The sequence below is a fragment of the Agrobacterium rosae genome (assembly GCF_002915175.1).
In the GTDB taxonomy this organism is placed as follows: Bacteria; Pseudomonadota; Alphaproteobacteria; order Rhizobiales; family Rhizobiaceae; genus Agrobacterium; species Agrobacterium rosae.
This window is the reverse complement of record NZ_NXEJ01000008.1, coordinates 115,344-888,961: the sequence shown is the minus strand read 5'-3', so window position 1 is coordinate 888,961 and position 773,618 is coordinate 115,344. Positions and strand designations below refer to the sequence as shown.

Annotated in this window: 668 protein-coding genes, 3 tRNA genes, 7 pseudogenes and 1 riboswitch (1 of these 679 only partly in view); of the genes and pseudogenes, 337 read left to right on the top strand and 341 right to left on the bottom strand. The window is 56.5% G+C overall.

Annotation, left to right across the window (positions count from 1 at the left end; genetic code table 11):
• Positions 1 to 413: 413 nt before the first annotated feature.
• The gene (locus tag CPJ18_RS19820; RefSeq protein ID WP_103659676.1) at positions 414 to 2,351 is read left to right on the top strand and encodes a M23 family metallopeptidase; all 1,938 of its coding nucleotides are present in this window, start codon (positions 414 to 416) and stop codon (positions 2,349 to 2,351) included.
• A gap of 58 nt (positions 2,352 to 2,409) precedes the next feature.
• On the opposite strand, the gene clpB is transcribed toward CPJ18_RS19820, so the two are convergent.
• The 6 genes from clpB to CPJ18_RS19780 form a co-directional block, all read right to left on the bottom strand.
• A complete protein-coding gene (gene clpB / locus CPJ18_RS19815) occupies positions 2,410 to 5,028 on the bottom strand; it encodes an ATP-dependent chaperone ClpB (protein ID WP_103659675.1) in 2,619 nt (872 codons plus the stop codon).
• A gap of 2,139 nt (positions 5,029 to 7,167) precedes the next feature.
• Positions 7,168 to 8,112, bottom strand: a complete 945-nt coding sequence (locus CPJ18_RS19800; protein ID WP_103659673.1) for a DUF4167 domain-containing protein — start codon at positions 8,110 to 8,112, stop codon at positions 7,168 to 7,170.
• A gap of 391 nt (positions 8,113 to 8,503) precedes the next feature.
• Entirely contained in the window at positions 8,504 to 9,370 is an 867-nt protein-coding gene (prmC, locus tag CPJ18_RS19795) for a peptide chain release factor N(5)-glutamine methyltransferase (RefSeq protein ID WP_281063045.1), read from the bottom strand.
• Positions 9,367 to 10,446, bottom strand: coding sequence for a peptide chain release factor 1 (prfA, locus tag CPJ18_RS19790; RefSeq protein ID WP_103659672.1), 1,080 nt, complete (start codon positions 10,444 to 10,446; stop codon positions 9,367 to 9,369). Before prfA ends, prmC begins: the two co-directional genes overlap by 4 nt.
• 29 nt (positions 10,447 to 10,475) lie before the next feature.
• Positions 10,476 to 12,743, bottom strand: a complete 2,268-nt coding sequence (gene ptsP, locus CPJ18_RS19785) for a phosphoenolpyruvate--protein phosphotransferase (RefSeq protein WP_103586269.1) — start codon at positions 12,741 to 12,743, stop codon at positions 10,476 to 10,478.
• Positions 12,744 to 12,910: 167 nt separating this feature from the next.
• Positions 12,911 to 14,188 (bottom strand): aspartate kinase, encoded by a 1,278-nt coding sequence (locus tag CPJ18_RS19780; protein WP_077102789.1) that lies wholly within the window; start codon positions 14,186 to 14,188, stop codon positions 12,911 to 12,913.
• A gap of 353 nt (positions 14,189 to 14,541) precedes the next feature.
• Between CPJ18_RS19780 and CPJ18_RS19775 the strand changes: the two genes are divergently transcribed.
• Positions 14,542 to 16,392 (top strand): DEAD/DEAH box helicase, encoded by a 1,851-nt coding sequence (locus tag CPJ18_RS19775; RefSeq protein WP_103659671.1) that lies wholly within the window; start codon positions 14,542 to 14,544, stop codon positions 16,390 to 16,392.
• A gap of 53 nt (positions 16,393 to 16,445) precedes the next feature.
• On the opposite strand, the gene CPJ18_RS19770 is transcribed toward CPJ18_RS19775, so the two are convergent.
• Positions 16,446 to 17,270, bottom strand: coding sequence for an SH3 domain-containing protein (locus CPJ18_RS19770; protein ID WP_103659731.1), 825 nt, complete (start codon positions 17,268 to 17,270; stop codon positions 16,446 to 16,448).
• Between the two features lie 206 nt (positions 17,271 to 17,476).
• Here CPJ18_RS19770 and ubiG point away from each other — a divergent pair, with 206 nt between their 5' ends.
• Positions 17,477 to 18,223, top strand: coding sequence for a bifunctional 2-polyprenyl-6-hydroxyphenol methylase/3-demethylubiquinol 3-O-methyltransferase UbiG (gene ubiG / locus CPJ18_RS19765; RefSeq protein WP_103659670.1), 747 nt, complete (start codon positions 17,477 to 17,479; stop codon positions 18,221 to 18,223).
• Between the two features lie 9 nt (positions 18,224 to 18,232).
• On the opposite strand, the gene CPJ18_RS19760 is transcribed toward ubiG, so the two are convergent.
• Genes CPJ18_RS19760 through CPJ18_RS19745 form a run of 4 tightly spaced genes read right to left on the bottom strand, consistent with a single transcriptional unit; the run spans position 18,233 to position 20,575 of the window.
• A complete protein-coding gene (locus tag CPJ18_RS19760) occupies positions 18,233 to 18,661 on the bottom strand; it encodes a DUF1178 family protein (protein ID WP_077102783.1) in 429 nt (142 codons plus the stop codon).
• Positions 18,658 to 19,518, bottom strand: coding sequence for a carbon-nitrogen hydrolase family protein (locus CPJ18_RS19755; protein WP_103659669.1), 861 nt, complete (start codon positions 19,516 to 19,518; stop codon positions 18,658 to 18,660). The genes CPJ18_RS19760 and CPJ18_RS19755 overlap by 4 nt, the downstream gene beginning before the upstream one ends.
• A 34-nt stretch (positions 19,519 to 19,552) precedes the next feature.
• Positions 19,553 to 19,807, bottom strand: a complete 255-nt coding sequence (grxC, locus tag CPJ18_RS19750) for a glutaredoxin 3 (RefSeq protein ID WP_077102779.1) — start codon at positions 19,805 to 19,807, stop codon at positions 19,553 to 19,555.
• Between the two features lie 45 nt (positions 19,808 to 19,852).
• Positions 19,853 to 20,575 carry a ComF family protein gene (locus CPJ18_RS19745; RefSeq protein WP_103659730.1) on the bottom strand — a complete coding sequence of 241 codons (723 nt, stop codon included), beginning with the start codon at positions 20,573 to 20,575 and terminating at the stop codon, positions 19,853 to 19,855.
• A gap of 115 nt (positions 20,576 to 20,690) precedes the next feature.
• Here CPJ18_RS19745 and CPJ18_RS19740 point away from each other — a divergent pair, with 115 nt between their 5' ends.
• Positions 20,691 to 21,587, top strand: a complete 897-nt coding sequence (locus CPJ18_RS19740) for a methyltransferase domain-containing protein (RefSeq protein WP_103586263.1) — start codon at positions 20,691 to 20,693, stop codon at positions 21,585 to 21,587.
• Positions 21,588 to 21,600: 13 nt separating this feature from the next.
• Here CPJ18_RS19740 and CPJ18_RS19735 read toward each other — a convergent pair whose 3' ends face one another.
• Positions 21,601 to 21,798, bottom strand: a complete 198-nt coding sequence (locus CPJ18_RS19735) for a Flp family type IVb pilin (RefSeq protein WP_077102776.1) — start codon at positions 21,796 to 21,798, stop codon at positions 21,601 to 21,603.
• A gap of 225 nt (positions 21,799 to 22,023) precedes the next feature.
• On the opposite strand from CPJ18_RS19735, the gene CPJ18_RS19730 reads away from it, so the two are divergent.
• The 4 genes from CPJ18_RS19730 (at position 22,024) to CPJ18_RS19715 (ending at position 26,739) form a co-directional block, all read left to right on the top strand.
• Positions 22,024 to 22,599 carry a PAS domain-containing protein gene (locus CPJ18_RS19730; protein ID WP_077102774.1) on the top strand — a complete coding sequence of 192 codons (576 nt, stop codon included), beginning with the start codon at positions 22,024 to 22,026 and terminating at the stop codon, positions 22,597 to 22,599.
• A 33-nt stretch (positions 22,600 to 22,632) separates the two neighbouring features.
• Positions 22,633 to 26,052: a chemotaxis protein CheB gene (locus CPJ18_RS19725; protein WP_245445438.1), complete on the top strand. Its 3,420-nt coding sequence runs from the start codon at positions 22,633 to 22,635 to the stop codon at positions 26,050 to 26,052.
• On the top strand, positions 26,024 to 26,410 hold the full coding sequence (locus tag CPJ18_RS19720) for a response regulator (protein ID WP_077102770.1): 387 nt from the start codon (positions 26,024 to 26,026) through the stop codon (positions 26,408 to 26,410). The genes CPJ18_RS19725 and CPJ18_RS19720 overlap by 29 nt, the downstream gene beginning before the upstream one ends.
• 146 nt (positions 26,411 to 26,556) lie before the next feature.
• Positions 26,557 to 26,739, top strand: a complete 183-nt coding sequence (locus tag CPJ18_RS19715; RefSeq protein ID WP_077118570.1) for a hypothetical protein — start codon at positions 26,557 to 26,559, stop codon at positions 26,737 to 26,739.
• On the opposite strand, the gene CPJ18_RS19710 is transcribed toward CPJ18_RS19715, so the two are convergent.
• The 6 genes from CPJ18_RS19710 to CPJ18_RS19685 all read right to left on the bottom strand — a co-directional run bounded on the left by CPJ18_RS19710 (position 26,736) and on the right by CPJ18_RS19685 (position 34,733).
• Positions 26,736 to 27,599 (bottom strand): aldose epimerase family protein, encoded by an 864-nt coding sequence (locus CPJ18_RS19710; protein ID WP_103659667.1) that lies wholly within the window; start codon positions 27,597 to 27,599, stop codon positions 26,736 to 26,738. The two genes, CPJ18_RS19715 and CPJ18_RS19710, sit on opposite strands and share 4 nt — an antisense overlap.
• Positions 27,586 to 28,773, bottom strand: a complete 1,188-nt coding sequence (locus CPJ18_RS19705) for a galactarate dehydratase (protein WP_077102764.1) — start codon at positions 28,771 to 28,773, stop codon at positions 27,586 to 27,588. Before CPJ18_RS19705 ends, CPJ18_RS19710 begins: the two co-directional genes overlap by 14 nt.
• Before the next feature lie 39 nt (positions 28,774 to 28,812).
• The gene (locus CPJ18_RS19700) at positions 28,813 to 30,537 is read right to left on the bottom strand and encodes an ABC transporter ATP-binding protein (RefSeq protein ID WP_153366563.1); all 1,725 of its coding nucleotides are present in this window, start codon (positions 30,535 to 30,537) and stop codon (positions 28,813 to 28,815) included.
• Between the two features lie 8 nt (positions 30,538 to 30,545).
• Positions 30,546 to 31,670: an ABC transporter permease gene (locus tag CPJ18_RS19695; RefSeq protein ID WP_103659666.1), complete on the bottom strand. Its 1,125-nt coding sequence runs from the start codon at positions 31,668 to 31,670 to the stop codon at positions 30,546 to 30,548.
• A gap of 9 nt (positions 31,671 to 31,679) precedes the next feature.
• Positions 31,680 to 32,666, bottom strand: a complete 987-nt coding sequence (locus CPJ18_RS19690) for an ABC transporter permease (RefSeq protein WP_103659665.1) — start codon at positions 32,664 to 32,666, stop codon at positions 31,680 to 31,682.
• A gap of 117 nt (positions 32,667 to 32,783) precedes the next feature.
• Positions 32,784 to 34,733 (bottom strand): ABC transporter substrate-binding protein, encoded by a 1,950-nt coding sequence (locus CPJ18_RS19685; RefSeq protein ID WP_103659664.1) that lies wholly within the window; start codon positions 34,731 to 34,733, stop codon positions 32,784 to 32,786.
• A gap of 259 nt (positions 34,734 to 34,992) precedes the next feature.
• On the opposite strand from CPJ18_RS19685, the gene CPJ18_RS19680 reads away from it, so the two are divergent.
• Together CPJ18_RS19680 and CPJ18_RS19675 are read left to right on the top strand one after the other, a co-directional pair.
• Positions 34,993 to 35,712 (top strand): FadR/GntR family transcriptional regulator, encoded by a 720-nt coding sequence (locus CPJ18_RS19680; RefSeq protein ID WP_103586255.1) that lies wholly within the window; start codon positions 34,993 to 34,995, stop codon positions 35,710 to 35,712.
• A gap of 12 nt (positions 35,713 to 35,724) precedes the next feature.
• Complete coding sequence (locus tag CPJ18_RS19675; protein WP_103659663.1) at positions 35,725 to 36,606, top strand: SMP-30/gluconolactonase/LRE family protein; 882 nt, start codon at positions 35,725 to 35,727, stop codon at positions 36,604 to 36,606.
• A 3-nt stretch (positions 36,607 to 36,609) separates the two neighbouring features.
• On the opposite strand, the gene CPJ18_RS26855 is transcribed toward CPJ18_RS19675, so the two are convergent.
• The 3 genes from CPJ18_RS26855 to CPJ18_RS19665 all read right to left on the bottom strand — a co-directional run bounded on the left by CPJ18_RS26855 (position 36,610) and on the right by CPJ18_RS19665 (position 38,289).
• Positions 36,610 to 36,768: a hypothetical protein gene (locus tag CPJ18_RS26855; protein WP_167397938.1), complete on the bottom strand. Its 159-nt coding sequence runs from the start codon at positions 36,766 to 36,768 to the stop codon at positions 36,610 to 36,612.
• A gap of 163 nt (positions 36,769 to 36,931) precedes the next feature.
• Complete coding sequence (locus CPJ18_RS19670; RefSeq protein WP_103659662.1) at positions 36,932 to 37,126, bottom strand: hypothetical protein; 195 nt, start codon at positions 37,124 to 37,126, stop codon at positions 36,932 to 36,934.
• Positions 37,127 to 37,272: 146 nt separating this feature from the next.
• Complete coding sequence (locus tag CPJ18_RS19665) at positions 37,273 to 38,289, bottom strand: substrate-binding domain-containing protein (protein WP_077102748.1); 1,017 nt, start codon at positions 38,287 to 38,289, stop codon at positions 37,273 to 37,275.
• A 262-nt stretch (positions 38,290 to 38,551) separates the two neighbouring features.
• On the opposite strand from CPJ18_RS19665, the gene CPJ18_RS19660 reads away from it, so the two are divergent.
• The 7 genes from CPJ18_RS19660 (at position 38,552) to CPJ18_RS19630 (ending at position 46,183) form a co-directional block, all read left to right on the top strand.
• Positions 38,552 to 39,817, top strand: a complete 1,266-nt coding sequence (locus tag CPJ18_RS19660; protein ID WP_103659661.1) for an ABC transporter substrate-binding protein — start codon at positions 38,552 to 38,554, stop codon at positions 39,815 to 39,817.
• Positions 39,818 to 39,884: 67 nt separating this feature from the next.
• Entirely contained in the window at positions 39,885 to 40,859 is a 975-nt protein-coding gene (locus tag CPJ18_RS19655) for a carbohydrate ABC transporter permease (protein ID WP_077102744.1), read from the top strand.
• Entirely contained in the window at positions 40,856 to 41,689 is an 834-nt protein-coding gene (locus tag CPJ18_RS19650) for a carbohydrate ABC transporter permease (protein ID WP_077118568.1), read from the top strand. Before CPJ18_RS19655 ends, CPJ18_RS19650 begins: the two co-directional genes overlap by 4 nt.
• Before the next feature lie 11 nt (positions 41,690 to 41,700).
• On the top strand, positions 41,701 to 42,726 hold the full coding sequence (locus tag CPJ18_RS19645) for an ABC transporter ATP-binding protein (RefSeq protein WP_077118566.1): 1,026 nt from the start codon (positions 41,701 to 41,703) through the stop codon (positions 42,724 to 42,726).
• Positions 42,727 to 42,789: 63 nt separating this feature from the next.
• Entirely contained in the window at positions 42,790 to 43,575 is a 786-nt protein-coding gene (locus tag CPJ18_RS19640) for a ThuA domain-containing protein (protein ID WP_077102738.1), read from the top strand.
• Between the two features lie 5 nt (positions 43,576 to 43,580).
• Positions 43,581 to 44,630: a Gfo/Idh/MocA family protein gene (locus tag CPJ18_RS19635; protein ID WP_077118565.1), complete on the top strand. Its 1,050-nt coding sequence runs from the start codon at positions 43,581 to 43,583 to the stop codon at positions 44,628 to 44,630.
• 263 nt (positions 44,631 to 44,893) lie between these two features.
• A complete protein-coding gene (locus CPJ18_RS19630; RefSeq protein ID WP_077102734.1) occupies positions 44,894 to 46,183 on the top strand; it encodes a Gfo/Idh/MocA family protein in 1,290 nt (429 codons plus the stop codon).
• 249 nt (positions 46,184 to 46,432) lie between these two features.
• On the opposite strand, the gene CPJ18_RS19620 is transcribed toward CPJ18_RS19630, so the two are convergent.
• Both CPJ18_RS19620 and CPJ18_RS19615 read right to left on the bottom strand, forming a co-directional pair.
• Positions 46,433 to 47,185, bottom strand: coding sequence for an SDR family oxidoreductase (locus tag CPJ18_RS19620; protein ID WP_077102732.1), 753 nt, complete (start codon positions 47,183 to 47,185; stop codon positions 46,433 to 46,435).
• Between the two features lie 30 nt (positions 47,186 to 47,215).
• Positions 47,216 to 47,785, bottom strand: a complete 570-nt coding sequence (locus tag CPJ18_RS19615; RefSeq protein ID WP_077102730.1) for a nucleoside 2-deoxyribosyltransferase — start codon at positions 47,783 to 47,785, stop codon at positions 47,216 to 47,218.
• 162 nt (positions 47,786 to 47,947) lie between these two features.
• Between CPJ18_RS19615 and CPJ18_RS19610 the strand changes: the two genes are divergently transcribed.
• Both CPJ18_RS19610 and CPJ18_RS19605 read left to right on the top strand, forming a co-directional pair.
• The gene (locus CPJ18_RS19610; protein WP_077102728.1) at positions 47,948 to 48,574 is read left to right on the top strand and encodes a ribonuclease D; all 627 of its coding nucleotides are present in this window, start codon (positions 47,948 to 47,950) and stop codon (positions 48,572 to 48,574) included.
• Between the two features lie 253 nt (positions 48,575 to 48,827).
• Positions 48,828 to 50,396 (top strand): hypothetical protein, encoded by a 1,569-nt coding sequence (locus tag CPJ18_RS19605; RefSeq protein ID WP_077118563.1) that lies wholly within the window; start codon positions 48,828 to 48,830, stop codon positions 50,394 to 50,396.
• A gap of 77 nt (positions 50,397 to 50,473) precedes the next feature.
• Here CPJ18_RS19605 and rpsA read toward each other — a convergent pair whose 3' ends face one another.
• Both rpsA and cmk read right to left on the bottom strand, forming a co-directional pair.
• Positions 50,474 to 52,174 (bottom strand): 30S ribosomal protein S1, encoded by a 1,701-nt coding sequence (gene rpsA, locus CPJ18_RS19600; RefSeq protein WP_077102724.1) that lies wholly within the window; start codon positions 52,172 to 52,174, stop codon positions 50,474 to 50,476.
• 168 nt (positions 52,175 to 52,342) lie between these two features.
• Positions 52,343 to 52,975 (bottom strand): (d)CMP kinase, encoded by a 633-nt coding sequence (gene cmk, locus CPJ18_RS19595; RefSeq protein WP_077118561.1) that lies wholly within the window; start codon positions 52,973 to 52,975, stop codon positions 52,343 to 52,345.
• A 231-nt stretch (positions 52,976 to 53,206) separates the two neighbouring features.
• On the opposite strand from cmk, the gene CPJ18_RS19590 reads away from it, so the two are divergent.
• Both CPJ18_RS19590 and CPJ18_RS19585 read left to right on the top strand, forming a co-directional pair.
• Positions 53,207 to 53,596, top strand: a complete 390-nt coding sequence (locus tag CPJ18_RS19590) for a TIGR02300 family protein (protein ID WP_077102720.1) — start codon at positions 53,207 to 53,209, stop codon at positions 53,594 to 53,596.
• 152 nt (positions 53,597 to 53,748) lie between these two features.
• Positions 53,749 to 53,824 (top strand) — tRNA-Ala (locus CPJ18_RS19585).
• A 187-nt stretch (positions 53,825 to 54,011) separates the two neighbouring features.
• Here the strand turns inward: CPJ18_RS19585 and CPJ18_RS19580 are convergent.
• The 3 genes from CPJ18_RS19580 to CPJ18_RS19570 all read right to left on the bottom strand — a co-directional run bounded on the left by CPJ18_RS19580 (position 54,012) and on the right by CPJ18_RS19570 (position 56,923).
• Entirely contained in the window at positions 54,012 to 55,085 is a 1,074-nt protein-coding gene (locus CPJ18_RS19580) for an LLM class flavin-dependent oxidoreductase (RefSeq protein ID WP_077118652.1), read from the bottom strand.
• A gap of 292 nt (positions 55,086 to 55,377) precedes the next feature.
• Positions 55,378 to 56,586, bottom strand: coding sequence for a low temperature requirement protein A (locus CPJ18_RS19575; RefSeq protein WP_103659660.1), 1,209 nt, complete (start codon positions 56,584 to 56,586; stop codon positions 55,378 to 55,380).
• 46 nt (positions 56,587 to 56,632) lie between these two features.
• A complete protein-coding gene (locus CPJ18_RS19570; protein WP_077118557.1) occupies positions 56,633 to 56,923 on the bottom strand; it encodes a hypothetical protein in 291 nt (96 codons plus the stop codon).
• A gap of 209 nt (positions 56,924 to 57,132) precedes the next feature.
• Here CPJ18_RS19570 and CPJ18_RS19565 point away from each other — a divergent pair, with 209 nt between their 5' ends.
• Both CPJ18_RS19565 and CPJ18_RS19560 read left to right on the top strand, forming a co-directional pair.
• A complete protein-coding gene (locus CPJ18_RS19565) occupies positions 57,133 to 57,813 on the top strand; it encodes a GntR family transcriptional regulator (protein WP_244554384.1) in 681 nt (226 codons plus the stop codon).
• Between the two features lie 169 nt (positions 57,814 to 57,982).
• Entirely contained in the window at positions 57,983 to 58,876 is an 894-nt protein-coding gene (locus CPJ18_RS19560; RefSeq protein ID WP_103659659.1) for a helix-turn-helix domain-containing protein, read from the top strand.
• A 39-nt stretch (positions 58,877 to 58,915) separates the two neighbouring features.
• Here the strand turns inward: CPJ18_RS19560 and CPJ18_RS19555 are convergent, their stop codons facing one another.
• Entirely contained in the window at positions 58,916 to 61,033 is a 2,118-nt protein-coding gene (locus CPJ18_RS19555) for a TonB-dependent siderophore receptor (protein ID WP_077118552.1), read from the bottom strand.
• 230 nt (positions 61,034 to 61,263) lie between these two features.
• On the opposite strand from CPJ18_RS19555, the gene CPJ18_RS19550 reads away from it, so the two are divergent.
• The 8 genes from CPJ18_RS19550 to queE all read left to right on the top strand — a co-directional run bounded on the left by CPJ18_RS19550 (position 61,264) and on the right by queE (position 69,202).
• Positions 61,264 to 62,268, top strand: coding sequence for an iron-siderophore ABC transporter substrate-binding protein (locus CPJ18_RS19550; protein WP_103659658.1), 1,005 nt, complete (start codon positions 61,264 to 61,266; stop codon positions 62,266 to 62,268).
• Positions 62,268 to 63,311, top strand: coding sequence for a FecCD family ABC transporter permease (locus CPJ18_RS19545; RefSeq protein ID WP_103659657.1), 1,044 nt, complete (start codon positions 62,268 to 62,270; stop codon positions 63,309 to 63,311). The genes CPJ18_RS19550 and CPJ18_RS19545 overlap by 1 nt, the downstream gene beginning before the upstream one ends.
• Entirely contained in the window at positions 63,308 to 64,348 is a 1,041-nt protein-coding gene (locus CPJ18_RS19540) for a FecCD family ABC transporter permease (RefSeq protein WP_077118546.1), read from the top strand. Before CPJ18_RS19545 ends, CPJ18_RS19540 begins: the two co-directional genes overlap by 4 nt.
• A complete protein-coding gene (locus tag CPJ18_RS19535) occupies positions 64,345 to 65,142 on the top strand; it encodes an ABC transporter ATP-binding protein (RefSeq protein ID WP_077118544.1) in 798 nt (265 codons plus the stop codon). The genes CPJ18_RS19540 and CPJ18_RS19535 overlap by 4 nt, the downstream gene beginning before the upstream one ends.
• Before the next feature lie 138 nt (positions 65,143 to 65,280).
• On the top strand, positions 65,281 to 67,257 hold the full coding sequence (locus tag CPJ18_RS19530) for an acid phosphatase (RefSeq protein WP_103659727.1): 1,977 nt from the start codon (positions 65,281 to 65,283) through the stop codon (positions 67,255 to 67,257).
• A 132-nt stretch (positions 67,258 to 67,389) separates the two neighbouring features.
• Positions 67,390 to 68,100 (top strand): 7-cyano-7-deazaguanine synthase QueC, encoded by a 711-nt coding sequence (gene queC / locus CPJ18_RS19525; RefSeq protein WP_077102698.1) that lies wholly within the window; start codon positions 67,390 to 67,392, stop codon positions 68,098 to 68,100.
• Entirely contained in the window at positions 68,100 to 68,468 is a 369-nt protein-coding gene (gene queD, locus CPJ18_RS19520) for a 6-carboxytetrahydropterin synthase QueD (protein WP_077102696.1), read from the top strand. Before queC ends, queD begins: the two co-directional genes overlap by 1 nt.
• The gene (queE, locus tag CPJ18_RS19515) at positions 68,465 to 69,202 is read left to right on the top strand and encodes a 7-carboxy-7-deazaguanine synthase QueE (RefSeq protein ID WP_077102694.1); all 738 of its coding nucleotides are present in this window, start codon (positions 68,465 to 68,467) and stop codon (positions 69,200 to 69,202) included. Before queD ends, queE begins: the two co-directional genes overlap by 4 nt.
• Before the next feature lie 7 nt (positions 69,203 to 69,209).
• Here queE and CPJ18_RS19510 read toward each other — a convergent pair whose 3' ends face one another.
• Complete coding sequence (locus tag CPJ18_RS19510; RefSeq protein WP_077102692.1) at positions 69,210 to 69,443, bottom strand: sulfurtransferase TusA family protein; 234 nt, start codon at positions 69,441 to 69,443, stop codon at positions 69,210 to 69,212.
• A complete protein-coding gene (locus tag CPJ18_RS19505) occupies positions 69,440 to 70,738 on the bottom strand; it encodes a L,D-transpeptidase family protein (protein WP_077102690.1) in 1,299 nt (432 codons plus the stop codon). Before CPJ18_RS19505 ends, CPJ18_RS19510 begins: the two co-directional genes overlap by 4 nt.
• Positions 70,739 to 70,980: 242 nt before the next feature.
• Between CPJ18_RS19505 and cls the strand changes: the two genes are divergently transcribed.
• Positions 70,981 to 72,441 (top strand): cardiolipin synthase, encoded by a 1,461-nt coding sequence (gene cls / locus CPJ18_RS19500; protein ID WP_077118541.1) that lies wholly within the window; start codon positions 70,981 to 70,983, stop codon positions 72,439 to 72,441.
• Positions 72,442 to 72,518: 77 nt separating this feature from the next.
• The gene (locus CPJ18_RS19495) at positions 72,519 to 73,358 is read left to right on the top strand and encodes an endonuclease/exonuclease/phosphatase family protein (protein WP_103659656.1); all 840 of its coding nucleotides are present in this window, start codon (positions 72,519 to 72,521) and stop codon (positions 73,356 to 73,358) included.
• 37 nt (positions 73,359 to 73,395) lie between these two features.
• Here the strand turns inward: CPJ18_RS19495 and CPJ18_RS19490 are convergent, their stop codons facing one another.
• From CPJ18_RS19490 to CPJ18_RS26640, 7 genes are all read right to left on the bottom strand, one after another.
• A complete protein-coding gene (locus tag CPJ18_RS19490; RefSeq protein ID WP_077102684.1) occupies positions 73,396 to 74,529 on the bottom strand; it encodes a Gfo/Idh/MocA family protein in 1,134 nt (377 codons plus the stop codon).
• 23 nt (positions 74,530 to 74,552) lie between these two features.
• Positions 74,553 to 75,314 carry a sugar phosphate isomerase/epimerase family protein gene (locus CPJ18_RS19485; RefSeq protein ID WP_077102683.1) on the bottom strand — a complete coding sequence of 254 codons (762 nt, stop codon included), beginning with the start codon at positions 75,312 to 75,314 and terminating at the stop codon, positions 74,553 to 74,555.
• A gap of 62 nt (positions 75,315 to 75,376) precedes the next feature.
• On the bottom strand, positions 75,377 to 76,465 hold the full coding sequence (locus CPJ18_RS19480) for an ABC transporter ATP-binding protein (RefSeq protein WP_077102681.1): 1,089 nt from the start codon (positions 76,463 to 76,465) through the stop codon (positions 75,377 to 75,379).
• A gap of 5 nt (positions 76,466 to 76,470) precedes the next feature.
• Positions 76,471 to 77,412, bottom strand: a complete 942-nt coding sequence (locus CPJ18_RS19475; RefSeq protein WP_077118539.1) for a carbohydrate ABC transporter permease — start codon at positions 77,410 to 77,412, stop codon at positions 76,471 to 76,473.
• Complete coding sequence (locus tag CPJ18_RS19470) at positions 77,405 to 78,307, bottom strand: carbohydrate ABC transporter permease (protein ID WP_077102677.1); 903 nt, start codon at positions 78,305 to 78,307, stop codon at positions 77,405 to 77,407. The genes CPJ18_RS19475 and CPJ18_RS19470 overlap by 8 nt, the downstream gene beginning before the upstream one ends.
• A gap of 157 nt (positions 78,308 to 78,464) precedes the next feature.
• Positions 78,465 to 79,700, bottom strand: a complete 1,236-nt coding sequence (locus CPJ18_RS19465; protein ID WP_077118538.1) for an ABC transporter substrate-binding protein — start codon at positions 79,698 to 79,700, stop codon at positions 78,465 to 78,467.
• Between the two features lie 510 nt (positions 79,701 to 80,210).
• Positions 80,211 to 80,573, bottom strand: a complete 363-nt coding sequence (locus CPJ18_RS26640) for a hypothetical protein (RefSeq protein ID WP_143240025.1) — start codon at positions 80,571 to 80,573, stop codon at positions 80,211 to 80,213.
• On the opposite strand from CPJ18_RS26640, the gene CPJ18_RS19455 reads away from it, so the two are divergent.
• The 10 genes from CPJ18_RS19455 to CPJ18_RS19410 all read left to right on the top strand — a co-directional run bounded on the left by CPJ18_RS19455 (position 80,554) and on the right by CPJ18_RS19410 (position 90,805).
• Positions 80,554 to 80,868, top strand: a complete 315-nt coding sequence (locus CPJ18_RS19455) for an STAS domain-containing protein (RefSeq protein ID WP_077102672.1) — start codon at positions 80,554 to 80,556, stop codon at positions 80,866 to 80,868. The two genes, CPJ18_RS26640 and CPJ18_RS19455, sit on opposite strands and share 20 nt — an antisense overlap.
• Positions 80,865 to 81,233 carry a response regulator gene (locus CPJ18_RS19450; RefSeq protein ID WP_077102670.1) on the top strand — a complete coding sequence of 123 codons (369 nt, stop codon included), beginning with the start codon at positions 80,865 to 80,867 and terminating at the stop codon, positions 81,231 to 81,233. The genes CPJ18_RS19455 and CPJ18_RS19450 overlap by 4 nt, the downstream gene beginning before the upstream one ends.
• Positions 81,230 to 83,221, top strand: coding sequence for a chemotaxis protein CheA (locus tag CPJ18_RS19445; RefSeq protein WP_103659655.1), 1,992 nt, complete (start codon positions 81,230 to 81,232; stop codon positions 83,219 to 83,221). Before CPJ18_RS19450 ends, CPJ18_RS19445 begins: the two co-directional genes overlap by 4 nt.
• Positions 83,218 to 83,763 (top strand): chemotaxis protein CheW, encoded by a 546-nt coding sequence (locus tag CPJ18_RS19440; RefSeq protein ID WP_077102666.1) that lies wholly within the window; start codon positions 83,218 to 83,220, stop codon positions 83,761 to 83,763. Before CPJ18_RS19445 ends, CPJ18_RS19440 begins: the two co-directional genes overlap by 4 nt.
• Position 83,764: 1 nt before the next feature.
• Positions 83,765 to 85,576 carry a methyl-accepting chemotaxis protein gene (locus CPJ18_RS19435; RefSeq protein ID WP_077102664.1) on the top strand — a complete coding sequence of 604 codons (1,812 nt, stop codon included), beginning with the start codon at positions 83,765 to 83,767 and terminating at the stop codon, positions 85,574 to 85,576.
• Positions 85,577 to 85,747: 171 nt separating this feature from the next.
• Positions 85,748 to 87,421: a methyl-accepting chemotaxis protein gene (locus CPJ18_RS19430; protein WP_077102662.1), complete on the top strand. Its 1,674-nt coding sequence runs from the start codon at positions 85,748 to 85,750 to the stop codon at positions 87,419 to 87,421.
• 119 nt (positions 87,422 to 87,540) lie between these two features.
• The gene (locus tag CPJ18_RS19425; RefSeq protein WP_077102660.1) at positions 87,541 to 88,035 is read left to right on the top strand and encodes a chemotaxis protein CheW; all 495 of its coding nucleotides are present in this window, start codon (positions 87,541 to 87,543) and stop codon (positions 88,033 to 88,035) included.
• 14 nt (positions 88,036 to 88,049) lie between these two features.
• Entirely contained in the window at positions 88,050 to 88,898 is an 849-nt protein-coding gene (locus tag CPJ18_RS19420) for a CheR family methyltransferase (RefSeq protein ID WP_103659654.1), read from the top strand.
• 8 nt (positions 88,899 to 88,906) lie between these two features.
• Positions 88,907 to 89,998, top strand: a complete 1,092-nt coding sequence (locus CPJ18_RS19415; RefSeq protein WP_077102656.1) for a protein-glutamate methylesterase/protein-glutamine glutaminase — start codon at positions 88,907 to 88,909, stop codon at positions 89,996 to 89,998.
• Between the two features lie 114 nt (positions 89,999 to 90,112).
• Positions 90,113 to 90,805 (top strand): ParA family protein, encoded by a 693-nt coding sequence (locus tag CPJ18_RS19410; protein WP_077102832.1) that lies wholly within the window; start codon positions 90,113 to 90,115, stop codon positions 90,803 to 90,805.
• 108 nt (positions 90,806 to 90,913) lie between these two features.
• Here the strand turns inward: CPJ18_RS19410 and CPJ18_RS19405 are convergent, their stop codons facing one another.
• Positions 90,914 to 91,411, bottom strand: a complete 498-nt coding sequence (locus CPJ18_RS19405; RefSeq protein WP_077102654.1) for a hypothetical protein — start codon at positions 91,409 to 91,411, stop codon at positions 90,914 to 90,916.
• Positions 91,412 to 91,544: 133 nt separating this feature from the next.
• Here CPJ18_RS19405 and CPJ18_RS19400 point away from each other — a divergent pair, with 133 nt between their 5' ends.
• Together CPJ18_RS19400 and CPJ18_RS19395 are read left to right on the top strand one after the other, a co-directional pair.
• On the top strand, positions 91,545 to 92,213 hold the full coding sequence (locus tag CPJ18_RS19400; protein ID WP_077102652.1) for a response regulator transcription factor: 669 nt from the start codon (positions 91,545 to 91,547) through the stop codon (positions 92,211 to 92,213).
• Positions 92,210 to 93,592 (top strand): sensor histidine kinase, encoded by a 1,383-nt coding sequence (locus tag CPJ18_RS19395; RefSeq protein ID WP_077102650.1) that lies wholly within the window; start codon positions 92,210 to 92,212, stop codon positions 93,590 to 93,592. Before CPJ18_RS19400 ends, CPJ18_RS19395 begins: the two co-directional genes overlap by 4 nt.
• 16 nt (positions 93,593 to 93,608) lie before the next feature.
• Here CPJ18_RS19395 and CPJ18_RS19390 read toward each other — a convergent pair whose 3' ends face one another.
• Together CPJ18_RS19390 and CPJ18_RS19385 are read right to left on the bottom strand one after the other, a co-directional pair.
• Entirely contained in the window at positions 93,609 to 94,034 is a 426-nt protein-coding gene (locus CPJ18_RS19390) for a DUF4112 domain-containing protein (protein ID WP_077118531.1), read from the bottom strand.
• Between the two features lie 156 nt (positions 94,035 to 94,190).
• A complete protein-coding gene (locus tag CPJ18_RS19385; RefSeq protein ID WP_077102646.1) occupies positions 94,191 to 94,499 on the bottom strand; it encodes a hypothetical protein in 309 nt (102 codons plus the stop codon).
• Positions 94,500 to 94,658: 159 nt separating this feature from the next.
• Between CPJ18_RS19385 and dinB the strand changes: the two genes are divergently transcribed.
• Positions 94,659 to 95,747 carry a DNA polymerase IV gene (gene dinB, locus CPJ18_RS19380; RefSeq protein WP_167397937.1) on the top strand — a complete coding sequence of 363 codons (1,089 nt, stop codon included), beginning with the start codon at positions 94,659 to 94,661 and terminating at the stop codon, positions 95,745 to 95,747.
• A gap of 91 nt (positions 95,748 to 95,838) precedes the next feature.
• Positions 95,839 to 96,081 (top strand): hypothetical protein, encoded by a 243-nt coding sequence (locus CPJ18_RS19375; RefSeq protein ID WP_077118529.1) that lies wholly within the window; start codon positions 95,839 to 95,841, stop codon positions 96,079 to 96,081.
• Between the two features lie 88 nt (positions 96,082 to 96,169).
• Here the strand turns inward: CPJ18_RS19375 and CPJ18_RS19370 are convergent, their stop codons facing one another.
• Positions 96,170 to 96,538, bottom strand: a complete 369-nt coding sequence (locus CPJ18_RS19370) for a hypothetical protein (protein WP_077118528.1) — start codon at positions 96,536 to 96,538, stop codon at positions 96,170 to 96,172.
• 286 nt (positions 96,539 to 96,824) lie between these two features.
• Between CPJ18_RS19370 and CPJ18_RS19365 the strand changes: the two genes are divergently transcribed.
• Positions 96,825 to 97,592: a GntR family transcriptional regulator gene (locus CPJ18_RS19365; protein WP_077118526.1), complete on the top strand. Its 768-nt coding sequence runs from the start codon at positions 96,825 to 96,827 to the stop codon at positions 97,590 to 97,592.
• A gap of 84 nt (positions 97,593 to 97,676) precedes the next feature.
• Here CPJ18_RS19365 and CPJ18_RS19360 read toward each other — a convergent pair whose 3' ends face one another.
• The 19 genes from CPJ18_RS19360 to CPJ18_RS19270 form a co-directional block, all read right to left on the bottom strand.
• Positions 97,677 to 98,453 carry an aspartate/glutamate racemase family protein gene (locus tag CPJ18_RS19360; RefSeq protein ID WP_077118525.1) on the bottom strand — a complete coding sequence of 259 codons (777 nt, stop codon included), beginning with the start codon at positions 98,451 to 98,453 and terminating at the stop codon, positions 97,677 to 97,679.
• On the bottom strand, positions 98,450 to 99,223 hold the full coding sequence (locus CPJ18_RS19355) for an aspartate/glutamate racemase family protein (RefSeq protein ID WP_077118523.1): 774 nt from the start codon (positions 99,221 to 99,223) through the stop codon (positions 98,450 to 98,452). Before CPJ18_RS19355 ends, CPJ18_RS19360 begins: the two co-directional genes overlap by 4 nt.
• A 17-nt stretch (positions 99,224 to 99,240) precedes the next feature.
• Positions 99,241 to 100,641, bottom strand: coding sequence for an FAD-dependent oxidoreductase (locus tag CPJ18_RS19350; RefSeq protein ID WP_077102634.1), 1,401 nt, complete (start codon positions 100,639 to 100,641; stop codon positions 99,241 to 99,243).
• A 16-nt stretch (positions 100,642 to 100,657) separates the two neighbouring features.
• A complete protein-coding gene (locus CPJ18_RS19345) occupies positions 100,658 to 101,551 on the bottom strand; it encodes an isocitrate lyase/PEP mutase family protein (protein ID WP_197710907.1) in 894 nt (297 codons plus the stop codon).
• Between the two features lie 55 nt (positions 101,552 to 101,606).
• Entirely contained in the window at positions 101,607 to 102,308 is a 702-nt protein-coding gene (locus tag CPJ18_RS19340) for an ABC transporter ATP-binding protein (protein WP_077118519.1), read from the bottom strand.
• Positions 102,301 to 103,041: an ABC transporter ATP-binding protein gene (locus CPJ18_RS19335; RefSeq protein ID WP_103659653.1), complete on the bottom strand. Its 741-nt coding sequence runs from the start codon at positions 103,039 to 103,041 to the stop codon at positions 102,301 to 102,303. The genes CPJ18_RS19340 and CPJ18_RS19335 overlap by 8 nt, the downstream gene beginning before the upstream one ends.
• Entirely contained in the window at positions 103,034 to 104,011 is a 978-nt protein-coding gene (locus tag CPJ18_RS19330) for a branched-chain amino acid ABC transporter permease (RefSeq protein WP_077102626.1), read from the bottom strand. Before CPJ18_RS19330 ends, CPJ18_RS19335 begins: the two co-directional genes overlap by 8 nt.
• Entirely contained in the window at positions 104,008 to 104,877 is an 870-nt protein-coding gene (locus CPJ18_RS19325; RefSeq protein ID WP_077102624.1) for a branched-chain amino acid ABC transporter permease, read from the bottom strand. Before CPJ18_RS19325 ends, CPJ18_RS19330 begins: the two co-directional genes overlap by 4 nt.
• A 69-nt stretch (positions 104,878 to 104,946) precedes the next feature.
• Positions 104,947 to 106,164: an ABC transporter substrate-binding protein gene (locus tag CPJ18_RS19320; RefSeq protein ID WP_077102622.1), complete on the bottom strand. Its 1,218-nt coding sequence runs from the start codon at positions 106,162 to 106,164 to the stop codon at positions 104,947 to 104,949.
• Positions 106,165 to 106,218: 54 nt separating this feature from the next.
• The gene (leuD, locus tag CPJ18_RS19315) at positions 106,219 to 106,833 is read right to left on the bottom strand and encodes a 3-isopropylmalate dehydratase small subunit (RefSeq protein WP_077118648.1); all 615 of its coding nucleotides are present in this window, start codon (positions 106,831 to 106,833) and stop codon (positions 106,219 to 106,221) included.
• A gap of 10 nt (positions 106,834 to 106,843) precedes the next feature.
• Complete coding sequence (gene leuC / locus CPJ18_RS19310; RefSeq protein WP_077102620.1) at positions 106,844 to 108,250, bottom strand: 3-isopropylmalate dehydratase large subunit; 1,407 nt, start codon at positions 108,248 to 108,250, stop codon at positions 106,844 to 106,846.
• 37 nt (positions 108,251 to 108,287) lie between these two features.
• Positions 108,288 to 109,211, bottom strand: a complete 924-nt coding sequence (locus CPJ18_RS19305) for a polysaccharide deacetylase family protein (protein WP_077118515.1) — start codon at positions 109,209 to 109,211, stop codon at positions 108,288 to 108,290.
• Positions 109,211 to 110,137 (bottom strand): polysaccharide deacetylase family protein, encoded by a 927-nt coding sequence (locus CPJ18_RS19300; RefSeq protein WP_077118646.1) that lies wholly within the window; start codon positions 110,135 to 110,137, stop codon positions 109,211 to 109,213. The genes CPJ18_RS19305 and CPJ18_RS19300 overlap by 1 nt, the downstream gene beginning before the upstream one ends.
• A 22-nt stretch (positions 110,138 to 110,159) precedes the next feature.
• Entirely contained in the window at positions 110,160 to 110,837 is a 678-nt protein-coding gene (locus tag CPJ18_RS19295; protein WP_103586173.1) for an isochorismatase family protein, read from the bottom strand.
• A 569-nt stretch (positions 110,838 to 111,406) separates the two neighbouring features.
• Positions 111,407 to 112,555: a MalY/PatB family protein gene (locus tag CPJ18_RS19290; RefSeq protein ID WP_103586171.1), complete on the bottom strand. Its 1,149-nt coding sequence runs from the start codon at positions 112,553 to 112,555 to the stop codon at positions 111,407 to 111,409.
• Between the two features lie 5 nt (positions 112,556 to 112,560).
• Entirely contained in the window at positions 112,561 to 113,319 is a 759-nt protein-coding gene (locus tag CPJ18_RS19285) for an SDR family oxidoreductase (protein WP_077118513.1), read from the bottom strand.
• On the bottom strand, positions 113,319 to 114,245 hold the full coding sequence (locus CPJ18_RS19280) for a dihydrodipicolinate synthase family protein (protein ID WP_077102573.1): 927 nt from the start codon (positions 114,243 to 114,245) through the stop codon (positions 113,319 to 113,321). The genes CPJ18_RS19285 and CPJ18_RS19280 overlap by 1 nt, the downstream gene beginning before the upstream one ends.
• A gap of 11 nt (positions 114,246 to 114,256) precedes the next feature.
• Positions 114,257 to 115,624 carry a dihydroorotase gene (locus tag CPJ18_RS19275; protein ID WP_077102571.1) on the bottom strand — a complete coding sequence of 456 codons (1,368 nt, stop codon included), beginning with the start codon at positions 115,622 to 115,624 and terminating at the stop codon, positions 114,257 to 114,259.
• Positions 115,621 to 116,283, bottom strand: coding sequence for an aspartate/glutamate racemase family protein (locus tag CPJ18_RS19270; protein ID WP_077102825.1), 663 nt, complete (start codon positions 116,281 to 116,283; stop codon positions 115,621 to 115,623). The genes CPJ18_RS19275 and CPJ18_RS19270 overlap by 4 nt, the downstream gene beginning before the upstream one ends.
• Before the next feature lie 202 nt (positions 116,284 to 116,485).
• On the opposite strand from CPJ18_RS19270, the gene CPJ18_RS19265 reads away from it, so the two are divergent.
• On the top strand, positions 116,486 to 117,178 hold the full coding sequence (locus tag CPJ18_RS19265; RefSeq protein WP_083716329.1) for a GntR family transcriptional regulator: 693 nt from the start codon (positions 116,486 to 116,488) through the stop codon (positions 117,176 to 117,178).
• Between the two features lie 41 nt (positions 117,179 to 117,219).
• On the opposite strand, the gene CPJ18_RS19260 is transcribed toward CPJ18_RS19265, so the two are convergent.
• A complete protein-coding gene (locus CPJ18_RS19260) occupies positions 117,220 to 119,022 on the bottom strand; it encodes an ABC transporter ATP-binding protein (protein WP_103586167.1) in 1,803 nt (600 codons plus the stop codon).
• Between the two features lie 189 nt (positions 119,023 to 119,211).
• Between CPJ18_RS19260 and CPJ18_RS19255 the strand changes: the two genes are divergently transcribed.
• The 7 genes from CPJ18_RS19255 (at position 119,212) to CPJ18_RS19225 (ending at position 127,671) form a co-directional block, all read left to right on the top strand.
• Complete coding sequence (locus CPJ18_RS19255; RefSeq protein WP_077102568.1) at positions 119,212 to 120,069, top strand: sulfurtransferase; 858 nt, start codon at positions 119,212 to 119,214, stop codon at positions 120,067 to 120,069.
• Positions 120,070 to 120,309: 240 nt separating this feature from the next.
• On the top strand, positions 120,310 to 121,875 hold the full coding sequence (locus CPJ18_RS19250) for an ABC transporter substrate-binding protein (RefSeq protein WP_077102566.1): 1,566 nt from the start codon (positions 120,310 to 120,312) through the stop codon (positions 121,873 to 121,875).
• 94 nt (positions 121,876 to 121,969) lie between these two features.
• Positions 121,970 to 122,980, top strand: coding sequence for an ABC transporter permease (locus CPJ18_RS19245; RefSeq protein ID WP_103659652.1), 1,011 nt, complete (start codon positions 121,970 to 121,972; stop codon positions 122,978 to 122,980).
• A 5-nt stretch (positions 122,981 to 122,985) separates the two neighbouring features.
• The gene (locus CPJ18_RS19240) at positions 122,986 to 123,825 is read left to right on the top strand and encodes an ABC transporter permease (RefSeq protein ID WP_103659651.1); all 840 of its coding nucleotides are present in this window, start codon (positions 122,986 to 122,988) and stop codon (positions 123,823 to 123,825) included.
• Between the two features lie 8 nt (positions 123,826 to 123,833).
• The gene (locus CPJ18_RS19235) at positions 123,834 to 125,219 is read left to right on the top strand and encodes an ABC transporter substrate-binding protein (protein ID WP_103659650.1); all 1,386 of its coding nucleotides are present in this window, start codon (positions 123,834 to 123,836) and stop codon (positions 125,217 to 125,219) included.
• Positions 125,220 to 125,236: 17 nt separating this feature from the next.
• On the top strand, positions 125,237 to 125,620 hold the full coding sequence (locus CPJ18_RS19230; protein ID WP_077102560.1) for a VOC family protein: 384 nt from the start codon (positions 125,237 to 125,239) through the stop codon (positions 125,618 to 125,620).
• Positions 125,617 to 127,671: an SUMF1/EgtB/PvdO family nonheme iron enzyme gene (locus CPJ18_RS19225; RefSeq protein WP_103659649.1), complete on the top strand. Its 2,055-nt coding sequence runs from the start codon at positions 125,617 to 125,619 to the stop codon at positions 127,669 to 127,671. The genes CPJ18_RS19230 and CPJ18_RS19225 overlap by 4 nt, the downstream gene beginning before the upstream one ends.
• Before the next feature lie 47 nt (positions 127,672 to 127,718).
• Here the strand turns inward: CPJ18_RS19225 and CPJ18_RS19220 are convergent, their stop codons facing one another.
• Complete coding sequence (locus CPJ18_RS19220) at positions 127,719 to 128,345, bottom strand: outer membrane protein (RefSeq protein WP_077102556.1); 627 nt, start codon at positions 128,343 to 128,345, stop codon at positions 127,719 to 127,721.
• Between the two features lie 390 nt (positions 128,346 to 128,735).
• On the opposite strand from CPJ18_RS19220, the gene CPJ18_RS19215 reads away from it, so the two are divergent.
• On the top strand, positions 128,736 to 130,238 hold the full coding sequence (locus tag CPJ18_RS19215; protein ID WP_077102554.1) for an ATPase domain-containing protein: 1,503 nt from the start codon (positions 128,736 to 128,738) through the stop codon (positions 130,236 to 130,238).
• Positions 130,213 to 132,288, top strand: a complete 2,076-nt coding sequence (locus CPJ18_RS19210; protein WP_103659648.1) for a hybrid sensor histidine kinase/response regulator — start codon at positions 130,213 to 130,215, stop codon at positions 132,286 to 132,288. The genes CPJ18_RS19215 and CPJ18_RS19210 overlap by 26 nt, the downstream gene beginning before the upstream one ends.
• A gap of 34 nt (positions 132,289 to 132,322) precedes the next feature.
• Here the strand turns inward: CPJ18_RS19210 and CPJ18_RS19205 are convergent, their stop codons facing one another.
• The 6 genes from CPJ18_RS19205 to kdpF are packed head-to-tail and all read right to left on the bottom strand — an operon-like array spanning position 132,323 to position 140,190.
• Positions 132,323 to 133,027, bottom strand: coding sequence for a response regulator (locus tag CPJ18_RS19205; RefSeq protein ID WP_077118506.1), 705 nt, complete (start codon positions 133,025 to 133,027; stop codon positions 132,323 to 132,325).
• Positions 133,024 to 135,717 (bottom strand): sensor histidine kinase, encoded by a 2,694-nt coding sequence (locus CPJ18_RS19200; RefSeq protein ID WP_077118505.1) that lies wholly within the window; start codon positions 135,715 to 135,717, stop codon positions 133,024 to 133,026. Before CPJ18_RS19200 ends, CPJ18_RS19205 begins: the two co-directional genes overlap by 4 nt.
• Positions 135,718 to 135,722: 5 nt before the next feature.
• Positions 135,723 to 136,292 carry a potassium-transporting ATPase subunit KdpC gene (gene kdpC / locus CPJ18_RS19195; protein ID WP_077102546.1) on the bottom strand — a complete coding sequence of 190 codons (570 nt, stop codon included), beginning with the start codon at positions 136,290 to 136,292 and terminating at the stop codon, positions 135,723 to 135,725.
• A gap of 2 nt (positions 136,293 to 136,294) precedes the next feature.
• A complete protein-coding gene (kdpB, locus tag CPJ18_RS19190) occupies positions 136,295 to 138,331 on the bottom strand; it encodes a potassium-transporting ATPase subunit KdpB (RefSeq protein ID WP_077102544.1) in 2,037 nt (678 codons plus the stop codon).
• A gap of 12 nt (positions 138,332 to 138,343) precedes the next feature.
• A complete protein-coding gene (kdpA, locus tag CPJ18_RS19185; protein WP_103586160.1) occupies positions 138,344 to 140,053 on the bottom strand; it encodes a potassium-transporting ATPase subunit KdpA in 1,710 nt (569 codons plus the stop codon).
• A 17-nt stretch (positions 140,054 to 140,070) separates the two neighbouring features.
• Positions 140,071 to 140,190: a K(+)-transporting ATPase subunit F gene (gene kdpF, locus CPJ18_RS19180; RefSeq protein WP_083716322.1), complete on the bottom strand. Its 120-nt coding sequence runs from the start codon at positions 140,188 to 140,190 to the stop codon at positions 140,071 to 140,073.
• Between the two features lie 472 nt (positions 140,191 to 140,662).
• Between kdpF and CPJ18_RS19175 the strand changes: the two genes are divergently transcribed.
• From CPJ18_RS19175 to CPJ18_RS19155, 5 genes are read left to right on the top strand one after another with little or no spacing between them, the layout of a single operon-like run.
• Positions 140,663 to 141,331, top strand: coding sequence for an amino acid ABC transporter permease (locus CPJ18_RS19175; RefSeq protein WP_077102539.1), 669 nt, complete (start codon positions 140,663 to 140,665; stop codon positions 141,329 to 141,331).
• 10 nt (positions 141,332 to 141,341) lie between these two features.
• Positions 141,342 to 141,992 carry an amino acid ABC transporter permease gene (locus CPJ18_RS19170; protein ID WP_077102537.1) on the top strand — a complete coding sequence of 217 codons (651 nt, stop codon included), beginning with the start codon at positions 141,342 to 141,344 and terminating at the stop codon, positions 141,990 to 141,992.
• Positions 141,993 to 142,030: 38 nt separating this feature from the next.
• Positions 142,031 to 142,870 (top strand): transporter substrate-binding domain-containing protein, encoded by an 840-nt coding sequence (locus tag CPJ18_RS19165; RefSeq protein WP_077102535.1) that lies wholly within the window; start codon positions 142,031 to 142,033, stop codon positions 142,868 to 142,870.
• Positions 142,871 to 142,883: 13 nt separating this feature from the next.
• Positions 142,884 to 143,645: an amino acid ABC transporter ATP-binding protein gene (locus CPJ18_RS19160; protein ID WP_077118501.1), complete on the top strand. Its 762-nt coding sequence runs from the start codon at positions 142,884 to 142,886 to the stop codon at positions 143,643 to 143,645.
• 45 nt (positions 143,646 to 143,690) lie between these two features.
• Entirely contained in the window at positions 143,691 to 144,560 is an 870-nt protein-coding gene (locus CPJ18_RS19155; RefSeq protein ID WP_077118500.1) for a shikimate dehydrogenase, read from the top strand.
• Between the two features lie 21 nt (positions 144,561 to 144,581).
• On the opposite strand, the gene CPJ18_RS19150 is transcribed toward CPJ18_RS19155, so the two are convergent.
• Positions 144,582 to 145,277: a TetR/AcrR family transcriptional regulator gene (locus CPJ18_RS19150; protein ID WP_077102819.1), complete on the bottom strand. Its 696-nt coding sequence runs from the start codon at positions 145,275 to 145,277 to the stop codon at positions 144,582 to 144,584.
• Between the two features lie 121 nt (positions 145,278 to 145,398).
• On the opposite strand from CPJ18_RS19150, the gene CPJ18_RS19145 reads away from it, so the two are divergent.
• A complete protein-coding gene (locus tag CPJ18_RS19145; RefSeq protein ID WP_077118640.1) occupies positions 145,399 to 147,297 on the top strand; it encodes a bifunctional sugar phosphate isomerase/epimerase/4-hydroxyphenylpyruvate dioxygenase family protein in 1,899 nt (632 codons plus the stop codon).
• Positions 147,298 to 147,303: 6 nt separating this feature from the next.
• Here the strand turns inward: CPJ18_RS19145 and CPJ18_RS19140 are convergent, their stop codons facing one another.
• The 6 genes from CPJ18_RS19140 to CPJ18_RS19115 form a co-directional block, all read right to left on the bottom strand.
• Positions 147,304 to 148,578: a glucoamylase family protein gene (locus CPJ18_RS19140; RefSeq protein WP_244554381.1), complete on the bottom strand. Its 1,275-nt coding sequence runs from the start codon at positions 148,576 to 148,578 to the stop codon at positions 147,304 to 147,306.
• Between the two features lie 108 nt (positions 148,579 to 148,686).
• Positions 148,687 to 150,414, bottom strand: a complete 1,728-nt coding sequence (locus tag CPJ18_RS19135) for an acetyl/propionyl/methylcrotonyl-CoA carboxylase subunit alpha (protein ID WP_077118498.1) — start codon at positions 150,412 to 150,414, stop codon at positions 148,687 to 148,689.
• On the bottom strand, positions 150,411 to 152,030 hold the full coding sequence (locus tag CPJ18_RS19130) for a 5-oxoprolinase subunit B/C family protein (RefSeq protein ID WP_103659726.1): 1,620 nt from the start codon (positions 152,028 to 152,030) through the stop codon (positions 150,411 to 150,413). The genes CPJ18_RS19135 and CPJ18_RS19130 overlap by 4 nt, the downstream gene beginning before the upstream one ends.
• Before the next feature lie 7 nt (positions 152,031 to 152,037).
• Positions 152,038 to 152,847, bottom strand: a complete 810-nt coding sequence (locus tag CPJ18_RS19125) for a putative hydro-lyase (protein WP_077102525.1) — start codon at positions 152,845 to 152,847, stop codon at positions 152,038 to 152,040.
• A gap of 9 nt (positions 152,848 to 152,856) precedes the next feature.
• Positions 152,857 to 153,624, bottom strand: a complete 768-nt coding sequence (locus tag CPJ18_RS19120) for a LamB/YcsF family protein (protein WP_077102523.1) — start codon at positions 153,622 to 153,624, stop codon at positions 152,857 to 152,859.
• Positions 153,625 to 153,639: 15 nt separating this feature from the next.
• Positions 153,640 to 154,896: an NRAMP family divalent metal transporter gene (locus tag CPJ18_RS19115; protein ID WP_077102522.1), complete on the bottom strand. Its 1,257-nt coding sequence runs from the start codon at positions 154,894 to 154,896 to the stop codon at positions 153,640 to 153,642.
• A gap of 236 nt (positions 154,897 to 155,132) precedes the next feature.
• Between CPJ18_RS19115 and CPJ18_RS19110 the strand changes: the two genes are divergently transcribed.
• The 3 genes from CPJ18_RS19110 (at position 155,133) to CPJ18_RS19100 (ending at position 157,531) form a co-directional block, all read left to right on the top strand.
• The gene (locus tag CPJ18_RS19110; protein WP_425353160.1) at positions 155,133 to 155,804 is read left to right on the top strand and encodes a GntR family transcriptional regulator; all 672 of its coding nucleotides are present in this window, start codon (positions 155,133 to 155,135) and stop codon (positions 155,802 to 155,804) included.
• 134 nt (positions 155,805 to 155,938) lie between these two features.
• The gene (pdxY, locus tag CPJ18_RS19105; protein ID WP_103659647.1) at positions 155,939 to 156,814 is read left to right on the top strand and encodes a pyridoxal kinase PdxY; all 876 of its coding nucleotides are present in this window, start codon (positions 155,939 to 155,941) and stop codon (positions 156,812 to 156,814) included.
• Positions 156,815 to 156,889: 75 nt separating this feature from the next.
• On the top strand, positions 156,890 to 157,531 hold the full coding sequence (locus CPJ18_RS19100) for a carbonic anhydrase (RefSeq protein WP_077102516.1): 642 nt from the start codon (positions 156,890 to 156,892) through the stop codon (positions 157,529 to 157,531).
• Between the two features lie 25 nt (positions 157,532 to 157,556).
• Here the strand turns inward: CPJ18_RS19100 and CPJ18_RS19095 are convergent, their stop codons facing one another.
• Positions 157,557 to 158,372 carry a lytic murein transglycosylase gene (locus CPJ18_RS19095; RefSeq protein WP_103586155.1) on the bottom strand — a complete coding sequence of 272 codons (816 nt, stop codon included), beginning with the start codon at positions 158,370 to 158,372 and terminating at the stop codon, positions 157,557 to 157,559.
• Between the two features lie 198 nt (positions 158,373 to 158,570).
• A complete protein-coding gene (locus CPJ18_RS19090) occupies positions 158,571 to 159,605 on the bottom strand; it encodes an aspartate-semialdehyde dehydrogenase (protein ID WP_077118494.1) in 1,035 nt (344 codons plus the stop codon).
• A gap of 504 nt (positions 159,606 to 160,109) precedes the next feature.
• Here CPJ18_RS19090 and CPJ18_RS19080 point away from each other — a divergent pair.
• The gene (locus CPJ18_RS19080; RefSeq protein WP_077102510.1) at positions 160,110 to 161,996 is read left to right on the top strand and encodes an MFS transporter; all 1,887 of its coding nucleotides are present in this window, start codon (positions 160,110 to 160,112) and stop codon (positions 161,994 to 161,996) included.
• Between the two features lie 67 nt (positions 161,997 to 162,063).
• Here CPJ18_RS19080 and CPJ18_RS19075 read toward each other — a convergent pair whose 3' ends face one another.
• From CPJ18_RS19075 to CPJ18_RS19040, 8 genes are all read right to left on the bottom strand, one after another.
• Positions 162,064 to 163,470, bottom strand: coding sequence for a mannitol dehydrogenase family protein (locus tag CPJ18_RS19075; RefSeq protein WP_077102508.1), 1,407 nt, complete (start codon positions 163,468 to 163,470; stop codon positions 162,064 to 162,066).
• A gap of 5 nt (positions 163,471 to 163,475) precedes the next feature.
• Positions 163,476 to 164,672 carry a mannonate dehydratase gene (uxuA, locus tag CPJ18_RS19070; protein WP_077102506.1) on the bottom strand — a complete coding sequence of 399 codons (1,197 nt, stop codon included), beginning with the start codon at positions 164,670 to 164,672 and terminating at the stop codon, positions 163,476 to 163,478.
• Positions 164,673 to 164,690: 18 nt separating this feature from the next.
• Positions 164,691 to 165,740, bottom strand: a complete 1,050-nt coding sequence (locus CPJ18_RS19065) for an L-idonate 5-dehydrogenase (RefSeq protein WP_077102504.1) — start codon at positions 165,738 to 165,740, stop codon at positions 164,691 to 164,693.
• Positions 165,741 to 165,806: 66 nt separating this feature from the next.
• On the bottom strand, positions 165,807 to 167,213 hold the full coding sequence (locus CPJ18_RS19060; RefSeq protein ID WP_077102503.1) for a TRAP transporter large permease: 1,407 nt from the start codon (positions 167,211 to 167,213) through the stop codon (positions 165,807 to 165,809).
• Between the two features lie 4 nt (positions 167,214 to 167,217).
• Complete coding sequence (locus CPJ18_RS19055; protein ID WP_077102501.1) at positions 167,218 to 167,790, bottom strand: TRAP transporter small permease; 573 nt, start codon at positions 167,788 to 167,790, stop codon at positions 167,218 to 167,220.
• 63 nt (positions 167,791 to 167,853) lie between these two features.
• A complete protein-coding gene (locus tag CPJ18_RS19050) occupies positions 167,854 to 168,828 on the bottom strand; it encodes a sialic acid TRAP transporter substrate-binding protein SiaP (RefSeq protein ID WP_077102500.1) in 975 nt (324 codons plus the stop codon).
• Between the two features lie 77 nt (positions 168,829 to 168,905).
• Complete coding sequence (locus CPJ18_RS19045; RefSeq protein WP_077102498.1) at positions 168,906 to 169,607, bottom strand: FadR/GntR family transcriptional regulator; 702 nt, start codon at positions 169,605 to 169,607, stop codon at positions 168,906 to 168,908.
• Positions 169,608 to 169,732: 125 nt separating this feature from the next.
• Entirely contained in the window at positions 169,733 to 170,779 is a 1,047-nt protein-coding gene (locus CPJ18_RS19040; RefSeq protein ID WP_077102496.1) for an Ldh family oxidoreductase, read from the bottom strand.
• 135 nt (positions 170,780 to 170,914) lie between these two features.
• Here CPJ18_RS19040 and CPJ18_RS19035 point away from each other — a divergent pair, with 135 nt between their 5' ends.
• Both CPJ18_RS19035 and CPJ18_RS19030 read left to right on the top strand, forming a co-directional pair.
• The gene (locus CPJ18_RS19035) at positions 170,915 to 171,913 is read left to right on the top strand and encodes a GntR family transcriptional regulator (RefSeq protein ID WP_077102494.1); all 999 of its coding nucleotides are present in this window, start codon (positions 170,915 to 170,917) and stop codon (positions 171,911 to 171,913) included.
• Between the two features lie 54 nt (positions 171,914 to 171,967).
• Positions 171,968 to 173,086, top strand: a complete 1,119-nt coding sequence (locus CPJ18_RS19030) for a mandelate racemase/muconate lactonizing enzyme family protein (protein WP_077118492.1) — start codon at positions 171,968 to 171,970, stop codon at positions 173,084 to 173,086.
• 15 nt (positions 173,087 to 173,101) lie between these two features.
• Here CPJ18_RS19030 and CPJ18_RS19025 read toward each other — a convergent pair whose 3' ends face one another.
• The 10 genes from CPJ18_RS19025 to repA form a co-directional block, all read right to left on the bottom strand.
• Entirely contained in the window at positions 173,102 to 173,626 is a 525-nt protein-coding gene (locus CPJ18_RS19025; RefSeq protein WP_077102490.1) for a flavin reductase, read from the bottom strand.
• 32 nt (positions 173,627 to 173,658) lie between these two features.
• On the bottom strand, positions 173,659 to 174,444 hold the full coding sequence (rutD, locus tag CPJ18_RS19020) for a pyrimidine utilization protein D (protein ID WP_103659645.1): 786 nt from the start codon (positions 174,442 to 174,444) through the stop codon (positions 173,659 to 173,661).
• A gap of 16 nt (positions 174,445 to 174,460) precedes the next feature.
• Positions 174,461 to 174,847 (bottom strand): pyrimidine utilization protein C, encoded by a 387-nt coding sequence (rutC, locus tag CPJ18_RS19015; RefSeq protein ID WP_103659644.1) that lies wholly within the window; start codon positions 174,845 to 174,847, stop codon positions 174,461 to 174,463.
• Between the two features lie 27 nt (positions 174,848 to 174,874).
• The gene (rutB, locus tag CPJ18_RS19010) at positions 174,875 to 175,615 is read right to left on the bottom strand and encodes a pyrimidine utilization protein B (protein ID WP_103586151.1); all 741 of its coding nucleotides are present in this window, start codon (positions 175,613 to 175,615) and stop codon (positions 174,875 to 174,877) included.
• Positions 175,612 to 176,703, bottom strand: coding sequence for a pyrimidine utilization protein A (gene rutA / locus CPJ18_RS19005; protein WP_077102483.1), 1,092 nt, complete (start codon positions 176,701 to 176,703; stop codon positions 175,612 to 175,614). Before rutA ends, rutB begins: the two co-directional genes overlap by 4 nt.
• 336 nt (positions 176,704 to 177,039) lie before the next feature.
• The gene (locus tag CPJ18_RS19000) at positions 177,040 to 178,029 is read right to left on the bottom strand and encodes a Bug family tripartite tricarboxylate transporter substrate binding protein (RefSeq protein WP_077102481.1); all 990 of its coding nucleotides are present in this window, start codon (positions 178,027 to 178,029) and stop codon (positions 177,040 to 177,042) included.
• Positions 178,030 to 178,136: 107 nt separating this feature from the next.
• Positions 178,137 to 178,751, bottom strand: a complete 615-nt coding sequence (locus CPJ18_RS18995; RefSeq protein WP_077118484.1) for a biliverdin-producing heme oxygenase — start codon at positions 178,749 to 178,751, stop codon at positions 178,137 to 178,139.
• A gap of 95 nt (positions 178,752 to 178,846) precedes the next feature.
• On the bottom strand, positions 178,847 to 180,121 hold the full coding sequence (gene repC / locus CPJ18_RS18990; RefSeq protein WP_077118483.1) for a plasmid replication protein RepC: 1,275 nt from the start codon (positions 180,119 to 180,121) through the stop codon (positions 178,847 to 178,849).
• Between the two features lie 195 nt (positions 180,122 to 180,316).
• Positions 180,317 to 181,330 carry a plasmid partitioning protein RepB gene (gene repB / locus CPJ18_RS18985; protein ID WP_077102475.1) on the bottom strand — a complete coding sequence of 338 codons (1,014 nt, stop codon included), beginning with the start codon at positions 181,328 to 181,330 and terminating at the stop codon, positions 180,317 to 180,319.
• Entirely contained in the window at positions 181,327 to 182,541 is a 1,215-nt protein-coding gene (gene repA / locus CPJ18_RS18980) for a plasmid partitioning protein RepA (RefSeq protein ID WP_077102473.1), read from the bottom strand. Before repA ends, repB begins: the two co-directional genes overlap by 4 nt.
• Positions 182,542 to 182,881: 340 nt before the next feature.
• Here repA and CPJ18_RS18975 point away from each other — a divergent pair, with 340 nt between their 5' ends.
• On the top strand, positions 182,882 to 184,294 hold the full coding sequence (locus CPJ18_RS18975) for an FAD/NAD(P)-binding protein (protein WP_153366559.1): 1,413 nt from the start codon (positions 182,882 to 182,884) through the stop codon (positions 184,292 to 184,294).
• A gap of 145 nt (positions 184,295 to 184,439) precedes the next feature.
• On the opposite strand, the gene aptA is transcribed toward CPJ18_RS18975, so the two are convergent.
• Positions 184,440 to 185,774 carry an omega-aminotransferase AptA gene (gene aptA / locus CPJ18_RS18970; protein ID WP_077102457.1) on the bottom strand — a complete coding sequence of 445 codons (1,335 nt, stop codon included), beginning with the start codon at positions 185,772 to 185,774 and terminating at the stop codon, positions 184,440 to 184,442.
• A 148-nt stretch (positions 185,775 to 185,922) separates the two neighbouring features.
• Between aptA and CPJ18_RS18965 the strand changes: the two genes are divergently transcribed.
• From CPJ18_RS18965 to CPJ18_RS18950, 4 genes are all read left to right on the top strand, one after another.
• On the top strand, positions 185,923 to 186,471 hold the full coding sequence (locus tag CPJ18_RS18965) for a cupin domain-containing protein (protein WP_077102455.1): 549 nt from the start codon (positions 185,923 to 185,925) through the stop codon (positions 186,469 to 186,471).
• Between the two features lie 407 nt (positions 186,472 to 186,878).
• On the top strand, positions 186,879 to 188,957 hold the full coding sequence (locus CPJ18_RS18960; protein ID WP_103659643.1) for a GumC family protein: 2,079 nt from the start codon (positions 186,879 to 186,881) through the stop codon (positions 188,955 to 188,957).
• 9 nt (positions 188,958 to 188,966) lie between these two features.
• On the top strand, positions 188,967 to 190,259 hold the full coding sequence (locus CPJ18_RS18955) for a lipopolysaccharide biosynthesis protein (RefSeq protein WP_077102451.1): 1,293 nt from the start codon (positions 188,967 to 188,969) through the stop codon (positions 190,257 to 190,259).
• Positions 190,260 to 190,311: 52 nt separating this feature from the next.
• Positions 190,312 to 191,226, top strand: a complete 915-nt coding sequence (locus CPJ18_RS18950) for an ATP-grasp fold amidoligase family protein (protein WP_103659642.1) — start codon at positions 190,312 to 190,314, stop codon at positions 191,224 to 191,226.
• A 24-nt stretch (positions 191,227 to 191,250) separates the two neighbouring features.
• Here the strand turns inward: CPJ18_RS18950 and CPJ18_RS18945 are convergent, their stop codons facing one another.
• Positions 191,251 to 192,486, bottom strand: a complete 1,236-nt coding sequence (locus CPJ18_RS18945) for a glycosyltransferase (RefSeq protein WP_077102447.1) — start codon at positions 192,484 to 192,486, stop codon at positions 191,251 to 191,253.
• A 304-nt stretch (positions 192,487 to 192,790) separates the two neighbouring features.
• On the opposite strand from CPJ18_RS18945, the gene CPJ18_RS18940 reads away from it, so the two are divergent.
• The 4 genes from CPJ18_RS18940 (at position 192,791) to CPJ18_RS18925 (ending at position 198,266) form a co-directional block, all read left to right on the top strand.
• Complete coding sequence (locus CPJ18_RS18940) at positions 192,791 to 193,897, top strand: glycosyltransferase (RefSeq protein WP_167397936.1); 1,107 nt, start codon at positions 192,791 to 192,793, stop codon at positions 193,895 to 193,897.
• Positions 193,894 to 194,973, top strand: coding sequence for a glycosyltransferase family 4 protein (locus CPJ18_RS18935; RefSeq protein WP_077102443.1), 1,080 nt, complete (start codon positions 193,894 to 193,896; stop codon positions 194,971 to 194,973). Before CPJ18_RS18940 ends, CPJ18_RS18935 begins: the two co-directional genes overlap by 4 nt.
• A 92-nt stretch (positions 194,974 to 195,065) precedes the next feature.
• A complete protein-coding gene (locus CPJ18_RS18930) occupies positions 195,066 to 196,331 on the top strand; it encodes a glycosyltransferase (RefSeq protein WP_077102441.1) in 1,266 nt (421 codons plus the stop codon).
• 105 nt (positions 196,332 to 196,436) lie between these two features.
• Complete coding sequence (locus CPJ18_RS18925) at positions 196,437 to 198,266, top strand: alpha/beta fold hydrolase (RefSeq protein WP_077118474.1); 1,830 nt, start codon at positions 196,437 to 196,439, stop codon at positions 198,264 to 198,266.
• Between the two features lie 116 nt (positions 198,267 to 198,382).
• Here CPJ18_RS18925 and CPJ18_RS18920 read toward each other — a convergent pair whose 3' ends face one another.
• The 8 genes from CPJ18_RS18920 to rpmB form a co-directional block, all read right to left on the bottom strand.
• Positions 198,383 to 198,619, bottom strand: a complete 237-nt coding sequence (locus CPJ18_RS18920; RefSeq protein WP_103659639.1) for a hypothetical protein — start codon at positions 198,617 to 198,619, stop codon at positions 198,383 to 198,385.
• A 127-nt stretch (positions 198,620 to 198,746) separates the two neighbouring features.
• Positions 198,747 to 199,439 (bottom strand): TfuA-like protein, encoded by a 693-nt coding sequence (locus CPJ18_RS18915; RefSeq protein WP_244554121.1) that lies wholly within the window; start codon positions 199,437 to 199,439, stop codon positions 198,747 to 198,749.
• A complete protein-coding gene (locus CPJ18_RS18910; protein ID WP_245445437.1) occupies positions 199,436 to 200,572 on the bottom strand; it encodes a YcaO-like family protein in 1,137 nt (378 codons plus the stop codon). Before CPJ18_RS18910 ends, CPJ18_RS18915 begins: the two co-directional genes overlap by 4 nt.
• Before the next feature lie 44 nt (positions 200,573 to 200,616).
• Positions 200,617 to 200,841, bottom strand: coding sequence for a hypothetical protein (locus CPJ18_RS18905; RefSeq protein WP_077102807.1), 225 nt, complete (start codon positions 200,839 to 200,841; stop codon positions 200,617 to 200,619).
• Between the two features lie 12 nt (positions 200,842 to 200,853).
• Complete coding sequence (locus CPJ18_RS18900) at positions 200,854 to 202,647, bottom strand: tetratricopeptide repeat protein (protein WP_077118472.1); 1,794 nt, start codon at positions 202,645 to 202,647, stop codon at positions 200,854 to 200,856.
• A gap of 5 nt (positions 202,648 to 202,652) precedes the next feature.
• The gene (locus CPJ18_RS18895; RefSeq protein ID WP_077102805.1) at positions 202,653 to 203,087 is read right to left on the bottom strand and encodes a helix-turn-helix domain-containing protein; all 435 of its coding nucleotides are present in this window, start codon (positions 203,085 to 203,087) and stop codon (positions 202,653 to 202,655) included.
• 201 nt (positions 203,088 to 203,288) lie between these two features.
• Positions 203,289 to 203,924: a queuosine precursor transporter gene (locus CPJ18_RS18890; protein WP_077102433.1), complete on the bottom strand. Its 636-nt coding sequence runs from the start codon at positions 203,922 to 203,924 to the stop codon at positions 203,289 to 203,291.
• Between the two features lie 110 nt (positions 203,925 to 204,034).
• Positions 204,035 to 204,337: a 50S ribosomal protein L28 gene (gene rpmB, locus CPJ18_RS18885; RefSeq protein ID WP_077102431.1), complete on the bottom strand. Its 303-nt coding sequence runs from the start codon at positions 204,335 to 204,337 to the stop codon at positions 204,035 to 204,037.
• Between the two features lie 252 nt (positions 204,338 to 204,589).
• Between rpmB and CPJ18_RS18880 the strand changes: the two genes are divergently transcribed.
• On the top strand, positions 204,590 to 205,363 hold the full coding sequence (locus tag CPJ18_RS18880) for a DUF3108 domain-containing protein (protein ID WP_077102429.1): 774 nt from the start codon (positions 204,590 to 204,592) through the stop codon (positions 205,361 to 205,363).
• A 9-nt stretch (positions 205,364 to 205,372) separates the two neighbouring features.
• Here CPJ18_RS18880 and CPJ18_RS18875 read toward each other — a convergent pair whose 3' ends face one another.
• Both CPJ18_RS18875 and gloB read right to left on the bottom strand, forming a co-directional pair.
• Positions 205,373 to 205,807 carry a cupin domain-containing protein gene (locus CPJ18_RS18875; RefSeq protein ID WP_103659637.1) on the bottom strand — a complete coding sequence of 145 codons (435 nt, stop codon included), beginning with the start codon at positions 205,805 to 205,807 and terminating at the stop codon, positions 205,373 to 205,375.
• Positions 205,807 to 206,577, bottom strand: coding sequence for a hydroxyacylglutathione hydrolase (gene gloB / locus CPJ18_RS18870; RefSeq protein WP_103586136.1), 771 nt, complete (start codon positions 206,575 to 206,577; stop codon positions 205,807 to 205,809). Before gloB ends, CPJ18_RS18875 begins: the two co-directional genes overlap by 1 nt.
• 96 nt (positions 206,578 to 206,673) lie before the next feature.
• Between gloB and CPJ18_RS18865 the strand changes: the two genes are divergently transcribed.
• The 3 genes from CPJ18_RS18865 (at position 206,674) to CPJ18_RS18855 (ending at position 209,554) form a co-directional block, all read left to right on the top strand.
• Positions 206,674 to 207,435: a class I SAM-dependent methyltransferase gene (locus CPJ18_RS18865; RefSeq protein WP_077102803.1), complete on the top strand. Its 762-nt coding sequence runs from the start codon at positions 206,674 to 206,676 to the stop codon at positions 207,433 to 207,435.
• Positions 207,436 to 207,518: 83 nt separating this feature from the next.
• The gene (gene hisC, locus CPJ18_RS18860; protein WP_077102423.1) at positions 207,519 to 208,625 is read left to right on the top strand and encodes a histidinol-phosphate transaminase; all 1,107 of its coding nucleotides are present in this window, start codon (positions 207,519 to 207,521) and stop codon (positions 208,623 to 208,625) included.
• A complete protein-coding gene (locus CPJ18_RS18855) occupies positions 208,625 to 209,554 on the top strand; it encodes a prephenate/arogenate dehydrogenase family protein (RefSeq protein WP_077102421.1) in 930 nt (309 codons plus the stop codon). Before hisC ends, CPJ18_RS18855 begins: the two co-directional genes overlap by 1 nt.
• Before the next feature lie 3 nt (positions 209,555 to 209,557).
• Here the strand turns inward: CPJ18_RS18855 and CPJ18_RS18850 are convergent, their stop codons facing one another.
• Entirely contained in the window at positions 209,558 to 210,559 is a 1,002-nt protein-coding gene (locus tag CPJ18_RS18850) for a DUF2125 domain-containing protein (protein ID WP_077102419.1), read from the bottom strand.
• A 46-nt stretch (positions 210,560 to 210,605) separates the two neighbouring features.
• Between CPJ18_RS18850 and CPJ18_RS18845 the strand changes: the two genes are divergently transcribed.
• Positions 210,606 to 211,142, top strand: coding sequence for a gamma-glutamylcyclotransferase (locus CPJ18_RS18845; RefSeq protein ID WP_077102417.1), 537 nt, complete (start codon positions 210,606 to 210,608; stop codon positions 211,140 to 211,142).
• On the opposite strand, the gene CPJ18_RS18840 is transcribed toward CPJ18_RS18845, so the two are convergent.
• The 4 genes from CPJ18_RS18840 to ftsE form a co-directional block, all read right to left on the bottom strand.
• Positions 211,121 to 211,912, bottom strand: coding sequence for a lysophospholipid acyltransferase family protein (locus CPJ18_RS18840; RefSeq protein ID WP_077118465.1), 792 nt, complete (start codon positions 211,910 to 211,912; stop codon positions 211,121 to 211,123). The two genes, CPJ18_RS18845 and CPJ18_RS18840, sit on opposite strands and share 22 nt — an antisense overlap.
• Before the next feature lie 128 nt (positions 211,913 to 212,040).
• The gene (locus CPJ18_RS18835; protein WP_077102413.1) at positions 212,041 to 212,742 is read right to left on the bottom strand and encodes a YdcF family protein; all 702 of its coding nucleotides are present in this window, start codon (positions 212,740 to 212,742) and stop codon (positions 212,041 to 212,043) included.
• 50 nt (positions 212,743 to 212,792) lie between these two features.
• Positions 212,793 to 213,797, bottom strand: coding sequence for a cell division protein FtsX (locus CPJ18_RS18830; RefSeq protein WP_077102411.1), 1,005 nt, complete (start codon positions 213,795 to 213,797; stop codon positions 212,793 to 212,795).
• On the bottom strand, positions 213,790 to 214,449 hold the full coding sequence (gene ftsE, locus CPJ18_RS18825; protein ID WP_077102409.1) for a cell division ATP-binding protein FtsE: 660 nt from the start codon (positions 214,447 to 214,449) through the stop codon (positions 213,790 to 213,792). The genes CPJ18_RS18830 and ftsE overlap by 8 nt, the downstream gene beginning before the upstream one ends.
• Positions 214,450 to 214,646: 197 nt before the next feature.
• On the opposite strand from ftsE, the gene CPJ18_RS18820 reads away from it, so the two are divergent.
• The 3 genes from CPJ18_RS18820 to CPJ18_RS18810 all read left to right on the top strand — a co-directional run bounded on the left by CPJ18_RS18820 (position 214,647) and on the right by CPJ18_RS18810 (position 216,460).
• Entirely contained in the window at positions 214,647 to 215,315 is a 669-nt protein-coding gene (locus CPJ18_RS18820) for a DUF3426 domain-containing protein (protein ID WP_077102407.1), read from the top strand.
• An 83-nt stretch (positions 215,316 to 215,398) separates the two neighbouring features.
• Entirely contained in the window at positions 215,399 to 215,944 is a 546-nt protein-coding gene (gene hpt, locus CPJ18_RS18815; protein ID WP_077102405.1) for a hypoxanthine phosphoribosyltransferase, read from the top strand.
• Positions 215,945 to 216,091: 147 nt separating this feature from the next.
• Complete coding sequence (locus CPJ18_RS18810; RefSeq protein WP_045232360.1) at positions 216,092 to 216,460, top strand: response regulator; 369 nt, start codon at positions 216,092 to 216,094, stop codon at positions 216,458 to 216,460.
• Positions 216,461 to 216,521: 61 nt separating this feature from the next.
• Here the strand turns inward: CPJ18_RS18810 and CPJ18_RS18805 are convergent, their stop codons facing one another.
• The 4 genes from CPJ18_RS18805 to argH form a co-directional block, all read right to left on the bottom strand.
• Entirely contained in the window at positions 216,522 to 219,182 is a 2,661-nt protein-coding gene (locus CPJ18_RS18805) for a TIGR02302 family protein (RefSeq protein ID WP_103659725.1), read from the bottom strand.
• Positions 219,183 to 219,336: 154 nt separating this feature from the next.
• A complete protein-coding gene (gene lysA, locus CPJ18_RS18800; protein ID WP_077102401.1) occupies positions 219,337 to 220,605 on the bottom strand; it encodes a diaminopimelate decarboxylase in 1,269 nt (422 codons plus the stop codon).
• An 11-nt stretch (positions 220,606 to 220,616) separates the two neighbouring features.
• On the bottom strand, positions 220,617 to 220,814 hold the full coding sequence (gene lptM, locus CPJ18_RS18795) for an LPS translocon maturation chaperone LptM (RefSeq protein ID WP_077102398.1): 198 nt from the start codon (positions 220,812 to 220,814) through the stop codon (positions 220,617 to 220,619).
• 95 nt (positions 220,815 to 220,909) lie between these two features.
• Positions 220,910 to 222,310: an argininosuccinate lyase gene (argH, locus tag CPJ18_RS18790; RefSeq protein ID WP_077102396.1), complete on the bottom strand. Its 1,401-nt coding sequence runs from the start codon at positions 222,308 to 222,310 to the stop codon at positions 220,910 to 220,912.
• A 24-nt stretch (positions 222,311 to 222,334) separates the two neighbouring features.
• Here argH and tlpA point away from each other — a divergent pair, with 24 nt between their 5' ends.
• A complete protein-coding gene (gene tlpA / locus CPJ18_RS18785) occupies positions 222,335 to 223,003 on the top strand; it encodes a thiol:disulfide interchange protein TlpA (protein WP_077102394.1) in 669 nt (222 codons plus the stop codon).
• 11 nt (positions 223,004 to 223,014) lie between these two features.
• Here the strand turns inward: tlpA and CPJ18_RS18780 are convergent, their stop codons facing one another.
• The 7 genes from CPJ18_RS18780 to CPJ18_RS18750 form a co-directional block, all read right to left on the bottom strand.
• Positions 223,015 to 223,896 (bottom strand): 3-hydroxybutyryl-CoA dehydrogenase, encoded by an 882-nt coding sequence (locus CPJ18_RS18780; protein WP_077102392.1) that lies wholly within the window; start codon positions 223,894 to 223,896, stop codon positions 223,015 to 223,017.
• 115 nt (positions 223,897 to 224,011) lie between these two features.
• On the bottom strand, positions 224,012 to 224,941 hold the full coding sequence (locus CPJ18_RS18775) for an electron transfer flavoprotein subunit alpha/FixB family protein (protein ID WP_077102390.1): 930 nt from the start codon (positions 224,939 to 224,941) through the stop codon (positions 224,012 to 224,014).
• Between the two features lie 24 nt (positions 224,942 to 224,965).
• Positions 224,966 to 225,712 carry an electron transfer flavoprotein subunit beta/FixA family protein gene (locus tag CPJ18_RS18770; RefSeq protein ID WP_077102388.1) on the bottom strand — a complete coding sequence of 249 codons (747 nt, stop codon included), beginning with the start codon at positions 225,710 to 225,712 and terminating at the stop codon, positions 224,966 to 224,968.
• Positions 225,713 to 225,893: 181 nt separating this feature from the next.
• A complete protein-coding gene (locus CPJ18_RS18765) occupies positions 225,894 to 226,670 on the bottom strand; it encodes a rhomboid family intramembrane serine protease (protein ID WP_077102386.1) in 777 nt (258 codons plus the stop codon).
• Between the two features lie 24 nt (positions 226,671 to 226,694).
• Positions 226,695 to 227,282 (bottom strand): cob(I)yrinic acid a,c-diamide adenosyltransferase, encoded by a 588-nt coding sequence (locus CPJ18_RS18760; RefSeq protein ID WP_077102384.1) that lies wholly within the window; start codon positions 227,280 to 227,282, stop codon positions 226,695 to 226,697.
• A gap of 9 nt (positions 227,283 to 227,291) precedes the next feature.
• A complete protein-coding gene (locus CPJ18_RS18755) occupies positions 227,292 to 227,489 on the bottom strand; it encodes a twin transmembrane helix small protein (protein ID WP_077102382.1) in 198 nt (65 codons plus the stop codon).
• Between the two features lie 64 nt (positions 227,490 to 227,553).
• Complete coding sequence (locus CPJ18_RS18750) at positions 227,554 to 228,387, bottom strand: SDR family oxidoreductase (RefSeq protein WP_077102380.1); 834 nt, start codon at positions 228,385 to 228,387, stop codon at positions 227,554 to 227,556.
• A gap of 174 nt (positions 228,388 to 228,561) precedes the next feature.
• Between CPJ18_RS18750 and CPJ18_RS18745 the strand changes: the two genes are divergently transcribed.
• On the top strand, positions 228,562 to 229,470 hold the full coding sequence (locus CPJ18_RS18745) for a YihY/virulence factor BrkB family protein (protein WP_077102378.1): 909 nt from the start codon (positions 228,562 to 228,564) through the stop codon (positions 229,468 to 229,470).
• On the opposite strand, the gene gluQRS is transcribed toward CPJ18_RS18745, so the two are convergent.
• A complete protein-coding gene (gene gluQRS, locus CPJ18_RS18740) occupies positions 229,441 to 230,322 on the bottom strand; it encodes a tRNA glutamyl-Q(34) synthetase GluQRS (protein WP_153366557.1) in 882 nt (293 codons plus the stop codon). The genes CPJ18_RS18745 and gluQRS overlap by 30 nt on opposite strands.
• 82 nt (positions 230,323 to 230,404) lie before the next feature.
• On the opposite strand from gluQRS, the gene CPJ18_RS18735 reads away from it, so the two are divergent.
• Positions 230,405 to 231,028, top strand: coding sequence for a DNA-3-methyladenine glycosylase family protein (locus CPJ18_RS18735; RefSeq protein WP_244554119.1), 624 nt, complete (start codon positions 230,405 to 230,407; stop codon positions 231,026 to 231,028).
• A 100-nt stretch (positions 231,029 to 231,128) separates the two neighbouring features.
• The gene (locus CPJ18_RS18730) at positions 231,129 to 231,686 is read left to right on the top strand and encodes an HNH endonuclease (RefSeq protein ID WP_077102374.1); all 558 of its coding nucleotides are present in this window, start codon (positions 231,129 to 231,131) and stop codon (positions 231,684 to 231,686) included.
• 6 nt (positions 231,687 to 231,692) lie between these two features.
• On the opposite strand, the gene CPJ18_RS18725 is transcribed toward CPJ18_RS18730, so the two are convergent.
• A complete protein-coding gene (locus CPJ18_RS18725) occupies positions 231,693 to 232,208 on the bottom strand; it encodes a disulfide bond formation protein B (protein WP_077118443.1) in 516 nt (171 codons plus the stop codon).
• A gap of 253 nt (positions 232,209 to 232,461) precedes the next feature.
• Here CPJ18_RS18725 and CPJ18_RS18720 point away from each other — a divergent pair.
• The 3 genes from CPJ18_RS18720 (at position 232,462) to CPJ18_RS26635 (ending at position 234,216) form a co-directional block, all read left to right on the top strand.
• Positions 232,462 to 232,546: transfer RNA gene (locus CPJ18_RS18720), tRNA-Leu, on the top strand.
• Positions 232,547 to 232,840: 294 nt separating this feature from the next.
• Entirely contained in the window at positions 232,841 to 233,230 is a 390-nt protein-coding gene (locus tag CPJ18_RS18715) for a hypothetical protein (RefSeq protein ID WP_244554118.1), read from the top strand.
• 479 nt (positions 233,231 to 233,709) lie between these two features.
• Positions 233,710 to 234,216, top strand: coding sequence for a hypothetical protein (locus CPJ18_RS26635; RefSeq protein WP_077102370.1), 507 nt, complete (start codon positions 233,710 to 233,712; stop codon positions 234,214 to 234,216).
• Positions 234,217 to 234,979: 763 nt separating this feature from the next.
• Here CPJ18_RS26635 and CPJ18_RS18700 read toward each other — a convergent pair.
• The 4 genes from CPJ18_RS18700 to CPJ18_RS18685 form a co-directional block, all read right to left on the bottom strand.
• Positions 234,980 to 235,288 (bottom strand): hypothetical protein, encoded by a 309-nt coding sequence (locus CPJ18_RS18700; RefSeq protein ID WP_245445436.1) that lies wholly within the window; start codon positions 235,286 to 235,288, stop codon positions 234,980 to 234,982.
• Between the two features lie 230 nt (positions 235,289 to 235,518).
• Positions 235,519 to 237,474, bottom strand: coding sequence for a methyl-accepting chemotaxis protein (locus tag CPJ18_RS18695; protein ID WP_103659635.1), 1,956 nt, complete (start codon positions 237,472 to 237,474; stop codon positions 235,519 to 235,521).
• 520 nt (positions 237,475 to 237,994) lie between these two features.
• Positions 237,995 to 238,720: a histidine utilization transcriptional repressor HutC gene (hutC, locus tag CPJ18_RS18690; RefSeq protein ID WP_077105135.1), complete on the bottom strand. Its 726-nt coding sequence runs from the start codon at positions 238,718 to 238,720 to the stop codon at positions 237,995 to 237,997.
• Positions 238,721 to 238,789: 69 nt separating this feature from the next.
• A complete protein-coding gene (locus CPJ18_RS18685; RefSeq protein WP_077105136.1) occupies positions 238,790 to 240,136 on the bottom strand; it encodes a formimidoylglutamate deiminase in 1,347 nt (448 codons plus the stop codon).
• A gap of 120 nt (positions 240,137 to 240,256) precedes the next feature.
• Here CPJ18_RS18685 and hutI point away from each other — a divergent pair, with 120 nt between their 5' ends.
• Genes hutI through CPJ18_RS18660 form a run of 5 tightly spaced genes read left to right on the top strand, consistent with a single transcriptional unit; the run spans position 240,257 to position 246,101 of the window.
• Positions 240,257 to 241,516: an imidazolonepropionase gene (gene hutI / locus CPJ18_RS18680; RefSeq protein ID WP_077105137.1), complete on the top strand. Its 1,260-nt coding sequence runs from the start codon at positions 240,257 to 240,259 to the stop codon at positions 241,514 to 241,516.
• Positions 241,513 to 243,048 (top strand): histidine ammonia-lyase, encoded by a 1,536-nt coding sequence (gene hutH, locus CPJ18_RS18675; RefSeq protein ID WP_103659634.1) that lies wholly within the window; start codon positions 241,513 to 241,515, stop codon positions 243,046 to 243,048. The genes hutI and hutH overlap by 4 nt, the downstream gene beginning before the upstream one ends.
• Complete coding sequence (gene hutG, locus CPJ18_RS18670) at positions 243,049 to 243,867, top strand: N-formylglutamate deformylase (RefSeq protein WP_103586120.1); 819 nt, start codon at positions 243,049 to 243,051, stop codon at positions 243,865 to 243,867.
• A complete protein-coding gene (gene hutU, locus CPJ18_RS18665; RefSeq protein WP_103659633.1) occupies positions 243,864 to 245,537 on the top strand; it encodes a urocanate hydratase in 1,674 nt (557 codons plus the stop codon). The genes hutG and hutU overlap by 4 nt, the downstream gene beginning before the upstream one ends.
• A gap of 6 nt (positions 245,538 to 245,543) precedes the next feature.
• A complete protein-coding gene (locus CPJ18_RS18660) occupies positions 245,544 to 246,101 on the top strand; it encodes a HutD/Ves family protein (protein ID WP_077105141.1) in 558 nt (185 codons plus the stop codon).
• Between the two features lie 108 nt (positions 246,102 to 246,209).
• Here the strand turns inward: CPJ18_RS18660 and CPJ18_RS18655 are convergent, their stop codons facing one another.
• Complete coding sequence (locus CPJ18_RS18655; protein WP_103586113.1) at positions 246,210 to 246,890, bottom strand: GntR family transcriptional regulator; 681 nt, start codon at positions 246,888 to 246,890, stop codon at positions 246,210 to 246,212.
• Between the two features lie 141 nt (positions 246,891 to 247,031).
• Here CPJ18_RS18655 and CPJ18_RS18650 point away from each other — a divergent pair, with 141 nt between their 5' ends.
• From CPJ18_RS18650 to CPJ18_RS18630, 5 genes are all read left to right on the top strand, one after another.
• On the top strand, positions 247,032 to 248,036 hold the full coding sequence (locus tag CPJ18_RS18650; protein ID WP_077105143.1) for an ABC transporter substrate-binding protein: 1,005 nt from the start codon (positions 247,032 to 247,034) through the stop codon (positions 248,034 to 248,036).
• 76 nt (positions 248,037 to 248,112) lie between these two features.
• Positions 248,113 to 248,931 carry an ABC transporter ATP-binding protein gene (locus tag CPJ18_RS18645; protein ID WP_077105144.1) on the top strand — a complete coding sequence of 273 codons (819 nt, stop codon included), beginning with the start codon at positions 248,113 to 248,115 and terminating at the stop codon, positions 248,929 to 248,931.
• Between the two features lie 4 nt (positions 248,932 to 248,935).
• On the top strand, positions 248,936 to 249,805 hold the full coding sequence (locus tag CPJ18_RS18640) for an ABC transporter permease (RefSeq protein WP_077105145.1): 870 nt from the start codon (positions 248,936 to 248,938) through the stop codon (positions 249,803 to 249,805).
• Positions 249,806 to 249,844: 39 nt separating this feature from the next.
• Positions 249,845 to 251,590, top strand: a complete 1,746-nt coding sequence (gene araD, locus CPJ18_RS18635; protein WP_077105146.1) for an L-arabinonate dehydratase — start codon at positions 249,845 to 249,847, stop codon at positions 251,588 to 251,590.
• Between the two features lie 28 nt (positions 251,591 to 251,618).
• Complete coding sequence (locus CPJ18_RS18630) at positions 251,619 to 252,344, top strand: ribonuclease activity regulator RraA (RefSeq protein WP_077105147.1); 726 nt, start codon at positions 251,619 to 251,621, stop codon at positions 252,342 to 252,344.
• A gap of 87 nt (positions 252,345 to 252,431) precedes the next feature.
• Here the strand turns inward: CPJ18_RS18630 and CPJ18_RS18625 are convergent, their stop codons facing one another.
• The gene (locus CPJ18_RS18625; protein WP_077105148.1) at positions 252,432 to 253,313 is read right to left on the bottom strand and encodes a beta-1,6-N-acetylglucosaminyltransferase; all 882 of its coding nucleotides are present in this window, start codon (positions 253,311 to 253,313) and stop codon (positions 252,432 to 252,434) included.
• A 603-nt stretch (positions 253,314 to 253,916) separates the two neighbouring features.
• The gene (locus CPJ18_RS18620) at positions 253,917 to 254,141 is read right to left on the bottom strand and encodes a hypothetical protein (RefSeq protein WP_244554183.1); all 225 of its coding nucleotides are present in this window, start codon (positions 254,139 to 254,141) and stop codon (positions 253,917 to 253,919) included.
• A gap of 190 nt (positions 254,142 to 254,331) precedes the next feature.
• Here CPJ18_RS18620 and CPJ18_RS18615 point away from each other — a divergent pair, with 190 nt between their 5' ends.
• The 3 genes from CPJ18_RS18615 to CPJ18_RS18605 all read left to right on the top strand — a co-directional run bounded on the left by CPJ18_RS18615 (position 254,332) and on the right by CPJ18_RS18605 (position 259,715).
• The gene (locus tag CPJ18_RS18615) at positions 254,332 to 256,413 is read left to right on the top strand and encodes a carboxy terminal-processing peptidase (RefSeq protein WP_103659632.1); all 2,082 of its coding nucleotides are present in this window, start codon (positions 254,332 to 254,334) and stop codon (positions 256,411 to 256,413) included.
• Positions 256,414 to 256,560: 147 nt separating this feature from the next.
• Positions 256,561 to 257,553 (top strand): glycosyltransferase family 2 protein, encoded by a 993-nt coding sequence (locus CPJ18_RS18610; protein WP_077118626.1) that lies wholly within the window; start codon positions 256,561 to 256,563, stop codon positions 257,551 to 257,553.
• Positions 257,553 to 259,715 (top strand): glycoside hydrolase, encoded by a 2,163-nt coding sequence (locus tag CPJ18_RS18605; RefSeq protein ID WP_103659631.1) that lies wholly within the window; start codon positions 257,553 to 257,555, stop codon positions 259,713 to 259,715. Before CPJ18_RS18610 ends, CPJ18_RS18605 begins: the two co-directional genes overlap by 1 nt.
• Before the next feature lies 1 nt (position 259,716).
• Here CPJ18_RS18605 and CPJ18_RS18600 read toward each other — a convergent pair whose 3' ends face one another.
• On the bottom strand, positions 259,717 to 260,805 hold the full coding sequence (locus CPJ18_RS18600; RefSeq protein WP_103659630.1) for a hypothetical protein: 1,089 nt from the start codon (positions 260,803 to 260,805) through the stop codon (positions 259,717 to 259,719).
• The gene (locus CPJ18_RS18595) at positions 260,802 to 262,088 is read right to left on the bottom strand and encodes a lipopolysaccharide biosynthesis protein (RefSeq protein ID WP_244554377.1); all 1,287 of its coding nucleotides are present in this window, start codon (positions 262,086 to 262,088) and stop codon (positions 260,802 to 260,804) included. Before CPJ18_RS18595 ends, CPJ18_RS18600 begins: the two co-directional genes overlap by 4 nt.
• A gap of 219 nt (positions 262,089 to 262,307) precedes the next feature.
• Between CPJ18_RS18595 and CPJ18_RS18590 the strand changes: the two genes are divergently transcribed.
• From CPJ18_RS18590 to CPJ18_RS18575, 4 genes are read left to right on the top strand one after another with little or no spacing between them, the layout of a single operon-like run.
• A complete protein-coding gene (locus CPJ18_RS18590; protein ID WP_167397935.1) occupies positions 262,308 to 263,687 on the top strand; it encodes a GumC family protein in 1,380 nt (459 codons plus the stop codon).
• Positions 263,687 to 265,015, top strand: a complete 1,329-nt coding sequence (locus CPJ18_RS18585) for an O-antigen ligase family protein (protein WP_077118410.1) — start codon at positions 263,687 to 263,689, stop codon at positions 265,013 to 265,015. Before CPJ18_RS18590 ends, CPJ18_RS18585 begins: the two co-directional genes overlap by 1 nt.
• Complete coding sequence (locus tag CPJ18_RS18580) at positions 264,999 to 265,769, top strand: polysaccharide deacetylase family protein (protein WP_103659628.1); 771 nt, start codon at positions 264,999 to 265,001, stop codon at positions 265,767 to 265,769. Before CPJ18_RS18585 ends, CPJ18_RS18580 begins: the two co-directional genes overlap by 17 nt.
• An 11-nt stretch (positions 265,770 to 265,780) precedes the next feature.
• Positions 265,781 to 267,016: a glycosyltransferase family 4 protein gene (locus CPJ18_RS18575; protein ID WP_103659627.1), complete on the top strand. Its 1,236-nt coding sequence runs from the start codon at positions 265,781 to 265,783 to the stop codon at positions 267,014 to 267,016.
• Positions 267,017 to 267,022: 6 nt separating this feature from the next.
• Here the strand turns inward: CPJ18_RS18575 and CPJ18_RS18570 are convergent, their stop codons facing one another.
• On the bottom strand, positions 267,023 to 267,850 hold the full coding sequence (locus CPJ18_RS18570) for a class I SAM-dependent methyltransferase (RefSeq protein ID WP_146258698.1): 828 nt from the start codon (positions 267,848 to 267,850) through the stop codon (positions 267,023 to 267,025).
• Between the two features lie 229 nt (positions 267,851 to 268,079).
• Between CPJ18_RS18570 and CPJ18_RS18565 the strand changes: the two genes are divergently transcribed.
• Positions 268,080 to 269,234, top strand: a complete 1,155-nt coding sequence (locus CPJ18_RS18565; RefSeq protein WP_103659625.1) for an acyltransferase family protein — start codon at positions 268,080 to 268,082, stop codon at positions 269,232 to 269,234.
• A gap of 131 nt (positions 269,235 to 269,365) precedes the next feature.
• Complete coding sequence (locus CPJ18_RS18560) at positions 269,366 to 270,622, top strand: glycosyltransferase family 4 protein (protein ID WP_103659723.1); 1,257 nt, start codon at positions 269,366 to 269,368, stop codon at positions 270,620 to 270,622.
• Between the two features lie 28 nt (positions 270,623 to 270,650).
• On the opposite strand, the gene CPJ18_RS18555 is transcribed toward CPJ18_RS18560, so the two are convergent.
• The 7 genes from CPJ18_RS18555 to CPJ18_RS18525 form a co-directional block, all read right to left on the bottom strand.
• On the bottom strand, positions 270,651 to 271,028 hold the full coding sequence (locus CPJ18_RS18555; protein ID WP_103659624.1) for a PH domain-containing protein: 378 nt from the start codon (positions 271,026 to 271,028) through the stop codon (positions 270,651 to 270,653).
• Between the two features lie 124 nt (positions 271,029 to 271,152).
• Positions 271,153 to 271,935 carry an ABC transporter permease gene (locus CPJ18_RS18550; RefSeq protein WP_103659623.1) on the bottom strand — a complete coding sequence of 261 codons (783 nt, stop codon included), beginning with the start codon at positions 271,933 to 271,935 and terminating at the stop codon, positions 271,153 to 271,155.
• Between the two features lie 3 nt (positions 271,936 to 271,938).
• Positions 271,939 to 273,117, bottom strand: a complete 1,179-nt coding sequence (locus tag CPJ18_RS18545) for an ABC transporter permease (RefSeq protein WP_103659622.1) — start codon at positions 273,115 to 273,117, stop codon at positions 271,939 to 271,941.
• The gene (locus CPJ18_RS18540) at positions 273,114 to 274,193 is read right to left on the bottom strand and encodes an ABC transporter ATP-binding protein (RefSeq protein WP_077105162.1); all 1,080 of its coding nucleotides are present in this window, start codon (positions 274,191 to 274,193) and stop codon (positions 273,114 to 273,116) included. Before CPJ18_RS18540 ends, CPJ18_RS18545 begins: the two co-directional genes overlap by 4 nt.
• A 96-nt stretch (positions 274,194 to 274,289) precedes the next feature.
• On the bottom strand, positions 274,290 to 275,342 hold the full coding sequence (locus CPJ18_RS18535) for an ABC transporter substrate-binding protein (RefSeq protein ID WP_077105163.1): 1,053 nt from the start codon (positions 275,340 to 275,342) through the stop codon (positions 274,290 to 274,292).
• Between the two features lie 202 nt (positions 275,343 to 275,544).
• On the bottom strand, positions 275,545 to 276,285 hold the full coding sequence (locus tag CPJ18_RS18530; protein WP_077105164.1) for an SDR family NAD(P)-dependent oxidoreductase: 741 nt from the start codon (positions 276,283 to 276,285) through the stop codon (positions 275,545 to 275,547).
• A 74-nt stretch (positions 276,286 to 276,359) separates the two neighbouring features.
• Entirely contained in the window at positions 276,360 to 277,040 is a 681-nt protein-coding gene (locus CPJ18_RS18525; protein WP_077105165.1) for a GntR family transcriptional regulator, read from the bottom strand.
• Between the two features lie 170 nt (positions 277,041 to 277,210).
• Here CPJ18_RS18525 and CPJ18_RS18520 point away from each other — a divergent pair, with 170 nt between their 5' ends.
• Together CPJ18_RS18520 and CPJ18_RS18515 are read left to right on the top strand one after the other, a co-directional pair.
• Entirely contained in the window at positions 277,211 to 278,260 is a 1,050-nt protein-coding gene (locus CPJ18_RS18520; RefSeq protein ID WP_077105166.1) for a phosphotransferase, read from the top strand.
• 4 nt (positions 278,261 to 278,264) lie between these two features.
• On the top strand, positions 278,265 to 279,575 hold the full coding sequence (locus tag CPJ18_RS18515) for an aspartate aminotransferase family protein (protein WP_103659620.1): 1,311 nt from the start codon (positions 278,265 to 278,267) through the stop codon (positions 279,573 to 279,575).
• A gap of 74 nt (positions 279,576 to 279,649) precedes the next feature.
• On the opposite strand, the gene CPJ18_RS18510 is transcribed toward CPJ18_RS18515, so the two are convergent.
• Positions 279,650 to 281,002 carry an aspartate aminotransferase family protein gene (locus tag CPJ18_RS18510; protein ID WP_077105168.1) on the bottom strand — a complete coding sequence of 451 codons (1,353 nt, stop codon included), beginning with the start codon at positions 281,000 to 281,002 and terminating at the stop codon, positions 279,650 to 279,652.
• Here CPJ18_RS18510 and CPJ18_RS26625 point away from each other — a divergent pair.
• Positions 280,992 to 281,207: a hypothetical protein gene (locus CPJ18_RS26625; protein ID WP_143240099.1), complete on the top strand. Its 216-nt coding sequence runs from the start codon at positions 280,992 to 280,994 to the stop codon at positions 281,205 to 281,207. The genes CPJ18_RS18510 and CPJ18_RS26625 overlap by 11 nt on opposite strands.
• On the opposite strand, the gene CPJ18_RS18505 is transcribed toward CPJ18_RS26625, so the two are convergent.
• Positions 281,185 to 281,742, bottom strand: a complete 558-nt coding sequence (locus CPJ18_RS18505; protein ID WP_103659619.1) for a DNA-3-methyladenine glycosylase — start codon at positions 281,740 to 281,742, stop codon at positions 281,185 to 281,187. The genes CPJ18_RS26625 and CPJ18_RS18505 overlap by 23 nt on opposite strands.
• A gap of 86 nt (positions 281,743 to 281,828) precedes the next feature.
• Between CPJ18_RS18505 and CPJ18_RS18500 the strand changes: the two genes are divergently transcribed.
• From CPJ18_RS18500 to CPJ18_RS18490, 3 genes are all read left to right on the top strand, one after another.
• The gene (locus CPJ18_RS18500) at positions 281,829 to 282,605 is read left to right on the top strand and encodes an SDR family oxidoreductase (protein WP_077105170.1); all 777 of its coding nucleotides are present in this window, start codon (positions 281,829 to 281,831) and stop codon (positions 282,603 to 282,605) included.
• A 144-nt stretch (positions 282,606 to 282,749) separates the two neighbouring features.
• Positions 282,750 to 283,805, top strand: coding sequence for a L,D-transpeptidase family protein (locus tag CPJ18_RS18495; RefSeq protein WP_244910311.1), 1,056 nt, complete (start codon positions 282,750 to 282,752; stop codon positions 283,803 to 283,805).
• 27 nt (positions 283,806 to 283,832) lie between these two features.
• A complete protein-coding gene (locus CPJ18_RS18490; RefSeq protein WP_077105171.1) occupies positions 283,833 to 284,564 on the top strand; it encodes a L,D-transpeptidase in 732 nt (243 codons plus the stop codon).
• A gap of 19 nt (positions 284,565 to 284,583) precedes the next feature.
• On the opposite strand, the gene CPJ18_RS18485 is transcribed toward CPJ18_RS18490, so the two are convergent.
• The 6 genes from CPJ18_RS18485 to CPJ18_RS26850 form a co-directional block, all read right to left on the bottom strand.
• Positions 284,584 to 285,624 carry a response regulator gene (locus CPJ18_RS18485; protein WP_077105172.1) on the bottom strand — a complete coding sequence of 347 codons (1,041 nt, stop codon included), beginning with the start codon at positions 285,622 to 285,624 and terminating at the stop codon, positions 284,584 to 284,586.
• A gap of 7 nt (positions 285,625 to 285,631) precedes the next feature.
• Positions 285,632 to 286,069: a response regulator gene (locus tag CPJ18_RS18480; RefSeq protein WP_077105173.1), complete on the bottom strand. Its 438-nt coding sequence runs from the start codon at positions 286,067 to 286,069 to the stop codon at positions 285,632 to 285,634.
• On the bottom strand, positions 286,066 to 287,520 hold the full coding sequence (locus CPJ18_RS18475; RefSeq protein ID WP_103659618.1) for a sensor histidine kinase: 1,455 nt from the start codon (positions 287,518 to 287,520) through the stop codon (positions 286,066 to 286,068). The genes CPJ18_RS18480 and CPJ18_RS18475 overlap by 4 nt, the downstream gene beginning before the upstream one ends.
• 248 nt (positions 287,521 to 287,768) lie before the next feature.
• Positions 287,769 to 288,722, bottom strand: coding sequence for an acetyl-CoA carboxylase carboxyltransferase subunit alpha (locus CPJ18_RS18470; RefSeq protein WP_077105175.1), 954 nt, complete (start codon positions 288,720 to 288,722; stop codon positions 287,769 to 287,771).
• Positions 288,723 to 288,785: 63 nt separating this feature from the next.
• Positions 288,786 to 289,739, bottom strand: a complete 954-nt coding sequence (gene xerD / locus CPJ18_RS18465; RefSeq protein ID WP_103659617.1) for a site-specific tyrosine recombinase XerD — start codon at positions 289,737 to 289,739, stop codon at positions 288,786 to 288,788.
• A gap of 18 nt (positions 289,740 to 289,757) precedes the next feature.
• Positions 289,758 to 289,907 (bottom strand): hypothetical protein, encoded by a 150-nt coding sequence (locus tag CPJ18_RS26850; RefSeq protein WP_167397934.1) that lies wholly within the window; start codon positions 289,905 to 289,907, stop codon positions 289,758 to 289,760.
• Positions 289,908 to 290,079: 172 nt separating this feature from the next.
• On the opposite strand from CPJ18_RS26850, the gene CPJ18_RS18460 reads away from it, so the two are divergent.
• Positions 290,080 to 290,676 carry a shikimate kinase gene (locus CPJ18_RS18460; RefSeq protein WP_067652173.1) on the top strand — a complete coding sequence of 199 codons (597 nt, stop codon included), beginning with the start codon at positions 290,080 to 290,082 and terminating at the stop codon, positions 290,674 to 290,676.
• 4 nt (positions 290,677 to 290,680) lie between these two features.
• The gene (aroB, locus tag CPJ18_RS18455) at positions 290,681 to 291,814 is read left to right on the top strand and encodes a 3-dehydroquinate synthase (protein ID WP_103659616.1); all 1,134 of its coding nucleotides are present in this window, start codon (positions 290,681 to 290,683) and stop codon (positions 291,812 to 291,814) included.
• Between the two features lie 10 nt (positions 291,815 to 291,824).
• Here aroB and CPJ18_RS18450 read toward each other — a convergent pair whose 3' ends face one another.
• The gene (locus tag CPJ18_RS18450; RefSeq protein WP_077105178.1) at positions 291,825 to 292,106 is read right to left on the bottom strand and encodes a BolA family protein; all 282 of its coding nucleotides are present in this window, start codon (positions 292,104 to 292,106) and stop codon (positions 291,825 to 291,827) included.
• Positions 292,107 to 292,220: 114 nt separating this feature from the next.
• Here CPJ18_RS18450 and CPJ18_RS18445 point away from each other — a divergent pair, with 114 nt between their 5' ends.
• From CPJ18_RS18445 to CPJ18_RS18405, 9 genes are all read left to right on the top strand, one after another.
• The gene (locus CPJ18_RS18445; RefSeq protein ID WP_077105239.1) at positions 292,221 to 292,847 is read left to right on the top strand and encodes a J domain-containing protein; all 627 of its coding nucleotides are present in this window, start codon (positions 292,221 to 292,223) and stop codon (positions 292,845 to 292,847) included.
• 64 nt (positions 292,848 to 292,911) lie between these two features.
• Complete coding sequence (gene cobS, locus CPJ18_RS18440; RefSeq protein ID WP_077105179.1) at positions 292,912 to 293,901, top strand: cobaltochelatase subunit CobS; 990 nt, start codon at positions 292,912 to 292,914, stop codon at positions 293,899 to 293,901.
• Between the two features lie 99 nt (positions 293,902 to 294,000).
• Positions 294,001 to 295,905: a cobaltochelatase subunit CobT gene (cobT, locus tag CPJ18_RS18435; RefSeq protein ID WP_077105180.1), complete on the top strand. Its 1,905-nt coding sequence runs from the start codon at positions 294,001 to 294,003 to the stop codon at positions 295,903 to 295,905.
• 85 nt (positions 295,906 to 295,990) lie between these two features.
• The gene (locus CPJ18_RS18430; protein ID WP_103659615.1) at positions 295,991 to 296,926 is read left to right on the top strand and encodes an esterase-like activity of phytase family protein; all 936 of its coding nucleotides are present in this window, start codon (positions 295,991 to 295,993) and stop codon (positions 296,924 to 296,926) included.
• 327 nt (positions 296,927 to 297,253) lie between these two features.
• Positions 297,254 to 298,501 carry an efflux RND transporter periplasmic adaptor subunit gene (locus tag CPJ18_RS18425; RefSeq protein WP_103659614.1) on the top strand — a complete coding sequence of 416 codons (1,248 nt, stop codon included), beginning with the start codon at positions 297,254 to 297,256 and terminating at the stop codon, positions 298,499 to 298,501.
• The gene (locus tag CPJ18_RS18420) at positions 298,498 to 301,584 is read left to right on the top strand and encodes an efflux RND transporter permease subunit (protein WP_077105181.1); all 3,087 of its coding nucleotides are present in this window, start codon (positions 298,498 to 298,500) and stop codon (positions 301,582 to 301,584) included. The genes CPJ18_RS18425 and CPJ18_RS18420 overlap by 4 nt, the downstream gene beginning before the upstream one ends.
• Before the next feature lie 124 nt (positions 301,585 to 301,708).
• Positions 301,709 to 303,445 carry a sensor histidine kinase gene (locus CPJ18_RS27550; RefSeq protein WP_103659722.1) on the top strand — a complete coding sequence of 579 codons (1,737 nt, stop codon included), beginning with the start codon at positions 301,709 to 301,711 and terminating at the stop codon, positions 303,443 to 303,445.
• A 91-nt stretch (positions 303,446 to 303,536) separates the two neighbouring features.
• Positions 303,537 to 304,256 carry a GntR family transcriptional regulator gene (locus CPJ18_RS18410; RefSeq protein WP_103659613.1) on the top strand — a complete coding sequence of 240 codons (720 nt, stop codon included), beginning with the start codon at positions 303,537 to 303,539 and terminating at the stop codon, positions 304,254 to 304,256.
• A 150-nt stretch (positions 304,257 to 304,406) separates the two neighbouring features.
• The gene (locus CPJ18_RS18405) at positions 304,407 to 305,342 is read left to right on the top strand and encodes a dihydrodipicolinate synthase family protein (protein ID WP_103659612.1); all 936 of its coding nucleotides are present in this window, start codon (positions 304,407 to 304,409) and stop codon (positions 305,340 to 305,342) included.
• Between the two features lie 60 nt (positions 305,343 to 305,402).
• On the opposite strand, the gene ribB is transcribed toward CPJ18_RS18405, so the two are convergent.
• On the bottom strand, positions 305,403 to 306,044 hold the full coding sequence (gene ribB / locus CPJ18_RS18400; protein ID WP_103659611.1) for a 3,4-dihydroxy-2-butanone-4-phosphate synthase: 642 nt from the start codon (positions 306,042 to 306,044) through the stop codon (positions 305,403 to 305,405).
• Positions 306,045 to 306,153: 109 nt separating this feature from the next.
• A riboswitch (FMN riboswitch) is annotated at positions 306,154 to 306,300 on the bottom strand.
• 215 nt (positions 306,301 to 306,515) lie between these two features.
• Here ribB and CPJ18_RS18395 point away from each other — a divergent pair.
• The gene (locus tag CPJ18_RS18395; RefSeq protein WP_103659610.1) at positions 306,516 to 308,768 is read left to right on the top strand and encodes a heavy metal translocating P-type ATPase; all 2,253 of its coding nucleotides are present in this window, start codon (positions 306,516 to 306,518) and stop codon (positions 308,766 to 308,768) included.
• A 191-nt stretch (positions 308,769 to 308,959) separates the two neighbouring features.
• Positions 308,960 to 311,194, top strand: a complete 2,235-nt coding sequence (locus CPJ18_RS18390) for a methyl-accepting chemotaxis protein (RefSeq protein WP_103659609.1) — start codon at positions 308,960 to 308,962, stop codon at positions 311,192 to 311,194.
• 75 nt (positions 311,195 to 311,269) lie between these two features.
• Here CPJ18_RS18390 and CPJ18_RS18385 read toward each other — a convergent pair whose 3' ends face one another.
• The 6 genes from CPJ18_RS18385 to CPJ18_RS18360 all read right to left on the bottom strand — a co-directional run bounded on the left by CPJ18_RS18385 (position 311,270) and on the right by CPJ18_RS18360 (position 319,464).
• Positions 311,270 to 313,201: a beta-galactosidase gene (locus tag CPJ18_RS18385; protein WP_103659608.1), complete on the bottom strand. Its 1,932-nt coding sequence runs from the start codon at positions 313,199 to 313,201 to the stop codon at positions 311,270 to 311,272.
• Complete coding sequence (locus CPJ18_RS18380) at positions 313,201 to 314,292, bottom strand: ABC transporter ATP-binding protein (RefSeq protein ID WP_103659607.1); 1,092 nt, start codon at positions 314,290 to 314,292, stop codon at positions 313,201 to 313,203. Before CPJ18_RS18380 ends, CPJ18_RS18385 begins: the two co-directional genes overlap by 1 nt.
• On the bottom strand, positions 314,285 to 316,390 hold the full coding sequence (locus CPJ18_RS18375) for an alpha-galactosidase (protein ID WP_103659606.1): 2,106 nt from the start codon (positions 316,388 to 316,390) through the stop codon (positions 314,285 to 314,287). Before CPJ18_RS18375 ends, CPJ18_RS18380 begins: the two co-directional genes overlap by 8 nt.
• The gene (locus CPJ18_RS18370; protein ID WP_103659605.1) at positions 316,387 to 317,238 is read right to left on the bottom strand and encodes a carbohydrate ABC transporter permease; all 852 of its coding nucleotides are present in this window, start codon (positions 317,236 to 317,238) and stop codon (positions 316,387 to 316,389) included. The genes CPJ18_RS18375 and CPJ18_RS18370 overlap by 4 nt, the downstream gene beginning before the upstream one ends.
• A complete protein-coding gene (locus tag CPJ18_RS18365) occupies positions 317,238 to 318,146 on the bottom strand; it encodes a carbohydrate ABC transporter permease (RefSeq protein ID WP_103659604.1) in 909 nt (302 codons plus the stop codon). Before CPJ18_RS18365 ends, CPJ18_RS18370 begins: the two co-directional genes overlap by 1 nt.
• Before the next feature lie 88 nt (positions 318,147 to 318,234).
• Entirely contained in the window at positions 318,235 to 319,464 is a 1,230-nt protein-coding gene (locus tag CPJ18_RS18360) for an ABC transporter substrate-binding protein (RefSeq protein ID WP_103659603.1), read from the bottom strand.
• A gap of 152 nt (positions 319,465 to 319,616) precedes the next feature.
• Between CPJ18_RS18360 and CPJ18_RS18355 the strand changes: the two genes are divergently transcribed.
• A complete protein-coding gene (locus CPJ18_RS18355; RefSeq protein ID WP_103659602.1) occupies positions 319,617 to 320,528 on the top strand; it encodes a helix-turn-helix domain-containing protein in 912 nt (303 codons plus the stop codon).
• 12 nt (positions 320,529 to 320,540) lie between these two features.
• On the opposite strand, the gene CPJ18_RS18350 is transcribed toward CPJ18_RS18355, so the two are convergent.
• From CPJ18_RS18350 to CPJ18_RS18320, 7 genes are all read right to left on the bottom strand, one after another.
• Positions 320,541 to 321,341 carry a phosphodiesterase gene (locus CPJ18_RS18350; RefSeq protein WP_103659601.1) on the bottom strand — a complete coding sequence of 267 codons (801 nt, stop codon included), beginning with the start codon at positions 321,339 to 321,341 and terminating at the stop codon, positions 320,541 to 320,543.
• A 69-nt stretch (positions 321,342 to 321,410) separates the two neighbouring features.
• Positions 321,411 to 322,703 carry an ABC transporter substrate-binding protein gene (locus CPJ18_RS18345; RefSeq protein ID WP_103659600.1) on the bottom strand — a complete coding sequence of 431 codons (1,293 nt, stop codon included), beginning with the start codon at positions 322,701 to 322,703 and terminating at the stop codon, positions 321,411 to 321,413.
• Positions 322,704 to 322,746: 43 nt separating this feature from the next.
• Positions 322,747 to 323,568 (bottom strand): carbohydrate ABC transporter permease, encoded by an 822-nt coding sequence (locus CPJ18_RS18340; RefSeq protein ID WP_103659599.1) that lies wholly within the window; start codon positions 323,566 to 323,568, stop codon positions 322,747 to 322,749.
• The gene (locus CPJ18_RS18335; protein WP_103659598.1) at positions 323,568 to 324,422 is read right to left on the bottom strand and encodes a carbohydrate ABC transporter permease; all 855 of its coding nucleotides are present in this window, start codon (positions 324,420 to 324,422) and stop codon (positions 323,568 to 323,570) included. The genes CPJ18_RS18340 and CPJ18_RS18335 overlap by 1 nt, the downstream gene beginning before the upstream one ends.
• 68 nt (positions 324,423 to 324,490) lie before the next feature.
• The gene (locus CPJ18_RS18330) at positions 324,491 to 325,636 is read right to left on the bottom strand and encodes an ABC transporter ATP-binding protein (protein WP_103659597.1); all 1,146 of its coding nucleotides are present in this window, start codon (positions 325,634 to 325,636) and stop codon (positions 324,491 to 324,493) included.
• Between the two features lie 204 nt (positions 325,637 to 325,840).
• Positions 325,841 to 326,770, bottom strand: coding sequence for a lytic transglycosylase domain-containing protein (locus CPJ18_RS18325; protein WP_407026440.1), 930 nt, complete (start codon positions 326,768 to 326,770; stop codon positions 325,841 to 325,843).
• Between the two features lie 38 nt (positions 326,771 to 326,808).
• Positions 326,809 to 327,525 (bottom strand): SDR family NAD(P)-dependent oxidoreductase, encoded by a 717-nt coding sequence (locus CPJ18_RS18320; RefSeq protein ID WP_103659595.1) that lies wholly within the window; start codon positions 327,523 to 327,525, stop codon positions 326,809 to 326,811.
• Positions 327,526 to 327,686: 161 nt separating this feature from the next.
• Here CPJ18_RS18320 and CPJ18_RS18315 point away from each other — a divergent pair, with 161 nt between their 5' ends.
• Positions 327,687 to 329,357 carry an FAD/NAD(P)-binding protein gene (locus CPJ18_RS18315; protein ID WP_103659594.1) on the top strand — a complete coding sequence of 557 codons (1,671 nt, stop codon included), beginning with the start codon at positions 327,687 to 327,689 and terminating at the stop codon, positions 329,355 to 329,357.
• Between the two features lie 10 nt (positions 329,358 to 329,367).
• Here the strand turns inward: CPJ18_RS18315 and CPJ18_RS18310 are convergent, their stop codons facing one another.
• Both CPJ18_RS18310 and CPJ18_RS18305 read right to left on the bottom strand, forming a co-directional pair.
• The gene (locus tag CPJ18_RS18310; RefSeq protein WP_153366555.1) at positions 329,368 to 330,108 is read right to left on the bottom strand and encodes an MOSC domain-containing protein; all 741 of its coding nucleotides are present in this window, start codon (positions 330,106 to 330,108) and stop codon (positions 329,368 to 329,370) included.
• An 88-nt stretch (positions 330,109 to 330,196) separates the two neighbouring features.
• Positions 330,197 to 331,525, bottom strand: a complete 1,329-nt coding sequence (locus CPJ18_RS18305; protein WP_245445434.1) for an aminotransferase-like domain-containing protein — start codon at positions 331,523 to 331,525, stop codon at positions 330,197 to 330,199.
• 100 nt (positions 331,526 to 331,625) lie between these two features.
• Between CPJ18_RS18305 and CPJ18_RS18300 the strand changes: the two genes are divergently transcribed.
• From CPJ18_RS18300 to CPJ18_RS18275, 6 genes are all read left to right on the top strand, one after another.
• Positions 331,626 to 332,588, top strand: a complete 963-nt coding sequence (locus tag CPJ18_RS18300) for a substrate-binding domain-containing protein (protein WP_103659591.1) — start codon at positions 331,626 to 331,628, stop codon at positions 332,586 to 332,588.
• Between the two features lie 54 nt (positions 332,589 to 332,642).
• Positions 332,643 to 333,533 carry an ABC transporter substrate-binding protein gene (locus CPJ18_RS18295; protein WP_103659590.1) on the top strand — a complete coding sequence of 297 codons (891 nt, stop codon included), beginning with the start codon at positions 332,643 to 332,645 and terminating at the stop codon, positions 333,531 to 333,533.
• The gene (locus tag CPJ18_RS18290) at positions 333,530 to 334,453 is read left to right on the top strand and encodes an amino acid ABC transporter permease (RefSeq protein ID WP_103659589.1); all 924 of its coding nucleotides are present in this window, start codon (positions 333,530 to 333,532) and stop codon (positions 334,451 to 334,453) included. The genes CPJ18_RS18295 and CPJ18_RS18290 overlap by 4 nt, the downstream gene beginning before the upstream one ends.
• Complete coding sequence (locus CPJ18_RS18285) at positions 334,450 to 335,232, top strand: amino acid ABC transporter ATP-binding protein (RefSeq protein ID WP_077118353.1); 783 nt, start codon at positions 334,450 to 334,452, stop codon at positions 335,230 to 335,232. The genes CPJ18_RS18290 and CPJ18_RS18285 overlap by 4 nt, the downstream gene beginning before the upstream one ends.
• A 92-nt stretch (positions 335,233 to 335,324) precedes the next feature.
• On the top strand, positions 335,325 to 336,506 hold the full coding sequence (locus CPJ18_RS18280) for a M20 aminoacylase family protein (RefSeq protein ID WP_103659588.1): 1,182 nt from the start codon (positions 335,325 to 335,327) through the stop codon (positions 336,504 to 336,506).
• A gap of 36 nt (positions 336,507 to 336,542) precedes the next feature.
• Positions 336,543 to 337,451: an ROK family protein gene (locus tag CPJ18_RS18275; RefSeq protein ID WP_103659587.1), complete on the top strand. Its 909-nt coding sequence runs from the start codon at positions 336,543 to 336,545 to the stop codon at positions 337,449 to 337,451.
• A gap of 27 nt (positions 337,452 to 337,478) precedes the next feature.
• On the opposite strand, the gene CPJ18_RS18270 is transcribed toward CPJ18_RS18275, so the two are convergent.
• Together CPJ18_RS18270 and CPJ18_RS18265 are read right to left on the bottom strand one after the other, a co-directional pair.
• Complete coding sequence (locus tag CPJ18_RS18270) at positions 337,479 to 338,585, bottom strand: CobW family GTP-binding protein (RefSeq protein ID WP_103659586.1); 1,107 nt, start codon at positions 338,583 to 338,585, stop codon at positions 337,479 to 337,481.
• 123 nt (positions 338,586 to 338,708) lie between these two features.
• Entirely contained in the window at positions 338,709 to 339,815 is a 1,107-nt protein-coding gene (locus CPJ18_RS18265; protein WP_371479931.1) for a D-alanyl-D-alanine carboxypeptidase family protein, read from the bottom strand.
• Positions 339,816 to 339,977: 162 nt separating this feature from the next.
• Here CPJ18_RS18265 and CPJ18_RS18260 point away from each other — a divergent pair, with 162 nt between their 5' ends.
• Positions 339,978 to 341,141 carry a M20 aminoacylase family protein gene (locus tag CPJ18_RS18260; RefSeq protein WP_103659585.1) on the top strand — a complete coding sequence of 388 codons (1,164 nt, stop codon included), beginning with the start codon at positions 339,978 to 339,980 and terminating at the stop codon, positions 341,139 to 341,141.
• A gap of 120 nt (positions 341,142 to 341,261) precedes the next feature.
• On the opposite strand, the gene CPJ18_RS18255 is transcribed toward CPJ18_RS18260, so the two are convergent.
• The gene (locus CPJ18_RS18255; protein WP_103659721.1) at positions 341,262 to 341,516 is read right to left on the bottom strand and encodes a hypothetical protein; all 255 of its coding nucleotides are present in this window, start codon (positions 341,514 to 341,516) and stop codon (positions 341,262 to 341,264) included.
• 205 nt (positions 341,517 to 341,721) lie between these two features.
• A tRNA-Gly gene (locus CPJ18_RS18250) sits at positions 341,722 to 341,796 on the bottom strand.
• Positions 341,797 to 342,053: 257 nt separating this feature from the next.
• Here CPJ18_RS18250 and CPJ18_RS18245 point away from each other — a divergent pair.
• The 4 genes from CPJ18_RS18245 (at position 342,054) to CPJ18_RS18230 (ending at position 344,575) form a co-directional block, all read left to right on the top strand.
• Positions 342,054 to 342,563, top strand: a complete 510-nt coding sequence (locus tag CPJ18_RS18245) for a prolyl-tRNA synthetase associated domain-containing protein (RefSeq protein WP_103659584.1) — start codon at positions 342,054 to 342,056, stop codon at positions 342,561 to 342,563.
• A 64-nt stretch (positions 342,564 to 342,627) separates the two neighbouring features.
• The gene (trxA, locus tag CPJ18_RS18240; RefSeq protein ID WP_103659583.1) at positions 342,628 to 343,596 is read left to right on the top strand and encodes a thioredoxin; all 969 of its coding nucleotides are present in this window, start codon (positions 342,628 to 342,630) and stop codon (positions 343,594 to 343,596) included.
• 108 nt (positions 343,597 to 343,704) lie between these two features.
• Entirely contained in the window at positions 343,705 to 344,376 is a 672-nt protein-coding gene (locus CPJ18_RS18235; RefSeq protein WP_167397933.1) for an LON peptidase substrate-binding domain-containing protein, read from the top strand.
• A 10-nt stretch (positions 344,377 to 344,386) separates the two neighbouring features.
• A complete protein-coding gene (locus CPJ18_RS18230; RefSeq protein ID WP_077105214.1) occupies positions 344,387 to 344,575 on the top strand; it encodes a Trm112 family protein in 189 nt (62 codons plus the stop codon).
• Positions 344,576 to 344,686: 111 nt separating this feature from the next.
• Here CPJ18_RS18230 and CPJ18_RS18225 read toward each other — a convergent pair whose 3' ends face one another.
• The gene (locus CPJ18_RS18225) at positions 344,687 to 345,022 is read right to left on the bottom strand and encodes a cupin domain-containing protein (protein WP_103659719.1); all 336 of its coding nucleotides are present in this window, start codon (positions 345,020 to 345,022) and stop codon (positions 344,687 to 344,689) included.
• An 11-nt stretch (positions 345,023 to 345,033) separates the two neighbouring features.
• The gene (gene kduI / locus CPJ18_RS18220) at positions 345,034 to 345,876 is read right to left on the bottom strand and encodes a 5-dehydro-4-deoxy-D-glucuronate isomerase (RefSeq protein WP_103659718.1); all 843 of its coding nucleotides are present in this window, start codon (positions 345,874 to 345,876) and stop codon (positions 345,034 to 345,036) included.
• Between the two features lie 289 nt (positions 345,877 to 346,165).
• Between kduI and CPJ18_RS18215 the strand changes: the two genes are divergently transcribed.
• Positions 346,166 to 351,619, top strand: a complete 5,454-nt coding sequence (locus CPJ18_RS18215) for an alpha-2-macroglobulin family protein (protein ID WP_103659717.1) — start codon at positions 346,166 to 346,168, stop codon at positions 351,617 to 351,619.
• Positions 351,616 to 353,697, top strand: coding sequence for a penicillin-binding protein 1C (gene pbpC, locus CPJ18_RS18210; protein WP_103659582.1), 2,082 nt, complete (start codon positions 351,616 to 351,618; stop codon positions 353,695 to 353,697). The genes CPJ18_RS18215 and pbpC overlap by 4 nt, the downstream gene beginning before the upstream one ends.
• 113 nt (positions 353,698 to 353,810) lie before the next feature.
• Here the strand turns inward: pbpC and CPJ18_RS18205 are convergent, their stop codons facing one another.
• From CPJ18_RS18205 to CPJ18_RS18190, 4 genes are all read right to left on the bottom strand, one after another.
• Positions 353,811 to 354,563: an ABC transporter ATP-binding protein gene (locus CPJ18_RS18205; RefSeq protein WP_103659581.1), complete on the bottom strand. Its 753-nt coding sequence runs from the start codon at positions 354,561 to 354,563 to the stop codon at positions 353,811 to 353,813.
• Entirely contained in the window at positions 354,557 to 355,624 is a 1,068-nt protein-coding gene (locus CPJ18_RS18200; protein ID WP_077105220.1) for a FecCD family ABC transporter permease, read from the bottom strand. Before CPJ18_RS18200 ends, CPJ18_RS18205 begins: the two co-directional genes overlap by 7 nt.
• On the bottom strand, positions 355,625 to 356,761 hold the full coding sequence (locus CPJ18_RS18195) for an ABC transporter substrate-binding protein (protein WP_103659580.1): 1,137 nt from the start codon (positions 356,759 to 356,761) through the stop codon (positions 355,625 to 355,627).
• A 96-nt stretch (positions 356,762 to 356,857) separates the two neighbouring features.
• Positions 356,858 to 357,991 (bottom strand): ABC transporter substrate-binding protein, encoded by a 1,134-nt coding sequence (locus CPJ18_RS18190; protein WP_103659579.1) that lies wholly within the window; start codon positions 357,989 to 357,991, stop codon positions 356,858 to 356,860.
• Between the two features lie 110 nt (positions 357,992 to 358,101).
• Here CPJ18_RS18190 and CPJ18_RS18185 point away from each other — a divergent pair, with 110 nt between their 5' ends.
• The 8 genes from CPJ18_RS18185 (at position 358,102) to pglB (ending at position 366,846) form a co-directional block, all read left to right on the top strand.
• Complete coding sequence (locus tag CPJ18_RS18185; RefSeq protein ID WP_103659578.1) at positions 358,102 to 358,911, top strand: class I SAM-dependent methyltransferase; 810 nt, start codon at positions 358,102 to 358,104, stop codon at positions 358,909 to 358,911.
• 316 nt (positions 358,912 to 359,227) lie between these two features.
• Complete coding sequence (locus CPJ18_RS18180) at positions 359,228 to 360,526, top strand: ABC transporter substrate-binding protein (RefSeq protein WP_103659716.1); 1,299 nt, start codon at positions 359,228 to 359,230, stop codon at positions 360,524 to 360,526.
• A 65-nt stretch (positions 360,527 to 360,591) separates the two neighbouring features.
• A complete protein-coding gene (locus CPJ18_RS18175; RefSeq protein WP_103659577.1) occupies positions 360,592 to 361,533 on the top strand; it encodes a carbohydrate ABC transporter permease in 942 nt (313 codons plus the stop codon).
• 10 nt (positions 361,534 to 361,543) lie between these two features.
• Positions 361,544 to 362,383, top strand: a complete 840-nt coding sequence (locus CPJ18_RS18170; RefSeq protein WP_077105225.1) for a carbohydrate ABC transporter permease — start codon at positions 361,544 to 361,546, stop codon at positions 362,381 to 362,383.
• A 39-nt stretch (positions 362,384 to 362,422) separates the two neighbouring features.
• The gene (locus CPJ18_RS18165; RefSeq protein WP_103659576.1) at positions 362,423 to 363,508 is read left to right on the top strand and encodes an ABC transporter ATP-binding protein; all 1,086 of its coding nucleotides are present in this window, start codon (positions 362,423 to 362,425) and stop codon (positions 363,506 to 363,508) included.
• Positions 363,509 to 363,532: 24 nt separating this feature from the next.
• A complete protein-coding gene (locus CPJ18_RS18160; protein WP_103659575.1) occupies positions 363,533 to 364,426 on the top strand; it encodes an SMP-30/gluconolactonase/LRE family protein in 894 nt (297 codons plus the stop codon).
• Between the two features lie 35 nt (positions 364,427 to 364,461).
• A complete protein-coding gene (locus CPJ18_RS18155; protein ID WP_103659574.1) occupies positions 364,462 to 365,433 on the top strand; it encodes a mannonate dehydratase in 972 nt (323 codons plus the stop codon).
• A 60-nt stretch (positions 365,434 to 365,493) separates the two neighbouring features.
• Positions 365,494 to 366,846 carry a polygalacturonase PglB gene (pglB, locus tag CPJ18_RS18150; protein WP_103659573.1) on the top strand — a complete coding sequence of 451 codons (1,353 nt, stop codon included), beginning with the start codon at positions 365,494 to 365,496 and terminating at the stop codon, positions 366,844 to 366,846.
• Positions 366,847 to 366,950: 104 nt separating this feature from the next.
• Here pglB and CPJ18_RS18145 read toward each other — a convergent pair whose 3' ends face one another.
• The 4 genes from CPJ18_RS18145 to CPJ18_RS18130 form a co-directional block, all read right to left on the bottom strand.
• A complete protein-coding gene (locus tag CPJ18_RS18145; protein WP_103659572.1) occupies positions 366,951 to 368,258 on the bottom strand; it encodes an NtaA/DmoA family FMN-dependent monooxygenase in 1,308 nt (435 codons plus the stop codon).
• Entirely contained in the window at positions 368,255 to 369,508 is a 1,254-nt protein-coding gene (locus CPJ18_RS18140; RefSeq protein ID WP_103659571.1) for an acyl-CoA dehydrogenase family protein, read from the bottom strand. Before CPJ18_RS18140 ends, CPJ18_RS18145 begins: the two co-directional genes overlap by 4 nt.
• A gap of 133 nt (positions 369,509 to 369,641) precedes the next feature.
• A complete protein-coding gene (locus CPJ18_RS18135) occupies positions 369,642 to 370,730 on the bottom strand; it encodes a rhodanese-like domain-containing protein (protein ID WP_103659570.1) in 1,089 nt (362 codons plus the stop codon).
• A gap of 25 nt (positions 370,731 to 370,755) precedes the next feature.
• A complete protein-coding gene (locus CPJ18_RS18130; protein ID WP_103659569.1) occupies positions 370,756 to 372,360 on the bottom strand; it encodes an ABC transporter substrate-binding protein in 1,605 nt (534 codons plus the stop codon).
• Between the two features lie 404 nt (positions 372,361 to 372,764).
• On the opposite strand from CPJ18_RS18130, the gene CPJ18_RS18125 reads away from it, so the two are divergent.
• The 9 genes from CPJ18_RS18125 (at position 372,765) to CPJ18_RS18085 (ending at position 383,481) form a co-directional block, all read left to right on the top strand.
• Complete coding sequence (locus CPJ18_RS18125; RefSeq protein WP_103659568.1) at positions 372,765 to 373,610, top strand: NADPH-dependent oxidoreductase; 846 nt, start codon at positions 372,765 to 372,767, stop codon at positions 373,608 to 373,610.
• Between the two features lie 153 nt (positions 373,611 to 373,763).
• Complete coding sequence (locus CPJ18_RS18120; protein ID WP_103659567.1) at positions 373,764 to 374,819, top strand: ABC transporter substrate-binding protein; 1,056 nt, start codon at positions 373,764 to 373,766, stop codon at positions 374,817 to 374,819.
• A gap of 11 nt (positions 374,820 to 374,830) precedes the next feature.
• The gene (locus CPJ18_RS18115; protein ID WP_103659566.1) at positions 374,831 to 375,724 is read left to right on the top strand and encodes an NmrA family NAD(P)-binding protein; all 894 of its coding nucleotides are present in this window, start codon (positions 374,831 to 374,833) and stop codon (positions 375,722 to 375,724) included.
• On the top strand, positions 375,715 to 376,887 hold the full coding sequence (locus CPJ18_RS18110; protein ID WP_103659565.1) for an LLM class flavin-dependent oxidoreductase: 1,173 nt from the start codon (positions 375,715 to 375,717) through the stop codon (positions 376,885 to 376,887). Before CPJ18_RS18115 ends, CPJ18_RS18110 begins: the two co-directional genes overlap by 10 nt.
• 80 nt (positions 376,888 to 376,967) lie before the next feature.
• On the top strand, positions 376,968 to 378,167 hold the full coding sequence (locus CPJ18_RS18105) for a M20 aminoacylase family protein (RefSeq protein WP_103659564.1): 1,200 nt from the start codon (positions 376,968 to 376,970) through the stop codon (positions 378,165 to 378,167).
• 42 nt (positions 378,168 to 378,209) lie between these two features.
• Positions 378,210 to 379,805, top strand: a complete 1,596-nt coding sequence (locus CPJ18_RS18100) for an ABC transporter substrate-binding protein (RefSeq protein WP_103659563.1) — start codon at positions 378,210 to 378,212, stop codon at positions 379,803 to 379,805.
• A gap of 292 nt (positions 379,806 to 380,097) precedes the next feature.
• A complete protein-coding gene (locus tag CPJ18_RS18095; RefSeq protein WP_103659562.1) occupies positions 380,098 to 380,436 on the top strand; it encodes a DUF3088 domain-containing protein in 339 nt (112 codons plus the stop codon).
• A 33-nt stretch (positions 380,437 to 380,469) separates the two neighbouring features.
• On the top strand, positions 380,470 to 382,065 hold the full coding sequence (locus CPJ18_RS18090; RefSeq protein WP_103659561.1) for an ABC transporter substrate-binding protein: 1,596 nt from the start codon (positions 380,470 to 380,472) through the stop codon (positions 382,063 to 382,065).
• A gap of 63 nt (positions 382,066 to 382,128) precedes the next feature.
• Positions 382,129 to 383,481 (top strand): LLM class flavin-dependent oxidoreductase, encoded by a 1,353-nt coding sequence (locus CPJ18_RS18085; protein ID WP_077118331.1) that lies wholly within the window; start codon positions 382,129 to 382,131, stop codon positions 383,479 to 383,481.
• A gap of 13 nt (positions 383,482 to 383,494) precedes the next feature.
• On the opposite strand, the gene CPJ18_RS18080 is transcribed toward CPJ18_RS18085, so the two are convergent.
• The 7 genes from CPJ18_RS18080 to CPJ18_RS18050 all read right to left on the bottom strand — a co-directional run bounded on the left by CPJ18_RS18080 (position 383,495) and on the right by CPJ18_RS18050 (position 390,787).
• Positions 383,495 to 384,472, bottom strand: coding sequence for a LysR substrate-binding domain-containing protein (locus CPJ18_RS18080; protein ID WP_103659715.1), 978 nt, complete (start codon positions 384,470 to 384,472; stop codon positions 383,495 to 383,497).
• A 19-nt stretch (positions 384,473 to 384,491) separates the two neighbouring features.
• Positions 384,492 to 385,733 (bottom strand): acyl-CoA dehydrogenase family protein, encoded by a 1,242-nt coding sequence (locus tag CPJ18_RS18075; RefSeq protein WP_077118327.1) that lies wholly within the window; start codon positions 385,731 to 385,733, stop codon positions 384,492 to 384,494.
• Positions 385,734 to 385,803: 70 nt separating this feature from the next.
• Complete coding sequence (locus CPJ18_RS18070) at positions 385,804 to 386,859, bottom strand: aldo/keto reductase (RefSeq protein ID WP_103659560.1); 1,056 nt, start codon at positions 386,857 to 386,859, stop codon at positions 385,804 to 385,806.
• Positions 386,860 to 386,882: 23 nt separating this feature from the next.
• Positions 386,883 to 387,815, bottom strand: a complete 933-nt coding sequence (locus CPJ18_RS18065) for an ABC transporter ATP-binding protein (RefSeq protein ID WP_077118326.1) — start codon at positions 387,813 to 387,815, stop codon at positions 386,883 to 386,885.
• Positions 387,793 to 388,791, bottom strand: a complete 999-nt coding sequence (locus CPJ18_RS18060; RefSeq protein WP_103659559.1) for an ABC transporter ATP-binding protein — start codon at positions 388,789 to 388,791, stop codon at positions 387,793 to 387,795. Before CPJ18_RS18060 ends, CPJ18_RS18065 begins: the two co-directional genes overlap by 23 nt.
• Entirely contained in the window at positions 388,788 to 389,801 is a 1,014-nt protein-coding gene (locus CPJ18_RS18055; protein ID WP_077118323.1) for an ABC transporter permease, read from the bottom strand. Before CPJ18_RS18055 ends, CPJ18_RS18060 begins: the two co-directional genes overlap by 4 nt.
• Positions 389,798 to 390,787 carry an ABC transporter permease gene (locus tag CPJ18_RS18050; RefSeq protein ID WP_077118322.1) on the bottom strand — a complete coding sequence of 330 codons (990 nt, stop codon included), beginning with the start codon at positions 390,785 to 390,787 and terminating at the stop codon, positions 389,798 to 389,800. The genes CPJ18_RS18055 and CPJ18_RS18050 overlap by 4 nt, the downstream gene beginning before the upstream one ends.
• 257 nt (positions 390,788 to 391,044) lie before the next feature.
• Here CPJ18_RS18050 and CPJ18_RS18045 point away from each other — a divergent pair, with 257 nt between their 5' ends.
• The 3 genes from CPJ18_RS18045 (at position 391,045) to CPJ18_RS18035 (ending at position 394,990) form a co-directional block, all read left to right on the top strand.
• Positions 391,045 to 392,649 carry an ABC transporter substrate-binding protein gene (locus CPJ18_RS18045; protein WP_077104473.1) on the top strand — a complete coding sequence of 535 codons (1,605 nt, stop codon included), beginning with the start codon at positions 391,045 to 391,047 and terminating at the stop codon, positions 392,647 to 392,649.
• Between the two features lie 107 nt (positions 392,650 to 392,756).
• Positions 392,757 to 393,791, top strand: a complete 1,035-nt coding sequence (locus tag CPJ18_RS18040; protein WP_077118618.1) for an ABC transporter substrate-binding protein — start codon at positions 392,757 to 392,759, stop codon at positions 393,789 to 393,791.
• Positions 393,788 to 394,990, top strand: a complete 1,203-nt coding sequence (locus tag CPJ18_RS18035) for an acyl-CoA dehydrogenase family protein (RefSeq protein WP_077118320.1) — start codon at positions 393,788 to 393,790, stop codon at positions 394,988 to 394,990. Before CPJ18_RS18040 ends, CPJ18_RS18035 begins: the two co-directional genes overlap by 4 nt.
• A 45-nt stretch (positions 394,991 to 395,035) precedes the next feature.
• On the opposite strand, the gene CPJ18_RS18030 is transcribed toward CPJ18_RS18035, so the two are convergent.
• The 3 genes from CPJ18_RS18030 to CPJ18_RS18020 all read right to left on the bottom strand — a co-directional run bounded on the left by CPJ18_RS18030 (position 395,036) and on the right by CPJ18_RS18020 (position 397,653).
• The gene (locus CPJ18_RS18030) at positions 395,036 to 395,689 is read right to left on the bottom strand and encodes a methionine ABC transporter permease (RefSeq protein WP_077118319.1); all 654 of its coding nucleotides are present in this window, start codon (positions 395,687 to 395,689) and stop codon (positions 395,036 to 395,038) included.
• Positions 395,682 to 396,752 (bottom strand): methionine ABC transporter ATP-binding protein, encoded by a 1,071-nt coding sequence (locus CPJ18_RS18025; protein ID WP_077118317.1) that lies wholly within the window; start codon positions 396,750 to 396,752, stop codon positions 395,682 to 395,684. The genes CPJ18_RS18030 and CPJ18_RS18025 overlap by 8 nt, the downstream gene beginning before the upstream one ends.
• A gap of 70 nt (positions 396,753 to 396,822) precedes the next feature.
• The gene (locus CPJ18_RS18020; protein WP_077118316.1) at positions 396,823 to 397,653 is read right to left on the bottom strand and encodes a MetQ/NlpA family ABC transporter substrate-binding protein; all 831 of its coding nucleotides are present in this window, start codon (positions 397,651 to 397,653) and stop codon (positions 396,823 to 396,825) included.
• Between the two features lie 455 nt (positions 397,654 to 398,108).
• Here CPJ18_RS18020 and CPJ18_RS18015 point away from each other — a divergent pair, with 455 nt between their 5' ends.
• The 14 genes from CPJ18_RS18015 to ssuD all read left to right on the top strand — a co-directional run bounded on the left by CPJ18_RS18015 (position 398,109) and on the right by ssuD (position 413,504).
• Positions 398,109 to 398,690 carry an alpha/beta hydrolase gene (locus CPJ18_RS18015; protein ID WP_077118315.1) on the top strand — a complete coding sequence of 194 codons (582 nt, stop codon included), beginning with the start codon at positions 398,109 to 398,111 and terminating at the stop codon, positions 398,688 to 398,690.
• A gap of 44 nt (positions 398,691 to 398,734) precedes the next feature.
• Entirely contained in the window at positions 398,735 to 399,799 is a 1,065-nt protein-coding gene (locus CPJ18_RS18010) for an LLM class flavin-dependent oxidoreductase (RefSeq protein WP_103659558.1), read from the top strand.
• Between the two features lie 69 nt (positions 399,800 to 399,868).
• Entirely contained in the window at positions 399,869 to 400,870 is a 1,002-nt protein-coding gene (locus tag CPJ18_RS18005; protein ID WP_077118313.1) for an MsnO8 family LLM class oxidoreductase, read from the top strand.
• Between the two features lie 21 nt (positions 400,871 to 400,891).
• The gene (locus tag CPJ18_RS18000) at positions 400,892 to 402,235 is read left to right on the top strand and encodes an LLM class flavin-dependent oxidoreductase (RefSeq protein ID WP_103659557.1); all 1,344 of its coding nucleotides are present in this window, start codon (positions 400,892 to 400,894) and stop codon (positions 402,233 to 402,235) included.
• 57 nt (positions 402,236 to 402,292) lie between these two features.
• Positions 402,293 to 403,480, top strand: a complete 1,188-nt coding sequence (locus CPJ18_RS17995) for a M20 aminoacylase family protein (RefSeq protein WP_077118309.1) — start codon at positions 402,293 to 402,295, stop codon at positions 403,478 to 403,480.
• Between the two features lie 22 nt (positions 403,481 to 403,502).
• Entirely contained in the window at positions 403,503 to 404,048 is a 546-nt protein-coding gene (locus CPJ18_RS17990; RefSeq protein ID WP_077118307.1) for a GNAT family N-acetyltransferase, read from the top strand.
• A 23-nt stretch (positions 404,049 to 404,071) separates the two neighbouring features.
• Positions 404,072 to 405,877, top strand: a complete 1,806-nt coding sequence (locus CPJ18_RS27475; RefSeq protein WP_077118306.1) for an amino acid ABC transporter permease/ATP-binding protein — start codon at positions 404,072 to 404,074, stop codon at positions 405,875 to 405,877.
• A 25-nt stretch (positions 405,878 to 405,902) separates the two neighbouring features.
• The gene (locus CPJ18_RS17980; protein ID WP_077118304.1) at positions 405,903 to 406,841 is read left to right on the top strand and encodes an ABC transporter substrate-binding protein; all 939 of its coding nucleotides are present in this window, start codon (positions 405,903 to 405,905) and stop codon (positions 406,839 to 406,841) included.
• A 155-nt stretch (positions 406,842 to 406,996) separates the two neighbouring features.
• Entirely contained in the window at positions 406,997 to 407,869 is an 873-nt protein-coding gene (locus tag CPJ18_RS17975; RefSeq protein WP_407026442.1) for an ABC transporter substrate-binding protein, read from the top strand.
• 184 nt (positions 407,870 to 408,053) lie between these two features.
• Positions 408,054 to 409,019, top strand: coding sequence for an aliphatic sulfonate ABC transporter substrate-binding protein (locus CPJ18_RS17970; RefSeq protein WP_103659555.1), 966 nt, complete (start codon positions 408,054 to 408,056; stop codon positions 409,017 to 409,019).
• A 6-nt stretch (positions 409,020 to 409,025) separates the two neighbouring features.
• Positions 409,026 to 409,868, top strand: coding sequence for an ABC transporter permease (locus CPJ18_RS17965; RefSeq protein ID WP_077118298.1), 843 nt, complete (start codon positions 409,026 to 409,028; stop codon positions 409,866 to 409,868).
• A complete protein-coding gene (locus CPJ18_RS17960) occupies positions 409,868 to 410,623 on the top strand; it encodes an ABC transporter ATP-binding protein (RefSeq protein ID WP_077118296.1) in 756 nt (251 codons plus the stop codon). The genes CPJ18_RS17965 and CPJ18_RS17960 overlap by 1 nt, the downstream gene beginning before the upstream one ends.
• Positions 410,624 to 410,849: 226 nt before the next feature.
• Positions 410,850 to 412,313: an FAD/NAD(P)-binding protein gene (locus CPJ18_RS17955; RefSeq protein ID WP_103659714.1), complete on the top strand. Its 1,464-nt coding sequence runs from the start codon at positions 410,850 to 410,852 to the stop codon at positions 412,311 to 412,313.
• Positions 412,314 to 412,334: 21 nt separating this feature from the next.
• A complete protein-coding gene (gene ssuD, locus CPJ18_RS17950) occupies positions 412,335 to 413,504 on the top strand; it encodes an FMNH2-dependent alkanesulfonate monooxygenase (RefSeq protein WP_077118615.1) in 1,170 nt (389 codons plus the stop codon).
• Between the two features lie 44 nt (positions 413,505 to 413,548).
• On the opposite strand, the gene CPJ18_RS17945 is transcribed toward ssuD, so the two are convergent.
• Positions 413,549 to 414,967, bottom strand: a complete 1,419-nt coding sequence (locus CPJ18_RS17945) for an LLM class flavin-dependent oxidoreductase (RefSeq protein WP_103659713.1) — start codon at positions 414,965 to 414,967, stop codon at positions 413,549 to 413,551.
• Positions 414,968 to 415,163: 196 nt separating this feature from the next.
• On the opposite strand from CPJ18_RS17945, the gene CPJ18_RS17940 reads away from it, so the two are divergent.
• The 3 genes from CPJ18_RS17940 to mgrA are packed head-to-tail and all read left to right on the top strand — an operon-like array spanning position 415,164 to position 418,774.
• Complete coding sequence (locus CPJ18_RS17940; RefSeq protein ID WP_103659554.1) at positions 415,164 to 416,432, top strand: SfnB family sulfur acquisition oxidoreductase; 1,269 nt, start codon at positions 415,164 to 415,166, stop codon at positions 416,430 to 416,432.
• Between the two features lie 11 nt (positions 416,433 to 416,443).
• Positions 416,444 to 417,706 carry an SfnB family sulfur acquisition oxidoreductase gene (locus CPJ18_RS17935; RefSeq protein WP_103659553.1) on the top strand — a complete coding sequence of 421 codons (1,263 nt, stop codon included), beginning with the start codon at positions 416,444 to 416,446 and terminating at the stop codon, positions 417,704 to 417,706.
• A 24-nt stretch (positions 417,707 to 417,730) separates the two neighbouring features.
• On the top strand, positions 417,731 to 418,774 hold the full coding sequence (gene mgrA, locus CPJ18_RS17930; protein WP_103659552.1) for an L-glyceraldehyde 3-phosphate reductase: 1,044 nt from the start codon (positions 417,731 to 417,733) through the stop codon (positions 418,772 to 418,774).
• 41 nt (positions 418,775 to 418,815) lie between these two features.
• Here the strand turns inward: mgrA and CPJ18_RS17925 are convergent, their stop codons facing one another.
• The 5 genes from CPJ18_RS17925 to CPJ18_RS17905 form a co-directional block, all read right to left on the bottom strand.
• Complete coding sequence (locus tag CPJ18_RS17925) at positions 418,816 to 420,186, bottom strand: LLM class flavin-dependent oxidoreductase (RefSeq protein WP_103659712.1); 1,371 nt, start codon at positions 420,184 to 420,186, stop codon at positions 418,816 to 418,818.
• Between the two features lie 4 nt (positions 420,187 to 420,190).
• Complete coding sequence (locus tag CPJ18_RS17920) at positions 420,191 to 421,444, bottom strand: LVIVD repeat-containing protein (RefSeq protein WP_103659551.1); 1,254 nt, start codon at positions 421,442 to 421,444, stop codon at positions 420,191 to 420,193.
• Between the two features lie 68 nt (positions 421,445 to 421,512).
• A complete protein-coding gene (locus tag CPJ18_RS17915) occupies positions 421,513 to 422,556 on the bottom strand; it encodes a substrate-binding domain-containing protein (RefSeq protein ID WP_103659550.1) in 1,044 nt (347 codons plus the stop codon).
• Between the two features lie 33 nt (positions 422,557 to 422,589).
• Positions 422,590 to 423,624 (bottom strand): ABC transporter permease, encoded by a 1,035-nt coding sequence (locus CPJ18_RS17910; protein WP_103659549.1) that lies wholly within the window; start codon positions 423,622 to 423,624, stop codon positions 422,590 to 422,592.
• Entirely contained in the window at positions 423,624 to 425,105 is a 1,482-nt protein-coding gene (locus tag CPJ18_RS17905) for a sugar ABC transporter ATP-binding protein (protein WP_103659711.1), read from the bottom strand. The genes CPJ18_RS17910 and CPJ18_RS17905 overlap by 1 nt, the downstream gene beginning before the upstream one ends.
• A 309-nt stretch (positions 425,106 to 425,414) precedes the next feature.
• Here CPJ18_RS17905 and CPJ18_RS17900 point away from each other — a divergent pair, with 309 nt between their 5' ends.
• Complete coding sequence (locus CPJ18_RS17900; RefSeq protein WP_103659548.1) at positions 425,415 to 426,464, top strand: substrate-binding domain-containing protein; 1,050 nt, start codon at positions 425,415 to 425,417, stop codon at positions 426,462 to 426,464.
• 104 nt (positions 426,465 to 426,568) lie between these two features.
• On the opposite strand, the gene CPJ18_RS17895 is transcribed toward CPJ18_RS17900, so the two are convergent.
• The 5 genes from CPJ18_RS17895 to CPJ18_RS17875 form a co-directional block, all read right to left on the bottom strand.
• The gene (locus tag CPJ18_RS17895) at positions 426,569 to 428,764 is read right to left on the bottom strand and encodes a methyl-accepting chemotaxis protein (protein ID WP_153366553.1); all 2,196 of its coding nucleotides are present in this window, start codon (positions 428,762 to 428,764) and stop codon (positions 426,569 to 426,571) included.
• 193 nt (positions 428,765 to 428,957) lie between these two features.
• Positions 428,958 to 429,491 carry a sarcosine oxidase subunit gamma family protein gene (locus tag CPJ18_RS17890; protein WP_103659547.1) on the bottom strand — a complete coding sequence of 178 codons (534 nt, stop codon included), beginning with the start codon at positions 429,489 to 429,491 and terminating at the stop codon, positions 428,958 to 428,960.
• Positions 429,484 to 432,447, bottom strand: coding sequence for a sarcosine oxidase subunit alpha (locus CPJ18_RS17885; RefSeq protein WP_103659546.1), 2,964 nt, complete (start codon positions 432,445 to 432,447; stop codon positions 429,484 to 429,486). Before CPJ18_RS17885 ends, CPJ18_RS17890 begins: the two co-directional genes overlap by 8 nt.
• Positions 432,444 to 432,722 (bottom strand): sarcosine oxidase subunit delta, encoded by a 279-nt coding sequence (locus CPJ18_RS17880; protein WP_103659545.1) that lies wholly within the window; start codon positions 432,720 to 432,722, stop codon positions 432,444 to 432,446. Before CPJ18_RS17880 ends, CPJ18_RS17885 begins: the two co-directional genes overlap by 4 nt.
• A 26-nt stretch (positions 432,723 to 432,748) precedes the next feature.
• Positions 432,749 to 433,999 carry a sarcosine oxidase subunit beta family protein gene (locus tag CPJ18_RS17875; RefSeq protein WP_103659544.1) on the bottom strand — a complete coding sequence of 417 codons (1,251 nt, stop codon included), beginning with the start codon at positions 433,997 to 433,999 and terminating at the stop codon, positions 432,749 to 432,751.
• A gap of 96 nt (positions 434,000 to 434,095) precedes the next feature.
• On the opposite strand from CPJ18_RS17875, the gene CPJ18_RS17870 reads away from it, so the two are divergent.
• The 18 genes and pseudogenes from CPJ18_RS17870 (at position 434,096) to CPJ18_RS17785 (ending at position 451,329) form a co-directional block, all read left to right on the top strand.
• The gene (locus CPJ18_RS17870; protein WP_103659543.1) at positions 434,096 to 435,070 is read left to right on the top strand and encodes a GlxA family transcriptional regulator; all 975 of its coding nucleotides are present in this window, start codon (positions 434,096 to 434,098) and stop codon (positions 435,068 to 435,070) included.
• Positions 435,071 to 435,106: 36 nt separating this feature from the next.
• Complete coding sequence (locus CPJ18_RS17865; protein ID WP_077104403.1) at positions 435,107 to 435,766, top strand: helix-turn-helix domain-containing protein; 660 nt, start codon at positions 435,107 to 435,109, stop codon at positions 435,764 to 435,766.
• A 90-nt stretch (positions 435,767 to 435,856) separates the two neighbouring features.
• Positions 435,857 to 436,762, top strand: a complete 906-nt coding sequence (locus CPJ18_RS17860; protein WP_077104528.1) for a class II glutamine amidotransferase — start codon at positions 435,857 to 435,859, stop codon at positions 436,760 to 436,762.
• Between the two features lie 29 nt (positions 436,763 to 436,791).
• Positions 436,792 to 437,478, top strand: coding sequence for a GltB/FmdC/FwdC-like GXGXG domain-containing protein (locus CPJ18_RS17855; RefSeq protein ID WP_103659542.1), 687 nt, complete (start codon positions 436,792 to 436,794; stop codon positions 437,476 to 437,478).
• A gap of 15 nt (positions 437,479 to 437,493) precedes the next feature.
• On the top strand, positions 437,494 to 438,822 hold the full coding sequence (locus CPJ18_RS17850; protein ID WP_077118271.1) for an FMN-binding glutamate synthase family protein: 1,329 nt from the start codon (positions 437,494 to 437,496) through the stop codon (positions 438,820 to 438,822).
• An 84-nt stretch (positions 438,823 to 438,906) separates the two neighbouring features.
• Positions 438,907 to 440,214, top strand: coding sequence for a type III glutamate--ammonia ligase (gene glnT / locus CPJ18_RS17845; protein ID WP_103659709.1), 1,308 nt, complete (start codon positions 438,907 to 438,909; stop codon positions 440,212 to 440,214).
• A gap of 81 nt (positions 440,215 to 440,295) precedes the next feature.
• Positions 440,296 to 441,180 (top strand): formyltetrahydrofolate deformylase, encoded by an 885-nt coding sequence (gene purU, locus CPJ18_RS17840; protein WP_103659541.1) that lies wholly within the window; start codon positions 440,296 to 440,298, stop codon positions 441,178 to 441,180.
• 140 nt (positions 441,181 to 441,320) lie between these two features.
• Complete coding sequence (locus CPJ18_RS17835; protein WP_103659540.1) at positions 441,321 to 442,022, top strand: GntR family transcriptional regulator; 702 nt, start codon at positions 441,321 to 441,323, stop codon at positions 442,020 to 442,022.
• 208 nt (positions 442,023 to 442,230) lie between these two features.
• Positions 442,231 to 442,833, top strand: a complete 603-nt coding sequence (locus CPJ18_RS17830) for an amino acid synthesis family protein (protein ID WP_103585979.1) — start codon at positions 442,231 to 442,233, stop codon at positions 442,831 to 442,833.
• A 14-nt stretch (positions 442,834 to 442,847) separates the two neighbouring features.
• Positions 442,848 to 443,684 carry an alpha/beta fold hydrolase gene (locus tag CPJ18_RS17825; protein WP_103659539.1) on the top strand — a complete coding sequence of 279 codons (837 nt, stop codon included), beginning with the start codon at positions 442,848 to 442,850 and terminating at the stop codon, positions 443,682 to 443,684.
• Positions 443,684 to 444,610, top strand: coding sequence for a flavin reductase family protein (locus CPJ18_RS17820; RefSeq protein WP_103659538.1), 927 nt, complete (start codon positions 443,684 to 443,686; stop codon positions 444,608 to 444,610). The genes CPJ18_RS17825 and CPJ18_RS17820 overlap by 1 nt, the downstream gene beginning before the upstream one ends.
• 2 nt (positions 444,611 to 444,612) lie before the next feature.
• Complete coding sequence (locus CPJ18_RS17815) at positions 444,613 to 445,653, top strand: LLM class flavin-dependent oxidoreductase (protein ID WP_103659537.1); 1,041 nt, start codon at positions 444,613 to 444,615, stop codon at positions 445,651 to 445,653.
• A 3-nt stretch (positions 445,654 to 445,656) separates the two neighbouring features.
• Entirely contained in the window at positions 445,657 to 447,120 is a 1,464-nt protein-coding gene (locus CPJ18_RS17810) for an aldehyde dehydrogenase (protein ID WP_103659536.1), read from the top strand.
• A 5-nt stretch (positions 447,121 to 447,125) separates the two neighbouring features.
• Positions 447,126 to 447,458 carry an NIPSNAP family protein gene (locus CPJ18_RS17805; RefSeq protein ID WP_103659708.1) on the top strand — a complete coding sequence of 111 codons (333 nt, stop codon included), beginning with the start codon at positions 447,126 to 447,128 and terminating at the stop codon, positions 447,456 to 447,458.
• A 55-nt stretch (positions 447,459 to 447,513) separates the two neighbouring features.
• Positions 447,514 to 448,524 carry an ABC transporter substrate-binding protein gene (locus CPJ18_RS17800; protein WP_103659535.1) on the top strand — a complete coding sequence of 337 codons (1,011 nt, stop codon included), beginning with the start codon at positions 447,514 to 447,516 and terminating at the stop codon, positions 448,522 to 448,524.
• 137 nt (positions 448,525 to 448,661) lie between these two features.
• Positions 448,662 to 449,456 (top strand): annotated as a pseudogene (locus CPJ18_RS17795) (ABC transporter permease); the annotation flags it as partial.
• Positions 449,456 to 450,256 carry an ABC transporter permease gene (locus CPJ18_RS17790; protein ID WP_077118253.1) on the top strand — a complete coding sequence of 267 codons (801 nt, stop codon included), beginning with the start codon at positions 449,456 to 449,458 and terminating at the stop codon, positions 450,254 to 450,256. The pseudogene CPJ18_RS17795 and the gene CPJ18_RS17790, both read left to right, overlap by 1 nt.
• Complete coding sequence (locus CPJ18_RS17785; protein WP_103659533.1) at positions 450,253 to 451,329, top strand: ABC transporter ATP-binding protein; 1,077 nt, start codon at positions 450,253 to 450,255, stop codon at positions 451,327 to 451,329. Before CPJ18_RS17790 ends, CPJ18_RS17785 begins: the two co-directional genes overlap by 4 nt.
• A gap of 66 nt (positions 451,330 to 451,395) precedes the next feature.
• Here the strand turns inward: CPJ18_RS17785 and scpA are convergent, their stop codons facing one another.
• Both scpA and CPJ18_RS17775 read right to left on the bottom strand, forming a co-directional pair.
• Positions 451,396 to 453,537, bottom strand: coding sequence for a methylmalonyl-CoA mutase (gene scpA / locus CPJ18_RS17780; protein ID WP_103659707.1), 2,142 nt, complete (start codon positions 453,535 to 453,537; stop codon positions 451,396 to 451,398).
• 204 nt (positions 453,538 to 453,741) lie between these two features.
• Entirely contained in the window at positions 453,742 to 454,713 is a 972-nt protein-coding gene (locus CPJ18_RS17775; protein WP_320188192.1) for an AraC family transcriptional regulator, read from the bottom strand.
• Positions 454,714 to 454,821: 108 nt separating this feature from the next.
• On the opposite strand from CPJ18_RS17775, the gene CPJ18_RS17770 reads away from it, so the two are divergent.
• Positions 454,822 to 456,024: an MFS transporter gene (locus CPJ18_RS17770; protein ID WP_103659531.1), complete on the top strand. Its 1,203-nt coding sequence runs from the start codon at positions 454,822 to 454,824 to the stop codon at positions 456,022 to 456,024.
• Between the two features lie 74 nt (positions 456,025 to 456,098).
• Here CPJ18_RS17770 and CPJ18_RS26620 read toward each other — a convergent pair whose 3' ends face one another.
• From CPJ18_RS26620 to CPJ18_RS17745, 6 genes are all read right to left on the bottom strand, one after another.
• Entirely contained in the window at positions 456,099 to 456,410 is a 312-nt protein-coding gene (locus CPJ18_RS26620) for a hypothetical protein (protein ID WP_146258696.1), read from the bottom strand.
• Positions 456,411 to 456,521: 111 nt separating this feature from the next.
• On the bottom strand, positions 456,522 to 457,487 hold the full coding sequence (gene corA / locus CPJ18_RS17765) for a magnesium/cobalt transporter CorA (RefSeq protein ID WP_077104370.1): 966 nt from the start codon (positions 457,485 to 457,487) through the stop codon (positions 456,522 to 456,524).
• Between the two features lie 143 nt (positions 457,488 to 457,630).
• The gene (locus CPJ18_RS17760) at positions 457,631 to 458,659 is read right to left on the bottom strand and encodes a hydroxyacid dehydrogenase (RefSeq protein ID WP_103659530.1); all 1,029 of its coding nucleotides are present in this window, start codon (positions 458,657 to 458,659) and stop codon (positions 457,631 to 457,633) included.
• Positions 458,660 to 458,701: 42 nt separating this feature from the next.
• Entirely contained in the window at positions 458,702 to 459,343 is a 642-nt protein-coding gene (locus CPJ18_RS17755) for a ThuA domain-containing protein (RefSeq protein WP_103585960.1), read from the bottom strand.
• 17 nt (positions 459,344 to 459,360) lie between these two features.
• Positions 459,361 to 460,461, bottom strand: coding sequence for a Gfo/Idh/MocA family protein (locus CPJ18_RS17750; RefSeq protein WP_103659529.1), 1,101 nt, complete (start codon positions 460,459 to 460,461; stop codon positions 459,361 to 459,363).
• Positions 460,462 to 460,498: 37 nt separating this feature from the next.
• Positions 460,499 to 461,698: an ROK family transcriptional regulator gene (locus CPJ18_RS17745; protein ID WP_103659528.1), complete on the bottom strand. Its 1,200-nt coding sequence runs from the start codon at positions 461,696 to 461,698 to the stop codon at positions 460,499 to 460,501.
• A gap of 241 nt (positions 461,699 to 461,939) precedes the next feature.
• On the opposite strand from CPJ18_RS17745, the gene CPJ18_RS17740 reads away from it, so the two are divergent.
• From CPJ18_RS17740 to CPJ18_RS17725, 4 genes are all read left to right on the top strand, one after another.
• Positions 461,940 to 463,199 (top strand): ABC transporter substrate-binding protein, encoded by a 1,260-nt coding sequence (locus CPJ18_RS17740; RefSeq protein ID WP_245445443.1) that lies wholly within the window; start codon positions 461,940 to 461,942, stop codon positions 463,197 to 463,199.
• Between the two features lie 74 nt (positions 463,200 to 463,273).
• Complete coding sequence (locus CPJ18_RS17735; protein ID WP_077104360.1) at positions 463,274 to 464,212, top strand: carbohydrate ABC transporter permease; 939 nt, start codon at positions 463,274 to 463,276, stop codon at positions 464,210 to 464,212.
• A complete protein-coding gene (locus CPJ18_RS17730; protein WP_103659526.1) occupies positions 464,205 to 465,053 on the top strand; it encodes a carbohydrate ABC transporter permease in 849 nt (282 codons plus the stop codon). Before CPJ18_RS17735 ends, CPJ18_RS17730 begins: the two co-directional genes overlap by 8 nt.
• Before the next feature lie 13 nt (positions 465,054 to 465,066).
• Positions 465,067 to 466,140: an ABC transporter ATP-binding protein gene (locus CPJ18_RS17725; RefSeq protein WP_103659706.1), complete on the top strand. Its 1,074-nt coding sequence runs from the start codon at positions 465,067 to 465,069 to the stop codon at positions 466,138 to 466,140.
• A gap of 72 nt (positions 466,141 to 466,212) precedes the next feature.
• Here CPJ18_RS17725 and CPJ18_RS17720 read toward each other — a convergent pair whose 3' ends face one another.
• The 8 genes from CPJ18_RS17720 to CPJ18_RS17685 all read right to left on the bottom strand — a co-directional run bounded on the left by CPJ18_RS17720 (position 466,213) and on the right by CPJ18_RS17685 (position 479,698).
• Positions 466,213 to 466,617 carry a host attachment family protein gene (locus CPJ18_RS17720; RefSeq protein WP_077118225.1) on the bottom strand — a complete coding sequence of 135 codons (405 nt, stop codon included), beginning with the start codon at positions 466,615 to 466,617 and terminating at the stop codon, positions 466,213 to 466,215.
• Positions 466,618 to 466,761: 144 nt separating this feature from the next.
• Entirely contained in the window at positions 466,762 to 467,511 is a 750-nt protein-coding gene (locus tag CPJ18_RS17715; RefSeq protein WP_103659525.1) for a response regulator transcription factor, read from the bottom strand.
• Positions 467,512 to 467,617: 106 nt separating this feature from the next.
• Positions 467,618 to 469,627, bottom strand: coding sequence for a sensor histidine kinase (locus CPJ18_RS17710; RefSeq protein WP_167397932.1), 2,010 nt, complete (start codon positions 469,625 to 469,627; stop codon positions 467,618 to 467,620).
• Positions 469,628 to 469,845: 218 nt separating this feature from the next.
• The gene (locus tag CPJ18_RS17705; protein ID WP_103659523.1) at positions 469,846 to 473,295 is read right to left on the bottom strand and encodes an autotransporter domain-containing protein; all 3,450 of its coding nucleotides are present in this window, start codon (positions 473,293 to 473,295) and stop codon (positions 469,846 to 469,848) included.
• Between the two features lie 254 nt (positions 473,296 to 473,549).
• Entirely contained in the window at positions 473,550 to 475,541 is a 1,992-nt protein-coding gene (gene fhuB / locus CPJ18_RS17700; RefSeq protein WP_103659705.1) for a Fe(3+)-hydroxamate ABC transporter permease FhuB, read from the bottom strand.
• Positions 475,534 to 476,397, bottom strand: a complete 864-nt coding sequence (locus CPJ18_RS17695; RefSeq protein WP_245445433.1) for an ABC transporter substrate-binding protein — start codon at positions 476,395 to 476,397, stop codon at positions 475,534 to 475,536. The genes fhuB and CPJ18_RS17695 overlap by 8 nt, the downstream gene beginning before the upstream one ends.
• Positions 476,398 to 476,517: 120 nt before the next feature.
• Entirely contained in the window at positions 476,518 to 478,680 is a 2,163-nt protein-coding gene (locus tag CPJ18_RS17690; protein ID WP_103659521.1) for a TonB-dependent siderophore receptor, read from the bottom strand.
• A gap of 133 nt (positions 478,681 to 478,813) precedes the next feature.
• Positions 478,814 to 479,698: an AraC family transcriptional regulator gene (locus CPJ18_RS17685; RefSeq protein ID WP_077104345.1), complete on the bottom strand. Its 885-nt coding sequence runs from the start codon at positions 479,696 to 479,698 to the stop codon at positions 478,814 to 478,816.
• A gap of 169 nt (positions 479,699 to 479,867) precedes the next feature.
• Here CPJ18_RS17685 and CPJ18_RS17680 point away from each other — a divergent pair, with 169 nt between their 5' ends.
• On the top strand, positions 479,868 to 480,680 hold the full coding sequence (locus tag CPJ18_RS17680) for an ATP-binding cassette domain-containing protein (protein ID WP_077104343.1): 813 nt from the start codon (positions 479,868 to 479,870) through the stop codon (positions 480,678 to 480,680).
• An 8-nt stretch (positions 480,681 to 480,688) separates the two neighbouring features.
• Here the strand turns inward: CPJ18_RS17680 and zwf are convergent, their stop codons facing one another.
• The 3 genes from zwf to CPJ18_RS17665 form a co-directional block, all read right to left on the bottom strand.
• Positions 480,689 to 482,197 carry a glucose-6-phosphate dehydrogenase gene (gene zwf / locus CPJ18_RS17675; RefSeq protein ID WP_077104520.1) on the bottom strand — a complete coding sequence of 503 codons (1,509 nt, stop codon included), beginning with the start codon at positions 482,195 to 482,197 and terminating at the stop codon, positions 480,689 to 480,691.
• Positions 482,198 to 482,269: 72 nt separating this feature from the next.
• Positions 482,270 to 482,851: a histidine phosphatase family protein gene (locus CPJ18_RS17670; RefSeq protein ID WP_077118592.1), complete on the bottom strand. Its 582-nt coding sequence runs from the start codon at positions 482,849 to 482,851 to the stop codon at positions 482,270 to 482,272.
• Between the two features lie 68 nt (positions 482,852 to 482,919).
• Positions 482,920 to 483,768, bottom strand: a complete 849-nt coding sequence (locus CPJ18_RS17665) for a GGDEF domain-containing protein (RefSeq protein ID WP_167397931.1) — start codon at positions 483,766 to 483,768, stop codon at positions 482,920 to 482,922.
• A 75-nt stretch (positions 483,769 to 483,843) separates the two neighbouring features.
• Between CPJ18_RS17665 and CPJ18_RS17660 the strand changes: the two genes are divergently transcribed.
• Positions 483,844 to 484,368, top strand: coding sequence for a ribonuclease H family protein (locus CPJ18_RS17660; protein ID WP_244554373.1), 525 nt, complete (start codon positions 483,844 to 483,846; stop codon positions 484,366 to 484,368).
• Positions 484,369 to 484,467: 99 nt separating this feature from the next.
• On the opposite strand, the gene CPJ18_RS17655 is transcribed toward CPJ18_RS17660, so the two are convergent.
• Complete coding sequence (locus CPJ18_RS17655; protein WP_103659519.1) at positions 484,468 to 486,939, bottom strand: glycoside hydrolase family 3 C-terminal domain-containing protein; 2,472 nt, start codon at positions 486,937 to 486,939, stop codon at positions 484,468 to 484,470.
• 73 nt (positions 486,940 to 487,012) lie between these two features.
• Positions 487,013 to 488,296, bottom strand: a complete 1,284-nt coding sequence (locus CPJ18_RS17650; RefSeq protein ID WP_103659518.1) for an MFS transporter — start codon at positions 488,294 to 488,296, stop codon at positions 487,013 to 487,015.
• A gap of 206 nt (positions 488,297 to 488,502) precedes the next feature.
• Here CPJ18_RS17650 and CPJ18_RS17645 point away from each other — a divergent pair, with 206 nt between their 5' ends.
• The gene (locus CPJ18_RS17645; RefSeq protein WP_077118589.1) at positions 488,503 to 489,144 is read left to right on the top strand and encodes a TetR/AcrR family transcriptional regulator; all 642 of its coding nucleotides are present in this window, start codon (positions 488,503 to 488,505) and stop codon (positions 489,142 to 489,144) included.
• A gap of 65 nt (positions 489,145 to 489,209) precedes the next feature.
• Here CPJ18_RS17645 and CPJ18_RS17640 read toward each other — a convergent pair whose 3' ends face one another.
• From CPJ18_RS17640 to CPJ18_RS17595, 10 genes are all read right to left on the bottom strand, one after another.
• Positions 489,210 to 490,028, bottom strand: a complete 819-nt coding sequence (locus tag CPJ18_RS17640; RefSeq protein WP_077118588.1) for an alpha/beta fold hydrolase — start codon at positions 490,026 to 490,028, stop codon at positions 489,210 to 489,212.
• An 86-nt stretch (positions 490,029 to 490,114) separates the two neighbouring features.
• Positions 490,115 to 491,032: a LysR family transcriptional regulator gene (locus CPJ18_RS17635; protein WP_077104329.1), complete on the bottom strand. Its 918-nt coding sequence runs from the start codon at positions 491,030 to 491,032 to the stop codon at positions 490,115 to 490,117.
• A 204-nt stretch (positions 491,033 to 491,236) separates the two neighbouring features.
• A complete protein-coding gene (locus CPJ18_RS17630) occupies positions 491,237 to 491,902 on the bottom strand; it encodes an RraA family protein (protein WP_077118209.1) in 666 nt (221 codons plus the stop codon).
• Positions 491,903 to 491,914: 12 nt separating this feature from the next.
• Positions 491,915 to 492,736: a carbon-nitrogen hydrolase family protein gene (locus CPJ18_RS17625; protein ID WP_077118586.1), complete on the bottom strand. Its 822-nt coding sequence runs from the start codon at positions 492,734 to 492,736 to the stop codon at positions 491,915 to 491,917.
• Positions 492,737 to 492,765: 29 nt separating this feature from the next.
• On the bottom strand, positions 492,766 to 493,500 hold the full coding sequence (locus CPJ18_RS17620) for an HpcH/HpaI aldolase family protein (protein ID WP_077118207.1): 735 nt from the start codon (positions 493,498 to 493,500) through the stop codon (positions 492,766 to 492,768).
• A 25-nt stretch (positions 493,501 to 493,525) separates the two neighbouring features.
• Positions 493,526 to 494,317, bottom strand: a complete 792-nt coding sequence (locus CPJ18_RS17615) for an ABC transporter permease (RefSeq protein WP_077118206.1) — start codon at positions 494,315 to 494,317, stop codon at positions 493,526 to 493,528.
• 13 nt (positions 494,318 to 494,330) lie between these two features.
• A complete protein-coding gene (locus CPJ18_RS17610; RefSeq protein ID WP_425292430.1) occupies positions 494,331 to 495,212 on the bottom strand; it encodes an ABC transporter permease in 882 nt (293 codons plus the stop codon).
• 12 nt (positions 495,213 to 495,224) lie between these two features.
• Complete coding sequence (locus CPJ18_RS17605) at positions 495,225 to 496,346, bottom strand: ABC transporter ATP-binding protein (RefSeq protein ID WP_103659517.1); 1,122 nt, start codon at positions 496,344 to 496,346, stop codon at positions 495,225 to 495,227.
• A gap of 149 nt (positions 496,347 to 496,495) precedes the next feature.
• Positions 496,496 to 497,560 carry an extracellular solute-binding protein gene (locus CPJ18_RS17600; protein ID WP_103659516.1) on the bottom strand — a complete coding sequence of 355 codons (1,065 nt, stop codon included), beginning with the start codon at positions 497,558 to 497,560 and terminating at the stop codon, positions 496,496 to 496,498.
• Between the two features lie 199 nt (positions 497,561 to 497,759).
• Complete coding sequence (locus CPJ18_RS17595; protein WP_077104314.1) at positions 497,760 to 498,653, bottom strand: LysR family transcriptional regulator; 894 nt, start codon at positions 498,651 to 498,653, stop codon at positions 497,760 to 497,762.
• Between the two features lie 126 nt (positions 498,654 to 498,779).
• On the opposite strand from CPJ18_RS17595, the gene CPJ18_RS17590 reads away from it, so the two are divergent.
• The 6 genes from CPJ18_RS17590 (at position 498,780) to CPJ18_RS17565 (ending at position 506,145) form a co-directional block, all read left to right on the top strand.
• A complete protein-coding gene (locus tag CPJ18_RS17590) occupies positions 498,780 to 499,700 on the top strand; it encodes an ABC transporter permease (RefSeq protein ID WP_077118198.1) in 921 nt (306 codons plus the stop codon).
• Positions 499,701 to 499,710: 10 nt separating this feature from the next.
• The gene (locus CPJ18_RS17585; RefSeq protein WP_077118197.1) at positions 499,711 to 500,550 is read left to right on the top strand and encodes an ABC transporter permease; all 840 of its coding nucleotides are present in this window, start codon (positions 499,711 to 499,713) and stop codon (positions 500,548 to 500,550) included.
• A gap of 27 nt (positions 500,551 to 500,577) precedes the next feature.
• Positions 500,578 to 502,155 carry an ABC transporter substrate-binding protein gene (locus tag CPJ18_RS17580; RefSeq protein ID WP_077118195.1) on the top strand — a complete coding sequence of 526 codons (1,578 nt, stop codon included), beginning with the start codon at positions 500,578 to 500,580 and terminating at the stop codon, positions 502,153 to 502,155.
• A gap of 101 nt (positions 502,156 to 502,256) precedes the next feature.
• Positions 502,257 to 503,903: an ABC transporter ATP-binding protein gene (locus tag CPJ18_RS17575; protein WP_103659515.1), complete on the top strand. Its 1,647-nt coding sequence runs from the start codon at positions 502,257 to 502,259 to the stop codon at positions 503,901 to 503,903.
• Entirely contained in the window at positions 503,900 to 504,580 is a 681-nt protein-coding gene (locus CPJ18_RS17570; RefSeq protein ID WP_103659514.1) for an RraA family protein, read from the top strand. The genes CPJ18_RS17575 and CPJ18_RS17570 overlap by 4 nt, the downstream gene beginning before the upstream one ends.
• Positions 504,580 to 506,145 (top strand): gamma-glutamyltransferase, encoded by a 1,566-nt coding sequence (locus tag CPJ18_RS17565; protein WP_103659513.1) that lies wholly within the window; start codon positions 504,580 to 504,582, stop codon positions 506,143 to 506,145. The genes CPJ18_RS17570 and CPJ18_RS17565 overlap by 1 nt, the downstream gene beginning before the upstream one ends.
• A 44-nt stretch (positions 506,146 to 506,189) precedes the next feature.
• On the opposite strand, the gene CPJ18_RS17560 is transcribed toward CPJ18_RS17565, so the two are convergent.
• The gene (locus CPJ18_RS17560) at positions 506,190 to 506,561 is read right to left on the bottom strand and encodes a DUF4406 domain-containing protein (RefSeq protein ID WP_077118189.1); all 372 of its coding nucleotides are present in this window, start codon (positions 506,559 to 506,561) and stop codon (positions 506,190 to 506,192) included.
• Entirely contained in the window at positions 506,555 to 507,151 is a 597-nt protein-coding gene (locus CPJ18_RS17555) for an NUDIX domain-containing protein (protein ID WP_077118187.1), read from the bottom strand. The genes CPJ18_RS17560 and CPJ18_RS17555 overlap by 7 nt, the downstream gene beginning before the upstream one ends.
• 61 nt (positions 507,152 to 507,212) lie before the next feature.
• Between CPJ18_RS17555 and CPJ18_RS17550 the strand changes: the two genes are divergently transcribed.
• The gene (locus CPJ18_RS17550; protein ID WP_245445432.1) at positions 507,213 to 507,977 is read left to right on the top strand and encodes a DeoR/GlpR family DNA-binding transcription regulator; all 765 of its coding nucleotides are present in this window, start codon (positions 507,213 to 507,215) and stop codon (positions 507,975 to 507,977) included.
• 19 nt (positions 507,978 to 507,996) lie between these two features.
• Here CPJ18_RS17550 and CPJ18_RS17545 read toward each other — a convergent pair whose 3' ends face one another.
• The 5 genes from CPJ18_RS17545 to CPJ18_RS17525 form a co-directional block, all read right to left on the bottom strand.
• Positions 507,997 to 510,972 carry an autotransporter outer membrane beta-barrel domain-containing protein gene (locus CPJ18_RS17545; protein WP_103659512.1) on the bottom strand — a complete coding sequence of 992 codons (2,976 nt, stop codon included), beginning with the start codon at positions 510,970 to 510,972 and terminating at the stop codon, positions 507,997 to 507,999.
• 163 nt (positions 510,973 to 511,135) lie between these two features.
• Positions 511,136 to 512,086: a sugar-binding transcriptional regulator gene (locus CPJ18_RS17540; RefSeq protein ID WP_077104294.1), complete on the bottom strand. Its 951-nt coding sequence runs from the start codon at positions 512,084 to 512,086 to the stop codon at positions 511,136 to 511,138.
• Between the two features lie 20 nt (positions 512,087 to 512,106).
• A complete protein-coding gene (locus tag CPJ18_RS17535) occupies positions 512,107 to 513,573 on the bottom strand; it encodes an FGGY family carbohydrate kinase (protein ID WP_103659511.1) in 1,467 nt (488 codons plus the stop codon).
• Positions 513,574 to 513,642: 69 nt separating this feature from the next.
• Entirely contained in the window at positions 513,643 to 514,599 is a 957-nt protein-coding gene (locus CPJ18_RS17530; protein ID WP_103659510.1) for a transketolase family protein, read from the bottom strand.
• Entirely contained in the window at positions 514,596 to 515,408 is an 813-nt protein-coding gene (locus CPJ18_RS17525; RefSeq protein ID WP_103659509.1) for a transketolase, read from the bottom strand. Before CPJ18_RS17525 ends, CPJ18_RS17530 begins: the two co-directional genes overlap by 4 nt.
• A gap of 230 nt (positions 515,409 to 515,638) precedes the next feature.
• On the opposite strand from CPJ18_RS17525, the gene CPJ18_RS17520 reads away from it, so the two are divergent.
• From CPJ18_RS17520 to CPJ18_RS17500, 5 genes are all read left to right on the top strand, one after another.
• Positions 515,639 to 516,619 carry an ABC transporter permease gene (locus CPJ18_RS17520; protein WP_103659508.1) on the top strand — a complete coding sequence of 327 codons (981 nt, stop codon included), beginning with the start codon at positions 515,639 to 515,641 and terminating at the stop codon, positions 516,617 to 516,619.
• 116 nt (positions 516,620 to 516,735) lie between these two features.
• Positions 516,736 to 517,665: a sugar ABC transporter substrate-binding protein gene (locus CPJ18_RS17515; RefSeq protein WP_077104284.1), complete on the top strand. Its 930-nt coding sequence runs from the start codon at positions 516,736 to 516,738 to the stop codon at positions 517,663 to 517,665.
• A gap of 36 nt (positions 517,666 to 517,701) precedes the next feature.
• Positions 517,702 to 519,180 (top strand): sugar ABC transporter ATP-binding protein, encoded by a 1,479-nt coding sequence (locus tag CPJ18_RS17510; protein WP_103659507.1) that lies wholly within the window; start codon positions 517,702 to 517,704, stop codon positions 519,178 to 519,180.
• A 22-nt stretch (positions 519,181 to 519,202) separates the two neighbouring features.
• Positions 519,203 to 519,991 (top strand): SDR family oxidoreductase, encoded by a 789-nt coding sequence (locus tag CPJ18_RS17505; protein ID WP_103659506.1) that lies wholly within the window; start codon positions 519,203 to 519,205, stop codon positions 519,989 to 519,991.
• A 51-nt stretch (positions 519,992 to 520,042) separates the two neighbouring features.
• Complete coding sequence (locus tag CPJ18_RS17500) at positions 520,043 to 520,825, top strand: glucose 1-dehydrogenase (RefSeq protein WP_077104278.1); 783 nt, start codon at positions 520,043 to 520,045, stop codon at positions 520,823 to 520,825.
• A 34-nt stretch (positions 520,826 to 520,859) separates the two neighbouring features.
• Here CPJ18_RS17500 and CPJ18_RS17495 read toward each other — a convergent pair whose 3' ends face one another.
• The 7 genes from CPJ18_RS17495 to CPJ18_RS17465 all read right to left on the bottom strand — a co-directional run bounded on the left by CPJ18_RS17495 (position 520,860) and on the right by CPJ18_RS17465 (position 527,629).
• Entirely contained in the window at positions 520,860 to 521,807 is a 948-nt protein-coding gene (locus tag CPJ18_RS17495; RefSeq protein WP_103659505.1) for a sugar kinase, read from the bottom strand.
• A 6-nt stretch (positions 521,808 to 521,813) separates the two neighbouring features.
• Positions 521,814 to 522,872, bottom strand: coding sequence for an ABC transporter ATP-binding protein (locus tag CPJ18_RS17490; protein WP_103659504.1), 1,059 nt, complete (start codon positions 522,870 to 522,872; stop codon positions 521,814 to 521,816).
• Positions 522,873 to 522,901: 29 nt separating this feature from the next.
• The gene (locus tag CPJ18_RS17485; protein ID WP_167397930.1) at positions 522,902 to 523,723 is read right to left on the bottom strand and encodes a carbohydrate ABC transporter permease; all 822 of its coding nucleotides are present in this window, start codon (positions 523,721 to 523,723) and stop codon (positions 522,902 to 522,904) included.
• Complete coding sequence (locus CPJ18_RS17480; protein ID WP_103659502.1) at positions 523,723 to 524,661, bottom strand: carbohydrate ABC transporter permease; 939 nt, start codon at positions 524,659 to 524,661, stop codon at positions 523,723 to 523,725. Before CPJ18_RS17480 ends, CPJ18_RS17485 begins: the two co-directional genes overlap by 1 nt.
• Complete coding sequence (locus CPJ18_RS17475; protein ID WP_103659501.1) at positions 524,661 to 525,989, bottom strand: ABC transporter substrate-binding protein; 1,329 nt, start codon at positions 525,987 to 525,989, stop codon at positions 524,661 to 524,663. Before CPJ18_RS17475 ends, CPJ18_RS17480 begins: the two co-directional genes overlap by 1 nt.
• An 84-nt stretch (positions 525,990 to 526,073) precedes the next feature.
• Positions 526,074 to 526,733 (bottom strand): GntR family transcriptional regulator, encoded by a 660-nt coding sequence (locus CPJ18_RS17470; protein ID WP_103659500.1) that lies wholly within the window; start codon positions 526,731 to 526,733, stop codon positions 526,074 to 526,076.
• Between the two features lie 11 nt (positions 526,734 to 526,744).
• On the bottom strand, positions 526,745 to 527,629 hold the full coding sequence (locus tag CPJ18_RS17465; RefSeq protein ID WP_103659499.1) for a dihydrodipicolinate synthase family protein: 885 nt from the start codon (positions 527,627 to 527,629) through the stop codon (positions 526,745 to 526,747).
• A 302-nt stretch (positions 527,630 to 527,931) separates the two neighbouring features.
• On the opposite strand from CPJ18_RS17465, the gene CPJ18_RS17460 reads away from it, so the two are divergent.
• Entirely contained in the window at positions 527,932 to 530,601 is a 2,670-nt protein-coding gene (locus CPJ18_RS17460; protein ID WP_103659498.1) for a DNA translocase FtsK, read from the top strand.
• Between the two features lie 57 nt (positions 530,602 to 530,658).
• Here the strand turns inward: CPJ18_RS17460 and CPJ18_RS17455 are convergent, their stop codons facing one another.
• Positions 530,659 to 532,656 carry a putative bifunctional diguanylate cyclase/phosphodiesterase gene (locus CPJ18_RS17455; RefSeq protein ID WP_103659497.1) on the bottom strand — a complete coding sequence of 666 codons (1,998 nt, stop codon included), beginning with the start codon at positions 532,654 to 532,656 and terminating at the stop codon, positions 530,659 to 530,661.
• 309 nt (positions 532,657 to 532,965) lie between these two features.
• Here CPJ18_RS17455 and CPJ18_RS17450 point away from each other — a divergent pair, with 309 nt between their 5' ends.
• Together CPJ18_RS17450 and CPJ18_RS17445 are read left to right on the top strand one after the other, a co-directional pair.
• Positions 532,966 to 534,012, top strand: coding sequence for a class I SAM-dependent methyltransferase (locus CPJ18_RS17450; protein WP_103659703.1), 1,047 nt, complete (start codon positions 532,966 to 532,968; stop codon positions 534,010 to 534,012).
• A gap of 128 nt (positions 534,013 to 534,140) precedes the next feature.
• Complete coding sequence (locus CPJ18_RS17445) at positions 534,141 to 534,962, top strand: bifunctional allantoicase/(S)-ureidoglycine aminohydrolase (protein WP_103659702.1); 822 nt, start codon at positions 534,141 to 534,143, stop codon at positions 534,960 to 534,962.
• A gap of 37 nt (positions 534,963 to 534,999) precedes the next feature.
• Here the strand turns inward: CPJ18_RS17445 and eglC are convergent, their stop codons facing one another.
• The 3 genes from eglC to CPJ18_RS17430 form a co-directional block, all read right to left on the bottom strand.
• Complete coding sequence (gene eglC, locus CPJ18_RS17440) at positions 535,000 to 536,436, bottom strand: endo-1,3-1,4-beta-glycanase EglC (protein ID WP_103659496.1); 1,437 nt, start codon at positions 536,434 to 536,436, stop codon at positions 535,000 to 535,002.
• Between the two features lie 108 nt (positions 536,437 to 536,544).
• Positions 536,545 to 537,339: a 2-keto-4-pentenoate hydratase gene (locus tag CPJ18_RS17435; protein WP_103659495.1), complete on the bottom strand. Its 795-nt coding sequence runs from the start codon at positions 537,337 to 537,339 to the stop codon at positions 536,545 to 536,547.
• Positions 537,340 to 537,470: 131 nt separating this feature from the next.
• Positions 537,471 to 538,661 (bottom strand): citrate/2-methylcitrate synthase, encoded by a 1,191-nt coding sequence (locus CPJ18_RS17430; protein WP_103659494.1) that lies wholly within the window; start codon positions 538,659 to 538,661, stop codon positions 537,471 to 537,473.
• A gap of 84 nt (positions 538,662 to 538,745) precedes the next feature.
• Between CPJ18_RS17430 and CPJ18_RS17425 the strand changes: the two genes are divergently transcribed.
• The 4 genes from CPJ18_RS17425 (at position 538,746) to CPJ18_RS17410 (ending at position 544,132) form a co-directional block, all read left to right on the top strand.
• Positions 538,746 to 539,870 (top strand): citrate synthase/methylcitrate synthase, encoded by a 1,125-nt coding sequence (locus CPJ18_RS17425; RefSeq protein ID WP_245445431.1) that lies wholly within the window; start codon positions 538,746 to 538,748, stop codon positions 539,868 to 539,870.
• Positions 539,871 to 540,073: 203 nt separating this feature from the next.
• Positions 540,074 to 542,296 carry an EAL domain-containing protein gene (locus CPJ18_RS17420; RefSeq protein ID WP_103659493.1) on the top strand — a complete coding sequence of 741 codons (2,223 nt, stop codon included), beginning with the start codon at positions 540,074 to 540,076 and terminating at the stop codon, positions 542,294 to 542,296.
• A 4-nt stretch (positions 542,297 to 542,300) separates the two neighbouring features.
• Complete coding sequence (locus CPJ18_RS17415; protein WP_103659492.1) at positions 542,301 to 543,236, top strand: amino acid ABC transporter substrate-binding protein; 936 nt, start codon at positions 542,301 to 542,303, stop codon at positions 543,234 to 543,236.
• Entirely contained in the window at positions 543,233 to 544,132 is a 900-nt protein-coding gene (locus CPJ18_RS17410) for an amino acid ABC transporter substrate-binding protein (RefSeq protein WP_245445430.1), read from the top strand. Before CPJ18_RS17415 ends, CPJ18_RS17410 begins: the two co-directional genes overlap by 4 nt.
• A 45-nt stretch (positions 544,133 to 544,177) precedes the next feature.
• Here CPJ18_RS17410 and pcaF read toward each other — a convergent pair whose 3' ends face one another.
• From pcaF to CPJ18_RS17395, 3 genes are read right to left on the bottom strand one after another with little or no spacing between them, the layout of a single operon-like run.
• On the bottom strand, positions 544,178 to 545,383 hold the full coding sequence (pcaF, locus tag CPJ18_RS17405) for a 3-oxoadipyl-CoA thiolase (protein WP_103659491.1): 1,206 nt from the start codon (positions 545,381 to 545,383) through the stop codon (positions 544,178 to 544,180).
• Positions 545,384 to 545,393: 10 nt separating this feature from the next.
• Positions 545,394 to 546,095: a CoA transferase subunit B gene (locus CPJ18_RS17400; RefSeq protein WP_103659490.1), complete on the bottom strand. Its 702-nt coding sequence runs from the start codon at positions 546,093 to 546,095 to the stop codon at positions 545,394 to 545,396.
• Positions 546,092 to 546,799, bottom strand: a complete 708-nt coding sequence (locus CPJ18_RS17395; RefSeq protein ID WP_103659699.1) for a 3-oxoacid CoA-transferase subunit A — start codon at positions 546,797 to 546,799, stop codon at positions 546,092 to 546,094. Before CPJ18_RS17395 ends, CPJ18_RS17400 begins: the two co-directional genes overlap by 4 nt.
• 119 nt (positions 546,800 to 546,918) lie before the next feature.
• Between CPJ18_RS17395 and CPJ18_RS17390 the strand changes: the two genes are divergently transcribed.
• A complete protein-coding gene (locus tag CPJ18_RS17390) occupies positions 546,919 to 547,677 on the top strand; it encodes an IclR family transcriptional regulator (RefSeq protein ID WP_103659489.1) in 759 nt (252 codons plus the stop codon).
• A 6-nt stretch (positions 547,678 to 547,683) separates the two neighbouring features.
• Here CPJ18_RS17390 and pcaQ read toward each other — a convergent pair whose 3' ends face one another.
• Complete coding sequence (gene pcaQ / locus CPJ18_RS17385; RefSeq protein ID WP_103659488.1) at positions 547,684 to 548,598, bottom strand: pca operon transcription factor PcaQ; 915 nt, start codon at positions 548,596 to 548,598, stop codon at positions 547,684 to 547,686.
• 91 nt (positions 548,599 to 548,689) lie between these two features.
• Between pcaQ and pcaD the strand changes: the two genes are divergently transcribed.
• From pcaD to CPJ18_RS17320, 13 genes are all read left to right on the top strand, one after another.
• Positions 548,690 to 549,487, top strand: coding sequence for a 3-oxoadipate enol-lactonase (pcaD, locus tag CPJ18_RS17380; protein WP_103659698.1), 798 nt, complete (start codon positions 548,690 to 548,692; stop codon positions 549,485 to 549,487).
• Between the two features lie 3 nt (positions 549,488 to 549,490).
• Complete coding sequence (gene pcaC, locus CPJ18_RS17375) at positions 549,491 to 549,907, top strand: 4-carboxymuconolactone decarboxylase (RefSeq protein ID WP_077104243.1); 417 nt, start codon at positions 549,491 to 549,493, stop codon at positions 549,905 to 549,907.
• On the top strand, positions 549,904 to 550,644 hold the full coding sequence (gene pcaH, locus CPJ18_RS17370) for a protocatechuate 3,4-dioxygenase subunit beta (RefSeq protein WP_103659487.1): 741 nt from the start codon (positions 549,904 to 549,906) through the stop codon (positions 550,642 to 550,644). The genes pcaC and pcaH overlap by 4 nt, the downstream gene beginning before the upstream one ends.
• A 1-nt stretch (position 550,645) precedes the next feature.
• The gene (pcaG, locus tag CPJ18_RS17365) at positions 550,646 to 551,266 is read left to right on the top strand and encodes a protocatechuate 3,4-dioxygenase subunit alpha (RefSeq protein WP_103659486.1); all 621 of its coding nucleotides are present in this window, start codon (positions 550,646 to 550,648) and stop codon (positions 551,264 to 551,266) included.
• A gap of 8 nt (positions 551,267 to 551,274) precedes the next feature.
• Complete coding sequence (locus CPJ18_RS17360; protein WP_103659485.1) at positions 551,275 to 552,327, top strand: 3-carboxy-cis,cis-muconate cycloisomerase; 1,053 nt, start codon at positions 551,275 to 551,277, stop codon at positions 552,325 to 552,327.
• 207 nt (positions 552,328 to 552,534) lie between these two features.
• Positions 552,535 to 552,756, top strand: a complete 222-nt coding sequence (locus CPJ18_RS17355) for a hypothetical protein (protein ID WP_103659697.1) — start codon at positions 552,535 to 552,537, stop codon at positions 552,754 to 552,756.
• A 38-nt stretch (positions 552,757 to 552,794) separates the two neighbouring features.
• The gene (locus tag CPJ18_RS17350; protein ID WP_103659484.1) at positions 552,795 to 553,355 is read left to right on the top strand and encodes a type 1 glutamine amidotransferase domain-containing protein; all 561 of its coding nucleotides are present in this window, start codon (positions 552,795 to 552,797) and stop codon (positions 553,353 to 553,355) included.
• Between the two features lie 736 nt (positions 553,356 to 554,091).
• Positions 554,092 to 554,772, top strand: a complete 681-nt coding sequence (locus CPJ18_RS17345; RefSeq protein WP_077106338.1) for a sugar transferase — start codon at positions 554,092 to 554,094, stop codon at positions 554,770 to 554,772.
• Positions 554,773 to 554,899: 127 nt separating this feature from the next.
• Entirely contained in the window at positions 554,900 to 556,171 is a 1,272-nt protein-coding gene (locus CPJ18_RS17340; protein WP_103659696.1) for a polysaccharide biosynthesis/export family protein, read from the top strand.
• Positions 556,172 to 556,178: 7 nt separating this feature from the next.
• The gene (locus CPJ18_RS17335) at positions 556,179 to 557,444 is read left to right on the top strand and encodes an O-antigen ligase family protein (RefSeq protein WP_077106336.1); all 1,266 of its coding nucleotides are present in this window, start codon (positions 556,179 to 556,181) and stop codon (positions 557,442 to 557,444) included.
• 134 nt (positions 557,445 to 557,578) lie between these two features.
• Positions 557,579 to 558,340 (top strand): ImuA family protein, encoded by a 762-nt coding sequence (locus tag CPJ18_RS17330; protein ID WP_077106335.1) that lies wholly within the window; start codon positions 557,579 to 557,581, stop codon positions 558,338 to 558,340.
• Positions 558,255 to 559,772: a Y-family DNA polymerase gene (locus CPJ18_RS17325; protein ID WP_077106334.1), complete on the top strand. Its 1,518-nt coding sequence runs from the start codon at positions 558,255 to 558,257 to the stop codon at positions 559,770 to 559,772. The genes CPJ18_RS17330 and CPJ18_RS17325 overlap by 86 nt, the downstream gene beginning before the upstream one ends.
• Positions 559,769 to 563,026 (top strand): error-prone DNA polymerase, encoded by a 3,258-nt coding sequence (locus CPJ18_RS17320; protein WP_103659483.1) that lies wholly within the window; start codon positions 559,769 to 559,771, stop codon positions 563,024 to 563,026. Before CPJ18_RS17325 ends, CPJ18_RS17320 begins: the two co-directional genes overlap by 4 nt.
• Before the next feature lie 23 nt (positions 563,027 to 563,049).
• Here CPJ18_RS17320 and CPJ18_RS17315 read toward each other — a convergent pair whose 3' ends face one another.
• The 5 genes and pseudogenes from CPJ18_RS17315 to ytfQ form a co-directional block, all read right to left on the bottom strand.
• Positions 563,050 to 563,781, bottom strand: a complete 732-nt coding sequence (locus tag CPJ18_RS17315; protein ID WP_103659482.1) for a FadR/GntR family transcriptional regulator — start codon at positions 563,779 to 563,781, stop codon at positions 563,050 to 563,052.
• 22 nt (positions 563,782 to 563,803) lie between these two features.
• Positions 563,804 to 564,784 carry a galactofuranose ABC transporter, permease protein YjfF gene (gene yjfF / locus CPJ18_RS17310; RefSeq protein ID WP_103659481.1) on the bottom strand — a complete coding sequence of 327 codons (981 nt, stop codon included), beginning with the start codon at positions 564,782 to 564,784 and terminating at the stop codon, positions 563,804 to 563,806.
• The gene (locus CPJ18_RS17305) at positions 564,781 to 565,824 is read right to left on the bottom strand and encodes an ABC transporter permease (protein ID WP_167397939.1); all 1,044 of its coding nucleotides are present in this window, start codon (positions 565,822 to 565,824) and stop codon (positions 564,781 to 564,783) included. The genes yjfF and CPJ18_RS17305 overlap by 4 nt, the downstream gene beginning before the upstream one ends.
• Positions 565,824 to 567,347, bottom strand: a pseudogene (locus tag CPJ18_RS17300) (sugar ABC transporter ATP-binding protein). The gene CPJ18_RS17305 and the pseudogene CPJ18_RS17300 overlap by 1 nt, the downstream one beginning before the upstream one ends.
• 68 nt (positions 567,348 to 567,415) lie before the next feature.
• Positions 567,416 to 568,375, bottom strand: coding sequence for a galactofuranose ABC transporter, galactofuranose-binding protein YtfQ (gene ytfQ / locus CPJ18_RS17295; RefSeq protein WP_077106329.1), 960 nt, complete (start codon positions 568,373 to 568,375; stop codon positions 567,416 to 567,418).
• A gap of 496 nt (positions 568,376 to 568,871) precedes the next feature.
• Between ytfQ and CPJ18_RS17290 the strand changes: the two genes are divergently transcribed.
• A complete protein-coding gene (locus CPJ18_RS17290) occupies positions 568,872 to 570,692 on the top strand; it encodes an IlvD/Edd family dehydratase (protein WP_077106328.1) in 1,821 nt (606 codons plus the stop codon).
• A gap of 71 nt (positions 570,693 to 570,763) precedes the next feature.
• On the opposite strand, the gene CPJ18_RS17285 is transcribed toward CPJ18_RS17290, so the two are convergent.
• A complete protein-coding gene (locus CPJ18_RS17285; RefSeq protein WP_083716576.1) occupies positions 570,764 to 571,498 on the bottom strand; it encodes a metallophosphoesterase in 735 nt (244 codons plus the stop codon).
• 173 nt (positions 571,499 to 571,671) lie between these two features.
• Here CPJ18_RS17285 and CPJ18_RS17280 point away from each other — a divergent pair, with 173 nt between their 5' ends.
• Positions 571,672 to 572,310, top strand: a complete 639-nt coding sequence (locus CPJ18_RS17280) for a hypothetical protein (RefSeq protein ID WP_077106327.1) — start codon at positions 571,672 to 571,674, stop codon at positions 572,308 to 572,310.
• Complete coding sequence (alkB, locus tag CPJ18_RS17275) at positions 572,310 to 572,954, top strand: DNA oxidative demethylase AlkB (protein ID WP_077106367.1); 645 nt, start codon at positions 572,310 to 572,312, stop codon at positions 572,952 to 572,954. The genes CPJ18_RS17280 and alkB overlap by 1 nt, the downstream gene beginning before the upstream one ends.
• Here alkB and CPJ18_RS17270 read toward each other — a convergent pair.
• The 5 genes from CPJ18_RS17270 to CPJ18_RS17250 form a co-directional block, all read right to left on the bottom strand.
• Entirely contained in the window at positions 572,949 to 573,440 is a 492-nt protein-coding gene (locus tag CPJ18_RS17270) for a hypothetical protein (protein ID WP_077106326.1), read from the bottom strand. The genes alkB and CPJ18_RS17270 overlap by 6 nt on opposite strands.
• 105 nt (positions 573,441 to 573,545) lie before the next feature.
• On the bottom strand, positions 573,546 to 574,898 hold the full coding sequence (locus CPJ18_RS17265) for an HlyD family type I secretion periplasmic adaptor subunit (protein ID WP_077106325.1): 1,353 nt from the start codon (positions 574,896 to 574,898) through the stop codon (positions 573,546 to 573,548).
• Positions 574,899 to 574,902: 4 nt separating this feature from the next.
• Positions 574,903 to 577,077 carry a type I secretion system permease/ATPase gene (locus CPJ18_RS17260; RefSeq protein ID WP_077106324.1) on the bottom strand — a complete coding sequence of 725 codons (2,175 nt, stop codon included), beginning with the start codon at positions 577,075 to 577,077 and terminating at the stop codon, positions 574,903 to 574,905.
• A gap of 24 nt (positions 577,078 to 577,101) precedes the next feature.
• Positions 577,102 to 579,114: a hypothetical protein gene (locus tag CPJ18_RS17255; RefSeq protein WP_103659479.1), complete on the bottom strand. Its 2,013-nt coding sequence runs from the start codon at positions 579,112 to 579,114 to the stop codon at positions 577,102 to 577,104.
• 160 nt (positions 579,115 to 579,274) lie between these two features.
• Positions 579,275 to 580,252, bottom strand: a complete 978-nt coding sequence (locus tag CPJ18_RS17250; RefSeq protein ID WP_077106322.1) for a fibrinogen-binding protein — start codon at positions 580,250 to 580,252, stop codon at positions 579,275 to 579,277.
• 852 nt (positions 580,253 to 581,104) lie between these two features.
• On the opposite strand from CPJ18_RS17250, the gene CPJ18_RS17245 reads away from it, so the two are divergent.
• The 3 genes from CPJ18_RS17245 to CPJ18_RS17235 all read left to right on the top strand — a co-directional run bounded on the left by CPJ18_RS17245 (position 581,105) and on the right by CPJ18_RS17235 (position 584,120).
• Complete coding sequence (locus CPJ18_RS17245; RefSeq protein ID WP_077106321.1) at positions 581,105 to 581,884, top strand: LuxR family transcriptional regulator; 780 nt, start codon at positions 581,105 to 581,107, stop codon at positions 581,882 to 581,884.
• A gap of 162 nt (positions 581,885 to 582,046) precedes the next feature.
• A complete protein-coding gene (locus CPJ18_RS17240; RefSeq protein WP_077106320.1) occupies positions 582,047 to 583,789 on the top strand; it encodes a methyl-accepting chemotaxis protein in 1,743 nt (580 codons plus the stop codon).
• Between the two features lie 97 nt (positions 583,790 to 583,886).
• Entirely contained in the window at positions 583,887 to 584,120 is a 234-nt protein-coding gene (locus CPJ18_RS17235) for a DUF2171 domain-containing protein (protein WP_103586312.1), read from the top strand.
• A gap of 50 nt (positions 584,121 to 584,170) precedes the next feature.
• Here the strand turns inward: CPJ18_RS17235 and CPJ18_RS17230 are convergent, their stop codons facing one another.
• A complete protein-coding gene (locus tag CPJ18_RS17230; protein WP_077106319.1) occupies positions 584,171 to 585,796 on the bottom strand; it encodes an ABC-F family ATP-binding cassette domain-containing protein in 1,626 nt (541 codons plus the stop codon).
• Between the two features lie 148 nt (positions 585,797 to 585,944).
• On the opposite strand from CPJ18_RS17230, the gene CPJ18_RS17225 reads away from it, so the two are divergent.
• The 5 genes from CPJ18_RS17225 (at position 585,945) to iolB (ending at position 592,346) form a co-directional block, all read left to right on the top strand.
• Positions 585,945 to 586,760, top strand: coding sequence for a MurR/RpiR family transcriptional regulator (locus CPJ18_RS17225; RefSeq protein ID WP_103585894.1), 816 nt, complete (start codon positions 585,945 to 585,947; stop codon positions 586,758 to 586,760).
• 117 nt (positions 586,761 to 586,877) lie between these two features.
• Positions 586,878 to 588,800 carry a bifunctional 5-dehydro-2-deoxygluconokinase/5-dehydro-2-deoxyphosphogluconate aldolase gene (locus tag CPJ18_RS17220; protein ID WP_077106317.1) on the top strand — a complete coding sequence of 641 codons (1,923 nt, stop codon included), beginning with the start codon at positions 586,878 to 586,880 and terminating at the stop codon, positions 588,798 to 588,800.
• Positions 588,797 to 590,620 carry a 3D-(3,5/4)-trihydroxycyclohexane-1,2-dione acylhydrolase (decyclizing) gene (gene iolD / locus CPJ18_RS17215; protein WP_103659478.1) on the top strand — a complete coding sequence of 608 codons (1,824 nt, stop codon included), beginning with the start codon at positions 588,797 to 588,799 and terminating at the stop codon, positions 590,618 to 590,620. Before CPJ18_RS17220 ends, iolD begins: the two co-directional genes overlap by 4 nt.
• Position 590,621: 1 nt before the next feature.
• Entirely contained in the window at positions 590,622 to 591,521 is a 900-nt protein-coding gene (iolE, locus tag CPJ18_RS17210; protein ID WP_103659477.1) for a myo-inosose-2 dehydratase, read from the top strand.
• A gap of 15 nt (positions 591,522 to 591,536) precedes the next feature.
• Positions 591,537 to 592,346: a 5-deoxy-glucuronate isomerase gene (iolB, locus tag CPJ18_RS17205; RefSeq protein WP_077106314.1), complete on the top strand. Its 810-nt coding sequence runs from the start codon at positions 591,537 to 591,539 to the stop codon at positions 592,344 to 592,346.
• A gap of 1,764 nt (positions 592,347 to 594,110) precedes the next feature.
• Here iolB and CPJ18_RS17195 read toward each other — a convergent pair.
• The gene (locus CPJ18_RS17195) at positions 594,111 to 594,770 is read right to left on the bottom strand and encodes a peroxiredoxin (RefSeq protein WP_077106313.1); all 660 of its coding nucleotides are present in this window, start codon (positions 594,768 to 594,770) and stop codon (positions 594,111 to 594,113) included.
• A 515-nt stretch (positions 594,771 to 595,285) separates the two neighbouring features.
• Between CPJ18_RS17195 and CPJ18_RS17190 the strand changes: the two genes are divergently transcribed.
• Positions 595,286 to 597,103, top strand: coding sequence for an ABC transporter ATP-binding protein (locus CPJ18_RS17190; protein WP_077106365.1), 1,818 nt, complete (start codon positions 595,286 to 595,288; stop codon positions 597,101 to 597,103).
• A 43-nt stretch (positions 597,104 to 597,146) separates the two neighbouring features.
• On the opposite strand, the gene CPJ18_RS17185 is transcribed toward CPJ18_RS17190, so the two are convergent.
• From CPJ18_RS17185 to CPJ18_RS17170, 4 genes are all read right to left on the bottom strand, one after another.
• Positions 597,147 to 598,169 (bottom strand): LLM class flavin-dependent oxidoreductase, encoded by a 1,023-nt coding sequence (locus CPJ18_RS17185; protein ID WP_077118164.1) that lies wholly within the window; start codon positions 598,167 to 598,169, stop codon positions 597,147 to 597,149.
• A gap of 88 nt (positions 598,170 to 598,257) precedes the next feature.
• The gene (locus CPJ18_RS17180) at positions 598,258 to 599,349 is read right to left on the bottom strand and encodes a quaternary amine ABC transporter ATP-binding protein (RefSeq protein ID WP_077106311.1); all 1,092 of its coding nucleotides are present in this window, start codon (positions 599,347 to 599,349) and stop codon (positions 598,258 to 598,260) included.
• The gene (locus CPJ18_RS17175) at positions 599,342 to 600,229 is read right to left on the bottom strand and encodes an ABC transporter permease (RefSeq protein WP_077106310.1); all 888 of its coding nucleotides are present in this window, start codon (positions 600,227 to 600,229) and stop codon (positions 599,342 to 599,344) included. Before CPJ18_RS17175 ends, CPJ18_RS17180 begins: the two co-directional genes overlap by 8 nt.
• A gap of 100 nt (positions 600,230 to 600,329) precedes the next feature.
• On the bottom strand, positions 600,330 to 601,331 hold the full coding sequence (locus tag CPJ18_RS17170) for an ABC transporter substrate-binding protein (RefSeq protein WP_077106309.1): 1,002 nt from the start codon (positions 601,329 to 601,331) through the stop codon (positions 600,330 to 600,332).
• Positions 601,332 to 601,680: 349 nt separating this feature from the next.
• Here CPJ18_RS17170 and fba point away from each other — a divergent pair, with 349 nt between their 5' ends.
• Positions 601,681 to 602,745 carry a class II fructose-bisphosphate aldolase gene (gene fba, locus CPJ18_RS17165; RefSeq protein ID WP_077106308.1) on the top strand — a complete coding sequence of 355 codons (1,065 nt, stop codon included), beginning with the start codon at positions 601,681 to 601,683 and terminating at the stop codon, positions 602,743 to 602,745.
• Between the two features lie 237 nt (positions 602,746 to 602,982).
• Here fba and CPJ18_RS17160 read toward each other — a convergent pair whose 3' ends face one another.
• The 8 genes and pseudogenes from CPJ18_RS17160 to CPJ18_RS17125 all read right to left on the bottom strand — a co-directional run bounded on the left by CPJ18_RS17160 (position 602,983) and on the right by CPJ18_RS17125 (position 611,479).
• The gene (locus tag CPJ18_RS17160; protein WP_077106307.1) at positions 602,983 to 604,704 is read right to left on the bottom strand and encodes an ABC transporter substrate-binding protein; all 1,722 of its coding nucleotides are present in this window, start codon (positions 604,702 to 604,704) and stop codon (positions 602,983 to 602,985) included.
• A gap of 78 nt (positions 604,705 to 604,782) precedes the next feature.
• A complete protein-coding gene (locus tag CPJ18_RS17155) occupies positions 604,783 to 605,064 on the bottom strand; it encodes a DUF2160 domain-containing protein (RefSeq protein ID WP_077106306.1) in 282 nt (93 codons plus the stop codon).
• Positions 605,065 to 605,079: 15 nt separating this feature from the next.
• Positions 605,080 to 605,866 (bottom strand): annotated as a pseudogene (locus CPJ18_RS17150) (carbohydrate ABC transporter permease); the annotation flags it as partial.
• Between the two features lie 107 nt (positions 605,867 to 605,973).
• On the bottom strand, positions 605,974 to 606,840 hold the full coding sequence (locus CPJ18_RS17145; RefSeq protein ID WP_103659475.1) for a carbohydrate ABC transporter permease: 867 nt from the start codon (positions 606,838 to 606,840) through the stop codon (positions 605,974 to 605,976).
• 3 nt (positions 606,841 to 606,843) lie between these two features.
• A complete protein-coding gene (locus tag CPJ18_RS17140; protein ID WP_077106304.1) occupies positions 606,844 to 607,914 on the bottom strand; it encodes an ABC transporter ATP-binding protein in 1,071 nt (356 codons plus the stop codon).
• Positions 607,915 to 607,926: 12 nt separating this feature from the next.
• Positions 607,927 to 609,012 (bottom strand): ABC transporter ATP-binding protein, encoded by a 1,086-nt coding sequence (locus CPJ18_RS17135; protein ID WP_103659474.1) that lies wholly within the window; start codon positions 609,010 to 609,012, stop codon positions 607,927 to 607,929.
• A 76-nt stretch (positions 609,013 to 609,088) separates the two neighbouring features.
• On the bottom strand, positions 609,089 to 610,597 hold the full coding sequence (glpD, locus tag CPJ18_RS17130) for a glycerol-3-phosphate dehydrogenase (RefSeq protein ID WP_103585877.1): 1,509 nt from the start codon (positions 610,595 to 610,597) through the stop codon (positions 609,089 to 609,091).
• Positions 610,598 to 610,699: 102 nt separating this feature from the next.
• Entirely contained in the window at positions 610,700 to 611,479 is a 780-nt protein-coding gene (locus CPJ18_RS17125) for a DeoR/GlpR family DNA-binding transcription regulator (protein WP_103659473.1), read from the bottom strand.
• A 214-nt stretch (positions 611,480 to 611,693) separates the two neighbouring features.
• Here CPJ18_RS17125 and CPJ18_RS17120 point away from each other — a divergent pair, with 214 nt between their 5' ends.
• The 7 genes from CPJ18_RS17120 (at position 611,694) to CPJ18_RS17090 (ending at position 621,443) form a co-directional block, all read left to right on the top strand.
• Positions 611,694 to 613,292, top strand: coding sequence for a peptide ABC transporter substrate-binding protein (locus CPJ18_RS17120; RefSeq protein WP_103585875.1), 1,599 nt, complete (start codon positions 611,694 to 611,696; stop codon positions 613,290 to 613,292).
• 149 nt (positions 613,293 to 613,441) lie between these two features.
• Positions 613,442 to 614,365, top strand: a complete 924-nt coding sequence (gene oppB, locus CPJ18_RS17115) for an oligopeptide ABC transporter permease OppB (RefSeq protein WP_103659472.1) — start codon at positions 613,442 to 613,444, stop codon at positions 614,363 to 614,365.
• A complete protein-coding gene (locus CPJ18_RS17110; protein WP_103659471.1) occupies positions 614,358 to 615,488 on the top strand; it encodes an ABC transporter permease in 1,131 nt (376 codons plus the stop codon). Before oppB ends, CPJ18_RS17110 begins: the two co-directional genes overlap by 8 nt.
• Position 615,489: 1 nt before the next feature.
• Positions 615,490 to 617,100 (top strand): ABC transporter ATP-binding protein, encoded by a 1,611-nt coding sequence (locus tag CPJ18_RS17105; RefSeq protein ID WP_103659470.1) that lies wholly within the window; start codon positions 615,490 to 615,492, stop codon positions 617,098 to 617,100.
• A 121-nt stretch (positions 617,101 to 617,221) separates the two neighbouring features.
• Positions 617,222 to 617,563, top strand: coding sequence for a hypothetical protein (locus tag CPJ18_RS17100; protein ID WP_077105134.1), 342 nt, complete (start codon positions 617,222 to 617,224; stop codon positions 617,561 to 617,563).
• A gap of 167 nt (positions 617,564 to 617,730) precedes the next feature.
• The gene (locus tag CPJ18_RS17095) at positions 617,731 to 620,064 is read left to right on the top strand and encodes a bifunctional diguanylate cyclase/phosphodiesterase (protein ID WP_077105120.1); all 2,334 of its coding nucleotides are present in this window, start codon (positions 617,731 to 617,733) and stop codon (positions 620,062 to 620,064) included.
• Positions 620,065 to 620,306: 242 nt separating this feature from the next.
• The gene (locus tag CPJ18_RS17090; RefSeq protein WP_103659469.1) at positions 620,307 to 621,443 is read left to right on the top strand and encodes a polysaccharide biosynthesis/export family protein; all 1,137 of its coding nucleotides are present in this window, start codon (positions 620,307 to 620,309) and stop codon (positions 621,441 to 621,443) included.
• 38 nt (positions 621,444 to 621,481) lie between these two features.
• Here CPJ18_RS17090 and CPJ18_RS17085 read toward each other — a convergent pair whose 3' ends face one another.
• The 14 genes from CPJ18_RS17085 to tssA form a co-directional block, all read right to left on the bottom strand.
• On the bottom strand, positions 621,482 to 622,342 hold the full coding sequence (locus CPJ18_RS17085) for a protein kinase domain-containing protein (RefSeq protein ID WP_153366547.1): 861 nt from the start codon (positions 622,340 to 622,342) through the stop codon (positions 621,482 to 621,484).
• The gene (gene tagF / locus CPJ18_RS17080; protein ID WP_103659468.1) at positions 622,329 to 623,756 is read right to left on the bottom strand and encodes a type VI secretion system-associated protein TagF; all 1,428 of its coding nucleotides are present in this window, start codon (positions 623,754 to 623,756) and stop codon (positions 622,329 to 622,331) included. The genes CPJ18_RS17085 and tagF overlap by 14 nt, the downstream gene beginning before the upstream one ends.
• 82 nt (positions 623,757 to 623,838) lie before the next feature.
• Positions 623,839 to 627,330, bottom strand: coding sequence for a type VI secretion system membrane subunit TssM (gene tssM, locus CPJ18_RS17075; protein WP_103659467.1), 3,492 nt, complete (start codon positions 627,328 to 627,330; stop codon positions 623,839 to 623,841).
• A complete protein-coding gene (gene tssL / locus CPJ18_RS17070) occupies positions 627,327 to 628,838 on the bottom strand; it encodes a type VI secretion system protein TssL, long form (protein ID WP_103659466.1) in 1,512 nt (503 codons plus the stop codon). Before tssL ends, tssM begins: the two co-directional genes overlap by 4 nt.
• Positions 628,835 to 630,175, bottom strand: coding sequence for a type VI secretion system baseplate subunit TssK (tssK, locus tag CPJ18_RS17065; RefSeq protein ID WP_077105114.1), 1,341 nt, complete (start codon positions 630,173 to 630,175; stop codon positions 628,835 to 628,837). Before tssK ends, tssL begins: the two co-directional genes overlap by 4 nt.
• Positions 630,165 to 631,361 (bottom strand): FHA domain-containing protein, encoded by a 1,197-nt coding sequence (locus tag CPJ18_RS17060; RefSeq protein ID WP_103659465.1) that lies wholly within the window; start codon positions 631,359 to 631,361, stop codon positions 630,165 to 630,167. Before CPJ18_RS17060 ends, tssK begins: the two co-directional genes overlap by 11 nt.
• Before the next feature lie 10 nt (positions 631,362 to 631,371).
• A complete protein-coding gene (gene tssG / locus CPJ18_RS17055) occupies positions 631,372 to 632,376 on the bottom strand; it encodes a type VI secretion system baseplate subunit TssG (protein ID WP_103659464.1) in 1,005 nt (334 codons plus the stop codon).
• Positions 632,377 to 632,385: 9 nt separating this feature from the next.
• On the bottom strand, positions 632,386 to 634,170 hold the full coding sequence (tssF, locus tag CPJ18_RS17050) for a type VI secretion system baseplate subunit TssF (protein WP_103659463.1): 1,785 nt from the start codon (positions 634,168 to 634,170) through the stop codon (positions 632,386 to 632,388).
• Positions 634,163 to 634,672, bottom strand: a complete 510-nt coding sequence (gene tssE, locus CPJ18_RS17045) for a type VI secretion system baseplate subunit TssE (protein ID WP_077105110.1) — start codon at positions 634,670 to 634,672, stop codon at positions 634,163 to 634,165. The genes tssF and tssE overlap by 8 nt, the downstream gene beginning before the upstream one ends.
• A complete protein-coding gene (locus CPJ18_RS17040; protein WP_077105109.1) occupies positions 634,665 to 635,489 on the bottom strand; it encodes a type VI secretion system accessory protein TagJ in 825 nt (274 codons plus the stop codon). Before CPJ18_RS17040 ends, tssE begins: the two co-directional genes overlap by 8 nt.
• Positions 635,486 to 636,880, bottom strand: a complete 1,395-nt coding sequence (tssC, locus tag CPJ18_RS17035) for a type VI secretion system contractile sheath large subunit (protein ID WP_077105108.1) — start codon at positions 636,878 to 636,880, stop codon at positions 635,486 to 635,488. Before tssC (CPJ18_RS17035) ends, CPJ18_RS17040 begins: the two co-directional genes overlap by 4 nt.
• Positions 636,881 to 636,938: 58 nt before the next feature.
• Positions 636,939 to 638,420, bottom strand: a complete 1,482-nt coding sequence (gene tssC, locus CPJ18_RS17030) for a type VI secretion system contractile sheath large subunit (RefSeq protein ID WP_077105107.1) — start codon at positions 638,418 to 638,420, stop codon at positions 636,939 to 636,941.
• A gap of 103 nt (positions 638,421 to 638,523) precedes the next feature.
• Complete coding sequence (gene tssB / locus CPJ18_RS17025; protein WP_077105106.1) at positions 638,524 to 639,033, bottom strand: type VI secretion system contractile sheath small subunit; 510 nt, start codon at positions 639,031 to 639,033, stop codon at positions 638,524 to 638,526.
• Between the two features lie 66 nt (positions 639,034 to 639,099).
• Entirely contained in the window at positions 639,100 to 640,158 is a 1,059-nt protein-coding gene (gene tssA / locus CPJ18_RS17020; RefSeq protein WP_245445429.1) for a type VI secretion system protein TssA, read from the bottom strand.
• Between the two features lie 218 nt (positions 640,159 to 640,376).
• Between tssA and tssH the strand changes: the two genes are divergently transcribed.
• The 5 genes and pseudogenes from tssH (at position 640,377) to CPJ18_RS16995 (ending at position 646,476) form a co-directional block, all read left to right on the top strand.
• Complete coding sequence (gene tssH / locus CPJ18_RS17015; RefSeq protein WP_103659461.1) at positions 640,377 to 643,028, top strand: type VI secretion system ATPase TssH; 2,652 nt, start codon at positions 640,377 to 640,379, stop codon at positions 643,026 to 643,028.
• Positions 643,029 to 643,089: 61 nt separating this feature from the next.
• Positions 643,090 to 643,566, top strand: coding sequence for an Hcp family type VI secretion system effector (locus CPJ18_RS17010; protein ID WP_077105103.1), 477 nt, complete (start codon positions 643,090 to 643,092; stop codon positions 643,564 to 643,566).
• A gap of 135 nt (positions 643,567 to 643,701) precedes the next feature.
• Positions 643,702 to 644,202 carry a hypothetical protein gene (locus CPJ18_RS17005; RefSeq protein WP_146258694.1) on the top strand — a complete coding sequence of 167 codons (501 nt, stop codon included), beginning with the start codon at positions 643,702 to 643,704 and terminating at the stop codon, positions 644,200 to 644,202.
• A 158-nt stretch (positions 644,203 to 644,360) separates the two neighbouring features.
• Positions 644,361 to 646,064 (top strand): annotated as a pseudogene (tssI, locus tag CPJ18_RS17000) (type VI secretion system tip protein TssI/VgrG); the annotation flags it as partial.
• Positions 646,065 to 646,131: 67 nt separating this feature from the next.
• Positions 646,132 to 646,476 carry a hypothetical protein gene (locus CPJ18_RS16995; RefSeq protein WP_103659459.1) on the top strand — a complete coding sequence of 115 codons (345 nt, stop codon included), beginning with the start codon at positions 646,132 to 646,134 and terminating at the stop codon, positions 646,474 to 646,476.
• A 55-nt stretch (positions 646,477 to 646,531) separates the two neighbouring features.
• On the opposite strand, the gene CPJ18_RS16990 is transcribed toward CPJ18_RS16995, so the two are convergent.
• Positions 646,532 to 647,140, bottom strand: coding sequence for a J domain-containing protein (locus tag CPJ18_RS16990; protein WP_103659695.1), 609 nt, complete (start codon positions 647,138 to 647,140; stop codon positions 646,532 to 646,534).
• Between the two features lie 324 nt (positions 647,141 to 647,464).
• On the opposite strand from CPJ18_RS16990, the gene CPJ18_RS16985 reads away from it, so the two are divergent.
• From CPJ18_RS16985 to CPJ18_RS16970, 4 genes are all read left to right on the top strand, one after another.
• Positions 647,465 to 647,716, top strand: coding sequence for a hypothetical protein (locus CPJ18_RS16985; protein ID WP_077105097.1), 252 nt, complete (start codon positions 647,465 to 647,467; stop codon positions 647,714 to 647,716).
• A gap of 102 nt (positions 647,717 to 647,818) precedes the next feature.
• The gene (locus tag CPJ18_RS16980; RefSeq protein WP_103659458.1) at positions 647,819 to 648,478 is read left to right on the top strand and encodes an ABC transporter ATP-binding protein; all 660 of its coding nucleotides are present in this window, start codon (positions 647,819 to 647,821) and stop codon (positions 648,476 to 648,478) included.
• Positions 648,475 to 650,880, top strand: a complete 2,406-nt coding sequence (locus CPJ18_RS16975; protein WP_103659457.1) for an ABC transporter permease — start codon at positions 648,475 to 648,477, stop codon at positions 650,878 to 650,880. The genes CPJ18_RS16980 and CPJ18_RS16975 overlap by 4 nt, the downstream gene beginning before the upstream one ends.
• A complete protein-coding gene (locus tag CPJ18_RS16970) occupies positions 650,870 to 651,940 on the top strand; it encodes a lipocalin-like domain-containing protein (protein ID WP_077105094.1) in 1,071 nt (356 codons plus the stop codon). Before CPJ18_RS16975 ends, CPJ18_RS16970 begins: the two co-directional genes overlap by 11 nt.
• Positions 651,941 to 651,973: 33 nt before the next feature.
• On the opposite strand, the gene CPJ18_RS16965 is transcribed toward CPJ18_RS16970, so the two are convergent.
• A complete protein-coding gene (locus tag CPJ18_RS16965) occupies positions 651,974 to 652,666 on the bottom strand; it encodes a Crp/Fnr family transcriptional regulator (RefSeq protein WP_077105093.1) in 693 nt (230 codons plus the stop codon).
• Between the two features lie 140 nt (positions 652,667 to 652,806).
• Between CPJ18_RS16965 and CPJ18_RS16960 the strand changes: the two genes are divergently transcribed.
• Both CPJ18_RS16960 and CPJ18_RS16955 read left to right on the top strand, forming a co-directional pair.
• Positions 652,807 to 653,040 carry a DUF6894 family protein gene (locus tag CPJ18_RS16960; protein WP_077105092.1) on the top strand — a complete coding sequence of 78 codons (234 nt, stop codon included), beginning with the start codon at positions 652,807 to 652,809 and terminating at the stop codon, positions 653,038 to 653,040.
• 219 nt (positions 653,041 to 653,259) lie between these two features.
• Positions 653,260 to 653,769 carry an RNA polymerase sigma factor gene (locus tag CPJ18_RS16955; protein WP_077105090.1) on the top strand — a complete coding sequence of 170 codons (510 nt, stop codon included), beginning with the start codon at positions 653,260 to 653,262 and terminating at the stop codon, positions 653,767 to 653,769.
• A 105-nt stretch (positions 653,770 to 653,874) separates the two neighbouring features.
• On the opposite strand, the gene CPJ18_RS16950 is transcribed toward CPJ18_RS16955, so the two are convergent.
• Complete coding sequence (locus CPJ18_RS16950) at positions 653,875 to 654,315, bottom strand: RbsD/FucU family protein (RefSeq protein ID WP_103585848.1); 441 nt, start codon at positions 654,313 to 654,315, stop codon at positions 653,875 to 653,877.
• 361 nt (positions 654,316 to 654,676) lie between these two features.
• Between CPJ18_RS16950 and CPJ18_RS16945 the strand changes: the two genes are divergently transcribed.
• The 12 genes from CPJ18_RS16945 (at position 654,677) to treY (ending at position 669,803) form a co-directional block, all read left to right on the top strand.
• Positions 654,677 to 655,738, top strand: a complete 1,062-nt coding sequence (locus CPJ18_RS16945) for an ABC transporter ATP-binding protein (RefSeq protein ID WP_077105088.1) — start codon at positions 654,677 to 654,679, stop codon at positions 655,736 to 655,738.
• Between the two features lie 60 nt (positions 655,739 to 655,798).
• Entirely contained in the window at positions 655,799 to 657,460 is a 1,662-nt protein-coding gene (locus CPJ18_RS16940; RefSeq protein ID WP_103659456.1) for an ABC transporter substrate-binding protein, read from the top strand.
• A 99-nt stretch (positions 657,461 to 657,559) separates the two neighbouring features.
• Complete coding sequence (locus CPJ18_RS16935; protein WP_077105086.1) at positions 657,560 to 658,669, top strand: carbohydrate ABC transporter permease; 1,110 nt, start codon at positions 657,560 to 657,562, stop codon at positions 658,667 to 658,669.
• Positions 658,670 to 658,742: 73 nt separating this feature from the next.
• Complete coding sequence (locus CPJ18_RS16930) at positions 658,743 to 659,603, top strand: carbohydrate ABC transporter permease (protein ID WP_244554181.1); 861 nt, start codon at positions 658,743 to 658,745, stop codon at positions 659,601 to 659,603.
• An 8-nt stretch (positions 659,604 to 659,611) separates the two neighbouring features.
• Positions 659,612 to 660,532 (top strand): ribokinase, encoded by a 921-nt coding sequence (gene rbsK / locus CPJ18_RS16925; RefSeq protein WP_103585844.1) that lies wholly within the window; start codon positions 659,612 to 659,614, stop codon positions 660,530 to 660,532.
• 229 nt (positions 660,533 to 660,761) lie between these two features.
• Entirely contained in the window at positions 660,762 to 661,733 is a 972-nt protein-coding gene (locus CPJ18_RS16920) for a sugar phosphate isomerase/epimerase family protein (protein WP_077105130.1), read from the top strand.
• Positions 661,734 to 661,825: 92 nt separating this feature from the next.
• Positions 661,826 to 662,890 (top strand): sugar ABC transporter substrate-binding protein, encoded by a 1,065-nt coding sequence (locus CPJ18_RS16915; RefSeq protein ID WP_103585840.1) that lies wholly within the window; start codon positions 661,826 to 661,828, stop codon positions 662,888 to 662,890.
• A gap of 60 nt (positions 662,891 to 662,950) precedes the next feature.
• A complete protein-coding gene (locus tag CPJ18_RS16910; RefSeq protein ID WP_077105082.1) occupies positions 662,951 to 664,477 on the top strand; it encodes a sugar ABC transporter ATP-binding protein in 1,527 nt (508 codons plus the stop codon).
• Positions 664,478 to 664,493: 16 nt separating this feature from the next.
• On the top strand, positions 664,494 to 665,471 hold the full coding sequence (locus CPJ18_RS16905) for an ABC transporter permease (protein WP_103585838.1): 978 nt from the start codon (positions 664,494 to 664,496) through the stop codon (positions 665,469 to 665,471).
• Entirely contained in the window at positions 665,468 to 666,343 is an 876-nt protein-coding gene (locus tag CPJ18_RS16900; RefSeq protein ID WP_077105080.1) for a MurR/RpiR family transcriptional regulator, read from the top strand. The genes CPJ18_RS16905 and CPJ18_RS16900 overlap by 4 nt, the downstream gene beginning before the upstream one ends.
• A complete protein-coding gene (locus CPJ18_RS16895) occupies positions 666,340 to 667,227 on the top strand; it encodes a ribokinase (RefSeq protein ID WP_077105079.1) in 888 nt (295 codons plus the stop codon). The genes CPJ18_RS16900 and CPJ18_RS16895 overlap by 4 nt, the downstream gene beginning before the upstream one ends.
• An 83-nt stretch (positions 667,228 to 667,310) precedes the next feature.
• The gene (treY, locus tag CPJ18_RS16890) at positions 667,311 to 669,803 is read left to right on the top strand and encodes a malto-oligosyltrehalose synthase (protein ID WP_103659455.1); all 2,493 of its coding nucleotides are present in this window, start codon (positions 667,311 to 667,313) and stop codon (positions 669,801 to 669,803) included.
• A 63-nt stretch (positions 669,804 to 669,866) separates the two neighbouring features.
• On the opposite strand, the gene CPJ18_RS16885 is transcribed toward treY, so the two are convergent.
• The 8 genes from CPJ18_RS16885 to CPJ18_RS16850 all read right to left on the bottom strand — a co-directional run bounded on the left by CPJ18_RS16885 (position 669,867) and on the right by CPJ18_RS16850 (position 680,444).
• Positions 669,867 to 671,405 carry a hydantoinase/oxoprolinase N-terminal domain-containing protein gene (locus tag CPJ18_RS16885; RefSeq protein WP_103659454.1) on the bottom strand — a complete coding sequence of 513 codons (1,539 nt, stop codon included), beginning with the start codon at positions 671,403 to 671,405 and terminating at the stop codon, positions 669,867 to 669,869.
• Positions 671,402 to 672,478, bottom strand: a complete 1,077-nt coding sequence (locus CPJ18_RS16880) for an S-methyl thiohydantoin desulfurase family protein (RefSeq protein WP_077105076.1) — start codon at positions 672,476 to 672,478, stop codon at positions 671,402 to 671,404. Before CPJ18_RS16880 ends, CPJ18_RS16885 begins: the two co-directional genes overlap by 4 nt.
• A 64-nt stretch (positions 672,479 to 672,542) precedes the next feature.
• On the bottom strand, positions 672,543 to 674,138 hold the full coding sequence (locus tag CPJ18_RS16875) for an ABC transporter substrate-binding protein (protein ID WP_077105075.1): 1,596 nt from the start codon (positions 674,136 to 674,138) through the stop codon (positions 672,543 to 672,545).
• A 47-nt stretch (positions 674,139 to 674,185) separates the two neighbouring features.
• The gene (locus CPJ18_RS16870; RefSeq protein ID WP_077105074.1) at positions 674,186 to 675,319 is read right to left on the bottom strand and encodes an S-methyl thiohydantoin desulfurase family protein; all 1,134 of its coding nucleotides are present in this window, start codon (positions 675,317 to 675,319) and stop codon (positions 674,186 to 674,188) included.
• Entirely contained in the window at positions 675,312 to 676,868 is a 1,557-nt protein-coding gene (locus CPJ18_RS16865; RefSeq protein WP_103659453.1) for a hydantoinase/oxoprolinase N-terminal domain-containing protein, read from the bottom strand. Before CPJ18_RS16865 ends, CPJ18_RS16870 begins: the two co-directional genes overlap by 8 nt.
• Positions 676,869 to 676,884: 16 nt before the next feature.
• Positions 676,885 to 678,531, bottom strand: coding sequence for a nickel ABC transporter ATP-binding protein NikE (gene nikE, locus CPJ18_RS16860; protein WP_077118131.1), 1,647 nt, complete (start codon positions 678,529 to 678,531; stop codon positions 676,885 to 676,887).
• A 3-nt stretch (positions 678,532 to 678,534) separates the two neighbouring features.
• Positions 678,535 to 679,416: an ABC transporter permease gene (locus CPJ18_RS16855; RefSeq protein WP_077105071.1), complete on the bottom strand. Its 882-nt coding sequence runs from the start codon at positions 679,414 to 679,416 to the stop codon at positions 678,535 to 678,537.
• Positions 679,416 to 680,444, bottom strand: coding sequence for an ABC transporter permease (locus CPJ18_RS16850; protein WP_077118580.1), 1,029 nt, complete (start codon positions 680,442 to 680,444; stop codon positions 679,416 to 679,418). Before CPJ18_RS16850 ends, CPJ18_RS16855 begins: the two co-directional genes overlap by 1 nt.
• A 135-nt stretch (positions 680,445 to 680,579) precedes the next feature.
• On the opposite strand from CPJ18_RS16850, the gene CPJ18_RS16845 reads away from it, so the two are divergent.
• Positions 680,580 to 682,934 (top strand): helix-turn-helix transcriptional regulator, encoded by a 2,355-nt coding sequence (locus tag CPJ18_RS16845; RefSeq protein ID WP_103659694.1) that lies wholly within the window; start codon positions 680,580 to 680,582, stop codon positions 682,932 to 682,934.
• Positions 682,935 to 682,958: 24 nt separating this feature from the next.
• Here CPJ18_RS16845 and CPJ18_RS16840 read toward each other — a convergent pair whose 3' ends face one another.
• The 9 genes from CPJ18_RS16840 to CPJ18_RS16800 all read right to left on the bottom strand — a co-directional run bounded on the left by CPJ18_RS16840 (position 682,959) and on the right by CPJ18_RS16800 (position 691,898).
• Positions 682,959 to 684,431 carry a DHA2 family efflux MFS transporter permease subunit gene (locus CPJ18_RS16840; protein ID WP_077118129.1) on the bottom strand — a complete coding sequence of 491 codons (1,473 nt, stop codon included), beginning with the start codon at positions 684,429 to 684,431 and terminating at the stop codon, positions 682,959 to 682,961.
• 79 nt (positions 684,432 to 684,510) lie between these two features.
• A complete protein-coding gene (locus CPJ18_RS16835; RefSeq protein WP_077105069.1) occupies positions 684,511 to 685,242 on the bottom strand; it encodes a DUF4286 family protein in 732 nt (243 codons plus the stop codon).
• Positions 685,242 to 686,273 carry a zinc-dependent alcohol dehydrogenase gene (locus tag CPJ18_RS16830; RefSeq protein WP_103659452.1) on the bottom strand — a complete coding sequence of 344 codons (1,032 nt, stop codon included), beginning with the start codon at positions 686,271 to 686,273 and terminating at the stop codon, positions 685,242 to 685,244. Before CPJ18_RS16830 ends, CPJ18_RS16835 begins: the two co-directional genes overlap by 1 nt.
• Positions 686,274 to 686,302: 29 nt before the next feature.
• A complete protein-coding gene (locus CPJ18_RS16825) occupies positions 686,303 to 687,145 on the bottom strand; it encodes an ABC transporter permease (protein WP_245445442.1) in 843 nt (280 codons plus the stop codon).
• 7 nt (positions 687,146 to 687,152) lie between these two features.
• Complete coding sequence (locus CPJ18_RS16820) at positions 687,153 to 687,920, bottom strand: ABC transporter ATP-binding protein (protein WP_077105066.1); 768 nt, start codon at positions 687,918 to 687,920, stop codon at positions 687,153 to 687,155.
• Positions 687,921 to 687,969: 49 nt separating this feature from the next.
• Complete coding sequence (locus tag CPJ18_RS16815) at positions 687,970 to 688,992, bottom strand: ABC transporter substrate-binding protein (protein ID WP_103585830.1); 1,023 nt, start codon at positions 688,990 to 688,992, stop codon at positions 687,970 to 687,972.
• A gap of 102 nt (positions 688,993 to 689,094) precedes the next feature.
• Positions 689,095 to 690,075 (bottom strand): LysR family transcriptional regulator, encoded by a 981-nt coding sequence (locus CPJ18_RS16810; RefSeq protein WP_077105064.1) that lies wholly within the window; start codon positions 690,073 to 690,075, stop codon positions 689,095 to 689,097.
• Positions 690,065 to 690,973 (bottom strand): alpha/beta fold hydrolase, encoded by a 909-nt coding sequence (locus tag CPJ18_RS16805; RefSeq protein WP_103659450.1) that lies wholly within the window; start codon positions 690,971 to 690,973, stop codon positions 690,065 to 690,067. Before CPJ18_RS16805 ends, CPJ18_RS16810 begins: the two co-directional genes overlap by 11 nt.
• Positions 690,966 to 691,898, bottom strand: a complete 933-nt coding sequence (locus tag CPJ18_RS16800) for a LysR family transcriptional regulator (RefSeq protein WP_167397929.1) — start codon at positions 691,896 to 691,898, stop codon at positions 690,966 to 690,968. The genes CPJ18_RS16805 and CPJ18_RS16800 overlap by 8 nt, the downstream gene beginning before the upstream one ends.
• Positions 691,899 to 692,009: 111 nt before the next feature.
• Here CPJ18_RS16800 and CPJ18_RS16795 point away from each other — a divergent pair, with 111 nt between their 5' ends.
• Together CPJ18_RS16795 and CPJ18_RS16790 are read left to right on the top strand one after the other, a co-directional pair.
• Positions 692,010 to 692,828: a shikimate dehydrogenase family protein gene (locus CPJ18_RS16795; RefSeq protein ID WP_103585824.1), complete on the top strand. Its 819-nt coding sequence runs from the start codon at positions 692,010 to 692,012 to the stop codon at positions 692,826 to 692,828.
• Complete coding sequence (locus CPJ18_RS16790; protein ID WP_077105060.1) at positions 692,821 to 694,086, top strand: FAD-dependent oxidoreductase; 1,266 nt, start codon at positions 692,821 to 692,823, stop codon at positions 694,084 to 694,086. The genes CPJ18_RS16795 and CPJ18_RS16790 overlap by 8 nt, the downstream gene beginning before the upstream one ends.
• Before the next feature lie 62 nt (positions 694,087 to 694,148).
• On the opposite strand, the gene CPJ18_RS16785 is transcribed toward CPJ18_RS16790, so the two are convergent.
• Positions 694,149 to 694,892, bottom strand: coding sequence for an amidohydrolase family protein (locus CPJ18_RS16785; RefSeq protein WP_077105059.1), 744 nt, complete (start codon positions 694,890 to 694,892; stop codon positions 694,149 to 694,151).
• Here CPJ18_RS16785 and CPJ18_RS16780 point away from each other — a divergent pair.
• Both CPJ18_RS16780 and CPJ18_RS27220 read left to right on the top strand, forming a co-directional pair.
• Positions 694,870 to 695,283 (top strand): annotated as a pseudogene (locus tag CPJ18_RS16780) (aminopeptidase P family protein); the annotation flags it as partial. The gene CPJ18_RS16785 and the pseudogene CPJ18_RS16780 sit on opposite strands and share 23 nt — an antisense overlap.
• 1 nt (position 695,284) lies before the next feature.
• Positions 695,285 to 695,667, top strand: a pseudogene (locus tag CPJ18_RS27220) (hypothetical protein).
• A 141-nt stretch (positions 695,668 to 695,808) separates the two neighbouring features.
• On the opposite strand, the gene rsgA reads toward CPJ18_RS27220, so the two are convergent.
• From rsgA to CPJ18_RS16765, 3 genes are all read right to left on the bottom strand, one after another.
• Entirely contained in the window at positions 695,809 to 696,831 is a 1,023-nt protein-coding gene (rsgA, locus tag CPJ18_RS16770) for a ribosome small subunit-dependent GTPase A (RefSeq protein ID WP_077118123.1), read from the bottom strand.
• Between the two features lie 54 nt (positions 696,832 to 696,885).
• The gene (locus CPJ18_RS26845) at positions 696,886 to 697,062 is read right to left on the bottom strand and encodes a hypothetical protein (RefSeq protein WP_167397928.1); all 177 of its coding nucleotides are present in this window, start codon (positions 697,060 to 697,062) and stop codon (positions 696,886 to 696,888) included.
• Positions 697,063 to 697,301: 239 nt separating this feature from the next.
• Positions 697,302 to 698,249 carry a sugar-binding transcriptional regulator gene (locus tag CPJ18_RS16765; RefSeq protein WP_077118121.1) on the bottom strand — a complete coding sequence of 316 codons (948 nt, stop codon included), beginning with the start codon at positions 698,247 to 698,249 and terminating at the stop codon, positions 697,302 to 697,304.
• 204 nt (positions 698,250 to 698,453) lie between these two features.
• Between CPJ18_RS16765 and CPJ18_RS16760 the strand changes: the two genes are divergently transcribed.
• The 12 genes from CPJ18_RS16760 (at position 698,454) to CPJ18_RS16705 (ending at position 711,290) form a co-directional block, all read left to right on the top strand.
• A complete protein-coding gene (locus tag CPJ18_RS16760; protein WP_103659448.1) occupies positions 698,454 to 700,088 on the top strand; it encodes an ABC transporter substrate-binding protein in 1,635 nt (544 codons plus the stop codon).
• Positions 700,089 to 700,162: 74 nt separating this feature from the next.
• Positions 700,163 to 701,158, top strand: a complete 996-nt coding sequence (locus tag CPJ18_RS16755) for an ABC transporter ATP-binding protein (RefSeq protein ID WP_103659447.1) — start codon at positions 700,163 to 700,165, stop codon at positions 701,156 to 701,158.
• Between the two features lie 56 nt (positions 701,159 to 701,214).
• Complete coding sequence (locus CPJ18_RS16750; RefSeq protein ID WP_077118579.1) at positions 701,215 to 702,141, top strand: ABC transporter ATP-binding protein; 927 nt, start codon at positions 701,215 to 701,217, stop codon at positions 702,139 to 702,141.
• Positions 702,142 to 702,151: 10 nt separating this feature from the next.
• Positions 702,152 to 703,078: an ABC transporter permease gene (locus CPJ18_RS16745; protein ID WP_103659446.1), complete on the top strand. Its 927-nt coding sequence runs from the start codon at positions 702,152 to 702,154 to the stop codon at positions 703,076 to 703,078.
• Between the two features lie 11 nt (positions 703,079 to 703,089).
• Complete coding sequence (locus CPJ18_RS16740) at positions 703,090 to 703,971, top strand: ABC transporter permease (protein WP_077118113.1); 882 nt, start codon at positions 703,090 to 703,092, stop codon at positions 703,969 to 703,971.
• A gap of 15 nt (positions 703,972 to 703,986) precedes the next feature.
• The gene (locus tag CPJ18_RS16735) at positions 703,987 to 704,745 is read left to right on the top strand and encodes a glycerophosphodiester phosphodiesterase family protein (RefSeq protein ID WP_103659445.1); all 759 of its coding nucleotides are present in this window, start codon (positions 703,987 to 703,989) and stop codon (positions 704,743 to 704,745) included.
• 14 nt (positions 704,746 to 704,759) lie between these two features.
• Positions 704,760 to 705,662, top strand: a complete 903-nt coding sequence (locus tag CPJ18_RS16730; RefSeq protein WP_103659444.1) for a TIM barrel protein — start codon at positions 704,760 to 704,762, stop codon at positions 705,660 to 705,662.
• A gap of 428 nt (positions 705,663 to 706,090) precedes the next feature.
• Complete coding sequence (locus tag CPJ18_RS16725; protein WP_103659443.1) at positions 706,091 to 707,620, top strand: ABC transporter substrate-binding protein; 1,530 nt, start codon at positions 706,091 to 706,093, stop codon at positions 707,618 to 707,620.
• 84 nt (positions 707,621 to 707,704) lie between these two features.
• Positions 707,705 to 708,646: an ABC transporter permease gene (locus CPJ18_RS16720; protein WP_167397927.1), complete on the top strand. Its 942-nt coding sequence runs from the start codon at positions 707,705 to 707,707 to the stop codon at positions 708,644 to 708,646.
• A gap of 13 nt (positions 708,647 to 708,659) precedes the next feature.
• Positions 708,660 to 709,538, top strand: a complete 879-nt coding sequence (locus CPJ18_RS16715; protein ID WP_103659442.1) for an ABC transporter permease — start codon at positions 708,660 to 708,662, stop codon at positions 709,536 to 709,538.
• A 1-nt stretch (position 709,539) separates the two neighbouring features.
• Positions 709,540 to 710,745, top strand: a complete 1,206-nt coding sequence (locus CPJ18_RS16710) for an amidohydrolase/deacetylase family metallohydrolase (RefSeq protein ID WP_077118103.1) — start codon at positions 709,540 to 709,542, stop codon at positions 710,743 to 710,745.
• Positions 710,746 to 710,792: 47 nt separating this feature from the next.
• Positions 710,793 to 711,290, top strand: a complete 498-nt coding sequence (locus CPJ18_RS16705) for a RidA family protein (RefSeq protein WP_103659441.1) — start codon at positions 710,793 to 710,795, stop codon at positions 711,288 to 711,290.
• 9 nt (positions 711,291 to 711,299) lie between these two features.
• On the opposite strand, the gene CPJ18_RS16700 is transcribed toward CPJ18_RS16705, so the two are convergent.
• On the bottom strand, positions 711,300 to 712,118 hold the full coding sequence (locus tag CPJ18_RS16700) for an IclR family transcriptional regulator (RefSeq protein ID WP_244554385.1): 819 nt from the start codon (positions 712,116 to 712,118) through the stop codon (positions 711,300 to 711,302).
• Between the two features lie 115 nt (positions 712,119 to 712,233).
• Here CPJ18_RS16700 and CPJ18_RS16695 point away from each other — a divergent pair, with 115 nt between their 5' ends.
• Together CPJ18_RS16695 and CPJ18_RS16690 are read left to right on the top strand one after the other, a co-directional pair.
• A complete protein-coding gene (locus tag CPJ18_RS16695; protein WP_103659440.1) occupies positions 712,234 to 713,430 on the top strand; it encodes an aminotransferase class V-fold PLP-dependent enzyme in 1,197 nt (398 codons plus the stop codon).
• Positions 713,431 to 713,489: 59 nt separating this feature from the next.
• Positions 713,490 to 715,313 carry an ABC transporter ATP-binding protein gene (locus tag CPJ18_RS16690; RefSeq protein WP_103659693.1) on the top strand — a complete coding sequence of 608 codons (1,824 nt, stop codon included), beginning with the start codon at positions 713,490 to 713,492 and terminating at the stop codon, positions 715,311 to 715,313.
• 114 nt (positions 715,314 to 715,427) lie between these two features.
• Here CPJ18_RS16690 and CPJ18_RS16685 read toward each other — a convergent pair whose 3' ends face one another.
• The 7 genes from CPJ18_RS16685 to CPJ18_RS16655 all read right to left on the bottom strand — a co-directional run bounded on the left by CPJ18_RS16685 (position 715,428) and on the right by CPJ18_RS16655 (position 721,960).
• Positions 715,428 to 715,862 (bottom strand): pyridoxamine 5'-phosphate oxidase family protein, encoded by a 435-nt coding sequence (locus CPJ18_RS16685; RefSeq protein WP_077118097.1) that lies wholly within the window; start codon positions 715,860 to 715,862, stop codon positions 715,428 to 715,430.
• A gap of 110 nt (positions 715,863 to 715,972) precedes the next feature.
• Positions 715,973 to 716,728, bottom strand: coding sequence for an SDR family NAD(P)-dependent oxidoreductase (locus tag CPJ18_RS16680; RefSeq protein WP_077105041.1), 756 nt, complete (start codon positions 716,726 to 716,728; stop codon positions 715,973 to 715,975).
• Complete coding sequence (locus CPJ18_RS16675; RefSeq protein ID WP_077118095.1) at positions 716,721 to 717,605, bottom strand: polysaccharide deacetylase family protein; 885 nt, start codon at positions 717,603 to 717,605, stop codon at positions 716,721 to 716,723. Before CPJ18_RS16675 ends, CPJ18_RS16680 begins: the two co-directional genes overlap by 8 nt.
• Before the next feature lie 20 nt (positions 717,606 to 717,625).
• Positions 717,626 to 719,353, bottom strand: coding sequence for a dipeptide ABC transporter ATP-binding protein (locus CPJ18_RS16670; RefSeq protein ID WP_103659439.1), 1,728 nt, complete (start codon positions 719,351 to 719,353; stop codon positions 717,626 to 717,628).
• Positions 719,350 to 720,225, bottom strand: coding sequence for an ABC transporter permease (locus tag CPJ18_RS16665; protein ID WP_077118091.1), 876 nt, complete (start codon positions 720,223 to 720,225; stop codon positions 719,350 to 719,352). The genes CPJ18_RS16670 and CPJ18_RS16665 overlap by 4 nt, the downstream gene beginning before the upstream one ends.
• On the bottom strand, positions 720,225 to 721,196 hold the full coding sequence (locus CPJ18_RS16660; RefSeq protein ID WP_077118089.1) for an ABC transporter permease: 972 nt from the start codon (positions 721,194 to 721,196) through the stop codon (positions 720,225 to 720,227). The genes CPJ18_RS16665 and CPJ18_RS16660 overlap by 1 nt, the downstream gene beginning before the upstream one ends.
• 62 nt (positions 721,197 to 721,258) lie before the next feature.
• Positions 721,259 to 721,960: a creatininase family protein gene (locus CPJ18_RS16655; protein ID WP_077118575.1), complete on the bottom strand. Its 702-nt coding sequence runs from the start codon at positions 721,958 to 721,960 to the stop codon at positions 721,259 to 721,261.
• A 206-nt stretch (positions 721,961 to 722,166) separates the two neighbouring features.
• Between CPJ18_RS16655 and CPJ18_RS16650 the strand changes: the two genes are divergently transcribed.
• The 16 genes from CPJ18_RS16650 (at position 722,167) to CPJ18_RS16575 (ending at position 742,652) form a co-directional block, all read left to right on the top strand.
• Positions 722,167 to 722,730, top strand: a complete 564-nt coding sequence (locus CPJ18_RS16650) for a MarR family winged helix-turn-helix transcriptional regulator (RefSeq protein WP_244910305.1) — start codon at positions 722,167 to 722,169, stop codon at positions 722,728 to 722,730.
• On the top strand, positions 722,727 to 724,319 hold the full coding sequence (locus tag CPJ18_RS16645) for an ABC transporter substrate-binding protein (RefSeq protein ID WP_077118087.1): 1,593 nt from the start codon (positions 722,727 to 722,729) through the stop codon (positions 724,317 to 724,319). Before CPJ18_RS16650 ends, CPJ18_RS16645 begins: the two co-directional genes overlap by 4 nt.
• Before the next feature lie 71 nt (positions 724,320 to 724,390).
• On the top strand, positions 724,391 to 725,338 hold the full coding sequence (locus CPJ18_RS16640) for an isoaspartyl peptidase/L-asparaginase family protein (protein WP_077118086.1): 948 nt from the start codon (positions 724,391 to 724,393) through the stop codon (positions 725,336 to 725,338).
• 557 nt (positions 725,339 to 725,895) lie between these two features.
• Positions 725,896 to 726,594, top strand: coding sequence for a helix-turn-helix transcriptional regulator (locus tag CPJ18_RS16635; RefSeq protein ID WP_077122202.1), 699 nt, complete (start codon positions 725,896 to 725,898; stop codon positions 726,592 to 726,594).
• Positions 726,595 to 726,818: 224 nt separating this feature from the next.
• Positions 726,819 to 728,138: a nucleotide sugar dehydrogenase gene (locus CPJ18_RS16630; RefSeq protein ID WP_103659438.1), complete on the top strand. Its 1,320-nt coding sequence runs from the start codon at positions 726,819 to 726,821 to the stop codon at positions 728,136 to 728,138.
• Positions 728,139 to 728,148: 10 nt separating this feature from the next.
• Positions 728,149 to 729,600, top strand: a complete 1,452-nt coding sequence (locus CPJ18_RS16625; RefSeq protein WP_103659437.1) for a glycosyltransferase — start codon at positions 728,149 to 728,151, stop codon at positions 729,598 to 729,600.
• 22 nt (positions 729,601 to 729,622) lie between these two features.
• Positions 729,623 to 730,741 (top strand): HlyD family efflux transporter periplasmic adaptor subunit, encoded by a 1,119-nt coding sequence (locus CPJ18_RS16620; protein WP_077122199.1) that lies wholly within the window; start codon positions 729,623 to 729,625, stop codon positions 730,739 to 730,741.
• Positions 730,742 to 730,743: 2 nt separating this feature from the next.
• Positions 730,744 to 732,201 (top strand): mannose-1-phosphate guanylyltransferase, encoded by a 1,458-nt coding sequence (locus tag CPJ18_RS16615; protein WP_167397926.1) that lies wholly within the window; start codon positions 730,744 to 730,746, stop codon positions 732,199 to 732,201.
• Positions 732,194 to 733,591, top strand: coding sequence for a right-handed parallel beta-helix repeat-containing protein (locus CPJ18_RS16610; RefSeq protein WP_103659435.1), 1,398 nt, complete (start codon positions 732,194 to 732,196; stop codon positions 733,589 to 733,591). The genes CPJ18_RS16615 and CPJ18_RS16610 overlap by 8 nt, the downstream gene beginning before the upstream one ends.
• Before the next feature lies 1 nt (position 733,592).
• Positions 733,593 to 735,026, top strand: coding sequence for an MBOAT family O-acyltransferase (locus tag CPJ18_RS16605; RefSeq protein ID WP_103659434.1), 1,434 nt, complete (start codon positions 733,593 to 733,595; stop codon positions 735,024 to 735,026).
• Positions 735,027 to 735,036: 10 nt separating this feature from the next.
• Positions 735,037 to 736,155: an alginate O-acetyltransferase AlgX-related protein gene (locus CPJ18_RS16600; protein ID WP_103659433.1), complete on the top strand. Its 1,119-nt coding sequence runs from the start codon at positions 735,037 to 735,039 to the stop codon at positions 736,153 to 736,155.
• A complete protein-coding gene (locus CPJ18_RS16595; RefSeq protein WP_103659432.1) occupies positions 736,142 to 736,906 on the top strand; it encodes a hypothetical protein in 765 nt (254 codons plus the stop codon). The genes CPJ18_RS16600 and CPJ18_RS16595 overlap by 14 nt, the downstream gene beginning before the upstream one ends.
• Positions 736,899 to 738,233 (top strand): alginate O-acetyltransferase AlgX-related protein, encoded by a 1,335-nt coding sequence (locus tag CPJ18_RS16590; RefSeq protein WP_103659431.1) that lies wholly within the window; start codon positions 736,899 to 736,901, stop codon positions 738,231 to 738,233. Before CPJ18_RS16595 ends, CPJ18_RS16590 begins: the two co-directional genes overlap by 8 nt.
• A 1-nt stretch (position 738,234) precedes the next feature.
• On the top strand, positions 738,235 to 738,861 hold the full coding sequence (locus tag CPJ18_RS16585; RefSeq protein ID WP_077122192.1) for an alginate O-acetyltransferase AlgF: 627 nt from the start codon (positions 738,235 to 738,237) through the stop codon (positions 738,859 to 738,861).
• Positions 738,862 to 738,870: 9 nt separating this feature from the next.
• Entirely contained in the window at positions 738,871 to 741,606 is a 2,736-nt protein-coding gene (locus CPJ18_RS16580; protein ID WP_103659430.1) for a tetratricopeptide repeat protein, read from the top strand.
• A gap of 11 nt (positions 741,607 to 741,617) precedes the next feature.
• Positions 741,618 to 742,652, top strand: coding sequence for an alginate lyase family protein (locus CPJ18_RS16575; protein ID WP_077122190.1), 1,035 nt, complete (start codon positions 741,618 to 741,620; stop codon positions 742,650 to 742,652).
• Between the two features lie 42 nt (positions 742,653 to 742,694).
• On the opposite strand, the gene CPJ18_RS16570 is transcribed toward CPJ18_RS16575, so the two are convergent.
• The gene (locus tag CPJ18_RS16570) at positions 742,695 to 743,585 is read right to left on the bottom strand and encodes a LysR family transcriptional regulator (RefSeq protein ID WP_103659429.1); all 891 of its coding nucleotides are present in this window, start codon (positions 743,583 to 743,585) and stop codon (positions 742,695 to 742,697) included.
• Positions 743,586 to 743,684: 99 nt separating this feature from the next.
• On the opposite strand from CPJ18_RS16570, the gene CPJ18_RS16565 reads away from it, so the two are divergent.
• Entirely contained in the window at positions 743,685 to 744,791 is a 1,107-nt protein-coding gene (locus tag CPJ18_RS16565) for an aldo/keto reductase (protein WP_077122188.1), read from the top strand.
• Positions 744,792 to 744,793: 2 nt separating this feature from the next.
• Here CPJ18_RS16565 and CPJ18_RS16560 read toward each other — a convergent pair whose 3' ends face one another.
• Complete coding sequence (locus CPJ18_RS16560) at positions 744,794 to 746,161, bottom strand: cytochrome P450 (protein WP_103659428.1); 1,368 nt, start codon at positions 746,159 to 746,161, stop codon at positions 744,794 to 744,796.
• A gap of 106 nt (positions 746,162 to 746,267) precedes the next feature.
• Here CPJ18_RS16560 and CPJ18_RS16555 point away from each other — a divergent pair, with 106 nt between their 5' ends.
• Positions 746,268 to 746,948, top strand: coding sequence for a TetR/AcrR family transcriptional regulator (locus tag CPJ18_RS16555; RefSeq protein WP_077122186.1), 681 nt, complete (start codon positions 746,268 to 746,270; stop codon positions 746,946 to 746,948).
• 60 nt (positions 746,949 to 747,008) lie between these two features.
• Here the strand turns inward: CPJ18_RS16555 and CPJ18_RS16550 are convergent, their stop codons facing one another.
• Positions 747,009 to 749,180 carry a TonB-dependent siderophore receptor gene (locus CPJ18_RS16550; RefSeq protein WP_197710905.1) on the bottom strand — a complete coding sequence of 724 codons (2,172 nt, stop codon included), beginning with the start codon at positions 749,178 to 749,180 and terminating at the stop codon, positions 747,009 to 747,011.
• A 268-nt stretch (positions 749,181 to 749,448) separates the two neighbouring features.
• Here CPJ18_RS16550 and CPJ18_RS16545 point away from each other — a divergent pair, with 268 nt between their 5' ends.
• The 6 genes from CPJ18_RS16545 (at position 749,449) to CPJ18_RS16520 (ending at position 754,542) form a co-directional block, all read left to right on the top strand.
• Positions 749,449 to 750,264: an ABC transporter ATP-binding protein gene (locus CPJ18_RS16545; protein WP_103659692.1), complete on the top strand. Its 816-nt coding sequence runs from the start codon at positions 749,449 to 749,451 to the stop codon at positions 750,262 to 750,264.
• 116 nt (positions 750,265 to 750,380) lie between these two features.
• Positions 750,381 to 751,286, top strand: a complete 906-nt coding sequence (locus tag CPJ18_RS16540) for a FecCD family ABC transporter permease (protein WP_245445428.1) — start codon at positions 750,381 to 750,383, stop codon at positions 751,284 to 751,286.
• A complete protein-coding gene (locus CPJ18_RS16535) occupies positions 751,283 to 752,329 on the top strand; it encodes a FecCD family ABC transporter permease (RefSeq protein WP_077122184.1) in 1,047 nt (348 codons plus the stop codon). Before CPJ18_RS16540 ends, CPJ18_RS16535 begins: the two co-directional genes overlap by 4 nt.
• 10 nt (positions 752,330 to 752,339) lie before the next feature.
• Positions 752,340 to 753,287, top strand: a complete 948-nt coding sequence (locus CPJ18_RS16530; protein ID WP_077122183.1) for an ABC transporter substrate-binding protein — start codon at positions 752,340 to 752,342, stop codon at positions 753,285 to 753,287.
• Positions 753,288 to 753,353: 66 nt separating this feature from the next.
• Positions 753,354 to 754,247: a MurR/RpiR family transcriptional regulator gene (locus CPJ18_RS16525; RefSeq protein WP_103659425.1), complete on the top strand. Its 894-nt coding sequence runs from the start codon at positions 753,354 to 753,356 to the stop codon at positions 754,245 to 754,247.
• Between the two features lie 22 nt (positions 754,248 to 754,269).
• Positions 754,270 to 754,542, top strand: coding sequence for a hypothetical protein (locus tag CPJ18_RS16520; RefSeq protein WP_077122181.1), 273 nt, complete (start codon positions 754,270 to 754,272; stop codon positions 754,540 to 754,542).
• A 61-nt stretch (positions 754,543 to 754,603) separates the two neighbouring features.
• Here CPJ18_RS16520 and CPJ18_RS16515 read toward each other — a convergent pair.
• Positions 754,604 to 755,098: pseudogene (locus CPJ18_RS16515) on the bottom strand (metallophosphoesterase family protein).
• 171 nt (positions 755,099 to 755,269) lie between these two features.
• On the opposite strand from CPJ18_RS16515, the gene CPJ18_RS16510 reads away from it, so the two are divergent.
• Positions 755,270 to 755,746, top strand: coding sequence for a DUF3597 domain-containing protein (locus CPJ18_RS16510; RefSeq protein ID WP_077122179.1), 477 nt, complete (start codon positions 755,270 to 755,272; stop codon positions 755,744 to 755,746).
• 34 nt (positions 755,747 to 755,780) lie between these two features.
• Here CPJ18_RS16510 and CPJ18_RS16505 read toward each other — a convergent pair whose 3' ends face one another.
• The 4 genes from CPJ18_RS16505 to CPJ18_RS16490 form a co-directional block, all read right to left on the bottom strand.
• The gene (locus CPJ18_RS16505) at positions 755,781 to 756,665 is read right to left on the bottom strand and encodes a DMT family transporter (RefSeq protein WP_245445426.1); all 885 of its coding nucleotides are present in this window, start codon (positions 756,663 to 756,665) and stop codon (positions 755,781 to 755,783) included.
• Between the two features lie 106 nt (positions 756,666 to 756,771).
• Positions 756,772 to 757,689 (bottom strand): polyphosphate kinase 2, encoded by a 918-nt coding sequence (gene ppk2, locus CPJ18_RS16500; RefSeq protein ID WP_077105022.1) that lies wholly within the window; start codon positions 757,687 to 757,689, stop codon positions 756,772 to 756,774.
• A gap of 142 nt (positions 757,690 to 757,831) precedes the next feature.
• A complete protein-coding gene (locus CPJ18_RS16495) occupies positions 757,832 to 758,707 on the bottom strand; it encodes a MurR/RpiR family transcriptional regulator (RefSeq protein WP_103659423.1) in 876 nt (291 codons plus the stop codon).
• Between the two features lie 11 nt (positions 758,708 to 758,718).
• Positions 758,719 to 759,447, bottom strand: a complete 729-nt coding sequence (locus CPJ18_RS16490) for an HAD-IIA family hydrolase (RefSeq protein ID WP_083716423.1) — start codon at positions 759,445 to 759,447, stop codon at positions 758,719 to 758,721.
• Between the two features lie 150 nt (positions 759,448 to 759,597).
• On the opposite strand from CPJ18_RS16490, the gene CPJ18_RS16485 reads away from it, so the two are divergent.
• The 5 genes from CPJ18_RS16485 to CPJ18_RS16465 all read left to right on the top strand — a co-directional run bounded on the left by CPJ18_RS16485 (position 759,598) and on the right by CPJ18_RS16465 (position 765,816).
• Complete coding sequence (locus CPJ18_RS16485; RefSeq protein WP_077105019.1) at positions 759,598 to 760,461, top strand: metallophosphoesterase family protein; 864 nt, start codon at positions 759,598 to 759,600, stop codon at positions 760,459 to 760,461.
• On the top strand, positions 760,454 to 761,377 hold the full coding sequence (locus tag CPJ18_RS16480) for an ABC transporter permease (protein WP_077105018.1): 924 nt from the start codon (positions 760,454 to 760,456) through the stop codon (positions 761,375 to 761,377). The genes CPJ18_RS16485 and CPJ18_RS16480 overlap by 8 nt, the downstream gene beginning before the upstream one ends.
• A complete protein-coding gene (locus tag CPJ18_RS16475; protein WP_103659421.1) occupies positions 761,374 to 762,297 on the top strand; it encodes an ABC transporter permease in 924 nt (307 codons plus the stop codon). The genes CPJ18_RS16480 and CPJ18_RS16475 overlap by 4 nt, the downstream gene beginning before the upstream one ends.
• 105 nt (positions 762,298 to 762,402) lie before the next feature.
• Positions 762,403 to 763,956: an ABC transporter substrate-binding protein gene (locus CPJ18_RS16470; protein ID WP_077105016.1), complete on the top strand. Its 1,554-nt coding sequence runs from the start codon at positions 762,403 to 762,405 to the stop codon at positions 763,954 to 763,956.
• A gap of 63 nt (positions 763,957 to 764,019) precedes the next feature.
• Positions 764,020 to 765,816: an ABC transporter ATP-binding protein gene (locus tag CPJ18_RS16465; RefSeq protein ID WP_103659420.1), complete on the top strand. Its 1,797-nt coding sequence runs from the start codon at positions 764,020 to 764,022 to the stop codon at positions 765,814 to 765,816.
• A 502-nt stretch (positions 765,817 to 766,318) separates the two neighbouring features.
• Here CPJ18_RS16465 and CPJ18_RS16455 read toward each other — a convergent pair.
• From CPJ18_RS16455 to CPJ18_RS16430, 6 genes are all read right to left on the bottom strand, one after another.
• Positions 766,319 to 767,389: an ABC transporter ATP-binding protein gene (locus tag CPJ18_RS16455; RefSeq protein WP_103659419.1), complete on the bottom strand. Its 1,071-nt coding sequence runs from the start codon at positions 767,387 to 767,389 to the stop codon at positions 766,319 to 766,321.
• Positions 767,386 to 768,213, bottom strand: coding sequence for a carbohydrate ABC transporter permease (locus CPJ18_RS16450; protein ID WP_103659418.1), 828 nt, complete (start codon positions 768,211 to 768,213; stop codon positions 767,386 to 767,388). The genes CPJ18_RS16455 and CPJ18_RS16450 overlap by 4 nt, the downstream gene beginning before the upstream one ends.
• Positions 768,210 to 769,112: a carbohydrate ABC transporter permease gene (locus CPJ18_RS16445; RefSeq protein ID WP_103659417.1), complete on the bottom strand. Its 903-nt coding sequence runs from the start codon at positions 769,110 to 769,112 to the stop codon at positions 768,210 to 768,212. Before CPJ18_RS16445 ends, CPJ18_RS16450 begins: the two co-directional genes overlap by 4 nt.
• A gap of 118 nt (positions 769,113 to 769,230) precedes the next feature.
• On the bottom strand, positions 769,231 to 770,466 hold the full coding sequence (locus CPJ18_RS16440) for an ABC transporter substrate-binding protein (protein WP_103659416.1): 1,236 nt from the start codon (positions 770,464 to 770,466) through the stop codon (positions 769,231 to 769,233).
• 78 nt (positions 770,467 to 770,544) lie between these two features.
• The gene (locus CPJ18_RS16435; RefSeq protein WP_153366573.1) at positions 770,545 to 771,411 is read right to left on the bottom strand and encodes a sugar phosphate isomerase/epimerase family protein; all 867 of its coding nucleotides are present in this window, start codon (positions 771,409 to 771,411) and stop codon (positions 770,545 to 770,547) included.
• A 50-nt stretch (positions 771,412 to 771,461) separates the two neighbouring features.
• A complete protein-coding gene (locus CPJ18_RS16430) occupies positions 771,462 to 772,496 on the bottom strand; it encodes a Gfo/Idh/MocA family protein (protein ID WP_103659414.1) in 1,035 nt (344 codons plus the stop codon).
• A gap of 132 nt (positions 772,497 to 772,628) precedes the next feature.
• Here CPJ18_RS16430 and CPJ18_RS16425 point away from each other — a divergent pair, with 132 nt between their 5' ends.
• Positions 772,629 to 773,618, top strand: the 5' portion of a protein-coding gene (locus CPJ18_RS16425; protein WP_077105951.1) for a LacI family DNA-binding transcriptional regulator. Its footprint extends 27 nt past the window's final position; 990 of the gene's 1,017 nt are visible here — the first part of the coding sequence; it begins with the start codon at positions 772,629 to 772,631; the stop codon falls past the right edge of the window.

Below are 773,618 nucleotides of genomic sequence, written 5' to 3'. Positions count from 1 at the left end.
CGAAGGACATCGTCGCTAGCAGCGCCGCCGCCCTCGTCAGTGAGCGGACTTATAGAGGAACACCTCAGACATAGTCAACAGCACCAAAAGAAGAAAAATCAGAAAAATGGCAAGTGCCTGATTTGGTTGGAGTATTTTGGTTTCTCTCTTAAATCCAGGCTAGGACACTCCTTATAGCTGTAATTGGGCCAACCGATTTCCCAGTAAAACGGGTTTCTTCCAACCGAACTGGCTAAGCGCCACGTTTTTGCCGCGAGCGGGACGTATCTCGAAATCTCAACGAATCTTTAAGACAAGAAGTTTGGGACTATGGCTCGTTAATCTCGGCCAGCGTTTGACTCGCTTGTCTGAAAGTTGCACACCTTCGGCGTGATGGTTTCTGGAGATTATATGAGCGATCGGTCCCAACAGGCATGACGACGAACAGAGACATGATCCGTTCGCTGGGGACCGAGCCGCCTATTTTGGCGGAAGGTCGACGAGCGCCTGACCGACGGGAAATCTCGTTGCGTTGGCTGAGCGGAACATTTCTCACAGGCATTACGTCTTCTATCCTTATGGGCGTAGCCTTGTTTGCAGCTCTCGATGGTCGTCAGCAGTTGGCTATTCCGGCTGAAGCATTCGCACGCGCCGACATGGAGCACGATGCATCTGAGACAGTGCGCCGCGGCGTTCGCCTTCTGGCACCCAATATTGCAGCGAGACCTTCTGACCGTTCTGTTATGGATGTCTCCACCGTCATTCACGATGGGGACAAGGAAGTGGTGCGTAAAGTGCCCTTTTCTCATGTCAAGATAGCGCTTGCGGCCAACTATACCAATCAGGATGACTATCCTCCTTTTGATCCGCTGAATATTTTTGCGACGAATGAGGATGCCTCTCCTGCCGCCAGCAAGACCGGCACGATCTATGGGTCGGAAGTCGAGTCCGAGGTCAGCTTGAAGACTGTCGCTTTCCCGACAAAGAACAGCCCGTTTGCCTATGCTGCTGCGATGAGCTTTGATGAGGTGGAAGAGGCGGTCCGCTCCAACGGTTCGATGTTGACCGATGGCAACGAGCAGCTATCCGCTCTCTATTATATCGATCCGCGCCGCTTCGAGGCAACTGAAGATGTGGATATGACGGCGGGGCTTTCGGCCCGCGTTGTTGAGCAGAACATGTCCGTTTCCACGCCACAGACTTCAAACGTCAAAGTTCAGGAATATGCGGACGACGTGATACCTGTTCGGCAGGCTCAGACCATGGAGGCCGCCCTTTTCGGTGCTGGATATTCCAAGGAGCAGGCTAAGCAGACGGCGGACGCCTTGAGTGCCGAGAACGGGTCGGCCGAAGTGCAGGCTGGCGATGTGTTGCGGATCGGGATTCTGCAGAGCGATGAAAAAAGCGATGTCGTGCGGGCCAGCCTCTATCGCAAGGCCCGCCATGTCGTGACTGTTGCGACCAACGACACCAAAAGATTCATCAAGGCCAGCGAGCCGCCGCAACTGGATGCTGTCGCCACGGCGTTCGACAGCAGCAACGCGCCGCTGACGGCCAACCGCGATTTGCCGCGTGTGTATGATGGCGTTTACCGGGCGGCGCTGACCTACGGCATGAACCAGACGATGGTTGCGCAGTTGGTGAAGTTGCTGGCCAGCAGTGTCGATTTTCAGGCACAGCTGAAGCCGTCGGATTCGCTGGAGGCTTTTTTCTCGGTCGAAGGACCTGATGGCAAGGCGACGGATCAATCCGAGTTGCTGTATGTGAATGCCAAGTTCGGCGACACCGAGACCCGTTTTTACCGTTTTCAGAATCCGGATGATGGCAGCGTCGATTACTTCGATGGCCAGGGCAAAAGCATCCGGCAGTTCCTGATCCGCAACCCTGTGCCGAACGGTCGCATGACATCCGGCTTCGGCATGCGCCGCCACCCGGTCTTGCGGTTCAGCCGTATGCATACTGGCACGGACTGGGCAGCGCCGCGTGGAACGCCGATTATTGCCACGGGCAACGGCGTCGTTGAAAAGGCTGGATGGGCTTCCGGCTATGGCAACCAGACGCTGATCCGCCATGCGAACGGATATGTTTCCTCCTACAATCACCAGAATGCGATTGCCAAAGGTGTGACAGAGGGTGCCCGCGTCACCCAGGGCCAAGTGATCGGCTATGTCGGATCGACCGGGCTATCGACAGGTGCGCATCTGCATTATGAGCTTATCGTCAACGGCACCAAGGTCGATGCCATGAAAGTGCGCCTGCCGGGTGGCAAGTCTCTTTCCGGCGAGGCATTGGCGCGCTTTTCGGACGAGAGAAAACGTATCGATACTCTACTGAATATCGATGGTAAAGCCGAACAGGTTGCCAGCCGGTAAAACCGCATGTCTCTAAAATTAGAAAGGGCTCCATTTCTGGAGCCCTTTTTCGTTTTGATCACGCAGCGTCCGCAGTTTCGACGTCTGGACGCAGCGGCTTGATCTTGAACAGCAGCCGGTCCGTACCAGACGTGACCTTGACGCGGGAACCATCCGGGATTTCGCCACCCAGGATCATCTCGGCGAGACGGTCCTGAACGGATTTCTGGATGACGCGCTTGAGTGGGCGGGCGCCATAGGCAGGATCGTAACCCTTGTCGGCCAGCCAGATGCGCGCATCCTCGTCCAGTTCCAGCATGATCTTGCGGTCGTTGAGAAGCGACACGAGACGCTGAAGCTGGATATCGACGATGGCACCCATCTCATTGCGATGCAGGCGATGGAATAGGATGATATCATCGATACGGTTGAGGAACTCCGGCCGGAAATGCGACCGGACACGTTCCATTACCAGTTCACGTACTGAATCGACCTGATCATTATCGCCCATCTGCGTCAGGAACTCCGAACCGAGGTTCGAGGTCATGATGATGATGGTGTTCTTGAAGTCGACCGTGCGGCCCTGCCCGTCTGTCAGACGGCCATCATCCAGCACCTGCAACAGGACGTTGAAGACATCCGGATGCGCCTTTTCGATCTCATCGAACAGCACGACCTGATAGGGCCGACGACGAACCGCCTCCGTCAACGCGCCGCCTTCCTCGTAGCCGACATAGCCTGGAGGCGCACCGATCAGCCGGGCTACGGAGTGTTTCTCCATATATTCCGACATGTCGAGGCGAACCATCGCGGTGTCGTCATCGAACAGAAAACGAGCCAGCGCCTTGGTCAGCTCGGTCTTGCCCACCCCGGTTGGTCCGAGGAAGATGAAGGAACCGATCGGGCGGTTGGGATCCTGCAAGCCGGCGCGTGCACGGCGAACTGCTTTCGACACGGCCTGAACGGCTTCGCCCTGGCCAACGACGGACTTGGCAAGCTCGTCTTCCATGCGCAGCAGCTTTTCACGCTGGCCTTCCAGCATGCGATCGACAGGAATGCCGGTCCAGCGGGAAATGACCTGCGCGATATTGTCCGCCGTCACCACTTCCTGAACCATCGAACCGGCGCCACTGCTGTCGCGCTCTTCGGCGGCAGCCAGTTCCTTTTCGAGACCGGGAATGATGCCATAGGTCAACTCGCCAGCCCGCTGGAACTGCCCGCCGCGCTGGGCGATTGCCAGCTCGTTACGCGCATCTTCCAGCTGCTTCTTCAGATCGGCGGCATGGCCAAGCTTCTGCTTTTCCGCCTGCCAGCGGGCGGTCAGGGCATCGGCTTTTTCTTCGGTGTCGGTCAACTCGTCCTCGAGACGCTTCAACCGGTCTGCGGAAGAGGCATCCGTCTCCTGCTTCAAGGCTTCACGCTCGATTTTCAGCTGCATGATGCGGCGGTCAAGCTCGTCCAGCTCTTCCGGCTTCGAATCCACCTGCATGCGCAGCCGCGATGCGGCTTCGTCCATCAGGTCGATGGCCTTGTCCGGCAAAAAGCGGTCGGTGATATAGCGGTTGGACAGCGTTGCAGCCGCAACCAGAGCCGAGTCCGAGATGCGGACCTTATGATGCTGTTCGTATTTTTCCTTCAGACCGCGCAGGATGGAGATCGTGTCTTCCACGGTCGGCTCATCCACCAGCACCGGCTGGAAACGACGGGCAAGCGCCGGGTCCCTTTCCACATGCTTGCGATATTCATCGAGCGTGGTTGCGCCAACGCAGTGCAATTCGCCACGGGCCAGAGCCGGTTTCAGCAGATTGGACGCATCCATCGCGCCATCTGCCTTGCCCGCTCCAACCAGCGTGTGCATTTCATCGATGAACAGAATGATGCCGCCAGCTTCGGCCTGAACCTCGTTCAGCACGGCCTTCAGGCGCTCCTCAAACTCACCGCGATATTTCGCACCGGCAATCAGCGCACCCATATCCAGCGCCATCAGCTTTTTGTCTTTGAGGCTTTCCGGCACGTCACCATTGATGATGCGCAGCGCCAGACCTTCGGCAATCGCCGTTTTACCGACGCCGGGTTCACCGATCAGAACGGGGTTGTTCTTGGTGCGGCGCGACAGAACCTGCATGGTGCGGCGGATTTCGTCGTCACGACCGATAACTGGGTCGAGCTTGCCGTCACGGGCATCTGCGGTCAGATCACGGGCGAACTTCTTAAGCGCATCGAAACCCTGTTCGGCGTTGGCACCATCGGCGGTGCGGCCCTTGCGGATATCGTTGATAACCTGATTGAGGGCCTGGGCGGTGACGCCAGCCTTCTTCAAGGACGCGGATGTGCTGGCCGATGTTTCGATGGCGAGTGCCTGCAGCAAGCGCTCGACGGTAACGAAGCTGTCACCTGCCTTTTTCGCCACGTCTTCGGCGGTTGAAAACACCTTGGCCAGCGGTGCAGTCAGCGAAAGACCGCCATTGCCGCCGGAGACTTTCGGCAGTTTGCCAAGCGCTGCATCGTTGGCAATGCGGGCTTCTTTGGCGTTGCCGCCAGCCCGCTCGATGAGCGATGCGGCCATGCCCTGGTCATCATCCAGCAGCACTTTCAGCACATGTTCGGCCGCGAATTGCTGATGGTTTTCGGCAAGGGCATAGGTTTGGGCCGATTGCAGGAAACCACGGACCCGTTCGGAATATTTCTCAATGTTCATCTCATAACTCCTTTTACCGCCCTGCCCGTCATCGGCACAGTACGGCTTGTTAGGGTTGAGGCTCCCTGAAGCGGCAAGCCCCGCTACGATATCAGGCATGTGCCGTTATCGCCTGGAACAGAGGCTTGGCTGGCCGCCGCGCATTCTGCTCCGTTGGGGTTGATATGGTACGGAATTTGGCTGGTTTAAAGAGGGTGGAAATGGGCGGGAGTAGATTTTTTGGAGGGGAGGGTTTGGCTTTGTGCACGCGCGATATGTTGTTAGCGTTTGTGGGTGTGGCTTACCCCCCTCTGCCCTGCCGGGCATCTCCCCCACAGGTGGGGAAATTCGCTGGGGGGCGCTCACCGGACATCTTGAACATTGATTGCGGGGCAACGGCATGTCTTACCGACCTATCCTGCTCTGAAGGGTGTTGTTGGGCAGTAAGCGTGCCTCTTGCCGATCTCCCCACCTGGGGGAGATGCCCGGCAGGGCAGAGAGGGGGTAGCGGCATATTCCGCCCTCTCAATGGGTGCGGGCAACCATACCCTCCGCCCTCATGCTGAGGTGCTTTGGCCGAAAGCCAAAGCCTCGAAGCATCCAGCAGCGCACGCTGCCCCAAATCCGCAACCCCCGTCCTTCGAGGCTGCGGCTTCGCCTTCGCGCCTCAGGATGAGGGTTGCTGCCGTTGCGGTCGCCTCTAGCGTTGCCTGAGGCAAAAAAATTGCCTTCAGCCACACCTGCCATCATCCAATCCAATCCTGTCAAAAATCCCGGCCACCGCTTACGCAAGCTTCGCCGTTCACGCGGCAGCATCTGCCCGTGGTTTGCTTCATTCTCAGGTCCCATCGCCATTCTCGGCCATGGTATATCGGACGGGGCGCTGCAAGCTGCCCCGTTGGGTCGTTTAGATATGGCACCTCACAGCGCCCCGTTCGGCGGTTTGTGTCCGCCAGCGATCTTCTTGCCATGGCTGGCGTGTCCCGGATGGCAAAGGCGAAACCTTGCCGGAGAACCGGTCGGACATGTTCAAGGTCCGACCCTTCACCTTCCGGGCGGCGGGGCTTCATTGCTGAAACATCCGCCTGCCAGTTCGACCACATCTGCCTTCGTCCTGATCCGCGCCGATTGATCGAGGCGCGGGACAGGGTCGATCCGTTTTTCGCAACGTCCGCATCCGCCAGCCCCGGCCGATGCTTCTCCCAGCGATCCGTTCGCACCATCTCTGGTGCGGGGCAGATGCAGCGTGTTCCTGTGTACCGCCTGACTTTCGCTTCAAGCCCCTCACGGTCGCGTTCGACCAGAAGCCGATGAGCTGTCGGTACACCCGGTAGCGGACGCACCGGACCGCCGTGACCCGGCACCGAAACTTCAAAGGTTTGCGGGCCAAGGCACAGCCGGCCGATGCGGACGGTAGAAAGGTTGCGCCAGCCGGTCCGAAACCGGCGCTGCCCCTTTTCCCGTACCACCGGGGAAATCGCTACCAGATCCCGATGGTGAAGATTTGCGTATCCCTTCACCACAAGCGCCGGCCCCGCCTCGCCGCAACGCCTTGCGGTGTATCCGAGAGCGGAACGGGGAGATTGTGCGGGTGATTCGTGCGCCGTGGAGAAAAGTGTGGGAGGTTTTTTTGAGGGTTTCGCGGGTTTTTGGGTAAGGTGTTGATTTGGTTGGGGAGTATTTTTGCTAGAGAGGTTGGAGGGTGGGGCTTACCCCCCTCTGCCCTGCCGGGCATCTCCCCCTCAGGTGGGGAGATCGACTCGTGGATCGCGCCCGGCCATCTCGACAGCTGCGGATAGACCGGCCATCACTACTGCTGCGGATAGAGTGGGGAGCGTGCGTCTTTCCGATCTCCCCCCCTTGAGGGGGAGATGTCCGGCAGGACAGAGGGGGGTAAACGGCATATTCCTCATGCTAGCTGGCTAGGTGCCTCATCCGCAGATATCAAGTTACGCCTCCAACTTCAAGGTGAATGCTGTCGCCATCACGGCTGCTTTGCGCTCTTTTGGTGGTCGGTCAAGTCACCCCATTCCGTCAAACGTCATGCTCAACCAGCCGAAGGAAGGGTCACACCCATCACCCTCGAAACATCCACCCACAAAAACGAAAAACCCCGGCGAACCGGGGTTTTGAACTGGCAAACTGACAAACGCTTGCGGATTACTCTGCGGCGTTTTCCAGCGTCGAGGCGTCGCCGCCTTCTGTGCCTTCCGGGGCTGCTTCGCCATCTTCGCTGCCGGCAGCCCGACGGGGGCGGCGGGGGCGGGGGCTGGTGCTGCGGGGGCGGCGCGGGGTGCGTTCCGTTGGAGCAGAGCCGACCTGGGCTTCTTCTTCTACGGCAACTTCCTTGGGCGTGCCTTCGATGACAGGCTGCGGTGCAGAGCTGGCGTCATAGACGGGTACGCTGACTGGAACAGGTGCTGGTGTTGAGGGCGGTGCAACAACGGCAACGTTCTCTTCTTCACCTTCGCGCGGCTGACGTTCCTGACGGGCCGGTCGTTCGCGACGGTCGCGGCGCTCGTTTCGTTCCTGACGCTCTGGACGATCCTGGCGCTCGGCACGCTCAGGGCGGTCCTGACGCTCAGTGCGGTCCGACCGTTCCTGGCGCTCTGGCTGTTCGTTGCGCTGAGACTGGTCATTGCGTTGAGGCTGCTCGTTGCGCTGCGAGCGCTGGTCCTGGTGATCCTGCATGGAAGGTGCACAGCCCAAGCCGTCATCATTGTCATCGCCGTCGATATCGTCGCCGTCACGGTCCTGCTGGAACTCGCCGCGTTCATCGCGCTGGAAGCGTTCCTGCATCTGCGCCTGAGCGGACAAGATGATACGGTTATAATGTTCTGCGTGCTGCAGGTAGTTTTCAGCCATAACGCGGTCGCCGGAGCTTTGAGAATCGCGGGCAAGCGTCAAATATTTTTCGGCTATATGCTGAGCTGTGCCGCGTACTTTAACATCCGGGCCGGAACTATCGTAACTTCTGGTGAGCGGATTGCCGCCCTTGCGGTTGAAGTTATTGTTGTTGTTTCCGCTGCCACCACCGCCGCCGCCATTGTTATTGTTGTTGCTGCCACGCCCCCGGCCGCGCTTGTTTTGCTGTCCTGGCCTCATCAATTGCTCACCTGAATTCTGTCTTGCTGATAATTATCGTTGTTTCGATGCAATGGCGGAAGGGTGGACCACGGCCCGGTTTTCCGAAACTGCTCCCATCGCGCGCCTTGACCCCAAGGACAAGACCTCGCGTATATTGCCCGGATGCGCAAATGCTGCATCTAGCCGCCTGCGAACAAAGTTTACTGAGTCACATGCCGGGAACGCCCAGCCTTACAGGGCTCTCAAAAAGAACCCGCGTCGGGACTGATCCTTACCATGGCGAATCTAAAATTCGCCCTCAGCCACCCTGCATGTGGCGGCAAACTAGCCCGCTTCCCGTGGAAATCCAAGCCTTTTCTTTTGCTTTGCAAAATAACCTTGAACAAAACACATATGGGATCAATCCGGCCTATTTGCAAAAGATCAAAGCGCGATCATTCCCGCCATAATCCCTGATTGCTTCGATACAGCCATATGCGTTGCTTGCGAATATAGCCGTCACATCCACTTTTTGATCGTAACCGATTTCAACGCCGATAACGCCGTCTTCGCCGAGGAAATCCACCGCTTTTTCGGCAATCGAGCGGTAAGGAGAAAGGCCGTCCTCACCGCCATCGAGCGCCAGCATCGGGTCGAAATTGCACACGTCGCGATCAAGCGTTTCGATAACTTCTGTTTTTATATAAGGCGGATTCGACACGATTATGTCGAAACGACCGGAAATCTGCTCGAACCAGTGGCATTCGACTGCCTCGAACCTGGCATCGAGCCCGTGCCAGTGTGCGTTCTTGCGCGCCGTTTCCAGAGCATCTGGTGAAATATCGCTGCCGACGCCGGTGGCTTCAGGGCATTCATGCAGAAGCGCCAGACAGATGGCACCGGTGCCTGTGCCCATATCGAGAATGCGTGCGGTGCCAGTATTCGCGATGATGCGTTTGACGTGGGGCAGCAACGCATCCACCAGCACTTCGGTGTCCGGCCTCGGCTCCAATGTGCCCTGAGACAGAACCAGATCAAGGCCATAGAATTCGCGATGGCCGAGAATGCGATGCACCGGTTCGCCATGTTCGCGTCGGGCAATCATGGCCTCGATCCGCGCGGTCTCTTCTTCACTGACCGGGCGGATGCCGTTCAAGACGAAATCCGTCAGCGAAAAACCGACGACCTCCCCCATCAGCAAGCGCGTGTCGGTCAGCGGATCGGCGATACCGGCGTCAGTCAGACGCTTGCGCATCTGCGCGGCGAATGCATCGACCGTCAGCGGCGACTGGCTCACGACTGCTCGCCGAGCTGGGCCAGTTGTCCGGCTTGATAGTCAGAAATCAGAGCGTCCACCATCTCGTCTATGTCACCCTCGATCATACGATCCAGCTTGTAGAGCGTGAGGTTGATGCGGTGATCGGTAATGCGGCCTTGCGGAAAATTATAAGTGCGGATGCGCTCGGACCGGTCGCCGGAGCCGACTTGGCTCTTGCGCTCGGCAGACCGCTCGCCATCCACTTTCTGACGCTCGATATCATAAAGACGCGAGCGCAGAACCTGCATGGCCTTTGCGCGGTTCTGGTGCTGCGATTTTTCCGAACTGGTGACGATGAGGCCGGTGGGCAAATGGGTGATGCGGACAGCAGAGTCGGTGGTATTGACGTGCTGCCCGCCGGCACCGGATGCACGCATGGTATCGATGCGGATGTCCTCAGGGCGGATTTCGATGTCGATCTCTTCGGCTTCCGGCAGAACGGCGACGGTTGCCGCAGAGGTGTGAATGCGCCCGCTGGCTTCCGTATCCGGCACGCGTTGCACGCGGTGAACGCCGGATTCGAATTTCAGTTTGGAGAACACGCCGCGCCCGGTGATGGTGGCGATGATTTCCTTGAAGCCGCCCGCCTCACCTTCGCTGGCCGAGAGGATTTCCACCTTCCAGCCCTTGGTGCTGGCAAAGCGCTCATACATGCGAAACAGATCGCCCGCGAAGAGAGCGGCTTCAGAGCCGCCGGTGCCAGCGCGAATTTCAAGGATGGCGCTTTTCTCGTCGGCGGCGTCCTTGGGCAGAAGAAGGATCTGCATGTCCTTCTCGAGGGTTTCGATATGCTCGGATATATCAGGCAGCTCGGCCTCGGCGAGATCGCGCATGTCTTTGTCGGTCGATTTATCCGCAAGCAACGCCTCGAGATCGGCAGCTTCGGCAAGCGCTTTTTCGTATTCGCGGATTTTGTTGACGACCGGTTGCAGCTCGGAATATTCGGACGCCAGCTTCACATAGACATCGGCCGCAGGGCCAGCAGCCATGCGCGCTTCGATTTCACCGAAACGCCGCTCAAGCTCACGCATTTTTTCGACGGGGAGCTTAGCCACCTGTCACGCACTCCAATTGTTGTTGGCTTTCAGATAGGGATAGAATGGGTGGCTGCAAAGCGCAAAAGCACCTGCCGGGTGCTTTCCACCGACTTTTGATCGTCCAGTGCCGCATCGAGCTCAGCCGCCAGTGCGCCGACATCCAGTCCCAGCAACATGGCTTTAACCGGGCCGATGGCCGTTGGCGACATGGAGACGGAGCGGAAGCCCAGTCCCATCAGTGCCATGGCCGACAATGGCTTGCTAGCCATTTCGCCGCACAATGTCACAAGCGTGTTGTTGCGTGCGCCTGCACGAACGATATCGCGCAGAATGCGCAGGAACGGTTTGCCCAGATTATCGAACCGGTCGGACACGCGCGCATTGCCGCGATCCACCGCCATGGTGAACTGGAACAGATCATTGGAGCCGACGGAGACGAAATCGACTTCCTGCATCAGCTCATCCAGCTGCCACATCAGCGCCGGCACTTCGAGCATCGCGCCGAATTGCAACTTGCGCGGCAGGGAATGGCCGAATTTCGACAGGTGCTGCACTTCCTTTTGCAACAGTTCGCGCGCTGCGCGGATTTCGGACACTTCCGTAATCATGGGCAACATGACGCGCAATTCGGCACCGGAGGCGGCGCGCAACAGCGAGCGCAATTGCGTGCGCATCAGGCCGGGACGGTCCAGCGACAGACGGATGGCGCGCCAGCCGAGCGCCGGGTTTTCCTCTTCCTGACCGCGCATATAGGACACGACCTTATCGCCGCCGATATCCAGTGTGCGGAAGGTGACCGGCTTGCCCTTGGCGTTGCGCAGAACGCTGCGGTAAAAGGCTTCCTGCTCCTCACCCTTGGGCATGTTCGAGGCGATCATGAATTGCAATTCGGTGCGGAACAGGCCGATGCCATCAGCGCCGGATTCTTCCAGCTGCGGCAGATCGACAAGTAGGCCAGCGTTCATCTTCAGATCGACGCGAACGCCATCCTTGGTAACAGGCTCGACATCGCGCAGCGCCCGGAACTGTTCCTGACGCTTGGCGCGCAGACGAACTTTTTCCTCATAGGCGCGCTGCAAGTCGATGACGGGGCGCAGATGGACCTGCCCGTCATCACCGTCGATGATGATCGGGTCGTTGTTTTCCGCAAGCGCCACGATGCCCGCGGCCTGGCCGATGATGGGGATGCCCATGGCCCGGGCAACGATGACGACGTGGCTGGTGACGGCACCGTCTTCCAATACAAGACCACGCAGCTTTTCACGCGGATAATCTAGCAGTTCGGCAGCACCCATGGCGCGGGCCAGAACGATGGCGTCGGCTGGAAAATCCTGCTCCGGTGGGCGACCGCCATAACCGATCAGCTGGCGCAACAGGCGGTTGGCCAGATCGTCGAAATCATGCATCCGCTCGCGCAGATAAGGATCGGTCAGGCGCATCATGCGCGCCTTCGTATCGCTTTGAACCTTTTCGACCGCCGCTTCCGCCGTCAGGCCGTTGCGGATGGCTTCTTCCATACGGCGAACCCAGCCCTGGTCATGGGCGAACATGCGGTAGGTTTCCAGCACCTCGCGATGCTCGCCTTCGGTGGCGACATCGCGGCGCTGGAGCATGTCGTCGATGGACAGGCGCAGGGAGCCTATGGCTTCCGCCAGACGCCGAATTTCGGTGTCGGCGTCCTCGTTCAGGAGATTGGTGACGACAATACGCGGATCGTGCAGCACGACATGGCCAAGGCCGATGCCTTCACCATAGGCATCGCCATCGATCGAGACGGCTCTCGTCAGATCCAGTTCGACGCCGGGGCGGGTGATTGTTTTCAATTCACCGCTCGCTACGATTTCCGCAATGAGCATCGCAGTGGTTTCAAGCGCTTCAACTTCATCCTCCCGGTATGTTCGGCTGGTCTTGTTCTGGACGACAAGAACGCCAAGAGTGCGACCGGATCTCAAAATCGGCACACCCAGGAAGGAATGATAAATTTCTTCACCCGTTTCAGGGAGATAGCGGAAAGCTGGATGCGCCTGAGCATCGGAAAGATTGAGCGGTTGGGCAGATGCGGCGATGGTGCCGACGAGGCCCTGCCCCATTTTCAACTGGGCAAGATGGACTGCGTCTTTATTGAGTCCTTCGGTGGCATAAAGCTCCAGCACACTGTCGGAACGCAGCACGTAGACGGAACACACTTCGGCGACCATGTTGCTGGCAATCTGCCGAACAATCTGGTCGAGACGCTCCTGCGGCTCAAGATGCTCCGCCATCATTTCGCGGAGCCGCTTGAGGAGGACGCGTGGACCTGCAGAAAGGTCTCTCATCGCGTGTGCTCCCTGATGTCTTCATCATGCGGGCCGAGATGATCCGCATGGCAATCAATCAAAATCTATGCCGCCTGCACAGCAAACCGCAAGGCAGGGATGCACAGCCGACCGAACATCAGGCACGCCACAACAAGAATCGGATGACGTGTATCGACGTTACGGAATCAACTCTTATCGAGACCGTAAGCAGAATGCAAAGTGCGAACTGCAAGTTCCGCGTATGCGCCATCAATAAGAATGGAAATCTTGATTTCCGACGTCGTGATGGCCTTGATGTTGATATTCTTCTCGGCCAGAGCCTTGAACGCGCTGGCAGCAACACCGGCGTGGCTGCGCATGCCGATGCCGATGACCGACACCTTGGCAAGGCCGGTTTCGTTCTGAACGACGTCAAAACCAATCTGGGTCTTGTTGTCTTCCAGAACCTTGATGGCCTTGGGCATATCGCCCGATGGAACCGTAAACGTCATATCGGTGCGCGAACCATCTTCTGAGATGTTCTGCACGATCATGTCCACATTGATATGCGCTTCGGCCAAGGGTCCGAAGATGGCAGCGGAAACACCCGGCCGGTCCGACAGGCGGCGCAGCGAAATTTGTGCTTCGTCCTTGGCATAGGCGATGCCGGTTACGACTTCCTGTTCCACGATTTCTTCCTCGTCACAAATCAAAGTACCGGGCGGATTGATAAGGTCACCCATGCCCGGCGCATCGGGATCCTCGAAACTGGAGCGCACGAAGGTACGAACCTTGTGCACCATGGCAAGCTCGACAGAGCGAACCTGCAAAACTTTTGCGCCGAGAGACGCCATTTCGAGCATTTCCTCGAAGGCGACCTTCTTCAGGCGGCGTGCCTTTGGCACGATGCGCGGATCGGTGGTGTAGACACCGTCGACATCGGTATAGATATCGCAACGATCTGCCTTGACGGCAGCGGCGATGGCAACGGCAGATGTATCCGACCCACCACGACCAAGCGTGGCAATGCGGTTATCCGGGCCTAAACCCTGGAAACCGGCAACGACGGCGACTTGGCCCTCGCCCATGCGGCGGACGATATCGGACCCGTCAATCTCGAGAATGCGGGCAGCACCGTGGGCATTATCGGTGCGGATGGGAATTTGCCAGCCCTGCCACGAGCGGGCATTGACGCCCATGGACTGCAAGGCGATGGCCAGAAGGCCTGATGTGACCTGCTCGCCTGAGGCGACGATCGCATCATATTCACGCGCATCGTAGAACGATGTTTCCTTGGAGCCGGCCACCTTAGGGGTGTTCTGGACCCAGTCCACCAATTCGTTGGTTTTGCCGGACATGGCGGACACCACCACGGCCACTTCATGGCCAGCATCCACTTCACGTTTCACATGCCGCGCGACATTATGAATGCGTTCGAGATTTGCGACGGATGTACCGCCGAATTTCATGACAATGCGCGCCATAGTTTGACCAGTACCATCCCATTATTACCGCCCAAACGGCGGACAAGAGCACAACCCAGTCGGCCCTTCCTAAAAACGGCCTCAGTTCCGGGTCTCATAGCGAAAAGGCATGGGCCACGCAATGCCGTTTATGAACCGTGCGGTACGCCTTTTTGCCGAGACAGTGCCCCATGTACGGCGTTTCAACAAAGCGAGCGTACCGCTTTGGTCTGTACAAACGTCGCTATTCACAGTATGAGCGCGTCAATTCAACTGGCTGAATGGCCGAAATGGCCCGTATCGGCTGCTTTATAACCCTTATGATCTAATGGTTTCGAGCGGATGCAGGCAGCCCAATATCCGAAAGACGGTAGATGACAGAAACCCAGGGTATCGCCCCGGCGATTGCACAGGCGTTGGAAAAACGCGGCTACAAAGATTTGACCCCTGTTCAGAAGGCAATGCTTGCCCCTGAGCTGGACGGACAGGACGCGCTGGTTTCCGCCCAGACGGGCTCTGGCAAGACCGTCGCCTTCGGTATGGCGATTGCGCCGACGCTGTTGCAGAAGAATGGCCGTTTCGGCCAGGCCGGGGCGCCACTCGGCATCGCCATTGCCCCGACCCGCGAACTTGCCATGCAGGTGATGCGCGAGCTGGAATGGCTTTATGAGTTCACCGGCGTTTCCATTGCGTCCTGCGTGGGCGGCATGGACATCAGAGCCGAGCGCCGTGCGCTGGAGCGCGGTGCGCATATCATCGTCGGCACGCCGGGTCGTCTGTGCGACCACATCAAGCGCAAGGCGCTGGACCTTTCGTCCATTCGCGCCGTGGTGCTGGATGAGGCCGACGAGATGCTCGACCTCGGTTTCCGCGAAGATCTGGAATTCATTCTCGAGGAATCGCCATCTGACCGCCGCACATTGATGTTTTCGGCGACCGTTTCGCGCAGCATTGCCAAGCTTGCCGAAAGCTACCAGAAGAATGCTGTGCGCGTTGCGACGACATCCGAGCAGAAGCAGCACGTCGATATCGAATATCGCGCCATGGTGGTTTCGCCATCCGACCGCGAAAACGCGATCATCAATGCGCTGCGCTTTTATGAGGCCCGCAACGCCATCGTGTTCTGCTCGACCCGTGCTGCCGTCAACCATCTGACCGCGCGCCTGAACAATCGTGGTTTCTCCGTCGTGGCGCTGTCTGGTGAATTGAGCCAGAACGAGCGTACACATGCACTGCAAGCCATGCGTGATGGCCGCGCCCGCGTTTGCGTGGCGACAGACGTTGCCGCACGCGGTATCGACTTGCCGGGTCTCGAGCTGGTCATCCACGCCGATCTGCCGACCAACTCCGATACGCTTCTGCACCGCTCCGGCCGTACGGGCCGCGCCGGACAGAAGGGCATCAGCGCTATCGTCGTGCCGATGAGCCAGCGCCGTAAGGCCGAACGCCTGCTCGAAGGTGCCAAGGTCAGCCCCGCATGGGTTCGCCCACCATCTGCAGAAGAAATCACGCAGCGGGATGGCGAACGCCTGCTGGCCGACGCCTCGCTGACGGAAAATGTCAACGATGACGAGCGCGATTTCGTCGCTAAGCTTTTGGAACAGCACGGTGCCGAAAAGGTCGCTGCTGCTTTCGTGCGTCTCTACCATGCGGGTCGTTCAGCACCTGAGGACATCGCCGAAGTTTCGCTGGATGGTGCCCGCAAGCCGCGCCGCGAAGGCTTCGAGACCGTTGAAAACAACGAGCCACGCCGCGACCGTTCCGACTTTTCCGACAGCGGCTGGTTCACGCTTTCCGTTGGCCGCAAGCAGAATGCCGAACCACGCTGGCTCATTCCCATGCTGTGCCGTTTCGGCAAGCTGACGCGTCAGGATATCGGCGCGATCCGCATGCAGCAGACGGAGACCTATGTGGAGCTGGCCGCCGATGCGGTGGACCGTTTCACCTCCGCACTCGGCAAGGACATGATGCTGGAAAAGGGCATCCGCGTGAAGGCCATGGACGGCAAGCCCGACATGACCGGTGGTGCGCGCGAAGACACGCGCCCTGCAAAACCGCAGCGGAAATTTGCCGAAAAGCCCGCAGCCGGTGGCGAACGCCGCACGGAAGACAAGCCTTGGAAAAAGAAAGCGGCGGTGCCCGCTGGTGACAGACCAGCGAAGTTCGACGGCAAAAAAGACAAGCCATTCGAAAAGCGCGCTCCGAAGAAAAAAGATCGCACATAACAAAAACCCGGCGGAGATGATCCGCCGGGTTTTTTCTTTTTGCGATGTAGGAACTACCTAGGTAGCTGGCAGCCGGGCGAACCCACGATACAACCCAACTGCTGTCCATCCTGCGGTGGTGGCGGTGGGCGATTACCATCTGGACGACCTCTACCCTCATCATTCTGACGACGTGGATCGTTTTGGTTCATATCGCGGTTGCGATCCCGGTTGTTGTCACGGTTGACGTCCCGGTCTCTGTTGCGATCACGGTCGCGATTGTCGTTATCCCAACGCTGTCGGTCATTGTCGCGATCCCGCATCGGTGGACGTTGACGATCGTTCTGGTTCCAATCGCCATGACGCTGCTCCCAACGACCATCGTTCGGACCGCGGTCTCTACGGTCGTCACGACCACGCCAGTCATCCCGTGGACGGGGTGGCGGGCCACCGAAATCGCGCGGTGGCGGGGCGTTCCAGTAGCCACCCGATGGTGGCGGACGGCGCCAGCGGTCACGATCACGGTAGAAATCGCGGTTCCGGTAGTTCTGATCCCAATAACGTCCGGCTTCGAAGGTGATAATCGGCACGCCGAGATCACGGTAGTAGCGCGGCTCTACATAGACGCGGTTCTGTCGGTAGATGGCCTGAACGTAACGCCCGGCGACCCAGCCACGACCATAGCTGAACGAAACGTCGCACCACGGTGTATCCGACAGGCAACCGTGGATCGTCAGTGGTTCGCCATTGGGAATGACCACAACGGCTGGGTATGCCGTGCTCGGTCCGGAGCGCATATTGACGTTGGCAGTGGAAAAGCCCTGAGTCGCCGCTTCAGCCAAGGCCGGGGCGGCGACAAGCGCAAGCAGCGCAAAGGCACCAAACAGTTTCTTCTTCATTTTTTCTCCCTCAAGCAAGAGCTTGGCCGCCGATATCGGCATGTGACATTTCGAAAATACGCGCTTGATGATGAACGCAGCATGAAACGAAAATGCCCTGATAACGGTTCCTTTCGGGTCCGCCTGAAGCCTGAGATGAGGACCGCCCCTTGACTTCGCGGACCAAGCATCCGACTTCAGGGACTGAACACGGATGGAGTAGAACCATGAGCGAAACCGCAAAAACGACCATCGACCAGAGCGAAGTGGACCGGTTTTCCGCCATGGCCGCGGAGTGGTGGAGCCCGACTGGTAAATTCCGGCCGCTGCACAAGTTCAATCCCGTCCGTCTCGAATATATCCGCAACCGCGCCTGCGAGAATTTCGGTCGCGACCCCAAGGCGCACCGCCCGCTGGAAGGATTGCGGGTTCTGGATATAGGCTGCGGCGGCGGGCTGCTGTCTGAACCGATGGCACGGATGGGTGCGGATGTGGTCGGTGCAGACCCATCGGAGAAGAACATCGGCATCGCCTCGACCCATGCCCGTGAAAACAATGTCTCCGTCGATTACCGCGCCGTGACCGCTGAGCAGTTGCTGGCAGTGGGTGAGACTTTCGACATCGTTTTGAACATGGAGGTGGTGGAACATGTGGCCGATGTTGAGCTTTTCCTCAAGACATGCGCGAAGATGGTGCGCCCTAACGGGCTGATGTTTGCAGCCACGATCAACAGAACCTTAAAGGCTCGCGCTCTGGCGATTTTTGCAGCGGAAAATGTCTTGCGCTGGCTTCCGCGTGGAACACACCAGTATGAAAAGCTGGTGCGCCCGGACGAGCTGGAAAAGCCCCTCGTCAGTGACGGCATGCACATCGTTCACCGCACCGGCGTCTTCTACAACATGCTACAGGACCGCTGGAACCTGTCGCCGGATATGGAAGTGAATTACATGATACTGGCGAAGCGTCCGGCTTAGCGCAGACCGTCAGTTCACATCGTCAGGCAGGACCGGAAGGGGCGCAACTTCGATGCCTTCTTCGATCAGCGCCATGGCTTCTTGCGGAGATGCCTGCCCGATGATGCCGCGCTGTTCAACCTCACCATAGTGAATTTTGCGGGCTTCCTCCGCAAACTTGTCACCGACATCTTCGGTATTGGCGCGGATGGTCGCCAGCGTTTCCTTGATCTTGGCGAAGGCCTGCTTCTGTGCCGTGTCCAAAGCAAGCGTGCGCGTGGCGTCTTTCTTGCGGGCCGTGGACACGGATGGTGCCATCAGCATCTTTTCCACGGAGGATGAACCGCAGACAGGGCAGCCGATCAGGCCGCGCTGAAGCTGGTTGTCGAAATCGGCGCTGCCGGAAAACCAGCCCTCGAACTCATGGGCGTTTTCGCAGTGGAGCGAATAGCGTATCACTGTACGCTGCCCCCTGCGCCTGCGTTGTTTCTAACCGTATCGAGGTTGAAATCGCGGGCATTCTTGAGATTGGGGATTTTGCCGCGTGCCGATGCGACGGCCTCTGGATCGATATCCGCAAAGATGATTTCTTCGCCAGCGCCACCGGCCATCGCCAGAACATTGCCCCAGGGATCGATGATCATCGAATGGCCGAAGGTTTCGCGACCGTCTTCATGGGTGCCGCCCTGCGCAGCAGCCACGAGAAACGCGCCATTTTCGATGGCGCGAGCCCGCAGCAGAATTTCCCAATGCGCTTCACCGGTCTGTTTCGTAAAAGCGGCAGGAACGGTGAGAACCTGCGCACCCGCAACGGCCTCGGTGCGAAACAGCGACGGGAAGCGGACATCGTAGCAAATCGCAAAGCCGAACGTCGCAAGCGGCAGTTCGGCGACGCGGGCTTCTGTGCCGGCCTCATAAGCCGCACTTTCGCGCCAGCTTTCACCATTGTCGAGATCGACGTCGAACATGTGGATTTTGTCGTAGGTGCAGATGCGCTCACCATCTGGCGCAAACAGGAAGCCGCGATTGGCAATCTTGCCGTCGGCGCGAGCAATGGCGGTAGAGCCGACATGAACGTAGATGCCGAGTTCACGGGCAAGTCTAGCCGCCGTCAGGACGATGATATCGACCTTCTCGTCCTTCAGAACCGCACGGAGCGCATCGCGATCTTTCTGGATGGCACCCGTCATCTCCGGTGTCTGAACGTAGACGGCACCTTGGGATGCGGCATCACGAATAAGACGCTCCATGCTGGCGGCGTTTGCTATCGGATCGACCCCCGAACACATCTGAATTGCGGCAGCCTTGAAGCTCATCTTGTTTGTCCCTTGCATCGTCGTCGTACTCAAATCAGCTCGCCAGAAGAGCGTCCAGCTTGCCATCACGGTCAAGTGCATGCAGATCGTCGCAGCCGCCGACATGGTTCGTGCCGATGAAGATTTGCGGGAAGGTGTTGCGGCCAGATTTATCCATCATTTCCTGACGATAATCAGGGTTTGTGGTGGCATTGAATTCAGCGAAATCAACGCCCTTGCTTTCCAGAAGTGCTTTTGCACGGGCGCAAAAGCCACAAAAATCACGTGTGTAAATCGTAACGGATGCCATCGGTTTCAACCCTCGAACTATCGACCAAACCCGGTCTCTCCCGTGTCATATAGGCCCGGAAATCGCCATTGCAAAGGTCAAAACAGTCACATCTGAGGCACCTGCCTTCTTCAGACTGCGCGCCGCTGCCGCAACGGTTGCACCCGTGGTGTAGACATCATCGATCAGCACGACACCCTTGCCGACAATGTCGGCTTCCCGCCCCGGCGCTATTGCAAAGGCACCGCGCACATTCTGCTGACGGGCGCGGGCGGAAAGGCCCACCTGCCGGCTCGTCGGCTTGACGCGCAACAGGGTGGAGGAGAGAAACGGTTTGCCCGAGAGAGCCGCGACGTGACGCGCAAGCTCGGCGGACTGATTGAACCTGCGTGCAAGAAAACGCCGCCTGTGCAGAGGCACGGGAACGATGCAATCACACGCGGCCACCATCCCATCGCTTGCCCGCAGCATCCACGATGCCATCAGCAGCGCGAGATCTGTACGGTCAAGATATTTGAGCTGGTGGACGAGCTTTCTGGCGGGGCCATCATGGATGGTGGCCGCTCGCAGGCGTTGGAACGGCGGCGGCTCGGCAATGGCTTCAGCGCTGAGAATGCCCGGGCCATGGTCATGCGCGAAAGGAATGCCCAACACCTCGCAATAAGGCCGTTCGATGAATGTCACCTGCGCCCAGCACTCTGTACAAAACGCTCCGCCACTTTTGGTCATACGCCCGCAACCCACGCAGGATGGCGGGTAGACGAAATCGGCCAGCGCGCGCCAGACCATTCGCAGCGCACCGACCCCACCCACGTTTGAAAACAGCTTTTGCCGCTGGCCCATGTGGTTGACAATAGGCGCGAACGGGTGCCTTTGCGGCAGCAAAGTTTGGATGGATGACGGCATGGATATGATTTTCGACCCGGTGCTGGTGGAGAAGAACCGCAAGCGCGCCTGGCGCTCCAGAGACGACAAAGCTCTGTTTCTGCTGGATATCGCAGCTGATGAGCTGGCGGACCGGATTGCCATCGTGGAGCGGCATTTCGATACCGCCGTCGAGCTTCACGGGGCAACGGGCGTGACGGCTCAACGCATTCTGCAAACCGGCAAGGTCGGCGCTGTCGTGCGCGTCGAAACCGATGCCGCGTTTGCCGAAGGATATCAGGACTTCAAAGTCGCGCCGATAGAGCAACTGCCGTTGGAACCGGCATCGGCCAATCTGATTGTTTCCCCCCTTACCCTGCATCTGACCAACGACACACCGGGAACGATGATCCAGATCCGCCGTGCGCTGAAGCCCGACGGGCTGTTTCTGGCGGCTATTCCCGGGAGCGGCACCTTGCAGGAACTGCGGGATGTGCTTCTATCCACGGAAATCGAGCTCAGCGGTGGCGCAAGCGCCCGTGTCATTCCCTTTGCCGATGTGCGTGATGTGGGTGCGCTGTTGCAGCGCGCCGGTTTTGCACTGCCAGTGACGGACGCCGAAACCTACACGGTGCGCTACGATTCCATCCTTCCGCTGATGCGCGACCTGCGCGCCATGGGCATGACCAACCCATTGATGGACCGAAGCAGAAAGCCGCTGACGAAGCGTTTCCTGATGCGCGCTGCCGAGATTTATGCAGACAAATACAGCGATCCCGACGGTCGTATCCGCGCAACCTTCTCAATTATCTACGTGTCGGGATGGGCGCCACATGAAAGCCAGCAGAAGCCGCTAAAACCCGGCTCGGCAAAAGTTCGGCTTGCCGACACGCTGAAGACGACGGAAATCACATTGCCTTCAAAAGATGCCGACTGAAAGAAAGTGGCACTCAGACAACGGCGTTTGCGAACGTATCGGATATGATCTTGAAGATGGCCATGAGGTTGTCGCGGATGCTTTCCATGCCGAAGATGATCGCCATGGAAATAATGCCGACGATGAGGCCGTATTCGATGGCGGTCGCGCCTCGCCGGTCGGCATAAAGCGCTGCCAGCTTCCGCACTACGAATTCCGCCCTGTCTGCCATTCCCCAAAGCCCTTGATCCGCGTGCGTGAACGACACGTCACAGTGAAACCATGCATATTTCTACCGCAATAAAGTGTGTAATGTGTTACGCACTTTACTAGGATTGTGCGCGCGATATGTTTGCAATTCCGGCGCAAAGCTTGCTGCCCTAAACTGTGGCCGAAGCCTTTCTTAAAGCAACATATTATCGTAAGCATCGATACCCGTGTTTGAACGATGAGCCATATGCCACAGCTTGAAATTGACCAATCGCTTCAGGATTTCTTCCAAAAATCGTCCGTTGCCCTTGCGTTATCCTACGCGCAAGATGACCAGCATCTGGCCTTGGTCAACGACAAGTTTTGTGCCCTGACGGGTTACAGCAGCGATGATGTGGTGGGTAAAAACTGCCGGATGCTGCAAACCAGCCCCAACGGAACGCACGCGGAAAACGCAACTGCCCGCGAAAAAATCCACGAATTTCTACAGGTCGATGGACCTATGACCATTCGCACGCCAATCGTTAATTTCCGCAAGGACAACAGCCCCTTCGTCAATCTGCTGTTCATGTCGAAGCTGAAGGCGACCTCTGGCCAGGTGCGCTACATTTTGGCCTCTCAATTCGATGTCAGCCGCGCCCATGCACACCTGTTGCAGGACTATGAGCTCGAACTCGACCTTACGCTAACAACAATCAAACCGCTGCTCGATGACCACAACATCATGATCGAGGGTACGCTTACGACAATCGCGAATTCGACCACGACCATTGCTCAAGCAAAACTAACATTGGCGGAATGGGAACAAAACTCCCCCTATTGATCGTTTCAGTACCGAAAATTCAAGGACGAGTGTTTGTCTAAAGATTATAATGTTCCCGTCGTCGGCGTCGGCTCTTCGGCCGGTGGTCTGGAGGCGCTGCGCGAGATGTTGAGCGCGGCCGAGGTTCCAACCGGGCTTGCATTCGTTGTCGTCCAGCATCTCGATCCACACCACGAAAGCATGCTGGCAGAGTTACTGGACAGGCACACGCGGCTCAGCGTTCGTCAATGCGAGGGCGGTGAAGCCATAGAGGCTGATACGGTCTTCATCATTCCACCGGGTAAGGGACTAAGCATCGAGCGCGGGCGGCTCGTGCTGAACGACTTTGCCCAGCCGCGCGGGTTGCGCCGGCCTATCGATGACTTCTTCATCTCTCTCGCCAACGATCAGCAATCGAATTCCGCCTGCGTTATTCTGTCTGGCACGGGTGCCGATGGATCAACGGGGCTGCGCGCCATCAAGGAAAATGGCGGGCTCTGTGTCGTTCAGGAGCCTTCAACGGCCAAGTATGACGGTATGCCCGTTTCGGCAACCGGCACCGGCCTTGTCGACTTCATCAGACCACCACAGGAGATTCTGGCTTGCATCGGCGGTTTCTTTTTTCGAAAGAGCCAAGGGTCCGATAAAAAAGAGACGTCGAAGATCGCGGATATTGTCGAAGACCTTTGCACGGCGCTTCGGCGCAGCGTCGGTCATGATTTTACCGGCTACAAGCAGACGACCTTCGTTCGGCGCGTCGAGCGACGCATGCATGTTCTGGGTATAGACAGGGGCACCGAATATCTGGCCCGTGTCCAGACGGATCATGACGAGTGCGATGCGCTGTTTCGAGATTTGCTGATCAATGTAACCCGCTTTTTTCGCGACCGGCATTCGTTCGACGTCCTGAACGAGATCGCCATCACCAATCTGATGCGCGATGCGGCTGGCAGCGAAGAGGGTGTGCGGGTCTGGATTCCCGGCTGTTCGAGTGGCGAAGAGGCTTACACGATCGCGATCCTGTTTGCAGAGGCCGCCAGAAATCTGAACCTGCCCTGCAACGTGCAGATATTTGCGACCGATATCGATGAGAGCATGCTCAAAATCGCCCGGGAAGGCTCTTATCCGATCGCGTTACTGGCCGACATACCGCACGAACTGCAAGAGCATTACGTCATTCCGCACAAGGAGCGTTTCAACTTCATCGGTCAAATCCGGGATATGATCCGCTTTTCCGGCCACAGCCTGATCAAGGACCCGCCGTTTTCCAAGGTGGACCTCGTCTCCTGCCGAAACCTGCTGATCTATTTTGACGACAAGCTTCAAAAGACGGTCATGCCGCTGCTGCATTACGCGATCCGTCCGGGTGGTTTTCTTTTTCTCGGCTCTTCGGAAACGGTGGGGCGCTTCGACAGCGTCTTTTCCGTCATCGACCAGAAAGCCAGATTGTTCGAGCGCCTGCCGGGATCTCCCACCTACCCTATTCCGCTTCCGGGAGAGCGCAGCAATCGCCGCCCTGCCGTTCCACGGGCCGAAGTCGAAAAGATGTCGGGCTCCGTTGAAGAACTGGCTACAAGCCGGCTGATGGAACGCTACGTACCGGCAAGTGTCGTGCTGGACAATGACGGGCAGATCGTTGCGGCCTATGGCCGGCTGAGCCGGTTCTTTGAGTTTCCCGTGTCTGGAACGAGCGAAACCAGTGCGTTTACCCTGGCCCGTCCCGGCGTAAAGGAACAATTGGGCGCGCTGGTACGGCAGGCGGCAACGGCAAAGAGGCGTGTTGTTGCCCGCAATGTCGACGTCATCACCGACTTTGGCACGCTAAAGACCGAGATTATCTGCGATCCCTTGGAAGAGAACGCCTATCTCGTGGTGTTTCAGGAATCGGCTATGTTTACACCGCTGGAGGCCATTGACCTTGTGGAGATGGAGCCGGGTGATGGCCATGTCGAGGCATTGGAGCGGGAGTTACGCTCCGCCAAACACCGGTTGCGATCAGCGACGGAGGAGCTTGAGACCGCCAATGAGGAGCTGAAAAGCTCCAACGAAGAAATGATGTCGATGAACGAGGAGCTTCAGTCGACAAACGAGGAATTGACGACCGTCAACGACGAATTGAAAACCAAGATCGACGAAGTCTCCGTGGCCAATGCCGATCTGCGCAACTTCTTCGATTCGACCAGTCTGGCGGTCATCGTTCTCGATGACGAGATGAGGCTGCGATCCTATACGAGAGCGGCGACGGCGATCTTCCCGCTGCAACCCACCGACAGAGGCCGCCCGCTATCCGATGTGGCAAGCCGATATCCGTCTCTCGATTTTACCGCTCGCGTCAAAAGCGTGATGGCCAACGGCCTGGAGTATAATCAGACCGTTATGGACCCGGAGCAGGAGCGTACGTTTTCCCTACGTATTCTGCCGTACCGCACCGCCGATGGAGCAATAGATGGTGCCACGATCATCATGACCGACATATCCCATGCGCTGAGCATGGAAAGCCAGCTGGCGGCCGAGCAGGAGCGTCATGAGCTGGCTATCGAGGCGGCCGGGATCGGTGTTTGGGAGTATTTGCCGGATCACGGTGAATTCGTGCTGGGGGGAGCGGCCATGGAGCTGCTTCAAACCAGAGATGGTCGACCCGCGTTGCAAGCCGTTCTGCAAAACTTCAACGAACTGGACAGACAGCAATTGCACGATGCATTGGATTCAGCCGTGCATAATCATACCGGGTTCGAGCTGACCTCTCGCATCACCGGTGTCGATGGACGTCCACGATGGCTCAAGACGTTTGCCCGGCACGTTGCGGACAGCAATCCGGACCGCGTGATCGGCGTCAGTGTGGATGTGACGGCGGAATACGAACTGGCGGAAGCGCGTGAACTGATGCTGAGCGAAATGAACCACCGCGTCAAAAATCTGTTTGCGATGATCGGTGGTATATTGCGCATGTCTGCCCGCAAGCACGAAACAATCAAAAGTCTGGTGGAGGATGTCGAGGGCAGAATTCTGGCGCTGGGAAGCGCACATTCCCTGGCCTCGAACCAGAAACGCACCTCTGCGGTTCCCATCCACGACCTACTCGACACCATCCTGACGCCCTATAACAGGCACGCCGTAATCGACATTAGGGGTAAGGACTTTCTGATAGCGGTGAACTGCATCACGCCATTGACGCTGATCCTCCATGAATGGTCCACCAATGCGCTCAAACACGGCGTTCTTGGCAAGGAAGGTGGGGAATTGCGCATCGACTGGGAAGAAAAGGGCGATCATATCGATTTGGTTTGGAACGAAATAGGCACGGTACCCGTTGAGGGGTCAGGAGTGGCTGGATTTGGGACAGTGCTCTTGACCAGCGCCGCAAAACAAATCGGCGGTACGGTTTCAACTGAGGTCGATGGGGCACGGCTGACGCACACCCTGACGATGAAGATCAAGGTAAGACATGACGCAGAAGACCGTGTTGCTGGTTGAAGACGAAGTATTTGTCGCAATGGACATTCAGATGACCCTCGAGGACGAGGGCTGGACCGTTGCAGGACCATTTCCGAGTACCGCAGACGCTCTGTCTTATCTCGATGAAAACATCCCCACCTGCGCTATTCTCGACGTTCGGCTAACAGACGGAGACGTGTTTCCGGTGGCGGACAAATTAAAGGAAACGAATATTCCCTTCGTGTTTCATTCCGGCCATGCCGATGGAAAAGCGTTGGAGGAAGTTTATCCCGACTCCGCTTTCTGTCAGAAGCCATGCCTGCCAACCAGTCTTCTCCAGCAGGTAACGCGGCTGCTCAGCCGTGATGAACCGCAGAGACGTGCCGCTGCCGGTTAAGGCCGTGGATTCACGAACCCGTTAACGATGACGGTGTCGTAGAACGATTGCGTTCTTCATTCATAGAATTGCCACAGGTGCCGAAACGAGCTTCCAAGAGTGGTCCGTTGCGGCTCTTCTTGATTCCTCCTTTGAAAGTCTTTCCCGTGAACCAGAAAACATTGGTCGAAGTTTCCGTTCCGGACCAGAACGGCACCATGGTTCCTTACGGCATCATGAACAGCGAGCAAGCGGCTGAGCTGCCTGACGACTACGAGGTCGCGATTGCGCATCCAGCCGGTCAGCAAGAGGCAGACCTGGACGAGCCTAAGACGGGAGCGCTGATCTAAAGGCTGAGCCTCATGCTGCCGATAAGGCTTTCACCTGGAGCCTGTATCTTAAGGCCTAAATCGCCACGCTGGGCCTCAGGCTGGTACAGGGTTCCAGCAGCCATGGAAACTGGCTCAAGGCAGATGTAGCGTTCCGTCCGGTGGGCAGCGAGATGGCTCAGGACCGGATCGGCCTCTATCACGAGCGACCGGCTATCTTTCAGAATAATCTTTGCATGTGACCACTGCGCGAAATGTTTCGTGTAACCCGCGAGCGCCGGTAAAAACTTCGTAGAGCGGGCGACGGGTGGCTCGCCTGTGGGAAGGTCATGATCGTCCAGCGGATAGGCAAGCGCCGCATCCGTTTGCGCTTCACGATCCAGCCCCGCGGCAAAATAGGGATGCCAGCCGATGGCGGCGGGTGCCGGGACCTCTGCTTTGTTGGTGAGTGTTAGCTGCACCGTCAGCCCTTGCGCAGTAAGCGTAAATGACTGCTGCGCTCCGAATGCAAAGGGCCACTCGTCATCCGCTTCATAGGCAAGTGCGAGCACGGCCTTATCCGACGTCTGACTTGCTAGGTGCCATGGGCGACGGTGCGCAGGGCCGTGGGTGGCATCCTTGCCGAGTGCTGGATTTGGCAGGACGTTATATGCGACGCCTCCATGCACGAAAGACGCGCCATAGAGGCGGTTATGATAGGGAAACAGCGGATAGGCCCCGGCTTTCGGCCAGTTCCAGGGATCGAACACATCCGTTTCTGTTGGCATCAAGATATCGCCAAACTGCGCGTGGGTGAGATGCGTCATGCGCCCGCCCCATGCGGGACAGATGCGGGCCGAGAACGACCCGCTGTCAATTGAAATTACATCAGGCAAAGGCATAGGAGCCGTCTGGTCGCTTTGGAACCCGGCGTTGCCAGTGGATATAACCGTCTTCCTGCATGGCCTTTTCATTCATCTCGACACCCCAGCCGGGGCGATCCGGCCGCAATTCGAGATAGCCATCCTTCGGCAGATAGGGATCGACCACGTAGCGCGTTTCGTCTTCACGCTTTTCCAGATCGGTGCCGCCATAGACGTAGCATTGACCCTTTGGCAGGCGGTATTCCAGAATGCGGAAGTTCTGTTGTGCGGCAGAAAAGTGAACGTTGACGGCTGTAGCGAGCGGCCCCATGGGGTTGTGCGGCGCAATACTGACGAAATGCGCTTCCGCCAGCGTTGCGATGCGGCGCATTTCGGAGATACCGCCGACGACGCAGATATCCGGCTGGATGATATCAGCACCCTTGACCTGCAAGAGCCGCAGAAATTCATTGCGGTTATAAAGGCTTTCGCCCGTGGCCAGTGTGCAGTTGAGGCCCTGTTTCAGGTCTCCCCACATCTCGATATTTTCCGGGCGTAGAGGTTCCTCAAAGAACAACGGATCGTAAGGGGCCAGTGCATTGCCGAGCTGACGGGCGGCAGCGGGTTCGAAAATCTTGGCGTGGGCATCGAAGGCGATGTCGTAATCGGAGCGCACAGTTTCGCGCAGCGAACGGAAATACTCCGCCGAACTTCTGACGACCTCACCCCAGCGATGGGCGTGGATATCGAGACGCCAGGGGCTGAGTTTGAAAGCCGTGAAGCCCCATTCTTCATTCAGACGGTCGAATTCTTCCTTGGCTGCCGGTGCATCCGGTGCTGTATAGACGCCGGCATAGACCTTGATGCGGTCACGAACTTCGCCGCCCAGCAGCTTGTAGACCGGCACTCCGGCGGCCTTGGCGGCAAGGTCCCACAGGCAATGGTCGAGGGCGGACATGGCAGATAGGCCAAGCGCACCGGGCGGAAAGCGGTTCTGCTGGAGCATGAGATTATAGAGGTATTCGACCCGCGTCGGGTCTTGGCCCGCCAGGAAATTATAGAGGTAATCTAGGATCGGCGGCAGTGCGAGATCGGGGCCATGATTGTAGCACTCACCCCAGCCGGTCAGCCCGTCATCGGTATCCAGCGCCACGACGACACGCGGGCGGTCCTTGTCGCGGGTGACGAATACCCGCATGCGATCGATTTTCATGCTCTTGTCTTCCTCATGGATTTTAGCACGGGCGCCGTATCAACCAGCTTTGCTTTCGGTCTTGACGGCGGCAGGTTCGATGTAACGGAAACGGCGGGTGCGATCCCGATCACGTGGATCAGGCCGTGGAATGGCGGAGAGAAGCGCCTGGGTGTAGGGATGATCCGGCGCGTTGCAGACCTTTTCCGCGTCGCCCACTTCCACCAGCTTGCCGCGATACATGACGCCGACGCGGTCGCACATATATCTGATGACGCCGATATCGTGGGAGATGAAGATGTAAGCGAGGCCAAGTTCGTCCTGTAGTCGCATCAGCAAATCCAGCACCTGGAAGCGGACGGAGACATCGAGCGCCGAGGTGGCTTCGTCCGCAACGATGATGCGCGGTTTGAGCGTAATGGCGCGGGCAATGCCGATGCGCTGACGCTGGCCGCCGGAAAAGGCGTGCGGGTAGCGTTCACGCCCGGCAGGGTCCAGCCCGACCTGATCCATCAGCGCGCAGACGCGCTCATCCAGTTCTTTGCCCCTGGCAATGCCGTTGACCAGAAGCGGTTCACCGATGACCTGCGCCACCGTCATGCGCGGGTTGAGAGAGCCAAAAGGGTCTTGAAACACCATGCGCAGTTCGCGCCGCGCGGCTTTGAGTTCCGCGCCTTCGATCTTGGCGAGATCAACGACAGTACCATCGGTCTTGCGGTACAGCATCTCACCGCCGGTTGGATCATAAAGCCGCATGATGGAGCGGCCCATGGTGGTCTTGCCGGAGCCGCTTTCACCGACGATGCCGAGCGTTTCACCCGGCAGCAGCTTGATGGACACGCCGTCCAGCGCTTTCATCTCGCCGAAGTGCATGGACAGGTCCTTGACCTCGAGAATGGGTGAGGCGGTGAGATCGAGCGGCGGGCGGGCGAGCCGTATTTCAGCCTTCTGTTCGAGCTTCAAGACCGAGCCGATCAGCATGCGGGTGTAAGGGTCTTGCGGGCTGTGGAAGATTTGTTCGACAGTGCCGTATTCCTTGGCTACGCCGTGATGCATAACCAGCACGTCATCGGCAATCTGTGCCACCACGCCCATGTCATGGGTGATGAACAGCACGGCCATGCCATGCGCCTTTTGCAGACGGGCGATGAGATCAAGGATTTCGGCCTGCGTGGTGACGTCAAGCGCGGTCGTCGGCTCATCGGCGATCAGCAATTGCGGTTTGCAGGCCAGCGCCATGGCGATCATGGCACGCTGGCGCATGCCGCCGGAATATTGGAAAGCGTATCTGTCCAACGCGGTTTCCGGGTTGGGGATTTCCACCTGCCGCAGCAATTCGATGGCTTCCGCCCTCGCCTGCGCCTTGCTCATTTTCAGATGCAGGCGCAGCACTTCGGTAATCTGATCACCAACCGTATGCACCGGCGAAAGCGAAGACATCGGCTCCTGGAAAATCATCGAAATATCGGCACCGCGCACCGAACGAATGGCGCGGCTCCGCGGATCGAGCTTTGCCAGATCGAGCGTCGTTCCATTCGCACGGTTGAGGATGATGGAGCCGGACGCGATGTGGCCGGGGCTATCGATGATCTGCAGGATGGAGCGGGCGGTGACGGATTTGCCGGAGCCGCTTTCGCCCACCACGCACAAGGTCTTGCCCGGATCAATCGAAAACGAAAGGTCGTTGACGGCGCGGAACACGCCATTGCGCACTGGAAATTCCGTGACGAGATTGCGGACTTCGAGGAGCGGCTTTGCAGGCTTGATTGGGAGAATATCGCTCATCTGTGGCCTCACTTGTTGTAGGGATCGGCAGCATCACGCAGACCGTCACCGAGCAGGTTGAGCGCCATGACGGCGACGACCACAGCGACACCGGGCAGAAACAGCCAGGGTGCGGTTGCGATGGAGCGAATATTCTGGGCCTCGCGCAGCAGCACGCCCCAGGAAATGGTGGGCGGTTGCAGGCCAAGGCCGAGGAAGGACAGCGAAGTCTCGGCAAGGATCATCGCCGGGACGGCCAGTGTGACCGAAGCGATGATGTGGCTGGAAAAGCTGGGCAGCATATGGCGGAAGATGATGCGGCCTTCCGGCACGCCATCCAGACGGGCTGCCGCCACGAATTCCTCGGTTCTGAGCGACAGGAAGCGGCCACGCACCACGCGGGCAAGCTGCGCCCAGCCGGTGAGCGAGAGGATGATGGTGATCATCATATATTGCAACGTGGCGGGCCAGCCCTGCGGCAGTGCTGCGGCCATGGCAAGCCAGATGGGGATGGTGGGCAACGACAGCACGAAATCGATCACGCGCTGCATGACGAAATCGATGCGCCCACCATAATAGCCGGAGATGCCACCTAAGACGACGCCAAGCAGCAGCGAGAAGAAGACGCCGACGAGACCGATAGACAGCGAAATCTGCGACCCCTGCACCACGCGGCTAAAGACATCGCGCCCCAGACGATCTGCCCCGAAAAGGAAGAGTGGCCGTGTCTTGTCGGTCGAGGCCAAGAGGTGGATATTGGTGTTGAACAGGCCAAAGATGGAGTATTCGTATCCTCGACCGAAAAGCTGGATCGGGATTTTCTTGCCTGTGTCTTCCACGAAGACGGCGGCCAGCGTTTCGGGATCACGCGTCAACTTTAGCGGATAATAGTGCAGGCCGACGGAGAAACCATCTGTCGTATCGATGAAATGGACCCGTTGCGGCGGATAGAACGTGGCGCGGGCGTTTTGCAGCACCGGATCATTGATGGCAAAAAAGCCAGGTACGAGCGCCACGATATACATGGCGACGGTGATGAACAGCGCGGCCATGGCCAGCCGGTGGCGTTTGAACGCCCACCAGATGAGCTGCCATTGTGAGGCGACGGCGGCGCGGTCCGGGCGGACAGCGGTGGTGATGGCAATGTCACTCATGACGCCCTCCTATTCGAGACGGATGCGCGGATCGACCAGCGCCAGCAGAATGTCGCTGATGAGCGATCCGATCAGCGTCAGTGCGCAGATCAGGAGCACGAAGGCCCCGGCGAGATACATGTCCTGCGCCATCAGCGACTGCAAAAGCAGCGGTGCGGCAGTGGGCAGGTTCAGCACAATGGCGACAACGACAGAACCCGAAATGAGGTTGGGCAGCAGCCATGCAATGGTGGAAATGAAAGGATTGAGCGCAATGCGCAGGGGATATTTCGTCAGCAGGCGAAACTCCGACAGGCCCTTGGCGCGTGCCGTGGTGACATAGGGTTTCGGCAACTCATCCAGCATATTGGCGCGCATGACGCGGATGAGGCTGGCGGTGGAGGAAATGGCGAGGATGGCGACCGGCAACCAGATATGCGCCATGAGATCGACCATCTTGCCGATGCTCCAAGACGCCGTCTCATATTCCGGCGAAAACAGCCCGCCGACATCCGCCCCGAACTCGACCGCCGCGATATACATCAGCACCAGCGCCAGCAGGAAAGACGGCACTGAAAGGCCGAAAAAGGAAAAGGCCGTGAAGAGATAATCGCCAATCGAGTATTTGCGCACGGCGGAGTAGACGCCGATGGGAAGGGCGATGGCCCAAGTGGCCAGAAGGCTTACAACGGCCAGCACCAGCGTCAGCGCCATGCGTTCCCAGATGAGGCCCGACACAGGCTGTTGCCACTCGAAGGATATGCCGAAATCGCCGCGGCTGATGATGCCCCATATCCATTTCAGATATTGAATGATCATCGGGTCATCGAGGCCGAAACGTTCACGCAATTGCGCTGCCGTGTTGTGGTCGATGACTTCGTTGGAGGCGGCCAGTGTTGCGATGTATGTCGTCACATAGTCGCCGGGTGGCAGCTGGATCAGCACGAAGGCCAGAAAACTGACGGCAAACAGGGACGGGATCATCCACAGCAGGCGTTTGACGATGAAAATCAGCATGTCGCTCTCGCAATCACATTTTACCGCGCACGCCACCGTCACTGAACGACGGATGCGGGCGGTCGACACAGACTGAAAGCGTCGCCGCCTTGAGACGGCGACGCCAAAGTGGCGTTGTTAGCTTGTGAAGGTGAACTGTTGCGGCAGCGCGGGACCGGGGTTCGGCCATGTCCAGCTGTCCGGCTCCGTTTCCGGCACGTTGCGCAGATTGTTGCGGATGATGCCAAAACCACCGACGGCGAGGCAAAGACCGATGGTCTCGAACTCTTCCGCTGCAATGTCGAAAATCTGCTTCATCTTCTCGCCGCGCTTGGCAAGATCGGCTGTGGACCGTGCCTCATCGAACAGCTTGAAGCGCTGCTTCTGGCTTTCCGGCGGCTCTTCACCCTTCTGGCCATTTGATGTGTACCACAGTGCCCAGGGGATTGCGTAGCGCGACCCCTGCGGGTGGAAGGCGAAGAAGTCGCGTGGATCGAGCATCGGGTCGAGACCGCCCGGACCCGGCCAGACGGCTGCATCATGGGCATTGTCATCGCCGCGTGTATAGTAAAGCGCACGCTCGATGGTGTTGACCTTGATATCCACACCGATCTGCGCCCACTGCGCTTTCACCAGTTCCAGCGAATCGACCAGATCGGGATAAAGCGTTGGAATAACATCGATGGAGAAGAACACCGGCTGGCCATCGGGACGCAGACGAATGCCATTGCCGTTTTTCTTGTCGTATCCTGCTTTATCGAGCAGTTCGTTGGCCTTGTCGGCATCATAGTCCGTGTTCTGGCGGGCCAGTTTTTCGTGATACCAGGGATGGGTCGGACGTGGACCGGCCTGATAGCCTTCGCTCTGGCCGAAATAGACGATGTCGATGATTTCCTGCCGGTTGAGACCGATGGACAGAGCCTGACGGAAGGATTTGTCGGCGAACATCTTGCGCATCGCCGGGTCTTTGTGCGTGATGTTGAGGTAGATCTGGCACTGCTGCGCGGCAGATGGCACCAGCGTCATCAGGCGATAATCACCCTTTTTCATGTTTTGCGACAGGGTCGGCTTGTTGGCGAGAACGCTGATATGGCGCTCCTGAATGTCGATCTTGCCGGAGATGACGTTCAGCATCAGCGATTCCACGTCCTGCGAAATGCCGAAATTAACCTCATCAATGTAAGGCAACTGATTGCCTTCGGTATCGACCTGCCAGAAATATGGATTGCGTGTCATGACCACGCGGGTTGCGCCGCCGGAATAGGGCTCCTTGACGACCCAAGGATCAAGCGTCGGCTTATCGACATTTGACCAGCGCGAGGGGATTTCGATATCGCCGCATTTGGCGCGGAACAGTTCGGTCCAGCTGGAAACGCCCGCTGCCTTCACATCGGCATCCAGCGCCGTGTTATATTTCGGCAGGAACTTGCTGCAATAGTGCTTGGCGAACATCGTCGGGTGCTGGCCGAGGGGGGTTGCAAGGTTTTCGAGATAAAGCGCGTTCGGTGCGGCGAAGGTGAATTTCACCGTGAAGTCATCGACTTTTTCAACATTGACCGCTTTGCCCGCGACGGACAATTGCGCAGGCGCGGAGCTGTAAAGCTCCTTGTTCTTGATGCAGTCCTCAATCGCGAAAACAACGTCATCTGCGGTGAACGGATGGCCGTCAGACCACTTGGCACCTTGGATAAGATGGAATGTGAACTGCGAGGCGTCGTCGCTGACTTCCCATTTTTCCGCAAGGTTCGGCAGAACTTCGGTGAAGTCCATGTTCCAGCGCACCAGACCCTGGTTGCCGACCATGCGCAGAATGCCGTTATGGTCCGAAGAGCCACGAAGGCCGCGACGCAGCGTGCCGCCATAGGTACCAATTTTTTCGTGCGGTGTGACCACCATTGGATTTTTCGGCAATCGGTCGGCCAGTGGCGGCAACTTGCCGTCTTTTACCATGGCCGCCAAGGCAGGCGCTTCTTTACCGCCAGCAGCAAATGCAGGCCCCCCCAGAACCGAGACGGCAGCAACGCCTCCAAGCCCTGCGATAAAGGTTCGGCGTGTTACGCCCAGCGAAAACAGATGCTCGTCGCTCATCGATTATCCTCCCAAAAAGTCACTGGCAGCAACAGAGCTTTCGCTCCGTCGCAACGACCCTCCCGGTCAGCCAGCATGCCAATCCTCCATCGGCACGCAGACCATATGGGCGTTTTCAGATGATTACAAGTATTGACAGATTTTTACAGATTTTTTATTGATGGATCATTCGCGGTGCTCGCCCAACTTTTCTTTTCGATCCGCACCTACTTTAAAAACATAACAAACTCAGCGGTTTGCAACCGATAAAGGCGCGCTGATGGACAATCTGGCGACATCTGCTTCCCCACGAAACGACACGCGTTTCAGCGATGTGATTTACGAAAAAATCGTCGGGATGATTTCTGACGGACGGTTTCCGGTCAACGAACGCCTGCCTTCCGAACAGAACCTTGCCGTGATGTTCGGTGCTTCGCGGCCTGTGGTGCGCGAAGCCCTGGAGCGGTTGCGCAATGACGATCTGATCGTGTCCCGGAAAGGGTCTGGTTCCTATGTGCGCCAGCAGCCGGACTCGTCTGTCTTGCAGCAAATCCCCGTGGGGTCACTGGCAGACGTTCAGCGTTTTTTCGAATTCCGGTCCGGGCTGGAAGCATCTGCCGCGGAGCTTGCGGCGCGCAACTGGCAAAACGCCGACAGAGCGCAGATCGAACAGGCCATTACCGCGCTGGAAGCCTGCCTTGAGAATGGTGATCTTGGTGCGGATGAAGATTTCGCCTTGCATGAAGCCATTGCCATGGCGAGCCAGAACCAGTTTCACATCACCGTCCGGGCATGGTTCAAGCCGCATTTTTCCATCGGGCAATCTGTGACGCGAAGCCTCAGTCTAAAACGAACGCCGCAACGGGTTCGTGATGTGCAGAACGAGCACACCGCAATCGTGGAAGCGATTTTCGCGCGGCGCGAACAAGCTGCCCATGACGCCATGAAAAACCACGTTCTGAAAGCCCGCGCACGTATGTTCGAGGGCGTCGGGAACTGAGGTAGATTGCAGATGACCCAACCGCGCATCATCCAACCAACGTTCCATCAGCTGATCGACGTCCCTCTCAAGGTGGGTGAATCGCCTGTGTGGGATGACCGTTCGGGTGCGCTGTGGTTTGTCGACATTCTGGCCCCTGCGGTGTTTCGGCTTGAACAATCTGGACATCTTGATCGCTTTGATATGCCCGCGCCCGTTGGGTGTCTTGGCCTTTGCGAGAACGGGATGGTCGTCGTCGGCTTGCAGACGGGCGTCCACCTGCTTGATCCGGCAACCGGAAAGCTGGACCGTCTATGCGACCCTGATAACGGGAGACCGGATAGCCGTCTCAATGACGGCAAGGTGGGGCCGGATGGGCATTTCTGGGTTGGTACGCGCGATGAGGCCGTGCCGCAGACCGGCAATGCCCGCCTTTACCGGGTTGCGCCAAACGGTGACTTTACGCGTGTGATCGATGGCGACATGCTGACCTCGAACGGTCTGGCCTGGAGCCCAGACGGCAGGCGGATGTATCATTCCGATAGCAGCGGGTTGTTGCTGCAAGTGTTCGATTTCGACCCGCAGACCGGACAATTGGGACCGGCGCGACGGCTGCACGACTTCGCACCGGGCGAAGGAAGGCCGGATGGGGCGACAACGGATAGCGAGGGTTTTTACTGGAGCGCGGGCGTTCAGGCGGGTCGTCTGAACCGATTCTCGCCAGAGGGCGAGATTGAGGAAATTTACACATTTCCATTCAAGGGACCAACCATGCCGTGCTTCGGCGGGCCTGACCTCAAGACGCTGTATCTGACGAGCCTTACAACGGAAAATGACGGTGCCAGCGTCGCCGGTACCGTCATTTCATTTAAAGCTCCCGTCGCTGGCGCACCCGTCAGCCGGTTCGCTCTTTAGGCGTCACAGAACACGTGGCACGCCGTCGTTCTCATCGGGATTGGGAAGCGGCAAGTCATCTGGTAGTCCGTCGGGTTCCGGTTCTTTGACTGGCGGAACATCGGGCTGGGGTGGAAGGGGTGGAACCTGTCCGGGAACGGGCTCAACAGGGATGACAGTCATGGACGTCTCCTAACATGAAATTGGCGGGCAACACCCTCTTCGAAATCGCCGATCGGTCCACTTTCGTTCGCCGCTTCTGGTCCATTCAAATTCGCATTGCCCGCCTTGCGGGTATCATGGGGTAAACGTATCTGGCACGTCAGGGTTCCCGATCGTTTTGGGATCAGGCAAAACCCAGGGAGTTTCTGGCAACCTCGCGGCTATCACCATAATCGCGGGTATGGGACTCGTGACCATATTCGCGGGCGACCATGCGACCGACCTGCATATCGGGCATCTGGAGAAGGGCGTCAGCGTAGGTGCCGGTCTCTTCCTCTGCGGCGATAGTATTCTGCGCTGTTTTCAAGAAATCGAACATGGCTTCCTCCCACTCCAATGTTAAATCGTTAACGCGTCAGTTGCGTCCCTGTTCCCTCCCAGAAAAGCGAAACAACCGTTGTAGATCAAAACAATAATACAACACGGTTTTTTGACAATCCGTTACGGCGGATCGTTAAAATAATGTCATTTTGCAGGACCTGACGACTGCCGCAAAACGAGATCGACGGGCCATAGTTCCTGACACTCCGTTACCGGGCGGCCGGCGATGATCTGCAGCAGCAAATCCGTTACCCTCTCGCCTGCCATGCGCTGGGGAGACCGGGTCGTCGAAAGTGACGGCAACATACTCTCAGGCGTCAGATACGGGAACACGTCATCATGCGCGATGACGGATACGTCCTTGCCGATGACGAGGCCAAGCTGGCTTGCGGCACGGTAAACGCCCTGTGCCGTCATCATGGCACCAGCCACGAAGGCGGTGGGACGCGGGCTTTTTTCCAGCAGCGAGCGGGCGAACTGAAAGGCCGTTTCCTCGCTGAAAGGTGACGACAGCATCATGCGCGGATCGGCTGAAATATTCATCGTCTCCAGAGCATCGCGATAGCCGTTTTCGCGATCGATGACGAAGGTTCTGCCCCTGGGACCGTTGATGAAGGCGATGTTGCGGTGGCCGCGCTCCAACAAATGCACGGTGGACAGATAGGCCACGGAGTGGTTGTCGATATCCAGCCAGGCGTGTTCGAATTTGGTGGCAGAACGCCCGTGAACCATGAAGGGGACGTCGAGTTTGTGCAGAAGCGCTATGCGCTCATCATCCGGACGCGGCGAGTGGATGATGATCCCATCGACGCGGCCACTCTGCGCCAACCGGCTGAAGATGCTGAGCTCTTCGTTGAGGTCGTTGTCGGTGGTCACGCTGACGAGAATATCCGTATCCTCGCCTTCCAGGCGACTGGCCATGCCGCCCATGAATTCCGAGAAAAAATGGCCGCCGCCGCTTCTGCCCATGACGACGCCGATGGCACCTGCCCTGCCCGTGACCAGCCTTACGGCATTCGCATTGGGCCTGTAGCCCAGTTTACGGGCGGCTTCGGTAACGCGGTCGCGGGTTTCCTGACGGACTTCAGGATAGCCACCCAGCGCCCGGCTGACCGTGGTGGGTGACAATCCCACTTTTTCTGCGAATTCCTTGAGTTTCATGCGCCCCGCCGTTTTCTCTTGAATGCGGCCAACAGCATTAAGTTTCAAGCTTGAAAATTTGAAATCGATTTCAATACATGAATATCAACCGCCTCAAATAGTGAAAAGAGGCGGAAACTTTCAACGGCATTGCCCGTTAACGGCGCATGAAATCTCTAAAATCGAACGGATTGACACCGCGCTCCGAATTTGACAGCTTTGTGAAGTCGAAAGCGTTTTCAATTTAGAGGATGATTGAAATCGGCATGGAGGAGTTTTGACAATGAATGTTTCGATAAAAGTTTTGTTCCTGTGCGGCAGTGTGATGTCCACAGGCTTTGCCGCGCAGGCCGCGGAAATTTCGATGGCCGCGAATTCTACGGGTAAAAACCTGAATTTCATTCGCGAGCAACTGGTGGAGTTCGAAAAGCAGAGTGGACACAAGGTGAAACTTGTTACCATGCCACCATCATCCAGCGAGCAGTTCAGCCAGTATCGTCTGTGGCTTGCGGCCGGTAACACCGACGTTGACGTCTACCAGACGGACGTGGTCTGGGCACCGCAGCTGGCAGAACAGTTCGTGGATTTGAGCGAAGCGGCCAAGGATGTCGTTTCCAAACATTTCCCATCCGTCATCGCGTCGCAGACGGTGGATGGCAAGCTGGTTGCCATGCCGATGTACACGGACGCCCCAGCCCTGTTCTACCGCAAGGATTTGCTGGAGAAATACGGCAAGCAGCCACCCAAGACCTGGAAGGAACTGGCGGAAACCGCCAAAGAGGTTCAGGACAAGGAACGCACGGCCGGACAGAAAGACATGTGGGGCTTCGTGTTTCAGGGCAGCGCCTATGAGGGCCTGACCTGCAACGCACTCGAGTGGATTGCATCTGCCGGCGGTGGCCACATTGTCGAAACCAATGGCGACATCAGCATCAACAATGACAAGGCGGCAGCGGCCCTCGAGACGGCCAAAAGCTGGATCGGTACCATCTCGCCGCAGGGTGCGCTTGCCTATAAGGAAGAAGAAGCCCGCGGCGTTTGGCAGACAGGCAATTCCGTGTTCATGCGCAACTGGACCTATGTCTACGCGCTGGGCAACGGTGGCGACAGCGCTATCAAGGGCAAGTTTGGAGTCGTGCCTCTGCCAGCCGGTACTGAAGGCCAGGCAGCAGCATCGACATTGGGTGGCTGGAATGCGGCCGTTTCCAAATATTCCAAGAACCAGGAAGCCGCGATTGCGCTAGTGAAATTCCTAGGGTCTGAAGAAACCCAGAAAAAACGCGCCATCGAACTTTCCAACATGCCAACGATTGCGACGCTCTATGACGACAAGGACGTTGCCAAAGCGCAGCCTTTCATGCCGCTGTGGAAGCCGATTTTTGAGACCGCCGTACCGCGTCCATCTGCGGCGACCAAGGTGAAATACAACGAGGTCTCGGCAAAGTTCTGGGGAGCTGTGCACAACACGCTGTCCGGAACCGGCACCGCTGCTGAAAATCTCGAACTTCTGGAAGTCGAACTCACCGATCTCAAGGGCGACAGCTGGTAATTTGGCGTCACCCGTCAGGTGGCCGTTATCGGTCACCTGACGCTCTTAAAACACGGTGGGAAACGATATGAGTAAGATAACCCCTGGCAGGACTGCCTCAGCGCAAGTGATCGGTTCCGATTTACAATCTGAACGTCTTCGCTCCGCATGGCTGTTCCTGGCACCTACATTTTTGACACTGGCACTGGTTGCCGGTTGGCCGCTGGTCAGAACCGTCTGGTTCAGCCTGACCGACGCATCCCTGACCAATCTTGGCGATGCGCAGTTCGTTGGTTTGAAGAACTATCTCTCATGGATCACGCTCAGCAGTGGTCGCACGGTCTATCGCGGCCTGCTAGCAGACCCCGCCTGGTGGGGTGCAGTTTGGAACACGCTGAAATTCACGTTGATCTCGGTTTCCGTCGAAACCGTCTTCGGCCTGATCGTGGCGCTCGTTCTCAATGCGGAGTTCAAGGGGCGTGGCCTCGTTCGCGCCGCCATTCTTATTCCATGGGCCATTCCGACCATTGTTTCCGCCCGCATGTGGGCGTGGATGCTGAATGATCAGTTCGGCATTCTCAACGACATGATGCTGAATCTTGGTCTTATCTCACAAAAGATAGCCTGGACCGCCAATCCTGAAACGGCCATGACGGCGGTGTTGATCGTGGACGTCTGGAAGACCACGCCTTTCATGGCGCTGCTCATTCTGGCCGGGCTTCAGATGGTGCCGAAGGATATGTATGAGGCGGCCAAGGTGGATGGCATTCACCCCATCAAGGTTTTCTGGCGCGTGACCCTTCCGATGATCCGCCCGGCACTGATGGTTGCGATCATCTTCCGCATGCTGGATGCCATGCGCGTTTTCGACCTCATCTATGTGCTGACGCCCAACAATTCCCAGACCAGAACCATGTCGGTTCTTGCCCGCGAAAACCTGTTCGACTTCGATAAATTCGCTTATGGCGCAGCCGCATCCACCATGCTGTTCCTCATCATCGCATCTGTCACCGTCATTTACATGTGGCTTGGCCGGGTCAACACGGATGGAGGAGCACGATGACAGCCTCTGATGTTATCAAGACAACGGCGTTCTACGCCCTCGTCGCCATTATCGTCATCATCGCGGTCTTTCCGTTCTATTACGCGATCATAACCAGTTTCAAAACCGGAACGGCGCTGTTCGAGATCAACTATCTGCCCACGGCAATGTCGTTCAGCAATTACAGCGACGTGCTGGGCAATGACAGCTTTCTGCGCAATCTCGGCAATTCTCTGCTGGTTGCATCCTGCGTCGTGGCGCTATCACTGTTTCTTGCCGTGACAGCCGCTTACGCCTTGGCACGTGTGCGGTTCAGGGGCCGTTCGCTGCTGTTGCTGACGATCCTGTCGGTATCGATGTTTCCGCAGATTGCGGTTCTGGCGGGCCTGTTCGAGCTGATCCGCTGGGCTGGCGTTTTCAATACGCCGTTTGCGCTGATCTTCTCCTATATGATCTTCACGCTGCCGTTCACGGTGTGGGTTCTGACGACCTTCATGCGGGATCTGCCTGTCGAAATCGAGGAAGCGGCGATTGTCGATGGCGCATCGCCGTGGGTCATCATCACGCAGGTCTTCATGCCTTTGATGTGGCCAGCCTTGGTGACCACGGGTTTGCTGGCCTTCATCGCGGCATGGAACGAGTTCCTGTTTGCCTTGACCTTCACCTCGTCCAATGAGCAGCGCACGGTGCCGGTGGCCATCGCGCTTCTGTCCGGCAGCTCTCAATTTGAAATTCCATGGGGAACGATCATGGCGGCCTCCGTCATCGTTACCGTACCCCTCGTCATCCTCGTTCTGATCTTCCAGCGGCGCATCATTTCCGGCCTCACGGCTGGTGGCGTCAAAGGTTAGGAGACCCATTCATGACCAGCATACAATTGCGCGATATCCGTAAATCCTTCGGTGCCTTCGACGTTATCAAGGGCATCGACATGGAGATCAAATCCGGTGAGTTCATGGTTTTCGTCGGGCCATCCGGTTGCGGCAAATCCACCCTGCTCCGCCTCATTTGCGGCCTGGAAGAAATTACCGGCGGCGAGCTTTCCTTCGAAGGCCAAGTGGTCAACCGGCTGACGCCCGCCAACCGCGGCGTGGCCATGGTTTTCCAGTCCTATGCGCTTTATCCGCATATGACGGTTTTCGAGAACATGGCCTTTGGTCTGAAGCTCGCGGGTTCCACGAAAGACGAGCGCCGTAAGCGCGTCGAGGCGGCAGCGGAAATGCTGCAACTGACGCCCTATCTTCAACGTCTGCCCAAGCAGCTCTCCGGCGGACAGCGCCAACGCGTCGCCATTGGCCGCGCCATCGTGCGTGATCCGAAGGTGTTTCTATTCGATGAACCGCTCTCCAACCTCGATGCCGCACTGCGCGTGGCAACGCGTCTCGAAATAGCCAAATTGAACCGCAGTATGCCTGACACGACAATGATCTATGTTACCCATGATCAGGTGGAGGCCATGACGCTGGCAGACAGAATTTGCGTGTTGCGTGATGGCCGTGTGGAACAGGTCGGTACACCGTTGGAGCTTTATGAAACACCGGTCAATACCTTCGTGGCGGGCTTCATCGGCTCTCCGCAGATGAATTTCCTGACCGGCAAACATGCCGACACCTACGGCGCTCACACCATCGGCATCCGCCCGGAACACATCGTTGCCGGAGACGGTGCGAATGGCTGGACGGGCGACATCGTGCATGCGGAAATGCTGGGTTCCGACAGCTACATCTATGTGGATATCGGTGCTGGGCAACCTGTTGTCGTGCGTGAAGACGGCGTTTCCAACCGGCAGACGGGCCATAAGCTGACGATCGCGCCGCTGCCAGAGCACATTCATCGTTTCGACGCGCAAGGCAACGCTCTGCCGAAAACCCAAATGCGCGCCGCCTGATACAATCGAGACCCCTCTTCACCGGCAGTCCTCTCAAGTGCCGGATCATCAAGGAGCATACATATGACTATCAATACCGTCGTCTGGGGCGAAAACATCCACGAGCACATAAACGAGACCGTTCGTTCGATCTATCCCAACGGCATGCACACCACGATTGCCGATGCTTTGAACAAGACACCCGAGATCAATGCCACGACCGCTACGCTTCAGGAGCCTGAACACGGGCTTTCGCAGGAGCGGTTGGACAAGACCGATGTTCTGGTCTGGTGGGGTCACAAGGACCACGGTGCCGTTCAGGACGAGATCGTCGAGCGTGTTGCCAAGCGCGTCTGGGAAGGCATGGGCCTGATCGTTCTGCATTCCGGCCATTTCTCCAAGCCGTTCAAGCGTTTGATGGGAACGCCATGCGCGCTGAAATGGCGTGAGGCGGGCGAGCGTGAGCGCCTGTGGAACATCAATCCCCGCCACCCGATCACGGCTGGATTGCCGGAGTCCTTCGAACTGGAAAACGAGGAAATGTACGGCGAGCAGTTTTCCGTACCTGAACCGCTGGAAACCGTGTTCATATCCTGGTTCCAGGGTGGTGAGGTGTTCCGCTCCGGCCTGACATGGCGTCGCGGTGCTGGCAACATTTTCTATTTCCGCCCAGGCCATGAGACCTACCCGACCTATCACGATGCCAATGTGCAAAAGGTGATCAGCAACTCCGTCAAGTGGGCTTATAACCCCGCAGGCGCGTTGACCAGCATCCACGAGGCACCGAACGTTCCCGTCGACAAGGCACCGGAGAAAATCGAAGAGCGCGGCCCGAAACTCCACGCGGCTGGCGAAGCAGGTTACAGGTAATCGATATGAGACTTCTTATTCTTGGTACTGGCGGCATGGCCAACACCCATGCCATGCATTTTTCACAGATTTCCGGCGTCGAGCTCGTCGGCGCGGTGGATGTGGACGATGTCATCGTGCGGGCTTTTGCGGCACGCCACAACATCGGAACCACCTTCACATCGCTGGATGATGCAATTGCATGGGGTGAATTCGACGCGGTGGCCAATGTCACCCCGGACTCGATCCATCACCCGACCACGCTGAAGCTGCTGGCCGCAGGCAAGCATGTGTTTTGCGAAAAACCCTTGGCGGAAACCTACGCCAAGGCAGCTGAAATGGCAGACGCTGCGGAAAAATCCGGCCTCGTCGCCATGGTCAACCTGACCTACCGAAATGTGGCACCGTTGCAGGCTGCACGGCAGATGGTCACCGAAGGCAAGATAGGCAAGTTGCGGCATCTGGAGGCGTCTTACCTCCAGAGCTGGCTGGTCTCCAAGGCATGGGGTGACTGGATGACGGAGAGCAAATGGCTCTGGCGTCTGTCGACCAAGCACGGGTCGAACGGCGTGCTCGGTGATGTCGGTATTCACATCCTCGATTTCGCGTCCTATGGTGCGGGCAGCGATGTGGAGCGCATTTTCACGCGCCTGAAGACCTTCGACAAATATGAAGGCAACAGGATCGACGTCTATGACCTCGATGCCAATGACAGCTTCACCATGACGGCTGAACTCGAGAACGGTGCGATGGGCGTGATCCACGCCAGCCGTTGGGCGACCGGCCACCTGAACGAGCTTCGCCTTCGCCTGCATGGAGACAAGGGCGCTTTGGAAGTGATCCATACGCCGGAATACTCCACGCTTCGTGGTTGCCTAGGCGAGGATGTGGAAAAAGCCGTCTGGAGAGACATCGAAGTCGATGATGTCGAAACCAACTATCAGAAATTCGCCAAGGCGGTGATGGAAGGCGGACAGGCTGACCCGAATTTCCGCCACGCCGCCAACCTGCAAAAGGTGCTGGATCTTTCCATCGTCACCGACCGGGAGAGACGAGAGATTGCAGTCTCGAACTGATTTAGCTTTCTGATCATAACAAAAAAGGCGGTCTTTATGGCCGCCTTTTCTATTGGTAGCGTCACCTAAAATGAGTGCAGTGCAGCATTGAGAATATGCTTGCCTAGAAATGATAATATGACTTTAATGGCGATAGTATCAGTTTGCAGGTTTAGTATGCGCTCCAGCGTGAGTTCCTCTCCAAGCTAACAAAGACGGTTCCCCGCGCCCTGCCGCGCGGCCTTTTCCGTCGAACAATCATACGCCAAGTAAAGGGAAGAGCAGTGAAAATCGCCATCGTAGGATGCGGATCACGTCACAAGATGTTCCGCGATTCCGTTACCGAAGACTATTCGGACAAGCATGAGATCGTAGCACTGTGCGACAGCAACGCCCACCGGTTGGGTGAGGCTGCAAAGGCGATATCCAAGCCGGGCACGAATGGTGTTCCGACCTATCTTGCGGAAAATTTCGATCAGCTGATTGCCGAGCAGAAGCCGGATACGGTGGTGGTCGCAACTCCTGACTTTCTGCATTCGGAGTATATTGTCCGGGCTTTCGAGGCGGGTTGCGATGTCATCTGCGAAAAGCCGCTAACGATCGACATGTCGCGACTGAAGCAGATCGTGGATGCGCAAGCACGCACCGGTCGCAAGGTCATGGTCACCTTCAATTACCGCTATTCCCCTGCCCGCACACAGATAAAGGAAATGCTGACCTCAGGTGTCATCGGCACCGTGACGGCCGTCGACTTCCGCTGGCATCTGGACCGGGTGCATGGTGCCGATTACTTCCGGCGCTGGCATCGACACAAGGAAAACTCTGGCGGGCTGCTGGTTCATAAATCCACCCACCATTTCGACCTTCTCAACTGGTGGCTGGCTTCCGCCCCGACAGATGTGTTCGCCTCCGGCCAACGCGCATTTTACCGGCCAGAAACAGCGGTGGAACTCGGTTTGCAAGATCACGGCCCACGATGTGCTGACTGTCCCGTGGCGGAGAGATGTGCGTTTCGCCTCGATCTCTCCGCCGACGAACAGTTGCGCGCCCTTTATCTGGATGCCGAAGATGAGGACGGCTATTTCCGCGACCGCTGCGTGTTCGATGCGGATATTGGCATAGAGGACACCATGCAGGCGCATATTCGGTACGCATCCGGCGTCACCGCCAACTATACGCTGACGGCCTATTCACCCTGGGAAGGTCTGGAAATTCGCTTTCAGGGCACGAAGGGCGAAATTACCCACAAGCACATCGAGGTGCATGGCGTGTTTGGCGGGGTGCGCGATCATGCAGACGAAGAGGCAATCACCACCGAACTGCATCTGGCCGGTGAAAAGCCGAGGATGATCGAAGTTCCCAAGGCAACGGGGAATCACGGGGGTGCCGACCCGGTCATGCTGGGCTACATCTTTGCCCCTGAGACCATGGAGCCGGATCGTTTCAACCGCGCCTCGGACCACGTCTCAGGGGCATGGTCCATTCTGACAGGCATTGCAGCCAATGCCTCTATCGAGACTGGATCAGTGGTGAACATTCAGTCGATGCTGAGATCACGCGACATTCGAATTTAAAAGGGTGCTAAAAAGGAAAAAGCCTGCCGCGGGAGGAGGTGCGGCAGGCTTTAAACTTGATCAGCAACTGGGAGGAGGAGTGCTGCTGATCCACATCTCGCGACGCTGGGAGGAGGAGTGCGCCGCTTCGATGATTTGAATATAGCGCTCCTGAAAAAATTAAACAGAGCAAGTCTCGCAATGCAGCAATGCATTATTGCATGGCTCAGCAATGACTGCCTCGTTTTTCATCACATTCTCATATGCTGATCACTGCGTATCGCGATGGACCTGAAAGCCAGCAAAGGACTGGTTGACCGGCATCAGCTCGATGCTGTTGATGTTGATATGCTTCGGCTGCGACGCGACCCAGTGGATCGTATTGGCGATATCCTCAGAAACAATCGGCTTTACCCCCTTGTAGAGGTTATCGGATGCTTCCTGATTGCCGCCGGTGCGCACGACGGTGAATTCCGTTTCGCACATGCCTGGCTCTATCGAGGTGACGCGGACGCCTTTGCCGTGCATATCTGACCGCAGACCGAGAGAAAACTGGCGCAGAAATGCTTTGGTTGCCGCATAGACATTGCCGCCAGCATAGGGCCAGTGGGCGGCGACAGACGACATGTTGATGACCATACCGCGACGCTCGATCAGCACTGGTAGAACGTGATGCGTGATATTGAGCAGGCCGGTGATGTTCGTGTTGACCATGGTGTGCCAATCCTTGAGCGGCACCTGCGGCGCGGGGCCTGTGCCAAGTGCAAGACCAGCATTGTTGACGAGGACGTCGATATCCCTGAATTCGGCGGGAAGCGCTTCGAATTCCAAACGCATTGCCTCCTCATCGATGATGTCGAACACCATGCCGTGAAAGGCTGATCCAAGTTCCGCACCCAGTTCCGCCAAACGATCCGCACGGCGGCCCGTGCCGATGACCTTCCACCCATCCTTTGCAAATAGTCTGGCTGTCGCCTTTCCAAATCCGGATGTTGCACCGGTGATGAGAATTGTACCGCTCATGTGATTGTCTCCGCTTTATCGATCTGTCTTTTAAAGAAGTGCTTTCGCCGCCTGCGCTAAGCACTCTTTGAAGGCCGCAAGGTCGGTATAAATTGCATCCGCGGGCGCGTTACCGACCACGACAACGCCACCGCGCCGGATGATACCGCCGTGCAGCATGAGGTTATCGGCCATATCGAAGTTCTCGATGGAGAGGCCATCGGCACCTCTGTAACGGCCCGTTTCATCCTGATTGGCAACACCGCCATTATAGCCCACAATGCGGGTGAAATGATTGGCGGCGACATTCGTATAGGCAAAGACGGGCTTGCCCAGCGCGCACATGAAGCCCAGCTCAAAACTGGTACCAGTATCCGCAGCGATGCCCCTGAACGGCGTGAGGTTGGCAATGACGGCATCCGCCTCGATCATCATCTGCTCATCGACCGCGTTGATGTTGCAGCCATGGCCGATTTTCGTATCAGCAGGCGGAATTTCTAGATCGCCAGGAGAAAGCGGAACAAACCCGGCTTCGCGGGCAAGAGCCGCCTTCGCATCGAGCATTTCACGGGCATTCGACAAAAACACTTCCGGCCCGGCGAGATAAATTTTGACTGGCATGAGTATGCGGCACTTTTCAAAAGAGAAACATTCTCACCAACTTAACCCCTCGTTCAACCGCTATGCAAGGCCATGACGAGGGTAGAAAAGCAGCATGAGCCGGTATCGCTGATACGCATGATCAGCTATAGCCGCCGCAACAGTTTACCGATGGAGACAGGAATGGCCGCGACGATCCGTTACCATGAAGGCGATATTTCGCTGAGTGATGCAGCCCGTTACACCGGCGCGATCGCCATCGATACCGAAACGCTCGGCCTCGTTCCACGCCGCGACCGGCTTTGCGTGGTTCAGTTGTCACCCGGAGACGGAAGTGCGGATGTCATCCGCATCGCTTCTGGACAAAAAGTGGCTCCGAACCTCGTCGCAATGCTGGAAGATCCTGCACGCCAGAAGATATTCCATTACGGCAGGTTCGACATCGCGGTCCTTTTCCACACATTCGGCGTGACCTCCAACCCGGTATTCTGCACCAAGATCGCCTCGCGCCTGTGCCGCACCTATACGGACCGCCACGGGTTGAAGGACAATCTGAAGGAAATGCTGGAGGTGGATATCTCCAAGGCACAACAGTCTTCCGATTGGGCGGCTGAAAAGCTGTCGGCGGCGCAACTGGAATATGCGGCATCCGACGTACTTTATCTGCACGCGCTGCGCGACAAGCTGACCGCACGCCTCATTCGCGACGGACGCTACGAGCATGCCGAAGCCTGCTTCGCATTTCTGCCAACCCGATCCAAGCTGGATCTGCTCGGCTGGGACGCTACGGATATTTTCGCGCATAGCTGACGCCAGGCGGCGCGCACCAAATCTATGGTTAGCAGATCATTAATCTTTGAGGACCATTCTTCACTGAGATGATTCGGTGCATTTTCATGCAACTGGACAACCACATTGGCGTTAGAGCCGAGTACCGTGCTGCATGAGCGGTCGGGAATAACACCTGCGTCGTGACCATCGCCCAGCCGAAATCCGGGTCGATCCAACGGCGATTTGTGCTGGCACCCACCGCCGACACCTGTCGCCAAGAAGGGAGCGCACCATGCTGCCACCTGTCAGCGCCGTCACCGCGGTCGATGTGTCCGTTTCAACGTCTACACCACGCCAGGATGTGGTCATCGCGTCCGTTGCGCCGACAACGGCTTCGCAGACAGAACCGGCCGACGTCGTCAATCTGGCGTCTGGCACCGGTATACGTGCTGTTTCCGGCGAGCTTCAACTGTCCGATAACGTCAATGTCCTTGCGGAGACGCTGGGCAAGCTCTTGAACATTGCCCGCATGGATGGGGAGGCAGCAGACGCCTATGTGAACCGTCTCGTAGCAAACATTCAAACGCTGCCGGCAGACCAGAAGGCGACATTGGAAAAGGCGCTTGGCAGCATCTTGCGCGGCATCAGTCTCGATGCACTGTCCAATCTCCTGAAAAGCTCGGCAGGGCCTGAAGCCGCACGGCTCGCCATCATGTTCGAACTGTCACGTTCTAGCGCGTCTGCGCGCGCGCCGAAGCCGTCGATCACGCCTTATTTGCAGGATATCTTGCCGGACAGCCCGGTTATCAGCCAGATCAAGGCCGCCAATCCAGCGTCCCCTGCCAGTGCGACTGCGAACAAAACGCTACCGGCCATCGAAGCCGAAATTTCTCCGTTAGCCCAGCTAAAGTTGGGCCCAGCTGTCGACAGGCAACCAGCAACTACGGCTGCGGGCAACGCCTCCTTGCCACCGGCGCAAAACACTATTGCATCTGATAATGTTGCGATAACCGCGAAAGCAGCGTCATCGCCTACTGATCGAAATGTTGCGCAGGCAAAATCTGCCACATCAGCCGTCGCACCGTTAGCGAACCCCAGCCCTGCGGCCAGCATTGGCAGAGTGCCCCTCGACATCATAAAGACGGCGCTGATGGAGGCGTTTACCACATCTAACGCGGTGAAGCCGCCGTCGGCGGAGTTGGAGCAACCCATCGGACCTTTGCCCGCGAAGCCAATCGACCGCCCGCCCATTTCCGCCATCGCCACTGATTTTGCAGGGGCAACACCCAAGGAGATGGAAAATCTTCTTCTTGCCGTGGTTCTCGCAAAGCTACCGTCCCGTGGCGAGGTTTCGATACCGGAGGCCATGCCGCAACCTGGCGCACATGTGAAAAGCGAACATGCTGTGAAATCGCAGATTGCGCATCCGCCTGTTTCACCAGCAAACATTGAGGCAGGGGAGCATGACACCGCCCTTGCCAATGGGCGTCCAGACATTGCGGCCATGCAACGAGTGGCAGTTGCCGAGGACATAAAGGCCGCGATACTGGATCAACCAGCCTTGCAGGCCGCTGTGGCGGCGATGATTTCCAAAGAAGGAACAGGTTTGCCTTTCGTCAGCTACCCCTTTGCCAAGGACGAGGACGAATCGGACGCTCCTCACCGTGGACGCTGGCCTTCCTCGGAGGGTGAGGCTGAAGAGGGTGACGATGGCAAACAGCCAGACGATGGGGCCGCCCAGGAAGAACGCACCGCCGCCAATGATGAAGTGATCGATCACTCCCTATCGGAAGGTGCCAATGATGATGGTGCCGCTGGCAATGCGGAATCCTATTATCTCAGGATGAGCGGTATTTCCTGATATTTTCAGTTTTTGAACTCAAAGAAAAACCCGCCGGATCGCTCCGGCGGGTTTCTTATTTCAGATGATCTGGACGATTACTCGCCGCGGTTCTTTAGAGCCGCGCCAAGGATGTCGCCGAGCGAAGCGCCAGAGTCGGACGAACCGAACTGTGCAACTGCTTCCTTCTCTTCTGCGATTTCCAGAGCCTTGATCGAAAGCATAACCTTGCGATCCTTCTTGGAGAAGTTGACGACGCGGGCGTCGAGAACCTGGCCAACCGAGAAACGCTCAGGGCGCTGATCGTCACGATCGCGGGCCAGGTCGTTGCGGCGGATGAAGGATGTGAGGTCCTCGTGGGCTACGAGCTTCACTTCGATGCCGCCTTCGTTCACGCCGATAACTTCAGCGGAAACAACAGCGTTCTTGCGCAGTTCGCCAGTCGTTGCGGCGTCGCCAACAGCGTCCTTGCCGAGCTGCTTGATGCCGAGCGAGATGCGTTCCTTTTCGACGTCAACGTCAAGAACAACAGCCTTTACGGTATCGCCCTTGTTGTATTCTTCAATGACCTGTTCGCCTGGACGGTTCCAATCGAGATCGGACAGGTGGACCATGCCGTCAACGTCGCCTTCGAGACCAATGAACAGGCCGAATTCGGTCTTGTTCTTGACTTCGCCTTCGACTTCAGTGCCGGCCGGATGGCTGAACGCAAATGCCTGCCATGGGTTTTCAAGCGTCTGCTTGAGGCCCAGCGAAATACGACGCTTGGAGGGATCAACTTCGAGAACAACAACGTCGACGTCCTGTGTTGTGGACAGGATCTTGCCGGGGTGTACGTTCTTCTTGGTCCAGGACATTTCGGAGATGTGGATCAGGCCTTCGATGCCTGGCTCCAGCTCAACGAATGCACCGTAGTCAGTGATGTTCGTGACCGTACCGGAGATCTTCTTGCCAACTGGATACTTGGCGGAGATGCCATCCCAAGGATCAGACTCAAGCTGCTTCATGCCGAGCGAGATACGGTGGGTTTCCTGGTTGATACGGATGATCTGAACCTTGACCGACTGGCCAATGTTGAGGATTTCCGAAGGGTGGTTGACGCGGCGCCAAGCCATATCCGTGACGTGCAGCAGGCCATCGATGCCGCCGAGGTCAACGAACGCACCGTAATCGGTGATGTTCTTGACGACGCCGTCAACAACCTGGCCTTCTTCGAGGTTCTGAACGATTTCAGAACGCTGCTCGGCGCGGGACTCTTCGAGAACCGTACGACGCGATACAACGATGTTGCCGCGACGCTTGTCCATCTTGAGGATTTCAAACGGCTGTGGGTTGTGCATCAGCGGTGTAACGTCGCGGATCGGACGAATGTCGACCTGCGAACGTGGAAGGAACGCAACAGCGCCATCCAGATCGACGGTGAAGCCACCCTTGACCTGGTTGAAGATAACGCCTTCGACGCGTTCGCCAGCTTCGAACTTTGCTTCGAGCTTGACCCAGCTCTCTTCGCGGCGAGCCTTTTCGCGCGACAGAACGGCTTCGCCCAGAGCATTTTCAATACGCTCAACGTAAACTTCGACTTCGTCGCCGACCTTCAGGCCGCCGTCTTTAGAACGTGCACCGAATTCCTTGAGCGCGATGCGGCCTTCAACCTTGAGGCCGACGTCGACGATCGCAACGTCCTTTTCAATCGCCGTGACGATACCTTTGGCTACATAGCCTTCAGCAAGGTCGTTGGACGAAAAAGACTCTTCCAGCAGGGCTGCGAAATCGTCGCGCGTGGGGGTAGCTACTGACATTCAATCTCCTGAGAGTGTTCACGAGTGAACACAAAGCGCCGGGGGTTCGCGTTGATCATTCCCAAAATCCATGCCCGCCTCTTACATTTTGAGGCTTTCCGGCGCAGGACATGCTTTCGGGATATTCCAGTATAAACAGGGGCCGGACGTGCCGGTTCCCCGCAAATGTCATTTATTCAAGGCGGCATCGATAATCGACTTCGCTGCTTGAAACGCCGCCTCTATACCCATTTCCGACGTATCTAGCAAGTGCGCGTCTTCAGCTGGTTTCAAAGGGCTATCACTGCGGCCCATATCGCGCTCGTCACGCTTTTTCACATCCGCAAAAACCGCGTCGTAATCCGCAGCGCCACCCGTCGCGATAATCTCGTCATACCGACGTCGCGCACGAACCTGCGCCGAAGCCGTGACATAGAGCTTCACGGGCGCTTGTGGGCACACCACAGTGCCGATATCACGCCCATCCAGCACCGTTCCCGGCTCCCTTGCCGCAAACGCCCGTTGCGCTTCCACCAGCGCACGGCGAACAGCGGGCATGACGGCAACCTTGGATGCGGCCTCGCCGACCTCGTGCTTCGCCAGCACCTCACGGTCCAACGCGGACAGATCGAGCCCAAGCGCTATCTCTGCAGCTATCGCCTCGTCATCCAGCGGTAAGCCGACATCCAGCAAAGCTTTTGCTGTGGCGCGGTAGGTCAGCCCGGTATCGAGATGGTGAAAACCATAGACCTGCGCAACCCTGCGCGAAAGCGTTCCCTTACCGGCAGCGGCTGGCCCGTCGATCGCGATCGTGAATGTCATTATAGCTATATATCCCGCTTTGGATGGGCAGATTGTTTGGCAGACGGTTATTATAAGTCGGAAGACGGATCATCAAGAGACCCACGGTCGATGCTCTTCAGATGCGGCTTATAAAGTTTATCTTTGACACGAAAGGCATCAGCGATTAATGGGACCGGCTAGAATTTTATCGTCTACTGCCGGAAATACGGCGTAAACACCGAACCCATCTCACAATTCGAGGCTTAGACAGTGGCAAAAGCGGACCTTGGAACCAAGCGTACAGATCCCGATACCGGCAAGAAATTTTACGACCTGAACCGCGACCCAATCGTTTCCCCTTATTCGGGCAAGTCCTGGCCGCTTTCCTTCTTCGAGGAAACGACTGCAGCCAAGAAGATGGAACAGCAGGCTGAAGAGGAAGAAGTGGCCGAAGTCGATACCGAAAATACGGAAGTCGAACTCGTGCCTCTGGAAGACGCAGATGGCGACGCCAGCGCTGACGATATCCCTGATATCGAAGGCGATGACGACGTTGAACTCGATGATGACGACGACACGTTCCTTGAAGCCGACGAAGACGAAGATGACGATGACGTTTCCGGCATCATCGGCGTAAACGGCGACGACGACGAAACCTGATTTCCACAGGATTTATCGCCCGGCGTCAAAAAAATGTCGTCGGGCGAACTTTTCGGCTTGCCATCTTCCAGAAGCAGAAGTATCAAGCCGCCACCGAACGCAATCAAACGCTTCGGTTCCCGGAACCGGATTATAAACACCGGAACCCTTATGGGGCTATAGCTCAGCTGGGAGAGCGCTTGCATGGCATGCAAGAGGTCAGCGGTTCGATCCCGCTTAGCTCCACCAAATTTCCTAGATTTCTATATTTGATAGATTTACCAGTATCTTCAGTGATATTGACGTCGCGCTCGCAACACGTTTCCCAGACTTCGACGCAGGTTTGCGGCACTCAAGATTCGTGAGCGACCAGGCAACAGATGCCGGGTCAATCTCCGAAATATCCCCTCGATGTATCTGTTCTATAACGCTGCAATTACGGTCCAGTGAGTAGCGGAAGCAACTGGCTGCCTTGGCGCTTGATTTCAGAGAGATAGGGCGTGTCGGACAGCACGAAATGGCTGACGCCAAGAGCTTCATATTTGCGGAGCGAGCGCGCGACATCCTCGCCTGAGCCGACGAGCCAGGTGGTGCCTGCACCGCCACCGCCAAACTTGCCCGGTGCCGTGTAGAGGTTGTCATCCAGAACGTCCCCCTGCTGTGAAAGGTTCAACAATCGTTGCTGACCAACCGCGATACCGTGACGATGGTCCTGCCAGTTGCCAGCGGCTCCATCCGCCATCTTGGCGACCTTTGCTTCCGCTTCCGCCCAGGCCTGCTCCGTCGTGTCGCGCACGAAGGTCGTGATTCTGAGGCCAAACTCCAGTGGCGGCAGGTCGCGGTCGAGTGTCTTGCCATGCGCCTTGAGACGATCGATTCGTTCGCGCACACCATCCAGCGGTTCGCCCCAGAAAAGCTGCACGTCAGCTTCCGTGGCAGCCACGCGCTCGGCCGCTTCCGAAGCACCGCCGAAATAAAGCTTCGGATGGCGGCGCTCACCAACCGGTATGAGTCTTGGGGCGACCGTAGAGCCTGTGACGTGGAAATGTTCGCCGCTGAACGTGACGTTTTCTTCCGTCCACAGCCTGCGGACAAGCCGCATGAATTCCTTTGTGCGGGCATAACGTTGCGCCTGGTCACCCTCCTCATCGCCATAGGCTGCCAGCTCATCCGGTCCGGAGACAACATTGACACGCACACGGCCGCCGCTGAGGTGATCGAGCGTGGCTACTGACGATGCGAAGTTTGCCGGTTTCCAATAGCCGGGGCGCACGGCGATCAATGGCTCGAAGCTCGTCGTGCGCGCAACGAGCGCCGTTGCCAGGGTGAATGTATCGGGCCTGCCCCAACCGGTGCCGATCAGTGCACCTGTCCAGCCGTACTCTTCCAAGGCTTTTGCCTGAGACGTCAGCGTATCCAGACCGTTGTGGTCAGGACTGCTAGCATCACCACGGTGGCCAGCTTTGATATCATTGGGGATGTACCAGAGAAATTCTGAATGGTTGCTCACGACCTGTCCGTCATCTGATTGCGAAGTCGATAGCAAAAAAATCGATTTCGGTATCGCCGCCAAGCACTTGTGCCGCAAAATCGGAGAGCCGATCATGTGGCCAGTGGATGGCCTTTGGACAAGGCTAGGTTCCCCAGCCCGTTTCATCAACATCGCCGCGTTCTCTAATGGGACGCAGAACGAGAACAGAATCGCTGACGTTCGATCAAATGTCGAAAACTATGCCGTTGGCTGACGCGAAGACGTTCGCGCCGTGTCGATAAGGTTTTGCTGATGGAAATGGAGGCTGGCTTCAGGCCACGCTTGGAGAATGTTTTTCCAACGCGACGTATTCCCAAACCGCGACCAGCAGAAGAACGCTTACGGCGGATATCTGCATCACGTAGAGCGGCATGCCCTGTAGAAACAGCAGGACGACAAGGATGCCGATGCCGGCGAAATGCGATATCGGCCGAATATAGGATGCAGCAATCTTGACCCCGATGTTTCCCGCAAGAAACAGGATAGGGCCGCCCACGATGGCAAGAGCCTCTCGAAGCGTGGACTGGTCGTGACTGTGAGACAGGCTGAAATCCTCGCCGACCGCCGTCAATATAATACCCGCAACGATGGGCAAATGGCCGTAGTTGAACAGGGCCTGGCCAATCTTTTCCGGCTCGGCGGTTTCTTCCGCCTTTTCAGAGGCTTTTTCCTGACCGTGATGGAAATAGATCCACCACATCAGGACCGTGCTGGCGAAGGCGGAACAAAAAACAACGAAGCTGAGGCTGGAATTCATGTGGTCCGTTGCCGTGCGACCGGTGGTCAGAACCGTCTCTCCGAGGCAGATGATAACGAAGAGTGCGCAGCGCTCTGCCAGATGTTCTCCCGAGAGATGCAGCTTTTCTTGCTTTCCGGTTTCGAGGCCAGGAAAATAATATTTCATGGCAGGGCCGAGATATTCGATGCCGATGGCAACGACCCAGAAGCCGATCTGCCACTCAAGTCCCGCAGACAAGCCGCCGATGATCCAAAATACGCTCGATACCGCAAGCCAGAGCGCCATGCGGGAAAATGTCAGGGAGTTTTCATGGTCCACACCCTTGAACACATAAAGCGCAAACAGCGACCGCATCAACTGCATGCCACTGTAAATTAGCGCGAAGGTGAAGCTCTGGTCATGAAAGGCTTTGGGCAACGCAATTGCCAGCAGAACGCCAGCGAACATCATGGTAAAAAGGAAAAGTCGCACCAACCCCGCTTCGGTGTTGAGTAGATTGGTAAGCCACGTAATCTGTACCCACAGCCACCAGAGCGCCAGAATGATGATGGCCGCTTCCAACAGCGCTGTTGAGCCGAAGTCCTTGGCCAAAGTGTGCGAAAGCTGAATGAGCGCGAAAACGAAAACAAGGTCGAAGAACAATTCGGGAAAAGTCGGCTTACCCGCCTCGGCATCTTTCTGCCGAATGAGATGCCGCTTCGGATCAGTCTTGACGCCCGAAGTCTCTGTCGATTTGCTCATGCTTGCCTTGTCCCCTTCACAACAGATGATCCCGATCGTCTAACGGCTACTTAGCCGCGATCTGGGAACGCGCCTGTTCACGCGCCAAGGCCTGATCGCGACCGAAAAGCGCGACTTCCTTTGAATTATCAGGGAAAAAACGTGGGCCTACGAGCCTGACTTGCTTGCCGCTGACATCGGCGACATAGTGATGATCTGCAGCGTTGGACCGCTTTGCTTCGAAAGTGGCATGTGTCTGTTTGACATCGAGGCTGCTGACTTCGATGTCCTGAGCTATCGCAACAGTCCCGAAACACATAACGGCACCCACAGCGGCGCATACGGCAACGCGCTTCATCAACAATCTCCTGAATGTATTGAGCTTTTCTGGCTCATCAACACAACAGGCGATGGTTTGGTTCCATGGTTTTGTTCATGTCCATCATAGGCGGACATATCTCGTGACGCTGGCGCGAACAACGGCGCCCTTCGCAGTGCATCAACGACGGAAGTGTGTTTTAACTTTTCCTTGAACAGAAGCGGCATGGAAGATTCGTAGGACGTATGATGAGGGGCACAATTCTAGACCGTTCACGGCAGGTAGCGCTGCAGATCTATGACATACTGCACAAACGCATTCTTGACGTTGAGCTGGCTCCCGGGACAGTACTGTCGCGCGCCTCGTTGCAAATCGAGTTCGGCGTTAGTCAGACGCCCGTGCGGGATGCCGTGATGCGTTTGCAGGAAGAGGGTATCGTTGACGTTTATCCGCAATATGCGACGGTCGTGGCCAAGATAGACCTGCGGCATGCGCAGCAGGCACAGTTTCTGCGTCTCTCGCTGGAATTGGAAGCAATCAAAAAACTGACGAACGAAACGCCTGTAGAAACGGCAGCCGAGCTCGCAGCCATTCTCGAAAAGCAGAGATCTTTCGCGTCACCCGAAACCCATGACAATTTCGACGCGGCAGACCGGGAATTCCATCACAAGCTTTATGAGCGCGCCGGTATCATCGACCTCTGGAGCAATGTACGCAGGCAAAGTGTTCACCTTGACCGTCTGCGCCGGCTCAATCTGCCGATGCCGGGTAAAATGCAGACCGTTCTCAACGATCATCAGGCAATCGTTGACGCCATTCGCTCTGAAAATCCCGGCAAGGCCAGAGAGGCGCTGAGGAAACATCTGTCCGGAACGCTGTCGATCACCGATCTTATCAGAGAGAAGTTTCCCGACTACGTGCAGGAGTGATCGTCAGCCACATCCAAACTTGATATATTCCATAAACATGATAGTTGCTATCATATATGGCATCCATCTTTACCAAAGCCTAAGTGCGGGACTGCTCTAAAGCATTGTCCGAGTTCGTGGCATTGTTTGATTTGCCAGTCTTCAAACCGAACGAGACGGGTTCAGGATTGTGACGTATCTCCACTCGATGACCAGCTTCACGGACGGTATCCGCGCGATCGGGCCTGCAAAGTGGCGTGGCCTCGACGGGCTGGTGAGCGTATTCTGGGACGCCGAAGCGCATGCGGGAGCGACAGGATATTACCTTTCGCCCGACCCACGTATTGTCATATTCTTCAACGATGTTTCGCCACACATACTCATGGCAAACCGGGATAGCGGCGTAGCGGCGCATTATCGACCGATGAAAAGGGCCATTTACGTACCGGCTGGCGTACCGCTTTGGACGAGTTTCACCTCGTTTCACCGCTTTTCGCACCTCGACATCCACCTCCACAAAGACAGGCTCCTGAAATATCTGTCACCTTCTGTGGGACCGTCGATCGCGTTGTGCGCGCTTCGCAGACCCGTGGAAATTCAGGACACGCGGGCGCTTGAAACCCTCGCAAGTCTGTTGGTGGACGAACTCTCCAGCCCTTCGCGACACGCCGTCTATGCGGAAAGCCTGGTCGGCAGCATTGTTGCAGGCTTGCTCGACATCCCCGGCGAAGCCGACGACCAGACGAATGCGCGGCTGACCCAAGCCCAGATGAACAAACTGATCTCGGTTGTGAATGCGCGCGCCGATTACCGCATGACGGTTGGCGAGATGGCCGAAACCGTCGGTCTTTCGGAAAGCTGGTTTGCCAACGTCTTTAAGCAAACGACAGGCACGACACCGTTGCAATGGCAACTCGGCAAACGCATCGGCCTTGCGCAGAACATGTTGGCCGAAAGCGATCTGAGCGTCGCAGCGATTGCCGCGCAACTCGGATTTTCAGATCAGGCACATCTGACGAAAACTTTCAGACAGGTATCGGGTGAAACACCCGCCGCATGGCGTCGTATGCGGCGGATTGGGTGAAATGGGTCCATCCGCAGTCGTGCGGATGGAACATTTATATCACCACGTCTGGCGCAGCGTGGCGTAAATTGCGCGACCAGGGTTGTAATATTGCCCACCAGAATCTTTGCTCGCGATATGTTTTTCGTCGAACAGATTGCTCGCGTTGAGCTGAAGTGTCGTATTTTCCTTGATCTTGTATGTGAACGCTGCGTCGAACACCACTGCACTTTCTGAAGCGATCGTATTCTCGATGTTCGTAAAGTAACTGTCAGTGTAACGCGCACCGAGACCAAACGTCATGTCACCACGAACACCTTGACCTTCCAGAGTATAGGTTGCCCAAATCGAAGCGACATGTTTGGGGACGCGCATGAGGCGATGTCCATCATTTGCACCGCCGGGCTCTTCGATCTTGGAATCGATGTAGCTATAGGCCGCGACTAGGTCAATATTGTCCGTTAACTCCGCCTTGGCCTCAAGCTCCAGGCCGCGGTGGCGGATTTTATCAACCGTTGCAGGTACATAGCTAACACTATCATAAACAGTGAAGTTTTCCTTGGTCAGGTCATAAAGCGACGCGGTAAACATCGCAGGGAAAGAATCCGGCTGATATTTTACACCCACTTCGTATTGTTTGCCGGTTGTAGGCTCCGTGCCAACGCCGGGCGGCGCTGCTGACTCAGCGTAGCTTGCAAAGGCGGCGAATTCCTCGGTAATTTTGTAGCTCAGGCCAATCTTCTTGCTGAGTTCACTGTGGTCATCGGACGTCGTGGCGCCAGACGACGATTGTGTTTGGCTAAGGTCAAGCCAATCGTTACGCAAACCAACGCTCACGGTTAGCCTGTCTTGGTAAGTGATGTCTTGCTGAAGATAAATTGCCTTCGTTGTCTGATCGTTCCCATTTCCGGGGGTTAGTCCAACACTGGGACCACCAGCATAAATTGGATTTGCGGGGTCAATCGTCGGCGCAGCAACATACAGGCTGGCCTCCTCCGATTTGAAGTTGTTGTATTCTACGCCGATCAGTGTGCGGGTCTCGAAACTGTCGAAGTCCCGCTCATATTTAAGGTTTGCATCGATAACAAATTGCTCGGAAGATTTATCGCTGCCAAAGAAATAGCGGTTAACAGGAGTTACTCCTGGCGTATTCACAAGACCTAGATAGGCACTCCCAAATCCCGTATTCGTTTCACTATATCGCGCTTTAGAACCGAAGCTAAGTCCGTCTCCAAAGTCGTGATCGAACATCAAGCTATAGGTGTTGCGGTTGGTGTTGTTGAAGTAATAATCCGGCTCGCCGAAGAACTTGCTCCTGTCGAAGTCTGAACCGAGAGGATGCCCGCCACTACCTGGCACGCCATCCTTGTTAAGATGATCGAAGACAAACGAAAGGCTCGTGACATCCGTAGGACGCCATGTCAGGCCGCCCATGAAAAACTTCTCGTTATCCTTCGAGTAGTCATACTCGGCGTCTGCATTTTGGAGCTTCCCGGTCAGGCGATAGGAAAGTGTATCGTCTTCGGTGATGTTGTCGCCAAAATCCAATCCAACTTCTTTATGATTGAACGAGCCACCAGTTACGTAAGCCTCTCCGAAACGCTCACTCTTCGGTAATTTGGTGACATAATTCACCGCGCCACCGGGTTCGGCTGATCCGAAACTGCTAGAACTCGTCCCTTTTAGAACTTCGATGCGTTCAAATGCATAAGGTTCTTCGCGAACTCCACCGAATGTCCTGCCGATGGCAAGTCCGTCCCGATACGTATAAGGCGTAAAGCCTCGGATATCGAAGAAATCCCACCGATCATCCGAACCATAAAAATCAGTTACGACCCCGGCAGTGTATTGCACGACCTGTTCGACACTGCTGGCACCACGCTCCTCGATTTCCTTGGAGGTAATGACAGAAACTGAAGCTGGGGCAGTTAGGATATCTGCCGGCATTTTCCCAGCGGCAGTCGTCTTCTTTGCCACGATGGACTTGGAATCGTCATCGCTACCCGCACCCTGAACAACGATCGTTTCAAGAACCGTACTGCCGCCTTGGCTTGTCGCCTCCTGAGCAAGCAGCCTTACAGGCGCTAAAGCGACAAGGGCCGTGCAACCGAGCAATGCGGCTCTGCGATAACGGCGTTGCGAGGTTGCCTGCTGGAGGCTCGTCGTTCCATTGCTCATGATCAAATTCCAGAAATCGTGTTGCTGTGTCTGGCAACCTCGGCGAAAACCCGGTGCCCCCTGTTGCGCAGATAACTTGAGAGCAAAGGTCTGGTATTGTAAAATCCCACGGATTTGTAAAAAACCACGGAAACTTCGTTGCTCTTGGCAGCGGGTTGTCACATCGGTCTTGACGTTCAGTGGTGAAGCTGAGACGTGAAGTCAACTTTTAATGTCCAGAGGTTTCGCCGATGCTGCGCTTCGTCCGCGCTTTTGCGCCAATTGTCACATTTCTATCCCTGATCGCCTTCAGCAGCGCCTCTGCACAGGACGAAACGTCGTATCCGATCATTATAAAACACGCCTTGGGCACGACCACGATCAAGAAAAAGCCACAGCGGATCGCGACCGTTGCTTGGGCAAACCATGAAGTGTCGCTGGCACTTGGCATCGTGCCGGTCGGTTTCGCGGCGGCCAATTTCGGTGATGATGATGGCGATGGCGTGCTTCCCTGGGTGGCAGAAAAGCTGAAGTCTCTCGGTGCTGCAACACCCGTTCTTTTCGATGAGGGTGATGGCATCGATTTTGAAGCAGTCGCTGCCACCAAGCCGGACGTCATTCTGGCGGCCTATTCCGGGCTTAGCCAAGCCGACTACGACACGCTGAGCCAGATCGCGCCCGTTGTTGCCTATCCGCAATCGCCATGGGCAACGGATTGGCGCGATATGATCCGCTTCAACAGCGCAGGCCTCGGCATGGCCAAAGAGGGCGAAGCCTTGATCACGCGCATCGAAGGGGAAATTACCGACGTCGTGGCTGGCTTCCCCCAGCTTAAAGGCAAGTCAGCGATGTTCGTGACGCATCTGGACGCTAACAATCTCAGCACCGTTAACTTTTACACTGCCAACGACTCCCGCGTAAAATTCTTCGCCGATCTGGGTTTGGCGTCGCCGAAAAGCGTAAGGGAAGCAACCAAGCCGGGCCAGTTTGCAGCTGCCGTGAGCGCGGAACGCGTGGATGCGTTTGACGATGTCGATATTGTCGTCACCTATGGTGGTCAGCCCCTGCTGGATGCCGTGCAGGCCGATCCGCTACTGTCGCGCATGCCGGCAGTCGAGCATAAATCCATCGTCATGCTGGGCCGAAATCCACTTGGCACCGCCGCCAATCCGACACCGCTTTCGATCTCGTGGATTTTGAAAGATTACGTCGCCCTGCTTGCCAATGCGGCAGAAAAGTCGGCTGGAAAACATTAATGACGTTTCGATACGTCAGGCAACGGTCGCCGAGTGAGGTGATGAAGCGGTCCAACGGGACCAGATCCTTCTGGCTGCTGTGTCTGCTTGCCACGCTTGGTCTCCTTTGCACGCTCTCCGTCGCCATCGGTACGCGGGATGTCGATTGGGGGGATATAGTCGCGGCGCTGGGTGGCCAGGCGGACAATATCGGTCAGGCGGCTGTCGCTGTGCGTATTCCGCGCACCGTGCTTGCTTTGGTTGCCGGTGCAGCACTCGGTCTTTCCGGTGCCATCATGCAGGGTGTGACGCGCAACCCACTGGCGGATCCCGGAATTCTGGGCGTCAATATGGGCGCTTCGCTTGCCGTCGTCATCGGAGTTGCGTGGTTCAATATCGACTCGGCCAACGCCTTCATATGGACTGCAATCCTTGGCGCGGGGTGCTCGGCGGTCTTCGTTTATACCATAGGCTCGCTCGGCCGAGGTGGTGCAACACCGCTCAAGCTTGCGCTTGCCGGTGCGGCGACATCCGTCGCTTTCTCCTCACTGGTGATTGCGGTCGTGCTGCCCCGAAACGATATCGCCGGGGGCATTCGCTCGTGGCAGATCGGCGGCGTTGGTGGCGCTACGTTCGACCGGATTTCCCATGTATTGCCGTTTCTCGCCATCGGTTTTCTCATCAGCATGCTGTCTGCTCGAAAGCTCAACTCGCTGGCATTGGGTGACGAGCTGGCCGCAGGCCTCGGCGAACGTGTGGCCATTGCCCGCGCATTTTCAGCTCTTGGTGCCATTTTGCTATGCGGCGCGACGACGGCGGTCTGTGGGCCAATCGGTTTTCTGGGTCTGGTCGTGCCGCATCTCTGCCGCCTGCTGGTCGGGGTAGATCATCGCTGGCTGCTCCCTTTCTCAGCGCTGGGCGGTGCTGGACTTTTGCTTGCCGCCGACATCGTCGGGCGCATCGTCTCCCGCCCTGCCGAGCTTGATGTGGGCATCGTGACGGCTCTTATCGGCGCACCGTTTTTCATCTGGGTCGTCAGACGCCAAAGGGTGCGCGAGCTATGACCACGCTGTCTCCGATCATCACGGCACTCGTCGAAAACCGCAGCAGACATGCGCGGCGACGCGTAACCGTCATTTCGGTCCTCACGATCCTGTTGATTGCGATCTTTTGTCTGGCTCTCGTTCTCGGCCAGTCCTTCACGCCGCCAGCAGATGTGGTGCGGGTTCTGCTGGGCGAAGATGTTGCCGGCGCAAGCTTCACCGTGGGCCAATTGCGTTTGCCGCGCGCCCTTCTTTCGGTTCTGGCAGGGCTGAGCTTCGGGCTTGGCGGTGTGGCCTTTCAGATCATGCTGCGCAACCCGCTGGCCAGCCCCGACATTATCGGCATCAGTTCCGGTGCCAGCGCCGCAGCCGTCTTCGCCATCGTGGTTCTGTCGCTGAAAGGCCCCATCGTCTCGGTCTTTGCGGTGGTCGCGGGGTTGGGCGTGGCGCTGTCCGTCTATGCACTCTCTTCTCGAAACGGTGTTGCGGGAACGCGGCTCATTCTCGTCGGGATCGGCGTTTCCGCAATGCTGGAGAGCATCATCGCCTACATCCTCTCCACTGCACCCGCGTGGAACCTGCAAGAGGCCATGCGGTGGCTGACGGGAAGCGTCAACGGCGCGCAGTTGTCTCAAGCCCTTCCGCTTCTGCTGGGATTGCTTGTTTTCGGCGGCCTGCTGCTCAGCCGTCGCCGGGATCTGGAGGCATTGCGGTTGGGCGATGATACGGCAGCGGCGCTTGGCGTGCGTGTCGGCGTTACCCGTATCGTGGTGATCGTCGCAGCCGTTGGTATGATTGCCTTTGCGACAGCGGTCACCGGGCCGATCGCCTTTGTCGCATTTCTTGCAGGGCCGATAGCAGCCCGCATCGTCGGCAACAGCGGGTCACTGCTTATTCCCGCCGCGCTGATCGGCGCATTGTTGGTGCTGGCAGGAGATTACGCCGGGCAATTTCTGCTACCAAGCCGCTATCCGGTCGGCGTGGTCACAGGTGCGCTGGGCGCACCCTATCTGATTTTCCTGATCATACGCGTCAACCGGACCGGAGGCTCGCTTTGACCGCTCATTCCCTGACTGCCAGCCAGCTCTCCGCCGGTTACGGCGATAACGTCATACTTGAGGGCCTCGATCTGACCATTCCGCCGGGCAAGATCACCGTCATCGTCGGTGCCAATGCCTGCGGCAAGTCAACGCTTCTGCGCACCATGTCGCGGCTCATTTCTCCGCGCCGGGGACATGTGTTTTTGGACGGCAAGTCCATTCACAGCACGCCGCCCAGAAAACTGGCGCGGACATTGGGCTTGCTTCCGCAATCTCCCATAGCACCAGAAGGCATAACCGTTGCCGATCTCGTCAGCCGTGGACGGCACCCGCATCAGGGATTGTTGTCACGCTGGACCAGTGCGGATGACGAAGCCGTTGCGACAGCCCTTGACGCGACGAAGACCTTCGAGCTTGCAGAGCGACCTGTCGATGAACTCTCGGGCGGACAAAGGCAGCGTGTCTGGATTGCCATGGCGTTGGCCCAACAAACCGAAATCCTTCTGCTGGATGAACCGACGACCTTTCTGGATATCAGCCATCAGGTGGAGGTTCTCGATCTTCTGACCGACCTGAACCATATCAGGGGCACAACCATCGTCATGGTCCTGCACGACCTCAACCTGGCTGCCCGCTATGCCGACCACCTCGTTGCAATGGCGGCAGGACGTCTTCATGTCACCGGTACGCCTGAACAGGTTTTGACAGAACAAAACGTTCGTGAAGTCTTCGGCCTGGAAAGCCGCATTATAGAAGACCCCACATCGGGCAGGCCCATCATGCTTCCCATTGGTCGCCACCGCATGGCATGATTCAAGAGCGAACCTCCCGCTCCGATCAAACTTTGAGTGCTGTAATCAAACTGTCATCAACCATGGGCATTTTGCCGACCATTGGCGACATCTGCTGTTGCACACTCAATTTGTACAAAAATGAATAAGGAGGCTGTCATGGCCAATTTGGGCGCGTACCCCTTGCTCCGTTCAGCACTGCTGGCATCCTTGGCAGCGCTCGGCATGGCTTCCCATGCACAAGCTTTCGACACATCTAAACCTTCAGGTGTCGGTTTCGGAATCAGCGTACCAACCCCACATGTTCAGTACCCACTTCCGATCACCGAAAACTATTACAACCAGACAGGCAAGAATTCCAAGGGCGAAGAGGTTCGCGCCTATGATGACAAGGACAATCCGGTCATTGAACTCCTGTCCGGTTTCAATCGTATCTGGACGCTGGGTGATGAGAAATGGGCCGACGGTGGTGCCAATGGCGATGGTCCGACCGATTACAGCAAGGTGACAGTTCTCAATCCGGATATCTGGACTGAAAACATGCGCTACGTTCTATCCGTAACCGGCAAGAACCGTACGGATGCGGAAGCTCTCAATGCCTATCTGAACGACCGTCGCTCACAGGGTTATAGCGTGATCGAAGGCCTTGGGCCGTTGGCTCACTGGTACCGCGAGGGCGCGGGTGCCACCACCACCATCAACCACACGCTTGAGGACTTCAACGTCAACGAGGTTATCACCAAGCGGGAAGACGATAAGGGCACCGAGGCTGGTGCGCCAGATTCCGAGTTGAAAGATTTCGTCGCCTTCATGAAGCTGATGCGTGGTCCGGAAGGGACGACGTCGCCAGCGAAGTACTTCTATTCGACACCACGCCCCTGGCGTATGAACGCCAAGGGCGAAGTCATCGAAACAGGCACCGAAACCATCGGTGACAAGACATTCGAGCGCTACGAGACCGAGCCTGACGTCACGGTGCCTGCCTTGCGATATGCGCGTGAAAATCGCGGTCGCGCCAAAGATGGTGGCTTTCCAAGTGGGCATACCAACGCGGCCTATCTCTCGGCCATCGCCTATGCTTACGCCGTTCCCGAGCGTTTTTCGGAATTGCTGACCAAGGCATCCGAGCTGGGTGATACCCGTATCGTGGCGGGCATGCACTCACCGCTCGATGTCATCGGCGGGCGGATCACCGCGACGGCCATCGCTGCTGCCATTTTACATGATCCGAAATTGGCGGATGCAAAGAAGGCTGCGCATGACGAGGTGCAAGCCTATTTGAGCAAACGTCTTCCGCAGGGGGAAAGCTTGAGGGACTATGCCCATAGTGCTGATATTTCCACTGACCGATTTGCCAATGACGCGCTCAACAAGGCGGATTTCCGCAAGCGTATGACCTACTCATTCAGCCGGGACACGGCTGCACCGCAAGCTGCGATGGTGGTGCCTGAAGGTGCCGAGGTGCTGCTGGAAACCCGCCTTCCCTATCTGGACGATGCACAACGACGCGCGGTTCTCTTCTCCACAGGCATAGAATCCGGCTATCCTCTACTGGACGATAGCAATGGCTGGGGCCGGATCAACCTTGTTGCCGCCGCCTCCGGTTACGGTTCGTTCAATGGTGATGTGACCGTGACGATGAATGCCGCAGCTGGCGGGTTCAATGCGCAAGATCGCTGGACGAACGATATTTCCGGGCCGGGCCGACTTGTGAAAACCGGAACGGGTGCGCTGGATCTTGACGGTGCCAACAGCTATTCCGGCGGTACTATACTGAAGGACGGAATACTGACCGCTGCATCCAGCACAGCGCTTGGAACCGGCAGCGTGCTGGTGTCTGGCGGAACGCTGAAGCTTGCAGCGTCAGAAGTAGTGAATGTCACCGGCGATTACAGTCAGACGGGTGGCACGCTTTCTCTGGATGCGAAGCACACTGCGCTGCACATCAAGGGCAAGGCTGTCATCGACGGAGCGGTACTTCAACTCAATTTCGAGGACGATGCTCCGGCGTCTGGATCGAGATTCGAAGTATTGTCGACGGATGGTCTCAGTGGCAACTTTGCGTCGATTGAAACGGGCGGCGTGACGGTACGCCCGGTCTACACCGGCACCACACTGTCCGTCATCGTAGAATAACCGGCGCATCACCTTTCATAGAGGTGCCGGTCCTAAAAGGCCGGTGCCTCTTCACAACGATCCCGACTTGCGCTAAAAGCCGCAACCGTAATCCGGTCGCAGCCCACCCGGTCAAAACAAGGGATCCAACCTATGAAAACCATCGTCATCTGCTCCGGCGGATTGGACTCCGTTTCGCTTGCGCATAAAATTGCAGCCGAAAACGAACTTATCGCACTCGTCTCCTTCGATTATGGCCAACGCCATAAAAAGGAACTGGACTTCGCAGCGCTCTGTGCAAGCCGCTTGGGTGTTCCACACCACATCATCGACGTCCGCACCATTGGCGCGCATCTGACAGGGTCCGCGCTGACGGATGACGTCGCGGTGCCCGATGGCCATTATGCCGAAGAAACAATGCGCTCGACGGTCGTTCCCAACCGCAATGCCATTATGCTGACAATTGCATTCGGCCTGGCTGCTGCCCAGCAGGCAGACGCCGTTGCCATTGCCGTTCATGGTGGCGACCACTTCATTTATCCTGATTGCCGTCCAGGTTTCATTGACAGTTTCAACGATATGCAGCGCCACGCGCTGGAAGGCTATGCAAACGTCAAGCTCTACGCGCCCTATGTCACCGGCTCCAAAGCCGACATCGTGACCGACGGTGCTAGGCACGATACGCCCTTTGCCGAAACGTGGTCCTGCTACAAGGGCGGAATGCGCCACTGTGGACGTTGCGGTACCTGTGTGGAGCGGCGCGAGGCTTTTCATCTGGCAGGGGTTGATGATCCCACGGACTACGAAGACCCGGACTTCTGGCTTGCGGCCACCAGCGCCTATGTCGCGCAGGAGGTGAACTGATGTTTCGCATTACCAAGGAATTCCATTTCTCCGCGTCGCACCAGCTGAAAGGCCTGCCCGCAGATCACCAATGCGCGCGGCTACACGGCCACAATTACATCGTGGAAGTGGAGCTTTCCGGCGAGGCGTTGAACGAGCATGGCTTCGTACGCGACTATCAGGAGTTATCGCCACTGAAGCACTATATCGATGATCACTTCGATCACCGTCACCTCAATGACGTACTGGGGCATGACATGGTGACCGCTGAGCGCCTTGCCCACCATTTCTATGACTGGTGCAAGGCGCGCCTGCCGGAAACCAGCGCGGTGCGTGTCAGCGAAACTGCAAAGACATGGGCGGAATATCGCCCGTCGCGTCAGTCATGAGCAGCACCAAGGACACACCCATCCGGATCAGCGAAATCTTCGGTCCGACCATTCAGGGTGAAGGTTTGCTGATCGGCGTTCCCACCATTTTTGTGCGCACCGGCGGCTGCGACTATCGCTGCTCGTGGTGCGATACGCTTCACGCGGTGGACAGCCAATATCGCGATGATTGGAAGCCGATGTCCGTCGATGCCATCTGGCAGGATGTCACAACGCTTTCCGGCGGCAAGCCTTTGACCGTCTCCCTATCCGGCGGCAATCCTGCCATCCAGCCGCTCGGCAAACTCATCGAGAAGGGGCATGGCGAGGGTTATCGTTTTGCGCTGGAAACGCAAGGCAGCATCGCCAAGGACTGGTTTGCCGATCTCGACTATCTCGTGCTCAGTCCCAAGCCTCCCTCCAGCGGCATGGACACTGACTGGAACGCGTTTGAGCACTGTCTAGAAAAAGCAGGAGGCGGCCCACAGACCGCTTTGAAATTCGTAGTCTTCGATGATGCGGATTACGCTTATGCGAAACATGCCGCGGCCCGCTATCCTCATCTCGCAGTCCATCTCCAGCCGGGCAACCATACGCCTCCACCACCGGATGACGACGATGCCCTGGTGGATATCGACGGTGTGATGGACCGGATGTTGTGGCTGGTCGACAGGGTCAGCGCCGACCGCTGGTTCGACGTGCGCGTACTGCCGCAACTGCATGTTTTGCTTTGGGGCAACAAGCGCGGCGTCTGAAACGGCATCACACCTTGCGGATATGAAACCTGTGGCCGGAACTCGTCGCAACGGCCTCCATCAGACGATGACCATCTTCCCTGCACATATGGGGAATATCGATGACGGCCAGAGGATCGCTGGTTTCGACCCAGAGTTCATCACCCGTTGCCATGGCCAATAGTTTTTTGCGGGTTTTTAAAACAGGAAGGGGGCATTTCAGCCCCCTTAGATCATAGATTTCAGCGTCGGGACGCGTCATTGCTTGGACCAGAATTTCCAGAATGGTTTCTTCTGGGCATCATCGGCCTGTGGCGGTGCCGAGAAAGCTAGCGGATTGAGGGCTGGAACTGGCACACTCTGGGCAACGGCCGTTGGCTGTGTTGGAGCCGCTGGCGCTGCCGTTGCCGCAACCATAACCGTGGGTGCAACGCGGGCAGCAGCCGGTTGTTGCGTTCCAACCGTCGCCGCAGTCGTTGCGCCCGGGTTGGATGCCGAGGCCATCGCTGTTGCGGCCTGTCCGGAGATACCCTTGGCCGCCTTCTTTTCCATCAGCGCAGCGAATTCGGTTTCCTTCATCAGCTTCCCAGCCTTGAGGGCAGAGCCGGTGGGCGCATAGGCAGGTTCGCGACCTTTGCGTTTGGCGGCAACCAGCGCCTTGCGCTCGGCTTCGCTTGGATCGTACCAGACCATGCCGTCCAGCTTGCTGGTCGCCTTGGCATAAGCGACATCATAGGTCTTGGCGTAGCTTTGAAGCGCGCTGGCAAGCGCTGGCGGCGTGCTCATCTTCGGGCAAGAGGCAGAAGCGTTGAATTGGCCGCCTTCAGCCTGCTGATTGAAGACATATTTCTTTTCGCAGACATTGACCTCTGGTGGGCGCTTGGTGACTTCGAAATTGTCGTAGCCAACCTTCAGCATTTTCCAGAATTCATAATGCTCGCTGTTGCGGTGGCGCGCCATATTTTCCGCCGACATGCGGAAAGGCAGTGCCTGAAGCTGCACGGTCTTTTGACCGCCCTTGAAGGCGTCACGTGCAAAACCGTAAATCTCCAGCACCTGCGCGTCGGTCATCGAATAGCAACCCGACGACGAGCATGCACCATGGATCATCAGATTGGTGCCGTTACGGCCATTGGCCTGATCATAACGGTTGGGAAAGCCGGTGTTGATGGCGAGGTAATAATTGGAGTTCGGGTTCAGATGCCCGGGCGTCAGATTATAGAAACCTTCAGGTGCCTGCCGGTCGCCTTCCTTGACTTTGGGACCCAGTTTACCCGACCACGCGCAGATGTCGTAAGACGCAATAACGTCAAAGCGATTGTCGCGTTTGGCCTTCCAGATTTCGAGCTTACCCTCTTCCTTGAAGATACGGATCATGATCGGCGCATTGCGATCCATATTCTTCTTGTCCATTTCAGCCAGAATGGACGCGGAAAGCGGGTAATCGACCTTGTTTTTTACATGCGAAACATCACGCTCGACTGTTTCGAGCGTTTCGTTGCAGCCTGCGAGCATAGATGCGGTGCAGGCAAGAAGCGCAATATGTCTCAAACGCATGGCGTTTCACCGGTTTGCAGGAGGTGACACGGTGGTAAAATATTTCCGATTTGAATACAAGTCTGCCGACTTGCGATCAAAAGGCTATTTTTGGAAGATATTTCCCGGAAAGCGTTCATCGTGTCATCGGCTTTATCAAAAATTCTTGGCACCCGATATAGCTTACAAAGCCTTAACACATCGCTACTCCACCACGGGGCGATGCGGCTTGCGGCTTGGCGCAACTCCATTATATTCCCTATATGATTGATCTCTTTACCACTTATTGGCCGCATATACTGGCCACCCTCTCCATTGTCATGGGTGCTATCGCTGCCATTCACGCAACGATGACGAAGCAGGAGGTGCGTACAGCCCTTGGCTGGGTCGGCGTCATCCTGCTGTCACCCTTCGTGGGTGCCGCAATCTACGGCGTCGCCGGAATAAACCGCATCCGCCGCAGTTCTCTTGGCCAACAGCGCTCTTTGATGCACGGAACCATCATGGACCGTGTTGCCCTTTTCGATGCCGATGATGACCTGGTGATCGCCCGCTTCGGTCGTCGGTTCCTAGCCATGAAAAATGTCGGCGACCGGGTGACGCGCAATGCGCTGACGACCGGCAATGTTGTCGAGCCGCTTTCCTCAGGCGACGAAGCCTATGCCGCGATGCTGGAGGCCATTGCCAACGCAAAGCGATCCATCATTCTTGAGACCTATATCTTTGACCAGGACGGCATAGGACTACGGTTCGTGGAGGCTCTGTCCAACGCGCAACATCGTGGTGTCGAGGTGCGCATATTGGTCGATGCGGTAGGCGCGCGCTATTCCGTTCCCAGCATCATGCCGGGCCTCCAGAAACTCGGCATCAAAGCGGCCGTTTTTAATGGCAATGTCATCATCGGCTTGCGTTTGCCCTATGCGAATTTGCGCACCCACCGCAAGATTTTGGTTGTGGATGGGCGCGTGGCCTTCACCGGTGGAATGAACATCCGGGAAGGTTTTACGCAGGAGTTTTCCGGAGATCGACATGCGCGTGACACGCATTTCAGGGTGACTGGCCCCCTCGTGGCAGACCTCTTCACCGTCGCAGCCGAAGACTGGCGCTTCACGACCCGCGAATTACTGGATGGCCCGGTTTGGGACGTGACGCTTCCGGACGGCGAACCCGGCTCCCCTATTCTGGGCCGCGTCGTTGCGTCCGGACCCGACAACAGCATCGAAACCAGCCATAAAATGTTGATGGGAGCGTTTTCCATTGCACGCTCCTCCATCCGCATCATGTCTCCCTATTTTCTGCCGGACAGAGAATTGATTTCAGCCCTGACAACCGCTGCCAGGCGCGGGGTGCAGGTCGATATCATCGTTCCCGCCAACAACAATCTGACGCTTGTCGACCACGCCATGACGGCACAATTCGACCAGATGCTGAAAAGTTATTGTCGGATCTGGCGCGCGACAGGCCCCTTCAATCACTCCAAGCTTTTGGTGATCGATGACCGATGGTCCTATGTCGGCTCGTCCAATCTCGACCCGCGCTCCTTGCGATTGAACTTTGAGGTGGACATAGAAGTTATCGATGAGGGTTTTGCAAATGCGGTTTCCCAACGCTTCGGTGACGCCATGGAAAACGCAAAACAAGTGAAGCTCGAGGAGCTACGCGCGCGACCGTTTCTGATGCGCCTTTTCGAAAGGGTCCTGTGGTTGGCGTCGCCATATTTGTAAGGTTGCAAATGCAGCGTCGCAAAAAGGCTTCATATTTTGTGCGATACGCTGTGAGCAGTGGGAATGGGTAATGGTAGATGCAAGATAAGAAACCAAAGCGTGCGAAGCCGGAAAGCCTGCCCTCTGTGCTGATGACGTCCTTTCGCAATCGCAAGAAACGTCTTATCGAAAGCGATCCATGCGGCGATGAAGGTTTCCCCGTCATCGCGTCCTACAATGTTCATAAATGCGTCGGACGGGACCGAAAATTCGACCCGGACCGCACAAGCCACGTCATTCAGGAAATCAAAGCGGATATTATCGCGCTTCAGGAGGCGGATAGCCGCTTCGGAGAGCGAACGGGTCTGCTCGATCTCATCCGGTTGGAGCGGGAATGCGGGCTGTCCCCTGTGCCAATAGCGGCCGGTACGAAGGCGCATGGCTGGCACGGCAATGTCGTCCTGTTCAAGGAAGGTGCCGTGCGCGACGTGCACCCTCTCAAACTACCGGGGTTGGAACCACGCGGAGCACTGGTGGTGGAGCTGGACCTGAAACAGGGCGGAACGTTGCGCATCATCGCGGCCCATTTCGGTCTGTTAAGGCATTCTCGGGCTCAACAGGCAAAGGCCCTGGTGGAGTTGCTCAACACGAGAGACAAACAGCCCACGATCCTACTGGGCGATCTCAACGAATGGCGACTGGGCAACGGCTCGTCTCTCAACACGTTCCGCGATGCCTTCGGAACATTGCCGCCAGCCGTTCCAAGCTTTCCCGCTGGCATGCCCGTGCTGGCTCTCGACCGGATCATCTCCAATCGCGCCGGACTGATCGACAATGTGACGGCGCACAATAGCGTTTTGTCTCGCGTAGCGTCCGATCACCTGCCTGTGAAGGCCACCATCAGAACAGATGTTCTAACGAACGACCCCACAGCCTGAAGTGGCGGATACCTTTGAGAGTATCCGCCAACTGTGTTTAACGTAGCAACGCCTGCGCTTCTTCGATACCCAAGGCCGCTGGCTGGGTGCAGGTTGTCGTCAGCTCGATGAAGCGGCCTTCTTCGCCTGATTTCAAGATGGATGTCATGACATCGATCCCGTGAAGTGAGCGATCCAGAGAGCAGCGTGCATCACGTCCCTCCGTCAAGGCAATTGCCATGTCCGCCAAACCGGCAGTGCGGTAGTTTGCGCGCGGTCCCTGTGGGCTTTCCTGATTGGCGATGCCGAACGGATGATCCCAATTTTCGAGCGGCTTGATATCCTTGTCGCGACCGCTGGCCTCGACCACACCACCGAAGAAGTTGGGGTCCGGCACATAGATCGAGCCTTCGGTACCATAAAGCTCCATATTTGCATGGCGATGTGACCATACATCCCAGCTGGCAGACAGCGTGATCGTCGCGCCGTTTACAAACTCCAAGAGAGCATGAATGTTCGTTGGCGTTTCAACCGGAATGAGCTGACCGTTCAGCGGCTGGCTGGTCACGGTACGCGTTGAGCTGGCCATGGAGGTCAATGCGCCGACGCGTTTGACCGGGCCGATAAGGTTGATGAGATTGGCGACGTAGTACGGGCCGAGATCGAGGATCGGGCCACCGCCGGCAAGGAAAAAGAAGCCGGGATTGGGGTGCCACATTTCCATTCCAGGGCTCATGACGTGGCATGTGCCCGACGTGATGCGCCCGATGCCGCCTTCATCGATATATTTGCGGGCCAGTTGATGCGAACCACCCAGGAACGTATCGGGTGCGCAGCCAACCGCCAGTTTTTTTTCGGTTGCCAGACGCCGCAGTTCCTCGCCTTGTTCAAGCGTCAGCACGAGAGGCTTTTCCGAATAGACATGTTTGCCCGCTTCGAGAATGGCTTTCGAAACGAAAAAATGCGCTGCCGGAATGGTGAGGTTAACCACCACATCGATCTCGTCGTTCTGAAGCAGTTCCTCGATGGACTGCGCTTTGACACCATACTCTTCGGCTCTCAATTCCGCAGCGCTGCGGTTGAGGTCGGCGCAGGCCAGGACTTTCAAACCCCTGAACAGCGGTGAGAGCGAAAAGTAGGTTGTTGAAATATTGCCGCATCCAATGATGCCGACGCCAAGTTCCTTGGCCATGTCTCAAACTCCAGATTGATGGATTAATAGGTATTGAAGGATGCGATGGAACGCGTGATCAGCTGATCTGCATCCTTGGGATTATCGTGCTCGACCACGTAATATTTGACAGCTGTCTTCTTCAGCACGTCCACAAGTCCCTTCCAGTCCACTGTGCCATGGCCGACATCTGCCCAGCCGTCCTCGTCCGTGTTCTCACCCGCTGGCGCGATATCCTTCACGTGCACTGCGGTAATGCGGCTGGCATAGCGTTCGATCCACTCGAACGGATCGGCTTTTCCGCGGATGATCCAGGCGATGTCCGCTTCCCATTCCAGCTCAGGTCCACCGGCAAAAATCTGATCCTGCGGCGTGGAGCCGTCGTCCAGCTTTACGAATTCGAAGTCATGGTTGTGCCAACCAAATGCAAGGCCCGCATCGCGGAAAGGCGTGGCGGCTTCTTGAAGGCGCTTGCCGAAAGAGAGCCAGCCAGCAGCATCGTTTGGACGCTGATCGGGCAAGAGATAAGGGCAATAGATCGCCTGAATACCCAGAGTTTTCGCTATGTTGAGCGCTTTCTGTGGCTCTCCTTCGAGCATATCGAGACCGAAATGTCCTGTCGGCATGGTCAGATTGTTGGCATCGAGATCGCTGCGCAGGGCTTTCAAGGCCGCGTCGTCCATGCTGCCATAAATGCCGCCGAATCCTTCGACGTGAGCGTATCCTGCCGCCGATAGCTTTTTCAAAACATCCGAAAGCGGCGGAAAATTGCGCGCGCTGTAAAGCTGGAAACCAAGTTTCGTCATCTGTCTCTCCTGACATTGGGCCTGACATTGGGATTGTGCCCGGTGGAATTTGGTAGTGTGGATTAGATGCGCTCTTCCGTTGTCGCTTCGAAGAGCGATGCCATGGACATATCGAAGGCGAGCTTGACCTTAGTCCCTGGCGAGAAACGCCTGTGTCCGCCGACACGAACAGACAGCGTATGTCCGGCAAGCTTCAGCCAGATGAGGTTATCCGCCCCCATCGGCTCTTCGATATCGACCACAGCATCGTGGATTTCGCCGCTGGTGATATCGCTATCGACACGCACATGTTCCGGTCGCACGCCAAGAACGGCCGAGGTGCCGGGATTGAGTGGCGACGATGCATCGTATCCATCCAGCGTGAAGCTAACGCCATTGGTGACGAAATGGACTTTCCCGTCCTTTTCGACCAATTCCCCGCGCAGAAAATTCATCGACGGTGAGCCGATAAAGCCAGCCACGAACAGATTTCTCGGCTTGTTATAGATCGAGATCGGGTCGTCCAACTGCTGAATGACACCGCTTTTCATGATCGCGATGCGGTCTGCCAGAGTCAGCGCCTCGATCTGGTCGTGCGTGACATAGATCATCGTGTTTTTCAGCGACTGGTGAAGCCGCTTGATCTCGACGCGCAGTTCGGACCGCAGCTTGGCATCGAGGTTGGACAGAGGTTCATCGAACAGGAAGACATCGACGTCGCGCACAAGCGCACGTCCAATGGCAACACGCTGACGCTGACCGCCGGACAGTTCTGCGGGCTTGCGTTTCAACAACGGCTCGATCTGGAGGATACCGGCTGCGCGCTTGACACGCTTATCGATCTCTTCCTTAGGGATCTTGGCGACCTGCAAGCCGAAGGACAGGTTCTTTTCCACCGTCATCTGCGGATAAAGTGCATAGGACTGAAACACCATGCCGATGCCTCGATCTTTCGGCTCTTCCCAGGTGACGTTTCGGTCCTTGATGAAAATCTGCCCGTCCGTCGGTTCCAGCAGCCCCGCAATGCAATTGAGCAAAGTGGATTTGCCACAACCCGATGAACCCAGAAGAACGAGAAACTCGCCCTCGTAAATATCAAGGTTGAGGTCTGAGAGCACGGTGACCGCGCCAAAGGACAGGGACAGGTCGCGAATGGAGACGCTTTTATTCATGAAGCTTAACCCTTGACTGCGCCTGCGGCGATGCCGCGGACAAAAAGTCTACCTGAAACAAAATAGACGAACAGCGGAACGGCACCGGTCAGAAGGGTCGCCGCCATGTTGACGTTGTATTCCTTCACACCCTGAACCGAGTTGACGATATTGTTGAGCTGAACCGTCATCGGATAATATTCCGGTCTGGTGAACACGACGCCGAAAAGGAAGTCGTTCCAGATGCCGGTGACCTGCAGGATCATTGCCACCACGAAAATCGGCAGCGACATAGGGGCCATAATGCGGAAATAGATTTGCCAGAAATTCGCCCCATCGATGCGTGCCGCCTTGAACAACTCCTCCGGCAAACCGGCGAAATAATTGCGAAACAGCAAGGTCAGGATGGGCATGCCGAAAATGGTATGAACCATGATGAGGCCGGTCAATGTTCCGTAGACGCCCATTTCGCGCAGCACGATCACGATTGGATAAATCATCACCTGATAGGGAATAAAGGCACCGATGATGAGGATGGAGAAGAAGAACTCGGAGCCTTTGAACTTCCAGTTGGCCAGTGCATAGCCGCTGACGGACGCAATCAGGATCGACACGAAGGTCGACGGTATCATGATGCGGACCGAGTTCCAGAAACCGCGCGAAAGGCCATCGCAGTTCAAACCCGTGCAGGCATTGGACCATGCCTTGACCCAAGGCTCGAAGGTGATCTCCATCGGCGGGGCAAAGATGTTGCCCATGCGGATTTCCGGCATGCCTTTCAGCGATGTCACGATCATCACATAGAGCGGCAGCAGGTAATAAAGCGCGGCGACGAACAGGCTGCCGTAGAGGATGATATTGCGCCGAGATATCCGCTTGTGCGGCTTGCGTCCGCGTGGACCACCAAGTTGAGAGGACACTGGGTCCACGCCGGCGGCGACGGTATTGAGCGTTGAGATATTAGCCACGTTTGCGCCCTCCGAATTCGAGATAGGCCCACGGAACGACGATGATTGCGACAGTCAGCAACATCATGGTGGATGCGGCAAAGCCCTGCCCCAGATTCTGTGCCTGGAACATGTAGTCGTAGACGTATTTCGCAGGGACTTCGGACGCGATGCCGGGACCACCGCTGGTTTGCGCGACCACGAGGTCGTAAACCTTGACGATGCCACTGGCGATGATGACGAGCGTGGTAATGAAGACCGGTCGCATCATGGGGATCACGATGAGAATATAGGTCTTCCACATGGGTATGCCGTCAACGCGTGAGGCCTTCCAGATATCCTCGTCGATCCCGCGCAGGCCCGCAAGCATGAGGCACATGACGAGACCGGTTCCCTGCCAGAGGGCGGCAATCAGAATACCATAGATCACGAAATCCGAATTATAGAGCGGATCGAAGGTGAAGCTTTCCCAGCCCAGCGACCGCACCACGGCCTGAATGCCGAATTCCGGGTTCAGGAGCCATTGCCAGACAAGTCCGGTGACGATGAAGGACAGCGCAAAGGGATAAAGAAAGATGGTTCGGAACGTGTTTTCAAACCGGATCTTCTGATCCATCAGCGCCGCGAGGACGAAGCCGATCACAAGGCTGAAAATCAAAGAAAGAATGCCATAGATGGCCAGATTCTGAATCGAAATAATCCAGCGAGGTGCCGCCCAAAGGCGTTCATACTGCTCGAAGCCGATAAAGGAAGCGCGCGGCAATAGCTTTGAATTGGTAAAGGAATAAACGACTGTCCAGATCGTTCCGCCCATGAAGATGACCATTGCGGTCACGATCATGGGTATCGATGCAATCTTTGAATTCAGATTGCGGAATAGCTGGTTCGGACGACCAGAATGGCGTTTCACTGCCATGTCCCACTCCTTATCAATCGTAAAGGTTGATTGTGCAGCGGGTAGCTCGATAAGCATATCCCGCAACACATGTCCCAGACACGCCAAAGGCGTTTCATGTCTGGCAAGGAGGTGCCTGCAAGCTGTCAGTTCGACTGATCGCTCACAGGCAAGACTATCAGTCTGCTGAGCCGATAATTTCAGCAAAGCGCTTTTGCGCAGCTTCAGCCGTCAGAGATGAATTGGCAAAGAACTCCGCCATCAAATCTTCCTTCTGCTTTTGCGTATCGGCTGAGATGAGCTGATCGGTACTCGTCAGGGCATTGCCCTTATTCACGATTGCCAAACCCTTTTTCATGCAGTCATTGGCCGCTGAGAGGTCGACATCACCCCTAATAGGAAGCGAACCCTTCTTCAGGTTGAACGCGACCTGCGTTTTAGGATCAACGATCACTTCAGCCAAGACTTCCTGCGCCTTTGATTTCGCTTCATCCTTCAGCAGAGGGAAGTAGAAAGCATCACCGCCCGTCGTGAGATAGTCGCTGAGGCCAAGCCCTGGCAGGCAACTATAATCAGTTCCGGCTTTCTGACTGGCAAGTTGGAATTCGCCCTGTGCCCAGTCACCCATGACCTGACCGCCAGCCTTGCCAGTGATGACCATGTTGGTTGCCTGGTTCCAGTCCTGAACGTTGGAACCCTTGGCAAGCTTGCGCGCTTCATCGGCTGCAGCAAAAATTTTCTGCATCTCCGGCCCGGCAGCAACTTCAGCGTCCTTATCCTTGTAGACCTTTTCGTAAAGGTCTTTGCCGCCTATCGACAGCACCAAAGTATCGAACAGTCCGTTTGCCTGCCACGCCTGGCCGCCGAGGGCAAGCGGCTGGATACCCGCTTTCTGCAGGGCTGGACCAGCTGCAATGAACTCAGTCCAGTTTTTGGGAACTTCTACGCCAGCTTTCTTGAAAGCAGCGTTGGAAAGCCATAGCCACTGCCACGAGTGAATGTTGACGGGCGCACAATAGATCTTGCCATCTATGGTGCAGCTATCCAAAAGGCTGGCTGGTTTGATGATGTCCTTCCATTTACCCTTTTCCGCGACATCGGTGAGATCGCGCATCAATCCAGACTGCGCAAGCTCCTCCGCTTGCCGTCCATGGTTGAACTGCGTTGCACCCATGGGATCACCACCGGTGATACGGCTGATCATGATAGGACGTGCGGTGCCGCCCGAACCGGCAATGGCACCATCCACCCACTTATTTCCGGTTGCATCAAATGCCTTGGCAAGCTCTCCCACCGCAGCAGCTTCACTGCCCGATGTCCACCAGTGCGTTACTTCCAAGTCAGTGGCCCCCGCAATACCTGCAGGTAACATGACACCAGCCGCCAGAGCGGCCAGAATAGAACGAATGCGCATGAGTCTCCTCCCTCACTGAAACGTTGCCGTAAAAACCTATGCGAAAGATCCCGCTTCTGCAACAGCGATGGCAGAAAAAAATAAAACTTAAAATAGTTATTTAATTACAATTAGTTGTGATCCGCATGTGAGGCTGGACGGTGCACACTTTGTCGAAATATCCCCAAGCCTGATGCAATCGTCGCGGATTGCTGTCGATACTGTAATCCCATTGAGAAGCCGCAACACAATTAGTGCATCTAAGGGGTTTCGAGAAATTGATTACTCAAGTGAGTTTACCCTCAATCAAATCGAAACGGTACTATGCTGGACTCGGACAATGTATATCTCCGGTAGAACCGGTCATTATTATTGAAAATTCAATGGATTATCGCATTTTAGCCACAAACTTTAAGATGCCTGCGACTAATCGCAACCTCCATTAACTGCGCCTTAACCACTACAGCCATATCAATAAGCTAATATGATAAGCAGTTACAACACATAGCGATTTCTCGCTGGGTTGTGGTGCTATCGCTGCGGGTTGCATGACGCCGATCCGATTTTCAAAAATGAACCGATTTGGAACGCTTTACTTGCTTGAGGCAAGGACAGCGCCGCGATGGCTATGTCTGAAATGACCAGGTGTATGTCGAGAGCTGTTAATCCAGCCAATTGACAGATGCCCTGCGTGTTCAGCGGCGACAGCTTGTCGTCTGTGCAAAACATAGCCTGCCGGGCACAAATCTTCAGAATGTTCCATCGACGCGGAGACGCCAGATCGCATTGGCGAAACTTCCAGCGTTGGAAGACACGCCAAAGGGCATTTTTTTGCTCGCCGTCAATTCGAGGCAGCCGGGAAGTAGGAAGACTGATGACGCCAGAAACACTCAATTTGCCTCCGTCACTCTCCATACGCGGTATCGTGCCCGTCCATGAGAGCCTCCTTGAGGCACTTCAGATGCACAAAGCAGTGACGATCGATATTCCCGCTGATGCGCAAACCGATTTGAGCTTCATCCAGCTCATCGAATCATCGCGGCTCTATGCGCGGGCGAACGGCAAGTACATCACACTGACAAAACCGGCCTCTGCGAGCGTTGTCGATACACTTCGCCGGGGCGGGTTCCTTACGAATATGGACGAGGCTTCTCGCCTCTTCTGGCTGCATGGAAAGGAAATTCAATGAGCGCCAATATTCTTACTGTCGATGACTCTGCCAGCATCAGAATGACAACCAAAATCGCACTGACGAATGCTGGTTATCAGGTGACTGAAGCGGTTGACGGCGCTGATGGACTGACAAAGGCAAAAGGCGGTCCGTTCGATCTGATCGTCACCGATCTCAACATGCCCAATATGAACGGTCTGGAAATGATCGAAGCCTTGAGGCAGTCGCCGGCACACACGGGCATACCGATCATATTCCTGACCACCGAGTCAGATGCGGACATGAAAGCACGTGCGAAAGCCGCTGGAGCGACAGGTTGGGTCACCAAGCCTTTCGATCCTGAAAATCTGGTCAAAATCGTCAAAAAGGTTCTTGGTAGATGAACATACTGGACCCCATTCAGGTTTTCAGAACAGAAGCAGCCGAGCTTTTCGAACAGATCGAGAGCGGTTTGCTGGACCTGTTGCATGACCTGTCCAACCAAGGACAGATCGACGCCGTGTTTCGCGGCCTGCATACCCTCAAGGGGTCCGGAGCCATGTTTGGTTTCGAAGCCTTGGCCGCCTTTACCCATCACTGCGAAACCGCGTTCGACCGCGTCCGCAAGGGTGAGGTTCCTGCAAGCAGCGAACTGATCGCAGCCGTGCTCGAGGCGCAGGACCACATGCGCCGCTTGGTCGATAATCCCGCAACTGCATTTCCAGAAACGGGCGATCGTCTGTTGGCAAAATTGCAGGCCGCGGTCGGCACGAACGAAAGTGCGACTGCAAAACACGCCCAACCTGTGGCGACCGTAAAAGCGGATGAACCGTCCACCGTAACTTGGCAGATCGATTTCAGCCTGCCGACCAATTCCATGGCAAACGGTACGAACCCGTTGGGTCTTCTGGATGAGCTGGCCGAACTGGGCGATTGCACGATTGCCGTTAATGCGACGGCAATTCCGGCACTGGATCTCATCGAACCTACCAATCTGCACCTCTCCTGGAGCGTCACTCTGACAACGGATCAGCCGCGCTCGGCCATTGATGACGTCTTCATCTTCGTCATGGACGATATGGAAATCGACGTCAAAAAAATCTCGAGCGACCCTGTAGCGACCGCCGAGATCGTTCAGCCACTCGCACCGGTCGAAGAAGCGGCAAAGGCAAACCCGGCCGCCGCGCAGGCAAATAGTGATGGCAAACAGAACAGAAACGCCGAAAACGTCCGCGTTCCGGCCGAGCGTCTCGATGAATTGATGGACCGCGTCGGAGAGCTGGTGATCGCACAATCGCGGCTATCACAGCTTGCAAACACCAGTGTCGACATCCAGCTCCGCTCCGTTTCCGAAGATGTGGAGCGTCTTTCCGGCGAGCTTCGCGACACCATGATGGTGCTTCGCATGGTGCCGATCTCGCAATTGTTCAGCCGTTTCCGCCGTCTCGTCCACGATCTTGCCCGCGAAACCGGAAAGCAGATCGAACTTTTGACGGAAGGGGAAAGCACCGAGGTCGACAAGGTCGTAATCGAACGGCTGGCTGATCCTCTGGTGCATCTGGTCAGAAACTCCTGCGACCACGGGCTGGAAACTCCAGAAGACCGTATTGCTGCAGGCAAGAACCCTGCGGGTCAGGTGACGCTGGTAGCGCGCCAGACCGGCGGCGATGTGACCATCACCATCAGGGATGACGGTCGCGGCATCGATCGCGAGAGGGTTCGGGCAAAGGCTGAATCGTCCGGTCTGGTGGCCCCCGGTGCCACGCTGTCTGGTCAGGAACTTCTGCAAATGATTTTCGAGCCGGGGTTCTCCACGGCAGCGCAGGTCACCAATCTGTCCGGCCGCGGCGTCGGAATGGATGTGGTGAAGAAGACCATCGAAGGGCTGCGCGGCACGATCAATGTCAGCAGTTCGCCTGGTGCAGGTTCAGAGATCACACTCGCCATTCCGCTGACACTGGCCATTATCGATGGTCTCCTGGTGCGCGTCGGCACAGGCTGCTACGTCATTCCGCTTTCCGCCGTGGAAGAATGCCTCGAGCTGACACCGGAAAACGACGTGAAATCACGTGGTCGCTCTTTCATCTCGCTGCGTGAAAGTCTCGTTCCTTTCATTCGTCTTCGCGAACTTTTCCATACGGGCACCACGCCGGACCAGTTCCAGAAGGTCGTCGTCATCTCCACGGGATCGGAACGCGTCGGCCTCGTCGTCGATCAGATCATCGGCGACCACCAGACGGTCATCAAGGCGATGTCGAAACTCCATCACGACGTCGCAACCTTCTCCGGCGCAACCATTCTTGGTGATGGCAGTGTCGCACTCATTCTCGACGTCGGGCACCTGGTGGCCGCAGGACAGCAGCAGGAGGCGCAGATGCGCATCGCCGGATGAACCAGTCTCGTTTGAAAAAATCCGAAGATTTGTGGGGCGACCGCGACAGCCTCGAAGTCCTGACCTTCTCCATCGAAGGAGAAACTTTCGCGATCGAGGCCATCCGGGTTCAGGAAATCCTCGATCTTCTCCCTGAAACCGCCGTGCCCGGTGCCAAGCCGTTCGTGGCCAGCGTCATCAACTTTCGCGGCAAGGTCATACCGCTGGCGGATATCCGCCTGGCGTTCGGCATGGGTGCCGCCGAAAAGACGATAGATAGCCGGATTATCGTTATCGAACTTCCGATCGAGGACGAGCGGTTACTGATCGGCCTGCGTACGGACAAGGTCTATGAAGTGACCAATTTTTCAAAGTCCGCCAGTGAACCGCCGCCGAGCGTAGGCATGCGCTGGAGGCCGGACTACATCCACTGCCTTATCAAGCGTGGCCCGCAATTCGTCATCATGCCGAACCTGATTGCGATTTTCACGGCCCAGCGCGACGCCTCAACTATGAAAGCCACGTCCAGAAGCAACGTCATCGAACTCTCGAAGGAAATCTGAAATGCGATTTACAATTAAATTGAAACTGGCAATCGCGTTCGGATTTCTGATCGTGATGCTCGCTGGAACAGCAGGCTACGGAATTTACAGCCTGGGCACCGCAAAAGACGCCATGGATGACGTGGTTGACGGCACCGTCGTTCGTCTCGACAAAACGCACCAGATCAACGCACTGTCGCTTGCGACCGTGCGTGCGCAGAAAAATCTTATTCTGGCGAGTTCTCCGCAGGAAGCGCAAAAACACATCGCTACCAGCAACGAGATTCGCGGTGAGATGGACAAGATGATTACTGACATGGCGGCCACGGCCAGTGCGGAAACACGCGGCTACTGGACCGACCTGCAGGCAATCACAAAGACATTCGAAACAAGTGACGATCGGGTTCGCGAATATGTTACCGAAGGCAACGTACCTGCCGCATCGGTTTATTCTTCGGGTGATGGCCGTGTGGCGGCAAGTGCACTAACGCAGAAACTTGATGATGGCGTGCAGATGAACCGCGCGCGTCTTAACGAAGCCAAGCAGTCTGCGGCTTCCGAGTACGAACAGACACGCATTATGTTAATTGCAGCATCGGTTGCCGCCGTTGTTATTGCTGCCATCACCGCATTGTGGATTGCGCTGGGCATCAGCAGCGGCCTCCGCAAGATTATGATGGTTGCAGAAGCCGTATCGATCGGCGACCTCGATCAGGAGGTCGAAATTAAGACGAATGACGAAATCAAGGATCTCGTCACGCGCATCAACACAATGACCGGCAATCTGCGCAACACGGCAAGCGTTGCCAACGAAATCGCCGACGGAAACTTGACGGTTACACCAAGACCGCTTTCTGACAAGGACACGCTGGGTCTTTCGCTTCAGCGCATGGTAGAGCGCCTTCGTGGCGTCGTTTCAGATGCGCTGTCGGCAGCCGACAACGTTTCGTCCGGTAGCCAGGAACTCTCTGCAAGCTCAGAGCAGCTTTCGCAGGGTGCAACCGAGCAGGCATCCTCTGCCGAAGAAGCATCTGCTTCGATGGAACAGATGGCCGCCAACATAAAGCAGAACGCCGACAACGCCGCTCAGACCGAGAAGATTGCTCGCCAGTCCTCGAAGGATGCGGAAGCCAGTGGCGAAGCCGTGGGTCGTGCGGTTTCGGCCATGCGTACCATCGCTGAAAAGATTTCGATCGTTCAGGAAATCGCTCGCCAGACCGACCTTCTTGCGCTGAACGCTGCTGTCGAGGCCGCCCGTGCTGGAGAACATGGCAAGGGCTTTGCCGTGGTCGCATCCGAAGTTCGCAAACTGGCAGAGCGTAGCCAGGCAGCAGCAGCCGAAATCTCATCGCTATCGGGCGAGACCGTTCAGGTTGCGACCGAAGCTGGCGAGATGCTGAACCGTCTGGTTCCAGATATTCGCAAAACGGCAGAACTCGTGTCGGAAATCTCTGCCGCATGCCGCGAGCAGGATATCGGTGCAAGCCAGATCAATGAAGCCATTCAACAGCTTGATATGGTAACGCAACAGAATTCCGGCGCTTCCGAACAGATGTCCTCGACCTCGGAAGAACTGGCAGCGCAGGCTGAAGAGCTTCAGGCAAGCATCGCGTTCTTCAAGGTGGAACGTTCCGGCACCAGCCAAGCACCAAAGGCCTACATGGCCCCACGTGCTGCCGCTCCCGCACATCGCCCAGTTGCAAAGCCCGCAAAGCCGGTACGTCGCCCGGATCAGTCTATTCAAGCACAACAGGCCCGCGCAAAGGGTTTCGCGCTTGATATGTCCATGGGTGGCCCAGACGCCAATGACGCCGACTTCCGCGAAAGCGCATAAAGCCAATTAAATATGGGTTCGGGGAATATTTTCCCGAACCCTTGAGACCGGTGCGACGATGAGTGTCGTAAATTTTATCGCGGAAAGTGAATGTATCACTTCGAGCGTGATTTTAGGGGCTGGAAATACCCCACACACAATCATTTCAAGCACTGTCTTAGAGGACTTATTATGCGGTTCACCATCAAACTGAAACTCGGCCTTATATTTGGACTACTCGTCCTTCTCATGGCGGCATGCGCTGTCTTCGGCATCAACGGCCTGAGACAAATGGACAGCCTCAAGGACAGCATGATCAGCGGCCCGATCCGTCAGGACGACGCCGCGAACGAAGTGTCGGGCGCGTTCGACGGTCTGGGTCTCGCCGAAAGCGACTTGCTTCTTTCAACATCGCCCGAGCGTATGCAAAACGCGTTGTCGATGATCGAAACCGAACGTAAGAACTTCACAGATGCCCTCACGATTGGCGAGCAAAGCGCGTCGGAAGAATTCAAACCAAAGTGGGCAGAAATTCGTAACTTCTGGGGCGATTTTATCACCCTTCAGGACCGCGTCATTAGTCTTGTGAAATCGAATAATCGTGACCAGGCGCTGGAACTCAACCAGAATGAAGGAACGGTCGCATCCGAAAAGCTCGATGCTATGACGGAAAACCTCGCCGTCCTGACGGAAGAGGGTATTACGGCATCCGACAAGGCCAGCGAAGCAGCTTACAACAGCACGTTCACCGCACTCTTGAGCCTCGCGATCGTCGCCGCCATCATCTCCGTGATTTCTGCAATCCTGATTTCGATCTCCATCAGTCGCGGCCTTAACAAGGCAATCGTCGCCGTTCGCAACGTCTCCGAAGGCGACCTGACGAATATGGCCACCATTACCACACGCGATGAAATCGGAACGCTTCTCGAGCATGTCAACACGATGATCGAACGTCTTCGCGGCGTGGTTTCGGATTCGATTTCCGCAGCGGAAAATGTTTCGTCTGGAAGCCAAGAGCTCTCCGCCAGCTCCGAGCAGGTATCGCAAGGCGCGACAGAGCAGGCATCTTCCACGGAAGAGGCATCCGCATCGATGGAGCAGATGGCAGCCAATATCCGTCAGAACGCTGAAAATGCTGCTCAGACGGAAAAAATCGCCCGTCAGTCTTCAACGGATGCCGAAGCAAGCGGCGCAGCCGTCGGCCGGGCCGTGGTCGCCATGAGGACGATCGCCGAAAAGATCTCCATCGTACAGGAAATCGCTCGCCAGACAGACCTTCTCGCCCTCAACGCTGCTGTCGAGGCTGCCCGTGCAGGCGAGCACGGAAAGGGTTTTGCCGTCGTCGCATCTGAGGTTCGCAAGCTTGCCGAACGCAGCCAGTCTGCCGCTGCCGAAATCAGCTCCATGTCCAGCGAAACGGTAAAGGCCGCGGCTGATGCCGGTGATATGTTGAACCGTCTGGTCCCCGATATTCGCAAGACAGCGGAACTGGTTGCAGAAATTTCTGCAGCCTGCCGCGAACAGGATATCGGTGCGAACCAGATCAACGAAGCCATTCAGCAACTGGACAAAGTCACACAGCAGAACACCAGCGCTTCGGAAGAAATGTCTTCGACATCGGAAGAATTGGCAGCACAGGCTGAAGAGCTGCAGACGAGCATCGCCTTCTTCAAGGTCGACCGTTTCAACACCCGCGGGGCGTCATCTGCTCCGCGTCCGGCGAGCCTTCAACAGAAGAAGCCCGTTCGCAAAGCTGCCTCCGACAACTCGGTCAGGACGCAACAGGCACGCGCCAAAGGCTTCGCTCTTGATCTTTCCATGGGCGGCCCTGACGACGATGACCACGATTTCCGCCAGTCCGCATAGGACCTGAGGCTGGCCGGTGCGGGAGAGTGTTCGTGCTCATCCGCGCCGGCTCATTTCGGAACCCGGCAACGGCACAGAGCAAATTGACTCAATGAACAGGACTTTGGAGACAACGTAAAATGGCGAGCCCATCCACTCATACTCAATACGTGACTTTTAGTCTTGGTGAGGAAATCTTCGCCGTCCCTGTGGATGTCGTTCGCGAAATTCTCGACCACGAAGAGGCATTTAAAATTCCTTACGGTCCGGACTACTTGCTCGGCCTTCGGGACGTTCGCGGGCAGGGCGTTCCTGTCATCGATCTTCGTTTGCGTCTCGGCATGTCCAAAACGGTAAAAACACCGCACACCCGAATATTGGTTCTCGATATTCCGTTCGGTGACAAGTTGCTGGCTCTGGGCTTGGTTGCCGACAAGGTTTTCGAAGTTACACCTTTCAACCTGGACCAGATCGAAACCGCACCTGACATCGGCATCAGCTGGAATTCCAGCTACATCGCCGGTGTCGTCCGTCGGGAAGGTGATTTTGTCGTGATCATCGACCTTGCACAGTTGTTTTCAAGCGAAGCGGGCGATCTTGCCAAGGTCAATGCCGGGCCAATGCGCGCTGCGTGAAAGGAATATAAGAGTTGAGTACCGCTGTAAGCGTTAATTTCGACGACAGCCTGAGCACACGCGATTTTCGTGAGCTTTCCAGTTTCATCTATGATTACTGTGGCATCAAGATGCCTGAAACGAAACGGTCCATGCTGGAAGGCAGGCTGCGAAAACGCCTGCGTGCAACCGGTTATCCAACCTTCAGCACCTATTGTGACTATTTGTTTCGCCATGATGGCATGGAAGCGGAAGCGATCTTCCTGATCGACGTCGTGACCACCAACAAGACCGATTTCTTTCGCGAGCCCAATCACTTCGATTACATGCAAAAGACCGCTCTGCCGGCTCTGGCTAAAAGAGGCATTGGTCGCGTTCGGGCATGGAGCTCGGCCTGTTCAACCGGCGCGGAACCCTACACCATGGCAATGGTCATGGCAGAGGCTTTCGAAAAAGGTGTGATCTCCGACTTCAACATCCTGGCGACCGATCTGTCTACCGACGTGCTGATGAAGGCTCAAAGCGGAATCTACAGCAAAGATCTCGTGGATCCGGTACCTCCGGAATTCAAACGCAAATACGTCATGCAGGCAAAGGAAAAGCAGCGAAACGATGTGCGTATCGCTACAAAGCTGCGCTCAAAGATCGGCTTTGCACGCATGAACCTGATGAACGCGACCTACGAAATCGGTGACCCTGTCCACATCCTGTTTTGCCGAAATGTACTGATCTATTTCGATAAGAAGACCCAGACTCACGTTTTGACCCAGTTGTGCAAGTGCCTTGCACCTGGCGGCTATCTTTTGATAGGCCATTCGGAGACTGTGACCGGCATCGATCTGCCCATCAAGCAGGTTGCCAATACAATTTTTATGAAACAATAGTCTCAGACATGGTCAAAAAAGTACGCGTCCTCATCGTTGATGACTCTGCCAGCGTCCGGCAAACGCTGACCGCGGTTCTTGAGGCAGACCCCGCAATCGAGGTGATAGGTGCTGCCTCTGACCCTTTCGCGGCGGCGAAGAAGATCCAGGAAGACTTACCGGACGTCATAACGCTCGATGTTGAAATGCCGCGCATGGACGGCATTACCTTTTTGCGCAAGATCATGGCGCAGCATCCCATTCCGGTCGTCATGTGTTCATCACTGACGGAAGCCGGCTCCGAGACCTTGCTTCAGGCGCTTGAAGCTGGCGCTGTCGATATTATTCTCAAGCCACGCATTGGTGCCGCCGACCATTTGGCCGAATCCGCCCAACGCATCTGCGAAGTGGTCAAGAGCGCCGCGCACGCCCGCGTCAAGGGCATCAAGACACTCTCGCGCCATGCAATTCCCAATGCCCCACAGGCAAAGTTGACCGCAGACGCTGTTCTCCCACCTCCTTCCGGCAAAGCGATGGCACGGACGACGGAAATGGTGGTCTGCGTGGGAGCTTCGACGGGTGGGACCGAGGCATTGCGGGAAATGCTGGAAAGGCTGCCTGCCAACTCGCCTGGCATATTGATCGTGCAGCATATGCCGGAAAAATTTACGGCAGCCTTTGCCCGGCGTTTGAACACACTTTGCGACGTTGAAATCAAGGAAGCCGAGGATGGCGACACCGTTCTGCGCGGCCATGTGCTGATCGCACCGGGTGACAAGCACATGCTGCTGGAACGTCAGGGTGCGCGATACTACGCGTCGGTCCGGAATGGCCCCCTCGTCTCCCGTCATCGTCCTTCCGTTGATGTGCTGTTTCGGTCGGCAGCACGCGCGGCGGGCTCCAACGCCTTGGGCGTGATCATGACCGGAATGGGCGACGACGGTGCGCGCGGAATGTTGGAAATGCATCAGGCCGGTGCGCTGACGATTGCACAGGATGAAGCCTCCTCCGTCGTCTTTGGCATGCCCAAAGAGGCGATCGCGCATGGCGGTGTGGATAAAATCTTGCCGTTGAATCAGATCGCCCAGGAAATCCTGAACGAAGACCGCCGCCGCCGATAGGGATTCGCCGGATTTCTTTAGAAATCATTAACCATAATGTTCAATGATTGGCACGCGCCATGATCTCGGCGTGCCAATCAGACGATGACCGTCTCAGCTCTTATCGGATCCATCATGGCGGTCATCACATTCGCAAACACCAAGGGCGGCGCGGGCAAGACAACGGCAGTTTTGCTGCTTGCGTCGGAACTGGCGCGGCGCGGATTGAAGATTTGTGTTATCGATACCGACCCGCAACGCTGGCTTTCCAAATGGAGCGAAGCTGCCGATCACCGCGTTGACCTCTCCGTCATCACCTATGTTTCGGCCTCCAGCCTTCAGCAACATGTGCTGAACAACCGCCGCAAATTCGACCACGTCATCATCGATCTGCCCGGCGCTCAATCACCCCTTCTGGCAACCGCGGTCGGACTTTCGAACCATGTGCTGATACCGGTGCAGGGTAGTACCATGGATGCACAGGGTGGAGCGCAGGTCCTCGAATTGCTTCGTTATCTCGATGACCGGGCATCCATCAAAATCCCACATTCGGTGGTGCTGTCCCGCGTCAATTCCATGGTGACGACACGGGCACTTCTTGCTGCCAAGGCCCTTTTAGCGAAACGCAACGTACATGTGCTGGATACGCCGATCATTGAACGCGCCGCGTTCCGCGACATGTTCGAGTTTGGCGGGTATCTGCACATGATGAGCCCGTCACAGGTCAGCAATCTGGACAAGGCATTGCAAAATGCAAACGCATTTGCCGACGAAGTTCTTCGGCTTTTGCCAGTCCAATCCGTCGCACGATATTCATCTGCCGCATAGGTTCGATCTGAACAATTTACAGAGTGACGTCCCCGGCCTTCCCGCAAAGGAAAACCAGGGACGCAGTTCATCAGACGGTGTGCGCCTTGGGCGACATTTGTCGTCACGTCACGGCGCTAGCTCGCGGGCAATGTCCTTAAGGTGTTTGTGCGGTGGTGGTGGGCCTTTCTGCGGGCCGAGTGCTTCCGTTTTCCCGTCCTGACGAACCAGATAGCTGGCATGCACGAAACCGTCGTCAAAGCGACCCTGTACCGTGACGGCCTCATTGCTGGTCACCAGTTTGCCATCCTCACCACCAGGACCCGTTTCGATCAACGCTTTCCCGCTGTCATCCTGAAGGACGAATTTGTTGCCGTAGATCTCGGCGACCGTGCCTTTGATGGTGACGAGACTGGACGCTGGCATCGTCGATATCGCAACGGGCGTCATGGGTGCCATCTCCGCTGATGGGCGCACCAGTTTCATGGCAGCTGCGCCACCGGCTGCACCCACGGCAAGGGCAACCACTGCGGCAAGAGCTGGCAGCGCCAGTCGGCGACGATGCTTGTGTGGCGGGTGGGCGGATGCTGTATTTACAGGCTCGTGGGCTTGATCTTCGTTGTGCATTTTCGGTGCTCCTTTTGAACGACAAGTCCAATCTAGCCGAACCACACCCACGCCTCGCTGAACCTTCCTGTTCAGTTTGAGTTAAGCTGCCATACTTAAGTTTTCGGTTTTTCTTTCATTCGAAAGTCCCCTCATGCGCGTACTGCTCGTAGAAGATGATGCCGACCTCAGCAGCAGAATAGCCAGCGCGCTTCGGCTCGAAAACTTCGTTGTCGACATTGCCCGCAACGGGGAAGATGCGCTTCATGCCGGGCTGACGGAATTGTTCGACGTTGCCATTCTCGACCTCGGTCTTCCCAAAGTCGACGGTATTTCCGTCCTGAAAGGATGGCGCGAAAGCGAGCGAAACCTGCCCGTTCTGGTGCTGACGGCGCGCGATGGCTGGCCCGACAAGGTGGCCAGCTTCAAGGCGGGTGCGGACGATTTCCTGCCGAAGCCATTCAAGGTCGAGGAACTGGTGCTGAGACTTCGCGCACTGGTGCGGCGTGCGGCCGGATATGCGTCATCGCGGCTCAATTGCGGGCCTCTTGTTTTCGATGCGCAACTGGGCACGTTCGAACTCGATGGTCTTCCATTGAAATTGACCGCCCTCGAATGGCGCGTTCTGTCCTGCCTGATCCTGCGAAAGGGGACAGTGGTGGACCGTCGCGAACTCAACGAGCGCGTTTATGAGGGCGATGCAGAAGTCGACTCCAACTCGATGGAAGTCATCATTGCGCGGCTGCGCAAAAAGGTGGGTGCCGAACGCATCGAAACGGTCAGGGGACGTGGCTACATGCTGACGGCTGCGGTGGCACAGTGAAGACGATTAGGCTGCGCGCACCGGCATCGCTTGCGAAACGTCTGCTGTTGTTTTCCGGGTTCTTCGTCACTGCGGCGCTCGTGGTTGCGTCGATCATTCTGTGGTTGGCTTTGAAGAATGTCGTGCGTGAGCAAATCGATCAAAGATTGGATACCCAGATCAGCGCGCTGGCCAATGCCGTTCAACCACTTTCGGATGGAAGGCTATCACTTTCCACGCCGATGGATGCTCCTCCATTCGACCGGAGCGGGTCAGGCTGGTATTGGCAAATCGACGCCGATGGACAGCATTTGACCTCCCGCTCCTTGATCCAAGGTGCCATGGATGCCCCTCCTCCCCGTCAGAGTTTGAAACACATGCTGACGGGCATGGCCTCGCCCGGAGAAGCTAGAGACAAGGATGGCCAGGCGCTCTACACGCGTCAAATCACGCGCAGCATTCACGGGACGATGATGACCATAACGGCAAGCGCACCTTCCGCAGCATTGGTCGACCCCGCTCTTCGGGCACTGTTTTGGTTGATCCCTTGCATGTTGCTACTGGGCATCGTTCTTTTAGGCGGAACGCTGTGGCAAATCCGGTTCGGTTTGCGCCCACTCGCATCCATGGTCGCGGATATCGATGCGATCAATCGCGGAGACCTGGAGCGCTTGCCGCAGCAACCGTCTCCAGAGCTTGCGCCGCTTTCAGCGAAGACGAACGCGCTTCTGATTGCAAATGAGGAGCGTCTGATCGCAACACGGATGCAATTTGCCAACCTCGCCCATGGACTTAAGACGCCGGTCGCGAGCCTATTGCTGGCGCTAAGCGACAGCAATGACCCGGACGGCACTTTGCGCGACCTCGGCAGGCGCATCGACCACAGGATCAAGCATCACCTCAGTTCCACCCGTCAGGCCATGGCCACGGGTGGTCGTATCTCTAGTGCGCCCCTAGCCGACACCGTCGCGAATTTGCATCTGGCAATCAGCTCTATTCATGCGGACAAGGATGTGAGGTTCGAGACGGAGATCGACGGAGATTTTTCGGTTGCTTGCGAAGAAAACGACCTAGAAGAAATGCTGGGTAACCTGATCGAGAACGCTTTCAAGTGGACCTCTTCGACAGTCAAAGTCGTCGCCACCAAAGAAGGATCGAACATTCGTATATCCATAGAGGACGACGGACCGGGCATTGCCAATGATCGAATGGACGCTGTGTTGCTTCCGGGCGTCAGAGAAGACGAACGCATATCTGGAACCGGCTTTGGACTTACGATTGCCAATGAGCTCGCCGAACTCTACAGCGGCTCTCTTCTTCTGGAAAACAACTCCCCGCGCGGCTTGAAGGCAGTTCTCGTTTTGCCCGCGACCGTACCATCGCGGGCAGCTTTGGTTTGAAACCAGTTCGCCTGATTTAAGGCTTCCGTTTCAGCGCATCCTGATCGATGCCAAAATGATCGATGATCATATTGACGTTTCGGCGATGCGATTTGAAATAGACGTCGAACAGGTCGCCGACGAGAGGCACACTGCCAACCACAGCGTCCATGCCAATATTGCCCACCATCCGGGCAAGCTTATCGCGGGGAACGCCGAGGCGGCGGGCTTCGTTGACGATGTAAAGACCAACCAAAGCGCCTGCACCATCTCCAACCAGCGGCACCAGACCCATGATGGAATCGGCACCGAAGCGGATGCGGGTACCCGGTATGCCGATTGCCGTATCCATCAGGCGGGCAATACCGGACAGCCGTCTCAAACGCCTGATACGTTCGGCACTATCGATGAAATCGCTAGACGCATTTGGACCCGTACGTGCATTCCAAGTTCTTGCGGCCATCAAAGACTCCAACCCGAAAGAGAAATTATTCGTTCTATAAATGAATGGGTATGACAACGCCTGCGTTCAAGGGACATTGGCAAGGCGGTAGTGAACCTGTTTATCTGTAGACACGGCCCTTCGTTTGGGCCGCGCTGCAGTTTTCCGGAGTTCAGTTCAGCCTGCTGAAACGCGGATCGCGCCAGCTTCGCCGAGACTGCGCTGCGCTGCTGAGACTTCGCTGGCGGAAATGTCGGCAGATACTTCGATCTCTCCACCAAGCGGAGCATCCTCACGCGCATTGTCGTTGGCGGAAACATCACCGCCAGACGGCGTAACACCAACGGTGTTCTCAGAGGTCGCTGACTGAATGAAGATGTCAGGTCTTGGCACGCCATGCTGCTGAACCAGATGCTCAACAGCAAGGTCTGCCGCCGCACGCGTGTCGAAAATGGCTTTTATCGTCGTCGTGCTGTCATCGGCCATAGGTCTTCTCCTGTTTTAAGTGTCACGATAGGCAGACTCCCCTACGCCCTGAGAGTTCCCTTCCCCTCCAAACGAAACCGCAACAGCACTGGAAATTTGCAAAAAAGCTGATATGTTCTCTCTTTGTTTCAATTTGATCTTAAGGGGAGGTGCGTAGAAATGAATGTCATGGCGCTGCCTCCCATTCGCAAAATCATTCATGTCGATATGGACGCTTTTTATGCGTCGGTGGAACAACGCGATAATCCCAACCTTCGCGGCTTACCACTGGCTGTTGGTGGATCGGCAGCGCGCGGTGTTGTGGCGGCTGCGAGTTACGAGGCCAGAACCTTCGGTGTGCATTCCGCCATGCCATCCGTCACCGCGAAGCGGAAATGCCCGGACCTGATATTCGTGTCGCCTCGCTTCGAGGTTTATCGGCAAGTCTCGCATCAAATTCGTGAAATCTTTGCCGAATATACGCCGTTGATCGAGCCGCTTTCTCTGGACGAAGCCTATCTCGATGTCACCGAAAACCTGAAAGGCATGGAAATCGCAACCGAGGTTGCCCTTGAAATTCGTGCCAAAATAAAGGCGGTCACTGGCCTCAACGCTTCTGCCGGCATTTCCTACAACAAATTTCTGGCGAAGATGGCCAGCGATCTCAACAAACCGAATGGACAGGCTGTCATCACGCCCAAAAACGGTCCAGGCTTTGTTGAAGGCCTTGCCGTCAAGAAATTCCATGGGGTTGGGCCAGCCACGGCGGAGCGGATGAAAAGCCATGGCATCGAGACAGGGCTTGATCTTAAATCGAAACCGCTCACCTTTTTGCAGCAGCATTTCGGCAAGTCTGGGCCATATTTCTACGGCATTGCCAGGGGCATCGATGAAAGACAGGTGCGGCCCGATCGCATCCGTAAATCCGTTGGCGCTGAAGACACATTCGTAGACGATATCAGTGACCTTAGCCTGGCAAAAGCCGAGCTTCGGCCACTGGTCGAGAAGGTCTGGCGCTACTGCGAATCACACGACATCACGGCAAAGACTGTTACCGTCAAAATCAAATATTCCGACTTCAGTCAGGCAACACGCAGCAAGACGGTGTCAGACTTCGTTTCCGATACCGAGATGATCATCAACATCGCGGAAGTCTTGCTTGCATCCGTCGCCCCATTCAAACGTCCCGTAAGGCTGCTCGGAGTCACCCTGTCCTCACTGAAAACCCAACAGACGAGCCAGGAGCCGCAACTCGCTCTCGAGCTGTGACACGCTGTTTCCGGGAACAACTGATGCCCTCCGTAGTTCGCTGTAGTGTGGGAGATAAAACCTACGAGACGGCAGTCAAAGGAGATGCGTAATGACACCATCAGATGATGATAAGGGCTCCGTAAAAGACATTCACGACGACGCCAAAGGGCAATTTGCCAAGGGTCTAAAGCACAGCGACAACAACGGTGTAGCCAGTGCCAAACCTCGTGTGATCACGGGCTCGGATGATGCGACCACGCACAAGACTCCTCCTGGAAAGAAGCCGACCGAAAAGGAGTGGGATTTAAATTATGACGAACGTGGGACGAACGAAGGCGATTTTCGCGGATAGTACGCAAATAGACCGGATTGTCTAAAGGGAAGCCACTCGGCTTCCCTTCGGTTATATGGCCTCGTTAAAGCAAAGTTCATTCCGGGCATCAAGGTTTACGCATCAGTCCTAAAGCGTATCCCAACGTTGCGGCGAGGCCCAGTGATGCCAATGGGTTTTTATAGACGAAGCCCCTCGTGGAACGGACCGTGCTGACGGCATTTTTTTGCGCCGACACCACGGCACGCTGCGACAGGCTTTCCACTTCTGCTTTTATCGCCGTCAGATCTTCACTGACAGAGTTGCCAATCCCGTCATCCCGTTCAGCAACCTGTTGAAGGGCAACATCGACCAATGGCGTATATGGTTTCGACTCGATGTTATTCTCGTCTGGCACAGTGTTGCCAAGATCGGTTTGAAGCGAGAGATCGGGATTCGCAGGATCGGACGTTGGTGATTGAGTGCTCTTATCATTCATGACAGGATTCCTTGTTTCGAAACCTAACCGGGCACCATCCCGTATGTTCCCGCCGAAGGTCGCCTGAAAACAATCCCGCGTAAAATTAAATCCAGCCAAAAGCGCATTGCCCGTAAAAGGTATAAATGACATAATGTTATAATCTTTTGAATTGCTGCCGTCTCACAATTGTGAGATTGACGCCTAAAAGTAAGCAGCCGTTGAAGAGGCATGATTTTATAGGGCTAATCTGCGTCATAGCCCGCAGCTGATGTAATTCGATTTCTCTTTTGGAATTCCTTGATTGATGCCTGAAGTCCGTTCTCCTACCCCGCTTTACCACCGCATTTACGCGGTCATGCGCGAACGCATCGTAAAGGGTTATTATCCCGGTGACGCACCTGTGCCGAGCGAAGCAGAACTTGCGGAGAGCTTCTCCGTCAGTCGCATTACCATACGCAAAGCGATGGAGATGTTGACGGCGGAGGGGCTTGTGACCCGTACGCGCGGGCGCGGAACCTACATCACCGACCGCAGCAAGGAGAACAAACTCAATCGCGTTGTTGTCTCCAACATCAACAGTCTTTTCAGCTACCTCAACGCAGTGGGAAAGAGTACACGGTTGAAGGTCGTCAGTCTTGACGTGGGCGAAGCGCCACCTCGCATATGCGAGCAGATGGGCATACCGCCGACAACGGAACTGGTTCGGGCCGTGCGGGTCCGTTCGCTGGACCGCCGCCCCTACTCGCTTTCGACCGCCTACCTTCTTCCGGAAATCGGCAAGACGTTGAACCGCCAGGATTTGGCAACGACGGATATGATCGATCTCGTGCAAAAGGCGGGTGCCGAGGTTGAAAAGGTCGAACAAACGCTGACCGCCACATTGGCCGACGACTACGCGGCCAAACATCTGGAGATACCGATCGGCGCTCCCCTAATGTTGGTCAATCGGCTATTTTTCAACACGGAACTAAAGCCGTTCTATGCCGCCGAGATTTTCTATCGCGCTGACCGTTACGAGTACCGAGTCTCGCTGAAGCGAGAGGACGGCAAGGATTTCTCGCTCGGAAATTGATCGTCTTCGAGCGAAAGGAAAGGCCGCACATCGGATGCGCGGCCCTAATCGAAACTATGACATCAGCAGTCTGAAAATTATCACTCAGCCCTTTGCCGCATTCTCCGCAACGGCTCCCGCCTTCATCATGGCGTGAAGCATATCCAGCCGAGGCTCGACAGGAGCCGGGTAGACCTCTCTACCGTGGGTTAAGCCGAGTGCAAGAAAGGTTTCCACAAGCTTATAAGTCAGCGGGCCGGGATTGACGACGGGTACCGGTAGGTTCGCGGCGAGATATTCCCCAGCCTGATGCATGGTAGTTGATCCCAGGCAGATGACCTCTGCGCCGTCTTCCTCGATGCAGCGCATAGCAACATCGCGCATGCGTGGGAAAACACTGTCCTCTTTTCCGCCCAAGAGATTGGAGAAATCCGGCGGTTGATCGAAGCTGCGCACCGAGGCGCATTGGCGATCGAAACCATATTCGCGGATGGCCTTTCGGTATCGCGGCAGTGCCGGTTCCCATTGCGCAAGCACCGAGAATTTCCCGCCCAACGTCAGCGCGTAAAGCATCGAAGCCTTACCCGCGCCGATGACGGGAATGGACAGGACCGAGCGGAGCATGACCATGCCGCTATCCGACATCGTGTCGATGCAGACGGCGTCAAAGCCTTCGTCTTGCGCATTGCACCCGGCCTCGAAGATGGCGAGGTCCATCAGCCCCCAGTCATGCGGAGACATGAAAGATGTCGGGCCGCAGGTGACGGGGCGATAGGTCAGCTCCCAATCCGCAGGCAGCGGGACGTATTGCGATTGCGCCTGGCGATTGCGCACACCTTCTTCATCCAGCGCGAAGGGGACGATGACGAGAATGCGGGTCATTGGCTGCCCCCCAGATAGGCTGCACCGGCAGCGCCGATAGCACGGATCATGTCATGCTTGGGAGACAGCGGCGTTGGCCATGTTGCCTTGCTGTGGGTGAGGTTCAGGTCGAGCGCAATCGATGCCAGCTTGTAGGTCAGTGGACCGGGATTGATGACGGGAACGCCGATGCGGGCAGAGAGCCAGGAATGCGCCTCATGCATGGTCGTGGAGCCCAAGATCAACACCTGCGCGCCATCCTCTTCGACGCATGTCTTCGCCGCATCCAGCAGAAGCGGGAACACTTCGTCCTCCTTGCCGGCAAGCAAGCTTTTATTATCAGGCGTGACACCAATCGAGCGCATCGAGGCACATTTGTGCTCCATACCAAGCTCGCCCAGAGTCTTGGTGTAGAGCCTTTTCCAGCGATCCCACATCATCAGGATCGAGAATTTGTCACCCAACATCTGCGCCATCAGCATGGAGTGACGGCCCGGCGCGATGACAGGGATGGTCAGAACCGAGCGCAGCATCGACATGCCGCTATCGGACATTGTGTCGATGCAGACGGCGTCGAATCCCTCCTTCTCGGCATCAAGACCGGCATCGAGGATCGAGAAATCGGCGAGCGCCATATCGTGCTGGCTCGAATAATTCTTCGGCCCCACCCGCACGGCGCGATAGTGAAACTCGATACCTGGGCCGAGATCGACCGCCTTCATCTGCGCTTGCCTGCGGGCGAGATCATCCTGCCCCATGGGAAACGGTACGATGACCATAACCTTCTTCATCATGTTCTCCTCGTGTTTCAGCTTTCAGCAGCAATCCGCGCAGCCGTGATGCCAGCCAACCGGCCAAAGCTGGTCGCCGTCAAAAGGCCGTTGCCGGACAGGTAGCCGTAATTGGAATCTCCAGACACACCACGCGCCGCGCCGCCGCCTGCTAAAAGGTTCGGCAAAACAGTGCCATCTTCGCGCAGCACCCGCGCCTCGGCATCGATCACCAAACCGCCCTGCGTGTGGAATAGCGCACCGTTGACCTTGACGGCGTAAAAGGGCGCGCTCAGGAGCTGATCCGGCGTGAAGTTGCGACCAAAGCGATCGGGTTCGCCGGTGCGTGCGGATGTTTCGATGGCTTCGAACTCTTCGCGAATAGTGGACAATGAAAGCCCCGTGACCGTGGCAAGGTCCTCCAGACTGGTTGCCGTCTTGATGGCTCCCAGCTTGCGGATTTCGCGGTAGTCATAAAACCCCATCCCGGCCTCATCACCCTTGGCATCATAGATGTCCCAAGCAACATGGTCCGGCTGCGCGGCGACTTCTGCGGCATGTTCGGAGTAGCCGCGCATCTCATTGGAAAATCGCTGGCCTTGCGTATTGAGAAGAATGCCGCCCTTGGTGATGACAGCCCATGTCAATGGCAGAGCATGCGGGTGAGCGACCGATCCATGCCCCTGATAGGCTCCCATATCTGCGAGCGCCGCGCCGATCTGCGCGCCCCATTTCACCGCATCGCCCGTGTTGGAGAGATGACCGCAGCACTCGGCATCGGCAATTTCCGGGATGTATTTCTGGACGAGCGCGACATCGCCAGCAAAGCCACAGGAGGCAAGAACGAGCGCCTTGCAGCCCAGCATTTCCAGCGCGCCATCCGGCCGACGAAAACGGACGCCGGTTACGTGACCAGACGCATCCACATAGAGATCTTCGACGGACGCATTTGTCACGACATCGATATCGGCGTTGGACACGGCAGAAAGAAGCGACTGTTCCAGGTCGGCACCGGTGCGGCTTTTCGGGCCGTGCATGCGAAGGCGCGAATGGCCGGGATAGGTGAACCCCGTGACCAGTTCGAATTCCACCTTATGCGTGTCCATCAACCAGTCGATCATCGGACCTGCGGTCTGTGCAGCGACCAGCGCCATATCATGGGGCGTGTGGTCATGGGTCTTGGCGACAAGGTCTTGCGCGAAGAGTTCGGGGCTGTCCTCAATGCCCGCTTCCTTCTGCAAACGGGTGCAGGGTGCGGGAATGAGACCTGCGGACAGCGAGGTGGAGCCCGTCGGGTTCTCGTCCCGCTCCAGCACCATGACCTCCTGGCCCGCATCGTGGGCCGCAAGGGCTGCGACCAGACCACAGGCTCCTGCCCCGACCACCACGACCGGCATTTCAAAATCGAACGTCACGCCTTCCGCAGATAGCACTGCCATGGCTCAAATCTCCTGCTCAATAGCTGGTGCGGTTTGCTTCCGGTGTGCCGTAGCGGGCTTCCAGTTCCTGAATTTCAGGCATCCGCGCCATATCGAAGAACTCCTTGAAGTTCATGACGTTGGGCGCGACCGATGCGATGGTCTCTTCGGTTTTGAGAACCTGAAGCGTTTTACGTGCAGCTTCACAGGCCGAAAGCAGCAGCCAGTTGGGGTAGATGATCAGCTTGAAGCCTAGCGCCTCGATTTCAGACCGCGTCAGGAACGGCGTCTTGCCCGAGGTTGCCATGTTGTAAAGCAGCGGAATGCCGGGAAAACGCGGTGCAATATGCGCCAAGTCATCCGGGCCGGGGCTTTCGATGAAGATAACATCTGCACCGGCTTCGCGGTACATTTCCGCACGGTCGAAGGCAGCGTTGCGACCGTGCAGCGCCAGAGCATCCGTGCGGGCAATGACGACAAAGTCTTGGTCGATACGTGCGTCCACGGCGGCCTTGACCTTGGCCACCATATCTTCGGCTGGAACGATCTGCTTGCCTGCTAGATGGCCGCAGCGCTTCGGCAGTACCTGGTCTTCCAGATGCACGGCTGCTACGCCCCCGCGTTCATAAAGCTGAATGGCACGGCGCACGTTGAGCGGGCCGCCGAAACCATTGTCGGCATCGGCAATCAGGGGAATGTCCGAGGCATCGGCGATACGCGTGGCGTTATCAACCATCTCCGTCATGGTCAGCAGACCGACATCCGGATAGCCCAGCCGCGTGGCGGATGTGCCGGCACCCGTCATATACATGGCGTCAAAACCGGCTTCGGTCACAAGGCGGGCATACATGGCATCGACCACACCGGGAGCCATAAGGGCTCGTTCGTCTGCAAGCAGCTGCCGCAGACGTTGGGTACGTGTAAGGGACATTGTATTCTCCATTTCTCCGTAATTGGCCCCGGCTCACTCCATCCGGGGCAGCGTCTCACATTCCGAGATAGGCTTGGCGCAACTGCGGATCGGCCAGCAGCGTGGCGGCCTCTCCCTGCATGACGAAACGACCCTGCTCGATGACATAGGCGCGCTTTGCGACACTCAACGACTGCATCACGTTCTGCTCGACTAGCAGCACGGCAACACCGTCAGCATTGATCTTGGTGATCAGACCGAACATCTCTTCGACCATGATGGGGGACAGGCCGAGAGACGGCTCATCCAGAATGAGCAGTTCCGGCTCCGACATCATGCCGCGACCGATGGCCAGCATCTGCTGTTCACCGCCAGATAACGTGCCCGCAAGCTGGTTCATTCGCTCCCGAAGCCTCGGGAAGATTTCGCAGATGCGCTCGAAATTCTGCTTGGTGTTTTTGCCAGCCCGGCGAAACGCACCGAGCTTTAGGTTTTCACCAACAGACAGGTTGGGGAAAACCTTTCGTCCCTCCGGCACATGGGCGATGCCGAGTGCCACGATGTCGCGCGCATTTTTGCCTGTGATCGTCACGCCCTTGAAGGAGATCGATCCGGCGCTCGGCTTGATGAAGCCTGATATGACATTGTTGAGCGTCGTCTTGCCCACGCCGTTGGAGCCCAACAGGGCAACGATTTCACCATTATCGACGCGCATATCGATGCCTTGCAGCACACTCATCGAGCCATAGCCTGCGCGGATACCCTTGATATCAAGCATGGTTTTCCTCCTGCAAGCGGGCAGCGGCCCCGTGGCCGAGATAGGCTTCCACCACGGACGGGTCCTTGACGAGTTCGCGCGGCGTGCCGTGAGCAATCATCTTGCCCTGGTTCAGCACATAGGCTGTTTCGGCCAGTTGCATCACCGCCTGCATGACGTGTTCGATCATCAGGAAGGTATGCCCTTCCTCGCGGATTTTACGAATGATGCCGACAATCTCGGTGATTTCAGAAGGTATCAGGCCCGCCATGACTTCATCGAGCAGCAGTAATTTCGCACCGGTCGCCAGCGCACGCGCAAGCTCCAAGCGTTTGCGACCCGCAATGGTGAGCGATGATGCGGGACGATCAAGCATCGCGCCCATGCCCAGCCGCTTGCCGACATCCCGCGCCACCGACATGGCTTCGCGACGGTCATGGTGGTGGAGATACGCACCTACAGCGATGTTTTCCTGAACCGTGAGCCCCGCAAAGGGCTGAACGATCTGAAAGGTGCGGATCATGCCAAGCGCGCAGATGCTGTGCGGCGCAAGGCCGGTGATATCCTTGCCCTGAAAACGCACCGTGCCTTCATCAGCCTTGGTAAAACCGGCAATCATCGTAAAGCAGGTCGTCTTGCCCGCGCCGTTCGGGCCGAGAAGTCCGACGATGGAGCCTTCAGGCACATCGAGCGATGCATCCGTGACAGCCTTCAAACCGCCGAAGCTTTTGGAAAGATTACGAACCTCAAGCATTGTCGTCCACCTTCTTCTTGAAGGTGCCGAGCTTACCCGCAAGGCCGACAAGACCATTGGGCAGGAAGCGCAGCGCACAGATCAGCACAATCGCGTAGAGTACGAAGTTCAGCCCTGGGGCATTCGGCAGCAAGTGCTTGGCACCTTCGCCAAGAAGATGCAGGCCGAGCGTGCCGAGCAGCGGACCCCAGATCGTCCCGGCACCGCCAATGATCGGGCCGATCAGTGCTTCGATGGAAACGGCGCTGCCATAGACCACGTTGCTGTCGATAAAGAGCCAGAGCTGGAGATAAAGCACACCGGCCAGACCACCAAAGGCACCGGAGATTGCCATGGCCTGCACCTTGATCTTGTAGGTGTCGATACCCAGCGCGCGTGCTGCATCCTCGTTTTCCCTGACGGCGATGAGATAGGCACCGAAACGGGAATATTTGATGAGAGCCGTCAGCGCCATGACCAGCGCTACCACGACCAGAAGGGCAGTGTAGGCGATGGCACGGTCGTTGAATTGCAGGTTGGCAACGCCAGGGACCAGCTTCAATTGCAGCCCGCTGCCGCCGCCGGTGAAATCGAAGGACGATGCGCAGATGCGCAGCACTTCGGCAAAGGCTAGGGTGACGAGTGCGAAATAGGAGCCCTTCAGGCCATAACGAAACGCCAGAGCGCCGATGAAGGCACCCATGGCAGCGCCCGCAAGAATGCCCGCACCAAAGCCCACCCATGCGTTTACGCCGTACTGCACCTGAAGGATGGCCGAGGCATAGGCACCGGTTCCGTAAAGTGCGGCATGACCGAAGGACGACATGCCACCGAAACCACCGGTGATGTTCCACGACAGGGCGACGACCGCGACGATCAGCGCGTTGATGGTAAAGCCCATCCACACCGGCGATGATGCGAAATAGACGCCGAACAAATAAGCGAGAGCCGCCGCGATAAGGGCGATCTGCCCAATGGATTGAGGTCTCATGTCCTTGCCCTCCCGAGAAGCCCTGACGGTTTGAAGAGAAGGATGAGGATAAAGGCGAGGAAGATGCCGATCTGGCCGAGGCTTTCGCCAAGGAAAAGACCGCAGAGCGACTCGATGACGCCGAGAAGCAGACCGGCGACCAGTGCGCCCAGCAGGCTGCCCATTCCACCCAGCACCACGGTGGTGAAGGCCACGAGCACGAAGGTGTAACCAACCTGCGGCGTAATATAGAAAGTCGGCAGCAACAGGCACGCCGCAAGCGCCACACAGGCCGTGCCGATACCGAAACAGACCGCATAGGTGTGGTTGACGTCGATACCGACGAGTTCTGCCCCACGCTTTTCAATCGCCACGGCGCGAATGGCAGAGCCCGTGCGTGTATAGGCCATGAAGCACCACAACAGCGGCGCGACAGCGAGCGCGGCACCGAAGGCGATCACCCGACCGAGCGGCAGATAGGCACCCAGCACTTCGACCGTATCATAGGCGTAAGCGATATCAGCCGTGCGCGTATTCGACGTCCAGAAGTAGAGCGCCAGATTGTCGATGATCATCGACACGGCAAGCGTGATGAGAAGAACATTCTGTTCCGAGCCGCTGCTCATCGGCGCAATCAGGAAACGCTGCAACACGTAACCGAGCGCGAAGAAGGCCGGAAGAACGATGGGAATGGCGAGATAGGGATCGACGCCGAAATAGAAGTACAGGAAATAGACGGCGTAAAGCGCCAGCATCAACAGGCTGCCATGCGCAAAGTTGATGATGTGGAGCACGCCGTAGATGAGGGTCAGGCCCAGCGCCACCAGCGCATAGACGGCTCCCATCATCAGGCCGCTCAACACGGCAGGTAAGATCAGACTTGACATCAGGGCTCGCCTCTCTGTCGTTTGAAGAGCGCCCCCAGGGACATTGACGTCCATGGGGGCGAGACCGTGTCAGTTTTTGGCAGGGATCGGGAAGACCGCTTCGGCCGTGGCATATTCCTTCGGGAAGACCAGTTCGATCTTGTCGCCACGAATCTGCGTGTTTACCGGCTGCGAGTTGACATTGTCACCATTGACGAACTTCGTCGGGCCATACGGCATAATGGACTTGTCGAAGGTCGATGCGGCCAGAGCTTCGATCATCTTCTGACGGTCGGCGGAAGCGCCGCGTTCCAGAGCGTCGGCGATCACCTGTATCGTCGCATAGGACACCATCACGTCATAGGTCAGGTCCAGCTTGGCAGCTGCAACGCTGGCAGCGAGCGCCTTCGACAGGTCCTTGGATGGATCGTACCAGTGGTTGCAGTCCATCACATATTGAGCGACTTCCCTGTTCTCGCGGACGAACTTGATGTTGGATGCCGCGCCACCGAGGATGGAATAGATGGCCTTGAGTTCGACGCGCTGCTGGTTCAGCGCACGCGCCATCAGTGTGTATTCGTTGATGTAATTCGACGGAATGAGGATGTCGGCCTTCGATGCCTTGACGCGAAGCGCGATGTTGGAAAAGTCACGCTGCGGTGTCGGGTGCGAGATGGTCTCGACCACTTCGATACCCTGCTTCGGCAGCTGTTCGGCCAGAATTTTCGCCATATTGGAGCCGAAGGGACCGTCTTCATGGACGATGGCCGCTGTCTTGATGGAATTGCCCGCGCCGGCATTCAGAAGCTTGAGGTTCTCAAGCGCGACGCTGGTGCATTTGTTGACGCCCGGCGTGAAACGGAAAACGTTGGGCAGGCCGCGCGTTACAACAGTTTCGGCGGTGCCGATGGAGAAGACCTGCGCAAGATTGTACTTTGCTGCTGCCTGCGAAGACGCAAGGCCTAGCGCGGATGCCGTTGCGCCGGTGAAGGCGCAGGCATTGGCCTCGATCAGCGTATCGACGGCGGCAGCGGCGGCTTCCGGGCGGCTTTGCGCGTCCACCACGACGAGTTCGATCTTGGCACCGCCCATCGACTTGATGCCGCCTGCGGCATTGATGGCTTCCGCCGCAAACTTTGCACCGGCAGCACTCTGTGTACCGTTATAGGCAAGGTTGCCTGTCAGCGGTTCGATGACGCCAACCTTGATGGCCGGTGTCTGCGCGCGCAGGATGGATGGCGCAGCCAGGCTGACGGCTAGCGCTCCGGAGACCTTTAAAAGGTCGCGTCGTTCAATTTTGAATGTCATTTTATGCTCCCAGTTTTTTTATGAGACGGCAAAAGAAACTCGCTGGTCCGCCCGTCAACGGCCCAGCCAGGAATGCGACGCCATTCGATCCGTTTCGAAGGCGGTGATCTGCTCCATGAAAGTGAATGTCATTTCGATCTCGTCCAAACCGCGTAAGATACAGTCGCGCGCGAAGGGATCGATGGTGATGGGATGCGTGCCAAGATTGCCCGGCAAGATCAGCTCGGCAGCCTCCAGATCGACCGTAACCTCGGCTTCAGGAAAACGGTTGAGATGATCTGCCAGTGCCTCGCAATGCTCTGAGGATAAGCGAACCGGCACGAGCCCGTTTTTCAGGGCATTGTTGAAGAAAATATCGCCAAAACTCGGCCCGATAACTGCCCGGATGCCATGATCGACCAGCGCGTAAACCGCACCCTCGCGGGACGATCCGCATCCGAAATTGTCCTCGACAAGAAGAATGGTCGCGGCGTCGGCACCAGGCTTGTTGAGCGGGAACGATGGGTCCAGTTCTTTCTGCTCATCGCGACGGATGTCGTGGAACAGGAACTGGCCGTAGCCCTGCGCGCGGTCTGCCTTCAAAAAGCGACCGGGAATGATCTGGTCCGTATCGCAGTTGACGCCGGGGATGGCTACTGCTGTGGATGTTTCGCGAATGAATGCTTTCATCATTGTGCCCTCACAGCCTGCGCACATCGGTCAGACAGCCGCTGATGGCAGCAGCAGCCGCCATGGCGGGGCTGACCAGATGGGTGCGCGCGCCGGGGCCCTGACGACCGACGAAATTGCGGTTGGAGGTGGAGGCGCAGCGTTCACCGGGACCAACCACGTCACCGTTCATCGCCGCACACATGGAACAGCCCGACTCGCGCCATTCGAAGCCCGCCTCACGGAACGTGCGGGCAATGCCCTCGGCTTCCGCCTGCTCTTTCACCTGTGTGGATCCAGGCACGACGATGGCGGGGATCATGGCCTTTCGGCCTTTGAGAATAGAGGCAGCAGCCCGCAAATCCTCGATCCGGCTGTTGGTGCAGGAGCCGATAAAGACCTTGTCCAGTTTCAGGCCATCCAGCGGGGTGCCGGGTGCCAGCTCCATATACTCAAGCGATTTCGTCGCCGCCTTGCGCTTGTCGGAACTGTCGAAACTTGTTGGATCGGGCACGCGCCCATTTATGGAAACGGCGTCTTCCGGGCTGGTCCCCCATGTCACCATCGGGGCAATATCCGCACCGTCCATTCTCACTTCCGCGTCAAAGAACGCATCACTATCGCTGGCAAGCGTGCGCCAGTGCGCAACGGCACCGTCCCATTCCTGCTCCGATGGCGCGAAATGGCGACCTCGGACATAGGTAAACGTCGTTTCATCCGCCGCGACCATGCCGAAGCGGGCAGCAGCCTCGATCGACATATTGCAAAGCGTCAGCCGACCCTCAATGGAAAGGTCTCGCACGACCTGTCCGGCGAATTCGATGGCATGGCCACCTGCACCGGCCGCACCGATCTTCGCGATCAGCGCCAGCATGACATCCTTGGCCGTCACACCCTGCCCCAGCACGCCATCAATCGTCACCCGCATGGTCTTGGGACGAGACTGCCACAGCGTTTGCGTGGCCAGAACATGAGCGTTTTCTGATTGGCCGATACCGAAAGCAATCGCACCTAGCGCGCCTTGCGTCGAGGTATGGCTGTCGGAACAGACGATGGTCAGGCCCGGCAGCGTGATGCCCTGTTCCGGTGCAACAACATGGACGATGCCCTGCTGACGGCTCGACAGACCGAAATGCCGTATACCGCCCCATTCCATGTTTTCATCGAAGGTGTCGATCATGTGGGCGATGGCCGGGCTTGCCGCATCGCTCGACTTTCGGCCCAGCGTCGGCACATAATGGTCGGCCACCCCAAAGATTTGCTGAGGACGCCTAGGTTTCAAACCACGCCGCTTGAGATCGGCAAAGGCATGAAAGCTGCCTTCGTGAATCATGTCACGGTCGATGTAAAGCAAAGACGGGCCTGCCGGATGGCGCAATATCTCATGCTCATCCCAGATCTTGCCCAACATTGTGCGCGGTGCGGCTGCGTGCGCCATGACCTTGTCTTCCTGTTATTCGGCTCGACGTTCGGTTTTAGCCAGCAGCACGAAACGACGCACAGATGTCACCCGCGGGTGCATTCCACACGCCCTCATGTGACAGAATGTAATCGAGCACTTGACGCAGATATTCGACGCGATACGGCATACCAGACACCCAGCTATGCAGCGGCAGGCTCATGACGCGACCGCCATATTGGGCGCTTTCGCGGTACAGTACGTCGAAGCGGTCCTTGACCTGCTGCACCCATTCGGCTTCTGACTGGAAATATTCGTCAGCCACCACCCGGTCGTCAGTCTCGTAAGCCATGGGCATGGCGAGCAGCGATCCATTTTTCGTCTGCATCTCATAGGGAAGATCGTCGTTTGCCCAATCAAGGCTATAGGCAACACCGTTGCGCGCCAGCAGATCAGGCGTGTTGAAGCCCTGCGCACGACCCGGCGACAGCCAACCCTCAACCTTCTGACCGCTCGCCTCGCGAAGCAGGCTCAAGGCCTCGGCGATAATGGCATTTTCTTCGTCTTCGCCAAGGCCGGAGTGATGGACCTTGCCCATATCCAGACCGTGGGCGATGATTTCATGTCCGCCCCGCACCACAGCGTCGATCAGCGCCGGATAACGCGCCGCAATCACGCCATTGATCGCAAAGCTGGCTTCCAGCTCCTTTTCCGCAAGCAGCTTGAGAATGCGGAAAATGCCGATGCGGTTACCGTAGTCACGGTTCGTGTAATAGCGAAAATCCGGGTAAGGCATGGACAAGGCGCCCGGTGCCTTGAATGGCTTTGAGGGCATGTCGAGCGGAAAATGCTGGACATGGGTGACGATGGAGAGGGCAATACGCGCACCATCGGGCCACGAGATGGGCTTGCGGGTGAAAAGGTCGCTCCACTCGTAACGATCATGATCCATGCCATAACGGCGGGCGGGATAGCTGAGATAGTCTTCAGGCATAGACATCAGCGCGCTCCCTTCCCGGAATTATGGGTAACCATGGCAGCGCTCATGGCATCATAGGCACCAGTGGCATGATAGGCAGCTGCGATTTCGCGCCCTGTCGTCTGCCACACGCCGTCATGCCCTGCGATATATTCGATGGCTTCGGCAAAGGCATCGATGCGGTGTGGCTGGCCAACGAGATAGGGATGCAGCGGAATGCACATGACCGTGCCGCTTTCGTTGCCTTCCTTGTATAGCTGATCGAACTGCCGCTTGATGATTTCGCCGTAGTGGCGCGGGGTGACCTTCTGGCTGTTGTAGACGATGACGTCGTTCATCTCGAGCGAGTACGGCATTGAAATCAGCTTACCGGACTTGACCTTGACCGGCATCGGCTGGTCGTCATGGAACATGTCGCAGGTGTACTGAATGCCCGCTTCCGACAGAATATCCATCGTCCAGAAATTGTTGGACAATGCCGGCGATAGCCACCCAGCCAATTCCTGACCCGTATGTTTGCGCACCGTATCGAAGGCATCGCGGATCACAGCGCGTTCCTGCTCGATATCGAGATTATAGACATAGCGGGTGTTGTAGATGCCGTGGGAAAAGAACTCCCAGCCACGATCCGCACAGACCTTGATGATTTCAGGGTGGTGGTCGCACAGCGCAACGTTAAGCGAGACGGAGCCGCGAAAGCCGGCCTTGTCCATCGCCGCCATCATCCGCTGCCAACCGGCACGGTTGCCGTAATCCCGGTGAGAATATTGCAGAACATCCGGGTTGGGCCGCGCCCACGGTGTGCGGGTGGGATTGTTGGGCGGGTTGTATTCGTAGAACTCTATATTCGGCGCGATCCAGACTGCGATCTTCTTGTTGCCGGGCCAGACAATCTTGGGGCGGTTTTGCCAGGGCAGGTAATCGTAGAGCCCTAGATCCGATTTCATGGCGGTCTCTTCAGCAGCCATCTCAGCGAACCTCCGGCTGATAGGCCTCGTACCAGGCAATGGCATCCGAAACCGGGATCACGTCGCCATATTTTACTGCGATATCATAGAGATTGGCGAAATGCGGGCTCTCATGCTTGTCGGCCACACACTCCTCGGGAACGATGACACGATAGCCACGCGAGATGGAATCGACCACGCAGGCGCGAATACAACCTGACGTCGATCCACCCGTTAAAACAACCGTATCACACTGGTGCCAGACCATCAGCGACTGAAGATTGGTCTCATGGAACGGCGATGCCATGCGCTTGTTGATGATGATGTCCTTGACGTGATCGATCTTCAGGCGTGGATCGAACTCGGCCCGGCGCGAACCGACCTTGATGTTTTGCAGGGAATCCGGCGTATTGGTGCGCGTGCCCCAGACACCGCAATCCTCCCCGGACTCCATGTAGGCCACATAGGTCCATGTGACTGGCAGGCCTTTCTCACGAGCCAGACCGGAAAGCGTGTTGACGTAGTCAAGCTGTCGAGGGTCCGTTTCGTAAGTGGTGATGAATTCACCGAGAGACGTGTAGGCGCACTGCAAATCGATGTTGATCAGCATCGGCTTTCTGCCGAACCCAAACCGTTTGCGCGCAGGATTTGCTTTAGCCTGCTCGTACAGTTGACGGGCGGTAAGCGATGAGATTTCCATGACGACCTCCTGTGCATCGCAACCCTCCACACGGCCTGAACACAGGCCGTTTCCCCAGCGAAGGCGTCGCGTTATTCTTCCTATTGTTATCACTTTATATCATTTGTAAAGCCACTTTTAGAAGACTCGTCATCTCTTTTTAGAAGACGCTTTTTGTCTGTGCAGATGCCTTTTATTCGTCTGGGATGATGCCAATAAATTGAGCATTAGCAGGTAGATAGACAAAGAAAACCGAAAACTCCGCTAGGCTCTGCCTGCACCGCCAAATGCAATCAGAACGGAACCTGGTCCGTATTTGGAATCTCTTCGAGTGACGGCTCTCTATGAATCCCGCCTCTTGAATCGTCCCATCAAGAAGCGATGCATTGCAGCAAAGTTTCGGGCGGTGCTTGCATCATCTACCTGTAAAAAACAGAAGGGGTATTCGGTCGTGACCATCATAGACGGCATGATGCTTAAAGTTCAGTCCGCCTTGTGCGCGCGATACGTCGGGAAACATCCATTTTCCGCAGGCTGGATGCGGTGCGATTGGCTTTCAAGTGAACTTGTCGATTATCGATCTCTTGCAATCAGGTGCGGACTTCCAGCGCTCGCACCATTCTTTGAAGACCTTCTTCCAGCAACGCGCGAGGGCAACCGAAATTCACGCGCAGATGGTTCGAAAACTCGGCTCCAAATTCGGAGCCGGCGCTGAAACCAACTTTGCCGTGCTCCAGAAAGAAGCTCTGGGGATCGGGCTGGAGACCGAGCGCGGAGCAGTCCAGCCAAGCAAGAAATGTCGCCTCGGCCTTGATCAATCGGATTTGCGGAACATGCTTTGCGAGTTGGGTCGTCAGGAAATCACGGTTAGCTTGGATATAGGAGAGCATGCCCGACTTCCAGGTGTCGGCATGCCTATAAGCTGCTAACGTGGCCTCGAGGCCGAGTATGTTGACGCTATCGACCATGCCGAGACGATATTGCAAATATTTCTCGCGCATCTCCCTGTTCTGAACGATAGCGAAGGCAGTTTTCAGGCCAGCGATATTATAGGTCTTTGCTGCCGACATGAGCGTGATCGTCCGGTTAGCGGCTTCGGGCGACAAAGAGGCGATGGGAACATGCTTTCTGCCGTCAAACAGCAGATCACAGTGAATTTCGTCGGAAATGATCAGCGTATCATGGCGCCCGCAAAGGGCGGCAATCGCGCTCAACTCCTCGCGCGTAAAAACCTTGCCCGTCGGGTTCTGCGGATTGCAGAGCAAAAAGGCCTTCGACTGTTTCAGTTTGGCAGAAAAGTCACCGAAATCGAGTTTATAACCTGAATCGGTGGCGACCAGCGGCGCTTCGATCCGCTTCATATCCCAATGGCCGGGAGCGTTGAGGATGGGGCGATAAACCGGGGTCTGAACGAGAACGCCATCATCAGGAGCGAGCATGGCTTTCAGCGCCATGTTGAAGCCCGGTTCGACGCCAGGCAGAAAAACGATGTCCTCTGGGGTGATCGTCCAATCATATTTGGCGTGCAGATCGGCGACGATGCAGGCGCGCAACTCGTCACGCGCTACGCCGTAACCCAGGCAGGGGTGCTCCAGACGGGATTTGATGGCATCGACGATTTCGGGAGCCGATGGGAAATCCATGTCGGCCACCCACATGGGCAGAATATCGGCACCATATTTGCTCCATTTGGAACTGCCAGTACCACGCCGCTCAACCACCCTGTCGAAATCAACCATCCGTCTTAGAACCCCTTGATCATGCCGCCATCGACCCGTATGGCCGAACCGGTGACGTAGCTTGCCTGCGCGCTTGCAAGGAAGACGGCGACCGCTGCAAATTCTTCTGGTTTGCCGTAACGTCCCGCTGGGATTTCCGCGCGCGAAGCTTCCTGCACGGCTTCGATCGTCTTTGCTGTCTTTTCTGCCTTGCCGGCATCCAGTTCCCGAACGCGGTCGGTATCGATACGACCGGGCAGGATCATGTTGACGGTGATGCCATGACGGGCAACTTCGCCGGCCAATGTCTTCGACCAGCCGGACACCGCAGCGCGAATACCGTTGGAGAGCGCCAGATTGGGAATGGGCTGCACGACACCGGAGGAACCGATGGTGATGATACGGCCCCATTTGCGCGCAATCATGCCTTCCAGCATAGCGTCGGTCACGGTGAAGATGGAGGTTGCCATGCTGTCGAAGGCACTGGCCCAGCTTTCTTTGGACTGACCGGCAGCCGGTCCGGCCTTCGGGCCACCGGAGTTGTTGACGAGAATATCGACGCCACCCGCCGCAGTGATGGTGGCAATCATCGCTGCAACGGATGTTTCGTCCGATAGATCGACGGTGAGAGGCGTGATGTTGTCGATCTTTTCCATCGCTGCCACATTGCGCGCGGCGGCGAAGACCTTGACGCCTTCAGCGGCAAGCGCCTTGGCGATAGCGGCACCCAGTCCGCGGCTGGCGCCCAGAACGAGGGCGGTTTTGCCGGCAATCAGATAATCCATTATTTCAAAGCCTCAAGTTTGCGTTCCTGGCGTGCCATCAGCCGTTCGACTTCGGCAATGGCCTGTGCGTTGAGCGCGGCACCGGGACGGCGCTGGGCACCGCTGGCAATAGCGCCGCGTTTGGCCAAGACATATTTGCGGATAGCAAGGCCAAGGCCCGGCTGCTGTTCGTAACGCATCAGGGGAAGATACGCGTCGAACAGATCCTGTGCGGCGTCAGGGTTGCCTTCGTTGCTGAGGCGGCAAACCTCAACCATCATTTCGGGATAGGCAAAGCCGGTCATTGCGCCATCTGCGCCGCGCTGCATTTCTTCCGGAAGAAAAACACCCGCATTACCACACAGAATAGAGGTTCGGCGGCGTCCCTTGGCCTCGGCATCCCGCAGATCGCTGATCTTCTGCAATCCGGGCCAATCCTCATGCTTGAGCATCACGATGCTGGGATGCGCTTCGAAGATGGTACCGAGCGTGTTCGATGAAATCTGCACACCTGTGACAAGCGGGAAATCCTGCAGAACGACGGGAACGTCCGTTCCGATTGCCTCGACCACATTGCGGTAATAGCCGATGATCTGCTCGTCGGTACGCAGGCTGGATGGCGGTGCAACCATGACACCGGCTGCGCCGAGGTCCATGACGGCTTTGGTCATTTCGCCAATGGCTGCAAGACCCGGTGCCGAGACGCCGACGACGACGGGCTTATCTGCGGAACGCGCCAGTGTCTGGCGGGTGATGGCAATGGATTCGGCCTGTGTCAGTTTTGGCGCTTCGCCCATCATGCCAAGGATCGTAAGGCCGTCCGCGCCCTTGCCGTAGTAGAAATCCACCATGCTATCGACGCTGGCGACATCAATTGCGCCGCTTTCGGTGAAGGGTGTGCAGGCAATGACGAAAACACCTGACGTCTGGTTGTTGATCAATGGCATGTCGTTCTCCTTTAATTTTCAAACCAGCTGGATGTGCCGCGTGCGGCATATTTTCCGTCACCGGCTGCATTGACGATGGCGGCACCATCCCAGGCTAGCTTGCCACCGACATAGGTGCGGACCACGCGAACCGAAAATTCACGTCCGTCAAACGGGCTCCAGCACAGTTCATCATGCGCCTTGGACGAATCCCATATTTGCGGTTCCGCCTTGAGGATTGCGATATCGGCGTCCGAACCCACGCGCAATGCGCCTTTTTCGGGCCATAGGCCGAAGAATTTGGCAGGCCTTTCGCACAGTTGCTCCACCGTCATCGTCGCGGCATCGTAACCACGGAGTTCCGCACCCGTGTAGAATGCCGGAAGCAGGGTTTCGAGGCCCGGCACACCGGCACCGGCCTCGAAAATGGACGGCGTGAATTTGTTGTCGACGGGCCAGCTGGAATGGTCTGAACTGACGAAGGCCACCCGGCCATTGGCCACATCTTCCCACAGCGCCTCGATCTGGCCGGGGCGGATGGGCGGGTTCACCTTCATTTTTGCACCGAGTTCGGGGCCATCGATTTCCGGGTCCAGCCACAGATAGTGCACGCACAGTTCACCCGTGGCACGGAAACCGTCCAGCAGGTAGTTTTCGACAATGTCGAAGCCACGTGTCGTCGTCAGGTGGACGATATGCGCATGTGCGCCTGCGGCGGCACCGAGTTCCAGAAACTGCGCCGTTGCCGCCATTTCGGCCGCTGGTGGTCTGCTGGCGGAATGTGCCTCAATGCCATCGCGACCGGCAGCCTTGGCGGCGGCGATGTGGGCGCGAACGATTTCCTGATCTTCATTGTGCACGCCAAGCGGAATATCCGTATCTGCCAGTGCGGAAAAGATATCCAGCGTCTGGTTGGACGAAATGCGGGGAAAGCGCGTCGGGCTGCTTTCGAAGGTCGAGATCTTGAACGCCACCACACCACCGGCAATAAGGCCGTCGATGTCCTTCGTCGACTGGTCCGGCATGACTGTGGCGTAAAGTGCCACGTTGCAATGGGCGTGCTCTTCGATCGCGGCAATCTTGGCATCCAGTCTCGCAACCGTGTTCAGCGGATCGGGATTGTCATAGGGCATATCCACGATGGTGGTGATGCCACCAGCGACCGCCGAGCGTGTTGTCGAGCCGATGCCAGGAAGACCGCCATAGCTACAGGCATGGGTTTGCCCATCGATGACACCGGGAATGATCAGGTCTTCTCCGGCATCGAAGCGCTCGGTTGCATCAGGCACGTCACCGGTGCCGATGGCGGCAATCTTGCGGTCCTTTATGGCAATCCAGCCGTTTTCCAGCGGACCATCCGGCAGAACGACAGTGCCGGTTATCACGATATCATAGCTCATGACGCTTGCCTTCCATAGTGCAGATCCAGTGTCGTGCAGGCCAGCGCCACACCGGCCTGAACCGGATCGATGACGGTTAGACCTAGTGTTTCCTCGAGCGCGCGGCGATATCCGCCAAGGCCGGCGCAGCCGAGAATGATCACATCGGCACCATCCTCATCGCGCAGCAGCTTGGCGGTGCGCGAGACGGTTTCGACGACGTCTCCCGCCATCAGTTCGACCACCGTTTTGTCGATGGAGCGGTCGCCGGCCAGACGACCTTCGAAGCCCAGATGCTTCAGATATCGCAGGTGCCGGTCGATGGAGGATTGGCCAAGCGAGATGATGCCGAAGCGCTCTCCAAGGCCAAGCGCTGCCAGATAGGCGGCTTCGGCAATGCCGACGACCGGGCGCGTCGTGGTTTTTCGAACCGTCGCAATGCCGGGGTCCGAGAAACAGGCGAGCACGAAGGCATCGGCAGAAGCGTCGGCAACGGCTTCGATGATGTTGGGAATGACCTGGGCAACATGCGCATCCGTCTCGATGCCGGCGGGTGATTTGGCAAGCTCCGTGCAGCGGATGTCATGACGCGTGGCCGCGCGCACGAGGCCCAGGCAAGCTTCCATGGAGCGCGTGACGGAAACGGAACTGTTGGGATTGATGACGAGAATTTCGGACAAGACGATACCTGCGGAGTGGGCGTGTGCGAGGATTGTATCTCTAAAATATATTACGTAGTATATCAGTGCGTCGCCGGTTGTCAAAGTTCTGTTGGTGATGAAATCATGGCAGAATGCGTGCATGGCAATGACGCGACGACTGACCTATGCTGGCGACGACCTGCTTAAGTGCGGCGCGTCTATGCGAAACTGGAGAGTGACTTTGAACAAAGCGGACGTGTCGGGCGATAAGCGGAGCAAGTCTCTTACCGAAAAAGCCTATGCCGTTTTGCGTGAACGGATCATCACCGGAGAACTGGCACCGGGCATGGATGTGTCCGAACCGGAGCTTGCCGAGCAGCTTTCCGTCAGCAAGACGCCGGTGCGAGAAGCGCTTGCGCGGCTTTGCGTCGAGGGTTTCATGGAGGCCTATCCGCGACGGGGCTACCGCGTCACGCCCGTGACCGTGAAGGACATGAACGACCTCTTCGCCATTCGCGGCATGCTGGAAGGCACCGCGGCGGCTCTTGCTGCCAAAAACCTGAGCGATGACGAACTGGACGCGCTCGATCAACTGGCGGATGTCACCTATGTAATCGGCGAGGAAATCAGCACGAAAACCTTCGTGGATTCCAATCAGGAGTTCCATTCCGCCATTGCGCGCGGCTCTCGCAATCCGCGCCTTTATTCGCTGGTGATGAGCCATCTGGAGGAATGCGCGCGACTGTTCTACATGGGCGCACGCGTGCGCGACATCAATCCGGAAACCAATGTCGATCATCACCGCATCGTCGCGGCCTTGCGCAAGCGGGATGCCGACATGGCGCAGCAGGTCATTGTCAAGCACAACGAAAACACACGCGCTGGCCTTCTGGGCGCGCTGATCGCGACCGGGCAAGGCGGCCTGACGCTTTAAGGCCTCGTTTAAACGCAATTCGGGCGGCATACGCACACCTTTCAAGCGACCTTGACGAGATGACCGGGTGTAGGCTCCGCATAGCGTGCTGCCACCGGCACGTAATCGACCGGACGCACAGCGCTGCCGATCTCTCCGCCTTCCGCCACCTTGCGCAGATGGCGTCTTGCAGGGTCTGCGATTGGAACCGCGCTGAGAAGCCTTCGCGTATAAGCATGTTGCGGATTGCCGAATATCTGCGCACGCGTGCCGATTTCAACGATCTCACCCAGATACATCACCGCCACCCGGTGGCTGACGCGCTCCACCACAGCCATGTCATGGCTGATGAAGAGGTAGGCGATTTTCAGCTGTTCCTGAAGCTCCATCATCAGGTTGACGACCTGCGCCTTGATCGAGACATCCAGCGCGGACACGGCTTCGTCAGCCACGATGAGACCGGGATTGAGCGTCAGCGCGCGTGCGATGCTGATGCGCTGGCGCTGTCCGCCTGAGAATTCATGCGGAAAACGCCGGGCCATATCGGCCTGCAAGCCGACACGTACCAGCAGGTCCGTCGCCCTGTCGCGGGCCTCTTTCGCCGACGCCAGACCGTGCGAGACCAGTGGCTCCATGATGGCCTCACCCACACGCATGCGCGGGTTGAGGCTGGAGAACGGATCCTGAAAGATCATCTGCATATGCTGGCGCTGCCTGGACAACTGTGCAGGATCGAGTGCGCCGATGTCGTTGCCGTTGATGCGGATGGAGCCGCTGACGGGTTCGATTAGCCGCAGGACCGAGCGTCCGGTGGTGGATTTTCCGCAACCCGATTCGCCCACCAGCGACAGGGTTTCACCCTTATGCAGATCGAAGGAGATATTCTCCACGGCATGAACGCGACCACTCACGCGGCCGAGAAGGCCTGATTTGATGTCGAAACGGGTGACGAGATTGCGTACTTCGAGGATCGGCGGCTTGTTGGCCTCAACCGTTCCCGAAATCTCGCGCTCGGTGGAAGCCACGCCCGTATCCGTATCGGTCAGCGGGAATGTTGCCGGAAAATCCTTGCCCTGCATCGACCCCAGCCGTGGAACAGCGGACAGAAGGGCCTTCGTATATATATTGATAGGATTTGCGAATATCTGTTCGGTTTTTCCGGTTTCGAGCGCGCGCGAGCGAAACATGACCACGGTCCGGTCGGCAATCTCGGCCACCACGCCCATGTCATGTGTGATGAACAGCACGGCCATGTTGTCTTCATCCTGCAAGGATTTGATGAGTTGCAGGATTTCGGCCTGGACCGTGACGTCGAGTGCCGTGGTCGGTTCGTCCGCGATCAGCAGTTTCGGGCGGCAGGCCAGTGCCATGGCAATCATGATGCGCTGAAGCATGCCGCCGGAAAGCTGGTGCGGATATTCGTCGAAACGGCTGGATGCGGCGGGGATGCGCACTCTCTCCAGCAGCTTCACGGTTTCGCTGCGCGCCTGTGCCTTCGACAGTCCGCGATGCCGGATGATGGCTTCGGCAATCTGCCGGCCCACCGACAGAACGGGGTTCAGCGACGTCATCGGCTCCTGAAAAATCATGGTAATGTCATTGCCGCGAATGTCCTGCATCTGCCGCTCCGGCAGGGACAGAATATCCGTGTCTCCCAGCTTTACCGTGCCGGTGACGCGGGATGTGCGCTCCGGTAGCAGCCGCATGATCGACATCGCCGTCACGCTCTTGCCGGAACCGGACTCGCCGACGATAGCCACCGTCTCACCGGCATCGATGCTGAAACTCACATCGTTGACCACGGCGTTCCAGATGCCGTTGCGGCGGAAGGCGGTTGTCAGATTTTCGACGGAAAGAACTGTCAAACTTCCATACTCCGGATCGTGCAATGCTTCACCGACTGGTATTGCACAGTGCGAACCGGCAGATGTCAACAAAAATATCTCGTGGAATATCACGTGAGATATTTATCTCTTGTCATCGTCTGCACGATGGATAACCTTATCATGATGAGAGACGATCGACCTTATCAGCCAACCCATTCGGAGACCACGATGTCTGATACCACGCGCATATCGGTTCTGCTGACGCCGGTGCAGTTGCAGGAGATGCTGTCGTCCGGTACCGATGTCACGATCATCGCCGTGCACTCCATCAATCCCTACACCGGCCAGGATTCGTTCAAGGGACTGAGGATCAAAGGCGCGGTCGATACCCAGGCCTACACCGATTTCCAGTCCCCGGCGAGCTTCGAGGGCGGACAAAGGCCATTGCCTGATATCGCGCAGTTGCAGCACAAGGCACGCGCCTGGGGGCTGCGACCTGAAAGCACCATCGTCGTTTACGATGCTGACCGCAGCATGACGGCTGCACGGGCGTGGTGGGTGTTGCGATGGGCGGGATTGCCGGATGTCCGGGTTCTGGATGGCGGGTTTCCGGCCTGGGTGGCTGCCCATATGCCGGTCACTGAGCAAGAGACGGCGGTGACGCCGAGCGACATCGTTCTTTCTCCCGGGCACATGGCCGAACTGGGTGCTGACGCCGCCTTGAAAATGGCGACCGAGGGCGTTCTTCTCGATGCGCGGATCAGGCCCAACTATATTGGCGGACAGGTGGCACCCGGCCAGCCGCCGCGTGGTCACATTCCCCATGCGTTGAGCGCGCCGGCACCAGACAATGTGACAGATTACGGAAATTTCACCGATGATGCGACGTTGCGGGAAATGTACCGGGTGCTGGGTGCCGATGGCAGCAGGCCGGTCGGTGTCTATTGCGGGGCTGGAATGTCCGCGGCGCACACCGTTCTGGCGCTGGCCTCTATCGGCATAGATGCGGCCATGTATCCCGGATCATGGTCCGCATGGGTCAGCGATCCAAAGCGCCCAGTCGTGATTGGTGCCGATCCGGCCTGAGCCGATGTGATGATCAGATTTTGCTCGATTGACGTTTGGGACAGTATAATATTTTCTCTTTTGCACAATAAATGAGCCATATTGCCTATTTGTTTAAATAGCTTGCAGATGTTCTTTACAGCACAAAAAGCGATGATATATTTCGTGGAATATCAGAGGCGAGAGCCGCGATTAAACCGACAGCATGCAGCCGAAGAGAGGCGATAAATGCCTCGATCAGACCGCGAAAGGGTCTTGCCCATGAAACTCTTTAAAGGACTAGCAGCCGCAGCCTTCGTGGCCCTGCCGCTGTTTGCAGGTGCGGCGAACGCGCAGAGCAATGACCCGTTGAAGACACTCGTCATTGCCGTGCCATCCGATCCCGTCAGCCTGGAACCCGGCACCAACAAGGCCGAGCCTGTTGGCAGCGAGATCATTCTCAATGTTTTTGATACGCTTGTGGCCTGGACTGCTCCGGACTTTAACGAACTAGAAGGTCGCCTTGCATCCAGCTGGACTGTGTCAGCGGATGGCAAGGAATTCGACTTCAAAATTCGCGAAGGCGTCAAGTTTCAGGATGGTACGCCTTTCGATGCTGCCGCCGTGAAGTTCTCGCTTGAGCGCACCAAGGCGACAAATTCCTACGTCAAGGCAACTTTCGGCCTGATCAAGGACATCGCTGTTGTATCTCCGACCGAAGTCAAGATCAGCCTGACCGAACCCTATCCGGCGTTCCTGTCTATTCTGGCGCAGCCGCAATCGGCCATCGTCAGCCCGGCCGCCGTGGAAAAGTTTGGCGATAAATTTGCGGCCAACCCTGTCGGCACCGGCCCCTTCGTCTTCAAGAGCGCGCAGGCTGATACCAATGTGGTGCTCGAAGCCAACCCGGATTATTTCCGTGGTGCGCCCAAGCTGTCGCGCATCATCTACCGCGTCATTCCGGAAGCCTCGACGCGTCGTCTGGAGCTTGAAAGCGGCGGCGTCGATGTCGTCCAGCAGCAGGGCCAGCTTTCCTCCATCGCCGCTGAAGATATTGCCGCGTTGAAGTCCAACCCTGACGTCAAGATTCTGGAAGTCTCCAGTCAGATCATTCGCCAGCTTGAATTCAACAACAGCAAGAAGGACGGCCCGTTTGCGGATCTCCGCGTCCGTCAGGCCGTGGCCCACGCTATCGATTATAACGGTCTGCTGAACGGTGTGTTCGGTGGCACGGCCGAGCGCGTCTATGGACCTTTAACGACCAATAGCTGGGCGTTCGATCCAAAGATCAAGGATCTGGCCCCGAATTACGATCCTGAAGCATCGAAGAAGCTTCTGAAGGAAGCCGGTGTCGATCCATCCACGATCCAGTTGAAGCTCTACAGCTTCCAGGGCCCGCTCTGGGCAGCCGTTGCCACCTATGTGCAGGCCAATCTGGCCGATATCGGCATCAACGCCACCATCGAACAGACCGAGTTCCCTGCCTACCGCGCTCTTCAGACCGCAGGCCAGTTCGATGCCGCGCTTGACGGTCGTCAACCCTGGTACAATGATCCGGATGCGCATATTACCATCGGCTATCTGTCGTCGCTTGCCAATTCGGCCATGACGTTCCGCATGCCTGAAGACAAGGCTCTGGACGATCTGATCCTCAAGGCCCAGCAGACTGTGGATGTTCCGGCCCGTACGGCGCTCTATCATCAGGTGCAGGAAGAAATCGTCAAGCGCGTCCCCGGCGTCTATCTCTTCAGCCCCAAGCTGATCGTCTTCCAGCGCGCCAATGTCGAAGGTCTCGTCGTCAACAGCGCACCGCCGCTCAATGAATATTGGGGCGTTTCCAAGAAGTAAGGTTTTCCGGGCCCGCAGCCTTGCGCGCCCGTCAATCCGATCTGCAACGGGAAACCGTGGCAGATCATTTTTCGATGTTATGAGTAGGCAGGGAATGGCGAGTTTTATTCTGCGACGGTTAATCGCCCTGATACCCGTCATGTGCATCGTGCTGGTCATCGTGTTTTCGCTGGTGCGGCTAATACCCGGAGACCCGGCTGTCACCCTGCTCGGCCCCGGTGCAACGCAGGACCAGATCGATGCCTTGCGGGCGCAACTGGATCTCGATCAGGCGTTTCCCGTTCAGTTCTTCAACTACGTCACCGGCCTGTTGCAGGGCGATTTCGGGATATCTTTGAAAACCGGACAGCCGGTTGCCCATGAGATACTCACACGCCTGCCTGCCACGATCGAGCTTTCTGTTTTGGCGGTCATCGTCGCCATCATAATCGGCATTCCCATTGGCGTTTTATCCGCCACCAGACCCAACTCCAACTTCGACCATATCACCCGCGTCGTTTCGCTGGTGGGGGTGTCCATGCCAGCCTTTCTGCTGGCGTTGATCCTGCAACTGATCTTCGGCACCTATCTCGGCTGGCTGCCGGTTTCGGGCCGCATGAGCTCCTTCATCATCGCCGAACCAGTGACAGGATTTGCCATTCTCGATGGCATCATCACCGGCAACTGGGCCGCCGCCTGGAGCGCCTTGCAGCACCTCATTCTGCCAACCGCTGTTCTGGCAGCGTTTCTCGGTGCCACGCTTGGCCGCTTCGTGCGCAATACCATGCTGGAGGTGATGGGCGAGGACTTCATCCGCACTGCCAAAGCCAAAGGTTTGCGAAGGGCCGATGTCATTCTAGGTCACGGATTGCGCAATTCGCTGCTGCCGGCCATCACCGTCATCGGTCTGAAATTCGCGGAAATGCTGGGCGGTGCGATCCTGACAGAAACAATTTTCGCATGGCCCGGCATTGGCCGTTACATGTTCGAGGCGATCAAGAACCGGGATTATCCCGTCATTCAGGGCACGACGCTGGTGTTTGCGCTGCTGTTCGTGTTCACCTCCATCGTGGTCGATGTTCTCTACGGCGTTCTGGACCCGCGCGTCCGCAAGAAAATGAAGTGAGCCGGATGTCAGAGCTTTTCACCTTTCTGCGCAAAAACACGCTCGCTCTTGCGGGGTGCATCATCCTGCTGTTGCTGGTCGCCGTCATCGTGTTCGGGCCGATGATTTCGCCCTATTCGCCAACCAAGCTGGATGTGCTGCACAAGCTGGCCGCACCGAGCTTTGAACACTGGCTTGGTACGGATGCCTTCGGGCGCGATATTTTTACGCGCATCATGTATGGCGGTCGGGCCACATTGGCCATCGGCGTCGGTGTCGTCGCCATCGCCTTTGCCGTCGGTGTCACAATCGGCATGCTGGCGGGTTTCCTCGGTGGCTGGTTCGATAGCATTGCCATGCGCATTGTCGATGCCATCCTTGCCTTCCCGGCGCTTGTGCTGGCCATCGCGCTGGCCGCGGCCTTCGGCCCCAGTCTTGAAAATGCGATGCTGGCTGTTGCCATCACGCTTGCCCCGCAATTTGCCCGTGTTGCCCGCAGCCAGGCGCTCAGCATTTCCGTCAAACCTTATGTGGAGGCTGCGGTTTCGCTTGGCCTGCCCACGCCGCGCATCCTCTTCCGCTACATTTTCGTCAACGGACTGGGGCCGCTGCTGGTGCAATCCACACTGGCGCTCGGCAGTGCCATCCTGCAAACGGCAAGCCTTGGGTTCCTGGGTCTTGGTGCCCAGCCGCCCATGGCGGAGTGGGGTGCCGATGTCTCGGCCAATCTTCAATATGTGCGCAGTGCCGCATGGGTGGCGCTTGCACCCGGCATGGCGATCCTGCTTGCCTTGCTCTCCTTCAACCTGATTGGTGATTCCCTTGCGGACTGGTTCAATCCGCGCCGCCGCAACGAACTCGACTGAGGTCAGCCATGTCCATTTTGACCCTTGCCCTCGAAAAAGTCGATTTCCTGCCGCCAACGCGGGTGACGGACGATACCAGCGTTCTGACGCTGAAAAATCTGGTGTTCGAACCGCTTTTGAAATGGAACGACGGGCACGTTCAGCCTGCCCTGTTCTCGACATGGACGCACAGCCCGGATGGCCGGGAATGGCGGTTCACCATTCGCGATCGTGCGACGTTTCACGATGGCAAACCGTGCACCGCATCCGATATCACCGACTTCATCGATGGCATCATGGACGCTGTCGATACGTTCGGCATGAAATGGTCCTATGCGCGCTATCTGGCCGATGCCGAAATTGTGCCGGATGGGGACACGGCTATTATCGTGCGCAATCCGCATCCGATTGCCGATATTCTCGACATATTTTCCGAATTCTACATCTGCCGTTTTGCAGCGGATGGAACGCCGGTTCTCGGCACAGGACCGTTTCGTGTTCTGAGTTTTGAACCCAAAGTCCGCACAGAGTTGGAGCGGGTATCCGGCAATGGTGAGCCGCAGCGCGTCATCGCCCTGTGCGAACCATCTGCGGACGCACGATACGCATTGCTGAAATCCGGCGATGTCGATGCCGCGCTCAATCTGGAGCGTGTCGAGGACAAGCTGGTGTTCGATGCAGCCTTCCAGTGGGACAAGGCCGTCAACACGCTGTCGGTCATGTATTATCTCAATTGCAGCAAGGGCATTTTCCGCTCTCCGCAGGTACGGCTGGCCGCCAATCATGCCGTCGATACTGCGGCGCTGTGCCGCGAGATATTCGCTGATCTGGCAGTTCCATCGGCCAGCATCGTCAGCCCGTTTCACCTGGGCATGGCAACGGCCGGGCTATCGCCCATCGCCTATGATCCAGACAAGGCACGCGCCCTGCTGGCCGACCTGGATGGAGACCGCAAGATAACCCTTCGAACGCCCACCTTCATGCCGGAGCGCGCGCCTGAGATTAGCGACTTCGTGGCCAAGGCGCTGGAAGCTGTCGGGTTTGAGGTGGAGATCGAGGTCGAAACCGACCGTCCCGAATATGCACGCCAGATCGGGCGCAAGGAGATGGGCGATATGGCGATTTTCGATTCGTCGCCGCACAGCACCTATCGTATTCTCAACGACAAGATTTCAAGCGTGACCAAAGCCGTGTGGTGGCAGGGCTATGATGATGCCGAAGCCGAGCGGCTGATTGCTGCGGCCAATGCGGCGGTCGAGCCGGACGCGCGGGAACAGGCTTATGCGGCCTGCCTCACCCATCTCAACGCCAATCCGCCCTGGCTCTATCTGTTGCACCCGGTCGATGTTTTCGCGGCGCGCAAGGATATTGCGGGGCTCTCGATCGATCACAAGGGTACGCTGACGATCGCCTGAACACGAGGATACACACGATGAAAAAAGACCACTCGATCACCTTCTTCTATTACGACGATATTCACGCCGTGGTGCCGTTTTATGAAAACGTGCTGGGCTTCGAACTGGTGCTGGATCAGGGGCTGGCGCGCATCTATCGCATTGCCGAAAACTGCTATTTCGGCATTGTCGATGGCAATCGCGGCCACTTGAAACATCAGGAAAAAAGCGCCGTGCTTTTGACCATCGTCTCGCAGGATGTGGAAGGCTGGCACAAGCGGATCAAAGAAGCAGGCGTCGCCGGTCAGTCGGAAATGCTGCGCGGTAATTTCTGCGAGCATTTCTTCTTTGAAGATCCAGCCGGTTATGCCATCGAAATCCAGAGATTTCACAATCCCGATGTGGCAAAGCTTTTTCCATGACCCATGACGATAGAGATACGGTGGACAGCCCGCTTTCGCAAGCGCGCGCATTCGCAACGGCACCGCTTTTTGCACTTCCTGACGGCTCCATCATCGATCTGGTGACCGGCTATATTCCGCTGCTTGTCAACTTCACCTTCGAGGACAAGGCCGCAAAGGGCCTGCGCAAGCTGACCGATCAGGCGGAGCCGGAACCAGCCGTCTATTTCACAGCGCTTGAAATGGTGCGCGACCATTCGGCTGTCATGCTGACGGGTGAAACCGGAAGCGGCAAGACTACATTTGCGCGGCATCTGGCGGTTTCGCTCATGCAAGGGACACCGTCACCTCGCCCCGTCGCGCGCAACGATCTCGGCGCAGTGCAAGATGAGGAGTGGACGCTGGAGGGCGTGCTGCCGCTTTATCTCACGGTCGGGCCTTCAAGCACGTTCAGTTCCTTGATTGAAGCCGCACTCCCGGATGGTGAACACGCACTGTCGCTGGACCCCGCTTATGCCGGCCACGGGATTTTGCTGATCCTCGACGGCATCGAGGCCGCCGGTGATGCCGGGCCGCAATGGCTGGCCGATGCGCTGGCATTCCAGAGCCGCCACCCGGACCTGAAACTGCTGGTCCTTGGAGAGGTTTCGGTCGTCAAGAGCTGGCCACTTCCGGCGGGTTATGTACGCTACGATCTGTTGCCCCTTCTGAAAAGCCAACGTCGGGAAACCGCCGCACGACTGGCTGGCCTCGATCTCGATGCGACGGGCGTGGCGCTTGGCCATGCCGCAGCCAATCCGGCACAGTTCGTCATGGCCATGCATGGGGAAGATGCCGGTGACAGCGCCGAGGCGATCACCGACCGCTGGCTTGCAAAGATTTCCGGGGATGCGCAGACGAGCGAACTGTTTTGCGGTCTGGCTTTCGATGCGCTGACGGCCGAGGTCGATGATCCAACCATCATGCCCATCACCCGCGTTCGCCAACTGCTGGCCGCCGTGCATCTCGCCTCCAAGCCGGTGGACGTGGCGGTTGCGCATTTTCGCAAGATGCCAGCTCTCTGGACACCGGTTATCACCAGTATTGCAGCACGTCTCTCCGGTACCGATGCCGCTAATGCCTTGATCGAAGCCCTGATAGAAGGCGAGGGCGACCAGGTTCTGAGGGGCGCTTTGCTGGCCGCCGATCTGGTGGCAGATACCGGACCCTTGCGCACCGCTATCGCCGGGCATCTGCTGGAGATCGTCAGCAAGGGACGGCTCGCCGCACCGGAGCGTGAAGTTGCAGGGCGCATTCTGTCCCGGTGGGGCGATCCCCGCACGCTCGATGTGTTGACAGATGTTGCGGGCGGACAATTCACCTTCGGATCCGATACGCATGTGAATTCCGCGCCACCGCATACCGTCACCGTGGATGCCTTTCGCATCGGCATGTACCCAGTCACGAATGGTGCCTATGGCGCGTTTGTTCGCGAGACCGGGCGGTTGTGGCGCAGCCCGGATGGCTTTGCCGAAAACCGGCGCAATGCACCTGCCACCGATCTGACCTGGCACGATACGCGCGCCTATTGCCAGTGGCTGACGGATCGCTGGCAGGCAGAGGGCCGTATCACGGCAGACGAATATGTCCGCCTGCCCACGGAGCCGGAATGGGAGCGGGCGGCGCGTGGTGACAAGCCGGATATGGGTGCGAATAGGATTGTGTACCCTTGGGGACAGGCGTGGATAGACGATGCCGCCAACTCCGAAGAATCAGGGTTTAACACCACCTCTGCCGTCGGCCTGTTTCCCAAGGGGCGTTCTCCCTACGGCTGCTACGATATGGTCGGTCAGGTCTGGGAATGGTGCACGACGCTTTGGGGGGACGACATGGCAACGCCCGATTTCCGATATCCTTATTCGGAAGATGGCCGCGAGGCGCTTGATGCGGCACCCTCCATTCGGCGCGTGCTGCGCGGCGGTTGTTTTTCGAGCGGCAAGCAAAAAGCCTGCTGCACCTATCGCGGCAGTCTGGAGCCCGATGGATTCTGGCGCGGCAACGGTTTCCGCATCGTGGTATCTGGACGAAAATAAGAAAACGATGGGCGGCGGACTATTCAATCCGCCGCCCTTCAATGATCTTAGAAGCGGTAGTTGACGCCGCCCTTGACGACATGATCGCTCAAATCCGTGTGGGATGCGACACCATTGGAAAAGGTGCGTACATCGTCCGTCGCAACGTAGTTGTATTCAACCTTCGCAGAGATTTGCGGCGTGAAGCGGTGTTCCGCACCGGCACCGAGCAGGTAGCCTTCTTTCATGCCATCCGGTCCGGTCACATTGGCACCGTCACGCAGGCTCGTCACGGTCAAACCGGCAGTACCGTAGACGAGCGTGTCGTCCAGCTTGACGCCGGCTCTGACCTTGGCGGCAGCGCGCCAGCGTTCACGCAGGTTGCCGTTTGGAACCTTCTGCTTGGCATCACCCAGATAGGTTCCTTCGACTTCACCGCCAACGACGGCTGACCCGAGATCGTAGTCATAGCCACCCTGGGCACCGAGGGCCAAACCCTTACCGCCTTTGAACGGATTGGCACTTGGCATGGCCGCACCGATGTGACCACCGACATATGCACCTGTCCACGAGGTGCTTGGTGCCTCATTGTAAGCGGGAGGAGCCTCGTAGTTCGCCATATCAGCTGCCAGCACGGGGGATGCCGCGATAGAAGCGAGGGCTGCGACTGCCATTGATTTCAGGGTCTTCGACATAAGTTAACTCCACACCTTATACACTCGAGGTGGCCGAGTGGGCCATTGAATTTCCAAAACGCATTTACGACTGCTCGTCTGATTGCGGTTTTGACTAAGAATGGCACAAAGATAAGACCCGTTCCGCAATTCCATTAGAATTTGACTAAAACTTTAACGTCATAGCTAACGAAGGGTTAACAAGATTTGGCGTGCGCGCGCTCTACGTTTTAAATCGACCGCAGGCATGCAGGATTACGCGCTCGTATTGCACGACGAACTTCCTGCCTTCCCCATGAACGATTGGAACTGAACCGCTACGACGAACATTTCGTAATCGATAATATAAAACCTATCGATCTTTATTGCGGATGATAAAGTCATTAATGACGACGGAAAACAGGAACGACCATGAGAGATATCAATAGTAAGGCAATGACGGGCGTCGAAGGACTGGATGATATTTTATCTGGAGGTCTATCTCGGCGTCACGTGTTTTTGCTTGAGGGATCTCCCGGTACCGGCAAAACAACTATTTCTCTCCAGTTTTTGATAGAGGGCGCGGTCAATGGCGAGCGGTGCCTGTATGTCAGCCTGTCGGAATCTGAATCGGAATTGCGCGACAGCGCTGCATCTCACAACATGACTTTGAATGACAATATCGAGATATTCGAGCTTGTACCGCCTGAAAGCCTGCTTGATGCTGACCAGCAACAGAGCCTTCTCTATTCTTCCGATCTTGAGCTCGGCGAGACGACGAAGCTGATCTTTAGCGCCTTCGAGAGGGTCAAGCCGGACCGCGTTGTGATAGACAGCCTGTCGGAAATTCGACTTCTGGCGCAGAGTTCCTTGCGATATCGTCGGCAGATACTGGCGTTGAAGCACTATTTCTCGAAATCTGGCGCGACCGTTCTGCTGCTCGATGACCTGACGGCTGATGTTCTGGACAAGACCGTTCACAGCGTCGTCCACGGGGTTATCCACCTAGAGGAATTGTCTCCCAATTACGGATCGGAGCGTCGCCGTGTCAGAATCCTGAAATATCGGGGGCAAGCCTACCGTGGTGGATATCATGATTTCGTCATCCGCACCGGTGGCGTGGCCGTGTTTCCACGTCTGAGGGCGATCGAGCACAAGACATCATTTAAACGCGATATGCTGAGCAGTGGTATTGACCGCCTTGACGGATTGCTCGGTGGAGGCGTCAGTCGCGGCTCGAGCACCCTATTGATCGGTCCTGCGGGGACGGGTAAATCCACCTTCGGTTTTCAATTCATTGTTGCTGCCATCAAGCGTGGGGAAAAAGCGGCGGTCTTCATTTTTGACGAAGAGCTCGGTCTGCTTTTCGAACGCATGAAGCAGATGGGCATCGATCTTCAGAAAATGCAGGATGAGGGTGCGTTGCACATCGAGCAAGTCGATGCGGCAGAGCTTTCACCGGGGGAGTTTGCCCAACGTGTCAGAGATCGGGTTACGACAGAAAACGTCAAAACGGTCCTGATCGATAGCATCAACGGCTATCAGGCCGCCATGCCGGAAGAAAACGCACTTATTCTCCACATGCACGAACTGCTGCAATTCTTGAACAGACAAGGTGCCAACACGTTTCTCACGGTTGCCCAGCATGGGCTCGTTGGGGATATGAAATCGCCGGTTGACGTCACCTATCTCGCAGACACCGTTATTTTGCTGCGTTATTTTGAGGCGGTCGGTCGCGTGAGAAGAGCCGTTTCCGTCATAAAGAAACGAACCGGCATGCATGAAGACACCATTCGCGAATATAAGATCAACCAAAATGGTCTGACCTTGGGAGAGCCGATTTCCGCATTTCAAGGTGTTTTGCGAGGCGTCCCCGTTCTGATGCCTGACAGTCTGCCTTCACCTGCCAATGAGGGGGGTCTCGAAAATTTTTGATCCCTGCCATTTGGCACTTGTCTATGCACCGACCGGTCGGGATGCGCAAATTGCAGCGTCGCTTCTCACGGAAGAAGGAATTCATTCCAAATCTGTCGAGACGATCTCAGGCATGGTGTCAGCGCTCGATGACGACGTTGCATTCGTGGTCGTCACGGAAGAGACCTTGCGCTCCACAGACTTGCGGCCTTTGTCGGACTGGATCGGTAACCAACCCGCTTGGTCGGATCTGCCGTTTATCGTTTTGACGCATCGCGGAGGCGGGCCTGAACGCAACCCGGCCGCGTTGCGATTGTCAGAAATTTTGGGGAACGTCAGCTTCGTGGAGCGCCCGTTCCATGCGACGACCTTCATCAGCGTTTCGCGAACCGCCTTCAGAAACCGGTTGCGCCAGTTCGACGCGAGATCCCAAATCGGGGCTCTTGCCGATAGCGAACTCTGGCTTCAGACGGCACTGAGCGCAGGCCGGCTGGGATCCTGGGAGCTCGATCTGGCCTCAAAGACATTGGTCTGCTCAGATACATGCAAGTCCATTTTCGGTTATCCTCCCGAAGCGCGGTTCGAATACGAGGATCTTCTCGAAAGCGTTCACCCGGATGATCGCGAACGTATGCGCGCCGAAGTCGCCGATACGATCGAGAACGGCAAAGAATACTCCATCGAATACCGGATCGTGTGGCCGGACAGGTCCGTACATTGGGCAGAAATCAAAGCTCAGCTTTATCGTGACCGACGCGGCGTGGCCATCAAGATGGTCGGTGTCTCGGCAGATATCACCGCGCGAAAGGAAGCAGCCGAAAAGCAACGGCTTGAAAATGAAACCTTGGAGCTGCGTGTCGCCGAACGGACTGCAGAGCTTCTTCAGGCCCATGAAAAGGTCATGGCAGAAGTCGAGCAACGGCAAAAGGCCGAAGAGCAGCTCCGCCAAGCTCTGAAGATGGAGGCCATTGGCCAACTCACGGGCGGCGTTGCCCACGATTTCAACAACCTGTTGATGGCCGTCATGGGCAATCTGGAGCTTTTGGCAAAACATGTGCCTTACGACGAGAAGGCTATGCGCCTGATAGATGGCGCGTTGAAAGGTGCCAAGAGAGGTGCTTCGCTGACCCAACGCCTTCTCGCCTTTGCCCGTAGACAGGATCTTCAAGTCAAGCCGGTGAATATGCTGAGGCTAATTGAAGACATGGATGATCTTCTCAGACGCTCCGCCGGTTCAAACATCGCGCTGAACCGGAGCTTGGGGACGGACCTGCCATTTGCATTGGGCGACGCAAATCAGATCGAGCTTGCCCTCCTCAACCTCGTGGTGAACGCACGTGACGCGATGCGCGAGGGTGGGACGATCAGCATTGGGCTTCGCGAAGACAAGCTTCAGCGCTCTACACCGGAATTGGCGGCAGGTGACTACGTCGTTCTGTCAGTGACAGATACGGGAACCGGTATGGATGCAGAAACACTGAAGAAAGCAATCGATCCATTCTTTTCCACGAAAGAACTGGGCAAGGGAACAGGTCTCGGCTTGTCGATGATCCATGGACTTGCTCTCCAGCTCAAGGGTGCCCTCGTCCTTCAAAGTACCTTGGGTAAAGGAACGACTGCTGAGCTCTGGATTCCCGTGAGTGACGATGAAGCCAATGACAAGCAGCAGGCCATGCCTGTTGAAACTCCTCAGACATCGTCCACGGACAGGCAGTTGAGAATTCTCATGGTCGATGATGACGCGCTGATCGCCATGAGTTCCGTCGATATGCTGGAGGACCTGGGGCACGAGGTCGTTGAGGCCAGTTCCGGCAAGCAGGCTCTTGAAATACTGGCAAACGCCGCACCGTTCGATCTGCTTGTGACAGATTTTTCGATGCCCGGAATGAACGGTGCCGAACTGTCGCGCAAAGCGCGCGAACTGGTTCCAAATCTACCTATTCTGATCGCGACCGGTTACGCCGACCTTCCAGATGGGATGGATCTTGAAATCAGCAGGCTGGGCAAACCCTACACCCAGGACCAGCTCGCAAGTGAAATATCCAAGGTGCTCGCCACTAATGTGGGATAAGGCGGCTTGCTTTGCGTATCATGTCCCACATGGGTTAATGATCTGAGCTTTCATCGCTGACCAGCCGATATCCTACACCCGGTTCGGTTTGGACTATTATCGGCTGAGAGGGATCACGTTCGATCTTCTGGCGGAGTTGGCCTATGAAGACGCGCAGATAATGCATGTCCTCTTCATGAGCCGGACCCCACACAGATGTCAAAAGCGTTCGATGGGTAACGACACGGCCAGCGTGGTGGGCAAGAAGCGTGAGCAGATCATATTCCTTCGGCGTCAGGCGAATGGATTTGCCACTGCGGGAAACGACGCGATGAACGATATCGATGATAAGGCCATCCGCGTTCACAAGTGACGGAACGTCTTTGCTGGCGTTTGCACGGTGACGCATGGCCGTTCTGATACGTGCGGTCAGTTCGCCGATGTGGAAAGGCTTTTCGATATAGTCGTCCGCGCCAAGATCGAGGGCTGCGATTTTTTCCGCCTCCCGGTCACGCGCAGACAGGATTATGATGGGAATGGTAGACCAGCCGCGCAGACTGGCGATGACGTCCTTACCGTCCATATCCGGCAGGCCCAAGTCGAGGATTACGACGTCGGGCGCAGCCGTCGCCACGGCTTTCAGTGCATCAGCGCCGTTTTCGGCCTCGATGACATCATATCCCGCAGCGGCAAGTGCTGGCCGAAGAAAGCGCCGAATCTGGGGTTCGTCGTCAACGACAAGAATGCGGGCAAGTGTCATGATGTTCCTGAAATCTGGCCTTTTTCCTCTATCGGAAAACGCATGACAATACGAGTGCCTCTCTTTCTGACCGCGGGACTTTCGGCATAGATGCGCCCGCCCAGCGCTTCCACGAAGCCGCGGGCGATGGAAAGCCCAAGGCCGGTTCCGGGAGAGCGGCCATCGGATTTTGAACGCCGGTAAAATTTCTCGAAAATGCGGTCGAGATCGGCAGCGGGAATGCCCTTGCCCATATCGGTAACGGAGATCGCCACCTCTTTCCCATCTCTGCGGACGTAAATATTGACAGGCTCACCGCCCCCATATTTGGCAGCATTGTCGAGAAGATTGAACAGAACCTGTTCCAGTAAAACGCTGTCGCCCCGCATCAAGGGCAGGTCGGATGCGATACCGGTTTCGAAGGTCTGGGCCGGAAAATATTTCCGTGCCCGTTCGGTTGCCGAGCGCACCACGTCAGCCAGATCCACCCAGTCACGCTTGGCTTTCAGCGTTCCTGTCGTAATCCTCGTCATATCCAAAAGGTTCGCCACGAAACGGCTGAGCCTTGCCCCCTCCTCCTCGATGGATTGCAAAAGATCGTCGCGGCTTTCCGGCGTCATACGCTCCCCCAGTTCGCGAAGACTGGTGACCGCGCCGGTGATCGTTGCAAGTGGCGTGCGCAGATCATGGGAGATGGAGGATAGCAGGGCATCCCGGTAACGTTCGCTTTCCAGCCGAAGGGACTGTTCGGCACTCTCGGAGGAGAGGCGTGCGCGGTCGATGGCCGTCGCCGTCTGGTCGATGATGGCGGAAAACATGCGCTCTGCGTTGGAATCCAGCGCCTCATCGCCGACCTCGTAACCACACACGCCGACAACACCGTGTGGGCTGGTGAGCGGCCTGAACTGGAAACGGCAATTGGGCAACGTGCCGGTGCCGGCACCGGCTGGTTCCTTTTTCGTGTTGGCCCAGCGCGCTGCGGCGATCTCGGCAATGCCTAGTTCCGTATCCGGCGGCCACGCAGCCGCGGTCTCCAGCGTATCGCCATTGGGCCGAAGCAGTACGATGTTGCGATTGATGCCTGCATGCAGCTGCGTAACGGCGGCCCACAGGACTTCATCGACATCGGCAGTGCCGGACAGTTTGCGGGCGAAGTCATAAAGCGCCTGCATGGCGGCGGCACGAGAGCGCGCCGTCTTGGCCTGTTCTCGGATACGCGAGCCCAGGCTGCCCGCGAGAACTGCTGCGACGACGAAGATAAAGAGCGCGAAAACCTCGTGCGGCGAGGCGATGGTGAAGGTGTAGAGCGGCGGAATGAAGAAGAAATTATAGGAGAGCGCAGACAGCAGCGCGGCCATCAAGGCGGCTGCGAAACCGGCATAGGTGGCGGCACCGAGCACGGCGATGAGAAACAGAAGCGAAATATTCGGCAGATAAACGATGCGGTCGATCAGCGCGCCGATCAATGCGGCTGGCAGCACACATAAAAATGCGATGCCAAAGGGCTTTGCAAGTGTCGGGAGGCGCGGCCAGACCGGTTTTGGCTTGGCACGATGCGACGTCTTTTCATCGGCGGTGACGAGGTGAAGGCCAATGCCGCTCGTTTCGCGGGTCAGCGCATCGGCAAGGCTTGTGCGCAGCGGGTTTCGCCACCATTGACGGCAATGGGATCCGATGACGATTTGTGTGGCGTGTTCGCGCTTGGCGAGTTTCATGATTTCGGTCACGAAATCGCTGCCGGTGACGCGCCGCGTTTCGGCACCCAGCTTTTCCGCCAGCCGGAACGTATCGTCTATGCGCCGCAAATCTTCGTCGTTCATGGTTTCCCGATCAGAATGGGAAATATTAACGACCAGCCAAGGCGCGTTGAGGCCCGAGGCAAGGCGGCTGGCAACGCGAACGACTTTTTCGGACAGATCATCGGCACCGATGCAGACGAGAAGCCTCTCCCCCGTCGCCCATGGCCCTTCGATGGCGTTCTGGCGCAGATAATCGATCATCTGATCGTCCACCCGGTCCGCCGTGCGCCGCAGCGCCAGTTCTCTGAGCGCTGTCAGATTTCCAAGCCGAAAGAAACGATCGGCGGCGCGTCTTGCGCTTGCGGGCAGATAGACCTTGCCGTCCTGCAGGCGGGTGATCAGCTCTGCGGGCGGCAAGTCCACAAGCAGGACTTCATCGGCCCTTTTCAGCACCGTATCGGGAATTCTCTCGCGCACATTGACGCCGGTGATTTGGGCAACGAGATCCGACAGGCTTTCCAGATGCTGAATATTGAGCGCCGTCCATACGTCGATACCGGCATCGATGAGCTCGTCAATATCCTGATAGCGCTTGGGGTGCCGGAAGCCTTCCGGGTTGGAATGCGCCAGTTCGTCCACGATGATGATGCGAGGCTTTCGGGCCAGCGCGCCATCGAGATCGAATTCCTGCAATTCCTTGCCGTGGTAGGAGACCGACAGGCGAGGTAATATTTCCAGCCCTTCCAGAAGGGCCGAGGTTTCGCTACGGCCATGGGTCTCTGCCAGCCCGACGACGATCTCCGTTCCGTCGGCACGCAATCGCTGAGCGCGGTTCAGCATCGCATAGGTTTTGCCGACACCGGGTGCTGCGCCCAGAAAAATCGTCAACTTGCCCCGGCGATCTTTATCCGCCAGGGCAAGCAATGCGTCAGGGTCGGGACGGTTCGTCTCGTAGGGCTCGGTTGTCGGCATCCGTATCAGCTCTTGTGCGCATCCAGCGCAAGGTTAAGCTCTAGCACATTCACGCGCGGTTCGCCGACAATTCCAAACACCCTGTCTTGCGTATGGCTTTGAACCAGCGCACGAATTTGCTCCGGTGGCAGCTGCCGCGCAAGTGCCACCCGCGCAACCTGCGCTTCGGCAAATTCCGGGGTGACATGGGGGTCGAGCCCTGAACCTGATGTGGTTACGGCATCGGCTGGAACTGCGCCGGTGATTCCAACAGCATTTAACCGTCCGATGTCACCTTCGACGCGGTCGCGCAGCTTGGCCGATGTCGTGCCCAGATTGGAACCTGACGAGGCGGAGGCGTTGTAAGGGTCCGGCGATGTTGCGGATGGACGAGGCCAGAAATAGCGTTCCGATGTGAAATTCTGGCCGATCAGCGAGGAGCCGATGATGGTTTCGCCTCGCTTGACCAGGGTGCCATTGGCCTGGTCCGGCATGACGGCCTGGGCGATGCCGGTGACGGCGAGCGGATAGGCAACGCCGGTTACGAGTGTCAAAAGGACGAGAAAGACAAATGCGGGTCTGAGAAGTTTGAACATGATTACACCAGATGCAGGGCCGAAACGGCGAGGTCGACGATCTTGATTCCGGCAAATGGCAGCAGCAGCCCGCCAAGGCCGTAAATCAGGAGATTTCTACGCAGAAGCGACGCAGCGCTTGTTGGCCGGTAGGCGATGCCCTTCAACGCAAGCGGGATGAGCGCGATGATGATGAGCGCGTTGAAGATGACGGCAGACAGAATGGCCGATTGCGGCGTGGACAGCCCCATGATGTTGAAGGCAGCCAGTGCCGGATAGGTCGTGACGAACAAAGCCGGGATGATCGCGAAATATTTGGCGACATCATTGGCTATGGAGAAGGTCGTCAGCGAACCGCGGGTCATCAGAAGCTGCTTGCCGATTTCGACGATCTCGATCAGCTTGGTCGGGCTGGAGTCGAGATCGACCATATTGGCGGCTTCGCGTGCCGCCTGCGTGCCGCTTTGCATGGCCACGCCGACATCGGCTTGAGCGAGCGCCGGCGCATCATTGGTGCCATCGCCGCACATGGCGATCAACCGCCCGCCTTGCTGTTCGCGGCGGATATAAGCCAGCTTGTCTTCCGGCGTTGCCTCGGCCAGGAAGTCATCGACACCGGCCTCCGAGGCGATTGCAGCGGCAGTGACCGGGTTATCGCCTGTTACCATGACGGTGCGGATGCCCATGGCACGCAGGGCCGCAAAGCGTTCCTTGATGTCGGGTTTGACGACGTCCTTGAGGTGAATGACGCCAAGCAGGCGATTGCCGTCTGCAACACCAAGCGGCGTACCGCCTGACCTTGCAACACTGTCCACGGCCTGCATGAATTCGGCCGGGGCTTCCTTGTCGGAGATGCCGGTGAATTTCAGCACGGCATCGATTGCGCCTTTGCGCAGGCGATGGGTGCCCATGTCGATGCCCGACAGGCGCGTCTGTGCGCTGAACGCAATGGTTTGATCGGCAACGGCCTTCGGTGTTGCCAAGCCGAACTCACCCGTTGCCAGCGCCGCGATAGAGCGGCCTTCCGGCGTCTCATCGGAGAGGCTAGCAAGGAGTGCAGCTTCTGCCAATTGCTGCGGTGTGACGCCCGGTGCCGGAATGAAATCGGATGCCATACGGTTACCGAAAGTTATAGTGCCGGTCTTGTCCAACAGCAGGGTGTCGACATCGCCCGCCGCTTCGACCGCACGACCGGACGTGGCAATGACATTGAAGCGAACGAGCCGATCCATACCGGCAATACCGATAGCCGAGAGCAGACCGCCGATTGTCGTTGGAATGAGGGTTACGAGCAAAGCGGCCAAGACGGTGACCGTGAGAACCGTTCCCGAATAGCCCGCAAGGCCCCAGATCGTCACGACCACGATGAGGAACACCAACGTCAGGCCCGATAGCAGGATGGACAGGGCGATCTCATTGGGCGTCTTCTGGCGTTCTGCACCTTCGATCAGCGCGATCATGCGGTCCACGAAGCTTGCGCCCTGTGGCGTGGTGATACGGATTTTGAGCTGGTCGGACAGAACCTGCGTGCCGCCGGTCACGGCTGAGCGGTCGCCGCCGGATTCGCGGATGACAGGAGCGGATTCGCCGGTGATAGCACTTTCGTTGACGGAAGCGACACCCTCGATCACCTCACCATCGCCGGGGATAAGCTCCCCGGCATCTACGATGACGACGTCCCCCACCTTTAGGGCAGTGGCGGGAACCGCCTCCTCCTGACCATTAGCAACAATGCGTCGGGCAGTGAGATCAGACCGTCCGCGCTTCAGACTTTCCGCCTGCGCGCGGCCTCTGCCTTCAGCGACGGCTTCGGCAAAGGTGGCGAAGAGAACCGTAAACCACAGCCAAGCGGCAATCTGGCCGGAGAAGACTGCCGTGCCATTGCCGGTGACGAGATCGCGCAGAAACAGGATCGAGACCATCGCAGCCACCACCTCGGTCACGAAGATGACCGGCGTGCGCATGAGCTGTCTTGGGTCCATCTTTACGAAAGCCTGCCGTGCGGCGGGCCCGATGATGGAGAGATCGAAAAGACCAGGTTTTGCTGGCTTTTGTGACATGAATTTTGTCCTTTAGAACGTCTGGCCGGCAAGCATCGCGAAATGTTCGACGATGGGGCCAAGGGCCAGAGCCGGGAAATATTGCAACCCGCCAAGAATGATGATGATGCCGATCAACAGACCAACGAACAGCGGCCCATCCGTCGGGAATGTTCCATTGGAGGCGGGAACGCGGACCTTTGCAGCCAGCGAACCGGCAATGGCCATGACCGGGATGACGTAAGCGAAACGACCAAGCAGCATGGCAAGCCCAAGCGTCGTATTGTACCAGGTCGTGTTGCCGGAGAGGCCGCCGAAGGCCGAGCCATTGTTGCCGGCAGAAGACGTATAGGCATAGAGAATTTCCGAAAGCCCATGCGGACCTGCTGTACCGATGCTGGCAACTGCCGCCGGCAGGACTGACGAGATTGCCGAGAAGCCGAGAATGGCGACGGGCAGGATCAGAACCGCCAGCATGGCGCATTTCATCTCGCGACCTTCGATCTTCTTGCCCAGAAATTCCGGCGTGCGACCGACCATCAATCCAGCGACGAAGACGGACAGAAGCGAAAAGACCAGCATGCCATAAAGACCGGAGCCGACACCGCCGGGCAGAATTTCACCCAGCTGGATGAGGAACATCGGCACCAGACCACCAAGCCCGGTGAAGGAACCGAGCATGCCATTGACGCCACCATTGGAAACGCCCGTGGTCACCGCTGCATAAAGCGCCGTCATGGCCTGTCCGAAGCGAACTTCCTTGCCTTCCATATTGCCCTGCACGGCATCGACGCCGAGCGCGGTCAAAATGGTGTTTCCGGATGATTCCGCCCAATAGATCGTCAAGACGCCTGCGATCAGCAGAAATGCCATGGCGGAGAGCAAAACCCAGCCCTGCCGACGATTGCCGACCATCTGGCCAAAGCAGTAAACCAGCGCGGCGGAGACGGCCAACATGGCGTAGATATTAAGGTAGTTGGCAAAGGCAGTCGGATTTTCAAAGGGATGGGCGGCATTGGCATTGAAGAAGCCACCGCCATTGGTGCCGAGCTGCTTGATGGCTTCCTGGCTGGCAACCGGTCCTAGCGAAATAACCTGCTGTGCGCCTTCCAGCGTGGTTGCCGTGACACTGCCGTCCAAAGTTTGTGGAACGCCGGTCCAGACGAAAACGAGTGCGACGATGATCGCAAGCGGCAGCAGGACGTAGAGCGTCGCACGGGTCATGTCGACCCAGAAATTGCCAAGCGTGGTGGCCTGCGAGCGAGCGAAGGCGCGGGTGAATGCCACGGCAAGCGCTATGCCCACCGCACCGGACAGAAAGTTCTGTACCGATAAGCCGACCATCTGGCTGAAATTGCTCATGGTCGCTTCACCGGCATAGTTCTGCCAGTTGGTGTTGGTGACAAAGCTGACGGCGGTGTTGAACGCCAGATCCGGCGGCACATTTGCAAAGCCCTTCGGATTGAGCGGCAGATAGGCTTGCAGCCGCAGCATGGCATAGAGAAAGAGGAAACTGGCGAGCGAGAAGGCAAGCATGGAAAGCGTATAGGCAAGCCAGCTCTGTTCCTTATTGGGACCTGTGCCTGCTGCCAGATATATCCCCTTCTCAACCGGGCTCAGCAATGGGGAGAGGAAGGTGCGCTCACCTGCAAAAACCTTTGCCATGTAAAGACCGAGAGGTTTGGCGGTGACGAGCACGGCAAGGAAAAGGAGGCTGATTTGCAGCCACCCGAGAATGGTCATGGGAATTCTCCAGACAATTAGAAGCGTTCGGGACGCAGCAGCGTCACGACGAGGTAGACGACAAGGGCAGCGGCAACGGCCAGCGCAAATAGAGGCTCGATCACATCACCCTCACAGCCTGTTGAGGGCGCGTGCATAGATCGCAAAAGCGATCAGCACCGCACTTCCGAGAAGAACGAAAAAAAGGTCGGACATTGGTTTCTCCGGTTGGTTCAGGAGAACACCCTAGGCTTGGACCGGGTCAGGGTTCGATTGGGAAGATGGGCGAGGCACATAAGGAAAACATAAAGACAGCCGCGTGCGAGCTATCCGCCTAGACAAGCCTGACCTTACGCAGAAAGCCAACGCGCTACGGAAGTCGACGTGTGAAGCACCTTAAATGTTGTTTATCACATTCAAAACAATGGCTTAAATCATTACTCGGAAACCGCTCAATTGCGGCGCTTGACAGGTATGAACTAACTGGTACAAACATTGTCAGATTGAGGGAGCGCGGGAGGCGCTGACTTCAGATCATTCTTCAGTGGTTTACGGACACATTCCGCCCCTCTGAGGAAGACAGGCATGGCGCAAGGAAACAAGAATTTCAGGCGCTGGAGGGGAGGATGGATGTCATATACGCTTGATTTTTCGGCAGTTTACGATCGCCTGCCCGAACTGTTTTTTGCCTGCCTGGCGACAATTGGTCTGGCGCTGGCCGGCATGTTTCTGGCAACAATCATCGGTGTTCTGGGTGTCGTCGCCCGTGGTTCACGCTTTAAGCCTCTCCGCGCGCTGGTCATCGGATTTGTAGAACTCATCCGCAACACGCCGTTTCTGGTGCAGATCTTTTTCATTTTCTTCGCACTTCCTCAGCTTGGTCTGCGGCTCAACCCAACGACGACGGCGATTGTTGCTCTGGCGCTGAATGGCGGTGCCTATGCGATCGAAATCATTCGCGGTGGTGTGGATGCAGTTCCCAAGGGCCAGGTCGAGGCCGGACTTGCGCTGGGGCTGCGCCGGGCGCAAATCTTCCGCCACATCATTCTGCGTCCTGCCTTGCGCGCCGTGTATCCTTCACTGACCAGCCAGTTCATCATGCTGACGCTGACGACCTCCGTCTGCACGTCGATTGCAGCCTATGAGTTGACCTCCGTCGCTCAACGGATCGAGGCAGAGACATTCCGGTCGTTCGAGGTCTACTTCTCCATCACGCTGCTTTACCTCGTCATTTCCTCGCTGATGATGGGCGTTTTCGCTCTCATTTCCCGCCTGTCTTTCAGCTATCCGGTCAAGTGAGGAGAAAACGATGACACCTATCGGTACCAACGAATTGTTCTTCCTCATGCAGGGCCTGAAATGGACCCTGGCCCTGACACTCATCGGCTTCATCGGCGGCGGTATCTTCGGGCTTTGTGTGGCTCTTGCCAGAACCGTGGAGAACCCCATCGGTCGACGCATCACCGCAGGCTACATCGCTGTGTTTCAAGGTACACCGCTCCTGATGCAGCTTTTCGTCGTTTATTACGGCGTGGCGCTGGTCGGCCTGGATATCGATGCCTGGATCGCCGTCGCCATCGCATTTACGCTGCATGCCAGCGCATTTCTGGGTGAAATTTGGCGCGGTGGCATTCAGGCCGTGTCGAAGGGCCAGACCGAGGCTGCAAAGGCGCTTGGGCTCCACTACGTGTCGCGGATGAAAGACGTCGTTCTGCCGCAGGCCTTCAAGATTTCTCTGCCCGCCACCATTGGCTTTCTCGTTCAGCTCATCAAGGGCACGTCGCTGGCTGCCATCGTCGGCTTCGTGGAATTGTCGCGCGCCGGGCAGATCGTCTCCAACCAAACATTCAAGCCGCTGACGGTCTTTGCCATTGTCGGGCTCATCTATTTTCTCATCTGCTGGCCACTTTCATTATGGGGTGCCGGCGTCGAGAAGCGGTTACAGACCGCGTCTCGTTGATCCAAATCCATCATCAGCTTTGTAAGGAGGAGCAAAAGATGAAATCCAAGAGCATGAAACTGAACCGCCGTATGCTGCTAGCACTTGCCGCAGTAACGGTTTCCCTGCCCTTTGTTGCGCCGGTCGATGCATTCGCCGGGACTGTCGAAGAAGCAAAAGCCAAAGGCAAAGTCGTCATCGGCATTCAGGGTGATAACTCGCCATGGGGCTTCGTGAACTCCAGCGGCGTGCAGGATGGTCTCGACGCCGACATCGGCAAGGCGTTTGCAGACTATCTCGGCGTCAAGGCCGAGTTCGTACCGCTGGCCGTTGCAAACCGCATTCCAGCGCTGATGACCGGCAAGGTCGATGTTCTCTTCGCCACTATGGGCATGACAGCGGAGCGCGCAAAGACAATTCAATACTCGCAGCCCTATGCTGGTAACGTTCTGTCTGTCTACGGACCCAAGGACAAGAAAATCGCCGGTTACGATGATCTGACAGGCGTTTCCGTTGGCGTTCCCAAGTCGAGCGCCATGGACACGTCCATCACCGCCGGTGCCGGCACCAAAGCCAACATCCTGCGTTTTGACGACGATGCCGCCAATATCCAGGCTCTGATCTCGGGTCAGGTCGAAGTCGTCGGTGGCAACCAGTTTTATGGGGACCGCCTGAATGCCGCAGCGGCTGGCAAGTACGAACCGAAGTTCGATCTGACGACGCTCTACAATGGCGCAGGCACTCGTCCAGGCGAAAAGGACTGGAATGAAACGATCAATTCCTTCCTCGTAAAGATCAAGGCCGACGGCGAACTGGCAAAGATCTATACGAAATGGATGAAGCGCGACGTTCCTCCTTTCCCTGAATCCCTGCCCGATATCCCGTTCACCGCAAAGTAATCTGGAGGCCACCATGCCGCAAACCACCGCCGCACAGGTTCCGCTCATCGCCCTTGAAGGGGTGGAAAAGTGGTATGGAGCCTTTCATGCGTTGAAAAACATCAACCTCACGGTTCGCAAAGGCGAGAAGATCGTTCTTTGCGGCCCGTCCGGTTCCGGCAAATCCACGCTGATCCGCTGCATCAACCATCTGGAGGAAATCCGGGAGGGTAAGATCACTGTCGAGGGGACCACGCTCACCTCTTCCGCCAGCGCCATCGACACGGTGCGGCGCGAAGTGGGCATGGTGTTTCAGAACTTCAATTTGTTTCCCCACAAGACCATTCTTGAGAACTGCACGCTCGCACCCATGCGGGTGAAGGGCCTGTCGAAAGCCGATGCGGAGAAAACCGCACGCAAATATCTGGAGCGCGTCCGCATTCAGGATCAGGCGGAGAAATATCCGGCACAGCTATCCGGCGGTCAGCAACAACGTGCCGCCATTGCGCGCGCTTTGTGCATGGAGCCGAAAGCCATGTTGTTCGATGAACCCACATCCGCGCTCGACCCGGAAATGGTCAAGGAAGTGCTGGATACTATGATCGGACTGGCGCGCGACGGCATGACGATGATCTGCGTCACCCATGAAATGGGTTTTGCACGACAGGTGGCCGACCGCGTGGTGTTCATGGCGTCCGGTGAAATCATCGAGGAAGCGCCGCCGGAAGAGTTCTTCCGCAATCCACAACATCAGCGAACCCGCACCTTCCTGGGCGAAATCCTCGCCCATCACTAAGTTGCCTTCCCTTTCGTCGTTTCGCCCCATGAGTAATGCCCAGCCATGACAGACAAGACATCTTTGAAAGTCGGCCTGATCGGTGCCGACATCCAGCTTTCCAAAACCCCCGCCATGCACATGCGGGAAGGTGCAGCGCATGGGCTCGACTATTCCTACGAGTTGATGGACATCAACGGTAGGGGACTGTCGGAGAGCGCTTTGCCTGCTCTGCTGGATGAGGCGGAAGCGAGAGGTTTTGCTGGCGTCAACATTACCCACCCTTTCAAGCAGCTGGTTATTCCGCTCCTTGATGACCTGTCGGATGATGCGCGCATGCTGGGTGCCGTCAATACCGTCGTCTTCCGCGATGGGAAACGAACCGGCCATAATACGGACTGGTACGGCTTTTACGAAAGCTTCAAGCGGGGATTGCCGGATGCCAAGCGGGACCGCGCGCTGTTGATCGGTGCTGGTGGTGCAGGTGTCGCGGTTGCCCATGCAGCGCTGAAATTGGAAATCACTCGTCTCGATATCTACGATCAGGATGTGAAACGCGCCGAGCAATTGGCAGATAAACTAAACGCACGCTTTGGCGATGGCCGGGCTTTTGTGGTCGATGCCCCTGAAAGCTCAATGCCACACACGGATGGTTTGATCCACGCAACGCCGATGGGTATGCCCGCTCATCCCGGCATGCCGGTGCGTGGTGAATTGATCGAGCCCCGCCACTGGGTGGCCGACATCGTCTACATGCCATTGGTCACCGCTCTGCTGGCCGCGGCCATGTCCAAAGGTTGCCAGACGCTGCCCGGCGGCGGCATGGCCGTTTTTCAAGCAGTGGGTGCCTTCCGGCTGTTTTCCGGCCAAGAGCCAGATCCGGTTCGCATGAGTGCACATTTCAACGAGCTCTGCGCCGATGAGAATGTGGCATGAAAGGCGTGACATCAAATGTCGTCAATCGCCGACAGTGTCGGTATCCCTGATATGATCGACACGAAGCACGTAGCGCAAAACCATATCGGCGACATGCTTCGACAGAGCTTCCTGCCCCTCGTCAGTAAACAGGCTGTTGCCGAAAATGAACGAGAAGGTGGCCGCATTCGAGACGTTGAAGAAGGACAGAGCGCTGATTTGCCAGTGCAGTTCGAGGGCATCGATGCCTTTGCGGAAAACACCCTGCTGCTGACCACGCGCCAGCACGTTTTCCAGCGCTTCGATCGCCGGGCGGTTCAACTGCCTAATCGTTTCGGAGGCCTGCATGTGCCGACCGTGGTGAACGTTCTCGATCATGACCATTCGGATGAAAGCGGGATGGCGGCGATGGTGATCGAAGGTGAAACGACAGAGCTTGTCCAGCGCAGCCAAAGGCTCCATACCATCAAGTTCCAGGTCGCTTTCGCCGCCACGCACCCTGGCATAGGCCTCCTCAAGCACCTGCTGGTAGAGCCCCTCCTTATCGCCGTAATAATAGTAGATCATGCGCTTGGACGTGCGCGTGCGCGCCGCAATTTCATCGATACGCGCGCCAGACAGGCCGTTTTGCGAAAACTCGTCCATGGCGACGGAAAGAATGTCGCGGCGCACGCCTTCAGGGTCGCGCTTCGTCTGCCGCGTCGCGCTGGTATTGTTCGAATTCGCGGCCTTTGTCATCGTCCACCCATCAGCGCTCAGCCCATCCCAAACCGAAGCCGTCATTATTAACCAATCAGTACATAACACTGGAAAGGAAGGCAATATGGTCATCCATGGCACAGAGCAGCAAAAGCTGCCGATGCGGACCTCCATCGCAACCGTTTCCATCAGCGGTGAATTTCCCGAAAAACTTTCCGCCATCGCAAAAGCGGGATTTGCAGGCGTTGAAATTTTCGAGAATGATTTTCTGACCTATGACGCGTCGCCGCGCGAGGTGCGTGAAATGGTTCGCGATCACGGCCTCGAAATCACGCTGTTCCAGCCATTTCGCGACTTCGAAGGCATGCCTGACCATCACCGGCAACGTGCGTTCGAACGCGCAGAGCGCAAATTCGACATCATGGGCGAGCTCGGCACCGACCTGATGCTGATATGCTCCAACGTCTCGCAGATTTCGCTCGGTGGCGTGGATCGCGCGGCAGCCGACTTCAATGAACTGGGAGAGCGGGCCGCCAAGCACGGACTTCGTGTCGGCTATGAGGCTCTTGCCTGGGGACGCCACATCAGCGACCACCGCGATGCGTGGGAAGTCGTTCGCCGCGCCGATCATAAGAATGTCGGCATCATCCTCGACAGCTTTCATACCCTGTCGCGTAAAATCGATCCAAATTCGATCCGCTCCATTCCCGGCGATAAGATCTTTATCGTTCAGCTGGCGGACGCGCCCCTCTTCGACATGGACCTGCTCTATTGGAGCCGTCATTTCCGCAACATGCCGGGTGAAGGCGATCTGCCGGTTGTCGAATTCATGCGGGCTGTCGCCGCAACCGGCTATTGCGGCCCACTTTCGCTGGAAATCTTCAACGACCAGTTCCGTGGTGGTTCTGCCAGACTGCTTGCTGAAGACGGCCACCGCTCACTCATCAACCTGATGGATCAGGTGAAGCGTCAGGAGCCGGATATCCGCATCGGGGTGCCAGAAATGCCAAATCCCGTCGAGACGACGGGCGTGGAGTTCGTGGAATTTACGACGGGGCAAACCGAAAAAACAGGCCTCGAAAAACTGCTCACTACGCTCGGCTTCAACAAGTCCGCCCGCCACTGCAATCGCGAGGTCGAGCTTTACACACAGGGCGACATCCGCATCGTCATCAACACGGATAGTACCGGCGACAGCTTCGCCGGCGCGTCCTATTCGGTTCATGGCACGAACGCCTACGCCTTCGGCCTCAAGGTCGAGGACGCAAATGCTGCAATGGAGCGTGCGGCAGCTTTGGGAGCACCCACCTTCTTCGAGCCGCGCAAAAGCGGCGAGGCATCCATTCCTGCCATCCAGGGCGTCGGCAATGGTGTCATCTATTTCCTCGATGACACCCCGCCCTTATCTTCGATCTGGAAAAACGAATTCGTGCCTCTTGCCTCAGATGCACCTGCGAGTGCCGGACTGACGCGGATCGATCACTTGGCGCAAACGACGCGCTATGATGAGATGCTGACCTGGCTCCTGTTCTACACCTCGATATTCTCGATGCGCCGCACGCCCATGGTCGACGTGGTAGAACCCGGTGGGCTCGTTCGCAGCCAGGCAATCGAAAGCCGTCCAAGACCCGATTTCCGACTGACCATGAATGGTGCGGACAATCGCAAGACCTTTGCCGGGAAATTTCTGGCGGAAGGCTTCGGCACCAGCATCCAACACATCGCGTTCTCGACCGATGATATTTTTGCGACGGCGAAACAACTTCAAAGTCTGGGCTTTCTGACACTGCCGATTTCGCGCAATTATTATGACGATCTGGAAGCACGTTTCGGGCTTGAGCCGGAATTGTCGGATACGCTTCGCGCCTTCAGCATCCTCTATGACCGCGACGACAATGGCGAATACTTCCAGGTTTACAGCCAGACCTTCGGGGAAGGTTTCTTCTTTGAAATCGTGGAACGGCGCGGCCAGTATAATGGCTATGGCGCTATGAATGCACCGTTCCGCATCGGCGCGCAACGGCGACTGCTGCGCCCGGAAGGCATGCCGCGCGACTAAGCCCCATCAGACGCGGTCTTGTATGCTTGTCGTTTCAAAGCCTAGCCGATCGAGACCGCGTTGAACTTCTGGTGCGCCCATGAACAAAGACCACAACAGCCCGGAGCGGTAGTTCTCCATCATTGCCACGATCGGTCCCTGATCGATGGCCAAATGGGTCTTGGCGGTCCAGCCCGTGCCGGGTGAGAACGCATCGACGAAGCCGTATCTGCCTATAAGCTTGCCATCTCCGTAGCGCAGAAAGGCGCGGGCTGCATCTGTCGCCTCCTGCGGGCAAACCGGAAAACTCGACAGAGCAGCGGTCGGCGAAATGACGTCGTTATCCTGCGTTGGGGAGTGCACGCTGTAACCCTTGGGACCATCGCTGGCTGTCATGCCCCACAGATCGGTTTCGGGATATCTAGACCGGCAGTAGTCGTAATTGATCCGCGTATGCGCTTTAACTTGCTGCCAATAATCGCCATAACGATCTGACAATCGTCTCGGATCGAGGCCGCAGAACGAATATTGCGACAAAAAGAGCGGGCCGCCGAAGGGCTCTCCCAACGGCAGAACCGTTCCTAGATAAGTGTTGCCATTGACCATGGCACCGGAACGCCCCCAACCTTGATGGTAATGAACGGGATCGATGGAATGGTGTTGTGCGCCTGTTGCCAGCACATAACACACCAGCGCCTCGTTCCAGCCGCTGATCGCGATGTCAAAACACCACCTGTGTTTCGGGCTCCAGTGCCACCAAAGCGGCCCATCCTCACCTTTCGTGTACCAGTCCCATTCAACGCCCGTGATCAGATCCTGAGCGAGGGCGCGAAACCTGGTTTCGGCCAAGGTTTGACGTGAAAAATACTGTCGCGCGCAAATCAGACCCTGCAAGAGAAAAGCCGTCTCCACAAGATCGCCGCCATCATCCTTCGGCCCGAACGGAATGACCTCGCTCGTGTCGCCATGCAGGAAATGCGCAAAGGCACCGTGAAAGCGTTTGGCCTTATGCAACGCTCCCACCATCGTCGTCACACGATCAAGTGCCTGATCACGGGTGATCCAGTGGCGTTCCGCACCGACTATGATGGCCAGAAATGAAAATCCAGTGCCTGAAACCGAGGCAATCTCGTTTATCGGTTTGCCATCGGAGCTCAGACGGTCTCTGGCCAGTCCTGACACCGGATGGCTACCCAGCCAGAAGTACTCGAATGTTCTATATTGAATGTTTTCAATATCTTCGGGGAACGAAAGGTGAATGGAAAGTGATTGCGCGTCGCGGTCGTTGCTCTCGGAATCCAAAATGCTATCCAGTTTTTCTTTCGCTTGTGTGACTTTAGCGGAAACAATCTGGCAATTTAATAGCATTTGTTGATCGGCCGAGATTGTTGCCTCAGCCGATAAGCGTCTTTAGCTTTCGAAGACAAACACGGTGTCGCCAGCCTGAAGATAATCGCCTTCCTTGACGCCCAGGCGAACCTTGCCGGATTTCGGCGCAACGAGCTGCGTTTCCATTTTCATGGCTTCCATGACGGCGACCAGATCACCCTCCGATACCGTGTCACCGTCCTTGACTTTGAAGGATTGCAGTGTGCCAGAAACAGGTGCCAAAATACCGTCCACCGGTGGCTTGGTCGAAGCTGCCGGGGAAGTGGAACCAGTTCCGGCACCGCTGAAACCAGCCAGCAACACGCGTGGCAGGCCAACGGCCACTCGCTTGCCGTCGATTTCCAACCACGTGCGCGTCATCGAGGCATCGTCTGCCGGAGCGGGGCGCTCCATCGCATCCGGCATGTCGGCGAAATCGGTCTCGATCCAGCGGGTGTGAACCTTGAACCCATCGGTACCGATAAAGTCTTCGGTGTCGATTGCGGCGCGATGGAACGGCAGGACCGTGGCAATGCCTTCAATGCGGAATTCTTTCAGCGCACGGCGGGTACGGCGCAACACCTGATCACGGTCCACGCCTGTGACAATGAGTTTTGCCATCAGAGAATCGAAAACGCCGGGTATGGTCGAGCCCGACACAACGCCACTATCCAGACGGATGCCGGGGCCGGATGGCGGATCGAAAAGCGTGATCGCGCCGGGCGTTGGCAGAAAGCCGCGACCTGGATCTTCGGCATTGATGCGGAATTCCATGGAATGGCCGCGCGGCTCCGGCGTTTCCAGAATGCGCAGCGGCTGGCCTTCCGCAACGCGGAACTGCTCGATCACGAGATCGATACCCGTCGTTTCCTCGGTAACGGGGTGTTCCACCTGAAGGCGCGTATTGACCTCCAGAAATGAGATCGTGCCATCAATACCTAAAAGAAATTCCACTGTGCCAGCACCGGAGTAACCCGCCGCCGCACAGATTGCCTTGGCGGAATCATGGATTTTTTGACGTTGTTCAGGCGTCAGGAAAGGGGCTGGCGCTTCTTCGATGAGTTTCTGGTTTCGACGCTGCAACGAGCAGTCACGGGTGCCAAGGACAACGACATTGCCATGCTTGTCTGCGATGACCTGCGCTTCGATGTGGCGCGGGCGATCCAGAAAACGTTCGAGGAAACATTCGCCGCGTCCAAAGGCAGCTGTGGCTTCACGCACGGCGGATTCGTAGAGATCGGCGATCTCTTCCATTTTCCACGCGACCTTGATGCCGCGCCCGCCACCACCATGCGCCGCCTTGATGGCAACCGGCAGGCCGTGTTGTTCTGCAAAGGCAATCACCTCAGCCGATGTCGAAACCGGACCATCGCTGCCGGCAACGAGAGGCGCGCCGACGCTGGTGGCGATGCGCCGTGCTTCGACCTTGTCGCCCAGAACCTTGATGACATCAGGATCAGGGCCGATCCAGATCAGTCCCGCATCGATAACGGCCTGCGCAAATTCCGCACGCTCCGACAGGAAGCCATAACCGGGGTGAACCGCATCGGCACCGGAACGCTTGGCAATGGCAATCAGCTTGTCGATATCGAGATAGGTTTCAGCAGGGCGAACGCCCTCCAGCCCATAGGCCTCATCGGCCAGACGCACGAACAGCGCATCCTGATCCGGATCGGCATAGACGGCCACGGACCCGATATCATAGTCACGGCAGGCACGGATGATACGCACCGCGATCTCGCCACGATTGGCGATCAGCACTTTCTTCATGGTTTGTCTCCCGAAAATTTTCTGTTCTTGACCGCCGGAATCTCAGTGAAAGGCCCAAGCGGGCGAAACTGGATTTTGGCGTTGATCGGTATCTGGCCCGCAAGATCAAGGTGATATTCCGCAACCGCCCCGATGACGGGGTACCCGCCCGTTAGCGGATGATCTGCGAGAAACAGCACCGGTTGACCGCTGTGTGGAATCTGGATTGCGCCGTTGGCCGTGCCTTCGCTCGGCAGTTCTGCGCTATCCTTGCGCTCCACCGGCACCTCGCCTGCAAGCCGAATGCCGACGCGGCTGGACTGCGGCGTGACCTGCCAGAGCTGGCTCGTCAGCGTCTCAAGACCCTTTTGTGTAAACCAGTCCGTGCGCGGACCACAGACGATATCAAGCGTGACGACTTCCCCTGCTTTCGGCAGATCGAAGGCTGGCACCTCGTCGATGGAGACGCTGGAAAGACCGGTTTTCTCGTCGCGCAGATTGACCACCGAACCAGCAAAGACACTCTCCGGCCCAACGACGGCCAGCGTATCGGTTGCAGCGCTCCCCAAAACCGGCGCAACGTCGAAACCGCCACGGACAGCGAGATAACAGCGCATGCCAGCGGAAGGATTGCTAAATGTCACGACATCACCGGGCTCCAGAGAGATCGGCGCGTAGGGGTTTGCCTCGAAGCTATATTCTTCGGACTTGATGGTGATAACGCAAGATGCGCCTGCCACTCCGATTACGGTTCGACTAGAACTCTTGAAAGAAAAGCCGCCCAGTGTGAGTTCCAGGCATGGGGTATTGGCCGGGTTGCCGACGATGCGGTTTGCGGTGTTGAAAGCCGAACGATCGAGAGCGCCAGATGCGGAAACGCCCTGCCCCGTTTGCCCGTATCGGCCAAGGTCTTGAAAAACGGCGGGCATAGGTGCTGCCAGCACTTCGAAATGGGCAGCATCTTTGTTTATCACGGCCTTGGGGGCAGCAGGTTTTACTGCGGGCACATCGATACTGCGTCCCGCCTTGTCCATATCAAAGAAGCGAACGCGATACCCGGGCTGGAACAGTGCGCCCGGGTCCCGCTCTATATCCCACATTTTCAAAGGCGTGGTGCCGAGGATTTGCCAGCCGCCGGGGCTGTTTTGCGGGTAAACGCCGCTGAAAGCACCGGCAAGCGCAACCGAGCCGATGGGAATGCGCGTACGCGGGCTTTGGCGCCGTGGCACATGCAGCGCTGGATCACCGCCCACCAGATAACCGAAGCCGGGGGCAAAACCACAAAAGGCAACGGTGAATTCGCTGTCCGTATGACGACGAATGACCTCTTCGACACTGAGTCCCGTTAGTTCGGCAACGTCGGCCAGATCCTCGCCATCATAACGTACCGGAATTTCGACCAGCTTGTCGGATGGCGCGATCTTAGCAGACAAATCGCGCGTGGCGATTTCAGCCGCCAGAGCCTCTGCCCTGATGCTCTCCGGGCGAAAACGGATCATCAGCGTGCGGGCCGCCGGAACCGTCTCCTCGATACCGTCGATAGGGTCGGCTTCAAGCGATGCGAAGAGCGCAAGCGTCTGATCGAGATCGGCGAGTTCCACCAGAATGGTCGTGAGGCTGACGGGTAAGAAGCGCATCTTTTCCTCACGCATGATAGGCAGAATCGGGAATGTCGGTGATGAACATATGGCCGGGAGAATGGGTGATGGCAAAGGGCACGCCCGATGCCATGACTGCCGCCTGCGGGGTTACTCCGCACGCCCAGAACACCGGGACTTCGCCGGGTTCGATCCGCACCGCATCACCGAAATCCGGCTTGGCAAGATCGGCAATGCCGATTTCTGCCGGGGAGCCGACATGCATCGGTGACCCATGCACGGCGGGAAAGCGACCGGAAATCGTCGCCGCGTCCGCTACCCGCGAGGCGGGGATGGGACGCATGGAAACGACCATATTGCCCTTCAACCGACCCGCCGGACGACAGGGCTGGTTGGTGAGGTACATCGGTACATTGCACTTGTCCGTCATATGGCGGATTTCGATGCCCGCTTCCACCATCGGTGTCTCGAAGGTGAAGCTGCAGCCGATGAGAAAAGCGACGAGATCATCTCGTTCCGCCCAAGCGCTGGTCGCATCCGCGGTTTCCTCGACCAGCTTTCCATCCCGCCAGATGCGGTAGAGCGGCAGATCGGTGCGAAGATCGGCACCGGGGGCAAGCAAAGTTGTCGGCACGCCGGGATCGGACACATCGAGCACCGGGCAAGGCTTCGGGTTACGCTGCGCGTAAAGCAGGAAATCGAAGGCCCAGTCGCGCGGCAGCACAATCATATTGGCCTGCGTAAAACCGGGCGCGATGCCTGATGTGGGCGCGACCAGACCGTTGCGGTAATCGGCGCGCGCCTTGCGGGCGGCTGTCGCATCCGTGTGATTGAGGTAGGATGTCGGGATCGTCATGGACGCTCCTTATGTGCTGGACGCGAAAGAACGGATATCGATGCCTTCGGCTTCGAACCGCTGCCTGATTTGCTGGGCAATGGCAACCGCACCGGGGCTATCGCCATGAACGCAGATGGATTGCGCTTCGATCTTGATGATGCTTCCATCGATGGCTTCGAGCGTGCCTTCACGGGCAAGCTGCACCATACGGGCTGCGATCTTCTCCGCATCATGCAGCACGGCACCAGCCTCGCGGCGGGAAACGAGCTGGCCTTCCGGCGTATAGGCGCGGTCGGCAAAGGCTTCCGCCACCACCGACATGCCAGATGTGCGGGCAAGGTCGAGAATAGGCGCATTGGCAAGTCCCATCAGCACCAGCGATGGGTCGATGGCCTTGATGCCGTCGATCACCGCCTGGCCTTGGCGCACATCATTGGCGACGCGGTTGTAGAGCGCGCCATGCGGCTTGACGTAACGCACCCTGGTTCCGGCCGCGGCTGCAATGCCTTGCAGCGCACCGATCTGGTAGATGACATCGGCAATCAGTTCTTCCGACGTCACATCCATGTCGCGCCGGCCGAAGCCGACGCGGTCGGGATAGGAGACATGGGCTCCAACGACGACACCGTTTTCGGCGGCGGCTTTGACCGTGCGGTAGATACCCGAGGGATCACCCGCATGGAAACCGCAGGCAATGTTGGCGCTGGAAACGACCGACAACATCGCGCTGTCATCTCCCATGCTCCATGCGCCGTAGCTTTCGCCAAGATCACTGTTCAGATCGATGGAGGCCATGTCTCTCTCCCTGTTTTAGTAGCCGAGCAATGCGAAGATCGCACCGGCGGATTTGTAGGCCATATACCACGTCAGGCAGCAGGTCAGCGCACCCAGGATCAACAACCAGCGCGGATAGTGGTAGCCGTGCATGAGATCGGACCGCTTCCAGGCCGCATACAGCAGAATGGAAAGGCCGATGGGCAGGACAAGACCGTTCAGACCACCGACGAAGACAAGCATGGCGGCGGGCGGCGTGGTGATGAGGATATAGGCGATCAGCGAAATACCGATAAAGGCGACCGTTGAAAGGTTGCGCTGACGTTCTGTCATCTCTGGCTTGAAAGCTGTCAGGAACGACACGGACGTATAGGCCGCGCCGATGATGCTCGTCATAGCCGATGCAAGGAACACTGCGCCGAACAGGCGGAAACCAATATCGCCAGCCGCAGCATGGAAAGCTTGCGCCGCAGGGTTTGCACTTTTCCCAGAAAGGTCAATGACCGTGCCACTGGCAACGACGCCGAGAATGGCGAGGAACAAAATGTAGCGCAAAACACCAGTGATCGCGATGCCGCTCATGGCTGCCCGGTTGACGGCACCAAGGTTTTCCACACCAACCGTTCCACGGTCCAGCAAACGGTGAGCACCAGCATAAGTGATGTAACCGCCAACCGTGCCGCCAACGATGGTCGTGATCGTCAGGAAATCAATCGTATCGGGCATGAATGTCTGTTTAAAAGCTGCTGCGACTGGAGGTCCCGAAACGATGGCTGCGTATACGATCAAGGCCAGCTTGATGAAGGCGGCAACGAAGACCACACGGTCCATGGCGATGCCGGCGCGGCGCGACAGGAAGATGCCGATGGCAACAACCGCACCGATGACGCCGCCGATCTTGGGGTCAAGATCGATCATGGCGTTAAAGCCAAGTCCCGCGCCGCCGATGTTACCGACGTTGAAGAACAGACCACCGATGATGACGAGGACCGCAAGCAGATAACCCGAACCCGGAATGGCCGCGTTGGCAATAGCAGGTGCACGCATGCGGGTAATGGTGACGATGCGCCAGATGTTGGCCTGAACGACGAAATCGATCAGGATGGAAATGAGAATGGCGAAAGCAAAGGCTGCGCCGAGCTTGACGGTGAAGGTCGCAGTCTGGGTGATGAAGCCAGGCCCCACCGCCGACATCGACATCAGGAACATGGCGGAAAGGAGCGCATATCGCTGCTTCTTTGATTTCTGCGCAGCCGTCTCCACGCTCGCCACCTGTGGCTCACTCTCATTCATGGATTTTCTCCTATCACGCTCCGCCCCTCGCGGATGCTTTGGACCGATCTTGGCGGCATCTACAAAATTGTCAATATTGTTGAACAATAAAATTATATCGTTCTTTCAATTTGCGTAATCTTTGGCGCTTATGGACTAAAAATAAGCACGATTTTTACCTGCGACGCTCAATATTTGTGATATTGCCAGCTTCATCGACGGTGCACGGGACACCGCGCCTCAAAGATGGACTGCGAATGAGTTCCCAGGAAGAGAATGTCATGACGGAATCCCTGCCGCTTGCGGATCGCGTGGCCAGAGACATTCGCGATCTTCTGATTACCGGCGCCCTGACGCCAGGGCAACGAATATCCGAAGCGGCGTTCAGCGAGCGTCTGGATGTATCGCGCAACTCCCTGCGGGAAGCCTTCCGGCTTTTGACCAAAGACGGCCTGCTGCGACACGAAGCCAATCGCGGCGTTTTCGTCTCCACGCCCAGCACGGATCAGATCATAGATATCTACCGGGTCCGACGCATGCTGGAGTGTGGCGCGCTGCGTCAGGCGTGGCCCAAACATCCGGCAACATCGAACATGCGTGAGGCGGTTGAATACGCCAAGTCGCAACGCGATCAACGCCAGTGGCGGGAAGTCGGTAGCGCCAATATGAGGTTTCACGCCGCCGTGGTCGACTTGTCGGACAGCAGCCGGCTCAGCGATTTCTATGCCCGCGTCGCTGCCGAGCTTCGTCTCAGCTTCGGGCTGTTGAACGACCCGGAGCAGTTGCATTCCCCTTTCGTCGACATGAACGAGCAGATTCTCAATCTTGTCGAAAAGGGTCAGGTGACAGAGGCAGCGACCCAGATGGAGCTTTATCTGACCCTTTCCGAACGCACCGTGCTGAAGGCACTGGAACGCGCCGCGAAATAAACCAAGCCAGTTGCGCATGGTGATACCACACATAGCAGTGGAAAGCGGCGGCACGATGTGCCATGACGGACCGATCACGCAGTCGATGGCGTCAAGTGGAAGCCGTTGCTGCTACCAAGTTGAATGAGTACGCCATGCAGGACAACACAAACGGCTCCGTCATCGTCATCTCCAGCCACGTCATGCGCGGCTCCGTCGGCAACAGGGCGGTTGTTTTCGGGCTCGAGACGCTGGGCTTTCCCGTTTGGGCCGTTCCGACCATCGTTATGCCCTGGCATCCCGGCCATGGCCCATCAACGCGACTGCGGTTCGACAACACCGAATTCGATAAGGCCATGCAGGATTTGGCGGGTTCCAAATGGTCGGGAGAGGTGCGGGCCATCCTTACCGGTTATTTTGGCAGCGCCGATCAGGTACGATCCGTCGCCCGCCTCATCCGCACCATGAAAGAAGCCAATCCGGATCTCATCTATCTCTGCGATCCCGTCATGGGCGACAAGGGCGGATTGTATGTGCCGATTGAAACGGCGGAAGCCATCCGTGACGAGCTCGTTCCACTGGCCACCGTTTCGACGCCCAACCGCTATGAACTGGCCTGGATGAGCGGCGCGGAACTTGAGACCAACAATGAGATCATGGACGCGGCTCTGGCACTCGGGCCACCGAAGATGCTGGTAACATCCGCTGTACCGATGATGGCGGGTGGCATTGGCAATCTGTTTTTAAGTGGACGCCACGCGCTTCTGGCCGAGCATCGCTCAATCGACAATGTCCCTAATGGCCTTGGCGATCTTCTCTCTGCCCTTTTCCTTGCTCGGTTGTTGCAGGGCATGGATGATGAAAGGGCGCTACAATTGGCGACCGCAAATGTGTTCGAGGTGCTGGCGCGCACCATGAAACGTGGGTTGAACGAACTGACCCTTGAAACCGATGCGTCGAGCCTTTCCACACCCATGGCCATGGTGCAGATGCGTCATCTCTTGCATCCTATGCGCAGCAAGCGCAAATAGCGGCTGAAAGATGAATTTTTCAACGCGCTGGGCTCGTTTAGAGCTAAGCCTCAAGCATAGCGGTACCGCGATATCATGAAAGATTTTCCAGACTACCTCCTCAAAGGCTATAAGAACTTCATGGACGGGCGTTACACGGATGAGCGCGAACGCTACCGCGCACTGGCGGACACCGGCCAAAAGCCACAGACCCTCATCATTGCCTGTTGTGACTCCCGTTCCGCACCGGAAACCATCTTTGACTGTGGGCCGGGAGAACTCTTCGTCATGAGAAACGTGGCCAACATGGTGCCGCCATACGAGCCAGACGGGCAGTACCACGCTACGTCCGCTGCCATTGAATATGCCGTGCAGGTGTTGAAGGTCAAAGATATCGTGGTTATGGGCCACGGCCGCTGCGGCGGCATTCAGGCTGCACTCGACCCTAATCTCGAGCCACTGTCTCCCGGTGATTTCATCGGCAAATGGATGAACATGGTCAAATCGGCTGCCGAGCAAATCCAGAGCAACGACGTCATGACGGCAGGCGAGCGGCAGACAGCCTTGGAGAGGGTGTCCATTCGCAACTCCATCAGCAACCTGCGCGCATTTCCCTTTGTCAGGGCGCAGGAAACCGCGGGCAAGGTAAAGCTGCACGGTGCATGGTTTGATATTTCGACCGGCGAATTGTGGGTGATGGACAGCAAAACGGGCGACTTTCGCCGCCCGGAAGTTTGATCAACCTTGAAATCCGGCGGCCAGATTATTGGCCGTCGATAGCCTTGCCGATATAGGCGATGGCCTGCTGGTAGACGCTTGCAGCGTTCCAGCCCTGAATGGCGGCGAAGTTCGTCTGGCCTTGCTGGTATCCAGCACCGCGCTGCCAGCCATGACCAACGAGAAAATTCGCGGTTGAGGCGAGAGCATCGGCACGCGAACCGACGAGATCAATGCGACCGTTGCGGTCGAAATCGACGCCGTAACGGACGACGTTCAGAGGCAAGAACTGTGTCTGGCCGATTTCGCCGTGGGCGGCCCCCTTGGCCGTTACGCTCAAATTGCCGCTGCCAACCAGTTTCAAAGCCGCATAAAGCTGTTCTGTGAAGTAGTCCGAGCGACGGCAGTCATAGGATAGGGTTGCGACGGCAGACAGCGTATGCTGATTGCCCATGAAACCGCCAAAGCCGGTTTCCATGCCCCAGATCGCCAGAAGCGGACCGGCGGGAACGCCATAGGCGCGTTCGATATTGGCAAACAGGGCCGCGTTGTTTTTCTTCATGGCCTTGCCCCGCGAGATGATCGCCTGACCGCCGCGCTTTTGCATGAACTGGTCGAAGGAAAGCTTGAAGCTGTGCTGGCCACGGTCTGCGCTGATTGTCGGCCTGTTATAGGATACATTCGAGAATGCGCGATCGAGAACGGAAGCGCTGACGCCACGACCTGCCGCCTCCTGTTTGAACGCGCCGACCCAGGCGTCAAAGCCTGCCGATGTGTTACCGCACTGCGCCGCCAGAACCGGTGTAGCCGCAAATGCGGCAACCATGACTGCGCCAACGGAAAAAGCTTTTAGTGCCCGCATCAGAATCTGCCTTCAATATGTCTTGGGATCATGCCCTAACTCGGTCACCACTTGACTGAGACGTCGTTGGTATTCAACCTGCCTGTCGATATCATAACCGGCAAATAAACTGCCCGTGATAAGCAACTCAGCTGAAAAACCCGTCCGTTCCCACAGTGGAATAGACGGGTTATAGTTAATATTTGTTAAAAAACAGTATCAAGCTGCCTCTTTGCGTGGCTTGATAAGGCCGCGATTGATCAAAAGCTCGGCAATCTGAATGGCGTTGAGGGCTGCACCCTTGCGCAGATTGTCGGAAACCACCCAAATATTCAGGCCGTTTTCAACCGTCGCATCCTCGCGGATACGCGAGATATAGGTCGCGTCTTCGCCAGCGCATTCGACCGGGGTGATGTAGCCACCGTCTTCATGCTTGTCGATAACGAGGCAGCCGGGAGCTTCACGCAGGATATCGCGAGCCTGATCTGCCGTGATTTCGTTTTCGAATTCGATGTTGACCGATTCCGAATGGCCGATGAAAACAGGAACGCGCACGGCCGTGCAGGTGACCTTGATCTTCGGGTCCAGCATCTTTTTGGTTTCGGCCAGAACCTTCCACTCTTCCTTCGTGTAGCCGTCTTCCATGAACACATCGATGTGCGGAATGACGTTGAAGGCGATACGCTTGGTGAACTTCTTGGTTTCGACAGGATCGGCGACGAAGACGGCACGCGTCTGCTGGAACAGTTCGTCCATGCCTTCCTTGCCCGCACCTGACACCGACTGGTAGGTGGAGACGACGACGCGCTTGATCTTGGCCGCATCATGCAAAGGCTTCAAGGCAACGACGAGCTGCGCTGTCGAGCAATTGGGGTTTGCGATGATGTTGCGCTTGCGGAAACCTTCGATGGCGTCGGCGTTGACCTCAGGCACGATCAATGGAACGTCTTGATCATAGCGCCATGCGGACGAGTTATCGATGACGACGCAGCCCTGCGCACCGATCTTTGGCGACCACTTCTTGGAAATATCGCCACCGGCAGACATCAGGCAGATATCGGTATCGGAGAAATCGTAGTTCTCCATATTGGAGACCTTGAGTGTGCGGTCGCCATAGGACACTTCAGTGCCTTGGCTACGGGCCGATGCCAATGCAACGACCTCATCTGCCGGAAACCCGCGCTCAGCGAGAATATTGAGCATTTCGCGACCGACATTGCCGGTGGCGCCTGCGATTGCAACTTTGAAACCCATGATTAAGCTCTCTTTCTGCCTCTCCTCGTTTCTGGTGAGGGGGAACCCGCAAGTCGGCGGCTTCCTTCTTCCCCGACCATACCGGGGAGAGAGCGGCGGGCCAGAGACGTCAGACGGTTTTAATCGTCGTTTTGGCCGTAATTCGGATGGAGTGGGCAAGGCACGAACGAGCACCGGCAAATCCTGCCGGGTTCTGCATGACAACCATGTCTTGGACATGTCTTATCAAAATCGTGCTCCTTTTCGTGGCAAAGCTATTATGGTGTTTCGATTTTCTGTCAAGCGCAAACCGGTCTGAATTTCGTCGCGTTGCGCGCAAAGCTGCCATCACCTCAAACATTTCACACAGACAACATTAGACTAAAGTCATAAGCCGAAAGCATTGCTCTTACTTTCGTTAATTTTCTGTCACTCTGCGGTCAGGTGCATCGCACTGTCAGGGCAGCTCGTGGGAGAACAGAGCTGCATGCGATGTGTCATTTTATTATCTGTGGAGGACAGAGAATGGCGAATGCAGCAATCGCGGGCAACGAAAAGGCCCGCCCCATGACCGGTGAGGAGAAGAAGGTGATTTTCGCCTCTTCTCTCGGAACAGTCTTCGAATGGTATGATTTCTATCTGTATGGCTCTCTGGCGATCTATATCGGCGCGAACTTCTTTAGTCAGTATCCGGAAACGACGCGCAACATCTTTGCCCTTCTTGCCTTTGCTGCGGGCTTTCTCGTTCGCCCGTTCGGCGCACTCGTGTTCGGTCGACTGGGTGACCTCGTCGGCCGCAAATACACCTTCCTCGTCACCATTCTGATCATGGGTTTTTCAACCTTCCTGGTCGGCGTTCTGCCAAATGCATCGCAGATCGGTATCGCGGCACCGATCATCCTCATCCTCCTGCGCATGTTGCAGGGCCTGGCCCTTGGCGGCGAATATGGCGGTGCGGCGACCTACGTGGCCGAACATGCGCCCAATGGCCGTCGCGGCTATTACACGTCATGGATCCAGACAACAGCGACGCTCGGTCTCTTCCTGTCCCTCGTCGTCATTCTCGGCGTGCAATTTGCGGTGGGTCGTGAAGCCTTTGCCGATTGGGGCTGGCGCATTCCGTTCCTACTATCCGTCATTCTCCTTGGCGTCTCCGTCTGGATTCGTCTGAAAATGAGCGAGTCGCCTGCCTTCAAGAAAATGAAGGAAGAGGGCAAGACCTCCAAGGCACCATTGAGCGAAGCTTTCGGTCAGTGGAAAAATGCCAAGATCGCTATCATCGCGCTTGTCGGTGCTGTCATCGGTCAGGCCGTGGTCTGGTACACCGGCCAGTTCTACGCCTTGTTCTTCCTGCAGAGTATTCTGAAGGTGGACGGCCAGTCGGCCAACATCATGGTCGCCTGCGCTCTTCTGCTTGGTACGGGCTTCTTCGTGCTGTTCGGCTGGCTTTCCGACAAAATCGGCCGCAAGCCGATCATCATGGCGGGCCTCGTTCTGGCCATGCTGACCTACTTCCCGCTGTTCAAGGCACTGACATGGGCTGGTAATCCTGCACTGGCCCAGGCGCAGGCTTCGGTTCGCGCAACCGTCACCGCGGCACCGGGAGATTGCCGCTTCCAGTTCAACCCAACCGGCACAGCGAAGTTCACCACCTCCTGCGATATCGCCACGTCGTTCCTGACCAGAAACTCAGTGCCCTATGATGTCGTAGATGGCCCTGCTGGCCAGCCAGCGACGGTGAAGATCGGTGACAAGACAATCACCAGCTATGATGCCGCCGCAGCCGGTGCGAATGCGGCAGCAACCGACCGTACCTTCCAAAAGCAGGTCAACATTGCGCTTCACGATGGCGGCTATCCGCTCGTGCGTGGTGCGGCTCAAGTGCCAGCTGCCAAGCTTGATGGTTTCATTGCAGCAAACCCGGAACTTGGCCTGAACGCAGACGCGGTGCGTGCCACGCCCGCCAAAACGGTGCCAGCCGACAAGTTGGTGGCAGACAAGTTGCTGACGCCCGCCGAGTTGAATGGTGCAACCGAGATGGCCGTCTACACGGTCGCTGGCGGCGGCGCCTTTACCATGGTCGCTGATCCAGCCGCCGTGAACTGGATCGGTATCATCGCGGTTCTCACCGTTCTCGTTATCTACGTGACGATGGTCTATGGCCCGATTGCCGCGCTGCTGGTCGAAATGTTTCCGACCCGCATCCGCTACTCTGGCATGTCCTTGCCGTATCACATCGGTAACGGCTGGTTCGGCGGACTTCTCCCCGCAACTGCATTCGCCATGAGTGCTGCCAAGGGTGATATCTATTACGGCCTCTGGTATCCGATCATCTTTGCAGGCATCACGCTGGTTGTCGGCTTGCTGTTCCTGCCGGAAACCAAGGATCGCGACATCCACAAAATGGAATAGCTCACCCAATGAAACAAAAAACCCGGCGAGATTTCGCCGGGTTTTTTGTTGCTCACCTGCCCTAAAATCAGAGGGCAAATTTTGCCAACTCGCGATTGACCAAGTCCCGCCAGCTGCGATTCTTCACCAGTTCCGCCAGGAACAATCCCTCTATAGCGAAGAACGGCGCGGAAGGATCGGTATTGTCGACATGCTTGGCTGCTGCCAGTATTTCCGATTTGCGAGGGTCGTTGAGGTCCCCACGCTTGTGAATGGATGCAATCCACACCGCCACAACATAGGCGAACTCGGTGGCATCTTTACCCGCGGCCAAGGCTTCCACAGTGGCAGCCAGAATGCGCTGGGGCAGCTTTTGGCTGGTGTCCATGGCGATCTGTTCATTGCGGTGGGCAATAGTTGGGTTTGAGAAGCGCTCGAGCAATTCGTTTCGGTAAAACGGAAGATCGATGCCGGGAACCGGTGCCAGCGTACTGGCAGCAGCCTCCATGTGCCGTTTCACCTTCTCAACGAACTCCGGCACAGCCATGACATCCCGCACGAATTCCAGATTGTTCAGAATGCCCAAATGCGCAATCAGCGTATGCGAGCCATTCAGCAATCGAAGCTTCATGTTTTCATAGGGCTCGACAGACTGCGCAAAGACCGCTCCCGCGGCTTCCCATTGAGGACGACCCGATACGAAGTCGTCTTCGATCACCCATTGCAAAAACGGCTCTGTCTCAATGGCAAGCCGGTCTTCAACACCCAGCATGCGGGCTGCGCGCGCCCTCGTTTCATCGGTCGCCGCTGGCACAATTCGGTCCACCATGCTGCACGGGAACTTGCCTTCCTTGCCAATCCACCGTGCCAGTTCCGGATCACGTCGCTCTGCCATGTCAAGCACCAGACGACGCACCACATGGCCATTGGATGGCAGGTTATCGCAGCACAGCACCGTGAAGGGTAAAAGTCCACCTTCCCGGCGTCGGCTAAGACCTTCCACCAGAAAGCCGATTGCTCCGACCGGCGCGTGCGGATTGGCCATATCGGCCACAACAGAAGGATGCTTGAGGTCCAGCCCGCCCGTTACCGGGTCCAGTCCGTAAGCCTTTTCGCTGACGGTCAGGGTGACGACCCGAATACCGGAGCTGGCGAGATAATTGAGAACATCCTCGCCGCGGTCAGCGGCACAAAGCCAGTCTACCGTCGCGCCGATCACCTCAGCACGGTCGCCCTCGGCGTTGCGGACGATGACGGAATAGAGGCCATCCTGGTCGGCCAATGCTTGAACCGGTTCTGGTGAGCGCAGATTGACGGCGACGATACCCCAGGGACCAAAGCTTTGCTCAAGGGCTTTTTGCGTGAACACAGCCTGATGGGCGCGGTGAAAAGCCCCCAAGCCGATATGTACGATACCAGGCTTCAAGGCCTTGCGATCATAGGCGGGACCGACAACGCTTTCCGGCAGGATCGTGGAGGAAGATAGTCTGTCCATGGCTACTATACTCGACCGTATTGTGGATGAAGAAGAGCACGCTCTATTCCGCGCAGTTCGGCCAGACCCTTCAGGCGGCCGATAGCTGGATAACCGGGCTGTGCGCCACGCGTCAGGTCATCCAGGATTTCCTGTCCGTGATCCGGGCGCATGGCGATGCGATGGTCGTCGCGACCTTCCGCCCGTCTGCGCTTTTCCTCGTCCAGCAACGCTGCGATAACGGCGACCATATCGGTAGCCCCCTCAAGATGCTCATCCTCGAAAAATGAGCAAGGTACGGTATCGGTATCACGCGTCACGTTGCGCAAGTGGACGAAATGGATGCGGTCGGCAAAGGACTTGGCGATCAGCGGCAGGTCGTTATCCTTATGCGCACCGAGAGAGCCGGTACACAGAGTGACACCGTTTGCGCGACTACCCACCTGCCCCAGCATATACGCGTAATCGGCCTGCGTTGAGAGAATGCGCGGCAAGCCCAGCAGCGGCCAAGGCGGATCATCGCCATGCGCGCAGATATTGATCCCCACCTCTTCTGCGACAGGCACGACCTCAGATAGAAAATCCACCAGATTGGCTTGCAGCCTCAGACGATCCACACCCTGATAGGTCCGCAATTTTGCCAGAAGCTGGTCCAGCGTGTAGCCATCCGCCGAACCGGGAAGACCAGCGCCGATATTGAGCCCGAGAGCGATGATCTTCGTATCGGGCATCTCGGAAAAGCGTTTGGCGGCCTCCTCCACCAGCCAATCCGGGTAATCCGCCTTGGCATCCGGACGTTTGAGGATGTGGATGTCGAAAGCAGCGAAATCGGTCAGATCGAACCGCATGGCTTTTGCGCCATGGCGTGTTTCCCAGCGCAGATCGGTCCGCGTCCAGTCCAGAACCGGCATGAAGTTGTAGCAAACGGTGCGGATGCCGCTGGCCGACAAGCGGCGCAACGTTTCCTGCCAATTGGCGATGTGGGATTTCCAGTCTCCCGTCTGGGTCTTGATATCTTCGGAAACCGGAACGCTTTCGACAACGTCCCAGTAAAGACCGCCCGCCTTGATGGCGTCGTGGCGCTTGGCAATTTCATCGACAGGCCAGACGGCACCGGTTTCAATGTGATGCAGCGCGCTGACAATGCCCTCTGCACCGGCTTGAGCGGCGTCCCTGACCGTTACCTTGTCCACCGGTCCAAACCAGCGCCATGTATGTTTCATCGTTAAGTCCTCAAAAAATCAATGGTCTTGGCCGAACGTGATCTGTACCTTGCAAGCAACTGAACGGTCGCCTGCCTGCTCGAAGGCTTCGACTGCGCGCTCCAGCGGAAACTCATGGGAGATGATCGGGCGCACATCGATGGCTCGCGACGAAATCAGTCTTACGGCGTCACCGAACTCCCGGTCGAACCGCTGTGACCCGCGCCAGACGATTTCCTTGCCGACGAGAGCGTTGAGCGGAATGGTCACATCGCCCGTCACGCCAACCTGCACAAGGGTACCTCGTGGCTTGATGCAGGCGAAAGCGGCGCGCAGTGCCGGGCCTGCGGCAGAGCAATCGAACACGACATCGAATGTACCTTTGCCCTCCTGATAGGGTGTAAGGCTATCGGCGTTGGATGCGACATTGATCGTGCGGTCTGCGCCCATGGCAGGTGCACGCGACAGGGCGGCATCGGCCAGATCGGTCACGACGATTTCACCGGCCCCAGCATGCTTGACTGCGGCGACCGTCAGCAATCCGATTGGTCCGGCACCGGTGATAAGAACATGCTTCCCAGCCAGATCACCAGCCTGCGCGACCGCATGCAGGCAGACGGCCATAGGTTCGGCGCAAGCGGCTTCTGCGGGTGTCGTGTGGGCATCAAAAGCGAAGCATTGCTGTGCAGGCACGACCAGCCAGTCGCGAAACATGCCTTGTTCATGCGGAAGGCGCATGGCGCTGCCCATGAAGCGCATGTCGAGGCAATGGATCGGCTGATCGATGTTGCAATAGTGGCAGTTGCCGCAGGGCTGGGAGGGATTGACGGCGACCAGCGCGCCAATCGCCAAGGCACTGACGCCTTCCCCCAGCTTTTCCACATAACCGGATGCCTCATGACCTGAGATAATCGGTTCACGGACCTGAACGGGGCCAAAGCCGCCATCCTGATAATAATGCAGATCGGAGCCGCAGATGCCGCCAGCCGCCATGCGCAGCAGCACTTCGCCGGGGCCGGGCTGGGGCACATTCTGGGTTTCGACCTTGATGGATTGTTTGCCGTAAAGACGCGCCACGCGAGTGAGCATGCGTTTGCTTTCTATCATGCAAAGGGGAAGGAACGCCCGCGCAGCAGGTGCGCGGGCGTGGTTGTCTTAGCGGATAAGTCCCATCTCCGTTGGCAACCACAGGGTAATCGCCGGAATGAAGGTAATGAGAATAAGCGCGACGAACAGAGGTACAAGCCACGGCAGAATGGCCATCGTCGTTCGCTCCACCGACAGTTTGGCGACACGCGATAGCACGAACAACACCATGCCAAGGGGCGGATGCAGAAGACCGATCATCAGGTTCAGCGTCATGATCAGACCGAAATGCACCGGATCGATATCGAACTGCAGCACCAGCGGCAGAAGGATCGGCACGAGGATGGTGATTGCCGCAATCGTATCCAGGAAGCAGCCGACAAAAAGCATGAGGATATTGACAAGGATCAGGAATATCCACTTGCTGTCCGTCAGCGTCAGAATGGCCGTGGAGAGAAGCTGCGCCGCCTGACTGACCGTCAACAGCCATGCAAAGACAGACGCGGCCGCGACGATGAACAGAACGGCGGCAGTCGTCTCGATCGTGTCGAATGTGGCTTTGGCCAGCGACTTCATCGTCATGGTCCGATAGCGGACAAGACCCAGAAACAGCGACCATAACACGGCTGCGACAGCCGCTTCGGTCGGCGTGAACCAGCCCATCGTCATGCCACCGATGAGAATGACCGGCGTCATCAGCGCCATGACGGCGGAGAAGTCGAAATACCAGTCACAGGCAATCAGGATGGCCAGAACGATGAAGATGGCGAGGTTGAGTGACATGCCGAACATGGTCAGCACATAGATCCCGATCGGCACCAGCATGACGACCAGAACTTCAAGCGATGCGCCGAAGATGGTGCGCAGGCTGAACGGTGTGTCCGAGCCCCAGTTCTTGACATAGGCGAAGACAGTAACCGTGATCATCATCAGCAGAGTCATGACCACGCCGGGAACGATGCCTGCCATGAAAAGAGCACCGATGGAGACATTGGCCATCATGCCATAGATCACGAAGGGCAAGGACGGCGGGAAGATCGGCCCCAGCGTGGCGGATGCGGCGGTAACGCCAACGGCCGCCTCCACCGGATAACCGTGGTCCTTCATCGCTTTGATTTCGATGGTGCCGATACCGGCGGCATCGGCAAGAGCCGTACCCGACATGCCGGAGAAAATCACCGAACCGATGATGTTGACCTGGGCAAGTCCACCCTTCATCCAGCCGACAAGGGCAACGGCAAAGGAATAGATGCGGCCCGTGACGCCGGCGCTGTTCATGAGATTGCCCGCCAAAATGAAGAACGGCACGGCAAGCAGCGGAAAACTTTCGACACCGGCAATCATGCGCTGCGCGGCGATGATGTCAGGGGCGACATTGTAAAAGAGAATATAGGCCAGTGACGATACGGCCATGGAAATGGCGACCGGCAGACCGATGACCATCAAGACGAGAAAGGAACCTATCAACAGCAACATGGCATCAATCTCCCGCGCTCTGGAACTCTTCAGGCCGCTCCAGAACGGAGTAACCACGGCGAAGATTGGCAACGAACACCTGAATGGACCGCAGGAACATCAGGACGAAAGCAGCAAAGACGGTGTAGAAAACCAGACTGCGTGGCAGCGCAACCGTAACCATTTCCTCATCTGCGACGATTTCCAGATAACGCCACATCAGCCACGACATGTAGCCGAAGAAGCCGATCCGCAGCACATCCACGGTCAGCGACATGACCCGCGTGAGGTTTGGCGGCAGATAATGGTAGAGAACATCCACCTGAATGTGGCGCGACATGCGCACGCACATGACAGACCCCATGAAGACCACGCCGATCAAGCAGTTGACCGCGATTTCTTCCGTCCAGGCATAGCTATCGTTCAGCACGTAGCGTGTGAAAAATTGCAGGAAGACGCAGGCGGTCATCATCCAGAACAAGGCAAGCGTGAGCCAGTCTTCGAAGGAATAAACCGAGAGATCAACGTCCAGTGGTGCTTCGTCAAACGTATGGGCAAGTTCCTCAGGGGTGACCTGAGTGTGAATTTCCTGCGACATTGCATTGTCCCAACTGAAAAGAGAAGGACGGCGCAGCTTGTGACTGCCGCGCCGGAGACGGTGTTACTTGATGGCGCGAATGGCTTCCCAATCGGACTTTTCGTAACCGAAGTCTTCGAACTTCACTTTCTCGACCACGTTCTTCTCGAAGTCTGCCTTATCGACTTCCGTGACCGTCAGGCCACGTTTCTTGAATTCATCGACCAGCGCGTTTTCACGCTCTTCGATGATCTTGGTGGTCTTGGTTGCTGCTTCCTGCATGACATCGACAAAAATCTTCTTGTCCTCGTCGGAAAGGCTTGCCCAACGGCTCTTGGAAATCAACGTGTTGAGATGGTCGACGATGTGGCCGGTCAAAACGATGTTCTTCTGCACTTCGAAGAACTTCTTCGCTTCGATGGTCGTCAGTGGATTTTCCTGGGCATCGACGGTTCCGTTCTGGAGTGCAAGATACACTTCGGCAAAAGCAATCGGCGTGGTGTTGGCACCGCAGGCACGCGGCATGGCGAGGTAGGCTGGAACATCCGGAACGCGCATTTTCACGCCGGCCAGATCAGCACATTTTTCGATGGGTCGATTGGATGTGGTGTGACGCGTACCGTAATAGCTGACCGCCGCTATGATGTTACCTGTCTTGTCAGCATAGCCTTTCGCCAAGCGCTTGAAGACGTCGCTTTTGGTATAGGCGATCAGATGCTCTGGATCCCGAAAGATGTAGGGAAAGTAGGTTACGCCAATAGGCTTGAAATCACGCGCCGCAAAGCTGGAGCCGGAAATGATGATATCGACCGTTCCCAGCTTCAGGCCCTGGTTGATGTCGGCCTCTTTACCCAGCTGCGATGCGGGGAAGACGTCGATCTTGTATCGGCCTTCGGTACGTTTTTCGATTTCCTTGGCGGCCCATACGGATTCCGTGTGGAACGGCTCGGTCGTCTCATAGACATGCGCCCATTTGAGAGCGGTCTGTGCTTGCGCTGCGAATGCGGATGCCACGACCATGGCCGTTGCACCAAGCAATGTTGTCAATCTTGATATCATTTGGTTTCCCTCCCGGATTGAAATCAGATGTCTGTCGTCCAAGTCCCGCCCTCTCTCCTGACGGAACCATCGCTCTCCTACGGCTCCTCACCAAAGCTTTCGGAAAATCTCTTCTGCGACAGCTTCAAATGCCGTCGCATTGCGTCGCGCGCGCCGTTGGCATCATTGGCTGCAATCGCGTTGCGTATGACCGTGTGCTCCTCGAGCGCTGCGCGCCACGTATGCGGCCCTTCAAAGTGCGCCGCCAGCCGTTCGAAATAGGGCGTCATGCGCCGGTCGAAGATATGGCCGGTAAAATTATGAAGCGTGGCGTTACCGATAATGTCGGTAATCGCAGTATGAAAGGCACGGTCGTGGACGAGCATCTTGACCGGATCCCCTATCGCGCTTTCCATACGGCTGATGGCATCATCCAGAGCAACGATGTGCTCGGGGGTCGCAAGTCTTGCAGCTTCCTCGGCAATTGCACTTTCGATAATGCTTCGGGCCTGAAGGATTTCAAACGGTCCGTCGCTCTCATCGACCGGCAAAATAGGCGGCACCAGATGTGGACGCTGGCTGACATAGACGCCGGATCCCATTCGAATCTGAACATATCCTTCCACTTCCAGAACGATCAAAGCTTCGCGCACGGTCGGTCGCGACACGGCAAATCTCTCGGCAAGGTCGCGCTCGGCTGGGAGCTTTGCTCCCAGGGCAATCTCTCCCGCTTCGATGAGCGCACGTATCTGGTCCGCGACCTGTCTATGCAGGCGTCGCGGCTCCAAAGCGACAAACATGTGAACCCTCCCGACGCATTATCCCGAATGCGGTTTGGTAAAGTGGCCTTACCAGTTTCCATTTAGAGCGGATAAAATCATCAAGTCAACCGGCAAATTAAAGATTGTTAATATCCCTCGAGAATTCACTCTCCTAGCACCCTCACGCCAAAACGCTTACCCAATGCAAGAAAGGCGTCACGGGTGGCAGGGTCGATCAGCACACCGGTCTCTTCTCGTTCAGCCGCCACCGCCCATTCCCGGTCACCGGGTGCCATGACATGGCAATCTTGTCTGGCTGCAGAACTACGCAAGGCATGCAGATAGCGCTGCATCCCCTCGTCAAAGATTTCCTTTTCAACGAAAGCTTCAGGTTTGAGAGCCAGAACGAACGCACCCAAACCCCGCGGCTTCGAAAAATCTGGCCCACCCATGGGTGGAATGTCGAAGCTCAACTTCATGCCGGTCAGCACTGCACTGAAAATTTCCGCCACCCCTGCAAGCGCTGCACCCTTGAAACCGAACTCACCACCCAAAGGGGCCAACATGTCTGCGGCGTCGGCATCAAGCGTATCGTGCCCGCCCGCATCCGATGCTGTGGCTTGCGGCAAAGCCTGGCCAAGGCTGCGATAGAGCAGCACGCGATTGTAGGGAATGGAACTGGTCGCCATATCGAGCAGCCATGGATTTTCACCCGCAACTGGTACGCCAACCGAAATGGGATTGGTGCCATGGAAACGAGTCGCGCCATCGTGGAGGCGCACGAAACTATCGGAATTGCAGAAGGTGATACCGATGAAGCCTTTTTTGGCAGCCTCAAACGAGTAAGCGCCTGCTGGTCCGAAATGCGACGTGTTGCGGATGGCAACCGCACCAATGCCGAATGTTTCAGCAATCTTGGTAGCGCGATCCATAGCTGTATAGGCCGAAAGTGCTCCATGAGCATTATCAGCATCCAGCGTTTCGACCGCGCCAAAACCTGCGACCCGTTTCAGGTTGGGGCTGCGGTTGATCCTGCCGCCCTCCAGCGCTGAGATGTAGTGATCCAGCAAACGAACACCGTGGCTGTCCACCCCATGTCGCGTGCCATGCATCATCGCCCGGCTTGCCGCGTCAGCCGTTGCCGTGTTTGCACCGGCAGCGGCAAAGACGGCTCGACAAAAGCGATCGAGAATGGAAAGCGGCACTTTCAAAGCGCACTTGCCTTAAACATTTCGGCTCCTCCCATCAAAATGTCTTGTGCATACACTAGACACAAATATTTTGTCGTGCAATCCCTGAAGCGTCAAAACATCAAAGCCGGTGGGAACAGAGCGGGACAATTTTTCATGAAGGGCACGACGGGCATTGGCCTGAAACTCTATCGCCGCGCCAGCGAGGCCCTGTCTGCCGATATCCTCAACGGCGTGATTGGAGAGGGTACGAGGCTTACAGAGACGATGATCGCCAAGCGTTTCGGCATCAGTCGAGCACCCGCCAGAAAAGCGCTTGTTGAGCTTGAACAGTTGCAATTGCTGCGCAAAGCGGAAGCCCGGGGTTATGATGTCGTCGCTCATACATCGCTGCCAGCAAAAGCGTTGGAGATAGTTGCGCCACTTTCCATTTCAGCTACAGATGCTCGCATCCACAGCCAGTCCAGCTGGGAAATCATTTATTCCGACATAGAGATCGAGATCGTTTCCCGCACGTCCCTCGCCAGTTGGCGCATCAACGAAGCGCTTTTGGCAAAGCATTACGGCGTTAGCCGAACCGTTGCCCGCGATGTCGTTTCCCGCCTTCAGCAGCGTGGTATCGTGCGCAAGGACGATAGCGGCCGTTGGTACGCACCCGCGCTGACTGCAAAACATATCGAAGAGCTCTATGAGCTTCGCTGGATATTGGAGCCATTGGCTCTGGCAAAGGCCGTTCCCAATCTGCCAGCCGGATTGCTTGAGACGCTACGCCGAAACGTCATGGATGCGATTGCCTCTATCGACACCATCGAAGGGCACACGCTGGATGCGTTGGAACAACAGCTTCACGTCGAACTGCTGGGATATTGCGGCAATGAATCACTGATGCGGGCCATCAGCCTGCCCCAGGCTTTGTTGGTAGCGCACCATTTTCTCTACCATTGGACCATGGAATTGTTCGACACAGAGCCGTTTCTGCCGGAGCACCTGGCCATTTTCGACTGTCTGCTCGCTGGCGATCTGGTCGGTGCGCAAGATGAATTGGCCCGCCATCTGCAAATCTCCCGCAGCCGCGCCATGCTGCGCATTCAGGCGGTCGCGGAAGTTATTTCACCCGACGAACTACCCTATCTCGAACGGCTGGATTCGCATTGACGATCTGTCTGTAAACTCGACGTCATCATGATAATCGGAGGAGGATTATCCATCATGAAAATAGCATCCATTCATCCCTTCATTCTACATCTACCACTGACATCGGACTCGATTTCAGATTCGACCCACAGCATTACCCATTGGGGTGTTGTCGGCGCAAAGATCGTCACCGCAGACGGTCTGGAGGGGTACGGCTTCACCGGCACCCATGCACATCTGGCATCCGACCGGTTGATCACATCCTGTATTCGAGATTGCTACGCACCGCTTCTGATCGGCGAGGATGCCAGCGATCACACGCGGTTATGGACCAAGCTGGCCCGTCACCCATCTTTGCAGTGGGTCGGCAGAGCCGGCATTACGCAACTGGCACTGGCCGCCGTCGACGTGGCCCTGTGGGACCTGAAAGCGAAAAAGGCGCAGCAGCCATTATGGGCCTATCTGGGCGGAGCCCGTACAGACAAGCTTGAGGCCTACAATACTGATATCGGATGGCTTTCCTTCTCCAAAGATGCCCTTTTGAGCGGTTCGGCAAAGGCCGTGGAAGAAGACGGTTTTAGCCGGATAAAGATCAAGGTCGGGCATGACGATCCCAATGTCGACATCGAACGGCTGACAGCGGTTCGCAAGCGCCTCGGCTCGTCCATCCGCATCGCGATCGATGGAAACGGCAAGTGGGATCTGCCCACCTGCCAACGCTTCTGCGCCCTCGCCCGCGATCTGGATATCTACTGGTTCGAAGAGCCGATGTGGTATGACGATGTCATCAGCCATGCGACGTTGGCGCGCAACACATCGATCCCGATTGCGCTGGGTGAACAGCTTTATACCGTTGACGCTTTTCGCTCCTTCATCGCGGCGGGTGCCGTCGCCTATGTGCAGCCGGACGTAACGAGGCTTGGCGGTATTACCGAATACATCCAGGTCGCCGATCTGGCGCTCGCACACCGGCTGCCTGTCGTTCCGCATGCGGGCGAAATGAGCCAGGTGCATGTGCATCTCAGCTATTGGCATCCGGCCTCGACGATCCTTGAATATATTCCGTGGATCAAGGATCACTTCGAAGAACCGGCCAATGTCTATGATGGCATCTATAAACGCCCCGAACTGCCGGGCACCGGAACGACTGTGCTTGCGGAAAGCTTTGAACGCTTTGGAAAAAGCATCGACTGAACGCCATACAACGCGTCAGAGTGTGCGGTAGCCCCGTTTGAAATAGATCAGGGCTTCCTCACCCTCGCGGATGACCGTATCGAGCACTTCACACATGAGAATATCGTGCGTGCCACCATCGTGAATGGTGCGGATGCGGCAATCGAAGGAGACCAGTGCGCCCTCCAACACCGGTGCCTTGGTTTCCAGCGTGGTCCATTCTCCAGATGAAAACCGGACATCCATCGGTGTCTTGCCGCCAAAAATGCCGCTTAACTGTTCTTGCTCAGCTGCCAGCGTATTGATGCAAACGACGCCGTTGGCGATGACGAATTTATGCGCGGAGGAATTTCGGTTGAGGCAGACCAGCAATGTCGGCGGATTATCCGAGACGCTGCACACCGCCGTTGCCGCAAAACCGGCCCTGCCCGCTGCGCCATCCGTCGTGACGATGTTGACGGCGCCGGCAAGTTGCGACATCGCGTTGCGATAATCCAGGCCGCGCTGTTCTACAGTCTTCGTCTCCATTGTAGCATCCTTTTTGAGAGACAACGTCTGCATCTAAACGAACCTTCCCTTACAAATCATCAAATTTACGCCGATGCCGGGGCAAGCAGGAATTTCTCCAAACTTGCATTGAAACCTGTGACATCGGTTATATTGATCGCATGTGCGCCCTCATCGAAAAGCACGAGCTCGGCGTTTGGCAAACCGTCTGCAAGCCTGACGGAACGCGTATAAGGCACCAGCAAGTCATCTTTCGCAGCAACAACCAAGGTATAATTGTTGATGTCTGCCAGTTGCCCGTCCACATCGAACGACCGGAGCGCTGCTATGCGGCGCAGAACATTGTCTCTGCCCTGAAAATGCTCAACACCATGGGCGTCGTCCTTCGCCAGCCGCTCGGCATTATCGGACATCCATACGGCAGGGTATAGAAAGAGCGGCTGCGCCTTTACGAAGGCCTCGACGCCGGAATCCAGCAGCGATATGCGCGCATCGAAGCAGCGTCCGGAATGGGCATCCGCCTTGCTCCACGCATTCACGAGCACCAGCCGATCGATTAAACTGGGTTTGCGCAGCGCGATATCGAGACCGATCAGGCCGCCTAGTGCATGACCCATGAAGTGAAATTTTTCGAGGCTCAATTGGCTTGCCAGCTCCAGCACATCATCGGCCATGGCGGAGATACCGCCGTTGACCGGCACTTCTCCACCGGTTCGGCCAGTGCCGCAATGATCATAGACGACAACGCGGAAATGCTTTTGCAGCATGTCCATCTGTGGTGCCCAGTAGGTGGAAGAGCCGCCAAGGCCTGACGATAAGACAATCGTCTCGACAGCAGGCTCTTGCCGACCATGAACCTCGAAATGTATCATTGCGCGGTCCCTACCGTTATTTGCCGATATGGGCGACGGTGGCGATTTCCACCAGCGCGTCGGGCTTTACCAAACCGCATTGGATGCAGTAGCGGGCTGGCTTATCACCGGGGAAATATTCGGCATAAACAGTGTTGATCGCCTGGTAATTGGCCCAATCGGTGATGAAAATATGGTTCATGGTCACATCTTCCATAGTACCGCCAGCGGTTTCGATGACCGACTTGATGGTTTCTAGAACGTGGCGCGTCTGCGCTGCGGCGTCGCCCACATGCACCACGTCATTGTTCTTGTCGAAGGGTAGCGTGCCGGACACATAGACCATGCCATCGGCCAATGTTCCGGGTGAAAACGGCGCGATGGGCTTGGCTGTGCCTTCCGGTACGATGATTTTTTTAGGCATGTCATGTTCCTCTTTATCGTTGCTGCATCAATCTTCGATGGGTGCCGCTTGCGAAATGACGGCGCAGAAATCATTGACCGTCGCCACCCAGCCAAAAAATTTCTCGACATTATAGACGGTGGCCTGCTGGATGAAATCCGGCCCCAAATGATGGGTCGCGTCCTCCAGCATCACGCCGAAATATTCCAGATGGAACGCATCTCGTAGCGAGCTTTCCACGCAGACATTGGTGGCAATACCGACGAAGACGAGATTGCGAATGCCCCTCGCCCGCAACACGCTGTCCATATTGGTGTTGAAGAAACCGCTATAGCGCGTCTTGGGCACCAGAATATCACCCGGTTGCGGCGTCAGCTCATCAACGATGGCATAATCCCATGTGCCTTTGGCCAGCAGCTTTCCCTGCAAATCCGGTCGCGCACGCATGGTTTTCAGCGCATTGGATTTATGCCAGTTGGGAGAACCAGGCCCGCCTGCCTCAACATAATCGCTATCCCAACCATTCTGGAAATAGATGACCTGAACGCCCGCCGCGCGCGCTGCATCCAGCGTTTTGCCGATATTGGCGATGGTGGATTTGGCACCGGCTATATTGAAACCAGCCAGATCGACATAACCGCCTTCGGTGGAATAGGCATTCTGCATATCCACCACCACGACCGCAGTTTCGCTCGGTTTCAATGAGATCGGCTCTGGCCTTGCAGGAAGCGTGACACTCTCCGATCGGCTTTTTGGCGGCTGATAGCCAGCAACAACGGCTTGCGTCATTCTGCGGCCTCCAATGTCGCTGTTACATGCTGCCTGCTTTTCATCAGCGGCTGTACATATTTGCCGAACTTCTCGATGCCCTCGACGAAGTCATCAAATGTCAGCATGACGCCGCCGGTGCCGGGAACTTCACTCATCTCATCCAGCATGGCCGCAACCTCTTCATAGGAGCCGATAATGGTACCCATATTGATGTTCACGGCTGACACCGGGTTCGCCATATGGCGCACATTGGTATCGGAGCCCGACTTTGTATCGACAGAGCTTTGTAGGCCCAGCCATTTGATGGCTTCCTGATCTGCACCGGCCTTGTAGTGTTCCCACTTTGCCCAGGCGTCCTCGGATTTTTCTTCCGCAAGCACCATGGTCAGCACGAAGGAACGGACATCTCGCCCCGTTTTTTCGGTGGCTGCCAGCAAACGTTCGTTGGTGGGTGCAAAGGCCTTTGGCGTGTTGACGCCAACACCGAAACAGAAGCTGTAATCCGCAAATTTCGCCGAGAATTCCATACCCTTGTCAGATGAACCTGCACAGATGAGCTTCACATCACCCTGCGGCACCGGTTTCATGCGGCAATCGTCCATGGTGAAATATTTGCCTTTGAGGTCCGATTGGCCCGTCGCCAAAAGCTCCTGAAGCACCGTCGTATATTCGCTGAGATAGGTGTAACGGTCACCAAAATACTCATCGCCCGGCCAAAGGCCCATCTGGCTATATTCCGGGCGCTGCCAACCGGTGATGAGATTGATCCCGAAACGGCCGCCAGAGATGGAATCGATGGTGGTCGCCATGCGCGCCACGATCGCGGGAGGCATGACAAGCGTGGCGGTGGTGCCAAAAAGCTTGATTTTAGAGGTGACCGCTGCAAGTCCCGCCATCAGCGTGAAGGATTCCAGATTATAGTCCCAGAACTCGGTCTTGCCGCCAAAACCGCGCAGCTTGATCATCGACAGCGCGAAATCGAAGCCATATTTTTCAGCCGCCAACGTGATCTGTTTGTTGAGCTCAAAACTTGGCTTGTATTGCGGCGCGTTTTCCGAAAGCAGCCAGCCATTGTTTCCAATTGGAATGAAAACACCGATTTCCATTTGCACCCTCCATGTCCTGTGTTCGTATCGAACTGATGAGAAGTAAAATGCAGGTTCCGTGCCAGTCTCGTATGGTGTGTAAAAACAATGATTTATAAGGTATCGGAATTTTTATTTTTATCAAATGATAAAATATTTATCGCTTGATAAAAATATTGCTTATTTCTTCGGCAGATCGATTGGTTATAGACGGACTTATAATTTGATTGTCGGATGTGTCCGTTCGCGGCCCTAACGCTAGAGCACAAGAATGCTCTGATCACAGGTACCCCTTTGCCTCAAATGTGCCCGGCTTGGGGATAATGGCGATCAGTCCGGAGACTGATCGCCGCTAGTTCAATCCATCTGAACATTTGCGTCTTTGACGACTGGACCCCATTTGGCGATTTCCTGTGCCACATGGGTCTTGAGCTCATCTGGCGTGGAGCCGACGATCTTGGCGCTGAAATCTGCCATTCGGGCAGCAACGCTTGGGTCTGCAAGCGCTTTTTTTGCAGCGGCGTTCAGTTTATCGATCGCTTCCGGGGGAGTTCCCGCTGGCGCAAACAGTGCGTTCCAGGTGTACGTTTCATAGCCTGGAACTGTTTCGGCAATCGTCGGCACGTCGGGGAAGGATGTTGCCCGCTCAGCCGTCGTTACGCCCAGCGCCTTTAACGTACCGGATTTGACGTGCCCTGACGACGACGGCAAATTGTCGAACATGATGGAAACCTGGTTTCCGAGAAGATCGTTCAGCGCCGGACCTGATCCCTTATAGGGAACGTGCTGCATACTGACGCCAGTCATAGCTTTGAAAAGCTCACCGGAAAGGTGGAGCGGCGTTCCATTTCCGGATGACGCATAGGCATATTTATCCGGCTCTGCTTTCAAAAGAGCAACCAGTTCGGCCACCGTGTTGACGGGTAGCTGTGGGTTGACGACCAGAACATTGGGCACGACGACCAGCAGCGAGATCGGCGCGAAGTCCTTTTCAGGATCATAGGGTTTGGTCTTAAGAATAAGGGGATTAAGAGCGTGGGTAGCGACCGTGCCCATCAAAACCGTATAGCCATCGGGCTCAGCCCGTGCGACCCGGTCAGCCCCGAGATTTCCGCCAGCACCTGCGACATTTTCCACAACGATTTGCTGACCGAGTTCATCACCCATTTTCTGCGCAATAACGCGAGCGACAACGTCGGTAGAGCCGCCGGCAGCAAAAGGAACGACCAGCGTTATTGTTCTATCGGGAAAACTCTGAGCTTGAGCTGAAGCGCCAATCGCAAGAAAAGTAGCAGCGGATGCGGCGAGTGCAAGAGCTGCTCGCCGTTTAAAAAGTCGATACGTCATTGAACCTCCTATGGAGTGGCCTCCCCGCCACCGTTTCATAGTAGCTCAACCGCATCTGAGGGCAAGTCGCACAAAGGACTATGCAACCGCCCCTCGGTTAGAGAAGGTTAAACCATCACACGCTTTGCATGGTCATGGACAGTGTGGAAAGCGGCTTCTGCGCCAGCGATCACTCGGTTTTCTTCCTCTGCGGTCAGCTCTACTGCGTCAAGCGCAGCAACGAAGGTACGCCAATGCAATCCCCGCCCTTCGGGTGCGCCTGCAAGATGCCGAGCACCAAATGTTTCGCCAAGGCCGATCTTCGCAGCGTCTTTCAACAGAAAGGCAGCACCGAGGTTCGAGCCCTCGACCACGTAAAGCCATCCCAGAGCCTCGGGCAGATCGAATGCAGCATCATCCTGGCTGAAATGAGTTGCGGAGCTTGCAGGCACTGTTGTCGACAAATCTGCCAGATCTTGCTCGATAAAGCCCAAACGCCGGCGTCCTTTAAGGTCAGGCAAGAGTTCGGCGAGAGTGTCGTTGAAGAAGAAGGCGTCGAGATCTCTGTGAAAAAGATACTGCGTCTGAACGAACTTCGCAAAATTCTCGCGGCTTTCGAACGGTTTTGCCGACATGATGAAGCCGTCCAGAACCTTGTGAGCGTCCTGCGTCGCTGCTTTCAAACGCTTTGTCCGGCTGGGTTCAACCTGAGACGTTTCGATGGCCAGTTCTGCAGCAGTCATATGTCATTCCTTTTTCGCAGTCGCTCCAGCGCACATAAAAATCTTTCCTCAAAAAGTCAATTTTATTGCAGAGGTCGCCAATCTAATTTTTTCTTTTAGCATAAGGCATAGGCAGCAGCAGCTTGTGGTGATGTACGAGCGCGTAGAAGTGCCATGAGCATTGGTTTTATTGAGAATTGTTTCGCTCGCGATTTTTCGGTCAAGCTGCGTAGATATCCACCCGCAGATTGAATTGTTGCTGAACGTTCCAGCATGCACGCTATGATTGCATTGGTATTCTGTGAGCCCATGGTTTTTTCTGCTGCTTCATAGGCAGAATGGCTAATGGAGAGCATTGTTCTGACCACATGAGTGGCTTGTTTCAGGTCGTTCCAGCTTCTCACATCCCCATTGGGGCCATAGAGGGCGATCTCTGGGCATGCTTTGAGCAGCGTTTGGAGATCGAAACCTTCGCTCCTAGCCCGTTGGAGGCTGAAAGAGCGATCCTTTGCAACGTTTGTCTCGTCTAAAGCCGCTTGAGTTTCTACTGGTGTTTCGGTCGGAGGGTTTCTCTCGTTATCCACATGTTGGCTTTCAATAAAGGATTCGGATTCTGAACTCTGTATAAGCCGCTCATTTTGATAGGCATTGGCGCTTATTTTTTGTTTTTCTATGTGTTTTTCCAACTGCTTAGCCATGTCTGCGCGCAAATGGTCCAAATCTTCCAGAACAAGAGCGAGATGTGCAGCCTTTGATTTACGGTCAAGCGTGGATGTCGTGATCAGATAGAGTTGCCGATAGCTGTCCCAATCACCATCGACACCGTCAACCACGGCAATTTCACCAAACTTTATGATGTCTCGTCTGCACAGGCTGATTTTTTCCCGCAATCTTTGTAGATGCAAACGCTCTTCGATGACCTGATCGGCAATCGTTTGTATTTCATCGGCCCGCGTAATCAGCGGGGCAAGCGAAAATCCGTATGCATCGCTAATGCCGCCGCTTCTGTCTTTGCGTGCGTATCGTTTCCCGTTTGGACTGTCTTTACGCAGAATGAGACCGGCTTCGATGAGCGCGGTAAGATGCCGGCGGAGTGTTTGCTCTGTCATGCCATGTGCACGAAGAGAGAGCTGCTGGTTAGATGGAAACACCACCAGGCCATTTCGCTCTGACAATTCTGCTTTGGGATAAAAACTGAGCAAAGCATTCAGCACTGCCAGTGATCGGTCCGAAATACCGAGTAAGGGACGAGCTTCGCATGTGGCGCGAAACAGCTTCCATTTATCGATCGACCGCGCAGGGTCAATGTTTCTGGACGCAAACTGACTTGCGAGACGGCCAAGTGATAGCCCTCGCCGCCCGAATGGCGTCGTTACAATATCGCTATTCATGTCTTTCACCTTCAAAAAGGCAAAAGAAAATCGCTCACCGAAGAAATATCGATGCCAAGACTATTGACTATGATTCGCGGAAATGAGATTCTTTGGGTGCTTAGATCAAAGAAAGGCTTCCGTGCGGCAACGTTCGGGGGCTTTTTTCTTTTGGGCTTGCTGCTCCTGTTAATGGTTCAATCGAAAACGGGTTGATTACTGTTTAGAGCGATGCTCTTCGAACAGTGTTTGTAGGTGCTCTAGAACGAAGGCTGCGAATTCTGGCGCTTGCCTACGGTCGATAGAGATATCCAGCCGGTGATCGGTTTCTACGATCTTTGCGAGTTTCTGACCGCTCTCCGTTGATAGAACACCGGTTTTCTTTGGCTCAACCTTCGGCTTGAGAAACTCCAAAATTGACTTGAAGCGCTCTTCCGAAGAAAGCTTGGCGACGGTCTCATCGTTGAGATAGGCCCGCGCAGCTTCATTGACCTTTGAAGACGAAAGCTGTTCTGCGAGATCCATCCAGCTACGACGCCCGACACCTGGAGCGGGGCCTATGCTATCGACGATGTCATCGGGAATGCGGCCGACAACCGAAAGCATGTTTGACAGATCGCCTTTGTACAGAGACATCGCGGCCATGATGGTTTCTCGGGAGAAACGCATCTGGAGCTTTTGCGCAAAGCGTGCCTTTTCGATGTAGCTGAGATCACGACGCTCGTTGTTCTCCTGACCCTGGGCAACAACAAGCTGCTCATCTGTGAGATTGCGAACGACTGCGCGAACGGGAATACCGATTTCAGCCACAGCCCGTAAACGACGATGACCGAAAGCAACCTGATAACGCCCTGGATGCTGCGGATGAGGACGAACGAGAATAGGGACCTGCTGGCCCTGTTCGCGAATAGCCTCCACAAGGCCGACATCGGCTTCAATGGAGGAAGGCATACGGTCAGGAATGAAAGATGGATCGACGTCTGAGGCATCGAGCGCGACGATTGTGAGCCCTTCAGCAAGCTTACGCTCAATCTCTTCGGCACGTTTTGAGCGCTCGGATACCTCATTGAGGGATTGTCCGATCATCCCCACCGGAGAATTGATGACATCGGTCACCAGCTCTGGCGAACCAAGGATAGGGCGAATGCGCGGACGAGCGCGCTCGGCAGGAGCGTCTGCATTATCGGTGTTCTTACCGCCGAGATTGGCGAAGATTTCTTTTCTGCTCATACGGCCCTACCCCAGGCTTTCTTAATCAAGCCTTCAATTTCGGCATTAACATTCGTCATGGATTCCAACGCGCGATCATAAGTCGCTCTCGTGAACTGCGTCCGTTCCACCTCGAAAAGCGTTTGATTGGTCAATCCGGCGTCGGACACCGCGGTGGTCTTTAGCATGGGATGGTTCAACACATGCTCTCCGAATATGGAGCGAAGGAAAGCCACCATCTGGTTCTGTGGACCATCACTCGGCTCGAAGCGTGTGACCAGGTACCGCATCCAGTGATAATCCGACCGAGCACCAGCCCTGCCGATTTCAGCGAGAAGGTCACCGGTCATGGCAAGGAACTGGTTCATCGACATGACGTCGAGCATTTGTGGATGAACGGTAACAAGAACCGATGTCGCCGCCGTCAGGGCCGATAGTGTGAGGTAACCGAGTTGCGGGGGGCAATCGATAACCACGACGTCATAAAAGTTTTGCGCCTGCGCGATAGCTTGACCAATGCGGGCGAAAAACAGCGTGTCTCCTGGCGCACGGCGCATCAGCGCGCGTGGGGTATCATGTTCGAACTCCATCAGTTCCAGATTGCCGGGAATAATGTGGAGATCGGGAATATAGGTTCCGCGAACGATCTCGGCGATGGGGCGTTGTTCGCCGTCATAGCGGATCGCACCGTATAGAGTTTCGTTGGGTCCGACATCTAGCTCCGGTTGATGTCCGAAGAGGGCAGACAGACTTGCCTGCGGGTCAAGATCGATTGCAAGAACACGATAGCCACGCAGTGCGAGAAATTGCGCTAGATGCGCCGATGTTGTGGTCTTGCCGGAGCCGCCCTTGAAGTTCATCACGGCGATGACCTGCAAGTCTTCGCCTTCACGACGATGAGGAAGGTAGCGGCGAGTACCGCGCGCGCCCTGATCGAGGAACTTGCGGATCTCGTGGATATCCTCAACGGAATAGCTTCGGCGACCGCCACTCTGCGAAGCGCTGAGCTCCGGTTGTTCGGCGGCGATCTGGCGGAGATATGCTTCTCCAATGCCGATCAGCTTAGCCGTTTCGGATGGAGAAAAATTCCTCATGCTTTTTTCGGACAGAGGTGCGAATGTATTTGCGTTGTGCGCTTGCAGTTGCGCAGACAGCGCGGCCGAATGCTGTAGGATAAGCTCCGTAAGATCGGGTGCCTTCTCAGCAGATTTCAGATCGGCGCTTTGGGTCATATCAAGTGTTTTCCGCTTGTTGGATCAGTTGCGTTTTTTTCCGCTGAAATCGGTTTTTTCCGCAACTGAGATATAAGCGCCGATTCTCTTTTTGGCGCAATAGGTATTCGGAAAGCCTAAACATGAATCTTTTCAGCCAACTAAGCATTATTCCTGTCGTGAATTTGCTGGAACGGTGCGAATTGTATCGGGAGGTTTGAGGACGTCTCGAAGTTAGCCGCGGCTAACTGCTTTGTATCGACTGTCATGAGAGAGCAGAGCGGGTCGGTTTATAGCTATATGAAGTGCTGGCTAATTCGCATTTGCGTTTCTGGAGTGGTTAAGGTTTTCTGCGTGCGAAATGAAAGACAGGAGATTCTGTGTGGTTTATGACGTTGCCGTTGTTGGGTCCGGGTTTTCCGCGATCAGTCTTGTAACCAATCTTCTAGAAGTTCTTCCTTCGACTGCGTCCATCGCCATTGTTGGAGATGATTCCGCGTTTGGTCGCGGAACGGCTTATCGAACCGAATTGCATTTGCACCGATTGAATGTGCCTGCGGCGCGCATGAGTGCTTTTGCAGATAAGCCATCGGATTTCGTGGACTGGCTGACGAAACGCGGACGGCCCGTTGACGGCGGCAGTTTCGCCTCCCGTCATGATTACGGTCTGTATCTCAGAGATACGCTGGCTTCCCTATTGCGCAGCAAACATCAGCGCGCGCGCGTAGACTTTGTTAAAGCCAAGGCCCTTTCTTGCTCGTCATGCGACGAGGAGGGAGTTGGGTTTCGTCTTAGTGATGGGAGAGAGTTAAGAGCAAAAAATATTGCGCTTTGTCTTGGTGTCGGCACCGCGAGTTTGCCGCGGCTAACTTCCGATGCCGATATGGCGCTACTGCGTCGGGTGGTGCGTAATCCCTGGCGCTTGGGCTGGTTGTCGCGCGTGAAGCCAGATGACACCATCGCAATTCTGGGCTCCGGATTGACGATGATCGACCAGGTTCTGTCTCTCCGGAACATGGGGCATCGTGGCAAAATCCATGTTCTGTCCCGCCGTGGTTTGACGCCGCATGCGCACAGCACCCATCCCGTGCAGGCGGTAGAGCCGGCATTGATGAAAAGCCGGTTGGAGATCAGTGAGATTCTTGCAGACCTCCGGCGTCAGGTGAGGGGAGGGCAGGATTGGCGAGCCGTGATGGAAGGGTTGCGGCACAAGACTCAACACCTCTGGCAGGATTTGAGCCAAGCGCAACGGTCGAGATTCCTGCGGCACGCCTTGGCTTGGTGGAACATTCACAGGCATCGTATCGCACCCCAGGTCCATGAGGTTTTCGACGCCCTCATGCAGGATGGTACGGTATCGGTTCATGCGGGTTTCGTCTCCAAGATAGCGCGCCTTGGCGATACCAACCATCTCACCTTCCGTCGGCGCGGCACATCGGAAGAGACATCGCTCGCATTCGACTGGCTCGTAAACTGTACGGGCATGGAGCGGGCTGGAATAGGCCATTCGCCACTGTTGCAAAACATGCAGGCGCAAAACATGCTCGACATCGATCCTCTCGGGCTTGGGATTAGAGTAGACGAAAACTCCCGGGCTTTGTCTTGTGAGGGTTACCCACGAGAAGGCCTCTTTGCTGTTGGAGCCTTGACAGCGGGGCAGTTTTGGGAAATTACTGCTGTGCCTGACATACGCAATCAGACTCGCCAGGTGGCTGAGCGCATTGCCAAACAAGCGGAGAACAAAAGCTCCGATGGACAGGAAAATAACCTATAATTGTCGGTACGAAGTGGTGAAACAAAAACGCCACTTGGCTTTCTTTTGGCGTTTTTTATTTAATTAAAACAAGCGTATAAACTTGCTAAAAATTTAGTAAAGCCTAGCCCCTGGAGCGACACAGCCGCTCCAGGGGCTAGTGAAATTATGCGACGCGTTTCAAGGCGTCGCCGATAATCGAGACAATATCCGTAATCTGACTTTCTTCGATAATCAGTGGCGGGGACAGCGCAATAATATCGCCGGTGACGCGAACCAGGAGGCCCTTCTTGAGGCAATCCACAAACGCATCGTAGGCACGGGTTCCCGGCGCACCTTCCCGTGGCGAAAGCTCAATCGCGCCAACCAAGCCCAGATTGCGGATATCAAGGACGTGCGGCAGTCCCTTCAGGGAGTGAAGCGCATCCTGCCATGCTTGTTCGAGATCAGCGGCGCGGGTGAGCAGGTCTTCTTCCTGATAGATCTCGAGCGTGGCGATACCGGCGGCGCAAGCGACGGGGTGCCCCGAATAGGTATAGCCATGGAACAGTTCGATCTGATTGTCCGGTCCTTGCATCAACGCGTCATACACCGCACGCTTGGCAAAAACTGCCCCCATCGGGATCGCACCATTTGTGATGCCTTTCGCAGTGGTGACGAGATCCGGAACGACGCCGAAATAGTCCGTGGCGAATGGTTTGCCGAGGCGGCCGAAGCCGGTGATGACTTCATCGTAGATCAGCAGGATGCCATGCTTGTCGGCGATGGCGCGCAGACGCTGCAAATATCCCTGCGGCGGAAGGATGACGCCAGCCGAACCCGACATGGGTTCTACGATCACAGCTGCTATGGTCTCGGCACCGTGCAGCGCGACCAGACGCTCTAGATCGTCTGCGAGTTCGACGCCGTGTTCCGGCAGGCCATGTGAGAAAGCATTGCGGTCTAGATCCAGCGTATGGCGCATATGATCGGCGGGAATTTGGGGGAAGACTCTGCGGTTGTTGACGAGGCCGCCGACAGAAATACCGCCGAAGCCAACGCCGTGATAACCTTTTTCACGACCGATGATGCGACTGCGGGTTCCTTGGCCGATGGCGCGCTGATAGGCAATCGCGATCTTCAATGCGGTGTCGACGGATTCCGAACCGGAGCCGGTGAAGAAAACACGATCGAGTCCAGCATCCGGTCCTCCGGGTGCGATCGCTGCGAGCTTCTCGGCGAACTCGAAGGCAATTGGATGGCCCATCTGGAAGGTGGGCGCGAAATCGAGGGTCGAAAGCTGGCGCTCTACGGCTTCGGTAATGCGCCTGCGTCCATGTCCGGCATTGACGCACCACAGGCCTGCCGTGCCATCCAGAATCGTGTTGCCATCAATATCTTTGTAATACATGCCTTCCGCACTGGCCAACAGCCGCGGCGACGCCTTGAACTGCCGGTTTGCCGTGAATGGCATCCAGAAATTGGAAAGATTTGGCATGTTGGATTTGTTGCTGTGATCCATCGGGTTCCCCATGTTATGATAAGATATCAATCCTGCACTTCGCATCATCGAACAAGTCTATTTCTTATAATGACTAAGCCATTGATAAAGATGGATTTCCTTGTAAGGATTTGCGGTATATCGAACATATGCAACGGTGAGGTTCACGGTGGTCGTCGACATTGGTAACAGATTGCGTCATCTGCGCTCTCTCCACAAATTATCCCAACGGGAGTTGGCCAAGCGTGCAGGGGTCACCAACTCCGCGATCTCCCTGATCGAATCCAACTCTACAAATCCTTCAGTCGGCGCATTGAAGCGGATACTCGACGGCATCCCTATTGGACTTGCCGAATTTTTTGCGCTGGAACCAGACAAGCCACGCAAGGCTTTTTACGCGGCTGAGGAGTTGGTCGAGATTGGTAAAGGGCCCGTCTCCTATCGTCAGATTGGAGAGAACCTGTTCGGAAGAAGTTTGCAGATATTGAAGGAGTGCTACCAACCGGGTGCAGGGACCGGCCGTGTTCCGCTGGTTCACGAAGGAGAGGAGGGCGGTATCGTTCTTTCAGGAAGGTTGGAAGTGACGGTGGATGATGAGCGTCGCATTCTTGGCCCCGGCGACGCCTATTATTTTGAAAGCAGACGGCCGCACACGTTTCGTTGCGTGGGGCCAGTGCCCTGCGAAGTCATCAGTGCTTGCACGCCTCCAAGTTTCTGATCCCAAGGGTCATCGGACGCCAACTCGAAAAATAAGATTAGCCGGCTATCTAAAAGATGCGGTTCTTATCCTGTGCGTGCGGGCCGTAAGAATGTCTGTGGTGGGAGCTCGCAGAGCGCTAAACGCTAGGGACAAAAACAGGTCAAAAGCTATTGCCTTACTGAAGACGAATTGGCCGCCCAGGAAAGGCTGCTTCCGCAAAACGGTATATTAACCCGTCATCCCTAGACTGACGGCTGGTCAAATACTGGGCGGTTCTTCCGCGTATCATGAGAAAAGCCGGAATATACGCAAGCGGCGCGTCCGCAACGAGCTGGCGATTACACATTAGGCGAACGTTCAAGAGAATGGCGATGTCAGGAAATCGTAAGACGCAGCTTCCACAAAAGATGGGATCGTAAACCGGTATGGCGATTAACGAGACGACATCTTACGAGCCGCATTATCGGGAGCAAACAAGCGGGCCAAACAATCTTCTCCGTTTGGCGGCATTGCTGTGGCGTAACGCCCTGTTCATTCTCCTCATTGGTATCATCTGCGCGGCACTGGCGTTCGGCGCGTCGTTGTTGATCCCGAATTACTATGTCGCGACGTCGCAAATCTTGCTCGATCCTGAAGGCTCCCGGGTCCTGGAAAGCGACTTGCCGGGACAGCCACGTGCGGTGGACTCACACGTCCTCAATCAGCAATATATCATCACCTCTGCACAGGTGCTTTCACGGATCGTGGAGAGCGAGAAACTTTACGACGATCCCAAATTTGGGGCCGCCGACCCGGTCTACCCCGACAAGGAAAGCCGCAGCAATCTGGCGCTCGATGCGTTGCGCAAGGTTATATCCGTCGATGCTGTCGGCAAGAGCTTCATCGTCAATGTGTCGGTCAAGTCCGACAGCCCGCAGCGCGCTGCCGAGCTGGCCAATCTCATCGCCACCACCTACGCGCAAGTGCGCATGGAAATGAACAGCGATGTGCTGCGGCGCACGGGCGGGGGGCTTTCTGCGCAACTTGATCAGCTGCGCAAAGCTGTGGAAGATGGCGACCGTGCCGTTCAGGCGTATCGCGCAGAGCATAATCTGGCGGATATTCAAGGACGACCGGATGTCGAGCAGCGCATTGCCGATGCCAATACCGAAATATCAAGGCTGTCGGCCTCGGTTGCCGAAGGCGAAGCTCTTGTGGCCGAGCTCAATCGTGCCAGAAACGACAGACAATATTTGCGCTCCATTCCGGACACGTCCCTGACACCCGCAATTATTTCTTTGCGCGCGCGTTATCAGGAAAGCCGTGAAGAGGAGTCCGTTCAGGCGACGTCATTGGGTGCGCAGCATCCGTCCCTTCAGGCCGCGCGTGCGCGGACCCAGTCGCTCAATGCTATCCTTGACGAACAATTGCGGAACTTCTCGACGGCGACTTCAAGCAATCTGGCGCGTTTGAGAAACCAGCTCAAACTTTCGACGTCCAACGCCGACGCGCTGAAGACAAGCCTCAACAGCGACGAACAAACCATGGTGCGGTTGCGCGAATTGCAGCGAAAGCTGGAAAGCGATCGTGCCGTCTATGAAGCGTTCTTGTTGAGAACCAAGCAGCTTTCTGAGCAGCAGGGCACATCGAGCGAAAACCCGCAGATAATTTCCAGCGCGGAACCGCCATTGCGCAAAGCTGGACCTCCACGCGGTCTGATATCGGCCGGCGGCGGAATTTTCGGGCTTCTTCTGGCTGCTGGCCTTCTCATTTTGCGGGATCAGTTTCATGATCAGCCAAGTGAATTGCAGATGGTGCGCTCGCCCCGCAATAGTTTACCTGGCCCTGAGGCAGATCGTGGTCCCAGTGGTGGATTGTTGCCGACCTCGGATAACACCAGCGCTATCCCGGCTGCTCCCGTCGCCACATTCAATCGCTTTGTTCGTGAGGCGGATATGAGAGCGCTGGTCGCAACAGCAGATGAGGGCTTTGACGGTTTGGCGCGGTTCGTTTCATCTGCGCTCAAACCGGGTGCCAACCACACCATCATGGTCGTTTCCACAGGTCCGAAAAATCGCGCGCCCTATTCCGCGTTCAACCTGGCGGCGGATGTTGCCAAACTTGGACGTCGCGTTCTCCTTGTCGATCGTGCGACACACGATCCTTTGTTGACGGCCATGCTTTTACCTGAGCAAAGCACAGTTGAGGTGGACGGAAACGGGTTTTACGATGTCGAGTCCGTTCCGTTTCTTCACTTTTCCCCGGCGGATGAACGGGACTTGAGCGAGACATTCAAAAAAACGACGGACGGAAACGGCGAGGCTTTCGACCTCATCGTCATCGATGGTGGCGTGGCCACAAAATCGCGGGTTCATCCAAGCCTGCGCCGTGATCTCGATGACGTCTTCCTCATGCAGCACGAAGACGATACCGGAAGCATCGTTATCGCGCTTGTCACGTTAGAAGAGAGCGGCATGGAAAATATCAAAGTGGTCCGCATGACGCGTTCCGGTTTGCAATATTGAGGATCGACATTGGCTGAAAACAACAACCGGACAGCCATGCGTATACCGTTTCTGCAAGGTCGTTCTCTTACCGGTATCAACGTCATCTTCAATATGGGCCTTCGCGGTTCGACGCTTGTTTTGCGCTTTGCGCTGTCTTTTTATATTGTCAAATTCATGGGCCTCGAAGCCGCCGGCATCTATGGTCTTGCGCTGGGTGTGGTGAATGCTGCTCCGGCAGCTCTCGGCTGGGGCCTGAATTACTTCATAGCAAGAGACGTCAGCGGAAAAACATCCGGCGTCGCCGGTGTGTACATAAAGACGCGACTGCTGGTGACTGTCACGTCGCTTGCCGCGATGACCGCAATAGGTTTGATCCTAGCCCACTTTATGGGTCATGCGGTGGTACCGCTTTACTTCCTTATCCTTCTGGTCGTTTGGCTAGAGACGATTTCCTGCGATATTCATGTGCCGCTCATTGCACAGGAAATGTCGAGCCAGGCCAATGTGCTGTTCTTTCTAAGAACCTCATCATGGATTCTACCCGTCATCGGTTTGGGGTTGATCTCAGAGGTTTTCCGCAACATCGAAACGATCATGATCGCGTGGAGCCTTGGGTATATTCTTATGTTTGGCGCGCTTGCCAGCTTTCTACGGCAATGGCCTTTCAGACGGATTTTGCAGGCCCCCATGCGGATGCGGTGGGTGAGAAAACGCATGCGAAAGGCATGGCTGATCTATATCAGCGATATAAGCAATGTCGGATTGGTTTATGCGGATCGCTATATCGTGTCGCTGCTTCTCACGCTTTCGCTCACCGGCGTCTACACGTTCTATTGGTCGCTTGCCAATGCGTTGCAGACATTGATAGCGACCGCAGTTTTACAGGTCGCCATTCCCGCTCTTTTCAAAGCTTACAATACCGGCTCCATGAAAGAGTGGCGGGAAGTAATGATCTGGCAGTTTACCAAAACCGCTGCCGTTGCTTTCGGATTGGGTGTGGCGATTTTCATCAGCGGCAATATTCTCGTGCATCTCATGAACATGCCTGAACTCGGCCAGCATCAAGGTATTTTCGCGCTGTTGCTTCTGACGGCCGTCGTCCGCTCCTGCACGGATCTCATGGGTCTGGGGCTCAACAGCCTGCGGAAAGACGGACACTATGCATTCGTCAATCTATCCAGCGTTCTCCTGTCGATCGGTATGAGTTTCCTGTTGATCAGTAGCTTTGGTTTTATCGGTGCCGGTCTGTCCGCGTTTTTCACGGCGCTTGTTACGGCGACGATATCGAGCACGTTGCTTTGGCGAGCATCACGATCATAGGAACGGCAGTAAGCTGAATATCCCAAATTCGTTTTAGAAGGCGATTGAACCCATGGCATCGGACCAGCCCCGGCATTCATTAGGACGCCGCATTTTCAAAAAGCTGTACCATGCAGCCATTCAGAGCCTGCCGATCAAGCAGGCAACGCAATTGCAGTATTATCGCTATCACAAATTATGGGCCGATCTGGATAACCCCAAAACATTGAACGAGCATCTCGCCGCCCGCAAGATCGCCTGGACAGGTCCGCAGTCCGATCCGCGCCTGATCCTGCTTAGCGACAAGATTGCGGTAAAGGCGCATGTCGCGGAGGTTCTAGGGGAACGATGGGTGACGCCAACGCTGTGGCGGGGCAAAAACCTTGACGATTGCCCACCACTGCCGTTTCCTTATGTCATCAAAGTCAATCACGGGTCAGATCGCAATATCTTCGTCTACGGACCGGAGGATCTGGTTGGCGCAAAGGAGAAATGTGATGTCTGGCTCAACGGGCGAACCGCATGGCGGTTGGCGGAAGAGTGGTACAATCACATCGATCCGGAAATCTTCATTGAACCGTTTATCGGGGAGGGTGGAGAGGCACCGGTAGACTACAAGTTCTTTTGCTTTGAAAACGATGTTCCCTGCATCCAGATCGACACGGCGCGCTTTAGCGACCACCGACGCTGCTTTTATGACGAGCATTGGAACAAGCTCGATTTCGGGCATTATTATCCGCTTGAGACAGGGGACCTAGCGCGCCCGCCGCATCTCGATGAGATTCTGGCAGCCGCTCGTACATTGGCACAGGGCTTCGAGTTCGTTCGCATCGATTTCTATGACAGGCCGTCCGGACCCTTGTTTGGGGAAATGACGTTCAGCCCGACCTCCGGCTTTGGTGCCTTCAGGCCGCCATCAACCGACGCATGGCTGGGAACATTTTGGAAAGACCAGCCCAAAGGCCATTTTCTGACCGGTTCGCTGTAATTTGAAGGGTCAATCGAGGCGGTTTCAGCGCCTCGCTGCGGCCAGTAATATATTCTCTAAATGACCGTAGTAACCGGATTGTTCGGCAGTTCCTTTGAAGCTCGCAAGACCCGGGAAAATCTCGTCGCGCTTTTCCCACCAGCGTTTCTGGCCAATCGCCAGAGCTTTTGCCAAGAGTTCCGACAGCGCTTCTGGCTTGTCTGGATCATAATACCAGCCAGTCTGGTGTTCTCGTATGATTTCCGTGGTGCCGCCACGCATCGTGCCGATGACGGGAATGCCATAGACGGGCGCTTCGACCAGAATGCGGCTCTGCGGTTCGTGCCATCTGGACGGCACGATGATCGCATCGGCCACGCGGTAGATTTCTTCCGGTCTGACGAAACCTTTAAATTCGATCGGCGCACCTTGAGACAGTCGCTTTAGTTTTGCGATGTCGCTGTCACGGCCTCGTCCGGCGAGAATAAGTTTTGCATTGTCGCGGTCTGGCAGTGACATGAAGGCACGGATCAGGTCGTCCACGCCCTTCTCTTGGGACACCGCGCCGAGATAGCCGAAGGTGAACACCGGTGCTGTCGTGTTCCGTCTGCCGACGAGAGATCTATCATAGATATTTTCGGTGGCATTTGTGTTGTGCATCACGTGCCAGTCGGCATCTTCCAAGACGCCGTTGGTGACGAACCGTTGCCGCAGAGCGTCGCTGACAGCGATGACCGTCATGCCTTCGCCTCTCATCTCACGCATCCGCCGCGTCAAAAGCGAGCAGTCGAAACACGGACGCTCACAATTATCGCCATTGCGAAACATGCTGGTCTTGGGACAGAGCAGTCCATAATCTCTCAAATGCAGGCAGATGGGGATATTTGCCCTGCGGGCAGCAATAAAGAGGGCTGGCTGCATATAGGCCGAGTTCTGAGCATAGATGAGATCGAACTTTTCCGTGACCAGAAATTTTGTGAGCTGTTCCGGACAAAGGGCTCCCATGGCGGTGCGCAGATGCCAGCTTGCCCGGTGTAAAAAACCGGCGGATGATTTACGAGGCAGGGGTAGATAGCTGTTGTTCCAGGGAAGGCGAACCACACGAATGCAGCCTTGCAACCGGGTTTCACCTGGCGGTGCGATGGCATCGCCCTCTTTGCCCAATGCCAGCACGGTGATATCGTGACGCTGGCCAAGCTCCATTGCGCCCAGGCGAGCGGAAATTTCCGCGCCGCCCTCCTCTTGTGGAGCGAAAGTTTGCGATACGATGCAGATTTTCAAATCCGCTTACCTCTATCCGCGTAGTGTTCTTATCTTTACGCGTAGTTATGACTTCAGAACCATTTAAATATATTGAACGCTGCGTCGCTGAAATACGCAGTCTTTAACAGAGGCATCAAAATAAAATGAGTAGTGCAACAGGCTGAGTGGCGTTTTCAAGTTGCATAGCGCACAATATGATCAAGTCAAATGGAGCATTCCCTCTTTTTCATTTCAATATTCTGTCTTGATTAAGAAATTTGCGATTTAAGTTTCCGTGAAAGGGCAGGTCGTCATCGATCCAATGCCGTGGATGAGGTGGATCATGAAGATTCTGCACGTTTTTGAGACTATGCCTGGCGGGCCAGCGACCTATTTCAACGAAATAGTCCCAAGCCAAATCAAGGCTCTGGGCGCTGAAAATATCAGGGTTATCGTACCCGATGCCCATATAGGCTTTCTGAAAAATACCCCGGCTTCTTCTATCGCGACTTTCGTGAGACGGAAACGATCCACTGCGCTCCCAGCATTGGCGCGTGCCGTGCTGCACGAGGTAAGATCATTTCGGCCCGATGTCGTTCACGCACATTCCACCCTTGCAGGAGGTATCGTTCGCACAATTAGAGCGATGCCGGGCAAATTTCCGCCTGTCGTCTATTGCCCGCACGGATGGGTGTTCGACATGGAGACGCTTGGCCCCTTGCGTCATCCTGCCCGGTGGGCCGAGCGTATTCTTTCCCCGCTTGCAGACAAGATCGTCGCAATATCGGGTTACGAATATGAGCAGGGCCTGAAAGCAGGGATTTCAGCCGAGCGGATGATCGTCATCGAAAACGGAATATCGTCACAGCTTCCGGTGGCTACGCCGACCGAATGGCTCGACACGCGCACAAAAGTGCTGTTCGTCGGACGGCTGGACCGGCAAAAGGGCGTCGATATTCTCTTGCAAGCGGCAGCGGAACTGAAGGACAAGGCGGTGTTTCGCGTCATCGGAGCGCATGTCACGACAAAGAATGATCTGACGCAGACGTTGCCAGCCAATGTCGAATTGCTGGGATGGCGATCGGCCGAGGATATTGCTGGCCATATGGCCGTTTGCGACGTCGTTGCGATGCCATCGCGGTGGGAAGGTTTCGGACTTGTGGCACTCGAGGCGATGCGTTCACGCAAACCCGTCATCGCCTCGGCGGTCGGAGGTCTGCAATCGGTGGTGAGTGACGGTAAAACCGGTGTTCTTTTTCCCCCGGGTGATCATAAGGCGCTTGCTGCGGCCATTGCGTCACGCAGTTCCGAGGGCTGGGCGCAAATGGGCGCGGCTGGCTATGAGCGTTTCATGCAGCGCTACAGAAGCGAGCGGACGAACGAAGAACTCATGCAGCTTTATCATCACATTGTGGACAACTGGTCTGCTGAAAGCCGCAGGTTCGCATGACCAACTTTATCAACGGACGGTTTCTGACCCAGAAAACCAGCGGCGTTCAGCGTTTTGCGCGGGAAATCGTCAAAGCATTGGACCGGCATCTCGCATCGACAAACAATACGGATGAGTGGGTTTTGCTGGCACCCAAAGATGCATCGCTGGATATGAAGCTGTCTGTCATCGAACAGCGTCATGTCGGCAGTCTCTCGGGTCATCTCTGGGAACAGACCCAACTTTTTGCAGCGTCCCGCCACGGTCGCCTGATCAATCTCTGCAACAGTGGACCGGTCCTGCATGGGAAAAGCCTGACCGTCATCCACGACGCCATGATTTTTCGCACGCCGGAGAACTTCTCGCGTGCCTATCGCTTCGTGCACGGCTCGCTTGGACATCTGCTCGCGCGTCGAGGTCATATCGCGACTGTTTCGGAATTTTCCAAACGGGAACTGGCGCAGACGATCGGCGCAAAAAATATCTCGGTCATTCCCAATAGCTGCGAACACATGGCATCCGTCACACCTGACGATACGGTGTTGCAACGTTTGAATCTGACATCAAATGCCTATGTGCTGTTCGTCGGCTCCCCAACGCCAAACAAGAATATCCTGCGGGCTGTCGAGGCAATTGGCATCATGGCTGACAATGCTCCGCGTTTCGTGGTGGTGGGCGCTGCGGCATCGAGTGTTTTCAAGGAAGATGCGCAGGAAAGCCAAAGCGACAGCGTAGGAGCCGATCAGGTCATATTTACCGGACGCCTGACCGACGAAGAGATTGTCGCACTTTATGCAAATGCCGCTGCCCTGCTTTTCCCAAGCCTTTATGAAGGCTTTGGTATTCCGCCTCTCGAGGCCATGTTCCTGGGTTGTCCGGTACTGTCATCAAACATAGAGCCGGCCTGTGAAGTCTGTGGCGATGCGGCGCTCTATTTCGATCCAAACAATGCTCATGATATCGTCCGGTGCATTGAGCACCTCGCGGCAAATCCAGACATCCGATCCACCATGATCGCACGCGGTCATGCGCGTGCACTTAAGTTTTCTTGGGATAGAAGCGCTGATGCTCTGCTTCGCGCGGTAAACGGTCTTTGATGCTATGTTTACTCCTGCTGAAATAAGATGGCCTGAACAGCTCCCACGGCTTTGCCGGACGAGGAATGCGTGATGGAGAAAAAGCGAAACCGATGAAGATCTGTATTGTCGCACAGACATTCGCGCCTCAAGAGGAGGGCGGGGCAGAGATCGTGGCACGCATGTGCGCGGTAGAGCTTTCGCGTTACCACGATGTCATCATTCTGTCGCTGGGTCTGGAAGGTGACCACATCGCCCCTCCCGGTGAAACGACCAACAGTGACGGCATTCGTGTTTTGCGGATCAACTGGCACAACAGTTATCTGCCAGGCCCACGCAAACCGGCCGTGGGAAAGCTGGCGAAATTGGCTTGGCACATTCGCAGCGCGATGGGTGCGACGTCGGCTAATGACGTCAAAGAACTGCTGCTGCGCGAGAAGGTAGACCTCGTTTACGCGCATAATTCCGCCAGAATGCAGCCCGCAATATTTGAAGCGACCAGCGCGCTCAAGATACCGCTCTGTCTGCATCTACACGACTACGCCTTGCTCTGCCCGAAATCGAGCATGTTTCGCAGCTCCGGCAATTGCGAAAAGCCGTGTCTTGAATGCCGCGTTCTGACGGCGCGTATCAAGTCCAGCAAAGGCGATGGGGTTACCGCGATCTCTGTCAGCGATGCGCTACGTCAGCGATTTTTACGCAATGGCGTTTTACCCCTGGCGGATTGGCACGTGCTTTTGAACGCCAATCGCAGCGAAGCGCTTTTCCAGGCACCGTTGGTGGGTCGAAAAAACAGCACGAGTGAGCGTTTTACGTTCGGCTATCTTGGAGCTTTGGCGGAAGAAAAGGGCATCGAAGACCTGATCCGCGCATTTGTGACGTTACCGCAATCCGAGCCGTCGACGTTGCTGGTGGCGGGACGTGGGCGGGAAGACTATGAGCGGCATCTGAAATCGTTAGCCGGCGATGCTCCGATTCATTTTCTGGGGTTTGTGCCGCCGGAAGACGTTTACAAAGTCGCCGACGTCATCGTCGTTCCATCGCGTTGGCACGAACCGCAAAGCCTCATTCTGATGGAGGCCGCCACCTATGGCGTTCCGGTTATCGGGACAGAACGGGGTGGCACGCCGGAAATTTTGCGGGACCTCGGAACAGGCTGGTGTTATGATCCAGATCGGGAAACGGGCCTTACCGACATTTTGGAGCGAGCTCTTTCGATAGGGCATGACCGTTGGTGGCTGGAGCGGGATACGCATTTCCCCGGCATTGATGGTTTTCGGGGAACATCAGAAGCATCAGGCTATTATCAGAAGCTCAATGAGATTCTGATTGCAGCAACCGCTGTTAAAATTCCCGATTCGAACCACATAAATGCCTGAGCACCAAAAAACGGTTGCTTGTGACAAGTAGAATATCAAGCATTGCTTAACGTGAATGAGCCATTGTTCGTTTCTATGCTTTAGACATCCATTGGAGGGTGGAAGATGAATGCCAATTTTAATCTGCCTGTCGTAGAGGGAAAGAGCGTGCAGATCGCCGCTGATTACCCCGTTACGTTTGCAGATACGGTTGGCCTTTTCCGACCCGCCGATGCCTTGGCCGATATGTCTCAACGAGACGGCGCATCTTTCGCGACGGACACTGCCGTTCTTTTTGTGGGTTCGTGGGGTTTTGAGGAACTGTGCGCGCGAAAATTTTGGCAACGGCTTGCCGTGGAGCTGTCGAAACGTGGCATGGCCAGCATGCGTTTCGATTATCCTGGAACCGGGGATGCTCTTGACCACCCGGATTATGCCGACGGTTTGAAGATCTGGCTCGACACCATAGATGCAGCCGCAAGGACTTTGAAACAATCGTCGGGAGTGGACCGGATCCTGCTCATCGGGCATGGTATCGGTGGCGCGATGGCGTGGCGCGTAGCGGAGACGTTGGAAGGCATTTCAGGCCTGGCTCTTGCAGCGCCGGCTTTGTCTGGTCGCCACTGGTTGCGCGAATTCGTCGCGTTGAGCCGAATTGCCAATCAGGGTGCAATCCTGAATGCCAGCTCCACGTCCGGCCCGACCATGGGTGAGCAGGTAATACCTGAAGCGGTCACAGCCGGGTTGAGGACACTCAACATTGCATCCGCAATAAACGCACCGGCACCGAACATTCTTTTGCTCAAGCAGGAAAACCGCCCCGCCGATGCGGCATTTGCAGAGCACTTGAAGACACTTGATGTCGATGTCCGCGCTCTGACGTTTGAAGACTATGACCGGTTCATAAGTGACGTCCTGTTTTCGGTGCCGCCAATGGCGGCTATCGAAACGCTGGCGGAATGGGCAAGCAGCCTCGCCAAAAAGGTTCCGACTGCTTTAAACCTTCAGGCCAAATGGCGTGTTCCTTCATCGGCCACTCTGGTTGGCGATTGTTTCAAGGAAACGCCGGTACGGTTTGGCGAGCAGAGCCGCCTTTACGGCGTTTTGTGCGAGCCGAAGGGGCAACGCAAGGGCGCGACCGTTCTGGTGCTGCCGACAGGTTACGAGCGTGCGTCGGGCTGGGGGCGCATATCGGTTAAGCTGTGCAGAGATCTGGCACGCTCCGGCATCGCCAGCTTGCGCTTCGACATGGCCAATATTGCGGATAGTCCGCCGGTTCCTGATCAAAGGAACCAGATCATTTATGGCGACGGACAGCTTGCAGATATCAGTGTCGCTATGGATTTTCTGGAAGAAAGACAGCTTTTCCCGGTCGTTGTCACGGGCCGGTGCAGTGGCGGCTGGGCGGCTTTCAAGGGCGGGGTGAAGGACAAGCGTTTCAGTGGTGTCGTGCCCGTCAACGTGTTCGATTTCTATATTCCTGCCGATGCCGATGTCGAAGCTCTGTTGGTTTCCTCCCGGCAGCCACTGGCAAGCTATGGGGCGAAACTTTTCTGTGGTGGTTTCTGGCGCAGGGTGCTGCGTGGCGATGTGCGTATCAGAAACGGTATCGTCAATATGTGGGCGATGATTGCGGCAAAAGCGGTTTCGTTCACAACGCCGATTATGGTGCGCTTCCCGTTCCTATCTCAGCGTTTTCATACGCTTTCCCAAGATTTCAAAGCCATTGTTGCCAACGACACACGTATGTCGATCGTCTATACGGATGGTGATGTTGGGGCAGCCATGCTGGAGACCAATTTCGGTCCGCGTGGGCGGTTGTTAAGCAGCCGATATGGAAGTCCTCGGATCGTCTATATCGCAAACGCCGATCACAACTTGACTACGGCGGAAGCGCGCCACGCGTGGGCTGATGAAGTCAGAGCAATTGCGAAACAATTTCCGCCCCTGCAATAGGCCTGGTCCATCGACGGCAATCCTTATCAGGTGATCTCTATCCATAAAGAAACGCCAGAACCGGAATGAAAATCCTTGTCCTGGCGTAGGAGATTCGTTGAATGCAGGCTGTAAGCTCAGCAATGGCCTGCGCGGACCGATGCGAGGTTTACGATGTCGGCATTTGAAAATTCCACGTCCATCTCGTTCTGTAAAGCGGACTGGAGCGCTTGTTTTGCGACGTCGATGTACCAGCTAGCCGATGGCGCACCCAACGTTTCTGCAACGCCTTCTGCGTAGGTCAGCATATTGATGAGTGTGAGAAAGTCTTCCTGGCGTTCATCGATCTCGGCGTCAGTTCTAGATAATGTCATCAGAATCTCATCGTATGTCTGTTGCGATGGATTCGTTTTACGCGAAGATCGCGCGTTAAGCGCGTTGCAAAATCGTTGCACACGCAGGGATTGATTTTTAATGTTGCGATTTCACCTTATGCGAAAACTAAAGGTACATTTTCCGAAACAGTGTGGTTGCGTTGAATTGCCAATCTTCGGCTTTCACCGGCTGCAGATTTTGCTCCATCGCCTGAAGCAACGCGATGGCATCCAGCTTTTTCCGGTCCACCCAGCAAAGGTCTAGAACCGGCTTGAGGGTTTCGACGTCAACGCCAGCCAATTGGGCGATCGTCTTCCATGTTCGTCGCTTGAAGAAAAGTGTCTGCGCTGCATAAGCGAGTTTTTCGCAACATGGTTGGTTCAGCAATCCGAGATTGGATATTTTGGCGATCGTCGCCTGAGCATTGACCAGTGGAATACTCAAGGGCGGATATCCGAGTTCCGCAGGGCCATAGGTCAAGGCAACATCGGCATCGTCCACGCGTATACCCGAAACATAGTCCTCGAATATTTTACCGATGCCGATCATGCCATAGGCGGCGCATTCCACTGCCCGTAATGCGCCCATGCTGGCGGCTCCGAACACCGAAATGTTCTTTGATAAAGCAAACAACAACTCCTTGTGCCAGACGGGTGCCGCCATTTCGAACTGTCCGTCGATCAATCCGATTTTGAGTGCTCCATCCGCAATCGCCTGCATGACATCGCCTTGGCAGGCGGGTGGACGGACCTCGACATTTGCGTCCACGAACTCATGAGCATTCGGCAAGCTCGGTCCCACGAAAACAACGATCATCATAAAGCCTTCGAAAGAGCACGGCTGCCTAAGCGCCGGTGTCGTTCTCCATCCGGATTTTCAAGCTGAGGTGCTATGACTTTAACGACACTGGCGGGCAACCATTCGGGCGCGAGATCAACGGCGTAGAGTTCTTGGATATCGCAATTGTGAAGTTGCTCCAGAACCAGCTGAAGAGAGTGCTCGGTGGATTTTGCGCTCAGAGCGGGGAGGTCGGTCAGCTTTTTGCATGCGCAAGCATCCAGCGCCGCGACTGTCATCGGATCTGCGTGCTGGGAAAAAATATCTGGTAGCAGGTCGTCTCTTGCACCGGCGATGAACGTCATCCGGGACTGGGCGGCCTCTGTAATGGCTCTTATTGCTGCAATGGCCGGTGAAGTGGAGGCACCAGCGCCGTGAGTGATGTCGACATGGCGGATGGAGCGGGTGTTTGTTCGGTTTTTGGGACCCATCAACGCTACAATGCACGGTATCCGCAAATCCGTCGTAATGTCGAACAGGACGATATCCAGACCTGCACGCGCGATTTTGTCCAGAGCGGTCCGCAGTGTTGGTTCCGCAATCGCATTCGTGTCGACGGATGACCCGTATCGCTTGGTTGCCGGCGTGACCTGCCACAGCGTCAGCGCGTCACGCTCCACCCGTTCCAGCAAACCGTGAAGCACGGCTTCGTCACGCGTATTACCGGAGGCGAGGCCATCGGACGATTGCCAGTATCGTGGCGATGTCACGGTTCGGTCGAGATGCACGGCATCGAAAGGCACCCATATCTCATGACCCGTCAACAGATGCTTGGCGCGTGCCCAATTAATGTCTTCGGTTTGTGACACCGGCTTTGCGCGCGGCGAGAGCAGGCTGTCGAGGGTGTTCGAGGAATGTCCAGAAGTTTCCAGCGTCTGCTGGCTCGTAACGAGCAACTGGCAAGCCGGATTTGTCGCCACCGATCGCTCGATTGCCTCCATCGCAGCCGATGTTTTCGCGGCCTCGTCATCCATGCCCTTACCTTGGGCGATAACGATTACTTTTGCATTCGGGGCAAATGCGCACCAGACGGGAATACCGATATCATCGAGATCCGTCTGCCGACCAAGTCTGGTGATACCGAGTCGACGAAGAAAAGGCGAAACCCTTTCCAAGGTTTCGCCTGCAGAACATGCGCGATAATTATCGAGCTGCAAGATCAGCCATTGCCTTCGTGAATGCCGCCTGCTCCGAAGGTCTCGGCGGATGCCGAGATTGCGAAATCGACACCCTTGGTTATCGCAACACCCGATGCACGCAGGGACGCTGCCTTTGCCAGTTCCCCGGTCAAAGGCTCTTTGACGGCTGTTATCGTACCCGATTGAAGATCGACCAGCCAAAGGCCCTCTTCACCCTCGATCCCCAGAATAACTGCTTGTGCCATGGTATCCCCTGCCTAAAATCCGGCCCGTTTGAGGCCGTCTCGATACATTTCGGTCTGCCATTGCTCCTTGTGGGGAATGACAGCCAGCCAACGCTCCAAATCAAAATTGGGGTTGTCTTCAAAGACTTTTGCACGAAAAGCGCGAGCCTTGTCAACCTCTCCCAGCATGCCGCAAGAGGCCGCAGCAAGCCGGGACGCTGCGCGCTTGTTGCTCATCTTGCCGATATAAGCCAGCGCCTGATCGTACTCCTCTAAAAAGTAGCTGGCACCTGCTGCCGTCCAGAAATAGATATCCGGTGATATGGGATTGAGAGCGATTGCATGTTTGATCTTGATAATAGCACTGGCGGGATCGCTGGCATGAATCAGACTGTCAGCATGACTGGCCAGTACATCGGCATATTGCGGGCTGAGGCTTTCAGCCTGCGACAGCGCGGCTAGGCTTTCATCAATATTGCCCATGAAAAGGCGGCTCACCCCAAGCTCCTTGAAGCCGCTGGCAAACTCACCGTTTTCCTTGATAGCGCAGTCGGCAAAATACTGCGCTTTCGCGAGGAGTTCATCATCGCACCTCGCCGTCACCAACCACTCCATGGTGAGTGTGCGCGACATGGCCGCAAGCGCTTCTGGCAGGTCATTTCCATGCTCCAGCGCTTCCTTGAAGTATTTTCGGGCACGCCGGATCGAGGGCAGACTGACGCTCGAAAGGGTTTGCAGACCCTTGAGATAGAGGAAGTAAGCCTCTGGCCTGCGCGAAAAATCGCCGACCGCTCCCTGATGCAAACCTATTCTGGACATCAATTCGCGCTGGATTGCCAGCGCGATAGTTTCTCGATGCGATGCGATCGAAAAGGGAGATAATTCGAAACGTTCTGCCCAGATGATTTCCTCAGTCGGTGTAAAAATCAACTGGAAGAACAGGTGGTTGTCGTTTCGCCTGCTGTCGAGCGCATAAACGACATTGTGCTTTTCGAGCACGGCGGCCTTGTCTTTCGATGCCTGTATACGCTCTGACGTGTAGGGTGCGACGACCGAAACCAGATGGCTGCTGCAAAGCCCAATCGTCAAATCTTCTATCAATGCGTTTGCAATCGATCCATCCCGGCTGGCCTCTTTAGACGTGTGAGGGGGAAGGAGAGCGATACGGGGCTGCGCAGCCTGGTTTGCAGCGCTTTGTTCCCTCACCGCTGGTAGGCGTGGCATTGCCGCTATTGTCTGCGCGCCAAGCCCCGACGACAGTTGCTGTCTGACATCGTGATCTTGGGGGTTCGCTTCAAGCAGAAGGACTGCGGCGCGTTTCAGGTCTGCATGCGCCTGGGACCGCGATGCTGGAGAGCCGGAAATATCCATGAACAGCGATCGAAGCGTACTCAAAAGCCGCAGTCGAACATCCCTGACCCATATGTCGAGCGCTGTCTTTCCTTCGCCAACAGACGGGAGAAATTGCATGGCGACCGCAGCACAGGCTGCGTGAAGGCGCTCCTGCGGCTCGGATATTGTCATGAAGTCAAGGTCGCAGGCCACCATTTGCCGGTTCAGCGACAAGGCGTTGGTGTCGGCAATGATCAAAGGGGCAGGGGCATTCTTCGTCGCGAGTGCAAAGCGTCGCAACGTCGAGCGTAGATTTGTCAGTGCCGCCTCGCCGTTGCCGGGCCATAGAAGATTGGCCACATCACGTCGTGCAACCGGTCTGCCAATATCAAAGAGATAGGCACAGATGAGCAAAGCCTGGGTGGAAACGTTTAGTACGTTTCCGCTCTCATCTTCCAGATTGCAACGGCCTAACGTGGCCAATCGAAAAACCATGTCGGTTAGTTCACTGGGGTTGCGAAGATTTCTGTGGTTTTGGGAGCGTCCGTCTCGGCATTGCCGCCCAGTGACTGGACGAGTTCAAGAACGCGACGGCGAACGCGAACGTCCTTGATGGCTGAAAACGCCTTTGCTAACGATATGCCCTCTTTCGAATTCAGGAACTGGGACAGTGCACTTGGCACAGCCACTGTTCTGTCGTTTCCTGCGTCGGGAACGCCTTCAAAGAAATAGGAAATGTGAACATCCAGCAGTTCCGAGATGTGCTGCAAGCGGCTGGCACCGACGCGATTTGTGCCCTTCTCGTACTTCTGGACCTGCTGGAATGTGATCCCAAGCCCGTCGCCCAGTTTTTCCTGGCTCAGGCCCAGCATGACGCGACGCAGGCGAATACGGGAGCCCACATGTATATCGATTGAGTTGGGTGACTTTTTCATGATGATGCGAAACTCCAGAGCGTAAAACTTTACATAATGATTGCCGGAAACTTTGGCTGTTCGCAATCGGTGATTGGCGCGATTCATCGGCATGTGTGTTTCGAACACGCCAATGAATCGTATTTTTATCGAGATTCCGAAAAGCCGTGGCCAAAGCGTCGAATATCGACAAAGAAGACCTGCGTTGGCAGGCCTCTTCCTTCAGCGGATTTTGGCTGGCGGCATTGGTTTGAGCGTACTCATGAGCGCGCCGTAGGGCAGCAACATGATGATACCGACAAGCACTTTTACGCACAGATCACCCAATGCCCAGGATACCCAACGCGGGGCTTCGCTCGCGAAAATTCCAAGGATTGGCGCCGCTTCGATTGCAAAGGCGTCGTTGGGACCAACGAAAGCGAAAGTGGCGGCAAAGGCAATCGAGAAGAAGAGAGCTGTATCCAACACGGAACCGAACATCGAGCCTGCGAGCGGCGCGCGCCACCAGCTTTGCTGGCGAAGGCGATTGAAGACTACGATATCGAGTAACTGCCCGATCAGGTAAGCGGTGCCGGAGGCGATGGCGATACGCGGTATGGACGTCCAGAAGGACAGTGATACGCCGACGACGAAACCGGCAAGAACAACACGCCGCGCGATGGACGGTCCGAACTGGCGGTTGGTGAGATCGGTAATCAGAAATGCGACGGGGTAGGTGAAGGCTCCCCAGGTCAGCAGGTCGCCGAGATTGATACCGAACAAAGTGCCTGAAAGCGGATACTGAACGAAGATGTTGGATGCCACGACGACGATGGTCATCAGGACGACGTAGACAAGCGTAAAGCGCATATTGGGCATTTTTTTATCCTGGGTGATGCCACCAGTTGGAGCGAAGGGAGAACAAGCAAAAGGCTTGAGCGGCAATTGCCATTCAAGCCTTTTGAAAGTTCGTGATCTTGAAACCGCTATTAAGCAGCAGCTACAGCTGTTTCAACAGTCTTCTTGGCGATCTGACGACGCAGCAGACGGGCGCGCATCGAAAGTTCGGTTTCGCTTGCCTTGAGAAGGAAAGCGTCGAGACCGCCACGATGTTCAACGGAACGCAGAGCAGCTGCAGAAACACGCAGACGGAAGCGCTGGCCGAGAGCATCGGAAATCAACGTAACCTGGCAGAGGTTCGGAAGGAACCGGCGCTTGGTTCTGTTGTTGGCGTGGCTGACGTTGTTGCCCGTCTGGACGCCCTTGCCGGTCAATTCGCATACACGGGACATGGGTACACCTATTTGTTGTCGTCTGTTTTACCAACGGCTCGCTACCCGGCAAAATCCGGTCAGCAATCCAACTGGCAATGATTGGAAAGTTGCGGTTCTATAGTCAGACAGGAACTTCCCGTCAAGCCGCTCGCTCTTTTTTGTGAGCGATTTCACCGAATTTCGCCGATACTCTGCTTTTTTATTGCCATAAGTCGGCGTATATCATCGCGGCAGAGGGCAGCTTTTTCTGTCAGCCGAGGTGTTACCTGAATGAATGTCAAAGTACAGAGGTTTTTCGCAGCAGCTGTCCTCACGCTGGGAAGCCTGTCACCCGCTGTTGCCGCAGAGACGCGCCACGATAGCGAATACAGCATCAATCTGGGCCTCTTGCCGATTGCCCGGGCAAACTTTTCGACCCGCATGGATGGCACCGCCTATTCCATTACCGGTTCGTTCAGCGCAGCAGGCATTGCCAGCGTGTTGAAAGACATTTCCGGGCGCACCAATGTTGCTGGAGCCAAGCGGGGAAACCGAATGCAGGCCAACGAATATTCGCTGGTCTACAAGGATGGCAAGCGCACACGGACTTATGATGTGCAATATCGCAACGGCAATGTGACCTCGACGACGGTCAAGCCGGAGCCGAAAGCGCGACCCGACAATTGGGTCGACGTCAAGGATCGCGATCTGCGCTCCGTGCTCGATCCGATTTCCGGGCTGATCTTTCCCGTGGGTGGACGCATTTGCCCCAGCCGTCTGCCGATCTATGATGGTGAGTCGCGTCTGGACCTCGTTTTGAGTTCTGGCGGAACCAAGCCTTTCACGACGAATGGCTTTACCGGTGATGCCATTGTCTGTAATGCGCGCTACGTGCCGAAATCAGGCTTTCGCAAGGGCCGCAAGGACATTGAATATCTGAAGTCGATTTCCATGGAAATATGGTTTGCCAAGGCAGGCAATATGGATGTCTACGCGCCGGTTTATGCGCGCATACCGACTAAGGTCGGTCAGGTTTATATCACTGCCACCAAATACGGCGGTTAAGCCAAGTCCTCAGCCTGGCGACCAGCCGGGTTCGGCCATTACGAAACTGTCGAAGGTGAAGCCGGGTGCCACGGTACAGCCGACCAGTGTGAAATCGCCCAGGCTTTCCGCCGCCTGCCAGCAATCGGCCGGGACGATGGCTTGCGGTCTTTCGCCGTCGAGGAGGGTCGGTCCGAGCTTTATGATATCAACTGTTTTGCCATCCATGCTCAGACGAAGCGCCAAGGGCGCGCCAGCATAATAGTGCCAGACCTCGACAGCATCGATCACTCGGTGCCAATGGGAGCGCTGCCCTTTTTCCAGCAGATAATAAATCGCTGTCGAATGACCACGTTCGCCATCCTTCGCATCTTGAAACGTCTGGCGATAAAAGCCGCCCTCTGGATGCGGCTCCAGTTTCAATGCGCGAATAATGGCATCAGTAGAAAGCAGACTTCCCGCCATCAGAATTTGTCCTTCCGCGTTCTGATCTCTGCAAAGACCTCGGCATCCGTGGCATCGGGCAGGTTGATAGTGGCACGAATGGCTGGATCAGCAACGCGCATGTAGGGATTGGTTTGCTTCTCCAAGCCTATGGTCGTGGGAATGGTGAACTTGCCTTCGTTTCGGAGTGCTTCTACTTCGCCCGCACGTTGCTTGAGAGTGGTGTTTTCAGGGTCCACCGTTACGGCGAAACGGGCATTGGACAGGGTATATTCGTGGCCGAAATAAACGTGGATGTCATCGGGTAGCGCCATCAGTTTCTGGAAGGAGTGCCACATATCTGCTGCGGGGCGCTCGAACAGGCGTCCGCAACCCATGGCGAAGAGGGTGTCTGCGGCAAAAAGCAGCGCATCATCCGGCAGGTAGTAACAAATATGCCCGGCCGTATGGCCCGGTGTGGAAATGATCTGCACGCGACGTCCGGCCAACTCGAATTCGTCACCATCGGCAGCGGATTTGTCGAGCCCGGGGATGGCGACAGCCTCATCATAGGGACCATAGATTTCGCAGCCGAATTTTTCCTTCAGCGCCAGATTGGCTTCGACGTGGTCCTGATGGTGATGGGTGGTGAAAATATGGGTCAGCGTCCAGCCGCGACGGTTGAGTGCGTCGAGGATCGCAGCTTCTTCCGGGGCGTCGATCGAAATGGTCGTGCCGGTTTCGCTATCATGCAGCAGAACACCGAAATTATCGCTGCGGCAAAGAAAGACTTCTATTTCCAACGGCTTCATGTTTCCTCTCCATCTTTTCAGGCTTTTGAACCCTGGGGCTTTTCAATGTAGGTTTCTCAGCTTTGAAGTCCACCCGAGGACTGCTACATCATGACAATGAACACCGATATTGTCGATCTGCGCGAATTCTACCATTCCCCGCTTGGCCGCTCCGCAGAGCAGGCCATCACCATGGCGCTGTCGACGCTTTGGCCAACTTTGCCGGACGAGCGGCTGGTGGGTTTGGGGTATGCAGTGCCATTTCTGGATCGATTTAGGCATGATGCGGAGCGTACCTTTGCCTTCATGCCGCCAGGGCAGGGTGCGATCAACTGGCCAGCCGGTGAGCTTTCTTCCACGGCTTTGGTGTTCGATGAGGAGTTGCCGCTGCCGGACTCGTCCATCGACCGAGTGCTGATGGTCCATTCTCTGGAGTTTGCCGAAAATCCGCGTGAGACGCTGAAAGAACTATGGCGGGTTCTGGCTCCCGGTGGGCGTTTGGTGATTGTGGTGCCCAACCGGCGCGGCGTCTGGGCGCGCGTGGAACATACGCCTTTCGGTTCCGGTCGCCCCTATTCGCGCAGCCAGTTGACCTCGCTCCTGCGCGAGACGAATTTTACCCCGAGCGCCACGGCCGAAGCCTTGTTCTTTCCACCAACGAAACTGCGCTCCATTCTGCGCTTGCGTCGTTACCTCGAAAGCCTGGGCCGCAAGCTGTGGCCGGTCTTCTCCGGCGTTATCGTGGTAGAAGCGCAAAAGCGGCTCTACCAGGGTCTGCCAGTCGCGCAAAGGGCGTCGCGCCGCGTCTTCGTGCCTGTGCTTGCACCTCAAGGCGTGCCAACTACCAGAACCGTGCCAGAACAGCAAAAACCGCGCTGACACTCGACAAAAGGCCTGTTCCCGTCTAATGCCTGCGGCATTGTCTTGCCGGATTTTCCGGTGTTTTTCCGAAGGTCGATGAAATGAGTGCAGAGCTTAACCAACCTGTTCCGCGTCCGGGTATCCTGGATATCGCCGCTTACGTTCCCGGCAAGGAGCACGCCGAAGGCGTCGCCAAGGTCTATAAGCTCTCCTCAAACGAGACACCTCTGGGCGCGAGCCCGAAGGCTATCGAGGCTTTCAAGGCAGCCGCATTCAATCTGGAAATCTATCCGGATGGACAGGCAACTGCTTTGCGCCAGGCCATTGCTGACGTTCATGGTTTGAACACAACCAACATTCTGTGCGGAAACGGTTCTGATGAATTGTTGGGCCTTCTCTGCCACGTCTATCTCGGGGCGGGCGACGAAGCCATTATCACCGAGCATGGTTTTCTGGTCTACAAGATCCAGATCATGGGTGCGGGTGCGGCAGCCGTTACGGTGAAGGAAAAAGATTGCACTGTCGATGTCGATGCAATCCTTGCTGCGGTTACACCAAAAACCAAGATGGTCTTCATTGCCAATCCCGGCAATCCAACCGGCACTTACGTTCCCGTTTCTGAAGTACGCCGCCTTCAGGCCGGCCTGCCGAAGCATGTCATTCTGGTGCTGGATGCGGCCTATGCAGAATATGTCCGCAAGAACGACTATGAGGCAGGTCTGGAACTGGTTTCCGGTAACGTCAACGTGGTGATGACCCGTACCTTCTCCAAGGTTTATGGACTGGCGGCCCTTCGTGTCGGTTGGATGTATGCGCCAGCGGCCATCATCGACGCGCTGAACCGTGTGCGCGGCCCGTTCAATATGAATGCGCCTGCCATCGCAGCAGGTGCCGCTGCCATTCGCGATCAGGCCTTCATGCAGCAGTCAGTGGCGCACAACCTCGAATGGCTGGAAAAGCTTAACAGCGCCTTTGCCGACCTCGGCCTGACCGTGACGCCATCAGTCACCAATTTTGTCCTCATTCATTTTCCCGATGTGGATGGAAAGCGTGCAGCGGACGCGGATGAATTCTTGACGCGGCGCGGTTATGTGCTGCGCGCCGTTCGAGGTTATGGTTTTGCCAATGCCCTGCGCATGACGGTTGGATCGGAAGAAGCGAACCTTGGCGTGATCTCCGCGCTTAAAGAATTCATGGGCAGAGCATAATGAGCGACATTCTGTTCGACCGTATTACGCTGATCGGTATTGGTCTGATCGGCTCTTCCATTGCACGTGATATCAAGGGACTGGGCCTTGCACGTGAAGTGGTGATTTCCACGCGTAGCGCAGAAACGCTGCAGCGGGCGCAAGAACTGGAGCTGGGCACGGCCTATACGGTGTCGGCTGCAGATGCGGTGAAGGATGCCGATCTGGTGATTGTTTCGGTGCCGGTTGGCGCATCCGGAAGCGTGGCAGAACAGATCGCTCCGCACCTGAAGGCCGGTTCCATCGTCACCGATGTGGGCTCCACCAAAGCGTCCGTGATCGCGCAGATGGCACCGCATATGCCTGACAATGTCCATTTCATTCCCGGACATCCGCTTGCGGGTACAGAAAAATCCGGTCCCGATGCCGGCTTTGAAGGCCTGTTTCATGACCGTTGGTGCATTTTCACACCGCTGCCGGGAACGGATGCGGTGGCGCTTGGCAAGCTCAAGACATTTTGGGAAAAGCTCGGTTCGCGCGTCGATGAAATGGAGCCTGAGCATCATGACAAGGTTCTGGCTATCGTTTCCCATCTGCCGCACATCATCGCCTATAACATCGTTGGCACGGCGGATGATCTGGGAACGGTGACGGAATCGGAAGTCATCAAATATTCTGCCTCCGGTTTTCGCGATTTCACGCGTCTTGCGGCGTCAGATCCGACCATGTGGCGGGATATCTGCCTGCACAACAAGGACGCGATACTGGAAATGCTTGCTCGGTTTTCGGAGGATCTCGCCTATCTTCAGCGCGCGATCCGCTGGGGCGAGGGCGACAAGCTGTTTGAACTTTTCAGCCGCACCCGCACCATTCGTCGTTCCATCGTTCAGGCTGGTCAGGACGTCGATACGCCTGACTTCGGCCGTCACGCGCTGGATCAGAAGAAATAGCGATCAGATCGGCGGTATCTTTCCCAGGGGAATGAAACCGCTGACGGTTGCGCGACCGCGATCTACCACTAGGTCGACGGATGCCCTGTCACCACCGCCTGCCAAAGCACGCAGAAGCTTACGGGCGGTGTCGATTGTGGACTGCAGTTGCGGAAAGGTCTGTTTGGCGTTGTCTGCCCATTCGCCGAGCTTTTCGATCTCCAGCTTGAACTGGCCGGAGAGATAGCCCTGATCATCGAAGGAGAAGGGGCCCGTGATGCGCATGGTGCGGCCATCGCCGATATCCAGCATAACTCGGCGCAACTCGCCGCTTGCGCCGTAGAGCCCGGTACGGTCGCTGCCATCGATCATGCCAGCCTTGCCAGCGAGTGTTATGTCGCCGATGGCGTTGAGACGCGGCAGAAGCTGCGGCCATCCCTTGATGACGGTCGAAGCATCGGTCAGCGTGATCGCGCCATCGAGGTCCGGGCCGTTCTGGCGAAGATGCACTTCGGTCTTGGCGGCGTCGAAATCGATGGTCTGATCTGTCACTGACGACACGGCGGTCGCTTTCAACCCGTCGATCACGAGGGATGTGCGGTCTATTCCCTTGAGTTTGGTAGTGAGGCTGGATTGCAGATTGGCCCATTGTGCCGTCACGCCAAGCCCGTGTCCTGTTTGTATCGTGGCTGGCGAGTCCAGTTCCCAAACGATATGGCCCGGCGAATAAATCTGTGCTGCCGAGCGCAGTGCGCCGAAGGAGGCTGTCACGTCGTTGCGAGTGTCTTTAACATCCACTTTCGAGCAGAAAAGACCGATACGGAACGGATAGCCTCTGAAAGCGATATCGCGGCACTCGCCGCTGACGCTGGCGGCACCACCGGGTGCGAGTGTGCGGATAACGGTTTCCTGCAGCCGTTGGGCAGCGTAAAACCAACCAGCGGAGTAAATGGCAACGAAAACTATTATCCCAAAGCCCAGAAAAAGGAATTTTCTGCTGGTACGGGATGGGCTTGACGCTGCCATGATGATCTCCAATGGTGCACAGAGGTGATTTGGTTTGGCTTGCGATATGGACGATTTTTGGGTCTTTGGCTATGGTTCGTTAATGTGGAACCCGGGCTTTCCATTTGAGGAGCGTCAACAGGCGCGCTTGTATGGATACCGCCGTTCACTGTGCATTCGCTCGAACGTCTATCGGGGAACCGATGAAAACCCAGGGCTGGTGCTGGGACTGGAGCGTGGAGGCTCCTGCCAGGGGGTTGCGTTCCGTGTGTCGCACGCAGATCGTGGGCCCGTTATCGACTATCTTCGTGAGCGTGAACTTGTCAGCAATGTTTACAAGGAACGTGTCATTGCCGTGGGTCTTGCCGATGGTAGACGTGAAATGGCCATGACCTATGTGGCCGATCCTGAGCATTCACAATATGTCGGCGATTTGTCTCTCGACGAAGCGGCGCACATCGTGCGCCGGGCATCAGGTCGATCCGGGCCGAATGTCGATTATGTCGTCAATACGGTGCAGCATTTGCAGGACATGGGAATCCGTGATGCGCTGCTCGAGCGCGTTGCAGCAACAGTCGTTGCTCAGGTCGCAACCGTTCCCTGAAGTTCTGCCAGCCGTTTCACAGCTGTTGGCGGCAAAGGCAGATCGGGATTGTTGCGCGCGGTTTCGATCAACAATTCGTCGCTTGCCTTTTCCGTAACTTCTATCAGCTTCTTGAAGAAGACATCGGGGTCCAGACCCGGCTGTATGGCGGGCAAAATACGAACCTTGAAATGGCCTGGATAGCGCATCGTCGTGTGGCGTGGCCAGAATAAGCCTGGATGCATCGCAACCGGTACGACTGGAACCTTGAGATCGCGGTAAAGCCGGGCGATGCCGTAACGATATTCCGGCTCGGCACCGGGCGGACGGCGCGTCCCTTCCGGGTAGATGATAAGTTCGCGGCCCTTGGCCATTTCTTCCTTGGCGCGCTCCATAACCTTGAGCATCACTTTTCCACGCGCGGCTCTGTTGACCGGGATCATTCGCTGCTTGGCGACATACCAGCCGAAAAGCGGAATCCACATCAGTTCTCGCTTCAGGATGTAGACGGGGTCTTTGAGGTTCGGCAGAAGCGCGTAAGTATCCCAGAAAGACTGGTGCTTCGGTGCGAAGATGCAGCCGGTTTCGGGAATATTCTCCAGCCCTTCGATCTCGAAGGTCGTTCCGGCGATCTTTTCCATCAGCCAGTGATTGGAGCGAGCCCAGGCTTTCGGTATTTCGAACGCCAGCTTTCGTGGCACGATGAAATAAATCGGCGTCAGCACGAGCATGCGGACAATCAGGTTCAGATAAAACAACGTGTTGAAAAGGATCGAGCGCAGTCTGAGCATGAAAAAGCTTCTCCCGGCGCATCCCTGACCATGAAGGAAGCATCTTCGATGTTGTGCGCAGTGCCGAACGCCTACACGAAAACGGGGTGTTTCAGCAAGGCCCATCATAGGCCGAAGGCCGGGCATACTCAGATCGCAGTTGTACCGTTTCGAAGGCCATCGCCCTTGCCCAGTCCGGTCAGATCAAGAGCCGCGGCTGCAACGAATTTGATATATTCGGAGATCATCGTGCGAACGACATCCGGGTTCTTGAACCAATTGGTGCGGGCCAAATCCGAATTGATGACCGGATATGCTATGAAATTCGTATTCGGGCTGGTGTTGCGCAACTCATAGAGGCTGCGGTGCATGTGATAATTGTTGGTGACCACGACCACGGATGCATAGCCACGATCCGTGATCCACTTTGCCGCCTCGTTCGCGTTGCCGATGGTATCGACCGCCTGATATCCCATATCCACGCAGCATGCGAAGAGGTCGGGCGAGCTTTGCGTCATTTTTCGAATCTGCGTGCGGGTGGTGGACGGATTGACCCCCGAAATCAGCAGTCGCTTGCCCACCCCGTCGCGCAACAGGCCAACGGCCTGGTCGATCCGAAGATACCCGCCCGTCAGAACAATGATGGCATCGGCCTTGGTTGACGAGGGCGGTCGCATCGAGGCGACCGAGTCGGCAAACCAGAGAAACCCGCCGAAAACAGCGCCCATGACCACGACAAACATGAGGATGATGACGCGCACAAATCGGCGCAGGCGACCGCGCCGCGAAAGCCAGCTGCTTCGCGACGTTGGTGTTGGGTGGTCATCCGGGTCTGTGCGACTCATTACCATCAATTATCGATAAGCTCGGATTAAGGCAAGGAACGGGCAGTTTCATGCTCTCAAACACCCTCGCTCTTGGACGGGTCAGAGCGCACGCGATCTATGTCGTCAATGGTGCGGATAACGGTCAGTCTGGCGGTGATCGTAGTCAAAAGCGCGATGACCATCATGGTCGCGAAAATTCCCAAATAACCTTCAACACCGACGGCAAACGTGCCGAAAAGAGCGCTGGCCTGGTCGCTTTGCGGCGTCGCCAAGGACCGGGACTGCCAGAAGCCTGCGGCAAGAAAGACGCCAGCTGCGAGCGCGCTGCCAAAGCCCGAACCTTTGAGGCTGATTTTCAGAAAGTGTTTTTGAAACTCTCTCGCGACGAAGCTGCTTTCGGCACCGACGAAGTGCAGCACCTCAACGATATGGCGGTTGCCGGAAAGCGCGCCGCGTGTGGCAAATACTACCGTTAGAACCATCGCGCTGAACACCAAGACGAGGACGCCGATGCCGATCATGACAGTGGTATGGGCCATGGATACGAGGCGGTCCACCCAGGTGCGGTGGTCATCCAGAAAGGCTTGCGGAATCTCCGCCCTCAGCATGGTTCGCATCGCTTCGAAATCCGGCGGATTGCTCTCATCGATGGTGATGATGACGAGGCGAGGCACGGGAAGCTCCGACAAATCGAGACCGGAGCCGAGCCATGGCTCCAGCAGACGACTGGTTGCCGCCTCATCCATGATCGTGCCTTCGCGCGTACCAACGAAGCTTAATGCCAGATTTCGGGCCTTGTTCAGTGTCGCATTCATGTCGAGCCCCTCGTCCGGCTTGATCTGAATGGTGATTTCGCGCGAAATCTGGCTCTGCCACGTGGAGGCTGTTGCACGCACCATGCTGACAGCGCCCAACGTCAGGCAGGCAAGAAATGCCATGATCGCAATGACCACGATCAGCGCGTTGCCCTGGATATTGGATGGCGGCAGAATGGGTGCCATGGGGCGTATGCGCATCTGCGGCTGTTTGGGTGCCTGCTTCTGCTCTGGTTTCAACGGTTTGCGGTTCATCTCATTCATAGACGTCGAGCCGCCCTTCCGTCAGGATCATTCTGCGCGCATTGACCTGATCCATCAGCGCGAAATCGTGAGTGGCGATAACGACGGCGGTGCCGAGGCGGTTAAGCTCCAGAAACAGGTTGAGCAGACGTTTAGCCATAGGTGGATCGACATTGCCGGTTGGCTCATCGGCCAGCAGAATTTCCGGCTGGTCCATCAAAGCGCGAGCGATTGCCGCGCGCTGCTTTTCCCCGCCGGATAGGATGGGCGGCAGTACGTTCATTCGCTCGCCCAGCCCCACCCATTTCAAAAGCTCGATCACATCGTTGCGATAGGCACTTTCCTCTTTGCCCCGCACGCGCAGCGGCAGTGCCACGTTCTCATAGGTGGTGAGATGATCCAGAAGGCGAAAGTCCTGAAAAACGATACCGACGCGACGGCGCAGCAGTGGCAGTTCACTGCGAGGAATCCGCGCAACATCCCGGCTGAACATGCGGATATGCCCGCGTGTCGGCTGTAGCGACATCAATAGCAAGCGCAGCAGCGTCGTTTTGCCAGCACCTGACGGGCCGGTCAGAAACTGGAACGACCCTTTTGGAATATCGAAGGTCATGTCCCGCAAAATTTCCGGGCCCATGCCGTACCGCAACCCGACATTTTCAAAATGGATCAACGAACTTCCAGTCTTTTGCTTCCGTGGCGAGAGATTTGCATCGTTATGGTGCCTTTCACACGCTGCATGGCGCGTATGGGCGACTCAATGGACGATCTTTGCAAAGCATTAACCAATTAAATTTACGACTAGGCAGGATTTCATTCAATGCCCAGTTTTTATCGGGCCGAAGACCTGACCGAGGGAACTTCATGGGTATGTTCCGTTCATCTCGCCGGAATGCGACACTCGACTTGGACCTTTTGATGCCAGAAACGCCGCTACGTCAGACATGGCGAACGCGTCACGATCCAGACATCGTAGATGCCGAGTTTGTCACGATAAAGGAAACCTCCTTCCGTGACTATGGAAACGACAATCGACGAACCGATTATCAACAGGCGGCACCAAAAGCGGTATCGGCGTTCAGTGCGCTGCGATCTTTCATCAACTGGATCGACAAAAAACTGTCAGGCCTTTCGATCGATGGCTACTCCGCAATCGTTGCCGCGGCCGTCGTCAGCGTTTTCCTGTTGTCGGGCGGCTTCACCATGATGCCAATCGAAAAGGCAGCCGTGGTGGCTCCCATAGACCCTTTGGTCATTTCGCACCTCAGCTTCGTCCCACAGGATGCAGGTGGGATGGAGGTGCTGGTTATCAACGGCATCGTTGAAAACAAAAGTGACAGAGTGCAGAAGATACCGGCCATTCGCGCCGATTTATTCGCTGCCGATGGCGAGAAGGTCGCCAGCATGGTCATCGAGCCGCCCGTATCAGAGATTGATCGCGGGTCAAGCCAGGGGTTTTCCGCGAAGTTTCGCCATCCCGGTGGAAAAACACCCGAAATCAAGCTTTCTTTCGCCAAAACAGGTGTTTCCGAACGCTGACTGTGCTACCCGACGCCCTTCTTTCCGTTCCGATTGACCGCGTCATGTGATAGGTCACGCGGGATTAAAACGCAGGAGAAGACATGCCCGTCGTCCGTGGAAAAAATATCGAGCCGCTTTACACAGCCGAACAAATTGCTGAGCGCAATCGCGATTTGGCCAAGCGCATCGCCAGCGGACCGACGAATGACCTTCTGGTCATCGCTGTTCTCAAGGGCTCGTTCATTTTCGCGGCCGACCTGATCCGCGCCCTCCACGACAGCGGACTGGCACCTGAAGTCGAGTTCATTACGCTTTCCAGCTATGGAACCGGCATGGTTTCGCAGGGCGTGCGCATCGTGAAGGATATCGACAGCGACGTGAAAGACCGTGATGTGCTGTTGATCGACGACATTCTCGAATCCGGCCGCACACTTCTTTTCGCTAAAGAGCTTCTCTACGAGCGTGGCGCGCGTAACGTCTCTATTGCTGTGCTGCTGGACAAGAAGGTCAAGCGCAAGGAAAAACTCGAGGCTGACTATGTTGGCTTTGAGTGCCCTGATTACTTCGTGGTTGGATACGGCATGGACGTGGCCTATGCTTTCCGTGAACTGCCATTTGTTGGCGTGGTGACCGGCGACGCCGAGTAGGCGTACCGTCTCATTTTGCAACGCTTGGTGGCCGATACAAGCATGGATTGTTAACCATGCCACTGAGATGGTCGCTTTCATTTACCTCTTGCAAAGGGAAATGACCGAGTTTGAGCTCGCTGGAATGAATACCAGGAGCGATGGAAAATGGCAAAAATACTAATTACTGAAGACGAAGATGCATTGCGGACCTTTGTTGCGCGCGCGTTGCGTCTGGACGGACACGAGACCTATGAGGCTGCCGATGGCGAGCAAGGGTTCGAGAAACTCAGCGAAGGCAAGTTCGACCTTCTGCTTTCGGACATCCGCATGCCTGTGATGGATGGCATCGAGCTGGCGCACCGCGCGGCTTCACAATTTCCGAACCTGAAGATTCTCCTGATGACGGGTTATGCCGAGCAGCGCGAGCGTGCTGATGACCTGATGGAAAAAATCATCGACGTGATCCCGAAGCCTTTTGCGCTTCCCGACATCCGCAAAGCGGTTGCCCGCGCCTTGGCCGCTGTTCCGGCTTGAGACGTCTCAAATAGAATGACGTAAGGGCGGCTTGACCGCCCTTTTTGTTGGCTGGATGCGACTACTGAATGTCCAGAAGACGCTCCAGATAGCGGCGCTCGACTTCGCCGGGTGGATTGTTACCCAGCTTCTCGCGAATGGCTTCCAGAATTTCACGGGCGCGCTGGACATCGATTTCGTCGGGAACGCGAACCTGATTGTCACCGAAGTCCGGGCCATTGCTTTCACGGGGGCGACCGAGTGGATCACGCCCGTTCTGGCCGCCTTGACCCATCATGCCTTCTTGTCCTTGACCCGGTTGCTGACCCTGTTGACGCATAGCCTGCATGATCTGGCCCATCATATCCTGAGCGCCCTGGCGGAGCGCGTTCAGCGCATTACCTTGACCCTGAACGGCCTGTTCGCCTTGGCTATCGCCCAGCGCTTGACCGGCACCCTTCATTTCCTGCTCGGCTTTGCCAAAATTCTGGCCGGGTTCCATGCCGAGGTCACGCAGACCCTTTTGCAATTCGCCCAGTTGCTTGCCGAGTCCATCCTGCTGCTGGCGAAGGTTTTTCAACGCTTCACGAAGCTGCTCGGCGGTCATCTGGTCGGTCGGGTTCTGGCCCTGTTGTTGCTGACCCTGTTGGCCGGGTGGTTGCTCCCCGTTTTCACCCATTTGCGGATCGCCGCCTTCTTCGCCCTGGGGCTGGTCGCCGCGCTGCGTACGGTCGCGGAGGGCCTGATCCAGTTTGAAAGTTTCGTCCATCAGCTTCTGCTGCTGCTGCATGATCTCGCCTAGCTTGTCGATCTGCTGGCGCAACTGGCTGTTTTGCTGTTGCTGCTGACCCTGCTGTCCGCGCTGTGGACGACCGGCCTGAAGGTTGTTCATCATGCGCTGCATCTGAGAGAGCATTTCCTGGGCTGCATCACGGTTGCCGGAGCGGGCCAGGTTTTCGATCTGGTTCATCATGTTTTCCAGATCGCGCTGGCGCAGCACATTTTGCGCCTGCTGGTTCATGTTGGCCTGCGGCGCGTTCTTCATGCGCTCGGCAAGTTCACTCATGAACTCCTTCATCGCCTCGCGAAGCTCCTGCATCAGCTTGGCGATTTCTTCATCGCCTGCCTTGCGATCGATGGCTTCAGACAGCGCTTTCTGTGCATCGCGAAGCCGTTGTTCCGCCTGCGACAGATCGCCGTCTTCAATACCAAGCGCCACTTCCCACAAATAGTCCGAGGTGTTTTTCAACATCTCTTCGTTGTAGGCCAGCTTCATACGTGTCTGCGCAGATTGCAGCAGCAGATAATGGGTGGTGTTGGGAATGGTCTCGTCAGGGCGCATGCCAACCGCTTCATTGAAAGCGATGGCTTTCGGCATCTGCCGTGTGTCGAGCGAAAAAATCTGCCGCTGTTCGACAATCGAGGCGGCGAGTGGCTCAGAGAAATTTCGACCGGGCAGGATCATCTCTTGCGAAGGACTGCGGCCCGTTTGACCCATGCCATCGGTCGCGACCAGCGTGATGCGAACCTTTTTGCCTGCCATCGGATGTTCAGTCAAGTTGCGGCTGGTCACCCCCTTCATGTCGCGCGGGTTCTGGCGCGGCAAATCCAGTTTGAATTCTGGTGGTGGATAAAGAGGCGTTGCGCCAGCTGCGAGGCCGACTGGCTCGATCACGGCATGGGCTTCGCGAATTCCGTAGTCATCCTTGGCGGTGAAGCCGATTTCCAACGCGCCATTCACGGCACGGCGGGGCAGATTTTCGAACGCGATGGTCGGGGCCTTGTCCGGGATGACGTTGAACTGCCAATGCTGGCCATTGGCTTCTACCATCCCGCTTTCAGATACCTCCATGGTGAAGGTTCTAGGTGCGCGTGGTGCTTCCGTCGCTTGCGGCTCTGTTGTCGCAACAGTCTGCCCGTTGGGCTTGTCAGCGCTTTCCGGCGCGAGCGTCTTGATATCTCCGCCCACTTCGGGCTCGAAGGTGACGGTCTCGTCACCATCGCCGCCGGTCATGCGGATCGTCAATTTGGAGGCCTGGGGCAAGGAAACCGCGTCAGTTGCGGCTGCATTGTTGCCTGTCAGAAAAATCGGTGCGCGTCCGGTATAGGAAGGTGGTGTCACCCACGCATCCAGACGGATATCGGGATTGGCTGGTCCAGCCTCTGGTCGGTTGCGAAATGCATCGGCAATATCACCAGCACCATTCGAAAACGAGAAGCCGAAGGCGGCAACGAGAATGAGTGCTGGAACGGCGCGCAGTGCCACCTGGTCGTGGCGAGCGATGTCAGGCTGGGGAAGTCCTGCGTCCAGCGCTGCAATCCGCTGCGCCATGCGCAACTGGTGCTCTTTCCAAAGGGCGCGAGCGAATGGGGTCTCGAAGGCGGGTTCGTCCTCCTGCACGCCAACGGGCTGGTGGGGCAGGCCATTGCGCTCTTCCAACAGGCGCGAAGCCTCGTCCTTCGTCGGCCATTTCAGGCGCAAAATCGGTAGAAGCGAAGTGATGAAAGCAAAGATAAGGACGAAGACGACGGCCCAGCGCAAGATATCCGGCATCTGCCGGTAGAGGCCGAACCAGCCCAGCACGATAAACAGGGCGGCGATAGAAAGAGGCACAAGAGTTTTGGGTGCCAAACGTTCTGCAACGATGACAAGCTTTGCGATAAAGCGCTTGGACGTCACGCGCCGCGCAAGTTTAGGCCTGTTTTCGAAAGCGCCTTTTCCGCCTTGTTTCGATGTGGTCATCAATCCGTTCTCCCGGTTCTGGCCACCCGATTTCGCCATTCTGGAACGGCGAAACAAATCCGTGCAACGAGAGTGAAGATAACACTCTTTATGGCGAAGACGAGGGGAACTGAGCGCTAACCCCTGTTTTTCAGGCCTATTCGCTCAATTGTGATCACTCAAGCCAGGCCGGAACGGAGTCGAGAGCAATCAATTCCTCATAAGTCCCGCGAGGACGGACGACATGAAACTCGCTGCCCTTGACCAGAACTTCGGGCACTAGCAGGCGCGAATTGTAAGTTCCGGCCTGCACCGCGCCATAGGCACCGGCGGAACTGACGGCGATGAGGTCGCCAGGTTCGGGGGCCGCCATTTCGCGGTCGAGTGCCAGGTAATCGCCTGTTTCGCAGACGGGGCCGACGATATCGGCCTTGATGCGCGGGGCATCTGCCGCAGGCTGAACAACCGGACGAATGCCGTGATAGGCCTCATAGAGCGTCGGGCGGATGAGGTCGTTCATCGCGCCATCGACAATAACGAAGGTCTTTTCGCCGCCGTCCTTCACGTAGATGACCTCAGTCACGAGAATGCCAGCGTTGCCGACGAGCAAGCGGCCAGGCTCCGTGATAATCTTGCAATCCAGGCTCTTCAGCTCATTCTTGACGATATAAGCGTAGGCATCCGGCAAAGGTGGTGGGTTGTTGTCTTCGCGATATGGAATGCCAAGACCGCCGCCGATATCCACGTGGCTGATCGTGTGACCATCGCCGCGAAGCGCTTCAACAAGTGTCCGCAGCAGACGGAACGCCGATTCGAACGGCTGCAATTCCGTAATCTGGCTACCGATATGCATATCAATGCCGCTGACCTGAATGCCAGGCAGGGTCGCCGCATAGGTGTAGACCGCACGCGCGCGCTCATAGGGAATGCCGAACTTGTTTTCTTTCTTGCCCGTTGAAATCTTTGCGTGAGTTCCAGCGTCAACATCAGGATTGATGCGGAAGGAGACATGCGCCTTTTTGCCGGCCTTGACCGCCCGCAGGTTCAATACCTCCAGCTCCGGTTCGGATTCGATGTTGAAGCAGTAGATGCCGGCCTCAAGCGCGAAATCCATTTCGGCAACGGTTTTGCCAACGCCTGAGAACATGATGCGACTTGCCGGAACGCCAGCTGCCAGCGCACGCCGCAACTCGCCACCGGAGACCACATCAATACCAGCGCCCAGCTTTGCCAGGGTTTTCAGAACAGCCTGATTTGAATTTGCCTTCATGGCATAACAGACCATGGCGTCTACATCGGCAAAGGCTTCCGAGAAGACTTTGTAATGGCGCTCGAGCGTCGCCGTGGAATAGACGTAGAACGGCGTTCCAACGGCCTTGGCGATTTCAGGCACAGGAACATTTTCGGCGTGAAGCACGCCGTCGATATAGTGAAAATGGTTCACGTCGCTAAACCTTAAAGGAGTTTATCGAGAATAAATGGCCGTTCAGGCGTGGGCTGCACCTTGTTATGGGTGGAGCGGGTGTTGCGCTGCTCCTTGGGCGTGCTCGGTGGATCGATGTCGCCTTTGCGGCCACAGCCTGAAAGAGCAAGGCCGACAGCAAGCGTAATGCCGACTGGAACGATGAAAGTGCGCAAGGTTTTTGAAAGCATGGGCCTGTCCAAAGGAAATCTCTGCATTCCTGATAACGAAAAACAGGGCGCTTGTGCACCCTGTTTCTTTTGATGCTGACGTAACGGTAGATTGATCAGTTCTTTGTTCGCCACCAGGCGATCTGCTTCCGCACTTCTGACGGTGCCGTCCCGCCGAAGCTGGTGCGGCTGGCAACAGACGCTTCGACGGACAGGACGTCGAAAATGCCTGCGGTAATCGCTGGATTAATCGACTGCAACTCTTCCAGCGAAAGGTCAGCCAGATCGCAGCCTTTCTTTTCGGCCATGGCAACGGCATGGCCGGTCGCGTGGTGGGCATCGCGGAAGGGTAGACCTGCCTCGCGTACCAACCAATCGGCCAGATCGGTGGCCGTGGAATAACCGGACCCGGCGGCGGCGCGCATCTTGTCGACGCGGACTTCCAGGTCGCGGACCATGCCCGTCATGGCGGCGATGGCAAGTTCCAGGCTTTCGGCGGAATCGAACACCTGTTCCTTGTCTTCCTGCATGTCCTTGGAATAGGCGAGCGGCAGACCCTTCATGATGGTGAGAAGAGCAATCAGCGAACCGTTGATGCGGCCTGTCTTGGCACGCACCAGCTCTGCCGCATCCGGGTTTTTCTTCTGCGGCATGATGGAGGAACCGGTCGAGAACGCATCAGAAAGACGGATGAAGCCGAATTGCGGGGTCGACCAGATGACGATTTCTTCGGCCAGACGCGAAAGATGTGTGGCGCAGATGGATGCGATCGACAGGAATTCCAGCGCAAAATCGCGGTCGGAGACCGTATCGATGGAATTGCGGGTCGGCTCGCGGAAGCCCAGTGCCTTTGCGGTCATATGGCGGTCAATAGGGTAGCCGGTGCCCGCGAGGGCTGCGGCACCAATCGGGCTTTCATCCATATGTTCGATGGCGTGGCGAACGCGGGCGCGGTCACGACCGATCATTTCCACATAGGCCATGCAGTGGTGGCCGAAGGTGACAGGCTGCGCCGTCTGCAAATGGGTGAAGCCTGGCATGACGGTGTCGGCATGTTCTTCGGCACGGTCGAGAAATGCCATGATCAGACCCGTCAGCATGGCCTCGGTTTTCTGAAGTTCTTCCTTCACCCAAAGGCGGAAATCGAGCGCGACCTGGTCGTTACGCGAACGGGCCGTGTGGAGACGTCCAGCTGCCGGGCCGATGAGGTCGGCGAGACGTGCCTCGATATTCATGTGAATGTCTTCGAGCTTGCGCGAAAACACGAAGCTTCCCGCCTCGATCTCTGACAGGATCGTGTTCAGGCCGTGAATGATCTTTTCTTTATCTTCTTCAGAAATAATGGCTTTTGCAGCCAGCATGGTGGCATGCGCTATTGAGCCGCGGATATCCTGCGCATAAAGCTTCTTGTCGAAGCCGATGGAGGCATTTATCTCTTCCATGATGGCGGAGGGACCGGAAGCGAAACGTCCGCCCCACATCTGGTTGGAAGATTTCTGTTCGATGCCGTCAGCCATATTTCGCCTGCCCTGGAGTATTCAATGACCGATAAAAAGCCGCTCAGGCTTCCTTCCGCCAGACTTGTTGCAATTGCCGCCGTCGCCGGCATTGTCTGCGGCGCGGGTGTGGTGATGTTCAGGCTTATTGGGTCTGAAGGTCAGGTTCAAGGGGAAGTCGCAGCCCAGGCTGGTTTATGTGAGGGTGCGGCAAAGCGCATCGCTTCCCTGAAGCCGCTGTTGAAGGGGCAAGTCGCGGCCATGTCGGCAAGCGAGCGTCCGCGAGTTGTCCCGCTATCCTTCAAGGGACCGGATGGGGCGGCGATGACGCAAGATGACCTGAAAGGAAAAGCGGTTCTTCTCAATCTCTGGGCAACATGGTGCGTGCCATGTCGTGAAGAAATGCCTGCACTCAACGCTCTCGAAAAGGAAGCAGGAGCCAATAACTTTGAGGTCGTCACTGTCAACATCGATACCGGTGATGATGAGAAGCCGAAAACCTTCATGAGCGAATACGGCATCGATTCACTCAAGCTTTATCGCGACAGTTCCATGGGTGTGTTCAACGCATTGAAAAAGGAAGGCCTCGCATTCGGCCTACCCGCAACACTGCTGATTGATGATCGGGGCTGTCTGCTTGCCTCGATGAACGGGCCTGCCGCATGGGACAGCAATGATGCAAAGGCGCTGGTGGCCTTTGCGAAATCAAAATAGCACCGAATGATTTACCGTGTCGGAACGGGTGTTTCGCCACGGTAATCGTAAAAGCCACGACCGGATTTGCGGCCGAGCCAACCGGCTTCGACATATTTAACCAGAAGCGGGCAGGGTCGATATTTGCTGTCTGCCAGACCGTCATGCAGCACCTGCATGATCGACAAACAGGTATCGAGACCGATGAAATCCGCCAATTGCAGCGGTCCCATCGGGTGGTTCGCGCCCAACTTCATGGCTGTGTCGATGGCTTCGACGGAGCCGACGCCTTCGTAAAGCGTGTAGATCGCTTCGTTGATCATCGGTAACAGGATACGGTTGACGATAAAGGCGGGGAAATCTTCCGCAACCGTAATCGCTTTGTCCAGTGAGCGGACATATTGCTTGGCGCTTTCGAAGGTCTGCTCACCGGTGGCAATGCCGCGCACCAGTTCCACCAGTTTCATGGCGGGTACGGGGTTCATGAAGTGAATACCCATAAATTGCTCCGGACGGTCCGTAGCTGAAGCGAGGCGGGTGATCGACAGCGAAGACGTGTTGGTGGCCAAAAGCGCTTCGGGTTTTAGCACCGGGCAAACCTGGGCATAGATCTTGCGCTTGGTTTCTTCATGTTCGGTCGCGGCTTCGATCACCAAATCCATCGCCGCAAGGTCGTTGACGTCGGAGGAGCCGGCAATCAGGGAAAGCGCTTTTTTTCGGTCCTCATCCAGCATCTTGCCATTGCTGACCTGACGGGCAAGATTGCCGTTGATGGTGGCAAGGCCCGCTTCGATGCGATCCTTGGCCAGATCGTAGATGTGAACCTTGTAGCCCGCCAGCGCCGAAACATGCGCGATGCCACAGCCCATCTGTCCGGCTCCAATAATACCGATAGTCTTGATCGGAACGGCCATGATGTCTCTCCTGTGGAATTGGTCTGTGCGCCCTGCGGCTGCAATATGGTGTGCATCTTATCGGAAAACGAAAGGCGGCGCGTTGGAAAAACGCGCCGCCTTCAAATTGATATGATCAGAGCGCCTTTTCGAGCTCTGGCAATGCCTCGAAGAGGTCGGCCACCAGACCGTAATCGGCAACCTGGAAAATCGGTGCCTCTTCGTCCTTGTTGATGGCGACGATAACCTTGGAGTCCTTCATGCCTGCAAGATGCTGGATGGCACCGGAAATGCCAGCAGCGATGTAAAGCTGCGGGGCAACGACCTTGCCGGTCTGACCGACTTGCCAGTCATTCGGTGCATAACCTGCGTCAACCGCAGCACGGGACGCACCAACGGCAGCACCCAATTTGTCGGCCACTGGCAACAGGACTTCCCTGAATTTTTCGGCAGAGCCCAATGCGCGACCACCGGAAATGATGATCTTTGCCGACGTCAGTTCAGGACGGTCTGAAGAAGCAAGGGCGTCCGACACAAACGATGAAACACCAGGGTTTTCAGCCGCAGCTGTTGCTTCGACCGACGCAGACCCACCAGCCTGCGCTGGTGCAAAGGTTGCCGTACGAACGGTGATGACCTTCTTTGCATCTGTGGCCTGAACGGTCTGGATGGCGTTGCCGGCATAGATCGGACGCTTGAAGGTATCTGGGGAAATCACCTCGATGATTTCGGATACCTGAGCGACATCCAGAAGCGCTGCTACGCGCGGCAGAACGTTTTTGGCGGATGCCGTGGCAGGCGCGATGATCACGTCATAAGAAGAGCTCAGCGAAACGATCAGCGCTGCCAGCGGCTCTGCAAGCTGGTTGGCGTAGGATGCGTCGTCGGCCAGCAAGACCTTGGAGACGCCGGAAAGCTTGGCTGCCTCATCGGCAGCGGCCTTTGCGCCGGAACCTGCCACCAGAATGGTCACGTCGCCACCGATTTGCGTGGCCGCCGTCAGCGTCTTTGCCGTCTGGTCGGAAAGGGTTGCGTTGTCGTGTTCTGCCAGAAGAAGAATGGCCATGGTATAATCTCCCTTTCGCTTTCCTTAGATGACGCCGTCAGCTTTAAGCTTCGACACCAATTCCGCAACCGAGCCGACCTTGACGCCAGCTTTGCGACCCGCAGGCTCCTCGGTCTTCAAAACCTTGAGGCGCGAAACGATGTCGACGCCGAAATCGGCAGGCGTCTTTTTATCGAGCGGCTTTTTCTTGGCCTTCATGATGTTTGGAAGGGATGCATAGCGCGGCTCGTTCAGGCGGAGGTCGGTGGTAACGATCGCCGGAAGCTTGAGCTCCACGGTCTGCAAACCGCCATCGACTTCACGGGTCACGGCAACCTTGCCATCAAAAGGCTCGACCTTGGACGCAAACGTGCCCTGTCCCCAGCCCAGAAGCGCTGCCAGCATCTGGCCGGTCTGGTTGCTGTCGTCATCGATGGCCTGCTTACCGACGATAATGAGGCCTGGAGCTTCAGCATCTACAACGCCCTTCAAAAGCTTGGCGACAGCCAGAGGCTCGACGGCTTCATCGGTTTCGATCAGGATTGCGCGGTCGGCACCCATGGCAAGCGCGGTACGAAGCGTTTCTTCGGCCTTTGCGGGTCCGATGGAAACAACGACGACTTCTTCCGCCTTACCGGCTTCCTTGAGGCGAAGAGCCTCTTCGACTGAAATTTCATCGAACGGGTTCATCGACATCTTGACGTTGGCAAGCTCAACACCTGAACCATCCGCCTTCACGCGGATTTTGACGTTGTAGTCTACCACACGCTTTACCGGGACAAGAATCTTCATCGACAGCCTTCCTTCAACTCCTGACCATAAAGCGAAACGCTGAACGGTCCTCCTGATAATCAAGTTGCGACATGGATACGCATTTTTCCCGCAAATTCAACGGAGCAATGCTCATCATCTCATGCATGTTGCGGATATCTTACGTTAACGTGAACGTAAATATCAATCGTCGTAACAATCTTTACCGGATGCCATCGAAAGGCCGTTCCGTTTGCGACACCACGGCCGTTTGTGGGCCTTGATTCCTGTGAGCGACTGCGCGTGGCGTAACGATTGTGCGGTCAAACAGCGGCACACCCCGTCTGCGCAGGAACAGCACCAGAATAGCGCCCATCACGATTCCGCCGACATGTGCACCCCAGGAGACACGGTCCTGCATGCCGAAAAGGAACATGAAGAACTGCTGCCCGACCCACAGCGCCAGCGGAATGAAGGCGGGCAAGGGTACGGGAATGCGCATGAAAACCAGAACCCAGACCCGCACTTTTGGATGAAGCAGCAGATAGGCCACGACGATCCCGGAAACCGCGCCGGATGCACCGATGAGCGGGGCTTCGGATGCCGGTGCGACTAGCCCATGAAACAATGCACCTGCCACCGCGCACGCCAGATAAAAAATCAGGAAGCGTAGATGACCGAAGGCATCTTCAACATTGTCCCCAAAGACCCAAAGGAAAACCATGTTGGACGCGAGATGCCAGAAGCTCAGATGCATGAAGGCGTAGGTCAGAACCGTTGCATCATCGGGCACCATTTGCAGGCCGTGGTCGAGATGCGCGTAATCGAACACCACAGCGGGAATGAAACCGAGGCCGAAGGATGCGGCATTGGCGGCCTCGTCGCTGGCAAAAAAGTCAGCCACCAGCCAGACAAGAACGTTGATGCCAATCAACGACAGCGTGACATATTGCAGTTTGATGTATTTTAGCGAATTCGCATCATGCAGGGGAATGAACATACGGGGATGACCTTTGCCCTGTGCCTAGCGATTCTGACCGGGAACCCACAATATATCAGGTGCATCTGAGTCAGCCGCATCATTGGCAAAACGAGCCGCGACGAACAGAAAATCGGAGAGCCGGTTGATGTATTTCAAAGCTGCAGGACTGACGACTTCACCTTCGATCCGCGACAATTCCACCATCTGGCGCTCTGCACGTCTGGAAATGGTGCGGGCGAGGTGAAGATAGGCGGCAGCTGGCGTTCCGCCAGGCAATACGAAGGATTTCAGCGGCGACAAATCTCCGTTCAGCGCGTCGATTTCATTTTCGATCCGTAAGACCTGCGCCTCAACGATCCTCAGCGGCTCATAGGACAAAACTTCGCTGAGATCAGGCGTTGCCAAATCAGCTCCTAGATCGAAAAGATCGTTCTGAATACGAAACAGCATGGCGTCGAGGTCAACAAGACCGGTTGTATGGAGACGTGCGACGCCGATGGCCGAATTCGCCTCATCCACGGTTCCGAAGCTCTCGATGCGCAAATCATGCTTCACACGGCGCGGGCCGGAGACGAGTGCCGTCGTGCCGTCGTCGCCCGTGCGTGTGTAAATTTTGTTCAGCTTGACCATTTCCGTCCCCTATCGACCGCCGCCGGTTAGCCACAGCGTCAACATGATGAGTATGATGGCAATGGCCTGCAGGAGAAGTCGCAATTGCATCAGCTTGTTGGATTTGTTGGCATCCGTCCCTTTGAGCATGTTGAATAGTCCGCGTATCAGGACGAGGACGACGAGACCCATAACAATGACCGCCAGAACCATGGTAAAACTGGACATGCTCTACTCTCCCGAAATGCCGTGTAGCCTTTGTGGCGTTGTAGCTGATTGAAGTGTCGAAGCGCTAGTCGAACTTGCGCAGTAATCGGTAAAACAAACCTGACGGTATCAGCCGTTTCAACAATACGGCTTGCTTGGCTGGCTTCGTTACCAAGTAATGGGGCTTCGGCTTCTTTGCCGTCAGCGCGTGTTTGAGCACGGCATAGACCGCGTCTGGCCCCAGCTTATGTTTGTTGACCGGTCCGCTGCCATCCAGCCGGGTGAGTTGACGTTTATAGTCCTGTGCGTGGGCAGAGTTTTCAAGGTCGATATTTCCCTTGATATGCGCAAGTGCCGTCGCGGTAAATTTCGAAGCAATAGGGCCAGGCTCGATCAAACTGACGTCAATGCCGCTTCCATGAAGCTCCATGCGCAGCGTTATACCCAATCCCTCGACCGCAAATTTCGAGGCGGTATAGGCACCGCGATAACGATAAGGGACTAGGCCGAGGATGGATGAACAGTGGACGATACGGCCACTGCCTTGCCTGCGCATAAATGGAATGACGCGGCAGGTCAGGTCGTGCCAGCCGAAAACATTTGTTTCGAATTGCTGGCGCAAAACATTGACGGGCAAATCTTCAACGGCACCGGGCTGGCCGTAAGCGCCGTTATTGAACAGTGCATCGATGCGCCCTCCGGTTTTGGCTGTTACATCATCGACAAGAGCGGCGATCGTCTCAGGCTTGGTATAGTCCATGATCAGGGTCTCCATACCCTGCTGTTCCAGCGCAGCTTTGTCTTCAACGCGTCTGACGGTCGCAAAAACCCACCAGCCATCTTTCTGAAGCGCCTGCGCGCAATAGGCACCGATCCCGGAGGAGCAGCCGGTGATGATGATGACCGGTTTTTCGAGCATGAAATGTTTTCCTAAGACGGTACATGTTATGGAAAAGAGGTAGAATGGAATTCGGTAGCGCACAATTCTTTCTTTAGAGTGGAACCGGTGTGTGGTTTCATGCGCTGTACAAGCATCGAATGGCTTCCCATATCTCGCAATGGGCTACAAATGAATGCAGATTGAGGAGGTGACATGGTTGCCGCGTTGGACATTGTCCGAAAAGTCGCCTTGGATGCCTATTTTCACTTTGCGGAGGACGACGGCTGGGCAATGGCGAGCCATGTTGCGCTCTCCATCCTTCTGGCACTTTTTCCCTTTTTGATTTTTGGAACCGCACTGGCGGGTTTTCTGGGCGCGGACCAGTTCGCCGAAACCGCTGTTCATATTATTTTTGACACATGGCCTGCGGCCATTGCAGCACCACTTGCCGCCCAGGTGCAGCAGGTTCTCACCATCCCTCGCGGTGGGCTATTGACCATTTCCGTACTTGCAGCGGCTTACTTTGCGTCAAACGGTGTTGAAGCCCTGAGAATTTCGCTAAACCGCGCCTACAGGGTCAGCGAAACACGCTGGTGGTACGTAACGCGCCTGCTCAGCCTGTTCTACGTCGTCATTGCCGTCACGACTTTCGCTGCCATCAGCATTGTCCTTGTTGCGGTACCGGTTGCACTTTCTTTTGCTGAAACACGCTTTCCTTTGTTGAAGGACATCTTGGTAACGGTTTCCAACCTCGGCCTCTACGGTACGATCATCGTTCTTGCCGTGGGGCTTTCAGCCGCGCATTTATGGCTTCCCGCTGGACGTCGCCGCATATGGGATGTTTTGCCGGGCATCATCCTGACGCTGATCTTCTGGGTCATTGGTGCGGCAATATTCGCCTATTATCTGGCAACCTTTGCAAACTATGCGGCGACCTATGCGGGTCTGGCTTCGGTCATGATTGTTCTTGTCTTTCTTTATATGGTCGGCGTAATCTTCATGCTGGGAGCGGAGGTCAATGCCGCGCTGATGAAATACCGCATCCGGCATGTCATCAAGGCGGGCATTCACAATGGTAGCCTGAGAGAAGCGCTAGACGCCGAGGAGGCTGCGGATATCTGACGGCGTGTGGCCCTGAGCACGCAGCGCCCAAAGACCCGTACTACCGATACTTTTGGACAGCTTTTTTCCGGTCTCATCAAACACCAGACGGTGGTGGTGATATTCTGGCACCGGCAGTTCCAGCAGAGTTTGTAGCAGCCTGTGAATGGATGTCGCATCAAACAAATCCATTCCGCGCACCACATGGGTCACGCCCTGCAAAGCGTCATCCAAAACCACCGACAGGTGGTAGCTTGAAGGTGCATCCGAACGCGACAGGATGACGTCTCCCCAGACTGCCGGATCGGCTTTGATCAACGTGTTATCGCCGTTGCCGGTTTCACTCCATTCCAACGAGTGCCGGAGATGAGAAATGGCCTTATCCATATCCAGCCGCCACGCATGCTGTATGTTTGACGACAAAAGCGTTGCGACTTCTTGCGCGGGTCTTTGCTTGTCGAGCGGCGGATAGAGCGCTGCGCCATCAGGATCGCGAGGCCATATCTTGCTGTTCGCCTCGTAGTCTCTAACGAAAGCTTTCGTCTCGCTGCGGCTCATGAATGACGGATAGGCCAGTCCGATCCCAATCAATTTCTCCAGTCCCTGGCGATAGTCGTCGAAATTCTCCGATTGTCTCCGCACGGGCTCGTCCCATGAGAGGCCAAGCCATGTCAGGTCCTCATAAATTCTCTGCTCGAGTTCCGGCGTGCAGCGCACGACATCAATATCCTCGATACGCAGCAGAAAACGCCCACCCTCATCCTTGGCCATATCGTGGTTGAGAATGGCAGAAAGTGCATGGCCGAGATGAAGCCGCCCGTTGGGGCTGGGTGCAAAACGAAAAACCGGCTTTTGACCTGAAAGAAAAGACATGGTTTCTTCTGCCACGGTTGCGGTGCTTCGCCAAGACGAAGTCATTTGGTGATGTGGTGTGGTCAAAATCATTCGAGATATTGTGGATATAGATCAAGGACTAGCGGCACTTGTCGTAATCGATCCGCGGCTGAAGGCGATCGCGCAAAAAGCAGGGCCATTGCCGTTGCGCCTTAGTCCGCCTGGGTTTGCGGGTCTGGCCCACATCATCGTGTCCCAGGTCGTCTCCAGGGCCAGTGCCGATGCCATCTGGCGAAAAATGGAAGATGGGATCGGTGAGGTTACGGCGCAGAATTATCTGGCTGGGACCGCTATCGATCAACCCAATTTCGGACTGTCACGCGCCAAAGCGAAAACTCTGAATGGCGTTGCTACAGCCGTAATTGAGGACAGGCTGAATTTTGACGCCTTAGACGCGATGGGTGAGGAGCAAGCTTTTCGTGAACTGACGTCGCTTGGCGGCATCGGTCCATGGACGGCGCAGGTTTATCTTATGTTTTGCGGTGGTCATGCGGATATTTTTCCATCCGGCGATGTGGCGCTACAGGCAGCGGTCGCGCATGCGTTGGAAATGGAAGTCCGCCCCACACAAAAAATACTCGACCGGATCGCGTCTGAGTGGTCCCCCTGGCGGTCTGTCGCTGCCCGGCTTTTCTGGGCTTATTATGCCTCCACGATGCGGCGGGATGCTTTGCCGGTCGCCTGAAATTAGCCTTTCTTTCAGCGCTTCATTTATGGGCTTCACAATCCTGTAACAACAGACCTAATATACAAGATGTAGATGCAGAATCGGTCAGGAGACGCCCTTGACGATTGCCGTTTCACCACAGGCTTTGCCTGCGCTCGTTTTGAACGCAGACTACCGGCCACTGAGCTATTATCCCTTGTCGTTGTGGTCCTGGCAGGACGCGATCAAGGCAGTATTCCTTGACCGTGTGAACATCATTGCAGAATATGATCACGCGGTGTGTTCACCCAGCTTTTCCATGCGGTTGCCGAGTGTCGTTAGCCTCAAGACCTATGTTCAGCCCACCAGAAACCCCGCCTTCACACGCTTTAATGTCTTCCTGCGTGACAGATTCGAATGCCAATATTGTGGATCACACGATGATCTGACATTTGATCACGTTATACCGCGTGCCCACGGTGGAGAAACCACCTGGCTGAACGTTGTCGCGGCATGTTCACCCTGCAATCTCAGAAAGGGTAGTAAGTTGCCCAAGATTGCAGGGATGATCCCTCACCAGAAACCCTATCAGCCGACGGTGCAGGACCTGCATAATAACGGTCGCTCATTTCCGCCCAACTATTTGCACGAAAGCTGGATGGATTATCTTTATTGGGACACCGAATTGCAGCCTTGATCGTCGTTATGCTGACTTGCGGCTGGCACCGAAAAAGGCGATTGCCGCAAGAGCTACACTGGCGAGAACGTTCCAGCCAGCAAACGACAAGCCGAGAACGCGCAACGCCGCATCATTGCAGGATGGTGCCTTGATGGCATTGAGATCGCCCAGGAGATTTCCTGCATTGGTTGTTATGGATGGGGCACTGGTGGCGCAGCTCGTCGGGCCAGCCCAAAAGCCCCATTCCACGCCGGAGTGATAGACACCGAGACCGGCACCAATCAGCATGGCAATGCCAATGATAACAAGGGCCGTTCGCGTCAACCAGACGGGCAGTTGGAACAGGCTTGCAGCAATCGCCAAAATGCCAACGGGTATGGCGTAATAATAGGGATCGCGCTGAAGAAGGCACAATGCGCAAGGTGTGTAACCGCCAATATGCTGAAAAGCGAGCGCCGAGCCAACGGTAAAGATCATTCCCACCGTGACGACGATAGCCGCCATGCTACGGGTCTTTTCTGCGGAGGTTGCACTTGCCATGGTCTGTCTTTCACTTTCGACGGAAAATTCTAAAGCACCTGATCAGGTGTAAAACGGGCGGGATGCGGCTCTTTCAAATATGCTGCTCAATGCCTCTAATCCAGTCTTATCCGGCTTGCAAATCCTTCGTTCGGTGTGGTGGTGCCAGCTCTGAGCAAAGTTTCGTGAAATCGCGATTTTCGCAAATATCTATTGACGTTATATGGTCGGTTCGTATAGTCCGCCGCATACCAAGGAATGAGATTCCAAAGTTGCCCCTTTGGCGGAATTGGTAGACGCGCCTGACTCAAAATCAGGTTCCGCGAGGAGTGCTGGTTCGATTCCGGCAAGGGGCACCAAAATTTCAGTCAAAATACTGAGAATTCAACAGGCTAAGTGGAGCTATTGCTTTTCGATCCACCTTTCTGACCACCTTTATCCGCTCGGCAGAAGGCTGTTCACAAACGTGTGAAATAGCTCCTCGGGCATCATCCCATATACGACTGTCATTCCGATTTGGGAGGCGAGAATTTGGTTTCAGCAACATCTCTACTGGGCGCTGCCAGCGAGCACTTCGTTATGTGCCAGTTGCTACGGCATGGAATGATTGCTGCTCTCTTGCCCCATCTGGCGTCCCAAACGCAGATATCGTGGTGACAGACGACATCGGGGACAGGCTGTGCGCTATCCAAGTCAAAACCCGCACTGAAAAAGGATCTGACGGCGGTTGGCATATGGGCCGAAAGCATGAGGGAATTGCGTCCGACCGGCTATTCTATGTCTTCCTTGATTTCGGTATTGATCTAACCTCAAATCCCTCCTCCTTCATTGCCTCAAGTACTGTTGTTGCCCACGTGATCAAAACATCTCATCAACACTGGTTGTCCGCGCCGGGAAAGAAAGGTCAGCAAAGGAAGGATTCAGATTTTCGACAGATGCTCCCCGATTATGACCGAATAGGTTTGAAGTTTGGCTATGGTGCGGGATGGATGGAGCAGTATCGTGAGAACGGGAAAAGCCTCCGAACGGAAGCCAGTCGCTGATCCCCGCTACGCACGTAGTGACCGCAAGAACACCCTTGACGCTCGTCCAGTGAATGCTGAAGAGTCTTCATCAACCTTTTGATGGCACACTGTCCGCTCCTAAAAGATAGGGGCGTCATGAGGGGTATTTTGATCGCGGCGGCAGCGTTGCTTGCTGTAGGATCGGCAGCGGCAGCCAATTATCCGTGCAGTGGGAAGAAGGGCGGCATTGATCGATGCCAGGGCGAGATGTTCATTTGCGTGGATGGATCAGTCAGCGCTAGCAAGAAGTCCTGCATCGCGACAATTGGCAGCCTGGGCGTGCTAGGCTCTGAGGCATCGGACATGTCACCGGCAGCGCCGTCATCCAAGGATTGCTCTTGTCGCGGCGGTTCATACTGCACTGGTCCGAGAGGTGGGCAATACTGTCTCAAGGATGACGGCGGAAAGAGTTATCTCAGAAAGTGACCGAAGTGGCTTACAAATAGGGGAGAAAGGGATTGAAGGGGAAGTTTTTCTCGGAAGAAGCCGTTCAACAACTGCGCAAGGGACAAAGAGGAGTAAGGTCAAAAGCTCTCGCGTTGAGGGAGAAGTTTGTTCTGCACAGGTACGAAACCGAACGCGGCAAAGAATACGCGCTGCACGGATTTAGTCGCAGACTAGACGGTCTAGCGCACTGTGTGGAGCGAGTTTTCGACCTTCCAAAGCGCAACTCACTTGTTGAAGCTGCGTCAAACATTCAATCCTTTATCATCAACGTATCAGGGTGCTGCAACAATTCAGCGTGGGTATGGGTGTTTCAGAAAAACGTTACCCTAGAAGATGGCTCGGATTTGCCACAGCATGGTTCGCCTCACACAGTGGACCCTTCCGATGCGGCTGAATACGTCGAATTGGAAGATAAGATTTACAAGGCAACTCTACTCGGCGACATATCTCTGGTGGAATCCTTTGAGCTGGCAGCGCTGATGCGTTTGTCGCCCTTCATGGTCCACTCTGCCACGTAAGGCTCCCCAACCGCCTTGTTCCACGCACAGATGCTTGCTGACTTTCACACCATTGAGGAATTGGGCGAGCGTCTTCTTGCAGAGTTGAGCGCTGATGGCATTGAGTTCTAGTCGTAACACTTGCTTGGGTGACTGCATCCCCCCGGGTAACGCACGCCGCACTGCATGGCGCGTGGTTTGTTCTGGTCGAATGAAATCTTTTGATAGTTTTTCAAACGGCCCGGTGCTGCTTGAGGCTCTTTTACGGCTTCCGAAAATTCAATGGCGCGAACGCTTTCTGGTGCGTACCCGCCCCGCCGTGGAGCCGACCCCAGTTTTTCAGAACTTTAGTTAAATCTGGACCTCCGTTACGGAAGTGCAGGCCGCCAGGCTGCGCTACCGGTTCAACATTCCTCAACAGCGCCGCCCTTGGCTAGTGCGAACCAAAGCGACGAATTCGTCGGGTTGGCTCAGGCAGCGTTTGCATCGCTGTGATGCACCTTTTGAAATCCTTTGATAAATTCAAAGCCTCACGCGGGCGCGCGTGCGTAGTTGGTGCGGAATGGTCCTATGTGCAGAATTGCATATCGACTTACCCGGTTGTTTCGGGCCAGCTCCAACAGCGGGTTTTCACAGGACCACAACTATCGATCTGAATATCTCCGAAGGTTTTTAGCGTTTCGACGTGCGTTCGCCCTTTGAAACAAAAGGCATGGCACTAAGTGCCGCTACTGGCGGCAATTGATGAACGCACCCCGCCTGATTCTATCGGGATGGCTCCGCGTCAATGCAGAAACGCGACAATTTCCATCCGCAGGTGGTCACGCTTTCCGAACCTCTCGGATATCTCTTGCAGCAGTGGCTGAACCGAATCGCCCTGAACATCGGGCAGATCGGCATCGCCCAGTAGGCAATGCTCATCGCCAACCGCCGTGATATCGCAGCCCGTGGCCGCTACAGCCTCAACGAACGCCGGTATAGTGAAGTCGATAATCTTGTGTCCTGCGGCGTGCAGCTCGGACACCATTTTCTTTGCCGCGATGCTGGCAGACGTCTTGAGTGCGAGAGCGCGGTCGGCAAGTTGAAGGGACATGTTCCTCTCCGTTTCAATGTTCGAGAGGATAGTAGCTGTCCTTATTTTGAAAAAAAGCAATAAATTACGATCAAAAATGATCTATAAAAGGAACGTAATTAGTGCTCGTGTATGTGAAATAATTTAGTCATGTGCGCCCATTATGCGGCATGAAGCGACATAGGAAATCTTAGTATTTCCCCAGAAAAGGGGCGGCAAAAGCCGCCCCTTTCATTTACTTTGAGTTCGTCTCAAAACTCCTCCCAACTATCATGCGCAACGGCGGCAGCCGAACCACCACCACCGAAGGCACCGGCGATCTTGCGACCCAATGCGCGGGCTGGAGATGGTGCCGGTCTGGACGTGCTGGAGGCAGAGCGGACGGGTGCGTACGCTGGGGCAGAGCGGCTGGCGCTTGCGCCATCACCCAGATTAAAGCGCGACAGCAGCTGGTTGAGAGATGCCGCTTCCTTGGCAAGGCTGTGGCTGGCGGCGGTCGATTGCTCGACCATGGCCGCATTCTGCTGCGTGCCCTGGTCCATCGTGTTGACGGCGGTGTTGATTTCCTGAAGACCAACCGACTGTTCGCGTGACGATTCCACGATCGCACCGATGTGGCGGTTGATTTCCTGAACCTCGGTGACGATCACTTCGAGCGCACGACCGGTTTCGCCGACCAGATTGACGCCGGAGCGCACATGCTCACCGGAGGTCGTGATCAGCGCCTTGATTTCCTTCGCAGCCTTTGCAGAGCGCTGTGCCAGTTCGCGCACTTCCTGTGCCACTACCGCAAAGCCCTTGCCCGCTTCACCCGCACGCGCCGCTTCGACACCGGCATTGAGGGCGAGAAGGTTTGTCTGGAACGCAATCTCATCGATGACGGAGATGATGTTGGTGATCTCGCCCGATGAGCGTTCGATCTCGTTCATGGCTGTGACGGCCTGGCGCACGACGGCCCCGGACTTTTCTGCACCATCACGGGCCTTGGCAACCAGATGGCCGACTTCTTCGGCACGGCTGCTGGAATCCTTCACCGTTGTGGTGATTTCTTCCAGAGCAGCAGCCGTTTCTTCGACAGATGCGGCCTGCTGTTCAGTACGCTTGGACAAATCGTCTGCGGCAGAGCGGATTTCATTGGCACCGGCATCGATACCGCGGGCATTCTGGCCAACGGCACGCAGCGCATCATTCAGATTGGCGACGGAGCCGTTGAAGTTGTTGCGCAACGTATCGAGATGGGTAACGAACGGCGTATCGATGCGGTAGGCGACGTCACCTTCGGCAAGACGATCCAGACCCTTTGCCAGCTGATCGACGGCAAACTGGGTATCCGCCGCATCCTTGGTCTTTTGGGCTTCGCGCTCGATGCGTTCTTTTTCGGACACGCTGCGGTTTGCTTCGGTTTCCTGTTCGAGACGGATTTTCTCAAGAGCGTTATCGCGGAAGATGGAAACGGCCTGTGCCATCTGGCCGACTTCGTCCCTGCGATCCTGTCCATCGACGGGTGCTGCCGTTTGGCCTTGAGCCAGCGTCATCATGCGCTCACGCAGGTTGGCGATGGGCGTGGTGATGCCCTTGGCCGCAACGATCAGAGCCGCGATGATACCGAGTGCGAAGGTGATGCCAACGACCAGAAGAGACATGAGAATGGTGGAGTCTGTCTGCTCCGTGAGGCCATCACTTTGAAGAACAACGTCTTTCGTCAGTTGGTCAAGAAAGGCAGCTGTGTCGTTTGCCATTGGCAGGATCAGTGCGTCTGCCTTAGCCAGCGTCGCTGTCGCCTGTTCGTCCTGATCTGCCTGTCCAAACTGAACAGCCTGATCTGTTAGCACTATGATGTCTTTTGCTCTCACAGTTAGAGCTTCGATTTTCGCTGCTTCACGTGGAAGCGCATCCTTGGCGTTTTGTAAGCGCCTTACCAACTTGGCTTTGCTGTCGTTGTAGAATTCAACAGCAGTTTTAAATCTTGGGTCGCTTGCTGGGTAAGTTAATGCTTGATAGGCACCATAAGCAATTGCGACAAGATTTCGGTTTGCGCGAGCCAATTCAAGGCTCGCTGCGTTGTCGCCCTTGATGAAGTTGGAATAGTTGGTATCCCCAGACTTATAGCTGCTTGATATAAAAGCCGTTGCGCCCAGTCCAACGACGCACAGAGGGATAATCAAAACCAGTATTTTTGTGCGAATGCTCGCATGCTTTAGAAACATCTGTCCTCACAGTCGGGCTATTGGTTTGAACACACAGACCCGCCGAGTCATGGCCGTAAAAAACGGTCGCAAACCCTGTAAAAAGGCCAGATTGTTCGGAGTTTTGATACATGACAGGTGGGTGCACCATCATGGCGACCGGGTTGATTTACTGCCAGTCGTTTGATTAGATGATTGTAGTTTAGAACTAATTAATTTGGCTTTTTGCCTCGATCAATTCTTCGGTTTTTGAGAAGAGATGGAGGCCCGTTTTTGTATCGTTGCACTGGTCTGCTCAACCCGTATGTAATCGCTGTTTCAAGTCGCGATGCCTCGTCATCACCCGAAATAAAGAGCATCTGCAGAGATAATTATGCCAAGTGAACGCAGCTTGCAACAATGAAAATACAACTTTTACAATAATATTTACGATTGGCAACTTTTAGAGGTGCAAGCTTGGTGAGCTTTTAATGGCGTGTCAGCTTGCAGATAGCGGCGGATTCTTTCCATCTTTCCATCGAAAGCCGCGTTGGCGATATGATCAGCCGCCAGGCTTAAATTGCGCGGTGACCACGTGGCGGTTGCCGGGATATGTCAGCTGAACATAGGTTACAGGGCCGTTAGGCCCCCATGTCAGGCGCTCGATCAGGAGACACGCATCTCGTGGAGCGATATCGAGGTTCTTCGTCTCTTTCGGCCCTGCGGTGATCGCCTGAATGCGATGTTCAGCGGTCGTCCAGGGGATTTGCGACAAGAGCCAAGGGCCGGGCGCAAGGCTTTTGAAATCGAAGTCTGCGGCTTGTGGAACAACCGCGAGACTGATGAGGCGCTCCTCCAGGCAAAAGGGCTTTTCACTGGCGTAGTGCAGGCATGCCACCTCAATCACCGCATGCGGTGTGGAAAGTGTGAGACGACGAATATCTTCCGCGCTCGCCTGTCTCTTCCTGAGCGAGAGCACCTTGTATCGATAGGCGAGGTGTAGGGAGCTGACCTCTTCCTTGATATCATGGATATCGAGAATGGCCGATTGCGCACGGGGTTGTGTAACGAAACTGCCGGATTTTTTTCGCCGCTCGATCAGCCCTGCTTTGGCCAGTTGGCTCATGACCTTGTTGACGGTCATGCGGGAACACGAATAGGACGCCGCCATGTCCACCTCGAATGGCAGGCGGTGGCCGGGTTGCCATTCGCCGGACATGATGCGGCTTTCAATGTCGTTCAATATGCGCTGGTGCAAGGTTTCGTCCTTGCCTGTCTTTTCCGTCACTGATTGTCGCTCTCGGTGAAAATTTAAGGCGTGGTGTAACCCGGTACAAGGACAAACAGAAACAAAATATCAGCGCGTCAGAAGATCGGCCATCGCCGCGTTAAACCGGCCAGAAATTTCGGCGCGATGGATATGCCGACCCGCCTGTACCTGTTTGCGCCCTGCAGACCAGACGGCATCCACGGCGACGCCACCGGCAAAAATCCAGTGGTCGAGCAGCTGGTCCTCGGAAAGGTAAGGCACGGCGCTTGTGTCGAGCGACACGATATCGGCACCGCCCCCTTCGATCAGCCCGGACTTTGCCTGAAGTGCTGCATTGCCGCCCAATCGCGCCTGTTCAAACAATTTGCGCCCGGTGGAGCCACCCGCATCGGCCACGACATTGCGTGCACGCAGCGCCAGCCGCTGCGAATATTCCAGCATCCGCAACTCTTGCGCCACCGATGTCAGGATATTGGAATCCGAACCGATGCCGTACCGGCCACCTTCTGCGAGGAAAGATGGTGCCGGAAAGACGCCGTCGCCGAGATTGGCCTCCGTAATGGGGCAAAGGCCAGCAACGGCACCGCTTTGCGCCATCCGTCGGGTCTCGTCTTCGGTCATGTGGGTTGCGTGTATCAGGCACCAGCGGTCATCGACCGGAGCGTGGTCTAAAAGCCATTCCACAGGCCTTGCGCCGGACCAGGCAACACAGTCCTCGACCTCCTTCACCTGCTCCGCCACGTGAATATGAACCGGGCCACCCGCTGCCAGCGGCAGGATCTCATCCAGCTGTTGGTCGGTCACTGCGCGCAGGCTGTGCGGCGCTATGCCGAGAACACCGCCGGGCAGGTCTGCCAAGACCTTTGCGGCACCCTCCATCACCCGTCCATAGCTTTCGACGGAATGAATGAACCGCCGTTGGCCATCGATGGGCGGCTGGCCACCGAAGCCCGAATGAGCATAGAACACCGGCAGCAATGTCAGCCCGATGCCGGTGGCAGTACTGGCGGCACCGATCCGCTCCGCCATCTCGGCGATATTGGCGTAGTGAGCGCCATCCTTATCATTGTGCAGATAATGGAATTCGCCGACGCGACAATACCCAGCTTCGAGCATTTCCATATACAGCTGCGCGGCCACTGCCTCTACATGATCGGGTGTCATGGACAAAGCAAAACGGTACATGACCGTGCGCCAGCTCCAGAAGCTGTCATCGGCCGGTCCGCGAATTTCGGCAAGGCCGGCCATGGCGCGCTGAAAGGCGTGGCTGTGAAGGTTCGGCATGGCCGGCACCAACACAGATGTCCGCTCGTCACCCGGCTGTGGCTGCGTGCCGACCGTCAATGAACAGATCAGCCCACCCTCGATTTCAAGCCGCACGTCACGCGCCCAACCCGTGGTCAGCAGCGCGGATTTTGCATGGATCGCGTTCATCAAACCCTCTTCCGATTGCCTGACATCGAGACCGTCATCGGGGGTGATCTCGATTTTTTGTCTTGCCAAGATATTTAATATGTATAGACATGTTATTACCAAAGGAAAGGCGTAAATCTGATGTCGGGAGATATTTTTTCGAAAACCAGTCACGCCGATGTGTCGCCAAGCCTCTGGCTCAATGCGCGCATCGCGACCTTCGATGCGATGAAAACAGGTCTCGGCACCATCGAAAATGGCGCTGTCCTTGTCCAAGGCGGCCGCATCACCTGGGTTGGCGAAGCCCATTCCGTGCCGGTCGATATGGCGCAGGGCGCTCATGTGCACGATCTCGGCGGACGATGGCTCACACCCGGTTTGATCGATTGCCACACCCACCTTGTCTATGGCGGCAATCGTGCGCGCGAATTCGAAATGCGTCTGGAAGGGGCAACCTATGAAGAGGTGGCACGCGCCGGTGGCGGTATCGTCTCTTCCGTCAAGGCAACCAATGCGCTTTCGGTGGAAGAACTGGTCGAAGCCACATTGCCCCGGCTCGATACTCTCCTTGCGGAAGGCGTGACGACCATCGAGATCAAGTCCGGTTACAGCCTCAATATCGATGGTGAACTGCGCATGCTGAAGGCTGCGCGCGCGCTAGAAACGATCCGCCCGGTCCGCGTCGTCACTTCCTATCTGGCCGCCCATGCGGTGCCGGTCGAATACAAAGGCCGCAATGGCGATTACATCGAAGACGTGGTTCTGCCGGGTTTGCGGCAGGGCCATGCTGAAGGGCTGATCGATGCCGTCGACGGATTTTGTGAAGGAATCGCCTTCTCATTGGACGAGATTGCCCGTGTGTTCGATGTTGCCAAGGCACTGGGCATTCCCGTGAAGTTGCATGCGGAACAGCTTTCGGATCTCGGCGGTGCCAAGCTCGCGGCCTCCTATGGTGCGCTTTCGGCGGACCATCTCGAATATCTCGATGACGATGACGCGCGCGCCATGGCGGCGGCCGGAACGGTTGCCGTGCTGCTTCCGGGTGCCTTTTACGCCATCAACGAAACACGCAAGCCCCCGGTCGCAGCGCTTCGTGCCGCTGGAACACACATCGCGATTGCCACCGACAGCAACCCCGGCACGTCGCCGCTCACCTCGCTTCTGTTGACGATGAACATGGCCGCCACGCTGTTTCGTCTCACCGTCGAGGAATGCCTGGCCGGTGCGACACGCGAGGCGGCACGCGCGCTCGGCCTGTTGGAAGAGACCGGCACGATCGAGGTCGGCAAATCTGCGGATTTCGCCGTCTGGTCAATCGAAAGCCCGGCCGAGCTTGTCTACCGCATCGGCTTCAATCCGCTGTTCACACATGTCTTCAAGGGAAAGAGAATAGATCGATGACCATCACCCTCAAGCCCGGCCAGGTTTCCCTGAAGGATCTGGAAGTGATTTACTGGACCGGCGAACCGGCCCGGCTCGATTCCGTTTTCGACAAGGGTATCGAGAAGGCGGCCGCTCGCATTGCCGAGATCGCCGCCGGGAATGCGCCGGTTTACGGCATCAATACCGGTTTCGGCAAGCTGGCGAGCATCAGGATCGATGCTGCCGATGTCGCCACGCTGCAGCGTAATCTCATTCTGTCCCATTGCTGCGGCGTCGGTCAGCCGCTGGCGGACAACATCGTGCGCCTGATCATGGCGCTGAAGCTGATCTCGCTTGGACGCGGCGCATCCGGCACAAGGCTTGAACTGGTGCGACTGATCGAAGCCATGCTCGAAAAGGGCGTTATCCCGGTCATCCCGGAAAAAGGCTCCGTTGGCGCATCCGGCGATCTGGCTCCACTTGCCCATATGGCTGCTGTTATGATGGGTGAAGGTGAAGCATTCTTCAACGGTGGGCGGTTGAACGGCCGCATCGCACTGGAGCGCGCCGGTCTCACACCGGTGGTTCTGGCCGCGAAGGAAGGGTTGGCACTCATCAACGGCACACAGGTGTCTACGGCGCTGGCGCTGGCCGGACTGTTCCGCGCCCACCGTGCAGCACAATCGGCTCTGATCACCGGGGCGCTGTCCACCGATGCCGCGATGGGCTCGTCTGCACCCTTTCACCCTGATATCCACACGCTGCGTGGCCATAAAGGCCAGATTGATGCCGCTGCGGCCTTGCGGGATCTGCTCAAGGGTTCGGTCATTCGCGAAAGCCATATCGAAGGTGATGAGCGCGTTCAGGATCCATATTGCATCCGTTGCCAGCCGCAGGTCGATGGTGCCTGCCTCGATCTTTTGCGCTCCGTTGCCCGCACGCTTGAAATCGAAGCCAATGCGGTGACGGACAACCCGCTGGTGCTGTCGGATAATTCTGTGGTGTCCGGCGGCAACTTTCACGCCGAGCCGGTGGCTTTCGCCGCCGACCAGATTGCGCTCGCCGTGTGTGAAATCGGTGCGATTGCGCAGCGCCGCATCGCTCTGCTGGTCGATCCGGCGCTCAGCTACGGCCTGCCGGCGTTTCTCGCCAAAACACCGGGCCTCAACTCCGGCCTGATGATCGCTGAGGTCACTTCTGCCGCGCTGATGTCGGAAAACAAACAGATGTCGCACCCGGCTTCCGTCGATTCGACGCCCACTTCGGCTAACCAAGAAGACCATGTCTCCATGGCCTGCCATGGTGCGCGTCGCCTGTTGCAGATGACCGACAATCTCTTCTCCATCATCGGCATAGAGGCGCTAACCGCGGCTCAGGGCATCGACTTCCGCGCACCGCTCGTCAGCAGTCCGGAGCTGACCAATGCCATCGCTGCAATCCGCAACGTCGTGCCCACATTGGAGGTCGATCGTTACATGGCTGACGACCTCAAGGTGGCAAGCGATCTGATCGCCACCGGTGCTTTGAATGCTGCGGTTTCCGCTGGCATCCTTCCGGTTCTGGAGGCGTGAATGAGTGTCTTTGACGTCAAACAGGGGTCATCGCCCGTCATTCTCGGCTTTCCGCACACCGGAACCGACGTTCCGTCTGCGATATGGGACCGGCTGAACGACAACGGCCGTATGCTTGCCGATACCGACTGGCATATTCATCATCTCTACGATGGGTTGTTGCCTGACGTGACGACCGTTCGCGCCACGTTCCATCGTTATGTCATCGATGCCAATCGCGATCCCGAAGGGGCAAGCCTCTATCCCGGCCAGAACACCACCGGCCTTGTGCCCGACACCGATTTCGATGGTGCCGCGATCTGGAAGTATGGCGAGGAGCCGACCGAGGCCGATATCGCAGCCCGGCGTGTCGCGTTCCACGCGCCTTATCACGCAGCACTCGCCGCCGAGATCGAGCGTGTGAAGGCAATCCACGGGGTTGCTGTGCTCTATGATTGCCACTCCATTCGCTCGCACATTCCGTTTCTGTTCGACGGCAGATTGCCCGATTTCAACATCGGCACGGATATGGGCATGACCTGTGATCCGGCAATCGAAGCGGCAACATTCGATGTTGCTACGAAGGCGGGAGGCTATACCAGCATCCTCAACGGTCGTTTCAAGGGCGGCTGGACGACACGTCATTATGGCAGGCCGGAAGCCGGCGTTCACGCGATCCAGATGGAACTGGCGCAGGTGACGCACTTGAAGGCGGAAATGCCGCCCTTCGATTACGACGAAGCCAAGGCCGACAAACTTCGTATCCATCTCAAGGAAATTCTCACGCGCATCGAAGCTTGTGCGCTGACGTTTTCAAAACAAGCAAGGGGAACCAGATGACCAATCCTCGTCACAATATTCGCGATGTCCGTGCCGCCCGTGGCACCGAGTTGACCGCAAAATCCTGGATGACCGAAGCGCCTTTGCGTATGCTAATGAACAATCTCGATCCCGAAGTGGCCGAAAATCCGCATGAGCTGGTTGTCTATGGCGGCATTGGGCGTGCTGCCCGCACATGGGCGGACTTCGACCAGATCGTCGCAACGCTGCGCGATCTCAACGAAGACGAGACGCTGATGGTCCAGTCCGGCAAGCCGGTCGGCGTGTTTCGCACCCATAAGGATGCTCCGCGCGTTCTCATTGCCAATTCCAACCTCGTGCCGCATTGGGCAACCTGGGATCATTTCAACGAGCTCGATAAAAAAGGTCTGGCCATGTACGGCCAGATGACCGCAGGTTCGTGGATTTACATTGACAGCCAGGGCATCGTGCAGGGAACCTATGAGACCTTTATCGAAGCCGGTCGCCAGCATTATGGCGGCGATCTCACGGGCAAGTGGGTGCTGACCGGCGGCCTCGGTGGCATGGGTGGTGCCCAGCCGCTGGCCGCCGTCATGGCCGGTGCGTGCTGCCTTGCCATCGAGTGCAATCCTGATTCCATCGATTTCCGCCTGCGCACCCGCTATGTGGATGCCCGCGCCGAAACGCTCGATGAAGCCATGGAAATGATCGAGCGCTGGACTGCTGCCGGAGAAGCCAAGTCTGTCGGTCTTCTCGGAAATTGCGCTGAACTCCTGCCGGAAATGGTCCGTCGCGGCATTCGCCCGGATATGGTCACCGACCAGACCTCCGCCCATGACCCAATCAACGGCTACCTGCCGAAGGGCTGGACGATGGCTGAGTGGAAGGAGAAGCGTGAAAGCGATCCGAGAGCTGTCGAGAAAGCGGCCCGTGCCTCGATGCGCGAGCATGTCGAAGCGATGATCGCTTTTCAGGACATGGGCATCCCTACCTTCGATTACGGCAACAACATCCGCCAGATTGCCAAGGATGAGGGCCTTGAAAATGCATTTGCCTTTCCGGGCTTCGTTCCCGCCTATATCCGTCCGCTGTTTTGCCGTGGTATCGGCCCGTTCCGTTGGGCAGCACTTTCGGGAGATCCGGAAGATATTCGCAAGACCGATGCCAAGGTCAAGGAACTGACGCCCGGCAACAAGCACCTGCACAACTGGCTGGACATGGCGGCTGAGCGCATCGCGTTTCAGGGTCTGCCAGCACGCATATGCTGGGTCGGTTTGGGGGATCGTCACCGCCTTGGTCTGGCCTTCAACGAGATGGTCAGAACCGGTGAACTCTCCGCCCCTGTTGTCATCGGCCGTGATCATCTGGATTCGGGCTCCGTCGCCTCACCCAACCGCGAGACGGAAGCGATGAAGGACGGCTCGGATGCCGTGTCCGACTGGCCGTTGCTCAACGCGCTTTTGAACACCGCGTCGGGTGCAACCTGGGTCTCGCTGCATCACGGTGGCGGCGTCGGTATGGGCTTTTCCCAGCATTCTGGTGTTGTCATCTGCGCCGATGGCACCGACGATGCGGCGCGCCGTCTGGAGCGGGTGCTCTGGAATGACCCGGCAACTGGCGTCATGCGCCATGCCGATGCGGGCTATGACGCCGCCTTGGAGTGCGCCAAGGGAAAGGGCCTGCGTCTGCCCGGCATTCTGGGAAACTGATCAACGATGAAAATTCTGCGTGCTGGTGATTACAAGCGCATGCCGTGGAAAAACGGCAAGGGAGAGACGGTGGAGATCGCCGTTTTTCCGCCGGATGCGTCCATCGACACCTTTGACTGGCGCATCAGCATGGCCTCTGTTGTCGAGGACGGGGCCTTTTCGACATTTGAAAATATCGACCGGACGCTGGTCGTCCTCAGCGGTGAGGGCATCACGCTTTTCGTGGATGGATCAGACCCTGTCGAACTGCGGCAAAACTCCGAGCCACATCGCTTTGCGGCAGATACGCCGACCTTTGCCACGCTGCTGGACGGACCGATCACCGATCTCAACATCATGGTCCGTCGCGGCAGGGCGGTATGCCATGTCCGACGTCAGGCATCGGGGTTAGTGGAAGCATCCGTCACGGGTACCACAGTGGTATTCGCTCTTGATGCATGCACGAAGGACGGGCTTCAACATCTTGCACCTAACGATTGCGTGGTCCTTGATTCGGGTGACGTGTTGGCGCTGGATGGTGACGACAATTCGTCCGTCCTTGTTGTTTCGACAACCACCACATGATGCCGCCATCAGCGGTCCGTTTGTTCGTTCGACCAGATCACGGTTCGAAATGAATGGCGCTCCATATGCAATGGCTTCGAAACGTCATTAGCGCAGACTTTCGTGCACCTAACGGATATAATTCGGAAACTCCGCACTAATCAGATCAATGATCGACAGAGTGCCTGACAAGTGGTTCCGCAACGCTGATGTCGCCGCTTCCGGATTTCCGGAAGCGATTGCTGAGACTATGGCCTCGTGATCGGCAATCACCGTCTGCAATTTGCCGGGCATCGGCAAGTTGAGGCGGCGCAGACGATCGATATGGACGCTCTGGCGACGAACATTGGCCCAAAGTTGGGTGATACCTGCCATCTCGTAAAGCCTACGATGGAAATCGCGGTCGATGCTATCAAAGATATCGTAGGTATCCGGTGAAGCGACGGCTTTTTGGCGGGTAAGCAATACCCCAAGCTCCGAGGCGGTCTTTTCCGGAGCATCGGTTGTCAACCGCCGCACGGCTTCCAGTTCGATTGACAGCCGCTGGAACTGCGCTTGCATGGCGTGGTCGATATCTATTTTGGCGACCACCGTCGCATATTGCGGATACACATCGACAAGACCTTCCTCCTGAAGGCGCATAAGAGCATCGCGAACCGGTGTCTGGCTGATGCCAAATTCCAGCTGGAGCGAGGCGCGAGAAAGCACCGTTCCCGGCACGAGCTCGACCTTGATGATCCGCTCACGCAGGATCTCGTGTACTTGCAACGCAACCTGCCGCGACCGGTCCAGTTGTCCACTTCTCGTCATGTCACGCCTCACACATTTTTCTGCCAATCACCAAATCACAAATAGCGGGTTGATGCACTGATGTTTTAGTGCTTTAATAAGAAATCAGCATTCTTATGAGTGCGAGGTAGGCCGGGAGGGCCTGCAACCAGGGAGGATAACATGCGACTGTTCATCGGCGGCGTAGCCGCAATCGCTCTTGCCCTCGGGCTTGCCAGTCCAGGCTTGGCTCAGGAAAAAACCAAACTTTCGATCACCCGCCAACCGGGTATTCTTTATCTTGCCAGCCATGTGATGGAGACACAGAAGCTGATCGAAAAAGAAGCGGCAGCCGATGGCTTGCCCGATGTTACTGTCGAATGGCGCACATTCAGCGGTGGCGGTGCTCAGACCGATGCGTTGCTGGCTGGCAATGTCGATGTCGTCAATACGGGTACCGGCAACCTGCTGCTGCTTTGGGACCGTACCCGTGGCAAGGTGAAGGGCATCATCACCAGTTCCGCACAGCCCGTGATCATGGTTTCCAACGATCCGCGCATCAAATCACTGAAGGACATCGACCAAGGCGACAAGATCGCGGTGCCGACCGTCGGGATTTCCACTCAGGCGATCCTTTTGCAGATGGCGGCGGCAAAACTTTACGGGGATGATCAGGTCAAGAAATTCGATCCCAACACCGTGCAGCTTGGCCATCCCGATGCTGTCGCGGCCATCGCCAATTCGCAGCATGAGGTGAAGAACCACTTCTCCGCACCTCCCTTCCAGTATGTCGAACTGAAGCAGCCCGGCGTCCACAAGGTCACGGACTCCCGCGAAATTCTCGGCGGTGCCCTGACGCAGGCGACCTTCTTTACCACAACGGCCTTTGCCGAGGGCAATCCGAAACTGGTCAAGGCGTTGCGGGCCGCAACCGAGGAAGCCGTCGCTTTCATTAAGAAAGATCCGAAGGCTGCGCTGGAAGCCTATAAGACTGTTTCGGGCGACAAGACCAGCCTGGATGACCTTATGGCCATGCTCAAAGAACCCAACATGGACGAGTGGCGCACAGACCCGCAAGGCACAATGAAATTTGCGGAACATTTGCACAAGATTGGCACGCTGAAGTCTATGCCGACAGCTTGGACGGACTATTACCTTCCCGACAGCGCCTATCTGAACGGCAACTGACGCCCGTTTTCTCTGCAACGGCGCTGGCCGCCGTTGCTTTCCTTTTCCACTGCCTTGCTTCAAAGGAGTGAATTCTATGCTGGATGCCCCTGTCGCCGCCACCCCGCGCATTACACCGTCACCGGAAAAGGCGCCGCTTCTGTCCGTCGATCGGGTGACCCTGCGTTACAAGACACCGAATCTGCTGATCACCGCGACTGAAGATGTCAGCTTCACGGTGCGTGAATCCGATCGTTTCGTGCTGCTGGGGCCATCTGGCTGCGGGAAATCCACACTCCTGAAAGCTGTTGGCGGGTATATGACGCCGTCTGCCGGCACGATCCACATCAATGGCCGCCAAGTAAAGGCACCGGGGCCGGACCGGATGATGGTCTTTCAGGAGTTCGACCAGTTGATGCCGTGGAAGACGGTACTCGAAAACGTCATGTTCCCGCTGTCGGTCGCGCGCAAGCTGCCAAAGGCAGAGGCGGAGGAGGTCGCGCGCCATTACATCGACAAGGTGAAGCTGACCCGGGCCGTGGATAGCTATCCGCACACCCTGTCCGGCGGGATGAAGCAGCGCGTGGCGATTGCCCGCGGCATGGCCATGCAGCCTGACATCCTTTTGATGGACGAGCCTTTTGCCGCCCTCGACGCGCTCACCCGTCGGCAAATGCAGGATGAGTTGCTGCAGCTTTGGGAAGACACCAAATTCACCGTTATCTTTGTTACCCATTCGATTGCCGAGGCCATCAAAATCTCTAACCGCATCCTGCTTCTGTCACCCCACCCTGGACGGGTAAAGGCAGAGGTGATCGACGTCGACAAGGTGAGCCATGAGGATGGCAGCGCTGCGACACTTGAGCGCGACATTCACAATCTCCTGTTCTCATCCGAACCCGGCCATAAGGAATAGAGTCATGCTGTCGTCCAACATCATTCTCGCCGCCGATGTGGCCGCCTCTAAGCCGCATGACAACATCAAGCCGGTCGAGCAAAAGCTGAGCGCTTTCGAAACCCTTTGGGGGATCAGCGCTCTGCGCAAGACGTTGCTGATCCTGATCCTTGCCGCGATTTGGCAAATTTACGCTTCCTACCTCGACAACCCCCTGCTTTTTCCGACCCTGAGCGACACGATTTCCACGCTGATCGACCGGTTTATCGATGGTACCTTGCCAGCGCGTATAGGGACGACTCTGCAGATATTGTTCATGGGATATGCCATTGGCACGGTACTGGCCGCTCTACTGACAATTCTCGCCATCAATACCCGCATCGGCACGGATTTTCTTGAAACGATGACGGCGATGTTCAATCCGCTGCCAGCCATTTCACTGCTGCCGCTCGCCCTCATCTGGTTCGGCCTCGGCGCGTCCAGTCTCGTCTTCGTGCTGATCCACTCCGTATTGTGGGCTGTGGCGCTCAATACGCATTCCGGCTTTCTGGGCGTGTCTCGGACATTGCGCATGGTCGGTGCTAATTACGGCCTGACGGGCATTTCCTATGTCCTGCGCATCCTTGTGCCAGCAGCCTTTCCCTCCATTCTGACAGGTCTGAAGATTGGCTGGGCGTTTGCCTGGCGTACGTTGATCGCAGCCGAACTCGTCTTCGGCGTTTCGTCAGGACAGGGCGGTCTTGGCTGGTTCATTTTCGAGAACCGTAATCTTCTCGATATTCCCGCTGTCTTCGCCGGCCTGCTCACCGTTATCATCATCGGCCTGATTGTTGAAAACCTGATCTTCCAGACGATCGAGCGCCACACCATCCAAAAGTGGGGCATGAAAGAATAGCGCCACCTTTCCCCGTTTATCCCGCAACAGGTTATCGCAATGCCAGACATCCCCACCAGGAAGACAACTGAAACGCTTCGAAGCGCACGATGGTTCGCACCCGACGACCTGCGCAGCTTCGGTCACCGCTCGCGCATGATGCAGCTCGGCTATAGCGAGGAGGATTTTCGTGACAAGCCGATCATCGGCGTTCTCGACACTTGGTCCGAACTCAACACCTGTCATGCCCACTTCAGGGAGCGGGTGCAGGACGTAAAGCGCGGCGTGTTGCAGGCTGGCGGCTTTCCGGTCCAGATGCCGTCGCTTTCGGTAGACGAAAGTTTCACCAAGCCGACGTCCATGCTCTACCGCAATATGCTGGCGATGGAGACCGAGGAAATGATCCACTCCCATCCGTTGGACGGTGTCGTTCTGATGGGTGGCTGTGACAAGACCACCCCCGGCCTCGTCATGGGCGCGATTTCGGCCGGTATTCCGATGATCTATCTTCCTGCCGGTCCAATGCTGCGCGGTAATTATGCCGGCAAGATTCTCGGCTCCGGTTCGGATGCCTGGAAATACTGGGACGAACGCCGGGCGGGTAACGTCACGGACGAGGAATGGCTGGGCGTTCAGGGCGGCATTGCCCGTTCGGCAGGAACATGCATGACCATGGGAACGGCCTCGACCATGACCGCAATTGCAGATGCCATGGGGCTGACATTGCCCGGCGCGTCCTCCATTCCCGCCGTCGATGCGAACCACCAGCGCATGGGTGCGGATTGCGGTCGGCGAATCGTCGAGATGGTGTGGGAAGACCTGACGCCTGATCGCATCATCACGGAAGCTGCCTGCCGCAATGCGGCGGTCGTCGCCATGGCGACCGGATGCTCCACAAATGCCGTGGTGCACTTGATTGCCATGGCCCGGCGCGCGGGCGTCGATCTCACCCTCGACCATCTTGACGAACTCGGCCGGGTCACGCCGCTGATCGCCAATGTTCGCCCGTCCGGCAAGGACTACCTCATGGAAGACTTTTTCTATGCGGGCGGTCTGCGGGCTCTGATGAAGCAAATCGAAGACAGGCTCGATCTCTCCGCGATGACGGTGACTGGCCGCACGATGGGCGAAAACCTCGAGGGTGCGAAAGTTTATAATGACGATGTCATCCGTCCGCTGACGAACCCGGTCTATCATGAAGGTTCGCTTGCAGTGGTGCGCGGTAATCTCTGCCCGAACGGTGCCGTGATGAAGCCTGCGGCCTGCGACCCGAAATACCATGTGCACCAGGGGCCAGCGATGGTTTTCGACAGCTACCCCGAGATGAAGAAGGCGATAGACGACGAAAATCTCGATGTCACGCCGGAGCACGTTCTGGTGCTGCGCAATGCCGGGCCGCTCGGCGGGCCAGGTTTCCCGGAATGGGGCATGTTGCCTATTCCAAAAGCGCTGATCAAACAGGGCCATCGTGATATGTTGCGCATTTCGGATGCACGCATGTCGGGGACCAGCTACGGTGCCTGCATCTTGCACATTTCACCCGAAAGCTTCGTTGGTGGCCCGCTGTCTCTTCTCCGCAACGGCGACATCATCCGCCTCGATCTCCCTAATCGCAGCCTTGATATGTTGGTCGACGCCGATGAGATGGCCCGCCGCAAAGCCGCATGGCAGGCACCTGAACCCCGCTTTCAGCGTGGCTATGGTTGGATGTTCTCACGCCACGTAACGCAGGCTGACCAAGGCTGCGACTTTGATTTTCTCGAAACCGGTTTTGGCAAATCTGTTGGCGAGCCGGATATTTACTGAGTCGACCATCATACCAAAAGGAGCCACCATGACCGACTATGTGCTCAGCGACGCGACCCGAGCCAAATACAAGAAAATTTCGACAGCCTCGATCGCCACTGCACTCTTCAAACGAGGCTTGCGCAACCAATTCATTCAAGGCGTCGTACCCGTTGCCCCGAAGGCCGAAACCATGGTCGGTCAGGCTTTTACCCTGCGTTACATTCCCGCGCGTGAGGACCGCAATCCGATCACGATATTCCGCAACCCCGACCATCCGCAACGGGTTGCCATGGAAGCCTGCCCACCCGGTCATGTGTTGGTAATGGATGCTCGCAAGGACGCCCGAGCCGCAACGGCGGGCTCCATCCTCATCACCCGGCTCGCCTATCGGGGCGCTGCCGGCGTTGTCTCAGATGGCGGATTCCGGGATGCAGCGGGCATCGGCACGCTCGACATGCCCGCTTATTACGCAAAGCCCTCCGCCCCCACCAACCTGACGCTTCATGAGGCGATGGACATCAACGTACCCATTTCCTGCGGCGACGTCGCGGTCTTTCCCGGCGACGTTCTGGTTGGTGACCGTGATGGCGTCATGGTCATTCCCGCGCATCTTGCGGAGGAACTCGTAGACGAATGCGCTGGCATGGAGAGTTTCGAGGATTTCGTCATGGAGCAAGTCAAAGCCGGAGAACCCATCATCGGCCTTTACCCCTGCACTCGGGATGAACACCAAAAGAACTATGAAGCTTGGCGCGCAAAAAACGGTCGTTGATGCTGTCTAGACTCAATGAGTCTAAGCGGATTGTGAAAGAGGGTCGCGCTCGAATACAAACGGGTTTGCGACCCTCGTTACGATAGATCAGGCAGCTGTAGAAGGCATCAATTCAAGATGGCCGTCTGGGATAAGCGTTTGCTTTGCGAGATGCCGCTCCAGTATCGTCAGGATATCGTAATCGACGCTTTGGTCGAATTTTCGTGCGAAGAGGTTGGGGCTTTCCTTCAAAGCAGCAGCATCCTCCCGCAGATAGGTTCTTGGCCGCAATTTTATGTCACCGTCCGGCACCCAGTCGATCATGCGCAGGTCGTCGTTGATCACCTCACCGTGCACTGATGTATTCATCATGACGGTCTGGAAAAACCCTTCGTCGGCGATGAAGGTGTTTTTGTAAAAGTCTTTGTACCGCTCGACGCGCACATCGTTGCATACGAATGAGCAGAACTTCCGACTGGTGATGATCCACTGATTACCAATGTAAGGCGTGACGTCCGCGAGGAACGCCCTCATGGTTGATGTCTGCTCGATCCGGTCACCTTTTTCGATGACGAATTCACCAATGCGGCGCATCGTATCGGGACGATATTTCTGCTGATCCTGAGCCTTGATATATTCGCAATTCGGGTTCTTACGCAGATAAGCCTTGATCTGGGCCTGGGTTTTCAACGGAAAGTCTTGGCCGCTCAGATTGATGAAGTGGCTCCAGTTCCTATCCATTGCGAGGAGGTGTTCCATGCCGCGAAGCTCGGCATCGACCAGACTGTAGCCTCCCCATAGTGCTGCACGTCCTTCCATGACCTCAGCATTGGGGTAGGGGCGCAGAAAATCACGTATCTCGGCATCGAGCGCAAAACCGGAATTCTTGTCGACATGGACAACATAGCTGTTGGCTGGATCGTAAATGGCTTTGAAGAGGCGCTTGAACTGTTCAGGAAACCGGTGAACGAGGATCAGATATCCGATCATGCCTCAACACCAAGCGGGGATTTCGCGCACCAAAATGCGTCCGACTTGACGTATGCGTCTTTAAACGCCTCACAGGAAATGGTTGTCATGATTGATCCTTTCAGGATCGGGTGACGATCGTCACCCAATTTTGCGCAGCACCAAAGTGCGGAAATAGAACGAAAACACGTAGATCGCCACGTAAGTGAGCTTCACGGACAAGCGCTAAGAGCTTTAGTCAGCGTCGATATTCAGAGGCAGTTTGTTGCGATAACGTGGAAGATAATCGGCTCATCAGAGTTTGCTGATCTGGATATGCCCCACCCTCGCCAGCTTCAAGAGAACCCGGTACCCTCCGGAAGTCCGATGATGCTGTCGACAATAGCAACGACAAACTGCGCAGATGCAGGGCAGTTATCGTGCAATTGGGAATGTTCAAGAAGGATCCAGTTCTGGTCTGACCGGTGACTGCAAGATCACTTGTCATCACTGTTAACACCAAGCCGTCATTTCATTGCATAAATTCGCACAGGCGAGTCCGGCAACTGGCATCCGCCGCGTTGCGCTCGCTTGGCGAAGCATCTCCTTTGCGCTTAGACCAAATTCATCCTGACGTTATGGGGTTCAAAGCCTGCGCGCTTCTAGACGCCGCTTGTCGCGCTCCACATATTCAAAGCCTAGATTTGTCAGGCGGAATTGGCGCTTCTGAAATTCGCCACGGATCAGTATGAAGCCCTGTTCTTCGGCTTCACCAAGTGTTTTCAGGCTCGTGCCTTTTGGCGGCGACTGCCAGTCCACGCCCACGGCACTGTGAAGTAACACCATTATCTTTATAATTTTCTTCTCCATGGCTGATGCGTAAGGTCGTGTTGCCGCCCATTTACAACATATCTGTCGTCGCGATTGTCCATAAACTGGGGCTTGGACGATCACAATTGCTGGATTTAAGACAAAAGGGGCATCCACGCTTGAGAAAATATCGTATTTGCTCTTTACGATGATGCAAATAGTTCAGGCTGCCCATAAGGAATAATGCTGGATGCGCATGAAGTACGGTTTTGTTGGCTTAATTTTGTTGGTCGCGTCTTCAGCTTTTTCTCAAGAGCCTGCGGCACCTCCTGTTTTGGCACCGTCAAAAAGCCAGGCTGCTGCGGCTAGTCTGAGCGCGCAGTTCCTGGGACGATACGCCTATAAGCCGGTTCCGCTGGATGATGCCTTGGCGGCAAAAATCATGGACAAATTTATCAAATCCCTCGACCCGGATCGGATGCTGTTCATGCAGTCCGACATCGACAAGTTCATGGTGGGCCGCACCAGCATCGATGATGCGATTCTGGGTGAAGATCTTAAAATTCCATTCTCGATTTTTAATGTCTATACGCAACGGGTTGTGGATCGCATGACCTATGCGCGCAGCTTGCTGAAACAAGGTTTCGATTTCAGCGTCAAGGAAGACTACCCTCTGTCTCGTGACGACGCGCCTTGGGCACAATCGGATGCGCAAAGCAATGAGCTTTGGCGCAAGCGGGTCAAGAGCGACTGGTTGCGTTTGAAGCTGGCGGGTCAAGCCGATACAGCCATCCGCGATACGCTGGACAAACGATACAAAAATATTCTGGACCGCGTTTATCCCTACAAGAGCGACGATGTATTCCAGACATTTATGGCTGCCTATACAACTGCGGTAGACCCGCACACCGACTATTTCAGCGCAGCAGCTTCCAATGAGTTCGACATTTCGATGAAGCTTTCGCTGGTCGGTATCGGTGCCGTGTTGCAGGAGCGCGATGGTTACACCACGATCCGTGAGCTGGTTGCTGGTGGCCCGGCGCAATTATCCGGCAAGTTGGCGGTTGGGGATCGTATTATTGGTGTCGGTCAGGGCGAGGATGGTGCCGTAAAGGAAGTCGTCGGCACTCGTCTTGATGAAGTCGTACAGATGATACGCGGCGAAAAGGATTCCGTCGTACGCCTGGATATTTTGCCAGCCGACGCGGGGCAGAGCGCAAACCATCGTGTCATCAGCCTTGTACGAGACAAAGTAAGCCTTGAAAAACAAGCTGCGCAGAAGTCCGTTGTGCCTGTCGTGAAAGACGGCGTCACGCACAAGGTTGGGGTTATTACACTACCGACGTTCTACGAGGATTTCGACGCACGTCGAAAGGGCGATAAGAATTACAGAAGCGCAAGCCGCGATGTCGCCAAGCTGCTTGGCGAACTGAAACAGGACGATGTCGACGGTGTCTTGATCGACCTTCGCGATAATGGTGGCGGTTCTCTGGCTGAAGCGATTGATTTGACGGGTCTGTTCGTGGGCAAAGGCCCTATCGTTCAGCAACGTGACGCGGAAGGCAAGATCAAGGTCGAAAGTGACGATCTCTCTAAACCCGCCTGGGCTGGGCCCGTAGGCGTTTTGATCAATCGCGGTTCGGCTTCGGCGTCTGAAATTTTTGCTGCGGCAATTCAGGATTACGGTCGCGGCGTGATCATCGGTGAACCAAGCTTTGGTAAAGGCACCGTACAGACGGTGGTTGACCTTGATCAAGTGGCGCGCAACAGCAAGCCTGAGCTCGGCCAGTTGAAATTGACCATCGCGCAATTCTTCCGCATCGATGGTGGTACGACACAGTTGCGTGGTGTAACGCCAGACATCAGCTTGCCTGGTCTTTCGGACCCAAAAACTCTTGGTGAGTCCAGTTACGACAACGCCTTGCCATTCGATCAGATCAAGCCGGCGAGATATGCAGCAAACGACAATATGGCCAAGCTGCTGCCGCAGCTGAGAAGCCGTCACGACGACCGGATCAAAAACGACAAGGCCTTTCAGCGATTTGTCGAGGATGTCGCCGATCTCAAGACCCAGCGCGAAAAGCGCACCATCTCTCTCAATGAGGCCGAGCGTAGAAATGAAATGACCGCGCTTACGAACCGCCTCAAGGCGCGTGAGCAGGCAGATGACGGTATGCTTCGGAATGAAGACGATGGTCTGCAAGCGAATGAGCGTAGTTTGAGTGCCAATCTGGCAATTGAAAATGCGCGGAAAAACGCAAAGGACGTGTTGCGCGATGAAGCCGTCGCAATCGTTTCCGATGAGGCGAGTTTGCTGCAAGGAACACGATAGGAACGCAGCGAGCACTGTCAGATAGAGGTGTCATAGCATGCCTCTATTTGATGGAGGGCAACATTAAGCATTTAAGAAAAGTTTGATATACGTTTCAGCAGGAACGTGTAATCTTGGAGCATCGCTTCTTGGTTGCAGGATTTTGATTTGAAAATATCGGTCATCCTTAAAACGCTTAACGAAGAAAAGCGGATTGGTGCCGCTATCGAAAGCGTCATGACGGCGCTCGCTGATCTGGACGGCGAGATTATCGTCGCCGATAGCGGATCACGCGACAGAACTGTTGAAATAGCGTCCGAATACCCTGTTATCATCGCGCAAATTCAAGCGCCAGCCAAGCCGAGTTGCGGCGTTGGCCCTCAGCTTGGCTTTCAGTATAGCAAGGGTGAGTTCGTCTGCCTGATGGACGGTGACATGTTGCTGGACGCAACGTTCTTGCCTGCTGCGTTGGATTATCTGCGCGAAAACCCGAAGGTGGCGGGTGTTAGCGGTCACGTGAACGAGGTCAACCTCGACAACCTTGAATTCACGCGACGTGTCCAGAGAAATGCGCCGGAAAACCGCAGCGGTGTTCTTGATCGCTTGAATGGTGGTGGGCTCTACCGACGAGCGGCAATTGAAGAAGTCGGCTATTTCTCTGACCGTAACCTCCATGGTTACGAGGAGTTTGATCTCGGGCAACGCCTTCGCATGCGTGGTTGGACGCTCTATCGTCTGGATAGGCGTTTCGTGGATCACTTTGGCCATAGCATAAACTCCTATGTGCTGCTGACCCGTCGCTGGTCTTCGAAATATCTTCGGGGCGTGGGAGAGCTTCTCCGTGCCGGATCGGAACAGTCGAGGTTCAAGGCTTTGACAGACGAACTTTCGGAAATCCGATTATGGTTCGGTGTTTATCTATGGTGGGCGATCTTGCTGGGTTGCCTGATCGCGGGCTTCTATAATGTTTGGGGATTTGTTGTTTTCCTCGCCGCCCTTCTGCTTCCCGTTGTTCTTATGAGCATCAAGCAAAAAAGCCTGTCTCTGGGATTTTATGCCGTTGTAGCGTGGTGCTTTCATGCTGCTGCATTACCGCTTGGCTTCTTCGGGGCTCGTCAGCCGCCCGACAAGTGGATTGAAAGCAGGCTGTTGAAATCCTGATGAAAACTGCCTTTTATGCCAGTCTGGTTGCCTGCCTGCTGGTTTGCCAGCCAGCTTCTGCTGCCGATTGGCTTTCAGTGCGGGAGACATCGCTTGAGGTTCAACCGGGCAGCCCGCTGGACTTTTCCGGTATACTGCAAAACCCGCCAATCGATGACACTGCCCGCATCGTCAACAACTCTGCCGGAAAGCTGGCGACGGTTAAAGACCGTGAGACGCCGCTTCGGTTTCTCTGCGCTTCACTTGCTTGGAGCCCAGCGTCTGGAGGCTTTCCGGATCATCAAACTGCGGACCTTTATGCCGCTCAGTTGAAGATGCACGGCTATAATATTGCGCGTTTCCACTATGTCGATGCTGCCTTGATGGAAGGGCGTTCAACGGATTTCGACATCAATCCGGAAGTCCTCGATCGCATTCATTATCTGATGGCGGTGTTGAAACGGAATGGCATCTACTGGATCATGGATGGTCTCAGTTCCTCTCGTGGTGCTTATGGCGGGTTCAATGATCGATGGGAGGTAAGAGGTGATCTGAAGCTGGGAGTCCAGATCGATGACGCGGACTTTGATCACTGGCTCAAGTTCCAGAAGATGTTTCTCGCAAACGTCAATCCTTACACCGGCATTGCGCCCATTCGCGATCCTGCGCTGGTGGCAATAGTACCGTTCAATGAAAACGGGCTGGAATTCGACTCTATGATGCAGGAAAGTGAGCGCGGTGCGCCGTTTTCCGAGCGTCTCAAACCGCTGTTCAATGCGTGGCTTGTCCAAAAATACGGTACGTCGGACGCGCTCATTCAAAAATGGGGTCGTTGGCTAACCGAGGGCAATCTGGATGATCGGTCCATCGCTCTGCCGACCAACCGCTATGAGCGCAGCGAGCTTATGCGTGATCTGCAATCCTTTTTCACCGAGGTGGAGCATGGGGCGACAGCCAAGATGACTCAGTCGCTCCGCGACCTCGGTTTTCAGGGCATCATCCTTCCCTACAACAACTGGCCGACGATCCAGACGGGCATCACTCGCAGCATTCAGGATGCGGTGGCCATGAACACCTATCAGGACTGGGTCAATTCCTATGCTCCCGGCACGGAAATTCAGGGCAAAAGCTCGTTGGAAGATGGGCTGCTTTATCTCAGAACAATAGCGGCTGCACGCTGGTTCGGACGTCCCTTCTTCGTTACCGAGTATGATCACCTCTTCTGGAACCCCTACCGATATGAGGCTGGTTTGGCCGCGCCAGCCTTTGCTGCCTTGCAGGATTGGGATGTGCTTTGCAGACACGCTCACGGTCCGATCGTCCTCTCCTATGGTGAGGATTTTCCGCACAAGAAGCAGATGCTTCCCTATGCAATAGCGCTTGATCCGGTCGCCCGGGCTGGTGAAACGCTTGCCGCGCTAGTTTTCCGCCGTGGGGACCTGAAATCTGCAGCGCTACGCATACCGTTTCTGATCAATGGCCAGTCGGGTCTGCCTCAAGGCATCAACGACATGGAACCGGAGATGCTGACCCGTCTCGGCTTGCTCGGTGCAATCGGCCTGCAATCGCAGCAAGAGCATCAGGAAGACACGGTTTCGGTTGATCCAGTACGTGACGGCCAAACACCTGCGAGTATCGTTTCGCAACTAAAGCAACGCGGAGAGTTGCAGATGTCGCACCCCGCCGATCTAGAAGTGGGTCATGTTTTAAGCCAAACCCAGGAATTGCAGCTGGATGCTCCGGAAAAAACCTTGGCCCTGCGCTCACCCATGACGGAGGCACTCGCCTTCGACAAAATCGATGCACCTTTCGATCTGGGTTTTGCAACAGTGCAGGCTGCAAACGGGCGGGGACTATTCGCGATCTCTTCGCTGGATGGGCAGCCATTGGAACAGAGCAAGAGGATGCTGCTCATCCTGGCTTCGGACGCTCACAACACGGACATGAAGTTCCGTGATGCAGAAGAACGGATCATCGAAGATTTCGGGCGTTTACCTGTGATGATCCGCCGTATGGATATTGGTCTCCACTTTGAAACCGGCAGTGACGTCAACATTTCTCCAATAGGTCTGGATGGGCGTGTCCATCCTGTGCTCATCACTACCAACGGGGGAGAAGCGACCACTCTTACCAATGACGTACCAAGTGGTCCCACGACCTATTTTCTCGTGGAGCGTAATTAGGTTAGTAGAAATCGCGAACCAGCCTGCTCCAGCTTTCGCCTGCGATACCACCCACATAGGCCTGGCCGTTCTGCATTGCCTGTTTGAATTCGTTTGAACGGGACGCCGCGGAGACGCCGGTTATATGACGATACCAGATGCTGTGATGCTTCGATAATGACGGTATCGTCTCCGGCCTGACCTGTGCCGAAACGAATGCAAAACCGGCGTCTTTCAAAGCTGCAAGTGCTGTGTCGAGCACCTCGTCCTGCTTTCCGTTTTGCGCGAGAAGATCGAGTATCTGGGCTTCACCGCCGACGGCACCGACGAAGGAAAAGACACCGCATATGTCTCCGTTCTCGTCATGCACCTGCGCAAGAACAAGCTTGCCACGACCGCTTGGGCCGCTCGACATCTTGATCGTCCACTCAAGGTCGCCAGCGGTGTAAACAGGTGCCACCACATAATTAGCCAGAAATCGATTGGCACTGGTTGCATAACCGTCAGGCGTGGCTTCCGTGACGCTATAGCTGGAGGCATAGGGTATGCTAACGAGGGATGAAGGCTTTGGCAACGGGCCTGCGCCGAGCTTGAAAGGCAGCCGTGATGAAATACGGCGTCTCATGTAACCACCGGCAGCGGTGATGGGTTTGAAAACATTGTACCATCTCAGTCCCTGAACCGGCAGCTCGATACCGCCGATCGCTTTCATGTGAGAGATGCTGACAGGTGCAGCGCTGTCGGAAAAACTGATCTGGCTGGCCTTAGGGCGCAGTTGAAAAATGAGTGCGGCAATGCTGCGAGGATTGGCATCTTCGGCGGCCATAAAGGCACAAGCCAACCGGGCGATCACGGTGTCTTCCCCAATTCTATAGGTCAGGGGCAAAATAATAAGCGCGCTCTTGACGCTGCCGGAGTCATCCGCAGAGACCATGGTTCCGTTTTTGGGCTCATAGTTGGGGTGTGAGAACAGGAGTTCCGACATGTAGGCGTTCACGGTGCCCATGTCAGGCTTGGAGCGTTTCCGAAAAACGGATGTGAACAGAGCGGCGATCTGGGGTACATCAGCCGATTCGGCAGGTCTGATCTTGGTTGGCTGATCCGATGTCATGCCTTCACCTCCTGACTTTTTGCTAGTGAGCGTGCGACATGGATTTTCACGACAATCCATGCGGCTATGACGATGCTCAGCTCAATTGTGTATCCAGCGATGAAAATGCCGTAGGGCGGCCAAGCCCATGCTGCCAGACCGATAAGGATGGCACCGATACCGTTTGACAGGTTGAGAACCCAGGCACGTGACGAATGCTGACCCGCCGCACCCAGTAAGTCGACGGCAATGGACCAGACGGCAACAAAAACGATCAGCCACGCCATGATCCGCAGGAAATGCGGTAGAGACACATATTCCGGCCCGAAAATCAAAGGCATGAAGGACGCGGAAATGAAGATCGTAATCGCAGCAATGAGGCCAAGGGCGAGAGCGACGCCCAGTATGCGGATCGTCAACCGGAAAGCGTTGTGGATACCCGACATGCTCGCGACCGCAAGCCGCGGATAAACGAGCCGGTTCAGGGCATCGATGGCCATGTAGCTGCTATCGGTAATTCTGCGCGCCACGCCATAGCTTCCCACGACCTCGGCTCCGGCCACAAAGCCCAGTACGAGCAAGTCTACATTCTGCCTGATGGCACGGAAGATGAAGGGTGTTGCAAACAGCAGTCCAAGGCGGATTTCATCGCGCTCGATAACATATTGAGGACGACCGATGCGAAATGCAAAATAGGCATAAAGAACAAGGGTAAATAGATGGGCGGCAAGCTGCCATGTCGCCCAGTTTTCAACGGTCTCGACCTGAAATACAAGGCAGGCAATGGCTGCCACCGCGGTTCGAATGAAGGCAAAGCCGACAACGGAAGCATTGGCCGCACCGTATTTCGAGTGCGCGAGAAAGATGCTTTCTCCCAGCATGATCAATCGAACCAGCACGACATTGGTCAAGACCAGTTGGAACGTGGTCCAGACACTTTGCGCCGTGGATTCACCAAAGGTGATGAACTCCGGCAATATGGCGGTTCCCAACGCCACCAACACAGCGCCACTTGCCAAGGTCAGGATAAGGTTGTGGCCGAAGATGCGCGGAAAACAGGTTGGGTCCTGCGGCACGCGTCGGACAAGGCATTCGGATGCGCCAAGCCCGCACAGATGCACGGCGATGCTGGTTATGGCGATGAAAGCGACGTAGCGACCGAATTCTTCTGCCCCGAATGATCGTGCAAGAATTGCAAAAGTGACGAGTTGTGCCGCGTTGGCGATCAACAGGCTGGCCGAGGACGCGCTGTAGGACAGCAACATCCCTATCAACCGTGGCTTGTCCTTTTTCCCGCTGGTCATCATTTCGTTTATCTCCATGCCGCAAAAATGGATGTGCTGTAAACGATTTATCAGCGGACTATGTGATTTAGTAAGATCGTATATAATGAAAACGTTTCGTTTTGATTGATATAGGGGTTACGGTAACGCATGTATGAGTACCCAAGCGAGAAGCGGGCGAGACCCGTTTTTGATGATGCGTCGCCCCGCGCGAACGCTCATGCGAGAGGTTTTACATCTGTGGATCCCTTGATAACGCCTGCAAAGCTGTTCGATTGGCTAAGGCGCGGCCTGCTTATTATCGCGATTTTTGCACTTGTGGGTGGTGTCTTGGCGGTCGGTTTTGGCCTTGCCGTCAAGCCGCGTTACGCGTCCAGCATGGATATTCTTTTGCCGCCGCCCACGGGGCAGGTCGTGCCCAACGAGTTGACGACGCCGAACATTCAGAGCGACGCACAAATTCTGGATATTTCCAGCAAGCTGCTTTTGATCACGTCAGGAAACGTGCTGCGCCGGACGGTCGAGCGGCAGAGCCTTCATCAAATGCCCGAGTTTAATTCCGCAGCAGATACCGAAGAAGGCATATTCGACTGGCTCAAGCCCACGCCGCCGGCATCCGCAGATGACGGTGTGGTCGTCGCCATGCGCAACCTTGCCAAACGTATCAAGGTTGCGCGGCAAGGCGGAACCTATCTTGTCTCCATCAGCCTTTGGACCCGCGACCCTGAGCGCTCCGTTGCCGTGCTTTCCACGTTGGCGCAGTCTTTCCGGGAAGAGCTGGAGGCAACCCAGACCGATCTTGCGAAAAACGCCAGCGCAGCACTTTCCAATCGGCTTGAAGAACTGAGGCAGGCGGTTACGCAGGCTGCAAATGCCGTCGTGCAGTTCCGTCAGGACAACAATCTCCAGAATTTGGGAGGCACCGGATCGGTCAACATTCAAAGCGTGTCGCAGTTGAACACGCTTTTGAATGAAGCCTCGTCGCGTCTATCCGACGTACAGTCGCGCTACAGGAAACTCAGCCAGCCGATCGCCGATGGCGTTGTCCCCGCCGATACATTGGACTCACCCACCCTCGTTACGCTTCGGTCACAATACAGCGTTCTCAAGCAGCAGTATGAGGAACTGGCGCTGACCTACGGTGCGCGCTATCCGAAGCTTGTCAGCGCACGTGCGCAGCTTGGCACGCTTCGTGCGGAAATGGCGCGGGAAACTGAACGGTCGCTACAGGCCATCCAGGTCGATCTGGATCAGGCGGAAAATTCCGTGACGACGCTGCGGGCGCAGCTGGAAGAGGCGCAGAAGCGTGTTTCGACCGACGATAACTCACAGGTCCAGCTGCAGGAGCTGGAGCGTAACAGCCAGGCAAAGGCGGCGCTTTACGATACGTTCTTGAAGCGTGTCGGTGAAACCAGCGAGCAGCAACAGATCAGCGTGTCCAATCTGCGAATTGTTACAGAGCCGGTGCCGCCTGAAAAACGCAGCTGGCCACCGCCGACTTTGCTATTGGCGATCGGTGGCCTTATCGCCGGCCTGATACTCGGTGTGATCTCGGTCCTGTCGACACGTCTTTTCGTGCTTCTTCGGCAAAACAACTGGCGCTTTGAGCGGGCAAGCTGATGGCTGCAACCACGGCATTGGGGCGCGAAAAGACGGACATGCAACAGAAGATCAGGACATTGGTCTTCATGGGGCTTTTTCTGTTTTTCTGGATAACCACCAATCCGTTTGTCGATCTCGTCACCGTGGAAGCCAGCGGCTCAGATGCCGCGGGCGGTTCCAATGCCATCAACCAACTGACGTTCCTGGCGCTGACCGTGTTGACGATCTATGCCGCCATAACCCATCCGTTGCGATCACAGATCTGCCAGCCGCAAATTCTTGTTATCGCTCTTTTCTCCTGGTTTCTGATTTCGTCCGGACTTTCGAGCCATCCCACGGACGCAATCAAGCGAACGATCCTCGCTATATTAACCTGCGCCAATGCAGGCATGTTCCTCCTGCTGCCTCGCTCGGAACAGCAGTTTTCCCGTCTCCTCATGATTGGCACCGCAATCACGCTTGGGATCGCTTACTTCGGTGTGATTTTTCTGCCCACACTCTCCATCCACCAGCCGACCGAACTCATCGAGCCGATGAATGCGGGGTTTTGGAGAGGGCAGTATTCCCACAAGAACTTGGCCGCAGCCGTTATGCTCGTTGCAGCTTTTTTCGGGCTGTATCTTCGCAGCGTCGGCTGGAAGAAAAGCGGTCTGGCCATCGTCATCCTGTCGGTCTTCTTTTTGATCCAGACAGGTGGAAAATCTTCCACGGCGATGCTGCCTCTGATCCTCACTCTCCAATGGATATTCGAGAAATTTCGCTGGAGCAGATGGCCAATCGCGGTAGGCGGTATTTTGGCATTCAACCTGCTGGCGCTGGGAGCAGCTCTTTCGGAAGGCTTTCGCGGTCTCATCGCATCACTCGGTGTGGATCCAACCTTCACGAACAGAACCGATATCTGGAAGATCGCGTTTGACGCCATCGCTCAGTCACCCATTCTTGGTTACGGCTTTCAAGGTTTCTGGCAGACCACGGATATCACCCAAAGTTCCGCCGGTCTGGAAACCTGGGCAGTGAAGGCGTTCAACGGACACAATGCCTATGTCGATGCGCTTCTGACAACCGGGATTCCTGGGCTGATGCTCACGGTCGCACTGGTCATTTTCGTGCCTTTGCGCGCTGTCGGACGGCTGGGGGCAAACAGTCCGGCTCTGTCGCGCCTGTTCATGCGTGTGTGGCTTTACGTCATCTATGCTGGCTGTCTGGAGGTCATCTTTTTCCAGAGCGGCAGCCCGATCTGCTTTTTCCTGCTGGTGTCCATTTTCGGATTGGAGATGCAGTCTCGAATGAACCTCGTCAATGACAGGAAAGACATGTGGGAGCGAAAACATGCCGGTGCTGTCTGAAGTTTGGCCGAAGCTGAAATATGTGCGGGAACGGCTGGTGGAAAGAGCCGTGCGTGCGTTGCCGGTTTCCACGTTGAACGTGACGTGCAAACGCCCTGTCGTTTCCTTCACATTCGATGATGTTCCAGAAACGGCGCATTCCGCCGGGGCGCGTATTTTGGAGGACAATGATGTCCGAGGGACATTTTATATTGCTGGTGGCCTTTTGGGGAAAAGGGAGCCAGACCGGGAGTTGATTTCCGCGCAAGGATGCAGGTCGTTGGCCGAGGCCGGGCATGAAATCGGGTGTCATACCTTTGCTCATAAGGCCGTCGGTACGGTGACGGGAGCAGAGCTGCAAGAAGACTTAGACCGGAATGCGGAACTGCTTGATGGGTTTGATCCATATATAGATCAGCGGAGCTTTGCCTATCCTTACAATCAGGGCTCACTTCGTCACCGTAAGGTTTTTGCAAAACGATACGCAACGGCCCGTGGCGGCGGAGATCGCATCAATCGCGGTGTGGTCAATCGATCCTATCTTTGGGGAATGGAGATCAGACAGCCCGAAACCGACGCGCTCTTTCTGACCAGCCAGATTGATGCTGTTGTCGCAGAGCCTGGCTGGCTTGTCTTCTTTACCCACGACATCAGCGAAACGCCGACCCCTTATGGCTGTACGCCCAGTACTTTTTCCACCCTGGTGCGCTACGCTGTTTCAAAAGGCTGTCTCGTTTTACCGGTGCGTGACGCTCTTCAGTATATCAACGAGTGAGGAGCGACGGGATGGGAAACACGTTGCTCGCAATCAACAATTACTTTTACAGGCGAGGCGGGGCAGAGGCGATCTTCCTAGACCAGATCGATATGTTCGAACGTGCTGGCTGGCGCGCGGTGCCTTTTTCGATGCAGCATCCGAACAATCTGCATTCAGACTGGTCTTCACACTTCGTGCCGGAAATCGAGTTCGGCAATCAGGGTGGGCTGCTCAAGAAAGTAGAGCACAGTCTGGAGGTCATCTATTCGCGAAAAGCCCGTGCAAGCCTGAGCAGCCTGATCGATCAGGTGCGGCCTGATATTGCCCATGCGCACAATGTTTACCACCATATCTCTCCCTCGATATTTCCGCTTTTAAAGCAAAAGGGGATACCAACGGTCTTGACGGCACACGACCTGAAACTTGCATGTCCTGCCTATAAGATGCTTTCACCGCAAGGCATCTGCGAGAAATGCAAAGGCGGCAGAATCTACAATGTTCTGGTCAATCGTTGCATGAAAGAGTCCGTTGCTCTGAGTGGTGTCGTCATGGTGGAAACCGCTGTTCACCGAGCACTTGGTCTTTATCGCGATTATATAGACAAGATTATCGTCCCAAGCCGATTTTATCAGGCGAAGCTGATGGAATGGGGATGGCGTGCCGACCAGCTGATTTACATTCCAAACTTTGTTGAACAGTCGATAAGTGAACGCCCCGTGACGGTGGATGAGGGTGATTATTTTCTGTTTGCAGGACGTCTGGCACCCGAAAAGGGCATTGCGACTTTGATAAAGGCTGCGGGAATATCAGGGCGACGTCTGCGGATCGCGGGTACGGGACCGGATGAAGCAGATTTGCGTTCTTTGGCGCAGCAAGTCGGGGCTGATGTCGAGTTTCTAGGATACCTCACCGGTCAGGCGCTTCACGAGGCCATTGCGGGTGCAAAAGCGCTGGTTCTGCCATCAGAATGGTATGAAAATGCCCCCGTGAGCCTCCTTGAAGCCTATGCGCTGGGCCGCCCCGTTATCGGAACCGATATTGGCGGCATTCCCGAACTGATCCGAGCTGGAGAAACAGGACTGATCGCAAAACCGTCCAATCCGGATGATCTGGCCCGAGTTTTGACCTCGATGGACGAACTGTCCAAAAGCATGCGGCAGGAAATGGGCAGAAGCGGTCGTCTCTGGGTCCAGCAGGAGTTTTCGCAAGCCGCCTATCTTGATCGAACGACTACGCTTTATAGGGAACTTGGTGTCCGACCCTGATCATATTCAAGGGTAGCGGCTGATGACGACCGCATCCAGCATATGCATGTCCATCTCTGGAGTGTCGAATGGCTTTGCAAGCCCTGCCATCAGCTTCTTACGTTGGTCTTCGGGTATGGATTTCGCCGCTATGACTTGAACATCCACCCAACCATTTCGCTCGAATGCGCGGACATAGTCTATGGGCCGCTTGCGGTTCGGTTGGCCGGGGAAGGCAAGCAGAGAGTAGAACCATGTCGGAAAGCGATAGATGTTATTGGGATCCCGCTGACGAATAGCGTTCGTGTGTGTCTGAAGATCGACGATATGCAGGCTGACGCAGCCGCTTCGCGCGACCTTGGTCAAACCATCGATCGTTGTTTCTATGGCATCGAAATGTTCGAAGGCAGCGCAACTGAGAATAAGATCGAAGGTTTTCTCTTGGCACAGCGCAGGAATATTAAAACCGGCATCCACATGATACTGAAAATTGGATGACGCGCCGTGTAGTGCCGCATGCGCGATATCAATGTCATCCTGTTTCAGATCGCCATTAAAGCAGGCAATGGCGTCACGGGGAAACTCTGCCGTTTCGTCGGCTGCCAGTGCGAAGGCATCGACCGCTGTATAGGTTTGCGCACCATGTGCCAGCAACAGCGCACCTGTTGCCAGTGACGATCCGGGTCCGAGTTCCAGAACCGAGCGCCCCCTGATGGAAACATCGGGAGGCAGAAATCGCAGCCATGATTGCACAACGTCGTGGACATAGTCGATGCGCGCATCTCTGTAATCGGCCGATACGGTGTTCGGTTTCCGATAGCCCAACAGCCGGTGTTTTGCCCACACCCCGATCAAGATCACAGCGCCTGTCAGCGTGAAAAGCAAACTCCGTAAGAAAATCGGCATCCCATATCCATGTAGCTTGGGGTTAAAAAACGTCTACCCCGTCGACCATACGTGGTGTCGGAGGCTTACAATTTTAAAGCGGAATTAGTTATTTTAGAATTTACTTCTATATGATTTATTTGCATGCGACGGTTGAGCGGAATTTCCTGCAATCATTTCAACGAAAAGGCGTGGTTCGATGCAGTCTTCAGAAGGCACAGCAGGCGGATCGACCGCTCCCATTACGGTCATTATTGATCAGGGCAATTCGCGCAAACCGGCCAATCGGTATGAAAACATTGATGCGCTTCGTGCCATCGCCGCCCTATCGGTGGTGGTTCAACACTTCTTCGGAGATATCATTCACGAAGCGACCAATCCCCAGGGCATCGCGTATTACGTCGCGACATCGAGCGTCTCGTATTTCGATGCGGGCCGCTTCGGCGTGGTTCTGTTCTTTCTCATCAGCGGGTTTGTGGTTCCCTTCAGTATCAAGGGCACCCACCCGCTTCATCGCTTTGCTGTCTCGCGCTTTTTCCGACTGTTTCCCGCAATGTGGCTAGCACTGGCCTGCCTTGCCGTCGCCTCTGCAATGCATGGTCAGTGGCCGTCTTTGCCGACCCTTCTCGCAAACATGACCATGCTCCCCGCGGCCTTCCGCCAACCTTGGATGTCCGGGGCCTACTGGACGTTAACAATCGAAATCCTGTTCTACGTCCTGTCTGCAGGCCTGTTTGCGTTGGGTTTTCTGTATCGCCCGGCGATTGTTGCGGTTTTTGCGATTTTACTCGCGTCAGCGACTGCCATCCCCATTCTTTTGCGTTCCGTCGGTACCGCGATGCCGGTGCAGTACCTCAGTCTGCATGTGTCCTTTCTTTATCTCGGACTGCTTTTACGGATGACGCTGGTCGATAAACTCCCGGGCGCTTTCATCGGCAGCGCCTGCGTGTTGCTGGTGCAGGCGGTCGTTCTCCTTACCATCGGTGACTTCTCACTTTCGCGGCAAGATGGCTTCTTCCTGGTGGGCACTCTGCCGATTTTAACGAGTTACGTAGCCGCCCTATGTGTCTTTGTGGTTTCCGTCAAAACGAGCGCGCCACACAATGCCACCCTGTCGCGTCTGGGGGCGCTCAGCTACTCGATCTATCTTTTCCACGGCATAGCCGCGCTTTTGGTGTTCGCGTTTCTGCCGCTCACCGGCACTTGGGCAGATTTTCCGATCGGGATCATCAGTCTCGTGTTGACCCTCCTGATCTCAGTGCTCGTCTATGACTATTTGGAGAAGCCAATGGTCAACCTTGGGTATAGGTATATTAGGCGCGATGATAATACTGAGTCGAAGGTTTCCGCTTAGTGTTTGGGTTTGGTGCAACTGCACCGTTTACTATGCCAACAATACGAAACGCTCAAAGTCCGAAAAGACTCGCCTCCGCGCCAATTTAAGTTATTATATCCTAATGTTCTAATATGAATCAGGAGGGCGCTATGAATCATGTCTCTACGGTAAAATCTCAGCCGAAGCTTGATGCGAGTGGAAGCGTTCGTCCCCACCATGAACAGGTCCAGATGCTGGATTCCATGCGCATATGCATGATCGGTCTGCGTGGAATACCAGATGTGCAGGGCGGCGTTGAGACACATGTTGAGCAGCTCGTATCCAACCTGGTTGACCTTGGCGCGGATGTTCACGTCTTTGCCCGGAAGAACTATGTTGCCGACACCCAACCTTATGTGTGGCGCGGTATCACCGTTCACCCGCTTTGGGCACCCCGCAGCACACGTCTGGAAGCTATTGTCCACACGGCGCTCGCTCTGGTCAAAGCGCGGCGTCTCAACCCGGATATCGTTCACATCCATGCCGTTGGACCCTCTCTGGTCGCACCGCTTGCACGTCTGCTCGGCTTAAGGGTCGTTTTCACCCATCATGGTTATGACTATGACCGGGAAAAGTGGAACTCGTTCGAGAAGCGGATATTGCAGCTTGGAGAGTGGGCGGGCATGAGGTTTTCCCACGCTCGCATTGCAATCGCGAAACATATCGCAGACCGAATGCAGAGGGATTTCCAGTCAACCGTTCATTTTATTCCAAATGGCGTCAAGGTTGATACGACAAATCTGGAAGACAGCGTTCTTCAGGAATTTGGCTTGCGAAAGGGGCGCTATATCCTTTTGGTGGCTCGTCTCGTCGCTGAGAAACGTCAATTGGATCTCATCGAAGCCTTTGCCAGAACGAACTTGAAAGATACCAAGCTGGTCTTGGTCGGCGGCGGCGATCTGGACAGTGATTATGTCTCTACTATCAAGGCTCGCGCAAAAACCACACCCGGTGTTGTGCTCACTGGCGTTCAGTCAGGGCGCAAGCTCGCCAGTCTCTTCGCGAATTCGGGACTCTTTGTTCTGCCATCCAGCCACGAGGGAATGCCGATCGCGCTTCTTGAGGCCATGGCGCACGGACTTCCGGTTCTTGCCAGCGATATCGAGGCGAACCTTGGACTGGCACTTGATACCAGCTCGTATTTTCCGTTGGGGAATATCGACAGGCTGGCCGAACTGCTCCAGAAAAAAATGGAAAACGCGCCAGTGGCGAGCATGTCACAACACCAGAGCTCTAGAATCTTATCGAAATATGATTGGCGGACCATTGGTTTGAGAACTGCGGAAATCTACAAGTCGATCGCCTCGAAAAATCCGCAGGGCGTTTACCGACAAACCAAGCGCGACCCGGCACCGGCTACGCGCTAAAGCATTCTGGCTATTCTGAGATGGCGAGCTATCTCAGAACGCCTGTTGCGAGCGCGCGCTGGATGCCGCGGACATCGGTCCCCTTTTTCAAAGTCTTGCCGATGGGTGTACTCGATCCGGAAACCCAAATCTTGAGCTCGGAATCCAAATCGAATGTTCCTGCGGTTTCAACAGAGAACCGGGTGATGGCGCGATAGGGTATCGACGTATAGTCGACCTTGCTGCCCGTGATGCCCTGAATATCGACAAGAATGACACGATGTTGCGTGAACACGAAGAAATCACGAATGACCTTAAAGGCCAGCTGTGGTTCTTCTCCATCGATCATCACGCCATTGAGACGCTTGCTCAAATCGGATGGGTCAACGGTCGATCCATGACCTAAAAGAGCGTCAAAAATACCCATATGCGATTCCCCCTATTGCCTGACTGTGCACAAAGACGGGCAAATATGTCAGAAACAGGATGCCGCCTCCCGTCGGTGACGGGAAACAACGAAAGCATTCTCCAACGCTCGCTAAAACGCCGAACTAACGCCGCTTTGCCAGCGCCAGACGTGACATAATCACGATCAGGCCGATCAGAATCGTCATCACGATGAACAGGAATGCGGCTGCAGCGATGGCCGGGCTGATATTTTCACGGATGCTGGAAAACATCTGCCGGGCGAGTGTGCGCTGGTTTGGACCGGCAACGAAGAGGGTGAGGACCACTTCGTCCAGGGAAGTTGCGAAGGCCAGCACTGCACCGGAAAGCACGCCGGGCATGGCGAGTGGCAGGGTTACGCGTCGAAAGACCGTGGTGGGTGACGCACCGAGGCTTTGGGCCGCCAGTTCCACGCGCGCGTCGATACCGGAAAGTGCGCCCGTCACGCTGACCACGACAAAAGGGACTGCCACCACGGTGTGGGCAATAATCACGCCCGCATAGCTGTTCGTCAGGCCGAAGCGTGCCAACAGGACCTGCATACCAACGCCCAGCACCACGGCGGGCACGACCATCGGCAGCAGGAATAGAGTCCGTATCGTTCCACGAAAGAACAGCAGGCGGTTGCGCAGGCCAAGCGATGCTGCCGTGCCAAGAACCGTTGCAAGCAACGTGGTGCCGGTGCCAATGATGAAGCTGTTGATGATCGCTCGTCGCCAGGCATCCGCCGTGAACAGTTCTTCGAACCAGCGCAGCGACCATGACGGTATGGGGTAGGTGAGAATGACGCTTGAGGTAAAGGCAAGCGGCATGATGGCAATGAGCGGCGCGATGAGAAAGAGGATCGTCAGCAACGCAAAGGCAAATTTTGTCAGCCTGATCGGCATGGCCTAATACCTTTCCGATTCTTCGGCAGAAAGCCGTGCATAGACGCTATAGAGAGCCAATGTCGCGATGAGCAGTACGACACCCAGGGCACCAGCCATGCCCCAGTTTGCCGAACCGGTAGCGTAAAATGCAATGATCGAGGAGATCATCTGGTCGCCTGGCCCGCCGATCAGCGCCGGTGTGATGTAGTAGCCGATTGCCGAAATGAAAACGAGCAGACTACCGGAAGCAACTCCACGCAAGCTGAGCGGCAACAGAACCCGCAGGAACGCGCGCAACGGATGGGCACCCAGTGATGCGGCGGCTGGCATGAGGTTTTTGGGAATTGTGATGAGCACCGAGTAGATTGGCAGGACCATGAAGGGCAGCAGCACATGTGTCATGGCGATGATGACGCCGGTGCGATTGAAAATGAGAGCCAGAGGACTGTTGATCAAGCCGAGTGTCTGCAAGACGTCGTTGATGAGGCCCTTCTCCTGCAACAGGATGAACCATGCGGCGGTGCGCACCAGCAACGAAGTCCACAGAGGCAACAGCACGGCCCCGAGCATCAGATCACGTTTCCAGCCTGCAAGTGACGCTGCGATGATCGCATAGGGGAAACCGATACAGGCGCAGGCGAAGGTCACGAGCGCGGCAATCCAGAAAGTGCGTATGAGGATGACGCGGTTGACGGATTGATCAGCGGGCAGGTGTTCGATCTCACCGGCTGCGTTGCGACCAAGATCGACTGCGGCAAGCAGGTTACGATCCGTCAGCGGCGACAGCGCATCCGCGATCGCCAGCCAGAATTCGGGCTTTTCCCATCTCTTGTCGATGGAAGCCAGATCGTTGGGCGGACTTGCCGTATCACCCAGCGCACTCGTGGTTTTCGACATCAGCGTGCGAAAGCCGGAGCGGGCGCTGTTGAGGCGGCGGACCATGTCTCCGAGCGCCTGCTCGTCATCAACGGCCTTCAGGTCCTCGATCAGGGCAGTTTGCATGGATATGGTCGGCGGCGACACCCGGTCCCAGCCCGGCAATACCTCTGCGCTGCGCGGCAGAATTCGCAAAACTGCTGTGTCTGACACTGATTGCGACATCATGCTGAACAGTGGCCAGACGAAAAAGCCGATGAGGAAGACGAAGAGCGGTGCCAGTAAAAGCAGCGATCGGCCGGTGCGCGATGTGATGACGCTCATGGCGAGATAACCCGGCAATCATCCGCTGAAAAGGCAGCATAAACCTTCGCGCCCGGCTGAAATTCGCGTGAGCGGCGGCCCAGCTTGGCAATCAGTTGATGGGAGGGGTTCTGCAATTGCACACGCAGATGATCACCCTGATAGACAGAATCCGTGACCTCCGCTTCGAGACAGTTTCGCGCATCTGCGCGTATTTCCGTCAAATCGACCCGCTCGGGGCGGATGGAAACATACACTGTCTGGCCAGGCGACACCTGCGCGGACAGCGCAGAAACGATCTTCGCGCCTGATGCCACACGCACCACGGCTTCCAGTCCCTGTATCGTTTCAACCACGCCCTCGACCAGATTGGTCTCGCCGATGAATTCAGCCACGAAGCGCGTCGCAGGTTCGTCATAGACCTGACGTGGTGTTCCGATCTGCTCGATTTTGCCCTTGTTGAAAACAGCAACACGATCCGACATGGTCAACGCTTCGGACTGATCGTGCGTTACGAACACGATGGTCAGGCCAAGGCGTCTATGCAGTTCGCGGATGTCCAACTGCATCTGCTCCCGCAACTGCTTGTCGAGTGCGCCGAGCGGCTCATCCATCAAAACCACGCGCGGCTCGAAAACCAAAGCACGGGAAAGCGCCACACGCTGTTGCTGGCCACCCGAAAGCTGGGAAGGACGGCGGTCGGCGAAGGCCGATAGCTGCACCATGTCCAGCGCGCGCGCCACGCGTTTGGCGATCTCCGCTTTTGGTACACCGCGCATCTGAAGCGGGAAGGCGACGTTTTCGCCGACCGACATATGCGGGAATAATGCGTAGCTCTGAAACACGACGCCCATGTCACGCTTGTGCGTTGGGACGTCGTTGATTGCCTTTCCATCCAACAGAATATTGCCGGATGTGGCCTGCTCAAAACCGGCAAGCATCATCAGCAGTGTTGTCTTCCCGGAACCGGAAGGACCGAGCAAACTGACGAATTCACCCTTATCGATGCCGAGATCAAGGTTTTCGACTACGCAAAGCGGGCCATAAAATTTTGTAATACGGTCAAATCTAATAAATTCTGCCACGCAAGGCTCCATCACTTGAGGCGAAGGATGCACTTTTCGGAAATCCCGTAATAACGCACCCGGCCAGAAAGGAAGGACACCGGTGAGGTGTCCTTCTTTGCGGATGTCTTACTTGGCAAGCCAGGCGTTGAAGCGCTGCGTCAGCGTTTCCGCGTTGTCGATCCAGAAATCGACGTTCAGCGGAATCGAGTCCGTCATGTTTGCCGGATCGGTCGGCAGATCCTTGGCAAATTTCTCCGGGACCTTCGCAGCGGCTGCTTTGTTTGGCAGGCCGTAAGCTACGAATTCGGGGAGCTTGGCCTGATTTTCAGGCAGGCTTGCAAAGGCGATAAAGTCTTGCGCGGCGGCTTTGTTTTCGGCGTCCTTCAATACCACCCAGCTGTCTACAGCGTAGATGCTGCCCGGAAAGACGACCTTGAAGTTTTTTCCTTCAGTGCGGTTGATACCGGTTATGCGACCGTTATAGGCCGACGCCATCGTTACTTCGCCGGAAGCAAGGAATTGCAGCGGCTGCGCACCCGATTCCCACCAGACGATGTTTGGCTTCAACTCGTCCAGCTTTTTGAATGCGCGTGTAATGCCCTCTTCGGTTGCCAAGACGTCGTAGAGTTCGTCCTTGGAAACACCATCGGCCAGCAGCGCGAATTCGAGTGTGTATTTAGGGCCTTTGCGCAAGGAGCGCTTGCCGGGAAACTTCTTGACGTCCCAGAAATCCGCCCAGGAGGACGGGCCGTCCTTGAGTTTGTTACCATCATAAGCGATTGCCGTGGACCAGACGATGGCACCGACGCCGCAATCATTGACGGCGGAGTCGAGGAACTTGTCCTTGCCGCCCATCTTTTCCCAGTCGATTTTCTCGTAGAGCCCGTCGGCGCAGCCCAGTGCCAGTTCCTCAGCCTCGACCTGTACGGCATCCCAGTTTGGCGCGCCTGCCTTTACCTTTGACTGAATGACACCGATGCCGCCATCCCAGGCTTCATCCAGAACGGGCTTTCCGGTCTTTTCAGCAAAGGGCTTGAAATAGATGTTACGCTGCGCGTCCTGATAATTGCCGCCCCAGGACACGACCGTCAGGTCCCGTGCAAAAGCCGGCGCAACGATGCTTGCCGACAGCACGATGGCTGCAGTCGCGGAAATTCCAGTTTTTATGAAAGTTTTCATAGCGTTCCCCTTGTTCGTTATTGTGAGAGCCGGTCTGGCCGGTCCCGATGACGATTTTATGCAACTGCCGTGCCACCGTTGCCTTTGGCATATCGAAGCTAAGCAGTCTGTCGGGTGATCACGCTCTTTTCCCCAAAAGCGCCTCATCCGTGGATGCATTGTGGTCATTCCGGTCAACAGGTGTATCCCCGTTTGGCCGTCGTTAGACGTGCTGTCCTCCGTTGATGTGGATTTCGGCACCGTTGATGTAGGAAGAAGGCTCGGTGCACAGAAAATAGATGGTTTCCGCAACTTCGCGCGGATCGCCCAGCCTCTGCATGGGCACTTCCGCCGCTACCAGTGCATCTGTTCCCGGTGATAGGATCGAGGTTTCGATTTCGCCCGGCGCAATAGCATTGGCACGCACGCCACGACGACCGAATTCATGAGCCATTTCGCGCGTCAGCGAGCCGAGTGCCGCCTTGGAGGCCGCATAGGCCACTCCGGCAAATGGGTGAACGCGGGTTCCGGCAATAGAGGTGACGTTGACGATGGAGCCACGAGCCGCCTCAAGCTCGGGCATGAGGGCGCGGGCAATCAAGGCTGTCGATACGACATTGACGTTCAGCACCTGCGTCCAGATGTCGGCATCCGTTCCCATGACGCCGAGCCGGCTTTTTTCAGGCCCCTTGGGTGAAATACCGGCGTTGTTGACCAGCGCGTGCAGTCTACCGTTCGGCAACCGGTCACGCACCGTTGCGGCAAGACGTTCGATTTGCGTCAGATCTGCCAAGTCTGCCTGAATGTGGCTCTCGCGCGCAGATGGCCAGGCGCATTCCTCAGAGAAAGGTTGCCGGGAGACGGTGAGAATGCGCCAGCCTTTGGACTGAAAGAGTTTTACCGTGGCATGGCCGATGCCGCGGCTTGCACCCGTCAACAACATATAGCGGCGTTCTTCGGTCATACGCGCATTCTCCGTTGATGCTTGATACATCCTAATAGGTCATTTGCGAAATGCAAGCGCCCTCTTGCGAAAGCTTAAGCACGCAAAGCGTGGCGCTCCTCACCCCGTTCGATGCGCTCCAGAATAGGCTTTCCGCCCAGCAGAATGTCATCGACAATCGCCATGGAGGCAGCCGAGGGATCGTGCCGCTTCAAAGCTTCGATGACAGGATAATGGTGATCGATCATCGACCGCCCACCTTCCACATAGGCGTCGGAAATGTGCGGTCCCATCTGTAGCCACAGCCGCCGAAGAATGCCGTTCAGCATCGGAAGCCCGGCAATTTGCGGCAGCATGAAGTGGAATGCCTGGTTCAGCTCCGTGCCTTTCAGACGATCACCCACGGCGATTGCCTGTTCGTTTTCGCGCAAAATACGCTCCAAAGCCTCAATATCCGCACTGGTGGCGACCTGTGCTGCAGTTTCGGCAGCAAGACCTTCCAGCCGAACACGGATGGCTCGGATTTCCCGATACCGACTTTCGCTCAAACCCGGAATACGAATGTCACGTGGAGATCGGAAGATGATAGCCTCATCATTGGCGAGCCGCAGAATAGCATCGCGGATGGGCGTAACGCTCGTGCCAAACTGCTCGGCGAGGTCGCGAATCTTTAGCCGGTCACCAGGCTGGAAACGCCCCTGAATGAGAGCGTCGCACAGCGCACCATAAACGGCACTGTTCAGATTCTCATATTCCAGTGTGGAGAATTCAGGCATAGGACGGTCCGCAAATTGAACGATATGATACTTGATGCATTTTTTTTCTGTGTTTCAAGTAAAGACTACGAAAGCTAGCAGGTTCTACCAACTTCGAGAGCGACACAAGCCGCTTAAAGAGGGGTGGCGCTTGCAGGCGAGGCCGGGAGATTGCACGCAATGGAGTACAGATGACGGAGCCAATGCCCGCCACAAAGACAGCGGACTTCATGTCGGCGACATGGGAGCAGACGTCGTTAACCGATGCCGCTGCCGCCGTCGAAGACATCTATGGCCTTACCGGTACCGCAAAGCGTCTCTCCAGCGAGCGTGACGAGACCTTCCTGTTCACCCGCGATGACGGCACCGAATTCGTGCTCAAGATCGCCAACCCGGCAGAGGACCCCGCAGCGCTTGATTTTCAGGACGGTGTTCTGCTGCATCTGGCGTCAGTGGCACCTTCGGTTCCCGTTCCCAGGATCGTTCTAACGAATGAGGGTGAACCGAGCCATACGATTTCCGCTTCGGAAGGCCCGCGCATCGTCAGACTGTTGACCTTTTTGCGCGGCGAGTTGCAATATCGGACACAGGCCTGCGAAACACAGAGCCGCAATGTCGGTCAGGCATTGGCAGAACTCGGACTGGGTCTTGAAACCTGCAAAAGTCGCCCGCCTGCGGGCAAGCTGATGTGGGACATTTCCCACACGCTCGATCTGACCGATGTCACCGATCACGTCGCGCCGCAACGGCGCGGGCAGGTGGAAGCCGTCCTTTCCGAATTCGAACGTGCGGCGTCCACAATGACCGAGCTTAGCCGCCGCCAGATCATTCACAATGACTTCAATCCCCACAATATTCTTCTTGATCCGGCCAAACCGAGTGAGGTCGTCGGCATCATCGACTTCGGAGACATGGTGCACGCGCCTCTCGTCAACGATCTTGCGGTCGCACTCTCCTATCATCTGGCGACGGAGAATTGGGCCGCGCGTACCGGCGCATTTCTGGACGGATTTCTGTCGGCGCGCACTCTCGAACCCGTTGAAATGGAGCTTCTGCCGGTGCTGACCCGGTCGCGGCTGGCAATGTCCATCATCATCGCTGAATCGCGTTCAGCGCTTTTTCCGGACAATGCCGACTATATCATGCGCAACCATGCCTCTGCCTGGCAGGGGCTTCTCAACATATCCGATCTCACACCGGCAGGGCTGAAGACGCTCGTGCCCAACCATTCAAAGGCCTGAAATCATGTCGATGGTAAATGCTTTTTCGCGCGAAGATTTTGAGCGGCTGGATGAGAACGAGCGGGCGCTGATCGCCCGGCGTGAAAAGGTACTCGGTCCTGCCTACCGCCTTTTTTACGAAAAACCGCTGCATCTGGTGCGTGGCGAAGGTGTTTTTCTTTATGATACCGCAGGTGAAAAATATCTGGATGCTTACAACAATGTCGCTTCGCTGGGGCATTGCCATCCGCGTGTGGTAGAGGCGATCACCAAGCAGACGGCGGTTCTCAACACGCATACCCGCTATCTGCATGAGGGCATTGTCGACTATGCCGAAACGTTGACGGCGACATTTCCCGAGGCGCTGAGTCAGGCCATGTTCACTTGCACCGGCAGCGAGGCAAATGATCTTGCCGTGCGCATCGCCCGCTTCGTTACCGGCGGCACCGGCATTATCGCCACGGAACTTGCTTACCATGGGCTGACCAGTGCAACGGCAGAATTCTCTCCCTCACTTGGGGAGTCCGTGACACTTGGCCCCCACGTCCGGACTATTCCGGCACCTGACGCCTATCGCAATTCGCCTGAAGAGGTGATGGAGAAGTTCGGTCGTGATGTGCGCGCCGCCATCGCTGACCTGAAGCGCCACGGCATCAAACCGGCCATGCTGATTACCGATACGATCTTCTCAAGCGATGGCATTTTCGCGGGGCCGAAAGGGTTCCTGAAACCAGCGGTGGATGCGATCCATGAAGCTGGTGGCCTTTTCATTGCCGACGAAGTCCAACCGGGATTCGGTCGTACCGGAGAAACCATGTGGGGTTTCGAACGGCACGGCGTTTCACCCGACATGGTGACTCTGGGTAAGCCCATGGGCAATGGTTACCCGATGGCAAGCATCGTGCTGCGTCCTGAAATCATTGCGGAGTTTGGCCCGCGTGCGCGCTATTTCAACACGTTCGGCGGCAATCCCGTCGCTGCCGCCGCTGGCAAAGCGGTTCTCGACACTATCCGAATCGAAGGTTTGCAGCAGAATGCGTTGGAAGTCGGCGGCTATCTGAGGGACGGCCTCAGCAGCCTGTCTCATCAAGCGATCGGTGATGTGCGCGGCTCTGGCCTGTTCATCGGCGTCGAGATCGTCGCTGACAGGACCACGAAGCAGCCGGACGCAGCATTGACGACCCGCATCGTCAACGGCCTGCGTGACCGCCGCATTCTCATCAGTGCATCCGGGCCAAATGCGAACATCCTGAAAATTCGCCCTCCGCTCGTGTTCTCGCGTGAGAACGCGGATGTGCTTGTGGGTGCGCTGGATGATGTACTCAAGAGCGCCTGACTAGTCCACTGACACCGAAGTTATGAAGGGCGGCCGTTTTATAACGGTCGCCCTTCATATGCGATGGGATAGGATTATCCGCGCGCAGCCGCTACCGCATCCAAGGCGCGTTGCAGTGCATCGAACATCTCGTCGATCTGTTCGGCGGTGATGATCAGCGGCGGGCAGAAGCAGATCGCCTCACCGACTGCCCGGGCGATCACGCCTTCCTTTTCCAGCGCAGCCGCCACGGCCAATGCCGCATCGCCCACTTTGCCATCTGCGAACGGGTTGATTTCCAAAGCACCCAAAAGACCAACGCCGCGCGATGAATGGGCCACAGGATGCTTCGCCAGTTCGGACAGGCGGGACAGGAACTGTTCCTCCAACCGGGCAGCGTTACCGACCAGATCGCGCTCCTGAATGATCTTCAGATTTTCAAGGCCGACAGCCGTCGCGACCGGATGACCGGATGCGGTAAAGCCATGGCCGAACACGCCGATACGGTCGGACTCGTCGGCGATGGGCTGGTAGAAACTGTCGTTCATCAGGATTGCGGAAAGCGGCATATAGGATGACGAAATCTGCTTGGAAAGCACCAGCACGTCTGGCTCAATGCCATAGGTCTGGCAAGCGAACATGTTTCCGGTGCGACCAAAGCCGCAGATAACTTCGTCAACGACCAGAAGAATATCGTACTTCTTCAGGATTTTCTGCACGCCTTCCCAGTAGCCATCTGGTGGCACCAACACGCCGCCAGCACCCATGACGGGCTCACCCCAGAATGCGGCAATGGTTTCCGGACCTTCTTTGAGGATCAGGTCTTCGAGATCCTTGAGCATGCGGGCGGTGAATTCGGCTTCGCTTTCATTCTCCTGACCGAAATGCACATAGGAAGGGCAGGAAGTGTGAACCATCCGGTCCAGCGGCAGGTCGAAGCTTTCATGATTGCGCGGAAGGCCGGTGATCGAACCAGAGGCAATGGTCACGCCGTGATAGCCTTTGATGCGGCCGATGATCTTCTTCTTGTCTTTGTTGCCAAGCGCGTTGGAACGATACCAGACCATCTTGCAGGCAAGGTCGTTCGCTTCTGAACCCGAAGAGGTGAAATGCACTTTCGACATCGGCACGGGTGCCATCTGGATCAGCATTTCGGCAAGCTCGATCGAAGGGCCATGCGTCTTGTAGGCGAAGGTATGGTAGTAGGGCAGCTTCTCCATCTGCGCACGCGCCACTTCCACCAGCCGCTTTTCGCCGAAACCAACAGCAACCGACCAGAGGCCGGCCAATCCCTCGATGTAACGTTTGCCATTATTGTCGAAGACGTAGATGCCGTCGCCAGATTCGATGACAACGCCGCCGGTTTTCTCGTATTTTCGCAGATTGACGTTCGGGTGCATCTGATAGGCGATATCGCGGCCTTCTATGGAATTCGGTATGATGGTCATGCTGGTTCCTTCGTTCCCTTTATCATTGCGCCGGTTGGAAAACGCCCACGACGTTGTCGTTATTTATTGCATGCGCTCAGACGTGCTGACCACTGTTGTTGTGGATTTTCGAATTAATTTATTGGGAGCGATGTTGGGGTTGGACGGTATCAAGCGTGCAGCACAGACAGTGGAATTGCCAGCTAAACTGGGAATTTCCGGCTGAGAAACGGGGATTTATCCATGCCAAATCTCCAAGGTTGGTGGGTAGCTTTCGATATGCCTATTCTCGGACCGGCAACGACCGAGACTTCTGATGAGCGATCTGTTACGTAGAACGTATCACCAGTCAAAGCTATGCCATCCATCTCATGGGTGATCCCCAGCGCCTGCGCCAGTTTTCCGGGACCTGAACACAGGTTGACGATGTTCGTCACGCCGCGGCGCAGTTGCATCAAGTTTATGCCAGCAGTCGGCTCCAGCGCGCGGATCAACACTGCCGAGCCCGGCATGCATACGATGTTGGCGCACCAGTGCAGGCCATAGGATCGGTAGACATAGAGATGGCCGGGGTCGCCAAACATCGTTCGGTTACGCGGTGTCGGGCCGTTGAAGCTATGGGACGCCGGGTCGTCTGCCCGGTAAGCTTCCGTTTCCACGATTATGCCCCCGGTATTGTGGATCTGAAACGTGCAGCCGATCAGCGACTCGGCGACGATGACGGCGTCTCTCGAATAAAAGTCCTGTGGGATGATGTTCATTTGGCCCGGGTTCAACTGGAACAAGGTGGTTTGTGTGGGGTTGTCTCTAAGGACAGCTTATGGACATTCATTTCAAGGAGAAAAGTATGACGGTTGCAAAGGTTGCGCTGGTTACGGGAGCAGGATCTGGCATCGGCAGAGCAGCGGCGCTGGCCTTGGCAAAGGAAGGATATTCGATTGGTTTGCTGGGGCGGACGAAAGAGGAACTGGATGCAGTCGTAGCCGACATTCAAAATGACGGCGCTAAAGCGCTGGCACTGTTGGCAGACATTTCAAACGAAACCCAGATGGCGGCTGCGACTTCGAAACTTATCGACCGGTTCGGTCGTCTTGATGTCGTCATTGCCAATGCCGGTATCAACGGCGTTTGGGCACCCATCGAAGACCTGACGGTTGCCGAGTGGGACCAGACGATGAATATCAATCTGCGTGGGACCTATCTGACCATCCGCAATGCCGTACCGCATATGAAATCGGATGGCGGCTCGATTATCATTGTGTCCTCCATCAACGGTACCAGAACTTTCACCTCCCCCGGTGCGACAGCCTATTCCGTGACCAAAGCGGGACAGCTTGCAATGGCGCAGCAGCTGGCTCTCGAGCTTGCGCGTTATGGCATTCGCGTCAACGCGATCTGCCCCGGTGCTATCGATACCGAAATCAACGACAATACGCACATCCGATTAAAGGATGAGACGGCCATTCCCGTCGAATGGCCGGAGGGCGATATTCCGATTTCGGATGGTCAGGCAGGCCGCAGCGAAGACGTCGCCGATCTCATCGTATTTCTGGCAGGTTCGAAATCCCGACACATCACGGGCAGTCCGGTTTGGATCGACGGCGGGCAGGGGCTTTTGGTATAGTCGGCAGGCTCTCACTTTGTTGTGTTCTTATGATTAACGAAGACGTAACGTAAATTCACGAATCTTTGTCCGTTCGTTGGTTGCCGTCATGCGGCCAACTTCTCTATGTACGGTTTCGCTTACAGAGGCGGGCAAGGCGTTTTAATGACTGATTCAAATTTTTCGAGGTTCGTACCTGCGAAGCTGCGGAGCGTATTTAATGCGTTGACAAGAGCGACGACCATCGCCGGGCTGTGCGGCGTGCTGGCCGCCTGCACGTCCATGGGTCTCGATAGTGCCGACAGAGCCCCGCCGAAGCTGTCTTCCAAAGTTGCAGCCTCCATGTCCGCAAAAGGCATGAAACCAGAAAGTCCCGTGCTCGTGCGCATCTTCAAGCAGGAGAGCGAGCTGGAAGTCTGGAAGGTCGATAAGTCAGGTAGCTACGCGCTTTTCAAGACCTACCCGATGTGCCGCTGGTCCGGGAAGTTGGGCCCAAAAACCAAAAGTGGAGACAGGCAGGCACCAGAGGGCTTCTATCATGTTTCAGCAGGCATGCTGAACCCGAACTCGCAATATTTCGTGTCCTTCAACCTCGGCTATCCCAACCGCCTGGAAGCCGCGCTTGGTTACACGGGTGAGGCGCTGATGGTGCATGGCGCATGTTCTTCGTCTGGCTGCTACGCGATGACGGATCAGCAGATCGGCGAAATCTACGCGATTGTGGACAGGGCGCTCAAGGGTGGACAAAACCAGTTTCAGGTCCAGGCCTATCCGTTTCGGATGACGGCCCGGAATATGGCCGCCTACAAAGATGACGCCAACTTCCCCTTCTGGAAGACACTGAAGGAAGGATATGACACATTCGAACTGACCAAGCGTCAGCCGAAAGTGTCCGTATGTGGCCGCCGCTATGTCTTCAACAGCGAATTTGCAGGTGGTGAGCCGTCGGATCCGCTTGTAAGCTGCCCACAGGTCATCAACCAGCCGGAACCCGCGATAGCTGCGAAGCTTGATGCCGAACAGCAAAAACTCGCAGTTGCGTTGAACCAGGGAACTTCCAGTGCGGTAAATTCTTATGTCGACGGCGGGATGCACCCCAGCTTCCGCGCCATTTTGAAAAACAATGGTGCAAAGAGCATGGCCGAGAAGGTCTCCGGCACGAAATACCCCATCAGCCGCCCAGAAGCGGCCCTCGCTGACCCATTTGCGGGCGCGAGATGATAATCTTGACAAGGACATCGATTAACAATGCATGACACTACCCGCAGGTCATTTCTCGTTGGTACGGGAGGTCTGGCCCTGACCGCGCTTGCCGGATGCACCACGACGCCACGCGAAGTCGCACAGAACACTCGTCCTGTAGCCGACCCGTTCTACGCAGAAATCTACGGACCGAAGCCGGACGAGCAGTTTCCACTACCGGCAATTCCCTATGAAAAAATAGACCGCCGATTTTACCGCCAGATGGTCGACAACCCAACAGGTGAGCGACCCGGGACCATTGTCGTGGATACGGCCAACCACTTCCTCTACCTCACCTATGAAGGCAATCAGGCCATGCGCTACGGCGTGGGCCTTGGTCGTGCTGGCTTCGAGTGGTCGGGCAGGGGCGTCATCCAGTATAAACGTCAATGGCCACGCTGGACCCCGCCGAATGAAATGATCGCACGTCAACCGGAGCTTCAGCCCTACAGTGCGGCGAATGGCGGTATGGCCCCTGGCCTCAACAACCCGCTCGGCGCGCGCGCACTCTACATTTTCAAGGATGGGCAGGACACCATCTACCGTCTGCACGGTTCGCCTGAATGGTGGACGATCGGCAAGTCGGTGTCTTCGGGCTGCGTGCGTCTCATGAATCAGGACATCATCGATCTCTATAATCGTGTTCCCGATGGAACGCCGATTGTGGTCATGTCCGGTACGCCGGCTTTGCAATCCGTCGCCATTGCACCCGGTCTGGAACCAATGCAATCGATGTGAATTGCCGCCCAGGGAAATGTCAGTCGGAGGAGCCGTTTTCTTCCCACTGAACGCAAACGGATGCGCCACCCGATGTCAGGGTGGCGGATTGGCTAACGGTTGCCTTTAGGCTTTGGGCCATTGCGGTGATCAATCGCGTGCCCAGACCCGTACCCTTTGGCGGATTGGCACCGTTGATGCCAATGCCGTCATCTTCAACGATCAGCCGGACGATACTATCTTGTGTTTTTAGCGAAATACGAATTTCGCCGCTACCGTCGGAATAGGCATATTTCAGGGCGTTAGTAGTCAGTTCTGTGACGATGACGCCCAAAGCGACAGCTTGGTCCGGTGTTGCTTTGATGTTGTCCATATCCGTTGTCATACGGATTTTTTCGCTGTCGCGCGCCGATCTGGCCAGATCCTGGATGATGGATGAAAGATAGGAGCCGAGTTCGACTTCGCTGACATTGTGGGCAGTATACAAACTGCGATGGACGCCAGCGATTGCGGAAATCCGGCTTTGTGTTTCGAGAAGTGCTGTACGAGCCTCCTCTGTTGCCACTGCATTCAGTTGCATCCGGATCATGGCCGAGACAAGCGACAGGCTGTTGGCAATACGGTGGTTCATTTCCTTTGCCATCAGTTCGGCGCGTTCTTTCGCCTGCAGCAACTGCCGTTCGGCTTCCTCTTTTTCACGCCGGAGCTGGAAATTTTCCAGCGCCTGCTGAATGGAATTCAACAAAAGCGGAAAGAAGTCGTCGGCCACATTCTTGATGACGTAATCGGCGGCACCTGCCTTCAGCGCGTCGATGGCAACCTGCGCTTCACTGGCCCCCGTGACGTAGAGGACGGGTATGTCTCGGTGAGCTTCGCCAATGCCGGACAGAAATTGCAGCCCGGTACCGTTCTGGAAGTAATGGTCCAGCACCACCGCATCAAAGGTATTCGTCTTGAATTCTTCAAGGCCGGTCGCAACAGAAGCAGCGTGAACGACGGTTATGTCATGGCGCCCCAACACGCGCTGCGCGAGCTTTGCGAGCGTGGGGTCGTCATCGACATAAAGTATTCGCAACGTCATTACGCTTTCACGGAACCTGTATTACGGAAAAGAATAGGCCGAGGTTTCTGATTGCTGTAGCAAAGCCCTCATAGTCCACCGGCTTGGTGATATAGACATTCGCCCCGAGATCATAGCATTTCTGAATTTCGGTTTCGTCGTCGGTCGTCGTCAAAACCACGACCGGAAGACGCTTGGTGTACTCGTTGCTTTTGATCTGCTCGAGAATCTTGATTCCCGACGTATCCGGCAAATTGAGATCCAGCAAGATCAGCAGATAACGATCCTTGCTGACGAGCCCGTCCCGCTCTGGACCGAGGATGTAATCCAACGCCTTGTGGCCAAGGGTAAAAGGGACGATCTCGTTATTGACGCCAGCACGACGCACATTTTTTTCGATGAGGCGTGCGTGGCCTTCGTCGTCCTCGATCATGACGATCGTGACTTCTTGTCCTGTTGCTTTCATATGTCGTTCCCTCGCGTAATTTTTCGCAGATCGATGGGCAATGTCAGATGGAATGTGCTACCTTTGCCAAGTTCTGACGCAACCGTAATGTCTCCACCCAGATTTCTGATAAGCGACCGGACGTGAGCGAGGCCTATGCCTTCGCCCTGCTGATCCTGCTCTCCCGCACGGCGAAACAGTTCGAAAACGCGCTCAAGATCGTCCTCGGCTATACCGCGGCCGTTATCGCTAACATCGATGCGCACGATGCCGCGCCCTTGCGGCAGAATCCGCGCGGTGAGTTCGAGCGGTCTTCCAGGCATCTGGTACTTGACGGCATTGTCGAAGAGATTGCCGAGGATTTGATCGAGCGAAATTCTGTCGGTGATGACGGTGAAGTTTTGGATGTCGATATCGATCTTGCCATCGACGGCAGTGACCTGATGTTGAACACTTGCGCTGGCCGTGGTCAGAATATCCTTGAGATCGACCTTTTCAGCCTGCAATTTCCTGCGTCCGTCACGTGAAATTTTCAGAATAGCGTTGATCAGCTGGTCCATCTTGCGGGTCGAAGACCGGATGAAGCGCATGGCTTCTGGCAAATCTTCTTCCACCGCCAGTTTTGCCTCGCGCACCTCGTTTTCAGACAAGGTTTTTCCATCTGCCAGCACGAAGGCCTGCACTGGTTTCAGCGAAGTGTCGAACTCCGACAGAAAACCCATGATGTTGACGAGTGGGGCACGCAGATCGTGCGTCACGATGTAGGCAAATTTCTGGATTTCCTGATTAGCGCGCACGAGATCTCTTGTGCGCTCGTCGACGCGCTCTTCCAAACCTCTGTTCAGCTCATCCACTTCTTCGCGAGAACGCGTGAGTTCCCGAATATATTTCGCGATGAGCGCGAGCGCACCACCCAGCACTGCAAGGATTGCAACTGCGCCGCAGATCGTGACCCAGAGCAGGTTCTCGGCAGCGGACAACTGATCCGCAACGATGATCCGCAACCGGTTATCTGTTGTTTCCTGATAGCGAGTGAGCGTGTCGCGTATCTCCCGCATGTAAGCGAGACCGGTATCACTGCGCACAAGGTCGATGGCTTCCGTTGTGCGATTGTCATTCATGAGCTGAACGGCGCGACCGATTTCCGCCATTTTCGCATCGAGATTGGATTGAAGCTTGGGCAAATCGGCGATGTATTCAGGCCGGTTACCAATGCGCTCCGCCAATCGTTGACGGATGTCGCCGAGTGTTTTCAGAGCCTCCCGGTAAGGAGCAAGATAACGCTCGTCGTTTGTCAGAAGATAACCGCGCTGACCGGTTTCAGCATCCTGTATCGTGGTGAGCACGTCTAGAATGGAGGCGCGTATACGGCGCAACTCGGCGGTTTCCTGCGAATATTTGTTGTTCGCCTGAACGAGCCATAGGGAGGTCGCAACCATGCCGATGAGCAAGGCGACACCCAAACCGAACATGATCAGTGTTCTACGAACGAACGAAGATAATTTCGCCAACCCAGACCCCGTAGTTTTTAAGATAGTTCGTAAGTACCCGAGCGTTACCGCCTTATGCAAGACGTTGCGGCATTAATGGTTAAGTTGTTCACTTTTATCGAACAAAACGCTGACGTGCGCCGCGCGGATTTACGTCTACGGTATCTGCCAAGACAAAAGCCCACCCGCGCGTAACGTGGGTGGGCTTTAATTTACGCAGATATCGATTTTTAAAGGCTGCGACCGATGTCGAGGAATTTCTGACGTCGTTCAGCGCGCAACTGGCTGCCAGACAGCGGAACGAGATCTTTCATTGCCGCTTCAATCGTCTTGCCGGTTGCCTCGATCACTGTTGCCGGGTCGCGATGCGCACCGCCGAGAGGCTCTGGAATGATCGCATCGATAACGCCAAGCGATTTCAGATCATCTGACGTGATCCGCATATTGGTGGCCGCTTCCTTGGCACGCGTCGAATCGCGCCACAGAATGGAGGCGGCACCTTCGGGTGAGATCACCGAGTAAATGGCATGTTCCAGCATGTAGACGCGGTTGCCGGTGGCAATGGCAATAGCGCCGCCTGAACCGCCTTCACCGATCACGACGGATATAATCGGAACCTTGGCATTGAGGCACATTTCCGTCGAGCGGGCGATGGCTTCCGCCTGGCCGCGCTCTTCGGCGCCGACGCCCGGATAGGCACCAGCGGTGTCGATCAGAGTGATGACAGGCAGGGAAAAACGATCGGCTAGTTCTAGAACGCGGATTGCCTTTCGGTATCCTTCAGGACGTGGGCTGCCGAAATTGTGCTTCAGCCGCGACTTGGTATCGCTGCCCTTTTCCTGGCCGATGATGGCGACAGGCTGTCCGTTAAACCGGCCAAGGCCCGCCTGGATTGCAGCATCCTCGGCAAACTTGCGGTCGCCGGCTAGCGGCGTGAAGTCTGTGAACAGTTGCTTGGCATAATCGACGAAATGCGGGCGCTGCGGGTGGCGCGCGACCTGCGTTTTCTGCCAGGCGTTCAGCTTGGAGTAAATGTCCTGCATCGAGTCCCTGACGCGGGACTCAAGACGCGAAATCTCCTCCGAGGTATCTATGCTCTCGTCTTCGGCGGCGAGCTTTTTCAGCTCCAGAATCTTGCCTTCAAGGTCCGAGATAGGTTTTTCGAAGTCGAGGTAGTTGTGCATGAGATCCGTTTCCGATCGTTTTGCGCAAGGTTTGACCGGGTGGTCCCGGCGGTTCCGATCGCTCTATTCAAGGTTTTTGGCCTGTTTGGCAAGAGGGTGGTGTGTTTGTACCAGCTCTTGAAGCCGTTCTTCCAGCACATGTGTATAGATTTGTGTCGTGGAAATGTCCGAATGGCCAAGCAGTTCCTGCACGGCACGCAGGTCTGCACCATTCTGTAAAAGGTGGCTGGCAAAGGCATGGCGCATGATATGCGGTGAAATTGCCGAAGGCGAAAGACCCGCCCTGATGGCGATATCTTTCAGGTCGCGGGCAAAAACCTGACGCGGCAGATGCCCTTCTTTACCATTGGAAGGAAAAAGCCATGGGCTTTCGGGCAGTCCCTCCTTTTTCGGAACCAATGCTTTTCGCGCCCGGTCGTAGGTGTCCATGGCTTCCATCGCGGTCCGCGAAAGAAGCACCATGCGGTCCTTGTTGCCCTTACCGCGGATCATCAGGAAGCGGCCTTCATGTCGTAGAACTGTTGCGGGAAGCGAAACCAGTTCGCTGACACGCATGCCGGTTGCGTAAAGCAGCTCGAGCAAAAGATGCATGCGGATGCGAGCGACTTGTCCTGCCCCTTCCGTTTCTGCTTCCGTTTGCGCCTGTGCCAGAAGCTTCGTGACATCTGACACGCTCATGATCTTGGGTAGAGAGCGACCTTTTTTCGGCGCATCCAGGATGCCGGTGGGGTCATCGCCCCGAAGTCCTTCGGTGTAGAGAAACTTGTAGAACTGGCGCGTGGAGGACAAACGGCGCGCTTGCGAGGAGGCCGCAAATCCTTGTGTCGAAAGATGCCCGAGGTAGGCGGAAAGATCAGCCGTCGTCGCTTCCGACATCGGCGTCTTGCGTTCTCGCAAAAATTCTTCGAGATCGGTCAGGTCACGCTCGTAAGATGACAGCGTGTTTTCAGCAGCCCCGCGCTCGGCGCTCATCATTTCCAGAAAACTCTCAAGCCTTGCGGCGTCCTGACCAGCCATTGATGCGCTTTCGATAGATCAGGGGGTTGGGTTCAGACGCTCGGACGGAATGCGCACGGTGACTTCCCGCTCTTTTGGTTGAACCAGAGAGACAAGAGAAGCCATGCTGCCATAAATGATGCCCGCAATGGCGGCCAGCACGAAGATGAAGCGAAAAAGGGTTGGCATGGAAACTCCGGTGCACGTCTCAGGTCTTATATGAGACGCGCTTAAAGCAGGGACAAGGCCGTTGCTGTAAACCTAAGGCGCGTCTTTCGGGCGATTCTCTTTCTATAAGCCGCAATTTGGCTTGACGCTTCGTAAACATTTGCAGATACCGATCCCAAACGGGCCATCATTCATGAGTGAAACCAACACAAATTTTCATCCTGGATTGGGTGAAAAAACGATCGGTGAAAGAGCGCGGGCAAAGCTTGGACGACGAAACCTCGTTTTCGTGGGATTGATGGGTGCGGGCAAGTCCGCAATCGGCAGGCTTGTTGCGCAACACCTTAAAATTCCTTTCGTCGATACGGATATCGAAATCGAGCGCGTATCGCGCATGACGATTCCTGAGCTTTTCGCGTCCTATGGCGAAGACGAGTTTCGCGCGCTTGAAAAACGGGTGATCAAGCGTCTGCTTCGAGGCGGACCGAAGGTGGTGTCGACGGGTGGCGGTGCCTTCGTCAATGAAAGCACACGCCGGCACATCAAGCGTGGCGGTCTCTCCATGTGGCTGAAGGCCGACATCGAGGTGCTGTGGGAACGCGTCAACAAGCGCGACAATCGCCCTCTGCTCAAGACCGAGAACCCGAAGGCGACGTTGATGGAGCTGATGGAGCGCCGTCATCCGATTTATGAAGAAGCCGACATAACGATCGAGTCACGCGATGTCCGCAAGGAAATCATCGTGAACGAGGTACTCGAAGCCATCGTTGGTGCGGAACAGAAGGCCTGATCTCATGACATCTCATCCCGTCCAGACCGAAGAACATCTCGTGCATGTGCCGCTTGGTGATCGCGCCTATGATATTCTGATCGGCCCCGGTTTGGTTGCGCGGGCAGGCGGTGAGATTTCCTCCCGTCTCAAGGGCAAGCGTGCTGCTATCATCACCGATGAGCATGTGGCCCCGCTTTATCTTGAAGCTCTGACGGATGGCCTGCAGACCGATGGCATCGAGGCGGTATCGCTGACGCTTCCCGCCGGTGAAAAGACCAAGAGCTTCGAACATCTGATGACGGTCTGCGATACCGTGCTGGCTGCGCGCGTCGAGCGTAACGATGCCGTGATTGCGCTGGGTGGCGGCGTGATCGGCGATCTCGCGGGCTTTGCTGCGGGCATCGTGCGGCGCGGCGTGCGCTTCGTGCAGATACCGACATCGCTGTTGGCGCAGGTGGATTCGTCCGTCGGCGGCAAGACGGGCATCAACTCGCGCTACGGCAAAAACCTTCTCGGCGTTTTTCACCAGCCTGATCTCGTTCTGGCAGATACCGCCGTGCTTGATACGTTGAGCCCGCGTGAATTTCGTGCTGGCTACGCAGAAGTCGTCAAATACGGCCTTATCGACAAGCCGGAGTTTTTCGAATGGCTGGAAAACAACTGGTCGGATGTCGTGAAGGGCGGTCCCGCCCGCATCAAAGCCATTGCCACCAGCTGTCAGGCGAAGGCAGACGTCGTCGTGGCCGATGAGAGGGAGAACGGTGTTCGTGCGCTGCTCAATCTCGGCCACACCTTCGGTCACGCGCTGGAAGCGGCGACGGAATATGATAGCAAGCGTCTGGTGCATGGCGAAGGCGTGGCCATTGGCATGGTGCTGGCGCACCAGTTTTCAGCCCGCCTCAACCTTGCAAGCCCTGATGATGCAGCCCGTGTTGAGGCGCATCTGAAGGCCGTAGGGTTGCCGACGACGATGAAGGATATTCCCGGCGAATTGCCACCGGTGGAAACACTGATGGCTGCAATTGCGCAGGACAAGAAGGTGAAGGGCGGCAAGCTAACCTTCATCCTGACCCATGGCATTGGCCAGTCATTCGTGGCCGATGACGTCGCCTCTTCCGAGGTGCAATCTTTCCTTAGCGACAAACACCCCGGCTGACCGGACCAAGTCAGAAACGCGTGGCTTCACCCGGTGCCGCCACGTCTATGGCGAGTGCGTGAAGCCCCGCATCGAGCTCGGGCTTCAGCAATGCGTTGATCGCGCGGTGACGATCCACCCGTGACTTGCCGGAAAAGCTTTCCGACACTATCTGAACACGCATGTGCGTCTCACCCGTTCCGGTCATGTCGGGCTGATGGCCAGCGTGTAAATGACTTTCATCGATAACGTTCAACCTGACCGGTAAAAACGTCTCTTTGAGCTTGTTTTCAATGCTCTCTCGCAAGGACATCTGTTCGGTCTCCAAATCGTTATTGCATCTGAAAAAGGGCTCTCTAAGAGCCTGTAACATTCCGATTTGTCAATTCTTGTCGTGCGCATTCTCGCGCACCATAATCAGGTTACTATGAAATTGGATTCGAAATATTTCGACCGTATTCGCACGCGTCGCAAAAGGGAGCCGGAGCCGGAGATCAAGGCTCCAGTCTGCCAGTGGGACGGGTGCGAAAAGCCGGGCGTTCATCGCGCACCTGTCGGCCGTAATGCCGAGGGGCAGTTCTTCATGTTCTGTTTCGAGCATGTGAAAGAGTACAACAAGGGCTATAACTATTTTTCCGGTCTCTCAGATAGCGAGATCGCGCGCTATCAAAAGGAAGCCATTACCGGCCACCGCCCGACATGGACGGTCGGCGTAAACAAGACCGCAGGTGACAGCCCGTTGCACTCCACATTGCGTTCGGGTTCTGCTGGCGCGACCAATGCGCGCATCCGCGACCCATTTGGATTCACGGGGCAGGGGCGCAGCGGTGGTCCGCGTTATGCGCAGAGCCGCAAGCTGAAAACGCTGGAACAAAAAGCCTTTGATACGCTTGGGCTTTCTGTGAATGCCAAGCAAGAAGAGATCAAAAAGAGCTATAAAGAGCTTGTCAAAAAACACCATCCTGATGCTAATGGTGGTGATCGTGGTTCGGAAGAGCGTTTTCGTGCTGTTATTCAAGCGTACCAATTGTTAAAGCAATCTGGTTTCTGCTAAGCCCTTTCCTGTGATCGCCTGATAGATATGTGGCCGGGTGGCTGCTACCCGCCTTGGAGACGTTATGAGCAAAATTGACCTGGATATTACCAACCTGCCGGATACGACCGTGTCTGTGCGAGATGTTTTCGGCATCGATACGGACCTTCGCGTGCCTGCCTATTCGCAGGGCGACGCCTATGTGCCGGACCTCGATCCCGACTATCTGTTCGACCGTGACACCACCCTCGCCATTCTAGCCGGCTTTGCTCATAATCGACGGGTCATGGTATCCGGCTTCCATGGCACTGGCAAATCCACGCATATCGAACAGGTCGCCGCACGGCTGAACTGGCCTTGCGTGCGCGTCAATCTGGATAGCCACGTCAGCCGTATCGACCTCGTCGGAAAGGACGCCATCGTTCTGAAGGACGGCAAGCAGGTAACTGAGTTCAAGGACGGCATTCTGCCCTGGGCGTACCAACACAATGTCGCATTGGTTTTCGATGAGTATGATGCCGGTCGCCCGGACGTGATGTTCGTCATCCAGCGCGTGCTGGAATCCTCCGGCCGTTTGACGCTGCTCGACCAGAGCCGTGTTATCCGCCCACACCCTGCCTTCCGTATTTTCGCGACTGCCAATACGGTGGGCCTTGGTGATACGACCGGTCTTTACCACGGCACACAGCAGATCAACCAGGCGCAGATGGACCGTTGGTCTGTCGTGACAACGCTGAACTATCTGCCACACGAGCAGGAAGTTGCCATCGTCGTTGCCAAGGTGAAGAGCCTTGATAATGCCAAGGGCCGCGAAACCGCATCCAAGATGGTGCGCGTGGCCGACCTGACGCGTTCTGCCTTCGTCAACGGTGATCTCTCCACGGTCATGAGCCCGCGTACGGTCATCACCTGGGCGGAAAATGCCGATATCTTCGGCGATATCGCTTTTGCCTTCCGCGTCACCTTCCTCAACAAGTGCGATGAGCTGGAGCGGACGCTGGTGGCTGAACATTATCAGCGCGCATTCGGCGTTGAGCTGAAAGAAAGTGCTGCGAATATCGTTCTCAGCGCCTGATATTTTCCGATTTTTTCCGGAAGGCATCACCGACGAGTTGAAAAAGCCACCCTTTAGCCTTGCTGATAAGGGTGGCGTTCAGGATCGACAGGAAAGACAATGGCAGGCCGTGGCGACAATGTGAGACCCAAATCCGGGGCGGTAATCGATTCCGAACCTTTGCGTCAGGCCATCACAGGGTGCGTGCGGTCTGTGGCTGGAGATGCGCAGGTCGAGGTCGTGTTCGCTAATGAGCGGCCCGGCCTTGCCGGTGAACGCATGCGCCTGCCGGAAATTTCCAGAAAACCAACCGCACAGGAAATTGCCGTCACCCGTGGCCTGGGTGATTCCATGGCCTTGCGGATTGCCTGCCACAACAGTGATGTCCACGCCACCATGTCGCCTCAAGGGCCGGATGCGCGGCTCATCTTCGATGCGGTGGAACAGGCCCGTGTCGAATCCATCGGTGCGCGGCGCATGGCTGGCATGGCGTCCAATATCCGGGCGATGAACACCGAAAAATATGCCAAGGCGAATTTCGTCAACATCAATACCCAGGAAGACGCTCCGTTGGCCGAAGCCGTCGCGATGATGGTGCGCGAAAGACTGACGGGCGAGAAGCCGCCCGAGAGCGCTGGCAAGGTTCTGGATCTGTGGCGGTCCTTCATCGAGGAAAAGGCATCTGCCGATCTTCAGGACCTTTCGAAGGTCATGGACGACCAAAAGGCGTTCTCCAAGCTCATTCGCAAAATGCTGACCTCCATGCAGATGGCGGAGGATTTCGGCGACGACGAAGATCAGGACGAAAGCCAGGAGACCGATTCCGAAGAGGACCAGCCCGCCAGCAACGAGACGCAGGAAGAACAGGTCGAAGAAGAAGCCGGTTCCGATGCTGCCCCTGCCGAAGAGAGCGAAGCCTCTCAGGAGCAGATGGAAGATGGCGAGATGGATGGAGCCGAGATGTCGGAAGACGAAATGTCCGACGATCTCGATGAGGATTCCGAAACGCCTGGCGAAACCCGTCGTCCCAACAGCCCCTTCGATGATTTCAATGAGAAGGTGGATTACCGCATCTTCACGCAGGAATTCGACGAGGAGATTTCTGCCGAGGAGCTTTGCGACGAAGCTGAGTTAGACCGTCTCCGCGCCTTCCTCGACAAGCAACTCGCCCATTTGCAGGGTGCGGTTGGACGCTTGGCCAATCGGTTGCAACGTCGTCTGATGGCTCAGCAGAATCGCTCCTGGGATTTTGATCTTGAAGAGGGTTACCTTGACCCTGCGAGGCTTGTGCGTCTCGTTATCGACCCGATGCAGCCGCTCTCCTTCAAGAAGGAGCGGGACACGAAATTCCGCGATACGGTCGTGTCGCTGGTCATCGATAATTCAGGCTCCATGCGCGGCCGCCCGATTACCGTTGCCGCCACCTGCGCCGATATTCTGGCGCGCACGCTGGAGCGTTCTGGCGTCAAGGTCGAAATTCTCGGCTTCACGACCAAGGCCTGGAAGGGTGGACAATCGCGTGAGCAGTGGCTGGCCGGTGGCAAGCCGCCATCTCCCGGTCGCCTTAATGATCTGCGCCACATCATATACAAATCGGCAGATGCCCCATGGCGTCGTGCGCGCCGTAACCTTGGCCTCATGATGCGCGAAGGCCTGTTGAAGGAAAACATCGACGGCGAAGCGCTGATGTGGGCTCATAACCGACTCATCAATCGGCCCGAACAGCGCAAGATCATGATGATGATCTCCGACGGTGCGCCGGTGGATGACTCCACGCTGTCGGTCAATCCCGGCAATTATCTGGAACGGCATCTGCGCGCCGTCATCGAACAGATCGAAACCAAGTCATCGGTCGAGCTGCTCGCAATCGGCATCGGCCATGATGTGACGCGGTATTATCGTCGCGCGGTAACAATCGTAGACGCTGACGAACTGGCAGGCGCGATGACCGAGCAACTGGCAGCCCTTTTCGAAGATACCAGCAGCGCGCCACGCCGTTCCGGCAGGGCACGCCGTGCCAGCTAGGCAGTTTCTTGCCACTGCCATTCCGATCATAAAACGAGTTCTCGCTGGAGGGCTCGTTCTGATAGGCGCACTGGCTCCCTCCACCATGGCCGCGTCCACTGTCGACCTGCCGGTCAGTGCGCGTTTGATATCCGCCTTCAAAGTGGGTTCAGAGCAAAAACGGTTCGGCAAGCTGGAGTTTGTCGGCGGGTTGATCATGAGCTCTCCCGAACCGCTTTTCGGGGCAATCTCCAGCATTCGCTTTTTACCGGATGGCCGTCATTTTCTTGCGGTACTGGATACCGGCCACTGGTTGGCTGGCGCGATAGAGCGTGACCGGTCCGGTGTATTGTCTGGCCTTTCGGATGTTCGCATCGATCCTATGCTGGATGAAAACGGCCATGAGGCGAAACGCAAGATGGACATGGACGCCGAAGGTTTGGCGTTGCGCGGCGATCAAGCCTTCGTCAGCTATGAGCGCTGGCCGCGCATCGAAATTTTCGCCCACAAGGACCTTGCGACGGCAAAGCCTTTAGCCCAGCTGCCAGTTCTAATCCCGCTAGATGAGTTTCGTCGTAATGCGGGAATAGAGACGCTCGTGCCGTCGCCCGCCAACGGGCCACTCAAAGGAGCAATGCTGATCGTCGCAGAGGGCAGCTTCGATAAGGATGGCCATCTTTTTGCGGCGGTTCTTGAGGGGCCGCGCAAAGGAATTTTTGCCGTCGCCCATGATAATTCTTTTTCTGTGACGGATGGCGCATTCCTGCCCAACGGCGACCTGCTGTTGCTGGAACGGCGCTTTAATCTGGCGCAAGGCATCGGAATGCGCATCCGCCGGATTTCTGCCGGTACCATCAAACCTGGCGCAGTGGTTGATGGGGAAATCCTTATTCAGGCCGATCTTTCCAACCAGATCGACAATATGGAAGGCATTGATGTCGTTGTAGGACTAGATGGCTCGACGCGTCTCATACTCGTTTCAGACGACAATCATTCTTTCCTGCAAAGAAACGTCATGCTGGAATTCAAGCTCGCTGAGTAGAGCTGCCACTGTCTTTCACAGTGCGAAATTTTAGTGCGTTCGCAGTGGTCGTTATTAACGAATATCTTAAATATTACAGTAATTTAATCTTCCATCATCTTTCGTTTTGAGTATTTGGCGCGTTAAGTGTTTTAGAGAGAGAATGGTTGGATGCGTCGTTCACCCACTCCCTGCATACCCACATTCTATCAGCATAATACGACTCGTAAAATACACATAGACTGAGATTTTTTGAGTATTCATCCTTTCGCCAAGGATGATACTTTGATCTTTAAGTGTGTCATTTCGCTTGTCGCCGATCGGTTACTTTGTCCAAAGGACTTCTGCATGAAATATGTCATTACAGTCGTGCTGATTGCCGTGATCTCTGCTCTGCTCTTCATCAACCGTGAGGCGCTGGAGCCTTATCTACCTGCTTGGGCATCACAGACGGCGGTCAAGTCTTCGGATAACCATGCCTCGACAGACGCGCAATCGAAGAATGGTGGAAAACATGCCGGGGGCGGGCAGGCTGGAGCACGGACTACGACGGTAAAAGTTGCAGTTGCCAAGGCCGGCTCTATGCCGGTCGTACGTCAGACAATCGGCTCTATCGTTCCGGTTGCGCAAACCGCTTTGACCAGCCCGATTTCCGGCATTGTGGCGAGTGTGCTCGCCCGCGATGGCGCAGAGGTCAAGGCCGGAGATCTGCTGGTTCAGCTAGATGACCGCACGATTAAAGCCAATATAGAGCGCGATCAGGCGCAGCTCGCCAAGGATCAGGCCGTGCTGGACGCGGCGAATAACACACTGAGCCGCGTCGAGGCGCTTAGCAAGTCCGGCGTCGATACCCAGCAGCAACTCAGTGATGCCGGTGCCACGGTCAAGCAAGCTGCTGCTACCATTTCGGTCGATCAGGCAAATATCGCAGCCGACAACGTCGTGTTGTCGCAAAACCAGATCCGTGCGCCTTTTGATGGTAAACTGGGTGCTGTACTTCTGTCGGCGGGTGCCTATGTCGCTCCGGGTACCAGTGTCGTGATGTTGACGCAGATGAAGCCAGTTTATGCCGAGTTTACGCTGCCGGAACCCGATCTTGATCTCGTACGCGCCAATATAGCCAATAAAAATCTGACCGCGGACGTTTATCCAACGCAGTCTAAGAGCGACAAGGCAGCCGGTTCTGGCAACATCGTCTTTATCGACAACACCATCGATTCTGCATCTGGTACTTTCAAGCTGCGTGTAAAGCTCGACAACGATGCGGAAACATTCTGGCCCGGACAATTTTTGAATGTCACGGTCAACGCCGGCAAGATCGACAATCTGGTGACGATACCACTGGTTGCTCTTCAGCCGCGCGGCGATGGATATGTTTGCTTCGTCGTTCGTGCCGACAATACGATTGAGTTGCGAAAGGTCACGCTTGCGCTGAGCAACGGTGGCGTCGCCGGTGTCTCCGAAGGCCTGGCGGATGGCGAGACGGTCGTCATCGAAGGGCAGGCAAGCCTGACGGAAGGTAGTCATGTCACCGTCAATGACCAGACACATGGCACCGCTCCGAAGGCCAAGACAGCCAACGGTGTTGCACCATGAATATTTCTGAGATTTTCATCCGGCGACCCGTTGCGACGATCCTGCTGATCATCGGCGTATTGATAGCCGGTGCATCTGCTTACAAAAACCTGCCCGTTGCGGCGCTTCCGCAGGCAGATTTCCCGACCATCAACGTCAACGCACAGCTTGCGGGCGCAGCACCCGACACCATGGCGAGTTCGGTCGCAACGCCACTCATCAAGCAATTCGAAACCATTGCCGGTATCGATACGATCACGGCCAGCTCATCGCTCGGCAACACGCAGATCACGATCCAGTTCAACCTGTCACGCAACATCGATGCAGCAGCAGCGGATGTGCAGGCGGCAATTGCACGCGCGCAACGGCAACTGCCTGACAATATGACGTCTACACCGAGTTACCGCAAAGCGAACCCTGCTGACGCCGCGGTGATCATTCTTGCATTGACCGGTGATGGTGCCAATCTGACGAAGATGGATGATCTGGCCGAAAATGTCATTTCACCCGCCTTGTCGACAATATCAGGCGTGGCTCAGGCGCAGATATATGGCGCGAAAACCTATGCCGTGCGGGTGGAGGTCGATCCGTCGAAACTTTCCAGCCGTGGATTGTCGCTGGATAGCCTGTCCTCGACGCTGGCCGCCTCCAACGATCAATCCCCCATCGGAACGCTGCAGAACTCATCGCAAGCGCTGACGCTCGATGCATCTACTCAACGCGTAGACGCCGCTTCGTTCCGTACGTTGATCATCGCTAATCCCAATGGTCGCGTCGTCCGGTTGCAGGACGTTGCAACCGTGAAGGACAGTGTGGAGGTGGTCAATCAGGGTAGTTGGCTAGATGGTACGCCAGCCATCGTCCTGTCAGTGCAACGTCAGCCGGGTGCAAACACCGTGGCCGTCGTTGACGCCATCAAGGCGAAACTCCCTGAATTGCAAACAAGTCTGCCTGCGAATATGCACATCAATGTCGTCAATGATGCGTCGGTTTCGATCCGCGCCGCCGTTGACGATGTCGAAGTGACGCTCATGGTGACGCTCGGCCTCGTGATCCTGGTCATCTACCTGTTTCTGCGTCAGGTATGGGCAACGTTGATACCTGGGTTGGCCGTGCCTCTGTCACTGGTGGCAACACTTGGTGCGATGTACGCGTTGGGATTTTCGATCGACAATATCTCGCTTCTGGGGCTGACGCTGTCGGTCGGTCTGGTGGTGGATGATGCCATCGTGATGCTGGAAAATATTGTCCGCAAAGTCGAAGAGGGCATGCCGCCTTTCCAGGCTGCGATCGAAGGCAGCAGCGAGGTCACCGGCACCATCATCTCTATGTCGATTTCGCTGGTCGCGGTGTTTCTGCCGATCCTGCTAATGGGCGGAATCGTTGGTCGTGTGTTGAATGAATTCGGCGTTGTCGTCACGCTTGCCATCATGTCGTCTGCCGTCGTCTCGCTCACGGTCACGCCTATGCTTGCTGCCCGTTTGCCGCACCACGACGCGCCGGAGAACCCCAAGAAGACCCTGTTCGACCGGGCAACGGACGCTTACGGTCGGTCGGTTGGCTGGTGCCTCACGCATCGATTCGTCGTCATCGTGATGTTCGTGCTGACGTTGATCGGCTCTGGCTGGATGTTTTCAAGCCTTGCGCGCAGCTTCTTTCCGACGGAGGACATCGGTCTGTTGACGGTCTCGACGCAGGCTCGGCAGGACATCTCCTATAAGGCAATGAGCGTACTACAAACGCAAGCCGCCGACATCCTGTCGGCCGATCCAGCCGTTGCTCATGTCACGTCTACACTGGGGTCGGGCCCTGGCGGGTCGGCGCTGAATTCCGGTACACTTCTCGTGCAGCTCAAACCTGCGGACAACAGGCCAGCGCTTGAGGTCACGTTGGGCACATTGCGGCGTGCGCTGTCCGGTATTGCTGGTCTGAAAACATTCATTACGCCGCAGCAAAGTCTGCGTTTTGGTGGACGAAGCACCCAGAGCCTTTACCAGGTCGTATTGCAGTCCATCGATGCGTCGGCAGCACGCCAATGGTCGCAGACGCTTGGTGACGCTATGCGGGCAGATAGCGCGCACTTCGTCGATGTCGCTTCCGATTTGCAAGACAACGCTTTACAGGCGCACATCGAGGTGGATCATGACCGGGCAAACAGCCTTGGCGTGACATCACAAGCCCTGCGAACGACACTTGAAGCCGCGTTCGGCAGCTACGTGGCGACGCAGATTCAGACGACCGGTAACAGCTACGACGTTATCATCGAATACGACCAGTCGATAGAATGGAACGAGCAGTCGCTCGGGGCGCTTAAAGTGGGCTCGACGTCCGGCACGCTGGTGCCGCTGTTGAGCTTTGCCAAGATTACGCGCGTATCTGGCCCGGTTACCGTCAACCAGACTGGCCAGCTCACCGCCGTCACTCTGTCCTTTAACCTTCCAGCGGGCGTGGCGCTGGGAACAGCCACGGCGCAACTGGATGCGATCAAGCAGCAGATACAGCTTCCCACGACGGTGACCACCAGTCTGGCGGGCGCGGCCCAGATATTCAAACAGACGAGTGACAGCACCGGATTGCTCATCGGCGCGGCCATTCTTACCATCTACATCGTCCTGGGCGTGTTTTATGAGAGCTTCCTGCATCCGTTGACAATCCTGTCAGGCCTGCCTTCGGCGGCGTTTGGCGCGCTGCTTACACTCAAACTGTTCGGCTTCGATCTTTCCATCATCGCGCTCATCGGGCTGTTGATGCTGATCGGTATCGTCAAAAAGAACGCGATCATGATGATCGATGTGGCGCTGACGTTGCAGCGTGACGAGAAAATGCCAACGCTGGAGGCTATCCATGAAGCGGCAGTGCGCCGTCTTCGGCCCATCATGATGACGACATTCTGCGCCCTTTTCGGGGCTCTCCCCATCGCTTTGGGTACGGGGGCGAGTTCGGAGCTTCGTCAACCACTCGGCATCGCTGTCGTGGGCGGGCTCATCGTCAGCCAGATACTGACGCTGTTCATGACACCTGTCATATTTGTCGAAGTGGAGCGGTTTTCGGACTTTTTGAAGTCGCTGTGGAAGACCAAGCAGCACAAGGCCGTCACGGAGTAGTCACCGATAAGGATGATTTTCAGGAATGGGCTTGTAATATCATGCGTTTGATCTATTTGCGGACATGTGCAATGGTGCTAATCTCTCATGCAACACGGCCATAGTTCCGGGAAAGACGACCGACATGGCATTGCATGAATTTACATCGATCTCGTTGACATCACTTTCAAGTTTGACCGAGGCAACGGCCAGGATCGCAGGAGCTCGGACGCAAGACGAGGTTATTGAGGCCGTCAAGGCATCGGCGCGCGCCTTGATTGGGTGTCAGGGAATAGCGATCATCCGCAGGGATGGCGACCTTTGCTACTACGTGGAAGAGGACGCCGTCGGGCCGCTTTGGAAGGGGCAGCGGTTTTCGACCTCCGCCTGCATCAGCGGCTGGGTCATGATACATGGGAAAACGGCGGTCGTTCCAGACATCTTCAAGGACGAGCGTATACCGCACGATCTTTATGTCGATACTTTTGTCAAAGCGCTGGTTATGGCTCCTGTCGGAGCGAATAACCCCGTGGGTGCGATTGGTGCCTATTGGTCAAACCCCTATGAGCCGAGCCAGTGGGAAATCGAGACACTGGAGGCTTTGGCCAGTGCTGCCACATCCGCCTTTGAAACCGTCGATCTGATCGGCTCGCTTTCCAGCGATCTGGCGCAGGCCCGCAGCCTTTTGCCGGATTATAGCGATGACCAGGGTGATTTTTCGAAAGACATCGAGCGTGTCGGGGGCATCGCGGCGGTTCCCACCATTCTCGACGTCGTTTTGCGCATGACGGGAATGGGTTTTGCCGCCGTTGCCAGAGTGACTAAAGACAGGTGGATCACCTGCCAGTCACTCGATCACCTCGGTTTTGGTCTTAAGCCGGGCGATGAACTGCCGATAGAAAGTACACTGTGCAATGAAATCCGCGACCACCGAGAGGCGGTCGTGTTCGATGATTCTGCCGTGGACCCTTTATATAAGGATCACCACACGCCGCGTATCTACGGGTTACGAAGCTATATATCCGTACCCATCATCCTGTCCAACGGCCAGTTCTTCGGCTCGTTATGTGCTATCGATCCAAATCCGGCCAAGGTCAACAATCCCCAGGTCCTGGGTACCTTCAAGCTTTTTGCCGAACTGATCGCCCATCATCTGGATGCAGATGAAAGGCTGAAGCTGACGCAGGATTTGTTGGTGCGGGAACAACAGGTCTCCGAACTGCGCGAACAGTTCATCGCCGTTCTCGGCCACGACCTGCGCAACCCGATTGCTGCCGTGGATGCTGGCACGTCCCGCCTGCTCAAAGAGGGGTGGACCGAGCGCAGCCCACTGGTTCTGAAGTTGATGAAGTCCAGCATCGCCCGCATGGGTGGATTGGTCGACAATGTTATGGATTTGGCCCGGGCGAGACTGGGCGGTGGTATTTCTCTCGAGATTTCTGAACACGACCTCTCAACAACGCTGTCTCACGTCATCGATGAGCTTCGCGTTGCGCATCCCGAACGCAACATCGATGCCGATTTCGACATTCCTGTCCCGGTGCTGATCGACCGCCTTCGGATGGCGCAGATGTTTTCCAATCTTGTTTCGAATGCTTTGACCCATGGTGTCGAGAACGGGACCGTTGGAATCCGTGGGTTTATTCACGAGGGGCATCTGCAGCTTTCCGTCAGCAATCACGGGGTGCCAATCCCTGTGGATATGCTCGATAAGCTTTTTCAGCCATTCCGCCGGGGCGATCTGCGACCCAGCATGCAAGGCCTTGGCCTCGGCCTCTATATCGCCTCTGAAATCGCAAAGGCTCACAAGGGCACGATTGCCGTCCATTCCGACGATGTCGAAACCAGGTTCACATTCTCCATGCCTGTTTCCGCGGCGTAAGACGTTGCTCTGCGCGGATAGGTTTTAGGGCATTCCGTTATCCCACCGAATATCGTAAACGGACATATCTATGTGGTTGCGGGGATGCGGGATGATTGCGAACGAAAAGCTTGATGACAGAGAGAAGCAGACGCATCGCAGAGGATTTGGCGTCGCGACGGTCTATGAGACGCTGCGCAACGAAATCATAGAGCTTAAGCTTGCCCCTGGAAGTCCGATTGACGAGGTCCAGCTTTCCGAACGCTTCGAGCTGTCGCGAACACCCATTCGGGAGGCTCTGGTCAAGCTGTCTGCCGAGGGTCTGATCACCACGCTGACGAACCGTGCAACGATCGTGTCGCAGATCGACTTTCTGGGCCTGCCTGAATTTTTCGACGCGCTGACGTTGATGTATCGCGTCACGACACGACTGGCGGCGGCAAATCACACCGAAGAAGATATCGTTACCATCAGAGCGTTTCAGAAATCCTTCGAAACATCCGTGACCGAGCGCGACGTTCTTGCCATGATTTCCACCAATAGGGATTTCCACCTCGCTATCGCCTGGGCAGGCCGCAACCGGCACTACACGGAGCTTTTCACGCGGTTGCTCGATGAGGGTCGGCGCATTCTTCGCCTTTATTATTCCTCATTCAATGATGTGTTGCCACGCCATTACGTAACGGAACATGAGGATATGATCCAGGCCATCATAGAGCGCGACGTGGAGAAAGCCGACCACATTGCTGTTGCCCATGCCGACCAGATCGTCCAGCAAATTCGCTCCTATATCGCAGCGGATACTCGTCAAAGCGTGGATATTTCTCTCTAGATATTAAGATGGGCGCGTCGGTGCTTGGTGTACTCACTTGCCATCAGTTCATGTATTTTATTTGTCGACAAAGAATGATCGCCGTGATATTGAACTGATCATGATTGGTTTTGGGCATTTGTGCTCTAGGATGAACAGAGGTTACAGGACATGGCTGACACGATTTTTTCTGGCTGCATTCCCGCTTTGATGACGCCGTGCAATGCGGACCGTACGCCCGATTTCGATGGCCTTGTCAAAAAGGGCAAGGATCTCATCGCTGCTGGCATGTCAGCGGTTGTCTATTGCGGCTCGATGGGCGACTGGCCACTTCTGACGGATGAGCAGCGCCAGGAAGGCGTGAAGCGTCTTGCCGAAGCCGGCATTCCCGTAATCGTTGGCACGGGTGCGATCAACACCAACTCTGCGGTCAGCCATGCAGCGCATGCCGCCAAGGTTGGTGCCAAGGGGCTGATGGTTATTCCCCGCGTCCTGTCTCGCGGTTCGTCTTCGTCAGCGCAGAAGGCACATTTCTCCGCCATTCTCGAAGCGGCAGACGGTTTGCCTGCTGTCATTTACAACAGCCCGTATTATGGCTTTGCGACACGCGCCGATCTGTTCTTCGATCTTCGCTCGCGCTTTAGCAACCTGATCGGCTTCAAGGAATTCGGTGGCAAGGCGGATATGACCTATGCTGCTGAAAACATCACCGCAGGTGATGATGATCTGACGCTGATGGTGGGTGTCGATACCGGCGTTTATCACGGCTTCGTCAATTGCGGTGCTGGTGGTGCCATAACCGGCATCGGCAATGCGCTTCCCAAAGAGGTGCTTCACCTCGTTTCATTGTGTGAAAAAGCCGCAAAGGGTGACGCCGCATCGCGCCGCGAAGCGCGCGAACTTGAAGAGGCACTCACCGTTCTCTCTGCCTATGATGAAGGTCCGGACCTCGTGCTTCACTACAAGTATCTGATGGTTCTAAACGGTGACGCCGAGTACACTCTGCACTTCAACGAAACGGACGAGCTCAGTGCCTCGCAACGCCGCCAGCTGGAAAACCAATATGCCTTGTTCAAGGCCTGGTACGCCTCGCGCTACCCCAACTAACAGCCCAAACAAAAATGCGCCCTGTCAGGGTGCATTTTTACGTTGTGTATACTGACCAGATCAGGCGACCTGTTTTTCGGCAATGTCTCCATGCTCGCGCACCGTCAGGTAATCGACCAGATCCTTGATCGTGACGACAAGCAGATCATGGCGTGCGGCAAAGATTTCCAACTGCGGCAGTCGCGCCATGGTGCCGTCGTCATTTGCCACCTCACATATGGTACCAGACGGGAACTTGCCGGCCAGACGGCAAAGATCGACCGCAGCCTCCGTATGCCCCGTACGACCGAGAACGCCGAGCGGGTTTGCCCGCAACGGAAAGATGTGGCCCGGACGTGCAAAGTCATCCGGCTTGCTATCCGGGGAAACCAATGCGCGCACCGTCTTTGCGCGGTCACTTGCGGAAATTCCAGTCGTGGTGCCGGGAATGTAGTCAACTGAGACGGTAAATGCCGTCTTGTGATATTCCGTATTGCGCGGCACCATCATCGGAATGTCGAGTTCGTCCAGACGTTCACCTGGTATGGCCACGCAGATGAGACCACGCGCATGGTTCATCATGAACGCAACCTGATCGGCGGTAATGCTGTCGGAAGCAACGATGATGTCGCCTTCGTTTTCGCGATCTTCATCATCGACGACGATAAGCATGTCACCGCGTGCGATGGCTGCAACCGCTTCTTCAATTGTAGAAATAGTCATGTCTTGCCTTTCAAGGGTAATGCCGTTTCCAGCACTTTCGCGTTTTTAAGACGCCAAATTTCCCTTGGGCGAACAACGCAACATTCTCCCGCGATTGCGGGATATGCCACCTTGTTCTCTTCCATCCGGACTATACCGTCGGCTCCGGCCTCTCACCGGATCTGCTGACCTTCCGGCATAACCGGAAGCGCTCGCGGGCTCCGGGATAAATCCCGATACCGCCGGTGGGGAATTACACCCCGCCCTGAGAACACAGCGAACATAGGTCAAGGACGCTCCTATGATCAAGAGGCAAAGCTTGCTTGAGAATAGCCATTTGGGAAAAGAATTTGCGTAGCGAGACATCAATCGGCAATTCAACCGCATCTCGGTGCACTTTAACGCAGGCATTGGCGGACTAGTTGATTTTTGTTCTTGCAGCTCTAGTGGCTAGAGGTCGTAAGACATGCTCATAACCAAGAGGAATGACATATGAGTACGTCTTTGCAGACCAGATTTCGCGTCGAGGGCATGGATTGCGCTTCCTGCGCCACCAAGATCGATACCGCGGTGCGGCGCATGCCGGGTGTGGAAGACGTTTCGGTCTCGGTTACCGCCGGTACGATGACCGTCAGCCATGATGAGAAAAGTGACCTGACCGCAATCGGGAAAAAGGTGACGGGGCTGGGTTATGATGTAGCGCAGCTTCCAGCCGCCGCCGCATCCGCCACGTCGGAACCATTGCATGAGCGTGGTCCCGACTGCACACACGACCATGACCACACTCACCAGCATGACCACCACGATCACGGATCCCACGGATCAAAAAAGACCACGGTGAGCGTCGAAGGTCTGCATGGACATGACCATGCGCCGAGCAGCGGACCGTGGTGGAAAAGCAAAAAGGGGCGGACGACTATTCTGGCAGGCATAGCGCTGGTTATTGCCTATGGTGTTGGGCATCTGTTCCCAGCCATTCAAATTTACGCATTTGCGCTTGCAATGCTTGTCGGCCTCGTCCCGATTGCGCGGCGTGCGATCATGGCTGCTTTCGCAGGGACACCATTTTCCATCGAGATGCTCATGACGATTGCCGCCATCGGAGCGCTCGTCATCAATGCGACGGAAGAAGCGGCGGCCGTCGTTTTCCTGTTCCTCGTCGGCGAATTGCTGGAAGGGGTTGCTGCGGGCAAGGCCAGAGACAGCATCAAATCGCTCGCGGCGCTCGTTCCCAAAACAGCATTTGTGGAAGAAGATGGAAAGACGCGTGAGGTACCCGCGGAAAAGCTGGCCGTTGGCTCCATTATTCTCGTGCGTCCGGGTGACCGCATCTCCGCCGATGGCATAATCGTCTCCGGTGAAAGCTCGGTAGACGAGGCACCGGTGACGGGCGAAAGCGTCCCGGTAAACAAGAGCCCGGATGATACGGTCTTTGCCGGTACAGTAAACGGCAACGCTGCCCTTCGCGTGCGGGTCACGGCGGCGGCGCAAGACAACACCATCGCACGGGTCGTGAAACTGGTTGAGGAAGCGCAGGAAAAGAAGGCACCCACCGAGCGCTTCATCGACCGCTTTTCGAAATATTATACGCCTGCGGTCGTGCTGGTTGCAGCATTGGTTGCCGTGGTTCCGCCTCTCGTTGTGGGCGCGGATTGGAACGAGTGGGTTTACAAGGGACTGGCCATTTTGTTGATCGGCTGCCCCTGCGCGCTTGTCATCTCCACACCTGCCGCTATCGCCGCCTCACTGTCTGCGGGCGCGCGGCGCGGTTTGTTGATGAAAGGTGGTTCGGTCCTCGAGGGCGTTGGAAAGCTCACGGCAATTGCGTTGGATAAGACGGGAACGTTGACGGAGGGCAAGCCCAAGGTCACGGATATCGTCCCGTTCGAGTTCACGGAAGCGGACGTTCTGCGTCTTGCAGCTTCGCTTGAAACAGGATCTAGCCACCCTCTCGCGGTCTCCATTCTTGCCAAAGCTGCGGAAAATGGTGTCGATATTCCCGTTTCGCAGGATGCGAAAGCGCTGGGTGGCAAGGGTGTGACGGCTGTCGTGGAGGGTAAGGAGATATTCCTGGGCTCGCCAAGGGCCGCTGCCGAAAGGGTTTCTGTTCCAGAGCAGCACCTGAACATGATCTCCGCGTTGAACGACGATGGCAAAACGGTTTCCGTTCTGCTTGTTGATGGCAAGCTCGCCGGTGCCATCGCCATGCGTGATGAACCACGTGCCGATGCCGTTCAGGGCCTTGCCTTGCTGAAAGACAGCGGTGTGAAGATCGTCATGCTGACCGGTGATAACAAGCGCACGGCAGACGCGATTGGCCAGGCCCTTGGTATCGAGGTTCGTGCCGAATTGATGCCAGAGGACAAGCAGCGGATTGTCGGAGAACTGAAAAGTCAGGGCTTTGTCGTCGGCAAGGTTGGAGATGGCATTAATGATGCGCCAGCGCTTGCTGCCGCCGATATCGGCATTGCCATGGGTGGCGGTACGGACGTCGCATTGGAAACGGCAGACGCTGCCATTTTGCATGGGCGCGTCTCCGATATCGCCAGAATGATCGATTTGTCCAAACGCACAATGCGCAATATTTATCAGAATATCGCCATGTCGCTGGGGCTGAAGGTTGTGTTTCTCGTAACGACGATCATCGGCCTCACAGGTCTCTGGCCTGCAATTCTGGCAGATACCGGTGCAACGGTGCTGGTAACGCTCAATGCTTTAAGGTTGCTGCGGGTAAAGTCTGCTTGAGAGGTCTCTGCCCCAGTCCAGCTATCAGCTAAGTCTGGGGCAAACCGCCCGATGAAGATGTCAGACATGTTTCGGTGTACGGTCGTTATATGCCTGACTTAAGATAAACTTATCATATTTCCTGTAACCGTAACGGCACATGGCGACGCTCTCTAGCGCTGCGCCATTTCGGGGTTCTGGGGAGTACCACAATGAAAGTGTCGATTAAGTCAGTTCTGATCATTTCCTTTGCCATATTGAGTATTCTGGTGATGGGCCTGATGGGCGATCGGCTGCTCAAGGAGATCGAGCAGCGAAGCAATTCCGCACATCTTGCCAAGCTGGCCGAACTGGATTCCGCACTTTTCCAGACGCTTCTTGGCCTACGCGGAGAACGTGGCGGCGTCTCTTCCGCACTCAAGCTGGAGCCAGCTGACGTTTCATCGAGCGTGAAAAACATCACTGTTGGCCGGCAGGATATCGACGCCGCTTTCGCCAAGGTCAAGGACGTGGCCAGCCAGTTCGATGATAAAGCCATCGGACAGACGCTTGCGCCGGTCATGAGTGGTTACACCCAGTGGATTGCTACGCGTACAAGCGTTGACAGCGCCGTAACGCGCCCCGTCGCCGAACGTGATGCCACCCTCCCAAAAAAGTTGACGGGCATGGCTGACACTATGCTGGCTGATCTCGAAGCAGCATCAAACACGGTCGAGGCGGCTATCATTTCTCGCGATCCGTCCATGATCATGTTCACGCAGTTGCGCTCATTGGCCTGGACGGCCCGCACACAACTGGGCACGGCAAATACCACCCTAGTTGGCGGGGTCATCGCCAAGCAGCCGCTGTCCTCCGACAAACTCGCGGAAATCGCCGTTCAGGACGCCAAGGTCGCACTTGCATGGGATGTCATCACGCAGATCATCAGCAGCGATTCTGCTCCAGTCCAACTGAAAGAGCTTCACCGGACGGCACAAACCACCTATTTTGGCGGTGCCTATGCCAACCAGCGAATTGCCGCAATCAAGCAATCGCAAGCTGGTCAACCGTTTGACATGTCCGTAGAGGACTGGCGCAAACCTGCTGCCCCGGCTCAGGCCTCCGTTGCAGATATCGCCTCTGCCTCGCTTGCGCAGATGACGACGCTCACCACGACGAATCTGGCATCTTCGACGACTTCCATCATTTTTCTGGCCGTCGGCACTCTGCTCGCACTCGGGCTGACCATCGGTGTCATCTCCATCATTATTTTCCGCATTGCCAACCCGATCGGTGCCTTGACCCAGGCAATGCGTAAACTGGCGGGCGGCGATTTGTCTGTCATCATCAACGGATCGAGCCGCAAGGATGAGATCGGTGATATGGCACGCGCCGTGGAAATCTTTCGCGAAGCCGCGATCCAGAACCGTGAACTTGAAGCGGAAACGGTTCGTGGACGTGAAGTTGCCGAGGCAGAGCGCATCAGCATACAGCAACGCGCCGAAGGCGAAGCTGAAGAACGCCTGCAACGGGCGACCTCCGGGCTGGCGCACGGGCTGAAGCGGCTTGCCGCCGGCGATCTGCTGTGCGAACTGGATGAGCAGTTCAGCGAACAATTCGAGAGCCTTCGCCACGATTTCAACAGCTCTGTCCATCAACTGCGCTCGGCCCTCGAAAGCGTCAGCAAAACGGTCCTGAGCGTACGAAGCGGCAGTGATGAGATATCTTCGGCTTCCGATCAGCTATCGAAACGAACAGAACAGCAGGCGGCGTCTTTGGAAGAAACCGCTGCGGCGCTGGAGGAAGTCACCACCAACGTCAAGCAGACATCAGAGCGGGCCAATGAGGCACGTGAAATGGTGCGCAATGCAAGCGAGCGCGCGGAAAACTCCAGCAAGGTCGTGTCAAACGCGGTTGATGCCATGAGCCGCATCGAAACCGCGTCCAATCAGATTGGGCAGATCATTGGCGTGATTGACGAAATCGCGTTCCAAACCAACCTTCTGGCACTTAATGCCGGCGTGGAAGCTGCCCGCGCGGGCGAGGCGGGCAAGGGCTTTGCCGTGGTGGCGCAGGAAGTTCGCGAGCTCGCCCAAAGATCCGCCAAGGCCGCCAAGGAAATCAAAGCTCTGGTCGGCAACTCCGAAGCAGCCGTCAATCAAGGCGTCGTACTCGTCAACGATACCGGCGAAGGCCTAACGGAAATCGCAGGCCTCGTCGCTGCAATCAACGAACAGATGGGCGCGATTGCAACCGCGGCAAGAGAGCAGGCTACGGGACTTTCCGAAATCAATTCTTCCGTTAACCACATGGATCAAGTGACCCAGCAGAACGCGGCTATGGTCGAGGAAATGAATGCAGCCGGCGCTGGCCTTGCTGAAGAAAGCCGCAGACTTTCAGAGCTTTTGGGCGGCTTCCAAATGAATAACGACACCCAGGACAGGAACGTCCGGCGTCGCGCGGCCTGACAGGCCAAAGTTATACGGGTTAAAGATAAAAGGCGGCTGCATTTCACATGCATCCGCCTTTTTTCATGGAGAAGTTCAAGTTTTCCAGACCGAAACAGCCTGTGGCTTCAGCACGCTGCTGCCGAGCACCACCGTCGCGCCATCCGGAATATTCCAGTCCTGCGTGCCATAGTTGAAGGCAAAGGTGAGGTCTCCGCGTCGGCGAATACGGATATAATCCGGCAGCGATATAGTCTTGAGGCCCGCTTTTGCCGCCGCGAGTGCGACGACACTGGATAGCAAAACCTCATCTGCCCAGCATGCCAGATACAACAGGTTGTCGGTCTCGGTCAGCGCAGGGTCGCCATTTGCGAAGCGGGCGAGCACATTGGCCGAGGTCTGGACGGTTTCGCGCCAACGAATTGCCGCGCCGGACACTTCTCCATTGACAGTGTCGGACAGACCGGGCCGCAAAGTAGACACTTGAAGAACGCGGTTGCCTGTACGTTCACCCAGCGGTCCCGGCGGCAGGTTTTTCGGGATGACAAAGTTGCGGTCGCGCGATCCGGTCCGCGCGCCAATCAGGATCTGACCCGTCGCTTTTGCAAGAGCCGCTTCCGTCGGCACATCGACCTCCGTCATGCAGGGAACGACGACCAATGCGTAACCTTCAAGCGAATCGCCTGGACGCACGAAATCGATATCCAGACCAAGACGGCGAAGGGCTTCGTACCAGCGGAAGCAAAGCTCCTCGTAACGGAAATCCTTGCCCTGCGGCTGTATCATCGTCGTCCAATAGCTCTGGTAGTCGAAGACCAGAGCAACTTGAGCCTTCCCGCTTTCCGGCAGATTGCCGAAGGCGGCCAGTTCCTTGCCGACCTGCTGCGCTTCCAACCCACCGGGGGAAAGCTCGTTCAAACCGGACATATTGAGGCCCGCATGCATCTGCTCCTGCGCAAAGGGAGCCTGCCGCCAGCGGAAGTAGCTGACGACCTCGGCACCGTGTGCCAGCGCCTCCCATGTCCACAGCCGCACCATCCCTGGCTTCGGCACCGGGTTCCACGGTGCCCAGTTGACCGGGCCGGGTTGCTGTTCCATCACCCAGAAACGACCTTTGCCGACACTGCGATAGAGGTCGTGATGGTAGGGTGCGATATCGGGATGCGAGGTCTCGGCCCAGCGGTTACGCTCATTTTCCGTAAACGGAAACTTCTCGACAAAGCCTATTGGGTAGCTGTCCCACGCTGCCAGATCGAGATTGTCTCCGACCTTGAAGTGGTCGAAATCCGAAACGAAGCCCATGAAATTGTGGGTTATCCAGCGGTTCGGCGAATGCTGGCGAATGATATCGCACTGCATCTTGTCATAGGCCGCAACCTGATCGGACTGGAAGCGCCAGAAATCGAGGCGCGTTGCAGGGTTGGTTTCGGTGACTGTAAGGTTCGGTAGCGAAACATCATCGAAACTGTTCAGCTCCATGGACCAGAAAACCGAGCCCCAGGCTTCGTTCAGCTGTTCTGGCGACTGATAGCGCAGGCGCAGCCATTGCTTGAACTGCTTGAGGTCTTCTGGACCCCAGGAAGCGGTCGTGTCATGGCAGCCATATTCATTGTCCGTCTGCCAGCCTGTCAGTCCCGGATGCTCGCCATAACGCTTGGCAATGATCTCGACGATCCGCGCGCTTTCCCGCCACCACGTCTGCGACGAAAAGGTGTAGTGACGACGTGAGCCGAAGCCCCGAACCTTGCCGTCTTCACCATAGGGCAGAATGTCGGGATGCTCATCGACAAGCCATTTCGGTGGCGTGGCGGTGGGTGTGCCCAGCACGACCTTGAGGCCCGCGGCATGGAGAACGTCCATGGCGCGGTCGAGCCAGTCGAACTGCAACTCTCCGCGCGCCGGCTCCAGGCGCGACCACGCGAATTCACCGATGCGCACGAAGGATATGCCCATTTCGCGCATGCGGCGTGCATCTTCAGCCCATCGGCTCTCGTCCCAGTGCTCTGGATAATAACATACGCCCAGCATTATCGCGTCAAATCCCCATTGATGATGGCACGGCCTTGCCCGTCGAAAACGTGGCATGCTTTGGCATTGATGCCGAGTTTCAGTGTATCGCCCGGCTTGGCACTGGCCAGACCATCCGCCTTGACGGAGATTTCCGAGCCATCGGCCAGTTCAACGAAGAACAGTGTTTCCGAGCCAAGATATTCCGCAAGCTTCACGGTGCCTTCGAGCACAACGTCACCCTCGCCAGTCGCACTGATGTGCTCCGGGCGAATGCCGATGGAGGCGTCCGTCAGTGAGGCATTGTCAGGACCGTCAAGAGCAAGCGTCACGTTTCCGGGAAGCGTCACAATGATTTTGCCGCTCTGGTTCGTTGCCGGAACTTTCAGCACATTCATCTTTGGCGAACCAATGAAGCCAGCCACAAAGAGGTTGGCGGGGCGGTGATAGAGTTCGAGCGGTGAACCCACCTGCTCGATCTTGCCCGCAGAGAGAACCACGATCTTGTCGGCCATGGTCATGGCTTCCACCTGATCATGGGTGACGTAGATCATCGTCGCCTTCAGGTCCTGATGCAGCTTGGAAAGCTCGCCACGCATCTGCACGCGCAAGGCGGCATCGAGGTTGGACAGCGGCTCGTCGAACAGGAAAACTTCCGGGTTGCGGACGATGGCGCGACCAATGGCCACACGCTGGCGCTGGCCGCCGGAAAGCTGGCCCGGCTTGCGCTGAAGCAGCGGTTCAAGCTGCAACAGTTTGGCTGCATGCGCCGTCCGCTCGGCAATCACGTCCTTGGAATGGCCGGTCATGCGAAGCCCGAAGCCGATGTTTTCAGCCACGGTCATATGCGGGTAGAGCGCATAGGACTGGAACACCATGGCCACGCCCCGTTCGGATGGGCCGATCTTGGTCATGTCCTGTCCACCGATGGACAGCGCCCCGGAGGTGATCTGCTCGAGACCGGCAATCATCCGCAGCAGCGTCGATTTTCCGCAGCCGGAGGGGCCGACGAAGACGCAGAACTCGCCATCCTTGACGTCGAGATCGACGCCCTTGATGACGCTGAGCGCGCCAAACTCTTTCTTGACGTTGCGCAGGCTTACGTCAGCCATTGGTCTTGCCTCCCTTTGCAGGTTCCAGTTCGAGGAGCAGCGCGCTTTCCGGTTTCAGCATCGGCAAAGGCAGGCCTGCAAGGCCCACGCTTGAAAGCTCGAAGCTGATGTTGCCGGAGAGCAGCTTTTTCTGACCCTCGGAAATACGAATGAATTCCGGCTTGGCCGGAAGCGTGTTGGTGATGGTCCATGTGCCGCCAAGCTTCGTGATGCTTTCTGGCAGTTTCAACGGTGCCGGTTGTTCGCCCACCATCTGCGGCCCCTGCGCGACGATGACGACGATCTTGTCTTTGCTCGCCGCTCCCCACACGTAACGACCATCGACAGGCTCCATGCGGAAATTGGCGACTGGCGCATGCAGCAGGCCCCGCAGGCGCTTATAGGTCTCGATATAGAGCTTGAGTTCTGCACGCTCCACCGTCGTCAGTTCGAGCGGATTGAGCTCGACACCCATATGGTAGGCCATCGCCACCAGTGCCCGAAACGCCAGTGTATGGCGACGACCCGTCTGGTGATTGGGGGATGCGGAAATATGGCTTCCGAGAATTTCGGGCGGCACGAAGAGAGACGCGCCGCGCTGAATTTCCAGCCGCTCCAGCGCATCCGTGCAATCGGACGTCCAGACACGATGGGTGCGTTTGAGTGCACCGAAATCGATGCGTCCACCACCGGACGCACAGCTTTCGATCTCGACAGTCGGGTGGGCAGCGCGCACGCGATCCATCAACGCATAAACGGCACGGGTCTGAGCAGAGGTCTTCGCCCTGCCATCGGCTCCGCCCGCATGGGTCAGATCGCGGTTCATGTCCCACTTGATGTAGGAGACTGCGTGGTTCGCCAGCACGGCGTCGATCTTAGAAAACAGGTAGTCGGAAACTTCTTTCCGGGTAAGATCGAGCACGAGTTGCGTGCGGGATTGCAGCAGCGGACGGCCGTCGATCTGCAACGCCCAGTCCGGGTGCTTCTTGAAAAGCTCCGACACCGGGCTGATCATCTCAGGCTCGAACCAGATGCCGAACTGCATGCCAAGCCCGGTCACGTGGTCCACCAGCGGCTTTAGGCCATCGGGATATTTGCGGGCGTCGATGTCCCAATCGCCAAGGCTCGTCGTATCGTCATCACGCTTGCCGAACCAGCCGTCGTCGAGGACGAAACGTTCTATGCCGATTTCTGCCGCAGCCGTTGCCTGGGCCTTCAAGGATACCATCTTGTGATCGAAATAATTGCCTTCCCAAGTGTTGAGCGTCACCGGGCGGGGAGACATTTTGCCGTCCGGCCAGTCCAGAAGCTCGCTGCGGACGAAAGCATGAAACGCTTCCGTGTGAGGCCCGGCATAGGCAACGGGGCTTTGATAAGTTTCGCCGTTGCCAAGAATGACTTCTCCCGGCTCAAACAGCTCGCCGATATGGATCAGGCGCTGGCCATCATCCGTGCGGTCGATAGCGATCTGGTGGTTGCCACTCCAGCCGAGGGTGACGCCGAAGCGCTTGCCTGAATTTTCAAGAAAAATCATCGGGAAGCGGTCATGCGAGGTGCGCCCGCGACGGCTTTCCTGAGACCAGACGCCGTTGCCGAGAAGCTCCTGGCGGGTCTGAAACTCGCGTCCCCACATGCCGGTGAAACTCGTCAGTTCCGTTTCGCCCGCTGGCACTGCGAAGGTTGCGGCCATGCAACGGTTCAGATGGTAACCTGCCTCTCCGCGGTTGGTCAGCGCCGTGGACATCGAGAGCAGACCGGATGCGTGTTCGGTCAGCGTGATGGAGAGATTGATTTTCGCAACGGTATCGAGACCATGCAGAATGGTCTTGTTGCCGCTGCTTTCCACCGCCCACGAGCCGAATTGCAGCGTGAAATCGCGTCCATTGCGGTGGCCGGTGATGGCTGGCCAGCCGAAGAAGCCCATGTCGCCGGTTGGCAGTAGAACGGAGGAGGGGACCGCGACGTCCATACCGTTGACGCGGCTGGAACGCTCAATGCCGAACAGGGCGTCGGGTGCCGTCGCGTCCGTGCCGAATGAGACAATTTCCGGCATACCGAGCTTTGGCAGGCGCAGGTTCAGCGCGAAATTGCCTTTACCGATTGTGATGATCTGGCTCATCCCTTTGTCGCTCCCAATGTCAGTCCGGCAATGAAGTGTTTTTGCATGATGAAGAACATGGCGACTGGCGGCAGCGCGGCCACCAGTGAGCCCGCCGACACCAGATGCCACGCGGCGACCCACTGGCCGTTCAGCGAATAGAGGCCAGCGGTCACGGGCATGGCGTGTTGTCCCTGCACCAGAACGGTTGCCCAGAAGTAGTCATTCCAGACGAAAGTAAAGACAAGGACGGAGAGGGCGGCAATCGCGGGACGCATCAGCGGCAGCACAATGTAACGGAAAATCTTCCATTCCGAGACACCTTCTACCCGCGCGGATTCAATCAGCGCGAAGGGAAGGCCCTTGATGAAGTTGCGCATGAACAGCGTGCAGAATCCGGTCTGGAACGCGACATGGAACAGCACGAGGCCCATGGTCGTATCGTAGAGCCCGGCGCGCAATGTCATGTCACGAACCGGAACCATCAGGATCTGAAACGGAATGAAGTTACCGGCCACGAACATGAAGAACAAAAGCAGGTTGGCCTTGAACTTGTACACCGCCAGCGCAAAGCCGGTTAGGCAGGAGAGCGCGACAGCGCCAATCACCGTGGGGATCGTGACCTTGAACGAATTCAGGATATAGAGCCCGATGGGTGAATCCCGGAAGACGGCGGTGTAGTTTTCGACGCCCGCAAAGCCCGAGGGGATGCCGAAGTAATTGCCAGCGGCAAAATCGCCAGCGGGTCTGACGGACGTGATCGCTACGCCGATCAGAGGCAACAGCCACAGAATAAGCGCGATGGGCAGGAGGATTTTGTAGCCTCTTTGAATGAGAGGCGATGCATTGTGAATGGGTGCGGGGAACATCAGGAATTCCTTTCCTGGCTCAGCATGCGCACGATGAAGAGCGTGATGAAAATCATCATGATGAGGAACAGAACGACGGCGATGGCTGCGCCATAACCCATGCGGAAGCCGTATTCCGACAGCGCCTGTTCATACATGAAATAGGAGAGCACCGAACTTGAGCCGTAAGGACCGCCTGCGGTCATGACCGATACGAGGTCGAAGGAGCGCAGCGAGCCGATGACGGTCACGACCATGGCGATGAAGGTTGCCGGGGCCAGTTGCGGCAGAATGATGTTCCACAAAAGCTTGAAGCCCTTGGCACCATCCATGCGCGCGGCTTCCACCTGTTCCGGGTTGATATTGTTGAGGCCAGTGAGGTAGAGGATCATGCAATAGGCCGTCTGTGGCCACAGGCCCGCGACGATGATGCCATAGGTCACGTAGTTTTCGTCGGCCAAGATCGCGATCTGCTGGCCGGTCAACCATTCCAGAAGCTTGGAAAACAGCCCGAAATCCGGGGCGTAAAACCATGTGAACATCAGGCCGACAACGACCTGGCTGATGACGAAGGGGAAGAAAAACAAAGACTTGTAAAGCCGGATGCCGCGCACATTCTGGTTGAGGAACAGCGCGACCGCCAAGCCCGCCGGAATGGACAGCAGATACAGCACCAGCCAGATAATGTTGTTTTTCAGCGATACGTAGAAGGTATCGTCATGAAGCAGCTCGGCATAATTGCCAAAGCCTACCCAGCTCATCTGGCCCATTCCGTCCCAGTCGTGAAAACTGATCCAGATCGACTCGAAGATAGGCACCAGGACATAGATGACGAACATCAGCAGGCCCGGAGCCAGAAACAGCCAAGGCGCTAGTTTTTGCTGATTGCGCTTCCAGAAACTGGGCGACGTTGAAACGGCGTTGCTCACGGCGGCACCTTTGGAAAATTTTTTATAAATAGCAGCCGGGTACTTGGGGCATGCCGCTCACGGCACCCGGCGCTGGGAGGAACAGGTCTTATTTATAGACGCGGGCGCGGATCTTTTCGAGGCGCGCAAGGATGGCGTCGATCTTGTCAGGCTTGACCATGAATTCCTGGAAGCCTTCCATACCGGCCTTGGCCATTTCCGCCTGCGCATCGCGATCATAGAACTGCGCGATGGCGGTTGCCTTGGACAGCATGTCGAAGCCAGCCTCGAGGAACGGGTCCGTCGGCTTTTGTGCCTTGTTGTTGACCGGCAATTGGCCAAGCGTCGCGTTCATTTTAGATTGCACTTCCGGCGAGGCGATATAAGCGAGGAATTTCTTCGCATCGTCCTTGTTCTTGGCACCCTTCGGAATGTGGAACGTGTCGGTCGGTGCTTCCTCGGCAACGGGAATGCCAGCGGTGATTTCCGGGAAGGGCAGGAAGCCGATTTGCTCTTCTTTCAAGCCGCCATTTTTGAAGGTGGCACCCGCGAAATTGCCCATCAGATACATGGCAGCTTTGCCCTGCACCAGCTGCGGGACGGCATCCTGCCAGTCGATAGCGGCGTGGTTTTCAATGAAATAGCCAGGCTTTACCAGTTCGGCCCACTTCTCGAACACGGCTTTCACGCGCGGGTCGGTGTAAGGGACCTTGCCGGATGTCAGCTGCATGTGAAAATCATAGCCATTGACGCGCAGGTCGAGATAATCGAACCAGCCAGCGGCTGGCCACTGCGCCTTGGTGCCGATGGTGAACGGTGTGATGCCAGCTTCCTTCAGCTTCTTCGAGGCAGCCAGAAGCTCATCCCAGGTCTTGGGCGGCGTGATGCTTTGGCTCTGGAAGATGTCTTTGCGGTAGTAAATGCCCCACTGGTAGTAGGTGTAGGGTACGCCCCATTTCTTGCCATCAATGGTCATGGACGGAGACGCGGACTTCAGCTGGTCCTCAAGACCGTTTGCAGTCCACACATCGGTAACGTCTTCGAAAAGGCCAGCCTTGACGAATGGCTCCATGCGGTTGCCCGCATACCAGGCAACGACATCAGGCGCATCGGCGGTTAGGAAGTTGCGGATGGCAGACTTGTAGCCCTCGTGGTCGAAGTTGTTCCACTTCACGGTGACGTCAGGATTGGCCTTCTGGAAGTCGGCAATCAGCTCCTCCATCGCCTTTTTCGGCACCGGATCGGAGTGGTCGGAATTGATTGTGATTTCGCCCGCGAAGGCAGATGAAAACAGCGCTGCCGACAAGGCAAGCCCGCTGAGGCATTTCAAAAGGGTCATGTTTTCCTCCCTATGACCGTTATTCTTTCGCTCTGGAAAATGCGGTATTTTGCACACTCCTCCCGAGCGTCACAGATGTCGGCTTGATCATCCGGCCGAAAGCCGCAATAATCTACCGAAATTCCACATAGTTTCTCCAGGATTCTAAGTTCATGTCAGTTTTACTGCCCGTCCAGCGCGATGAGTCCGTTCCGGTACATCCAGAGCACGATCCGCGCCATCCATTGGTCGTGTTCGGCGATCACAGGTTTTGCGGCGGCGAGGCATCACTGGTGCAGGTTATGGCTGGTCCGCACATGCACAGTCAGGTGGAACTCAATTTCGTGCTGGAAGGTGACATGACCTACTGGTTTGATGGCCGCGAGCTTACCATCGGTGCCGGGCGTCTGTGCCTGTTCTGGGGCATGATACCGCATCAGGTTATTGCCCGTGCGGAGGGAACGCGTTTCGTGTGCCTCTATGTGCCGATGTCATTCTTCCTCGGCCTTGCCAGTCTCACGCGCTTTCGCGATGCCGTGTTTCGCGGCGCGATGATAGAGGCGCTGGAGCTGCGCTCCTATGACAACGAAATATTCCAGCGCTGGCGAGATGAATTGCGCTCAGGCGACGAGGGATTGATCGAGATCGTCCGCAATGAACTCGGCGCACGTGTTTTGCGTATCGAACGGGATGGATGGCGCGACCTGCGCGAAGAAGGCTCCGCCATCGCAAGCCTCGGTGCCAATGACAGCGAGCGGACCGAACATGTTGAGCGAATGCTGCGCTACATCGCCGAGAACGCACTCAACAACATTTCAGCGGATGATGTCGGCAGAGACGCCGGGCTTCACCCCAATTACGCCATGTCCGTCTTCAAACGCGCAGTCGGCATGACCATCAATCAGGCCATCATTCGCCATAGGCTGGATACGGCTCAATCTCTTCTGATCGCCACCGATATGCCCATTACCGACGTTGCCTTCGAGTCCGGGTTTGGCTCGGTCTCACGCTTCTATCAGGCCTTTTCGGACCGATTTTCCCAGCGGCCAAAACAATACCGCGCCAGTATGCGCAGCAAGGTATGACGGCGTCAGCGATCACGGACCATCGCAGATCGGCGCTTGCCCCATGATCATCTCACCGACCTCCACGCTGTAGGCCCGCAAACCTTGGGCGTCGAGATTGATAATGCGATAGCAGGGATTGCCGCCGGTCCAATAGGGCGTAGGGCTGGTCAGGTCGGTAATGAAGCGATGGGCGCATGCCTGACCTGAGCTGAAGGCAATGCCTTCGGCGCTCGTACCGGCCAGCGGCACATGAATATGGCCGAACACGATATGCCGGATACCACCCCTGTGGGCGGCGAGCGTGCGCATGACAGCACCGTCGTCGTGCATCCCAATCTTGTCGAAATGGGCAATGCCGCAGTCCATCGGCGGATGATGGATGAAAACCGTCACCGGCAGATTGCCAGCATTTGTCAGCGCATCTGCGAGAAACAGCATGCGGTCTTCACCATATATGCCGCCGATGACGCCCGCCGCGTGGCTGTCAAGGAAGATCAGGCGTCCGAAATCCGTATCCATAAAGGACTGGATGAAGCCGTTTTCATCACGGGGATGCTCTGGAAAGGCGACTCGGAAATTCGGTCGGTCGTCGTGGTTACCCAGCATCAGCCGCACGTCGAATGGGACGGGCGTGAGAATATCGCGGAGAATGTCATAGGCCTCCAGGTCCCCGAAATTGCAGAGATCACCCGTCATGACCAGCAGGTCCGTGTCCATGTGCTTATCGAGAATGTCGGTGACAACGGCGCGCAGCTGCTTTTCGGGATCGACGCCGTTCACGGACTGGCCGGAAAGCATGAGGTGCGTATCAGTGATCTGGATGATTTTCATGGGGGAGCTTTCAGGCAATAGGGTGGGTCGCGGGGGTTATCCCCGCGGCCATTGACGATATGTCGTCGTTTACTTCATCAAGCCGTTGGTCTGCTCGACAATCTGCTTCAGGCCGTCTTCCGGCGTCACTTCGCCGCGCATCACTGTGCCGATGATGTCACGCTGGGTGCGCCAGATGCGAACGGAATCGCCACCCGGATAACCGGCCCATGGCAGCGAACGCTCTGCCTGCAGCGAAGCGGTCTTCACATTTGGATGCTCGGCATAATATGGTGCCAGAAAATCAGGTCCGATGGCGAGCTTGTTGGTTGGCAGATAACCGGTGATGCGGACGATGACATTCTGGGCTTCAGGACCGGTGATCCACTTCATGTATTTCCAGGCAGCGTCCTGCTTGGCCTTGTCCTGCGTTAACATGACAGCCGAGTTGCCGCCTGTCGGTACGCCACCCTTTTCCGGGTTGTCGAGCGGAAAGGTCGAGGTCTTCAGCTCGAAACGGTCGCCAACCAGCGCTTCGATGGTCTGAACATGCGCAGGTGTGGAGAAGATAAAGCCTGTCAGGCCCGCACCGAACTGCTGACGGGATTGGTCCCAATCCAGCAGGTTCTGGCCGCCTTCGGTCACGAAACGGCGTGTCAGCTTGAGGGCGTTAAGGCCGATGTCATTGTTGAAGCCAACGGTCTTCGTTGCTTCATCCACCAGCTTGCCACCCTGCTGGGTGATCAGTGCCTGCCACAGCCAGTCATCCGGCCACAGGTTGATGTCGTAACCCATGCCCGAGACTTTGGTGTCCTGCTGATGGATTTTGTTGGCAAGTGCGATCAAGCCATCGAAGGTCTTCGGCATATTGGCAGGATCACCACCAGCTTTGCGCACCAGTTCGGCATTGACGTAGATGATCGGCGAAGAGGCATTGACGGGAAGGCCGTATTGCTTGCCGTCGATCTTGCCCAGTGCTGCCATGTTCGGCGTGTAGTTCTTGTCGAGAAAGGCCTGGCCGCCTTCAGCTTCGATGAAGGGCGCAAGATCGGTGATCTGCTTGCGCGGGACGAGTGCATGCACCAGTTCTGCCGTCAGATTGTAGCCGGAGAAATAGACATCCGGCAGACTGCCAGTCACGGCGGCGCGCAGCACCTGCTGCTGACCATCATTATAACCCGGTGCCGGAGCCAGAAAGTTGATCTTGATGTCGGGATTGTTCTTCATGAATTCATCGGCCAGCGGCTGATGGAATTTCGTAAAGCCCGGCAGATTGTAAAGGACGTTGAGGGTCACGTCGGCAGCAAAGCTTGGCGTGGAAACACCGGCAAAAGCGAGGCTGAGGGCCAGACCGCCAAGTGCGGCCCGTCGGTTGATTTTCATGTCGTTCTCCAGAGAGATGTGTTTGGGAGGAAGGAGAGGGGAGTTACTTCACGCCGGTCATGGTGATGCCTGCGATGAAATGTCGTCTGGCCAGCAGGAAGCAGATGACCATGGGTGCGGTGATGATCGTCGCTCCCGCCATCAGCGCGCCGTAGTTTGCGCCGGACTCGACGTCGGCAAAAAACAGCATTCCAAGCGGCGGCGGGGCAAGATTGGTATCGGTGACGACGATCATTGGCCAGTAGAGGTCGTTCCAGTGCGCTACCAACGAGAAGACGGCGAAGGCGGCAAGCGATGGCAAAGAACCGCGCAGAACCAGCCGGAAGCAGATTTCCAGTTCCGAAAAGCCGTCCATGCGGGCCGCTTCGATAACTTCGTTGGGGTAGCTGCGGAAGGACTGGTTGAACAGGAAGATCGCAAAAACCGAAAGCAGAAACGGCATCATCATCGCGAAATAGGTGTTCAGCAATTGCGCCTTCGCAAGGCCGACAAACAGCGGCAAAGCCAGCGCCTGGATCGGCACGCAGAGTGCTGCAATCACCAGCGTCAGCAATAGCTTGCGACCGGGAAAACGAAGCTTTGCCAGCGCATAGGCGGCGGGAACCGCCGTCAGGACCTGAACGATGAGAATGCCGAAACAGACGATCACGCCGTTCAGCATGAAGCGCAACATCGGCACCTGGCTGGCGGCGCGCGTGTAATTGTCGACGGCAGCAAATTTCTCCGGTATCGGCCACAGGGATACACTGAAGATTTCCGCTGGCGAACGGATGGAGGTCAGGAACATCCAATAGAACGGCAGCAGCATCACGAATGCGCCAATGGCCAGAATGAGGTGTGGCAGGTATTTGCGAAAAGCGAGCATCAGTAATGCACCTTCCGGTCCATGTGCAGCGTCTGGCCGATTGAAAGAACCAGAACGATGGCCAGGAAAATCAGCGTCAGAGCGGCTGCGTAACCGGTGTTGGAATATTCGAAACCTTCGAGATAAAGCGCAAAGAGAAGCACTTCGGAGCCTGAACGTCCCTTCGTCAGAACCGCCACAGTCTCGAAAACCTTGAAGGCAGAGATCGACGTGGTCACCACGACGAACATCGTCGTTGGTCCTAGCATCGGCCATGTGACCTTGAAGAAGCGGTCGATGGGGTTCTTTGCGCCATCCAGCCGGATCGCCTCATGCAAATCCTTCGGAATGGCCGTCAGCCCGGCCAGAAACAGGACCATATTGAAGCCCAATACCTGCCAGATGCCGATGATCGCCATGGTCGGAATGAGGAGGGAAGGGTTGGACAAAAAGCCTACGGGCTCGAACCCCATCCACTTGATAGCCGCATTGACCGGCCCAAGGGAGGGATGGAGCAGGAACTGAAACACGGTCGCCATCGCAACCAGCGTTGCAGTAACAGGGAGAAAGTAGGCGATTTCCCAGAAGGCGCGGCTGCGCTTGCGGTTATAAACCAACAGAGCGATGCCAAGCGCCAGGAAGACGCCGACAGGAATGACGATGACGGCATAGAGCACCGTGTTGGCCAGTGCGCGCAGAAAAACGGGGTCGCTGAATGCCTTGTGGAAATTCGCGAGGCCAACGAATTTCGTAGAAAGCGCACCGAGCTGATAATCCGTGACCGAGAAGACAGCCAGCACGATCATTGGAATGATGTAGATCGCCAGCAACAGTAAAACTGCGGGCAAGACAAACAGAATGCCGCGCCGTGCCATGCGGCGCGCAGTCGAAGAGCTTTTCGATTTAGCGTCAGGCGTGGCCGCATCTATGGGAACAACCACACTCACGCGAGCACCTGTTCGTAAGACGCCACGTCGCAGCGTTTCTCGTCAGCGCCGAACAAATGCACATGTGTCTTGGCAAATCCCAGCCGAACCTTGCCATCGTCGTCGGCGTTGAGGGTGTCACCGGCCCTCTGGCGCATGATAAGACTGATGGACGTATCGTCGATCAGTTGAAGAGTAACGTAGCGGTCGGCGCCTTGGCTTTCAGTCCGCAGAATACGTGCTTCGATGCCGTCGGTCGCCGCAAAGATATCTTCTGCGCGGATGCCGAGCGTCGCAGGGCCTGCCGCGATGCTCTGTGCTCTAAGCCCAAGCTTTCGTCCGAACATAACGATCTCGCCGGCCGCTCCCGTTTCCACGGGCAGCAGATTGATCGACGGTGTTCCGATGAAGCGGGCAACCGTCAACGTCGCTGGCTGCTGGTAAAGCTCGTCCGGTGTTCCCAGTTGCTCGATACGGCCTTCCGACATGAGGGCGATGCGGTCAGACATGGTCATTGCCTCGACCTGGTCATGCGTAACGTAAACGAAGGTCGCGCCGAGGCGGTCGTGCAGACTGGTCAGTTCTCCGCGCATATGGGCGCGCAGCTTTGCATCAAGGTTCGATAATGGTTCATCCATCAAAAATGCGGCCGGTGAACGCACCAACGCGCGCGCAAGGGCCACGCGCTGGCGCTGACCACCGGAAAGCTGCGCCGGGCGACGATCGAGCAAATGGCCGATCTGAAGCACCTCAGCTGCGTCCTTTACCGCAGCGTCGATGTCACGCAGCGTTTCGGCATTTGCGGCCAGACGTCCCACCAGTGGCAACCTTGCCCAGAAGGAGAGGCGCCGCATTCTAAGTGGTGTCGCGATGTTGTCGTAGACACTCATATGAGGATAAAGCGCGTAGGACTGGAACACCATGGCAAGGTTTCGGTCCGCCGGATCGACATCCGTGACATCACGGTTGCCGATTGAGACGGTGCCACGATCCGCTGCTTCGAGACCTGCGATGATCCTCAGCAACGTCGACTTGCCGCAGCCAGACATGCCGACCAGCGAGAGGAATTCGCCGGGACGAATGGAGAGATCGATGCCCTTGAGCACGTCATCGGTACCGAAACGCTTACCGACTCCAGAAATAGTTAGCGACTGAGGCTGCATTTTGCGCTCCTTTTCAGAGGCGCGTATGAAGCCGTCAGATGACGGTGTTGCGACAGTTTTGAGAAGATTCCGTAACGAAAACAGGCCCCGATGACCTGTGGTTGTAGGTGGCACCTGTTTGAATTGTAGAATATGGAAGAAAGCAACGGAGAGCGGTGAATTGCATCCATGCAACCCTGCGCAATAGCCAGAGGCCGGTGACGCCTATCGGTTTCGCAAAACCGTGCAGGCAACCTTGGCGGTTCTGATCTGCTCACAGAGACGGTTGGCTTCGGCGCGTGTTTCACGCCCTATTCTTGCTGCGTAGCGGGGGCGATTGCCAAAATTGCCGCCGCGTTGCCGAACGATCAAGGCGCGTTCCTCGTTGATGGGAGACGGCAGCCGTTCGATGGCTCTCGTAAACAGCGACTCGACGACTGCCGGACGGTAATGCGCTGCAAGCTGCACACCCCATGGAGCCCAGTCTGCCGAGCCGCTGAAAACCGGTTCCTGAATGCGTCTCGTTTCGGCAAGCGCCAGACATGCCTCCTGAAATGGAAGAGCATCATCCAGTTCTGGTGCTGCTTTCCCAGGCGGGGCATCGCGCCATGTCTCGACGGTGTGACCTGTGATGGCGAACACATAGTCGCGCGTTTCTATCGGCAGCCGACCGTTGGTGAGGAAACGCGCGAGCCCGTTCTCCCCGGCATTATAAGCCGCAGCGGCGAAACCAAAGTTTCCAAAGCGGCCTTCCAGTTCCTTCAAATAGGATGCGGATGCCTCCAGAGCGTCGATCACGTCGAAACTGTTGGCCAAACCGCGACTTCTGGCGGTTGCGGGCATGAATTGGGCTATGCCTTCTGCGCCCTTGAAGCTTACGGCTTCCGGACGAAAAAGACTTTCGCGCCAGATCAGCCGCGCGAAGAAGGCAGGCGGCACCTTATTTTCTTGGGCAAAATGCGCAATCGTCCGGCACAGATCGTCATTGAAAGACGCCTTGCGAATGCAGATGTGGTGCGCGCCACGGTTTCGCTCGTAGAGGCAGGCTTCCTCGCCATCTTCGGCACTCAATGCCACCTGCGTCGTAAACATCGGCATGCTGAGCATAGCGACCAACGCGATCAATCCTGCGGCGGTAAGGTCGTGGAAGCTCATGCTTGATATTGCTCGCCCGTTTTTTTGATCGTTTGCTTCTACCAGGGTATTGCGCTGCGGTCATAGGCAATGAAGGACCCGGACGTTTCAGGGCCGAGCGCATTCAGCGTGGTGAGGATGGAGGCCGCGGCTTCGTCTGGCGAGACAGTGCGGTGACCACCGGCGTAAGGCCTGGACAAATTCGTTCTAACCGTGCCGGGATGGATCGCCGTCAGCACCATCTCGGGATGCGTCCTAGTATATTCGATCGATGCGGTGCGGACGATCTGGTTGAGGGCAGCTTTCGAAGCGCGATAGGAAATCCACCCGCCCAACCTGTTATCCCCGATGGAACCGACACGCGCAGACAGAAACGCAACAATGGCTCGGTCCTTTCGATCCAGCAAAGGCAGGAAATGCTTGGCGATCATCGCCGGTCCCACGGCATTGATGCTGAATTCCCGCAGCATGATATCGGGGTCCACCTGCCGCAAGGCTTTTTCAGGCGGATGTCCGTCGACGTCGAGTACCCCCGTCGCGCAGATCAGAAGCTGGATCGGTTTGCCTTGGAGTTGTTGTGCGGCTTTCTCGATGCTGGTTTCGTCCAGAAGGTCGATCTGGCCCTCGCTTCGAGAAAGCGCAATGACCTCGCCGACATGGGGTTCCTGCTGCAAACGAGCACACAGCGCAGAGCCGATACCGCCGCTGGCACCAATGATGACTGCCCCAAAGCCGGAGCGGAGGGAGGTGAGAAGAGGATCGCTCTGTGTTTTCATGAAAGAGGAAACGAGTTCGGACGATCTATGTTCAACATTGGAACCTCTCTTTTAAATAAAGATTATCTCATGTCGTGTGCCCCGGTCGAGGGAACTTCGAGGGCGTCTTCCGGTTTGTAACAGGCGTCAGTCGGCGTTGCGTCACGGGGTTTATTGTGCATATGACACCTAAAATTGCCATCATAGGATCCGGCCCTACGGGTATTTACACGTTAAAGGGTTTGGTCGGAAAATCTGAACCGCTTTCCATTACCATTTTCGAGAGTGAATCCGATCCGGGCAAGGGCACACCCTATCACCCTGCACTTAACGACCGCGCCATGCTGTCGAACATTGCCAGCATCGAGCTACCGCCAGTCTGCGAAACCCTGATGGACTGGCTTTTGCGCCAGTCGGACGAGGAATTGCAGCGCTTCGGTATAGAGCGAGCCAACATCAACGAGCGTGAATTTTATCCGCGCGTTGTCTTGGGTGAGTTTCTGTACGCGCAGTTTTCTCAGCTTCTCAACATCGGTAAGGCCAACGGTCACACGATTGAGGTCAAGGCATCGCACCGCGTTGCCGATATCGAGCTAAGACCTGCGGATATCCGTCTTAGCGTAACCGCGCCGGATGGCGAAGCGCTGGAATTCGCATTCGATCACGTAGTCATGGCCACCGGACACGACTTCCCGGAGACGACGGAGATCAGGCCGGGATATTATGTATCGCCATGGCCCGCTCCTGTGCTGAAATCAATCAAACCCTGCAAGGTCGGCATCTTAGGCACGTCTTTGAGCGGCATCGATGCCTTGATCACCGTCGCAACGGCGCACGGCTCTTTCCTCCTCGATGAGCAGGGTGATCTGCAATATCACGCGCTGCCGGATACGGAAGGTCTACACGTTACCATGATGTCGCGAAAGGGTGTCCTGCCGGAGGCTGACTTCTATTGCGAAATTCCCTATCGGCCGCTTCAGTTCTGCACCGAAGCAGCGATTGAGAAGGTGATCGCAACGAGACGTCATGATTTGCTGGATGCCGTGTTCGAGTTGTTCAAGGCGGAGCTTGTCTTTTGCGACCCTGAATACGCATCGCGCATCGGCCTCTCTCAGCTCACGGTTGAAACGGTCGCCAAAGCTTATTTTCAGGACCGCGAGACGACGCCACCTTTTGTATGGGCCGCGCGCAATCTTGCCGAAGCGGAAGCCAACAAGCTGCGGCACTATACGGTAGAGTGGCGTTACGCGATTTTGCGGATGCATGAGGTCATTGCGCTCGCGATCCCGCATCTCAACGAAAAAGACCTCGAACGTTTTCACAGACACTTCAAGACAGTCTTCGTGGATGATTACGCGACGGTTCCGCACGCATCGATCCGTCGCTTGCTGGCGCTTCACCGCGCGGGTAAACTCGATATCGTGGCTCTCGGCAATGATAGTGATATCGATAACAAGGCGGTCGAGCGTGGTGCGATCGTCCACGGCGGCAACCAAACCCTCCAGTTTGATGCCTTTATCGATGCAACGGGACAGCACACCTTATCTGCACGTGACATCCCGTTCCCGACGCTGAAAAAGCAGGGCGTGGTTCGCAAGGCGACAACGATTGTGTCGTCACCATTGGTGGGCGCTGAGGATCAACTCGTTCGCACGGGCGGGATTGATCTGGATGACAAGTTTAGACCGATCTTCCAAGACAATCTGACCAACCAGCTCTATTGTGGTTCGATTGCCTTCCTGCTTCACAAACTCCCATTCGTGCAGGGTATTACCAGCGCCCGTGATATCGGATACACGGTATCCCAAGCTATTTTGGATACCAAAAAGACCTTGGTGCTGGAGGTGGCCTGATCCTATTCGGTCAGGCCTCGATCAGATGAACACTATCGCCCACGGTCACGACGCCAGACTTCTCTATTGAGCCATATATGCCGAAGTTGCGGCGGTTCTGACGAAGAACGGTGCGTAGTATATCAGGGTTTTCAGAAATCCCGGGCTGGGCGATCAGCGTCATTCCGCATCGCTTTGTCTCTTCTGACGCTTGCGCTACCAGGGTTGGACCTAGCCGTATAAGTTGGCCGACCCATGAGCTTTCGCGAAAATCGGCGTCACCTTCCGTTCGTATTAACAGCGTCGGGCGAAAGCGTTTGCTGTGAACAGTGTCAGTTCCTATCAGCGCGGAAAGGTGTTCAAGCGAGCTGGTCGTTATCAAATGAAGCGGACTGGGCTCGTATCGAGGGGTAGCGATGTGTCCATCTGCAGGCATTAGCGTGTTGGTGACGTATGGCCTTACGTCGACATCGAAGCCGAAATGCTCAGATAGCTTTGACGCTATGTCAGTGTTTGAAACCGCAATCCACCCGCCATCAGGAAAACCGATCTCGGGCATATTGCCAATCAGCCTAGAGTGTAAAAAGAGTGCTGGTCGCCATCGGGCTTCTTTTTCGGGAGCTACGGCGTTGCCAGTGTGTGCATCGACAAGGCCCCAACTCCGGTCTCTTGGAACTCCATCGCTCTCGATGTTTACGGAGGTAAGTTGCTCCCCGCCGAGCGAACTGACCGGATAACGCCAGATTTCTTCGACCGTCCCCAATAATGTCAATGCTGTTCCGATCTTCTATTGGTCTTGTGGACAGGGAACTGTGTTGAGGGCTGGTGGTTCCATGAACATAAGATGTCGCTCTGCCCGATCACTCAGAACAGGCGAGGGCAATAGCGTCGGCAACGCTATCCCATTTTTCCTCTGTTAGCGTGGACGTGGCGACACGGATATGGTCGCCGGGTAACAGCGTGAACTTCTTTCCTGGATTGATGGCAATGTTGCGGGCGGCGAGCGTCACCGTTGCAAAGGTTTCTGAGGCGACTGGTAGCCAAAGGCACAGACCGCCACCAGAATGCGTCTCGATACCCCGCACTCTTAAAGCACTCGCCAAGCCATTTCGCCGTTGCTGGTAGGTGGCGCGGGCTTTTGCCACGGTCTCCCAGCTCTGCGGATTTCGTAAAAGCCATGCCGTCGCACCCTGCAGCACGCGGCTGGTCCAACCTGCGCTGAAGGCACGGTAAGACTGGATTTGCTCAACAATTGTCACCGAGCTCGAGAGAACGGCAAGGCGCAAATCAGGCCCTAATGTTTTCGAGTACGAGACGATATGAATGGTTCGGTCTGGAAAGCGCGCACCCAAAGAGTGCGGGGGAACCGAAGAAATGTCACCCAGACCATCATCTTCGATGATCAGGGTATCGCTGCCGTGTAAGATGTCTCCCAGTTCCGCCATGCGTTCTGCGCTCACCGTGTGGCTGGTGACGGAATGAAGGCGAGGTTGGAAAACAAATGCGCCCGGTCGTTCCTTCAGCGCCGCATGCAGGGATGCAGGTGTCGGTCCATGCTCATCGCAGATGACTGGAATGATCTTGATTCCGAAGTCCTCGAGAATATCGAGAAGCCGCATCGCCGTGGGATTTTCGATGGCGACGGCGGAGCCGGGTGAGACAAGGGCGCGAATTGCCGTGTATACAGCGTTATAACCGCCATTCGTCACCAGAAATGCTCCCGGCTGATAGGCCCAGCGCTCGCTTGCCGCTGACTGCAATTCGGGAATGATACGACTGCGCTCGTAGTCGTTGAGCTTATCGACGGTGGCCGCATGCGCCAGTGCTTCCGCCAGCGGCGGCAACAACGAGGTATCCGGTACAGCCAGCGAAAGATCCAAGGCGTTTGGCCCGTAATTGCCGACGCTGGCAAAACGTTCCGGTTTGGCAATGAAGCTATCGCCACTGACCCATGTGCCATTTCGGCCGCGCCCGGTGATGACCTTATGTCGGCGCAAATCCGCCCACGCTTCGGACAGCGTTGCTGGACTTATGCCCAGTTCATAGGCCAGATCGCGGATTGACGGCAGTCGTGTTCCTACCGGAAGAATGCCAGCGCGAATCAAGGCGCTGGTTTCAAGAGCGATTCCTCGAATGGTACGATCGGCTATTTTTTCAGCAAGCCAGTTTGCAGAATAGATGTTGCTCAAAATTGTACCTTTTTTAATGTTCAATAACGTAATAACATTTGATGTTTGTAATTTGAACATTTAACTTTTGATTACCGAGATTTTTTTGTGAGCATTCAGCATGACCGTTACGCTTCGCCTCGCACTCCGTGATTGGGACTATATGACCCCGCTCGTCCTCGGAGATGTATCCTCGCCCCGCCTTGATATTAGAGTTGACCGAGTTGGAACCCTTATTTCCAACGTTGCAACCGATGCCGCCTATGATGTCGCGGAAATGTCTTTCAGTCGTTACGCACAGATGCGTCATGATGGTGATGAGAGCGTTGTCGGTATGCCCAACTTTATCATGCGCGGTTTCCGCCACCGCTGTATCATCACCAGCAAGGCCAGTTCCATTCGCCAGCTATCTGATCTGGCAGGCAAGAAGATTGGTGTCACCGGCTGGCGGGATTCGGGCAACACCTGGACGCGCGCCGCCGTTCGCCGCGAAGGCGTCGGCGTTGAAGATGCAATGTGGTATGCCGGGCGTCTGACGAAAGACCATCCCATCACTGACCGTCTTGATGGTTTTGGCCGCCCAGGCCGCATCGAGGCCGCTCCGGGTGAGCGCCCGATGGTTGATCTGCTTAATGATGGCGGGCTGGATGCCGTTTTCACACCTTTCATGCCGAAAGGTTTCTTCGATAAAGACTCGACCCTGCGGCAGGTTCTGGATGACTATCGTTCAGCTGAAGTCGACTATTTCAACGATGTCGGCTATGTGCCGGGTATGCACCTGATCGGCTTTAAGGCCGCGATCGTGGCCGAACATCCGTGGATCATGGATGAGTTGAGCGAGCTCCTTGATGCGTCGCAGCGTATGTGGTTGGAAAAGCGTGAGAAATATGCCGATACTACGCCGTGGATGATCGATGAGTTGCGCCGTTGTGCTGCCGATCTTTCTCCCTCGTGGAGCGCCAATGGCTTTGAGGCCAACGAGAAGATGATCGCCGATTTTGCGACCGAGCTTCACGAGCAAAAAATTCTGCCGCGGCTTCTTTCGCCTGCCGACCTGTTTCCAAAGCAAGCCACTGGCCGCTGATGCGATATTCAAGACAAACAGACATTCAAAGTTAAACCAAAAAAGGGGAATGCCATGTACTCGAAACTCACCACGTCCGTTGCTCTGCTGGGCTTGTTACTGGCCACGCCAGCGCTGGCACAGGACGCAGCCATCCCGCAGCAGACTGTCAATAAAGAGCTGAATGCCCGCCTGCCGGAGAAAATTCGCACCGATGGCAAGATGATTTCCGTCAACAACGGCTCTTTTCCTCCCTATGAAATCGTCACGGGCACGGAACTGACCGGTGCGAGTGCCGACCTTACCGATGCGCTCGGGCAAGTGCTGGGCGTGAAGATCGAGCATGCCACGGTGGGCGGCCTTCCGGCCTTGCTTTCCGGTGTCAATTCTGGTCGCTACCAGTTCGCCTTTGGCCCGGTGGGAGATTTCAAAACACGCCAGGAATCCAATGACTTCGTAGATTGGGTACAGGAATTCGTCGTATTCGCCGTGCAGAAGGGCAACCCAAAGGGCATCGTTTCGCTGGATACGGCATGCGGCACCCGCATTGCGGTCATGGCTGGTGGCTCGGCTGAGAAAGTCATCAAGGCGCAGGTTGAAAAATGCACCGCCGACGGCAAGAAGCCGGTCGAGGTTCAGTCCTATACTGACCAGCCAAGCTCCATTCTGGCGGTTCGCTCCAAGCGCGCCGATGCGTTCTTCTCTTCGCAGGCACCGTTGACCTATTTCGTATCCCAGGCCAACGGGCAGCTGGAACTGACCGGCGTCGGTGAGAAAAACGGTTTCGAGGATCTGTTTCAGGGTGCGGTCGTGCCAAAGGGATCTCCACTGGGCGAAGTCCTGCGGGATGGCGTCAAGGTTCTCATCGATAACGGCACTTACGGCATCATCATGAAGAAATGGGGCCTGGAAAACAACGAGATCAAAACACCCGGTATCAATCTGGTGGGAGTTGAAAAGAAATGAGTGCGGCTCCCGCTCACACCGCATCACCATCTGGTGGTGCGGACCCACGCGATGTGGCAAATGTCCATCGCCCTTTTCAAACCGGTCGTGTCACGCTCTGGCTCATCACCGTCCTGATTGCCGCGAACTTCGCATGGATTGTGGCCAACAACGAAAACTTCGGCTGGCGGGTCGTTGCGCAGTATTTCTTTGACCCCACCGTCATGCAGGGCCTTTCTGTCAGCCTTGGCTTGACGGTCGTCGCGATGCTGATCGGCGTCGTGCTGGGCTTGTTGCTTGCCGTTGCGCGCATGTCGCAGGACGTTCTGGCAAGCTCGCTGTCGGGACTGTTCGTCTGGTTCTTCCGTGGAACGCCTCTGCTCGTCCAACTCATCTTCTGGTACAATCTGTCCACGCTCTTTCCGGAAATCTCCATCGCCATTCCCTTCGGTCCAACACTGATCAGCTGGGAAACCAACTCGGTCATTACGCCCATGACAGCTGCCATCGTCGGGCTTGCGCTCAACGAAGCTGCCTATATGGCGGAAATCATTCGCGGCGGTCTTCTGTCTGTCGATAGAGGTCAGGCCGAAACGGCGGAAGCTTTCGGTATGACGAAGGCACGGGTCTTGTGGCGGATCATCATTCCGCAGGCTATGCGCTCCATCGTACCGCCAACCGGCAATCAGTTGATCAGCATGATCAAAGCGACCTCGCTCGTTAGCGTCATCGCCATGGCAGACTTGCTGTACTCCGTGCAGTCTATCTATAACCGTACCTTCGAAATCGTTCCGATGTTGATGGTAGCGGTCATCTGGTATCTGTTGATCACTTCCGTTCTCAATATTGGTCAGGGTTATATCGAGCGCTACTACGGCAGAGGCGACCGTCGCACTGCTACCGCTCAAGCGCCCGCCGTTCAGCCGGAGCCAACACCATGACCGCCGCAGATCATGACAAACAGCCGCTCGTGCGCGCCCGCAACGTCCACAAGGCCTTCGATCAGCTTGAAGTTCTCAAAGGCATCGACTTGGAAGTCTTCCCAGGAGAGGTCGTGGTCGTCCTGGGCCCCTCCGGTTCGGGAAAATCCACGTTCCTGCGCTGTATCAATCACCTGGAATCGATCAATCGCGGATCGATCGAGGTGGGCGGGGAGCAGATCGGATATCGCTTCCGCAACAACAAGCTGGAGAAGCTGTCGGGCAACGCCATCGCTGCGCAGCGTCGCAACATCGGCATGGTGTTCCAGCAGTTCAATCTCTACCCGCACATGACGGCGTTGCAGAACATCATCGAAGCACCCGTCGGCGTCCACGGCGAAAGCAAGGCAGAGGCCACGGCCTATGCGCGGGAGCTTTTGCAGAAGGTTGGGCTGTCCGATAAGGCGGATAATTATCCGCGTCAGCTTTCCGGTGGCCAACAGCAACGCGTCGCCATTGCGCGCGCCCTTGCCATCAAGCCGAAACTGATGCTGTTCGATGAGCCGACATCCGCGCTCGACCCGGAACTGGTGGGTGAGGTTCTCTCCACCATGCGCGATCTTGCGCGCCAGGGCTTGACGATGATCGTTGTCACGCATGAAATAGGCTTTGCCAAGGAAGCAGCCGACCGCGTCGTCTTCATGGATGGCGGCCATATCGTGGAGATGGGAACGCCGGAAGAGGTGATTGGAAATCCCCAGCATCCACGTACACAGGCCTTCCTGTCGCGTTTTCTTTGAATGACGTAAGCGGTGCCCCGGCAATTGGCCGGGGCATCCTATTCACATTTAAGCAGCACGCTCGGATGCGTGCTTTCTGAATTGGAGTTCCCATGACCGTGCTCGACAATGCTTTTGCCCGTGTATCTGATTTCGCCGATATGGAGGCTGACCTTATCGAGACGCGGCGGCATCTTCACGCCAATCCGGAGCTGTCTTTCGAAGAGGCGGAAACCGCGCGTTACGTTGCGGAAAAACTGGAAAGCTGGGGCTATGACGTCACACGAAATGTCGGTGGTCATGGGGTCGTCGCACGTCTGACGGTCGGCGAAAGCAAGAAGGGCATCGCCATCCGCGCGGATATGGATGCGCTGCCTATTCTCGAAGAAACCGGCAAACCCTATGCCAGCAAAGTGCCGGGAAAGATGCATGCCTGCGGCCATGACGGCCACACCACGGTGTTGCTGGGGGCTGCGCAACATCTGGCCAAGACGCGCCGTTTCAACGGCACCGTCACTTTGGTGTTCCAGCCGGCGGAAGAGGCGGGCAAGCCCAGCGGCGCGCAAAAGATGATTGCTGATGGTCTGTTCGAGCGCTTTCCATTCGACGCGATTTTCGGCCTGCACAACCACCCCGGCGCACCGGAGGGCGCTATTCTGCTGCGTTCCGGTCCCCTCATGGCATCGTCGGACATGGTCACCATCACCATCAAGGGCAAAGGTGGCCACGCCTCGCGTCCTCACCTTACAATCGATCCTATCGTGGTCGCCTGTAACCTGGTCGTGGCCTTGCAGACGGTCGTTTCGCGCAATATCGACCCGACACAGACGGCAGTCGTCACCGTCGGCACGATTCATGCAGGCGAAGCCGTTAACGTCATCCCGGAATATGCCAAGCTGGCGCTCAGCGTGCGTTGCTTCGAGCCACGTATTCGCGATCTGCTGGAAGAGCGCATCACCAAGTTGACACATGCCGTGGTCGATGGCTTCGGTGCAACGGTGGAGATGGATTACCAGCACGGCTATCCCGTTGTCGTGAACTCGGAAGAAGAAACCGCATTTGCCCGCACCGTGGCCGAAGAACTCATCGGTACGGACAATGTTTCGACTTGCCACCTCATTCCCGGCAGCGAGGACTTCGCCTATTATCTGGAGCAGAAGCCCGGTAGTTTCCTGCGGCTCGGAAACGGCATGAACTCGGCCATTCTCCACAGCTCCAAATATGATTTTGCCGATGCTAGCCTGACGGTTGGTGCCGCTATGTGGGCGAGACTTACGGAACGTTATCTGGCATAAGCGCTGCGTTAGCGTATTATTGCCGGGAGCTCTGAGTTGATCGTCTGTTTCGATATTGGCGGGACCGCCATCAAGGGTGCTGGCGCGCGGGCGCTGGATGACATCAGGCCCGTTGCTCGCAGGCAGACGCCGATTCATGATTTCGATGCCTTCATATCGGTGTTGAAATCGGTCATCGCCGAAATCGGTGGTACACCGGAATGTATCGCGCTGTCGATTACCGGCATCATCGATCCCGACACCGACTGGTCTTTCATCGCCAATATACCCTGCGCCCATGACAGGCCTCTGAAAGCCGACCTTGAGGCTGCACTCGGGTTGCCGGTTCTCATCGCCAATGATGCAGACTGCTGCGCCTTGGCAGAGTATGGGGCGGGCGCAGGACGCGGTCATCGCGTGGTGTTCAGCGCTATTCTGGGCACGGGTGTCGGTGGTGCTCTGGTCATCGACGGAAAGCTGATCAACAGCGGTGGTGGTTTTGCTGGCGAGTGGGGTCATGGTCCGGTGGCCGCAACCCGTGCAGGCAACCCTCCAGTGGACCTGCCACGGTTCGCCTGCGGCTGCGGACTGGAAGGGTGCCTCGACGCCATCTGCAGCGCGCGGGGCATGGAAAAGCTGCATCGACATCTGACGAAACAGACATTGGTTGCCGAAGAGATATTGGAGAACTGGCAGGCGGGCGAGGCGGACGCAATTCGCACGATGGATATCTACATTGATATGCTGTCAGGCCCGCTGGCACTGGTGGTCAATGTGACCGGAGCGACAATCCTGCCTGTGGGTGGTGGTCTTTCCAATTCGGCTGCGTTGATCGAAGCCTTGGACCTTGCTGTGCGCTCGCGTATTCTTCGCCGATTTTCGCGCCCACTCGTCGTGCAGGCCGAATGCACCATCGAACCCGGTCTCGTCGGCGCTGCCGTGCTGGGTTTCGATTTCCTAAAATAGCACTGCGCGCAATGACAGGCGTTGTGCCTAAAACCGCATGCCGGGAACCGCGAGTGGATTGTCCATAACAGCCTGACGGTCCGGTCTGTCGATGCGAACCGCACCGGTGAACGCGCCGAACAAATCCTTCACGAAGGCTTCCGGCAGGTCATGGGTAATCAGAACCATGCGTGTGCGCCGGTCGGATGGGTCCGGCCATGCGGCAAGGCGCTGCGGCGGGTGGAAAATGGATTGCACACCATGCAGCACGAGTGGTCGGTCTGGGTTGTCCGAAAGATGTACGATAGCCTTCATGCGCAGAAGCTTCTCGCCATGGGCCGAACGCAAAAGATCGACAAACATCTCGATGGCCATCGGATCGATCGGCTGTTCGTGCACGATCGAAAACGAGCGGATTGAGGCATTGTGCCGGTTCACATCATGATGGTGGTGATGCCCGTGGTCGCGGTGGTGGTGATCATGATGAGCCTCTTCGCCCAGCCAACGGCTGACATCGCCAACCTTGTTTGCGGCATCGTACAGGCCGTTTTCCAGAAGTGCCACAGCCTTCCAGTCCCCTCGATCTCCGTCTTCGATCGTTGCCCGCGGGTTTATAGATATCAGCCTATCCGTCAGAGCCCTAATCTGCGCTTCTGAACCAAGCGTTTGTTTCGTCAAAACCAGACGATCCGCGACCGCGACCTGCTTGACCGCCTCCGTGTGGTGATCGAGCGTGGATAAACCATTCACGGCATCCACCACGGTTACCATGCCATTCAGCGAGAAATTCTGTGCGATGATCGGGTTTCCGATGATCGACTGCATGACCGGGGCAGGGTCGGCAAGGCCGGTCGTTTCGATGACGACGCGGTTGACCTTTTTCAGCTTGCCGGTCTGGATGGCATCCATCAGTTCCGCCAGCGTATCTACCAGTTCACCACGCACTGTGCAGCAGAGGCACCCCTCTGCCAGTTCGATGATGCCATCGCCGGATCGTTCAACCAGCAAATGGTCAATGCTGACATCACCGAATTCATTGATGATAATGGCTGCATCCTGCATTGCAGGGTCTTTCAGAAGCTGATTGAGCAGCGTCGATTTTCCCGCACCCAAAAAGCCTGTGATGATGGAAACCGGTATACGATCCTGTGCCATGAGGCGACCTGTAGCGTTAGAACATTACATGTTGAGAGACGCCTTATAGCAATAAATGCCGCCAGCGTAAGCGTCGATTTTCAAAACAGACAAAGGCCCGTCCATGGACGAGCCATTCATTGCTCAAAATGTCGGACGCGGAATCGGGATCGGCACATTGGCGACGCCACCCTTGCCAGCGGTGGTGGCGACAACCGTTTCGCTGCCGGGAATGAGTCCCGCATAGGAATAGACCGGTGGGCGCGTCATTTCCTGGACATAGGGTGATTTGATGATCATGCGGCCGGCCTCATCGCGACTTTCGCTGCGCACCTGAGCGGCTTTGGGATTGCAGATATCGGCACTGATATCATTGACGAATTGCGTTTCGCCGTAGGGCGCAAGTGAGGCAATCGATACGCCTTGGCTGGACGGTGCCGTCAGCCCCATCTGCAAAAGGTCAGCCGACTGGTCGGTGCGGCCCGCAAGGCTGTCTGCGCCCAGCACAACGCTGATGACCTGACGGCCATTCCGTGACGCAGACGAGACCTGATTGAAACCAGATGCACAGATAAAGCCGGTCTTCATGCCGTCGGCCCCGTCAAATCGACCGACAAGCATGTTGTAATTGGCGTAGTTCTTCTTGCCGGTGCTGACACCTTCCAGCGAAAAGTACCGCGCATATTCAGGGAATTCGCGCTTCAGGATCAGCGCCAGCACGGCGAGATCGCGCGCCGTGGTATATTGGCCCTTGCCCGGCAAACCATTCGGGTTGACATAATGTGTGGACGACATGCCAAGACGTGCCGCCTGCGCATTCATCTGAGCTACGAAATTTTCGCTCGTACCGCCCACCGTCTCGGCAATGGCCACGGCAATGTCATTAGCAGACTTGATCAGCAAAAGCTTCAATGCACTGTCGAGCGTCAGCTTGGAACCTGGCTTGAAATACATCTTGCTGGCAGGCTGGTCGGCAGCCTTCTTGCTCATGACAACTTCGGTTTCGGGGCTTAGCTTGCCGGATTTCATGGCGCTGAATGCGATATAGGCGGTCATCAGCTTTGTCAGCGAAGCCGGATACCATTTGCGGAATGCTTCCTGATGCGAAATCACCTTGCCGGTCTTCACATCAATAACCATCTTAGGGTTGGCCTGTGCTACACAGGTCATCGCCAGAACACTGGCAGACATCGCGGCAACGATTTTTACGAGCCGCCCTGCGGCGCGGTTAGGTCTCAATGTATCTTGCAAGGCGTATCCTCGGATTCCCGTCTTCGTATCGGGATTTGCAATATTCACCATATATGTCCTAGCAATGGCAAAGTACATTGATTGCGTCAATTATGCGGCGCAATATTTGCTGCGGAGGAGCGCTAATCATCATGTCGAGAATGGAACATCAGGGATAAAAGAATGCCAGTTTTGAACAGAGCGGCGGAATTGCAGGCGGAAGCGACCGAATGGCGGCGTCATCTCCATGAGAACCCGGAGTTGCTATACGACGTCGACGACACTGCCGCATTCGTGGCGGACAAGCTGAAATCCTTCGGCGTTGACGAAATCGTGACGGGAATTGGTCGCACCGGCGTCGTCGGCGTCATTCACGGCAAGCATGGCAAAGGCCGCATGATCGGTTTGAGATCCGACATGGATGCTTTGCCAATCGTCGAAGAAACCGGCAAGCCCTGGGCCTCGAAGGTGTCCGGCAAGATGCACGCCTGTGGTCACGATGGTCATATGGCCATGCTGCTGGGCGCTGCGAAATATCTGGCCGAAACGCGCAATTTCAACGGTTCCGTGGCCTTGATCTTCCAGCCGGCCGAAGAAGGCGGTGCCGGTGCTCTTGCCATGGTCGAAGATGGCCTAATGACCCGCTTCGACATGGATGAAATCTACGGCATGCACAATATGCCAGGTATTCCCCTGGGATCTTTCGCCATCCGCAAGGGCGGCATAATGGCGGCGCCGGATAAGTTCTCCATTCTGGTCAAAGGGCAGGGTGGCCACGCGGCGCAGCCGCATCGAACGGTTGATCCTATTTCCATCGGCGCGCAGATCGTGACGAACCTTCAGATGATTGCCTCCCGCAATACCGACCCGATCCGTTCGGTGGTCGTGTCCGTCACCCGTTTTCAGGCTGGCTCCAGCCACAATATCATTCCCAACGAAGCAATCATTGCAGGTACTGTCCGTACGCTGGACGAAGACGTCCGCGATATGGCTGAGGCGCGCATCAAGCGGATGGCTGAGGGTATCGCTCAGGCCAACGGTGCCGAAGCAGAAGCTATTTACGAGCGTTATTGCCCTGTTACCGTCAACCATGCCGACGAAACAGAACACGCTATCCGCATCGCTCGGGACGTTGTGGGAGAGAAGAATGTCGATCCCGATGTCGATCCGTCCATGGCTGGGGAGGATTTTTCCTACATGCTGAAGGAACGTCCAGGTGCCTTCATTTTTCTGGGAAATGGTGAAAGTGCAGGGCTGCACAACCCAAGCTACGACTTTAACGACGAAGCCATCGGCTACGGTATTTCCTACTGGGTAAAGCTGGCCGAACAGCGGCTTGCCGGTTGATTCAGACAACCAAAGACGGCTCAAAAAAATGCAGTCCAGATACGGAAATCCGGCGACGAACATTACATTCGTGCGCCGGATTTCTGTGACTAAAGATGAGGTTAAGCGGGAATGGGGTCGTTAACGGACGATCACGCCGTATTCCACGGTGTCGCCGCGGTTCGAAGGGTACCGGTAACGTTCGTTGTTACGCCAGTTTCGTCCACGGTCACGTCGATAGTCGCGGTTGTCATGTCTGTAGTGGCGATCACGGTCATAGGACCGGTACTGCACGCCTGTCGCATAGTAGCCTTGGCTTCTATAGCCTCTGTCATCAACGCAACCGCTTAGGATGCCGACTGACACGAGGCATATTGCTGCTGTTAAAAATTTCATATGATCTCTCCCTGTTGCGTTCTTAACGTGTGCCGAGATCAGCGGTTCCACCGTCCCGTCATAACGAAAGCCCATGTCGACTTTGATGACCATTTGGCTCGGACCGAGCCGTCGTCCAGTTGGCAGGGAGATAGAACGTGAGACGTGTAAAACATCAGGTCCAGATTTCAGGACCACTGTCTCAATTTACGCTTTAAGAGAAAATTGGAGCGGGCGAAGGGATTTGAACCCTCGACCCCAACCTTGGCAAGGTTGTGCTCTACCCCTGAGCTACACCCGCTCAAATCCGCTGGTTCGGGGTAGATCGCTGAACCGCGGGTCGCTGCGTTGCGGCGACGAGGGCTATATCGCTCAACCGCTTTTTAAATGCAACAGGGAAATGACAAAAAGGCGCAGAAAATTTTCAAAAACAACACAAGTGACGGAAAACATTCGATTTTTTCGCCATTGAAATCTGCGGGACGATTGCAAAAGCAGTTCTGAAGGCCTAATGACTGTTTCATCAAAAATCGAATCCGACCGTATGAGAAAGCGATTATGACAGAGCAATCCCCGAAAACGGCGCAAGAGCTTTTCGCTTTGTTGGACAGTCTGGGCATCACCCATAAAACTTTCGAACACGAGCCAGTCTTTACCGTGGCGGAGTCGGAATCCTTGCGTGACCGAATTCCTGGCGGACACACGAAAAACCTTTTCGTCAAGGACAAGAAGGATCAGTATTTCGTTTTGACGGTCGAAGAAAATGCGACGGTCGACCTTAAGACTGTGCACAAGCTTATCGATGCGTCCAGCCGGGTGTCTTTCGGCAAGCCGGAAAAGATGCTGGAGTATCTGGGCGTCATTCCCGGCTCGGTAACCGTTTTTGGTGCGATCAACGACACGACGAAGGCGGTGACGTTCGTGCTCGATAGCGACCTGATGAAGCACGAATTGATCAATGGTCATCCGCTGTCGAACGATGCTACGACGACCATCGGCAACCATGATCTCATTCGCTTTCTCGAAGCGACAGGTCATACGCCGCTTGTCTTGAAAGTAACCGAGTAAAGTACGATCTTTGCGCCAGAGTGCCAATGATTGGCCAGATGATGCGCAGTAACGGAGACCTTAAATGAGCGGTACCAACAACCCTTACGGAACGTCCCTCGGCGGACAGATGACCGGCTCCGTACAATTTGGAAGCGCGCCCGACGGTGCGGCATCCTCCCACATCAAAGACACGACGACGGCCAATTTCGGCAAAGACGTCATGGAGGAATCCCGTAACCAGCCCGTGCTGGTGGATTTCTGGGCACCCTGGTGCGGCCCTTGCAAACAATTGACACCGGTGTTGGAAAAAGTGGTCGATGAAGCTGGAGGTCGCGTCAAGCTTGTCAAACTCAACATCGATGATCACCCATCTATTCCCGGTCAGCTCGGCATTCAATCCATCCCGGCAATCGTAGCCTTTCAGGATGGCCGCCCTGTGGATGGTTTCATGGGTGCTGTACCGGAAAGCCAGATCCGCGAGTTCATCGACAAGATTGCAGGCCCCGCAGCAAACGACCCGCAAGCCGAAATCGATGCTGCTCTTGCCGAAGCCAAGCAATTGCTGGCTGATGGTGATCACCAGGGTGCAGCCCAGCTCTTCGGCTTTGTCATGCAGGTGGATCCGGAAAACACAACGGCCGTGGCCGGCATTGCAGATTGCATGATTGCAGTTGGTGAATATCAGCGTGCCAGCGACCTTCTGGCTTCCCTGCCCGCTGAAATGCTCGCCGATCCGGCCGTAGAAGCCGTGTCGAAAAAGCTCGCGCAGTATGAAGAAGCCCGGCAGTTAGGTGATCCAGCAGCGCTTGAGCGTGAGTTGGCCGCCAATCCAGACAATCACGAGGCGCGGATAAAGCTCGCAAAGATCCTTAATGCACAGGGCAGACGTGACGAAGCGGCTGACCAGTTGCTGACCGTGATGCGCAAGGATCGCACATTCGAGGACGATGGCGCGCGCAAGCAGCTTGTCGAGTTTCTGGAAAGCTGGGGTTTCAAGGATCCGTCATCCGTCACGGCGCGTCGTAAGCTGTCGTCTATCCTGTTTTCTTGAAAGCTGCCTTGTGGTCTGCAATCGTGGACCACATTTAAAAGAATAGTGATGAAACAAAGCCGCGGCGCGCTGTCGCGTCGCAGCGTCTAAAGAAATCGAGGGCTATTCATGCATGTCGGTAATGCAAGATATTTGAAAAGCACCGATCTGCCGGACGTGGTGCCTGTATTTCCTCTGTCGGGCGCATTGCTGTTGCCAGAAGGGCAACTGCCCCTCAATATTTTCGAACCGCGATATCTGGCGATGTTCGATGCCGCGCTGGCCAGCCACCGGCTGATTGGCATGGTGCAGCCATCATTGCAGGTGTTGGACGCGGGAGCAGGCTCAGGCGCGCTCTGCCAGGTGGGCTGCCTGGGGCGCGTCACCTCCTTTTCCGAGACGGGCGACGGGCGATACATGGTGTCTTTGAGCGGCATTTGTCGTTTCCGGCTGCTGGATGAAGTTACTTCCGGCAAACCTTACCGAAGCTTCAAGCACGCGCCCTTCATGGCCGATCTGACCGGCGAAGAGGATGAGGATGCCGTAGATCGCGAAAATCTGCTGCGGGTTTTCCGCTCGTTCCTAGACGCTAACCAGCTGGAAGCGGACTGGGAGAGCGTGGAGCGTGCCGGAAATCGTGTGCTCGTGAATTCGCTATCGATGATGTCGCCCTTCGGCCCCGCGGAGAAGCAGGCCCTGCTGGAAGCGCCGGACCTGAAAGCGCGTGCCGATACGCTGATCGCCATTACCGAAATCGTTCTTGCTCAAGGCGGAACCGACAGCGAAATCATATTGCAGTGACGGGACAGGCATGGACGAGAAGCTGAGCAAGGTCGATCCCAAGTTGTTGGATCTGCTGGTCTGTCCACTGACGAAAGGGCGGCTGTCCTATAATCGAGAGCGCAACGAACTGATTTCAGAGAGCGCGAGGCTGGCCTATCCCATCAGGGATGGGGTTCCCATCATGCTCGTTTCGGAAGCGCGTAAAATAGAGGATTAGAGGCCAGCGGCGGGGGTATAACGGCTTCCCTTACTCCCTCATTCCTGTGACAAGCACAGGAATGAGGAGATACAAACCATTGTCACAAGCTCTGCAACAACCCTCAACGTCTCAAAGAAACTCTGCGCGATGCGGCGTAAAGGTGTCGATCAGGCGACCTTTTTCGAGCGCCTTTACTCCGTGCACGAGGTCAGGTTTGACGATGAAGCTGCCGCCTTGTGACAGCTCTTGCGTTACGCCATCAATGGTGACTTCGAAACGTCCTTCTGCCACGTAACTTGCCTGAATATGCGGATGCGAGTGAGGCGCGCCGATGGCGCCTGCTTCGAAGACGACTTCGACCATCATCATTTCAGGTAGATAGGCCATGATACGGCGGGAAACGCCAGGTTCCGTCGGCGTCCACTGGCTGTCATCGGCATTTACGAAGGCTTTGCTCTGGCTCATCATGTCGCTCCTTATTTCAGATCATCCATGCTCACGAGATCGACGTCGGTGTAGTCGACATTGTCGCCCGCCATGGCCCAGATGAAGGAGTAATTCGCGGTTCCGGCACCGGAATGGATCGACCAACCCGGAGAAAGTGCGGCCTCTTCGTTCTTCATCACCAGATGGCGCGTTTCGTTTGGTTCGCCCAAGAAGTGGAAGACGCGGGCCGTATCGGGCAGGTCGAAATAGAGATAGGCCTCCATGCGCCGGTCGTGAATATGGCACGGCATGGTGTTCCACACGGAACCCGGCGCAAGGCTCGTCATGCCGACGACCAACTGGCAGGTCTTGACGCCTTCGGGGTGAATGAACTGGAAAATGGAGCGCTCGTTGCTGGTGGCCTGCGACCCGAGATCGACACGCTTTGCATCATTGATGCCAATGTGTCTTGCCGGGTAGGCCGCATGTGCTGGCGCGCTCAGCAGGTAAAACTTGGCGGGCGTTTCTGATGATGCGGACGCAAAGGATACGTTTGAACCCATACCGGCATAGACCATGTCGCGCGTACCGGTTTCAAATCCGGTGCCATCGACGGTCACGGTACCCTTGCCGCCGATATTGACGACGATCAATTCACGCCGCTCGAGAAACGATTTCGTTCCTGTTGGTTTAATGGTTTCCAACTCCAAGGAACCGGACACCGGCACAGCACCGCCGACGATCATGCGATCGTAATTCGTGTAATGCAGTTGAACGGTGTCGTTGATGAACAGAGGCGGCAACAGGAAGTTTTCGCGAAGCTCTTCAGTGCCGAATGTCGCGGCAGTCTTCGGGTCGATGGCAAAGCGGTTGGTGTACTGTGTCTGGCCCATGGTTCTCCCAATCATATCTCGGACGAAGTTGTCATACATATATGCGATAGAAATCCTATGTCAATCGACCGCAGCCGCGCTAGGTGTTGCGGTTCAGTGCAAAAATCGTTGCAAATGCGGGATTTCCACCTTCGCAACCTGTAAGGCAGGTTCTACAAGTTCTCTTGCGCGCATGGTTTTGGCCCATTCAGCGATCGATATGTCCGCATTCAACAACTCCGCATCACATTGACTTTCGGCGTGAAATCCGAGCAGAGTCGCCGCGGTCGTGCGTACCGGGGAGGGACCAATGTTCGTGCGTTCTGTTTTGAAGAGCCTGTTTTTCGTTTTCGCTACTTTGGCGGTCCAGCCAGCGCTTGCGCAGGACGCGACGCGAAAGATCGTCACCACCCAAAACGGTGATTATTTCGGTTTCGATCTTCGCACCGAGCAGAATGTCTCCCAGCCACAATGCGAAACCATCTGCATAAACGATACATCCTGCAAGGCCTTCACCTATAATCCCAAGGTGAAATGGTGCTTCCTCAAGTCGGATTTTAACCAGCTCAATGCCTTCCCCGGCGCAGTCGCAGGCAAGGTCGTAGAGGTCGCTGCCAAGAGCGAGCCTGATCTTGGCGCGCCGCAGAAACTCTCCTTTATCGATGACAGCCTTTACCAGGAGGCGCGACGTCTCAAGGCGAGCCTCTCCCCCGCCGGAGATGGGCAGTCGATGGACAATTGGCTTTCACTAGCACGACAGCAATCTGCCGCCGGCGATTTCGTCGGCGCGGTTGGGAGTTACAAGCTGGCGCTCGCGCTAGGCCCTGAAGATGGTGTGGCCTGGGCTGAATTTTCGCAGGCGGCATCGAAAATACAAAACAATTATGAGATGTCGGCACAGGCAGTTTCGGCCGCCCTCAACGCCTATTCGCTGAGCCGCACGGTTTCTGCCCGCACAAGCATACTTGATACGCTGGCGGTGGCGTTTGAAAAAACCCAGAACTACCGCGCCGCCCTCAATAGCTACAAGGCCAGCCTTGCCCTGTCGGATGTCCCCCAGACGCGTGCTGCCTATGCCGATTTGAAGACCCGCCAGGGCTTCCGTGTTATCGGCAACACCGTCGATACCGATAGTGTCAGCCCGCGCGCCTGCGTTCAGTTTTCAGAACCTCTGGTCAAGAACGGCGTCGATTATTCCTCTTTCGTCACGCTGGATGGCGCAGCGCCCAAGGCCATCGAGGCCAAGGGCAGCGAAATCTGCGTGGAAGGCCTGACGCACGGACAGCGCTACAAGATTGCGCTACGCGCCGGTCTCCCGTCCTCGGTGGAAGAACCGCTCGAAAACCAGGTCGATCTCGACATCTATGTTCGGGACAGATCCGGCTCGGTCCGCTTCACGGGAGAGAATTTCGTGCTTCCCGGCACCGCCCGCCGTGGCATTCCGTTGGTGTCCGTCAATATCGACCATGCCGATCTCAAGCTCTACCGCGTCGGTGACCGCAGCATCGCGACATTGCTGACCAACTCGCAGTTCCTGACGCATATGGATGGCTATGGCGCAGAGCGGCTTGAAAACGAGATCGGCGAACTCGTCTGGCAGGGCGGCATCGATATTCAGAACGAGTTGAACAAGGATGTCGTCACGAGCTTTCCGGTCGACGAGGCCTTGCCGGAACGCAAGCCGGGTATCTATGTGCTCACCGCGGTACCACCCGGCACGCCGGTCGAAAGCTGGGATTCCCTCGCCACCCAATGGTTCCTCGTCTCGGACACTGGCATCACCACCTATGCCGGGACCGATGGCCTCAACGTCTTTGCGCGGGCGCTCAGCACGGCCAAACCGCTAAAGGGCGTGGTCCTCCAGCTTTTGGCGAAGAACAACGAAATTCTCGGCACCGCGACGACCGATGACGAAGGCCGTGCAGTTTTCTCGGCTGGCCTCATGCGCGGCACGGCCGGGCAGGCACCTGCCATCATCACGGCACGAAACGGCGATAAGGACTACGTCTTCCTCGATATGACCCGCGCCGGTTTCGACCTGTCTGACCGTGGCGTCACGGGCCGCGCCTCTCCCGGCGCGCTGGATGTCTTTAGCTGGACGGAACGCGGTATCTACCGCGCAGGCGAAACCGTGCATGCCGCGGCTTTGGCCCGGGATATCGAAGGCAACGCCGTTGAAAATCTGCCGCTGACCTTCATCTTCTCGCGTCCTGATGGGGTCGAGGACCGTCGTTTTGTCAGCGATGGAAAGGCCTTGGGTGGTTATGCGGTCGACTTTGTCACTCAGGAAAGTGCCATGCGTGGCACTTGGACGCTGCGCATCCATACGGATCCGAAAGCCGCCGCCATCAGCGAAAAGTCCTTCCTTGTCGATGACTTTGTGCCTGACAGAACCGAGTTCGATCTGTCCAGCAAAGCCAAGGAGATCGATCCCGCCGCTGATACTGCCATCGATGTCGATGGCCGTTATCTCTATGGCGCGCCCGCTGCCGGGCTGGAACTCGAAGGCGAAATCGCGCTCAAGGCAACGCGCACCCGCGATGGTTTCGATGGTTATCTGTTCGGTCTGGCGGATGAGGAAAGCCAGGAGGAAAGCCGCACCACGCTCGACGCGCTTCCCGCGCTCGATGAAAACGGCAAAGCGACCTTCGATGTCACATTGGCCGATGTCCCGGCGACGACGCAGTTTCTCTCCGCCGACATCACCGTTCGCATGCGCGAAGCCGGTGGCCGCGCGGTCGAACGCTCGCTGACATTGCCGGTCAAATCTGATAGTGCGATGATCGGCATCAAGCCGGAATTTTCCGGCGATCTCGCGGAAAACTCCATCGGCCGTTTCCACGTCATCGGCCTTGCCGCAGACGGCTCGAAACAGGCCATGAGCGGGCTGACCTGGAAGCTCATCAAGGTCGAACGGAACTATCAATGGTATCGTCAGGGCAATTCCTGGCGTTATGAACCTGTGGTTTACACCAAGCAGGTCCAGACCGGCACCTTGGCAGTGGACGCCAATGGCGGCGAGATTTCCGTGCCTGCCACCTGGGGACGATATCGTCTCGAGGTCGAATCCGCAGACAATAACGGCCCCACTTCCAGCGTCGAATTCGACGCGGGTTGGTATGTCGCTGCAAGCTCCACGGAAACACCTGACGCGCTGGAAATCGCGCTCGACAAGCAGAGCTACAAAGTCGGCGATACCGCCAAATTGCAGGTCACGTCGCGTTTTTCAGGTCAATTGATGGTCGCATCCGGTTCGGAAAAACTGATCGCTGTCCAGAATGTCGACATCGGTGAAAATGGCGGCGAAGTCGATATTCCCGTGACGAAAGAATGGGGTGCCGGCTCCTACGTGACCGCAACCCTGTTCCGTCCCGGCGATGCGCAGGAAAGCCGCATGCCCATGCGCGCCATCGGCGTCAAATGGCTGGCAGTCGATCCGGGTGAGCGCAAGCTGGGCATTGCCCTGACGCTTCCCAAGCAGACATTGCCGCGCCAGCCGCTCGAAATTCCTGTGCAGGTGTCCGGTGCGGGCGCTGGTGACAAAGCCTATGTCACGGTCGCTGCCGTCGATGTCGGCATTCTCAATCTCACCCGCTATGAGCCGCCCAAGCCGGATGACTGGTATTTCGGCCAGCGCCGTCTCGGGCTGGAAATCCGCGATATCTACGGCCGTCTGATCGATGGTTCGCTCGGTGCCACTGGGCGTCTCAGAACCGGCGGTGACGGCGGTCAGGTCGCACTTCAGGGAAGCCCGCCCAAGGAAAAGCTGGTGGCTTTTTTCGCCGGTCCGGTGGAACTGGATGCTGAGGGCAAGGCAATCATCCGTTTCGATATTCCGCAATTCAACGGAACGGCTCGTGTCATGGCTGTTGCCTGGACGAAGACCGGCGTCGGTCATGCGGTATCGGATGTCGTCATCCGTGATCCCGTTGTCATCACCGCCAGTGCGCCGAAGTTCCTCAGCCCCGGCGATATCTCGCAAATGCGTGTCGATATCGCCAACACCGATGGCGCTGCGGGCGATTACAAACTGGATATCGCCAGCAACACCGCGCTTACCGTCGATCAGGGTGAGGTATCGCAGATCGTATCGCTGCAAAAGGGTGGCAAGGCGTCGTTGACCGTGCCTTTGACCGGTGAATATCCGGGTAACGGTGCCATAACCATCAAGCTCAGCAATGCCAGCGGTCTTTCGCTGGAACAGGCCGTCAATATCCCCGTGCGGCCCTCGGTGCTGCCGGTCACGACGCGTCGAAACATTAAGATCGCGTCCAACAGCAGTCTCACGGTGGATGGCGCATTGCTGGCAGACAGCATGTTGCTGGGGTCGTCTGTCGCGGTCAACGTCACGCGTTCACCGGCCTTCGATGTTCCGGGGCTGGTCATGATGCTGGATAAATACCCCTATGGCTGCGCCGAGCAGACCACCAGCCGCGCTCTTCCGCTGCTCTATGTTTCGGAACTGATGAAACAGCGCGGCGGCGCTGATGATATGGACCTGCGCAAGCGGGTGCAGGATGCGATCTACCGCGTTCTGTCCTTCCAGTCCTCATCCGGCGGCTTTGGTCTCTGGGGTCCCGGTGAAGGCGATCTCTGGCTGGATTCCTACATCACGGACTTCCTGACGCGTGCGCGGGAGCAATCCTATGATGTGCCTGAGACGGCCATGGTGCAGGCGCTGACCAACCTGCAAAACGGGCTGGCCTATGACAACAACGTCAAGGATCGCGGCAACCAGATTGCCTATTCTCTCTATGTTCTTGCGCGCAATCGCAAGGCTGCCGTCAACGATCTCAGATATTATGCCGACACGGCCTTGGCCGATTTCCCGACACCGCTTGCCAAGGCGCAACTGGCCTCGGCCTTGTCGCTTTATGGCGATGCGGCGCGGTCCAAGACCGTCTTCGGCGCGTCGCTCAGCATGGCCTCGGCTACCACCAAGGTCAGCCTCTCCCGGGCGGATTATGGATCGGTTCTGCGCGATGGCGCGGCATCGCTGGCCCTTGCGGCCGAAAGCCGACCGGTGCCTGCTGTCGTGCCGCAACTGGCCAGTGCCGTTGCCAAGGCGTGGGACGCGAAAGCCTATACCAGCACACAGGAACAGGCCTGGATGCTGCTGGCCGCCCGCGCTTTGAAGGGTGAGGACAAGGACGTCAAGCTTGATATCAACGGCTCCCTGGAACAGGGCGGTTACAGCAAGGGCATGAGCGGCGATGAGCTGCTGCAATCGCCCATCACGATCACCAACGCCTCGAAAGATACGGTCACGGCGGTCGTGACCACCGTCGCTCCACCCGCCCAGCCTCTGGCAGCAGGTGGCAACGGTTTCGATATCAAGAAAACCTATTATTCGATGGATGGCGAAGAGGTGAATATCAGCGAGGCCACGCAGAACGAGCGTTACGTCGTCGTCTTGACGGTCACGCCCAAGAACAAATGGGAATCGCGCCTTATCATGACCGATCTTCTGCCCTCGGGCTTTGAGATCGATAATCCGAGCCTCGTCAATAGCGCAGCACTTTCTAATTTCGATTGGTTGCCGGAAACGGAAGCTGCTCACACCGAGTTCCGCTACGACCGTTTCGTTGCAGCCTTTGATCAGGCCGCGGGCGATAACTCGGAAATTACGCTGGCCTATGTTGTCAGGGCCGTAACACCCGGCACCTACGATAACCCGGCTGCTTCCGTGGAAGATATGTATCGTCCGCAGTTCTCTGCGCGCACGGCAACCGGTCGCATGGAGGTCCGCGCGGCGCAGCAATGATCAGGTGGCGGGCATTCATTGGCGGTTTCGTCGTGGCGGCAGTCCTGACTGCCGCCTGCGTCTATACGCTGAACCGTCTGGATCATGCCTATCCGCCACCGCTGCAAAATGCCAGGATCGTCTCGCAGGAAGTGCTGGACAGAGATGGAAAGCTGTTGCGCGCTTTTGCCACGCCGCAAGGGCGCTGGCGGCTTCACACCGATGCCACAGAGGTCGATCCGCAATTCATCAACATGCTGGTCGCCTATGAGGATCAGCGGTTTTTCGACCATGGCGGCGTGGATTTTCAGGCCTTGGGACGCGCCGCCTGGCAATTGCTGACCAATGGCCGCATCGTCTCAGGTGCCTCCACGCTGTCCATGCAGGTAGCGCGGTTGATAGAGCCGCGCACTGACCGGTCTCTCAGCACCAAACTTCTGCAGATGGTGCGGGCATGGCAAATCGAACGACGCCTCACAAAGCCTGAAATCATCGATCTCTATCTCAACATTGCTCCCTATGGCGGCAATCTGGAAGGCGTGCGCGCAGCAAGCCTAGCCTGGTTCGGCAAGGAGCCGAAGCGGCTTGACACGGCAGAGGCCGCATTGCTGGTTTCGTTGCCGCAACTGCCGGAAAAGCGCCGCCCGGATCGCTTTCCCACTGCGGCGAAAGAAGCCCGCGAGCGCGTGTTGCAACGGCTCGCCGTCGAACGCGTGGTGGGTGAGGGTGAGGCCGCCCGCGCCGCAGTCGCGGCCATTCCCGCAAAGCGCATCGATCTTCCGTCCTACGCGCCGCATCTGGCGCAGGCGGCGCGCGTCCGTTTTCCGCAGTCCTTGACCATAGGCTCGACGCTGCGGCTGCCTGTTCAAAAAGAGCTTGAAGAGCTGGCGCAACGCTCTGCCAAAAAGCTTGGAGACAAGGTTTCGGTTGCCATCGTCATGTCCGATAGCACGACAGGTGAGATCGTCGCAGAGGTCGGCTCGTCTGATTTTCTCGATAGCAATCGCCGTGGCTGGGTGGAAATGAGTCGCGCGGTGCGCTCCCCCGGCTCGACGCTCAAACCCTTCATCTACGGCCTTGCCTTCGAAAACGGCCTGATTGCGCAGGAAACCGTCATCGAAGATCGCCCGGCGGATTTTTCCGGCTACCGGCCACGCAATTTCGATATGCAGTATCAGGGTGATGTCAGCATTCGCCAGGCCCTGCAACTCTCCCTCAACGTCCCCGCGGTACGCCTGCTGGATGCCGTCAGTCCTGCCGCGCTGATGGTCCGCTTTCGCCGCGCCTCAGTTAAACTCACACTGCCAAAGGCGGAAACGCCTGGGCTGGCCATTGCCCTTGGCGGCGCTGGTCTGTCGCTCGTCGATCTCGTCCAGCTTTACGCCGCGCTCGCCAATGGCGGCCAGCCGGTACAGTTGGGGGACGGGGTGCGCGGCAAACCGCGGATACTCGATGTCGATCCGCTCTTTTCCAAGGCTGCGATCTGGAACATCAGCGATGTCCTCTCCGGTGTCTTGCCGCCGCTGGGCATGAAGCAGCGCGGCATCGCCTATAAAACCGGAACCAGCTACGGCTACCGCGATGCATGGTCTGTCGGTTTCGATGGCCGCTACGTCATCGGCGTATGGGCGGGCCGTGCCGATAACGGCTCGGTTCCCGGTCTGGCCGGCTATGTTTCCGCCGCACCCATCCTGTTCGAAGCTTTCTCAAAATCCGGGGTCTCCATTACCCCTTTTCCTCCGCCGCCATCAGGCACCACGCGCCTTGCCTATGGCGACCTGCCGGCAAACCAACGTCGCTTCAGCGTTACCAGCACCGGCCTCTTGTCCACCAACCACCGCGAAGCATCGCCGCAGATCGTCTACCCACCCGAAGGTGCGCGCATCGAACTCACGGGCCAGAGCGGCGAGGTTTCTCCGCTTGTCTTAAAGCTGCAAGGCGGGCGCGCACCCTTCCACTGGCTCGCCAACGGCAAACCCTTGCCCGAACCCTCCCGGCGTCGAAGCAGCGAATGGCTACCGGAAGGCCAGGGCTTCTCGACATTGACGGTGATCGATGCGGATGGACGGGCGTCCAGTGTGCGGATTTTTGTTGAGTAGAGGAGCCACCATTTTGCAGTCGGCGGTGCTACAAGTTTGCCACAAATTCCGTCCTCATGCTTCGAGTGCGCTGCGCGCCACCTCAGCATGAGGACAAAGTATGCTGTTAAACCTTAAGCCGTCCCATCGACCAAAATAAACGGCTGCCCACGCGAACACATCTCAATGCGCGCATCGACCTTGTAGATCGTCCGCAGCATATCCGGCGTAATCACGGCAGACGTCTGGCCGCTGACGGCCATCTCGCCACCGGCGATGACGATGGTGTGTTCGCAGTAGCGTAGCGCATGGTTGAGGTCATGCAGGGCGATGAGGACGATCATGCCGTTGCTGCGGGCGAGGTTGGTGATGAAATCCAGCACCTCGACCTGCCGGTGCAGGTCGAGCGCCGATGTCGGTTCGTCCATCAGCAGGACTTCCGGTTTGCGCACCAGCGCCTGCGCCAGCGATACCAGCTGGCGTTGGCCCCCAGACAGTTCGCCAAGACCGCGAAAGGCCAGATCATGAATGTTGAGCGCTTTCAGAATGGCGTCGATCTCGGCCAGCTCGTCATCATGCACTTTCCAGCCGGTGCCCTGTTTCGCGGATAGAAGAATGGATTCGTACACAGTCAGAACGGCATTTGCACCGGTGTCCTGGGGCATGTAGCAGATGGTGCGCGGACCCTGTTCCGTCTGCGACAGCGTCACGACGCCGGGGCCTTTGATCAGGCCTGCGATGCGTTTGAACAGCGTGGATTTTCCTGCCGCATTGGGGCCGATGACGGCGGTTATGCTGCCAGCCTCCAGCATATCCATGGTGACATTGGCCAGCACTGTCGTGCGTCCATATTTGGCGCCGACATCCTGAAGGGCGAGGGCTACCATGCGCGTCTCCTGTTGGAGAAGATGAGGACAAAGAAGAAGGGCACGCCGACCAGTGCCGTGATGACCCCGATGGGCAGGATCGCACCGGGGATCAGCACCTTGCTGACCACAGATGTCACCGATAACAGCAGCGCACCGCAAATGACCGAGCCGGGCAGGAAGAAGCGCTGGTCTTCCCCCACCACCATGCGTGCAATATGCGGGCCGACGAGGCCGATAAAGCCGATGGTCCCGACGAAGGAAACGGGAATGGACGCCAGCAGGCTGACGGTCAGCATGGTGTGCAGGCGCAGGCGGCGCACATTGATGCCCATGCTGGCGGCCTTGTCATCGCCCAGACGAAGCGCCGTCAAAGCCCATGCGTTTTTCATGAAAAGCGGCACGGTCAAGACAAGGATCGCGGCTGTCACATAGACCTTGGCCCAGGTTGCCTTGGTCAGGCTGCCCATGGTCCAGAACACCACAGCGGCCAAGGCCTGTTCGGACGCCAGATATTCCAGCATCGAAAGGGCGGCGTTGAAGGTGAAGACGAGCGCAATGCCCAGCAGCACGATGGTCTCAACCGTCACGCCGCGCATGGTGGAGGCGAAGTGGATGAAGAGTGCTGCCACCATCGCCATGACGAAGGCGTTGATCGGCACCATATATTCGACGGCACCCGGAAAAAGTGCGACACCGCCGACCAATGCGAGGGCTGCACCAAAGCTGGCAGCGGCCGAAATGCCGAGCGTAAACGGGCTGGCGAGCGGGTTGGCGAGAATGGTCTGCATCTGCGCCCCAGCAACGGACAGCGATGCACCAACCGTCACGGCCATCAGCGCTATCGGCATGCGGATGTCCCAGATGACGACGCGCAACTGGTTGGCCACGCCTGCTGGATCGAGAACCGCGCTGATCACCTGAGACAGCGTGTAGCGTGCCGGACCAAGCGCCATATCGGTCGCAAGACTGAGACACAGGGCGACAACGAGCCCGACCAGTATCAGAATGCGCCGTGCGGCCAGAGCGCGATATTGCGCCCCGCCAGTCTTCTCGACATAGGTTTCCACGATGGATGCCATTTAATTCGAGCCTTTTTCAAGTGAAACAAAGTATCCGGGCTTGTAAGTCACGGGCAGAAACCTCTCGTGAAACTCTTCGAAATTCTGTTCCGGGTTCAGATCGGCAAAAAGCTCCGGGTGAAACCACTTTGCAAATTGCTGGATGGGAAAGAACTCGTAAGGCGCGCCATAAAACTGGTGCCAGACAGCGTGAACGTTGCCCTTCTTCACGGCGTCCAACTCGGGAAACGGCGTGCGCGTCATTAGCTTGGCCAGCCGTTCACGCGACAGGTCCATGTCGGCACCGCGTCCAACCGGCACGAACTGGTTGATATCGGATTCTGCGGCCCAGTTGGAACCGGTGACGATGACATGCTCAGGGTTGGAAACGATAAGCTGCTCAGGATTGAGGTCTCCGAAAGTGGTCTTGATCACGTCCGCCGCGATGTTGTGTCCACCCGCTTGTTCGATCATCGCGCCAAAATTGACGGGACCGAAGGTGCGGCAGCAATTGTTTTCACCCGAAATTCCCGGCGCACGCTCGATGAAGACGCTCGGACGCTTCAGGTCCTTGACGGATGCCAGCTTGTCGGTCACCAGCGCGATCTGGTCGTGGCGATAGGCAATGAATTCTTCTGCGCGGGGCACGGCACCGAAAATCTGGCCTAGGACTCGAATGGAATTTTCGCTGTTCTTTTCCGGGTCGAGACGGAAATCGAGATAGACGACCTTGATACCAGCTGCTGCCGCTTTCTCCTCGAAGCCGCTTTCCTTGGCGGTTTTTTCGACTTCCAGATTGAGCGTGATGACGTCAGGCGTCAGCGCAATCGCCGCTTCAAGGCTGAAATCGCCCTGCGGAAGATAACCGAAAAGAGGTAGCTTTTTGATCTGCGGGAAATGCTCGATGTAGGCCTTATAGCTGTCCGGGTCTTTCTTCACGAGATCGTCGCGCCAGCCGACGATGGTATCGAAGGTCTTTTCGCCACGCAGTGCCGCGATGACGTGAATTTGGCGGGCTTCACCCACGATGACGCGTTTGGCAGGTACGTCGATATCGACCTTGCGGCCTGCGGCGTCAACGATTTCAGTTGCCAGAGCTGGTGTTGCAATGAGGGCCAATATGAAGGCGGCGATCCGCTTAAAATTCCTGAACGGCACGGGCGGTCCTTTCGATCTAAAATGTACTTCGGCGAAGCCGTAATTTACGGCTCCGCCTGATGTCCGATCGGCGCTCCCCCTTCGCCGTTCTGATATTTACTTGTCGTCCTTCAGGGACACGAAGTAGCCAGGCTTGTAATCAAGCGGCAGGAAGCGAGCGTGCAATTCCCTAAAGGTTGCTTCCGGGTCCATGTCCTTGAACAGGTCCGGGTGCAGCCACTTGGCAATTTCCTGAATGGCCACGAACTGGTACGGGTTGTTGTAGAACTGGTGCCAGATGGCGTGAACATTGCCATCTTCGACCGCCTTGACGCCTGTGAAGGCAGGGCGCTTGGTCAGGTTTTCCAGCTTGCGACGGGCTTCCTTCAGGTCTGCGCCGTAACCGACGCCAACCCAGTTGCCGCCGGGAACGTAAGCATCCCACTTGCCGCCTGTCACGATGATCTGCTCGGGGTTGGAGGCAATCACCTGCTCCGGGTTCACCGTTCCGAAGGTACCTGGAATGATGTCTTTTGCCATGTTGATGCCACCGGCGATCTCGACCATCTTGCCGAAATTCTCGTTGCCGAAGGACATGCAGCAATCGTCGGAGTAACCGCCTGCGCGCTCAACGAACACGACCGGGCGCTTCGGTTTGTCCTTGTCCAGCACGTCTGTGACGCGCTTGATGCTGTCGGAGCGGAACTTGATGAACTCTTCAGCGACGTCCTGCTTGCCCATCAACTGGCCCATCACGCGCATGCTTGGCTCGGTGTTTTCCATCGGCTTTTCGCGGAAGTCGACATAAACCAGTGGAATGCCGACCTTGCCGAGCTTCTCGATGTAACCGGCTTCTTCCGTCGCTGTCTTGGCGTCGATGTTCATCAGAATGACGTCGGGCTTCAACGCAACAGCCTGTTCGATATCGAACGTGCCATCCTTCATGCCGCCAAACGTTGGCAGTTTGGCAATGTCAGGATATTTCGCCAGATAGGCCTGATAGGATTCCGGATCTGCCTTTGGCAGATCATCACGCCAGCCGACGACGTGTTCGAAGGGGTTTTTCTTGTCGAGTGCGGCAAGGAAGTAAATCTGCCGGCCTTCGCCGAGAATGACGTGCTTGACCGGCACGTTGACCTCGACATCGCGGCCCGTCACGTCCTTGATCGTCACCTTTTCGGCAAACGCGGGGAAGACGGTGGAAACGAGAAGACCCATTGCAAGAGCGGCGGATTTGCCTGTAATGCGCATCGAAATTGTTCTCCGGTAAAACTAACGGCGCTTTATTGTTTTATGACTGTTAAAGTCAAGTTTTATCTTTTAGAGCATTTCGAAAGTGACGGTCGCGAAGGTTGGATGTGATGAACAGCGCAGATAATTACGGGAATAATTTCGGTCTTCGCGACGAAATAAAAGCGTATTGGTCAATCCGTGCAGCGACCTTTGATCTGTCTCCCGGTCATGAAATCTTCTCCGAAGAAGAACGTGCGGCCTGGCATCGACTGGTGGAAAAACACATCGGCAGAGGTGAAGGCAAAAGCGCTCTTGACCTCGCTTCAGGCACCGGCGTGATCTCGCATTTGATGGACGATCTAGGCTACCGCGTTACCGGGCTGGACTGGGCCGAACCGATGCTGGAGCGCGCCAAGGCGAAAGCGAAAAGCCGCAATCGAGCTATTTCCTTCCGCATGGGTGATGCGGAAAACACAATGGAGCCGGATGGCGCTTATGATGTCATCATCAACCGCCATCTGGTCTGGACGCTTGTTGATCCCAAGGCTGCATTTCGCGAATGGCTGCGCGTGCTGAAGCCGGGCGGTAAGGTGCTGATCGTTGATGGCGATTTCGTCAATGTCGGCTTTGCAGAGAAGATGCTGAAAAGCCTTGCGAACTGGTTGCAGAAACGCGGTATTTTGAAAGCCGACCCGTTGCACGCTCCTGCAGAGCTTATGGGGCAGCACAACAGCATTCTTTCCCGCGTCTATTTCTCGCAGGGCGCGCGGGCGGATGCCGTTGCGGACATGCTGCGCGAAGCTGGTTTTGAAGATGTTGCAATCGATACCGATCTGCGTGACATCCATAAAACCCAGGCAAAGCACTGGAATGTTCTGAAGGCCGCAGCGCGTGGTATTCAGCATCGATATGCGGTTTTCGGTCGCAAACCGGGGTAACTTTCAAAGCCTGTTGTATTTAACGTCTTCACGCGGGCCGCATATTTGACATGCTTGGCTAAGGGCAAAACTTGTCCTTAGATTTGCTTCCTGCTCACCACGACATTGCGCTCCATCCCCTCCATCATATTTCAAATAGCTCCATTATTCGGCCAAGCTCGTGCCGGATTCGCCTCCTAAGATTAGTTACTTATGATGTAATATATTAGCGCATAAGTTTCTTGTATTGTCTGATGACTTGGAATACTCATCAGTTGAATTTCGAGGTGTCCTCCCATCTGTGCGCCTCGTTCAGGGAGAAAACGTGGAGGTAGGAATGCATAAAAGGTCTTTGAAGGCTCTGCTCGTTGGCTGCTCTATTTTGTGCGGCGCTTACAGTGCGCAGGCTCAATCCATCAGTGTTTGGTCAAGGCAGACAGATGAATCCATCAGCGTTTTGAAGGCGCTGACAGATGCATTTACAGCCGATACCGGCATCAAGGTCGAAACCTTCAACACCGGTATCGATTTCGAGCAACGTCTTGCGCGCGCCGCTGCCGGTCGTACTCTCCCCGACATCGTTTTGAATGATACGACTGCCATGGGTCAGATGAGCCAGATGGGCATTCTCAAGCCCATTGATCCATCGAAGATCGCCGGTAGTCAGGACGTTTCGACATCGGCATGGGATGGAGCCAAGGCCAGCGACGGCCAGTTTTATTCCTTGCCTATTTCAGCCCAGTCCTTTGCCATGTTCATTCGCAAGGACTGGCGCGAAAAACTGAACATGCCGCAGCCAAAGACTTGGGAAGACGTTCGCAAGCTGGCAGAAGCCTTCACCAAGCAGGACCCGGATGGCAACGGCAAGGCTGATACGTTCGGTATGGCTATTCCCGGTTCCACGACGCGCGGATATGCCAGCTGGTTCATGAGCAGCTTCATTTGGCAGGCGGGTGGTGATTACGTCAAGCAATTGCCGGATGGGTTCGTCCCAACGCTCGATACGCCGCAGGTTGCCGAGGCGCTGACCTATGTGCGTGGTATGATTTGTGACAAGCTGGCTCAGCCCGGTGCCATCAACGCCACAACGGGCGACACGCTGCCGACATTCCGTTCCGGCCAGACCGGCATCTTCATTTCTGGTCCCTATCACATTCCGCAGATCGACGCCGAGCCGGGCAAGGATAAGACGGAAGTCGTCATGTTGCCCGCCGGTCCCGGAGGCATCGCTTCCCTTTCGGAGGGGACCAGCGCCTATCTGCTGAAAAGCGTCAAGGATGAAGAGTCCGCCAACAAGTTCCTGGCGTTCCTCGTCTCGCCAAAGGGCCAGGAAATCGCCATGGCGCAGGGCTCAGGTCGTACACCAATCGTTCGTTTGCCTGTTAACACGAAGGTCGATGTGAACGCCGTTCGTAACGATCCACGCTGGATGGTCTTCAAGGAAACCTTCGATAAATATGGGCATTATATGCCCGCCGTTCCAAACTGGACGGCAATCCGCACCGTTACCGGTGAGGGCTTCAACCGTATTCTGGCACAGTGCGATGCCGACGTGCCGACGGAACTGAAGGCATTGAACGAGCAGGTCAAGATCGAATTGAGTGGGCAGAACGCGCTCTCTGCGTCCCAACAGTAAACAGCTTCGCATGCGTCGCTGCAAACGTGGCGACGCTTGCACCAAGCTCAGTCTCTGAGGTCAATATGTCCGTTACGCCCCAAAATTCCGCTGTCGGAAGCGCCAAGACCACATCTGGCGCGACGCGGCGTCCTGTGAAACGGCGTCTGCGCACCGTGATGACGCCGTGGCTGTTTCTCGCGCCAGCGCTGATCATTTTCACATGGTTCAAGTTTTATCCGATGATCTCTGGTTTCTCCATGTCGTTTTATGACGTGCAGTTCTATTCCGATAGCAAGTGGGTCGGGTTAGATAATTTCTACCGTGCCTTCAGCGATCTGGCGTTGCGCACTGCGGTCATCCACACCACGATTTATGTTATTGTCGGAACCCTCTCAGCCTGCGTCGTCGCCTTCTTCATGGCCTTGACGCTTGAGGGCCCCGCGCGTCATCTTGGCATTATCCGGACGGCCGTCTTTTTACCGGCGATCACCAGCGTCGCGATTATCGCCGAAATCTGGCGCATTCTGTTCAATTCGGCCGATTATGGGCTGATAAATTCGATTCTCGGTTTCGTCGGCGTCGAGCCGCAGGGGTTTCTTTCCGACCCCAACCAGGCACTTTGGGTGCTGATCTTGATGAGTGCCTGGAAAAGCGCTCCCTATGACATGGTCATCTTCGTCGCTGGTCTTGTCGGCGTGAACCGGGAGCTTTACGACGCTGCAAGCGTTGATGGTGCCAGTGCCTGGCGCAAGCTCTGGCATGTCACATTGCCGGGCATCATCCCATCGATTTCGGTCGTCCTGATGCTGTCCTTTATCCGTGGCTTTCGTGTTTTTGCCGAAGTTTATGCCACCACTGGCGGCGGTCCGGCTGGTTCGACATCAACCATCATGACGCATATCTACAAAGTCGGTTTCGAAGACCTGAACTATGGCTACGCTTCCGCCGTCTCATTCATGCTGCTGCTCTTCACCGTCGCGTTGACGTTGCTGCACATGAAGGTCAAATCCAAGCTTACATCGTAAGGGGCGTCTGATGAAAACTTCTCATCTGCTCAATTTCGCCCGGTATGGCCTTTACGCCATCCTCATCGTTATCTTCGTCGGTCCTTTCTGGGGCGCGCTCGTCACTGCCTTCAGCGGTGTCAGCCTCAAACCCGGGCAGTTGACGCTGATCCCCCAGAGCCCGACGCTCGAGAACTTTCGGATTGCGCTTTTCGACATGAAAGTCTGGCGCTACCTGATGAACTCGGTGATCGTGGTCATCGTGGGAACCGGGCTGCAAGTTACGGTGAGTGCCTTGGCCGCCTATGCTTTGGCCCGCAAGAAATTCCGTGGCGCTGCTGTCGTCAGCTTGCTCATTCTGTGCACATTGATGCTACCGGAAGAAGTGATTGCCATTCCCCTTTATCTTGTGATGCAGAAAGAACTGCCGATCATCAATGTATCGATCTACAACACATATCTGGCCATGATCCTGCCAGTCGTGGGCTGGGCGTTTTCCATCTTCATGTTGACGGAGTTCATGCGTGCGATCCCGATGGAACTGGAAGAAGCAGCGCGCATCGATGGTGCGAGCGAGTGGCAAATTTTTTCCAAAGTCATATTACCTCTCGTGCGGCCTGCGCTTGGAACCGTGTTGATCTTCGGTTTCATCATGATTTGGGACCAGTATCTGTTGCCTCTCATCGTGGTGAACGACAAAGATCTGATGACGCTGCCGGTCGCGTTGGGCTCACTTCGCGTGGATGACACGATAACGCCGAATATTCTGGTTGCGGCAACTCTCATCGCTATGGCCCCCAGTATCATCGTTTATCTTCTGCTTCAGCGTCAATTCAATCGCGGCATCATGGCCGGCGCGGTCAAAGGCTAATCGCGCCACTTGCGCAGAAACAATCTTAAGAGGAATGAAATGGGTGCAGTTTCCCTACGGGGCGTTTCCAAGTCGTTTGGTGTCGTTGATGTCATCAAGGACGTATCGATAGACATCGCAGAGGGCGAGTTTTGCGTGCTGATCGGGCCAAGCGGCTCGGGTAAATCGACGTTGTTGCGCATCATCGCCGGGTTGGAAACGGCCAGTGAAGGCGAAATCCACATTGGTGGACGTGATGTTACCGACCTTGAGCCAAAACAGCGCGACATCGCCATGGTGTTTCAGAGTTACGCGCTCTATCCGCAAATGACCGTGCGCGAAAACATGAGCTTCGCCCTGCGCCTTGCGCGACGCCCGAAAGACGAGATCAATCAAAAGATCGATCAGGTGTCGCAAGTCCTCGGACTGGAAAAGCTGTTGGATCGTTTGCCGAAGGAACTTTCGGGTGGTCAACGACAGCGTGTGGCCATGGGCCGCGCAATCGTGCGCAACCCTGCTGTCTTTCTCTTCGATGAGCCGCTTTCGAACCTCGACGCCAAGCTGCGCAGCCAGGTTCGCGGTGAAATTCGCGATCTGCACCACCGCTTGAGCACAACGTCGGTCTACGTTACGCATGATCAGGTCGAAGCCATGACGATGGGACAGAAGGTCGTGGTCTTGCGCGATGGCCGGGTCGAGCAGGCCGGGACACCCTTGGAACTTTACGATTTGCCCGACAGCATCTTCGTGGCAAGCTTCATTGGCTCGCCAGCCATCAATATGATGAATGCCGCTATCGGTGCTGACGGGAAAAGTCTCTCTCTGCGCGACAGCCAGGGCCGGTTGCCGGTGCCGGGTAATTATAGCGCCTTTGGCGGGCGAGACGTTGTGGTCGGCATCCGACCGGAATATCTGGACGTCGTGCCACACGATACCGCTGACGCGCTGCCTGCAACCGTCCGGGCGGTGGAAACGACGGGTTCGGATACGACTGTGATATGCGATAGCCCGGTGGGACAGATACTTGTTTCATCCAAAAGCCGCAGTCCGCTGCATATGGGAGAAAACGTGGCATTGCGCGTCGCAGACGGCAAGGCATTGCTGTTCGACAAGCAAACCGAGCGGCGATTGGTGCCTTTGGCCTGAGTTATAAGCGCAGATTGGGAAAGCATGACAGACCATCACCCGCCCCACTTTACCGCTGAAAGAATTGCCCGGACAGGCTGCACCGTTGGGGAAACGCCGGTCTGGGAACCGGAACATGGGCGTGTAACATGGGTCGATTCTCCCGGTGCTGCGTTGTACCGGATCACGTATCCCGATGGCGTTGTCGAGCGGTTTGACCTGCCGCTGCGCGTTGGGGCTCTGGCTATCCACGCAGAAGGCGGCTTCATCGCTTCCACAGAGCGCGGCTTTGCCAGGCTTTCCATCGTTGATGGTGTCGTAGAACTTGAGTTTGGTGCGGGCCCTGATCTGACACCCGGTTGGCGGATGAACGACGGTGCGTGCGACCGACAGGGCCGGTTCTGGTCCGGCTCCATGGCCCCGGATACCTCAGCCCCCGGAGCGTTTGGTACGCTTTTCAGTATAGAAACCGAAGGGAAAGTTCTGGAAAGGGGCGGGCGTTTCCGCACGCAAAACGGCCTTGCCTGGAGCCCGGATGGCAAGTCGATGTATGTTTCAGATTCCAACCCCATCAATCCCCATGTCATGGTGCATGACTATGATCCGGCCACAGGTGACTTTACCAATGGTCGATTGTTTGCGGACAAGGCCACTCTCGGTGGTCGCCCGGATGGTGCAGCGATGGATGTGGATGTTTGCTACTGGATCGCAGCAAGCGACAGTGGCCGCGTTTTGCGTATGACGCCCGGTGGTAAAATAGATACGGAAATTCGCATCGATGTGCCAAATCCCACGAATATCTGTTTCATCGGCAGCGATCTGAAAACGGCCTTCATCACCACGCTTCGGGCGGGCGGTACCGGCCAGGGTGGCGACGTCTACGTCGTGGATCTGCCCTATCAGGGGCTGGCCGAGCCGCGCTATGATTCAGGCCGATAACGGCCCCGTCACGAATTCCAATTGGAGGAACGCACATGTATCTCGGAACGCAAATTCCCGCACGCCATGACGACGACTACCGGGTGATGAAGCAGCTTGGTGTCAACAACATTTCGGCAACGCCGCCGGGTGACTGGCGGACCTGGGATCGCCCTACACTTGAGGCCTTCCGCGAGAAGATCGAGAGCTTCGGCCTTGTACTCGACATGACACAATTGCCGATGCCATCGACCCGCGTCGATCGTGATGTGCCGTGCAAGGACATCATGCTGGCTGGCCCCGATCGCGATAGCCAGATCGATGGCATTTGCCGTCTGATCGAGAACTGCGCGGCTGTCGGCATTCCCTCAGTGCGTTACAATTTCAACTATATCGGCATTCCACGCACGCCGATGGAGCCCGGTCGTGGCGGGTACATGGCAGAGGCCTTCCGCCTGGATCTGGCCAACCCCGATGAACCGACCCCGGAAGGAATAGGCTCTATCGATGAGGATACGATCTGGGAGCGAGTGGATTACTTCCTCGAGCGTGTCGTGCCTGTGGCGGAGTCCGTTAACATCCGTCTCGCCTGCCATCCGCATGACCCGGCAACGCCGCCCGGCTTTATGGGCGTGACGCGTGTGCTGGGAACCGTGGAAGGAATGAAGCGCTTCGTCCAAATGCACGAAAGCCCCGTTCATGGTCTCAACTTCTGCATCGGTACACTCGGCGAAATGGTCGAGGATGTCACGGAAGTGCCTGCCATTACCCGGTGGTTCGGAGAGCGCGGCAAGATCATGAACATCCATTTCCGCAACATCGTCGGCAAGCGCTACTCGTTCCGCGAAAGCTTTCTGGAAGACGGCGATATCGACATGCCAGCGGTCATCGATGCACTGCGCGACACCGGCTATCAGTACATGGTCATGCCCGACCACGCCCCGACGCTTGCTGGCGAGAACCAGCAGCAGGTCGCTTTCGCGTTTTGCTACGGCTATATCGCAGCCCTTCTTCAAACCCGTTGCTGAACCGGATGGCCCGCAGATGCGGGCCGCCTTTTGAATATCGCAGAAAACAACAGGTCATCCATGTCAGCCTCCCAAACCATCCGCATTTCACCACAAGCCGATGAAATTACACATAAACTGCAATCTCTATTCGATGGGCATGCGGATGCATTGCATGTCGTCTTGGAGCCGGGCATTCACACATGTGGAGGTTTGCGCCTGCGTTCTGATCTGACAATCGAGATTGCAGACGGTGCGGAGCTGCATTTCATTCCAAGCTACGATGCCTATGCCAAAACGACGGTGGCCATCGTTGCGGAGGAAAGCGACCGGGCAATGATGACGGCGGTTGGTGCCGCCAACATCGCGCTTATCGGTGGCGGGCGTATTTTCTGTGCGGGCTCTACGAAGTATACGCATGGTGATGACGGCGATATGGGTACCCTGACGGCAGCGCGTTATCGCCCGCGTATTCTCGTTCTGGACGATTGCCGCGACATCCGCATCGAAGGTCTGCGCATTCACGATTCACCCATGTGGACGATGCACTTTGCCGGTTGTGAGAACATTGAGGTCAAAGGCGTGCAAGTCGATAACGACCGCCGCATGCCAAACACCGATGGCATCGTTATCGACGGTTGCCGCAACGTGCGGATTTTTGATAGCACATTCCGCACCGCCGATGATGGTATTGTACTGAAGACCACACGCCGTGAAGATGGTTCGCTGACCGGACCGTGCGAAAACGTAACCGTTCGAAATTGCATCGTTGAAAGCCGTTCCTGCGCGCTCAAGCTCGGAACAGAGAGCTTTTCGCCGTTCCGCAATATTTCGTTCGAAGACGTCCGCATCGAAAAATCTAACCGCGGGCTTGGCATTTTCTCTCGTGATGGCGGCGTGGTCGAGGGCATCCGCTTCGTGCGCATCACCGCCGATTGCCACGAAACACCAGCAGGTTTCTGGGGCTCTGGTGAGGCGATCACGATCACCGTTCTTGATCGCAGACCGGAAGAATTTCCAGCTGGTAGTGTCAGCGACGTTTTGATCGAAGACGTCTCGGGCTCCATGGAAGGTGCGATCAACATGGTGGCTGAACACGAGGGAGGCATTTCCAACATCACCTTGCGCCGAATTTCTCTGGAGCAACATGCAGGACCGTTGAAGACCGGGCTTTGCTACGATATCCGCCCAACCATTGAAGACCGTTTCGACCGCTTTCCAATCGGTGATAAAAGCGCGGGCCGCGTAAACGCTTGGCGTTTCGGCCCAGACGGCAAAATCATCGGCTTGATCGACTACCCCAACGGAATTCCCGGAATTTTTGCAAAGGGCGTCTCCGGTCTTGTAACAGAGGACATCCAGATTACGCGGCCCGAACCGTTGCCTGAAAACTGGAATGCCGAAATTGTGGTGATTGCCAGCGCCGCTGAGTGAGAGAGCAAGGAATTTGATCATCGAGCGTGACGAGATGAAGGGCAGGCGGTCTTTTGCCATGGAGTAAGATCGCCACCCAACGGCGCTTCACTCGCTGATAGGCCTTAGGACGGGTATGGCAGTTGGTATCTGTCTCTAATCGTACGGCCTTCGTATTCTCTCGGGTACACACCTCGATCCTGCAAAATCGGGACGACCTGATCCACGAATTCGACAATGTCATCCGGCGCGCGTGGAGGTTGAAGGGTGTAGCCGTCTACGGTTCCATCCTGCCAGAGATCGATGATGCCCTCTGCCACGTCTTCGGCGGTGCCGAGCAGCAGGCGGTGATGTCCCTCTGATCGGCGCACGACCTCGCGCGCGGTCAATCGTTCATGCGCAAGCAGATCGGACAGGCCAAGGCCCATGCCGACTGCCCATTGTCGGTTCTGGTCCGGTATGAACTGTTCGGCGTTGAGCACGGCATCCGGGTCGAAACGGTCGGGGTCCAAGCCATTCTCTTTGATGAAGCGCGCCAGAAGCCCATCTTCGGATCCCGCGCCGCTAAACAACTCGTGTTTTCTCAAGGCTTCTTCGCGGGTTTCTCCCAGAATAACGACGAGGCCCGGTACGATGCGGATGCCGGATGGATCGCGGCCGAAAGCGAAGGCGCGGTCTCGCACTTTCTTGCCGAAAGCCTGCCCGGCGGGACGTGAGAGAATATTGCAGTAGATGATTTCGCCATGGCGCGCAGCAAGGTCGATGCCGCCTTCGGACGCTCCTGCCTGGGCAATGACCGGGTGGCCCTGCGGTCCGCGTGGCACATTGAGCGGGCCTTTGACGGTGAAGAATTCACCGTCGTGGTCGATGGGTTGGGCAGTCGCTGCATCCCAGAACCGGTCTTCCGGTACGTCTTGTTCGCGGCGCTCGTCCCAGCTGGACCAGAGCTTTTTGGCCACGTCCAGAAACTCCGTAGCCTTCGCATAACGTTCGCTGCGCGGCGGTAGCGGCGCATTGCCGAAGTTTGCCGCGACATTCGGATTGAACGAAGACACGACATTGATAATCAGGCGACCGCCCGAGACGATGTCGATGGACTGCGTTCGTCTCGCCAGATTGTAAGGCGAGTTATAGGTGGACGAGATCGTCGCCACGAAACCGATGTCTGGCACTTGAGCGGCAAGTGAGGTGGACAGGATCAGCGGATCGATGGTGTGAAAGGGTCGGCTGAGCGGATCCGTCAGAAGTGCGGGATGGTCTGATAGAAACACGGCGTCGAACCGGCCCTTATGGGCGATTTCCGTCAGGTGGCGATAATAATCGATATCGTTGATGTCGTGCCTTGTGCCGGTGCGATATTTCCAGGCGTTGGGAAGATAGCCGGTGGTGTTGATACCAACGTTCAGGTTCAGCCGGCGTTGTGGTTTGCTCATGCGTCTGCTTTTTCTTTGTCTGTTTGCACCGCCACTCCGACTCCGCCATTGGCGGGCGGCGAGGCACCGTTGACGGCGAAATCGCCAACGATCCTGTCGTGATAGATGCGTGGATTATGGGAGGTGATGGTGCGTGCGTTGCGCCAGTGGCGATCCAGCCCGTGGCTGCGTTTTGCCGAGGAGGCACCAAGGGCGTCGAAAAGCGTGGTGGAGGCGTCCAGTATCAACCTGCTGACAACCGTCACCGATTGGCTGACTTCGATTTCGGCGTTGCGGTTGGTGAAGGCAATCTGCTCTTCGTCACCTGAAAGATTAGCGTCATAGGCGGCTTGCAACGCCTCCGCAGCTTTCAGCACGATTGCACCAGCCGTGTAGGCCGCGCCGCGCACTTCTCCCACGACCTGAAGAATCTGCGGATCGTCCGAAAAACGGCCAGCATTGCTGCGCTGGTAGACCCGTTTGCGATCTGCAACCAGACGGGCGAGATCCGAGGCCGCGGCACGACCTATACCAGCAAGGGATGCCAGATGGACCAGTTGGAAAAAACCGCCGGAATAGCTGAAACGGAGGGCGCTTGGTTTGATCAAATCGTCTTCGATGGCCACATCGGTGAAGCGTGCCGTACCGCTTGCCGTCAGCGCCTGCCCGAAACCGTCCCAGTCATTAACGATTTCGACGCCGGGCGCACGGGTGGGAACCAGCGCACCGATGGGCTCGCCATCTCCATCCACCGCACCAAGCGTGATCCAGTCTGCGTAGAGGGAGCCGGTGGTGTAATATTTCTCGCCATTCAAACACCAGCCACTTCCGTCCCTTATCAACTGTGTCGAATAGGTCCCAAGCCGTGTCTCACCCAGTTCCGAAAAGCCGCTGCCGATGGTGTCGCCCTCTCCTAGTCGGGCAAGCCAGGTGTCACGCCATGAACTCGGCGGTGCATTGAGCAAATCTTCCGTAAAGCCAAAATGGCTACGATAGGCGTTGGTGAGGTTGGGATCGGCTTCGGCGAGTTCGATGATCAGGCCGAAAAGTTCAGGCAGGGTTAGACCGAGACCACCGTGTTGTTCCGGTAGGCGCAATTTAGAAAAGCCTGCCGCCTTCAAGGCGTCATACGCATCGAAACGAAGTTGCCTGTCGAGATCGCGCGCCACGGTGTCCTTGGCGATCTGCGCGAAAATCGGGCGAAAACGGCTCGCGATTGTTTCATAACGTTTGCTGGGTGGAGAACCCCAGGCGTGCAGGGTGTCGGTCATCGATAAATCCTGTGCGCGGAAGCATCCGGGCAATATCCGTCATGGTAGCAGCCGGGATTCCGGCCGCGAGTTAAAAATCCTTGGCCTGCAGGAAAGAAAAGCTTTGCGCGGCGTGCAAGGAGATACCATTGCTTCAAGCCGCGACCTGCGCCGCTTGCTCGAAATCATGCAGATGAATGGCGATCTCGAAACCGCGCCGTTTCAGCCAATGTGCGACCACCCGCGCACGCGCGCCTAGAAGGTCATCAACGAGTATGACCCGTGCTCCACGCACGGCGATGGTGCGGTAGGCAACGCCAAGCAATTGGCCACCCTCAGACGAAATCGAGCCTGGAATGTGTGATGCAGCGAATTCTTCAGGCGTGCGAACATCGAGAAAATAAGTGGTTCGCTCCTTGTCCGCCAACCATCGTTCCGTGGTTGATCGGTCAATGAAGACGAGGTCGTCCTCTTTCGAAAAGGTCTCCAGACGGGCCTGGGCAAATCGCTTCGCTTCCGCACTGGCGGGACGGTAGATATCGAAGAGGCCTGTTTCTAGGTCAAAGCCATCGTCCGTCCAGCCGCGTGTCCCGTCATGCAGATAGCTTACCCGGTTCTCGATCCCCGCATCGATCAATGTCTGCGCACCAAGGATTGCGCGTGGAAGTCCGGCGCAGGACACCACGATCTTTGTTTCTGTGGAAGTAACAAGGTCTGCGAATCTCAGCAGCAGCTCCGCGCCCGGCACGTTGACGGCACTGGGAACATGCGCCTTCTCATATTCGGGCGTCGTGCGCGTGTCGATAACGACAACATCCTCACCCGCCTCCTTCCATGCCTTGAGTTCGCGGGCGAAGACGACGGGCGTGTTCTTTTCTGCGCGGACCTTCTGCACGAAAGGCACGCCTGGAATGTCGAATGTCGGCAGGTTTTCAAGCCCGCCTTTGATCCAGGCAGGGAGGCCGCCATCCAGAAAATGGATATTGCTCCATCCCTTCGCTTTCAGCCGCTCAGCAGACTGGCGTGCGACCTCCGTGCCGTCGTCTACCAGCACCGTGCGGACGGATCGGCGCGGAACGAAACGATCAAGTTCGGCATCCAGCCTGTCGGCGGGCAGATTGGTTGCAAACAGTGGCGATGCATAGCCGACATCGTCTACCGGCCGGATATCGATGACGGCAAGTTCCTCACCGTCTCCGAGCCAGTTGATGAGCGTGTTCTTGCTGACGGATTGCTCTGACATATTGATCTCCTTGAATGGTGTTCGGTCAGGAATTTGGATCGAGCCAAAGGTCGCCGAAGCTCCAGTTGAGCCCCTGTGCGCCGGTGACGTAGTTCTTCAATCTCTTGTGGGCGACGATCTGGCTGCCTGCGGCCACGAGGTCCACCGAGGCGACGTCGTCATGGATGAGATGCTGGAACCGGCTCCATATCTCTTTCCGTTTCGCCTCATCCGGCTCGATGGCTGCCGCCTCAAGCAGGGCGTCCGCTTGCGGGTTCGCATAGTGGGCGGCGTTGGAAAAGGGCAGGCCGAGTTTGAAGTTCTTGCTCCAATAGGCGCGCTGTATGCCAAGGGACGGATCGAAGGTGTTGGAAAGAGATTCCACGACGAGGTCGAAGGCACGGTCGGTGTAGACGGTCTTGAGATAGGTCGGCAGATCGTATTTGCGGATTTCGACCGCGATGCCGATCTTTTCAAGCTGGTTGCGAATGACATCCGCAAAACCCGGTGTCAGATAGGAATTGTAGGTGAGCCGTACAGGGAACCGTTTGCCGTCGTCCTTGCGGGGATAACCCGCCGCATCCAGAAGTCGTTCGGCCTCCTTTGGATCATAAGGGTGAGCTTTGACTGAGGGATCGTACCATCTGGTCAGTGCCGTGCTGACGGGGCTTGGCGAAACCTGACCGTAACCGAATAGGCCCACATTGACGATTTCCTCTAGGTTGATTGCCTTGGCAATGGCAAGACGCACATCCTTCTTCGCGAAGATTTCGTTGTCGTAATTGAAAAACAGCTGCTGCTGCGGCCCCGCATAGGCATAGGTCGTCGTATCCAGTACAAGGTCGGGATTTTGCTTCAACCTGTCCAGATCGGCCAGCGGAACGGGGTTGTCACCAATATCGACCTCACCGGTTTCCAGCGCGACAGCGCGCGCAGCAGGATCGGTGATGATGCGCAGCACGATGCGGTCGAGATAGGGTTTGCCTGCATCCCAGTAATCCGGATTGCGTTCGAAGATAAGATGGCTGCCCGGGGTCCACTGCGTCAGTCTGAACGGGCCGGTGCCGATGGCGGTCTTGAGTGTCTGTCCATCGCCGGGTTTCAGCGTTTCGAAAATATGTTTCGGCACGATGGGCGATTCAGAACTCGATTGAGCAGCGATCAGGAAAGGTGCCGGTTTGGACAGCACGATGATGGCGGTCAGCGGGTCTGGCGTCTCGACGGCAGTGACGTTCTGGTAGGTGATGCGACCGCGCGGATGGGCCTCCTTGAGCCGGAAAATCGAGAAGGCCACGTCGTCCGAGGTGAAATCCTTGCCGTCGTGCCATTTCACGTTCGGGCGCAATTTGAACGTATAACGAAGATGGTCTTCCGAGACCGACCATTCGGTAGCCAGAAGCGGCTTTGGTGCGAGATCGAAATCGAATGTCAGCAGGCCTTCAACGATTTTCGGGCCAATGGCCTGACCTGTTCCCGAGGAGGTGTTGATGGCAAACAACGCGTTGCCTGGATCGACCCGATAAAGAAGATTGAGGGTTCCGCCCGAAACCGGGCGCCGAGAGGCATCCGCTCCAAAGACAGATCCCGGCAGGGCCGTGCCTGCGGCGGCCAGAAGCAGTAACTGATTGAATGTGCGACGCCCTATACCCATTGCACTGTTCCCCATCCATGTGAAAACCCGGTGTCGAATGAATTCAGCATGTCGGCAGACGTGTTTTTTCGTAAGAATAATCTTCTTCCGTGAGGCGCAAGAAATCATGTCTTCAGGAATTTAATTCCAACATATTTGAGTTTTGGGTGAAAGCTTGCTTTTTGCTCTGGTGGAAGTAGGCACGTATTGCACGAGGCTGCATGAATACGGAACGGTTGAAATCGACTGTGACCGCGTGCTCTGCTCCGGGCCGGAAATTTTCTTCCAAGAGCGGGTTGTCGATTGGCAATGCGTTCCTCGGCTGTCTATGTTGGGACGCATATGAATTACATGACCGTGCAGTTGCCGGGTCAGAAGGCTGTAAAGCGCTTCACTCTGTTTTCTGATCGCCCAAGAGGTTTTCTATGACGATACATTCTTCTTCCATCACCGAAGGCGAAGTTCCACAGCAGCGTCTTGCCGCGCGCTATGGCGTGGAGCAGGATTTTTCGCTGCCTTTCTGGAACAGCACGATCGATGCGCTGCTGAACCACCGCACCGCGCGCGCCTATCTCCCAAAACCACTGCCCGAGGGCGCACTGGAACTTCTGGTGGCAGCGGCCCAATCCGCACCCACCTCGTCCAATCTTCAGGCTTGGAGCGTCGTTGCCGTTCGAGATGAAGATCGAAAGGCGCGGCTCGCGGGCTATACCGGCGGCAATGCGCATATTCTGTCTGCGCCGCTGTTTCTCGTCTGGCTGATCGACCTGAAGCGGCTGAGAACCGTGGCCCAACAGCTTGGCAATGCGGGAGAGGGTCTCGATTATCTCGAAAGTTTTCTGATCGGTGCCATCGACGCAGCTCTGGCCGCGCAGAACGCCGTTGCGGCAATCGACAGCCTCAGTCTCGGCTCATGTTATGTCGGCGGTATTCGCAACAAACCTCATGACGTTTCCCGTGAACTGCAACTGCCGCCGGAAACGGTCGCTGTGTTCGGCCTCACTGTCGGATATCCCGACCCGGACGTCATCACCGACGTAAAACCACGTCTTCCACAATCCTCCGTGCTGTTTCACGAGACATATTCCGGAACGCCTGAGGCGGATCTGGGTGCCTATGACGATGTGTTGAAGGCATTTCAAGCCAAACAGAACTTGCCGCAATCCGGCTGGACAGGCCCCATTGCAAAACGCGTCGAGAACGCAGACGCGCTGAAAGGCAGAGCAGAATTGATACAAACCCTGCGAACCCTCGGCTTCCCGATCAAATAGGAGCGACCTGCCCGGTATGCGGAAGCTTATCGGGCGGCTGTGCTTTGGAAAAGCGATCTCATCAGGTGCCTGATAAATAGTATAGTATATCTATAGAATAAATAATTATCCTTATAGCGTACCGTGCATAGGTCGTATGTAAGGATGAGAACCATGGCTGACGCAGCCCTTCGCAAGGTCACCCAACCGCAATCCGTATGGTATGCACGCTGCCCTGCACCCACACCATTGTCGATTGCCGCGCAACTCGGCTGGATCGACGAAGGCTTTGCGGCGCATGGGATTGAGGTGAAATCCATTCGCGATGCGGCTGATCCAGCCGTTCGCCAGAGCCACTTCGATCATCGGCTGGACTGGTCCTTTCGCCAAGGGGGCAATATTCCACCCATCTGGACGCGGTCGAAAGGTCGCCAGACCCGGCTGATTGGCCTGACGCGGACGGATGAGTTTCAGGCGGTTATCGCCTTGCCGGAAAGCGGCATAACCAATGGCAAAGATTTGAAAGGTCGACGGATAGGCCTGCCGAAACGACCGAATGAGATCATCGATTTTCAGCGTGCCACATCGCTCAAGGGCATGGTCTCGGCTCTTGTGATTTCCGGCCTTTCTACAAACGACGTGGAACTTGTAGATATTGCCGCCTCCGAGCCGGTTCTGCTCGATCCCGCCAACCAAAGGCTTCATGGTCTCAAGCGCCGGTTTCCCTATGGCGAAGAAATCGCGGCGTTGTACCGTGGCGAAATCGATACCTTCTTCGTCAAGGGTGCCGAGGGCGTAACGGTTGCCAACCTGATCGGTGCGCGGATCATCGTCTCGACAGGATTTCATCCAGACCCGAAAATCCGCATCAATAACGGTACGCCACGGCCTTTGACTGTCGATGCGACCTTTGCGGACGAGCGGCCGGATTTGGTTGCCGAGCTGGTATCGATTGTGCAGCGGGTCTCACACTGGGCGAATGAGAACCCTGATGATGCAGTGCGTTTCATCGCGCGTGAAATCGGGGTGAGCGAGGATGCCGTTCTGGCCGCCAACGGCCCACAGGTGCATCGCCAACTGGTGCTTGATCTCGATCCTGCAGAAGTGGATGCCATCAGCCACTTCAAGGACTTTCTGTTGGAATGGAAGTTCATTCCTACGGATTTCAACGTTCACGACTGGCTCGATCCGCGCCCGCTGGCCGCCTCGCGCCAGTCCGTTGGCACGTGAGGGCGGGAACAATGGCGGTGGATATTCTGGTCACGGGCGCGACAGGCAGGCTGGGAAAGCTTGTCGTGCCACGGCTTCTGGATGCGGGCAAAACGGTTCGCGTGCTGACCCGGCGTCCGCAGGAGGCAATAGGTCTCTGGGGCGACAAGGTTGAGGTCGCGCAAGGAGATTTCGCTGATCCGGCGACCGTGAGGGAGGCTGCGCGGGGCGTTCACAAACTTTTCCTCCTTTCACCGATCAGCGAGACGCTCATCGTTCATCAGACTGCCGCCATCGATGCCGCAAAAGATGCGGGTGTTGCGCGCATCGTCAAGATATCCGGTTCTGACTGGACTTTGAGAAACCCCGACCGCTCCATATCCGGTGCCGCCCATGCAGCGGTAGAGGCGCATCTGGTCGCTAGCGGCATTGCACATGCCATTGTGAGGCCGAACGCCTGGATGCAGGTGGCGCTTGCCCCGGTCATCGCGGCTGCCGGCAAGGGAGAGGATTTACCGAGCAGGTATGGACACGCCGCCGTGTCTTACATCGATGCGCAGGACATCGCCGATGTCGCAGTTCATGCCCTGCTCGATGACACGGTCTCATCCGACCCTCTGATTTTGACGGGGGCAGAGGCGCTGACGGTACACGACATCGCGCGTATCGCAGCGCGCATACTACAGCGTCCCCTTGGCGTATCTGCCGTATCATCCGCAGCTCTGCCAACGCATATCGATGCATTCGAAAGGCGTGCCATCGGCGAGTTCGTCGCGCTGATCGGGGAAGGACTAGCCGCACCGCTAACGCAGACGGTGTCGCGCATAACCGGCAATCCGCCACGCAGGCTGGAGGATTTTTTGCGCCGCCATCTGGTGTCCGTCGAAACGCAAAACGACCCGAAGGGAGAGAAGACATGGCACTGACTGCGCCGATCACCGGAGACCTGGAACTGAAAGGGCCGATCGACTTCGCGGAAAGCCCGCTCAGCCGCGCTGCACGGCAGCCCTTGATGCTGGGACTGTTCCTCAACCTTCAGGACATCAATTTCTCAAGCCTGCCAACCAGCAACAGCTGGACCTTCGACTATAATGTCGAACTGGTAAAACGGGCGGAGGAACTGGGTTTCGAGCTTGCCTTCAGCCGCACGCAATGGCTGCCGAAAGGCGGTTATGACGGGGATTCCTCGCTCGACAGCTTCGTTGCCTTGGGCGCGATGGCAGCAGTGACGAAAAGTATCCTTCTGATTTCGACCATTCATGTGCTCTACGGTCCCCTCCATCCGCTGCATCTGGCCAAATATGGCGCAACGCTCGATCACATCGCGAAGGGGCGGTGGGGCATCAACATCGTCACCGGTCACCGTGCCATTGAGCACGAAATGTTCGGTTGGCAGCGCATCGAGCACGACAAGCGCTATGACATGGCAAGTGAGCTTTTCGACGTGCTGCACCGGCTGTGGGGCGAAACCGAGAATTTCTCCCATGAGGGAAAGCTCAATCCATGGGCAATCAGCAATGGCTGGATCACGCCGAAACCTGCCTTTGGCCGCCCGAACCTGGTGACGGCCACCGGCTCCCCGGCTGGTATCGACTTTGCGGCACGCCATTCCGATCTGGTGTTCGTCACCTCGCCCGGCGGCGCGCATATCGATAGCGCATTGGAAACGCTTCCCGACCACGTCGCGACCATCAAAAATCGGGCAAAGGCCTATGGCCGGAAAGTCAAGACGATCATCAATCCCATCATCGTCAGCCGCGATACGGAGGCCGAGGCAATCGCCTATGCGGATGCCATAGAGGCCGGCAAGCCGCAGCCGGGCGGCACGCGCGCTTTCGCGACCACCAATTATGAGAGCGATGCCCATGCCTGGCGCGGACGCGGCGACCCGCGCCACAAGCAAGGGCGCAATCTTGGCGGCAACATCGAGATCATCGGTTCGCCGGAACAGGTGGTCGAGCAGCTCATCGCGCTGAAAAATGTCGGCATCGATGGTGTTCAACTCAACTTCTACGATTTCCGAGAAGACCTGGAATATTTCGGCGACCGTATTCTGCCGCTGATGAAGGAGGCTGGGTTGAGGCTTTGATGCTTCTTACCGCTCTTTCTGCCCTGCATCGCCATGACCTTGGCGGCGCGATTTCTTTCCAACCGCAATGAGGAACTGCCGTGAATATTGCCGTCGATCCCGTGAAGACACCCGCACCTCAGATTATCGATCTGATCGGAACCTATGTACCGGAACTGGTGGATATCCGGCACGACCTTCACCAACACCCGGAAATCGGCTTTGAGGAGGTGCGAACGTCCGGCATCGTCGCGGAAAAGCTTGCGTCGTGGGGTATCGAGGTTCATCGCGGATACGGCAAGACCGGCGTCATCGGCGTGCTTCGTGGCAAACATGCGGGCAACCGTGTCATCGGTCTGCGTGCAGACATGGATGCTCTGCCGATGCCGGAGGAAACCGGTTTGCCCTACGCTTCGGTTTATCCCGGCAAGTTCCATGGTTGCGGGCACGATGTCCACACCACGATTCTGTTGGGAACGGCACGTTATCTTGCCGAAACGCTGGATTTCGCAGGCTCGGTGGTTTTCATTTTCCAACCTGCTGAGGAAGGGTTGGGAGGGGCGCGCGCAATGATCGCGGACGGCCTGTTCAGGGACTTTCCGGTGGATGAGCTTTACGGGCTGCACAATTCGTCACACGCCGCGACCAATCATCTCAAGGTATCGCCGGGAACGATCCTGGCAGGGGCGGATTTCTTCGATATTCGATTTAAAGGCAAAGGCGCGCATGCGGCCCACCCGGATGTGGCGCATGACCCTGTGCCCGCAATCGGTGAACTCATTACCGCCTTGCAGACGATTGTCAGCCGCAATGTGTCACCCACAGAACCGGCTGTCCTGTCTATCACGCGTATTGAAGCCGGGTCCGCCTATAATGTCATACCCGAAACCGCTTTGATTGCCGGGACGGTACGGGCGTTTTCCGATACGGTGCGCGAAACCATCCGATCACGCATCCGCACGATTTCGGAGCATATCGCACAGGCCCATGGTCTTTCGGCAGAGGTGGATATTCGCGATATCTTCTCGGTTCTGACCAATGACAACACATCCGTTGACATCGTCGCCGACGTTGCGCGTCAGGTCTTGGGCGAGGCTCGCGTGTCCACGGAACCCAGCCGCTTCATGGGCAGCGAGGACTTCGCCGATCTGTTGAAACACGCGCCCGGCGCATTTTTCACGCTCGGCCATTCCGGCACCGTACCAGCCCACAATCCCGGCTTCATCGTCGATGACGCAATCCTTCCGGTGGGCGCGACGCTGTTTGCGCGCCTGGTGGAAAGCCGTTTGAAACCGGCCTGATGCCGCACCCCATTTCATAACCAAAACGAAAAGGAAACAATCATGGATTTGACCAGGCGTAAGACATTGCTTTTGGGCGCTGCGCTCGGTGGGGCCACACTTTTGCCATCGCTGTCATTTGCCGCTACACAGACACCCAGCAAGGGCGGCATCGTAACCTTTGCCGGGTTGGGCGAGCCCACGACCCTCGTGCCATTGTCGGATAGCAATACGCGCACGCGCGCCATTTCCACGAAGATCCTTGAAGGGCTGGTGCGGTTCGACAGCGAGTTCAAGCCGCATCCCGTTCTGGCCGAAAGCTGGGATGTGTCTAGTGATGGTCTGCGCTACACCTTCAAGCTACGCCAAGGTGTAAATTGGCACGACGGCAAAGATTTAACGTCTGCGGATGTGAAGTTTTCGCTGCTGGCCTTCAAGAAAGTAGGGCCACGCGGGCGCATCACCTTTGCCAACATCGCCGACGTCGAAACGCCCGATCCGCTGACCGCCATCGTGGTTCTTTCCAAACCCGCACCCTATCTATTGCGGGCGCTCGTCGGCGGTGAAACGCCGATCTTGCCAGCACATGCCTATCCCTCCAACAATTTTAGCGAAAGCCCGAATGGAAACGCGCCAATCGGCACCGGGCCATTCATCTTTGAAGAGTGGAAGCGCGGCAGCTATGTGAAACTCAAACGCAACCCGAACTACTGGCAGGCTGGCCTGCCGCATCTGGATGGTTTCATCGCACGCTTTGTTGCCGATTCGGCATCTGCGACGATTGCTGTGGAGACAGGTGAAGCCGACTACGCGACCGATGTATCCTTCGGCGATCTGGAACGCTTGCGGCAGGATCCGAAACTGGCTGTCGATGTCTATACGGATGCCTATCTGAACAATGCAGCCGTCTTCGAGTTCAATCTCGAAAATCCCATCCTCGCCAAGAAGGAGGTCCGTCACGCGTTGGCGCACGCCATCGATCGCAATTTCATAAACGATGCGATTTTCTATGGCACCGCGAAACCCGCGGGATCGAATATTCCGGCGATCTTCACCGCATATAATGACGAGGCACCGTTCAACCATCCATTCGATCTTGCCAAGGCCAACGCGTTGCTCGACAAGGCGGGTTATCCGAAAGGCGCGGATGGGACACGGTTTTCGCTGCGGCTCGCCTTCCTGCCGTCGGACGTTTTCCGCAAAACCTCTGAATATCTGCGCTCCTCATTCGGGAAGCTCGGTATCAAGGTGGAAACGCTTGACGGTGATCTCGCGACCTTCATCAAGCGTGTCTATACCGAGCGCGGTTTCGATCTGACGGTAAACGGCATCAGCCGCCTGTTCGACCCGACAGCCGGCGTACAGCGGCTGTACTGGTCCGATGGCATCAAGAACCCGGCACCCTATGTCAACGCAGCGCATTACAACAATCCGAAGGTGGATGACCTTTTCCGGGCTGCTGCCGTGGAAAGCGATGAGACAAAGCGTGCCGCGCAGTTCAAGGACATTCAAAAGATCACCGGTGACGAATTGCCGAATTTCTCCATCGTTGCGCTGCCGACAGTCATTTTGCGAAACGTCAATCTGCAATCTCTGGTGACGACTATCGATGTTGCCTACAGCGACCTCGCGACTGCGTGGAAGCAACCGCAAAGCTAATCCCTGCCTCTTCTGCTACCTGGACCCGGCGCTTGCGTCGGGTTTTTTATTGCGTGTCGCTCTTGTCGGCCATTTCCCTAACGTCTGCTTCAGAGCGCAATCGGCGAATGCCATTGTCCTTTTGGACCATCCGGAAAAAGGAAATGCCTGGAGAGTAATCTTCCAAAGAACGCTATTTCATCGTTGTTTTTCGGCAAATTTATTCTTCGCATGGCGGCAAAAATACGTTTCTGGACCCACCATATCTCCCGCGTCAGTGTCGGTTCACCCTAACTGTCAATGATGGATGCCCATGGCCAAGGACACGCTTTTTCTCATCGCCCCCGGTTTTGAAGACCCGAAACATCCGGGGGTGACGTTCGTCTGCCCTCATTGCAACCAGATCGAAGGGCTGCTTGGAGCTTTTCCAGATCTCGCCAAACGGCTCGATATTCACCGCGTCGGCTTCACCCGTCCGCGCGAGGCGGTGATTGCGCGGGTTGGAGAGCAGAACCAGTCGCTGCCGCTTCTGATTTTTGCGGAGGACGCGCCCGAAGACGCCACAGTCCACGGCGACAAGCGCTTCATTCAGGACACGAAACGCATCCTTTCGCTGCTGGCCGAACGTCACGGCTTTCCGCAGCTTCATTGATATCGATCCATTCGCTTTACGCAGGAGACATAGATGAGTTTTTCCAGACGCCAGTTTCATAAAATCGCGCTTGCTGCGGGCGCTTTCGTTGCCCTTCCCGGCGGTTCATTCGCGGCCGCCGAAGAACCGGTCTCCGGCGGCACGTTGAAGATCGTATATTTCCCGGAGCCGACCCAGCTCGTCGCGATCAACACCAGCGCTGGTGGTCCGCAATTCGTCGGCTCTAAAATCTACGACGGATTGCTGACTTATGATTATGACCTGACACCCAAGCCAAGCCTCGCCAGAGAGTGGTTTGTTTCCGCCGATGGGCTGGAATATGTCTTCCATCTACAGCCGAATGCAAAATTCCATGATGGCAAGCCAGTAACATCACAGGATGTCGCCTTCTCGGTTCTCCGTCTTAAAGAGGCGCATCCTCGTGGGCGCGCGACCTTCTCGCAGGTCGAGAGTGTCGATACGTCGGACCCGCTTGTCGCGAAACTCAAGCTCGCCAAACCTTCACCGGGGCTGATTACGGCGCTGGCATCGTCAGAATCGCCAATCGTACCCAAGCATATCTTCGAAACCTTCAAGCCGACCGAAAACCCGAAACCGAACCAGATCATCGGCAGCGGACCGTTCGTTCTGAAAGAGTGGACACCCGGCAGTCACATTCTGTTGGAAAAGAACGCCGATTACTGGGACCAACCGCGCCCGCATCTGGACCGGGTCATCATCCGGCTGATCAACGATGCGGGTGCAAGGGCGGCAGCGCTTGAAACCGGAGAGGGAGATATCGGCCCAAACCCTGTGGCACTATCTGATCTTGAGCGATTGAAAGCCGTGCCGTCGCTGCAGGTGGATGATCGCATCTATGCCTATGCGGGGCAGCAAAACCAGCTCGTCATCAATCTTGAGAACGAGTATCTCAAGAACCTGAAAGTGCGACAGGCCATTGCGCACGCCATCAACGTTCCCGCTCTCATCGACATCGTTCTTTACGGTTATGCGGTGCCGTCTCCCACGCCCATCAGCCCCGGCCTGCCGAAATTCCACAATCCGGATATCGGCTTTGCCAAGTTCGATACCGCGCTTTCCGAAAAGCTGCTGGATGAGGCCGGTTTTCCGCGCAAGGGAGATGGCAAGCGTTTCAAGCTCAGGGTCACCACCAACCCGTTCAATCCGCAGACCTATTCCGACTTCATCGCGCAAGCACTGATCAAGATCGGCATCGAGGCAGATATTCAGAAGTTCGATTTCGGGACCTATGTGAAGGTGGTTTATACCGACCGCGCCTGGGACCTCTCGGTGGAATCGCTTTCCAATACGTTCGATCCGACAGCCGGTGTGCAGCGGGTGTACTGGAGCAAGAACTTCAAGATCGGCCTGCCTTTCTCGAACGCCAGCCACTACGAAAACCCGGAGGTCGACCGCTTGCTGGAGGCGGCGGCGGTGGAGCCCGACATCGAAAAACGCGCCGAGTTGTTCAAGGCATTCCAGGTCATCGTCGCCAGAGACTTGCCGGTCATCAATCTCGTCTCGCCCATTCAGCCGGTCGTCGGCAGCGTCAGGGTTAAGGATTATGCAGTGGGCGCAGAAGGCCTGAGCGGCAACCTGGCACAGGCATGGCTGGCAAAAGAGGCCTGACGCAATTGGCGCACTAACGGTGCGCCAATCATCTTTCGACATATGAACAGGATCGGAAAGACAATGAGCAGAACGTCGGAGAAACTCGTTCTCAACGCATTCATCTATCCCGGCGGCCACCACGAGGCGGCATGGCGTCATCCGCAGTCGGAGCCACTTCGCGTGACCGATATCAAGCTCTACCAAGATATAGCAAAGCGTGCGGAAGCGGCCAAGCTGGACGCGATTTTCTTTGCGGATGCACCGGTTCTGGATAGCAACATCCGTTATGCCGCTCGGCATCGGCTGGAGCCGATCACCATGCTTGCCGCGCTTGCGGCGGTCACGGAAAAAATCGGCTTCATCGCCACAGCATCCACCACCTATTACGAGCCCTATAATCTGGCGAGGCTGTTTGCCTCCGTTGATCATATCAGTGGCGGCCGCGTCGGCTGGAACATCGTGACGACATCGGCAGATGCGGCCGCTGCGAACTTCAACCTCGAAAAGCATCCGCCCCATGCCGATCGCTATCGCCAGGCGACCGAGTTTGTGGATGTCGTTACAAAGCTATGGGACAGCTGGGAAGACGACGCCATCGTCGCAGACAAGGAGAGTGGTCTGTTTGCGGATACGGACCGCATCCATCCAGCCAATCACAAGGGTGAGTTTTATCAGGTTCGTGGCGCTCTCAACCTGCCGCGCTCTCCGCAGGGTCGTCCGGTCTATGTGCAGGCTGGGTCTTCCGAGGATGGACGGGATTTTGCGGCGCGCTACGCCGAAGCGATTTTTACAGCGCACCAGACGCTCGAAAGCGCGAAAAGCTTCTATTCCGACATCAAGAAGCGCGTGGCCGCAGCGGGGCGCAATCCCACCCATGTCAAAATCCTGCCCGGTATCAGCCCCTTCATCGCCTCGACGGAAACGGAGGCGCGCAAGCTGGAGGCCGAATTCAACGACCTCGTCCAGCCAGCCTTTTCTCTGGCGCAACTGAACCGCATCACCGGTATCGATCTTGGTTCGGCGGATCTCGACAAACCCTTGCCGCGTGAAGCCGTTGAAGCGACGCGCGCGCAAGCTGACAGCAGCCGTCATCAGCTCGTACTTGATGTGATCGATCGCGAAAACCCGACAATCCGGCAGCTATTGCACAGGCTTGCGGGCGGGCGTGGCCATAAGGTGATCGCCGGCACGCCAGAGCAGGTGGCGGACTGGATCGAGACATGGTTCCGGGAGGGTGCTGCGGATGGGTTCAATATCATGCCGCCATGGCTGACGGGCGGGTTCGATATTTTCATTGATGAAGTGGTGCCGCTTCTTCAAAAGCGCGGCCTGTTTCGGCTGGATTACAAAGGCGATACGTTGCGCGATCATTATGGCTTGCCGAGGCCGGACAATATTTATGCCGTGCCAGCCGCTGCGCGCGAAAGCGCCTGACTTTGCAATGATGTCAGGCGGCGGCAGCGTTCAAGGAAGGCACATCATCACGCAGCAATGCGATGAGCGATACGATTTCCGGCTGCCGCCGCCTCTCCTGGCTGGCGAGAAGATGATAGCGGCAGGCGGTGGGCTGCGGTGAGCCGATGGGCGAGACGAGCCTGCCGTTCTTCAACTCTTCCGACACCAGCGATTGACGCACGAGGGCAATGCCGTGACCGGCAAGCGCTGCCTCGATCAGCACCGGCTGATGGGAAAAGCGCGGTCCGAGTTTTGCCAGTCTAATATGGATACCGCAGGAGCGAAGCCAGTTGGCCCATTCGAAGGCACCATCGCTGCCACTGCCGCGCAAAATTTCGCCCGAGAGATCGCGAAGCCGTTCCGGATGACCAGTCAACCGATGACGCGCTGCAAATTCCGGCGCGCACACGGCCAACACGGCGTCGTCAAACAGTGGCTCGTAGACGAAGCCCGCGATCCGCTCGCCAGATGCGACGATTGCGCAATCCGCATCATCCAGCTGAAGACGGTCGAGTGGCCCTTCATCCAGTGTTTCGATGGAGAGTTCCACATCGCCAAGCGCATCGCTGATCCGTCCTAGTCGCGGTCCAAGCCAGCGGGCTGCAAAGGACGGGCATGCCAGGATGCTGAGCCTGGGTCTGGAGCCAGAGCGGAGAAGATCCGACAGGCTGCCGACCATGGTCTCGAAGGCTTCCGCCATGCCGGGATAGAGTGCGGCACCCGCATCCGTCAGTGCCAGTTCGCCGCGCTGGCGGCTGAAGAGCGGTTGGCCAAGATGGGTTTCAAGAATCCGAACCTGTTGGCCAATGGCTGCGGTCGAGACATGTAGTTCATCGGCAGCGCGGGAAAAACTGGCATGTCTGGCCGCTACGACGAAAGCACGCAGGGCCGTGAGCGGCGGCAGACGCGAGAGCGTCGGCAATCGCAAGGGCGCGTTTGCTTTGGGCGGAGACAGAAACTCTGTTCTCATGACGGTTTCACTCTCATCATCAGAAAACCCGGCCTTCGGCAAGGTGCGTAGTGGTGCCATTCAAATAGTAGTCACCGATGACCCGTGCCTTGTGCTGCAACGGATTGTGATTGTAGACGGTGCGGATATTGCGCCAGTGCCGGTCGAAATTGCGCTCGCTCGACGTGGCCGAACCGCCGCCCAGCTCGTAAATGGCTGTCGCTACGTTCAAGGAAAGCTGAGAGGCGATGATCTGTGTGCGGGCAGTGGCAAGCGAGCCATCGATCAGGGCGGCTTCTATCGCGGCTTCGTCACCCGTCTGAAATGTCAAAGCCGTCACATCCAGCGTGCGCGCCGCTTCACGGATCAACGTCTTTACCGCAAAGGCACCGGCGCTGAGTTCGCCGATCGTCTTCTGCACAAATGGGTCCTGATTGGCGGTTTCGGCAGCGCTGTGGAGCGTGGTGCGCGCCTGTTTCATCACGTATTCGATGCCGTCTCTCACGGCGGCTTGCACCGCGCCTGTGGCCGATGCGGCCAGATGCAATTGCCGCATGGCCGAGCAATGACGTCCGATCTGGCTTCCCAGTCGGCGCGTCGTCAGCTCATGTGGCAAGACCTCGACATTGTCGAGAAGCACACCGCCGCTGGCGGTCATGCGCTGGCCCATGCTGTCCCAGTCATCAAGAACGGTAATGCCCTTGCGATCCAGCGGAATGAGAACGCCAATCGGTTGTTCGTCGTCACCAATCGCGCTGAACGACCCAAAATCTGCAAAGGCGGTTCCTGTGGCGTACCATTTGCGGCCATTCAATCTGTAACGGTCGCCATCGACGCTCAGGCGGGTGGTGATTTCGCCAGGACGCTTAGTGCCCTGTTCCGTACTGGCACCGGCAAAAAGCTTGCCGGACAGCACGTTCTCCAGATGCCTGCGGTCTTCCAGCTCAATGGGGCCAAGCGCGAGATTTTCGGTAAAATTGAAGTGGCTGCGCAGCGCATGGGGAATATTGCTGTCGGCTTCTCCAAGGATCATCAATAGTTCGATGTAATCGGTAATGGAGCCGCCCGGACCGCCTTTCGACTTCGGAATGCGCAAGGTGCCAAGTTTCGCTTCCTTGATGCGGGCAAAGACGTCGAAGGGCAGTTCCCGTTCGCGCTCGCGACGGGCGGCGTCTTTTGCGGCAAAGGCTGCGATGTCTTTGGCACGCGACAGGATTTCGTCACGGCTGGGCACGTCGGACAGGCTGGTGGTTTCTACGTTGGCTGTGTTAGCGTTCGACATCGCATTTGGTCCTTGAGCGGATCGGTTGGCCTGCGGCTCTTTTGTGCCGCAGGCTTTGTCATGATGGCAATCAGGCGACGGCGCGGGTCTGGACCGGCGCGCGTGGTGCAGGCTCGACATTGCGAGGCACGCGGCCCTCTACCGGATGGCTCGGATCGTTGAAACCGGGTGTCGAGGGATGGCCTGTCGTCACAAGGCTGTCGACCAGGGCTTCATCATCGGCATCGATGGTCACGTCGAGGGCTCTGACATAGCCGTTCCAGTGTTCTTCGGTGCGCGGCCCGGTAATGGCGGCGGTGACGAACTTGTTGTTCAACACCCAGGCTAAGGCGAAATCCGCTGCCGAGACGCCCTTGGCCGCAGCGTGCGCTGCAACCTTCTGGGCGATCTCAATCGATTCCGGACGCCATTCCGTTTCCAGAACGCGCGTGTCGCCACGCCCCACGCGGGTATCAGCACCTGGCTGCTGGCCCGGCTGATATTTGCCGGTCAACACGCCGCGCGCCAGCGGCGAATAGGAAACAACGCCAAGGCCGTAATTGTTGGCAGCGGGAAGCTGCTCCGCTTCTGCCGTGCGGTTGACGATGTTGTAGAGCGGCTGGCTTGCCACCGGACGATCGATGCCAAGCTGGTCAGCGAGATGCGAAATTTCAGCGATCCGCCAGCCGCGGAAATTAGAGACGCCGAAATAGCGCAGCTTGCCGGCGCGAATAAGGTCTGCAATGGCGCGCAACGGTTCTTCCAGCGGCGCATCGAAGACGGCGCGGTGGAAATAGAGAATGTCGATATAGTCGGTGTTCAGACGGCGCAGGGAATTCTCGACGGTTTCGATCACCCATTTGCGCGACTGGCCGCCGAGATTGGGGCCTTTCTTGTGCGAGTTGACGAATTTCGTCGCCAGAACCCAATGATCGCGATGATCCTTGATACCTCGACCGACGACTTCCTCGGACTTGCCATCGTGATAGACATCAGCGGTATCGATAAAATTGATGCCCTGTTCGCGCGCCTTGTCGATGATGCGGAAGGCGACGTCGTCGGGGGTTGGGCCACCAAACATCATGGTGCCGAGGCTCAGCGGTGAGACTTTCAACGCGCTGCGCCCGAGATAGCGGTAATCGACCATGTTATGTACTCCTTGGATTGTCATTAGGCATAGTGGCAGGCCACGGCGTGGCTCTCACCGAAAAGCTGGTGTTCCGGCGCTGTTTCGCGACAGAGATCGGTCGCCAACGGGCAGCGCGTGTGAAAGCGACAGCCCGAGGGCGGATTGTGCGGGCTTGGAAGATCGCCCGAAATGGGGGCCGCCTGCTTGCGCCGTGCCGGGTCCGGCACGGCGGCCAACAGTGCCCGCGTGTAGGGATGTTTGGGCGATGCCCACAGCTGCGCCGTGGGTGCGCTCTCGACGATCTTGCCGAGATACATGACCAGCACGCGATCCGAAAAATACCGGACGACGGAAAGGTCATGCGAAACGAAGAGATAGGATAGCGACAGGCGGTTCTTCATCTCCACGAGCAGATTGAGAATTTGCGCCTGAATGGACAGATCGAGCGCCGAGACGGGTTCGTCGCAAACGACCAGCTCCGGTTCCAGAATCAAAGCACGCGCGATGCCGATGCGCTGGCGCTGGCCGCCGGAAAATTCATGCGGATAACGGTCAAGCGCATCCGGCGGCAATCCAACCTGGGCGACGATTGCCTCGACAATCTCGCGCTGCCGCTTGCCGTCTCCAATCCCGTGCACCTTGAGCGGTGCAGTGAGGATCGTGCGGACCGTCTGGCGCGGATTGAGTGAGGCGAAAGGGTCTTGAAAGATCATCTGGATGCGACGGCGAATGCCCCGCAATTGCGACGATGACATTGCCGTCACGTCGGCACCCTTGAAGGTGACCTTGCCGGAAGAAGGCTCCACCAGCCGCATCAGGGACTTGCCGAGCGATGATTTTCCGCACCCGGATTCCCCGACCAGGGCTACCGTTTCACCTGCCTCAATCTCCAGCGATACGTCATCAACGGCACGCACCGTTCCACGACCGCCAGCATATTCGGTGGAAAGCCTATGCACTGACAAAAGCGCCATGGGAGACCTCCGCAGCTATGGGGTTGACGAAAGGACACGCCGCCAGTCGGCCCTCGGAAATGGTTCTGAGCGGCGGTACGAATTGCCCGCAGACACCGCGTGCGCCCGGACAGCGAGGCTTGAACGAACAGCCCTTTTCGCCGGTTGCCGAAACGATGGAGCCGGGAATTTCAAGAAGTGGCCCATCGCGGTAATGCTGGCCCGCTTCCGCGCGCGGCGAAGCGGCAAGAAGTCCGCGCGTATAGGGGTGGTAGGGGCTTCGAAACACCGGCTCCGGCAAGCCCTCCTCGACTTTCCGGCCTGCATACATGACCATCACCCTGTCCGCCCATTGTGCCACGATACCGAGATCATGGGTAATGAGAATGACGGCCATGTTGAGATCACGGCGCAGATTGTCGAGAAGCTGGAGAATTTGCGCCTGGATCGTCACATCCAGCGCCGTGGTGGCTTCGTCCGCGATCAGGAGCTTTGGATTGCAGGCAACGCCGATGGCGATCATGACGCGTTGGCGCATGCCGCCGGAAAGCTGGTGCGGATAATCATCCACCCGGCGTCCAGCCTCTGGAATATTGACCAGATCCAGCAATTCGATAGCGCGTTTTCGTGCCTGGCGCTTGTCGATCTTTTCGTGGATACGAAGCACCTCGACGATCTGCTCACCGATGGTCAGGACCGGATTGAGAGAGGTCATAGGCTCCTGGAAAATCATGCCGATATCGCTGCCGCGAATGCCGCGCCATTGCCGTTCGGACAAGGACAAGAGGTTGCGACCCTCCAACAAAATCTTGCCGCCGACTTTCGCGTGTGATGGCAAGAGGCCGATCAATCCAAGCGCGGTCAGTGATTTCCCCGATCCGCTTTCTCCAACAATTGCCAGCATTTCGCCAGCCGATACGCCGAAGCTGACACCCTTGACGGGCTGGGCATCGCCAAAGCCCACGGAAAAATCCTGTACATCAATCAGTTTTGTCATCGGCGTTCCTCCGAAAAGCGCGGATTGAGCGCGTCGTTAAGGCCATCGCTGATCAGATTGAGCGAAATCACGGTGAAGACGATGGCAAGGCCAGGCAGAGCGGTCAGATACCAGGCGGTGCGGATGACATCGCGTCCGGAACCGATCATCGAACCCCATGACACACGGTTGGGATCTCCAAGTCCCATGAAGGACAATGCCGCTTCCATCAGGATTGCACCGGCAACCATGACCGACGATGTCACGATGATCGGTGGCAGAGCATTCGGCAGGATTTCCTTGAACACGATGCGCGCATTGCCGTAACCAAGGCTGCGCGCGGCCAGAACATAGTCCTTCTCACGGATGGCGCGGAATTCGGCGCGCGTCAGCCGGGCCACCATGGGCCAAGTGATAATGCCGATTGCGGACGTCACTGTCGTGACCGATGGCTGGGCGATTGCGACGAGCACGACCAGCAACACGAAATTCGGCAGGGTCTGGAAGATTTCGATGATCTTGACCAGAATATCGTCCACCAGACCGCCGAAATATCCGGCAAATGCGCCGATAGTGATGCCGATCGTCAGCCCGATGACCGTCGCGACCACGCCGACGGTGAGCGAAATGCGCGCGCCGTGGATGATGCCTGCCATCACGTCACGCCCCATGGAATCTGTGCCGAGCGGATAAGCAGCGTTCTGTCCCGGCCATAGAAAGGGTCGCGTCACCATTTCCAGCGGATCGCCGGGGTAGAGAATAGGTGCCAGTAACGCCGTGACGATAACGGTTGCCAGAAAAAGCAGCCCGACGATGGCGTTGGGGTTCGTCAGAAAGATCTTCAGTTCCCGCCGAAGGCCCTTTCTGGGCACGGAGACCGTGCGGGCCGAAAGCGCATCGGGAGCATGCAGATAGGGCCAGGGTTTCTGATCCCCCTTTTGCTCTTTGGCCGCGGGGCTGGCGGTTTCAGCTTTCGACTGCGCGGCGATGTCGGTTGCTTGCAGAAATGCGGTGGTGTTTGAAGAGCTCATCGGCTTTCTCCGATGCGAGGGTCGAGCCATGCCTGCAACAGGTCCACGGCGGCGTTGACGATGATGACGACGAAAGAAGACAGAAGCAGAATGCCGAGCAGCACGCTGAAATCCCGCGCCATGACGGCTTCGAATGCCAGGCGCCCCAATCCCGGCCAACTGAAGACCGTCTCGACCACAACCGCGCCACCCAGAAGCCCGCCAATATGCATTCCAGCCATGGTGGTGATGGGAATGAGCGCGTTGCGCAGGATGTGGCGCGTCGTCAGTCGGAACGGTGAGACACCCTTGGCGCGCGCGGTGCGCACATAGTCTTGCGACTTCACCTCCAGCATGGCGGCACGGGTGAGGCGGGCATAAATGGCAAGGAAGTACAGTGCCAGAGAAAGTGCCGGCAGAATGATGTAGCGGATGCGGTCCAGAAAGGCATCGAGGCCGGTCAAACTGCTGCCGATTGTGCTGTCACCGCCTGAGGGCAACCAGCCAAGCTTGACGGAAAATGTCAGGATCAACATCAGGCCAATCCAGAAGCCGGGAACCGAGTAGAAAATCAGCGATCCGATGGAGATGATCCGATCCGGCAATCTGCCGGAAAAAAGCGCCATGATCGAGCCTAGAAAGACGCCAACGAAGATGGCGATGCCCAGCGCCGCGCCCATCAGCGCCAGCGTACCGGGCAGTCGTTGGCCGATCAGGTCGGCAACCGGCATGCCGTATCGTGGTGAAAAACCGAGGCTGAATTGCGCGAGATTGCCAAGGTAGTTCGTCAACTGATGCAGCACGGGCAGATCGAGACCGAAACGGGAGCGCATCTCCGCCATCGTTTCCACGGTCGCAGAGCCTGCCTCTGCCGCAAGCACATCGGCGGCATCACCCGGCGCAAGCTGGAGCAGGAAGAAATTCAAGATGATGATGCCAAGCACGGTGGGTATCGCCGACAAGGCGACCCGGCGTGCTTGGGATAAAATCCGTTTCGAATTTGACATCGCTTCCCATCCATTTTTGTCCCAGGCGTCAGCGTTGCCCGATTTGAATAGGTTATTAGTTGACTAAATTTATGGAATTTGTCAAAGAGATATCGGAATTATTTTCTTAAAAACAGCGATATAAGCCCGCTTAAGGAAAGATAATTTCTAAAAAAGACGATTCTTGGGCGTATGTGCTCATATCTGTCTTCGCCAGAAACGAATTTTCCATCGGGGCAAGTTTCGTCGGTCGATGCCGGCGCAGAGAGGAACGTTACATGACTGATTTCCATCAAACGACACGACGCGGGTTTCTGCTGGCTTCTGTCGCGCTGGGTGCCGTTTCACTTTCAGGGGTTGGGGCGTGGGCGGTGGAGCCCGCGCGCGGTGGCACGGCAACCTTCCTGCTGGCCACCGAACCGCCGGTGTTGACCACCATCGCGCACACGGCGGCCAATTCCTTTTATGTCTCCCCAAAGGTGACGGAGGGTTTGCTGACCTATGATTTCGATCTCAATCCCAAACCGCTTCTGGCAACGGATTGGCAGATCAGCCCCGATGGCTTGCGTTATACGTTCAAGCTGCGGTCCGGTGTGAAGTGGCATGATGGCAAGCCTTTTACCTCCGCCGATGTGGCGTTTTCGATCAAGACCATCAAGGAGGTGCATCCGCGCGGACGCAATACCTTCCTCAATCTGGTGGATGTCGAAACACCCGATGAACTGACGGCGGTTCTGGTTCTTTCCAAGCCCGCACCCTACCTGATTACCGCACTCGCCGCTGGCGAAACGCCCATCGTGCCGAAGCACCTATATGAGGGTACGAAGGTTCAGGAAAACCCGGCCAACTATGCACCCGTCGGTACCGGCCCCTTCAGGTTCAAGGAGTGGGTGCGCGGCAGCCACATCGTCTATGTGCGCAACCCGGATTACTGGGACAAGCCGCGTCCCTATCTTGATCAGCTCATTGTCCGTTTCATCACGGATTCGGCAGCGCGCAGCATTGCCATTGAGTCCGGCGAGATTGATCTGGCACCCGGCACGCCCGTTCCCTACAGCGATCTGGACCGTCTCAAGGCCTTGCCGGATCTCGTCTTCGACACGCAGGGATACCAATATATCAACAGCGTCAGCCGCGTTGAGTTCAATATGGAGAAGGAGTTCTTTAGGGATGTGCGGGTGCGGCGTGCCTTTGCGCATGTCATCGACCGCAATGTCATCTTCAACACGGTCAATTATGGCTATGGCGCGCCCATTCCAGGTCCGATCAGCGCAAAGCTGAGCAAATGGTATGTCGGCGACCTCAAAACCTATCCAATTGATCTCAAGGCAGCGGAAGCACTGCTCGATGAGGCCGGATACAAGCGTGGCGCAGATGGCGTGCGTTTGCACATCAACCTCGATTACGTCCCCGGCGAAGGTTACCCACGCGGTGCAGATTATATCCGTCAGGCCTTGGCGAAGGTCGGTGTGGAGGTGAACGTCCGCAATCAGGATTTTGCGACCTATACCAAGCGCATCTACACCGACCGTGATTTTGATTTTGCTTATGAAGGCATGAGCAATCTGTTCGATCCGACAGTTGGCGTCCAGCGGCTCTACTGGAGCAAGAACTTCAAGAAGGGTGTGCCTTTCTCGAATGGCGCAGCCTATAGCAATCCGAAAGTGGATGCGCTGTTCGAAGCCGCTGCTGTTGAGATCAATCCTGAAAAGCGCTTCGCGCAGTGGAAGGAAATCCAGCAGATCCTTGTCGAGGATGTCCCCGCGATCGACATCGTCAGCGCGCCGGAGATCACCATCTACAACAAACGACTGGCAGATCACACCGTGGGCGCAGAGGGCGCGGCTGGCAGTCTTGCCTTCGCCCATATCGCCACGTCCTGACCCTTTTCGAAAAGAGCCCATCGCCACGGCGGTGGGTCGTCTTGCGCTCCGTTTTTTAGGCGCGCCGTCTCGCTCTACCCTTTTGCACTCGAATTCGAGGACATATGATGACAACGCCGCTTTCCGAAATCTGGTATACGCGCTGCCCTGTTCCAACGCCCGTCGGTCTGGCTGCCCAATTGGGCTATCTGGAACAGACATTTGCCGAGGTGGGCGTCGCCCTGAAGTCGATCATAGATTCGCCGGATCGCGCTATCAGGCAAAGCCATTTCAACCATACTTTGGAATGGTCTTTCCGCCATGGCGGCAATGTGCCGCCCATTCGCGCCCGTTCCGAAGGCCGCAACACGCGCCTCGTCGGCATTACCTGGACGGACGAGTTTCAGGCCATAATCACTCTGCCGCAAACCGGCATCCGCTCCGTCAAAGACCTCGTTGGCCGACGCTTCGGCGTGCCGCGCAGGCCTGAAGGCATCGTGGATTTCATGGCTGCAACGGCTCTGAAAGGGCTGGTCTCAGCTCTCTCGCTGGAGGGCTTGAAAAGCGACGACGTGGAACTGGTTGATATCCATATTAAGGATTCGATTTTGGCTTCCCAGGAAGGCCCATCGCTGTTTGGCTTGAAGCGTCGACAAAGCTTTGGCGAGGAGGTGGCGGCATTGCTGCGCGGAGATGTCGATGCCATCTTCGTCAAGGGAACGGCAGGCGTTAGCGTTGCTAATCTGATCGGTGCGGTGCAGGTGGTGGAGTTCGGTTTCCATCCTGATCCGAAGATACGCATCAATTCCGGCTCACCGCGTGTGCTGACGGTCGATGCGCGTCTCGCAGATGAGCGCCCTGATCTTGTCGAGCGACTTATTGCAGTCATTCGCAGAGCATCCGACTGGGCGGAGCAGCACCCGGAAGAAACCCGCCGCTTCATCGCGCGCGAGGCAGGTGCAAGCGAAGAACAGGTGCTTGCCGCCAATGGGGCCGATGTTCATCGTCATCTGGGCATAAGCCTTGATGCCGAACTGGTGGCCGCTGTCGGCCATTACAAAGATTTCCTGCATGAATGGGGCTTCCTCGAAAATGACTTCGATGTCGCGGAATGGGTCGATGCACGTTTCATCGATGCCGCCGCTAAGAGGGCCGTCGCATGAGTGCTACCATCTCCGCCGTTAAACTGCCCTCCGAACTGCCTGTCGATCCTGTCAGGATCGCCGCCGATCTGGCCCGGCGTTTTGCCGAAACCGCCGCTGACTATGATAAAAGCGGAGAGTTCGCCGCAGAAAATTTCGCAGCACTCTTCCAGTCCGGACTTCTGGGGCTGGTCACTTCGCGTGAAGACGAAGGCCTTGGCGAAGGTCTGGAAACCACGCAGGCCGTGATTTCCACCATCGCAACCGGCGATCCTTCCACAGCGCTTATCCTCGCCATGCATTACAGCGTCCATTCCGCCATAAGGCGCGGACGTTGGCCACCTGCGCTTGCCTCAAAAGTTCTCGCTGCGAACGTTGAGGGACCGGCGCTTTTGAACAATGCGCAGGCTGAACCTGGTGCCGGGTCGCCCGCTCACGGTGGATTGCCGGAAACGGTGGCACGGATTGACGGCGATTTCTGGGTGGTCAATGGGCGCAAAAGCTTCGTGACCGGCCTGCCAGGTCTCAAATGGGCAATCGTCCTCGCTTTGACCGAAGAGATCGCGCCTCGCCTCGTGCAACTGCTTGTTCCGCTCGATGTCCAAGGCATCAGCCATGCCCGTGCATGGGAGGCAACCGGCATGTTCGGCACTGCCAGCCACGATCTGATCTTGACGAATGTGAAGGTGCCGCTGGCTGACATTGTTGCGCAACAGCCAGCAAGCGAACCGCTTCGCCGCGACGAAGCGGATGGCCAGACCTTCTTCACGTTGCTTTCGGCGGTCTATCATGGGGTCGCCGTCTCTGCCCGCGATGACCTGCTACGCCATTTGACCGCGCACGTGCCGTCCAGCCTCGGTGCACCACTCGCCACCATTCCCCGGATTCAGGAGGGGATAGGACACATCGAAGTGCTGCTGACTGCCAATAAAAGGCTGCTCACATCGATCGCGCGGGATGTTGATGCGGGTATTCCGATCGGTACGGATGCATTTGCTCTTCGCCATGTCGTCATCGACAATGCCGTTACGATAACCGATCTTGCGCTTGAGCTGGGTGGAAATCGCGGCCTGCGGCGAGACTACAATCTTGAGCGCCACCATCGCGATGCAATCACGGCGAGGGCTCATGCACCGCAAAGCCATATGATCCGATCCATGCTGGGGCGAAATGCCGTCAATCGAGTCGTGAACGGGACGCCATCAGAAAAGAGTGTTTAGGACCAAAGAGGCCACGCGCTGCTGTCGCGCGTGTCCTCTTCGAGATCAGTGCCGATCCAGGCGCGCGGCCGCCTTGTCGCCAATCCACTGGATGCCGCAGACGATGACGATCAGAACGGCGACGACAGCGATCATCACGTTGGTTTCGAAACGCTGATACCCGTAACGGATGGCGAGATCTCCCAGTCCGCCCGCACCAATCGCCCCCGCCATTGCGGACGCTCCGATCAGCGTGACCAACGTCACGGTAAAGCCGGCGATGATGCCCGGCAGTGCCTCTGGCACCAGCACCTCGCGAATGATAGTCCAGCGATTGCCACCCATGGCACGGACCGCTTCGATCAACCCGTGATCCACCTCGCGCAAGGAGACTTCGGCGATGCGGGCGTAATAGGGAATGGCCGCGATGGACAGTGGGACGATCGCAGCCCAGGTGCCAAGCGACGTGCCAACAATCAACCTCGTCAGCGGAATGAGCGCGACGAGCAGAATGATGAAGGGAATGGAGCGGAACGCATTGACGATGGCACCGATGATCCGATTGATCCAGAGGTTTTCGGCGATGCCACCTCTCGATGTTGTGACAAGCGCAAGCCCAAGCGGCAGACCGACGATCAGGGAGATAACGCCGGACGCAAAGGTCATCAAGGACGTTTCCCAAATGGAACGGATCAGAAGTTCGATCATGATGTCAGACATAACCCAGCACCTCCACGCGAGCGTCGGCAGAAACCAGTTTGCCGGTGATATCCCTCAGTAAACTTTCATCGGAACGAGGAACGGTCAGGAAAAAACGGGCAACCGGCTGCGATTGAATGTGTTCCACACCGCCTTCCAAGAGGCGCACTCCACGCGAAAACGAATTTCCGAGATCGTTGAAGAGCTGGCTTTGTGCATATGCACCGACCAGATCTATACTGATGAGGATATCAGCGCCGTTCTTCTCGTCCAGCCTGCGGCTGACATGTTCGGGCAGTTGGGGCCGGTTGCCGGCGAGCAGACTTTTCGTGATCTCGGCAACAGGATGTGAGAACACCGACCAAACATGACCTTCTTCCACGATTCTGCCCGCATCGATGACGGCTACGCGATCTGCAATTGCGCGGATGACGTCCATCTCATGGGTAATGAGCACGATTGTCAGGCCGAGCTTGCGGTTGATATCCTTGAGCAGGGCAAGAATCGAGCGGGTGGTTTCAGGATCAAGCGCAGACGTTGCCTCGTCTGACAGTAGCAAAGCAGGCTTTGCGGCCAAGGCCCGGGCAATGCCGACACGCTGCTTCTGGCCGCCTGAAAGCTGGTTTGGATAGGCTTTCGCCTTGTCCGAGAGGCCCACGAGCTCCAGCATTTCGCGCGCCCGCGCCAACCGCTCAGCCTTGGCCATGCCCTCTATTTTAAGAGGAAGAGCGACATTTGCTTCAACGGTCTTTGCCGACAGAAGGTTGAAGTGTTGGAAGATCATGCCGATCTTGCGACGCAGCGGCTGAAGCTCTCGTTCCGGCAGGCCATTGATCTTGCGGCCGTCGATGATGATATCGCCGCTGTCGGCACGCTCAAGGCCATTGAGGCAGCGAATGAGCGTCGACTTCCCCGCGCCACTTCTGCCGATAATGCCAAGAATTTCGCCCTGACGCACACTCAGCGAAACCCCGTCTAACGCGGATACCGTGCCAAAGCGGCGGTGCACGTCGTGCAATCGGACGACCTCTGTCTCGGTCTCTATCGCCTCTTGTGGTGCGTGAACGATGTAGTGACTGTTCATGATGCTTTCCTGCAAGCAAAGGCGGCACGGAAAAATCCGCGCCGCCTTTTCGCTTTTGTGTGTTCAGCTGTTAGTAAGCGCTCAAGCCTGTTCCGCGATAAACCTTTTCGAAAACGGCCTTTACGGCATCGTTCTGATAGGCTGCGACGAGTTGCTTCACCCAAGGCTGGCTTTCGTCAGCCTGTTTGACGGCAATGAAGTTGCGATATGGGTTATCGGCAATGGGTTCCTGCGCAATGCGGTTATCGGGGCCAAGACCAGCCTTCAAAGCCCAATCCGTGTTGACGACAGCCGCATCCAAATCATCAATGGAACGACCGACAATGCCCGCGTCGAGCTCCTTGATTTTCAGCTTCTTCGGGTTTTCAGTAACATCTGCCAGAGTTGCCAGAATGCCGGTGCCGTCTTTCAGCTTGATCAGGCCTTCATTCTGAAGAAGGCGAAGTGCACGGCCCTCATTGGAAGGATCGTTCGGCACGCCCACTTGTGCCCCTTCTTTCAGATCAGCCACAGTTTTGTGCGTCTTGGAGTAAAGCCCGATTGGCCATACACCGGTGTAGCCAACTGGTACGATCTTGTAGCCATGCTGCTTGATCTGATTGTCGAGGTATGGCTTGTGCTGGAAGGCGTTGGCGTCGATCTCGCCGCGCTCCAGCGCTTCGTTTGGCTGTGTGTAATCGTTGAAGATGATGGTTTCGATCTTGAGACCGCTTTTTGCGGCTTGCTTGGTGACCTCGCGCCAGACGTCTTCGTCTTCACCGCTGATAATGCCGACCTTGATCGCCTTATCGGCTGCATGGCCTGTCGCAACGCCCGTCAAGCCGGTTGCTGCAACTGCAAGCAGTGCCGTCAAGCCAGCGCGGCGTGTTAGAGAAATGGTGTTTCCAAGAATCTTTTTCATTGTTGTCGCCCCTTAAGCTTTCGAAGCAATTGCTTCTCACCTCCTGAAGAATGTCAGCGACGATTACTCAAAACGACGCAGCGTCGTTTATTTTGCAGTGCGGAAGAGGAAAAGGTTTCTGCGTCTTCTCACGAGCTTGAAATAATCTACTTCTTTAGTCGATTATATCTAGAGTGCGAATAGATCGAAGAGGGCGCAATGATTTCCTAGCATTACCCCTTCATATTCTCTGATGCGAATAAAATTTTTATCGAATTCCAAAATATGTGCATGATTTTCTAATATGGATAAAGCGGAGAAAAACACAGATGTGGACCTGCTTGCCGTAATTGAGCATTCTGATGTCAATAGTGAAGCGCGCTGGCAACGTCACTATTGGCTTCGCGTGACTTTGAACTGAAGATGTTGTGATCAGCTTCATTTGAGATTTTGGCGGATTGGACCAAGGAGCAGGCATGTGTACCACCTTGATCGTACCCGGTCTCAACGGGTCCGGGAGTGACCACTGGCAACACTACTGGTTGCAGGATGATTCCGGCGCTCGACTCGTCGATCAGGAAAATTGGCAATGCCCTTTTCTGGCAGACTGGTTGGAGTCGTTCGAGCAGGCGTTGGCAAACACGGATCATGCCTATGTCGTCGCCCACAGTCTCGGCTGCATTCTCGTTGCCAACATGGCCGGACGACCACTCGCCACCAAGATTAGAGGTGCTCTTCTCGTTGCTCCTGCCCAGCTTGAACGGGTAGAGGCGTTGCATCCATGCATCGTTAGTTTCGGTGAGGCTCCGATCTCGCCACTCCCGTTTCCAAGCGCTGTCATCGGCAGTGACAACGATCCTTACATGACGGCCGAAGAGCTGGAGTTGGCAAGCTCCCTATGGGGCAGCACCCATATTAATCTCGGTTCAGTCGGGCACATCAATGTTGCGAGCGGGTTTGGTCGCTGGTCGCAGGGTTACGATCTCATGGATCGCCTCAAAGGAGCGGGTTTGCCCAATCAGATAAGCCGTGTAACCGACAATCGAGCCTTTGCATAAAATATCCGTCTCCTGATGACGGGAATTCATTTTGGAGACTCACTATGCCTCTCTCCCATATTCGTCAGTTCTCGTTCCTTATTCCAGGGAATTACGATGATGATGACCCAGCCCGTGGGATGGAGGATACATTGCGGCTTTTTGAGCAGGGCGAAAAGCTGGGCTATCACACGGCTTTCGTTCGGCAACGACATCTGGAGCGGGGTATTTCGTCCGCGGCTACGTTTCTCGCTGCTGCATCACAACGCACGAAAAGAATTGGGCTTGGTACGGCTGTCATTCAGCTCGGTTACGAACACCCGTTCCGCTTGGCGGAAGATCTTGCAACGGTTGATGTGCTTTCCCATGGACGATTGAATGTCGGCGTATCCGTTGGTGCGCCACCCTTCGCGCAGTTGATTTCGGCCTATACCGACCCTGCGCCGGAGGCGGACTACAGCCATAATCGGGCGGAAAAACTAGCGGCGGCCTTGCGGTCTGCTCCACTCTCAGTGCGAACGGATGCAGGCAATGCAGCCGGGGCGCAGGTACCGCGGCTACGGCCATTTGCAAAAGGGCTGACTGATCGCCTGTGGTACGGTGGCGGTTCGCAGAGTTCAGCGCGATGGGCCGGGCAGGTGGGGTTCAATCTTCTGACCGGAAACATCGTCAGCGGCGAAAACACCGACGATTTCCTGACTGCGCAGGCAGCACTCATTACTCGTTTTCGTCATGAATGGATTCATGAGCGAGAGCCTCGAGTCGCACTTGGTCGCGTGATTTTGCCAACCGATAGCGCGGACCCACAAACCCGCCTCCGTTATAGGGAGTTCGCAGCTCAACGCGACAAGCGCACCGGTATGCCCCACGGAGACCGTCGAACTTTGTTTCTACCCGATATCGTCGGCACCACGGAAGAGATTTTCGAAACGCTTGCGCGTGACCCTGTCTTGCCACTCGTCTCCGAGTTCCGGCTTGAACTCCCTTATGAATTTCAGGCGGAAGACTATCGTCAGATCATTGACGACTTTGCCGGCGTCGTATTTCCGTCCTCACAACACACGACAGCGAGCGTTGTTAAAGCTCTTCCATCGGAAGACAATATTTTTTCCGTTCACACGCAAACGTAGAACGAACATCCTTTATTAGTTTAGTAAATCGGTAGACTAATCGGTCATCAGCAAATGGACGAGGTCACGATGTACTCTCTCAGCCTTCTGGATAAGAGCCCCATCTCCACCGATGAGAACGCTACAAACGCTTTTCGCGATACGCTTAATCTCGCAAAACGCGCAGAAGAGTTGGGATATCGCCGGTTTTGGGTGGCCGAACATCATAACTCGCCGGAATTGGCAGGATCTGCACCAGAAGCGCTCGTCGCATGGATTCTGGCGAAAACCTCTCGCATCAGAGTGGGTTCGGGTGGGGTCATGCTCCAGCACTATAGCCCCTATAAGGTAGCGGAAGTCTTTAATGTCTTGTCTTCACTAGCCCCTGGGCGGGTGGATATTGGCGTCGGAAAGACGCCGGGTGGTCTGCCGCTCGCAACATCGGCATTGCAACATGCCTATGATCCGGCACGCAAACCGGATTTCGAAACGGCATTTGCGGAACTCGATGGGCATCTGTCCGGTCCGGTTGCGGAAGGAAACGCACAGGCAGGCCTTGCTGCGACACCTGCGCCGCCTGTTGCTGCGGAAAGATTTCTGCTGGGTGCAAGTCCTGAAAGCGCAAAGCTTGCCGCATCAAAGGGTTGGAATTTTGTCTTTGCCGGTCACCTCAATGGCGATCCGGAAGTCTTGCGCTCCAGCCTTGAGACCTTCCGTACGGAAAGCGGCGGAAGGTCCGCCATTCTGGCTTTGTCGGCACTTGCGGCAAACGATCCTGCGCAGGCTGCGGCGCAGGTGGCCAATCAGCGAATTTTCCGGGTGTTTCTCAGCAATGGGAAGGCGTTCAATCTGGGTCGGCGTGAGCAGGCGGAGGAGTTCGCCCGGCAATCCGGCGATACGGATTATCGCATAGATGAACGCAAACCCAACGTGCTGCATGGCACGGCGGTCGATATCCACAGACAGCTTCACCGCCTCGCAAGTGATTACGGCATCGAGGAATTCATCATCGAGCCTCCGCATGTCGGTGCGGATCAACGACTTGCGTCAATCGAATTGCTGGCAACGCACCGCCTTTCGGCTGCCGCGTAACGGATGTCAGGAGACAGGAACATGACCAAAAAACAAGTACGTTTCGGTATCATGCTGCAAGGTGCCGGTAGCCATATGAATGCATGGCGCCATCCCAAGAGCCCGGTCGATGCCAGCGTCAATTTCCAGTTCTTCAAAGACAATGCTCTGAAGGCGGAAGCGGCGGGCATTTCCTTCGCTTTCGTGGCGGACGGGCTTTATATCAATGACAAATCCATCCCGCATTTTCTCAATCGCTTCGAGCCCCTGACGATCCTTTCGGCACTTGCCGCGGTTACCACGAAGATCGGTCTTGCCGGCACGGTGTCCACCTCCTACAGCGACCCCTTTACGGTGGCGCGGCAGTTTGCCTCTCTCGATTTGATCAGCGGTGGCAGAGCGGGTTGGAACGCTGTCACGACGCCGCTCGAGGGGACGGCCAAGAATTACAGCCGCAACCATCCTGAACACGCGCTTCGCTACGAGATAGCCGACGAATATCTCGAGGTTATCAAAGGTCTATGGGACAGCTGGGATGACGATGCCTTCACGCGCAATCGCGAAACCGGCCAGTTCTTCGATAAGGCAAAGCTGCACACGCTGGGTCACAAAGGCCGCTTCTTCTCCGTTGAGGGACCGCTGAATATTCAGCGCTCGGCGCAGGGGCAACCGGTCATCTTTCAGGCTGGTTCTTCCGAAGCGGGCATCGGCCTTGCCGGCAAACATGCGGATGCGGTTTTCACCAATTCCGCGTCTCTGGAAGAAAACCATGCGTTCCTGAAGCGGGTAAGACAAAGCGCTGTCGCGCAGGGGCGCTCCGCCTCCGACGTAAAGATATTCCCCGGCATCGGCCCGATCGTTGCCGAAACGCAAGACGAGGCCGAAAAGAAATACGACATCATCCGCAACCTCATCACCATTGATGATGCCTTGGCCTATCTCGGACGCTTCTTCGATCATCACGATTTCAGCGTCTATGATTTGGATGCGCCATTTCCGGAACTGGGCGAAATCGGCAAGAACAGTTTCCGCTCGACCACGGATCGCATCAAGCAGCGGGCGAAGGACAAGAACCAGACCCTGCGTGAAGCAGCCCTTGAGGCGGCAACGTCACGTGAAGGCTTCATCGGCACGCCCGAAAAGGTCGCAGACGAGATCATTCGCTGGGTAGAGAACGATGCTGCTGATGGCTTCATTCTGGGCTTTCCGGTGATTGCCGAAGGGCTGGATGACTTCATCCGTCTGGTCATCCCCGTTCTGCAACAGCGTGGCTATTTCGATCCGCAGCTTGAAGGCTCCACACTTCGCGATCATCTCGGTTTGCCATTCCGACAAAGCGTTTATGCCAACGAGTTAACGAATTTGGACAAAGCCATCGCCTCGTAGCTGGGTGATTTTTAAGGACGCGCGGCAGGTTTGAATGCCGCGCAGGAGATAACGATCATGAATATCCACATTGACGGCGCGCGTCCCAGTGACGACGCCGAACGGGGAATCCTTGCCTTTCAGGAGGAGAGTGTCGCGATCCGTCGGGACCTGCACCGGAACCCTGAATTGTCGCGCAAGGAAAAGCGGACCTCCAGCGTCGTGGCCCGCTACCTTCTGTCTTACGGTTATGAGGTCACGGAAGGTGTGGGTGGCTATGGCGTCGTCGCTACGCTGAAGCGCGGCACTGGCGACAAACGTATCGGCATACGGGCAGATATCGACGCGCTGCCAATCGTGGAGGAAACCGGCTTAGCCTATGCCAGCGAAAATCAAGGCGTGATGCATGCCTGCGGGCACGATGGCCACACCACGATCCTGCTGGCCGCTGCACGATATCTGGCGGAACAATCGAATTTCTCCGGCACGTTGACTCTGATTTTCCAGCCCGCCGAGGAAATCGGCGCTGGTGCGAGAGCCATGATCGCCGACCGGCTTTTCGAGCGGTTTCCGGTGGATGCGGTCTTCGGCCTTCACAATTGGCCAGGTGTTGCCACGGGTCAATTCGGCTTCGTCGAGGGGCCAGCCATGGCCTCCGTCGATAAGGCTACGATCCGCATCATCGGCAAGGGTGGCCATGGTGCGGAACCCCACGAAACCATTGACCCGGTGCTGGCATCCGCCGGTTTCATTACGGCCCTGCAGAGCATCGTGTCACGCAATGTCGACCCGCGTCAGATGGCGGTTTTGACGGTCGGATCCATTCATGGCGGTACAGCGTCCAACGTCATTCCTGAGAGCGTTGAGTTGCAAATCACGGCGCGGGCCTTCTCTGAAACTGTCCGCGAGACTTTGGAACGCAGGCTGAAAGCGCTGGCAAAAGCCCAGGCCGAAAGCTTCGGCGCGACGGCGGATGTGGATTTCCACCGCGGTTTCCCGCCGGTCTTGAATCATGTCGCACAGACGACGTTCGCGCGTGGCGTGGCAAAGCGGCATTTCCCCGCGTCGCAGATCGCTGAAGACTTTCAGCCGCGCACCGCCAGTGAAGACTTCGCATTCATGCTTCAGGAGAGGCCCGGCTCCTATCTCTTCGTCGGCAACGGGGAAAGCGCCTCACTGCACAGCCCGCATTACGATTTCAACGACGCCATCATCGCGCCGGCGGCCCGTTACTGGGTCCGCCTGGCGGAAGCCTATCTTTCCTGATCTCAACACCGGAAGCAAAATCATGAGCGACAGTTTTCTCTATACATCTGTTCTCGACCCGCTCGCACAGCCGCTGCTGGACGAATTGCTGTTCGAATATGACAGCCGTTACGGTACGTTTTTCAATGCGGAAGGTGCCAAAGCGGAGTTGAGCAAATATCCGCCTGAAGCCTTCAGCCCGCCCTATGGCAATTTCCTGCTTCTGTTGCGGGATGGAAAAGCCATCGGCGGCGGTGCCTTCATGCGCCACGATGACGACACGGCGGAGTTCAAACGCGTCTGGACACATTCCGCCCATCGCCGTCAGGGGCTGGCGAAAAAGGTGTTGGTCGAGCTTGAACGTCAGGCCATTCGGCAGGGATATGCCCGGATTTATCTGACCACGGGTTTCCGTCAGCCGGAAGCCGTGGGCCTCTATCTCTCCAATGGTTACAGGGCGCTGTTCGACACCACGGCAGACCCGCAAACCATCAAATCCTTGCCCTTCGAAAAGTGGCTCTCCGTTGCGCCAACGGCATCGTCCTTTGACACCGCGATAACACCCCGTGCCGTGAGCCATCACGCATAGATCAGCTCTGAAAGGCTCGCCTCATGACCATCGCGTCCGATTTTCCGCACGTGGCAGTGAACGAACGAAAGGTAGCGCCAATCAAGGGCGATTATTCGCACTTTCGCATCGTTCCCGCCCGTTATCCGCTGCGCACCTTTGGCACGATCGCATCCGTCGTCATCATCGCGGCAGTTCTGAATTCCGTATTCGGCAATCCACGCTGGGGTTGGGATGTATTTGCAGAATGGTTCTTTGCCGAGCCTGTGCTTGTCGGCCTTGGTAGGACGCTGCTCCTTACCGTTCTGGGTGCCTTCTTCGGCTTCGTGCTTGGAACGGTTCTGGCGCTGGCACGGGTGTCCGGCTCACCACTGCTGGTCGCCATCTCCTGGACCTATATCTGGATATTCAGATCCATCCCGCTGATCGTTCTGCTGCTGATCCTCAACAATCTCGGTTATCTCTACGAAACCATCACGATTGGCGTGCCTTACACGGGCATCAATTTCTTCAGCTGGAATACCACCCAACTGATGACGCCGTTTGCGGCAGCGGTCATCGGCCTTACCTTGAATGCGGGTGCGTTTTCCTCTGAGATCGTGCGTGGCGGTATTTTGTCCGTCGAGCAGGGCCAGCTAGAAGCGGCAGCATCGCTCGGTCTGCCGCGCCGCAGACAGTTTTCGAAGATCATTCTGCCGCAGGCCATGCGCACCATTTTGCCCAATGGTTTCAATGAAATCATCCTAATGGCGAAAGGCACGTCGCAGGTCTATATTCTTGCCCTGCCGGAACTGTTTTATACGATTCAGATCATCTATCGCCGTAATCTGGAAGTCATTCCGCTGCTGATGGTGGCGACAGTCTGGTATCTCATCATCCTGACCGTTCTCTCCGTTATCCAGCATCACATCGAGCGGCATTTCTCTCGCGGCGCGCTGCGCAATCCGCCGCCATCCTTTTTCAATACGCTGTATCGCACCGTTTGGCCACGCTCAGCTGTGAGTGAAGCCAGTGAGAGAATTGACGCGGCTAAGGAGATATTGGAACGCCCGGTCGCTGTTCGCTCAGGCAGCTTCCAACTCGGAAACCGAGGCGGCAACGTCACCATCCATGGGGTTTCGAAATCCTTCGGTTCTCTCAAGGTGCTGAAGGATGTCACCCTCACGGTGCCGGCAGGCAGCGTCACCGCCATTCTCGGCCAATCCGGCTCCGGCAAATCTACCCTGCTGCGATCAATCAATCATCTGGAACGGGTGGATGACGGTTTCATCGCTGTTGATGGCGAACTGGTCGGTTATCACCAGAAGGGCGATACGCTCTACGAGTTGAAAGAAAAGGACATCCTCAAACGCCGCGTCGAGGTCGGCATGGTGTTCCAGAGTTTCAATCTCTTTCCGCATCTGACCGTTCTGGAAAACATCATCGAAGCACCTGTGACCGTGCGTGGTATTTCCAGAACTCAGGCGGAAGCGGAAGCGCGCGACCTGTTGGCTCGCGTCGGCCTGGCGGAAAAGGCGGGCGCATACCCCCGCCAACTCTCCGGTGGCCAGCAGCAACGCGTTGCCATTGCCCGTGCGCTAGCCTTGCGGCCCAAGGTTCTTCTGTTCGACGAGCCCACGTCTGCGCTCGATCCTGAACTCGTCAATGAAGTGCTCGATGTCATCAAGGAACTCGCCCGCTCCGGCGTCACCCTCATCATCGTCACCCACGAAATCGGCTTTGCCCGGGAAGTCGCCGATACGGTCGTCTTCATGGAGCAGGGCAGGATACTGGAGACGGGAACACCGGAGAAGGTTTTGACCAAGCCAGACCATCCCCGCACAGCCGAGTTTCTTGCAAAAGTGCTATAAAATTCAAACAATAAGGAAACATTCAATGATTTCTAAATCGATATTGCTGTCTGCTATCAGTGGCGGGTTGATCACCGCGTTTCTCTCCTTCGGGCAAGCGGCGCATGCACAGGAAATCGACCTCTCGCCGGAGCAGAAAGGTCGCGTTCGTGTTGAGAAGGTGGAAGAGGCCGCAAAACTCATTCCAGCCGATTTCAAGTTTGTCACGCCGGGCAAGCTGACTGTGGCCACCAATCCATCGCGCTTGCCGCTGGGGGATTATGCCAATGACGCGAAGACGCCAATTGGCAGCGAGCCGGATATTGCCCAACTCGTGGCTGACAGCCTGGGCCTTCAGCTCGAACTGATACCGGTTGCCTGGGCCGACTGGCCGCTCGGTCTCGTGTCAGGAAAATTCGATGCCGTTATCTCCAACGTCACCGTCACCGAAGCGCGCAAGGAGAAGTTCGATTTTTCCAGCTATCGCAACGATCTGCTCGGCTTTTACGTCGCGGCTGACAGCAAGGTGACCAGCATTACCAAGCCGGAGGAAATCGCAGGGCTGAAAGTCATCGTCAGCGCGGCCACCAATCAGGAACAAATCCTGCTGGAATGGATCGAGCAGAACAAGGCCAAGGGTCTGGCGCCCACCGACGTGCAATATTACGACGATCAGGCGGTGCTTGATCTCGCCTTGCAGTCCGGTCGCGCAGACGTCTATCTCGGCCCCAACGCCACATCGGCCTATCAGGCGGCGACGATCAAGAAAACCAAACTCGTTGGCACATTCTCCGGTGGTTGGCCTGAATCGGCGGAAATCGCCGTCGCGACGAAAAAAGGCTCCGGCATCGATGCGGCAATTACCGCTGGGCTGAATGCGCAGATCAAGAACGGCAATTACACCAAGATTCTTGCCCGCTGGAACCTCGCCTCAGAAGCGATCACGGAATCACGCACCAACCCGCCCGGTCTGCCGAAAAGCTGAGTTGAGAGGCAACTCACTCAGCCGGTGGCGCAGGCATCCTCCCGCCCGCGCCACCCTCTATCCAACGTTTTTCAAACGAAAGTATCGTCATGACACTCGCATTGGGTTTTCGATCAGTTCTCGCCAGCTTGGCGTTGGTATCCCTCAGCGCTGGCATGGCATGTGCTGCCGGTGATGTCTTTGATTTGTCGCCCGAACAACCGGGTCGTATCCGTGTCGAAAAAGTTGCCGATGCCACTGCGGCCATTCCGAAAGACTTCGAATTCGTAACGCCTGGCAAATTCACAGTCGCCGTGTCAGCCGGGGGGCCACCACTCGCCACCTATGCGACTGATGCGAAAACCGTGGTGGGGGCAGATCCTGATTATGCCTCGGCTATCGCGGATAGCCTTGGCCTGGAGCTTGAACTCGTTCCGGTCGCTTGGGCGGATTGGCCGTTGGGTCTGGTATCTGGAAAATACGACGCCGTGATTTCAAACGTTGGCGTAACCGAGCAGCGGAAGGAGAAATTCGATTTCTCGACCTATCGCCAGGGTCTGCACGGTTTTTTCGTAAAAGTAGATAGTGGCATTACATCGATAAAGGAGCCAAAGGATGCGGCCGGGCTTCGCATCATCGTGGCCGCAGGCACCAATCAGGAGCGGATTCTCCTCAAATGGAGCGATGAGAATGTTGCCGCAGGATTGAAGCCCATCGAGCTGCAATATTACGACGACGAGGCGACGCGGATCATCGCTCTTTCCGCCGGACGCGCTGATGTCATCGTGCAGCCCCATGCTCAACTGGTGTTCATAGCGGCACGCGACAAAACCATCAAACGTGTCGGCACGCTTGCTGCCGGTTGGCCGGAGAGATCCGACGTGGCGATCACAACGCGAAAAGGGTCCGGTCTGGCGGATGCGCTAACGCTGGCGACCAATGATCTGATCAAAAACGGTGCTTACGCAAAGATTTTGGAGCACTGGCAACTTTCGGAAGAAGCCCTGCCAGAATCGCGAACCAACCCGCCCGGCCTGCCGAAGACGTGAGCCGCAGGATGCTGAAACTGACGATCAGTCAAATGCGTGGAACGCTGCTTCGAGATATTCCGACTACGCGAGCCCATTGTAACAGGGTCGATATTCCTCTCCGCGCCTGAAATTTGGAAAGCAAGCGGATTACAAACGAGATGAATTTGCCGGAGATTATACCATCTAATTTGGAGATCGAGATATGAGATCATTGATTGCGTCGGCGCTGGGTGCACTGGCAGGACTGGTGGCACTGGGGCAGGCCCATGCAGCAGACATTTCGGAAATCCGTATCGACTGGGCAACCTACAATCCGGTCAGTCTCGTGCTCAAAAATGATGGACTGCTGGAGAAGGAGTTCGAAAAGGACGGGATCAAGATCACCTGGGTTCAGTCCGCCGGCTCCAACAAGGCGCTTGAATTCCTCAATGCCAGTTCGCTCGACTTCGGTTCTACGGCAGGTGCCGCAGCGCTGATCGGACGCATCAACGGCAACCCCATCAAATCCGTCTATGTCTACTCCAAGCCGGAATGGACGGCATTGGTGACCCGTAAGGATACGGGCATCACTAAGGTCGAAGAGCTGAAAGGCAAGTCAATTGCGGTCACGCGCGGCACCGATCCACATATTTTCCTGGTTCGCGCGCTTGCCGATGCGGGCCTGACCGAAAAGGATGTGACGCTCGTGCTGCTTCAGCATGCCGATGGCCGTCTGGCGTTGAAGCGCGGTGATGTGGATGCCTGGGCCGGTCTCGACCCGATCATGGCATCTGCCGAAATCGAGGACGGTGACGTGCTGTTCCATCGCAACGCTGCCAACAATACCTGGGGCGTGTTGAACGTTCGCGAAGAGTTTGCCAAGGAAAACCCCGAAATCGTCAAGCGTGTACTGGCAGCTTACGAGCGTGCTCGTGAAGAAGCCCGCAAGGACCCGGCAAAGCTGAAGGCCGCATTGGTGGCAGCGACGAAACTACCGGATGCGGTGATCGCCCGTCAGCTGAAGCGCACCGATCTCAGCCAGTCGAAAATCGGCGATGAACAGCGCGACACCATTGAAGCGGCGGGTGTTGCGCTGCAAAAGGCCGGCGTTGTGAAGGCGGATGTCGACGTGAAAGGCAATGTATCAAGCCTGATCGACGCAAGCTACGCACCGGCACCGGGCCAGTAACGCATCATGGCTCTGCTGGATACAGTGCTGTCGAGGCGGCAAGCTGACATCGGCAAACGTCAGAACCGGCAGCGCCGACTGTCGGTGCTCGACCATCCACTGGTGGGCATCGTGTTTCCAGTGGTCGTCATTATAGGCTGGGAGTTTCTTGTCCGTGCTGGTCTGGTCGGTGGACGGCTTATGCCGCCGCCGTCGAGAATACTGGCCACGGTGCAGGAACTGCTGGTCTCCGGCGAACTCCTGACCCATATCTGGGTTACCCTCAAACGGGTTCTGTTCGGCTTTGCTCTTGGTGCTGCGGCGGGCACTGTTCTTGGCGCACTCACCGGTTTTCTGCCGAGGCTCGCACGGATCCTCGATCCCACGCTGCAAGCGTTGCGCGCCATTCCCTCCATCGCCTGGGTGCCGCTCTTCATCCTCTGGTTCGGCATTTTCGAAGCCTCTAAGATTGCCCTGATCGGCGTTGGCGTGTTTTTCCCCGTCTATCTCGGTGTTTACGGTGCCGTCGTCGGCGTCGATCGGCGGATTGTCGAGGTGGGACGCGTTTACCGTCTTTCCGGCTTCGATCTCGTGCGGCGGATTTTGCTGCCCTCTATTCTGCCCGACTACGTGCTGGCGCTCAGGTCTGGTCTGGGTCTTGGCTGGATGTTCGTTGTGGCGGCCGAGTTCATGGGCGCATCTGAGGGGCTTGGTTATCTGCTGGTGGATGGCCAGCAACTGGGCAAACCAGACCAGATTCTCGCCGCCATCCTTATCTTTGCTCTTGTCGGCAAGGCAACCGATACTATTCTCATTCTGGCGACGGCGCCTTTCCTGCGCTGGCAGGATACGCATGGCGGAACCGCCTGATGCTGGATATTCGCAATCTCTCAAAGGTCTATCCCAACGGAACGCATGCGCTCCATGCATTCTCTCTGACTGTTCGCGAAGGAGAGGTCGTTGCCGTCATCGGTGGCTCCGGGTGCGGCAAGAGCACGCTTCTGCGCCTGCTTTCAGGCCTGGAACGACCGAGCCAGGGCGGAATACGCCTGAACGACAAGCGCCTCGAAGAACCGGACCCGCTGGTAAACATCGTTTTTCAGGAACCTCGACTGTTCCCCTGGCTAACGGTTGCCGACAATATCGGCTTCGGTTTGCGTGCCCTCGATGCTGAACAGCGGCGCGGCCGGATACAAAAAGCGCTGAAGCAGATCGGTCTTTCCGGCTATGAAGCACGCTGGATCAAGGAGCTTTCAGGCGGACAGGCTCAACGCGTCGCGCTGGCGCGAGCACTTGTTACCAAACCCTCCGTCCTTTTGCTGGATGAGCCATTTTCTGCACTGGACGCCATGACGCGTGCCGACCTGCAAGACCATCTGGTGGATTTGTGGAGCGAAGCCGGGTCCACCATGCTGCTCGTGACCCATGACATCGAGGAAGCCATCATCATGGCGGATCGCATCATCGTCATGAAACCCTTTCCGGGACGTATCCTTCAAGAGGTTAAGGTGGACATACCGCGCAAGCGTGACCGGACATCGCTGGCCTTTGCTTCTCTTCGCAAACATCTTTCAGAGCTTCTGGCGCTTTCGCTTTCAGAGGGCAAACATGCGTTGCCTGTGTGAGGGTGCGGAAAGCGCCAGTGGTGCAGTTTGCTACCCCAGCGCCATCCCGGAGTTAAAGCTTTCACGGTTCTACCCGTAAATGGAAAACTTATGCAACTGAATTTATTGACGATAATTCCGTCTGAGGCGACAATCGGGCTGAATTTTTCGCGTTCATGGAGAAACCCTGTGCCGGATGCGCATCCGTTCCTCAATTCCAGAGATCGGCATCGTTTTGGAGCGTGACATGTCCTCAGCTTCTGAGTTGCCGGTCGTCGCTGTTATCGGTGGTGGATTCAGCGGTGCCGCATTCGCGCTTCATCTGAGCGCGCTCAGCGCAGGCAAAGTGGGCATCGTGGTGTTCGAGCCTCGAAGCCGTCTAGGCGCAGGCCTTGCCTACAGTACGGCGGAACCCGCACACCGCATCAACGTGCCGGCCGGGCGGATGTCTCTTTATCCGGACGATCCTGAAAGCTTCCTGCGCTATCTCGCGACGACCGATGAACACGCGACGGATGCGGCACTCATTGGACGCGATGGCCAACCCTATCCGCGCCGCCATGTCTTCGGGGACTATGTCGAGGCAGAAATCGCACCGCTATTGTCATCTGGCGCTGTGGAGCATCGTAAAGCCGAGGTCGTTTCAATCGTGCCTTCAGGGGAGGATTGGGACATCGCTGATAGCCAAAATGGTGCGTTGCGCGCGCAGTTCGTGGTGCTGGCGGTCAGCCACCCGGCACCGGGATTGCTGCGGCCGTTGCTGCCTTTCAAAGATCACCCGAAGCTCGTTGCTGACGTTACCGTGCCAGCAGCACTCGCCCCGATCGCCACCGAAGACCATGTGCTGATCCTTGGAAACGGGCTGACGGCCGCAGACGTGGTGGCAGCCTTGGAAAAGCGCGGACATAGGGGCAAGATCACATCCGTCTCCCGTCGGGGTCTCCGTTCGCGGGGACACGCACCGGCGGCGCAGGAGCCCTTCGGTGATTTCTCATCAAAGCCCTCTTTGCGCGCCTCTGCCCTGTTGCGCGTTATTCGCCGCAGCATTGAAGAGGCCAAGGCCGATGGGCTGACGTGGCATGCTGTTCTTGATGCCGTGCGCGGGCAGGCCTTCGCCATTTGGCGTGCGCTGCCGGTGGCGGAACGTCGTCGCATCGTGCGGCTGGCTCGCCCGTTCTGGGATGCGCATCGTTTCCGCATCGCGCCGCAGGTGGAGGACGCGCTTGACCGAGCCATTGCCGAGGACCGTTTGGCTATCGCCGCGGCGAGGCTGAAACGGGTGGTGCCGGAGGGAAACGGCTTTCGCGTGATACTTTCGCCGCGGCATATGCCGGATGATCAAGAGCAAATCTTCGATGCCATCGTGGTGACGACCGGTCCGGCCCATGAGGGGATTTTGCAATCCCAACCCTTTTTGGCGGCTCTGGCCGAAGCTGGACATCTCAGCCTTTGCAAGACCGGCCTTGGGATCGCTTGTGATCTCGATGCCCGTGTCCTCGGCAATCATGGCGCACCCACTGATAACCTTTTCGTTGCTGGTCCTCTCGCACGTGGCACGTTCGGAGAACTCATGGGGCTTCCTCAAGTGACCGAACACGCTGTGTTCGTGGCGCAACAGGTGGCGTCAGCTCTCCAATCTGCCGGCACGCCCCTGCCGGAAGCGCCACTTTACCCAAATCTGGATCCAAATTTTTGCCGTCTGGCGGTTTAATCGACAAGAAGGATGCCCACCATGCCCAACACAAAACAGCCTCTCGATTTCCTATGGTTCATCCCAACCTCCGGGGACGGCTCCTATCTCGGTTCGGACGACCTTGCCCGTGCCTCCGACCCCGGCTATTTCCGCGAGATCGCCCAGGCGGTGGATCGCCTCGGCTATTCGGGCGTACTGATCCCGACCGGGGTGGCCTGCGAGGAATCCTTCATTCTCGCCGCCAATCTGGCCGCATATACGGAAAATCTCAAATTCCTCGTTGCCATCCGTCCGGGCGTTGCATCTCCCGCTTATTATGCACGTCTTGCCGCAACGCTGGACCGCGTTTCGAATGGTAGGCTTCTTCTCAATATCGTGGTTGGCGGTAGTGCGCAGGAACTGGCAGGCGACGGCGTCTTCCTGCCGCATGACGAACGTTACGCGCATGCCGACGAGTTCTTTCAGGTGTTCAACACCTTGATCGAAACCGGAAGCGCGCATCTGGAAGGCAAATATATTCAGGCACACAACGCCCAACTTGGCCTTCCACCGGTTCAGGAGCCGCGTCCGCCGATCTATTTCGGCGGCTCGTCCGATGCGGCCATCGATTTTTCGGCTGGCATCATCGACAAATATCTCACTTGGGGCGAACCGCCGGCACAGGTGGCAGAAAAGGTGGCGAAAGTGCGCAAGGCCGCCGCCGCAGTCGGTCGCGACGTTTCCTTCGGCATCCGCCTGCATTTCATCGTGCGGGAAACCGACGAGGAAGCATGGGAGGCCGCAGATCAGCTGATATCGAAACTTTCGGATGAAACCATTGCCGCCGCGCAGGAGGTCTTTGCCAAGAACTCCGATTCCGTTGGGCAAGCGCGCATGGTCGCGCTCCATGGCGGACGCCGCGACAAGCTGGAAGTATCGCCGAACCTTTGGGCAGGTATAGGACTTGTTCGTTCCGGTGCCGGTACGGCATTGGTCGGCTCACCGAAGACCATCGCGGCGCGTCTGCGTGAATATCAGGACATCGGCATCGATACGGTGATCGCCTCCGGCTATCCGCATCTGGAAGAAGCCTATCGCGTCTCGGAACTGCTTTTCCCTGAAATCGGCCTGGGCGGTCCCCGCAACCAGATCCGTTCTTCATTCGGAAAGCCGCAGGTGTTTGGCGGCGGTGGCCATGGCGGCAACGTCAAGGTCGCCTCCGGCTCCTGATGAGCGAAAATCGGCATGGCCATCGTCTGGCCATGCCGCTGGTCCTATGAAACAATCGCTTTCGGCTGGAGGGAAATCAATGCGGCCTCCTCGCGTTTGAACGTTTCAATATCGCGGTACCGATCTGCGGGGTGGTTTGCAGGTAGATAGTCACCATCGCCAAACAGCTTTTCGCGCAATGTGCCGGGCTTGTAAGCGGTGGGATAAACGCCGCGTTTTTGAAGTTCGGGGACGATATAGCCGACGACATCCTCGAAACTGTCAGGCGTTACCGCATAGGCGAGATTGAAGCCGTCAACATCGGTATCATCGACCCATTCCTGCAAAATATCGGCGATGCGGGACGGAGAGCCGACGAAGACCGGACCAAGTCCACCGATGCCGCCGAACTTCGCCAGCTCATCGATCGTCCAGGATTTGTCGCCACCCGCGACATGCTCGACAAAGGAATGAATGGCATTGGTTTCGATCTTCTTGACCGTATCCGTTGGCGCATATTGCCCGAAATCGATGCCGCTCCAGCCGGACATGAAGACCAACGAGCCGTCGTAGGATACGAACTTCTGATACTCCTCGAATTTCTTTTGAGCCTTTTCGTCGGTCTCATCGGTGATGATAGTGATGAGCGTGTAAATATAGACCTTCTTCGGGTCGCGCCCGGCTTCCGCCACGCGTTTGCGCATATCGGCTACATGGGCTTTGAGCACCGACTTTGTCGGGGCCGCCACGAAGATACACTCGGCCTGTTCCGCCGCAAAGGCCTTGCCCGGCCCGGACGCACCCGCCTGATAGAGAACCGGCGTGCGCTGCGGTGACGGTTCGCTCAGGTGATAGCCGGGAACGTCGAAATATTTGCCCTTATGGCCGATTTCGTGGACCTTGGATGGGTCGGTGAAGATGCGCTTCTCGCGGTTACGCAAAACCGCACCCTCTTCCCAACTGCCTTCGAAGAGTTTGTAGAGCACCTCGACATATTCAGCAGCAACCTCGTAGCGATTGTCGTGGCGGCGCAAACCGCCTTCGCCGATGTTTTTGGCACCGCTTTCAAGGTAGGAGGTGACGATGTTCCAGCCAATGCGGCCCTTGGTGTGGTGGTCGGCGGTGGAGAGCCTGCGGGCAAAGGTGTAGGGATGCTCGAAGGACGTGGAGGCCGTTATGCCGATGCCCAGATGCTCGGTCGCAAGCGCGATGGGTGCCGCCAGTTGCAGCGGATCGTTGACGGGAATTTGCGCTGCCTGGTGAATGGCGTGGTAGTTTGAGCCCTTGTAGACATCGTAATAGCCGATCACGTCGGCGATGAAGATGCCATCGAAGATGCCGCGTTCCAGCGTGCGGGCCAGGTCCTGCCAGTAATCCAGATCCTTGTATGTCCATGATTTATCACGCGGATGTGCCCACAGACCGGGGGATTGGTGGCCAACGCAGCTCATATCGAACGCATTGAAACGGATGGGTTTGCTCATCATCGACTCCACAATTTTGTCCCGCGACGATACGGGCTGGCGGCGATGAAGAGAAAGAGCGTCCATACCCTGTATCGACACGGAGGAAGAAAAAGCTTTCACATATTATTACATTAAAGACATAGAATAACTTTCAAGAACGCGCGCCTGTGCGATGCTCTGCCACGCCGATTTAACCCGTTTGTGAGGCATCTGCATGGGCACGATTTCCGAGACCAAAATCGATTACAACATCCACCCGCGCGTCAATTCCGCAGACCCTGTAGCGCCGAGACCGCGCCCTTCGGTTCCAGCCCATATTATCAGCTCCGACGCCGAGGCCATCGAGATTGCCGAGCGTCTTGCGGAAAAGTTCAAGGTGGGTGCTGCGCTGCGTGACCGGGAAGGGCTTTTGCCCGTGACGGAGCTGGATGATTATTCGCAAAGCGGTCTGTGGAGCATGAATGTACCGAAGGACTATGGCGGGCCGGAAGTGTCCTATGCCACGCTTGCCAAGGTTATCGCCACGATAGCGGCGGCCGACCCGGCCATTGCACAGACGACCCAAAACCATCTTGCAATCATCGCAACGGTCGATCTGGATGGGACGGAGGAGCAGAAGAAGCTGTTCTTCGGTTGGGCGCTTCAGGGTCTTCGCTACGGCAACGCCTTTTCCGAACTGAAGAGCAAGACGGTGGCCGATTTCGAAACCAGGGTGGTTCACGATGGCAATGATGTCATCGTCAACGGTGAAAAGTTTTACACGACGGGCGCGTTGCTGGCCCACATCGTCCCCATCGTTGGTGTCGATGATACCGGCCAAGGCTATCTCGTCTTTGCCGACCGGGATGCACCGGGACTGACCGTGACCAACAATTGGTCGAGCTTTGGCCAGCGCACCACGGCGTCTGGATCGGTGAAGATCGAGAATGTGCGTGTGCCAAAAGCGCGGGCGTTGAAGGTGACCTCCTTCGACCACCCGACTGTCGGCGGCCCCGTGTCACAGATCATCCAATCAGCTATCGATGCCGGTATTGCGCGTGGCACGATTGACGACACGATTTCATTTATCAACACCTACAGCCGTCCTTGGATCGACAGCGGCAAGCAAAAGGCAAGCGAGGATTTGTTCACGATTGCAGCGATCGGCGATCTGAAGATCAAGCTGCATGCGGCCGAGGCACTGCTAGAAATCGCAGGGCGCAGCATCGACATCGCCAGGGCTAATTCCACGCTGGAAACGGTATCCGAAGCGACGATCAAGACGGGCGAATCCAAGGTTCTGACCACGGAAATTGCCATTCTGTCGACCAACAAACTGTTCGAACTGGCGGGAACGCGCTCGACACTTGCCGAGCATGGACTTGACCGCCACTGGCGCAATGCCCGCGTTCATACGCTGCATGATCCTGTCCGGTGGAAGTTTTACCATGTCGGCAATTATTACCTCAACGGTGCGCACCCGCCGCGCCACGCCTGGAACTGAGGTTCGATGACATGACGACAACGGACCGAACGCTGCATCGGCAGGCCGCATTGACGGCGGGCAGACCAGCGCCGCACGTGCCAACACGGCAAAAGCTTGCGCACATCATCGAGAGCGATGACGAGGCTATCGCAGTCGCCAAAGAGTTGGCCCGCGAGTTTGCCGTGGGTGCAGCGGAACGCGACCGGGAGCGGCGTCTACCGCTGGCGGAGATCGAGCGCTTCTCGCAAAGCGGCCTCTGGGCCATCACCTTGCCGAAACAATATGGCGGGGCTGAGGTGTCCGCGGTGACGCTGGCAGAGGTGACCGCTATCATATCGGCTGCCGATGGCAGTATCGGCCAGATACCGCAGAACCATTTCTACATGGTGGAAGCGCTGCGGCTTGCAGGCAGTGAAGAACAGAAGACGCATTATTTCCAGCGTGTTCTGGATGGTGACCGGCTGGGCAATGCCTTCACCGAAATCGGCACCAAAACGCCGGTCGATTACAAGACGCATTTCGCAGACAGAGATGGAAAGCTGCTGCTCAACGGGCAGAAGTTTTATTCCACCGGCTCGCTTTTCGCTCACATCATCGTTGCCGTTGCCAAGGGACCGGACGAGCGCGTGAACATCGTTTTCATCGACCGCTCGACGCCAGGCCTCAACCTTATCGATGACTGGACCTCGTTTGGCCAGCGCACCACCGGCAGCGGCACCGTGACCTTTGACGATGTAGAGATCACACCGTTTCAGGTGGTTGATCAGCAAGGCGTGTTTGAACGGCCGACGACCATGGGGCCGTTTGCGCAGATCATTCATGCTGCGGTTCAGGTGGGCATCGCCCGTGGTGCGCTGTCCGAAACAGTTTCTTACGTTCGCGCCCATGCCCGCCCGTTCTTCGAACTGGACATCGAGCATGGATACGAGGACCCGCACACCATCCACTCTGTGGGCGATGTCGCGATCCGGGTGCACGCAGCCGATGCCTTGCTCGCAAGGGCGGGTCGCATTCTCGATGAGGCCACGGCTTCACCGAATGAAAAAACCATCGCGGCAGCCTCCATTGCGGTGGCGGAAGTGAAGGCGTTGGGAACGGAAGTCGCGCAATTGGCCTCGACCAAACTCATCGAACTCGGCGGCGCGCGCTCGACGCTGGAAAGCTATGGCCTCGATCGCTTCTGGCGCAATTCCCGGACGCATTCGCTGCATGATCCGGTCCGCTGGAAATACCACCATATCGGCAATTTCTATCTCAACGGCACCCTGCCACCGCGCCACGGCGCCATCTGATTTATCACTCTCAGGACAGACAGCATGACATACCTTCCCAAACCCGACCGCTACGAAGAGGCCACATTTCGCCGGACAGGACGCAGCGGGCTCAAACTGCCGCCCATCTCCCTGGGTCTCTGGCACAATTTCGGCAATACGACGCAACTCGAAACGCAGCGCTCGATCCTGTTCAAAGCCTTCGATCTGGGTATCACCCATTTCGATCTCGCCAACAATTACGGCCCGCCCGCTGGAAGTGCCGAAATCAACTTCGGCAATATTCTCAAGCAGGATCTTGCCGCCTATCGTGACGAGTTGATCATCTCCACCAAGGCCGGATGGGATATGTGGCCGGGGCCGTATGGCCGCGGAGGCGGGTCGAAGAAAGCCTTGCTCTCCAGCCTCGACCAGAGCCTGAAACGGCTGGGGGTGGAGTATGTCGATATCTTCTATTCCCACCGTTTCGATGCCGAGACACCTTTGGAAGAAACAGCGGATGCGCTGGCGCAGGCCGTGCGGCAGGGCAAGGCACTTTATGTCGGCGTGTCCTCCTATTCCGGTGCAAAGACGCGCGAGATTGCAGCGCTTTTGAAGGACGGCGGTACGCCGCTGCTCATCAATCAACCAGCTTACAATCTGTTCAACCGCTGGGTTGAGAAAGACCTGCTGGATGCCACCGATGAAGTTGGTGCAGGCGTGATCGCCTTTACGCCATTGGCGCAGGGGTTGTTGACCAACAAATATCTGAACGGAATTCCGCAGGATGCCCGCGTCAACCGCCCCGGTGGGGATTTCCTGCGGCCCGAGCATTTGAAGGAAGAGAATATCAAGCGGGCGCAAGCACTCAACGAAATCGCGCAGAGACGCGGCCAATCATTGGCGCAGTTTGCCATCGCCTGGGTTCTGCGAGACAAGCGCGTGACGTCTGCCTTGATCGGCGCGAGCTCGGCAAAACAGGTCGAGGAAAATGTCGCGGCGCTGAAAAATCCGTATTTCACGGCGGATGAGCTTGCCGAGATCGATCGCTATGCGGTGGAGGGCGGCATCAACCTGTGGGAAAAACCATCTCACGACGAAGCGGTCTAATGTCCAACGCATGCCCGGATGTGAGTCCGGGCATGCCCTTATCAAACGTCGGATGGAAAACGCCATTGCGCCGCCACATGCGGTTCTGCCAATCGGTCACCCTCGCCGAACAGGCGGCTGCGCAGGGTTCCTTCTTGATAGTTGCTCTTGTAGCGTCCGCGTGATTGAAGCTCGGGGATGACGAGATCGACAAAATCCTCGTAGCATTCCGGCACGACCGTCCTAGTCAGGTTGAAGCCGTCGATCTCGCCTTCATCGATCCATGCTTCCAGCTCATCCGCAATCGTAGCCGGCGAACCAATGGACGTCGGATAGCGGCCGCCGAGGGCGAGGCTTTCCAGCAGGTCACGCTTCGTCCAGCCCCGTTCCCGCGCGGTCTGTACGCCGGATTGGATGGCATTGCCTTTGCCGCTGTCCTTGATGAGCGGATCGTCCAAGCCGAGGCTTTCGAGATCGATGCCGGAGCCGGCCGAAAAATGCGCCAGTCCCGCTTCCGGGCTCGCATAGCGGCAATAATCGGCATGTTTTTCCCGTGCTTCGCTGTCGGTCAAACCCGGAATGACGTTGATGCCGACGAAGATCTTGATGTCGTCGGGCGCGCGTCCTGCCTTCACGGCTTCAGCCCGCAACAGCCGCGATGTTCTTTGCGCGGCGGCGCGATCCGTGGCTGAAATGAAAATGCATTCCGCGTGGCGTGCCGCAAACGCTCTGCCGCGTTCCGAACTGCCCGCCTGAAACAGCACCGGCGTGCGCTGCGGCGATGGTTCGCTCAGGTGGTAACCCTGCGACTGGTAAAATGTGCCCTGATGATCGATGGCGCGGACGCGGGCGGGGCCAGCATAGATGCGGCCTTGCTTGTCGGCGCGCACAGCATCGTCCGCCCAACTGCCTTCCCAGAGCTTGTAGAGCACTTCGAGTGCCTCATCCGCTTGATCGTAACGGTAGTCATGCCCGGTCATGGCGCTCTGGCCGATGGCCCGGGCAGCGCTATCGAGATATCCGGTGACGATATTCCAGCCCATACGGCCGCTGGTGAGGTGGTCGAGTGTCGACATGCGGCGAGCAAAAAGATAAGGCGGTTCCGCATTGGCGTTGACCGTGATACCAAAACCCAGATGCTTGGTCGTGGCTGCCATGGCAGAGACCAACATCATCGGATCGTTGACGGGCAATTGCACCGATTCGCGCAGCGGAACATCGACGGAGCCGCCATAGACATCATAGACGCCGAGAATATCGGCCAGGAAAATGGAATCGAACAAACCGCGCTCAAGCGTTTGCGCCAGGTTCGTCCAGTAGCCGATTGTCTTGTAGTCGGCAGAGCGATCCCGAGGGTGGGTCCATAGGCCATGGTTGATATGGCCAACGCAGTTCATGCTAAAGGCGTTCAGGCGAATTTCTTTTTTGGACATTCCATCAACCGCCATATTCGATGATCTCAAGCCCGGCATTGTAATCGGTTGCGTAGATCAGGCCAGCCGCATCTACAAAAACATCCGCCGACTGAATGACTTTTGGCCGACCGGCTCTGCGGTCCGTCATCACGGTTGGTCCCGCTGGCACCAGAGCGCCAGTCTCAACGGAATGGTACGGATCGGAAATATCAAAGGCGCGAATGCCCGCATTCTGCCATGTTGCAAAAATCAGGTTTTCCGAAACAAATGATCCGGGCCTGTTCTCATACAGATTATGCGGGCCGAAATGGCCACCTTTTTTGGTGTAGTCGATCTCGCTGGGAATAGGGAAGGTGGATATGCTGACGGGGTTTTCCGGCACGCGGATATCGAACACCCAGGTGTGCTTTCGCCCATCCTCTTCATTGTCAAGCACCGCCTCATCGGCGACCACCAGCAGATCGCGGCCCGGCAGCGGCAGTGGAGAATGCGTGCCGCCGCCATAGGGTGGCGACCAGTTGTGGTGCTTGATCAGCTTGGGGGCCGAATGGTCTGAGATATCTAGCAGCGTCAACCCGCCATCGCGCCAGCAGGCATAGGCGGTGGTGCCGTGAACCAGGGCGTGATGCAGGGCATAACGTTCTCCTTCACCCCAGTCCGGTGTCTCACCCTTCGCAAGATTCATGCCCGGCAGCCACCATTGTCCAACGATGAAAGGCTTGGTGGGATCGGAAAGATCGATGGTGACGAAGATATAATCGGAAAAGCCATCCAAAAGGGCTGAAGCATAGGCATAACGGCCGCCGACATACCAGATGCGATGCAGGCCGACGCCATCGACATCCAGCTGCCCGATCTTTTTCGGGCGATCTGGCGTGGAAATATCGAACACGCTCATGCCCGCTGTCCAACTGCGCTGCCGCTTTTCAGCAGCCACGGTTTCACCGACGGACTTGGTGTAATAGGCCTTTTCGTCGGTGAAGCTTTCTACATCCGCAAACAGATCGAGCGCATTGATGACCAGCAGGAGATCATCATGTGTCTGGAGATGGATGTTCCAGGTGTTGGGCGGAGCCTTGATGTAATTGACGGTTTTGGGATGTTTGGCGTCACGCACATCCACGATCGAAAACCCTTGCGACCATGGATGGGCCACATAGGCATGACCGCGATGCACCATCAGTTGCAGCCCGTCGCCCCTGCCACCGATATCGCTGTGGCCGATGAGCTTCATGTTGCGGGCGAAATCGGGCTTTGGCAGGTCTGGGCTGGTCATGTCTGTCTCTTGATGCTGGAAACGGAATAGGCACCGCGCAGGACGCGGTGCCGGATAGGTCGCAGGCCTCAATGCGTGGCGGATGGTATCCAGCTTGCGGTGGCTGCATCGCTTTTCAGGAAGGCAGGGAATTTCTGCTGAAGCTCCTCTATGGTGCCGATGTTGTTTTTCACCAGATCGTCACGGGTGATAAGCGTTGGCTGGAGAAGCACCGATTTTCCGGGCGACTGGCCAGCGATATCGAGCGAAACGGCGCGCACTGAGACCTCGCCCACCACGGCGGCGTTGGTTGCGGCTGTCGCCACCCAGGCGCTGTCGGGCTCAACGATGAGCTGGATATCGGCGGTCGAAATATCGACACCATAAATCTTCACCTGCGTCGAAAGGCCCAGCTCATCGACGGCCAGTTTCACGCCTTTGGCGAACTCGTCCCATGGCGTGAAGATGACCTTGATATCCGGGTTGGCGCGCAAAATGGCCTTGGTCTGGTCGGCCACAGACGCGGGCACCGTGTCGTTGACCACGCCCCAAACGGCTTTTTCGGTCAGCTTGTGCTTTTCCACGAAGTCCTTCCAGACTGCATAACGACGGTCCAGCGGTGCAAAACCAGCAACATAAACAGCACCGGCAACGAAACCATCGCCATTGTCCTTGATTGCCTGATCAAGAACGAGCTTCGCCATGTCCTTATCGCTCTGCTCGATCTGCGGTATCTGCGGATTGTCGAGGTTCACGTCGTAAGCGACGACCTTGATGCCCTTGTCGAGCGCTTTCTGGGCCACGTCCTTCAGCACTTCCGGGCGGCCATTGTTGATGACGATCCCATCCACGCCGAGATTGATCGCCTGCTCGACCAGATTGCGCTGTGCGTCATTATCGTTGCGCGCCTGCGAAACCGTGAGGTTGATGCCGAGCGCATCGGCCTGCCGCTTGACGCCTGCTTCGAAAGCCTGAAGCCAATCACCGCTGCCGAGGAAGCTGATAACGGCAACATTCACCGTCTTCTTGTCGAAAGGTGCAGGCGCACCCGCAATGCCGGCGGACAAGGCGCTGGTGGCCACGATGGCGCTGGAGACGGCGGCGACGGCAAATGTTTTGAGGATTTTGAACATGATGTCCACTTCGTTGGATGAGGGTTGAGAGGGTCAGTTTTTCGCGCGCGCAACGCCGTAGGTCAGCGCCAAGGCACCGACGAGAACGGCACCTTTGATGAAGTCCTGCGTGTAATAAGGCGCGTTCAACATGGTGAGACCGTTGAGCAGAACGCCCACAAAGACAGCTCCGACGACCGTGCCGAGAACATTGGGACGTCGCAGCGCCAGAACCGCAAAGCCGATCAATGCGGCTGCAACGGAATCCATCAGCAGCGATGCGCCCGAAGACACGTCTCCACGACCGACACGGGCCGCGACAATGATGCCGCCCAGTGCCGCAAGCGTGCCGGAAAGCACATAGGCGAAGGTTTTGATGCGATCGACATTCGCGCCGGCCAGACGCGCCGCCGTCTCATTGCCACCGGTGGCATAGATCAGCCGCCCAAGCCGCGTCCGCTCCGTCAGGATGAAAAGGATGACGGCGACGATGACCATGAGGATAACGGGAAGAGGGATGAGGCCGAAGAGGCTGGAACGACCGATGGTTAGAAAGGTGGGATCGTACTTGCCGGTTGCGGTGGAGCCATCCGGCAGAATGAGACCGACGGAGATGGAGCGGCCTGCCGTGGGAATGAGCTGAAGACCCGTCAGCAGGAACATGGTGGCTAGCGTTGCCAGCAAGTCCGGCACTTTCAGTTTGACGATCAAGAACGAATTGGCGAGGCCGACAAGTGCGCCAAAGGCCAGCACCAGCGGCACTGTCTGATATGCGTTCAGTCCCAAAACGATCATCAGGTAACTGGCCGCCATGACGCTGGAGGCCGCGACGGCGCCCACCGACAGGTCGAAACCATTGATGGCCAGCGTTACGCTGACGCCCGCGCCGATGATGGCGACGACGGAAACCGCCTGCAAAATGCTCATCAAATTGTTGATGTTGATGAAGGCGGGCTGCGCTAGCGAAAATCCGATGACCAGCGCCGCGAGCAGCAGAAAAACTGCACCGCGCCTTATGGCGTTTCTGAAGCTTTCCGCTGTTGCAGAATAGGTTGGCTTTTCAGCGATCTGTTCCGTGCCATCGACCATCAGGCAAGTTCCTTGTCAGGCTGCGTTGCGTCCGCATGAAGCGGGCTTTCGAGAAGGGTGTGATGTTCCATGACCAGAACCCGGTCGGCGACCTCGAATGCTTCTTCCGGGTCGGACGTCGCAATCAGGGTCGCGCGCTGCGAATGGCGGCGGATGGCGGCGATAATGTCTTGCCGCGCACCGACATCCACGCCTTGAAAGGGCTCATCCAGCAACAGCAGGCGGCTGGGCTCGGCTTCCCAGCGAGCAATCACCGTCTTTTGCTGGTTGCCACCGGAGAGAGACCAGACGGAGGCGGAAGCGGAAGACGCCTTGATCGCCAGCCGCTTGATCGCATCATAGCCTTCCCTCTGTTCCCGGTTGGAAAACAGGAAGCCGGAAGAGTACCAAGTCTTGAGATGCGGAAGACTGATGGTTGCGGCAATGCTTTCGCCCGGCCAGTCCGCATGGATGAAGGAAGAGCGGTGCCGGTCCTCCGCTGCCATGGCGACACCGGATGAGATCGCATCGGTGGGGCTGAGTGGCGCATAGGGCTTGCCGCCCAGTGATACCGTTCCCTTGGCAAAGGCACCCAGCCCGAAGAGGGATGACAGCAACCGGCTTTTGCCTGCTCCCAGCACGCCGGTGATGGCGACGACCTCTCCCTCGCGCACCGAAAGCGAAAACGGCTTGGCACCGGGCAGAAGGCTCACATTTTGAAGGTCGAGTACGGTCTTGCCAAACGTCTCGCGGCGATCCGGTCGCGCGGAACTGAGAGAACGGCCGATCATGGTTTCAATGGCTGCATCAAAATCGATGGGCTGCGTGAACGAGCCGACATTGCGCCCGCCGCGCAGGATTTCCACCCGGTCTGCCAGTGCAGCAAGATCGGCGGTGCGGTGGGAGATATAAAGGACGCTGATCCCGCGCTGTTTCAGCCTGCGAACAAGGTCATAAAGCCGTAGGGATTCGCGAGAGGAGAGGCTGGCCGTGGGTTCATCGAGAATGAGCAGACGCGCATTGTTTGCCAAAGCGCGGGCAATTGCCAGCAACTGCCTGTCTGCGGCGCTGAGGTCTTCGAAATCCCGATCCAGCGGCAGATCGAAACCGGCGTCGGCGAGAATTTTCGAGGCGGCTTTGCGGATGGATGTTCGCGACAGGAAAAACGGATGCCGCCCATTGACGAAGTGATTGAGAAGCAGAGCATCGGCCACAGTCAGGCCGGGAATGCCGACGACATCGGTGGATTGGTGAACGGTGACGATTCCCTTTGCCGCCGCTTCCGCTGGCGTTTTCGGCGCAAATTCCGCGTCCTGCCACAATATTTTTCCGGCATCGGGGCGATACAACCCCGACAGGATTTTGACCAGTGTCGATTTCCCTGCGCCGTTTGCGCCCATCAGCGCAACGACTTCGCCCGCCTCCATTGTAAGGTTGGCGTTCACGAGTGCCTTGGTCGAACCAAATGCTAAGGAGATGTTTTGTACGTCGAGGATTGGCATAATGGTAACGCCTGTGAATGACGATCCAGTGTCGTAATCCTCCTGTTCGAACAAACAAGGATACGGTTTCTATAGTGCGTTGAAAGGATGGAATATATTTCCATCCTGCGAGTGCCCAGATCGTGCGAGCGGAGGGCGTTTCCAATCCCGCCTCTGGTCCTGAAGTAAAACGTTCTGCATGGCGGTCTCGGCGAAACAAAGAAAACCCAGCCGACCACATAAATTGGTACAAAATAGTCCATCAATATGATCGATTTTATGGTCTGATTTGTTCAGAGAATTTCAGTCGGATCATCAAAAGGAAGTACCATGTCAGTCAGACCTGTTTTCGTAGCTTCGGCGCTCTTTTCTTTATTGTTGCCGCTCGCTGGTGCTGCGCAAGCGGAAGGGCTTCCCGGTGCTCCTGCGCCTTTCGATAAGGGTGGCGTAAAAATTGCGCTCATCGGATATATTTCAGCAGGCGATTTCTTTCAGGCCTATCAGGCGGGTGCAGTCGCGCAGGCTAAAGCGCTCGGCGTGGACTTACGGGTGTTTCAAGGACGTCAGGATGCGGCTCAGCAACGGGAGCAGATTCTGCAGGCCATCAATCTCGGCGTTCAGGCCATCGTCGTAGACCATGGGCAACCTGAATCCTTGACGGATGTTGTGCAGCAAGCCCTTGATAAAGGCATCAAGGTCGTGGCTTTCGACGTCAATCTCAACAACCCGAAAGTCTCCCAGATCGAGCAGTCCGACCACAGGCTGGCCGAACTGGCGCTGGAGCAAGCATTGAAAGATAACGGCACCAGCTTTAATGCCGGCTACGCATATGTCGCGGGCTTTGCACCGCTGGATCGTCGCAATGAAATCTGGGACAAGGTCCGCGGCGAAAACAAGGGCATCGTGGAAAAGGCCCGTTTTGGAACGGTCAGTGACACCACCGCGACGGCAACTGCCGATCAAGCCAAAGCGATATTTCGCGCCAATCCGGACATTTCGGTCGTGTTTGCGCCTTACGATGAATTTGCGCGCGGCGTGAAGCTCGCCGCAGCCGATCTCGGAATTTCAGACAAGGTCAAGATTTATTCGGCAGATATCTCCACGGCCGACATTCAGGAAATCGTCGAGCCCGGAAGTCCATGGGTGGCAACAGCTGCGACGAATCCGGCCGTGGTCGGGGCGGTTTCTGTTCGAGCTGCCGCTCTTCAGATTGCCGGTGAACAGGTTCCGAGCAAGGTTGTTGTCGAACCTGTTCTGGTAACACAAAAGCAGTTGCGGGATGCCAAGGTCGAAACAATCGAAGATCTGGCGAAAAAAATCCCGGCATTTTCAACAAGTGCCGCTGTAACCGCGAGCTGGATACCTTCCGCAGCGTTTTAACGTATCAAGACCTGCCAACGCATTATTTGTGTCTGCTACTGCCGCTGAAGCAGTAGCAGACATTATGCCGTTGCGGAAAAGGTCTCGGCGAGGCCCTGTGGCGGTCAGCTTGCCAACGTGTAGTGGGAGCGTCGTTGTTCGTTTTGCACAGAGCCGTTGCCGACTTTGAAGCGGCCTATGATTTCCGCAAGATTCTCCGTTTCCTGTGACAGGCTCTGCGCGGCGGCTGTGGTTTCCTCGACCATAGCCGCGTTCTGTTGGGTTACCTTGTCCATGTGGTCGGCGGCCGATGACACTTCCCGGAGGCTGACAGCTTGTTCGCGGGTATTGGAGGCGATCTGGTTGACGGTCTGGGTCATGCCGATGACCTGTTCTACGATTTTCCCAAGTGATGATCCGGTTTCCTGGACTAGATTAACACCGGCGTCGACCTGCGATGACGACAGGGAGATCAGTGTCTTGATTTCCTTTGCGGCCTGTGCCGAGCGTTGAGCCAGCTCTCTTACTTCCTGAGCCACGACGGCGAAACCTTTACCAGCTTCGCCCGCACGGGCGGCTTCGACACCGGCGTTCAGTGCCAGAAGGTTGGTCTGGAATGCGATTTCGTCAATGACGCTGATGATGTTGCCAATCTTGCTCGACGAACCCTGGATTTCCGTCATGGCTGCAATTGCGCGAGCAACGACGGCACCTCCCATTTCAGCATCGCCGCGCGCGGCGCTGACTGTTTGTTGGGCGGTGTTTGCGCCATCAGCAGTGTCGTTGACACCACGTGTCACGTCACCCAGTGCGGCAACGGTTTCTTCCAATGATGCTGCCTGTTGTTCGGTACGACGTGCCAGATCGTTCGACGCTGTGGAAATTTCACCAAGGCCTGAGCGAATTGCGTAGACGGCTTGCACCACAGTACGAATGGTCTCTTCGAGAGTGGAAATCGATGTGTTGAAGTTCTGACGAATGGTCTCGAATTCCGGCGAGACGCGCTCGTCCATGCGTACTGTCAGGTCACCGGAGGCCAGGACACCGAAGCGGCTTTCGACGATCTGTACGAAATGACGCAGGTCTTCGGCCTTGGCCTCTTCGATATCGCTACGGCGTTTGCGGTCTTGCTCGACCTGCTCTTGTAGCTCCTCTTGTTCTCGTTTGAGCGTCTCGCCACGGGCGAGGTCATGGCGAAATTTTTCGAGAGCGACCTTCAGACGTCCCAGTTCGTCCATACTGCCATTGTGCGCGATTTGCTCGCGGTAATCCCCATCGGCCATCTTCTGGACCGAGCCGAGAAGGCTCTTGAGTGGCTTGCCGACAAACACGCGTGTGGCTGAGAGAATGACACCAAGGGTAACCAGCAGAATGAGCAGCCCGCCGATGGTCGTGCTGTAGATCTGGCTCCAGACGGGATCAGAGAATGTTGCCGCCGGTACATCAAGGATGGCTGCCCAGGTGGTGTTCATGCCAGGCGCTGTGAACGGATAGATCAGGCGAACGGCACCGTCTGGCATATCACGCAAAATCTGCGGTTTGCCATCCGCAAGCGCCTGCTTGACCTTGTCTGCGCCTTGGTCGGTATAATCCTTCATCAGATTGGCGGCGTCTGGATTTGCGAGCCACTTGCCGTTGCTGGCCAGCAGCATGACGCGGCCTCCATCGAACGGCTTCATCTGGGTCAGCGTATTTGTCAGGTTATCCAGTTTGATATCAACACCGGCCATGGCGACGATATTGCCATTTGCACGCATGGGAACGGACACCGATGTCACCAGCTTTTTCATGCCGGTGAGATAGGGCGAGGTTATCGCAGCTTTGCCGGAATTGACCACGAGAGAATAATATTCGGACTTCGGATCAAGGCTCCAGGTCGATAGCTCCATTTGGCCATTGTCACCCTTCGTCCAATAGGGCGTAAAGATGCCTTCCTTGTTGACGCCTTCATTGCCCGCGACCGGGGTCAATCCCTTGGCCTCCGGCATTTCAAACATCCACGCACCGAACACGTTCGAATATTGCGGAGCTACGGCCTTGATGGCGGCAATGATGTCAGCGCGGTTTTTTGAACCGTCTGTGATAATTCCGTTGAGGCTGGCAGCTAACGTCGCACCAGCCGATGTAGCCTGAGCGATGTCGGTAGCAATGCGCTGGCTGACGAGAGCCGCTTTTTCTGTTGCAAGAGCCATAACATCGTCTTCGGTCTTTGCTTTAATCGTCATCGCGTTGAAAGTAGTATAGGCGATGAGAATGCTTGCGATGACAGTTCCCGTTGCGAGGATGAGCTTCCCCGATAATGTACGAAGTATTGCATTCATGAAATTGTCCCCAGCTTTGCAGGAAGATTGCTGGAAATTGGTGAAAATTCTCCAAATAAAACAATATAAAATTATCACCGACGACAATTTAGATATCAAGTATTTAGCCGTTCTGCAAAATTTCACGCTTCCGCGCAAAGCAACTCTGCGCAGCTTATAACATCGGTGGCTTCGCTCAGTTTGGCCTTGGGAATTATTGGAATTCCAGGCTCATCTGAACAAGATCGTCCCACAGGCTTTCGGCAAAACCTCTGAGAACCATGAGTTCGAACGCATGTTCTCCGGTTCTCGTGATGAGGGTGGAGATATGGCCGATCAATGTCGTTGTTGCCCATCCGACCGGAAAGCTGATCATAGCCAGATCAACTGCGGTTCCCTTGGCAAGAACACTCTCGACCCCGGCACCATACAGATGAATGCGCACGCGGCCTGCACTCTGATCGACGCCGTAAACGTCCGTGCCGAGCGCTGCGAAAAGCGCGTCCAACTGCCCTCGTGTCTTGGGCTGGTCGCCGACGACAAACCATTGGCCCGGCCCAGCGGCGCGCACGGCATGCGGGGTGCCATCGGAAAGCGGCACGATGCGATTCTTGATCGTGTCGTCGCCGGGGTTTCCCATGATGAGGATGACGTGGCCTTCAGGCAACGCTTCCAATGTGATGTCTTTGCCCGCAATTGGCGCGCGGTCAGCGAGTGCTGGCTTTGATACGAGGGCGAATTCAGACATGCAGTTTCTCATTTTCTGGATCGACAAAGACCGGGCTGCACAGGCGTCCGGGCGTGAACTCGTTTCTTACGCCATTCCAGATCATTACCTCTTCGCCGTGACGTTCAGAGCCACGATTGACGAGAGCAAGACCGATCGTGGAGCCGACATGGGGAGAGAACGCACTTGACGTGACATAGCCCTGATCATTTTCGAAGGTGGCAGCCGCGGTCTTTTCAAGAATATGCGCGCCGCTGCGGAACGACGTTTTTGGATCAAGTGGAATGACGCCGACGAGTTGTCCACGGTCAGGCGATGTCAGGCCCTCGCGCGCCACCATCGCCTTGCCGATGAAATCCACCTTGGTGGATGACACCATCTTGCCGAAACCGAGATCGGCAGGCACCACCGTGCCGTTGATTTCATTGTGGGTAACGTGGCCCTTTTCGATACGCAATACGCCGAGCGCTTCGATGCCATAGGGCTGAATGCCGTGTTCGCGGCCTGCCTCCATCAACGCATCGGCAACGCTTTCGCCATAGCCTGCGGGGACAGCGAGTTCGAACGCCAGCTCACCGGAAAAGGAAATCCTAAACAGGCGACCATGAAGTTGCCCACCGAAAAGTGAGACTTCGCGGGCACCCAGAAACGGGAAAGCCTCGTTGGAAATGTCTTCATCGACAATGGTCTGGAGGATGACGCGGGCTTTCGGTCCGGCAATTGCCATCTGCGCCCACTGGTCCGTGGAGGAGGCGAGGTGAACGTCGAGATCGGGCCAGAGCGTCTGTGCGCAGAATTCCAGGTGGTTCATGACGCCAGCCGCATAGGCGGTGGTGGTGGTCATAAAAAAGCGCTCGTCCGAAAGGCGGCTGGTGGTGCCATCGTCATAGATCATGCCATCTTCACGCAACATCAAGCCATAACGTGCCTTGCCGACGGGCAGCTTCAGGAAGGCGTTAGAATAGACACGATTGAGAAATTCTGCTGCATCCTTGCCGCAGATTTCGATTTTGCCCAGCATTGATACATCGCATAGGCCTGCGTTCACGCGAACGTTGCGCACTTCACGGTCGACGCTTTCTCGCCATGTGGTTTCACCGTCGCGCGGGAACCAGGCCGAGCGGTACCACAGACCTGTCTCGACGAAGGTCGCGCCATTCTTTTTGGCCCAGCCATGCAGCGGTGATTTGCGCACTGGCTGGAAATGTTCGCCGTGATATGCACCGGTCAATGCACCGAATGACACCGGTGTGTAGAAAGGTCTAAAAGTGGTTGTCCCGACCTCTGCCGGTGAAACGCCGCGCGCTTCTGCCAGAAGGCCGATAGCGTTGACGTTGGAAAGCTTTCCTTGATCCGTCGCCATGCCGTTGGTGGTATAGCGCTTGGCAAGCTCCACATGGCCGTAGCCTTCCTGTACGGCCAGCCCCAGATCCTTCCGGTGCACATCGTTTTGATAATCCACAAAGGCCTTGCCCTTTATGCCGGGAATATTCCACACCGGTTTGGCAGCAGTAGAGATCGTATCGCCTTCGACCCGACCGAAGGAGGCAGGCGATGTATTGAAGCCGAATTCAGCGACCAGTGCGGCAGCGCGGGCCGCGCCTTCTTCAAGGCACGATGAAATGCCGGATGTGGCGGCGACAGCACCCGCGAGCGCGACGCCTTTCAGCCCTTGCGGTGCCAGAAACGCGGATTGTTCATCCGACCAAACCGGTTTGCCACCACGGTGGCAGGCAAGATGAATGATGGGCGAGTAACCGCCTGACATTGCCAGCGCATCGACCTTGATTGTCTCGATCGTACCGTTTCTGAAAACGCTGATGGATGACAGTGCCTTGCCGCCTTGGGCGTCAGAGACGTAGGCACCCTTTATAACACGCGCCTTGCCCGTATAGGCAGGATTGCTCTCCGGCCTTGAGTCGATGATGGCAACCGGCACGATCCCGCGTTTCTCAAGATCATTCGCAAACGCATAGCCGCTGTCATTGGTGGTGAAGACCGCGATTTCTTTGCCAGGCGCGACCCCGTATCGGTTGAGATAGGTGCGCATGGCCGTCGCCATCATCACTCCGGGAATATCGTTGCCGCCGAAGACCAAAGGACGCTCTTCCGCCCCGCTCGCCAGCAGCGCCGTCTTCGCAACGATACGCCAGAGACGTTCGACGGGGAGTGCTGCATTTGGCAGCGCGATATTTTTCTGGACGCGCTCCACCGCGCCGAAGACATTGCCGTCATACCAGCCGAAGGCCGTTGTTCTTGTCAGAACCTGTACGTTGGACAGCGAATGGAGTTCGCCCATTGCCTGTTGAACGAAGACCTGCGTCGAAACATCATCAATCGAAGCTGTTTCAGACAGGAGCGAACCACCCGCTGCGGAATGCTCATCGACCAAAATGACGCGTGCACCAGCGCGACCGGCGGTCAGTGCTGCCGCGATACCTGTGGGGCCAGAGCCGATGACCAGCAGGTCGCAATGCGCCCAGCATTTTTCGTAAGTGTCTGGGTCCGCCTCATAAGTTGCTTTGCCAAGGCCCGCCGCCTTGCGGATAAAGGGCTCGTAGAGCTTTTCCCACAGCGGCGCAGGCCACATGAAGGTCTTGTAGTAGAAGCCTGCGCCGAGAAAAGGCGACAGCAGGCTATTCAGTGCGCCGATATCGAATTCCAGTGACGGCCAGCGGCTCTGGCTTTTAGCTTCCAGCCCTTGATACAGTTCCTGCATGGTGGCGCGGGTGTTGGCTTCCGTGCGTCCGCCGCGCCCGATTGTCATCAGTGCGTTCGGCTCTGCCGAACCGGCGGTCAGAATGCCGCGTGGACGGTGATATTTGAAACTGCGCCCGACCAGCAATTGGCCATTGGCCAACAAGGCGGAGGCCAAGCTGTCGCCCTCGAAGCCCAGCATGCGTTTGCCATCGAAGGTGAAGGAGACGGGTGTCTGGCGATCGATCAGGCCGCCGCTTTCTAAACGGTAGGATGTCATGGGCGGATATCCGATGCCTGCGCGATTGCCACGTCGCGGCTTTTTTCGATCTCATGGGTCGCCGTGTCACGCGTCACCACCAGCCAGCGTCGGCAGCCGGACGTGTGGTGCCAGTATTCTTCATAGAGACCGCGCGGATTTTCGCGCAGATAGACGTAATCCTTCCAGACATCCGTCCCGGCATCCGGCGACGGTCGTGCAAGAGCAGCACCCTTGATGGTGAATTCTTCCTTGGGTCTTGCACCGCAATGCGGGCAGGAGATGAGACTGGCCATGTCAGGCTATTCCTTGTGCTGCACTGTCAGTGAAGATTAGGCTGGGCACCCTGGCCCTTTTCATCCAGCATGTGGCCGCGTGCGAAACGATCCAGCCGGAAGGCCGTTGTGGTTGCTTGCGGCACGTCCCGCGCCAGAAGATGGGCAAAGCAAAAACCGGAGGCCGGTGTTGCCTTGAACCCGCCATAGCACCAACCGGCATTCAGGTAGAGATTATCGAGATGTGTGCGGTCGATGATCGGTGAACCATCCATCGACATATCCATAATGCCGCCCCATGAGCGCAGAACGCGCACGCGCGAAAGAGACGGGATCATCGCCTTTCCGGCTTCCGCCACATGCTCCACGGTCGCAAGATTGCCGCGCTGGGCATAGGAATTGTAGCCATCGATATCGCCACCGAAGACGAGACCGCCCTTGTCCGACTGCGAGACGTAGAAGTGCCCGGCCCCGAAGGTGACGACGCCATCGATGAACGGCTTTAAACCTTCCGAGACGAAAGCTTGCAGCACATGGCTTTCAATCGGCAGCTTCAGCCCTGCCATTTCGGCGACTCGTGATGAGTTTCCAGCCGCCGCAAGTCCCAGCTTGCCGCAGCCGATGAAGCCTTTTGTGGTCTCGACGCCCGTGACGCGTCCGTTTTCGCGCCTGATACCGGTAACTTCGCAGTTCTGAATGATATCGACACCACGCATGTCGGCCCCGCGGGCATAACCCCAGGCAACGGCATCATGGCGCACGGTTCCACCACGCTTTTGCAGTAGGCCACCCTGTATCGGGAAACGGGCACTGTCATAACCGAGGAAGGGCAGCATCTTGCGAACGGCGGCCTTATCCAGCAGATCGGCATCGACTCCGTGGAGACGCATGGCGTTGCCGCGCCGCGTGTAGGCATCGCGCTGGGCATCCGAATGGAACAAATTCAGTACGCCACGCTGGGAAACCATGGCGTTGAAATTGAAATCCTGCTCCAGACCTTCCCACAACTTCATCGACAACTCGTAGAAGGGGTTGTTGCCTTGAAGCAGGTAGTTGGAGCGAATGATGGTGGTGTTGCGCCCCACATTGCCGGAGCCGATATAGCCCTTCTCCAGCACGGCGACATTGGTAACGCCAAACTCCTTGGCGAGATAATAGGCCGTGGCCAACCCATGCCCACCACCACCGACGATGATCACGTCATAATGCGGTTTCGGCTCCGGCTGCCGCCAGGCAGGTGTCCACGCCTTGTTGCCGCGAAGTCCGTTTAAAAGCAGGGAAAGAGCCGAGTAACGCATTGTATCGCCGCATCTCTACATCAGTTGGCGACGAGCTTAAGCCACGACGAGCGCGGCGGATTGCACAAACGGGACGAGCAGATGTATAAATGAGCCATGTCGCTCTCTGATCCACAAACCCTGCAACGCATCGGCTTCGTACTGATGCCGAATTTTGCGCTGATGTCCTATGCATCAGCAACCGAACCGCTTCGTGCAGCCAATCTGATCGCGGGTTTGCCGTTATACGAGCCTATGCCGCTTTCAGCCGACGGTCAGCCGGTTCTCAGCTCTTCGGGATTAAGCGTCGAATGTGCGGATGTTGTTGCACAGGGCAGTGCCTGTCACACCATATTCGTTTGTGCCGGTGGGGGGCACTCGGATTGGGGCGACTATAGCGGGCTTCATGGGAGCTTGCGAAAGCTGGCGCGGCAGGGCGTACGCATTGGCGGCATTTCCAGCGGCGCTTATATTTTGGCCGCTGCCGGTCTGCTGGAAAACCGGGATTTCACCATTCATTGGGAGCATGCCGGTGTGTTCAGGGAGGCGTTCCCCCACCTCACGCCGCGCCAGGCGCGTTATGTTATCGATGGCGATAGGGTGACGTGCGGAGGTGGTGTGGCACCTCTGGACATGATGCATGCGATGATTTCGCAGCGTATGGGCTCGCATTTCGCCCGCAGGGTTAGCGACTGGTATCTGCACACCGCAATCGCCGAACCGACGGCTCCGCAGCGCGGCTCGACAGCGCAGCGCTTCGGCACACATCATCCGGCATTGCTTATTATTCTTGAAAAAATGGAAGCGACGATAGAACAGCCCATGGACCGCTTAACGCTTGCGGCGTTGGGTGGCGTCAGTGTCCGGCATCTTGATCGGCTCTTCACCGAACAACTCGGCAAGACGTTTCTGGAAACCTATCGCCTTATCCGCCTTCGCCATGCCCAGAACCTGCTGGAACAAAGCGCCCTGTCGATCTCTGAAATTGCCTTCGCGACAGGCTTCTCCAGCGCAAGCCATTTGTCACGTGTTTGCAAAGCCGTGCTCGGCAAATCCCCAGGCGCTTTTCGTTTGAAGTTTCTTGGCGATTAAGAGAATATTCCTCTCAGGATAATTCGAGGAACAGATATGGCCGACACCAGCGCTAAAGACGGGACAATAGCGGTCTTGTCACAGGATCCGCACGCCGTCAAAGAGCCACGCGGCAACAATCTGGAAATGGCCATCGGCCACGAGGTGCGGACCTATCGCAAGAAACTCGGCATAACCGTCACAGATCTGGCGGCTGCCACCGGCGTGTCCGTCGGCATGCTGTCAAAGATCGAAAATGGCAATATATCGCCATCGCTCACAACGCTACAGACCCTCTCACGCGCACTTGGTGTTCCGCTGACAGCGTTTTTTCGAGGCTTCGAGGAGCCACGCAGTGCCACCTTCGTGAAGGCGGGCGAAGGCGTCAATCTTGAGCGTCGCGGCACCCGCGCGGGTCACCAGTATAGCCTTTTGGGCCATATCGACAACAACAGTAGCGGTGTGACCGTCGAGCCCTATCTCATCACGCTGACAACCGACTCTGACGTCTTTCCGACGTTTCAGCACGAGGGCATGGAGTTTCTCTACATGTTGGAGGGAGAGGTTGTCTATCGCCATTCGGAAAGCCTCTACGCCATGCAGCCCGGCGACAGCCTGTTCTTCGATGCGGATGCGCCGCACGGCCCGGAACAGCTGGTGAAGCTGCCTGCGCGCTATCTTTCAATCATCTCTTATCCCCAGAACAAGACGCCATAAATTGCCTTAGAAGAAAATATTATTCTTCATAGTTGATATGTGGAATACCATATGCTAGCAATTTTCCATCGAAGAATGGAGATGCTGGCCATGTGCGGTATTGTTGGATTGTTCCTGAAAGACAAAAGCCTCGAGCCGCAGCTTGGGGAATTGCTGTCGGATATGCTGATCACAATGACGGATCGCGGCCCGGACTCGGCTGGCATCGCGATCTATGGAGCACCGGCATCTGGCAGGGCAAAGGTGACGTTGCAATCGGCCCAGCCGGATGTGGATTTCGCGGGACTGGATGCGGATCTCGCGGAGGCAGGCATCAATGCGACGGTTGCAGTCAAGAGCACGCATGCGGTGGTCGAAATTGCCGCTGACAAGCTGTCATCTGTCCGTGCCGTCCTCTCTGACATTCGCCCCAACATCCGCATCATGGGTTCCGGCGATAGCGTCGAGATTTATAAGGAAACCGGCCTGCCGAAAGACGTGGTCGCTCGTTTCGACGTGCGATCCATGGGTGGCACGCATGGCATTGGCCACACTCGCATGGCAACGGAATCTGCGGTGACCACGCTCGGTGCTCATCCGTTTTCGACAGGTGCAGACCAATGCCTCGTACACAATGGCTCACTGTCCAACCACAACAATCTGCGCCGCGAACTGGTGCGGGAAGGCATGACCTTCGAGACACAGAATGACTCGGAAGTCGCCGCCGCCTATCTGACGGCCGAAATGGCGAAGGGCAAGGATCTGGGCGAGGCGCTGACCGGTGCGCTGGATGATCTGGACGGGTTCTTCACTTTCGTCGTCGGCACCAAGTCCGGCTTCGGCGTGGTGCGTGATCCCATTGCCTGCAAGCCTGCGGTCATGGCCGAGACGGACCAATATGTCGCTTTCGGTTCGGAATATCGCGCTCTCGTCAATCTGCCGGGCATCGAGACCGCACGCGTCTGGGAGCCAGAGCCTGCCACCGTCTATTTCTGGGATCACGACAAGGCCGCCTGAGACAAGCCCATATCGAGAAAGTTCAAATCATGCCAGTTTTCGATCTCTCCACCACGCCCTTGCGAGAACTCAACAGCGCGCTGCATGCCCTGTCCAAAGGCGCGAATGACACCGAATTCGAAGTCATCAACCCGCGCGGTAGCCACTCGGTTGCGGTCGGTATCGATGCGCCTGTTACCGTGGAAGTGCGCGGCTCTGTGGGTTACTATTGCGCCGGTATGAATGATGGCGGCACCGTCACCGTTCATGGTTCTGCCGGTCCCGGCGTTGCCGAAAACATGATGTCGGGCACCGTCATCATCGAAGGCGATGCCAGCCAATATGCCGGTGCTACGGGTCGCGGCGGTCTTCTGGTCATCAAGGGCAATGCGGCCTCGCGTTGCGCCATTTCGATGAAGGGTATCGATATCGTCGTTCACGGCAATATCGGCCACATGTCCGCCTTCATGGGCCAGTCCGGGCACCTCGTGGTGTTGGGCGATGCGGGCGATGCTTTGGGCGACAGCCTTTATGAAGCCAAGCTCTTCGTGCGCGGCACCGTCAAGAGCCTGGGCTCCGACTGCATCGAGAAGCAGATGAAGCCGAAGAATCTCGCGAAGCTGGCTGAACTTTTGGAGAAGGCTGGCGTGACGGACGTGAAGCCGGAAGAGTTCAAGCGCTATGGCTCGGCCCGCACGCTCTACAATTTCAACATTGATAACGCCGATGCGTATTAAGGCGAGGGACATTTCATGAGCTATCACAATCCCCATACCCCGCCGCGCAAATCCGCCACATTCGATGATGCGACGCTGGCCGAAATCCGCCGTGCGGCCGCCACCGGTATCTACGATATCCGTGGTGCCGGCACCAAGCGCAAGGTTCCGCATTTCGATGATTTGCTGTTCCTCGGCGCGTCGATCTCGCGTTACCCGCTGGAAGGTTACCGTGAGAAATGCGACACCTCCGTCGTTCTCGGCACACGTTTTGCCAAGAAACCGATCCATCTGAAAACACCGATCACCATCGCAGGCATGTCCTTCGGTGCACTCTCGGGCAATGCCAAGGAAGCGCTGGGCCGTGGCGCGACGCTGGCGGGCACATCCACCACGACGGGTGATGGCGGAATGACGGATGAGGAGCGCGGCCACAGCCAAACGCTCGTCTACCAGTATCTGCCATCGCGTTACGGCATGAACCCCAAGGATTTGCGCCGCGCCGATGCCATCGAAGTGGTTGTCGGCCAGGGTGCCAAGCCCGGCGGCGGCGGCATGTTGTTGGGTCAGAAGATTTCCGACCGCGTGGCGAACATGCGCAATCTGCCCAAGGGCATCGACCAGCGCTCGGCGTGCCGCCACCCGGACTGGACAGGCCCCGACGATCTGGAAATCAAAATCCTCGAACTACGCGAAATTACCGATTGGGAAAAGCCCATCTACATCAAGGTCGGTGGTGCGCGACCCTATTACGATACCGCTCTTGCCGTCAAAGCCGGTGCGGATGTGGTCGTGCTCGATGGCATGCAGGGCGGGACGGCGGCCACGCAGGATGTGTTCATCGAAAATGTCGGCATGCCGACTCTCGCCTGCATTCGCCCCGCCGTTCAGGCCCTTCAGGATCTGGGCATGCACCGCAAGGTGCAATTGATTGTCTCGGGCGGCATCCGCTCCGGTGCCGATGTTGCGAAGGCCTTGGCGCTGGGTGCGGATGCGGTTGCCATCGGCACGGCGGCGCTTGTGGCGCTGGGGGATAATGACCCGAAATGGGAAGAGGAATACCAGAAGCTCGGCACCACGGCTGGCGCTTATGATGATTGGCACGAAGGCAAAGACCCGGCTGGCATCACGACGCAGGACCCGGAGCTTGCTGCTCGCCTCGACCCCATCGCTGCCGGTCGGCGTCTCGCCAACTATCTCAAGGTCATGACGCTGGAAGCGCAGACCATCGCGCGCGCCTGTGGCAAGAACCACCTGCACAATCTGGAGCCGGAAGACCTCTGCGCGCTGACAATGGAAGCCGCCGCAATGGCGCAAATCCCACTGGCGGGAACCAGCTGGTACCCCGGCAAGGGTGGTTTTTAAGCCACCATACGACAATGGCGAGCCGCCTTTGGGAGGATGCGGCTCGTTGACGATGAGTGTCTAAAATCCAAAAAGGGGAACAAAGTGACACTGGATCTCTCGCAATACGCCGCGGAAAACGGCGTCAAATATTTCATGATCAGTTTTACCGACCTTTTCGGCGGACAGCGGGCCAAGCTCGTTCCAGCCGAAGCCATTGCCGATATGCAGAAGGGCGGGGCCGGATTTGCAGGCTTTGCCACATGGCTGGATCTGACGCCCGCCCATCCCGATTTGTTTGCAGTGCCAGACCCGTCTTCGGTCATCCAGCTTCCGTGGAAGAAAGATGTCGCATGGGTCGCTGCCGATTGCGTGATGGAAGACAAACAGGTCGAGCAGGCCCCGCGTGTTCTGTTGAAGAAACTGATCGCAGAGGCTGCCGAAAAAGGGCTTCGCGTTAAAACCGGCGTCGAGCCTGAATTCTTCCTGATTTCACAGGACGGCTCAAAAATATCAGACGAATTCGATACGGCGGAAAAGCCGTGTTACGACCAACAGGCGGTGATGCGCCGTTATGATGTCATAGCCGAGATTTGCGATTACATGCTGGAGCTTGGCTGGAAGCCCTACCAGAACGACCATGAGGACGCGAACGGCCAGTTTGAGATGAACTGGGAATATGACGACGCGCTCCAAACCGCCGACAAGCATTCCTTCTTCAAATTCATGGTCAAATCAGTCGCTGAAAAACACGGGCTGCGCGCCACCTTCATGCCCAAGCCCTTCAAGGGGCTGACCGGCAACGGTTGCCACGCCCATATTTCGGTGTGGGATACGGAGGGCAAGGTCAATGCATTCGCGGATAAGGCGATGGATTTCGGGCTGTCGGCGCAGGGACGAACGTTCCTTGGCGGCATCATGAAACATGCGTCTGCGCTTGCTGCCGTCACCAATCCCACCGTTAATTCCTATAAGCGCATCAATGCACCGCGCACGATTTCCGGCGCGACATGGGCGCCGAATACGGTGACATGGACCGGCAACAACCGTACCCATATGGTGCGTGTGCCTGGTCCCGGCCGTTTCGAGCTTCGTCTGCCGGATGGCGCGGTCAATCCTTACCTGTTGCAGGCCATCATTATTGCCGCAGGTCTGTCGGGAATTCGCACGAATGCAGACCCCGGGCCCCACCACAATATCGACATGTACCGTGAAGGCCACACCATCACCGATGCGCCCAAGCTGCCGTTGAACCTGTTGGATGCGCTGCGTGAATATGAGAAAGACACAGAGTTGCAGCAGGCGCTGGGAACGGAGTTTTCCGCCGCTTATCTCAAACTCAAGCATGGCGAATGGAACAGCTACTGCTCGCAGTTCACGGCCTGGGAGCATGACACGACGCTCGACGTCTAGGCCGTTAATGCCAAGCTGTAAAGTTTGGCCCCCGCGCTTCCGTGCGGGGCCTTTTATCGCCGTTCCAAGAGAGATCGCCCGATGACGAAATTCATTCTGACAGTCACATGCACATCGACCCGCGGCATTGTTGCAGCATTGTCCGGCTATCTGGCGAAGCTCGGTTGCAACATTCTCGACAGTTCGCAGTTCGACGATCTGGATACCAAACGTTTCTTCATGCGCATCAGCTTTTTGTCGCAGACTGGCGCTACGCTGGAGCAGCTTGCCGAGGGATTGAAATCAATCTCTCAAGAGTTCGAGATGGAAGCAGAAATCCATGACGCGTCGCAGCGCATGAAGGTGCTGCTCATGGTCTCCCGCTTCGGGCATTGTTTGAATGATCTTTTGTATCGCTGGAAAATTGGCGCTCTGCCGATCGATATCGTCGGGGTCGTCTCTAACCATTTCGATTATCAGAAAGTGGTGGTCAATCACGATATCCCGTTCCACCACATTCCCATCACCAAAGAGAATAAGCCGCAGGCCGAAGCCAAGATCATGGATTTGGTAGAAAGCACCGGCACGGAGCTGATCGTGCTGGCACGCTATATGCAAATTCTGTCGGACCGCATGTGCACGGAAATGTCGGGCAAGATCATCAACATCCACCACTCCTTCCTGCCCAGCTTCAAGGGTGCCAATCCCTACAAGCAGGCCTACCAGCGGGGCGTAAAGCTGATCGGCGCGACGGCGCATTACGTCACTGCCGATCTCGATGAAGGGCCGATCATCGAACAGGATACGGTGCGCGTCACCCATGCCCAGAGCCCGGAAGACTATGTTTCGCTTGGGCGGGATGTCGAGGCGCAGGTGCTGGCCCGCGCCATCCATGCCCATATCCACCGGCGGACCTTCATCAACGGCAACCGCACCATTGTTTTTCCGCCAAGCCCCGGCTCCTATGCTTCAGAGCGCATGGGTTAGTGAGCCTGCCTCTCCAACAGGCGTTGCAAAGGCCCGTGGCTCGCAGTATGTATTTGGTACGCCATAATACCAGATGTCGCGACATCGGGTCTTGAATGCCCCATGTTCGCTGCACAGCGTAGCAGCACGGAGAGCGAATAATGAACACGATTTTGCAGGGCTCGACAATCAAGGTGGAGCGTCCGGCAAAAACGTTGCGCGAACTGGCGCTAGAGAAAGTCCGCGAAGCGATCGTCAGCGGTCATTTCCGTCCGGGTGACCGGTTGGTGGAGCGTGATCTCTGCACTCAACTCGGCGTCAGCAGAACCATTGTGCGTGAGGTCCTGCGGCATCTCGAATCCGAAGGGCTGGTCGCCAACCTTCCCAACAAAGGCCCGATTGTTGCTCAGCTGGACCTCAATGAGGCCCGTCAGATTTACGAGATCCGTGGGGCTTTGGAAGGCATGGCCGCGCGTTTATGTGCCGAACGCAACGATCCTGCCATCGTCGCTGCTCTTGAAAAATCGCTGCATGGCATTCGCCAATCCTATCACGAGAAGGATATGCAGGGTGTTCTGACGCATACATCTGCCTTCTACCACGCATTGTTTAGCAGCGTGGAGCGCACGGTGGCGTGGGGCATCGTCAATCTTCTGACAGTACGTATCAACCACCTCCGCTCGATGACGATCAAGACGGAAAGACGCAATATCGATGGTCCTGCCCAGATGGAGAAGATCATCGAGGCGATCCGCAAGGGTGATGGGGAGGCAGCCTATCAGGCAGCCATGAAGCATGTAGCCAGTGCATCGGCAATTGCAGAAGCCGTGCTTTCCGCGGAGCCGCAGATTTCTCGCGTTTAACGGCGCTCGATCAAACGGCCGCCGCTGTCGGCGAAGTCGTGCGAAACTGACAATGCAGCCATTTCAAGTTGCAGTTAGTTCCGTTAATACACTGATTTAAAAAGATAAATCCATAAATATTAATCGCCCGCAATGCGGGCGTAAAAAGCCTATTGACACCCCTATATTATGGCATACCATAACCTCATACAAAGTTTGAGGACGGGACATGACGATCCAAATTCGCAAGACGCTGTTGCAGGTCGAAACCATTCTGATCGAAGGTGGGAAGGCGGCCCCGGTTCCTCTGAAGCTCTATTCCGCCTTCGCTGTGGTGAAGAACCCGTGGGCCGGACGTGGCTTTGTCGAAGACCTGAAGCCAGATATTCACGCCCTCGCGCCCGTGCTCGGTGCGTTGCTGACCAAGATGATCATCGATGCAGTTGGGTCTGGCGAAGCCGTGGAAGGTTACGGCAAGGCGGCAGTTGTCGGTCTCGATGGCGAGATCGAACATGCGTCGGCGCTTATTCACACCTTGCGCTTCGGCAATCACTACCGCAACGCTGTTGGTGCCAAATCCTATCTCGCTTTCTGCAATACGCGCGGACCGGCCAATGCGCCGATCATGATCCCGCTGATGGACAAGAATGATGAAGGACGCCGTTCCCATTATCTGACCATTCACACCGCCATTCCAGACGCGCCAGCCGCAGACGAAATCGTCGTGGCCTTGGGTGCATCCGTTGGCGGTCGTCCGCACCATCGCATTGGAGATCGTTACCAGGATCTGAAAGATCTGGGGAACGACGTCGCCAATCCCGCAGGCGTGTGAGGTCGGTTATCGCCATGCACACCAGCCAGACGGTTTCGCCAGAGAATAAAACGAAGCCGCTGCGGTTTCAGCGTCTGCACACGGCTGGCGGCGTTTCTTATGTCGAGATGGGGTCTGGCGAGCCATTGGTTTTGATCCACGGCGTCGGCATGCGGCTGGAGGCATGGGCTCCGCAAATCGCCGTTTTTTCGAAAACGCACCGTGTCATTGCCGTCGATATGCCCGGTCATGGTGAAAGCGCAAAATTGCCTGCCGGCAGCACCCTCGAAGATTTCGTTGCCTGGTTTGGCCGGTTTCTGGATGAGATGAACATCGACACGGCCAATGTGGCCGGTCATTCCATGGGTGCACTGATTGCCGGTGGGGCCGCCGCGACCTTCGGCAAACGCATCAAACGGGTCGCCTATCTCAATGGTGTCTACCGCCGTGATGCTGAAGCGAAAGCTGCCGTGATGGCACGGGCGGCGTCGATCGGAACCACCGGTGTTGACCGTGACGGGCCGTTGAAGCGGTGGTTTGGCGATGATGCCAATAGCGTTCATGCGCGGGAGCTGACCCGCGATTGGCTGGAGCTGGTCGATCCAGAAGGTTACGCCGTCGCCTATTCCGCCTTCGCTGGCGGTGATGAGACCTATGCAGACCATTGGCGCGATGTTCGCTGCCCGGCTTTGTTCTTGACGGGTTCTCACGATCCTAATTCGACGCCTGACATGGCACATCAGATGGCGGAGAAAACGCCCAATGGCTGGGCGCGGATCGTTGAAGGACACAGGCACATGGTCAATCTAACCGCGCCGGATGATGTCAACGCCCTGCTTGCAGAGTGGCTTGAAACAGAGGAGCCGAAGTGATGCCGGATATCATTGATCCACGCGCATTGAGAGATGCTTTCGGTGCTTTTCCAACCGGCGTCACGGTCGTCACCACACGTGATGCGGATGGTAGGCCGATCGGGTTTACGGCAAACTCGTTCACGTCAGTCTCGCTGGATCCTCCGATGCTGCTGGTCTGTCTGGCGCGCACATCCCGCAATTTCGGGGTTGTGACCGGCACGAAAACCTTCGCTGTCAACATTCTCTCGGAAACCCAAAAAGACGTCTCCAACACGTTTGCGAGACCGGTCGAAGACCGTTTCGCCGCTGTATCGTGGAGCGATGGACCGGGCGGTTGCCCGGTATTTGACGATGTCGCTGCATGGTTCGAATGCACCATGGAGAATGTGCTGGAAGCCGGTGATCACGTCATCCTTCTGGGGCAGATCACGGCCTTCACCAACAGCGGCCGCAATGGCCTCGGTTATGCGCGTGGCGGATATTTCACGCCGCAACTGGCAGGCAAGGCGGTTTCTGCTGCAAGTGAAGGTGAACTGGACATCAGCGCCGTTCTGGAGCGTGGTGGAGAAATTCTGCTTTTGGGCGAAGACACATTGTCGCTGCCGACCTGCCACAGCGCCGACGGCGATCCGACCTTGGTGCTTGCAGACTATCTGCGAAAACTGACGGGCCTGAACATCACCGTCGGTTTTCTCTATTCAGTCTTCGAAGACAAGAGCCATGGCCGCCAGCACATCGTCTACCGTGCTTTTGCTTCTGATGGCGTGCCGACAGAAGGCCGGTTCTTTTCACCGTCCAGCCTGTCGGGCAGCGCGTTCAATACGAATTCCACCGCCGATATCGTCAACCGTTTCGCGATGGAAAGTTCGCTCGGCAATTTCGGGGTCTATGTCGGCAACGAGACCGCAGGCCGTGTTCACGCGATCAGCATGAAGGGTGTCTAACCGTGAAGTTTTCCCTGTTTGTCCATATGGAACGCCTCAATCCCAGCCAAAGTCACAAGGCTCTTTATGAAGAGTTCGTGGCGCTGTGCGAAATTGCAGACAAGGGCGGCATGCATGCCATCTGGACCGGCGAGCACCACGGCATGGATTTCACCATCGCTCCCAACCCGTTCGTGACGATTGCCGATCTGGCGCGCCGCACGAAAAACGTCCGGCTGGGAACAGGCACCGTCATTGCGCCCTTCTGGCACCCTATCAAGCTTGCTGGTGAAGCGGCCATGACCGACATCATCTGCGATGGCAGGTTGGATATCGGCATTGCCCGCGGTGCCTACTCCTTCGAATATGAGCGCCTGCTGCCGGGGCTTGACGCCTGGGGCGCTGGCCAGCGCATGCGCGAGTTAATCCCCGCGATCAAAGGCATTTGGGATGGCGACTACGCCCATGATGGCGAGTTTTTCAAGTTCCCGGCAACGACATCGGCCCCCAAGCCATTGCAACAGCCGTATCCGCCCATATGGGTCGCGGCGCGCGATCCCAATTCGCATGAATTTGCCGTGGCCAATGGCTGTAATGTGCAGGTCACGCCGCTGTGGCAGAGTGATGAGGAAGTCACCACCCTCATGTCGCGCTTCAACGAGGCCTGCGCTGTGCGCCCGGATGTTAAGCGGCCGAAGATCATGCTGCTGCGCCACACCTATGTGGGGTCAGACGAGGCCGACATCGCCCAGGCTGCACATGAATTGAGCGTCTATTACAATTATTTCTTCGCCTGGTTCAAAAACGAAAAGCCGGTCACTCAGGGGCTGATCGAGCATATTCCCGATGATGTCATTGCCGCCAACGAGATGATCTCGGCCACATCGATGCGCCAGAACAATGTCGTCGGCAATGTCGATGAGGTCATTGCGCGTTTGAAAACATACGAGGCCATGGGTTACGACGAGTATTCCTTCTGGATCGACACTGGCATGAGCTTCGAGCGCAAGAAAGCGTCGCTCGAACGCTTTATGACCGAGGTCATGCCGGCTTTTCAGGAGTAGATCATGCAGCACTTCCAGCACTACATCGACGGACAGTTTCTGGATGGGGAAGCACGCTTCGACAGCCTCGATCCGGCGACCGGGCAGGTGTGGGCGACCATGCCGGAAGCGCGTGAAGGTGATGTCGATCGCGCTGTTTCTGCCGCCCACGCCGCCCTTTACGAAGGCCCATGGTCCAGATTGACCGCCACCCAGCGCGGCAAGCTGCTGTATAGACTGGCTGATCTGGTCGCCGCGAATGCGCAGAAACTTGCCGAACTCGAAACCCGCGATACCGGAAAAATCATCCGCGAGACCTCGGCCCAGATCGCTTACGTGGCTGATTATTACCGCTACTATGCGGGCCTCGCCGACAAGATCGAAGGTTCGTACCTGCCCATCGACAAGCCAGATATGGATGTCTGGCTGCGGCGTGAACCGGTCGGCGTCGTTGCCATGGTCGTGCCATGGAACAGCCAGCTGTTTCTGTCTGCAGTCAAGATCGGACCTGCACTGGCGGCTGGTTGCACAATGGTGGTCAAGGCATCGGAAGATGGCCCCGCACCGCTTCTGGAACTGGCCCGGCTCATTCATGAGGCAGGCTTCCCGCCAGGTGTCGTCAATATCCTGACCGGCTTCGGTCCCTCTTGCGGTTCGGCATTGGGGCGGCATCCGAAAGTGGCGCATGTGGCCTTTACCGGCGGCCCGGAAACGGCACGCCATGTGGTGCGCAATTCGGCGGAAAACCTTGCATCCACATCGCTGGAGCTGGGCGGCAAGTCACCCTTCATTGTCTTTGCCGATGCCGATCTGGAAAGTGCCGCCAACGCTCAGGTAGCAGGCATTTTTGCAGCCACCGGCCAGAGTTGCGTTGCCGGTTCGCGGCTTATCGTGGAGAAAAGCGTCAAGGACCAGTTCGTTGCGTTGTTGAAAGCGAAGGCAGAGGCGATCCGTATCGGCGCGCCGCTGGATATGGCAACCGAGGTCGGTCCGCTAGCAACCAGTCGTCAGCATGAAGGTATTATCGATCTTGTTGGGCGCTCCATCGATGCGGGTGCCACACTCGTCACCGGTGGCAAGGCCATCGAAGGCGAGGGGTTCTATTACCAGCCGACGATCTTGGATTGCGACGGCGTTGCTTCTCCTTCGTTGGTCCATGAGTTTTTCGGTCCCGTGCTGTCTGTAGTGTCTTTCGAAACGGAAGAGGAGGCATTGCGCCTCGCCAACGATACGCTGTTTGGCCTCGCCTCCGGCATTTTCACGCAGAACCTCACGTGTGCGCATCGCCTGATGAAGGGCATCCGGGCAGGCGTCGTCTGGGTTAATACCTACCGCGCCGTTTCCCCCATCGCGCCTTTCGGCGGCTTCGGCATGTCCGGCCATGGACGTGAAGGCGGCATGGCAGCGGTGATGGATTATACGCGCACCAAAACCATCTGGCTGCGCACGTCTGACGATCCCATCCCTGATCCCTTCGTGATGCGGTGATGGCGATGTTTTATGAAATCCGCACCTATCGACTGAAGAACGGAGCCATTCCGGCCTATCTCGACGTGGTAGAGAAGGAGGGCATCGATATCCAGAAATCGCATCTGGGTGAGCTGGTCGGCTATTTTTTCAGCGAAATCGGCACCATCAACGAGATCGTTCACATTTGGGGTTTCACCAGTCTTGATGACCGAGAAAAGCGCCGTGCAGCCCTGATGGCGGACCCTGCATGGCAGGCATTTCTCCCTAAAATTCGCGACCTGATAGAGGTCGCCGAAAACAAGATCATGAAACCGGCTCGCTTTTCTCCACTGGGAGGAAGCGCGCCCAAGGCATGACGCATAATAATAAGCATACGCATAAAAAGCTCTAATAAAACAGGAGTACGGGAACATGAAAATCACTTTTGCATTGGCAGCTTTTGCCGCAACATTGTCGGCATCGGCACCGGTTTTTGCTGCCGATATCGTCTTTTCGAGCTGGGGTGGAACGACGCAGGACGCGCAGAAGGCCGCATGGGCCGATAAATTCACAGAAAAAACCGGCATCAAGGTACTGCAGGACGGGCCGACCGACTACGGCAAGATCAAAGCCATGGTGGAAGCCAAGGGCGTGACCTGGGATGTGGTCGATGTCGAGGGTGACTATGCAGCCCAGGCCGGAAAGGGCGGGATGCTCGAAAAGCTGGATTTCTCGGTCATCGACAAATCGAAGCTCGACCCACGCTTCGTCACGGATTATTCCGTCGGCAGCTTCTATTATTCCTTTGTCATCGGCTGCAACGCCGATGCAGTCGAGGCCTGCCCGAAGTCTTGGTCGGATCTTTTCGACACGGCAAAGTTTCCCGGTAAGCGCACATTCTATAAGTGGTCGGCACCCGGCGTCATCGAAGCAGCCTTGCTGGCCGATGGCGTTTCCGCCGACAAACTTTATCCGCTGGATCTCGACCGCGCCTTCAAAAAGCTCGATACCATCAAGTCCGATATTGTCTGGTGGTCCGGCGGCGCGCAGTCCCAGCAGCTTCTTGCCTCCGCCGAAGCACCGTTCGGCAGCGTCTGGAATGGTCGTATGACCGCGCTCAAGAGCAGTGGCGTCAATGCCGAGACATCCTGGGAGCAGAACATTACCGCGGCTGACTCTCTGGTGGTTCCAAAGGGCGCAAAGAACAAGGAAGCGGCCATGCAGTTTATTGCATTGGCAACGTCGGCGCAGGCGCAGGCCGATATGGCCAAGGCCACGGGTTACGCTCCTGTCAACATAGAATCCGCCAAGCTGATGGATGCTGAGGTCGCCAAGACCTTGCCTGACCAGCAGACCGCAAGCCAGGTCAATGCCGACATGAACTACTGGGCTGACAACCGCGATGCCATTGGCGAGCGCTGGTACGCATGGCAGGCCAAGTAAGCTGAACCTTGTGACATGCTGTAGCCGTCTAATCGGCGGCTACAGCCCGCAACGGGGATTTTGATGCCATCACCGACAAAGGCTTCAACATGGATACGACAGCGCAATATAAGAGGCCGAGCGGTATGCGGTGGACACTGCCAGCGCTGGTCTTCCTGACGTTATTTTTCGTCGTGCCGGTGGTGGCGTTGTTGATGCGTAGCGTGACGGAGCCGCAACTTGGGCTTTCGAATTATGTCGCTCTGCTGGGATCATCGACCTATCTGAAAATATTTTTCAACACCTTCCTGGTGTCAGCGGTGGTCACGGTCATCTCGCTGCTCATCGGCTTTCCGGTGGCGTGGGCGCTGGCAATCATGCCCGGCAGGCTTGCCTCCGTCATCTTCGCAATTCTGCTTTTGTCGATGTGGACGAACTTGCTGGCACGTACCTATGCATGGATGGTGCTTTTGCAACGCACCGGCCTCGTCAACAAGATTCTGATCGGCATGGGGCTGATCGACAAGCCTCTGGCTCTGGTCAATAATCTGGTCGGCGTCACCATCGGCATGACTTATATCATGCTGCCCTTCATCATCCTTCCGCTTTACGGGGTCATCCGCAAGATCGACCCTGCCATCTTGCAGGCGGCGGCGCTTTGCGGCGCAAATCGAGGCCAGGCTTTGATGCGGGTGCTTTTGCCGCTTTCCATTCCCGGCATGGCCGCAGGTGCCCTGATGGTCTTCGTCATGTCGCTTGGATATTTCGTCACGCCCGCTCTGCTCGGCGGCACGTCCAACATGATGCTCGCAGAACTCATCGCGCAATTCGTCCAATCGCTGGTCAATTGGGGCATGGGTGGCGCGGCCGCCTTGGTGTTGCTGGTCGTTACGCTGGCGCTTTATGCCGTGCAGCTTCGTTTCTTCGGCGATCAACGTTTGGGAGATCGCTGATGCTTCTGAATTTCTCACGCCTCGGCTGGTGGAAATATGCGCTGCTCGGCATCACTCTGCTGACGGCGGCATTCCTGCTGTTGCCTATCCTGTTCATTGCCGCCTTGTCATTCGGCTCCTCGCAATGGCTGATCTTTCCGCCGCCGGGCTGGACGTTGAAATGGTACGCCGATTTCTTTGCCGATCCTCGCTGGCTCGAGTCGGCGTGGACGAGCTTCAAGATTGCCGCCATCGTCACCGTCCTGTCGGTGCTGCTCGGCCTCGTCACATCTTTTGGCCTCGTGCGCGGAAAGTTCATGTTTCGAGAGGCGCTGAGAGCGCTGTTCATGACGCCGATGATCCTGCCGGTCGTGGTGCTTGCCGTCGGTCTCTATGCGTTTTTCTTGCAGATCGGCCTCAACGGCACGATGCTGGGTTTCCTCATTTCGCATCTGGTACTGGCACTGCCATTCTCTATCCTGTCGATTACGAAGGCCCTTGAAGGGTTCGACAAGTCTATCGAGGATGCCGCGGTATTGTGTGGCGCTTCGCCGTTGGAGGCCAAGATCAGGGTTACATTGCCAGCCATTAGCCATGGCCTGTTTTCCGCAGCGATCTTTTCGTTTCTGACCTCGTGGGATGAGGTGGTGGTGGCGATCTTCATGTCCAGCCCGACTCTCCAGACCCTGCCGGTAAAGGTCTGGTCCACATTGCGGCAGGACCTGACACCTGTCGTCGCTGCGGCCTCCACACTCCTCATTCTGCTGACCGTAATTTTGATGGCGCTGTTTGCGCTCGTGCGCAAGGGACTGAAATCATGACGAAACCGTTCCTCGAGATCAAAGGCATCAAAAAGCAGTATGGCCCGGTTGTGGCTGTTCAGAACGTCGATTTGCAGGTGGAGCGCGGTGAGTTTCTGACATTCCTCGGACCATCCGGCTCGGGCAAAAGCACGACGCTCTATATCGTGGCAGGGTTCGAAGACCCGACTGCGGGTGACATCTTGCTGGACGGAAAGTCCATTCTGTCCACCCCCTCGCACAAGCGTAACATCGGCATGGTGTTTCAGCGATACACGCTGTTTCCGCATCTGTCGGTCGGCGAGAACATCGCTTTTCCCTTGAAAGTTCGCCGTCTGCCGAAGGCAACGATAGACGCCAAAGTCAAGGAAATGCTGCGGTTGGTGCGGCTGGAAGGCTTTGAGAACCGCAAACCCGCGCAAATGTCAGGGGGGCAGCAGCAACGCGTGGCGCTTGCTCGGGCTCTTGCCTACGATCCGCCAATTCTGTTGATGGATGAACCTTTGTCGGCGCTCGATAAAAAGCTGCGCGAGGAAATTCAGCACGAAATTCGTCGCATCCATCAGCAAACGGAAGTCACGATACTCTATGTCACCCATGATCAGGAAGAAGCGCTACGGCTATCCGACCGTATTGCCGTGTTCTCGAAAGGTGTGATCGACCAGATCGGCACCGGCCCCGAACTCTACGCCGATCCACGCACACGTTTCGTCGCGGAATTCATCGGAGACAGCAATTTCCTCTCCTGCGATCTTGTTTCCACGTCATCGGGCCATGCAACGGTAGCGCTTGGCAGCCAAGCCATCGTCAGCCAGATCCCGGTTCATGGAGATGTAAAGCCGGGCGCAAAGGCGGCTCTTATGCTGCGCCCCGAACGCGTGCGTCTATCTCGTATACAGACCGAAAACAGCTTCCTCGTAACCGTGAACGACATCACCTTTCTCGGCAACAACATCCATGTTTCCACGGAGCTGTCCAACCGCGAGCCGCTCTCCGTCCGTCTGCCATTCGGGCATGAAGCCATCTCAGGCCTCAGTCGCGGGGAGAACGTGCATATCGCGTTCGATCCAGAGGCGGCGCATGTGTTTGGTTGAGACGCCGTGCTGAAGTATTGAATAAGCGGACTTGGCAACCTCGAAAGGTCGCCAAGCTTTGAAACGTCAAACGTTCCTTAGTCTTCCCTGCATCAGATCGATGACGGCACGGGCGGCTTCCAGCACATTGGTGCCTGGCCCGAAGACGGCGGCGACGCCATTGTCGAGCAGAAACTGATAGTCCTGTCTCGGCACCACGCCGCCAACGATGACGATGACATTTTCCGCACCCTTGGCCTTCAGCGCCTGTACCAGTTGCGGGGCGAGCGTTTTGTGGCCAGCTGCCAGTGACGACATGCCCACGACATGGACCTTGTTTTCAATGGCGAGGGCTGCCGCCTCTTCCGGCGTTTGGAACAGGGGGCCTGCCACCACATCGAAACCGATATCGCCGAAGGCCGAGGCGATGATCTTCGCCCCGCGGTCATGGCCATCCTGTCCCAATTTGGCGATCAGCATGCGCGGTTGGGTGCCAATAGCAGCAGAGAGCTCGCCAAGACGTGTGCATAAGGTTGCATATTCAGGGTCGTCCTCGTAGGCGGCGCCATAGACATCATGCACAACTTCCGGCACCGCAGTGTGGTCACCGAAAACAGCGCGTAACGCATCGGAAATCTCACCCACCGTTGCCCGGGCGCGGGCTGCTTCGACGGCCGCTTCCAGCAAATTGCCGTTACCACTGCGGGCAACTTCCGTTAAAACAGCAAGCGCATTTTCTACTTCTTTCGGGTCGCGTTGGCGGCGCACGGTTTCAAGCCGCTTGATTTGCCCGGCACGCACTGCGCTGTTATCGATGTCGAGAATATCGATGGGGTCTTCGTTTTCCAGGCGGAATTTGTTGACGCCAACGATGATTTCCTCGCCGCGGTCGACGGCGGCCTGTCGCCTAGTCGCGGCCTCCTCTATCAGCCTTTTCGGCAAGCCGTCATCGACAGCCTTGGTCATGCCGCCAAGCCCTTCGACTTCCTCAATCAACGCCCAGGCTTTTTCAGCCAGTTCATTCGTCAGGCTTTCTACGTAATAGGAGCCGGCCAGCGGATCGACCACCTTCGTGACACCGGTTTCGTGCTGAAGAATGAGCTGGGTGTTGCGAGCGATGCGGGCAGAGAAATCCGTTGGCAAAGCCATGGCTTCGTCCAACGCATTGGTGTGAAGCGACTGCGTGCCGCCGAGAGCAGCAGACAGGGCCTCATAGGCGGTACGGATGACGTTGTTATACGGGTCCTGCTCCTGCAACGACACCCCGGAGGTCTGGCAATGGGTTCGCAACATCATCGATGATGCTTTTTGCGGCTCAAATTCTTCCATGATGCGCGACCATAAAAGACGGGCGGCGCGCAGTTTTGCCGCTTCCATAAAGAAATTCATGCCGATGGCGAAGAAGAAAGAGAGGCGGCCAGCGAAGTCATCGACATTCAGCCCCTTCTTCAGGGCTGCACGAACATATTCACGGCCATCTGCCAGAGTGAAGGCCAGTTCCTGTACCAGCGTCGCACCCGCTTCCTGCATGTGGTAGCCGGAGATCGAAATCGAATTGAAGCGCGGCATTTCCTTGGCGGTGTATTCGATGATGTCGGCAATGATGCGCATCGAAGGTTCAGGAGGGTAGATATAGGTGTTGCGCACCATGAACTCTTTGAGAATGTCATTCTGGATGGTGCCAGAAAGTTCAGCTTTCGAGCAACCTTGCTCCTCTCCGGCTACAATGAAACTGGCGAGAATAGGAATGACGGCACCGTTCATCGTCATGGAAACGGACATGTCCTTAAGCGGAATACCGTCGAAGAGCACCTTCATATCTTCAACGCTATCGATAGCGACGCCCGCTTTTCCGACATCGCCAACGACGCGTTCGTGATCGCTGTCGTAACCGCGGTGGGTGGCCAGATCGAAAGCGACGGAAAGCCCTTTTTGGCCAGCGGCGAGATTCCGCTTGTAAAACGCGTTGGATTCTTCTGCCGTGGAGAAACCAGCATATTGGCGGATAGTCCACGGACGGCCCGCATACATCGTGGCGCGTGGTCCACGCATGAATGGTTTGAAACCCGGCAAACTGTCGAGATGCGGAATGTCTTTGACATCATCGGCGGTATAAAGCGGCTTTACATCAATGCCTTCAGGCGTATGCCAGACCAGGCTTTCGGGTGAACGTTTCAGTTCTTTTTCGGCAAGTCCCTGCCAGTCCTTCACCGTCTTATCACCTGACATCCATGTCTCCTGTTCAATCAGCGTTTGCCATCTGCACAGACGGTAACGCTTTACCTCCCGAATTGGACGCATGTTTTTTACGACCGCTGGCGGCAAGATATGGAGCCTGCGATACTTGCACAACCAAAACCGGTGTTACCTTCATGAATAAGATCGGACGAACTGCCGCTCCAGAGAACCACAGATAACCAACACGATTGAAGGTTAGCCGATGTCAGCGCGGGCCATTCGGTCCATGCTTCCTCGGGCTGTGAGCGATCCCGGCGGGTGCCCGATGATGCGTTTGAAGGCGCGGCTGAAAGCGGCCTGGGATCCGTAGCCGAGTTTGATGGCCGCGGTTTCAATCGGCATATGTTCCTTGCCGATCCATTGCGAAGCAAGGCGCATGCGCAATTCTGTCAGATAGCGCAGCGGCGTGATGCCGGTGACCTCCAGAAACCGTTCGGCAAAGACGGAGCGTGACGCACCCATCTGGTTGGCGAGTTCTGCAAGGGACCAATCATGGCCGGGATTGTTGTGAATGGCCAAAATAACGCGGCCAAGACGAGGATCACGCAATGCTGCAATCCAGCCGGAGGAATCACCGCAGCCGCATTCCACCCACGCCCGCACGATAAAGGCGGCAACCACATCTGCCAGTCGGGCAAGAATGCCTGCGAAACCAGCTCTTTCCTGTCTCGTTTCCCGCTCCATCGCTTCCAGCATCGGCAATAGTTCCGGGTAACGGGTTATGAGGGTGTCGACGAACATGACCTCCGGCATCAAACCGACCAGAGGATGCAGCCCACCCAGGTCGAACTCCATGCAGCCACTGAAAATCAAAACGCGTTTTTCGTTGGGTATATCTGGATTGCAAGCCTTGATATCAGTGACGGAGTTGCAAAGCGGCGCAGCATCGAGCGACCGGATGTTCTTGCAGGGAATGTCAGGACTGGAGATAAGCGAATGCGCGCCACCACGCGGCAACAGAACAGCATCGCCCGTATTCATGGTATGGAGTGTTCCGGCAGGTGATCGCAAATAGACCGGGCCACACGCTACGAAATGAAACTGCGCGCGTCCTTCGACCTCGCCAAAACCCAGACCAAACGGCGCTGTCGCTTCTATTCGACGGTAGTCCAGCCCGACAAGACGCATGCCCATCAGCAATTCACTGATGAGATCAGGATCAGGCAATAATCGATTTTCGGACTTTTGATCAAGCATTGCGGATTATGTGGCATAGAACGTCCGGAAAGTCCAGTTTATGGTCAGCGCATTCTCATCCTCCCAAAGGACCCGACTATGAACCCGACTTTTAATAGCGTTTCCACTGACGCAAGTCCGCAAGCGCCCAACTGGGGTGCCGTAACATCCATGGCGTTGGGCGTTTTCGGACTTGTGACAGCCGAGTTTCTGCCTGCAAGTCTGCTGACGCCCATTGCTGCCGAGCTTGGTATTACTGAAGGTGCCGCCGGACAGGCCGTAACGGTTACCGCCGTCGTCGGCATGGTGGCCAGTCTGCTGATCACGTCCGTCGCCCAACGCATCGACCGACGACACCTCATGATGTTCTTCTCTGCGTTGTTGGTCATTTCCAATCTGATGGTGGCTGCCGCTCCCGGAATGACGGTGCTGTTGATCGGGCGTCTGTTGCTGGGCGTAGCTCTCGGAGGCTTCTGGGCGATGTCGACCGCCATCGTCATCCGGCTGGTGCCGCCTAAAAGCATTCCGCGCGCTTTGTCCATGGTGTTCAGCGGCGTATCGGCAGCGACGATTGTTGCTGCGCCTGTTGGCAGCTATGTGGGTGAGCTTGCGGGCTGGCGTACTGTGTTTGTGTTGACCGCACTGCTGGGGGTCGTTGCCTTCGTTATGCAGTTTCTGACATTACCGAAGCTTGCGCCGACTGGCACGACCAGCGTGAAAACTCTTGGTGTCGTGCTGGCGCGACCCGGTATTGCATTGGGACTTTTGGCTGCAACGCTGGTCTTCGGTGGTCATTTCGCCTTCTTTACCTACCTTCGACCTTATCTTGAGGCGGATATCGGCGCTGGTATTGGAATGGTTTCGGCCTTGCTTCTGGGATTTGGGCTCGCCAATTTCGTTGGAACATTGTTGGCGGGATCGTTGATCAGCCGCAGCCTGAAGTTTTCGCTCGCAGCCTTGCCGCTGTTGATGGCGGTGATTGCGCTGCTGCTCGTCACCACCGAGCCACCACTGCCAATTGCCGCCGTCATGGTCGCCGTCTGGGGCTTCCTGTTCGGTGCGGTTCCGGTCTCTTGGTCGACATGGCTGGCACGCACGATTCCCGACGAAGCTGAAAGTGCAGGCGGGCTTTTGGTTGCTTCTATCCAGTTCGCAATTGCCATGGGTGCCGCCGTCGGCGGGATCATTTACGACCTGAATGGGGCTACGAGTGTCTTCGGCACAAGCGGCCTGGTACTGGCTATTGCAGCCATTGGCATCATTCTCGGCGTTAAGCCGCGGTCCCAGGTCAGCATTGCCTGATATCGTTGAGATATCTTCCAACAAAAAAGCCGGGGCTTGTCCCCGGCTTCATGCGTTATAGCAATTGTCTTACTTTAATTAGGGCAAGCGGTACCAGTGTTGCCGGTCGTTGTAGTGTTGCTGCCCTGTGTCGACTGTGCGCCATTAACACAATTAGTGTTATTGGTGTTGCCGCCGGTACCAGCGCCTGTGCCGGTTGCCGAGTTGTTGGAGCCTGTTCCGGTCGTACCGCCCGCTCCAGTTCCGCTCGTGGAACCGTCAGACGTGCCCGAACCTGCGTTCGATCCACCATTGCCGCCAGATCCTGCTCCGCCACTCGTTCCCTGCGCGACTGCGAGGGATGCAAAGCTCAACGCAAAGACGGTTCCGATAAGATATTTTTTCATTGTGTTTCCTCCAAATTTTTCTGTTGTCTGCACCGTCCTAACCGGATGGGATGAGCAGAGTTCCCGAAAAAGCGGAGTAAATGGTCGGAGGCAGATTCAGGCTGGCTGGCATTATAGCCAGCCAGCCTTTTTGAAGCGCACGTACAAGACCGAACACAGTGTCGCGATGACAGCAAGCACGATGAAGTACCCATATCTGGTCTCTAGTTCGGGCATATTCTTGAAGTTCATGCCGTAGATGCCAGCAATGGCTGTCGGCACTGCCAGAATAGCGGCCCATGCGGCGAGTTGCCGGGTGATCGCGCCTTGCCGTTGCTGCTCGAGCAAATTCGAAGCCTCGAACACGGACGTCATGATTTCCCGCAAGCCGCTAACCATGCCGTCCACACGCCTGATGTGATCGTGAACATCCTTGAAGAACGGTTGGACATTTTCATCCACGCAGGGAAGTTCGAGGTGGCTCAGCTTGCCGACGACTTCCGCCATTGGGCCGAGGATGCGCTGAAAGCGGATGACCTGCCGGCGCATTCTGAAAATGCGTCTGATCTGCTCAGGCTGTAGCAAAGACATCAGGATGTGCTTTTCCAGCTCCAGAACCTTGTCTTCCAGCGTTTCCACCATGGGCAGGTAACCATCTACGACAAAGTCGATGATGCCGTGGAGCACGTAATCCGGCCCCTGCCGTAGCAGCCTCGACGAATGCTCGAGTTGCTCGCGCAATTCCTTATGCGCACGGGCGGAGCCATGTCTGACAGAGATAAGGTGGTTTGAGCCAACAAAGATAGACGTCTCGCCATAGGCAATCTTGTCGCCTTCGAGGTGGGCCGTTTTGACGACCACAAAAAGCTGGTCGCCGTAAACATCGACTTTTGGCACCTGCCTGCCATTGAGTGCATCTTCGACCGCCAGAGGATGCAGGCCGAACATGGCTTTCAGATCGGACATTTCCTCGGCGGTTGGATCAACCAGTCCGATCCAGACGAATTCGCCGTCTTTGGCTTCGAATGCCGTCGAGGTCAGTTGTACCTCTTCGGCGCGTTTACCGTCCCGGTAAAGATAAGATGCTAGAATTGTCATTGGAGCCTGTGTGCGGAATGAAAATGCGGACTTCCAAAAACGCGCAGAGCGGATAATCGCTCCCTGACCGCCTCCTGAAAGTTCAGGGGCGACGATAGGGGTAACGATTGCGGAAGTCTCGACTTTTCAAAACGAGAACTGAATTATGAAACACTGACTGGCTTTGAGCGAAGTCTGCTGGCTGTGGCAGGATCGGCGCGTCGGCAGAGCTGGGGCGGCAGGCCTTTCATGATAAGCTCCGCGTCTGCGACTGCCATGGAACCCAGTCTGTAGAACGCATCGAGGGTGCCGCCGGTGCGGTGCGCGGAAAGCAGCAGGCCGGGGATCGAACGGACAGGATCATCCGCCGCCACTGGCTCATCGGGAAAGACATCGGTCGCAGCGCGAATGTGGCCGGATTTGACGGCTTCGAGCATAGCAGGGAAATCCACCACTGCCGCACGGCTCATCAGCAGGAAAGCCGAACCCGGCTGCATGGCGTCGAATTGGCGTTTTCCGATAAAACCCTGATTTTCGCTGGTCACGCTGGCAAAGACATAGACCACGCGGGATTTGGAAAAGACCTCGTCCAGCGTGCTGGGAATACAGTCCAGACGCTCGATGATTTCCTGCGGCAGCCATGGATCGTAGACATGGACCGCGTTCTTGAACGGGCGGGTCAGCTCGCGCAATTCGCGCCCCAGATCCCCGAAGCCGATGATGCCGATGGGCGCACCGGCATAGCGGAACGTATCGACGTTTCCGGCGAGGCCGTATTCCTCGGTTCCCTCGCGGAACTGGCGGTCAGCGAGGGTTATGCCGCGCGCGAGATCGAGCGCCATGCCAAGCGATGCTTCCGCGACGGGGGAGGAAAAAGCCGAGGCGGGTGCGATGACCCAGATGCCGCGCTCGACGCAGGCCTGATAGTCGATATTCGGCAGAAAGTTCGATTCCACATTGATGATTGCCTTGAGCTTCGGTGCGCGATCCAGCCGTTCTTTCGGCATGTCGGTCTGGCCGAAGATCAGGACGGTATCGGGAAGAAGGGCATCCACCTGTTCCGCAGGCATCTGCCGATCTTCCGAAATGACAAGTTCACCCAGCTTTTCCAGCCGCGCGCGAGCATCGGGCTCCATGATCAGTTCAAGGGTCCGCGGCAGCGGATCGACCAGCACGATGTTGCGACCTGTCATGATACCTCCCAGTACGGGACGGTATCTTCCGTCCCGATTTCGCTACCGCGCGGCCCAGTTTGCGCCACGACGGAAGATTTCCCGCATTTGCGGTACTTCGAACTCTTTCGCCACATGGCCGAGCGCCGAATAGAACACGCGGCCCTTGCCGTAGTTCCGCTTCCACGCCACCGGCATCACCACGCCGTCGATCCACCATGCATGATCACCGGTAAAGGTGGTCGTCGCCAGCACCTCGTTGGATGGATCGACATGCATATAATACTGTTCGGACGTGTAAGGAAAGTCGGTGATCCCTTTCATGATAGGGTCATCCGGCTTGGTGATGTTGACCGTGTAATCGATGATGTTGCCGGGATGCGCGACCCATTGGCCGCCGATCATGAACTGGTATTCCACGCATTCGCGGAAACTGTCACCCGCGCCACCGTGGTAACCTGCAATGCCCACGCCGTTTTCGACGGCGGCGGCAAGGTTCTTGATCTCTTCCTTCTCGATCTTGGACATGGTGACAATCGGCACCACGAGGCTCAGATCATGTACGGATGGGTCCGCGAAGGCCTCGGTGCTGTGCTCGACATAGACCTTGAAACCTTCTTCCTCCAGAAGATCCTTGATGATGACAGAGCATTCCTGCGGTTCGTGACCGCTCCATCCGCCCCAGACTATCAGTGCTTCACGCATTTCATTCCTCCTTGAAATTATTTGCCGATCTGGCCGTCAACCAGCGATTCCGCCAACGGTGCTGGACGATCAACGGCTGTGGTAATGGTGATGGTCGTGCCGGTGTCTGATGCGCTCTGGAACGCTTCCATCACCTCCAGCACATGCAACGCGAGATCGCCATTGGCGCGGTGCTGCCGGTTGGAGCGGATGGCATGCGCCATATCAGCGACGCCGATGGAGCGGTAATTGCCATCCGCATAGGGCGATGAAAGGTCCTGATTTTCGAACTGCCCACCCTTCTTTAGAAGCTGCACTTCGCCACCGAAATGGTTGGGGTCGGGTACAATAAGCGTGCCTTCGGTACCATAGAGTTCCAGCGGCACATGCTTGTGTCCTGCCACATCGAAGCTCATGCCGACCTGCACCACCGCACCGTTCTGGAACGCCAAAGCACCGGCCACGTGGGTGGCAATCTGCACCGGTATCTTTTCGCCATTGCGCGGCTCGCTGGTAATCAGCCGCTCCGTGCGTGGCGAGAAGGCAAAGCCCGCGACCTTGGCGACCGGGCCGAACAGATTGACGAGATCGGTGATGTAATAGGGCCCCATATCCAGCATCGGCCCGCCACCAACTTCGTAATAAAAAGCGGGGTTGGGGTGCCAGCGCTCATGGCCGGGGCACATGAAAGTGGCGGTTCCACCGACGGGCATGCCGAGAACGCCTTGGTCGATCAGCGTACGTGCCGTCTGATGGCCGCCGCCAAGAAATGTGTCGGGGGCAGCGCCGATCCGCAGGTTCTTCGCCTTGGCAGCTTCTGCCAGCTTTTTGCCTTCCGCGAAATTGATGCCGAGCGGTTTTTCGGAATAGGTGTGCTTGCCCGCCTCCATCGCCCGCAACGCCACCTCGACATGCGCCTTGGGGATCGTCAGATTGACGATGATTTCGATGTCCGGGTCTGCAAACAGCTCATCCACCGTCCGGGCCGTGAGGTTGAATTCATCGGCCTTGGCCTTTGCCATCTCCGCATTCATGTCGGCCACGCCGCGAATGTCCAAAATGGGAAAGGATGCCATCGCTTTTAGATAAGCACCGGAAATATTGCCGCATCCGATGATGCCTATGCCGACTTTCTTCATGTTCTCTCTCCCGTCATGATGTGAACCCGCTCACTCCTCAGAGAGCAGGACCCGTGGTGTTCCACGGCGACTCGTAAAGCTCGTAAAGTGCTACAGCAGCAGCCCCTTGCGCCCACAATTCGTCGCTCGATTTGTCGAAAACCAGCTCCGCCACGCCTTGCAAGGAAGGCGGCACGGAGGCTTCGTAGGCGGTGCGAATGCTGTCGATGAAGGGTGCGCCAAGCTCAAGGCTCGACCCGACGATGATGACCCGTGGCGGCGCAAACAGCGTGACGATATTGGCGAGCGTCAGCCCGATGGCCGCACCCGCCCGCTCGGCAGCGGCAATGAGGTCATTATCCTTCGCCAGCACCAGCGTCTGCGCATGTTGCATGCCTCGGCCCAACCGAATGGCCTCTGCAAAGCGCCCATCAGCGGGGCGTGAACCCAGAATTGCATTCTCACCTGCATGGCTGGCAAGCCGCACGGTGCCTTCCGGGCTGGCGACCAGCACGAGATCGCCGAGATTGTGGCTGAGGCCACCGGCACCGCGAAACAGATCGTTCCGGTGCAGCACGCCCAGCCCCAAAGTCTGCTCCAGCGAGATCAGCACCATGTCTTCCAGGTCCCGCGCCTTGCCGAACCAATGGTGGCCGAGCGTCACGGCATGGGCGTCGCTTTCTATGATGGTCGGTGTGCCGAAACGCGCCGTCATCTCATCCGCAAAGTTGATATTGACCTCCCGCAGCACGGGACTGGAGCGGATTTTCCCCGTGCGGTGTTCGATAACGCCGGGCAGACCGAGGCAGACCATATCGACATCTTCAAGCGATAGACCGGCATCTACCACGCAGCGCCGCACCCCATCCTCGATCAGATCGGCGATGACGCCAATCGGCTGGCGGTCGATGCGGATCGGCAGCGCAAGCGTGGACAGCACATTGCCGCAGAAATCCGTGACCACGAACACCATACGGCTCGCTGCGATCTTCGCACCCACGACACGGGCCGCATCCGGGTTGAGTTCCAGCATCACCCGGGGACGGCCACGCGCGCCTTCGGTCCTTATATCACCCAGATGCCGCGACAGAATTAGCCCGTCATCCAGCAGCGAAGCGGTAATCGCCGAGACGGTCGTCGTGGAAAGCTGCGTTCTTTCGCTGATCTCCACACGTGAGATCGGCCCGTGACGACGGACGGTATCAAGGACGTTCAGGCGATTGATCGCGCGCATCAGTTCCGGGTCTGCGGTCTTCATGATTTCCAGTCGCGATCAAGCCAATGTCTGAGGCGGTATTTATATCGGATTGCGGATTAAATAACCGGGTCAGATGGGGGTGTGTCAAGCGCAAAGCTGAAAATATCAGCAATATGCCTTGACATTGAGCGCGTCCTTATATGAATTAATCCGCATTGGGGAATAATTGGTGAGGAACGTCCCCGGGAGGAATACCATCATGACCGATAAGCACGCAGGCGCAAGCCTGAGCGGCAAGTGGATGTCGTTTGCCGCGACCACAGCCATCACATTCATGCTCGGCACAGCCAGCGCATCTGCGGCGACCGTGGTCAAATGGATGCATGTGGAACTCGATCCGAAAGCCGTGGCCGTCTGGGAGGAGATTGCCAAGGATTTCGAAGCGAAACATCCGGATGTCGATGTTCAGCTGCAATTCCTGGAGAATGAAGCGTTCAAGGCAAAGCTGCCGACGCTGCTGCAATCCAACGACGTACCCGACTTTTTCTACAGCTGGGGCGGTGGCGTGCTGGAAGAGCAGTCCAAAACCGGCGCATTGAAAGATCTCTCCGAGGTTTTCGATGCCGATGGCGGCAAAATTCGCAACGCTTACAACCCCGCCGCCGTCGATGGCTTCTCCTTTGATGGCAAGGTCTGGGCCGTGCCGTTCAAGGTCAGCCTCGTCAGCTTCTTCTATAATAAAGCGCTTTTCGCCAAGGCTGGCGTGAAGGCTGATGACATCAAGTCCTGGGACGATCTGGGCAACGCCGTCAAAACCATCAAGGCAGCGGGCATCGTACCAATTGCCGGTGGTGGCGGTGAGAAATGGCCGATCCACTTCTACTGGAGCTACCTCGTCATGCGCAATGGCGGACAGCCGGTGTTCGATGCGGCCCGCAAGGGTGAAGGCAAAGGCTTCATGGATCCAGCCATCATCAAGGCTGGTGAACAGCTGGCGGAATTCGGCAAGCTCGAACCCTTCCAGCCCGGCTATCTCGGCTCCACATGGCCGCAGGCACTCGGCGTGTTCGGTGATGGCAAGGCCGCGATGATCCTCGGCTTCGACAATACCGAAGCCAACCAGCGCAAGAATGCCGGTGACGGCAAGGGCCTTGCACAAGACAATATCGGTCGCTTCGCTTTTCCAGCCGTTGAAGGCGGCGCGGGCAAGGCAACAGATACGCTCGGTGGCTTGAACGGCTGGGCCGTCACGAAGAATGCCTCCAAGGAAGCCATCGAATTCGCCACCTTCATGACCAATACGGAAAACGAAAAGAAGATGGCCAAGGCCGGCATGATCCTGCCGGTCGCTGTCGGTGCCAACGAAGCCGTGACAAACCCGCTGCTGGCCAGCTCTGCCAAGCAGCTTTCCGAGTCCACCTGGCACCAGAACTTCTTCGACCAGACATTGGGTGCAGCCGTTGGCCGCGTCGTCAATGACGTCTCCGTCGAAATCGTCTCGGGTCAGATGACATCCGAAGAAGGTGCCCAGCAGATTCAGGATGCCTTCGAGCTTCGCTGATCCCGCCTGAACGACAGGACGCCGCCGAGTGATTGCGGCGTCCTTCGCCCCGCGTGAAACCGAAAGCGGACATGATGACGAATATTTCCATCAATGCAGCACCCGCATTGGCCAAACCCTTGACGAAGCTGAAGCGCAAGCAAAGCTCGGTCGCCCACGACCGCGCTTTGACGCTACTCATCTTCCTGCCACCGGCACTTCTTCTCTTTACCCTCTTCGTCATCCTGCCGATGGGCGAAGCGGCCTGGTACAGTCTCTATCGCTGGAACGGTTATGGCACGCCCACTGATTTCATCGGGCTGAAGAACTTTCAGGTGCTATTCGGCAACGCTGCCTTCTCGCAGGCACTGATCAACAACGCGCTGATCATCGTGATTTCGATCTGCATCCAGATCCCGCTGGCCATCTGGCTGGCAACGATGCTGGCGCATAAAATTCCGGGCGTCGTTGCCTTCCGCCTCGTCTTCTTCCTGCCCTATGTCCTGGCAGATGTCGCCGCAGGCCTGATCTGGCGCTTCGTCTATGATGGCGATTACGGCCTCTTTGCCGCCATCTCCAACTTCTTCGGCTTCGCCAACCCTTATGTGCTGGCGGACAAGGATGTGGCGATCTATGCAGTGCTGGCCGTTATCGTCTGGAAATATTTCGGCTTCCACATGATGCTGTTCATCGCCGGACTGCAATCGGTCGACAAGAACGTGCTGGAAGCGGCAGAAATCGATGGTGCCACCGGCTGGCAGAAGTTTCGTTATGTCACGCTGCCGATGCTCGGCTCCACCGTGCGTCTGTCCATCTTCTTTGCCGTGATCGGCTCGCTTCAGCTCTTCGACATGATCATGCCGTTGACCGGTGGCGGTCCGTCCAACTCCACGCAGACCATGGTGACCTTCCTTTATACCTACGGCGTCATGCGCATGCAGGTCGGTCTTGGCAGTGCGGTCGGCGTGGTGCTCTTTGTCATCTGCGTCACGCTCGCCTTTGGTTACAAAAGGATTTTCATGCGCCATGACTGATACGTCCACATCCATCCGCGTGAGCACGCAAACGAAGCTCTATCTCTATGTATCGCTCGGCCTCATCGCGGCCATCGTGCTGGTGCCGCTTTTGACGACAGCGCTCGGCGGCTTCAAGACGCTGGGGGATCTGCGCGTGAACCCCTTTGGCCTGCCAGCTGAATGGCAATGGTCCAATTACGGCGATATTCTTTTAGGCAAGCGCTACTGGCTGCAAATCTTCAATTCGCTGGTCATTGCCGTTCTTACCGTGTTCCTCACGCTGGTCGTCTCGGCCATGGCGGCCTTCACCTTCGCGCATGTAAAATTCTTCGGCTCCAATTTCCTGCTGAATTACTTCCTGCTGGGGCTGATGTTTCCAGCCGCCACGGCCATCCTGCCACTCTTCATCCGCATCCGCGATCTTGGCCTGCTGGATACCTATTGGGGCGTCGTGCTGCCGCAGGTGGCATTTGGGTTGGGCATGAGCATTCTGCTGTTTCGCAACTATTTCAGAAACCTGCCGGATGAACTGTTTCAGGCGGCCTTCGTGGATGGCTGCGGATACCTGAAATTCTTCTGGTACATTTCCATGCCGCTCTCGCGTCCCATCATCGCAACGGTAGGCATCGTCTCCTTCGTGGGGAGCTGGAACAGCTATATCCTGCCGCTCATCATGCTCAATTCGGAATCGAAATACCCATGGCCGCTCGGCATCATGGTCTATCGCGGTGAATTCGGCACGGAATGGCAGCTGGTTCTCGCCTTTATCACCATGACGATCCTGCCCACCATCATCGTCTTTTTCCTAGCACAGAAACACATCATTGCGGGTCTGACGGCTGGTGCCGTCAAGTCCTGATCAGGAGCAGAACATGGCATCCGTCGAACTCAGAGATATCCGCAAGTCCTACGGCGCGCTTGGTGTCATTCACGGCATTTCGCTGGAGATTGCCGATGGCGAATTCATCGCGCTCGTCGGCCCGTCAGGCTGCGGCAAGTCCACGCTGTTGCGCATGATTGCGGGGCTGGAAGAGATCACCGATGGCGACATCATGATTGGCGGCAATGTCGTGAACGAGATGACGCCGCGGGAACGCAACATCGCCATGGTGTTCCAGTCCTATGCGCTCTACCCGCATATGACGGTGGCCGAAAACATGGGCTTCAACCTCAAGATCGCAGGTCAGCCGAAAGCCGTCATCGATGAGCGCGTAGCCGAAGCCGCGCGCATGCTCGATCTCGCCAGCCTTCTCGAGCGCAAACCATCGCAGCTCTCCGGCGGCCAGCGCCAGCGCGTCGCTATGGGCCGCGCCGTCGTGCGCAATCCCGCCGTCTTCCTGTTCGATGAGCCGTTGTCCAATCTCGACGCCAAGCTGCGCGTACAGATGCGGAGCGAAATTAAGACTTTGCATCAGAAGGTCGGCACCACATCGATCTACGTCACCCATGACCAGATCGAAGCCATGACGCTGGCCGACCGTGTCGTCGTCCTCAACCAGGGCCGCATCGAGCAGCAGGGCACGCCGCTGGTGCTTTACAAGACACCCGCCAACCTCTTCGTCGCCGCCTTCATCGGCTCCCCCGCCATGAACCTCATCGAATGCATCGTCGATGGAGAGGAGGGCGCACCTGCCGCCCGTCTCGATGATGGCACGGCCATTCGTATTTCACCGGACCGCAAGGTCAAGCGCGGCCAGCCAGTAACAATAGGTCTCCGGCCCGAACATTTTGCCATGGGCGGCAGTGGGGATGTGGCGGTTAAGGGGCAGACGTTGCTGGTAGAACCGACCGGCGCGCAGACGCATGTCATCTTCGATCTGGCCGGGCATCACGTCACGGCGGTGGTGGATGGCGAGCAAATGGTTCGTACCAATACGCTCTTTGCCGCAAACATCAGCCATGAACGTGTTCATGTGTTCGACCGAGCATCAGGTCTGGCGCTCTGAAAAACAGGAAAATACTCTAAAGTCGGAAAATAGAAATGGAGCGGCGCGAACCGCTCCATTTAACATGATGTCTTACGCAGCAGCGAGTGCTTTTTCGATGTCTTGAATCGAGTGGCCGGTCAGGTCCTTGTCGAGTTCACCCAACAAAACGTCCGATAGCGACTTATGATAACCCTTGCGCATCTCACCAAGAGTGCGAGGTGCAGCGACGACGATCAATCCCTTGATGTTACCGCCGAGAACTTTCTTGTTCAGCATTTCGGCAATACCGGCACTGAAGCCGTCTTCATCCTGCTGGCTGTCATCAGGATTTGCGGAGCTGCTGGAGTGACGTGCACCGGAGGGAATTTTGGAGCTGTCCACGTCCGCATCTGGAAGTGCTTTCAGCTTCACATTCTGTGCATCGCCCTCATTCTTGAAGAGGCTGAGCTTTTCGCCGTCAGCTACTGCGACAACTGTATTCTGTGGAATGTCCATAATCTTCTCCCAATATTGTCATTCAAAGCGTGGTCATTTTGGACCTGGCTTGCTTTGAATAACCAGTCGGGGAAGAATCCGTTCCTTGTTGGCTGCATTCGACAAAGATCGCGCCCGAAATCCTAGTGCTTGCTTTATGCAGGCCTAGCGAAAAATGATCTTGGCAGAGAGTTGAAAGCCGGAACCATGGATGACCTGTATCGGCAATTCCGTCCCAGCGTCTCGTGCCTTTACGCGCAAACGCTGCAAGACGGCATCGAGACTCCGTGTGTCCAGAATCGTCTCATATCCCATGGCAAGGCCGAGTTCGGCGCGGGAAATGATACGCCCGCTCTCTTCTGCAAGTTTGGAAATCAGCGCGGCCTCACGTCCGGATAATTTCATGGCTTTGCCCTGCGGGGGGACCAGACGTTGGCCGATACGGTCGATGGACCAGCTGCCTGTCGGTTGAGGGGCCTCTTTGGGCGTCTTGACGTTTTGCCTGAGCCGCTCTGCCAGATTTTTGACCGCAAAAACCAGTTCGTCGCCGTCAACCGGCTTGGTCAAATACAGGTTCGCGCCTTCGGCGTAGCCTCGAAGCTTGTCATCCCGCAATGTGCGGGCAGTGAGCATGATTATGCCTAGATTTGTGGTTTTCTTGACGCGCTGTGCAATGTCAAATCCGCTGATATCAGGCAAGTTGACATCGATAATTGCGACATCGAAAGCATCGGTACCAAATGCCAGATCAAATTCCTTGCCACTACCAACTTCCGTCACTGCAAAGGAATTCAGACGGAGAAAATCAGTCAGTCCTTGCTTGAGGTCGAGATCGTCTTCAACCAGGATCACGCGAACCGGCTCATTTCCGGCCTGCCGCGTAACATGAGATCGCGAGGTGGACTGTTGGGGCATCGAACTGACTTTTACTATGTAAATTGTGCGAAGCGAACCCTGCGATAAGTAACCCGCACCTGTTCCAATCGCAACCAATGAACTCCGAACGTGCTTGTTTCCAAGGTCACACCAGACTTGGCAGAACTATTTTTGCTTCGGTACCGCCATCTATTCCGCTCAATAATGAGAACCGCCCTCCATGGGCATCCGTCGTCCGCTTGACCAGAGACAGGCCCACACCCGTGCCCTCGATGTGAGCAGAATTGGCACCTCGCATATGGTTCCTGATCAGTTCCTCGACCGGTTCTGCGCCGATACCGATGCCCTTGTCTCTGATCTGTATGTGAACTTCGTCCATCTCCCGAAAAACATCCAACCAGACGAGTGTCGAGCCAACGGGCGCTGAAAACTTGAACGCATTTTCCAGAAGGTTGATGATGGCCAGTCGCAGCATTTCGGCATCGGCACGAATAATTGCATGTTCGGCATCCGCCGTGATCGAGACATCCAAAGTAATGCCGTGCAGCAGATCCCGTGCACTCGTAATGGCTTGATTGACGATATCGACGACACCGATCTCTGAAAACGATGGCTGAAATGCTGGGCCTTGAAGCTTGCTGCGTGTGAGGTTGACCTCCAGCACCTCGACCAGACGAGCAATGCCCACATGCGCACGATCCAGTCGCTCGCGATTGGGTTCATCGTTATTTGGCAACGTCAACCGGATACTTTGCAGGTTCGTGCGGATCACCCCGAGAGGTGTGCGGTACTGATGGGAAATAACCTCCATGAAGCGAACTTGCTGTTCCTGTGCCTGTAATTCGGCGCAGAGCGCGTTTTCTGCCACCCGCTTCGCCTCGACGAGTTCTCGTGTTCTTTCCAGCACGAGGTCATTAGCCTGCTGTTCGGCAGCATTGGCCGCCTGAAGTGCACGGCGATCTGCATTTCGCGCTGCCGTTTCCGCGTTGCGAAGCCTTACAGCCAGCGAACCTGTCAGCAGGGTAAAATGCATGATGCTCGTTGCCGCATAAGATCCCGCGACCCAGCTCGGCCACGGGAAAATGCCGTAGCGCTGGCCGTTGGTGGCAATCAACCCAGCCCACAGCAGACCGAACGCTGCGAAATTGAGGCCGGTTTGTGCGTTGGGTCTACGCCTGAAATCCGAGAGGGCCACTGCCATGGCCAAGGTGGTGAGCACCAAGATAACAGGCCCCGCCATAAGGACGAAGTAGCGGTTCACCCCCAACAAGACGCAGATTACACCCAGAATGCCAACAGTCGCTGCGAAGCGGAAATAAAGGTTGATCCGGGGGTGGCGCTGGGGAAGTTCGAGGATCGCAGCAATCGACAATGCACCGGCTGCTAGGCCGAACCATGAGGACATACTTGTCAGATAGTCGTTGCCAAGGCCGCCCTCGTTGAAAAATAGCAGTCGCGCCAAACCAAGGCTGCCGAAATAGGTGGAGCTGACGGCGACTATGTCCAGCATGAGGAAAATGTAGAACTTCTTTCTATCAAAATACAAAAAGAAGAATTGGATGATGAGCAGGACACCCATGCCTCCGAACCACAGGCCCCGAACGAGATTCTGGAGGATCGATCTGTACTCGTAATAGGCGGGAGACAGCACCTCGGCGGAAACGTTAAGGCTCGCATCCTGATTATGAGCGCGGATGTAAATGATGGTCGTCTGTCCGGGATGCAATTCCAGAGGAAGAATGTTTGCGGAGGTGTTCAAATTGGCATGCGAGCGCGGCGAGTGATCGCCCATCTCGTAGCGATGGAAATCGGTGGCACTCATGCCAGTTTTTAGCACGCCGACATAGGCATCGAGTTCATCTGTGAAGTTTGGCATGATGGAAAGCAGAAGGTCCTGCGGCTGCTCGACCTGCGGAGAAAGGGTGAGAGCGAATCTCATCCATGCCGATGTCCGAACGAAGCCAAGATTAACGTCGTGTCCTGCAATTGGTGCAAACAGCGTCCGGCGCTGAAACATATCCTGCAACGCAGTCTTATCATCCTCGACCAGTGCGACGTCTATAAAGCCATCCAACGGCACAGAACCATATAGTCCGTCCGGGACTTGCTGCACACGCACCCCAGTCTCGGTGGCGTGAAGAGATGTGGCATTCATCAACAATGCTATGAGAATTGACAATAAAAGTCTGGATATCGACATGAGCCACTACGTCTGTTCACTGCATCTTTCACCCATCCCCTTGCACGTTTAACACGGATGAGGTTGTGCTGCGTCGCTCTGCTTGGTCTCAATGTCAAGCGAGACCCGGTGCAGGTAGGCAGATTGGTGGAAAAGGAGCGGCGAAATCCGCCACTCCTCATCTTGCGTCGATATCAGAACTTCACGCGCAGCTTTGCATTTGCGCCGTGGTCGTAAGCGTTCGAACCGATCTGACCATTATAGGTGAAGCTCAGCGTCGAGGCCGGGGTGATGGTGAGGTCCACACCCGCTTCGAGAAGAGCCGCATTACGATCGATTGGTGTCGAAGAGATGGCGAAGCTGTCGCCTGTCAGGAAGCGTGCCGACGAGACGGGATCGACATCACCGTAGGCATGCATCCAGCCGATGGTGCCGCGTGCCACCGAGGCAACGCCTGCCAAGTCGAAATCGGTCGATGTGCGCAGACCGATGGTCGTAAACGTCGTGTTCATCGAGGACGAATCCACCGTCAGAGCAGCGGTGCCGCCGGTTTCGCTAAAGCCATCTGTCTTGGTGCGGGAATGCGCAAGGGCGGCAAACGGCTCAAGTGCGGATTTGCCGAGATTAAGACGATAGGCCAATTCACCATAAGCATTGAGGCTGGAGGCGTCGTAGTCGCCGGATAATGTCTGGCCGAGAGCGTTGACGTTACGCGTCGTGTCGACATTGTGCCATGTGTAGTTCACGCCGGAACGGACTGCGACGGGACCCCATTTGGTGCCGGAATAGGCACCGAGATGGTAGTTGGTGCTGCTGCCGCTGCTGCTGTCCGTATCGAAGAACGAGCGGCTATAGCCACCCAGAACACCGACGCGCCAGTCATTGCCGACCGCGACGTCGCCACCGACGAGAACACCACCATTGGAAATGTCCGTATCAGACTCGCCGTCGACACCGCTGACCTTACCCCAGGAGCCGAAGCCGTTGATCCATGTCGCAAAACGATCGGGATCGAAGGACTTCTTTGGTTCGAAGGCCGAAAACTGTTCGTTTTTGGGTGTCTCTTTCTCTTCCGCATAGCCGAGCGCCATGGAAGATGGGGCGGCAACGCCGTCTGTTACGGCGCGAACACGGCTGTTGAGGGCGGTGTTAACAGCGCGGTTGGTCTGGACGAAGGCACCTTGAGCTGTGGCGTAGACGTCACCGGAAAGCTGTTGGTAGGTTTGGCGTGCTTCATCAGCACTCAAAAGCAACAATTTGCTGCGCAAATCCAGTGACGCGCTATCGGTTTGGTCGAGCGTGTCTAGCGCCGATGCGACAGAGTGCTGATTTGTGGTATTGGCAACGGGTTCGAATACGCCCGATCCTCCGCCACTATTGCCGCCAGAAGACTTCAGAGCCACATTTAGATAGGCGTTGTCATCGTCATAGGAGGTGGTGATATCCAGAAACGCAGAGGCCGTATTGGTGAGCCCGGTAAAGGTCCCCGTCAACCCGTCGCCAGTCGAGATGATCTTGTATTTCTGGGCAGTTGTATAGCTGTTGGCACTGTCCAACGACGTTACCTTTACACCGGCTCCAACTTCTATGGTCGCGGTGCCGGATACCTGGGTCAGGTCGCTTGTGGTGCTGCTCAGATCAACCGCGTAGGTAGAGCCATCCCTCAGGATGAGGTCGCCATCGACTGTGAGAGTGCCGATGACACTCGGAACGGTCATCGAGGAGTAGGCCCCTCTGCTGTAGATGATCCTGTTCAAGCCGCCTGGCGACAAGATACCGCCATCTTCAATTGTTGTGCTGCCAATTGTGCCTGCGCCAGCAATGGTACCACCATCATACGCATTAAGCGTGCCTTTAAGTGTACCAGTGACGTTAAGCGTACCACCATCGACGTTCGTTATGCCGGAAAAGTTGGAGCTGTCGCCGGACAAAGTCGTTACGCCTGAAAGCTGGTGTATCTCACCATTTCCATTGATATTCGCTGAAAAACTATAGTCGGTATCTGTGTGGTTGAAGAGAATGGTGCCCGTTCCCCCCTGTCCGAACTTGATGGTTTCGGTCTTTAACGTTCCCGCTGCGACAGCGTCGTCTCCGGCAGCTGCACCAATGATAAGAATGCCTGTTGATCCGGGCTGATAGGCAATGTAGGTGATGCCATCGTAAGAGCCATCTTCTTCCAGCGAACCGACAGAAACTACGCCACCGTCTTGAATCATAAGGGTACCATCGCCCAGATTGCCGACGTAAAGTTTATCGCTGTTGGCCCATATTGATCGATCCCCCGTAACCGTCACTACCCCCTTGCTACCCCCGTTATACCCGATAAAGCCCTTTACATCCTCTACCACACCGCCATCTTCGACGTTGAGCGTGCCTTCTCCAGCATAGCCGACAAAGATATTGCCACTGTCGCTCCATTTAGATCCGTTGCCTGTGACGGTTACTTTACCTCTGGCATCGGTGGACGATCCGATTTGGGTCGTCCGACTTTCTATCGAACCGCCATCCTCGATGTTGAGTGTGCCGTTACCGTCTTTTCCAACAAAAATATTGCTCGCATTTTGCCATTTGGATCCCACACCCGTGACCGTTACTGCACCTACGCCATCGATATTATTACCGATGAAACCATAGGTGCTCTCTACAAGACCGCCATCTTCGATGTTAAGCGTGCCGTTGCCATCATTGCCGATATAGAGATTTGTGCTTGTCAATGTGGATCCGGAGCCCAGCACCGTCGCCGTACCTACGCTACCTGTAAAGAGGCCGATGTAACTTTCTTGACTTTCTACGAGACCGCCATCTTCAATGTTAAGCGTGCCATTGCCATAGAAACCGGTATAAAGCCCCAGTGTGTTCAGCCAGGTAGATCCAGTACCTGTTACGGTTACGGTACCCGCTGATCCAGCATTGTTTCCGAGGTATCCGTACTTGTTTTCGACGAGTCCGCCATCTTTTATATTAAGTGTCCCGGTGCCATCGACGCCGCCAATGTTCAGAACATTGCTGTTTGTCCATGTGGATCCGGCACCGGACACCGTCACATTGCCGGTGCCATCAGCATTGTTTCCGACATAAGCATTCAGACCTTTTACGACGCCTCCATCCTTAATGTTGAGCGTACCAGTGCCGCTATAGCCAACGTAAAGAGTGGTGTTCTGCCAGTTGGATCCTTGACCCAACACTGTGACAGCTCCTAAGCTGTCAGCATTGTAGCCGATATACGCAGTTTGACTTTCGACAAGTCCGCTGTTTTCGATTTTGAGCGAACCGTCGCCGCTGTTTCCGACTACCAAATTGCCGGAAGTATCCCACGTCGTTTCAGGTCCGGTGACGATAACTTCGCCCGTAACGCCACTAACCTGTCCAATATACCCTTCTACGCCGCTTAGCAGGGCCCCGTCGGAAACCGTAAGTCCGCCATTTGAACCATAGCCCACGTAAATGCTGCCATTTCCGACTGCGGTCGTGTTCGTGTTAACTGCGTTACCTAAACTGTCGTAGACTGTGAACAGTGGTTCCGCCCAGGCGAACGGTGGCAAAGTCAACAGCACCGTTGAAGCCAGCAGCATGCCCCGACTGAGCGACGCTGCACCTTTTACCCGCCGCGACCCATGGGTCGGCATCATCAAATTCTCAAGCATCAATGTCCCCTGATACGAAGTTCAGACGGTGCCCGGCCGCCATGCGTGAGTCCCTTCACGCGATGGGGATATTTTCGCTCAAGTCATTGAAAAAAGCGATTTTTTCGATCGTAGCAAATGTAACGCTATGCAACGATAGGCAGTGGAAAGCGTGGCGCAAACACCACAGGACACATCAAAGTGTCAGGGTGTCCTGATGACGTTTGATCACGATGATCGGGCTGCCGTTTTCGGCCGAATCGGCGGTATGCCGATCAACTGCGCTTCTCGAGGCGTGCAATGAGCCAGAGAAGGTAGGGGCCGCCGATGAGAGCCGTAAACACGCCAACCGGCACCTGATAGGGATAAATGACCACCCGCGACAGCCAGTCAGCGCCTATCAGCAAGGCAGCACCGATCATCAGTGATGCAAGCATTTGCTGGCGTGCGTCACTCAGTCCAATCAGCCGGGCGAGATGAGGCGCAACGAGTCCGGCGAGGCTGAGTGGTCCGACGAGGAAGGAGGCCACTGCCGTCATCAGTGCAGCCAGTATCGCCAACGCAAGCCGCGACGATGTCAGGCCGAGGCCGAGGCTTTTCGAAAGGACGGTGCCAAGTGGAAGGATGGTGAGCCAGCGGCTCATGAAGAGAAGGGGTGCTGCGAAGAGTGCGAGCGCGATGAGCGCGGCGAAGGCTTCGAAATTGCCGGCGCGATTGGTCGATCCGGCCATCCACATCAACAGAATGAAAGAGCGCATATCGCCCTGCGCAAGCACGATTGTGACGATGGCCATTGAAATGGCGCTCATCGCAATGCCCGTCAGAAGAAGCCGTTCGGCAGAAAGTTCTCGCGCAGCCGTTATCGCAATCATGATCGAGAACACCGTCAGCGCGCCGAGTGACATTCCAACCAACATGATCGTAGGCGACGGGGAGCCGACGATGTAGAGCGTTGCCGCGAGACCCGCTCCTCCGCCAGCCGATACGCCAAGCACTTCAGGGCTTGCGATCGGGTTACCCGTTACGCGCTGCATGATAAAACCTGCTGCGCCCAGAAGCGCGCCAGCGCCACCGGCAGCCAAAATACGTGGCAACCTGAAAGGCAATAGGTCCCAAAGGTCTTGGCCGAACGTAAACCGCAAGCCCGTGGGTGAAGGGCCGATGATGAGGGCTGCAAGCCCGAGTGCGACGATTATGGCGGCTATAAAAATATTGCATAAAATCGGACGTGCCAGCCGCCGTTCTATTGGAGCGGCAGCGGCGGTAACGGGCGCAATCGCATGAAGCCTCGGCAGAAGAAATAAAAGAACGGGCCCACCCATGAGCGCGGTTGCGGCACCCGCAGGCGCGAGATCAGAAAAGCCGGTACCCAGCAACTGGCTCGTTCCATCCGTTATGAAAAGCAACGCAGCACCCGCCAGCGGTGCGGCGATCAAGACTTGGCCTCTGGTCCGTGCACCACAGAGCTTTGCAAGTGCAGGGGCGGCAAGCCCAAGGAAGCCGATGACGCCGACAGTCGCTGTAACGGATGCAACCAACCAGACGGCCAAAAGCAGAATTGCCAGTCGAAGCCAGAGGAGGGATAGTCCGAGGCTTTTTGCGTTTGCATCATCAAGGGCAAGAACATTGAGCGGTCGAATAAGGACTAGGGCGAGGATGGCACCCAAGACAAGCCGAGGTGCGAGAGAGATGACACCCTGCCAGTCCTGCTGACTGAGAGACCCTGCGCCCCATATGCTGACGGATAGCGCATATTCGCCCCGCGCCAAAATGAGCGTGATGGTGAGCGAGGCTGTGATCATGCTGACGATCAAACCGGAAACCGCAACGGTTACCGGATCGAACGCCTGTCGCCAGGATAAGGCCAGCACCAGGGCCACCGCTGCGAGCCCGCCGGCGAAGGCGACGATCTCGCGGGAAAACCCGGCCAGTAACGGCGATAGACTGAGCCCGGCCGCCAAAGCAAGCTCGGCACCAGCCGCTATGCCCAGTGTCGAGGCATCGGCAATCGGGTTGCGCAGGACCTGTTGCAGCAATGCTCCGGCAAGCCCCAAAGCGGCCCCAGCAAACAGCGCGATGACTGCGCGGGGAAGCAGGCTGTTCCACAGCAGAATATTGCCAAGAACCGCTGCCGTGGCCGGATCACCCGGCACTAGGGGACGTGTCCAGATGAGCAGAGCCAGCATGGCGATACATGCTGAAGCGACCGCAACGACCGAAATAACGGGACGGTTTGTAATGGCGCTTTGCGAGGCGGTTCTAGCCATGCCAGGCATAGGTCAGACCTTTCGCAAGCTCCTCAGCAAAACGCCGCGCCGCAGGCAGCGCACCATAGGGATTGATCGAACCAAGCGTGATCACTCGCTTTTCACGGACCGCGGGCAGAGCATTCCAGAAAGCGCTGCGATCAAGCGCCACCAGTGCGTCAGGCGGGTGGGGTGGAATCATGACGATCCACGCATCAGGCATCGAGGCCAATGTTTCGATGCCCATCGGTGCCGCGGCAGAATAGGCGGTTGCACCCTTCCAGGCATTTTCGATACCGAGTTGTTTCAGCACGCAGCCGAACATGCTGTCTGCGCCAAAGACGCGATAATGTCGGGCATCACCCAGATTGATGGGCAGTACCGGCCTTCCATCGCCCCTCGCCAGTGTCAATTTCAATTCATCCAGTCGACTGACAGTATTGGCCACATAGGCCTCAGCTTCCAGCGCAATTTGAAGATGCCCGCCGATGGAAAGCGTTGCCCGCTCCGCCATCAGATAAGGCTCTTCACCTGGCACGTAGATACCAAGGTTGTGCGTGGGCGCGATGCGGCCCAGCAGAGGATCAGCCCAGGCGTAGAAATTGGAGTTGAAGATGATATCCGGTTTCGCAAAGGATAGCGTTTCCAGATTTGGAAGACCCCGCAGTCCCAGATCGGACACTGTCTGCGGCACCAAAGGTTCGACGGCGACCTCGCGAAATTGCCGAAGCTCAGGTGCCGCAACGACGTTTGCACCGAGGGCGAGGAGAGTTTCTAGAAGGGCCCAGTCAAGGGTTGCGGTTTTGGGACGGGTGCCGCGGTCAGGCTCTTGCGCAAAGGCGGGGAGGGATACTGCTACAGTAGCGGCACCTGCCAAAAAAACTCTGCGGGAGATGTGAGCCTGCGATTTCAGTTTAATCTCCGGTGATGTGAAAAGGATGGCCCTGTCGAGCCATCCCCTCAAAGTTATCAGGCACATTCATATCAGATGATTGTCTTACCAGACCTTGCTGATTTTGAAGGTGGCGGTGCGTGCCTCACCATACCCGCAGAAGATAGTCGTGTTGCAGCCCGCGACATATTCCTTGTCAAAAAGATTGGTTACGTTGAGCGAGGTCTTCCAACCGTTCTTTTCATACCGAATACCCGCGTCGAACACGACAGCATCGTCGACACGAAAATTATTGGCGTCATCAGCCCACGACTTACCACGGTAACGTGCGCCTGCGCCAAGACCGAACCCTTCAAATGCACCATCGGTAACCGTGTAGTCCAACCAGAGTGAAGCCTGTGAATTTGGTACCAGCAGTGGCGTCTTACCCTGCAAACTCGGATCGCTCGGGTTTTTAGTAAACTCGAGATCGGTATAGGACGCCGACGCGATTGTTTTCCAGTTATCGGTCAAATTGACCTTGCCTTCGACTTCGATCCCACGGGAGCGGACCTCACCAAGCTGTCTGCTGACAAAGGTCGGGGTAGAGACGGTATAGTTCTGTTTGTCGATCTGGAATACAGAAGTCGTCAGAACACCATCTAACCAGCTTGGTTCATATTTGATGCCAGCTTCGTATTGTTCACCTTCTTCGGGCTGCAATGCTCCGTCGGCACTCGTGCCTACTAGCGGGCTAAAGAAGGTTGAAACGCTTGCGTATGGAGTCAACCCATTATCGAACTCATAGGCCAGACCAGCACGGCCGCTCCAGGCGGTGTCGCTCAATGCCGAGTCTCCGGTCCCCAGGCGATCGTCCACTTTGCTATCCAGATAGTCGAAACGGCCGTTAAACGTGGCAATCCAGCCGTCGCCGAATTTTACCTGGTCCTGCGCATACACACCCACTTGATTGATGGAATAGATTTGGTGGGTAGAAGGCACCAATGTTGGCAGAGCTAAATTATAAGGCAAATCATTTGGGTTGATGGCGGTTGCGAACGAAGCCAACTGGTCATTGTCGAGACGGTAGTAGCGGTAGTCCAAACCCATCATGACGTTATGACTGGCACCTGAAAGATCAAACTCGTTTTCAATTCGGTTGTCGACGTTGAAAGAGTCTGCCTTTGAACGCACGTCGTCGGCATACATCAATACGTCTGCATCGGTTTGATCAGCATAATCGAACGGGTATAATTGCCGCTCACGCTTGTCGAGATATCCGTAACGCAGGTTCTGCGTGAATTTCCAGCCGTCTTCGAATTCATGCTGGAACTCGTAACCGACCATTGCCTGTGTCGAGCGCCCGATGTCGAAGTCTGCGTTTCCGAAATATGCGTCGCGGTCGATTTTGCCAAAGGAAGGGTTGGCAACGACGGTACCGGAATAGGGCAGAAGGCCGTTGGACGTGTGTGTTTGGTCGAGATGGCTCAGATAGGCCCAGATGTTCAGGCGTGTCGCGTCATCGGGTTGGAAGGTGACTTGCGGCATGAAAATGCCGCGGATGTCGTCCTGCTCGTCGGAATAGCCATTGCCACCGGCAAGCTTTCCAGTCACGCGGTAGTCGACCCCCTCACTGCCCGCCACGTTGTCTGATGCGTCAAAGCCGAGGAAACCGTTGCCGTTGCTGTCGATTCCCATTTCCGTATAGGTATAAGGCTCATCGCCCGGACGCTTGCGCACCATGTTAATGACGCCGCCAGCATTCGCGCCACCGAGAAGAACCGACGCTGGTCCCTTCAGAACCTCGACACGCTCCAGCATAAAGGGATCGACCTGAAAATTGCCGAAGGCATGGCTGGTCAGCGCCAGATTGTCTAGAAATAGACCTGTTTGGCTGGCATTGAAGCCACGCACGTAAATCCAGTCTGTGTCGGGGTCGGAACCATAGGGCTGTGCGAAAACACCTGGTGTGTAGAGCAGCGCCTGATCTACTTTGTCTACGACGCCACGGTCAGACATTTCTTCACGCCCAACAACAGAGACAGACTGCGGTATCTCTTTCAGCGGCGTGGCCGTCTTAGAGCCGGTCGTGGTCTGCTTGGCAACGTAACCGCGCACCGGACCTGTGCCGCCTTGCTCGCCATCGCCTTGAATGGTGATTGGCTCAAGGACCGTGCTGCCGCCCTCATTGGCGCTTTGCGCCAGCGCCCACGAGGCGTTCAGACCTAGCGCTGCGACGCTGGCCAATAAGCTCACCCTGATCAAGGGATATATGATCGATCTTTTCATTCTACGCCCCACTCGCGCCAATACCCGATAAGGTGAGTGGTTAACTCAAATTTAAATCCTTCGCTTGCCTTGATGCGCGACACTTGAATGATTTTGGGCAAATTTCACATCATCGCGCATTTGCTCACATGTTTTATTCAGAGTGTGACTTTTTCCACTGTGACGGCGTAACGCCCACATGTTTGCGAAACGTACGGCTGAAATGAGCGTGGTCGGCAAAACCGGTTTCCGCGGCAATCGTCGTCAGCATGTAACGACCGGATTTCAGCAAGTGCTTGGCACGATCGAGCCTCGCATTCATCTGCCACTCATGCGGGGCCACACCGGTTGCAGCCTTGAAGGAGTGGCTGAAATGCGATTGCGACAAGCCCGTGATCGTCGCCAGTTCCTCGAGCCTGATATTGCGCAGGCAATGCTCTTCGATGAAGTCCAGGGCACGGCGCAATTGCCAAGGGGAGAGGGCTCCCCGCTTGCGTGGTTCGGACCTGTTCAGTTTCAAGACGTCGATCAAGAGCGAGAGCGCTAGCCCATCGCCGTAAAGGTCATGCAGTGGTTCGGGATTGGCGAGTTCGGTCGCAATCAGATGTGAGAGCGTGACAATTCGGCTGTCGGCGAAGGATAATCTGCATTCTCTTAGCCGTTGTGGATCAAGGTCGTCGCCGAGGCGACGGTTCATGGTGTCCACGTCGAAATGAATATCGAGATGGCGGACATATTGAACGTTTTTGATGTCGACCCACAACTCAACATCTGCCGGTATGTAGGATATCGGGCTGAGATGACTGTCCTGCAGGATACCTTTCTCGCCAGCCTTGCGTCTCACCATAGGTCTGCCTGCGCCCCGGTGTTCCAGCAGGATGAATAGCCTCGGATCGCGGGCAACATAATGGCCGCCAGCATAATTCGCGCACTCCACATCCCAGAGGTCAGCAGTAATTCCGTTCCAGTATCGCCGACGAAGCCCACCGAGAACGGAGAATCCTTCTATGTGATTTTGCATTCTCGGCTGAAACGCCATTCTTAGGAACCTGATATGGATTAAAGTTTCGTTTAATTATCAAGTTTTGTGCTATGGTTCAAGGAGTCGTCATCGCAGCCCCACGTGCACGGCTCTACCGTGTTGACCATCTTTGATTAATTGGCCAAACAGGCAATACTGCTCGTCTAAACGAACATGCGGTAACCAAATGCAATCGAATGCTCACAAAACGTCACCAGATGCCGGCGCGCCACTTCTGTCGCTTTCCAATGTGAGTTTTGCTGTCGAGGGGCGCATACTTCTTCATCCTTTGACGCTGGAGCTTGGGTCGGGCCGATCCATCGGGCTGATTGGCCATAATGGCTCAGGAAAATCGACGCTTCTCAAGCTTATTGGCCGTCAGGAGATGCCGAGTAGTGGCCAGATCGTGTTTGAAGGCAAGGCATTGGCCGATTGGGGAAACCGCCCCTTTGCGCGTAGGCTGGCCTACATGCCGCAGCGCACTCCGGCAGCGCCGGGAATGCTGGTCAGAGAGCTGGTGGCACTTGGACGTTATCCGTGGCACGGGGCACTTGGACGATTTGGAGAAGACGACCGTCTGAAAGTTGAAGAGGCTCTGGAACTCACCGGCACGGCCAAATTCTCGGACCGCATGGTCGATAGCTTGTCAGGCGGAGAGCGGCAGCGGGTGTGGCTGGCGATGCTGGTTGCGCAGGACGCAAGCTGCCTGCTGCTTGACGAGCCCATTTCAGCGCTGGACGTGAGGCATCAGTTGGACGTTCTGGCTCTGACTGCTGATCTATGTCGAAAGAAAGGCATCAGCATCATCATGGTGCTGCATGATATCAACATGGCAGCTCGATTTTGCGATGAGATCATCGCTCTTCACTCCGGCCAGCTGGTAGCTCATGGCGCCCCGGCAGATATCATGAGCAGTGAAGAACTACAGCGGATTTACGACGTCCCGATGGACATCATACGTCAACCGTCGAACGGCAATCTCGTCGCCATGGCGCGATAGCGAAGTTTTCAGGGTTGCTTATGCGGGTGCGGACCTATTTGACGCCAACTGCGCCCATCTCGTTCAATAAGATCCTGCGCTGATTTCGGTCCCGTACTGCCCGGTTCATAACTTTCAGGTGATCCGCCCTTGGCCCAGAGATCAAGGAACGGCTGAACAGCCGCCCATCCGGCTTCGATGCCATCGGCGCGCTGGAACAGCGTCTGATCGCCCACGAAGAGTTCGTAGAGTAACGACTCGTAGCCAGTCGTCTTGCTGATGTCGAACTGGTCCGCATAACGAAAGTCCAGCGACACTGGTACGGTATCGACCGACTGACCCGGTGACTTGATTGACAATTCCATGCTGATTCCCTCATCCGGCTGGACCTGAATGACGAGCCGGTTTGGTGGCAGCTTTCGCGCGACGTCGGTTTCACGGAACTGAGCAAAAGGAACCTGCTTGAAGGTGACGACGATTTCCGTATCGCGCGCGTTCATTGCCTTGCCGGTTCGAAGGTAAAAGGGAACACCCGCCCAACGCCAGGTATCCGCGTAAAGCTTTAAGGCCACGAAGGTTTCAGTATGGGATTCGGGCGCGATATCTTTCGTTTCCCGATAGGCGGGGATCGTCGCGCCATTCACCGTTCCTGCAGTATATGCGCCGCGGGCTGAGTGAGTTTGCGCTTCCTCGGGAGTGTAGATCCGCAATGCTTCCAGCAGTTTGCTTTTCTCATTACGAATGGCTTCCGCACCGAAACTGTTTGGTGGCTCCATGGCGACCATGGCCAGAAGTTGGAAAAGGTGGTTGGGGACCATGTCACGTAACGCGCCGGTGGCATCATAAAATTTGCCCCGCGAACCAACGTCCACGACTTCAGCGGCTGTTATCTGCACGTGATCGATGTAGTTGCTGTTCCACAGCGCCTCGATCATCATATTGGCAAACCGCGTCGTCATAATGTTCTGGACGGTCTCCTTGCCCAGAAAATGATCCAGCCGATAGACTTGTTTCTCAGACACGGTATTCAAAATTTGCGCGTTCAACGCTCGCGCAGATGCGAGATCGGTTCCGAAGGGTTTTTCGATCGCGATCCTTCTAAAGGTATTATCATTTTCGGTGACAAGCCCGTGTTGCCCTAGTTTTTCAGTGATTGTCCCGAAGAACTGCGGGGGAACTGCGAGATAGAACGCGGCGTTGCTAACCGTGGTTTGTGCAAGACGCTTTGAGATTTCGAGGAAGACGTCATCTTTCGTGAAGTCACCGCTGATATAGGAAATGCGTTGTTTCAGTCGAAGCCAGGCCTGATCCATGGAGATGGGTTCTGCCCCGCCCAACCCTGCCAAAAATGTATCGAGCCGTTCCACGAGCATGGCATCGTCACCAGGTTCGATGCCCACGCCAAGAATATGCAGGTCGTCACCCACCAGCCCACTGCGTGTGAGGTTGACCAATGATGGGATCAAGAGGCGACGCGTGAGGTCACCAGTGGCACCGAAGATGACGAGTGTAACCGGAGGGGCAGGTGCAGCGTCCAAGATCAGGTCTCCAACATTCGCAAGGGCAATCATAGGGTCTGGTGTGAAAGCTAGATCAGGTTTCAGACGAGACTATGTCTGGTTCCAGCTTCGAACGACCGGTTCTTGCATATTGTGTTCATAGCCGAGAATACTGATGCTGGTCGTGTCCAGAATAAAAAACGAGCCTGCTTCGGCTCCCAGTCCAAGCCATCGAGCCCCTAGAACCCGCAGGAAGTGTGAGCTCGAAAAAATCAGGACATTCCCATCGACTGCTCTGATCTTCTTTATCACGACATCGGCACGGGCGGCGACATCCGAGACGCTCTCTCCATCAGGGCAACCGTCTCGAAAGACGTTCCAGCCTGGACTATGGGTTTGGATGTCTTTAGTGGTGATGCCTTCATAGCGGCCATAGTCCCACTCAGCGAGATTATCGTCTATCTCGACTTTGGAGCCAAAACCGGCCAATTCGCAGGTTCTTCTTGCGCGTTGAGATGGGCTTGAAAAAACCGCGTCGAAATGAATTTGAGGTATTCGACCTTCCACAAGCCTCGCAGCACCCTCTCCGTTTTCCGTAAGAGCTATGTCGCTGCGGCCGGTATGCCGCCCTGAAAGTGACCACTCGGTCTCTCCGTGACGAACTAGGAAGATTTGAGGGAATTTCGTACTCATGTTGCCTGCCTCGATCACTTGATATCACCGATATCCCATCTTTAGGCAGCAAACGGAAGGGCACCCTTTTATTTCTGAATGGACCCTCTTTTCACGGGAACGCGCGCCTTGTGTGCTTCAGGTCGTTCCAGAGACTGGATGTCCCTGCTGTGCACGACGCGATTTCTGCCGGACGCCTTGGCAAGATAGAGTGCCTTATCGCACGCCGTGTAAAGAGCCTCGAACGTGGGATGATCTTCCTGATCTGCCACACCACCGGAAATCGTAACGTGAAAACGCGATGATCCTGCCTCAAATGATTGGGCGGCAATGAGTTCCCGGCAACGTTGGGCCAAAGCAAACCGCTCCGTGGGGGTCAGCGCCGAGACCAATACCGCAAACTCCTCTCCGCCGATGCGAGCAACGGCTTTGCAGTGCGCAAAAATTTCCGAAAGGTTGGTCGCAACAGCGATGATTGCCTGATCGCCGATGTCATGGCCGTACTGATCGTTGATCGATTTGAACTTATCGATGTCGAACAAAATCAATGACGAGTTTGCAGGCGCGCGCATCGCTTCCTCAAGGAAAGCTCTCCGGTTGAGGAGGCCCGACAGCATGTCCGTGCGGCTTAAACGTTCGAACGTTGCTCTCGATATCGTCAGATGATGGATAGCAAGTCCTACAACGTAAGTGATGGAAAATGTCAGGCTGGACGCTACTAGGGTGGAGATGATCACGCCGACAGTTGCTGCCGGAACGACATCATATGGCAGCCATCCCAGCCCATCCAGGCTGTAATGCGCCACCACATTAAGGACATCCGCCGCAATCGTAACGCAGAGGGTGATAGACAGCGCAAAGGACAGGACGTCGCGACGGGTCTCGAAGCGGTTTGTCGAACATGCCTTTTTTACATAATGGTCGATAAATGCGAGCATAGCCGATGGCTCCATGAGTGCTCGTGAGATATCTAGCATCGTTGCCTTAAATAACTTTAAATGAATTTAAGAGTCGTGAACCTGGCCACTGAAATCCCCGATCTTGACGAAGCACGTCAGCAGGCTCTGAACCCAGAGCCTGGACGTATGGATATTTACGTCGATGGATCCTACGATGCCGGATCAGGAAAGGGCGGCTGGGCTTTCGTTGCCATGAGCGCTGAAGAGACGCTCGCAACGGGATCGGGTCGCTTTGATGGTGCTACCAATAACGCCCTTGAACTGGTCGCAGCGCTTGAGGCCGCGAAATGGGCGAGCGATCAAGCAAAGTCATACGCAATAACCATCTGGTCGGATTCTGCATATGTCGTAGAAGGTAGCAACTATTGGCTACCAATCTGGAAAAACAACGGTTGGCGACGATACAATCCCAACCCGAGAGCGCGAAACCGGGGTATTCCAGATCAGGATTTATGGAAATTACTCGATCGCCAGCTTTTGGAAAATAAGCTTCTAACCATAGCTTGGTGCAAAGGCCATCAGGGAAACATTGGCAACGAACTTGCAGACCAACTCGCGGCTGCAGTTTACCGTCGATAAGTCTGGGCTACTCTCCCACAACACGACCCAGCCGGGATAACCCTTTTACAAGGGTTATCCCGGCTTTCGCATTACTAGTTAGGGTGCCGATCATCCCTCTCAGATGGAGGGATCACTGATATGACCCAGCCATAGCGTTGGATTTTCGATTGCAATACGGCTGCGAATATCAGCGGCATTTGCGGCGATCAGTAGCTCATAACCTCCGACATCCGAACGGAAGGCCTTTGCCTCGACATCGAAGAAGCTGAGATCGCGCGATGTCACTTTCAGCGTCGCGGTTGCTGTTTCGCCGGCTGCCAGTTCAAGTTTGGCAAAGGCCCGCAGTTCCTTTTCAGGCCGTGAAACCGAAGAGTTCAGCGAACGCACATAAAGCTGCACGATCTCCGAGCCCTTGCGCGCGCCGGTATTGGTCACATCGACCGTGACGGTAATGCCGTCCTCGCCCATAACGGCAGACGAGGCCTTGGCTTCGCTCCAGGTGAATTGGGTATAACCAAGGCCGAAGCCGAAGGGAAACAATGGCTCTACGCCGTGCGTGTCATGGTGACGATAACCGACGAAAACGCCCTCATCATAGCGCACGTGACCATCCTGTCCGGGATAGACCAGCGGATTATCGGTGATGGCGGAATTGTCCGAAAGCGATTTCGGGAAGGTCTGCGGCAGACGACCACCGGGTTCCGCGTCGCCGAAGAGAACATCGGCGACGGCGTTGCCGAGTTCCTGTCCGGGATACCACATTTGCAAGACGGCCTTGACCTTGTCCAGCCACGGCATCTCTACGGGGCCACCCGTTTGAAGCACCACGACAGTATTGGCATTAGCGGCAGCAACTTTCTCGATCAGCTCTTCCTGACGACCGGGAAGGCGCATGTCAGGCAAATCGAGACCTTCGGTATCCCACTGACCTTCGCGACCAACAAAGACGAGTGCCACATCGCAGGCGGCGGCCTTGGCAACGGCCTCTTCAATGGCGGCATCGCCTAGTGGCTTTTCGACGCCGAAGCGAATGGCAGTCAGATGAATGCCGTCAGCGGTCGCCTCTGGTGAGCAATATTCGATGGTCAGCGTATAGCTGCGTCCCGCTTCCAGTTCCAAGGCCTGTCGCTGTTCGCTGTTGGCGGTGCCGAAGTAGTTGTCGCCGGGCGTCCAGCCATCGTAGCCGTTCACCACCAGCTTGCCATCGACATAGAGCTTGGCAAGGCCAGCATTGGTCATGCCGAAGACATGCTCGGCGCTATCGGAAGGTACATAGCGCGCGGTGATGCGGGCCGAGAAGTCTGCCGGATCAAGTTCCGCCGAGGGCAGGTCGAACCAGAAGAATTCACCCTTGGTCGCTGTTTCGGTATGAACCGGCGCGCCTTCCCACTGTCTGCCCTTGAAGTAATCGACATGCATCTCGCTTGAGAAAACCTCGATCAGGCGGTTGTTCGTGCATCCGGTAGCGTGATGAACGCTATTGGCATTGGAGAGCGCTGCACGGATACCCTGAAGAGGGCTGACGGTGTAATGCGCGGCAATCTGGGCGCTGCCGCCACCCATGACGCGGGCTTCGGCAGCATTGGGGCCGACAACCGCGATACTGTCGAGGGAGGTTTTGGCCAGCGGCAGAATACCCTCATTTTTCAGAAGAACGGCACCTTCGGCACCGATCTGGCGTATGAGCGCGCGGTCTTCAGGAATGTCGAGAGAACTTTCGGTGAGATCAGGTACCGTTTCGAAAGCGCCGACACGTTCAAGAAGCGTCAGAATACGGCGTACCGCCTCACGCACGGTCTCCGCTTTCACCTCGCCGTTGCGAACAGCCTCGACCAGCTTCTCGCCACGGTCGCGGCTTGGGCCTGGCATTTCAAGGTCGAGACCGGCATTGACGGTAGCTGCCGTGGAATGCGAGCCGAACCAGTCGGACATGACGATGCCGTCGAAGCCCCATTCCTTGCGCAGCACCTGCGTCAGCAGCCACTCATGTTCGCTGGTATAGGTGCCGTTGAGGCGGTTATAGGATGACATGACGGCCATCACGCCAGCCTTCTTCACCGCCTGCTCGAACGGCAGCAGGTAGAGTTCGCGCAGGCTGCGCTCATCGATATCCGATGACATGGTTTGACGTTCGATTTCGGATTCATTGCCGACGAAATGCTTGATCGTAGCCGCGACACCCTTGCTCTGCACGCCCTGAATATAGGCAACGGCCAAAGCAGCCGTCAGCAACGGGTCTTCGGAATAGCATTCGAAATTACGACCATTGAGGCCTGAGCGGTGAATGTTGACGGTTGGTGCCAACAGAACTGACGCACCCTTGCTTTTCGCCTGACCTGCCAATGCAACACCCATGCGCTCCACGAGCGCCGGGTTCCACGTTGCGCCGAGCGCGATTGCGACTGGAAAGCAGGCCGCTTTGACACCAGCCACGAGTGATCCGGCACCACGGGCACCATTGGGGCCATCCGTAACCTTGATTTTGGGAACGCCAAGACGCTCAACGGGTACGGTTGTCCAGAAATCGGCACCGGCAAGCAGCGAAACCTGCTCTTCAAGCGTCATTTGGTTCAGGATATTCTCGATCATACGAGCCTCCAATATTTCTCATGCGATTGGAAAATGAGACGCACCCAAAATCGAGTGGCGCGTCTTAGCTATGTCAGCGAACCCCGCGCACGGGGGCGATGGCCAGTGCACCGAGAAAGGCACTGATGGCCGCAGCAGCATAGAGGACGCCATAATTCTGACCTCCTGCATTGCCGATGGCGAGAAGAAATGGCGCAACAGCTGGCGCGATGGATTGCGGCACGGCATTGGCGATGTTGAGAACGCCGAGGTTTCTCGCTGCATGGGTTTCCCGGTCCGGCAAGATATCCACGACCAGTGCCTGATCGACCGCCATGTAGACGCCGAAGCCGATAGAGGTAACCGCGATGCCGCTATAAAAGCTGGTGAGGTCGGTTGCGAAAACGATGACCACGATACCCAACGCATAGGTCATGGCTGCGATCAGCACGAAGGCCTTGCGGCGGCCGATGCGGTCCGACATGTAACCGGACACGAAAGATGAGCCGACGACGCAGATTGCGGTGATCAGCGTTGAAATGAACATGATATCGCCGATATCGGCTTCCGCTATCTTCAAGTGGTCCATCAGGTAGTAGACCTGATAGGATGTCAGCACCGCAAAGCCGAAGAAAACGAGAAAGCGGCTGAGCCAGGCATAACCGAAATCCGGGTGCTTGACGGGATTGACCCAGAAGCTGCCCAGCAGTTCGGACAGTCCCGGCGCGGATTGCTGAGGTGCCTCAGTCAATGGGCGATCTTCGATCACCAGAACGAAGACGAGAACCGACACAAGACCAATGGCTGTCGGCACCAGAAACATCGCGTTGCTGGCTGTTCCGGTCAGGGCCAGAATGCCGCTGCCGATTAAAAGCGCGATGTAGATCGACATGCCTGCGAGAGCAGACACCAGACCACGCTGATGTTCTGGCACCTGGTCCGGTACGGTTGCCACAAGTGCTGCAAGCATGGCGTTATAGGCTGTCTGGATCACACACCAGGCAATACCGATAACCACGAGGCTCGACGTATAGGCCATGAAAATCTGGGCAATACTACCCAATATGACGCCACCCACCAGCCAGGGTTTGCGCCGACCGAAGCGAGAGCGCGTGCGATCGGAAAGCTGGCCAAATATGGGGTTAGCCAGCAGCGCAAAAAGCGCGCCGAGACCAAGAATGGCTCCGAGGCTTGTGCCTTTGCCTGCCGGATCGAGCGTGTTGACCCGAATGGCCAGCGTCATGGCGACGGGCGTCATGACGGCCGTAAAGAAGCCGACACTGGCAAGTCCGTAAGTGAGAATAAAGGGCAAACCGACTGAGCGCTGAGTGCCCGCTCCTGAAGGCGGAGCGACAATATTCGGGGTTGCAATACTCATTTTTGAAAACCTCCACCGCAATACATTCGAAAACAACGTCGTCCTCCACCGAACTCCGCGTTAAACCTACCGACTACTCGGTTATCGTTGCAAGTCAACTTTTTTCTGTGCAGAGTCGAGAGTGCAATGGCTCAAATGAATGGCCTTTGCCCGGTTACTCGCGTGAAAATTCAGGGTAAAGCATTCCTTCGGATGTGGGAGTGAATATGATTGGTGAACCAAAAGCGGAGGGCGTGTTGGATGCAACGCCTGCCAAAAAGCGAAAGTCCCCAAAAGGTGCGATTCGCAGGGAAGCCATTCTTGCGGCGGCGATGCAGCATTTCGCTCGGGATGGCTACCAAAGCGCATCCTTCGCATCCATAGCCTCCGATGTCGGCCTGTCCTTGCCGGGGCTTCTTCACTACTTCCCGACAAAGGTCGATCTGCTTCTCGCCATTCTGGAAAAGCGAGACATTGAGAGCGCTTCGGCTGTGGGAGCAAAATACGAGGATTGGCGCAAGGTGCTTGTCGGCCTGATAGATGTTGCCAGGTCGAACCAAGATATTCCGAATGTCGTCCAGGCATTTGCGGTGCTCAATGCAGAAAGCTTGACCACAGATCACCCCGCGAGCACATGGTTTGCGCTGCGCGTCAGCCACCTCACCGAAAACCTCGTCTTTTCTCTGCAAAAGGGCATAGCCGAAGGTGAGATCAAACCCGATGTCGATCCCCTGTCTATCGCCTCTGAGCTGATAGGAATGATGGACGGGCTTCAGATGCTGTGGCTCAGAGCACCGGGAGAGATCGATATGGTGACGATATTCTCGGGCTATATAAGCCGACTGATCGAGACGATAGAGCTTCGCTGAGATCAGTGTTTTGTCATGTCGGTCTCGTCTCGCACCGGGCGAGACGAGACGTGTTCAGGGCTGAGTTATCCAAGAAACGTGATCAGATCCCGATTGAGACGATCTGGAACCGTGGCAAACAGGCCATGAGGTTCGCCGTCATATTCGATGAGCTGCGCACCCGGAATACCCTTGGCAGCGGCACGACCTGACGGATCAATCGGCACGGTCTTGTCGGCTGTCCCATGGATAACCAGCGTTGGGATCGTGAATGCGGCGAGATCGGGTCTGAAATCGGTTTTCCCGAATGCATCGACGCAGTCGATCGTCGCCTTTGGGCTCGCCATGACGCCGAGAACGAATGACCAGTCCAGAACGCCCTGGCTAACAGGGCTGCTGACCAGACCGACACCGTAGAATGTCTTGGCAAAGCTCTGAAGGAATGCAAAGCGATCCTTGCGAATATCGTCTTTCATGCCCTCGAATACGCTTGCGTCGACGCCATCAGGATTGCTGTCATCCTTGAGAAGGTAAGGAGCAACCGAGGCCACGAGAACCGCCTTGGAAATCCTGTCGGCACCATGGCGCGAAAGATAGCGTGCGATTTCACCACCACCCATGGAGAAGCCAACCAGCGATACATTCCGTAGATCGAGGCTCTCGATCACGCTGGCGAGGTCGTCGGCAAATGTGTCGTAATTGTATCCGTCAGCGGGATGGCCGGACTGACCAAATCCGCGACGGTCGTAGGTGATCACGCGAAAACCTGCTTCAAGAAGTGCCACTGTCTGATACTCGAACATATCGCCTGTCAAAGGCCAGCCATGGATGAGAATGACCGGGCTTCCTGTTCCCATGTCCTTTACGTGCAGCGTCGTGCCATCTTTTGCGTCTATGAAAGCCATCTGAAACTCCTCTGATGATGCTGCATGGTAAAGCCCGTCAGCGGGATACGGTTCCACCATGCGCTGCTGCGGCTCTGGCTTTTGGATCAGATGTGAACGGCGAGTGCGTTGTCATACAGAGAGCAGAACTCTGCGGCCACCTCGGATGCAATCGATGCGATGAGAGGAGACAAGCGAGAGGAGGGGTTTTCAAGATAGACGGCGAAGTAATCGGTTGCGGGAAAAGGTTGGCGGACGTTCAGCACCTTGAGGGTACCGAGCCGCAATTCGTTCTGAATGACGATGGGCGGCAGAACCGAAATCCCGATTCCAGCGGCGACCATGCTGATCGTCGTGGCGAGCGAATTGGAATAGTGCACCACGCCCTGGCCGAAAGAATTGGTGGGCAGATAGTCTACCATGCGCTTATAGGCCTGCGTCCCGACTTCGTAGGATATGATCGGGTGCATCATCAGATCGGCCCGGCTCATATTGTCTTCATCCGCAGGAAATGCGCTGTTGGCAATCCAGAACATGCCGAGCGTACACAGATCAACGATCCGGTACTTTTCCACCTGCGTGCCATGGAAACCGAGAATGATGTCGAGTTCGCGTTTCTCCAACTTGGAAAGGATCGTCAGTGATGCATCCGTTGTCACCGCAACACGGACGCGGGGGAAACGCTGCCTGAGCGTTTCCATGATGCCGGGAAGGATGGCCAGCGCCATCGAGGGAACGAGGCCGATGCGAATGGTGCCTTCGAGTGTTTCAGGTGGGGCGACGTCGGCGACCAGACGATTGTATCGGGTAATGATGTCCCGCGCACCGGAGACGAAAGCGCGTCCCTCACGCGTCAGATGCACATCGCGCGTATCGCGCTCGAAAAGCCGGATGCCCAGTTCCTGCTCCATCGCCGAAATACGATTGGAAATGGCGGCTGGTGTGATGTTCATGCGGTCGGCGGTGACTCGAAAACTTCTCAGTTCGGCAAGCCAGACGACTGTCTCCAGAAAACGAATATTCATTGCGTAAAAGCGCCCCACCGTTTTTCGACAAAATCGCGCGAAGTCGCGCTAAAATTGTCGCAAGCTGCTGTTTTTTACAGACTATGTTCCCGGTCATCACGTTACACCGCAACGGCAATATGACAACATCGGGTCGGTAGAGTTTGTGAAATCGTCTCGACAATGCGGCCCGAACGAAGTGCCGGGCCGCATCACTGATATGGATCAGGCAAGCTTTGCCAGAACCTTGGCACTTGCACCCGTCATGTCACCGAGCTTCTGCACCTTGTCGCGGACGGTAGCCTCACGTTTCTTTCCGGTTTCCTGGCGTTTCAACGCCTCCTCCGATACAGCGCGTACCTCATCGCGCGGGATGACCAGCACGCCACTTTCATCGGCAAGGATCGCGTCTCCAGGCATCACGACGGCACCGCCGCAGCTAACCGGAATGTTGAAGCCGCCACCGAGATCGTAGAGCCGCGTCGTGATCGGCGAGAGCCCACGTGACCACATTGGGAAATCGGAATCCTGAATTTCGGTGAGGTCAGTGCAGGGACCATCCACGATCCCGGCAACCGCGCCTGCTGCCTTGGCTGCAACGGTTACACCGCCGCCCCAGCAGGCATATTTGTCGTCGCCTAAGCGGTCTACAACCAGAATGTCCCCCGGTCTCAACTGCCCGGTGGCGTGGTGCAACAGCGTGGAATCCGGTCCGGCGATGGCCAGTGTCACTGCGGTACCAACGACGCGACGACCGGGAAGAAGCGGCTGAATCTGACGGTCCATAAAGCCGAGCAGACGCCAATGGCCCACGGTTGCCGTCTCCACACCGCTCAGAAGATCGAGGTCTTCTTGGCGAACCTGCTCAGGCATGTCCTTGATGACGTACATTTTTAAATCTCCTTACGCGCAGGCCAAACGGCGGTGTTGGGTCATCGGGATGAGATTGCGTACGCGCTTGATTTCCTTTTCATCAATTCGCGCCGTGACGTAACCAACCGGGTCGGATGCGCGGGCAATCGTATGGCCCCACGGATCGCAGACAAGTGAGTGGCCGTAGCAGGCCCGCTTTTCACCATTGACGGTGACGCTGCCGGTCTGGCCGCAAGCAACAAAATAGGTTTGTGTTTCGATGGCGCGTGCACGGGCCAGAACTTCCCAATGGTCCTTGCCCGTCTGCAGGGTGAAGGCAGCAGGTAGCACGATGATGTCGCAGCCTGCTTTTTCCAGCTGGAGGAAGAGTTCGAAAAAGCGGATGTCGTAGCAGATTGCGCAACCCACTTTCATGCCGTCAATCTCATAGGTGACGATGTCTTCGCCCGGCTTCACAGTTGCCGATTCCTTGTAGGCCGTGCCGTCAGGCGCGACGATGTCGAACATGTGAATCTTGCGATAGGCAGCGACTTGCTTGCCCTCTCGGTCGAACACGAAGCTGGTGTTGTAGATACGGTTTTCACCCTCGACCTTTTCCATGATGGTACCAGCATGGACGAAAACTTTGTTCTCGCGGGCAAAGTCCTGCGCCATAGTATAAGCCGCTCCCCCGGCTGGCTCGGCAAGCGCAAGCTTCTCTTCTGTTGTCGTGCCATAGACTTCGAAATATTCCGGCAGAACGATGAGGTCCGGCTGGTCCGTCTTGAGCGCTTCCGTCATCAGATCGTGGGTGATCTTCAAGTTGGTGTCGCGGTCTTTTTGCGGATTGGTCTGGATAAGGCTGATTTTCATGGATTTCCCTCCGGTTGTGTCGATCGCCATCAGGCGACGATCTTTTCCTGCTTGAGTGCATTGATGGTGGACATGATGCCGGCGCGCAGCGTCATGGTCTGGGTGGCGACAACCAGCATTTCTACGCCTTCTTCGAGCGCGAAATTTCGCTCTGCGGGTGTCCAGGCAGGCATGATCCAGCTCTTGCCGGCCTCTCGCGCGGCACGGGCAATGCGGGAAAGATCTTCACGGTCCGCATCGTTGAACGCATAGGCACCGCGGCCACGGGCAAGCGCCAGATCGGATGGTCCGGGAAACAGACCATCGACCGTGTCGAGGGCAATGATCTTTTCGACGTCGGCCAGGCTTTCTGCCGTCTCAATCATGACGTAGCATTTGGTGCGTTTGTTCTCGGCCTCGAAGGCATCTGAGGACGGGCGGGCATAACCAAAGACGCGGCCTCCCGCATAGGAGCGGATACCGAGCAGGGGATATTTTGCCGCCTTCGTCACCTCACGCGCGTGGTCGACGCCGAGAATGTGGGGAAGGATGACGCCATCCGACCCGAAATCAAGCGCCTGCTGAATGGCTTCCGTCGTCGGCGCTATGACTTTGGTCAGGGTCGGGATGCCGAGCGATTTGGAAAAGGCGAGAAACTGGTCGAGCGTGCCGAGATCGAATGTGCCGTGTTCCAGCTCGATCACCAGTTGCTTGACGCCGCAGGTCTTTGCGATTTCCAGAAAGCCGAAATGCGGCTGCGACATCCAGAGCGCGATATTGTCCATGTCAGAAGTCTCCATTGCAAAGTCGTTATTTGCCGACGGTCCTGGAAAGGCCGAGCGTGCGTTCGATGAGGAAGATGATGGCAAGCGTGGCAGCTACGAGAACAACCGAAACGGCGGCCGTCATCGGGTCGGTCTGGCTTTCCACATAGTCGAAGATTTCCACCGGCAGGGTGCGCAGGCGCGGGCCCGTGATGAACAGCGAGATGACCACCTCGTCAAAGGAAAGAAGGAAGGAGAGTGCAGCGCTGGCGATGAAGCCCGGCATCATCAAAGGGAGGGTGATGCGGCGGACGACGGTGAAAGGCGAAGCGCCGAGCATGGTCGCCGCTTCTTCCACGGATGGGGGGAGGGTGGAAAACGCCGTCAGCATGATCCGGATCACATAGGGGGTGGTGATGATCAAATGGGCGATGATCAGACCGGTATAGGTGCCGAGCAGCCGTGCCTGAACGAACACTAGGAGAATGGCGAGACCAAGCACGATGGATGGCAGAAGCAGGGGCGCGGTGAAGAGGTTCAGCAGAAACTCCCGGCCAATGAATTTCCGGCGGCGGATGGCAAAGGCCGCAGGCACACCGGCTGCCAGTCCCAGCACCGTCACGGTGACCGCAATGGTGAGGCTGATCCAGAGCGCGTTGATGAAACCGCTGTGGCTGAACATCGCGACATACCAGCGGATGCCCCAGCTTTCCGGGGGAAAGGTAATGTAGCTGTCATTGCTGAAGGACAAAGGCAGCACGATCAGAATGGGAGCCAGCAGAAAGAGATAGATGCTGGCGACGAGAAGCCGGAATGGAATGCTCAATTGGCCGATCATATCAATTTCCTTCCTAGTCGAAGCGCTTGACGACGCGGGAATAGACAGCAAGGGCGATGCCGAAAATGATGAGGACGATGACGGAGATCGCCGCGGCGGTTGGCCATTCCAGCTGGATGACGGCCTGATCGTAGATTTCGGTCGCCAGCAGGAAGACACGTCCGCCGCCCAGAAGCTTCGGGGTGATGAAGGAGCTGATGGAGAGAACGAAGCAGAGCAGGCAACCAAGGGCGATGCCAGGTGCCGTCAACGGAAGGATGATACGGCGAAAGCGGGTCCAGCTATTAGCACCGAGCGAGGCAGCCGCTTCCTCATAGACATTTTCCAGACGACCAAAGCCAGCGATCAACGACAGTGCCATATAGGGAATGAGCACTTCGACCATGCCGATAAAGACGCCCAGCGTGTTGTTGGTCAGGCGCAATGGGCTGTCGATGATGCCAGATGACATCAGGATGCCGTTGACCACGCCCTGATCTCCCAGAATGACCATCCAGCCATAGGTGCGCACCACGCTGCTGACGAGCAGCGGCGACACGGTGATGACGAACAGCATGTTGCGCCACGTCGGGGAAACCCGGTGCAGGAAAAGCGCAATCGGATAGGCGCAGCACAGCGTGATGCAGGTCACGCCAAAACCCAGTATCAGAGAGTTGGAGATAAGTTCTATGCTGAAACTGTCGGTGAAGAAATCGATGTAGTTTTCCAGCGTGTAGTTGTTCGTCAGCACGCCGCCGCTTCGGCTTTCGATGAAGGATATCATCGCCAATCTAGCAACGGGCAGCACGAAGGCGATGAAGTTGATGATTGCCATTGGCAAAAGCAGGGCGACGATCAGAAAGGGAAATGATCTCTTGCGTGTCGTTGCTTTGGCTAGTGGCATGGTTTCGGTCACGGTTGCCATGGTTCAGCTCCCGAAAACTTGCATGTCTTGCGGCTTCCATTCACACAGAAGCTTTTCACCGCTCTGAAAACTGTGACCGGCACTGGCCGTATGTACTTCGGTGGTCAGAATATTGCCGCCGATGTCGATGTCATATTGCACCACGTCACCGATATAGGTCACACGCACGACCTTGCCGTGGGTGGAGTTGGTCGCAATACTGACAAGGCTTCGGTCGCGACTTGGTGTCAGACTAATCCGATGCGGGCGAATAGCCGCTTTGGCTTTGCCGGATGTCACCCCTTGCGTCTTGCAGGGGTAGACGGCACCAGCGATCCGAACGCGGTCGAGCGCTTCGATTTCGCAGTCAAGAACATTGGTGCGGCCGACGAAATTGGCAACGAAGAGATCGGCTGGGCGCTCGTAAATGTCTTCCGGCGTGCCGAGTTGCGCGACCTTGCCGCGATGCATAACGCCGACGAGATCGCACATGGTCAGCGCTTCCACCTGATCGTGCGTCACGAAGACAGTGGTGATTTGCAGACGCTGCTGAATTTCTCGGATTTCGATGCGCATGTCGTCGCGCAATTTGGCATCGAGATTGGAAAGTGGTTCATCAAGAAGAAGCAGGCGCGGGCGGATGACCAGAGCGCGGGCCAGTGCCACACGCTGCTGTTGACCGCCCGACATTTCCTTGGGCTTGCGCCCGCCATAGCCGGGCAGGCGCACCATTTCCAACGCCTCTTCCACGCGGTCCCGCGCCTCGATCCGGGATATGCCGCGCATTTCAAGACCGAACGCCACGTTCTGCGCCACCGTCATATGCGGAAACAGGGCGTAGTTCTGAAAGACGAGGCCAATATCGCGCTTATGCGGCGGCTTGTGGGAAATATCATCGCCATCTATGGAGATTTTGCCTCTGGTGATGTCCAGCAGGCCGGCGATCATGCGCAGGGTCGTGGACTTGCCACATCCCGAAGGTCCCAGAAGTCCGAGAAGCTTGCCTTTGGGAACATCGATGGCGAGATCATCGACCGCCATGTAGTCGACGCCATACCGTTTGGTCACGCCCTCAAGTTTGAGAAAGGTCTGATCACCGGCGGGCGAGGCGGCCTGATCATCCAGCTGTCTTTGTTTAGTGTACATGTCATCACCATCCGCGGATTGAGGTCGTCATCTTGGGAGGGAAACGCGCTGCCGAATTCTCGGCACGTGCCTACGTTCACGTGCGGACACGCGGTGCAGTCATCGAGCTGATTTCGTTTGGGTAAGAAGCAGCACGCTTCCAGCAGGCGTTAGCGTCCTGCTGGAATGATCTTGCGGCGCCAAGGCTGGAGAAGATCGTCGCGCATATCGCCGATGGTCATCCAATCAACCTTGATCAGCTTTTCCTGCTGTGCCGGGTCCATCATCGGAATGCGCTTGGCGGTCGCCTCGTCTACTTCGGCCTTTTTGTTTGTTGGCGCGTAGAACATCGCCTTGGCAAACGCAGCCTGCGCCTCTGGCCCAATCGCATAGTTGATGAAGGTCTGCGTTGCCTCTGGTTCAGATGCCTTCTCGATGGCGCTGATGACATTGATCTGCGACGCGGTGCCTTCCGCCGGAGCAATCGAATTCAAGCGGCCTTCCGTCTGATCGAAATAGAATTGTGAGCGAGCGTTCCAGCCGATGGAAACCGTGGCCGTGCCGTTGGCAATCAGCGTATAGGCATCCGGTTTGGGTTCCCAGGTCTGAACGCGCGGTGCCAGTTCCACCAGCTTCTCGACGCCGGGGTCGATTGTTTTTTTGTAGTCTTCCTCGTCCGCCAGACGATTTGCGATGATGGTCAGCACGATGGCCTGAATATCGCCGCCGCCCTGAGCAGGGAGGACGACTTTGCCCGCCTGTTTTTTATCCCACAGCGCTTCCCAACTGACCGGCGGGGTCGGGAAGGCTTTGCTGTTATAAATCAGCGTCAGAGTATCATATGTCAGCGGAATGGCGGCACCACCGAGCTCCTTGCCGATATCGAACAGATCGGCATAGTTGGTCGTTTTGCTCGTATCGAGTTCGGCGACGAGGCCTTCCTCCTTTGCGATCTTTGCTACCGAAAGATCGTAGATGACGGCGTTGACCTGCGGCGCATCCCTTTGAGCGCGCATGTTGCCGAGCGAGGTGGCTGCGTTCTGCACGCCGTAATAATTGACCTTGATATCGGGATTGGCCTTCATGAAGGGCTGGATCACCGACTTCATGTAGTTTTCTTCAAACGGGCCGCGGTAGCCCATGACGGTGATTTCCGCAGCGCTCGCATAAGCACCCGACAACATTGTCGCTGCGAAAAATGTAGCAGAAAGGACTTTCATGGAGATGCACGTCATATCGATATTCCCCTTTACCTTGTGGCTTCTGTTGTTAAGGGGAACGATATGCAGCGTATCGAAAGGGGTCCAACGACTAAAATCTATCACCCGGTTAGAATTTCTTTTTAATGGATTGGCCGATTGGAGTAGGTTCGTCGCTGGCAAGAAGTTATGGGCTTGGCCAGAGATCGATCATATCAGGCAGCGCGATGATCCTTCACCGTACGTGGGCTCTGGCGAACTCGACGAAATCCAAAACAACTTTCGATTTCTCATTGACCTGCCATCCAACAACCAGTTCCACTTCGTCGGGAATCTCGGCAAGTGGCCGATAGACGAGATGCGGGCTGAGATTGTGGGCAAGCCATGACGGCGCAATGGCGATGCCCACACCAGCGGCGACAAGTGTTGCAATGGCAAGCGTGTGCGACACTTCCTGCACGACCATGGGATAAATCCCAGCACGGCGAAATGCGTCCATGATGACATGGTGGTAACTTGCGCCTATCGTGGGCGCATAGGTTATGATGGGTTCTCCGGCGAAGTCCTTGACGCTGACATGTCTCTGATCTGCAAGTCGATGGTGCTTGGGCAGAACTGCGACAAAACCTTCTTTGAACAGATGCTCCGTTTTCATGAAACCGGCACCATTTGTCTGGCGAATGAAAGCCACCTGAACCTTGCCGCTTTGCAGCAGTTCCAACTGGCTGGCGGTGCCCAGCAATTGTACATCCACCTGCACTGCGGGATATTTCTTGTGAAACTCCGCGATCACGCCCGGCAGGACATGCGACAGCGCAACATGGACGCCGCTCACGTAAATCTTTCCACTATTATCGCCAGAAATAGAACGCGTGTGCGTGACCGCCCGGTCTATGCCGCCTAGAATTTCCAAAGCATGCCTCAGGAATATCTCTCCAGCCGGTGTCAGCTTCACACTTCGTGTCGTGCGGATCAGCAAACGCGTTCCGATGCGATCCTCAAGCTGACGTATTTGCTGACTGAGAGGTGCTTGCGCCATGCCCAATTTGTCCGCTGCCCGGCTGAAATGCAGCTCTTCGGCGACGCAGGTGAAATAATGAAGGTGACGAAACTCAATGCCGTATTTCATATGCTGTAGATATCAATGGCAGGGCTATTTTGTAATAGATAATAACGTATTCCCGTGATTATCTTTCCAAAAAAATACGCGAATGGCGGGAACAGCTGAAACATCGGTCACAGAAAACGGAGCACCATGACGCGATTCTGGTTGCTAAAAATACTACGCACAGCCCTTACCCTATGGTTCGTCGTAACATTCACATTCGTCGTGCTGAGAACCTCCGGAGACCCGGTCGTGGCTCTGGTTGGGGCGGATGCCACCGCCGAAGAAATAGAGCAGTTCCGGGCGCTGTGGCGTCTCGATGACGCGTTGTGGCTGCAATATCTGCGCTATATCGGGCAGATGGCGACGGGACAGTTCGGAATCTCCTACCGGGACGGTCGGGAAGTCATCGATATCATTGCCGAGCGGGTGCCATGGACGATCATGCTTGGTGTGTTCGCCTATGTCGGGGCGATCCTGATTGGCATTCCGGCGGGCATATTTGCTGCTATCAAGCGCGGCTCCCCGTTTGACAATCTCATCATGGCCACAGCCGTTTTCGGGTTTGCCATACCAAATTTCTTTCTCGGAATCCTGCTTATCCTTTTGTTTTCACTGGCGTTGCAATGGCTGCCAAGTTCCGGCACCGGAACCATCTGGCATCTGCTGATGCCTGCATTGACACTGGCAACCTTTACTGCCGGTACGCTTGCTCGCTTCACTCGCTCAGCAATGCTGGAAGTGCTGGACAAGCTGTATATCCGCGCAGCCGCCGCCAAAGGTGTCAGCTACTGGAAGCGGATTGTTTTTCATGCGCTACCGAATGCTGGCATTCCCATCATTACCATTATCGGTCTCAATCTGGGTGAGTTGATCGGCGGCGCAATTGTGGTCGAGACCGTTTTTGCCTGGCCGGGCGTTGGTAGATTGCTTGTCACGGCTGTTTCATCTCGAGATCTGGCTGTCGTGCAGGGACTTGTGCTGGTCATGGCGGTGACGATGGTCACGGCCAATCTCATCGTCGATTTGCTTTACGGTCTGCTTGACCCGCGCATTCGCGTCTCGAATTAGGTCGAAAACGATGAAGCGCCGCTCTCCCATCCTTATCTTCGCCATCATCGTGCTCGTACTGGCCGTATTTGTCGCCATCGTCGGCAATATTTTCACACCCTATGGCGTGACACAGCAAAACCTGCTGGCTCGATTGAAGCCACCGGCATTTCTTGCGGGCGGCAATCCGAATTTTCCGCTCGGAACGGATCGTATCGGGCGTGACATGGTGGCGCGTGTTATCGCTGCCTTGCAGATGTCGCTGTCGGTTGCCATTGCAGGCACTATCATCGGTGCCGTTTTTGGCTCGCTCATCGGCTTCGTTGCTGCCCATTTCCGCGGTTGGGTGGATGAAGCGCTAATGATGCTGGTGGATTTTCAGGCGTCACTGCCGTTCATCCTCATCACGCTGACGCTACTGGCCTTCTTCGGCAACAGCCTTGTGCTGTTCATCTTGCTGATGGGCCTTTTCGGATGGGAAAAATATGCTCGTCTTTCTCGCGGCGTGGTGCTTTCGGCGGTCAATCAGCCCTATGCCAAGGCCATTGTCGCGCTGGGCGCGGGAAATGGTCGGCTATATCTACGACACGTCTTGCCGAACGTCGCCAGCGCACTGATCGTTCAGGTCACATTGACCTTTCCGCAAATCATTCTGCTTGAGACCTCACTCAGTTTTCTGGGTCTGGGCATTCAGGCACCGCAAACCAGTCTCGGCCAGATCCTCGGCGATGGCCGCGATTATCTCTCGACTGCCTGGTGGATTTCGGTCGTGCCCGGCACGGTGATTTTTCTCGTAACACTCTCAATGAGCATTGTCGGCGATTGGCTGCGTGATCGGCTTGATCCGATGCTGCAGGGCCGTAACGCATAAACAGAACGCGACCAAGGAAGGTAGAACATGTTTACCAGGCGTGAAGTTGGAAGTCTCATTCTCGCAGCAGGCGCTGTGACATTGGCAGGTCGTGTACCGCTGGCGCATGCCCAGCAGCGACCAACGCTGAATATCGCCGTCGATAACCTTTGGGCCACCATGGCGCCCATCAACGGTATCTCGACCACATCTCGTCGCATCTTCCCGAATTTCTACGATACGCTGGTAGAGCGGGATTATATCAACGACGAAAACGGGTTGATCTTCGCGCCCAAGCTGGCCACGAAATGGGTGCAGAACGGAAACATCTGGACATTCACCCTGCGCGAAGGCGTAAAATTCCACGATGGCAGTGAAATGACGGCTGAAGACGCAGTCTTCACGCTATCGCCAGAGCGTCTGTGGGGCGAAAAGCCTTTCGAGCCGCGCGGCAAAACGTTCACGGCTGGCTTCAAGCGTGTCGAAGCGACGGGTAAGTACACCTTCGAGATTGAAACCGTCAAACCGGACCCTAATATTCCAAGCAAGCTAACCGGCTATATTGGCTTCGTCGTGCCGAAGAAATATTACCTGGAAGTGGGCGTTGATGCGTTCGGACAAAAACCCATCGGCACGGGTCCCTACAAGGTAGAGACGTTCCGCTCTGGCGAAATCATGGTGCTGGAGGCCTTCGATGAGTATTGGGCCGGTCCGCCACCGGTGCAGAAAATCAACTGGAAGATCGTCCCGGAATTTGCCGCCCGCATGGCGGGTCTGGTATCGAAGGAATTCGACTTTATCGTCAACATTCCCACGGACCAGGAAGCCACACTCGAAGGCTATGACGGCGTGACACTGAAGCGCGTGCTGGCCGACAACTATCCCGCACTTGCCTTCAACACCCGCCCCGATCCGGAAGACAACCCGCTTGTCGATCCGAATTTGCGATATGCGATGGTTCAGGCCATCGACATGAATGCCATTGTGCAGGCCCTGTTCAATGGCACAACGGAGCACCCGGCGGTGCCTTTCAACTTCACCGAATACGGCAAATTCTACGATCCTAACCTGCCGGTGAAATTGCCCTATGACGTGGAAGCGGCTAAGGCGCTGGTGGCCAAGACGAAATATAAAGGTGAGGTCCTGATCTGGCACATCACCCGTCAGTTCTACCCGAACTATGAGGCCGCTGCCGAGATCATGATCGAGCAATGGCGCGAAATCGGCGTCAATGTTCAGGCGCAGGTTCTGGACAATTTCGAGCTGGTTTATCGCCGACCGTATCACATGATGAACATGTCCATGAGTTCGGACTTCATTCCGGGCGACCCATACCAGCCGCTCTGGCTCGATTGGGGTCCAACGGCATCACGTTCTACGGCGACCTGGAAGACGTGGGATCCATCGCCCGAATTCGTCGAGCTTGGCAAGAAGTTCGACGCCGCAACGGACTTTGAGGAACGCAAGAAAGCCTATCTCGCCCTTTCGGACGAGTGGCAGCGCATCACGCCCGGCTATTATCTCTGGAAGAGCGTCTATAACTGCGCGCACCGCGCTGGGATCGAGTTCCGATACAAGCCCAACGGCGAAATGCGCATCTATGGCGATTACTTCAAATTCGTCTGATGGGCGAGCAAGGACACCCTCAAGGATATGACGTTCGCGGAGTTCCGCGAACGTCTTCCAGAAATCCCGGTTGTCCTTGAGAATGCAAAGGCAAAGTGACCATGAGTGATGTGCGGCTGTCGATCGATCATCTCAGTGTCCCGCTACCGCAAGGCGCAGATCGCGGCTTTGCCGTGGAGGATTTGTCGCTCTCGGTCGCAAAGGGTGAAATCCTCTGCATCGTCGGTGAATCCGGTTCCGGCAAATCCTTGACGGCGCTCGCCGCCATGGGGTTGTTGCCGCGCAATCTGGGCAAACCCACCGGGGAGGTCAGGTTCGAGAACAAAAACCTGCTCACCATTGACGATGCGACAAGGCGCGGCATCACCGGCCGTAGCATCGCCATGATCTTTCAGGAGCCAACTGCCGCCCTCAACCCAATCTTCAGGATCGGCAAGCAGGTTTCGGAAGCGTTCCAGGTTCATACGTCTCTGTCAAAGGCAGAGATAAAGGAACGTGTCATCAAGCTGTTTCAGGAGGTGCATCTGCCCAACCCTGAACAGATTTTCTACTCCTACCCGCACCAATTGTCTGGCGGACAATGCCAGCGTGTCATGATCGCCACGGCGCTGGCGCTCGATCCTTCGGTGCTGATTGCCGACGAACCAACGACCGCGCTCGATGTGACCACTCAGGCGCAGATTTTGAAACTGATGCTGGAGTTGCGCGAGCGGCACGGCACGGGCATCATTTTCATCACGCATGATTTTGGCGTGGTGGCGGAGATCGCGGATCGCGTCGCTGTTATGCAGAAAGGCAAGCTGATTGAAATCGGCACGCGTGATGAGGTTCTTAACCGTCCGCAACAGGACTATACAAAGCGGCTGCTGGCGGCTGTGCCAACATTGACGCCGCGCAAAGAACGGGAAGGCCTGGGTTCGCCCGTCCTAATCGCCAAAAACATCATCAAGACGTTTTCACGCTCTGGCCTGTTTGGTGCAGGGCGCGTCGTCAAGGCTGTCGATGACGTCGATATCACCATCCGCCGGGGCGAAACGCTTGGGCTGGTCGGCGAGTCCGGTTCAGGCAAGTCGACGCTGGCGCAATGTGTGATCCGTCTCGTCCAGCCGGAGAGCGGCGATATAGTCATCTCCGACGGCAACTTTTCCGGCCTGCGCGGCAAAGCCCTGCGCGAAGCGCGCCGCAAGGTGCAGATCGTCTTTCAGGATCCTTACACCGCGCTCGATCCGCGCCAACGCATCGGTGATGCCATTGCCGAAGGCCCCATCGTTCATGGCCTCGATGCCAAGGCAGCCATGGTCCGGGCGCTCGATTTGCTGGAAGCCTGCGGCCTGGACCGGGCGTCGGCAACACGCTTCCCGCATGAGTTTTCCGGCGGACAAAGACAGCGCATCTGCATTGCCCGCGCACTCGCTGTGGAGCCTGAGCTTCTCATTGCAGACGAGTCGGTGTCTGCTCTCGATGTTTCGGTGCAGGCACAGGTTCTCGATCTTTTGGCCAAAATGCAGGAACGGCTTGGTTTTGGCATTCTGTTCATTACCCACGATCTGCGTGTCGCGAGCCAGATTTGCGATAACATCGCTGTTATGCGTCACGGCCGCATCGTGGAGCGTGGTGACCCGGCTTCGCTGTTTGGTTCACCCAAGGACCCTTACACAAGAGAATTGCTTGCCGCAGTTCCAGGCAAGGGCTGGCAGCACAAGCCGGTCTTGCAGGATGCCAACATATCCCCAGAGGAAACCCCATGAAAAAATACCATATCGGCGCACAGGCCCCACAGATCGATCCTGATCTGCGGGCGAGATTTGAAGCCGTTGAAGTTGCCACCATCGGACATTTTCGCCACCGCGGCTTCGTGCACCACGCGATCACGCCGGTTGTCCAAGTCGGGCGCACGCTGGTCGGCACGGCCATCACCGTCGCCATTCCCGCGACGGATTCGACTTTGCTCCATCACGCCGTCTCCGTCATTCGCCCCGGCGATTTTCTGTTCGTTGACCGGCTGGGGGATGACCGCCACGCCTGTATTGGCGGCGGTGTTGCTTTTGCCATCAAAACGGCGGGCGCGATGGGCGTCGTCATCGATGGGCCGTGCACGGATGTAGAGGAAATCATCGAACTCGGCATGCCCCTATGGTCGCGCGGCGTCTCCGGTATCACCACCCGGCTGAATGATCTTGGTGGTTCTCTGAACCTTCCGATTTCCTGCGGCAACGTACCCGTCATGCCCGGCGACATCGTGATTGCCGATGCCAGCGGAATTCTCGTCATTCCGGTCGATGAGGCCGAAGAGGTGTTGCAGGAAGCCGAGGCCAGGCAGGCGCGTGCGGGTCGAAACAAGGGCAAGATCGAGGCTGGTGAAAAGCTCGGCGATCTCTCAGGCGCAAGCCGAATGGTTGCCGCCGCGCTTGTGGAGGCCAAGTGATGGAGAACCCACAATTCAATCATCTGCGTGTCGAACGCAGTACGACGCGCAAAGTCGCGGGCGTCAGCGCGCGGGGTGTCGTCACCTCTCAGCACTACGTCGCAGCAGAAGCAGGTGCCGCAGTCCTTCGTGAAGGCGGCAATGCTGTCGACGCGGCCGTAACGGCTGCTTTTACCCTTCAAACGGTCGAACCATGGATGACCAGCCTTGCCGCCTGCGGTTACATGCTGGTGGCCCAGCCGGATGGTACCGTTGAGACGATCGAGTTCACCGGTCGCGTTCCATCGTCCTTCCATGCCGATTTTTACAGGCCGGATCCGAGTATCAAGACCTTCATCGGGCATCCCGCATCCGTTGAGAACCGCAATGTCGATGGCTTCACGGCCGCTGTCGTTCCCGGTTGCGTGCGCGGTTTTGCGCATGCGCTGAAGCGACATGGAACGATCGGTTTCGATGCCGCACTTGCACCTGCCATTGAAAGAGCGCGCCAGGGGCTGGTCGTTGACTGGCATACGACATTGGCCATTGCCATCGCTGCATCGGATCTCGCCAAGGATGAGGGTGCCCGATCTGTTTTCTTGCCCGATGGTTTTCCGCCAGAGCCGGGAACCGTCTTACCCTTGACGGCGCTGGCCCAGACTCTGGAAACACTGGCGAATGAAGGGCCTGATGCGCTTTACGGCGGCTCAATCGGTACGCAACTGATCGCGGATATGCAGACCGGCGGCAGCTTCATGACGCTTGAGGATTTGGCGGCCTATGAGCCACTGATTTACCGGGCACGCAGTATGACGTTGCAAGACAAGACCGTCCACGTGGCAGGCGAGACGAGTGCGGGGCAGCGCCTGTTCGACGCATTGTCCTTCTTCGATCAGAAGCGTGGCGTTGGCCCGGTGGATGCGGATTTCTTCACGACCATGTCGCAGGCTCTATGGGAATCCTTCAGCGCCCATCGCCGCAGGCTGAACCCGGCAGAAACGACGAACAAGACCAGCACAACGCAGGTTAACGCCGTTGATAGCGAGGGGCGGATGGTGGCGATCACCTTTACGCTGCTGAACCGTTTCGGCGCACGCGCGCTTTCGCCATCGACCGGCATCTTGCTGAACAACGGCATGTCCTGGTTCGACCCCACGCCGGGCCGAGCCAATTCGTTGACGCCAAATGCCTATGCCCCCAGCAATATGTGCCCCGTCGTCGTGACGGACACGAATGGCACTTTCGCGGCATATGGTGCTGCTGGCGGCAATCAAATCGTACCATCTCTCGCTCAATTAACGGGCATGATCGTGCATGCCGGCATGGATGTCGAAGAGGCCATGAACACGCCGCGCATGACGACGGGACCGCATAGCGATATCATCGTCAACGTGGATATGCCCGCTGAGTACGTCGAAGCATTGACGAAGATCGCCAAAGTCAGACCGGCGGCGCAGGTGGTGTTTCCAAGGCCATTCGCTGCACCGGGCATGATCGGTAGGCGGGGCGACAGCTTCGTTGGCATGCCTGACACGACTTACCCTGCCGCTTACGCGGCAACTGTTGAGACGCAATCCCTATCGTGAAATCGATTTAGCCGCCGTGATGCGTCGTTCGCGAAAGGACCGTTTCATTCTATCGCGACTTCGTTTGCAGACGGAACGTCCGCAATATCGAAATAGACTGGAAGTCCTCTTTCGCGGGCCAGACGAACGTCATTGTCTGCCCCGCGACTTTCGCCCGGCAGACGAAGCACGGCATCGCAGATTTGGATCAGCCGTTGGGCTGTAGGGTAAAAGATTTGCTCGTAAAGATCGTCACCAACCTCTTTGCCGCCCGCCGTGTGCCAAACTGGCTGCGCCACCCATTCGCCGATCATGGGGATATGTCCGGCCTGAAACAACGGCCATGAAGCCTGCTCCAATATCCTCTGGTTTGCTCTCATCTTTTCCGGATCGTCGCCCGTTCCGGAACGATAGGGACCTGCGATCAAAATCAGCATGACGAAACCTTTTCCCGTAACAGTCTGATGGTCAGGTGCTGCAAAAGAATGATCGTTTTGGCATCGCGGATGTCGCCGTTTGTGATCATGTCCATGGCTTCCGTCAGCGGAATTTGCAGCACGTCGATGTCTTCGCCTTCGTCAGTGGAGCCGCCGCCTTCACCGACTTTGTGTTTGTCGGAATATTCGCCCTCGAAGAAGGCCAGATACTCCGTCACGGAGCCGGGGCTCATGTAAATGTCGAAGAGGTGGGTCAGTGCCGATACGTCGTAGCCAGTCTCCTCGATGAGTTCGGCCTGCATCCGGGTCGCCGGTTCAGCTCCCTCAAGAAGGCCCGCAGGTGTTTCGATCAGGAACTCGAGCGCACCGTTTACGAATGCAGGCAACCGGAACTGCCGTGTCAGCAGCACCGTACCTTTGTCATTGTTGTACAGCAGGCAGGTTGCTCCGTTACCGCGATCATAGGTCTCCCGTTGCTGGCGCTGCCAGGTACCATCGCGCAGGCGGAGATCGAACTCGTATTTTGTCAGGCGCCCCCAATCATCCGCCAGAATGCGCTCGGATACGAGCCTGTAATTGCTATCGCTCATCGGTGCCCTCATTTACTTTCGTGCATTTTCGTGTAAATTCGTGCAGAGTCAAGGATGAAAAATGATGTTGGTTGACGAGAGAAAAGCACAGCTCCTGCAACTGCTAGCTCAAACCGGGCGTGTGATTGCGACGGATGAGAGCCAGAGAATGGGCGTGTCCGAAGACACGATCCGTAGGGATTTGCGAGAGCTGGCCAGGGATGGGCACCTGAAACGGGTGCACGGCGGAGCCGTCCCTCTCTCTCCAGCCGTGGCGAATTATTCAAGCCGGATCCATATCTCCGACGCCGAGAAAACAGACGTCGGCAGATGTGCCGCGGGAATGATCGAGGACGGGCAACTGGTCTTTCTGGATGGTGGTACGACAGCGGTTCAGCTCGCCCGCAGTCTGCGCCAGGATTTACGCGCCACCATCGTTACCCATAGCCTCAGCGTGGCTCTGGAATTGGCCGCCCATCCCCATGTGACCGTGGAAATCATCGGAGGACGCTTGTTCCGCCACTCCGTCGTCACGGTTGGTGCTGCGACTTTGTCCAGGCTGTCGCGATATCGGCCAGATATCTGCTTTATGGGAGCAACAGGGGTGCATCCTGATCAGGGCATTACGACTGGCGACAGCGAAGAAGCCGAGGTTAAGCGTTTCGTCGTGTCTATATCCGGAGCCGCCTACATCCTCGCATCATCGGAGAAAATAGGAGCCGTCTCGTCATTTGAAATTACGGAATTTCAGAACGTCGATGGCATCATCACGACATCGCATGCCGATGATGCGGCTCTAGCCAGTCTCCAAAGCGCAGGATGCAATATCATTATTGCCAATGGATGAGGTGCCGGGCGAGCGCACTCTAAAAATCAATCGACAAGTTCGCGTGTGCCGTATTCGACTGAAACCCGCCGGCAAATTCGCCGGAATAGGTCAGCGATAGGCGAGCCGACTTGGAAAGGTGGGCTGTGATGCCGGCCTTCAACACAAGCGAATTTTTTGGAATTGTAATTCCTTCAAGGATAAACGGGGAGCCACCTGCGAAACTGGTCAGCAAGTCTGGCGTTAGGTCGCCGGCGGCGTGACGCCAGCCTATTGTGCCGGAAGCGACGACTGGTAGATCGCTGGTCTGCAAAGCGGCGGACCAGCGGATGCCGAGGGTCGACAGGGACACATCGCTGGTGCCTCCTGATACCGACAAAGCTGCTGCTCCGCCACGTTCATTGAAATCATCGGTATCGAGGCTGACGTAAGCCAGATTGGCAAAAGGCTGAATGCTGAGATTCTCTTCCTCCAGCGTCCAGGAGATATCCCCGAACACCTGTGTTATGGCGCTGTCATATTTGGCGGAAAGCTGGTCGGTGAATGTACCAAACGCGATATCGCGTTGTGTCGATACCTCGTTTTTTGTGTGAATGGCACCGCCGACGACATTCAAAGGTCCGATATCGCCCGCGGCATAAAGGCCGACATGATAGGAATCGGCGCTGGCTTGAGGTTGTGCCGCAAGATGGCTGTATCCAAGAACCCCACCAAGTCGCCAATGATCTGAAACCGCCACGTCGGCTCCAAAGAATGTCCCGGCGATACTGGTATCAAATGCTCTGGCATTGCCGTCACTGGCAAAATTGTCTTGAGCGAGGATGCCCGAGGTCCAGAAGGAGACATCGTCAGCAGGTGCGGATTTTCGCTCATTCATCTGGTCGATAATGGCTTCCCGGGAAAATTGGCTGCCTTTTATAAACGCGCTTTTGAGCGAGGCGTGGATTTCTCCGTTGAGCTGCGAAAAGGCGCTTTGCGCGGTCTGGATATCAAGCGGCAATATTGCTGAAAACAGTGTGTTCGTAACACCAAAGTCCTCAACTGCCGCAGCAGTTGCACGATCATTTGCCGTTAACGCGACATCCTGAAACCGAACAGCATTGCGATCAAGGCTGAGATCGACGCTGGTGCCGCCGTAGGTAAGCGTCGGGGAGAGGAAGGCAAAGTCGCTGGCAATGCTGTCGAACGTTCCCGTGATGCTGTTGGCGGTCAGGATCGTATAATCCGTTGATAACTTATAGGTGCCGGTGGCAGCGCGGATATCCAGAGTGCCGCCGTCAATATTGATTGTTCCCGCATTGATCCGATCGGACAGACCATTGGCGTTGATGTCAAGCTGATAGGTCGAGCCGGTATGGAACGTCAGATTTCCAGTGACGTCGAGCGTCGCGATACCGGGTCCAGGAGAGAGAATGCCCCCTGCATTTACGGTCAGCCCCCCAGACACACCACTGCCGGACAAGAGGCCGCCGTCAAATATGTCGATGGTACCGGCAACCGTTCCTTGATTGACGAGTTCGCCGCTCGTAACCGTTGCTCCGCCTGTGATCGTCCCGGTATTGGAAAAATATCCATCGGTGTTCACCAGCGAAGCTATGGTGCCGTCATTTGCGGCTGTTCCCGCATTCGTCACCGTGCCTGCCGCAGCGCCGTTGTTGTTCGTGAATGTTCCTTGTTTGCCGATCTCGATATTGGCAAGCGTCGCGTTGTTGACGATCGTTCCTCCGTCAATCTTCGTCGTCCCCGTAACCTCACCACCACCGTTGTTGGTAAAGAGCCCGCCGTCATTTTGCAGAGATGCTATAGTACCGGCATTGGTTACCATGCCTGAATTGCGAATAGCGCCAGCTGTTGCACCAGCGTTGTTGACGAAGGCAGCAGCGGCTGCAACATCTGCGTCCGTAACAACGAAATTGTTCGTGACCGTTCCGCCGTAGACTGTCGTTGCGCCGGTCACCACGCCTCCGACATTGTTCGTGAAGGTTCCATCATCATTCTGAACCGAAGCGACGGTACCAGCGTTCGTTACTGTGCCGGAGTTTCTGACATCGCCCGCGGTCGCGCCAGTGTTGTTGACGAAAGCCGCCGCCTCCGCGACGTCTACATCCGTTACGATGAAGTTGTTCGTCACCGTTCCACCGGAAACGGTCGTAAGGCCGGTTACTACGCCACCAGAGTTGTTCGTAAAGTTTCCTGCATCATTTTGAAAAGATGCTATCGTCCCGGTATTCGTAACCGAACCGGAATTTCTGATCGCGCCAGCTGTTGCACCAGCGTTGTTGACGAAGGCTGCGGCCGCCGCAACGTCCGCGTCGGTCACGACGAAATTGTTCGTCACCGTTCCACCGGAAACGGTGGTCTTTCCGGTGATGGTTCCGCCCGCATTGTTGGTAAAGTTGCCTGCCGTGTTCGTCAGCGACTCAATCGTGCCAGCATTGGAAGCCGTGCCAGCATTTGTAAGCGCGCCTGCGGTGCCTGAGCTGTTGTTGGCAAAGGTTCCGCCTGATGAAACGGACACGTCGCCCACCGTTCCATTGTTGGAAAGCGCAGTCCCCACGCCCACGGACGCACTGCCAAGAGCCCCATTCACCGTTACATTGCCGTTGCTCAGATTGAGTTTGCCATTCAACGTGCCGTCAATGCCAAGGCTGCCGCCATTGAGGTCGACATCCGAGTTCAGCACGCCACCTGCATTGATGCCGACGCTGCCAGACGTGATGGTGCTGCCGCTCGTTACCGTCAGCGCACCAGTATTGGTAATGGTGACATTGCCACCGTTCACACCGAGCCGGTCGATCGTGGCTTCATTCGTAACCTGCGGCGAGCCGCTATTGACGGTTGCCGTATCTGTTTCACCTGGAAGGTTCGGATTCCAGTTCGCCCCTTCGCTAAATTCATTGTTGGCAGTGCCTGTCCAGACGGACTGACCGAAAGTAGGCGTCGTGAGGGCGAGCGAGACCAGTGCTGTGAACAAGCCGAGGCGCCGGGAGAATTCCGGAAGCAGTTGTTGGTTCATTCGCTAACCAATGCTAAGAGCGCCAGCCTGCATCGGCGGACGGTTAATAACCTCTAGCGGATCATGGTTAATTGCGTGTTAAGCAGCAGGTAATCTACCTTTGACGCCATTCTGACGGTGGGTAAGCTAGCAGTTCAGGGCCTTACGCCCTGTTGAACTGCCATCACGTCGTCAGGCGCTCGGCGGTAAACTTGTCCGTTACGAGCATGTCGATGACGCCGATGCGAAGTGCGCCGGCGATTGCAGCGGTTTTTTCACGGCCCCCAGCCAGAGCAATCACGCGCTCGACTTTAGAAAGGTCTTCGAGCGAAATTCCGATCACGCGTTCGTCCAGCGGCGTTTTGACGAGATTTCCATCTTTGTCGAAGAACCGTAGCGAGACGTCGCCAACCGCGCCGGCTTCCGCCAGGTCCGCAAGCTCGCGCGCGGAGAAGATATTGCCTGAGCGTGCCAAAAGCTCTGAAGGTTCGACGGCCCCGATGCCGACGATTGCCAGCGAAATGCTGCCGAAAAGGTCGAGCGTATCGCGGACGAACGGATCGCCCATCATCAGCAGCTTGGCTTCACGAGACGTCGTGACGCCCTGGACGGACAGAAGTTTTGGCTCCGCCCCGGTCAGCTTGGCCAGTCGCGTCGTCAATTGCGTGGCGTGGGTTTGCACAGATGGGTCACCCATACCGCCCAACGTCTGCACGACGTATTTCGCCTGCGCGCTTTTCTGCGGGTGGATGTTTTCGACCATTTTGAAGATCGTCTGGCTCCAACTCGAAACACCGATAATTTCGCCGGGCGTCAGGGTGATTTCCAGAAGATGTGCCGCTGCTTCGCCGATCCTCGCCATGATCGCGCCGTCCCGGTCCTCGGAGCAATCGACGACGACGGCTTCTGGAAGATTGTAACGCTCACGCAGAGCCTGCTCCAGATCGGCATAGGTGCCGGCTGGCGGGATGACCGTGGTTCGCACGATATCTTCTGCTTCCGCACGCTTCAGCATCCGCGAAACGGTTGCCTGCGAAAGACGCAGATGCTGTGCAATGTCGGCCTGGCGCTTGTGCTCGATGTGGTACATCTGCGCGACGCGAGAAATCAGACGGAGTTCATTGAGGCGTCCCATCGTCACTCCATGGTGAATTTTTATTCACCTTTATCGAGTGCCGGTTGAAACGTCGAGCGAGCAATTGCATCATTCCACGCTTCAACACGTTTCGAGCTATCAATTCCGGTTGGTTCTAGGGTGGTGGTGGTGCGCGGGAGTGCCGATATGGCTTGGACATCTGCCCACATTCCAAGAGACAGGCCAGCAAGATGGGCAGCGCCCAGCGCTGAAACTTCCGGTGCCTCGCTCTGAATGACCGGATGTGCCAAGGCATCCGCTACCGTCTTCATCAGAAACCGGTTCTGGCTCGGTCCGCCATCCACATGCAAAGCACCAAAGCGGGTCTGTGTCTGGCTTTGCATGGCTGCGAAAACATCTCGAACCTGAAAACCTATGGAATCCGTTACTGCCCGTGCCATCTGCGCGCGGGTGGTGTTGAAATCGATCTGAGAGAAGAGGGCGCGCGCCTGCGAATCCCAATGGGGGGCACCGAGGCCGACAAAGGCGGGAACGAAGCCCGGTCCGTTCGGCTCTGCAGTGGCGGCAAGATCGACAAGGGCTGCGACATCTGGCAGTCCCAGAATGGCCGTCATCCAGGGCAGGCTGGCGGCCGATACCAGAATATTGCCCTCGAATGCGAATGTCGGCACGCCGCCGATGCGCCATGCAACGGTGGTGGTGATACCGTGTTTCGGTGCCAGGAACTCCGGCAATGTTGTCATGACCGAAGAGCCGGTGCCAAATGTCACCTTGGCGTCTCCGGGGTTGAATGCGCCGTGTCCGAACAAAGCGCCGTGACTATCGCCGATTGCCGCGCGGATCGGCGTGCCATCGGCCACGCCGGGAAGGCCGCGTGTGACGCCGAAGTCGCCGGAGCTGTCGCGCACCTGCGGCAAGGCGTCTTTCGTCACGCCGAACAACGCGCACAATTCGTCGCTCCAGATTTGCTGCTTCAGATCGAACAGCTGGCTGCGGGCAGCATTCGAGGCATCGCAGGCATGTACCGTTCCGCCCGTCAGGCAGTGAATCAGCCAACTATCGATCGTACCGAGGCGAACGGCGCGTCCCGCCGGCGCGCGGTCCAGCAGCCAGCGCATTTTCGGGCCGGGAAACATGGGGTCCAACGGCAGGCCGGTGATGGATTGCACGTTCTCCAGATGTCCGGCCTCGATCAACCGGGCGCAGTCAGCGGCTGTGCGGCGGCACTGCCAGCTGATGACGGGCGCGAGCGACTGCCCGGTTTCGGCATCCCACATGGTCACGGATTCGCGCTGGTTGGAGATGGCAAGCGCTTCGATTGTGACGCCGGGTGCTGCGCTCAAGCAGGCTTCGATGGCCTCGCAAACCGATTGCCAGATACGGTCTGCACTCTGCTCCACCCAGCCGGGTTGCGGGTAGGAAATGCCAACCGGGGAAGCGCCACGCGACAGAACGGTGCCGGTTTCGGCAACAAGCACGGCTTTGGAATTTGTGGTGCCCTGATCAATTGCGAGAATGGCGCGCATGATGGTGTTTTCCCTGCGTTCATAAAAGCCGGGCCGCCCTTCGACGGCCCGGACAATAGTCTGAATGGCTTACTTGCGCTTGAGAAGAGCTTCCGTCGCATCTGCAATGGCAGCAGGTGCCATGCCGAATTCGTCCAGGAGGAATTCTGCTGAGCCCGTGGGCGCGAATATGCCGGGAACGCCCAAACGCTTCATCGGAACCGGCGCATGATCGACTACTACTTCGGCAACCGCGGAGCCGAGACCACCATAGATCGAATGTTCCTCGGCCGTTACGATTGCGCCAGTCTCATTGGCCGCCGCGATGATCGCGTCTTCATCGATTGGGCGAACTGTCGCCATGTTGAGCACGCGTGCTTCGATGCCACGGGTGGCTAGAATGTCGGCAGCCTTCATCATCCGGTGCGTCAATGTTCCGTTGGCGATCAGCGTCACATCGGACCCTTTTCTCAGCACGTTGGCACGGCCGAGTTCGAAGACGTGTCCCTCCGGCAAGAGGTCCGGCACACCGACACGCGACAGCCGCAGGAAGCATGGACCGGCGTAGCTGGCAGCCCATTCGATGGCCGCTGCCGTTTCGATCCTGTCGCAAGGCGCGATAACCGGCAGGTTCGGCAGCACGCGCGTCCAGGCGAAGTCTTCGATGGAATGGTGCGTCGGTCCGAGGTCGCCATAGGCCATGCCGGAGGAAATGCCGACCAGCTTCACGTTGACGTTGGAATAGGCGAGGTCGGCTTTGATCTGTTCCAGCGCGCGGCCGGTCAAAAAGCAGGAGGCTGCGCAGACGAAGGGAAGGCGACCGCCATTGGCAAGACCCGCGCCGACGCCGATCATGTTCTGTTCGGCAATGCCGACATTGATCAGCCGTTCAGGAAACTTGGTTTTGAAACCGCCAAGCTTGGAAGAGCCAACGGAGTCGTTGCAGACGGCAACCACGGTATCGTCATTGGCGGCCAGCTTTTCCAGCGTTTCGGCAAAGGCGTCGCGGCAATCGTAGAGTTTCGGGCTTGATACGGGTGCGTTCATGATGATGCCTCCGACAGTTCGCGCATGGCGATGTCATATTGTTCCTTGCTTGGCACTTTGTGGTGCCAATCGACCCGGTCCTGCATGAAGGAGATTCCGTGGCCCTTGTTGGTGTGGGCGACGATGCAATGGGGGCGTGAACCACGATGTTCGAATGCGGGGACGATCTGCGACATGTCATTGCCGTTGATTTCCGTCACCTCCCAGCCGAACGCTTCCAGCTTTGGACGCAAGGGTGCGATATCGTTCGTGTCGGATAAGGATGCACCCTGCTGGAAGCGGTTGTGATCGATCGCCAGCGTCAGATTGTCGAGACCGAATTGCGCGGCAGACATGATCGCTTCCCAGTTGGAGCCTTCCTGCATCTCGCCGTCACCTGTGATCACATAGGTATGGTAATCGGCACCGGACAGTTTTGCCGCCTTCGCCATTCCCACAGCAACCGGCAGGCCATGACCGAGCGGACCGGTGTTAGTCTCGACGCCGGGAACCTTGTTGCGGTTCGGGTGGCCGTTCAGGCGCGAATGGGGCTTCAGAAAGGTCGAGATTTCGTCTTCGGGAATGAAGCCGCGCTTGGCCAGAGTTACATAAAGCGCGCATGCCGTGTGTCCCTTGGACAGGACGAACCGATCGCGATTGGGATCCTGTGGCGCATCCGGCGAAACACGTAGGACGTGGAAATATAACGCCGTCAACATGTCGATGACCGACATCTCGCCACCAATATGTCCCGCGCCAGCCTCGAATACGGCCTGCAAATCGCGCCGGCGAATCTGTCGGGCGATGAGCTCAAGCTCCTTCAGCTGCATGTCATGTCTCCCTGAATAAATATTCACTAATAGATATATTTGCACATTCGCCTGATTAGTCAAGAGGGGGATCATGTTTTGCAATTGTGCAGAGGGTAGTTTGAAAAACATAGCCCTTGCGTTCTCTCTTGACAGCGGTAGAAAGGATCGGTAATGAATTTTCCAGCAAGTGTGAATATTTATTCTGATACGGCACGTTACTGCCCTGTGCCGAACCATTGGGAGGAACAATGGCTGCGATTGATCTAAAAGAGCAAAGCCGCTCGTCCAGAAATCCCTTTGCCAAACTCAAGGGAGCGACCGGCCCGCTGATCGGACTGCTGGCGCTGTGCGTTTTCTTGAGTGTTGGCACCGACACGTTCCTGTCCGTCCGTAATGGACTAAACATTCTCGACCAGATTACCGTCATCGGCATCATGGCCGTGGGCATGACCTTCGTCATTCTCATCGGTGGTATTGATCTGTCTGTGGGCTCGGTTCTGGCGCTGTCGATGATGATCATGGGGTGGACAGCCAATGTTGCTGGCCTGCCCATGGGCGTCGCGATTGTCTTTGCGCTCGTTGCATCTGGCATTAGCGGCCTCATCGTCGGAATATTGATAACCACGTTTAGGGTGCCCGCATTCATCGCTACGTTGGCCATGATGTCGGCGGCCCGTGGTGTCGCAAACATGATTACCGATGGACAGCAGATCGTTGGTTTTCCGGACTGGTTCATGATGCTGGCCATTGATCGCCACTTTGGCGTTCTGACCGCGACAGTCTTCGTCATGCTGGCCGTTCTGATTGCCGCCTGGCTGTTCCTGCAGTTTCGCGCTGAAGGCAGGATGGTCTATGCGGTGGGCGGAAATCCGGAAGTGGCACGCCTGGCTGGTATCAAGGTGCACCTCGTCACCATCGGCGTCTATGTGCTGTGCGCCGTGCTTGCCGGGCTTGCGGGTATCGTGCTGGCGGCGCGGCTTGATTCAGTCCAGCCGTCGAGTGGCTTTGGTTACGAACTCGATACGATTGCAGCCGTGGTCATCGGTGGCACGTCTCTGACGGGCGGTGCAGGTGGCATTGGCGGCACCCTGATCGGCGTCCTCATTATCGGCGTGCTTCGAAACGGTCTCAACCTGCTCAATGTCTCACCTTTTTTGCAGCAGGTCATCATCGGCGTCGTCATTGTTCTTGCCGTTGGCGCGGAAACGCTCCGCCGCCGCAGAAGCTGATATTTCCGGGCCGCGTGGCCCGGACACAAGAATTCCCCTTCAAGACATTTGAAGCGGAGCAAAGACCTGAGGGCGGAGGACGTACCAAAAGGTCAGGTTTAACCCAGGAGGAAATAATGAAACTCGCTCGTATTCTGATGACGTCCGCTGCCCTTCTTTCGCTTTCATTCGGTGCCGTGCAGGCAAAGGAAGTGAAGAAAATCGGCCTTGCGGTTGCCAATCTTCAGGCAAACTTCTTCAACCAGATCAAGCAGGCCGTCGAGGCTGAAGCCAAGACGCGCGGCATCACGGTCGTCACCGTCGATGCGAAGGGCGATGGCCCGACGCAGGTCAACCAGATCCAGGATCTTCTGACGCAGAACATCGATGCGCTCATCTACATTCCGGCTGGTGCCGCAGCTGCAACCGTTCCCGTGAAGCTCGCAAAGGCCGCTGGCGTTCCCGTCATCAACATTGACCGTAATGCCGATGGTGCTCCGGGCGACACATTCCTCGCGACCGATTCCGTGGCTTCCGCCAACGCCGTTTGCAAGCACATCCTCGAAAAGGCTGGCGGCAAGGGCAAGATGGTTATCATCCATGGCCAGAAGGGTACCACGCCTGAAGTCGACCGCACCAAGGGCTGCATGGAAGCTGTAAAAGCATATCCGGATGTCAAGGTCGTTGCCGAACAGTGGTCCAATCTCTGGAGCCAGGATGAAGGTTTCCAGATCATGCAGAACATGCTTCAGGCCAATCCCGACGTCTCGATCGTCTTTGCTCAGGCCGACGGCCTGGCACTCGGTGCGGCACAGGCCATCAAGGTTGCCAAGCCCACACAGACCATCGCTCTGGGCGGCTTTGACGGTGATACAGCCGCTCTCGAGGCCCTCAAGAACGGGGTCTTCGACGTAACCGCAACACAGCAGACGCAGAAGATGGGCCGCGAAGCAGTCGATTCTGCCGTGAAGATCGTTGCCGGTGACAAGGTGCCAGCGGTTCAGTTGCTGGATGCCACTTTGACCACGAAGGACAACGTGGCCGGCTTCATCGCCAACCACCCATAATCTGGTCTTTCGCAAGCAATCAACGGAGGGTGCGACATGGCTGAACCGGTGCTGTCACTGAAGGACATATCCAAGCGATATGGTCCTCTGGAAGTCGTCAAGAATGTGAGCCTTGATGTCTATGCCGGCGAAGTCGTGGCACTTCTTGGTGAAAACGGTGCGGGCAAGTCCACCTTATCAGGCATCATTGCTGGGTCTCGCACACCCTCCGAAGGTTCCATGACATGGCTGGGGCGGCCTTATGCCCCAGCCTCCCCAAGAGAGGCAATCGACAAGGGCGTTGTGCTGATCCACCAGGAACTGCAATTGCTGCCTGAGTTGACGATAGCCGAAAATGTGTTTCTGGGTCGCTGGCCGACCCGTAACGGTGTCGTTGACCGGGCGCAGATGGTTAGCCGCGCGCAGGAACAGATGTCGCGTCTTAACCTGCATATACCCGCCACCCGCAAGGTTGCAGGTCTGTCCACCGCCAACCAGCAACTCATCGAGATTGCCAAGGCTTTGGCGCTGAATGCCAAGCTTCTCATTTTGGACGAGCCGACGGCAGCACTTGGTGGGGCAGAAACCGAGGCCCTTTTCGAGCAGGTCCGCAAGCTGCGCGCCGAAGGCGTTGGCATCATCTACATTTCCCACCGTATGGATGAAATCCGCAAGATTACCGACCGCATCGTCGTCCTGCGCGATGGTGAGCGCGTCAACGAATTTGCCGATAGTGCAACCCCGGTCAGAACAATCGTCGAAAGCATGGTGGGGCGGCCGCTGGAAAGAATGTTCCCCCAGCGTTCCCTACCCACGGACAAGGTTGTGCTGCAAGTTGCCGGCCTGACATCGGCGGCGAATTCCTTCAGGGACGTGACCTTCGATCTGCATGCGGGAGAAATTCTCGGTATTGCCGGGTTGGTGGGCGCGGGCAGAACCGAATTGGTTCGCGCAATTGCAGGCGCTGATCCCATTCGATCTGGCGCAATCCGCCTCAATGGCAAGGAACTGGCACTGCGCAGCCCATCCGACGCCATCGACAACGGTATCGTCATGGTGCCGGAAGACCGTAAGGATCAGGGGCTGATCGTCTCGCATCGCATTGGCGAAAATCTGATCTATGCCAATCTCGACCAGTTGGGCGGTCGCTGGCTGAGCAGTGGCATGAAGCGCGACTTTGCCAATAATGCAATTTCCAAGTTCGGCGTGAAGGGGCGTGGCGAACAGCCCGCATCCGATCTTTCCGGCGGCAATCAGCAAAAGGTGGTCATTGCCAAATGGCTTGCCCGCAATCCCAGCGTCGTCGTGCTGGATGAGCCGACCCGCGGCATCGACGTTGGTGCGCGTGCAGGCATCTACGATATTATCGCCAACCTCGCCAAACAGGGCGTTGCGGTCATCGTCGTCAGCTCCGACCTTGAGGAAGTGCTGGGCGTCTCGCACCGCATCCTTGTGCTCGCGCAGGGCAATCAGGCTGGCATTCTCAACCGTGACGAGGCCAATGACGTCTCGATCATGGAACTCGCAACCAGTTGAATTATCATTGAAAGGAAGAGCGATGGCCGACATCACGCTCAATGCTCCCAAGCTTTTCGATCTGTCCGGACAGGTCGCCATCGTCACCGGTGCCGGAAGCGGCATCGGCCAGCGGATTGCCATCGGTCTTGCGCAATGCGGAGCCGACGTGGCGCTGCTCGATCGTCGCAGTGACGATGGCCTGGCCCAGACGGCGGAATTCATCCGCTCTGCGGGACGCAGGTCCATCCAGATCGCGGCAGACGTGACGAGCAAGTCGGCCCTGGCTGACGCTGTCAGCCGCACCGAGGCCGAACTTGGAAATCTTTCCCTTGCCGTCAACGCCGCCGGCATTGCCAATGCCAACCGCGCCGAGGATATGGAAGAAGATCAGTATCAAACCCTGATGGATATCAATCTCAAGGGCATATTCCTGTCTTGCCAGGCACAATCGCGCGCCATGCTGAAACACGGCAAGGGCTCGATCGTCAATATCGCCTCCATGTCGGGCGTCATCGTCAATCGGGGCCTCAATCAGGCGCATTACAATGCGTCCAAGGCAGGCGTGATCCATATGTCGAAGTCGATGGCGATGGAATGGGTGGATCGCGGAATCCGGGTCAACACCATCTCGCCGGGCTACACGGCAACGCCGATGAACACCCGCCCGGAAATGGTGCACCAGACAAAGCTTTTCGAAGAGCAGACTCCGATGCAGCGTATGGCGAGCGTCGATGAAATGGTCGGCCCAGCCGTCTTCCTGCTGTCCAATGCCGCGAGCTACGTCACGGGTGTCGATCTGCTGGTCGATGGTGGTTTCTGCTGCTGGTGACAGGCGGCTAACCCCTCAGAACCCAACTAAATACCATCAAATGGAGGTCGCATGTCCCGGTTTCATAACAAGACGGTCGTCATAACCGGCGGTAGTCGCGGCATCGGTGCCGCAATTGCAAAGCGCTTTGCGGAGGAGGGGGCCAATCTCGTGGTCTCCGCCAATGAAGAGGCGGTTCACGCCGTGGCTGAACAGATAAAGGCGGATGGCGGAAAAGCCATTTCGGTTGTCGGAGATGTCACCAGCAAGGCCGACGTCGTCGCGCTTTACGATGCAGCCGAGAAGGCATTCGGTTCCGTCGATGTGTCCATCCAGAATGCCGGCGTCATCACCATCGCCAAAATCGAGGACATGACCGAAAACGAGTGGGACAAGGTCATGGCGGTCAACACCAAAGGTGTTTTCCTCTGCGCCCAGGAAGCGATTGCCCGCATGCGCAAACACAAGCGTGGCGGCCGCATCATCAACACGGCATCCGGGCAGGCGCGTGACGGTTTCATCTACACACCGCATTACGCCGCTTCCAAAATGGGTGTCGTTGGCATCACCCAGAGCCTTGCAAAAGAGGTGGCAGTGGAAGCCATCACCGTCAACGCCTTCTGCCCCGGCATCATCGAAACCGATATGTGGGCCTATAATGACGAGGCGTGGGGCAAGCTGCTGGGAACCTATGCGCCCGGAGAACTCATGAAGGAATGGGTTCAGGGGATTCCCATGAAGCGTGCGGGCTCCGGTGCGGATGTCGCTGGTCTGGTGACGTTCCTCGCAAGCGATGACGCCGCCTATATCACCGGCCAGACCATCAATGTCGATGGCGGTCTGATCATGTCCTGATGCATATCTCGGTAATTTCGCAGGCCGCTCTCAATCACGGCTCGTGAAGCGTTGATATCCACTGATGAAGCCGTGCCTCTGTTTCGGCTCTCGTCGGCGTACCTGCACGACCACCGAAGACAGTACATTTCAGAGCGGCAGCAACCGAAGACAACTGAATAGCTTCGCGGCTTTTGATGCCTTCCGCAATCGCAAGGGCGAATGTACCGTGGAACACGTCTCCGGCCGCCAGCGTATCGACGGCATCCACTTTCAGTGTCGACTGGAAATGAACCGCCGAACTGCCCGGCTCCGTCCAATAGCAGCCCGCGGGTCCTGCGGTGACGGCAATGAAGGTCTGTGGATAGCGCGCGTGCAAGATCGGCAACATGGCGGGCACATTGCTGGTGCCAGTCAGACTTTCGGCAGCAGGTTCTGAAAAGATAATGTGCGTTGCCGCCGGTGCGAGCCTCGTCAGTGTTTCTACCGGTGCGACATCGCCATCGAGAACGGCATGTTTGCCAAGAGAGCGTGCAAGCGTTAGCACATCAAATGCCAAGTCCGGCCAGCGTACATCGACCAGAACGGCATCGAAGGGTGCCAGATCATCCGCCGTGCAGGAGCGTTTGGTCTCATGCAGTTTGGCGTCGTAAAACGGCACGATCAGCCGCTCGCCGTTGTCATCGATAATGATGGTCGAGAGGGCTGAGCGTGCACCCTTCGCGATTGTCATACCCGATGTATCGATGCCGCTTTCGGTGAGGTCGCGAAGAATGCGGCTTCCCGTTTCATCGTCGCCCACGGCACCCCACAGGCTGGCGCGGCCGCCCATGCGGTGAATGGTATAGGCGGCGCTCGATGCCATGCCTTCGGCAATCTGCAGCATGTCGTAGGGCAGCACCTTGCCTTGGCCGGTGGGCATGTCGTGCACCCGGAAAAGCGTGTCCAGCACGGCAGCGCCCACGCACAGCACATGCTTGCCGTGTTTTTCGTTATCACCCATGAACGATCAGATTCGCTTGCCCGTTTCCCGGTCGAAAAGATGCACGGAGGCGGGATTGATAGCAATGCTGACGGTGTCGCCAAAGCGAATATCCAGCCGCTCGCGGAACAGGCAGGCAATGTCCTCGCCTATGCAATCCAGCTTCGCATAGATTTCCGAGCCCGTGCCTTCGACCAGCCCAACCCGGCCTGCGATCCCGTTTTCGGCAACACGGATATGTTCAGGCCTGATACCATAGACGAGATCACGCCCGCCGAGTTCGGCGGGATTTGCCGTCTGAGGTAAGGGCAGTGTAAGCCCCTTGGAGGTGCGGAAGACGCCTTCTTCTACGCGGCCACGAATGAAATTCATGGCGGGTGAGCCGATGAAACCGGCAACGAAGAGGTTGGCGGGGCGGTCATAAAGCTCAAGCGGCGCACCAATCTGCTCGATAACGCCATCATGCAGCACGACGATCTTGTCGGCCATGGTCATGGCTTCTACCTGGTCGTGGGTGACATAAACGGTGGTGGTGCCGATGCGCTGATGCAAGGCCTTGATTTCGCCGCGCATCTGCACCCGCAGCTTGGCATCAAGGTTGGACAGGGGCTCATCGAACAGGAAGACCTGTGGATCACGCACCAGGGCGCGTCCCATGGCGACGCGTTGGCGTTGACCGCCGGAGAGCTGGCGTGGGAAACGATCCAGCAGCTTGTCCAGGCCGAGAATGGCCGCCGCCTTGTTGACCTTCTCGGCGGTTTCACTAGCGCTGACCTTCTTTAGCTTCAGCGCAAAACCCATGTTTTCTTTGACTGTCATGTGCGGATAAAGCGCGTAGTTCTGGAACACCATGGCGATATCGCGATCACGGGCGGGCAGGTTACTGACCTCACGCGCCCCAATGCGGATTTCGCCGTAGCTGACTTCTTCCAGACCCGCAATCATGCGCAGCAGAGTTGACTTGCCGCAGCCGGAGGGGCCGACGAGGACGACGAATTCACCATCGCCAATGTCGATATCGATGCCGTGGATGACGTTGACTGCGCCGAAGCGCTTTTGAACATTCTGAATATTGACCGGTGCCATGGTTTTGATCCCGTAATGAATTTAATGAGTTAACCGCCTTTGACGGCGCCGGCAGTGAGGCCTGCAACGATCTGTTTCTGCGCGAACATGGTGAGCAACAGCACTGGCAGCGTGACGATCAGCGCCGCGGCCGCAAGCGGACCCCAACTGACCTGCTCGAAGGACAGCATGTTGTAGACCGCGACCGGCAGGGTGCGCGTTTCTCGGCTGGCCAGCACGATGCCGAAGACGAAGTTGTTCCAGGAAAAGATGACGGCGAGAATGAAGGATACCACGATGCCAGGCTTGGCAATGGGCAGTGCCACGAGGCGGAACACCTGCCAGGACGACGCACCATCCATACTGGCTGCTTCCTCGAGTTCCTTCGGCGTCGTCTCGAAATAGCCGATCATGATCCAGACCACGATGGGTACGGTGACGACCAGATGGATGATGATCTGCGGCCACAGTGTGCCCAGCAGGTTCAGCCATTGGAACAGAAGAAACAGCGGAATAAGGAATGAAAGGCCGGGCGTCATACGTGCGATCATGATGACGATCGCTGCCTTCTCCGCCTTCAGACGCGCGATGCCGTAACCGGCGGGAACGCCGATGACGAGTGCGAGGAAGGTGGCCGCGCCTGTGACCAGGACGGAATTCCAGAAATACAGGAAGAAGTTGTTCTCCTCGAATACCTTTACGTAGTTCGACCATGCGAAGCGTTCGGGAATGAGGATGGGTGGATAGGCTCCGTTCTCTATCTCGTATTTCAGCGAGAGCGAGATCATCCAGAGGAAAAACAGGATGACGGGTGAGATCATCACGAGCGCGACGAAGAACAGGCCAATCTTATTGAGCGTCTTGCGTTTCATCAGCGATCCTCCATCTCGTTCCATTGGGTGCGGGCACGTACCATCAACAGTACGAAGGACAGCGCGACAATGACGATGAAGAAGACGACGGCCATGGCCGAGCCGTAACCGATGTCGTAATAGGCAAAGGCCGTGTTGTAGAGATAGATGTTGATCGTTTCAGATGCCGTACCGGGTCCGCCCTGCGTCATCGCATAGATGATGTCGAAGCTCTTAACGGCATCGATGGAGCGGATGATGACCGCAATCATCAGGAAGGGCGCGATCATCGGCATGGTCAGATAGCGGAACTTCTGCCAGGCGTTTGCTCCGTCGATCTCGGCGCTTTCGTAGGGCTCACGCGGCACAGCGGCGAGGCCTCCGAGAACGATGAGCATGACGAGCGGAGTCCACTGCCATGTTTCCACCAGCACCAAAGAGGGAATGACGGTCGACTGATTATAGATCCACTCCAGCGGGCCGATGCCGATAAAGGACAGGAGATAGTTCAACACACCAAGCTGGGGATGGTACATCATGGTCCAGACGAGTGCGATGGCAACCGGAGTTGCCATCATCGGCATGACGAAAATGCCACGCAGAAAGCCGCGTAACGGAAATTCCGCATCGAACAGCAATGCCGCCAGCGTACCAAGAAACAAGGGAGCGACAACCGATAGCGTCGTATAGACCAGCGTATGCCAGAGCGATTCCCAGAACCGCGCATCGCTTGCCAGACGGATGTAGTTGTCGAAACCGATGAAGCTCTGTTCCTGCCCCAGCGTCCAGCGCTGCGCGCTCATCCACAGGGTAAACACCCATGGAAAAACGATCACCGCTGCGATGACGACGAGGGCGGGTATGACGAAAGGCCAGTAGTTGGGAGCAAGCCGCGTGGGCTTGCTCCTTCTGACGAGTTTCGTTGGCCTTGCGGCATTTTCGATGCTGACGGACACCATTATCCCTCGCTACGTGCCAGAACAGGTGCGAACTGTTCGGTCGCTTTCTTGAGTTCGGCTGCCGGGTCTGCGCCACCAATCATGTTGGTGAGGCCGACGCCGTAGATGTCGCGGAATTCCGTGACCGGGATGATGACGGGAAGGGCCAGCTTGGAAACCTTGCCGGACCCAACGACCGCATCCAGCCACTCCGCTGGCATCTTCACACCTTCGCGAACTTTGGCATCTTCCAGAATGGACTGACGGAACGGCACGCCTGCACCGGCCTGCAACAGGCGGGCACCCATTTCGTGGGAAATCGCCCATTGGCAGAAGAGGTATGCAGCTTCTTTCTTGGTGGAGGCTTCAACCACGCCAAGGCCGTCACCGAATGTGCCCGCAGCCTGTTGCGCCGGACCCTTCGGCATGACGCCGTAGCCTGCCTTGCCGACGACGCGCGACTTTTCCGGGTTTTCGATAGGGGGTGCAAAGCCGACGCCATCCAGCCACATGCCGATCTTGCCCTGAAGGAAGGCCGATTGCGCTTCTGCCCAGTTGAACCCGGAAACGCCGGGAGGCGCTGCCTTTGTCATCAGGCGTTGGTAAAGCGTTGCCGCTTCCACTGCTTCCTTGGTTGTGGCGTCGATCTTACCATCTACGATTGGTGCTGCGCCGTAACCCAGCATCAGCGATGTCCAGACCGGCGTATTGGCATTTTTCAGGCCGCGCGCCACGAAACCATAGGTGTTGGTGGACGGATCGGTCAGCGCTTCCGCTGCGGTAAGGAGCTCTTCGAAAGTCTGCGGATATTTTAGGCCCTTGGCTGCAAACAATTCCTTGTTCCAGTAGAGGATCCAGTAATCCACTGAGAAGGGCAGGGAGCGCAGAACGCCATCGCTATCCTTGGCAAACTGCATGCCCGCTTCTGCAAAATCGCTTTCGACCAGCGAAGGATCGGTCAGTGTCGGGTCTTTCAGGAAGCCGCTGATATCAGCCAGCCACTTGCCCTTTTCGAACTGGCGCTTCTGGACGTGATAGCTCAGGTGAACCACGTCGAAGCTTGGCCTGCCGGAGGACAGTTCGATGACGACCTTCTGGCGCTGCTGTTGTTCCGGCGTTGCCTCGGCATTCACCTTGATGCCGGTCAGTTCTTCGAATTCCTTGATGTATTTCAGAAGCGTCTCGCTGCGCGGGCTTTTGACGAGATTGACTTCCAGAGTCGTGCCAGCGTGCTTTTTCCAGTCGACGGCAGCGGCTGCCGGGCGAATGCCGAGTGCGGCAGTGCCGGCAATAGCTGCCGTTCCGGCCATGAATGCACGGCGTGTGGGATTGAGCAGTGAATGCGTCATGTGTTCCTCCTCCTGTTTGGCCGAAAATCTCCTCACCTTCGGCCGATGATTTATAGTCCGTTCCTCATCGGATCGACCGATGGTCTAAACTGCTAGAGCCCGGTCTCTCGCATTGCGAATGTGGGCGACCAGTCTTTCCGCCGCTTCTTCCGGTGCCCGTCGCTCGATGGCTTCGAGAATGGTCAGATGCTCCGCCATCACAGATTTGACGTGACCGGCAATGCGAAAGCGTTCCTGGTTGATCAGGCGCATCTTGATGGAATTGACGCGGTAGGCATTCGAGATAATGGAATTGCCGAGCGAGTCGATGAAAGCATCGTGCATGCCCCAATCAACGGCCTGAGCACGCGCATCCAGCTCCGGCGACGTCTTGCCGCTCTGCGCTGCCTCTCCAATATCGCGGTGCTCCCTAATCATCCCTGCAATCGTCTCGTCGGAAGCCGTGCGGGCGAAAATAGCCACGGCTTCCTTTTCCATGAAAATGCGAAACTGGAATGCTTCGCGGATGAGATTGATGTCGATATGCGCCACCTGAAGCCCGCGCTGTGGCACCGTCTTGATCAATCCATCTGCTTCCAGCCTTGGAATGGCCTCACGGATTGCGCCAAGCGGTAATCCCGTCAGCTCCACAAGGCGACGTTGGGAAATGAACTGGCCTGGGCGAACATCGCGCGCGAGAAGATGGAGCGTGAAGCTCTCATAGGCCTTTTCGCGCAACGTGGTCTGTTCGCCAGTGTCATCCATGCATTTTCTTTCTAAGCCGCTTGGCTGCGGAAAAGCGACTCGAATGCCGCCACAAGCTTTGTACGGTTTTCAGCGGAAATGGAAACCAGTGGTGGACGAACGGAATGCCATGTGTTTTCGCCGGTCACATGCGAGACGAGCACCTTCACCGCAGGCGTAACCGGATATTTCAACAGTTCACCGACAAGGTCCAGGACGCGGGGGTCATCCACGCCGTCCACGGCCATGGCGCGGACTTCATTTGGAAGGAAATTTGCGCAGCCAGAAATCGCACCCTGACCGCCAAGGCGAACACCTTGTGCCAGATGACGCTCGTCGCCGATGAGGATGATGAGGTCTCGGTGTTCGGCCAGCAGTCTTTGCGTGTAAGGCCAGTCACCGGACGAATCCTTTACGCCGGTAACGATGCCCGGAAATGCGTGGCGCAGGCGGCCGATCAATTCGACCGAAAGCGCGACCATGGTGACCGAGGGGATGTTATAAACGAGAATGTCACGCGCCTTACCCCCAAGCTGCTGAAAAACAGCCGAGAACCATTCGTAAAGACCATCATCGCTGACATTCTTGAAATAGGATGGTGGCGCGAGGAGAATGTTGCGCACGCCAGCATCGAGAGCGGCTCCGGCTTGATCGGCGGCATCTTGCGCTGAGTCGACTAGGACGCCTGCGACGAGAGACGTCGCATCGATGCCCGCGTCCAGACATGCCGACAAGACCTCGGCCCGTTCCCTGTTGCCGATGGAACTGCCTTCACCAGTCGTTCCAAACAGTGTGACGCTGTTGCAGCCAGCGGCTAGCGAGCGCTTGGCTTGCGCAACCAGTTCCGGGAAATCAATGCTTCCGTCCTGCGCAAAAGGGGTTGTGAGTGCTGCCGAAAGGCCGAATTTACCAGTCAATGTCCTGCTCCTCCTGAACTGACCATCATCTGATACGACATTAACATGTTAGTTGTAAAGTCAATATTTGTTAGTTGTGACTGACCAATGGATAAAATGAGTTTAGTATGGATTTAAAGAGGCAGCGATGTCGATAAGTATCTGGAAGGACTGAGATTTCCATATGTATCCGCAGATTTCGGCCGCGTGGCCATGCAGACACAGCCATAAATAAGATCATGAAAACGCATCCGAGAGGGGCCGTTGGCAACATGTGATTAACCTTTATTTTCTATCTCATTTGTTGTGCCGAATGTCCGTTTATGATGAGTGTACAGGCTGTGATGCGTTTTCCTCGATCGAATTCAAACTATTCCCTCAACATGATAGATGAGCGAGGACAGGAACAGTCCATTGCGGAGCCTAGCGCTTCTCAAGACATCCGCCCTGAGTTGATGCCGTTAACGGCAGATCAGCGTGCCGTTATAGGGCATAATGCCGACCAGAACGCAGCCAATGCGATCGAGGGCCGTGAAGAGATGCCTTTGTGGCAAAACCACTTTACGCTTGGGCCAAATGTACGTTTTACCCGCACGCCGCAAAATCTTGTGGCTGGAAAGCAGGCTCCGACATCTGCGCAAAGCAGAGCCGAGACTGAAATCGTGCCCGTGGCTGCTGCGCCAGAGCCAGCGGTGGTCGCCGCCGTCGAAAAGATCGCGCCGAAGCAAGAGCCTGTGGAACGCCGGATCGCAAAACCAGCCGTGCTGCCGCAGCCGCCGGGCGCAACAGGAGCGCTGGCGCTGACCTACCGCCTGCGCCGCGAACTGGCGCTGCGTCAGGAGCAGGAAGCATCTACGCCGATCGAAGCTGCTGCCGACGTGACGCAGGTATCGGACGCAGTCAGTGCCGAACAAATAGACGTTGCATGTTTTCCGACAGAGCAGCCCGCAGCTTCATTCGACGTTCCTGCCTTTGCAGAAGTCCTGTCCGACGAAATGTTCTGGGAAGCAATGAGCCTGGATGTCGGGACGACCATCCTGCCACCGTCCCAGCCCATGCGGCTTGCAGAACTGGCGCGCATCAAGGCACAACGGGTCGCTGCAGCACCGATGGCCGCCGCTGTCGTAAAGCCTGCTCCGCGTCCGGCCCAGGTCATCCGTCAAACACTTCCAACCATTGAAAAGCCAGCATTCATTAAGCCGGAAGGCTCAGCGGTTGCGCTCTATCGACAGGTCGATGTTCGCCCTGTTCAGCAGTCCGACATTCAAGAGGTTGAACAGCTTCAGGTCTCCGCTGCGGTCGAAGAGCCGATGCCGGTTCCTGCCGTTGTGGAGGAAGCGGTGGTCGAAGCTGTCGCGCTGACCGCACCGCGCCGCGAAATGCGCACCGTTGCCCGCAACGCCAATCAGCCGATGTTCCTAGACGCGCCGGTCTTCGGCGAGGGTGAGTACGAGTTTCCGCCGATCGATCTGCTGCAAAAGCCGCAGGTTCTGCAAACCACGACCATGACGCCTGAAGCGCTGGAACAGAGTGCTGGCCTTCTGGAAAGTGTTCTCGAAGACTTTGGCATTAAGGGCGAGATCATCGATGTACGTCCCGGCCCGGTCGTGACGCTTTATGAATTCGAGCCAGCACCCGGCGTTAAATCTTCGCGTGTCATCGGCTTGTCGGACGATATCGCTCGTTCCATGTCGGCGCTGTCAGCCCGTGTTGCCGTGGTGCCCGGCCGCAATGTCATCGGTATCGAGCTGCCGAACCCGGTTCGTGAGACAGTCTATTTCCGCGAACTGATCGAATCCCCGGATTATTCCGAAACGCGCATGAAGCTGGCGCTCTGCCTTGGCAAGACCATTGGCGGCGAGCCTGTCGTGGCGGAACTGGCCAAGATGCCGCATCTTCTAGTCGCGGGCACCACCGGTTCCGGTAAATCTGTTGCGATCAATACGATGATCCTGTCGCTGCTTTACCGGTTGAAGCCGGAAGAGTGCCGCCTGATCATGGTCGATCCCAAGATGCTGGAACTGTCGGTCTATGACGGTATTCCGCACCTGCTGACACCTGTCGTGACCGACCCCAAGAAGGCCGTCATGGCGCTGAAATGGGCTGTGCGCGAAATGGAAGACCGGTATCGCAAGATGTCGCGTCTGGGTGTGCGCAATATCGATGGCTACAATGCTCGTGCGGCCTCTGCCCGTGCCAAGGGTGAAACGGTCATGTGCAACGTGCAGACCGGGTTTGATCGCGCCACCGGCGAAGCCGTCTACGAGCAGGAAGAAATGGACCTGACGGCCATGCCTTACATCGTCGTTATCGTCGATGAAATGGCCGACCTGATGATGGTGGCGGGTAAGGAAATCGAAGGCGCTATCCAGCGCCTGGCGCAGATGGCCCGTGCCGCCGGTATCCACCTCATCATGGCGACACAGCGTCCGTCCGTGGACGTGATCACCGGCACCATCAAGGCGAACTTCCCAACGCGTATCTCCTTCCAGGTCACGTCGAAAATCGACAGCCGCACCATTCTCGGCGAGCAGGGGGCCGAACATCTGCTGGGTCAGGGCGATATGCTGCACATGGTCGGCGGCGGTCGTATCTCTCGTGTGCACGGTCCATTCGTGTCGGATGAAGAGGTCGAAAAGGTCGTCGCACATCTGAAAACACAGGGCCGTCCGGAATATCTGGGCACCGTTACCGAAGACGCAGACGAGGCGGATGAGGGCGTGGAAGAAGACAGCGCTGTTTTCGACAAATCGGCCATGGGCGAAGACGACACGGCAGACCTCTACGAAAAGGCCGTGAAAGTCGTGCTGCGCGATAAGAAGTGCTCGACGTCATATATACAGCGTCGCCTGTCTATCGGCTACAATCGCGCCGCCTCGCTGGTTGAGCGCATGGAGCAGGAAGGCATCGTCGGACCTGCGAACCATGTCGGCAAGCGCTCGATCATCGTCGGTGAGCGTGAGATGTGCGAAGTACCGGGTGCGATCGACTGAGACGCCAGCTCATGAAGAATATGAACCCGGCGACTCACAAGTGCCGGGTTTTTTCATTCAAGCTGGGCGCATAAGGCCGGTGCGGGGAAGGTAACGTGTAGAGCAGCCTTCGAGCTTTTCCACCGGGGCAGGGCGCCCCACATAATAGCCCTGGACCTGATCGATCCGCAGCTCTTTCAAAAGCTCAAGTTGCTCGGCGGTCTCGACGCCCTCGACCAATATCTTGTGGCCGCGGTTGCGAATGAGGCCGATGATATCGCTCAGCATTGCCCTGCCGCGCGGTGTCATGCCGTCATGAAGGAAAGACTTATCGATTTTCACAGTGTCGAAGTCGATCAGGCGCAACCACGACAGTCCTGCAAAGCCGGTGCCGAAGTCATCCAGCCAGATTTTGATGCCCAGCGTCTTGAGATCGCTGATGCAACGCAGGACATCCGAATTCATGTCCATCTCAAGACCTTCGGTAATCTCGAAAGCGAGCCTGCCGCCGGACACGCCCACATCACCCAGAATGGCGGCGATGGAGGTAGCAAAGCCTGGGCTTTTCAGCTGGATTGGCGAAACATTGACGCTGACGACTGACATCCTGTCGCAACGGATGACCTGTTGGCAGGCGGTGCGTACGGCCCAAAGGCCAAGTTCCATGATCGTGCCGGTGCGTTCGGCAATTGGAATGAATATGCTTGGTGGTACAGACGTTCCATCCAGCAGCTTCAGTCGCATCAGAGCTTCCACGCCATCGATCTTGCCGGATGAAAGGTTCTTGATCGGCTGATAGACAAGCGACACCAAGTCTTGCTCAATCGCAATGTTGAGAAGAGCTGCGACGTTTTCCGTATCGTCACTATTGTGGGGATCGTTTGGATCGAACAGCTTGACCGTGTTGCGACCATTCGCCTTGGCGAGATACAGCGCGCGGTCGGCCTCATTGACGATGCGTTCCAGCTTCGGATCGGGCTGTGGTCGCGTGAAGGATGCGCCAACGCTGACGGTGATGACGGATGTGCCGTCCCGCCGTCTCTCATGTGCCAGGGCCATGCCCTCTACGGTTTTTCGCAGCGTCTCGGCTATGTCTTCAATGTCTTTATGCGTTCTGAACCGGGCAAGCGCGATGAATTCTTCGCCACCATAACGTCCGATCACCGCGTCGAAACGGCTCATGCTGGTTTCCAGCATCTGCGCGACCTGTATCAGGCAACGGTCACCTTCTTGATGGCCGTAATAGTCATTGTACTTCTTGAAGAAATCGACATCGATCAGAAACACCGCGAAATTATGCTCGGCCTTGATCCACTCATCCCACAGCTGACGCAACCTGCTGTCGATTGCCCTTCGATTTTCAAGGCCTGTCAACGGATCGGTGTTGGAAAGCCGCAAAAGGGCTTCGCCGCGATCTTCCGCCTCCTTCTGCTGCACCTTGGCTTCGATGGCGTTGAGGAACACATGGTAGCGCTCGCGGTTGAGACGCAGGTTCACGTAGGACGTGAAGGCGAAGCAAGTGAGGTAAAAGGTACCAAAGGCAATCAGATAATAGATATCTTCATGGAAATAGCTCAGCGCGACGAAATATGTCCCGAGGATCAAGCTGGACGCGATCAGCGACAGCTTGAAATTGAAGGTGAAAAAGAGGTTCGCCCCCATCATGAATATCGCGCCAAAAACCATGTAATAGGACATATTGGTAACGTGGCTGCTCATCATCGCTGGCAAAAGCCAGCCGATATAGCTGCTGACCACCGCAGCAGCACAGGTAATGTCCATCTGGTCCGTCTTCACTTCGGCGCGGACCTGCATTTCCAACGTCATCAGCGCTAAAATGCCGACCACGAAACGGACAAACATCGTATGGATGGCGACGTCTGGAATGAGAAGAAGGTCGGTTAGCGAGAACATCAGATAGATAGGCCCGGAGGCCCACAGGCCTCGCCGTATCGCCAGTCGTCTTTTCGTATCGGCTTCTTCCAAGAAGAGTGCGCGCATCGTATCAGCCGATCTCTTGCGAGAAGCGTCCGCATGCAAATCAAACTCAACCACGTCTGCTAAACTGTGCTTCATGCACTGACCCATTGGTTGCAATAATTTCGCAATAATGCCTTCGCTATTCCGCCGATTGTTCGACAAACCTGCTCCAAGACTTTGGTCTTTCATGCGCGGATTGCAGAGTAACAACGAGCGCCGAACTCTATTCCAGTGCAGATTAAGTTTCTTTGAATCCCCAGCAGGAAAAGCTTGGGTATTAGATTTACCTTAAACGTGAATACCTAGAAATAAATTGCTGCAACGCAAGATTCTACTGTTTCCGCCCCTCGCCATCCCGTTCAAATTGTTATAGCGTTAACAATGTGTTAAACGTTGGAGGTGTTGGTGTCCCAGCTCAAGAATAAATCATTCGACGGAGAGAGTTTGATCACTCCGGAAGCCATATCCCAGGAAATTTTTGCCAAGAGAGGGGAGCTGTTTCAAGAGCAATTGGTGCTCGGACAAGCAGAGCTTGCCCTCATTCTCAATTTGGCACAACAGCAATTTATTGGGAACAATTTCCCACAGAATATTATACATTCAGTCGCCGAGAGATTGCATCAACTGCGAAAAAAATACCATTCTGGAGTGTGGAAAGAGCTTATTCCCATCGCTCAAAACCACGCCGTCGCCAAATATTTGCATCAGGATCCGTTTACCAATTGGTCTTTCGAAAAGCCGCGTGGCTACTCCGGTGACGCACAACTGCTCGATTTCATTTACGGGCACGAAGCTGTTGCCGATAAGGTGAGTGCAGCATCTCCTTTGGGCGCGGCACTTTATGAATGCACCAGAAACTCTTTATCCTCTGCCGCAGTGCGCGAACGCTTGGATATTCTGACACGCTACGTCGACCAGATTGCTGAGCAGAAGGGGCCCGAAACCGAAATATTGACCGTGGCGGCAGGCCATCTCCGCGAAGCCAGCCGATCTAAGGCTTTGGCAAAAGGCCAGATCAAGCGGTGGGTTGCACTCGATCAGGACCCGATGAGTATCGGCGCAATTGCAAGAGACTTTAGTGGCACCGCTATTGAAGCTATCGACGGGTCGGTTCGCGGCCTTATGTCCCGCAAACATGACCTTGGAAAGTTCGACTTCGTCTACGCCGCAGGCCTTTACGATTATCTCATCGATAAGGTGGCAATCACCCTGACGCAGCGTTGCCTCGACATGCTGAAGCCCGGCGGCACATTCCTGTTCGCCAACTTTGCACAGGATATTGACGACGACGGTTTTATGGAGACCTTCATGAACTGGGCGCTGTTGCTGCGCTCGAAGGCGGACATGTGGAGCATCATCAATGCCAGCATCGATCCGTTGGCCTTCGAAGCGGAGGTGTTTTTCGGAGAAAACCGCAATATCGTCTATGGCGTCATCCGGAAGAAGGCTTGATCCATAGCAAAATCGCAAGCCGTGCTGCTCTGGAGGTGGCGCGGCTTGCGCCCGATGAAATGAAGATTCCATTTGGTTCTGAAAGGCTCTAAAGCATTCTATGACGTAGCATGGCTTTGGAGTGCATCATGGGAAACAAACGGTATTATTCTGATTTTGGCGGGCTTCCGGGCCAGACGGAGCTTCTGTCCAGCAAGGCGACATTCACGACTGCCTATGCGGTCATTCCAAAGCGTGTGATGTCTGACATCGTCACCAGTGTCCTTCCTCACTGGCGTGACACACGGGCATGGATCATCTCTCGCCCGATGACGGGATTTTCCGAGACCTTTGCGCAATACGTCATGGAAGTTTTGCCCGGTGGCGGCAGCGAAAAGCCTGAGCCGGATCCACGTGCACAGGCCGCAATTTTCGTGGTCGATGGCGAGATGACAATCGAGTATGAGGGCCAGCAACATGCAATGCGGTCCGGTTCCTTCGCATATATTCCCGCTGGTCATGCGTGGACAATCAAGGGTATCGGGTCGGTTCCCGCCAAGTTCCACTGGGTCCGCAAAGTGTTCGATGTCGTGGAGGGGCTCGAGCTCCCACCGGCCATTTTCACCCATGAAGATGAGCATGAATTGTCTGCGATGCCTGATACGGATGGAAAATGGGCAACGACCCGCTTCATCGATCCCGCCGACGGTCGCTACGACATGCACCTCAATATCGTGACATTCGAGCCAGGCGCGACCATTCCCTTCATGGAAACCCATGTCATGGAACACGGGCTTTTCGTGCTGGAAGGCAAAGCCGTCTACCGCTTGAACAACGACTGGGTCGAAGTCGAGGCCGGTGATTTCATGTGGCTGCGCGCATTTTGCCCGCAGGCCTGTTACGCAGGCGGCCCCGGACGGTTCCGCTACCTGCTCTACAAGGATGTGAACAGGCATGTGAAGCTCTGGTAATCGACTTCAATACCAAAGCTTCTGTCATCGGATGATCTCAGACCAGCAGATTGTCCGATGACGTCGTCTGCGACATAGCACTCACTGCGGGATCGTTGATCGAATAGGCGTGGATGTAGTCGATCTTCATCTCGGAGCCATTGGGTAATCCGTTTGTCGGAGTACCGGCTATGCCGCCGACAGCGAGATTGACGATCATATACATCGGGTCATGCATGTCGGTTGGCGTATCGATTTGGGCAACCGCGACATCATCGAAGTACCATGTGATGTGATCCTCATCCCACAGCAGTCCGTATGTGTGAAAGCCTTCGGTGCTGGTCACGTTGACGTTGTTGATGGTCGACGTCTGTTGACCTGTCTCGTTGGAATGCGCTGACAGGATCAGCGTATTTGGGTTTTGCCCGCGCATTTCTACGACGTCGAGTTCAGGTGGCCATTTGCCGTCTTCCGGTAGCAGCCAGAAAGCAGGCCATGCGCCTTGATCGCTCGGCATGTCCGCCCGCATTTCGAAATATCCGTAGGTTTGCGAAAAGGATGAATGGGTCGTCAACATGCCGGACGTATAGTCATATCCGTTGACGGCGTCGGAAATCGCATCCGGTGTTGCCGCCGCCGTGATGGTCAACACACCGTTCTGGACGGAAAATGGATTGACTGAAGAGGTCGGCTGATAGGCGGGATTGATGTACCACTGTTTTTCGGAGTTGGTGTGAAGGCTGCCGCCTTCCTCTCCGGCCCACCAGAACTTCGGCTCCCATATGCCGCGTTGCCCGTCGCTTAGGGAAAGCGAGTTGAATTCATCGGCAAAGGTCGATGTAAGCTTGGAGCGATCTAGCGTCAGCCTGAATTGATCTGCATCGAGGCTATCGGCTGTTGTGTTGGCAAGCACGACGCTCTCGCCATTGTCGAAGTTGAGCCAGAGGTCCGCACCCTTCTGCGTGGACGTGCTGATGAGGTGATCGAAGGATGTCACCCCGTAGCCATCCAGCCGGATGAAATCGTCAGAACCGAAATCTGTGATCAGATCCGTGCCATTGCCCTTGGCGAAAACGAAGGTGTCCGCTCCGCCGCCACCGGTCAGCACGTCGTTGCCTGCGCCGCCATCGATCGTCTGTTTGGCAGAGCCGCCACTGATGATGTTATCGAGCGCGTTTCCAAAGGCGTTCCGTCCGTCGCCCGTAACAATCAGATTTTCGATATTGTCGGGGAGCGTGTAGCTCATCCATGTGTTGATGGTGTCGGTTCCCTGATCGGCTGCTTCCGTAGCGCGATTGATGGTGGAATACAGGTAATAAATGTCATCACCCGTGCCGCCATGCATGGTCACGTTGACACCGCTGTCACCCCACATCGAATCGTTTTTGATGGTGCCATAAAGGTCAGGACCGGAGCCTGTGGCCGAGAAAAAACCGGTTGACGTGTCGCTATAATAAAGCGGCTTGCCAAGAGCATTCATGATCGACTGCGCCATCGAAATATCTCCTGTTAAAACTGTTCAACGACAATTTCTTCAGGTTCCAGTGTAGCAGTGATGAGGGGTGTCTGCGCCCTGTGAAAAGTCACGGGTGCGCTGCAGCATTCACGCAGGCAACACCAGCGTCATTTCTGTGATGCCATCCCATGATGCTTTTATTTTCGTTTGCCCGGACAGCCGGATAACGCCGCAAAGGCTGCCGGTGGTCACGACTTGCCCACGTTTCAGGCCGCCGAGATGGTCAAGCGGTGCATTGGCATAGGCAAGCAATGGGGCGATCGGATCGGCTTGCGGATGTTTCGCGGCTGCCGCAAACAGCACCTCGTCATCGCCTTCGATAATCAGCGCTGGCAACGTGGCATCCTGATTGGCGACGCGCTCCAAAACCGCGCTGTCGAGTTCCGGACCCAGAACAAAGGAGTGGTTGCCAAGGCGGTCCGCCAAAAACAGCGGGAAGGGCACCTTGTTTTCTTCCACAAGCCTGTAGCTGACCAGTTCGGCCCCCAAGTGGACAGATGCGATGTGCGATAGCACGTCTTCTCGGGAATATTCGGTTCCCGTTGCGGGCGGCGGAATGTCGTTTGCGAGAACGAAGCATATCTCGATTTCGACGGCGACTGCGCCTGGTTTCGGCACCTCGAACGAAACATCGATGCTCGTGTCGTACACATCGAGAAGGGGTGCAGAGACAGCCCGCCCACTGTTAAATGAAATCTTCCAGCCGTCGACTTCCCTGCCGATGGCTGCTGCCGCGATTGCCTGCGCAGCCATGCCGATCTCGATCGTCTCCGGCACGAGGCCGTTGCTTTCAAGGATCGCAACGCCGAGCGATGACTGCTGATTTTCAGCCTCGGCGAGAATAGCACCAAGTCTTATATTCGCCTCTGTCATCGTGGTCATGCGAAACCCTCCCGTAACGTCAATTCAGGACAATTTCATTACAGTCATTTGCGATGCTGGCAAGTGAAGCGACTATCGTTGATCTGAGAATTACATTGTCTTCAACATATATTCGTTATCGCCAATATCCATTATGTCCGTTCGGGTTGCGGGCCTGCATAACGTGCACGGGGGCGGATCAGCTTTTTCTCCTGAAACTGTTCCAGCGCGTGCGCGATCCAACCCACTGTTCTGCCCGCGGCAAAAAGTGCCAGTGCTGCACCTGGGGGAAGCCCCAGTTCACGGCGAATGGACACCAGCGCCACATCAACCGTCGGCAGTTTTCCCGTCGTTTCGGACACTGTTTCTATCAGGGCCTGGCGCTTTTCGTTTGGTCCTAACAAAGGGAGCAGCGCTGCCGCTCTCGGGTCGCCTCCCGGGTACAAGGGATGTTCGAAGCCGGGCAGACCATCACCGCGTCGCAATCGTTTTTCCACGACCTCGGCTGCGCTTCTGGAGTCTTCGATTTCGTCGAAAAGAATTTCAACAAGGCTCGTCATGCCACCGTGCAAAGGTCCGCTCAGCGCTGAAAGACCAGCGTCGAGGCAGGCTCCAAGCGATGCGCCGGTGGAGGCTACGACACGCGTTGCAAAGGCTGAAGCGTTTAGCTCGTGATCTGCAAGCAGCACAAGTGTGCGGCGAATGATATCGGCTCCTGCCTCATCAAGATTCCAGACTTTCGCCAGATGTAGATGCGCAGGCATGGCGCTGGGTTGGCTGTTGCTGATTGCCGCCGTTATCGATCGCAACAGAGCGACGGCACTCGGCCACAGCACTCTGTTATCGCGCTGCCATGCCGTCATTCTGCCCGCATCGACAAATGCAAGCAGGGCCTGACATCGCTCGGTCAAGGGCAAATCCTTGGTAAGGTCGAGAAGCGCAGCGTTCCACTCAGCGTTTACGGTTTTCACGAATGGATCATGATCTTCGCATGACCATAGCAGTCGGGCGACCTCCTCGAGTGTTTGATGCTCGGCCAGCTTCACTGCGTCGCGTCCTTGATAAAAGAGGTGACCATCTTCGATCAGAGTGATGCCGGAGGACAAAACCGGTAAGCCCCAGTCGAGCGTTGTCGCCGCCACGTCGCGCGGTTTTTTCCCCACCGACTTGTTTTTGCTCAAACGGTCTATGTCCTGTCTGCTGTAAAGCCGTCGGCGTGGATCGTCCGGTCCCTCTATCGTGCGAACCAGCCCACGGCTGACATAAGCGTAGAGCGTCGCACGGCTGATACCGAGCGCGTGTGATGCGGCCTCCGCATCGATGAACTGATCTTGTTTGGTCATTTTCCCGACATTGATTGAATTAATCAAGATTGATTATATTGATTCAAGCATCATTCTTATGGAAGTCAACCCATGAGGATCATCATGACTATGCAATCGAAAACGTCTTCACCACTCACGCTGGTTTCTGAAACCGCAAGCCCCGGCCTGGAAAATATCGTCGCGGCTGAGACCATTCTCAGTCATGTCGACGGGACAGCGGGACGTCTGGTCGTGCGCGGCTATGATCTTGACCGACTGTCAGATTGGAGTTTCGAAGCGGTTCTTGCCCTGCTTTGGGATGGGCTTGCTGCCAATCCCGCCAATGAGGCCGAGATCCGTGCTGCGCTTGCGCAAGCGCGCATCCACGCATTCCGTCTGGTGGGCGCACTTTCGCCCGCCACCGGCAATCTCTCACAAGTCGAAGCGTTGCGGCTGTTGTTGTCGTCTTTGGCTGATGTTGAACCGGAGGATCATCATGTCATGGCCGTCGCCGCCGTACCGGTATTTGCGGCTGCTATCGCCCGCAAAAGTGCTGGGCTTGCGCCCGTTGCCCCCGATGCGACGTTAAGCCATGCGGCCGATTTTCTAAGGATGCTGCACGGCAGCCAAGTGTCGCCTGAAAAGGTCAAGGCGCTCGATACCTATCTGGTCACGGTGGCCGATCATGGGCTGAACGCCTCGACCTTTACGGCACGCGTCATTGCGTCGACGAAAGCGGGCGTGTTTTCCTCGGTTATCGGCGCTCTTTGCGCTCTCAAAGGTCCGTTGCATGGTGGGGCACCCGGTCCTGTGCTCGATATGCTCGACGCGATTGGAGAGGAAAGCAACATTCACTCTTGGCTGGTCGATGCGCTGGCACGTGGCGAAAGGCTGATGGGCTTTGGCCACCGTATCTATCGGGTTCGAGATCCACGTGCCGATGTATTGAAGCAGGCTGTCGGCGCACTTCGTGACAGTGGTGGGCGCATAGGCTTTGCCGAGGCCGTCGAAAAAGATGCGCTGGCATTGCTGGCCGAAAAGAAGCCTCTGCGTCCGCTACAAACCAATGTGGAATTCTATACGGCACTGGTTCTCGAGGCCGTCGGTTTTCCGCGAGAAAGCTTCACCAACGTCTTTGCCGCAGGGCGTATGGCGGGATGGACTGCGCATATCCTTGAGCAGGAAGCCGTTGGAAAGCTCATTCGCCCACAATCGAGATATATCGGCCCGATGCCGAAGGCAGATTGAAAGCACAGAAGCCGACGTAGTCTTCTGAGCTGCGTCGGCACTTTTACTTTGAACTTGGAAAGTTCGCGACCATTTCTTTAGATTTTATTTTCCATATCTCGGAATGGTTGTGGCTAACACCGATTTGAGGAGCTTTTTTAAAGCATGAGTTAAGGCATGCCTCGTAAGAATTCATTCTTTCGGGGAAGAGGTCTCAGGCCACGATGGTCGAATACGCAAACAAGGATGAACGGGAGGTCGCCGATCTGCACGCGGGCCAAACCCGACTTGTGTGGTACCATTCGCTTTTCTGGAAAATAAATGTCTTCCTCGTATCGAGTGTCGTTCTTGCCTATGTCATGGGTGCAACGATCGGTTGGGTCATGGTCGAGCGGGACTCGCTGGAGCAATGGCGTCGTCAGGCCGAGTTGAATGCACAGGTCACGAGCTCGGCTATTCGCTCCATCTACACCTTCATCGCGATTGAAAGTGGTGATGATGGTCAGATCACCAAGATCATCAGTGAGCGCCCTCTGGGTGACGATGCGTCCATATTGGATACGGGTTTCAACCCGGCAGACGTTCTCGGTTTGGCTGCCTCGCAGACGAAAAACAACATCTGGCTGTTCCAGAAATCGTCGGGCCAGCAAGCATTTACCAGCTCGGCTGAAGCCTTCGGCTCCAGCAACGGTCTCGATCTCTCCCTCCCTGATTACACCAATCCTAGCCATTTCTTCGTCGGATTTGCAGACGTGGATAAGGTTCGTCACTTCATCGCCTATGTGCCCGTCGTCAATCTGAAGGGTGAATTGCAAGGTGCGCTCGTGACGACCATCGGCGAGGCCGATGCGCTCCAGGAAAGCCAGAACAAGCTCCTGCGCAACTCCTTCGTGCTGCTTTTGACCATTCTGATTTTAACCGGTGCCGCCGTTACGCTGATCATGCGCAAGGTTTTCAAGCCGGTTCCGGCACTCGTCAGCGCCTTGAGCCGTATTGCCCGCGACGATACGCGATCCGTCACACCGTTTCAGAACCGCCATGATGAAATTGGTCGTTTCGCTGTAGCGATCGAAACGTTGAGAGAGGCGGTTGTGGAGCGCGAGCACTTGCGGCAGGTTCGCGATGTTGCCAAGCACATGGAGCATCTTGCTCACCACGACGCTCTCACCGGGCTCCCGAACCGCACATTCTTCGGCAAGAAGCTGGAGGAAATGATTGCCGGAATGGGTGAGGGTGGTCGTCGCGTCAACATCATGCTGCTGGACCTCGATCGCTTCAAATCGATCAATGACGGCTTGGGTCATGCCAGTGGCGATGCTTTGCTCGTTTCTTTCGCCGAACGTTTGCTGTCTCTGATGAGGCCTGGTGATATCGCGGCGCGTTTCGGCGGCGATGAATTTGCCATTATCCAGGCCGTGCGCAAGGATTCGTTGGTTGAAGCCAGCAAACTTGCGTCAAGCATTATCCGGTCTTTAGCCAGACCCTTCATGCTGTTGGGCAAAGAGGTTTCTGTCGGCACCAGCATCGGAATTTGTACGGAAGTCGCTGTTGGTAGCGAGATTTCCGAACTGCTCAAGAAGGCCGATATTGCTCTCTATGCAGCAAAATCTGAAGGCAGGGGCACGTTCCGGTTTTTCAAGCAGGGCATGGAAATGTCCGGCGAGCGCGGTCATGTCCTCCAGCACGATCTCGATGCCGCTTTGCGAAACGGCGAATTCGAATTGCATTACCAGCCAATATTCTCGGTTTCGAAGTTGGAGCCTGTCGGGTTCGAAGCCCTTTTGAGATGGCACCATTCAAAACTCGGTTGGGTTTCGCCCGCAGACTTCATTCCTGTTGCCGAAAAGACGGGGCAAATCGTGGCAATTGGCGAATGGGTCTTGAACAAGGCCTGTTCGGATGCTGCAAAACTGCCGCCAGATACATTTCTGGCCGTCAACGTCTCTCCTGCGCAGTTACAACAGGGCAACTTTGCGCAAAAGGTGAAATCGGCACTGTTCACGCACGGTCTTCCCGCCAACAGGCTGGAACTGGAATTGACCGAGAGCGTGCAGATATGTTCGCTCGAATGCCGGGAAATGCTGGCGGGTCTAAGGGCGCTCGGTATCGGTATCGCTCTGGACGATTTCGGCACAGGGTATTCCGGCATCAGCTATCTTCTGACGCTGCCGATCACCAAAATAAAAATAGATCGTAGTTTCGTCATGCATCTTCAGGAACAGGCCGAAAGCCGGACAGTGGTTGCAAACCTGCTTCAACTGGCAAAAGGCCTCGGTTTGGAGACCACAGCCGAAGGTATAGAGACCGAATACCAACTCCAGTTCGTGCGCTCTGTGGGTTGCACGTTAGGGCAGGGATTTCATCTTGGACGCCCTGCAAACATTAAAGAGCTTCAGCATACGTATAACGATTTTTATCCCCGGATGGTGTCATCGCTAGGAGCATGAAAGAATGCGATATCCTCAGTTTTGGTGTGTGAATAAAAAGCTTTTAAAATTCGCGCTTTCCAGTGCAATCCTGTTTCAGATCTCAGGCGGTGCCGCGTCTTTGGCCCATGCGCAAGAGAGCGGCACCTTGGACAAGATTGCCCGAACGAAAACGATATCGATCGGTTATCGTGAAGATGAGGTCCCTTTCGCCTACAAGACAGCGGATGGTAGCGCTATCGGATATACGGTTGAACTGTGCAACGACATTGCAGAACATATCCGGGCTCAGCTCAATCTGGACAAAATCAATATCAATTACGTCATCGCAACGCCGGCCACGCGTTTTCTTCTGGTTAAAAGCGGCAAGATCGATCTGGAGTGCAGTGCCACCACCAACAATGCGGAACGGCGCGAGCAGGTCGCCTTCTCCTATCCGCACTTCATCACGGCGACCCGTTTCGTGGCGAAAAAATCCAGCCAAGTCAAAAGCATAAGGGATTTGGCCGGACGCACAGTCGCCTCCACCACCGGGACGGTGAATGTCGATCAGTTGCAGAACATCAACCGCGCCGACAATCTCAATATTTCGGCGATGTTGGCGCGACAGAATTCCGATGGTTTTGCCTTCGTGGAAACAAACAAGGCAACGGCATTCGTCATGGATGGCGTCTTGCTCGCGGCACATGTCGCGTTTTCCAAGTCTCCCGATGATTACATGATCTCGTCGGAGACGTTCGGTCCACCGGAGCCCTATGGAATATTGATGCGCAAGGGCGACGATGCGTTCAATAAGGTGGTGAACGATGCTTTGCGACAGCTGTTCGTCAGCGGTGAAATCAACCGCATCTACGACAAATGGTTCATGTCTCCTATCCCGCCGGAAGGTCGCAATTTCAATCTGCCGATGTCTTCGGAACTACAGGCTGCGTTTCATGATCCCAAGGAGTACTTGCAATGAGACGTACTCTTTCCGATTTCCTCGTTCTACCAGCGGCGCTGTTGATGCTGTCTGCCACTTTCGCTTTTGCCGAATTCAACACACCGACGCTTGAGCGTATCAGGGAAACCGGCAAGATCAGGATAGGTTACGGCGTAACCGCACCGTTCTCATTCACGGCACCGAGTGGTGAGGTGGTTGGTTATTCCATCGATCTCTGCCGTCAGGTTGCTGAGAAACTCAAAACGCGCTTGAAGCTGGGAGCCATCGACATCGAATTCGTGCCGCGCACACCCAGCAATCGTATTCAGCTGCTCAATGATGGCACGATCGACATTGAGTGCAATGCCAGCACCAATACGGTGGAGAGACGAAAAAGCGCCAATTTCGCCATCAGCCATTTTTACAGTGCAACGCGTTACGTGTCTCTTGCTAAAAATCATCTTGAGACAGTTGCGGATCTAAAAGGGCGATCCGTCAGTGTGGCGCTTGGCACGGTCAATGTCAGTGACATCAACGAAATCAACCGCGCCCAGAAGCTCAATATTTCCGTCGTTCCAATGGATTCCTTGCAGGCCGCATTTGACCTTGTGACGGATGGGCGGGTGTCTGCCTTTGCAATGGACGAAGTGTTGCTAAGCACGATGATTGCGCAGAGCAAAAATCCGACGGATTACCAAGTCTCGACCGAGAAGGTGACTGGTTCTCAGCCTTTCGGCTTCATGATGCGACTGAACGACACCGAGTTCACCGCCGCTGTGAATGATGCCCTTACCGAAATTTACAAAAGCCCTGATATGGCCGAGCTCTATAAGCGTTGGTTCGAAAGCCCTATTCCCGGCAAAGGTATCATTCTCAACGTTCCCATGAGTGAAATGTTGAAGGCCACGCTGGCAAACCCTGCACCGATACAATAAGTCACCATCGCAAGAAGCGTTTCGGTTTGCGATGGTGAGGTGCGCTCACACCCGTTCGAGAGCGATCGCGATGCCTTGACCGACACCGATGCACATAGTGGCGAGTGCTTTGCTCTTGCCGGTCAGCGAAAGTTCCAGCGCTGCCGTACCCGCGATGCGCGCTCCACTCATGCCAAGCGGATGACCGAGAGCAATCGCGCCGCCATTGATGTTGGCGCGCGCGTCGTCGTCGGCAACACCAAGCTGCCGCAGCGTTGCAAGCCCTTGCGACGCAAACGCCTCATTGAGTTCGATGACATCCAACTGCTCCTGCTTTAAGCCAAGACGGGCCAGAAGCTTCTGTGAGGCGGGGGCAGGGCCTATGCCCATGACGCGGGGAGGAACGCCAGCCGTCGCGCCGCCGAGAATGCGGGCAATCGGTGTCAGACCATATTTCTTGGCTGCTTCCGCAGATGCGATGATCAAGGCTGCTGCACCGTCATTGACGCCTGATGCGTTACCCGCCGTCACCGTCGCGCCGTCCATGCGATTGACAGGCCTCAACTTCGCCAGCGCTTCGATGCTGGTTTCGCGCGGATGTTCATCCTTGCAAACGATGACAGGATCTCCCTTGCGCTGTAAAATGCTGACCGGCGTGATTTCCTTCGCCAGCCTTCCGTCGGCTTGCGCTTGCGCCGCTTTCTGTTGGCTGCGCACCGCAAAGGCGTCCTGATCCTCGCGGGACACGCCGTAGTCGATAGCGACATTGTCGCCCGTCTCGGGCATGGAATCGACACCGTGGAGCGCTTTCATGGCCGGGTTCACGAAGCGCCAGCCGATGGTGGTGTCGTAAATCTCGGCGTTGCGGGAAAAAGCCGCATCCGCCTTTGGCATCACGAAGGGCGCGCGGCTCATGCTCTCCACGCCACCGGCAATCATCAACTCGGCTTCGCCAGATTTTATGGCGCGCGCGGCCGCGATGACGGCGTCCATGCCGGACCCGCACAGGCGGTTGATGGTGGTTCCCGTCACGGAAACCGGCAGTCCTGAAAGCAGCAGGGACATACGCGCGACATTGCGGTTGTCTTCACCGGCCTGATTGGCGCAGCCGAAAATCACGTCGTCCACCGCTTCCCAATCGACCGATGGGTTGCGTTCCATCAATACTTTCAAGGGAATTGCGCCGAGATCGTCAGCGCGAACGGAGGAGAGCGCGCCGCCGAAGCGACCGATGGGAGTGCGAATATAGTCGCAGATAAAGACGTCAGTCATATCGGATACCTCACAGTTCGGGAGCAACAAGATCGGCCACGGGGCCATCCGTGTGCAGCTTGGCCCCGGTCATGGCTTGCAGGTCTTCAATGCTCATGCCCGCCAGCTTTTCCCGCAAGACGAAGTGACCGTCCACGACATCCACCACCGCATGGCTGGTATAGATGCGCGTGATGCAGCCGACGCCGGTCAGAGGAAATGCGCATTTTTCTACGAGCTTGGGTTCACCCTTCTTCGTCACATGTTCCGTAATGACGAAAACCTGTTTTGCGCCGTGGACGAGGTCCATCGCGCCGCCCACGGCAGGCACGCCCTTGGAGCCGACCCGCCAGTTTGCGAGATCGCCATTCTGCGCAACCTGATAGGCACCCAGAATTGCGACATCCAGATGCCCACCGCGCACCATCGCGAAACTATCCGCGTGGTGGAAGAAGGCAGCACCCGGCTTCAGCGTCACGGCCTTCTTGCCGGCATTGATCAGATCCCAGTCTTCCTCGCCCTCAGGCGGCGCTTCGCCGAAGTTGAGAATGCCGTTTTCGGTGTGAAAAATCGCCTCGCGGCCCGGCGGCTGATAACGCGCAACCATTTCCGGAAAGCCGATGCCCAGATTGACATAGGCCCCGTCGGCAATGTCCTGCGCGGCGCGCCACGCGATCTGCGCATTGGAGAGCTTGATGTCTTCGAATGTGTTGAGAGCTTGAGTATCGGTCATACGTAGGCCACTCCTGCGCGGATCAAGGCTTCTTCCTGTTGCGGATCATTGATTTCGACCACGCCGTTGACGAATATTCCCGGTGTGACGACTTGCTCCGGATCGATCCCGCCTGCGGGGACGAGTTTTGAAACCTGGGCAATCGTCGTTGCCGCGGCCATGCACATCAGCGGGTTGAAGTTGCGGCCAGCCTTGCTGTAGGTCAGGTTGCCTTGGGTGTCGCCCAGATGCGCCTTGACGATGGCGAAATCCGCTTTCAGCCAGCGCTCCTGCACATAATGGCGTCCGTCGAATTCGGCAATCGGCTTGCCATCGGCAAGTTCAGTGCCATAGGCGGTTGGCGTGTAGAATGCCGGAATACCAGCCCCACCTGCACGAATACGTTCGGCCAGCGTGCCCTGCGGAACCAGTTCCAGTTCGATCTCACCCGCCAGATAGCGGTCGGTGAAGGCGCGCGGATCGGAGGAGCGGGGGAAGGAGCAGATCATCTTTCTGACCATGCCAGCATCGATCATGGCGGCAATGCCGATGCGTCCGTTACCGGCATTGTTGTTGATGACGGTGAGGTTTTTCGAACCTTTGTCGATCAGCGCATGGATCAATTCAATCGGCGCACCGGAGCCGCCAAAGCCGCCTATCATCACCGTCGCGCCGTCACCGATAGCGGAGACCGCCTCAGCCGCGCTTTTGATCGTTTTATCCATGGTGCCTCCCAAGCGATGCTCTTTCGTTGTGTTGAGGTAAATCCGAACCGGGCTCGACTGCAAGGTATTTGTGCGGTATGTAACTTTTGTTCGATTATCGCACAAAATGGACGCATCATATGGCCAGCGAGAGAGACTTGATGGGAGGGCTCGCAAAGGGTCTGAAGGTGATCGAGGCATTTAGTGCCGAGCATCCGCGGCTTTCCATTTCCCAAGCAGCAGACATCGCCGGTCTGGACAGGGCCACGACACGGCGTTGCCTGCTGACATTGGCAGAGCTTGGATATGCAGCCTATGACGGGAAGTTCTTTACCGTAACCCCGAAAGTTCTGCGTCTGGGCACCGGTTGTCTTGCCACCATGCCGCTGCCGCGTATCGTTCAGCCGCTGCTCGATCAATTGTCGGAACGGATCGGCCAGAGCACGTCTGTGTCCATTCTGGATGAAGCGGAAATCGTCTATGTCGCCCGCGCAGCACAGCGCCGTGTCATGTCGATTGCACTCATGCCGGGTTCGCGACTGCCGGCCTATTGCACCTCCATGGGTCGCGTGCTGCTATCAGCCCTGACGGAACCAGACTGCCAACGCATCCTCGATATCTCGCATCTCGAAGCGCGCACGCCAAGGACATTGACCGACAGGGAGACGCTGACGGCAGAACTGGCTCGCATTAGAGCGCGGGGTTATTCACTGATCGATCAGGAAGTCGAGGTCGGCCTGCGGTCCATTGCGGTGCCTATCCTCAACATGCGCGGCCAGACGGTTGCGGCACTCAATGTCGGGCTGCCTGCGACTGCGGCGTCGATGGACGATCTTGTCGAACAATATCTTCCGCCCTTGCTCGTCGTTCAGGCCGAACTGCGCAGAATGCTGGTTTGAGTTGCCTCAAAGCGTGCCAGCGGTTTCGCGGATCGTTTGCATGAGCAGCGCAAGCGGCAGAGAGGGTTGCGTATCGGCGCGCATTGTCAATCCCACAGGGCCGCTCGTATCAGCCGTGTCTAGCGGCAGCATGGCGAGCGTCCCGTCAGCGATATCCGCCGCAACAACACCTTCCGAGATGATCCAGATGGCATCGCTCATTCTCAAAAATGCCCTGCCGAATGCGTCCGAAACCGTCTCGATCCGGGTTGGCAGGGGTGCGACCCCATGCGCGAGCAGGAATTGATCGACGACTGGGCCGATGACGGAATTGTGCGTCGGCGTTAAAACTGGAAATTCGTGAAGTCGCTCGAAGATGGATCTGCTTTCCGCCAGCAGGGGATGATCGGCCCGCACGACGAAACGCACTCTTTCCGAATAAAGATGCTCGAACGAGAATCCACTCATCTTTTCCGGTGTTGCCAGACGACCGACGACGAGATCCAGTTCGCCGACCCGCAATTGCTCCAGCAGCACCGCGTTCTCTCCGGTCACGATTTTGACCGTGCTGCCTGTGTCTTCTTTCAAAAAGCTGGCCATGGCTTTCGGCATGATGCTGACGGACACCGTCGGCAGCGCACCGATCCTGACCGGTAGACCTACTTTCGCAGCATCCTGCGAAACGGAATCTACCGCCTGGCGCAACGCCGTCATCGTTGCTCCGGCATGTTTCAGAAATATCTCGCCGTAGCGGCTGAGCTTGATGCCACGGCCATCGCGTTCGAGCAGGGCAACACCCAGCACGTCTTCCAGTTCACGAACGGTTTTCGTTACCGCAGGCTGGCTGATGCGCAAAACAGCCGCCGCCTGCGCCACGCTTTTATGGCGAGCGATCTCTACAAAAGTCTGGATGTGACGAAATTTCAGACGCGCATCGAGCATGAATCATAATCTGTGGGTTATGTTTTGTGATGAAAAACTTATTTTACTTAACCTTTTCCATCTTGCAATATCGTCAACAGGAGGAATGCGCATGCAATTTTTGCTGTCTAACGATCGGGCGATCCATTATCGCGCGGTTGATCTGGATAAAGACAAGCCGGTTATCGTTTTCATCAACTCGCTGGGTACCGATTTTCGTATCTGGAACGCGGTGATGGACACGCTTGGGGAGCGATATGCTTATATCCTGCACGACAAGCGCGGGCACGGGCTGTCGGACACTGGCGTCACACCTTATTCAATAGACGACCATGTTGATGACCTCGCAATTCTGCTCGATCATCTCTCCATCAAACACGCCATCATCTGGGGGCTTTCCGTCGGAGGCTTGATAGCGCAGGGTGTTTACGCTCGTCGCCCGGATCTCGTCCGCGCGCTGATCCTCAGCAACACCGCGCACAAGATTGGCACTGCGGACATGTGGAATGACCGTATCGGCAAGATTGAACGTGATGGCCTCGCGCCTCTGGTGAATGGTGTCATGGAGCGTTGGTTTACACCGATATTTCGCCAGCCGGATAATGCTGCCTATCTTGGTGCACGCACCATGCTCGCCCGCCAGGATGCGTCGGGTTATGCCGGAACGTGTGCTGCCATTCGTGATGCGGATTTTACCGCACTTGCAAGCAAGATCGCAGTGCCGACATTGTGCGTTGCGGGTGATGGCGATGGCTCGACGCCGCCAGAACTGGTTCGTGAGCTTGCAGCTCTCATACCCAATAGTAGCGTCTCTGTGATCGAGAATTGTGGACATATACCGTGTCTCGAACAGCCTGCTGCCTACGCTGCTGCTGTCGATGTTTTCATAAAATCCTTGCCGGAGCTTTGATCCATGGCTGATGCGAATAAGACTGATAGGTTCGATGCCGGCATGAAAACCCGTCGAGAGGTTTTGGGCAACGCGCATGTGGACCGCGCGCAAGCGGCATCCACGCCGTTCGATCAACCCTTTCAGCAGTTGATTACGGAGTCGGCCTGGGGAAATGTCTGGTCGGGTACGCAGTGGACGAAGCGCGAGCGCTCTATTGTAACGATAGCGCTGCTTGCTGCGCTCGGCCAGGATGAGGAAGTCGCCATGCATGTGCGCGCCACGGCTAATACCGGTGCAACGGAAGAGGATATCCGCGAAGCGCTGATGCATGTCGCCATTTATGCTGGCGTTCCTGCCGCCAACCATGCTTTCAAGATTGCGAAGAATACGCTCGCGGAGATGCGGGCTGCTTCTTCGCGTGAGGAGGAACAGAAATGACCAACACACTGCCCGAAACCGGACCGTTTTTTGCCAGAGACCGCAGCATTCACCCGCCTGCTTTTGCGCCGGGATATAAGACTTCGGTTCTTCGTTCGCCGCAGCGAGCTCTAATTTCGCTGGAATCCACCAAGAGCGAAATTACGGGTCCGGTCTTCGGCCACAGCATGCTCAACCCGCTGGATAATGACCTTATCCTCAATTACGCCCGGCCCGGCGAAATGCCTATCGGCCCGCGCATATTGGTGCATGGCCGTGTTCTGGATGAGCGCGGCAAAGGCGTGGATGGTGCATTGGTGGAATTCTGGCAGGCCAATGCCGGGGGGCGGTATCTTCACAAGAAGGAAAGCTATCTGGCTGCCGTCGATCCGAATTTCGGTGGTGTCGGCCGCACGATCACGGATGCGGATGGCTATTACTGGTTCAAGACGATCATGCCCGGAGCCTATCCATGGCCAAACGGCGTGAATGACTGGCGTCCGGCGCACATCCATTTTTCCGTCTTCGGCCACGGTTTTGCGCAGCGCCTGATCACCCAGATGTATTTCGAGGGCGACCCGATGATCTGGCAATGTCCGATCGTTAAAACAATCCCTGACAAAGCAGCGGTCGAGCGGCTGGTTGCGGCACTCGACATGACCAATGCCATTCCCATGGACATGCGCGCTTACAAGTTCGATATCGTGCTGCGCGGACGCCGCTCCACCCTGTTTGAAAATCGCGTGGAGGGAAATTAAAATGGTTCAGCCACTTTATTACTTCAAGGAAAGCGCTTCGCAGACCGCTGGTCCCTATGTCCATATCGGCTGCACGCCTAACTTCGTCGGTATTCGCGGCATCTTTTCCGAGGATCTCGGCTCAGGCGCGCTTTATAATGAGAACGCCAAGGGCGAGCGGATCACCATTCGCGGCACCGTTTACGATGGTGGCGGTAATGCCCTGAAGGATGCGCTGATCGAAATTTGGCAGGCGGATGCGCAAGGGCTTTATAACAGCCCCAGCGAGACACGCGGTGCAGCCGATCCGAATTTTTCCGGTTGGGGCCGCTCTCCCGGTGATATGGACACGGGCGAATTCGTGTTTGAAAGCATCAAGCCGGGCAAGGTGCCGTTCAATGACGGGCGCTGGATGGCCCCGCACATCACCTTCTGGATCGTCGCACGCGGCATCAATATTGGCCTGCACACCCGCATGTATTTCCCGGAAGAAACCGATGCCAATGCGGTTGACCCAATTCTGGCCCGTGTCGAGCACAAACCAAGGCTTGCAACGTTGATCGCTAAAAAGGAAGGAGAGGGCACATATCGCTTCGACATCCACCTTCAAGGTGACAGTGAAACGGTCTTCTTCGACATTTGAGATGTAAAATGAGCCTGTCCCCTTTCGAACATCCGTTTCTCGGTGGTCTCTTCGGAGACGCGGAAATTGCCGCGCTGTTTTCTGCAGATGCAGATGTCGCGGCCATGCTGCGGTTTGAAAGCGCGTTGGCGCAGGCGCAGGCCGCAACGGGGGTGATCTCGAAAGAGGATGCCGCGCACATCGTCGCGGGCATCGAAAGCGCTTCGATTGATGGAGACGCGTTGCGTCAGGGCGTCGCGAAAGACGGCGTGGTCATCCCTGAACTGGTGCGCCAGTTGCGCGGTGCCGTAGGCGGGAATGCAGCGGCAAAGGTCCACTTCGGCGCGACCAGCCAGGATGTCATCGATACAAGCCTGATGCTGCGTCTGAAAGCTGCGACCCAAATTATCAACGCACGCCTGACCTTATGCATCACGGCGCTTGAGGATGTTTCCAAGCGCGATGGCTCGAGGCCTCTGATGGCTTACACGCGTATGCAGGCCGCGATCCCCATTACTGCTGACGACAGAATTTCGACATGGCTTGAGCCTTTACGGCGTCACCGCGAGCGTCTGGCGACTTTCGCGAGCGATGGCTTTGCACTTCAGTTCGGTGGGGCAGCCGGGACGCTGGAAAAGTTTGGTGATAAGGGAGCCTCGGTACGGGCAGAGCTTGCGCAGCGGCTGGAACTTGTCGATGCACGGCAATGGCAAAGCCAGCGCGATGGTATTGCAGATTTCGGCCATATCCTGTCCCTTATCACAGGCTCGCTTGGAAAGCTCGGGCAGGACATTGCGCTGCTGGCGCAGGCCGGTGGCGAAATCCGGCTTTCAGGCGGCGGTGGCTCGTCTGCCATGCCACACAAACAAAATCCGGTAGCGGCTGAAACACTTATTGCACTGGGGCGCTTCAATGCCGTGCAGATATCAGGTCTGCATCAATCCATGGTGCACGAGCAAGAGCGTTCGGGTGCGGCCTGGATGCTGGAATGGCTGGTTTTGCCGCAAATGGTGGCCGCAACCGGCAGTGCACTTTTGTCCGCGCATCGTCTTTTAAACCAGCTCGAAGCTATCGGTTCCTGATCGTTCCCTCATATTCGTATTCTATTTTTTAGGAACCATTGTCCAAGGGGTACGTTCTTTTGGCAGAGCCGCCGTGTCAAACGGACATGATGGCGCTGAAGAACATCAGGATTTTTCTTTTTTCTTGATGGCCGACGAACTGGCAAACGAGCTCCTCACCATCCGGTGTCCTCCGATCTCGCCAGGTCCCGTCAATGGAGACAAGACATGGAAAAGACCGAAACGCGTAAGCTTGCGGAAGAATACATGCTGCTTGGCGGAACCCGTCAGGTGATGATCGACGACAATAAAACGTTTGTTCGTCAATACGACGAGGAACCTGAAGAGGCGGAACGCTTCTGGCAGGAGAGAATTGCGGTGCTGGAAAAAGCTCGAATGGAAGATGTCGAGTTCTTTTTGCCCTCCGTGAATTCTGACGAGGCCAATTGAGCCTCCAACTTTAAGAATCCAACAACAGGAGAAGAGATATGACAGCGATTAATGCTGCAAAGATCGTTATTCTTGCGACTGATGGCTATGAACGTTCAGAACTGCGCATTCCCTATGATCAGTTGAAAGCCAAGGGTGCCGACGTGAAAATCGCGTCGATTGAGAACGGCGAGATCAAAAGCTGGGATGAGAAGAACTGGGGCGACGCAATCAGTGTCGACCTGCTGGCAAAGGATGTCCGCGTTGAAGACTTCGACGCGCTCGTTCTCCCAGGCGGGCAGATCAATCCAGACGTTTTGAGAGCCGATGAAAGCGCGATGCGTGTGGTTAAAGATTTCGTTGCTTCCGGCAAAGTCGTCGCTGCAATTTGTCACGCGCCGTGGCTGCTGGTGGAAGCAGACGCAGTAAAAGGCCGACAGATTACATCCTACGGCTCCATTAAAACCGATGTTAAAAACGCCGGCGGCATCTGGAAAGATGAGGAAGTTGTTTGCGACAAGGGCATTGTCACGTCACGCTCGCCAGATGACCTTGACGCATTTGTGGCAAAGATCGTCGAGGAAGTGGAAGAAGGTCGTCACGACCGACGTGCGGCATAGCTGCCAGACCGATATTGCCATCCATCAGAGCCGCCATACCAATGGCGGCTCTTTTTTTGCCTCATAGAATGCAATTTAAAGTTCGCTACTCGCTTTTACGCATGGCTAGTGATTTTGATAAATCGAGACGGGCGCGTAGAATCACACTTATTTCATTGGCGTAAATGCTATTCGCCGCATATGAGAACTCGCCGTGCATTATTAAGAGCTATGCAAATTCAATGCGCCATTATTTCGCCGCATTTGCGTCATGATTGCGTCCAGTTCTGCTCTGTAAATCCATTATTTCGAAGACAAGATTAATTTTTCTTCATAAAAATACAGACATTGCCTGTCTTTTTGAGTGTGCGACGCCGCAATTTTATTGCGCTGCACAATAGATTTTTTGGCCTTTTAAGCTTCGTTGTTTGACAAAGCGGACTTGGAATCACGTCGCAACGCAGAACGCCATAAGACTATATGCAAGGTAACGCCCCTCTTAATACATGAGTAAACACAAGATTTCCGAACGTGAAGCACCGTAGAGGTGGGGTAGTTGTTGTTTTTTGTTCGGTTAATATTGTGAACAGTTCTTTTGTGAGTATTTCTGAGGCCCTCATGGGCCGAGACTAAGGCACCCTGCCTCACAAAAAATTCAAAACCATCAAATTCTGGTCACAGCCTTGCTGTCTCATCTAGTCTCATTGATGCGCCCAACGGGTACCGACCATCGCAAAACATAAATGGAGTTTCCTCTATGAAGTCCGCGACACGATCGGCTGTTTCGCCGCTTAGTAGCTCAGACGATACCGACCTGAGCTTTCCAATCGGAGGAATTGCTAAACGCAGCTTTGACGTTTCGTCAGCCCTGCTAGCACTCCTCATCCTTAGCCCGATCTTTTTGATGATCATGGCTATGGTAAAATTCTCTGACCGTGGTCCCGCATTTTATGGCCACCGCCGCGTCGGCCATAATGGACGTATGTTCCATTGCCTGAAGTTCCGCACCATGGTGATGAACGGTGATGAAGTTCTGCGTCAGTACCTTGCAGCAAACCCTGAAGCTGCCGAGGAATGGAAAGCTACGCGTAAACTCAAGAACGACCCACGCGTCACAGCGATCGGCAACGTTCTGCGTAAGCTCAGCCTGGATGAACTGCCGCAGCTCGTTAATATCCTTCGTGGCGAAATGAGTGTTGTCGGTCCACGTCCCGTAGTTGACGAAGAGCTTAACTACTACGAAGGCGCTGCTTCCTATTATCTCAGCACGCGTCCAGGCCTGACTGGCTTGTGGCAGATCAGCGGTCGTAACGACGTTTCCTACAAGGAGCGCGTCGACTTCGATACGCAATATGTGCGCAACTGGTCGATGATGCAGGACGTTTCGATTATCGTTAAAACCATTCCCGCAGTTTGCATGTCTCGTGGCAGCTACTGAACAAATTTCATCGTTCGTCGTTTTGCACAAAAGATATTGCCGCCACCCTATGTGGCATTTGCGACCGGCCCTTATAAGCTGGTCGTAATCCGGTCGCGGTCTTGCGATCGTAAATATGGAGTTCAAGATGGTTGGCATCGCCACCGGCTTTTCTAAAAACGTTGCGTCCCGCAAATTCTTTGCGCTTGCTGTTACAGCGTCGCTGGTTTTCATTGCTCCTCTCCAGGCATTTGCGCAGGACAAGCAATATCTTCTCGGCACCGCTGACAAGCTGCGCATTCGCGTTGCCGAATGGCAGCCTGCCGATGGCACTATCCGCAATTGGGAAGTGATCAACGGAGATTATTCCGTTGGCGCATCCGGTTCGCTGTCCCTGCCATTCATCGGCCAATTGGACGTTGCCGGTAAAACCACAGGCCAAGTGGGTGAAGAGATCGGTGCGCAACTGCAAAGCAAGTTTGCGTTGCGCAACCTGCCGTCTGCCTCCGTCGAAATCTCTCAATTCCGCCCGGTGTTCCTGACCGGTGATGTTCAGACCCCCGGCGAATATCCCTATGCCCCCAATCTGACCGTATTGAAGGCTGTCAGCCTTTCCGGCGGTTTGCGCCGTTCCGATGCTGGCCAGCGCTTTGCACGCGACTTTATCAATGCCCGTGGCGATGCTGCCGTCTATGACGACCAGCGCGGTCGTCTTCTGGCACGGCAGGCTCGGCTTCAGGCAGAGGTGAGGGGCGACACGGAAATAGCCAAGACGCCCGCCCTTGAAAATATCCTGAATATCGATGCTCTCTTGGAGAGCGAAAATGCTCTCATGAAGTCGCGTAGCGAACGCTATACGCTTCAGTTGAAGGCCCTGACCGATCTCAGGCAGCTTCTGGAAACGGAAGTCGAATCCCTGCAAAAGAAGTCGGAAACCCAGAATCGTCAGCTGCAACTGGCCAATGAGGACAAGGAAAAGGTAAACCGGCTGAATGAGCAGGGTCTTGCCCTTGCCCAGCGGCGGATTTCTGCCGAAGAGCGTGCCGCCGAAGTGGAGTCCACGCTTCTCGATATCGATACGTCTTCGTTGCGCGCCAAGCAGGATATCAACAAGGCAATGCAGGACGAGATCAACCTGCGCAATGATTGGGTCGCTCAGCGCTCCAAGGAATTGCAGGATACAGAAGCTGAACTGCAGAAGCTGAACCTGCAACTCGGCACCAGCCGCGAATTGATTTCCGAAGCACTGGCGCAATCAGCCGAGGCCATTCGCTTTGATCCTTCGGGCAAGTCGGCGACCATCACCTACGTTATCGTTCGCGAACAGGACGGTACATCGAAGGAAATCAAGGCTGACGAAACCACATCCATTCAGCCTGGTGATGTGATAAAGGTGTCATCAGACGTTCTGATGCAGTGAGGCCCACATGCGGATTGCCAAATCGGCACTGATCGATCCGGATAGAAACGGCCTTTACGGAATGGCGGCGGTGGCGCTGTCATTCTTCGTCTTCGCCTATTCATCCAAGTTCGGCATGGTCTCGGTCCTTGCCTACTACGCCGTGTGGCTCCCACTCGTTCTGGTGGATTACCGTCGTGTTTTGGGCAATTACACCCGTTACCTCTGGATTTTCGGTTTCGGTATTCTCGCGGTGCTCTCCAGTTTCTGGTCGGACGCCATGTCCACAACCATGAGGGCATCCATTCAATATATGACGCATATCGTCTGCGCACTGATTGCGATGCGCGTCATCTCGATCACCACACTGACGCGCGGTGCGCTTATCGGCATTATTGTCGTTCTGCTTTATTCCATGCTGTTCGGTATTTATCTTTTCGACGCTCTGGATGGCACATTCAGTTTCGTCGGTGCTTTTTCCTCCAAGAATCAGCTTGGTTTCTATGCATCTCTCGGTGTGATTTTTGCCGCCTCCTCGGTGCTGGTGCTGCGTCAGCGCGACATGATCTGGCTTGGTATTGCCGGAATGGCAGGCTTGCTCTCAGCTTATTGCCTGCTGGCATCACAATCGGCCACGTCAGTCATCACGACGGCCGCCGTTGTTGCTCTCATCATCGGCTTTATGCCCATGGGCATGCTGTCTCCCGCCAATCGCAAGATGATCTTTCTTGCTCTGGTGGGCGCAGGTGGCCTGCTTGTGGTGGCGGCTTTGCAATTTGGCCTGCTGGATGCGGTGCTTGGCATTTTCGGCAAGGACTCGACACTGACCGGGCGCACCTATCTATGGCAGCAAGGCATCGAGGCCGCGAAAGCCTCTCCTATCCTGGGCGTAGGCTATCAAGGCTTTTGGGTCGTGGGCTTTTATGATGCCGAGCGTCTGTGGGACGATTTCTTCATCACCACGCGCAGCGGTTTTCACTTCCACAATACCTATATCGAAACCGTCGTAGAGAATGGCTTCGTTGGCTTGGCACTGCTGGTTATGGTGCTGTACGGAACGCTCCTCGGGCACTTGCGCTCTGTGCTGGTGCGCAACCGCGATCCGCAGGGACTGATCCTTTTTGCTCTTTGCGCGCTGTTCGTTGTGCGATCCTTCGTGGAAATCGACATTATCTTCGCCTATCAGATCGGCTCTTTCCTGCTCTATTATTCAGCAGGAAAACTGACGCTGCCAAAGCGTGTGGCCGCTGGCGCATTTTCTGGCGTGGCCATGCGCCCTGTGCCGGGGCGCTGACTTTCATCAATATGGAGACGTCTTTTTGTCTTATCCACAGGACGCGGGAAAGCTTATTGACTCTTTGCTGAAGTAGGAACAAAAAGTGAACAAGTAGTTTTTGAAGCGTGAAGTGCCTCTAAAAGTGTTGTGTCATGCATAAACGCGCCGAACAGTTGGTTGTCGAAGAATTGCGGGAGCGGCTGGAGCGGATCACGCAAGGTCCGGTACGGCATCATGAAACCCTGCCTTTCGGTGTTCCTTCCATTGATGAGCATCTGCCCGGCGGCGGCTTGAAGCTCGGAAGTTTGCACGAGGTCAGCGGTGGCGGCAATGGTGCCGTGGATGGCGCTGCTCCGGCGCTGTTTTCCGCAGGCATAGCCGCACGTGTGAAAGGCAAAATTCTTTGGTGCGTGACCCGGCCTGATCTGTTCATGCCTGCCTTGACGCAGGCGGGCCTATCGCAAAACCGCCTGATCATTGTGGAGTGTCGCGATGAAAAAGGCGTGCTGGACTGTTTCGAAGAGGGCTTGCGCTGCAACGGCTTCGGGGCAGTGGTGGGTGAAGTGTCGAAACTGCCAATGACCATCTCCCGACGTTTGCAATTGGCGGCGGAAGGGTCCGGGGTCGTCGGTCTCGCAATTCGTCGCTGGCGTCATCCATCCGGTGCTGTTGAGTTCGGACAGCCGACGGCTGCCGTCACGCGGTGGCGCATTTCCGTGCGGCCCTCCACACCCTTGCCGGTGCAGGGGGTGGGTCGGGCGCGTTGGTTTCTGGAGCTTTTGCGGTGTCGTGGCGGCGAATGTGCCGATTTTGAAGTGGAAGCCTGTGATGCAAAGGGTCGTCTCGCTCTACCTGCCGACATGGTCGACAGACCGCTACCGCAGGACGCTTGGCAAACAAGCGCCACCGCTTGACCGCCCGGTGGTGATGATTGCCAGACAGGGAAGTCGTCGGGTAATCGCAGCGCAGGATGTTGCGGCAGCATCGGCTGGCCTGAGGCTTGGCATGCCGGTCAGCAAGGCGCAGGCCATTCTGCCCGGCCTCATCGTGGAGGAGTTGCAGGCTGCCGAGGATGCCAAAGCGCTGCGGGACCTCGCCTTCTGGTTCCTGCGGATCTACGCACCGATTGTCGCGCCTGATCCGCCTGATGGTCTGGTGCTGGATACGACGGGTGCGGACCATCTGCATGGCAACGAACATCTGATGCTGACCGGCATGATCAACCGCCTGCACGGGCTTGGCTTTACGGCACGTGCTGCGATTGCCGACAGCTGGGGTGCCGCGCATGCGCTGGCTCGCTTCGGCAAGGATGCCGCAACCATCGTGCCGCAAGCGGGTGCCTTTGCCGCACTCGCATCTCTCCCCTTGGCGGCTCTTCGTCTGGAGCCGAGGACCGTGGCCGATCTGAAAGTGCTGGGCTTTCGCCACATTGGGCAGTTGATGGCAACAGCGCGTGCGCCGGTCACGCTGCGTTTCGGCCCGCAGGTGGGTCGCAGGCTGGATCATGCTCATGGCCTGCTGTCAGAACCGATTGAGCCGATCCGCGTGCCGGAATTGGTCGAAGTTTTTCGCTTCTTTGCCGAACCCATTTCTGCTGCCGAGACCATCGCACGATACACCGAAAAGCTCGTTCGCCGGCTTTGTCTCGGGCTGGAAAAGCGTGGCCTCGGCGCACGACGTGTCGATCTCGTGCTGCACCGGGTCGATAGCGGCTTGCAGGCCATCCGCGCCGGAACCTCCAAACCGGTTCGCGACGTCAAGCAATTGACCCGCCTCTTGAGCGACCGGATCGATACGATCGACCCCGGTTTCGGCATCGAGAAAATGACTCTGACGGCAACCCACGCGGAAGCGCTGGTGGTGGGGCAGGCGCGCTCCACCCTGCTGGATGATGCGAAAGCCGATATTGGTGAAACCGTCGATGTCATCATCAACCGCGGCCACAAGGTCTATCGTTATGCGGCAGTCGCCAGCGATGTACCCGAACGTTCCGTCCAGATGGTTGCTGCACAGTCTGCCGCTGATCCTCTCGGCTGGCCGGACCACTGGCCACGTCCAGTTCGCCTCCTTGCCCGCCCGGAGCCGATCAAGACAATGGCACTGTTGCCGGATCATCCGCCCAAAAGCTTCACATGGCGCGGTGTCCGCCGTCTGGTGAAACGGGCCGATGGGCCGGAACGCGTTTTCGGTGAATGGTGGAAACGCGACTGCGAACAGGCTGCAGTTCGCGATTATTTCACCGTGGAGGATGAGGCAGGCGAGCGCTTCTGGATTTTCCGCTACGGTGATGGTGAGCACGCCAATACCGGCTCCTTGAGCTGGTTTATGCACGGGCTATTCGGATGAGCGCTCAATATGCCGAACTTCAGGTGACATCGCATTTCTCGTTCCTGCGGGGGGTCAGTTCCTGCGAGGATTTGTTTGCCCAGGCAAAAGCCCTCGGCATCGAGGCCCTGGGCATTGTGGATCGCAACAGCCTCACCGGAATCCCGCGCGCCTATCGGGCTGCGGAAAAAACAGGAATCCGGCTCGTCATCGGGTGCAGGCTCGACCTGGAAGACGACATCTCCGTGCTTGTCTATCCCACAGATCGGGCCGCCTACGGCCGGCTGTGCCGTCTGCTTACCCATGGCAAGAAAGCGGCGGGCAAAGGAAAATGCCATCTGACATGGAGCGACCTGGTTGCCTATGGTGAAGGGCTGCTGGTCATCCTGTTACCGGACCTTGCGGATGAAGTCCTCTCCATTCGGCTGCGGCGGCTGAAAGCTGATTTTGGTGATCGAGCCTACGTGGCCATGAGCCTCCGCCGCCGTCCGAACGATCAGGTGCGGCTTTATGATCTCTCGCACATGGCAGAGCGTACAGGCGTTGCCACCGTCGTCACCAATGACGTGCTGTTTCATGAGCCGGAACGCCGCATGCTGCAGGACGTCGTCACCTGCATCCGCCACAATTGTACCATCGATGATGCCGGTTTCAGGCGCGAACGGCACGCCGACCGCTACCTGAAACCACCGCAGGAAATGCACCGGCTGTTTTCCGCCTATCCCGGCGCTCTCAAGCGAACGCTGGAGATTGTACGGCGGTGCAAATTTTCGCTTAAGGAACTGAAATACCAATACCCAGAAGAAAACATCCTGCCGGGTTTGAATGCGCAGGAAGCGCTGGAGAAATATGTCTGGGATGAAGTGCCTGGTAAGTATCCTGATGGTCTGCCGGAAAAGGTGAAAAACAGCCTCAAACATGAATTGGCGATCATCGCCAAGAAAAAATACGCCCCCTATTTTCTCACCGTCAATGCCATCGTCCGTAAGGCGCGGGAGATGGAGATTCTGTGCCAAGGCCGAGGCTCGGCGGCCAACTCCGCCGTCTGTTTTGTGCTGGGCATCACCGCCATCGATCCCAAGGATAGCGACCTTCTGTTCGAACGGTTCGTCTCGGAAGACCGGGACGAGCCGCCGGATATCGATGTGGATTTCGAGCATCAACGACGCGAGGAGATCATCCAGTGGATTTACAATCATTATGGGCATGACAAGGCGGCACTTTGCTCTGTCATCAGTCGCTACCGCGGAAAGGGTGCCATTCGCGATGTTGGTAAGGTACTGGGCTTGCCGGAAGATTTGACTAAGCTCATGTCCTCGCAAATCTGGTGGTGGACGGAAGATGCGGGGGAAAAGGAAGCCAAGGACCTCAACATCAACCTGAATGATCGACGCGTAAAACTTGCCTTTGATCTTGCCCGCCAACTCATCGGCACACCGCGCCATCACAGCCAGCATCCGGGTGGTTTTGTGCTGACGCATGACCGTCTGGACGAACTCGTCCCCATTCTGCCCGCCGCTATGGACGACCGCAGCATCATCGAATGGGACAAGGACGATATCGAGGTGGTGGAATTTATGAAAATGGATTGCCTCGCACTCGGCATGCTGTCCTGCATGCGTCGGGCCTTCGATATGCTGACAGTTCGCAAAGGTAAAAAATTCGAGCTTACGAGCATAGAGAATGGTGACAAACCGACCTATGCCATGATCTGCAAGGCCGATACCATCGGTACGTTCCAGATCGAAAGCCGTGCACAGATGTCGATGTTGCCGAGGCTGAGGCCTCAGGAACTGTATGATCTGGTTATTCAGGTAGCGATTGTGCGGCCCGGTCCTATTCAAGGCAATATGGTCCACCCCTATCTCAAGCGGCGGGAGGAAAAGGCGCAGGGAAAGACAATCGAGTACGAGCATCCAATGCTCGAAAAAGTTCTTCACAAGACGCTTGGTGTCCCGCTCTTTCAAGAACACGCCATGCGGCTCGCCATTGACTGTGCGGGCTTTTCTGCCAATGAAGCCGATCAGTTAAGGCGCGCAATGGCGACATTCAAGAATGTCGGAACGATTGCCAATTTCGAAAGTAAATTGATTGGCGGGCTCATCGCGAAAGGTTTCGCGCCGGAATTCGCAGAACGGCTTTTCGCGCAGATCAAAGGCTTCGGCAGTTACGGCTTTCCTGAGAGCCATGCGGCATCCTTCGCGCTGATCGCCTACGCATCCTCCTGGGTGAAATGCCATCACCCGGATATTTTTTGCGCGGCACTTCTGAACTCCCAACCGATGGGCTTCTATGCGCCCGCCCAACTCGTTCGCGATGCCCGCGATCACGGTGTCGTTGTGCGCCCTGTCTGCGTTAACACCAGCCGCTGGGATTGCAGGCTTGAGGAGGAAGTCGGCCCTGAGCGAAATGCCGTTCGTCTCGGCATGTGCCTTGTCAAAGGGCTGTCCAACAAGCGTGCAGGCGATATCATCGCATGCCGTGAGGATCGCCCATTTGTATCCATTGATGATCTGTGGCGAAGGGCCGGTGTTCCTGTTGATGCTCTGGTCGCGCTTGCCGAAGCCGATGCCTTTTTGCCGTCGCTTGGCCTATCCCGCCGCCAGGCGCTTTGGGCCATCAAGGCGTTGCGCGATGAGCCTTTGCCGTTATTTGCGGCCGCTGCTGCAAGCCAGAACAGCGTCATTGCGGAGTTGAGCGAACCAGAGGTCGCCTTGCGCCCCATGACGGCGGGTGGGGAGGTGGTTCAGGATTATGGCCATGTCGGCTTGACCTTGCGCGAGCATCCCATGGCGTTTTTGCGGGATGACCTTTCAAAGCGGCGTATTGCGACTTGTGCGCAAACCGTTGGTGCAAACGACGGAAGCTGGCTGGAAATTGCCGGGCTCGTTCTGGTTCGGCAGCGGCCCGGTTCGGCCAAGGGTGTCATCTTCATGACGCTGGAAGATGAAACGGGCATTGCCAATGCCGTCGTCTGGGTCAAAACCTTCGAGAAATATCGCCGCGTCATTCTGTCGGCGGGAATGGTCGGGATTTACGGAAAAATCCAGCGTGAAGGCGAAGTCGTGCATCTTGTCGCCCGCCGTATCACCGATCTCTCCGATGTGCTGAAAAGCGTGGGCGAAAGGGAAGGGCCGTTTCCGTTGCCGCATGGCCGAGGCGATGAGTTTCATCACGGCATTCCACCCGAAGATCGTCGCCGCCTACCGAAACGAGCCGACATGCAGGAGGATGGAGGGGACCAAATCACCGTCAAAGGCCGCAATTTTCATTGAGGCGCGCCGGATATCTCAGAGTGTCACTCTGAGATCGCGTTCTTGATCCGGTCCTTGCCGACAAGAATTACCTGTCGCATGGCCTTGATGGCAGAGCCTTCATCCCGTGCCGCAATGGCATGGACGATGCGCAGATGATTGGATGCAATTTCCGAAATCGTCTCTGGCGACGACGCCGGCGAAGAAAGCTGGAAGGAAATTGCGAGTGCCGCCTCGATCAGGCCGCTGGCAGAACGCATGAAGGGGTTGCCGGAAATGCGGGCGACGGCCAGATGAAATTCCAGATCGACCTTGGCGATGGTCTCGGGCGTATGGTTCACATTGTCGAACCGAGCGGCAATGGCATAGAGGGAGACGATGTCTTCGCTCGACGCATGGCGTGCTGCTGCTGCTGCGGCTGCCGGTTCCAGTGCCAGTCGGATATCGGCTAGATGATTGATGAACTCAGGGTCCAGCCCCGCATCGCACCGCCAGCCCAAAACATCAGGATCGAAGAAATTCCAGCTGGATTTTTCCAGAACGCGTGTTCCAACTTTTGCCTTTGGTTCGACAAGGCGCTTGGCTGCCAGCGTCTTCATGGTCTCACGCAGCACGGTGCGCGAGACGCCGAAGCGAAGGGAAAGCTCGGCATCATTCGGCAGAAGAGAGTTTTCGGGGATGCGGCCCGATACGATGGCGCTGCCGAGCTCAGCCACGACATGCGCATGGCTGCTGCGCCGCTTTCGTCCGGTAATTGTGGTTTCCAGCAGCCCCAATAAAATGCCTCCGTCGTTATCGTTATGCCGGATGAGCTCCAGCCAGCCTTCTGTTTGAATACCAGATGATGGTGCGTTGCAACACGATGAATATGAACAGCAGTATGCCAATGACGATTTTCGTCCACCAGGATGACAATGTGCCCTCGAAGACGATGTAGGTCTGTATCAGTCCCTGGATCAGCAAGCCGATGAAAGTCCCCGCCACAAGCCCAGTGCCGCCTGTCAGCAAGGTGCCGCCGATGACCACGGCTGCGATTGCATCAAGCTCCATGCCAACCGTCGCCAGCGAATAACCCGAGGATGTATAGAGCGTGTAGACGATACCAGCCAACCCAGACAGAAAGCCTGAGAGGGCATAGATACCGATGATCGTCTTGCCGATGGGAACACCCATCAGTTCCGCCGATTGCTGATTGCCGCCCAGTGCATAAATGTTCGCACCAAACCGTGTCCGGCTGGCAACGATGCCGCCCACGACGAAGACGATCAGCATCACGATGGCAAGCGCCGTCAACCGTCCACCGCCGGGCACCCGGAAGTAGAAGCCCTGGATGGCATCGATGACGGGATGCGAGATCGGCACGGATTGCGTCGAGATCAGATAGGCGGCACCACGCGCCAGAAACATGCCAGCCAAGGTCACCACAAAGGGCGGTATTGAGAGGAATCTTATCATCGCTCCCATCAGGCAGCCGAAAATCGTGGAGATGACGAGCACGGCTGCGAAGGCGACCAGCGGATGGACATTATAGGTGCCAACCAGAACCGCCACGAACACGCTGGCGAAGGCAATGACCGAACCGATGGAAAGGTCGATGCCGCCCGAGAGGATGACGAAGGTCATGCCGACTGCGGCGATGCCGAGAAAGGCGTTGTCCGTCAACAGATTGCCGACGACCCGCGTCGAGAACATGGCTGGGTACTGCATAACGCACAGCACATAGGCGACGAGAAAGACGGCAAGAGTCGTCAGAAACGGAAGATTGCGGGTGTGGATCATCGCGCCGCTCCCTCATGGTTGACGGTGTGGGACGGCGTGACTGGAGCCGGTGTCTTGCGCGATCTGGTAAAGCCGATCAGCGTTCCGATGGCGGGTGATTGCAGCGTCAACACGACAATGATGATGCCCGCCTTAATGATGAGGTTGAATTCTGGTGGAAAGCCGGAGACCAGAATGCCGGTATTGATGGTCTGGATGATCAAGGCACCGATCAGCGATGCGGTGATGGAAAAACGCCCGCCATTCAATGATGTGCCACCGATGACCACCGCCAGAATGGCATCGAGTTCCAGCCATAGACCGGCATTGTTGGCATCCGCACCGCGGATATCGGCGGTTACGATCATGCCCGCAACGGCTGCGCAAAGCCCGGATACTGCGTAGACGAAAAACAACAGAAACCGTGCCCGTACACCGGCCAGCGCGGATGCGCGGCGGTTGATGCCGGTCGCTTCGATGAGAAAGCCGAGTGCGGATTTGCGCACCAGAATGCCCACGAGCAGCGCTGTCACAACCCAGATGATGACAGGCATGGGGATGCCCGCAAAAGCGCCGGTGCCGATGGCGGAAAAGCTGTCATCGTTAAACGTCAGAATAACGCCTTCGGTGATGAGCTGGGCAATGCCGCGCCCGGCGACCATCAGGATCAGCGTTGCAATGATCGGTTGGATATCGAGAATGGCGACAAGAATACCGTTCCAGATACCGCAGACGATGCCCACTGCAAGCGAAACGGCGATAACGACGGGAATAGAGTGGCCGCTGGTGATCAAGGTCGCGGCAACTGCGCCACAGATGGCGATGACCGCACCAATGGACAGGTCGATGCCCTTGGTGGCGATGACCAGCGTCATGCCAATCGTCAGCAATGCCACCGGCGCTGCGCGCACCAGAATGTCGATGACGCTGCCATAGAGGCGGCCGTTCTGGAACGACACATTCAGAAATCCAGGTGAAATCAAAGCGATAGCGCCGAGGATGATGATGAGTGCGGCAAGCTGGGGCGCGAGCCGTTTCAGGCGGGCAGTGATGCTCTTCATCATGCGGCCTCCGTTCTGGATGCACTGGCAATGGCTTGCATGATGTTATCCGCGGTCACGTCTTCTCCCTTGAGTTCGGCCACATGTCGCCGGTCGGACAGCACGATGACCCGGTGCGCGACAGCCGTCAGCTCTTCCAGTTCAGACGATATAACGATGAGCGACATGCCCTGCGAACAGAGACGCTCGATCATTTTCAGGATTTCCGCATGCGCACCGATGTCGATGCCGCGTGTCGGCTCGTCGAGAATGAGCAGGCGTGGATCGGTCGCCAGCCAACGAGCCAAGATTGCTTTTTGCTGATTGCCGCCGGATAGAAATTTGATCGGTCTTTCGCGATCCGCCGGGCGGATATCGAGTGACTTGATAAAGCCATCCGCCAATGCGGCCTTTTGCTTGTGAGAGAGCGGGCGCATCCACCCCTGTCTCGCCTGCAAGGCGAGCGCAATATTATCCGCCACGGAAAAATCACCAATGATGCCATCCGTCTTTCGTTCTTCCGGGCAAAAGCCGAACCCGTTTTCAATGGCAGCTTCCGGAGAAGAAATCGCAACCGTCTTGCCGTCGATGCTGGCCTGTCCGCCATCCGGCTTGTCTATGCCGAACAGCAGGAAAGCGGTCTCGCTGCGGCCCGAACCCAAAAGACCGGCGATACCAACAACTTCACCGGGGCGCACATCGAGATCAAACGGTTCGACGCTGCCGCGTTTTCCCTACCCCTCGAAGCGGATCGGCGCTTCGCCCTCCACCACGGTGTTGTCTGCGGCCTGACGGTCATGGGTCACGCTTTGCAGTTCACGTCCCAGCATCATCGAAATGAGTTCGCCGCGCGGCAATTCGGAAATCTGGCGGGTGCCGACAAGCTTGCCGTTGCGCAATACGGTCACGCGGTCGGCGATATCGTAGACCTGGTTGAGGAAGTGGGTGATGATGACGATGCCAAGACCCTCAGTGCGCAGTTGGCGCAGCACGGTGAACAGCATCTCGACTTCGTGGCTGTCGAGGCTCGCGGTCGGCTCGTCCAGAACCAGAACCTTGCCGGAGAGATCAACGGCGCGGGCAATCGCAATAATCTGGCGGATTGCGACGGAGTAGCTCGAAAGCAACGCATCGACATTGATCGTAAGGCCATAGCGCGTCAGAATTTTTTCCGCCTTTGCGCGCATTTCGCGACGGTCGATCAGGCCGAAACGGCGGGGCTGTCTGCCCAGAAACAGGTTTTCGGCGACGGTCAGATTTTCGAGAAGGTTCACTTCCTGATAGACGGTGCCGATACCGAGGTTTTGCGCCTCGGCGACATTGGTCGGCGAAATCTCTGCGCCATCGAGACGAATTGTGCCACGGTCGCGGTGATAAACGCCTGTCAGTATTTTGATGAGCGTCGATTTGCCCGCACCGTTTTCTCCCAGCAAAGCATGAACTTCACCACGGTTGAGCGATATATCGACATTATCGAGCGCAGCGATACCCAGGAAAGATTTTCCTATGGCGCGCGCTTCCAGAAGAGGGCTGGTTTCGGGCATGGTCAAGTCCTGCACGGAATATAGGTGGGAACGGCGCTTGCGCGCCGCTCCCGAAGCTGGAAACTGGCTTAGTAGCCAAGTCCCTTCTTCTCCTCGTACACCTTCATCGGGTCATCAGACGCCGTGTAGAGCTTGGATTCCGTCTGGATCCACTTTGCAGGCTCTTTCTTGTCCTTCAAATATGCTTCAAGCGCGTCGAAGGCAGGGCCAGCCATGTTTGGCGTCAGTTCTACCGTCGCATTGGCTTCACCGGCAGCCATGGCCTTGAAGATATCGGGGACAGCATCGATGGACACGACCTTGATATCTGTGCCTGGCTTCAAACCAGCTTCCTTAATGGCCTGGATTGCGCCGACAGCCATATCGTCATTGTGGGCGTAAACTGCGCAGATATTCTTGCCGCCGCCTTCAGCCTTGATGAAGCTTTCCATGACTTCCTTGCCCTTGGTGCGGGTAAAGTCGCCGGTCTGCGAACGAACGATCTTGATGTTGGCATGCGATGCGATGCCTTCCTCGAAGCCCTTCTTGCGGTTGATCGCAGGCGAAGAACCGGTGGTGCCCTGAAGCTCTACGACCTTGCAGTCCTTGGAGCCGACATCCTTGGCCAGCCATTCACCGGCAACCTTGCCTTCATGGACCTGATCGGATGTGACAGCGGTCAGGTACAGGCTGTCTGGAGCCTCGATCTGACGGTCGAGAAGAATGACAGGAATCTTCTCTTCCTTGGCTTCCTTCAGAACGGCATCCCAGCCGGTTGCGACGACAGGTGCGATGAAGATGGCATCGACGCCCTGTGCGATGAAGCCGCGAACGGCCTTGATCTGGTTTTCCTGCTTCTGCTGCGCATCGGCAAACTTCAGCGTCACGCCGCGTTTTTCGGCCTGCTGCTTGGTCACCGTTGTTTCAGCCGCGCGCCAACCGGATTCAGAGCCGATCTGCGAAAAGCCAACGGTGAGAGTTTTTGCGGAAACGCCTGATGCCAGACATGCAGATAGAGCGACAGTAACTGCCGCGAGTGCTTTTTTCATCTGTAATCCTCCCAGAGATGAATTCGGCTAAGACGGGCAGATATGAGCATATAGTATTATCTTTGGAAAGTGGCTTCTGAGCGTTTTCTTGTATTCGACGAGGAAGAAATCCTGAGAAAACAGGAATTTTTCCTTATATTACAATAGAGTTCGAGCCGTAAATAATTTTTGCGCGGCGTACCGATCAACTCTGCGCTCTGCTTGACAAGAGGCCGGGGCGCAAAATAGTAATACGAATACCGAGTGCTGATCCTTGGTGATTGACGGACTCAGTCAATTGCCGCAGATGAGTGTCAGGCAAAAGAAGAATTCAGGGCGGAAACGTGTGACGATCCTTATCGACTGTCTTCAAAAGGTCGGTCAATTCTGGCGATGTCCTCTGCCGGACCTGTCTCGCGCATCGTGCTGCCGAGTTCCTTTTCTCTTGTCCTCATCATAAGGTCGTCGCAATCCTGTTGTCGTACCCATTTGCCACTTCCGGCTGGAGATCAAAGTTATGAAAGACTCGACCAACCTACCCGCAACACAGGCAAAGGGCGGTAAGCTGCGTTCTCGCGCATGGTTCGATAACCCTGATAACGCTGATATGACGGCGCTCTACCTTGAGCGCTACATGAACTTCGGCCTCAGCCAGGCAGAATTGCAGTCTGATCGCCCGATCATCGGTATCGCGCAGACGGGTTCCGATCTGTCGCCGTGCAACCGCCACCATCTCGAGCTTGCCCACCGTCTGCGTGAAGGTATCCGCGAAGCAGGTGGCATCGCCATCGAATTTCCGGTTCACCCCATTCAGGAAACCGGCAAGCGCCCGACAGCGGGCCTCGACCGTAACCTTGCCTATCTCGGCCTCGTGGAAGTGCTGTACGGCTATCCGCTGGACGGCGTCGTTCTGACAATCGGCTGTGACAAGACCACGCCTGCCTGTCTCATGGCGGCGGCCACCGTGAACATTCCAGCCATCGCGCTCTCCGTCGGCCCCATGCTGAACGGCTGGTTCCGTGGTGAACGCACCGGTTCCGGCACCATCGTCTGGAAGGCCCGCGAGCTGCTGGCAAAGGGCGAGATCGACTATGCCGGTTTCGTCAAGCTCGTTGCCTCCTCGGCTCCATCAACCGGTTATTGCAACACCATGGGTACGGCAACGACCATGAATTCGCTTGCTGAAGCGCTGGGCATGCAGTTGCCCGGTTCTGCGGCAATTCCCGCACCTTACCGCGACCGTCAGGAAATTTCCTACCTCACCGGTTTGCGCATCGTTGAAATGGTTCGCGAAGACCTCAAGCCTTCCGACATCATGACGAAGGACGCCTTCATCAACGCAATCCGCGTCAACTCGGCCATTGGTGGTTCCACCAATGCGCCTATCCACCTGAACGGTCTTGCGCGTCACCTCGACGTTGAACTGACGGTCGATGACTGGCAGACCTATGGCGAAGAAGTGCCTTTGCTGGTCAACCTTCAGCCTGCCGGTGAATATCTCGGCGAAGACTATTATCACGCCGGTGGTGTTCCAGCTGTCGTCAACCAGTTGATGACGCAAGGCCTCATCAAAGAAGACGCAATGACGGTCAACGGCAAGACCATTGGCGACAATTGCCGTGGTGCCATCATCGAAGACGAAAAGGTCATCCGCCCGTTCGATCAGCCGCTGAAAGAGCGCGCAGGCTTCCGCGTTCTGCGTGGCAACCTGTTCTCGTCCGCCATCATGAAGACCAGCGTGATCTCGCCTGAGTTCCGCGAACGTTACCTGTCCAACCCGAACGACCCGGAAGCATTCGAAGGCAAAGCCGTGGTGTTCGATGGTCCGGAGGATTACCACCACCGCATCGACGATCCGTCGCTCGGCATCGACGCCAACACTGTTCTCTTCATGCGCGGTGCCGGTCCAATCGGTTATCCGGGTGCTGCCGAAGTCGTCAACATGCGTGCGCCGGATTACCTGCTTAAGCAGGGCATCACCTCGCTCCCCTGCATTGGTGACGGCCGTCAGTCCGGCACATCGGGCAGCCCGTCCATCCTCAACGCATCGCCGGAAGCTGCCGCAGGCGGCGGTCTTGCGATCCTTCAGACCGGTGACCGGGTTCGCATCGACGTTGGCAACGGCAAGGCAGACATTCTGATTTCTGCCGAAGAACTGGCCAAGCGTTATGAGGCCCTTTCCGCATCTGGCGGGTACAAGTACCCCGACCACCAGACCCCATGGCAGGAAATCCAGCGTGGCCTCGTCGGCCAGATGGAAACCGGCGCGGTTTTGGAAAATGCCGTCAAGTATCAGCGCATCGCCCAGACCAAGGGCGTGCCACGCGACAACCACTAAACGTCGCTTGAGAAATGCAAAACACCGGCTGAGGTTCAGCCGGTGTTTTTCGTTTCTACCGTTCGGTAATTCTACTCCGCGTGCATCACCGTCACCGTGCCATCCCGAACGATCTTCACCGCAGACAGTCGCCCCGTCATAAACGCTCCGGTGTCCACATTCAGCCGGTTATCGGACAGCGAAACGCTACGCACCGGCGTATGACCATGCACGGTCATGAACAGATTGTCCGCGCCCGGCACCGTTTGCTCCTTGGGTCGTATCCACAGCAGATGCTTGTCGTCCTGCCGTTGCAGCGGTACACCGTTCACCACGCCCGCATGCACGAAACAAAGGCCAGGAACCGCCAGCAGCGATGGCAGCGATGCCATGAAGTCGATATGGTTTTGCGGAATGTGTTCTTTAAGCTGCGCCTTCAGGTGTTTCTTGTCCTGCGATATCTCGCCGATCCCGTAAGACTTGAGCGTTTCCAGCCCTCCGAATTCCAGCCAGAGATGGTCCTTACGCGGATCCTCCAGAAAATCCAGCATCGTCGCTTCGTGGTTTCCGGCAAGGCAAAAACGTTCGATGTCGCCGGACATCGGCTGCATCAACTCATGGATGACATAGGAGGATTTCGGCCCGCGATCGACATAGTCACCCAGCATCACGATCCATTTCGAGCCATGGTGCTGAGCCGCATCGTTCAGGATTTTTTGCTGCAATGCCTGCAACAGGTCGAAACAGCCGTGGACATCGCCGATGGCGTAAATAACGTCTGGTCTCTCATGGGAAAACAACTTCCGGCGCATCTCGGGAGCGGGCATTAGGGGCGAACCTTCTCAAGCGGTGACGGCAGGGCCACGAAATCTCTCACAAGATATGGACCATTGTGCTTAACGCCGCATTTACAACGAAATCGCGGCACCGCAGCTCCCTAAAATGGTCTCTTTTTGCATGTGATTTGAGCGAACTGCTCATTGTCGTCAGGGAGAAGAGTATGCCGCTACAGAATCGCGTCGATCCGTTTGGCGATATCGTTGACCTGCCTATGCGCGGTCTCTTCACCGGCAATCGCGGTATTCTGCATGATCCCGAAACGAAGACGCTGACGACAAAGCGCTGGACGTCGAAGGCTTGGCTCGTGTGCAGTTGCGACTACAAGAATGCACGCCGGGATGTCATGGCGACACGAAGCTGGACCGAGCTTTTCTTTTTCGATGAGGCAACGGCTCTGGCCGCTGGCCACCGCCCCTGCTTTCAGTGCCGCAGGCAGGATGCGGACAAATTCCGGGCAGCGTGGGCCAAGGGCAACGGGACATCTGTGCCCACTGCCGGAGATATCGATATCATCCTGCACAAGGAGAGGCTTCAGTCGCGCCGCAAGCGTCTGAACATGTTGCTCTTGACCTTGGAGGAATTGCCTGACGGCGCAATGATCGCTGCTGATGGCAAAGCCTATCTTATCAAGAAGGGTAAGCCCTATCGGTGGAGCGCTGATGGCTACGAGCCACCCGAAACCTTGCCTTTCGTGGATGGTTTGTTGACACCACCCTCAACGCTGCGTGCTCTGAAGGCGGGGTATCTTCCCTTGCTCCACCCCTCAGTTACTGCCACGGCCGGGAGCGCTTTGGCATGATGGTTGATCTGTTCTCCGGGCTCGATAGCGCAAACGAAAAAATGGCGGATGGTGCATGGTTGCTGCGTCGTTATGCGCTGGAAAATGCCCATGATCTGTTATCGCAGATAGAAGGTGTCTCCACGGTCGCACCGTTCCGGCACATGGTCACGCCCGGTGGATTTTCCATGTCCGTGGCCATGACGAATTGCGGCCCCTTCGGCTGGGTGACGGATCGTAAGGGCTATCGTTATCAGAAGACAGATCCCGAAAGCGGTCAGCCCTGGCCAGCCATGCCGGAGAGTTTCATGTCTCTTGCTGTCAATGCCGCCAAGCAAGCGGGATATCCTGACTTTGTGCCGAATGCCTGCCTGATCAATCGTTATGAGCCCGGCGCGAAAATGTCGCTGCATCAGGATAAGGATGAGAAGGATTTCACCAATCCTATCGTATCTGTTTCACTTGGCCTGCCTGCGACCTTCCAGTTCGGCGGTATCAATCGTGGCGATCCCGTGCGCAAATATCCGCTCAGCCACGGCGACGTCGTCGTTTGGGGCGGTCCGTCCCGCCTGTTCTTTCACGGCATCATGCCCTTGAAGGAGGGAGCACATGATGCGGCCGGGCGCGCGCGGTTCAATCTGACATTCAGACACGCGTCGCTATAGATCGCCAGAGACGTATTTGCTGTTCTTAATGAAGACCCACATATCCTTGCTGATATCGGTAATCTCTGCAATCGACCGTTCCAGCAGTTTGATTTCGGCGGCGTCCACAGGCTCCACCTTGCCGTAACGCACCCGCTTGTCATCCTCCACAAGCCGCATCAACTGCGTACTGGAAATGTCACCGTTCTCATCGAAGGCGTAGATGCAGTGATTATATTTGTTACGCGTCTTCGATTCCTTTTTCAGACGCGCCATTGCGCCCAGAACCGCTTTTCTATCGGCCACGGACGTGGAACGAAGCTTTGCCAGACGCTCGACGAGATCCATGCGCGCGCGTGTCGTATTCAGCGTCAGAAACACGACGATCGCCGCCTCCTTCTCGACCTTGAGAAGATGGGCGATGATATAGATCAACAGGCTTTCGGTATTGGTCCAGACATAGTTGAGACGGCCGACCAGCAACAAGACGTCAGACATGGCTGCCATTTCAACCCTCCGGCCCAAAGCATGAGGTAATCATACAGTATCGGCCCGGAAATCGATAAGGATTTCCGGGCCGATGTCTCGGGAGGAAGAAGGCTGGCTTTGGCCTCAGCGCTCTTTGAAGGCACGCGACATGCTATCGGCAATCGGCTTTGTCAGATACTCGAAGAACGTCCGTTCCGATGTCTGGATGAGGACATCCGCCGGCATGCCGGGCACCGGATGGAAGCCATGCACCTTGGCCAATTCCTCGTCCGAAATCTGGACGCGGACGATATAGACGTCCTTGACCTGCATCCCAGCATTTTCCTCGATGCTGTCGGCGGAAACGTAGAACACCTTTCCATCCAGCACCGGCGTTGTGCGTCGGTTGAGCGCCGAAAGGCGGATGGCCGCCGTCTGTCCTTCATGCAGTTGGTCGATGGAGGTTCTCAACACCTGCGCTTCGAGAATGAGCGGCACATGGGCTGGCAGGATTTCCATGATCGGCTTGCCGGTGGTGATGACGCCGCCTGCCGTATGATAGTAGGAGCGAATGACCGTGCCGTTGACGGGAGAGCGGATCACGGTGCGGTCTAAAATTTGGGACGCTTCGCGCAATTGCTGACGCACGCCATCGAGATCGGCCTCGGCTGTTTCCAGCGCGTCGAGTGCGGCTTGCTTGTTGGAATTGACGGCAATCACAGCTTCCTGACGGAATTTCGCGATTTCGGCCTCGCTCTGGTTCATCTCGCCATCCAGACGGGAAATGTCTCCCATCGCATCGGCAATGGCGCGCTCCAGCGCCAGCATATCGGTCTTGCGGATCACGCCGTCCTTGGCAAGCTTGGCTTTGGAATCGCGTTCCTGCTCCAGCAATGATTGTTGGCGTTCAAAGGATGATTTCTGTCCCTTGTAGCCGATAAAGCGAAACTCGAGCGAGCGGATGTTCTTTTCGACCAGATTGAGCTGCTCTTCCAGCTTGATCTGCTTGCTGTGAAAAACCACATTCTGGCCCTGGATAATGGCATTCACATCCGGGTCGCTTGCCTCCGCCATCACGATGTCGGGCACCTTGAACGTCTTTTCACCCTGGGCCTCGGCCCGCAGGCGGTAAACGATGGTTTCGAGGCGAAGCCGTTTCAGGTTGATCATTTTCTGGTTGGAAAGTGCGGCCGTCTTGTCGAGAACGACGAGAACATCACCCTCTTTCACCACCTGACCTTCGCTCACCATCATTTCTTTGATGATGCCACCTTCCAGATGCTGGATGATTTTGTTGTTGCCTGTCGCCACAAAGCTGCCTTGCGCGATGATAGCGGAGGCCAGAGGTGCGGTGCCTGCCCAGTAACCGAAACCACCGAACGAGGCGAACAGAACGGCAAGACCTGTCACGCTGTACATGCGGATGGAGCGCGGGACTTCGCTGTACCATTCGAGCTGACCTTGCTCCACCTGCTTTTGTTTTCTTTTGAAAACCATGGCCTTAACCCTCTATCTGCGGAGATTGACCGGATTGCGAGCCCCTGTTGCCGGATAGCGCCTTGAGCACCTCGATCCGCTCTCCGAACATCGCGACCGATCCGTCCTTCAAAATCATGATCTTATCCACGCATTGCAGCAAAGCAGGTCGCTGGGTAATGGTGACTGTGGTGATGCCTTGCGTCTTGGCGTGCAGTAGCGCTTTCGCCAACGCCTGCTCACCCTGCGTGTCGAGGTTGGAGTTCGGCTCGTCCAGCACCACGAATTTCGGATCACCGAAGAAGGCGCGAGCAAGCGCGATACGCTGCTTTTGGCCGCCCGAAAGCGGTGCGCCATCGGCAGCAACGACTGTTTCATAGCCTTGCGGAAAGCCTGCGATCAGTTCATGCACATCGGCAAGAACGGCGGCCTCATAAATCTGCCGGTCTTCCACGTCGTCGCGCATACGGCAGATATTGGCCTTGATGGTGCCAGGGAAAAGCTGCACATCCTGCGGCAGATAACCGATGCTCTCACCGAACTGGCGCTGATCCCAGTTGCGCAGATCCATCAGATCGAGACGCACATTGCCTGATGTGGGCAGGATGGAGCCGACCAGCATCTTGCCGAGCGTGGTTTTACCCGAACCGGAATTGCCGATGATCGCCAGCGACTCTCCCTTTTTCAGAGAGAAGGAAATGCCGTTCAGGATCACTTTTTTCTGCGGTGGGGGAACGAACAGAATGCGCTCCACATCCAACCTTCCTTCCGGGTTTGGCAGTCGCAGGCGCGGAAAATTGAGTGGAGAGCTGAGAAGAAGCTGTTTGATGCGACCATAGGACGAGGCCGATTTGTTGAACTGATGCCATCCCTCGATTGCGCCTTCGATTGGGGCAAGCGCGCGACCCGAAACGATGGATGCCGCGATCACCATGCCGCCAGTCAACTCGCCGGAAAGCGACAGATGCGCGCCCCAGCCGAGAAGAGCAATCTGGGTAATCATGCGGCAGGCCTTTGATACGCCTGAGAACATGATGTTGCGATCCTGCGCTGCGACGTGGGATTTGAGCGAACCCGCTGTTTCGCGGCCCCACATTTTCACCGCCTCCGGTATCATCGCCAAGGCATTGATGATCTGCGAATTGCGCGACATGGAATCGAGGTGGAAGTTTGCACGGCTGTGAAAGCCGTTGGCTTCGGAAAACTGCTTCGCCGTGAACTTCTGGTTCAGCCAGGCGATAACGAACAGCACGGCGCAACACGCCATGATGATGATGCCCAGATGCGGGTGGACGAGGTAAACCACCAGCACGAATAGCGGCATCAGCGGCGCGTCGAGAAACGCAATCAGCGTGCCGGATGTCAGGAAAGAACGAAGCTGCTGAAGGTCCTGTAATATTTGATAATCTTTGCCACTACCGTGCAAAGATGCGCGGGCTGCGGCGCTGAGGATCGGTGCTCCAAGCTGAACTTCCAGTTCGACTGCGGTGCGCATCAGAATGAAGCGTCGGATCGCATCCATGAAGGCCTGCAACAGAACCGCGCCGATCACTGCGATCGTCAACATGACCAGCGTATCCATGGAGCGGCTGGTTAGAACACGGTCGGAAATCTGGAACAGGTAAAGCGGAATGGCCAGCAGCAGGACGTTGATCGCGACGGTAAACAGCATCACGATCACCATGTTGCGGCGAACGGCTGCGATGCCCTTTGCAAGACTTGCGGCAAAGTTGACCGGCTCGCTGCGCTTGTGAAAACCGTGCTCGTTTCCTCCGCCACCACCGCCGCCGCCACCTTTGAGGTCCGGCTCCTTGCCATTGCCGCCACCGCCCGTGGTGGGACGGCGTTCGTTTTCACGGATAGGGCCATCATTGTTGTCTATGGTCTTGATGAAAGGCAGGTCCGGGCCGGTTTTGAGATCTGGCTTTTCTGTCGGTGCGTCGCGCGATGCGGGGTTCACCGACGGGGTTTCAGGGTCGGGTGTTACCCTTGCTTCTATGACCGGCGTGGCGGTCCTTACCGGCTCCGGCGCAATCTCCGCTTTGACCGCTGCCGACGAAAGCTGACGCAGATTGTCGACCGCGTCATTTATCGCCGTGATGCAGGCCTCGGTCAGATTGCCATCGGCCTCGCCATCCGTCTTTTCATTAAGGCCGAGAATGCGCCCCTGCTCGATCTTGTTTCTCGAAATGTGATCCATTTCCACGTTCCCCTGAAAAGCCTGCTATGCGACGGCCGTTTGCATGACATCGACGGGATGGGCCTGCGACCACGACAGGTCGTGCCCGGAGTTGAAGACCGCGTCGATGTGGTCGTCGGCTGGATTGTCGTCATGAAGAAAGGCAATGACCTCGTTGGCCAAAGCCGCCTGATGCGGCTGCGTTGCGTCGTGCTCGATCAGTCCGCCCTGGATCAGCACGGCATCCGAATAGAGATGACCGCCGACATAGGTAGAGCCACCAAAACTGTCGTAATCGGTGATCTGGGCAATGTTGACGACGGCGTTGCTGCCGGTATCGATGTGAACAGTGGCGTTCTCGTTGTTGGCAAGCACCTTCGAGGCCGCTTGTGTCACGTCGTCCGAATCCCCCAGAACGCTGACCTGCTTGACGTAGGTGACGTCGTAGAGATTGCCGGTGATGTAGAGGACGTTGAGACCGGCATAGCCTGCGAAATTCGGGTCCGTCGAGAGCCCCTCCGGCATGTGCGGATCGCGCTCGTTGATCGCCTTGGCGGCCTCGACCATATAGTCGGGCATAGACGCGAACCGATCATTGGCACCGACATTGTGGATCGACGCTTCGTTCCAGAGAAGATTGTTGCCGGATTGGACGGTGGCACCGGATGTCGAGCCGGGCAGGGCGTGAACGCTGTCGTTATCGTAGAGAACGGCCATCTGGGCGATCATGTTCATGTCCAGCACATTGCCGCCAACGATGACCAGATCATATTGAATGCCGATGCCGAGGAAATTCGCCAGGTTGACGGCGCTGTTTCCGCCGGTCAGCACGCTCACATCGGCACCTGATGTCGTCACCGTCATCGTGTCGTTGTCGGATACGAAGTGATATTGCTCGATCCAGTGCACGAAGGACACGTCGCCTTCGATGTAGCTGACCCGCCAGGCGGTCGGAAATATCGTCGCGTCGGGTGTGCTTTCCGCATGGCCGCCATCGGCGCTTTCGCCCCAGACGGTTCTCTGGAACGCAGCGATATTGTTGGCGACGGTTCCTGCATGGTCTTCGCGGGTGAAAGCGGAATCAATACTGTCGTGATCGCTGTAGACATAGGATTGCGTGATCGCATCGATCTGGTGGTAGTCGCCCATAACAGCCATGACCGGCGCTACGACGCCGGTATTGACCACGGACACGATATTAGCGACCACATTGGCACCGGCGGCCACATCCAGACTGTTGCCCGCGCCGGTGTGACTTTCCTGCGGCGCATCGCTTTCTTCCCGGTCCGTCGGCGGTTTGGCAATGCCGCGATCCGGCATGAAATCATCGACATCTGGCAATGCGGTTGCCGCGACGCCATTCACATAGGTTCCGGTGATCGAATGGCTGGCGACAACGAAATCTTGGTCGGCACCTGTCCCGAGAGACGAAACATCATTGTCTCTGGCCTGCGTGATGTAGTCGTGCAGATCCTTCGCTATGGACTGCAATCCATCATAGGTGTCGGTGCGGTGATAGCTGTCGAACGGGGTGAAGCGTGCCGCTTCGTTGTAATATTCGGTCGTGCGCTCGGTGACATAGGTCGTGTCACGCGCAACATTGGGACCATCAGTCATGTTGAGATAGTCGTCATCCTGCAGCAAGGTCAGCTGTGACACATGCGCAATGACGGAGCCGGGGCCGGTATAGAGAACGAGTTTTGGCTGTTCCTGATAGGCGTCGATCTCGCCGGGCATTCTGAAATGCGAGCCAGCAAAATCATAAGACGCATGGTGCGAATGCTTACGGATGGCGTCGTCGAACGACAAGGCATGGTGCGTGCGTGTTGCGCTGAACTCATAGTGACCGGCACGGTATTTAACGCCGGGGTCATAGTCCTGCAGCGGTACGTCGTAAGTCTGGTCAGCGTTCTGCACGTCGTCATGCGGCGGCAGTGCCCTATCGTCTTGAAGACCTTGGCCTCCAGCATAATGGGTTCTCATTCGCGCTTCATCGACTTCGGTTTCGAAAAGCCCGATGAAGTGGGCGATCATGTCAGAAATCCTGTCCGTATACATGGCTTGTCCCCCTCTTCAGACCCGTTCCGGTCACGCCGCAGCAAGGAAGCCGGGCTTCGGCTTCGGGCGACATCGCCGTTCAACGGGGTCTACGGCTGCTACAGCCGGAAACTGCACCGGCCCAAGCCGGTGCAGTCTTTTCGATCTAGAGAGTGAGGTCTCAGGAGCTTGCGTCTTCACCCGCATGATGCGAGTCGCCGCCGATGACGCTGCCTTCGAAGGAGTTGGTGAGAAGGTTTGCACCCTGTACCAGTTCCAGATGGTAGCCGGAGTTCGCCAGGATCGAAGAGGCGTTCGTCGAGCTCGTGCCCGTCGCATCGTCGCCTGCCTTGAGGTCCCAACCCTTGCCGTCCATATCCATACCCTGCGCGCCGTGGGCTTCGCCGCCCTGGGTGCTTAGGTCGTTATGGGCGTCCTGGTTGTTCATGCTCACATTGTAGGCCGTGTCCTGATCAGCCAGATGGCTGGCCTGAACCAAGCTGAATGCGCTGTCGTTGCCATCGCCGTTCAACGAGTTGTTGAGAATGTTGTCGACATTGAGCGAGAAGGAGAAGTCGTCGCCGAGGTTGAACGCGATGTCACCGCCGGCAACACCCAGATTTCCGATGTCCTTGACGTGTTCGATCGTCGAGAAATCGGTATCTGTCTTGGAGAACGCCGAGTTGAAGCTATCGGTCGTTGTTTTGATATCCGTATCCGTATCGGAGTAGTTGAACGTCTTGGTGTCGGTATCTGTGTGGGTGTTCGTAATGACCTTGGTGTCGTTGTCGCTGTAGGACTTGCTGTCATAGCTCCAGTCGTAATCGCTTTTCACGGAGGTATCAGCGTCGTTCACGTTGACGGTCTTGTTGTTCGAATTGGTGTCATTGTCGCTATAGCTGGATGTCTTGCTGTCGTAGTCCCAGTTATAGCTGTTGTCGCGGTTGTCGCCATTGTCGGTCGCGACCTGAACCTTGGCATCGACATCCAGGTTCTGGCTGTTGTCGGTATAGGTGTTGTCGCGATTGCCGCCGTTGGCGACGCCGACATTGCTGTCATCCACGTTGCTGTCGTTGGTCGCTGTGTTGGCAAATCCATCTGCGAGCGCGCCAACCTTAGTGATGTCGTCGCCTGCTGGCTGCTGTTGTGGGTAACCCATGTCTATATCCTCCGAAAAAGTTCGGAGTAGCTTTTCGAAATCCCTCTCATCTTAAATGGGATTTTACTCGCGCTCACTCCGATATTGACACACATGCAGACGTACTCATCGACGTTTCGTCTGCGGCTATTGGCCCGGATTTTCAGGCCGCTGCTTTTGGGAATGCGCAAGACACGGTCACGAACATGCGCATCCAGCTCCACAATCGCGAACGAATGCAGATTTCATGCTTCAGTCTGTCTGGTCGTTTTGTCAGTTCGCCGGTTACATCCTTACGCAAACACACAGGATGATGTTGGATCGAACCGGTTGCGGTCTGTTGCAACGGGGCCGAATGTGTCCGAGTTGGGCGGGGGTTGCTAGCTGCTAAATGGGATTAAGCATTGACTAAGCACAGTGCTGGGTCCAGAGCCGACATCGAATGGGTTACGCCCTTTTTCCGGAAGGCCCATAGTCGTTTTTGGGGTCAAATGAACGAATGAAGCGGCGATATCACCTATGAAAGTCCTCAGATGGCATGAGGAGCTTGCAAATTCCGCGCTTGATATGCGCAATCTAGAATTACTTGATTATATTTATACATCTGAACAATGTATTTTTTGAAGTGTGTTTTAGCTGAGCGACAAGAATTGCATGAGTAAACCAAAAAAACCACTCATTATTATGCCATTACAGCCCGACTAATCCATTTGGGCAATTTATTTTGCATTTTATTTGTACTATTTCTTATGATTAATAAATAACTAACGAATAAAGCGGGCTATGTTTGAGATGCTCCCGAAAAGCTCTCTGCCATTCCACCGCACTCCTACATGAATCAGAGTATCTGCGTAACGCTTTAGGGAGGCGTATATGTTCATGGTTGCATCGAGGGTTATCAACGCACAGCATAATAACACGGCCTTATCGTCCGGTGGAACAATACTGGTCGTGGCCAATGAAGATCTCTTCTCCGAATGTCTGGTGGAGGCATTGGGTAAAAAATTTCACACATGCGAGATGATGAGCGCGGGACCGTCGTCATCCATACCCGAAGGGCTGATACGCGAGGTCAAGCTCGTTCTGTTTTACAAGCTCTCCGGACCCCGTCTGGGTGAGTTGCTGGCGGAGGTTCATGCCAAACATCCGCTTGCGCGCGTCGCTCTGGTCATCGACGCCATCGATATGATCGAGTCCTATCTCAAGCAACTTGTCGACACACGCATCATAGATGGCGTGCTTCCCCTCAATTTGCGCCTCGATGTCTTCATGGCGGTGGTCGATCTTCTGATCAAGGGAGGCGAGCATTTTCCGTCTGCCTTGCTTGGCAGGCTGTCGTCGGGCCCGGAAGTGTCCAAAAGCACCGTTTATGATACGCGCTCCGTTGTTGCCAACCGTGCCGATGCGCTCGCGGCCCGCAAGAACGAATTTTCCGCGCTCACCACCAGAGAAGTGCAAATCCTGGATTTGTTGTGCAAAGGTACGCAGAACAAGATCATCGCCGATCGTCTTCACCTGTCCGAAAACACGGTCAAGGTTCATGTTCGCAACATCTACAAGAAGATGAATGTGCGCAACCGGACAGAGGCCGCTTCTCGGTTCTTCGGTAAAGATGAAGCGTCGAATGGCGGGGGAAACAAATGGCACAATTAACGGGCGGATCAGGGGCGTTGTATATCGCCCCTATCCGTCAACCGGTGGTGTAGCCAACTGTTAACCGTAATTGGCATTTGACTGCGGATCATCGCTTTGATTCACCTGTCGTTTCCTAAATCCGCTTAGCGTTAGTCCACAACGCCAGATCGGAAAACGACGATGAATACTTTGCATAAGTCCAACGTGACCTACAAACTTGATCAGCAGGCCGAGCTCAGCGCCAAGCTGACGGCTGCCCATGCAAAGATCGAGAAGAGATTTCTCGATGGCGGCGCGGTTCTCGTTTCCGTTATGGATATTCTTGGCAACCTCACCGGCATTCTCGACGGAATGACCGGAACTCTGGACGGCAAGACGGCGAAGAACAACGTTGATGGCTTACGCAAGACCATCAATGACCTTGCGCAATTGCCAAAGACGGAGGAACGGCGTCAGGCGGGCTTCAAGTCGCTGGCCGATATGTGTGCTTCCACGGGTGAGCACATCGATGATATTCACGAAACCATTCGTTATTTGAAGACCTTTGCCATCACGGTCAAAATCACCGGCGCTGGTCTTGCCGAGTTTGCCGGCTTTGCAGATGAGATACGCGAGCGCATTCAGTCTGGTGCCGATGAAGTCGGGCGTTTCGCAAAGAACCTCGATGTCATGCGAACACAGCTGATCAAGGCGCTATCGTTTTCGTCCACCACGAAGGCGGATTTCGACTCCACCATTCCCCAGATCATTACGAGTTTGAACGAAAATTCCGCCCGCATTTCCCAGCAGCATCAAGAGATGGTGGATATTGCCGCTCAGGTGAAGAAAATTGCCCAGACCATTCAGGGCAAGATCGGCTCCGTGCTGTCGTCCCTGCAAATCGGCGATATCACACGCCAGCGCATCGAACACATTCAAAGCATGCTTCAGATGATGGACGACTTTGGCTCGTCTCCTGAAGGCAAGGCCCTCAGCGACGCCGAATATGAAGTGCTGAAGGAAGCTGTGCTTCAATTGGCCAGCGCGCATATGGATGAGACGGCATCGGACTTCCATCGCGACTGCGGCAAAATCTTCACCAGTATCTCCAGCTTTGCAGATGATGCGGCGCGCATTCTTTCGCTGCGCGATGAACTGGTGGACAGAACATCGAATGGCGATCGGAACGTGTTGTCCCTGATGGAGAAGGGAATCGTCGAGGCCTGCAATCTCGTTGCGCGCGTTCAGGAAAGCAGCGCCGAGGCCGATGAGGTGGTCCAGTCCGTCACAAGCAGCGCGCAAGAGCTGTCGCGCGGGATCGAAGTTCTCCGCTCCATCAAAATCGATATCCATTACATGGCGCTCAACTCCAATCTGCGTTGCTCGAAACTTGGCGATGCCGGCCGTTCCGTCAATGTCGTCAGCGGTGAAATGCGCCTGTTCGCAGGCAAGTTGGAAACGCCCGCCGACGCTATCGTTGAAGAACTGCATCGGGTTGAAACAACGACGCAGCAACTGGCTCAGGAGGGACGCGGGCTTTCCGCGGATCTCGCGTCACCTTTGAATGAAGCGTTGGAAACCGTGCGCCTTGCCAAGACGCAGATGGAAAGCGGCATCGACGCACTTGCCGAGGAAGGCCAGGCCGTGTTCAGCCGCATCAGCTCTGCGGTGGTTTCACTCGACTTCCAAAGCGAGCTTGGCAACACGTTCAACGAATGCTGTCAGATTGCTGCGCAATTGTCGCAAGGCTTCAATGCCGATGTTTCCGGATTTGCCGACAAGATCAGCCCTTTCAGCTCCCAGGTTTTCAAGCTTTACACCATGGCTCAGGAGCGCGATATTCACCTTCGTTTCCTGCCCGCCAGCACGGCAACATCCAGTTCGTTTGCAAGCCAATCTGCCGCCGCCGAGGATGATGATCTGTTTGCGGACGCCCTGTTCTAGAAACTGGTGCTGACAGATACGCATATAAAAGCTGGAACGAAATCGGCTCATTCTCATTTCCTCCTTGCAGATCGAAGAAACAACGGAGGAAACAGAAATGATTTCTGAAGACAAAATTCGCGAGCACATGGAAGTGCGTTCCGCAGATGGTAGCCATGTAGGCACCGTCGATCATATGGAAGGCCAGACCCGGATCAAGTTGACCAGAACCGATTCCGACGATGGCAAACACCATCTGATCCCGTTGGACTGGGTCGACCATGTAGATGCACACGTGCATCTCAGCAGATCGGCGTCAGATGTGCGAAGCAACTGGGAAACACTCAACTAGAGTGCCAGCGCTTTACCAAACTCAAAATGCGGCCCTGGAGGCCGCATTTTTTATGCCTTCATCAGTCCCGGTGCTTCCGCACCAGTCCGCTCGACATATTCGACATAACCACCGCCATATTGATGGATACCCTCGGGCGTCAGCTCCAGAACGCGATTGGACAGTGCTGCGAGAAAATGGCGGTCGTGTGAGACGAAGAGCATGGTGCCTTCATATTCGCTAAGAGCCTTGATCAGCATTTCCTTGGTGTCGAGGTCAAGGTGGTTGGTCGGTTCGTCCAGAACGAGAAAGTTCGGCGGATCGAACAGCATGGCCGCCATGACGAGGCGCGCTTTTTCACCGCCTGATAGAACCCGGCATTTCTTTTCAACGTCATCGCCTGAAAAACCGAAGCAGCCGGAAAGCGCCCGCAATGGAGCCTGTCCCGCTTTCGGGAAACGTTGCTCCAACCATTGCAGGATTGTGGCATCGCCATCCAGCAAATCCATCGAGTGCTGGGCGAAATAACCTAGCTTGACGCTGGCACCGACATTGACGCTGCCGACATCCGGCTCAGCCGTGCCCGCAATCAGCTTGAGAAGGGTGGATTTTCCAGCGCCGTTGACACCCATAATGCACCAGCGCTCCTTGCGACGGATCATGAAGTCGAGACCTTCATAGATCGTGCGCTGACCATAGGCCTTGTGCACCTGCTTCAAGGACACAACGTCTTCGCCGGAGCGTGGTGGCGTCTGGAAATCGAAGGCCACCGTCTGCCTGCGTTTGGGCGGCTCGACGCGGTCGATCTTTTCCAGCTTCTTCACACGGCTCTGGACCTGCGATGCATGTGAGGCGCGGGCCTTGAAGCGTTCGATGAACTTGATTTCCTTGGCCAGCATTGCCTGCTGCCGCTCGAACTGCGCCTGCTGCTGCTTTTCGTTCTGGGCACGCTGCTGTTCGTAAAAGCCGTAATCGCCGGTATAGCTGGTGAGCGAACCGGCATCGATTTCGATGATCTTGTTGACGATGCGGTTCATGAACTCGCGGTCATGCGAGGTCATCAAAAGCGCGCCGTCATAGGTCTTCAGGAAGTTCTCAAGCCAGATGAGGCTTTCGATATCCAAGTGGTTGCTTGGTTCGTCCAGCAGCATCACGTCGGGCCGCATCAGAAGAATGCGGGCCAGCGCCACGCGCATCTTCCAGCCACCCGAAAGCTCGCCGACATCGCCATCCATCATCTCCTGGCTGAAACTCAGTCCCGCCAGAACCTCGCGGGCGCGTCCTTCCAGAGAGTAGCCGTCCAGTTCCTCGTAACGCGCCTGCACCTCGCCGTAACGCTCGATGATTTCATCCATCTGGTCGAGTTGATCAGGATCGACCATCCGTGCTTCCAACTCGCGAAGCTCGGTCGCAACCGCGCTGACAGGGCCTGCACCTTCCATGGCTTCGGCAACCGCGCTGCGGCCTGCCATTTCGCCGACATCTTGGTTGAAGTAGCCAATGGAGACATGCTTGTCTGATGCTACCTGGCCTTCATCCGGCTGCTCTTGACCGGTGATCATCCGAAACAGCGTCGTCTTGCCCGCGCCATTGGGGCCCACAAGTCCAACCTTTTCACCACGGTTGAGCGCCGCAGACGCCTCGATGAAGAGGATACGGTGGCTGGCGGATTTGCTGATGTTTTCGATGCGGATCATTGGGAATAACCGATAAGCTGGAGGTTTGGCGTCCCTATGCCACGCCGGGCCCTCACTGTCACCAGATGAATCGCCATGGAAACCTTGTGAAATATTTTGGAATGGATATTCCATATTGCGGGTTGGATAGAAAAATGAGGGAGATATCATGAGCGCAGATGCGGCCCCGACAACGGTTGAAGCCTTTCGGGAACGATTGCTGGAGATAACCGGCAGTCTGCCCAAACGTCTGCGACAATGCGCCGACTACGTCGCCTCCCATGCCGACCGCATCGCAGTTTCAACTGTGGCCGAACTGGCGGAAGGCGCAGGCGTCCAGCCATCTGCCATTATGCGCTTCAGCCAGATTATGGGCTTTTCCGGCTTTTCAGACATGCAGCGTCTGTTTCGCGAACACTATACCGGCGGCTGGCCGGATTATACGACGCGGCTTAGCAACCTGCGGGACAATGGTGAAGACGGCGGCGCGCTGCTTCTGGCCGAGTTCGTGGATGCCGGTCGTGCCTCGCTCGAAAACGTGCTGAAAACCGTTGATCCGCAGGAGTTCGAAACCGCCATCCGGGTTCTGTCGCAAGCCAGCACCATCCACATCATCGGCCTACGCCGTTCCTTTGCTGTCGCCAGCTATCTGGCATACGCGTTCGAAAAAATGGGCGTTCCCGCCATGCTGCACGCATCGGTCGGGCAACTGCACAATGAGAGCGCCATACGGTCTGGCGATGTGGTGCTGGCCATCACGTTTTCGCCCTACTCGGTAGAGACGATGGACGTCGTATCATCAAGCCTCGCGCGTCAGATTCCGGTGATTGCCATGACCGATACGGCGGTCAGCCCGATGCGCAAGTTGGGTGCGACGATCCTTGCAGTATCAGAGGTGGATTTCGGCGCGTTCCGCTCGCTTTCGGCCACTTTGTGTGTTGCAATCGCACTGGCTGTCGGTGTCGGCACGCACCGCCAAAATTGAATATTTATGTTGAAAATGGAGAAAATGGAATTTATAGTCCAAAAATAACCTGAAATGGAATGATAGTGGAGTGTCATTCCAGATGCAGGATTCGCGTCACAGCGAGGGAGGACGGTCGTGAAAAAGCTTGATCTGATTACCATTGGCCGTTCATCGGTCGATCTTTACGGCGCGCAGGTTGGCGGGCGGCTGGAGGATATGTCGTCCTTCAACAAATATATCGGTGGCTCGCCCACCAATATCGCAGCCGGTGGGGCGCGGCTGGGTCTGAAGACCGCCGTCATCACCCGCGTGGGTGACGAGCATATGGGCCGCTTTATCCGCGAACAGTTGGTGCGCGAAGGCGTCGATATCAGGGGCGTGAAGACCGACCCCGAACGCCTGACGGCGCTGGTGCTGCTCGGCATCCGCGACCAGTCGCAATTTCCGCTGATCTTCTACCGCGAAAACTGCGCCGATATGGCTTTGTGCGAAGACGATATCGATCCCGCCTTCATCGCCGATGCTGGATGCGTCTGCGCCACCGGAACACATCTTTCCCACCCCAAGACGGAAGCCGCCGTGTTGAAGGCGTTGAACCTCGCGCGGGAAAACGGCGCAAAGACAGCCCTCGATATCGATTACCGACCCAACCTCTGGGGTGTCGCAGGCCACGGCGATGGCGAAAGTCGTTTCGTGGAATCCGAAAAGGTGACAACCAAGCTGCAATCGACCCTGCATCTGTTCGACCTCATCGTCGGGACGGAAGAGGAATTTCACATTGCCGGTGGTTCTACCGATACCCTGGAAGCGTTGAAGGCCGTTCGTAAGGTCTCCCAAGCGACTTTGGTCTGCAAGCGCGGCCCCATGGGTGCATCCGTGTTTCCGGGCGATATTCCAGCCAGTCTCGATGACGGCGAATCCGGCGAGGGTTTCCCCATCGAAGTCTTTAACGTGCTGGGTGCGGGCGATGGCTTCATGGCTGGCCTGTTCCGCGGTTGGCTGCGCGGTGAGGACTGGCCGACGACCCTGAAATACGCCAATGCCTGCGGTGCCTTCGCCGTCTCCCGACACGGCTGCACACCCGCTTACCCAAGCTGGGAAGAGCTGCAATATTTCTTCCGCACCGGCATCAACAACAAGGCATTGCGCAAGGATGAAGCGCTGGAGCAGGTGCACTGGGCCACGAACCGCAAGGGTGACTGGAACACCATGCGCGTCTTCGCCTTCGATCACCGCATGCAACTGGAAGCGATGGCTGATGAGGCAGGAGTTGCGCACGACAAGATTGGCGAGTTCAAGAAGCTTTGCCTGCAAGCAGCTCTTCAGGTGTCCGGCGGCGAAGCCGGGTACGGCATTCTCTGCGACAGCCGCTTGGGCCGCGATGCGCTTTACGAGGCGAGCGGCACGAACCTCTGGATCGGCCGCCCCGTGGAATGGCCGGGCTCTCGTCCCCTGACATTGGAGCCCGAACTCGGCCTCGATTTCGGCGGGCTGAACGAATGGCCAGCCAACAATGTCGTCAAGGTTCTCTGCTTCTATCACCCAGATGATGCAGCCGATCTGCGCAGGGAACAGGAAGACACGGTGCTTCGCCTCTTCCAGGCCGCCCGCCGCAACCGGCTGGAACTGCTGCTGGAAGTCATTCCGTCCAAAGTCGGACCTGTGGATGACACGACGACGGCCAAGATCATTGACCGTTTCTACGAGATCGGCGTCTACCCCGACTGGTGGAAGCTGGAGCCGATGAAAAGCGAGGCAGCATGGAAAAATGCGACCGATGCGGTGCAGCGCAACGACGCTTACGTGCGCGGCATCGTGGTGCTGGGGCTGGATGCACCGCAGGCGGAGCTTGAGGAGAGTTTCCGTCTGGCAGCAGGCTTCGATCTCGTCAAAGGCTTTGCCGTTGGCCGAACGATTTTTGCCGATGCTGGCCGTGCATGGCTTTCGGGCAAGATGAACGATGTGGAGGCCGTCGGCCAGATGGCGGAGCGCTACAGCGCGCTTTGCCGCATCTGGGATGAGGCGCGCGCCGCGGGAAACAAGGGAGAAGCAGCGTGACGACACTACGATTGACGGCAGCGCAGGCGATGATGCGCTATCTGGCCACGCAGATGAACGAAGCTGGCGAGACCTATATCGCCGGTGTCTGGGCTATTTTCGGCCACGGTAATGTCGCCGGTATCGGTGAAGCGCTCTACGGCATTCGCGATGAGCTGAAGACCTATCGCGGCCAGAACGAGCAATCCATGGCCCACGCCGCCATTGCCTACGCCAAGCAGCTTGGCCGCCGCCGCGCCATGGCGGTTACATCCTCCATCGGCCCCGGTGCGACCAACATGGTGACGGCAGCCGCACTGGCCCATGTCAACCGTTTGCCGGTTCTGCTCATCCCCGGCGATGTCTTCGCCAATCGCGGGCCCGATCCGGTGTTACAGCAGATCGAGGATTTCGGTGACGGCACCGTTTCCGCCAATGATTGCTTCAAGCCCGTCAGCCGCTATTTCGACCGCATCACGCGCCCCGAACAGCTTCTGACCGCCCTGCCACGCGCCATGCGTACCATGACCGACCCCGCCGATTGCGGCCCGGTGACGCTCGCCTTTTGTCAGGATGTCCAGGCGGAAGCCTATGACTACCCTGCCAGTTTCTTTGAGAAAAAAGTCTGGCGTCAACGCCGTCCCGAGCCCGATGTTGCAGAGTTTGAAGAAGCCGTCGCCGCTCTGAAAGCCGCCAAAAATCCGGTCATTGTCGCCGGTGGCGGTGTTCACTTCTCCGGCGCAACGGAAACGCTGAAACGCTTTGCCGAAACGCACGCCATTCCCGTCATCGAAACGCAGGCGGGCAAGTCAGCGCTCGCCTGGGACCACGACCTGAACTTCGGCCCTATCGGCGTGACCGGTGCAGATAGCGCCAATGCCATCGCCGCAAAAACCGATCTCGTTTTTGGCATCGGCACCCGTTTTCAGGATTTCACCACCGGCTCCTGGGCGCTGTTCAAGAACCCGGATCGTAAGCTGCTGGCGCTGAACGTCCAGCCCTATGACAGCGTCAAACACAATGCCATCAGCCTGACGGCGGATGCAAAAGTTGGATTGGAAAAACTGTCGAACGCCTTGGGCAACCACCGTTTTAAGGCACCCGACACTGCCTTGAAACAGCAATGGTTCGCAAAGGCGGACGCCGTCACCGCAGCGCCAACCGAAGCCAACAGCCTTCCAACCGACATGCAGGTCATCGGCGCTGTGCAGCGCGCATCGCGCGACAATACCGTCGTTATGTGCGCGGCTGGCACCATGCCTGGCGAGTTGCATCAGTTGTGGAAAGCCAAGCTGCCGCTCTCCTACCACATGGAGTACGGTTTCTCCTGCATGGGTTACGAGATTGCCGGTGGCCTCGGCATCAAGATGGCTGAGCCGCATCGCGACGTGATCGTCATGGTTGGCGATGGCTCCTATATGATGATGAATTCCGAGCTCGCCACCGCCGTCGCCATGGGCGTGAAAATCACCCTCGTCATCACCGACAACAGGGGTTACGGCTGCATCAACCGGCTGCAAATGGGCACCGGCGGCGCGGAGTTCAACAATCTCTACGCCCACACCAACCACACCAACCCCATCGCCATCGATTTTACCGCCCACGCCGCCAGCATGGGCGCGGATGCGCACAAGGTCTCTTCGATTGCGGAACTCGAAACCGCACTGAATGCCGCGCGCGAGGCGACGGTGACGACCGTTATCGTCATCGATACGGACCCATATCCGACACCGGATGCCGGTGGTTACTGGTGGGATGTGGCGGTGCCGGAGGTTTCGCAGCGGAAAGAAGTCAACAATGCACGCGCCGCTTACGAAGCCGCGTTGAAGGAAAGACAGTGAGATGATCCTTTACGGCACCAACCCCATTGCCTGGAGCAATGACGACGACCGCACGCTGGGCGCCCATATCAGCCTCGAACAATGCCTGGATGAAACCTCTAAAATCGGTTTCGACGGTATCGAAAAGGGTCACAAGTTCCCGCAGGAGCCCGCGGCGCTGAAAGCTGTGCTGGAGCCCCGCAATCTGCGCTTCGTCTCCGGCTGGCATTCGCTCAACCTGCTGACCAACTCCATCGAAGACGAAAAGGCCGCCATGCAGTCTGCGCTCGATCTTCTGAAAGCGATGGGCTCCAAGGTCATCATCGTCTGCGAAACCTCCAACGCGATCCACGGGGATGATGGAAAGCCGGTCAATGACCGCCCCAAGCTTGCCGATGCCGACTGGAAAAACTTTGGTGAAGGCGTGGAAGCACTGGCGGCATTCGCTGCGGAGCAGGGCATCGCACTCGTCTACCACCACCACATGGGCACCATCATCGAAAGCGAAGACGAAATCGACCGTCTGATGGAAAATACTGGGCCGCATACCAAGCTGCTGCTGGACACTGGCCACACGCTATTTGGCGGCGGTGATCCCGCACGTCTCGCCCGCAAGCACATGGCGCGCGTCGGCCACATCCACGCGAAAAACGTTCGACCTGATATTGCAGCCCAAGTGCGCAGCGAAAAGCTTTCGTTCTTGGAAGGCGTACGTCGCGGCGTCTTCACCGTTCCCGGCGATACGGACGGTGGCGTCGATTTTCCACCCGTGCTGAAAATTGCCGCCGAACATGGCTACAGCGGCTGGCTGGTGATCGAGGCCGAGCAGGACCCGGATGTGCGCAATCCCTTCGAATATCAAAGCCTCGGTCTGAAATCCCTGCGGGACTTCGCCAGGCAAGCCGGGCTGGATAAAGCCTGATCAAAGGAGACGACGATGGCCAATCTGCTTCGCAAGCCAACCGGAAAAACCGGCAAGGTCCACGACATCACACCACAAAGTGCTGAATGGGGCTATGTCGGCTTTGGTCTCTATCGACTGAAACCGGGTGAGACCGCTGCCGAGGAAACCGGCGACACGGAAGTCATTCTTGTGCTGGTCGAAGGCAAAGCGGAAGTGTCATCCGAAGACAAGAACTTCGGCGAACTCGGCGACCGCATGAACGTGTTCGAGCGCAAACCGCCGCATTGCGTCTATATTCCCGCCGGTTCCTCGTGGTCGGTCAAAGCCACGAGCGATTGCACCATCGGCGTCTGCACAGCACCCGCCAAGCCGGGCAGGGAGGCGCAGATCATCGGTCCCACCGGCATTTCGCTCAGCGAACGCGGCAAGGGTGCCAACACCCGCTACATTTTCCCGATTGCCATGGAAGACCGCGATGTGGCCGATAGTCTGCTCGTCACGGAAGTCTTCACCCCATCCGGCCACTGGTCATCCTACCCGCCCCACCGGCATGACGAGGACAATTTCCCCGACATGACCTATCTGGAAGAAACCTACTACCACCGCCTTAACCCCGCCCAGGGCTTCGGCTTCCAGCGTGTCTTTACGGAAGATGGATCGCTGGATGAAACCATGGCGGTTTCCGATGGCGATGTCGTGCTGGTACCCAAGGGGCACCATCCCTGCGGTGCGCCATACGGATATGAGATGTATTATCTCAACGTGATGGCGGGGCCGATGCGCAAATGGCGCTTCCAGAACCACCCGGATCATGATTGGATATTCAAGCGGGATAATGGGTGAAGTTGCTGGGTGGGGCTTACCCCCCTCTGCCTTGCCAGGCATCTCCCCCTCAAGGGGGGAGATCGGCTCGTGGCGACCTTTTGGCATTCTTAGCGGTCGAGAATAAAGTGACGGCGGCGCGCCCAGCCAATCTCCCCACCTGAGGGGGAGATGCCCGGCAGGGCAGAGGGGGGTGAGCGGCACCCTCCAACCTCTCCACTAAAAATACTCCCCAACCAAATCAATACCTTACCCAAAAACCCGCAAAATCCTCAAAAAACCTCCCGCACTTTTCTCCACAGCGCGCGAATCACCCGCACAATCTCCCCGTTCCGCCCTCGGATACACCGCAAGGCGTTGCGGCGAGGCGGGACCGGCGCTGGGGTTGAAAGGGTGACGCAAACCTTTCGCTCCCGGGGTCGAGCAGCAATCTCCCCGGCGGCAACGGGAGGAGCGTGACACCGGTTTCGGACCGACCGGTGTCATTCTCCCGATGCCCGACCTAGTCGCCGGGTGTACCGACAGCTCATCGTCCTCTGGTCGAATGCGACTATGGGGATTGAAGCGAAAGTCAGGCGGTACACAGGAACACGCTGCATCTGCCCCGCACCAGAGATGGTGCGGACGGATCGCAAGGGGCGCACTTGGCCGGGGCTGGCGGGTGCAGAGCTTGCGAAAAACGGATCGATCCTTCCGCCCCTAGATTATCGGCGCGGGAGCAAATCGAAGGCAGATGTGGCTGAACTGGCGGGGCGATGATCTGGCAACAGGCCATCGCCACCCGGATGGGAAGGGTCGGACCTTGACTATGTCCGACCGGTTCTCCGGCAAGGTTTCCCCCTTCGCCGTCCGGGTTCTGCCAGCCGTGGCAAGTGGATTGCTGTTTGGCCAAAAGAGCTGAACGGGGCGCTGTGAGGTGCCATTATTGTACTACCCAACGAGGCAGCTTGCAGCGCCCCGTCCGACTATCCATGGCTGCGAATGGTTATGGGACCTGAGAATGAAGCATGACACGGGCAGATGCTGCCGCGTGAACGGCGAAGCTTGCGTAAGCGGTGGCCGGGATTTTTGATAGTGAGGGGATCAGTGAGGGCAGGTGTGGCTGAGGGCAATTGTTTTGCCTCAGGCAACGGTAGATGCCGGATGCAACGGCAGCAACCCTCATCCTGAGGTGCCCCGCAGGGGCCTCGAAGGACGAGGGTTGCGGACTTGGGGGCAGAGTGCGCGGCAGATGCTTCGAGGCTTTGCCCTTCGGTCAAAGCACCTCAGCATGAGGGGAGGGTGTGGTGAGCTGACGGCATCAAGTGGAATGAAGAATAGGGCGCAACGGTAGCAACCCTCATCCTGAGGCGCGGAGGCGAAGCCGCAGCCTAGAAGGACGGGGGTTGCGGGCCAAGGAGTACGCGGCAGGATGCTTCGAGGGCGTTGCGCGCCACCTCTCCTTCGACAGGCTCAGGATGATGCATGAGGACGGAGGGTGTGGTTAGCCGACTACATCAAGTGGAGTGGAGAATAACGCACACCACAGCAACCCTCATCCATCATCCTGAGCCCGTCGAAGGAGAGGTGCGGAGGCGAAGCCGCAGCCTCGAAGGACGAGGGTTGCGGGCCAAGGAGTACGCGGCAGGATGCTTCGAGGGCGCTGCGCGCCACCTCAGCATGAGGACGGAGGGTGTGGTGAACCCACTAGATCACCCCGAGTGGAGAATAGGGCGCAACACTGCCGCTTGGCGAACGTGCGTCAGACGTCGCCCACCAAAGCAGAACAGAGTGCGCCCCGAGACATCAACCCTGCGGCTGCTTCGTCTTGCGCAAATACGGCAACACCGTATCAAACGAACCAAACCGCGTAATCGCATCCTCATTCGAAACCGCAGCCGTAATAATCACGTCCTCGCCCTGCTTCCAGTTCGCCGGTGTCGCCACCTGGTGTTTGGCGGTCAGCTGGATCGAGTCGATTGTGCGCAGGATTTCATCGAAGTTGCGGCCTGTGGTCATCGGGTAGGTGAGGATCAGCTTGATCTTCTTGTCGGGGCCGATGACGTAGACGGAGCGAACGGTCGCGTTATCGGCAGGCGTACGGCCTTCGGAGCTTTCGCCCGCATCATCCGGCAGCATGTCGTAGAGCTTTGCGACCTTGAGGTCCTTGTCGCCGATCAGCGGATAGGCAACCTCGAAGCCGGTTGCGGTCTGGATGTCCTGCTTCCACTTGGAGTGGCTTTCCACCGGATCGACCGAAATGCCGATGACCTTCACATTGCGCTTCTTGAACTCGCCATCGAGGCCCGCCATCGCGCCCAGTTCCGTGGTGCAGACCGGCGTGAAGTTCTTGGGGTGAGAAAACAGGACAGCCCAGCTATCGCCGATCCACTCATGAAAGCTGATCGACCCCTGGGTTGTATCGGCGGTAAAATCCGGGGCGGTCTGGTTGATACGCAACGTCATGGCATGCTCCAAGCATAAGGTTAGAATCTGATTTTCTCTTGTCGCGCGTGCAAAGTCGCCAAATAATCATCCACAAAAGGCGCGATGGAGAGGAGAAAAATTCTTCTTTTGGCATATGGGGACAATGACTTTGCAATGCCAGTTTTTTACGCGGAAATGGGGAGGGGCGTGCCGGCCCATACCGCCACCGTCGGCGCTACCTGTGGCAACTCTGCCGCAGCCAGAGGTTTAGTTGCATCTGAATAAAAAATGGGCTGGTCTTTTGATTTAAGATGCATACGATGTCCCCATCAACGTTAACGAGGGAGGTATTTGATGGCATATTTTTCTAACTCCCCGGTGGCATCAGCCAATCACGGCTGAGGCCCAGCCTCTCTTCTCATCAAGAGATCGCAACACAATAGCTGGCTGAGCTAGCTCTTTCTTGTTTTTCCCCAAATTATTTCGCGCATCAATCCAGCGCGGATTCCGTTTTTCCTTCTTTTATGGGACCGGCTGCCAGCCGGATGCTGTTCATGTCTTTTGGTTTGAAAATGCGCCGAAGTCAGGCGTTTCGCAGCGTTTTTCGTTTCTGTTGGGCGCATTGGCGGCAACAACCCGGTCGTGTGGCTTTCATGCTGTGCGCCGTGCTGTTTTCCACGCTCGCCGATGTGTTGACGCCAATGTTTGCCGGTCATCTCGTGGATGCCGTGGTCTCCGGCACGGCCAGCGATCCCATCGTCTGGAACAATGCGCTCACTGCATTCTGTTGGCTCATGGGTCTTGCCGTGTTGGCCGTCATTTTGCGGCACGCCACCTTCATGACGATCATCAGTTTCACGCTGCGGTCCATGACGGATATCGCTGCGGATTCGTTTCACCGCATCCAGCGTTTCTCTTCGGATTGGCATGCCAACAGCTTTGCCGGCTCGACGGTTCGCAAGGTCACGCGCGGCATGTGGGCGCTGGATCTGTTGAACGACACGGTGTTCGTCGCGCTGTTTCCGTCGGTCATTATGCTCATCGGATCGACTGTTCTGATGACGTGGTACTGGCCGATGATGGGCCTACTTGTCGGGCTGGGCTCCTTGCTTTTCGTCGCCATCACGGTGTGCATGGCGCTTGGCTATGTCGCGCCCATGGCAAGTCTTGCCAACGCCTGGGATACCAAGCTCGGCGGCTCCCTGGCCGATGCCGTGACCTGCAATGCCGTGGTGAAAGCCTTCGGCGCGGAAGAGCGGGAAGACAGCCGGCTGACGCGCGTCATGGGCAAGTGGCAGGACCGGACACGGCGGACTTGGACGCGCGGCACCATCAACGGCACGTTGCAGGCTGGCCTGCTCAGCATCATGCGGGCAGGCGTGGTCGGCCTTGCGCTGTTGCTCTGGGCCAGCGGCAAAGCCAACGCGGGTGATATCACCTTCGTTCTAACGGCGTTTTTCATCCTGCAAGGCTACCTGCGCGAAATCGGCATGCATATCCGCAACCTGCAGCGGTCGGTGAACGATATGGAGGAGCTCGTCTCCATCCATTCGCAGCCGCTTGGCATTGACGATGTGCCAAACGCAAAGACGCTTGTCATCAATGAAGGAAAAATCGAGTTCGACCGGGTGAGCTTCCATTACGGCAAACATCTCGCGCCGCTTTACAAGGATTTTTCCGTCACCATCAAACCGGGTGAGCGGGTGGGACTTGTCGGCCATTCCGGTTCGGGCAAGACGACCTTCATCAAGTTGATCCAGCGGCTGCATGATGTCAGCCACGGCTCTATCCGCATTGATGGGCAGGATATTTCGCAGGTGTCGCAGGCGTCGCTGCGCCAGCAGATTGCCATCGTGCAGCAGGAACCGATCCTGTTTCACCGGTCGCTGGCGGAAAACATTGCCTATGCAAGGCCAAACGCCACGCAGAGCGAAATCGAGAATGCGGCGAAGCTTGCCAGCGCGCACGGCTTCATCACCGCCCTGCCGAAGGGTTATGGCACGCTGGTGGGTGAACGTGGCGTGAAACTTTCGGGTGGAGAGCGTCAGCGTATCGCCATTGCCCGGGCGTTTCTGGCAGATGCGCCCGTGCTCATTCTCGATGAAGCGACGTCCAGCCTGGATTCGGAATCTGAAATGCTGATCCAGCATGCGATGGAACGGTTGATGCAGGGGCGCACGACGCTGGTCGTGGCACACCGTCTCTCAACCGTCCGCTCGCTCGACCGTCTCCTAGTGTTCAGCCACGGCACGATTGCGGAAGAGGGCACGCATGTCAGCCTCATCCAGAAGAAGGGCGGCATCTATCGCGGCCTGTTCGAGCAGCAGGCGCTGGAGCTGACGAAAGGCCTCGTGATGGACGTTGCCGAATAAGGTCTCAAGTCCACGGCATCGCACGATGCCGTGGACCTTTTTATTATCGCCAGCCGAGTTCCGGTGCGACATATTTCAAAATGGAATCAAGGACGTGGACATTGTAGTTGACACCCAACTGGTTCGGGATCGTCAACAACAGCGTATCGGCTTCGGCAATGGCCTCATCCTGTGCCAGTTCCTTGATCAGAACGTCCGGCTCTGCCGCATAAGAGCGCCCAAAGATAGCGCGGGTGTTGGCATCCAGATGACCGATGCTGTCGCTTTCCTTGGCTCCGCTGCCAAAATAGGCGCGGTCGCGGTCATCTGTCAGCGCAAAGATGCTGCGGCTAACGGAAACGCGGGGCTGGCGGCTGTGGCCAGCTTCCTTCCATGCCTGGCGATAGGCGCGAATTTGCGCTGCCTGCTGCACATGAAACGGCTCGCCGGTTTCGTCGTCCTTCAAGGTCGAGCTTTGCAGGTTCATGCCCAGCTTGCCAGCCCAGATGGCAGTTGCATTGGAGCCAGCGCCCCACCAGATGCGGTCGCGCAGACCTTCCGAATGCGGTTCAAGGCGAAGCTTGCCGGGCGGGTTAGGGAACATCGGATGCGGGTTCGGCTCAGCAAAGCCTTCACCCTTCAGCACTTCCAGAAAGACTTCCGTGCTGTTGCGGCCCATATCGGCGTCGCTTGAACCCTCTTTCGGCTGGTAACCGAAATACCGCCAGCCATCGATCACCTGTTCCGGCGAGCCACGGCTGAGGCCCAGTTGTAGGCGTCCGTTGGAAATAAGGTCGGCGGAACCGGCATCTTCCGCCATGTAGAGCGGATTTTCGTAGCGCATGTCGATGACGCCGGTGCCGATCTCGATCGTCTTCGTTCTGGCACCGACGGCGGCCAACAGCGGAAAGGGCGAGGCGAGTTGGCGGGCAAAGTGGTGGACACGGAAATAGGCACCATCGACACCGATTTCTTCGGCGGCAACGGCAAGTTCGATGGATTGCTGCAGCACGTCTTTCGCGGTACGGGCCTGCGAATGCGCGCCGGGGCTCCAGTGACCGAAAGACAGAAAACCGATCTTTTTCATGATACTTCACCTGAATTGCGTATGTTTCGTTGCCGAACATATAGTGCGCAATTCAGAGAATGTACCGGCCCGATTGTGAACAGTCTGTTCAGGCCTTGGCGCGAACGACGCCTCCGGTGGCATGAATGTGCTGCCCCTCCGGCACCTGCGCATTGACGATGGCACTGGCGAGCTGTCTGAAACTGACCATGCCCACGACCTCCCCGGATGGGCTGGCGACCGCGGCATCGTCCTGACCGCTGACAGACAACAGGCGCATGGCCTCCTCGACACTGGTTCCCACCACCACCTGCGGACCAGTCAGCGGCGGCCCGGGTCTGACCGGAGACATGATCGCTTCGACATTGATGACGCGACCGCGGTTCACTTCTTTGACGAAGGTTGCGATGTAATCATCCGCAGGCCGCAAGACGATATCCTGACTGGTGCCCTGCTGAATGACCTCGCCATCGCGCAGAATGGCGATCTGGTCGCCCAGGCGCAGTGCCTCATCCAGATCATGGGTGATGAAGACAATGGTTTTCTTGATTTCCTTTTGAATATCGAGAAGCACGGTCTGCATGTCGGTGCGGATCAACGGGTCGAGCGCCGAGTAGGCCTCATCCATCAACAGCACAGGCGCATCGTTGGACAGCGCCCGCGCCAGCCCGACGCGTTGCTGCATGCCGCCAGAGAGTTGGTTGGGAAAGCGCGTTTCATAGCCTTTCAAGCCAACCCGTTCCAGCCAGCGCATGGCAATATCGACGCTTTTTGCGCGTGCCATGCCCTGCACTTCAAGTCCGTAAAGCGTGTTGTCCAAAATGTTACGATGCGGCAGAAGCGCGAATTTCTGAAAGACCATGGCGGTCTGGTGGCGGCGAAAGGTGCGAAGCTCGGTGGAATTCATCTTCACCACGTCGACGCCATCGACCAGCACTTCACCGGCTGTCGGGTCTATCAGCCGATTGATATGGCGGATCAGCGTGGATTTGCCGGAGCCGGACAGTCCCATGATGACCTGAATGCAGCCGGAGGGTATGTCGATGTTGATATCCCGGAGCCCAAGAACATGACCGTGTTTCTCGTTTAGCTCCGTCTTTGTCAGCCCCCGTTTGACAGCGTCGATATGGGCTTCCGGTTTCACCCCGAAAATCTTGTAGAGATTGCTGATCTTGATGCCACCAAATGCAGTGTCAGCCATGGGCAATCTCCTGATGTTTCTGGAGCCTTTTGCCATAGGCTTGGCTAATGCGATCAAAGATGATGGCAATGCCGACGATGGCGAGGCCATTGAAGATGCCCAGCGTGAAATACTGGTTGGCGATGGCTTTCAGAACCGGTTGTCCCAGCCCCTGCACACCGATCATGGAGGCAATGACGACCATGGCGAGTGCCATCATGATGGTCTGGTTGATACCGGCCATGATGGTGGGAAGCGCCAGCGGCAATTGCACCTTGAAAAGTTTTTGCCAGCCGGATGAGCCGAACGCGTCTGCCGCTTCAAGCACATCCCGGTCCACCAGCCGAATGCCGAGATTGGTCAGGCGGATCATCGGCGGAATGGCGTAGATCACCACCGCGATCAGCCCCGGCACCCTGCCGATGCCCAGCAGCATGACCACGGGAATGAGGTAGACGAAACTCGGCATGGTCTGCATGACATCGAGGATCGGATTGACCACGCGCTGGAAGCGATTGGAATGCGACATGAGAATGCCGATGGGGAGGCCAATGGTGATGGACAAAACCGTGCAGACGAAGATCATAGAGATCGTCCGCATCGTATCCGTCCACATATCGAAATAGCCGATAGCCAGCAGCGTGAAAAGACAGCCCAGCACGATCTTGAGGCTGCGACTGCCAGCCCAGGCAATCGCCAGAATGATAAGAATGATGATCGGCCACGGCGTTTGCGTCATGAAACGCTCGGCCCAGATCAAAAACTGCTGAAGCGGCGAAAAGAAGCCTTCGATGCTGCCGCCCCAGGCGCGCGTGAACTCACGAAAACCGTCATCGATGATCTTTTTCAGATTACGAAGCATATCGTCGTTCATGTGCGGAAACTTGTAAAACCAGTCCATACAATTCCCCTATGATCACGGCGACATGCGATCGGTTTTTACCAATCGCATGTCGATTTGCGTGGCCGCCGGACGGTGGGTCAGGCAGCAGGGAAGGTCTTCAGAGCGAAGCCTTGATCTTTTCCGCAGCGTCGGCAGAAACCCACTTCGTCCAGATGTCCGGGTTTTCTTTGAGGAAATGCTTGGCGCTGTCTTCGCCGGTCGCCTGATTGTCCGTCATCCAGGCCATCAGCTTGTTGACGGTCGCGTTGCTCCACGAACGTTTGTTGAGGTAATCCATAATTTCAGGACCAGCCTTTTCCGAGAAAGGCTTGGCAACCAGCGTGACGACCTTGTCGACCGGCCATGCGTTCGGCTTCGGGTCCGGGCAATCGGCAACCGTGTTGCAGCGTTTCCATTCGGCTGCGTCGGCGGCGACGCCGGGCTCAAGCTTCACCATTTCGTATTTGCCGAGAAGGGCGGTGGGCGACCAGTAATAGCCGACCCATGGCTGCTTGCGCTCGTAAGCCTTGGCAATGGAGCCGTCGAGACCAGCGGAAGAGCCGCTATCCACGAGGGTGAAACCCGCTTTTTCCGCGCCGAATGCCTTGTAAAGCTGGGCCGTGACGACGGTGCCGCCCCAACCCTGCGGGCCATTGACGATGGCACCCTTTTCAGGGTTTTCAGCATCGGGGAAAAGCTTCGGATTTTTCAGCAGGTCGCCGATGGTCTTGATATCAGGGTGGGCGTCGGCCACGTATTTCGGAATCCACCAGCCTTGAATACCGCCATCCGGCAGCGCCGTTGCAGCAACGACGAGTTTGCCTTCATCCACGCCGCGTTTGACCACCTCCGGCAGGGTATCGGCCCAGGCTTCCGGGGCGATATCCGGCTGGCCTTTTTCAACCATGGAGGTGATTGTCGGCACGGTATCGCCGATGGTGATATCGGCGCTGCAACCGTAACCTTCGTTGAGAATGATCTTGTCGATGGCGGAGAGCACTTCGGCGCTTTGCCAATTCATGCTGGCGATGGTGGGGCTACCACAGTCTGCGGCGTTCGACGCGGATGCGCCACCCAGCAAACCGAACACCAGACAGGTGGATGCAAGCAGTTTCTTCATATCTGTTCCCTTTATTGGCGACGCTTATAAAGAGACGAACCTGCCGCTTGGGTCTGCCCCTGTCTTTGTCTTTGCAAAGTTGAACGGATGATGGCGTGAAGCACGCCCGCAACCTACGCAAATTGCGACGGCCATCCGCCAAACCACGACAGGTCACGGCATTTTAATCTTCAGGTAACTTTTCCGCCATGTCGGCTTGCGGTGTGTGGATCGCTCACTCTTTGCTGATGGATGTCAAAAAAAGCTGGATAGTTGGTATCCGCAAGGCAATAGTAGCAACTGTCCGGCAAAGGACAGGATGGTGTTGAGGGATGCCATTCTCAAAACAACTCGTTTAGGGGGAAATACCTTGGCTCGAATAACGCTCCGTCAATTGCTCGATCACGCGGCAGAACACGGCTATGGCGTACCTGCCTTCAACATCAACAATATGGAGCAGGCGCTGGCCATTATGGACGCAGCGGATGCGACCAATTCGCCTGTCATCATGCAGGCTTCGCGCGGCGCGCGCGCCTATGCAAACGACATCATGCTCAAGCACATGATGGATGCAGTTGTCGAAATTTATCCGCATATTCCCGTTTGCGTGCACCTAGACCACGGCAACGAGGCCGCCAGCTGCATGACGGCCATTCAGGCCGGTTTTACATCGGTCATGATGGATGGTTCTCTCAAGGCCGATGGCAAAACACCGGGCGACTGGGACTACAATGTAGGCGTTACCAAACAAGTCACCGACATGGCCCATTATGGCGGCATTTCCGTCGAGGGCGAGTTGGGTGTTCTCGGTTCTCTGGAATCCGGCATGGGCGAGGCGGAAGACGGCCACGGTGCCGAGGGTGTTCTGTCGCATGACCAGCTGCTGACAGACCCTGACGAAGCGGTGAAATTCGTGCGCGAAACCAAGGTGGATGCACTGGCCGTTGCCATGGGCACGAGCCACGGTGCCTACAAGTTCACCCGCAGGCCGGATGGCTCGGTGCTGGCCATGAATGTCATCGAGGAAATCCATAACAAGCTGCCGAACACGCATCTTGTGATGCACGGTTCTTCCACCGTGCCGCAGGATTTGCAGGATATCATCAACGCTTACGGCGGTGCCATCAAGCCGACCTGGGGCGTGCCGATCGAGGAAATTCAGCGCGGTATCAAGAACGGTGTGCGCAAGATCAACATCGATACGGACTGCCGCATGGCCATCACCGGACAAATCCGCAAGGTTCTTGCGGAAGACCCGGCTGAGTTCGATTTGCGCAAGTATTTGAAGCCTGCGCGGGATGCGATGACGAAGCTCTGCAAGGAGCGGTTTGAGTTGTTCTGGACAGCTGGGCAGGCATCGAAGATCACGCCGATCCCACTGCGGGAGATGGCGAAGCGTTATGCTTCGGGGTCGCTGGACCCGGTGATTTCGTAAGGTTCTTTAGAGAAGGGGCAATCCCCTCTCCTCCGTCATCCTCGGGCTCGACCCGAGGATCTGCTACGTCTCGTCTTTCACAACGGTAGTTGGCTCTAGATGCAGATTATAAAAAAGCCGGAAGTGGTGAATTCACCTCCGGCTTCTTCGTTTCGGGCACAAGCTCGCGTCACAGCCTGCTTGTACGTTGGTAGATCCTCGGGACGAGCCCGAGGATGACGAAGGTGAAGGTCAGACTTACTTCTGCCAGCTCTTAACCAACTCATCATAATTGACGGTCATTGGCTTTTCTTTTTCATCCGCGATCTTCAACTGTGGTGCAAGGTGGCCTTTGGAAACGGCGTCCTTGTTCCAGTATTCAAGATCGTGCTCTTCAGCCAGCTTCGGTCCGATTTCGCCCTGAACGCCAGCGCGTTCCAGACGCTGCATGACCTTTTCCTGTTCGGCGCAGAGCGAGTCCATGGCTTCCTGCGCGGTCTTCGCGCCGGACGATGCATCGCCCACGGCCTGCCACCAGAGTTGGGCCAGCTTTGGATAATCAGGAACGTTGGTGCCGGTTGGAGACCACTGAACGCGGGCTGGCGAACGGTAGAACTCGATCAGGCCGCCGAGATCCTTGGCGCGCTTGGTGAAGCTTTCGTGGTTGATCGAGGAGTCGCGGATGAGGGTCAGGCCGACATGGCTCTTTTTCACATCCACGGTCTTCGAGGTCACGAACTGTGCGTAGAGCCAGGCGGCCTTGGCGCGGTCGTCAGGGGTGGATTTCATCAGCGTCCAGGAACCCACGTCCTGATAGCCGAGCTTCATGCCATCTTTCCAGTAAACGCCATGCGGGGAGGGGGCCATGCGCCATTTCGGCGTGCCATCCTCGTTCACGACAGGCAGTCCCTTCTTGACCGCATCAGCTGTAAACGCAGTGTACCAGAAAATCTGCTGCGCGACTTCGCCCTGCGCCGGAACGGGACCGGATTCGGAGAAGTTCATGCCCGCCGCTGCTGGAGGCGCGTAAGCCTTCAACCAGTCGAGGTACTTCTGGATGGCATAGACGGAGGCAGGACCGTTGGTGTCACCGCCGCGCGCGACGCAAGAGCCGACCGGCTGCGATTTCTCGTTGACCTTGATGCCCCATTCATCGACCGGCAGGCCGTTTGGCAGGCCCTTGTCGCCGTTGCCGGCCATGGAAAGCCACGCATCGGTAAAGCGCCATCCGAGCGACGGGTCCTTCTTGCCATAATCCATATGGCCATAGACTTTTTTGCCGTTGATTTCGCGGCCGGTGAAGAAGGCGGCGATGTCTTCATAGGCTGACCAGTTGACGGGAACGCCGAGATCGTAGCCATACTTGGCCTTGAAATCTGCCTTGTTCTTTTCGTCGTTGAACCAGTCATACCGGAACCAGTAGAGGTTGGCGAACTGCTGGTCGGGCAACTGGTAGAGCTTACCGTCAGGTGCTGTCGTGAATTTCGTGCCGATGAAATCCTTCAGGTCGAGACCGGGATTGGTGACATCCTTGCCTTCGTTAGCCATCCAGTCCGTCAGGTTGCGGGCCTGCTGGTAGCGCCAATGGGTGCCGATCAGGTCGCTATCGTTGACGAAGGCGTCGTAGATGTTTTCGCCTGATTGCATCTGCGTTTGCAGCTTTTCGACCACGTCGCCTTCGCCGATCAGGTCGTGCGTCAGCTTGATGCCGGTGATTTCGGTGAAGGCTTTGGCCAGCACCTTGGACTCGTATTCATGCGTCGTCAGGGTTTCCGAAACGACCTTGATATCCATGCCGGCAAAAGGCTTTGCGGCATCGATGAACCATTGCATTTCCTTTTCTTGATCGGCACGGGAAAGGCTTGAGAGATCACCAATTTCCTTGTCCAGAAATGTCTTGGCCTCGTTCATTCCGGCGTTTGCCACGCCTGATATTGCCAGCAGCGCCGCCGCTGTCGTTGTTAAAAGATGCACTCGCATAATCATCCTCCCAGTGTTTACGATTGCTTGCAGATGTATCTCCGGGCGGTCCTCCCTCCCGGTATTTCAGTCGAATGCCTAAACGAAGCGGAACACGCCAATCGCATAGACAACCGAAAGAGCCAGTGCCCACCAAAGGCCGGGGCCGACGAGGCCGAGCCAACCGAGGTGGATGAATGCGGAGCCGAGCAGCGACACGAACAGGCGGTCGCCGCGCGTCGTCTCGAAGCGTAAGATGCCGACGCGAGGATTGCCGCCGGGCGAGATATATTCCCAAATCGCCATGCCGATCAGCAGTAGTAAAATGGTCAGAAAAAACAGCGCCGTGGGCAGCGTCCATGCCATCCAGGAAAAATTCATTTTGCTTCTCCTTTCTTAGACGCGACCCAGGGCAAAGCCCTTGGCGATGTAGTTTCGGACGAAATAGATGACCAGCGCGCCGGGAATGATGGTCAGCACACCGGCGGCGGCCAGCACGCCCCAGTCCATGCCGGACGCCGAGACGGTGCGGGTCATGGTCGCGGCAATCGGCTTGGCGGCTGTGGTCGTCAGTGTTCTGGCCAGCAGTAATTCCACCCACGAGAACATGAAGCAGAAGAAGGCCGCGACGCCGATACCGCTGGCGATCAGAGGCATGAAAATCTTCACGAAAAAGCGCGGGAAGGAATAACCGTCGATATAGGCGGTTTCATCGATTTCCTTGGGTACGCCGGACATGAAGCCTTCGAGAATCCACACCGCCAGGGGAACGTTGAACAGGCAGTGGGCAATCGCGACCGCGATATGCGTGTCGATCAGGCCAAAGGCGGAATAGAGCTGAAAGAAGGGCAGGGCGAACACGGCGGGCGGTGCCATGCGGTTCGTCAGCAGCCAGAAGAACAGGTGCTTGTCGCCCAGAAAGCGGTAGCGCGAAAACGCGTAAGCGGCGGGCAGGGCGGCGGCAACCGAGATCACCGTGTTCATCACCACATAGATGATGGAGTTGATGTAGCCGTTATACCAGGCCGGATCGGTGAAAATGATGGTGTAGTTGCGCAGCGTCGGGTTTTGCGGCCACAGCGAAAAGGCACCGAGAATCTCGCCGTTTTCCTTGAAGCTCATATTGACGAGCCAATAGATCGGCAGCAGCAGGAAGACGATATAAATCGTCGGGATGAGGAAGNTTGACGAGCCAATAGATCGGCAGCAGCAGGAAGACGATATAAATCGTCGGGATGAGGAAGGAGAAGCGGGTGATGGATTTGGAATTGCTCATGATGTTCTCCTTTCTCAAGCCTGTTCGTCGCTATTGGTCATGACGGTGTAGAAAATCCAGGACAGTGCGAGGATGATCAGGAAGTAGATGATCGACATCGCCGCGGCTGGTCCCAAGTCGAACTGTCCCACCGCCATCTTCACGAGATCGATGGAGAGGAAGGTCGTGGAGTTACCCGGTCCACCGCCGGTGACGACGAAGGGTTCGGTGTAGATCATGAAGCTGTCCATGAAGCGCAGCAGAACGGCGATGAGCAGCACGCGCTTCATCTTCGGTAACTGGATATAGCGGAAGACCGACCAGCGCGATGCGCCATCGATGCGGGCTGCCTGATAATAGGCGTCCGGGATGGAAACCAGACCGGCGTAGCACAGCAGCACGACGAGGCTCGTCCAGTGCCAGACATCCATGATGATGACGGTGGCCCAGGCGTCCACTGGGTCTTGCGTATAGTTGTAGTCGATGCCGAGCATGGACAGGTAATGGCCGAGGAAGCCGATATCGACACGCCCGAAGACCTGCCAGATGGTGCCGACGACGTTCCACGGAATGAGAAGCGGCAGGGCCATCAGCACGAGGCAGACCGGGACGCCGAGGCCTGTTTTCGGCATGTTGAGCGCGATGAGAATGCCGAGCGGAATCTGAATCGCCAGAATGACGAAGGAGAAAATAAGGTTGCGCATCAACGCGTCCCAGAAGCGGGGGGAATGCAGCATCTGCACGAACCAGTCGGTTCCCACCCAGAAGAACTGGTTATTTCCGAACGTATCCTGAACCGAGTAGTTGACGACCGTCATCAGTGGAATGACGGCGGAAAATGCGACGAGGATCAGAACCGGGATGACCAGAAACCACGCCTTGTTGTTGAACGTTTTTTCCATGGCTCAGGCTCCCGTGCCGACGCGCCAGCTATCGGCGTAGATGCCGATGGCCTTGGGATCGAAAGTGACTCGGGGTTCAGACGGAATGTCGCCATCTTCAGGCACCACCACAGTCAAGGGATGTCCGGCAAAGCTGGCGCGGACGATTTTCTGGCGACCGATATCCTCGACCTTGCTGATCGTAACCGGCATGCCCTCGCGCCCGAGAGAGATGAATTCGGGGCGAATGCCCAGTTCCGTTTTCGCTTCGCTTTCAACATTGGGTGCTGCGTCGAGCAAGACATGCTGATCGCCTATTTTCGCCTGCGCGCCATCCAGTGACACCGGCATGAAATTCATGCCCGGAGAGCCGATGAAGTAACCGACGAAGGTGTGGCTTGGTCGTTCGAACAATTCGGCAGGTGTGCCGATCTGCACGATCTGCCCGTCATACATGACGACGACTTTGTCGGCGAAAGTCATGGCCTCGGTCTGGTCGTGCGTGACATAGACCATGGTAAATCCGAACTGTTTGTGCAGGCGCTTCAACTGTGAGCGCAGCACCCATTTCATGTGCGGGTCGATCACCGTCAACGGCTCATCGAACAGGATGGCGTTGACATCGTCGCGGACGAGGCCACGGCCTAGCGAAATCTTCTGCTTCTGGTCGGCCGTCAAGCGATGCGCGCGGCGCTTGGCCCAGGATGAGAGATCGATCATCTCGAGAATTTCATTGACGCGACGATTAACATCCGTCTCTGAGACGCCGCGATTGCGCAGCGGGAAGGCCAGATTGTCGTAGACGGTCATGGTGTCGTAAATGACCGGGAATTGGAACACCTGCGCGATGTTGCGCTGTTCCGTTGGCAGATTGGTAACGTCTTTGCCATCGAACAGAATACGTCCATCGGACGGATTGATAAGGCCGGAAATGATGTTGAGCAAAGTGGTCTTGCCGCAACCGGATGGGCCGAGCAGCGCGTAGGCACCGCCATCGCTCCACTCGTAATTCACTTCCTTCAGGGCGTAGTCATTGGCCGCCCTGGCTTTGGCGTTGTAGGCGTGGCGGATATGATCGAGACTGATGCGTGCCATGGTCTCTTCTCCTCACGCGGCTGCTTGTTGCGGGGTTGCAAGCGAGCGGCCACTCGCATCGAACGCCATCAGATGGAGGGTATCCAGGTAGATATCGACCTGACGGTCCGGCTCGATATCCAGAATGCCGCGCGTCAGCATGACCCAGCGATTGCCCGCATAATCCAGATGGATAAAGCTTTCCGAGCCAGCAATTTCCGAGATCAGCGTTTTTGCATTCAGCTTGATCGCCGTTCCACCATTTGCCGGTGTCGGGTAGAGGTGATGGGGATGAAAGGCCAATGTGACAGGGCCATCGGCAATGGAAGAGAGATGCGATGGCACCGGAAACGCCGGTTCGCCATTGAGCAGAAACGATCCGCCCGAACGCATCATCGCGATGATGTTCAGCGGTGGATCGGCAAATGTCTTTGCCGAAACGAGATCGACCGGATTGCGGTAAAGATCAATGGTGCTGCCATATTGGGCGATGTGCCCCTGATGCATTGTCGCCGTGTTGCCGCCGAGAAGCAGGGCTTCGGATGGTTCGGTCGTTGCGTAGACGAAGATCGCACCCGACAGAGCAAAAATCTTTGGCAGTTCTTCGCGCAATTCTTCGCGCAGCTTGTAATCGAGGTTGGCCAAGGGCTCATCCAGCAGCACGAGGCTGGCATTTTTGACGATGGCGCGGGCGAGCGCCGTGCGCTGCTGCTGCCCGCCGGAGAGGTTGAGTGGTGTGCGGTCGAGATAGGGCGTGAGCCGCAGCATGTCGGCAGCGCGCCGCACTTCGCGGTCGATGGTTGCCTTGTCCTTTTTGGCGATGCGCATCGGGGAGGCGATGTTTTCGTAGACGGTGAGCGCCGGGTAATTGATGAATTGCTGGTACACCATGGCAACGCTGCGGTCCTGCACGCGCTTGCCCGTTACGTCCGTGCCATCGAACAGCAGTTGGCCCTCCGTCGGCTTGTCCAGACCGGCCATCAGCCGCATCAGCGATGTCTTTCCAGACAGCGTCGGCCCCAGCAGCACGTTCAACGTGCCCCGCTTGAGGGTCAGATTGGTTGGGTAGATGTGGTAATCACCACCCACCATCTTAGCAATGTTGCGTAATTCCAGCATGCTGTCCCGAGGCCTCCCAACCTGCAAGATATCTGCTTCAATGTCAGTCCATCACGCCCCTGCGGGCGTTAGAAAATCACGCGGCGATAGACGCCATGTAAGTGTCGAGCGCGACTGCCTCTTCCTTAGAAAAATGCAAGCCCTGCTTGGTTCTGCGCCACAACACGTCGTCGCTGGTTCTGGCCCATTCCTGACGGATCAGCCACTCGACTTCGCGCTCGTAAAGATCGCCTCCGAAATGCTGGCCGAGTGCCTTCATGCCGGTCGCATCGCCAAGGATCGCATTTGCTTTCGTTCCGTAAAGACGAACCAGTCTGCGCGCCTGACGCTCGGATAGAAAGCTATATTTTGCGCTGAGCTTTTTAACTTCCGTCTCGTAACCGGTGGCCGCGAAATCCCCACCCGGAAGCGAGCTCTTGCCAGTCCATGGCTTGCCCTTGTCACCAATGGCTTCCGCCACCTTCTCCAGCGCATGTTCAGCCAAACGGCGATAGGTCGTCAGCTTGCCGCCGAAGACATTCAGCAACGGGGCTTCACCGGACGCGTTTTCCAGCTTCAGAACGTAATCGCGGGTGGCTTCCTGCGCGCTGGATGCGCCGTCGTCGAACAGCGGACGCACGGCGGAATAGGTCCAGACGATATCGTCTTTCGTCACCGGTTCTGCGAAATATTCGCTGGCCGCGTTGCAGAGGTAATCCGTCTCTTCGCCGCTGATCTTCACATCCGCCGGATCACCCTGATAGTCGCGGTCGGTCGTGCCGATCAGCGTGAAATCGGTCTCATAGGGAATGGCGAAAATGATGCGGTTGTCGGGGTTCTGGAAGAAGTAAGCGCGTGGATCGTTAAACTTCTTCTTCACGATGATGTGGCTGCCCTGAACCAGCCGCACATTGTGAACCTGATTTTTGCCCGCCGCATTCGACAGAACATTGTCCACCCACGGGCCAGAAGCGTTAACCAGCATACGCGACTTCACGGTTTTGACGGTGCCGCTTGCGGTATCTTTCACATCGACGTTCCAAAGGCCACCCTCGCGGCGAACGGAGGTGACCTTGGCGCGGCTCATGATATCTGCGCCACGGTCGGCAGCGTCTCGGGCGTTCAGCACCACCAGACGGGCATCATCCACCCAGCCATCCGAATATTCGAAGGCCTTGGTGAAGAGCGGCTTTAGTGGCTTGCCGGCGGGGTCGCGGCGCATGTCGAGGGATTTGGTGGCGGGCAGAAGCTTGCGGCCACCCAGGTGGTCATAAAGGAAAAGCCCGAGCCGGATGAGCCATGCAGGGCGAATACCACCCTTGTGGAAAGGCAGAACGAAACGCATGGGCCAGATGATATGCGGGGCCATCGCCCACAGCACTTCGCGTTCCATCAGGGCTTCGCGCACCAAACGGAACTCGTAATGTTCAAGATAACGAAGGCCGCCGTGAATGAGCTTGGTTGCGCCGGAAGAGGTGCCGGAGGCGAAATCGTTCATCTCGGCAAGGGTGACAGAATAGCCGCGACCGGCAGCATCACGCGCAATGCCGCATCCGTTGATGCCCCCACCGATCACGAAAATATCGCGAACCGCCTGCTCAGTCACGTCACTCTCCCTGATGCGAAATTCCGCCGCTTATTCTTGGAATTCGAAATTGAGGGGAGTTAAAATGAAAAGAAAGTGAATGTCAAACGAATGTTCGTCGTTTCAGTTCTCAGGCCGTGAGCGTTCGGTTTCGATCAACCGAACGTCATTTTCCTTGCAAATGACTTTCACGGATTCAAGCGGACAGTGGTCGGTTATAAAGGTGTGGACCTGCGAGAGATGACCTATCCTCACCGGTGCCGTTCGGTCGAATTTGCTGGAATCGGACACCAGAATGACGTGCCGTGCGTTGGCAATGATGGCCTGCGCCACTTTCACTTCGCGGAAATCGTAATCCAGCAATGCGCCGTCCCTGTCGATGGCCGACACGCCGATCACCGCATAGTCCACCTTGAACTGGCGGATGAAGTCCACCGCCGCTTCCCCGACGATCCCGCCGTCCGTGCCGCGCACCACGCCGCCTGCAATGACGACCTCAATACCGGGAAATATCCGCAACCTATTGGCAACGTTGATGTTGTTGGTAATGACCATCAGTTCCTGATGGTCCACGAGCGCTTCGCCGACAGCTTCCGTCGTCGTGCCGATATTGATGAATAGCGAGGATTTATGGGGGATGAGCTCGGCTGCGGCGCGGCCTATCGCCTGTTTTTCCGTCGCAGCTATCGAGCGTCTTGCTTCATATTTCACGTTTTCCGTGCTGCTGGGAAAGATCGCGCCGCCATGGATTCGTGTCAGCGCGCGCGCCTCGCACAGATCGTTCAAATCCTTGCGTATCGTCTGCGCCGTCACTGAAAATCGGGAGGCCAGATCATCGACACTGACCTTGCCCTCGGATTTCGCAAGTTCGATGATTTCAAGCTGGCGCGATGAGAAAAACATGGAGGCTTCTACCCGGAAATATCTGTGGACTTTCGTTTTATTTCATTTTTCTGAAAAGCGAAAGTGTCCGGGGCTGCTGGTCTGGAGAACGGTTTTCCACAATTGGCACGCGTGTGAAGGCTCCAATTTGTCCGCCTGATAAATATTGGGGTTGCGCCTCGGCGCGTTTTGTCCTTGTTTGCGGGTTCTCACACTTTATGGGGAAATTAAAAAAATGCAGTCTATAAAAACAACAACGCGCGCCGCAATCCTGCTAGGCTCGCTTCTGATTGGCGCCAGTTCAGCTCTTGCGGAAACCGTTCTTCATCGCGGTAATTCCGGTGAACCACAAACTCTCGATCAGGCTCAGACCTCGATCAATATTGAAGCCTTTATTGTGAAGGACCTTTATGAAGGTCTTACTATTTACGATGCAGCCGGCAAGATCGTTCCCGGCGCAGCCGAAAGCTGGACTTTGTCTGATGACGGCACGGTTTACACATTCAAGCTGCGCGAAAACGCAAAATGGTCTGATGGTACGCCTGTAACGGCTGAGGACTTCGTATTCTCCTATCAGCGCGTCGAAGACCCGAAGACCGCCGCAAAATATGCGAACATTCTGTATCCGATCAAGAACGCAGAAAAGGTCAACAAGGGCGAAGCTAAGGTTGAAGAGCTCGGCGTAAAGGCTGTGGATGCCAAGACGCTGGAAGTCACACTTGAGCGCCCGACACCGTTCTTCCTGGAATTACTCGCGCACCAGACTGCACTTCCCGTCTCGAAGGCGAGCGTTGAAAAGAACGGTAAGGACTTCGTCAAACCCGGCGTCATGGTTTCGAACGGTGCCTATAAGCTTGAGGCCCATGTTCCCAATGACAGCCTGACGGTCGTCAAGAATCCAAACTTCTGGGATGCTGCAAACACCAAAATCGATAAGGTCATCTTCTACCCGATCGACGATCAGGCCGCGTCCGTTCGCCGTTTCGAAGCGAAGGAAATGGACCTCGCTTACAACTTCTCGGCAGATCAGCTGGAGCGTTTGCGCAAGTCCTATGGTGAGCAGGTTCACGTGTCCCCGACACTGGCGACCTACTACTACACATTCGACACGCGTGAAGCGCCCTACAACGACGTTCGCGTTCGCCGCGCGCTCTCCATGGCTGTCGATCGTGATTTCCTTGCCAAGGAAATCTACAACGGTTCTCAGGTTCCGGCATATTCCATCGTTCCGCCGGGCATGGGCAGCTACGGTGAGCCTTCCAAGGCTGATTTCGCCACGCTTTCCCAGCTGGATCGTGAAGACGAAGCACTCAAGCTCATGAAAGAAGCCGGTTATGGTGACGGTGGCAAGCCGCTGTCTATCGAAATCCGCTACAATACCAATCCCAACCATGAGCGCGTCGCTACGGCTGTTGCCGATATGTGGAAGACCACGTTTGGTGCAAACGTATCGCTGGTAAACCTCGACGTTGCGTCGCACTACGGATACCTGCAGGAAGGCGGCAAGTTCAACGTTGCCCGTGCTGGCTGGGTTGCCGACTATGCGGATGCAGAAAACTTCCTCGCACTGTCTGTTTCGTCCAACAAAACCTTCAACTACTCGAAATTCAACAATCCCGAATTCGATGCGTTGATGAAGAAGTCCTACGACGAACAGGACGAAGCAGCCCGTTCCAAGATTCTGCACGAAGCAGAAGCAATCCTTATGAAGGAGCAGGCAATTGCGCCGTTCCTGACGCAGGCAGACCTTTGGCTGGTTTCCAACCGCGTCAAGGGCTGGCAGGACAATGCGGCCAATGAACATCTCAGCCGCTTCCTGAGCGTTTCCGAATAAGCAGTGCTGCCACGGTGGTTCTGAAAACATGTCGCGCGAATGCCTTAGGGCTTTTGCGCGACATGCTGTAGGAATGGGTGAAGGCGGTCGCGCGACCATAAGATCGCATTCCGCCCTAGCCGCCGTGCCATGCCCGGAGCCTAAATTCTATGATTTCTTTTATTCTGCGCCGTTTGGCGAGCGCCGTGCCGACATTGTTTATCGTCGTCACGATTTCTTTTTTTCTGATGCGGTTTGCACCCGGCGGTCCGTTCAATCTTGAGCGTCCACTGCCACCGCAGACAATGGAAAACCTGATGAGAACCTATCATCTGGACGAACCATTGTGGCGTCAGTATCTGATCTACATGAAAAACGCCGTGACTGGCGACTTCGGACCTAGCTACATCTACAAGGACAACACCGTTGCCCAATTGATCGGCAAGGGTCTGCCTTATTCGCTGGAACTTGGCTTTTACGCGCTACTACTGGCATTGATCGGTGGCGTACTGGCCGGTACCTTCGCAGCTTTGCGGCAGAACAGCGTGTTCGATTTTTCTCTCATGTCCTTTTCGACTGTTGGTGTCACCGTACCCAACTTCGTTGTGGCTCCCGTGCTGACACTGGTTTTCGCCGTTCTGCTTGGTCTTCTGCCTGCCGGAAGCTGGGGTGATGGATCGCTGCGCTATCTTCTTTTGCCGATGATTGCGCTGGCTTTGCCGCAGCTTGCCGTCATTGCGCGGTTGACGCGTGGCTCTATGATCGAGGCGCTGCGCATGGACCATATTCGCACCGCCAAGGCCTATGGTCTGCCGGGACGCACCGTGGTCATCGTTCATGCCATGCGCGCTGCGATGCTGCCGGTCGTGTCCTATCTCGCACCCTGCGCGGCCGCGCTTCTCACCGGCTCGGCTGTGATCGAAACGATCTTCACCATTCCCGGTGTCGGGCGTTACTTCGTGCTGGGTGCCATCAATCGTGACTATACGCTGGTTATGGGAACCGTGGTTCTCATCGCGCTCTTCGTCATTGTTTTCAATCTGGTGGTCGATATTCTTTACGGCCTTCTTGATCCGAGGGTCAGACATGACTGATATCCCCGGCATAACAGCCGTTTCCCCTTCGGTGAAAAGCCGAAGCCTCTTCCAGCTCGCAACAATGCGGTTTCGAAGAAACACAGCCGCCATGGCCGGAGCGCTCATGCTCGTGCTGATCACGCTGTTCTCGTTTCTTGGACCGCATTTTGTCAGCCACACCTATGATCAGGTGTTCTCGTCCTACGTCTCCGTGCCACCGAGCTTGGAAGCGCGTCCAGATGTGACGAACCTTCAGAGCGTCATGGAGGGCATTGCAGGTCGCGCGCGTGTCGACTTGAAGGAGTTTGCCGTTGAAGGCCAGACTTTCACCGCAACCGTGACATCGGCAACGGCGGTCGATCCGCGCACAACGCGTTATTTCGACCGCGCTAACGAGTTCGAAAATACGAAGGTCGTGGCCACCGAAGACGATGGCCGCACCTTGAAACTTACCGGCGATGTGAACCGCGAATATTTCTTCTTCGGCACCGATAGCAATGGTCGCGATCTTCTCGTGCGCATCATGCTGGGTGGGCAGATATCGATTGCCGTTGGCGTGCTGGCAAGCCTTGTCTCACTTGGGATCGGTGTCGTTTATGGCGCGACGGCCGGCTATATCGGCGGGCGTGTCGATAACGCCATGATGCGTTTCGTGGAAATTCTCTATTCGCTTCCCTTCGTGTTTCTCGTTGTCGTGCTCGTCGTTTTCTTCGGGCGAAGTTTCATTCTTATTTTCCTCGTTATCGGGGCAGTGGAATGGCTGGATATGGCGCGCATCGTGCGTGGCCAGACACTGGCGCTGAAACGGCGGGAGTTCGTCGGTGCCGCACAGGCTCTGGGATTGACCGACTGGCAGATTATCCGCCGTCACATCATTCCCAACACCATCGGCCCGGTCGTTGTTTTCGTGACCGTTGTGGTGCCGAAGGTCATCCTTCTAGAAAGCTTCCTCTCCTTCCTCGGTTTGGGTGTGCAAGCGCCGTTGACCAGTTGGGGCGCGCTGATTTCCGAAGGTGCCAGCAATATGCAGTCGGCCCCGTGGCTGCTGATATTCCCGGCGATCTTCTTCGTGATGACGCTGTTTTCTCTGAACTTCGTGGGCGACGGGTTGCGTGATGCGCTCGATCCCAAGGATCGTTGATATGAATACGACATCTGAAACCATACTCAATGTCCGCGGCCTGAAGGTGAACTTTGCGACACCCGATGGGACGGTGAGCGCCGTCAAAGGCATCGATCTGGATGTAAAGCAGGGTGAAACCTTAGCCGTCGTCGGTGAATCCGGTTCCGGCAAGAGCCAGACGATGATGGGTATCATGGGTCTGCTTGCCGGTAACGGCCAGTCCGAAGGGTCGGCAAAATACCGGGGCCGTGAGTTGATCGGCCTGCCGGTCAACGAGCTGAACGATATCAGGGGTGCGAAGATCACCATGATCTTTCAGGAGCCGATGACCTCGCTCGACCCGCTCTATACGATCGGCAAGCAGATTGCGGAACCGATTCTGTATCATCGAGGCGGCAGCCGCAGTGAAGCACGGGCGCGCGTTCTGGAACTGTTGCAACTGGTTGGCATCCCCGACCCCAAGCGTCGTATCGATAGTTATCCGCACGAACTCTCGGGTGGTCAGCGTCAGCGTGTGATGATTGCCATGGCGCTTGCTAATGAGCCGGATTTGCTGATTGCGGACGAGCCGACAACGGCACTCGATGTGACCATTCAGGCGCAAATTCTAGACCTGCTCAAATCCTTGCAAAAACGCTTTGGCATGGCCGTCGTTCTCATAACCCATGATCTGGGTGTCGTAAGGCATTTTGCCGATCGCGTCGCAGTCATGCGCCGTGGCGAGATCGTTGAGACAGGCACCACGCAGGACATCTTCGAACGCCCGCAAGCGGATTATACGAAGATGTTGCTGGATGCCGAACCAAGTGGTCACAAACCGCAGGTCGGCCCGGAAGCGCCGGTGGTGCTGGCTGGCCAGAACGTGACAGTGGATTATCAGATACCAGGTGGCCTGTTCACCAAGGCCAGCGCTTTCCGCGCAGTGGATGGCGTCAATGTCAATCTGCGCCAAGGCCAGACCATCGGCATCGTCGGAGAATCCGGCTCGGGCAAATCCACGCTGGGACGGGCGCTGCTGCGGCTGACGCCATCGACCGGACGGCTTTTCTTCGGCAAGAAGGAAATATCCGGTCTCGATAGAAAGGCCATGCGGCCGATGCGCCGCCAGCTTCAGCTGGTGTTTCAAGATCCTTATGGTTCCTTGTCGCCCCGCCAGACGGTGGGGGAAATCATCACTGAGGGGCTTTACGTGCATGCGCCGGACCTCAGCCGGGCGGAGCGGGATAAGCGCGCCATCGAGGCGCTGACTGAAGTCGGCCTCGACCCTGCGGCGCGTAACCGTTACCCGCACGAGTTCTCCGGCGGGCAGCGTCAGCGTATCGCCATCGCGCGTGCCATCATCCTCAAGCCTGATGTGGTCATTCTGGATGAGCCGACATCGGCACTCGACCGTTCGGTTCAGGGGCAGGTGATCGATCTGTTGCGCGATCTTCAGAAAGCCCACGGTCTTTCCTACATCTTCATCAGCCACGACTTGTCCGTGATCAAGGCGATCTCGGATTATGTCATTGTGATGAAAGATGGAAAGATCGTTGAAGAGGGTGAAACCGACGCCATCTTCAATAGTCCAACGGCGGACTACACGAAAACGCTCATCAAGTCCGCATTTACAGCTGATGTTGCAGCATAATGGAGCGCCCGGCCTAGCGGTCGGGCGTTTCCTTTTTGGTGCCAAGGAACAAGCAACTCACATCTGCGTTATTACCTCGTGAAATTGACGTGTGCCAACGCAAGGCACCCAGGAGGAAAATATGTTCAAGGTGATCCAGATTGCTGGCGTGGCCATTACGATGGCAGCGTCTAGTTTCGTTATGACTGCACCTGCCCATGCGCAGGACATGGAACTGCGGATTGGCCGTGATGGCGTGCGTCCGGTCATTCGAGACCGTGACCGAGACATGGACCGCCGTGGACCTCCGCCCCGTGGCCGCGGATGTGGCGAGCGCGAAGCCCGTGCAGCCGCACGCGCATCCGGCCTTCGTGACCCTGAAATCGTTCGCGTTACACCCCGCCGCGTTGTCGTGGAAGGCTTTACACGACGTGGTCAGGACACCATCACATTCGCGAATGAACGTGGTTGCCCTGAAATCTAAGTCTGCATCTAAAGCGTGCATACTTCAAAATTTTTCACCTACCGAAACCCGCCTTGCGCGGGTTTCTTTGCGTAGGAGCCATCTACTACAATTTGGATTAGTAATTTCTAAATTTAACTGTACTAATACACATAGTCGGTTGCTTCATTATTGGGGGTATTGGCCCAGTGTTCGCTGTACTAGAATGTGTTGCTTTGCAACATGATCGACGGATCGTCGTGCTTGCTGGCGTGATTGCGCTTCTTGGAATGCTATCCTTCTATCATCTGTTGCTTCGCGCGGAAGAGAGCCCGGTAAGACGCCGGCCCTATTGGATACTGGTTGCCGCATTGGCCTCTGGTTTGAGCGTATGGGCGACACACTTCATCGCCATGTTGGCCTATCAGGGCAGTGTTCCGATTGGTTTCGACTTTCCGTTTACGGCCTTTTCCGCAGTTGTCGCGGTATTCGGCTTCTGGCTGAGCATGCAATTTTTGTGGCGTAAAACCGCTGGCGCACTGTCGGCCGGCGGCATCATAACGCTCACCGTCGCTGCAATGCATTTCTTTGGCATGGGCGGCATGCAAGTCGCCGCCACGATCGAATATCGGATAGCCCCGATCCTCGTGGGCGCGGTCGTTGCTTTCGGTCTGTTTGCGCTCTCTTTTGTTTTTTTCAAAAGCTTTCGCGGTTGGAAGCGGGTCGTTCTATCCGCCAGCGCGTCGATCCTTGGCGTGCTCGTCCTTCATTTCACCGCCATGTCTTCCACAATCCTCATTCCCAACCCCGGAATGCCAGGGCCGCAGATAGAGGGGCTGGATCGGTTGTTCATGATGGTCGCGATCAGTGGGGTGACGTTCCTCATTCTCGCCGCCACAGGTGTTGCAGCCCTCATTGATCGCCATCTGGTGGATCTCAAAGGCCTGGTGGGCGCGACACTGGATGGGCTTGCTGTTGTGCGGGATGGCCGTATCGTGGAGGTCAACAGTCGCTTCGCGAAACTGTTCGGTTCCACCGAAGCGGCTATCATTGGTGAAAACGCCGAGGAACTGATGCATGCGGATGACGGGATCGCCGCCCACCTGCCCCGCAACGGAGCGGTCGAGGCGGTTCCGAACCGTGGCGATCGATCGCGGACATTTGAATTGGCTGTCACGACGATTGAATATCGCGGACGTCCCTGCGAGGTGATGGCGGTTCGCGACCTGACGGAAAAGCGCCGTGCACAGCGTGAGATCGAATATCTGGCACGCCACGATGTTCTGACCGGCCTCGCCAACCGGACGCTTTTTCAGGAGCGGCTCAGAAATCATATTGCGGTTGCTCAGAACGATGATGAGTTCGCTCTTCTGGCGCTGGATCTCGACAGGTTCAAAGCGGTGAACGATCTCTTCGGTCATGCGGAAGGGGATCGTGTTCTCAAGGACGTTGCGCGTATATTGCAACAGGCTGCCCGGCCGGGTGACCTCGTGGCACGATTGGGCGGAGACGAGTTCCTTATTCTGACCGCCTTCAGCACCACAAGCGAAGACGCGCGCGATCTCGGCGAGCATATTCTATCGACGTTTCGGCGTGAGATGGATTGCGTCAGTGATCCCACGGCAGTGGGCGTCACCATCGGTATCGCAACATTTCCGGCCAACGGAAATGACAACGAAACCCTGATGCACGCGGCGGATATGGCACTTTACCGCGCCAAGATGAACGGTCGTGGCATCGTCGCGTTTTATGACCCGGCGATGGATCAGGAGACCAAAGAGCGCCGGCGGCTGGAATCGGATTTGCGCCAGGCGATCAGCCGTAACGAGTTGGAGCTTCTCTACCAGCCGGTCCATTCGGTGGAAAATGGTGAAGTGGCGAGTTACGAAGCGTTGGTGCGTTGGCAACACCCGACACGGGGCGCGGTACCACCGGACGTCTTCATTCCGATTGCCGAGGAAAGTGGCATCATCATCTCGCTTGGGGAGTGGATATTGCATGAAGCATGCTCCGCTGCCATGCGCTGGGAACCGCATATCAAGGTGGCGGTCAATGTCTCACCGGTCCAGTTCTCTCTGGCAAATCTCGCTTACACGATTTGCTCGACGCTTGAGAAAACCGGGCTGTCGCCCCTGCGTCTCGAGCTTGAGATGACGGAAGCGGCGCTCTTGAAAGACCGGGCCATAACGCTTTCCACCATGCGCCAGCTCAAGGGACTTGGCGTCACCATCGTCATGGACGATTTCGGAACCGGATATTCTTCGCTCAGCAATCTGCGCAGCTTCCCGTTCGACAAGATCAAGATCGACCGCAGCTTCATTGCCGCCATGAAGCAGGATGAAAATGCTCATTCCATTGTGCGCGCCATCATCGGCCTCGGTCGCAGCCTCGACCTGCCGGTAACGGCTGAAGGCATCGAGACGGACAGCCAATACCGAATGGTTGTCGATGAGGGCTGTGCCCAGGCGCAAGGCTATCTGTTTGGCAAGCCAGGGAAAGCTCCGTCTCGCCAAAGAAAGACGCAAAAGGCGATTGTGGATTGAGCGGGAGAATACAATATGCTGACGGGATAATAAGGGCATAGCTCGTCAGTCGGCAACAGTTGACGCCTTCATCGCATGGGCATAGAAAAATTCAACGCATCACGTAACGTCACTGGTTGCCAAATGGACACAGAGGCTGTGTTACAGCGCGCATGTTTTTCAATTTTCAGCTTCAAAGTTATTGCCAGTTAACGGCTTGATGCTATTCCTGCGTGTAGGTGATTCTATTGCGGGGAAATGGAATGAAGAAGGTCGTGTCCGTACTCCTTTTGGCTTTGTTGAGCGGTTGTGCGAAGCCCTCCGACGGTCCGACTGCTGGCAATATCAGGTCAGCAACGCTTCCCCACACCAATGAAAAAATCCGCGTTATAGAGTTGGCTAACGCGCCAGCCACGCCAATGTCTTCGTCTTTGATTGAAAGTTCGACCGGTCCGGGTCTCACTGCTCTGCGTAATACTGGCTATAACGCACAACGCCTGCGTCGCGGCGACGTTATCGACATCACTGTACTTGATACCGGCGAAGATGGACTTTTCTCGTCCACTCAGAGCAAGACGCTCAATCTTGGACGCTTCACGGTTGATCAAGGTGGCAGCGTCAATCTGCCCTTTATCGGCAAAAAGCGCGTGATCGACTCGACGCCGGAGGGCTTGCAGTCGCAGGTCGTGACCGGTCTCAAGGGCTCTGCGGTCAATCCTCAAGCGGTTGTTACGGTTGTGGAGAAGCCGACAAGTGCGGTTATGCTGAGTGGCGCTGTCAAGACGCCCGGCAAGCTTGCCTTGACTGCCCGCCAGGAACGGGTTCTCGATGCGATCAACCAGTCTGGCGGCCCGACTGTAGCGCCGGGTGCTGCGCAGGTGACCGTTGTGCGTGGCACACAGCGCGCCAGCGCGTCTCTCGACCGTATCATGCGCGAGGATCGCCAGAATATTCGCTTGTCGCCTGACGACCAGATCATGATCGATGGTGATGCGTCGAGCTTCACCGCACTTGGCGCATTCAAGAGCGCTGGCGAATTCCAATTCGAAACCGGCAAGATGACACTCGCCCAGGCCGTTGGTCGTTCCGGCGGTCTGCTGGATGATCGCGCTGACGCCCGCAATGTCTACGTCTTCCGCAACGAGGTCGTTAACGTACCGACGAAATCGCCGTCCGGCTCCAAGGATCCGGTGGCTTTCGTACCGACCATGAAGCCGGTGATCTACCACGTCAATATGCGCGATGCGTCCAGCATCGCCTTGATGCAGCTCTTCCAAATGCAAAAGGGCGATGTTCTCTATGCAAGCAACGCACCGCTGGTGGATTCGGCAAAGCTGTTGACTGTTTTCCAGAAGAGCGTGCCAACGGCCGCTGCGCCTCAGCCTGGCGGTTCCAACTGATATCGAATGAGGCGACGTTCACATAGCGCCGCTTCCGCCTAGAGAAAAAGAGCCGCGTCTTCAGCAGATTGAGGGCGCTTCGATGCGTCCTCCGCGGTGCATAGCTGCGCAAATCTGACCAGCTTTTCATGTTCGTCTGAACCCGTGGCACTCAGCAGTCGCTGCGCAAGCTTACCGACTGAATAAATGTCATAAAGCGGATGTGCTGCAGCCGAGCCAGCCATTTGCTCCGCTGGCGAAAATTCCGGCGAACCTGCATAGTCGATACCATGCATGCTGTAGTGTTCGCCGGTTTTTAGCGTGATGCTGAAATCCGCGAGCCTCGCCTTTTCCAGATTTCCATCAGGGAGCAGGATGTTTGCAGCCGTGATATCGCCATGGACATAATCCTTGGCATGGAGAGCGGCGACAGCCCCAAGAACCCGGTCCAAAACAGTGCTGATCTCATCTCGCGTCAGTGTCCCGTCTGTTAGCACAGACGCGAGTGACACAGGTGTCCACGGTTGCAAGAGACCGGGCCGTCCATCAGGCAACCGTAGAAGTGCGGACACTTCGTGAAGGCATGGATGGCGCATGGAAAGGCCTATTTCGGCTTCTCTTCGCAGGTTCTGAACAAGAAACGCGTCATCACGCGCTTTCTCCGGGACCGTCTTAAGAGCGAATGATGTGCGCAGGTCGCGATGTGTTACCTGCAAAATCTGCGTGCTTTCCGTCTCATAGGCCACGGCCTCGAGCGTGAAACTGTTCTCGATGAAAACAGGATTTTGCTGAGACAATGCGGACGCCTTGCGATCGAGCGCGTCACGAATACGATCTATGACGTCATCAGGTCTTTCAGACTGTCGTATCGCAGCCAACAAATCGGCAAAATGCTTGGCAACATCGTTAGCGTTGCTCAAGCCGATTTCCGATCACGATGGCGCTGATATTGTCCCGGATGTTTTCGATCAGTGCTTCCTGCACCAGCGCGTTGGCGCAATCGTTGATCGGCGTTTCCTGCAGAATTTCCGCAACGACGCGCTCTTTCAACGCCTGCATCAGCGGGAAACTGCATAGCAATAGGCGGTCATGTAAGCCCCATTCTTCGCCAAAGGCATCGGGGCGGAATTGCTGGGAAAGGCCCAGGCATTGTGACAGCTGCTTTTTCATGCCGACGATGACATGATCGCGCGACAACATGTGCATGGTGCCGTCACGCAGCAGATAGGCGCGCGCATCGCCCGACCATAAGACGGTCAGCGTCTTCTCGACCAAAGATGCCACAACGACGCTCGCCATCGGCCTTTGCGCGTCCGTCCCGAACTGGCGCGAAAGCAGCAGGCTGTTGACCGTTCCGAGTTTGCCTTTGATATCCTGAGTGACAAATTCGGCCTGATCGTTGCTGGCAACGTCGGTCAACGCATTCGTCGTCAGCCGTGCAGCCTCAACCGCTGCATTGCCGTCTCCCACACCATCGGCAATCGCGAAGAGAGCAGGGCTCTTGGACACGAACAGTGCATCCGCATTGACGCTGAGGCGTGTTCCCGGATGGGTGGCGTAACTGTAGATGAGCGGAGCGGCGGGGGCCTCTTGCGGCGGTGGTTTCGGCGCGGCAGCAGGCTTTGGCTGGGCTGCGGGCTTGATGTCGGCAGCGACCTTTTGAGCGGGCTTCGGGCTCGACGGTGCATCTCCTTCATCTGTAGATGTCTGATCACGAAAGAGCCGCACGAAATCCGTCGCCGCCGGCTTGCCTTCGAATTTCATTCCGCGGGCACGGCGGGTGTCAGCATCGATGTACCACCACAGGCTTATGGGTTCGCCTGAACGGGTCGAAAACTGTACGTCTTCATCCTCGCCCTTTGGTTTGGGCATGCGCAATCGTTTGACCGACGTCGTAAAACGCTGCATGTCGAATTCTGATGTCATGGAGGTTTCAGCTACCGCTTCTGCGGCCATGAACCACGTATCATCAAGATAGAGCGTCCTTGGGTGCTGGTTGAAGTGTGCCAGTTGAGCTAGCACGACCAGTGGATATCTACGGCCAACCCTGTCACGGCTGGGCAAGAGTACACCCGCATAGGCGTTGCGGCCCCAAATTCCGCGCTCGGTTATGAAGCGCAAGGGAGGGGATGTCGAAAACACGGAATTCCAACGCGACGCAAAAACATCGGCACAAGCGTGCATGCCGGCTTGAATCCAGCCGTCAAGAGCGCCGATGAGATCGCGGTCCATACCCTCGGAAATGAAATCCCCGTGGCTCTGGATCTTCCCGAAAAAGCCGATCCGATCGCTTTCGACTGCGGCTTTGACGGGGGTACTGACTTGCTTTGCCATCAGTCAGACAAGGCGGCTCTGCGGTGCCGGTGCATTTTCGTTGTCATCATCCCCTCCGTTAAACGCGACATTGATCTGTCACTCAGAATTGAGCCGGGCAGGTGAAGTTCGCAAGCGCATCCAGTCTGAACGGATTGAGCACCGAACCAAACTGAATATCGAACTCTGCCACTTGGCCGCTATTTTCAAACCTAGCTCTTAACAAATCGCCTGCCTGATTATCGATTTTTGCATCATCGAACAGGCGGAATGGCGACCAGTCGCCGTTTTCTGTTTTCGCCTGCTGCCAGCCACCGGGCTGGAAAGCGATGCGCGAAAGATTGGCGGAATTGCTCTCAGATGGCCATGTGATGGATTTCGCCTGCACCGGACCGTGATAATAAACGACCCGCTCGCCTTCGATTTCCAGCATGACGGCACTGGATGCGTCCGTCAGCGACACCGGCTTCACGTTGATCGATACAGCCGGCACTTCGCTTCCATTGGGAAAGAACGCGCGTAAAATTTTGTCGGCATTCTCGAATTGGGCAATGGCATCGCTCGGTATGCCAGTTGCGCCAAACGTGCCCTTCCAGCCCCATGGATTTGTCGTCTTGTCGACGAAGGGTTCCATGCGCTGCTTGAAGAACGTCTGGAAAGTGCCCTTCGGTCCGAAAAGCCGGGTGAAATCGGCCATCGCAACATCTCTTGGAGATGCCCTATCAAACGGATAACGTCCTGAAACGATGGAAGAGCAAAGCGATGCTCCCTCCGCCGCCCAGAGATCGGCAATCCGGCCACGTGCGGATTTCACCGCCAGCGAACCGACGTCGGCCGCAAGTCCGGCAACCCAAACGTCAAGCGGTGCCGGAAGCTGACGCGCCTCCTGCAACAGATCCTGATTGGCTTTCGTCAACTGACTGTCCACATCGAACACCTTTGCCACCTCGTCGGATGTGGTGGAGGAGCGTGCCAGTTGCTCGTGCAAAGCCTTGATATCGGCAAGTAGCTGTTCCGATGGCGAACCTGCTTCCTTGCCACCATTCGCGCCGTTGCTGTTTGCCTGTTCGGATGAACCAGACCCTTTCGCTGCCAGCATTTCGCGAAGCCGCGCGTAGGGATCAGCCGCATCGACGGTTGCAGACAGGATCGCTGCCGTGTTGTCACCGTCGGCGGTCGATGCCAAGGTTGTCAAGCTCGCTCCCGCATTGGGACGCAAGTCGGTGGCATCGGCGATGGACTTGGCGGCTTCGATGATGATGTTGCGATCATTTGCCAGAATTCGCGTTGTCTCCACCGCATCACCAAGGCTCTGCGAAGGCTTGATGCGCACATCGGTCAGAAGGTCGTTCCAGCGTTTTTCAAAGCGGTCGAAATATATCTGGAGAGCGGCCTGCGCCACAGTTTCTACCGTCGCGCCACGAATTGCGTCATCCGAACCACGCACCCAGGCTTCAGACAGCGCAACCCTTGAAGCATAGGAGACTTGCGGGATGACGACGCCGCGATAACCGTTAGCGGTAAACAGCCCTTCGATCCCATCCACCAGCGGTGCCTTGCTTTCACGTTCCACGGCACGTTCGCCCAGCGGGCCGAAAGCAGCAGACGGGCTCCAGTTCGGAAGCTCGCGTGCCTGCGGAAGGCCAGCGAGAATATCATAGGCACGCGCGCCGATTGCCTGGCCACGGATGGTGTCGCGCGCTTTGGAAATCAGTCTGGCATCGAGTTCGATCGGGGCGAGAACACCACCGGCCAAGGCACGAGCATGACGATTGAGCGCGTCACGGGCCGCAGCCCTGCCATCTCCGGGATAGAGAGACGCGAACATGTCCCTCGATTGCACGGTCATGAAATCGCGATCAAGGTTACCGAGACCCCCAAGCATGCCGTACAACTTCAGGGAATTGAACGTGCGCGTGACATCGCTCTCGTCTTGAAGCTGCTTTTGTAATTGCACGATCATGCGCGGCAGGAGCAGTGCGTTTAACGCCCGCTGATAGGCATCGCGCTGTCGGCCAGCGATTTTCTCTTCCTGATCAAGCCCGAAACCAACATTCCACACGCGGTCTTTCGCAAAGCCGGAATTGACTTCGCGCAGGTTATCGAGAGCCGGCAGAATGCGCAGGAAGTCTGCGTCCGATACGTTTCGGACTTGAATGCCCTGAACCAGCTGCTGGTAAGCATTCAGTTTACGGTCCGCTTCAGCCAGCGCCTGCGTGTTGGAGAAATAGGTCAGGATCCAGCCGGTAAAGACGATTGCGACCACAGCCACGGACAAGCCATACGCTATGCGCCGGACCAGAAGCTGCCTGCCGGACAGGCGTTTGTCACGCATGACGAGCGCCGCTTCCGGAAAAATGACCTCCTTGAACAGACGCACCAGGAAGTAGCTGCGGTGGGCGCGCGGGGCAGTCGTGCCCGCTTCCGCTTGCGTACCGGACGCAAAGTACACGCCACGAAGCAACGGCGCTTCGATCAGCGGCGAGCTCGCGCACAGCTCGCTCAATGCTTCATGCAAGCGGTCCTTGAGCTTGGACAGCTCTGCTGGGAAGCGGAAGATGCGCCCCCGTATTTCGGCATTCTGTTCCTGCTGCAAACGCTCGATCAGCATCGCGTCGACACGCTGTTGCAACAGCTCGAATTCTTCGAGAAAACGCTGCGGCAGATCCTGTGCGGAATAGCTTTCGTCCAGCTTAAATGTCGTACCCCAGACCTGATGACGATCCGTTTTGTTGAAGCCATCGAAAAACTCGATGAAGCCATCCAGAAGGTCGGCCTTTGTCAGCACGACATAAACAGGCACGCGGGCGTGTAGATATTCGTCCAGTTCCGATAGCCTCTGGCGGATGGAGCGAAGCTCCTGACGTTGCTCTTCCGGGTCACGCGTCAAAAGGTCGTGGATGGACAGGGTTACGAGCGCACCGTTGATCGGCTGGGAGCGACGATAGCGCCGCAGAAGGTTGAGAAAGCCTTCCCAGCCTGCCTTGGACGAGCCGTCGAGGTCGTCCTGTGTCGTGTATCGGCCTGCGGTATCGATGAGAATCGCCTCATCGGTGAACCACCAATTGCAGTTTCGCGTTCCTCCAATGCCCTTCACGGCACTTTCGCCAAGCGCATCACCCAGAGGAAATTGCAGGCCGGAATTGGTAAGTGCCGTGGTTTTACCGGAACCGGGAGCGCCGAAGATCACATACCAGGGCAGATCGTAGATATAGCCGAACCGCTTCTTTGTGACGCGGCGCAAGAGTGCAAGCGCTTCTTTCAGCCGGGTTTGTATCTCGCCGACTTCGGCATTTCGGTTGTTCAGCGCTTCCTGCTCGATGCTATCGACAAGTTCCTTGTCCTGCTTGCGGGCGCGGTAGGCCGTAATGACGATATAGACCACCCAGATCAGCAATATGATGCCGATGGCAATCAGGCGCGCCTGCGTCGTGCCGAAAGGTTTGAACGTACCGAAGGCGACCAGATATCCGTAAAACCAGATGACGACGCAAAGTGCGACCGCCCACAGCAACGAAATGAACCGCCTGCCGATGAGGGCCGCGTAGCTATCGACATATGACCGGATCGTATAAAAATAACTCAGCGGATTCATTGCTGGGCCTCACCTGGTTGCTGTCCGGTTGTCGTTGTTATCGCGGGGGAAAGAATGCCCGCTTCGCTGAGTTGCTCGCCGGGATTGGTCAGCACCATGATCTCTGTTCTGCGGTTCTTCTCCCGACCTTCCGCCGTATTGTTATCGGCAATTGGATCGCTGTCGGCGCGGCCCTCGGTCAGGATGGCTTCGGGGCCGGTGAAGGTGGAGAGAATATCGCCCACCGCCTTCGCCCGGGCTTCCGAAAGATGCCAGTTCGACGGGAACTGGATGGTCTTGATCGGCACATTGTCCGTATAGCCGATAACCACCGCTCGGAATTTGTCGGCAGCAAGTGCGCCGCCAATACGCTGGATGAGATCGCGGAATTGCGGGCTGACATCGGCGCTGCCGACACTGAACAGACCGGAATTGTTGATACGCACGCGAAGACGGCCGTTCACATTCGCCAGCGTCACCAGATTTTTCTGAACTTCCGGCTGGAGGAACGCCATCAGATTATCCAGCCGCGTCGGTTTCGGCAGCTCAACGATCCTTGGTGGCTCCACTTTCGGCTCTTCGGCTTTGACCGGCGGTGTTTCCGGTGGGGCGGGCGGCGTTGTGATTAGCACACTCGGCGTGTCGGTGGGAGGCAACGATGCCAGCCGCTCAAATGTGGTATCGGATGCGCTGTTCAAAGACAGGGTGAAGAACAGGTAGCCGAAGGCAAAGGCCAGTGCGATCAGTGACAGCAGGGTCCAAAGCGCCGCCATGGTGCGCAACGGCGTGTGCCGCGCCTCGACACCCTGCCAGTGCGGAGACAACTCACGCTCGAATACGCCATATTGGCCGATCAGCGTCTTATAGAGACTGTCACGGATGCGGGAAAGCTCCAGCGCGCCTTTGGCGGAGACGCGTGTGCGTCCTTCGAATGCCAGTGAAAGGCAGAGATAAAGCAGCAGCAGAAGATCTTTGTTGGCACCCGGAGACTGGTGGAAATGGTCGAGAATATCGAATACGCGATCACCGCCGGTGACATCATTGTGGAAGGTAGAGACGAGCCCGGAGCGGGCCCAGCCGGCGCGCACGCCCCAGGGCTTGCTCAAGATGACATCGTCAACGGTGGCGCAGACCACATAATGGGCGGCTCTGGCGCGTTCGGGGCTGATGCGGGCGGAACCTAGGTCGCGCTCGTATCGCGTGATGGCTTCCATGCAGGCGCGCCGCAAATGCTCCGGGTCCGGCTCGGCATCGCTGAAGCGCAACACATGCGCGAGGTTCAGCAGAGGCGCTGCCGACTGCACCAGTGTCGGCACCTCTTCGCCGCCGAAGCGGAAATTGGAGAGCAGCGCGTCGATCGGTAGCGAATTGTCGCTGCGTCCTGTGCGGGCTGGCACGACATCTGTCTCGATGATGTCATCGAGAATGGCCGCCATGTTGCGAGCGTTTTTGTTTCGAAGGCGGCTTTCGTCGGTGATCTCAACCACCGTCGGTAAATCCTGCCATGAAGAGGGCTTGTCGTTGCTCATTCGCGTAATGCCCACATTTCCATCTCAAGGCCGGGGAATTCACCCGCGAGATGCAGCGCGATGGCGCCAGAGGTTTCAAGCTGCTTCCAAAGAGGTGACTTGGTATCGATCTCGAAATAAATCGTGCCGGAGCGATAAGGGAGTTGGCGCGGAAGGACCGGCAGCGACCGCACGGGAATGCCCGGCAGTGCCACGTTGACCAATTCGGAAATACGCTCCACCGGGCCCACCTTGATCTGGGCTGGCAGCTTGCGGCGAATATCCTCGGCAGACATATCGGCGCGTACGGCCAGAACGAAGCCGGAGTCGCGCAGCAGCGTGCGGTCGTGAATGGTGCCGACACGCACACCGTGTCTGCGCTCCACCAGTTCGATGGCAACAGCCGCCTGTTCCAGAACGGCGGAAAGCGACGTTCGCAGATCATCGAACACGGCGGCAAAGCTCGCCTTCAGATCGTCATGGCGATAGGGCGGAAAATCCGTCGCGCGCTTTTTATCCGTGGTGAATGTGGCAAGTTCACCGGCCAGTTGAATGCAGTCCTCGTAGAACCGGATGGGGTGAAACCGCGTGGCATTGGCGGAAAGGTGAGCCAGCAGCGGATCGGCACGATTGAGAATTTGCAGCAGAAAATAATCGCCGACTTCTGCGGTGCCGCGAATGGTCGGATCACCTATACGTTCGGAGATTGCCTGTGCTCGATGCCGGACGATACCGAGGAGTTCTGTCAGCAATTCAGAGAGGCGCGATGAGGCTGCGCAGTTGAGGATCGGCGGAATGAAATCCGGATCGAGAATGACCGCGCGGTCAGAGCGCACCTCGATGACCCGCGCCAAGCCGATGAGGTCATAGCCAGAAAGATCGTCGCCGGTTTTGAGGAATTTGAGGCTCAAGCGCCCGACATCGATAGGGGCTATGAAATCCGTATCGACATTGGCATCTGATACTTCGTATGTGGTGGCCACGACGCGCACGCTGTTGCTATCGGCCTTGGCACCGCTGGACATATCGGCCTTGCCTGGCTGACGGGCTGGAAGCGCCAGATAGACGATTGCGTTCTTGACGCCTTCATCCAGATCCAGCGGCGGCGGTAGATCAGAATCCTCAGGCGCTTCGAACGGCGTTCCATCGGGCAATATGCCTCGCAGGTTCGAAAGCGCAAACTGCCCGATAGCCAGTGCGCTTCGATCGATGCCGATTTCCGCTACACCCCAGGGATAGGGCGAAAGGTTGCGCGTAGTATTGCGGACCAGTCGCTCCGTCCAACGGTCCGATTGCTGAAAATGTTGAACGCGAAGGAACATGCCTTCGCTCCAGGCAACCCGGTTTTCATGCCTCATTTTGTCTGCTTACCCCCTTGGTATTTGGTTGAAGCGCTTCATCAGGCGCAGCCTCGCCCCGTGCTGCGCGCTGAAGAAACTCTCTGACCGGCATTTGACGGCCATCTTCTTCGAAGTTCTTTTTGAAAGTAGACCAGTAATCGGTCCTCTGGATCAGAGCCCGCCATTCCTTGTGTGCAATCTTGTCGCGCCAGTCGTTTTGGGCGTCAGCCTTGGCTTCGATCAATCGCGGCTCGAGTTTTTGCGTACAGGTTCGGATCAGAATTTCCAGAGACGAGGCCAGCAGCCTTTGCTGGCGAATAAGGCCTTCGAGCCGTGCCCGTGGCGATGTCTCATGGGTCTCAGCGCCGATGGCCGTCTGGTCGATGTCGAGGATGGAAAGACATTCGGCGCTTTCCTTTTCCATCTGAACCAGAAGGTCATCGATAGGGTCGCTCGTGACAGGCACAGCTGCGGCTGTCGGCTCAATCTCCGTCTCCTCGTCGTCCCCACCCATGAAGACCGCGTCGAAATCCTCGACGGGTACTTTCTTTTTTGGTCGTGAGACCAGTACCGGAATGTTCATGGCATCGGTGTGCTCGTGCTTGGAGCTTTCCACCGGCTCTTCGTTCCAGTCATTGGGCAAAACAGTGCCGACACCTGCAGTCGAAGGAGGGGCATTCCAGCCGACCTCGACATTGCGGGAAATGGACTTGGTTTTCTTGCCGGTCAGGTCGGGTGCCGTGTCCGGCCAATCGTCGTTGGAGGCACCACCGGCAATGACGCCCCGTGCCGAGCGGCCATTTGGCGCGATGTCCGCCAGAATGGCCGATATCGTCATATGCTCGTCGCTGACGCGGAGCGAACTTTCAGGATCACCATATTCCAGTTCGGCCTCGCCGCTGATGATGACGTCGAATGTCTGTCCGCCGATGCCGATCTGTGAGCCGTTTTGCAGGCGAACGGTTTCACCTTCCAGCAAGAGACGACCATCGACCTGCGTGCCGTTCGCGCTCTGGTCGGTGATGGAGAACCCCTCGCGGTCGCAGCTCAGTGTGCAATGCTGCTTGGAAACCCGGCGCGCATCGTCATTGACCTGCCAGTCGCAATCGGTGGAACGTCCTATCACACGTCTGCCCTGCTCGAAGCTCCACAGGGTGGGCGTTGCACTTCCGTTAACCTGTTTTTCTTTCAGAACAAGTTTCATGATGTCATCCTCACGCTGAAAGTGCCGAGCCTTCGCGCTCGGTTACGATTGCGTCGGTGCTGTCTTTTGCCGCTGGGGCAAGGCGGGCCCAGCTGTTCCACCCCAGCCGTGCCGGTGCATCTGCCTGACCCAGCTGGCAGAAAGGCACATCCTCTTTTTTCAAAATGACTTGAATGTCGAACTCGAAAGCACTGCCGACAAAAAGCCGTGTGACGGCGAAGATTTCCGCAAGCCGCTTCGAGCCGGGTGTCAAAGCCAGATAATCCGCATAGCCGACAGGGCCAAGGACTATGCGGAAGCCGCCGCTGAAATCTTCGATGGCACTTCCAGCCGTGACGTTTTGCCCAAGCCGCAAACCGCCGGGCTGCCCCATCCTGCTTTGCTCGTGCAGCGGAAGTGGCACCCAGCGTCTGCGAAATTGCTCGATGGTGACATCGAGCCCTGTGAATTCACGTAGCATCGACGTCAGGGCCGTTGCGTTGCGGTTGCGATTTGCCAGCAAACCGCTGAAACGCAGCAATACGTCTTCCTTGACGCCCACCTTCGCGCTGAGACCCGTAGTGCCGAAGCCGGTCAGCGAAAGCAGTGTTTTGCGAAAGGCGTTGTTTTCAGGGTTCGGGGTCCAGCGCAGTTCGCGCGCCAGCCGGTATTTTTCTGTCGCAGAGACGAAAAGTTCGCTGAAGCGAGCCGCGAACAGATTGAAGAAGCTGGTCAACGCCTTGGAACGATTGCGTTCTTCGCGCTGCCGCAATTCACTATAACTCGGCGGCAATGAACCAAGCGGACCGATGATAGGTGCGAATGCGGAGCGCAGTTCCGCTTTGCCATTCTTGCTGCGGTAGCCGCTGATCGCAACGGGCGTCGGGCGCGCGCCGTTGTGAGAACCAATGGTCAATTCATCCTGCTGGACAAGATGCTGCGCTACACGAAATGCTGTCGCAGGATCGAAGCTGCCGGGATCGTTTGCCAGCAGTTCTGCCTGTTTTTCACGCATGTCGATGGCTTGAGGCTGCATCGCGAACTCCTATAGCAACGGGCGGTCTGCCGCACGGGCAGGCCACCGGGCAAGAGGTTCGGATTGGCCGCGCATGGTTGCGGTCAGGCGGGTAAAGCTGTTGATCGACGTGTAGAGGCCGAAGAAATGGTTCAGCACGCTCGCGAATACGAACGCTGCGGCTCGGTCTATCAAGGCAGGGTCGAACTCTAGGGTGATGTCTGTCCCCGGCACCATCGCTGAGCCAATTCTGGCATGTGAGTTGCGCGCTTCGACCGAAGTGATGGCCTCCACCAGTTGGCGGGTCTCTGGCGTATCTCTGAAGGCATAAAGGGAGAGAATGTCCTTCAGCGGGGCGCCGCCATTGTCGAACAGCGACAGATGGTTGAGGAGAAGATGCGAGACCAGCCGCCATTCGCGCGCAGAACGCTCGTTCATTCGAACGGCTGCTGTTGGCGGCATCAACGCATGAACGGAATTAACCGCCTCATTTCCTGCTGCGAGTTGCAGGAAAGGATGCCCGCCGCCGAATGGCAATTGGCTGGGCAGTTCTCGATTGATGCACAGCGTGCTGACGCTGGCCACGACATCAAGCGGACCCAGCGGCCCACGCTGCTGATCGACAAAAGCGATGTCGGTATCGGACGAGCCGTCATCATCGTCGAAGCGGCGATAGCTTTGCCAAAATACGTTGGATCCATTGCTTCTTTGCGTGCGACCGAAGAATGGCGACGTCTTTTCGATCTGGCCTGTGCGGCTCGTCAGTTCCACATCTTCGACGCCGTAGATTTCCCGCGTCCTCTGACGCCGGGCGTCGGGCAGCAGGCGATATTCCGTCCGTGTGCCATCGAGGCTCAAGGGCTCGCAGCTTTGCTTGAACAGGTTGATGACGGGCGATGCGTTAAGCACGAAATCCTTGGCGGAAACCATACGCTCAAGCCGCGTTTCTGCGGCGTCGAGGTAGATGTAAAGCTCGCAATCTCCACCGCTCCATTGGTCGAGGCCTTCGATATCCAGAAACAGAAACTTCTGCGGCAGCGCGAAGAACTCCGTCAGCAGCCGGTATCCGTCGAAGCTGTTGGCGGGGTAGGGCAGCATCGCCTGATCTCGGGCAAAGCCTGAGGGTTTGAGATTGGCCGCGGGTAAGAAGATGGCATTGCGGTCTTCGGAATGCTGAGCAAGCGATATCCCGACGCAATGGTTCGCCAGAAGTTCATAGAGCGCCGTCGCCTGCTGCCATGCCGATGAAATGAATATCTGTAACGATGTCAGTCCTATCTCGCGAAATGTTGCGGGACGAGGTGAGGTGGTGCGCAATGACAGTTTCAGGCAACTTGCAGCGCCCGCCGATGACGCGAAAAAAGGCGCGTCGATGGGCTGGCTGACAAGTGACGCTGCCGTAATCTCCAAAGGGACGATGTCAATACTTTGCGTAGTGCGGAATTTGCAGCTTTCGCCGCCGATAGGCTCAGCCAGAATTTCGCTGTGCCGTGGCAGCGCCTGTACCGTCGTCAGTGCCGGGCTGGGGGCAAAATGAACGACGCTCATGGATGGCAGCGGTGCGAGATAATGCGGATAGAGCGTTTCCAGCAGGCTATCGGAGAGCTCCGGGAACTCGTCATCCAGCTTCTGGCGCACGCGCGCTGCGGAGTATGCAAAGCTCTGTATCAGCCGCTCGACATGGGGGTCGTCGGCGACCTCGCCCGTCATCCGTAACCGGCCTGCGATCTTCGGGAACGCCGCCGCAAAACGGGACGCGCGTTTTCTCAGCGCAAAGAGCTCGTCATTGTATTTTTCGAGAAAGCCATCAGCCATTGCTTGCCTCCACCAAAAAGCGTTGGGTCGATGGGTCTATCTTGGATTCGAAGCTGATTGGCGGCATGCCTTCATGCAGACGGAACGTCGCCTGAATGCGCATACGCAACGCCCTGTCGCCATCCATCCGGTTCTTCATGATCGATACGCGCACATCGGCAAGGCGTGTCTCGAACATGGATATCCGCCGCTCTATCGTCTGGGCGAGCTTTGCCTTGGAGGCGTCTGTTACGAGATTGGCGGCGAGAATGCCGTCCACGCCATAGCTGACCAGAGCATCCGTCAACTCTTTGAAATCTGCTGGCGGCCCGGCAGGATTGCGTCGTGTGTTGAGCAGGGATTCAAGATCACGGCGAATGACTTCGCGCATCTCACGGACCTGATCTGACAGGCTCGCAGGCGGGTCGTTTTCCATATCCGGCGCATCGTCCAGCAATCGGTCCAGCACCGAGCGGGCAAGAGTTCTTTGCTTTGGGCGATATTGCTCCAGAGGATCAACCACGCGCAGTCTGCCTTTCTTCGGTACCCGCATCCGCCGAGAGGCTGGAAATTTCGTGGAACGGCACCAGATCGTCACCGATCAACAGGCAGCGCTGGCCACGCCCCGTCACCAGAGGGCCATCGTCGTTCCACAGGGTTTCGCGACCCAGCAGCAACGGCGTCGTCTTGTCCGCACCATAATAGACCGCTGGCAGCAACACCGATGCGATGGCACCATCCAATAGGGTGATCTCTGCCGAGCGGAACGCCAGATCACGCGGGCGCGTCATGGGCTCGATGACCAGCGTGTCGATCCGGCTGAAATCGATCCACAAATATTTACCGCCGTTGGTCAAAACCTCCAGCGCGTGCGGAATACGGTCGTCGAGATCACGGATATCGCCAGCCTTGCTGTCATTCAGAAGGATGGAGGTTTCGGCACGCTTCTCGTCCAGTTCCAAAAGCGCCTGCGTTGCCTCATCCGCCTTGCCGTCGCGTGCGGCAATGTTGGCTTTGATGGCGAGTTGGTCCAGTTCGGACGGGCCATGGGTGAAATCAGGCACCGCACCGGTTTCAAACCATGCTACGCGCGCCGCCATGGCACGCAGATGGTGACGGAACAGCGAAAACCCTACCGCATCCTGGGGTGCGAATGTGGCTGCCAGATTGCACTGCGCATCGGCCTTTTCGTACTCTCCGGCAAGGATCAGCAGATCGATGTACAGGTTGCGGCCTTCCTTGTCCGAAGGGGCAGTCTTGACGTGGTCCTTGGCCTTGATGATGGCTTCATCAAGTTGGTCTGCATCAAGCAGGCGGGAGATATCGTCGCGCAATGTCATGCGGGTATCCTTTGTGGCTCAGCCGGGGACCGGGCGATTGACGCCGTATGCGTGGTCGTTTCGGCAATGAGGTGGAAACTGGTGGAAACATCATCCAGCTGGAAATGCGGCTGGAGACGGACGGTGCAGGAAAAGCTGCCCGGTTTTCCGGGAATTTCGAAAACGCTGATACCGGCGGAGCGCAAGGGATAGCGTGTGCGCAACGATGCCTCCGCATCGTCATTGCCCAGAGTGTAGGACGACAGCCAGTTTTCCAGCTTTCGCTCGATGGTTATGGCATCGCTCAACTGGCCGATGTCATCGCGCATGATGACTTTGAGGTAATGTGAGAACCGCGAAGCGCAGAGTACATATTGCAGCATCGCCGCAAGCCTTGCGTTCTGCCGCGCGCTTTCCTTGGAATAATGACCGGGCGCGTGGAGCGACTGGTTGGCGTTGAAAATCGCCATGCTGGAAAGATAGGTGGTCGACACCGGTACGATGCCGAGATCGGAGAACTGCTGTTCCTGTCCCATCGTCAGCTGCATTTCCACGGGCGGCTGTGCCGATAGGCCATTGCTCTCGATGCCAAGATCGAGCGGAGGCAGTTGAGAGTGGGACAACATGCCGCCGTCCACCTCGTCCTGCGTCACGCCTCTGATATCGGCGAACCAGCCGGAGTCCGTGAAATTGCGCACCACGACAGACGCGAAAGCAAAAGCTGCATTGCCCCACAGCAGCGTCTCACCATTTTCCGCGATGTGTTCGCGAAATGGAAACGGGTCTTCGCGACGACGCGAGTATGGTTTGTGGGGCGAGCGCAGCAGAATACGTGGCGCGACCAGCCCCACGAAACGGCTATCGTCGCGGGCACGAAGTGCATTCCAGCGAAGGCGGGTCTTCTCTTGTTTCAGCCATGAGAAATCATGAACGCGGCTCAGCTCGGAGAAATCTTCCAAGCCTACGGCAGAAGGGGCCGCTGCGGCTATGAATGGGCAGAATGCGGCGGCGGCGACCATGCCGATTTGCGACAAGGTCGTAATGGAATCGATGCCCTCGAAATCCTCGGGAGAGAACGTATAGTCTCCCACCAGAAGCCCCACCGGTTCACCGCCAGGCATGCCGAATTCTCTGTTGTAAATGATCTCGAACAGATGGCTCTGGTCGAAATCCGTTGCCCGCTCCATGCTGCGCGCCAGCTCCCGCCAGCTGGCGTTCAGAAGCTTGATTTTCACTTCCGGGCAGCGGCTGGCTTCGCGCACTACCATGGCAAGCCCGCGCCATCTTGCCTCCATCGCCTGAAATTCAGGGTGGTGCAAGATGGCGTTCACTTGGCCGTTGAGAGCGTCATCGATAAGGGCGATGAGCTGGTCGGCCTGACTGCGTATGTCCGAAACGGACCTGTGCGTCATGAATGGGCTCCGGGCGGGTATGCGATGGGTGAGGGGCATTGCTGCCCCTCCATCCGGCTCAGTTCTTGGTTGGAATGCGGGCGACCATACGCAACGAGGTCGTCAGTTCTTCCATCTGCAACCAAGGGCGCATCCAGGCGACGGCGTTGTAGGCACCAGGCTTGCCGGGAATTTCCTGAACGGTCACCTTCGCGTCGCGCAGAGGGTACTTCGCACGCGATTCTTCGCCAGCCACGTCGTTGGCGTTGACGTAGTTGGAAATCCAGCGGTTCAGCCAGACTTCGCAATCGGATGCTTCCATGAAGGAGCCGATCTTGTCGCGGCCCATGACCTTCAGATAATGCGCAAAACGCGAGGTCGCCATCATATATGGCAGACGCGCAGAGACTGCAGCATTGGCCGTCGCCTCAGGGCGGTCATAAAGCTTGGGCTTGTGGGCGGTCTGCGCGCCGAAGAACACGGCATAATCTGTGTTTTTGTAGTGGCAGAGTGGCAGGAAGCCCAGCTTGCCCAGTTCGGCATCGCGACGGTCGGTGATGCCGACTTCTGTCGGGCACTTCAGATCCAGATCGCCATCATCGCTGGAGAAGACATGCATGGGAAGGTTCTCGACCTTGCCGCCATTTTCTGCACCACGAATGGCCGTGCACCAGCCGTTCTTGGCAAAGGCGTCTGTCAGCTTTGTGCCCATGACGTAGGCGGCGTTCATCCAGCAATATTCATCATGCTGCAAATCGCCGTTGGCGGAACCGCGTGTTTCGTCATAGGCGAACTCGTCAACCGGGTTCGTCTTCGGGCCGTAAGGCATACGGGCAAGCACGCGGGGCAGGGCCAGCGTGACGAAACGCGAATCGTCGCTTTCGCGGAAGCTGCGCCACTTGGCATATTCGACGGTGTCGAAAATCTTCTCGAGATCACGCGGACGAGCCAGATCGCGATAGTCTTCGAAGCCGAACATGCGCGGGCTCGCAGCCGAAATAAACGGTGCGAATGCCGCAGCGGCGATCATCGACACGCCTTGCAGAAGCTGAACATCGTCAAACGAGTTGTCGAATTCGTAGTCGCCGATGATGGCACCCATCGGCTCGCCGCCTGGGGTACCGAATTCATCTTCATAGATGGATTTGAACAGTCTGGACTGGTCGAATTCAACGGCCTTTTCGAGATCGCGTCCCACGTCACGCTTGGAAGCGTTCAGCACGCGAATCTTGAGGTTGACGCTGGTTTCCGAGTTTTTCACGAGATAATTCAGACCGCGCCATGTGCCTTCGAGCTTCGCGAACTCCGGTGCCTGCATGATGGCCGCGAGCTGGGCGGAAATCGCCTTATCGATTTCGGCAATCGCATGGTTCAGCGTTACGGTCAGGTTCCGGTCATACTTGACCGTACCCTTCAGGGCCTGATCTGTCAGCGTGCGCAGCAGGTTCTGTGCGCGGTCCGGTTCGGTCTGACGTGTCGCGGCAACCACCTTGGCCAGCAGGCCGTTTTCTTCGGTGGTCGTTGTCTGTGCCTCGTTTTTCAGCAGGCTTTCAGCGCTCATGTTTCAATCCTTCCAAATGCGGCTCTTGTCTTGTTTTGCCGCTAGAACAGGTGAAGCCCCGTGCGCCGGGGCATCTCAACGAAGCAGTCCTCAGGTTTCGAGGTCAGGTGCCCGCACTGTTTTTCTCTTTCAATTCGGATACGAGCTTTCCGAGATCGGTCTTGTTCTGGAGGATGTCTTCTAGAAGCCGCTCCAGATCTTCGGAACGATCGGCTTTCGACAACAGGTCGCGCAGTTCGTTGCGTGCATCCAGAAGCGCTTTGAGCGCTGGTACCTGCTCGACAACAGATGCGGGCAGGAAGTCGTCCATGCTCTCGAACTTCAGATTGACTTGGATATCCGTGCCATCGTCTTGAAGCGTGTTGGGGACGGCAATGTTGAGGCCAGGTGTCATGCGGCGCATGACTTCGTCGAAGTTATCCCGGTCTACCTGGACGAACTTTCGCTCGCCAAATGGTTTCAGGGGCTGTGTTGGATTACCGGAAAAATCGCCCAGAACACCAACGACGAACGGCAGTTCTTTGACCACCATCGCGCCTTCGGTTTCTACTTCGTACTTGATGTGAACGCGAGGTTTGCGAACCCGCTCCAGCTTCTCATGTACACTTGCCATTCAAACCTCCTTGATGCCGTATCGGCATTGCTGACTATAGGGAGCGTCGCATCTCCCCTGGTTTCACTATTTTCCGTTGTTCTCGCTCTCGGGCTTTATTCCAGCTGCCGTCAAAACGGCGTGGCGTGCCTGCACTTCCGGCAAAAGCTCTGCGAGCAGTTCTGAAAAATCCATGCGCCCCCTGCGGACCAGTGTTTCAATTGCCAGCGATATCGGAGAATGCGGCTCCGTCCGGCGGAAATAACGCGCAACTGTAAGAAGAGTTTCAAATGCCTGGTCACGTGAAGCGATTTCTTCTGTGCCAGATGATGATTTTTTAGGAACTTCGGGCTGTATCGATGCGGAATCACTATCCGCTATCCGTGCATTGTTTGCAACGGCAGGCTGCGCGTCGTCCCGTCCGCCCAACGTGCGAATCGCGGATGCGGCCTCGATCAGAATGTTTCGGATGTTCGAGCTGGCTGGCGCGTTGTGTCCACACCGTTCAGACAAAATCTTGGCTATGTCATCAAATGTCGAGAGACACGCATTCACATCTGCCAGATGCGAAGACATGGCTGCAATGCCCGCTTCGGAAGCGGCATTATAGAGTTCTTCCTTGCGTTTCGTTTCAGAAGATCGCTGCGCCAGCTGGAAATCCCACAGCGTATGTTCGCCAAACTTGCCACCCGGAATGAGGGAGCTGAGACGCAACGGCTGTATTAGCGTTCCCTCACTTCCAATGCCGTTCAATCCGGCGAAAGGAGCGAATTTCTCTTCGTTGTCATCGTCACTAATTGAGTGAAGCGAGTCCCACTGGTTGCAAAATATATCATATGTCACCCGATAAACTTCCCGCAGACCGTGAAAGCCTTTTAGCCTTAGCTCTGCTTCCGCAAGCCATGCCAATATTTCAACGTCACGGCTTTCAGAATATATAATATGCAATCCGAGATTGCTGACTTCAATCCAGTTGCTGGAAACTCTTAGAACTTCTTGGGGTGAAACAGTGCGTTCTTCTGCGCGGGCTTGGTTTCTTTCATCCTTAATTCTATAGTATAGTTCACGAGTTCTTGCATTGCTTCGAATATTTTCTCCGCAATCACTTAAATATTCTATATTATGTACCGACTCTTGTGTGTCCAATGTCAGTTTATCCCTCATTAAGTATGATAGATATGTGTCAGTTACTTCCGTTACGTAAGGTTATTCACTAAACAGACTTATGAAAAATTAGGCGAAATTGTGGCGACTTGGTTTTAAACTCGTCAAATAAAAAAGCAACTTTTGCTGGACAAGTGAGTTTCATCAACCTAACTATGCCACGTCACGTTGTGGAATGATCCAATCCGGAGGCTCGCTGCATGTCGCATATTGATCTCAACCGCCTGGTAGAAGCGCTTGAGCCTGACTTGCGTGTATCGCTTGAAACGGGAGCATCCGTCGCTGTCCGACGCGGTCATCAGTTCGTTGATATTGCTCATTGGTTGAGTGCGGTTGTAGATAATGATGCATTCGCTAACACCTTTGAACGGTTGAAAATTTCCAGAGATGATCTTCGCGCTCAAATTGACCAAGCGCTTGACGATGCGGCCGTCGGTGACGGTGAGGCGCTGTCGCTGTCGCAGAATATCCTGACTGCTGGGCGGGAGGCTTGGTTGCTCGCCTCGTTGCAGGACGGGCGATCCCACATTGCACTGACCCACTTTCTGCTGGCTCTCGATGAGGAGACGTCGTTGCGCAGTCTTGTGCGCGCCGCTTTCCCCGCGCTCAAGCTGATGGATCGCGCTGCGTTGGAGCAGCTTCGTGAGGAGGGGGCCAATCACGTTTCATCGAGTGATGACGCGGTTGTCGGTGCTTCGCACGGTAAAGATCAGAACGATTTCCTTCGCCTCTACACTCAGGACATGACTGAAGATGCGCGTCAGGGTAAGTTGGACCCTGTCATCGGGCGTGACGACGAACTGAGGCAGATGGTCGATATTCTGACCAGACGTCGCCAGAACAATCCCATTCTCGTTGGAGAGGCTGGCGTCGGCAAGACAGCTGTCGCAGAGGCGCTGGCGCTGGAGATCGTTTCTGGCAATGTTCCTGAAAAGCTGAGGAATGTCAGTCTGCTGACGCTCGATCTGTCACTTCTTCAGGCTGGTGCCGGTGTCAAGGGCGAGTTCGAGCGACGCCTCCATGGCGTCATCGATGCCGTCAAGCGGTCCCCGGAGCCCATTATCCTCTTCATCGATGAAGCGCATGGTCTTGTCGGTACCGGCGGTGCCGCAGGGCAGGGTGATGCGGCAAATATTCTCAAGCCCGCCCTCGCCCGTGGCGAGGTCCGCACGGTCGCTGCAACGACATGGAGCGAGTACAAGAAGTATTTTGAGAAAGACGCGGCTCTGACCCGACGTTTCCAGCCCGTGCATGTCCGCGAACCGGATGAGGCGACGGCCATTCGCATGCTGCGCGGTATCGCCGATACGTTCGTCAAGCATCACGGCGTGATCATACGGGACGAGGCGATCGTTGCGGCGGTGCAACTGTCCGCGCGTTACATGCCGTCCCGTCAGTTGCCGGATAAAGCCGTCAGCCTTCTGGACACTGCGTCCGCTGCCGTATCGCTTGCCCGGCAAACATTGCCTGAAAAACTTCGATCCATGGAGAGCGAAAGGCAATTGCTCAGCACAGAGCAAGAGTGGCTCTCCCGTGAGCCTGCCGATGAAGAAACGAAATCCCGGATTGACGCGATAAGCGCGGAAATAAGCAATCTCGAAGCTGCAATCAATGGCCTTCGAGCGCGCTACGATGCCGAGATCACCGAATTGTTGGAAGGCGACGCGCCCATAACCGATGCGCCCAACGTGGCGCCACTGCGGCCTGTGGCTATCGGGCCGGGTAACGGTAACGAGAAGCTGGTTCCCACGGTCGTTGATCGTGAAATGATTGCATCGGTCGTCTCACGCTGGACTGGTATTCCGCTTGGAAAGTTGCTGGCCGATCAAATCGAGAGCGCAAAGTCCCTGGATGAGCGGATGAAGCAGCGTGTCATCGGCCAGGATATGGCGATTGGCCGTATTGCCGACGCCATGCGCGCCGCGCGCGCTGGCCTGTCCGATCCACGCCGACCACCAGCAGTCTTCCTGCTCGTGGGTATGTCGGGCACCGGAAAGACGGAAACCGCCTTGTCGCTGGCCGACCTTTTATACGGTGGTAACAGCCATCTCACGACCATCAACATGTCCGAATTCAAGGAAGAGCATAAGGTTTCGCTGCTTCTGGGTTCGCCGCCCGGTTATGTCGGCTACGGTGAGGGTGGCGTTCTGACCGAGGCCGTGCGCCGCCGTCCATTCGGGGTGTTGCTGCTGGATGAGATCGATAAGGCGCATCCCGGTGTGCAGGATATATTTTATCAGGTTTTCGATAAGGGCATGCTCAAAGACGGCGAAGGTCGGGATATAGATTTCAAGAATACCACGATTTTCATGACCGCCAATACCGGTTCTGAATTGTTGACGGCGCTGGCGGCAGACCCCGACACTATGCCGGAAGGCGAAGCGCTTGAGGCGCTGCTCATGCCTGAGCTGACGAAGCATTTCAAACCTGCTTTTCTGGGGCGCACGGTCATTCTGCCGTTTATGCCGCTTGGACCGGAGCAGCTGTCGCGCATCGTCGACATTCAAATCGAGAAAATTGCCGAGCGGGTTCGCTCCGCATACGGCACGAACCTCACGCTTTCAGACGCCGCGCGTGACGCGCTGGTGGGACGGTCGGGTTCCAGCGAAATCGGCGCACGCGCCATCGAAATCATGATCGGCAGGGATTTGCTTCCACCCATGTCCAGCTACTTTCTGGACAAAGTTATCTCGGGTGACAGGGTGAAGCACATCACCGTTGATTTTGATGAAACCGGGTTCTGCATTCGTGCGGAAGCGGTTGGGGACAGTAATGAATTCACTGCGGCCGCCCCGGTTGCAGCGGATAAAGTTGCCGCGTCGGAAGGCAAGTCCCGACGCATGCGGCAGTAGTGGAAAGGCAAACGCGGCCTCGAAGCAAGAGGTCTTTTCAGTAATTACAGGAGCTTACAGTATGCCAATTTATTTGCAGATCGACGGTATCCAAGGTGACGCTACGCACCAGGAACACAAAAAGTGGATGGATATCGAAGCCATTCACTGGAACGTAGTGCGCAACATGAACACCTCTGCTGGTTCTGCTGCAAACCGCGAAGCATCTGAGCCAACCATTTCGGAAGTCATCCTGACCAAGGTCAGCGACTCGTCTTCCACAAAACTGTTCCAGGAAGCTTGCTCTGGCCGTCAGGGCAAACTGGCAACGATTCACCTCGTGACAACAGGTGATCCAGGCAATACCTACATCCAGTACCTGCTGACGAACACGTTGATCGCCAGCTATTCGGTAGACTCCAGCGGTGATCGTCCTGTTGAGACAATCAAGCTCAACTTCACCAAGATGGAAGTTAAGTACACACCTGCAGACGAAAACAATACGCAGCAGGCACCGATGATCGCGTCTTACGACCTCGCGACCACCAAGGCTGGCTAATAGATTCGACCCGGTGTCTTTTGGGCACCGGGTCGTCTCTTCCGTCTTTGGAGTTCTGATATTGCCGATACGCGGAAGCGCCTTTGCGCCAAATATGGCCTGTCCATTCTCGGATGTTGCTGGGAGAAGTTACCAATGCCTAATTTTGCCGTTTCTACCGATTCTTTCATTGTACGCCCGGTTCGGGAGGACGAGGTCGTTCCTGTCCAAAGGATGCGAAAGGGACCTGATTCATCCTACATGTCTCTTCACGACGGACCTCGCCAATTTAACTCCCGTATGGCTGCCGGCGGTGCGGTAGCGGCCGTTGTGAGTCAGATATCGGGAGGGGTCAATGAATATTCCCTTACCGTCTGGCTGAAAAAGTGGCTGGGGGCGAATGATGCAAAGATCAAGCAGGCGCTTCTTGCGAAAGGTCACTCTGCTTTTGCCTTACAGGTAAACTACGCTGTCGGAAATTCTTTCGGCAACCAGATGTTCATGTCGCGAGACATTTATCTCCTGGGAACTGCGCCATCCGCAAAAGACATCGGGTCAGTCCTTACCCCTGAACTTATGTTCGGACCGAAGATCGATGACGTTCCCAATAATGCGACGAAGTTTAAATATGCACATCTCGTTGGAGAGCGCGCCTGATTCAGGATTGATCGTGACGCATGGGCAGTGTTCCAGGGACGCGTTCTCTCCGATTGCGCAAATATACGCTTACGATCACTACAATATATATATTCGTGGGACTTATCCATGATGATTGTTACTATTGGTACTTATGAGTTGCAAAGCGGAGATAGCCCATGATCGACCAGCCTTCGTCATCCGATTTTATTCAGGCCAGCCGTGTATTGTAGGTCAAGTCGCCGCTGGGCGAAGACCAGTTGCTGCCCGAGCGGATGGAGATGAGCGAGGGCGTGTCGCAACTCTTCGAGATACAGCTGAATGTTCGTGCGAAGAAGGAATCGGTGAAGCCGGAAGAACTGATCGGCCGCCTGATCGATGTCTCCGTCGAGGTGCAACAGGGCGATGGCGAGGATGGAAGCGGAGTACGCCGTCTATTCAACGGTCTGGTGACGGACCTTCGTGAGGGACCACCTATCACCCGTGGCCTACGCTCCTATGCCATGACTATCCGACCGCAGATGTGGCTGTTATCGCGTCGCTCCGATTGCCGCATCTGAATGGACAAGACCTCGGTGGATATCGTCGAAACGCTGTTTTCTGAGCAAGGCATTCCAGCGCCGGATACGTCGGGTGTCATTTCACCGCCACCTGCGCAGCACTACAGCACGCAGTTCAACGAGACCGACCTCGACTATTTCTTCCGCCGTTTCGAAGAGGACGGATTATTCTACTTTTTCACCCATGAAGACGGGTCTCACAAGCTGCACGTGGCCGATACCGCCAATGGATGGCTTGGACCATCGCCTTCCGCACAAGGCGAAGGCAGAGTGAGACTGGCTCAGGGATCGTCGGATCGCAACCACATTAACGATTGGGCTCGCCGCTTTTCCTACGTTCCCGGCCAGCGTGCTGGTGCCGACTGGAATTTTGAAACGCCCTCAATGGTTCCGGGCACGATGACACCATCGCTGGTGCAGATGCCGGATGCCACCAAGCGTGAGCTCTACGAATACCCCGCCCGCATCAAGACGGTGGAAGAGGCAGAGCGTGCCCAGAAACTCCGGGCGCAGTCCGTAGAAGCCGATCATGATCGCGTCTTCGGCGGATCGACCTCCGGCATTCTCGAAGCTGGCCGCCGCTTTACCCCCTACGAAGTTGGCCATCCTGAGCATGCATACGAAGAGCATGTGATCATCAAGGCCAGCCACACCATCGTGGATCGATCCTACGAGACCAACAGCAACGAGCCGGAATATCGAAACGCCTTCGAGGCCATTCCAGCCCGTGTGCCGCTCACCCCTCACCGCGCGACAAGACGTCCGAAGATCGAGGGTACGCAGGTGGCCATCGTCGCTGGCCCCGAGGGCGAAGAGATCCACCCGGATCAATATGGCCGCGTCAAGCTGTGGTTCCCGTGGGACCGTAAGGCCAAGAAGGATGGCACGGATACGTGCTGGGTGCGTGTGGCGCAGAACTGGGCGGGCTCGACCTGGGGCGGGCAGATTATTTCACGCATCGACATGGAGGTGATGGTGGCGTTTGTGGATGGCGACCCGGATCGGCCGTTGGTGACGGGGGTGGTGCCGAATGCGAGGCAGAAAGTGCCATATACTACCGGCAAACAAGACAAAGAGCACGTTCCGAACAAATACTCATAAAGCACGGGCTTCAATGAACTGAGCTTTGAAGACGACAATGGGCGGGAAGAGATCTACCTACATGCGCAGAAGGACCGCAACGAGAAGACGCGCAACAATCATACAGAGCGAATCGACAACAACTGTGTGCAGTCCGTTGGACACAACAAGGCCATTGAGATCCGCAACAATCACAGCGAGTCAATCGGCGGCAATTGCACCATGACTGTAGGCCCGAGCGGGATCGGCAAGCTTGTTTTAAAGGCTGATTCGTGGATGCCACGCGCGTGGTCTGAGGGAATTGTGAGTTTTGGAGTTCCACCACGGTGGCGAATGCCTCATCAGAATTGATGTTGCCGATGCGGTGAAGGTTGAGGCTGGTGCCGAGTGGGCGGTGCAAACACCGTTTGACGCGTCTGTTTCACCTTTGAAGATCGGCACGATCGCGAACATGCGTGATTCTGCGGTTCCCAATGGGCTGTACAACCTCGTTTTCCAGGCTCTCCAAGGGTCGGTCATTCCGGAAGCTGAATTCGCATTCCTGCTTTTGTTGACCTTTGTTCCTGCAACCAGTCCTTCTTTCGAAATCTTGAAGCAGGGCGAAGAATTGGCAACCGATACGGTGTTGCGACGGGACGCAGAGCGCGCCAGCTGAATAGCAAAATCGGCCGTCATCTGCGTTGGAGCCGTAAGCTCCAACGCTAAGGACCTCAGCAAAATCCGTTGAGCTTGAGAATCTTGTGTGCCTCGATCGTCGCCTGAAGCGCATCTTCGGAGGTGCGATCACCTTGGTTACCGTCCGGGTGATGCATTTTAAGCCGCTCCCGGTAACGGGCTCTGATTTCCTCTGGCGTGGCTTCTGCAGGCAGGCCGAGTGTGTCGAAAGCCTTGGCTTCGAGTACCTTGAGCTTTCGCTTCTGCAACTCTAGTTTTTGGGCCTGACGTTGAGCTGCGGTCTTGCGCGCATTCAACGCTTTTGCGGAACCGGAGCGAACGGTCGATGGCATCGGCATTTCGGTCGCTTTTTCGACACGCGTTCCAAATGTGGTGCGGCTGCCAGTCGTCGCTTCTTTCTGGTAACGTGCAACGTCCGGGCTCGATGGGGCCGTCGTGAAGCTGTACCCCTTGTTGTATTCTTTCACGTGCTCAAGACAGAACAGCAGATACAAACCTTCTCCACCCGGCCCAACGGGTGCCCGGTTTGTGCCCACCTTGTCGCACCCATCCCACTGGCATTTTGGACCTGTAGGTTCGCTTGCGCTAGTGGACTTCTTGCGCGCAGATTTAAGCCCAACGAATATTTTTGAATCAGCCGTCATAGCGCCTATATGAACGCAGCGCGTCATCATGGCAAGAGTTTGCGAGGCCAAGCCACGATGGTTTCCACGAATTGAGGTTGGTCACTCATGATGATGCTTGTCGCGTCGTCTAAATGTGCGAAATTCAATGTGCGGGAATGGCTTGATGTCTAGCAAGGTAACCCAATGTTTGATGGGTTTTGTACGTGATAGTGACGAACATCGATTTGCGCGCGCCATATCCATGCGCCACATGCTCAGGCAGTCGGGGAGAAATCGTCAGTCGGCCCTGGTGGAACATCTTCTCCATGGTAGCGTTTTCAAAGGCTAGCAAAGGAGAATGAGATGGCAGTTACCTATCACGTCGGTGAACACGACGGTGGATTTGGCTACAGGCTGGGAGATGTTTGGTCCGAGACTTTCCCAGATCACGATTCCGCACTAAGAGCTGCAAAAGACGCAGCGAGACGTCAACAGATTGGTGGGGAAGAAGTGGACATTTCCTTTCAGCTGGCTGATGGCCAGTGGCAAGAACAACATGTTCGTGGCGGAGATCGACCTGACACTGATGTGGTCGATGACACCTCAAACAAATAGCAATTTTCGAAGCATTCGTGTTCATAGCCGCCATCGTCTGCACGTTCCGTCGGTGGTGGCTGTGGCTTGCAGATTGGCCGAGCGAATGCGACAGTGAGCCAAATGCTTTTGTCTCTCTTCAATATAGTAAAATCTTACAGCACGCCTGAAGGCCCAGTTGAGGTCCTGAAGGGTATCGATCTCTCCGTATCAGGCGGGCAGAGCGTTGCTCTGACGGGAGAATCCGGCAGCGGAAAAAGTACGCTATTGCACTTGGCTGGTGGTCTTGATCGACCTGATGATGGCCACATCCTCATGAATGAACGCGACATCACGGTGTTAGATGAGCCTGGGCGGGCACTTTACAGGCGCACAGAAGTCGGATTGATTTTTCAGCAGTTCAACCTCATCCCCTCGCTGGATGTCTCCGCGAATATTGCGTTTCACGCGAAACTTGCTGGCCGCTTCGATGTCGAATGGCAAAATGAACTGATAACGCAACTTGGCCTTAGCCAACTTACCCATCGATATCCGGAACAGCTTTCCGGAGGCCAGCAGCAACGTGTGGCCATCGCTCGAACGCTGGCTGCAAGGCCGCCGCTTGTTCTTGCCGACGAGCCCACAGGCAATCTTGATGAAGCGACCGGTGATGCCGTGCTCGAACTCATGCTGTCGCTCAGCAGAAGAGCAGGCTGCGCGCTCTTGCTGGTCACTCATTCGATGCGGCTTGCCGACAAACTGGATCGAAAGGTTCTGTTGCGCGGCGGGAAAATCGTCGCATGAACGCGGTGACTTTGCTCGTCATCATCTCCCATTGGCGTCATCGCCCGCTCCAGCTTGTGACTTTGATACTCGGGATTGCTCTCGCAACTGCCTTATGGTCCGGCGTTCAGGCAATCAATGCTGAAGCGCGGGCGAGTTACGCGCAGTCTGCGGCCATTCTGGAACAGAGCGGGCTTTCTCAGCTCGTGGCTGAAAACGGTGGCGGAATATCACTGGCGAGCTTCGCCAAACTGCGACGCGCCGGGTGGAACGTGTCGCCGGTTATCGAAGGCGATCACCGATTTGGTTCGGTCCGCATCAGGCTCGTCGGGATCGATCCCTTGACCATGCCCAGCGAGGGCCGCGTGGTGACGATCTCCGGCTCGTCGGAGTTGGTGGACTTCATCGGCGGGCGGGATCTGCTTGTCGTTTCACCGGCCACGGCGGCACGTCTTTCAGATGCGGGTGGAATACGCCTCAAGACGTCCGATGCTATCCCGGATGGTGCAGCCTTTACGGATATCGGCGTGGCCGACAGGTTACTTGAGAGAAAGAGCGCGCTTAGTAGGATAGTGATCGCGCCAGTCCAGAGGCCGGGTTTACCTGATCTTACGACCCTTGTTCCTGAACTGCGTGTACTGACCTCAGAGCGACCGGACATGGAGCGGCTGACGGACAGCTTCCATTTGAACCTGACCGCTTTCGGCTTTCTCGCATTCATCGTCGGGCTGTTCATCGTTTACTCTGCGACCGGGCTCTCTTTCGAACAGCGGCGTGCAACCTTCCGGACCGTTCGCTGCCTTGGTGTCTCGTTGCGCGCACTGACAGTGATGTTGACCCTCGAAATTATGCTGCTTGCCCTCGTGTCGGGTTTCATCGGAGTGGTCATCGGTTATGTCATGGCATCACTGCTACTGCCCGGCGTGGCAGCAACACTCCGCGGGCTCTATGGTGCTGAGGTTTCCGGTAGTCTTTCTCTGCGACCAGAGTGGTGGCTGGCTGGCATCGGCATGGCGTTGGCCGGCACGGCCTTGTCTTCGGTGCAGAGCTTGTGGCGTGTACGCACAATGCCAATTCTGGCGGGAGCTCAACCGCAGGCCTGGGCGCTGGCATCCACAGCGGCGTTGCGGGTGCAGTCGCTTGGCGGCGCAGCGCTCCTCATTGTTGCTATCGTCTTCGCGACGATTGGATCAGGGCTGGTCTCCGGGTTCATCGTTTTGGGTTCGCTTCTGCTTGGCTCGGCACTTTTGCTTCCCGCATTCCTGTCACAAATCCTTCGACTGGCAGAGCGGCGGTCAAGAAGCGCCATGGCGTCGTGGTTCTGGGCGGATACGCGGCTACAGTTGCCCGGCCTTTCGCTGGCGCTCATGGCGCTTCTCCTTGCCTTATCCGCCAATGTTGGGGTTGGCACGATGGTATCGAGTTTTCGCACGACGTTTCTCGGTTGGCTTGATCAGCGACTTGTCGCAGAACTTTATGTCAACGCACGTGATGAGGCAGAGGCCGGAAAGCTCAGGCAATGGTTGCCTCGCCACGCCGACGCCGTGCTGCCCATATGGAGCACGCAGGGCAATATCCTGGGCGATGAGCTACAGATAGCGGGCATCGCAAATCATTCCACGTACCGTGATCATTGGCCGCTTCTCGAAAGCGTGCCGGATGTTTGGGATGAGGTCGCGCAAGGGCGCGGTGCGTTGATCAATGAGCAGCTCTGGCGCGAAAAACGCGTTCAGCTCGGGCAGGTCATGACACTGCCCGATGGCTGGGCCGTGACGGTGGTGGGCGTTTATTCCGATTATGGAAATCCCAAAGGGCAGGTCATGGTCAATGTGGATGCACTGGTCGCACATTACCCCAACACCCCCAAACTTCGATATGGCGTGCGTGTAGACCCTGCGAAAGCCCCTGAGCTCAAACGCCAGATCGTGGAAGAACTAGGGCTGCCACCAAGCAATATAGTGGATCAGGCGTCGCTCAAGCAGCAATCACGAGCGGTGTTCGAGCAGACCTTCACCGTCACCGGAGCCCTCAACGTGCTGACACTTGGCGTGGCGGGATTTGCGATGTTTGCGAGCCTTTTGACCCTTTCCGCGACCCGACTTCCCCAGCTTGCCCCGGTTTGGGCCATGGGCATCCGCCGGCGAAATCTTGCCCTGCTTGAGGTGTTGAGAACGATCGCGCTCTGGTTCGTGACCTTCGTCATATCCGTGCCAGTGGGGCTTGCGCTCGCTTGGGTACTGCTGGTCATCGTCAATGTGGAGGCATTCGGCTGGAGATTGCCGATGATGATATTCCCTCTCGATTGGCTGAGGCTAGCCGCAATAGCGCTGGTGGCGGCGACGCTTTCCGTTCTGCTGCCGGTTATCAGGCTGGCGACGATCAACCCTTCCGATTTGCTGCGGGTATTTGCAAATGAACGCTAGGTGTTTCGCTGTTCTTATTTCGCTCCTTATCCTGATCTGCCTTCCGGCAGGCGTTCAGGCACAGGGATTTGCGGGTCTTGGGTCAGATGCGCAAGGGTTTCGGGTGCCGGAGCGCGGCGTGCCGCTAACCTTTCCCGGCGATCATGGCCCACATCCGGATTTTAGAATAGAGTGGTGGTATGTTACCGCCAACCTTCAGAGAGAGGATGGCACTCATTTAGGCGCGCAGTGGACGCTGTTTCGTTCCGCACTTGCGCCCGGAGATGAGGAGGGCTTTTCCAGTCGTCAGATATGGCTGGGGCATGCCGCAGTCACGGCGGTCGATCGCCATTATGTCGCGGAACGGTTGGGACGGGGAGGGGTCGGTCAAGCAGGCGTCGTTGCCAGCCCTTTCGAAGCTTGGATCGATGACTGGCAAATGAAGTCATCGTCTTCGTACGAAGAAGACCAGTTGAGCCGCCTTGAACTCCACGCAGAAGGCCAAGATTTTGGCTACCAGCTCACCCTGTCTGCCAACGGCCCAATGGTGCTGCAGGGTGATCGGGGTTATTCGATCAAGTCGCAGGCGGGGCAGGCAAGCTACTATTATTCGCAGCCGTTTTATCAGGTGACGGGAACTGTCACCATCGGAGGAGCCCCGGTCAAGGTCAGTGGCAAGGCGTGGCTGGACCGGGAATGGTCTTCACAGCCGCTCGCCGCCAACCAAACCGGCTGGGACTGGTTTTCACTGCATCTTGCCTCGGGAGAAAAGGTCATGGCGTTTCGCCTGCGGGATTCCGGTGGGGGCTACACCTCGGCGAACTGGATATCGAAAGAAGGAGAAACGACGCCGCTTTCATCTGATGACGTCGTTCTGGAGCCTGTACGGCGCGCCAAGGTCAACGGAAAAGACATTCCGGTGGCGTGGCGCGTCCAAATTCCAAGCAAGGGTCTTGATATCACCACGACTGCTCTGAATGACCAAGCGTGGATGGCAACGTCGACGCCTTATTGGGAAGGGCCGATTTCCTTCGATGGAACCACTTCTGGCGTTGGTTATCTGGAAATGACCGGATATTGAACCGATTGGTCGACCTGACCGACGCAAAGCCTGTCATTGTCGTTTTGTAATCAGCCGACGATATTCCTCTTCCGGAATCCCGTAGGAGTCACCAGCCGTTTCCTCAAGGATCGCTCTGTTCCTAACCGTGATCATGGCGCGTTCCGCCTTGATGGCGCGGTTTCCTTCCAGCTTGTGCAGGGCATCCGTGACGCTGGGCCGTCTGACGCCCAGCATGACCGCCAGAAAATCGTGTGTGAGGGGAAGCTCATCTCCCAGACGGTCCTGACACATCAGAAGCCAGCGTGCGAGGCGCTGCTCTACGCCGTAGCGTCCGTCAGCCAGTGCTGTTGCAGCAATCTGTATCATGAAAACATGGGCGTATCGGAGAAGAAGTTCCCGGAGCGTACGGCTGTCATCCATAAGTCCCTGAAGCTCATGCGAAGCGATCCTTACCGCTTTGCCGCCAGCCTGCATAAAGGCCTTGTGCGGACTGGCATCTACGCCCAACAGGACTGGCACGCCTGAACAGCCTTCGTGACCGATGCAGCCGACCTCAATCGACTTGCTGGCAACAACAACTTCCGATGAAAGGCCGCTTTCGAAAAAGTAAACGTGAGTGATCGGCTCGTATCTCTCGAACAGGGACTGTTCCTGTTGCAGGGTGACAGGTTCGAGGTGTGGTCGCACGAGGTCTACGTCCTCTTCAGACAGGGTTTTAAGCAGGCCGTTGTTGGTCCAGGTCAAAGTCGTGCCCTTTCATGGGGTCTGTAATGTGGGGTGCTGCGGCAAGACGAGTTCAACCTACTCCCTCTTTTCTGCCACGTATCGAAATCAATGAAACTTTCGCAACTGCCGATGGTTCGGAGTGAAATCGGAGAACTGCAATGCGATACTACTTTCACGTCCGCAGCCATGGGAGACTGGCACGAGACCCGGAGGGAGCGGAATTCGACACGCTCGAAGCAGCATGTGATGAAGCCTTTCAGGCCGCGCGCGAGATACTGGCTGAGCGTCTGGCGCGGGGTGAGGTGATAGACGGCGAGATATTTGAAATTACCACCGAAAACGGTGATATCGCTGGAAGAGTTCCATTCAGAACAGCGGTGCGTTTTGATTGACAACAGAGCCAGTAACAACAACAAAAGACCGTTTACCATCGTGCCACGACTTGCTGAATACGGTTGAACAACGCGCCCAAAAACGCAGCAGCACTTATGCTAAATCGCAGCCTATGCAAGCTTATTAGATATAATGGTACGCTAACGTACTGTCTGCCATTGACCGGAACGATGAGGCTCTCTGCGACTTGATCTAGCTCAAACAAGGAGATCAAGGGCATGTCAGCAGAGTTGAGTATCCAGCAGGAAGTTGTCTCTCTTATACCCGCTCTTCAGAAGTTCGCGTGGCGTTTCCACCGTAGCCAGACGGATGTGGATGATCTGGTTCAGGAAACCCTGCTCAAGGCTCTTCGGGCGCTTCCTTCCTTTACACCAGGAACCAGTCTCAAATCGTGGATGTTCACGATCATGCGCAACGCGCATCACACCGCTTATCAAAAGAGCAGGCGGGTTACTGTGGGAACAAACAACATGGAACACCTCATTCCCGCTGCATCATCCCCGCAGGAGTGGGCTATCCGCAAAATAGAATATGATCGTGCATTGGCAGCAATGCCGCCCGTCTACCGGCACGTTTTTCACCTCGTTATCGAAGATGGCCAGGCTTACGACGCGGCTGCCAGTGAATGCCAAATCTCTGTCGGCACGGTGAAAAGCCGTGTGAACCGGGCAAAGCACTTTCTGGCCAACCACATGGGAGACACCATGTCCACGGTCGCCGCCATCTAAGGGCGCATTGGCCCTCTTTCCAGAAGCCAAAACGGTTACTTTTACGACCCGGCAACCACCAGATTGCTGGGTTTTTATTGCGCTATTCCTCGTTTGGAGTAGCGCTTAACAGACGCCCTTGCTGAAAATGAAGCAGCCATATGGCCCCGGATCAGATGTTCTTACAATTGCGAAGGACTTCTTCGCGGCCTCGTAGAACTCAAACCGTTCCAACGGCTCGATCTCGACAGGGCGTCCTTCTGCCTTGTCAACGACACCCTGCATGGTCGCGAAAATCGGAACCTGGCCGTTGGGGTCTCCGACGAGCTGCATGCGCTTTACGGGTGCATCAACGAATGTGTCCAGAGGAAATAGCTTCAAAATGGCATACGCAGCGCACTCCAGCCCGCATCCTGAAACATTGATCAAGCTGCCATAAGTCGTTTGACGCGCGATGGTTTGTGCAGGATGATTGATATCGCATAAGACCAACTGATCACCATGTCCCATCAGCATCAGGGCGTGTATCAGTTCAGCATTGATAATAGGGTCGATCCCTTTGAGCACTGCTTTCTCCTCCCTGGAACTGCAGACTTATTCTTCACGAGTTATATCATATTCGTAATGTGTGCAATTGAGCGGTACGCAAATCCCTTCCGAGTCTTCTCGTTGCGCCACCTGAATACATTAAATATTCCGCCTGAAAATTCTTCCGTGGCTCAGTTTCGTTTGCCGAAGAGGAAAATATTTAAGAAGTTCTGAAAGTGCAATTTACAAAATCATAAAGATGTGTGAAGTTCTGAAAACGGATGATGTCCTCCCAAGGATAAGATGATGATGGCGGGTGCAGCGGGTGGCGGCATCCGCCCATTCAAAGGGAGGCGCGACGTCGCGAGGAGTGCGCGACACCGTGGGAGGAGAAAAGCTTTTGGCATCGATGAATATCGTCAATGTCGGAAAGGCCTATGGCAGCCTGACGGTGATCCATGGCGTTTCCGTTGAAATACCCGACGGCGAATTCGTCGTTCTGGTGGGGCCTTCCGGCTGCGGAAAATCGACGCTGCTGCGCATGGTCGCAGGGCTGGAGCCGATTACGTTTGGCGATATCCAGATCGACGGCAAGGTGGTCAACGACCTGCCGCCGAAAGACCGCGATATCGCAATGGTGTTTCAGAGCTACGCACTCTATCCGCACAAGACCGTTGCGGAGAATATGGGCTTTGCGCTGAAAATGCGCGGCGAAACCAAGGTCGATATCGACGCCCGGGTCCGCAAAGCCGCCGAAATTCTCGATCTCATTCCATATCTCACCCGTTACCCCCGCCAGCTTTCCGGCGGCCAGCGCCAACGTGTGGCCATGGGGCGGGCGATCGTGCGCGACCCCAAGGTCTTCCTGTTCGATGAGCCGCTATCCAATCTCGATGCCAAGCTGCGCGTGCAGATGCGTGCCGAAATCAAGGAATTGCAGCGTCGCTTGGCCACGACCATGATCTATGTGACGCATGATCAGGTGGAAGCCATGACCATGGCCGACCGCATCGTCGTGTTGCGTGATGGCCGGGTCGAGCAGATTGGCTCGCCGCTAACGCTTTATGACAAGCCTGCCAACACGTTTGTCGCCGGTTTCATCGGTTCCCCGTCCATGAACTTGATCAAAGGCTATATTCGCAGCGCCGCAGAACCATACTTCGAAACGGATGATGGCATTCGCCTGCCGCTTTCGCGTGCGCCTGCTGGTTCAGATGGCAAGTCTGCCTTTTATGGTATTCGACCGGAGCACTTCATGCTTGGCGGTGCTGTCAGCGCGCAGGTCACTGTGGTGGAATCCACCGGCTCGGAAACACAGGTCTTTGCCAAACTCGGACAGCAAAAGATCATCGGTGTGTTTCGCGACCGCGTGGAAGAGCCCGCGGGCGGTACGATTGCCATGACGCCTGAGGTGGCGCTGGTCCATCTGTTCGATGGAGAAAGCGGGCTGAGGCTGGACTAAAGCTCTGGTCGTCGCTGCGAGGAGAAAAGCGACGATAACAATCAACGGGAGGAGAACCGCATGAAAGTCAGTGATTTCGAGAGAATGATGGCGATCGGCCTGAGCCGCCGTGCCATCTTGAAAACGGGCGCAAGCTTGGGTGCCGTGGCTGCGGCGGGCAGTATGCTGGGTCCGCTTGGAGCAGCTTATGCGCAGGATGCATCCTTGCGCAGCCAAATCTTGCAGGTGCCGGGTGTGGGCAAGGGCTCTCCCACCGATGCCGATTGGCAAAAAGTTGGCGAGATGTGCCTTGAGGCGACGAAGAAGAACGTCAAGCAAGGCGAGTTTGCCGGTGTCGAACTGTCCTTCATGGGCCTCAACAACCAGAACCTTCACAACGTTCTATTTCGAGGTTTCCTCAAGCCTTGGGAAGACTACACCGGGGCCAAGATTACCTGGATCGATCTGGCGCAAGCCGACTACAATCCACGCCTTCAGCAGGCCATTGCCACCGGCACGGTCGATTTCGACCTTCTCGAAATGGGCGCTCCCTTCGAAGGCGATGTTTGCGGCAAGGGGCTCGCCTCGGAAATGCCCGACTGGGTCAAGGCCCAGATCGACATGGACGACTATGTCGATTACCTGAAAGCGCCCGTCGGTACGTGGGATGGCAAGACCTACCGCGTTTCCGTCGATGGCGATTGCCACAACTTCAACTATCGCACCGATTATTTCACGGATGCCGACCTTGCCAAAGCCTGGAAGGACGAAGGCCATCAAGGCGAGTGGGGCGTGCCGAAGACCTGGCAGAAGGTTCAGGAAGTCACCAAATTCCTCAAGGGCAAGAAAATTGGTGGTACTGATGCCATCGGTTATCTCGATGCACCAAAGGCCTGGGGCGGTTTCGGCTTCTACTTCCTCGGCAGCCGTGCGACGGCCTATGCCAAGCATCCGGATGACAAAGCGTGGCTGTTCGACGCTGATACGATGAAGCCGCGCATCAACAACCCCGCTTGGGTTCGTGCCATTCAGGACGTTATCGATGCCTTGCCATCAGAGGCGGGCGACCAGCTCAACGCCGATCCGGGCACCACGGCGTTCCAGCAGTTTCTGGCTGGAACCGGCTCTATGGTGTCGTGGTGGGGCGATGTGGGTGCTGCCGCGCGTACAAGCGATAGTTCGGTCGTGGGTGACACGATCGGCTTCGATATTCTGCCGGGCTCGGACGACGTTTATAACGCGAAGACGGGTAAATGGGAAAAGCTTGCCAGTGGCCCGAACTATGCACCGAACATGGCCTATCTCGGCTGGGGCGTATACGTCATGTCTCGGGTCGATAGTGACGAGAAAAAGAAGAAGGCAGCCTGGAGTGCAGCGGCTCATCTCGGCGGCAAGGATATCGCGCTGTGGACAGCGGCCTATCCATCCGGCTTCCAGTGCTATCGCAAGAGCCAGTTCGACATCAAGGAATGGGTGACGGCTGGTTACGACGAAGCGTTTATCTCGAACTATCTCGCTTCGCAGTCGAGCTCCTACAACCACCCCAATGCCGCCATCGAGCCGCGTATTCCGGGCATCTTCCAATATTACAGCATAGCGGAAGATGAACTTGCCACGGTGTTTGCCGGTCAGGCCAGCGCTCAGGCCGGGGCCGATGCCATCGCTGCGGCATGGGAAAAGCTCACCGACCAGCTTGGCCGAGACAAGCAGGTTGCGCTCTATAAAGCGTCGCTCGGAGGCTGACCCCAGCAGCTATCGAGTTTCAGCAATAACTCAGGCGGCACGGCTTTCGCCGCCTGAGCCATAGTCTTCCGTTAGGCTTACCAGCCCAGAGGTCTGCCCATGTCGCATACGATTACGCAAACCATCAGCCCCGTGAAGCGAAGCCTCGTTCCACCAAGCTCCGCACGGCGCGGCAAGCTGCTGCTGGTGGCCGCGACGGTGCTGCTCTTTGGCGTCCTTCTTGCGCAGATAACAGATGTGGCGGGCATCACCGCCTTTGGTTTCGTCAGTTGGCGACCGCTGCTGTTCGCCTATGTCATCTGGGCCGTGGCGCTGTGCGCGGCACAAGTCATGATCCGCGGGGAGGCGGGCCAGCGGGCCGCTTTTGTACTGCCCGCCGTTCTTTTTACCGTTGCCATGGTAGTCTTTCCAACCGTCTTCGGCCTCTATATCGCCTTTACCGACTGGAACCTGAGTGCGGTGGCGGGCCGCCGGTTCAATGGTCTCGATAACCTCCGCACCCTGTTTGCGGATCGCTATTTCTGGAACGCGCTGCTGAACATGGTCTATTATGTTCTGTCGGTGCTGGTCCAGTATGCCATTGCCTTCGGACTGGCATTGCTGCTGAACGCCGAAATCAAAGCACGTAAGTTCTTCCGTGTTGCTTTCCTGCTGCCGCTGATGCTCAGCCCCGTTGCCGTAAGCTGGATGATCGGCAAATCGCTGATGGAATATCGTTTTGGGCCGGCAGCGACGCTTGCGCGTCATCTGGGCTGGGATAATCCTGCGTTCTTTTCCACGCCATGGCTTGCCCGTTCCTCGATCATCGCCATGGATGCCTGGGTGTCCATTCCCTTCATGATGATACTGCTGCTCGCGGGCCTCCAAGCCTTACCTTCTGAAATCAAGGAGGCGGCGAAGGTGGATGGTGCCTCGGGATGGCAGAGTTTCAAGGAAATCACCTTTCCGCTGATGCTGCCGGTCAGCATCACCGTCATCATTTTGCGCATCATTTTTCAGCTGAAGCTTGCCGACATCGTCATAAACGTCACGGCAGGCGGGCCGGGCGGCGCGACGGATACTGTGTCGAGCTTCATTTTCCGCGAATATCGTGACCGCTCCAATGTCGGCTACGGCACGATGCTCGCGGAATTCTATCTCGTCATCATCATCATTTTCGTCGCACTCATCCTAAAAGGGGCGAGCCGATGGATGCAACGTGAGAACTGAGGTCGACGCCATGGCAATCACAAATGAACCATCCACGAAACGGCCAAGCCTTTGGGCACGCCGCCCACAATTTATGACCAGCAGTCTACTGATCTACGCGGCTCTGGTGTTCTGGGCCTTCATCTCGCTGTTTCCGATTTACTGGACGATTACCACTTCGTTCAAAACGGCGGTGAACGTGACGCAGGGACATCTTATTCCCTTCGTGGATTTTACGCCGGACTGGAAAGGTTGGCGTTCGCTGGGTCTGTCTCCAGACACGATCTTTGCCCAATCGACCGTCCGCGATGAGTTCATCCGCCGCTTTTTCAACAGCATCGTCGCTTCGGCGGGCGCATCGTTCCTGGCCGTGCTGATCGGCTCGCTGGCGGCATATGGGCTCAGCCGCTTTTCCTACAAATTTCTCTGGATGAGAAATAAGGATATCTCCTTCTTCTTCCTGTCGCAACTCATCCTGCCGCCTGTTGTGTTGGCGATGCCGTTTCTGGTTCTCTACAAGCACTTGATGCTGCTCGATACGCTGGTCGGTCTCATCCTCGTCTATACGCTGATGGTTCTGCCCATCGTCATCTGGATCATGCGCGATCAATTCGACACGATCCCGGTTGAGCTGGAGCAGGCAGCTCTGGTGGATGGCTGCTCCATCTGGGGTGCGTTCATGCGGATCGTTCTGCCTATTGCCCTGCCGGGCATGGTCGCGGCCTTCATTCTCTCAATTATTCTATGCTGGAACGAATATTTCTTCGCCGCGCTTCTGACGAGTTCCAATGCCAAGACGCTGCCGGTGATGGTCGCGAGCCAGACAGGCTCACAGGGCATCAATTGGTGGTCCATGGCTGCCATCGCTACTGCGGCCATTATGCCGCTCGTCCTCGTCGGCATCTTCCTGGAGCGTTACATCGTGAAGGGTCTGACTGCGGGCGCTGTTAAATGAGGTCTAACATGAAGTCTGGCGTTTCCATTCTTGGCATTTTCGTTGCCGATACCGCCTATCTTGCACCGCGCATGCCTGCTCTGGGCGAGACCATAACCGGCAGTGGCTTTTCCGTCGGTCCGGGTGGCAAGGGGTCTAATCAGGCGGTTGCGGCAGCACGGGCCGGTGCCGAGGTTTCGTTTATTTCCAAGATCGGCCGCGACACCTTTGGCGATCTTGCGCTGAAAACCTATGAGCAGGCTGGCGTGACGACAAAGCTGACAATCATGGATGACCAGCCGACAGGTGCCGCCTTTATCTACGTGAATGACAGCACCGGCGATAATGCCATCATCGTTTATGCGGGAGCAGCGGGTACAATAGATGTCAGCGATGTGGAGGCGGCACAGGAAACCATTGCGCAGTCGGCAGTCTTCGTCACGCAACTTGAGCAGCCGGTAGAAGCTGCCCTACATGCGCTAAAAATTGCTCGCAGCGCCGGTGTCACGACGATTTTCAATCCCGCACCGGCTGAAGCGTTTCCGGCGGAAATGTACCGCCTTTGCGATTTTATCATTCCCAATGAGACGGAGGCCGCAACCCTGGTCGGCTTTCCAATCGATACGCTTGATGATGCGCAAAGTGCTGGCGACGTTTTCCTGTCCCGTGGTGTCGGCGTGGCCATCATTACGCTGGGTGCACGCGGCGTGTTGTTTCATGCGCCGGGGGAGTCCGTGCATGTGCCTGCCACGTCGTGTGGTCCGGCAATAGATACCACCGGGGCCGGTGATGCGTTCGTCGGTGGTTTTGCATCCGCGCTCTCGCGAGGTGCAGGGCCGTTGCAGGCCGTGCGATTCGGTTGTGCGACGGCGGGTATTGCCGTTACGCGGCGCGGAACGGCCCCTGCAATGCCGATGCTTTCTGAAATTGAGGCTGTGATGGCGCGCTGACGCCACGGAATTTGGCTACGCAATTCGTGGCCTTTGTCATGCCAAACCATTCATGGCCGCTAGAATTCCGGCGGCTGGTTTCCGCGCGTCTCGATGGCGAAGGATAAGATCACAAAACGGCGGTTCCAAACGAAAAGATACGATGCGCAACATATATAGCTTTACAAAATAAAATTAATTTGTGAAGTTGCGTCAACAACGACCGAAGTGAGCAAGACCAGTGACCCAATTGAAATTCGCCACCCGACTGAATTCCTTCGCCTCGAAGCCCGCTGCCGAGTGGCCTGACCTTTCCGGCAAGCCGACCATGCTGCAAATGGCAAAGCGTGCGGCAAAGGTTGAGGGTTTGACGGATCTTGACCTGAATTATCCTGACCATGTGGCCGATGATCCGGCGCTTCTTGCACGCCAGATCGGCGATCACGGCCTCGCGATCAATGGCTTTGCTATGCGTTATTATACCAATCCGGCTTTCAAGATCGGTGCTTTCACCAATCCTGATGCGACTGTTCGGCGTGAAGCGATTGATCTGACGAAGAAGGGTATCGATGCTGCACGTGCTGCTGGCACCAACCTGATGACGCTGTGGCTGGGGCAGGATGGCTTCGACTACGCCTTCCAGGCCGATTACCACACGCTGTGGCAACACGAGATTGATGGAATCCGTGAAGTTTGTGCGCATGACCCGGATTGTCTCATCAGCATCGAATACAAGCCGAACGAGCCGCGCTCCTACAGCCTGATGCCCGATTGCGCGACGACACTTCTGGCGATCAAGGATGTGGACATGCCCAATCTTGGCGTGACGCTGGACTTTGCCCACGTTCTCTACGCCGACGAGCAGCCTGCTTTCGCTGCCGCCCTGATTGCCCGTTACAGCCGCGTCCTCGGCGTCCACCTCAATGATGGTTACGCCAAGCGTGATGACGGTCTGATGGTCGGCGCTGTTCACACGCAGCAGACGATCGAGCTTCTGCGCCAGATCCGCAAGGATGGTTATGACGGCGCAATCTATTTTGACACATTCCCTGACATGACCGGCCTTGACCCCGTTCACGAATGTGAAGTGAACATACAGACCGTGAAGCGCATGCTGAAAATCGTGGACCGTATCGAGCAGGACAACCGTCTTTCTGGTGCGGTCGAGCGTCAGGATGCCGTTTCCGCGCAGGCCGTCATTCAGGAGCTGATGCTCGGCTGATCCGATACCGCCAACAGCCTCAATATCTCAACCTTTTCACCAAAAGGCGCGCCGAAGGTGTGCCGAAAACAACACCATCCGGGAGGAAACCGATGAAGACCTTTTTGAAGACGACACTGGCTGCGGGGCTTGCCGCCAGCTTCCTGTTCAGCGCAGCCTTTGCGCAGGAACTTGCGCCGCTCAATTCCGACACGGAAAAAGACCGCATGGATTGGTCGCAGCTTGAAGCCAAGCTTGGTCCATTCCCGAAATTGCCTGAAGGCACGAAGGCTGGCGCGGTTTCGAAGACGCTGACCAATGAATACTGGCGCTCGCTCGGTCTCGGATATGAGGCTTTCGGCAAGAAGGTCAGCGTTCCCGTTGCCTATCAGGCAGCTCAGAGCGAAGGCGACCAACTGGGCCAGCTGACGATTGCCGAAGGCATGATCACGCAGGGCTATAATGTTCTGCTCGTTTCGCCGCAGACGGATGCCAACTTGCAGCCGGTGATCGAGCAGGCCAAGGCCGCCAATATTCCGGTCGTCAACGTCAATGATGCCGTCATTCCGCAGGCGGAACATTATGTCGGTAATGTCCAGCGCGATAATGGTGTGCGGGTTGCCAAGTGGTTCATCCAGAACCGCCCACAGGGCGGCAAGGTGGCGATCGTTGAAGGACAGGCCGGTGTTTATGCCGCCGTGCAGCGTACCGATGGCTTCAAGTCCACGATTACCCAGAACGACAAGTTCCAGGTCGTTGCCAGCGTTCCCGGCAATTGGGATCGTCAGACATCTTATGACGCTGCCACCAACATCCTCAACCAGCATCCTGACCTGATTGGCCTTTACGCCAACAATGACGGCATGGCGCTGGGTATTGTCGAGGCGGTCAAGGCTGCAGGTCTTGCTGGTAAAGTCGCAGTGTTCGGTACCGATGGCATTTCCGATGCCTATGCTTCGATCAAGGCTGGCGAACTCACCGGCACCGTGGACAGCTTCCCGGTTCTGACGGGCGAAGTCGCGCTCGAAACTGCACTGCGTCTGGTTGCCGGCCAGAAGTTGCCGCGCGTGGTTGCCACCCCGCAGGCGCTGATCACTGGAGATAACCTCAGCCGCTATCAGGGCGAGGGCGTCGATGTGCGCGCCGTTCTGATGGAAGACGCCAAGACTGCCAAGTAACCAACGCTCAAGGAGGTGCCGACGTATCCTCGGCATCTCCATCAGCCAAGAGGTGGAACGATGACGCCACGACTGAGATTCGAGACGATTTCCAAGAGCTTTCCCGGCGTCAACGCGCTGACGGACGTTTCGTTTGATGTGGCTCCCGGCGAAATCCACGGACTCCTCGGCGAAAATGGTGCCGGCAAGTCCACACTTCTGCGCATCCTGTCCGGCGTGTTTCGCCCGACATCCGGTACCGTCTTCGTGGATGGTGAAGCTGTCGCCTTCAAGAAGCCGATGGATGCCCGTGCCGCCGGTATCGCGATGATCCATCAAGAACTTCAGCAGGTGCCGCATTTGAGCGTCGCCCAGAATATGTTTCTCGGTCATTCGCTGACACATATGGGTGGCATGTTTGTATCCCGTCGCGAGCAGGAAGCCCGCGCTGCCGAAGCGCTGTCGATGATCGACAAAAGCATTGATCCTTCAGCTCCCATTTCGTCCCTGAAAGTCGCGCAGCGCCAGATCGTCGAGATCGGCCGCGCACTTCTCGACAAGGCGAAGGTCATCGCCATGGACGAGCCGACATCGAGCCTGACACCCAGCGAGTTCGACCGTCTGGCCGAGGTCATCGCCAGCCTGTCGCAAAGCGGCGTTTCCATTATCTATGTATCGCACAAGATGGATGAGGTGTTCCGCATCTGCCAACGCTCCAGCATCATGCGCGATGGCAAGCTGGTGGACATTGTCGATCTTGCCAAGGTTTCGGAAACCGACGTGATCGCCAAGATGGTCGGTCGTGAGCTGATGCAGGAAGAGCATAATTCCTTCGTCACCGATACCGTCAAGCTTGAAGCAAAAAACCTGTCCTCGGCCACGCGAATTCGCGACGTCTCATTCACGCTGCACAAGGGCGAAGTTCTCGGCATTGCCGGGCTCGTCGGATCTGGCCGCACGGAGCTTTTGCGCCTGCTGGCGGGTGTCGACCGTTTGAGCGCGGGATCGATCAGCATCGACGGCAAGGAGCAAAGCTTCGCCAATCCGCGTGATGCGATTGCAGCTGGCATCGGACTGGTGCCGGAAGAGCGCAAGCGGGAAGGCATCATTCCCTTGCGTCCCGTCGCCACCAATATGGCGCTGGCCTCCCTCGGCAGCTTTTCGTCTGGCGGTATGATCAACAATTCCAAGCTTCGTACTACCGCGAAGGATTTGCTGAAGCGCGTCAATCTGCGGCCTTTCCAACTGGATCGCCCGATCCGCCTGTTCAGCGGCGGTAACCAGCAAAAGGCGATTATCGCGCGCTGGCTGGCGGCCAAGTCGCAAATCCTGCTGTTCGATGAGCCGACCCGCGGCATCGACGTCGGGGCCAAGTCGGAAATCTATCACCTGATCGAAGACCTCGCCCGTGAGGGCCATTCCATCATCGTCGTGTCTTCCGAACTGCCGGAAGTCATCCGCCTGTCAGACCGCGTGCTGGTCATGCGCGAAGGGCGGATTGCCGCTACCATTGAACGTGATCAACTGAGTGAAAGCGCGATTGTCGCGCATGCCATTCCAGGGGCGAATGCCGATGCGGATGACGCGCGCATTGCGCGACCCGTGTGAACCTACAGGACAACCAATGACCATCACTTCCAATGCGCCCGCCACCTCCGCTCCGGCCTTCCGCCGCTTCTCGTTTTCTTTGCGCGATGCGGGAACGCTGATCGGTCTCATAGTCATCATGGCGGTGTTTGCCGCACTGGTTCCGGGCTTCATTTCTGAGCGAAACCTCGTCAATATTCTCCAGCAGTCCAGTATCAATGCGTGCCTTGCGCTTGGCATGACGCTCGTCATCATCTCTGGCGGCATTGATCTCTCGGTTGGCCCAACGGCTGCCATTTCCGCCGTCGTCACCGCCAGCCTGCTCGTCGCAGGCACGCCAATACCGCTAGCAATCCTCGCGGGCCTCGGCGTTGGCGTTCTCTGCGGCTTCATCAATGGCGGGCTCGTTGCCTACGTCGGCCTGCAACCCTTCATCGTCACACTGGGAACGCTCAGCACCTACCGCGCCATCGCGCTGATCTACACCGGCGGTAATCCTGTTCTCGGTATTCCTCCCGGCTTCCGCTCGCTGTTCAACGGCAATCTCTTCGGCATTCCGACACCTGTTCTGATCGTAGCGGTCGTTGCCATTGCCGCGTGGGTCTTGCTAAAGAAAACGCCGATTGGTGAATATCTGATGGCGGTCGGAGGTAACGAGGAAGCCGCTTATGTTGCAGGCGTTCCCATCGCCCGCACCAAGATTACGGCCTATGTCATTTCCGGTGGTCTGGCCGCATTGGCCTCGCTCATCCTCATCGGTCGGCTTGGTGCCGCCGAACCGATCCTTGGTAACCTTTGGGAACTCGATGCCATCGCGGCAGCGGCCATTGGTGGCGCATCTTTGATGGGCGGCAAGGGCAGCATTCTTGGCACAATTTTGGGTGCCATCATCTTAGGTGCAATGCGCAATGGTTTGACGTTGATGAATGTTCAGGCCTTCTATCAACTGCTCGCCACTGGCCTTATAATCCTCGTTGCCATGATGATTGATCGTGCGACAAGGGGAAGAGAATGAATTCCGAAAGCTTCGACACAAAGGCCGTCGGCCCGCGCATTCGCATGATGATGCCCTTGCTGACGCCGCTCGAAGCGAAGGTTGTCGATACCGTGTTTGCCTTGCGTGACTTCAGCGATGAGACATCGCTGAAGCAGATTGCAGACGATGCCGGTGTTTCCGAAGCCATGGTGGTTAAGATCACCAAGAAGCTTGGCTTTTCCGGCTACCGCGATTTCCGCACGGCCGTCAGCCAGTATAACCGCCAACCGACTGCCGAAATGCACCAGGAACTCTCGGTGGATGATACGTCGCTTGAGATCGTTCAGAAGGTTTTCCGCACCTCCATCAATGCCCTGGAGGAAACACTTTCCATTTTGGATATGGTTGCCTTCGACAAAGCAGCGGACCTCATCCATAGCGCGAAGCATCGGGATTTCTACGGTGTTGGCGGTTCGGCGCAGATCGCGCGGGACGTCTCGCACAAATTCCTGCGCATCGGCGTGCGCGCCAGCGTGTTCGATGATGTGCACATGATGCTGATGTCGGCAGCCCTGTTGTCCGAGGGCGATATCGCTATCGGCTTCTCCCATTCGGGCAATACGACGGCCATCATCGAGGCGCTTCAGCTCGCCAAACGCAATGGCGCGCAGACAATTGCCGTCACCAACTACAACTCGTCTGCTTTGGCACAGGCCGCTGACGTTGTCCTCTGTTCCACGGCTCAAGGCTCTCCCCTTATGGGGGAAAACGCAGCGGCACGTATTGCACAACTGAATATTCTCGACGCTGTCTTCATGGCGGTCGCGCAACGCGATTATCAATCAGCGGAACGAAATCTTGACCGGACCATGTCTGCGGTCAAATCCAAACGGAAAGATAAGCCTTCATGACATCCTCGCCTCTCGTCACCGTTTTCGGCAGTCTGCATTATGATATTGCCGTCATGGGGCCATCGCGGCCACGCAAGGGCGAGACGGTCACCGGTACCTCATGGCACCCCAAAAGCGGTGGCAAGGGCGGCAATCAGGCAGTCTCGGCAGCACGCACGGGTATCGCCACCTCTATGATCGGTGCGGTTGCCGATGACGATTTCGGACGCTTTCTTCTTGCCAATCTGGAACGCAAAGGCGTGGATCACACCTTCGTCCGGCGCGATGCGTCCCAATCCACCGGCATGAGCGTGGCCATCTTTGATGACGAGGGCGATTACGGTGCAGTGATTGTCTCCGGCATCAATCTCACTCTTGGCGATGCCGATATTGCAGCGGCTGGAGAACTGTTGTCGAAGACGACTGTGCTGGTGCTCCAGAATGAAATTTCCGATGTCGCCAATGTCGCGGCTGCAAAAGCTGTGAAGCAAGCCGGTGGCCGCGTTCTTATCAATGCAGCACCAGCGCGCGCACTCTCGGAGGATATCCAGCATCACATCGACATCCTCGTCGTCAACGCTATCGAGGCCGAGATGCTGGCCGCGACCCCTGTGGTGGAAACACTCGATGGGGCTCTTGCCGCCGCCAAAATTCTAGCGAAATCCTATCCGCAAGTCGTAGTCACGGCGGGCGGTGCCGGTGTTGCTTATGCAAGTCGCAGCGGCGAAGAGACGGTAATCCCGGCCATCAAGATAAGGGTTGAAAGTACACACGGTGCCGGAGATGAATTCATCGGCGTGCTAGCCTCCGAAATCGCCTTGGGAAAAGCCATGATCGATGCTTTGCACATGGCAAACAAGGCAGCGGCTGTTTTGGTCAGCACGCCTGAGAAAGATCGTGGCTGACGTAAAGACGCATCTTTCGACCGCGACAGTGGAACCAGATCGCGCCCATCCGGTTTGGGCTTGCTCTCCCACTGGAGCACCGTATGACCATTCCCACAGCAACCTATCGCATTCAGTTTCGCAACGGCATGACCCTTGATCGCGCCGCAGAGATTACACCCTACCTCAAGAAACTCGGCATCAGCCATCTCTACGCATCGCCCATTTTTACCGCGACGTCGGGTTCGACACACGGATATGATGTCACGTATGCCAACGAGATAGACCCGGCAATCGGCGGTCGAGAGGGCTTCGACAGGCTGTCACAAGCGCTGAAGGGGGAAGGGCTTGGCCTCATTCTGGATATCGTGCCAAACCATATGGCAGCGTCGCTGGAAAACCCATGGTGGAGAGATGTCATCGAGCATGGCGCGGAAAGCCGCTATGCTCATCATTTCGATATAGACTGGTCCCGCCGGCTGACGCTGCCTTTTCTCGGCGCGGATTTTGCGGATGCACTAGAAGCGGACGAAATCCAGATCAAAGCTGACCCCACCACGGGCAAGCCCGCTCTGTGCTACCACGATGCCCATTATCCGCTGAACCCCGCCTCCTATGCCGGTAGAAACGCGGAACTGCTCGAAACGACCGATAAAAGACGCATCGCGGACCTTCACGATCAACAGCCTTACCGCCTCACATGCTGGCGTGATGCCAGCCACGATCTTTCCTATCGCCGGTTTTTCGAAGTCACTGGCTTGGCGGGCGTCAAGGTGGAAAACCCAAAAATCTTTGACGATACCCATCGCCTCACTCTGGAGCTGGTGCGCAGCGGCGCGGTCGATGGTCTTCGCGTCGATCATGTGGATGGCCTTGCAGACCCCAAGGCCTATCTGGAGCGCCTGCGCCTTGAAGCCGGGCCGGACTGCTATATCACCGTTGAAAAAATACTGGGCGCGGGCGAGTCTTTGCCTGCCGATTGGCCCGTTTCCGGCACCACCGGCTACGAATTCATCGCTGCCCTCAGCAATGTGTTCGTAGACAATGACAAGCTCGGTCAATTGCAGACGGCTTATGAGGCAGTCTCTGGCCAACCCGTCCACATGCCGTCGCAATTGCGAGACGCTAAACTGCTGATGGTTGACAAGAATTTCGCTGGCGAGTTCGCCACACTTGTCGCACAGGCAAAGAACATCCTCAATACAGAAACGGAAAAGCCGCGGCCGAGTGAAGAGGCCATCCGCGCCGCACTGCGCGAACTCGTCGTCTCGTTTCCGGTCTATCGAACCTACGGCACCCAAGATGGCCTGCCGCAGGAAAGCGATGCGGTGCTGGCAGAGGTGGTCAACACGATCAACTCCAGCTCTCACGTGCCGGATACAGATGCTTTGCACAGCTTGCAGCGGATTTTGCGCAGCGAGGAAGGGCAGGCGGCATACGAATTCCGAACCCGTTTCCAGCAACTTACCGGCCCGCTTATGGCGAAGTCGGTCGAAGATACGCTTTTCTACAGGCAGAACATGGCTCTCGCACTCAACGAAGTCGGCGCAGAACCATTACCCCACCCATATTCCGTTGAACGTTTCCACGCCGAAATGACCGAGAGGCGTGATAAACAACCAGACGCCCTGTCGGCCACGTCTACCCACGACACCAAAAGAGGTGAAGACGCTCGCGCCCGGCTCTATGCACTCACGGAGGCACCTGAACTTTGGGCCGGTGCCGTAAAGCGCTGGCAGGCTATGAATGCTGGTCTCAAACAGGCGCTGGACGATGGCCCCGCACCGGAGCCGGCAGTGGAATGGATGCTGTACCAAGCTCTTGCTGGTGCGTGGCCTTCCGACCTCGAAACGACGGGTGAGCGAGCTCTGAAATCGCTGGAGGACCGCTTCGCCGCCTATGTAGAGAAGGCCTTGCGCGAAGCAAAGCTTCGCACCAATTGGGGCGATAGCAACGACGTCTACGAAGAAGCCGTCGTCGGTTACGCGCGCAAGCTTCTTTCACCGGAAAACGAAGCATTTCTGAAAGATTTCAGCGAAACCTTAGTCCCCTTTATTAAAGCCGGGTTGTCGAACAGCCTCGCTCAAACGCTCATCAAACTCACTGCGCCCGGCGTGCCAGACATTTACCAGGGAAGCGAAGGTCTCGATCTCAGCCTTGTTGATCCCGATAACCGGCGCGAGTCGGATTTCGAAGCGTTTGAGGCACAACTTGCAGCAATCGATAATTCTGACAAAAGCGATGAATGGGAGGCAAGTGGGGAGGCGAAACAGCGACTTATCGCGACCGTCCTTCATATGCGCCGCGAGCTTCCTGAACTGTTCAGCAAAGGACGCTATCTGCCTCTAGAAGTGACCGGCGATGATGCAAATCGCGTCGTGGCTTATGCGAGGACGACGGCTGAGGATGCGCTAATCGTGATAGCACCGCGTTTGTCGACGCAAGACAACGGCAATCTTGCTTCACTGAAGGCCAAGATTTCGCTTCCGCAGGAGCTCTCTAAACGTGGCTATATCGATGTGATGACCCAAACAAAGCTTGAACTGGGCGACACGTTGGACGTTGAGCGGAGTTTTGCATTGCTTCGGTCAAGTTAATTGCAAGGCTCGCGATAATTAGTGCTCGATTATAACCGGTGGCCATAGCCGCCGGTTATTTTGTCAGTTGAAATCGATATCGCCGATGACACGAACCCGCACGCGGCGTGCACCGCCCGGCAGATAGGCGATCGGAATATCCTCGACTTCCAAGGTCTTGAGCGTGTGGCGTCCGGCGCCTGAGGCGACGGCAGCTTCCTGCGCATCAGCCTCTGCCTTTGCTAGCGCCTCATCGCGGCTCATGCCTGAAAACACTTGGTCGACCTCGCCGGAAACCTGTGCCATGGCGGCACCGAGTGCATTGGCCACACCGGCATTTTCCACGCGCAGCACTTCGGACGCGCCCGGAATTTCGTCGGGTATCAGAAACGCGCCACCGCCCACGGCAATGAGCGGAACACCATCAGCCGAGGTTTTCATCTGGTCGAAATTGTCGGCGACCATATCGCGGATGCGGGCAAGGCTTGCCTTCACGAAAGCGCGGTCGAGATTCTTCACCCGGTCGCGGTCGCCCATGTCGATCAACCCTGCCGCAACCGCGATGTCAGAAGTCGTCAATGTCTCGCCGCCAAAAACGCGCGCCTCGGTGAGGATGCGATAACCCACAGACCTCGGGCCGATCTTGCCGGTTTCCGGGCCGATGATCGTGCCGCCGCCCAGGGCTATAGGCAACAGATCAGGCATGCGGAACAGAGTACGCACGCCACCAATATGGACGATGTTATTCGCCTCGCGTGGGAAGCCTCCCACCAGACAACCAATATCCGAGGTGGTTCCACCAACATCAACGACCATGGCGTCGGTCAGTCCGGTCAGGAATGCCGCGCCACGCATGGAGTTGGTCGGGCCGGATGCGAAACTATGGACGGGATTGGCTGAGGCAACGTCCGCCAGCGCCACGGTGCCATCATTTTGCGTCAGGAAAAACGGGGCGGTAACGCCTGCATCGCGGAGCGCATCGGAAAATGCCTGAACGGTTGTCTTGCCGAGTGACTGCAAGGCAGCGTTCAGGATGGCGACGTTTTCGCGTTCCAGCAGGCCGATGCGACCGAGCGTATGCGAAAGCGTGATACGTGCCTGCGGGATGACCGAGCGAACGATCTCGGCGGCCTTCACTTCGCATTCCGTCGTCAGGGGCGAGAATGTCGCAGAAATGGCGATGGAGGTGATGCCAGCGTCACGGATTTTCATCGCCGCTTCGCGAATTTCATCCGGTATCATCGGCACCAGCGGTGTGCCATCATATTCATGGCCGCCATGCACCATGAAGATCATCGGGCCGATAGCGGTGCGCAGGTCGTCCGGCCAGTCGCACATCGGCGGCAGGGAGGCACCTGTTGGTAGCGCGATGCGGATGGCCGCCACGCGCTCCAGCCGTGCTCGCTCCACCACGGCGTTGGTAAAATGGGTGGTCCCGATCATGACCGCATCGACCGGGCGACCAGCCGCCTGCGGGTGGGCAGACACATGCGCGAGTGCGGCGCGAACGCCCGATAGGACATCCGTTGTGGTTGGAACCTTGATGGAGGTGATGATCGTATCACCATCAATCAGGACGGCATCCGTGTTGGTGCCGCCTACGTCAATACCGATGCGTTTCATGAAAATACCGATCTGAAATCAATGTCGTAACCGAAGGCACGCGGCCCCACTGCGGCTATTCCGGCCGGTGTCGTCAGCAGTTCCGGTGCCGGCAGGGCAACGACGGTCACGCGTTGTCCGTAACGAACCGATTCCGTGCCGATGGCGCTGCCGGATACCGTATCGAGCAGGCATAAGAGGTCGGGCGTCATTGCCACGGGTTCACCATCGCGGAAGGCGACGGCCCATTCGTTCTGAAAGCCCAGTTCCATGCGTGAACCGCGGTCGGCATCACTGCCTTCGATAATGGTGCGTCCGCGCAAAAAGCCACCGGTCGTTTCGCGCGCCACGTCTATGACCTTGCCGCGGAAAAGCTGTTTGCCACCTTCATGATCGAGAACGGCTTTGACCGGATCGTCATGACGTGTGCGGGCGTCCATGACGGCACGACCAAGTTCAACCGCCTTGGTGACGGTGTAGTGGATGCCCCACTCTTTGACTTCCTTGCCGGTGCGGGGAGCCTTGCAGGTGGCAGCGGTCGAACCGACTTCGGTGCAGACTTTGCGGGAGATACGTTCCATCCACTTCCAGGATGCGGCGCGCGTCACGATCACTTCGTTGTCGCGGACATCGACCAGCGAAAGCGGAAACATCGGCAGGTTGCCGATGGCAAAAGAGGTCATCTGCGCTTCCGGATAGGCGCGGCCCATGGCATCGGCATTGACCACCGGACGGTCCAACATGGCTGCGGCGAGGAAGGACGAGATGGCGTTGGACCCACCGATTTCCACGCTCATGATGGCGCGGAACGGCTTGCCGAGAAAATCTTCCATGACCTCGACTGCACGGGCCAGATGGGCAGGATCGCCCAGACGTTCCTGGCTGACCAGCGGTGCACCCATCATCGAGACGACGGCGACCATATCGTCATCGTCAAGCGCCATCGGGTCCATGACCTGCACGCGCTTTCCCTCGGCGTAGAGCCGTCTGAGGTTCAGCGTCGAGATATAGGGATTGCCCCCGCCGCCCGTACCCAAAATCCACGCGCCTGTGGCCAGCGGCTCGATGTTTTCTTCTGCAAATTCCTGAAGCATGTGTCACCTTCGGCAATGGCATCTGTGGCCCCGCAACACTGCGGGACCAGCGTTCATCCGGCTATCACTTGGCCACGCAATCCCAGTGGAAGCGCGAGAAGTTCAAGTCCCAGCTTTGCATGGGAATGAACTCGTAGCCCTGAAGGCATTTGTTTGCGGCATAGCGACGGTTGGGCGAGACGGCCCACACATCAGGCTGAAGATCGGCAATCTTCGTCTGAAGTTCCTTGTATGTGGCGTTCTGTTCGTTGACGTCTGTCGTGCCGCGCGCCTTATCGATCAGCGCATCGATTTCGGGGTTTTGCAGCCATTCCATCGACATCCATGTGCCTGATGCCTTGGAATGATACTGGTTGTAGAACATCGCGTCCGGCGAAGGGTAGGTGGGCGAGATGTTGACCTGTGTCGAGGCAGGTGTCGTTTCTGCCTTGGAGGACAACTCAACGATGCGGTTCCATGGCTCAGGCTTGATGTCGAGCGTGATGCCGATCTGCTCGAGATTGGCCTGCAGCATCAGCGCCACTTCCGCTTCGAAAGCTAAGGATGCGACATAGCTGTTGACCAGCGTGATCTTCTGGCCAGCATATTTTGACTTCGCTAGTTCTTCCTTGGCCTTTTCGAGATCGAAGACGCCCGGCTGAATGCCGTCATTATGGGCATCCTTGAACGCCGTAGACAGCGGTCCCTGCATGTCGAATCCGGGATATATCACTTCCTGAATGGTTTTGTAGTCGGTCGCATAGGCAATGGCGCGGCGGACGTGGATGTCGTCGGTCGGGTAGGTCTTTGTGTTCAGCTTGATGACGAAGCCGCCAGAGATGCGGGTCTGGATCAACTTGTATTTGGGCATCTTGCCGATGGATTCATAAGTGTCGTTGCCGAGGCCATGCGAGCTGAGGCCGAGGTCACCCTTTTCCGCCAGCGCCTTGACCGTGGCATCGTCGCTGGTCTGGATGAAGCGGACTTCATCGATTGGTTTGCCCTTGGTCCAGCCACCGAAGTAATCGGGGTTGCGGGCAATGACCATGTCGGCAGAGCGGTTATAGCTGACAAGGCTATACGGGCCGGAGCCGGCAGAATGTTCGCCGACATAGGCCTCGCCCCATTTGTCATCTGGCTTGGCATTTGCCGTCACCAGCTTTTCGTTCAGCGCAACCATCAACGGCGTGATCGCCAGGAAGGGCGAGAATTTTCGGTCGAGCTTGATGACGACGGTCTTTTCGTCGGGCGCGGTGATGTTCTCCGGCTTGACGAGGCCGACGATGAGGTTCGACGGGCCTTTGTTGATGCCGATCAGACGCTGGATCGACCAAACCATATCGGCGGCCTTCAGCGCGGTGCCATCCTGAAACTTTACGTCATCGCGCAGGTGGAAGGTGTAAGTCAGACCATCGGATGAAATCTCCCAGGATTTCGCCAGATGTGGGATGACCTCTCCCGAGGGGCTGACCGTCGTCAGGCCGTCATACATATTCACCACGGCCATGTAGCCGGTGTAATCGGTGACCTTTGCCGGGTCGAGCGAGCTGAAAATCTGCATCGTGTTGACGGCGATGGACACCTTCTCATCCGCTGCATGAGCGGAAAAGCCGAAGTTCAGAGCCATTGCGGTGCCCAGCGCCAAGGCAGCCAGGCGGGAGTGTCTGGTATGTGATGTCATGGAAGTTCTCCTCTTTATATGCGGGAACGGAACGGCCCCGCTTGTTATCAGGCAGCTTTTCGCACCGGCGCGGGCAGGGGCGAGAAATTGATGTCCGGGTATCCGAAGGCCGTCGGCCCAACGACTTCAAGAGCGCGGGCACTGCGCAGTAGGTCGTGGCAGGGAATGGCAATTACCGCGACGCGCTGGCCATAGCGCAGCATTTCGGTGGTGATCGGATAGCCGGTATCCACATCCAGCAGAACGATAAGATCAGGCACGCAAACCTCGACCTGGCCGTTGCGGCGGAAGATCAGGAACTCGTTTTGAATGGCGACGCCAGCGGTCTGCCCGCTGAAATCATCAAAGCCTGCAAGCTCCAGATCGCCCACGGAAAAACCGCCGCGCAGGTGCCGTTTCAGGTCGGTGATCTTGCCATTGAAAATGCGTCGGCCACCTTCGAGCGTGCAGACAGCTGCAATCGGGTCTTCCTGCGCCTTGCGGGCGTTGATAACCGCTTCACCCAGCGCGATGGCCTTGGTGTAGCTTTTGGGAATCCCATATTGATGCACGTAATGTGCCTGCATCGGCGCGGTCGCCAGCATAGCGCCACCGCCTTGCGCCACGACGCAGGCGCGCGCCATACGCTCATGCCAGACCTCGGAGACGGCGTGGCTGAAGATGACTGCGTTGCCGTGCAGGTCGCACATCACAGATGGTGTCGAGCTGTGGCCATAAATCGAAAATGTCGTCATCTGCATTTCCGGGAAAGCGCGGCCCATGCCGTCGCAATCTAGGATCGGCAGGCCGCCGAGTGCCGCGGTTACCAGCGGGTTCATGGAGTTCGCGCCGCCGATTTCTTCGCAGACGATGGCATCGATGGGTGTGCGGATCAGCTCTTCCATGGCGCGCAGGCAGCGTAGGCCCTCGCGACCCTCACGTATGCGCTCAACGCCGACCACCGGTGCGCCGATGCCGCCGAGAGACATGCAGAGCGCATCGGGTTCGATGGCGTCAGTCGCGAGTATCTTCATCTCGTAACCGGCCTTCATGGCTTCCAGAACCAGCAACTTGCCCTGGTAAGGATTGCCGCCGCCGCCGGTGCCGAGGATGCCCGCGCCGATTTCGAGAGCGTCGAGGTCTTCACGCGTCAATGTCCGCAGATCGGCCTCGTCATATTTCAGCTTGCGCGTTTCAGCCATGGTGGGCTCCCATTTCTCCGACGACTTTCACATGAATGCGGGTGGCATTGCCCGGCAGGTAGGCAAGCGGCATATCTTCGCGCTCGATAACCTCAAGCGTTTCGGCCATGGCACCTGCCGCAATTGCCTTTTCACGGGCCTCGGCTTCGGCCTCGGCCAGGGCGCTTTCGCGGGTACGACCATCGATCAGTGAAAAGACGCGGTCCGTCTCGCCGCTTATCTGGGCGATGGCGGCACCGACGGCATTGGCCACGGCGAAGTTCTCGGGACGGATCACCTCCAAATAGCCGATGCGGTCGGGCATCAGGATCGACCCGCCGCCCACTGCAATGACCGGCACCGGGCTGGAGGAAATGCGGCTGCGTTCGACACAGGCCTCAAGCATGGCATTGATCTTCGCTACGGCCGCTTCGACGAGCTTGGGGTCCAGCCCTTCCACGAGCTTCCTGTTGCCAATGTCAGCTTTCCCGGAAGCGACGGCGATATCGGTTGCGGTCAGGGTGGAACCTCCGAAGCACAGAGCGTCGCTACGGACGCGGTATCCAACGGACTTCGGGCCGACAGTGATGCCCTTGTCGCCATTCACCACCAGTGAGCCCCCACCGAGACCGATGGAGAACACATCCGGCATGCGGAAATTGGTGCGAACGCCACCAATATCGACGGTGGTCGAAGCCTGACGTGGAAATCCATGCGACAAGGAACCGACATCCGAAGTCGTGCCGCCGACATCGACCACGACCGCATCCTTCAGGCCAGTGAGGAAGGCGGCACCACGCATGGAGTTGGTGGGGCCAGAGGCGAAGGTCAGAACCGGGAAAGCACGCACGACATCGGCAGCCATCAGCGTACCGTCGTTCTGGGTGATGTAGAATGGGCAGGTCAAACCGGCGGCGGAGAGCGCCTTGCCGAAAGCCGTCACGGTGCGGTCAGCCAGTGACAACAGGCTGGCATTCATGATGGCGGCGCTTTCGCGCGCCAGCAGGCCATGTCGACCGATATCCTTGGACATCACTACAGGCAGGCCGGGGCAGCGCTCCTGTAGGATTTCCTTGGCGCGTTGCTCCATGGCGTCATTGATACCGCTGAACACGCAGGTCACGGCGGCAGCCTTGAGGCCCTTGGCGCGGATGTCTCCAGCAATGCGGATAATGGCATCTTCGTCCAGAGGCGAGATTTCGCGCCCGTCGAACTCATAGCCACCTTTAACCTGATAGCCGTGATTGCCCACGATTTCGCGCAGGTCGTCCGGCCAATCCACCATCGGAGGCAGTCCAGCTCCAGATGGCAGGCCAAGGCGGATCGCCGCGACCTCTTCCATATGACGACGCTCGATCACCGCATTGGTAAAGTGGGTGGTGCCGATCATCACGGCAGAGATGCCGCTGCGGTCGATGCCAGATGCGGCGATGACCTTTTCCAGCGCTTCGATAACGCCGGATGTCACATCCTCGGTGGTCGATGCCTTGACCCCGGCCAGAACGGTTTTATCCTTCAGCACAACGGCATCCGTATTGGTGCCGCCTACGTCGATTCCAACGCGATACACGTCAGTTCCTCCTCAATCAGTCTGTCGTTTTGACCAGGAAGCGCTGACGCTCCTCGGTGGTCACAATCGGTTTCAGGCGCTCTTCTTCGTCTGTTACGACGGGAATTGCGGCAATCAGAGCGCGGGTATAGGGGTGTTGTGGATTGGCAAAGACATCACCGGTTGGCCCGTCCTCGATGATTTCACCCCGCAGCATGATGGCGATGCGCGAGCAGAAATTGCGCATCAGCGACAGGTCGTGCGAAATCATCAGATAGGTCAGCCCGAGTTCCCGGCGCAGTTGCTCCAGCAATTCGATGACGGTCTTTTGCACGGACACATCGAGCGCGGCGGTCGGTTCGTCCAGGATGAGAATTTTCGGTTCGGCAGCCAGTGCACGGGCAATTGCCACGCGCTGTTTTTGCCCGCCAGAAAGCTCATGCGGATATTTCGCCAGATAGGCCTGCGGCAGTCGCACCAAATCCATCAGTTCCGACATCCGCGCTTCGCGCGCTGACGTGTCCATGCCGATGGATTTCAACGGCAACGACAGCGTCTGCCGAACCGAACGTTTGGGATTGAGCGACGTGCCGGGGTTTTGATAGACGATCTGCGTCAATCGCTTGCCGCGTTCCGGTTGCGGTGCATCGATGGCAAGCACGCCCGATGTAGGCGTCACCAACCCCATGATCATACGCGCCACGGTCGTCTTGCCAGAGCCGGATTCGCCCGCAAGCCCAAAAACCTCGCCCTCACGAAGGGTCAGGGAAACGTCCCGCACGGCATGATAGCCGTTACGCCTGCCGAAAATCTTGTTCAGGCCTCCGATGCGAACGATTGGCTGCCGGTCGCTTTGCTGCGCATCCTTGACCTTTGATCCGTAAAGCGGCGGAACGGCATCCAGCAATGCGTTGGTGTAAGCGTCCTTTGGGCTGTGAAGAATGTCCGCACAGGCACCCGTTTCAACGATGTCGCCATGGTGCATCACCACCACACGATCCGCCACTTTGCGCACGACACCCAGATTATGGGTGATCATCAGCAGCGCCATGTTTTCTTCGATCACCAGCCGGTTGATGAGATTGAGAATCTCATCCTGCGTGGTCACGTCGAGCGCCGTGCCGGGCTCATCGGCGATCAGCAGTTTCGGGCGGTGCAACAGTGCCAGACCAATCAGCACCCGTTGGCGCATGCCGCCGGACAGTTCGGACGGATAGGCATTCATGATGCGGTCGGTATCGGCAAGCTGTACCCGGCGTAGAACCTCGGCAATACGGATCCGGCGCTCGGCCTTTGGTGATGAGATGCCATTGCGGCGATCTGCAAACCGCATGACGTCATCGAGATGGGTGCCGATTTTGAACACCGGATTGAAGGATGACAGCGGGTCCTGCATGATCAGCGAGAAGGCGGTGCCTTTCAGTGCTTCTCTTTCAGCAGACCGCATGTCCAGAATGTTCTTGCCGCCGACAATGATCGAACCGGAGGTGATTGCAGCGTTTTTCGGCAACGTGCCGATGATCGCCTTGGCCGTGACCGACTTGCCTGAACCGGTTTCGCCAATCAATGCCACGCGCTCACCTGCGGCAACGGTAAAGCTGACATTGCGTAAAACCTGGCGGGTGCGGCCATAGGTGGTGAAGGAAACATCAAGACCTTCGACTTTGAGAAGCGCTTCGCTCATCGATCAGTTCTCCACGTCAAACATGTCGCGAAGGCCATCGCCCAGCAGGTTGAAGCCCAAGGTGACGTAGAACACCGCAGCACCCGGGCAGAGAACCTCCCACCAGAAGTCAGGCATGAACTGGCGACCGTCTGCGACCATCGAGCCGAGATCCGGTGTCGGTGGTTTCACGCCAAAACCGAGGAAGCTGAGTGTTGCCCCGAACAGGATGACGAAGGCCGCGTCCAAGGTGGTCTTGACCGAGATGACCGACACGCAGTTCGGCAAAATCTCGCGAAACAGAATGTGCATAGGTCCTGCACCGGCCAGACGAGCAGCTTCGATGTAATCTTCCGAGGCGATGGATTTCGAGACGGAGTAAATGAGCCGTGCGTGCCAGGTCCACCATAACAACGTAATCGCGACCATGGCGTTGGTCAGTGTCGGTTCCAGAAGGTTGGAAACGGCAAGCGCCATGACCAGCGGCGGCATGGCCAGCATGACATTCGTCAGCCCGGTGATGAGCTTTTCCGTCCAGCCACCAAAATAACCGGCGATCAGACCCAAAACAGTGCCAATCGGCACCGAAATGCCAAGAACGCCGATGACCAGAAGCAGCGACACCCGCAAACCGAACACGGTGCGTGAAAAGATGTCGCGTCCGGCCTTGTCCGTGCCGAACCAGTGCAGGGCATCGGGAGCCAGGTGCCGGGCACGGAAATCCACCACCGCACCCACATGTTTGGGGTAGGGCGTAAGCCAGGGTGCGAAGACGGCGAGAATGACAACGGAAAGCAGGATCAGCGCGCCGATGACCGCCGTCGGATTATGGCTGAAGCGGTACCACATGATATAGCCGGCACTCAGTGCCCTGTCGGATGTATCGAGCATTTTCATAGCGGTCATCAACGTGCCTCCTTGCGACCCAGGCGCGGGTCGATGATCGATATCAGGATGTCGACGATCATGTTCGCAACGATGAAAAACAGGCCTGCGACCAGCACCACGGCGGTCACGGCATTGAGATCTTTTTGCAGGATCGAGGTCAGCCCGTAGGATGCAAAGCCACCCCAGGCGAACACCATTTCGATCACGAAGGCATTTCCAATCAGCGAGGCAAATTCCAACCCCATGATCGTCAAAGGCGCGATGGAGGACAGCTTGAGCAGATAACGGAAAATGATGACACGCTCAGGCACACCGAAACTCTGGAGCGTCAGAACATGGTCCTTGCGCTGGTTTTCGATCATCGAGGAACGGGTGATGCGGGTGATCTGCCCGATACCCGCCATGGAGAGCGCGAAAGCCGGTAGTGCCAGATGTTTCAGTGCATCGAGCACGACATCGAATCTTCCAGCCAGCAAGCCATCCAGTATCAGAAAGCCCGTCGGCCCGCCCTGCCATCCCAAAGAATGATCAAGCCTGCCGATGATAGGCCAGCCGGATATGAACTTTGCTGCCAGCAATTGAAGGGTTATGGCGAAGAGGAAGCTCGGGATGGTGACGCCGGTCAGCGACAGAATACGACCAATATGATCGAGGCCTCTGTCCCGGTAGTGCGCGGTGATCACGCCAAGCGGTATCGCGACCAGAAACATGAAGATGACGGAGACGAGAACCAGTTCGACCGTGGCCGGAACTGTCTGGGCAAGGTCTGTCGTTACAGGCCGCTGAGAGACCAGCGATTGGCCGAGATCACCTTGCAACGCATGGCCAACATAATCGAAATATTGCAGCGCCAGCGGCTTGTCCAAGCCCATTTGAAGGCGCAGCGACTCCACCTGTTCCGGTGTCGCTGCAGGGCCTAGCGCCATGCGCGCCGGGTCGCCGGGCACCACGCGTGCCAGCGTAAAGATCATGATCGACAGAGCAACCATAACCAGCACGAAGGTGCCAAGCCGGGTCATGACTGCCAACAAAGGATGTTGCTGCATCGGGGAGGCTTTCTTGGTTGTCGCTTCCTGATAAGCGAACATCCTCCTCAGACCGGATGACAGCAATCCGGAAAAGGTATAGTTTTTTTGCTATATGGTATAGGTTTTCAACGCGGTTTCGCCTATTCCGATTTCATGACCTCGATCATCCAACGCCCGGTTTTGAGCGCACGTATTCTCTACAACGACGCAGGCGTCATCTTTCTGCGCGCCCCGGCGGGTGCTGGTAAGACAGTGCTGCTGAGCATGGTGGCAGAGCAGGCGGAACGAAATGTTTGCACGTCTCGGCAGCCGGGCGCGGTGGATGTGCAGGACGGCTGGCTGTTATGGGATATTCCCGTCTCTGCACGGACCGCGCGGTTGCCCGCTGCTATCCTTGAAACCGTCCGCACGCTTGTCATCGCCTGCCGTCCTGAACAGCGCATTAGCGGTCTGGCACGGCAGATACTGCATTTGGGGTCCGATACGATCAATGCGGACGATCTGACGTTGAGCGATTTGGAGCTGTCTGCTCTGACAGCTTCAACAGCCACTCGAATGCGTCAGGGATATGCGGGTTGGCCAGCTTTTCTGTGTATTGATGAGGGCGTGGATGAGCCGACGCGTGTCGACTATCTGCGAGAGGCTTTCCTCGGTCACCTTTCGCCATCGCAGACCATGATGCTTGCCATATGGCTCGAAGCGCCGGTCGCCGCCGCCAATGAACCTTGGGCCAGTCAGTTGCCGCCCTTCCTAACGCGTGAGCCGCAAAATCATACCGAACTTCTGCGGCTTCTATCCATTGCCGTTCAGGAACGCCTCACCGCCTTTAAAACCGGCAGCGCCGTGGTCGAACTGGCATCGGCACTGGAAGCATCAGGGCAGTCACTTCGCGCCATGGCTCTCTTGCTCGATCACGGATACGAGACCCATGCAGCGCAGATACTTGAGCGGGCCCAGGGACGGGAGCTGATCTATCGCACCAGTGTCAACGCGTTTCAGGACATTATCACGCGCTTTTCGCATGAGATGATTGCCACGAATGAGACGGTGCTGTTTGCCGTCTGCCGATCTCTTCTCAAGCAGGGCGAACTTCAACGCGTTCGCCATCTCGTCAGTAAACATCTCGGTTCGGATTATCTCGATCCGCTTAAAGTGCTGTCGCTCGGATCAAGATTTTCCTTCGCCGCCCGCACCTTCCGGCTCAATTTGATGATCAGCGAGGATTTGACCCCCAATGATACCGTGATCAACCGGCTTGGGGAATTCATGGCTGACTATCCGATGGGGGACCATGGCAAATGGGCGAGCTATTACAACGCGCTTCTCGAGTTCGAAATTCGTCGCCGCAATTTCCGTGAGGCGGAGGCCGCCGCTGCCCGCGCTCTCATCTATCTCCGAAAAATGGGTGGTCAGCCGCTTCTCGAGTTCTTCATCCACCTGCACCAGATCGTTTTGCGTCTGATGAGCGGCGATGTGCTGATGGCAAGGCGTGCAGCACAGGACGCCCGCAACCGGCTGGAACAAGTCAACCACGAGTCCGAAACGGAGTTCCGGATGTTGCGGCTTGCGGATGCATGCATTACCTACGAAGCAGGCCGATCTCACGATCTTCTGCAATTCGTTCAAAATGATTTCGAACAATTCGCCGCTTCCGAGGTCTGGCCGAGCCTCATGCAATTCGGCTTGCATTATGCCACGCAGGTCGTGATCGACCATTTCCCAACGACGATAAGGCCGGGGTTTCTGGATGGCCTCTGGATTCATCTGTCAGAAGGGCTGCAATTCCATGCGATGATGGAAATCCGCACGGCCATTGCCTATCAAAACACCAACCGTTGGGCTGAGGCTGCGGCGACGCTCACGTCGATCCGCATGCCGATGGGCAAAAACTGGGTGGAGAGCGCGCAGGATGAGCTTTCGCGCCTTACGCGCCGGGACGAGATTGCCTATGTCATGGCATGGCTGCGGGACGCGGTTCACCTCTGGACGCCGCGCCCGTATCTTTCCCGCCAGCTTGATGCCCTGATAGCCAATCCGAAAGTCACCAATCGCGAAAGGGTCGCGCTGCACATATGGCAAAGCTATACGGCCCATCAACGCCGCGATAATGCAGCGGCTCGCTCACATATTCTTCTGGCGCTGGAATCGGCCAAGCGTCTCGGCTGTCACGGCGTACTATCCGAAGAGCGGATATTCCTGTCTCCCATCCTGGAAAATCGCCGCATCTGCGCTTTCATCGAGACCTCATCCGATGTGCGTGCGGCGCTGGCGATCTTCGCATCCTCGATCAACTCGCCGCAGGCGCGTGCTTTGCACGGTGGGTTGTCTCAGCGAGAGGTTCAGATGCTACAATTCCTGGCTGGTGGCATGTCGAACAAACGCATCGCCCAAGCGCTCAATATCTCCGAAGTGACGGTCAAGTTCCACTTGGGAAACTTGTACAGAAAAATCGATTGCAAACGCCGCTCTGAAGCCATCATGGCCGGTATTGCGCTTGGCTGGCTGTAGGTCAGCTTTGAAGGGCGTGAAGTCCTAATGTCCCGCCACTTCGCTCCGCTGAAGTTTCGGCTTTCTGAGGAGGCAGGCTGCAAGAATTGCAGCAAGCGAGATCAGCGCACCACAGAGAAAGGCAGCTTTGGCCCCTCCTGTCGTGGCAGCAAGAGCATCGCCACCCGCAGAGGTGAGAGATGAAGCCCTCGACGTCAAAATCGCCACGAACAAAGCCGTGCCGGCCGCTCCTGCAACCTGTTGGGTGGTGCCAATCATGGCACTGCCATGGGCATAAAGGTGCTGCGGCAACGACCCAAGGCTGACGGTGAAAAGTGGCGTGAACATCAGCGCCAGCCCGATACTAAGAACGACGTGGGCGGCGAGCAGCATCCAGACGGATGTGTTTGTCTCGATAAACACCAGGCTCCACATCGACAGGCTGAACAGGAGCGCGCCCGGGATGACCAGTGGTGCGGGACCGACTTTGTCGAACACCCGACCGACGACCGGTGCGCACAGGCCCATGATCAATCCACCCGGCAGGAGAAGCAGTCCAGTCTGTAGCGTCGTCAGCCCCAATACGGTCTGCAGATAGATTGGCAAGAGGATAAACACGCCCAACATCGACATCATCATGATAGCCATGAGGACAGCCGCGATCGTAAAGGGTTTAGAGGTCAATGTCCTCAGATCGAGCAGTGCGCGGTCTCGTTTCTGTAGTGACAGCTGGCGCAAGACAAAGAACGCGATGACGGCGGCTCCGAGTAGAAGAGGCACCCAAGGGGAGACTGCGGATGGGTGAACAGCGGCCTCTCCCAGAGCATTCAGTCCATAAACGAAACTACCGAAGCCGATGGCTGAAAGGACAACAGAGAGGACATCGATGGGTGCATTTGTGGGTACGGTGACGTTCTCAATTCGTTTTGCTCCAAGCGCCAGCGCCGCCAGCGCAATGGGCAGCACGAGAAAGAACATCCAACGCCAGTCAAGGAAGGAGAGTATCAGTCCAGATAATGTCGGCCCGATTGCCGGGGCAACCGAGATGACGATCGAGATATTCCCCATCGTCTTGCCACGCGTTTCCGGCGGGACAAGATTCATGACGGTCGTCATCAGAAGCGGCATCATGATGGCCGTGCCGGAGGCCTGCACAATGCGACCGGCGACCAGCACTGGAAATCCGGGTGCCAGACCGCAGATCAGTGTACCTGCGCTGAACAACGACATCGCAAGGATGAAAACAGGCCGTGTGTTCAAACGCTGCAGCAGAAAACCGGTGACCGGGATCACGACGGCCATGGTCAGCATGAATGCCGTCGTCAGCCATTGCGCGGCACTGGCGGTAATTTTGAGATCGGCCATGAGATGCGGCAATGCCACGCCCATGATGGTTTCGTTGAGAATGACGACGAAAGCCGACACCAGCAACAGGGTGATGACAAGCCTGTTGCGCGCTGTGTGATCCTCGGAAATCTTGCCTTCTGCCTCGGGTACTGACGAGATCTCGCGTGTCATTTGATCGCCTCGAAATGGAGTGGCGATCACGATCTCGCCGTCCTGGTTTCAATGTTGCTTCATTATGACGTGCGAGACGCTATAGTTCCGACAACCGCGCCGAATTATTCGCAAATCTACCCGTTGTGATTTGTGCGCGGTTAGCAGGAAACTCATCTTCGCGGTAGCTTATGAGCAGACTGAACAGGTCGTTGCGTAGACATTTGCGGGGCGTGAGCATGGCCTCGATACGTCGGGTGATGATCGTCTGAACCTCAGACAGTGCCTCGACCGAACCACCCTCGATGATGACCACGACATTAACCGTGTCCAGATCGGTCGTTTCTTCCTGCGTGAAAACTTCATAGCTCTGGTTGGGCTCGGCAACGGCTATTCGGAAGCGAACAATGCGGGCTTCGGTGATGAGCTGTTGTATTGTCGTTTCCAGCTGCTGCACCGAATCCCGGGCTTTGTTGCGTTCTACCGAATAAGCCTGAACGATTGCGGCCCCGCCTATTCCGTTTCCGCCAAAGGTCGCGATCTCGCCAGGAATTCTAAGGACGCTCGAGAAATGCTGACGCATCTTCAGCGACCAAGGGGTCGGGTTGCGCACGAGGTCAAGATAGGCGTGGTGCTGGATCACGCTGAGGTCTTCAAGCTCGTAGAGGGTGAAATAGCTTTCACTGTTGGCTGAAGACACGTAACGGCACGCGGCGCGCATGCCGGGCACGGTCAGGCGCTCTGGCACATGCTCGAACGTGTGCCAGGCTTCGTATTCCTCAGCCAGCTTGGACGGATAATCGTTCCAGAGTGCTAGAATGGCAGCAGCCATCAGACATCTCCCATGCGTAAGATGACTTTAGAGGCGACATGGTCATGCGCAGCATCAAAGCCGGCGAGAGCGTCCGTCAACGGCAGGGTGTGCGAAATCAGGTGTCGCATCAAATCCTGATGACCATCGAGAAAGGCGATCACTGCGTCCCATTCGGTAGCCGGCGCTCGATAAGATCCGCGTATCTGCTGGTGCATGCGGACCAGTGAGGTCAGATCGATCTCTGCGGGTTTGGGGTGGATGCCGACGATGGTGAAAATACCGCGCTTCTTCAGAAATGGCAGCGTAGCCGCAACCAGCGTTGGCACGCCCGCCGCTTCGATGATTGCATCGAAAGGCTCGAATTTGGAGAGCGCAGTTTTCATATCGACGACGGCAGTATCGATCAGATGGTCGAAGCCAACAGCGGCAAGGCGCTTGAGGCGCGGCCCATCATCGCGTCCCATGACAACGACATTTGCACCTCTGGAGCGCGCCAGAATTGCGATACCTTGGCCTATAAAGCCCGGGCCGATGACCAGAATGTTCTGGCCTGCCTGAATCTCGGCTGTCGCGACAGCCTCTGCGCAGACCGTCATCGGTTCGGTCAAAGCAGCGACATCCATGTCGAGACTGTCGGGTAGGGCGTGACAGTTCTTGTAGGGAACGCAGACATAGGAGGTGAAGGCACCGCTTCGGCCAATGCCGACCCCTTTGCGTCGCGTGCAATTGTCTTCGTCTCCCGCCAGACAAGCGTTGCAGCTTCCGCATGTGGTGGAGGGCCTGGCGGTCACAGGGGTTCCGATTGCGTCAGCAGGAACGTCGGTGCCAGCTTGTTCTATCATGCCGGAAAACTCATGGCCGAGTGTGATGGGCATGACGCTTTCCATCGACTCGTAGCCCGGCGTCCACTGCGCGATATGCAGGTCGGTACCGCAAATGCCAGCGGAATGCACACGGATCAATACCTCGCCAGCGGCTACGTTGTCGGGCTGCGCAATCGTGTTGAACTGCACGCCGCTGCCGGGCCGGACCTTTTGCAATGCCAGCATATGGAAATCTCCGTTCTTAAGTTCTGCTGTCAGCCGCGCCAGCTCAGGAAGCGCTTCTCGACCTGTCCGATCGCAAAATTCACAATCAGACCCATGACTGAGAGGATCGCGACCCCAGCGAAAAGCTTTTCGAGATCGTAGAGCGAGCCTGCCTCAAGGATGTAAGAACCCACACCATATTGTGCCCCCAGCATTTCCGCCGCAACCAGAAGGATGATGGCGATCGAAATCGATACGCGCAGACCGGAAAGGATGGCCGGGAAAGCACCGGGCAGGACGATCTTGCGGATGATCGACCACCAGCTCAGCCCGAAACTCTGGCCCATTCTGATGAGCGTGCGATCAACATTGTCGACTGCGCCATAGGTTGCCACCACCGTCGGCGTGAAGGTTCCGAAGGCGATCAACGCGTATTTCGATGTTTCATCGATGCCGAACCAAATAACGAAGAGTGGCAGAAGCGCGATCTTCGGGATTGGAAACAGCGCCGCGACCAATGGCACCAGGCCTGCGCGAACGTAGCTGAACAGGCCGATCATCACACCCACCGATATGCCGACCGCAATGCCCAAGAAAGCGCCGACGAACAAACGCTGTAACGAGGGCAGCAGGTGTTTCCACAAAAGACCGGTCTGCCAGAGTTGTACGAAAGTATCGAGCACGGCGGAAGGCCGTGGCAAAGTGAGGTTGGAAATGAAGCCGCCACGTGTGCCAATTTCGGCAAGTGCGATCAAAATGATAAAGACGGCGATGCCCATGCCGCGCACCGGGATAGGTGCAAAGCCACCGCCGCGAAAGGTCACCGGACGCACCGGCACGGTCTTGCTGTCAGTGCTTTTGTTGCTGGCCGTTTCGGCAGCATTGGCATGCATGGTTACGTCAGACATTGACCAACTCCTTGTCGGCGGCCATGGCCTCATCGCGCATCAGGTCCCAAAGCTGTTTCTGTTTTTCTTCCAGCACGGGATCACCGAGATGACGGTCGGATAGAGGGATGTCGATATCGACGATTTCCCGGATCTGGCCCGGGCGGCGGGACAGCACCACGACACGGTGGCCCAGCCGGACCGCTTCGTTGAGGTTGTGAGTGACATAGACGGATGTAAACGGCTGCCTTGTCCACAGCGAAATCAGGTCATCCATTAAAAGCTCGCGTGTCTGGCTGTCGAGTGCCGAAAGCGGCTCGTCCATCAGCATCACGGCGGGACGAACTGCGAGCGCTCGACTGATTGCGACGCGTTGGCGCATGCCACCCGAAAGCTGTTTCGGAAGGGCCTTTCGGAAGTCCGACAGGCGGGTTCGGTCGAGAACATCCGTGACGATCTCGTCCATCTCTCGCCGACTGATGCCATGGTCTTCAAGCACAAGCCGGATGTTGCCTTCAACCGTACGCCACGGCAGAAGTGCAAAATGCTGAAAGACATAGGTAAGGGGATTGAGGGAGCCCGGCGGCGGGTTTCCGATCTGCAAAACCTCGCCTGAACTTGGGCGCTCCAGGCCGCCGAGAAAGCGGAGCAAGGTTGATTTGCCGCAACCGGACGGTCCGATCAGACAGATGATCTGCCCCTGCGGGATGTCGAGCGATATATCTTTCAGAACCTCTACGGCTCCGTAGGAATGGCTGATGTTCTTCAGCTTCAGGTCCATGGGTCCTCCATGCGAAGGCCGTGAGGCCTTCGCGAAAATAGCAGGCTGATCAAATCGTCTTGACGTAGGACGTGTCGAAGAGCTGTTCGTGGGTAATTGCGTCCTTGACCATGCCTTCGGCCTTGAACCAGTCTAGCTGTTCAACGCAGCTGCCAAGCGACAGCGCCAGATCGGTATTGATGCGCATCGCACCATCGACCAGGTTCTGCTTGGCGTCTTCGAACGGACTGTCGCTTTCGACGTACTTATGGACGATTTTCGCCAGAGCATCGCGCTCGGCGTCGTCAGCCTTGTTGTCCACGAACGCAGCATTGTAATCCGCAATTGCCCGCGAATAGGCTTTGACGAATGCTGTTGTCATCTCGCGTTCACTGGCTGCATTCTTGGTTGAGGTAAAGGCTGTCGTGACCTGATAATCCGGTGCGTAGTCGGAGACCAGACCGATCTGTTTGGCAGCGCCCTCGCGGATCATTTTCTTGGCCACATTCGGCTGGATCGCCCAGGCATCGATCTGACCTGTCGTCAGTGCACCAACGATGGCACCCAGCTTTTGCAGCGGACGCAACTGCATGTCGGACAGCTTGATGTTGTTGGCGACGGCAATCTTGTGGGCCATGAAATGGAAGGAGGAGCCTGCCGTGGTGATGCCGAAGCTTTTGCCGGAGAGCTTGGAGGGGTCTGTGAGGCCAGCGTCATAGGCCTTGTTCGATGCGAGGATGATTGCGCCCGTGACGCCCTTCTCCTCGGTCAGTGCGCCGCCGATAACTTTGATGGCATCTTTTTGGGCGAGGCTGATGAGACCACCGCTCATGGAGGTCACGCCGAAATCCGCATCCCCGGAAGCGATCGCTACGGCCATCGGCTGAGCGGCCTCGAAGAATTTCAGCTCGATATCAAGTCCGGCCTCCTTGTAGTAGCCGCGCTCAAAAGCGATGAAGCTTGGAGCATGGCTGGCAAGATGAAGGACCGCGAGATTACGTGTGGCGGCCCGTGCGGGCAAGCCGAAGGCTGCTGCGCTGCCGAGTGCGCCCATGCCGATAAGCGCCTGACGGCGGTTCAAAAATACATTCATTCCAATTCTCCTCCCAAGGATGACGTGTCTGACGCGTCTTATGCTTTCATTGCCACCGACTGAAAAGGAAGACAACGAACAATGATTATGTCTCCCATGCCTTTAAGGCATGTCGATGGAGTTTTGCAATCGGTCGAGTGGTGGCAGATCGGCCAATCGTCGCGTAAGAATCTCAACGAGTTTGCGCAAATTGGCGGAATGCGAGCGGCGACGGTTCCACAGAACAGATATCGAGAATTGCGGCGCGTTCTCGATGGGCCGAACAACGAGGTTGCTGCCGACTGGGCCGAGCGTCGTGACGTAGTCAACAAGCACGATGCCCATCGCCTCGTTCGCCAGCGCCAATGCGGTATCAGAAAACCGTGCGACAGCCCGCGTGTTGACCTTCAATTTTTCCCGGCTGAGAAAGTGATCAACGACGGTTTGGTGAGCGCCACCTGCGGCAAAGGCAATGAAATCCATATCAGCGAGATTAGCCGCACGAATGATGGATTTACTGGCAAGGTCGTGGCTCTTGTGAATAACGGCCACCAGATCGACCCGCCCGACATGTTCGACGGCAATCAACGGATGGTCGGGCGAGGCAATCGTCACCACCGCTTCACCACGTCCGGTAATCAGATATTCCTCGATTTGGTCGACTGGCAACACGTCGAAGAACAACTCGATCCCTGGCACTTCGACGGATAAGGTGCGCAAAGCCTGCGGTACGAGAGCACGCGCCACGCTTGCTGTCGAGCCGACCCGGAATACCGCCGTTTCGCCACGGGCTATGCGGCCGATCTGCGTTCCGACACCGGTCAATTGCCGGATCAGCGGATCGATCTCGGCATATATCTCCAGTGCTTCAGAGGTCGGTACAAGACCGTTGCGGTCGCGCGTGAAGAGCGGAATACCAAGCAGGTCCTCGATGCGACGGATCGTGCGGCTGAGCGCTGGCTGGGAAACGTTGAGAACCTTGGACGCACCCGTGATGGAGCGCGCCTGCATTACCGCGTAGAAAACTTCCATTTGCCGCAGGCTCAGCAACCCATCGCCAGAGCCTTGGGAGACCAGCTCTTTATCATCTTCATCATGGGGCATTAGCGGTCTTCCTAAGAAATGGCCGCAGTTCTTCGAGCACTTCGACAGCCGCGGTCTCGGGCAGCAGATGGCCGCCACCAATGCCCTTTCCTTCGATCTCGGTTGCCCAATCAGCCCATATGTCGAGTGGCTTGCGGCCTCCGCCATAGAGCCGGTCTTTTTCCCACAACACCAGAACCGGCACCTGGATTTTCCGGCCCGAAGTGCGGTCGGCAAGATCGTCAGCTTCGTCAACCGTTGCACCAGCACGGTAGTCCTCGCACATGGCGTGGCGAACGTCGGGATTGTCGAAGGCGAGCCTGTAGTCTTCCAGCGCCAGCGGATCGATCAATTCAATATTCTCTGCCATTTTCCCAAGCGTCAGGTCGATGAGGAAACGCGGATCTGCCGCCATCAGCGTTTCCGGCAGCGGTGCCGGTTGGGCCATCATGAACCAGTGCCAGGCACCCATGCCGAAAGCCTTGCTGGCACCTTCCCACATTTCCGGCGTCGGAACGACGGTGACAGAAACGAGTGCCGTGACGGCATTGGTGAAGTCCAACGCCATCCGATAGGCAACCCGGCCACCGCGATCGTGACCGATGACGACGAAGCGGCGATGTCCCAGCGCGAACATCATCTCATGCAGGTTTTTTGCCATGTGGCGTTTGGAGCCCATGCCTTGCGCGTTGCCAGTCGTGCGGCTGTCGCCATAGCCCGGCAGGTCTGGAATGACCACGGTATACGCGTCAGCCAGCGCGGGCGCGATCCGATGCCACGCTGTGCGGGTCTCGGGATAGCCGTGTAGCAAGAGGATTGCGGGGCCAGTTCCAGCAGTCAGGACAGCAAAATCAACGTCTGGAGTCTCGATACGTGTCTCTTTGAAACCGGGGAATAGGTCGTTTGCGCGTCTATGCATCGATTTTCGGTCCTGCTTGCGTGTTGATCGTCACTGCAGCGATGTCCCGCAATGCGTTGATCAGGCTGTCGACGCCCCTTTGTCGCGGACGAAGATGGCAGATATGGACGTAAGCGGAAACAGTGACACTGTTTTCGACAGGTATTGCCACGAGCCCATTTGCTTCGCAATCTATCGCCGAGAAGGCGTCGAGAATTGTGATGCCGATGCGCTCGGTCACGAAAGACAGGGCAGCCTCGACAAAGTGTACATAGACCGCCGTTGTCCGGGACACGCCCCAGCGTCGATAGGTTTCATCGATCAGAAGACCATGCGTCGTGGTAGTGCCGAAAGAGATGAGCGATTCGTTCGCAAGTGCCAGCGGCGTTACCGATTTGCGGCCAGCCAGAGCATGGTCATTTGGTACCACGCAGACGAGGCCAGCACTGGCTATTCGTGCCGTTTCGATAACGGGATCGTTGACTTCCGCTATCGTCGCGACGCAGGCACCCTGACCGAACAGCAGGTAATCGCGGACGTCCCGCTGCGATAGAGAGTCGCTATAATAGGTGCCAGCCGCTCCCTCCTGTTGCAGACGTTTCAGCGCTTTCGGGATCAGCCGCATGCCAAGGCTCGGCGTCGACCCGAAGCGAAAAGTCGAGGTATCCCCACGGGCAATCGAATAGATGGCCTCTGACAACATCTCGGATTGTTGATGGACGCGCTCGACTTCGGCAAGAATAAGCTCTGCTTCCTGCGTCGGCACAAGCCTGCCGGAAATGCGTGCAAACAATGCAATTCCAAGCTGATCTTCCAGCCGTTTGATGGCGGTAGACAGGCTTGGCTGCGACACGCCAAGGTGACGGGCCGCCGCCGTCAGCGAATTCGTGGCCATGATCGTGCGAAAAATCTCTATCTGCCGCTCTTTGAGCTTGGGATTATTCATCCGTGCGAGCGCCTCCATCCTATAAATTGAAGTTATGTCATCAGCCTAAATTTGTATTGGCGTCAATAGCCGGCGCTTCCTATCGTCGTTGCGAAACAGGGAGCGAGCGTCGTGATTGGTAGCGAAACACGTCTGGTGGCGATCATCGGATCACCTATATCCCAGGTGAAATCACCCGATAATTTCAACCGCTACTTTGCCGATGAGGGAGCGGATAGGGCCATGATCGCCATTGATCTCCTTCCCGATCGTGTGGCCGATTTCGTATCAACTGTGCGTGGCTGGCAGAATCTTGACGGCTTCGTCGTTACCATTCCGCACAAGGGGGCAGTCGCAGGCTTGGTCGATGAACTCAGCGCCACGGCGCAGTTCCTCGGCGTCGCAAATGTGGTGAGACGACATGCCGATGGTCGCCTTTCCGGGGACATGACCGACGGGGAGGGTTTTCTCAAGGCTTCCGAAACACATGGTTTTGAACCGGCAGGCAAAACCATATTGATGGTCGGGGCAGGGGCTGCGGGCAGCGCGATTGGTTATGCGCTTGCAACGGCCGGCGTTTCGCATCTTGCTATTTCCGATCGCCACGAAGATCGTGCCGCCAATCTGGCCGCTCGCTTCGCCACTGCGTTCCCAGCCGTCACGGTTTCTGGCGGAGCGATGCCCCAGCACGGCTTCGATCTCGTCGTCAACGCTTCATCTTCCGGCATGCATCCGGACGATCCTCTGCCGGTGCCGGACTCCATTCTATCAATGATGCCCTCGCACGGGCTGGTGGCAGATGTCGTGACCAGTCCAGACATTACGCCGTTACTGATGCTGGCAAGGCGGCGTGGCCTGAAAATCCAGACGGGTAAAGAAATGGCCAAAGCACAGCTTTTTGCGCTCGCTAAAGCGATGGGTCTGATCGAAGAGGGATCATCGGATGTTTAACGCGCGGGGTGGTCGATATGACGTCGTGGTCGTCGGAGGTGGGGCGGCTGGAATGAGTGCGGCGGTGGCTTCCGTCCGGATGGGTGCGAAAGTCGCGCTGATAGAGCGCTACGGTTTCCTTGGGGGCGCTGCGGCCAATTCGCTGGTGCTTGCCTATTGCGGGTTCTTCCTGAAGGGTCCTGAGCCTATTTTTGCAGTGGGCGGGATCGGTGCGGATCTGCTGGCCACGCTTGATGGGATCAGTCAGGACATCACCCCGATCAGATCGAGCAGTGGGAACTGGATCGTCATGCTAGACCCGGAGGCGGTCAAATTCGCCTTCGACCGGATGACAGATGTCTCTGGTTTGGATGTCCTGCTGCACAGTCGTGTCACCGCTGTCGCTACCGAACCGAACGGTATTTCCGCCATCACGTTGACCGATCATGCTGGCAGCTACGAGATCACAGCCGACGCATTTGTCGATGCCAGTGGTGATGCCGTATTGGCGTCGCTGGCGGGACTTGAGATGACGACCGACAGCATGGCAGGCGATCATGTCCAGCCTGCATCGATGCCGGTTCGCATTGGCGGGGTTGCGGCTGACGTGCCGTTTGACCGGGCGCGAATGGCACAGCTGATTGCGCAGCACAATGCCAGCTCCGATGCCCCGATCCACCGTCTGGACGGCGGTGTGATGCTGCGGCTGCCAACATCGAACGATTATTGGTGGATGACGATCGATCTTGAGACCGACGGTCTCAGCGGTGCCAGTTTAGGGGCGGCCGAGCGCCAAGCGCGGCTGGAAGCGTGGAGGAACCTGCAATTGCTGCGACAGATGTCGGGGTTTGAAAGTGCATTCATAGCAGCTACGGGACCGCAGATTGGTATTCGTGAAACACGTCGGCCACGCTCGCGTGAAGATTTGACGGGTACGGCGCTAAAAAACGGGGAGCGTCGCGACGATGGCATCGGTCGTGCCGCTTGGCCGATGGAGGTTCACGAAGCGCCTGGACGGGCGCGCTTCATTCATCTTGGCGGCGAGGGTTTTGCCGATATACCGATGGGGTCCGTTGAGGCTGCTGGCGCGGACAATCTTTTTCTCGCCGGCCGAGTTGCGGGCGCAGATGCCTCCGCCTACGGCTCCCTGCGGGTGATGGGTACAGCCTTCGTGACCGGTCATGCGGCTGGCACGGCAGCGGCCTTGCGGGCTCAATCGGCCTCCGCTTGGGCGTCCGATGTTAGGAAGCAGCTCGCTCTCCAAAATGCTTTGATCTGAGAGCCTCGAGAAGAAAGCGATATTGAGAACTTTTTAGTGTGACTGTAATCTCACAAAGTGTACTAACGCCGGTAAATTCGTTCGGCGTTAGCGTGCCTGAGTTTTTCCCGGTCGGCTGGTGCCAGAAATAGGATTGCGGCTTCGAATGTATCGACGAGCCTTTCAGCTCTTGAAAAAAGCAGATCGACCGGCAGGCTCGAGCCGAACACGACGCGGTCGGGGCCGAATGTGCGGATTGTGTCTTGAAGGATGGGGATTGTGTCTGCTTTTAACCAGTTCGGATGGCCAAGACCATAGCCCGAAAGTTTGACGAAGACATTGTCTGCTGATGCGAGGCGTTCCATGGCCGTGGACCAGTGGCGAAGCGCGGATGCCGAGCGATTGATCGGCATGCCGAAATGATTGAGAACGATCTGCGTCTGCGGAAAATCCTGCGCCAGTTCGAGCGCCATTTCCATCTGCGGCCAGTAAATTTGCAGATCGAATGACAAATGATGTCCCGCGAGGGAGGAAAAACCGCGTCTCCATTCCGGCTGCTCCATCATATCAGGTGCGGAGGCAACGCGCAGATGCGGGTTATCATGCCAGTTCAGTATCTGACGGATTCCCCTGAACGCAGGAAAGGCGATGTGATCGGTCAGAACTCGGTCGATGTCAGGGGCAGAAAGGTTTGCATAGCCGACAAAGACAGTGGCGAGGTTTTCGGTTTCGATGAGAGAGGAAAGCCAACGTGTCTCTCCCTCCGGATCGTCGGACCTCCAGCCATTTTGAACATGCACGGTCGAGCCTATGATCGAGCGCGGCATGTTGACTTCACCCGAAGCCCGCACCATGCCTTAGAATTGGGCTCCTATGGATGATGGCAGCGAGCGGCTGATCCCGCGCCAATATGTCAAGAATATCGACTGGGAGGCGCAGGGCCGCACTTTGATGCATGTTTACCCGGCGACGCATGGGCCGCATAACCCCATCGGCCACTCGGTCGGCATGGCCGGCGGCCAAAACAGTTTCAACATCTTCTCCCACAACTATGATCGGATGGAAGAGGGCATGGTGTTCGTACTGCACACGCAATGGCTTGAGCCGTTGTCGGCGGGCTGTAATGTCGGCGACATGTATGTCGTCACGAGGGACGGGTTCGAAAACCTTTCCCGCCACACCCAGCTTGAAACCCACTGCATCGCTGCCGAGGCCTGATATGACCGAACACACCCATTTTGATTTCGCCAAGCTCAGTGAGCGGGAACGCTACAAAATCCTTATAGGCACCGTCATCCCACGCCCTATTGCGCTGGTCACAACGGTCAGCAAGGACGGAACACCCAACGCTGGCCCGTTCAGCTTTACGACCCTCCAGGTCGGTCCGGCCCGCGAATCATTCTCGGAGAAGTCGTTGGCGTCTTCGTTCGCAGTGATGCTGTCAACGCGGCCAACCTTCATATCGACCAACAGCTCATGGATGCCGTCGGCCGCATGGGTGGACACACTTATACCCGCACCCGCGATCAGTTCGATATCAAGACGCTGACGCCGCAGGAATGGGAAAGCCGGACGGCGGCTGAGAAGGTGGCGGCCGAGTGACGAGCGGGAGGTAATTCTCTCGGTTGGTAGCGTGCAGCTGGAAAGAGCGCACGCAGCGATTTCCTGATCGAAGGTGAAGTCGCGATCACCTAAGCGGACACGCAACCGCTCCTGCTTTCAGGTTCCACTGGGTGCGGAGCCTTAATATTTCTTTTTTCGAACGACCTTGTTGCCACGCGGTCCGCTCATAACGGGCGTCCTGTCACGGTTTTCGGACACAAGGCTTCGCCAGCGTTCAAGGCGGTTGGGTGCCAAAGTGCCGCTTTTCACAGCCGCCTGAACGACGCAGCCGGGTTCGTGCACATGGGTACAATCACGAAATCGGCAGAGGGCTGCCAGCTCCTTTATGTCGGAAAAAAGCGTATCGATCCCGTCTGTGACATCGCTGACGAGGAGGGTTCTTATGCCTGGCGTATCGATAACCCAGCCGCCACCCGGAATAGCATGCAATGATCGCGCGGTCGTGGTGTGACGCCCTTGCGCGTCATGTTCGCGAATGGTCCCGGTTTTCTGCTGTGAATCGGTTTCAAGCCCCGTCAGGGTGTTTACCAGCGTTGACTTCCCGACACCGGAAGAGCCGACCAGAGCGATCGTTTGGCCTATGCCGCACCAGGATTTCAAGAGAGTGCTTGCATCGGCAGAACGCCCATTCAAGGCAACGACGGGCAGGTCACGCTGCAAGGCCTCTGCTTGCGCCTGAAATAGACCGACGTCGTCGGCAGTGTCAGCTTTCGTCAAAACAATCACCGGCTTGCTGCCTGCCTGATTTGCCATGATCAGGTAACGTTCTAAACGGTCGATATTAAAATCGGCATTGCACGATGTGACGATAAAAAGTGTGTCGATGTTGGCAGCAACAAGCTGCTGGGCACGACCCAGTTCCGGACGTCGCTGAAACACGGTCTTCCTGTCGAGCCGGCTGACGAGCATGTCGGACAGGGGATCGACAAGCACCCAATCTCCCACCGCGAAGTCAGCCACGTTGGCATGCGCTGGAAGCTCCAGCTTCACAGGCCCCGCGACGCTGATCGCCTCAATGCGCGCCCGGTGAACCGAGGCAATGCGTGTCGGTATGAGGTCTGCTTCGGTCGGCTTGATCTGATCGGCGAAAAAGTCAGACCAACCAAGCAATTCCAAGGCTGAGGGAAGATGTGAGTGTGTCAAATTTTACTTCGCATTCGTTGACAGAGTTCGCCCATTTTTTAACAGGCTTCCTGCCTAGTTGCGCTGATGATCTCGTTTAGGCAAAGATTTTGCATAAGCTGCAGCTTCGCCGGAGTAGGGGAACTGGTCTCCGATTAGACGGTCGCCATCGTAAACTTCGAAAGCAGGCCCGTCGATTTCGACGATCTTATAGCCATTCACATACTCAAACTTTGGTGTTTTCCAACCCATGAATATTCTCCAGTTTCGGTCCAATGTTTCCAAATTCTGAAGATGATGTCCGATCGTCACTCTCAGTAATCAATGCTTCTATCAGGTGTTCATAGAAAAGACGAATTGGCAGTGGCTTTGATCTCTTTCGAGAAGCAACTTTCTCCGGGCCGAGGTTTCTGATCTCGGCAAGGCGGTAACTTGAGAGATGACGGATTGATACGTTCCAATGAGACCCGCAGTTCCGTTCAGTGCAGCTGTCATTCGCTGACGTGACCATCAAGCAAATACACGGCATTATCTGCATCGGTAATCAATGTTGTTGCAAGGCCTGCAACGATGCAACCTTTCAAGATTTCATGCTTGTGATGCCCCCCGGACGCAATGATGCGCGTGGGAATTTTTCGATATTCCTCGATGGATGGCGAGATGACCTGCCGGTTGAGGGGATGATCGATCTCCACGCCGCTTTTGTCCAGATAACGGCCCAAAAGGTCGCCCACCGCGCCAGCGGCTCTAATGTCTCCGATATCTGTGTCGGGCGGCAGGCCGTAGCGAACCTGGAGTGATTCTGATGTCACGTCGCCGACACTGAGAATTGATATATCCACCGAGGTCGCCTCCTGCAGCAGGCTGTCAAAAACAGGTTGAGCCACGATCGTGTCGCGCGACTGAGGGCTATCGGCGTAGATCGGGGCTGCCAGATAGTGGCATTCTGCGCTCATCACTTTTGCAAAGCGCTGCACGATTTCGAATGTGTTGATTTCAGAGCCGCGGGTGAGACCACCCATCATAGACCGAACCTTCACACCGGGCACATTTGCCGGAGCCATATGGTGGACGGTTTCCCGTAGCGTCGCGCCCCAGCCTACGCCCAGTGAGTTTGGTTCGCTTGCTTGTATCAATCGCTCAAGATACATCGCAGCAGCGCGACCAATGACGGTCGCCGTCTGGCCCTTGTCGGACGGTGTTGGAACGATGACGACATCCGTCAGGGCGAAGCGCTGACGCAACTCGGCTTCCAGTTCCACGTTTTCCGTCAGCGGAGAATTAAAACTGATCCTCACCACCCCCTGATCCAGAGCGGCAGCCAGAAGCTCGTTCACCCTGCGGCGGGTCAACAACATGCGCTCGGCTATCTGCGCCTGCGTCAGCCCCTCCACGTGGTAGAGCCACGAAGCGCGCACCATGCTCTGCTGATGAGGCATATGTTCCCTCTCTCAAATGTCACAACAGCGTAACATTTGTAACCTAGAGGTAGTCGAAGTCGAGAGGCCGGTAAAGAGGTTTAGATTTGCCCGTCGCTCAACACGAAATCGACAGTGGAATTGAACGGAACCTGACGTGGTGCCTGCGGCACCGCGCTTGTCTCTGCGCGTCCGTATCGTCCTTTGTTCATACAGGAGTGATCCATGCTTTCTATCAATCGCCGCCACGCGCTGGGGCTCATGTCCGCTGCTGCTGGCAGCATCATCCTGCCGCGCATGTCGTTCAGCCAGGGCGCTCGCCCTTCGGTGACCATCGCCGTTCAGAAGATCACCAACAACAACACGCTGGATATCTGGAACGAGCAGTCGAATGTCGGCGAGCGCGTTTTCTTCCCGAACCTGTGGGAAGGTCTGATCAACCGCAACTGGATGGGCGATCAGGGTCCGGTGCCGGGTCTGGCGACCGAGTGGAAGCGCATTGATGACAAGACACTGGAGCTGAAACTGCGTCAGGGCGTGAAGTTCCACAATGGCGATGAGCTGACAGCAGAAGATGTGGCCTTTTCCTTCTCCAAGGAACGTCTGTTCGGCAATACCGAGCCGAAGGGTGGCAAGACGGTTTTCGAGGATGACAACAAGCCTGTGACCGCCAAGGAACTGCCCGCCATCGTTCCTGGTGTCGGCCGTCGTCTGTGGCCTGCGCTCGCCGGTGTCGAAGTTGTTGATAAATATACCGTTCGTTTCCACAACGCGACGCCTGATGTGACGCTTGAAGGCCGCCTCTATTCCTTCGGCAGCCAAATCACCAGCCGCCGCTCCTGGGACGAAGCCAAGACCTATATCGACTGGGCGCGCAAGCCGGTCACGACAGGTCCCTACATGGTGGCCGATTACAGACCAGATGTATCGCTGACGCTTGCGGCCTTCGATGAATATTGGGGTGGTCGTCCACCGCTTCAGCAGATCCGTTTCGTTGAAGTCCCGGAAGTCGCCTCGCGCGTCAACGGGCTGCTCTCAGGCGAATATGATTTCGCCTGCGATCTTCCGCCGGACCAGATTTCCGCCATTCAGGGCGCGCCAGGTCTCGAAGTGCAGAACTCCACCATCTGGAACCACCGCATCTCCACCTTCAACACCCAGAACCCAATCCTCAAAAGCCCGCTGGTGCGTCGCGCCATGACGCATTCGATTGATCGTCAGGCGATCGTTGACGCGCTCTGGGCGGGTCAGACCGTCGTTCCCGCCGGTTTGCAATTTGAATCTTTCAAGGCCACCAACATGTTTGTGGATGGCTGGACGACACCGGAGTTCAACCCGGAACTGGCTCAGAAACTGTTGAAGGAAGCCGGATACAAGGGCGATCCGATCCCTTACCGCTTGCTCAACAACTACTACACCAACCAGACTGCGACGGCGCAGATCATGGTCGAGATGTGGAAGCAGGTTGGCCTGAACGTCGAGATCCAGATGAAAGAGAACTGGGCGCAGATCCACGACCCCGAAGGCGTCAAGGGTGTTCGCGACTGGTCTGCCGGTAACTCGATCAACGATCCGATCACACCTATGGTCGTACAGTTCGGCCCCAACGGGGAAGCCCAGCAGAAAAAGGACTGGACCAACGAAGAGATGAACACGCTCTCCGTGGTCATGGAAACTTCCACTGATCGTGCTTTGCGCAAGAAGGCCATCACTCGCATGCTGGAAATCTGCGAGCGCGAAGACCCCGCCTATCAGGTTCTGCACCAGAACGCCGTCTTCACCGGCATGAAGTCCTCGCTGAAATGGAAGGCAGCACCTGCCTTTGCCATGGATTTCCGTACCGCCAACTGGAATTCCTGATCCTTTTACACTTCAGCGCCGGCCGTCTCTGTACGGCCGGCGTCTTTTATTTATGAAAATGGAGAGGAGCTCCCATGGCTTCCAATCTCGTGGAACTGCGCAGTCTCAAAGTCGCTTTCGATGGCATCCAGGTCCTGCATGGTATCGATCTTGATGTGGCCCCCGGCGAGGCAATCGGTCTCGTTGGAGAATCCGGTTGCGGCAAGTCTGTGACATGGCTGGCGGCGCTGGGGTTGCTTCCGGGCAAGGCGACCGTCATTGGTTCAGTCAAAATCGACGGCAAGGAAATTCTGGGCGCACCGCGTTCTGTGCTGGAAGGTGTGCGCGGCAAACGCATCGCCATGATCTTTCAGGACCCCTCAAGCTCGCTTAACCCGGTTCTCAAGGTTGGCAGGCAGATCACCGAGACGCTTGCCATTCACCGTGGCCTGATGGGCGATGCTGCGAAAAAAGAGACGCTGCGCCTTCTCGATATGGTCGGCATTCCCGATGCCCGCAATCGCTTCGATCTTTTCCCGCACGAGTTTTCCGGCGGGCAATGTCAGCGTCTGATGATCGCGATGGCCTTGGCCGGAGAGCCCGACCTACTGGTGGCCGATGAGCCGACCACGGCACTCGATGCGACCATCCAGGCGCAAATCCTCGATCTGCTGATCGCGCTTAGGGCTGAGACCGGCATGGCGACCATCTTCATCAGCCATGATCTGGGTGCGGTCAGCCAGGTCTGCGAACGCGCATGTGTCATGTATGCCGGTCGCATCGTGGAGCAGGGCCCGATTGCGACACTGTTTGAAAATCCCAGACATCCCTATACGCGCGGCCTGTTCGATGCCATTCCGCGGCTGGACGGCCCGCGTGCGCGACTGATACCCATTCCCGGCACTGTGCCGCATCCGCGTGATCTGCCGCATGGCTGTTCTTTCTCACCACGTTGTTCCAACGTGGCGCTGGATTGCCGTATCCGCCAGCCGGACCTGACCACGCTGGACGATCACCGTTTGCTCTCCTGCCACCACCCGGTTGGTACGCGGTCTCCCTCGGAAACCCGTGTTCTGGAGGCCGTGTCGTGACGTTGCCTCTTCTTCAGGCCAAAGACCTCGTCAGAACCTATGAGGTTCGCCAAGGCATGTTCGGCAAGGAAGCGTCTGTGCGCGCCGTTGACGGCATCGACCTGACCGTCATGCCGGGTGAAACGCTTGGCATCGTAGGCGAATCCGGCTCCGGCAAATCGACGCTAGGCCGCATGCTTCTCGGTATCGATCCGCCGCAATTGGGCGAGACGTTTTTCGAGGGCCAGCCGATGCCGAAGCCTGGCACGGCGGAATGGCGGGCGCTGCGCGCCAAGATGCAACTTGTCTATCAGGATCCGTTGGCGGCGCTCGACCGTCGGCTCACCATTGCCGAACAGATCGGCGAACCGCTCGCCATCCACGATCTCGTGCCCAAGGAGCATCGCCCAACCCGGGTGGCCGAACTGATGTCTGCGGTGGGCTTGAGGCCGGATCAGGCGGGCTGCTACCCGCATGAGCTATCCGGTGGGCAACGCCAGCGTGCCGTTATTGCCCGGGCTCTGGCCTCGCGGCCAAAGCTTCTGGTCTGCGACGAGCCGGTGTCGGCGCTCGACGTGTCTATCCAGGCGCAGGTGGTCAACATGCTGCGCGACCTGCAAGAGAAAAACCACATCGCCATGGTTTTCATCAGCCATGACTTGAAAGTTGTCAGGAACATCGCGGATCGTGTCGCCGTCATGTATCTGGGCCGCATCGTTGAAGAGGCGTCGTCCGACGTCATCTTCGCAACCCCGTTGCATCCCTACACCAAGGCGCTTGTCTCCAGTGTTCCGGTGCCGGGCAAGCTCCTTCAGGGCCGCACGATCTTGCAGGGAGAGCCGCCAAACCCCGCCAATCGTCCATCCGGCTGCGCCTTCCATCCGCGCTGTCCTGTTGCCGTCGATCTCTGCCGCACAAGCGTTCCGGCACTGCGGCCGGTATCGAGCGGCCGCACCGCTGCCTGCCATCTGGTGGCCGGCGCCGATCAGCCGGTTGCGGCGTAAGGAACATCCTATGCTGCGTTACGTCTCCGTTCGCTTTCTTCGCGCCTTCGTCACCATCATCGCGGTGATGACCTTTGCCTTCGTCGTTCTTCGCATGTCAGGAGATCCCGCCCAGATCATGCTCGGCCCCGATGTGCCGCAAGAGGCGGTCGATGCCTTCCGCAAGGCCTGGGGCCTCGATCAACCGCTTTGGGTGCAGTATTTCGCCTATATGAAGTCGATCCTGACAGGCGATTTCGGCGTCTCCATGCGCGACAAGGCATCTGCCATGCAGCTCGTCATCGAGCGCATTCCCGCAACACTGCAACTGACGATCCCCGCACTGTTCCTGAAGGTTCTGATCGGTATACCCGCAGGCGTCTATGCCGCTCTTCACCGCCAGAGCGCGGTTGATCGTGGCGTTATCCTGGCGGCCATCTTCGGCTTTACCATTCCCTCCTTCGTCATGGGCCTGTTGCTGGTGTTGATCTTCTCGATCACGCTCGGATTGTTGCCATCGGGCGGCCACGACACCTGGCAGCATGGTGTGCTCCCCACACTGACCATGAGCATTGGCGGCATCGGTATTCTCGCCCGCTTTTCCCGCAGCGCCATGATCGAGGTCATCGGCCAGCCCTATATCCGCGCCGCATCCGCCAAGGGCATGCGGTGGCAGGATGTCGTCTGGCGTCACGCGCTGCCAAACGCCGCGGTGCCGATCGTCACTATCGTCGGCTTCATGGTCGGTACGCTGATTGCCGGTGCAGTCGTTGTGGAATCCATCTTCTCCTGGCCAGGCATCGGTCGCCTTCTGGTGGTGTCGGTCACCAACCGGGACCTCGCCGTCGTGCAATGCATCCTGCTGTTGATTGCTGCCACCATGGTCGTGTCGAACCTGATCGTGGACCTGCTCTACGGTTGGTTGGACCCGCGCCTGCGCAGCCAGACAGCCCAATGAGGATTTGAGTGATGACCATCGCAGACACGAACCATCAGCCCGCGCCGGATACCTCCATCTTCACCCGTTTCATCCGACAGCTGCGCAAAATTCCATTCTCCGTCACCTTTGGCATTTGCTGGCTTGGGGCCATGATTCTGGTCGCCTTCTTCGCAGACATGATCCGTCCCTATGGCATAACCGCAATGGATTTGCGGGCTCGCCTGTCGCTGCCAGGTAACGCTGCGCATTTTCTCGGCACCGATGAGCTTGGCCGTGACGTGCTGTCGCGCCTCATCCAGTCGATACGGGTGTCTTTCACCATCGCCTTCGGGGCAACGATCATCTCAGCCGTTTTCGGCACGACGCTCGGTTTCTTGGCCGCCAAGTTCCGTGGCGTGGTCGAACAATTCGTTCTGATGCTGGCAGACTTCCAGGCCGCGCTTCCCTTCCTCGTCATGTCGCTGGCGGTGCTCGCCTTTTTCGGTTCGTCCATGCCGTTGTTGATCGGCCTGATGGGGTTTTACGGCTGGGAGCGCTACGCCCGTATCGCGCGGGGCCTAGCCATTTCGGCCAGTGCACAAGGTTATGCCTCGGCTGTCGTGCAACTGGGTGCCACACCGGCCCGCGTCTACCTGCGTCACATTCTGCCCAATGTCGCCGCAACGCTCATCGTCTCCATGACGCTCACCTTCCCAGAAATCATCCTGATGGAAAGCGGGCTTTCCTTCCTCGGCCTTGGCGTGCAGCCACCGGAAACCAGCCTCGGCAACATGGTCGGTTTCGGTCGCGAATATCTCACCCGCGCGCCCTGGATCATGTTGGCCCCGGCCTTCGTCATCATGATGACGACGCTCTCCATCTCGCTGGTTGGCGACTGGCTGCGCGACAAACTCGACCCCACTCTGCGGTAATTAAGGATACCTCCCATGACGAAAATCGTCGGCCATCGCGGCGCCCGAAATATCTGGCCTGAAAACTCGCTCACCGGTTTCCGCAACGTGCTAGCGCTGAATGTCGATGCCGTCGAGTTTGACGTGCACCTGACCGACGCTGGCGAACTGGTGGTCATCCACGATGCCACGCTTGATCGCACTACGGATAAGACCGGACCTGTGCGCGTGTTGAAACCGCAAGACCGCGCAACGGCGCATCTCGAAGGCTCCTTGGACATTGTGCCGACGCTCGCAGAGGTTCTCGCCGTTTTGGCGAAAGCGGATGGCAAACAGCTTCATGTCGAGATCAAATCCGATGAGGCAAAACAACCCTATTCCGGAATCACGGAAAAGGTGGTCGCAGAGATCGAGCGTTTCGATCTCGCTGAACGATGCCACCTCACATCGTTTGACATTTCGGTTCTGGAGGAATGCCACCGGGTTGCGCCACATATCGCGCGCTTGGTGTCGGTCAATGCCGAATGGGCGCAACAGCAGGGCGGCCTTGCGGCTTTTCTCAAAAGCGTCGAAGGCCTCGTCGATATCGTCGCCATCCATCACGAACTGATGGCGGCAGAATGGACACTCATCACGCAGACGCTACCGCTCCACCGGCTCGGCGTCTGGACGCTCAACGACGAGGCGTTGATCCGGCCGTGGCTGGAACGTGGAATAGGCCATCTCACATCCGACAGCCCCGACCTTGCGCTGCGTCTCATCCGCAATATTCAATCCCAAACGCAACCGGCCTGAAAGGGAACACGACCATGGGCAACATCATCGGCACCGGCTTTAACGCTGGCTCCACAGACGGCGAACTGGCAAGTCTCGAACAGGATTTGCGCGTCCTCGCTGACATCGGCGTCGACACCGTTGAGCTCGGTCTCACCAGTCTCGACCTCATCGCCGGTGGGCGCATCATCGAGGAGCGTGCCGAAAGGCTCGTCGCCATCACAAAGCAGTTCGGTTTCCGCTATACCGTTCACGGCCTCGTCTCGTCCAATTTCATGGACCCAGCAACGTGCCGCTACCAGATCGATGCCGCAAAAGCACTCGCCGTCGTCTGCGACCGTATCGGTGCTCGCATTCTGGTGCAGCACGGCGGATGCCTGCGCGCCGACCAATTGGCGGAACGCGCCGATGCCGATAGCCGCGAGCGCGAAGCCCTGTTTGAACTCGCGGAGTTCTGCAAACCCTATGGCGTGCGCATCGCGTTCGAAAACATCTTCACCACGGAGCTGGGGCAATACCGCCAGACCCCAACGCAGATCGCAGAAACCGTCAAGACCGTTGGTCATCCCAATCTCGTGGCGCTGATCGATTTCAGCCATGCCTATATCGAATCCACCTATCGCGGCTTGAATTTCCGTGAGGAACTGCGCGCCATGGCACCGGTTGCCGGACATCTGCATGTGCACGATAGCTTCGGCCGCCCACAGGCTTTCTATAAGCCTTATCATCTTCAAGAGAACACAGCGCTCGGCATCGGTGACCTGCACATGCCGCTCGGCTGGGGCGATATGGATTGGGAAGACATTTTTTCGGAGCTGACGTTCCTGCCCGAAACGGTCATGATGATGGAAATAGGTCGCCGTTATCACGCCGAACAACCTGCAAGCTTGAACCGCGCCAAAAACCTGATCGCCGAATATAATCGGAACAGGTCCTGAGTCTTTGCCGCTTCTAAGCGCTTATCTGTTGTTCGCGGCCCCGCCTGCCGGTCACGATGCGTTAAGCCCATAGGCGGCGCATCCATATAGCGATCCCACGCAAAATTTAGAATGACGGCCAATCATAGTCATGACGTCGTCATTCTTAGCGATACATGCGCGACGTTGGGCTGCCAGAACATCAGCTCGCCTATGATTAGAGCGATTGCACGGCGAGCTAGAATCGGTCGCAGATATGTTCGCCTTCCTCGCTTCCGAGAGCAAACCAACACCCATCAAAAATTGATGACGTATCGACTGCAGAGCTTGATCGCGCGCGCTGTTCCGGCACGAGCGACAACCCGATTGACACCTCGGTACTTTTAGTTATTCTGTTATAACAATCTAAATAACATAATAATGGAACAAGTGAAAACCGGGAGCTCTGCATGAAACTCAAGTTAGCATTTCTGATTGCCACGGCTATTGTCGCAACACCTTCGCTTCTGTTCGCTCAGGAAAAGGGCGGCGTGATCAATGTAGCGACGATAGGCGAGCCGCCTACACTGGACCCGATGGCTTCGACTGCGGATTTGGTCGGGATCGTGACGCAGCATATGTTCGAGACGCTCTACACGTTCGATAAGGACTGGAAGACGACGCCTCTGCTGGCTGAAAGCCTTCCGGAGATCAGCGCTGATGGTAAGACTTATACCATCAAGCTGCGCTCCGGCATCAAGTTTCATGACGGCTCGGACATGGCGTCTGATGATGTTGTGGCCTCACTGAACCGCTGGATCAAGGTCGCCTCGCGCGGCAAGCAGGCGGCTTCCTTTATCGACAAGATCGAAGCAACAGATTCATCCACGGTGACGATCTCACTGAAGCAGCCCTATGCTCCACTCGTTTCGCTGTTGGCCTTCAACAATTCTGCTGCGATTATTCTGCCAGCGGAAAAGCAGGATGAGCCGATGAAGGAGTTCGTCGGCACGGGTCCTTACATGCTGAAAGAACGCAAGGCCGACCAGTATATTCAGCTCGTGCGCTTCGATGGTTACACCCCACGGTCCGGCGAAAGCAACGGATATGGTGGCGCGCGCCACCAGTATCTGGATGAGATTCGCTTCGTGCCGGTGCCGGACGCCAATACGCGTGTAGAAGCGGCTGTCTCCGGACAGTATGACTATATCGACAGTCTCCCGGTCGAATCCTTCGACAAGATCAAGTCGTCCTCCGTCACAGAGCCAGTTGTCCTCAAGCCCTTCGGCTACCCTGTTTTCGTGTTCAACACGGCAGAAGGCATCGCCAAGGATGTCGCCATTCGTAAGGCCATTCGCCAAGCGCTCAGCATGGAAGACATGATGGCTGCGGCCTTCGGCAGTACGGATTTCTATGCGCTGGATGGCGATATCTATCCGAAGAATTTTGTTTGGAATACCAGTGCAGGTGTCGAGGGCAATTATAATCTTGCTGACCCCGAAGGCGCTGCCGCAGCCGCCAAGGCAGCGGGTTATGACGGCGAAAAGCCGATCCGTATTCTGACCAGCCGTCAGTATGAATTCCATTACAAGATGGCGCAGGTCGCAGCCGAATATCTGAAACTTGCCGGTTTCAAGGTGGACATGCAGGTCGTCGACTGGGCAACGCTCACACAGCGTCGCGCCGACAAGGGTCTTTGGGATATCTACATCACCCACAGTCCGTTCCTGCCGGAACCGGCATTGATCGGTTCGCTCGCGCCAACGTCGCCGGGCTGGTGGGATACGCCGCTGCGCAAGCAGACGGTAGAAGCCTTCTCGGCCGAATCCGACCCGGAAAAGCGCGTCGCGCTCTGGGCTGATGTTCAAAAGGCGATGTATGCGGAAATTCCTTACATGAAGATCGGTGACTTCAACGGTCTGACTGCCAAGGCCAAGAAGGTCGAAGGTGTCGATCCTGCGCCATGGCCGTATTTCTGGAATGCTTCGATCAAGAAGTAACGCTTTTTCGACCGGCCGGATGCCGCCTTGTCGCGGCTCCGGTTTCGAAATTGGTTCTGTCTTGGAGCATGAAGAGAGACATCTATGATCCGTTATATTCTCCAGCGCCTGTTCGGCATGATCGTCGTGATGTTTCTCGTCGTGACAATCGTATTCGTCATTGTGCGCGTAACGCCGGGTGACCCCGCAGCCGTCATGCTGGGACCGGATGCTTCCGCGCAGGACATTGCCGATCTGCGCATGCGGCTGGGGCTGGATCAGTCCCTTATTGTGCAATATCTGATCTATATCGGCCAGATGCTGAAGGGGGATCTCGGTCAGTCGATCTTCCTCAATATGCCGGTGACCTCGGCGCTGATGGCGCGTGCTGAGCCTACATTCTTTCTAACGCTCTTCTCACTTCTGATCGCCAGCGTCATTGCGCTGCCCATCGGTATCTATGCAGCATACCGCCGTGGCTCATTTATCGATCAGGCGGCAACGACCATAGCCATGCTGGCGGCCAGTATACCTAGCTTCTGGCTCGGCCTCATTCTCATGCAGTTTTTTGCGGTAAGGCTGAACCTGTTTCCGGTATCCGGTTATGGCGGGCCAGGTTCCAGCTTCATGGAGCGCATGTATCATCTGACGCTTCCCGCTTTTGCGCTCGGTATTGTCTCTTCAGCGCTTATCCTGCGCTTCACGCGCGCCTCCATGCTCGATGTCCTCGGCGACGACTATATTCGCACCGCCCGGGCCAAAGGCCTGATAGAGCGCCGCGTCATTCTCAAACATGCGTTGAAGAATGCGCTCATTCCGATCCTGACCGTTATAGGTCTGACCGCTGCCGTGCTGATTTCCGGTGCCGTCGTCACCGAAACCGTGTTTGGTCTGCCGGGCGTCGGCAGTCTTGTGGTGTCGGCGGTATTGCGCAGAGATTACCCCGTCATTCAGGGAGCCCTGCTGGTGATTGCCGCGCTCTATGTCCTCATCAATTTCGCAATCGATATGCTGTATTTGGCAATCGATCCGCGTGTGCGTTATTAAGGGGGCGCGACGGATGGTCGATATTTCAGCAACCACGCCAAAACCCGCCGCCAGCGAAGGCTCCAAGTTCCTGCGGCGGTTCCTGAAGCGCAAGACTGTGGCCTTTGGCCTCATCATATTGGTCGTCTTCGTTGTGCTGGCGGCGCTTGCGCCCTGGATCGCGCCTTACTCGCCATCGAAGCTTTCCATCGTCAACCGGCTGAAACCTCCAAGTGAAATCTTCTGGTTTGGCACAGACGAGTTCGGTCGCGATGTTTTCTCTCGCACGATCTATTCCGCGCGGTTGTCGTTGCTGATCGGTGCCTCTGTCGTCGTGCTGTCGGCGGTTATCGGTGTGACGCTCGGACTTCTGGCCGGTTTCTTCCAGAAGCTCGATACGCCAATTGCCCGTCTGATTGATGCGATGATGGCGTTTCCGGATATTCTTCTCGCCATCGCGCTTGTGGCAGCGCTAGGCCCATCGCTCACCACCGTCATCATCGCGCTGTCGATCGTCTATTCACCGCGTCTGGCCCGCATCGTGCGCGCTTCGACTTTGGTGATACGTGAACTGCCTTATGTGGAGGCCGCGCAGGCGCTTGGTATCTCCACCTTCCACATCATGACGCGGCATGTGCTGCGCAATCTGCTATCGCCGATCCTCGTGCAGGCCACATTCCTGTTTGCCAGCGCCATGCTGGCCGAGGCTGGTCTTTCCTTTCTCGGGCTCGGTGTAAGCCCGGAAATTCCAACCTGGGGAACCATGATCGCCAGCGGCCGCCAATATATCGGGCAGGCCGACTGGATGACCTATTTCCCCGGCTTTGCCATCATTCTTTCCGTGCTGTCGCTGCAAATGGTCGGCGATGGTTTGCGGGACATGCTCGATCCAAGACTGCGAAGGGATTTGTAATATGACCGGGGAAACCGCGAAACCGCTCCTCCTCACCAACGTCAAGCCGATGGCTTTTGGCGATAGTGCACAGACTGGCACAACCGATATTCTGGTCGGCGGTGACGGCAAGATTGCCGCCATCGGTCAGTCCATCGCTGCTCCCGCAGATGCCACGCGTATCGACGGCAAAGGCGCATGGATTTCCCCCGGCTGGGTGGATTTGCACGTCCACATCTGGCACGGCGGCACCGACATATCGATCCGTCCTTCGGAATGCGGTGCGGAACGCGGCGTGACGACGTTGGTCGATGCCGGATCTGCCGGTGAAGCCAATTTCCATGGCTTCCGCGAGTATATCATCGAGCCATCCAAGGAACGCATCAAAGCCTTCCTCAATCTTGGTTCCATCGGGCTTGTTGCCTGCAACCGTGTGGCGGAACTGCGTGACATCAGAGACATCGATCTCGATCGCATCATCGAATGTTATGCTGAAAACAGCGAACACATCGTTGGGCTGAAGGTGCGTGCGAGCCACGTTATCACCGGCTCATGGGGCGTGACGCCGGTCAAACTCGGCAAGAAGATCGCCAAAATCCTGAAGATACCGATGATGGTCCACGTCGGTGAACCGCCTGCGCTATATGACGAAGTGCTGGAAATCCTCGGCCCCGGCGATGTCGTCACGCACTGCTTCAACGGCAAGGCGGGGTCATCCATTTTGGAAGACGAAGACCTGTTCAACCTCGCTGAACGCTGCGCATCGGAAGGCGTGCGGCTGGATATCGGCCATGGCGGCGCGTCCTTTTCGTTCAAAGTTGCGGAAGCGGCGATTGCGCGCGGCTTGCTGCCACATTCCATCTCCACCGATCTCCACGGCCATTCCATGAACTTCCCGGTTTGGGATCTGGCGACGACCATGTCGAAGCTTTTGTCGGTCGGCATGCCTTTCGACAAGGTTGTCAACGCCGTCACACATGCACCTGCCGAAGTCATCAAGCTCGATATGGCAGACCGCCTGTCGGTGGGCGCGCGCGCCGATTTCACCATTTTCGATGTCGTCGACTCCGATCTCGAAGCGACGGATTCCAATGGCGACGTCTCGCAACTGAAGCAGCTGTTCGAGCCACGTTATGCTGTCATTGGCGCGGAGGCCACTGTTGCCAGTCGTTATATTCCGCGCGCGCGCAAACTGGTTCGCCACAGCCACGGTTATTCCTATCGCTGAGTGCTGCCAGACATGAACAACGAATTTCGCATGACACAGGAGTTTGCGTGACCCAGTCCCCGATCAAGTCAGAAGCAAAGGCGGAGACGCCCTACGACCGGCTTGCCGCGCTCGGTATGAAACTGCCGCCACCAGCGCCGCCCATTGCCAACTTCGTAACGCATGTCATCGAAGGCAACATGCTGTATCTCTCTGGCCAAGGCCCGCGTGAGGCAGATGGTTTCATGCACACCGGTAAAGTCGGAACGAATGTTTCGGCTGAAAAGGCCTATGCCGACGCGCGGTTGACGGGTGTCAACCTGCTGGCTGTCATGCACGACGCGCTGGGCGATTTATCCCGCGTGCGCCGTGTCGTGAAACTGCTCGGCATGGTCAATGCCGCGCCTGATTTTCTGGACCATCCGCAGGTCATCAACGGCTGTTCCGACCTTTTCAACGCCGTGTTCGGGGAGGCGGGGCAGCATGCCCGGTCCGCGGTCGGCTTTGGTTCCCTTCCGGGCAACATCACGGTCGAGATCGAAGCCATCGTGGCATTGCACGCTTAGAGGAGACGGTCAGTGGTTGCGCCAGCCCATCAGCTTTTCGATCCGCGCTGCCGACGCCTTGACGCGGTCGGCATAGCCGGACTTGTCGGCAAGGACTTTCTGTTCGGGAAGCACAATGGAAATCGTCGCCACGCAATCACCTCTGCTATCGACAATAGGCGAGGCGATGCAGGCCACGGAGTAATCGGACTCACCCGCTTGGATCGACAGCCGCTCTTCAAAAGCCTTGCGCGCCGCATCCGACAGCGTGGCCGCATCAATGGTCGCACGACCGGTCGGCGATATACGCGCGCCACGCTTGAACAATTCGATACGCTCGGCCTCCGGCATATGGCCGACAAGAAGACGACCGGACGCCGTCCAGTTGAGGGGGACGCGAGTGCCAACACGGGATGCGACCTGAAAATGGCTGGGGCCATCGGCCATGGCCAGAACGAGCATATGTTCCGCATCACGACCGCAGACCTGAACGGTCTCGCCAGCCTCGCGGCAAAGATCGTGCATTTCGTGAGTTGCAACACTCATGAAATCGAGCGAACGCGCGTAGGCCAGACCGTAATGATAAAGCCGCGCGCCAAGCCAGATCAGGCCATCGGCGTTGCGGGCCAGCATGTTCTTTTCCACGAGATCATCGATGATGACATAGACCGTGGAAAGCGGAGCTTTGACGGCCTTGGCAATAGCATAGGCACCGGCGGGCGCACCGGTCTCATAGAGATAATCGATCACCTGCAACGCACGGTCTATGCCGCTGACACGGGAGCGACGTGCCTTGCCGTCACCGTCGACCGCCGACGTCACCTCGGAAAGGTCCGATGATGTCTTCAAATCCAAAATCACGCTCCTGCGCCGCAAAGAACCTATTGCATTACTATGGCATAGGCGCGTGCAGGGCAACCGAAATCAAAGGCGGGATCACCTGCTTACAGACTGGAGAATGACAATGTCCGATGATATCCGCACGAAGCTTGGCCTACGCCCTGTGATCAACGTATCCGGCACGATGACAAGCCTCGGGGCTTCCATCGTGGTGCCGGAAGCGGTTGCCGCAATGGCGGCGATCCTGCCGCAATTCGTGGAAATCAACGATTTGCAGCGCAAGGCGAGCACAATAATTGCGCGTTTGACGGGTGGTGAAGCCGGGTTCGTCACCGCCTCTTGTTCGTCGAGCATCACCCTTGCAGTCGCAGGAACGATTACCGGTCCAGACCTTCTCGCCATTGAACGGCTGCCCGAAACATTCACGCCCAAGAACGAGGTTCTTGTGCAAATGGGACACGTGGTGAGCTATGGCGCGCCGGTGGACCAGTCCATTCGGCTCGCAGGTGGTAAGGTGGTGATGATCGGGCAGGCAACCTCGACACATCGCTATCACATGGAAAATGCGATTACCGATAGGACAGCCGCCGCGGTCTATGTCGTGTCTCATCATGTCGTGGATTACGGTCTCCTCAATCTCAAGGAATTTGTTGAGATCGCTCATGCAAAGGGCGTTCCGGTCATTGTCGATGCAGCATCGGAATATGACCTGAAGCTGTTTCTTGAACAGGGTGCCGATATTGTCCTGTACTCCGGCCACAAGTTTCTCGGCGGCCCGACCTCGGGTGTCGTCGCCGGCAAGAAAGACCTCGTGCGCAATGCCTTCCTGCAAAACATGGGTGTTGGCCGCGGCATGAAAGTCGGCAAGGAAAGCATCTATGGTGTCATGGCGGCTTTGGAAGCGTGGGAAAAGCGGGATCATGTTGGCATCCGCGAGCGCGAAACTGGTTATCTGAACCTGTGGGCGAAGACACTTGCCAACCGCCCCGGCGTCACCGCACTGATCGAGCCCGACCCAACGAACAACCCGCTTGATCGTATGCGCGTGATCATCTCGCCGGAAGAAGCGCATATCACCGCCTGGGATCTGGCAGCGGCCCTGCGCAAAGGCCCGCAGCCGATCATCGTGCGCGATCACGAAGTCGAGCATCACTATTTCTATCTCGACCCCTGCAATCTGCATCCTGGACAGGAAACCATCGTGGCGTCGCGGTTAGTGGAGGAACTCGACAACGCTCGTGCCTCTAACGAGATCATCGCGACACCATTCGAGGATCTGTCGCGCCATCGTTTCGATGGCGCGTTGCGCTGGCCCGATTGAGCATCTGATACAGCGGAAGATCGAAAAAAGGAACGACCATGACCAATCTTGCCCAGACGATGCCCAGTGCGCCTTTATCCATCGATCCGGTTCTATCGGTGGAAAAACTGCGCACGTCCTTCATGGTCGATGGCGTTTGGAAGCCGGTCGTTCGCGATATTTCCTTCACGGTTGCGCCGGGTGAGACAGTGGCCATTGTTGGCGAAAGCGGCTCTGGCAAGTCTGTCACGTCGCTGTCTATCATGCGTCTGTTGCAGCCTGATACCAGCCGCATCGAGGGCAAGGTCATGCTGGGTGGTCGCAATCTGCTGGCGTTGCCGGAACACGAGATGCGCAAGGTGCGCGGCAATGACGTCGCGATGATCTTTCAGGAGCCGATGACCAGCCTCAACCCGCTCTTCACCATTGGCGACCAGATTTCTGAAGCGCTGCTGTGCCACGCGCCGATGAGCAAGCGGGAAGCAAGGGCGGAAACGATCCGCATTCTTGAGAAGGTCCGCATTCCCTCAGCCGCTTCCCGCTTCGATGAATATCCGCACCGCTTTTCGGGGGGTATGCGCCAACGCGTCATGATCGCCATGGCGCTTTCCACAAAGCCGAAATTGCTGATCGCCGACGAGCCGACAACCGCGCTTGACGTGACCATCCAGGGCCAGATCCTCGACCTGATCAAGACGTTGCAGGAAGAGGAGGGGACATCGGTTCTCTTCATCACTCACGACATGGGGGTCGTAGCAGAGATCGCGGACCGGACTGTCGTCATGTATCAGGGTGAGCAGGTGGAAACCGGTGCGACCGCCGACATCTTCCACCGCGGCCAGCATCCTTACACACGCGCATTGCTCTCAGCCGTGCCGGTGCTTGGCTCAATGCAGGATTATCAACGACCGCGCCGTTTTCCCGTCGTCAACGTCGCAACAGGCGAATCCGATGTCCCTGTGGAGGTCAGTGATACGGTAGCCAAAGGCCGACCAGTGTTGGAGGTCAAGAATCTCACCAAGCACTTCGATATCCATTCCGGTCTGTTCGGTGCGGTCAGCGGGCGTGTTCATGCGGTGGAGAATGTTTCCTTCGATCTGCATGCAGGCGAAACGCTGTCGCTGGTTGGCGAATCCGGTTGCGGTAAGTCCACGACCGGACGTGCCATTATGCGGCTGATAGAGCCGGGAAGCGGCTCGGTACTGGTCGATGGTCGTGAGGTTTTGACGCTGGATAAACGGGAAATGCGTGAGATGCGCAAAACCGTGCAGATGATCTTTCAGGACCCGTTCGCCTCGCTCAACCCGCGTATGACGGTGGGTGCTGCCATCGCCGAACCCTTCCTCGAACACAAGATGGGCGACAAGAAACAAGCAAAAGACGTGGTTGCCGATATGCTGGCGAAAGTCGGGCTGACGCCTGACATGGCAAAACGCTACCCGCACGAATTCTCCGGCGGTCAGCGCCAGCGTGTCTGCATTGCCCGTGCACTGGCGCTCGAGCCGAAGGTGATTGTGGCGGATGAAAGCGTTTCGGCGCTGGATGTCTCGATCAAGGCGCAGGTCATCAATCTCATGCTGGATTTACAGCAAAGTCTTGATCTGGCTTTTCTCTTCATTTCCCACGATATGGCCGTCGTGGAGCGTGTCAGCCATCGGGTTGCAGTCATGTATCTTGGGGCGATTGTCGAAATCGGACCGCGTGCTGCAGTCTTCGGCAACCCTCAACATGCCTATACGAAACGCCTTATGTCTGCGGTGCCAGTACCAGATCCTGATAGACGCAGGATCAAAAGTGGGGCCGCGGCAGAAGAGCTGACAAGTCCAATACGGCCAGTCGATTACAAGGTCTCGGTACCACGGTTCAAGGAGGTTTCGCCCGGCCATCTCGTTTCCGAGGCGTGAGCCGAGAAGTCAAAAAAAACTGGTGATGGGACCCATTGCGCGTTTTCTCTGAGAAAGGAGACTGTAGGCCAAGGTACAGAGGCTATCGACCTACAGTCACACGCTGCTGACAAATTACAGAGAAATTTGCCCTTCGTCCTTCCCGTCCCAATAACGGATCGACTTCGCCTGGACACGGATCATCACGACACCGGGAGTGTCAATTCCGTCCGGAAAGTAGTGATCGAGATCCTTGGTCCAGTGATCTTCGAATGTCGGCTTGTCGGTGATGAGCGATGCCACCCCCTCGACGGCGACAAAAAGCGGGGATCCACCAAGCATACCGATTGCACCGGTATAGGTAAGGCTGACTTCACTGTCGGAACGAATGTCCGAAATCTTACGGGAGGTCTCGTAAGCGAAGAAGTAGCTGTCCCCGTCGTACTCGACGTCGCCATTGTTGCTCATAGGGCGAGAGGTGAGGTTGCCTGAGGGGGAGCGCGTGTTCAACATTGCGAAGTCCAGCTTCGCCATTTTCTTTGACAGATCGTGCAGGGTAAGTTCGGACATGTTTTGCTCCAGAGGCCTGTGCGAGAGGGTCTATACAAAACTGTCCGTTCAGGCATTCGTTCCGGTGTGAAGTTGAGATTGGGGAAAGCGGCACTGGCCTTGCAGCACAATCACCGCACCCACTGCATTCCATCGATTTGAATATCCTGACCCGTCAGAAAATTAGGCTCGGACGTTGCGAGGAACGTGACTACGCTCGCAACATCTTTTGGCGTGCCGACCCGTTTCATCGCAATGCCAGCTGCGAGCTGCGCTTCGCGTGCGTCGATCATGGCGTTCGAGCGCTCGGTCTTGATGACGCCGGGGCAGACGGCGTTGACGACGATCTCAGGCGCGAGTTCTTTTGCCAGCGCCTTCGTCATTCCCAGAATGCCTGCCTTGGCCGCGGTGTAGGAAAATTTGCTGACCGCACTGGTGACGCCGCCTGTGTGTGCGTTCATCGAAGACATATTGATGATGCGCCCGCCGCCGTTGCGGCGCATGACGGGAACTGTCGGCTGGATATAGTTGAAAGCGCCCTTGAGGTTGATGTCGATGGTGGCGTCGAACTCTTCCTCGGAGATATCCTCAATCCCTTTCGGCATCGGTCGACCGGCATTGTTGAAGAGAACGTCGATCCGCCCCCATGCTGCATCGACATCCGCCACGATCTTAGCGGCACGCTTGTGTTCACGCACATCGGCAACGAAGGTAAGTGCTTCGCGCGACAGGTCGCGGATTTCTGCGGCGGTGCGCGCCAGATCGTCCTCGATCAGATCGACAAGAACGGTATCGAACCCGTGTTTTGCGAGATCCAGCGCACAGGCGCGACCAATGCCTCGACCGCCGCCGGTAACGAGAGCCACTTTGCGGGTTACGTCAGACATCAGCATTCTCCTTGGCGTAGCGGGCGATGTCTGCGTGTGTGCCGAACCACACGTCGTCATGGCTCTGGATATGCCGGATCAGTTCTTCGAGGATGAAGATGCGCGAGCGGTAACCGGACACATGCGGATGCATGGTCAAAAGAAACAGGCCGCCCTCCTGATAGGCACGATCAAATTCGCGCTTGAAAATGTCGAGCACGGCAGGTGGCGGGGTGTAGGGTCGATGGGCGGTGAAGCGGTTCATGTTGAAATAGACCGCATCGTCTCTGATCCATTCCACCGGCAGCTCGACCATGCCGGTCGGTTGGCCATCTTCGACCAGCTCATAGGGATCATCGTCGGCCATCAGCGAGCTATCATAGAGCAGCCCGAGTTCGCGCTCGATCTCCAGCGTGACGGCGGAAAAATCCCAGGAAGGGGTGCGCATGCCCACGGCGCGCACGCCGGTGATCTTCTCGATCGTATCGGCGGCGCGCAGATGCAGTTCGCGCTCCTTTTCCGGCGGCACTTTCGTATTCACCTCGTGGATCCAGCCATGTAGGCCGATCTCGTGGCCTTCGGCGATCACTCGTTTCTGCTCATCGGGATAGAGAAGGGCGGCAACGGCTGGCACGAAAAATGTGGCGGGCACGTCGGCTTGCTTCAAAGTTTCTAAAATGCGCGGCACGCCCTTGCGATTGCCATATTGCCCCTGCGACAGTCGACCAATAGATTCACCGCCGTCACGCAATTCATTGGTCTCGTGGTCGCTATCGAAAGAGAGGGCAACCGCACAGCGTGCACCATTCTTCCAGACCTTAGGCTTCAAAGAACGGCCAGCCCGCACCTTCTCGACCCTGCCACGCCATGTGGCCTCATCCCATTCCCACGGTTCCATATAACGTTCTCCCTCGTATTTTATTCGGCAGCTTGCGGCAAAACCGGAACGGCAGCGAGCAATCGCTTCGTGTAGTCATGCTGCGGATTTGCGTAGATTGCGCTCGTTTCGCCCTCTTCAACGATCCGGCCCTGATACATGATGGCCACACGGTCGCAGAGGTGGCGAACCACGGACAGATCATGGCTGATGAACAGCAGCGACAGATCAAGCTCTGTCCGTAACCGGATCAAGAGGTTGATGATCTGCGCCTGTATCGAGACATCCAGCGATGCGACGGGTTCATCGCACACAATCACATCAGGCTGCATGGCGAGCGCACGGGCAATGGCGATGCGCTGCCGCTGGCCACCGGAGAACTGGTGCGGAAAACGGTTGGCAAATGTCGGGTCCAATCCCACCGCAGCCAGCCATTTTCTGACGTAATCGGGTGCCTCCGCGCGGCTGACCAAACGGTGCGCGAGCGGTCCTTCGGCGACGATATCGCCAATGCGCATGCGGCCATTGAGAGAGGCAAACGGGTCTTGAAAAATGGTCTGAATCCGCGTGGTGATCTTGGACGGGCTACGTCCGGCACTCATGACAGGCTGACCGTTGAGACGGATCGCGCCCGATGTCGGCACGGTGATACCGGCTGCCATGCGCCCAAGCGTCGATTTACCGGAGCCGGATTCGCCAACTAGCCCCACCACTTCGCCGCGATTGACGGTAATCGAGACACCATCAACTGCTTTGACGACGGCTACAGGCTGCGACAGGCCCGACCGGATGGCCAGCCCGTGCAGAAGTCCCACCGGCTTCTCAAAACGTTTTACCGCATTGTCGATGACGAGATAAGGGCTGCCAAGCGGCGGCAGATTGGCGGTCGCTGTTTTTCTTGGCGGTGGTTCCGCATCGGCAATACCGCTGCCGCGCAACAATAACTCGCCCGGTTTGGCGCGAGAGGGCAGCGCTTCAAGCAGGGCCTTGGTGTATTCGTGCTGCGGCTTTATCAAAACCCCCAGCGCCGGGCCGATCTCGACGATCTTGCCGGATTTCATCACCGCCACGCGGTCGGCAATGGAGGAGACAACTGCAAGGTCATGGCTGATCCAGATCAGCGCAGTGCCAAGGTCAGCGACCAGCTCCTTCATCTCGGCCAGAATTTCAGCCTGAATGGAGACATCGAGCGCGGTTGTCGGCTCATCGCAAATAATCAGCTTGGGCCGGTGTAGCAGCGCGATGGCAATTGCCACACGCTGGCGCATGCCGCCGGAAAACTGATGCGGGAAGAAATCAACCTTGCGTTCGGGATCGCTGATCCGCACCTGAGCCAAGGCCTTGATCGCCCGTTCACGTGCGTCCGAACTGCTGATGTTTTCGTGGGCTTCCAGTGCCAGCTTGATCTGCGTACCGATGCTCAGCACCGGGTTCAGCGTCATCATTGGGTCCTGAAAGACCATGGAAATCACTTTACCACGAATGGCGCGCAGTTCGTGGGCAGGCAGGCCGACCAGTTCACCGCCCTCCAGCTTGATCGAGCCCCCAACGATACGACCGGGCTCATCGATGAGACCGATGATGGAGAAACCGGTAATCGATTTGCCGGAACCGGATTCACCGACAAGCCCCAGCACTTCGCCAGGCGCGACGGAAAAGGAAATGCCATCGACGGCCTTCACTTCGCCTCGTCCATTTGGGAACCAGGTCTTCAGATTGGTGACGTCAAGAAGCGGTGTCGCAGATGTTGCGGTCGTTGTTGGGGTCATCTGCGAAGCCTCGGGTTGAGTTGGTCGCGGATCTGGTCACCGACAATGTTGAGCGAGACGATGAAGAGGATGAGCGCCACGCCGGGATAGATCGAAATCCAGTAGCGACCCGACAGCAGATATTGGAAGCCATTGGCGATCAGCATGCCCAGCGACGGCTCGGTTGGTGGCAGGCCGACACCGAGAAAGGACAATGTCGCCTCAAGCGAAATGGCGCTGGCTACCTGAACGGTCGCCACAACGATGAGCGGCGGCAGCGAGTTTGGTAGGATATGTTTCAGCACCACGCGCCAAGGCGACAATGGGATGGACAGCGCCGCCTCGACATAATCCTTCTGCCTTTCGGCAGCGGCTGCACCATGGGCGGTGCGGGCAAAATAAGCGTATTGGGCAAAGATCAGTGCGAGGATCAGCTGGTAACGACCTTGTCCCAGCACTGCCGCGATAACGAAGGCGAGCAGGATGGCGGGGAAAGAAAGCTGCAAGTCCACGATGCGCATGACGAGGCTTTCGAAACGCCCACCGATATAGGCCGAAGCGCAGCCGACCACGGCCCCGATGACGAAGGCAACGCCACCGGCGATGATGCCCATTTGCAGCGAAATGCGCAGACCATAGATGATGGCCGAGAGGAGATCGCGGCCCTGCGAATCCGTGCCCAGCCAGTGGGTGTAACCGCCCGTGCCGACATAACCCGGTGGACGGCGGGCATCGCGCAGCACCAGATGGGCAAGGTCGTACGGGTCCTGCGGCGTAACCAGCGGTGCGATCAGGGCGACCAGCACGATGATAAACACCATAACGGCAGCACCAAGAGCGACCTTGTTGCCGCGAAATTCCTCCAGAAACCGGTAGAACGGAGTATCGCGCATCAGGCACGTCCCTTTCTCAAGCGCGGGTCAAGCAGCGCATAAACGAGATCGACCACGAGATTGATGATGATGAACAGAAGGGCGACGAACATCAGATAAGCGACCATGACAGGCCGATCCAGCGAGGTGATGCTGTCGATGATGAGTTTGCCGAGCCCTGGCCACGAGAAGATCGTCTCGGTCACGACCGCAAATGCCAGCGTCGAGCCGAGTTCCAGTCCGAAGACTGTCACAAGCGGGATCGAGATCAGCCGCAGAACATGACGGCTCAGCACCGTGAATTCCGAAAGACCGGCGGCCCGGGCGAATTTCACCGTATCGCTCAGCATCAGTTCACGGGTTCCGGCCCGCGCAAGGCGGATCATCAGCGAGAACTTGAACAGCGCGAGATTCAACGCGGGCAATATCAGATGGGAAAGCCCATCGCCGGTCAGGAAACTGAAATCGACGCCGAACAGGCTGACTGTTTCCCCGCGCCCACCGGCGGGCATGCAACCGCATTGAACCGCAAAGACCATGATCAGCATCAGCCCGAACCAGAAGGTCGGCACGGAAAAGCCAAGTATGGATAGCGTCATGATGGCGCGAGAGACCGGGCTATGCGGACGGTATCCGGCATACATGCCGATGGGTATGCCGACGAGGCTGGCAAACAGCACCGCCGCCAGCGTCAGTTCCAATGTCGCGGGCAGGCGGGTCAGGATCAGTTCGCTGACCGGCATGTTATAGACAAAGGACCGTCCGAAATCGCCATGCAGAATGCGGCCGACAAAGGTGAAATATTGCTGCCATAGCGGTTGATCGAGACCATATTGCGCAATCACGGCGGCGCGGATGTCCTGCGTCGCATCGGGAGAAATCAGCACGTCGATCGGATTGCCGACGGCATAGACGCCGCAGAACACGAGCGCCGACATGGCGATGACCACGATGAGCGCCTGCCACAGTCTTTGCAGGATGAAACCAAACATGCGTTCCCAGTTCTCCCGTCTTGTGCGGGTTTGCCCGTCTTTTTACGATATCCGTGTGTTTGTCAGTGCCAGTCGGTTTCCAGAAGCGCGCGCGTTTCCTTCACGGCCACATCCCAGATATCAAGCATGTCCTCATCCGGTCGCTGGTAAAGCCCGTGATAATTGCCATCACCCAGTAATTCGCGTTTTCGTGCCGCTCCAACACGCGCCAGAGCTGCGTAATCGATCTGCGGTTTGGAGGTGTCCGGCTGGCGTTGGTCCGTCGTGCGCGTCCATGGAAAGTTTTCCATCCATGAGGCATGCGAGGCAGCTGGATCGATCTCCTGCACCCTGGCCAATGTCTTGGGTGCCCGCCACCAGTCATGGAATTTGACGGATGCATCCGGGTGTGTGTTCAGCCACTCAGAAATAACCGTGGTGGCTGGCACATTGCCGCCGTGGCCGTTGACGACAAGGATGCGGCGGAAGCCGGATCGGTACATGCTGTCGAGCAGGTCTCTGATCACGCCGATATAGGTGGACAGCGACAGGGTCAGCGTTCCGGGAAAGGTCGCAAAGGACGATGCCAGGCCATAGGGCATGACGGGAAACACCGGAATGCCCAGCGGCTCGGCGGCATCGACGGCGATCTTCTCGGCAAGGATCATATCGGTGGCGAGACTGAGATAAGCGTGCTGTTCGACGCTGCCGATGGGCAAAATGCAGCAATCGTTTTCCGCGACGCGCTCTTCAACCTGCATCCAATTCATGTCGGCTATCTTCAACTCGCTATCCTCATTCTCATTACCGATGCAAACGCGCAAAGAACGTCTACCATTTAGCGTTTCAGCACAATATTTGTGCTTTTTTGCCTATCTGCGCCTCATCAAACAAAGTTCTAAATGGAACTAAAAAAAGAAATTGACAGCCATTTAATCCCGCGTCAAGTTCCATACGGGACTAAAATGAATTGCAGCGAAGCGAGGGTTGATTGCGACAATCACGGGGACCAACACTGGATGCTCTGTTGCGGGAGGGCGGCAAAGTTGCTGCCGGAAGCCACGGCGTGGAGCACCTTGTCTCCGTCAAGCTTTGGCAAAATCCCTGCTGGCTGTCGTTTCGTTTCAACTTTCTGGCACTGCAATTCAACGAGCCGATTTATCGGCTGATCGAAAAGGAACACGGCATTCCGCGACCGGAATTCGTCGTTCTCTATTCGCTCGGCCTATCCGACGGGCTGACAGCCAGCGCCATTTGCAGTTCCTCTGGCTTTCCGAAAAATACGATCAGCCGGGCGATCCAGAAGCTCATCGACAAGAACATCATCCGCCGCGAAATCGACCAGACGGATTTGAGAAGTTTTGTCCTCACCATCACCGACGAAGGCAAACGCATCGTGGAACAGGCGATGCAGCCGATGGTCGAGCGCGAGAGGGCGATGGTCTCATCGCTGACGCCTGCCGAACAGCTGATGCTGTCGGAGCTGCTCGCCAAGGTCGTCGTGGATTCACCGAACTGGCCCCCTATGACAACGACAGAGGAGAACGAAGAATGATAATCTCGAAAACATTCCGAACAGCCGTGCTTGCAACGGCATTGCTCGGCGGCGTTTCAGGTGCCGCCCTTGCCGCGGATCTGACAATCGGCGTACGCGCCGGACCGCTGTCGATCGATCCTGACTTCACCGCCGCAGGCACCCACGCCGAGGCGATGAAGCACATCTATGACTCGCTGATCAAATCCGGCAACAACCTCGAACTCGAGCCTGGCCTTGCCACCAGCTGGACCGCGATTGACGACAGCACCTGGGAATTCAAGTTGCGCCCGGGTGTCAAATTCCATGACGGATCCGACTTCACCGCCGAAGACGTAAAATTCTCCATCGAGCGCATTCCGCGTGTTGCTGGCCCGAACCCGACCACGATCTATGTTCGCCGCGTGAAGGGTGTCGAGATTGTCGATCCGCTGACTATCCGCGTCAAGACCGACGGCCCGGCTCCGAACCTACCGAATGATTTCATCCGTCTGTTCGTCGTCTCCCACATCGCCGCCAAGGATTATTCCGACAGCGCCGAGAAGGCTTCCGAAGGCTTCAACTCAGGCAAGGCTGCCATTGGCACCGGCCCCTACAAATTCGTCTCCTGGACACCAAAGGAACAGCTCGTTCTGGAACGGTTCGATGGTTACTGGGGTGGCAAGGAGCCGTGGGACAAGGTTATCCGCAAGGAACTGCCGAATGATGCTGCCCGCGTCGCACAGCTCAAGGCCGGTCAGGTCGATCTCATTGCCCGTATTCCGGCCTCCGATGTGCCGACGCTGGAGCAGGATTCCAAGCTCACCATCGTTCGCCAGGACAGCGTGTACCTGTTCAATATCGCCTTCGACTTCCGTGATAAGTCACCGCAGATCAGTGCCAAGGACGGCTCGCCGCTGCCGAAGAACCCCTTCACCGACCCGAAAGTGCGTCAAGCCTTCGATCTGGCGATCGACCGGGAAACCATTACCGAGATCGCCATGGAAGGCATGGGCACGGTCCAGTCGCAGCTCGTGACGCCGAACATCTTCGGCTACAATCCGGATGTGAAGCCGACTAAGTCTGATGTAGACAAAGCAAAGGCTCTGCTGGCTGAAGCCGGTTATCCCGACGGTTTCAAGGTGACCTTCTCCTTCACCAATGACCGTCTTCCGGGCGATAAGGATGCCGGTACCACGATTGCGCAAATGTTGACCGCGATCGGTATTCAGGTCGAAGCCAATGCACAGCCCGGTGCCGTCTATTTCCCCGCCAACACGCGCGGCGATTATTCGCTGACCATGTCCGGTTGGGGCACGCTGACAGGTGAAGCCAACTATACGCTGTCATCGCTGGTTCACACCAATGAACCTGCCAAGAAGCTGGGTGCGTTCAACATCCGCGGCTACTCGAACCCTGAATTGGACAAGTTGATCGAGCAGGCTGGTGTCGAAATGGACGCTGGCAAGCGCGAGCAGTACCTAAAGGATGCAAACGCGATCGTGGCTTCTGACCGCCCCAACTTGTCGATTGCCTCGATCATTTCGGCCTGGGGCATGAAGAAGGCAATCACCATTGTGCCGCGTTCGGATGAGGACACGCTGGCGATGAACATTCGTCCTGCGAAATAAACGACGCGGACTCCATACAATCAGCCGGGCAAGATTTTGCCCGGCTGATTTAGTTGAAAAGAGGAAAAACGATGAGCAAGATCGCACTGGCAATTCACGGCGGTTGCGGCGTCATGGCAAAGCTTAGCTTGACCGAGGCGGAGTGGGAAGCCGCCCGCGTCGATCTTGGCCATGCCTTGAAAGCCGGGTGGGCCGTGCTTCAGGCCAATGGTTCGGCGCTTGATGCTGTGCAAGCGGCAGTCGTGGTGATGGAAGACAGCCCGCATTTCAATGCCGGTTACGGCGCAGCACTCAATGCCGCTGGCGAGCATGAACTCGATGCATCGATCATGGACGGTGCGACGCTGGAAGCCGGTGCCGTGACGTTGGTCAGACGCATCCGCAATCCCGTCAAAGCTGCGCGATGCGTCATGGAGAAAGGCGATGCCGTATTGATGGGCGGAAGCGCCGCCGATGATTTTGCAGCCGCAGAAGGTCTCGATATCGTCGAGCCGACCTATTTCACCACCGAAAAGCGCGTCAAAGCGCTGGCCGCGATGAAGGCCCATGCTGAAGCGGGCACCGCAGCGGCGGCCAGCGAATCCGAAAAACACGGCACCGTCGGCGCTGTTGCACTCGATGCGGCTGGGCATCTGGCGGCTGCGACCTCAACGGGCGGTTACAACAACAAGCCGGTCGGTCGCATTGGTGACACCCCGATTGTGGGTGCAGGCACCTATGCCCGAGATGGCCTTTGTGCGGTATCCGGAACCGGCAAGGGTGAGTTCTTCATCCGCTACGCGGTCGGCCATGAAGTTGCGAGCCGTATCGGATATCTGAACGAAACCGTGGAAGAGGCAGCCTCGAAAGTCATCCAGCACGATCTGAAACCCCACGGCATCGGTGCCGGGCTGGTTGCCGTTGGTGCTGACGGCTCGATTACCGCACCTTACAACACAGATGGCATGTTCCGTGGTTGGGTCACGACGGAGGGGAATTTCTATGTTGCCACCCATGATCAGGTGTTATCCGTAGCGTAAGTACGTGGTGGAGTATCAGACTGAGAGAGCGTCGCCGCAACCATTATTGTCGCCATAGCTCTGTTGACGGCGCAATCGGCGGCGGCGGGAATCGGTTCAATGTCGAAGATCAAGCTATCCGGATGAAGAGCGCGGCACCAATAATTGATACGGGTTCGACGTTGGCTTAGCTCAAAGTGCACGTGGAAAGTGCTGCCTCATAATTACAGTGTCCAGACGTCTAAGCGCGCCTCTCGTCGGCATTGCCTTAAACTAGCAGAGCCAATAAAGCTAAGAGATACATCGAAGACGAGCCCTGAGCACAACTTAAATAACTAGGATTCTTATCAATTATTAATTATGCAACCTAAAGTAACAAATAGTATTAAATCAAGTTACGAACCAAAAATTTTTTTTCATGTACATTTATATTGACATATAATTGAAAGCGATGCAGCTTAAAAGTGCTCTCTTGTAAACACTATAATATCTTCGGTAACGCTCTGCATCTTAGGGGATGGAGGCAGGTCGTTTTATTTAAGTTTTGGGAGGAAGTTTCGCTATAGCGGGGAACTTCTATGATTGATCAGAGCAGGCTCCGGGTTGCGACTGTGGGAGCTAATAGAGAGACTATAACAAGACTTCGCGACAACGTTTCACTTAGTGGAACGGCAATATTCGTTGATGAGATACGCGGACTCGAAAAACTCTCTGAATTCGTTATCAGAACGTTGCCGGACATTGTTGTGGTCGGCATAGGGGACCATCTATCTGAATTTGATGGGCACATCGTTGTCCGCGCCCTACGCAGTGCACGCAGCACCGCGTCGGTAATTTGTGTGGTAAACGACGATCTCGTTGAGACCGTGCCGGAAATCTATACAGCAGGCATACACAATATCCTGCTTGTGTCCGACATACCGACGGAGTTTTCTCGCGCAATCAGCATCATTGGCGGAGGTGGCAACTATATAAGCCGCCGCATATTTGGGCTAATTCGTGAGCCCAACATCCGCTCTTTCTACGCTGCCCTTAACAACACTTCCTTAGCATCAGTCGATACCGAATCCGGGCCGCTCAGTCGGCGTGAGGAAATGGTACTGAAGTTGTTTGCCTTTGGCTTCAGTACGAAAGAAATCGCGTCTGAGTTAAAGGTCAGTGGTAAGACCGTTGAGACATATAAAGCACGTGCTTCAGATAAACTGGATTTGAGATCACGTGTCGCAATAGTAAAATATGGCTATAGAAGCGGCTGGTTTTCAGTTCTATTGAACTAAATAATCAAGAAATATTTGGAATTTTTAGACTGCGCAAAATATCTGCGCGGTCTATCTCTGTTTTAATCGATTATGTGGTTAATATAATCTTAATATTTCGCTTTTTCCTGACTTGAACGGGATTTTTACCGACATAAGCTGACACACATGGGCCGAACACGAAAGTAGAGAGCCGTGCCTCGGACCCGTTATGTAAACCAAGCTATGACGGGAGCAACGTCCAAATGGCGCGTATCAGTATATTTGGCATCGGTTATGTGGGGGTAGTTTCGGCTGCATGTCTTGCCAGTGACGGGCATGACGTTGTTGCGGTGGATGTCGACCCTAACAAAGTCGACAAGGTCAACCGCGGCGAAACGCCAATCGTCGAGCCTGGCCTCGACATCATGATCAGAAAAACAGTGGAACTCGGGAAACTCCGGGCGTCGCAGGATATCGCAGAGGCTATCGCCGGGACAGACGTGTCATTCGTCTGCGTTGGCACCCCGAGCGATCCGGATGGCGGCGTGGGCTTGGCCTATGTCAAACAAGCCTGCATTCAGATCGGCAAGGAAATTGCCGCAAAGGGGCGCTACCATTCCGTCGTGATCCGCTCGACGATCGTTCCAGGAACGATGGAAACGGTCTGCATACCGCTTCTCGAACAAGCTTCCGGACTGGTTGCCGGCGTCGACTTCGGTGTCGGTTATTACCCGGAATTTCTGCGCGAAAGCACGGCAATCGAAGACAATTACAATCCTGGCCTGATCGTCTTTGGGGCACTGGATGAAACAACTCTAGATATCCTGAAGGAAGTCAACTCCGGGCTGCCATGCCAGCTCAGCATTGTCTCAATCGCAACGGCAGAGATGATCAAATATACCAGCAATTCCTGGCGCGCGACGAAGGTTACGTTTGCCAACGAAATCGGCAATATCGCCAAGTCCCTGGGTATTGATGGTCAGCAAGTCATGCGTGTCCTTTGCTCGGATGGTAAGGTAAGCATGTCGCCTTACTTCATGCGACCAGGCTTCGCCTTTGGCGGATCCTGCCTTCCAAAAGACGTGCGAGCATTGCGCCATCTCGCAGCTGCCAAGGCAACCAAGACGCCACTTCTGGATGCGGTGCTTGTCGCCAATGCGCGGCAGATCGAACGCGCTGAGACGATGGTCGAAAATACCGGTGGAAAATCGGTCGGTCTCGTCGGTATCAGCTTCAAGGCGGGAACGGACGACCTTCGGGAAAGTCCACTGGCAGATCTTGCCGCACGTCTCATTGCCAAGGGTTATGGCCTGAAGGTTTATGATCCGAGCGTTCGTGAGGCCTACGACAACCAAATGACGGGGTCGGGGCGCGGCAACAATACCATTCCCGATCTTCAGGACCGCCTCGTTGAAGGCATTGGCGAGTTGATCGACACATCGGACATCATCCTCATCGGCAATCGCTACGATGAGACGGTCGATCCGTTGAGCGAGGCCGTTACCGAAAAGTCCTGCGTCGATCTTGCTCGTCTGACGGCTGGCCTTCGTTCGAACGGTCGGTACGAAGGCATTTGCTGGTGAGGTCGTAACGATGATCAAACATGCGCTCTACTTGGCGACAGTTTGCCTTCTTTTGCTGTCCATTCCTTTCGAGGAACTCTCCAAACATATCGGTCTTGCGTTGACCATCGGTGTTATCGGCGCTTGGCGATATAGCTGGGGAGCTGTCAACTTCGTTAGAGCGCATGTCTTCGTTCACTTCGTGCATCCGCGTCGACGGGCGGTGGTGGAAGGGCTTTATAGACAACAGCATGTGCCCGCCCATGCTTTCTTTCTTGCCACCAGTTACAAAATCGAGCCAGAAATCTCGACCACCGTCTACCGGTCCATCTTTGCCGCTGCTGGGGCATCAAGAGGGGGAGCAACTGTCGTGGCTTCCGTGGTTGAAGGCGCCGATGAACGCTTGATCCGGAGCATCTTCGAACTAACCCCAAACATGCAGGGAAAAGTTCGCCTTATCATCGACCGCATTGCTGGAACTGGCAAAAGAGATGCTCTTGCAACGTCTCTGCGCATTATCGCCCGTCAATGCCCAAGTGACAGGGACGTCGTCATTTTCGTGGACGGAGACAGCTGTCCACCCGTCGATATTGTTGAGAAGTCGGCACCGTTCTTTTGCGATCACAAAGTCGGTGCTCTGACAACGGACGAACGGTGCGAGGTATCCAAACCAGGTCTGTTCCGCGATTGGTTCAACCTGCGTTTCACCCAGCGCCAGATGATGATGTCGTCAATGGGCCTTTCAAAACGCATCTTGACGCTGACGGGCAGAATGTCGGTTTTCCGGGCGACACTTGCTTGCAACAGCGATTTCATCCGCATGGTGGAACGCGACAGCATGGACCACTGGCGCCTGGGACGCGTGACGTTTCTGACCGGTGATGACAAGTCGACATGGTTCTGGCTGCTGAAAAACGGTTGGCGGATGCTTTATCTTCCAGATGTCAGCAGTCTGTCGATGGAAACACAGCCACACCCAGGCTTCGTCCATTCTGCTGTCGTTCTGATGGTGCGCTGGTTCGGCAACATGCTGCGCACCAACGGGCGAGCGCTTGCCCTTGGCCCTGGCCAGATCGGTGCATTCACATGGTGGTCGCTGCTAGACCAGCGCATATCGATGTGGACGACTTTGCTCGGTCCAGCAACGGTCTTGGTTTCTGCAGTCTTTTTTCATCCATTGATCCTGGCTGCCTATATCACCTGGGTGATGATCACGCGTTACGTCTATTGTCTGGTCATTATGAGTTTCCGGCCAAACTTCCCGATCAGCTATCCTTTCCTGCTATATTTCGGTCAACTGGTTGGCGCCGCGGTGAAGACCTTCGTGCTGTTCCGCCTCGATCGTCAGAAGTGGACGCGCCAGTCCGCCAGCAAAACGAAAGTACGACAGCCACTGTCGCTACACCTGAAATCCCTGACTTCAATCTATCTTCACGCAGTTGCCACGGGTTGGCTGCTGCTCACCGCAATCGCACTGAGTTGAACCCAAGCAACAAGGAACGCGCATGACCACGATCGAGTACACTGGCAAAGAGCGGTCTAAAGAAACGTTTTCGGAAACGGCTTCGGCTCTGCATTCCGGCAACGAGCACCCTTCCATCAACCTTCCTTTCAGCGTCGTCATCGATGGTCGAAGCTATGACGGCATTTCCGTATCCATGGCACAAGCCAAGGTCAGCGGACTTGCAGCCCCAGGCCTGACGCAAGCAACGCGTCTAGCGATGTTTCGGTTCGACTTCGGCGCATTTGTCTTTTCACTGCCCATCGCCGTCATTGTCGATACGGCAAATTCCGAAACAGGACAGCTAGCTTTGACGTTCTCGGAGCCCGCAGGCCCTCACATGCCCCAACTTCGGTATATCCTGAATGCTTGGTTGGCAGGAGATGTGGTCAACCTACATGATATGCTGCAAGCCAAGTCAAGGCTTCCGAAGACAGCGGGTGGCGCGAACACTCATATCACGTCCCGTCGATTGTTGAGCAAACTGCTCGGCATCGCGCTCACCACTGCGGCGTCGGTGCTTTTCGTTTTCGGTGCATCGGCCCTGGTGTCCAGTCGGGTTTATCAGCACAATGTGGAAGGCCCGGCTGTCGCCGTCTGGAACGGACCAATGCTGCGAGCCACGGTATCTGGTCAGCTCTCTTTCTTCGCCAACAATCCGACAAGCAATCAACCGCTTTACACGATCGAAAGCTCGTCTGGAGCATCGGTGACAGCGGTGATGCCATGCGATTGCAGCTTGAGAGAAAAATACGTCGATCAGGGCGCGACAGTTCTGGCAGGGGACCCCGTGGTGCAATTGAGTGGCGCTGACGAAACCCTGGTTGTCGAAGCTCGTTTCTCGTCTGCAGATCTCAATGCTCTGTCTGACGAAGCTGCAATTGCAATGACAATGGCTGATGGAACAGTCCTGCCGGCCCGTTTGGACAACGTGAAATCCAAAGGTGGAAAAGTCGATCCCGTCGCAATGATGGTCGTTACTCTGAAGCCTGAGGCGGCCATCCGGCCCTCCAACGCCAATAAGCCGGTGCGCATATCCATCGATACAACGCCCGCCTGGCTTGCCGGGATCAACGATGCGGGTGCCCGTCTGATCTTACCCCTCAGAAACTGGAAACCATGACCATGAAAACCTCCAAGATCTATCCCTTGATCCTTTGCGGTGGTTCTGGAACCCGGCTTTGGCCGATGTCACGCGAAGAACAGCCAAAACAGTTCCAATCGATTGAAGGCAAGGGCTCGATGTCCTTCTTTCAACAGACGGTGCAGCGCCACCGCGGTGGAATGTTCGCAACGCCGATCGTGTCGGTCGGCGAGCGCCATCTGGAGACGGCATCCCGCCAACTGGCCGAGATCCAGTGCAAGGCGCATATCATCACCGAGCCGATGGCACGCAACACCGGTCCCGCCGTGCTGGCCGCATCCATCTATGTGGCCGGTGCGGAGCCGGAGTCTGTCATTGTCGTTCTTCCTTCGGATCACGTCATTCAGGGCGATCTCAACGGCATTGTAAAGTCGATGCACAAGGCAGCGCTCGATGGCTTGATCGTCACATTTGGTATCCGCCCGACATTTGCCGAAACCGGTTACGGTTACATCATGGATGGCGGGGTTTTCGATAACTACCCAGGTCTTCACCGCGTGGAACGCTTTATCGAAAAGCCGGAACTGAGCATCGCCCATTCACTATTCGAGACGGGTTCGGCCTATTGGGCGTCCGGCATCAGCATGTTTCGGGCAGACAAGCTCGTCGGCGAATATCGTTTGCATGACCCGGCCACTTACGACGCCGTGCAGATATCCCTGAACGATGCTCAACCTCTGTCGGGAAACCGTGGCATCGCGCTTTCGGCCAAGGGTTTTCTAAAGGCTCTCAGCCTGCCGACGGAAAAGGCGATTTTCGAGCGGACAAAGGATATTGCGCTCGCGCCAGCCGACATCAAGTGGGACGATGTTGGGGCCTGGAACTCGCTGCATTCCATCGGTCGTAAATGTGAAAACGGCAACGTCATCTCCGGTGATGTCGTGATGCACGACACGCAGGATTCGCTGATAAGAGGCGGGGATCGGCTTATCGCTGTCGTCGGTATGACGGATGTGATTGTTGTGGATACCGATGACGCAGTTCTGGTTGCCTCGAAACATCGCTCGCAGGACGTCAAGAAAATCGTAGAAAAACTGGTCTTGTCCAAGCGGTCGGAAGTTAGCACCCACCGTAACCAGTTCATGGAATGGGGAACCTTCAAAGCCATTCACACGGCAAATGGTGTCACCATGAATCTGCTGACGATTGCGCCTGGGAAGCAGGCGCGGATTTTGGGCGGCTCTAATCGAAGCCATATTGTCACGGTTTTAAGTGGCACCGTTCACCTGAAGTCTGGCGCTATTGGTATGCCGGTTCACGCAGGCAGTGCGGAAATGTTCCTCAGTGCAGATTATGCGCTGGTGAGCAATTATTCCGATTTGCCTGCTGAACTCATCGAAATCACCTGCGAGATCAAACCGTCCATTCAGCAACTGCCGCTCCCCGCAATCTCGGTGGGTGCTTTGCAGCAGGCGATTGGAGTGGAAGACTATGTGTAAAATACTGATCGAAGCATTGGTTTTATCGGCCAGTTTGACGGTGGCTTTGCCACAACAATCTCTGGCGATAGATGCGGGGAGCGCCTTGCCGATATCTGCGGCTTCGCAACAACGACTCAGCACGGCCAAATTCGGCACGGTCATCCCCATTGCCACGGTCGGCGCAAGCCAAGGGCTATTTGCCGAACTTGAGAAGCATATCAATCCAGACACAACGGCAATCGTCATCGAAAGCGGTACGTTCAGCCTAACCGAGCTTGCCGCTGCCGCTGCCGGAAAAAAACTGGAGGGCATCTTGCAAAACCGAGGTGACGCTTTTCAGATCACGGCACCACTGGTGATCTGGAAAGGGGCGGAACTTCGCATTGGAAAAGGTGAGCAACTGCTCCTTGATGGAACGAAATCAGCCCTGATCATCAACGCCGGAACTCTGGTCGTCACCGACGCTTCGATAGACGCTAGCGCGTCCTCGCAGGCGGGCAATCGTTTCCGGCCCTTTATCCTCACCGTTGCGGAAGGCGGTGCGACGATCAAAAGCAGCCATATCAGCAATCTTGGTTTCGGGTCATTTGCGGAAGCCTCGGGCCTCTCTTTTCTAGGTCGTGGTTTTTCTCTGTCCACGCCCAATATCCAGATCACGGACAATACGATCTCTAATCTTGTCAGCCTCAGTTTTATCAAGGCGAACGGGAGTGTCATCAGAGACAACCGCCTTACGGACATGAGATCCTCAGGCATCGTCGTGCAATCGGCATCCAATGTCACTGTGCTGCATAACAGCATGGCCTCGTCAAAAAGCCATGGGATTAGAGTGACCAGCCGCAGCCAGCAGGTAAAACTGCAATACAACGACGTCACGTCTAGCCAAGGCCATGGCATTTTCGTGGATGATGGCTCCGTTCTTGTCAACGTCCGAGATAATCACGTCGAAAAAAGCGAACTTTCGGGCATCGTCATCAAGGGAAGTGGCTGCAGCACGGTATCCGATAATCTCACCGAGAGTAACAAACTCAGCGGCATCCGTGCCGAGGGAAATCTTGGTGTCGAGATTTCGAGAAATTCCATTCGCAAAAATCACGATGGCATTTCGCTTGAGGAGCAGGCCGGAGCAGTCACAGATATTCAAGATAATGTTTTTTCGCGCAACGCTATCGGCATTCGCTCAGACGGGCACGGTAATTTGCGGCTCTTGGCAAACAATTTTTCGGCTCAGTGGCCACGTCTTTTTGCGGGCGCAATGGCGGGTGCTACGGGTAGATATCTAGATGCCCATGACGCTCGACCAAACTCCGAATTCATCGTGCATGGCGAACAGAAGCCTGCTGTTGTCCAACTGGCAACTTTCTCCGCTTTCGGTCTTGCGGCCTGTAACAAAATGATAGGTGGCTGAGATGGTATTCTCTTCTGAAATTTTCCTATTCATGTATCTCCCTTGCTTCCTCATCGTCTATTATCTGACCCCGCCGCGATTTCGCTCGCTGACAATCTTGATCGGCTCTTACGTCTTTTACGCATGGTGGAGGGTCGATTTTCTTGGCCTATTGTTCGCCACCACGGTTTGGGTCTATTTTTTCGCGATTTTCATCGAGAAAAATCTTGGTCGCCCATTGGCGAAAACTCTGATGGTGGCGGGCGTCACGGGTTGCCTGCTTGTCCTTGGAATATTCAAGTATCTGAACTTCTTCATGGATAGCATCGCAGCGCTCGGTGGGACGACGCCTGAGGAGATGGGCATCCACTGGCGGCTCATTCTGCCGATTGGTATATCCTTTTATATATTTCAGTCTGTCAGCTACCTCATCGACGTCTACCGACGCGATACGCCCGCAACCCGTAATTTCATCGATCTTGCGGCTTTCAAGGCGCTGTTTCCGCAGCTTGTCGCGGGACCGATCCTGCGGTTTCGCGATCTTGCCGGTCAGTTCAAATATCGGGAGCACAGCCTTCAGAAATTTGCGGATGGAACGGCGCTTTTCACGATTGGTCTCGCAAAAAAGGTGCTGATCGCTGATAGCATCGCACCGCTTGCGAATGCTGTCTTCTCCAACCCTACACCAACCCTCGTGGAATCCTGGACCGGCGCGATCGCCTATATGCTCCAGCTGTATTTCGATTTTTCAGGATATAGCAACATGGCCTGCGGTCTGGGGCTGATGATCGGCTTTCAGTTCGTTAAAAATTTCGACATGCCCTATACAAGCCGCAGCATTACCGAATTCTGGCGGCGCTGGCACATCAGCCTTTCGACGTGGCTTCGCGACTACCTTTATATCTCGCTCGGCGGCAGCCGACTTGGGCCCTTGCGCACCTACATCAATCTCTTCCTCGTCATGTTGCTGGGCGGTCTGTGGCACGGCGCAAACTGGACATTCGTGATCTGGGGTGCGTGGCACGGTGGTTGGCTGGCAATTGAGAGAGCAACGGGTTGGGATAAGCAGGCCGGACGTCATTTGTCTTCGTTACCCCTGACCTTGTTGCTGGTTCTGATCGGCTGGGTCGTCTTCCGGGCAGAAAATCTTTCGATTGCGGCAAATATCTATAGCGGCATGCTCGGCTTCAACGGTTTGCCGCTCACCTCTGCGCTGTCTCTCGCCTTTACCCGCGAAGCGCTGCTGATGCTTCTTGTCGCGACCACTGTCGCAGCATTCGAGCCCTGGCTGCGCGATATGTTCCAGCCTGAGCAGGACGTTACCTTTGGCTCCGACGGAACAATGGTGATGCAGACTTCAATTGCTCTTCCGCTTACAATCCTTCTGCTGGGTGTCGTGGCGGTTCTGAAACTGGCCGACAGTGCCTATTCCCCCTTTCTTTATTTCCAGTTTTAGGAGCCAGACCATGGCGGCTATTCGTTCGTCTCTTGCAATCCAACTTCTGATACCTGCTGCGCTGTTTGGCTATGCGGCCTTCGCCAACTTTGGCATGCCGGAGCGCTTGCAGCCGATACATGGGCAGGACGATCTGTCGCTAACATCCGTTTTGAATGGTGGCGTGACGGTGCATCTGGAGAAGCTTTATCGGGATGGCCTGCCCCATCGGCAACTCGCGGTAGAGATAATTGGCGCAGCCCGATACTTTCTCTTGGGCGAGGGACGACGAGGCGTCGTCGCTGGAAAGGATGGTTATCTCTTTACGGATGAAGAGTTCCGCTTGCCTGCCGATATCGACGCCTACCTCATGGTCTCCGTGGAGCAGATTGAGACGATCTCAAAAACATTAGGTGCAAAAGGCGTCCAGCTTGCCATGGTTCCATTACCAGCCAAGAGTGATGTCTATTTCGATGAATTGGAACAGCCCGGAGCTTCGTCTTATAGCGAGAAACTCTATGGTAAATTTAGGGAAAAACTTGAGGCGCGGGGTATCGAAACAGTTGATACCCGCTCCGTGTTGATGTCTGCTCGTACGGATCGTCAGGTGTTTTTGAAGACCGACACACACTGGACACCCGCCGGTGCACACGCAGTCGCCGCTGCTGTTGCGGCGCAGGTGCTCGGAGAGAAACCCGGACATTACGAGATTTTGGAAGGCGTCGAGGAACGCGTAGAGGGTGATCTAGTCAAATACGTTACTGGCGGTGTTTTTGCACCGCTTGTTGGTCTCGGAAGTGAGCGCGTAACGCCCTATCATTTGGCGCAAAAATCTGGTGATCAGCCGGTAGATGATATCTTCGGCAATGCAACAAATATTCCCGTAGCACTCGTCGGCACGAGCTATAGCGCGAACGAACTTTGGTCCTTCGCATCCTTTCTCTCATTCCAAAGCGGCCTGGATGTTGCCAATGCTGCGCTGGTTGGCCAAGGGCCCGTGGCACCCATGCGCCAGTATCTTGACTCACTGGAGAACGCTGACGCTCTTCCGCAAACTGTGTTGTGGGAATTTCCGGTCCGGTATCTGACCGATACCAAGCTCTGGGCGGACGCGCCGGCAGCAAAGGAGGTCGACCATGCAAAGATTTGATACCCCACTCTTTCAGATTCGTGGCTTTGCAGTTCTCACATTTGCCGTGATTGTCGCAGCGGCGGCCGATGCCGATGCCCAACCGCGTCGGAAGGCCGGCTTTATCTCGGGTATCACCCGTACGGACCAGCTTCCTACACAGGAATTGCGTGATGCCCGTAAGCGCATGGTCAAAAACAAGCGAATCTCCTACCGGCAACTTCAGGTTCTGGCGGATCGCGGTGATAGTCTTGCAGCCTTGCTGGTTGCGAAACAGCTGTATCAAAAGCCTGAACTTGAGAAGGATTCCTTGCACTATTTCACCATGGCTGCCGCTGCCGGTCGTTCCGGAGCTATTAAGCCACTTGTTTCACTTGTGCGCAAAATACAGCCGGACCCGGCCAATCAGAAGCGTCTCGGTGCGGCAGAAACTGCCTTGCGGGCGCATGCAGCACGCGGTGATGAGGCCGCGTTCGAAGGGCTCATGTCCGCGTATCGGTCAGGTACGCCCTTCGAAAACAGCCCTGTTAAGTATGCTGAGTTCCGCGTCAGTGCTGCACACCGAGGAAACGCCACTGCGGCGCTGGAAGAAGCAATCAACCTTATGTCTACCAACGGCACCATCTCCAAACGCAGTGAAATCGAAGCATATCTAATGGTTGCCGAACGCTCTAGCGACCTGAAGACCCAGAGTGTGGCTGGTGCGCTTCGACGCAAGCTTACTTCCGCTGCGGCAATGGAAACTCCGAAGTCTGGAGACATGAATGAGTAGCATTTTGAACGTCCATACGCCGCTCATCATTTCTTTGATGTGCATGGCTTTGTCTTCGTCGCCCGTTATCGCCTCGGATTTCGGCTGCACCGGCCTGGAAGAAGACCCTCTCGTTGCATCCGTAGAAGGTAAGGACGGGTACTTTTTCCGCGTTCTCGCCGATATCAGAATGCAGCATCAACTGGGTGAACATACCGCTAAGCAACTTGCCGAAGTGGCCCGGGCGCTTGAGGCCAATGGCACCACGCTGATCTATGTTCCTATCCCCACCAAAAGTCTGACGATGCCACAGTATCTGCCAGACCGTACCTACGAACTGGGCTTCAATTACGATATCGCCAGGGTTGCCTATGATGAAACGCTCGCGAAATTGCGCCGTAATGGAGTCGTGACTGTTGATGTTCTCAAAGCGCTGCAAAACAACGACGCCAAGCACCCGCCGTTCTTGCAGGCAGATTTTCACTGGACAGCATGGGGCGCACAAGCGGCCGCAAGCGAAGTGGCCGCCACTATAAAGGCTTTGCCCGGCGCAGATGGCTTGCAGACCGCAACCTTTGAAACCAAGTCGGCCGGCCGCCAGCAGATCATTTCGACTATGCGGCGCTTTCTTCAAGCGTCTTGTGTGTCGTCCCTACCAGCAGCCGAAATGGAGGCTTTCGAAACGACTGAAGTCATTGCTTCAAGTGGCGCGCAGCTCGATATTTTCGGCAATACGGATGAGGGCGAACGGGTTGCGCTTGTCGGCACCAGCTTTTCCGATCTCGCTCCAGCCAATTTTGCAGGCTTCCTCTCTCAGCAACTGGGAACATCCGTCAACAATTATGCTGTGTCGGGTGGAAACCAGTTCGGGTCCATCACCGCTTACATCACCTCCGCAGATTTTGCAGAGAGGCGGCCACGCTTTCTGATCTGGGAAAACCCGATCTACAATAACCTCGGCAAATTCGGAGATGCGCCCTTGCGCGAGCTTGCCGCTGCTTCAGTCAAAGTTTGCGATAGCGGCGTACCGCCGGAATTTTCAACATCTGGCGAAAACGTACTCGATGTAGCGCTAAGGCCTGAAAGCCTTGAAGGTCCTTCCGTCATTCTGGCCTATGCCGGTAATGAGAACAGCCGTTCAGCAATGCTGCGTGTCGGGCTTGATGACGGCGACGTCATCGAAACGCAGATTTCACGTCCTGCTCGTGCGGCGTCAAGCGGGCGCTACTACTTCCCCTTCGATGCCAGATCCAAATCCGTCAAGAACGTTCAGATCACGTTCGACACCCTGTCTCCCGAAAGCGCCGGTGTGAGCATTTGCCACTCGGCCAGCACAAAGGACAACTGATATGAACCATAAAACGACGTTTTCCATAGCCGTCTTGGTCGCAGGTTTTGCAGTTACCCACGGGTTCGCACAGGATGCCGGACTATACGGCAAGGCGGCTGATCCAAAGGCCTCTTTCGTGCGTGTAGTGAGCTTGGACCAGCAATCGGCGACGATTGGTGGAAAACCGGTGCCACCGACGCAGGGCGTTTCGCCTTATGTGAATGTGAACGCTGGCTCTGTCGAGATTTCCTCTGGCGGACAAAGCACGGTGATGACGGTCGAGCCTGGTAAATATTACACGATGACAATGGGGCTGAAAGGTGAGCGCGTCTTTAGCGACGTGGTCAAGAACGATCCGGCCAAGGCGCAGCTTTATCTTTACAATTTGAGCGACCTGGTCAGTGTTGACCTAGTTGTACCCGCAGCGAAAGCTGTCGCACTCAAAGGCGTGGCAGCGGGTGAAAGCAAGGATGTGGCGTTGAAAGCGCCGTTGTCACTGGCCTTCGAGATACAGAAGGACGGTAGCGCTGTTGCAACGACCGAGACGATCGATCTCAAGCGCAAAACGGCCTACTCAATTGTCATTACAGGCGCAAACGGCCGCTACAGCGCCGTCGCACTCGAAAACAACCTTTTGCAGCGATAGGAGGCTTTTATGTCTTTTTCTCCCGGAAATTATGGCGCTATCGGACTCCTGCTCTCCTCTGCCATGTTGGCTTTTTCGGGCGTGAGTGCGTGGGCTGCACCTTCGGAGCCGCTGAAAATCGAATTCTTGCCGCCGGTCGTGGAGCCTGCAAATATCTGTGTTCAGCGCGCGCCCGACGATGATATTTCGAAACGCTGGACATCTTGGGACCAGAAGACGCTGCCGAACACCAAAGGCTGGATTATCCTGCGTGAGGCCCAACGCCTGCGCGATATGGATGCGACGCGTAATTTTCAGATTGTCGAAAGCATGATCGGGCGTCTGGGTGATCGGAGCGATCTTTCAGCCAATGATGTTATGGCGGAACGCATCTCGCTTTATCTGCGGGCTAGCAAAATCGCTGAACTTGAACAGTCTGGCCTCTTAAAAAAGCTTTTCGCACTTGGGAACGGCATGTCGGCGCGCGAAATGAAAATGGCGGCGGACCTCATCACGAGTGGCATCGTCAAGGATCAGGGCGGACAGGAGGCAGTCGAAAAATTACTCGTCCGGGCAGCATCGAACGGGCATGCCGATGCCTTGCTGACGCTGGCGAAGACACAACTGGATGGTAAGCCGACGCCTGACTGGGACATGGAGCCGTCCCTGGCCATCACCATGGCGCTGGGCTCGATGGTCGGAAAACTGGACGACAGAATTTGCGAGCGTATAGGCCGTATCGCGCGGGAATTCGAGAAGGGCGAGGTCGTTGCTGCGGATCGTCACATCGCCGAGGCATGGTTGAGGGTTGCCGCGGATCTGGGTGATGGAACTGCTGCCTGGAAAGTTGCCCGCTACCATATGGAAAGTACAGCTATCGAAAAAGATAATGACATTCTGCTGCGTTATCTCAAAATGGCTGCTGAGCACGGCATGATACCGGCCATGGTGGAACTGGCCAAGATTTACAATGCAGGGGCCATTGTTCAAAAAGACGAAGCGCTTGCCCGCCAATATTTCATCAAGGCGGCAGATGAAGGCAATCGCGCCAGCCTGACACATTTAGCCGCCCTTTATAGAGCTGATAGCGATGATCTACGCTCTGTTCAGGCCTATGAGGAAACGTTACGAAAGCTCTCGGAACTCCCTCAGCCTCCCGCATGGGCATTTTCCAGACTTGGAAATCTGACCCTTGAAAAGAACGGCCAGTGGGCGGGCGAGGCGGAGGCAACCGTCCTGTTTGAACAGGGGGCAAAGCTGCGCGATGTAACGTCCATGCAGAGCCTTGCCGAGTTGCGTCTGCGGCACGTTGATGAGCCTGGTCGGTTCAATGAGGCCACCAACCTGCTTCGTTCGGTGCTTGAAAATTTTGGTGTGACCGGCACCGTCAATGATCTAAAAGCCGCCTATCTTTGCCGCAGACCGGGTGGCCCTGATTTTCAGGAAGCTGCCAAGTGGCAACAGATGAACGATGAAGATGCCTCGGCGAACTGGCCACTTTGGCGCATCGTAAAGCTGGTGCGTCGTCCCAATGCGGTCGAAATCGCAGCCTTGCAGTCGGAGGCGCTTTATGGTCGAGCCGATGCACTGGCTGCCTATCTCTATTACCTCAAATCGACCCGCGCCGATGACGCTACCGTCAGGGAGTGGACAGCCAAAGTTGCAGCCAATGGTGATGCTGGCGTGGGCCACGCCAAGCTGCTGCTGGCCGCCGCAACAAACGATACAATGACACAGGAAGCGCTGAAATTGTATGTTTCGGCGGCAGAAACCGGATCGGTGGCCACTCAGGTTGCCTCTGCCAATGCCGTCATCGCTAACCTTCCCGAAAACGAGACGCTGCGAAAGCTGGCACTGAATTACCTGGAAAAAGCAAGCGCGCAAGGCAATGGCCGCGCCATGCGCGCCTTGGCATCATTGCGCGGCACAATTAATGTTTACACACAATATGCCAGCTTGATCTCGACCAATGGTGATGCGACCGCTTTGATGTTCGCGGCAGAAGCCGAGCGTTTTGTCGATGAACAGAAACGACTTCTGTCGATGGCATCATCCGTTATGGACTGCAACTTCGAAAATAGCTTTGCCTTAGCAAAGGCCTATGCTCCAATCGACCGCACAAAAGCTGAGAGCTGGTTGATGGTTGCGCAGGAACTGACTGAGCATCGCGGCTGGCGCTTCAGACTTCTCGGCGACTTTGCCTCAAGCGGACACGGCAAGGATATTCCCGAAAAAGCCCTTGCTCTTTATGAAGATGCAGTACGCTTTGGTGATGTAAAAGCCGAAATGGTTCTGTTGAACCACTACTCCGACCCTGCAAAGCAAAGTTACTCGAAGGACAAAGCCGCCAATGTCGTTTTATCCTCAGTGAAAAACGCAACGCCTGACCAGCTTTACGAGCGTGTTGCGCGCATAAAGAAAATGAACGCACCCGTGCGCACACTGGTGCTGTCTAAGCTCGATCTTCATACCATCTACAAATCTGCGGCAGATAGCGGCGATCCCGGTGGTATGAGAGAATATGCCAAGGCTATTGTGACGGAACCGAGGCCCGGAGAAGATGTCAAACAGGCGCAAATGTTGCTCGTAGCGGCAGCGAATTTCAATGATGTGCCAGCAATGCTGATATTGGCCCGAAATCACGCCTACGGAATTGGCGGGCCTGTGTCTCTCGATGACGCCCGTCTCTGGCTGCGCAAAGCATCAGACCTTGGAAGTGACGAAGCGGCAGAAATGCTTGCTGGCATGAATGCGAAGATCAATTGAGGAACAGTAATATGACCGGACTTGTCCTTAAATGTGTGGCGCTCGCCATAGGTCTAAGCCCCTGCTTAATCCAAACCAATGTATTTGCAACAGAAGATTGCCCGAGTGTAGCCAAGCCCGTTGTCAATATCGACTTGCCTTCGCGATACAAGGATGCTGACAAATCGCGGTCTGAGATCGACGATAAACTGAACGCCGAAGTCGAAACGTCACTCGCACCTATTGATGGCTTTATTCGTAATTTGGCAGATGACGCCAATAAAACATTGGACGAAAAGAAAGCCAGTGCAGCGGCGAAATGCATTTTTAGCAGCGTGGCGAGTTGGGCAAAGGCTGGTGCGTTGATGCAGGCCGAAACCATGAATGCTCACTTGGCACTCTCCTCGCGAATTGCAGGTATCTCGGCTGCTTATGCCAGAGCTTTAACTGTCGAAAAACCATCAGCCACAGATGAGAAGTCCATTCACGACTGGTTGGTCACACTTACAGAAAAACAGATCGTCTATTTTGATACAGAAGCCCCACCCATGGCATCACGTAACAATCACCGTGCATGGGCTGGTCTTGCAGCAGCGCAGGTGGGTGCAATAACAGGGCGGCAAAACCTTCTGGATTGGGGGGCGCAGACAAATCAGTTGCTCATATGCTCTGCAGGCCCTGACGGTAGTTTACCTGAGGAAATGAAACGCAAGGACAAGGCACTCCATTATCAACTCCACGCCGTTGCCCCGATCGTGATGACGGCACGTATTCTTTACCCTTCGAGGCCAGACAGCCTGGGTGTGTGTGACCGCAAGCTCGACAAGATCGTGGACTTCACGATTTCCGCCTTGGCGAATCCGGCAATTGTCGCGGATATTGCGGGCACAAAACAAAGCTTCCAAACCCGCAAAGAGAAGTTGAAGGCCTTCCAAATCGCCTGGCTTGAGCCGTATCTCTTTTTACAGAATGACGACGTGGCGCTGAGCCTCGCCAAGTCTTACCGGCCCCTCGCCAATTCCTTTCTGGGCGGAAATCTCACCAAATATTATGAAAATGCCGATTAGGACGTTTGCCTGTAACAAGAAAGTGCACTAACAGCTTTGACATCATCCAAAGCTTAAAGTCTCAATAAGCGCCCGAAGCGCCGGCGGCGATTGACGGCGACTTGGATGGTAGAGGTAGAAGCCCGGGAAAGTTGGGCACCATTCTTTCAGGACTTGAACAAGAGTACCGGCGGCGATTTCCTCGGCGACATCACATTCCATGATATATCCAAGACCCGCTCCTGCCCGTACGACGGCCGCAGGAATATCTCCGTCATTGGCGACCAGTGGGCCGTTCGTGTGAATCTTGATCTCCTTCCCATCCTTTTCGAACTCCCATGGCAAAAGCCCACCAGACGTCGTTAGTCGGTAACCTATGCATGCGTGACGCTGGAGATCATAGGGTGTCAATGGTGGCGGGTAGCGTTCGAAATAGCTTGGTGTACCAACCACGACCGTGCGCATGTCTGGCCCTAGCTTCACCGCAATCATATCCCTGTCCACGGATTCACCGAACCGAATTCCAGCGTCAAAGCCCGAAGCCACAATATCCGTCAGTCCGTCATCGATGTTGATCTCTACGTGCACCTCCGGATGAGCGAGCAAGAAGCTCGGTAGTTTTGGAAGGAGCACCATTCGTGCAGCATAGGCGAATGTTGTTATCCGCACTGTTCCGGAGGGGCTATCTCGCCACTCTGCCAATGCTTCTAGTCCGTCCTTGATCCCTTCCAAGGCTGGATTGAGCGATTGAAGTAACCGATCTCCTGCTTCTGTCGGGGAAACACTTCGGGTCGTTCGCGCCAGAAGTCGAACACCAAGTCTTTCCTCTAATCCGCGTATCGCATGACTGAGCGCCGATGGCGACATTCCTAGAATGGCTGCGGCACGCGTAAAGCTGCGTTCACGTGCGACCGCTGCAAACGTCAGAAGATCATTGAGTTCACCGCGTTCCATTGTTGCATTCTGCTCATAAGCTCATGCGTTTCGCAACGGCTAATCCTTTCGGCTCCGCACCGCTACATCATCTGGCAGCAAACATGAAGGAGACCTAAGATGGACCTCACCAGTTACCGAACACTTGGAAAATCCGGATTGATCGTCAGTCCGTTGGCACTTGGCACGATGACGTTTGGTGCCGGCCGGTGGGGTGCCAACGAGGAAACGTCGCGGGCACTTTTCGACGCTTATGTCGATGCAGGCGGCAATTTCATCGACACGGCCGATATCTATTCCGGTGGCGAAAGCGAGAAGATGCTGGGCCGCTTTCTTTCCAAGAGCGGTATTCGTGACCGACTGGTGATTGCCACCAAATCCGGTTTTCCGCGCGGGCAGGGGACCCCACTATGGGGCGGCAATGGTGCCAAGAATATCCGGCTTGGGATCGAAGGTTCGCTGAAACGTTTGCAGACCGATTATATCGACATGTACTGGATGCATGTCTGGGATCGTACGACGCCTGCCGAAGAGGTTCTACAAACGCTAGCCGATGCGGTACGCGCCGGGAAAATATTACATTACGGCTTTTCCAACACACCATCGTGGTACGTGGCGAAGGTCGCGACGCTGGCCGAAGCGCATGGATTGCCAAAGCCGATTGGCTTGCAATACGCATATTCCCTCATCGACCGCGGCGTCGAACTCGATCTTTTGCCGGCTGGGCAGGAATTCGGCCTTGGCATGATGCCGTGGAGCCCGCTTGCGGCTGGCCTGCTGACCGGTAAATACGGTCGGGACAAAATCGCTGATGCAGACCGTGCAACTGCCCTTCCGGATCGCGGTTCCGAGGTTCTAGAAACTGGTAGCGATGGACGATTGAACGGCGACAATCCGTTCGGTGGCATGTTGTTTACCGAACGAAATTTCGATGTTGTCGATGCATTGAAGGCAGTGGCGTCAGAAATCGGTCGATCGCCAGCGGAAGTTGCCTTGCGTTGGGTGGCAAACCGACCAGGCGTTTCCTCCGTGCTGATCGGCGCCAGCCGCGTTGAACAGCTCCACCAAAACATCGCGTCTCTTGATCTGACTATAAGTGATGATCAGCTTGCAAGCTTGGAAAAGGCCACAAGTTTGCCGTTGCTCAACCCGTACTTCATATTTCAGATGCCAACAGAAATGATTTTCGGCGGCCACCAAGTAAGGGAATGGCCGAGGCACGGTTAACTCTAGCGCGGAGTGAGTTTCATGCTGAGCGGCTGGTTTGGCCGCAATGTCACCTTCATAATTGGTGTCGGCGCTTTCGGCTCAAGTGCGGCAAGCCGAACCTTTTGAAGCACGACAGCTAGAATAACGACGGCTTCCATGACTGCGAAGGCATTTCCGATACACACACGGGGCCCGGCACCAAACGGCATGTAGGCGTAGCGATGTCGTGTCTTGGAAGCCTCCTGACAAAACCGATCCGGATCAAACACGTCTGGATCGGACCAAAGCGATGTGTGGCGATGAACAGCGTAGATCGGCACGATCAACACTGTACCTTCTGGAATGAGGTATTCACCAAGCTGGAAATCTTTCAAAGCCGTTCTGGTGATGATGGGAGCAGGCGGATAAAGGCGCATCGCTTCAGAAAACACCTGGCGCGTATAAACCAGTTTCGATACGTCGTCCGCGGTTACTGATCGACCCTCCGTCACCGTGTCGATCTCGGCTAGAACTTTCTTCTCCACCTCTGGATGCCGCGCAAGGAGGTCGAATGTCCAAGCAAGCCCAAGCGCTGTCGTCTCATGGCCTGCGGTGATGAAGGTCATGAGATTGTCGACAATCTCGGCATTGGTCATCGCCCGTCCAGTCTCAGGGTCTGATGCCGATAGAAGCATGTTCACGAGATCGTGGCGGTCGTTGGGATTTTCTCTCCTCTTTTCGATGACGCTGCCGAGGCTCGAGCGCAAGAATTCGACGGCTGCCTGCGCCTTGCGCCTTCCAGGGTAAGGAATCCATTCCGGTGCATGCAAAAGGCCCAGCGCGAAATTCCATCCAGTCGGCTCGAGGAAGTCGGAGATACCCTTTTCAACTTTTGCCACGTCGATACCGTGGCCGCCTGACATCATCGTTTCAACGATAATGTCGAAGGTCGTGCGCATCATCTCGTGGCTGATGTCGAGTGTGCCGTGGCCTTTCTCAAGCCACCTGTCGCGGGTGCGCTCAGCCGCCGTAATCATCGTGGGCTGTAATTCGAGAAGCTTGTCGTGCCGAAAGGCACCTGCGACCGACTGCCGCTGCCACTTCCAGTGCGCCCCGTCTGCCGTCAGCAGCCCCTCACCAAGCGCCGACCCAAGCGCGCGTCGGACCTGATCGCCTTTGCCCAACGCATCTGCATTCTTGACCAAGGCCTCGTGGATCAATGCCGGATCGGCCAAATAGACCTTCAACTCCCCGGCCGTCCTGGAGAAAACGAGCGGCTCGTGGAAGACAGATGGAGGCAGCGCATCAAGCGGGTTGCGCAGAATAGCCACCAGCGCGCCAAGCGTGGATTGTGACGTTAAAGGAAAGTCCGTCTTCAGTTTGCTATCGGTGTGAGACGCTGTGTCCATGACGTGGATCCTTGATTGCAAGCGGGCGATAAAGTACCCATCTAAGGTATTCGCCTTATTCTGAAATAAGGTAGTCACCTTAAAATTACAATGGGCGGGATATAAAATGGCGGCGGACGCTGAAAACGGAAAGACAAAGGGCGTCAGTACGCGTGAGCGGATTTTGGAAGCCACTCTAACACTGTTTAACGAAAGGAGCCCCGACCGGGTAACGACAGCCGAAATCGCACGCACGGTCGGCATCAACGAGGGTAATCTCTATTACCACTTCAAAACCAAGGAAGCGCTTCTACGAGCGCTGTTCGAAAAGCTGGCAAGAGATGCGACGGCCTTCATGGTGGATGCGGGTTCGAACACCATCACGGAACCCGGCATCTATTCGAATTTCATGCGACGCTGGTTTTCCGTCGTATGGGCACACCGGTATATCTTCCGGGATCTACCAGGCATAATTGCCATTGCACCGTCCCTCCGTGAGCCGACGCGTGAACTCAGCATGAGGATGCGGCTTGTGGTGGAAGGGACGCTTCTTCAGATGGCGGATGCGCGTCTGATCGTCGTTCCAGAAGACGAGGCCCCACAATTGCTGGCAAATGTCTGGATCGTTTCGACCTACTGGGCTGTCTACCTCAGTCTGCAGGAGGGAATTGACGATCTTGGACCAGAACATCTTGATTGGGGTCTGAACCAGGTGGCGAGTTTGTTCAGACCCTATTTGTCGGAGGTGGCTAAAACCGAGCTCAACTCTATGCTCGGTCGCTCCTTTACGCAGACGGAAGTGTCCTGACGCGCTGTGCCTTCAGCAACGAAGACGCCAGTATCTTTGACGCTCGCTGCTTTGTGAAAATCAAAACTTTACTCGTGCTGTCAACGTTGCGTTGAAGGGTTCGCCAATCTCGTTGCCGAGCGCCGTGCTACCGATAGATGACGTATAGTAGGTGCGATCGAAAATATTCTTGAGATTGAGTTGTAGGGTAATTGGGCGCTCAAGATCGAACGTATATGTCGCGAAAGCATCCACGACGGCGTACCCAGGCAGGTCATAGGAGTTATTGTTGATGCCGGCGCGATCGCCCACCGCGCGAATACCACCACCGATTTTCAGGCTGTTGCCTGATGGGCCGACTTCTCCCACATCATAAGCGAGATAAAGCGAGCCGGTGTGGCGAGCAACGTTGACAGGGCGTTTCCCGGCATTCTCACCCTCCAAAACCTCGGCGTCGGTGAAGGCATAAGTTGCGATGAAATCGACGTCATCCGTCAGAGACCCGGCGACATCCACCTCTAAGCCTTTTGCTCTTACCAAGCCTGCGGTTTTGACGACATTGCCAGCGTCGGTATAGGCCACGTTCTCCTTGTCGGATGTGTAGAGCGCAACATTCGCTGTCAGTCCGGAGGGGAGTTCGAATTTCGAACCGACTTCATAGGACACACCCTCTTCCGGTTCCAGATTGCCATAGAGGCTTGCAATGGAGGATTGTGGACGGAAGGTCTTGGCGGCATTAGCATATAGCGAAACGTCAGGCGTTAGCTTGTAAACAATACCCGCATTTGGAACGAGCGCATCGCCAAAGCTGTCGGTATTGTTTTTGAAAGGGCGACCTTTGCCGGCCAGCAAGTCGTAATATTGATAACGCAGTCCACCGACAACGATCCATTGATCGTTGAGGTGAATCGAATCTTGCACGTACAGGGAGGCAGTCGACAGTTTTTCTGTCTGGTCGCTGTCGTTGGTGGAAACAGTCGTGCACTCCGGCATGTTGCCGTAAACGGGATCGTAAATATTGAAGTTTGTCGACGCATTACACCGGATCATATTTGTGCGCAGCGTATCGCTGTAGTCGTAAGACGCTCCGATCAATAGATCGTGCTGCATTCCGCCGATCTCGACGTCGCCTGTCAAATCCGCGCGGACGGCATGATTGTAGATCGTCGAGTAGTCAGTCGCATCCGCCCTGCGCGTTACGTTGCCGTTGGTCGCGTTGTAAGCCGTAACACGCGCCTGATTGTCCGAGTAAACATTGCGGCTGTAGCTATAGTCGATGCCTAGCTTCCAGTTTTCCGACAATTCATGATCAAACTCGACTTGGAAAAGGTCTGAGTTCCCGTCAGTAATATTGTACGGCTCATCGAAGCGAATTTTCCTGTCAACATCGACCGGACGCCCTGTGGTGTCATCGAAGATAGTGCCACGATCGAAAGGCACGCTGTAATCCTCGTGCATGTAGGTCGCCGTAATTTCGGTATCTTCGCCGGTCCATTTTAGCGACGGAGAAATCAGCCAGTTCTTGGTCTCACCGAAGTTGCGCCAATAATCGACATCCTTGTACTCACCAATCAGGCGATAGGAGAAGTCTGTTCCTTCTATCGGACCGGTCAAATCCAATCCCGTTGTGCCACCGCCAAAACTGGAGAGACTGCCGTAAATTTCGCCGCCGAACGTATCCACCGGCTTCTTGGTGACCACATTGACCATACCGCCGGGGTCAAGAATACCGTAAAGCGTGGAAGAGGGCCCCTTGAGAACCTCAACCCGTTCCGTCACGGCATTGAACGAGCGCGGTAGCGCGGTTTTCAACCCATTTGTCAGGATGGAACCGTCGCGATTATCACCGAAGCCTCGGCGGATGACGGAATCTTGCGTGCCGCCCAGCGTATTCGTCTGGGTCACGCCGCTGACATTGCCCAGCGCTTCATCGAGATTGCTGGCATTCTGGTCTTTAAGAACCTGTTCGCTGACGACGTTGACTGCCTGTGGAATGTCGATAAGCGGAGTATCCGTACGTGTGGCGGTACTGGTCGATTTGGGCTGATAACCTTGCGTCGCGCCGGCACCATCTATCACGATAGGCGCGAGCACGGTGGACGTTTCCGATGGATTGGACTGAGCCGCATCAGACTGACGGGAGGTCTTCTTGACCTCGACGTTTTCCTGCGCGTTTACAGGCAGGGCGAACATCACACCGGTCAGCGCAATCATGGCTAAAGCCACCGGCCTGTCAAATCTGTCAAATTCCATCGTTATCTAGTCCCCATCAACACGCATGACATCACCCCAATACTGGCCTTCTGTATTTCATGAATGTAGTAGTCAACTTTGATTTTCTGTTCTGTGCTATTGGACGTTCCCATTTTCAAGCTCGAGAAGCGTTTTTGGACCGAAAAACCTGCTTTCACGGCACGGAAAGGTATCTGGCGACGAAAATTTGGATGCGTTAATTGTTGACTACTACATTCATAAAATACAAATGAACATGCGATTTAAAGGGAAGAAAACGGTTGGTTTGATGCGATCGGATGGCAGAGACAATGCGCTGGATGCCGAACAGGTAACGGCCGGCTATGGCCGCTCTAACGTGCTTGTCGATATCTCCATAGTCGTCCCAAAAGGGAAGTTCACCGTTCTCGCTGGTCCAAACGGTTCGGGAAAATCAACGTTGCTGGCCGTCCTCTCACGTATCCTCAAGCCATCCGGTGGAACGGTACTTGTTGACGGAAAGGATGTGCATCGCCTGCCAACCAAGGAGGTGGCACGCAAGCTTGCCGTGCTTGCGCAGGCCCCGATCGCGCCTGAAGGCCTCAGCGTCTATGATCTGGTGTCGCGTGGACGTTATCCGCATCGCGGCATTCTCAAATCCTGGGACGAAGGCGACGAAGAAGCCGTAAACGAGGCCCTACGCATTACCGGCATGAGCGACCTATCGGCTAGACTAGTGGATAGTCTGTCCGGCGGGCAGCGCCAACGTTGCTTCATAGCTCTTGCTCTTGCACAGGACACGGCAACGATCCTGTTCGATGAGCCGACGACGTTTCTCGATCTGCGCTATCAGGTTGAGGTGATGGAGCTTCTTTCAAGCCTCAGCCGCACGGCCAACCGAACCGTTGTCGCCGTTCTGCACGATCTGAACGCCGCCCTGCAATATGCGGATCGCATTGTTTTCCTCAAAGACGGTGCGATTCATCACGTGGTTGAAACCATCGATGAATGCTCCGCCGCCCATATCGAAAGCGTCTTTGATACCAAGGTCATCGCCGTGAGGCATCCGACGACCGGCAAACCGGTGTTCTTGCCTGATACTTTTTCCGGGACATCCCTGCAGTGACGCATGTTTGGAATACAGAAACGTCGCGAAAGGAGGTGGTCTGGCTTTGGCTTCCTGCTTGCCTCGCTCTGCTATCATTTCTTGGACTTGCGCATCTCAGCGTCGGTGCAAGACCCGTGTCACCTCAGTTCCTCATCGACGCTCTGACGGCCCGTGACCATACCAGTTTCGAGCAACAGATTCTTCTCAAGCTTCGTCTTCCGCGCCTGCTTGCCGCCATCCTGTGCGGCGCATCGCTCGGCATTGCCGGCAGATTGGTTCAATCGATCCTCCGTAATCCTCTTGCAGAGCCCCATATTCTGGGCCTCAATGCAGGAGCAAGCCTTGCCATAGTGGCAACGACCGCCTTGCCTGCGGGCTTGATGATGTTTCCAGTCAGTCGTCCGCTCATTGCCGCGGCTGGAAGCGGCGTTCTTTTTGCGCTCGTGCTGTTTCTATCATCGGCAGGACGCACCGGCCTGACGATGATCAAGGTCACATTCTGCGGTATCGCGCTGTCTGCCCTAGCGTCGGCCTGCGTCTCGGCCTTACTCATCCTCGATCAGGAAACGCTGGAGCAGATGCGTTTCTGGCTTGCGGGCGATCTTTCGGGCATTTCGCTGTCGGAACTTCAGACTGTATTGCCGGTCACAGGTGTCGCCGTCATCGCCACTGCAATGATCACATCGCGATTGGATATCATGTCTCTGGGAGACAAAACCGCGATGGGTCTTGGTGTGCCGGTTCGCCAAACGAGGATGATCGGGCTGGTAGCCACGGGGCTGTTTTGCGGTTCCGCCGTATCACTTTGCGGCCCAATCGGCTTTATCGGTCTCATCGTCGGCGGTGTTGCTCACCGTATGGTTGGTGGGCGGCACATGATTTCGATTCCACTGTCGGCAATGCTCGGCGCAAATCTCATGCTCGCTGCCGATATTGCCGCAAGAACCATTGCCGCCCCTCATGATTTGGCAACGGGAGTTCTGACCGCTTTCATCGGCGCTCCAGTCTTCATCGCAGCCGTTACACGGGTATTGCGATGAAAGCCAAAATGATCGGCGGCGGTTATCGCCTAATTCAGTTTTTTGACGTGAGTCTGAAGCTACATCCCAAACGGCTGGCCATGACAATGGCTTTTCTGGCGGTCGTGATCATTCTCGTGCTGGTGGCACTCGTCTCAGGAAGTGGGAGCGCTGGTATCGATGCCCTCGTAGCATTCATCACCGGCCCCGTGTCTTCGGGCGACTTATCTGTCATCGGAGACCTTCGGCTGCCGCGCATCATCATGGCGCTGAGTTGCGGAGCCATGCTCGGGCTTTCCGGCGCTGCGTTGCAATCCCTGACGCGAAACGGGCTAGCCGATCCGGGTCTTCTGGGTGTTCGCGAGGGAGCAGCGCTTGCAATCGTTACCGTCATCATCGCTTTTCCGCAAACCCCTCTGGTGCTGCGGCCGTTCATCGGCATGGCCGGAGGATTTGCTGTTGCTACCGCGGTAGCACTCCTGGCAGGATCGCTGTCTCGCCTGCGTTTCGTGCTGATCGGCATTGGATTTTCCTGGGCGTTGTCCTCGGCCATCACTCTGCTGCTGACGATTTCCGACATTGACCGCATTCAGGTTGCCTTGACGTGGATGGCGGGCAGCCTTGCCACCGTAACGCCGGACATGGTCCCAATTGCCGTTACGGGGTTATGCGTGGGTGCTTCCCTTTTATTCGCGACTGCGCTCTCCGCAGATGTCGCGATGCTGGGAGACAGCGCTACGATCGGGCTGGGCGTCCGAGCCAAAGCATTTGCGATTATAAGCCTTTTGTCGCCCGTTCTGATGACTGCAACCGTTGTTTCATGTGTCGGCAGTATCGGTTTCGTCGGGCTCATCGCTCCCCACGCGGCACGAATGACAATTGGCGGTGGCCAGACTGCGCTGCTCGCCGCAAGCATGCTGATCGGTGCAGCACTCGTCGTTCTGGCAGATACCATCGGACGGACCGCCTTCGCGCCGCTGCAAATCCCTGCGGGCATCGTGCTCGCGCTCGTGGGGGTCCCGATTTTACTTCTGCTCCTCTGGCACCGTCGCGATCAACTGTGAAAGGTTTCCCATGATAAGAATGCTTGTTTTTACGCTTCTCCTTCTCGTCGTTCCGGGTGTTGTGGCAGCACAGGATACGCGAACATTCCAGGATGATGCGGGACGCACTGTTGTCGTCCCCAACAGGCCGCTGCGCATCGCATCGCTCCACGATATCGACGTCACCATTCCGCTGATCGAACTTGGCATCATCCCGATTGCCAGCCATGGCAGGATCGGGATCGACGGCAAGCCTTACCTGCGCTCGAGTGCAATCCTGACCGGTGTCGATTTTAGAAACTCCGGCATGGTCTTTCTTGGCGCAGTCGATATCGACGTGGAAACGTTGGCCGAACAAAAGCCGGATGTCATCATAACCGCGACGGGACGGCCCACCCCCATCGCGACCCTGGAGAAAATAGCACCAACCATCGTCATCGATCCGACCAAGTTGGGAACAGCGCATGCCTATCGCCAACTGGCCAAACTGACCGCAACCGAAAACCGGCTCGCCATTCTCGATCAGCGATACCGGGCGGGAATTGAGGAACTCAAAACTGCTGTCAATACCAAAGCCGTATCTGTCTCGGTCATCCAGCCACTGAACGGAAAGATCAGTCTTTATCATACCTACCGCGCACTCGGTCAAGTGCTGAGAGATGCAGGCTTCAGGTTTCCCGAGATTATCGACAATATCCCAGATGGCGGACGCATAGAGGTTAGCGGTGAGCGCCTTCCAGATGTCGATGCAGACTTTATCTTCGATCCCTACCGCTCGGACACCGGTGGCACGTCAAAAGACGAAATCGATGCGATGGAGAAGGTCGTGCCTGATTTTTGTGGCTTCCTGAAAGCCTGTGTCGAGGGCCGCTACATCATGGTCTCCAGAGAAGAAGCCATTTCAAACAGTTATGCGGCCATGGCGCTTATGACGGCGGTCGTCAAATCCTCGATCTCACCACGCCCTGTTGCGAAATAAGCTTTCGACTTTAAAAACTGCACCGTGTCAGGCATTGTGCCCAAACTGACACTCACATGCACGACAATGGTCTCAATGGGCAATTCATTTCCGAAGAAACGTCACATAGATCGCTTCGGAGAGCGACTGAAGAAAAAGCGGGACGCACTCTCGCCCGGGCTTCTGGCCGTTGCAGAATACATAGACAAACATCGACATGCGGTGCTGGCGAAATCTGCGCTTGAGATAGGGCGCGAGATTGGGACATCGGACGCTACGGTCATCCGGGCAATCCAGGCTCTCGGTTTCCAGGGGCTGGTCGACCTCAAGGATACGCTGGAAAGCCATCTTGGAGAGACGGATTCACCGTCCGAGAAAATGGCAGCCACCACGAACGAACTTCAGGACGATACCAATTCCGCCATCGACTTCGTAATCGCCGACATGGGGTATGCCATGGAAGCACTATCGTCTGACGAAAACAGACGGGCGATGGCAAACGTTGTCAGTCTGTTGTCGACTGCCAAAAAGATCGGCGTCTTCGGCATCGGCGCATCGGGCATTATCGGAACCTATGCGTCGCGCAACTTCGTGAGAGCGGGCTATCCATCCTATGCACTAAACCAAACAGGCATCATGCTTGCGGAACAACTTCTCCAAATGGAGACTGGCGATGTCCTGCTTGTCCTTGCGCAGGGCCGCCCCCATCGCGAGGTTATGACGGCGATTACGGAAGCGGGACGCCTTTCGATCCCAATCGTTGCCATCGTGGGCAAGGAGGAAACCGCTCTCACTCAACATGCAATGGCCGCGATCGTTCTACCCCGCGCCAAGAATGAAAAGGTTGCCATGCACGGGGCTTCACTCGTGTGCGTAGAAGCTCTGACGCTCGGCCTTGCCGGCAAAAATAGAGATCGAACCCTATCCACCCTTGACCGTCTGGTCGAACTGCGCCAGCAGATCAGACCCAACAAGCGGTGAAGTCTTACCTTTGTTGGCTCAGATGACAGACGCCACATTCTTGAGCGCACTCTCTCGAATTCCAGATGGCTATGTGCGGGGCAAATTTGATGGTCGTTTGTGGGGCGCTACGATCAAACGGTCTGCAGATGGCAGACGCATCTGGCTGTTCGCAGAGGAGCTCGCCGGGACAGATATTGTCAGCTTTAATCTCTACAGGATAAAATCTGGTGCTGCGGTACTGAAGCCTTGCGAAATGTCCTGCGAGAAAGTCATCGAGTTCGTGTTGGGTTTCTCCGTCACTCCAGAACTCTGAACTGACCTGTCAGCGCACAAGGCGGTGGCCGCTGGCGGCTTCGTCAGTGACAATCAGCCCCTTAGCGCGGTTTCCGTTCGAGGATATTTTGAAGCGTCACCGGCTTGAGCGACTGGGCATCAACGCCCACGTCGAACTGGCGGGGAAGGAGCTTTAGCCGCCCGTGCGAGTGACCGTGCAGATTGATCGATTTTTTCCCCATCTGGTTCCACGTGCGAAACGCATAGTGGCACATGATCAGGCGATGACCGTCAAGCGTGAGTTCCGCGTAGTGTTGGACGCTCGCCCATCCCGTCGCAGTGGTGGTGCTTTCTGGATCGTTGTTTCCCACGATGAGATGCTTGTGGCCGTTTAATCTGGAGAGAAGTTCGTCACAGTCTCCAGCGCGCGCTAGTCGGAAATCCCCAAGATGCCAAACCTCATCCTGCGGGCCGACGGCCTCGTTTCAATTCGCGATCAGCGCCTCATCGTGATCTGTCATAACGGAAAAGGGCCGGCGATCAATTCGAAGAACGCGAGGGTCGCTAAAATGCGTATCGGACGTGAAGAAGATCATAGGCTCTAAATAGCGAGCGAACCTTCATTTCCAACATCAATTCGGTCTTTTTGCAGTGCGATTGACGATGTCCCCGCCGTTTTCGTTAGGTTTTTCTTATATTTCTTCGGAACGGATGTGGCACAGCCTCCGTTGGACCTTGCAGTTACATCAGTGTGAGGAGAAAACGTCATGAGCATTTTCAACAAGATCAGGGACGCCATATTTGGAGGATCTGCACATGCAGCACCTGCGTCGCCCTCAGCGGCAGAGCCTACCCCGGCACCATCGTCTGTCCCCGAACCAGCTGCCACAACCGCGCCGCCAGTGGGTGGAACCGGGCAGACCGTACCCGCGACAGCAGGCGCTTCGCCTTCGATGCCGCCGGCCCCCACGACATCCGGCTCTCAAACCGTTGACGTTGCGTCCCAGCTCGACGCCGCGGTCAAGCACAGTGGCCAGAAGCTGGACTGGAAGCACTCCATTACCGACCTTATGAAAGCTTTGGGCATGGATGCAAGCCTGTCCGAACGCAAAGAGCTTGCGCAGGAGCTAGGATACTCGGGCGAGCTCAATGGCTCGGCAGAAATGAACACCTGGCTGCACAAGGCACTCCTCAAGAAGCTTTCCGAAAACGGTGGCAAGGTGCCAGCAGAACTGCTCGATTGATCTGAGGACGTAACTTTCCTCAGAATTGCGAAATTTAGTTGGGTGGAATGACGTCGGCTTTGACGGCATTTCCACCCTTTTCTACGCGGCGTTCCCACAATATCAGGATGAGGCTTGAGGTAATGATGAGGAGCGCGCCTACAAAGACGTTCGCAGTCGGTATCTCCGCCCAGAAAATGTACCCGTAAAAGAATGCCCATATCAGCCCTGTATATTCCACAGGTGCCAAGGCAGAAGCCGGTGCGTAACGAAAACCTTCATAAAGCAGGTACTGACCAAGAGCTGCGATCAAGCCAAGGGCCGTCATCAGCGCCCATCCCGTCGCATCCGGTGTTTTCCATATCCACGGAAAAGACGCTGCGCATGCAAGTCCGAATAAAAGGCTCGTGGCGAACATCTGCGTAAGCGTTGTCTCGGTTCTACTCACAAGGCGAATGTAAATCGTACTCAATGCCCAGCAGAAACCGGCGGCAAGGCACATTGCTGCGGGTATCAAGTTGGGCGAGTGGGTCGGGTTCGCTGCGACGCAAACGCCGATGAACCCGGCGGCACAGGCGACCCAGCGACCTATTTTGACCTTTTCTCCCAGCATTGCTATCGAAAGGAATATGGCGATGATAGGCGCTGAAAAGTAAAGCGTTGTCAGCTCGGCAAGCCCCAGATCCCTGGCCGCGTTGTAGAAAAGCATCCAAGCCACAAGCATTAAAATCGCTCGCAAAACCACCGTTCCTCGGTATTTGCTTTTCAATATGGATGGGTGTTTCCTGTACCAGACGAGCGAACCAGCGATTAACACGATGACGAGGCTCCGGAAGAAAAGGATTTCCGGCACGCTGTAATCTGCGACCAACCATTTCACGATTGCATCCTGCAATGAAAAACAGGCGTAGCCTGCCGATGCAAGGGCAATGCCTCTCATCGGTCTCGTCTCATTTTGATTGGAAGTCATCAGGGCCTCGCGTCGATTCTCGAAGCATGGATAAGGCCAAGCTGATGTGAAGTCACCTTATCCTACAGGCTTTCTGTCATCTAAAAATATCCGGCACATACATTTCCGCCGGAACCGGAGCGCGATTGTAATCGGAGTTGCGGGCGCGTTCCGGAAGATGGATGGATGGTTTGGGAACATCCTCGTAGGGAATCTGCTGAAGCAGATGTGAGATGCAGTTCAACCGCGCTTTGCGCTTGTCGACGGCATCGACAACCCACCAAGGAGATTCCGGTTTGTGGGTCCGCTCCAGCATTTCCTCCTTGGCTTTTGTGTAGGATTCCCAGTGGACGCGGCTTTCCAGATCCATCGGCGACAGCTTCCACTGCTTTAACGGATCCTGAATGCGCATGTTGAAGCGAAATTCCTGTTCTTCATCGGTGATGGAGAACCAATATTTGATCAGAATGATGCCCGAGCGAACCAGCATGTTTTCAAACTGCGGAACCGATTGAAAGAAATCCTCCAGCTCATCTGCCGTACAAAAGCCCATGACCCGCTCAACGCCTGCGCGGTTATACCAACTCCGATCGAACAGGACGATCTCACCTGCGGTGGGGAGGTGTTGCACATAACGCTGGAAATACCATTGATGCCGCTCGCGCTCTGAAGGAGCGGGCAAGGCGACCACGCGGCAAACGCGTGGATTGAGCCGTTGGGTTACACGCTTGATGGCACCACCCTTGCCGGCAGAGTCTCGACCTTCGAAAATGACCACGACCTTGAGCTTTTGGTGCTGAACCCAATCCTGCAATCTGACGAGTTCGTGCTGAAGACGAAACAGTTCCTGGAAGTAGACTTTGCGGTCGAGAAGCCTGCCGGGGGCGGATTTCATGCTCTCAGCAGCTAGGTCATCCAGACGGTCCTCATCCATCTGTAGTTCCAGCTCTTCGTCAAAACTGTCGACGATCTCCGCTTTGATACGGTCAAGTTGGCTTGGGTCACTGATATTCATGCGCCGTCTCTCCTGAGATTGCGTTGTCCACATTGAACATGTTGTAATGCGAGACTTGTGTCAGCCGGATGACGCCTCCTGTCGATGGATACGTAACGTTCACAAACATGAGCCAATGCGTGTGTGGTAAGCTCTCCAGCACTCAAACCCGTTTCGTAGATAAAACGTCAAAAGTCTTGGAGATGGTTTGCACGGACCGCTCATAGTCGGCCAATGCGAGGCAGGCGATCAGCGCATCGACGATCGCAAGCTGGGCGATGCGGCTGGTCATTGCTTCGGCGCGGAACTGGGTCTCTCGCGCCAATGTGTTCAAAACAATGTCGCTAAAGGCAAGCAGTGGCGACTTGCCGAAATTGGTGATCGCGATTGTCGTCGCACCGGCTTCCTTGGCCAGTCGCGTTGCGGTCAAAGTTTCAACTGTGGCACCGGAATGTGAAATGGTGATCACTGCTGTGTCTTTATCAGCCAGTGCGGCGGTGATTGCCTGCACGTGGCTGTCGACGCTTGCACGGGACAGAATGCCAATGCGCAGCAAACGGTAATTGGTGTCTTCGGCAACCGTCGCCGCGCTGCCGATACCAAAAACCTCAACGCGCTTTGCTTTGCGTATGGCCTCGACGGCTTTTGCAAGGGCGCGGACATCAAGTGCTTTTTGCGTGTCACGCAACGCTTGCATGTCAGACTGGAACACTTTTTCGATGACCGATGCCGTGTCGTCCTCCAGCGTCAGGTCTTCGTGGATGAACTGAACGGGCTGCACCAATTCACGGGCCAGCGAGATTTTCACCTGCTGGAAGCCGCGCGCGCCGATCGTCTGACAAAAACCGATAACGCTGCCTTCGCTGGCTTCAGTGCGCTCCGCGACTTCCGTTACTGACATATGCACGACTTCTGCCGCATTCAGCGTGATGAAATCCGCGATACGACCGGCGGTGGGGGCCAGATCCTTGCGCACCGCGTGAATGCGGTCGACGACGCCTGCGAAGTCCTGGCTATTGATTGTCTTATCCGATGCCATGAGAATTCCCGTTACTCTGCTGCTTGACGCATGGGACGTCGCAACAATCCGTTATCCACTTGCCAGAACTGCATGCCGACGCGACTTGCACCAAGGCCATCCGTCTGCGGGTTATCACCAATCATGACCGCATCAGCAGGCGTCACGCCCAGTCGCTTACAGGCCATCTCGAACAATATCCTTTCCGGCTTGCCGATAACTGTGTATTCGCGCGGGCCTGCACACGCAAGGATAGCAGCCGCCAACGCCCCGGTTTCCGGAACGGGCTTTCCAGTGGGCCCGGGGTGACTGAGATCCGGGGCGGCTACGAACAACGCGGCACCATCACAAAGAGCCTCCGCAGCAGTCGCAATCTTGATGTAGGAAAAGTTGCGGTCGCGCGTAACGAGCACGATGTCGGGCCGTTCCTGATGCAGCCTAAGTCCCTTGCGTCGGGCATAATTGCGCAAGCCAGCACTGCCTAACAGCAAAACGGATGCGCCGGGATGTCTTTGCGCGATGCAGTCAATGGCCGTGGTGCCAGCGAGAATGATCCGGTCGCTGGCAAGTGGCAGGCCAAGGCTACGTAACATGCGAGACAGTTGGTCCGGCGTATGCTCGGCATTGTTGGAAACGACCATATAGTGGTCTTCCACTTGTTTCAGCAGCCACCGTGCATCCGGCAGAACCACTCGCCCGCTGATGAGCGTACCATCAAGATCGATCAGATAACCACCGGCATCAAAAGCAAATTCAGACACGTTAATCCCTCGTTTTCATGTCTGATGTGAATTGAGATAAGCTCAATGTCAACAGTAAATAAAAATGAGACTAATTCATAATAGTGTCATGCAAGAGGTTTAATCCTGCCGATCAGGACGGGCCAGAAGCCCTGACATCAGGAGCAAGCCATGAAGATCGCCATCATCACAGATATCCATCACGGACCTCAGTCGCATACCAAGGACGCAGCTTGGAACGGCCTGCCAGTGCTGCAGCAATTCATTGATCGCGCGACGGCAGACAATGTCGATCTGGTGCTGGATCTGGGCGATCATATCTCCGATACGACCCATGCCGATGATTACCGCGTGGCTTCCGAAGTGGCCGAAATCTTCAAGACATTCCCCGGAAAAAGGGTGCATGTGATCGGCAATCACGACGTCGAAAACTTGAGCATTGCTGACAACGAAGCTATTTTCGGACAATCGATGGCCAGCAGTGTGACCGATCTGGGCGATGTTCGCCTCATCGCATGGCAGCCAAACGTCAAAATCACCATGGGCACCGGTTTTAACAGGGCATCGGAGCATCTCGACTGGCTGGTAGAGGCTCTGAACGCCGACGAGCGTCCGGCCATCATTGCCACACATGTGCCGCTGTCGGGTCATTCCCAGATCGGCAACTATTACTTCCAGCGTAATGCGCAATATTCGACCTATCCCGACCATGACGTGGTGCGCGCCGCCGTGGAAGTGACCGGAAAGGCCGCGCTTTGGCTATCCGGCCATGTGCACTGGAACACCGTCACCAACGTCGGCAATATCCAGCACGTCACCATCCAGTCGCTGAGCGAACGGTTCACCACCATGCCGTTGACGGCCGCCGCCTATGCCGCCCTGGAAATCACGGGTGACCAGTTCACCATCGACGTTCATGGCAACGATCCGTTCTACGCTCGTTTGCCATTCCGCAAATCTGGTGATCGCCCGTGGGTCGCGCCAATGCAGCCATTTGAAGAGCGCGTTGTCGAGATGGAGCGCCAACGTGCTTGATTTTCTGGCGCGCCGGATACTTGGCGCACTCGCAACACTCTGCTTTGTCGTGACGGCGGTGTTCTTTGCGACGCGTCTTTCTGGCAACGCCATGGATTATCTGCTGCCCCCGGGTACGGATGCGCAGACCAAGGTCGCCATGGTTCAGCAGTTCGGCCTGGATCAACCGCTCTGGGTGCAGTTTTTCCGCTTCGTTGGCGGATTGCTGCACGGCGACATGGGGTTGAGCTTCTACGAGCGCCGCCCGGTGGTCGATATCTATGCCGAACGTCTGCCCAATACGCTGCAACTGTTTGCCTACGCGCTCTTCATCTCAGTCGTCGCTGGCGTGCCTCTTGGCATTGCCGCCGCGCTCAAACGCGGAAAGGCCATCGGTTCGGCAATCATGGGATTGGCCTTCATCGGTTATGCCACGCCGAATTTCGTGCTCGCCATCATCATGATCCTGGTGTTTTCGCTGAAACTGCACTGGTTGCCCAGTTCCGGCTCAATGACGGCACTGCATTTCCTGATGCCGGCGCTGGTGCTATCGGCGCTGATGCTGGCGGAGATCATCCGCTTTACCCGCAACGCCATGCTGGATGTGCTGGGCCAGGATTATATCCGCACTGCACGTGCCAAAGGCATGCCGAAATTTCTGGTGGTCGGCAAACATGCGCTGCGCAATGCCGCCATTCCGGTGGTTACCGTCATTGGCTTGCAAGTGGCTGGCATGGTCGGGCGCTGCGTCGTCGTAGAGGCTGTCTTTGCTACCAAGGGTATCGGCGATTTGGTGGTGTTTTCTGCCATCGGCCGCGATTATCCCGTGCTTCAGTTCGGCGTCATTTTGATTGCCACCCTTGTGGTCGTCACGTCAGTGCTGATCGACCTGCTCTATGCCCTTATCGATCCTCGTGTGAAGGTGACCGCATCATGAGCCACATCGCTCCCTCTTTGAAAGCCACTGGCCTGTCATCGCCTGTTGCCTCCATTGAACGCCGCCGTCCGCCCAAGGGGCTTGCGAAACTTTGGAGCAAGGCGCGCTGGACAACGCGGCTCTATCTTCTGGCATTCGCACTGGTGCTGCTGGCGGCCATTTTCGGCCCGATGTTGGTGCCCTTCGATCCAAACGCCCAGACACTTCTGGCACGCCTGCGCCCACCCATCAGTTTTGACAGAGCCATGGCCATCCATCCCCTCGGCACGGATCAACTGGGCCGCGATCTGTTGTCGCGCACGCTTCACGGCCTGCGTTTGACGATGCTCATCGCTCTCATCGGAAGCGTCATCAGTCTGCTCGTCGGCGTTGTCTGTGGTGTCATTGCCGGTTACGTCCGCGGCCGCACTGGCGCGCTGGTCATGGCTATTGTCGACATTCAGATGGCAGTCCCGTTTACGCTGGTTGCGCTTTTGGCTGTGGCCATTTTCGGTACAGCGCTGCCAATTCTGGTCTGCGTCATCGGCTTGTCCGGGTGGGAGGTCTATGCTCGGATTGTGCGGGCGCAGGTGTTGACAGTCTCCCGCCAGCCTTTCGTGGAGGCATCCAAAGCCGCTGGTGCCTCACATTTTCGCATCCTGTTTCACCACGTGCTGCCCAATGTCACGTCACCGATCATCGTGGTATGGACGATGACCTTTTCGTCACTGATCCTGCTGGAATCCTCGCTGTCTTTCCTGGGTCTTGGGGTCCAGCCGCCAACCGCAACGCTTGGCTCAATGGTAGGCCTTGGCCGCGATTATCTTGCCTCATCACCCTGGATCGCCGTGGTTCCGGCGCTCGTCATCATGTTTGTCTCGCTGTTGGTCCTGCTGATCGGGGACTGGCTGCGCGCCACGCTCGACGTGAAACTGAAATAGGCATTCCGGCCCGCTTGGCCGGCTCATTCACCGCTTCAATCCCATTCTGCCGGGCCGAGACATTCGCACGGACGGCAGAGCTTTATCCGCAAAAGGAAACGCGCCATGACATCGAAGTCGCTCCTTCTCGTTTTTTCCGCCGTGCTGCTGTCCACGTCTGCCATGTCGGCAGAACTGCGTGTCGCCACGCAGAACCTGCCGCCGTACCTCGATCCCGGCAAGGATTTTGGCAATAATGGCTCTCAGATCTACTACAACGCCTTCGATCCGCTGATCGAAAAGGATTATTCAAAGCCCGAAGCCAGTTTCAAACCTGGCATCGCCACCAAATGGCAGCGCGTATCGCCGACCGTGTTCGAGGTCACCATCCGCACGGACGTCAAGTTCCAGAACGGCGATCCGATGACGGTGGAAGACGTCGTGTTCACCTTCGAACGTATTCTTCAGGACATGACACCGGAGTTTGCCGGAATTCACAAGCAGTTCTTCGCCAACTTCACCAAGGTTGAAGCCATCGATAACCAGACGGTGCGGTTTACCACGCAAAAGCCTGAGCCTTTGTTTGAGACCCTGCTCAACACGTCGGAAGGCTCGATTGTCCCGAAGAATTACATCATGGGCCTGTCCGGTGATCCAAAGGCTATCGAAAAGTCCGACTTCGATGCCTTCGGCCTGAAGCCCATCGGCACCGGTCCTTACCAGATCACCAACTATCAGCCGGGCGAAACGTTGACCTACAAGCGGTTCGATGGCTTTTTCGGCGAAAAGGCGCCCTATGAGACCGTCTTGCTGCGCCGCATTCCCGAAATGGCGACCCGCACCACGGCGCTGGCCAATGGTGAAGTCGACCTCATCACCAACGTTCCACCGGACCAGCTGGATGGCATCTCGTCCAATCCGGCGCTGAAGGTTGAAGGTGCCGTAACGCCGCTGTTCCACGTCGTGATCTTCAACGCTCGCAATCCGAAGCTGGCCGACAAGCGCATCCGCCAGGCACTCAGCATGGCCATCGACCGCGATCTGCTCAACGAAGCGCTGTGGCAGGGCAAGGCAGTGGTGCCGAGCACACACACTTATCCGCAATATGGCGAGCTCTACATGCCGGAGCTGAAGACTTTCGAATACAATCCGGAAAAGGCAAAGCAACTGTTGAAGGAAGCCGGTTACGATGGCTCCCCAATCCGATACGACACCGACCCGGTGTATTATACCAACGGCCTTCTGGCAGCCCAGGCGATCAAGGAAATGTGGGCCGCCGTTGGTGTGCCGATGGACCTCAAGGTCGATCCAAAATGGACCGGTGCGGATGCCGACATGAACACCCGCAACTGGTCGAACCCGATGTATTTCGCTGACCCTGCTGGATCGTTCGGCACCATGTGGGCACCGAAAGGCGCTGGTACCGAGGCCTCTTGGGGCACATCCCCTGCCTATGACGCCATGTGGGAACGCTTCCGCTACTCGACCGACACAGCAGAGCGCAAGACGGCCTATGCCGAAATGATGGCCTATGTGAAAGAGGAGGCCCCCGTGCTGGTGCTCTATCGTCCTTACGAATCCTACGGCATGAGCAAGAAAATCGACTGGAAGCCGCTGCCGGGCCACATTCCCTATGTGCTGGATTTCCGCGCCGGCGCAATCAACGCTGCCACCAACTAATATCGTTCGGACCGCTTGCCAGCCTTGGTGGGCGGTCCCATTTCCAAAACTGGGGATCGATCCATGACCGTCACACCGCTGCTCGATGTTCAGAACCTGCGCATCCGTTTCGAGACCTCGAACGGCAAGGTCATCGCGGTCGAGGATTTGTCCTTTTCCGCTCAGACGGGCGAGTGCGTGGCAATCGTCGGCGAGTCCGGTTCGGGGAAGTCCGTGACGGCCATGTCGATCCTCGGTCTCACCACCTTCAATGGTGGCCATATCGATCACGGCGCACTGCATTTCCAGCGTCGCGACGGTAATGTGGCCGATCTGGCGAGCCTCTCGGAAACGGCGCTCGAACAGATCCGTGGTGACGAAATCGCCATGATTTTCCAAGAGCCGATGACCAGCCTTAATCCGGTTTTCACCATTGGCGAGCAGATAGCCGAAGTCGTGCGGCAGCACCGGAAAGTCAGTTCCGCCGAGGCGACGGCGCGCGCGCTTGAACTTCTGCGCCGTGTTCGCATTCCAGAAGCCGAAACCCGTTATGGCCAGTATCCGCATGAGCTCTCCGGCGGCATGCGACAGCGCGTCGTCATCGCCATGGCACTTGCCTGCTCGCCGCGTTTGCTCATCGCCGACGAGCCTACCACTGCGCTGGATGTGACCATTCAGGCGCAAATCCTTGATCTATTGCAGGAATTGGCCAAGCAGTCCGGCATGGCTCTCCTGTTCATTACTCATGACATGGGTGTCGTCGCCCAGATCGCCGACCGGGTGGTCGTCATGCGTCATGGTCGCAAGGTTGAGGAAAACAGAACTGAGAAGTTGTTTTCCGCACCTGCCGAGACCTATACGCGCCAATTGCTGAATGCCGTCCCGAAACTCGGTTCAATGGCGGCATTTTCCGGTCCGCGCCAGTTTGGAGATACGACGCCTGATGGTGCTGAGGCTCCAGCCAAGGTAAAGCCACTGCTTAAAGTCAACGATCTGGTGACCCGTTTTCCCGTTCGGAAAGGTGCGTTGCAACGGCATGTCGCCAATGTCCACGCGGTCGAAGGTGTCTCCTTCGAGTTGGGGCAGGGCGAGACGCTGGCACTTGTGGGTGAATCCGGTTGCGGCAAGTCCACGACGGGCAGGTCGATCTTGCGTCTCGTTGAACCTTCCTCCGGCAAAGTCGAGTTGGCGGGAGAAAATATTCTTGGCCTCACCGGCGATAAATTACGCGCGAGGCGACGCGACATGCAGATTGTGTTTCAGGATCCCTATGCCGCGCTGGACCCGCGCCTGACCGCTTTCGATCAAGTGGCCGAACCATTGGTGATCCACAAGGTCGATCACGGGTCTGGTCTTCGCGATCGCGTTGTTTCGTTGATGGAACGGGTCGGCCTGTCTGCGGATCATCTCGAACGTTATCCGCATGAGTTTTCCGGCGGGCAGCGGCAGCGCCTGTGCATTGCCCGCGCTTTGACGCTGTCTCCCAAGATCATTGTTGCAGACGAGCCTGTCTCGGCTCTCGACGTGTCCATTCAGGCGCAGGTCGTCAACCTGATGATAGAACTGCAACAGGAGCTCGGCCTCTCTTACCTTTTCATCAGTCACGATATGGCAGTGGTCGAACGGATTAGCCATCGCGTCGCAGTGATGTGCATGGGGCAGATTGTCGAGATCGGACCGCGCGCTGAAATCTTCAGCAATCCGCAACACGCCTATACGCGGGCGCTGTTATCGGCGGTACCGAATCCGGATCCTGGGAGGCGTCGGATGGCAAATATACCGCTGAACGTGTTGGCTTCACCCGTCCATGCGGTGGGGCATGTGCCGGAGGTGGCAATCTATCAACAAATTTCGGAGAGCCACCGCGTCTTAATCAATTAAACCAGCTGGAAGATAGGTGCCTTGAGGGCTATAGTATGGCTGATTGAGCACTCTAGAGAACTAGGCAAAAACTACTTCAACTGGTGTAGAAGTTTTTCGATATGCTCGGAATCTGGCAGAACAGGTGGGTGGTCAAGTTTTGCGCGCATGCGATATGCGGGACTGGTGGAATACCAGCTAATGAGCGCCGACGCGATTTCTACGGCCTTGACGTCAGTTTTGTCGACACCGTTTTCCTCGCACCATGCGGTATGAAACCGATCGATCTCTTCAAGATCATCTGACGATAACGGGGTCGGAGCGTCGTATATTGGATTCAAATCCATCTTACACCGTATCTGTGCAGTTCTCGGCATTGATCTGACAACAGTTTGGGCGCGGTTTTGTTCCAATGCCTGTGCAGGCGTAGCGCTTGCTTTCTTTCGGTGACGTTCATTCAGCCTAACAGTGAGGACGGCCTCTCTTTGGCGAAAACGAGTGCATTTCGCTTGGCACGCTTTCGTCATTCAATCCGCATGCCCGTATCGGCATCGAACAGGTGAATATGCTCCTGCGCAAAATCCAGGCCGATGGTTTGCCCGCCACTTATCGGAACGCGTCCGTTTACCACCACCACACATTCAGGTGTCGTTGCCGTGGTGACGTAGCTCGTGGAGCCAGTCGATTCCACTAGCGCCACCGGTACCTTCAGCGCACCATCATTGCTTTCAGCAATTGTCAGATGCTCGGGTCTCAAGCCCACCACAAGTTTGCGGTTGGCGGGAATGGCACGCTCCAGACTGACGGTCTGTGGCTGGCCAAGGTCGAGAATGAGGCTTTTACCATCTGGCCCCGCCGTTGCCGGAATGAAGTTCATGGCGGGCGAACCGATAAAGCCTGCAACGAACCGGTTCACGGGTCGGTCGTAGAGCTCGAGAGGCTGTCCCTGCTGCTCGATCACGCCCTGGCGCATGACAACAACATGGTCGGCCATCGTCATCGCTTCGATCTGGTCATGCGTGACATAGACCGATGTCGCGCCAAGCCTGTCATGAAGCGCTCTGATTTCCTTACGCATATGGACGCGCAAGGCGGCATCCAGGTTGGACAAGGGCTCGTCGAACAGGAAGGCTTTGGGGTTGCGGATAATGGCACGGCTCATCGCGACGCGTTGGCGCTGTCCGCCGGACAACTCCCGTGGATAGCGATGCAAGAGGTCTGACAGGCCGGTAATGGCCGCCACATCCTCTGCCGCTTTTCTGGCTTCTGCCTTTTTGGTCCCGCGAATGCGCAAGCTGTAGGTCAGATTTTCCTCGACCGTCATGTGCGGGTAGAGCGCGTAGGACTGAAACACCATGGCCAGGTCGCGCTTTCGCGGCGGCACGTTGTTCATGCGCTCGCCGGCGATCACAAGATCACCCGCCGAAATCGACTCCAGTCCGGCGAGCGAGCGCAGCAGCGTAGACTTGCCGCAGCCGGATGGCCCGACGAGCGCGACGAAGGCACCTTTGCGGATGGTGAGGTCGATGTCTTTCAGCGCGTGATAGGCACCGTAATATTTGTTGACGCCTGACAATTCGATTTGGTTGGTCACTTGAGAGCTCCCGATGTGAGGCCGGAAACGATGCGGCGCTGCAATAGGACGAAAATGGCAAGGATCGGGGTCACATACATGGTGGCATAGGCCATGATGTTGTTCCATTCGCTGGTATTTGGACCCATGAAGGAGTTGAGGCCGACGCTTGCGGGCTGCAACTCGACATTCTGGATCATCGATTTGGAATAGACGAACTCTCCGAATGCCTGCATGAAGATGAGGATGGCGCTGACGAGAATGCCATTGCGGGCAAGCGGCAGCACGATGTTGAAGAAAGCGCCGATGCGGGAATTGCCATCGACCAGCGCCGCCTCCTCAAGCTCCATCGGCACGGCCATGAAGGTGGCTCGAACCAGCACAACGAAGAAGGGCATGCTCTTTGCCGCAATCGCCAGAATGACGGCAAAGCGCGGATAGTCCAGCAAGCCGATCTGCGAAAAGCCGACGAAGATTGGCGTGATCATCAGGGATGCCGGAAGAACCTGTAGCATCAATATGAGGAACAGCCCGATGTCCACCCAGCCATTGCGGTAACGCGCCAGAACATAGGCGCAGCCGGTGCCGAGAACGGCGATCAGCGCCACAGAGCCGAAGGCGATCAGTGTCGAGTTCCAGAGATAGCGGCCCATGTACCGGCTTTCCCAGACATAGACGAACGTGTTCCACTGTGCTGTCGATGGCCAGAAGCTTGGCGGGCTGGCAAACATTTCGGAGCCGGTTTTAAGCGCCGTGATGTACATCCAGTAAAGAGGAAAGAGATAGATCGCTGCCATGAAGATGGCGATAGCGAGCATCATGCGATTTCGAGAGGTTTCAGTCATCCGCGCACCTCATGACGTGTCGAGCGCACATAGACGATTGCTGCAAACATCACGAACACGGTCATAATGACCGAGATCGTCGCGCCTTTGCCAAAGTCATATTGCCGGAAGGAAAGATCCCAGGCCCAATATTGTGCGACGTTGGATGAGTTGTTTGGCCCGCCATCGGTAATGGCGGCGAACAGGTCGAATTGTTGCAGGGTAAAGATCAAGCCGAGCGAAATGATCGCGCCTATCGTGGAGCGCATCATCGGCAAGGTGATCGTCCAGAACCGCTGCCAGGCATTGGCACCATCAAGCTCTGCCGCTTCATAAAGGTCGCCGGGAATGGACGATAATCCAACCGATAGCAGGATCATATTGAAGGAAGTGCCGAGCCATATATTGGCCAACACAACGGCCCAAAGGGAGAAATTCGGGTCGGAGCGCCAGAATATATTGCTGTCGATCAGGCCGCTTTCGCGCAGGAAGAAATTCAGCACGCCGAAATCACCTGACAGTATCCAGTTCCAGACAGCGCCGACCACCAGACCGGGCATAACCCAGGACACCAGAAACAGGCCGCGTAGCCAGGACGAGCCCGGAAAGTTTATCCAGAAAAACAGCGCAAGGCCAAAGCCGACAAGAAACTGCCCGGCTATGGAGCCGACGACGAATATGACGGTGTTGTAGAGAATTGGCAGGGTTTCAGGCTGCTTGAAGAGGTCGATGTAATTCTTGAAGCCCACGAATGGCCGGATGATGCTTCCCAGACTGAACATGTCCACTTCCTGAAAGCTCATCAGAATATTGTAGAGCAAGGGCAGACCGGCCAGGATGAACAGAAACGCAAAGGGCACGCCGACCAGACCGATGTCGAAGCCACGTCCATCCGTGATGCTGGAGATAATCCTTTTCATGGAAGCCTCATGTGCGCCGGTGGAGAACTGCCCGACACCGAAGTGCCAAGCAGTTCTCTCCGGGAGGAAAAGGTGGATGGCACACGTGCCATCGGTTTCTTGAAGCAAGTGCGAGAGCCTAGCCGTCGATCAGCTTGATCTTCTCGGCAGCCTGATCGAGCGCAGCCTTTGGCTCCATCTGGCCGGTCAATGCCGCTTGGATGGCATCCTGAATGGCCTTGGAAATCTTCGGCCATTCCGGCGATGGGCCGCGTGGCTTGGCGTATTTCAGCTGCTCCACGAAGGTCTTCAGCGCTGAATCCTTCAGCGCATTGCCGGTTGGCGGGATCGGCACGTCGGAACGGGCGGGGATCTGGCCGAAATCCTTGTACATTGTCACATCCTTGGAGGCGAAGAACTCAAGCGCCTTGAAGGCCTCTTCGGGATGTTTGGTATTGGAGAAAATCGCCCAGTTGTAATCGCCCATGGCGGAAGAACGTTCGGCCCCTTGTTGTGGCACCGGCAGCAACGCTGTTCCCCAGTTGAACTTGGCGTCCGTCAACATGCGGTCGATTTCCCAGGGGCCGGAAATGGCCATAGCGGCATTGCCCGCATTGAATGTTGCGGTCGCATCCCACTGGCTGCGCGTCAACGTATCAGGCGATGCCATCTTTCCATCCAGCAATTGCTTCCAGATTGTTAGCGCGCGGACAGCACCATCGCTGTTGATGGACTTGTATGTGGCTCCACCCATTTGTGCCCAGGGCAGGAACTGGAACGTGCCTTCTTCATTGGCCTTAGCCGAGAAGGTAATGCCGTAGACGTTCTTGGATGGATCCGTCAGCTTCTTTGCTGTTTCCAGTAACTCATCCCAGGTCTGCGGTGGCTTTTCCGGGTCCAGACCAGCAGCCTTGAACAGATCCTTGTTGTAATAGAGCGCAATCGTATTGGTGGCTTTCGGAACGCCGTAATATTTTCCGTCCCACGTAGCGGAGGCGAGGGGACCGGGGAAATAATTCTCTGGCTTGATAACCGTAGACTTGGCGATCATGTCCGTCAGGTCGACGAAGGCTTTTCTCGATGCGAACATGGCGTGATTGGGATTGTCGATGGTGATGATGTCAGGCGCGTTGCCGGTCGAATAGGCGCGCATGGCCTCGCTTACCACATCATCGAACTGTATCTGGCGATACTCGATCTGGATGCCGTTTTTCTGCGCGTTGAATTCCTTGATGAGATTGGGCGCAGGCTGAATGTCGCGGTCAAGCGACCATAGTGTCAGCTTGACGTCCTCTGCCTGCGCGTTCAGTCCAAACAATGAAACGCTGGTGACAAGCGCCGTTGCCACAGCAATCGTGTATTTGCGGATACCCATAGTCTCCTCCTTTGTGGTTATCCAGAATTCTCATGTATCGCGGCTGGACCTCCTCCACGCCGCTATGTCGCCTTCAAATTATACCGGATCGACGACGAAACTGCCGCCACGGGCTTGCTTCAAGTGGTCGAGGCCGTGGACCTGCCCGGTCATTTCCAACGCATCCCGGTAGACCGGATCATGCCAGCCTTCGATGTCGATCGAGCCGGACCAGCCCGCCAGACGCAACTCGGAAATAATGTCCGTCCAGTTGCTGTCACCAAAGCCAGGTGTGCGCATGAACACGAAGGGATGCTTGCCGAAAATGCCGTGTTCGCGAATAACGTCCCAGCGAATGGTCGCATCCTTGCCGTGAACGTGAAAGATTTTCGAAGCCCATTTGCGGATTTGTGGCAGAGGGTCGATCAGATAGACCATCTGGTGGCAGGGTTCCCATTCGAGACCGATGTTGTCGTCTGGTGTCTCGTTGAAGATGAGTTCCCAGGCGTCGGGATTGTGGGCAATGTTCCAGTCGCCCGTCGCCCAGTTGCCGTCCATTGCACAGTTCTCGAAGGCGATCTTCACGCCCTTGTCCGCCGCGCGTTTGGCAAGTTCGCTCCACACCTGCTTGTAACGCGGCAGGCTGTCAGTCAGCGGCTTGTTGCGGATGCGACCGGTGAAACCGGCAACGCAGGTTGCGCCGAAATGGTGCGCGTTGTCGATGCAATCCTTCCAGCCTTGCAAGGTCTGAAGGTCCATATCGGTTTCTTCCAGCGGATTGCCGAACATGCCGATGGTCGAGATCGTGATGTCGCGATCGCCGATGGAATCGCGGCAACGCTTGCCGAGATCAGCGATGTCCTGACCATTCGTCGTCTGCCAGAAAAACGGCTCGAAACTCTCAAATCCCATATCAGCGATCTGCGCGATACGCTCCGCAGCCTGTCCTTTGGTGGCGCTGACCATGGTGCCGATGCGAATGGATTGTCCTTGTAGATTGCTCACTGTCGTTGTCCTTATGCTGCAATTTCGACTGGTTGGCCCGACTTGGCGCTTTCAATCGCACCAAGGACCATCGCCAGGCTTTTGATGTTGTCATGACTGACCGTCTCGGGTTCGCGTCCCGTGCTGACAGCATCGAGGAAATCGGCAATGACGCTGGCGTGGCCATGGGTTTCCTCATCGTTATCAAGCGGCGGGACATCGACGGGTGTGAAACCGTGGAGAAGGCCGAGCTCGTTTCCTGCGACAGCGGCCTTGAAGGTCTCCTCACCATCCCACGTCAGCATGCCCTTCGAACCGACAATCCGCCATGCGCTTTCCCAGCTTGTGCGTTCACCCTCGGCACACCAGGAACCGCGATAGGTAAAGACGACATCGTCGGACAAGCGGAATATGGCATTGGCCGCCGCGCCGTGAGCGTACCACGAACCCGCCGGATTGGTTTCGACGCAATAGACCGATAGCGGTGACTTGCCCGAAACGAAACGTGCGGCATCGAAGGTATGAATGGCCATATCTAGAAGCAGGACATTGTCCATTTTCTCCCGAAAACCACCAAAGTGTGGGCCAAGAAAGAAATCGCAGTGGATGCCGGTCACTTGGCCGATAACGCTGCTCGCCACCAAACGGTGCATACGGCGCACGCCTGCAATGAACCGTCTGTTTTGAACAACGGCGTGAATGCGGCCCGCATCCTCGGCGGCACGGCGCAAATCTTCTGCTTCTTCCATAGACGTCGCCATCGGCTTCTCGCTCAGCACGTGGCAACCGTGCGCCAGACCGGTTTTGACAACGAAGTGGCGAGCAACAGGAATAACCACGTCAAAGAGAATATCCGGCTTGGTTTCCGTTAGAACGGTCGCAAGATCCGTGCCGATAACGGCGTTCCGAATATTGAACTCGGCAGCAAGCGCCTCGGCTGTCGCTCGGTCCAGATCGACTAGGCCAACGACCCTGACAGCCTCTTGCATTTGTGGTGTGGCCTGCAACGCTCGGAGCCAGCCTTTGGCCATAGCTCCGCATCCACACAAAACGGCATTGTATGTCACTGAAATCCTCCTCCTACGGCAACCGAAACTCCTCTTCCGGTTTTCCGTAAACGTTTACGATACTATGGACAGCAGCCCATTTTTGTCAATACTGTTTGCGAATTCGCTTTAAGAGCCGTGGAAAGGCACTTCATGAAAGGCATTCGCCAACTGGCAGAATATCTTGATATTTCTATTGGTACGGTTTCACGTGCCCTAAATGGAAAGACTGATGTCAATGAAGAAACCCGACGCCGTGTTCTCGAAGCGGCCGACAGATTGGGCTATGTTGCCAACCAATCGGGACGTTCCTTGCGCAAAGGCACGACTGGCGTCATCGGTTTCATGATGCAGACCGGCCCGGAAATCACCGGCCAGGGTGACACGTTCTTCATGAGTGTCTTTGACGGCGTGCAGACGGTGTTCGCGCGACATAAGCTCGATCTGGTGGCGCTGCTCTGTTCATCCGACGAGGACCCGGACGCTTATCTCCAGCGTGTCGTGGCACGCGGCTTTGCCGACGCCATCATTCTCTCTGCCACCCGTCTTCACGACGCAAGGTTTCAGCTGCTCGCCCGCCACGATATCCCTTTCATAACTTTGGGACGAAGCCAGACTGATGTCGGCCAACCCTGGATCGATCTGGATTTCGAGGGCATGGCGGAAGTCGCCATTGAGCGATTGGTGAAGAGCGGCCACCGGCACATTGGCCTGATCTGGCCACATGGCGATCTCAATCTCGGTCATCTGTTCGTCGAGCGTGCTCGTGACGTTCTTGGCAAGCACGGGCTGGCTCTCGCAGATAATCATATCTTCCGCGCCAAGCCGAGTGAAACGGGGGGCTATGGTGTTGCGCAGCAGATCATGGCTTGCGACGTCCGCCCAACCGCCGTCGTCCTCGTCAACGAGACGCTGGTGACCGGGCTTTATCGTGGCTTGGAGGAGGTTGGGCTGATACCCGGAAAGGACATCGCCATCATCGGCAGGCAGAGCTCGCAGGCGCAGTTCCTACAGCCAAGCCTCACCTGCTTCAGCTTGTCTCTGCGCGATCTTGGCATCAACCTTGCAGAAAGTCTGCTTTCGATCATGCCAGACTATCAGTCGCATTATCCCGACGCGATCAAACGCAAGATTTGGCCAATG

What these genes read in the sequence shown, in the direction of transcription:
- CPJ18_RS19820 (WP_103659676.1), top strand. Translation starts at nt 414, where the DNA reads ATGACGACGAACAGAGACATGATCCGTTCGCTGGGGACCGAGCCGCCT.
- clpB (WP_103659675.1), bottom strand. Translation starts at nt 5,028, where the DNA reads ATGAACATTGAGAAATATTCCGAACGGGTCCGTGGTTTCCTGCAATCG.
- CPJ18_RS19800 (WP_103659673.1), bottom strand. Translation starts at nt 8,112, where the DNA reads ATGAGGCCAGGACAGCAAAACAAGCGCGGCCGGGGGCGTGGCAGCAAC.
- ptsP (WP_103586269.1), bottom strand. Translation starts at nt 12,743, where the DNA reads ATGAGAGACCTTTCTGCAGGTCCACGCGTCCTCCTCAAGCGGCTCCGC.
- CPJ18_RS19780 (WP_077102789.1), bottom strand. Translation starts at nt 14,188, where the DNA reads ATGGCGCGCATTGTCATGAAATTCGGCGGTACATCCGTCGCAAATCTC.
- CPJ18_RS19775 (WP_103659671.1), top strand. Translation starts at nt 14,542, where the DNA reads ATGACAGAAACCCAGGGTATCGCCCCGGCGATTGCACAGGCGTTGGAA.
- CPJ18_RS19770 (WP_103659731.1), bottom strand. Translation starts at nt 17,270, where the DNA reads ATGAAGAAGAAACTGTTTGGTGCCTTTGCGCTGCTTGCGCTTGTCGCC.
- ubiG (WP_103659670.1), top strand. Translation starts at nt 17,477, where the DNA reads ATGAGCGAAACCGCAAAAACGACCATCGACCAGAGCGAAGTGGACCGG.
- CPJ18_RS19755 (WP_103659669.1), bottom strand. Translation starts at nt 19,518, where the DNA reads ATGAGCTTCAAGGCTGCCGCAATTCAGATGTGTTCGGGGGTCGATCCG.
- grxC (WP_077102779.1), bottom strand. Translation starts at nt 19,807, where the DNA reads ATGGCATCCGTTACGATTTACACACGTGATTTTTGTGGCTTTTGCGCC.
- CPJ18_RS19745 (WP_103659730.1), bottom strand. Translation starts at nt 20,575, where the DNA reads ATGGTCTGGCGCGCGCTGGCCGATTTCGTCTACCCGCCATCCTGCGTG.
- CPJ18_RS19740 (WP_103586263.1), top strand. Translation starts at nt 20,691, where the DNA reads ATGGATATGATTTTCGACCCGGTGCTGGTGGAGAAGAACCGCAAGCGC.
- CPJ18_RS19735 (WP_077102776.1), bottom strand. Translation starts at nt 21,798, where the DNA reads ATGGCAGACAGGGCGGAATTCGTAGTGCGGAAGCTGGCAGCGCTTTAT.
- CPJ18_RS19730 (WP_077102774.1), top strand. Translation starts at nt 22,024, where the DNA reads ATGCCACAGCTTGAAATTGACCAATCGCTTCAGGATTTCTTCCAAAAA.
- CPJ18_RS19720 (WP_077102770.1), top strand. Translation starts at nt 26,024, where the DNA reads ATGACGCAGAAGACCGTGTTGCTGGTTGAAGACGAAGTATTTGTCGCA.
- CPJ18_RS19710 (WP_103659667.1), bottom strand. Translation starts at nt 27,599, where the DNA reads ATGCCTTTGCCTGATGTAATTTCAATTGACAGCGGGTCGTTCTCGGCC.
- CPJ18_RS19705 (WP_077102764.1), bottom strand. Translation starts at nt 28,773, where the DNA reads ATGAAAATCGATCGCATGCGGGTATTCGTCACCCGCGACAAGGACCGC.
- CPJ18_RS19700 (WP_153366563.1), bottom strand. Translation starts at nt 30,537, where the DNA reads ATGAGCGATATTCTCCCAATCAAGCCTGCAAAGCCGCTCCTCGAAGTC.
- CPJ18_RS19695 (WP_103659666.1), bottom strand. Translation starts at nt 31,670, where the DNA reads ATGAGTGACATTGCCATCACCACCGCTGTCCGCCCGGACCGCGCCGCC.
- CPJ18_RS19690 (WP_103659665.1), bottom strand. Translation starts at nt 32,666, where the DNA reads ATGCTGATTTTCATCGTCAAACGCCTGCTGTGGATGATCCCGTCCCTG.
- CPJ18_RS19685 (WP_103659664.1), bottom strand. Translation starts at nt 34,733, where the DNA reads ATGAGCGACGAGCATCTGTTTTCGCTGGGCGTAACACGCCGAACCTTT.
- CPJ18_RS19680 (WP_103586255.1), top strand. Translation starts at nt 34,993, where the DNA reads ATGGACAATCTGGCGACATCTGCTTCCCCACGAAACGACACGCGTTTC.
- CPJ18_RS19675 (WP_103659663.1), top strand. Translation starts at nt 35,725, where the DNA reads ATGACCCAACCGCGCATCATCCAACCAACGTTCCATCAGCTGATCGAC.
- CPJ18_RS26855 (WP_167397938.1), bottom strand. Translation starts at nt 36,768, where the DNA reads ATGACTGTCATCCCTGTTGAGCCCGTTCCCGGACAGGTTCCACCCCTT.
- CPJ18_RS19670 (WP_103659662.1), bottom strand. Translation starts at nt 37,126, where the DNA reads ATGTTCGATTTCTTGAAAACAGCGCAGAATACTATCGCCGCAGAGGAA.
- CPJ18_RS19665 (WP_077102748.1), bottom strand. Translation starts at nt 38,289, where the DNA reads ATGAAACTCAAGGAATTCGCAGAAAAAGTGGGATTGTCACCCACCACG.
- CPJ18_RS19660 (WP_103659661.1), top strand. Translation starts at nt 38,552, where the DNA reads ATGAATGTTTCGATAAAAGTTTTGTTCCTGTGCGGCAGTGTGATGTCC.
- CPJ18_RS19655 (WP_077102744.1), top strand. Translation starts at nt 39,885, where the DNA reads ATGAGTAAGATAACCCCTGGCAGGACTGCCTCAGCGCAAGTGATCGGT.
- CPJ18_RS19650 (WP_077118568.1), top strand. Translation starts at nt 40,856, where the DNA reads ATGACAGCCTCTGATGTTATCAAGACAACGGCGTTCTACGCCCTCGTC.
- CPJ18_RS19645 (WP_077118566.1), top strand. Translation starts at nt 41,701, where the DNA reads ATGACCAGCATACAATTGCGCGATATCCGTAAATCCTTCGGTGCCTTC.
- CPJ18_RS19640 (WP_077102738.1), top strand. Translation starts at nt 42,790, where the DNA reads ATGACTATCAATACCGTCGTCTGGGGCGAAAACATCCACGAGCACATA.
- CPJ18_RS19635 (WP_077118565.1), top strand. Translation starts at nt 43,581, where the DNA reads ATGAGACTTCTTATTCTTGGTACTGGCGGCATGGCCAACACCCATGCC.
- CPJ18_RS19620 (WP_077102732.1), bottom strand. Translation starts at nt 47,185, where the DNA reads ATGAGCGGTACAATTCTCATCACCGGTGCAACATCCGGATTTGGAAAG.
- CPJ18_RS19615 (WP_077102730.1), bottom strand. Translation starts at nt 47,785, where the DNA reads ATGCCAGTCAAAATTTATCTCGCCGGGCCGGAAGTGTTTTTGTCGAAT.
- CPJ18_RS19610 (WP_077102728.1), top strand. Translation starts at nt 47,948, where the DNA reads ATGGCCGCGACGATCCGTTACCATGAAGGCGATATTTCGCTGAGTGAT.
- CPJ18_RS19605 (WP_077118563.1), top strand. Translation starts at nt 48,828, where the DNA reads ATGCTGCCACCTGTCAGCGCCGTCACCGCGGTCGATGTGTCCGTTTCA.
- rpsA (WP_077102724.1), bottom strand. Translation starts at nt 52,174, where the DNA reads ATGTCAGTAGCTACCCCCACGCGCGACGATTTCGCAGCCCTGCTGGAA.
- cmk (WP_077118561.1), bottom strand. Translation starts at nt 52,975, where the DNA reads ATGACATTCACGATCGCGATCGACGGGCCAGCCGCTGCCGGTAAGGGA.
- CPJ18_RS19575 (WP_103659660.1), bottom strand. Translation starts at nt 56,586, where the DNA reads ATGAGCAAATCGACAGAGACTTCGGGCGTCAAGACTGATCCGAAGCGG.
- CPJ18_RS19570 (WP_077118557.1), bottom strand. Translation starts at nt 56,923, where the DNA reads ATGAAGCGCGTTGCCGTATGCGCCGCTGTGGGTGCCGTTATGTGTTTC.
- CPJ18_RS19565 (WP_244554384.1), top strand. Translation starts at nt 57,133, where the DNA reads ATGAGGGGCACAATTCTAGACCGTTCACGGCAGGTAGCGCTGCAGATC.
- CPJ18_RS19555 (WP_077118552.1), bottom strand. Translation starts at nt 61,033, where the DNA reads ATGAGCAATGGAACGACGAGCCTCCAGCAGGCAACCTCGCAACGCCGT.
- CPJ18_RS19550 (WP_103659658.1), top strand. Translation starts at nt 61,264, where the DNA reads ATGCTGCGCTTCGTCCGCGCTTTTGCGCCAATTGTCACATTTCTATCC.
- CPJ18_RS19545 (WP_103659657.1), top strand. Translation starts at nt 62,268, where the DNA reads ATGACGTTTCGATACGTCAGGCAACGGTCGCCGAGTGAGGTGATGAAG.
- CPJ18_RS19540 (WP_077118546.1), top strand. Translation starts at nt 63,308, where the DNA reads ATGACCACGCTGTCTCCGATCATCACGGCACTCGTCGAAAACCGCAGC.
- CPJ18_RS19530 (WP_103659727.1), top strand. Translation starts at nt 65,281, where the DNA reads ATGGCCAATTTGGGCGCGTACCCCTTGCTCCGTTCAGCACTGCTGGCA.
- queC (WP_077102698.1), top strand. Translation starts at nt 67,390, where the DNA reads ATGAAAACCATCGTCATCTGCTCCGGCGGATTGGACTCCGTTTCGCTT.
- queD (WP_077102696.1), top strand. Translation starts at nt 68,100, where the DNA reads ATGTTTCGCATTACCAAGGAATTCCATTTCTCCGCGTCGCACCAGCTG.
- queE (WP_077102694.1), top strand. Translation starts at nt 68,465, where the DNA reads ATGAGCAGCACCAAGGACACACCCATCCGGATCAGCGAAATCTTCGGT.
- CPJ18_RS19510 (WP_077102692.1), bottom strand. Translation starts at nt 69,443, where the DNA reads ATGACGCGTCCCGACGCTGAAATCTATGATCTAAGGGGGCTGAAATGC.
- CPJ18_RS19505 (WP_077102690.1), bottom strand. Translation starts at nt 70,738, where the DNA reads ATGCGTTTGAGACATATTGCGCTTCTTGCCTGCACCGCATCTATGCTC.
- cls (WP_077118541.1), top strand. Translation starts at nt 70,981, where the DNA reads ATGATTGATCTCTTTACCACTTATTGGCCGCATATACTGGCCACCCTC.
- CPJ18_RS19495 (WP_103659656.1), top strand. Translation starts at nt 72,519, where the DNA reads ATGCAAGATAAGAAACCAAAGCGTGCGAAGCCGGAAAGCCTGCCCTCT.
- CPJ18_RS19490 (WP_077102684.1), bottom strand. Translation starts at nt 74,529, where the DNA reads ATGGCCAAGGAACTTGGCGTCGGCATCATTGGATGCGGCAATATTTCA.
- CPJ18_RS19485 (WP_077102683.1), bottom strand. Translation starts at nt 75,314, where the DNA reads ATGACGAAACTTGGTTTCCAGCTTTACAGCGCGCGCAATTTTCCGCCG.
- CPJ18_RS19480 (WP_077102681.1), bottom strand. Translation starts at nt 76,465, where the DNA reads ATGAATAAAAGCGTCTCCATTCGCGACCTGTCCCTGTCCTTTGGCGCG.
- CPJ18_RS19470 (WP_077102677.1), bottom strand. Translation starts at nt 78,307, where the DNA reads ATGGCAGTGAAACGCCATTCTGGTCGTCCGAACCAGCTATTCCGCAAT.
- CPJ18_RS19465 (WP_077118538.1), bottom strand. Translation starts at nt 79,700, where the DNA reads ATGCGCATTCGTTCTATTCTGGCCGCTCTGGCGGCTGGTGTCATGTTA.
- CPJ18_RS19455 (WP_077102672.1), top strand. Translation starts at nt 80,554, where the DNA reads ATGACGCCAGAAACACTCAATTTGCCTCCGTCACTCTCCATACGCGGT.
- CPJ18_RS19450 (WP_077102670.1), top strand. Translation starts at nt 80,865, where the DNA reads ATGAGCGCCAATATTCTTACTGTCGATGACTCTGCCAGCATCAGAATG.
- CPJ18_RS19445 (WP_103659655.1), top strand. Translation starts at nt 81,230, where the DNA reads ATGAACATACTGGACCCCATTCAGGTTTTCAGAACAGAAGCAGCCGAG.
- CPJ18_RS19440 (WP_077102666.1), top strand. Translation starts at nt 83,218, where the DNA reads ATGAACCAGTCTCGTTTGAAAAAATCCGAAGATTTGTGGGGCGACCGC.
- CPJ18_RS19435 (WP_077102664.1), top strand. Translation starts at nt 83,765, where the DNA reads ATGCGATTTACAATTAAATTGAAACTGGCAATCGCGTTCGGATTTCTG.
- CPJ18_RS19430 (WP_077102662.1), top strand. Translation starts at nt 85,748, where the DNA reads ATGCGGTTCACCATCAAACTGAAACTCGGCCTTATATTTGGACTACTC.
- CPJ18_RS19425 (WP_077102660.1), top strand. Translation starts at nt 87,541, where the DNA reads ATGGCGAGCCCATCCACTCATACTCAATACGTGACTTTTAGTCTTGGT.
- CPJ18_RS19415 (WP_077102656.1), top strand. Translation starts at nt 88,907, where the DNA reads ATGGTCAAAAAAGTACGCGTCCTCATCGTTGATGACTCTGCCAGCGTC.
- CPJ18_RS19410 (WP_077102832.1), top strand. Translation starts at nt 90,113, where the DNA reads ATGGCGGTCATCACATTCGCAAACACCAAGGGCGGCGCGGGCAAGACA.
- CPJ18_RS19405 (WP_077102654.1), bottom strand. Translation starts at nt 91,411, where the DNA reads ATGCACAACGAAGATCAAGCCCACGAGCCTGTAAATACAGCATCCGCC.
- CPJ18_RS19400 (WP_077102652.1), top strand. Translation starts at nt 91,545, where the DNA reads ATGCGCGTACTGCTCGTAGAAGATGATGCCGACCTCAGCAGCAGAATA.
- CPJ18_RS19390 (WP_077118531.1), bottom strand. Translation starts at nt 94,034, where the DNA reads ATGGCCGCAAGAACTTGGAATGCACGTACGGGTCCAAATGCGTCTAGC.
- CPJ18_RS19385 (WP_077102646.1), bottom strand. Translation starts at nt 94,499, where the DNA reads ATGGCCGATGACAGCACGACGACGATAAAAGCCATTTTCGACACGCGT.
- dinB (WP_167397937.1), top strand. Translation starts at nt 94,659, where the DNA reads ATGAATGTCATGGCGCTGCCTCCCATTCGCAAAATCATTCATGTCGAT.
- CPJ18_RS19375 (WP_077118529.1), top strand. Translation starts at nt 95,839, where the DNA reads ATGACACCATCAGATGATGATAAGGGCTCCGTAAAAGACATTCACGAC.
- CPJ18_RS19370 (WP_077118528.1), bottom strand. Translation starts at nt 96,538, where the DNA reads ATGAATGATAAGAGCACTCAATCACCAACGTCCGATCCTGCGAATCCC.
- CPJ18_RS19365 (WP_077118526.1), top strand. Translation starts at nt 96,825, where the DNA reads ATGCCTGAAGTCCGTTCTCCTACCCCGCTTTACCACCGCATTTACGCG.
- CPJ18_RS19360 (WP_077118525.1), bottom strand. Translation starts at nt 98,453, where the DNA reads ATGACCCGCATTCTCGTCATCGTCCCCTTCGCGCTGGATGAAGAAGGT.
- CPJ18_RS19355 (WP_077118523.1), bottom strand. Translation starts at nt 99,223, where the DNA reads ATGAAGAAGGTTATGGTCATCGTACCGTTTCCCATGGGGCAGGATGAT.
- CPJ18_RS19350 (WP_077102634.1), bottom strand. Translation starts at nt 100,641, where the DNA reads ATGGCAGTGCTATCTGCGGAAGGCGTGACGTTCGATTTTGAAATGCCG.
- CPJ18_RS19345 (WP_197710907.1), bottom strand. Translation starts at nt 101,551, where the DNA reads ATGTCCCTTACACGTACCCAACGTCTGCGGCAGCTGCTTGCAGACGAA.
- CPJ18_RS19340 (WP_077118519.1), bottom strand. Translation starts at nt 102,308, where the DNA reads ATGCTTGATATCAAGGGTATCCGCGCAGGCTATGGCTCGATGAGTGTG.
- CPJ18_RS19335 (WP_103659653.1), bottom strand. Translation starts at nt 103,041, where the DNA reads ATGCTTGAGGTTCGTAATCTTTCCAAAAGCTTCGGCGGTTTGAAGGCT.
- CPJ18_RS19330 (WP_077102626.1), bottom strand. Translation starts at nt 104,011, where the DNA reads ATGAGACCTCAATCCATTGGGCAGATCGCCCTTATCGCGGCGGCTCTC.
- CPJ18_RS19325 (WP_077102624.1), bottom strand. Translation starts at nt 104,877, where the DNA reads ATGTCAAGTCTGATCTTACCTGCCGTGTTGAGCGGCCTGATGATGGGA.
- CPJ18_RS19320 (WP_077102622.1), bottom strand. Translation starts at nt 106,164, where the DNA reads ATGACATTCAAAATTGAACGACGCGACCTTTTAAAGGTCTCCGGAGCG.
- leuD (WP_077118648.1), bottom strand. Translation starts at nt 106,833, where the DNA reads ATGAAAGCATTCATTCGCGAAACATCCACAGCAGTAGCCATCCCCGGC.
- leuC (WP_077102620.1), bottom strand. Translation starts at nt 108,250, where the DNA reads ATGGCGCACGCAGCCGCACCGCGCACAATGTTGGGCAAGATCTGGGAT.
- CPJ18_RS19305 (WP_077118515.1), bottom strand. Translation starts at nt 109,211, where the DNA reads ATGTCTATGCCTGAAGACTATCTCAGCTATCCCGCCCGCCGTTATGGC.
- CPJ18_RS19300 (WP_077118646.1), bottom strand. Translation starts at nt 110,137, where the DNA reads ATGAAATCGGATCTAGGGCTCTACGATTACCTGCCCTGGCAAAACCGC.
- CPJ18_RS19295 (WP_103586173.1), bottom strand. Translation starts at nt 110,837, where the DNA reads ATGGAAATCTCATCGCTTACCGCCCGTCAACTGTACGAGCAGGCTAAA.
- CPJ18_RS19290 (WP_103586171.1), bottom strand. Translation starts at nt 112,555, where the DNA reads ATGGTTGATTTCGACAGGGTGGTTGAGCGGCGTGGTACTGGCAGTTCC.
- CPJ18_RS19285 (WP_077118513.1), bottom strand. Translation starts at nt 113,319, where the DNA reads ATGGATTATCTGATTGCCGGCAAAACCGCCCTCGTTCTGGGCGCCAGC.
- CPJ18_RS19280 (WP_077102573.1), bottom strand. Translation starts at nt 114,245, where the DNA reads ATGCCATTGATCAACAACCAGACGTCAGGTGTTTTCGTCATTGCCTGC.
- CPJ18_RS19275 (WP_077102571.1), bottom strand. Translation starts at nt 115,624, where the DNA reads ATGAGCTATGATATCGTGATAACCGGCACTGTCGTTCTGCCGGATGGT.
- CPJ18_RS19255 (WP_077102568.1), top strand. Translation starts at nt 119,212, where the DNA reads ATGTCTGATACCACGCGCATATCGGTTCTGCTGACGCCGGTGCAGTTG.
- CPJ18_RS19250 (WP_077102566.1), top strand. Translation starts at nt 120,310, where the DNA reads ATGAAACTCTTTAAAGGACTAGCAGCCGCAGCCTTCGTGGCCCTGCCG.
- CPJ18_RS19245 (WP_103659652.1), top strand. Translation starts at nt 121,970, where the DNA reads ATGGCGAGTTTTATTCTGCGACGGTTAATCGCCCTGATACCCGTCATG.
- CPJ18_RS19240 (WP_103659651.1), top strand. Translation starts at nt 122,986, where the DNA reads ATGTCAGAGCTTTTCACCTTTCTGCGCAAAAACACGCTCGCTCTTGCG.
- CPJ18_RS19235 (WP_103659650.1), top strand. Translation starts at nt 123,834, where the DNA reads ATGTCCATTTTGACCCTTGCCCTCGAAAAAGTCGATTTCCTGCCGCCA.
- CPJ18_RS19230 (WP_077102560.1), top strand. Translation starts at nt 125,237, where the DNA reads ATGAAAAAAGACCACTCGATCACCTTCTTCTATTACGACGATATTCAC.
- CPJ18_RS19225 (WP_103659649.1), top strand. Translation starts at nt 125,617, where the DNA reads ATGACCCATGACGATAGAGATACGGTGGACAGCCCGCTTTCGCAAGCG.
- CPJ18_RS19220 (WP_077102556.1), bottom strand. Translation starts at nt 128,345, where the DNA reads ATGTCGAAGACCCTGAAATCAATGGCAGTCGCAGCCCTCGCTTCTATC.
- CPJ18_RS19215 (WP_077102554.1), top strand. Translation starts at nt 128,736, where the DNA reads ATGAGAGATATCAATAGTAAGGCAATGACGGGCGTCGAAGGACTGGAT.
- CPJ18_RS19210 (WP_103659648.1), top strand. Translation starts at nt 130,213, where the DNA reads ATGAGGGGGGTCTCGAAAATTTTTGATCCCTGCCATTTGGCACTTGTC.
- CPJ18_RS19205 (WP_077118506.1), bottom strand. Translation starts at nt 133,027, where the DNA reads ATGACACTTGCCCGCATTCTTGTCGTTGACGACGAACCCCAGATTCGG.
- CPJ18_RS19200 (WP_077118505.1), bottom strand. Translation starts at nt 135,717, where the DNA reads ATGCCGACAACCGAGCCCTACGAGACGAACCGTCCCGACCCTGACGCA.
- kdpC (WP_077102546.1), bottom strand. Translation starts at nt 136,292, where the DNA reads ATGTTCAAACTTCTCAGACCCGCATTTGTCTTTCTCGTCCTTTTGACA.
- kdpB (WP_077102544.1), bottom strand. Translation starts at nt 138,331, where the DNA reads ATGTCACAAAAGCCAGCAAAACCTGGTCTTTTCGATCTCTCCATCATC.
- kdpA (WP_103586160.1), bottom strand. Translation starts at nt 140,053, where the DNA reads ATGACCATTCTCGGGTGGCTGCAAATCAGCCTCCTTTTCCTTGCCGTG.
- kdpF (WP_083716322.1), bottom strand. Translation starts at nt 140,190, where the DNA reads ATGCACGCGCCCTCAACAGGCTGTGAGGGTGATGTGATCGAGCCTCTA.
- CPJ18_RS19175 (WP_077102539.1), top strand. Translation starts at nt 140,663, where the DNA reads ATGTCATATACGCTTGATTTTTCGGCAGTTTACGATCGCCTGCCCGAA.
- CPJ18_RS19170 (WP_077102537.1), top strand. Translation starts at nt 141,342, where the DNA reads ATGACACCTATCGGTACCAACGAATTGTTCTTCCTCATGCAGGGCCTG.
- CPJ18_RS19165 (WP_077102535.1), top strand. Translation starts at nt 142,031, where the DNA reads ATGAAATCCAAGAGCATGAAACTGAACCGCCGTATGCTGCTAGCACTT.
- CPJ18_RS19160 (WP_077118501.1), top strand. Translation starts at nt 142,884, where the DNA reads ATGCCGCAAACCACCGCCGCACAGGTTCCGCTCATCGCCCTTGAAGGG.
- CPJ18_RS19155 (WP_077118500.1), top strand. Translation starts at nt 143,691, where the DNA reads ATGACAGACAAGACATCTTTGAAAGTCGGCCTGATCGGTGCCGACATC.
- CPJ18_RS19150 (WP_077102819.1), bottom strand. Translation starts at nt 145,277, where the DNA reads ATGACAAAGGCCGCGAATTCGAACAATACCAGCGCGACGCGGCAGACG.
- CPJ18_RS19145 (WP_077118640.1), top strand. Translation starts at nt 145,399, where the DNA reads ATGCGGACCTCCATCGCAACCGTTTCCATCAGCGGTGAATTTCCCGAA.
- CPJ18_RS19135 (WP_077118498.1), bottom strand. Translation starts at nt 150,414, where the DNA reads ATGAAGAAAGTGCTGATCGCCAATCGTGGCGAGATCGCGGTGCGTATC.
- CPJ18_RS19130 (WP_103659726.1), bottom strand. Translation starts at nt 152,030, where the DNA reads ATGCGCTTCTTACCCGTCAGCCTCACGACCATTCTGGTGGAACTCGCC.
- CPJ18_RS19125 (WP_077102525.1), bottom strand. Translation starts at nt 152,847, where the DNA reads ATGACGATCCCGACATCCTACCTCAATCACACGGATGCGACAGCCGCC.
- CPJ18_RS19120 (WP_077102523.1), bottom strand. Translation starts at nt 153,624, where the DNA reads ATGGCCTCCATCGATCTGAACAGTGATCTTGGCGAAAGCTACGGCGCA.
- CPJ18_RS19115 (WP_077102522.1), bottom strand. Translation starts at nt 154,896, where the DNA reads ATGAATGAGAGTGAGCCACAGGTGGCGAGCGTGGAGACGGCTGCGCAG.
- CPJ18_RS19110 (WP_425353160.1), top strand. Translation starts at nt 155,133, where the DNA reads ATGAGTTCCCAGGAAGAGAATGTCATGACGGAATCCCTGCCGCTTGCG.
- pdxY (WP_103659647.1), top strand. Translation starts at nt 155,939, where the DNA reads ATGCAGGACAACACAAACGGCTCCGTCATCGTCATCTCCAGCCACGTC.
- CPJ18_RS19100 (WP_077102516.1), top strand. Translation starts at nt 156,890, where the DNA reads ATGAAAGATTTTCCAGACTACCTCCTCAAAGGCTATAAGAACTTCATG.
- CPJ18_RS19095 (WP_103586155.1), bottom strand. Translation starts at nt 158,372, where the DNA reads ATGCGGGCACTAAAAGCTTTTTCCGTTGGCGCAGTCATGGTTGCCGCA.
- CPJ18_RS19090 (WP_077118494.1), bottom strand. Translation starts at nt 159,605, where the DNA reads ATGGGTTTCAAAGTTGCAATCGCAGGCGCCACCGGCAATGTCGGTCGC.
- CPJ18_RS19080 (WP_077102510.1), top strand. Translation starts at nt 160,110, where the DNA reads ATGGCGAATGCAGCAATCGCGGGCAACGAAAAGGCCCGCCCCATGACC.
- CPJ18_RS19075 (WP_077102508.1), bottom strand. Translation starts at nt 163,470, where the DNA reads ATGGACAGACTATCTTCCTCCACGATCCTGCCGGAAAGCGTTGTCGGT.
- uxuA (WP_077102506.1), bottom strand. Translation starts at nt 164,672, where the DNA reads ATGAAACATACATGGCGCTGGTTTGGACCGGTGGACAAGGTAACGGTC.
- CPJ18_RS19065 (WP_077102504.1), bottom strand. Translation starts at nt 165,740, where the DNA reads ATGCTCACTCGCGTGGCGCGTCTTTACGGCAAACAATCCATCAAGGTC.
- CPJ18_RS19060 (WP_077102503.1), bottom strand. Translation starts at nt 167,213, where the DNA reads ATGTTGCTGTTGATAGGTTCCTTTCTCGTCTTGATGGTCATCGGTCTG.
- CPJ18_RS19055 (WP_077102501.1), bottom strand. Translation starts at nt 167,790, where the DNA reads ATGTCGCAGGAAATTCACACTCAGGTCACCCCTGAGGAACTTGCCCAT.
- CPJ18_RS19050 (WP_077102500.1), bottom strand. Translation starts at nt 168,828, where the DNA reads ATGATATCAAGATTGACAACATTGCTTGGTGCAACGGCCATGGTCGTG.
- CPJ18_RS19045 (WP_077102498.1), bottom strand. Translation starts at nt 169,607, where the DNA reads ATGTTTGTCGCTTTGGAGCCGCGACGCCTGCATAGACAGGTCGCGGAC.
- CPJ18_RS19035 (WP_077102494.1), top strand. Translation starts at nt 170,915, where the DNA reads ATGAAGGGCACGACGGGCATTGGCCTGAAACTCTATCGCCGCGCCAGC.
- CPJ18_RS19030 (WP_077118492.1), top strand. Translation starts at nt 171,968, where the DNA reads ATGAAAATAGCATCCATTCATCCCTTCATTCTACATCTACCACTGACA.
- CPJ18_RS19025 (WP_077102490.1), bottom strand. Translation starts at nt 173,626, where the DNA reads ATGCAGACGTTGTCTCTCAAAAAGGATGCTACAATGGAGACGAAGACT.
- rutD (WP_103659645.1), bottom strand. Translation starts at nt 174,444, where the DNA reads ATGATACATTTCGAGGTTCATGGTCGGCAAGAGCCTGCTGTCGAGACG.
- rutC (WP_103659644.1), bottom strand. Translation starts at nt 174,847, where the DNA reads ATGCCTAAAAAAATCATCGTACCGGAAGGCACAGCCAAGCCCATCGCG.
- rutB (WP_103586151.1), bottom strand. Translation starts at nt 175,615, where the DNA reads ATGACGCAAGCCGTTGTTGCTGGCTATCAGCCGCCAAAAAGCCGATCG.
- rutA (WP_077102483.1), bottom strand. Translation starts at nt 176,703, where the DNA reads ATGGAAATCGGTGTTTTCATTCCAATTGGAAACAATGGCTGGCTGCTT.
- CPJ18_RS19000 (WP_077102481.1), bottom strand. Translation starts at nt 178,029, where the DNA reads ATGACGTATCGACTTTTTAAACGGCGAGCAGCTCTTGCACTCGCCGCA.
- CPJ18_RS18995 (WP_077118484.1), bottom strand. Translation starts at nt 178,751, where the DNA reads ATGACTGCTGCAGAACTGGCCATCGAAACGTCTCAGGTTGAACCCAGC.
- repC (WP_077118483.1), bottom strand. Translation starts at nt 180,121, where the DNA reads ATGAATAGCGATATTGTAACGACGCCATTCGGGCGGCGAGGGCTATCA.
- repB (WP_077102475.1), bottom strand. Translation starts at nt 181,330, where the DNA reads ATGAGCAGAAAAGAAATCTTCGCCAATCTCGGCGGTAAGAACACCGAT.
- repA (WP_077102473.1), bottom strand. Translation starts at nt 182,541, where the DNA reads ATGACCCAAAGCGCCGATCTGAAATCTGCTGAGAAGGCACCCGATCTT.
- CPJ18_RS18975 (WP_153366559.1), top strand. Translation starts at nt 182,882, where the DNA reads ATGAAAGACAGGAGATTCTGTGTGGTTTATGACGTTGCCGTTGTTGGG.
- aptA (WP_077102457.1), bottom strand. Translation starts at nt 185,774, where the DNA reads ATGGATCACAGCAACAAATCCAACATGCCAAATCTTTCCAATTTCTGG.
- CPJ18_RS18960 (WP_103659643.1), top strand. Translation starts at nt 186,879, where the DNA reads ATGGCGATTAACGAGACGACATCTTACGAGCCGCATTATCGGGAGCAA.
- CPJ18_RS18950 (WP_103659642.1), top strand. Translation starts at nt 190,312, where the DNA reads ATGGCATCGGACCAGCCCCGGCATTCATTAGGACGCCGCATTTTCAAA.
- CPJ18_RS18940 (WP_167397936.1), top strand. Translation starts at nt 192,791, where the DNA reads ATGAAGATTCTGCACGTTTTTGAGACTATGCCTGGCGGGCCAGCGACC.
- CPJ18_RS18935 (WP_077102443.1), top strand. Translation starts at nt 193,894, where the DNA reads ATGACCAACTTTATCAACGGACGGTTTCTGACCCAGAAAACCAGCGGC.
- CPJ18_RS18930 (WP_077102441.1), top strand. Translation starts at nt 195,066, where the DNA reads ATGAAGATCTGTATTGTCGCACAGACATTCGCGCCTCAAGAGGAGGGC.
- CPJ18_RS18925 (WP_077118474.1), top strand. Translation starts at nt 196,437, where the DNA reads ATGAATGCCAATTTTAATCTGCCTGTCGTAGAGGGAAAGAGCGTGCAG.
- CPJ18_RS18920 (WP_103659639.1), bottom strand. Translation starts at nt 198,619, where the DNA reads ATGACATTATCTAGAACTGACGCCGAGATCGATGAACGCCAGGAAGAC.
- CPJ18_RS18915 (WP_244554121.1), bottom strand. Translation starts at nt 199,439, where the DNA reads ATGATGATCGTTGTTTTCGTGGGACCGAGCTTGCCGAATGCTCATGAG.
- CPJ18_RS18905 (WP_077102807.1), bottom strand. Translation starts at nt 200,841, where the DNA reads ATGGCACAAGCAGTTATTCTGGGGATCGAGGGTGAAGAGGGCCTTTGG.
- CPJ18_RS18900 (WP_077118472.1), bottom strand. Translation starts at nt 202,647, where the DNA reads ATGGTTTTTCGATTGGCCACGTTAGGCCGTTGCAATCTGGAAGATGAG.
- CPJ18_RS18895 (WP_077102805.1), bottom strand. Translation starts at nt 203,087, where the DNA reads ATGAAAAAGTCACCCAACTCAATCGATATACATGTGGGCTCCCGTATT.
- CPJ18_RS18890 (WP_077102433.1), bottom strand. Translation starts at nt 203,924, where the DNA reads ATGCCCAATATGCGCTTTACGCTTGTCTACGTCGTCCTGATGACCATC.
- rpmB (WP_077102431.1), bottom strand. Translation starts at nt 204,337, where the DNA reads ATGTCCCGTGTATGCGAATTGACCGGCAAGGGCGTCCAGACGGGCAAC.
- CPJ18_RS18880 (WP_077102429.1), top strand. Translation starts at nt 204,590, where the DNA reads ATGAATGTCAAAGTACAGAGGTTTTTCGCAGCAGCTGTCCTCACGCTG.
- CPJ18_RS18875 (WP_103659637.1), bottom strand. Translation starts at nt 205,807, where the DNA reads ATGGCGGGAAGTCTGCTTTCTACTGATGCCATTATTCGCGCATTGAAA.
- gloB (WP_103586136.1), bottom strand. Translation starts at nt 206,577, where the DNA reads ATGAAGCCGTTGGAAATAGAAGTCTTTCTTTGCCGCAGCGATAATTTC.
- CPJ18_RS18865 (WP_077102803.1), top strand. Translation starts at nt 206,674, where the DNA reads ATGAACACCGATATTGTCGATCTGCGCGAATTCTACCATTCCCCGCTT.
- hisC (WP_077102423.1), top strand. Translation starts at nt 207,519, where the DNA reads ATGAGTGCAGAGCTTAACCAACCTGTTCCGCGTCCGGGTATCCTGGAT.
- CPJ18_RS18855 (WP_077102421.1), top strand. Translation starts at nt 208,625, where the DNA reads ATGAGCGACATTCTGTTCGACCGTATTACGCTGATCGGTATTGGTCTG.
- CPJ18_RS18850 (WP_077102419.1), bottom strand. Translation starts at nt 210,559, where the DNA reads ATGGCAGCGTCAAGCCCATCCCGTACCAGCAGAAAATTCCTTTTTCTG.
- CPJ18_RS18845 (WP_077102417.1), top strand. Translation starts at nt 210,606, where the DNA reads ATGGACGATTTTTGGGTCTTTGGCTATGGTTCGTTAATGTGGAACCCG.
- CPJ18_RS18840 (WP_077118465.1), bottom strand. Translation starts at nt 211,912, where the DNA reads ATGCTCAGACTGCGCTCGATCCTTTTCAACACGTTGTTTTATCTGAAC.
- CPJ18_RS18835 (WP_077102413.1), bottom strand. Translation starts at nt 212,742, where the DNA reads ATGGTAATGAGTCGCACAGACCCGGATGACCACCCAACACCAACGTCG.
- CPJ18_RS18830 (WP_077102411.1), bottom strand. Translation starts at nt 213,797, where the DNA reads ATGAATGAGATGAACCGCAAACCGTTGAAACCAGAGCAGAAGCAGGCA.
- CPJ18_RS18820 (WP_077102407.1), top strand. Translation starts at nt 214,647, where the DNA reads ATGTTCCGTTCATCTCGCCGGAATGCGACACTCGACTTGGACCTTTTG.
- hpt (WP_077102405.1), top strand. Translation starts at nt 215,399, where the DNA reads ATGCCCGTCGTCCGTGGAAAAAATATCGAGCCGCTTTACACAGCCGAA.
- CPJ18_RS18810 (WP_045232360.1), top strand. Translation starts at nt 216,092, where the DNA reads ATGGCAAAAATACTAATTACTGAAGACGAAGATGCATTGCGGACCTTT.
- CPJ18_RS18805 (WP_103659725.1), bottom strand. Translation starts at nt 219,182, where the DNA reads ATGACCACATCGAAACAAGGCGGAAAAGGCGCTTTCGAAAACAGGCCT.
- lptM (WP_077102398.1), bottom strand. Translation starts at nt 220,814, where the DNA reads ATGCTTTCAAAAACCTTGCGCACTTTCATCGTTCCAGTCGGCATTACG.
- argH (WP_077102396.1), bottom strand. Translation starts at nt 222,310, where the DNA reads ATGGCTGACGGCATCGAACAGAAATCTTCCAACCAGATGTGGGGCGGA.
- tlpA (WP_077102394.1), top strand. Translation starts at nt 222,335, where the DNA reads ATGACCGATAAAAAGCCGCTCAGGCTTCCTTCCGCCAGACTTGTTGCA.
- CPJ18_RS18780 (WP_077102392.1), bottom strand. Translation starts at nt 223,896, where the DNA reads ATGGCCGTTCCGATCAAGACTATCGGTATTATTGGAGCCGGACAGATG.
- CPJ18_RS18775 (WP_077102390.1), bottom strand. Translation starts at nt 224,941, where the DNA reads ATGGCCATTCTTCTTCTGGCAGAACACGACAACGCAACCCTTTCCGAC.
- CPJ18_RS18770 (WP_077102388.1), bottom strand. Translation starts at nt 225,712, where the DNA reads ATGAAGATTCTTGTCCCGGTAAAGCGTGTGGTAGACTACAACGTCAAA.
- CPJ18_RS18765 (WP_077102386.1), bottom strand. Translation starts at nt 226,670, where the DNA reads ATGTTCATTCCCCTGCATGATGCGAATTCGCTAAAATACATCAAACTG.
- CPJ18_RS18760 (WP_077102384.1), bottom strand. Translation starts at nt 227,282, where the DNA reads ATGGTCAAGCTGAACAAAATTTACACACGCACGGGCGACGACGGCACG.
- CPJ18_RS18755 (WP_077102382.1), bottom strand. Translation starts at nt 227,489, where the DNA reads ATGTCCAGTTTTACCATGGTTCTGGCGGTCATTGTTATGGGTCTCGTC.
- CPJ18_RS18750 (WP_077102380.1), bottom strand. Translation starts at nt 228,387, where the DNA reads ATGCTCGAAAAACCGGTCATCATCATCACCGGCTGCTCCTCCGGGATC.
- CPJ18_RS18745 (WP_077102378.1), top strand. Translation starts at nt 228,562, where the DNA reads ATGGTTGCCGCGTTGGACATTGTCCGAAAAGTCGCCTTGGATGCCTAT.
- gluQRS (WP_153366557.1), bottom strand. Translation starts at nt 230,322, where the DNA reads ATGTCTTTTCTTTCAGGTCAAAAGCCGGTTTTTCGTTTTGCACCCAGC.
- CPJ18_RS18725 (WP_077118443.1), bottom strand. Translation starts at nt 232,208, where the DNA reads ATGGCAAGTGCAACCTCCGCAGAAAAGACCCGTAGCATGGCGGCTATC.
- CPJ18_RS18700 (WP_245445436.1), bottom strand. Translation starts at nt 235,288, where the DNA reads ATGTCCCTTCAACTTGCCGACCGCGCTCTCGCACTCAAGACGTCTGCC.
- CPJ18_RS18695 (WP_103659635.1), bottom strand. Translation starts at nt 237,474, where the DNA reads ATGTTTCTAAAGCATGCGAGCATTCGCACAAAAATACTGGTTTTGATT.
- CPJ18_RS18685 (WP_077105136.1), bottom strand. Translation starts at nt 240,136, where the DNA reads ATGAACGCGATCCATGCAAAATCCGCGCTGCTGACCACGGGTTGGGCG.
- hutI (WP_077105137.1), top strand. Translation starts at nt 240,257, where the DNA reads ATGTCGGGAGATATTTTTTCGAAAACCAGTCACGCCGATGTGTCGCCA.
- hutH (WP_103659634.1), top strand. Translation starts at nt 241,513, where the DNA reads ATGACCATCACCCTCAAGCCCGGCCAGGTTTCCCTGAAGGATCTGGAA.
- hutG (WP_103586120.1), top strand. Translation starts at nt 243,049, where the DNA reads ATGAGTGTCTTTGACGTCAAACAGGGGTCATCGCCCGTCATTCTCGGC.
- hutU (WP_103659633.1), top strand. Translation starts at nt 243,864, where the DNA reads ATGACCAATCCTCGTCACAATATTCGCGATGTCCGTGCCGCCCGTGGC.
- CPJ18_RS18660 (WP_077105141.1), top strand. Translation starts at nt 245,544, where the DNA reads ATGAAAATTCTGCGTGCTGGTGATTACAAGCGCATGCCGTGGAAAAAC.
- CPJ18_RS18655 (WP_103586113.1), bottom strand. Translation starts at nt 246,890, where the DNA reads ATGACGAGAAGTGGACAACTGGACCGGTCGCGGCAGGTTGCGTTGCAA.
- CPJ18_RS18650 (WP_077105143.1), top strand. Translation starts at nt 247,032, where the DNA reads ATGCGACTGTTCATCGGCGGCGTAGCCGCAATCGCTCTTGCCCTCGGG.
- CPJ18_RS18645 (WP_077105144.1), top strand. Translation starts at nt 248,113, where the DNA reads ATGCTGGATGCCCCTGTCGCCGCCACCCCGCGCATTACACCGTCACCG.
- CPJ18_RS18640 (WP_077105145.1), top strand. Translation starts at nt 248,936, where the DNA reads ATGCTGTCGTCCAACATCATTCTCGCCGCCGATGTGGCCGCCTCTAAG.
- araD (WP_077105146.1), top strand. Translation starts at nt 249,845, where the DNA reads ATGCCAGACATCCCCACCAGGAAGACAACTGAAACGCTTCGAAGCGCA.
- CPJ18_RS18630 (WP_077105147.1), top strand. Translation starts at nt 251,619, where the DNA reads ATGACCGACTATGTGCTCAGCGACGCGACCCGAGCCAAATACAAGAAA.
- CPJ18_RS18625 (WP_077105148.1), bottom strand. Translation starts at nt 253,313, where the DNA reads ATGATCGGATATCTGATCCTCGTTCACCGGTTTCCTGAACAGTTCAAG.
- CPJ18_RS18620 (WP_244554183.1), bottom strand. Translation starts at nt 254,141, where the DNA reads ATGGAGAAGAAAATTATAAAGATAATGGTGTTACTTCACAGTGCCGTG.
- CPJ18_RS18615 (WP_103659632.1), top strand. Translation starts at nt 254,332, where the DNA reads ATGCGCATGAAGTACGGTTTTGTTGGCTTAATTTTGTTGGTCGCGTCT.
- CPJ18_RS18605 (WP_103659631.1), top strand. Translation starts at nt 257,553, where the DNA reads ATGAAAACTGCCTTTTATGCCAGTCTGGTTGCCTGCCTGCTGGTTTGC.
- CPJ18_RS18600 (WP_103659630.1), bottom strand. Translation starts at nt 260,805, where the DNA reads ATGACATCGGATCAGCCAACCAAGATCAGACCTGCCGAATCGGCTGAT.
- CPJ18_RS18595 (WP_244554377.1), bottom strand. Translation starts at nt 262,088, where the DNA reads ATGACCAGCGGGAAAAAGGACAAGCCACGGTTGATAGGGATGTTGCTG.
- CPJ18_RS18585 (WP_077118410.1), top strand. Translation starts at nt 263,687, where the DNA reads ATGGCTGCAACCACGGCATTGGGGCGCGAAAAGACGGACATGCAACAG.
- CPJ18_RS18580 (WP_103659628.1), top strand. Translation starts at nt 264,999, where the DNA reads ATGCCGGTGCTGTCTGAAGTTTGGCCGAAGCTGAAATATGTGCGGGAA.
- CPJ18_RS18575 (WP_103659627.1), top strand. Translation starts at nt 265,781, where the DNA reads ATGGGAAACACGTTGCTCGCAATCAACAATTACTTTTACAGGCGAGGC.
- CPJ18_RS18565 (WP_103659625.1), top strand. Translation starts at nt 268,080, where the DNA reads ATGCAGTCTTCAGAAGGCACAGCAGGCGGATCGACCGCTCCCATTACG.
- CPJ18_RS18560 (WP_103659723.1), top strand. Translation starts at nt 269,366, where the DNA reads ATGAATCATGTCTCTACGGTAAAATCTCAGCCGAAGCTTGATGCGAGT.
- CPJ18_RS18555 (WP_103659624.1), bottom strand. Translation starts at nt 271,028, where the DNA reads ATGGGTATTTTTGACGCTCTTTTAGGTCATGGATCGACCGTTGACCCA.
- CPJ18_RS18550 (WP_103659623.1), bottom strand. Translation starts at nt 271,935, where the DNA reads ATGCCGATCAGGCTGACAAAATTTGCCTTTGCGTTGCTGACGATCCTC.
- CPJ18_RS18545 (WP_103659622.1), bottom strand. Translation starts at nt 273,117, where the DNA reads ATGAGCGTCATCACATCGCGCACCGGCCGATCGCTGCTTTTACTGGCA.
- CPJ18_RS18540 (WP_077105162.1), bottom strand. Translation starts at nt 274,193, where the DNA reads ATGGAGCCTTGCGTGGCAGAATTTATTAGATTTGACCGTATTACAAAA.
- CPJ18_RS18535 (WP_077105163.1), bottom strand. Translation starts at nt 275,342, where the DNA reads ATGAAAACTTTCATAAAAACTGGAATTTCCGCGACTGCAGCCATCGTG.
- CPJ18_RS18530 (WP_077105164.1), bottom strand. Translation starts at nt 276,285, where the DNA reads ATGACCGAAGAACGCCGCTATATGTTGTTGACGGGTGCAAGCCGCGGC.
- CPJ18_RS18525 (WP_077105165.1), bottom strand. Translation starts at nt 277,040, where the DNA reads ATGCCTGAATTCTCCACACTGGAATATGAGAATCTGAACAGTGCCGTT.
- CPJ18_RS18520 (WP_077105166.1), top strand. Translation starts at nt 277,211, where the DNA reads ATGACGGAGCCAATGCCCGCCACAAAGACAGCGGACTTCATGTCGGCG.
- CPJ18_RS18515 (WP_103659620.1), top strand. Translation starts at nt 278,265, where the DNA reads ATGTCGATGGTAAATGCTTTTTCGCGCGAAGATTTTGAGCGGCTGGAT.
- CPJ18_RS26625 (WP_143240099.1), top strand. Translation starts at nt 280,992, where the DNA reads ATGATGGTCATGCTGGTTCCTTCGTTCCCTTTATCATTGCGCCGGTTG.
- CPJ18_RS18510 (WP_077105168.1), bottom strand. Translation starts at nt 281,002, where the DNA reads ATGACCATCATACCGAATTCCATAGAAGGCCGCGATATCGCCTATCAG.
- CPJ18_RS18505 (WP_103659619.1), bottom strand. Translation starts at nt 281,742, where the DNA reads ATGAACATCATCCCACAGGACTTTTATTCGAGAGACGCCGTCATCGTC.
- CPJ18_RS18500 (WP_077105170.1), top strand. Translation starts at nt 281,829, where the DNA reads ATGACGGTTGCAAAGGTTGCGCTGGTTACGGGAGCAGGATCTGGCATC.
- CPJ18_RS18495 (WP_244910311.1), top strand. Translation starts at nt 282,750, where the DNA reads ATGACTGATTCAAATTTTTCGAGGTTCGTACCTGCGAAGCTGCGGAGC.
- CPJ18_RS18490 (WP_077105171.1), top strand. Translation starts at nt 283,833, where the DNA reads ATGCATGACACTACCCGCAGGTCATTTCTCGTTGGTACGGGAGGTCTG.
- CPJ18_RS18485 (WP_077105172.1), bottom strand. Translation starts at nt 285,624, where the DNA reads ATGACGTTGCGAATACTTTATGTCGATGACGACCCCACGCTCGCAAAG.
- CPJ18_RS18480 (WP_077105173.1), bottom strand. Translation starts at nt 286,069, where the DNA reads ATGAAAGCAACAGGACAAGAAGTCACGATCGTCATGATCGAGGACGAC.
- CPJ18_RS18475 (WP_103659618.1), bottom strand. Translation starts at nt 287,520, where the DNA reads ATGTTCGGTTTGGGTGTCGCCTTGCTCATCGGCATGGTTGCGACCTCC.
- CPJ18_RS18470 (WP_077105175.1), bottom strand. Translation starts at nt 288,722, where the DNA reads ATGCACAACTACCTCGACTTCGAAAAACCTATCTCGGACCTTGAAGGC.
- xerD (WP_103659617.1), bottom strand. Translation starts at nt 289,739, where the DNA reads ATGGCTGGTCAGGACGCCGCAAGGCTTGAGAGTTTTCTGGAAATGATG.
- CPJ18_RS26850 (WP_167397934.1), bottom strand. Translation starts at nt 289,907, where the DNA reads ATGCCAACCCTTTTTCGCTTCATCTTCGTGCTGGCCGCCATTGCGGGC.
- CPJ18_RS18460 (WP_067652173.1), top strand. Translation starts at nt 290,080, where the DNA reads ATGAGTGAAACCAACACAAATTTTCATCCTGGATTGGGTGAAAAAACG.
- aroB (WP_103659616.1), top strand. Translation starts at nt 290,681, where the DNA reads ATGACATCTCATCCCGTCCAGACCGAAGAACATCTCGTGCATGTGCCG.
- CPJ18_RS18450 (WP_077105178.1), bottom strand. Translation starts at nt 292,106, where the DNA reads ATGTCCTTGCGAGAGAGCATTGAAAACAAGCTCAAAGAGACGTTTTTA.
- CPJ18_RS18445 (WP_077105239.1), top strand. Translation starts at nt 292,221, where the DNA reads ATGAAATTGGATTCGAAATATTTCGACCGTATTCGCACGCGTCGCAAA.
- cobS (WP_077105179.1), top strand. Translation starts at nt 292,912, where the DNA reads ATGAGCAAAATTGACCTGGATATTACCAACCTGCCGGATACGACCGTG.
- cobT (WP_077105180.1), top strand. Translation starts at nt 294,001, where the DNA reads ATGGCAGGCCGTGGCGACAATGTGAGACCCAAATCCGGGGCGGTAATC.
- CPJ18_RS18430 (WP_103659615.1), top strand. Translation starts at nt 295,991, where the DNA reads ATGGCCGCGTCCACTGTCGACCTGCCGGTCAGTGCGCGTTTGATATCC.
- CPJ18_RS18425 (WP_103659614.1), top strand. Translation starts at nt 297,254, where the DNA reads ATGAAATATGTCATTACAGTCGTGCTGATTGCCGTGATCTCTGCTCTG.
- CPJ18_RS18420 (WP_077105181.1), top strand. Translation starts at nt 298,498, where the DNA reads ATGAATATTTCTGAGATTTTCATCCGGCGACCCGTTGCGACGATCCTG.
- CPJ18_RS27550 (WP_103659722.1), top strand. Translation starts at nt 301,709, where the DNA reads ATGGCATTGCATGAATTTACATCGATCTCGTTGACATCACTTTCAAGT.
- CPJ18_RS18410 (WP_103659613.1), top strand. Translation starts at nt 303,537, where the DNA reads ATGATTGCGAACGAAAAGCTTGATGACAGAGAGAAGCAGACGCATCGC.
- CPJ18_RS18405 (WP_103659612.1), top strand. Translation starts at nt 304,407, where the DNA reads ATGGCTGACACGATTTTTTCTGGCTGCATTCCCGCTTTGATGACGCCG.
- ribB (WP_103659611.1), bottom strand. Translation starts at nt 306,044, where the DNA reads ATGACTATTTCTACAATTGAAGAAGCGGTTGCAGCCATCGCACGCGGT.
- CPJ18_RS18395 (WP_103659610.1), top strand. Translation starts at nt 306,516, where the DNA reads ATGAGTACGTCTTTGCAGACCAGATTTCGCGTCGAGGGCATGGATTGC.
- CPJ18_RS18390 (WP_103659609.1), top strand. Translation starts at nt 308,960, where the DNA reads ATGAAAGTGTCGATTAAGTCAGTTCTGATCATTTCCTTTGCCATATTG.
- CPJ18_RS18385 (WP_103659608.1), bottom strand. Translation starts at nt 313,201, where the DNA reads ATGCTGGGCGTATGTTATTATCCAGAGCACTGGGACGAGAGCCGATGG.
- CPJ18_RS18380 (WP_103659607.1), bottom strand. Translation starts at nt 314,292, where the DNA reads ATGGCTGACGTAAGCCTGCGCAACGTCAAGAAAGAGTTTGGCGCGCTC.
- CPJ18_RS18375 (WP_103659606.1), bottom strand. Translation starts at nt 316,390, where the DNA reads ATGAGCCAGATCATCACAATCGGTAAAGGCAATTTCGCGCTGAACCTG.
- CPJ18_RS18370 (WP_103659605.1), bottom strand. Translation starts at nt 317,238, where the DNA reads ATGTTCCCCGCACCCATTCACAATGCATCGCCTCTCATTCAAAGAGGC.
- CPJ18_RS18360 (WP_103659603.1), bottom strand. Translation starts at nt 319,464, where the DNA reads ATGACCCTTTTGAAATGCCTCAGCGGGCTTGCCTTGTCGGCAGCGCTG.
- CPJ18_RS18355 (WP_103659602.1), top strand. Translation starts at nt 319,617, where the DNA reads ATGTCAGTTTTACTGCCCGTCCAGCGCGATGAGTCCGTTCCGGTACAT.
- CPJ18_RS18350 (WP_103659601.1), bottom strand. Translation starts at nt 321,341, where the DNA reads ATGAAAATCATCCAGATCACTGATACGCACCTCATGCTTTCCGGCCAG.
- CPJ18_RS18345 (WP_103659600.1), bottom strand. Translation starts at nt 322,703, where the DNA reads ATGAAAATCAACCGACGGGCCGCACTTGGCGGTCTGGCCCTCAGCCTC.
- CPJ18_RS18340 (WP_103659599.1), bottom strand. Translation starts at nt 323,568, where the DNA reads ATGCTCGCTTTTCGCAAATACCTGCCACACCTCATTCTGGCCATTGGC.
- CPJ18_RS18335 (WP_103659598.1), bottom strand. Translation starts at nt 324,422, where the DNA reads ATGGCACGGCGCGGCATTCTGTTTGTCTTGCCCGCAGTTTTACTGTTG.
- CPJ18_RS18330 (WP_103659597.1), bottom strand. Translation starts at nt 325,636, where the DNA reads ATGCAGCCTCAGTCGCTAACTATTTCTGGAGTCGGTAAGCGTTTCGGT.
- CPJ18_RS18325 (WP_407026440.1), bottom strand. Translation starts at nt 326,770, where the DNA reads ATGAGCTTCCACGACCTTACCGCCGCAGGATTGATCGCGTTGGTCGCT.
- CPJ18_RS18320 (WP_103659595.1), bottom strand. Translation starts at nt 327,525, where the DNA reads ATGAAAACACAGAGCGATCCTCTTCTCACCTCCCTCCGCTCCGGCTTT.
- CPJ18_RS18315 (WP_103659594.1), top strand. Translation starts at nt 327,687, where the DNA reads ATGACACCTAAAATTGCCATCATAGGATCCGGCCCTACGGGTATTTAC.
- CPJ18_RS18300 (WP_103659591.1), top strand. Translation starts at nt 331,626, where the DNA reads ATGACCGTTACGCTTCGCCTCGCACTCCGTGATTGGGACTATATGACC.
- CPJ18_RS18295 (WP_103659590.1), top strand. Translation starts at nt 332,643, where the DNA reads ATGTACTCGAAACTCACCACGTCCGTTGCTCTGCTGGGCTTGTTACTG.
- CPJ18_RS18290 (WP_103659589.1), top strand. Translation starts at nt 333,530, where the DNA reads ATGAGTGCGGCTCCCGCTCACACCGCATCACCATCTGGTGGTGCGGAC.
- CPJ18_RS18285 (WP_077118353.1), top strand. Translation starts at nt 334,450, where the DNA reads ATGACCGCCGCAGATCATGACAAACAGCCGCTCGTGCGCGCCCGCAAC.
- CPJ18_RS18280 (WP_103659588.1), top strand. Translation starts at nt 335,325, where the DNA reads ATGACCGTGCTCGACAATGCTTTTGCCCGTGTATCTGATTTCGCCGAT.
- CPJ18_RS18270 (WP_103659586.1), bottom strand. Translation starts at nt 338,585, where the DNA reads ATGGCACAGGATCGTATACCGGTTTCCATCATCACAGGCTTTTTGGGT.
- CPJ18_RS18260 (WP_103659585.1), top strand. Translation starts at nt 339,978, where the DNA reads ATGCCAGTTTTGAACAGAGCGGCGGAATTGCAGGCGGAAGCGACCGAA.
- CPJ18_RS18255 (WP_103659721.1), bottom strand. Translation starts at nt 341,516, where the DNA reads ATGAAATTTTTAACAGCAGCAATATGCCTCGTGTCAGTCGGCATCCTA.
- CPJ18_RS18245 (WP_103659584.1), top strand. Translation starts at nt 342,054, where the DNA reads ATGACAGAGCAATCCCCGAAAACGGCGCAAGAGCTTTTCGCTTTGTTG.
- trxA (WP_103659583.1), top strand. Translation starts at nt 342,628, where the DNA reads ATGAGCGGTACCAACAACCCTTACGGAACGTCCCTCGGCGGACAGATG.
- CPJ18_RS18235 (WP_167397933.1), top strand. Translation starts at nt 343,705, where the DNA reads ATGCATGTCGGTAATGCAAGATATTTGAAAAGCACCGATCTGCCGGAC.
- CPJ18_RS18230 (WP_077105214.1), top strand. Translation starts at nt 344,387, where the DNA reads ATGGACGAGAAGCTGAGCAAGGTCGATCCCAAGTTGTTGGATCTGCTG.
- CPJ18_RS18225 (WP_103659719.1), bottom strand. Translation starts at nt 345,022, where the DNA reads ATGAGCCAGAGCAAAGCCTTCGTAAATGCCGATGACAGCCAGTGGACG.
- kduI (WP_103659718.1), bottom strand. Translation starts at nt 345,876, where the DNA reads ATGGGCCAGACACAGTACACCAACCGCTTTGCCATCGACCCGAAGACT.
- CPJ18_RS18215 (WP_103659717.1), top strand. Translation starts at nt 346,166, where the DNA reads ATGTTCGTGCGTTCTGTTTTGAAGAGCCTGTTTTTCGTTTTCGCTACT.
- pbpC (WP_103659582.1), top strand. Translation starts at nt 351,616, where the DNA reads ATGATCAGGTGGCGGGCATTCATTGGCGGTTTCGTCGTGGCGGCAGTC.
- CPJ18_RS18205 (WP_103659581.1), bottom strand. Translation starts at nt 354,563, where the DNA reads ATGGTAGCCCTCGCCCTTCAGGATGTCGGCGCCAAATATGGACGCACG.
- CPJ18_RS18200 (WP_077105220.1), bottom strand. Translation starts at nt 355,624, where the DNA reads ATGGCATCCATCGTGGAAACCTATGTCGAGAAGACTGGCGGGGCGCAA.
- CPJ18_RS18190 (WP_103659579.1), bottom strand. Translation starts at nt 357,991, where the DNA reads ATGCGCATTACAGGCAAATCCGCCGCTCTTGCAATGGGTCTTCTCGTT.
- CPJ18_RS18185 (WP_103659578.1), top strand. Translation starts at nt 358,102, where the DNA reads ATGAACAGCGCAGATAATTACGGGAATAATTTCGGTCTTCGCGACGAA.
- CPJ18_RS18180 (WP_103659716.1), top strand. Translation starts at nt 359,228, where the DNA reads ATGCATAAAAGGTCTTTGAAGGCTCTGCTCGTTGGCTGCTCTATTTTG.
- CPJ18_RS18175 (WP_103659577.1), top strand. Translation starts at nt 360,592, where the DNA reads ATGTCCGTTACGCCCCAAAATTCCGCTGTCGGAAGCGCCAAGACCACA.
- CPJ18_RS18170 (WP_077105225.1), top strand. Translation starts at nt 361,544, where the DNA reads ATGAAAACTTCTCATCTGCTCAATTTCGCCCGGTATGGCCTTTACGCC.
- CPJ18_RS18165 (WP_103659576.1), top strand. Translation starts at nt 362,423, where the DNA reads ATGGGTGCAGTTTCCCTACGGGGCGTTTCCAAGTCGTTTGGTGTCGTT.
- CPJ18_RS18160 (WP_103659575.1), top strand. Translation starts at nt 363,533, where the DNA reads ATGACAGACCATCACCCGCCCCACTTTACCGCTGAAAGAATTGCCCGG.
- CPJ18_RS18155 (WP_103659574.1), top strand. Translation starts at nt 364,462, where the DNA reads ATGTATCTCGGAACGCAAATTCCCGCACGCCATGACGACGACTACCGG.
- pglB (WP_103659573.1), top strand. Translation starts at nt 365,494, where the DNA reads ATGTCAGCCTCCCAAACCATCCGCATTTCACCACAAGCCGATGAAATT.
- CPJ18_RS18145 (WP_103659572.1), bottom strand. Translation starts at nt 368,258, where the DNA reads ATGAGCAAACCACAACGCCGGCTGAACCTGAACGTTGGTATCAACACC.
- CPJ18_RS18140 (WP_103659571.1), bottom strand. Translation starts at nt 369,508, where the DNA reads ATGACCGACACCCTGCACGCCTGGGGTTCTCCACCCAGCAAACGTTAT.
- CPJ18_RS18135 (WP_103659570.1), bottom strand. Translation starts at nt 370,730, where the DNA reads ATGTCAGAGCAATCCGTCAGCAAGAACACGCTCATCAACTGGCTCGGA.
- CPJ18_RS18130 (WP_103659569.1), bottom strand. Translation starts at nt 372,360, where the DNA reads ATGGGTATAGGGCGTCGCACATTCAATCAGTTACTGCTTCTGGCCGCC.
- CPJ18_RS18125 (WP_103659568.1), top strand. Translation starts at nt 372,765, where the DNA reads ATGACGATACATTCTTCTTCCATCACCGAAGGCGAAGTTCCACAGCAG.
- CPJ18_RS18120 (WP_103659567.1), top strand. Translation starts at nt 373,764, where the DNA reads ATGGCTGACGCAGCCCTTCGCAAGGTCACCCAACCGCAATCCGTATGG.
- CPJ18_RS18115 (WP_103659566.1), top strand. Translation starts at nt 374,831, where the DNA reads ATGGCGGTGGATATTCTGGTCACGGGCGCGACAGGCAGGCTGGGAAAG.
- CPJ18_RS18110 (WP_103659565.1), top strand. Translation starts at nt 375,715, where the DNA reads ATGGCACTGACTGCGCCGATCACCGGAGACCTGGAACTGAAAGGGCCG.
- CPJ18_RS18100 (WP_103659563.1), top strand. Translation starts at nt 378,210, where the DNA reads ATGGATTTGACCAGGCGTAAGACATTGCTTTTGGGCGCTGCGCTCGGT.
- CPJ18_RS18095 (WP_103659562.1), top strand. Translation starts at nt 380,098, where the DNA reads ATGGCCAAGGACACGCTTTTTCTCATCGCCCCCGGTTTTGAAGACCCG.
- CPJ18_RS18090 (WP_103659561.1), top strand. Translation starts at nt 380,470, where the DNA reads ATGAGTTTTTCCAGACGCCAGTTTCATAAAATCGCGCTTGCTGCGGGC.
- CPJ18_RS18085 (WP_077118331.1), top strand. Translation starts at nt 382,129, where the DNA reads ATGAGCAGAACGTCGGAGAAACTCGTTCTCAACGCATTCATCTATCCC.
- CPJ18_RS18080 (WP_103659715.1), bottom strand. Translation starts at nt 384,472, where the DNA reads ATGAGAACAGAGTTTCTGTCTCCGCCCAAAGCAAACGCGCCCTTGCGA.
- CPJ18_RS18075 (WP_077118327.1), bottom strand. Translation starts at nt 385,733, where the DNA reads ATGTCGAACGCTAACACAGCCAACGTAGAAACCACCAGCCTGTCCGAC.
- CPJ18_RS18070 (WP_103659560.1), bottom strand. Translation starts at nt 386,859, where the DNA reads ATGGTCGATTACCGCTATCTCGGGCGCAGCGCGTTGAAAGTCTCACCG.
- CPJ18_RS18065 (WP_077118326.1), bottom strand. Translation starts at nt 387,815, where the DNA reads ATGGCGCTTTTGTCAGTGCATAGGCTTTCCACCGAATATGCTGGCGGT.
- CPJ18_RS18060 (WP_103659559.1), bottom strand. Translation starts at nt 388,791, where the DNA reads ATGACAAAACTGATTGATGTACAGGATTTTTCCGTGGGCTTTGGCGAT.
- CPJ18_RS18055 (WP_077118323.1), bottom strand. Translation starts at nt 389,801, where the DNA reads ATGAGCTCTTCAAACACCACCGCATTTCTGCAAGCAACCGACATCGCC.
- CPJ18_RS18050 (WP_077118322.1), bottom strand. Translation starts at nt 390,787, where the DNA reads ATGTCAAATTCGAAACGGATTTTATCCCAAGCACGCCGGGTCGCCTTG.
- CPJ18_RS18045 (WP_077104473.1), top strand. Translation starts at nt 391,045, where the DNA reads ATGACTGATTTCCATCAAACGACACGACGCGGGTTTCTGCTGGCTTCT.
- CPJ18_RS18040 (WP_077118618.1), top strand. Translation starts at nt 392,757, where the DNA reads ATGACAACGCCGCTTTCCGAAATCTGGTATACGCGCTGCCCTGTTCCA.
- CPJ18_RS18035 (WP_077118320.1), top strand. Translation starts at nt 393,788, where the DNA reads ATGAGTGCTACCATCTCCGCCGTTAAACTGCCCTCCGAACTGCCTGTC.
- CPJ18_RS18030 (WP_077118319.1), bottom strand. Translation starts at nt 395,689, where the DNA reads ATGTCTGACATCATGATCGAACTTCTGATCCGTTCCATTTGGGAAACG.
- CPJ18_RS18025 (WP_077118317.1), bottom strand. Translation starts at nt 396,752, where the DNA reads ATGAACAGTCACTACATCGTTCACGCACCACAAGAGGCGATAGAGACC.
- CPJ18_RS18020 (WP_077118316.1), bottom strand. Translation starts at nt 397,653, where the DNA reads ATGAAAAAGATTCTTGGAAACACCATTTCTCTAACACGCCGCGCTGGC.
- CPJ18_RS18015 (WP_077118315.1), top strand. Translation starts at nt 398,109, where the DNA reads ATGTGTACCACCTTGATCGTACCCGGTCTCAACGGGTCCGGGAGTGAC.
- CPJ18_RS18010 (WP_103659558.1), top strand. Translation starts at nt 398,735, where the DNA reads ATGCCTCTCTCCCATATTCGTCAGTTCTCGTTCCTTATTCCAGGGAAT.
- CPJ18_RS18005 (WP_077118313.1), top strand. Translation starts at nt 399,869, where the DNA reads ATGTACTCTCTCAGCCTTCTGGATAAGAGCCCCATCTCCACCGATGAG.
- CPJ18_RS18000 (WP_103659557.1), top strand. Translation starts at nt 400,892, where the DNA reads ATGACCAAAAAACAAGTACGTTTCGGTATCATGCTGCAAGGTGCCGGT.
- CPJ18_RS17995 (WP_077118309.1), top strand. Translation starts at nt 402,293, where the DNA reads ATGAATATCCACATTGACGGCGCGCGTCCCAGTGACGACGCCGAACGG.
- CPJ18_RS17990 (WP_077118307.1), top strand. Translation starts at nt 403,503, where the DNA reads ATGAGCGACAGTTTTCTCTATACATCTGTTCTCGACCCGCTCGCACAG.
- CPJ18_RS27475 (WP_077118306.1), top strand. Translation starts at nt 404,072, where the DNA reads ATGACCATCGCGTCCGATTTTCCGCACGTGGCAGTGAACGAACGAAAG.
- CPJ18_RS17980 (WP_077118304.1), top strand. Translation starts at nt 405,903, where the DNA reads ATGATTTCTAAATCGATATTGCTGTCTGCTATCAGTGGCGGGTTGATC.
- CPJ18_RS17975 (WP_407026442.1), top strand. Translation starts at nt 406,997, where the DNA reads ATGGCATGTGCTGCCGGTGATGTCTTTGATTTGTCGCCCGAACAACCG.
- CPJ18_RS17970 (WP_103659555.1), top strand. Translation starts at nt 408,054, where the DNA reads ATGAGATCATTGATTGCGTCGGCGCTGGGTGCACTGGCAGGACTGGTG.
- CPJ18_RS17965 (WP_077118298.1), top strand. Translation starts at nt 409,026, where the DNA reads ATGGCTCTGCTGGATACAGTGCTGTCGAGGCGGCAAGCTGACATCGGC.
- CPJ18_RS17960 (WP_077118296.1), top strand. Translation starts at nt 409,868, where the DNA reads ATGCTGGATATTCGCAATCTCTCAAAGGTCTATCCCAACGGAACGCAT.
- CPJ18_RS17955 (WP_103659714.1), top strand. Translation starts at nt 410,850, where the DNA reads ATGTCCTCAGCTTCTGAGTTGCCGGTCGTCGCTGTTATCGGTGGTGGA.
- ssuD (WP_077118615.1), top strand. Translation starts at nt 412,335, where the DNA reads ATGCCCAACACAAAACAGCCTCTCGATTTCCTATGGTTCATCCCAACC.
- CPJ18_RS17945 (WP_103659713.1), bottom strand. Translation starts at nt 414,967, where the DNA reads ATGAGCAAACCCATCCGTTTCAATGCGTTCGATATGAGCTGCGTTGGC.
- CPJ18_RS17940 (WP_103659554.1), top strand. Translation starts at nt 415,164, where the DNA reads ATGGGCACGATTTCCGAGACCAAAATCGATTACAACATCCACCCGCGC.
- CPJ18_RS17935 (WP_103659553.1), top strand. Translation starts at nt 416,444, where the DNA reads ATGACGACAACGGACCGAACGCTGCATCGGCAGGCCGCATTGACGGCG.
- mgrA (WP_103659552.1), top strand. Translation starts at nt 417,731, where the DNA reads ATGACATACCTTCCCAAACCCGACCGCTACGAAGAGGCCACATTTCGC.
- CPJ18_RS17925 (WP_103659712.1), bottom strand. Translation starts at nt 420,186, where the DNA reads ATGTCCAAAAAAGAAATTCGCCTGAACGCCTTTAGCATGAACTGCGTT.
- CPJ18_RS17920 (WP_103659551.1), bottom strand. Translation starts at nt 421,444, where the DNA reads ATGACCAGCCCAGACCTGCCAAAGCCCGATTTCGCCCGCAACATGAAG.
- CPJ18_RS17915 (WP_103659550.1), bottom strand. Translation starts at nt 422,556, where the DNA reads ATGTTCAAAATCCTCAAAACATTTGCCGTCGCCGCCGTCTCCAGCGCC.
- CPJ18_RS17910 (WP_103659549.1), bottom strand. Translation starts at nt 423,624, where the DNA reads ATGGTCGATGGCACGGAACAGATCGCTGAAAAGCCAACCTATTCTGCA.
- CPJ18_RS17905 (WP_103659711.1), bottom strand. Translation starts at nt 425,105, where the DNA reads ATGCCAATCCTCGACGTACAAAACATCTCCTTAGCATTTGGTTCGACC.
- CPJ18_RS17900 (WP_103659548.1), top strand. Translation starts at nt 425,415, where the DNA reads ATGTCAGTCAGACCTGTTTTCGTAGCTTCGGCGCTCTTTTCTTTATTG.
- CPJ18_RS17895 (WP_153366553.1), bottom strand. Translation starts at nt 428,764, where the DNA reads ATGAATGCAATACTTCGTACATTATCGGGGAAGCTCATCCTCGCAACG.
- CPJ18_RS17890 (WP_103659547.1), bottom strand. Translation starts at nt 429,491, where the DNA reads ATGTCTGAATTCGCCCTCGTATCAAAGCCAGCACTCGCTGACCGCGCG.
- CPJ18_RS17885 (WP_103659546.1), bottom strand. Translation starts at nt 432,447, where the DNA reads ATGACATCCTACCGTTTAGAAAGCGGCGGCCTGATCGATCGCCAGACA.
- CPJ18_RS17880 (WP_103659545.1), bottom strand. Translation starts at nt 432,722, where the DNA reads ATGGCCAGTCTCATCTCCTGCCCGCATTGCGGTGCAAGACCCAAGGAA.
- CPJ18_RS17875 (WP_103659544.1), bottom strand. Translation starts at nt 433,999, where the DNA reads ATGCGTTACTCGGCTCTTTCCCTGCTTTTAAACGGACTTCGCGGCAAC.
- CPJ18_RS17870 (WP_103659543.1), top strand. Translation starts at nt 434,096, where the DNA reads ATGTCGCTCTCTGATCCACAAACCCTGCAACGCATCGGCTTCGTACTG.
- CPJ18_RS17865 (WP_077104403.1), top strand. Translation starts at nt 435,107, where the DNA reads ATGGCCGACACCAGCGCTAAAGACGGGACAATAGCGGTCTTGTCACAG.
- CPJ18_RS17860 (WP_077104528.1), top strand. Translation starts at nt 435,857, where the DNA reads ATGTGCGGTATTGTTGGATTGTTCCTGAAAGACAAAAGCCTCGAGCCG.
- CPJ18_RS17855 (WP_103659542.1), top strand. Translation starts at nt 436,792, where the DNA reads ATGCCAGTTTTCGATCTCTCCACCACGCCCTTGCGAGAACTCAACAGC.
- CPJ18_RS17850 (WP_077118271.1), top strand. Translation starts at nt 437,494, where the DNA reads ATGAGCTATCACAATCCCCATACCCCGCCGCGCAAATCCGCCACATTC.
- purU (WP_103659541.1), top strand. Translation starts at nt 440,296, where the DNA reads ATGACGAAATTCATTCTGACAGTCACATGCACATCGACCCGCGGCATT.
- CPJ18_RS17835 (WP_103659540.1), top strand. Translation starts at nt 441,321, where the DNA reads ATGAACACGATTTTGCAGGGCTCGACAATCAAGGTGGAGCGTCCGGCA.
- CPJ18_RS17830 (WP_103585979.1), top strand. Translation starts at nt 442,231, where the DNA reads ATGACGATCCAAATTCGCAAGACGCTGTTGCAGGTCGAAACCATTCTG.
- CPJ18_RS17825 (WP_103659539.1), top strand. Translation starts at nt 442,848, where the DNA reads ATGCACACCAGCCAGACGGTTTCGCCAGAGAATAAAACGAAGCCGCTG.
- CPJ18_RS17820 (WP_103659538.1), top strand. Translation starts at nt 443,684, where the DNA reads ATGCCGGATATCATTGATCCACGCGCATTGAGAGATGCTTTCGGTGCT.
- CPJ18_RS17810 (WP_103659536.1), top strand. Translation starts at nt 445,657, where the DNA reads ATGCAGCACTTCCAGCACTACATCGACGGACAGTTTCTGGATGGGGAA.
- CPJ18_RS17805 (WP_103659708.1), top strand. Translation starts at nt 447,126, where the DNA reads ATGTTTTATGAAATCCGCACCTATCGACTGAAGAACGGAGCCATTCCG.
- CPJ18_RS17800 (WP_103659535.1), top strand. Translation starts at nt 447,514, where the DNA reads ATGAAAATCACTTTTGCATTGGCAGCTTTTGCCGCAACATTGTCGGCA.
- CPJ18_RS17790 (WP_077118253.1), top strand. Translation starts at nt 449,456, where the DNA reads ATGCTTCTGAATTTCTCACGCCTCGGCTGGTGGAAATATGCGCTGCTC.
- CPJ18_RS17785 (WP_103659533.1), top strand. Translation starts at nt 450,253, where the DNA reads ATGACGAAACCGTTCCTCGAGATCAAAGGCATCAAAAAGCAGTATGGC.
- scpA (WP_103659707.1), bottom strand. Translation starts at nt 453,537, where the DNA reads ATGTCAGGTGATAAGACGGTGAAGGACTGGCAGGGACTTGCCGAAAAA.
- CPJ18_RS17770 (WP_103659531.1), top strand. Translation starts at nt 454,822, where the DNA reads ATGAACCCGACTTTTAATAGCGTTTCCACTGACGCAAGTCCGCAAGCG.
- CPJ18_RS26620 (WP_146258696.1), bottom strand. Translation starts at nt 456,410, where the DNA reads ATGAAAAAATATCTTATCGGAACCGTCTTTGCGTTGAGCTTTGCATCC.
- corA (WP_077104370.1), bottom strand. Translation starts at nt 457,487, where the DNA reads ATGACAATTCTAGCATCTTATCTTTACCGGGACGGTAAACGCGCCGAA.
- CPJ18_RS17760 (WP_103659530.1), bottom strand. Translation starts at nt 458,659, where the DNA reads ATGACAGGTCGCAACATCGTGCTGGTCGATCCGCTGCCGCGGACCCTT.
- CPJ18_RS17755 (WP_103585960.1), bottom strand. Translation starts at nt 459,343, where the DNA reads ATGCGTGAAGCACTGATAGTCTGGGGCGGATGGAGCGGTCACGAACCG.
- CPJ18_RS17750 (WP_103659529.1), bottom strand. Translation starts at nt 460,461, where the DNA reads ATGAAGAAAGTCGGCATAGGCATCATCGGATGCGGCAATATTTCCGGT.
- CPJ18_RS17745 (WP_103659528.1), bottom strand. Translation starts at nt 461,698, where the DNA reads ATGAAGACCGCAGACCCGGAACTGATGCGCGCGATCAATCGCCTGAAC.
- CPJ18_RS17740 (WP_245445443.1), top strand. Translation starts at nt 461,940, where the DNA reads ATGTCGTTTGCCGCGACCACAGCCATCACATTCATGCTCGGCACAGCC.
- CPJ18_RS17735 (WP_077104360.1), top strand. Translation starts at nt 463,274, where the DNA reads ATGACGAATATTTCCATCAATGCAGCACCCGCATTGGCCAAACCCTTG.
- CPJ18_RS17730 (WP_103659526.1), top strand. Translation starts at nt 464,205, where the DNA reads ATGACTGATACGTCCACATCCATCCGCGTGAGCACGCAAACGAAGCTC.
- CPJ18_RS17725 (WP_103659706.1), top strand. Translation starts at nt 465,067, where the DNA reads ATGGCATCCGTCGAACTCAGAGATATCCGCAAGTCCTACGGCGCGCTT.
- CPJ18_RS17720 (WP_077118225.1), bottom strand. Translation starts at nt 466,617, where the DNA reads ATGGACATTCCACAGAATACAGTTGTCGCAGTAGCTGACGGCGAAAAG.
- CPJ18_RS17715 (WP_103659525.1), bottom strand. Translation starts at nt 467,511, where the DNA reads ATGCCCCAACAGTCCACCTCGCGATCTCATGTTACGCGGCAGGCCGGA.
- CPJ18_RS17710 (WP_167397932.1), bottom strand. Translation starts at nt 469,627, where the DNA reads ATGAATGCCACATCTCTTCACGCCACCGAGACTGGGGTGCGTGTGCAG.
- CPJ18_RS17705 (WP_103659523.1), bottom strand. Translation starts at nt 473,295, where the DNA reads ATGCTTGAGAATTTGATGATGCCGACCCATGGGTCGCGGCGGGTAAAA.
- fhuB (WP_103659705.1), bottom strand. Translation starts at nt 475,541, where the DNA reads ATGGCTAGAACCGCCTCGCAAAGCGCCATTACAAACCGTCCCGTTATT.
- CPJ18_RS17690 (WP_103659521.1), bottom strand. Translation starts at nt 478,680, where the DNA reads ATGAAAAGATCGATCATATATCCCTTGATCAGGGTGAGCTTATTGGCC.
- CPJ18_RS17685 (WP_077104345.1), bottom strand. Translation starts at nt 479,698, where the DNA reads ATGGCGTTTCAGCCGAGAATGCAAAATCACATAGAAGGATTCTCCGTT.
- CPJ18_RS17680 (WP_077104343.1), top strand. Translation starts at nt 479,868, where the DNA reads ATGCAATCGAATGCTCACAAAACGTCACCAGATGCCGGCGCGCCACTT.
- CPJ18_RS17670 (WP_077118592.1), bottom strand. Translation starts at nt 482,851, where the DNA reads ATGAGTACGAAATTCCCTCAAATCTTCCTAGTTCGTCACGGAGAGACC.
- CPJ18_RS17665 (WP_167397931.1), bottom strand. Translation starts at nt 483,768, where the DNA reads ATGCTCGCATTTATCGACCATTATGTAAAAAAGGCATGTTCGACAAAC.
- CPJ18_RS17655 (WP_103659519.1), bottom strand. Translation starts at nt 486,939, where the DNA reads ATGATCGAGAATATCCTGAACCAAATGACGCTTGAAGAGCAGGTTTCG.
- CPJ18_RS17650 (WP_103659518.1), bottom strand. Translation starts at nt 488,296, where the DNA reads ATGAGTATTGCAACCCCGAATATTGTCGCTCCGCCTTCAGGAGCGGGC.
- CPJ18_RS17645 (WP_077118589.1), top strand. Translation starts at nt 488,503, where the DNA reads ATGATTGGTGAACCAAAAGCGGAGGGCGTGTTGGATGCAACGCCTGCC.
- CPJ18_RS17640 (WP_077118588.1), bottom strand. Translation starts at nt 490,028, where the DNA reads ATGGCTTTCATAGACGCAAAAGATGGCACGACGCTGCACGTAAAGGAC.
- CPJ18_RS17635 (WP_077104329.1), bottom strand. Translation starts at nt 491,032, where the DNA reads ATGAATATTCGTTTTCTGGAGACAGTCGTCTGGCTTGCCGAACTGAGA.
- CPJ18_RS17630 (WP_077118209.1), bottom strand. Translation starts at nt 491,902, where the DNA reads ATGTACGTCATCAAGGACATGCCTGAGCAGGTTCGCCAAGAAGACCTC.
- CPJ18_RS17625 (WP_077118586.1), bottom strand. Translation starts at nt 492,736, where the DNA reads ATGAAAATCAGCCTTATCCAGACCAATCCGCAAAAAGACCGCGACACC.
- CPJ18_RS17620 (WP_077118207.1), bottom strand. Translation starts at nt 493,500, where the DNA reads ATGGACAATATCGCGCTCTGGATGTCGCAGCCGCATTTCGGCTTTCTG.
- CPJ18_RS17615 (WP_077118206.1), bottom strand. Translation starts at nt 494,317, where the DNA reads ATGATCGGCCAATTGAGCATTCCATTCCGGCTTCTCGTCGCCAGCATC.
- CPJ18_RS17605 (WP_103659517.1), bottom strand. Translation starts at nt 496,346, where the DNA reads ATGTACACTAAACAAAGACAGCTGGATGATCAGGCCGCCTCGCCCGCC.
- CPJ18_RS17600 (WP_103659516.1), bottom strand. Translation starts at nt 497,560, where the DNA reads ATGACGTGCATCTCCATGAAAGTCCTTTCTGCTACATTTTTCGCAGCG.
- CPJ18_RS17595 (WP_077104314.1), bottom strand. Translation starts at nt 498,653, where the DNA reads ATGAAATACGGCATTGAGTTTCGTCACCTTCATTATTTCACCTGCGTC.
- CPJ18_RS17590 (WP_077118198.1), top strand. Translation starts at nt 498,780, where the DNA reads ATGACGCGATTCTGGTTGCTAAAAATACTACGCACAGCCCTTACCCTA.
- CPJ18_RS17585 (WP_077118197.1), top strand. Translation starts at nt 499,711, where the DNA reads ATGAAGCGCCGCTCTCCCATCCTTATCTTCGCCATCATCGTGCTCGTA.
- CPJ18_RS17580 (WP_077118195.1), top strand. Translation starts at nt 500,578, where the DNA reads ATGTTTACCAGGCGTGAAGTTGGAAGTCTCATTCTCGCAGCAGGCGCT.
- CPJ18_RS17575 (WP_103659515.1), top strand. Translation starts at nt 502,257, where the DNA reads ATGAGTGATGTGCGGCTGTCGATCGATCATCTCAGTGTCCCGCTACCG.
- CPJ18_RS17570 (WP_103659514.1), top strand. Translation starts at nt 503,900, where the DNA reads ATGAAAAAATACCATATCGGCGCACAGGCCCCACAGATCGATCCTGAT.
- CPJ18_RS17565 (WP_103659513.1), top strand. Translation starts at nt 504,580, where the DNA reads ATGGAGAACCCACAATTCAATCATCTGCGTGTCGAACGCAGTACGACG.
- CPJ18_RS17560 (WP_077118189.1), bottom strand. Translation starts at nt 506,561, where the DNA reads ATGCTGATTTTGATCGCAGGTCCCTATCGTTCCGGAACGGGCGACGAT.
- CPJ18_RS17555 (WP_077118187.1), bottom strand. Translation starts at nt 507,151, where the DNA reads ATGAGCGATAGCAATTACAGGCTCGTATCCGAGCGCATTCTGGCGGAT.
- CPJ18_RS17550 (WP_245445432.1), top strand. Translation starts at nt 507,213, where the DNA reads ATGATGTTGGTTGACGAGAGAAAAGCACAGCTCCTGCAACTGCTAGCT.
- CPJ18_RS17545 (WP_103659512.1), bottom strand. Translation starts at nt 510,972, where the DNA reads ATGAACCAACAACTGCTTCCGGAATTCTCCCGGCGCCTCGGCTTGTTC.
- CPJ18_RS17540 (WP_077104294.1), bottom strand. Translation starts at nt 512,086, where the DNA reads ATGGGACGCCTCAATGAACTCCGTCTGATTTCTCGCGTCGCGCAGATG.
- CPJ18_RS17535 (WP_103659511.1), bottom strand. Translation starts at nt 513,573, where the DNA reads ATGCGCGCCATTCTCGCAATTGATCAGGGCACCACAAATTCCAAAGCC.
- CPJ18_RS17530 (WP_103659510.1), bottom strand. Translation starts at nt 514,599, where the DNA reads ATGAACGCACCCGTATCAAGCCCGAAACTCTACGATTGCCGCGACGCC.
- CPJ18_RS17525 (WP_103659509.1), bottom strand. Translation starts at nt 515,408, where the DNA reads ATGCAGCTGAAGGAGCTTGAGCTCATCGCCCGACAGATTCGCCGGCGC.
- CPJ18_RS17520 (WP_103659508.1), top strand. Translation starts at nt 515,639, where the DNA reads ATGGCTGCGATTGATCTAAAAGAGCAAAGCCGCTCGTCCAGAAATCCC.
- CPJ18_RS17515 (WP_077104284.1), top strand. Translation starts at nt 516,736, where the DNA reads ATGAAACTCGCTCGTATTCTGATGACGTCCGCTGCCCTTCTTTCGCTT.
- CPJ18_RS17510 (WP_103659507.1), top strand. Translation starts at nt 517,702, where the DNA reads ATGGCTGAACCGGTGCTGTCACTGAAGGACATATCCAAGCGATATGGT.
- CPJ18_RS17505 (WP_103659506.1), top strand. Translation starts at nt 519,203, where the DNA reads ATGGCCGACATCACGCTCAATGCTCCCAAGCTTTTCGATCTGTCCGGA.
- CPJ18_RS17500 (WP_077104278.1), top strand. Translation starts at nt 520,043, where the DNA reads ATGTCCCGGTTTCATAACAAGACGGTCGTCATAACCGGCGGTAGTCGC.
- CPJ18_RS17495 (WP_103659505.1), bottom strand. Translation starts at nt 521,807, where the DNA reads ATGGGTGATAACGAAAAACACGGCAAGCATGTGCTGTGCGTGGGCGCT.
- CPJ18_RS17490 (WP_103659504.1), bottom strand. Translation starts at nt 522,872, where the DNA reads ATGGCACCGGTCAATATTCAGAATGTTCAAAAGCGCTTCGGCGCAGTC.
- CPJ18_RS17485 (WP_167397930.1), bottom strand. Translation starts at nt 523,723, where the DNA reads ATGAAACGCAAGACGCTCAATAAGATTGGCCTGTTCTTCGTCGCGCTC.
- CPJ18_RS17480 (WP_103659502.1), bottom strand. Translation starts at nt 524,661, where the DNA reads ATGGTGTCCGTCAGCATCGAAAATGCCGCAAGGCCAACGAAACTCGTC.
- CPJ18_RS17475 (WP_103659501.1), bottom strand. Translation starts at nt 525,989, where the DNA reads ATGACGCATTCACTGCTCAATCCCACACGCCGTGCATTCATGGCCGGA.
- CPJ18_RS17470 (WP_103659500.1), bottom strand. Translation starts at nt 526,733, where the DNA reads ATGGATGACACTGGCGAACAGACCACGTTGCGCGAAAAGGCCTATGAG.
- CPJ18_RS17460 (WP_103659498.1), top strand. Translation starts at nt 527,932, where the DNA reads ATGATGAGTGTACAGGCTGTGATGCGTTTTCCTCGATCGAATTCAAAC.
- CPJ18_RS17455 (WP_103659497.1), bottom strand. Translation starts at nt 532,656, where the DNA reads ATGAAGCACAGTTTAGCAGACGTGGTTGAGTTTGATTTGCATGCGGAC.
- CPJ18_RS17445 (WP_103659702.1), top strand. Translation starts at nt 534,141, where the DNA reads ATGGGAAACAAACGGTATTATTCTGATTTTGGCGGGCTTCCGGGCCAG.
- eglC (WP_103659496.1), bottom strand. Translation starts at nt 536,436, where the DNA reads ATGGCGCAGTCGATCATGAATGCTCTTGGCAAGCCGCTTTATTATAGC.
- CPJ18_RS17435 (WP_103659495.1), bottom strand. Translation starts at nt 537,339, where the DNA reads ATGACCACGATGACAGAGGCGAATATAAGACTTGGTGCTATTCTCGCC.
- CPJ18_RS17430 (WP_103659494.1), bottom strand. Translation starts at nt 538,661, where the DNA reads ATGACCAAACAAGATCAGTTCATCGATGCGGAGGCCGCATCACACGCG.
- CPJ18_RS17425 (WP_245445431.1), top strand. Translation starts at nt 538,746, where the DNA reads ATGACTATGCAATCGAAAACGTCTTCACCACTCACGCTGGTTTCTGAA.
- CPJ18_RS17420 (WP_103659493.1), top strand. Translation starts at nt 540,074, where the DNA reads ATGGTCGAATACGCAAACAAGGATGAACGGGAGGTCGCCGATCTGCAC.
- CPJ18_RS17415 (WP_103659492.1), top strand. Translation starts at nt 542,301, where the DNA reads ATGCGATATCCTCAGTTTTGGTGTGTGAATAAAAAGCTTTTAAAATTC.
- CPJ18_RS17410 (WP_245445430.1), top strand. Translation starts at nt 543,233, where the DNA reads ATGAGACGTACTCTTTCCGATTTCCTCGTTCTACCAGCGGCGCTGTTG.
- pcaF (WP_103659491.1), bottom strand. Translation starts at nt 545,383, where the DNA reads ATGACTGACGTCTTTATCTGCGACTATATTCGCACTCCCATCGGTCGC.
- CPJ18_RS17400 (WP_103659490.1), bottom strand. Translation starts at nt 546,095, where the DNA reads ATGACCGATACTCAAGCTCTCAACACATTCGAAGACATCAAGCTCTCC.
- CPJ18_RS17395 (WP_103659699.1), bottom strand. Translation starts at nt 546,799, where the DNA reads ATGGATAAAACGATCAAAAGCGCGGCTGAGGCGGTCTCCGCTATCGGT.
- CPJ18_RS17390 (WP_103659489.1), top strand. Translation starts at nt 546,919, where the DNA reads ATGGCCAGCGAGAGAGACTTGATGGGAGGGCTCGCAAAGGGTCTGAAG.
- pcaQ (WP_103659488.1), bottom strand. Translation starts at nt 548,598, where the DNA reads ATGCTCGATGCGCGTCTGAAATTTCGTCACATCCAGACTTTTGTAGAG.
- pcaD (WP_103659698.1), top strand. Translation starts at nt 548,690, where the DNA reads ATGCAATTTTTGCTGTCTAACGATCGGGCGATCCATTATCGCGCGGTT.
- pcaC (WP_077104243.1), top strand. Translation starts at nt 549,491, where the DNA reads ATGGCTGATGCGAATAAGACTGATAGGTTCGATGCCGGCATGAAAACC.
- pcaH (WP_103659487.1), top strand. Translation starts at nt 549,904, where the DNA reads ATGACCAACACACTGCCCGAAACCGGACCGTTTTTTGCCAGAGACCGC.
- pcaG (WP_103659486.1), top strand. Translation starts at nt 550,646, where the DNA reads ATGGTTCAGCCACTTTATTACTTCAAGGAAAGCGCTTCGCAGACCGCT.
- CPJ18_RS17360 (WP_103659485.1), top strand. Translation starts at nt 551,275, where the DNA reads ATGAGCCTGTCCCCTTTCGAACATCCGTTTCTCGGTGGTCTCTTCGGA.
- CPJ18_RS17355 (WP_103659697.1), top strand. Translation starts at nt 552,535, where the DNA reads ATGGAAAAGACCGAAACGCGTAAGCTTGCGGAAGAATACATGCTGCTT.
- CPJ18_RS17350 (WP_103659484.1), top strand. Translation starts at nt 552,795, where the DNA reads ATGACAGCGATTAATGCTGCAAAGATCGTTATTCTTGCGACTGATGGC.
- CPJ18_RS17345 (WP_077106338.1), top strand. Translation starts at nt 554,092, where the DNA reads ATGAAGTCCGCGACACGATCGGCTGTTTCGCCGCTTAGTAGCTCAGAC.
- CPJ18_RS17340 (WP_103659696.1), top strand. Translation starts at nt 554,900, where the DNA reads ATGGTTGGCATCGCCACCGGCTTTTCTAAAAACGTTGCGTCCCGCAAA.
- CPJ18_RS17335 (WP_077106336.1), top strand. Translation starts at nt 556,179, where the DNA reads ATGCGGATTGCCAAATCGGCACTGATCGATCCGGATAGAAACGGCCTT.
- CPJ18_RS17330 (WP_077106335.1), top strand. Translation starts at nt 557,579, where the DNA reads ATGCATAAACGCGCCGAACAGTTGGTTGTCGAAGAATTGCGGGAGCGG.
- CPJ18_RS17325 (WP_077106334.1), top strand. Translation starts at nt 558,255, where the DNA reads ATGCAAAGGGTCGTCTCGCTCTACCTGCCGACATGGTCGACAGACCGC.
- CPJ18_RS17320 (WP_103659483.1), top strand. Translation starts at nt 559,769, where the DNA reads ATGAGCGCTCAATATGCCGAACTTCAGGTGACATCGCATTTCTCGTTC.
- yjfF (WP_103659481.1), bottom strand. Translation starts at nt 564,784, where the DNA reads ATGATCCACACCCGCAATCTTCCGTTTCTGACGACTCTTGCCGTCTTT.
- CPJ18_RS17305 (WP_167397939.1), bottom strand. Translation starts at nt 565,824, where the DNA reads ATGAAGAGCATCACTGCCCGCCTGAAACGGCTCGCGCCCCAGCTTGCC.
- ytfQ (WP_077106329.1), bottom strand. Translation starts at nt 568,375, where the DNA reads ATGAAAAAAGCACTCGCGGCAGTTACTGTCGCTCTATCTGCATGTCTG.
- CPJ18_RS17290 (WP_077106328.1), top strand. Translation starts at nt 568,872, where the DNA reads ATGAAAGACTCGACCAACCTACCCGCAACACAGGCAAAGGGCGGTAAG.
- CPJ18_RS17285 (WP_083716576.1), bottom strand. Translation starts at nt 571,498, where the DNA reads ATGCCCGCTCCCGAGATGCGCCGGAAGTTGTTTTCCCATGAGAGACCA.
- CPJ18_RS17280 (WP_077106327.1), top strand. Translation starts at nt 571,672, where the DNA reads ATGCCGCTACAGAATCGCGTCGATCCGTTTGGCGATATCGTTGACCTG.
- alkB (WP_077106367.1), top strand. Translation starts at nt 572,310, where the DNA reads ATGGTTGATCTGTTCTCCGGGCTCGATAGCGCAAACGAAAAAATGGCG.
- CPJ18_RS17270 (WP_077106326.1), bottom strand. Translation starts at nt 573,440, where the DNA reads ATGGCAGCCATGTCTGACGTCTTGTTGCTGGTCGGCCGTCTCAACTAT.
- CPJ18_RS17265 (WP_077106325.1), bottom strand. Translation starts at nt 574,898, where the DNA reads ATGGTTTTCAAAAGAAAACAAAAGCAGGTGGAGCAAGGTCAGCTCGAA.
- CPJ18_RS17260 (WP_077106324.1), bottom strand. Translation starts at nt 577,077, where the DNA reads ATGGATCACATTTCGAGAAACAAGATCGAGCAGGGGCGCATTCTCGGC.
- CPJ18_RS17255 (WP_103659479.1), bottom strand. Translation starts at nt 579,114, where the DNA reads ATGTATACGGACAGGATTTCTGACATGATCGCCCACTTCATCGGGCTT.
- CPJ18_RS17250 (WP_077106322.1), bottom strand. Translation starts at nt 580,252, where the DNA reads ATGGGTTACCCACAACAGCAGCCAGCAGGCGACGACATCACTAAGGTT.
- CPJ18_RS17245 (WP_077106321.1), top strand. Translation starts at nt 581,105, where the DNA reads ATGTTCATGGTTGCATCGAGGGTTATCAACGCACAGCATAATAACACG.
- CPJ18_RS17240 (WP_077106320.1), top strand. Translation starts at nt 582,047, where the DNA reads ATGAATACTTTGCATAAGTCCAACGTGACCTACAAACTTGATCAGCAG.
- CPJ18_RS17235 (WP_103586312.1), top strand. Translation starts at nt 583,887, where the DNA reads ATGATTTCTGAAGACAAAATTCGCGAGCACATGGAAGTGCGTTCCGCA.
- CPJ18_RS17230 (WP_077106319.1), bottom strand. Translation starts at nt 585,796, where the DNA reads ATGATCCGCATCGAAAACATCAGCAAATCCGCCAGCCACCGTATCCTC.
- CPJ18_RS17225 (WP_103585894.1), top strand. Translation starts at nt 585,945, where the DNA reads ATGAGCGCAGATGCGGCCCCGACAACGGTTGAAGCCTTTCGGGAACGA.
- iolE (WP_103659477.1), top strand. Translation starts at nt 590,622, where the DNA reads ATGATCCTTTACGGCACCAACCCCATTGCCTGGAGCAATGACGACGAC.
- iolB (WP_077106314.1), top strand. Translation starts at nt 591,537, where the DNA reads ATGGCCAATCTGCTTCGCAAGCCAACCGGAAAAACCGGCAAGGTCCAC.
- CPJ18_RS17195 (WP_077106313.1), bottom strand. Translation starts at nt 594,770, where the DNA reads ATGACGTTGCGTATCAACCAGACCGCCCCGGATTTTACCGCCGATACA.
- CPJ18_RS17190 (WP_077106365.1), top strand. Translation starts at nt 595,286, where the DNA reads ATGTCTTTTGGTTTGAAAATGCGCCGAAGTCAGGCGTTTCGCAGCGTT.
- CPJ18_RS17185 (WP_077118164.1), bottom strand. Translation starts at nt 598,169, where the DNA reads ATGAAAAAGATCGGTTTTCTGTCTTTCGGTCACTGGAGCCCCGGCGCG.
- CPJ18_RS17180 (WP_077106311.1), bottom strand. Translation starts at nt 599,349, where the DNA reads ATGGCTGACACTGCATTTGGTGGCATCAAGATCAGCAATCTCTACAAG.
- CPJ18_RS17175 (WP_077106310.1), bottom strand. Translation starts at nt 600,229, where the DNA reads ATGGACTGGTTTTACAAGTTTCCGCACATGAACGACGATATGCTTCGT.
- CPJ18_RS17170 (WP_077106309.1), bottom strand. Translation starts at nt 601,331, where the DNA reads ATGAAGAAACTGCTTGCATCCACCTGTCTGGTGTTCGGTTTGCTGGGT.
- CPJ18_RS17160 (WP_077106307.1), bottom strand. Translation starts at nt 604,704, where the DNA reads ATGCGAGTGCATCTTTTAACAACGACAGCGGCGGCGCTGCTGGCAATA.
- CPJ18_RS17155 (WP_077106306.1), bottom strand. Translation starts at nt 605,064, where the DNA reads ATGAATTTTTCCTGGATGGCATGGACGCTGCCCACGGCGCTGTTTTTT.
- CPJ18_RS17145 (WP_103659475.1), bottom strand. Translation starts at nt 606,840, where the DNA reads ATGGAAAAAACGTTCAACAACAAGGCGTGGTTTCTGGTCATCCCGGTT.
- CPJ18_RS17140 (WP_077106304.1), bottom strand. Translation starts at nt 607,914, where the DNA reads ATGGCACGCATCAGTCTCGATCATATCCGCCACGCCTACAACGCCAAA.
- CPJ18_RS17135 (WP_103659474.1), bottom strand. Translation starts at nt 609,012, where the DNA reads ATGCTGGAATTACGCAACATTGCTAAGATGGTGGGTGGTGATTACCAC.
- CPJ18_RS17125 (WP_103659473.1), bottom strand. Translation starts at nt 611,479, where the DNA reads ATGTTTTTCTCATCGCGCCAGCTTGAAATCATCGAACTTGCGAAATCC.
- CPJ18_RS17120 (WP_103585875.1), top strand. Translation starts at nt 611,694, where the DNA reads ATGCAGTCTATAAAAACAACAACGCGCGCCGCAATCCTGCTAGGCTCG.
- oppB (WP_103659472.1), top strand. Translation starts at nt 613,442, where the DNA reads ATGATTTCTTTTATTCTGCGCCGTTTGGCGAGCGCCGTGCCGACATTG.
- CPJ18_RS17110 (WP_103659471.1), top strand. Translation starts at nt 614,358, where the DNA reads ATGACTGATATCCCCGGCATAACAGCCGTTTCCCCTTCGGTGAAAAGC.
- CPJ18_RS17105 (WP_103659470.1), top strand. Translation starts at nt 615,490, where the DNA reads ATGAATACGACATCTGAAACCATACTCAATGTCCGCGGCCTGAAGGTG.
- CPJ18_RS17100 (WP_077105134.1), top strand. Translation starts at nt 617,222, where the DNA reads ATGTTCAAGGTGATCCAGATTGCTGGCGTGGCCATTACGATGGCAGCG.
- CPJ18_RS17090 (WP_103659469.1), top strand. Translation starts at nt 620,307, where the DNA reads ATGAAGAAGGTCGTGTCCGTACTCCTTTTGGCTTTGTTGAGCGGTTGT.
- tagF (WP_103659468.1), bottom strand. Translation starts at nt 623,756, where the DNA reads ATGGCAAAGCAAGTCAGTACCCCCGTCAAAGCCGCAGTCGAAAGCGAT.
- tssM (WP_103659467.1), bottom strand. Translation starts at nt 627,330, where the DNA reads ATGAATCCGCTGAGTTATTTTTATACGATCCGGTCATATGTCGATAGC.
- tssL (WP_103659466.1), bottom strand. Translation starts at nt 628,838, where the DNA reads ATGAGCAACGACAAGCCCTCTTCATGGCAGGATTTACCGACGGTGGTT.
- tssK (WP_077105114.1), bottom strand. Translation starts at nt 630,175, where the DNA reads ATGAGGCATGAAAACCGGGTTGCCTGGAGCGAAGGCATGTTCCTTCGC.
- CPJ18_RS17060 (WP_103659465.1), bottom strand. Translation starts at nt 631,361, where the DNA reads ATGAAACTTGTTCTGAAAGAAAAACAGGTTAACGGAAGTGCAACGCCC.
- tssG (WP_103659464.1), bottom strand. Translation starts at nt 632,376, where the DNA reads ATGCAGCCTCAAGCCATCGACATGCGTGAAAAACAGGCAGAACTGCTG.
- tssF (WP_103659463.1), bottom strand. Translation starts at nt 634,170, where the DNA reads ATGGCTGATGGCTTTCTCGAAAAATACAATGACGAGCTCTTTGCGCTG.
- CPJ18_RS17040 (WP_077105109.1), bottom strand. Translation starts at nt 635,489, where the DNA reads ATGACATTGCGCGACGATATCTCCCGCCTGCTTGATGCAGACCAACTT.
- tssC (WP_077105108.1), bottom strand. Translation starts at nt 636,880, where the DNA reads ATGACGCACAGGTCCGTTTCGGACATACGCAGTCAGGCCGACCAGCTC.
- tssC (WP_077105107.1), bottom strand. Translation starts at nt 638,420, where the DNA reads ATGAGCGCTGAAAGCCTGCTGAAAAACGAGGCACAGACAACGACCACC.
- tssB (WP_077105106.1), bottom strand. Translation starts at nt 639,033, where the DNA reads ATGGCAAGTGTACATGAGAAGCTGGAGCGGGTTCGCAAACCTCGCGTT.
- tssH (WP_103659461.1), top strand. Translation starts at nt 640,377, where the DNA reads ATGTCGCATATTGATCTCAACCGCCTGGTAGAAGCGCTTGAGCCTGAC.
- CPJ18_RS17010 (WP_077105103.1), top strand. Translation starts at nt 643,090, where the DNA reads ATGCCAATTTATTTGCAGATCGACGGTATCCAAGGTGACGCTACGCAC.
- CPJ18_RS17005 (WP_146258694.1), top strand. Translation starts at nt 643,702, where the DNA reads ATGCCTAATTTTGCCGTTTCTACCGATTCTTTCATTGTACGCCCGGTT.
- CPJ18_RS16990 (WP_103659695.1), bottom strand. Translation starts at nt 647,140, where the DNA reads ATGACGGCTGATTCAAAAATATTCGTTGGGCTTAAATCTGCGCGCAAG.
- CPJ18_RS16985 (WP_077105097.1), top strand. Translation starts at nt 647,465, where the DNA reads ATGGCAGTTACCTATCACGTCGGTGAACACGACGGTGGATTTGGCTAC.
- CPJ18_RS16980 (WP_103659458.1), top strand. Translation starts at nt 647,819, where the DNA reads ATGCTTTTGTCTCTCTTCAATATAGTAAAATCTTACAGCACGCCTGAA.
- CPJ18_RS16975 (WP_103659457.1), top strand. Translation starts at nt 648,475, where the DNA reads ATGAACGCGGTGACTTTGCTCGTCATCATCTCCCATTGGCGTCATCGC.
- CPJ18_RS16970 (WP_077105094.1), top strand. Translation starts at nt 650,870, where the DNA reads ATGAACGCTAGGTGTTTCGCTGTTCTTATTTCGCTCCTTATCCTGATC.
- CPJ18_RS16960 (WP_077105092.1), top strand. Translation starts at nt 652,807, where the DNA reads ATGCGATACTACTTTCACGTCCGCAGCCATGGGAGACTGGCACGAGAC.
- CPJ18_RS16955 (WP_077105090.1), top strand. Translation starts at nt 653,260, where the DNA reads ATGTCAGCAGAGTTGAGTATCCAGCAGGAAGTTGTCTCTCTTATACCC.
- CPJ18_RS16940 (WP_103659456.1), top strand. Translation starts at nt 655,799, where the DNA reads ATGAAAGTCAGTGATTTCGAGAGAATGATGGCGATCGGCCTGAGCCGC.
- CPJ18_RS16935 (WP_077105086.1), top strand. Translation starts at nt 657,560, where the DNA reads ATGTCGCATACGATTACGCAAACCATCAGCCCCGTGAAGCGAAGCCTC.
- CPJ18_RS16930 (WP_244554181.1), top strand. Translation starts at nt 658,743, where the DNA reads ATGACCAGCAGTCTACTGATCTACGCGGCTCTGGTGTTCTGGGCCTTC.
- rbsK (WP_103585844.1), top strand. Translation starts at nt 659,612, where the DNA reads ATGAAGTCTGGCGTTTCCATTCTTGGCATTTTCGTTGCCGATACCGCC.
- CPJ18_RS16915 (WP_103585840.1), top strand. Translation starts at nt 661,826, where the DNA reads ATGAAGACCTTTTTGAAGACGACACTGGCTGCGGGGCTTGCCGCCAGC.
- CPJ18_RS16910 (WP_077105082.1), top strand. Translation starts at nt 662,951, where the DNA reads ATGACGCCACGACTGAGATTCGAGACGATTTCCAAGAGCTTTCCCGGC.
- CPJ18_RS16905 (WP_103585838.1), top strand. Translation starts at nt 664,494, where the DNA reads ATGACCATCACTTCCAATGCGCCCGCCACCTCCGCTCCGGCCTTCCGC.
- CPJ18_RS16900 (WP_077105080.1), top strand. Translation starts at nt 665,468, where the DNA reads ATGAATTCCGAAAGCTTCGACACAAAGGCCGTCGGCCCGCGCATTCGC.
- CPJ18_RS16895 (WP_077105079.1), top strand. Translation starts at nt 666,340, where the DNA reads ATGACATCCTCGCCTCTCGTCACCGTTTTCGGCAGTCTGCATTATGAT.
- treY (WP_103659455.1), top strand. Translation starts at nt 667,311, where the DNA reads ATGACCATTCCCACAGCAACCTATCGCATTCAGTTTCGCAACGGCATG.
- CPJ18_RS16885 (WP_103659454.1), bottom strand. Translation starts at nt 671,405, where the DNA reads ATGAAACGCATCGGTATTGACGTAGGCGGCACCAACACGGATGCCGTC.
- CPJ18_RS16880 (WP_077105076.1), bottom strand. Translation starts at nt 672,478, where the DNA reads ATGCTTCAGGAATTTGCAGAAGAAAACATCGAGCCGCTGGCCACAGGC.
- CPJ18_RS16875 (WP_077105075.1), bottom strand. Translation starts at nt 674,138, where the DNA reads ATGACATCACATACCAGACACTCCCGCCTGGCTGCCTTGGCGCTGGGC.
- CPJ18_RS16870 (WP_077105074.1), bottom strand. Translation starts at nt 675,319, where the DNA reads ATGGCTGAAACGCGCAAGCTGAAATATGACGAGGCCGATCTGCGGACA.
- nikE (WP_077118131.1), bottom strand. Translation starts at nt 678,531, where the DNA reads ATGAGCGAAGCGCTTCTCAAAGTCGAAGGTCTTGATGTTTCCTTCACC.
- CPJ18_RS16855 (WP_077105071.1), bottom strand. Translation starts at nt 679,416, where the DNA reads ATGACCGCTATGAAAATGCTCGATACATCCGACAGGGCACTGAGTGCC.
- CPJ18_RS16850 (WP_077118580.1), bottom strand. Translation starts at nt 680,444, where the DNA reads ATGCAGCAACATCCTTTGTTGGCAGTCATGACCCGGCTTGGCACCTTC.
- CPJ18_RS16845 (WP_103659694.1), top strand. Translation starts at nt 680,580, where the DNA reads ATGACCTCGATCATCCAACGCCCGGTTTTGAGCGCACGTATTCTCTAC.
- CPJ18_RS16840 (WP_077118129.1), bottom strand. Translation starts at nt 684,431, where the DNA reads ATGACACGCGAGATCTCGTCAGTACCCGAGGCAGAAGGCAAGATTTCC.
- CPJ18_RS16835 (WP_077105069.1), bottom strand. Translation starts at nt 685,242, where the DNA reads ATGGCTGCTGCCATTCTAGCACTCTGGAACGATTATCCGTCCAAGCTG.
- CPJ18_RS16830 (WP_103659452.1), bottom strand. Translation starts at nt 686,273, where the DNA reads ATGCTGGCATTGCAAAAGGTCCGGCCCGGCAGCGGCGTGCAGTTCAAC.
- CPJ18_RS16825 (WP_245445442.1), bottom strand. Translation starts at nt 687,145, where the DNA reads ATGCATGCCAATGCTGCCGAAACGGCCAGCAACAAAAGCACTGACAGC.
- CPJ18_RS16820 (WP_077105066.1), bottom strand. Translation starts at nt 687,920, where the DNA reads ATGGACCTGAAGCTGAAGAACATCAGCCATTCCTACGGAGCCGTAGAG.
- CPJ18_RS16815 (WP_103585830.1), bottom strand. Translation starts at nt 688,992, where the DNA reads ATGAATGTATTTTTGAACCGCCGTCAGGCGCTTATCGGCATGGGCGCA.
- CPJ18_RS16810 (WP_077105064.1), bottom strand. Translation starts at nt 690,075, where the DNA reads ATGCCCCATGATGAAGATGATAAAGAGCTGGTCTCCCAAGGCTCTGGC.
- CPJ18_RS16805 (WP_103659450.1), bottom strand. Translation starts at nt 690,973, where the DNA reads ATGCATAGACGCGCAAACGACCTATTCCCCGGTTTCAAAGAGACACGT.
- CPJ18_RS16800 (WP_167397929.1), bottom strand. Translation starts at nt 691,898, where the DNA reads ATGAATAATCCCAAGCTCAAAGAGCGGCAGATAGAGATTTTTCGCACG.
- CPJ18_RS16790 (WP_077105060.1), top strand. Translation starts at nt 692,821, where the DNA reads ATGTTTAACGCGCGGGGTGGTCGATATGACGTCGTGGTCGTCGGAGGT.
- CPJ18_RS16785 (WP_077105059.1), bottom strand. Translation starts at nt 694,892, where the DNA reads ATGCCGCGCTCGATCATAGGCTCGACCGTGCATGTTCAAAATGGCTGG.
- CPJ18_RS26845 (WP_167397928.1), bottom strand. Translation starts at nt 697,062, where the DNA reads ATGGGTTGGAAAACACCAAAGTTTGAGTATGTGAATGGCTATAAGATC.
- CPJ18_RS16765 (WP_077118121.1), bottom strand. Translation starts at nt 698,249, where the DNA reads ATGCCTCATCAGCAGAGCATGGTGCGCGCTTCGTGGCTCTACCACGTG.
- CPJ18_RS16760 (WP_103659448.1), top strand. Translation starts at nt 698,454, where the DNA reads ATGCTTTCTATCAATCGCCGCCACGCGCTGGGGCTCATGTCCGCTGCT.
- CPJ18_RS16755 (WP_103659447.1), top strand. Translation starts at nt 700,163, where the DNA reads ATGGCTTCCAATCTCGTGGAACTGCGCAGTCTCAAAGTCGCTTTCGAT.
- CPJ18_RS16750 (WP_077118579.1), top strand. Translation starts at nt 701,215, where the DNA reads ATGTTCGGCAAGGAAGCGTCTGTGCGCGCCGTTGACGGCATCGACCTG.
- CPJ18_RS16745 (WP_103659446.1), top strand. Translation starts at nt 702,152, where the DNA reads ATGCTGCGTTACGTCTCCGTTCGCTTTCTTCGCGCCTTCGTCACCATC.
- CPJ18_RS16740 (WP_077118113.1), top strand. Translation starts at nt 703,090, where the DNA reads ATGACCATCGCAGACACGAACCATCAGCCCGCGCCGGATACCTCCATC.
- CPJ18_RS16735 (WP_103659445.1), top strand. Translation starts at nt 703,987, where the DNA reads ATGACGAAAATCGTCGGCCATCGCGGCGCCCGAAATATCTGGCCTGAA.
- CPJ18_RS16730 (WP_103659444.1), top strand. Translation starts at nt 704,760, where the DNA reads ATGGGCAACATCATCGGCACCGGCTTTAACGCTGGCTCCACAGACGGC.
- CPJ18_RS16725 (WP_103659443.1), top strand. Translation starts at nt 706,091, where the DNA reads ATGAAACTCAAGTTAGCATTTCTGATTGCCACGGCTATTGTCGCAACA.
- CPJ18_RS16720 (WP_167397927.1), top strand. Translation starts at nt 707,705, where the DNA reads ATGATCCGTTATATTCTCCAGCGCCTGTTCGGCATGATCGTCGTGATG.
- CPJ18_RS16715 (WP_103659442.1), top strand. Translation starts at nt 708,660, where the DNA reads ATGGTCGATATTTCAGCAACCACGCCAAAACCCGCCGCCAGCGAAGGC.
- CPJ18_RS16710 (WP_077118103.1), top strand. Translation starts at nt 709,540, where the DNA reads ATGACCGGGGAAACCGCGAAACCGCTCCTCCTCACCAACGTCAAGCCG.
- CPJ18_RS16695 (WP_103659440.1), top strand. Translation starts at nt 712,234, where the DNA reads ATGTCCGATGATATCCGCACGAAGCTTGGCCTACGCCCTGTGATCAAC.
- CPJ18_RS16690 (WP_103659693.1), top strand. Translation starts at nt 713,490, where the DNA reads ATGCCCAGTGCGCCTTTATCCATCGATCCGGTTCTATCGGTGGAAAAA.
- CPJ18_RS16685 (WP_077118097.1), bottom strand. Translation starts at nt 715,862, where the DNA reads ATGTCCGAACTTACCCTGCACGATCTGTCAAAGAAAATGGCGAAGCTG.
- CPJ18_RS16680 (WP_077105041.1), bottom strand. Translation starts at nt 716,728, where the DNA reads ATGTCTGACGTAACCCGCAAAGTGGCTCTCGTTACCGGCGGCGGTCGA.
- CPJ18_RS16675 (WP_077118095.1), bottom strand. Translation starts at nt 717,605, where the DNA reads ATGGAACCGTGGGAATGGGATGAGGCCACATGGCGTGGCAGGGTCGAG.
- CPJ18_RS16670 (WP_103659439.1), bottom strand. Translation starts at nt 719,353, where the DNA reads ATGACCCCAACAACGACCGCAACATCTGCGACACCGCTTCTTGACGTC.
- CPJ18_RS16665 (WP_077118091.1), bottom strand. Translation starts at nt 720,225, where the DNA reads ATGCGCGATACTCCGTTCTACCGGTTTCTGGAGGAATTTCGCGGCAAC.
- CPJ18_RS16660 (WP_077118089.1), bottom strand. Translation starts at nt 721,196, where the DNA reads ATGTTTGGTTTCATCCTGCAAAGACTGTGGCAGGCGCTCATCGTGGTC.
- CPJ18_RS16645 (WP_077118087.1), top strand. Translation starts at nt 722,727, where the DNA reads ATGATAATCTCGAAAACATTCCGAACAGCCGTGCTTGCAACGGCATTG.
- CPJ18_RS16640 (WP_077118086.1), top strand. Translation starts at nt 724,391, where the DNA reads ATGAGCAAGATCGCACTGGCAATTCACGGCGGTTGCGGCGTCATGGCA.
- CPJ18_RS16635 (WP_077122202.1), top strand. Translation starts at nt 725,896, where the DNA reads ATGATTGATCAGAGCAGGCTCCGGGTTGCGACTGTGGGAGCTAATAGA.
- CPJ18_RS16630 (WP_103659438.1), top strand. Translation starts at nt 726,819, where the DNA reads ATGGCGCGTATCAGTATATTTGGCATCGGTTATGTGGGGGTAGTTTCG.
- CPJ18_RS16625 (WP_103659437.1), top strand. Translation starts at nt 728,149, where the DNA reads ATGATCAAACATGCGCTCTACTTGGCGACAGTTTGCCTTCTTTTGCTG.
- CPJ18_RS16620 (WP_077122199.1), top strand. Translation starts at nt 729,623, where the DNA reads ATGACCACGATCGAGTACACTGGCAAAGAGCGGTCTAAAGAAACGTTT.
- CPJ18_RS16615 (WP_167397926.1), top strand. Translation starts at nt 730,744, where the DNA reads ATGAAAACCTCCAAGATCTATCCCTTGATCCTTTGCGGTGGTTCTGGA.
- CPJ18_RS16610 (WP_103659435.1), top strand. Translation starts at nt 732,194, where the DNA reads ATGTGTAAAATACTGATCGAAGCATTGGTTTTATCGGCCAGTTTGACG.
- CPJ18_RS16605 (WP_103659434.1), top strand. Translation starts at nt 733,593, where the DNA reads ATGGTATTCTCTTCTGAAATTTTCCTATTCATGTATCTCCCTTGCTTC.
- CPJ18_RS16600 (WP_103659433.1), top strand. Translation starts at nt 735,037, where the DNA reads ATGGCGGCTATTCGTTCGTCTCTTGCAATCCAACTTCTGATACCTGCT.
- CPJ18_RS16595 (WP_103659432.1), top strand. Translation starts at nt 736,142, where the DNA reads ATGCAAAGATTTGATACCCCACTCTTTCAGATTCGTGGCTTTGCAGTT.
- CPJ18_RS16590 (WP_103659431.1), top strand. Translation starts at nt 736,899, where the DNA reads ATGAGTAGCATTTTGAACGTCCATACGCCGCTCATCATTTCTTTGATG.
- CPJ18_RS16585 (WP_077122192.1), top strand. Translation starts at nt 738,235, where the DNA reads ATGAACCATAAAACGACGTTTTCCATAGCCGTCTTGGTCGCAGGTTTT.
- CPJ18_RS16580 (WP_103659430.1), top strand. Translation starts at nt 738,871, where the DNA reads ATGTCTTTTTCTCCCGGAAATTATGGCGCTATCGGACTCCTGCTCTCC.
- CPJ18_RS16575 (WP_077122190.1), top strand. Translation starts at nt 741,618, where the DNA reads ATGACCGGACTTGTCCTTAAATGTGTGGCGCTCGCCATAGGTCTAAGC.
- CPJ18_RS16570 (WP_103659429.1), bottom strand. Translation starts at nt 743,585, where the DNA reads ATGGAACGCGGTGAACTCAATGATCTTCTGACGTTTGCAGCGGTCGCA.
- CPJ18_RS16565 (WP_077122188.1), top strand. Translation starts at nt 743,685, where the DNA reads ATGGACCTCACCAGTTACCGAACACTTGGAAAATCCGGATTGATCGTC.
- CPJ18_RS16560 (WP_103659428.1), bottom strand. Translation starts at nt 746,161, where the DNA reads ATGGACACAGCGTCTCACACCGATAGCAAACTGAAGACGGACTTTCCT.
- CPJ18_RS16555 (WP_077122186.1), top strand. Translation starts at nt 746,268, where the DNA reads ATGGCGGCGGACGCTGAAAACGGAAAGACAAAGGGCGTCAGTACGCGT.
- CPJ18_RS16550 (WP_197710905.1), bottom strand. Translation starts at nt 749,180, where the DNA reads ATGGAATTTGACAGATTTGACAGGCCGGTGGCTTTAGCCATGATTGCG.
- CPJ18_RS16545 (WP_103659692.1), top strand. Translation starts at nt 749,449, where the DNA reads ATGCGATCGGATGGCAGAGACAATGCGCTGGATGCCGAACAGGTAACG.
- CPJ18_RS16535 (WP_077122184.1), top strand. Translation starts at nt 751,283, where the DNA reads ATGAAAGCCAAAATGATCGGCGGCGGTTATCGCCTAATTCAGTTTTTT.
- CPJ18_RS16530 (WP_077122183.1), top strand. Translation starts at nt 752,340, where the DNA reads ATGATAAGAATGCTTGTTTTTACGCTTCTCCTTCTCGTCGTTCCGGGT.
- CPJ18_RS16525 (WP_103659425.1), top strand. Translation starts at nt 753,354, where the DNA reads ATGGTCTCAATGGGCAATTCATTTCCGAAGAAACGTCACATAGATCGC.
- CPJ18_RS16520 (WP_077122181.1), top strand. Translation starts at nt 754,270, where the DNA reads ATGACAGACGCCACATTCTTGAGCGCACTCTCTCGAATTCCAGATGGC.
- CPJ18_RS16510 (WP_077122179.1), top strand. Translation starts at nt 755,270, where the DNA reads ATGAGCATTTTCAACAAGATCAGGGACGCCATATTTGGAGGATCTGCA.
- CPJ18_RS16505 (WP_245445426.1), bottom strand. Translation starts at nt 756,665, where the DNA reads ATGAGAGGCATTGCCCTTGCATCGGCAGGCTACGCCTGTTTTTCATTG.
- ppk2 (WP_077105022.1), bottom strand. Translation starts at nt 757,689, where the DNA reads ATGAATATCAGTGACCCAAGCCAACTTGACCGTATCAAAGCGGAGATC.
- CPJ18_RS16495 (WP_103659423.1), bottom strand. Translation starts at nt 758,707, where the DNA reads ATGGCATCGGATAAGACAATCAATAGCCAGGACTTCGCAGGCGTCGTC.
- CPJ18_RS16485 (WP_077105019.1), top strand. Translation starts at nt 759,598, where the DNA reads ATGAAGATCGCCATCATCACAGATATCCATCACGGACCTCAGTCGCAT.
- CPJ18_RS16475 (WP_103659421.1), top strand. Translation starts at nt 761,374, where the DNA reads ATGAGCCACATCGCTCCCTCTTTGAAAGCCACTGGCCTGTCATCGCCT.
- CPJ18_RS16470 (WP_077105016.1), top strand. Translation starts at nt 762,403, where the DNA reads ATGACATCGAAGTCGCTCCTTCTCGTTTTTTCCGCCGTGCTGCTGTCC.
- CPJ18_RS16465 (WP_103659420.1), top strand. Translation starts at nt 764,020, where the DNA reads ATGACCGTCACACCGCTGCTCGATGTTCAGAACCTGCGCATCCGTTTC.
- CPJ18_RS16450 (WP_103659418.1), bottom strand. Translation starts at nt 768,213, where the DNA reads ATGACTGAAACCTCTCGAAATCGCATGATGCTCGCTATCGCCATCTTC.
- CPJ18_RS16445 (WP_103659417.1), bottom strand. Translation starts at nt 769,112, where the DNA reads ATGAAAAGGATTATCTCCAGCATCACGGATGGACGTGGCTTCGACATC.
- CPJ18_RS16440 (WP_103659416.1), bottom strand. Translation starts at nt 770,466, where the DNA reads ATGGGTATCCGCAAATACACGATTGCTGTGGCAACGGCGCTTGTCACC.
- CPJ18_RS16435 (WP_153366573.1), bottom strand. Translation starts at nt 771,411, where the DNA reads ATGGTCAGCGCCACCAAAGGACAGGCTGCGGAGCGTATCGCGCAGATC.